Genomic DNA, 922,746 nt, shown 5'->3' with positions numbered 1-922,746 from the left:
AGGAGCAGTTGGGCGGTGAAGTCGGAGACCGGTGCCACCTTGCCCGTCTCGACGAGGTAGTACTGCTGCGTATCGCCGTTGGGGGCCCGGAGAACCATGCCCACCTTGTTCGCCCCTTCGGGCAGGCTCCCCGACACTCCGGCGTCGGCGGCGATCGGGCCGGCCACCTCCGGGAAGGTGATCGGGTCGCCCTGGTGGAGGGTGGCCAGCCACTGCTGGGACACCCGCTGCGGTGCGCGGCCGGAGCGGACCAGGGTGCGCAGCAGCAACTCGTCGTCCTTGTCGACCTCGTACGACGTGCCGGACGCGTCCACGATGTAGCGGGTACCGTCCGGGCCCGCCACATACAGCAGTTCGCCGCCCATGAGCTTCTGCTTGCGGCCCTCGGTCCGGTCCATGTCCCGGGAGGCGAGGACGAAAGCGGCCTTCTGGATGGACCGGCCGCCGGCGCTGGGGCGTTCGCACACGGCCCAGCGCTTGGCGGCGCCGGCCTCGCCCTCGGAGGGAAGCCGGTCGGGGGCGTAGGGAATGCCGATGGTGACGCCGTGCGGGATGTCGCCCTTGTCGAGGATGGACTCGTCGACGGTGACGACATCGCCCTTGCCGGTGTTGAGGACGAGTTTCGCGGACGCCATGTTGAGGACCGGGTGCAGCTGTGTCTTCTTGCCCGTCTTCAGGACCACATAACGGGTGGTCGACTTGCTGGCGATGATCACCTTTTCGCCGGGGGTGTCCCACCCTTTCGGCGCCGTCGGCTTGAACATCCCCCATGCGCCGAACGCGGCCATGACGATCACCCCGACGAGGGTGCCGGGCAGTACGGCACGCAGCGGACGCGGGGCACCCTCGTCCGAGGCGTCCGGGGACGACTGGACGAAGGACGCGAGCATGCGGCGCTTCGCAAAGGTGTAGGCGTTGAGCTGGTCCCGCCGAGATGCCATCTGAGCCTGTGTCTCCCCCGTGATTCGCCGGATTCGCGTGCTCCGCAGCCCGTGCCGCTGACCCTGGTCTGCGTTGTCGGACCGGGCCCCTACTATGCCTGGTACGAGAACGGACTCATGGAGCGGGTAGGGTACCCGGGCCCTCAAGGGGCTTGCGCCGGGGCCTTGTTCCAGCGGGCCCGGGGCCCCACTGAAGCGAGTTGTGAACACATCGGGGGGATGGAGTGATGGCTTCCGGAACGCGCGCCCGGTCGCACGACCGGACGCAGCCGCCGGATCGTTCGGCCTCCGCGTCGGCGCCGCGGCGCGGGACGTCCGCGCCGCACACACCGCCGCGGCAGCAGTCCCGTTCCCAGCCGGACCGGCCCGGGGCGCTGCACCTCAAGACGAGCCGAAGGCGGTCCGGGGCGTTCCGGTTGCAACGGATCGTGTTGCTGGAGCTGGCGGCCGCCGCGCTGCTCGTCGGCTGGGTGGTCGGTCCGCTGGCACTGATCCCGGCGGCCGTGTGCGCGGTGCTGCTCGTGCTGCCGGCGACCGTGCGGCGCCGTGGCCGCTCCCTGCCGGAATGGCTCGCCACGGCTCGGGCGCTGCGGGCACGGCGGAAGCGGGCCGCGGCGGCGCCTCCGGGCACCGAGCCGGGGCTGGCGCCCGCCGTGGAGTGCGAGCCGGGGCTGCGGACCTCTTCCCACCGGGGCCGGGAGCGACGGCCCGTCGGGATCATCGGTGACGGGACGTTCGTCAGCGCCGTCGTCCAGGTGGAGGCCGACTCCACCGCGCTGCGGGCCGAGCGGACCCGGCAGCCGCTGCCCCTGGCCCTGATACGGGACGCGCTCGAGGTCGACGACATCCGTCTGGAGTCCGCGCAGGTCGTGCTGCACACGCAGCCGTCACCCGCCATCCATCTTCCGCAGCAGTCCGTCGCGGTGAGCAACTACGCGTCGCTGCAGGCCCAGACCGGTGCACCCGCCGTGCGCATCACCTGGATCGCCCTGAAGCTGGACCCCGAGCTGTGTCAGGAGGCCGTCGCCGCGCGCGGGGGCGGGCTCGAGGGGGCGCAGAAGTGTGTCGTGCGGGTCGCCGACCACCTGGCGAGCCGGCTCACCGGTGCCGGATTCCGGGTGACTCTGCTGAACGAGGAGGAGCTGACCGCCGCCGTCGCCACCTCGGCCTGCGCCAACCCGCTGGTCACGGCGGAGGCCGGACGGGCGGAGGCGCCGCAGCGCCGTACCGAGGAGACCGGCCGCAGCTGGCGCTGCGACAACCGCAGGCACACGACGTACTGGATACGCCGCTGGCCCCAACTCGGTGACCAGGGGCCCTCCTTGCCCCAGTTCGTCGCCCTGATGACGGCTGTTCCGGCGCTCGCCACCACCTTCAGCCTGACCCTGGCGCGCGGCGAACGGCAGGAGGTGTCGCTCGCCGGTCATCTCCGGGTCACGGGACATGACGACGACGAACTGGTGGCGGCCCGGCGGGCCTTGGTGCAGGCCGCACGCCAGGCGGGGGCCGGGCTGACCCGACTCGACCGCGAGCAGCTGCCCGGGATGCTCGCCACGCTGCCCCTGGGGGGTGCTCGTTGATGGCCATGACCACGGGGCAAGGGCCCACGGCAGGACCGGGCGCCTACGGTCGGCAGGGCTCGTCCGGCGCGGACGGTGCGTACGGTTCCACCGGCGCCCCCGTGCCCGGCCGGCCCTCGGCCGCCGCGCGGCTGCGGGATCAGGTGCGGCACGGCTTCGGTCTCGTCGGGCCGCGGAACGGGCGGCACACGCTCTCCGCCGACCAGGTCGACACCCTCGCGCTCCCCATCGGGGACGACGGGGTCGTCATCGGCGTGGACACGGAGGGGCAGCCCGCCGTGCTCGGCGTCAACCGGCCCACACCGTACGACGTCGTCCTGATCGGCGGTCTGTGGACCGCGCAGGTGCTCGCTCTGCGGGCGGCCGCGACCGGCGCGCGGGTCGCGGTGGAGACCGGCCGGGCACAGCACTGGATGCAGATGGTGCACGCCATGGGCGGCGGTCAGAACGGCATGTCGGTGTACGACGTGGGGCGGGTACCGCCCCAGGGTGCCTCTGCCGGGAATCCGGTGCTGGTGGTGCGCGACTGCGGTATGCGTCCGCCGCGCGGACGGGTCGTCTCCGGGCCGTGGCAGGCCGTGCTGACGCTGCTGCCGTACCTCAGCCCGGTCGCTCCCCGGCTGATCCGGCAGGCGCGGCTGGTCGGCGTGCAGCGGGTGTCACCGGACGAGGCCGCGGAGATAGGCCGCACGATGGCCTTGCCGCGGACGGACGTGGAGACGCTGCCGACGCTGCACGACGGACTCACCCTCTGGTGCACCGATCGCGATCGCCAGTATGTGATGACCCAGCCGACGGACGCCGAGACCGGATTGCTGGGCATGCCCCGCCGGATGGACTGACCGCTCGGGGACATGATGAACAAGGGGTGAATCCACCGCCGTCGGGCGGCTCATGACGCGGCGGGCACGTGGGGAGGGGCGGACGGCCCTGCCCCGGGGGCGCTCATGGTGATTAGGCTGGGACCGGGCGCGGCTCCAGAAGCGTGGCGAACTGTCGGAACCTCCGGGGAAGACCGTTCGGATCCGGGTGGCAGCGGATGCCAGGGGATGCCCGGGGATGACATCTTGGCATCCCCAGGCATGCGGTGGCTCCCGGTGGGGACAGGTCCCTGCAACTCGCACGGTTCGTACGGTTCATGGGGCTCGTACGGCTCATGGAACTCGTACGACGAGCACGGTCGCCCCATCACGGCACGAGGGTGCTCGACCACACCAGGAGGAATTGTGAACAGCGATCGGAACGGGTTCCGCGGGGGCTGGGCTTCACCCGACGACGACCAGTCCGACGCCGAGTCCGCCATCGAGATGACGGGCGAGTTCACCATCGACTACGCGCCGCCCGCCTGGTACACGCAGAACGCGTCGGGCGGGTCGGCGGACACCCCGGCGGCGGCTGCGGACCCTCGGAGTCCGGCCGCTCCGGTTCCGCCGGTCGGCGACCCGGTCGACATGCCGGACCCGGCGCCCGGCGACGGCCGTCCCGGGTGGACCCCGTCGTCCGACGAGCCCGCGGACGACTCCTCGGACGGGGACCTGGAGAGCGGCGCCACGATGCGGTTCTCGCCGGTGGCGCTCAAGCACGATGTCGAGCGGCTCGCCGCCGACGCGGCGGCCGAGGGCACACAGGCGGGCCCGGACGACGACGGGGAGCCCGGTGAAGACGCCGGGAGCGGGGGCGACTTCACGCTGAGCGCGCCCGCGGTGGACTCCCCGGCCGCGGCTGACGGCCCGGTGAGCGGGGAAACGGAGAGCGAGCCGGACGGCGGCACGAGCGAGCAGGACTCCGCCGCCCGGAACGGAGACGGCGCGGAGGCCGGTGAAGCCGACGGTTCCGAGGCGGCGGGCGAAGCCCCGTCCACGGCCTCCGGTACGGAAGGTGACGCCTCCTCGGACGACGCTGCCTCGGGTGACGGTGTCTCCGGTGACGGTGTCTCCGCCGGCTCGGACTCTCCGTCCGCCGACGCCGCTCCCGTCGGCACGGACGGCGAACCGGCCTCCGCGGACGCCTCGGACCGGGCCCCCGGGGGCGAGGAGGGCGACAGCCCGGCTCCCCAGGACGCCGGCGCCGCCCCCGCCCAGCCCTCCGCTCCCGATGCCTCGGGGGGCGCACAGCCGCCGCAGGGCTGGACCCCTCCGCCGGTGCCGCAGAACACGGTTCCGCCGTTGCCGCCCGCCTACCAGCCGGCGGCGCCCGGCGCGCCGGGGCAGTGGCCCACCCAACCCCCGCAGGCGGACGCCGCCGCGCCGGGCCAGGCCCAGCCGCAGCCGCCCGTTCCACCCCAGCAGCCGGTCCACCCGGGGGTGCCGCAGCCCGCCCCCGGCGCCTGGAACCAGCCCGCGCCCGGGGCACCCGTCGGCGCGCAACCGCCCGGCTACGGGTTCCCCCAGGCCGGTGTCCCCATGCCCCCGCAGGTCCCGGGCGCGCCGCACCCGTCGGCCGGTTACGGGTTCCCCCCGCCGCCGGTCCCGGCGCCCCCGGCCCCCGACTCCCCCACCGGGCCCGCCGGTTACGGCTTCCCCCAGCATGGCGGCCCGGCTCCGGCCCCGCACGCCCAGGCCCAGGCCCCGCAGCCGAACGCCCCCGCTCCTGCCCCGGACCCCGGGGCCCCGCAGCCTCCCGCCCCGCAGCCCGGCTACGGCTTCCCGCCGCACGCCGCGGGCCCGCAGGGCGGTTACGGATTCCCGCAGCAGCCCGCGCAGCAGCAGCCCCCGGTCGATCCGCGGCTGGGTGCCGCCTGGCCGCAGCCCGTGCAGCACGACCAGCGGCAGCCGACCAACTCCGGGGGCGCGCCCCTCGGATACACCGCCGCGGTGGAGCTGTCCTCCGACCGGCTGCTCAACAGCAGGAAGCAGAAGGCGAAGAGCAACCGCCCGGTCGGAGGCGGCCGTTTCAAGCTCGGCGGCAAGAAGGAGGAGGCCGAGCGGCAGCGGAAGCTGGAACTGATCCGCACCCCGGTGCTGTCCTGCTACCGGATCGCCGTCATCAGCCTCAAGGGCGGTGTCGGCAAGACCACCACGACCACCGCGCTGGGCGCCACCCTCGCCACCGAGCGCCAGGACAAGATCCTCGCGATCGACGCCAACCCGGACGCGGGCACCCTCGGCCGCCGGGTGCGACGCGAGACCGGTGCCACCATCCGTGACCTGGTCCAGGCGATCCCGTACCTCAACTCCTACATGGACATCAGGCGGTTCACCTCGCAGGCCCCCTCCGGCCTGGAGATCATCGCCAATGACGTCGACCCGGCCGTCTCCACGACCTTCAACGACGAGGACTACCGCCGTGCGATCGATGTGCTCGGCAAGCAGTACCCGATCATCCTGACCGACTCCGGCACCGGTCTGCTGTACAGCGCGATGCGGGGCGTGCTCGATCTGGCCGACCAGCTCATCATCATCTCGACGCCGTCGGTGGACGGTGCGAGCAGCGCCAGCACCACCCTGGACTGGCTGTCGGCGCACGGCTACGCGGATCTGGTGTCGCGGTCCCTCACCGTCATCTCCGGGGTCCGGGAGACCGGCAAGATGATCAAGGTGGAGGACATCGTCGCCCACTTCGAGACGCGGTGCCGCGGAGTGGTGGTCGTCCCCTTCGACGAACATCTGGCGGCGGGCGCCGAGGTCGACCTCGACATGATGCGGCCCAAGGTGCGGGAGGCGTACTTCTCGCTGGCCGCGCTGGTCGCCGAGGACATCGCCCGCCATCAGCAGTCGCACGGTCTGTGGACCTCGGACGGCAATCCTCCCCCGGTCGCCGCCCCGCCGATGCCGGGCCAGCCGTTCCCGGGTCAGATGCCCGGCCAGCAGGCTCCGGGCCAGGCGCCCTACGCCGGCCAGACGCCGGGCCAGCCGCCCTACCCCGGCCAGGTGCCGGGCCAGTACGCCCCGGGTCAGGTCCCCGGACAGCAGGCCGCGGGCCAGCCGTACCCCGGCCAGATCCCCGGGCAGATCCCCGGACAGCAGATGCCGGGTCAGCCGCCGTACCCCGGCCAGGTGCCGGGGCAGTACGCCCCCGGTCAGCCGTACCCCGGTGCGCCCGCGCCGGGTGCCCAGATCCCCGGACAGCAGACGCCGGGACACGGCCCCGGCCCTCAGTTCCCGGGACGGCCCGGACCGGACCCCCGGATCCCCGGGCAGCAGACGCCCGGCCACTTCCCCGGCCCCCCGTACCCCGCCCCGGGACACCCCCAGCCCGGTCAGCAGCCCGGCACACCCGAGCAGCCGGGCCGGACCGACCAGCCCCAGCCGCCGTATCCGCCGCAGCCTGGGCAGAACCCGCCGCCCCAGCAGTGACGGCGGCCGTCCGGCACGGGGACGGGACGACGAAACGGGGCGGCCCCCGCCTGATGGCGGGGGCCGCCCCCGTTCTGCCCCACGTCCCGCGGGCTCAGTCCTCGTCGGCCGCGACCAGCTCCCGGCAGCGCTTCACATCGTCCGCCATCTGTTCCAGCAGCGCTTCCAGCGACTCGAACCTGGCCTGGCCCCGGACGTACGCCAGGAAGTCGACCCCGACGTGCAGCCCGTACAGATCCAGGCCCACCCGGTCGATGGCGTACGCCTCCACGGTCCGCTCGGTGCCGTCGAACTGCGGGTTGGTGCCGACGGAGATCGCGGCCGGCATCGCCTCCCCCTCGACGTGCAGCCAGCCGGCGTAGACGCCGTCGGCCGGGATCGCGGTGTGCGGAAGGGTCTCGACATTGGCGGTCGGGAAGCCGAGCTCGCGCCCGCGCTGGGCTCCGCGCACCACCACGCCCTCGACCCGGTGCGGACGTCCGAGGATCTCGCGCGCGCCCGCGACATCGCCCTCGGCGATCAGCCGCCGGGTCAGGGTGGAGGAGAAGGGCTCGCCGCCGCCCGCCTCGCCGGTCACGAAGAGGTCCACCACCTCGACCTCGAAGTCATAGGTCTTGCCCTGCTCGGCCAGGAACTCCACGTTCCCGGTGGCCTTGTGGCCGAAGCGGAAGTTCGGGCCCTCGACGACGGCCTTGGCGTGCAGCTTGTCCACCAGGACCTTGACCACGAAGTCGGCGGCCGAGAGCCGGGAGAACTCGACGGTGAAGGGCAGGACCAGGACCGCGTCGACGCCCAGGCCGGCCATCAGCTCGGCACGGCGGTGGTGGGCGGCGAGCAGCGGCGGGTGGCTGCCGGGGCGCACGACCTCGCTGGGGTGCGGGTCGAAGGTGACGACGACGGAGGGAACGCCCAGCTCACGGGCGCGTTCCACGGCATGCCGGATGATCAGCTGGTGCCCGCGGTGGACCCCGTCGTAGGACCCGATGGTGACGACGCTGCGCCCCCAGTCCTGGGGGATGTCCTCCAAGCCTCGCCAGCGCTGCACTGTGACCGCTCCTTGTCGCACCTGTGTCCGTGTCTGCCTTCTGCGCAGGTCTAAGGGTGCCATGCCGGGTGGTCTGCGCCCGCATCGGCATGGTTGCTGTGACGGGCGGCACGTACGGGGCGAACGCGCCCCCTTCCGCTCCCTCGGTTCGCTTCCGAGCGCCCGCCCGAGAGGGTGAATGCACGGGAAGGGATGGATACACCTCTTGAGGGGGAACCGAGGGGGACCGTGGAGCGGCGGTTCTCATCCCCGTGACCGCCGCTCCACGGGCAGGACGTCAGCCGAACACGGCCAGGCTCCGTGCCTTGCCCTTCTGGGCCTCCACGAGCGCGACGAACTCGCCCTCGGGGCCGAAGACGGCGACGGGGCCGCGGCCGGCGTAGAGGTCGGGCATCTCCAGGCGCACTCCGTTGGCGAGCAGCCGGACCCGCTTGGCGTCCAGGTCCCAGCGCGGGAACGCGGCCACGGCGGCCTCGGCGACCGGCATCACGGTCAGCTCCTCCTGGAGCTGGTCCAGCGTGCGGGCGGATTCGAGCTTGTAGGGCCCGACCCGAGTGCGCCGCAGTGCGGTGAGATGGCCGCCGACGCCGAGGTCCGCGCCCAGGTCCCGGGCGAGGGCCCGGATATAGGTGCCGGAGGAGCAGACCACGGAGACCAGCAGGTCGAGCACCGGGGTGCCGTCCTCGGCGACCGCCTCCCGCACGTCGTACAGGGCGAAGGAGGAGACGGTGACCGGCCGGGCGGGGATCTCGAAGTCCTCGCCGTCACGTGCCCGCTTGTAGGAGCGCACACCGTTGATCTTGATGGCGCTGACCTTGGAGGGCACCTGGAGGATGTCCCCGGTCAGCTTGGCGATCCCGGCGTCGATCAGGTCCCGGGTGACCTCGGAGGCGTCGGTGGAGGAAATGATCTCCCCCTCGGCGTCGTCCGTGACGGTGTTCTGTCCGAGCCGGACGGTCCCCACGTACTCCTTCTCGGTCAGGGCGAGGTGGCCGAGAAGCTTGGTGGCCCTCTCCACGCCGAGGACGAGCACGCCGGTCGCCATCGGGTCGAGCGTGCCGGCATGGCCGACCCGCCGTGTCCTGGCGATCCCGCGCATCTTGGCGACGACGTCGTGCGACGTGAAGCCCGACGGCTTGTCGACGATGACGAGGCCGTCGGGCGGGGTGTGCTGCTGGGTCATTCGGTGCTGTCGTCCGTCTCGTCGGTGGACTCAGGCTTCTTGTACGGGTCGGCTTCACCGGCGTACGAGGCGCCGGTGGCCGTCTCGCGGACCTTCTCGTCGGAGGCGCGCGCCTTGTCGAGGAGGTCCTCGATGGTCCGGGCGTTGTCGGGCAGGGCGTCCGCGACGAACGCCAGGGTCGGGGTGAACTTCACCCCGGCGGCGCGTCCGACCTCGGAGCGCAGGATGCCCTTGGCGCTCTCCAGACCGGCGGCCGCGGCCTTGCGGTCCTCCTCGTCCCCGTACACCGTGTAGAAGACGGTCGCCTCCCGCAGATCGCCCGTCACCCGGGTGTCCGTGATGGTGATGTGCGTGCCGAGCCGCGGGTCCTTGATCCCGCGCTGCAGCTTCTGGGCCACCACCTCCCGGATGAGGTCCGCCAGCCTCTTCGCCCGCGCGTTGTCGGCCACTGGTCCGTCTCCCGTTCTTTCCTGATCTTGTTTCGGTTCAGTCGTCGTCGCCGTGGAAGCGCCGTCTCGCGGACAGCAGCTCCACCTCGGGGCGCCCGGCGACCAGCCGCTCGCACCGGTCCAGTACGTCGGTCAGATGCCCCGCGTCACCGGAGACCGCCGCGAGCCCGATGACGGCCCGCCGATGAAGGTTCATATGGTCCACCTCGGCGGCGCTCACCGCGTACTTCCGCTGGAGCTCGGCGACGATCGGGCGGACGACGGAGCGCTTCTCCTTCAGCGACCGTACGTCGCCGAGGAGAAGGTCGAAGGACAGAGTCCCCACATACATGTGTAGGTCCGGATGACCCGCCGGTACGGGATCGATGGCCCCGCCGCCGGAAGGGGCGGGGACACGAAAACCGTACAACGAACAGCCGAACGCATTCGACGGAGTTTCCGCCGGGCACCGCCGCTGACCCGTCCCGGACCATGGGCCGGACACGGGTCGGTCCGGGCCGGAACTGGGCTCCCGGACCCGGACTGACGGCGCACCGGCCGGCGGGACAGGGTCCCGCCGGCCGGTGCTCACCTTCGGGCTGTCACGCCCGCGGCTTCTCGCGCATCTCGTACGTCGCGATGACGTCGTCCACCTTGATGTCGTTGAAGTTGCCGAGGTTGATACCGCCCTCGAACCCTTCGCGGATCTCGGTGACGTCGTCCTTGAAGCGACGCAGGCCCTCGATGTTGAGGTTCTCCGCGACCACCTTGCCGTCGCGGATGAGCCGGGCCTTGGTGTTCCGCCTGACCTCGCCGGAGCGGATCAGGACACCGGCGATGTTGCCCAGCTTGGACGACTTGAAGACCTCGCGGATCTCCGCCGTACCGAGCTCGACCTCCTCGTACTCCGGCTTCAGCATGCCCTTCAGGGCCGCCTCGATCTCCTCGATCGCCTGGTAGATGACCGAGTAGTACCGGACGTCCACGCCCTCGCGCTCGGCCATCTGCGCCGCGCGGCCCGCCGCACGGACGTTGAAGCCGATCACGATGGCGTCCGAGCCCATCGCCAGGTCGACGTCCGACTCCGTGACCGCACCGACGCCGCGGTGCAGCACCCGGATGTCGACCTCTTCGCCGACGTCCAGCTGGAGCAGGGAGGACTCGAGGGCCTCGACGGAACCAGAGGCGTCACCCTTGATGATCAGGTTCAGCTGCTGGACCTCGCCGGCCTTCAGCACCTTGTCCAGGTCCTCCAGCGACACACGGCGCGTGCGCTTGGCGAACGCCGCGTTCCGCTCGCGGGCGGCACGCTTCTCGGCGATCTGGCGGGCCGTACGGTCCTCGTCGACCACGATGAAGTTGTCGCCTGCACCCGGGACGTTGGTCAGACCCAGGACCTGCACCGGCGTCGACGGGCCGGCCTCGGCCACGTTGTTGCCGTTGTCGTCGAGCATCGCCCGGACACGGCCGTACGCGTCGCCGACCACCATGGTGTCGCCGACCCGCAGGGTGCCTCGCTGGACGAGGACCGTCGCCACGGCACCACGGCCGCGGTCGAGACGGGACTCGATCGAGATGCCCTGCGCGTCCTGGTCCGGGTTGGCCCGGAGGTCCAGGGCGGCGTCGGCGGTGAGGACGACGGCCTCCAGCAGGCTGTCGATGTGCAGACCCTGCTTGGCGGAGATGTCGACGAACATCGTGTCGCCGCCGTACTCCTCGGCCACCAGGCCGTACTCGGTCAGCTGACCGCGCACCTTGGTCGGGTCCGCGCCCTCGACGTCGATCTTGTTGACCGCGACCACGATCGGCACGTCGGCCGCCTTGGCGTGGTTCAGGGCCTCGACCGTCTGCGGCATCACACCGTCGTTGGCCGCGACCACCAGGATCGCGATGTCCGTGGACTTCGCACCACGGGCACGCATGGCGGTGAACGCCTCGTGACCCGGGGTGTCGATGAAGGTGATCGCCCGGTCCTGGCCGTTGACCTCGGTCGCGACCTGGTAGGCACCGATGTGCTGGGTGATGCCACCGGCCTCGCCCGCGACGACGTTCGTCTTGCGGATGGCGTCGAGCAGGCGGGTCTTACCGTGGTCGACGTGACCCATGACGGTCACCACCGGCGGACGGACGACCAGGTCCTCCTCGGAGCCCTCGTCCTCACCGAACTCCAGGTCGAAGGACTCGAGCAGCTCGCGGTCCTCCTCCTCGGGGCTGACGATCTGAATCGTGTAGTTCATCTCGCCGGCGAGGATCTGCAGCGTCTCGTCGGAGACGGACTGCGTGGCCGTGACCATCTCGCCCAGGTTCATCATGACCGCGACGAGCGACGCCGGGTTGGCGTTGATCTTCTCCGCGAAGTCGGTGAGCGACGCACCGCGCGACATGCGAATGGTCTCGCCGTTGCCGCGAGGCAGCATCACACCGCCGACCGACGGGGCCTGCATGGCCTCGTACTCCTGACGGCGCTGCCGCTTCGACTTGCGGCCACGACGCGCCGGACCGCCGGGACGGCCGAACGCACCCTGCGTGCCACCGCGGCCACCCGGACCACCGGGACGACCGCCGAAGCCGGGACGGCCACCGCCGCCACCGCCGAAGCCGCCACCACCACCGGGACCGCCGCCACCGGGACGACCGGCGAAACCGCCGCCGCCACCGGGACGACCGGCACCGCCGCCACCGCCCGGACGACCGGCGAAACCGCCGCCACCGCCCGGACGACCGCCACCGCCGCCACCGGGACGACCGGCACCGGCCGGACCACGGCCGCCGGGGCCGGGACGCGGGCCGGCAGCGGGACGCTGCGGCATCATGCCGGGGTTCGGACGCGGACCGGCGGGGCCACCACCGGGACGCGGACCGCCCTGCGGACGGGGCATGGAACCCGGGGTCGGCCTGGGGCCGCCCGGAGCCTGCGGACGAGGACCGCCGGACGCGCCGCCCGGACGGGGACCGCCCTGGCCCGCGGCCTGCGGACGAGGACCACCGGGCGCGCCGGGCGCACCCGGACGCGGGGCTCCCGGACGGGGCGGACGCGCCATACCGGTGGAGCCACCGGAGGTGAAGGGGTTGTTACCCGGACGGGGACCCGCCGGACGACCACCAGGACGCGCGCCCTGGCCGCCCTGACGAGGACCGCCGGACCGTGCACCCTGGCCACCGCCCTGCCCCTGGCCGGGCGCGGCCGGACGTGCGCCGGGCTTCGGGCCGCCGGGGCCGGGACGGGCACCCGGACGCGGGGTCTGGGCAGCCGGAGCCGACGGCGGTGCCGTGAACTCGGGCGTGCTCGGGGCCGGGGACACCGGGGCGGGCCGCGGTGCGGGCTTGGGGCCCGGCGTGGGACGCGGACCCGGAGCCGGTGCGGCGGGCCGCTCGGCCGCCGGGGGCTTGGGGGCCGCCGGGCGCGGGGCGGCCGGGCGGGCCGCCTGCGCCGGGGAGGGTGCCGGCCTGGCCGGCGTGGCCTTGCGCGGGGCGGCGGGCTTTGCGCCACCGCCGTTGCCCTGCTGCAAGGCGTCGGTCAGCTTGCGTACTACGGGCGCCTCAATCGTGGAGGACGCCGAACGGACGAATTCACCGAGTTCCTGGAGCTTGGCCATGACGACCTTGCTCTCCACACCGAACTCCTTGGCGAGTTCGTAGACCCGGACCTTAGCCACTTCGCTCCTTTGAGGTCCGGGTTGCGGCCGGACCGTCGCTAGTTCATGGGCGTACTCATCGCGTACTCATCGAGTGCTCATCGCAATCTCGACCTGCTTTCGACTCGCGAGGTACCAGGACCGCACGGGGATCCGCGCGGCGCTTCTTACGGTGTTGCCTGTTCAGCGAGGTGCTGTTTCAGCAACCATCTGTCTGCTCGACGTACCGGCGCAACGCCTTTGTGTCGAGCGGCCCCGGGACGCGCAACGCCCTCGGGAACGCCCGGCGGCGTACCGCCAGGTCGAGACAGGCCAGGGCGGGGTGTACATATGCACCCCGGCCGGGCAGCGTACCGCGAGGGTCGGGGACACAGAGATCCCCGTCCACCACGGTCCGCAGCAGTTCGATCTTGGCCGCTCGCTCCCGGCACCCCACGCAGGTGCGCTCAGGGCGTACGCGGGCATGCGTCCGGCCAGACACGGCTAAGTCTACCTCCCCGCACCGACCTCACCCCTTCGGGGCAAGAATCGAACGGATGTCTTTTTGATCTCCGACTGACACCTCAACGACACTCGGCGGGGATTCTCTTCCCCGCCGAGGCCGATCGCTCAGTCCCGCCTCTCGGCGGGCTGCTCCGTGTCGGGCCGGATATCGATCCGCCAGCCGGTCAGCCGGGCCGCCAGACGGGCGTTCTGCCCCTCCTTGCCGATCGCCAGCGACAGCTGGTAGTCGGGCACGGTCACCCGTGCGGAGCGGGCCGCGAAGTCCACGACCTCCACCTTGGAGACACGGGCCGGGGAGAGGGCGTTCGCCACCATCTCGGCCGGGTCGTCCGACCAGTCGACGATGTCGATCTTCTCGCCGCTGAGCTCGCCCATCACATTGCGCACCCGGCCGCCCATCGGGCCGATGCAGGCGCCCTTGGCGTTCAGGCCCGATCGGGTGGACCGCACCGCGATCTTCGTACGGTGACCGGCCTCACGGGCGATCGCGGCGATCTCGACGGACCCGTCGGCGATCTCCGGCACCTCCAGCGCGAAGAGCTTCTTCACCAGATTGGGGTGGGTGCGGGAGAGGGTCACGGACGGGCCGCGCACCCCCTTGGCCACCCGGACGACATACGAGCGGATGCGCTTGCCGTGCTCGTACGTCTCCCCTGGCACCTGCTCCTGCACCGGCAGGATGGCCTCCAGCTTGCCGATGTCCACCAGCACGTTCTTCGGGTCGCGGCCCTGCTGGACCACACCGGTGACGATGTCGCCCTCACGGCCCGCGTACTCGCCGAGCGTCGCGTCGTCCTCGGCGTCCCGCAGACGCTGCAGAATGACCTGCTTGGCGGTGGTGGCGGCGATACGGCCGAAGCCCGACGGAGTGTCGTCGAACTCGCGTGCCTCCTGCCCCTCCTCCAGATCCTCGGGGTCCTCCTTCGCCCACACGGTCACATGGCCGGTCTCCCGGTTGAGCTCCACGCGCGCGTGGCGGCGGCTTCCCTCGGTGCGGTGGTAGGCGATGAGGAGGGCCGCCTCGATCGCCTCGACCAGCAGGTCGAAGGAGATCTCCTTCTCCCGCACCAAGCCCCGCAGGGCACTCATGTCGATGTCCACGGCTACGCCTCCTCCTCTTCCGTCATGTCCTTCTTGTCCTTGCGGTTGAACTCGACCTGCACGCGCGCCCTGGTGATCTCCGGGAACAGGAGCCTGCGGGTGGTGGCCTTGCGGCCCTTCACGCCGGGCACCTCCAGATCGAGGCCCTCGTCGTCCACCGTCAGGATCCTGGCGACCAGTTCGCCGTCCTCGGCCAGCTGGAACCGCACGAGCCGGTCGACGGCCCGTGCGAAGTGACGGTGTTCCTCGAGAAGGCGTTCCGCGCCCGGGGTTCCGACCTCCAGGTCGTACGCGCCCTGGCCCATCGCGTCGCTCTCGTCGAGCTTCGCCGAGAGCGCACGGCTCACATCGGCGATCTGATCCAGGTCGGCTCCCGTGTCGGAGTCGACGACGACGCGCAGCACCCGCTTGCGTCCGACGGATTCCACGACGATCTCTTCGAGATCGAGTCCCTGGGATTTCACGAGCGGTTCCAGCAGCTCTCGCAGCCTCTCGCTCTGGGTGGTGCTCATCCGGGTGACTCCTCGGCCGCGTGTGCTGTTGTGGGATGGTCGCGTGTCAGGTCAAAGGGTATCCGGTCCCGGGGAGTGTTGCCGTCCGCCTGTGCCGTCACCGCCTGGCCGGGGTGCGATCGGCCGAGCCGATGGCGGGCACGGGAGCGGCGCGCGGGTACGGTGATCATGGGCGAGCCGCCCATCCGTTCGTATCAGGTCTCCCGAGGATCTCCCGAGGACGTCTGCCGTGCCGTTCCCTCCGTTTTCGCGCGCCTCTGTCCGCAGAAGGAGCCTGCTCGCCTCGGCCGCGGGTGTCGCACTGCTGGCGGGGTGCTCCGCCGCCCCCGATCCGGCTGCCCGGAGCAGCGCTCTCTCCTCCGCGGACCGGGCCCGCGCGCGTGCGGCCCGCGACAGCGCGGCGCTGGCCGAGCGGTATGCGCAGGTGATCGCCGCCCATCCGGGGCTGGCGGACCGGCTGCGGCCGCTGCGCGCCGAAGTCCTCAGGCACGTACAGGCGTTCGGCGGGGCCTCCGGTGCCTCGGGGGCCGCTTCGGGGTCCGCCTCGGCATCGGCTTCGTCGCCGGCGTCCGCGTCCGCGTCCGCGTCGGTCACGCCCTCGGCGTCGGGGGCGGTCCCGTCCTCGGCGTCGGGACCGGCGTCCGCGTCCGGATCGGCGTCGGCGTCGGCGTCGGCCGGTGCGTCTTCGGTGCCCGAGGACCCCAAGGCCGCGCTCAAGGGTCTGGCGACGGCCGAGCGGAATCTGGCCGACCGGCGGGCCGAGGCGCTGCTGGACCTGCCGGGCGAGTCCGCGCGGCTGATGGCGTCCGTGGCGGCGGCCGGGGCGGTCCACGCATATCTGCTGACGGAGGGCGGTAAGTGAGCACGACCACCAGCACACCGGGCACGGCCACCGGTTCGACGCGGGCCGAGAGCGCGGAACTCACGGCGGTACGGGCCGCGCTGCGCGCCGAGCACGCCGCGGTCTACGGCTACGGCGTCGTCGGCGGCCGGATCGAGCGGGCCCGCCGGCAGGAGGCCCGGGACGCCTACGACGCGCACCGCGCGCGACGGGACGAACTGGCCCGCGCCGTACGGGATCTGGGCGGCAGCCCGGACGCCGCCGCGGCGGGTTACGCGCTTCCCTTCACGGTCGACGACTCCGCCGCCGCCGTGCGGCTGGCCGCCGAACTGGAGGAGCGGGTGGCCGCGGTGTACTCCGACCTCGTCCGCGCCTCGACGGACGCCAGGCGGAGCCTCGCCACCGCCGCGCTGCGGGAGGCAGCGGTGCGGGCGGTGCGCTGGAGCGGTGAGAGCGTAGCCTTCCCTGGTCTCGCCGAGCGGGCGGCGGCCGTCCCCAGCACGTCGGCGACACCACGGACCTGAGGCGTACGCCCCACGCGTGCGAAGCCGACCTGGAAGGAACACCTCGCGCATGGCTTTCGAACCGCCGCAGCGCCTCGTCAGGGCGCTCGGCGAGACGCACCCGGAGGGCGGCGCCGAGTGGCTGGACCGGCTCGGGGAGCTGGTCCGGCAGGCCGCCGAGGTGCACGGGGTGACCGTGGAGCGGGTGCAGGCGCCGGGCGGTCGCAGCAGTCTGGTGCTGCTGGTGCGGCAGGCCGGCGGAACCCCCGCCGTGCTGAAACTGGCGCCGCCCCGGGCCCGGCCGGAGAGCGAGCGCGCCGCGCTGGCGCACTGGGGCGGCTCCGGCGCCGTACGCCTCCTGGACTCCGGCTCCGAGCAGGGCGTACTGCTGCTCGAACGGCTGCACCCGGAGCTGTCCGTGCGGTCGCTGCCGGAGGCCAAGGCCCTGCTGGAGGCGGCCGGGACGCTGCGCAGGCTGTGGGTGGAACCGCCGTCCGGTCACTCCTTCGAGACGGTGGCCGTGCGGACCGAGCGACAGGCCCGGGCGATGCGGGCCGAGGCGGAACGGGACGCCGCGCTCACCCCGCTGGTCGACGCGGCGCTCGCGGCCCGTGAGGCACTGCTGGCCGCCCCGCCCGAGGAGCGACTGCTGCACGGGACCTTCCGGCAGAGCAAGGTGCTCGCCGGGGAGCGGCTGCCGTGGCTGGCGGTGGGTCCGGATCCGGTGGTCGGCGAGTGCGCCTTCGATCTGGCGCGGCTGGTGCGGGACCGGGTGGAGGACCTGATCGCGGCGCCCTCCGGGGCGTCGATCACCCGCCGCCGGGTGAAGTGGCTCGCGGAGTCGCTGGAACTCGACCAGGAACGGCTGCGCGGCTGGACGCTCTTCCGGGCGGTCGAGTCCGGCATACGGGCCCACCGGGTCGGCCGCGCCCAGGACGCGGAACTACTGCTGGAGTTCGCCACCTGGCTGTGACCGCTCCCCGACCCGGCCGACCCGGACTGCGGGCGGCTGCGGGCGGCGCACCGCTCATCGGCCCTCGACGCGGGCGCGGCCGTCCTGTGCCCAGCATGCGGTCTGCCGCTGGGCCGGCGCCGGTCCGCGGCGCGTCGCGCCCCTCGATGCGGAACCGGCCGACGCGGGTCGGCGCACTTCGGGACAGGTCCGCTCAGGTCAGCGCGCGGTTCCGGCCGCGCTGACAGTCCGGCTGGGTCTGCGAGACCCCTGACGACCACAACGCCCGGCCCCGGAGGCCCGGCGGCCCCCGGCCCGCCTCAGGAACTCCGGCATGACCCGTAGAGGACCACCGCCGGGGCAGAAGGCCGGGCGTCCGGGCCTTCCGACACTCACCCGGACTGTCAGCACGGCCGGACGGGCCTGCACCCGGTCGAACGAGCCCCGGCGTGGCCGGTGGAGTACGACCGCCGGGTAAGGAGGCCCGACGTCCGGGCCTTTCGGCACTCAGCCGGACTGTCAGCACGGCCGGACGGACGGCGGGCCGGCTCTTGTGCCCGGGGAGCGCCGGACGCCGACGCCCGCGGGGTGGCACGGACCTGTGCGGGCCCGCGCGCCGACCTGAGCGGACCGGTCGTCGCGCGCCGACCGGTCCGGCATCGGCGGTCGCGTCGCGATCCCCGCGACGCGGCGCGGACCGGCGCCGAGCCAGTGGCAGACCGCACGCTGGGCGCGGGACGGCCGCGCCCGCGTCGAGGGCCGATGAGCGGTGCGCCGCCCGCAGCCCGGGGCACGGGGCCTCGGCCTCTCCCCCGGGCGTCGGGCGTGTGGTCGTCAGGCGTCTCGCAGACCGCCGTGTGCCGGTCGGGGTGGTGGCTCCCGGTGCTGAAATCGGCGAGCGGCCGTCGGTCGGGGACCGGCGGCCGCTCGTGGGCGGGGTGTGGCTCAGGCCGTCAGGCGGGCGAGGGCCTCGTCCACCGTCAGCTCCTCGCGTTCGCCCGTCCTGCGGTCCTTGAGCTCCACGACGCCTTCGGCGGAACGGCGGCCCGCCACCAGGATCTGCGGCACACCCATCAGCTCGGCGTCGGTGAACTTCACGCCCGGCGACACTCCGGCCCGGTCGTCGACCAGGACCCGGACACCGGCCGCGGCCAGCCTGCCGGAGATGTCGAGGGCCAGCTCGGTCTGCACGGCCTTGCCGGCCGCCACCACATGCACATCGGCCGGGGCGACCTCCGCGGGCCAGCACAGCCCCTGCTCGTCGGCGGTCTGCTCGGCGAGCGCGGCAACCGCGCGGGAGACACCGATGCCGTAGGAGCCCATGGTCACGCGGACCGGCTTGCCGTTCTGGCCGAGGACGTCGAGCTTGAGGGCGTCGGCGTACTTGCGGCCCAGCTGGAAGATGTGCCCGATCTCGATGGCGCGGTCCAGCTTGAGCCCGGTGCCGCAGCGGGGGCACGGGTCGCCCTCCTGCACCACCACGACATCCACATAGGCGTCGACCTCGAAGTCACGGCCCGCGACCACGTTCTTGACGTGGAGGCCCTCCTTGTTGGCACCGGTGATCCAGGAGGTGCCGGGCGCGACGCGCGGGTCGGCGACGTAGCGGACCTTCTCCAGGCCCTGCGGGCCGACATAGCCGCGGACCAGGTCCGGGCGGCCCTCGAAGTCCTCCGCGGTGACCAGTTCGACGGTCGCCGGGGCGAAGTGGGCCTCGACCTTGCCCAGGTCGACCTCGCGGTCGCCGGGCACACCGATGGCGACGATCTCGCCGTCGACCTTGACCAGGAGGTTCTTCAACGTCGCGGAGGCCGGGACGCCCAGCGAGGCCGCCAGGGTCTCGATGGTCGGGGTGTCGGGGGTCGGGATCTCCTCCGCCGCGGGCACACCGGAGCCGTCGGCCGGCGTCAGCTCATAGGTGATCGCCTCGGTGTTGGCGGCGAAGTCGCAGTTCGGGCAGTCCGCGAAGGTGTCCTCGCCGGCGGCGGCCGGGGCGAGGAACTCCTCGGACTTGGAGCCGCCCATCGCACCCGCCGTCGCGGCGCAGATGCGGTAGTCCAGGCCGAGCCGCTCGAACACCCTCTGGTAGGCCTGGCGGTGCAGGGCGTACGACTCGGCGAGGCCCTCGTCCGTGAGGTCGAAGGAGTAGGAGTCCTTCATCAGGAACTCACGGCCGCGCAGGATGCCCGCGCGGGGCCGGGCCTCGTCACGGAACTTGGTCTGGATCTGGTAGAGGATGACCGGCAGGTCCTTGTACGAGGACGCCTGGTCGTTCACCAGCAGGGTGAAGATCTCCTCATGGGTGGGACCGAGCAGGTAGTCGCCGCCCTTGCGGTCCTTGAGGCGGAACAGCTCCGCGCCGTACTCGTCCCAGCGGCCGGTCGCCTCGTACGGCTCGCGCGGCAGCAGGGCGGGGAGCAGCACCTCCTGGCCGCCGATCGCGTCCATCTCCTCGCGGACGATGCGCTCCACATTGGCGAGGACCTTCTTGCCGAGCGGCAGCCAGGTCCACACTCCGGCGGCGGTGCGGCGGACATAGCCGGCGCGGACCAGCAGCTTGTGGCTGAGGACCTCGGCGTCCGCCGGGTCGTCGCGCAGCGTCTTCGCCATCAACTGGGACATGCGCTGGACCGGTGCGTTCGCCATGGTTTCTCGACTCCTGCTGATCGGGATCCCCCCGCTCGAGCGAACCGAGAGTGGGGGAGGGTATCGCTAGGAGGTTAGCCGGGCGGCAGGTGCGGGCGGTAATCGTCAGGGACCCTCCGGGCCGCCCCGGGGCCTGAGCAGGGGCAGGGGGGCGCCCATCACGGCGTAGGGCTTGGCGGCGCTGGGGAAGTACACCTGCCGCGCCAGGTCCTCGTAGCCCAGGGAACGGTACAGGCCGCGGGCCGGGCTGTCGGTGTCGATGGCCGACAGGATCGAGCGCGGTTCGGAGGCGCCGTCGGTGAGGGCGGTGATCAGGGCGCGTCCGATGCCGCGGTTCTGGTGGTGCGGATGGACATGCAACTCGGTGATCACAAAGGAGTTGTCGAGCCAGGCGTCGTTGCCCCGGGCGCGCAGATACGGTTCGACCACGGTGGACCACCAGTGGGTGCGGTCGTTGGGCATGCCGTAGACGAATCCGACGAGCCGCCCGTCGCGGGTGGTGGCGCCGAGCGCGCGGGCCCCCGGGTGGGTCATGTGCCGCAGCACGATCTGGCGGCGTACGGCGATCTCCTCGGCGCCGAGCCCGAACGCGACGGCCTGCACGGCGAGCGCCTCGTCCACGCGGGCCGACAGATCCAGGGGGCCGATCGCGACCTCGTCGGGCCGGCGGTGACCGTGACCGGGAAAGCGCAGCATGCGGGGAGCCTACAGGGGCCCCGCACCGTCGTTCAGGGGGCGGCTCCCGCCCGGCCGGGCACCTGGATCCCCGGACCCGCCGCGGGGCTCGGGTCCCGGTGCCTGCCCGGTCAGAACAGCACGCTCATGAACGCCCCGACCTCCTGGAAGCCCACCCTCAGATAGGTCCGCCGCGCGGCGGTGTTGAAGTCGTTGACATACAGGCTCGCCACGGGGGCCACGTCCGCCAGCGCATAGCGCAGCACCGCCGCCATGCCGGGGGCGGCGAGGCCCTGGCCGCGGTACTCGGGGGCGACCCAGACGCCCTGGATCTGGCAGGCGCGGGTGGTCGCGGCGCCGATCTCGGCCTTGAAGACGACCTTGCCGTTCTGGTCGAGGCGGGCGAACGACCGGCCGGAGCCGACGAGTTCGGCGACCCGGGCCTGGTAGAGCAGTCCTCCGTCGCCGGCCAGCGGGGAGACGCCGACCTCCTCGGTGAACATCGCCACACAGGCCGGCATGATCGTCTCCATCTCGTCCTTGCGGACGCGGCGGAGGTAGGGGTCCGGAGTGATGTCGTCGGGCATACGGTCGGTGACCATGAGTGGCTGACGGGTACGGACCTCGCGGGCCGGACCCCAGGTCGGCTCCAGCAGCCGCCACAGCTGGGCGGTGGCCTCGGCGGGCCCGACGATGGAGGAGCAGCGGCGGCCGATGCGCCGGGCGCGGTCGGCGAAGGCCCGTACCGCGCGGGGGCCGGCGCAGAGCGGGACGAGGTTGGCGCCCGCGTAGCACAGCGAGGTCAGCATGCCGTCCTCGTACCAGCCCCACATCTCGCCGCCGAGCCGCCAGGGGTCGAGGCCCGCGACCTGGACCCTGGACGTCACAAAAGCGTTCGCCACCGGCTCGCGGTCGAGGACGGCGAGCGCGGCGTCCAGGTCACTCGGTTCGAGGACCCGAGTGGTGGTCTGCGTCAACACGTACGGGAGCCTCACCCTGGGTTCTGCTGATCTCCGCACTGTACCTGGCGCGCCCGGACGGCGCCGCCCGGCATCTCGTCCCGTGGACGGCCCGGTGGGGCGGGTGATCCCGTGGTGATCCCTGGGCCCGCGAGGCACGGCCGGGGTCGTGCCGGGGACCGGCCGCCGACGGCGGGCGAGCAGGGCGGCTCCTGGGAGGGCCCACCCGAGCCGACGGTCCGGCCGGGGCCGCAACGACCGGGCAGGGCGCCCCCGTTGTCGCCGCGTGTCGTGAAGTCGCCGTCAGGCGGGGCGGATCGGCGCGCGGCGGAGGGTGCCGCAGGCCGGTGGAGACCCGACTCCCTTGCGGTGCGGGGGTGTCGGGTGTCCGTACACGAACGCTCCGTCACCGGGTAGGTGACGGAGCGCGAGTGAGATGGTGGAGGGGCGGGGCTCAGCCGGCCACCGAGACCGACGGCTCTCCGGAGGCGATGCCGTCCTTCTCCATCTGCTCGGCGAGCTTCATCGCCTCGTCGATCAGGGTCTCCACGATCTTCGACTCCGGCACGGTCCTGATCACCTCGCCCTTGACGAAGATCTGCCCCTTGCCGTTGCCCGAGGCCACCCCCAGATCCGCCTCCCGGGCCTCCCCGGGACCGTTGACCACACAGCCCATCACCGCGACCCGCAGCGGCACCTCCATGCCCTCCAGACCCGCCGTGACCTCCTCCGCCAGCTTGTACACATCCACCTGCGCCCGACCACAGGACGGGCACGACACGATCTCCAGCCCCCGCTGACGCAGCCCCAACGACTCCAGGATCTGCGTACCGACCTTGATCTCCTCCACCGGAGGCGCCGACAACGACACCCGGATCGTGTCCCCGATCCCCTGCGACAGCAGCGCACCGAACGCGACCGCCGACTTGATCGTCCCCTGGAACGCGGGACCCGCCTCCGTCACCCCCAGATGCAGCGGATAGTCACACTGCGCCGCGAGCTGACGGTAGGCCTCGACCATCACCACCGGGTCGTTGTGCTTCACCGAGATCTTGATGTCCCGGAAATCATGCTCCTCGAACAGCGACGCCTCCCACAGCGCCGACTCCACCAGAGCCTCCGGCGTCGCCCTGCCGTACTTCTGCAGCAGCCGCCGGTCCAACGACCCCGCGTTCACCCCGATCCGGATCGGAGTGCCATGGTCCCGGGCCGCCTTCGCGATCTCCCTGACCTTGTCGTCGAACTGCTTGATGTTGCCCGGATTCACCCGGACCGCCGCACAGCCCGCCTCGATCGCCGCGAACACATACTTCGGCTGGAAATGAATGTCCGCGATCACCGGGATCTGCGACTTCCCCGCGATCACCGCCAGCGCATCCGCATCGTCCTGCGTCGGACACGCCACCCGCACGATCTGACAACCCGACGCCGTCAACTCAGCGATCTGCTGAAGCGTCGCACCGATGTCCGAGGTACGCGTCGTCGTCATCGACTGCACCGACACCGGTGCGTCCCCGCCCACCGCCACGGAACCGACCTGGATCTGCCGGCTCTTCCGGCGCTCGGCGAGCTTGGTCGGAACGGACGGCATGCCGAGTGAAATCGCAGTCATCTGCTGTGCAACCCCAAGGTGTGGATCGAGATCCGGTCCCGGAACGACGGGCTCCAGGGTTTGAGACTACGGCACGCGGGCGGGCCCCAGCGCATCACGGTCCGTAAACCCCTCCATCGGACGGTGGCCGGGAAACAGGACACTTCCCGGCCACCGTCGCATCAGGAGATCTTCACGGGATTGACCACGTCCGCGATCAGCACCAGCAGTGTGAAGCAGACGAAGACCCCGGCCACCACATAGGCGACCGGCATCAGCTTCGCCACGTCGAAGGGGCCCGGGTCGGGGCGGCGCAGCACCTTGGCCGCGGTGCGGCGCAGCGACTCCCACAGGGCGCCCGCGATGTGCCCGCCGTCGAGCGGCAGCAGCGGAAGCATGTTGAACAGGAACAGGGACAGATTGAAGCCCGCGACGAGCAGCAGCATCATCGCGATCTGCTGGGACGGCGGGATGTCCAGGGTGAACACCTCGCCGCCGACACGGGCCGCGCCCACCACGCCCATCGGGGAGTCCGGCTGGCGCGGGGCGTTGCCGAAGGCGGCGTCCCACAGGGCGGGAACCTTTCCGGGCAGGGCGACCAGCGACTCGACGCCGTTCTGCATCATGTCGCCCATCCGGTGCACGGACTGGTCGAAGGACTGCTGGACGATGCCGCTGGCCGGGGTGAAGCCGAGGAATCCGGCGTACACGTACTTGCCCTCGACATAGCCGCCGTTGCCGTCCGTCTTGCTCACCTGGTTCTTGATCAGGTGGGCGTGCAGATCGACCCGCTGGCCCTTGCGCTCGACGACGATGGTGACGTCCTTGCCGGGGTTGGCTCGGATGTCGGACTGGAGGGCGGACCAGTCCTTGACCTGGGTTCCGTCGAACTCGACGATCTTGTCGCCCGGTTTGAGGCCGGCGGCGAGGGCGGGTGCGGCCGGGTCCTCCTTGGCGCACTTCGTACGGTTCTCGCTCTGCTGGATGACGCAGTCGGAGACCTTGGAGACCGTGGTGGTCTGGGTCTGGACGCCGAAGGACATCATCACACCGAGGAAGATCACCACGGCGAGGATCAGGTTCATGAAGGGGCCCGCGAACATGACGATGACCCGCTTCCACGGCTTGCGCGTGTAGAAGAGGCGCTTCTCGTCACCGGGCTGCAGCTCCTCGAAGGACTGCGCTCGTGCGTCCTCGATCATTCCGCGCCACGGTGAGGTGGAGCGGGCCTCGATCCTGCCGTCCGGGCCCGGCGGGAACATGCCGATCATGCGGATGTAGCCGCCGAGCGGAACCGCCTTGATGCCGTACTCGGTCTCGCCCTTCTTCCGCGACCAGATGGTCGGGCCGAAGCCGACCATGTACTGCGGCACCCGGACGCCGAAGAGCTTGGCCGTCGACAGATGTCCCAGCTCGTGCCAGGCGATGGAGACCAGCAGGCCGACCACGAAGACGACTATGCCGAGGATCATCATCAGGGTCGTCATGCACGAGCCTCCGCGGTTGCCGTCTGTGCCGTCAGTTCTCTGGCCCGGGCGCGTGCCCAGGCCTCCGCTTCGAGGACGTCCGCGACGGTCAGGGAAGTTCCCGTGCGGTGGGGGTCCGCCCGTTCGGGCGACGTCGAGGAGGACGGAGTGCCGTGCTCCCCGACCACCCGGGTGACCGTGTCCATGATCCCGTTGAACGGGAGCGTGCCGTTCAGGAACGCGTCGACGCACTCCTCGTTGGCGGCATTGAACACCGCGGGGGCCGTGCCCGCGAGCTGCCCCACGTGCCGGGCGAGCCCCACCGAGGGGAAGGCCTCATGGTCGAGCGGGAAGAACTCCCAGGTCGACGCGGTGGTCCAGTCGAAGGCGGGCGCCGCGTCGGGCACCCGCTCGGGCCAGCCGAGACCGATGGCGATCGGCCCGCGCATATCGGGGGGCGTGGCCTGGGCCAGGGTCGATCCGTCCGTGAACTCCACCATCGAGTGGACGTACGACTGGGGGTGGACGACGACCTCGATGCGCTCGAAGGGGATGTCGTAGAGCAGATGCGCCTCGATCACCTCCAGGCCCTTGTTCACCAGGGTCGCGGAGTTGATCGTGATGACCGGTCCCATGGCCCAGGTGGGGTGGGCGAGGGCGTCCTTCGGGGTCACATCCGCCAGATCGGCCCGGGTACGCCCGCGGAAGGGGCCACCGGAGGCGGTGACGACGAGCTTGCGCACATCGGCTCGGGTGCCGGCGGCCAGGGCCTGGAAGAGCGCGGCGTGCTCGGAGTCCACCGGAATGATCTGACCGGGCTTGGCCAGGGCCTTCACCAGCGGGCCGCCCACGATGAGCGACTCCTTGTTGGCGAGCGCCAGCGTACGGCCCGCCTCCAGGGCGGCGAGGGTGGGCGCCAGGCCGATGGAGCCGGTGATGCCGTTGAGCACGGTGTGGCAGGGGGAGGCGGCCAGCTCCGTGGCCGCGTCGGGTCCGGCGAGGATCTCCGGAAGGGGCTCTCCCGGACCGTACTGGGCCGACAGGGCCTCGCGCAGTGCCGGTACGACGTCCTCGCGCGCCACCGCGACCGTGCTCACCCGCAGACGGCGGGCCTGCTCGGCGAGCAGGGCGACCCGGCCGCCGTTGGCGGAGAGCCCGGTGACCTTGAACCGGTCGGGGTTGCGCAGCACGAGGTCGACGGCCTGGGTGCCGACCGAACCGGTGGAGCCGAGGATCACGACGTCCCGGACGCCGTCCACGGGGTCGAAGAAGAGATGGGGGTCGGCAAGAGGAGCTGGGCTGTCACTCATCCCCCCATTCTTGCCGCATGGCACCGCCCGCAGGACAGTGCGCCCCTCGGGCGTGTGACATACCAGCCTTCCGGGCCGAAGGGAAGCGAAACAGCTTCCATGAAGAACAGGTGAAGGTCATGTGATAACACTTCATTCCCGGCCGGTGTCCGACCGGCCGATGGACGAGATCCTGGGGGGATTCTCCATGCGCGTACGCGCTGCCCTGCCCGCACTCGCGGGCGCCGCGGCCCTGATGGCCACGGCCGCGCTCGCCACTCCGGCACAGGCCGCCGGCGGTGTGGCCGTCTACCACGTCTGGTTCGACAGCCCCGGCAAGGATGACCGCTCGAACAAGAGCCTGAACGGCGAGTGGGTCCAGATCAAGAACAACGGCTCCTCCGCGGTCTCGCTGAAGGGCTGGATCCTGAAGGACGCCTCGAACCACCGGTACACCTTCCCCGATGTGAAGATCGGCGCGCACAAGACGATGAAGGTGCACACCGGCCAGGGCAAGGACACGACGGCGGACAAGTACCAGAACCGCCGGGCCTATGTCTGGAACAACACGGGGGACACGGCCACGCTCACCAAGGCGAACGGGAGCAAGGTCTCCTCGTGCTCCTGGACCAAGAAGAACAAGGACCACAAGTACTGCTGAGCCCCCGGACGCTTCGGTTCCGGAGATGACCGCAGGGTCCGGCCCCCGGGGGCCGGACCCTGCGGCGTCCCGGCGTCAGCTCTTGGGGATCACCCTGCGCACATCGGGCCGGGGTTTCTTCGGCGGGGTGACGTCGGCGATCCAGGGTCCTTCGCCCGACGGGTCAATGACCCCTTCCTCCAGCCATGCGTAGGTGCCGGACAGCACGCCCTTGACCACCGTGCGGTCCAGTTCGTCCGTGTTGCTCCACAGTCGGCCGAACAGCTCGTCGACGCGGATCCGGGACTGCCGGCAGAAGGCGTCGGCGAGCTGGTACGCCTCCCGCCCGTGCTCCCCGCTCGCGCGCAGATGCTCGGCACGTACACAGGCCGCGCTCATCGCGAACAGCTCGGCGCCGATGTCGACGATCCGCCCGAGGAAGCCCTGCTTGGTCTCCATCCGCCCCTGCCAGCGGGACATTCCGTAGAAGGTGCAGCGGGCCAGCTTGCGGGCGTTGCGCTCGACGAACCGCAGATGCGGCGAGAGATCGACATGGTGGTGGAACGCACCGTAGGCGCCCGGGACCTGGCCCTGCCCGGCCACCAGCTTCGGCAGCCACCTGGCATAGAAGACCCCGGCGTTCGCCCCGGCCCTCGCCTTGTCGGCCAGGGACTTGTCCGGGTCGATCAGATCGCCGGCCACGGACAGATGGGCGTCCACCGCCTCGCGGGCGATCAGCAGATGCATGATCTCCGTGGAGCCCTCGAAGATGCGGTTGATCCGCAGATCGCGCAGCATCTGCTCGGCCGGCACCGCCCGCTCGCCGCGGGCCTTCAGGGACTCGGCCGTCTCGAAGCCACGGCCGCCGCGGATCTGGACCAGCTCATCGGCCATCAGACAGGCCATCTCGGAGCCGTACAGCTTGGCGAGGGCGGCCTCGATCCGGATGTCGTTGCGGTTCTCGTCGGCCATCTGCGACGAGAGATCGACGACCGCCTCCAGCGCGAAGGTGGTGGCCGCGATGAAGGAGATCTTCGAGCCGACCGCCTCGTGCAGCGCGACCGGCTTGCCCCACTGCTCGCGGGCCGCCGACCACTCACGGGCGATCTTCAGACACCACTTGCCCGCTCCCACGCACATCGCGGGCAGGGACAGCCGGCCGGTGTTCAGCGTGGTCAGCGCGATCTTCAGGCCCGCGCCCTCGGCACCGATCCGGTTGCGCCCCGGGACCCGGACGCCACGGAAGCGGGTGACGCCGTTCTCCAGTCCGCGCAGCCCCATGAAGGCATTGCGGTTCTCGACGGTGACGCCCTCCGAGGCGGCCTCCACCACGAAGGCGGTGATGCCGCCCTTGTGGCCCTCGGACCTCGGGACCCGTGCCATGACCACGAGCAGATCGGCGACCACACCGTTGGTGGTCCACAGCTTGACCCCGTCGAGGATGTAGTCGTCCCCGTCCGGGACGGCCATCGTGGCCAGCCGGGCCGGGTCGGATCCCACGTCCGGCTCGGTGAGCAGGAACGCCGAGATGTCGGTGCGGGCACAGCGGGGCAGAAAGGTGTCCTTCTGCTCCTGGGTGCCGAAGAGTTTCAGCGGCTGCGGTACGCCGATCGACTGATGCGCGGACAGCAGCGCGCCGATCGCGGGGCTCGCGGAGCCGGCCAGAGCGAGCGCCTTGTTGTAGTACACCTGGGTGAGGCCGAGACCGCCGTATTTCGTGTCGATCTTCATACCGAAGGCGCCGAGCTCCTTGAGCCCGTTGATCGCCTCGTCGGGGATCCGGGCCTCGCGCTCGATGCGGGCGGAGTCGATCTGGGTCTCGCAGAAGTCGCGCAGCTTGGCGAGGAACTCCTCGCCGCGCTGTACGTCCTCGTCGGCGGGCAGCGGGTGGGGGTGGATCAGATCGAGCCGGAAGCGGCCGAGGAACAGCTCCTTGGCGAAGCTGGGCTTGCGCCAGTGCTGCTCACGCGCGGCCTCGGCGACCTGGCGTGCCTCACGTTCGGTGACGGTGGGCTTGGGAGTGGGGGCGGTTGGTGCGGACATGAGGCTCACCTCGCCGCGAATCGGGGTTCTATGGGGCGTGTGGGGCGTATACCGATCAAGATCCCGTACGGGCGCCAAGAGTGCCGAACCCTGCTCTCGGGGGCGTACGTTACCGATCGGTGCTACTCGATCGTTGGTACCCGATTCGGGGCGAGCTCACCAGTCCTCGCGCAGCCGTCCGCCCGGAAAAACGTCTGGGCCGCCGCTCCCGGACACCGCCCGGTGTCAAGCCGGCCCGGGCCCCGAGTGCCCCCTGGGAATTTCTCTGTCGAAGCGCTTCGACGACCTATGGACAGCCCTCCCCCACCGGGCTACTGTCAGTCCCTCATACACCTCTGTTCCGCACCACGCGCACCGTCGAAGCGCTTCACTACGCTGGGAGAGCTGGATGGTCACCCTCGCCGAGGTCGCCCAGCACGCCGGAGTGTCGGCGAGCACGGTGAGCTATGTCCTCAGCGGCAAGCGGTCCATCTCCGCGTCCACCCGTCAGCGGGTCGAGCGGAGCATCCGGGAGCTCGGCTATCACCCGAACGCCGGGGCCCGCGCCCTGGCGAGCAGCAGGTCGAACATCATCGCGCTGATGGTTCCGCTGCGCACCGACATGTATGTGCCGGTGATGATGGAGATCGCCATCGCCGTGGCGACCGCGGCGCGCGCCCATGGGTACGACGTGCTGCTGCTCACCGGCGAGGAGGGCCCCGACGCGGTGCACCGGGTCACCGGCAGCGGCCTCGCCGAGGCGATGATCCTGATGGACGTCGAGCTCGACGACGAACGGCTGCCGCTGCTGCGTGCCACGGACCAGCCGTCGGTGCTCATCGGGCTGCCCGCCTCCACCGCCGGGCTGACCTGCGTCGACCTGGACTTCGGGGCCACCGGCGCGCTGTGCGCGGAGCATCTGGCGACGCTGGGGCACCGCGACATCGCCGTCATCGGCGAGGCACCCGCCGTCTACGAGCGGCACACCGGCTTCGCGGAGCGCACCCTCGACGGCCTCCGGTCCCGCTCCCGGGAGCTGGGACTGCGGGTGCTGCACCGCCCCTGTGAGGGCGGGTACGACGCGATGGCCCTGACTCTGGCCCGGGTCCTCGACGAGCGGCCGGGCACCACGGGGTTCGTCGTGCAGAACGAGTCCGCGGTCGAGCCGCTGCTGGCGCTGCTGCGCCAGCAGGGCCGGGCCGTGCCCGAGGACGTCTCCGTGCTGGCGATCTGCCCGGAGCAGGTCGCCACCCAGGCGTCGGTGCGGCTGAGCTCCGTCGCCATCCCCGCACAGGAGATGGGACGGCGCGCCGTCGAACTGCTCGTCGCCAAGCTGGACGGGCGCGGCACGGACGAAGTGGTGCTGCTCGCGCCGGAGCTGACGGTCCGGGCGAGCACGGGTCCGGCTCCGGCCGTGTCCTGAGCCGGGGCTCCGGACCGTCCAGCCCGGCCCCGGGGCGCCCCGCCGGGCGGGTCCGCGGGCGCCGATCCGTCCTCCCGGCACCTTCCTGTCGGCATTCCTCCAGGAGCCCCCGTGAATCAGCCCCCCGAAGAGCCTCAGGTCAGTCTCGCCCAGTCCTCCCCCACCCGGGGCACGTTCCGCGAGCGGGACGGCGCGCTGGAGTGGAGCGGCCGCCAGGAGACCGTACGCGTCGAGCCCTGGGGTCCGGACGCCGTCCGGGTGCGGGCCCGGCTCGGCGGCCCGGTGCTCGAGGGGTTGCCGGGTGCCCTGCTCGACGATCCGCCGTCCTGCGGGTCCACCGTCAAGATCGAGGCCGAAAGCGGCCGGCTGACGGTCGGGGCGCTCACCGTGGAGGTGAGCGCCGAGGGTCTGATCCGTTTTCTGCGCACCGAGGACTCGGCCGAACTGCTCGCCGAGGAGCGCGCCCACTTCTGGTGGCCGGGGCCCCGCCTGTACACGGCGGTCGGCAACGGCCATCACCGGCTGGAGCAGCGCTTCGCCGCCTACGAGGACGAGAAGCTGTACGGCCTCGGCCAGCACCAGCACGGGCGCCTCGACCAGAAGGGCCTGGTCCTGGATCTCGTCCAGCGCAATGCCGAGGTCTCGGTCCCGGTGCTCACCTCGAACCGCGGCTACACCCTGCTGTGGAACAACCCGGCGATCGGCCGGGTCGAGCTGGCGGGCAACGGCACCCGCTGGGTCGCCGACTCGGCCCGTCAGATCGACTACTGGATCACGGCGGGCGACCCGGCCGACGGGCAGCGCCGCTACAGCGCGGCCACCGGCCGGACGCCGATGCTGCCCGAGTGGGCGGCGGGCTTCTGGCAGAGCAGGCTGCGCTACCGCACCCAGGACGAACTGCTCGCCGTGGCCCGGGAGTACAAGCGGCGCGGGCTGCCGATCGACGTCATCGTCTGCGACTTCTTCCACTGGACGCATCTGGGCGAGTGGAAGTTCGACCCCGCCGAGTGGCCGGATCCGGCCGCGATGGTGCGGGAACTGCGCGAGATGGGCATCGAGCTGGCCGTCTCCGTGTGGCCGTCGGTGTCCCCGCTGTCGGAGAACCACCCGGTCATGGAGCAGCGCGGCTGGTTCATCGGCACCCAGTACGGGCCCCTGGCCCATGCGGACTGGCCCGACAAGGAGGTCGCCTCCACCGTCCAGATCGCCTTCTACGACGCCACGAACCCCGAGGCGCGGGAGTTCCTGTGGTCACGGATCAAGGAGAACTACCTGGATCCGTACGGCATCAGGGCGTTCTGGCTGGACGCCTGCGAGCCGGAGCTGAAGCCGGGCTTCCCGGAGAATCTGCGGTACTGGGCGGGCCCCGGCCAGGAGGTCGGCAACCTCTATCCGCGGGAGAACTCCCGCGCCTTCCACGAGGGTCTGCTGGCCGCCGGGCAGAGCGAGATCGTCACCCTCAACCGCTCGGCGTGGGCGGGCAGTCAGCGCCATGGCGCGGCCCTGTGGTCCGGGGACATCGGCCATGACTTCGCCACCCTGCGCCGGCAGATCGCGGCGGGCCTCAACACCGCGCTGTCCGGCATCCCCTGGTGGAACACCGACATCGGCGGTTTCCACGGCGGCGACCCGGACGACCCGGCCTACCGTGAGGTGATGGTCCGCTGGTTCCAGTTCGGCGCGCTGTCCCCGCTGATGCGGCTGCACGGCTTCCGCGACCCGGGGATGCCGCTGGGGCCGGCGATGACCGGCGGCCCCAACGAGGTCTGGTCGTACGGCGAGGAGGCCGGCGCGATCCTGGAGAGCTGTCTGCGGCTGCGCGAGCGGCTGAAGCCGTACATCCTGAGGGTGATGCGCGAGGCCCATGAGGAGGGCCTGCCGGTGATGCGTCCGCTGTTCCTGGAGTTCCCCGGCGACCGGGCGTCCTGGTCGGTGGACGACGCCTATCTCCTGGGCCCCGATCTGCTGGTGGCCCCGGTGCTCACGGCGGGCGCCACGGCCCGCACCGTCCACCTTCCGGCGGGCGCTCGCTGGCGGGACGCCTGGTCCGGGCAGTCGTACCGGGGCGGTGCGGCCGTCACGGTCGAGGCGCCGCTGGACCGTATCCCGCTGTTCCTGCGGGACGGGGCCGAGCTGCCGATCACCGGCTAGTGCCCCGACAGGCACCGTTCGCCCCGTCGCGACGCCCGGCACGCTCCCCCACGCTCGACTGCGCTCGCGCGGGAGGTGCCCCCACGACGCCGCTCCTTCACGGGCAAACGGTGCCTGCCGCGGCACTAGCGGCCGGAGTGCGGCCGGCCCCCGCCGGAGGCCGGCCGCACCGCCCGGCACCGTGGCTCAGCTGCTGCTGACGGTCAGGCTGTCGGTGGTGAAGTCCAGGCCGCCGGACGAGGAGGTGATCTCGTAGCCGAACTGCACATCACCGATGGTCACATTGCCGAACCAGCCCTTGGTGTCCTTGATCCACTTGAGGATCGGCAGCACATCGACGCTGCCGGAGCTGGAGTTGGCGCTGCGGATGAACGAGAAGACGTCGTTGGAGCCGTTGTTGCCCTTGTAGACGTTCCAGCTGGAACCGCCGAGCGTCACACTGCCCTGTGCGGTGCCGAGGGGCCCGACGGCCCCGGTCTTGTTGACCCAGAGCATGACCTCGTACCGGTAGCCGGTGTCCCAGATGTCGTACGAGGTGTTGTACGCGCCCCGGGACGGGACCGTGACGTTGTACTTGCTGGTGAGCGAGGAGAGGGAGGTGATCGACTTGTTGATCACCTTTTTGGCGTTGGGGTAGGACTTGATGCCCCCGGTGTCGGGGTGGTCGGCCCGGACACCCCAGTTGGTGCCGGAGTTGGCCCAGATGCACTGGCTGCCGGTCCCGGAACCCCAGATGTTGTTGTAGAGGGTGTAGCCGTTCAGGGTGGTGTTGCCCCACTGGTCGCAGGAGTTCCAGACGGCGGCCTGGGCGGGGGCCGAGGCGAGGCCGACGGTGGCTCCGAGGGCGAGCGCGGGGGCGATCAGCGCGGTGGTGAGCCTGCCGAGGAGGTGTGGTGCCATGGTGTCCCTTCCATGGGTGGGGGGAAGTGCTGCGGTTGCTGCGGCCCCAGGTCGAGGACGCAGTCTTCGCCGGCGACGAGGTCGAGCGGTCGTGCGCCGGCGGAAGTCCTGAGGTCGACACGGCAGCTGCGGGTGGGACGTACGACGGCCCGGGCGTGCCCGGGTGACCAGGTGAGGTCGACCTCGGCGCCGAACCGGGTGCGTATCCCGTGGAGCCGTCCCCCGGGGTACCCGGCGGGGAGCGCGGGCAGCAGCACCAGCCTGCCGGGGGTCGACCGGACGAGCGCCTCGACGACCACGGCGGGGAGCGCATGGGCCGCGTCGGCGTTGTAGACGTCGCGGTGGGGGTAGTGGGCGCTCATCAGGGAGGCATGGAAGTAGTCGCCCGCCAGGACCTGGCCCAGGGCGTGCGCCACCCGGGCGCGGTCGTCCAGCCGGGCGGCGACGAGCGCCTGGTGGAGGTGACCGTGCGCGGAGTCGTTCTCGGCGCCGCGCCGCCGCAGTGCCTCCCGGGCGGCCGCCGCGAGATCCGGGGTGTCGTAGGGGGTGATCTCGTCCAGCGGCCAGACGCCGTAGAGATGGCTGAGGTGCCGGTGGTCGTAGGAGTCCTCCAGCCCCGGCCGGGCCCATTCGGCGAGGGCGCCGTCGGCGTTGATCCGATGGGGCGGGAGGCGGTCGGCGAGGGCCCGCAGCCGGGCCGCCGCCTCCGGGTGGTAGTCGGCGGCCGTGCGCAGTGCGTGCCGGGCCGCCGAGAGGTCCATGGCGGCGTCGACCGTACCCCAGCTCGCGTTCGCGGGGCGGTTCTCGGGCGAGTAGGAGGGGACGACGACCAGACGGCCGTCCCGGTCGGTCCGGGTGAGGAAGTCCTCGTAGAACCGGGCGACTTCGGCGAGGGCCGCGGCGGTCCGGGGATCGCGTCGGCCGGAGGTCTCGTCGTGCTGGACGAGCGGAGTGAGGAGCCAGTCGGCGCCCGCGGTCCACAGATGGAGCGGGTACTCCCGCTGGAAGTGGTGGCTGTGGCCGGACTCGCCGTCGCTGTGGCAGGGCGCGACGACACCCCGGGCGCCGAAGATCGCGCGGGCGTTCTCCCGCCAGTGATCCAGCCGGCGGTGGATCAGCGCCGCCTGCGCCTCGGTGACCTCGGGAAGGGCCGCGGCCACCGCGGAGGCGGTCTGGAGGGGGAGGTTGGCGTCGGCGGTGAACCCGCCGGACCATGCCGTGTTCCAGTCGCCCGTCCACAGGCCGGTGAGCCGCGGCGGCAGCATGCCGCTGGAGCTGAGCAGGTGATAGCGGCCTGCGGCGAACAACCGCTCCAGGAGCGCGGGGCTGGTGGGGCGCGTCAGCAACGCCGAGCCGGGCAGGGCCCGTTCGGCGTCGTCGGCGTCGAGCGAGAGACCGGCGCGCAGATAGGCGGTGCGGTGCAGCGCGAGATGGCGGTCCAGGAGAGCGTCGTAGGGATCGCCGTCCCCGGCCGTCAGCAGGGCGCGCAGGGCCTCTCCCTCCGCCGGTGCGTCCGGCTCGCCGGTGTGCCGCCGCACCCGGGTCAGCAGCAGCACCGACTCCGCGTCCCTGATACAGGCGCCCTCGGGGGACAGGGCCGTCCGGCCGCCGTCGACCGCCACCACGCTCACCCCGGTGTAGCCGCGCTCGCTGTCCGGGTAGCGGGCGCTCAGGGTGAGCAGCGCCCCCTCCGCGGTGAGGGCCGTCCCCTGTCCGACGGCCAGGTCCGGTGGGGCGCCGGGCAGCCGGTGGTCGAGACCGAGGCGCAGCTCGGGTCCCGGGGCGGTCACCCGCTGCACGATCACATCGTCCGCGCGCGAGACGAAGACGCTGCTCCTCCACTCCCCGCAGCCGGCGGTGACCACGCCCGAGGTGAAGTCCACCGACCTCCGGTAGCCGTGCTGCTCGGCGGGGGGCCGCCGCAACCGCAGCTGGAACGCCGGGTGGAAGGGCTGCACCCAGCTCAGCTCCCGCCCGTCGGTGAAGTCCTCGGCGGCCGCCGTGTCACCCGCGAGCAGCCGGTCCTGCAGCTCGGCGAGCCGGTGGGCCAGCTCGGGCGGCCGGGCGTGCTCGCTGCCGTTGGGGCGCAGCAGGGTGTGGTGGGTGACGATGACCCGGTCGTCCCGGGGATCGCCGGTCACCATGGCGCCATGGCGGCCGTTGCCGCTGAGGAAGGCGTCCTCCCAGCGGGCGGCGGGCTCCGGCTCCCAGGTGCCGGCGGCGGGACGGTCGCTCATGACCGCAGCACCGCCACTCCGTACCGGCCCAGGGTGAGGGAGTCCCTGACCGTCTCGCCGGTGAGCAGCTCGCGGTGGGTGCCCGGCACCGCGACCGTGACCGGTTCGCGACCGTGGTGGAGCACGAAGAGCAGCTTCCCGCGCCGGACCGCCTCGACCCCGTCGGGCAGTCCTTCGAGCACCGGCCGTACGCCCGCCTCGGCGGCGATGCCGGCGAGCAGCTCGCGCAGCGCCTCCGGCTCGGGAAGAGTGGAGAGGTACCAGGCCCGCCCCTGCCTCGACACCGCCGGGAGGCCGTCGAGTTCGCCGCCCCGGTAGCGCGCGGCCACCGCCTCCGGCCGGGTCCGGAGCTCCTCGGACCACAGGGTGCCCCGGAAGCCGCCGTGCGGGCCCTCGCACACGACGCTCTCCCCGGCCTCCAGCGGCCACCACTCGTGCAGCGTCTCGATGCCGAACAGGGCGCGCAGCCGGGCGTCCATGCCACCGGGGCGCACCCGGTCGTCCTCGTCCACCACTCCGCACAGAAAGCCGCTGACCAGGGTGCCGCCGTCGCGCACATACGCCAGGAGGTTCTCGATCGCCGCGTCCGTGAGCAGATAGGCCGCCGGGGCGACGACGAGCCGGTACCCGGACAGATCGTGCTCGGGGTGGGCGAAGGCGGTGGTGAGACGGGACTCCCACAGGGCACGGTGCCAGGCGTGCAGCAGGGCGGGGTGGTCGACCTCGCGGGACGGGCGGCCGTCCTGGGTTCCGGCCCACCAGGAGTGCCAGTCGTGCAGCACCGCCACCTCGGCGGTGACCTCGCTGCCCGCCACCTCGGGCCCGAGCGCGGCCAGTTCGGCCCCGATCCGTGTGACCTCCTGGAAGGTGCGGCCCCGCTCCCCCGCATGGCCGACCATCCCGGAGTGGAATTTCTCCGCGCCCTGCCGGGACTGCCGCCACTGGAAGTAGCAGACGGCGTCGGCGCCCCGGGCGACGGCCTGGAAGGACCAGAGGCGGTTGAGGCCCGCCGGCTTGGGGTGGTTGACGCCGCGCCAGCTGACCGCCCCCGCCGCCTGCTCCATCAGCATCCAGGGCCCCCGGGCCTGGGAGCGGGTCAAGTCCTGGACCAGCGCGCCGTGCTGCGCCGCGAGGGGGTCGCGCGGGTCGGGATAGAGGTCGACGGAGACGATGTCCTCCTGCTCCGCCCATGCCCAGCCGTCCTGTCCCGTCCAGAGCGGCATGAAGTTGGTGGTGACCGGGATGTGCGGGGTGTGCCGGCGCACGATGTCGCGCTCCGCCGTGTAGCACTCGAGGAGCATGTCGGAGGTGAAGCGCCGGAAGTCCAGCAGCTGGGCGGGGTTCTTCAGATAGTGGGCGCGGCGCGGGGGCAGGATGCCGTCCCAGCTGTCGTGGACCTGGCCCCAGAAGGCCGTGCCCCAGGCGGTGTTGAGCGCGTCGAGGGTGCCGTACCTCTCGCGGAGCCAGCGGCGGAAGGCGGCCGCGGCCTCGTCGCCGTGGTCGAAGGTGCAGTACTCGTTGTTGATGTGCCACAGGGTGAGGGCGGGATGGGCGGCGTAGCGGGCGGCCAGGTCCTCGGTGATCGCGGCGGCGTGGCGCCGGTAGACAGCGCTGGAGTGGGAGAAGTGCTGGCGCCCGCCCCACCATTCGATGTGGCCGTCCTCGTCGCGGGGCAGGGTCTCGGGGTGCAGCCGGCCCATCCAGGGGGGCGGTGCGGAGGTGGGGGTGGCGAGGGCGACCCCGACGCCGTTGTGGTGCAGCAGGTCCATCAGCCGGTCCAGCCAGCCGAACTCCCGTGCGCCCGGGTGGGGTTCGAGCCTGGCCCAGGAGAAGACCCCGACGGTCACGGTGGTGACGCCCGCCTCCCTCATCAGCCGGACGTCCTCGTGCCAGATCTCCTCGGGCCACTGCTCGGGGTTGTAGTCGCCGCCGAAGAGGACCCGGCCGCGGGTCACCTCGCCGAGGCCGGGCATCAGAGCGGCTCCCCGGGCGGGAGCGCCCTTCGGCTCGTGGCGGGTGCGTGCATCGCATACCTCGTTCCGGTCGGGTCGTGGTCCGCCGTGGCCGGCCGCCGGACTGGGAGCGGTCGGCCACGGCGGGGCGGGGGCGGCGCGCTGACGTCAGCCCTTCACAGCGCCGATGAGCATGCCCTTCCTGAAGTGCTTCTGGACGAAGGGCGACAGCACGGCGACCGGCAGCAGGGCCATCACCATGACCGCCATCTGCACGGCGAGCCCGGACAGCTGGCCGGTCTTGATGGACTGGGCGAGGCCCACCGGGGCCTCCTGCTTCTGCACGAGCTGGATCATGACGTTCTGCAGCGGCAGCATGCTCTGGTCGTTGAGGTACAGGGACGCGTTGAACCAGGCGCTCCAGTAGCCGACGGCGTAGAACAGCGTGATCACGGCGAGGACGGCGCGGGACAGCGGCATGACGATCGCCCACAGGATGCGCAGGTCGCCGGCGCCGTCGATCCGGGCGCTGTCGACGAGTTCCGGCGAGATGTTCATGAAGAAGCCGCGCAGCACGAGGATGTTGAACACGCTCACCGCGCTGGGCAGGATCAGCGCGAGATAGGTGTCGGTCAGGCCGAGGGTCTGCACCAGCAGGTAGGTGGGGATGAGGCCGGCGCTGAAGAACATCGTCGCCAGCAGCGTCATCAGGATCCAGCGGTGGCCGAGCGAGCCGGTGCGGGACAGTCCGTAGGCGCACAGCACGGACACGGTCATCGAGAACAGCGTGCCGACCAGGGTGATCAGGATGCTGACGACCGCGGCGCGGGTGACCTGGCCGCCGCCGAGCAGTTCCCGGTAGGCGATGAGGGTGATGCCCCTGGGGACCATGACCAGACCGCCGGCCTCGTCGATGGTCCTGCGCGAGGAGAGGCTGGTGACGACGACGATCCACAGCGGGAAGAGGATCGCCAGACAGGCCAGGGCGAGGACCAGCGCCTTGCCCGCCAGGCCGGCCCTGGTGGGCGTCTCCTCCCACACCGGCCGGGGCGGGGCGGCCCGACGGCCCGGTCCTTCCCGTAGGGGCTTGCCGATCACGGCGGTCACTTCCGGTACACCCCCTGCTCGCCCATGAGATGGGCCACCTTGTTCGCGGCGAGGACCAGTCCCAGGCTGACCACACCCTTGATCAGGCCGGCGGCGGCCGCGTAGCCGAAGTCCTGGTTGCGCACGCCGTTCCACCACACGAAGGTGTCCAGGACCTCCGCGGCCCCCGGTCCGACGGCGTCGCGTTGCAGCAGGATCTGTTCGAAGCCGACGGTGAGGGCGTCGCCGACGCGCAGCACCAGCAGCAGCGCGATGACCGGGCGCAGCGCGGGCAGCGTGACGTGCCAGATGCGGCGCCACCGTCCGGCGCCGTCCATCGCAGCGGCCTCATAGAGGTCCGGGCTCACCGAGGCGAGCGCGGCGAGGAAGACGATGATCCCCCAGCCGGCGTCCTTCCACACGCTCTGCGCGGTGAGGAGGAACTTGAAGGTGGTGGGGTCGGTCATGATGTCGAGGCCGTCGTAGCCGTGCTGCCGCAGCAGCTGGGAGAGCAGCCCCGCGCCACCGAGCAGCTGCTGGAACACCGCGATGACCAGCACCCAGGAGAAGAAGTGCGGCAGATACAGCACGGCCTGCGCGACCGCCCGCACCCGGGGCCTGACCACGCTGTTGATGAGCAGCGCCAGCAGGATCGGGACGGGGAAGTACAGCACGAGCTGGAGGAAGAACAGGATCAGCGTATTGCGCATCGCGCTCCAGAAGGCGGAGTCCGCGAAGATCGCCCGGAAGTTCTCCACCCCGACCCAGGGGCTGTGCAGGATGGAGACGACGCCGTTGTCGCTGAGGTAGGGGTCGTAGTCCTGGAAGGCGACGACGTTGCCGAGGATCGGCAGGTAGTTGAACAGCAGGACGAGGACGACGGCCGGCAGCGTCATCAGAAGCAGCACACGGTCGCGTCTGAGCCTGGTCCGCAGGCTCAGCCTGCCCCGGTGGCGGTCGTCCCGGGTTCCGGTGGCGCCGCCGGACGCCACCGGTGTCCTCTCCGTCGCGTCGGCCTCGGTCCCGCTCCGAGGCACCGTGCTGTGGGACACGGCCGGTCTCCTTGCCTCGGTGTCCGGGTCAGCCTGCCGCCGGGCCGTTGTCGTCGAGGAGCTTCTTGTACCAGTCGCGCAGCCGGTCGCCGCCCTTGCTCCTCCAGTCGGAGACGGCCTGCTGCATGTCGCTGATCTTCTTGTGGCCGCGGACGATGTCGTCCTCCAGCTGTTCGAAGTCGTTGGAGAGATTGGTCCAGCGGGAGGGCTCGGCGATCTGCATGCCGTAGAAGGAGGACTTCTTGGTGACGGCGCCCATCCGCTGCTGCCACTCGACCTGGGCCCGGGCGACGTCCGGGAAGTCCGGGTGGGCGACGGTCGCAGCGGGGCTCGCGACCATGACATAGGCGTTGATGACCTCGTTGTTGCCCTTGTCGTTCTTGACGGGCACCCCGTTCTCGACGGTGTAGTGGGTGCCCTCGACCCCGTAGTTGGTGAGCATGTACTCCTTGGTGCCGTACGGCGCGGCGGTGACGTCGGCGACGGCCAGCACATCTCGGACGACGGACTCGGGTGCCTTCTTGCTGACGAACGCGAAGATATTGGCGGGCTGGGTGGCCCACAGGGTGGGGGCACCGCCGTCGTGGCCGAAGACGTCCATGCCCGAGATCTTGAAGTCCGGGTTCTGGGCGGCCTGTTCGGCAGTGCGGCTGTACCACTGCGAGATGTCGTCGTTGTAGATCAGGAACTCACCGGCCGCGAACTTGGGCCCCGAGTCGGTCTGAGCGCTCTTGCCCAGCTCGGCGTCGGGGTGCACGTATCCGGCGGCGAAGAGCTTGCGGGTCCATTCCAGCGCCTCCAGATACTCCTGGGTCTCGACGCGGTAGATCAGCTTGCCGTCGACGAGTTCCCAGCCGAGCGGCTTCTCGCTGCCGGAGAGCACCCCGAAGACGTTGAACGCGGTCCACTTCATGTCGAGGCAGGCCCACCGCTTGGCCCGGGCATTGGTGATGTCCTTGGCCAGCGCCATGAACTCGTCCGCCGAACGCGGGAGTCGGTAGCCCTCCCGGTCGAAGATGTCCTTGCGGTAGAAGGGCACGATGTTCGTGACGTAGGAGGCGGGCATCGGCAGGCCGCGCAGTTTCCCGCCGAAGATGCAGCGCTGCCAGGCGTCCGTCGGGATCGCCGCGAGGTTCGGGTACTTCTTGACCTTGTCCCCGGACAGATAGGGGCCCAGGTCGGCGAACTTTCCGGTGATCGCGCTGGGTATCTTGCCGCCCATGTTCCAGCCGGGGATCACCACGACGTCCGGGACGCTGCTGGAGGCGAGGACGGCTCCCAGCTTCTGCTCGTAGGTGTTGCCGTCCTGGTTCTGCCAGACGACGTCGACGCCGATGAGGTCGTTCATCCCCCGGTAGTACGCGTTGTCCTGCTTGGGCGGGGAGCCCCAGAACGGCGACATGATCGTCACCTTGCCGCCCGCGCCGAGCTTCTTCGGCACGGAGGTCTTCAGACCGGCGAGGTCGAGCGGGCCGGTGAAGCCGACGGCGGAGCCGTTCCTGGCGGGGATGTCGGGGGTGACGACGTTGTTCGCCGCATAGGACGGCAGCAGCTTCTTGGCGTCCTTGCCCGAGGTGGTGCCCCCGCCCGAGCCGCCGTCCGATCCGCCGCAGGCGGCGAGCAGCGGCAGTCCGCCGGCGACCGCGGCGGCGGCGACCGCCGAGGAGGCGAGGAAGCTTCTCCGGCTCGGGGCGGCGGAAGCGGAGTTCGGCGTCATTGCGTCAACCCTTCGTGGCACACCAGGACACCCGGCGACGGCCGTCGGCTGCGGTGTCTCGACTGGAACTGGCCGTTGAGCAGCGACGGCGAACATCGGAGGAGGGTGGGTGCACGAAGCGTCTCCTCCGCCGTCGAAGCGCTTCGATGTGGTGCGAGGGTAGGTGAACACCCGGGGGCACACAAGGGCCGCTTCCAAGATTCCTCGAGGGAGTGCCAAACCCTCGACGTTTCCCGGAAATCGTGCAACCACCGCATGGAAACGGCCGTGTTGCCGTCGGCCGTCTTGACACCCGGGCGCACCCCATCGAGCATCGAAGCGCTTCGAAAGCGCCCCGCCACTCCCCTCCTAAGGATCGCCGCGTGACCGCTGAGACGCCGCCCCTGCCGCCCTTCCGTGATCCGCGGTTGCCGTTCGCGAAGCGCATCGACGATCTGCTGGAGCGGCTCACCCTCGACGAGAAGATCGCATTCCTCCACCAGTTCGCGCCCCCGGTCGAACGGCTGGGCATCGCCGCGTTCCGCACCGGCCAGGAGGCCCTGCACGGAGTGGCCTGGATGGGCCCGGCGACGGTCTTCCCGCAGGCCGTCGGGCTCGGCGCGACCTGGAACGAGGAGCTGGTGCGCCGGATCGGCGAGGCGGTCTCCCGGGAGGCGCGCGCCATGCGGGCCCGCGACGACCGTGTCGGCCTCAATGTCTGGGCGCCGGTGGTGAATCTGCTGCGCCATCCGCTGTGGGGCCGCAACGAGGAGGGCTTCTCCGAGGACCCCGCGCTGACCTCGGCGATCGCCACGGCGTACACCCGCGGGCTGCGCGGCGACCATCCGACGTACTGGCGCACCGCCCCCGTCCTCAAGCACTGGCTGGCGCACAACAACGAGACCGACCGCGACACCGCCTCCTCCTCCGTCCGTCCGCGGGTACTGCACGAGTACGATCTGCGCGCCTTCCGCGACACGGTGGAGGCGGGCGCCGTGGCCGGGGTCATGCCCGCGTACAACCTGGTCAACGGCCGCCCCAACCATGTGTCGCCCCAGCTGCGCGAACCCCTGCGCACTTGGACCGACCAGGAGCTGCTGGTCTGCTCGGACGCCGGCGCGCCCTCCAACCTGGTCGACTCCGAGCACTACTTCGACACCCATGAGGAGGCCACGGCGGCGGCGCTGCGGGCCGGCGTGGACAGCTTCACCGACCACGGCACGGACGGTTCGACGATCCGGGCGCGGGTCCGAGGCGCCCTGGACCAGGGCCTGCTGGACGAGGACGACATCGACCGGGCGGTCCGCCGCCACCTTTCCGTCCGCTTCCGGCTGGGCGAGTTCGACCCGCGTCTGGACCCGTACGCGGACACCGGGCACTTCGACTCCCCGGCCCACCGGGCGCTCGCCCGGGAGGCGGCGGAGCAGGCGGTGGTGCTCCTCAAGAACGACGGCCTGCTCCCGCTCGGCCGGCGGACACATGTCGCGGCGGTCGGCCTCCTCGCCGACGAGTGCAAACTCGACTGGTACAGCGGCACTCTGATGCACCGCTCCACCCCGCTGGAGGGTCTCTACGAGCGTTTCGGCGCGGACCGGGTGGACTTCGCGGAGGGCGTGGACCGGGTACGGCTGAGGACCTCCGCCGGTCTGTATCTACGAGTGCCCGCGGTCTCGGGAGCGGGGGACGGCGAGGCGGCGCGGGGCGACGAGGGCGCCCTGGACCCGGCTCTGCTGCGCGGCCGCACCGATCTGCCCCCGCTCGACGCCGACCCGACCGGCACCGAACTCGCCCTCGTCGACTGGGGCGAGGGCCTGCTGACCCTCCGCGCCCCCGACGGCCGCTATCTCTCGGTCGCCGAGGACCGCCGTGTCCGCGCCTCCGCGGACCAGCCCGGCGGCTGGGTCGTGCAGGAGACGTTCCGCCTGGAGCCGCACGGCGACGGGCACCTCCTGAGGCATCCTGGAACGGGCGGATATGTCTCGGTCACCGCCGACGGGGTGAGGATCGCCGGGGAGAGCCCGGCCGACGCCGAGGTCTTCACCCTGGAGTTCACCGAGCGGGGCGAGGACGCGGTGTCCCGGGCGGCACGCCGGGCGGATGTGGTCCTGGTGTTCGCGGGCAACGACCCGCATCTGAACGGCCGCGAGACCGAGGACCGTACGACCCTGCGCCTGCCCGCCCACCAGGAGCGGCTGCTGCGCGCGGCCCGCGCCGCCAACCCGCGCACGGCGCTGGTGCTGGTCTCCTCGTACCCCTACGCGGTCGACACCTCCGGCCTCCCGGCCGTCCTGTGGACCGCGCACGGCGGCCAGGCCGCGGGCACCGCTCTGGCCCGGGTCCTTTCCGGCGACGTCTCCCCCGGCGGCCGCCTGCCCCAGACCTGGTACGCGGACGACGCCGACCTGCCCGGCCTGCTCGACTACGACATCATCGGCAGCCGCCAGACCTGTCTGTACTTCGAGGGAACCCCGCTGTACCCCTTCGGACACGGCCTGTCCTACGCCTCCTTCGCCTATGCCGGCCTCACCGCGCGCCTGCGGGACGACCGGCTGACGGTCGCCTTCACGGTGACCAACACCGGTACCCGGGCCGCGGACGAGGTCGCCCAGCTCTACACCCGCGCCGTCGCACCCTCCGTCCCGCGCCCACGCCGCGCACTGCTCGCCCACCGCCGCGTCCGGCTGGCTCCCGGCGCCTCCGCCGAGCTGGCCTTCGAATTCCCGCTGAGGGCCTTCGAGTTCTGGGACGTGGCACACGGCCGGGCCCGGATCGAGCCGGGCCGGTACGAGCTCCTGGCCGGGGCGTCCAGCGAGGACATCCGTCTGCGGACGACCCTCGGCCTGGCGGGCGAGCCGCTCGGCCCGCGCCCGGTCCGCGAACACGGCCTGGACGCCGCCGACTTCGACGAGCAGTCGGACATCGAGATCGTCGACCGGACGAGGACGACGGGCGACGCGGTGACGGCGGTCCCCGGCAGAACCGGCGAACTGATCTACCGCGACTGCGACTTCGGCGCCGGGGTCACCCGGGTGAGCATGGCGGTGGCGGGCGAGGGAACCGTCGAACTCTCCCTGGACGGCGGCCCGCGCCGCACCGCCCTCACCCTGGACCCGCCCACATCAGGGCCGTACGACTACACCACCCTCACCGCAGCGGTCACCGCCGCCGGCGTGCACGACCTGCGCCTCGCGCTGCGCGGGCCGGTGCGCCTGGCGCGGGTCGGCTTCCGGCGGGTCGGGGTCCCGGAGCCGGCCGCGGACGACGCCGGCGGAAACCCTCGTGTCCTTCCCGGTGTCCCGGGCGTTCGTCACGCACCGCCCGATCCGCCCGATCCGCCGGGAACGATCAGTCCGGATTCATAGGCGAGCACCACCAACTGCGCCCGGTCACGCGCTCCCAGCTTGCCCATGATGCGGCTCACATGAGTCTTGGCGGTCAGCGGGGAGAGGACGAGGGCGTCGGCGATCTCGGTGTTGTTCAGGCCGCGGGCGACCAGGGTCAGGACCTCGCGCTCGCGGGGCGAGAGCTCACCCAGGGCCCCCGGCCGGCCCGGCGCGGGCACGGTGCCCGGAGGGTGTCTGAGGACCCGCTCGATGAGGCGGGCGGTGGGGCCCGGGGAGAGCAGGGCCTCGCCGGCCGCGACGGTACGGATGGCGTCGAGCAGGTCCTGGGGCCTGGTGTCCTTCACCAGGAACCCGGAGGCCCCGGCGCGCAGGGCCTCGATGATGTGCTCGTCGGTGTCGTAGGTGGTGAGGACGAGAACCTTCACCCCGGCGAGGTCCTCGTCGGAGGCGATCCGCCGGGTGGCCTCGATGCCGTCGAGCCGGGGCATGCGGATGTCCATCACGACCACGTCGGCCCGTGCGGTGCGGGCGAGTTCCACGGCTTCCCCGCCGTGGCAGGCCTCGCCCACGACCTCCATATGGGGGGTGGCGGTGATGAGCATCGCGAAGGCGGAGCGTACGAGGTGCTGGTCGTCGGCCAGCACCACCCGGATGACCTCCGTCATGGGCCTGTTCTCCTGTCTCGGGGTCCCGTCATTCCGCGGCCCGCGCGCAGGGCAGCACCGCGCGGACCGCGAAGCCCGGGCCGTCGGTCCGCGGGCCGGCCGCGACCGTACCGCCGACACTGCGGGCCCGCTCCCGCATACCGACGAGGCCGAAGCCGGGCGTCCGGTCCGCGGCCGCGCCGTCCGTGAGCGCGCCGTCCGTGACCGGGCCGTCCGTGACCGGGCCGTCCGTGACCGGGCCGTCGTCCACGACGTCCACCAGCAGTGCCGACGACGCCTCGTCCAGCACGACGGAAACCTTGACGCCGACCGCGGGCCCGCCGTGCTGGACCGCGTTGGTCAGCCCCTGCTGGACGATGCGGTACGCCGTCGCCCCGACCGCCGGGGGCACCCCGCCGTCCGCCGTGACGGACAGGGACACCACGGCCCCCGCCGACTCGGCTGCCCTGCCGAGGTCGGCCAGTGAGCCGAGGCCCGGCGGCGGTCCGCTGCCCTCCTCCGCCCGCAGCACCTCCAGCGTCCGCTTCAGCTCGCCCCGGGCCTCCCGGCAGGTGTCGGCGATGCCGTCCAGTGCCTGGGCCAGGGTGGCGCGGTCGAGCCGCGCCGGGTCGGCGTTCAGCACATGCGCGGCCACGGAGGTCTGCACGCCGATGAGGGTGATGCTGTGGGCGAGGAGATCATGCAGATCGCGGGCGATGCGCAGCCGTTCCTCGGCGACCCGGCGGGCGGCCGTCTCCTCGCGTGTCCGCTCGGCCCGCTCCGCCCGCTCCACGATGGCGCCCACATAGCTGCGGTGCACCCGTACCGCCTCGCCGAGCAGTGTGCACGCCACGATCCAGCCGGAGGTGCGGACCAGCTCGAGACCTTTGTGCACGTTCACGGTGAGCATCATCGTCAGGGCGAGCGCCAGCAGGGTCGGGACGACGACCAACGTGCGGCGGCGCGGGCCGGCCACCGCCAGCGAGTAGATGATGAGCATGGAGGCCACCACCGGCGTCGTGGGCGCGTTGCCCAACAGGTGATAGGTGAGCTGCAGGGGCACCAGCGCCAGCAGCGCCCCGAGCGGGTACAGCCGGCGCCACGCCGTGAGCAGCACCATGGCCGCCACCAGCACCCAGCCCAGGGCGTCGGTCACCTTGCCGTCGCTGTGCGGGAGGAACGCCGTCGCCGTCGTCAGCGCGCCGACGACGGCGCAGGTCAGCCAGTCCCGCCGCGTCGGCCGCTTGAGCCGGCGCCGCTCCGGGCGTACTCCCACGGTCACCACGTCCTTCATCCTCCCCGATCGCCGCGGCTGCCGGACCCCGGGGACCACGTCCCTCGGTCCGGCAGCCGCGGTCGGTGCGATCAGCGCAGCTCCGCCGACTCCTGCACCGGGAGAGCCGGCCGGCTCTCCCGCGCGGGCGGTTCCTTGGACAGCGGCCCGGGCCACCACAGCGCCCGGCCCAGCGCCACGCCGGCCGAGGTGACCAGAAAGGTCCGCACGAGGAAGGTGTCCAGCAGCACGCCCACCGCGATCACAAAGCCCATCTCCACCAGCGACGCCAGCGGCATGGTGGTCAGCACCGAGAAGGTCGCCGCCAGCACCAGGCCCGCGGAGGCGATGACACCGCCGGTGGTGCGCAGCGCCTTGAGCGCCGCCGCCTCGGGCGCCAGGCCGGACAGCGCGTACTCACGCATCCGGTGCATCAGGAAGATGCCGTAGTCGACGCCGAGCGCCACCAGGAACACGAAGGACAGCACCGGCAGGGCAGGGTCGTTGCCCTCGATACCGAGCACCGGCTCGAAGACCAGCCCGCCGATGCCGAGCGCCGCGCCCCATACGGCGACGACCGCGCCGACGAGGAGCAGCGGGGCGATCAGGCTCCGCAGCAGGACGATCAGGATGAGCAGGACGGAGACCAGGACGAGCGGGACGACGATGTCGCGGTCACCTGCGTTGGATGCCTTGAGGTCGATCAGCTGGGCGCTGGGCCCGCCGACATGACCGCCGAGCTGCCCGGCCGGTCCGGAGCGCAGGGCCCGGATGGTGGCGGTCTCACCGGCGGACTCCGGCGGGGAGTCGGCGGTCACCGCGATCTCGGTCCAGCCGGCACCGCTGCGGCGGGGCTCCGCGGTGGCCACGCCCCGGGTACCGCGGATCCCTTCGAGGGCCTGGTCGGCCTTGGCGGACGGCACGACCACCGCGATGGGCTGGCTGCCGAGCCCCGGGTAGGCGGCGGCCAGGGTGTGCGCGGCGGCGATCGACTCCGGGGTGCCGACGAAGGAGTTCTCGTTCTTCATCCTGCCCTGGAGGTTGAGGGTGCCCAGCGCCAGGGCCCCGAGCACCGCCGCGCCGGTGATCAGCACGGTGACCGGTCGGCGGCCGGCCGAGCTGCCGATGGCCGCGAACATCGACCGCCGCTGTTTCGGCTCGCTGCCGAAGGCCGGCACCAGCGGCCAGAACACCCGGCGGCCGAGGAGGACCAGCAGCGCGGGCAGCAGGGTCGTCATGGCCAGCAGCGCGCAGAGCACACCGACGGTGCCGAGCGGGCCCATGCCACGGGTGCTGTTCAGATCGGCGGCCAGCAGACAGAGCAGGCCGGCGGCGACGGTGCCGGAGGAGGCGAGGACGGCGGGGCCGCTGCCGCGCAGGGCGGCGCGCATGGCGTCGTACGGCCGCTCGATGTGGCGCAGTTCCTCGCGGTAGCGGGAGACCAGCAGCAGGGCGTAGTCGGTACCCGCGCCGAAGACCAGGATGGTCATCATGCCGCTGCTCGCGCCGGTGACGGTGGTGCCGAACCAGGTGTGCAGTCCGTAGGCGACCGCCATCGCGGTGAAGTCGGCGGCACCGGCGGCGACCAGGGGGACGAGCCAGAGCAGGGGGCTGCGGTAGATGACGATGAGCAGCACGGCGACCACCGCGACGGTGGTGTAGAGCAACGGGCCGTCCAGCGACTCGAAGACCTTGCCGGAGTCGGCCTGCAGTCCGGCGGACCCGCCGACCTCGGCCGTCAGCCCGCCCGTGCCGTCGACGATCTCACGGACGTCGTCGACCAGGGCGTTCTTGGCCTTCTTGTCCTGACCTGGCTCGGTGGTGGAGACGGGGTACATCAGCGTGGTGCCGTCCTTGGACGGGACGGCCTGCGGCTGTGCGCTGAGCTTGTGCGCGGCGGCGATCTCGTCGATCTGTGCGGCGGCGGTGCGCCGGTCGGCCCCGGTCAGCCCGCCGTCACGGTGGTACACCACGACCATGTCCGTGGACTCGCCGCCGGGCAGCTTGTCCTGGACCACGGCGACCTGGGTGGAGTCGGCGCTCGCGGGCAGATAGTCGACGTTCCGGTTCTGCTGCACCCCGGAGAGCTTCCCGGCCAACGGCGAGGCGAGCGCCAGCACCACCAGCCACATCGCCAGCAAGGTCCAGGGCACGAACCGCCCCCGGCGCGTCCTCTGCGTTCCCTCTACGGCCCCCATGGGCCACCCCTCTCCTCCGTCGTCCGGCTCGTCACCAGACTTCCGGCGAAGAGCCCCGGAAACGTCGCTCCAGCGACCGAAGCGACCCGTACTGCCGGGGGCGTCTTGGGCGGGGCGGTACTCCCGGGGGTGTACGGGCGCCCGGTACCCGGGGGAGTCGAGGGGTACGGCGCGGCCGTGCCCCGGGGCTCCGACGGAACCCCGGGGCACGGTCGTACGACGGTGACTCAGCCGATCTGGTCGACGGCGTATCCGGTGAACATCGCCCAGGCGTCCTGGCCGACGGCCAGCCCGGGGCGGGCGGTGTCCTTGGAGTCCCGGACGTGCACGGCGGGAACGCCGAGGGCCACCTCGACGCACTGGCCGCCCTCACCGCTGCTGTAGGTGCTCTTGACCCAAGTCAGTTCCCCGACGGTCTTCATAGGTCTCCCAGCAATTCCTCGATGAAAGCCATCGACTCCCGTGGAGTGAGAGCCTGAGCCCGGATGATTCCATACTGCGCCTCAAGCTCCCGAACGGTTGTCCGCTCGGTGTACAGGGAGCTGCTCTTCTGCACTTCCACGTAGGCGATGCGCTGCCCCGCCTTGGTCTCGATCAGGGTGAACGGGCCTGCGAGTCCCGCGTGGTCCTCCCGTTGCAGCGGCATGACCTGGATCTCGACGCTGCGATTCCGCCCGGTGACCAGGATCTGCTCGAGTTGCCCGCGGCAGACCTCGGTTCCCCCGATGGGGCGGCGCAACACCGCCTCCTCGATGACAAAACTCATCAGCGGGGCGGGCCACCGCGACAGGATCTCCTGTCTGAGCATCCGGGCGGCCACCCTCTGCTCGATCGTCTCCTCGCCCAAGGGCGGTCGACGCATCTGGAACACGGCACGCGCATACTCCTGTGTCTGCAGGAGTCCGTTGATCAAGTGGGTGTCGTACACGTGCAGTTCGACCGCCTCAGCCTCCAAGCGCGCCGCGTCCCGGAAGAACGCCGGGTACTGGGCCCGCGCCACCTCCTCCTTCATCTCCTGCAGCACTCCGCCCGCGTCCAGCAGTTCGTCCACCGCGTCGATGAACCGGGGCGGTGGCACCCGTCTCCCCTGCTCGTACGCGGCGATCGTGGACACCGAGTACCCGGTGCGTGCCCCCAACTCGGCCCGCTCCAGGCCCGCCCGCAGCCTGAATCTCTTCAACTGCCGCCCGAAAACTCGCAGAATGCCCGTCCCCGGCTCCGGCGCCGCCCCCGGCCCAGCCTCCCGGCCCGGCGCCTCCGCCTGCTCAACCCCGTCCGGCTGCCGCACCACTTCACTCATCGCGCCCCACCTCGACCCGTCCGGTGACCCACCAGAATCACCAACGCGCACCCCACCCCCACCGACACGCCCCGCTCCGCCTCTACGCGTGCCCACAACGCGTACAACGTTCGCCTGTCGGCATGAGAGCCCGGCGGTGTCCGCCCACCCGACTGACCCTGCCGTGGTGAATCGCCGATGACCATGCAGCGGTAAGGGGTACTCCGACGACATCGGCCGCAGCGTGGATGCCATGGCGGAGACCATGTCCCCGTATCGGTCGGTCATGGCCGCGGCGACATCGTGGCGGGCGGTGTAGCCGCTGGACCAAGACCTCACCGACACTCGGCTCTGCGTCGCCGGTCGGCTGATTATGCGATCCGGCCCACGAGCAAGGAGACTCTGACCTCTTCGGAGAAGCGTCGGACCGGTGGCAGTGACTGTCGGATGCTCTGCGCGAACGCAGGACGGTCGTCGGGGCCGGGCAGCTCACCTGCGGGAATGGCAGAGTAGACCCCGCCGATGAGCTGGTCGAAGCTCAGCTCGTCGCTGTATTCGATCGCGATCTCGTGAACCCGCTCGAATCCGGCGGCCTCCAGCGCTTGCGCGTATCGGAGCCGATCTGACGCGTCGGAGCCGCAGGACGCCTTCAGGCTCGTACCGAAATGACGTTCGAGACAGGCACGCAGTGCGCGTGACCAATCGCTGTCCTGCAGCCACAAGGGAGTTCCGTTCGAGACGACGGCGACGCCCCCTCCTGAGCGGAAGAGCGGCGACAGCGCACGGAAGAGCTCCTCGTGCTGCATCCAGTGAAGCGCCTGCCCGATGACTGCCATCCCCAGCGACCGCTGTCCCATCAGCTCACCGAGCGCGCGAACGTCGGTATCGGCACCAAGGACCCACGTCGCGTTGAGCACGCCATGCCTCACGGCTGCTTCCCTCGCGAGCCGAAGCATGTCCGGCTCGGGATCCATGCCGATGACCGAGCGAACCCGGGAAGCCAAGGGCACAGCCAGCTGACCAGTACCGCATCCGAGGTCAAGGACGGTGTCACCTGTGGTCAGTGCGAAGGCTGTGCGCAGCGCGTCGAATACCTCAGGCGGATAGCCACGTCGGAACTTCGCGTAGTACTCGGCAACTTCACCGCTGAACCCCATGGTCATGGCCTTCACCTTGCCCCAGCACGTGCCTGGCGCACAGATGCCGCCCGAAACCATCGGCTCTCGGACGACTTCATCGCCGGCCGCGAGCCGCGTCCATGGACCGGCGACCGGCGCTGTCGCCAGTGCCGTGACCGAATAGGTCCACCGGGTCGGGGGCGTAGGAATCCGCAGCACTCCCCCTCGAAAATCCAGTGGTCACGATGGCTTGGGGCGAGAAGAATCCCTGCTCATGACCCTGCTGACCCACTGGCCGCTTGCGGGCCTCCGGTTGACCACGCCGCGGCTGGAGCTGCGGTTGCCGAACCTGGATGATCTCGCCGCGTTGGCTTCGTTGGCCGCCGATGGTGTGCATGACCCGACGGTGCAGCCGTTCACTGTGGCATGGACCGATGTCGCGCCCGAGCAGCGTGCTCGGAGTGTCCTGCAGTACCACTGGCGCTGCTGGGGCGAGTGGCAGCCGGAGAACTGGGAGCTGAACCTGGTGGTCGTGCGAGACGGAATTGTCGTGGGTACACAGGGCATCGGTGCCCGGGACTTTTCGATCCGCCGTGAAGTAGGCACTGGTTCCTGGCTGGGCAGGGCCTATCACCGCCAGGGACTGGGGACTGAGATGCGCGCGGCTGTCCTCCACCTGGCCTTCGCTGGACTCGGTGCACAGTACGCCACTTCTGGGGCATATGCGGACAATGCGGCCTCGCTGGAGGTTTCACGCAAGCTCGGCTATCGCGAGGACGGCATCGAGCGTCATTCCGTACGCGCCAAGCCCGCCGTGCTGCGCAGGCTCCGCCTCACTGCTGAACAGTGGCAACAACACCAGCTGGTTCCCGTGCAGATGGAAGGGCTGCCGGAGTGCCTGCCATGGTTCGGCCTGGCGTGACCGTGTAGCGCCTTTGTGGGCGGACAGGTTGTTTGCGGCACCCTTCCTGCGGCGGTTGACGCCCCAGAGGGTGTCATCGCCAATCCGCTGGCTGTTCCCAGTCAGGGGCACTACTTCTCGCGCAGGTTCTCGACCTCGGCGGTCAGCACGGCCATGTCGCGTACGTGCGTGTAGTACGTGGTCGCGTACTCGTCTTCGATCGCCGGGAGGACCTTGTCGAACACCGCCGTCAATTGCGTGAGGCCGGCACGGTGCTGTTCGGTGAGGGGTCTTTCGAGGGCGCTCGTGGCGTAGCCGTAGGCGTCCGCGTCGAGCATCACCATGTCCTGGCCCTCGATGTCCAGGCCGCGGAAGCCGGGCGGGAACGGCAAGGCCATGTGCTCGGCCGTCATCCGCGAGAGCGCATCCAGCGCCGTCCCCGTCGGCTCCCACACGGCGGAGCCCCCGCCTCCGAATAGGAGGGGCGGGGGCTCCGGCCGTTGCCGTGGAGGTGGGGTCAGAGGGCGAGGCCCGTCAGGACCAGGACACGCTCGTAGGTGTAGTCGTCCATGGCGAACTTGACGCCCTCGCGGCCGACTCCGGACTGCTTGGCGCCGCCGTACGGCATCTGGTCGGCGCGGTAGGAGGGCACGTCGCCGATGACGACGCCGCCGACCTCGAGGGACCGGTGGGCGCGGAAGGCGGCCTGGAGGTCATGGGTGAACACACCCGCCTGGAGGCCGTACTTGGAGGCGTTGACGGCGGCGAAGGCGGCGGCCTCGCCGTCGACCTTCTGCACGGTGAGGACGGGTCCGAAGACCTCCTCGCAGGAGATCGTGACCTCGGCCGGCACATCGGTGAGGACGGTGGGGGCGTACGAGGCGCCGTCGCGCTTGCCACCGGTCAGGAGCGTGGCACCGGCGCCCACGGCCTCGTCGACCCAGGACTCGACGCGCTTGGCGGCGTCCTCGCTGACCAGCGGGCCCACGTCGGTCGCGGCGTCGGAGGGGTCACCGGTGACCTGGGCCTCGACGGCGGCGACGATCCTCGGCAGCAGCCGGTCGTAGACCGCGGCATCGGCGATCACCCGCTGGACGGAGATGCAGGACTGGCCGCCCTGGTAGTTGGAGAAAGTGGCGATGCGGTTCGCGGCCCAGTCCAGGTCCTCGTCGCTCGCCCAGTCGGCGAGCACGACGGCCGCGCCATTGCCGCCCAGCTCCAGGGTGAGGTGCTTGCGCGGCACCGAGTCCATGATCGCGTAGCCGACCTTGTCGGAGCCGGTGAAGGAGATGACCGGCAGGCGCTCGTCCTGGACCAGGGCGGGCATACGGTCGTTGGTGACCGGGAGGATCGACCAGGAGCCGGCGGGCAGTTCGGTCTCGGCGAGCAGCTCACCGATGATCAGGCCGGACAGCGGGGTAGCAGGCGCCGGCTTGAGGACGATCGGGGCGCCGGCGGCGATGGCCGGGGCGATCTTGTGGGCGCACAGGTTCAGCGGGAAGTTGAACGGCGCGATACCGAGGACGACACCCTTGGGGAAGCGGCGGGTCAGCGCCAGACGGCCCTGGCCGCCGAGGTCGGTGTCCAGGCGCTGGGCCTCGCCGCCGTTGAAGCGACGGGCCTCCTCCGCGGCGAACCGGAACACCGACACAGCACGGCCGACCTCGCCGCGGGCCCACTTGATGGGCTTGCCGTTCTCGGCGGAGATCAGCTGGGCGATCTCCTCGGTGCGCTCTATGAGCCGCTTGGACACATGGTCCAGGGCGGCGGCCCGGACATGCGCCGGGGTGGCGGCGAACTCGTCGCGCACGGCGTACGCCGCGGCCACGGCCTCCTCGACCTGGGCCTCGGTCGGAACGCTGACCTGGGCGACGAGACGGCCGTCCCACGGGGAGGTGACGTCGAAGGTGGTCTCACCGGTGGCCTGGCGGCCGGCGAGCCAGAAGGCGTGGGTGGAGGTCATGCGGGTCCCGGCCCTTCGGAGGTTGGTGGTCCATGCGGTTCGGGGTCCACGGTAGGGCCGCGACGGCGACGGGTCGCTTGTCCGTCAAGGAGCAGTGGGGGGCGGGGGCAGTACGGGTTGTACAGAGACAGAGACAGAGGCAGAGACAGGGACTGGCGGCACGTCTGCCGGGCGCCGGGTGTCCGGGGCGTCGAGGGAGCCCCCGGCCGCCGCGTCACTCCCCGGCCGGCGTCACTCCCCGGCCGCCGCGGTGGCCTTCAGGGCCAGCCACAGCTCCATCCGTACGTCCGGGTCGTCGAGCGAGCGGCCCAGGATCTCCTCGACCCGGCGCATCCGGTAGCGCAGGGTGTGGCGGTGGACGCCGAGGTCGGCCGCCGCCGCGTCCCACTGGCCGTGGCGTGACAGCCAGGCCCGCAGGGAGGCCACCAGATCACCCCGCCCCGTGGCGTCGTGCTCCCGCAGGGCGCGCAGCAGTCCGTCCGCGAAGGCGCGTACCGCGTCGTCGGCGAGGAGCGGGAGGACCGAGCCGGCCGCGAGCTCCTCGTGCTCGACCAGCGGCCGGCCGCGCCGCCTGGCCACCGAGAGTGCCTGTTCGGCCTGTTTGTAGGCGGTGGCCGCGGCGATCGGTCCCGCGGGCGCCGACATGCCCACCACCAGCTCGTTCTCTTCGGCGGCCGACTGCTCGGGGGCCGCGGCACGGGCCGCCTGCACCGCCGGTGCGTACTCCTGGACGGCGGCGACGGCCGCGCCGCCGTCCACGGCGAGCACCACCAGCCGGTCACCGTCGGGCACGACCAGCACGGGCTCGCCGGAGCGCGCGGCGGCGGACTCCACGGTCTCCGCGAGCCCGTCCAGCGGATCGCCGGCCGTGTCGGCGGCCGCGAGCACGGCGGCGGCCGGCGGCGCGGGCGCCGGGCGTGCGTGTCCGTCGGCGTGCGCGCGGGCGGCCGAGGCGGACGCCGCCTCGGCGAGAATCAGCCGGAAGGGGGCGTCGAGGAGCTCCCCGTACAGATCCCCCGCCACCGCCCGCGCGTGGTCCGGCTCACCGGCCAGCAGCATGCGCAGTACGGCCGCCCCGATCCGCTGCTCCGCGGCGTGCAGGGACCGGGACCGCTCGGTGGTGAGGGTCAGCAGGGCGATGGCGGAGTGCACCGCATAGCGCGCGGCGGTGCCGAGGGCCGCCGCCGTGCCCACGGCCAGCGCGGCACGCGGGCGGCGGCCGGTGCCGAGGGAGTGCAGTTCGACCCGGTCCTCGCCGCTGGGACCGCCGGCCACGGAACTGGCCGGAACGGGACGCTCCCGCAGCCGCTCCACCTCGGCAGTGAGCCGGGCCGCGCGCCGCCCGGCCCATTCGGGGGCGACCGCGACGACGGCGCCGGACGCGTCGTACAGCGCGGCCCAGCCGTCGACCTGCCCGGCGAGCGCGGCAAGCAGCGCCTCGGGGCCCTCGTGCAGGGCCCGTCTGGTCAGTTCGCGCTGGGCGGCGAATCCCGCTGTCACGGCCCGGTACTGGTCGGCGGCTATGGCGGCGGAGACGGCCTTGCTGATGGCCAGGAAGGGGGTGCGCCGGGGCACCTCGAGGAGCGGCAGCCCCTCCTCCCGCGCCGCGTTCACCAGTGCCTCGGGGACCTCGTCGTAGTTGACGCCGACGGCGAACCCGAGCCCGACCACACCGGCGCCCGCCAGCCGCTTCACATAGCGGCGCATGACGCCCGGGTCCTCGGCGTCCAGCTTCAGCGCGGTGATCAGCAGGAGTTCGCCGCCCTCCATATAGGGCACGGGGTCGGCGAGCTCGCTGACGTGTGCCCAGCGGACGGGCACGTCCAGGTGATCCTCGCCCGCGCGCACGGTCAGCTTGAGCGCGGAGTGGTGGACGAGAGAGGCGAGGGTCGGGGGCATGAGGCCTTCAGGTCGGCAGGTGTGGTGATCTTCAGGGGGTCCTGGGATCTTTTGGCCGTCGCGTATGAACGACTTCTGTCGATTCTGCCTCACCGTACGGTGACAGGGGATCCCGCAAACCAGACATCCCGGACCGGTCTCGGCCGTACGCGGCCACCGGCGCCCGGCAGCGCGGGACCGCCCCGCCGGACGGCGCCTCAGCCCCGCAGATTCACCAGCAGCGGCGGCGCGTGCTCGCCCCGCACATCGGTCAGGGACAGCACCGCGTGACCGGGCGGCACCGCGTGCGCCAGTTCGGACGCGGACCACCGCTCGCGCTCGACCTGGCGCACGGTCACGGCGCGCGCGGTGGGCGCCCGCCCGGTGATCACGCGGCGCAGCATGTGCAGCGCCTTGCCCGCCGGGGTCTCCGCGATGATCTGCCGGTCGGTGACGTCCCGTGTCTCGGTCCACTCCTTGCCCCACACCTCGGCGAAGTCCTGCCCGTCCCAGGGGGTGAGGCCGGACAGCGCCATCCGGCACCCGGTGGCGCCGAGCAGGGGTCCGCGCAGCGGCCGGGGCACATCGTCGAGGGTGCGCAGGGTGAGGACGGCGCCGGCGTTGACGGAGCGCAGCCGCTGGATGCCGCGCACGGCCTCGGGGGTCACCACGCCGGTCGCGTCGTCGAGCACCAGACAGGCGAAGAGGGACCGGTCCTCGCGGGTGGCGACGCTGGCCGTGAACTGGGCGAGCACCAGTCGCGCCAGGATCCGTGAGGCGTCGGCGTGACCGCGTTCGGGCAGGTCGATCCGGACCCGTACCGGGTGGTCGAGGGCGCGCAGCGAGAAGGGCCGGGACTGCCCCGAGGTGTCGAAGAACGGGGCGAAGGCGGGCCGGTCCAGCAGGGCCACCCGGTCGGCGAGCAGCCCGCCCACATCGCCGGGGTGCCCGGACTGCCGTTCACGCGCGTCGAGTTCGCGCAGCAGCGAGTCCCGCCCGGTGGCCTCCAGGGCCTTGCGGAGCGCGGCGAGCGGCCGGGGCGCGCCGTCGAGCAGCTGCCGCAGCTCCGGTACGGAGGGGAAGCGGCCGTGGACGGCCCGGTACGGCCCGAGCAGCTGGGCGAGCACGGTGGTGGAGCGGCGGCTGTCCCCGCCGGAGTGGGCCTCGGTGAGGTCCCCGGCCAGGGCCTCGGCGAGGACGGCCGCCGCCTCGTCCGGGTCGGCGGTGCCGCCGTACAGGTCCAGGTCGTACTCCGATTCGGGGTGGCCGATGCGGACGACGACGTCATAGGCGTCCACCGGGCCGAGACCGGCGCCAGCCGCGCCCACCACGACCACGGCGGCCCGCCCGGCGAGCGCCTGCAGACAGAGCGACTCGGTGAGCGGCCACACCACCGAGCTGGTCTTGCCGGTGCCCGCGGGCCCGACGGCGACCAGGGAGGTGCCGAGCAGTTCGGGGCCGAGGGCGAGTCCGGCGCCGCGGTAGGCGTAGGGGTTGCGGGGGTCGTCGACGGCGGAGCCGAGCCGCACCTGCCCGGTGATCAGGTCGTGCCGGGCGATCCTGGTGGGCAGGTCGCGGTTCCCGGAGGGGTGCGGACAGGCGGCGGCGCCCTGTTTGAGGACCGCGCCGGTGAAGGTGGCGAGGCTGTGCCGGCCGTTCAGCACGCCCTGCCAGGCGCGGCTGATGCGGGCGTGGTCGACGTCACGCATCAGTCCGGCGCGCGCCTCGGCGGCCAGCCGTTCGGCGGCCTCGTTGGCGCCGGCGGCACGCAGCTGGTTCCACTGGGCGGGGTCGTCCTCGGGCGCCGGCGGCCGCTCGTCCACCGGGGCGACGGTGGTCCAGGCGGGCGGTCCGAAGCGCCGCCAGAGCTCTCCCCAGCGGCCGAGCTTGCCGACGGCGAGGGCGATGGCGAGGGCGATGAGGGTGTAGTAGCCGTACCAGAGGACGGCGTTGCCGACGCGGTTGCCGCTGTGGCGCCAGGAGTCCGGGGTGAACAGCTCCAGCGGCACCACCCACCAGCCGCCGAGGTAGTTGTTCCACAGCAGCGACCAGATCAGCCAGCCCACCAGGAACGCGATCAGCGCCCCGCTGATCAGCTGCCGGGGCGGCGTCCGCTCGGGCTCCTGTTCGGGCCGGGGCAGATGTCCGAAGCGCCAGACGCCGGGCGGTGTCGAGGGCCGCGGCGTCCGCAGCCAGCCGAGGAACGCCGAGCCGTCCGGCAGCGGCGGCGGTGCGGGGGCCCGGGTGGGCCGGGGCGGCAGCGGGGGCGGCCCCGCCGGACGCGGCACGGAGCCGGACCGTGTGCCCTTGGCGTCCTGCGTCCCGTCGCCGTCCATCGCCCCTGCCCCCTGACCAGCCGCGCTCCGTGCACCGTCCGCGAGCCAATCTAACGCCCCCGCAAGGGGAGTTCACCGATTACGCGCCCGGCCCGCGGCCCGGCTGCCGGAAGCGCCGGATCCGCCTCTATGTCCACCACGGACAAGCAGGGGTTCCCAAGGCGCCCACATGGAGCATGCCCACCTTCCGCGACCGGCTCTAGCCTGCGAGAAAAGAAGGTAAGCGTCCGCTGCACACCCCGCCCGGAGCCCCCGGTCCACCGGAACTCCGGCAGGCCGGAATCACCCGGCCCGGTTCGCACGATCATCAGGGAGCCCCCATGACCGCACTTCCGCAGGAGCGCCGCGTCGTCACCGCCATCCCCGGCCCGAAGTCGCAGGAGCTGCAGGCCCGCCGTACCGCCGTGGTCGCGCAGGGCGTGGGCTCCACACTGCCGGTCTTCACCAAGCGTGCGGGCGGCGGGATCATCGAGGACGTCGACGGCAACCGTCTGATCGACTTCGGTTCCGGCATCGCGGTGACGTCGGTGGGCGCCTCCGCCGAGGCCGTCGTCCGCCGGGCCTCCGCCCAGCTGGCCGACTTCACCCACACCTGTTTCATGGTGACGCCGTACGAGGGCTATGTGGCCGTCGCGGAGGAGCTGGCCGCGCTCACCCCGGGTGACCACGCCAAGAAGTCCGCGCTGTTCAACTCGGGTGCCGAGGCCGTCGAGAACGCCGTGAAGATCGCCCGCGCCTACACCAAGCGCCAGGCGGTCGTCGTGTTCGACCACGGCTATCACGGCCGCACCAACCTCACGATGGCCCTCACCGCCAAGAACATGCCGTACAAGAACGGCTTCGGGCCGTTCGCGCCCGAGGTCTACCGCATGCCGCTGGCGTACGGCTACCGCTGGCCGACCGGCCCGGAGAACTGCGGCCCCGAGGCCGCCGCCCAGGCCATCGACCAGATCACCAAGCAGGTCGGCCCGGACAATGTCGCCGCGATCATCATCGAGCCGGTGCTCGGCGAGGGCGGCTTCATCGAGCCGGCGAAGGGCTTCCTGCCCGCGCTGCGCCAGTTCGCCACGGACAACGGCATCGTCTTCGTCGCCGATGAGATCCAGTCCGGCTTCTGCCGCACCGGCCAGTGGTTCGCCTGCGAGGACGAGGGCATCGTCCCGGACCTGATCACCACGGCCAAGGGCATCGCCGGCGGTCTGCCGCTGGCCGCCGTGACGGGCCGCGCCGAGATCATGGACGCCGCGCACGCGGGCGGTCTGGGCGGCACCTACGGCGGCAACCCGGTCGCCTGCGCGGGTGCGCTCGGCGCGATCGAGACGATGAAGGAGCTCGACCTCAACGCCCGGGCCAAGGAGATCGAGGCGACCATGAAGGCCCGCCTCACCGCGATGGCCGAGAAGTTCGACATCATCGGCGACATCCGCGGTCGCGGTGCGATGATCGCGATCGAGCTGGTCAAGGACCGCGCCGGCAAGGAGCCCCACCCGGAGGCGACCGCCGCGCTCGCCAAGGCCTGTCACCAGGAGGGGCTGCTGGTCCTGACCTGCGGCACCTACGGCAATGTGGTGCGCTTCCTGCCCCCGCTGGTCATCGGTCAGGACCTGCTGAACGAGGGCCTCGACATCGTCGAGCAGGCGTTCGCGGGCATCTGAGCCACCGGGACACGCACCGGCGGCCCGGGGCACACCACGCAGCCGTGCCGGGCCGCCGCCCGTGGCCCCGGCAGGGCTGTGCGGACCAGGGCCGACGGGGTAAGAGCGTGTGAAGAACGTGTGCGAGGTGGATGACGGCGCGCGTTTCATGCTGTCGAAGCCGATTTTCCTGCCGTAGGTTCGTTCCGGATGAGAGATACACCCCGTCCGCAGGGGACTGCGGGCGATCCCGGGCCGAGGCCTCCCCAGCTTCGACTCGGTCGTGCCCTCGCGCACACCCCCGGAGCCTTGCGCTCCGGATATCCTCACCGATCGGACGGCCGCACGCCCCAAACCCCCCGGGGCGGGCGGTACACCGATCCGTGCGACCGCCCCGGAACCACCCCCCCTGTTCCGGGGCGGTCGGCTTTTCCCCTCCTCGGCTCCCTGCTGGTTCTCTTTCTGCTGATCACCTGGCAGGTCGTCGTCCATGGCCCGCTCACCCGGGCGGACGAGCGGTTGGGCAACGCCCTGTTCCGCCCGGACCGGCTCTCCGCGCTCCTCGCCGATCTGGGCGCCGTCCCGGTCGCCGTCCCCGTGCTCGCCGTCGCCCTGTTCTGGGCCGCCACGAGCGCGCGCAACAGCGGCAGGGAGGGGTGGTGGCTGCCGCCCGTCGCGGCGGCCGTCACCATGACGACCGTCCCGGCGCTGGTCCTCCCGTTCAAGGTGCTGATCGCCCGGCCGGGCCCACCGGTGATGGGCCCGGCCACGGGCTTCTACCCCTCGGGGCACATGGCGACGGCGATGGTCGCCTACGGTGCCGCCGCGCTGGTCCTGTGGCCCTGGCAACGCACCCCGGGGGCCCGCCGCGCCCTGCTCACGGTCTGCCTCGCCCTCGACATGGCGGTCGCCTCCGGCCTGATCCGCAGCGGCTATCACTGGCCCCTGGACGTCCTGGGGAGCTGGTGCCTGTGCGGGGCGATGCTCTGCGCACTGTGGCAGGTCCTGGACCGTGTCGGCCACTTTTCACCGCCGAACCGGCCTGCATAGCCCCCGCGGCCTGCCGCCACCGCCCACTGTCCGCCTCGGCCGACGCCACGCATCGCCACCGACCGAGGCGACCGACGCAGCTCGCGCAACCCACCGTCGTCGACCGACGAGACCCGCACAGCCGCACAACCCGACGCCACCGGCCGACGAGGCCGGCGCAACACGCAGTCATCGGCGCAGCCCGCCGCCACTTGTCGAACCGGCTGGCGCAGCCCACACAGCGCGTTACCGTCGCCCGAAGAACCGTCCCCGGCCGATGCGGCCGGCGTAGCCCAAGCAGCCCGCCATCACCGGCCCCCGCCACGCGGCACCACCGGCCGAAGCGGCCGGCGCCACTCGCGCAACCTACCGTCGGCCGACGAGGCCGACACACCCCCGCAGTCATCGGCCGGCCGCCGACGAAGCCCGCCGCGGCCTGTCGAAGCGGCCGTCGTCCTGGCCGACCCGCACGGCGCATCGCCACCGGCCGGTCTCGCGTTTTCGGCCCGGCCCGCCGGGAGGGCGGCAGGGCCGGGGAGCGTCTCCGGGCCCGGATGCTCCGGGGACCAGGGTGTTCCAGGGGCCGGGAGTTCCAGGACCCTGGGGCTCCAGGACCCAGGAAGTTCCCAGGCCCCGGGGGTCCAGGGTCCCGGTCAGCTGTCGAAGCCCAGGCCCAGGCGGTCCATGGTCCTCAGCCAGAGGTTGCGGTGCCCGTGGTGCGTGTCGGCGCGGGCCAGGGACCACTTGGTGAGCGCGATGCCGGTCCAGGCGAAGGGTTCCGGCGGGAACGGCAGCGGCTTCCTGCGGACCATCTCCAGCTCGGTGCGCTCGGTGCGCTCCCCGGCCAGCAGGTCCAGCATCACCTCGGCGCCGAAGCGGGTGGCCCCGACGCCCAGGCCGGTGTACCCGGCCGCGTACGCCACCTTCCCCTGGTGTGCCGTCCCGAAGAAGGCCGAGAAGCGCGAGCAGGTGTCGATCGCGCCGCCCCACGCATGGGTGAAGCGGACCCCCTCCAGCTGCGGGAAGCAGGTGAAGAAGTGCCCGGCGAGCCTGGCATAGGTCTCGGGGCGCTCGTCGTACTCGGCACGCACCCGGCCGCCGTAGGGGTAGACGGCGTCATAACCGCCCCACAGGATCCGGTTGTCGGCCGACAGCCGGAAGTAGTGGAACTGGTTCGCCGAGTCCCCGAGCCCCTGGCGGTTCTTCCAGCCGATGGACGCCAGCCGGTCGGCGCTCAGCGGCTCGGTCATCAGCGCGTAGTCGTAGACCGGGACGGTGTAGGGGCGCACCCGCCGCAGCAGACTCGGAAAGACGTTGGTGCCGAGCGCCACCCGCCGGGCGCGGACCCGGCCGTAGGGGGTGGTGACGGCCATGCCGGCTCCGTACGGCTTCAGGCCGAGCGCGGGGGTGCGCTCGTAGACGCGGACGCCCAGCCGGAGGCAGGCGCGCTTGAGGCCCCAGACGAGCTTGGCCGGGTTGACCATGGCCACGCCCCGGCGGTCGTACAGGCCGGCCAGGAAGGTCGGGGAGTCGACCTCTTCCCGCAGCGCCTCCGTGTCCAGGAACTCGGTGCCCTCGGACAGCCCCCGGCGTTCGGTCTCCTCGTACCATTCGCGCAGTTCCCGCGCCTGGTACGGCTCCCTGGCCACGTCGATCTCGCCGGTGCGCTCGAATTCGCAGTCGAGTTCATGGCGGGCGACCGCCTTCTCGATCTCGTCGAGGTTGCGGGCGCCCAGTTCCTCCAGCTGGTGGATCTCCTGCGGCCAGCGGGCCAGGCCGTTGGGCAGGCCATGGGTGAGGGAGGCGGCGCAGAATCCTCCGTTGCGGCCCGAGGCGGCCCAGCCCACCTCGCGGCCTTCGAGCAGGACCACGTCCCGTTGCGGCTCGCGCTCCTTGGCGATGAGCGCGCTCCACAGTCCGCTGTAGCCGCCGCCGACGACCAGCAGATCGCAGGTCTCGGTGCCGGTCAGGGCGGGCTCGGGGTGGGGCCTGCCGGGGTCGTCCAGCCAGTACGGGACCGGCTCCGCTTCGGAAAGAGATTTTGTCCAACGGTTCATGGCGCTTGGGGCCATGATTTCAACTCCCTACGAGGTCAGGCTCTCTGGCGGTTGCGGCGGTTGCCGACGACCATCGAACCGAGTACGAGCAGGACGGCGATGATGAACATGGCCGTGCCGATGACATTGATCTGGACGGGTGTGCCGCGTTGTGCCGAGCCCCAGACGAACATGGGGAAGGTGACGGTCGAACCCGCGTTGAAGTTGGTGATGATGAAATCGTCGAAGGAGAGCGCGAAGGCGAGCAGCGCACCCGCGGCGATTCCCGGTGCCGCGATCGGCAGGGTGACCCGGACGAAGGTCTGGAACGGGCCGGCGTAGAGGTCCTGCGCGGCCTGCTCCAGCCTCGGGTCCATCGACATGACGCGGGCCTTGACCGCGACCACGACGAAGCTGAGGCAGAACATGATGTGGGCGATCAGGATGGTCCAGAAGCCGAGCTGGGCGCCCATGTTCAGGAACAGGGTGAGCAGCGAGGCCGCCATGACCACCTCGGGCATCGCCATCGGCAGGAAGATCAGCGAGTTCACGGTGCCCCGCGCCCGGAAGCGGTAGCGGACCAGCGCGAAGGCGATCATCGTGCCGAGGGCGGTGGCGCCGAGCATGGCCCAGACGGCGAGTTGGAGGCTGAGCGAGAGCGAGCCGCACATGTCGGCGACTCCGCACGGGTCCTTCCAGGCGTCCAGGGAGAAGTGCTGCCACTGGTAGTTGAAGCGGCCCTTGGGCTTGTTGAAGGAGAACACCGTGACGACGACGTTCGGCAGCAGCAGATAGCCGAGTGTCAGCAGTCCGGCGAGGACGACGAGATTGCGCTTGAACCAGTTGACGAAGGCCATTTAAACCAGATCCTCCGTGCCGGACCTGCGGATGTAGACGGTGACCATGACGAGGATCGCGGCCATCAGGATGAAGGACAGCGCCGCGGCCGTCGGATAGTCGAGGATCCTCAGGAACTGCGTCTGGATGACGTTGCCGACCATGCGGGTGTCGGTGGAGCCGAGCAGATCGGCGTTGACGTAGTCGCCGGCGGCGGGGATGAAGGTCAGCAGCGTGCCGGAGACCACGCCCGGCATCGACAGCGGGAAGGTCACCTTGCGGAAGGTGGTGACGGGCCTGGCGTACAGGTCGCCCGCCGCCTCGTGGAGGCGTCCGTCGATCCGCTCCAGCGAGGTGTACAGCGGCAGGATCATGAAGGGCAGGAAGTTGTACGTCAGACCGCAGACCACCGCCATCGGGGTGGCAAGCACACGGTCGCCGGCGGTCCAGCCCAGCCAGTTGGTGACGTCCAGGACGTGCAGCGTGTGAAGGGCGCCGACGACCGGGCCGCCGTCCGCGAGGATCGTCTTCCAGGCCAGGGTGCGGATCAGGAAGCTGGTGAAGAACGGCGCGATCACCAGGATCATGATCAGGTTGCGCCAGCGGCCCGCGCGGAAGGCGATGAGATAGGCGAGCGGATAGCCCAGCAGCAGGCACAGGATCGTCGCGGCGGCCGCGTAGAGCACCGAACGGAGGAACTGCGGCCAGTACTGGGACAGCGCGTCCCAGTAGGTGGCGAAGTGCCAGGTGACCTTGTAGCCCTGCTCCAGGGATCCGGTCTGCACGGAGGTGGACGCCTGGTAGACCATCGGCAGCGCGAAGAACACCACCAGCCACAGGATGCCGGGGAGCAGCAGCCAGTAGGGCGTCATGCGGCCGCGCCTGCGCGGCGGTCTCCCCTCGGGGACGGCGGGCGCCGGCGCCGGCGGCGCCTCGGTGACGGCGGCCATCAGGCGGCCACCCCCTCTTCGGACTCGACACCGGCGTCGATGTCCTGGGCCGCGTCCAGGCCGAAGGTGTGGGCGGGGTTCCAGTGCAGGACGACCTCGGCGCCGGGCACCAGCCGGTCGTCGCGGTCGATGTTCTGGCAGTAGACCTCGAAGCCGGGGCAGACCGGGCTGTCGATCACATACTGGGTGGAGACGCCGATGAAGCTGGAGTCGGCGACCGTGCCGGTGATGCGGTTGCGGCCCTCGGGTATCTCGCCCGCGTCGTCGGCGTGGGTGAGGGAGATCTTCTCCGGGCGGACCCCGACGAGCACCTTGCCGCCGGCCGTGGCGGGAGCCGAACATCGCGCCTCGGGCAGGGAGAGACTGCCGCCGCCGGCCTTGAGCACGATCGAGCCGCCGCTCCTCGAGTCGACCTCGGCCTCGATCAGGTTGGAGGTGCCGAGGAAGTTGGCCACGAAGGTGGTCTTCGGGTTCTCGTAGAGGTCGGCGGGACTGCCGAGCTGCTCGACGCGGCCCCCGTTCATCACGGCGACCGTGTCGGCCATGGTCATGGCCTCCTCCTGGTCGTGCGTGACATGGATGAAGGTGATGCCCACCTCGGTCTGGATGCGCTTGAGCTCCAGCTGCATCTGGCGGCGCAGCTTGAGGTCGAGGGCGCCGAGCGGCTCGTCGAGCAGCAGGACCTTGGGGTGGTTGATCAGCGCGCGGGCCACGGCGACGCGCTGCTGCTGGCCGCCGGAGAGCTGGTGCGGCTTCTTGCGCGCCTGCTCGCCGAGCTGCACCAGCTCCAGCATGTCCTCGACCTGCTTCTTCACCGACTTGATGCCCCGGCGGCGCAGCCCGAAGGCGACGTTCTCGAAGATGTCGAGGTGCGGGAAGAGGGCGTAGGACTGGAAGACCGTGTTCACCGGTCGTTTGTAGGGCGGCAGCTGGGTCACGTCCTGCTCGCCCAGGTACACGGCGCCGGAGGAAGGTTCCTCCAGGCCCGCGATCATGCGCAGGGTGGTGGTCTTGCCGCAGCCGGACGCGCCGAGCAGGGCGAAGAAGGAGCCCTGCGGCACGGTGAGGTCCAGCGGGTGTACGGCGGTGAAGGAACCGTAGGTCTTGCCGATCCCGAGGAGGCGGACGTCGCCGCTGTTGTCGTTGGTCGTCGTCATCGTCTTCACGCCCCTGTGAGCTTCGCGAACTTCTCTTCGTAGGCCGCCTCTTCCTTGTCGCTCAGGGCGCGGAAGGAGTGGGCCCTGGCCACCATGTCCTTGGTGGGGATGATCAGCGGGTTCTCCGCCGCCGCCTTGTCGATCTTGGCGAGTTCCTCCTTGGCCCCGTCGACGGGACTCATGAAGGCGACATAGGCGGAGAGCAGAGCGGCCTGTCTCGGCTGGTAGTAGAAGTCCATCAGCCGCTCGGCGTTGGTCTTGTGACGCGCCTTGTTAGGGATCATCAGATTGTCGGTCGAGGTGAGCCAGCCGGCGTCCGGGATGACGTAGTCGACATCGGCGCTGTCCTCCTGGAGCTGGACGATGTCCCCGCCCCAGGCGACACAGGCGGCGATGTCGCCCTTGGTCAGGTCGGAGGTGTAGTCGTTGCCGGTGAAGCGGCGTATCTGCCCGCTGTCGACGGCCTTCTGCAGACGGGCGATCGCCGCGTCGAAGTCGTCGTCGGTGAACTTGGCGGGGTCCTTGCCCATGTCCAGGAGCGTCATGCCCATGGTGTCGCGCATCTCGGACAGGAAGGAGACCCGGCCCTTGAGCTTGGGGTTGTCCAGCAGATCGGAGACCGACCTCACCTCGATGCCGTCCAGCGCCTTCTTGTTGTAGGCGACGACGGTCGACACACCCTGCCAGGGGTAGGAGTAGGCGCGCCCCGGGTCCCAGTCCGGGCTGCGGTACTGCTCGGACAGGTTGGCGAAGGCGTGCGGCAGGTTCGACTGGTCCAGCTTCTGGACCCAGCCCAGCCGGATCATCCGGGCGGCCAGCCAGTCGGTGAGGACGATCAGGTCCCGGCCGGTGTCCTGGCCGGCGGCGAGCTGCGGCTTGATCTTGCCGAAGAACTCGTTGTTGTCGTTGATGTCCTCGGTGTACTTGACCTTGATGCCGGTCTGCCGGGTGAAGGTGTCCAGCGTGGGGTGGTGCTTGCCGTTGTCGTCGACGTCGATGTAGACGGGCCAGTTGGCGAAGTTGACGACCTTCTCCTTGGCCGAGCGGTCCTCCACGGAGGTGCCGCCCTGGGTCTGGCCGGCCGCGGGGATCCCGCAGGCGCTCAGCGCCCCGAGGCCGCCGACGGCGAGTGCGCCGCCCGCGGAGGCGCGCAGCAGCGAACGGCGGCTGAGGGAGGCCCGGGCGCCTCCGAGGCCACGCCGTGCTGCGGCCGCGCGGGCCGGGAAGAGGCGGTCGGGCTCGTACTGCTCCATGCGCGTGGTGCCCTTTCGGGAGTGTGCGGCCGCGGTGCTGCGGCCTGTTCTGCTATCGGTCCCCGAAGATCGTGCGGTGCCAGTCCTTCTCGGCCACCGCAGTGTTGTCGAACATGACGTGCTTGATCTGGGTGTACTCCTCGAACGAGTGCAAGGACATGTCCTTGCCGAACCCAGATGCCTTCAGGCCGCCGTGCGGCATCTCGCTGATGATCGGAATGTGGTCGTTGACCCACACACAGCCCGCCTTGATCTCGCGGGTGGCGCGGTTCGCCCGGTACACATCGCGGCTCCAGGCGGAGGCAGCGAGGCCGTAGGGGGTGTCGTTGGCCAGCCGGATACCCTCGTCGTCATCGTCGAAGGGCAGGACGACCAGCACCGGGCCGAAGATCTCGGACTGGACGATCTCGCTGTCCTGGTCGGCGTCGGCGACGAGCGTGGGCCGATAGTACGCGCCCTCGGCGAGATCTCCCCCGGGTGCCTCGCCCCCGGTCACCACCCGCGCGGAGGCCCGCGCCCGGTCGACGAAGGCGGCCACCCGGTCGCGCTGGACATGCGAGATCAGCGGTCCGAGGTCGGTGCCGGGGGCGAAGGGGTCGCCGAGCCGGACGGACTCCATCAGGGCGGCGGTCCTGAGGACGAACTCCTCGTACAGCGGACGCTGCACATAGGCGCGTGTGGCGGCCGTGCAGTCCTGTCCGGTGTTGATGAGCGCGCCCGCGACCGCGCCCTGGACGGCGGCCTCCAGATCGGCGTCGTCGAAGACCACGAAGGGGGCCTTGCCGCCGAGTTCCAGATGGAGCCGCTTGACGCCGGCGGTGGCGATCTCGGCCACCCGCCTGCCGACGGCGGTGGAGCCGGTGAACGAGGTCATGGCGACGTCGGGGTGGCCGACGAGGTGCTCCCCGGCCTCCTTGCCGGTGCCGTTGACGATGTTGACGACCCCGTCCGGGATCCCGGCCTCGGTGGCGGCCTCCGCGAAGAGCAGCGAGGTCAGCGGGGTGAGCTCGGCGGGCTTGAGGACGATGGTGTTGCCCGCGGCGACGGCCGGGAGGATCTTCCAGGCGGCCATCTGGAGGGGGTAGTTCCAGGGGGCGATCGAGCCGACGACCCCGATGGGCTCACGGCGGACGTACGAGGTGTGGTCGCCGGAGTACTCACCGGCGGACTGTCCCTGGAGGTGCCGGGCGGCGCCCGCGAAGAAGGCGGTGTTGTCGATCGTGCCCGGGACGTCGAACTCCCGTGTGAGTTTGAGGGGCTTGCCGCACTGGAGGGACTCCAGGCGGGCGAACTCCTCGGCCCGGTCGGCGAGCACGGAGGCGAAGCGGTGCAGTGCGTCGGAGCGCTCACCCGGGGTGGCGCCGGACCAGCCGGGAAAGGCGGCACGGGCCGCCGCCACGGCGCGGTCGACGTCCTCGGCGCCCGCGGTCTCGTAGGTGTACACCTCGGCTCCCGTCGAGGGGTCCACCACCGTGTGGGTGTGGCCCGAGGTACCCCGGGTCAACCGTCCCGCGATGTACTGCGCACCGTCCGCGAAGCGTTTCCGCACCTCGTCCCGCGTACGGGAACGGACGTCGGTCTCGTCCGCGTTGCCCGGCTTGTGCATGTGGCTCTCCTCCGCCGCCGGCCGTGTGGAAGACGGGGGCTGGCGTAGCTTCGGCTCGAATTGAGTGCCGATCCTGACAGAGCAAGTGCACTCCAACAAGTGATTCCGTTGTTGCCTTTTGGTTACGCGACGGAATCTGTCGACCAGGTGTCGACTCTTGTCGCTCAAGGGCGGACGGAATGTCCGTGGCGCCTGCCAGACTCACCTGCATGGGGAAGATCGACGGCAGGGAAGCCCTGCTCAGCGAGGTCCGGGCGGGCGCGAGGATCAAGTACCTGCACTTCTGGGGCCATCGGCCGCGCCGGGACGGGCGGGTCGGAGCGGACTGCCTGAGCCAGTGGTGGCCGGCCCCGTTCACGGTGGACGGGGTGGAGTACGCGACGGCGGAGCACTGGATGATGGCGTCGAAGGCGCGGCTCTTCGGCGACACCGAGGCTCAGGACGAGGTCCTGCGGGCCGCGCACCCGGCGCTCGCCAAGAAGGCGGGACGGCTGGTGCGCGGTTTCGACGAGGCCGCCTGGGAGCGCGAGCGGTTCGCGATCGTGGTCGAGGGCTCCGTCCACAAGTTCGCCGCGCACGCCGCGCCCCGGGCGTTTCTGCTGGGCACGGGGGACCGGGTGCTGGTCGAGGCGAGCCCGGTGGACCGGGTGTGGGGCATCGGGCTCGCGGCCGACGACGAGCGGGCGGCGGACCCGGAGCGCTGGCGGGGTCCGAACCTGCTGGGGTTCGCGCTGATGGAGGCCCGGGAGCGGCTGCGCGCCTGCTGACCGGGCCCCGGTCTCACGGCCGGGGGAGGCCGGGTACCACCAGGGACGTCGAGTAGCTGTCCTCTGTGGTCCCGGAATCCTCCTCGCTGTCGTCCGGGAGGAAGATCATGGCGACGACCACCACGACGGCGAGGACCATACCGACCGCTCCGCAGATGATGCCCGCCAGGGCCACGCCCCCGTTCGTGGCCTCGCCGCGGCGCGCCTTGCGCAGGCCCAGGATGCCGAAGATCACGGCAAGCACACCGGGAACGATGGAGCCCCCGCACAGGCAGAACCCGACGACGGAGATGATCCCCAGCACCAGCGAGGCGGTGCCCATGCCGTCGCTCGGCGCGACCGGTGCCCCCGGCCAGGCGTAGTGGGGGACGACGGGGACGCCGTCCTGCCCGGCGGGCGGTGCGAAGGGGTTGTAGGGCGGCGGCGGGGCGCCCTCGGCGGCGAAGGGACCACCGGGTCCGACCGGGGGCGGCGGGCCGAAGGCACCGGGGACCGGGGACGGGCCCGGCCCGGCGCCGGCAGGGGCGGAGGGGCTGCTCCAGACGTCCTGGCCGGGAGCGGCTCCCTCGTCGGCCCCGGACGGGACGACGACCGTCGGCTGATCGTGCGGGGAGGCGCCGCCTGCGCCCGGAACCCCCGAGGAGCCGCCCCAGGCATCCTGACCCGCACCCGCACCCGCCTCCGTCGGGACCACGACCGTCGGCTCATGGCGCGGGGACGCACCGCCCGCGTCCGGGACCCCGGAAGCCCGGGGGGCCTCGTCGGCCGTCCGGTCGGCGGGCGGCGCCCAGGGGTCCGCCGCCGGGCGGGGAGCGGCGCCGGGCTTGTCGAGCGTGACCTCGGGGTAGCGGCCGAGCGGGACGCCCAGCGGCGGTATCGGCCCGTGTGCGGCGGCTTCCGAGGGCTGCTGCCCCGGTTCCCCGGCGGCGCCCCCACCCGTCCGAGCCCATGGGTCCGAAGCCCCGTTCCCCGGCGTTTCCGGCGTCTGCGCCTCGTCGGCCATCGTTGGAGCCCCCTCCGTCGTGCGTGCCGTCATGCTACGGCCCGCCCCTGACCACCCTGAGCCGCGCCCTACCATGGCCCCTGAACCACCGATCAGCCGATCACCCGCGTCCCGTCCGACGCCCTCGCCGGGACGCCCTTCCGGGGAGGAACCCTTGACCGACCACCGCGCCGTCCCCGCCCCGCGGGATCCGCACGCCTTCATCGCCGGACTGCCCAAGGCCGAACTGCACGTCCACCACGTCGGCTCCGCCTCCCCCCGTATCGTCGCGGAACTCGCGGCACGGCACCCCGACTCCAAGGTGCCCACCGACCCCGAGGCCCTGGCGGACTACTTCACCTTCACGGACTTCGCGCACTTCATCGACGTCTATCTGTCCGTCGTCGACCTCGTCCGGACCCCCGAGGACGTACGCCTGCTGACCTACGAGGTGGCCCGCGACCTGGCCCGGCAGCAGGTCCGTTACGCCGAGCTGACCGTCACCCCCTTCTCGTCCACCCGCCGCGGCATCGACGAGCGGGGGTTCATGGACGCGATCGAGGACGCCCGCAAGGCCGCGGAGGCCGAGTTCGGCACGGTACTGCGCTGGTGCTTCGACATCCCCGGGGAGGCGGGCCTGGAATCCGCGGAGGAGACCACCCGGCTCGCCACCGACGACCGGCTGCGCCCCGAGGGGCTGGTCTCCTTCGGGCTCGGCGGACCGGAGATCGGCGTCCCCCGGCCGCAGTTCAAGCCCTACTTCGACCGGGCCGTCGCGGCAGGCCTCAGGTCGGTGCCGCACGCGGGCGAGACGACGGGCCCCGAGACCGTCTGGGACGCCCTGAACGAGCTGGGTGCCGAACGCATCGGGCACGGCACCAGCGCCGCCCGGGACCCGAAGCTGCTCGCCCATCTCGCCGAGCACCGCATCCCGCTGGAGGTCTGCCCGACCTCCAACATCGCCACCCGCGCGGTCCGCACCCTCGACGAGCACCCCATCAGGGAGTTCGTCCGGGCCGGCGTCCTGGTCACCGTGAACTCGGACGACCCGCCGATGTTCGGCACCGACCTCAACAACGAGTACGCGGTCGCCGCACGGCTGCTGGACCTCGACGAGCAGGGGCTGGCCGACCTCGCCAAGAACGCGGTCCAGGCGTCCTTCCTCGACGAGCCGGACAAGGCGAAGCTGGCCGCCGAGATCGACGCCTACACCGCCGCATGGCCGGCCTCCTGACCGCCGTGGACCACCGCCACCACGGGCCCATGCGCACCGTGACCGCCGTCGCCCACCGCGGCGATCCCTACCGTCATCGCGAGAACACCCTCGGCTCGCTGCGGTCCGCGCTGGAACGGGGCGCGGACGCGGTCGAGATCGATGTGCGGCTCACCCGGGACGGCGTCCCCGTGCTGCTGCACGACGCGACGCTCACCCGGCTCTGGGAGCAGGACCGGCCGCTCGGGGCGCTCTCCGCGGACACGGTCCGGGAGCTGACGGGGGGCGGGGTGCCGACCCTGGCGGAGGCGCTGGCGGCGACCGGGTCCGGCAGGGTCATGGTCGACCTGCCGGGCGAGCCCTCGGCCCGCGCCGTGCGCCGGATCGTGGACGTCGTCCGGCAGTGCGGCGCCGAGGAACGCGTGTACTACTGCGCGGGGGCACGGACCATGCTGGCGGTCCGCGCCGCCGCGCCCTCCGCGGAGATCGCCCTGACCTGGACGACCCTCGCCCCGCCGCGGCCCGCCGTGCTGGACGCGGTGCGCCCTCGCTGGCTCAACTACCGCTTCGGCCTGGTCGACCGCGCGCTCGCGGAACGGGTGCATCGGGGCGGCCATCTGCTGTCCGTCTGGACCCCCGACACCCGGCGCTCGATGCGACGCCTCCTCGACCTCGGCGTGGACTCCATCACCACCAACCGCATCGACGCCCTGCGCGCCCTGCGCCCGCCCCGGGGGCGCTGACGCGGAAGAGCCCACGGGGCCCGGCGGCCGGGCCCCTAGGGACGCCCCTCGGTCCCGGACCGGGGACGGCGCCCTCCCTGCTGAGGATCCCTGACGCCCAGTCAGTCCGAAGGATGGTCACCGACATCCCGACGACCTGGGAGCAACCGATGCAGCTTCGCCCGTCCGCCGTCGCCCTCGCCACCGTGCTGGCGCTGGGTCTGACCGCCCTTCCCCTCTCGGGAACCGCCCTCGCCCGCTCCGCGCCGCCCTCGTCCTGCACGGCCCGGGTGAGCCCGCCCGCCACGGCGGAGGGACCCGACTCCGAGGCCCTGTGCGCTGCGCTCGCCGGGCTGCCCGACCAGGACGCCACCGCCGCGCTGATCCGTGTGGGCGGCAAGGGCACCTGGCACGGGGTGGCGGGGGTACGGGACATCCGCACCGGGGCGCCGGCGCTGGAGAACGCCCGGTTCCGAGCCGGTTCGGTGACCAAGGTGGTGACCGCCGCGATCGTGCTGCAACTCGTCGCCGAGGGGCGGATCAGCCTGGACGGCACCGTGCAGCACTATCTGCCGGGACTGCTCACCGAGCGCTTCAAGCCCATCACCGTACGGCAGTTGCTGAACTACACCAGCGGACTGCAGTCCGGCCCGTCCCTCGGTGACACCGTCGAGGACGGATACCCGCACCGCTTCGAGACGCTGACACCGCGCCAGGTCGTGCGGGGCGCCGTCGCCAAGGGTCCCGGATCCGACCCCGGCACACAGCAGGACTACGACAACATCCACTACACGGTGCTCGGCCTGCTGATCGAGAAGGTCACCGGCGACTCCTACGCGCATCAGGCGGCCGTACGCGTCTTCCGGCCGCTCGGCATGCGGGACAGCTCGTTCCCGAACGGTCCCGACCCGCTGATCCACGGCCCGCACAACCGCGGATACGACTGGCTCGACGGCGCACTGGTGGATGTCACCGACTGGAACATGTCCGACCGGTTCGCGGCCGGGGACATGATCTCGACCACCGCCGACCTCGAACGACTGCTGGTCGCGCTGTTCCGCGGCCGTGTGGTGTCCGAGCCGCAGCTCGAGGAGATGTTCACGCTCCCGGCGGGCGTGCCGGACGCGACCTACGCCGCGGGGCTCGAGCGGATCGAGCTGAACGGCAGGGTCATCTGGGGCAAGACGGGCTCGCGCCCCGGCTGTGCCGCGGTGATCGCCGCCACCCGGGACCTGTCCAGGACCCTGGTGTACGCCGTCAACGCCACCGACGCCAAGGGCGACGGCCTGCCCATCGCCCAGCGGTTCGGCTTCCCGGCGTTCAACCGCTGACGCCCTCGCGCCGAGGGGCCGTGGATCCCCGGTGCGGGCCGCTGACTTCGGCCGGCCCGCACCGGTGGTGGGGGTGTCAGGCGCCGACGGTCAGCACCATCCGGAAGCGCGCCGCCCCGGAGAGCATGCGTGCGAAGGCCTCGCCGACCTCGTCCAGCGGAACCGTCTCCACCATCGGGCGGACGCCGGTGCGCACACTGAAGGCCATGGTGTCCTCGACCTCGAGCGCCGTTCCCGACGGATGCCCCTGAAGGGACAGGCTGTCGCCGATGAGCTGTGCGGGTGTCACCCCGAGGGACTGCGCGGTCACCCCGATCACCACCAGCTTCCCGCGCGGGGCGAGTCCGTCGACCGTCGCCGCCATCGCCTCGGAGCTGGCCGCGGTCCCCAGGACGACCTGTGCCCCGCCCAGCTCCTCGAGCGCCCGGGCGGGGTCGGAGGCCGTGCTGTCGATGTAGTGCTCGGCGCCCAGCCGCCGGGCCAGTTCCTCCTTGTCCCGGCCGCGGGCGATCGCCACGGTCTCGAACCCCATCTTCGCCGCGTACTGGACGCCGAGATGGCCGAGGCCCCCGACGCCGAGGACCGCCACGAGGTCACCGGCACGGGCCCCGCTGTTGCGCAGGCCCATGAAGGAGGTGACCCCCGCACAGCCGAGCGGAGCGGCATCGACCGGGTCGAGCCCCTCGGGGATGCGGGCCAGGGCCTGGACCGGCGCGACCATATGAGTGGCGTATCCGCCGTCGTAATCCCGCCCCGGGACCTTGAGAAAGCGGCAGCTGATGAAGTCGCCCCGGCGGCACGGACGGCAGCGGCCGCAGTGTCCCCCGAACCACCCCACCTCGACCCGGTCGCCGGTCCTCCAGCCGTCCACCCCCTCGCCCGGCGCATCGATGCGGCCGGCCACCTCGTGCCCGGTCACCAGGGGGAACGTGATGCCGGGAGAGGGAGGCCGGACGAACACCGCGTCGGTGTGGCAGACACCCGAGGCCTCCACCGCGATCCGCACATGGCCCGGTCCCGGCTCGGGCAGCTCCCGCTCGACGATCTCGAAGGATCCTCCGGGCTCCGCCACCTGGGCCACTCGCATGACAGACATGGCCTTGTCTCCTCTCCGTCACCACCGGTCTCCTCGCAGGCATGTCCTTCTCGCGTCGGACGGGCGGTGTGCCGCGCCGTGCCACGGCCGTCGCACAGCCGGAACGCGGCACCGACGAGGGCCCGGCCGCCCGGCGGGGACCTGGGCGCCCGGCGGGGCGAAAAGCGGACCGACGGGGCCCGACCGGGCAGGTGCCCGGGCGGGCGAAGGCCGGCCCCGCGAGGTCGGCCTTCGTCAGCTCAGCGTCCGCACCCCATCGACTGCGCACGCTTCCCACGCGTCCCCCGTCCGCCCCAGGACATCCGGCCACGCCGTGCCTGGTTGCGCCGGAGCTGCTCGCCCCAGGACCACGTGCCCCCGTTCCGGCCGCTCCAGGGCGCCTTGTCCCGGGCCTGGCTGCCCCAGGACCGGATGTTCTGGAGCGGTCCGCTCGGGACCTGACGGCGCCGGGCCCGGCCCCGCTGGATCAGCACCCCCGCCGTGGCCAGCGCCGCGGCCGTCCCGCCACCGGCGAGCAGCACCCGCGGGTTGCGCAGCCGGTCGGCCAGGCCGCGCGCGCCGGCCGGACCGGTCCCTCCGGCCTCGCCGACCCGCTCCTCCTGGACTTCCGCGCCCGCCGGAGCCTCCCGTGTCTCCGTTCCTCCGGGGGCCCTCGTCCCGGCGGTCCCGGTGGTTCCGGCCATGGCCTCTTCCCGGGTCCCGGGCTCCGTCCCTTCCTCGAACCCGGCACCGCCGGGAGCGCCGCGGCCCGCCCGGCCCGGGTGCTTGTGACCGGCGTGCCTGGCGTGGGCGGCCCGCCGCTCCTGCATCGTGTGCGAGGCCCGCGACGCCTTCTCCTGGGCCCGGTGCCCGGCCTGTGCGGCGCTGCTGCGCAGCTGGCCCGTCATCGCGCCCGCCCTGTCCTTCAGACCGGCCGCACGGGCCTTGGCCCGGCCCTTCACATCCGCCTTGGAGGCCAGCTCCTCGACGGTGTCACCGAGCCGGCTCCTGGTCTGTTCGATCTGGTGGCGCAGCTCATCGGGGCCCTTGGCGCCCAGGGCCGGTCCGGGTCCGCGCGCCCCTCGCATCCTGTCGCTCATCGGTGGTGTGCCCTTTCCTTGATCTCCTCGACGTCCGCTCTGACGCTGCCCAGTGCCTCCTTGGGCCCGGGCGGCACGGCCCGGCGCAGTTGAGCGCGGCCGATGATGCCCAGCAGGCCCGCTATCAGGAGCAGCCCGAACGCCACCGTGAGCGCCGCGGCCCACACGGGCAGCAGCAGCACCAGGGCGGCGGCCGCCGCCGCGGCGAACGCGAAGAACCCGATATAGGCGAGCGCGCCGGATGCGCCCAGCATCCCGCCGCCGCGGCCCATACGGCGTCCCTTGTCGGTCAGTTCCAGCTTGGCGAGGGTCATCTCCTGGCGGACGAGCTGGGAGAGCTGCTCGGTGCCGTCGTGCACGAGCTGTCTCACCGAACGTTCGCCCATCGGATGCCCGTCGGGCATGACCTCGCCCGCCGAGCGCTCACCCGTCGGACGCTCACCCGTCGAGCGGTCGCGCAGCGCGCGATCCGTCAGGGAGCGCTCGTCCGTCGTCCGGTCTTCCGCCGGACGTACGCCCGCCGGGCGGTCGCGCACCGGGGTGCGCCGGCCGCTCTCGGGCCTCGCTTCGATCGTCCCGGTCACGGTGCTCCGCCTCCTCTCGGTCCGGAGCGCCCGAGTACCCCCGGCTCACCGCGTTATCCCCACTCCACCGCGGGGGACCGAAATACCGAAGCAGCGTTTACCGATATCCCTCAGGAGAACTAAGCAGAGCTTTACGATCGACGCCCGCGCGCCAGGCTCACCCCGGCAAGGCCCCGCCGCTCAGATGCGGTCCGTGAGGTCCTCCGCATAAACCTGGGACAGCGGCTGGGGTCCCACATACTGCTGGCAGTTGCACTGTGCGGCCTCGTAGCGCAGCGGCTTCTTGTTCTCGTCCCAGGCCGTCGGGACCTCCACGCGCTCATGGCAGCGGCCCTGCTTGTCGTGCTTGGCCAGGTGGTGGGCGCAGCCGCAGACCGGTTCCGGCGGCTGCTGCGCGGCCTCGACGGCGAGGCGCTCCTGCTTGGTGGCCTCCAGCAGCTCCAGCTTCCGCTCGTGCCGGTTGCGCAGGGCGGTGCGGACGGTGTCGGCGAGCCAGGCGAAGCCGCCGGTCCAGAAGACGAGAAGCACAACCCAGAACCAGCTCATCGACAACCTCCCCCTGTCGGGCCGCACGGGGCACGCTCCCGCGTCGGCACCGGGCACATACACCGAAGTCCCCGGCTCAGGATAGACGCCGGTCCGGACCGGAGCGCATACGGCGAACGCGCGCCGCCCGCAAAGGTGTTCCCCGCCGGGAATGTTCCGGGCCGCCCCGGTCCCGCTGCTGACGGCCGGTCTATACACTTCGCGCACGCGGCTTGCGGCCACGGACCGTCGGCCCGTCCCGCCCGGGAACCTGCTGGACGGGAGCGGGTGTCCCCCGGGCAGAGCGATATGACAGGTACACCCCTGGGGGGCACTTCATGAGTGAAGAGATCTACTTCAGCAACAACTACCGCGATCTGAGCAACCAGAACGGCACCGGAGCGGGCTTCCAGTTCGAATTCTCCTGCTCACGCTGCTCCGACACCTGGCGCTCACCCTTCGAGCCCTTCAGAGCGGGACAGATGGCCGGCTGGCTGTCGCGCGGGGTGAACGCCGCCTGGCAGGTCGTGGGAGGCGCCGGCCGCAGTGTGTCCGACGCGGCGGAGGGCCTGGCCGGGGCCAGTTTCGGCAGCCAGCGGGACGCGGCGTTCACCCGCGCCATCGCCACCGCGCAGGGACACTTCCAGCGTTGCCCCCGCTGCACGTCCTATGTCTGCACCCGCTGCTGGAACCCGGGACAGGGGCTGTGCCTCACCTGTTCCCCGGACACCGCGGCGGAGGCACAGGCGGCCCAGCAGCGGGGCCTGAACGACCGCGTGACACAGCGCGCGTACGACGCGGGGCAGCAGCGGGGCGACAGCTACGACGCGACCACCCCGCGCCAGTTGGTGTGTCCCCACTGCCGCGCGGAGACCCGCGGCGCGGCCTTCTGCCCGGCCTGCGGACACCGGCTCGCCCAGCTGGAGAACTGTTCCGCCTGCCATCAGGAACTCCCGGACGGCGCGGCCTTCTGCCCGAGCTGCGGCGCACGGCGCTGACCGCCGGGGCCCTCACCGGGACACACTCCGGCGAGGGCCCCGTCCCCCGCGGGACGGCGCTCAGAGGTTGATCGCGTACGCCTTGCGGAGCGTCTCGTGCACCGTCCACGTCGTGCGGTCGCCCTCGCGCAACACCGCCATGTCACCCGGCCGCACCTCCAGGGTCGGGCCGCCCTCGACCTCGATCGTCGCGGAACCCGTGAGCACCACGAACAGTTCGTCCGCCTCGGTGTCGGTCACCACCCCGGGTGTGATCTGCCAGATGCCCCGCACCTGCCGTCCGTCCTCGGACTCCCAGATCACCTTGCCGGTCACCTCCGGAGCGCCGGAGACGATCTGCGCGGGGTCGAGCGGCTCGGGTTCGAGCTCGGCCCCGGGAATGCTGACTACGAAGCTGTGGGTCATGGCGCGACCCTAACCAGACCCGGCTCCCCGGGCCTGCGACACTGTGTCGGCCACAGGCCCCGCCCGGCGGACACTTCGTCGGAACGCGGGGTGGCGGAGGCGGTCGGCGCGCTCGTCACAGACCGACGATCCCGTTCCACCGTTTGGCGAACTCCATCCGCTCGTCGGCGGTGATGTCCCGGGCGATCGCCAGACGCCTGCGCATCGTCGCGTCCGGGAAGATCAGCGGGTTCTCGGCCAGGGCGGCGGTGTCCTCGTCCTTGGACGAGGCCAGGACGTCCTGGGCGGCCGGGACGGGACAGACATAGTTCACCCAGGCGGCCAGCTCCGCGGCGACCTCGGGCTCGTAGTAGTAGTCGACCAGCCGCTCCGCATTCGCCTTGTGGCGGGCCTGGTCGGGAATCATCAGCGAGTCCGCCCAGAGCTCCGCGCCCTCCTCCGGGACCACGAAGCGGATGTCCGGGTTGTCGGCCTGGAGCTGGATCACATCGCCCGAGTACGCCTGGCAGGCCAGCACATCGCCGCTGACCAGGTCCTTGGTGTAGTCGTTGCCGGTGAACCGGCGTATCTGACCGCTGTGCACACGGCGCTCCACCTGCTCGCAGATCCGGTGGAAGTCGTCCGCCTTCCACCGGGTGATGTCCACTCCGTCGGCCTGCATCAGCAGGGCGAACGCCTCGTCCAGGCCGGACAGCAGGCTGACCCGGCCCTTGAGGTCGCTCGCCCACAGATCGGAGACCTGACGGATCTCCCGGCCGAGCCTGCGGCGGTCGTAGGCGATACCGGTGATGCCGGACTGGTAGGGCACCGAGAACTTCCGTCCCGGGTCGAAGGCGGGCGAGCGCAGCAGCGGGTCGAGCTGGCGCGCCACCCGGGGCTGTGCGGCCCGGTCCATCTCCTGCACCCAGCCCAGGCGTACGAACCGCGCGCACATCCAGTCGCTGATCACGATCAGATCGCGGCCGGTCTGCTGGTGGTTGAGCAGGGACGGGCTGATCTTGCCGAAGAACTCGTCGTTGTCGTTGATCTCCTCGACATAGTCGACCGCGATCCCGGTCTGCTGCTCGAAGGCCTCGAGGGTCGGCCGCCGGTTCGGGTTCTTGTCGTCCGTGTCGATATAGAGGGGCCAGTTCGCCCAGGTCAGCTTCTTGTCCCGGGCGGACCGATCGATATCGGCACGGTCGCCGGGTGCCACATAGGCGGCGGGCACGCCACAGCCGGCGAGCGCGCCGAGCAGCGCGCTCCCGCCGAGGGCAAGCAGGGACCGTCGGGAAGGCGCGAGCATGTCAGGTGTCCGATGCACCCCGGAAGCATGCCGCCGCGGCCCTCCGGGGGACAATCGACGCCGCGTCGAGCGGCCCCGTCAGAAGCCGACACCTTGTCGACCGTCGCCCGGCACGGCGTCGCGACGGTACGGCGACCACGACACGGCGCGGCCCCGGGCGGGAGCATCTCCCGCCCGGGGCCGCGCCGTTCGGCGTCCGTGCCTACGCGTCCAGCGACGTCATCACGTGCTTGATGCGCGTGTAGTCGTCGAAGCCGTAGGCCGACAGGTCCTTGCCGTAACCGGACTTCTTGAAGCCGCCGTGCGGCATCTCGGCGACCAGCGGGATGTGGGTGTTGATCCACACACAGCCGAAGTCGAGGGCCTTGGACAGGCGCATCGCCCGGGAGTGGTCCTTCGTCCACACCGAGGAGGCGAGGGCGTACTCCACGCCGTTCGCCCACTCGACGGCCTGCTCCTCGTCCGTGAAGGACTGGACGGTGATGACCGGGCCGAAGACCTCCTTCTGGATGATCTCGTCGTCCTGGTTGAGGCCCGAGACGACGGTCGGGGCGTAGAAGTAGCCCTTGTCGCCGACCCGGTGGCCGCCGGCCTCGACCTTGGCGTGCGCCGGCAGGCGCTCGATGAAGCCGGAGACCTGCGCCAGCTGGTTGGAGTTGTTGAGGGGCCCGTAGAGCACGTCCTCGTCGTCCGGCTGACCGGTCTTGGTCTCCGCGGCGGCCTTGGCCAGCGCGGCCACGAACTCGTCGTGGATGGAATGCTGGACGAGAACCCGGGTGGCGGCGGTGCAGTCCTGGCCCGCGTTGAAGAAGCCCGCCACCGAGATGTCCTCGACGGCCTTGGCGATGTCGGTGTCCTCGAACACGACGACCGGCGCCTTGCCGCCCAGCTCCAGGTGGACGCGCTTGACGTCCTTGGCCGCGGACGCGGCGACCTGCATACCGGCCCGCACCGATCCGGTGATGGAGGCCATCGCCGGGGTCGGGTGCTCCACCATCATCCGGCCCGTCTCGCGGTCGCCGGTGACGACGTTGAAGACGCCCTTGGGCAGGATGGAGCCGAGGATCTCGGCCATCAGGACCGTGGACGCCGGGGTGGTGTCCGACGGCTTGAGAACGACCGTGTTGCCCGCGGCGATCGCCGGGGCGAACTTCCAGACGGCCATCATCATCGGGTAGTTCCACGGCGCGACCTGCGCGCAGACGCCGACCGGCTCACGGCGGATGATCGAGGTCATCCCCTCCATGTACTCGCCGGCCGAGCGGCCCTCCAGCATGCGCGCCGCGCCCGCGAAGAAGCGGATCTGGTCGACCATCGGCGGGATCTCCTCCGACCGGGTCAGCCCGGTCGGCTTGCCGGTGTTCTCGACCTCGGCCGCGATCAGGTCCTCGGCGCGCTCCTCGAACGCGTCAGCGATCTTGAGAAGGGCCCGCTGCCGCTCTGCGGGTGTGGTGTCGCGCCACGCGGGGAACGCCGCCGCGGCCGCCGCCATCGCGGCGTCCACGTCCGACTGCCCGGACAGCGGCGCGGTGGCGTACGCCTCGCCGGTCGCGGGATTGACCACCTCGGTGGTCCGCCCGTCGGCCGCGTCACGGAATTCGCCGTCGATGTAGTTGCGCAGACGACGCAGCTCGGTGCTCACTGCCGGCCCTCCAAGTTCGGGTGTGCCATAGCTGAGCAACCCACCCTAGTGGGTGGCCCGACGTTTTCAACAGCCCCGATCGCATCAGATCTGCGAAATCCGAAGACATGACTTGCTCAAACAACGAATTTCATCGCTTCAGCCTTGCAAAACCATCGAGACGTCGTGCAGAGTGAGGTTGTGGCCAGTCGAAGCGCAGACCAGAGGGACTCCCGGGAGTCCAGGAACGGCGGTCCCACCCTGGACGCCGTCTCCCTCGCCATCGTCGAACAGCTCCAGGAGGACGGCCGCCGGCCGTACGCCGCGATCGGCAAGGCCGTCGGCCTCTCCGAGGCGGCCGTGCGCCAGCGCGTCCAGAAGCTGCTCGACCAGGGCGTGATGCAGATCGTCGCCGTCACGGACCCGCTCACCGTGGGATTCCGCCGGCAGGCGATGGTCGGGATCAACGTCGAGGGCGACACGGAGTCCGTCGCCGACGCGCTGGCGGCCATGTCCGAGTGCGAGTACGTGGTGATGACCGCAGGCTCGTTCGACCTCATGGTGGAGATCGTCTGTGAGGACGACGACCACCTGCTGAACGTCATCAGCAAACGCATCCGGTCCATCCCCGGAGTGCGCTCCACCGAGAGCTTCGTCTACCTCAAGCTCAAGAAGCAGACCTATATGTGGGGAACCCGATAGCCGTGAGTACCAAGGACCTCAGCAAGACCGCGTACGACCACCTGTGGATGCACTTCACCCGCATGTCCTCGTACGAGAACGCTCCCGTCCCCACCATCGTCCGGGGTGAGGGCACCTACATCTACGACGACAAGGGCAAGCGCTACCTCGACGGTCTCGCTGGCCTCTTCGTGGTCCAGGCGGGCCACGGCCGCACCGAGCTGGCGGAGACGGCGCTCAAGCAGGCGCAGGAGCTGGCGTTCTTCCCGGTGTGGTCCTACGCCCACCCGAAGGCCGTCGAGCTCGCGGAGCGACTCGCCCACGAGGCCCCCGGCGACCTCAACAAGGTCTTCTTCACCACCGGCGGCGGCGAGGCGGTCGAGACCGCCTGGAAGCTCGCCAAGCAGTACTTCAAGCTGGTCGGCAAGCCCACCAAGTACAAGGTCATATCGCGTGCGGTCGCCTACCACGGCACCCCGCAGGGCGCGCTGTCCATCACCGGCCTGCCGGGCCTGAAGGCCCCCTTCGAGCCGCTGGTCCCGGGTGCGCACAAGGTGCCCAACACCAACATCTACCGCGCGCCGCTCTTCGGCGACGACCCGGAGGCCTTCGGCCGCTGGGCCGCCGACCAGATCGAGCAGCAGATCCTCTTCGAGGGCCCGGACACGGTGGCCGCGGTCTTCCTGGAGCCGGTGCAGAACGCCGGCGGCTGCTTCCCGCCCCCGCCCGGCTACTTCCAGCGGGTGCGTGAGATCTGCGACCAGTACGACGTGCTGCTGGTGTCGGACGAGGTCATCTGTGCCTTCGGCCGGCTCGGCACCACCTTCGCCTGCGACAAGTTCGGCTACGTCCCGGACATGATCACCTGCGCCAAGGGCATGACCTCGGGCTACTCCCCGATCGGCGCCTGCATCGTCTCCGACCGGCTGGCCGAGCCGTTCTACAAGGGCGACAACACCTTCCTGCACGGCTACACCTTCGGCGGCCACCCGGTCTCCGCGGCCGTGGGCCTCGCCAACCTCGACCTGTTCGAGCGCGAGAACCTCAACCAGCATGTGCTGGACAACGAGGGCGCGTTCCTGTCGACGCTGCAGAAGCTGCACGACCTGCCGATCGTCGGCGACGTCCGCGGCAACGGCTACTTCTACGGCATCGAGCTGGTCAAGGACAAGGCGACCAAGGAGTCCTTCAACGACGAGGAGACCGAGCGCGTCCTGTACGGCTTCCTCTCCAAGGCCCTGTTCGACAACGGCCTGTACTGCCGTGCCGACGACCGCGGTGACCCGGTCATCCAGCTCGCCCCGCCGCTGATCTCCGACCAGCGGACCTTCGACGAGATCGAGCAGATCCTGCGTGCCACGCTCACGGAGGCGTGGACCAAGCTCTGAGCCCTCCGAGGCCCCGATCATCCTTCTGGATGATCAACAACGGCCCCGTGTCGCCCGTTCAAGTGAGAAACGGCGGCCCGGGGCCGTCGCCTTCCCGGGCTCGGAGCACCGGCTGCCTAGCGTGCGAGGTGACCGATCTCCCCTGCCCTCGTTCCCCCGAACGGGTTTCCCCGGACGGGAATCGGCACGGGACCACGGATCCGAACCGAGGTGTACGCCATGGTGGCCCCGCCGGACAACGACGTGCTCTGGGCACGCGCCCTGCACTACCAGCACAATGGCTCGCCCGCGCTCTGCGGTGTCTCTCTGGGCGTCCGCGAGGGCGAGATCCTCGCCGTCACCGGCCCGCGCGGCAGCGGCAAGACGACCCTCCTCCAGTGCCTGGCCGGGCTGCTGCCCGCCCAGCGGGGCGAGGTCTGGTTCAACAGCACACCGGTGCACACCATGGGCCGGCTCACCCGGGAGCGGCTGCGCCGCGACCGGTTCGGCTGGATCGACCCGGCCCCCCTGCTCCTGCCCGAGCTGAACGCCTGGGAGAACACCGCCCTGCCGCTGCTGCTGCGCGGCACCGGCCGCCGCCGGGCCAGGACCGCCGCCCTGGAGTGGCTGGAACGCCTCGACATCGGCGGCTGCGCCCGCAAGCGCCCCGACCGGCTGACCCGGGCGGTACAACAGCGGATCGCCGTGGCACGGGCGCTCGCCGCCTGCCCCACCGTGCTCTTCGCGGACGAGCCGACCGCCTCGCTGCACCAGGCCGACGGCGTCCAGCTGCTGCGCACGCTGGCCGCGGCGGCCCGCTCGCACGGCATCACCGTCGTCCTGGCGGCACACCCCACGGACGCCGCGTTCATCGCCGACCGCACGGTGTCCCTGCTGGACGGGCGGCATGTGCAGACCGTTCAGCTGCCCCCGGTGATGGAAGCGGAAGGCCTCGCCCGGTGCTCGCTCTCCGTCTAGCCCGCGGGGCCCACCTCCTGGTCCAGCTCCGCCGGCTCCTGGTCGCGGCGGCCTCGGCGGGCACGGGCTTCCTGCTGCTCTGCATCCTGGGCCACGCCCTGGGACACCCGACCGCGGCATCCGGCTCCGCGCTCCGCCTGGCCTGGTGCCTCCCGCCGCTGGCCGCCACGACCTATCTCTCGCTCGCCGTCGCCCGCACCGACCCGGGCACCCGCCCGCGCTCAGGCCTCGCCGCGATCGGGCTCGGCCCGGCCCGGCTGATGGCCCTCTCCACGCTGACCACGGCGCTGTCGACCGTGCTCGGTTCGCTGGTGGCGCTGCTGGTCTTCCTGCATCTGCGGGGCGATCTGACGGGGCTGCCGTTCGACGGGACGGCAGCGGGCTTCCTCGCCGCCGACCAGCCCCTGCCGGTGCCGGCGGTCCTCACCCTGCTCGCCGTGGTGCCGCTCACGGCCTGCCTGGCGAGCGCGCTCGCCCTGCGGCCCCGGAGCGAACGGCCGCCGCGTGGCCGGCGGTCCGGACGACGCGCGTCCGCCGCCGAGACCGGTGGCGCCCCGCGTGATGCCCGGACCTCGAGGGACGCGGACCCGGTCTCCGCGCCGGGGACCGCCCCGGGCAGCCTCCCCTGGGGCGTGGCCGCGCTCGCCGTGGGCCTTGCCGTGGAGACCCGGGCGAGCCGCTCCAGCCGGCCGCCGGGGCTCCAGCTGCCCGGCGGTCTTGCGACCGGGCCCGCCGAGATGCTGGCGGGCTGGGCGCTGACCGCGCTGGGACTCGCCCTGGCCGGGCCCGCGCTCGTGCACCTGTGCGGCTGGCTGCTGCAGGCGGTGCGTCCCGGTGCCCTGCGGCTGCTCGCCGGGCGGGGGCTCCAGCAGGAGGCGCGGCGGATCGGAAGGCCGCTCGGAGTGGTCTGCGCGGTGGCCTCGGGGGCGTACGCGATGGCGGCGCTGTACACCGGAGCCCGGCCCGCCTTCGGGCCCCTGACCCTGCTGGGCGGGGTACTCATGGGCGGCTGCGCCCTCGCCACGCTGGCGACGGCCGCGGTGGAGGCGCGGCAGGCGCGCGCCGACACGACCGCCGCGCTGGTCCGGATGGGCGCGCCGGCCTCGGTGCTGCGGACCGCGGCGCTGCTGCGGACAGGGGTGCTGCTGGTGGTGTTCGTGCCGGTCACCTGGGCCGTCGCGGAGCTGGCGGCGATGCCTCTGGGAGGCTGAGCCCCCGGACAGCCGACGGCGGAGGGGATGTACGGGACATTCCTTCGCGTCCCACCGATGAGTTCCGCGGCGGCCGGCGGTCCACCCCTCACAGCGACCGCGCACCGAGCGAGCGCACACCATCGGAAGAGACCGGAGAGACCGCACATGTACCAGCAGATGATCTTCGTGAACCTGCCCGTCGCCGATGTCGACGCGTCCAAGAGGTTCTTCACGGAGCTGGGCTACACGATCAACCCGCAGTTCACGACGGACGACTGCGCCTGTGTCGTCATCAGCGACACCGTCATCGCGATGCTGCTCGGCCACAAGCGCTACGCCGACTTCACCGCGAAGCAGATCGCGGACGCCACCCGGACCAGCGAGGTGCTGCTCTGTCTGAGCGCCGAAAGCCGGGAGAAGGTCGACGAGTTGGTGGACCGCGCGCTCGCGGCGGGCGGCACCTCCGACCGGCAGCCCACCGACTACGGCCACATGTACGGCCGTAGCTTCGACGATCTGGACGGGCACACCTGGGAAGTGATGTGGATGGACCCGGCGGCGGTGCAGGGCTGATCCCGCTCCGCCCGACGGCGTTGCGCACGCGGGGAGTTGACGGAGTGTGCAGGCGGGGAGTCGAGGCCCTCCGGACGGCGTTCAAACCTGGGGATGGTTAATGAGCAGGTAAAGACGCCCGTCATGCCGGACATCGACGTTGACAGCACTCTGTCGCCCTTATAAACCTGTCACCTCATGGGGAGGCTGTTGCGTCAGCAACGTCCCTGAAACCCCCCGCAGTTGCGCTCCCGTGAAGGGTAAACGTGTCCATATCCTCTCGCACCTCACGAACGGTGCGCATTCTCGGCGTTGCCTCCGCCACCGCCGCGCTCGCGCTCGGCACGGCCGGAACCGCACTCGCCTGCAACATCAAGGACTTCTCGGCCGTCGCGTCCTGCGACGACAACGGGAAGGGCGTCATCACCGTCACCGACAAGGACGGCTCCCGTCAGAAGGCCACCGTCTCGGTCTTCCTGTCGACGGACGGCTCGGAGACCAAGGTCGACGAGAAGGAGGTCACCGGCACCCGTGAGGGCGCGACCGTCACCTTCTCCGAGGACTGGGCGCCGGGCGCCACGTACCGCATCCACGTCAAGGCCGGCAAGAACCTCGTCGACCAGGACATCAAGCCGAACCTGACCGCACCGTCCAAGGCCTGCGCCTCCTCGGAGCCGGCCCCGGAGCCCTCGGAGACCACTCCGTCGGCCCCGGAGGAGACCGCTCCGGCGACGGTCGAGCCCACCGCGTCGGCCCCGGAGAGCTCCGAGGCCGCCGAGCCGTCGGCCGAGGCCTCGGAGTCGGACAGCGCGGCGCCTGCCGCGGGCGGGGAGAACTTCCCCTCCCCCGCCGCCGGTACGTCGAACCTGGCCGAGACCGGTTCCAGCTCCAGCACGCCGCTGATCGCCGGCATCGCCGCCGTTCTGGTCGTCGTCGGTGGTGGCGCGGTCTTCTTCGGTATGCGTCGCCGCGGCGCGTCGAAGGCCTGACGCCTCCGTCACAGCCGTACGCGAGACGGCCCGTCCCCTCGGGGGCGGGCCGTTCTGCGTGTCCGGGCCGGTCCTCGTCCCACCAGGCCGTTCCGTCAGCTCATGGGGCGTCAGCGCCGCCTTCGAGCACGACCACTTCGGCCGGGTCGAACACGACCCCGACCTCGTCCCCGGGCTCCGGCGCCGACCGCAGCGGGCAGGCCGCCTCCAGTGCGGGTGCCTCCCCGAGCCCCAGCCGCACGGCGACATGGGTGCCGCGGAAGGTCCGTGCGGTCACGGTGCAGCGCAGGCCCTCGGCCGGGTCCACGAGCCGTACACCGGCCGGCCTGACCAGCAGCGACACCTGTCCCTGCCGGGCGCCCTCCGGGACCGGCAGCCTGCCCCAGGGGGTGTCCGCGGTCCCCCCGGAGACGGTCGCCGTCACCACGTTGTCGAAGCCGAGGAAGCGCGCCACGAAGGCGTCCGCGGGCCGCTGCCACACCTCGAGCGGCGTACCGGCCTGGGCGATCCGTCCCTCGCGCATCACCACCACCCGGTCGGCGAGCGCGAAGGCCTCCCCCTGGTCGTGTGTCACGGCGAGCACGGTCGTCCCCAACCGTCCGAACAGCTCGCGCAGTTCCACGACCAGGCGTTCGCGCAGCGACCGGTCCAGCTGGCCCAGCGGTTCGTCCAGCATCAGCAGCCGCGGCCGGGGCGCGAGGGCACGGGCGAGCGCGACCCGCTGCTGCTCACCGCCGGAGAGCGTCGCCACCGCCCGGCGCGCGGCCCCGGGCAGTCCGACGAGTTCCAGCAGCTCCTGTACGCGCGCCTCCTGTTCGGCACGGGCGGCGCCCCGCATCCGGAGCCCGAAGGCGACGTTTCGGCCGACGTCCCGCTGCGGGAACAGCTGGTGGTCCTGGAACATCAGACCGACGCCGCGCCGGTGCGCGGGCACCCCGGCGAGGTCCCGGCCGTCCAGGAACAGCCGTCCGCCGTCGAGGGGTTGCAGCCCGGCCACACCGCGCAGCAGGGTCGACTTGCCGCTGCCGCTGGGCCCGAGCACACAGACGATCTCATGCTCGGCGACCGCCAGATCGATCCCGTCGAGCGCGGCACGCCCCGCGAAGCGTACGGACGCTCCCTCCAGCCTGAGCATCGTCAGAACTCCCCCGTCCGGTCCGTGCGCAGCCTTTCCAGAACCAGCAACGCCACCGCGCACACCACCATCAGAATCGTCGAGAGGGCCATGGCCTGGCCGTAGTTGAGATCGCCGGGCCGTCCGAGCAACCGTGCCACCGCGACCGGAAGGGTGGGATTGTCGGGCCGCGCGATGAACACGGTCGCCCCGAACTCGCCCAGGGACACGGCGAAGGCGAATCCGGCGGCGATCAGCAGCGCCCGCCGTACGATCGGCAGATCGACCTCGCGCCACACCCGCCAGGGCGACGCCCCGAGCACGGCGGCCGCCTCCCGCAGCCGCTCGTCCACGGCCCGCAGCACGGGCAGCAGGGTACGCACCACGAAGGGCACGCCCACCAGCGCCTGGGCGAGCGGCACCAGGATCCAGGAGCCGCGCAGATCCAGCGGCGGCCGGTCGAGGGTGATCAGAAACCCGAAGCCGACGGTCACGGCCGACACCCCGAGCGGCAGCATCAGCAGGGCGTCGAAGCCCCGCACCAGACGGCCGGCGTCCCTGCGGGCGAGGGCCGCCGCGGCCAGTCCGCCGATCAGCACGGCGATCAGCGTGGCCGCGACGGCGTAGCGCAGCGAGGTGCCGATCGCGGTGACCGGCGCTACCAGGAAGACCCCGCTGTCGTCATGGGTCAGCGCCGTGTAGTAGCCGAACCCGGGGGCGTCGAGCGAGCGTTGGACGAGGACGGCCGGCGGCAGCACCAGCAGGACGGCCACGGTGAGAAGGACCGAGCCGAGCAGCGCCCACTGAGCCGCCCCGCGCGGCCGGCGCGCGGTCAGGGACGGGTCGACCAGCCGCAGCGCGCTCTCCCGGCGCCGCACGGTCCAGGCGTGCACCAGGAGGATCGCGCCCACCGCGAGGAACTGCACCAGCGTCAGCACGGCGGCCGTGGTCAGGTCGAAGATCTGCGAGGTCTGCCGGTAGATCTCCACCTCCAGCGTGGAGAAGGTGGGGCCGCCCAGGATCTGCACCACACCGAAGGAGGTGAACGTGAACAGGAACACCATCAGCGCGGCGGCGGCGACCGCCGGGCCCAGCGCGGGCAGCGTCACCCTGCGCCAGGCCGCGAACCGGGAGGCGCCCAGCATCCGGGCCGCCTCCTCCTGACGCGGGTCGAGCTGCGCCCAGAGGCCGCCGACCGTGCGGACGACCACGGCGTAGTTGAAGAAGACATGGGCGAGCAGGATGGCCCAGACGGTCGTGTCGAGCCGTACCCCCCACAGGTCGTCCAGCAGCCCGCCGCGGCCCACGAGCGCCAGGAAGGCCGTGCCGACCACGACCGTCGGCAGCACGAACGGCACGGTGACGACGGCCCGCAGCAGCTGCTTGCCCGGGAAGTCGTAGCGTGCGAACACCTGGGCGCCGGGGAGCGCCACCAGCAGGGTGAGAGCGGTGGAGGCGAGCGCCTGCCAGGTGGTGAACCACAGCACATGGCCGATGCCGGGGTCCGTGAGCACCTCGGTGATCCGGCCCCACTGCCAGCTCCCGCCGTCCCGCAGACCCCGCCGGACGATCGCGGTGACCGGGTAGGCGAAGAACACCGCGAAGAACGCGACGGGCAGGGCCATCAGACCGAGCCGCGCCGCGTTCCCGCCGCGGCGCGGCCGGGGGGCTACTTCAGTACGAGCGAGGTCCACGACTTGACCCACTGGTCACGGTCGGCGGCGATCCGGTCGGGCGCCATGGTCTCGGGGTCCTTGGCCTGGGGGCCGTACTCGGCGAAGTCCGCCGGGACCTCGGCGCTCTCCCGCACCGGGTAGACGAACATGTTCAGCGGCATGTCCTGCTGGAACTTCTCGGTGAGCAGGAAGTCGAGGAGTGCCTTGCCGCCCTCGGTGTTCCTGGCGTTGCTGAGCAGCCCGGCGTACTCGATCTGCCGGAAACAGGTGCCCTGGGCCACCCCGGTCGGCGCGGTCTTCGGCCGGGGGTCGGCGTAGATGACCTCGGCGGGCGGCGAGGAGGCGTAGGAGACGACCAGCGGCCGGTCGCCGCCGGCCTTGCGGCCGCCCGCCGAACCGGAGAACTCCTGGTCGTAGGCCTGCTCCCAGCCGTCGACGACCTTGACGCCGTTGGCCTTCAGCTTCTTCCAGTAGTCCTGCCAGCCCCCGTCCCCGTACTTGGCGGCGGTGCCGAGCAGAAAGCCGAGGCCGGGCGAGGAGGTGGCGGCGTTCTCGGTGACCAGCAGGTTCTTGTACGCGGGCTTGATGAGGTCGTCGAAGCCGGCGGGCGGGGTCAGCTTGTGGTCGGCGAAGTACTTCTTGTCGTAGTTGACGCAGATGTCACCGGTGTCGATCGGCGTGACCCGGTGCTCGGTCTCGTCGGCCCGGTACCGGCTCGCGACCGTGTCGTAGTCCTTCGGCCGGTACGACTGGAACAGCCCGTTGTCGAGCGCCCGCGAGAGCAGGGTGTTGTCGACGCCGAAGAAGACATCGCCCTGCGGGTTGTCCTTGGTGAGGATCGCCTTGTTGACGGCCTGGCCGGCGTCGCCGTCCTTGAGGACCTTGACGGTGTATCCGGACTGCTTCTCGAAGTCCGCCAGGACGCTCTTGGAGACCGCCCACGAGTCATGGCTGACCAGGGTCACGGTCTTGGAACCGCCGCTCCCGCCCGTGGAGCCGGACGATCCGGACGATCCGCATGCGGACAGCGTGACCATGCCCAGCCCGACGGCCACGGCCGCGAACTGCCTGCCGGTGATGCTCACTGAATTCCTCCTGGAAGGTGACCAGGAAGAGACGCGGCCCTGCCCGGGAACCCCGAAGGGAACCCGGGCAGGGCGCAACAGCTCGAGTGAAGACCGAACTTCCTACCCAGAATGACCTGGGCGAGGTTCAGAGGGTCTGCGGTCGACACCGCACTCTCAGCGCTGTGGCGCTCCCCTGTCGGAATATGAAGATATGAACGGCCTCAGACTACCGCTCGGTGGCCGCCAGCTGACCGCACGCCCCGTCGATCTCCTGACCACGGGTGTCCCGGACGGTCACCGGCACCCCATGGGCGGCGATCGCCTCGACGAACGCCTTCTCGTCCTCGGGACGTGACGCGGTCCACTTGGAGCCGGGCGTCGGGTTCAGCGGGATCAGATTCACATGGACGGGCTTGCCCTTGAGCAGCCGGCCGAGCAGATCACCGCGCCACGCCTGGTCGTTGATGTCCCGGATCAGGGCGTACTCGATGGACAACCGACGCCCGGACCGCTCCACGTACCCGAACCCGGCGTCCAGGACCTCGCGCACCTTCCACCGGGTGTTGACGGGGACGAGGGTGTCCCTCAGCTCGTCGTCCGGCGCGTGCAGCGAGACGGCGAGCCGGCACTTGAAGCCCTCGTCGGCGAAGCGGTGGATGGCCGGCACCAGTCCGACGGTCGACACGGTGATGCCGCGCTGGGAGAGCCCCACCCCGTCCGGCGCGGGGTCGGTGAGCGCGCGGATGGCGCCCACGACGCGCCCGTAGTTGGCGAGGGGCTCGCCCATGCCCATGAAAACGATGTTGGACAGCCGCGCGGGACCGCCCGGGATCTCCCCGTCGCGCAGCGCCCGCATGCCGTCCACGATCTGGTGCACGATCTCGGCGGTGGACAGATTGCGGTCCAGACCGGCCTGGCCGGTGGCACAGAAGGGGCAGTTCATGCCGCAGCCCGCCTGGGAGCTGATGCACATGGTGACCCGGTCGGGATAGCGCATCAGCACGGACTCGACGAGCGTCCCGTCGAAGAGCCGCCACAGCGTCTTGCGCGTGGTGTCCTGGTCGGTCGACAGATGCCGTACGACCGTCATCAGCTCCGGGAGCAGTGCCTCCTGGAGCCTGGCGCGGGAGCCGGCGGGGATGTCGGTCCACTGCTCCGGATCGTGCGCGTACCGGGCGAAGTAGTGCTGCGAGAGCTGCTTGGCGCGGAACGGCTTCTCACCGATCTCCGCGACCGCCTCCTTGCGCTCGGCGGGCGTGAGATCGGCAAGGTGCCGCGGCGGCTTCTTGGCTCCGCGCGGCGCGACGAAAGTGAGTTCTCCGGGCTTAGGCATGGCCGTACCAGTGTCGCAGATCCAATCGGGTGACCTGGGGCCGAAGGCCGCACGGTGGTCGCCGCCCGTCGTCGTCGGCCGCCGGCCGCCCTCGGACGAGCCGCCGACGACCCCGCGACGACCCGGCGACGACCCGGCGACGACCCGGCGACGACCCGGCAACGGATGCGGCGCGCCCGGTCCGGCGGCGGTTCCAGCGAGCGTCCGAGCGACTCAGCGGCGGCCTCGCCGGTCCTCGTGGGTGGGCGCGCCCCATGGCCAGGAGCATGCGGCGGCGCGGGGCGGTCCCTGGGGTGATCGTCGGCGACCGTCCGTGGGAGACAGGGCGCCGGCCGCCCTGGCCGCCGAGCGGTCCGGGGAGCAGCATGGGAGATGAGCGAGCAAGGGAGGCCCACCATGAGAACCGGAGCCTCGGACTACGACGCGGGGCTGTACTCCCACACCCCCTCCCAGGCGGAGGGTGAGCGCGACGAGCCGGCCGAGCGTTCGGCGGTGGAGCAGCACCCGGACGTCCCCAGGACCGAGCCGTCCCAGGCGGAGGGCGAACGGGCGGACGACATCGGGACCGGATGACCCCGGGACGCACGAAGGGCCCGCGGCACGGCCGCGGGCCCTTTCCGTCCGTGCGCCGGGGCGCGCGGGTCAGCCGCTTCCGACGAACAGCACCAGCAGCAGCCACACCACCGGCGCGGTGGGCAGCAGCGAGTCCAGCCGGTCCATGATGCCGCCGTGCCCGGGCAGCAGCGTGCCCATGTCCTTGATGCCCAGGTCACGCTTGATCATGGACTCGCCGAGGTCGCCGAGGGTGGCGCTGGCCGCCACCGCGAGGCCCAGCAGGATCCCCTGCCACCACGAACCGCCGTCGATCAGGTACTGCATGCACAGCGCGCCCGCCGCCATCGCGAAGAGGACCGCCCCGATAAGGCCCTCGCGGGTCTTGCCGGGGCTGATGCGCGGGGCGAGCTTGTGCCGGCCGAAGCGCCAGCCGACCGCATAGGCGCCCGTGTCACTGACGACGGTCAGCACCAGGAAGGTCAGCACCCGCTGCGGGCCGTCCTGTGCCGTCAGCATCAGGGCCACGAAGGTGGCCAGGAACGGCACGTAGAAGGCCGCGAAGAGCCCCGCCGTGACGTCCTTCAGATAACCCTCGGGCGGCTCCGTCATGCGCCAGACCAGGACCGCGAGCGCGGTGAGCGCCATCGCCACCCAGGCGCCCTCGGCACCCCGCACATACCCGGCGACGATCATCGCCGCGCCGCCGACCGCCAGCGGGACGAGGGGCGCCTTGATGTCCTTGCGCTCCTGAAGCCGCTTCGTCAGTTCCCACAGGCCCACCACGACGGCGACCGCTATGACACCGACGAACACGGCCTTGACGATGAACAACGACGCCACGATCACGACGCCGAGCCCGATGCCGACCCCTATGGCCGCTCCCAGGTCACGGCCCGCGGTCTTCTTCTGCGGTGCGGGCGCCGGCTGCGAGGCGTGGGGCATGGGCTCCGGATTCTGCGTCTCGTCGCGGAAGAAGGGGCCGCCCGGCCGAGCAGCCCCCGGATCGTCGTCCTGGTCTCCGCCTTGTGCGGGTACGTCGGGCACGATGGGCATGGGGCGAGTCTGCGGGGCGTCCTGCGCATCGTACGCGGGACCCGCCGCACCGGCGCCCTGGAACGGCGCCCGGTCGGTGGGCCCCCGGTACCCGGTCTGTGACGGCGCCCTCCAGGAAGAGTCGTTCATCAGACTTCGAGAAGCTCCGCTTCCTTGTGCTTGAGCAGCTCGTCCACCTGCGCGACATACTTCGCGGTGGTGTCGTCGAGCTCCTTCTCCGCCCGGCGGCCCTCGTCCTCGCCGACCTCGCCGTCCTTGATCAGCTTGTCGATGGCGTCCTTGGCCTTGCGCCGCACGGAGCGGATCGAGACCTTGGCGTCCTCGCCCTTGCCCTTGGCGACCTTGATGTACTCGCGGCGGCGCTCCTCGGTGAGCTCGGGGAACACCACACGGATGATGTTGCCGTCATTGCTCGGGTTGACTCCGAGGTCGGAGTCGCGGATCGCCTGCTCGATATTGCGCAGCGCGCTCTTGTCGAAGGGCGTCACCACGGCCATGCGCGGCTCCGGCACCGAGAACGAGGCCAGCTGGTTGATCGGCGTCGGCGCGCCGTAGTAGTCGGCCACGATCTTGTTGAACATCGCCGGGTGCGCACGACCGGTACGGATCGCGGCGAAGTCCTCCTTGGCGACCACGACGGCCTTCTCCATCTTCTCCTCGGCTTCGAGGAGGGTCTCTTCGATCACCACTTGCTCCTGCGTGTCTTGAGTAGGCCCGGCATCCGTGGGCGGCCGCCGGCTGCGTCGCGTCTTCTTCCTGCACGGTTCCGGACCGGTCGGACATTGTCCATCCCCCGGTCAGGGTCCGTCTCCCGGACGGGCGTCACCCCGGTCGGGGTCTGCCTCCGGGTCAGTTCCGGCTGCCTTGGTCACCCACGAGTGTGCCGATCTTCTCACCCTTGACGGCTCGCGCGATATTGCCTTCCGCAAGGAGCTCGAAGACCAGGATGGGCAGCTTGTTGTCCCGGCACAGCGTGATCGCGGTCATGTCGGCGACCTTGAGATCGCGGGTGATGACCTCGCCGTAGCTGAGCGAGTCGAACCTGACGGCCTCGGGGTTGGTCTTCGGGTCGGAGTCGTAGACCCCGTCCACACCGTTCTTACCCATGAGCAGCGCCTCGGCGTCGATCTCCAGGGCGCGCTGGGCGGCGGTCGTGTCGGTGGAGAAGTACGGCATGCCCATACCGGCGCCGAAGATGACCACACGGCCCTTCTCCAGATGGCGCACGGCCCGCAGCGGGATGTACGGCTCGGCGACCTGCCCCATGGTGATGGCGGTCTGCACCCGGGAGTCGATGCCCTCCTTCTCCAGGAAGTCCTGGAGGGCGAGGCAGTTCATGACCGTACCGAGCATGCCCATGTAGTCGGAGCGGGCCCGGTCCATGCCGCGCTGCTGGAGTTCGGCGCCGCGGAAGAAGTTGCCGCCGCCGATGACGACGGCGATCTGAGCCCCGTCGCGCACCACGGCCGCGATCTCACGGGCGATGGCGTGCACCACGTCCGGATCGACGCCGAGTCCGGTCCCTCCGGAGAACGCCTCTCCGGACAGCTTCAGCAGAAACCGGCCGTGTACTTTGCCGTCGTCGCTCTTCTCGGCCTTGGTGGTCATGGAGATCTCCTCGTGCTGCACATACGAAGAAGGCCATTGCCGGTGGGGTGTGTTTCGCATCCCATGCTCGGCAACGGCCTCCTCGTCAGATCTGCTGTCGTCCGTCAACGCGCGGGTGCGTGACGGCGTACCCGGACGACTGTCTCCGACCCTATCGGGGTCGGGCGTCGTACGCGGTACGGACTCAGATGCCGACCTTGATACGCGTGAAGCGCTTCAGGGTGACACCCGCCTCGTCCAGAACCTTCTGGACGGACTTCTTGTTGTCCAGCGCGTACGGCTGGCCGAGCAGCGTGGCGTCCTTGAAGAAGCCGCCCAGACGACCCTCGACGATCTTGGCGATCGCGGCCTCGGGCTTGCCCTCGGCGCGGGTGGTCTCCTCGGCGACGCGGCGCTCGGACTCGACGACCTCGGCCGGGACGTCCTCCTTGGCGAGGTACTTCGGCGCGAAGGCGGCGATGTGCTGGGCGATGCCCTTGGCGACCTCGGCGTTCGGCTTGTCGAACTCGACGAGCACACCGATCTGCGGCGGCAGGTCGGGCATGGTGCGGTGCATGTACGCCGCCACGAAGCCGTCGGAGAACTGCGCGAAGCGGTCCAGGACGATCTTCTCGCCGAGGTTGGCGTTGGCCTCGTCGACGAACGCCTGGACGGTCTTGCCGGCCTCGATCTCGGAGGCGAGCAGCGCCTCGAGGTCGGCCGGGGAGGTCTTGGCGACGTGCTCGGCGATCGCCTGGGCGACGGACTGGAACTTCTCGCCCTTGGCGACGAAGTCGGTCTCGCACTTCAGCTCGACGAGGACGCCCGAGGAGTTGTCGTCGGCGATGATGGAGACCACGGCGCCGTTCTCGGCGGAGCGGCCCTCGCGCTTGGCGACGCCCTTCTGGCCCTTGATGCGCAGCGCCTCGACGGCCTTGTCGACGTTGCCGTCGGCCTCGTCCAGCGCCTTCTTGCAGTCCATCATGCCGGCGCCGGTGAGCTCACGGAGCTTCTTGACGTCGGCGGCGGTGTAGTTCGCCATGATCTGTGAATCTCTTCTCGGAGTTCGAAGTCTCGAAGTCGGCGGCCGCCGCGCCTCGGGCGGGCGTCCGCCGAAGATCTACGGGCTGCGCAGATCCGCGGACTACGCAGATCTACGGGCTGCGGGTGAACGGCGGGTGGCGCGACCGGCGCCACCCGCCCCCACGTCAGCCGAACGGCCCTGAGGTCAGGCCTGCTCGCCCTCGGCGGCCGGAGCCGGAGCCTCGGCCGTCTCGGCAGCCGGGGCCTCGACGGTCTCGGCGGCCGGAGCCTCGGCAGCCGGAGCCTCAGTGGCCGGAGCCTCGGCGGTCTCGGCGGCCGGAGCCTCCTCGGCCTTCTTCTCGCCCTCGAGCAGGTCGCGCTCCCACTCGGCGAGCGGCTCGCCCGCGGCCTTCTCGCCCTTGCCCTCGGTGGCGACGCCGGAGCGGGCGATGAGGCCCTCGGCGACGGCGTCAGCGATGACACGGGTGAGCAGGGTGACGGAGCGGATCGCGTCGTCGTTGCCCGGGATCTTGTAGTCGACCTCGTCGGGGTCGCAGTTGGTGTCGAGGATGGCGACGACCGGGATGTTGAGCTTCCGGGCCTCGCCGACCGCGATGTGCTCCTTCTTGGTGTCCACGATCCAGACGGCGCTGGGCACCTTCTGCATCTCGCGGATACCACCGAGGGTCTTCTCCAGCTTGGCCTTCTCGCGGGAGAGGACCAGGAGCTCCTTCTTGGTCAGACCGGAGGCGGCGACGTCCTCGAAGTCGATCTGCTCGAGCTCCTTGAGGCGCTGCAGGCGCTTGTAGACGGTCGAGAAGTTGGTGAGCATGCCGCCCAGCCAGCGCTGGTTGACGAACGGCATGCCGACGCGGGTCGCCTGCTCGGCGATGGCCTCCTGCGCCTGCTTCTTCGTGCCGACGAACATGACCGTGCCGCCGTGGGCGACGGTCTCCTTGACGAACTCGTAGGCGCGGTCGATGTACGACAGCGACTGGAGCAGGTCGATGATGTAGATGCCGTTGCGCTCGGTGAAGATGAAGCGCTTCATCTTCGGGTTCCAGCGACGGGTCTGGTGACCGAAGTGGACGCCGCTCTCCAGCAGCTCCCGCATCGTGACGACGGCCATGGCCGTTCTCCTTGAGATTCTCGGTTGTGCCGCGGGTACCGGACGGCACCCGCGCCTGACGCCCGCGATGCGCCGTGCCACGAAGGACCGAGGAGCGCTGACACCTGCCTCAAGAAGACCCGGTGTCGGGGCGTGCGAAGTCGACCCGGTGACCCGGGTCGCCACAAGAAGTGTACGGGACCCGCGGACCGGCGGGTGACGCCGCTGTCCACAACCGGGCCCCCGTGCACAGATCCCGGCCATGATCACCCGATGTGCGGGACGGTGCTCGTATGCGAGCGAAGCTGTGGGCGAAACGACGGTGGCGGGCCTGGCCGGTGGTACCGCTGATGCTGACGGCGGGCGTACCGGCCCCGGTGGCCCGGGCGGGCCCGCCGTCCGGGCTGCGGGCGGACGCGGCGCAGGCGGCGGAGCCCGTGCCGGGCTCGGAGGCGCCGGTGCCGGCCGTCGCCCGCAGCTGGCCGGTGGGCGTGCGCCCCGAGGTCGTACGGGGCTGGGACCCTCCGGCGCACCCCTACGGGCCGGGTCACCGGGGCGTGGATCTGGCGGCGGCCGAGGGTGATCCGGTGCGGTCCGTGGCCGCAGGACGGGTCGCGTTCGCGGGCCGGGTGGCGGGGCGTGGCGTGGTCTCCGTCGATCTGGCGGGCACCGGAGAGCCCCCGCTGCGGACGACGTACGAGCCCGTGCGCGCGTCCGTGCACACCGGTGACGAGGTCGGGCCTGGCACGGTGCTGGGTGTCCTGGAACCGCCCACCGGCCACTGCGCGGGCCCCTGCCTGCACTGGGGCCTGCGCCGCGGGAAGGCCTATCTGAACCCGTTGTCCCTGCTGCGCACGGGGCCGTCCCGGCTGCTGCCGGTGGACGGGGTGCCGTTGCCGCCGTTGCCCTGACGACAGGGGCGGGCCCTCAGCCGCAGACGCCCCGCAGGGCCATGGCGACCGCCGCCTCGGTGATGGCGGGCGGGTCCTCCGCGGCGCCCAGTTCGATGCGCCGCACGGCCGCGTCGACCACTCCCTGGAGCAGCATCGCCGCCAGCCGGGGCTCCCGGTGTCCCATCTCGCGGAGCGCCTCGACGGTCATCGCGACGAGCCCGCCGTGTGCGGCCCGGATCTTCTCGCGGGCACCGGAGTCCAGCTCGCTCGCGGAGATGGCCACCACGGCGCGGTGCCGCCGGTCCCCCACGAGCGCCAGCTGCTGCCGCACATACGCCTCGATCTTCGCCTCGGGCCCCTCCGCCACGGCCATCGCCGCCTCGACCTCCGCCGCCCAGACGGGGAAGTCGACCGCGCACAGCTCCTCGACGACGGCCGCCCGGGAGCGGAAGTACTCGTACACGGAGGACCGGGCCAGGCCGGTGCGCTCGGCGAGGGCCGGAAAGGTCAGCGCCTCCGTACCGCCCTCGGACAGAAGGGACCGTGCCGCGTCCAGCAGGGCGGCACGCTGCATCGACCGGTGCTCGGCCACGGAGGCCGCTCGAATCCTTGGCACATCGACCACTGTACGGAGCGACCGCCGCCGACGGGAGCCGCTCCCGCGCCAGATGCCGGGCCCGGCCGGACCCGCCGGCGCGTGCACGGCGGGGTCCGCGCCCTGCCTCAGCGTCCGAATCCGGCCAGCTTGGCCCGCAGCTGCAGCACCGACTTGGTGTGGATCTGGCTCACCCGGCTCTCGGTCACCCCCAGCACATTGCCGATCTCGGCGAGCGTGAGCCCCTCGTAGTAGTACAGCGTGACCACGGTCTTCTCCCGGTCGGGCAGGGTGTTGATGGCCCGTGCCAGGAACCTCCGCAGCTCCCGGTCCTCGGCGACCTCCACGGGGTTGTCCGCGGCGGTGTCCTCCAGGGTGTCCATCAGACTCAGCCGGTCGCCGCCCTCGCCCCCGACGTGCAGCAGCTCCTCCAGGGCCACCACATTGGCCAGTGACAGCTGGCTGAAGACCGCGTGCAGGTCCTCCACTCCGATCCCCATCTCCGCCGCTACCTCCCCCTCGGAGGGCGTGCGCCGCAGCCGGGCCTCCAGGGTCGCGTACGCCCGCTCCACACTGCGCGCCTTCTGCCGCACCGAGCGCGGGATCCAGTCCAGCGCACGGAGCTCGTCGATCATCGCGCCCCGGATCCGCGTGATCGCATAGGTCTCGAACTTGATCTCCCGGTCGAGGTCGAACTTCTCGATCGCGTCGATCAGCCCGAAGACCCCGGAGGACACGAAGTCCGCCTGTTCCACATTGGCCGGCAGACCCACGCTCACCCGTCCCGCCACATACTTCACCAACGGTGAGTAGTGCAGGATCAGCTGCTCCCGCAGCCGCTCGTCCCCCGTCTCCTTGTACGACCGCCACAACTCGTCGAGCGTCGAGGGAGCGGGCGGGCGCACGCTTCCGCCGTCACGCGCGGCTGGGGGGAGCGCCGCCCGGTCGGACCCGGAGGTGTGCTGGGGCATTCGTCGCCTAGTGCCGTTCTGCCGTGAGTGGGGAGCTGCCGGATGGGTCGTCTGCGTCGGGTTGTCCGTCGGAGTCGGAATCCTCGTGAGCGTAGCGTGACTACGGTGTCGCAGTGCGCGAAGGGCGAGGGATCACCCGTGCGCGAAGGGCCCCGGCGAAGCCGCCGCCGGAGCCTCGGCCGTCGCCCTGAGTGATCGCCGCAACGGGTCAACTACGGGAATTGCCAAGGGCGTCGGGGGTCGCCCGTACGGCCGAACACGCTCGGTCAGCACCCGGCGCGATCCGGCCGGGAGGCGATCACCGCCTGGCGTGTCAACTTCCAGCCGTCGCCATGTCGTTCGACAAAGCCAAGTGATCGGAGTTCGTACAGTCGGGCGACCACGTCGTCCTGGGTCGTCCCCGCCCCACGGGCGAGGACGTCCGCAGGGGCCGTGCCGCGGGCCGGCAGCGCGGCCAGCACCCGGGCGGCGGCCGGGTCGAGCAGATCGCGCGGGAGGACCGGTCCGCGCCGGTCCGGGGCCAGCTCGCCCATGGCTCCGACCAGTTCCACGACCTCCGCGGCGTCGGAGACCAGCACCGCCTCGCCCCGCAGCAGCTCATGGACACCGGCCGACAGTCCGCTGGTGACCGGTCCGGGCACGCCCATGGTGTGCCGGCCGAGCCGCTGGGCCGCCCTCGCGGTGACCAGCGCGCCGCTGCGGTAGGCGGCCTCCACGACCACGGTGCCGCGGGTGAGCGCCGCGATCACCCGGTTCCGGAGGAGGAATCTGCTCGGTGTCGGATGGTCTCCGGGCGGCAACTCCCCGGCGACCAGACCCTGCCGGGCGATCCTGGTGATCAGCTCGGTGTGCCCTCGGGGGTAGGGCCGGTCCACTCCGCAGGCCAGCACGGCGACGGTGGCGCCGCCCGCCGCCAGGGCGCCCCGGTGCGCGGCCCCGTCCACCCCGTACGCTCCGCCGGAGACCACCACCCAGCCGCGCTCCGCGAGCCCCGCGCCCAGACCTGCCGCCATGTGCGCCCCGTACTCGGTGCAGGCCCGGGCGCCCACCACCGCGACGGAACGCAGCGCCCACATCCGCAGGCTGGGCCGTCCCCGCACCCAGAGCCCGAGCGGCCGGGCGTCACCGAGGTCGTCGAGCTGAGCGGGCCACTCGGGCGTGCCGGGACACACGAATCTCAGCCCCGCCTCCCGGGCCAGGGCCAGGTCCCGCTCCGGTGCGGCCCGTACGGCGCGGGCCCGCAGTCCGGTCCACCGCTTCCCTGTCACCCCCGGCAGCGGCGGGCCGTCCTCGCGCAGCCGCCGGGCCACCTCCTCGGCTCCGTGCTCCCGCAGCCAGCGGCCCGCCGTCTCGTCCCCGGGCTCGACGACGCGGCCGAGGAAGATCCGGGCGAGGCGGTCGTCGTCCGGTCCGGCACCGCCGCTCATACCGGTGCCCCGACGACCGCCGGCACGCCCTGGGGGATCCCCGTGCGCAGTTGCAGCGCCAGTGCCACATCCGTCGCGTCCGGCCGGTCGTGGCCCGCCAGGTCCGCCACGGTCCAGGCCACGCGCAGCACACGGTCCAGTCCCCGGGCCGTGAGCACCCCCCGCTCCAGCTGACGCTCGGCCTCCTCCGTCGCTCCGCTCGCCGCGTACCAGCGGTGGCGCAGCTCCCGCCCCGGCACCTCGCCGTTGACCCGCCACGGCGTTCCGGCCAGGCGCGCCGCCGTCCGGGCCCTGGCCTCGCGGACCCGGTCGGCGACCGTCTCGGTGCTCTCGCCCCGCGCGCCGCGCCCGGTGAGTTCGGCGCGGGTGAGGGGATCCACCTCGACGCGCAGATCGACCCGGTCGAGGAGCGGGCCGGAGAGCCGGGCCTGATAGCGGCGGATCGCCGAGGGCGGGCACTCGCACAGCGCATCGCGCCGCGAGAAGCGTCCGCAGGGGCAGGGGTTGGCCGCGAGGACCATCAGGAATCTCGCCGGGAACCGCACGACGCCCGCGCTGCGTGCGATCACCACATGCCCGGACTCCAGGGGTTGCCGCAGCGCGTCCAGGGCCCGGCCGCTGAACTCGGGTGCCTCGTCCAGAAAGAGGATCCCCCGATGGGAGAGCGACACCGCACCGGGCCGCGCGATACCGGGGCCGCCGCCCACCAGGGCCTGCATGGTGGCCGAGTGGTGCGGTGCGCAGTACGGGGGGACATCGATCAGGGGCTTGCCCACGGGGAGCAGTCCCGCCACCGAGTGCACGGCCGTGACCTCCAGCGACTCCTGCCTGCCGAGCCGGGGAAGGACGGCGGGCAGCCGCTCCGCGAGCATCGTCTTCCCGGCTCCGGGAGGTCCTTCCAGCAGCAGGTGGTGCCCGCCGGCCGCGGCCACCTCCACCGCCGTGCGGGCCGCCCGCTGGCCGACCACATCGGCGAGATCATGGCCCGGCTCGTGCTGCGCGGCGCCCAAGCCGTGCATCCCGGTGGTCTCCCCGGTGCCGGGTGCCCGCAGACCGGCCAGCAGGGGATCGGGGCGGCCCGGTGCGTCCTGCTCCTCCTCGGGCACGGGTTCGTCCGTGAGCACGGCGATCAGCTGGCGCAGGCTGCGGACGCCCAGCACCGACACACCGGGCACCAGGGCGGCCTCGGCGGCCGCACACTCGGGGACGACCACCTGTTCGTAGCCCGCGTCCGCCGCGGCCAGTACGGCGGGCAGGATGCCCCGCACCGGGCGGACCCGTCCGTCCAAGCCCAGCTCGCCGATCATCACGATGTCGGCGAGCACCCGTGGATCGATCCGCTCCGAGGCGCCGAGCACGGCGCTCGCGACCGCGAGATCGAATCCGCTGCCGGCCTTGGGCACGGACGCGGGGCTGAGCCCCACCGTGAGCTTCTTCTGCGGCCAGGCGCCCCCGGAGTTCACCACCGCGGCCCGCACCCGGTCGCGGCTCTCCGTGAGGCTCTTGTCGGGCAGGCCCACCAGGGTGAACGCGGCCACGCCCGGTTCGAGATCGGCCTGGACCTCGACCACCACGCCCTCGACACCGACCAGCGCCACGGAGCAGGTACGCGCGAAGCCCATCACAGCACCCCCCGCACATGCTCGACCACGGCGGCGCCGCGCTCGGGCAGCAGCACGCCGACCACATCGATGCGTGCCCCGCCGGGCGGCGCCCCGCCGTGGGCCTGGATCCAGCGCTCGGCGAGGCCGCGCAGCCGCTCGGCCTTCACCGGGGTGACGGCGGCCATCGGATGCTCGAAGCGGCCACCCCTGCGGGTCTTGACCTCGCAGACGACCAGGACGTCCCCGTCCCTGGCCACGATGTCGATCTCGCCGCTCCTGCCGCAGCGCCAGTTGCGCTCCAGGACGGTCATCCCGGCGGCCGTCAGCCGCCGGGCGGCCAGTTCCTCGCCGTACCTGCCGAGTGCGCTTCGTGCGTTCATGTCGGCACCACCTCCGGCGCCAACCGTCACGCATCCGCCGCCCTGAAGCGGATCTTGGTGGACGGCCCGGTGGTTGTGGACAACTCCGTCACCCGCGCCAGGCCGTCACCGGGGCGGGTCGTCACCCGCCCGGGAGCTCCAGGTCGCTCTTGTTGAGCTCCTCGATGTTCACATCCTTGAAAGTGAGGACGCGTACCTGCTTGACGAAGCGGGCGGGCCGGTACATGTCCCAGACCCAGGCGTCGGCCATCGACACCTCGAAGAACACCTCGCCCTGGACCGAGTGCACCTGCATCTCGTAGTCGTTGGTCAGATAGAAGCGGCGCTCGGTCTCGATCACGAATTTGAACAGACCGACGACATCGCGGTACTCCCGGTAGAGCTTCAGCTCCATCTCGGTCTCGTACTTCTCGAGGTCCTCGGCGCTCATGGCATGTTCCCCTTCAGCCGTGCGATCCCCCCATTGTGCGCCAGTCCCGTGAGCGCCTAGACGATTTCCGTGTCAAGGATCTCCGGCCCGGCCGGGGGACCTTCGTCGAGCAGCGTGCGCAGCAGCCCGGCGAGTCTCTTCGGATACACCGTCTCATGCGCCTCGGCCAGTTCCCCGCACGTCCACCACCGTGCTCCGACGACGCTGCGCCGTTCCAGCTCCGTCAGGGCCGAGGCGACCGCGGTGGTCTGGGCCGTCCGGGCCAGGAAGTACCACTCGTCCTGGTCCCAGCGTCGTCCGGCGAACGGGAAGGAGCACCTCCTTCGCCACAGCACCGGGCCCAGTTCGACCTCCGTGATGCCGGTCTCCTCGGCCAGCTCCCGCAGCGCGGCCTGCTCGCGCGTCTCGTCGCCCTCCAGGCCGCCGCCGGGGGTGAACCACCAGTCGTCGGCCGGATCGTCCGGCTCGTGCCCGTGCAGCAGCAGAATGCGGTCCTGGGGATCGAGCAGCACCACCCGGGCGACCCGGCGCAGACCGCCCGTGTATGTGCTCTCCACGCCGCCCCCGCCTTCGGGGGCGGACAGCTCAGCGGACACCGGCCGGCTCCGTCCGCGAGACACCGCGCGTACGGCCGGCACGCCGGGCGATCGGGCCGTACGCCGCGCCGCCCAGCACCAGCACCGCACCCGCCACGATCAGCCCGAGCATCGGCCGCAGGGGTCCCGGCGAGGAGATCGGGCCCAGCGTCCCGAAGCCCGCAGGGCGGTCGAGGAAGCCGTTCATCGGCCACACCACGGCGTCCACCCGGGAGTCCACCGCGCCGAGCGGCACGGTGCCGCTGAAGGCCTCGGTGAGATGGGCCGTGGAGTCCAGGGAACCGCTGCGCTCGTCGCCGAGGAGGAACAGCCGGCCTTCAGGGACGGTGAGGGCCGGGATCGTCTTCGACTCGGCGGCCTGGCCCGCCGGGAGATACGACTCGTGGATCTGCTTGCCGTCGACGGTCAGCCTGCCGTCGGTGCAGCAGGCGACGGTGTCGCCGCCGACCGCCACGACCCTCTTGACCATGGGCAGATCGCCCCAGCTCTGCTGCCTGAACACGATCACATCGCCGCGTCTGACGTCGGAGGCGTCGATGCGCTGGGCGAGGATCCGGTCACCGGCGGCGATGGTGGGTGACATGGAGTCGGTCGGCACGGTGTAGGGCTTGTAGACGATCGCGGCCCAGAGGAATCCGCCGAGGAAGAGCACACAGCCGAGGGCCACGGCCAGTCCCGACAGAGTGCTGCCGAGTCGACCGCGGCCCGCCGCCGTACGACCTGTTCTGCTCATCCCGGCGCTCCCCCGGCTCGGAGAGCCGATCCCCCGGCCCGCGCCGGGCCGCGGAAGATCGGCGGTCTGGGACGGCACCCTACCGGGCGGTACCGCTGCCTGAAACCCTGGGGTTTCAGGCGCCCTGACGGGTGGTGACCCTGCGCCTGCGCCACAGCACCAGCGGCGTCGCACCGATCAGGCCGAGCGCTCCGGGGGCCGTCACGCTCAGGCCCTGGTCGAAGGTGTCGGGGATCGGCAGGGTGTCCCAGCGGGTGGGCGGCCAGGCGATCACGATGGCACGGCCCACGACATTGCCCACGGGCACGAAGCCCTGGTGCTCGTCCTGCTGGTGGTAACGGGAGTCCAAGGAGTTCTGCCGGTGGTCGCCCATCACCCAGATCTTGCCCGGCGGAACCGTGACCCGGAACTGGCCGCCCTGGTCGTCGACGCTGCACGGGGTGTTGCCGGGGTACACATAGGGCTCGTTGAGCGACTTGCCGTTGACCTTCAGCGGCCCGGTGCCCTTGCACTCGATGGTGTCGCCGGCCACCCCGACGACCCGCTTGATCAGGTCCTTCTCCTCCACGGACGGCATCAGGCCGATCCAGCTGAGGGCGGTCTGCAGGGCGTTCGGGGTGGTCGTGGGCTCGCCCGCCAGCCAGTTGTCGGGATCGTGGAAGACCACGACCTCGCCGCGCGAGGGCTCGGAGCCGAACCACGGGGTCAGCTTGTCGACGAGGACCCGGTCACCCTGCTGGAGGGTGTTCTGCATCGAGTCCGAGGGGATCGAGAACGCCTGCACCAGAAAGGTCTTGATCAGCAGTGCCAGCACCAGGGCGATGCCGATGAGGAGCGGCAGCTCCCTCCAGAAGGAGCGCTGCTTGCTCGGCTGGGGTTCCTGACCTTCGGTCTCGCGCGAACCGCCGTCGCCGTCCGAGGAATCGCTCCCGGAGCCGGAGTGGCGCTCCGCGGCCGGGGCGGCCGTCTCGTCGGACCGCTCCGGCCGATCTTCGGGACCCTCGTGCCCGGACCGTGCGCCGACCGCCAAATCCCCCACGTCCACTCCTCACTCCGTATCGCCGCCGGCGTCCCAGTCGACGCAGGCCCACCACTCCCATAACGAGCGGGAGTTCCGCAGGGCTCGGGAGCGGGATCAATCCATATCGATCCGCGGAGGCCACCCTATGCGACGGACCGAGCGCGACGGGCGAGCCGCTCGCCACCGAGGCGTAAGTGTCCGGCTCCGTCAGCCGGGCCCAGTGCCCGACCGGCCAGGCGATGATCATGGCGCGCCCGACGACGGATTTCTCCGAGACGGTACCGCCGTAGGCCTCGTCGCGGTGGTAGCGCGAGTCGGCGGAGTTGCCGCGGTGATCGCCCATGACCCACAGCCGGCCGGGGGGCACCTTCTCCGTGAACCGGATTTCTGAAGGTTTGTCCCCCGGGTGAATATAGGGCTCGTTCAGTGGTACGCCGTTGACGGTGACGTGCCCGTCGGTGTCACAGCACTTGACGGTGTCGCCGCCGACCGCGACGACCCGCTTGATGAGGTCCTTGTCGTCGTCGGAGGGCAGCAGACCGATCCAGGTGAGCCCCTGCTTGACCTGTTTGACGACGACGGGGTCGTTCTTCTTGGCCGTTCCCTCGCCCGCGAGCCAGTCGCCGGGGTCCTGGAAGACGACCACGTCGCCGCGCTGCGGATGGGAGCCGAACCAGGGGGTCAGCTTGTCGACCAGGACGCGGTCGCCGATCTGGATCGTGTTCTCCATGGAGCCCGAGGGGATCACGAAGGCCTGCACCAGGAACGTCTTCAGGACGAGCGCTATGAGGACGGCGACGCCGACCAGGAGGGGTATCTCCTTGATGGCGGAGCGCCTCCGCTTGCGCTTGACCTTGCGCTGGAGCTTGCGCCGCTCGGCCCGGCTGCGTCCGGTGGGGCCGCTGCCCCGGGCGCGCCGTGAGCCGGTGGGCAGCAGGTTCTGGTCGGCCGTGCCGGCCGGCCCACGCTGTCTTGCGCGGCTACCCATGGGCACCTCCCGCGTCGGGCACCCGGGCACCGGCGCCGGGACGGGTGAGGTTCCTCCAGTGCGCGGGCGGCCAGACCACCCAGTCGGCCCTGCCGATCACGGCGTCCACGGGGATCATCCCGCCGCCCGGCGAGCCCAGATACTGACGGGAGTCGTTGGAGCCGTGGCGGTGGTCGCCGAGCAGAAACAGCTTCCCTTCGGGCACCACGACGTCGAAGGGGACATCGGACGGATTGTCGCCGGGGTACAGAAATGACGACTCGTCGACCGGCCGGCCGTTCACCTCGAGCCTCCCCTCCTGGTCGCAACAGACCACATGGTCGCCCCCCACACCTATTACGCGCTTGATGTAGTCAGCGTTCCCGAAGTATCCGGTGCCGTCGAACACCACCACGTCCCCCCGTTGCGGACCGGCTCCGGAACGGTACGCCACCTTGTCTACGAGCACGCGGTCCCCGGCTCTCAGTCCGGGCTCCATCGAACCGCTGGGGATGTCGAACGGCTGCGCGACGAACGTGCCGAGCCCGAGCAGGAACAGCAGGCAGACCAGCAGGGTCAGGGTGATCCGGCCGCCGGGCGTCCACTCGGCGATCCGGGAGACCAACGCGAAACGCGACCGACCCCTCCGGTCCTTCGCCGGGTCCGAGGTGTCCTCGGCGCCGACGGGATCGGAGGAGCGGTCGCGCTCCGTGTGCTGTGCTGCGGTGTCCATCGTGGCCAGATGCTATCCGGCCCCGATGAAGGTCCCCTGAAGGACTCAGTTCTCGCGCTTCTCCTTGATCTTCGCGGCCTTGCCGCGCAGGTCACGGAGGTAGTACAGCTTGGCGCGGCGCACATCGCCCTTGGTGACGAGCTCGATCTTCTCCACGATCGGGGTGTGCACCGGGAAGGTGCGCTCGACGCCGACCGAGAAGGAGACCTTGCGGACCGTGAAGGTCTCGCGCACGCCGGAACCCTGGCGACGGATCACCACGCCCTTGAACTGCTGCACACGGGAGCGGTTGCCCTCGATGACGCGGACGTGGACGTTGACGGTGTCACCCGGGCGGAACGCGGGGATGTCGCTGCGCAGCGACGAGGCGTCGACGATGTCGAGCACATGAGACATTTCGTCTGCTTTCTTCGCCCATGCCACAGGTCATCGGCGGAAGGTAGTTTTTCGGTGAGAGGGTCGTCGCCGTCGGGGCGGGCGTCGTGTCCCCCTGTGGCAGGGGCGCACGCCGGACGGCGGACAACAGCCGCCTATTCTTCCATGCCCTGCTGCCTGCGCCAAAATCGGCCCCCCGCCGCGCCCTCCGGGTCCGGTGCCCAGCCCAGGACGGAGAGCATCTCGCGGTCCTTCCTGTCCAGGGTGGCCGGGTCGCAGCGCTCGATCAGGTCGGGCCGGTGCGCGGTGGTGCGCCGGAGCGCCTCGTCCCGGCGCCAGCGGGCGATCCTGCCGTGGTGGCCGCTGAGCAGCACCTCCGGGATGTCCCGGCCGCGCCAGACCGGCGGTTTGGTGTAGACGGGGCCCTCCAGGAGGTTCGCCATCGCGCCGGGCGCGAAGGAGTCGTCCCGGTGGGACTCGGCGTTGCCCAGGACCCCGGGCAGCAGCCGGGCCACCGCCTCGGTGATCACCAGGACGGCCGCCTCACCGCCGGCCAGCACATAGTCGCCGATGGACACCTCGTAGACCGGTGCCCGGGTCGCGTACTCGTCGATGACACGGCGGTCGATGCCCTCGTAGCGGGCGGGCGTGAAGATCAGCCACGGGCGCTCGGAGAGTTCCACGGCGAGGTCCTGGGTGAAGGGACGGCCGCTGGGGGTGGGGACGATCAGCGCGGGCTCCGAGGAGCCGGTCTCGTATCCGTCGGCCAGGATGCCGTCCAGCGCCTCGCCCCAGGGGTCGGTCTTCATGACCATGCCGGGCCCGCCGCCGTACGGAGTGTCGTCGACGGTGTGGTGGCGGTCGTGCGTCCAGCTCCGCAGGTCGTGCACGCGCACGTCCAGCTGCCCGCGGGCGCGTGCCTTGCCGACGAGGGAGACGTTCAGCGGTTCCAGATACTCGGGGAAGATCGTGACGACGTCGAGCCGCATCAGGCACCGGCCCCGGACGCGTTCCCGGGCGAGTCCGCGGACGGCTCCTCCGACGCCTCCCTGGCGGAGGCCACCACGGCCCGGTCGTCGATCAGGCCGGGCGGCGGGTCGATGACCGCGCGCTGTTCCTCGAGGTCGATCTCGGTGACGATCTCCTGGACGAACGGGACGTACACCTCGCTGCCGTCGGGGCGCTCCACCACGAACAGGTCCTGCGAGGGCAGATGCGAGATCTCGGTGATCCGTCCGATCTCCGCCCCGTCCACCGTCACCACGTCCAGGTCGATGAGCTGGTGGTCGTAGTACTCGTCCTCGTCCTCGGGCAGCTCGTCCGGGTCGACGTCGGCGATCAGCAGGGTGTTGCGCAGCGCCTCGGCGGCGGTGCGGTCGGCGACGCCCTCGAACCGCAGCAGAAGGCGGCCGCTGTGCACGCGGCCGGTCTCGATGGTCAGCGGTCCGACCGAGGCCGGGTCGGTGGCCAGGACCGCGCCGGGGGGGAGCCTGAGCTCCGGCTCGTCGGTGCGTACCTCGACCGTGACCTCGCCCTTGATGCCATGGGCGCGGCCGATCCGTGCGACTACCAGCTGCACTGTCTGTGATCTCCTGTCCCGCCGGGCCGCACCTCGTGCCCGGTCCTACGACTACGGGCCGGGGACGGCCCAGTGGCCCTCCCCGGCCCGAGCCGGTGCTGCGTTGCGTTCAGCGGACGTGGTCCACGTCGACGAGGTCGACACGGACACCGCGGCCGCCGATGGCGCCCACGACGGTACGCAGAGCGCGTGCGGTGCGGCCGTTGCGGCCGATCACCTTGCCGAGGTCGTCGGGGTGGACCCGGACCTCGAGAACACGCCCGCGTCGCAGGGTGCGCGAGGCCACCTGCACATCGTCAGGGTGGTCGACGATGCCCTTCACGAGGTGCTCGAGAGCCTCCTCGAGCATGCTCAGGCCTCGGTCGACTCGGACTCGGCCGCGGCCTCGTCCTTCTTCTCAGCCTTCTTCTTCTGGGTGATCGCCTCACCCTTGCCCTCGTCGTCACCGCCGAGCGACTCGAACGACGGACGCGTGCTCTTGGGCGCGGCCACCAGCAGCGGCGCCGGGGCGGGCTCGCCCTTGAACTTCTGCCAGTCGCCGGTCTTCTTCAGGATGGCGAGCACGGGCTCGGTCGGCTGGGCGCCCACCGAGAGCCAGTACGCGACGCGCTCGCCGTCGACCTCGATGACCGACGGGTTGTACGTCGGGTGGTACTTGCCGATCTCCTCGATCGCACGGCCGTCACGGCGGGTGCGGGAGTCGGCGACGACGATGCGGTAGTGAGGCGAACGGATCTTGCCCAGACGCTTCAGCTTGATCTTGACTGCCACGGGAGTGGGTTCTCCTGGATTTGACGTGGTGGGGCACGGCGGGATGCCGCGTGGGGTTGCGGTACCCGAGTGCCCGACGGACGCGTCAGCCGGAGGAGAGAGGGGTCCTGTGCGGCTGTCGAGTACAGCTGGCCATTCTGCCACACCCGGCGGACCGCCCGAAGTCGAGGGGCGGAAAGGCGTGCGGACACGCCTAGGAGGCACCCGGCGGCGGGGCCCGGGACACCGGCCCCGCCACCCATCGGGTGCCGTCCACACTGCGACGGATCAAGGTACGGCTGCCACGAGCAGCCGTACCTCAGCCCGCCGCCGCTCCGACCGGCTCCGGGATACGGAACGGCTTCCCGCAGCCGCCGCACATGATCGGTGCCTGGGCCAGCACCGACGGGACGACCCGGACGTTGCGGCCGCAGTCGCAGACCGCCTTCACCCGGACCCCGCCCCCGGAGGAGCCATGGCGGGCGGCCGGGCCCCGGAACGAACGGGCGGTGTCCGCGGCGGTCGCCGCGGAGTGGGCCTTCAGCGCGCGCTGCAGGCGCTCGGTCGTCGGACGGTAGCGGCGCTTCGCCTCGGGGTTGAGCGTGACCAGGGAGAAACCGCTGCTGGGATGCGGCTCCTCCGGATGGTCCAGGCCCAGCTCCTCGGCGATCGCGAGGAATCTGCGGTTGTGATAGCGGCCGGCGCGGGAGGTGTCGCGTACCCCGCGGGCGGCGGCGATGCCATGGACTGCCTCATGAAGCAGTCGCTCGAAGGAGAGTTCGTGCCCGCAGGCGGACGACGACTCTCCGATCAGGGACTCGGGCGCGGCAAGATCTGGCAGCTCGGGGTGGTACCGCTGAATGTCGGCCCACGCCTGTGCCAGCTCTGCGGCGAGAACAGGTGGTGTCGTGCTCACGTAATGAGAACGAGCCGGGGTGCCCCTGTGTTCCTATTCCGGGGCATCCCAAATAATTTGCACGTACCCGTCAGTTGTCGCTGATGCATCCTGACGAGGGCGCGTGCGCCGATGCCCGGAAAAGTCCCACAGCCCCTCCCAAGGTGGTGCGTAGCGACGCGTACGCATCGGCGCGTAGAGCCGGCCGCGCAGCCGCGACAGCCCTGGCCCGCAGCCGCGCAAGAGAGGTTTCGGCCGCTGTCCCCCGTACCCCGGGGCGCACAGGTACCTCAGTAGGCGCGCCCGACCACCGCGACGTTACCCGGTGCGTCGTCGGCGTCGGGGACCGACCCGTCCTCCGCGACCAGACACCGTACGGTGACCGCGTGCTCGGCGAGCCTGGCCTCGCCGTCCTCGCCCAGCACGGCCCAGGGAATGCGCGCCCATCCGCCCGCGGCGGCCGCGTCCACGGCCTCCCGGATCGTCGACACCTCCGCCGTACGGGAGAGCCGGTGCTCCCGGGACTGTTCCAGGAGCAGTGCCTGGTCCTCCTCGAGGATTCCGGGCAGCAGGCCCACGAGCGATTCGATCGCCACGGGCTCCTTGCCGCCGGGGATGCGGCGGGCCAGCATCGCCGTGCCGTTCTCCAGGTCGCGGGGGCCCAGCTCGATACGTACGGGCACGCCCTTGAGCTCCCAGTCGACGGCGCGGCGCCCGAACGGGGTGTCGGTCCGGTCGTCCACCTGGACGCGTACGCCCGCCGCCTTCAGCCGGTCGCCCAGTTCGCGGACCTTGGCCAGAACCGGTTCGTCCCCCTTGATCGCGAGAACCACGGCCTGGACCGGGGCCAGACGCGGGGGGACCCGCAACCCGCTGTCATCACCGTGGGACATGATCAGGCCACCCACCATCCGGGTGGAGGAGCCCCAGGAGGTCTGCCAGACGAACTCCTCCTTGCCCTCCTTGGAGAGATAGCGCGTCTGGAAGGCCCTGGCGAAGTTCTGGCCGAGTTCATGGCTGGTGCCCATCTGGAGGGCCTTGCCGTCGCCCATCATCCCTTCGAGGGTGAGGGTGTTGACGGCGCCGGCGAACCGCTCACTAGGCGTCTTGCGGCCGAGCACCACATCGAGGCCGAGGACCTCGGTCATGAAGTCGGCGTACACCTCCTTGTGGATGTACGCGGCATACTCCCGGGCCTCCTCGTAGGTGGCGTGGGCGGTGTGGCCCTCCTGCCACAGGAACTCGGTCGTCCGCAGGAACACACGCGGACGCATCTCCCAACGCACCACGTTCGCCCACTGGTTGATCAGCAGCGGCAGATCCCGGTAGCTCTGCACCCACTTGGAGAAGTACTCGTTGACGATCGTCTCGGAGGTGGGCCGGACGACGACGGGCTCCTCCAGCTCCTTGCCGCCGCCGTGGGTGACGACCGCGAGTTCGGGGGCGAAGCCCTCGACATGCTGGGCCTCCCTCGTCAGATAGGACTGGGGGATGAACAGGGGGAAGTAGGCGTTGGAGGCGCCCGCCGCCTTGATGCGCGCGTCCATCTCCTGCTGCATCCGTTCCCACAGCCCGTACCCGTACGGTCGGATGACCATGGTGCCGCGCACCGGCCCGTTGTCGGCCAGTTCGGCCTTGTTGATCAGGTCTTGGTACCAGCGCGGGAAGTCGACCGCGCGCGGCGTGAGAACGGGTGCCTTTGCCATGGCGCGATGGTACGGGGGTACCTGCGCGCACCAGGAATCATTTGTCGCCCGGGGGTGGCCCGGGGCACGGGGCTCGCGGACGGCTCGCACGGAGTGCGCCGCATCCCCTGGACGCCGCGACGGGCGGGGAGTTATCTGGCATACGGGGACAGCGGGGGACGTGCGCGCGCACATCACGGGGGCCCGGAGGACGGACACGGCGACAACTCTCGGCGGATTGGGGCGCTTTCGATGACTTCCACGCTCACGGGACGGCAGCCGTCCCACCCGGGAACGGCTCCCCGTGTGGACCCACGCGCACGTGCGCGTGACTGGGCCGAGATACAGGAACGAATGTTCGTACCGCTCTACGAGGCCGTCCACGAACGGCTCGCGGTGGGCCCCGGGACGCGGCTGCTCGGGCTCGGGTGCGGTGCGGGGCTCGCCCTGCTGATGGCCGCGACCCGGGGTGCCTCGGTCACCGGTGTCGAGAGCCGCGCGGGCGCGCTGCCGGCCCTCGCCCGCGAGCGGCTGCGGCCCGGCACCTGGGGCGCGCGCCCTCCCGGGGACATCCGGATCGTCGAGGGCTCCCCGCGGGACGCGACGCCCCCGCCGGGCCGGCCGGCGTACACCCTGCTGACGGCGTTCGAGCCGATCGGGTACGGGACCGGGGCCGGCGCGGTGCCGACGGAACAGCTCGCTGCGGCCGTGCCGCTCGCCGCGGACGGGGCGGCCGTGGTGCTCTCCGGCTGGGCTCCTCCGGAGCGGTGCGGCGCCTCTGCCGTGCTGCGCATCGCCACCGGGGCGGCCGATCCCCCTCGGGGTGCGGGCGGGTGGCGTCCGCCGCGGGGTGACGAGCTGGAGGAGACGGCGCGCCGCTGTGGGCTGCGGCCGGCCGGTGCGGGACGGGTCGCCTGCCCCTTCGGGTACGCCGACCCGGACAGCGCGATACGGGGGATGCTGTCGACCGGGTTGCTCGACGCGGCGATCGGCGCCACGGACGAGGAGCAGGTCCGCAAGGAGCTGGCGGAGGCGCTGCATCCGTACCGGCGGGCGGACGGCACGGTGTGGGTGCCCAACACCTTCCGGTATCTGATCGCGCGCGTCCCCCGGACCCGTGTCCCGGAAGACGGCCCGGCATACGCCGAGGGCGCCCCTGCGGAGAGGGACGCCCTCGGCGTACACGCGGTACGGACCGGACGGCACCGGCCGGACCCGTGCGGGTGTCAGCCCATGAACTTCTTGAACTCGTCCGGCAGCTCGAACTCCTGACCGCCCTGCTGCGGCAGGCCCAGGGCGCCCCCGGCCTGGGCCGCGGCGCGGCGGTCGGCGGCCTCCTGCTCCTGCTGCTTGCGCTTCATCGGGTTGCCGGAGCGCTGCTTGCCCTTGGCCTTCTTCGGCTGCTTCTTGGTGCGGCCGGGGCCGCCGCCCATGCCCGGGATCCCCGGCATACCGGGCATGCCGCCGCCCTGGGCCATGCGGGACATCATCTTGCGGGCCTCGAAGAACCGCTCGACCAGGTTCTTGACCGCGCTGACCTCGACACCGGAACCCTTGGCGATACGGGCGCGACGCGAGCCGTTGATGATCGTCGGGTCCTGGCGCTCGACCGGGGTCATCGACTTGATGATCGCGGCCGTGCGGTCGACGTCCCGCTCGTCCAGGTTGTTGATCTGGTCCTTGATCTGTCCCATGCCCGGGAGCATGCCGAGCAGCTTGGAGATGGAGCCCATCTTCCTGACCTGCTCCATCTGGGCCAGGAAGTCGTCGAGGGTGAAGTCCTGGCCCTTCTTGGAGGCCAGCTTGGAGGCCATCTTCTCGGCCTCGGCCTGGTCGAAGGTCTTCTCCGCCTGCTCGATCAGGGTGAGCAGGTCACCCATGTCGAGGATGCGGGAGGCCATCCGGTCCGGGTGGAAGGCGTCGAAGTCCTCGAGCTTCTCGCCGTTCGAGGCGAACATGATCGGCTTGCCGGTGACCGAGGCGATCGACAGGGCCGCACCACCGCGGGCGTCACCGTCGAGCTTGGAGAGCACCACGCCGTCGAAGCCGACGCCGTCGCGGAAGGCCTCCGCGGTGTTGACGGCGTCCTGACCGATCATCGCGTCGACGACGAACAGGATCTCGTCCGGAGAGACGGCGTCGCGGATGTCCGCGGCCTGCCGCATCATCTCCTGGTCGATGCCGAGGCGGCCCGCGGTGTCCACGATCACGATGTCGTGGACCTTGGTCCTCGCGTGCTCGATGGAGTCCCGGGCGACCTTGACCGGGTCGCCGACGCCGTTGCCCGGCTCCGGGGCGAAGACGGCCACGCCCGCGCGTTCGGCGACGACGCTCAGCTGGTTGACGGCGTTGGGGCGCTGGAGGTCGGCGGCGACCAGCAGCGGGGAGTGGCCCTGCTCCTGGAGCCACTTGCCGAGCTTGCCCGCGAGGGTGGTCTTACCGGCACCCTGGAGACCGGCGAGCATGATCACGGTCGGGGGCTGCTTGGCGAAGCGCAGTCGGCGGGTCTCACCGCCGAGGATCGTGACCAGCTCATCGTTGACGATCTTGAGGACCTGCTGGCTGGGGTTGAGTGCCTTCGAGACCTCGGCGCCCAGGCTGCGCTCCTTGACGTTCTTGATGAACGTCCGCACGACGGGCAGGGCCACGTCGGCTTCGAGGAGCGCGATACGGATCTCGCGGGCCGTGGCGTCGATGTCCGCCTCGGAGAGCCTGCCTTTCCCGCGGAGGCTTTTGAAAGTCGCGCTAAGGCGGTCGGAGAGGGTGTCGAACACGGCGGCGTCGGTCCTCGGGGGTCGGGGTCGTTTCGGGCTGCCCTCCAGGGTATCCGGCCCGGCAAGCAAATCGTCCCCCGCCCGCAATCACGGAGAGCGGGGAACGCGACCACCGCGGCTGCGGGAACCAGCCGGACACTCCCTCCGACCGGCTCTCGGCCGGCGGAACGCCTCCGCGTCCGCGGAGCGCACAGCCGGTGAACGCCCGGCATGCCCGAAGTGTCATGCCCGCAACGTCTCCTCCAGCGCCCGCGCCACCGACACCGCCCTGTCCTGCGACAGGGGCGCGCCCTCGCCGGTGGTCACATAGAAGGCGTCCACCGCGTTCGCGCCCAGGGTGCTGACATGGGCGCTGCGCACCCGTACGCCCCAGGTCTCCAGCGCCCGCCCGACCCGGAACAGCAGTCCCGGGGCGTCCTGGGCGCGCACCTCGATCACCGTGGCGCGCCGCGAGGCGGCCGGGGCGACCGTCACCCGGGGCGGCGGCGCGACCACGCCCCGGCGCCGGGGGTAGGCGGCGTCCCGCTCCCCCAGCCGGGCCGCGATCTCCAGCGAGCCGTCCAGGGCACGGACCAGGTCGGCACGCAGCCGGGCGGCCTGCGGCAGCGAGCCGAACTGCGCCGCGATCCGCCAGTCGAGCAGCAGGACCGCACCGTCGTCGACCCCGTCCGGCAGATCCAGGGCGTGCAGCTCCGCGGTGCGGACGGCGAGCCGGTGCAGGGCCAGCACCCCGGCCACCGCGGGCAGCACCCCGGGCTGGTCCGGCACGGCGACCACCAGTTCCACGCCGAGGGGCTCGGGCTCGCCGGACGCCTCCCCGGTCGTCTCCTCGGACCGCGGCCCGGTCCGGGTGTGCAGAGCGAGCACCGGGCCGCCGGTGCGGAACGCCTCGACGGCCAGCCGCTCCTGTTCCGCGGTGGGTGCGGCGGCCCCCGGCTCGGCGGGCTCGACGCCGGCGAGCAGCGCCGAGACCCGCTCGACCAGGTCGGCCACCAGCGCGCCCCGCCAGGCCGACCAGGCCGCGGGCCCGGTGGCCAGGGCGTCCGCCTCGGTCAGTGCGTGCAGCAGCTCCAGGGTGCCGTGCGAGCCGACCGCCTCGGCGACCGAGCGCACGGTGGCCGGATCCTCCAGATCGCGCCGGGTGGCCGTCTCGACCAGCAGCAGATGGTGGCGTACCAGGGTGGCGAGGACGGCGGTGTCGTCGCCGTCGAAGCCGATACGGGCCGCCAGGTCCCGGGCGATGGTCTCGCCTTCCCGGCAGTGGTCGCCCGGCCGGCCCTTGCCGATGTCGTGCAGGAGCGCGGCGGCCAGGAGGAGGTCGGGCCGTCCGACGCGGCGGGTCAGTTCGGAGGCGCGCACCGCGGTCTCGATCAGATGGCGGTCGACGGTCCAGATGTGCACGGGGTTGCGCTGCGGGCGACAGCGCACCCGCTCCCAGTCGGGCAGCAGCCGGGTGATCAGTCCCTCGGCCTCGAGGGCCTCCCAGACCTGGACGGTGGGACGGCCGGAGCCCAGCAGGGTCACCAGCTGCTCCCGGGCCTCGGCGGGCCAGGGCGTGGGCAGGGGGCGCCCGGTGGCGGCCAGTCGCCGTACGGCGTACAGGGAGAGGGGGAGCCCGGCCTGGGCGGCGGCAGCCGCGGCCCGCAGGGGCAGCACCGGGTCCTGCTCCGGGCGCGCGCCGCGGGCGAGCACCACCTCGCCGTCGTGCTCCACGACACCCTCCGCCAGCGGTGACCGCTCCGCCGCCGCCCGGCCGGCCCCGAACACGGCGCGCAGCCGTGGCCGCGCGGCACGCTCCTTGAGGACGCGCGCCACCTCGCGCCAGGTCACCTCGCCGGCGTACGACAGCACACGCGCCGCCTCGTACACCTGGCGCAGCAGGACGTCGGCGTCCCGCAGGCCCAGCGCGGCGGCTACCTGGTCCTGTTCCTGCAGCGCCAGCCGGTCGGTGGCGCGACCGGTGGTCAGATGCAGGGCGTCCCGTACGTCCAGCAGGGTGGACCGGGCCTGTGCCAATCCCTCGCGAGGTGCGTCCGCGAGCCAGGAGGCGGCCACCGCGCGCAGGGCGGTGGCGTCGCGCAGCCCGCCCCGTGCCTCCTTGAGGTCGGGTTCCAGCAGGTACTGCAGTTCGCCATGGCGTGCGGCCCGTTCCTCGCACAGTTCCCGCAGCTCGGGAAGGCGCCTGGGGGCCTGGTTGCGCCAGTCCGCCAGGACGGCCGTCCGCAGGCCCGCGGTCAGGCCGGGGTCGCCCGCCAGATGGCGGGCGTCCAGCAGGCCGAGCTGCACCTTGAGGTCCGCCTCGGCGGCCCTGCGGGCCTCCGCGGGGGTGCGGACGGAGTGGTCGAGGGCGAGGCCGAGGTCCCAGACGGGGTACCAGAGGCGGTCGGCGAGGGTGGAGAGCGCCGTGCTGTCGCCGCCGTCGTGCAGCAGAAGCAGATCGAGGTCGCTGCGCGGGGACAGCTCACCGCGGCCGTATCCGCCGACGGCGACCAGCGACACCCCGCGCAGCTCCGCGGCCCCGGCGGCGAACAGTTCGGCGAGCCAGCCGTCGGTCAGCTCCGCCAGCGCCGCACGGCGCGACGGACCGGACGGCGCCTCCTGCTGGAGGAGGCGCAGCCGGGCCGCCGCATAGTCGCGGGCACGGGTGCTCCCGGCCGTCGTGGATCCTTCCGCGTCCGTCACCGGCGACTCCCGTTCCCTCGTGCCTCACAGTGCGTCGGGGCCGCGTTCGCCGGTCCGCACCCGGACGGCCGTCTCGACCGGGACGGACCAGACCTTGCCGTCGCCGATCTTGCCGGTGCGGGCCGCCTTGACGATGACGTCGATCAGTTCCTCGGCGTCCTCGTCCTCGGCCAGTACCTCGATACGGATCTTCGGGACCAGGTCCACCGTGTACTCGGCACCGCGGTAGACCTCGGTGTGTCCCCGCTGACGACCGTAGCCGCTGGCCTCGGTGACGGTCAGGCCGTGCACGCCGAAGGCCTGGAGGACTTCCTTGATCGCGTCGAAGCGGTGGGGCTTGACGACGGCGGTGATGAGCTTCATGCGTCCACTCTCCTGGTCCGTGCGACGGCCGGGGCCTGCGCGGCGCCGGCGATGACGCCGCCGCCCGCACCGCTGAAGTCGTACGCGGTCTCGGCGTGCTGGGCCCGGTCGACGCCGGAGATCTCGGTGTCCTGGGTCACGCGCATGCCGATCGTCCTGTCGAGGAGGAGCGCGAGGACCGCGGAGGCGATCAGGGAGTAGGCGAGGACCGCGAACACCCCGGCGCACTGCTTCCCCAGCTGACCCGGGCCGCCGCCGTAGAAGAGGCCCTTGGCGGCGGACTGGCCCTTGCCGTCGGCGAGGAAGCCGATCAGCAGGGAGCCGACGACACCGCCGACCATATGGACCCCGACGACATCGAGGGAGTCGTCGTAGCCGAGCCGGTACTTCAGGCCCACGGCCATGGAGCACAGCACACCGGCGACAGCGCCGACGGCGATCGCGCCGAGCGGCGAGACCGCGCCTCCGGACGGGGTGATCGCGACCAGTCCTGCGACGGCTCCGGAGGCGGCGCCCAGGGTGGTGAACGCGCCGTGGCGGAACCTCTCCCAGGCGAGCCAGGCCAGCATGGCGGCGCCGGTGGCGATCTGGGTGTTGACGAACATCAGGGCGCTGACGCCGTCGTCGTTGCCGAGCCAGGAGCCGGCGTTGAAGCCGAACCAGCCGAACCACAGCAGGCCGGCGCCCAGCATGACCAGGGGGAGACTGTGCGGGCGCATCGGGTCCTTCTGGAAGCCGACGCGCTTCCCGATGACAAGGATCACGCCGAGCGCCGCCGCACCGGCGTTGATGTGGACCGCCGTGCCTCCGGCGAAGTCGATCACACCGAGATCGTGGGCCCAGCCTCCCTCGCCCCAGACCCAGTGGGCGACCGGGAAGTACACGATCGTGACCCACAGCACCAGGAAGACGGACCAGGCCGTGAACTTCACCCGGTCCGCCAGCGCACCGCTGATCAGGGCGGGTGTGATCACGGCGAACATCAGCTGGAAGACCGCGAAGGCGAAGACCGGGATGGTGGTGCCGTCCCAGAGCTGCATCCTGTCGATGCCGCTGAAGCCGGCGAAGGCGGAGGTCCAGCCGAGGAAGGAGCCGCGGTCGGTGCCGAAGGCCAGGGCGAAGCCGTAGAAAACCCACAGCAGGGTGACGATCCCCAGGCTGATGAAGCTCATCATCAGCATGTTCAGGGTGCTCTTGACGCGGACCATGCCCCCGTAGAAGAAGGCGAGCCCGGGGGTCATCAGCATGACCAGAGCGGAACAGATGAGCATGAAGCCCGTATCGGCGGACGACAGTCTGGATGCGTCCGCCGCGAGCGTGACGGCGGCTGGTGCCATCGGCGTCTCCTCGTCGGTGGGTACGGCCCGTGCGGGGGAACCTGAGTGCGGTCCGGTCATGAGAGGTGGGCCGGTCGTGCGCCATGAGACTGACGCAGAGCCGTTTCGGTCGAAGCCCCTCGATGTTTCCCCGCGGTGACGAAGGTGCCGGGCGTGTTACGCGTCGATGAACACCCGAATGGCGGACATATGAACCCCAGGCGCTCCATGTCCGCTCCCCGGGCGGTACGCGGGTCGGGTGGAGGACGGCCCGGTGCGCCGGGTGCACACGACCCGAGACGCCCGTCCCCATGGAAGGGGCGCACACCTCGGCGGAATACGGACCGACCGCGACGGCCATCCGATGACCTGGCTGGGGGAGCCGAGTCGGGCAGTTCGGGATGGCCGGCCGCGGCCGGGGTCCCAGGGGGCCCTCGAACACGGAGGGCCCGGGGGGGTCAGACCGCTTCGGCGGTCTCGGGCAGATAGGTGGCGAGATGGTCGGTCAGTTCGAGGACCTCGGAAAGATCACCGAAATCGCGTACGGCCGTGTCGACCGTCTTGCGGATCCGGGTGTTGACGCGTTCGGAGCGGACCTTGCGGGCGACCTCCATGGACCGCCTGGCCAGCAGTGCGCCCTGCTCGGGCTCCCCCTGGAGGAGGTGCACGGTGGCCAGGCCGATGAGGTTCAGCGCATAGGACCGCTGGTGGTCGGAGTCCTGGGCGAAGAGGTCGACCGCCTGCCGCATCAGGGGCTCGGCGAGCGAGGCGTAGCTGGGGCTGCGGCCGGCGACATAGGCCAGGTCACGGTAGGAGTGGGAGTTCTCCGCGTGCAGCTCGGCCTCGCAGAAGAAGCGGATCCAGTCGGGCTCGGGCTCGTCGAACTCGGCCGCGTCGGCGAAGGTGTCCTCGGCCATCCGGACGGCGCGCTTGCACTTGCCGGCCTGCCCCATGTTCGCGTACGCACGGGCCTCCAGCGCATGGAGCATCGACTGGGTGCGCGGGCCCGCGCAGTCCCGGCTGCCGTACTGGGCGAGATGGATGAGCTCCAGGGCGTCCTCGGGCCGGCCGAGATGGATCATCTGGCGGCTCATGCTGGAGAGGATGTAGGAGCCGAGGGGCTTCTCGCCGGCCTCCTTGGCGGCGTGCAGGGCGAGGACGAAGTACTTCTGCGCGGTGGGCTGCAGCCCGACGTCGTAACTCATCCAGCCCGCCAGCTGGGCCAGCTCCGCGGCGACCTTGAAGAGGCGCCTGGCGGTGGCCTCCGGCTGGGACTCCTGAAGCAGATCGGTCACCTCGTGCAGCTGGCCGACGACCGCCTTGCGGCGCAGGCCGCCGCCGCACTGGGCGTCCCATTTGCGGAACATCACGGTGGTCGTCTCCAGCAGGTCCAGCTCCGGCTTGGAGAGCCGGCCGCGGACCCGCCCGGCGGGCGCCGCCCCCGGTTCCTGACGCGGGGCGGCGGGGCCCGGCACGAGCCAGCGCTGCATGGGCTCGATGAGGGCCGGGCCCGCGGACAGGGCCAGCGAGCTCCCGAGGAAGCCGCGCCGCGCCAGCATCAGATCGCTGCGCGAGAACTCGCTGATCAGCGCCACCGTCTGCGGGCCCGTCCAGGGCAGGTCGATCCCGGCCACGGAGGGTGACTGGTGGGCGGTGCGCAGACCGAGGTCCTCGACCGCGACCACACAGCCGAAGTGCTCCGAGAACAGCTCGGAGAGGATCCGCGGGATCGGCTCGCGCGGATTCTCGCCGTCGAGCCAGCGACGCACCCGCGAGGTGTCGGTGGAAATGTGGTGGGCCCCCATCTGACGGGCCCTGCGGTTCACCTGACGCGCCAGCTCGCCCTTCGACCAGCCGCTGCGCGCGAACCACGAGCCGAGCAGCTCATTGGGGCGCTTGTCAGCGTTCGTCCCGTCTCCGCCGTTGCCGCCCACTGGAACGCCCCCATCCCTGAACCCACTTGTGCGCCGTGTGCGCCAAGCCCTACCAGAATGCCGGTGGATACGGCCCCGCGTCCGGCAGTTCTCACCCGGTGGGCGGGATCCGATGTGCCTCCGGCATACCCACGCATGCATGCGCCTTCGGGACCCATGCACTCAACGTAATTCCACGATCACGCACCCAGCCATGGCGATTCCATAAACGCCACCATTCGCCACCCCTTCGAATGAACCCCTGGCCGCCTCCGCACGATTCACTTGACACATGACGGCCGAAAGCTGATGGAGCGATGCACTTACCGGCGCGCGCCGTCGGACGCACCACCCGGAACGCAACCGGGCGCCGCCCGGATCAGCCGCCGACGAACAGGCCGACGAACAGAGCGGGCACTCGGAGCCGACGCTCCCGAGACGTAACCACCGGCGCGCCGGACCCGTTGGAGGGGGCATGGGCTTCACGTTCGGCGGCACACGCGCGATCCGCGAGATCCGCCCCGGCGCGCGACGCCGGGGCCGCTCCTCGGAGTGCACCGCCGTGGCCGAGTACACCGGGCTGTGGGGCTGGGACGTGGCGCCCGGCGCACGGGCCTGTGCCGGGGGGTGCTCCTGCGGGGTCCGCAGGTGTCCCGCGCCGGGCGCTCATCCGCTGGACGCGGCGACCGTGGTGCCCGCGGGTGCCACCCTCGACGAGGTGACCGAGGCCTGGGGCGAGGTGCCGGGCGCCGCCGTACTGCTGCCGGTCGGCCGCGCGTTCGATGTGATCGAGGTCGCCGAGGCGGCGGGGCGGCGCGCGCTGGTCCGGCTGGAGCGCATGGGTGTCCCGCTCGGCCCGGTGACGGCGACCCCGGACGGCCGCGCCCACTTCTTCGTCGCCCCCGGCTCCGCGGCCGAGCTCCCCGGTCTGCTGTACCGGATGGCGTGGGAGGACACGGCCCTCGATCTGCGCGCCCTGGGCCCGGGCAGCCACATCACCGCGCCGCCCTCGGACCGCGGGGGCCTCGGACCGGTCCGCTGGCTGCGCTCCCCCGCCCTCGACTCGGCGACCGCACCGCCGGCCGCCCGCCTGCTGATCGGCACCCTGGCCTATGTGGCGCACCGCTCGACCGCGTGACCCCGCCGGGCGGCCGGCGCGGAAAACACCGGGGCCCCGCTCCGTTCGCACCCGGAGCGGGGCCCTCGTCGCGTAACCGGCCCTCGACCGCCGTACGCCTCGCGCTCACCGTCAGTCGCCGATCAGCGCATCCACGAACGCCTCCGGCTCGAACGGCGCCAGGTCGTCGGCGCCCTCGCCGAGTCCGATCAGCTTCACCGGCACGCCCAGCTCCCGCTGGACCGCGACCACGATGCCGCCCTTGGCCGTACCGTCGAGCTTGGTGAGGACGATGCCGGTGATGTCCACGACCTCGGCGAAGACACGGGCCTGGACGAGTCCGTTCTGCCCGGTCGTGGCGTCGAGGACCAGCAGCACCTCGTCCAGCGGGGCGTGCTTCTCGACGACCCGCTTGACCTTGCCCAGCTCGTCCATGAGGCCGGTCTTGGTGTGCAGGCGCCCGGCCGTGTCGATGAGCACGACGTCGACGCCCATCTCCTTGCCCTCCTTGACCGCGTCGAAGGCCACGGAGGCGGGGTCGCCCGCCTCGGGGCCGCGCACGGTGTAGGCACCGACCCGCTCGCCCCAGGTCTGCAACTGGTCGGCGGCGGCGGCGCGGAAGGTGTCGGCGGCGCCGAGCACGACGGTGCGGCCGTCGGCCACCAGCACCCGTGCGAGCTTGCCGGTGGTGGTGGTCTTGCCGGTGCCGTTGACGCCGACGACCATCACGATGCCGGGCTTGCGGGCCTCGGGCTCGGTCTTCACGGTGCGGTCCATATCGGTGCCGACCAGCGCGAGCAGTTCCTCACGCAACAGCCCGCGCAGTTCGACGGGGGTGCGGGTGCCCAGTACCCGAACCCGCTCGCGCAGCCGCTCGACCAGTTCCTCGGTGGGCAGCACACCGACGTCGGCGGTGAGCAGCGTGTCCTCGACCTCCTCCCAGGTCTCCTCGTCGAGGTGCTCACGGGACAACAGGGTGAGCAGCCCCTTGCCGAGCGCGTTCTGCGAGCGCGACAGTCGCGCCCGCAGCCGGACCAGCCGGCCGGCGCTGGGTTCGGGGATCTCGATCGGGGGCGCCTCGACGGTGGGCGGCTCCTCGACGCCGACGGGAGCGGACGCCCCCGGGAGGCCCACCTCCTCGATCGACCGGCGCTCCTCGTCGCTCGGTGTCTCGGCCTCTTCGCCGACATGCGGCTCGGCCGGAGGGGCGGTGATGTCGGGCGTCTTCGGGGGCGCGGGAGGCAGCGGCTTGCGCCGCCGGCTGCCGACGATGAGCCCGCCGAGCGCGCCGAGCACGACCACGGCGATGACTACAGCAAGGATGACGGTTTCCATAACCCGTCCAGTATGCGCGACCGGGCACCGGCCGGTCCGGCGGCGGCTCCGGCGGCGCGCACCGGGTTGTCCGACGCCTCGTCAGGCGGTCGGCCCGCCCCGTCCGAGGCCCGGGGCGGAGCCACTCCTCCCGGGCTCCGACCGGCGGTCAGCCCATCTCCTCCAGCGCCTTGCCCTTGGTCTCGGTCACGAACTTCAGCACGAACGGGACGGACAGCGCGGCGAAGACCGCGTAGATCACATAGGTCGCGGAGAGGTTCCAGTCGGACAGCGACGGGAAGCTCGCGGTGATGGCCCAGTTGGCGATCCACTGCGCGGAGGCGGCCACACCCAGCGCGGCGGCGCGGATCCGGTTCGGGAACATCTCGCCGAGCATCACCCAGACGACCACACCCCAGGACAGGGCGAAGAAGAGGACGAACACATGGGCGGCGATCAGGGCGACCCAGCCCTGTGTGCCCGGCAGCCTGCCGTCGACCAGGTGGTACGAGAACGCCCACGCCTCCAGCGCCAGTCCGACGACCATGCCGGCCGAGCCGATGATCGCCAGCGGCTTGCGGCCGATGCGGTCCACGAAGACCATCGCGATCACGGTGCCGACGATATTGATGATCGACGTGGTGAAGGAGTAGAAGAACGAGTCCGTCGGGTTGACGCCGACCGACTGCCACAGCGTCGAGGAGTAGTAGAACGCGACGTTGATGCCGACGAACTGCTGGAAGACCGAGAGTCCGATGCCGATCCAGACGATCGGACGGAACAGGAAGCCGCCGCCGAGCAGATCCCCGAAGGTCGACCGGTGCTCGCTCCGCATGGCCTGCTCGATCCCGGTGACCCGGGCGTCCAGATCGGTGCCCGGGCCCTCGACCTCGGCGAGGATCTCCCGGGCGCGCTCGCGCCTGCCGACGGAGATCAGAAAGCGCGGGGACTCGGGGATGGCGAAGGAGAGCAGACCGTAGAGGACGGCGGGGACGACCATGACGCCGAGCATCACCTGCCAGGCCTCCAGGCCCAGCAGCCTGCCGCGCTGGTCGCCGCCGGCGGCGCTCAGCAGACCCCAGTTGACCAGCTGGGAGACGGCGATGCCGATGACGATCGCGGCCTGCTGGAAGGAGCCGAGCCGGCCCCGGTAGGCGGGCGGCGCCACCTCGGCGATATAGGCGGGGCCGATCACGGAGGCCATGCCGATGGCGAAGCCGCCGACGACCCGCCAGAGCGCGAGGTCCCACAGGGCGAAGGGCAGCGCGGAGCCTACGGCACTGACGGTGAAGAGGACGGCTGAGATCCGCATGCACCGGATACGTCCGATGCGGTCCGCCATGCGGCCCGCGGTGGCGGCGCCCACCGCACAGCCGATCAGGGCGATGGCGATGACCTGGGCCAGCGCCGCGGGGCCGATGTCATAGCGGTCCCGGACGGCCTCGACGGCACCGTTGATCACGGAGCTGTCGTAGCCGAAGAGAAAGCCGCCCATGGCGGCCGCCGCCGCGATGAAGACGACGCGCCCGAGACGTTCGGGCCGAGCCGTCCCGGCTCCCGTCTGCGGCGCCTGCGCTGCGCTGGTCACATGAACTCCTCGGGCCCCCGGCAGCGTTGCCGGGTGGGGGTGAGCCCTGCCAGGTGGCGACACCTGAAGGTGAAGACACTGCGGAAGCAGCCTAAGTCTTCGACTTTCGAAGCCCAAAGTCCGGAAGGAGTGGGAAAACCCACAGCAGCCGCTGGCATATTCCTTCATTTTGTGAAGGCAATGGAGAAAGTGCAGGTCCTCGCCGGGCTGAGCGCGCGGTTCCCCCGCGCCCCTGACGGGGGCGCGACGCACTGCTAGCGCAGACGCTGGGAGATGACCTTCGACACGCCGTCACCCTGCATGGAGACGCCGTACAGCGCGTCCGCGACCTCCATGGTCCGCTTCTGATGGGTGATCACGATCAGCTGGGAGGCCTCCTGAAGCTCCTGCATGATGCGGATCAGCCGCTGCAGATTGGTGTCGTCCAGGGCCGCCTCGACCTCGTCCATGACATAGAACGGGCTGGGCCGCGCCTTGAAGATCGACACCAGCAGCGCGACGGCGGTCAGCGAACGTTCGCCGCCGGAGAGCAGGGAGAGCCGCTTGACCTTCTTGCCCGGGGGCCGTGCCTCGACGTCGATGCCCGTGGTGAGCATGTGGTCGGGGTCGGTGAGCACCAGCCGGCCGTCGCCCCCGGGGAACAGCCGGCCGAAGACGCCCTCGAACTCACGGGCGGTGTCCCGGAAAGCTTCGGCGAACACCTGCTCCACCCGCTGGTCGACCTCCTTGACCACCTGGAGCAGATCCGCGCGGGTCTTCTTCAGGTCCTCCAGCTGCTCGCCGAGGAAGGTGTGGCGCTCCTCCAGCGCCGCGAACTCCTCCAGGGCGAGCGGATTGACCTTGCCGAGCTGCTGGTAGGCACGCTCGGCGGCCCTGAGCCGTTTCTCCTGCTCGGCGCGGACGAACGGCCGGGGCCGGTCGCCCGGCTGCCCGGCGTCCCCGGACGGCTCCTCGCCCTCGGGGGCCGGCGAGGGCGGCACCGGCTGGTCGGGGCCGTACTCGGCGACCAGCACCGCCGGTTCGACCCCGAGCTCCTCCAGCGCCCGGGTCTCCAGCTGTTCGATGCGCAGCCGCTTCTCGGCGCCGAGCACCTCGCCGCGGTGGACGGAGTCGGTGAGCTTGTCGAGCTCGGCCTTGAGGTCCCGGCCCTCGGTACGGGCGGTTCCGAGCTCCTCCTCGCGGCGCGCCTTGGCGGCCTCGGCGGCGGTGCGCTCCGCCTGCGCGCGGCCCAGCGAGACCTCGACATGGGCCAGGAGCTGCCGGGCACCGGAGGCGACGGCCTCCGCGACGGCGGCCTCGTGCCGCAGTCGGGCGCGGTGCCGCTCGGCCCGTGCGCGTGCCTCGCGTTCGGCGCGGGCGCCCCGGTCCAGGGCGTCGGCCCGCCCGGCAAGGCCCTTCACCCGCTCCTCATGGGTACGGACCTGGAGCCGGGCCTCCATCTCGGTCTGCCGCGCGTTCGCCCCGTCGGCGGCGAGCCGGTCGCGTACGGAGGTGTCGGGCTCCGCCTCGACCGGCATCTCCTCGGCCACGGCGAGCCGCTCGGCCAGTTCCTCGACCTCGCCGAGGGCCTTCTCCAGGGCTTCCTGCGCCCGGGCCGCGGCAGCGGCGGAGCGCTCGGCCTCCCCGGCCGCGCCCCGCGCCTGCCCGGCCAGCCGGCCCAGCTGCTGGGCGACTCCGGACTTCTCGCGCTCGGCAGCGCGCCGCCGCTCCCCCAGCTCCTCGACGAGGGCCGCGCACTCGGTGCGGCGCTCCCCCGCGCTCCACTGTTCCTCGGCCGACCGCTCGCAGATGACGGCGAGTTCCTCCAGCTCGGCGGCGGCCTCGTCGACGGAGGCCTGCACCTCCAGCAGGCTCGGGACCCCGGCGGACCCGCCGTGCGCGAAGTGCGCGCCGAGGAGATCGCCCTCGGCGGTGACGGCGGTCAGATCGGGCCGTGCCCGGACCAGTTCCTCGGCGTCCTCGAGGGTGCCGACCACGACCATGGAGCGCAGCAGCCGCCGCACGGCGGGCATCAGTTCGGCGGGGCCACGCACCAGATCGGCCGCGTACGGCACACCGGCGACCGGCGCCCCCTCCGGTACGTCCTCGGGGGCGCCGCTCAGCAACAGCGCGGCACGGCCCGCGTCCTGCTTGCGCAACAACCGGATGGCGTCGGCGGCCGAGGCCGGGGTGGTGACCGCGAGCGCGTCCGCGGCCGTGCCGAGGGCCGCCGCGAGGGCGACCTCATGGCCGGAGGTCACCGAGAGCAGTTCGGCCGCCGGGCCGAGGAGCCCCGCGAGCCGGTCCCGCGCCCCGAGCAGGGCGCCCGTGCCGTCCTTGCGGCGCAGCCCGAGGGCGAGGGCCTCATGGCGGGCCGCGACCGCGGCACGCCGGCGCTCGGCGGCGCCGGCCGCCTCGCGGGCCGCGGACAGGGCGGCCTCCGCGCCGGCCAGCGCCCGTCGGGCGGCCTCGTGGCGCTCGGCGAGATCCGCGTCGCCCGCGTCGAGGCCGTCGACCTCGGCCTTGAGCGCCTCGTACTCCTGCCGGGCGGCGACCGCGCGGTCCTCCGCCTCGTCGCGGGCGACGGCCAGCCGGTCGATCTCGGCCTGGGCGGAGGCGGCGCGCGAACGGGCCGCGTTGACCTGTCCGTTCAGCCGGGCCAGGCCCTCGCGGCGGTCGGCGAGCGCGCGGGCCGCGTCCTTCAGCCGCCGCTCCTCGCTCGCCAGTTCGCGTTCGAGATCGGCCCGGTGGGCGACGGTGTCCTCCAGGGCGCGCTCGGCCGCCTCGAGCGCCGCGGTCAGTTCGGCCTCCTGCTCGCGGACGCGCGCGGCCTCCCGTTCCATGTCCTCGGGGTCGCGTCCGCGACGCTCCTCCACGGGCGCCGACCGGGCGCTCTTCACTCGCGCGTCGGCGAGCGAGATCGTGCCGCGCACCCGCTCCGCGAGCTGGGACAGCTCGTACCAGGTCTGCTGGGCGCGGTGCAGCCGCGGGGCGAGCCGCCGTACCTCGTCCTCCAGGAACGCCTCGCGCCGCAGTGCCTTCTTCAGCTCGGCCTCGGCGCTCTCCTTGCGTTCCTTGAGCGCGGCCTCGTCCGCGATCTCGGCCCGGAGCGCCTCCCGCAGCCGTACCAGGTCGTCGGCGAGCAGCCGCAGCCGGGCGTCCCGGAGGTCGGCCTGGATGACGGCCGCCCGGCGCGCGACCGCCGCCTGCCGTCCCAGCGGTTTCAGCCGGCGGCGCAACTCGTCGGTGAGGTCCTGGACGCGGGCCAGGTTCGCCTGCATGGAGTCCAGCTTGCGCAGCGCCTTCTCCTTGCGCTTGCGGTGTTTCAGCACGCCCGCCGCCTCTTCGATGAAGGCGCGGCGGCCCATGGGGTCGGCGTGCAGCACGGAGTCGAGCTGGCCCTGGCCGACGATCACATGCATCTCACGGCCGATGCCGGAGTCGGAGAGAAGTTCCTGGATGTCCAGGAGGCGGCAGGTGTCGCCGTTGATCTGGTACTCGCTGCCGCCGTTGCGGAACATGATCCGCGTGATGGTGACCTCGGAGTACTCGATCGGGAGGGCCCCGTCGGAGTTGTCGATGGTCAGGGACACCTCGGCGCGGCCGAGCGGCGGGCGCCCGGTGGTGCCGGCGAAGATGACGTCCTCCATCTTGCCGCCGCGCAGCGATTTGGCCCCCTGCTCCCCCATGACCCAGCTGAGGGCGTCCACGACATTGGACTTGCCCGAGCCATTCGGCCCCACCACACAGGTGATCCCCGGTTCGAACCGGAGCGTGGTCGCCGAGGCGAACGACTTGAACCCCCGGAGGGTCAGGGCCTTGAGGTGCACGCCGCCGGACTCTACCTTTCACCGATGTCCCACTCCATGAACCCGCGGTTTCACCCATGAACATGCAGGGCACACCCTCCGTGAAGAGGCCGTAAGGTGCGCGGGGGCGGGAGGGGTGCACGGGGGCGAGGCGCGGGGGCAAGAAAGAAGGGACGCCGAGGCGTCCCTTGCAGACTCTGGCAGCTGAGCGGTTGAGAGCAGCCCAACCACTGCCGGTGCTGTCGTGGAGCGATGCAGTGATCAGGTGAGCGCAGGCTCCGCCTGGTGTGCGTCGATGCTCTCCATGATCCTGTCGTGAGAAGCGGCAGCCGTCAGCGCGTCGTTCTCCGCCTGGATCCGTACGAGCTCGGACTCGAGCTCCTGGACGCGCTGCTGGAGCCGTCGCATCTCGGCGAGGAGTCGCGGGTCGGAGCCGCCGACGTAACCGAGAAGCGCCTTTGCCATGATGGATGGTCCTCCACACTGAGTGACCGACCGAAGCGGTGTGGGTCGTGAGGGATTTTTGCACCCGCGGTGCTTGGCACTCTGGAATTCTTATGCCGTTCTCACATGCCAAACAGCTAAGGTGCGCGGGGCTTTCAGCGTCTCACCAAAAAGTTTGACGGTCAACACGATCACGCCTCGCGTCGGCGGGCTTCCCGGGTGCGGCGGCCTTGGAACGGGCGGCTCTGCGACTCCTGCGGGGCCCTGCGGGCGGTGGAGATCATCCCTACCCGGGAGCCTGCCATGAGTGGCGATTCTTGGCAACCACCAGGCCCTTTTCCGCTTCCGGCAGGAACCGGCGGCAGGTCTTCCGCTTCCTCGGGTACCCCGTTTGCGGCATCGCCTCAGCGGACCGCGAAGCCGTCGTAACCGCCGCGGGGCGTGTCCCACATCTCAGTGACTCCGTCCACACGCCCGGGTGTGTCGTCACCCCGGAGCCAGTCGAGCAGGCCCTCGCACCCCTGCCGTGGCCCCTCGGCGACCACCTGCACCCGCCCGTCCTCCAGATTGAGAGCAAAGCCACTCAGTCCGCCGATCTCCAGCGCCTTGGCCCGGGTGAACCAGCGGAAACCCACCCCTTGGACACGCCCGCGCACCCATGCGACGAGCCGTGCGTCGTCATTCATGGGTGCACGCTAACCGGCCAATGTCCCCGTGGGCACATCCTCCCCTTGCGCCATGCGGTAGCGTCCCGACCCAATGATTCTCGTATGAAACTCACTCATTCGAGTGAGTGACGCTGACCGCAAGACCAGGAAGGCCAGCAGATGGGACGCCACCGACGCTCCGACGCCGGACGCGCCGCCTCGGGCCGCGCGGGCGGGGTGACATCGGAAGAACAGCCCCCCGCGGAGCGCTACGGCCCCGAAAACCTCTACGGCTTCGCCGCGGTCCTGGAGGAGGAGCGGCTCGCAACGCGCTCGCACCGCAAGAAGAAGGCCGCGACCCCGGTCCGCACCGGTCTGCTGGGTGTCTCCGCAGCCGTCGCGCTGGGCACCGCGGCGGTCGCCACCGGGGTGCTGCCCGGCGCCGGACACTTCACGGTGAGCGGTGACCAGGGCGAGGTGGAGGCCGGGGGCGTCGCCCCGTCGGGCTTCGCCACCGAGCAGGGAGGCACCAGCGGCTCGGCCGAGGAACGCGGGGCCGGCTCCACCAGCCGCGGCGCGGACCGCACGGCCTCTCCGGCCGCGACTCCCTCCGCCTCTCCGTCCACGTCGGCACCGGCCGAGGAGAAGCCCTCGGAGGCGCCCACCCCGACGGCCACCGAGACCCCGACGGCGCCCGCGACCACCGCGCCCCCGGCGCCGGAGAAGCCGGAGCCGCCGAAGGTCACCCCGCCGGTGGAGGTGTCGGACGAGGCCGCTGCCGGGGCGGCGGTGCTCAACCTGGTCAATCAGGAGCGCGCGAAGGTCGGCTGCAGCCCCCTGACCGCGAACGCCCCCCTGCAGAGGCTGGCGGCGGACTTCAGCCAGGACATGGCCACCCGGAACTTCTTCGACCACACCGACCCCGGCGGCAAGGACCCCTGGGACCGTGCGGGCGTCCTCGGCATAACCGGCCTGGGCGGCGAGAACATAGCCCGTGGCCAGGCGACCGCCGAGGCCGTGATGGAGGCCTGGATGAACAGCCCCGGGCACCGGGCGAACATACTGAACTGCGACTTCCAGACACTGGGCGTGGGGGTCCACTTCGGCTCCGGGGGCCCCTGGTGGACACAGGACTTCGGTTACTGAGGGATTCCTGAGGAACCGAAGAAGGGGACGGAAGGGACCCAGGGTGGGCGCTTGCTTCTGGTGGGCGCGGTCTGCTGGGTAGCGCTGTGGTCGCGTACGCTTCGGCCATGGCCACCGCCCCGGAGCAGGACCTCCCCTACGACGTGTTCTCCCGGGCATGCCCGTCGCGGGCCACGCTGGAGCATGTCACGGGGCGTTGGGGGTCGCTCACCCTCGGCGCCCTGTACGAGGGGTCCCTCCGCTTCAACGAGCTGCGCCGCCGGGTCGACGGCGTCAGCGAGAAGATGCTCTCCCAGACCCTGCACGCCCTGGAGCGCGACGGTCTGGTGCACCGCGAGGCCCAGCCGACGAACCCGCCGCGGGTGGACTATGAGCTGACCCCGCTGGGCCGCGAGGTCGCCGAGCGGCTGCTGGCCCTGATCCGCAGTGTGGAGGGGCGCATGGACGACGTCCTGGCCGCCCGCCGCCGCTACGACGAGGCCCGGCCGGAGGAGTCGCCCTCACCGTGACGTCCGGTCCGCCCCGGGTTCACCGAGCGGCGGGCCGGGACGGGGCGCGGGGCGGGCGCTGGCAGTTCGGGCAGAAATAGCTGGACCGGTTCATCCAGGGGCGGCGGCGCAACGGTGTGCCGCAGCGCCGGCAGGGCAGCCCCTCACGGCCGTAGGCGTCCAGTGACCGGTCGAAGTAGCCCGACTCCCCGTTGACATTGACATAGAGGCTGTCGAAGCTGGTGCCGCCCACCGCCAGCGCGGCGCTCATCACGTCCCGTACATGGCCGAGGAGTTCGGCGGTGTGCGGCCGGGTGAAGCCCGCCGTGGGGCGCTCGTAGTGGACGCGGGAGCGCCACAGCGCCTCGTCCGCGTAGATGTTGCCGACTCCGCTGATCAGGGACTGGTCGAGCAGGGCCCGTTTGATGGTGCTGCGCTTGCGGCGCAGCGCCTGATGGAAGGCCTCGTCGTCGAAGAGCGGGTCGAGGGGGTCGCGGGCGATGTGCGCGATGACGTCGGGCAGCCCGTCCTGGGCGGTGTCGTGCAGCGAGAGGCCGCCGAAGGTGCGCTGGTCGACGAAGCGCAGCTCGGTGCCGAGCGCGTCGTCGAACCGGAACCGGATGCGCAGATGCTTCTCGTCGGGGGCCTCACCCGGCTGGACGAGGAGCTGGCCGCTCATGCCGAGGTGCGCCAGGACCGCCGTCCCGGTGCCCTCCACCGGGATCCAGAGGTATTTGCCGCGCCGGGCGGGCGTGCCGAGGCGCTGTCCCTTCAGCCGGTGCGCGAAGTCCTCGCCGCCCGCGAGGTGCCGGCGAACGGCGCGCGGATGCAGCACCTCGGTCTCGGCGACGCTCCGACGGGCGACCCAGCGTTCCAGGCCGCGCCGCACGACCTCGACCTCGGGCAGCTCGGGCACGGGGTTCCTCCGGAAGGGTGAGCGGGTCGATGTCCGCAGGGTACCTCGTGATCAAGGGGCGCCCCGGTGGCGGAAGGCGTCCGCCGACGACGACGGACCCCGCCCGGCGTGATCGCCGGGCGGGGTCCGTGGTGAAGGATTCAGAAGGATTCAGGCCGTGGCCGGGCCGCTCGCCGGGGCCGAGGCGGTGTCCGCGCCCCCGTCGGCCGCCGCCTTGTCGCGCTCGTCCGCGGCTGCTCGGATGGAGCGCCAGGCCGACTCCGCGGCCTGCTGCTCCGCCTCCTTCTTGCTGCGGCCGGTGCCGGTGCCGTACGAGACGCCTCCGACGCGGGCGGCAGCAGTAAAGGTCTTCTCGTGGTCCGGGCCGGTCTCCGTGACCAGGTACTCGGGAACACCGAGCCCCTCGGTCGCGGTCAGCTCCTGGAGGCTGGTCTTCCAGTCCAGGCCGGCACCGAGATTCGAGGACTTCTCGATCAGCGGGTCGAACAGGCGGTGCACCAGCTCCCCCGCCGCCTCCAGACCCTGGTCGAGATAGACGGCGCCGATCACCGCTTCGAGGGTGTCGGCGAGAATGGATGCCTTGTCCCGGCCGCCTGTGCCCTCCTCGCCCCGGCCGAGCCGGATGAAGGAGCCGAGGTCGAGCCCGCGGCTCACCTCGGCGAGCGCACGCGAGTTGACCACCGCGGCCCGCAGCTTGGCCAGCTGGCCCTCGGGCAGGTCGGGGTGGGTGCGGTACAGCGTGTCGGTGACCACGAGACCGAGCACGGAGTCCCCGAGGAACTCCAGGCGCTCGTTCGTCGGCAGACCGCCGTTCTCGTACGCGTACGAGCGATGCGTCAGCGCACGCACCAGAAGGGCGGACTCGACCTGATAGCCGAGCCGCCCTTCCAGAAGCGTGTGGGACGAGGCTGTGTTGTCCGCCGGACCACCCCCGCCGCGACGGGGACCGTTCTTGGCGTCAGTCATCAGACCTCTCACCAGCCGCTCAGACCTCGAGGACCTGGCGCTTGTTGTAGGTGCCGCACGACGGGCACGCGATGTGCTGCTGCTTGGGCTCGTGGCAGCGCTCGCACGCAACCAGAGTGGGGACCGCAGCCTTCCACTGCGACCGGCGGTGGCGCGTGTTGCTGCGCGACATCTTCCGCTTCGGAACAGCCACGGCTACTTCTCCTGCTTCTCGTCGGCGCGTGCTGATCGAGGCGCGCCGCCGCTCATCTCGTCCTTATCGCCGGCTTCGAGTGAATCGGCGATTCCCTGCAGTGCCGCCCAACGGATGTCGACGGCGTCATGGTGGTGATCCGGGTCGTCCGTGAGCCGCGCTCCGCACTCGGAGCACAGGCCCAGGCAGTCTTCCTGGCACACCGGCTGCATCGGCAGTGCGAGCACCACCGCATCACGCAGCAGAGGTTCGAGGTCGAACAGGCCGTCCTCGAGGAAGAGCCTGTCCTCGTCGTCCTCGGCGTCGTCGTCGGGCTCCGTGCTGGCACGGCCCCGGTCGTCGGCGTCAGGGTACGAGAACAACTCCTGGAAGTCCGCTTCGAGCTCTTGCTCCAGCGGCTCCAGACACCTTACGCACTCCCCCTCGGCCGATGCACGGGCGGTGCCCGTGACGAGCACCCCGTCCATGACCGACTCGAGCCGGAGTCCGAGCTCCACCGGGGCGCCTTCCGGCACTCCGACGACACCCGCGACACCGAGGTCCTTCGGGGCGTCGACCGTGCGGGACAGGCGCCGCAGCGCACCAGGACGCCGCCCCAGCTCGTGCGTGTCGAACACGAGGGGGTTGCGGTGGTCGAGGCGGGCGTTCAGGGCCGTTCCTGCTTTCGGTCGTCGAGACTCGGAGGGGACGCTGTCCGCGGTGTTCCGGGCAGCGCTGATCGCGAAGGGTACGTGCGACCGAAGAGCCAGGATACTGGACGTTTCGCTCTCGGCCCAATCCGGTGCGCCGCCCGGCCCCCGCCGGCCGGGGCGCCCGGACCGCTCAGTGGCCGCCGCGCCCCTGCTCGTAGGCGCGCAGCTGCTCGGCGCTGATCATGCTGGTGTCGAAGAGGCTGGCCTCGTCCAGGTCGTTGCTCTGGGCGTACCCCTGCCCGGCCTGTCCCTGGTCGTACCCGCCCTGCTGGTCGTACGCCTGGGCCTGCGGGTAGGCGGCGTAGGGGTCGGCCTGCTGATAGCCGTAGGCGTCCTGCTGGGCGTAGGCCTGCTGATAGCCGTACTGGTCGGTCTGCTGATAGCCGTACGGGTCCTGCTGCTGGGCGTAGACCGGCTCGGCCTGCTGGGCCGGGACCGGGGTCTGCTGGACCGGGGGGACCCTGGTCGGGAGCTCCGGGGTGTGCGCCGGGGCCGCGGGGGCACCGGCCGGGGGGTCGGCCAGGGCCGCGAGGTCGGCCAGATAGTCGGCGTCGCTGGAGTGCTGGCGGGTCGTGGTGTCGTCCGCGAGCGCGCCGAGGTCGTCGGTGGCGATCCGGCCGTGCAGCTTCTGGCGGCCCTTGCCCACGGCATCCAGGGTCTTGGCGAGGACGGCCTCGAAGGCGCCGAGCTTGGCGTCCACATAGGCGTCCGCGTCGCGGCGCAGCGTCTCGGGGTCGTGGCTGCGCTCGGGGGCGTCCTCGTCCTCGTAACCGTGCTCGTCGAGGCCGGGGCCGGTGCCGAGGAGCTTCTCGCGGCCGCGGCCCACCGAGCCGAGGGTCTTGGTGAGGACGACCTCGAAGTTGGCGAGCTTGGAGTCGACGTAGTCGTCGGCCTCGGTGCGGACCTCCTCGGCCTCCTGGCGGGCCTCGGTCAGGATGCGGTCGGCCTCGTTCTGGGAGCGGCGGGCGACCTCCGTGTCGGAGATCAGGGAGCCGCGCTCGGCGTGCGCGCCCTCGATGATCCGCTCGGCCTCCTGACGGGCCCGCTCGACCATCTGCTCGCGGTCGCCGATCAGTTCCCGGGCCTGGGCCAGGGAGTCGGGCAGCTCCTCGCGCAGCTCCTCCAGCATCGAGAGCAGCTCGGCACGGTTGACCACGCACGACGCCGACATGGGCATCGACCGGGCGCCGGTGACCATCGCAACGATCTCGTCCAGCTTCTTCTGTACGTCCACCGTGTGCTCGCCACTCTCTACAGCTGTGTTGGAGACGGACGGCTCGACTGTACGACCACTCCCGTGCCGCCCGACACCGGGTGACGGACTCTCAGGTCACCGGGCGCCCGCCGAAGTCCCGCTCAGTCCTTCCTGAGGCGGCCGGTCAGGGCCTCCAGTACGGTCGGGGGCACCAGGTGGGAGACGTCTCCACCCCAGGCCGCGACCTCCTTGACCAGCGAGGACGAAAGGAAGCTGTAGGTGGGGTTGGTGGGCACGAACAGGGTCTCCACTCCGGAGAGGCCGTTGTTCATCTGGGCCATCTGGAGCTCGTAGTCGAAGTCGCTGACGGCGCGCAGGCCCTTGACGATGGCGGGGATGTCGCGCTCCTTGCAGAAGTCGACGAGAAGGCCGTGGAAGGCCTCCACCCGGACGTTCCCGAACTCGTGGGTGACCTGGCGGATCAGATCGATCCGCTCGTCGATCTCGAACAGGCCCTTCTTGGACTGGTTGATCATCACCGCGACATAGACCTCGTCGTACAGCTTGGAGGCACGGGCGATGATGTCGAGATGTCCATTGGTGATCGGGTCGAACGACCCGGGGCAGACGGCGCGGCGCACTTGTGATCCCTCGCTCTCAAGTCCGGTCATCGTGCGTCTTCGCACGTGGAGGCGGCGCGACCGTACCAAAACGTCCCTTCGCCGTAGCGACGGGACCGGAGCGCGTCGAAGCCGTCCGGCCATCGGAACTCCCCGCCTCTGGTGCTGCGCTCCACGGTGACGAGCGCATCGTCCGCGAGCCAGCCTCCCGAGCGGAGTGTGAGCAGAATCTCGCGAAGATCGCCGTCGGACACCGCGTAGGGCGGGTCCAGGAAGACCAGGTCGTACGGCCGGGCCGGCGGGGCGGTGTGAATGATCTGTTCCGCTTTGCCCGCCCTGACCTCGGCGCCCGGGAGCCCGAGCGCCCTGACGTTCTCCCGGACGGTGCGCACGGCCCGGGCGTCGGCCTCGACGAGCAGGGTGTGGCCGGCGCCGCGGGACAGCGCCTCCAGACCGACGGCGCCGGAACCGGCGTACAGGTCCAGGACGTGCTCGCCCTCCAGCGGTCCGCCCAGGAGGGACTGCCAGGTGGAGAAGAGGCCCTCGCGCGCACGGTCGGAGGTGGGACGGGTGCCGTTGCCCGGCGGCACGGCCAGACGGCGTCCGCCGGCCCGCCCGGCGATCACGCGGGTCATCTCTTCGGTCCTTGTCGGTGTGCGGTCGGTGCCCGGGGTCATGGGCCGGATGCCCTCAAGTCTCTCAGCCGGGGGAACCCCGGCGCGCGGCGCGTCCCCGCGCGAAGGACGCCCGATGCCCCTTCTCTCTCCCCGGAGCCGGCCCCGCTCCCCGTGAAGGGCCGGTGCCGGCTCACCCCTTGTCCAGGTACTGCTCCCGCTCCTCGTCCAGCAGGGCCTCCAGGGCGGTGCGCAGGCCGGGGAGGCGCTGAAGCTCCGGGTCGGCGGCGACCACCGCGGCAGCCTCCTCCCTGGCCTCGGCGATGATCTCCTCGTCGTCGATGACCGCGAGCATGCGCAGCGAGGAGCGGGCGCCGGACTGGGCCTGGCCGAGGACATCGCCCTCACGGCGCTGTTCGAGGTCGATCCGGGAGAGCTCGAAGCCGTCGAGGGTGGCCGCCACGGAGTTCAGCCGTGCGCGGGCCGCGCTCGCCTCCGGCATCTCGGTGACCAGCAGACACAGGCCGGGCGCCGAGCCACGGCCCACCCGGCCGCGCAGCTGGTGGAGTTGGGACACCCCGAAGCGGTCCGCGTCCATGATCACCATCGCGGTGGCGTTCGGCACGTTGACGCCGACCTCGATGACCGTGGTCGCGACCAGGACATCGGTCTCACCGGCGGCGAACCGGCGCATCACCGCGTCCTTGTCGTCCGGCTGCATCCGCCCGTGCAGCACCTCCACCCGCAGCCCCTTCAGCGGCCCCTCGGCAAAATGTCCGGCGACGTCGAGGACGGCGAGCGGGGGCCGCTTCTCCGCCTCGTCCTCGGGTGTCTTCTTCGCCTTCTTCGCGGCGGCCTCGTCGAGGTCGTCCCCGATCCGGGGGCAGACGACATACGCCTGATGGCCGCCCACGACCTCCTCGCGCACCCGCTCCCAGGCGCGCGCCAGGAAGTGCGGCTTGTCGGCGGCCGGCACCACATGGCTGGCGATCGGCGAACGCCCGGCCGGGAGCTGGTCCAGGACGGAGGTCTCCAGATCGCCGAAGACGGTCATGGCGACCGTACGGGGGATCGGGGTGGCGGTCATGACCAGCAGATGGGGCGGCTGCTTCCCCTTGCCGCGCAGGGCGTCCCGCTGCTCGACGCCGAAGCGGTGCTGTTCGTCCACGACCACCAGACCGAGGTCGTGGAAGCGCACCTTGTCCTCGATCAGCGCATGGGTGCCGATCACGATCCCGGCCTCGCCGGTGACCAGGTCGAGCAGCGCCTGCCGCCGCGCGGCCGCGCCCATGGACCCGGTGAGCAGCACCACCTTGGTGGCCCGCTCGGAGCCGCCCAGCATGCCTCCCTCGGCGAGCTCCCCCATCATCTCCACGATCGACCGGTGGTGCTGCTGGGCGAGCACCTCGGTGGGCGCGAGCATGGCGGCCTGTCCGCCCGCGTCCACGACGGCGAGCATGGCGCGCAGCGCCACCATGGTCTTGCCGCTGCCGACCTCGCCCTGGAGCAGCCGGTGCATCGGGTGTTCGGTCGCCAGGTCGTCGAAGATCTCCCCGGAGACCTTCCGCTGCCCCTCGGTGAGGGTGAAGGGGAGTCTCGCGTCGAAGGCCGTCAGCAGTCCGTCCGTGCCGGGGACCCGGGCCACCGCGGGGAGCTGGGCGTCGGCGTGGCGGCGGCGCGCCAGGGCGACCTGGAGCACGAAGGCCTCGTCCCATTTGAGGCGGGAGCGGGCGTCGGCGATGTCCGCCTTGGTGTGCGGGCGGTGGATCTTGAGAAGCGCCTCGGGCAGGGAGACCAGGCCCCTGCCGTCGCGCAGGGAGTCCGGCAGCGGGTCGATCGCCTCCTGGACGCTCGGCAGCACCGTCTGCACCGCCTTGGCGATCTTCCAGGACTCCAGCTTGGCGGTGGCCGGGTAGAGGGGGATCAGGGCGCCCGCCCAGCTGTCCACCGCCTGGGCGTCGTCCTCGCCGCGCAGCAGTTCGTAGGCGGGATGGGCCAGTTGGAGCCTGCGGTTGAAGACGGAGACCTTGCCGGCGAACAAGGCGCGGGTGCCGGGCAGCAGTTCCTTGTGGGGCTTGTGCACCCCGTTGCCGAAGAAGACCAGTTGGAGCCGGCCGCTGCCGTCGGTGATGGTGACTTCGAGACGCTGGCCCTTGCCCCGCGGCGCCTTGGACGAGGCGAAGGTGTGCAGGCGCGCGTCGGCGACCTGGGCGACCACCGTCGCATGCTCGTCCAGGGGGAGGTCGGCGAGGTGGGTGAGCTGGCCGCGCTCCTCGTATCTGCGCGGGTAGTGGTGGAGCAGGTCTCCGACGGTGTGCAGACCGAGGTGCTCGGCCATCACCTTGGCGGTGGCGGGGCCGAGCGTGTTCTTCAGCGGTTCTTCCAGAGCGTGCACGAGATCCATTGCACACCACGGCGCCGACAATCCCGTATACGTCTCCCAAATCCGCTGGTCAGCGGGGTGGCTCGGGCCCTAGGATGACCGGCGCCCGGCCCGTTCGCGGTCACCGCCCCACCGGAGCCGCCCGACCCCGCGCCGACGATCGTCCCCCACCCGCGGCGCCGTGACGATGGATTCCCAGAGCTCCCAGTCATCCCAGGCGTCCCAGTCGCCTCAGCCGTCCCAGTCACCTCAGCCACCTCATACGTTCCAGGTCGATCTGCGCGGCCTGGTCGATCTGCTCTCCCACCACCTCTATTCGAGCCCCAAGGTCTATCTGCGCGAGCTCCTCCAGAACGCGGTGGACGCGATCACCGCCCGCCGCGCCCTCCAGTCCGACGCACCGGCCAGGGTCCGGCTGTACGCGGACGGCGGGGCCCTGCGCGTGGAGGACTCGGGCATCGGGCTCACCGAGTCGGATGTGCACAGCCTCCTCGCCACCATCGGGCGCAGCTCGAAGCGCGGGGACGGCCTGCAGGAGGTCCGCTCGGACTTCCTGGGGCAGTTCGGCATCGGCCTGCTGGCGTGCTTCGTGGTCGCCGAGCGCATCCGGGTCGTCAGCCGCAGCGCCCGTACCCCCGACGCGCCGCCCGTGGAGTGGACGGCCCGCGACGACGGCTCCTATGTCGTACGGACCCTGCCGCCGGACGCCCGTCCGGAACCCGGCACCACCGTGCATCTGGTGGCGCGTCCCGGCGCCGGGGACTGGCTCTCCGAGGACCGGGTGCGGTCCCTGGCGAGGGACTTCGGGGCGCTGCTGCCGTACGACGTCCGGGTCGGCGACGAGGCGATCACGGATCTGCCGGCCCCCTGGGACCGCGCGTACCCGTCCCCCGGCTCCCGCCGGGTGGCCCTGGCGCGCCACTGCCATGAGCTGTTCGGTTTCACCCCGCTGGACTCGATCGACCTGTCGGTGCCGCTGGCCGGGATCCGCGGGGTGGCGTATGTGCTGCCGACCGCGGTCAGCCCCGCCCAGCGGGCGAGCCACCGGGTGCACCTCAAGGGCATGCTGCTCACCGAGCGGGCCGAACAGCTGCTGCCCGACTGGGCGTTCTTCGTGCGCTGTGTGCTCGACACGGACAGTCTGCGCCCCACCGCGTCGCGCGAGTCGCTCTACGAGGACGAGACGCTGGCGGCCGTGCGCGAGGCCCTCGGGGAGCGCATCCGGTCCTGGCTGACCGGGCTCGCGGCCGGTGACCCCGAGCGTCTCGCCGCGTTTCTGTCCGTGCACCATCTGGGCGTGAAGTCGCTCGCGCGGCACGACAAGGACATGCTGCGCACGATGCTGCCGTGGCTCCCCTTCGAGACCACGGACGGGCGGCTGTCCCTGGAGGAGTTCGCCCAGCGGCACCCGGTGGTGCACTTCACCCGGACCGTGGAGGAGTACCGGCAGGTGGCGCCGATCGCCTCGGCGCAGGGCGTCGGGGTGGTCAACGGCGGCTACACCTATGACAGCGAGCTGGTGGAGGCGCTGCCGTCGGTGCGCCCGGGGACGGTGGTCGCGGAGCTGGACGCGGACACCGTGACCGCGCATCTGGACTCCGTGGACCCGGCCGAGGAACTGGCGCTGTCCGCCTTCCTGGGCACCGCGCGCACCCGGCTCGACCCGCTGGGCTGCGATGTGGTGCTCCGGGCGTTCCACCCGCTGTCCGTCCCGGCGCTGCACCTGGACGACCGGGCGGCCCGTCATGAGCAGGCCCGGGCGGAGGCCGAGGAGCAGGCCGACGAGCTGTGGGCGGGGATCCTGGGGTCGCTGCGGGGCGGCGCGCCCCGCGCCCGTCTGGTCCTCAACCATCTCAACCCGCTGGTCCGCAGGATCAGCTCGTTGCGCGACCCGGAACTGATCGGCACCGCCGTCGAGTCCCTCTACGGGCAGGCTCTGCTGATGGCCCAGCGCCCGCTGCGGCCCGCCGACTCCGCGCTGCTGAACCGCGCGTTCATCGGCCTGCTCGAATGGGCCACCCACTCCGACTCCCCGAAGGACGGCTCCCGATGAGCCAGGTCATGGACTTCGACACGCTGCGCCAGGCGATGGCGGACAACTACGAGCAGCCCGAGGGCCCGGCGCGCAACGCGCGGGCGGAGCAGCTGCTCGTGGAGGCGGAGCGGCTCGGCATCCCGCTGGCCGTGATCGAGGCGCTCGGACACCAGCTGAAGGTCTACAACTACAGCTCCGAGAAGGACAAGATGTTCGTCCCCTTCGCGCGTCTGCTGCGCATGTGGGACGAGCGGCCCGAGGACTTCGACGCCTATGAGACCCACTCTCTGCACTGGGTCTTCAAGTGGATGACGGCGGGCATGCTGGGCCAGCCGCACATCCCGCTCGCCTCGGTGGAGAAGTGGCTCGGCGAGATGGAGCACCGCTACCGGCTGGCGGGCCACTCCGAACGCGCCGTGCGCAGCGCCGAGTTCAATGTCGCCGCGCACATCGGGGACCTGGAGCGGGCCGGACGGGCGTACACCGCGTGGCTGGCCGCGGACCGCGACGAGATGGCCGACTGTCATGCGTGCGAACTCCACGACCAGGGGTGGTGGCAGGCGCGCAGGGGCGAGGACGAGCAGGCGCTGGAGCTGTGGCGGCCGGTGCTGGAGGGCGAGTACGTCTGCGCCCATGAGCCGCACGCCGTACTGGCCTCCTCGCTGCTGCCGCTGGTGCGTCTGGGCCGCCCGGACGAGGCCCGGGCGCACCATCTGCGGGGCTTCCGGCTGGTGCGGGGCATGGAGAGCATGCGGGCCTCGTACGCGAACCATGTGGAGTTCTGCGCGCTGACCGGCAACGAGGCGCGTGGCCTCGAACTGCTGGCCGAGCGGCCGCTGTACTTCACGGACTCCGGGGAGCCGCGCAGCAAGCTGGACTTCCTGAGCGTGGTGGCCCTGCTCATGGACCGGCTGGTCGAGCTGGGCCTCGGCGACCGGCCGGTACCGGGTCCGGCCGGCCGGGAGTGGACCGCGGGGGAACTCGCCGTCCACGCGCGCACGGAGGCACTCGGTCTGGCCGCCCGCTTCGACGCGCGCAACGGCACCCCGTACATCGGGGAGCGCACCCGGGAGCGGATGGCGCAGCGTCCCCTGGTGGACCGGCTGCCGCTGGGCGTGCGGACGACGCGCACGGCACCCGTGGCGGCCCCGCCGGTGCCCGCGCCCGTCCGGGAGCGGGACCTGCCGGAGCTGCTCGCCGAGGCCCGGCGGCTGTCGGAGGCGCTGCACCCGGACGCGATGGAGGCATGGGCCGCGGTGGGGCGTGCCGCGGAGGGCCGGGAGCTGGACGCCCGGGACCGTGCGGAGCTGGTGGACCACGAGGCGATGAGCCGGGGTCCGGAAGGTGCGGCGTTCTTCGAGCAGGCCGCCGAGCTGTACGCCGCGGCGGGCGACCCTGGGGAGGCGCTGGCGGCTCGCGCGCGTGCCGCGTTCGTGCGGGCTCTGACGGGCGAGGCCGACGACGCGCTGGAGACGCTCACCGAGCTGCGGGAGCAGGCGCTCGCCCTCCGTGCGGCGGGCGGCACGGAGGTGCGGCAGACGGCGTCCGTGCTGGTCGGGCGGGCGCGTGTGCTGGTGCATCTGCTGCACGACGGGGACGGCTCCGCACCGGACGCCGAGGAGGCCGTGCGGGAGCTGCTGGCGTTCGCCGGTCCGCACACCGGCCAGGTGCGGCTCGCCTCCCGGTCCGCCGAGGCGAAGGCCATGCTCGGGGGGCTGGCGGTGCACTCCGGAGACGACGAGACGGGCGCCCGGCTGCTGGCGGAGGCGGCCGGGGAGTATGTGGCGGCGGGCCTGCCGTGGTTCGCGGTGGAGCACGAGGTGCAGCTGGCCCGGCTGGCGCGGGGGCTCGGTGACGCGGGGACGGCGCAGCGGGCGGCCCGCGCGGCGCTGGAGCACGGCCGGGAGCATCTGGAGCCGGTCGCCCAGGCGCAGCTGCATCTCCAGCTGGCGGACACGCTGGGCGACGCCGGGGAGTTCACGGAGGCCGCCGAGCACGCCCTGCACGCGGCGCACTGGGCGGACGAGGCCGGTCAGGCCGAGACGCTGGGCGCATGGGCGCGGCATCTGCTGGGCGGCTTCCTGCTGCGCCAGGGGCGCTTCGCGGAGGCGGCCGAGGTGCTGGAGTCGGCGCTGCCCGATCTGAGCGCCGAGACGCACGGCGACGGGGCTCTCGTGCAGACGCAGTGGTGGCTGGGCGACTGTCACACCGAGCTGGGCGAGCACCGGGCGGCGGCGGAACGGTGGCTGGAGGCCGCGGAGATCGCCCGGCACTGGCCGGAGCAGCGCGACCACGCGATGCTGGCCCATCTGGCCGCGGAGGCGCTGAGCCACGCCGAGCTGCCCGTGGAGGCGGACCGGGCCTATGCCCGCGCCGTCGACCTGTGGCGCGAGCTGGGCAACACCCACGGTCTGGTACGGGCCCTGCGCGCCCGGGCGTGGCTCGCGGCGCGACTCGAACCGGGCCAGGACCAGGGGCCCGGCCCGGCGGGCCTGGACGCGGCGCGGGAGCTGATGGCACAGGCGGCGCGGGAGTGCGCGTCCGCCTCCGCCGAGGCCGAGGACGCCGGTGCGCGTGACGCCCTGACCGGCGAACTCGGCCATTCGCACCGTCAGTTCGGCGAGCTGATCGCCCGGTCGGTCGGGGACGGCGCGGGCGAGGAGGAGATGCGCGCGGCCTTCGAGGAGGCGCTGGGGCATCTCACGGAGGCGATCGCGACCTTCGCGTCCCTCGGTGCGGAGGCCCTCGACCTCCGCACCGGCGCGGAGCTGGTGGCGGGCCGGCTGGAGGCCGACCTCAGCCGGCCGGACGCCGCGGCCGCACGCGCGCGTGCGGTGCTGTCGGCGTACGAGCACGAGGACGGCGCCTCGGAGACGGTCCGGGCCCGCCGCGAGGAGGCGGAACGCATGCGGGACCTGTGGGAGGCCTCCCACTGACGAACACCGGGTGCCCCACCCCTGTCCGGGGCACCCGGACCCCGCCTCGTACACCGGGCGGTGGCCTCGGGGTGGCTGCCACTGACCGGGGAGGCCAGGGGCGGGCCTCGGTGTGTGTCCTCGGGCTTGCGGCGGCGGTGGACCGGGGCACCGGCCGTGCGCCGGCCGCCGGGCAAGGGGTGCGGGGCGTCGGGGTGGTGGCCTATCCACCCGACGGTCTGCGCCCCCACCGGCGACACACGCCTGCCGGGCAGTCGCTACGGCGCCGCCGACCCAGCCATCGCCGACTCCGGGCCTGACGGAACACGTCAGGCCCGACCACTCGCCGCCCCGGGCACTCGCCGCCCCGGCCGGCAGCACCGTCCCTGGGCTCGCTCACCTTGCGGCCCGGGACATGTGTCCCCGGCCGACGGCCCGTGCCTCAGGGTGTCAGCCCCGCTCCCCCGCCGACCGCCCAGGTCCCGGCACGACGGGCGCAGTCCGACCCGGCGACTCATGCCCGTATCCGACAGGCACAGCCTGGCCCGGGACTCATGCCCGTGCTCGACAAGCACAGCCCGCCCCAGGGCCTCACGCCCGTGCTCGGCAGGCGCGGCCCGACCGGGGCTCATGCCTGCCCGGCGGGGTGCGCGGGGCCCCGGGTCACTCCACGCCGATGAGGAGGATGGGGCCCTGGCGGCCGCCTCGGTAGACCACGGTGTCCACCGCGAGGTAGGACGCGCGGACCCGGGACTCCAGGTGGTCGGCGACGCTGTCGGGGGCCTCGTCGCCGAGGACCAGGGTGACCATCTCGCCGCCGGCCGCGAGCATGCGGTCCAGGACCGTCTCGGCCGTCGCCGTGACGTCCGAGCCGATGACCGCGACATCGCCGTCGATCATGCCGAGCACATCGCCGGCCTGGCAGATGCCGGCCATCGTCCAGGACTGGCGTTCCGCGACGGCCACCTCGGCGTACCGGGTGGCGCCCGCCGCCGAGGTCATCGCCACCACGTCCTCGTCGAAGCGGCGCTCCGGCTCGTGCACGGCCAGCGCCGCGATGCCCTGCACCGCGGACCGGGTCGGGATCAGCGCCACCCGGACGCCCTCGGTGCGCGCCTGTTCGGCCGCGGCGGCCACGGTGTCGCGCAGATCCGCGTCGTTCGGCAACAGCACCACCTCCCGCGCATGCGCCCGCCGTACCGCCTCCACCAGTTCGCCGCTCGCCGGCGGCTCGCCGGCCCGGGCGAGCACGGTGGTCGCCCCGGCCTCCTGGTACAGCCCGGCCAGTCCCTCCCCCGGTACGACGGCCACCACCGCACGCTGGACCGGCTCGCGCCGCGGCCGTCCGGCACCGGCGGTGTGCGCGTCCCCGGCGGCGAAGTGGGTGATCCGAATGCGGTGGGGCCGCCCGGCCTCGACGCCCGCCTCCACGGCGGCACCCGCGTCGTCGACATGCACATGGACGTTCCACAGCCCGTCCCCGCCGACCACCACCAGGGAGTCCCCCAGCCCGTCGAGCCGCTCCCGCAGCCGCGCCACGGCCGTGTCGTCCGCCTCCAGGAGATAGATCACCTCGTACCCGGGCCCGCCCCCGCCCGCCGGAGGGTCGGCGCACTCCCCGGTGACGACGGACACGACGCCGTCCCCCCACGGGTGGACGGCGCGCCCCGGCCCGCCGGGAACCCCCGGGGCCTCCCCCGTCAGCGTCTCCACCAGGGCCGCGAGGACCACCACCAGGCCCCGGCCGCCCGCGTCGACCACACCGGCGCGCTCCAGCACCGCCAGCTGCCCGGGCGTGGCCGCGAGGGCCGCCCGGGCCCCCTCGTACGCCGCCCGCGCCACGGCGCCGCAGTCGTCCTCGGCCCCGGTGACCGCGTCCGCGGCGGCCGAGGCCACGCTCAGCACCGTGCCCTCCACGGGGTGCGCGACGGCTTCCCGTGCGGAGTCGGCCGCCCGCCGGAGCGCCAGCCGCAGCCCCTCGGCGGCCGGAGGAACGGTCCCCTCGTCGGCGGCGAGCACCTGCGCCATCCCACGCAGCAGCTGCGCCAGAATCGTCCCGGAGTTACCCCGGGCCCCGATGAGCGCGCCGTGCGCCATGGCCCGTACCGCGTCGGCGAGCGTCGGGCGCTGCGCGCCGCCCGCCTCGTATCCGGCGAAGACCGCCTCGACGGCCGCGGCGGCCGACTCCACGGTCAGATAGAGGTTCGTGCCGGTGTCCCCGTCGGCCACGGGATAGACATTGATCGCATCGATCTCCTCGCGCGCCCGCCCCAGCGCCTTGAGCGCGAGACCGCACCAGGCGCGCACCGCGAGGGCATCCAATGGCTGCGGCACCTGCGCCACCTGCGCCTCCTTGAGCTGCTGGACGTGTGACGCAGCGTAGCCCCAGAGCGGCTCCGGACCGGAAGAGGGCCGGGCGGCACCGGGCCCGGACCCGCGGGCGAGGAGCGTCGCGGGCCGGCGCGGGGGCCTCGGAAGCCCGTGGTAGTTTCATGGCACGGGTGCAGCCGTTGTATGCTGCTCCGGTTGGCCCGATCCAATCGGGCCTTTTCCCCCTGGCGGCGCCACTCAGGTCTACGATCTCGATCCCGGCGTGCCGGGATCAACCGTAAGTGCATCTGAAGTCTTTGGAGTGACCCGTGGCTGCCAACTGCGACGTCTGCGGCAAGGGGCCGGGCTTCGGCAACAACATCTCGCACTCGCACCGCCGTACGTCCCGCCGCTGGAACCCGAACATCCAGCGTGTGCGTACCGTGGTCGGCGGGACGCCGAAGCGCGTGAACGCCTGCACCTCGTGCATCAAGGCCGGCAAGGTCTCGCGCTGACGCTTCCCCCGAGGGATCCTCGTAGGCGCGCGGCCATCGCTGGTTCGCTGGAGAAAGCCGGTCCATGAAAGTGGACCGGCTTTCTGCTGTGCCCGCGCGGCCCCGGCCCGGCGGGATCCGCGGCCGCCGTCGGCAAGAGGTACCGGCAGCAGGAACCGGCGGCATGAGCAGGGCTCGGGGCGGGGCGCCCCAGGCCGGACGGGGGCGACGCGTGTCCGCCGTCTCCGCCCGTGGCCGGGTGAGCACCCCGCCCCGGCCTGCTACGACTCGATGCCCCCGAAGTGGTCCCAGCCACCCTTGCTGGTCCAGGGCGCCCCGTCGACCGTCACCTGCGGCAGTGCCGACGGATGGAGCACCTCGCCGATCACCCTCCAGCGGGCCGGCAGCTTCACGTCCGGCGGGAAGGCCGCCACGATCGCATGGTCCTCACCGCCGGTGAGCACCCACTGGAGAGGGTCGACGCCCACGGCCTGCCCGATGTCGTTCATCTGGGACGGGATGTCCATGGCGCCGGAGCGGATGTCGATCTGCACCTTGCTCGCCTCCGCGATGTGCCCGAGATCCGCGATCAGTCCGTCACTGACGTCGCACATCGCGGTCGCGCCGAGCCCCGCGGCGGCCGGGCCCGCGTGGTAGGGCGGCTCGGGGCGCCGGTGCGCCTCGACGAAGGCGCGCGGTGAGCGGAAGCCGCGGGAGAGCACCGCGTGCCCGGCCGCGGACCAGCCCAGCCAGCCGGTGACGGCGACCACATCGCCGGGCCGGGCGCCGGCCCGGGTGACCGGCTCGTGGTTGCGCAGATCGCCGAGGGCGGTGATCGAGATCATGATGGTGTCGCCGCGTACGACATCACCGCCGACCACGGCCGCCCCCGCCACCTGGCACTCGTCGCGCAGCCCGTCCATCAGCTCGGTGGGCCAGGCGACCGCCAGATCGGCGGGGACGACAAGACCGAGCAGCAACGCGGTGGGCACGGCCCCCATCGCGGCGATGTCCGCGAGGTTCTGCGCGGCCGCCTTGCGCCCCACGTCGTACGCCGTCGACCAGTCGCGGCGGAAGTGCCGGCCCTCCAGAAGGATGTCGGTGCTCGCCACCACCCTGCGGTCGGGCGCGGCCACCACCGCGGCATCGTCGCCGGGGCCGATCCGGACCGCCGGGTTGGTGGTGAGCCGGGAGGTGAGCTCTCTGATGAGCCCGAACTCGCCCAGCTCGCCCACGGTGCCCTTCATCGTCGTGCATCCCCTTCTGTTCCCCGCGGCGCCCGGTCGCGAGCCCTCGTCGTCCTCGGTACGGTCGAGTCGACCGTCAACTTGTGTCGTCGGCGTTCCCCGGCGTTCAGGCCACTGCCCCCGCGGGTCTCCCCGTGGCGAGCTGCGACGCGATACCGTGGCGTCCCTTTCTCACCCATGATCCTCGTGGCCGCCCTGGAGGTTCCGTGGTACAGGCGTACATCCTGATCCAGACGGAGGTCGGCAAGGCGTCGGCCGTCGCCGAGACGATCAGCAGGATCCCCGGTGTCATCCAGGCCGAGGACGTGACGGGTCCCTATGACGTCATCGTCCGCTCCCAGGCCGACACCGTCGACGAACTCGGCCGCATGGTGGTCGCCAAGGTCCAGCAGGTGGAAGGCATCACCCGCACCCTCACCTGCCCGATCGTGCACCTGTAGCCCCCGTCTACGCTGGGCCGGTGCACTCTTTCCGTCACCGGCTCCTCGGTCTGCCCGCCCTCGCCCTGCTGATCGCCGCGGCGGGCTGTTCCTCGGGCGACGCCACCGCGTCGACCGCGGTTCCCAGCCCGGACACGAAGGTCGCCGGGCTGTGCCGGAACCTGGACAAGGTGCTGCCGCGGACGGTGGACGGCCTCGACCGGAAGGATCCGGAGCCCCCCTCCGCGCTGACGGCGGGCTGGGGAAGTCCGGCGATCATACTGCGCTGCGGTGTCGCACAGCCGCCGAAGATGACCGACCCGAAGGTGGCCCGGGGTGACGACCCGACCTCGGTCGGGGGCGAGGTGGACGGCGTCGGCTGGCTGATGGAGAAGCAGAGCGACGGCTCGTACCGTTTCACCACGACGCTGCGCCAGGCCTATGTCGAGGTGACCCTGCCCGAGGAGCGGGCCGACGACGGCGCGTCCGTGCTCGTCGACCTGGCCCCGGCCGTGAAGAGGGCGATCCCCGAAGGGATCGCCCTCTGAGCCCCTGAGTCCGACCCGTCCTCAGCGCAGCCCGGTCGACCGCCGCAGCGCCGCCTCGAGCAGACGGTCCACCAATTCCCCGTAGCTGACCCCGCTCGCCTGCCACATCTGCGGGTACATGGAGATCGGCGTGAAACCGGGCATCGTGTTGATCTCGTTGATCACGAACTCCCCGTCGTCGGCGAGGAAGAAGTCCGCGCGCACCAGGCCCTCGCAGGAAGCCGCCTCGAACGCCTCCACCGCGAGCCGCTGGACCTCGGCGGTCTGTTCCTCGGTCAGCGGCGCGGGCACCAGACCGGGCGTGGAGTCGATGTACTTCGCCTCGAAGTCGTAGTACGCGTGCGCGTCCGGCGGCGGGATCTCGGCGGGCACCGAGGCGCGCGGCCCGTCCTCGAACTCCAGGACACCGCACTCGATCTCGCGGCCGCGCACCGCGGCCTCCACCAGGACCTTGGGGTCGTGCCGCCGGGCCTCCTCGACCGCCTCGTCGAGGCCCGAGAGGTCGTCGACCTTGGTGATGCCGATCGACGAGCCCGCGCGCGCGGGCTTCACGAACAGCGGCCAGCCGTGCTCCCCGGCGAAGTCGACGATCTTCTTCCGGGCGCCGGCCCGGTCGCGCTCCCACTCGCGCGGCCGGATCACCAGGTAGGGGCCGACCCTCAGCCCGAACGAGGTGAACACCCGCTTCATGTACTCCTTGTCCTGGCCGACGGCCGAGGCGAGGACACCGGCGCCCACATAGGGGACACCGGACAGCTCCAGCAGACCCTGGAGGGTGCCGTCCTCCCCGTAGGGGCCGTGCAGCACCGGGAAGACGACGTCGACCTCGCCCAGCGCCTTGGGCACCGAACCGGGCTCGCTGTAGACGACTTCGCGGTTGGCCGGGTCGACGGGCAGCACGACCGCGCCCTCCTGGGACTCGGTGAGTTCCTCGACCTCGGGCGTACGGCGGTCGGTGATCGCCATGCGCTCGGGTTCGTCGGCGGTGAGCGCCCAACGGCCGTCCCGGGTGATGCCGATCGGCAGGACGTCGTACTTCGTCCGGTCGATGGCGCGCAGCACGGCACCCGCCGTGACGACGGAGATCCCGTGTTCGGAGCTGCGGCCGCCGAAGACGACGGCGACACGCGGCTTGCGAGGCGGCTGCTCAGGGCTCTGGGGGAGGTTCTCGGTGCTCATATCGCGTTGAGAGTACCTGGAGGCCGCGCCCGGACACAGCGTCCGCCCCCGTGAGTGGGCCGAAGGGACGCGCGGGCGGAGCCGGGCGTCGGCTACGACGACGGCGCCGGGACCCCGGCACGAGCGCGCCCCGCCGGCCCGGACCCCCCGAGGGGAGAACGGGCCGGCGGGCAGCGGGTGCTCAGCGTCGTTCCGGCTTCGCGCTGCGCGACATCAGTTCCTTCAGCGCGGCCACCGGCGAGGTGCCCTCGTGGACGATGCCGACCACGGTCCTGGTGATGGGCATGTCGACACCGTGCCTGCGGGCCAGATCCAGCACGGACTCACAGGACTTGACGCCCTCGGCGGTCTGCCGGGTGACCGCGATGGTCTCCTCCAGCGTCATGCCCTTGCCCAGATTGGTGCCGAAGGTGTGGTTGCGCGACAGCGGCGAGGAGCAGGTGGCCACCAGGTCGCCGAGGCCCGCGAGCCCGGAGAAGGTCAGCGGGTCGGCACCCATGGCGAGTCCGAGCCGGGTGGTCTCGGCGAGCCCGCGGGTGATCAGCGAGCCCTTGGCGTTGTCGCCGAGCCCCATGCCGTCGGCGATGCCGACCGCCAGGCCGATGACGTTCTTGACCGCACCGCCGAGTTCGCAGCCGACCACATCGGTGTTGGTGTAGGGCCGGAAGTACGGCGTGTGACAGACGGCCTGGAGCCGGCGGGCGACGTCCTCGTCGGTGGCGGCGACCACGGCGGCGGCCGGCATACGAGCGGCGATCTCCCGGGCCAGATTGGGTCCGGTGATCACGGCCACGCGCTCCGGACCGACCTTGGCGACATCCTCGATCACCTCGCTCATCCGCATGGCGGAGCCCAGTTCGACGCCCTTCATCAGGGAGACGAGGATCGTCCCGGGCGCGAGCAGGGGCGTCCACTCGGCGAGGTTCTCGCGCAGGGTCTGCGAGGGGACCGCGAGTATCGTGAAGTCGGCGTCCCGCGCGGCCTCGGCGGGGTCCGTGGTGGCCCTCAGATTCCCGGGAAGCTCGACGCCCGGCAGGTAGTCCGGGTTCGTACGGGTGGAGTTGACCGCCTCGACGAGTCCGGCCCGCCGCGCCCAGAGGGTGACCTCGCAGCCGGCGTCGGCGAGCACCATGCCGAAGGCCGTCCCCCACGATCCCGTTCCGAACACGGCCACCTTGACCGGCTTGCTCACTGGCCCTGCCCCTCCTTCTCCCGTTCCTGCTCCTGTGCGGCACTCCGGCGGCGCTGCTCGATGCGCACCTCGCGCGGGTCGAACGGCTTCTCGGGCGCCTTCTCGCCGCGGATCTCCTCCAGCAGGCGCGTGATGGCGGCCATGATGGTCTCCGTCGCCTCCTTCAGCAGCTCCGGAGTCATCTCCCGGTCGTAGAAGCGCGTGAGGTCGACGGGCGGACCCGCGAGCACATGGTGCGTCTTGCGCGGCAGCAGCTTCGGCTTCTTGGCGTAGGCCGGCAGCAGTTCATTGGCGCCCCACTGGGCGACGGGGATCACCGGGCACCTGGTCTGCAGGGCGACCCGGGCCGCACCGGTCTTGCCGGTCATGGGCCAGCCGTCCGGATCGCGGGTGAGGGTGCCCTCGGGGTAGAAGGCGACGCACTCGCCGCGCTCCACGGCATCGATCGCGGCCCGGAAGGCGCTGAGGGCGTCCGTGCTCTCGCGGTAGACGGGGATCTGCCGGGTTCCGCGCATCGCGGCACCGACCAGTCCCTTCCTGAACAGACCGCTCTTCGCGAGGAAACGGGGAACGCGTCCGGTGTTGTACTGATAGTGGGCGTAGGCGAACGGATCCGCATGGGAATTGTGGTTCACCGCGGTGATGAATCCACCCTCGGCCGGAATGTTCTCCATTCCGCGCCAGTCCCGCTTGAGCAGAACCACCAACGGCGGTTTGCAGAGGACCGCTGCGAAGCGGTACCAGAAGCCGATTCTGCGGCGGGGCACGCGGACACCTTCCTCTAGGGACCGGCACAAGGCCTGGCACCGGGGGTTGTGGGCCGCACAAGTGTCGCCCCGGGCCGCCCGTCTGTCGAGAACACCGTACGCCTCGCCGTGCCGTCGTCCGGGCGGGCCGTCACGCGTCACCGGAGGAACCGGGTGACAATGGACGCGACAACAAGGGGGCGGAGCACTCGTGCAGTGGACTGTGGTCGTACCCGTGAAAGCCCTGGCGCGGGCCAAGAGCAGGCTCTCGGACACCGCGGCGGACGGTCTGCGTCCGGGACTCGCTCTCGCCTTCGCCCAGGACACGGTGACAGCGGTGCTCGACTGTGCCGCGGTGCGGGATGTGGCGGTCGTCACGGACGATCCGCTCGCCGGACGCGAGCTGGCGGCCCTGGGCGCGGGCATCGTGCCGGACGAGCCCGGCGACGGTCTGAACGCCGCGCTCACCCATGCCGCGGCAGTCGTACGGCGACGGCGCCCGAACGGCGCGGTGGCGGCGCTCAACGCCGATCTCCCGGCGCTGCGCACCGCGGAATTGGCCCGGGTGCTCGAGGCCGCGACCGAATTCCCGCGCGCTTTTCTGCCCGACACCGCCGAAATCGGTACGACGCTGCTCACCGCCGCCCCGGGCCGGGAATTGCAGCCCGTTTTCGGTGTCGATTCGCGCGTACGGCACCGCGCCTCGGGAGCCGTGGAACTCGCGCTGGACGCGGTGGATTCCGTTCGCCAGGACGTGGACACCGGGGACGATCTGCGCGCGGCACTGGCCCTGGGCGTCGGCCCCCATACCGCGGCGGCGGCCGCCCGACTCCTGATCCCGGGCCACCGGCCCGACTGACGTCCCGGCCCGGGGAGCCGTGCGCGGCGGTCGATAGGCTGCCGTCATGCAGGCGACCGCGTACACCTACGACCCCGAGACGCGCACCGGTCAGGTGCTGCTCGACGACGGCACCCCCGTCCCCTTCGACGCGCAGGCGTTCGACGCCGGTGGGCTCCGGCTGCTGCGCCCGGGGCAGCGGGTGCGGATCGAGACGGAGGGCGAGGGCGCGGCCCGCCGGATCACGCTGGTGACCCTGCACACCTTCTGAGCCGCGCACGGACGTCCCGGCAACGCGGCTGAGTGCGGTGCCCGGGGGCAGCTCCCAGCGGTGGCCGCGGAAGCGTCGCGGGCCCGGCAGCCACAGTCGAACAGGCCCCGGGTCCCCGGACACACCGCGGGCCGGGCTCCCCCTGGGAGCCCGGCCCGGCGCGTGAGTGCCCGTGTACGCCCCGTCTACCTGCGGGCGGTGGTCTTCTTGGCGGTGGTCTTCCGGGCCGTCGACTTCTTGGCCGGGGCCTTCTTCGCCGGAGCCTTCTTGGCCGCCGCCTTCTTGGCGGTGGTCTTCTTCGCCGTGGTCTTCTTCGCGGCCGCGGTGGTCTTCTTCACCGCCGCCTTCTTCGCGGTGGTCTTCTTCGCGGCGGCCGTGGTCTTCTTCACCGCCGCCTTCTTCGCGGTGACCTTCTTCGCGGGCGCCGCCTTCCTGGCGGTGGTCTTCTTCGCCGCGGCCTTCTTGACGGTGGCGGCCGCTCCGCCCGAGAGGCTGCCCTTGGGCGCCTTCTTGACGGCGACCTCGCCGCCGCGGGGGAGCTTCTTGGTGCCACTGACCAGGTCCTTGAAGCCCTGTCCTGCGCGGAAGCGCGGCACAGAGGTCTTCTTGACCCGAACCCGCTCTCCCGTCTGCGGGTTACGGGCGTAACGGGCCGGACGCTCGACCTTCTCGAACGAACCGAAGCCGGTGACCGAGACCCGGTCGCCTCCGACGACCGCGCGGACGATCGCGTCCAGGACCGCGTCGACAGCATCGGCAGCCTGCTGGCGGCCGCCCATCTTGTCGGCAATCGCTTCTACGAGCTGCGCCTTGTTCACGTCTTCCCCTTCGGAGACATCGCCAGAACGAAAGTGTTCAAGCTTTTCGCACGTTAGGCAGATATATACCGCAAATCAAACACGAAACGGGCTTATCACCCTCGTGCCGCAACGGACTCGGCGGACTCAGAGTTCCTCTCCGGGGATTCGGTCCTCGTCGAGGTCGGCCATGAACCGCTCAAGACGCCTGTTCGCTGCGGCGGGATCGTGCTTGGCCGCGGCCGTAATGACCAGCAGCTTCCGGGTCAGCGCCATCCGTACGCCCTCCGGGACTTGCAGTGCGCGCACGGTCGCGTGCGCTTCCTTGAGCCGGACCGCGACCGCCGCATAGAGCTGGAGTTGGCCGTCGTAGTCCATGCACAGATTGTGCCATCTGGGGCGAGTTGTCGCCCCCGCTGGGGGCAACTGCCGTCTGTCCGAGGTCTTCCGGGCGCTCCGTCCCCGCATGGCCGCGGACCCCGCCTACCCCTTTAACATCCCAGGTAACCAGGGGAGTTGCCGTCCCCCGCGGCGGCGTGCCGGACCCGTTCGGGGGCAGAAACGGCTGTACCCCCAACCGTCCACGATTGGGGGTACAGAGCGATGTCGGGTGGCCGAAACCAGCCCTTGCGGGCTGGGTGTCAGACCTGAAGCGTCCGCGGTTTGTATCCGGGGCGCTCCGTCTCGTACGCGGCGATGTCCGCCTCGTTGCGCAGGGTGAGAGAGATGTCGTCGAGGCCGTTCAGCAGCCGCCAGCGGGAGTTCTCGTCCAGCTCGAAGGCGGCGGTGATGCCCTCGGCCCGCACCTCGCGGTTCTCCAGGTCGACCGTCACCTCGGCCTCCGGGTCCCGCTCGACCAGCTCCCACAGGGCGTCCACGGTCTTCTGCTCCAGTACGACCGTGAGCAGGCCGTTCTTGAGCGAGTTGCCGCGGAAGATGTCGGCGAAGCGGGCGGAGATCACGGCCTTGAAGCCGTAGTTCTGCAGGGCCCAGACGGCGTGCTCGCGGGAGGAGCCGGTGCCGAAGTCGGGGCCGGCGACCAACACCGTGGCGCCCCGGCGCTCGGGGCGGTTGAGCACGAACTCGGGGTCCTTGCGCCAGGCCTCGAACAGCCCGTCCTCGAATCCGTCCCTGGTCACCTTCTTGAGCCAGTGGGCGGGGATGATCTGGTCGGTGTCGACGTTGCTGCGGCGCAGCGGGACGGCCCGGCCGGTGTGCGTGGTGAATGCTTCCATGACTCTCAGACTCCTGCGGGCGCGGGGGCGTCGGACAGATCGGCCGGGGAGGCCAGATGGCCGAGGACCGCGGTGGCGGCGGCGACCTGCGGGGAGACCAGATGGGTGCGGCCGCCCTTGCCCTGCCGGCCCTCGAAGTTGCGGTTGGAGGTGGAGGCGGAGCGCTCGCCCGGGGCCAGCTGGTCGGGGTTCATGCCGAGGCACATCGAGCAGCCCGCGTGCCGCCATTCGGCGCCGGCCTCCTTGAAGACCACGTCCAGGCCCTCGGAGACGGCCTGGAGGCCCACCCGCGCGGAGCCGGGGACGACCAGCATCCGTACGCCGTCGGCGACTTTGCGGTCCTTGAGAATCCCGGCGGCGGCCCGCAGGTCCTCGATGCGGCCGTTGGTGCAGGAACCTACGAAGACGGTGTCCACCGTGATGGAGTTCAGCGGCTGTCCGGCCGCCAATCCCATGTACTCCAGGGCTTTTTCGGCGGACAGGCGCTCCGATGCGTCCTCGTACGAGGCGGGATCGGGCACGGAGGCCGAAAGCGGCGCGCCCTGGCCCGGGTTGGTGCCCCAGGTGACGAACGGCGAGAGCTCGGCGGCGTCGATGACGACCTCGGCGTCGAATGCGGCGTCGTCGTCGGTGCGCAGGGTCTTCCAGTACTCCACCGCGGCGTCCCAGTCGGCGCCCTCCGGGGCGTGCGGGCGGCCCTTGAGATACGCGAAGGTGGTCTCGTCCGGAGCGATCATGCCCGCGCGGGCGCCGGCCTCGATCGACATGTTGCAGATGGTCATCCGGGCCTCCATCGAGAGCTTCTCGATGGCCGAGCCGCGGTACTCCAGGACATAGCCCTGGCCGCCGCCGGTGCCGATCCTGGCGATGATCGCCAGGATCAGGTCCTTGGCGGTGACGCCCTCGGGCAGTTCGCCGTCGATCGTGATCGCCATGGTCCTGGGGCGGGCCATCGGCAGCGTCTGGGTGGCCAGCACATGCTCGACCTGCGAGGTGCCGATGCCGAACGCCAGAGCGCCGAAGGCACCGTGCGTCGAGGTGTGGGAGTCACCGCAGACGACCGTGGTGCCCGGCTGGGTCAGGCCCAGCTGCGGTCCCACGACATGCACGACGCCCTGCTCGACGTCACCCAGCGGGTGCAGCCGGACACCGAACTCGGCGCAGTTCTTGCGCAGCGTCTCCAGCTGGGCACGGGAGACCGGGTCCGCGATGGGCTTGTCGATGTCGAGGGTCGGGGTGTTGTGGTCCTCGGTGGCGATGGTCAGGTCGAGCCGGCGCACCCGGCGGCCGCTCTTGCGCAGCCCGTCGAAGGCCTGGGGGCTGGTCACCTCGTGCAGCAGATGCAGATCGATGTAGAGGAGGTCGGGCTCGCCCTCGGCGCGCCGGACGACATGGTCGTCCCAGACCTTCTCCGCGAGTGTCCTTCCCATCGCTTTCCCTCCGGCCGGCACAGATGCGCCGGCCCAACTAGAGATCTTGGGGAGCGGCGCCCTCACCCCCGGTTCGGGGCATCCGCCGCCGGGCCCGTCGGTATGCGGCCCGTCATGACCTCCAGGGTGGCCCGTCGCACGGAAAATTGAACTTGCGTTTCACAAAGTGAGACGGGAGTATCGTTTCATGGACAACAGTAGCGGCGTCGGCGTTCTGGACAAGGCGGCCCTCGTCCTGAGCGCTCTGGAGTCCGGTCCGGCCACCCTGGCGGGTCTGGTCGGCACCACCGGACTGGCACGACCCACGGCCCACCGCCTGGCCGTGGCGCTGGAGCACCACCGCATGGTGGCGCGTGACATGCAGGGCCGCTTCATCCTCGGCCCCAGGCTGGCCGAGCTGGCCGCGGCGGCGGGCGAGGACCGTCTGCTGGCGACGGCGGGGCCCGTGCTGACCCATCTCCGCGATGTCACGGGCGAGAGCGCGCAGCTCTACCGCCGCCAGGGGGACATGCGGATCTGTGTCGCCGCCGCGGAGCGGCTGTCCGGCCTCCGGGACACGGTGCCGGTCGGCTCGACGCTCACCATGAAGGCCGGTTCCTCGGCGCAGATCCTGATGGCCTGGGAGGAGCCGGAGCGGCTGCACCGCGGACTGCAGGGGGCCCGCTTCACGGCGACGGCGCTGTCGGGTGTGCGGCGTCGCGGCTGGGCCCAGTCCATCGGGGAGCGCGAGCCGGGCGTGGCCTCGGTGTCCGCCCCGGTGCGCGGCCCCTCCAACCGTGTGGTGGCCGCGGTCTCGGTCTCCGGGCCCATCGAGCGTCTGACGCGTCACCCGGGCCGGATGCACGCCCAGGCGGTCATCGACGCGGCCGCCCGTCTCTCGGAAGCGCTGCGCCGCGCCGGCTGACCCTTCCTGCACCGCGCCCCTCCCGGGAGCAGGCCCGCCTCAACGCCGCGGCGGGCCCGTGCCCGGTCTCACCACTCCTCCGAGGTCCTGTGTCTCCCCGGATGAGCCCCGGGCGCTCAGGGCTTCCGCAGCCGGTCGGCCGCCCGCTCTCCCCGGCGGCCCACGGGCATGACCCCGGTGGCCTTGGCCAGGCCCGACTCGGGCATGTTCACATAGACGGACTCATAGGACCCGGCCGGGACCACATAGGTCTCGTGCCAGAAGCCGACCTTGCCCCTCCCCTCGCGCACCCGCCGGTTGAAGGCGGCCCAGGCCGGGTGGTGCTTCCTGTCGGGCGCCGCGGCATAGGCGAGAAGCTTCTCCCTGGACTCCCAGTACTGCACATACCCGACCTCGCGCACCCCGCTCAGCTGGGACTCATAGCCGAGGAGTCCGCTGTCCCGGTCGTCCACGAGCTCCTTGAGCATCGGGCCCATCGCGCTGAGCACCGGCCACCAACTGCGCACCGCGGTGAAGCTGTTGATCCGCACCCCGATGAGGAAGACGACCATCTCGCCCTCGCTCGCGGCGGTCATACGCCCTTCGATCGGCTTCATGCTCATGCCGTCCCCCACTCCTGTTCGTCCGGCCCCCGCCGGAACCGCCTCTTCCGTTGGATAGCTCCACTATCCATGCTTGGATAGTGCCACTCCCCAACGGGAGGGCGCAAGAGAGCGCGGAAGAGAAAGGGCACGGAGCGGAATGCGACTGGCGGAGCTGAGCACACGCAGCGGCGTCTCCACGACGACGATCAAGTTCTATCTGCGTGAGGGGCTGCTGCCCCCGGGCCGCCGGGTCACGGCCACCCAGTCCGACTACGACGAGGGGCATCTGCGGCGGCTGCGACTGGTGCGGGCGCTGATCCAGGTGGGACGCATCCCGGTCGCCTCGGCCCGGGACGTGCTGGCGGCCCTGGCGGACGACAGACTGAGTCCCAACGAACGCCTGGGCACCGCCACATGGGCGCTGCCGCACGGCCCGGCGCCCGACGAGACCGATCCCGCCGTCGAGGCCGCCCGGCACACGGCCGACGAACTCATGGACCGCCTCGGCTGGGGCCGGGGTTCCACGGCCGATCCGCTGCCCACGGCGCCGGCACGCGGAACGCTGGTGACCGCGATCGCGGCGCTCTCCCGGCTCGGCTACCCGTGCTCCGCCGAGGACTTGGAGCCGTACGGGCGCGCGGCGGAGCGGATCGCCGCCACCGACCTGGACATGGTCGAGCGTTACGGAACACCGGACGAGCAGGTGGAGGCCGCGGTGGCACTGACGGTGCTGTACGAGCCGGTCGTGCTCAGCCTGCGGCGGCTGGCGGAGGTCGAGGAGTCCCACCGCCGGTTCGTCGAGGAGTGACAGGGAGCCCCGACACGCCGAAGGGCCCTCTCGAGGGAGAGGGCCCTTCCTGGTGTGTACCCCCGACCGGATTCGAACCGGCGCTACCGCCTTGAGAGGGCGGCGTGCTAGGCCGCTACACAACGGGGGCAAGGATCTTGCGTTTCCGCAGATCCGAGCTGGTCTACCTGGACTCGAACCAAGACTAACTGAACCAGAATCAGTCGTGCTGCCAATTACACCATAGACCAAAGTGGTTTAGACCAGTCAGTACCCCCGACCGGATTCGAACCGGCGCTACCGCCTTGAGAGGGCGGCGTGCTAGGCCGCTACACAACGGGGGCCCTGGCGATCCTCATCCGGCGGTGACCGGATGTTGTCCACAGAAGGGCAGTGGGAGCGACCCGAGCTGTCCTCATGGGAAGGATCTGTACCCCCGACCGGATTCGAACCGGCGCTACCGCCTTGAGAGGGCGGCGTGCTAGGCCGCTACACAACGGGGGCTCGCGGATGGGATCCGCGGGTGCAGATGAGCTCTGCGAGCTGGCCTACCTGGACTCGAACCAAGACTAACTGAACCAGAATCAGTCGTGCTGCCAATTACACCATAGGCCACTGGAACGCAAGCCCCTGAGGGGATCTTGTTCTAGCTTGCGCCTCCGGTTACCGGCCTTTCGGCCCGCTCTCCGGCGGCGCAGGAAGAACATTACCCGAAGGTGGACGGCGCTCCAAAACGGGTATCCGTGCGGAGTACCGCGGGGAGTTCGGCGAGGGAGCCGATCCGGTGCGGGCCGGCGGACGCGCGGACCCCCGTGCCGCCCCCGTCCACGGCGGTGCCCGCGCCCGTGCGGTCGATCCATACGGAGAGCAGACCGGCCTCGGAGGCGCCCCGGCCGTCGATCTCCGGATGATCACCCACATAGGCGACCTCGTGCGGGGCCAGCCCCAGTGCGTCGCAGGCGGCGTGGAAGGCCCGCGCCTCGGGCTTCGAGACGCCGAGCTCCACGGCGCACAGCACGGCCTCGAAGCGGTCGCGGACACCCAGCACCCGCAGCTTGCGGTCCTGGACGGTGAGGCTGGAGTTCGACAGCACCGCATGGCGGTGGCCGACGGCGAGCAGGTCGAGGACCGGCAGGACGTCCGGGAAGAGGGCCCAGGCCGCCTCGTAATGGCGCAGGTACCGCCGGAACCAGTCGTCGGCCTCCGCGTCGGTCAGCTCCGGGCCCGCGAAGGCCCGCACCCGGTCCCGGCGCTGCCCCTCGAAGGAGACCTCCCCGGCCGCGAACCGCGCCCACTGGATCTCGGTGATCTCCCGCCAGCGCGCGAGGGCCTCCTCCGCGGTACGGAAGGCGTCGAGCAGGTTCTCGGCCGCCAGGTGGTTCCGCATGCCGGCGCGGTCGGCGGTGGTGTAGTCGAAGAGGGTGTCGTCGATGTCCCAGACCACTGCTCTGATCGCCATGCCCCGACCGTACCCCGCCCGCGCGGCGGGCCGGGAGGGCACCGGGGGTGACGGCCGCCTCGACCGGGCGTGACGGTACCGGCGGGAAGGCTCGGCGCCGGTGGGCGGCCTTCCGGACCGTGGCCGGCGGCCGGAGAACGCGCGGGGCGGCAGCCTCCCCGGCTGCCGCCCCGCGTCATATGTCAGGCGGTGGTTACGCCGCCAGCTTCGCCAGCGCGGCGTCGATGCGGGCCAGCGTCCTCTCCTTGCCCAGGACCTCAAGGGACTCGAAGAGCGGCAGCCCGACCGTGCGGCCGGTGACGGCGACCCGGACCGGGGCCTGGGCCTTGCCGAGCTTGAGGCCATGGGCCTCACCGGCGGCCAGAACCGCCTCCTTCAGCGATTCCGCCGAGGTCCAGTCGGCCGCGTCCAGCTTCTCGCGGGCCGTGCGCAGCAGGGCGTCGCTGCCCTCCTTCATGGCCTTGGTCCAGGACGCCTCGTCGGACACCGGCTCCGCCAGGAACAGGAAGTCCACGTTCTCGGTGATCTCGGACAGCACCTTGACGCGGGTCTGCGCGTGCGGGGCGATCGCCTGCCACTTGCCCTCGTCGAAGTCCTCCGGCGCCCAGGGCGCGAAGGGGGCCTTCAGCCACGGCCGGCAGCGCTCGGTGAAGTCCTTCACCTCGAGCAGCCGGATGTGGTCGGCGTTGATCGCCTCGGCCTTCTTCAGGTCGAAGCGGGCCGGGTTGGGGTTGACATCCGTGATGTCGAAGGCGGCGACCATCTCCTCGACGGTGAAGATGTCACGGTCCGCGGACAGCGACCAGCCCAGCAGGGACAGGTAGTTGAGCAGGCCCTCAGGCAGGAAGCCGCGCTCGCGGTACAGGTTCAGCGAGGACTGCGGGTCACGCTTGGACAGCTTCTTGTTGCCCTCGCCCATCACATACGGCAGATGGCCGAACTCGGGCACGGACTTCGCGATGCCCAGCTCGATCAGCGCCTTGTACAGGGCGACCTGGCGGGGGGTGGAGGAGAGCAGGTCCTCGCCGCGCAGCACATGGGTGATCTCCATCAGCGCGTCGTCGACCGGGTTCACCAGGGTGTACAGAGGAGCGCCGTTCGCCCGGACGATCCCGTAGTCCGGCACGTTCTCCGGGGTGAAGGTCAGCTCGCCCCGGACCAGGTCCCGGAAGGTGATCGTCTCGTCGGGCATCCGGAAGCGCACGATGGGCGCGCGCCCCTCGGCCTCGTAGGCCGCCACCTGCTCGGCGGTCAGCTCGCGGCAGTGACCGTCGTACCCGGAGGGCTTCCCGGCGGCGCGGGCGGCGTCGCGGCGGGTGTCCAGTTCCTCCGTGGTGCAGTAGCAGCGGTAGGCGTGGCCCCCGTCCAGGAGCTTCTGGGCGACGTCCTGGTAGATGTCCATCCGCTGCGACTGGCGGTACGGCGTGTGGGGGCCGCCGACCTCCGGGCCCTCGTCCCAGTCGAAGCCCAGCCAGCGCAGCGAGTCCAGCAGCTGGAGGTAGGACTCCTCAGAGTCGCGGGCCGCGTCCGTGTCCTCGATGCGGAAGACGAACGTACCGCCGGTGTGGCGGGCGAACGCCCAGTTGAACAGGGCGGTGCGGACCAGGCCCACATGGGGGTTGCCGGTCGGGGACGGACAGAAACGGACGCGGACGTTCGCGTTAGCCACGCTTGATCACCTTGTTGGTGAGAGTGCCGATGCCTTCGATGGTGACGGCGACCTCGTCGCCGACGCTGAGGGGGCCGACCCCCGCGGGGGTGCCCGTGAGGATCACGTCGCCGGGGAGCAGCGTCATGGCCTCGGAGATGTTCACGATCAGATCCTCGATCGAGTGGATCATCTCGCTGGTGCGGCCGAGCTGGCGCTGCCGCCCGTTGACCGTGAGCTGGATGGTGAGGTCGCCCGGGTCGAGGTCGGTCTCCACCCAGGGGCCCAGGGGACAGGAGGTGTCGAAGCCCTTGGCCCTGGCCCACTGCTTCTCGCGCCGCTGGACGTCACGCGCGGTCACGTCGTTGGCGCAGGTGTAACCGAGGATCACGTCCTTGACGCGCTCGCGCGGGACCTCGCGGCACATACGGCCGATCACCACGGCGAGCTCGGCCTCGTGGTGCAGCTCCTGGGAGAAGGAGGGGTAGGCGATCTCGTCGCCGGGGCCGATCACCGAGGTGGACGGCTTGAAGAAGGCGAAGGGGGCGTCGGGCACCTCGTGGCCCAGCTCGCGCGCGTGCTCGGCGTAGTTGCGGCCGAAGGCCACGACCTTGTTGGGGAGCACCGGCGGCAGCAGCCTGACCTTGTTCAACGGCACCTTGGTGCCGGAGAGCTCGAAGTCCGCGAACGGGATGCCCTTGATGATGTCGAGGACGAGCTCCTCTGGCCTCTCGCCCTCGACCGCGCCGAAGGCGACGTTCCCGTCGATGGAGAATCTGGCGATGCGCACGGGATCCTTGCGCCCCTCACTGAGCTGGCTGGAGTCTGACGCTCCAGGCTAACGCGGCGAAGGGCGGGCGGCCTCGCGCGGAACGGCGGACCCGGCCGGGGCAGGACTGCGGTCGCTGGTCCCGGCGCGGCCGGCGGGCGAGGCCGGGCTCGGAGGGGCGCGTCCAGGCAGCCGCTACGACGCCTGCTGCTCGGCGGCCGGGGTGTGGGCCGGGATCTCCATCAGAACGGTGCGCCTGGGGTTGGCGGTCCGGGTGGGAAGCTCGACGGACTGTTCCGGGACCGCCGGCACCTGCAGCTCGTCCGCGTCGGCGAGATGCGCCAGGGTCGTGCGCCGCGGGTTGGCTATCGTGCGGAACATCATCGTGGTCTTCACTGTTGTCGTATGCCCTGTCGTCGCGGGCGCCCCGGACAGGCCCCAAGGACTGTCGCCAAAGCGCGGGTTGTCGGATTCGCCATCCCTGTAAAGCCTCAGGCTAAACATGCAATTCCCGCCCGACGGCAAGAAAAAGTCATGATCCCCGTGTGAGTTTGCTCACTAGAGGGCGAGCAAAAAGGGCATTCCAGTCCGTCAAGTCACCCTGACGAAACGGACATTGCTTGATTGAAGCCCGCATTCCGCTCCCGGCCACAATGGCCGGGACCCCTTGCCGGGGCACACGGATCGCTCACTTACGTCCGTTATGTATGAGATGCATTTCTACATCTTGTAATCCCATCCTTACGGGGCGTCACGACGGTGAGCGGCTCGCTCATCGGCCTTGTTGGAGATCCGCCACTGTGCTGGAATTCCACGGACCGCCGCGGGGGATCGCACCGGCGCACAGAGGCGCGAAGAAGCAACATGCGCCGAGCAGCGGCGGGAAGGGGGAGCCTGCGCCGGTCACTCACGACCATCAGGGGACGTTTTCAGGGCGGCCCCCACCACGCCGACACCGTCCCGCCGCTCACGCGGAGGGGCGCCTGGTCCAGAGGTTGCGACGCTAGTGCAGGGACGTTTCAAGAGGGATGGCAGCGCTTCGGCGGAGCCGGAGCCGCACGGCGGGACTGGCCCCATGGCCGTCAGCTCCTCGCCCCAGCACGCCCAGAACCCGGGACCGACACCGTCCGGCGGCGGCGCTGACCGCGCCGGGCGCGGCGGTACGCCCGCGGCCCCCACACCCACCGAACCACCCAAGAACACCCCCGCGATCGACTCCGGCTCGCGCATAGCCCTGCGCAACTGGCGCATCTCCACGCGTCTGGTGTCGCTGCTCGCTCTCCCCGTGGTCGCCGCGACCACGCTCGGTGGGATGCGCATCAGCGAGAACATGGACCAGATCGAGCAGCTGGACAACATGAAGCTGCTGACGGAGATGACCACGCAGGCGACCCAGCTGGCGGCGGCGCTCCAGGAGGAGCGCGACCAGTCCGCGGGTCCCCTCGCCCACGGCGCGAACGCGAGCGACTTCACGGTCAAGGGCGTCCGCGACAGGACGGACCGCGCCAAGCAGACCTTCCTCGAGGGCACCCAGGAGATCGGTGACGCCACCGACCAGGGCCGGCTCTCCGGCGTCCGCGACAGCATCGTCGGTATCGCGAGTGAGCTGAACAACCTCAGCGCCATCCGGGCCAACGCCTACAAGTCCGCGAGGAACTCGACCCAGACGGTCGAGGCGTACCACCGCCTGATCGACCATCTGCTGAGCCTGTCGCAGGACATGGCCGAGGCGACCAGCAACCCGGAGATGATCCAGCGCACCCGCGCCCTGGCGGCCTTCTCCACCTCCAAGGAGTACGCCTCCATGCAGCGCGCGGTCATCGCGGCCGCGCTGCCCGCCAACAACACCACGTTCGGCGACCTCTCCGAGAACGACCGTCAGTACGCGCTCTCGGCCCTGGAGAGCCAGGACTCCCAGCTGGACAGCTTCCGCAGCATCTACGGCGAGGGCGTCGACGAGCTGCTGAAGCCGATCGACCAGGCGAGCCCGACGATCGAGAAGGCCGACGCCTACGCCGGCCACATCCTGAAGAGTGCCGCCGGCCTCAAGAACGAGGACAAGCACTCGTACAAGGACTGGATCGACGACGACTCGGCGAAGATCCAGCAGATGAAGAGCATCGAGGGCCAGCTCCTGGAGGAGATGGAGCAGAAGGCCCGTGGGCTGAAGAGCGCCTCCCAGCGTGAGGCGATCATCTCCGGTGCGCTGATCCTGCTCGTCCTCGGTGTCTCCCTCGTCGGCGCCTTCGTCGTGGCCCGCTCCATGATCCGGTCACTGCGCCGGCTCCAGGACACCGCCACCAAGGTCGCCCAGGAACGTCTGCCCGAGCTGGTCAAGCAGCTGTCCGACTCCGACCCGCAGGACGTCGACACGTCCGTGGAGTCGGTCGGTGTGCACTCCCGGGACGAGATCGGCCAGGTGGCCGCGGCCTTCGACGACGTGCACCGCGAGGCGGTCCGCCTCGCCGCCGAGCAGGCCCTGCTGCGGGGCAACGTCAACGCGATGTTTACCAACCTCTCGCGTCGCTCCCAGGGTCTGATCCAGCGCCAGCTGTCGCTGATCTCCGAACTGGAGTCCCGCGAGGCCGACCCGGACCAGCTGTCCTCGCTGTTCAAGCTCGACCACCTCGCGACGCGTATGCGCCGTAACGGTGAGAACCTCCTCGTTCTCGCGGGTGAGGAGCCCGGCCGTCGCTGGACCCGCCCGGTCCCGCTGGTCGACGTGCTCCGCGCCGCCGCGTCCGAGGTGGAGCAGTACGAGCGCATCGAGCTGGCCTCGGTCCCCGGGACCGAGGTCGCCGGCCGGGTCGTCAACGACCTCGTGCACCTGCTCGCCGAGCTGCTGGAGAACGCCACCTCGTTCTCCTCCCCCCAGACCAAGGTCAAGGTCACCGGTCATGCGCTGCCCGACGGCCGGGTGCTGATCGAGATCCACGACACCGGTATCGGTCTGTCCCCCGAGGACCTCGCCCAGATCAACGAGCGGCTCGCCGCTCCGCCCACGGTGGACGTCTCCGTCTCCCGCCGCATGGGCCTCTTCGTGGTCGGTCGTCTGTCGCAGCGTCACGGCATCCGCATTCAGCTGCGCCCGTCGGACTCCGGCGGTACCACCGCGCTGGTCATGCTTCCGGTCGATGTCGCCCAGGGCGGCAAGAAGCCGGCTCCGGGCAAGCCCGGTCAGGGCGCCCCCCAGAGCGGTGGCCCGGCCGCGGCGCAGGCCGCCGCCGGTGCGGCCGCGGCCCGTCGCCAGGCACAGCAGGGCGGCGGGGCCTCCGGTCCCGCGGGCGGCCGGGGACTCGGCGCCGCCCCGCAGCGTGGGCAGGTGGGTCCCGGACAGGGCCAGCGTGCCGCGCTGCCCGGCAACGCCCCGGGCGGCCGTCCGGGCGGTCCGGGCGGACAGCAGGGTGGCGGCGGACTGTTCGAGCAGGGGTCGGCCCCCACCCCGCAGCAGGGCCGTACGGCCCCGGCGGGCGCGGGCGGCGGTGCCTTCGGACAGGGCGGCGCGGACCCGTTCCAGCCGGCCCAGGGCTTCCAGGACTCCGGCCCCCGTCAGGGCGGCTTCGGCGACGGTGCCCCGGGCCAGCGCCAGGGCGGCGGCTTCGGCGACGACCGCCAGACCGGCGCACCGCAGCAGCAACAGCAGCCTCAGCGGGCCAAGGAACGCGGTGGCCGCCGTCGTCCGCAGCTGCCCGGCCGCGGCGGTCCGCGCGCCGAGCTGCCCGGTGGCAGCCCGCAGCAGCGGACCCCGAGCTGGAGCGACGAGAACGCCCAGCCGCCGGCACCGCGTGCCTCGCTGGACGCCCCGCGCGGTCACGAGGAGCCGGACGCCCTGTCCGCGACCTCGCAGATGCCCCGCATCGACGACCGCCAGGGACCCGGCTCCACCTCCGAGTTCCCGCGGCCCGATTTCAACGCGCCGCCTCCCGGGGCCGGTGACGCCAATGACGGCGGTCAGTTCGTCCGCTCCGATGTCTTCGGCAGCTCCGGTCACGGCGGACCGAGCCAGTACCCGGCCGTCGGCCAGCAGGGCACCGGGCAGTACCCGGCCGTCGGCCACCAGGACACCGGCCAGTACCCCGCCGCGGGGCAGCAGGGCCAGTACCCGGCCACGGGCCAGCAGGGCACCGGCCAGTACCCGGCCGTCGGCGGCCACCAGGACACGGGGCAGTTCCCCGCCCCGGGGCAGCAGGGCCAGTACCCGGCCACGGGCCAGCAGGGCACCGGCCAGTACCCGGCCGTCGGCGGCCACCAGGGCACCGGCCAGTACCCCGCCGCGGGACACGCCCAGGACCCGGCCGCCACGGGCCAGTTCGCCGCGCAGGGCTACGACGCCTCCGGCACGGGCCAGTTCGCCGCCCAGCAGGGGTACGGGAACGCCCAGGACCCGGCTGCCACGGGCCAGTTCGACCGGTCCCGGACGGGCGGTGAGGGCTACGGTGCCTCCCGGCAGCCGGCCCCGCAGCGGCCCGCGCGCCGTCAGGAGCCCGAGGCCCTGCCGCCGGCTCCGTCCCCCGCTCAGGGCGACGGGCGCACGCCGCTGTACGACAACCTGGAGACCAACTGGTTCCACGGGCAGCAGGGCCAGGCCCCCGGGCAACAGGCCCCCGCGCAGCAGACCCCCCAGCAGCGTGCCCCCCAGCAGCAGACACCTCAGCAGCCCGCTCCCCAGCGGCAGGCTCCTCAGCAGCGCGCTCAGCAGCAGACTCCTCAGCAGCAGGCGTCCCAGCGTCAGGCTCCTGCGGCCTGGCGCAGCTCGCCGAACGACGAGCTCGTCCGCCAGGCCGAGCGGGTACGCCAGCCGGCCTCGGGCGGAGTGACCACCTCCGGGCTGCCGCGCCGGGTGCCGCGCGCCAACCTGGTGCCGGGCACGGCCCAGCAGCAACAGAACCACACCGGTCCGCAGGTCTCGCGTGCGCCCGACGACGTACGCGGCCGGCTGACCAACCTTCGACGGGGCATAGCCCAAGGTCGCCAGGCCAACACCGGCCAGACCGGCGACTTCCCCAGCCCCACTCACCAGCAGGAGCGATAGTTGAGCCAGATGAGCCAGGCGGCACAGAACCTCAACTGGTTGATCACCAACTTCGTGGACAACACCCCCGGGGTGTCCCACACCGTCGTCGTGTCCGCCGACGGACTCCTTCTGGCGATGTCCGAAGGCTTCCCACGCGACCGCGCCGACCAACTCGCGGCCGTGGCCTCCGGGCTCACCTCACTGACCGGAGGTGCGTCCCGGATCTTCGAGGGCGGCACGGTGACGCAGACCGTGGTCGAGATGGAGCGGGGATTCCTCTTCCTCATGTCCATCTCGGACGGTTCGTCGCTCGCCGTGCTCGCCCACCCCGAATGCGACATCGGCCTCGTCGGTTACGAGATGGCGCTTCTGGTCGACCGGGCCGGCGCGGTCCTCACCCCTGACCTGCGCGCCGAACTCCAGGGCAGCCTGCTGCACTGATCGGCCCCGGCACCACCCCACCGACCACCTCACCGTCCGGCCGCCACAGTCCCCCCACCGGCCCCGTCAGACGGCACGACTGACCGACTTGCTGTCCCGCCCGGAGGATTCATGACCCCGCCCCCCGCTTCTCACGATCCGTACGCAGAGCCGTACGGGGACGAGGGCGACCAGCCGTTGGTCCGTCCCTATGCGATGACGGGCGGGCGCACCAGGCCCCGCTATCAACTCGCGATAGAGGCGCTGATCAGCACAACGGCCGATCCGGCCCAGCTGATGGGACTGTTGCCGGAGCATCAGCGGATCTGCCACCTGTGCCGTGAGGTGAAGTCGGTGGCCGAGGTGTCGGCTCTTCTGTCCATGCCACTCGGTGTGGCACGGATCCTGGTGGCGGACCTCGCGGAAGCAGGGCTGGTCGCGATCCACCAGCCTGGTGGCGACGAGAACAACGGCGGTGCGCCGGACGTGACACTGCTCGAAAGGGTGCTCAGTGGACTTCGCAAGCTCTGACGGGGGGCGGGCCACCACCTCCGCGAAGATCGTGGTGGCGGGAGGCTTCGGCGTCGGTAAAACCACGTTCGTGGGTGCCGTCTCGGAGATCAACCCCCTTCGTACGGAGGCCGTCATGACGTCCGCGTCCGCGGGCATCGACGACCTCACCCACACCGGGGACAAGACCACCACCACGGTGGCCATGGACTTCGGCCGTATCACCCTGGACCAGGACCTGATCCTGTACCTCTTCGGTACCCCGGGCCAGGACCGCTTCTGGTTCATGTGGGACGACCTGGTCCGCGGCGCCATCGGCGCCGTCGTCCTGGTCGACACCCGCCGCCTCGCCGACTGCTTCCCCGCAGTCGACTACTTCGAGAACTCGGGTCTCCCGTTCGTCGTCGCCCTCAACGGCTTCGACGGGCACCAGCCCTACGCTCCCGAAGAGGTGCGGGAGGCGCTGCAGATCGGACCCGACGCCCCGATCATCACCACCGACGCACGGCACCGTGCGGACGCGAAGAGCGCACTGATCACCCTGGTGGAGCACGCGCTCATGGCACGACTGCGGTAGAGCAAGTCGTCCGTCTCGTACGGCAGTTGTCGTAGATATGCGGGAGCCGGCTGTGTTGTTTGACACGGCCGGCCCCGCTGTTCATAACGTTTTCGACAGTGATATCGAAGGTCGCGGCCACGCGTCGCGCTCACTCGGTGCCACTGCGTCCGCAAAAGCCCCGTCTTTTGACGGGGCTCGCTCTTTATGACCGTTTTATCTGGGGCTTCCGGCCGGCGGAATGCTGGATTCCGAGTGTTTGGAATCGTGCAGGCTGACGTGCTGGAATGCGTGAACTGCCCAGTAGCCGACGACGTACACCTCGGCGACAGGGTTTTGCAGACACCGCGGCACGACGTAGGTGCCGTCGCCGAGAGGTTGTTGGTCGAGTGAGGCGAAGCAAGAACGGCCCCGAGCCGTCGGCGCGCGGCAACTTCACCCCGCCGCCGCGGGGTACGACACCCGCGCACGTGCCCGGCCAGGAGTCGAAGTCCGTCCCGGCGGCCGGTGGCCGCTTCTCGCCGCGCAACTGGCGCGTGCCGACCCGGCTGAACGCGATCCTGCTCATCCCCGTGGGAGTCGGCCTGGTCATGGGCGGCTTCCAGGTGAACAACTCCATCGACACCTGGCGGCAGGCCCGTGACGCGGAGAGCACCGCCCGTCTGGTGCAGGCCTCGCTGAGCTACGCGGACGCGCTCTACCAGGAGCGCGACATCTCCGCGGCACCCCTGCTGCACGGTGAGGGCGACAAGAGCGCGGAGGTCATCCAGGCCCGCGCCGCCACCGACGAGGCCGGCGACCTCTTCGACCAGGCCGCCCAGAACATGCCGCACACGGCCGGTCTGGAGCGCCGCCTCGCCCTCTTCCGCGAGGCCGAGGGCAACCTCGGGGATCTGCGCCGCACCGCTTACACCTCCAGGATGAGCGGTGTGCAGACCGAGGAGGGCTATGTCGAGGTCGCACACCCGCTGATGGAGTTCGCCAATGAACTCGGCCTGGGCACCGGCAACATCACCAGCTACGGCCGTACCGTCTACGCCATCTCGCTGACCAAGGCCGCGCTCTCCCTGGAGCGCTCGATCGGCATGCATATGCTGATCAAGCCCGGCACCACCCCCACCAGCCTCGCCCAGCAGCGCGTCGCCCTCTCCTCCTACGCCTATCTGGAGAACGTCGCCGTCCAGGAGTACACCGGCGGCGGCACCGAGGAGGACGCCGAGAAGCTGGACACGGCCAGGAAGAAGCTGCAGACCGACGGCGCCGCGCTGGCCCGGAAGACCGCCAAGGAGGCGGAGAGCCAGGGCAACTCCTATGTGGCGCCGCCCTCCGACCTCACGGAGATGATCGCGGGTCTGGCCTCGCTCCAGTCCACCGAACCCGCCGCCCGCGAGGCGCTCGCCCGGCAGGGCATCACCCCCCAGAACTGGTGGGGTGTGAACACCCTCAAGTACGACGCCTACCGCCAGATCGAGGCGGACCTCGCCGACAAGGCCGTGGCGGACGCCTCGGTCATCGCCGACGACGCCAGGCAGACCGCGTTCGTCACCGGTGCGATCGTCGTCGTGGCCCTGCTGGCGGCCTTCTTCGTGGCCGGGATCATGGCCCGCCAGATGAGCCGCTCCATGCGCAAGCTCCGCCACGCCGCCTTCGGCATCGCCGAGAAGCGCCTGCCGATGCTGGTCGATCAGCTCTCGCGGACCGACCCCGGCCGCGTCGACACCCGTGTCTCCCCCATCCCGATCACCTCCACCGACGAGATCGGCGAGGTCGCCCGCGCCTTCGACCAGGTCCACCGGGAAGCCGTCCGGCTCGCGTCCGAACAGGCCCTGCTGCGCGGCAACATCAACGCGATCTTCACCAATCTCTCGCGCCGCAACCAGTCGTTGATCGAGGGGCAGCTCACCCTGATCACCGACCTGGAGAACAACGAGGCCGACCCGGACCAGCTGGAGAACCTCTTCAGGCTGGACCACCTGGCCACCCGTATGCGCCGCAACGGCGAGAACCTGCTGGTCCTCGCGGGCGAGGAGCCCGGCCGCCGCTGGGACCAGCCGGTCCCCCTGGTCGACGTGCTGCGCGCCGCCTCCTCGGAGGTGGAGCAGTACGAGCGCATCGAGCTGTCCGGGGTCCCGGAGGCCGAGATCCACGGCCGTTCCGTGACCGACCTGGTGCATCTGCTCGCCGAGCTCCTGGAGAACGCCACGACGTTCTCCTCCCCGCAGACCAAGGTCCGGGTCACCGCGACCCGCCTGCCCGACGGCCGTGTCATGATCGAGATCCATGACAAGGGCATCGGTCTGACGGCCGAGGACTTCGCGGACATCAACCACAAGCTGGCCAACCCGCCGACGGTGGACGCCGCGATCTCGCAGCGCATGGGCCTGTTCGTGGTCGGCCGGCTGTCCGACCGGCACGGCATCCGCGTCCAGCTGCGCCCCTCCGGGGAGCAGGCGGGCACCACCTCGCTGGTCATGCTCCCGGACGCCATCACCCACGGCGGCAGCGCCGGACAACCCGTGGCCCCCGGTGACTTCACCGTCTCGGGGATCATCCCCGAGCAGCAGCAGTTCCCCGGTGAGAGCTTCGGCGAGCAGCCGATGCGGACGGCGGCGGAGCTCGGCTTCGACGACAGCCGCTACGCCGACGCCCCGGACGACACCAAGGGTCTGGACCCCGTCGGACGCTCGCTGGTGCGCGAGGAGCGCCGGGCGGCCCTGGGGGCCCAGACGCAGGGCCATGACCGCCCCCAGGACGCCCAGAACCCCGCGCCGTCCTTCGAGGGCGCCTTCGACGACGGTCGGCAGCCCGGGTACGACGACGCGGAGCACGCGTACGACACACAGCCGCCGTCGTTCGACGAGACCCAGCCGGCGTACGACAACGCGCAGCCGGCGTACGAGGAGCCGCAGCAGCCCGCGTACGACGAGACGTTCTTCCCCTCCGGCGGCGGCGTGCCGCAGGGGGGCGGTTCCCCGGCCGGCGACGCCTACCAGGAGCCCGGCTTCGCGGATCCGGCCCCCGAGAACCCTCCGGCGACCGGATCCAGCGTCTCGGATCTGCTTGCGGCCTTCGACGGTCCGTCCGCCCAGAACGCCTGGCCGAAGCAGGACGACTACCAGAACGGCTATCGAACCGATTACGCTCCGGAAACGGAATCCACGCAGGCCGCTGACGTGAGTGAGCGGGACGGCGTAGGCTTCGACCGTCCGGGACCGACTCCCTCCGCGCCTCACGACCTGACCGACGCGGGCCTGCCCCGCCGTGGCTCCGCCGCGAACGGCCACGCCGATCGGCCCCAGTCCGTGACCCAGGACGCGGCCACGGAGCCGGGCGACGACTGGCGCTCCGCGAACGACGAGCGGTGGCAGCAGGCGACGCAGCTCCGGAAACCCAGGGCGGGCGGGGTCACCTCTTCCGGCCTGCCTCGCCGTGTGCCCAAGGCGAATCTGGTCGAGGGCACCGCGGAGACAACCCCACAAGGAGGCCCACAGGTCTCCCGTGCCCCGGAGGATGTGCGGGGCAGGTTGAGCAACCTGCGTAGGGGCGTCCAAAAGGGACGCAACGCAGGCAGTGATAAGAACGGCCAGGGCCTCGGTCCTGACAGCACCTACAACCAGGAGCGTTAGTGTGAGCCCGATGAGCCAGGCGGCACAGAACCTGAACTGGTTGATCACCAACTTCGTGGACAACACCCCCGGGGTGTCCCACACCGTGGTGGTCTCCGCCGACGGACTCCTTCTGGCGATGTCCGAAGGCTTCCCACGCGACCGCGCCGACCAACTCGCGGCCGTCGCCTCCGGTCTGACCTCGCTGACGGCGGGCGCCTCCCGCATCTTCGAGGGCGGCAGCGTGAACCAGACGGTCGTGGAGATGGAGCGGGGATTCCTCTTCATCATGTCCATCTCCGACGGTTCGTCGCTCGCGGTGCTCGCCCACCCCGAGGCCGACATCGGCCTCGTCGGGTACGAGATGGCGCTTCTGGTCGACCGGGCCGGTACGGTCCTGACCCCGGACCTCCGCGCGGAGCTCCAGGGAAGCCTTCTCAACTGACCAGCAGACGGTGCGCATTGACGTCCCGGGGCCGTAAGGTTTCGGGACGCGGCTTCCTCAGGACGGATGCCAGGCACGGTCGGAGGAGGAGGAGAGAAAGTGGCTACACCCCCAGGCGGTTCGCCCGCGGACAACTGGCCCTACGGCCATGGCCAGGTCGACCAGAACGGGTACAGCTTCCCCTCCGCACCGAGCCCCCGGCGCCGGCCGTACACGCCACCGGGACCCCAGGGCCCCGGTCGGTCTCCGTACGACCAGCCGTCGGCGCCGCACATCCAGCCTGTGCAGCCACCGCGCCCCGACCCCGAACCGGCGCCCGCCGGGTCGTCGAACAACCCCCTGGTGCGCCCGTACGCCATGACGGGCGGACGCACCAGGCCCCGCTACCAGCTCGCCATCGAGGCGCTGGTGCACACCACCGCGCAACCGCACCAGATGCAGGGCCAGTTGCCCGAGCATCAGCGGATCTGCCACCTGTGCCGGGAAATCAAGTCGGTGGCCGAGATCTCGGCCCTGCTGACGATCCCTCTCGGCGTGGCCAGGATCCTCGTCGCCGACTTGGCGGAGGCGGGCCTGGTCGCCATCCATCAGCCCGGCGGCGACGAGAGCGCCGGCGGACAGCCAGACGTGACACTGCTCGAAAGGGTGCTCAGTGGACTTCGCAAGCTCTAGCGGCGGTCCTTCCCGCTCCACCACCTCCGCGAAGATCGTGGTGGCGGGAGGCTTCGGCGTGGGCAAAACCACGTTCGTCGGCGCCGTCTCGGAGATCAACCCGCTGCGCACAGAGGCCGTCATGACGTCCGCGTCCGCGGGCATCGACGACCTCACCCACACCGGGGACAAGACCACCACCACGGTGGCCATGGACTTCGGCCGTATCACCCTGGACCAGGACCTGATCCTGTACCTCTTCGGTACCCCGGGCCAGGACCGCTTCTGGTTCATGTGGGACGACCTGGTCCGCGGCGCCATCGGCGCCGTCGTCCTGGTCGACACCCGCCGCCTCGCCGACTGCTTCCCCGCAGTCGACTACTTCGAGAACTCGGGCCTGCCCTTCGTCATCGCCCTCAACGGCTTCGACGGCAACCAGCCGTACGCCCCCGAAGAGGTGCGGGAGGCGCTGCAGATCGGACCCGACGCCCCGATCATCATCACCGACGCACGGCACCGTGCGGACGCCAAGTCGACGCTGATCACCCTGGTGGAGCACGCGCTCATGGCACGGCTGCGGTGACGCGAGACCCCCGGTAGCGCACACAGCGCCCCGCGCCCCTCCGGGGGTGCGGGGTTTCTTTTTCCACCGGTCGCTCCGAAAACGCCGCAGGGGCCCCTCTTCGCAAGAGGGGCCCCTGAAGGCTGTTCGGGAGGGCGGCGCTCAGCCGTGCCAGCTGTGCGGCGCCCGAAAGCCGGGCTCGCGCTCCAGGCGGCGCCAGCCGGCCTTGGGGCGGCCCCGGTGGGCCGGGGTGGACGACTGGGCGGCGGCGCGCGCCATCAGGATGGCCGTGAGGGCGGCCACTTCCTCGGGCTCGGCGTTGCCCTTCTCGACGCGGATGTCAGGGATGTTCATGGGCGTCAGTCTCCGTGAGAGAGAGGTCCGCGGGGTTACCGCGAGGGGTCCGCTGGGTTACTGCGGGGGGTTGCCGTGCTTGCGCGAGGGCAGGTCCGCGTGCTTGGACTGCAGCATCGCCAGGGACTTGATCAGGACCTCGCGCGTCTCCGCCGGGTCGATCACATCGTCCACCAGGCCCCGCTCCGCCGCGTAATACGGGTGCATCAGCTCGGACTTGTACTCCTTGACCATGCGCGCCCGCATGGCCTCCGGGTCCTCGGCGCCCGCGATCTGACGCCGGAAGATGACGTTGGCCGCACCTTCCGCGCCCATCACGGCGATCTCGTTCGTCGGCCAGGCGAGGGTGAGGTCCGCTCCGATGGACTGGCTGTCCATCACGATGTACGCGCCTCCGTACGCCTTGCGCAGGATGAGCGAGATCCGCGGCACGGTCGCGTTGCAGTAGGCGTAGAGCAGCTTCGCGCCGTGACGGATGATCCCGCCGTGTTCCTGGTCCACACCCGGGAGGAACCCGGGGACGTCCAGGAACGTCATCAACGGAATATTAAAAGCGTCACACATCTGGACAAAGCGCGCAGCTTTTTCCGAGGCCTCGATGTCCAGGACGCCCGCGAGGGTCTGCGGCTGGTTGGCGATGATGCCCACCACCTGGCCGTCCAGACGGGCCAGCGCGCAGATGATGTTGCGCGCCCAGCGCTCGTGGACCTCCAGGTACTCGCCGTCGTCGACGATCTCCTCGATGACCTTGGCCATGTCGTAGGGGCGGTTGCCGTCGGCCGGGACCAGGTCCAGCAGGACGTCGCCGCGGCGGTCCGCCGCGTCCGTGCTCTCGACCCGCGGCGGGTTCTCCCGGTTGTTCTGCGGCAGCAGCGAGAGGAGGTAGCGCACCTCGGCGATGCAGGTCTCCTCGTCGTCGTAGGCGAAGTGACAGACACCGGAGGTCTCGGCGTGCACATCCGCGCCGCCCAGTCCGTTCTGGGTGATCTCCTCACCGGTCACGGCCTTGACCACGTCCGGTCCGGTGATGAACATCTGGGAGGTCTCGCGGACCATGAAGACGAAGTCCGTGAGAGCGGGGCTGTAGGCCGCGCCGCCCGCGCACGGGCCCAGCATCACGCTGATCTGCGGGATGACGCCGGACGCCTTGGTGTTGCGCTGGAAGATGCCGCCGTAGCCCGCGAGCGCGCTGACGCCCTCCTGGATGCGGGCGCCGGCGCCGTCGTTCAGGGAGACCAGCGGCGCACCGGCCGCGATGGCCATGTCCATGATCTTGTGGATCTTGGTGGCATGGGCCTCGCCCAGCGCGCCGCCGAAGATCCGGAAGTCATGGGCGTAGACGAAGACCGTGCGGCCCTCCACCGTGCCCCAGCCGGTGATCACACCGTCCGTGTACGGCTTCTTGGCCTCCAGGCCGAACCCGGTCGCCCGGTGCCGGCGCAGCTGCTCGACCTCCTGGAAGGACCCCGGGTCCAGGAGCAGCTCGATCCGCTCCCGGGCGGTCAGCTTGCCCTTGGCGTGCTGCGCCTCGGTCGCCTTCTCGCTGGGGCCGGCCAGGGCCCGGGCACGGATCTCGTGCAGTTCGGCGACCCGCCCGCGCGCATCCGTGGGCTCGCTCCCGGAATCTACAGCCTCGTCCAAAACGGTCATGGAGCGACCTTACGAAGTCAACCAAGCAAACCAGGCCGTCGACTCCGTACAGTCTCCGGCCCGATTTCCTGGTACCCCTGAACAGAATGCGCCCCGGATGCAGCCCATCCGACTGCGGAGGGGGCCGGCGCGTTGTAGGAGTCACACAATTCGGACGGGGCGGGAGCCGCCCGCAACGCCCGCTCCCCCATGCCCTCCACGGAGTGACGGGAGCACCCCGAACGGCGGTCGGTGCGCCCCGCCCCGACACCCCGGAGCCCTGCCCCGGGACATCCCGGTCCCGACGGATCCCTGAAGATCACTTTCAGCGATCAGAGCGACACACTGCGGATGATGTTGAAAATTGAAAGGAATAGGTCTACCGTCGGTTTCGTTGACATCGTTGAAGGTTGAACTTCTTCGGATCACCACCGTCCCCCAAGGAGCATGTCATGGGCCTCTTCGGCCGCAAGAGCACCGCCGACACCGCCACCCCCGCCGCGGTCAACCCCGAACTCGCCGCGCTGACCGGCACCTATGCGCTGGACCCGGCCCACAGCACCATCGGCTTCGTGGCCCGCCACGCCATGGTCACCAACGTCAAGGGCGGCTTCCAGGAGTTCGAGGGGACGCTGCAGCTGGACGGCTCGAACCCCGCGAAGTCCACGGCCTCGATCGACGTCACCATGGACAGCATCAGCACCGGCTCGGCCGACCGCGACAACCATCTGCGCAGCTCCGACTTCTTCAAGATCGACGAGCACCCGACGATGACGTTCCGCTCCACCGAGGCCGAGGCGCTGGGCGGTGACGACTACCGGATCACCGGCGACCTCACCATCCTGGGCACCACCAAGCCGATCACCATCGACCTGGAGTTCAACGGCGCGGCCAAGGACCCCTTCGGCAACGAGCGCGTGGGCTTCGAGGGCAAGGCGGAGATCCTCCGCTCGGACTGGGGCCTGACCTGGAACGCGGCCCTGGAGACGGGCGGCGTGCTGGTCTCGGACAAGATCAAGCTGGCCTTCGACATCTCGGCGATCAAGCAGGCCTGAACCCTCCTGCCCCGCGGCACCCGAGCAACGCCCGCCCTCCGCATCCGGGGGCGGGCGCTCGTCGTTCCGGGGGCGGCCGCTCGTCGTTCCAGGGACGGGCGGTCCCCGGGATCAGAAACCGCCGCCGAAGTCGCCGCCGCCCCCGAAGTCCCCTCCCCCGCCGTCGCCGAAACCGCCGCCGAAGTCCCCCGGGTCGAAGTCGGCGCCGGAGACATCGCCGCCCTGGTACCCGCCCGCGCCGAAGTCGCCGTAGCCGCTGCCGTAGTCGGCCGCATAGGCCGGGGCGGCCATCATGGAGCCCAGCAGCGTGCCCATCAGCAGTCCGGGCAGCAGACCGCCGCCGAAGTAGCCGCCCGCCCAGGGGCCGTAGGCCGGTCCCGCGTCCCAGTACGGGCGGCGGCCGTACTCCGTGTCCACCTCGCGCACCAGGGGCTCGCGGCCGTCGGCCAGCCGGGCCCGGTCCGCCGCGCAGACCGGGACCTCGCGCGGTGCGCCGCCCGGAGGCGTCCAGACCGCGTCCGCGACGGACGGGCCGTGCCGCGGGTCGAAGAAGCAGGGCGGCCGGCGGCCGGGCAGCGGCCGGCCCTCGCGCCGGGCGGCCAGCACGGAGAGCGAGAAGCGCCCCTCCTCCAGCTCCTGGGTGACGGCCTTCACGTCCTCGGGGCGCTGCGCCGCCGCCATGAAGGACTTCGCCCGCTCATAGGCGTCCAGTGCCCGTGCGTAGTCCGAGCGCATCGCGTCGTCCGCACCCGGCTCCCCGGGGCGGAAGTCCAGGCGGTCCAGTTCCTCGCCGAAGGCGGTGATGTCCTCGTCGACCACCACCCGCAGCCTCTCCAGCGCGGCCCGCTGCTCCTGTTCCCGGCGGGTACGACTGCGCCGCAGCAGTGCGTAGGCGCCCGAGCCGCCGACCACCAGCACCACGGCGGCCGTGATCAGTGCGGTGGAGGAGACATTGCCGCCCGGGGTGCCCCAGCTCGCCGGGGCGTGGCCGCCGGCATTGCCCAGGGCGCGGTCGGTGAAGTCGTTCAGCTGTTTGGCGGCCGACTCGCCCTGCACACTGGTGACCAGGTTCTGCACGGCGGTGCGGGGCAGGACCGAGGAGTCCGCCCGGGCATCGAAGCGGTCGCCGAGGCGGATCGCGTACACCCCGGTGATGCCGGTGGCCGTGCGCACATCGGTGAAGAGACGGCTCGTCGGATAGCCCGCGGGCAGCACCGTGATGAAGACCGGCTTGCCGGCGTCCTTGATCTTCTTCGCCAGGGCCCTGGCCTCCGGGGCGGACAGCTGTCCGGATGCGGCCGGGTCGACATAGACCGGGCTTCTGCGCAGCGCCTGGGCGATGCCGGAGACGTCCGTCGCCGTCGCCGCCTGCGCTCCGGGCGCACCCGCGTACAGGACCGTCAGCACGGCTGTCATCAGGGTGACCAACGGCAGTACGAGTCCTCGGCTCAGTACGGCCTTCATACTTCGAAGTTACCCGAATCGCCGCGAATCGGGCTTTTGCGCCCGCCCGCCGGGGTGTGGCCTGCGGGCGGGCGCCTCGGAGCTCGGGGGGGTTCTGCGGCGGCGCGGCTGCGGGATCGTGGTGGCCGGCCGCGCGGTTCCCCGCGCCCCTTGCGGGGCGCGGGGACCACCGGGTCAGGCCGCCTTGTAGGCCTCCGTCAGCTTCGCCACCGCCGCCGCGTACTTCCCGGTCAGCAGCAGATGGTCCGCGTCCGCGAACGGACCCGAGACCGAGGCCGTGATCCCGGACCCGATCTTCTGCTGGACGAGCAGCCGTGCCTGGGTGACGATCTCGCGTCCGGTCCGTGCGGAACCCGTCTTCTCGGCGACCGCGGCCGCGAGCCCCAGCACCTTCAGGGTCGCCGTGCCGCCCTTGGGCACCGGGGTGAGCGTGGTCAGCCCCCAGCCGTAGGGGAACTGCGGATCGTACGAGGCGTCGCCGACGTTGATCGGCAGCTGGGCCTCGGACTTCGGCCAGGTGACGGGAAGCTGACCGGTGAACGGACGCTTGCCGTAGAGGACGTCCGCCACACCGTCGCCCTCGGTGCCCGGCAGCCAGGAGGCGACGAGCGCGTCGACGGCGCCCAGCCGGTCGCCGACGAGCTGCGGGCGACCGGACACGATCAGCACCGCGCACTTCATGGCGCCGCAGACCTTGTCCACGGCGGCCTTGTCGGCGGCGGACAGCTGGAGGTCGTGTCCGTTGCCGACATCACCGACGCCCTCGGCGTAGGGGGTCTCGCCGACGACGACCACGCCGACGTCATAGCCGGAGACGGGCGCCGAGGCGTCCTTGGAGTAGGTGATCGTCGCACCCGGAGCGGCCTTCCGCATGCCCTGGAGGATGGTCGTGCCCTGGGTGTGGGTGCCGGATTCACCCTGCCAGGTGATGGTCCAGCCGCCGGTCTGGTTGCCGAGGTCGTCGGCGTTGGAACCGGCGACGTACACCTTCTGCTTCTTGGTCAGCGGCAGCAGGTCGTGGGCGTTCTTGAGCAGCACCTGGGACTCGGCGGCCGCCTGCCGGGCCACGGCCCGGTGCGCGGTGGAGCCGATCTTCGATGCATTCCGGGTGTCGGTGTACGGACGTTCGAAGAGCCCCAGCTTGAACTTCTGGGTGAGGATGCGCGACACCGCGTCGTCGATCCTCTTCTGGCTGATCCGACCCGCCTTCACCTCGTCGATCAGCGTGGTACGGAAGCCCTGGTACTCGTACGGCACCATGATCATGTCGAGGCCGGCGTTGATCGACGCCCGCACCTGGGCGGCGGTGCCGCCCGGGAGCTGGTCGATGGCCGCCCAGTCGCTGATGACGAAGCCCTCGAAGCCCATCCGGTCCTTGAGCACGCCGTTGAGCATGTCGGCGCGGGCGTGCATCTTCACCGGGCCCTGGCCGTCGCCGATGATGTCGAGCGACGAGTACGACGGCATGACCGAGCCGATGCCGCGGTCGACGGCCGTCTGGTACGGGGCGAGGTGCACCGCCTCCAGCTCCTGCCGGGTGACCTTGGTGACGCCCTGGTCGGTGGTGTACGAGCCGGTGGTGGAGGAGCCGTACGCGGTGCCGCCGTCGCCCACGAAGTGCTTTGCGGTGCCGAGGACCTTGTCGTTGCGGCTCAGGTCACGGCCGTCGGCGCGTCCCTGGAGACCCTGGATGACCGTCTCCATGGACCGGACGAGCGCCGGGTCCTCACCGAACGACTCGTAACTGCGGCCCCAGCGCTCGTCGCGAGTGACGCACAGACAGGGCGCGAAGTCCCAGGGGACGCCGGTGGCGCGGACCTCAATGGCCGTCACCGCACCGGTCTCCTCGGCGAGTTGGGGGTTCCGCGTCGCTCCGATCCCGATGTTGTGCGGCATGACCGTGGCACCGGCGAGGTTGTTGTGGCCGTGCACCGCGTCGACGCCGTAGATCAGCGGGATCTGGAACCGGGTGGCCTGTGCCCTCAGCTGGAAGGAGTCGATCATCTTCGCCCACGCCTCGGGGGTGTTGGGCGTGGGGGTCGAGCCGCCGCCGGACAGCAGCGAGCCGAGGGCGTATGCCGCGATGTCGCCCCCCGAGGCGACGGCGGAGCGCTCGGCCTGGGTCATCTGGCCGGCCTTCTCCTCCAGGGACATACGGGAGAGCAGGTCCGCGACCCGCTTCCGCACGGACAGCTTGCTGTCCAGATACGGCAGTCCATGGGCGTCGATGACGACCTGAGGGGTCTCCTCGGGGGCCTTCGCGCCGGTGACGGTCAGCTTCAGCGGGATCGTCTCGGCGGGCTCGGCGGCCTTGTCCTTGAGGGTGGCGACCTTGATCGTGCGGGTGCTCCCGGAGGCCGTCCCGGCCGGGAAGACCAGGGTGCCCTTGACGGGGGTGTAGTCGCTGCCGGACCCGGCGCTGCCGCCGGCCGTCTCGTAGCCGACGGTCACCGGCTCGTCGAGCGGGGCGGAGCCGGTGGTGGCGACGGAGACCTTCACCTGTGCCGTGCCGCCCTCCGTGACCGGGTAGACGGCGGAGTCCGTGGTGACGAAGGCCCGCTGGGACTGGTCCGCCCTGCCGTACAGCTCGACGTCGTCCATGGCGAAGCCGCCCTTGACGCCGGTGGGGAGCGTGACGGCGTATCCCCACATCTGGGTCAGGCCGAGCACATGGTCGATGCCGCCGACGGGCTGGTAGTCCGTGCGATAGGTGAAGTCGGCGAACGGGATCTCGATCTGTTTCCAGCCGGTGAAGTCGTCCGTGAAGGAGGTCGTCCACAGCTCCGAGGCCTCGCCGTGGGCGCCGCCGTCCTTGATCTCGAAGGCGATCTTCTTGCCGTTGTCCCGGCCCTCCCACCAGAAGCGGATGCCCTGATGGGCGGACCAGTCGTGGGCGGGCCGGTCGGCGGCGAAGTCATGGGTGAAGCCGCCGTACCCGCTGATGTCGTAGGTGCCGGTGAGGACCTTGTCGCCCTCGGGGGCGTCGGCACGGCCGGTCAGCTGGAGCGTGGGCGGGTCGTCGGCGTCGCCTCCCCAGGTGAAGATGCCCTCGGCGGGCTGGCTCGCAAAGGGCACCTCGCCCTCGAAGCGGTCGATCGGCACGGGCGCCGGGTCACCGGCGCCCGACGCGACACCGGCGGCGCCTAGCGGGAGCAGAGTGGCGAGCAGCGCGGCGGAAGCGAGCAGGGCGGTTCTTCGCATGGACCTTCCCTTTTGGCTCTCATGGCTCACGACAGTGAGCTCACGACTTAGATCACGGCGTGAGTTAACTGGTACCCCAAAAGGCCGTCAAGTCTTCACGTCGGAACGGATACAGACTCAAGTCCTGGCCGACTCAAGGCCGTTGTTCCTTCGGGAGCTGAACGCGCACCCCCTTGACGCGGCACCGGAGCCGTCATTTACTCACGCCGCACATGCCTCCCTCCCATCCCCCACTCCCAGAAGGGCGGCACACCATGAGAGCACCCCTGCGCGCGGTTCGCGTGCTGCTGGCCGGACTGCTCACCACCACAGGTCTGACCGCGGCGGCGGCCCTGCCCGCGCACGCCGCAGGAGAGCAGGTCACGGCCTGGCTGACCACGACGGACGACTCCGCCGGCCGCCATGTGGTGCGCGGCCTCCAGGCACAGACCCCGTTCGCCTTCCAGTCGGGCACCGGTGGCGGCGGCGAGAACATCACGGTCGACGAGAACACCCGGTACCAGACCTTCACCGGCGGCGGGGCGTCCTTCACGGACACCGCGGCCTGGCTGATGAACAGCAGCGGGGCGCTCTCGGGGGCGACGCGGGACGCGACGATGCGGAAGCTGTTCTCACCGACGGACGGCATCGGGCTGTCGTTCCTGCGCAATCCGATGGGCGCGTCGGACCTGGCGCGTTCCGGCTACACCTACGACGATGTGCCGGCCGGGCAGAGCGACCCGGGCCTGACCCGGTTCTCGATCGCGCACGACCTGGCCGACGTGGTGCCGCTCACCAGGCAGGCGCTCCAGCTCAACCCGCAGCTGACGGTGATGGCCAGCCCGTGGACGGCCCCGGCCTGGATGAAGGACAGCGGGCAGCTCAACGGGGGCTGGCTGAAGGCGGAGGACTACGGGGCGTACGCGTCGTACTTCGTGAAGTACCTCCAGGCGTACCGGGACCAGGGTGTCCCCGTCTCGTACGTCACCGCCCAGAACGAGCCGACCTGCTGCTCGGGCTATCCGTCGATGAGCTGGAACGCCTCCGGGCTGGCCTACTTCACCAAGAGCGAGCTGCTGCCGAAGCTTCAGGCGGCGGGCCTGTCGACCAAGGTGCTGGCGCACGACTGGAACTGGGACACCTACGACTCCTACGCGGCCCAGACGGTGGACGACGCGGCGGTCCGCTCGCACCCGAACTTCGGCGGGATCGCCTGGCACGGGTACGGCGGCGACGTGAACAAGCAGACCTCGGTGCACAACCAGTACCCGCAGCTGGACGCCTTCGCCACGGAGCACTCGGGCGGCACCTGGATCGGGAACCAGCAGCGCGAGGACATGCTCAACATCGTCGACTACACGCGGAACTGGGCGAAGTCGGTGACGAAATGGTCCCTGGCCGTGGACCAGGGCATGGGGCCCCACAACGGCGGCTGCGGCACCTGCACGGGGCTGATCACGGTCCACAACGGGGACGGGGCGAGCGGCACGGTCGACTACACCGTCGAGTACTACACGATGGGCCATCTGACCAAGTTCGTCCGGCCGGGCGCGCAGCGCATCGCCTCGACCGCGAGCTCGGCGGTGCCGAATGTGGCGTGGCGCAATCCGGACGGTTCGAAGGCGCTGATCGCCTACAACGACGCCTCGTCGGCGAAGACTGTGACGGTCAACTGGGGTGGGCAGCACGCGACGTACTCGCTGCCCGGGAAGACCTCGGCGACGTTCACCTGGTCGGGCACGCAGTCGGGAGGCGCCGACCGGGCTGGGGCCTTCGTGGGGCTTGCGGGCAAGTGCCTGGATGTGGCGGGCGCGTCGAGCGCCGACGGGACGGCGGTGCAGCTCTACGACTGCAACGGCTCGGCCGCCCAGCAGTGGACGGTGAAGGCCGACGGCTCGGTCCGGGCGCTCGGCAAGTGCCTGGACGTGTCCGGGGGGTCGACGGCGAACGGTGCCAAGGTGCAGCTCTACGACTGCAACGGCACCGGCGCACAGCAGTGGTCGTACAACGCGTCCACGGGTGATGTGGTCGGCCTCGCCGCCGACAAGTGCCTCGATGTGACGGACAACTCGTCGGCGAACGGGGCGCGGGCCCAGATCTGGTCGTGCACGGGCGCGGCGAACCAGAAGTGGCGGCTGCAGTAGGGCCGCGGTGGACCAGGTCCGACCGTGTGCGCCGTCCCTCGCGAGGAGGGGCGGCGCATCCGCGGCGGGCCGGCGGGGCCCGCCACGGGCTCCGGCGAGCCGCGTTACTCGGCCGGCTCCACTCCGGCCCGGAGCAGGCCGTAGGTGTAGGCGTCCTGCAGCGCCATCCAGGACGCCGCGATCACGTTCTCGGCCACGCCGACCGTGGACCACTCGCCTCGGCCGTCCGAGGTGGAGATCAGCACCCGGGTCGTGGACTGGGTGCCGTGCTTGCCCTCCAGGATGCGGACCTTGTAGTCGACCAGATCCAGAACGGCGAGCTGGGGGTAGATCTTCTCCAGGGCGACCCGGAGCGCGCGGTCCAGGGCGTTCACCGGGCCGTTGCCCTCCGCCGTCGCGACGATGCGTTCGCCCTTGGCCCAGAGTTTGACCGTGGCCTCATTGGCGTGGGTGCCGTCGGGGCGGTCCTCGACGATGGCCCGCCAGGATTCCGTGCGGAAGTAGTTCAGGGGGCGGCCCCCCACCTCCTCGCGCAGCAGCAGCTCGAACGACGCGTCCGCCGCCTCATAGGTGTAGCCCTGGAGCTCGCGCTCCTTCACCCGCTGCACGACCCGGCCGACCAGCTCCCGGTCGCCGCCCAGGTCGATGCCCAGTTCCTTGCCCTTCAGCTCCACCGAGGCGCGGCCCGCCATGTCGGAGACCAGCATCCGCATGGTGTTGCCGACCAGCTCGGGGTCGATGTGCTGGTACAGGTCCGGGTCCACCTTGATCGCGGACGCGTGCAGACCCGCCTTGTGGGCGAAGGCGGACACGCCCACATAGGGCTGGTGGGTGGAGGGCGTGAGGTTGACCACCTCGGCGATCGCGTGCGAGATACGGGTCATCTCGCGCAGCCGGCCCTCGGGCAGCACCTTCTTGCCGTACTTCAGCTCCAGGGCGGCCACCACCGGGAACAGGTTGGCGTTGCCCACCCGCTCGCCGTAGCCGTTCGCCGTGCACTGCACATGGGTCGCGCCCGCGTCCACCGCGGCGAGGCTGTTGGCGACCGCGCAGCCCGTGTCGTCCTGGGCGTGGATACCGAGCCGGGCTCCGGTGTCCGCGAGGACCGTGGACACCACGGCGTGGACCTGCGCCGGCAGCATGCCGCCGTTGGTGTCACAGAGGATGACCACATCGGCGCCCGCCTCGGACGCCGCCCGGACCACCGACTTGGCGTACTCCGGATCGGCCCGGTAGCCGTCGAAGAAGTGTTCGCAGTCGACGAAGACCCGGCGGCCCTGGGCCCGCAGATGGGCGACCGTGTCGCGGATCATCTCCAGGTTCTCGTCGAGCGTGGTGCGCAGCGCCAGCTCGACATGGCGGTCATGGGACTTCGCGACCAGGGTGATCACCGGCGCCCCGGAGTCCAGCAACGCCTTGACCTGCGGGTCCTCGGCCGCCTTGCCGCCGGCCCGCCGGGTCGCGCCGAAGGCGACGAGCTGGGCGTGCCGGAAGTCGATCTCCTGCCGGGCACGGGCGAAGAACTCGGTGTCCCGCGGGTTGGCGCCGGGCCAGCCGCCCTCGATGAAGCCCACGCCGAAGTCGTCCAGGTGCCGTGCGATGGCCAGCTTGTCCGCGACGGTGAGGTTGATGCCCTCACGCTGCGCGCCGTCACGCAGCGTGGTGTCGAAGACATGGAACGAGTCGTCGATTTCGCTGGTTTCCGTCATGGTCTGAAGGCTCCTGTAAGAAATCTCGGTCTACCGGAATGACCGGTTCCACCGTCCCTCCATAGTCCCTCGCGCTCCCCTTCCCGACTGATGGTGGGCCAGGAAAACAGAAAAACCTCTCGCGGGTGCGAGAGGTCTGCGCGCGGGTCGAGGACGACGGTGGCCGCCCGTACCTGGTCGTACAAGGCGGTCACTGCGGACCGGCGCGCCTGCTGCCAATCATCATGGCGAACGAGAGCACGGGTGCAGTCTGGCACATTCCGCCCCCGACACTCACCGCTGTCTCAGGATGCGGGCGGCGCCGGGGACGTTCGTGAGACGCCTGAAGCGTGTCGCTACCGGGACTGCCCGGTCCGGCGGTCGAGGGGAAGGCCGGCGAGAGCCCGGGGGAACCGGTCACGGCCCACGTCGGCGTTCGCGTGGACCGTGACGTCCGGCGTCCTGTACGCCCGGATCCGCCCGCCGGAAGCGCCCTCAGCCGCTCCTCGAACCCTGTGGCGTCAGGTGCCGGCGGGATGTCGAGGGAGTCGATCGACCGCGGCTCGGCCGGCAGCCGCGCGTCGAAGCCCGAGAGCGATCAGATGTATGCCGCGGCTTTTCTGCGGCGGTCGGGGAGGAACGGGTCGATCGATCCGGCGCCGGATCCGGGTGCCGCGCCCTCGCCGCGGAGCCGGCGGGCCAGGCGGGCAAGCCCGGGATCACCGGGGCGTACGTCGATCTGGAAGTGGGACTCCTTGACCTGCTTCTCGTGTCCGCCCCAGCCGACGACGTCCTGGCAATCGGCGAGGATGTCCGCGATGACGACCCTCTCCAGATCGGACAGGCCCGTGCCCTTCTGCGCTCCCAGCGGGTAGAAAAGGGGACGGATCGCGATCGCGGTACCGGACAAGTAGTTCGATTCGAAGTCGGCTCGAACGGTGTGCTGGACGGTGTGGCCTTGAACGTCGCCGGGGCGAAGCATGTCGATTTCGTATGCGAACCGGCGGGCCACATGCAGCAGTACCGTCGCCGCATCACCCTTCGCCAAGGAGACCTCGACGTTGGTGCCCTCCACCCGGTACCTCGTGGCGTGGTCAAGGACGGGCCAGTCGTTCGCGGACTGGGGACGTCTCCACTGGTGCTCACCTGCAGCAGGGGCGGCGGCCTGCACGGGCCCAGCGGTCGCCAGGGTGATTGCCGCCCCGGCTCCTATGCCGAGGCCGAGAACCCGTCTACGCGTCAAGCTGGTTGTCATCGAGTGCCTTTCTACGCTTGTTGCGGTTGATGAGGAGCAGGGCGAAGCAGACGACGGAGCAGGCCAGCCCCGCGTACAGCAGGGGCGCAGTCCAGAACCACACCACTTCGGTGCTGTGGCCACTGGCCCAGTGGCAGATGACGGACGGCGGAAAGCTGTCCACGCTCACCGATATCAGGCTGTAGTCCCTCCCTTCATCCATGTACACGCCGTGGCCCGTTTTGACCGCGCACAGGTCAAGTGGGTTCGTGAAGGCGAGCCCGTAGACGGTTCCGGCCCCATAGGCGGCGATCGCCGCCGCGCTGCCGATCACAGCCCAGCGGGCCGGCCGCGAGGGCTTCCTCCTGGTCACCCACAACGCGTACGGGAGTGCCCCGACGACAAAAAGGAAGAGCGTGATCGCGGGCGGACCGAAGAGCGTGAAGAGGGGGGTCATGCACCCTGACGCTACTTCGAGCGGAGGAGCCGTTGCTGGTTCGCCTGGTACTCAGCCCGCCGGAGGGTTTCCGTGGAGGCGTGCTGCAGAAGGTTGTCACCGAACGCGTTGCACCATGCGTCGAGCTGACCGGCGGGCAAGTTGTGCGGCATCAAAGTGGGAAAGCCACCGAACTGCTGGATCAGGAGGGCGCGGCCACTCACGAGGATCACTCCGTCCGCGGAGACAGGAGTATCGGTCAGAATCTTCCTCGCCTGGACGGCTGCCTCGCTGATGGTGCCGCCGAAGCGCTGGCTGACGTAGTCCCTGAACCGGGTGAGCCCGCCATTGCCCTGGTAGTGGTCGTGGACGGCCTCAACGATGTTCTTGCCGCCGACGCGCACGGCCTGGGCGATGAGATAGCCGTCGGCGTCTTCGATGAGGTCGGTGAATCCGAACGAGGATGCGACGCCGATCTTGCCCATCCTTTCGCTGATGTAAGTCGCACCGGAGGCATATGAGTCGTGGTCACGCCGCCATTCGCCGTACAGGGTCATCAGGTCACCACCCCAGCCGGCAACGTCGCCGAGGCTGATGTCTCCCTTGGGGTTCGGCTTGACGAACTGGCCGTTCGCTGTGGCCATCAGGTGCTCCGGTCCGAGATCCTGGCCGGTGAACGGGTCCTTGAACTCGGTCCAGACGCTCAAGTTGCGGCTGTTCACATAGGAGACGAAGCCGGCGTCGGCCTTCCCGATCATGGTCTGCCATTTACTGTCGTCGTAGCTTTCGCTACGCATGTACTCCATGACGAGCTGGTTCGGGTTGCCCTTGCCGTAGGCCTTCGCCAGGTCGTACAGCATCTCGACGTAGTTGACGAAGTAATCTGCGGGCTGCGTCGTCTTGTTGACGCTGCCCTGGCCGGAGTCGTAGCCGATGCGGTCGGCGTCGCGGTCAAGCCAGAACGTGTCCGTTCCGTTGGTGACCTGGTACTCCTTGACCTGGTTGAACGACCAGTTCTGCGGCAGGGGATAGCCCAGGTTGCCGGAGAAGCCCCAAGACATGCCGGACACGAACGAGTAGCGCGCGTATGTCTCCTTGGTGACCTGGGTGCACACGTTCCGAGACCCGTACACGCCGTGCACGTACCGCTTCCCCTTGTTTCCGAGTCCTGACGCGACGCCCCGGAAGTACTCCAGGATGTGCGGCATATCGACGTCGGTGGCGTCGTAGTCGACGGCGAAGTAGATGACCGTGCCTCGGTTGAACCCGAAATGCACGGCTTGGTCGTGGGCCTTCTGTGCGTGGGCGAACCCGTTTCCGAAGTAGTACTCCGACAGGGACCTGCCGTTGTCCTGGAAGATCGGGAAGACACGCAGGCCGGCGGCGAAGATATTGGCGAGTTCGCCTTCTTCAAGCATCTTCGATCCGCCACCGGCAGAGGCCTCGTTGAGGTACCTGCCGACACACGTGTAGCCGTCCTTGGCCATCCTCGCCGCCCGCGACGGCGTGATGGTGTAGGCAGTGTCGGCAGCGGTGACCGGTCGGTCCGGGTCCCCCATCGACACCAGAAGCTGAGCCCAGGTCGCATAGTCGCCCTGACCGTTGGGAGACAGCGCCGAGAACTTCTGGAATATTTTGACGAATGTCGTCAGATTACTGTCGAACGTCGACTTGAACACCGTATTTACTGCGACCTCGCTGCCGTCCGCATTAAAGGTGAGGATCGGCTGGTTGAAGACGCATGCAGCGGAGAACAGCTGAACGAAGATCCCGGAAGACCCCTCGGACACCAAGGCCTTGGACTTGAGGCCGGCCTGCGTTCCGGAGCCAAAATTGCCGGTGGCGTCTGCCTCCGCGATTCCGATCTCCAGTTGGATGGCCTTCATCAGGTTCTGCTGAACGTTACGAGAGTAGTGCCCGTCAGCAGGGCATATGTCGACCGTCGCCTTCGTCCAGTAACGCCCGTTCAACCACTGCTGGATGGAGCGGACCTCGTCCGACCCGCCGGCGGTGAGCACATAGGCATCCATGTTGAGGAGCGCCTTGAACACCTTCGCCTGGAGTGTGCCGCTCTGAGAGAGCCCCATGTCTCCCTGCATATGCTTCACGGCGAGCGCGATGTCCGGGTCGTAGTAGCCGGTGTCGAAGTAGCCGCCGGTGTAGCCCTTGCAGAACAGCCCGTACCGGATGATCTTTACGATGTTTCCGTTCTTGGCCCAGCCGCTACCGATATCGCCGAGTGCGGCGAGTTTGGCGACGGTTCCGTCTCCGAAGTTCGCGACCACGGGACTGATGCCGAGCTCCTTCTGCAAACCCATCGTGAGGGCGTACATGGTGGACCAGCCGGTTCTGCCGTCTTCCGGACACTTCTGGTAGCCGGACACACTTCCGTAGGTCTCATTGACCCACTTCTGCGCTTCGAGGACTTTCTCGTCAGCCATACCAGGACTCCTGAACTGCTTGACGGATTAAGAAAAGGAGGCAGAGCACAACGACCGCCATCAGCGGAGGCAGTCTGGCGCGTGGATCAGGGATATGCACTTTAAAAGTGCTCGAAAGTCTCCGCAAGAAAGCCGAAGGCGCTCGATGGACTCACGACATGTGACAGCAGACGCGGCCATGGACTTTGGCCGATCCTTATCGCCTCCCCCCTCCCCCTGAATGGTCACGCACGCAACCACGAGAAAGAATCGGATTCAAGGAATCCGATACAAGCGCCCCCGCTCCCCAGCGACCGCCAAGAGCATAGATCAACTGAAAGGAATGCAAAGGATTCTCGGGGTGCGGGGGTCGCAGCGACCGAAGGGAGACGTCACCGAGAGTTCCCCGGTGTGCCCGTCCTTCCCGTTTTCAATCTCTTCTCCGATTCGCCAGCTTCCTCGCGGGATGCCGGAATTGAATGAGCGATCTTCAGCCACCGGCCCGCCTGCTCGCACGTCGATCCACGCCCGGTGATCACGCATCCGGAGGTGGCGAACCCTGACCGACGAGGCGCCGGAGCCGCCCCATATGCACGCCGCCACCCATGACGAGCCCGCTGATTTCAGCCGAACTGCACAGCGGGGCCGGCCGGAGGTTTCCGCCGTGACATGAACAAGGAGTAGCCATCCAGATGTGATCCACATCACACGACATGAATGGGTGGATGGGTGGGTGAATCCTGGTTATTCAGCGGAATTGGTCGAGTCGACGCCCTGGCGGCAGAAAGGTGCCGCTGACCTGCGAGGGGAGAACACCGCCCCCACCGGGGCCGGCACTCCCGGACGTCCTTCGAACAGACGTCCGCGCCGGGTCCCCAGGGATGCAAGGGCATCTCAGCTGTCCACGCGTCCCCGTCCGTCCAGCGACTCGTCCAGGAAGTCCCTGACATGTCCGAGGATCCGCTCCCGGTCGGTGCCGCGCAGGCCGATCGCCACATGGATGGAGAAGCCGTCGAGGAGCGCGCGCAGCCGGGCGGCGAAGCGGTCCGGGTCGACCGCCCGGAACTCTCCCCCGGACACCCCCTCGGCGAGCAGGGCGACCAGATCACGGTGCCAGGCCTTCTCGATGGCGGCCTGCCGGTCCCGGGCGTCGTCGTCGGCGTTCTGCGAGCGGTTCCAGACCTCCAGCCAGAGCGACCAGTGCGGGTCACGGTGACCGGCGGGGACATACAGGTCGACATAGGCGTCCAGCCGCTCCCGGGCCGGGGCGGTACCGCTGAGCAGGCGTCCGCGTGCGGCGCCCAGTCGGCCCTCGCTCCACTCCAGGGTCCGCAGCAGCAGCTCGTCCTTGGAGCGGAAGTAGTAGAGCAGATGGCCACTGCTCATCCCGACCTCCCGGCCGAGCGCCGCCATGGTGAGCTTCTCCAGACCGCCTTCGGCGATCATGCCCATGGCCGCGGCGAGCACCTCCTCGCGTGGGGGCGCGTTGCGCCGCGCCCGGGCAGCGTCGGTCATCCGCGACTCCTCGACCTCTCAGACCCTGGGCTGCTGCTGGGTGATGCAGTGGATGCCCCCGCCACCGGCAAAGATCGTACGTGCGTCGACCAGGGTGACCGTGCGCCGGGGGAAGAGCTTGCGGAAGATGCCGGCGGCGGTCTCGTCCCGGGGGTCGTCGAAGCCGCACAGCACCACACCGTCGTTGGGGAGGTAGTGGTTGATGTAGGAGTAGTCGGCCCAGTGGCCGTCGGCCTCCAGGACCGTAGGGGCGGGAACCTCGACGACCTCCAGGGGCCGGCCCTGGGCGTCGGTGGCGGACTTCAGGATCCCGATGACCTCCCGGGTCACCTCGTGGTCGGGGTGGGCCGGATCCGGCTGGTGATGGGCGACCACCACACCGGGGCGGGCGAAGGCGGCGACGATGTCGACATGGCCGAGGGTGCCGTAGCCGTACGGGGGGTAGTCGCCGGTCAGCCCGCGCGGCAGCCAGATCGCCTTGCGGGTGCCGAGATGGGCGTGGATCTCCGCCTCGACCTGTTCCCTGGTCCAGTGCGGATTGCGCTCGGGGCCGAGCTGCACGGTCTCGGTGAGCAGCACGGTCCCCTCGCCGTCGACATGGATCCCACCGCCCTCGTTGACCAGCTGCGAGGCATAGGTGCGCGCCCCGGCGAGGTCCGAGACAAAGGCGGCGATCTTGGAGTCGTGCTCCCAGCGGGCCCAGTCCTGGGCTCCCCAGCCGTTGAACGTCCAGTCCACGGCGGCGAGCCGGCCGCCGCCGTCGGTGAGGAAGGTGGGGCCGATGTCCCGCATCCAGGCGTCGTCCAGGTCACGTTCCACGGTGTCGACGCCCTCGCCCAGCAGGGCCCGCGCCTCGGTGGACTGTCCGGGGCCGCAGACCACGGTGACCGGTTCGAAGCGGCGGACCGCGCGGGCCACCGACGCCCAGGCCGCGCGGGAGGCGGCGAGGTCGTCCGGGTCGTCGAAGGTCGGGTTGGGGCCCGGCCAGGCCATCCAGGTGCGCTCGTGCGGGGTCCACTCGGCGGGCATACGGAAGCCGTCGGCGGCGGGGGTGCTCATGGCAGGGGTCCTCACGGGGGTCACAGGAAGTACAGACGGTTGAGGGAGACCGAGTCGGCGGGCGCGGAGCGGACCGGGTCGCCGTCGAGGGTGACCAGGCCGGTGCGCCGGTCGACGTCCACCGTTCCGGTACGGGAGTTGAGGCGCAGATCGGCCGGGCCGATGCCCCGGGTGCCGCGGACCGCCACCCGGCGGCGCCGGGTCGGCATCCGGTCCCCGCCCTGGTCCAGGGCCGCCCGGGCGACAAAGGCGACGGAGAGCTCGGCGGCCGTGGCGCCATGGGCACCGAACTGGGGGCCGAGCACCAGGGGCTCGCTGGTGTCGGTGGCCGCGTTCGGGTCGCCGACCACCCCGTACGCGGGGAAGCCGGCCTTGAGGACGAGCTGCGGCTTGGCCCCGAAGTACTCCGGCCGCCACAGCACGATGTCGGCCAGCTTGCCGGTCTCGATGGACCCCACCTCATGGGCGAGCCCGTGCGCGATGGCCGGGTTGACGGTCAGTTTGGCGATATAGCGCAGCACCCGGGCGTTGTCGTCGCCCTCGCCGTCGCCCTCCAGGGGGCCGAGTTCGGCCTTCATCTTCCCGGCCATCGCGAAGGTGCGGCGCACGGTCTCGCCCGCGCGGCCCATGCCCTGGGCGTCGGACGAGGTGATCCCGATGGCCCCCAGGTCGTGCAGCACATCCTCGGCGCCCATGGTCCCGGCGCGGATCCGGTCCCGGGCCATGGCGGCGTCGCCCGGCAGGTCGGTCTTGAGGTCATGGACCGAGACGATCATGCCGTAGTGCTCGGCGACGGCGTCCCGGCCGAAGGGCAGGGTGGGGTTGGTGGAGGAGCCGATGACGTTCGGTACACCGGCCATCTTCAGGACGTTGGGCACATGGCCGCCGCCGCAGCCCTCGATATGGAAGGCGTGGATGGTCCGGCCCTCGAGGACGCGCAGGGTGTCCTCCACCGACAGGCACTCGTTCAGCCCGTCGCTGTGCAGCGCGACCTGGACGTCGTGCTCCTCGGCGACCCGCAGCGCCGTGTCCAGGGCCCGGGTGTGGGCGCCCATGTCCTCGTGCACCTTGAAGCCCGAGGCGCCGCCCTCCGCCAGCGCCTCGACCAGGGGCGCGGGATCGGAGGAGGAGCCCCGGCCCAGAAAGCCGATGTTGACGGGCCAGGCGTCGAAGGCCCGGAACGCGTGCCGCAACGCCCAGGGCGAGTTGACGCCGACGCCCCACACCGGGCCGAACTCCTGGCCGATGATCGTGGTCACCCCGGAGGCGAGGGAGGCCTCCATGATGCGCGGCGACAGCAGATGGACATGGGTGTCGACCGCCCCTGCGGTGGCGATCAGCCCCTCGCCGGACACGATCGACGTCCCCGTGCCGACCACCACGTCGACCCCGTCGAGGGTGTCGGGGTTCCCGGCGCGCCCGATGGCGTGGATCCGGCCCTCCCGGATGCCGATCGAGACCTTGCGGATGCCCTGCACCGCGTCGATCACGACCACGTTGCTGATGACGACGTCGCAGGTCTCCCGCACGGACGCGGCCTTGAGGTGCAGCCCGTCACGGGCGGTCTTGCCGAAGCCGGCGAGGAACTCGTCGCCGTACTTCTGTGCGTCGGACTCGATCCGCACCACCAGTCCGGAGTCGCCGAGCCGTATGCGGTCTCCGGCGCGGGGGCCGTGGGTGGCGGCGTACTCGTACGGGTTCATCGTGCGTCTCCTTCGCGCCCGGCGCCCGGGGTTCCCAGATATCCGCAGGCGGCGGCCCGGCGCAGGGCCTCCTCCTTGGCCCCCGGGGCGTCCAGCGGCCCGTCGACCAGGCCCGCGAAGCCGATCGCGATCCGCTCGCCGCCGATCGGCACCAGGCCGACCTCGGCGCTCTCGCCGGGCCCGAACCGCACCGAGGAGCCGGCGGGCACGGCGAGCCGCATGCCGTAGGCCTCGGCCCGGTCGAAGTCGAGCCGTGGGTTGGCCTCGAAGAAGTGGAAGTGGGAGGTGACGGAGACCGGCACGGTCGCCGTGTTGGTGACCGTCAGCCGGAGCGCCTCCTCCGGTTCGGGCTGCTGCGGGCCCGGCAGCAGCGCGCCCGGCGCCTCCTCCCCCAGCCCGCCCCCGATGGGGTCGGTGACGACCGCCAGGCGCGAGCCGTCCTCGAAGACGGCCTCGACCTGCACCTCGGCGACGATGTCCGCGACACCCGGCAGTACGTCGTCCGGGCCGAGGACCGCACGGGCGCGCTCGACGGCCTCGGCCAGCCGGGCGCCGTCACGGGCCGCCTCGCACACCGTGTCGGCGATCAGCGCGGTGGCCTCCGGCACATTGAGCCTGAGCCCGCGGCCCCTGCGGGCCCGGGCCAGTTCGGCGGCCCCGAAGAGCAGCAGCCGGTCGCGTTCCGTGGGGGTGAGTCTCACGGGGCGGCGCCTCCTTGCCTCTGATCTGCCGTACCTCTGGTCCTTGACTTAGAGCGGCACTCTAAATGCAAGGCAGGTGTTCGCACCAGAGGTCTACCAGGCCCGGCAGATGTATGGAACGTCACTCGAACTCGAAGACCCCGAGGGCCGCCCCCGGTCCTGAAGTCCGGGAGCGGCCCTCGATGCGTTCCGCCGGAACCTAGTGCCGCGGCAGGCAACGTTTGCCCGTCAAGGAGCGGCGTCGTGGGGGCACCTCCCGCGCGAGCGCAGTCGAGCGTGGCGAGAGTGCGTGCCGGGCGTCGCGACGGGGCGAACGTTGCCTGTCGGGGCACTAGTGCCGCATCGGGCGACGTTCGCCCCGTCGCGGCACTAGCCGACCCGGTGCATCCAGCCGTGGGTGTCCTCGCGGGTGCCGCGCTGGAGGTCCAGCAGGGCCTCGCGGAGCTTGACGGTGACCTCGCCCGGCTCGCCGTCCGACTGCTTCCACTCGGCGCCGGCGCGCTTGACCGTGCCGACCGGGGTGATGACGGCGGCGGTGCCGCAGGCGAAGACCTCGGTGAGGGTGCCGTTCTCGGAGTCGGTCTGCCACTGGTCGATGGAGACTCGGCCCTCCTCGGCCTCGTAGCCGAGTTCACGGGCGACGGTCAGCAGGGAGTCACGGGTGACGCCCTCCAGGATGGAGCCGGTCAGCGACGGTGTGACGATCTTGTTCCCGTACACGAAGTACAGGTTCATGCCGCCGAGCTCCTCGACCCAGGTGTGCTCCACTGCGTCGAGATAGCAGACCTGGTCACAGCCCTTGGCCGCGGCCTCGGCCTGGGCCAGCAGGGAGGCCGCGTAGTTGCCGCCGGTCTTGGCGTCGCCCATGCCGCCGGGGACGGCGCGCACCCGGTCCTCCGACACCCAGATGGAGACCGGCTTCACGCCGCCCGCGAAGTAGGCGCCGGCCGGGGAGGCGATGACCAGGAAGAGGTACTCGTTGGCCGGCCGCACCCCGAGGCCGACCTCGCTGGCGATCATGAACGGGCGCAGATAGAGGGACTCCTCGCCGCCGTGCGCCGGCACCCAGGCGATGTCCTGGCGGACGAGGGCGTCACAGGCCTCGACGAAGCTCTCGACCGGCAGCTCGGGCATGGCCAGGCGCCGGGCGGAGCGCTGGAAGCGGCGGGCGTTCATCTCCGGGCGGAAGACGGCGACCGAGCCGTCGGGCCGGCGGTACGCCTTGAGCCCCTCGAAGATCTCCTGCGCATAGTGCAGCGTCATGTTCGCGGGGTCGAGGGAGAGCGGGCCGTAGGGGACGAGCTGTCCGTCGTGCCAGCCGCGGCCCTCGGTCCACTTGATCGTCACCATGTGGTCGGTGAAGTGGCGGCCGAACCCGGGGTTGGCCAGGATCGCGTTCCGCTCCGCGTCGGAGAGCGGGTTGGCGGAGGGCTTCAGCTCGATCGTGGGCGTCGTCATATGTGGTTTGTCCTTCACCGGTTGTCGTGACGGGCCGCGCTCACGTCCGTTCCGTCCGTGACAGTTGGTTGGACGTCCGAGCATTCCCTCATTCCGCGGCTCCTCGTTCGATTATCGCAAGCGGGGAGACACGGCCGAAACGGTGTGAATGCGGCCCCCGGGAATGCCCCGGAGGTGGCTTTGATGGTGGCACCCGGCGAGGGCATGAAAAAGCCGCCGGGCGCAAGGGCGACCCGACGGCCTTCTCCAGGGGTGTGAGGGGCGCGTGAGGTTCTCCCCGCTCACGCGCGACCGGCAGCTCAGCCGGTCACGCGTGCGACGAGGGCGTCGCCGATCTCCTCGGTGGTGCGGGCGGGCTCGCCCACGCGCTCCGCGAGATCGGCGGAGACGGCCTCCTCGATGCGGGCGGCCTCGGACTCGTGGCCGAGGTGGCGCAGCAGCAGGGCGACCGACAGGACGGTGGCCGAGGGGTCGGCCTTGCCCTGGCCCGCGATGTCGGGCGCCGAGCCGTGTACGGGCTCGAACATCGACGGGAACTCGCCGGAGGGGTTGATGTTGCCGGAGGCGGCGACCCCGATGCCGCCGGAGATCGCGGCGGCCAGGTCGGTGATGATGTCACCGAAGAGGTTGTCGGTGACGATCACATCGAAGCGCTCGGGCCGGGTGACGAGATGGATCGTCGCCGCGTCCACATGCATGTACTCGGTGGTGACCTCGGGGAACTCCTCGCCCACCTTGGTGAAGATGTCCGTCCACAGATGGCCGGCGTGCACCAGCACATTGTTCTTGTGGACCAGGGCCAGCTTCTTGCGGGGGCGGGCCTGCGCACGGGCGTAGGCGTCGCGCACCACGCGCTCGATGCCGAAGGCGGTGTTCAGCGAGACCTCGGTGGCGACCGCGTGCGGGGTGCCGGGGCGGATGGTGCCGCCGTTGCCCGTGTAGGGGCCCTCGGTACCCTCGCGGACCACCACGAAGTCGATCTCGGGCTGGCCCGCGAGCGGGGTCTCCACACCGGGGAGCAGCTTGGAGGGCCTCAGATTGACATGGTGGTCGAAGGCGAAGCGGAGCCTGAGCAGAAAGCCGCGCTCCAGGACGCCGGACGGGACCGAGGGGTCGCCGATCGCGCCGAGCAGAATCGCGTCGTGCCGCTTGAGCTGCTCCAGGTCGGCGTCGGTGAGGGTCTCACCGGTGGCGTGGTAGCGCCGGGCGCCGAAGTCGTACTCCTTGGTCTCCAGCTTCACATCCTGCGGAAGGACGGCGGAGAGGATCCTGAGCCCCTGGGCCACGACCTCCTGGCCGATGCCGTCACCGGGGATCACTGCGAGATTGAGGCTGCGAGACATGACGGCACCGTACTCCTTGTCCCATGGAATGACATGGGACGTCCGGGATGCGGACAGGCGGTTCCCGGCTCAGTGGCCGGTCTCGCCGCCGTTGTCCCGGCGGTCGAGGGCGCGCTGGAGCGCGGCGGCGGCCCTCCTGCGGTCGGCGTCGCTGGTACGGGAGGCGTGACGGACTCGGCGGCGGGCGGTCGTCTCGGCCATGGAAATCGACTCCTTCGATGGAACACGGGAGTGCGGGAAAGGGGTTACGAGACTCCCCCACTGCCTGATGGGCGTGGGCGGCGCCCCAGAGGGGCGTGGAGCGGCGGCGCAGGGATCACCCGCACGGGCCCGGCTCCCGATCGCCATGCGCTGGATCGAGCGCGGCGTTCGGCTCCTACCAAGCTAAGCGAGGAGCGGTCGCCTGTCTCCATAGTTAGTCGGACTTCCTACTATCTGAGACGGCCGATCGGGTCACACCTCGCCGACCTGAGGGACAATGCCTCGCTGACCTGCGGAGACAATGAAAACCGCCCCCGTCCTCGGTCTCGGGACCCAGGAGGGGGGCGGTGTCCGGTGGGGGCGTCAGCCCATGTGCGGGTAGCCGTAGTCGGTCGGCGACACCAGGGACTCCTTGATGGCGCGGGCCAGGGTCCAGCGCAGCAGGTTCTGCGGGGCGCCCGCCTTGTCGTTGGTGCCGGAGGCACGGCCGCCGCCGAAGGGCTGCTGGCCGACCACGGCGCCGGTCGACTTGTCGTTGATGTAGAAGTTGCCGGCCGCGTAGCGCAGCTTCTCCATCGTGTGGGCCGCCGCGGCACGGTCGTTGGCGATGACCGCGCCGGTGAGGGCGTAGTCCGACACCGACTCCATCTGGGTCAGCATCTCGTCGTACTTCTCGGCGGAGCTGTCGTCGTAGACGTACACCGCGAGGATCGGGCCGAAGTACTCCGTCCGGAAGACCTCGTTCTCCGGGTCGGTGCACTCGATGACGGTCGGGCGCACGAAGTAGCCGACCGAGTCGTCGTAGGTGCCGCCCGCGACGATCGTGCAGGACGGGTCCTGCCGCGCGCGGTCGATCGCGGCCTTGTTCTTGGCGAAGGAGCGGTCGTCGATGACGGCGCCGATGAAGTTCGACAGGTCGGTGACATCGCCCATGGTCAGCCCGTCGACCTCGGCGGCGAACTCCTCCTTGAAGCCGGAGTTCCAGATCGACGCCGGGATGTACGCCCGGGAGGACGCCGAGCACTTCTGGCCCTGGTACTCGAAGGAACCGCGGGTCAGGGCCGTCTTCAGCACCGCACGGTCAGCGCTCGGGTGCGCGACCACGAAGTCCTTGCCGCCGGTCTCGCCGACCAGGCGCGGGTAGGAGCGGTACTTCTCGATGTTGTTGCCGACCGTCTTCCACAGGTACTGGAAGGTCTTGGTCGAGCCGGTGAAGTGGATGCCGGCGAGGTCACGGTGCTCAAGGGCCACCTCGGAGACCGCGATGCCGTCACCGGTGACCAGGTTGATGACGCCCTTGGGCAGCCCGGCCTCCTCCAGCAGCTGCATCAGCAGCACGGCGGCGTGGGTCTGCGTCGGGGACGGCTTCCAGACCACCACATTGCCCATCAGGGCGGGCGCGGTGGGCAGGTTGGCCGCGATCGCCGAGAAGTTGAACGGCGTGATCGCGTAGACGAAGCCCTCCAGCGGGCGGTGGTCCAGGCGGTTCCAGACGCCCGGGGAGTTGGCCGGGGGCTGCTCGGCCAGGACCTGGCGGGCGTAGTGGACGTTGAAGCGCCAGAAGTCCACCAGCTCGCAGGGGCTGTCGATCTCGGCCTGCTGGGCGGTCTTGGACTGGCCGAGCATGGTGGAGGCGGCGATGGTCTCGCGCCAGGGGCCGGCCAGCAGCTCGGCGGCGCGCAGGATGATCGCGGCGCGGTCGTCGAAGGACATCGCGCGCCAGGCGGGCGCGGCGGCCAGCGCGGCGTCGACGGCGTCCTGCGCGTCCTGCCGGGTGGCGTTGCGGTAGGTGCCGAGGACGGACTTGTGGTTGTGCGGCTGGACGACCTGGAAGGCCTCGCCGCCGCCCATGCGCTTCTCACCACCGATGGTGCAGGGCAGGTCGACCGGGTTCTCGGCCAGCTCCTTGAGCTTGGCCTCCAGCCGGACGCGCTCGGGCGAACCGGGGGCGTAGCCGTGCACCGGCTCATTGACGGGGGTGGGGACCTGGGTCACAGCGTCCATGGGTTCCGTAACTCCTTGACTTGAGCGGTGATGGGTCGGGCTCAGCCCTTGCTGATCATCGAGCGGGCGAAGAAGCGCAGGTTGGCCGGCTTCTCGGCGAGCCGGCGCATGAAGTAGCCGTACCAGTCGGTGCCGTACGCGGTGTAGACCCGCATCCGGTGCCCCTCGGCGGCCAGCCGCAGATGCTCCTCGCTGCGGATGCCGTACAGCATCTGGAACTCGTACTCGTCCAGCTTGCGCCCGGCGCGCCGGCCGAGTTCCTGTGCGATGGAGATCAGCCGCGGGTCGTGGGAGCCGATCATCGGGTATCCCTTGCCCTCCATGAGGGTCTTCAGGATGCGCACATACGCCTTGTCGATCTCGGCCTTCTGCTGGTAGGCGACCGACGCGGGCTCCTTGTACGCGCCTTTCACGATACGCACCCGGCTGCCGTTCCCGGCCAGCCGGCGGGCGTCGTCCTCGGTGCGGAAGAGATAGGCCTGGATCACACAGCCCGTCTGGGGGAAGTCCTTCCGCAGCTCGTCGTGGATGGCGAACATCGAGTCGAGGGTGGTGTGGTCCTCGGCGTCCAGGGTGACCGTCGTACCGATCGCGGCGGCGGCCTCGACGACCGGGCGGACATTGGCGAGCGCCAGCTCGTGGCCCCCGTCCAGCGCCTGCCCGAACATGGAGAGCTTGACGGACATCTCGGCCCTGGTGCCCAGGTCCAGCACCTTGAGGTGGTCGATCAGCTTCAGGTACGCGTCCCGTGCGGCCTCGGCCTGTCCGGGGTTCGTGATGTCCTCGCCGACGACGTCCATGGTGAGCTCCAGGCCCCTGCCGGTGAGCTCACGGATGATCGGGACGATCTGATCGACGCTCTCGCCGGGGATGAAGCGGTCGACGACCTGCTTGGTCACCGGGGCGGCCGAGATCAGTCGGCGCATGCGGTCGCTGCGCGACGCGGCGAGAATCACGGGACCCAGCACGGGGCACCTCCACAAGGGACAACAGGAGGCCGAATCCCGACCAATCGGGTACGGCACGGAGAACCACCGTGAAACCTACGGATCGCTTCGATCGTGGGCCATCGACAGCTGTCACGCATCCGTGCCCTGGATCTCATACAGCTGTACAAAGGGGTGGGGGAAATGCGGGAGAATCGCCTTGTGGTGGATGTGTTCAAGGCAGGACAAGGCGATTACCAGGAGCTCGTCGACGAGATCTCGGCGCTGCTCGGCGCCCCCGCGACCCTGGAGAACCGGGACTTCGAGCTGATCGCCTTCGCCGCCTACGACAGCGACGGCGAGTTCGACGAGGCGTCCCTCGACCCGGTGCGCACCCGTTCGATCCTCACCCGCCGCTCCACGGCGGCGGTGCGCCGGTGGTTCGAGGGTTTCGGCATCGCCCGCGCCACCGGACCGGTGCGCATTCCGCCCACCCCGGAGGCGGGGGTCTACCGGGGACGGATCTGTCTGCCCGTACGCCATCGGGGTGTGGTCCACGGGTATGTGTGGCTGCTGGCCGACGAGCCGGGGCCCTCCGAGGCGCAGCTGTCCGCGGCGATGCAGATCACCGCGCGCATCGGGAATCTGCTCGCGGACGAGGCACAGGCCGGTGCGGATCTGACGCGGGAACTGCGCGCGGTCCTCACCGCGCCGCCCGGCTGGCGGCAGGACATGGCGGTGGCGGAACTGCGCACGGCACTGGGCACACGGGCCGACGGACTGCACACACTGGTCTGTGTCGCCCCCTGGACGCCGGCCGACCCCGACGAGGCCCCCACGGCCCGTACGATCCCGGCCGGGGCCGCTCTGTGCACGGTGCCGTGGGGAGGGGGCCCCGACGGGTTCTCCCCCATGGGTGAGGGGCAGAGCCTGGCCCTGCTGGTGCGGCTGCGCTCGGCCCATGTGCCGACCCCGGCGCTGACGGCGGCCACCCGGCTGCTCCGGGAGGCCACGGACGGCTCCGGGCGGACGGCGGCCGGGGTGGCCGACGCCCGTCATGGCCTCGACGAGCTGGGCACCGCCTGGCAGGAGGCATCGGGGGCGGCCCGCGCGGCGCTGGCGGAGCCCCGGCTGGGACCGGTCGCACAGTGGTCGGCCATCGGACCGTACCGTCTGCTGACCTCGCTGCCGCCCCGGGTGGCCGACGACCCTGCCGTACGGATCCTGTTCTCCCCCGCCCACCGCGAACTCGCCCGCACGGCCGAGGTGTTCCTGGACTGCGCCGGCCAGGCGGGCCGCGCGGCGGCCGAACTGGGCATCCACCGCCAGACCCTGTACTACCGCCTGTCCCGCGTGGAACAGCTCACCGGCCTGGACCTGGACGAGGGCGAGGACCGGCTGCTGCTGCACATGGCCCTGAAGAACGCCCGGCTCTAGGCCTGGGCAGAAGGCCCATCCGGACCGGCCGCCACCATCACCCTGCGCAGCCCCTCGGTGAGCTGGTCGGCGGCGGTCGCGGCCTCCGGGTCGAACAGCCACTGCACCATGAGGCCTTGCAGAAGGGTCTGGTAGAAGCGGCCCTCGGTGTCCAGCGTCTCCTTGTCCAGCTGCTCCTCCGGGACACCGCTGAACAGGGCCACGAGCCCCGAACGGCCCTCTTCCTCCGCCTCGCTGAGCATCCTGCGCACCTCGGACAGCCGGTCGCCCTGGAGGACGAGTTCGAAGCTCAGCAGCCAGATCGCCCGCGACTGCGGCACCGCGCGGATGACGTTCCCCCAGACCTCCCGGAAGCGCTCCAGCGAGCCGGGCGGCGCCTCGGTGGGCCCGCCCGCTCCCCAGCCGGGCTCGAAACCGTCCCCCATCCCCTCGATCAGGGAGACATACGCCTGCACCAGCAGTGCGTCCTTCGAGCCGTAGTGGTACCCGATCGACGCCAGGTTGGTCCCCGACTCCTTGACGATGTCGCGCGCCGTGGTGCGCAGGAAGCCCTTCTCCAGCAGGCAGCGCTTGGCGCCCTCGAGCAGATCCTCACGGTGTCCCATGCCGTCACCCTACCCCGATTCAGACATCCGTCTCATACGCACGTCTCACACAACCGTCTTATACAATTGTTCTAGACAAGCGTGTAAGACGCCCGTACATTCACCGTCATGACGAATCCGACGAGCACGACCGGCCCCCTCGGCCCGGGATCCGCCCCGGCCCCGGCGGGCCGCCGCGAATGGACCGCCCTCAGCGTGCTGATGCTGCCGCTGCTGCTGGTCTCGATGGACGTCTCGGTCCTGTACTTCGCCATCCCGGAGATCAGCGCCGACCTGGAGCCCAGCGGTACCCAGCAGCTCTGGATCTTCGACGTCTATGCGTTCGTCCTGGCCGGCCTGCTGATGACGATGGGGGTCCTCGGTGACCGCGTCGGCCGCCGCAAGCTGCTGCTGTTCGGTGCCGCCGCCTTCGGTGCCGCCTCGCTGACGGCCGCGTACGCGAACAGCGCCGAAACCCTGATCGCCGCCCGCGCGGTCCTCGGCCTCGGCGGCGCGACCCTGATGCCCTCGACGATGGCGCTGGTCCGGACGATGTTCACCGACCCCGGCCAGCGGGCGAAGGCGATCGGCATCTGGTCCGGTGTGATGACCGGCGGCATCGCGCTCGGCTCCGTGCTCAGCGGCGTACTGGTGCAGTACTTCTGGTGGGGCTCGGTCTTCCTGGTCAATCTGCCCGCGATGGCGCTGCTGCTGGTGCTGGGCCCGATCCTGCTGCCCGAGTCGAAGAACCCGGCGCCCGGCCGCTTCGACCTCCTCAGCGTGCCGCTGTCGATGGCGGCGGTGCTTCCCGTGATCTACGGCCTGAAGGAGATGCCCTCACAGGGCGTACGTCCGCTGTACATCGTCTCGATCCTCGTCGGGCTGCTCCTCGCCGCCCTCTTCGTCCGCCGTCAGCGCACCACGGCCTCCCCGATGATCCCGCCGGCCCTCTTCCGTGCCCGGGGTTTCGCCCCCGCGGTGGTCCTCAACCTCGTCTCCACGTTCGCCATGATGGGCTCCGCGTTCTTCACCACGCAGTATCTGCAGTCCGTGCTCGGCAAGAGCGCGCTGGAGGCGGCCCTGTGGTCGCTGCTGCCGTCGGTGCCGATCGGGCTGGCGGCTCCGGTGGCGGCGGTCCTCGTGCAGAAGGGGGTCGACCGGGCGCACGTCGTGACGGCGGGCTTCGCGATCGCGGCCTCGGGCTTCGGGATGCTGGCCCTGACCGGGACGGACTCGCTCCAGCTGGTGCTGGCCGCGTGCGGGGTGCTGGCCTCGGGCATCGTGATGGTCATGTCCCAGATGACCGATCTGGCGCTGGGTGCGGCCCCGGTGGAGCAGGCCGGCACGGCCTCGTCGCTGCTGGAGACGGGGTCGGAGTTCGGGGGCGCGCTGGGCATGGCCGTCCTCGGCTCCATCGGTACGGCGATCTACCGCCACCGGATCCCGTCCTCCGCGCCCGCCCCGGCCCAAGAGACCCTCGGCGGCGCGCTCGCGGTCGCCGGACAGCTGCCGGGACGTGCGGGCGAGGCCCTGGTGACCACGGCGCGGGAGGCCTTCACCGGCGGAATGCACGGGGCGGCGGTCGCCGCGGCGGCGGTGCTGGTTCTTTCGGCGGTCGCGGCGACACCTCTGCGCCGGAGCCATGCCGGGGAGGCCTCGCCCGTCGCGCAGGACGAGGTGGCCCAGGCGGCTGAGGACGGGGCCTGACATCTGGTTGTTCGGCAGGCACGGGAAAGCCGGACGGGCTGGTGGAGCCCGTCCGGCGTTCACTCATGGGTCCGTTCCGTGCGAACGGGGACCTCGGGCAGCGGCCCGGGTGCGCGGCGGCCGCACCGGGCGGCCGCCCGAGACGCACCTCAGACCAGGTTCACCGAGCGTGCGGAGGTCGCGCCGATCTCCTCGGCCACCTCCGCCAGGACGTTCGGCGGGACCGTGTCGTCGACCGTGAGGACCGCGAGGGCCTCGCCGCCGGCGATCGCGCGGGACACCTGCATGCCGGCGATGTTGAAGCCGGCCTCGCCGAGGATGCGGCCCAGCGTGCCGACCACGCCGGGGCGGTCGGTGTAGCGCAGGACGAGCATGTGCTCGGCGAGCGCCAGGTCCACGTCGTACTCGCCGACCGCCACGATCTTCTGGTGGTGCTTCGGGCCGGCCAGGGTGCCGGACACCGAGACCTCCTCGCCGTCCGAGAGGGTGCCGCGCACGGTGACCACATTGCGGTGGTCCGTGGCCTCGGAGCTGGTGGTCAGGCGCACTTCGACACCGCGCTCCTGGGCGAAGAGCGGCGCATTGACATAGGAGACCGTCTCGTCCACCACGTCCTCGAACACGCCCTTGAGCGCGGACAGTTCGAGCACCTTGACATCGTGCTGGGTGATCTCGCCGTACACCTCGACATCGAGCCGGACCGCGACCTCGCCCGCCAGCGCGGTGAAGATGCGGCCGAGCTTCTCGGCGAGCGGCAGACCGGGCTTGACGTCCTCGGCGATGACCCCGCCCTGGACGTTCACCGCGTCGGGCACCAGCTCACCGGCGAGCGCCAGGCGCACCGACCTGGCGACCGCGATACCGGCCTTCTCCTGCGCCTCGTCCGTGGAGGCGCCCAGGTGCGGGGTGCAGACGACCTGGTCCAGCTCGAACAGCGGGGAGTCCGTGCACGGCTCCTTGGCGTACACATCGAGGCCCGCGCCCGCGACCCGGCCCTCCTTGAGCGCCGAGTAGAGGGCCTCCTCGTCGACGATCCCGCCGCGTGCGGCGTTGACGACGCGGACGCTCGGCTTGACCTTGTGCAGCGCCTCGTCGCCGATCAGCCCCACGGTCTCGGGGGTCTTCGGCAGATGGACGGTGATGAAGTCGGACGTCTCGAGGAGCTCGTCCAGCGAGACCACCTTGACGCCCATCTGCGCCGCCCGGGCGGGCTGCACATAGGGGTCATAGGCGACGATCTTCATGCCGAAGGCGGACATGCGCTGGGCGACCAGCGCGCCGATCCGGCCGAGGCCGACCACGCCGAGGGTCTTCTCGGCGAGCTCCACGCCGGTGTACTTGCTGCGCTTCCACTCGCCGTTCTTCAGCGCGGCGTTGGCCTGCGGGATGTTGCGGGCGGTGGAGACCAGCAGACCGCAGGCCAGCTCGGCCGCGGTCACGATGTTCGAGGTGGGGGCGTTGACGACCATCACGCCCGCCTTGGTGGCGGCGGAGACGTCCACATTGTCGAGGCCGACGCCGGCGCGGGCCACGACCTTCAGCTTGCGGGCGACGGCGACGGCCTCGGCGTCGACCTTGGTCGCGGAGCGGATCAGGATGGCGTCGACGTCGGCGATCGCGGGCAGCAGCTCGGCGCGGTCCGCGCCGTTGCAGTGCCGGATCTCGAAGTCGGGGCCGAGGGCGTCGACGGTCGCGGGCGACAGCTCTTCAGCGATGAGTACGACGGGTTTCGAGCTCACGTGAGTCCTCACATGTCCAATGCGGACGGCCGTCCCGACGGCCGCAGGCGGTGGAGGGGTGCTAGCCGCGTGGAAGACGCACGACGCTGTGGGCCTGACGCGTTGTTGTCCAGCAGTGTAGTGGCGCCTCGGGCGTCGCCTTACGCCGTTGCGGAAGGATCACCCATCCGTGGCTGGACGGGGTGGACAACGCCCGGGACCGGACGTCACCCCGCCTTCGCCGGGGGGCCGGAACGGCTCGCTCCGGCCCCCCGGCCGGGAGTCTCAGGCCTCCTCGTTGACCCAGCTCATGAGCTTGCGCAGCTCCTTGCCGGTGGTCTCCAGCAGGTGCTCGGAGTCCTGCTGCTTGTATTCGTTGTAGTTCTTCAGACCGCCGTGGTACTCGTCCATCCAGTTCTGCGCGAACGAACCGTCCTGGATCTCGGCGAGCACCTTCTTCATCTCGGCCTTGGTGGCGTCGGTGATGATGCGCGGACCGGTGACGTAGTCGCCCCACTCGGCGGTCTCGGAGATCGACCAGCGCATCTTCTCCAGGCCGCCCTCGTACATGAGGTCGACGATCAGCTTCAGCTCGTGCAGGCACTCGAAGTAGGCGATCTCCGGCTGGTAGCCCGCCTCGACCAGGGTCTCGAAACCGGCCTTGACCAGCGCGGCGGTGCCACCGCACAGCACGGCCTGCTCACCGAAGAGGTCGGTCTCGGTCTCCTCGGTGAAGGTGGTCTTGATGACGCCGGCGCGGGTGCCGCCGATGCCCTTCGCGTACGACAGCGCCAGCGCGAAGCCGTTGCCGGAGGCGTCCTGCTCCACCGCGACGATGCACGGGACGCCGCGGCCCTCCTCGTACTGGCGGCGCACCAGGTGGCCCGGGCCCTTGGGGGCGACCATGCACACGTCCACACCGGCCGGGGGCTTGATGAAGCCGAAGCGGATGTTGAAGCCATGGCCGAAGAACAGCGCGTCGCCGTCCTTCAGGTTCGGGGCGATGGACTCCTCGTAGACCTTGCCCTGGATCGGGTCCGGCACCAGGATCATGATCACGTCGGCCTCGGCGGCGGCCTCCGCCGGGGTCACCACGCGCAGCCCCTGCTCCTCGGCCTTCGCCTTGGACGCGGAGCCCTCGTGCAGACCGACGCGGACATCGACGCCGGAGTCCCGCAGCGACAGCGCGTGGGCGTGGCCCTGGCTGCCGTAGCCGATGACCGCGACCTTGCGGCCCTGGATGATGGACAGGTCGGCGTCAGCGTCGTAGAACAGCTCGGCCACTTTGGGTTCTCTCCTTGGGTGCTGGTGTTGCGTCCCACCGTATGACGGTGAGGGGAGGGGAAGTCTCGGGATCTCGGAATACGGGCGGACCGGCCGATGGCCGGCCGCCCGTGCTCCGTCGTACGGAATGCTCCGCGGGTCCTAGGCCGACCGGTCGAGGGCGCGCAGGGAGCGGTCGGTGATCGAACGGGAGCCGCGGCCGATCGCGATCGTGCCGGACTGGACCAGTTCCTTGATGCCGAACGGCTCCAGCATCTTCAGCATGGCCTCCAGCTTGTCACTGGACCCGGTGGCCTCGACGGTGACGGCCTCCGGGGCGACGTCGACGGTCTTGGCGCGGAACAGCTGGACGATCTCGACGACCTGGGAGCGCGTCTCGTTGTCGGCGCGCACCTTCACCAGAACGAGTTCCCGCTGAACGGCGTGCGACGGCTCCAGTTCGACGATCTTCAGGACGTTGACCAGCTTGTTGAGCTGCTTGGTGACCTGTTCGAGCGGCAGTTCCTCGACATTCACCACGATGGTGATGCGGGAGATGTCGGGGTGCTCGGTGACACCGACCGCGAGCGAGTCGATGTTGAATCCGCGGCGGGAGAACAGGGCGGCGATCCGGGCGAGGATGCCGGGCGTGTTCTCGACGAGGACCGAGAGGGTGTGCTTGGACATGGTTCTCACTCAGCTCTCTCTCAGTCGTCTTCGTTGTCGCCGAAGTCGGGGCGGACGTCCCGGGCGGCCATGATCTCGTCGTTGGAGGTGCCGGCGGCGACCATCGGCCACACCATCGCGTCCTCGTGGACGATGAAGTCCACGACGACCGGTCGGTCGTTGATGGAGTTCGCCTCCTCGATGACCTTGTCGAGATCCTCCGGGGACTCGCAGCGGATCGCGTGGCAGCCCATGGCCTCCGACAGCTTGACGAAGTCGGGGACCCGGGTGCCGGCGCCCTGCTGGCCGCCGGAACCGCCGGCCTCGGCCGGGCCCGAGTGCAGGACCGTGTTGGAGTACCGCTGGTTGTAGAACAGGGTCTGCCACTGGCGGACCATCCCGAGAGCGCCGTTGTTGATGATGGCGACCTTGATCGGGATGTTGTTGAGGGCGCAGGTGGTCAGTTCCTGGTTGGTCATCTGGAAGCAGCCGTCGCCGTCGATCGCCCAGACCGTCTGATCCGGGGCGCCGGCCTTGGCGCCCATGGCGGCCGGAACCGCGTAGCCCATGGTCCCGGCGCCGCCGGAGTTCAGCCAGCTGGCGGGCCGGTCGTACTGGATGAAGTGCGCCGCCCACATCTGGTGCTGGCCGACGCCCGCCGCGAAGATCGTGCCCTCGGGGGCGAGCCGGCCGATCCGCTCGATGACCTGCTGCGGGGAGAGCGTGCCCTCCTCCTCGGGCAGGTCGTAGCCGAGCGGATAGGTCTCGCGCCAGCGGTCGAGGTCCTTCCACCAGGCGGTGTAGTCGCCCCGGTGGCCCTCGGCGTGCTCCTTCTGGACGGCCTGGATCAGGTCGGCGATGACCTCGCGGGCGTCACCGACGATCGGCACGTCGGCGACGCGGTTCTTGCCGATCTCGGCCGGGTCGATATCGGCGTGGACGATCTTGGCGCCCGGGGCGAAGCTGTCCAGCTTGCCGGTGACGCGGTCGTCGAAGCGGGCTCCGAGGGCGACGATCAGGTCGGACTTCTGCAGCGCGGTGACGGCGGTGACCGAACCGTGCATGCCCGGCATTCCCACGTGCTGCGGGTGGCTGTCGGGGAATGCGCCGAGCGCCATCAGGGTGGTGGTGACGGGCGCTCCGGTGAGTTCCGCGAGGACCTTGAGCTCGGCGGTGGCGCGGGACTTCAGGACGCCGCCGCCGACGTAGAGGACGGGCCGCCGGGCGGAGGTGATCAGCTTGGCGGCCTCACGGATCTGCTTGGCGTGCGGCTTGGTGACCGGGCGGTAGCCGGGCAGGTCCATGACCGGCGGCCAGGAGAAGGTCGTCCGCATCTGCAGCACGTCCTTCGGAATGTCGACGAGCACCGGGCCGGGCCGACCGGTCGAGGCGATGTGGAACGCCTCCGCGATCGTCCTCGGGATGTCCTCGGGCTTGGTGACCAGGAAGCTGTGCTTGGTGATCGGCATCGTGATACCGACGATGTCCGCCTCCTGGAAGGCGTCCGTGCCGATAGCCTCGGAGACGACCTGGCCGGTGATCGCGACCAGCGGCACCGAGTCCATGTTGGCGTCGGCGATCGGCGTCACCAGGTTGGTGGCACCGGGACCCGAAGTGGCCATGCAGACGCCGACCTTGCCGGTCGCCTGGGCGTAACCCGTGGCCGCGTGGCCCGCGCCCTGTTCATGACGGACGAGCACATGGCGCACCCGGTCGGAGTCCATCATCGGGTCGTACGCGGGAAGGATCGTGCCGCCCGGAATGCCGAATACGGTGTCGACCCCGACCTCCTCGAGCGAGCGGATGAGGGACTTCGCACCCGTGACGTGCTCGGGCGCGGACTGCTGTCCTCCGGATCGGGGCCGCGGATGCGGGTGATGGGCCCCGGTGGCCTGCTCGGTCATCGGCATTCTCTTCTCGATGCTGAGGGTTTTTGCGAAGTTCGGGCGGGGTTCGGCTGGTGCCTGTGCAACAAAAAACCCCTCGTGCCGGGAGGCAAGCGAGGGGAGCGCGCCGGGTGTGGTCGCTGGGTGTTCCGGTCCATGTCCGGTGGGTCCCAGCTCAGCCGACGCGCTGTCCAAGTACGAGAATTCGCGAGTGCATGGGTTCGACCCTCCCCCCGGGGCGCCATCACTGTCAAGTGGGTGGGACGGGAGTCTCATTATGTGAGCGTAGACCCGCCCCGCCTCCGAAAACGGCAGGCACACCCGTGGTGTACACCCCTGGCGCCCCTCCGGCGAAGACCGGCTCCGCGGGGACGTGCGGCACAAGGGCGGGGCCATGGGCCAGCGCCCGGCGCAACCGGTACTCGTCCAGCGGGCCGGAGAACGCCATGCCCTGGCCGTGCGTACAGCCCATCGCACGCAGGGCGACGGCCTGCTCGGGCAGATCCACCCCGTCGGCGACCGACTGCAGGCCCAGGTCACCCGCGATACGCAGCAGCCCGCTGGTGATCTTGAACATGCGCGTGGACTCGACGATCCCCTCGACCAGGCCCCGGTCGAGTTTGACCAGGTCCAGGGGGAGCCGGCGCAGCGCGGGGAGGGCCGCATGGCCGCTGCCGAAGCCGTCCAGGGCGATCCGGACGCCGATCCTGCGCAGGGCGCCGAGTCTGCGCTCCAGATCGTCCGAGGGGACCCTGGGGTCGATGTCGGACAGCTCGATCACCAGGGCGGCGGGGGCCAGACCGTGCCGGGTGAGCAGGGCCTCCAGGGAGCCCGGGGGCAGGGAGCGGTCGATCAGCCGGCGGGCGCTCATCCGGACGGCGACGGGCACGGCGAGCCCGGTGGCGGTGCGCTCGGCCGCCTGCTCGACGGCCGTCTCCAGCGTCCAGCGGCCCAGCTCGGCGGCCTTGTCGCTGTCCTCGGAGACCCGCAGGAACTCCGCGGGGGTGAAGAGGACGCCCTGGGAGGAGCGCCAGCGCGCCTGGGCCGCGACCGAGGCGATCCGCCCGTCCCCGAGCGAGAACACCGGCTGGTGCAGCAGGGTGAACTCGCCGTCGTGCAGCGCGGCCCGCAGCCGGGTGGCCAGCTCGGTCTTGCGGACGACGTCCTGCTGCATCTGGGGCGCGTACAGCTCCACCCGGCCCTTGCCCGCCGCCTTGGCGCGGTACATGGCGAGGTCGGCGTTGCGCAGCAGCTCGCCTGCGCCCAGGCCCGGTTCGGCGAAGGCCACACCGATGGACGCGGCCACCCGGACATCGTTGCCGTCGATGTCGTAGGGCTGCGACAGGGTGATCCGGAGCCGGTCGGCGAGCTCGAAGATATGGCGTTCGCGAGCGGTGCGGTCACGGGTGCCGTCGCCGATGACGAGGGCCGCGAACTCGTCGCCGCCCAGCCGGGCGGCGGTGTCGCCGTGCCGGAGCGCGGTCCGGAGTCTGCGGGCGGCCTGGACGAGCAGTTCGTCCCCGGCCTGGTGCCCGATGGTGTCGTTGACGGCCTTGAAGCCGTCCAGGTCGATGAAGAGGACGGCCGTGCCCCGCAGGGCGGCACCCCGGTCCAGGGCGCGGCGGCCGGACACGGCCTGCTGGACACGCCGGGTGAACAGGGCGCGATTGGGCAGGTCGGTGAGCGAGTCGTGTTCGGCGCTGTGCTGCAGCTGGGCCTGCAGACGGACCCTCTCGGTCACGTCCCGGCTGTTGAAGATGAGGCCGCCCTGGTGGCGGTTGACGGTGGACTCCACATGGAGCCAGCCGCCGTCGCCGGACCGGAAGCGGCATTCGATGCGGGTGGTGGGTTCGGTGTGGCCGGCGGTGAGGAAGCGGCGCACCTCGTGCACCACGCGCCCCAGGTCCTCCGGGTGGATGAGCGCGGCCAGCTCGGTGCCCACGAGGTTCTCGGCGGATCGTCCGTAGACCCCGGACGCCGCCGGTGAGACATATCTGAGGATGCCGCTGGGTGCGGCGATCATGATGACGTCGCTGGAGCCCTGCACCAGGGAGCGGAAGTGGTTCTCCTTCTGGGCGAGTTCCTGGGCGAGGGCGATGTTGTCGAGCAGCATGATGCCCTGGCGCACGACGAGCGCGAGAATGACGGCGCCCGCCGTGACGAGCACCACACGGTCGACCCGGTCGCCGTTGAGGGCGTTGTAGAGGATCCCCAGGGTGCAGACGGCGGCGGCCAGATAGGGCATGAGCGCGGCCAGCGATCCGGAGATCGGGCGGGTGGCCGGATACCGGTCGTGGTCGGGCGGGGGTCCGTCCGGGGGACGGCCGCCGTCCGGTGTCAGTCCCACCGGGGGGAGGTCGTCGTCCGCCGTCAGTCCGGGCGGACGACGGTCGTGGCCCGCGGGCGGTCCTGCCGGGTCCCGGTCGTCGTCCTCCGTTGGCGGGCCCGCCGCGGGACGGGGGCCGGCCGCGGGCGAGCCGGCCCGGCGGCGGTCGTCGCCCGGGTCCTGGGAGGGACCGTGGCCGTGCTCCTCGGCCGCCGGGTACGGATGCCCCGCGTACGGATGCTCCGCATACGGATGCTCCGCATACGGGTGATCCGCGCGGGGCTCGGAGGGCTTCCGGGGCGCCGGCACCCGGTCGTGCAGCGGGCATCCGCACCCCTCGCGGCCCGGCCGGCCGGGCCGGCCCCCGGCCCAGGGCGCATAGGCGAGAAGCAGCGAGCCGGAGAACCAGCCGGCGTCCAGCAACTGGCCCGACTGGTAGCTGTTGTGCAGCAGCGGCGAGGTGAACAGGGCGTCACACATCACGGTCAGGGCGAGCGCGCCGATGGCGGTGTTGACCGCGGAACGGTTGACCGTCGAGCGCCGGAAGTGGAGGGCGACCACCATGCTGATCAGGGCGATGTCCAGCAGCGGGTAGGCGAGCGACAGCGCGGTGCGCGCGACGCCCGGCCCTTCGAACCTCGCGGTCTGGGCGAGCGCCAGGCTCCATGACAGCGTCAGCAGCGAGCCGCCGATCAGCCAGGCGTCCAGCCCGAGACACACCCACCCCGACGTGGTGTGGGGTCTTCTGGCGAGCACCAGCAGTCCCACCACGGCGGGCGGGGCGAAGCAGAGGAAGAAGAGGTCGGCACAGCTGGGCGAGGGGACTGGACGGCCGAGGACGAGCTCGTACCAGCCCCAGACCCCGTTGCCGAGCGCGGCCATGGTGGAGGAGAGGGCGAACAGCAGCCAGGCGGGGCGGACGTGGCTGCGGCGGCTGCGCGCGTAGAGGAGACAGGAGACCGCCGCGGCGCCCGCCGCGACGCTCAGCCCGAAGTCGCCCATGAACAGCGCGGCGTTCCGCGAGCCCCAGCCGAGCGCGGAACCGACGGCGTATCCCGCGCACAGCACGGCCAGGACGAGCTGTGGAACCAGGCGGCGCGTCGGGCCGGCGGCCGGGAGCGGGCGGCAGGCAGGGAGTACCCCGGGCGAGCTCACCGGGCCCTCCCGGTCCGGGGCGCCGCCGCATCCCGCCGGTCCCGGCGCGCTGGATGGGTGTGCCTCTTGCGGCCGCCGTGCCGGCGGTGAGGGTGATGAGGGTGATGACCGCCGTGGCTGCCGCCATGGCCGCGCCGGCGCGCGGCCGCTCGCCAGGGTCGCCGCCCGCGGCCCCGCCGCGTCGGATCGTTCGTCCATAGGCTGTGCATCGCCCGTCGCCCCCCTCGCCTGTCTCTGAGTTCCGTCCCCGGCGCCGAGCGGTGCGCGGCGCAGCCCTGTCGGGACGATACACCAGCATGGTCACTCAGGGATATAGCCCCTCTACACACAGTGACGACCAGAACAGGTTCGAGCACAGAGCGCACGCAACGGAATGCGGAGTGTGCCGGAAGCGGACGGGGAGCAGACGAAAACCGAGCGCGCGCCGGAGGTGCGCCCCCGGTCCGGCACGTGCGCGAGGGAGCGGGAACCGCTCGTTCCGCGCGCCGCCCGGGGCTCGCGCGCGGCCCGGGCTCCCCCGGGGCTCGCACGCGGCCCCGACGTCCCCGGCCGCGCCGGCCGTGCGCCGTTCAGGCGCCGGTGGTCAGCACGACGTTCTCCAGGGCCTCTCCCCGGGCGAAACGGCTCAGCTGGGAGCGCAGCAGGCGCATGACGCGGGGCCGGAACGCCGAGGTGGGGCCGCCGGCATGGGGGCTGATCAGCACGCCGGGGGCGTGCCACAGGGGGTGCCCCTCCGGCAGCGGCTCGGGATCGGTGACGTCCAGGGCGGCCGTGATCCGCCCACTCTCCAGCTCGGCCAGCAGGGCCGTGGTGTCGACCACGGCGCCGCGAGCCATGTTGACGAGCAGCGCGCCGTCCTTCATCCGGGCCAGGAAGTCCGCGTCGGCCATGCCCCTAGTCGCCTCGGTGAGCGGGGTGACCAGCACCACCACATCGGCCTCGGGCAGCAGTTCCGGCAAGCGGGAGAGCGGATGCACGGGGCCGCGCGCCGTCTCACGCCCCCGGCGCGCGACCCGCGCCACCCGCGCGACCTCGAAGGGCACCAGCCGGTCCTCGACGGCACTGCCGACGGCGCCGTATCCCACGATCAGCACGGATTTGTCGGCGAGCGCCGGGCGGAACCCGGAGCGCCACTGCTCGCGGTCCTGCCCCCGGACGAAGTCGGGGATGCCGCGCAGCGAGGCCAGGATCAGGGCGAGCGCCAGTTCGGCGGTACTGGCGTCGTGCACCCCGCGCGCATTGCACAACCGCACTCCCTCGGGCAGCAGCGCCAGGCCCGGCTCGACATGGTCGATGCCGGCCGAGAGCGTCTGCACCACCCGGACGGACGTCATCGCGGCCATGGGGCGCACCGCGACCTCGGCGCCCTTCATATACGGCACGGCGTAGAACGCGCAGTCGGCCGGGTCCCCGGGAAACTCCTGATCACCGTCCCAGTAGCGGTAGGTCAGGCCCTCGGGCAGACCCTCGATCTCCTCGCTGCGGAACGGAAGCCAAACGTCGACAGTCATGGTCCGGAGGCTATGCGAAAAAACGGTTGTCGCATTGGTTAGTTTGGGGTGCCACGAAAGGGAGGGCACGGCCAGGTGGAGCGCAGGACGATCGGCACGGCAGCGCTCGAAGTGGGCGCGGTCGGACTCGGATGCATGCCGATGAACTGGGCGTACTCCGGTTCGCGGCAGCGCGGCGACGAGTCGGTGCGGACGGTGCACCGGGCGCTCGACCGGGGGGTGACCCTGCTCGACACGGCCGACATGTACGGGCCGTTCACCAATGAGCTGCTGGTGGGCCGGGCGTTGAAGGAGCGCCGTGCCGAGGCCTTCGTGTCCACCAAGGTGGGGCTGCTGGTGGGCGATCAGCACATCGTGGCCAACGGCCGCCCCGGCTATGTGAGACGCGCCTGCGACGCCTCGCTGCGGCGGTTGCAGACCGACGTCATCGACCTGTACCAGCTGCATCGGGCGGACCCCGAGATTCCGGTCGAGGAGACCTGGGGCGCCATGGCGGAGCTGGTGCGGGCGGGCAAGGTACGGGCGCTGGGGCTGTGCGCGGTGGGCGTACGCGGCGGACGGCGGACCGGGGCGAGGCTGTACGACGGCACCCTGCGGCAACTGGAGCGGGTGCAGCAGGTGTTCCCGGTGAGCACCGTGGAGGCCGAGCTCTCGCTGTGGTCGGCGGAGGCGCTGCACGCGCTGCTGCCGTGGTGCGCCGCGCACGGGGTCGGCCTGCTGGCCGCGATGCCGCTCGGCAACGGCTTCCTGACCGGCACGCTGAGGCCGGGCGAGGGTTTCGAACCCGACGATCTGCGTGCCCGGCACCCCCGTTTCACGGCCGAGATGATGGCGGCGAACCAGCCGATCGTGGCCGGTCTGCGGAGAGTGGCCGGCCGGCACGGCGAGGGCGTCACCCCCGCCCAGGTGGCCCTGGCCTGGGTGCTGGCGCAGGGCCCTCAGGTGGTGCCGGTGCCGGGCACCAAGCGGGCGCGCTGGGTCATGGAGAACGCGGGTGCGGCCGCGCTCCGGCTGACCTCCCGGGACCTGGCGGAGCTGGCGGAACTGCCGGCGGCGCGGGGGTCGTGGTACTGACCGCCCGGGGCCCCTCCGGTGGCGCCGTTCCGGACGACGAGGAATCGCCGGGCGCCCGATGTGGTAAAGCAGGAAGCCCACGTCGAAGGGACCAGGATCGTGCAACGTCGAGCTGCCGGGGCCGTGTTGGCCGCGGCCGTGCTTCTGCTGGCGGGCTGCTCCTCCGGTGGCGGCACCCCGGAGGCGGGCAGAGACCGCGCCCCGGCCGGTACGGCGTCGGGGACGGCCTCCCCCGGCCGGACCGCCGAGCCGACCCCACCGGCCGAGGGCTCGGTCCGGGTGGTCCGTACGGTCGCCGAGGGTCTCAGGACCCCCTGGGGCCTCGCCCCGCTGCCCGAGGGCGGACTGCTGGTCTCCTCCCGGGACGACGGGACCATCACCCGGGTGGACGAGAAGACCGGGAAGAAGACGGTGCTGGGCACGGTGCCCGGTGTCTCGGCGGCCGGCGAGGGCGGGCTGCTGGGCATCGCCCTCTCCCCCGACTACGCCTCGGACCGCCTGGTCTACGCCTATCTCACCACCGAGTCCGACAACCGCATCGTGCGGATGCTGTACGACCCCAGGAAACCGGCGGGCGGGCAGTTGGGCGCGCCGAGCACGGTCTTCCGCGGCATCCCCAAGGGAATGATCCACAACGGCGGCAGGATCGCGTTCGGCCCGGACCGGATGCTGTACGCGGGCACGGGCGAGTCGGGTGACCGGACACCGGCCCAGGACCGTGACGGGCTGGGCGGCAAGATCCTGCGCATGACCCCGGACGGCGAGCCCGCGCCCGGCAACCCCTTCGGCGACTCGCCCGTCTACACCTACGGTCATCGCAATGTCCAGGGCCTCGCCTGGGACGACAGACAGCGGCTGTTCGCCTCCGAGTTCGGCCAGGACACCTGGGACGAGCTGAACGCCGTCAAGCCCGGCGACAACTACGGCTGGCCGCGCGCCGAGGGGAAGACGTCCGGCACCACGTACCACGACCCGATCGCCCAGTGGCACACCGACGCGGCCTCCCCCAGCGGGATCGCCTACGCCGAGGGCTCCCTGTGGATGGCGGGCCTGCGCGGGCAGCGGTTGTGGCGGATCCCGTTGAAGGGCACCGAGGTCTCCGCGCCCCCGCAGGCGTTCCTGAAGGGCGAGTACGGCCGGCTGCGCACGGTGGTCGCGGCGGGCGGCACCAGGCTGTGGCTGGTGACCAGCAACACCGACGGCCGGGGCAAGCCGGCCGGGAACGACGACCGGATCCTCGAGGTGGAGGTGTCGTAGGGCGGCGCGGCCCGGCTCAGTCCCCGCCGGTCCCGCGGGTTCCCGGACCGGCGGGACCGTCCTCCGGCAGACGTATGACCACCGTGCCGGAATCCAGGTCGATCGGGCCGCCGCCCGGGGCGCCGTCCGTGACGTCCTGCCGGGTCAGTTCCAGGCGGTTGCGCTCGTCCTGGGTGTGGGTGCGCCCCGGTGCGAACAGTTCGTCGAACATGCTGAACACGGGTGCCTCCTCGGCATCGCTCCCTGACAGCGTAGGACTCGGCCGGCGCACGGCACAGGTCCCGGCGGGCGGGGGTCCCGGCCGGCGCAGGACCCGAGGCCCGCTCCGCGCAGGGCTCAGCGCGCGGTGGGGACGGCGGAGGGGTCCGACGGGAACAGCCGCAGCCGGTGGGCCAGTGCCGCGGCCTCCCCCCGGCCCGAGACGCCCAGCTTCGCCAGGATGTTCGAGACGTGGACGCTGGCCGTCTTCGGGGAGATGAACAGTTCCTCGGCTATCTGCCGGTTGCTGCGGCCGGCCGCGACCAGTCGGAGCACATCCCGCTCCCGGTGGGTGAGCCCCAGGGACTCGGCCGGATCGAGCACGGCGGGCTCCTGGTCGCGCGTCGGTGTGAGACGGGCCCGCTGGGCGAGCCGGGCGACCGCCCCGGCGAGCGGCCGGGCGCCGAGGTGGCCGGCGACCGTACCGGCGAGCCGCAGCAACTCGGTGGCCCGCTCGCGCGCCTCCTCGCCGCCCCCGGTGGCCAGCAGCCGGGCGGCGAGGCGATACCGGACGCGGGCCAGGTCGTACGGGCGGTCCAGGGCCTCGAAGGCGGTCACCGTCTCGCTCCAGTCCTCCGGAGTGTCACGGCCCTCGGCACGCCGCAGTTCCGCGCGGACCCACAGTTCGTACGCCTGCCACACCGGCACCCTGGTCGCGAGCCTCTTGGCGGACGTGCGGATGCGCTCCAGGGCCCCGGCACGGCCCGGCTCGGCGGCGGGCCGTTCGAGGGCGTCGGCCTCGGCACCGGCCGCCGCCCGCAGCAGGGGCCAGCCGTAGCGATGGGTGCCCGGAGGGAAGCCCATGGTCAGAGCTCCCTCGAGGGCGGCCCGGGCGTCGTCGAGGCGGCCCTCCTCGGCGGCGATCCCGACGGCGAGGCGCACCAGCTTCAGCTCGTGCTGCGGCATGGCGTCATGGCTGCCGAAGTACTCGCGTGCGGCGACCAGCTGGCGACCCGCCTCGGGCAGGTCGCCGCGGGCGAGCGCAAGAGTCGCATGGATCGTGGCGCGGAAGCCACGGGGCTTGGCGCTCTGGCCGACGCGCTCCGAGGCGGTCCCGGCCTCGGCGGCCTCGTCCCAGCAGCCCAAGGAGTAGAGGGACTCGCCGAGATTGCCCCACACCCAGGCCTCGTTGTCCGCCAGGCCCAGCTTCCGGGTGAGGCCGAGCCCCTCCCTGAGCACCTCGACGGCGTCGCGGGAGCGGCCGATGCCCTCCAGATGGGACGGCAGATTCACATGGACACGGCCCGTCACACAGGTGTAGCCGAGGTCCGCCGCCTGCTCCTTGACCTCGTACATCCGTGCGAGCCCGGCGTCGATGTCCCCCGCGTCGACCAGCAGACCGCCCAGGGTGAGGCGGGCGTTGAACTCGATGTCACGGGCGCCCATCATGCGCGCGTACTCGACGGCCCGCTCGGCGGCCGACAGCGCCTCGGGGCCCGGTACATGCAGCATCGACCAGTTGGCGACCGCCGCGAGCACCTCGGCGTGCACCTCGGACGGGGGCAGCCCGCGCACGAGCTCCTGTGCGGTGCCCAGTTCCCGCCAGCCGTCCCCGCGCGCCGTGTTCTGCATCAGCCGGGAGCGCTGCACCCAGAACCAGGCGGCGCGGAGGGGGTCCCCCGTGCCGCTGCACGACGAGGAAACCGCGGGAAGGTCCTGCTCCTCCTCCAGGAGGCGCAGGGCCCGCTTGGTGATCTTCAGGGCCCGTTCCCGCTCCCCGCTCAGCCGGCCCGCGACGGCCGCCTCGGCCATCAGGTCGAGATAGCGCAGGGGTGTGGTGGCCGGATCGCAGCCGCAGGCCGGATACACCTCGGCGTAGTCGACGGGGCGCAGCGCGGCCCGTACGGCGCCGGGGGCGACGTCCCACAGCTCCATCGCCCGCTCCAGCAGCCGCAGTCGCTCGGCGTGGGCATGCCGGCGACGGGCCTCGACGGCGGCGTCGAGGACGGCGGGCAGGGCCTTGGCCGCGTCATGCGCGTGGTACCAGTAGCTGGCCAGCCGGGCGGCGCGCTGATCGGCCGGTACGAGGGTGGGCTCGGCCTCGAGGGCCTGCGCGTACCGCCGGTTGATCCGGGAGCGCTCACCGGGCAGCAGATCGTCGCTGACGGCCTCGCGGACCAAGGAGTGGCGGAAGTGGTAGCCGTCCCCGTCGGGCGTGGCCAGCAGGAGGTTGGCGCCGACGGCGGCGCGCAGGGTCTCGATGAGATCCTCCTCGGCGAGCCCGGCGACGGCCGCGAGCAGGCGGTGCTCCACGGTCGAGCCGCCCTCGGCGACGATCCGGGCGACCCGCTGCGCGGCCTCCGGCAGTCGTTCGACGCGGACGAGGAGAAGGTCGCGCAGGGAGTCGGTGAGTCCCTGGCAGCCGCCCTCGTGGACGACCACCGCCAGCTCCTCCACGAAGAAGGCGTTGCCGTCCGAGCGGGCGAAGATGTCGTCGACCCGGGCCGGGTCGGGTTCGGCGGCGATGATGCCGGCGATCTGGCGTTCGACCTCGGCACGGTTGAACCGGCCGAGCTCGATCCGGCGGACCGTGCGCAGCCGGTCGAGCTCGGCGAGGAGGGGGCGCAGCGGATGGCGGCGGTGGATGTCGTCGGACCGGTAACTGGCGAGGACCACCAGCCGGCCGGTGCGCAGGGTGCGCAGCAGATAGGCGAGGAGATTGCGGGTGGAGGCATCGGCCCAGTGCAGGTCCTCCAGGACGAGGACGACGGTACGGCGGGCGGCGACCCGCTCCAGCAGACGCGCGGTCAGCTCGAAGAGCCGGGCCATGCCCGCCTCGTCGCCCCGGGGCCCGCGGCGCGCCTCGCCCAGCTCGGGCAGCAGCCGGGCCAGCTCCTCCTCCTGCCCGGCGGCGGCCTCGGCGAACTCCTCGGGGAGCAGGCGGCGCAGGGCGCGCAGTGCGCTGGAGAAGGGCGCGAATGGAAGCCCCTCGGCGCCGATCTCGACACAGCCGCCGAGTGCGACGGCGGCGTCCGCACGGGCCGCCGACGCGGCGAACTCCTCGATCAGCCTGGTCTTGCCGACCCCCGCCTCACCGCCGACGAGCAGCGCCTGCGGCTCGCCGCGGGTGGCACCGGCGAGCGTGTCCTGCAACACCCCCAGCTCATCGGCGCGACCGACGAATACGGGACTCACAGACCTGGTCTCCACGCCTGAGAGGATCCCATGGGCCGCCGACGACGCGGCACTTATTATCGCGTCCCGGACACCGCCCACGAGGGCCCTCGCCCCGGGATCCCGGGCCCCGCGCCCGGCAGCCGGCGGCTGCCGGGCCGGGGGCCGGGACTTCCCGCGGCCCGGGTCCGGTGCCAGGGCCAGAGTCCGGCTCCGGACCCGGTCCCGTCCCCGGTCCTGATCCGGGGCCGGGGCCGGAGCCGGGGCCCGGGCCGAGGCCGGGGCGGCCTCCGCGGCACGCGCTTTTCTCGGCATGATCGGCGCGTTCGACGCGCGAGGGGCACTCGGCGCGAGAGGGGCGCCCGGCTCGGTCTTCGGGGACCGCGGGCGGCCGACCCCCGTGCGGCCGTCCTCCCGGTGCGGGGCGTCCGGCTCGCCGTACGCCCCCGGGCGCGCATTCATGCGGCGCGGGCGAAGGGGGGCCGGTTCCGGGAGCGGCGCGGGGCGTCGCCCTCGGCTCCGGGTTCTCCGTGGACCCTACGGGCGGCGCGGCGCTCGCGCAGCACCTCGCGGCGGAGCCGGAAGCGCTCCGCCTCACGGATCAGTTGGGTGGAACGGATCTGGTGGAGTTCATAGGCGAACAACATGGCATGTCCCCCGGAGAGTTCGGTTCGAGGCATCGCTTTCCGCGATGCCTCGACCTTCCTCTCCCAGGCGGGTCCGCCACATCGGGAGAGTTCCGCATCTTCCCCGGGGGTGCCGGGCCTTAGAAGCCCTCGGCAGGCCCCTGGCACTCCCTAAGGACCCGCCGTACGGCCGTACGGCCCGGTGCCCGGGGGTCCCGGGCCGGGTGCGCCCCGGTTCAGCCGACGGACGGCAGTCCGAGCAGGACGTCGGTGTACTTGAGGACGGCCAGGACCAGCCCGACGGCGCCCAGGGCCATTCCGCCCCAGGCGACCGACTTCACCCAGGGGACCTGCGGCTTCCCCGGCGCGCCGAACACCGGGCGGACCAGCACCACGGCCCCCACCAGCAGCGCGGCCAGAGCGAACAGACCGCCCCACAGCGCGGTGGCCTGCCAGGCGTTGCCGTACACCATCTTGATCTGCTCGGCGACGCTCGCCGAGGACGTCGAGGTGTGCAGCTGTCCCACGAGGGTCTCCCGGGCTGAGGCCACCCCGGAGATCCAGCCGCCGGTCAGGGAGACGATGCCGAGCCCGGCGGAGACCACCGCGCCGGCTCCCTGGCCCACTCCGGACGGGCCCTCCGTCACGGCCTCCTCGGAGCCGTCCTCGGCCGGGACCTCCGCGGCCTCGGCCGAGTGCTCCACGGCCGATTCCTCGTCGTGGGCCTCCCCGGCCGGCACCTCGTCGCGGGCCGCCTCCGTCCGGGTCTCCGTGGCCTCGGCGGCCTCTGCGGCCTCGGTCCTCTCCTCGTTCTCCTTGCCGTTCGTCGTCTCGGCTCCGGTTCCGGGCCCGGCCTCGTCCACTGCCTTGGTTTCCATGCCTCGCACGGTACGGACGCTGTCTGAGAGGTCCCTTAACGCGCGTCGTGCGGGCGCCCGGCGCGAGCCGCCCGCCATTCGGGGGCGAGCACCGACCACACCTCGGTGTTCTGGCGCACTCCCCGGTACAGAAAGCTCTCCCTGAGCACTCCGTCCAGGGTCAGGCCCAGCCGCCGGGCCACCTTGACGCTCGCGGTGTTCGCCGACGAGGCGTGCCACTCCACCCGGTGAATGCCGCGTTCCTCGACCGCCCAGTCGATGAGCACCCGCATCGCGCGCGTGACCAGTCCCCGCCCGGTCGCGGCGGGCTCCAGCCAGCAGCCGACCTCGCAGTTGCCGCCCGCGGCGTCGAAGACACGGAAGAGCACCCCGCCGACCAGCTTCCCGTCCAGCCACAGCCCGTGCAGGCCCCCGTCGTCGGCGGCGCGCTTGTCGGCGTAGGTCCGGAGGACTTTCCGGGCGGACTCGACGTCCCTGGCGGCGGCCCCGAACGGGATGTGCTCGTTGATGAAGTCCCGCCCCCGGTCGAGATGCGCCAGGAACTCCTCGGCGTGCCACGGCTCCAGCGGCCGCAGTACGGCTCCGTCGTCACCCAGGGATATCGCGTACATCCGTCCGTCGCTCCTTCGCCCATGCGTCCACCAGCGCGGTCTCGTCCTCGCGCTGCCCCGGAATGGTCGCACGGCACTGAGGCGGCTCGATGCTGAGGCGCGGCAGCCGGCGGTCCAGCCAGGACGGCAGCCACCAGTTGGCGCCGCCGAGCAGATGCATCAGGGCGGGGACCAGCAGCGTACGCAGGACGAAGGCGTCCAGGGCGACGGCGGCGGCGAGCGCGATGCCGAACATGGCGATCACCCGGTCGCCGCTGAGCACGAAGGCGAGGAAGACGGAGATCATGATGACGGCCGCCGAGTTGATCACCCGGCCGGTCTCGGCGAGGCCGACGCGGACCGCCCTGCGGTTGTCGCCGGTCTCCCGCCACTCCTCGTACATGCGGCTGACCAGGAACACCTGATAGTCCATGGAGAGCCCGAAGAGCACCGAGACCATGATCACGGGGAGGAAGGGCTCGATCGGTCCGGCCCGGCCGAGCCCCAGCAGTTCGCTGCCCCAGCCCCACTGGAAGATCGCGACCACCACGCCGAACGCGGAGGCGACGGCGGCGACGTTCATCACGGCGGACTTCAGCGGGATGCCGAGGGACCGGAAGGCGAGTAGCAGCAGCACACTGCCCAGGCTGATCACCACGCTCACGAACAGCGGCAGTTTTCCGACGATCACATGGGCGAAGTCGTCGTAGGTCGCGGTCACCCCGCCCACGGACAGGTCCAGGGTGGTGCCCTTCTCCGCGGCCGGCAGGACCTCGGAGCGCAGTCGGCTCACCAGCTCGCTGGTCGCCTGGGACTGCGGGGCGAAGTCGGGTACGACGGTGAGGTACGCCGCGTCCCCCGCGCTGTTGTAGGTCGCCGGGGTCACCGAGGCGACTCCCCGGGTGGCGGCGAGCGTGGTGTCGAGGTTGTCGAGCGCCAGCTTGTCCTCGGCGCCGCCGACCCGGGTGACCAGGGTGAGCGGGCCGTTGACGCCGGGCCCGAAGCCCTGGGCGAGGAGGTCGTACGCCTGCCGGGTGGTGGAGGACTTCGGGTCGTTGCCCTGGTCGGAGGTGCCCAGATGGAGGGAGAGGGTGGGCAGCGCCAGCAGGGCCATGACGGCCACGGCGACCGCGCCGAGCTTCTTGGGATGGCGTTCGACGAACGCCGACCAGCGGGCGGCGAACCCGGTGGGCACCTCGGGTTCGGGTCCGTGCTCGGCCAGTCGTCGGCGCTCGCGCCTGCTGAGGGCGCGGGGGCCGATGAAGGAGAGCAGGGCGGGCAGCAGGGTCACGGAGGCCGCGACGGTGAGCAGGACCGTCAGACAGGCGGCGATCGCGACCCCGTTGAGGAAGCTCAGCCGAAGGATCAGCAGGCCCAGCAAGGCGATGCACACGGTCGCGCCCGCGAAGACCACGGCCCGTCCGGTGGTGGTGACGGCGCCCACCGCGGCCTGGTCCACGGGGACGCCGCGCTTCAGGCTCCGGCGGTGTCTGGTCACGATGAACAGCGCGTAGTCGATGCCCACTCCGAGCCCGATCAGCAGGCCGAGCATGGGCGCGAAGTCGGCGACGGTCATCGCGTGTCCCAGCAGCCCGATGCCGAAGTAGGCGGTGCCCACCCCGATCAGCGCGGTGGCGATGGGCAGCAGGGAGGCGGCGAGCGAGCCGAAGGCGAGGAAGAGGACCACGGCGGCGACGGCCACTCCGACGATCTCGGCGAGATGGCCGCCCTGTGACTCGATGGACCCGACGGCGTTGCCGCCGAGAGCGACCTTCAGACCGTCGGTCCCGGCGGACCGGGCGGTGTCGACGAGGGCCCGGGCCTCGTTCTTCCCGATGTCCCCGAGCTGCCCCTGGAAGGTGACCGTGGCGTACGCGGTGTGGCCGTCCGCGCTGATCCGGGCCTGGTCGCCACCCTGGTAGGGGCTGGTCACCGAGGCCACGCCGGGCAGTTCGGCGATCCGGTCCAGGGTGCGGGTCATCGTCTGCTCGACGTCTGCGGCGGTCACCGTGCCGGGCGTGGTGCGCCAGACGACGGTGTCGCTCTCCCCGCCGAGGCCGGGGAACCCCTGGTGGAGGAGCTGGGCGGCGCGGCTGGACTCGGTGCCGGGCACCCCGTAGTCGGTGGAGTAGGCGGAACCCGTGACGGCCGCGGCGGCACCGACCCCACCGAAGGCGATCAGCCAGAGCAGAACGGCGACGAGGCGGTGGCGAACACACCAGCGTGCAAGGGCTGCCACGGACGCGCTCCCTGGGCATTCGGTGGGTCTTTGATCGGGAACGGCAGCCGGACACACGGCCGAACGGCCCGCAAAGAACACATGAGCAATACTCGACACTCTTGCAGCCGAAAGAGATCGTTTGTCACCCTCGTGGGGTTACTCACAGGGATGCGAGGTGAATCACAGGACGCTCCCGGCGGTTCTGTCCCCGCGCGACGGTCCCGGCGCCCGTGCATACGCGCAGGGGCGGCACATCGGATGCGATGTGCCGCCCCTCGTCGGAACCTGGCGTCCTGCGGTGGCTCAGCCCTCCGCGACGCCCAGCTTCTCAAGGATCAGTTCCTTGACGCGGGCCGCGTCGGCCTGGCCGCGGGTGGCCTTCATGACGGCACCAACCAGGGCGCCGGCCGCGGCCACCTTGCCGCCGCGGATCTTGTCCGCGATGGCCGGGTTGCCGGCGATGGCCTCGTCCACGGCGGTGGTCAGGGCGCCCTCGTCGGAGACGACCTTCAGACCGCGCTTGTCGACGACCTCGTCGGGGGTGCCCTCGCCCGCGAGAACGCCCTCGATGACCTGGCGGGCCAGCTTGTCGTTGAGGTCACCGGAGGCGACCAGCTCGGTGACCCGGGCCACCTGCTGTGCGGTGATGGACAGTTCGTCCAGCGCCTTGCCCGACTCGTTGGCGCTGCGGGCCAGTTCGCCCATCCACCACTTACGGGCGGAGGCCGCGTCGGCGCCCGCCTCGATGGTGGCGACGATCAGGTCCAGCGCACCGGCGTTCAGGATCGCCTGCATGTCGGTGGCGGAGATCCCCCACTCCTCCAGCAGCCGGCTGCGGCGCACCAGCGGCAGCTCCGGCAGCCCGGAGCGCAGCTCCTCGACCCACTCGCGCGGGGGCGCGACCGGCACCAGGTCCGGCTCGGGGAAGTACCGGTAGTCCTCGGCCTCCTCCTTGATGCGCCCGGAGGTCGTCGAGCCCGTGTCCTCGTGGAAGTGACGGGTCTCCTGGATCACGGTGCCGCCGCCGTCCAGCACGGCGGCGTGCCGCTGGATCTCGAAGCGGCAGGCCCGCTCGACGGAGCGCAGCGAGTTGACGTTCTTGGTCTCGCTCCGGGTGCCGAACGTGTCGCTGCCCTTGGGCATCAGGGACAGGTTCACGTCACAGCGCATCTGGCCCATCTCCATCCGGGCGTCGGAGACACCGAGGGCCCGGATGAGCTCGCGCAGCTCGCGGACGTACGCCTTGGCCACCTCGGGGGCGCGCTCGCCGGCGCCGACGATCGGCTTGGTGACGATCTCGATCAGCGGGATGCCGGCGCGGTTGTAGTCGAGCAGCGAGTGCGAGGCGCCGTGGATACGGCCGGTGGCGCCGCCGACATGGGTCGACTTGCCGGTGTCCTCCTCCATATGGGCGCGCTCGATGTCCACCCGGAAGGTCTCCCCGTCCTCCAGCTGTACGTCGAGGTAGCCGTTGAAGGCGATCGGCTCGTCGTACTGGGAGGTCTGGAAGTTCTTCGGCATGTCCGGATAGAAGTAGTTCTTCCGGGCGAAGCGGCACCACTCGGCGATCTCGCAGTTGAGCGCGAGACCGATCCTGATCGCGGACTCCACTCCGATCGCGTTGACGACCGGGAGCGCGCCGGGCAGGCCGAGGCAGGTGGGGCAGGTCTGCGAGTTCGGCTCGGCGCCGAGCGCCGTCGAACAGCCGCAGAACATCTTGGTCTTGGTGCCGAGTTCGACATGGACCTCAAGGCCCATGACGGGGTCGTACGTCGCCAGCGCGTCCTCGTACGACACCAGGTCGGTCATGGTGGTCACGGTGAAACTTCCCTCTCAGCCCAGCAGGACGTCGTCGTCGCCCAGCCGCTTCAGCTCGCGGACGAGCAGGGCGAGGCCGGTGACGATGGCGGCGGCGGACAAGGCGGCGTCGATCAGGCGCAGCGTGTCGTGCTCGCGGCGGGCCTTCTTGACCTGCTTCGCGATGCCGACCGCGCCGTACGCGGTGGTGGCCATGGACAGGTACGTACCGGACTTGGACTGCTTGAAGCCCTTGGCCTTGGACAGTGCCTTACTCACAGCGACGGAGCCTCCTCGAGAAGCGGGTGCCCCCACTTTTCCACGAAGGCGGCCTCGACCGCGGCGCCGACCTTGTACAGCCTGTCGTCCTTCATGGCCGGGGCCATGATCTGCAGTCCGACCGGGAGGTTGTCCTCCGGGGCGAGGCCGCAGGGCAGCGACATGGCGGCGTTGCCGGCCAGGTTGACCGGAATGGTGCACAGGTCCGCCAGGTACATCGCCATCGGGTCGTCGGCGCGCTCGCCGATCGGGAAGGCGGTGGTGGGGGTCGTGGGCGACACGATCACATCCACCTGCTCGAACGCCTTCTCGAAGTCGCGGGTGATGAGCGTGCGGACCTTCTGCGCGGAGCCGTAGTACGCGTCGTAGTAGCCGGAGCTGAGGGCGTAGGTGCCGAGCATGATGCGGCGCTTGACCTCGGGCCCGAAGCCGGACTCCCGGGTGAGGGAGGTGACCTCCTCGGCGGAGTGCGTACCGTCGTCGCCGGCGCGCAGGCCGTAGCGCAGACCGTCGAAGCGCGCCAGGTTGCTGGAGCACTCGCTCGGGGCGATCAGGTAGTACGCGGCCAGGGCCAGGTCGAAGGACGGGCAGTCCAGCTCGACGATCTCGGCGCCCAGCTCCTCGAGCAGGGTGACGGACTCGTCGAAGCGCTGTACCACTCCGGCCTGGTAGCCCTCGCCGCGGAACTGCTTGACCACGCCGATGCGCATCCCCGCCACGCTGCCGTTGCGCGCGGCCTCCACGACCGGCGGGACCGGGGCGTCGATGGAGGTGGAGTCGAGCGGGTCGTGGCCGGCGATGACCTCGTGCAGCAGCGCGGCGTCCAGGACCGTACGGGCGCAGGGCCCGCCCTGGTCGAGGCTGCTGCTGAACGCGACCATGCCGTGGCGGGAGACCCCGCCGTAGGTGGGCTTGACGCCGACGGTGCCGGTGACCGAGGCGGGCTGGCGGATGGAGCCGCCGGTGTCCGTGCCGATCGCGAGCGGGGCCTGGAAGGAGGCGAGCGCGGCGCTCGACCCGCCGCCGGAGCCGCCCGGGATGCGGGTGAGGTCCCAGGGGTTGCCGGTCGGGCCGTAGGCACTGTTCTCGGTGGAGGACCCCATGGCGAACTCGTCCATGTTGGTCTTGCCGAGGATGACGACGTCGGCTTCCTTGAGCTTCCTGGTGAGGGTCGCGTCGTACGGCGGGATCCAGCCCTCGAGGATCTTGGACCCGACGGTGGTGGGCACGCCCTCGGTGGTGAAGATGTCCTTCAGCGCGAGCGGCACACCGGCGAGCGGGCCGAGCTTCTCGCCCCGGGCCCGCTTCTCGTCGACGGCGCGGGCCTGCGCCAGCGCTCCCTCACGGTCGACGTGCAGAAAGGCGTGCACCTTCTCGTCGACGGCCTCGATACGGGCCAGATGGGCCTCGGTGACCTCCACCGCGGTGAGCTCGCCGGAAGCGATCTTCTCGGCGGTCTGCGCGGCGGTGAGCCGGATGATGTTGGTCTTGTCCGTCATGACGGGCTACTCCTCCCCCAGGATCTGCGGCACCTTGAAACGCTGCTGCTCCTGGGCAGGGGCGCCGGAGAGCGCCTGCTCGGGGGTGAGCGAGGGACGGACCTCGTCCGCGCGCATGACATTGGTCAGCGGCAGCGGGTGGGAGGTCGGCGGTACGTCTTGGTCGGCGACCTCGCTGACGCGGGCGACCGCGCCGATGATGTCGTCGAGCTGGCCTGCGAAGTGGTCGAGCTCTTCGGGCTTCAGCTCCAGACGCGCCAGCCGGGCGAGGTGGGCGACCTCCTCGCGCGTGATGCCAGGCATGCAGCGATCCTCTGGGGTGAGTGTGTGTGGTTTGGCTCAATCCTATGGCGCGGGGCCGGGTGCCCGTGCCAGGGATGGTCCGCGACGGCTGCACCGGGTGACGGCCGCCCGCGGACGGCGCTCCGCGATCGTCCGGATCTCCGCGCCCACGGGCCGGGCCGAGGCGGGGCGGGGCAAGGCGGAACGGGGCGGGCTGAGGCGAGGCGGGGCCTAGCCGACCCGGCCCGGGTCGTCCGCGGCTGCCGCCGGCAGTGCGGCCCTCGGGCGCTGCCAGCCCCTCGACCCCCGCGCCAGCAGCCAGGCCGTGGTCTCCTCCGGCGGCATCGCGGCGGCGACCAGCCAGCCCTGGACCGCGTCACAGCGCAGGTCCCGCAGCCGCTCCCAGGTCTCGTCGTCCTCGACGCCCTCCGCGACCACCAGCAGTCCGAGCGAATGCGCGAGGTCCACGGTGCAGCGCACGATCTCCGCGTCCTCCGCGTCCACCGCCAGCCGAGCCACGAAGGAACGGTCGATCTTCAGTTCGCTCACCGGCAGCCGCCGCAGATGCACCAGCGACGAGTACCCGGTGCCGAAGTCGTCCAGCGACATCTTCACGCCGTGGCCGGTCAGCGCGGCCAGGGTGTCCGCGGCCCGCTGGGGATCCTCCAGCAGCACATGCTCGGTGATCTCCAGCTGGAGCGCCCCCGCGGGGACGCCGTGCCGTGCCAGCCGTGCCGCCACCGCGCCCGCGAAGCCCGGGGTGTGGACGTCCCTCGGGGAGACGTTCACGGCCACCGGGACGCGCAGCCCCTGGGCGCGCCACCGCGCCACCTGGCCGAGCGCCGTCTCCAGCACGTACTCCGTCAGATGGGGCATCAGCCCGGAGGACTCCGCGATGGCGATGAACTCGTCCGGCGGCACCTTGCCGCGCTCGGGATGCACCCACCGTACGAGTGCCTCGAGGCCGGCGACCTGCCCGTCGAAGCGCACCTTGGGCTGGTAGTGCAGCTGTACCTCGTGCGCGTCCAGGGCGCGCCGCAGATCCCCCAGCAGTCCGAGCCGGTCCGGGGTGTTCGAGTCGCGCTTCGACTCGTAGACCTCCACGCCCGTACGGTCCCGCTTGGCCTGGTACATGGCGACGTCGGCGCGTCTGAGCAGCCCCTCCGCGTCGGGCGCGTGGTCGGGGAAGACCGCGACCCCGGCGCTGGCCTCCAGGACGAGCGTCAGTCCGTCGAGGTCAAGGGGTGAACTGAGCGCCGCGACCAGGTTGCGGGCCGCCCGGGACGCGGAGGTCGTGGAGTCCGCGACTGGCAGTAACACGGCGAACTCGTCGCCGCCCAGCCGGGCCGCCTCCGCGCCGCGCGGCAGTGCCAGCCGCAGCCGCTCCGCTATCTGCAGCAACAGCCGGTCGCCGGCGAGATGACCCAGTGTGTCGTTCACCGAACGGAAGCGGTCGAGGTCGATCAGCATCAGAGCGGACCGTGCCCCGATCCGCTCGGCGTCGTCGAGCGCCGTCCAGGTGCGCTCCAGCAGCCACTGCCGGTTGGGCAGTCCGGTCAGCGGGTCGCGCAGCTGCTCCTCGGCCCGGGCACGGGCGATCCACAGGGTGGAGTCCAGGGCGATCAGCGGGATGGAGAACAGCGGCAGCAGGACCGGCAGCGCGACGGCCACCACGCAGATCAGCGGGGCGATGCCGAGCAGCGCCGCCGCGAGGAGTCCCTGCCGGACCAGCGCGGTGCGGGCCACGGTGGGCAGCCCCTCGGAGCGCGGCCCCTGGAGGAACCACAACAGCAGCCGGGTCACCAGGAGATAGGCGGCGGCGACCAGGACGACCTGGGGTGCCGTGTAGGCGGTCCAGCTCTCCGGCGTCCAGGGCGTCTCGACGGTCGGGACCCGCCCGAAGGCGGCCAGCACGAGTGCTCCGGCGCCGATGCCGAGCATGTCGACCGCGCCGTGCAGAATGCCCTGCCGCCAGCGGCCCAGCCGGGCGATGCCGACCAGCACGACCACGGTGAGGCTGACCATCCCGGCGGGCACCCAGCCGTACAGCAGCAGGGCCGCCAGGGTCAGGGCGGCGCCCGAGCCGGTGCCGCCCCACCAGCGTCCGCGGCCGAGCGCGACCAGATGGCCGACGATGATGCCGGTGAGCAGGGCCAGCGACCAGCCGGTCGTGCCGGACGGGAAGAGCGCCTGGCGTCCCCCGAACGCGCGAGTGAGACCGGCGCCGAGGACGAGCGCGCCCGCCGTGACGACCACCGCGGGCAGCGAGAGCCAGGGCGGACGCCGTCGGTCATGAGGGCCGGGCAGCGCGGACCCGAGCCCGGCGACGCCCGCGCCCAGGGTCCCCGGGCCCGGTACGCCCCTCGGGGGAAGCCCGGCGCCGAAGACGGATCTCGGTGCGGGAGTCGCTCCCGGGGCGGTCCCCGGTATCACGACCGGTCCCACCGCCCCCGAGCGCTCCGACAGACGGGCTGCCCGACGGCTCGCCCACCACGCGCCGGACAACCGGCGCAAGGGCAGCCGGGCGTCCGGGGCGGCGCTTTCTGTCGGTTCCATTCCCGTCCCTCTCACAGCCGGCGGTGCCCACGCCACGCGGCCCGATGCCCGACGAACCGTCAACGGCACAACGTCTGAAGACCCACCACGCGTCCGGGCGCGGCAGGCGCACATCTCAACAGTAGGCCGCAGAAGGCTTTCACGGGCAGCGGTCGCCCACGGTTGCCCGAATGCGCCCCGGCCACCCGTATCCATCTGGTATGCGCCGAACGGGTGGTGTTCGGCCGCTACTCCTCGGCCGGGACGGCGACTTCGGAAGCCGCGTCGGGGCCTTGCTCCAACAGGACGGCGAAACCGTCCTCGTTCAGCACCGGAACCTTCAGCTGCATCGCCTTGTCGTACTTCGATCCGGGGTTGTCGCCCACCACCACGAAGGAGGTCTTCTTGGAGACGGAACCGGTCACTTTCGCGCCCCGGCTCTGCAGGGCCTCCTTGGCGCCGTCGCGGGTGAAGCGCTCGAGGGTGCCGGTGACGACGACCGTGAGGCCTTCCAGCGGCCGGGGTCCCTCGTCCTCCGCGGAGCCCTCCTCCTCCATGCGGACGCCCGCGGCCTTCCACTTGCGGAGGATGTCGCGGTGCCAGTCCTCGGCGAACCACTCCTTGACGGACTGCGCGACGATCTCCCCCACACCGTCCGTGTTCCGCAGCTCCTCCTCGGTGGCCTGGTCGATACGGTCGATCGAGCGGAAGGCACGGGCCAGCGCCTCGGCGGCGACCGGACCCACATGACGGATCGACAGCCCGGTGAGGACACGGGCCAGCGGGCGCTCCTTGGCGGCCGCGATGTTCTCCAGCATCGCGAGCGCGTTCTTCTTGGGTTCGCCCTGCTGGTTGGCGAAGACCGTGGCGATCTTCTCCTCGCCCGTCTTCGGGTCGCGCTTGGGAAGACCGCTGTCCTGGTCGAGGACATACGCCCTGATGGGCAGCAGCTGTTCGACGGTGAGGTCGAACAGGTCGCCCTCGTCCTTCAGCGGGGGCTCGGCCGGCTCCAGGGGCCGGGTGAGGGCGGTGGCGGCCACATATCCGAAGTGCTCGATGTCCAGCGCCTTGCGGCCCGCGAGATAGAACAGGCGCTCGCGCAGCTGCGCCGGGCAGCCCCGCGCGTTCGGGCAGCGGAGGTCGACGTCGCCCTCCTTCATGGGCCTGAGCGGTGTGCCGCACTCGGGGCACTCGGAGGGCATCACGAACTCGCGCTCCGTGCCGTCGCGCAGATCGACCACCGGGCCGAGGATCTCCGGGATCACGTCCCCGGCCTTGCGCAGCACCACCGTGTCGCCGATGAGCACGCCCTTGGCCTTGACGACGTCCTGGTTGTGCAGGGTGGCGAACTCGACCTCGGATCCGGCCACCGTCACCGGCTCGACCTGTGCGTACGGGGTGACACGGCCGGTACGGCCCACGCCCACCCGGATGTTGACGAGCTTGGTGTTGACCTCTTCGGGGGCGTACTTGTAGGCGATGGCCCAGCGCGGGGCGCGCGAGGTGGATCCCAGACGGCCCTGGAGCGGGATCTCGTCGAGCTTGACCACGACCCCGTCGATCTCGTGCTCCACGGAGTGGCGGTTCTCGCCGTAGTACGCGATGAACGCCCGGACGCCGTCGAGGTCGTCGACCACCCGGTTGTACTTGGCGGTGGGCAGGCCCCAGGAGTGCAGCAGATCGTAGGTCTCGGAGAGCCGGGTGAGGCTCTCGTAGCCCTCCAGGGCGCCGATCCCGTGCACCACCATGTGCAGCGGGCGGGTGGCGGTGACGCGCGGGTCCTTCTGACGCAGCGAACCCGCGGCCGCGTTGCGCGGGTTGGCGAACGGCTTGTCCCCGCCCTCCACCAGACGGGCGTTCAGCTCCTGGAACAGCTCCATCGGGAAGAAGACCTCGCCCCGGATCTCCACCAGATCGGGGACCCGGTCGCCCTTGAGGCGGTCGGGGATCTCCGCGATGGTCCGCACATTGGGGGTGATGTCCTCACCGGTGCGGCCGTCGCCCCGGGTCGCGGCGCGGGTGAGACGGCCGTGCTCATAGGTGAGGTTGACCGCGAGGCCGTCGACCTTCAGCTCGCACAGGAAGTGGTGGGCGGAGGTGCCGACCTCCTTGGCGACGCGGTCGGCCCAGGCGGCGAGCTCCTCGTCGTCGAACGCGTTGTCGAGCGAGAGCATGCGCCGGCGGTGCTCGACGGCGGTGAACTCCGTCTCGTACGCCCCCGCGACCTTCTGGGTCGGCGAGTCGGGCGTGCGCAGCTCCGGATACTCGTCCTCCAGCGCCTCCAGAGTGCGCAGCAGCCGGTCGAACTCGGCGTCGCTGACCACGGGTGCGTTCTTCACGTAGTACCGGAAGCGGTGCTCCTCGATCTGCTCGGCGAGCTGCTTGTGCTGCTCCCGCGCCTCGGCGGGCACCGTCGTCTCCGCTTGCTTGTCGCCGGCCACCGTGTCGTCCTCCCGTTACTCTGGGTTGTCCGCGAGTGATCTCGCCGCCCGGGCGCAGTGGGCGAGCGCCCTGCGGGCGTAGTCGGGGGAAGCGCCCGCGAGCCCACAGGCCGGTGTGACCGTGACCGCGTCCGCGAGAAGTCCCGGATGCAGCCCCAGCCTGCGCCACAGCGTCCTGACACCCATGACGCTACCGGCAGGGTCCGACAATGGGCCGTCCGTGCCCGGGACGACCCCGGTGAAGAGCCGGGTACCGCCCTCCACGGCCTCTCCTATCGCGTCGTCGTCACGCTCGGTGAGAAGGGAGAAGTCGAAGGAGATCCCGGCCGCGCCCGCCCCGCGCAGCAGCGCGAAGGGAACCTCGGGGGCGCACGAGTGGACCACGACCGGCCCGTCCGGGTGGGCGCCGATGACGTCCCGCAGCACGGCCTCGACGGTCCCCCGGTCGGCGGCCCGGTGGGTGCGGTAGCCGCTGGCGCTCTTGATCCGGCCGCGCAGGACTGCGGTGAGGGACGGTTCGTCGAGCTGGAGCACGGGCCGGGCGCCGGGCACCCTCCGGCGGAGCTCGTCGAGGTGGAGCCGCAGCCCCTCGGCGAGCGAGCCGGCCAGGTCGCGGCAGGCGCCGGGGTCGGAGAGCGCGGCCTCGCCGTTCTTCAGCTCCAGGGCGGCGGCCAGGGTCCAGGGGCCGACCGCCTGGACCTTCAGCGGTCCCTGGTACCCCTGGGTGAACTCCTCGAGCGCGTCGAGGTCCTGCCCGAGCCAGGAGCGCGCCCGGCGGGTGTCGCGGCCCGGCCGGTCCCCGAACCGCCAGCCGCTGGGCTCCAGGCGCGCGTACAGGTCGACGAGCATGCCCGCGGTCCGCCCGATCATGTCGGCCCCGGGGCCGCGGGCCGGCAGTTCGGCGAGGAACGGGAAGTCCTCGAAGCTTCCGGTGGCGGTCTTGGCCGCCTCCCGTGCGTCCTCGCCGGGCAACGAGCCGATGCCGGTGGCTCCACCGAAGCTGAACAGGGTGTTTTCACTCACCCCGGCAGCGTAGGCCCTCCGGGGGTGGGGGTGGTTTCCGGTGCCGTCCGCCGCCAAGGGGCCCGGGGTGGGGCCGCTGCCCGGGGGCTACGCCCCCGGACCCCCGATCGGCCTGAACGGCCTCGTCCTCAAACGCCGGACGGGCTGATCATGCCCAGCCACACCCGCACGAGAGCACCCCATCGCGAAGCCCACCGCCCAGGGGCTACGCCCCCGGACCCCCCATCAGCCTGAACGGCCTCGTCCTCAAACGCCGGACGGGCTGAATACAGCCGCACGGCCTCGGAACGCACCCCCGCCTCGGAACGCAACCCGCCGCGGACCGGAACCGGCCGGTTACCGGCCCGGGCGTACCGTCAGGTCGTTGATCTCGGCGTCTCTCGGGAGGTCCAGGGACGTCAGGATCGCCGTGGCGACCGACTCGGGGTCGATCCACCGGGAGGGGTCGTAGGGCTTGCCCTCCTGGTGGTGGATCTTGGCCTGCATCGGGCTGGCCGTGCGGCCGGGGTAGACCGAGGTGACCCGGACGCCGTTGCCGTGCTCCTCTTCGCGCAGGGCGTCCGCGAGGGCCTTCAGACCGTGCTTGGACGCCGCGTAGGCCGACCATTCCGCATGGGCGTTCAGGCCCGCGCCCGAGTTCACGAACACGACATGGCCGTGGGCGGCGCGCAGTTGGGGCAGGAGGTGACGGGTCAGCTCGGCAGGGGCGATCAGGTTGACATTGAGCTGGTGGTGCCAGGTCTTCGGGGTCAGTTCGCCCACCGGGCCCAGATCGACCACGCCCGCGATGTGCAGCAGGGAGTCCACCCGGTCCGGCAGGGTCTGGTGGGAGAACGCCCAGGACAGCCGGTCCGGCTCCGAGAGGTCGCCCACCAGGGTCCTGGCGCCCGGGAACGCCGCCGCCAGTTCCTTCGCCCGTCCCGCGTCCCGCGCGTGCAGCACAAGGTCGTCCCCGCGCTCGTGCAGACGGCGGGCCACGGCCGCGCCGATGCCGGAGCCGGCTCCGGTGATCACATGTGTAGCCATGCCCGCCATGCTCGCATCACGGCGCTAGCGGTTTCCGAGCGCCTCCTCCAGATACGCCAGCGCCACCGCCGGCTCCTCGGCGAAGAACACCAGCTCGGCGAGCGGCCGGGTCAGGAAACCCTCGTCCTCCATACGGTGGAACTGTTCCTTGAGGCCGTCGTAGAAGCCCGCCGTGTTCAGCAGCACCACCGGCTTGTCGGTGTGCCCGTGCTTCTTGAGCTCCAGGATCTCGGTCGCCTCGTCGAGCGTGCCCGTACCGCCCACCATGATCACGATCGCGTCGGCCTTCCGCATCAGCAGGCCCTTGCGCTCGGGAAGGTCCTTGGCGATCACCATCTCGTCGGCGCCCTTGCGGGCCTTGGCCGCCAGGAACTCGACGGAGACCCCCACCAGCCTGCCGCCCGCCTCCTGCACCCCGTCGGCGACCACCTTCATCAGACCGGTGTCGGAGCCGCCCCACACCAGGGCGTGCCCGCCCTTGCCCAGCAGTTCCGCGAACTCCCTCGCGGGACGGGTGTAGCGGTCGGGGAGGTCGGAGGCGGAGAGGAAGACGCAGATATTCATGCCGTCACCGTACGCGGGAAGAACCGGGGCCTCGTAGGCGCTGTTCGGACATGACCGAAGGACACACGATCACCATCGAGCCGGGCGACCGGCACATCCGCGTGATGCACGGCGGACAGGTGCTGGCGCAGAGCGACCGGGCGCTGGTGCTGCGCGAGACGGGCTGTCCCCCGCGGTACTACATCCCGGCCGAGGACGTGCGCCTCGACCTGCTGACGCCGTCCGGCACCCACACCCACTGCCCCTTCAAGGGCACGGCGTCCTACTGGTCCCTGCCGGACGCGGCGGACCTGGTGTGGGCGTACCCCGACCCCAAGCCGGAGGTCGCCGCGATCAAGGACCATCTCTGCTTCTACGACGTCGACGTCTCCTGACCCGAGGGGAGACGCGCCGTCACCGACCGGCGGTGTCGTGACCGTCGAACGCCGCCGTCTGCGGCAGTCTTCACAGACATGGACAAGCAGACCCTCTCGAAGGATGGCACTCCCCTCGCGTACCGGCGCACAGGACAGGGCCCGGCGGTCGTCCTGGTGAGCGGCGCCATGTCCACGGGTGCCACGCTGGCGCCCCTGGCCGCGCGCCTCTCGGAGCGTTTCAGCGTCATCGTCCACGACCGCCGGGGCCGCGGCGGGAGCGGCGACACTCCGCCCGGTGCGGTGGCCCGTGAGGTGGAGGACCTCGCGGCACTCATCGACGCGGCCGGCGGCGAGGCCTCGTTGTACGGCATCTCGTCGGGCGGCGCGCTGGTGCTCGAGGCGGCGGCGAGCGGGCTGCCGGTCCGCCGGGTCGCCGTCTACGAGCCGCCGTTCGCCGACTACGGGGGCGGCGCCGGGGAGCGCGCGGAGTACCGCCGGAACCTCACCGAGGCACTCGGACAGGGCCGCCGCGGGGACGCGGTGGAACTCTTCCTGCGGCTCACCGGGCTGGCCCCCGAGATGATCGCCAACGCCCGCCGGTCCCCCATGTGGGCCGCCATGGAGGCGATCGCGCCGACCCTGGCCTACGACGACGCGGTGATGGGGGACGGACTGGTGCCCCGGGACCGGCTGGCGTCCGTCACCGTCCCCGTGCTGGCCCTGGCGGGCGGGGCGAGCCCCGAATGGCTGCGCAGGGCGGCCGAAGCGGTCGCCGGGGCGGCGTCCCGGGGCACCTACCGGGTCCTGGAGGGCCAGAACCACATGGTGGAACCGGGGGCGCTGGCGCCGGTGCTGGCGGAGTTCTTCGCGGGCTGAGAAACGGCCCCGGACCGACCGCACAGCGCCCGCGGTCAGAGGGCGGCCCGAAGACGGTGGACGGTCGGTTCGGTCACGGGAGGACCGTGCGGAAGTGGGTGGTCAGCCGGTGGTGCTCGTCGAGCACATGGAAGGCGATCCCCGGCGGCTGCCGGCGGTCGGCCGGATCGTCGCCCTCCCAGGGCAGGCGCAGTGTCCAGGTGACGGCGGGGCCGACCAGCAGCGGCCGCCCGGCGAAGCTGGAGACCGCGGCGGTGTGGGCGTGCCCGGTGATGACGGCGACCACCTCGGGGTGGCCGGTCAGCAGGGTGGCGAAGTCCTGGCCGTTCTGCAGCGTGTAGCGGTCGGGGAGCGGGTGGTGCAGTGTCACCGGCGGGTGGTGAAAGGCGATCAGGGCGGGGGTGCCGGCGGGCAGTCCGTCCAGCGAATCGGCCAGCCAGCTCAGGGTGTCCCGGTCCAGCAGCCCCTCATCCTTGCCCGGGACGCTGGAGTCGCACATCAGGATCGCGGTGCCGCCGATCCGGTGCAGCCGGTTCACCGGGCCGTCCGCCGCCACCTCGCCGAGCAGCCCGGCGCGCATCGGACCGCGGGCGTCGTGGTTGCCCGGACAGGTCAACACCGGGAAGGGCGCGGCCAGGAGCCGCACCGCCTCCGCGTACTCGGCCGACGCCCCGTGATCGGCGATGTCGCCGGTGACCAGCAGTGCGTCGACCGGTGTCGGCAGTGCCCGCAGGTGGTCCATGACGCGGGCGGCGCGCTCACGCGCCCGCTCGGTGCCGTCCAGGTGAAGATCGCTGATCTGTGCGAGCAGGACCATGGCGTGACGCACCCCTTCGAGTCACTAACGGTAAATGAGCCTCAATCCGTTAGGGACGGTAGGCTATCGCCGACGCGGTGATCAAGAGCGCAGGACAGGAAGGGCAGAAGGACCGTGACGACGAGTCGGTACCTCGCCCTGGAACTGGCGAACACCGTCCGCCACGACGGCAACGGCGGGGTGGCGGACGAACTCTCCTCGGTCGACGGACTGACCTCCTGGGTCGCGGCCCAGGAGGAGCTGAAGGCAGCGGAGGAGTTCACGGCGACCGGAACGGGCGCTGCGCTGACGGCTGCTGGAGCCGTGGCCAGCGGGTCCCACGCCGCCGGATCCGCCACCGGTCCCGTTGCCGACGAGAGGGTCCGGACCCAGGTGCTCGCTGTGCGAGCCGCGCTACGTGCCCTGCTGGCCCGGGCAGTCGCTCCGGCGCCGCCGAGCCGTGCCGACGCGGACCAGCTGCCTCCGGCCGACCAGGCGCTGTCCCGGCTGAACGCGGCCGCCGCCCGCTGTCCGGTGGTCCCGCTGCTCGACTGGCCCACGGACGCCGCCCCGGTCGCCCGTCTCCTCCCCGCCGCCTCCGCCTCGCCGGTCGACCTGCCCGCCGTGCTCGCCCGCGCCGCGATCGCCTTTCTCGGCGGGCCCGACCTGCCCCGGCTGCGCGCATGCACCGCACCCCGCTGCGTCCGCTACTTCCTCAAGGAGCACGGTCGCCAGGAGTTCTGCAAGGCATCCTGCGGCAATCGCGCCCGCGCCGCTCGCCACTACCGGCGCCACCATGCGCCGCCCACCGCGAACTGACGCCGTCCGAGCGCGGCCGCCGGTGGCCGGTGGCCTGCCCCGGAGGCCGTCGTCGCCTCGCGGGACGGCGAACGGTGGGTGGCTGCGGCCGGTCGGCCCGGGGCGGCTCCGGGCGGTCACACCGGGGCGCCCTCGGCCGGATGCAGTCCCGCGGCCGGGCCGTTCGGATGCGACCGGGGGGTGTGGGAGGGCAGGGGGACCGTGCCGGCGACCGGGTCGTGGCGGATGCGGTCGGCCGGGAGTCCCAGGCCGGAAAGGCGCCATGCGGCCGCGGTGACCATGGCTGCCGGTCCGCTGACATAGGCGATGTGCTGGGTCCAGTCCCCGTGCCGGGCCACCGCGTCGGCGAGCGACGCGTCCGGGGCGGCGCCCGGTCCCTCGGCGATCACCGGGACCACCCGCAGCCAGGGGCAACGGCTCTCCAGGCGGGCCAGGGCGGGCGCGTCGTAGAGGTCGTCGGCGGTGCGGACGCCGAGGAGGAGATGGGCGCTGCGGCCCGGTGCGCGCCGCAGGGCCAGCTCCTCCAGCAGCGCACGGGCGGTGGCCCAGCCGGTGCCCCCGGCCACCACAAGCACATCCCGCGCCGGGTCGTCGTCCAGAGTGGTCGTTCCCTGGGCGGGGCCGAGGCGCAAGGTGTCGCCGACCCGGGTCCGCAGGGTGAGGGCGTCACTCACCCCACCCGGGCCGGTGCGGCGCACATGGAACTCCAGTTCGCCGTCCGGTGCGGGGACACAGGCGAAGGAGTAGGGCCGCCAGGTGCGCGGCAGCAGCGGGGACTCGACGGCCGCGTACTGGCCGGGCCGGTAGGGGTACGGCTCGGAGGTCCGTACCCGGAGCACCGCGAGATCCGGGCGCCGCAGCTGATGGGCCGTCACCGTGGCCTGCCAGGCGACCGGTTCGGCCAGCGCATGCTCCGAGCCCGCCACCATGCCCGAGGCGGCGAACCGCACCATGCGCAGCCAGGCGTGCTCCGCCTCCGGGTCGAGCCGGCCGCCGGAGCAGGTGCGCAGCGCGTCGCTGAGAGCGGACTCGAACACCTGGTAGTGCACGGGCCGTACGCCGAGCTTGCGGTGGTCCCGGCCCAGCCGGGCGCAGAACGCGGTGATCTCCTCCGGCTCGTGCAGGTGCTCGATCAGAAACCAGAAGGCCCGCTCCAGATGGGTCTTCTGGAACTCCATCGAGTCGGGGAACAGTCGCCGCAGATACGGGTGCTGCTCGAACATGGCCTCGTAGAGGTGATCGATGAGGTCCCCGAACGGGGTGACCGCCGCCAGGTTCCGGACGATCGTCTCCTGGTCGGCGGCTCCGTCGTAGGCGTACTCGGAGGATCGTTTCGTCCCGGCGCCGCGGGACGGGGCGAGCATGCGGTCACGCAGGCGCATCGCGTCTCGTCGCGCCAGCAGTGCGTGGTACTCGTCGCTGTTTCCGCCGTCCCTCGTCGCGGGGGTGCCGTTGTCTCTGATCGTGCTCTCCTCACAGCCGCGCCGCCCAGGGGTCTGGTCCGTGGCGGTCGTCGGCGGGTCTTTCTGCTCGCTTGCGCCGCAGGAGCCGCCGCCCGGGAAGCCCTGGCCGGGGCGCGGCCGAGGAGAGTGGGGACGGCGGGGCATGGCGCGGCTCTCTGTCAGCGGGCAGGGGCGCCACCGTGGCCACGTCGGACCGCCGCTTGTGACGGCGGTCCGATGACGCATCGTGGTCATGACGGCGACGCCCTCCGGCAGCAGGCCGGAAGGCGTGTCGGTAGGACGTCTCCGCTATTGGATCGCGCGCGTACGGCCGCGAGGAATCGGCCGAAGGGCCCTCCCGGTCGGGCGGAAGCCCCCTGTGATCAGGGACTTCAGGCCCTGGACGATCAAGCCACCGACGTGGTGGTGCGGGTGGTCGAGGCGATGGTCGCCGATCCCACCACACGGGTGCCCTCGTACAGGACGATCGCCTGGCCGGGCGCTACGCCGCGGACCGGATCGGTGAAGGTGACATGGAGTTCACCGTCGGTGAGTTCCGCGGTGACCTCGGTCTCGCCGCCGTGGGCGCGCAGCTGGGCGGTGTAGGTGCCGGGGCCGGTGGGGGCGGTGCCGCACCAGCGGGGCTTGACGGCGGTCAGGGCGCGGACGTCCAGGGAGGCCGCGGGGCCCACCGTCACCGTGTTGGTGACCGGCGAGATGTCCAGCACATAGCGCGGCTTGCCGTCCGGGGCCGGGGTGCCGATGCGCAGACCCTTGCGCTGGCCGACGGTGTATCCGTAGGCCCCCTCGTGGGTGCCGAGGACCGCTCCCGACTCGTCCACGATGTCGCCCTCGGCCTTGCCCAGTCGGCGCGCCAGGAAGCCCTGGGTGTCGCCGTCCGCGATGAAGCAGATGTCGTGGGAGTCGGGCTTCTTGGCGACGGCGAGGCCACGGCGCTCGGCCTCCGCGCGGATCTCGTCCTTGGTGGTGAGCGTGTCCCCGAGCGGGAACATGGCGTGCGCGAGCTGCTTCTCGTCGAGGACCCCCAGGACATACGACTGGTCCTTGGCCATGTCGGAGGCGCGGTGCAGCTCACGGGTGCCGTCGTCCAGGGTGACGATCGTGGCGTAGTGGCCCGTGCAGACCGCGTCGAAGCCGAGCGCGAGGGCCTTGTCGAGCAGCGCCGCGAACTTGATCTTCTCGTTGCAGCGCAGACACGGGTTGGGGGTGCGCCCGGCCTCGTACTCGGCGATGAAGTCCTCGACCACGTCCTCACGGAACCGCTCGGCGAGGTCCCAGACATAGAACGGGATACCGATGACATCCGCGGCACGGCGCGCGTCGCGCGAGTCCTCGATGGTGCAGCAGCCGCGTGCGCCCGTCCGGAAGGACTGCGGGTTCGCGGAGAGCGCGAGGTGGACGCCGGTCACGTCGTGGCCCGCCTCTGCGGCGCGTGCGGCGGCGACGGCGGAGTCGACCCCGCCGGACATGGCGGCGAGAACGCGGAGGGGGCGCTGCGGAGTGTCAGTCATAGCCCTTCAAGAGTACGGGCCCGCGGGAACCGGGGCCCCCGAGTATCCGTTGACCGTGACATGGGGGACCGGAGGACGGCGAAGGACGGGGACCGGCGGCTCGGACGACGGGCACTGTTCGTCGGGGGGACCGCGGCGGTGCTGGGTACGGCGGTGCTGGGTACGGCGGCGCTGGCACGCGAGGAGCTGGGACGCCTGTGGTGGCGGCTGCCCGGCATCGAAAAGCCCCGGGTGGCGGGCGCGGTCGACTTCCCCGGGGCCCGCTGGGTGGCGGCGTCACCGGCCAATCTGCGGCGCGCGGACCGGCCCGACGACTACCGCATAGACCGTGTGATCATCCATGTCACCCAGGGCGGCTACCGCAGCGCCGTGAACGTGTTCCAGGACCCGGGGCACGGCGCGGCGGCGCACTACATAGTGAGCGCCGACGGGCATGTCACCCAGATGGTCCGGGAGCTGGACGTCGCCTTCCACGCGGGCAACCGGGAGTACAACGAGCGGAGCGTCGGCATCGAGCACGAGGGCTTCGTGGAGGACGCCTCCTCGTTCACGGACGCGATGTACGAGGCGTCGGCGCGGCTCACCGCCGCGATCTGCGGACGGTACGGCATACCCGTGGACCGCGGGCACATCATCGGGCATGTCGAGGTTCCGGGCACGGATCACACGGATCCGGGCCCGCACTGGGACTGGGCCCGCTACCTCCGTCTGGTACGGGCGGCCCGGACCGCCCCGGTGAAGCCGCAACGCTCCGCCTAGGCGGGCCTCACCGGCCGTCAGGGCCCGTGCGCAGGGCGGGTGTTCGAGAGCTCGGCCGGGGCGTGGGCGGCGTGTCCCGTCAGGTCAGACCGGCGGTGCGGGCGCGCTCCACCGCGGGGCCGATCGTCTTGGCGACCGCCTCCACATCGGCCACGGTGGAGGTGTGGCCCAGGGAGAAGCGCAGGGTGCCGCGGGCCAGGTCCGGATCGGCGCCGGTGGCCAGCAGGACATGGCTGGGCTGGGCCACACCGGCCGTGCAGGCGGAGCCCGTGGAGCACTCGATGCCCTGAGCGTCCAGCAGCAGAAGCAGGGAGTCGCCCTCGCAGCCGGGGAAGGTGAAGTGCGCGTTGGCCGGCAGCCGGTCCACCGGGTCCCCGCCCAGGATCGCGTCCGGGACGGCCTCGCGGACCACGGCGATCAGTTCGTCGCGCAGGGCACCGATCTCGCGGGCGAACCGCTCCCGGTGCTCGGCGGCGAGCCGTCCGGCGACGGCGAAGGAGGCGACCGCCGGCACATCGAGGGTGCCGGAGCGCACATGGCGTTCCTGACCGCCGCCGTGCAGCACCGGTACGGGGCTGTATCTGCGGCCCAGGAGCAGCGCGCCGATGCCGTAGGGACCGCCGATCTTGTGGCCGGAGACCGTCATGGCGGCGAGGCCCGAGGCCTCGAAGTCCACCGGGAGCTGACCGAAGGCCTGGACCGCGTCGGCATGCAGCGGAATGTCGAACTCCGCCGCCACGTCGGCCAGTTCACGGACCGGCATGACGGTGCCGATCTCGTTGTTGGCCCACATGACCGTGGCGAGGGCGACATCGTCGGGGTTACGGGCGACGGCCTCGCGCAGGGCCTCCGGACGGACCCGGCCGTAGGAGTCGACGGGCAGATACTCGACCGTGGCGCCCTCGTGTTCGCCGAGCCAGTCGACCGCGTCGAGGACCGCGTGGTGTTCGACGGGGCTGGCGAGCACCCGGGTACGGGCCGGGTCGGCGGCACGCCGGGACCAGTACAGGCCCTTCACGGCGAGGTTGTCGGCCTCGGTGCCGCCGGAGGTGAAGACGACCTCGCTGGGGCGGGCACCCAGGGCGTCGGCGAGGGTCTCCCGGGCCTCTTCGACGGTTCGTCTCGCCCGCCGGCCGGATGCGTGCAGTGAGGAGGCGTTGCCGGTGACGCCGAGCTGCGCGGTCAGTGCCTCTGCCGCCTCGGGGAGCATCGGGGTGGTCGCGGCGTGGTCGAGGTAAGCCATGGTGGCCCAATTCTAGGGCCGCTTCCCGGGGTGTCGTTCTTCCGGCCGGGGTGCGGCCGATTTGCATCGCCTCCCCGGCCGGACCCGGCGCGGCGTCTCCCACGGAACAGCCGCCTCCGAAGGGCGGCCCGTGAACCGTCCGGCGGCCGCCTCCGAGAGGACCGACCGGGCCGCCCCGGGTTCAGGACAGTCTGACCCGCGCCAACTGGCGGGACTGGGCGACCAGACGGTCCGCGCTGTCCCAGACCTCCGCGTCCTCCTCCAGATAGCCTCCGGCGAGATTGCGGGTGGTGATGGAGACCCGCAGCGGCCCCGGCGCCGGACGGCTCCGGACGTGCACGGTCAGTTCGACGGTCGGCACCCAGCCGGAGAGCCCGAGCTCGAAGGCGGTGGGCGGCAGCGCGTCCACCGCGAGGAGCAGGGCGAGGGGATCCGTGTCGCGGCCGTCGGCCAGCCCGAACCAGGCCCTCATCTCGCCCTTCCCGGAGGGCGAGCCCAGCGCCCAGCCCAGCGTGGCGGGGTCGAGCCTGAGCATCAGCCGCTCGACGATGGCCGAGCTGCCGGAGACCGGTGCCGGACCGTCCTGGGCGTCGAAGCACCGGTCCAACGGCGGGATGGCGGGCGGTTCCGCGCTGGTACGGATGTCGTCGGGCAGGGCGTCCAGATCGCCGTACGAGGCGAGCACCCGGATCCGTTCCACCTCGTGGCCCTCGTCGTCGTACTGGAACAACGAGGCCTGGCCCGTGGAGAGGGTGCGTCCGGTGCGGACGACATCCGTGCGGATCACGGCCGGGCCGGGCCGGGACGCCGTGAGGTAGTGCGCGGAGACGGTGAACGGGTCGGAGTGCGGCAGGGTGTCCGCGAGGGCACGGCCGAGGACGGCCAGCAGATAGCCGCCGTTGACGGCGCCGGCGATCGTCCAGCCGGCGGAGAGGTCGATGTCATGGACGCCGGGTTCCCGGCGGACGACCGCGGTGTCGCGGTCGAACTCACTGTCGCCTATGGCGCCTCGGGCGGCCTGGGCGGTCACTGCTTCTGCCATGCCTGAAACCGTACAACAGGAAAATACTAAGCAGTAGCTTTTGTGATCCGCCCGACCTGGCCGACCCCGCCCCGCTCCATCCCACTCCGCTCCACCCCGGGTGAGGATTCGGCAATTTCTCGGTAAGCACTCCTGTCGACCCGTGACCGTAAGGCCCCATTCCCCCTCTCAAGGGGTGTACAGGCCGATCTGTCCGCTCACAGGAAGAGCATGCAATCCGATGAGTCTGACTGGAACGCCGTTCCTCATCACTTCGATCACCCTCCTCACGGTCGCCCTCATCCTGCCCTTGTTCCTGTGGTCCCGGATCCGCGGCCCGGTGGCCCTGCGCCACGGCGCCCGGGTCTTCATGCTGCTGTTCGCCCAGGCCACCGCGGTCGTCCTGGTCTTCGTCCTGGTGAACAACGCCAACAGCCTGTACGACAACTGGGCCGATCTGCTCGGCACGGGCAACCATGTGCAGCAGGCCGCCGACCTGGGCAAGGACGGCACCGGCGGGATCCGGATCACCTCCCTTCCGAAGGTGCGGCAGACCTTCGGCCAGGCCGACGGCCCGGACATGCACGCGGCCGGCGGGGTGCGGGTCACCCAGCTCAAGGGCCGGGTGTCGGGCGTGGACGCCGAGGTCTACGTCTGGCTTCCACCGCAGTACCAGGAGCCCGCCTACCGGCACCGGAAGTTCCCGGTCGTGGAGCTGCTCTCCGGATATCCGGGCTCGGCCAAGGCATGGTTCGGCTCACTGAAGGTGCACGAGCAGCTGCTGCCGCTGATGCGCGACGGGCAGGTGGCGCCGTTCATCCTGGTGGCCCCGCGCACCAATCTCATCGCCAGGGTCGACACGGGCTGTGCGAACGTCCCGGGCGCCGTGAACGCCGACACCTGGCTGAGCATCGACGTCCCCAAGATGGTGACGGACAACTTCCGGGCCGAGTCCGCACCGAACGGCTGGGCGGCCGCCGGTTACTCGGCGGGCGCGCACTGCGCGACCAAGCTCGCGGTCGCGCACCCCGACCGCTACCGGGCCGCGATCAGCCTGTCCGGCTACAACGACCCGATCGGCGAGCGTGTCTCCCTGGCCGCGCAGAGCATCGCGCTGCGCCGCCAGAACAACCCGTACGTCCTGCTCAAGAGCTGTCGCACCGCGCCCCGCGTCGCCCTCTACCTCTCCGGTCAGCTGGGCGACGGCTACCAGGCGGCCGCGGCGCTGCAGCGGATCGCCAGGCCGCCCACGACGGTGCACACGGTGCTGATCCCGCGCAGCGCGGGCGGCCACACCATGGCCCTGTGGCGGCCGCAGATCCGCCCCGCCTTCACCTGGCTGACCCGGCAGATGAGCGGCAGAAGGACCCTCGGGTCTACTCCTCCACGACCGTGGACCGGCGATTCCAGGCACGCGGCGCTCGCCAGTGAAACCGCATCGCCAGCAGACGCAGTACGAAGGCGGTGACCACCGCGAGCGCCGTGGTCACCGGGGTGAGCACGCCGTAGCGGATGCAGAGCGCCGCCATCGTGGCGCCGACGATCGCCGGCACCGCGTACAGATCGCGGTCCCAGCGCAGCAGCGAGGGCACCTCGTTGGCGAGGATGTCCCGCAGGACACCGCCGCCCACCGCCGTGGCCAGGCCCAGGGTGGCGGACGCGGTGAGGCCGAGGCCGTGCTCGTACGCCTTGGTCGTGCCGGCGACACAGAACAGTCCGAGGCCGGCCGCGTCGAAGACATTGACGGCGACCTGGATGCGCTCCACCTGCGGGTGGAGGAAGAAGACCAGCAGGGCGGCGAACAGCGGGGTCAGGAAGTACCCCAGATCCGTGAAGGCGGCCGGGGGCACGGCGCCGATGACCAGGTCACGGAACAGTCCTCCGCCGAGCGCGGTGACCTCGGCGAGCACGGCGATTCCGAAGACATCGAAGTTCTTGCGGACGGCCAGCAGAGCGCCGGAGATCGCGAAGACGAAGATGCCGACCACATCGAGCGTGTGCTGGACGGAAGGGCTGAACAATTGCTGGAGCACCCTTATATTCTGACCCATCCAAGGGTGTGCACCTTACAAAGCAAGGTGTGAGCCGTGAAGCGCCAAGGTTCCGCACGACAACCCCTCAGCATGCCGAACGGGAGAGCGCCAGGGGCCCGGACACGCCGGACCCCGCGCTCTCCCGTTCGGGTGAATCGTCGGGCTACTTGTCGGTCGACTCCTGGGGGTCGGCTTCCGCCTTCTTCGCCGGCTCCTCGGAGGCAGCCGGCTCCTCGGCGTCCGCAGCCGCCTCGGCGCCCTCCGACTTCCCGGCACCGTCGGACTTCTCGGCGCCGTCGGACGTGTCGGCACGATCGGACTTCTCGGCGCCGTCGGACGTGTCGGCACCGTCGGACTTCTCGGCCGCGATCTCCGCGGCCACCGCCGCCGAGGTCTCCGCCGACTCCTCCAGCACCGCGTCCGGTACGAGCTCCGCCGTCTTCCTGGCGTCGGACAGCAGCACCGTGTCCTGTGGGGCCTGGTCCTCGAAGTTCTCCGGGTGGTGGCAGGCCACCCGCTGACCGGGCCTCAGCTCCTTGAGCGGCGGCTCGGTCGTACGGCAGATCTCGGTCGCCTTCCAGCACCGGGTGTGGAAACGGCAGCCGCTCGGCGGGGCGATCGGCGAGGGCACGTCCCCGCGCAGCAGGATCCGCTCGTTCTTGCCACCCTGTCGCTTCGGGTCCGGGATCGGCACCGCCGACATCAGGGCCTTGGTGTACGGGTGCATCGGCGCCTGGTACAGCGAGGTCCGGTCGGCGAGTTCGACGATCTTGCCGAGGTACATCACCGCGATCCGGTCCGAGACGTGCCGGACGACCGAGAGGTCGTGCGCGATGATCACGTAGGTCAGGCCCAGCTCCTCCTGGAGGTCGTCCATGAGGTTGACCACCTGGGCCTGGATGGAGACGTCCAGGGCGGAGACCGGCTCGTCCGCCACCACCAGCTTCGGCTTGAGCGCGAGCGCCCGGGCGATGCCGATGCGCTGGCGCTGGCCGCCGGAGAACTCGTGCGGGTAGCGGTTGAAGTGCTCGGGGCTGAGACCGACCAGCTCCAGCAGCCGCTGGACCTCCTTCTTCACCCCGCCCTCGGGCTCCACGCCCTGGAGCCGGAAGGGCGCCGAGACGATCGAGCCGATGGTGTGGCGGGGATTCAGGGAGCCGTACGGGTCCTGGAAGATCATCTGGATGTCGCGGCGCAGCGGACGCATCTTCCCGGCGTTCAGCCGCGTGATGTCCTGGCCCTCGAAGGTGATCGTGCCGCTGGTCGGGTCCTGGAGGCGGGTGATGACCCGGCCCATGGTCGACTTGCCGCAGCCCGACTCACCGACGACGCCCAGGGTCTCGCCCTTGCGCACCTCGAAGTCGATGCCGTCGACGGCCTTCACCGCGCCGACCTGACGCTGCAGGATCCCCTTCTTGATGGGGAAGTGCTTGGTCAGGCCCTCGACCCGGAGCAGCACCCCGCGGTCCGCGGAGTCGCCTTCGGAAGCCTGCGCCTGCCGCGGGACCTCGGCCTGGCCGGCGGTGTCCGTCTTCTTCGTCTCACTCACAGCTTCGGCGCAATCTCTTCGGTCCAGATCCGCGTACGGTCCTCGGCCGAGAGGTGGCAGGCGGACCAGTGTCCGGTGTCCACCAGCTCCAGCTCCGGACGCACCGTGCGGGTGACGTTCCCCTTGGGGATGTCCGCGTACGGGCAGCGTGGGTTGAAGGCACAACCGGACGGGACGTTGATGAGGCTCGGCGGCTGGCCCTTGACCGGGATGAGCCGCTCGGAGGTCTCACGGTCGATGCGCGGCATCGAGCCGAGGAGCCCCCAGGTGTACGGGTGCTGCGGTCGCTCGAAGATCTCGTCGACCGGGCCGCGCTCCACGCACCGGCCGCCGTACATCACCAGCACGTCGTCGGCGATCTCGGCGACCACGCCGAGGTCGTGCGTGATGATGACGACCGCGGAGCCGAACTCCTTCTGGAGATCGCGGATCAGGTCGAGGATCTGCGCCTGCACGGTGACGTCGAGCGCGGTGGTCGGCTCGTCCGCGATGAGCAGTTCGGGGTTGTTGACCAGCGCCATGGCGATCATGGCGCGCTGGCGCATACCGCCGGAGAACTCGTGCGGGTAGCCGTCGATACGCTTGTGCGGCTCGGGGATGCCGACCCGGTCGAGCATCTCGACGGCCCGGGTGCGGGCGGTCTTCCTGCTCACCTTGTGGTGCACCCGGTAGGCCTCGACGATCTGGTCGCCGATCTTGTAATACGGGTGCATCGCGGACAGCGGGTCCTGGAAGATCATCGCCATCTCGCGGCCGCGCAGCTTGCGCACCTCGTCCGGGTGGGCGGAGACCAGTTCCTTGCCGTCCAGCCAGATCTCGCCGGACATCTGGACGTTCTTGCCGCGGGCGCCGAGCCGGTGCAGGCCCATGATCGCGAGCGAGGTGACCGACTTGCCGGAGCCCGACTCGCCGACGACGGAGAGGGTCTTGCCCTTCTCCAGCTTGAAGCTCAGCCCGTCGACGGACTTGACCAGGCCGTCGTCGGTCGGGAAGTGCACCTTCAGGTCGCGGACCTCGAGGAAGGCCGTCGGGGCCGGCGCGGTGGTGGCCGGCTCGCCCACGGCGGCACCGGTCTTGGAGAGTTCGGTCACGAGAGCCTCACCCGCGGGTCGGCGGCGGCGTACAGCAGGTCCACCAGAAGATTTGCGATCACGACGAAGGATGCGGCGAGCAGGGTCACGCCGAGGATCTTGGGCAGGTCGTTGTCGGTGATGCCCTGCACCGCGTAGGCGCCTACGCCTTCCAGCGAGAAGACGGTCTCGGTGATCACGGCGCCGCCGAGCAGCAGGCCGATGTCCATGCCGAAGACGGTGATGATCGGGGTGAGCGCGGCCCGCAGTCCGTGCCGGACGACGACCTTGCTCTCGCCCAGGCCCTTGGCCCGGGCGGTGCGGATGAAGTCCTCGTTCATCGTCTCCAGCATGCCCGAGCGGGTGAGCCGGGCGTAGATGGCGGAGTAGAGCAGCGCCAGGGAACACCACGCGGGGAAGAGCGTGTTGGCCCACTGGGCCGGGTTCTCGGTGAGCGGGATGTAGGTGCGGCCGAAGATCGGCCACTTGAAGACGAACAGCAGGATCGCCAGGTTGCCCGTGAAGAACATGGGCAGGGAGACACCGGCGAGCGCGACACCCATGAAGGTGCGGTCGAAGATCGAACGCGGCTTGAGCGCGGAGATGACGCCGACCGTCACGCCGGAGAGCAGCCACAGGACCGCCGCACCCGAGGCCAGTGAGAGCGTCACCGGCATACGGGAGGTGAGCTGGGGCCAGACCTGCTCGTGGGTCTTGAAGGAGTAGCCGAAGCACGGCGCGTCGCAGTGCACCGCAGTGGGGCCCAAGTCATAGGTGGCGCCGGCCACGATCCCCTTGATGAAGTGCCAGTACTGGACGTAAAGGGGCTGGTCCAGACCGAGGTTCTGCTTGACCGCGATGATGTCGGCCTTGGACGGGCTCTTGCCGATGTACTGCTGCGCAAGCTGGTCAGCGGTCTGACCGGCGAGCCGCGGCAGCAGGAAGAAGATGGCGAAGGTGACCGCGGAGACGACCAGCAGCAGGATCACTGCTGCGAACGTCCGGCGGAGGATGTACGAGATCACGGGGCCGGCGCCGATGCCCGCGGGCCGCAAAGCCCGCGGGCACCAATGCCTTCACCTGCCTTCCGGGGCTGCTACTTCGTGGTGCCGATGTTGAGGTAGTCGTACTGACCGCTCCAGGCCGCCGAGGAAACCAGGTTCGTGGCGTTCTGCGGGCGGGCCAGCAGGACCTTGAAGTAGGTCAGCGGGACGATCACGGCGTCGTCCATGGTCTTCTTGTCGATCTGCGCGTACAGGCTGTTGCGCTCGCTGTCGTCCTGCGTCGCGATCGCCTTGGACAGCAGGGAGTTGACTTCCTTGCTGTTGTACTGCGACAGGTTGGTGTTACCGGACTGGCTGATGGCCGCGCCGTTCAGGATCTGCTGCAGGAAGCCGTAGCCGGAGGGCCAGTCGGCACCCCACTGCATCATCATCAGACCGATGTTCTGCTTCTGGGTGACCTTCGGCACACCCGCGTAGTCAGTGAAGTACTTGCCCGACGGGTACTGCTTCAGGGTGGCCTTGATGCCGACCTTCTCCAGCGAGTTGATGATCGCCGTGGCGGCGTCCACCTCCTGCTGGCGGTCGGAGCGGGCCGAGATGTTCGTCGTGATCGACGTCTTGCCGCAGGCCTTCAGCTGCTCCTTGGCCTTGGCGACGTCACCCTTGCTGTCCGGGGTCGCGTAGGCGTCCGCCTTCTCGTAGCCGGTGATGTCCGGCGGGACGACGGTGGAAGCGATTTCACCGCGGACCGGGCCGCCCTCGGCGGTCTGCACCGAGGCCTTGTCGATCGCGTACTGCACGGCCTTGCGGCACTCGACCTTGTCGAACGGCGCGACCTTGGTGTTGATCGCCATGTAGACCAGGCGGCCACCGAAGGTGTTGTCCGTGTCGGCCTTCTTCTTCGGGTCGCTGAGCAGCTGGGCCTGGGTCGAGGCCTGGACACCCGTACCCACCAGCTCGATCGCGTCGCCCGCCAGGACGTCCTTGTCGATCGTCTCCGGGTTGACCTTCATCTTGACGACGATCTTGTCCGGCAGCTGCTTGCGCAGCGGGTCCGTCTTCGCGTCCCAGTTCTCGTTGCGCACGAGGACGGCCTGCTTGCCCTCGGCGTAGCTCTCGAACTTGTACGAGCCCGAGGACATGATGTTCTTGACGTAGTCGACGCCCTTGTCCTTGGCCTGAGGCACCGGAGCGGTCTCCGGGGCGGCGACCAGGTAGTCGAACTCCTGGAAGGCCTGCTTCAGGTGGAAGACGATGGTGGTGTCGTCCGGGGTCTCGATGGAGGACAGGCCCTTGCCGCTCTTGTCCTTGTAGGGGCCCTTGTACTTGTCGCCGCCCGCCAGGAGCTGCTGGAAGTAGTTGGGGCCGAGCGAGAGCACGTCACGCGCGAAGTTGGACCGCTCGACGGCGTACTTCACGTCCTTCGTGGTGATCGGCGTGCCGTCCTGGTACTTCAGACCCGCGCGGATCTTGTACGTCCAGGTCTTGCCGCCGTCGCTCGGGGTGCCCTTGCCCTCGGCGAGGTCCGGGACCAGGGTGTTGCCCTCGGTGCCGGGGCCGGGCTTGAACGTCATGAGCGGGCGGGCCCACAGCCGGCTGAGGTTGTACATGTACGCGTAGTACGTGTTACCCGGGTCGAAGGAGTCCGGGACGTCGGACATCTCGTAGGTGAGCGTCCCGCCCTTCTTGTCGGAGGCGTTGACGACCCCCTTGGTAGCGGCGTCGGCCCCGGCCGATGTGTTGCCCTTGCCACCGTTGTTCTTGTTGTCATCGGCCTTGCTGCAACCTGCGACAAGCAGGCTGACGGAGCCGATGGCCGCAACCGCGGCCAGCGCTGACCTTCGCATGATGGGCGGGTTCCCCTCCATTGTTGGAAACTTGTTGGGCTCTCAGCAGCAGGCGTCAGCGGCTGCGCGGGTCGAGAGCATCGCGGAGACCGTCACCGAGCAGGTTGAACGCCAGGACGGTCACGAAGATGGCAAGCCCAGGCACGATCATGTACTGAGGATCGACCTCGTAGAACGTGACAGCTTCCCGGAGCATGCCGCCCCAGGACGCCTGCGGGGGCTGAATGCCGACGCCGAGGAAGCTCAGGGACGCCTCGAAGAGGATGTTCGTCGGGATGAGCAGCGTCGAGTAGACGATGATCGGGCCGACCAGGTTGGGCATCAGTTCCCGGAACAGGATGTACGGGCCCCTGGCGCCCATGCCCCGGGAGGCGTCCACGAACTCACGCTCGCGCAGGGCGAGCGTCTGGCCTCGGACGATCCGGCCCAGGTAGGGCCAGTTGAAGAAGCCGATGATGAAGATCAGCACGCTGAGGTGCAGCGGCAGCCCGGTGAGGCCGAACGCGCCGCCCTGCAGGGTGGCGGAGATGGCGATGGCGAACAGCAGCAGCGGGAAGGCGAGGAAGGTGTCCATCAGACGGCTGATGATCGTGTCCACCCGCCCGCCGTAGTAGCCGGCCACCACGCCCATGATCGCGCCGATGACGTTGGACAGGATCGTCGCGCCGAACGCGACCACCAGCGACACCCAGGATCCCTCGAGGATGCGGGTGGCGATGTCGCGGCCGAACTTCGGGTCCACGCCCAGCGGGTGGTCCGCACTCATACCGCCCCAGGCGCCGTTGGGCAGCGAGGTGTTGGGGTCGATCAGATCCTGGTGGAAAGCGTTGGGATCGAGCCCGAACACCGCCTGGATGGGGCGCGAGAGGATCGCGAGGAGGACCAGCACGACCACGATGGCACCGCCGGTGACCGCGACCTTGTCCTTCTTGAATCGGGACCAGGCGATCTGTCCAAGGGAACGGCCCTCGATCCGCCCCTTCTCGGCACCAGCGAGCGCAGCCTCCGGCTGCGTCTCGGCTGCCGCCCCGGTGGTCTCGATCGGTGCGGTCACAGTGACCTGACCCCTCTCGCCGGTGGTGACCGGCCTTTTCTCCGCCGCTGTGGACGGCTTTGGTTCGATTGCCTGCTGCGCGATGCGGCAGATGGATGCGGCGCGACTGTCCGGCGGATCCCCCGATTGGCTCGATCAAAAATCGAAAGCCCTACGTCCGCGAGGTGAGTCTTCAACGCCTCGGCGATCACTCGCCAGGTCTGACCGCGAAAGGATGCGCAACCGTGATGCGGGTTGTGGTTTTCCGTTATCCGGACACAGGGTAGCCCTTCCCGAACGTGCGCCCGTTCACCCCAACTGGTCCCGCCATCGGACGACTTGGCACCCCAGCGGCTGCCGCAAACCCGGCGAACAGCGCTTTCTCTGCGGACCGACCCCTTCCGCGGCCATGAGGACTCTCCGGGCGACGCCGCCCGGATCACTCCGATGGGACGGGTCACGCCGATGGGACGGATCGCGCCGTCGATGAGCCCGGCTGCCCGCTCGACGTGGAGGGCCGGCCCCTGGACATGATCGCGAGCATGGGGCGCGACGGCCTGAAGGGACCTTCACCGGGTCCGGCACGAGCTCGCCCGGCCGCGGTCTCCCCGCGCGGGCGTCGGCGACGACGGCATCGCGCGAGGGCGCGTGTCACAACCGGGCCGGGAAGGAAACGGCACCGGTAAGTGCCGCGAGCGGTCCGGGGTCAGTACGCGCCGCGCACCGGCGGGTAGCCGTAGCCGCCGGCCGGGGCCGGGGCCACATGGGCCTCACGGTCGTAGAACGGACGGGAGTTGACGCCCAGCCAGATCGCCACCGGGTCATAGGCGTCGGACATCGCGACGGTCGACACCGGCAGCCCCTCGGGCACGGCCACGATGGACTGCTGCATCATGGCGCGCACCGAGTCGACCGCCGCCGGAGAGGTGTCGTACACATCGAGACCGATCGCCAGGTACGGTGCGCCGAGGGCGGGTTGCACCCAGGCGCGGCGCAACGACCGTACGGCGGGGGTACGGTGGGCGTTCTGGGTGAGCAGGGCGTAGAACTGCGGGACCGGGACGGCCGGTTCGGACAGCCTGAGCGGTCCCGCGGGCTGGCGCTCCAGACCGGTGGCGATCCGGCGCAGATCGAGCCAGGGGATGCCGACGCCGCCGCCCGGCGCATGTGGGTTCAGCCACAGGCCGTAGTGCTCCGGGTAGAGGGTGCGGGCCACATCGAGGCCGTCGACGACCTCGTACGAGCGATTCCAGCCGCTGGCCGAGAGTTCCTGCGCGGAGGTGACACAGGGCGCGTAGCCGTGGCCGTCCACCTCCATGTTCCCGTACTGGGCGTCGGGTGAACCGGCCTGGCCGTGCCAGAGCAGCATCCAGACCTGACCGGACGACGGGGTCGACAGCACGCGAAGAAGCGCCTCATAGGCGTCGTACCGCCCCGGCGTCACCTGGCGCAGCATGTGCTCGACCTGCCCGGCCGCAGCCGTGCCCGACGCGCTCACCCTCTACCGCCCCTTCACCACGAACCTGACAACCCCGGCGGAACACCTCGGTATGGTGCGGGCGGTTTTCAGCCGCACCACACCGACCGGGCCATTCTCCCCTGTCCGGGGCACCGTGTCCTCCTGCGGTCCCGCCTCGGTCCGGCCCCCGGGCCGGACCGTGACTCGTCCCGCTCCGGCCATGAAACCAGGTTAAGCGCCCATCCCGACAGCGGCTTGACACGCGGGAGCCCACTTCACCCCGGCACAGGGTGCCGGGGCCGCGACGGGCTCAGTGCCCGCGCTGGTAGAAGGGCCGCACCCGCTCCCGCAGCCAGTCCCCCACCGGGTCCTGGGCCACATCCATGAAGACCATGTTCACGGGTGTCGCGGTGGGCACCGTGCCGAGCGCCCGGCCGAGCGCCTCCAGCGGGATCGTGCGCGTGTCCGCCTCCCAGGAGGAGAGTTCGACGCCGATGAACATCACCGGGTCGGCGGTCTCGATCGCGGCCAGGCAGCGGCGCGCGGTGAGCACCAGACCGGTCGCCTCGAACTCGGCGGAGGCGGCGGCGAGAAGGTCCACCGGATCGTCCTGCCAGTCGGGCTCGAAGAGCCGGACACGGCCCCCGGTGACGGGCCCGCCCAGCGGGGTGTTCCCGCCGCGGCACAGTTCGGCCACCACCTCCGGCGGCAGCGGGGCGCCGACCACCCCGTCCGGGTTGAGCGCCAGGCCGACCTGCGGGGGCAGCCCGCGCGCGAACTCGACGGCGGGCGCGATCGTGAACGACATATGGGTGCCGACGACTTGGCGGAACTGCTCCTCCGAGCTGAACACCGGCACGTACGCCTGGCCCGCCAGCTCCATCGTGGGCAGGTCGAGGGACTCGCTGTGCGGGCCGCCGCCGTTGGGCAACGGCACCCACAGGAAGCTCCGGGCGAGGACCTCGACGATGCGGGCGCCGGACGAGGGGACGCCGAGTGAGGCGGAGAGCACCTCCTCCAGTTCGTTGCCCGGCCATCCGCCGTGCGGATGGGGGTGCGCCTGTGGGGGAATGCCCGCGGGAAGGTCCGCCTGGAAGTCCATCTGCCTACCGCCTGCTCAGAACCGCTGTTGTGGCTGAAAAGGCTAGCGGGTGGCCGGGCGAGGTGGCTCGGTCCGCGAAGTCGATCCCGCGCAGGACGTCCGCCGCGTCCCGGTCGAGCACCACCACCGAGCCGCAGCCGTGGGGCGGACGGCCTTCCTCCACCGAGCGCAGCAGACGGCGGGTGGCCCGGCGGTGCCTGAGGAACGCGCGCCGTGAGACGCCCCGGCCGCGCGCCCGCTGTCCCGCCAGGGCCGTGTCCGGGGTGACGTCGAGCAGCAGCAGATGGAGGGTGCCGCCGCGGCGCCGGGCCTCCCTGGCCAGCCAGTTGCGCACCCAGCTCTGGGTGCCGCAGTCGTGCACGACGGCCCCGGTGCCCGCGCGCAGCGCCCGGCGCAGGGCGGTGTAGTGGGTGAGCCGGACCAGCGGGCGGTAGAGCGCGTAGGGGAGGAAGCGGGCCAGGTGCCCGTCCCAGCGCTCCCGGGTGTCCTGGGAGTCGACCCGTAAGCCCCGCACGGCGCGCCGCATCAGGGTGGACTTGCCGCCGCCGGGCAGACCGGCGACGACGACCAGATCGCCGGCCCCGAAGGTGAGCCGGTGCGGACCGCGGCCGGCGCTCCCGCGCAGATCGCGGATCCCGCCGGGCCCCGCCGGCCCGCGCTCCCGCCGGGTCCCCGTCCCGGGCCGTGCGGGCGCCGTGACGTCCGGCGCCGTGGCGTACACCGTGGTCCTGTTCACCGTCATGCCCTCCCTGGCAGCGCGCTCCCGAAGGCAGGGATACCCGCCTCCGCCGAATGCAAAGAAAAGGTAATGCGCCAGGTTCACGTTCCGGTGCGGGAAACGCCACAGCCCGGTGACGGACATGGGCCCTGCCACGGGGCGGGTGTGGCGTGCAATGATGTCCGCGCCAACTGCATACCGGCCGCTTGAATCCGCGCGGGAGAGTTCCGGGTACGCATCTGCGTCCGGGCGCCGAAGGAGCAAGTCCCTCCCTTGAATCTCTCAGGCCCCTATACCGCGCGGGCGAGGCACATCTGAAAAGCGGGCCGCTTCCGGTGGCTCCACCCAAGGTGCAAGCCGTGACGACCGCCGCGCGGAGTCATGGCGAACCTCTCAGGTTCCGATGACAGATGGGGAGGAACGACCTCGCCCTCCCCACGCTCGGCGTCCGCTCGCGCGGGGGACCCCATCGCCCTGGGAGCACAACCGATGAGCAGTAGCCCCCTGCGCCGTACCGCGCTCGATGCCCTGCATCGTTCGCTCGGCGCCACGATGACCGACTTCGCCGGCTGGGACATGCCCCTGCGGTACGGTTCCGAGCGCGACGAGCACCTCGCCGTCCGCACCAAGGCGGGTCTCTTCGACCTCTCGCACATGGGCGAGATCACGGTGACCGGACCCGAGGCGAACCGGCTCCTGGACCACGCCCTGGTCGGCAACATCTCCTCCGTCGGCGTGGGCCGCGCCCGCTACACCATGATCTGCCGCGAGGACGGCGGCATCCTCGACGACCTCATCGTGTACCGGCTCGGGGAGCGGGAGTACCTGGTCGTCGCCAACGCCTCCAACGCCCAGGTCGTGCTGGACGCCCTGGTGGAGCGGGCCACGGGCTTCGACGCCGAGGTGCGGGACGACCGGGACGCCTATGCGCTGATCGCGATCCAGGGCCCGGAGTCCGCCGGCGTCCTCGGCTCGCTGACCGACGCCGATCTGGACGGCCTGAAGTACTACGCGGGCCTGTCCGCCACGGTCGCCGGGGTCCCGGTGCTCCTCGCGCGCACCGGCTACACCGGTGAGGACGGCTTCGAGCTGTTCGCCGCCCCCGAGCACGCCGAGGGCCTGTGGCGGGCGCTGACCGAGGCGGGCGCCCCGGTGGGTCTGGTGCCCTGCGGCCTCTCCTGCCGGGACACGCTGCGCCTGGAGGCGGGGATGCCGCTGTACGGGCATGAGCTCGGCACCTCCCTGACCCCCTTCGACGCCGGTCTCGGCCGGGTCGTGAAGTTCGAGAAGGAGGGCGACTTCGTCGGCCGCGCCGCGCTGGTCGAGGCCGCCGAGCGCGCCGAGAAGAACCCGCCGCGCGTCCTGGTGGGCCTGGTCGCCGAGGGCCGTCGCGTCCCGCGCGCCGGATACCCGGTGGTCTTCGGTGGCGAGGTGATCGGCGAGGTCACCTCCGGTGCCCCCTCCCCCACGCTGGGCCGGCCGATCGCGATGGCGTACGTGGACGCCCCGCACTCCGTCCCGGGCACGCCCGGCGTCGGGGTCGACATCCGTGGCAAGCACGAGCCCTACGAGGTCGTGGCGCTGCCGTTCTACAAGCGCCAGAAGTAGCAGCCACCGGGCGCGAGCCGGGGCGTGCCCCCGGGCATGTCCCGTCCGCTCGTGAGCGCCCCGGCGGTCCCCCTTTCACCTCCACTCCCCGCGTACAGGAGAATTCAGACATGAGCAACCCCCAGCAGCTGCGCTACAGCAAGGAGCACGAGTGGCTGTCGGACGCCGAGGACGGCGTCTCGACGGTCGGCATCACGGAGCACGCGTCCAACGCGCTCGGCGATGTCGTCTTCGTACAGCTCCCGGAGGTCGGTGACACGGTGACCGCGGGCGAGACCTGCGGCGAGCTGGAGTCGACCAAGTCGGTGAGCGATCTGTACTCCCCGGTCACCGGTGAGATCACCGAGGTCAACGAGGCCGTGGTGGACGACCCGTCGCTGGTGAACACCGCGCCCTTCGAGGGCGGCTGGCTGTTCAAGGTGCGGGTCACCCAGGAGCAGGACGACCTGCTCTCCGCCGACGAGTACGCCGCCCACATCGCCGGCTGAGGAGTCGTAGCAGCACATGTCGCTTCTGAACACACCTCTGCATGAGCTCGACCCGGACGTGGCCGCCGCGGTCGACGCCGAGCTGCACCGTCAGCAGTCCACCCTCGAGATGATCGCCTCGGAGAACTTCGCCCCGGCCGCGGTCATGGAGGCCCAGGGCTCCGTCCTCACCAACAAGTACGCCGAGGGCTACCCGGGCCGCCGCTACTACGGCGGCTGTGAGCACGTCGACGTGGTCGAGCAGATCGCCATCGACCGCGTCAAGGAGCTCTTCGGCGCCGAGCACGCCAATGTGCAGCCGCACTCGGGCGCGCAGGCCAACGCGGCCGCGATGTTCGCGCTGCTCAAGCCCGGCGACACGATCATGGGTCTGGACCTCGCCCACGGCGGGCACCTGACCCACGGCATGAAGATCAACTTCTCCGGCAAGCTCTACGACGTGGTCGCCTACCACGTCGGTGCCGACGGTGTCGTCGACATGGACGAGGTGGAGCGCCTTGCCAAGGAGTCCCGGCCGAAGCTGATCGTGGCGGGCTGGTCGGCCTACCCGAGGCAGCTGGACTTCGCCGCATTCCGCCGGATCGCGGACGAGGTCGGCGCCTATCTGATGGTCGACATGGCGCACTTCGCCGGCCTGGTGGCGGCGGGGCTGCACCCGAGCCCGGTGCCGCACGCCCATGTCGTCACCACCACCACCCACAAGACGCTGGGCGGCCCGCGCGGCGGTGTGATCCTGTCGACCGCCGAACTGGCCAAGAAGATCAACTCCGCGGTCTTCCCCGGTCAGCAGGGCGGCCCGCTGGAGCATGTGGTCGCCGCCAAGGCGGTCGCCTTCAAGGTCGCGGCGTCCGAGGACTTCAAGGACCGCCAGCGGCGGACGCTGGAGGGTGCGCGCATCCTCGCCGAGCGGCTCGTCGCGGACGACGTCAAGGCCGTGGGCGTGGACGTCCTGTCCGGCGGCACCGATGTGCATCTGGTGCTGGTCGACCTCAGGAACTCCGAGCTGGACGGTCAGCAGGCCGAGGACCGCCTCCATGAGGTCGGCATCACGGTCAACCGCAACGCGATCCCGAACGACCCCCGCCCGCCGATGGTCACCTCGGGCCTGCGGATCGGCACGCCCGCCCTGGCCACCCGCGGCTTCACGGCCGAGGACTTCGCCGAGGTGGCGGACGTCATCGCCGAGGCGCTCAAGCCGGCCTACGACGCCGAGTCGCTGAAGGCCCGGGTCAAGGCCCTGGCCGACAAGCACCCGCTGTACCCGGGGCTCGGGAAGTAAGCCCCTCCTTCAGGGAAGCCGCGCACACCGACCTGCCGTCCACAGGTGTGCGCGGTGCCCCGCCCCCGCACCACCACCGCATTGAGGAGTCACCGTGGCCATCTCGGTCTTCGACCTGTTCTCGATCGGCATCGGCCCGTCCAGCTCCCATACGGTCGGTCCGATGCGCGCCGCGCGCATGTTCGCGCTGCGACTGCGCAACGAGGGTCTGCTGGACCCCGTCGCGTCCGTACGGGCGGAGCTGTACGGCTCGCTCGGTGCCACCGGCCACGGCCACGGCACACCCAAGGCGGTCCTGCTCGGACTGGAGGGCGCCTCCCCGCGCACGGTGGACGTGGAGTCCGCCGACCAGCGGGTGGAGGACATCAGGACCGCCGGACGGATCAACCTGCTCGGCGAGCACGAGATCGCGTTCTCCTTCGACGACGATCTGGTCCTGCACCGGCGCGAGACCCTTCCGTACCACGCGAACGGCATGACGCTGTGGGCGTACGACGCCTCCGGGGCGGAACTGCTCTCCAAGACCTACTACTCCGTCGGCGGCGGCTTCGTGGTCGACGAGGACGCGGTGGGCGCGGACCGCATCAAGCTGGACGACACGGTCCTCAAATACCCCTTCCGCACCGGCGACGAGCTGCTGCGGCTGACCCGTGAGACGGGGCTGTCGATCTCCGCGCTGATGCTGGAGAACGAGCGGGCCTGGCGCAGCGAGGAGGAGATCCGCTCCGGTCTGCTGGACATATGGCGGGTCATGCAGGCGTGCGTGTCGCGGGGCCTGTCCCGGGAGGGGATCCTGCCCGGCGGGCTGCGGGTGCGCCGGCGGGCCGCCGTCACCGCGCGGCAGCTGCGCGCCGAGGGCGACCCGGTGGCGCGCGCCATGGAGTGGATCACTCTCTACGCCATGGCGGTGAACGAGGAGAACGCGGCGGGCGGCCGGGTGGTCACGGCCCCGACGAACGGCGCCGCGGGCATCATCCCGGCGGTGCTGCACTACTACATCAACTTTGTGCCGGGTGCCGACGAGGAGGGCGTCGTGCGCTTTCTGCTCGCGGCCGGCGCGATCGGCATGCTCTTCAAGGAGAACGCCTCCATCTCCGGCGCGGAGGTCGGCTGCCAGGGCGAGGTCGGCTCGGCCTGCTCGATGGCGGCGGGCGCGCTGGCGGAGGTGCTGGGCGGCACCCCCGAGCAGGTGGAGAACGCGGCCGAGATCGGCATGGAGCACAACCTCGGCCTGACCTGCGACCCGGTCGGCGGTCTGGTGCAGATCCCGTGCATCGAGCGCAACGGCATGGCGGCGGTCAAGGCCGTCACCGCGGCCCGTATGGCGATGCGCGGCGACGGCACCCACAAGGTCTCCCTCGACAAGGTCATCAAGACCATGAAGGAGACCGGCGCGGACATGAGCGTGAAGTACAAGGAGACGGCGCGCGGCGGCCTGGCCGTCAACATCATCGAGTGCTGACGGAACGGGCCCCGACCCACGTGGTCGGGGCCCGCCCGCCGACGCGTCCCGGCGGATGCCGGACGCCTCCCGGGGCGGCTATCTCCGGGCGACCAGCCAGACGATCAGCCCGATGACCGCGAGCGCCGCGACCGACGCGGCGACGATCTTGCCGACGCTGTACGGGCGCTCGCCGACCACCTCGCCGGTGCGGGCGTTCACCGTCACCTGCCAGGTCCGCCCGGCGTGGAGGTAGGTCAGGAACCACACCGGGAGCAGCATCAGCTTGAAGGTGACGTCGAAGTAGCGGGTGTCGACGGATTCGACCCGCTGCTCGTCGCCTCCGATGTCGCTCCGGCAGTCGTCCTCGATGGCCTCGGCCATCCGCTCCTTGGCCGTCTCCAGGCCGTCCTCGGGCTCGATGTCGTACCGCACCGTCTGGAAGCCGGCCAGGTACTCCTCCTGGTAGGGCCTGGCCTCGTCCAGCGGCCAGGGCGTGAGCTTGTCCAGCTGCTTGGCGGTGACATGGCCGGTGCCGGGCACCAGCACATCGTCGAAGGCCCGGGAGACCGTCCCCGAGGCCGGGTACCAGCGGGTGTGCCGCACCTGCTCGGTCACGGTGCGGGTCTCGCCGTTCTCGGTGACGGTGCGGGTCACGGTCTCGTAGTAGTACTCGCCGCGCCGGCCCCGGTAGTCGGAGACGGTGGCCGCGTCGTACGTCCAGTGCGGCAGATAGCTGCCCTTGAAGGACTCCGCCTCGGTGACCTTCTTCAGGCTCTTGGGGGCGAACCAGCGGGAGGACGTCCAGCTGCGCAGTGCGTCCCGGGCGGCGTCCCGGTTCAGGCCGAAGGGGACGACGGCCTCGGGGACGACCCGCTCGGTGGCGTCGGCGTCGGCCACCAGGGGGGTGGCGCAGAACTGGCACCGCACGGAGAGCGTGTCGCTCTCGGTCCGGGCGCCGCAGCCCGGGCAGAGAAAGGTGTTGGCCGCGCCCGGGGCCGCCGAGGGCTTGGCGGGGAGGGACGCCAGCTCCTGGATCGGATGCTCCTGCACCTCGCGCGGGACGGGCACGATGGCCTGCCGGTGCCCGCAGTAGGGGCAGTGCATCGCGTCGGTTCCCGGGGCGTACTCCACGGTGGCACCGCACGCCTCGCACGGGTACGAGCGGGCGGCGGCGGCCGTCTGGTCTCCGGTCATGGTCGTCGTCCCCGCCCGCTCAGGCCTGGGGCGGCAGCGGCGGCGGGACGCTGCCGAAGAGGCGGTCGATGTCCGGCACCTGCTCGGCGGGGAGCCACTCGGACATGCCGTTCTGCCAGACCAGGGTGGTCCGGGTGAGCGTGCCCGCACTGATCAGACCGGTCAGCGCGGTGCTGTCGTAGGGGCCCTGCTGGGCGCCGCCGACGCCGATGAACCACTGCTGCCGGGGCAGCGGCGGCGGGGTGGCCGCAGGGGGTGCCGCCGGGGCGGGGGCCTGCTGCGGGGAGAGGCCCGCCGCCATGCGCTGGCCCAGGGCCATGCCGACGCCCAGCCCGACGCCCTCGCCGGCGGCGCCGGGGTTGCGCGCGGCCTCTCCGATCGCCTCGGCCGCCTGGAACTGGGCGTACTGGTCGAGGTTGCCCACGATCCCCATCCGGGAACGGGTGTCGATGGCGGCCTCGACCTCGGGCGGGAGCGAGATGTTCTCGATGATGAACGTGGGCACCGCGATGCCGACCGGGGCCAGTTCCTCGGTGAGGGCGGCCGCCAGCCTGGCGCCGAGCCCGTCCTGACGCGCGGCCAGGTCCAGCATCGGCACCCCGGCCGTGGCCAGGGCGTTGCCGAGCCGGCCGACGATCAGCTGCCGCAGATACTCCTGCACCTCCTCGGTGCGGAACTGCGGGTCGGTGCCGGCCAGCTCCCGCAGCAGCGCGGAGGCGTCCACGACCCGGGCCGCGAAGGCGCCGAAGGCCCGCAGCCGGACCATGCCGAACTCGGGGTCCCGGACGATGACGGGGTTCTGCGTCCCCCACTTGAGATCCGTGAACTGCCGGGTGGTGACGAAGTAGACCTCGGCCTTGAAGGGCGAGTGGAAGCCGTACTTCCAGCCCTTCAGGGTGGAGAGGATCGGGAGGTTCTGGGTCTCCAGGGTGTGTGTGCCGGGCTCGAAGACATCGGCGATCTGCCCCTCGTTGACGAAGACCGCCACCTGGGACTCGCGGACGACGAGCTGGGCGCCCATCTTGATCTCGTTCTCGTAGCGCGGAAAGCGCCAGACGATGGTGTCGCGACTGTCGTCGGTCCACTCGATGATGTCGATGAACTCACCGCGTATACGGTCCATCAGTCCCATGGCCCGCCCCCGTTTCCTCTGTGTACGGCCCTTGACCTGGCGTCCGCACGATAGCAATCGCCGTCGATGCCGTACCCCGGCGGGCCGGAGGCGATACCGAGCGTCCCCGGGCACCGGTGCGGCCCCTGTTCCCCCAGGGGCTACCGGGCGGTAACCGGCCTCTTCTACGCTTCCCTTCAACTCGACCACGAAGAAGGGGAGTTGGCCATGCGTGGCACAAGAGGACTCGCGGCGTTACTGGGTGCCGTCGCGCTGCTGACGGCGATACCAGGCAACGCCCACGCGGCGGGGCCGAGCTTCTCCGCGACGACGGCGATCGGTACCCACAACGCGTACGAGAAGAGCAAGTACGCCTATCTCGCACAGGCACTGGACTCCGGTGCCTCGCTGCTCGAGCTCGATGTCTACGCCGACCCGCTGACCCGGCGCTGGCGGGTCAGCCACAGCAATCCGCTGGGCAACGACAACAACTGCGAGGCCGCGAAGGCACCGGGCGAGCTGTACGGCAAGAGCCGTGACCAGGACCTCGGCAGCTGCCTGGACAACATCGCCGCCTGGCATCAGCTGCACCCCGACCACCGGCCGATCGTCTTCAAGCTGGAGATGAAGATCGGCTTCAACAACACTCTCGGCCTCGGACCCGCCGCCTTCGACACCCTGGTGGCGCAGAAGCTCGGCAGCATCGTCTACAAGCCCTCCGACCTGCTGGGCGGGACGTACTCGTCGCTGGACGCGGCCGCCCGGGCCGGCGCCTGGCCGTCCCGGGACGACCTCACCGGCAAGGTGATCTTCGAGCTGATCCCCGGCACGGTGGAACAGGCCAACCCCTTCGACCACTACTGGACCGACCAGGAGTACGGCGACCATCTGCGCGACCGGTACACGGCCGGGACCATCGCGTCGGCCCAGGCCTTCCCCGCCGTCCTCGGCGCCGCGCCCGGCGACCCGCGCACCAGCCGCTACGACGCCTCGATCCGCCCCTGGTTCGTGTTCTTCGACGGCGACGCGGCGACCTACGTCAATCAGGGCTATGACACGTCCTTCTATGCGGAGAACCACTACATCCTGATCGCCACGGACGCCGCCGCCGTCTCCCCGCCGATCTCCTCGACCAGTCCCACGGACGACGAGGTGGCCGCCCGTCTGTCCCTGCTGGCCGGGCACCACGCCAGCGTGATCACCTCGGACTGGGCGGCCAAGTCGCCCGCCGTCCTGGGTGCGGTGGCCCCCCGCGGCTGAGCTGATGTTCGAACGCCCTGAGGGGATCGTCCGTAGGGAAGAGGGGGCACAAGCCAACCAGAGACCCCTCCCCCACAGCACCTTCAGGGAGTGTGCATGCTGAACGGCATCGACGTGAGCGCCTACCAGTCCTCCGCGTACGGCACGGACGGCCTCTCCTTCGTCTTCGTCAAGGCGACGGAGGGGCGGTCCTATGTGAACCCCAGACTCACCGCCCAGACGAAGACCGCGCGGGACGCCGGTTGTGTGGTCGGCTTCTACCACTTCCTGTGGCCGGGCAACATCGCGGCGCAGGCCGACTACTTCCTCGCCAAGGCTCCGGAGCAGACGGGGGATCTGCTGGCCGTGGACTGGGAGACGACCGGCGACGGCACCCACGCGAGCAACGCCGAGAAGGACCTCTTCATCCGCACGGTGAAGAAACTCCGGCCGCACCACCGCGTCCTGCTGTACACCAACCGCAACTTCTGGCTCACCGTCGACACCACCTCCTACGCCGGGGACGGCCTGTGGATCGCCGACTACGTCACGGCGGGCAAACCCCGTATCAAGGCGACCTGGCGCTTCCACCAGTACACCTCCGACCCGCTGGACAAGGACGTCGCCGATTTCGCCGGCAAGGCGGCGCTGCAGCAGTGGGCCGCGGGCGCCTGACCACGGCCCGCTGCAGCAGTGGGCCGCGGGCGCCTGACCACGGCAGGGCGCGGTGCCGGGAACGCGCCCCGCACCGGCCGGCTTCGGTACGGGGCGCCAGGTTCGGCGGGTCAGCGGCCCGCGCGATGTCTGAGGGCCGCGACCACCCAGGCGAAGTCCTCGGTGTGCGGGGGCCGGGGCCGGCCGTTCAGGACACAGAGCAGTTCCCGGTAGCGGGTGAGCCGTTCGCCGAACCCCGCCTCCATGCGGTCCAGCACCGCGGCCCGGTCGGCGTCCCCCAGCAGTTCCCCGAGCACCGCGTCGGCCTCGGGTGCCCCGGGCTCGATGCCCTGCTCCCGGGCCCGGCCGGCCAGTTCCACGAGACGTCTGACGAACCACAGGGAGGCTCCGGCGGGCGCCCCGGAGTCCCGGTCGGCGGCGTTGAACTCGACCGCCCTGCGCATCTGCGCCCGGAAGTCCGGGTCCTGGATCATCTCGGCCAGCTCCACCCAGGCGTCGACCTGCTCGGGCGCCGGGTCGTCCGGGAGTTCCAGCGAGGTGCGCCGGATCCGCTCACGGATCTCGGGATCGACGGTGTCGAGCCCGTGCAGCGTCTCGGCCACGAACTCCTCCATGATCCGGTGCCGTTCGCCGGCCGACAGCCGTGCCAGTCTGTTCATCAGGGTCATCTCCTCCGCACTCGAACCGCGTCGCGCCACGGTCGACAGCACCGCCCGGGTCACCTTCAGCGCGCGGATCTGCGCGTCCAGGGCGGCCACATGGGTGGCGGCCACCTCGGCGACGGTGGTCTCGCCCGCCAGCACCCGGCGCACATCGCCCAGGCCGAGGCCCAGTTCGCGCAGGGTGCGGATCAGTTCGAGGCGGGCCACGGACTCCGCGTCGTACAGCCGGTAGCCGCCCTGGGAGCGGGTCACCGGGGGCAGTGCCCCCTCGTCCGACCAGTAGCGGATGGTGCGGACGGTCAGTCCGGTGGCCCGGGCCAGCTCGCCGATGGTGAAGAGACCGGTGCTGCCGTTCTCGATCATGTCTGCGAGTCTGGGCCTTCCAGTGGGTGGAGACTCAAGCCGAGGAGAGCGACTCATGTCCGACCGTCTGCGGGATGTTCTGGACGCCGCGGCATGTGGGGTGTTCCCGCCGGCCGACGGCGGCACCACGGTGGTGCCCCAGCACTCCCCGCGGGACGCCGGGGTCCTCGCCTTCACCGCGCACTCCGTCGTGTTCACGGACGAGGATCCCGACTGGGTCCGCCGGACGCTGGAGCGCACCGACTGCGACGCGCTCGCCGCGACGATGAACGCGCGGTTCCTCGGGGCCTTCATGGAGCGGACGGGGCGCAGGACCGAGACGATCGATGTGCTGATGGTCGGGTCCGCGCTGCCGGGCGGCCCGCAGCTCGAGCTGAAGGAGGTCGACGACCCGGACCGTCCGCGGGTCGTCAGCTCCCGGCGGCGACGGAACGCGGTGCGGGTGTGGGCGGCGGACGGCGGTGTGCTCGTCATGGGGCGCGGGGTCGCGGGGCGCCTGGAGGTCGCCGTCGAGGTGGACGAGGACGCCCGGGACCGGAAGGTGGGGCGTGCGCTGGTCGCGGCGGCTCGGCGGATGAGCGGGGGCGAGCCGGTGTGGGCCCAGATATCGGCGGGGAACGCCCGCAGTCTGCGGGCGTTCCAGGCGGCCGGTTACCGTCCCGTGGGGTCCGAGGCGCTGTTCCTCAGGCGCTGACCCCGTGACCGGCGGTCAGTGCCACGGCACGAAGTGCGGGTTGCTCTCGCAGCCGCTCATGATCTCGACCTTGGTGGTCTTGTCCACCGGGCAGACGCCGATGATGTAGCGGCGCGCGATACCGCCGGGGAAGGCGACCTCCACCTGGTCGGCCCAGCGATGGGTGTCGCCGATGGTCCTGTTGACGTCGATGCCGCCGGGGGCGTCGACGTAGTAGTTCCAGCCGGACTTGTACCAGGTCTTGTACAGGTCGTGGTCGTAGGTCGTCGACACATACGGCGAGGGCTGGTTGACCAGAACGTACTTCTCGATGTCGTACTGCCCGGTGGTGATGTCCCTGGGCTGGAAGCCCTCGGCGAAGACGGTCGTCGGGGGACGGCTGTCGCTGCGGTAGAGCGTGCCGCAGCCGGTGCGCCAGACCGGCTCCGGGGTGATGCGGTCCAGGTCCACCCGGTGGTCCGCGGCGGCCTCGATCGGGTCGTCGAGCCGAGGGCAGGCGGGCGCGGCCTTCACCGGGGCCGCCGGGCTCGCGGGAGCGGTGGCGGCGGTCGTGGTGAGGACCGCCGACAGGGACACGACGAGGACTGCGGCCCGTCGGCGCAGGCGAGTTGTGATCATGGGCATACGATCCCGGCACCGCGCCGGCCGGCCGCGCATCCTCACTCGTGCGGCGGCGTGTCCCGGCCGCCCTCGCCTCACCGGAAGACGCCCGTGTGCCCCAGCGAGTAGCGGCCGGGCTGCGGATAGACCGCGAGGCCGTGCGGACCGCTGCCCACCTTGATGCGGGCGAGCTGCCGGCCGCTGGCGGTGTCGATCGCGTACACCTCGGAGTTGTAACGGCCGGACAGCCACAGCACCTTGCCGTCCGACGAGACGCCGCCCATGTCGGGGCTGCCGCCGCCGGGCAGACGCCACTTCTTGGTCAGCCGGTCGTTCCTGAAGTCCAGGACCGAGATGGTGCCCTCACCCCGGTTGGAGATGTACATCTCGCGGGAGTCGCGGCTGACATAGAGGCCGTGGGCGCCCTTGCCGGTGGGCAGGAAGGACGGCTTGCCGAAGGTGTCGCCGTCCAGGATCCACAGTCCGTCGGCCACCATGTCGGCGACATAGAACTTCTTCCCGTCCGGGGAGACCTTCACATCCTGGGGCATGGCCCCGCGGTACGGCAGCTTCTGCTGTCCGACGACCTTCATGTGCTCGGTGTCGACCTTGAGAAGTTCGCCGCTGAACTCGCAGGAGACGATGAAGTAGCGGCCGTCGAGGGAGAAGTCGGCGTGGTTGACGCCGTAGCAGTCCACCGGCACGGTCTTCGCCGTCTTCATGGTGTGCGCGTCCCGGAAGACCAGTTGACGGTCCCGGGAGGCCATCACGATCGCGTACTTCCCGTTCGGTGTGAAGTAGAGGTTGTACGGGTCGTGCACATCGACCGGTTTGCCGGCCTCGCCGGTCTTGGGGTCGATGGGGGTGAGGGAGTTGCCCAGGTCGTTGTTGACCCACAGGGTCTTCAGGTCCCAGGACGGCACGACGTGCTGGGGCTGGCGGCCGACCGGGATGGTGTCGATGACCTTGTAGTCGGCCGGGTCGATGACGGTCACCGTGTTGGAGTTGGTGTTGGGGACATAGACACGGGACGGGAAGCCCTTGACCACGTCGGACAACTGCCCCGGGCGGTCGGCCGCATAGATGTCCGAGGGGTCGAGCACGGGCGGCATGCCGGGCAGGGTCTGGACGGTCCGCTCGGACCGGGCCGCGCCGGTGGGGCTCTTGGAGGCGAGGGAGCCGTCCTTGTGGGAGGATTCGCCGCTGCATCCGGCGAGAGCGGTGAGGGCGGCGCCGGCGATCAGGGCGCGCATCAGGGTCGTGGCGTGCATCAGCTCAGCAGCTCCGTGGTGGTCACCGCGGTGAGGCCGCGGCGGTCGAGTTCGTGCAGGAGGTCGGGGAAGGCGGTGACCGTGTCCGGGTATCCGAAGTGCAGGCTCACCACGGACCCGTTGCGGGCCTCGTCGACGACCTTGCGGGTGACGGCGCTCGCGCCCGGCGAGGTGTAGTCGAGCGAGTCCACGTCGTACGACAGGACGTGCGGATAGCCGGCGAGGCGGGCGAGCCGTTCGACGAGCGGGGCGGCGCGCGGGGCGCGGGAGGGGCGGAACCAGGTGCCGATGGATCCGGTCAGCCGTCGCAGCCGGTCGGCGCACCCCTGGATCTCGGCGAACGCGTCCGCCTCGGACATGGTGTTGATGCCGAGGTGATGCAGGGTGTGGTTGCCGAGGTCATGACCGCCCCGGAGGATGCGGCGGGCCATCTCGGGGTGCTCGTCGAGCCAGGTGCCGACCGCGAGCACGGTGATCTTCGCGTTGGCCTTCTCCGCCGTGCCGAGGATCGAGTTGGCGAAGCGCGGGTCGCCCTGGCCGTGGAAGGTGAGGGCCACCCGGGGGCGGTCGCGCGGGCCGTGCTCGATCTGAGCGGGCTGCTGCGGGTAGGCGCGCGGCTGGGGCGCGGGCGCCGTCGCGCTCGGGGGAGCGGTGCCGCTGGGCGGGAGGGGCCGGCGGACGGTGCCGGTGCCGGGGGAACAGGCGGCGGTGAACGCACCGGCGGCGGCGAGCCCGGCGCCGGTGCGCAGCGCCGCGCGGCGGTCGGGCACCGGGCGCGCGGTGTCGGTCGCGCGCTCCGGCGGGGAGGGAGGGACGGGCGTGGTCACCTCCCCATTTAAGGGCGAGGGGGTAAGAAAACCGGCGATTGGCGGACCAGTGGTACGGCCGGGTCGTGTCGGGTCGTACCCGGCCGAACCGCCCGCATTCCCCTGAAAGGCGTGCGACCGAGGCGGGGGGTCAGCGGTCGGCGACCCGCATCTCGAACCAGGTGGTCTTGCCGCGGGGCAGCAGATCGACGCCCCAGCGGTCGGCGAGCTTGTCGACGAGGAAGAGGCCCCGGCCGCTCACATCCAGCTCCTGGACGGGCATCAGACAGGGCAGTCCCCGGGAGGGGTCGCGCACCTCGATCCGGATCCAGCCCCGCCGTCGGCGCATCCGCAGTCCGAAGCGGCGCGCCCCGGTGTGCCGCACGGCGTTGCCGACGAGTTCGGAGACCAGCAGCACCGCGTCCTCGGTCATCCTCGGGCTGAGTCCCCAGTGCCGCAGGATCACGACCTGGGCGAGCCGGCGCGCGGCGCCCGCGGATTCGGGCCGGGACGGCAGCGACACCTCCGCCTCCGCAGGGTTCCCGAACAACTCCAGGGCCCTGAGCGCCCGTTCGTCCTCGACCGCCGGTGACCAGCGCGCCGCGGTCGCACTCCCGTGCCGCCGCGGTGGTTCGACACCCTCCAGCCCCGCCATGCCCCCCATGATGGCGGCCCCGGCTGTCACACGGAGGCGTAACCACGGAATACGCACCTCGGAACCGTACATTCCACACGATTCTACCGGCATATGCCAGGGGCAATAAAACCTCGATCACACCCCAACTGACCTGCGAAAACAGGTCAGTTGGGGGCAATGTCGAGGGGTGTCGACGCCTCGTCCTTAAGGTTGGCTTAAGGCTCCGATAAACCACCCCTTCGAGGGAGGGCGGGTAAGACGGTGCGTCAACTGCAAGGGGACGAAGGTCCCTTGTCGAGGGAATTCCGGTCCTTGCGGCCTCAGCGGAACTTCGCCTTGCCCGGCCCTTCCTCGACGAAGCTGCGCATTCCGCGCTCACGGTCCTCGGTCGCGAACAGACCGGCGAACCAGGTCCTCTCCACCGCCAGTCCGGTCTCGATGTCCGTCTCCAGACCGGTGTCGACGGCCTCCTTGGCGGCGCGCAGCGCGATGGCCGGGCCCTGGGCGAGCCTCGCGGCCCAGGCGTACGCCTCGGTGTACACCTCGGCGGCCGGCACCACCCGGTCGACCAGGCCCAGGGTCAGCGCCTCGTCCGCCTTCACCATCCGCCCCGTGAAGATGAGGTCCTTGGCCCTGGACGGACCGATCAGACGTGCCAGCCGCTGGGTGCCGCCCGCGCCCGGGATCAGACCGAGCAGGATCTCCGGCTGTCCCAGCTTGGCGTTGTCGGCGGCGATGCGGAAGTCCGCGCACAGCGCCAGCTCGCATCCTCCGCCCAGGGCGTAGCCCGTGACACCGGCGACGACCGGCTTGGGGATACGGGCGACGGCGGTGAAGGACTCCTGCAGGGCACGGGAGCGCGCCACCATCGCGGCATGGTCCATGCCCTGCATCTCCTTGATGTCCGCGCCCGCCGCGAACACCTTCTCCCCGCCGTGGATCACCACGGCCCGTACGTCCTCGCGGCGCGTGATCTCCTCGGCGAGCTCTTTGATCCGGTCCTGGGTGGCGACGTCCAGCGCGTTCATGGGCGGGCGGTCCAGCCGGACGACGCCCACGCCCTCGGAGACTTCCAGATGCACAGTCATGCCGGAAGGTTAACGGCCATTAACGCAGTCGGGCCCGGTGTGCTCGCTCACAGCGGCACACCGGGCCCGGATCACCGGGGCGGAGCTACTTGGTCCACTCGGCCCAGGACATGTTCCAGCCGTTGAGGCCGTTGTCGGGGGCGACCGTGCGGTCATGGGAGTTCTTCACCACGACGACGTCGCCGAGCATGGAGTTGTTGAAGAACCAGGAGGCGGGCGCCGACTTGTCCCAGCCGCCGCGCACATCGCGCAGGCCGACACAGCCGTGGCTCGCGTTGTAGTTGCCGAAGGCGCCGCCGCCCCAGTAGTTGCCGTGGATGAAGGTGCCCGAGTCGGTCAGCCGCATGGCGTGCGGCACGTCCTTGATGTCGTACTCACCGCCGTAGCCGACGGTCTCGCCGTTCATCCGGGTCACGGCCAGGCGCTCGCTGATGACCATCGTGCCGTTCCAGGTGTCGTACCCGGGCTTGCCCGCGGTGACCGGGATGGTCTTGACGACCTTTCCGTCGCGCTTGACGACCATCTTGTGGGTCTTGGCGTCGACGGTGGAGACCTGGCTGCGGCCGATGGTGAAGCTCACCGTCTTGGACTGTTTGCCGTAGACGCCGGAACGGCCCTCGACACCGTCGAGGTTGAGGTTCACGGTGACCTTGGTGCCGGCCTTCCAGTACTCCTCGGGCCGGAAGTCGAGGCGGTCGTTGCCGAACCAGTGGCCGCGGACCTCGACGGCCGGCTCGGTCTTGATCGTGATGGCCTTCTCGACGTCGGCCGGGTGGGTGATGCCCCGGGTGAAACGGACCGAGAACGGCATGCCGACCCCGACGGTGGAACCGTCCTCGGGCGTGAAGTTGCCGATGAAGGTGTTCTGCGGGGTGAGCGTGGTGAAGGAGGACTCCGCCGCGGAGGTGAGTCCCGCCGAGTCCTTGGCGACCGCGTGCACCTTGTAGGTGGTGGCCGCGGCCAGATGGGTCGAGGGCGTCCAGGAGGCGCCCCCGCCGGTTATCGTCCCCGCGATCTGACGGCCCTTGGTGTCCTCGACCTTGACCTCGGTCAACTTGCCCTCGGCTGCCGTCACTTCAAGGGCGCCGGAGGTCTTCACGGCTTTGGCGCCGTCCTTGGGGGCTATGGTGACGACGGCCTTCGACTGCTGGGTGACGGCCTTCTCGGAGCCCTTGCCCTTGCCCTCCCCGGCCCCCTCGCCGGAGTCCTTCCCCCCGCCGCACGCGGTGGCGGTGAGCACCAGGGCACCGAGTATCAGTGCCGACCATCCCCTGCGCCCCCGTATCCGCGCACCCGGCGTCCCCGATATCGGTCGCCCGTTCACGTTGTTTTCTCCCCTCGCACGGCCTGTTGAGGCCCGCACTTCAGCGCGTCGTGTGCGCGCATGGCGCAAATTAACCACACGCCCCGAGACGATGGCTCCCCGGGAGTGTCACTGTTCAGTCCCAAACCGGGGCCGCGCGCGGGTGCATGGGCCCGCCGGGCGCGCGCCCCCGCGCGCACCGGTGCCGGACCGGGGCGAAAGCCGCATCAGTGCGCCGCGCCGCCCGACTTCCACTCGTCCCAGCCCATGTTCCACCCTCCGAGGCCGTTGTCGGGAGCCACCTTCTTGTCATCGCTGTGGACGACCTCCACGACGTCGCCGACGAGGCTGCGGTGGAAGAACAGGCCCGCGGGGGTGTCGGCTCCGCCGCCCCTCACGTCCTTGAGGCCCACACAGCCATGGCTGACATTGGTGTGCCCGGGGGCGCCGGGGGCCCAGTAGTTGCCATGGATGAAGGTGCCGGACTCGGTCAGCCGCATGGCGTGCGGCACATCGGGGATGTCGTACTCGCCGCCGAAGCCGACCGTGCGGCTGTTCATGCGGGTGACCTCGAGCTTCTCCATCACCACCATCTTCCCGTTGTAGGTGGTGGTCCCGGGAGCGCCCGCCGTGATCGGAAGGGTGGCCACCAGCCGGCCGCCGCGGCGGACCCGCATGGTGTGGGCGGCGGCGTCGACCACCGAGACCTGGTTGCGGCCGACGGTGAAGGTGACGTCCTTGTGCTGCACCCCGTACGCCCCCGGAGCGCCCTCCACATCGCGCAGCCGCAGCGCCACCGTGACCCGGGTGCCGGGCTTCCAGTACGCCCGGGGCCGGAAGTCGAGGCGGTCCCCGCCGAACCAGTGGGGACGGATCTCCACGGCCGGCCTGGCGCTCACCCGGATCGCCCGCTCGACGGCGGCCCGGTCGGCGATCGCCCGGTTGAACTGCACCGACACGATCATCCCGGTGCCCACGGTCGTACGGTCCTCCGGCGTGAGATATCCGATGAACCGCTGATCGGGGACGAAGGTGGTGAAGGTCGCATGGCGGGCGGCACGGCGGCCGTCGCCGTCGTGTGCCACCGCGTCGACGGTGTACTTGGCGGCGAGCGCGAGCCGTGGTTCGTCGGGCTGCCAGACTCTGCCGTCGGCGGACAGATGTCCGGGTACCGGGGAGTCCTGCCCGTCCTGGGACCGGACGACGGTCACCGACTCCAGGCGTCCGCCGGCCACCCGGACCCTGAGCGGACGGTCGGCGCGGACCCCCTTGCGGCCGTCCTCGGGGGTGACGCGGATGACGTCCTCGGGCGCGGACGGCTTGGGGTCGTCGGATCCGGGGGAGCTGCAGCCGGCCAGCAGACCCGCCCAGGTCAGTGCCGCCGCCAGTGCGGCCCCTGCGCGCCGCGCGCGTGTATGTACGTGCATCACGCCGATCCCAACGACGCAGCCTCCCGCGGGGAAACGTGAGTGCGAGCCGCGCGCTGGGCAGAACAGGGGAAGGGCGACACGAGGGGAGCCGCGGCCGGGACGCCGTGGGCCCCGGGGCGTGTCGTCCCGCCGAGCCGCGGGAGGCCGAGGGGTGTCGAGCGCAGCCGAGCAGGAGGCAGTGCAGCAACCGGTCCGGGAGGCGGAGCGGCCGGAGCCGGTGGAGGGGGCCCGGTCCACCCGTCCGGCCGCCGGGTTCGACGGCCCTCGGCGCCCGGTGCCGGTGTGGCCGGGCGTGCCGAGGCCGCTGGGGGCGTGCTTCCGCGCGGGCCCGGACGGGACCATGGGCACCAACTTCGCACTGTGGGCGGGCGGCGCGGAGGCGGTGGAGCTGTGCCTGTTCGACGGTCCGGGCCCCGGGAGCCAGGAGACCCGGGTGCGGCTGGCGGAGCCGACCGACGAGATCTGGCACGGCTTCGTACCGGGGGTGCTGCCCGGGCAGCGGTACGGCTACCGGGTGCACGGCCGCTGGGACCCCTGGACCGGGGCGCGCTGGAACCCGGCGAAGCTGCTGCTGGATCCGTACGCACGCGCGGTGGACGGCGACTTCCGGCTGCCGCCGGAGGTGTACGGGCATGTGCGGGACTGGCCCGAGCAGCATGTCGCGGACACCGTGCGCGACGAGCGGGACTCGGCCCCCCATGTGCCCAAGGGCGTGGTGGTGCACGATGACGACGACTGGGCCGACGACCACCGCCCGCAGACGCCCTGGGCGGACTCGGTGATCTATGAGCTGCACGTCCGCGGATTCACCCGGCTGCACCCGGAGATCCCCGAGGAGCTGCGCGGCACCTACGCCGGTCTGGCGCACCCCGCGGCCGTCGGGCATCTGCTGCGGCTGGGCGTGACGGCCGTCGAACTGCTCCCCGTCCAGCAGTTCGCGCACGAGGACCATCTGCTGCGGCGGGGGCTGAGCAACCACTGGGGCTACAACTCGATCGGCTACTTCGCCCCGCACGCGGCGTACGCCGCCTCCGGCACCGCGGGCCGGCAGGTGGGCGAGTTCAAGCGGATGGTGCGGGCGCTGCACTCGGCCGGGATCGAGGTCGTCCTGGACGTGGTCTACAACCACACGGCGGAGGCGGGCGAACTGGGCCCCACGCTGTCGCTGAAGGGGATCGACAACCGCGGCTACTACCGCCTCCAGCCGGACGCCCGCCGCTACACCGACTACACCGGCTGCGGCAACACCCTGCACGTGGTGCGGCCGCAGGTGCTGCGGCTGATCACCGACTCGCTGCGCTACTGGGTCACCGAGATGGGCGTGGACGGCTTCCGCTTCGATCTGGCGACGGCGCTGGCCAGGTCCGCGCACGACGTCGACATGTTCTCCCCGTTCCTGGCGGCGATCGCCCAGGACCCGGTGCTGCGCCGGGTGAAGCTGATCGCGGAACCGTGGGACCTGGGGCCGGGCGGCTACCGGACCGGGGGGTTCCCTCCTCTGTGGGCGGAGTGGAACGACCGCTACCGGGACGCGGTACGGGACTTCTGGCGGGGCGCGCTGCCGGACGTACGGGATCTGGGCTACCGCCTGTCGGGCTCCAGCGACCTGTACGCCCGGGGCGGCCGGGCCCCCTCCGCCTCGGTCGACTTCGTGACCGCGCACGACGGCTTCACCCTGCGCGACCTGGTGTCCTACGACCGCAAGCACAACGAGGCCAACGGCGAGGGCAATCGGGACGGCTCCGACGACAACCGCTCCTGGAACTGCGGCGCCGAGGGAGAGACGGAGGACAGGACCGTACAAGCGCTGAGGCGACGCCAGATGCGCAATCTGCTGACCACCCTGCTGTTGTCCACGGGCGTGCCGATGCTGGTGGCGGGCGACGAGATGGGCCGCACCCAGCGCGGCAACAACAACGCCTACTGCCAGGACAACGAGACCGGCTGGGTGGACTGGAACCTGCTCCAGGACCCGGGCTGGCGGGCCCTGTTCGAGCTGACCTCCCGTCTGATCGCGCTGCGCCGACGCCATCCCGTGCTGCGCCGCCGGGCGTTCTTCTCCGGGCACGCCCGCGCGGCGGACGGCCTCCGGGATCTGGCGTGGTTCACACCGCGCGGGACGGAGATGACGGAGGGCGACTGGTACGCCCCCACGGCGACCCTCGGCATGTACCTTTCCGGACGCGACATACCGGGCCGGGACGAGCGCGGCGCCCCGATCACCGACGACAGTTTCCTGGCGGTGCTGCACGCCGGGGACCGCCCGGTGGACTTCGTCCTGCCGGGGCCGCCCTGGGCACGACACTACGAGGTGATCGTGGACACCTCACGGGAGGAGCAGGCCCGGGCGCCGGGCCCGGCGCACCCCTCGGGCGCCGCGATCACGGTGCCGGCGAGATGCGTACTGCTGCTCAAGGCAGCGGACTAGCGCTCCGACAGGCAGCCGTTGCCTGCCGCGGCACCAGCGCCCTCAGCCGAGGATGCCCCGTTCGTAGGCGACCCTGTGCATCGCCCGGCGCGCTCGAAGGCGTATCGGCCGATCGGTTGACGCGGCCCTGCGACCGGACCGGGCCCGGCATGGTTCCCGGGGTCGAAAACGCAGGTCGTAGGTCCAACGGCGGAATCCGGTCCGGCCGAAACTCGGTGGGCGATGTCGGTGCCGGTCCGTAGGCTCGCCCCTGATGCCCACACCACATGCCTCCGAGAGCCGTTCCACCGTCCGTGTCCTGCTGCGCCTGTGGCCCTATGTACGGCCGGTGCGGGCGCGGCTGCTCACCGCCGCGCTCGTGGCGACCGTCGCCTCCTGCGTCAGCCTGGTGATCCCGCTCGTCCTGAAGTGGCTCGTGGACGGGCCGGTGACCGGCGGGGACCCGGCGGGCGTGTGGCTCGGCGCGCTGTATCTGCTGCTGCTCGGCATCGCCGAGGCGGGGCTGTTCGGGATCCGCCGGTGGCTGGTGGCACGGCCGCTGTCCCGGGTCGAGGCGGACCTGCGGGCGGATCTGTACCGGCATCTGCAGCGGCTCCCGGTCGCCTTCCACGACCGCTGGGCCTCGGGCCAGCTGCTGTCGCGGGCCACCACCGATCTGATGCTGTTGCGTCAGTTCCTCGCCTTCCCTCTGACGTTCCTCCTGGTCAACGGTGTGACGATCCTGGTGGGTGTGGTCATCATGCTGCTCCAGGACTGGAGGCTCGGACTGATCGTCCTGGGGCCTGGCATCCCGGTGATGATCCTTTGCGCGCTCTTCGAGCGGCGCTATGCGCGGGTGGCCCGGCGGGCCCAGGACCAGGTGGGCGATCTGACGACCGTGGTCGAGGAGAGCGTGCTCGGCATCCGGATCGTCAAGGGCTTCGGCCGGCACCGCAGCCAGGCGCGCGCCTTCGGTGAGCTGTCGCGGACGCTGCGCGGCACGGAGCTGGTGAAGGCGCGGCTGCTGGCGCAGATCTGGGCGGTCATCGTCACCCTGCCGGAGGTGGCGATCGGGGCGGCGCTGGTGCTCGGGATCGTCCGGGTGGCGGACGGCGCTCTGTCCGCCGGGACGCTGGTGGCCTTTCTGTCGACGGCTCTCGCCCTGCGCTGGCCGGTGGACTCGATCGGCTTTCTGCTGGCGATGAGCCAGGAGGCGGCGACCGCGACGGAGCGGTACTTCGAGGTGATGGACGAGGAACCCGAGTCGACGGGCGTGTCCGGCACCGGGAAGCCGAGAACCGCCGGGGCCGGTGCGGCCCGTCCTGGGGAAACGGGATCGGGCATCGCGGGGGAAGGTGTACGGGGCTCGGCGGCGGGTGCCATCGGGAACGGGACGCACAGCTCGACGCCTGCCGGTACCCCCGAGGGCGGGAAGCGCGATCCTGTTCCGGCGAGTACCACCGAGGACGGCAGGTACAGGTCGACACCGGCCGGTACCGCCGAGAACGGCGAGCACGATTCGGTACCGGCGGGTACGACCAAGGATGGAGCGCACAGGTCGACACCGACCGGTACCCCCGAAGGCGGCGAGCGCGCTCTTGTTCCGGCGGGTGCCGCCGGGGATGGCGGGCGCGGCTGTGACCCTGTGGACGGCGGGGTGCCGGCGGGTGATGTCGGGAGCCAGGAGCGGGGTTCGGTGTCGGTGGGTGGCGGCACGGGCGGGCTGCGGTTTCACGGGGTGTGCTTCCGCTACCCCGACGCGCCCTCCGGTTCTCCCCCGGTTCTCGACCGGGTGGACCTCCAGGTCCGGCCCGGCGAGACCATGGCGCTGGTCGGCGCCACCGGCAGCGGCAAGACCACCCTCACCGCGCTGATCCCCCGGTTGCACGAGGTGACCTCGGGGCGGATCACGCTGGACGGGGAGGACATCACTGCCATGCCGCGTGAGGAGCTGCGGAGCCGGGTGGCCGTCGCCTTCGAGGAACCCACCCTGTTCTCCGCCAGCGTCGGTGACAACGTCCTCATGGGTGCCCCGGACACCGCGGGCGACCGGGAGCTGGAGCGCGCCCTGGGGATCGCCCAGGCCGACTTCGCGCACGCGCTCCCGCAGGGCACCCGGACCCAGGTCGGCGAGCAGGGCCTGAGTCTCTCCGGCGGCCAGCGGCAGCGTCTCGCACTGGCCCGCGCGGTCGTCGGCAGCCCCCGTTTCCTCGTGCTCGACGACCCGCTCTCCGCCCTGGACGTGCACACCGAGGCCGCGGTCGAGGCGGCCCTGCGCCGGGTGCTCGACGGGACGACCGCCCTGGTCGTGGCGCACCGCCCGTCCACGGTGCTGCTCGCCGACCGGGTCGCCCTGCTCTCCGGCGGCCGTATCGCCGCGGTCGGCACCCACCAGGAACTGCTGCGTACCCACGCCGAGTACGCCCATCTGATGTCCGGGAACCCCGGAAACCCCGGAAACAGCGAGGAGGTCGGATGACGGCGCCCTTCCCCAAGCTCTCGACGCCCACCGAGCGGGACCCGTCCCGTTCGGCCGCGCCGGACGAGCAGACCCCTGAGCCGGACCGGCCCGCCCCGCCGCCCGCCGGCTCCGAGGACCCCTTCGACCGCGACAATCTGCCCACGCCCCCGGGCGCCACCGCCGTGCTGCTGCGTTCACTGCTGTCCCCGCTGCGGGCCCGGGTGCTGCTGACCTGTGTGCTGCTTCTGCTCCAGCAGGCCGCGGCGCAGGTGGGTCCGCTGCTGGTGGCCTACGCCATCGACCGGGCCGTACCGGCGTTCCGGCACGGCGACCACGGTCCGCTGGTCGCGGTGGCGGTCGGGTATCTGCTGTCCGCGCTGGCCGGCGGGGGGCTCCAGTACGCCTTCATCCTCTCCTCCGCCCGCGTCAACCAGGACGTCCTGCTCGATCTGCGCGGCCGGATCTTCCGCCATGCCCAGGCGCTGAGCGTCGACTTCCATGAGCGCTACACCTCGGGCCGGCTGATCTCCCGCTCCACGACGGACGTCGAGTCGCTGCGCGAACTGCTCAGCGAGGGCCTTCAGGAACTGGTCACGGTCCTGCTGTCGTTCGTGTTCATCTCGGCGATGCTGCTGTGGCTGGATCTCGGCCTGGGCGCGGCGGCGGTGGCGTCCCTGGTGCCGCTGTACGGGCTGGTGCGCGTGTACCAGCGCAGGGCGGGCCGCATCTTCCGCCGCCGGTCGACCGCGATCGCCGCGGTCATCGTGAAGTTCGCGGAGACGATGAACGGCATCCGCCCGGTGCGGGCGTTCCGCCGCGAGGAGGCCAATGACGCCGGCTTCCGCGTCCTGAACACCCGGCATGCGCGGACCAACGGCGACGCGCTGCTGGAGATGGCCCGCTATGTCACCGGCTCCCGGCTGATCGCCAACACGGCGGTGGCCGGGATCGTGCTGTGGGGCGCCTACCGGGTGGCGGAGGGCTCGCTCGCCCTGGGTGTGCTGGCGGCCTCGGTGCTCTATCTGCGGCGGCTGTACGACCCCATCGACCGGCTCGGGATGTTCCTCAACGCCTATCAGTCGGCGGCGGCCTCGCTGGAGAAGATCGCGGGGCTGCTGACGCAGACGCCCTCGGTGCCCGAGCCCACCGCCCCCGTGCCGCTGCCGGCGCTCCAGGGCGAGCACCCGGGCCGTGAGGTCGACTTCGACGAGGTCAGGTTCGCCTACCGCACGGGCGGCGAGGTGCTGCCCCGCTTCTCGCTGACCCTGCCGGCCGGGCAGACCGTGGCGGTGGTGGGCTCGACGGGCGCCGGCAAGTCCACGCTGGCCAAGCTGCTGGCCCGCTTCTACGACCCCACCGAGGGCCGGGTCCTGCTGGACGGGGTGGACCTGCGCGGCCTCGCCCTGTCCGAACTGCGGCGCGGGGTGGTGATGGTGACCCAGGAGGCGTTCCTGTTCTCCGGCACGGTCGCCGACAACATCGCGATCGGCCGCCCGGACGCGACCCGGGAGGAGATCGAGCGGGCGGCCGAGGCGATCGGCGCCCATGAGTTCATCAGCGCCCTGCCCGACGGCTACGACACCGACGTACGCAAGCGCGGCGGGCGTATCTCGGCGGGCCAGCGCCAGCTCGTCGGGTTCGCACGGGCGTTGCTCGCCGACCCGGCGGTGCTGATCCTCGACGAGGCGACCAGTTCGCTGGACATCCCCGGCGAACGGGCCGTGCAGCGCGCCATGGAGACGGTGCTGCGAGGTCGTACGGCCGTGGTGATCGCCCACCGGCTGTCGACGGTGGAGATCGCGGACCGGGTGCTGGTCATGGAGCACGGCCGGATCGTCGAGGACGGCCACCCGGCCGAACTGACCGCGGGCACCGGACGGTTCGCGGATCTGCACCGGGCGTGGCGGGAGAGCCTGATTTGATCGGAGGGGGTCCCGCCCCGGACGCGGCGGATACCCGGAGCCGTCCGACGCATCCGCCCCGCGCCGGGTCCGGCACGGCCGCCTGGCCGGCCGCCACTCCCGTGGTGTCCCCGCGCCTCCGGCTCGAACCGCTGTGTGCCGGGCACGCACCGGAGGCCGTCCAGGTCTTCGACGACATCCGGCTGCACCGGTGGACCGGGGGGACGCCGGCCACGCTCGAGGAGCTCGAGGCCGTATACCGGCGCCGGTCGGCCGGGCAGTCCCCGGACGGCAGGAACGGCTGGTTGAACTGGATGCTCCGACGGCTCACGGACGGACGGCTCGTCGGCACCGTTCAGGCGACACTCTCCCGCCCCGAGACGGGGGGAATCGAGGCCGGGCTCGCCTGGGTGATCGGCAGCGATCACCAGCGCAACGGTTATGGGCGCGAGGGAGCACGGGCCATGGCCGACTGGTTGCGCGCACACGGTGTGCACGAGCTGACCGCGCACATCCACCCGCGGCACCGGGCGTCGATCGGCATCGCACGGGCGCTCGGCCTGAGCGCGACGACCGAGATGGCCGACGGCGAGGTCGTCTGGCAGTCCCGCCCGTGAATCGTCCGGCGCGGCCCCAGGGCTCCTCCACCGAGGCGCCGTCGCTCTTCTCCTGGGGCCGTCCGGTGGGGTTCAGGCACGGGCGCTGACCGCGGTGCCCACTGGCTGGAACATGTCGGTCCGCACTCCGTGGGCGCCGGAGGAAAAGGGCGGTCGCTGCACGATCGCGAACTTTGCAGCCCGGCACAGGGTTCTCCTCGCCCACGGAGAGCGACCGACGGGAACGAGCGACGCGGACCAGGATCCCGGGGCACGCCCGGCCGGTGCGGCGGGGCACGGCGGGCATCGCCATGGACGCCCTTGTCCTGAGCGGGCACGGGGCGCTCCCGAGGGGCTTTCAGGAGGTGTTCGACAAACGGTCCGTATAGCGGACGTGATCAGGCGGCCAACGGACGGTTTCGGACGTCATTGACGCGACTCTTTTGACGCGCACCTGACATATCGAGGAGGCCCCGACCGGCCTTCCACGGCCGCCTCCGTTCCCTCGACGTTCGACCGGGGCCCGCACTCGCACCCCTGCGACCCTCTCCGGTCGATGGGCGTTTTTCAGCCAAGGTCGCCTGACCCTCCTGACATGTACGCGCCCCTGGTGCCAGTCTTCCTCCGCACGGCTCACCCCACCGCAACTTCACCCCTCCGCACGTCGCCCCACGGCGTACGGACGCCCCCACAGAAGGAGCTTGCGTGACTCCCCTCTACGCGCGCCACAAGCGCACCACTCTGGCCCTCGCCACCGCTGTTGCGGCCGGATCCCTTCTCGCCACCGGTATGACCACCGGTGTCGCCTCCGCCCAGAGCACGGCGGCCCCGGCCGCCAAGCCGCTCGCCGCCGCCCCGGTCCTGCTGTCCGAGTCGGCGCGCGCCTCGCTGATCAAGGAGGCGCAGACCACCGCGTCCGACACGGCCCAGGAGATAGGCCTCGGCGCCGAGGAGCAGCTGGTCGTCAAGGACGTCGTCAAGGACGTCGACGGCACCGTCCACACCCGCTACGAGCGCACCTACGCCGGCCTTCCGGTCCTCGGCGGCGACCTGATCGTCCACACCTCGAAGTCGGGCAAGGCCGAGGGCGTGACCAGAGCGTCGAAGGGCACCCTCAAGGTTGCCTCCCTCACGCCGAAGATCGCCGCCTCCAAGGCGGAGACCCAGGCGCTGTCCGCCGCCAAGGCCGACGGCTCGGAGAAGACCTCCGCCGACAGCGCGCCGCGCAAGGTGATCTGGGCCGGCGACGGCACGCCGGTCCTCGCCTACGAGACCGTCGTCGGGGGCCTCCAGGACGACGGCACCCCGAACCAGCTGCATGTCATCACCGACGCCGCCACCGGTGCGAAGCTCTTCGAGTACCAGGACATCGAGACCGGCACCGGCAAGACCCTGTACTCGGGCACGGTGTCCCTCACCACCACCCTGTCGGGCTCGACGTACCAGCTGTACGACACCACCCGCGGCGGTCACAAGACCAACAACCTGGCCGGCGGCACCTCCGGCACCGGCACCCTGTTCACCAACACCACCGACGTGTGGGGCACCGGCACCGCCTCCAGCTCCGTCAACGACCAGACGGCCGCCGCGGACGCCGCCTACGGCGCCCAGACGACCTGGGACTTCTACAAGAACACCTTCGGCCGCAACGGCATCAAGAACAACGGCGTGGGCGCCTACTCGCGGGTCCACTACGGCAACAACTACGTCAACGCCTTCTGGGACGACAGCTGCTTCTGCATGACCTACGGCGACGGCTCGGGCAACACCCACCCGCTGACCTCGCTGGACGTGGCCGGCCACGAGATGAGCCACGGCGTCACCGCAGCCACCGCCAAGCTGAACTACTCGGGCGAGTCCGGCGGCCTGAACGAGGCGACCTCCGACATCTTCGGCACCGGCGTGGAGTTCTACGCCAACAACGCCTCGGACCCCGGTGACTACCTCATCGGCGAGAAGATCAACATCAACGGCAACGGCACCCCGCTGCGCTACATGGACAAGCCCAGCAAGGACGGCGGCTCCGCCGACTACTGGTCCTCCAGCGTGGGCAGCAAGGACGTGCACTACTCGTCCGGTGTGGCGAACCACTTCTTCTACCTGCTGTCCGAGGGCAGCGGCTCGAAGACGGTCAACGGTGTCTCCTACAACTCGCCGACCTACGACGGCTCCACGGTCACCGGCATCGGCCGGGACAAGGCGCTGCAGATCTGGTACAAGGCGCTGACCACGTACATGACGTCGACCACCAACTACAAGGCCGCCCGCACGGCGACCCTGAACGCGGCGTCGGCGCTCTACGGCTCCGGCAGCGCCGAGTACAACGCGGTCGCGAAGGCCTGGACCGCGGTCAACGTGAGCTGACGCTCGGGCATATGCCTCAGACGGCCCCCGGCGGGAAGGTGACGCCGGGGGCCGTCCTACGCTGGGACCATGTCCTTCACCTACGAGGATGTCGGCGCCACCCGCAAGGCCGGCCACTGCCCCGACGGCTTCCATCCGCTGCACGAGCGCACCCGCATCGGCGAGGGCGAGGGGGTGTTCCGCCGGGCCGGTGAGGCGGTCCTCAGCTGGGAGCTGCACCGGGCGCTCGGCGTCGGTGTGCTGGCCGCCGAGGAGCGGGCGGCCCCCGGCGTCGATGTCACCATCACCCTGGCCGGTGTGATCAAGGCCCCCTGCCGGGTGGTCTGGACGGTCGAGGAGCACCGCCGCGCCGGCTGGGCGTACGGCACACTGCCCGGCCACCCGGAGTGCGGGGAGGAGGCCTTCGTCGTGGACCGCACCGGGGACGGCACGGTCTGGCTGACGGTCACGGCCTTCAGCCGCCCGGCCAAGTGGTACGCCAAGGCCGGCGGCGCGGCCACCCGGGGACTCCAGCACGCCTACGCCCGCCGGTGCGGGACGGTGCTGCGCAGGCTGTGCGCGACGGAGGACGAGTGACGGGAGGCGCGCGGCCTCAGCGCAGCAGGACTCCCGCCCCCTCGCCCGCCTCCTGAGACGGCACCGCGACCAGCCCCAGCTCCGCGCCCGACGCCAGGAGCCGGTGCGCCGGCAGGATGCGCACCGTGTAGCCGAAGGGTCCGGTGCGGTCCAGGGACAGCGGGCCCTCGTAGCACCAGCGGCCCTCCGGGTCCGGCCCGCCCACCGGTTTCAGTGCCGTGGCCGTGGCGTCCGCGATGCGGTCCTCCGTGTCGACCCGCCCCGACACCGCCTGGACCTCCACATCGCCGGGGGCCAGCTCGCCCAGGCCGGCCAGGACCCGCAGCGAGAGGGTGGCGCCCAGTTCCGCCGTGGCCGTGGCGGCCGTCACGGCGGTGGTCTCGACATGGTCGACGGTGACGCCCGCCCAGGCCGCCCGCACCCGGGCCTTCCAGCCCGCCAGCTCCCGCGCCGCGTCCGGGGTCATCGCCCGGTGCGCATGGGCCGCCGGGGTGTAGAGACGGTCCACGTACTCACGGACCATCCGCCCGGCCGGGACCTTCGGGCCCAGCTGCATCAGGGTCCGGCGGACCATCTCGATCCAGCGGTCCGGCAGCCCGCCCCGGCCCCGCTCGTAGAACCGCGGCGCCACCCGGTGCTCCAGCAGGTCGTAGAGCGCCGCCGCCTCCAGCTCGTCACGCCGGTCCTCGTCGGTCCCCGCGCCGTCCGCCGTGGGGATCGCCCAGCCGAAGTCCGGCTGGAACCATTCGTCCCACCAGCCGTCCAGCACCGACAGATTGAGGCAGCCGTTGAGCGCCGCCTTCATCCCGCTGGTCCCGCAGGCCTCCAGCGGGCGCAGGGGGTTGTTCAGCCAGACGTCGCAGCCCGGGTAGAGCTTCTGCGCCATCGCCATGCCGTAGTCCGGGAGGAAGACGATGCGATGGCGCACCCGAGGGTCGTCGGTGAACCGGACCAACTCCTGGATCAGGCGTTTCCCCCCGTCGTCGGCCGGGTGCGCCTTGCCCGCCACCACGATCTGGAGGGGGCGTTCGGGGTGCAGCAGCAGCTCCGTCAGACGGTCGCGGTCCCGCAGCATCAGCGTCAGACGCTTGTACGACGGCACCCGGCGGGCGAATCCGACGGTCAGGACGTCGGGGTCGAGCACCCCGTCGATCCAGCCGAGTTCGGCGGACCCGGCGCCGCGCTGCCGCCAGGAGGCGTACAGCCGCTCCCGCACCTCGGCCACCAGCCGCTCGCGCAGGGCCCGGCGCAGCTCCCAGATGTCCTGGCCGGGGATCTCCGCGATCGCGTCCCAGCGCTCGGAGCCGCCCACCATCAGGGCGTTCTCGGTGCGTTCCGCGCCGATCTGCCGCGCCCCCAGCCGGAACACCTCCGGCGCCACCCAGGTCGGCGCGTGCACCCCGTTGGTCACGGAGGTGATCGGCACCTCATCGGGGTCGAAGCCCGGCCACAGGCCCGAGAACATCTCCCGGCTCACCCTGCCGTGCAGCAGGGACACCCCGTTGGCGCGCCGGCCGAGCCGAAGGCCCATGACCGCCATGTTGAAGAGGCCGGGTTCGCCGCCCGGGTAGGTCTCGCTCCCGAGCCGCAGGATCCGCTCCACCGGGATCCCCGGCAGCTCCGCGTCCGGGCCGAAGTGGCGGGCCACCAGCTCCCGGTCGAAGCGGTCGATTCCGGCCGGGACGGGCGTATGGGTGGTGAAGACGGTGCCGGCCCGCACCGCCTCCAGGGCCGCGTCGAAGCCGAGCCCGGTGTCGCACAGTTCGGCGATCCGCTCCAGGCCGAGGAAGCCCGCGTGTCCCTCGTTGGTGTGATACACCTCCGGCTCGGCATGCCCGGTCAGACGGCAGTAGGTGCGCAGCGCCCGCACCCCGCCGATGCCGAGCAGCATCTCCTGGAGCAGCCGGTGCTCGCCGCCGCCCCCGTAGAGCCGGTCGGTGACGCCCCTCTCGCCCAGGTCGTTCTCCTCCACGTCCGAGTCGAGCAGCAGCAGCGGCACCCGGCCCACCTGGGCGAGCCAGACCAGGGCCCGGAGCCGGCGGCCGCCGGGCAGTGCCAGAGTGACCCGGGCGGGGGTGCCGTCCGGCTCGCGCAGGGGTGTCAGCGGCAGCTCATGGGGGTCGAGGACCGGATAGTGCTCCTGTTGCCAGCCGTCCCGGGACAGGGTCTGCCGGAAGTAGCCGTGCCGGTACAGCAGACCCACCCCGATCAGCGGGGCCCCGAGGTCGCTGGCCGCCTTCAGATGATCGCCGGCGAGGATGCCGAGGCCGCCGGAGTACTGCGGCAGCGCGGCCGTGATGCCGAACTCGGGCGAGAAGTAGGCGATGGCGGAGGGCAGATCGGAGGCCGCCGGGTGGGACTGGTACCAGCGGTCGCCGCCCAGGTAGTCGGCGAGGTCGTCCGCGGTCGCGGCCAGGCGGCGCAGAAAGCGGCGGTCCTCGGCCAGCTCCGCGAGCCGGGCGGGGGGCACGCCGCCCAGCAGCCGCACCGGGTCGCCCCCGCAGCCGTCCCAGCGCCCGGGGTCGACCGACTGGAAGAGATCACGGGTCTCCGCATGCCACGACCAGCGCAGGTTGCGTGCCAGATCGCCGAGCGGGTGAAGGGCTTCGGGGAGGACGGGACGGACGGTGAACCTGCGGATCGCCTTCACGAGTTCCACCTTCACGGATGACGTACGCGGGGCGGGTCACCCCCGACGGTAGCGGGGCGCCGAGTCGTGCGGCGACGGCGCGTTACGCCCGTCGCCGGTTCACGCGCCGCGTCGCGCCTCCTCATGCCCCCGCGTGTCCCTCACGCGCCCCCTTCCGGGCACGGCACACACCCCTCGAAAAACAACGCAACCTTTACCGCCACTCTGGGCGATACGGCTGATTCCGCCCTCCTGGGCGGTCTTGTGGCGGTTCACACCGCACGAGACGCTGCCCAGTGGCGTACGGGCCGGCGGACGGTCCGGGCACGGACGGGTCCATGGCCCGTCCCGCCGAGCCGAGGAGGGGGGACTCACGTTGGCACGGAGGAGACACACGCGCCCGCGTCTGCCGGGCTTCTTCACCGTGGTCGCCATGGTCGCGGCGCTCACCGCCCTCGGTCCGCCCGCGCGGGCGGCCCCGGAAGGGGTCGTCCTCGGCGCCGGGAGCCCCGGCGCGGTCAAGGGGAGCTTCATCGTCACGCTCAAGGGGGGAACCCGGGCCCCGGCGGGCTCCGGCAAGGACATCGCCGAGCGGTACGGGGCGGAAATCAGCCACACCTACCGGACCGCGCTCAACGGATTCGCGGTGCGGCTCGACGAGCACCAGGCCCGGCGCCTCGCGGCGGACCCCCGGGTGGCCTCGGTCGCCCAGGACACCAGGGTCGCGCTGGACCGCACCCAGAGGAACCCACCGTCCTGGGGCCTCGACCGCATCGACCAGCCGGATGCCCCACTGGACCGGGGTTACTCCTGGCCCGGGTCGGGGGGCGGGGGCGTCACGGTGTACGTCATCGACACCGGTGTCCGCATCTCCCACCGTGACTTCGGCGGCCGGGCGCGCTACGGCTGGGACTTCGTGGACGGCGACCGCACGGCGTCCGACGGCAACGGGCACGGCACGCATGTGGCCGGAACCATCGCGGGCACCCGGTACGGGGTCGCCAAACGGGCCGAGGTCGTATCCGTGCGCGTCCTGGACGACAACGGCGCGGGCACCACCGCCCGGCTCATCGCGGGCATCGACTGGGTGACCGCGCACGCCAGGAAGCCGGCGGTGGCGAATCTGAGTCTGGGCGGCCCCCCGAACGCCCAGTTGGACGCGGCCGTACGCAACTCCATCGCGTCCGGGGTCACTTATGTGGTGGCCGCGGGCAACGGCGGCCGTCTCGCGGGGCTCTACTCCCCCGGGCGGGTCCCCGAGGCCATCACGGTCGGCGCAGGGGACCGGGGGGACACCCGGGCCCCCTTCTCCAACTGGGGCCCGGCCGTTGACCTGTTCGCCCCCGGTGTGGCGATCACCTCCGACGCCTCCACCGATGACACCGCCACGGCCACCTTCTCCGGCACCTCGATGGCGACCCCGCATGTCACGGGCGCGGCCGCGCTCCATCTCGCCGGCCACCCCCATGCCACCCCGGCGCAGGTGAGCCGGGCGCTGGTGCGGAAGGCCGCCGCGGGGAGGGTCAAGCACCCGGGCACCGGATCACCGAACCGGCTGCTCCAGGTCGGCGGCCTCTGACCCCGGCCGGGCGTCCGCATCCGTCCGTGCATGGACGAGACCCGAGGGCGGCACCGTCCGCCTGACGGAAAATCAACCAGACGCGCGTAAACAAGATTTAACCGGACACGCGTACTCTTATCGGCCTCACCCTCATGGGTGGGGCCGGCCCCTTTCCGCCGCCGCGGATGCGGCCGGTCTTGAACGTAGACATACGCGCGAGTAGTCACCAAAGTACCGGAATGCCCACCCGTACCGGATGGGCAGGCTGTCCACGGCAGCCCCGCCGGCCCCCGCCTTCCGACACCCCCATCCGCCCATCGACGTCGACGCGGACAGGAGCGGTCATGCGCCCGATCCCTCATTCATCGGCACCCCCGGCAACCGGCACCGTCGCCTCCCCCTCGGGGAAGGCCGACGCCTCGCCCCGCACCCCGCGGACACCCTCCGCGAGCGCGGGCCCCCCTGCGGCACCGACGGCCCCGGCGGCCGTACCCACCCTCGGGCGGATCCCCGTCCTCGATGTACGCCCCCTCGTCCACCAGGGGCGCCGCCCCGCCAAGGCGGTGGTGGACGAGGAGTTCGAGATCTCCGCCACGGTCTTCGGCGAGGGACATGAGGCGATCGGCGCCGATGTCGTACTCCGGGACCCCGAGGGCCACGCCGGGCCCTGGACCCCGATGCGCGAACTCGCGCCCGGCACCGACCGCTGGGGCGCCACCGTCTCCGTACCGGCCGAGGGCCGCTGGACCTACTCCGTCCGGGCCTGGAAGGACCCGCTCACCACCTGGCGCCAGGAGGCGGAGATCAAGATCCCGGCGGGCATCGACACCGAACTGGTCCTGGAGGAGGGCGCACGTCTCCACGAACGCGCCGCGTCCGGCGTCCCGGAGGACGGGGGCCGGCGGGAGGTGCTCCGCGCCGCGATCGAAGCCCTGCGCGACACCGGACGCCCGGCCTCCTCCCGACTGGCGGCGGTGTCGGCGCCGGGGGTGGTGGAGGTGTTGGCGCGGTTTCCGTTGCGTGTGGGGGTGTCGTGGTCGGGGGTGTTGCCGTTGGTGGTGGAGCGGGAGCGGGCGTTGTTCGGGTCCTGGTACGAGTTCTTTCCGCGTTCGGAGGGGACGGTGGGGTGTCCGCACGGGTCGTTGCGTTCGGCGGCGCGGCGGTTGCCGGTGATCGCGGGGATGGGTTTTGACGTGGTGTATCTGCCGCCGGTGCATCCGATCGGGTCGACGTTTCGTAAAGGGCCGGAGGGTGTGTTGTCGGCGGGGGTGGGGGATGTGGGGGTGCCGTGGGCGGTGGGGTCGTCGGAGGGGGGTCATGACGCGGTGCATCCGGAGTTGGGGACGGTGGAGGATTTCGGGTGGTTCGTGGGACGGGCGCGGTCGTTGGGGCTTGAGGTGGCGCTGGATTTCGCGTTGCAGTGTTCTCCGGATCATCCGTGGGTGGAGAAGCATCCGGAGTGGTTCCGGCGTCGTGCGGACGGGTCGGTGGCGTTCGCGGAGAATCCGCCGAAGAAGTATCAGGACATTTATCCGGTGTTCTTCGATACGGATTTCGAGGGGCTGGTGGCGGAGTGTGTGCGGGTGCTGCGGTTCTGGATGGGTTTGGGGGTGCGGATCTTTAGGGTGGACAATCCGCACACGAAGCCGGTGGTGTTCTGGGAGCGGGTGATCGGGGAGATCAACCGGGTGGATCCGGATGTGGTGTTCCTGGCGGAGGCGTTCACGCGTCCGGCGGTGATGCGGGCGCTGGCGGCGGTGGGGTTCCAGCAGTCCTACACGTATTTCACGTGGCGGAACACGAAGCGGGAGCTGACGGAGTATCTGGGGGAGCTGACGGGTGAGACGGCGGCGTATATGCGGCCGAATCTGTTTGTGAACACGCCGGACATCCTGCACGCGTATCTGCAGCACGGTGGGCGCCCGGCGTTCGAGGTGCGGGCGGTGCTGGCGGCGACGCTGTCCCCGTCGTGGGGCATGTACTCGGGTTTCGAACTGTGCGAGAACGAGCCTCTGCATGAGGGGAGTGAGGAGTATCTGCACTCGGAGAAGTACCAGTTGCGGCCCCGCGACTGGGAGGCGGCCGAGCGTGAGGGGCGCAGCATCACAGGGTTGGTGACGCGGCTGAACGAGGTGCGGCGGGCCAGTCCGGCACTGCGGCGGCTGCGGAATCTGCATTTTCATGACGCGGACAACGATCAGGTCATCGCCTACAGCAAGTGTTCGGGTTCGAACACGGTTGTGGTGGTCGTGAATCTGGATCCGTGCCATACCCAGGAGGCGACGGTGTCGTTGGACATGCCGCGGCTCGGGCTGGGTTGGCACGAGTCGGTGCCGGTGCGTGATGAGCTCACCGGTGTCACCTATCACTGGGGCAGGGCCAACTATGTGCGTCTGTCGCCGGGCGTTGCTCCCGCGCACGTGCTGACCGTTCTGCGACCGTCTGCACCGCGAACCGGAGGGTCACCCACACGATGATCGTCAACGAGCCCGTCCCGGACACCTTCGAGGACACTCCCGTGGCGGAGCGGGATCCGGAGTGGTTCAAGCGTGCCGTGTTCTACGAGGTCCTGGTGCGCTCGTTCCAGGACAGTGACGGGGACGGGGTGGGGGATCTGAAGGGGCTGACCGCGAAGCTGGACTATCTGCAGTGGCTGGGTGTCGACTGCCTGTGGCTGCCTCCCTTCTTCCGGTCGCCGCTGCGGGACGGCGGCTACGACGTGTCCGACTACACGGCGGTGCTGCCGGAGTTCGGGGATCTCGCGGATTTCGTGGAGTTCGTGGACGCCGCCCACCAGCGGGGCATGCGGGTGATCATCGATTTCGTGATGAACCACACCAGTGACCAGCATCCGTGGTTCCAGCAGTCCCGCACCGACCCGACCGGCCCCTACGGCGACTACTACGTGTGGGCGGACGACGACAAACAGTATGGGCAGGCGCGGGTCATCTTCGTGGACACCGAGGCCTCCAACTGGACGTTCGACCCGGTGCGCCAGCAGTACTACTGGCACCGTTTCTTCTCCCACCAGCCGGATCTGAACTACGACAACCCGGCCGTGCAGGAGGAGATCCTGGCCGCGTTGAGGTTCTGGCTCGATCTGGGCATCGACGGTTTCCGGCTGGACGCGGTCCCCTACCTCTACCAGCAGGAAGGCACCTGCTGCGAGAACCTGCCCGCCACCCACACCTTCCTCAAAAGGGTCCGCAAGGAGATCGACGCCCACTACCCCGACACCGTCCTGCTGGCGGAGGCCAACCAGTGGCCCGAGGACGTCGTCGACTACTTCGGCGACTATCCCAGCGGCGGCGACGAATGCCATATGGCGTTCCACTTCCCCGTCATGCCCCGCATCTTCATGGCCGTGCGCCGTGAATCGGCGCATCCCGTCTCGGAGATCCTCGCCAAGACCCCCCAGATCCCCGCCCACTGCCAGTGGGGCATCTTCCTGCGCAACCACGACGAGCTGACCCTGGAGATGGTCACCGACGAGGAACGCGACTACATGTGGGCCGAATACGCCAAAGACCCCCGCATGCGCGCCAACATCGGCATCCGCCGCCGTCTGGCACCGCTGCTGGACAACGACCGCAACCAGATCGAACTGTTCACCGCGCTGCTGCTGTCCCTGCCCGGCTCCCCGATCCTCTACTACGGAGACGAGATCGGCATGGGCGACAACATCTGGCTCGGCGACCGCGACGCCGTGCGCACACCGATGCAGTGGACCCCGGACCGCAACGCGGGTTTCTCCTCCTGCGACCCCGGCCGTCTCTACCTGCCCACGATCATGGACCCGGTCCACGGCTACCAGGTCACCAACGTCGAGGCCTCGATGTCCTCCCCGTCGTCCCTGCTGCACTGGACCCGCCGGATGATCGAGATCCGCAAACAGAACCCCGCGTTCGGGCTCGGCTCCTACACCGAGCTGGTCTCCTCCAACCCGGCCGTCCTGGCGTTCCTGCGTGAGTACAAGGACGACCTGGTGATGTGTGTCCACAACTTCTCCCGTTTCGCCCAGCCCACCGAACTCGACCTGACCCGCTTCCACGGCCGCCACCCCGTCGAACTCATCGGCCAGGTCCGCTTCCCACCCATCGGCGACCTCCCCTACCTCCTCACCCTCGCCGGCCACGGCTTCTACTGGTTCCGACTCCGCAAGGACGTCGCCTAGGGCCGCTCCGGGAAAGGACGCACGCCATGTCGGATGCCGTCGCCCGTGCCGCCGCCCACCCCGGTCTTCTCGCGTCCCTAGAACCCCTGCTGCGGGAGTGGCTGCCGCGCCAACGCTGGTTCGCGGGCAAGGGCCGCCCGGTCACCGGGTTCTCTCTGGTGGCGGCCACCGAACTGCTGCCGCCCGGGGGCTCGTCGGCGCTGCTCCATCTGCTGGTACGGGCCCATCAGCCGGAGATCCCCGCCCAGGGCGGTGCGGTACACCCCGGGGACTGCTACCAATTGCTGACCGGGGTGCGCGAGACGCTGCCGCCACGGCTGGCGCCCGCCCTCATCGGCCGCCCCCAGGTGGGCCCGCTGGCGGGACGGACGGTGTACGAGGGGCTGTCCGACCCCCGGGCGTCGGCGGTCCTTCTGGAGGCGATCCGCGCCAGGGCCCGTATCGGCCGCCTCCGCTTCGAGGGCGACGCACGGCAGCCGATAAGAGAGGGCCTGGTACCGCGGCGGATGACCTCGGAGCAGTCCAACTCCTCGGTCGTCTACGGGGACACGTTCGTCTTCAAGCTGTTGCGGCGGATCGTGCCCGGCACCCATCCCGAACTGGAGCTTCCGCTGGCACTGGCCCATGAGGGCTGTCCCCGGGTGCCCCCGCCGGCCGGCTGGCTGCTCGCCGATCCCGACGGCCCGGGCGAGGCGTATGTCCTGGGCGTGCTCCAGCCCTATGTGCGGGGCGCGACCGACGGCTGGGAGCTGGCGCTGCGCGAGCTGGCCAAGAGCGAGGACTTCACCCCGAAGGCACGGGCACTGGGGCGGGCCACCGCCGAGGTGCACGGGGCACTCGCCCTGGCCCTTCCCACGGTCACCCTGGAGCAGCACCGCTTACGTCTGCTGGCCGAGGGCATGACCGAGCGACTCGACACGGCGGCAGGAGCGGTGCCCGCGCTGCGGCCGTACGCGCCGGGGCTGCGGTCCGCGTTCCGGGCACTGGCCGGCCTGGCCGCCGAGGGGCGCACCTGGACCGCCCAGCGCATCCATGGAGATCTCCATCTGGGCCAGTGCCTTCGCTCACCGTCCGGGGCCTGGTCGCTGATCGACTTCGAGGGCGAGCCGTCGAAGCCGCTGGCCGAACGCCGTATGCCTCAGCCGACACTGCGGGACATCGCGGGCATGCTCCGCTCCTTCGACTACGCGGCGCACTCGGTCACCCCGCCGGCGACGCGCTGGGCCGACGCCTGCCGGGCCGCGTACTGCTCCGGGTATGCGGAGGTCGCGGGGCGCGATCCGCGTACCGAACCGGTGCTGCTGCGGGCGTACGAGACGGACAAGGCCGTCTACGAGGTCCTCTACGAGGCCCGCCACCGCCCCGACTGGCTTCCGGTGCCGCTGGCGGCGATACGCCGACTGGCCGCCGGCGCCGCAGCGTGATCCGTCCCCGTGCCGAGGAGGTTCCGTCCGTGACCGCCCGCCCTTCGTCCGACGACAGCGCGCACCAGCACGACGACGGTCCGGCAACCGCCGGGAACCGGGAGCAGAAGGCCGTGCGCGAGCCGGCGGGCCCCTCCCCCGCCGTCGGCGCCGACGACCGGGAGCGGCTGCTGACGGGCACCCACCATGACCCTCATACGGTGCTCGGCGCCCACCCGGTGCCCGACGGGGTGGCCTTCCGGGCCTTCCGGCCGTACGCGCTGTCCGTCACCGTCGTCGCCGGGCCCCTGCGGGCCGAGCTGCGTCATGACAGTGACGGCTTCTTCTCGGGGCTGCTGCCGCTGCGCGAGGTCCCCGAGTACCGGCTTCTGGTGGCCTACGAAGGAACCGTCCAGGACACCGAGGACGCCTACGGTTTTCTGCCCACGCTCGGCGCGTTCGATCTGCATCTGATCGCCGAGGGACGCCACGAGCAGCTGTGGAAGGTGCTCGGCGCCCACCCGATGACCCACCAGGGGGCGACCGGCACCCGTTTCTCGGTATGGGCGCCGAACGCACGGGGCGTGCGCCTGGCCGGAGGCTTCAACTTCTGGGACGGTCGTACGTATCCGATGCGTTCGCTGGGTTCCAGCGGGGTGTGGGAGCTGTTCGTGCCCGGGCTGGGGCCCGGCACGCTCTACAAGTTCGAGATCACCCGCCCCGACGGCACCCACACCCTGCGGGCGGACCCGATGGCGCGCCGTACCGAGGTTCCGCCGGCGACCGCGTCGATCGTCACGGAGTCGGCCTACGCCTGGCGCGATACGGAATGGATGAGCGGGCGTGGTGATGTTGCGGTGTGTCGGGCGCCGTTGTCGGTGTACGAGGTGCATCTGCCGTCCTGGCGGCCGGGGCTGACCTACCGGCAGCTGGCGGAGCAGCTGCCCGGGTATGTGAGGGATCTGGGGTTCACCCATGTGGAGCTGATGCCGCTGGCGGAGCATCCCTTCGGCGGGTCGTGGGGCTATCAGGTCACCGGGTTCTATGCGCCCACCGCGCGGCTGGGCACTCCCGACGACTTCCGGTTCCTGGTCGACGCGCTGCACCGGGCGGGGATCGGGGTGCTGCTGGACTGGGTGCCGGCCCACTTCCCCCGCGACGACTGGGCACTGGCCCAGTTCGACGGGCGCCCCCTGTACGAGCACCAGGACCCCCAACGCGCCGCCCACCCCGACTGGGGCACCCTGGAATTCGACCTGGGCCGCCGTGAGGTCCGCAACTTCCTGATCGCCAACGCCCTGTACTGGTGCGAGGAGTTCCACCTCGACGGCCTGCGCGTCGACGCCGTCGCCTCCATGCTCTACCTCGACTACTCACGCACCCCGGGCCGGTGGACCCCCAACATTCACGGCGGCAACGAGAACCTCGACGCCGTCGCCTTCCTCCAGGACCTGAACGCCACCCTCCACCGCCGCCACCCCGACGTCATCACCCTCGCCGAGGAATCCACCGCCTGGAACGGCGTCACCCGCCCCACCCACCACGGCGGCCTCGGCTTCGACCTCAAATGGAACATGGGCTGGATGCACGACTCCCTCACCTACCTGGCCCACAACCCCGTGCACCGCCGCCACCACCATCACCGGATGACCTTCTCCCTGACCTACGCCCACACCGAGCACTACATCCTGCCGCTCTCCCACGACGAAGTCGTCCACGGCAAACGGTCCCTGGTCTCCAAGATGCCCGGCGACTGGTGGCAGCAACGCGCCGACCACCGCGCCTACCTCGCCTACATGTGGGCCCACCCCGGCAAACAACTCCTCTTCATGGGACAGGAGTTCGCCCAGGCAACCGAATGGTCCCACACCCACGGCCCCGACTGGTGGCTCCTCGACCCCGCCCACCCCGCCGAACCCGACCACCGCGGCATCCGCGACCTCGTCCGCGACCTCAACACCCACTACCGCCACACCCCCGCCCTGTGGCAGAACGACACCGACCCCACCGGCTTCCACTGGATCACCGCCGACGCCGCCGACGACAACGTCCTCGCCTTCCTCCGCCACGACACCCACGGCACACCCCTCCTCGCCGTCTCCCACTTCTCCCCCGCCGTCCGCCACGACTACCGCCTCGGCGTCCCCGACCACCACCACACCTGGCACGAAACCCTCAACACCGACCACACCCGATACGGCGGCAGCAACATCCACAACCCCGAACCACTCACACCCGAACCCACCCCCTGCCACGGCCACACCACAAGCATCCGCCTGACCCTGCCACCCCTCGCCACCCTCTGGCTCCGCCCGGACTGAGCCGTCCCTCTCCCCCGGCCCCCGCGGAAGCAGGGGCCGGGGCGGGGCCCCGGGGATCAGGCGTGCGGTGCCAGCGCTTTCGGCAGCTTTCCGGTGTGCAGCACCCCCAGCCGCTGCGTCGCACGCGTCAGCGCCACATAGACGTCGCTGGTGCCGTACTTTCCGGGCTCCACGACCAGTACGGAGTCGAACTCCAGGCCCTTGGCCTGGCGGGGGTCGAGCAGCACGACGGTCCGGGTCAGATCGGGTTCGGCCCCGGCCTCGACCTCGTCCAGCCGGGCCGCCAGCGCCCGGTGCAGCTCGCGCGGGGCGATCACCGCCAGCCGGCCCTCGGCGGGGGTCAGTTCGGCGACCGCCCGGTGCACCGCGCCCGGCAGATCGTCGTCCACCTGGCGCACCCAGGGCCGTACCCCCGTGGAGCGCACCGAACTCGGCGGCTCGAAGTCCGGGTTCTCGGCCCGGACGACCGCCGCCGCCAGGTCCATGATCTCGGACGGGGTGCGGTAGTTGACACCGAGGCGGGTGTGCTCCCAGCGGTCCTCGACATACGGCGCCAGGATCCCCGACCAGGAGCCGACGCCGCCGGCCTCGGCCGTCTGCGCCGGGTCCCCGACCAGCGTCATCGCGCGGGTCGGGCTGCGCCGCATCAGCAGCCGCCACGCCATCGGCGAGAGTTCCTGCGCCTCGTCGACGATGATGTGCCCGAACGCCCAGGTGCGGTCACCCGCGGCGCGCTCGGCGGCACTGCGGTGGTCCGCCTCCTCCTGCCGCTCGGCGAACCGCTCCGCGTCGATGATGTCGTGTGCGGACAGGACCTCGGAGTCGTCGTCGTCCTTGTCCTCGAACTCATAGGTCCGCGACGCGTACGACACGTCCAGCACGCCCTGTGCGTAGGCGACCTGGGTCTCCCGCTCCCGCTCGGCACGTGCCCTGACCGTCCGCTCGTCATCGCCGAGCAGTTCGGCCGCCTCGTCCAGCAGCGGCACATCGGCGGTGGTCCAGGCGAGGGTCACCGGACGCCGTACGGCGTCCGCGTCCTCCTCGGACAGATATCCGTCCGGCTCGGCGAGGAAGTCCGCGACCAACCGCTCGGGGGTCAGCCGCGGCCACAGCTGGTCGATCGCCGACCAGACCTCGGGGTTGTCCGCCAGCTCGTCGCGGATCTGGGTGATGTCACTGGCGTCCAGGAGGTTGGAGCCGTCGTAGGGGTCCGTTCCGATGCGTTCGGCGACCATGTCGGTGAGCGTGTTGAGGACATGGCCCTCGAAGTGCTCGCGGGCCGCGTTGTGCGGCAGCCCCGCCGCACGGGTGCGCTCCCGTGCGACCTTCACCAGTCCGTCGTCGAGCATCAGGACCTCCCGGTCGTGCTCGACGGCGATCACCGGGTCGGGCAGCGCCTGACGGTCGGCCACGACGGCGGCAAGCACCTCGGCCATCTCGGCGCGGCCCTTCACGGCCGCGGCCCACGGGGTGTCGGCCTCGGACGCCCGCACCCCCGGGAACAGTTCGCCGACGGTCGCCAGCAGCACCCCGGTCTCGCCCAGCGAGGGCAGCACCTCGCCGATATAGCCGAGGAACGCCGGGTTCGGGCCGACGATCAGGACGGCACGGCGGGCGAGCAGCTCACGGTGTTCATAGAGGAGATAGGCCGCCCGGTGCAGGGCGACCGCCGTCTTGCCGGTGCCGGGACCTCCCTCCACCACCAGCACCCCCCGGTGGGGCGCGCGGATGATGCGGTCCTGGTCGGCCTGGATGGTCCCCACGATGTCGCTCATCCGGCCGGTACGGGCCGAGGTGAGCGAGGAGAGCAGCGCGGCGTCCCCGCTCGGGTCCTCGTGGCCGGTGCGCTCATGGTCGCTCAGGTCGAGGATCTCGTCGTGCAGGGAGGTCACCCGGCGCCCGTCGGTGCCGATGTGCCGGCGTCTGCGCAGACCCATCGGGGTGTGCCCGGTGGCCAGATAGAACGGACGGGCGACATCGGCCCGCCAGTCGATCAGAACCGGGGTGCGCTCCGCGTCCTCGGTGCGCAGCCCGATACGGCCGATGTGGTGGCTCTGCCCGGAGGCCAGGTCGATCCGGCCGAAGCAGAGCGACCCGTCCACCGCGTTCAGCGCGGCCAGCAGTCCCGAGCGTTCGGCGACGAGGATGTCCCGCTCCAACCGGGCCTGCATGGGCGTGTCGCCCTGCGCCAGCGCATCCGCGACGGAGGTCTCGGTGTCTCCGCGCAGCGCGTCCACCCGCGCATACAGCCCGTCGATGAATTCCTGCTCGTGCCGCAATTCATCGTCCGGAAATTCGGTGTTTGACAATTCCACTCCCGCCCGCATATACTGTCCTCAGTGAACTTCTCGCGACCCTATTCAGGCGAAGTCGCGAATCATTGAATATACGCAGAGAAATCCCCCGGGCGCAATTACCCGGGGGATTTTTGATGCGGGTGGCGTCGGAGCGCGCATCAGAGCACGTCGGAGAGCTCCTCGAGCAGCCGCCGCTTGGGCCGCGCCCCCACCATCGCCTTCACCGGCTCACCGTCGCGGAAGACCAGGAAGGTCGGCATCGACAGCACCTTGTAGGCATTGGTCGTCGCCGGATTGGTGTCCACATCCAGCTGAACCACCTTGAGCCGGCCCGCCTGCTCGGCGGCGAGTGCCCCGAGCACCGGCCCCATCTGCCGGCACGGCGGACACCAGTCGGCGGTGAACTCCACCAGCACGGGCAGCTCCGCCCCGATCACCTCCGCCTCGAAGTTCCCGTCGGTCACCTCGGCCACATCCGTCGTCCCGCTCATCACTGCTGCCCTCCCAGTTCGCACACCGGTTCCGGACCGCCCGGAACCATCGCCTCGGCCGCCAGCGACTCCCGTGCCTGCTCCGCCCTCGCCAGCTGGTCACCTACCCGGGCGCGCACCTGCTGCAGCTCGCCGATCAGCGCGTCGAGCTCGTCCAGCTTGCGCCGGTAGACCGCGAGCGACGCCGGGCAGGAGTCGCCCTGCGGATGCCCGGCCCGCAGACACTCCACGAAGGGCCGGGTCTCCTCCAGCTCGAACCCGAAGTCCTGCAGCGTGCGGATCTGCCGCAGCAGCCGCAGATCACGCTCGTCGTAGGTGCGGTGCCCGTTGCCGGTGCGCCGCGCGGGCAGCAGCCCCCGAGATTCGTAGTACCGCAGCGTCCGGGTGGTGGTTCCGGCCCGCGCCGCCAGCTCGCCGATGCGCATGCTCACGACCGTAAACCTTGACGTCGACGTCAGGGCAATGGCGCCGGCCGGGCGGCCGTCCGGGCTCCGGGACGGATTCCCCGCGCGGTCAGCGGGTTCCGGCGGCTACGGGCTCCGGCTTCCGCTCCGGCTCCTCGGCCTCGGCCGGGCGCGCCCCGCGCGGGAGCAGCACCGCGACCAGCACCGTGCCGACGCCGAGGACCACCGCGCCGACCAGGCTGGTGTGAGCGACCGCGTCCGCGAAGGACGCGCCCACCGCGTCGGCCATCTGCCGGGCACCGTGCGCGAGCTGCTCGGCCTGCTCCTTCAGCGGGGCCGCCTGCCGGGGGTCCTGGGTGTGCGCGGCCTGCTCGGCGAGCTGCCGGGCCTTGTCGCCGATGCCCCGCGCCACCGCGTACCCGGCTCCCACCGAGTCCTGCGCGGTGGCCAGCGCGTCCCCCGGCAGCCCGGCGCCCGCCGTGGCGTCCGCCAGCCGCGAGGAGTACGAGCTCGCCAGCACGGATCCGAGGACGGCGATGCCGAGGGAGCCGCCGAGCTCCAGGGAGGTGTCGTTCACCGCGCCGCCGACGCCCAGCTCGGACTCCGGGAACGCCCCCATGATCGCGTCCGTGCAGGGCGAGAGCGCGAGACCGATCGCCAGACCCAGGATCACCAGGGGCAGCACGAAGTCGCCGTACGAGGACGCGGAGTCCACCCGGGTGAGCAGCGCGAGCGCCGCCGTGCCGCCCACCATGCCCGCGGTGACCGTGACCTTCATCCCGACCCGCGGGGTGAGGTATCCGGTCAGTGCCGAGCCCACGAACACCGCGCCGGCCAGCGGCAGCATCCGCACCCCGGTCTCCATGGCGTCGTAGCCGAGCACGAACTGCAGATGCTGGGTGAGGTAGTAGAAGGCGCCGAAGACCGCCAGGAAGAACAGCGCGACGGCGAGGTTGGAGCCCGCGAAGCGGCGGTCCCCGAAGCGGCGCACATCGAGCACGGGACGCGGATGGCGCAGCTCCCGGAGGAGGAACAGCACGAGCCCGACGCCCGCGACGACCGCCGCAGTGACCGCCTTGACGCCCCAGCCGAAGTGCGGCCCCTCGATGATCGTGTAGACCAGCGCGCCGACCCAGACCACGGAGAGCAGTCCGCCGACATGGTCGATCCGCTCGTGGTGCGCAGCCCGGGAGGGCGGCACCAGGACGAAGGAGGCGACGAGCGCGACCACGGCGATCGGCACATTGATCAGGAACGTGGACGACCAGCCGTGGTCCCTCAGCAGCGCCCCGGCGACGAGCGGTCCGGCCGCGATGGCGAGCCCGGCGGTGGCGGTCCACAGGGTGATCGCCTTGGCCCGCTCGGCGCGCGGGAAGGTGGCGGCGAGCAGCGAGAGCGTGGCGGGCATGATCAGCGCGGCGCCCGTCCCCATGACCGCGCGGGCCGCGATCACCGTGGCGGCGCTGTCGGCGAGGGAGCCGAAGACGGCCCCGCCCCCGAAGACGGCGAGCCCGAGGACCAGTGCGCCGCGCCGGCTGTACTTGTCGCCGATCGCTCCGAACAGCAGCATCAGCGCCGCGTACGGGACGGTGTAGCCGTCGATGACCCATTGCAGATCGGCGCTGGACAGGCCGAGGTCCTGCGTCATGTCGGGCGCGGCGACGGTGAGGGCGGTGTTCGCCATCACGATGATCAGCAGGCTCAGGCAGAGCACCAGCAGTGCCCACCAGCGCCGGGCGTAGGGCCGGTCCATCCTCTCGACCGGTTCCTTCATGACGAGACGCATGGGGCGGGGCCTTCCTCTTCTCCGGTGGTGCCGGTCACGTTCTCCGGTGGTGCCGGTCACGACGGCAGCCACTTGCACAGCGGCGTGCATTTGCACAACGATGTGCAATATAGAGAGTTGCACAGGGCTGTGCAAATGAAGGAGGTGAAGGCCCTGCGCGGACGTACGGGGGCCCGCGCGGGCCGTGCAGAATGGCAGCCATGACCACGGGTAGTGTCAGCCGGGCCGACGTCAACCGCCGCCGCATCCTGGAGGTCGCGCTCACCGAACTGCTGCGCGACCCCGATGCCTCCATGGACCAGATCGCCCGGGCCGCCGGTGTCGTACGGCGCACCGTGTACGGGCACTTCCCGAGCCGTGAGGCACTGATCAGCACGCTGGTCGACGGAGCCGTGGCGGCGGTGGCCGCGGCGCACCGGACCGGCAGCGAGGCGGCGGCGGACCCGGCCGAGGCGGTGGCCCGCTCCACCCTGGCGGTGTGGGAGGTCGCCGACCGTTACCGGATCCTGGTCGCGCTGGCCCAGCGCAGCGTCACCGTGCAGGGCATCCGGGACCGTCTCGCACCGGTCAGGGACGCCTGCGCCCGGACCCTGGCGCACGGTCTGGAGCAGGGGGTGTTCGTCTCACCGCTGCCGCCCCAGGTGCTGGCGTATCTGCATGAGCAGATGCTGTTCGCGCTGATGGAGACGGTGAACGAGGGGCTGCTGGGAACGCGGGAGGCGGGTCGTTCCGCCGCGGTCACCCTGCTCACCACGGCGGGCGTACCCGCCTCCCGGGCCACCGCGCTGGTGGCCGAACTGACCGACTGAGGCCCCCGATCCGGGAGCCGGGCCCCCACGACAACGCGGTCCGCCCCCGCTCCGGGAGCGGGGGCGGCATCATGACGCCGAGCGGTCGGGCCGTGGGGGGAGGGGGCCCGACCACTCGGCGTCATGACGGCGGGGAACCGGGCGGCTGAACGACGGGGGAGTGGACCAGCCGCCCGGAGTACGGGGTGCGGAATCAGGCGTGGGCCAGTTCCTTCTCTCCGCCCTGCCCGGACGGATCGGCCGGGGCGTGCTCGTCCAGCAGCGTGGTCTCGTCGAAGGGCAGCCGGCCCGAGAGCACCTCCTGGACGCGCTCCTTGTCGATCTCCTTCGTCCAGGTGCCGACCAGCACGGTGGCGACGGCGTTGCCGCCGAAGTTGGTCAGGGCGCGGGCCTCGCTCATGAAGCGGTCGATGCCGACGATCAGGCCGACGCCGTCGACCAGTGCGGGCTTGTGCGACTGCAGACCGCCGGCCAGCGTGGCGAGACCGGCGCCGCTGACACCCGCCGCACCCTTGGAGGCGACCAGCAGGAAGAGCAGCAGCGGGATCTGCTCGCCGACGGACATCGGTGTGCCCAGCGCATCGGCGATGTAGAGCGAGGCCATGGTCATATAGATCATGGTGCCGTCGAGGTTGAAGGAGTAGCCGGTCGGGACGGTGATGCCGACCACCGGCTTGCTGACGCCCAGGTGCTCCATCTTCGCGATGAGCCGCGGCAGCGCGGACTCGGACGAGGAGGTCGACAGGATCAGCAGGAACTCACGGCCCAGATACTTGAACAGCGCCAGCACATTGACGCCCGCGACGACCCTCAGCAGCGTTCCGAGCACCACGAACAGGAACAGCACACAGGTCACATAGAAGCCGAGCATCAGCACGGCCAGGCTCTTGAGCGCGTCCAGTCCCGCCGAGCCCACCACGGCGGCGATCGCACCGAAGGCACCGACCGGGGCGGCCCACATCACCATGGCGAGGACCCGGAAGACCAGCCGCTGGATGTGCTCGATGCCGCGCAGCACCGGGGCGCCGGCCGAGCCCATGGCCTGCAGCGCGAAGCCGGCGAGCAGCGCGACCAGCAGGGTCTGCAGGACCTGGCCCTCGGTGAAGGCGGAGACAAAGGTCGTCGGAATGATCGAGAGCACGAAGTCGACCGGCGGCAGCGCGTCGGACGACACCTGGGCCTGGCCCGTCTGCTTGATCGCGTCCGTCAGATGGAGGCCGTCACCGGGGTGCAGCACATTGCCGACGACCAGACCGATGGCCAGCGCGACCAGGGACATCACCAGGAAGTAGCCGAGTGCGATACCGCCGACCGCGCCCACCTTGGCGGCCTTGCGCACCGAGCCGATGCCCAGCACGATCGTGCAGAAGATGATCGGCGAGATCATCATCTTGATCAGGTTCACAAAGCCCGTGCCGAGCGGCTTGAACTCGATCGCGACATCGGGTGCGAGCAGACCCACGGCTATGCCCAGCACCACCGCGGCGATCACCGCGATGTAGAGATAGTGCGTACGGTCCCGCTTGACCGCCGGTGCGGCGGATGCCGCCGGGGATGTGCCGGCCACGGTTGACCTCCTTGAGACGACGTCGGCTCGTTCCGGCGTGCGGCTCACGTCCGGGAAAGGGCGGGAGGCGTGCTCCCGGCGTCCCGGGAGGCGTGGCGCGTCTCCCGGGGGATGCGGTGACTATCTCCCGGCATGTGAGGGCGGTCACCCTTCCGTTCATTGAGTTCACGCCTTTCTTTAGCCCGCGCTTATACCGCGGGAGAGACTGTGCGGCATGCCCATGCCCCGTCTTCCCGGACCCCGCAGCCTGGCCGGCCAGCTCTTCGCGATGCAGGCCGTGCTGATCGCGGTGATCGTCACCGGGTACGCGCTGTTCACCTATGTCAGCGATCACCGCCAGGCCGGGCAGGCGGCCGGCCGCCAGGCCATGGCGGTGGCCCGCTCGATCGCGGACGCGCCCTCGGTGCGGCAGGCCGTCGCCACCGCCGATCCGACGGCGCGGCTCCAGCCCTACGCCCTCCGGGTGCAGCGGGACACCGGCGTGGACTTCGTCACGATCATGAACCCGGAGGGGATCCGCTGGACCCATCCCGACACCGGCCAGATCGGCAGGCGTTTCCTCGGCCATATCGCCCGCGCCCAGGCCGGCGAGTCCTTCACCGAGACCTACACCGGCACCCTCGGCCCGTCCGTCCGCGCCGTCACCCCCATCGAGGACGACGGCGAGATCATCGGGCTGGTGAGCGCGGGCATACGGGTCGAGGCCATCAGCGAGCGGCTCCAGGACCAGGTGACCGCGCTGCTCGGGGTGGCCGGCGGCGCGCTGGTGCTGGGCGCGATCGGCACCTATGTGATCAACGCCCGGCTGCGCCGCTCCACCCACGGGATGAACGCCACCGAGCTGAGCCGGATGCACGACTACCACCAGGCCGCACTGCACGCCGTGCGCGAGGGTCTGCTGATGCTGGACGGCGGGTTCCGGGTGGCGCTGATCAACGACGGCGGCCGGGAGCTGCTCGGGGTGAGCGGAGAGGTGGTGGGCCGCTCGGTGGCGGACCTGGGTCTGCCGGGCCCGCTGACGGGTGCGCTGCTGTCCTCCGCGTCACGGGTGGACGAGGTCCATCTGACGGGGACCCGCGTCCTGGTGGTGAACACCTCCCCGGTCTCCGGCGGCGAACGCCGGGGCGCCGTGGTCACCCTCCGCGATGTGACCGAACTCCAGTCCCTGACGGGCGAGCTGGACTCGGAGCGCGGCTTCACCCAGGCGCTGCGCTCCCAGGCCCATGAGGCGGCGAACCGGCTGCACACGGTGGTCTCGCTGATCGAACTGGGCCGCACGGACGAGGCCGTCGACTTCGCCACGGCCGAACTGGAACTGGCGCAGGCCCTGACGGACCAGGTGGTCGCGGCGGTCGACGAGCCGGTGCTCGCGGCCCTGTTGCTCGGCAAGGCGGCCCAGGCCAACGAGCGGGGCGTGGAGTTCGTGGTGGCGGAGGACAGCCGTATCGACGACCGGCTGCTGCCGCCCTCGCTACCGGCCCGCGATCTGGTGACGATCCTGGGCAATCTGATCGACAATGCGATGGACGCCGCGGCGGGGGGCCCGGCGGGCGCACGGGTGACGGTGACCGCGTACACCGACGACGCTGACGGCGCCGACGACACGAACGGCTCGGGCCTGGTGCTGCGGGTCGCCGACACGGGGGCGGGTGTGGATCCGGCGCACGCCGAGGCGGTGTTCGAACGGGGGTGGTCGACCAAGTCCACGACCGCTCCCGGCGGCCGGGGTCTCGGCCTCGCCCTGGTCCGTCAGACGGTACGGCGTCACCGGGGCACCCTGACCGTGTCGGAGGCGGCCGGGGGCGGGGCGGAATTCGAGGCGAGAGTGCCGTTGCCTACCGTGGACGCTGCCGCTCCGGCCGAGCCGACCTCGCCGGGAGCCGAGAGCCGTTCCGTCCGGGGGTGACATATGAGAGGTGACGCATGAGAGGTGACGCATGACCGAGGCCATCCGCGTCCTGGTCGTGGAGGACGACCCGGTGGCCGCCGCCGCACACATCCTGTACGTCGGCCGGGTCCCGGGCTTCACGGCCGTAGGAAAGGCGCAGACCGGCGCGGAGGCGCGACGCCTGCTGGAGCGCACCCCGGTGGATCTGCTGCTCCTGGATCTGCATCTGCCGGATGTGCACGGGCTGAAGCTGGCCCGCTCGCTGCGGGCGGCCGGACATCACGCGGACGTCATAGCGGTGACCTCCGCCCGGGATCTCGCGGTCGTCCGGGAGGGTGTCTCCCTGGGCGTCGTCCAGTACGTGCTGAAACCGTTCACCTTCGCGACCCTGCGGGACCGTCTGGTGCGCTACGCGGAGTACCGCGCGACGGTGGGCGAGGCCAGCGGCCAGGACGAGGTGGACCGCGCCCTGGCCACCCTGCGGGCACCGGCACCCTCGGCCCTGCCGAAGGGCCTGAGCGCGCCGACCCTGGAGCGGGTGACCGGGGCGTTGCGGGACCGCGGGACGGGGCTCACGGCGGCCGGCGTCGCCGAGACCGTGGGGATCTCCCGGATCACGGCCCGGCGGTATCTGGAGCATCTGGTGGAGACGGGCCGGGCCGAGCGGCACCCGCAGTACGGGCAGGTGGGGCGGCCCGAGCTGGTGTACCGGTGGGTCCGGCGCGCGGAGCGGGGACACTGAGGGACGCCTCGCGGGTCCCCGGGCACCGGCACAGGGGGGACGCCCCTAGAACACCGACTCCGTCTCGTCCATCCGGTCCTTCGGAACGGTCTTCAGCTCGGTGACCGCCTCCGCCAGCGGCACCATCACCACATCGGTGCCGCGCAGCGCCGTCATCATGCCGAACTCGCCGCGGTGCGCCGCCTCGATCGCATGCCAGCCGAAGCGCGTGGCCAGCACCCGGTCGTAGGCGGTCGGCGTGCCGCCGCGCTGCACATGCCCGAGGATGACCGGCTTGGCCTCCTTGCCGAGCCGCCGCTCCAGCTCGTACGCCAGTGCGGTGCCGATGCCCTGGAAGCGCTCATGGCCGTACTGGTCGATCGCGCCCTTGCCGTAGTCCATGGTGCCCTCGGCGGGGTGCGCGCCCTCAGCGACGCAGATCACCGCGAACTTCTTGCCGCGGGCGAAGCGCTCCTCGACCATCTTGACCAGGTCGGTGGGGTCGAAGGGGCGCTCCGGCAGGCAGATGCCGTGGGCGCCGGCCGCCATGCCCGACTCCAGCGCGATCCAGCCCGCGTGGCGGCCCATGACCTCCACCACCATGACCCGCTGATGGGACTCGGCCGTCGTCTTCAGCCGGTCCATCGCCTCGGTGGCCACGGTCACCGCCGTGTCGAAGCCGAAGGTGCGGTCCGTGGAGGAGATGTCGTTGTCGATCGTCTTGGGGACGCCGACCACCGGAAGGCCCGCGTCCGAGAGCATGCGGGCCGCGGTCAGGGTGCCCTCGCCGCCGATCGGGATCAGGGCGTCGATGCCGAAGTCGCGGATCATGTCCGACGCGTTCTCACAGGCCTCGCGCAGCCGGTCGCGCTCCAGACGGGAGGAACCGAGGATGGTGCCGCCGCGGGCCAGGATGCCGCTGACGCCGTCGAGGTCGAGCGAGCGGTAGTTGCCTTCGAGCAGACCCCGGTAACCGTCCTCGAAGCCGATCACCTCGTCGCCGTACTGCGCCACCGCGCGGTGCACGACCGATCGGATCACTGCGTTCAGGCCCGGGCAGTCGCCGCCTGCGGTGAGTACTCCGATGCGCATCGTGCTGTGTCTCCTGCTCGCTGTCGGTACCGGTGAGCCAATCCGATTGTTCCACGCCTCACAGGCGACCGTCGCCCCCCTGCCCCGTCGCTCCCGTCCACCCCTCGTTCCCCGTGCGTCCGCCCCCTCCGTCCGCCCTCCCGATCCCCCTGGATCCCGGGGTCCTGGGGGGCGGCGTGACCAGCCCCGGAGGTATCGTCAAGGGGGTTCCGGCCGCCCGCACGGGCGACATTTCGCGGTCGTGGAACCCCTCATCAAGGCATTCGACATCACCACGAGAACACCCGGAACCGATCATGATGCCCCTGTCGCTCCTTGACGCAGAAGGCGGCGGGGCGCCGGTCGTTCCGAGGGCCGCCCGAGCCTCCTCCTGCCCGCCACTTCCACCACTCGAGAGACGAAACGGAGAACACGCGTGACGCGCAGCGTGTATGTGACCGGGATCGACCGCGGCGACGGCCGCCAGGTCGTCGAGCTGGGAGTCATGGAACTCCTGACCCGGCAGGTCGACCGGGTGGGCGTCTTCCGCCCGCTCGTCCATGACGGCCCCGACCGTCTCTTCGAGCTGCTGCGCGCCCGCTACCGGCTGTCCCAGGACCCGGCGACCGTGAACGGCCTGCACTACGAGGAGGCGTCCGCGCTCCAGGCCGAGCGGGGCACCGACGAACTGGTGTCGGCCCTCGTCGACCGGTTCCACACGGTGGCCCGTGACTACGAGGTCGTCCTCGTCCTCGGCTCCGACTTCGCCGACACCCAGGTCCCGGACGAGTTGTCCCTCAACGCGCGGCTCGCCAACGAGTTCGGGGCCTCCGTGATCCCGGTCGTCGGCGGGCGCCGGCAGAGCGCCGAGTCGGTGCGTGCCGAGGCGCGCAACGCCTTCCGCGCCTACGACGGACTGGGCTGCGACGTGCTCGCCATGGTCGTCAACCGGGTGGCCGGGGAGGACCGGGACGGGATAGCCGAGCGGCTCGGCTCCCGGCTGCCCGTGCCGTGCTACGTCCTTCCCGACGACTCCGCGCTGTCGGCCCCGACGGTCGCCCAGATCGCCCAGGTCCTCGGTGCCCGGGTCGTTCTCGGCGACGACTCGGGGCTGGCGCGTGACGCCCTCGACTTCGTCTTCGGCGGCGCGATGCTGCCGAACCTCCTCAAGGCCCTGACCCCGGGGTGCGTCGTGGTGACGCCGGGCGACCGCGCCGATCTGGTGGTCGGCTCGCTGGCCGCGCACAGCGCCGGGAACCCGCCGATCGCCGGCGTGCTGCTCACCCTGAACGAGGTGCCCGGCGACGAGATCCTCACCCTCGCCGACCGCCTCGCCCCGGGCACCCCGGTGCTCGCGGTGACCGGCAACAGCTTCACCACCGCCTCCCGGCTCTTCACCCTGGAGGGCAAGCTCAACGCGTCCACCCCGCGCAAGGCGGAGCGGGCGCTCGGGCTCTTCGAGCGGTATGTCGACACCGCCGAGCTGCTCAAGCGGGTGTCCGCGCCGAGCAGTGACCGGCTCACCCCGATGATGTTCGAGCACCAGCTGCTGGAGCAGGCCCGCACCGACCGCCGCCGGGTGGTGCTCCCGGAGGGCACCGAGGAGCGGGTGCTGCACGCCGCCGAGGTGCTGCTGCGCCGGGACGTCTGCGATCTGACCCTGCTCGGGCCCGTGGACCAGATCCGCAAGAAGGCCGCCGACCTCGGCATCGACCTCGGCGGCTCGGAGCTGATCGACCCGGCCGGCTCCGAACTGCGTGAAGCCTTCGCCGAGAAGTACGCCAAGCTGCGCGCCCACCGGGGCGTCACGGTCGAGGTGGCGTACGACGTGGTCGCCGATGTGAACTACTTCGGCACCCTCATGGTGGAGGAGGGGCTCGCCGACGGCATGGTGTCCGGGTCCGTGCACTCCACGGCCGCCACCATCCGGCCCGCCTTCGAGATCATCAAGACCCGGCCCGACGCGAAGATCGTCAGCTCGGTCTTCTTCATGTGCCTCGCCGACAAGGTGCTGGTCTACGGCGACTGCGCGGTGAACCCCGCCCCGGACGCCGAGCAGCTCGCCGACATCGCCCTCCAGTCGGCCACCACCGCACGGCAGTTCGGGGTGGAGCCGAGGGTGGCGATGCTGTCGTACTCCACCGGCACCTCCGGCTCGGGCGCCGATGTGGACAAGGTGCGCGAGGCCACCGAGCTGGTGCGGCTGCGCGCACCCGAGCTCAAGATCGAGGGCCCGATCCCGTACGACGCCGCCGTCGAGCCCACCGTCGCGGCGACCAAGCTGCCGGGCTCGGAGGTCGCCGGGCAGGCGTCCGTGCTGATCTTCCCGGACCTGAACACCGGCAACAACACCTACAAGGCCGTGCAGCGCTCGGCCGGTGCGATCGCCGTCGGCCCGGTGCTGCAGGGCCTGCGCAAGCCCGTCAACGACCTGTCCCGGGGCGCTCTGGTCCAGGACATCGTCAACACGGTGGCCATCACCGCGATCCAGGCCCAGAGCCCCCACGAGAAGGCGCCCGCCCAGTGACCAAGACCCGAGTCCTCGTCCTCAACTCCGGCTCCTCGTCGGTGAAGTACCAGCTGCTGGACATGCGGGACAGCAGCCGGCTGGCGGTGGGCCTCGTCGAGCGCATCGGCGAGCACACCTCCCGGCTCAGCCACACGGCGTTCACCGCCCGGCAGACCCGTGAGCAGACCGGGCCGATCGCCGACCACGAGGCCGCCCTCAAGGCCGTCGCCGAGGAACTCGCCCGGGACGGGCTGGGCCTGGACTCCCCGGAACTGGCCGCCATCGGGCACCGTGTGGTGCACGGCGGCCGTACCTTCACCGAGCCCACCGTGATCGACGACGCCGTGCTCGACGAGATCGAGCGGCTGATCCCGGTCGCGCCGCTGCACAACCCGGCCAACCTCACCGGCATCCGCACCGCCATGGCGCTGCGCCCGGACCTGCCGCAGGTCGCGGTCTTCGACACCGCCTTCCACACCACCATGCCGGAGTCCGCGGCACGCTACGCCATCGATGTACGCACGGCGGACCGCCACCGCATCCGGCGCTACGGGTTCCACGGGACCTCGCACGCGTACGTCTCCCGGGCCACCGCGAAGCTGCTGGGCAAGGCCCCGGAGGACGTCAATGTGATCGTGCTGCACCTCGGCAACGGCGCCTCCGCGTCGGCGGTCCGAAAGGGCCGGTGCGTGGAGACCTCCATGGGGCTCACGCCCCTGGAGGGACTGGTGATGGGGACGCGTTCCGGTGATCTCGACCCCGCCGTCATCTTCCATTTGGCGCGTGTCGGCGGAATGTCCGTCGACGAGACCGACACTCTCCTCAACAAGGAGAGCGGATTGGTCGGACTGTGCGGCGACAACGACATGCGGGAAATCCGGCGCCGGGTCGACGAGGGCGACGAGGAGGCACGGCTCGCCTTCGACATCTACGTCCACCGGCTGAAGAAGTACATCGGCGCCTACAACGCCGTGCTGGGCCGGGTGGACGCGATCGCCTTCACGGCCGGGGTGGGCGAGAACTCGGCCCCGGTGCGCGAGGCAGCCGTGGCGGGTCTGGAGGAACTGGGCCTGGCGGTGGACGGCGACCTGAACGCCGTCCGCAGCGGCGAACCGCGGCTGATCTCGCCCCCGGGGACCCGGGTGGCGGTCGCCGTGGTGCCCACCGACGAGGAATTGGAGATCGCCACACAGACCTATGCACTGGTCGCAGGGACCGGCTGAACCCATTCGATCGGTTCTCGCCTGAGCGCACACCCGCGCATTTGTATCTTCCGCCCGACGGAATATTCCGCAGCGAAACAAACCGATAGGATCGCCCCATGCGCCGTTCGAAAATCGTCTGTACTCTCGGCCCCGCGGTCGACTCCCACGAGATGCTCGTCGCGCTGATCGAAGCCGGCATGAATGTGGCCCGCTTCAACTTCAGCCACGGCACGCACGAAGAGCACCAGGGGCGGTACGACCGCGTCCGGGCCGCCTCCGCCGAGACCGGCAAGGCCATCGGCGTCCTCGCGGACCTCCAGGGCCCGAAGATCCGTCTGGAGACCTTCGCGGAGGGTCCGGTCGAGCTGGTGCGCGGTGACGAGTTCACCATCACCGTCGAGGACGTGCCGGGCGACAAGCACATCTGCGGGACGACCTACAAGGGCCTGCCCGGCGATGTCTCCAAGGGCGACCAGATCCTGATCAACGACGGCAACGTCGAGCTGAAGGTTCTGGACGTCGAGGGCCCCCGGGTCCGGACGATCGTCATCGAGGGCGGCGTCATCTCCGACCACAAGGGCATCAATCTGCCCGGCGCGGCGGTGAATGTCCCGGCGCTGTCCGAGAAGGACGTCGAGGACCTGCGGTTCGCGCTGCGCATGGGCTGCGACATGGTCGCGCTCTCCTTCGTGCGGGACGCCGACGACGTCAAGGACGTGCACCGCGTCATGGACGAGGAGGGCCGTCGCGTCCCGGTCATCGCCAAGGTGGAGAAGCCGCAGGCGGTGGCGAACATGGAGGACGTCGTGATGGCGTTCGACAGCGTGATGGTCGCCCGCGGCGACCTGGCCGTCGAGTACCCGCTCGAAAAGGTCCCGATGGTGCAGAAGCGGCTGATCGAGCTGTGCCGCCGCAACGCCAAGCCGGTGATCGTGGCGACCCAGATGATGGAGTCGATGATCACCAACTCCCGTCCCACCCGCGCCGAGGCCTCCGACGTGGCCAACGCCATCCTGGACGGTGCGGACGCGGTGATGCTGTCGGCCGAGTCGAGCGTCGGCGCCTATCCGATCGAGACGGTCAAGACGATGTCGAAGATCGTGGTCGCGGCCGAGGAGGAGCTGCTCGCCAAGGGGCTCCAGCCGCTGGTCCCGGGCAAGAAGCCGCGCACCCAGGGCGGTTCGGTGGCCCGCGCCGCCTGTGAGATCGCGGACTTCCTGGGCGGCAAGGGCCTGGTGGCCTTCACCAAGTCCGGTGACACCGCCCGCCGGCTGTCCCGCTACCGGGCCTGCCAGCCGATCCTGGCGTTCACCACGGACGAGTCCACCCGCAATCAGCTGACCCTGAGCTGGGGCGTGGAGTCGCATGTGGTGCCGTTCGTGAACAGCACCGACGAGATGGTCGAGCTGGTGGACCAGGAGCTGGTGAAGCTCAAGCGGTTCAACGACGGCGACATCGTGATCATCACGGCCGGCTCCCCGCCCGGGGTCCCCGGCACCACCAACATGGTCCGCGTGCACCACCTCGGCGAGGACCACCACGGCTGATCCCTCCGCCCGGCACCCGGCGACGGCGCCCCACCGGCCGGGCACGGACTCCGTTCAGGGCACCGGCCCCGTTCCCTCGGTCGAGGGGACGGGGCCGGTGCCTTTTCTCGCGGCTCCCGAACGGGCCTCGGGCGGTGCTCAGTTCCCCCCGGTGACGTACTGGTGCATGCCGGGCACATGCAGGGTCCCGCCGAACTGTCCGGCCTGAACGACCTTCACATGGGTGAAGTAGATCACCGGAATGTCCAGTGGCGGAGGCTTGTCCGGGGTGAAGGTGACCGGTATCAGTCCGAGCAGATTGCCGGAGATGCTCTCCGTGTACATCACCGTCCTGCCGTCACGGATGGTGGACACCGAGCCCTTGGCCGCCTGCACATGATAGGTCTCGCCCCGCTGACCGGCGACGATCTGGTGCAGATCGCCGATGTCGGTGCCGTCGGAGATCACATACTTCAGCACCCGCTTGACGGTGCCGTCGGCGGTGCGCACCTTGACGATGCCCTCGTACCTGGCGCCCTTGAGCAGCAGCGAGCTGGCCTCCAGGTGCCACGGCTCGTCGGGCAGGGCCACGATGTCCTCGACGCCGCCCTCCGCGTCGGTGGCCCTGGGGCAGTCCTCGGCGAGCGCGTCCTCGTCGGCGGACGGACTCGGGTCGTCCGACGGCTCGGCCTCCGCCGTGGCGTCCGGGGTCCCAGTGGCCTCGGAGGCCGCCCCGGCCGCCTGGTCCGCGGCGCCCCGCGCCGTGTCCCCCGCGGTGTCGGCGGCCTTCCCGGCGGCGCCGCTGACCTTCCCCGCGGTGTCGGTCACGGCGGAAGAGGCGTCTTTCGCCGTGTCCTTCACGGTCTCCCCGGCCGGCTTGGAGGCCGTCTCCTTCGCGGTCTCCTGGGCCGGCGGCTTCGCCGTCTCCTGCTCCGCGGCCGGCGGTGCCGCCGGTTCCGGGGCCTTCTGGGACGCCCCGCCGGGCGTGAGGACGTTCTTGAGCGCGTCGCCGATGCCCCCCAGCAGCCCGCCGCCGCCCGTGGGCGCCGAGGTGCTCGGAGCGGGCGCCTCCGCGCCCTTGCCGGGCGTGTCCGCCGAGGGCGCGGAGGGGGGCGCGGGCGGCGTGGGCGCGGCCTTGTCGTCGGAACCTGAATCCGACGAAGAGGACGAGTCCGACGCATTGCCCGACGTCCGGTCCGGTGCCTTGCCCGGGGCCTTGTCCGGAACCTTTTCCGGGGCCTTGTCGGCGCCCGCCGGAGACGCCGTATCCACCTGCTCCTGGTCGTCGGCGGTCGGGGAGGCGGTGGCCGAGGCGGACGGCGACGGTGAGGACGACGCCTCCGCCGAGTCCTCGGAGTCCTCCAGGGCCTCCACGCACTTCTGGTACTCGTCGACCGTCAGGCTCGTGGCCGAGGCATGGTCGTCGGCCCGGGCCAGCCCGTTGAGACCCAGCCCGATGAAGACCGCGGTGGGCATCGCCGCCAGGGCCATGGCCTTGCCGGCCGGCATATGGAACCTGGTGAACAGCGGCTTCCTGGGGGCCGCATGGCGCGGCCCGGTTCTCCCACGGGACGCGTCCGCGTCCGCCCCATGGGTCACCTCGTCAGCCGGCACTGTGCCTCCCGTTCGCCCCGTCGGCGGGGTTGGTCTCGGACAGTTCATTCGGCTCGCCCGTCCCGCCGGCCGCTTCCGTCACGGCTTCCGGCGCGGCCTCCGTCGCCGCTCTCGCCTCCGCGCTCCGGAGCGTTCTGCCGTCCTGCCCGGCGTCCCCGCGCTCCTGCGTCCCGGGCGGCACACCCGGGGCCCAGGAGACGGCCATCGCCCCGCCGATCAGCGCCAGCAGAAAGCCGATGAGGAAGCCGCCGAAGTTGGAGACCGGAAGGGACACCAGCGCCAGCAGGATCGCGGCGACACCCGCGAAGATCTGGATGTGCTTCTGGAACCACAGGCTGATGCCGAGCACGATGAGCAGCACCCCGATGATCAGGGACCCGGCGCCCGCGGTGGTGGACATCGCCAGCGTCAGATGGCCGAACTGGAGGTGCGCGTACGGGAAGTACATGATCGGAAAGCCACCGAGGAGGACGTACAGCCCGGCCCAGAACGGGCGGGTGCCCCGCCAGGCGCGGAACTGCGACCTCCGGCGAACGATCTGGCCGGATATGGCAGAGGTCTCGGCGCTCATGGAAAACAGCTCCCTGGTGCGGCGTTGCTGTGCTGATGGTGGTGCGTTGAGAGAGGGCGAGCCCTGGGGAGAGGGGGCGGGCGGGGACGCCTGGGCGCCCCCGCCCGTCACCGAGTGCCCGGTGGCGCGGCAGGCAACGTCGGCCCGCGACGGGGCGAACGTTGCCTGTCGGAGCGCTAGTAGCACTCGTGGTCGGGACCAGAACCCACCGACAGCCCCATGTGCAGACCGGGGAGCCGGAAGGTTCCCGCGGTGGTCGCCCACGCCGTCTGCTTCACGTCGGTCAGCTTCGCCTCCGTGGCGCGCTGGGCGAACCCGTTGCGGTTGGCCTGCTCCTCGCCACCCTTCATACCGGGGCTGGTGCCGTTCCCGGCGAGGTCCCCGGCGGCAACACCGATCTCCATGTTCTTGAACGTGGCATCGGCGCCGAGGTCCTCGACGTCGATGTACAGGTTCTCGGCGTAGACCTGCTTCTCCTCCTTGCTGCTGTCACCCGCCGTGAGCTTCAGGGTGACGGACCCGAGCACCGGGATGTTCGGGGTGACGACCGACTGACACATCCTCTGGATATGGGCGCTGGAGAACGCCGAGACCGCCACGGGGTGGGCCGTGCTGCCACCGCTGAGGGTGGTGCCGGCGTCGATGGCCCCGTACTGCGAGAAGCCGTTGCCGTTGAGCTCCTTCGCCGTCACCTTGAACGACTGCCCCGACACACTGAACGACGCGGCGAGCGCGCCCTGTGCCAGGGCGACACCTATTACCGCCGTGGCGGCCACGCTGGGCACCATGACCACAGCGAACCGCTTCCATCTGGTCCCGCCACGCACCTGGGACTCCATCTTTCCTCCTTCTCGGACGTACATCTCCTGCCCCCGGCTCACTGCCGGTGGGCGGCTCGGCCGGGGCAGGGATGGGAGAAGTGCTACGTCCTCGGGAAGAAGAGCGCCTGCGCTCGAAGGCGCCAACCGCGCCCGAATCACCGGCGATCACCCCCGAGCGACAACCACTGGTCGCGCCTGACACGCATCACGCACAACCTGCCGGACAGGCTCCGCCGCAGCGAAGACCCCCCTGTCCAGGAGCCGGCATCACCGCAGTCGGCTCCTGCCCGGTGGGGTTCCATGAAAATCCGTTGACCGGCTGGCTTGTCGGGTACGGCGATGGACCGGGCGTCGCCGATCGTGGTGCATTCTCGCCGCCCCCGCAAGGGGGTTCGTTACTCACTGGTAACGGCCGGGCAATCGAAGGCCGACACAGCGGCATCGCCCGGCAACTCTTCGTGGCGCAAAGGGGGATGACAAAACAACCGAAGAGGGTACAGAACCATCCGAGCGGACGGCCCCGACCTACTCCGAGTAACAGCGGCCGCGATTGCCAAGATTTGGCAAAGCGCGGCCGCCCGGTGCCCCTGTCGGCTGATCCTTCACTCGGGCATCACATGCCCGCGGCTTGATGGCCCGTCAGAACAGGGCCCGCGCGAGGGCCCTGCGGGCCGCGGTCACGCGGGGATCGTCCGCGCCGACCACCTCGAAGAGCTCCAGCAGCCGCAGCCGTACGGCCTCGCGGTCCTCCCCCGCCGTGCGCTTGACGGTCTCGACGAGCCGCCCGAACGCGTCCTCCACATGTCCGCCCACCAGATCCAGGTCGGCGGCGGCGATCTGAGCCTCCGCATCGCCCGGCTGCTCGGCGGCCTCCTTGCGCACCCGCTGCGGATCCAGGTCCTGCACCCGCTGGAGCAACTCCGCCTGGGAGAGCCCCAGTCGGGCCTCCGTGTTGCCCGGGTCGTCGCTCAGCACATTCTTGTACGCCTGGACGGCGCCGCCCAGATCGCCCGCGTCCAGCGCCTGCACGGCGGCCTCGAGCAGCGCGTCATGGGGGCCGACGGGAACCTGGGGTGCGGCCTCGGCGTCGTCCGCCCGGGCGTCCGGGTCAACGGTCAGACCGGTCAGCCCGAAGCGCTGCTCGGCGACCTGGACCAACTGGTCGAGGGTGGCGCGGATCTGCTGCTCGGGGGCGGCCCCCTGGAAGAGGGGCAGTGCCTGCCCGGCGACGACGGCGAAGACGGCCGGGATCCCCTGGATGCCGAACTGCTGCATCAGCATCTGGTTGGCGTCGACGTCGATCTTGGCGAGCACGAACTGGCCGTTGTACTCGACGGCCAGCCGCTCCAGGACCGGGCTCAGCTGCTTGCACGGCTGACACCACTCGGCCCAGAAGTCGATGACGACCGGCACCTCGGTGGATCGCTGGAGGACGTCGCGCTCGAACCCCGCCTCGTCGACGTCGATGACGAGGGCGGCCGGGGTGACCGCTCCTCCCCCACCCTGCCGGGCCGCTTCGGCGCGCGCCTGCTCCGCCTTCGCCTTGGCCTCCTGGGCGGCCTTCACCGCGGCGAGGTCGACGACTCCGCTCATGGACATGTTCCGTGGCTGCATGAGTACATCCTCCCCCTTCCGCGCACCGCTGTGAAAAACGCTGTGAAATCCGGCCCGGGCCGGTGAATCTCTGCGCCGGGTCCCCACCCGGCGCCGGTGGTTGTCGCTCACGCACACGGCACACCGGAGGGGCCGCGCACGATTTCGCTACGGCTCGTAGCGTAACTTCCTCCGGGACCCCCTCGTACCCCCTCTTTCGTGATCTCCCTCACTCCTTCACAGCGCCGCCCCTTCCCGGCGCGACCCGGTCCGGCGCCGGAGGAGACGGATAGGGTCACCGGCATGCAGAACAGCTCCCGTACGGGGCGCCCCCGCAGCGCCGCCGCGGACGCCGCGATCCTGGAGGCGACGCGGGAGGCCCTGGTCGAACTCGGCTGGTCGAAGCTCACCCTGCAGGATGTGGCGACGCGGGCCGGGGTCGCCAAGACCACCCTCTACCGCCGCTGGGCGGGCAAGAACGAGCTGGTGGTGGACGCGGTGGCGGCCCTCTTCGACGAACTGGAGCTGCCCGACCGCGGCAGCCTGGCCGCGGACATCGAGGGCGTGGTGCTCCAGTTCGCGGCGATCCTGGACCGCCCGGAGGCCAAGAGCGGCCTGATGGCCGTCATGACCGAGTCCACCCGGGACGACGCGCTGCGCGAACGCATCCGCACCTCGATCGTGGCCCGCCAGAAGCGTCTGGTGCTGGCGGGCCGGGCACGGGCGACGGCCCGCGGCGAGCTGCCTCCCGCGGCCGACGCCGGGGAGGCGGCCCGCACCGTCGATCTGATCTTCGACATGGTGGCGGGTGCCGTGCTCCACCGCACCCTGGTCAGCGCCCGCCCGGCGGACGAGGAGTGGGTCCGCGGCTTCACCCGGGTGCTGCTGGGGGGCCTGACGGCACCGGCCACCCGGCCGTGGCCGTCTCAGAAGCCCGGCGGCTCCGTGTAGATCCCCCACTCGTCCCGCAGCGCCCCGCAGATCTCGCCGAGCGTCGCCTCCGCGCGCACCGCGTCCAGCATGGGGCCGATCATGTCGGTGCCGTCGCGTGCCGCCGCCAGCATGCCGTCGAGCGCCGTACGCACCGCGGTCTCGTCCCGCGCCGCCCGGCGCGCCGCGAGCACCCGCACCTGCTCCCGCTCCACCTCGTGGCCGACCCGCAGGATCTCCAGGTCCCCGGTGACCGATCCGGTGTGGACATTGACGCCCACCACGTGCTTGTCGCCCTTCTCCAGGGCCTGCTGATAGCGGAAGGCGGACTCCGCGATCTCGCCCGTGAACCAGCCGTCCTCGATCCCCCGCAGAATGCCGGAGGTCATCGGGCCGATCGGGTGCCGACCGTCCGGATGCGCCCGCAGTCCCCGCTCCTTGATCTGCTCGAAGATCTTCTCCGCGTCCGCCTCGATCCGGTCCGTCAGCTGCTCGACGTACCACGAACCGCCCAGCGGGTCCGCGACATGGGCGACCCCGGTCTCCTCCATCAGCACCTGCTGGGTGCGCAGCGCGATCTCCGCCGCCTGTTCGCTCGGCAGCGCCAGCGTCTCGTCCAGTGCGTTGGTGTGCAGCGAGTTGGTCCCGCCCAGCACCGCCGCCAGCGCCTCCACCGCCGTACGCACCACGTTGTTGTACGGCTGCTGGGCGGTCAGCGAGACCCCGGCGGTCTGGGTGTGGAAGCGCAGCCACTGCGCCTTGTCGCTCCGCGCGCCGTACACCTCGCGCATCCAGCGCGCCCAGATGCGGCGCGCGGCCCGGAACTTGGCGATCTCCTCGAAGAAGTCGACATGCGCGTCGAAGAAGAAGGACAGCCCCGGGGCGAAGACATCCACGTCGAGCCCGCGGCTGAGCCCCAGCTCCACATATCCGAAGCCGTCCGCCAGGGTGTACGCCAGCTCCTGTGCGGCCGTCGCGCCCGCCTCACGGATGTGGTAGCCGGAGACGGACAGCGGCTTGTAGGCGGGGATGCCGGCCGTGCAGTGCTCCATCAGGTCGCCGATCAGACGCAGATGCGGCTCGGGCCGGAAGAGCCACTCCTTCTGGGCGATGTACTCCTTGAAGATGTCGGTCTGGAGCGTGCCGTTGAGCACGGCCGGGTCGACGCCCTGCCGCTCGGCGGCGACCAGATACATGCAGAAGACGGGGACGGCCGGACCGCTGATCGTCATCGAGGTCGTAACCTCACCCAGCTGGATGTCCTGGAACAGGACCTCCATGTCGGCCGCCGAGTCGATCGCCACCCCGCAGTGCCCGACCTCGCCCAGGGAGCGCGGATCGTCGGAGTCGCGGCCCATCAGCGTCGGCATGTCGAAGGCGACGCTCAGGCCTCCGCCGCCGGCCTCCAGGATCGCCTTGAAGCGCTCATTGGTCTGCTCGGCGTTCCCGAACCCGGCGAACTGGCGGACGGTCCAGCTCCGGCCCCGGTAGCCGGTCGGATACAGACCGCGGGTGAAGGGGTACTCGCCCGGCCAGCCGATCCGCTCGAAGCCCTCGTAGCTGTCGGTGGGCCGGGGCCCGTACACGGGCTCCACGGGGTCGCCGGAGAGCGTGGTGCGCGTCCAGCTCCTCGGGGGTTTCGCCTCGGAGCCCCCGGCCGCCTCACGCGTGCGTGCGGCGTCATAACGGGCCTGCCAGCGTCGGCGGCCCTCCGCGATGGCGTCAGCGTCCATACCGTCGAATTTACTAGGACGTCCTAGTAAATGTCGACCGCTACAGGGCCGCCCGACTCCGACCGGGTACGAGAAAACCGCCGTACCCCGCTCCCGCGGGCGTACGGCGGTGGCGACCCGCCTCAGGCCTTGGCGACCGCCGGTGTCGCGTCGGCGAGCTTGGTCTCCAGCTCATGGCTGACCTTGCGCTCCACGAAGAAGGCGGCCGTCGGGATCGTCCCCGCCAGCAGCACCCACAGCTGCTTGCCGACCGGCCACTTCGCCTTGGAGCCGAGGTCGAAGGCGAAGACCAGATAGACGACGTACAGCCAGCCGTGCGCGATGCCCACGACCCGGGTGAAGTCCGCGGCGCCGTTGATGTCCAGCAACTTGGCGATCACACCGAGGGTCAGCAGGACCAGCAGCACGCCGGTGACATAGGCCATGACGCGGTAGCGGGTCAGCACGCTTCGTTTCATGGGGACGAGCGTAACCGCAGGTTCCGGGCGATCTTCGGGCACCCCCGGCGGCGGACCGGCGCGTACGGGGCGCATACGGCGCGTGTCTACGCGGACTCGAAGTCCCCGGCGGCGACCCGCAGCGGGCGCAGCATCGCGAAGATCTCGGCGCACTCCTCGGCGTCATAGGCACCGAGCCCGAACTCCATCGCCATCAGGTCGCGGGTGGCCTCGTCACAGACCTCGCGGCCCTTGTCGGTGATGGAGGCGAGGGTGCCGCGGCCGTCGTCGGGGTTGGGCCGCTTGGCGACCAGACCGGACCTCACCAGGCGGTCGACCGTGTTGGTCACCGAGGTCGGGTGCACCATCAGACGCTCCCCGATCTTGGACATGGGTAGTTCGCCGGCCTTGGAGAAGGTGAGCAGCACCAGCGCCTCGTACCGCGCGAAGGTCAGTCCGTACGGTTTGACCACCGCGTCGACCTCGGCGAGCAGGATCTGCTGCGCCCGCATGATCGAGGTGATCGCGGCCATGGAGGGCACATTGCCCCATCGCTGTTTCCAGTGCTCGTCGGCGCGGGCGATGGGGTCGAAGGAGAGGCTGAGCGGCTTCGGCACGGCATCGACCTTACCGGCCGGTCACATGCTGGTCAGCCCCGTCTCGCCTTTCGGGCGGCCGGCCCCCTCGGGCGCACACTGGAAGAGCAAGGCCATACGCCCTGAGCCGAACGTGGAGGTGGACCATGAGCACCCTCGAAGAGCATGTGGACGTAGGAGTTCCGATCGACACGGCCTGGAACAGCCTTCATCGCGTGGAGGGCTATCCACGCTTTGTGGAGGGGGTACGGGAGGCCCGCTCCGAGACGGAGGGCCGGGCACGTCTGGACGTCGAGGCGGGCGGCCGGTCCCGTGAGTTCGAGACCGAGCTCTCCGACCGCGGCGGGGAACGTGTGATGGAGTGGCGGACCACGGGCGGTCCCCCGCTGACGGGCTCCTTCTCCCTCCAGGAGCTCGGCCGCGACCGCACCCGGGTCCAGATACGCCTCGAGTACGACCCCGGCGCCGTCCGGGAGACGTTCGGCGGCCCCAAGGGCTTCGCCCAGGCGAACGCGATCGAACGCATCGTCCGCTCCGATCTGGAGCAGTTCAAGGAGTACGTCGAACACGAGCGGTGACCCCGGTACTGCCGGAGGTCCGCCGGAGGGTGTGGCGGAGGGCGCGCTGGGCCACGGGGCCCAGGGTGTCGAGGGCCGCCACCAGGGACGCCAGTTGTTCCAGGGCGGCCAGGGCGGCGGCCGCGCCCTCCTCGTCCACCCCCTCGTACAGCTCGATCCCCACGAAGGAGGCGGACACCGCGCGGGCGAGCCCCGCGGGATCGGCGAACTCCGCGAGCGGCGTCGAGGCCAGCACCCGCTCCAGCACCCGCTCGATCTCCACGATCCACAGGTCGAGCCCGGCCGCCGTGGCCGAGGCCAGCCGGGGGTGGGCCTGGGCGCCGGCCAGCAGCTGGCCGAGCACGGCCACCTGCCCCGCCGCCTTCTCCTCCTCGTGCATCTCCCGCCCGAACACGAGGAGTTCGCCGAGCGAGTCGATCCGGTCCAGCCGCTCCCGGTACCGGGCCACCCGCTGCTCCGTGCCGTAGCGGCATGCCTCCGCGAGCAACTCCTCCACCGAACCGAAGTGGTAGAAGACCAGCGCCTGGTTGACGCCGGCGCCGGCCGCGACGGTCCGGGCCGAGGTCCCGGCGATGCCCTGCTCGGTGAGCGTCCGCAGCGCGCCCTCCAGCAGCTTCGTCCTGGTCGCCGCACTCATGCGCGCCCTTCCTTCCTCCCGCACCGGCCGGAGCCGGGACACACCCCGCGCACCGGGGTCATGACGGCCGCTCCAGGGTGGCCAGGAGACGGGGCGCGGCCGCCCGTGTGGGCGGGGTGCGCAGACAGCGCCGCGCGGCCGGGGTGCAGGAGCGGGGCGACGAGGACAGGGCCACCGCGACGGCGACGGCCAGCAGGAGCGGGCACAGATACGCCATCGCCGCCGCGAGCGGGCCGAAGAGGTGCGCGAAGGAGTCCAGGGCGAGACCGGTGCCGGCGGCGGCCACGACCAGGGCGCGGACGGCCAGTTCCACCAGCCAGTTCACCAGGGCGCGCTCCGGGGTGATCCCCCGCTCCAGCCACAGCCTCAGCCGGTCGAAGGACCAGGCGGTCGCCCAGCCCGTCAGCGGGCGGAGCAGGACGCGGTCCACGAGCATGCCCGCGCGGCCCCAGCGCGGCCGGTGGTCGTAGCCGGTCAGAAGGCGGATGCCGTCACCGTCGGGCACACACCGCCAGTAGCTGCCGCCCTCGGTGACCGGCGACAGCGGATGCGGGGAGGCGAAGCGCAGTGCGGAGGTGCGCGTCCCGTCCGGTGCCGTCTTCTCCCCCGCCGAGACCCCGGTCCCGGAGACCGTCACAAAGGGCAGGACGCGGGTGGCGTAACGGAAGCGCCGTGGTTCGCCCTCCGGGTGCGGAAGGCAGTCGATCTCGGTGAGGCGCAGGTCCCAGCGCCGGCGCCGCGCGGGGTCCTGGGTGTGTGCCCATATCCGGTCGAGGTCGTCGCGGATATGTGCCTCCACATAGATCCCCATGGCCGAATCCCCCCGACGATGAGCCGGTTTGAGCGATCGCTCAAACCGGTTCTGACACTACAACAGATTTGAGCGACCGCTCAAACCCCTCTCGGCCAGACTCCAGTTGCTCGAACCTCCGGGGCGGGAGAGGGCGCGCCGGCACCCGGACATGGGAGAACCCCGGCGCCCGGGCCGGGGTTCTCAGCTGCCGGAAGAACGGCGAAGGGCGCCTCAGGCGCCGGACAGATAGCGCTCCACCGTCTCCACCTTGGACGTCAGCCCGTCGGACACACCGGGGCGGATGTCCGCCTTGAGGACCACGGAGACCCTCGGGGCGCGCGCCTCGACCGCGGCGACGGCCCGCTTCACGACGTCCATGACCTCGTCCCACTCCCCCTCGATCGAGGTGAACATGGCGTCGGTGCGGTGCGGCAGACCCGACTCCCGTACGACCCGGACGGCGTCGGCGACATACTCCCCCACGTCCTCGCCGACACCCAGGGGCGTCACGGAGAAGGCGACGATCACGCGTTCACGATCCCTTCCTTGCGGGCGCGGGCGGCGATGACCGAGTCCTCGGCCTCCCGGCGCAGCCTGCGCTCGGCGAAGAAACCGCCGGTCGGCAGCACCGACAGGACGAAGTAGAGGGCCGCGGTCCCCAGCGGCCACCTGGCGCGGTTCCAGGCGTCCACCCAGAAGATCACATAGAGGATGAACAGGACGCCGTGGATGGCGCCCATCACGGGCACGGCGTTGAAGTCGGTGGTGCGCTTCAGCACCGAGCAGACGAGCAGCAGCAGGAAGGAGACGGCCTCGGGAGCCGAGACCAGGCGGAGCCTGCGGAGGGCGGTGGCGGTCTTTATGTCCACGGGGTCACCTTCGGTGGGGAGGGTCGTCGACGCTTTGTGAACACATGCACAAGCGCCCGCCCATTGTGACATCCGGGACGTGGCGGACTCTGGACGGGGGTGCGGGTGTCGGCGACGGCCGGTGCGGGCGCCGTCCCGCGCCCGTCCCCTCTGAGGGTTCCGTCAGGGTCGGATCCCCCTCGCGGCTCTGTCCGTGCCGGCCGCCCGGCCGCTACCGTCGCCCCGTGGCGATGTTCCGACTCCAAGAGAGCAAGGTGCTGGCCGTCGACCTGGCCGGGGACGCCGTGAAGGCGAAGAACGGCTCCATGGTCGCCTACGACGGACAGCTCACCTTCAAGAGACTCACCGGCGGCGGTGAGGGGATCCGCGGGATGGTGACCCGGCGGCTCACCGGCGAACAGATGACCGTGATGGAGGTGAAGGGGCACGGGACCTGCTGGTTCGCGGACCGGGCCAGCGAGATCAACCTGGTGGACCTGCGGGGCGACAAGCTGTACGTCGAGTCCAGCAATCTCCTGGCGACGGACGCGAGCCTGCGCACGGGCACCACGTTCACCGGTGTGCGCGGCGCCTCCCAGGGCAACGGCCTGTTCACCACGACCGTGGAGGGCCACGGCCAAGCGGCGATCATGTCGGACGGCCATGCGGTGGTGCTGCGGGTGAGCGCGCAGTACCCGCTGACCGTCGACCCGGGCGCCTACATCGCGCACCAGGGCGATGTACGGCAGTCCTTCCAGGCCGGGGTGACCTTCCGCACCTTCCTCGGCGAGGGCGGCGGCGAGGCCTTCCAGATCCGCTTCGAGGGGGACGGACTGGTGTATGTCCAGCCCAGCGAGCGCAACACGATCGCGGGGAACCTCTGACATGGCCTTCCGCGAAGTGAACTCGAAGATGATCGAGGCGACGGTCGTGCCCGGGACCCGTCTGTTCAGCCAGCGGGGGGCGATGCTCGCCTACCGGGGCGACGTCTCCTTCACCCCCAGCATCCAGGGCGGCCAGGGCGGGGTGATGTCGATGATCGGCCGCCGGGTGGCGAACGAGGCGACGCCGCTGATGACGGTCGAGGGCAGCGGCACGGTGCTGTTCGGGCACGGCGGCCACCATGTCCAGGTGATCGAGCTCGCGGGCGACACCCTGTACGTCGAGGCGGACCGGCTGCTCGCCTTCGAGGGCACCCTCCAGCAGGGCACCATGTTCATGGGCTCGCAGGGCGGCGTCATGGGCCTGGTACGCGGCCAGGTGACGGGCCAGGGCCTGTTCACCACCACGCTCGCGGGGCACGGCGCGGTCGCCGTGATGGCGCACGGCGGGGTCTTCGAGGTGCCGATCACCCCGCAGCGCCCGGTCCATGTGGACCCCCAGGCCTATGTCGCGCACCACGGCGAGGTCCGCAACAAGCTGACCACGGCGATCGGCTGGCGGGAGATGGTGGGCCGGGGCTCCGGCGAGGCGTTCCAGCTGGAGCTGAGCGGCAGCGGTGTGGTCTACGTCCAGGCGTCGGAGGAAAAACTGTGAGCACCCACCCGGGAACGGGAGCCGGTCCCGTGGTCTTCGACCCGATGACACTGCCGGCCGACGACAACGTCAACGAGTACACCTTCTGTGTGGAGCTCAAGGGGAGCCAGTGGTTCCTGCAGAAGGGGAAGATGATCGCCTACTACGGGTCGATCGAGTTCAACGGCATCGGACACGGCCCCCTCGACCATCTCGTCCGCGCGTCCTTCCATTCGCCTTTGCATGCGAGCGACTGGGTGGTGGCGCAGGGCTCGGGCCGGATGCTCCTCGCCGACCGGGCCTTCGATGTGAACTCCTTCGACCTGGAGGACGGCAATCTGACCGTTCGCTCGGGCAATCTGCTTGCTTTTCAGCCAAGTCTCTCGCTGAAGCAGTCGATCATTCCCGGCTTTCTGACGCTGATCGGCACCGGCAAGTTCGTGGCCGCGTCCAACGGCCCGGTGGTCTTCATGGAACCCCCGATCCGGGTGGACCCCCAGGCCCTGGTCGGCTGGGCCGACTGCCCGTCCCCGTGCCATCACTACGACCATGCCTATCTGACCGGCGTATGGGGTGGTCTACGTGGGCTGACGGGCTTCGGCGGGGCCTCCGGGGAGGAGCACCAGTTCGAGTTCGTCGGAGCGGGCACCGTCCTGCTGCAGTCCTCGGAGAAACTGATGGACGAGCTGGACAGGGGGGCGGTCCCGGAGGAACCCGGGGTGCCGGGCGGCGGCGGAACACCCGGCCACCGGGGCGCGTCGGGGGCACCGCACCTTCCCGGACAGCCGGGAGACCTCCAGCGTCGCTTCGGGCTGTGAACGGTAATCTGCGGAGTGTGACGTCGAACGCGTGCGCACTGTCACACCACCCTCACTAGTTCGCCTTTCAACTTTTTAGGTAGACTTGATTCATGGAGACCGAGACGGCAACGCGCTGGCTGACCGAAGCGGAGCAGTGCGCCTGGCGCACCCTTCTGGACGTCAACCGGCTGCTGATGTACCAGCTGGAGAAGGATCTTCAGCCGTTCGGCCTGACGATGAACGACTACGAGATCCTGGTGAACCTCTCGGAGTCCGAGGACGGCCGGATGCGGATGAGCGACCTCGCGGCGGCCACCCTCCAGTCCAAGAGCCGCCTTTCGCACCAGATCACCCGGATGGAGAACGCGAACCTGGTCCGCCGCGAGAACTGCGAGTCCGACCGGCGAGGTCTGTACGCGGTCCTCACCGATCACGGCAGGGAGACGGTGCAGAAGGTCGCTCCCCACCATGTGGGCTCCGTACGGCGGCACTTCATCGATCTGATGTCCCCCGAGGACCTGGAGCAGGTACACCGGTCCCTGCGCCCGATCGCCGAACACCTGAGGTGCCAGCGCGGCAAGCCGTGACGCCGCGCCCCAGCGCATGACCCCGACCCGCCCGGCTGCTCCCCGCGGCCGGGCGGACGCATCCGCGCCACCAGGGGCCCTCGACGGCACGCCCGGCTCGCCCGGGGCAGAGCCCGGCGGCCGGCCGTGTGGCACCGGCCGGGGCCGTGCGTCGCGGCCCCGTCAGCCCTCGGTCAGTCCCGCCACCAGTTCGTCGGCCGCCCGGTAGGGGTCCAGCTCGCCCGCCACGATCCGCTCGGCCAGCGCACCCAGGTAACGGTCGCCGTGCAGATCGCCGATGCGCTCCCGCAGGGCCGTCACCGCGATGGTCTCCACCTCGCGGGCGGCGCGGGCCAGCCGGCGCTCGGCGAGCACCCCCCGCTCCTCCATCCACGCCCGGTGCTTCTCCAGGGCCTCGACGACCTCCTCGACGCCCTCGCCCCGGGAGGCGACCGTCTTCACGATCGGCGGACGCCAGTCACCCGGGGCCCGCGCCTCGCCGAGGCCCAGCATGTGGTTCAGTTCACGGGCGGCGGCGTCCGCGCCGTCCCGGTCGGCCTTGTTGACGACATAGACATCGCCGATCTCCAGGATTCCCGCCTTCGCGGCCTGGATGCCGTCGCCCATCCCCGGGGCCAGCAGCACGACCGAGGTGTCGGCCTGGGAGGCGATCTCGACCTCCGACTGGCCGACGCCGACGGTCTCCACCAGGATCACTTCGCAGCCCGCCGCGTCCAGCACCCGGATCGCCTGCGGGGCGGCCCAGGCGAGGCCGCCCAGATGCCCCCGCGTGGCCATCGACCGGATGTACACGCCGGCGTCGGAGGCGTGCTCCGACATCCGTACGCGATCACCGAGCAGCGCACCGCCCGAGAAGGGCGAGGACGGGTCCACGGCCAGCACCCCGACCCGCTTGCCCTGTTTGCGGTAGGCCGTCACCAGCGCCGATGCGGACGTGGACTTGCCGACGCCCGGCGACCCGGTGAGGCCCACCACATACGCCCCGCCGGACAGCGGCGCCAGGGCCGCCATGACCTCCCTGAGCTGCTCGGACGCCCCCTCGACCAGGGAGATCAGCCGTGCCACGGCCCGCGGCCCGCCCTCCCGGGCCTGGGCCACCAGCGAGGAGACGTCCTGCATCACAGCTCCGTTCGGGTTCGGGAGGCGGGGAGACGGACGCTCAGGCCTTGGGCACCCGCACGATCAGCGCGTCGCCCTGGCCGCCGCCACCGCACAGGGCCGCCGCGCCGACGCCTCCGCCGCGCCGCTTCAGCTCCAGGGCGAGATGGAGGACGAGCCGGGCGCCGGACATCCCGATCGGGTGACCCAAGGCGATCGCACCACCGTTGACGTTCACCTTTTCGGTGGAAACCCCCAGGTCCTTCATTGACTGCACGGCCACCGCCGCGAACGCCTCGTTGATCTCGATCAGATCGAGGTCCGAGACCTCCAGGCCCTCCTTCTTCAGCGCGTGGAGGATCGCGTTCGAGGGCTGCGACTGGAGCGAGTTGTCCGGTCCCGCCACATTCCCGTGGGCGCCGATCTCCGCGATCCACTCCAGGCCGAGCTCCTGGGCCTTGGCCTTGCTCATCACGACCACGGCCGCCGCACCGTCCGAGATCTGCGAGGCGGAACCTGCCGTGATGGTGCCGTCCCTGGTGAAGGCCGGGCGCAGCTTCGCGAGCGACTCCACCGTGGTCTCGCCGCGGATGCCCTCGTCACGGCTGAAGAGAACCGGATCGCCCTTGCGCTGCGGTACCTCCACCGGGGTGATCTCGGCCTCGAAGACGCCGTTCTTCTGGGCCTCGGCGGCGCGCCGGTGGGAGAGCGCCGCGATCTCGTCCTGCTCCGGACGGGTGATGCCGAGGCGCGTGTTGTGCTTCTCGGTCGACTCGCCCATGGCGATGTTCTCGAAGGCGTCGGTCAGGCCGTCGTGGGCCATCGCGTCGACCATCTGGACGGCGCCGTACTTGTAGCCGTCCCGGGACTTCGGCAGCAGATGGGGGGCGTTGGTCATGGACTCCTGGCCGCCGGCGACGATCACATCGAACTCACCCGCACGGATCAACTGGTCGGCCAGCGCGATCGCGTCGAGGCCCGACAGACACACCTTGTTGACCGTCAGGGCCGGGACGTTCATCGGAATGCCCGCCTTGACCGCAGCCTGGCGTGCGGGGATCTGCCCCGCCCCGGCCTGCAGCACCTGACCCATGATCACATACTGCACCTGCTCGCCGCCGATCCCCGCACGGTCGAGGGCGGCCTTGATCGCGAAACCGCCGAGATCGGCCCCGGAGAAGGACTTCAGCGAGCCGAGCAGCCGTCCCATCGGGGTACGGGCTCCGGCGACGATCACGGAGGTGGAGCTGTTCGTTCCAGACATGAGCTGCGATCCCCTTCCGGCCTGGACGGCCGAGGAGTGAACGAGGGTTTACTTCGAATGTACTGACCGGCGGTCCACCCCGTCATCAAGCCGTCGGTGTGATCGCGCGCACGTTGCGTAACCGCCCGGAGAGCGTTGCACTGACTCCATGCTGACGCGAATCGACCACATCGGGATCGCCTGCTTCGACCTGGAGAAGACCGTCGAGTTCTACACCTCGACCTACGGCTTCTCCGTGTTCCACACCGAGATCAACGAGGAACAGGGCGTCCGCGAGGCCATGCTGAAGATCAATGACACGGGCGACGGCGGGGCCTCCTACCTCCAGCTGCTGGAACCCGTCCGCGAGGACTCCGCCGTGGCGAAGTGGCTCGCCAAGAACGGGGAGGGCGTACATCACATCGCCTTCGGCACGGCGGACGTCGACGGGGACGCGGAGGCCGTCCGGGACAAGGGCGTGCGCGTGCTGTACGACGAGCCACGACGGGGTTCCATGGGGTCCCGGATCACCTTTCTGCACCCCAAGGATTGTCACGGAGTTCTCACAGAACTGGTCACATCCGCGGCCGTTGAGTCACCTGAGCACTGACTCCCGTACATAAGGGCCGGTAGGGTTGGGGGCGGTCGCCGCTGCACCAGGGTGACCGCGTCCTGCCTGACCGGTGGGACGCCAGGCCTTGTCGGCCCATTCCCGCCCTCTGTCCGCCGGGCAGACGGGAGTTCGACGACAGGGCCTGTGGCCGGGGTCCGTGTTTTCGGGGGACAGAGCACCGGGGCGGCTGCCCGTGCTCCGCCGTTGATCTGACACCATTCCCCGGGGGCCCCGTCCGGCGGATGGACGGAGCTCGTTTGGAGAAGCTTGCGACCAGGGGACGGATGGGACCGCGCAGTGCGGGGCTACGAACGCCAGGAGCGAGAGCCGGCGGCTGACGTCGACCACCTCTCTCGGTTCGAGGCCGAGATGGAGCGGCTGAAGACCGAGCGGGAAAAGGCGATCCAGCACGCCGAGGACCTCGGCTACCAGGTAGAGGTGCTGCGCGCCAAGCTGCACGAGGCGCGACGCACCCTCATGACCCGTCCCTCCTATGACGGGGCCGACATCGGCTATCAGGCCGAGCAGATGCTGCGCAATGCGCAGATGCAGGCGGACCAGATGCGGTCCGACGCCGAGCGGGAGCTGAGCGAGGCCCGCGCGCAGACGCAGCGCATCCTCCAGGAGCACGCCGAACAGACCGCGCGTCTCCAGGCCGAGCTGCACTCGGAGGCGGTCACCCGTCGCCAGCAGCTCGACCAGGAGCTGGCGGAGCGCCGGCAGACCGTCGAGTCCCACGTCAACGAGAACGTGGCGTGGGCCGAGCAGCTGCGGGCCCGCTCCGAGGCGCAGGCCCGCCGTCTGGTGGACGAGTCGCGCGCCGAGGCCGAGCAGGCGCTCGCCGCCGCCCGCGCGGAGGCCGAGCGGCTCACCATGGAGGCCAGACAGCGGCTCCAGAGCGACGCCGAGGCCACCCGGGCGGAGGCCGAGCAGCTGCTGCGCCGGGCCCGCGCGGACGCCGAGCGGCTGCTGAACGCCGCGTCCAGCCAGGCCCAGGAGGCCACGGACCACGCCGAGCAGCTGCGCTCAAGCTCCGCGGCCGAGTCCGACGCCGTCCGCCGGCAGGCGGCCGAGGTGAGCCGCGCGGCCGAGCAGCGGATCGCCGAGGCGGAGGCGGCGCTGCGCGCGGCGCGCGCCGAGGCCGACAAGGTGGTGGCCGAGGCGAAGGAGGCCGCGGCCAAGTCGCTCGCCTCCGCCGAGTCGGCGAACGAGCAGCGCACCCGCACCGCCAAGGAGCAGGTCGCCCGGCTGGTCGGCGAGGCCACCAAGGAGGCGGAGACCACCAAGGCCGAGGCCGAGCAGTCGGTGGCGGACGCCAGGACCGAGGCCGAGAAGATCCTCGCGGAGGCCTCCGAGAAGGCCCGCACCATCACGGCCGAGGAGAGCGCCTCCCAGCTCGCCAAGACGGCCCGTACGGCCGAGGAGGTCCTGAACAAGGCCTCCGAGGACGCCAGGGCGACGACCAGGGCGGCCTCCGAGGAGGCCGAGCGGATCCGCAAGGAGGCCGAGGCCGAGGCGGACCGGCTGCGCTCCGAGGCGCAGGACATCTCCGAGCAGCTCAAGGGCGCGGCGAAGGACGATACCAAGGAGTACCGCGCCAAGACGGTCGAGCTGCAGGAGGAGGCGCGCCGGCTGCGCGGCGAGGCCGAGCAGCTGCGGGCCGAGGCGGTCGCCGAGGGCGAGAGGATCCGCTCCGAGGCCCGGCGCGAGGCCGTCCAGCAGATCGAGGAGGCGGCCAGGACCGCCGAGGAACTGCTGGCCAAGGCGAAGGCCGACGCGGACGAGCTGCGCCAAGCGGCCACCAACGACAGCGAGAAGGTGCGCACCGAGGCCATCGAGCGCGCCACGACGCTGCGCCGCCAGGCCGAGGAGACCCTGGAGCGCACCCGCAAGGAGGTCGAGAAGCACCGCGAGGAGGCCGAGAAGCAGGCGGAGGCCACCAAGGCCGAGGCCGAGCGGGACGCCCTCGCCCTGCGGGAGGACACCGAGCGTGCGGTCGAGGCCCGCCGGGAGGAGGCCGCCGAGGAGCTGACCCGGCTGCGGACCGAGGCCGAGCAGCGGCTCGCCTCCGCCGAGCAGGCGCTCGACGAGGCCCGTGCGGAGGCCGAGCGGATCCGCCGGGAGGCCGTCGAGGAGAGCGACCGGCTGCGCACCGAGGCCGCGGAGCGGATCCGGACGCTTCAGGCGCAGGCCGAGGCCGAGGCGGACCGGCTGCGCACGGAGGCCGCCGCGGACGCGTCCGCCTCCCGTGCGGAGGGCGAGTCCGTCGCCGTACGGCTGCGCTCGGAGGCCGCCGCCGAGGCGGAGCGGCTCAAGTCGGAGGCGCAGGACACCGCCGACCGGGTGCGCGCCGAGGCGCAGGCGGCTGCCGAGCGGCTGGGTGCCGAGGCCACCGAGACCCTGGCCGCCGCGCAGGAGGAGGCCGCCCGGCGCCGTCGCGAGGCCGAGGAACTCCTCGGCTCGGCCCGTCAGGAGGCCGACCAGGAGCGCGAGCGGGCCCGCGAGCAGAGCGAGGAGCTGCTCTCGGTGGCGCGCGCCCGGGTCGAGGAGGCCCAGGCCGAGGCCGTACGGCTGGTCGAGGAGGCCGACCGGCGCGCCACCGAGATGGTGTCCGCCGCCGAGCAGCACGCCCAGCAGGTCCGGGACTCCGTGGCCGGGCTGCACGACCAGGCGCAGGAGGAGATCTCCGGGCTGCGCTCGGCCGCCGAGCACACCGCGGAGCGCACCCGCACCGAGGCGCAGGAGGAGGCCGACCGGGTCCGTGCCGACGCTCATGCGGAGCGCGAGCGGGCCACCGAGGACGCGGAGCGGCTGCGGCGGGAGGCCACCGAGGAGTCGGGTGCCGCCAAGTCCCTCGCGGAGCGCACGGTTTCGGAGGCGATCGCCGAGGCCGACCGGATCCGTTCGGACGTCGCCGAGCACGCCCGACGGGTGCGGACGGAGGCCTCCGACGCCATCGCGGGCGCCGAGCAGGACGCGACGCGCACCCGTGCGGAGGCGCGCCAGGACGCCAACCGGATCCGTTCGGACGCGGCCGTGCAGGCCGACACCCTCATCACCGAGGCGCGGTCGGAGGCAGAGCGGCTGACGTCGGAGACCGCGGACGCGGCCGAGAAGCTGCTGTCGGACGCGGGCGACGAGGCGGAGCGGCTGCGTGCCGAGGCCGCCGAGACGGTCGGGTCGGCGCAGCAGCACGCCCAGCGGATGCGCAGCGAGTCGGTGCGGCTCAGGTCCGAGGCGCAGGCCGAGGCCGAGCGGGTCACCACGGCCGCCCGCGAGGAGGCCGAGCACACCCTGGACGAGGCGCGCAAGGAGGCCAACAAGCGGCGCTCCGAGGCGGCCGAGCAGGTCGACACCCTCATCACGGAGACCGCCTCCGAGGCCGACAAGCTGCTCGCGGAGGCGCAGCAGACCGCGCGCCGTACGACGACGGACGCCGAGACCCAGGCCGACTCGATGGTGGGCGCGGCCCGCACGGAGGCCGATCGTCTGGTCGCCGAGGCGACGGTCGAGGGCAACACCCTGGTGGAGCGGGCCCGTGCGGACGCCGACGAGCTGCTCGCCGGCACGCGCCGGGACGCCGCCGCGATCCGGGAGCGGGCGGAGGAGCTGCGCGACCGCATCACCAGCGAGATCGAGGAGCTGCACGACCGGGCGCGGCGGGAGTCGGCCGAGGCGATGAAGTCGGCGGGCGAGCGGTGCGATGCGCTGATCAAGGCCGCCGAGGAGCAGCTGGCGAAGGCCAAGGAGCAGGCGAAGGAGACCGCCTCGGCGGCCGATTCCGAGGCCAGCAAGGTCCGTATCGCAGCGGTCAAGAAGGCCGAGGCGCTGCTCAAGGAGGCCGAGCAGAAGAAGGCGAAGCTGGTCGCCGAGGCCGAGAACATCAAGGCCGAGGCGGTCCGTGAGGCCCGGCAGGCCGTCGAGGAGGGCAAGCAGGAGCTCGAGGTCCTGGTGCGCCGGCGCGCGGACATCAATGCCGAGATCTCCCGTGTCCAGGACGTCCTGGAGGCGTTGGAGTCCTTCGAGGCCCCCTCGGGAGGCAAGGACGGAGGCGTCAAGGCCGGGGCGACCGTCGGGGCGCCTCGTTCGGGCGGCAAGACGTCAGAGGGCTAGCCGAAACGCCCATTCGGGGCTTGCCGGGGCTTTTCGTACAGGTCCTGGCAAGCCCTCTGACACTCAGCCACCCAAAAGGGGTGTCATTCTCCAGATCAAACACGTATCCGCTCGATGACACGCCGCTTTGCCCCCTAGGATTCCCCTATCACCTCACCGGTCTCTTTCGACAGGAACCCCATGAGCGACACTTCCCCCTACGGCTTCGAGCTTGTGCGGCGTGGGTACGACCGCGCTCAGGTGGACGAACGCATCGGCAAGCTCGTCTCCGACCGTGACAGTGCTCTCACCCGCATCACCGCTCTGGAAAAGCGCATCGAGGAGCTCCACCTCGAGACGCAGAACGCCCAAGCCGCCGTCAGCGACGCCGAGCCGTCGTACGCGGGTCTGGGCGCGCGCGTCGAGAAGATCCTCCGTCTTGCCGAGGAGGAGGCCAAGGAGCTGCGTGAGGAAGCCCGCCGCGCCGCCGAGCAGCACCGGGAGCTGGCCGAGTCGGCCGCCCAGCAGGTGCGCAACGACGCGGAGTCGTTCGCCACGGAGCGCAAGGCCAAGGCCGAGGACGAGGGCGCCCGGATCGTCGACAAGGCCAAGAGCGACGCCGCGCAGCTGCGCAGCGACGCGCAGAAGGACGCACAGTCCAAGCGCGAGGAGGCGGACGCTCTCTTCGAGGAGACCCGCGCCAAGGCCGCGCAGGCCGCCGCCGACTTCGAGACCAACCTCGCCAAGCGCCGCGAGCAGTCCGAGCGTGATCTGGCCTCCCGGCAGGCCAAGGCCGAGAAGCGCCTCGCCGAGATCGAGCACCGCGCCGAGCAGCTGCGTCTCGAGGCCGAGAAGATGCGCACCGACGCCGAGCGCCGCGCCCGCCAGACGGTGGAGACGGCCCAGCGCCAGGCCGAGGACATCGTGGCCGACGCGAACGCCAAGGCCGACCGCATCCGCTCGGAATCCGAGCGCGAGCTGGCGGCGCTGACGAACCGTCGCGACTCCATCAACGCCCAGCTCACCAACGTCCGCGAGATGCTCGCCACGCTCACCGGCGCCGCTGTCGCCGCCGCGGGCGCGCCGGTCGAGGACGAGCCGGTCACCCGTGGGGTTCCCGCGCAGCAGTCCCGCTGACGCTCCGCGCCCGTAGCATCCCGACCTCCGCGAAGCCCTGTGCCACCGGTCATCTGGTGGCACAGGGCTTCGCGGATCGCGAGCCCGGCCCGGGCGCCAGGGCGCCCCGCGCGATCACGGCTCCGGCCGGCGAACCCGCCCCGCCGTGGAACCGGGCCGCCCGACCGCCTCTGACCAGGAAAGATCCCTCCCGCCCCGCGATATACCGCGTCAAGGCCGGACTCCCCCGCACGACCTGCGAACTTTTGCCCTCTCTTGAGTGGAACCGTCAGTCCCCGGTTATCCTCCTAACCCTTACGGGGGCAGTGTGGGCCCCGACGTCCTGAACCTTTCGATGGGTGCGGAGCATGATCGAGGCAGTCGGCCTGACGAAGCGCTACGGCGACAAGACGGCCGTGGACAACCTTTCCTTTCAGGTGCGCCCGGGTACCGTCACCGGCTTCCTGGGGCCCAACGGCTCCGGCAAGTCGACGACCATGCGGATGATCCTCGGCCTGGACAACCCCACCGCGGGCCGGGTCACGATCGGCGGCTATCCGTACCGCAAGCTCCCCAACGCGGCCCGGCAGGTCGGTGCCCTGCTCGACGCCAAGGCCGTGCACGGCGGCCGGTCCGCCCGCAACCATCTGCTGTCCCTGGCCCAGCTCTCCGGCATCCCGGCGCGCCGGGTCGACGAGGTGCTCGGGGTCGTCGGCCTCCAGGACGTCGCCCGAAGACGCTCCAAGGGGTTCTCACTCGGCATGGGCCAGCGGCTCGGCATCGCCGCCGCGCTCCTCGGCGACCCCCAGGTGCTGCTGTTCGACGAGCCGGTCAACGGCCTGGACCCCGAGGGCATCCTCTGGGTGCGCAATCTGATGAAGTCCCTCGCGGCGGAGGGCCGCACCGTCTTCGTCTCCTCCCATCTGATGAGCGAGATGGCCCTGACCGCCGAGCATCTGATCGTGATCGGCCGCGGCCGGCTGCTCGCCGACATGAGCGTCCGGGACTTCATCTCCGCCAACTCCGCCGGCTTCGCGCGCGTCCGCACCCCCGACACCGAGCCCCAGCTGCGGGAGAAGCTGACCGCCGCGCTCACCGAGGCGGGCGGCCATGTACTGCCCGAACAGGACGGCGCACTGCGCGTCACCGGGCTGCCGCTGCCGCGCATCAGCGATCTGGCCCATGACGTCGACGTCCGGCTGTGGGAGCTCTCCCCGCACCAGGCCTCGCTCGAGGAGGCCTATATGCGGATGACGCAGGGCGCGGTCGACTACCGCTCCACCACCGACCAGAAGGCGGGGCTGATGCAGCCGCTGCCGCCGGGCGCCCTGCCGCCCCTGCCCATGCCGGTGCCGGGACAGGGCCAGCCGGGCTGGTACGCCCCTCCGCCGCCCCAGCAGAGCGGTCATGCGCCCACCGCGCAGGGAGGGCCCGGGCAGGCGCCCGCGAACCCCTACGCCGCCCCTGTGGCGCCCGTCGGCCCCGCGGCCGGGCAGCCCGGCCCGCACGCCCGGCCGGCGCCCGCGGAGCCCGCCGCCGCGCCGGCCGCGCCCGCGCCTCAGCAGCCGTCCGCGCCGCCCTCCCCCGCCGCCCCCGAGCTCTCGGCACCGCACGAGCCGGAGGCCACCGCCGCCCCGACCGAGTCCGAGGACGCCCGATGAGCACGCCCCAGCCCCCGATGCCGCAGGCCGAGCCCGTCATCCAGGCGGCGCCCGGATCCGCGTACCCCACCTATGTCTCGCCGATCCCGGTGGTGCGGACCCACCTCGGTCACGCCATCGCCTCCGAGTGGACGAAGATCAAATCGTTGCGCTCCACGATGTGGACGCTCGGGGTGTTCGTCCTGCTGGTGATCGGCCTCGGCCTCGCAGCGGGTGCGGTGGTCGCGCACTCCACCTACGAGGGCCAGCGGGTGCAACCGCTGTCCCTCGGGTTCTTCGGGCTGCTCCTGGGCTCCATGTGCATCGTCACGCTCGGCGTGCTGACCACCTCGTCGGAGTACGGCACCGGCATGATCCGCACCACGATGACCGCGTGCCCCAGCCGCGGGCGGGTGCTCACGGCGAAGGCGATCGTCTTCTTCCTGGTCTCCTTCGTGGTCACCCTGGTGGCGGCCTTCGTGGTCGCCCTCGCCCAGATCGCCATGCTGGGCAGTCACGGCATCACCGATCCCACCAGGGCGGAGTGGCTGAAGGGCACCGTCGGCATCTCGCTCTACATCGCCCTGCTCGGCCTGCTCTCGCTGCTCGTCGGCTCGATCGTGCGGCACTCCGCGGGCGCCATCACCATCATGATCGGGACGGTACTCGCCCCGCTGGTCATCGCGCTGTTCATGGTCACGCAGTCGCTCGAGAGCGTACGCCAGGCGCTGTTCGAGTACTCGATCCCGAACCAGCTCAGCATCTTCTACTCCAACTCGCTGAGCGACTCAGGACCGTCCGGCTGGGACCCGCTGTGGATCGCCCTGGGCGTGACGGTCGTGACGTTCGCCGGTGCCTATCTGCTGCTGGAGAAGCGGGACGTGTAGGGCCGGTTCAGTACTTCGGCGCGTTACGGGACCGCTGCGCCCGCGTGGTGCGGCGGTCCTTCGCGTTCCAGCAGGCCTTGTGCCAGTGCCTGCGCTCGTCCACGCCCGAGTGCTCGGGCCAGGCCACCACATGCGGAACGCCCGAGGGGATCACCTGGTCGCAGCCGGGGCAGCGGTAGCTCTTGCCCTCGGTGCTGCCGCCCGCCACATGACGCACACACCACTGCTCGCCGCCCCAGCTCTCGGTGAACTGGAGGCCGCCGTAACGGGACCTGTCGTCGTCGTCCGCGTTCCGGCCGGAGAAACCGGCGCCCTTGGGTCGGTTGCGACGCGGGGACACAGAACACCTCACGGGCCGTAGGGAGCAGGGACCGCTTCCAGCGTACGCGGAGCGGGCGGGAGGTCATCTTCGTCACCGTCTCCGACAGAACCCGTCTTCATCGGTTCATTCTGCAGACAATCCGGAAATCCCGCCGTCACGCCGTGACTTAGGCACTTGTCACGCAGTTATGCCGAGCGGGGGAGCTCCGTGTCGGAGCCAGGAAAGCAGGAACTGCGATGCGCGTAGGAAGTTTTGTGCTGGCCGCCCAGTTTCCGGGCCAGGGCCAGGGGGAGGCGCTGCACCGCGCGGTGCGGTCGGCCGAGGCCGCCGAGGAGGCGGGACTGGACACCGTATGGCTGGCCGAGCACCACTTCGTGCCGTACGGGACCTGCCCGTCGGCGATCACCCTGGCGGCGCTGCTGCTGGGCCGCACCCGTCGCATCCGGGTCGGCACCGCGGTGAGCGTGCTGCCCACCGTCCACCCGGTGGCGCTGGGCGAGCAGGCGGCCCTGCTGCACGTCACCTCGGGCGGGCGCCTCTCGCTCGGGGTGGGGCGCGGCGGACCCTGGGTGGATCTGGAGGTCTTCGGCTCGGGCCTCGAGGCGTACGAGACCGGCTTCCCCGAATCACTCGATCTGCTGGTGCGCTGGCTGCGCGAACCCTCCGTCGCCGCCACCGGGGAGCGCTTCAGCTTCCGCGAGGTCCCGGTCGTCCCCCGGCCACGGGAGGCGCTCGACGACACCGGGCAGCCCGAGGTCGTCGTCGCCTGCACCTCGGCGGCGAGCGTACGCCTGGCGGCGGAGCGGGGCCTGCCGATGCTGCTCGGCATGCATGCGGGGGACGAGGAGAAGGCGGAGATGGTCGCACTGTGGCGGAGCTGCGCGCGCACGGCCGGGGTCGACGGCGAGGTGATCGCCGCCGCGGAGCATGTCTCGGCCGGTGTCTGCCAGATCGCGGACCGGCGGTCCGACGCGGTGGAGGCGCTGACCAAGGCCATGCCGGGCTGGCTGAAACAGGGCCTCGCCGCGCATGTGACGATCGACGGCCGGAACCGTGCGATGCGGGACCCGCTCTCCTACACCGAACTGCTCTGCGATCTGCACCCGGTGGGCACCGCGCAGCTGTGCGTCGACCGGCTCTCCGCGACGGCGGAGCGGACCGGTATCACCCGCTTCGCCCTGCTGGTCGAGGGCTCGGGCGATCTGCCGGCGACGGAGGAGAACGTACGCAGGCTGGGGACCGATGTGCTTCCCCGACTCGGCTGAGTCCACCCGCGCACGACCCCTCCCCCGGGCCGCCGACGGGAGCTTGCCGCCCGGCCACGGAATGCGCCTCCCGTGTACGGAGCGGCAAGCCCGGCGGCTTGGTCCGCGCTCAGCAGTCGCGCAGTTCCGGCGACTGGTTGAGCACCTGGCTGCGGACCGAGGTGAAGCGGGCCAGCGTGTCGTCCACCGAGGAGTCCAGCGGGAACACCGCCACCCGGTGGCAGTTCTGGAAGGCCAGGCGCACTCCGAAGTGCCGCTGCAGGGCGCCGCGTATCGCGTCGCTCGCGAGTGCACGCAGCAGTTGCCCACGTGCCTGCTCGTCCGGCGGCGGCGTCTGGTTGTCGGCGAACGTACCGCCGTCCACCTTCAGCTGGGCCACCAGGGAGCTGATCATCTCCCATGCGAAGGGCAGGGAGGTCCGGACGCAGTCGACGAATTCCGCTTCGTCGACCTCGCCTCGCTCGGCCTGTTCCAGGAGGGCCGGTGAGACGTCGAGCGACATGGGTACTCCTCTCGCACCCCGAGACAACAGGGGTTGATGGACAGATAGGGGAGTCCCGCGCCGTCGAACACGCTGAGTACACGGTGCGCGACCTCCCGTTTACTACGGTAGGCAACAGCCGGTGACGACACCACAAGAATGCGTATTCAGTGAAACCCCGTACGGCACACAACCAGCCATAGACGAACAGGGGCATCCCGGGTGAAAGGGAGAGGCCCCGAGAGACGGCCGCACCGGGCCCGAAGACCCCGGGGAACGAGCCCGGACGGACCGGCGCACAGCCGCCGGACAGGCCCCGCCGAGGCTTACGGGAGTGGCCAGGGCCCGGAGGGAGGACCGCGCGCGGGAAGGGTCGCCCGAAGGGTGTCCGGGGCGCACGGGCGGCCGGAGGGGCGCTCGGGGAGCATCGGTGCGCGCCCCGCGGGAACGGCCGAGAGATCACGCCCGGCGGACCCCGGGGGCGCCCCCGGGACGGAGCGGCCGCCGAGGGCGAATCGCGCGGGGGGTGCGGAGTCGAGTAGCGTTGCCGACCATGCGTCTCGTCATCGCCCGATGCTCCGTCGACTACGCGGGCCGGCTCACCGCCCACCTTCCCTCCGCGCCCCGTCTGATCCTGGTGAAGGCGGACGGCAGCGTCTCGATCCATGCGGACGACCGGGCCTACAAGCCCCTCAACTGGATGTCCCCTCCCTGCACCCTGAAGGAGGGCGCGGGCGAGGAGGAGGGCGTCTGGACCGTCATCAACAAGGCGGGCGAGAAGCTGATCATCACCATGGAGGAGGTCCTCCATGACTCCAGCCATGAACTCGGCGTGGACCCGGGCCTGATCAAGGACGGTGTGGAGGCACACCTCCAGGAACTGCTCGCCGACCGCATCGAGACCCTCGGCGAGGGCTACACCCTCATCCGCCGCGAGTACATGACGGCGATCGGGCCGGTGGACATCCTGTGCCGGGACGCCGAGGGCGGGACCGTGGCCGTGGAGATCAAGCGGCGCGGCGAGATCGACGGGGTGGAACAGCTCACCCGCTATCTGGACCTGCTCAACCGCGATCCGCATCTCGCCCCGGTCCGCGGCGTCTTCGCGGCGCAGGAGATCAAGCCGCAGGCCCGTGTTCTGGCCACCGACCGGGGGATCGGCTGCGCCGTCCTGGACTATGACGCGCTGCGCGGCATCGAGGACGACAAGCTGCGCCTGTTCTGAGGGACGGTACGACGACGAGGGCCGGGTCCGGACAGCGGACCCGGCCCTTTCCGTCGACGGGCCCTCAGATCACCGTGTCGGAGCCGCTCGGCGTGTCCGACACGCCGCTCACCGGCGCGCTCGCCGAACCTGTCGTGGTGGCGGGCACGGAGGACGTCGGGCCGCTGGCCGTGGTGGACGTGGTCGGGGTCTCCGACGGCTCTTCCGTGTCCGGCTCGGTCGGAGTGGTCGGGGGCGCGTCGGTCGTCGGCTTACCCGGCTTGGTCGGCTTGGTCGGCTTGGTCGTGGACGCCGGCGGCGTCGACTTCGGCGGTCTCGAGGTGGACGGCGACGAGGAGGACGGGGACGAGGTCGAACCCGGGGTGCTCGAACTGCCCGGCGGCCGCCCGCCGGTGCTGCTCGGCGTCGGGTCGTCCGCGGTGCCGTAGGTGCCGTCCGGACCGGGGTCCGTGGGGCTCGGGGCGTTCGGTGTGCCCGAACCCGCGGTGGCGCCCGCCCGGCCCGTGCCGTCCGAGCCGCCGCCCGGCTCCTCCGCCGGGTCGGAGTCGAGGCCGTACTCGTCGGCGTCCTGACTCGTGGCGGGGTCCACCTGGACGTTCCCCGAGGGGGTGTTGTCCTCGTTGTCGGAGGTCATGCCGAGGGTCACGACCGTGCCGAGCACGGCGACCAGTGCGGCTCCCGCGCCCGCGGCCACCAGATTGCGCCGGGTGCCCCTCATCACGCCGCGCAGCCCCTTGGCCGGGGGTGTGACGGCCGGGCGCCGCGGCTCCTTCGCGACCAGCGGCGCGGCCAGGATCGTGGTCTCCCCCAGCGGGTCGGAGGAGCCGAAGACGGCCGGCAGGTTGAGCGGCGCCGTGATCTCCTCGGACCGGGTCTCCGGCGCCTCCTCGGCCGACGCCGTGCCCTCCTCGGGCGCGGCCTCGGGGGAGCGGTCGGCGACCAGGGTGAGAGCGCGCCGTCCGGCGATGGTGCCCCGCTTGTCGGCCAGGGCGCCCCGCAGCCCGATGGAGGCCTCCAACTCGGCGCGGGCCCGGTCGAACTGGCCGCAGCAGAGCGCGAGGATGCCCAACTCGTGGTGGAAGTACGCCTGCTCCGCGACCGAGCCGGTGAGCCGGGCGGCCTCGACCCCGGACCGCAGCGCCCGTTCCCAGGCGCTCCAGTGCAGTCCCGCGGCGAACGCGGGCGCCGACTGCCGGGCCAGCCGCACCGCGAGGTTCTCCTCCTCCTCGGCGGGCGAGGAGGTCTCCTCCTGCTCGTCGGGGTCCGCGGCGGCGGTGGAGGCGAGCGGGACCATGACGGTCAGCGCGGCCAGCACGGCGTCGGCCTCCGCGGAGACACGTTCCGGGGTGACCGAGGGGTGCCCGGCCCACCAGGCGTAGTGCCGGGCGGCCTTGAGCGCGTACTCCTGTGCGTCGTCGGCGTATCCGGCGGCCTCCAGCTGGGCGAGCACCCCCGCCGCGAGGCGGTAGCGGGAGCCGACCGGGGAGACCAGCGCACAGCCGACGAGTTCGGCGAGCGTCGCGTCCGCGTGGGTCTCGTCGAGCAGGGCCGGCAGATGGGTCTGCTGGGGCACCTCACCGCCGAGGGCGACGGCGAACTTCAGGGTCTCGCGCGCCGACGCGCTCAGATGGGAGGCGAGGAGTGTGGCGGCCGCGGCGGCCTCGGCCAGCGACGGCAGCGGAGGTCTGCGTTCCTCCGCGGTGTCGAGGGGCACGTCCACCGAGATGTCCTGGAAGACGCCGAACTCGTCGACGGCCTGCTCCTCGGCCCGCTGCCGGTCGTGCTGCCGCAGCAGCGCCCCGGCTTGTGCGAAGCGCAGCGGCAGTCCCTCGGACTCGAACCACAGGTCGCCCGCCCAGTTCACCTCCTCGTCGGTGAGGGCCCGTTCGACGGCCCGCTCCAGCAGCTCCAGACAGGCCGCGCGGTCGAGTCCGCCGAGGAAGACCTCCTCCACCTGCGCGTCGGAGGACGGGGCGGGCACCTCGGGGGTGGCCGAGAGCAGAAAGGCGCACTCGGGTGTCGCGTCGAGCAGTTCGTCCAGGGCGCTGCCGCCTATCTCCAGGTCGTCCAGGACGACGACGGCGCCGATCTCCTGGACGCACCGGAGCAGTTCGTCCCGCTCCGGCCGGTACAGCGGCGCGTCGTAGACGGCGGTGAAGAGATCGTGCAGCAGGTCGCCCGCGGTGCGGTGGAAGCCGGTGAGCCGCACCACCCCGTCGGGCGCTATGTCGGTGCAGTCCTCGGCGACGGCGTCAAGGAGCGCGCTGCGGCCGGAACCCGCGGGTCCGGTGAGGCGGACCGAGCGGCCGCGGGCCAGCAGCCGCACCAGCCGCTCGCGTTCCTCCCTGGGCTCGAAGGGCGGCGTCTCCGGCCGGTCGGGACCGGCCGGGGCGGGCGGCCGGGCGGCGCGGGCGCGTTCGGCCCGCTGCTGTGCGGTGTACTTCACCGGCCGCTCGGGCCGTTCACCGGGCGGGCAGACCTCCATCTCGCTGCCGTCCACGGGGTTGACGGTGAGCAGGTGGTCGCCCGAGACGATCCGGGCGGTGCGGGCGGGCACCGCTGACGGCTGCCCGAAGTCGGCGGTGAGGGGGTCCCTCGGCGGGCGCTGACGCGGCATGCCGCCGGTGCCCCCTCGGCCGTACTCCTCGGGTCCCGTGCTGTTCGGGTCCATAGGTCCAAGCCCCCAAAAGCGTCGTGTGCCTGAGCCCCTCCCGGCCTTGCTGCACATCGCGCTGTCGCTTCTGGTCCGGCGCCCGCTCAAAGGTGTCGGGTGATGGGCAGCCGAACCCTAAACCTTCGCACCGGGTCTCCGACAGGCCGGGGTACCGCGCCGTCCGAGACGTCACGATCTCGTGATGATTGGGCACGACGTGCGATTCGCCGGTCTTCGCCCCCTCGGTGAGTCCTGCGTCCCCGGCTCACACGCGGGGCAGTGACTCCACCCCGATACCGCCCTCGATGGCCAGGATCCGGTGCAGCCGGGTGGCCACCAGCAGGCGCTGCATCTGCGGCGGCACATCGCGCAGCACCAGCCGCCGGCCGCATCGGCCGGCGCGCCGGTGGACCCCCATGATCACCCCGAGTCCGGTGGCGTCCCAGGAGTCCAGTTCGGACAGATCGAGGACCAGATCGCCCACGCCGTCGTCGACGGCCGCGTGCAGGACCGTACGGGCGTCCGCCGCGCTGCGGACGTCGAGGCGGCCCCCGACGACCAGCTCGGCGTGGTCGCCCCTGATATACATATGTGCTCCCCGAGAATGCGTCGTTCGTACTCCGCGTCAAGGTTGCGCAACCTCTGACAACCTCTGACTACCCAGAGGACGATCCGGTTGCCGTCTGTAAGCGAACCGATACCGAATTCACCCCATGGGGTGGGCCCCCAGAGGCGCGTGCGGTTTCAGTACGCGTAGAACCCCTGCCCGCTCTTGCGGCCGAAGTCACCGGCGTCAACCATCCGGCGCATCAGCTCAGGCGGGGCGAACTTCTCGTCCTGGGACTCGGTGTAGATGTTGCTCGTGGCGTGCAGCAGGATGTCGACGCCCGTGAGATCGGCGGTGGCCAGCGGTCCCATGGCGTGACCGAAGCCCAGCTTGCAGGCGAGGTCGATGTCCTCGGCGGTGGCCACGCCCGACTCGTAGAGCTTGGCGGCCTCGACGACCAGCGCCGAGATGAGACGGGTCGTCACAAAGCCGGCGACATCGCGGTTGACGACGATGCAGGTCTTGCCGACGGACTCGGCGAACTCACGGGCGGTGGCGAGGGTGGCGTCGCTCGTCTTGTATCCGCGGACGAGCTCCACGAGCTGCATCATCGGCACCGGAGAGAAGAAGTGCACCCCGACGACCCGCTCCGGCCGCTCGGTGACCGCCGCGATCTTGGTGATCGGGATGGCGGAGGTGTTGGACGCGAGCACGGCGTCCTCCCGGACCAGCTTGTCCAGCGTCCGGAAGATCTCGTGCTTGACCTCGAGCTTCTCGAAGACTGCCTCGACGACGACATCCGCGTCGGCGGCGGCGTCGAGATCGGTGGTCGGGGTGATCCGGGCGAGCGCCTCCTCGGCGTCGTCCGCCGCCAGCCGGCCCTTGCTCACAAACCTGTCGTACGAGGCCTTGATGGCGTCCGTGCCCCGCGTCAGCGCCTCCTGGGTGACATCGCGCAGCACGACGTCCCAACCGGCCTGGGCCGATACCTGGGCGATTCCGGAACCCATGAGTCCGGCTCCGATGACGGCAAGCTTCCGTGCCACTGTGCGACTCCCCTGACGCGCGGTTGGTATGCCTCTCGGCCGGACCCTAGCGCTCGTGAGCGGTGGTGTGAGCGCTTAGTAACCCGTGTCACGTCTCACAGCGTGAGATACGTGTCACGTCCCGCACACCGGGGCAGGAGACGTCTCCGGCCCTGGCCACGGGGGCGCCGACCGGGGCGGGAACGGGGGCAATTCCGCACGGTTCCGCGATGATTGACACCTCACGGGAGGCTTCACCCCTCTTGCCCCGTGCTGCTCACGGCGCCCGGCCACCGCGGCCCCCGCCGCCCCGGCTCCGGGACCGACGCCCCGTACGGGCCCTCGGACGCGCCCGGTCCGCCGCCCCGGGGCGCGCCTCGGCACCGGTGAAGGAACGGTCTAGATTGGCAGCATGGTCAATCTGACGCGCATCTACACGCGGACCGGCGACAAGGGCACCACCAACCTCGGCGACATGAGCCGGGTGCCGAAGACCGACCTGCGCATCGCCGCGTACGCGGACGCCAACGAGGCGAACGCGGTGCTCGGCACCGCGATCGCGCTGGGCGGCCTCGACCAGGAGGTCGTCAAGGTCCTCACCCGCGTGCAGAACGACCTGTTCGACGTGGGTGCGGACCTCTCGACGCCGGTGGCCGAGAACCCCGAGTTCCCGCCGCTGAGGGTCGAGCAGTTCTATGTGGACCGGCTCGAGGCGGACTGCGACCGCTTCCTCGCCGAACTGGAGAAACTGCGCTCGTTCATCCTGCCCGGCGGCACGCCCGGCGCCGCCCTGCTGCACCAGGCGTGCACGGTCGTGCGGCGTGCCGAGCGGTCGACCTGGACCGCGCTCGAGGTCCACGGCGAGACGATGAACCCGCTGACCGCTGCCTACCTCAACCGGCTGTCCGACCTGCTGTTCATCCTGGCCCGCCATGCCAACAAGGAGACCGGCGACGTGCTGTGGGTGCCCGGCGGAGAGCGCTGAGCCGTCGCGCTCTTCGGAGCCTGGGCCGCCGCGCCGGTCCTTTCGCGGGCGGCGAGGCGGCTACCGGCCGGTCGCGGGGCGGCCGTGCTCCTCGTGTGCGGCCTCCCGTCCGTCCCGGTGCGCGGCCTCATGCGGGGCCGGGGCTCGGGCCGGAGCCGGGGGCGGGGCCTTCTTGGGCCAGAGCACATACGTCAGCGCGATCACCCCGTGGAGGCCTGCGCAGCGCAGGGCCAGCCCCTGGAAGGCGCGCAACGACCCGGTGTCACCGGAGTCACCCACGTACCGGACGGCGAGCTGGAGCAGCAGCAGCGCCACCGCCGCCCCGGCCACGGTCCGCAGCCACAGCTTCGCCTCGTGTCCCGCGCGGGCCATGCCGTGGCGCGGCGGCTTCGGCGGGGGCGGGCCGCCGCCCAGGCGGTGGGCCGCGTGCCCGTCCAGCCACCGGAGGGTGTAGGGGCCGTAGGCGACGGTGAAGCCTAGGTAGAGCGCCGCCAGGCCGTGTTCCCAGCCCGGTTCCGCACCGTTCCTCAGATCGACCGCGGTGGCCACGAACAGGACCACCTCGAGGAGCGGCACCCCCAGCAGCAGCGCCGCGCCGGTACGGCGCTTCCCCAGCAGACAGCGGACGGCCAGGCCCGCGGCCAGCAGCACCCAGAACCCGGCCTCACACGCGACGACCAAGGCGACGATCACGGCTCGCTCCTCTCGTTCCCCCCTCCAGCGTCCCGGGGGCCGGCACCGCGGGCGTCGTCGGCGGTGACGAACTCCCTCTGCATCCTTCGATGTACACGCGGACCCTCCTCCGGCATCAGGTGCCGGGCCCGCCCGCCCTGTTGGATGGAGCCATGGCCCCGCGACTCCCCCGTCCGCACCGCGACGACGTCCTGATCGCGGCCGGCGGGCTGCTCGGCGGGCTCCTGCTGCTCGGCGCGGGGCTCCGCACCGGCCACGACCCGACGTCCGTCCTCGACCGGGGCTGGGCGATCCTGATCCCGCTGGTGGTGACGGCGGGCTGTGAACTGCTGCGCCGCACCCGCCCGCGGGCGGCGCTGGCCACCGGGACCGTGGCGATCGTCGCGGACCTCTTCACCCGGGGCAGCCTCGCCACGACGGTGATGTTCACCGATCTGGTGTATGCGGCCGTCCTGTACGGCTCGGCCGCCTCCGCCCGCCGCATCCCCTGGATCACGGGGGTGCTCACGGTGCTCGGCACCGTCGTCCCCTTCGCGCTCTGGCGCACCCCGCAGAGCCTGCTGATCGGCGCGGCCGTGGCAGTGCTCTGCCTGGGGCCCGCGGCCACCGGCTGGGTGGTGCGCAACCATCGCGACACCGCCGTGGCCGAACGTCTGCGCGCCGAACAGACCGCGCTGCTCGCCGAGTTGGATCGCACCCAGGCCGTCACCGAGGAACGGGCCCGGATGGCACGGGAGTTGCACGATCTGGTGGCCAACCATCTGTCCGCGATCGCCATCCACTCCACGGCTGCCCTCTCCCTCGACGACCCGGGCACGTCCAAGGACGCCCTCGCCGTCATCCGCGAGAACAGCGTGGCGGGCCTCGCCGAGATGCGGCGGCTGATCGGGATCCTGCGCGCCCCCGGCCCCGAGGGCCCGGCGGGGCGGGCCGCCACCGCCGACGCCCGGGAGCCCGCCGCGACACCTTCCCTGGACGGCCTCGGCGCCCTGGTCGACCGGGCCCGCGCGGGCGGCCTCGACATCGTCCTCGACGCCTCCTGGGAGGAGGTCCCCGTACCGGTGGAGCTGGCCGCGTACCGCATCGTGCAGGAGTCCCTGACCAACGCCCTCAAGCACGCCCGCCCCGGCCGGATCACGATACGGCTGGCGCAGCGGGACGGGGTCCTGCGCGTCCGGGTGAGCAGCCCCTACGGTGAGCGGTCCGGGCCCCGCGCGCCCGGCTCCGGGGCCGGGCTCGTCGGGATGCGGGAGCGGGCCGCGCTGCTGGGCGGCACCTTCGAGGCCGGGCCCGAGGGCCCTTCCTGGACCGTACGAGCCGACCTTCCCCTCGCCCAAGGAGATCCCGCATGATCCGTGTGCTCGTCGCCGAGGACCAGTCCGCCGTACGGGCCGGGCTCGTCCTCATCCTGCGCAGCGCGCCCGACATCGAGGTGGTCGGGGAGGCCCCGGACGGAGAGCGGGCGGTGGCACTCGCCCGGGAGCTGCGGCCGGATCTCGTCCTGATGGATGTGCAGATGCCGCGTCTCGACGGGGTGTCGGCGACCCGGCAGGTGGTGGCCGAGCAGCTGGCCGATGTGCTGGTGCTGACCACCTTCGACCTCGACGCCTATGTGTTCGGGGCGCTGCGGGCGGGTGCGTCCGGCTTCCTGCTGAAGAACGTGGAGGCCCGGGACCTCATCGAGGCGGTGCGCACGGTGGCCCGGGGCGAGGGGATGATCGCGCCGGCCGTGACCCGGCGTCTGATCGCGGAGTTCGCCGCCCGGGCGGCTCCCGGGCCCCGGGCCGACCCGGCGGTCCTGGACGTCCTCACCCGGCGCGAGCGGGAGGTGCTGTCCTGCCTCGGTGAGGGGCTGTCCAACGCCGAGATCGCGGGGCGGCTCTCCATGGCCGAGTCGACGGTGAAGACCCACGTCAGCCGGTTGCTGGGCAAGCTGGAGCTGCGCAGCAGAGCGCAAGCCGCGGTCCTTGTACGGGAGTTGGGGAGCGGCCGGATCGACTGAGCACTGGTCCAGACCTCTTGACCCGTGGTCCAGACCTTTCTATTCTCGCGGCACTGTGGGCGTGAAGGCTCAGTCACGCCCCCGAGACATCGAGGAGGCGCAGCATGCGCTTCAGACACAGAGCCGTGGCAGGGTTTGCGACCCTGTTGCTCCCGCTCGCCGGTCTGGTCGGCCTTGCGGGCCCCGCCCAGGCCGCCGCGTCGGCCACCGCCACCTATGCCAAGACCCAGGACTGGGGCACCGGCTTCGAGGGCAAGTGGACGGTCACCAACTCCGGTACGGCCGCGATCAGTTCGTGGACGATCGAGTGGGACTTCCCCTCCGGCACCTCCGTCACCTCGGCCTGGGACGCCGATGTGACGAACTCCGGTACCCACTGGACCGCCAAGAACAAGTCCTACAACGGCAGCCTCGCCCCCGGCGCGTCGGTCTCCTTCGGCTTCAACGGCGCCGGATCCGGTTCCCCCTCCAACTGCAAGCTCAACGGTGGCAGTTGCGACGGCGGCAGCACGGTCCCCGGTGACAACCCGCCCTCGGCGCCGGGCACCCCGACCGCCTCCGGCGTCACCGACACCTCGGTGAAGCTCAGCTGGGGCGCCGCGACGGACGACAAGGGCGTCCAGAACTACGACGTGCTGCGCGACGGCGCCAAGGTCGCCACCGTGACGACGACCTCGTACACGGACACCGGTCTGACCCCCGGCACCGACTACTCGTACAACGTCCAGGCCCGTGACACCGCCGGTCAGACCGGTCCGGTCAGCGGCTCGGTCAAGGTGCACACCACGGGCGGCGGCTCCACCACCCCGCCGACCGGTGACAAGGTCAAGCTCGGCTACTTCACCGAGTGGGGCATCTACGGCCGCAACTACAACGTCAAGAACCTGGTGACGTCCGGCTCCGCCGCGAAGATCACGCACATCAACTACGCCTTCGGCAACGTCACCGGCGGCAAGTGCGCGATCGGCGACTCCTACGCGGACTACGACAAGGCGTTCACCGCCGCCGAGTCGGTCAGCGGCGTCGCCGACACCTGGGACCAGCCGCTGCGCGGCAACTTCAACCAGCTGCGCGAGCTGAAGGCCAAGTACCCCAACATCAAGGTGCTGTGGTCCTTCGGCGGCTGGACCTGGTCCGGCGGCTTCGCGGACGCGGCCAAGAACCCGACCGCCTTCGCCCAGTCCTGCTACGACCTGGTGAAGGACTCCCGCTGGGCCGATGTCTTCGACGGCATCGACATCGACTGGGAGTACCCGAACGCCTGCGGTCTGACCTGCGACAGCAGCGGCCCCGCGGCCCTCAAGAACGTGGCCTCCGCGCTGCGCGCCAAGTTCGGCTCCTCCGCCCTGGTCACCGCGGCCGTCACCGCCGACGGCACCTCCGGCGGCAAGATCGACGCCGCCGACTACGGGGGCGCCGCGCAGTACCTCAACTGGTACAACGTGATGACGTACGACTTCTTCGGCGCCTGGGACGCGCAGGGCCCCACCGCCCCGCACTCCCCGCTCACCTCGTACAGCGGCATCCCGCAGGCCGGCTTCACCACGGCCGACGCGATCGCCAAGTACAAGGCGGCCGGGGTGCCCGCGAACAAGCTGCTGATCGGCATCGGGTTCTACGGCCGCGGCTGGACCGGTGTCACCCAGGACGCTCCGGGCGGCAAGGCCACGGGCGCCGCGTCGGGCACCTATGAGCAGGGCATCGAGGACTACAAGGTCCTCAAGACGTCCTGCCCGGCCACCGGCACCATCGCCGGCACGGCGTACGCGCACTGCGGCAGCAACTGGTGGTCGTACGACACCCCCGGCACCATCGCCACCAAGATGGCCTGGGCCAAGAACCAGGGGCTGGGCGGCGCGTTCTTCTGGGAGTTCAGCGGTGACACCAGCAGCGGTGAACTGGTGAGCGCCATCAGCAACAACCTGTAGCAGTCAGGGCACCACCCGCTGAAACACCGAAGCTCCCCCGGACCGGGTCCGGGGGAGCTTCTTCAACGTCTACGCCACGTTCACACGCTGCCCGGGCGGGGCCGCTTCCAGCCAGGCGAGGAAGCCGGTCAGCGCGTCGTCGCTCATCGCGAGTTCCAGGCGGGTGCCCCGGTGCAGACAGGTGAGGATCACTGCGTCGGAGAGCAGCGCCATCTCCTCCTCGCCCTCGGGAAGACGGCGGCCGGCCACCTCGATCGCCGAGCGTTCCAGGATGCGGCGGGGACGCAGCGCATAGGAGAAGACCCGGTACCACTCGACGCAGTCACCGTTGTAGCGGGCCACGCCGTAGCTCCAGCCCTTGCCGCCGGTGTCCGGCTTCTCCGGCACGTCCCAGCGCAGACTGCAGTCGAAGGTCCCACCGGAGCGCTGGATGAGCCTGCGGCGCAGACCGAAGACGAACAGTCCCACCGCCGCGAGCACCACGACGATTCCGCACACAGTCAGAGCGAGGACCATCGGCACCGACCTCCTCGTCTCCTAGGTAACGGAACGGAAAAAACACCCGCATCCACCTCAGCCGCGGCTGGATCCGGATTGCTCCGGATCCAGCCGCGGCTGAGTCACATCATCAGTTCGGCGCTCCCCCGGGCCCGAAGGGCCTGGGGTCGCCGCCGGGGTCAGTGCGCCGACACCGCACGCAGTCGGACCTCCGCGCGGCGCTCGGCGGAGGCGTCGGCCTCCGACTTCGCCCGCTCCAGGGCCCGCTCCGCACGCTGGACGTCGATCTCCTCCGACAGCTCGGCGATCTCGGCCAGCAGCGACAGCTTGTTGTCCGCGAACGAGATGAAACCGCCGTGCACCGCGGCGACGACCGTTCCACCATCACTCGTACGGATGGTCACCGGGCCCGACTCCAGCACACCGAGCAGCGGCTGGTGACCGGGCATGACGCCGATGTCGCCGGACGTGGTGCGCGCGACGACCAGGGTGGCCTCGCCGGACCAGACCTGGCGGTCGGCGGCGACCAGCTCGACGTGCAGCTCAGCAGCCAAGGGTGGCTCCTCGGGTCACCACCCGGCGGGTGCCGGGTGTTGGTCTGAATTCTAGTAGGCGTGGGGAGAGGGGCGGACCGCACCCCGCGGTGGGAACCGCGGGACACTTCTCCACCCCTCTCGCCAAGAGGCAGTACCTGTCACGAACCCCTGTTCGGGGCCCGCCTCAGGCGCTCGCTCAGGAGACGCCCAGCTCCTTCGCGTTCTTCTTCAGGTCCTCGATACCACCGCACATGAAGAACGCCTGCTCCGGGAAGTGGTCGTACTCGCCGTCGATGATCGCGTTGAAGGCCGCGATCGACTCGTCCAGCGGGACGTCCGACCCGTCGACGCCGGTGAACTGCTTGGCGACGTGGGTGTTCTGGGACAGGAAGCGCTCCACACGACGGGCGCGCTGGACGACGAGCTTGTCCTCTTCGCCGAGCTCGTCGATACCGAGGATCGCGATGATGTCCTGGAGGTCCTTGTACTTCTGCAGGATCGTCTTGACGCGCATGGCGGCGTTGTAGTGATCCTGCGCGATGTACCGCGGGTCCAGGATCCGGGACGTGGAGTCCAGCGGGTCCACGGCCGGGTAGATGCCCTTCTCGGAGATCGGACGGGACAGAACCGTCGTCGCGTCGAGGTGGGCGAAGGTGGTGGCCGGGGCCGGGTCGGTCAGGTCGTCCGCGGGGACGTAGATCGCCTGCATCGAGGTGATCGAGTGACCACGGGTCGAGGTGATGCGCTCCTGGAGGAGACCCATCTCGTCGGCCAGGTTCGGCTGGTAACCCACCGCGGAGGGCATCCGGCCGAGCAGGGTGGAGACCTCGGAACCGGCCTGCGTGAAGCGGAAGATGTTGTCGATGAAGAACAGCACGTCCTGCTTCTGGACGTCACGGAAGTACTCGGCCATGGTGAGGCCGGCCAGCGCGACGCGCAGACGGGTGCCCGGGGGCTCGTCCATCTGACCGAAGACCAGCGCGGTCTTGTCGATGACGCCGGACTCGCTCATCTCCTCGATGAGGTCGTTGCCCTCACGGGTGCGCTCACCGACACCGGCGAACACGGAGACACCGTCGTGGTTGTTGGCGACACGGTAGATCATCTCCTGGATGAGCACCGTCTTGCCGACACCGGCGCCACCGAACAGACCGATCTTGCCGCCCTTGACGTACGGGGTCAGCAGGTCGATGACCTTGACGCCGGTCTCGAACATCTCGGTCTTCGACTCGAGCTCGTCGAAGTTCGGGGCCTTGCGGTGGATCGGCCAGCGCTCACCGTCGTAGGACTCGTCGACGTTCAGCACCTCACCGAGGGTGTTGAACACCTTGCCCTTGGTGAAGTCGCCGACCGGGACGGAGATCGCCGAGCCGGTGTCGGACACCGGGGACTGGCGGACCAGACCGTCGGTGGGCTGCATGGAGATGGTGCGGACCAGGCCGTCACCCAGGTGCTGGGCGACCTCCAGGGTCAGCGTCTTCTTCTCGCCCTCGTTCGCCGGGTCGGCGACCTCGACGTGAAGGGCGTTGTAGATGTCCGGCATCGCGTCGACGGGGAACTCCACGTCGACGACCGGGCCGATGACCCGCGCGACGCGGCCCGTCGCCGTGGCCGTCTCAACAGTGGTGGTCATTAGTTGTCACTCCCCGCGGTCGCGTCGGCCAGGGCGCTCGCGCCACCGACGATCTCGCTGATTTCCTGGGTGATTTCGGCCTGGCGGGCCGCGTTGGCAAGACGGGAGAGCGTGTTGATCAGCTCACCCGCGTTGTCGGTCGCCGACTTCATCGCACGGCGCGTGGCGGCATGCTTGGAAGCGGCCGACTGCAGCAGCGCGTTGTAGATACGGCTCTCGACGTAGCGCGGCAGCAGGGCGTCGAGGACGTCCTCCGCCGACGGCTCGAACTCGTACAGCGGAAGGATCTCGTCCTTGGCGGACGACTCCTCGGCCACCTCGTCGAGGCTGAGCGGCAGCAGGCGCGCGTCGCTCGCCGTCTGCGTCATCATCGAGATGAACTCGGTGTAGACGATGTGGAGTTCGTCCACTCCGCCGTCCACCGTGTCCTTCTCGATGGCCTCGATCAGCGGCGCCGCGACCGCCTTGGCGTCCGCATACGTCGGCTCGTCCGTGAAACCCGTCCACTCCTCCGCGACCGGGCGCTCACGGAAGTTGTAGTGGGCCACACCGCGACGGCCGACGATATACGTCTCGACCTGCTTGCCCTCGCGCTCCAGCCGTGCCGTCAGCTGCTCCGCCGCCTTGATCGCGTTGGAGTTGTAGGCGCCGGCCAGACCGCGGTCGCTCGTCAGGAGCAGAACCGCGGACCGGGTCACCGTCTCGGCCTGGGTGGTCAGCGGGTGCTTGGTGTTCGAACCGGTGCCGACCGCCGTGACCGCGCGCGTGAGCTCGGTCGCGTACGGCGTGGAGGCCGCCACCTTGCGCTGCGCCTTGACGACGCGCGAGGCGGCGATCATCTCCATCGCCTTCGTGATCTTCTTGGTCGCGCTGACGGATCGGATGCGACGCTTGTAGACCCGGAGCTGGGCTCCCATGAGTCAGGTCCCTTCCTTACGTCACTTGGCGGCAGCGGCCGGGGTGTCCTCGCCGAGCAGCTTTCCGTCGCTCGTCTCGAACTGCCTCTTGAAGTCGGCGATCGCATCGGCGACGGCACCCAGGGTGTCGTCGGACATCTTGCCGCCCTCCTTGATGGAGGTCATGAGGCCCTGCTCCTTGCGGTGCAGGTACTCCAGCAGCTCCTTCTCGAAGCGGCGGATGTCGGCGACCGGAACGTCGTCCATCTTGCCGGTGGTGCCGGCCCAGACGGAGACGACCTGGTCCTCGGTGGCCATCGGCTCGTACTGGTTCTGCTTGAGCAGCTCGACCATGCGCTGACCGCGCTCCAGCTGGGACTTCGACGCGGCGTCCAGGTCGGAACCGAAGGCGGCGAACGCCTCCAGCTCACGGAACTGGGCGAGGTCCACACGCAGACGTCCGGAGACCTGCTTCATCGCCTTGTGCTGTGCGGAACCACCGACTCGGGAGACGGAGATACCGACGTTCAGCGCGGGGCGCTGACCGGCGTTGAACAGGTCCGACTCCAGGAAGCACTGGCCGTCGGTGATGGAGATGACGTTGGTCGGGATGAACGCCGAGACGTCGTTGGCCTTGGTCTCGACGATCGGCAGACCGGTCATCGAACCGGCACCCATGTCGTCGGAGAGCTTGGCGCAGCGCTCCAGCAGACGGGAGTGCAGGTAGAAGACGTCACCCGGGTAGGCCTCGCGGCCCGGCGGGCGGCGCAGCAGCAGGGACACGGCGCGGTAGGCGTCGGCCTGCTTCGAGAGGTCGTCGAAGATGATCAGGACGTGCTTGCCCTGGTACATCCAGTGCTGGCCGATGGCCGAGCCGGTGTACGGCGCCAGGTACTTGAAGCCGGCCGGGTCGGACGCCGGGGCGGCGACGATGGTCGTGTACTCCAGCGCACCGTTCTCCTCCAGCGCGCGGCGGACCGACGCGATGGTGGAGCCCTTCTGGCCGATGGCGACGTAGATGCAGCGGACCTGCTTCTTCGGGTCGCCCGAGCGCCAGTTGTCACGCTGGTTGATGATCGTGTCGACGGCCAGCGCGGTCTTGCCGGTCTGACGGTCGCCGATGATCAGCTGACGCTGACCACGGCCGACCGGGGTCATCGCGTCGACGGCCTTGTAGCCGGTCTCCATCGGCTCGTGCACCGACTTGCGCTGCATGACCGTGGGGGCCTGCAGCTCAAGGGCGCGGCGGCCGTCGGTGTCGATCTCGCCGAGGCCGTCGATCGGGTTGCCGAGCGGGTCGACGACACGGCCGAGGTAGCCCTCGCCGACCGCGACCGAGAGCACCTCACCGGTGCGCTGCACCGGCTGGCCCTCCTCGATGCCGCTGAACTCACCGAGGACGATGGCACCGATCTCGCGCTCCTCGAGGTTGAGGGCGAGGCCGAGGGTGCCGTCCTCGAACTTCAGCAGTTCGTTGGCCATGGCCGAGGGAAGACCCTCGACCTTCGCGATGCCGTCGCCGGCAAGGGTGACCGTACCGACCTCCTCGCGCGAGGCCGCGTCCGGCTTGTACGACTGGACGAAATTCTCCAGCGCGTCCCGGATCTCCTCCGGCCGGATCGTGAGCTCCGCCATCTGGGTTCCCTGCTCTCCTTGTTGGGCCCGAAGTTTCTATGGGGGTCTGGGGGCGGCCCCCAGGAATCCTCTGCACGGCCCAACGCGGGCCGTAGTACTGCTGTCGAGTTGCGTCAGCTCGCCATGCGGCGGGCGGCGTCCTCGAGCCGGTCCGCGAGCGAACCGTTGATGACCTCGTCACCGACCTGCACCCGGATCCCGCCGACGACCTCGGGGTCCACGTCGAGATTGAGGTGCATACGGCGCCCGTAGAGCTTGGCGAGAGCGGCGCCGAGGCGCTGCTTCTGCGTGTCGCTCAGCGGGACGGCCGAGGTAACGACGGCGACCAGACGGTCCCGGCGCGCGGCAGCCAGCTTGGACAGGGACTCGAGTCCCGCTTCCAGGCTACGACCCCGCGACACGGTCACAAGGCGCATCACCAGACGCTCGGTGGTGGCATGGGCACGACCCCCGAGCAGCCGCCGCAGCAGCTCGGTCTTGGCCGGGGCGCCCGCGCCCCGGTCGGTCAGCGCCGCACGCAGGTCGGGGTGGGAGGCGACGATCCGGCCGAACCGGAACAGCTCGTCCTCGACATCGTCCAGCGCGTTCGTCTGCTGGGCGGCGGTGAGGTCGGCGAGGTTCGCCAGCTCCTCCAGCGCGTCCACCAGGTCACGCGGCTGCGACCAGCGCGAACGCACCATACCCGCCACCAGGTCCACGGCCGTGCCGTCGACCTGGCTGCCGAGCAGGCGCTGCACCAGCTCGGCCTTGGCCTCGCCGGGCTGCGCCGGGTCGGTCAGGACCCGACGCAGCGACGCCTCGCGGTCGAGCAGCGCGGTAACGGCGGCCAGCTCGTCGGAGAGCCGCGTCGCGTCCACGGACGTGGAGTCCGTCAGCGCGTCGAGACGCTCACGTGCGGCTGCCAGGGCCTCGCGGCTCGCTCCGTTCATCGCGCGGCCTCGGCCTTCTCCTCGAGCTCGTCGAGGAAGCGGTCGATCACGCGGCTCTGACGGGCGTGGTCCTCGAGGGCCTCGCCGACGAGCTTGCCGGCCAGGTCGGTGGCCAGTCGGCCGACGTCCTGCCGCAGCGCCTGACCGGCCGCCTTGCGGTCGGCCTCGATCTGCGCGTGTCCGGCGGCGACGATCTCCTCGCGCTGCCGCTGACCCTCCGCGCGCATCTCGGCGATGAGAGTGGCGCCCTGCTCCTGCGCCTCCTGGCGCAGCCGCGCGGCCTCGTGCCGGGCTTCGGCGAGCTGAGCCTTGTACTGCTCAAGCACGCTCTGGGCCTCGACCTTCATGGCGTCGGCCTCTTCAATGCCGCCTTCGATCGCCGCGCGACGCTCCTCGAGAACCTTGTTGATGTTCGGGAGCAGCTTCTTCCAGAAGAAGAAGAACACGATGGCGAAGGCGATGGTGCCGACGAGCAGCTCGGGACCGGCCGGGTAGAGCGGGTTCTGCCCCGTCTCCTCGGCCGCCAGCTGCACCAGGTTGGCGATCACATCAGTGCCTTTCGTCGATACGTGCTGGTAAGGGGTGATTACTTACCGAACACGAACGGCATGACGATGCCGATCAGGGCCAGCGCCTCACAGAAGGCGAAGCCCAGGATCTGGTTGGCGCGGATCAGACCGGCCGCCTCGGGCTGGCGGGCCAGGGCCTGGGTGCCGTTACCGAAGATGATGCCGACGCCGATGCCCGGGCCGATCGCGGCGAGGCCGTAACCGATGGAGCCGACGGAGCCGTGGATGCCATCAGCGGCGAGGGTCTGGAGAGCGGACATGCCGGTTCTTCCTTCTCTTTCATGGACCGGTGGGGGTTGACCACCGGACGACTGGGAGTGTGCGGGCGGGTGGTTCGGCTCAGTGGTGCTCGGCGAGAGCGCCCTGAATGTACGAGCAGGCGAGGAGCACGAAGACGTACGCCTGGACGGCCTGCACGAAGAGCTCGAAGCAGATCATGGCGATGGTCATCACGAACGAGACGCCGGCCGCCGGGATCATGTAGCTGTTCATCAGGTACCAGGAGGCGACGGTGAACATCACCAGCATCAGGTGACCCGCGAACATGTTGGCGAAGAGTCGCACCGCGTGTGTGAACGGGCGGACCAGCAGGTTCGAGAAGAACTCGATGACCATGACCAGCGGCAGCACCGCACCGAGCGACTTGTCATAGCCCGTGACGTTCTTGAAGAAGCCGACGAAGCCGTGCTTCTTGAAGGTCAGGGAGACCCAGGTGATGTAGACGATCAGGGCGAGCACCATCGGGAAGGCGATCACCGAGGAGACCGGGAACTGGGCCAGCGGGATCACGGACCAGACGTTCATGATCCAGATGAAGAAGAACAGCGAGACCATCAGCGGGACGTACTTCTCGCCCTCGCGCTTGCCGAGCGTCTCGTAGACGATGCCGCGGCGTACGAAGTCGTAGCCGGCCTCGCCGATCATCTGGAGCTTGCCCGGAACCACCTTGGCCCTGCCGAAGGCTGCGGAGAAGAACACCACGATCAGGGCGGTGGTGATGAGAGCGAGCAGCATCACCTTGTTGAACTCGAAGCCGCCGACCGTGGCGAGCGGCTTGAAGAGGAACGACTCAAGGCCCGGAGCCGGAAAGCCACACCCGTTGTCGGACAGGATCCGACAGCTCCAGTCAAAGGCGAGCTGGGTCTGGTCAGCACTCACCGCGGGCTCCTTCGGCGTGACGCATGGGTAGGGCAACCTCGTTGTGTCGGCGCGGCGCGCAGCCGCGGGTCGGCACCGGACTGGTGTTACGGATGTGGAGGCGGCCGGGGAGCATCAAGCCTCGCGCTTGAGCAGGCGTCAGCTCAGATGCCCGCGCCCGCGATGCCGCAGTTGGCACCGGACGATAGCAGGATCTCGCGCACGTCCTTATACCGGCCCTACCCCTCACGATGTAGAGCCCGCCTTCTGGGACTCGCCGCGCGGGCCGGAGTCCGGATCGACGTAAAAGATCTTCGCCTTCATGTGCGCACGAGCCTGCGCGGCCATCCATACGACGGTCGCGACCACGAGCGAGAACGCGAAGGTCTTCGGGTTGAAGAGGGAGGTGTCCTTGAAGACGCCCACGAAGATCAGGAGCAACAGCAGCTGGGCGACATAGAGCAGCAGCCCCATGGCCTGGAACAGGTGCGGAAGCGATTTCGCCGTCCACTGGAGCACATACAGGCCGATCCCCATGAACAGGATGGCCAGCACGGTGCCGACGGCCGCACCGATCGCCCCCTTGCCCCCGGCGACCGCACCGCTCACGGCCACGGCGATCACGCCGACGGCCGCTGTGGGCACAGCGGTCTGGAGAAGGTTCCGGGCGTCACTGGACGGCATGGCGGCAACTCCGCGAACTGAAGGGGGCAGGGCGTCGTCATGGACGAGCGTAATCCCGGGGCGAGCGGGAACCTCACGCCGAGGGGGACCGCGACAGCGGGCCCTTCGACTGTACCCCGGGAGTTCTCGTGAACGGTATCACAAACTATTTGATGCGGCCTTTACCTAGTGGCTGTGCGCACCATCACACATGAGATCGAACCTGCACATCTGCGGGATACCACAGGCAACTTGGGCAGCCTTGAGGGGGTTTGCACCCCCAGGTTTCGGCAACGCATTAGTCAGATTCTTACCTTGTACTTCAGCGCGACGACTCGGTCTTGCGCCGGTCCAGCTGGGCACGGCCGCCGATGGCCGTGGCCCCATTGACCCCTGAGACACCCGCGCCCACCGGGGTGCGCGGCTCCTCTCCGGGCTCCGGCCGGTCCTCCTCCGCGGCGACGGCGGCCGGCACCGGTTCGATCACGGCCCGCCGGCGGTAGCGCGGGGGGACGAAGGCCTCGGCCCAGCGAGGGGCGCGCGGGGTGAACCGGGGCAACAGAAGCAGGATCAGGCCCACCGCGCTCAGCACCACGATGCCGAGCACGATCCACAGCGACGCCGAGTTGACGGAGTACGCCAGAGCACCGAAGGCGATCAGCGCCGACCAGAAGTACATGATCAGCACCGCCCTGCTGTGCGAGTGGCCGATCTCCAGGAGCCGGTGGTGCAGATGGCCCCGGTCCGCGGCGAACGGCGACTGTCCGCGCCAGGTCCGGCGCACGATGGCGAGGACCAGGTCGGCGGCCGGGACCGCGATGATCGTCAGCGGCAGCAGCAGGGGGATGTAGACGGGGACGGTCTGGTGGACCGTGGCGCGCTCGGAACCGTAGAAGAGGTTCAACGAGTCGGGGTCCAGCTGCCCGGTGATCGAGATGGCACCGGCGGCCAGCACCAGACCGATCAGCATCGACCCCGAGTCGCCCATGAAGATCCGCGCCGGATGCATGTTGTGCGGCAGAAAGCCCAGGCACATGCCCATCAGCACGGCCGCGAACAGGGTCGCGGGAGCCGCGGGCTCCAGCCCGTAGCCGTACCAGATCCGGTAGGCGTACATGAAGAACGCGGCAGCGGCGATGCACACCATGCCCGCGGCCAGACCGTCCAGGCCGTCGACGAAGTTGACCGCGTTGATCGTGACGACCACCAGCGCCACGGTGAGCAGGGTGCTCTGCCCCTGGGTGAGCGAGACCGTGCCGATGCCCGGGACGGGCAGCCACAGGATCGTCAGGCCCTGCATGACCATGACGCCCGCGGCGATCATCTGGCCACCCAGCTTGATCAGGGCGTCGATCTCGAACTTGTCGTCCAGCACACCGATCAGCCAGATCAGCGCGGCCCCGGACAGCAGCGCCCTGGGCTCGTTCGACCGGGCGAAGACCTCGTTGAGGTTCTTGAGGTGGTCGGCGACCAGCAGGCCCGCGCACAGCCCGAAGAACATGGCGATACCGCCGAGCCGGGGAGTGGGTTCCCGGTGCACGTCACGGGCCCGGATCTCCGGCATGGCCCCGGCGACGATCGCGAATTTACGTACCGGCCCTGTCAGCAGATACGTCACCGCGGCCGTGACACAGAGCGTCAGCAGGTATTCACGCACAGGCTTCCCCACAGGTCTCGCTGGGCATCCTCAGCCCCACACCCTAGTGCCCCGACGGACGGCACCGGCTTCGCGTGCATATCGTTGAGGACCGACGGGTAGCCACGATGGTTGCACGGACGGCTGTGTGCCGCGCCGCACCCCCGCCCTCACCGGTCCGGATACGGCGGAAAACCGCCGGTGAACTCGCGCACCCGGGCACGCGCCTGCGCGCCGTCCACCTCGTCGCGCAGCACCGAGGCGAACAGCTCGGCGATGTACGCCATTTCGGCCTCTCCCATGCCCTGTGTGGTCGCGGCGGCGGTGCCCAGGCGCAGACCGCGGGCGTCGCCGTGCGGCAGCGCACAGGTGTCCAGGACCACCCCGGCCGCCGCGAGCCGCCCACGGGCCGTACGGCCGTCCACCCCGAGCGGAGCCGGGTCCAGGGTCAGCAGATGGGTGTCGGTGCCGCCGGTGGTGATCACCAGCCCCTGGGAGCCCAGCCCCGCCGCCAGCCGCCGCGCGTTGGTCACCACCTGATGCGCATAGCGGGCGTAGGCCGCCGTCGCCGCCTCGCCGAACGCGACGGCCTTGGCGGCGATGGTGTGCATCTGGGCGCCGCCCTGGGTGAAGGGGAACACCGCCCGGTCCACCCGCTCGGCCAGTTCGCCGCCGCACAGGATCATCCCGCCGCGCGGGCCGCGCAGCACCTTGTGCGTGGTGGCGCACACGATGTCGGCGTACGGCACCGGATTGGGCGCCGCTCCCCCGGCCACCAGTCCGATGGGATGGGCCGCGTCGGCGATGAGATAGGCGCCCACCTCGTCGGCGACCTCCCGGAAGAAGGCGTAGTCGATATGGCGCGGATAGGCGATGGACCCGCAGACGATGGCCTTGGGGCGGTGTGCCAGGGCGAGCATGCGCACCTGCTCGTGGTCGATCAGCCCGGAGTCCGCCTCGACCCCGTAGCCGACGAAGTCGAACCAGCGTCCGGAGAAGTTGGCGGGTGAGCCATGGGTGAGGTGGCCTCCGTAGGACAGCCCGAGGGCGAGCACGGTGTCGCCGGGCCTGAGCAGGGCGGCGTACGCGGCGAGCACGGCGGACGATCCCGAGTGGGGCTGCACATTGGCGTGCTCGGCCCCGAACAGCGCCTTCGCCCGCTCCACGGCGAGGCGTTCGGCGACATCGACGATCTCGCATCCCCCGTGGTACCGGGCGCCCGGATACCCCTCGGCGTACTTGTTGGCCATCGGGGAGCCGAGAGCGGCGAGCACCGCGGGCGAGGTGAAGTTCTCGGCGGCGATGAGCTGGAGCGTCGTCGACTGCCGGTCGAGCTCCCCGAGGATGATCTCGGCCAGCTCGGGGTCCTGCCGGCGCAGAACATCGGCCTCGAGGGTACGGGTGACCGCCATGATGGGCTCCGGACATCGGGAACGTACGTCCCAATGTAGGCCCACCCCACCCGACCCGCCCGAAACCACGCCCTCACGGGTGTACCCCCGAAAGCAGCTGCGCCCCGAAAGGGGCGCGGGGAACTGCGCGCTCAACCACGACGAACCCGCACCGGCTGAACCCCCCGCACACCCCGCGCGGTGGCGCCCCTGAAGGGGCGCGGGGAACTGCGCGACCGACCACGACGAACCCGCACTCGCACGGCCACAGCAAGCAAGTCCCGAGCCCATAGGCGCCCCGCACAAGGCCCCCGCCGACTACATCCGCGCCGGCACACCCGTAAGCGCCGTCACCACCGGATCCAGCGCCTGCTGAATCTCATCCCCGATGGACCGGAAGAACGGCAACGGCGCCCCGTACGGGTCATACACCTCGTCCGCCTCCGCCGTGGGCGCCAGCAGCCACCCCCGCAGCGCCGCCGCCGCCCGGACCAGCGCCCGGGCCCGGGCCACCGCCCCGTCCTCCAGAGGAGGCAGCGTGGCGGGGTCTATGGCCCGCACGAGCCGCGTGAACTCCTTCAGCGTGAAGGTCCGCAGCCCCGCCGAGTGCCCCATGGAGATGACCTGCCCCCGATGGTCACGCGTCGCCGTCAGCACCAGATCGGCACGGATCACATGCTCGTCCAGGAGTTCCCGTCCGACGAACCCGGAGGCGTCCGCCCCGAAGTCCGCGAGGACCGTCTCGGCGTTCGCCTCCATGGGCGCGCCCTCATGGCCCCAGGTGCCCGCGCTCTCCACGATCAGGCCGCCCCACAGGGGGTCTCCGAGCCGGTCCGCCAGGGCATGGCGGGTCAGCCGCTCGGTGATCGGCGAGCGGCACACATTGCCGGTGCTGACGTGCAGGATGCGGAACGAGTCACGGGGCAGCCCGAAGGTCCCCGTCTCCTCCCCGCTGCCTATGCCACGCATGGGGATCCCCCCTGCTCATGAGGGATCCCCCGCCGGAGCCCGGGGGAGTCAGGGGCGGCCGTCAATTCGCCACCTCAAGGTCGGGTACGACCTTGCGCAGCTCCTCGGCCGACACCGCTCCCTGACGCAGCAGGACCGGCACCTTGCCCGTGACGTCGACGATCGACGACGGGACGTTCCCGGGGGTCGGACCGCCGTCCAGATAGACGGAGACCGAGTCGCCGAGCATGTCCTGCGCGGCGTCGCAGTTCTCCGGCGCCGGGTGGCCGGTCAGATTGGCGGAGGAAACCCCCATCGGGCCGACCTCCGTCAGCAGTTCGATGGCGACCGGGTGCAGCGGCATGCGCACGGCCACCGTGCCCCGGGTGTCCCCCAGGTCCCACTGGAGGGAGGGCTGGTGCTTGGCGATGAGGGTGAGGGCGCCGGGCCAGAACGCGTCGACCAGTTCCCAGGCCATCTCGGAGAAGTCCGTGACGAGCCCGTGCAGCGTGTTCGGGGAGCCGATGAGGACGGGCGTGGGCATGCTGCGGCCCCGGCCCTTGGCGTGGAGCAGATCGGCCACGGCCTCCGAGGAGAAAGCGTCGGCGCCGATGCCGTAGACGGTGTCGGTCGGCAGCACCACGAGTTCGCCACGGCGGACGGCGGAAGCGGCTTCACGCAGACCGGTCACGCGGTCGGTCGCGTCGTTGGTGTCGTATCGCCGTGCCATCTTCAGCGGTCCTCCTCGTACACGTACTGCTGCGGAAAGAGAGTCTTCGGGGTGCTCACGGCAGCGCCCTGCGGGCGGTCGCGAAGCGGGGGCGGTTGTTGAGGTCGGGGTGGTCGGCCGCGTCGGCCCAGCCCCGCTCCTCGGTGAAGATCCACGGCACCAGTCCGCCCTGGGTGTCGGCGTGCTCGATCACGACGACACCGCCGGGGCGCAGCAGCCGGTGCGCGGTGCGCTCCAGGCCGCGGATGAGGTCCAGGCCGTCCTCCCCGGAGAACAGGGCCATCTCCGGGTCGTGGTCCCGGGCCTCCGGGGCGACGTACTCCCATTCGGTGAGCGGGATGTACGGCGGGTTGGAGATCACCAGGTCGACCTGTCCGTCGAGGTCGGGGAAGGCCGTACGGGCGTCTCCCTGACGCAGGTCGACCCTGGACCCCTCCATGTTCCTGCGGGTCCACGACAGGGCGTCCTCGGACAGCTCCACGGCGTGCACACGGGACCGCGGCACCTCCTGGGCCAGGGCGAGCGCGATGGCGCCCGAGCCGGTGCACAGATCCACGATCAGCGGCTCGACGACGTCCATGGCGCGCACCGCGTCTATGGCCCAGCCGACGACCGACTCGGTCTCCGGCCGGGGCACGAACACCCCGGGACCGACCTGGAGTTCCAGATAGCGGAAGTAGGCGCGTCCGGTGATGTGCTGGAGCGGTTCGCGGGCCTCGCGGCGGGCGACGACCTCCCAGTAGCGGGCGTCGAAGTCCGCATCCTTCACGGAGTGCAGCTCGCCCCGCTTGACGCCGTGCACGAACGCGGCGAGTTCCTCCGCGTCGTTGCGCGGGGAGGGCACGCCGGCGTCGGCCAGCCGCTGGGTGGCCTGGGCCACCTCCGCCAGCAGCACGCTGCGGGCAATCGGGGGTCGCCCCCCAAGGTTCTGCTGCACGCTGGTCCTCCGGTGTGTCGTACGTGCCGTCTGCGGGACGCGCCGTGTGCGGGACGTGCCTTACGCGGCGGCGAGCTTGGCGGCCGAGTCCGCGTCGACGCAGGCCTGGATCACCGCGTCGAGGTCGCCGTCCAGGACCTGGTCCAGGTTGTACGACTTGAAGCCGACGCGGTGGTCCGAGATGCGGTTCTCCGGGAAGTTGTAGGTACGGATCTTCTCGGAGCGGTCGACGGTGCGGACCTGGCTGCGGCGGGCGTCGGCGGCCTCCCTCTCCGCCTCCTCCTGCGCCATGGCGAGCAGCCTGGAGCGCAGGATACGCAGTGCCTGCTGCTTGTTCTGCAGCTGACTCTTCTCGTTCTGGCAGGAGGCGACGACTCCGGTCGGGACATGGGTGATGCGCACCGCGGAGTCGGTGGTGTTGACGGACTGGCCGCCGGGTCCCGAGGAGCGGTAGACGTCGATGCGCAGATCGTTGGGGTTGATCTCGATGTCGACCTCCTCCGCCTCCGGGGTGACCAGCACACCGGCCGCGGAGGTGTGGATGCGGCCCTGGGACTCGGTGGCGGGCACACGCTGCACCCGGTGCACCCCGCCCTCGTACTTCAGCCGGGCCCATACGCCCTGGCCGGGCTCGCCCTGGCCGCGGGTCTTCACGGCGACCTGGACGTCCTTGTAGCCGCCGAGCTCGGACTCGGTGGAGTCGATGATCTCGGTCTTCCAGCCGACGCGCTCGGCATAGCGCAGATACATGCGCAGCAGATCGCCAGCGAACAGGGCGGACTCGTCGCCGCCCGCGCCCGCCTTGACCTCGAGGATGACGTCCTTGTCGTCGTTGGGGTCGCGCGGGATCAGCAGGAAGCGGAGCTTCTCCGTCAGTTCCTCGCGCTGCCTCTCCAGATCCTTGACCTCGACGGCGAAGTCCGGGTCGTCGGCGGCCAGTTCACGCGCGGTGCCGATGTCGTCGCCGGTCTGCTTCCAAGAGCGGTAGGCGGCCACGATCGGGGTCAGCTCGGCATAGCGCTTGTTCAGCTTGCGCGCGTTCGCCTGGTCGGCGTGCACCGACGGATCCGCGAGCTTCTTCTCCAGATCGGCGTGTTCACCGACCAGTTCCTCGACCGCCTCGAACATCTCCGGCTCCCATGGGATGTCCCCTGCCCGGGCCGGGGCGTGGGGACGTGTGTACGACGAATTGGGGCTGCACCGCAAAGCGCCGGTCCCGTCGCTCCCGCTGCGACGCGGGGTCCGCGCGCAGGTCGGGAGCGCCGGAGACCGGCGCCGAGGGCTCGCTACTTCTTGGCAGCGGCAGCCTTGCCGAAGCGGGCCTCGAAGCGGGCCACACGGCCACCGGTGTCGAGGATCTTCTGCTTGCCCGTGTAGAACGGGTGGCACTCGGAGCAGACCTCGGCCCGGACGGTGCCGGACTCGATGGTGCTGCGAGTGGTGAACGACGCGCCGCAGGTGCAGCTGACCTGCGTCTCGACGTACGCGGGGTGGATGTCGCGCTTCAAGGTGTCTCCTAGGTTCGGGAGGGCGCCGGGTCGCAGCCGCGGGATGCGGGAGCGTGAACCGGAGCCGACGTACCAGTTTGCCAGTACCGGCCGTATCCCCCAAAACCGGGGGCGGGCCCGATCTGTTCCCGACCCGCCGCGGCGGCGCCTACGGCGAGGTCACGACCCCGTCGGCCCTGCCGACGGCCGCCCCCTCGGTGGCGCTCGCCGGGATGGGTCTGTCGTTCTTCAGGGCGTCCCACACCTGCTGGTCCTTGTCCTGCTGCGGGAGGACACGGTTGGGATCGGCCGGGTCGTACCGGACCGGCATCGTCACCATGTTCATATGGGACGCACTGATGCCCTTGAGACCGTTGGCGAAGGACGCCAGTTTCTTGACGGAGGCCAGGTCGGAGTCGGTGGTGACGGCCTTGGTCGCGGTGTCGGCGAGACCGAAGAGCTTGGCCGGGTTGGTCAGGACGCCGATGTGCCCGACCCGGTCGGCCAGGGCCTTGATGAAGGCCTGCTGGAGCTGGATGCGGCCGAGGTCGGAGCCGTCGCCGACGCCGTGCCGGGTGCGGACCAGGCCGAGCGCCTGGGTGCCGTCGAGGGTGTGGGTGCCGGCCTTCAGATCGAGGTGGCTCTCCGGGTCCCTGATGTCCTCGGTGGTCGTCACCCGCACGCCGTCGAGCCCGTCGATCAGTCTCTTGAAGCCGGAGAAGTCGACCTCGACGTAGTGGTCCATACGGACACCGGTGAGTGACTCGACGGTCTTCACCGCGCAGGCGGCGCCACCGGTGGAGTACGCGGAGTTGAACATCGCCGAGCCGGCGGCCGGGTGCACGGTGCCCTGGGCGTCGGTGCACTCGGGCCGGTCGACGAGGGTGTCCCGGGGCAGCGAGACCACATCGGCCTGCTTGTGGCCCTTGCGGAGGTGCACGATCATCGCGGTGTCGGAGCGGGCGGTGCCGTCGTCGGTGCCGCCGCCCAGCTTCCTGTTGCCGCCCGAGCGGCTGTCCGAGCCCAGGACCAGGATGTTCTCGGAGCCGTCGGCGGATTTTCCGGGCCGGTGGGTGCCGAGCATGTGATTGATGTCGACGCTTCTGATGTTGCCGTTGAGCTTGAAGTACAGATATCCGGCGCCGGTGCCGCCGAGGACCAGGACGCCCGCGGCGGTCCAGGCCGTGACCAGGAGGGCCGTGTGTCGCCTGCTCCGGGGCTTGCGGCGGCGGCCGCGGCCCCGGCGGCGCGGGCCGGTCGTCGTGGCCTGGTGGGCTATTCCGGCGCCCGGCGTGCTCTCGGCAGGCATGTGCTCCTCGGTCCGTTCCGTTCCGGCCTTCCCGAAGCGCCCGGTTTCACCCGAGCGGGGGAACCCCCTCCATCTCCACGGTCACTCCGTCCGGTCAGACGGAGAAACCGGAAAAAGGGTTGCACAACGCTCGTGTGCCCCTCCTGAGCGAGAACGAACACGCCGGGTCACCGCGACACCGCCCGAAAGCCGCTCACCTCGGCGTTCCCCCCGCGCCAGGAACCTCCGGCACCCCACCCCCACCCTCACCTCCTGTGACAAACCTCTCCCCCACAGCACACTCCGTGAGCACTGACGAGCCCCTTGACGCCCGCCCACCCCTCCCCCGGTCCCCCCTTCCGGAAGCCCCCCGAACACCCCTCTACGCCCCCGTTGCGGTTGCAGAGCGGCCACACTTCGCCCCAGGGCGAACGCCCTAAGCGGGGCGCGGGGAACTGCGCGACCAGCCACAACCAACCCGCACCCGCACCCCCACAGAACCCCCCGAGCTCATAGGCGCCCCTTAAAACGCCCCCCGCCCCGGGACCCGGAAAACGCCGAGGGCCGCGGCCCTCACAAGAGGGGTCGCGGCCCTTGATACCCGGAACGTCTCCTGGAGACGACCTCAGTCGCCGTTCGGCGCCGGCGTCGTCTTCTGGATCTGCATCAGGAACTCGACGTTCGACTTCGTCTGCTTCATCTTGTCGAGCAGCAGCTCGATCGCCTGCTGCTGATCCAGCGCATGCAGCACCCGCCGCAGCTTCCAGACGATGCCGAGCTCCTCCGCACCGAGCAGGATCTCTTCCTTACGCGTACCGGAGGCGTCCACGTCCACCGCCGGGAAGATGCGCTTGTCGGCGAGCTTCCGGTCGAGCTTGAGCTCCATGTTGCCGGTGCCCTTGAACTCCTCGAAGATCACCTCGTCCATGCGCGAACCGGTGTCGACCAGCGCGGTGGCGAGGATCGTCAGCGAGCCGCCGTCCTCGATGTTGCGCGCGGCACCGAAGAAGCGCTTCGGCGGGTACAGCGCCGTGGAGTCGACACCACCGGACAGGATGCGGCCGGAGGCCGGGGCGGCGAGGTTGTACGCACGACCCAGACGGGTGATCGAGTCGAGCAGGACGACGACGTCGTGGCCCAGCTCCACCAGCCGCTTGGCCCGCTCGATGGCGAGCTCGGCGACCGTGGTGTGGTCCTCGGCCGGACGGTCGAAGGTCGAGGAGATGACCTCGCCCTTGACCGACCGCTGCATGTCGGTGACCTCTTCCGGACGCTCGTCGACCAGGACGACCATCAGGTGGCACTCGGGGTTGTTGTGGGTGATCGCGTTGGCGATCGCCTGCATGATCATGGTCTTGCCGGTCTTCGGCGGGGCCACGATCAGACCGCGCTGACCCTTACCGATCGGCGACACCAGGTCGATGATGCGGGTGGTCAGCACGCCCGGGTCCGTCTCCAGACGGAGGCGGTCCTGCGGGTAGAGCGGGGTCAGCTTGTTGAACTCCGGGCGGCCGCGGCCGTGTTCGGGGGCCATGCCGTTGACGGAGTCCAGGCGGACGAGGGCGTTGAACTTCTCGCGGCGCTCGCCCTCCTTCGGCTGACGGACCGCACCGGTGATGTGGTCGCCCTTGCGCAGACCGTTCTTGCGGACCTGGGCGAGGGAGACATACACGTCGTTCGGGCCCGGCAGATAGCCCGAGGTGCGGATGAAGGCGTAGTTGTCGAGGATGTCGAGGATGCCCGCGACGGGGATCAGGACGTCGTCCTCGGCCAGCTGCGGCTCGGCGACGTCGTCACGGCCACGACGGCCCCGACGGTCCCGGTAACGGCCGCGACGGCCCCGGCGGCCGCCGTCGAAGTCATCCCCGTCCTCCTCGGCCCGGCGGTCCTGGCGGTCCTGCCGGCCCCCGCCCTGCTGCTGGCCCTGCTGCTGACGCTGGCCGCCCTGGCCCTGCTGCTCGTCGCCCTTGTTACGGCGGTCACGGCCACGCTCACGGCGGTCGCGGCGACGGCCGTCACCGTCGGCGTCGCCCCTGGCCTCGCCCTGCGCCTGCTGGGCCGTCGTCTCGGCCTTCGGCTCGCTCTTCGCGTCGGCGGTGACCGTCTCGGGGCTGCCGGCCTCGGCGGTGGCACGGCGCCGACGGCGCTCGGCCGGGGCGTCGTCACCGGCTCCCTGGCCGGGGATGTCGATCTGCTGCGCGGCCTCGGACTGCGGGGCGGCGGCCTGCTCGTCGAGCGCGGTCGCGGCCTTGACGGACGCCTTGTCGGCCTTGGAGTCGGCCGTGGCGGCCCCGTCGGTGCGGGTCCTGGAGGTGGCGCGGCGCTTGGGCTTGGTCTCGGTGGCGGTCTCGGCCTTGGCCGGGGCACCACCCCCCGCCTGCGCCTCCTTGATGACCTCGATCAGCTGGCTCTTGCGCATGCGCGCCGTGCCCCTGATGCCGAGGCCGGATGCGACCTGCTGCAGCTCGGCCAGCACCATGCCCTCGAGGCCGGTACCACGGCGCCGCCGGGAGCCGGCACCGGTGGCAGGCGCGGAGGCGTCCGTGGCGGGCGCGGCAGCGGTCTCCTCGACACGTGCGCCCATCAGATCGGTGGTGTCGCTCACGAAGGGTCCTTCCCTGGAGCGGACGTCGGCCTGTCTGGCTCGGCGACCGGTTGTGCTGTCCGGCTTCGATCCCGTCTGTGTGGACCGTGCCGGGGCGGTGGTCCGCCCTAAGCGGCGGAGGAACATCTGGTGATTGGCGTTTCCCGAAGCCGTGGCACCCGTGGTACGTCACGCGGCTCGGTCGCGCCGGATTCCGGAGCGTGCTCGGCAAACCGCTCAGTGCACGGGTACGACGTACAGCTCACGTACGGGGTACGAAACACAGTGCGGCTTGGGAGGCTCCTGGAAGAATGGTTGCCCCGGACGGGGACACTAAGCACCTCGCCATGGCTGGGTCGGGTGCAGACTTGAGGTTAACACTACCGGATCCAACAAACATTCCCCCTCTCCAAAACCGGCAACCGTGTGTCAGGACGCAAGCGGCAGCACGCTCGCTCCCCGGCTGTCGAGTTCCAGACGGTTGGCGGCCCAGCCCTCGCCCGCCAGGTCGGCTACTTTGTCCGCGCTCGCGCCGTCGGCCAGCGCCAGGACGGTGGGTCCCGCGCCGGAGATCACCGCGGGGATCCCGTCGGCCCGCAGCCGCTCGACCAGCGCCGCGCTCTCCGGCATGGCCGGGGCGCGGTACTCCTGGTGGAGACGGTCCTCGGTGGCGGGCAGCAGCAGTTCGGGACGCCTGGTCAGCGCCTCGACGAGCAGCGCGGCGCGACCGGCGTTGGCAGCGGCGTCGACATGCGGCACGGTGCGCGGCAGCAGTCCACGCGCGGTCTCGGTGAGCACCGGCTTCCCCGGCACGAAAACCACCGGAACGATGGAATCGACGGGGTCCATGCGGATCGCACGGGCGACACCGCGGTCCAGCCAGGAGAGGGTGAAACCGCCGAGCAGGCAGGCCGCGACATTGTCGGGGTGACCCTCGATCTCGGTGGCGAGCTCCAGCAGCGCGGCGTCGTCGAGCCGGCTGTCGCCGCCTATGGTCACGGCGCGGGCGGCGACGATGCCCGCGCAGATGGCGGCGGAGGAGGAGCCGAGGCCACGGCCGTGCGGGATGCGGTTGGCGCAGACGATCTCCAGGCCGCGCGGCTGCCCGCCCAGGACGTCGAAGGCGGCCCGCAGGGAGCGTACGAGGAGATGGCTCTCGTCACGAGGGAGCGTCCCGCCGCCTTCACCCGCGATGTCGATGTGCAGCCCGGAGTCGGCCACCCGGACGACCACGTCGTCGTAGAGCCCCAGCGCGAGACCCAGGGCGTCGAAGCCCGGACCGAGATTGGCGCTGGTGGCGGGGACGCGCACCCGGACGGCGGCGGCACGGAACGCTGGACCGGCCATCGCTCGATGACTCTCCTTGAGCTACGTGATGGTCGACATGACACCCGATATGTACGAAGAACCCTGAGGCCGGGCCGTCGGGGACGGCGCAGCACCGCGGCAGGTGCGGCGGCGGGTTGAGTACAGCCTATCGAAGGAAGGTTCTGTGGCGACATAGGGCGCACGGGAGGCGCACGATGCGTGTCGCAAGCCCCCTGTGCACCCTCTGCGCGTTCCGACCGGGTGTTCCCCGCCGGAACCGGGTTACGCCAGCCCGAGCTGTTCGGCCGCCGTCGCCGCGTCGACCGGGACCGTGACCGGCTGCGGGGCTCCCGCGACGGCCCAGTCGGGGTCCTTGAGGCCGTTGCCGGTGACCGTGCAGACGATGGTCTGACCCGGATCGACCTTGCCCTGCTCGGCCGCCTTCAGCAGACCGGCGACGGACGCGGCGGACGCGGGCTCCACGAAGACGCCCTCCTGCGCGGCCAACAGGCGGTAGGCGCGCAGGATCTCCCGGTCCGTCACCTCGTCGATGAACCCGCCGGACTCGTCCCGCGCCTGGAGGGCGTACGTCCAGGAGGCCGGGTTGCCGATACGGATCGCGGTGGCGATGGTCGACGGGTCCTTGACGACCTCACCGCGGACGATCGGGGCGGACCCGGACGCCTGGAAGCCCCACATGCGCGGGGTGCGCCGGGCGACACCGTCGGCGGCGTACTCCCGGTAGCCCTTCCAGTACGCGGTGATGTTGCCCGCGTTGCCGACCGGCAGCACATGGATGTCGGGGGCGTCGCCGAGCATGTCCACGATCTCGAAGGCCGCCGTCTTCTGGCCCTCGATACGCACCGGGTTGACCGAATTGACCAGCGCCACCGGGTAGTTGTCGGAGAGCTCCCGGGCCAGGGTGAGACAGTCGTCGAAGTTGCCGTCGACCTGGAGGATCTTGGCGCCGTGCACCAGGGCCTGGCCCATCTTGCCGAGCGCGATCTTGCCCTGCGGCACCAGGACGGCCGAGACCATCCCGGCGCGCACGGCGTAGGCGGCGGCGGAGGCGGAGGTGTTGCCCGTGGAGGCGCAGATGACCGCCTTGGCGCCGTCCTCCTTGGCCTTGCTGATGGCCATGGTCATGCCGCGGTCCTTGAAGGACCCGGTCGGGTTGGCACCCTCCACCTTGAGGTGGACCTCGCAGCCGGTGCGCTCGGAGAGGATCCGCGCGGGCACGAGCGGCGTACCGCCCTCACGGAGCGTCACGACCGGCGTGCTGCCGGACACCGGCAGCCGATCCCGGTACTCCTCGATGATTCCGCGCCACTGGTGGGTCATTGCTGCTTACTCTCCTTCAACCCGCATGATGCTGGCGACACCCCGCACGGTGTCGAGACTGCGCAGTGCCTCGACGGTCCCGGCCAGGGACGCGTCGGACGCACGGTGGGTGACGACGACCAGGGACGCCTCCCCGACCGGCCGGTGCTCGGCTCCGCCCTGTTCGGCGGCGACCGCCTCGCCGCCGCCCTGGTTCCTGCTCTGCTGGCGAACGGTGTCGATCGAGACGTCGTGCTCGGCGAAGACGGTGGCGACCTGGGCGAGAACACCCGGCTTGTCGTCCACGTCGAGGCTGATGTGATAGCGAGTGACCACCTCGCCCATCGGGGACACGGGCAGCGCGGCATAGGCGGACTCACCGGGTCCGGTGGCACCGCCGAGCCGGTTGCGGCACACGGCCACCAGGTCGCCGAGCACGGCGGACGCGGTCGGGGCGCCGCCCGCGCCCGGGCCGTAGAACATCAGCTGGCCGGCGGCGTCCGCCTCCACGAAGACCGCGTTGTACGCGCCGCGCACGGAGGCGAGCGGGTGGGTCAGCGGAATCATGGCGGGGTGCACCCGGGCGGTGACCGAGCCCCCGTCGGCCGCGCGCTCACAGATGGCGAGCAGCTTGATGGTGCAGCCCATCTGCTTGGCGGAGGCGAAGTCGGCGGCGGTGACCTCGGTCATGCCCTCACGGTAGACGTCGTCGAGACGCACCCGGGTGTGGAAGGCGATCCCGGCCAGGATGGCGGCCTTGGCGGCGGCGTCGAACCCCTCGACATCGGCGGTCGGGTCGGCCTCCGCGTACCCGAGGACGGTGGCCTCGTCGAGGGCCTCCTGATAGCCGGCGCCCGTGGAGTCCATCTTGTCGAGGATGAAGTTGGTGGTGCCGTTGACGATGCCGAGCACCCGGTTGACCTTGTCACCGGCGAGGGACTCGCGCAGCGGCCGGATCAGCGGGATGGCACCGGCGACGGCGGCCTCGTAGTAGAGGTCCTCGCCGTGCTCCTCGGCGACGGCGTGCAGCGCGGCCCCGTCCCGGGCGAGCAGGGCCTTGTTGGCCGACACCACCGACGCGCCGTGCTCGAAGGCGGCGGTGATGAGGGTCCTGGCGGGCTCGATCCCCCCGATGACCTCGATCACCACATCGATGTCGCCGCGTTTGACGAGGGCGGTGGCATCGGTGGTGATCAGCTCGGCGGGAATGCCCGCGCGCACCTTGGAGGGCCGCCGTACCGCCACGCCCGCGAGTTCCACGGGGGCCCCGATCCTGGCCGCGAGGTCGTCGGCGTGCGTCATCATGATGCGCGCCACCTCTGAGCCGACAACCCCACAGCCCAGCAGCGCCACCTTCAGCGGACGCGTACGCATCATCCGACCTCGTTTCCTCATGCGGTCTACAGCGGAACCCAGTCTCACGCACCGGACGGGATTTTCTGCCTTTAGTCCGGATCGTGAGATGTCTATTTCATTTTTTCGGCGGCGAAAGACCGGAAGATCTTCCGCCGGGATCGGACACGGTCTCGCGGCCCGGAAGCGCCCTGGAAACCGGCGCCTCACAGGCGCTCCCCACCGGCCCGGAAGCGCCCTGGAAGCCGGCCCCTCACAGGCGCTGCCCACCGGCCCGGAAGGGAGCCGCCTGTGAAACGGCTCACCCCACGTCGAGACGCAGCAGATCCTCCTCCGTCTCACGTCGGACGATCACCCGAGCCTCGCCGTCGTTCACGGCCACCACCGGCGGGCGCGGCACATGGTTGTAGTTGCTGGCCATCGAACGGCAGTACGCCCCGGTGGCAGGCACCGCCAGCAGGTCGCCGGGCGCCAGATCGGCGGGCAGGAACGCGTCCCGTACCACGATGTCCCCGCTCTCGCAGTGCTTGCCGACCACCCGGACCAGCAGGGGCTCGGCGTCGGAGGCCCGGGAGACCAGCGCGACGCTGTAGTCGGCGTCGTAGAGCGCGGTACGGATGTTGTCGGACATGCCGCCGTCGACGGAGACGTAGGTCCGCAATCCGTCCAGGGGCTTGACGGTGCCGACCTCGTACAGCGTGAAGGCCGTCGGACCCACGATGGCGCGCCCAGGCTCGACGGAGATGCGCGGAGTGCGCAGCCGGGCCGCCTCGCACTCACGGCCGACGATCTCGGTCAGCGCCTTGGCGATCTCATGCGGCTCACGGGGGTCGTCGTCGCTGGTGTAGGCGATACCGAGCCCGCCGCCGAGGTCGATCTCGGGGAGCTCGACGGAGTGTTCGTCGCGGATGTCCTTGAGGAGCCCCACCACCCGGTGCGCGGCGACCTCGAACCCGGACATGTCGAAGATCTGTGAGCCGATATGGCTGTGGATGCCGACCAGTTCGAGCCCGTCGAGCCGGAGCGCACGGCGCACCGCCTCGGCGGCCTGACCGCCGGCGAGCGGAATACCGAACTTCTGGTCCTCGTGCGCGGTGGCGATGAACTCATGGGTGTGCGCCTCGACGCCGACCGTGACACGGATCAGCACCCGCTGCCGCTTGCCGAGGGACGAGGCGATGTGCGCGACCCGCACCATCTCCTGGAAGGAGTCCAGGACGATCCGCCCGACGCCGCTCTCGACCGCCCTGGTGATCTCCTCGGTGGACTTGTTGTTGCCGTGGAAGGCGATCCGCTCGGCGGGCATCCCGCCGGACAGGGCGGTGGTCAGCTCACCGCCGGAGCACACGTCCAGGTTCAGCCCCTCTTCGTACAGCCAGCGCACCACGGCGCGGGAGAGGAAGGCCTTACCGGCGTAGAACACATCGGCGTCCTGCCCGAAGGCACCACGCCAGGCACGGGCGCGCTCACGGAAGTCGGCCTCGTCGAGCACATAGGCGGGGGTGCCGAACTGCTCGGCGAGGACCTTGACGTCGACGCCGCCGACCCGGACAGCACCGTCCTCGCCCCGGCCGACGGTCTGGGCCCACACCTTGGGGTCGAGGGCGTTGAGGTCGGCGGGTGGCGCCGTGTAGTGGCCCTCGGGCAGGACGTCGGCGTAGCGGGGCCCGGCGGGATGTGCGGAACGGCTCATGACTGTGTGGCTCTCTCAGAGATGTTCGGGTGCGCTGATGCCGAGCAGGGACAGGCCGCCGGCCAGCACCGTCCCGACGGCTTCGGCGAGCGCCAGCCGGGCCCGGTGGGCGGCCGAGGGTTTCTCGTCACCGAGCGGGAGGACGGTGTGCTGGACGGCGAGCAGGGCATCGGCGAGGACGACGAGATGCCGGGCGAGCCGGTCGGGCGCGCGCTGGGCCCCCGCCTGGGCCAGGACGTCGGGATACTCCGCGAGCGCCCGGACGACGGCACCGGCGTCCGGTACGTCACCGGGGATCGCGTCGAAGCCGAGGCGGGCCGCGTTACGGCCGAGCGCACGGGTCCGGGCGTGGGCGTAACGCACGCGGAAGAGCGGATTGCTCTCGCGTTGCAGCAGATGATCGGCGGTGATCCGCGGCCGGTCGCGGCTGGCGGGATACAGCAACGCCCAGCGGGCGGCGTCGGGACCGAGCGGCGCGGGATCCTCGGCCGCCGGAACGGGCCGCAGATCCACCCGCTCCCCCGGCCGCGCATGCGCGACCTCGACGCGGCCGCCCTGGGTGGCGATGATCCGCACCAGCGCGTCCGCGACCACTTCGGCGCGCATGTCGTAGGGGATGCGGAGGGGGATGACGTGGCCGTTCAGGGTGGTGGTGTGGCCGTAGGGGGGGTGGGGGGTGCTGGAAGTGCTGGAGGTGCCGAAGGTGCTGGTGGTGCTGTGTGTACCGGAGGTACTGCGGGTGCGGGAGATGCCGGGGGCGCCGGCGATGTCGTGAATACCGGAGGCACTCAGGTCGCCGGGGGCACCGGGAGTGCCACCGCCCCGGCGATCGAGAATCTCCCGGACGAGCGCGGCTGTGGCGGCCGTGGCGGCGGCCCGTTCGAGCCGGATATTGAGAAAACCGGGCCCGGTGATCTCGACATCGGCGACCCCGGCCGTCTCCCTGATCCGTAGCCGCAGAATCTCCGCCACGTCGAGCGGCGCCCTCCCGGCCGGCCGGGCCAACTGGAGGGCGACATTGGTGGCGTAGTCACCGCACCCCCCGGGCCCCGGCGGCCCGACCACCACCCGTGGCGGCACGGCCACATCCAGCTCCCCGTCCGCCACGGCAGAACGCACCGCGTGCAGCACGGTGCGGGAGAGCTCGACGAGAGTCACGGGACAAGGGTATGGGAGGAGGGGGGTGGGTATGCGAACCGATTCACCGCCTGGTCCGGCATGTGGACGGCGGGGCGCCACGAGGCCCCCACCGCTCAGCCGCCGCCGGCCCGCCCCACACGATCATGCGACCCGGCCTGCCCGGTCTTCCCCGAGTCCCCCCCACCGGAGCCCGAACCGCTCCCGAACGCCTTCTCGCCCCCACCACCGGGACCACTACCGGCCGCACCGGCCCCCGGGACGACGTCGGCACCGGAGCCGCCCCGTCCACGACGCCCCATCAACCCCCTCACCAGCCGCACGAGTTCCGTCGGCTCGAAGGGCTTGGCGAGAAACGCGTCGACACCCGCGTCGAGCCCACTCTCGACCTCATGCTGCGTACAGGCGCTGATGACGGCGAGCGGAAGATCCCGGGTACGGGGATCCGCACGCAACCGGGCCGCCGTCCGCAGCCCGTCCAACCGGGGCATCACCACATCCAGGGTGACCACATCGGGCCGCACCCGATGCACCACGTCCAAGCACTCGGCACCGTCGGCCGCGGTCACGACCTCGAGACCCTCCAGCTCGAGGTTGACCCTGATCAGCTGCCGGATGACCTTGTTGTCGTCCACAACAAGCACCCGACCCGACACGCCTGGCACACCTCGAGGGTAGGTCGGCAGACGGTGCCGCGTCCGGGTTTTCCCCACTTCCACCCCACCCGGGCTTACCGTGCCCCCTCACCCCCATGACCCCCGAACCACGCCCGCCCCACACCCGGGAAACCTGTTCATGACGACCCCGAAAGAGCTGGTAGGGTTCTACCCGTCGCCGCAAGAGAGCGGCCGATACGCCCCCGTAGCTCAGGGGATAGAGCAACGGCCTCCGGAGCCGTGTGCGCAGGTTCGAATCCTGCCGGGGGCACCCTGCATGAGGTGCCCAAAGACCCCGTCACCAGCGGAAACGCTGAGGCCGGGGTCTTCGCGTATATGCAGACGTATGCAGCACTGAGCGGCCCCAGGACGGGGTCTGTGGACTATTCGTGGACAGAATCTTGAGGCAAAGGCCCTGGTCAGCCTCGGTATTTGCGGAGTGCCCGTCAGCCCGCGTCCGGCCACCGCTCAGGGGTCGGAGGCGGCTCCGGTTCGTCCCGTTCCGCCTGCCGCGCGTTCTCTCCCCGTAGGGCCGTCAGCCACGGCCATAGGTCTGGCAGTGACTGCGCCGGGCAGGCCAGGCGGTGTTCGATACGGCACCGCTGGAACTGATCCGGGGGACAGACCCCGTAGACGGTCACCCGACCATCGGACAGCTCGATCCACCGGTGCTCCGCCGGCACCGTGTGAGCCGGCGGAGCCATGTCCGGCTCCAACATGACCCAGTCATACTCAAGCGTCGCCACCCGATCTTGCGGCAGGCCGCAATACAGACAGCGCGGCTGCTGGCCGCCGAGTCGACGCGGCTTCTCCTCTAAAGCCCCCATGTAGTGAGGGTCGGCGCTTCGGCAGCCCAGGTGTAGAGCGCGAACCAGACGTGACACCTGAGGCGCTTGTGCATTTAGAAAACGAGATACGACGCGGCAGGTGCAGGCAGCAACCACCGACCGAGGGAACTCGGCCGATATATGGCGAAGCACTTGGCGTAACGGGATAGCAGGACCTCCACGCTATTGCCCGCACGCTGGGCAACCTCAGTCGGGTCTACACCGGAGTTGAGCCAGGTAAACAGCGCGGAGTGCCGGAGGTCGTACGGACTAGCCCTGCGCCAGTCCGTCTCAGTTTCCGTCTCATTCAGTGACGTTCACCGCCGTTCAGACAGGCTCATCAACTGAGACCGTCCCGGTACTCGCCCGCCTATGAACGTAGATGAACGGCCATGGCCACGTTCCTCGTCTACACCAACAGCCTTGGAAAGCGTGTGACCCGGTAGCCGCATACCGTCTCGCCGGTTGGCCGCAGCCCACGTATGGACACGCGCCGGAGACGACTCGCTGAAGGACGGCACGACTGTGCTGGGAGCTGGGGGACTGTGAGCAGGAGACGCTACGTTGCCAGGGGCGTGCCGGGTGGTTACCGAATCTGGGACAACCGAGGACGTCGATGGTGGGGCGATCTCTACAAGTTGTGCCCTGACGATCTCGTGGCCAAGCTCAACGGCCAGGCTGACCACGCACGGACACCGCACTGATGAAGCACTACAGGGCGCAGAAGCGGTAGGTGCCGCCGAAGCGGGGCTGACAAGTGCGCGCACCACAGCCGCACCAGATCGGACGGGGAACAGCGGGGAATCACGGGGAAAGCGAGAACGCTTTCAGCGGCTCCATATCAGCAATACGCCCAGGCCAGAAAGCCGATTCCGGCACCCATAACGCAGGCATGGCTCAGCCAGACGTGGTGGTGGTCGTCGGCCCAGGAGCCGAGGAGGGCGGAGCTGAAGAAGAGTGCTGCGCCAGGGAATGCGGCGAGGGCGAAGAACAGGCGCTGACGCATGAGGGGATCATGGCACTGGTCTGGGGCGGATGATGCGGGGCAACGGTTGGCGTTTGTATGCGGTTTCAGGGGTACGCCCGTCGGCTGGGCGTAGGGGGGAGCAGGTGGTGTCGCAGGGGCGGGATCGGTCCTTTCTCGACAGCAGGAGCTGGACGGTGGTGCGGCTCGTCGCGGCTGTGTGGGGAGCTGCCAGTAGCGGCAGTGCGGCGTGGATGCGTGTGGGGTGGCTGGTGATCGGTGCTGGGACCGCCTGGGAGCTCGTGTGGGATCTGGTCAGGCGGCGTCGGCAGCGCGGGGCCGGGGTCGACGACGTCTGTGACTAACCTCGGGCTTTCACGAAGCGGGCTGTCCAAGGGCTGACCAGAAACGAGGAAAGCGCCCTTGACCTGCAACGATAGGACTTGCTGAGGGTCCTGTTGGCTGCAAGGAAAAGAGCACTTTCCAGGTGAGAGAGCCTATCTCGTCGTACCCGCGTGTCCGTGTCCAGGGGGACGGCCGTCAGGTGGTCTCGCAGGCAGGTTCGGTCCTGCTGGTGGAAACGGTCCGCAAGGCCGGTCTCGACCAGGTGATATCCGCCGTGCTTGCTCCGTGGCGGAGGCCGCGGGCCCTCCACGACCCGGGGAAGGTCGTCCTGGACCTCGCCCTGGCGGTCGCGATGGGCGGGGACTGCTTGGCCGACGTGGGCATGCTGCGGGCCGAGCCGGCCGTGTTCGGGCCGGTCGCCTCCGACCCGACGGTCTCCCGCCTGATCGACACCCTCGCCGCCTCCGGCGACACCGCCTTGCAGGCCATCCGGTCCGCTCGGGCCGAAGTCCGCGACAAAGTCTGGGAGTTGGCTGGCCGGAAGGCGCCAGACGCGGACGGGACGGTGACCATCGACCTGGACGGGGTGCTGGTGATCGCGCACTCCGACAAACAGGACGCCGCCCCGACCTGGAAGCGGACCTACGGCCACCACCCGCTGATGGGGTTCGTCGACCACGGCCCGGCCGGCACCGGGGAACCCGTCGCGGCCCTGCTCAGGCCCGGGAACGCGGGATCGAACACCGCCTGTGACCACATCACCGCAGCCCGCCTGGCCCTCGCTCAACTGCCGAAGAAGTACCGGCGCGGACGGCAGACCCTGATCCGCACCGACTCCGCAGGCGGCACCCACGACTTCGTCGCCTGGCTCGCCCAGCGCGGGCGCTGGCTGTCCTACTCCGTCGGCATGGTGATCACCGACGCGATCCACCAGCACGTGCTGAAGGTCCCGACCTCGGCCTGGACACCGGCCGTCGAGCCGGACGGCGAGATCCGGGACGGCGCCTGGGTTGCCGAACTCACCGGCGACGTCCTGGCCGGCTGGCCGAAGGGCATGCGGCTGATCGTCCGCAAGGAACGACCTCACCCGGGCGCCCAGTTGAGGCTCACCGACGCGGACGGCATGCGGCTGACCTGCTTCGCCACCAACACCGTTACCCGGCCGATCGCCGACCTCGAACTCCGTCACCGGCTGCGGGCCCGGGCCGAGGACCGCATCCGGGCCGCCCGGGCCACCGGGCTGCGGAACCTGCCCCTGCACCACACCGCCCAGAACCGCATCTGGCTCGAGATCGTCCAGATCGCGTTGGACCTGCTGGCCTGGATGCCGATGCTCGCGCTGACCGGCAAGGCCAGACTCTGGGAACCCCGCCGCCTGCGGCTCCGCCTGTTCACCGCGGCCGGGCAACTCGTCACCACCGGGCGCCGGCGGATCCTCCGTCTCGCCCGGCACTGGCCCTGGACCAGCCACATCACTGCCGCCCTCGACCGGCTCGCGCACCTCCCGAACCCCGGCTGACCAGCATTCCCTGTCCCGACAAGTAGCACCACCCGACCCGGAGCAGTGGAACCCGGCGCCTACCCGAGGCGACACCCGGGCCGCAGCCCTGCCCGCCCTCAACCGCAGAACGAGAAATGGTCCGCCAACTCCGTCGGCGGACCATCACGAAAGTTCGAGGCTAACATCGCGAACAACCGCGGGAAGGGAGAGAGCGGCAACGCCACCACACCGGACCGGAAGTAGCGCCATCCCTCGGGCACTCGTTGTCCTGGTCATTGTCCAGTGCACTAACGATCACCGTTGTGAACGCGCACGTACCTGTCCGTACGGTCGCGCGCACAGTTGGAAAGCGTGCGCCCTCGGTGGCTGACGGTCCCCGGGTACGCGATGCTTGGGTATGGCCCCTGAACCTAGCGCCGCACCGTCGATGACCACTCAGGTGAGTGCGGTGACCGACGGAACCACCAGAGTCTTCACCTGGGAGGAAGACGCACGCATCGAGGTCCGGAACCTCGGCCGAGAGATCGTCGTCGAAGCCAACGCCGCCGGCCTGAAGACCCTGGCCGGCCATCTCCTCGCGCTCGCCCAGGACGGCACGCCGGATGGCGCTCACCTTCACCTGGAGGAGCACAACGGACTCGAAGAGGGCTCCGTAAGCCTGGTCTTGGAGAGGTGCGACAGCGAATGACTCGTGCCAGACGCGTGCCAGATCATACGGGGAGCCACGGGGAACCCATCCACAGTCCACCAGGCGTCTACGTCCCTCCACCACAGGTGAGGCCTGGAGCCAGCCCCAGATGCCCATAGCTTCCCAAGCTGAGGTGCGACGACGACCGACGGTGACAGACTGGCCGTAGCCGAGCGCTTCCGTGATCCAACGCACCGTTGGTTCGTTGGTTGTTGCAGTGATCATCAGTGCTGGTGTGTGCCTTCGGCGCTGGGTGAAACGCGGTGATCCACTAGCTGTCACGGGAGAGGTACTCGTACCCAAGGCCTGGGAGATGGCTTTGCCGTCAGACGATGCGTTGCCGCAGTACGCTCACCATCTCTCCGCTACTGCCAGGCGCGGACCAGATCTTCAGGTCCCCAGTGGGCCGCAAGCGGCAGACTGCCAACCACACCGCTGCGGGACACCGCGACCAGCGGCGTGTCCGGCCCGGCACCGGGCACCGCGAGTACGTCACGAGCCAGAGCGTCATATTCACGTCGGCCAAACGTCTGGGACTCCAGCCACTTGATGGAGCCGACGAAGTGCACCGCGCCCGCCACGGGTTCACGATCGGTGCCCACTAGGTCGATCTCTGGGTTGTTCTGCCGGTTCCACCAGCCGCCGACAGCCTCTGTCTCCGGCCATCGCTCGTCGGGCAACAGCCGCAGCAGCGACTCGCGGATGAGCGGCTCGACCGCACGCCCCCGCCAGGTGGTCCAGGACCGCTCGATCCGCTCCAGGGCAAGATCGCCCCGGCCGCGCTCGATGAGCGGGATGCCCCGCTGCAGGAAGGCCAACCAGAACCGGAGATACGGATCCGCGATGCGGTAGCGCTTGTTCTTGGTGTCGGCCTTCGCGGACAGCGGCAGGTCGGCCGCCAGAACCCGCTTGGCCTGCAGGGTGTTCAGCAGCGGGGACAGCGTGCCCGATGGCAGGGCACCTGTTCCCCCGGCCCGTGCCGCGATGGTGGAGAAGGTCCGCTCGCCGCTGCCCACCGCCTCCAGCACCGCCCTTGAGTGCGACGCCTCGGGGAACTCCCCCAGCAGCGACAGCTCACCCGCCACCAGCAGCGGAGACAGCGGATTCGCCACCGCCTCGCGCAGGAAGTCCGCCCGGCCCATCCCGGGCCGCCACGACTGGACGATCTCCGGAAAGCCCCCCGTGATCAGCAGCGCGTCCATCGCGTCCGCCGCATCCAGTCCGGTCATGGCCTGCACATCGCCCAGGTGCAGCGGCCGTACGGTCATCTTCGCCGCCCTCCCGAAGAACGGCCGGCCATACGACTGCAGCGCCTCCATCACCGACATGTCGCTGCCGACCAGGATGAGCAGGACCGGCTTGGCGGACAAGTGACGGTCCCACACAGTCTGCAGAGCTCCCTCGAACTCCGGGTCCTGCTCAACCAGCCACGGAACCTCGTCGATCACCGCGATGCTCGGGACGTCGTCCGGAACCGCGACGGCCAGTGAGCGCAGCGCCTGATTCCAGTCCGCGGCCTGCAGCCCGGCCACCAGCTCCGCCCCCGGAAGCGCGGACTGGGCGAGCGCCCCGGTGAAATCCGCCCGCTCGGCCACGGCGTTGCGGCCCCGGGTCGCCTGGAAGACCATGTACGGCACCCCGGACCGGTCGCAGAACTCCTGGACCAGACGAGACTTCCCCACCCGGCGCCGCCCGGTCATGATCACGGCCCGCCCGTGGGTAGCGCCTACGCCCTCGGTCGCCAGGCCCAGCTGTCGAGCCAGCAGATCCAGGTCCGCCACCCTCCCTTTGAATTCCACCGACGGCACCTCTCGATCAAACACAGTTTCGATATTACGTAGATTGAATCTTACTTAGATGCTAGCTCGCTTCCAGTGCGGGCGTGAACCCGTTGGAAACATGGACGGGCGCGCCACTCCATTTCGGGCTTGGGTAGATGGCCGACATCGGTCCAACCAGAGAATCCCGCAGGTCACAAACGGCCCGGCGCGACCTGCCGATTTCCAGGTTGACCCCTACACCACGAGAGGGGACACGACCCGGGCCCGTGGACTGTTCGTGGACAGGATCTTGAAGCATCTGCCCAGGTCAGACCCGGCAAACGGCAAGACCCCTGGACAGGCCGAGGGCCGGGCAGCAGGCACCGTGCACGAAGAGAGCCGTCGGCGACGCCACGTAGGTGTCGGCTCCCTCAGTGAGAACCAGCGATTGGGCCGACCCGTGCAGGTCCCTTAGCTATTGTCTGCTCGTCGGGGGAACTCAGGTGAGTGCCAGGGGGTGGAGATGTCTGGTGGGACCATCTCTGTGATCGTCGCGAGCGTCGGCGTCTTCGGCACGCTGGCTTCGGCAGTGATCACTCAAGTCCTCACCCAGCGCGCCGAGTCGCGAAGGTCGGAGCGGGGAGAACGGGTCCGGATCGCGGAACAGCAGGCTGCTGAGGATCAGCGCAAGATCGATCAACTCCGTAGCTGCTACGTTCAGTTGAACGCAAATGATCGCTACTACAGAGACGCCATGCTGGCCTACGCCCACGCTCTCAAGTCGGGGTCAGTCGACGCGGAAGCAGCGGAAGTCAATACCGCGAGACGTGCTCAACGGGACACCCGGGCTGAAGCCCAGTTGATGGCAAGTGACGCGGTGCTGCAGATCGAGAGCCGGGTGAACGCACAGCTCACGACCGCCTACAGGCACCTGATGGAGGTGGCAGGCGAGCCGGACTCACCTACGTGTCAGGAAAGACTCAACCGCGTCATTGAACTCTTGAAATCGCTCACCGCGCAGCAAGGACATGTGCGAGCAGTCATGCGCCTTGAGGTGCGCGCTACCGCGGAACTCCCAGACTGGTACGACCCCGAGATCGGGCCGACAGCGCATCGGCACGATGGTCACTGAGCTTCTACAGCCGACGTTGCGAAAGGCGTAGGCACCTCTGCGGCCCGCGGACTCAGGTGCCGCCTCGGGTACGGGCCCGGGTGATTGCCTTGACGAGGATGTCCCCGCCTGCGGATTCCGGGCTTTCGCACTGGTCGGCCGTCACGCGCTGCGGCGGCGCAGCGTGAGCCATGTGCGCCTTGCCACCTTGCCGGGCTCCTCCGTGGCCCGCACCTCGACCAGATCGGGGAACCGTGCACGCAGTTCCGACTCGAGGCGGGAGTGGAGAGTGAACCCGGCAGCCGGGCAGTGCGTGCAGGTGCCCGCCATCCGCACCTCCGCGTGCCGGTCGTGGGCGGACACAATCGTCACTTCGCCGCCGTGGGAGCGGATGTAGTCACCGACGGATCCGTCCAGGACGTCCTGCAGTGCGGCGCGCAACATGTCGTCCTCGGTGACCACGTCGGCCGGCCGCCAGCACTGAGGATGCTGCAGTGCGGCGCTGAGCGCGTCGCGCACCCGCGCTCCTGTGCCGGACCAGCTCCGGCCGTCGGCAAGCCGGATCACCACGGCCCCTGTCTCCACCTCGATGGAGGCGACGTCTTCGGAGTGGAGCATTGTCCCGAGCTCGTCCGGTGCGTCGGCGATCTCTCCGACGACCGGCAGTGTGCCAGCGGGGATCACCCAGCGGATGGCCTGCGGGTCAGTCGTGGCCTCGGGGTGCATGGGGATGACGCTCATGCCAGCAGTCCTACGACGGTGTGCGTCAGGAAGGCCATGGTCCAGGCCAGCACGAACATATAGCCGAAGGCGACCGCGGGCCATCTCCACGAGCCGGTCTCACGGCGCATGACCCCGACGGTCGACATGCACTGCAGTGCGTAGAGGAAGAAGACGAGCAAGGCGGCCGTCGTGGCCGGGGTGAAGAGCTTCTCTCCCTGGTGCGGGCCGTCGGTGTAGGTCATGTGTGCCAGGGTTTCGGCCGGCTGGTCGGGGTTCTGGGCGGCGGCGACCTGGCCGAGGGTGGCGACGAACACCTCTCGGGCGGACAGCGATCCCAGCACGCCGATGTTGATCCGCCAGTCGAACCCGAGGGGTTCGAAGACGGGTTCGATGGCGTGACCGATGTCGGCGGCGTAGCTGTGGTCGACCTCATAGGCCGAGACCGCGGTCCGGTCGGCCGGGTCGACTCCGGCGGAGCGCAGTTGCGCATCACTGTGCATGGGCAGGCTGAGCAGCAGCCACATCACGACGGTGACAAGGAGGATGATCCGGCCGACCTTGTGCAGGAAGCCCTTGCAGGCGCTCCACATGGCCTCGGCCACCGACCGCGGCCGCGGCAGCCGGTAGGACGGCATCTCCATGTAGAACGGCAGCACCGGCCCGCCCCGACTGCTGAACCGTTTGAAGACCCAGGCTGTCGCCATGGCCGAGAGCGCGCCGACGAGGTACAGGGCGAACATGACGATGCCCTGGGCGCCGAAGGGACCGACGCTGGTACCCGGGCTCACCAGCAGGCCGGTCAGCAGCACATAGACCGTCAGGCGCGCCGAGCAGGTCATCAGCGGCGCGCCCATCATGGTCGCGAAGCGGTCCTTGGCCGACGGCAGGGAGCGGGTGGCCATGATGCCGGGGATGGCACAGGCGAGGGAGGAGAGCAGGGCGACGAACGCGCGGCCCTCCAGCCCGGCCTTGGACATGAGCCGGTCCATCAGGAATGCCGCACGGGAGAGGTAGCCGCTGCCCTCCAGCAGCGAGATCATGAGGAACAGCAGGGCGATCTGCGGCAGGAAGACCACCACGCTGCCCAGACCGCCGATCAGGGCGTTGCCGAGGAAGCCGGAGAGCAACGGGTTCGAGACGTATTCGGTGACCAGTGTGCCGAGCCAGTCGAAGAGGCTCTGTACCGCGTCCTGCAGCGGTGTCGCGACGGTGAAGATGATCTGGAAGAAGGCGAACATGGTCGCGAAGAAGATGAGCGTGCCCCACAGCGGGTGCAGCAGCACGGCGTCGATGCGCCGCGTGCGGTGATCGACCTCGGGTACCTGGTAGTCCGCGCTCTGCAGCAGCGACTCCACCCAGGCCCGTCTCTGCGAGGGGTCGGTGGGCGGCGGGACGACCGGCCGCTCCCATGCGGTCCGGTCGAGCAGCATGGACCGCAACTGCGCCAGGTCGTTGCGTGACCCGCTCGTCACCGCGACGACCGGCACGCCGAGTGCACGGCGGAGGGCCGGGACGTCGAGGGTGCCGCCGCGGCGGGCCAGTTCGTCGCGGAAGGTGAGCACCACGCAGATCGGCAGGCCGGTCTGCATGACCTGGGCCAGCAGCCCGAGGGAACGACGGAGCGTCGTCGCGTCGATCGTGACGAGAATCCCGTCGGGTGTGCCGATGCCCGGGTTGTCCGGGTCGAGCGCATCGGCGACGACCTGCTCGTCCGGGCTGATCGGGTCGAGGCTGTAGGTGCCGGGCAGATCCTCGATGACCACCTCGTGCCCGCCGACGCGCGCCAGACCCTCATAGCGCGCGACGGTCACTCCGGGGTAGTTCCCGGTCTTGGTCCGCAGGCCGGTCAGGGCGTTGAAGAGTGTGCTCTTGCCCGAGTTGGGGCTGCCGACCAGGGCCAGGCGGTTGTTGCCGGTGACCGTCTGGGCCACCGGACCGCAGTGCGCGCTCATGCGGTGCGCCGTACACGGATGCCGGCGGCCTGCTCTTTGCGCAGTGCCACCTCGTACTCCACGACCTGGAAGACGACGGGGTCGCCGAGCGGCGCCTTCCGCAGCACGGTGACCTCCGCGCCGGGGGCGAACCCCAGGTCGAACAGTCGTCGCGCGGTGCTCGGCTCGACCGACTCGTCGATGTCGGTCACCTGGCCGCTCATCCCGGGTCGGAGGTCGGCCAGTCGCGCGTCCCCCACTGGATCCGTCGGCACGGACGGACCGCTCTGACGCGCGCCCAACTGCACTGAGACCATCGACATCCTCAACCCCGGGATCACCTTTGTAGCTTAGGGCAGGCTAACCTTTTGCCCCAGTGGGGGCAATATCGCCCCCCTCCTGACGCTGGGCCCCGGGGAGAGCTGCGAATCTGCGGGAGCCAAGCCGATGCCCCAGGGAATCGGTCCACTGCTTGCCGACGCTGGGGCGCGTCCGGTTCAGCAGTGCTGTCCCCCACCCGACCCGGGGCAGCTTCAGGTCCGCACTGGTGAGGCCGACGGCCTCAGCCGGGCGCAAGGCGCCGTAGTACTGGAGCGGCTGGAGATCGCCCAGGAGACCATGCTGGAACTGGCCGCCGAGGACGGCACCCCGCGCGGCACCGGGCTGGAGCCGCGCCACGTCGAGAACCTCCGCGCCAAGCTGAAACGCCTGGTCAGCCGCGGCATCCTCACCGAACCCGAGCCCGGCCTTTTCACCCCACCACGGCCGACGCCGCAGGCACCCACTCAACCTGAAATCCGACGAAACATCACAGAACACCCTCCGAGTGGGCGTTCACATGGAGTTTTCCGGTATGCGGGTTTTGACCGCGCCCCGCCTTGAGCGCCTTCAGGGGGTACCGGATAAGCACAGCATTGTCGAAGCGGGTCCGGACGACAGTTGGCTTGAGTGTTGTCGTTGCCACTTCGCCCTACTAAATCTATTACATGACGATGACTATCCGCATAGATCATTTACCCCTTCTTTAGATATTTCTTTTCCCCAGGCTTACTCTTGTGATTCGGTCGGGTGTCTGCCCGAGGACCAAGGGGCACCCAAGACCACCAAAGCCGGCAGACAGCCCACCTGGCGCCCAATGACCCCGTGGTCGGCGGAAGCGCTGAGTGCGGGGGCTTCGTGTTTGTGTGACCGTACGCCGGGCGAAGTGGACGCATGTCGGGGCCGAGGACGAGGCATGGACGGGATCTTGGGGCATCACCGCAGGTGAGGTCCGGGACATGGGGAGGGCGCGCACCGGTGGCAGGCGGACCGGGCCGGACGATCGGCATGGCATGAGTCGAATGTCGCACCCTTCGAACATTGTGACGTGCGCTCGGGAGGCTGTAGGTTCCCCCGCGTGATCAGAATTGCAGTGATTGTTTTCATCGGAGCTCTCGCCATTGCCTTCGGTGTCTCGGCATTGGCCGTGTCGCCTTGGTGGTGGTTGGCCGCCGTGTTGTGCGCGGGGATAGCCGGGGTCGGTATTTATGACCTGCTGCAGAAGCGTCATTCCGTCTTGCGAAATTATCCGGTGCTGGGGCATATCCGCTTCATGCTGGAGTCGATCCGACCGGAATTGCAGCAGTATTTCATCGAGCGTAATACCGATGGCCGTCCGTTCGACCGGGATGTGCGCAGCCTTGTCTACCAGCGCGCCAAGGGGACCGAGGCAGAGATCGCGTTCGGTACCGAGCGGAACGTCTATGCCGAAGGCTACGAATACTTCGAGTCGTCCATGCGGCCGCGCCCGGTACCGACGGAGCAGCCCCGGGTCCGTATCGGTGGCCCGGACTGCACCAAGCCGTACGACATGGCCTTGCTCAACGTCTCGGCCATGAGCTTCGGTTCGCTGTCCGCCAACGCCATCCTCGCCCTGAACCGGGGGGCCGCCCTCGGAGGCTTCGCCCACGACACCGGTGAGGGCGGCATGTCGGAGTACCACCTGCGCCACGGTGGTGACCTGGTGTGGGAGATCGGCACCGCGTATTTCGGTTGCCGCACCCCGGACGGCGGTTTCGATCGTGCGCGGTTCGCCGAGAAGGCCGCTCGCGAGAACGTGAAATGTGTGTCTTTGAAGCTTTCTCAGGGAGCCAAGCCCGGTATCGGAGGGGTGCTGCCCGGGGAGAAGGTCACCGCGGAGATAGCCCGGGTACGTGAGGTTCCCGAGGGGAAGACGGTCATCTCGCCTCCTTATCACCAGGTCTTCGACACGCCCCGGGAACTGATCCGGTTCATCGCCGAAATGCGCGAGCTGTCCGGTGGCAAGCCGGTCGGATTCAAGCTGTGTGTGGGGTCCCGGCGGGAGTTCCTGGCGGTGTGCAAGGCCATGCTCGACGAGGGCACCGCGCCGGACTTCATCATCGTCGACGGAGCGGAGGGCGGTACCGGAGCCGCCCCGCTGGAGTTCGCCGACCACCTGGGCAGTCCGCTCACCGAGGGGCTGATCACCGTCCACAACGCCCTGGTCGGCGCCGGCCTGCGGGACCGGATCAAGATCGGGGCCAGTGGCAAGGTGGCCACCGGGGCCGACGTCGTCAAGCGCATGCTGCAGGGCGCCGACTTCACCAACGCGGCACGCGCCATGATGTTCGCGATCGGATGCATCCAGGCGCAGAGCTGCCACACCAACACCTGCCCCGCCGGCGTCGCCACACAGGACCCGCGCCGGGCACGTGCGTTGGACGTCGACGACAAGTCGGCCCGGGTCCATCGCTTCCAGTCCGGCACGGTGAAGAGCGCACAGCAGATCATCGCTTCGCTGGGCGTGAGTGACCCCGCCGAACTGCGCCCGAGCATGCTGCGTCGGCGCGTGGACCCGGTCACCGTCCGCTCCTACGCGGAGCTCTACGACTGGCTGACCCCTGGGCAGCTGCTGATCGAGCCGCCCGAGTCCTGGGCAGCGGACTGGAAGGCCGCGGATCCCGACCGTTTCACTGTCTGACGGGTTTGTAGGCGGATTCGGGGCGGTGCCGTGTTGACGGCGGACGTTACGTACATCTCCTCCTGCGCTGTGCGTATGTCAGTAGGTTCGTCGTGGCCCCCCACCGGAACTACCGGAATATCGCCCCGTAGACGCTGGTGGCGCGGGCGCAGCTGTGGCAGCGCCCGCGCCCAGGAAGCGGTCACGAGCCCCTGGAGAGGCCTGCCGGGCCTCCCGAGGAGCATTGAACCGAGCACCGGGCCGTCTTGCCGCACCGACCGACGGCATCCCGGAGACCCGCCCGGCTCACGCTTCCCTCGCGCCCTGCCCGCGCTACGCGGCTGGAGCCCGGGCAGGCGGTCGAACCGGATCACAGACCGCGTTCGTCCATCAACCGCATCAGGTTTCGCTTGCGCTTCTGGACGGTGCGCAGCGTGGTGACGTGGACGGCGAACTCGTCCTCGGTACCCAGGCGGCGGTGGCAGTCGCGGATGCTGAGGAGCAGGGCGACAAGCTGCTCGTAGACCGTGTTGCCGGTTTGCTGGGTGAGTGGCTCGGCCAGGCGCAGGTAGACGCTGAGCGCATCGGCGGGGCGGGTGGCACGGACCTGGTCGGCGAGGGTGAGCCACTGTCTGTCATGGGCGCCGGTTCGGGTGGCGGCCCCCCAGGCGGTGTCGAGGTCCTTGTCGTCCAGCAGGGCGTCGACCAGGACAGGACCGCTGTACCAGCCCTGTTGCCGCTGCTCCGCGTCGGCGCTCAGAAGGGCGAGGGCTCCTGCACGCTCGGCCGGCCAGCAGTCCGCGGCCCGCGCGGCGGCGCGCAGTTGCTGGTATGCGGCCAGGGTGCGGCAGGCACCGAAGTGGTCGCGGCGCACGGCGACGGCGTCGGCGAACCGGTCCGTCATCGCGTAGCGCTCGCAGAGGTAGTCGACGAGGGCGGTGTCGACGGCGGACAGGTCCCGGGTTTCCCGGATGCCGCGTTCCGCCCAGCGCAGGGCCTCGTCGGAACGCCGGGCGGTGTCCAGCTCGCGGGCGATGACCAGGTGCGTATAACCGTTCGGCGAGAGATCGGCCGCGTGCACCGCGATCACCGCGTCGATGTCTCCTCCTGCCTTGGCCACACGCTCCATCAGGTGTTTCTCCGCCCAGCCGCGTCGGTTGCCTTGCCACGCCTCGACCGCCGACTTGCGCAGGACGGCCATTCCCTCTTCGCCCAGGACATCCTCGTAGTCGAGCGGATCGATGCCGGTCAGGCCGTCGTCGATATCGCTGAGCGCATGGCCGACCAGCCAGCGCGCGAGCTCCTCGGGGTCGGGGCGTGCCGCACGGCAGGCGTCGAGGTGGGCGTCGGCGAGGCCGGCAGCGATCTCCCCCAGCCATCCGTCGGAGTCGTCGACGCTCTCCACCACTTCGGCCAGCAGTGTCATCGCATCCCGGGCCAGGGTGATCGCGTCGTCGGCCCGGCCGGTGCCGGTCAGCTCCCTGATCGCAGACACCGCCTGCCCGGCCTGGGCTGCGTAGGCGCGGGCGTCCGCGTACTCGACGTACCCGTACTGCGCGAAGGGCCCGATGTCGAGCAGATCGCGGATACGGGACCGGACCACGGCAAGGTCCCCGCGGGCGCTCGCGGCCCGCAGTTCCAGGCGCCGCCGCAACTGCCGGTCCTCGTCGATCTGTTCCTTCAGCAGTGCGAGCAACTCGTCCTTGGGCAGGGCGGACAGCCACTCGTCGAGGTCTTGAGCGCGCTTCCGGGCCGCCTTCCGCTGCCGCGGCAGGCTCTCCCGCCGGGCGAGCACCGTCAGGCCGAGGGCGACCAGATGCTTGCAGAAGTTGCCCTCCAGGCCGTACGGGCAGTCGCACTCGCCGGCCGGCCCGCCGGGGCCGTCCAGGGTCAGCTCCACCTCGTAGCGTTCCGTACCGTGGACGCTCGCGGTGACCCAGCCGTCACCGACGTCGACCCCGGCCACGGCGTCGAGGTACCCGAGGCCGCGTTCGAAGGAACGGGTACCGGCCAGCCGCTTGAGGCTCGCCTCGGTGAGGCCACTCATGAACTTTCCGTCCTGCTGTGGTTGTGCTATCGATGCTCCGCAAATCTAAGGGGGGTCCGGGGTGTCAGTGGCGGCTTCGGTGGGTTTGACCTCCGACTTGACCACTGGAGGACTGCTCCGGCCGTCTGCGCCGATCACCTGGCGAAGAAGCCGATCCGCTCGGGGCGGGTCCATGCAGGGAGCCGCCACCGTCACTCCCCAAGTCCGCTGATGAAATCGGTCAGATCGCAGACCATGTCGCAGTAGCCGTCGCCGTCGGCGACCCGGAAGCGGCTGAGGTCATGGTCGTGAGCAAGTGACGGCAGATAGACGTCGAGCATGCCGACCTCGTCCCTGGGTCTTCCCTCGCTGTCCCGCAGACGCAGATCAACGCCAGCACGCTCAGGCCGCCGTCCGGCAAGACGGCCTGGGCGGTCGTCACCCTCGGTTGACCACTGGCGGAAGTTTGCACATTCGACCCTTCTGTGACCGAGAGATCCAATAGGTTGACTCTGCGTTCATCACCAAGCAGAGGACCTCATGCCACCGTTACCTGCGTTCGACCCCACCACGGAGTGCCCTCCGCCGGGCAGGTTTCCGATGACCTGGGACGAGGTCGAGTCGGAACTGGTGAAGGCAGCGTGTTTCGAGGGTTCGTCCAGCCGCCCCGGCCTTCTGCAGGAGCTACGGACCCATTTCGCCATGGTGGAGCTCGCCACCGGCGCGGTGGGCCGGCTGTGGCTCGCGGGAAGCTTTGTCAGCTGCAAACTGGACCCGGAGGACATCGATGTCACCTACCTCATACCACCGGATGCGTACACCCGGGCGATCACGGACCCCGACACCGTTGACGACCTTGACAATCTGGGTACGAGGGACTGGTGTGTCCGCCATGGCATGCGGGTCGATGCGTATGTGCTGCGTCTCCCTGAGACGGAGGACTTCCGCGCGCTCGGGGTGACCGGGGCCATGGCGCCCGGTGACCGCAAGGTCTTCGAAGACCTCGGGCTCTACGACGAGATCTGGCAGCGCTGCAGGAGCGGACAGAGGGGCATCCCCGACGGAGCACGGCGAGGATACGTGGAGGTGCTGCCGTGAACACGCCGCAGAACCTGCCGGACCCCTCGGACAAGGAGGCCTTGAGAGCCTGGATGCGGGCCAACCGGGGCAAGACTCCTGGTCACGAGCCGGTTCGGTCGGCGGACGAACTCGCCGCAGCCCAGCGACGCAAACTACAGAAGGCTGTAGGTCTCTCGACCGGCCGCGCTGAAGCCGGGCCGGCCCGGCGGTCACTCCGGCTGGCTCTCGAGGGGACCCCTGTCAGAGAACATCATGTGGAGTCGTCCGTCCTCGGACATTGGCTGGTCTCCTTCCAGGAAACCGTGACGACCATTGCCCACGCTCTCGACGAGAGCCGCCCCACACACGATTACGGTCCGCTTCCGCAGGCCGTCCGAAAGGCGACACGCCTCTACGCGGCGGCGACATTCCCCTCTTCCTACGGGATGGTCCTGGAGGAGGCGCCAGCCGACGATGACGAGCTGCCGCTACCGGAGGTGGCGTCGACAGAGTCTCTGCTGGACCGTGCCATGGGGACCGTTCTCGACATCACCGACCGGGCGGAAGCGGGTCCTGGAGCCGTCGACGCGGTCATCGAAACCGCCCTGCCGCTGGGAGGGCGGGTGTTCAACCGTCTTGCCGAATTGACGGAGGTACTCGCCGATTCGGGCGCGGACATCAGCCTGACCTGGAGTTCGCCGTACAGCGGTGTGCGCGCCTCTCGCCTCGGGACCGGCAGCGCCCAGCGGTGCCGGGACGCATTGCGTGCAGCGCAGCCCGAGGAACGGCAGGAACTGCTGGTGGGCATGCTCGTCGGAGGCAGCATGCTCCGAAGGACGGTGGAGATCGAGACGACCGACCAAGGTGTGATCACCGCGCGTGTGGATCACGAGGTCCCCAGTCTGCTGGGCGCCTATGCGAATCACCGGATCACAGCTGAGGTTCTCGTGTCGACTGTTCGGTCACCGCACGGACGCGAGCACCACAGCTATGTCGTGCTCCACCTGAGTTTGTACGAAAACTGAGCATCGTTCCCATGAGAGAAGCCTGCAGGTACCGGCTCCAACAGTTCGTCCGCGTGGGGCCACAGGTTCCGTGCCGTCGTGGGGCCGTGCCTGCGTAGTGCGGGGCGGCTGGCCGAGATCTCCTCCTGGGCTTCTCGTCGGAGATCGTCGGTCCAGCCTTGGGTGGCGTCCTCCAGTACCGGGGTTGCCTGACTGCGGCCACGGCTTCGTCGAGCAGGGCGAGCAGGGCCATGCCCCATGTCCTAGGCGCAGTAGGTGTCCCGGGTGGGGCGTTGGCCGGTGGACAGGAAGTGGGAGACGGTTCGGTCGCCGCAGGCGTTGCCGTTGGCGAGGTAGGCGTTGTGGCCGGTGGAGTTCACGGTGACCAGGACGGCGCGCCGGCCGAGGGCAGTACGGAGCTTGAGGGCGCCGCTGAGTGGAGTGGCGACATCGCGGGCGTTCTGTATGAGCAGGACGTTCGAAGGTCCGCGGTCGGTGATCCGTACGGGGGCCTGCCGCGGCGGGTGGGGCCAGGCGGCGCACACGATCGCGTTGCGGGGCATTCCGGCGGTGAGGGGGTGCTCCTTGCGGCTCTCGGCGACGGCCGTGCGGTAGGCGGAGGCGGAGGAGGGCCAGGCCACGTCGTTGCAGAGGGTCGCGATGCTCACCGCGGTGATGTTCTGCTGTACGTCCTCCGGCGGCGCCGCGGGCGCCGGAGGCACCGTGCCGTCCAGTGCGGCCCGCATCAGCTTCGCCAGGGCCGGGAAGCGGGTACCGGGCGCGTAGAAGCTGTCCAGCATGGTCTGGCGCAGCACATTGCCGTCGAGTACCTCGGGGTTGGCGTCCAGCCAGGGGATCGGACGGCGGTCCAGCTGTGCGGCGAGCCGTAGGAACAGGGGACGTACCTCGGCCGCGGTCTCGGCGAGCCGGTCCGGGTTGCCGGGCGCGGCGGCCCAGGCGGCGAACTCGGGGAAGGTGTCCTCGACACCCGTCTCGTATCCGGCGAGCCAGGCGCGTGAGACCCGGGTGGGGTCGGGGTCGTCGTTGCTGTCCAGCACCACGCGGTCGGTGCGATGCGGGAACAACTGGCTGTAGACGGCGCCTACATAGGTCCCGTACGACACGCCCCAGGCGGAGAGCCGGTCCTGGCCGAGCGCGCCGCGGATGCGGTCGATGTCGCGGGCCTCGTCGACGGTGCTGATGTGCCGCATCAGCTCACCACCATTCTGTGTGCAGGCATCGGCCACCCGCTGTGCGGTGACCATGTTCTCCGTGATGGAGCCGTCGGCGGCCGGCCAGGGCCGTAGTTTCGAGACGGCGAGGTCGCCGTGGTCCAGGCCGCAGTCGACGGAGGTGGAGGGCGCGAGCCCGCGCGGTGCGAACCCGATCAGGTCATAGGCGTCGCGGACCTCCTGCGGCAGCCGCTGCCCCTTGCCGGAGGTGTCGTCGAGGCTGGTGTTTCCCGGCCCGCCGGGGATCAGCAGCAGTGCGCCGCGGCGAGCCGCCGGTTTCTCGGCCCGGACGCGGGAGACGACGATGTCGATCTTCTGGCCGGCGGGGGCGGCGTAGTCCAGAGGGACCTTGACGGTGGCGCACTGCTGCCGTGGACCGGGCGCGCCGGTCCTGCACTCGGTCCAGTGGAGGGCGGAGCCCGGAGCGGTCGCGGATGCGGGGGCGGCCAGGGTCAGTGGGGCGGCAAGGCCGAGGAGGACGGCGGAGGCGCCGATCCAGGCGGTTGTCCTGTGAGTGGTCTGCTTCATGCACAGCAGCTTCAGGGAGGACGGGGGCCGGCTGACATCCGGTCAGCCTGTGGGTTTTCAGGGGGGTTTACCGCAGGGGGTTTACCGCAGGGGGTTTGCCCCAGGGGGTTTGCCCCAGGGGCCGGTCCAGCGGCACGACGGAGGGCGACGGTTCCGCCCCACAGCGTTCGCTTCACGCCGTCCGCTTGGACGCCGTGGACTTTTTCGCCGCCGGCTTCTTCGTGGCCGGCTTCTTCGCCGTCGTCTTCTCGCCGGTCGCCTTCGTCGCCTTCGTCGTCTTCGCCGCGGTCGTCGAGGCGGGCTTCCCCGTCGTGGACGTCGGCTTGGCGGCTGTCTTCTTCGACGCGGTCTTCTTGGCGGGGGCCTTGGGGGTGCCTGTGTTCCCGGACGTGGCCTTCCCGGTCGTCGCCGCCTTGCCCGTCGCCGCCTTGCCCGGCGCCGTCCTGCCCGTCGCCTTCTTCGCCGTGGACGTCGACTTCTTGCCGCCGACCTCCTTGGGCGTCGTACCCGCCGACGTCCGCTCCGTCAGGCGCCGGACCGCCGCTTCCCCGGTGGTCTCCTCGCCGCCCGCGGACCGCGCCCGATGTGCCGCCTGGACGCTCTTCTCCAGGGCCGCCGTCAGGTCCAGGACCTTGCCGCCCTCGGGTTCGGCCACCGGTTCGAGGTGTTTGCCCTCCGCCTTCGCGGTGATCAGCTCCTCCAGCGCCGTGCGGTAGTCGTCGTGGAGGTCGTCCAGGTCCACGTCGCCCAGGGTGTCCATCAAGGCGTCCGCGAGGTCCAGCTCCTTCTCGCGGACGGTGACCTTGCGGTCCGGGGCCACGCCCTCGGGTGCCCGGATCTCGTCGGGCCAGAGCAGGCCGTGCATGGTGATCACTTCGTCGGCCGCCCTCAGCATCCCGAGCCGTTCCCTGCCCCGCAGCGCGTATTTGGCGACGGCCACCTTTCCGCTGCGCCTCAGGGCCTCCCGCAGGAGCGCGTACGGCTTGTTGGCAGGAAGGCCGTTCGCGGAGAGGTAGTACGCGTTGTCCAGTTGGAGCGGATCGATCCGGTCCTCCGGTACGAAGGCCAGGATCTCGATCGTCCGGGCGGTCGGCAGCGGGAGTTTCGCCAGGTCCTCGTCCGTGACGGGGATGATCGTGCCGTCCGCGTCCTGGTATCCCTTGCCGATCTCCGCCTGGGCGACCTCACGGTCCTCCAGCTCGCAGAACTTGCGGTACCGGATCCGGCCGTCGTCCTCCAGATGGATCTGGCGGAAGGAGATCGAGTGGTTCTCGGTGGCGTTCATCAGCTTGACCGGAATGCTGACCAGGCCGAACGAGATGGCGCCGTTCCAGATGGATCGCACGTTCCGCGCCTTTCCATGGGGGCGGGTTTATGAGCGGATAGCAGACGGAGGGGGAGATTTGTTGCTGTTTTCATGTGATTTCGTGCGATTCTCATCGTATGTCGCCGATCACAGAGGTGGAGGGGCGGCGGGTCGCGCTCAGCAATCTGGAGAAGGTCGTCCATCCGGCGACCGGCTTCACCAAGGGTGAGCTGCTGCACTACTACGCGACCACCGCCGACGCCCTGCTGCCCCACCTCCATGACCGCCCGGTGTCCTTTCTGCGCTATCCGGACGGGCCGGACGGTCAGGTGTTCTTCAGCAAGAATGTGCCGCCGGGTACGCCCGAATGGGTGACGACGGCGAAGGTGCCCCACTCGGACGGTCCGACCCGCATGGTGGTGATCCAGGATCTGGCCGCGCTGATATGGGCGGCCAACCTGGTCACCGAGTTCCACACCCCGCAGTGGCGGGTCGACGCGCCCGAGGAGGCGGACCGGCTGGTCTTCGACCTCGACCCGGGGTCTCCGGCGACCGTCGTCGAGTGCTGTGAGGTAGCCCTGTGGCTGCGGGGGCGGCTCGCGGCGGACGGGATCGAGACCCATGCCAAGACGTCCGGATCGAAGGGGCTGCATCTGCTGGCGGCGGTGGAGCGGACGCCGTCGCGGCGGACGACGGAGTACGCCAAGCGGCTGGCCGTGGAGGCGGAGCAGGCCATGCCCCGGCTGGTGGTGCACCGGATGACGCGGAGCCTGCGGCCCGGGAAGGTGTTCGTGGACTGGAGCCAGAACGCGGCCCGCAAGACCACGGCCGCGCCCTACACGCTGCGTGCCCGGGCGGAACCCACCGTGTCGGCGCCCGTGACCTGGCAGGAGGTGGCAGACCTCGCCTCCCCCGAGGGCCTTGTCCTGCGCGCCCCGGACATGGCGGCCCGCCTCCAGGCGTACGGCGATCTGCTGGCCCCGTTGCTCGACCCGGCGCACGCGGCACCGCTACCGCCACCCTGAGCAGGACACGGCAGGACACGGCAGGACGTTAGGCCACTCGGCGTCGGCTGCCGCTGCCCCGAGTAAAGCTCACACCCCCGCCCAAGTGTTCCGGTCCCGCGCCATCGCGTGCAGCGCCTCCGCGTCGGCCGGTTTCAGCGCGCCGCCCAGGCGGGCGAGGGCGGGGAGTTCCGTGTCGCGCAGGACGCGGACCTTCCGGGGCGCGGTGGTGATCTCCACCCGGCCGGGCTCCACCAGGACCAGGACCGGCCGGACCTCCGCGGTCAGCGCGTAGGACGCCCGGTCCGCGTCGGCGCGGAGCCGGCGGAGCAGCGGCTGCCCCTCCTGGCGGCCCACCGTCACCGTCGGATCGGCGACGAGGACCCGCTGCCCGCGGGCGTGGAGGGTGTGCAGCGCGAAGAGGCCGCCGGGGCCGATGGTCAGGTGGTGGAGGCGGTCGCCGCCGGGCAGCGGCACCGAGTGCAGGGTGCGCCAGCCCGCGCCCTCCAGCCGGTCGAGGGCCCGGCCGACCGTCTGCTCGGCGTCGAGCGCCCGGCGCCTGGGGTCCGGGCGGAGCCGGTGCGCGGGGCCCGGATCGCGGTCCAGGGCGATCAGCAGGGCCTCGCCGGGGCGGTTCGGCGCCAGATCGTCGTCCGGGTGCAGGGCGAGCCTGGCCAGTTCCGCGGGGGTGGGCACGGGCGGCGGTCCCACGGCCACCGGTCCCGTCAGAAACGGGCCGAGCGCATGGAGCACGTCCTGCCGCAGGTCCTCGCTGAGAAGGTTGACCCGGCCCGCCTCACGGTCGTACCAGGCGACGTTCCTCCCGTCGGTGCGGCATACGTACAGGCGTTCCTGCCCGTGCCGCCGGGTCGGTATGACGCGCAGTCCGCTCATGCACCATCACCCCTCGACCATGGGAACAGGCGGGGTGCTCTCGCGGCAAGAACCCGGCTACCTTGGTGAGCAGTTGGGGAGTCGGTGGGAGGCACCGTTGCGGACCCGCAGAATGCAGCCCGATGTTCCCGCGCCGGACAGTCCGTGGAGCGAGATCGTGCCCGGTCTGTGGATGGGCGGTCATCAGTTCGCGGCGCGCTCCGGAGCACTGGAGTTCGCCGTGGTACGGGACGAGTTCGATCTGGTGCTGACCTTGTTGCGGCTGCCCGGGCACGGGCCGGACCAGGGAGTGGAGCACCATGTGTGGCCCATACCGGACGGGCCGCTGGACGGGACCGAGATCGCCGGGGTGATGCGGCTGGCACAGGCCGCCGACGACGCCCTGGAGGACGGGCGCCGGGTCCTGGTCCGCTGTTACCACGGGTACAACCGCTCCGGTCTTGTCATCGCGCACGCCTTGGTGCGGGCCGGTCACAGCGCCGACGACGCGATCGGGATGATCCGCGCCCGGCGCGGGCCCTGGGCCCTGCACAACGAGTTGTTCGTCGACTATCTGCGGGCCGGTCTGGACACGGCCCGTCTTCTGGAGGAACTCACGGAGTGAGGTCGCCGACCGGTCATAGAGTGAGCAACCGGCCCTCAGGTGACCAAGAAGGACGTGTTCCGTGTTCCCCAGCCGCCGCGTGTGCGCAGCCCTCGGTCTCGCCGCCACCGCTCTGCTCCTGGCGGGCTGCGGCGACTCCGGCGCCCTGAGGAGCGCGGGCCCCACCGCCACCGCCGTCGGCCCGGTGCAGCTGTGGCCCGAGCTGCCGCCCGCGTCCACGCCCGCCATCGACTACGGGGTGGCGAACACCGAGACGGTGAAGGGCATCGCCCCCGCGGAGGGCGACATCCACCGGGTGGATCCGCTGGACGCCGTGCGCGCCGAGGTGGCCGCGCACCCGGACGCGTACGCGGGCCCGCGCGCGGCCTACTCCCGGACCCGCGAGCAGCTCCGTGACTGCGGCCGACAGGGCGCGCAGGGGCGGCAGTGCCCGCTGCTGCGGGCGTACTACCGGGATCTCACCGGGGACGGGAAGGACGACATGGTGCTCGGCATCCGCTTCCCCGGCAATCAGCTGGCGGTGCGCGTCTACACCGTGGAGCACGGTCGGCTGGTGCAGATCATGGGCGCCTCGGACAGCGTCATCAGCGTGGAGCTGGCGGGCCGGGATGTGATCATCCGCTCCCCGTCGGCGATGCCGGGCTATGCGTTCCGCACGGTGTGGAGCTGGGATCCGCACCAGCACGCGATACTCGCGACCCGGGACGAGATCCTGCGGGCGAGCAGCCCACCGACGAGCGGTCCGGTCCCGCCCGTCCTGACGAGGAGCATCCGGTGAGCCCCACGGGGCGCGCCCTGGGGCGTCTGCCCCAGTGGACCGCGGCCCTGACCTGGAAGGCGGCCGCCTTCATCGCGGTGATGTGCTGCGGTCTGGCCGCCCTGCTGGGGGTGCTCGTCCATGTGCAGGTGACCGACCGGACCGTGGGAGAGGCCCGGTCCCGGGCGCTCACCCGGCTCACCACGGCGGCGCGGGCGTACGAGGCGGGCACCCGGCTGCCGCCCCGTGCGGGCGTCGACCTGCCGGGGCTGCCGGCCCGGCTGCGGACCATGGCGGCGGGCGGGCACCGCGGCACGATGGTCGGCACCGGCGACCCGGAGCCCACGATGTGGGCGGCGGGACCGGCCGCCGGGGGCCGGGCGCTGGCCGTGCAGGTCGACTACGCCTCGGGCGCCCGTATCATCGCCGCCCTCGACCGGGCGATCCTGTGGTCCTCGGCGCTGGCGATCGGTCTGACGCTGTTCGTCGGGGTGTTCGCGGTGACCCGTGTGACCCGGCGGCTCCAGGCCACCGCGCAGGTCGCCCGGCGGATCAGCGCGGGCGATCTGGACGCGCGGGTGGACGACCCGCGGAGCAAGGACCCGAGGCACCCCCAGGACGAGGTGGCGGCGGTGTCCGGCGCCCTGGACACGATGGCCGCCACCTTGCAGGCCAAGCTGCTGAGCGAGCAGCGGTTCACCGCGGATGTGGCGCATGAGCTGCGCACCCCGTTGACCGGGCTGCACGCGGCGGCCGAGCTGCTGCCTCCCGGGCGGCCGACCGAGCTGGTGCGAGACCGGGTGGCCACCCTGCGGACGCTCACCGAGGATCTGCTGGAGATCTCCCGCCTGGAGACCGGGACCGAACGGCTGGAGCTGGACACCGAGCAGCTCGCGCCGCTGGTCCGGCGGGTGGTGCGGGTCTCCGGCACGGCGGCCCAGGTACGGGTCGTGCGCGATGCGCGGGTGGAGACCGACCGGCGCCGCCTGGAGCGGGTGCTGGGCAATCTGGTGGCGAACGCGCACCGGCACGGGCGGGGCCCGGTGGTGCTCACGGTCGACGGCGCGCGGATCTCCGTACGGGACCACGGGGACGGCTATCCGGAGTATCTGCTGGCGCACGGGCCGCAGCGCTTCCGTACCGAGAGCGGCGGGAAGGGCCACGGGCTCGGACTGACGATCGCGCGGGGACAGGCGGAGGCGCTCGGTGCCCGGCTGGAGTTCGCCGACGCCCCGGGCGGCGGTGCGCTGGCCACGCTGACGCTGCCCCCGCCGGAAGCCTCGGGGTACGGCACGGGCTGACGGCACGCCCGGCGGGCCGAGGGCGCGCGGCGACACGGACCGACCACACGGGCCGACGGACCAAGAACGGGCAGCAACACGAGCTGACCACGGGCCAACGGACCAAGGGCGTACGACGACACGGACCGACCGCACGGGCCGACGGACCAACAGCGGGCAGCGACACGAGCTGACCGCACGGGCCGGGTGAGCCGGAGCATGCCGCAGCACAGCCTGACCGCACGGCCGACGAGCCGGGGCGCCCACGGCCGATTGCACCGGCATAACGGGACATCACGGTCACCGCTTGCTACGTTCCGCACATGCTCCATCCCGGAACGCCAGGAACACCCGGTAAGCCCGGCAGACCAGGAACACCCGGCGCGCCGGGCGCCTCAGGTCCCGGGGTCGAGGCGGAGAACCCGGAGCCGGCGGCGCGCCCGCCCCGGCGCCGCGGCATGGAGTTCGCCCTCATCGTCCTGGCGGTCCTGATCTCCGTGTACGGCTACTGCGCCGTCGGGCTCGCGAAATCCGGCGCCGTACCGCCCGGCGCCGTACGGTACGGCGCCGGTCTCGGCATGCTCGCCCTGCTGGCGCATCTCGCGGTGCGGCTGCGCGCCCCGGACGCCGACCCCCTGCTGCTGCCGATCGCCGTCCTGCTCAACGGGATGGGCCTGGTGCTGATCTACCGTCTGGACCTGGAGACCCCGGGCGATCCGGCGGCCACCGCCCAGCTGTACTGGTCGACGGTCGGCGTGGCGCTCTTCATCGTCGTGGTGCTGCTGCTCCGCCACCACCGGGTGCTCCAGCGCTACACCTATCTCTGTGTGGTCGCCGCCCTCGTCCTGCTGATCCTGCCGATCTTCTTCCCGGCGGTGAACGGCGCCCGGATCTGGCTGAAGATCGCCGGGTTCTCCCTCCAGCCGAGCGAGTTCGCCAAGGTGCTGCTCGCGGTGTTCTTCGCCGGGTATCTGGCGGCCAACCGGCATGCGCTGTCGTTCATGGGCCGCCGGGTGTGGCGGCTCCAGGTGCCCACCGGTCGGGTCCTCGGCCCGGTCGTGACGATCTGGCTGTTCAGCGTCGGGGTGCTGGTGCTCGAACGTGATCTCGGGACCTCGCTGCTGTTCTTCGGGCTGTTCGTGGTGCTGCTGTATGTGGCCACGGGCCGCACCGGATGGGTGGCCGTCGGACTGCTGCTGGCCGCGCTCGGGGCGCTCGCCGTGGGCCGGCTGGAGCCGCATGTGCACGCCAGGGTCACGGACTGGCTGCATCCCTTCGCGTCGATCGAAGCGGGGCTCGGCGCCAATCAGCTCGCCCAGTCCCTGTTCGCCTTCGCGGCCGGTGGCGCGCTGGGCACCGGGCTCGGGCTCGGCCACTCGGTGCTGATCGGGTTCGCCGCCAAGTCCGACTTCATTCTGGCGACGGCGGGCGAGGAGCTGGGCCTCGCGGGTCTGTCGGCGATCTTCCTGGTCTACGCCCTGCTGGTGGAGCGCGGCTATCGGGCGGGCCTCGGGCTGAGCGATCCGTTCGGGCGGCTGCTGGCCGTCGGCCTGGCGTCGATCGTCGCGCTCCAGGTCTTTGTGATCGCGGGCGGGGTGACGGGGCTGATCCCGCTCACCGGGATGGCGATGCCCTTTCTGGCCCAGGGCGGATCGTCGGTCGTCACCAACTGGATCATCGTGGCGCTGCTGATCCGGATCAGCGACTCGGCCCGCGGTCAGGGTGAGGGGAGCCGGACGCCATGAGCATCCCCCCGCGTCTCGATCTCGCCCGGCCCGGCGGGACCCCCGCCATCCGCCGGGCGGCGGCCCTGTGCGCGCTGCTGCTGGTCGCCCTGCTGGCGAACGCCACCCGGGTGCAGATCTTCGAGTCCGCCCGCTATGACGACAACCCCGCCAACCACCGGCAGTCCATCGCCCGGTACGGCGGCCCGCGCGGCGACATCGTGATCGACGGGCGCACGGTGACCGGCTCCCGGGACACCGGGGGGATGTTCCGCTATGCGCGCACCTACACGGACGGTCCGCTGTTCGCGCCCGTCACCGGATTCTCCTCGCAGGTGTACGGGACGACGCTGCTGGAGAGCGCCCAGGACGCGCTGCTCGCCGGCACCGACCCGGCGCTGGCGCCGCTCCCGCTGTGGCACGACCTCACCCGGAGCCGCAGCCGCGGTGGCCGGGTGGTCACCACCCTCGACGGGGCGGCGCAGCGCGCGGCGTACCGGCAACTGTCCGGGCGGGCGGGCGCGGTGGCCGCGATCGAGCCGTCCACCGGGCGGATCCTGGCACTGGTGTCGACCCCGTCGTACGACCCCGCGGAGCTGTCCGGGACCGGGGCGTCCGTCACCCGGGCGTGGGAGCGGCTGAACGGGGACGCGGCACAGCCGATGCTCAACCGGGCGGTCCGGCAGACCTATCCGCCCGGCTCGACGTTCAAGGTGGTCACGGCCGCGGCGGCGCTGGACGCGGGGGTGGTGTCCGGACCGGACGAGCAGACCTCGTCGCCGGACCCCTATCGGCTGCCCGGCTCGACGAGCCTGCTCACCAATGAGGTCGACGGCTGCGCGGACGCCTCCCTGCGGTACGCCTTCGCATGGTCCTGCAACACCGTGTTCGCGAAGCTGGGTGTGGACGTGGGGCTGCGCACCATGGCGGACACGGCGGAACGATTCGGCTTCAACGACCCGAAGCTGAAGGTCCCGTTCGGGGTGGCGCCGAGCACCTTCGGGCGGTCGCTGGACCGGGCGCAGCTGGCGCTGTCCTCCATCGGGCAGTTCGACACCCGGGCGACACCGTTGCAGATGGCGATGGTCGCGGCGGCGGTGGCGGGCGACGGCTCGGTGCACACCCCGTATCTGGTGGAGCGGACGACGACGGCGGCGGGGGTGACGGTCTCCACGACCGCCCCGCGCACCCTGCACCAGGCGATGTCCCCGGCGACGGCCGCGCAGTTGCGGGAGATGATGGAGGACGTGGTGACGGAGGGGACGGGCCGGAACGCGGCGATCCCCGGTGCCACGGTCGGCGGCAAGACCGGCACCGCCCAGAACGGCGTCGGCAACGCCAACAACCCGTATGCCTGGTTCATCTCCTGGGCGCGGGCGGACGACGCGGCGCTGCCGGCGGTGGCGGTGGCCGTGGTGGTGGAGGACGCGTCCCGCCCCCGTGACGAGATCAGCGGGGGCGGGGACGCGGCGCCGATCGCCCGGGCGGTGATGGAGGAGGTGCTGAAGTCGGGTGCCGCCAAGGGGCGTTGGTCCGGCCCCCCTGCCGAGACGGGGCTTTCGGGGGGTGAACCGCCTGACTAGTCCGCAACTTATGGCCGACGCCTGACCGCCGTGAGGTCGATGTCGACGGGAAACGGCTCGGCCAGCTCGAGCCGGTGGTGGTGAATGCCGGTGATCGTGTACGAGCGGGTCGCCGGGTCGAGTTCATAGACGCACACCACGGGCTGTGCGCCGTTCTTCTCCACCCGCCAGTACCGGCGGATACGGGCCCCCGCGTACTTCCTCGGCTTGATCTCACGATCACGCCACTCGGAGTCCTCGGAGACGACTTCGACCGTCAGCACGACATCGCTGGGGTAGTACCAGGTCCCTCCCGGTCCGGTCCGCGCATCGTGCGCCACCACCATCAGATCCGGCTCCGGGCGGTCACGCCCGCCGAGTCTGACCGCCGCCCCACGGACGACCTGGAAGACGTCCGGCGCCGCCTCCGTCAGGGCGTTCTCCAGCAGATGAAGGGCCGCCCGGTGGAAGTCGGCCTGCGGACTGCTGAAGAACAGTCCCCCGTCGATCAGTTCGGTGTGCGGCGGGAGACCGGGTATGCGGTCGAGGTCGTCCGCCGTCCAACCGCCCGGAGGGGGCGTCGGATAGGTGTACCGCCCTTCCCACTCACCCTCGGCTGCGGCACTCATCAACGCTCCCCTACGACGGAGTCCGGCAGGTACGACCAGCGTACCCAGCGGAAATACCGCTTCGCGGCTCGACCGGGGCGAGCAGCGGGCCAAGTCCCTGGCGCCCTCACCGGGCCGGGGCCCCGACAGCAAGGCAGCCACAGGGGATTGACGTCCTTGCTGACAAGCAGTCTCATAAGATGTGACCACCGGTAACGACCGGTCGGTGACGAGATGGTGGGGACAGCGATGACGACGACCGTGCCGGAAGCCGAGGTGCTGCGCGACGCGCTCGGGCTGCTCAAGGACCGGGAGCAGGTGGCCGAGCGGTTGCTCGACTCCTCCGCCAAGCACTCGTTCGACCCCGACAAGGAGCTGGACTGGGACGCGCCCTTCGAGGACGGCAAGTGGTTCTGGCCGCCGGAGCTGGTGTCGCTGTACGACACGCCGCTGTGGAATCGGATGAGCGAGGAGCAGCGGATCCTGCTCTCCCGGCACGAGGCCGCGGCGCTCGCCTCGCTCGGCATCTGGTTCGAGCTCATCCTGATGCAGTTGCTGGTCCGGCACGTCTACGACAAGGCGGCGACGAGCGCCCATGTGCGCTATGCGCTGACCGAGATCGAGGACGAGTGCCGGCACTCCAAGATGTTCGCCCGGCTGATCGCCCACGGCGGCACTCCCTGGTACCCGGTGAGCCGGGCCCACCAGAACCTGGGCCGGGTCTTCAAGACGATCTCGACGACGCCCGGGTCCTTCACGGCCACGCTCCTCGGCGAGGAGATCCTGGACTGGATGCAGCGGCTGACCTTCCCCGACGAGCGGGTGCAGCCGCTGATCCGCGGGGTCACCCGTATCCATGTGATCGAGGAGGCACGGCATGTCCGCTACGCCCGCGAGGAGTTGCGCCGGCAGATGCTGACCGCTCCCCGGTGGTCCCAGGAGTTCACCCGGATCACCTCCGGTGAGTTCGCGCGGGTGTTCTCGGTCGCCTTCGTCAACCCCGAGGTCTACACCGACGTGGGCCTGGACAAGCGGCAGGCCATGGCCCAGGTGAAGGCGAGCGGGCACCGCCGCGAGGTCATGCGGACGGGCGCGCGGAAACTCACCGACTTCCTCGACGACATCGGGGTGCTGCGGGGAGTGGGCCGGCGGATGTGGAAGGCGTCCGGGCTGCTGGCGTAGGCCTTCGAAAGGCTGTCACGGCCGTTTCCGGGGCGGCCCGGTTACGCTGCGGGACATGACCTCCGACGCCTCCACCCGCGCCTACCGTCGGCTCAGCGTCGAGGAGCGGCGGAGCCAGCTGCTCGACGCCGCGCTGTCCCTGTTCGCGCACCGCCCGCCCGAAGAGGTCTCGCTGGACGGGGTCGCCGAGGCCGCCGGGGTCTCGCGGCCCCTGGTGTACCGCTACTTCCCCGGCGGCAAGCAGCAGTTGTACGAGGCCGCCCTGCGCTCTGCGGCCGAGGAGCTCGAACAGTGCTTCAGCGAGCCCGCCGACGGCCCGCTCACCCGACGTCTGGGCCGCGCCCTCGACCGCTATCTCGCCTTCGTCGACCGGCACGACACCGGGTTCAGCGCGTTGCTGCGGGGCGGCAGCGTGGTGGAGACCTCCCGCACCAGCGCCATCGTGGACGGGGTGCGGCGCGCCGCCGCGGAGCACATCCTCAGCCACCTCGGCGTCACGGAGCCCGGGACCCGGCTGCGGATGACCGTGCGGATGTGGATCACCGCGGTGGAGGCGGCCTCCCTCATCTGGCTGGACGAGGACAAGCAGCCGCCGGTGGACGAACTGCGGGACTGGCTGGTCGAGCAGTTCGTGGCGTGTCTGGTGGCGGGCGCGGCACGCGACCCGGAGACCGCCGCCGTGGTGCGCGACGCACTGGCCCGGGAGAGTCCGGAGGAACCGGTGGGCGCCCTGATCCGGCATGTCCTGCCGCTGCTCGGCGAGGCGGGCCGGCCGCGGTGACACGGCGGCGCGCGGGGGACACCGGCGGGGGTGCTGGACCCGGGAAGGGGACACTGGTGCCGTGAAGAGCCAAGACACCCCGTTCGTGGGCGGCCCCCTGGACGGGCGCGTCCTCCCTGTGCTGCTCGGGCCCACCGGCCACCCCCCGAAGACATACCGCGTCCCGGTCCCGGACGCGGCCGGCGGCCCGCCCACCGTCCTCGTCTACCGGCGCGTCGAGGCGAACCCCGGCGGCAGGCTCGGTCTCCACCGGGGCTGGAAGTACGAGTACGACCCCGAGGGGGACCGCGGCGGCCGGCTGCGGTGGCCGTGGTCGAAGGCGCGCACTGGGCCGGACGCCACGCCGGGCGGCGGTCCGGACACCGCCGGCGGGTGACTGCGCGGGGGCACACCGGCCAGTCGGCACCTCTGAGGGCCGCAGGCATCCCATCCTTCCGGTGCGAGGTGGACGGACCACCCCGCACCGGGAGGTGATGACATGTCAGAGAGGTGGCTGCGTCTGGTCGGTACGACGGCGGTGACCGTCTCGACCCTGCTCGTGCCCGCCCCCGCGGCGGCCGCCCCGGACCCCGGCACCGGCACCGCCCCGGCCCGGCAGCCGGACACCCGGCCGGTCTCGGAGCTTCTGACGGACCTTCAGCTGCGCTACCGGGAGGCCGAGCAGGCCACCGAGGCCTACAACGCCACCACCGAGCGGCTGAAGCAGCAGCAGGCCGAGGTCGCGCGGCTGGACGACCGCCTGGCCAAGGCCCGGCTCGCCCTCCAGGACAGCCGTGTCGAGGTCGGGCGGCTGGCCCGCCAGCAGTACCGCAACAGCACGGACCTCTCCCCCTATGTGGGACTGCTGCTCGCTCGTGATCCCGAGCAGGCGTTCGACCAGGGGCATCTGATCGGGCAGTTGGCACGTGAGCGGGCCGAGAGCATCCGGGAACTGACGGGCGGCGCGCAACAGGCCGACCGGCTGGCCCGCCGGGCGCGCACGGCCCTCGACGCACAACTCGCCCTGTCCGAGCGGCAGCGGCAGGCCCGGGACGACGTCCGGGGGCAGCTGGAGGGCATCGAGAAGCTGTTGGCCTCGCTCAGCCCCGGGCAGCTGGCCGAACTGGCCTCGTCCGAGCAGAGCGGGACCGCCGCGGCACAGCAGAGCCTGGTGGAGTCCGGCGCCCTGGGCACCGGCGGCGCGCCGTCCTCGGAGGGGGACCGGGCCCTGCGCTACGCCGTGGACCAGATCGGGAAGCCGTACGAGTGGGGCGCGGCGGGCCCGGCGGCGTACGACTGCTCGGGGCTGACCTCGCGGTCCTGGCAGCGTGCCGGGCGTTCCATCCCGCGCACCAGCCAGGAGCAGTGGGCCCGGCTGCCGCACGTACCGCTGGCGCGGCTGCGGCCGGGGGATCTGGTGGTCTACTTCCCCGAGGCCACACATGTGGCCCTCTATCTCGGTGACGGCATGGTGGTCCAGGCACCCCGGCCCGGAACCCGGGTCAAGGTGTCCCCCATCGCCGCGAACCCGATCCTGGGCGCCGTCCGGCCGGACGCACGGGCGTCGTCCCTGCGGAACTACGAGCCGCCGAAGCTCCCCCGCACCGCCCTGGCGGGCTCCGACGAGGGCTACGGCACCCTGCGCCCGCCGGACACCACGGCGCCCCGGCCGGGGACGAGCCCCTGACCCGGCGAGGGCCCGAAAGGCCTCAGGCCCCGGTCACCGAGGTGAGGTACGCCTGTGTCCGGTCGGGGTCGAAGAAGTAGTCCTCGAAGTCGGCCGGGTCGTCGAAGCCGTTGGCGAAGCGGTCGGCGACCGGCTGAAGCGCGCCCGCGGCACCGATCAGGTTGAGGACGTGCTCCGGGGGCACCCCCAGCATGGCGTTGGTCCACTTGGTGATGGGGCGGGCCGTCTCCCAGTAGCGGTCGAAGGTCCCCTGCATCCATGCCTCGTCGAACTCCTTGTCCCCGTGTTCGAGGATCGAGGCGAGATACGAGGCGGCGCACTTGGACGCCGCGTTGGAACCCTGCCCGGTGACCGGGTCGTTGGCCACGACCACGTCCGCCACGCCCAGGACGGCCCCGCCGCCGGGGAGCCGGCCGATCGGATGGCGGACGGTGGGCGTATAACGACCGGCGAGCGTGCCGCCCGCGTCGGTCAGCTCCACCTCGGTGGCCCGCGCGTACTCCCAGGGCGTGAACCGCTTCATGAGCTCCAGCGTCAGGGCGAGGTGCTCGGACGGGTCCGTGACACCGCTGAAGACGTCCAGCGGGCCACCGGGTATGCCCTCCCAGAACAGGATGTCCGCGCGGCCGGAGGTCGTCAGGGTCGGGATGACGAACAGCTCGCCCGCGCCCGGGACCAGGTTGCAGCGGACCGCGTCGAAGTCCGGGTGCTCCGGGCGGGGGCCCAGACCGTGGACATAGGCGACCGAGAGGGCGCGCTGCGGCTCGCTGTACGGCGAGCGCGCGGCGTCGCGGTCGAACATCGACACAAGCTCGCCCTTGCCCGCGGACACCAGCACCAGGTCGTAGGCGCGGGAGAAGTAGTCGAGGTCGGAGACGGCCGCCCCGTGGACGACCAGCTGGCCCCCTCGCTGGACGAAGGTCTCCGTCCAGCCGGCCATCTTCACCCGCTGGTCCACGGACTGGGCGTACCCGTCGAGCATCCCGCCCCAGTCGATGACCCTGCCCCGGCCGCCCCCGGGGAGGTCCTCGGTCTCCGGCCCGGACACGGACACCCCGAGTCCCCGGATCCTCGGTGCCTGGGACTCCCAGAAGTTCAGCCCGAGGTCCCGCTCGTGCTGGAGCGCCGTGTGGAACATGCACTGCGTCGACATCACCCGGCCGGTGCGGATCTCGTCCGCGGTCCGGTTGGACATCAGGGTGACCTCGTACCCGTGCGACTGGAGGCCGAGGGCGAGCTGGAGTCCGGACTGGCCGGCACCGACGACGAGGATCTTCCGCATGCGGGTGGGCTCCTAACGGGGCTGGGGTCTTTCCTCCGGATCGGACCGGGCCGAATCGGATCGGGCCGAATCGGATCGGGCCGAATCGGGCACCAGGGCCCGCGAGCCGGACCGGGCCGGACCGACCCGGACGGGAGGCCCTACTCGGGGGTGAGGTCGAGGGCGTGCCCGACCAGGGCCAGCAGGGTCTCGACCGCCGAGATCCGGCGGCGCGCGTCCATGATCATGACGGGTACGTGCGCGGGGATCGTGAGGGCCTCGCGCACATCCTCGGGTTCGTACCGTTCGGTGCCGTCGAAGTGGTTGACCGCGACCACATAGGGCAGTCCGCTGCTCTCGAAGTAGTCGAGGGCGGCGAAGCAGTCCTCCAGTCTCCGGGTGTCCGCCAGGACCATCGCGCCGATCGCGCCGCGCACCAGGTCGTCCCACATGAACCAGAAACGCTCCTGGCCCGGTGTGCCGAAGATATAGAGCACCAGGTCGTCGTCGAGCGTGATGCGTCCGAAGTCCATGGCCACCGTGGTGGTGACCTTGTCCGGCGTGTCGGTGAGGTCGTCGTGCCCCTTGCTGGCCTCGGTCATCATGGCCTCCGTCTGGAGGGGCACGATCTCCGAGACGGCGGTCACCAGGGTGGTCTTGCCGACGCCGAAGCCGCCCGCCACCACGATCTTCGTGGCGATCGGGGCGCGCGAGCGGTCCTTCTGCCAGGCCTGCAACTCCTCCTCGTCGTCGAGGAGCGGGGAGACGCCCGGGGAGACGTCAGAGACGGCGGAGTCCACTCAGCACCCTTTCCAGCAGAGCGCGGTCCGGCTGTCCCGGGCCGTGACCGGTTCCGTACACGCGGATCTTTCCCTGGTCCGCGAGGTCGCTGAGGAGCACCCGGACCACCCCGAGCGGCATTCTCAGCAGCGCGGCGATCTCCGCCACCGTGCGCATCCGACGGCAGAGTTCGACGATGGCCCGCATCTCGGGCATCACCCGGGCGGACGGCGAACCGTTCGTCAGCTCACGTCGTTCCTCGGGGGCGTCCAGCGCGGCCACGAAGGTCTCGACGAGCAGGACATGACCGAAGCGGGTGCGGCCGCCGGTGAGCGAATAGGGCCGTACCCGGGCGGGTCTGCGGTCGCCGCGGCGTACCGGCAGCTTCTTCGGACCGCCGCCGCTCACCGGTCGCTCCCCTCCGGGGCGGCCTCCATCGACTGGCGTAGCTCGTTGCGGAGTTCGGGGGTCAGGACATGTCCGGCGCGGCCGACGAAGAGGGCCATGTGGTAGGCCACCACGCCCATGTCGCAGTCGGCCGAGCCATGCACACCGAGCAGTGAGCCGTCGCTGATGGACATGACGAAGAGGCTGCCCTCGTCCATCGCGACCATCGTGTGCTTGACCCCGCCGAAGTCCATCACCTTCGTGGCGCCGGCGGTGAGACTGCCGATGCCGGAGACGATGGCGGCGAGGTCGGCGGAGGACCCCCGGGGACCGCGGGGCCTCTGCTCCCGGCCCGCGCGCGCCTCCTCGATCCGTCCGGGGTCGGAGGAGAGCAGGAGCAGCCCGTCGGAGGAGACCACCGCGACCGACAGCAGTCCCGGCACCTCCTCGACGAGGTTCGTCAGCAGCCAGTGCAGGTTGCGAGCCTCACTGCTCAGTCCGAAGCTACTGGTGGCGGTCAACTGCTTGCCTCCTCGACGGTGCCCCCCGATGGTTCTACATCCCCTGCCGTGCCGGGTGCAGCGACCTGCGGTGGTGCCGTGGGCAGGTCCCCGGGTGCGCCGTCCGTCTTCTCGGCGATCTCCGCCTCGACATCACGGTGTCCCTCCAGGGCGCCCCGGTGGAATCCACCGAGTCTGCGTCGCAGTGCCTCGGCGTCCACACCGCCGGGGCGTGGCCGCGGGGCAGGGGCGGGCGCGGAGATCCTGGGGGTGCGCTTGGGAAGGCCCTTGACGGTGCGCCGGGGGGTTCTCGGGTCCTGGGCGGTGGGCTCTTCCCCGGTCTCCTGGGGTACTGCGGAGTCCTCCTCGGGATCCTGGGGTGCCGCGGGCTTGTTGCGGGCCTGCCGGGGGGATTCGGGTTCCGCCCGGAGTCCGTGCGGCTCCGTGCCGGGCCGCGACCCGCCCTCGTCCGCGGTGCGCTCATGGGCGTCGGGGCCGATGGCGTAGGGGTCGGACGACGTCTGGGCGGGGATACCGGCGACCGGGGCGGGTTCGTCCCCCCGGGGCGAGGGGAGCAGCAGCGCCATCGTGGTCTCGGGGCCGGGCTCCGCGGCCTCGGCCTCCGGGTCCTCGGTCTCCCGCTCGTCGGCCGCGGACTCGTCGTGGTCCGCCGGGAGGCCGGTGTCCCGTACGGGGGCGCCCTCGCCGGGGACGGACGTCGAAGGCGCGTCGTCCGCCCGCTCCCCTTCGGCCCGTTCGGCCTCCTCCTGCTTGCGGACGGCCTGTTCGGCGGCCGCGATCAGCGGGTCCTCGTCGCTCCGGGGGTCCGGGGCGGCGATCCGTGAACGGCTGCCGAGGACGTTGGAGTTGGCCTCCGCGTCGGCGCCCGGCAGCGACACGGTCCCCGCGCCGTCCGTCCCCTTGGCCGCCCCGGCCTTGCCGGCCGCCGCGAGCAGGGACTTGGGCAGGGCGACCACGGCGGCGACACCGCTCGGCTGCTGCTCGCGCAACTCGACGCGGATGCCGTGCCGGTGGGCGAGGCGGGCCACCACATACAGGCCGAGCCCGAGGCCCTCGCCGCTCTCCTGGTCGTAGGAGTCGTCCGGGTCGAAGCCGGCGAGCCGGTCGTTGAGCTTGCTCATCCGGTCGGCGGACATGCCGATGCCCTCGTCCTGGACGGAGAGCGTCACCTCGCCGCTCTCCATCAGCCAGCCCGAGATCTCGATGCGCTCGTCCGGGGGCGAGGAGGAGGTGGCGTTCTCCAGGAGTTCGGCCACCAGGTGCGAGAGGTCGTCGGCGGCGAAGCCCGCGACATGGATGTGCGGCGGCAGCGCGGCGATCCGCACGCGGTCGTAGCGCTCGATCTCGCTGACCGCGGCTCGCACGACATCGACCAGCAGCACCGGCCCGGCGTGCTTCTGGCCGTGCTCGGCACCGGCCAGGACCAGGAGGTTCTCGCTGTGGCGGCGCATGACCGTGGCGAAGTGGTCGAGCTTGAAGAGGGTGGACAGCCGCTCCGGGTCCTGCTCGCGCTCCTCCAGGCCCTCGATGACGCCGAGCTGGCGCTCGACCAGGCCGAGGGTGCGCAGGGCGAGATTGACGAAGGAGGAGTGGATGTTGTCCCGGACCTGCTCCAGATGGGCGGAGGCGCCGGTGAGCTCGGTGCGCAGCTTGGCACGCTCGTCGGCCATGGTCTGGCGCTGGCCGACCAAGTGCTTGCGGTCGGTCTCCAGGGAGGACAGGCGTTGCTGGAGGGCGACGGCGTGGGCGTGCAGAGCGTTGACGGACCGGACGACCTGGGCGAACTCGTCGTTGCGCCCGGTGAACTTCACCGGTTCCTCGGCGGCCGGGTCGGCGGCCACCCTGGCCGAGCCCCGGCGCAGCACGGCGAGCGGGCGGGTCAGACTGCGGGCCATCGCCATGGCGATGCCGACGGCGACGAGCAGAACCGTGCCGAGGGCGGCGACCTGGATCTCCAGCGCGGTGACATCGTCGTCGCGCAGCTTGGCGAGGTCCTTGCTGCGGCTCTCGTAGAGAGAGGACTCGGCGCCGCGCATCAGGTCGACCCGGGCGGAGAGCGCGGCGTCGACCTTCTTGACGCTGAGGCCCAGATCGCTGTCGGAGAGCGTGGGCTCGTCGGTGAGGGTCTTGAGGTACTTCTCGGCGGAGGTGACCTCGGGGCCGGTGACCGTGGAGTCGTACGAGGACTTGGCGGCGGCGGGCGCGTTGTCGCGGAAGCCGGCCAGGGCCGCGTCGGCGCGGACGACGGCCTGCTGGGCGGCGGCGCTGAGTGCGTCGCGCTGTTTGACGTCGGCGTCCGAGGAGCTGCTGGTGGTGGTCGGCAGCCCGGTGTACGGGTCGATGACGGTCTGGGTGGAGCGGGGGACGTCGAGGGCGGCCAGCAGCAGTCCGCGGGCGGCGGCCGACTGCTGGACGGCGGTGTCGAGGTCGGCGAGCGCGTAGGCGCCGGCACCCGCGCGGGGCGGCATCTGCTCGGCCAGCCGGCCGGCCAGGGCGTGCAGTTCGGTGAGGGCGGTGGAGTACGCCTGATGCGCCTCGAGCGCGCTGCCCTTCCCGGTGAGTGCCGCTCCGCGTACGGCGGCCACCTCGGCGAGGGCCTTGCGGAGCCCGCCGGGGAGGTCGGGTTCGGCGCTCAGCTCCTTGATCTGCCGGTCCACGCGGGCGCTCAGTTGCTTGGTGGGCGCCTTGGACTCGCCGCGCCCCGCAGCCACATAGGAGGTGACCCCGTCACGCTCGTCGGCCAGCGAGTGGGCGAGTGTGAGCGCGTCCTGGGTCTGCCCGGCGAGCATCACCAGATTCTGGGTGTCGTTGACCTGCCCGGAGGCGGCGATCACGCTCGGCGCCCCGGCGCCGGCGATCGCGGCGGCGACCACGGCCACCGCGACGATCAGCCGATTGCGCACATGGGCGGGTCGGCCGCTGCCCGCGGGTGCGGACGAGGTGTCCCGTTCGGGGGCCGTCTTCTTGCCTGTGCGCCGAGGCCGCTTCTTCTGCACCGGTGCTCGCATTCCTGATTCGTGTACCCAAGGACCCGGGTGACGATCCGTCGGCTGGGGCGTCGACCCGGTACGACGGCTCCCGACCCTCCCAGTGCCAGTGGACAGAGGTCTCTCTTCGCCTGACCCGCCACCCGAAGGAGTGAACATCGGCGGGGAGTTGGCGGGCAAGTTCCTCCGGACCGTGCCGGGGTCTCAACGGGCGGGCCGGTTGGACGTCGGCGGCGCACTTTGGCAATATTCGCCGCCGCACTTCGACGGAAACGATCATTCCACGTCAAAACCGGCATCCGGCCCGGCCGGGCGCGGGGATCGGACGGCCGTGAACGGTTTTTTGCCGCCCCGTTGCGGGGTTCGTGCAGACTGACCGCATGCGCACCGAGCTGATTTCCTGCCCCGGCGACCCGGCCCGGCCCAACGAGGACTTCGCCGCGCTCGCCCTTCCGGCCTCAGGACAGGGCGGGGTAGTGGTCGTCCTGGACGGGGTGACGGGGCCGCCGGGAGACGACGGCTGTCTGCATTCGGTCCACTGGTTCAGCGCGCGGCTCGGCGGGGCACTGACCGAACTGTCCGTTTCCCGCCGTGATCTGACACTGCCGGAGATCCTCTCCCGCGCCATCCTCCGTACCGCCGAGACCCACGCCTCAACCTGTGACCTTTCTCACCCGCGCACTCCACAGGCGACCGTGGTCCTCGCCCGCTGGTCCGAGGCGACCGTGGAGTATCTGGTGCTCTCGGACTCGGCGCTGCTGATCGAGGCCCCCGACGGCACGGTCACTCCCCTGCTGGACGACCGTCTCGCCCGGCTGCCGCGCTCCTCCCTGGCGACGGACGCCGTCGCGGACGCCACGGTCCGCAACAAGGAGGGGGGCTTCTTCACCGCCGCGGCGGACCCCTCGGTCGCGTCCCGGGCGGTTACCGGCGAGCTGCCCCTCTCGTCGGTACGCGCCCTCGCGGCCCTCACGGACGGCGCGACCCGCTGGACGGAGAATTTCCACCAGGGCGACTGGGCGGAGCTGTTCACCCGCGTCCGCAAGGAGGGGGCGCCGGCCCTGGTGGAGCACGTACGGGCCCTGGAGACCGCCGAGGCCGAGGCGCGAAAGGGCCCGGGCCGCGGCAAGACCCATGACGACGCGACGGTGGTGTACGTGGAGCTGTGACCGCGGGCCGGGCGGCGCGTCACCTCTCCGTGCTGCGGTTCAGCTGGTGCAGCAGGCGCGCCAGTTCGGCCACCTCGCGACGGTCCCAGTGGGCGAGCTGGCTCACATAGCGCGCACGGCGTGCCTCACGCACCCTGCCGACGCGGGTGCGCCCCTCCTCGGTGAGGTGGACCAGCCAGGCCCGGCCGTCCGCCGGATCGGGCTCCCGGGCCACCAGGCCCAGCTCCTCCAGGGCGCGCAGCTGGCGGGACATGGTGGCCTTGCCGATGCCGATGTAGGCGGCGAGTTCCGTGGCGCGCTGGCGTCCGCACTCGTCGAGCCGGGCCAGCAGTCCGTACGCCGCGGGCTCCAGGTCCGGATGGACCTCGCGGGCCATCTCGCCCTGGTTGGCGCGGGCCCTGCGCAGCAGCACCGTCAGTTCGCGCTCCAGGGAGAGGAACTCCCGGTGCGCACCGCTCCGGTCCCCGGCACTCCGGTCCGCGCCGTCCGCCGGCGCGTCGGAGCCGTCCGGGCGCCCGTCGCCGTACTCCTCGCCGATTCCGTCCTCGTGCACCTCAGCACCCCTGCCCCGGTCTCCCGCACCTGAATATTTCCGCCGGGCGCCGCCGTCGCCGCAGCTGGGACAGTATTTCGCAGGGCCGGGCCGACGGCACTCTCCGACCCCCGTGCCGGACACCCGTCAGGGGGAAGGCCCGGGCTCCTCATGGGTGCCGTCGACCAAACGGCAGCACCAGGGAACCCGGGCCCCTTTCATCCGATGGCGTCCTCCCCCAGTGCTCAACGCCTGGGAGGTGCCCCCATCGCCGCCACCGGAACCTCCGGCGCCGCTCCGTCGGTGGCCGGCGTCAGCGCCAGCTCCAGGACCTGGCGGACGTCCGTGACGGTGTGCACGTCCAGCTTCTCCAGCACCTCGGCCGGGACATCGTCCAGATCGGCTTCGTTCCGCTTCGGGATGATCACGGTGGTCACGCCCGCCCGCTGCGCGGCGAGCAGCTTCTGCTTCACCCCGCCGATGGGAAGGACACGGCCGGTCAGCGAGACCTCGCCCGTCATCGCCACATCCGTACGGACCGGCCGCCCGGAGAGCAGCGAGGCCAGGGCCGTCGTCATGGTGATGCCCGCGCTCGGCCCGTCCTTGGGGACCGCGCCCGCCGGGAAGTGGATATGCACGCCCCGGTCCTTCAGATCGCCCACCGGAAGCTCCAGTTCGGCGCCGTGGGAGCGCAGGAAGCTCAGCGCGATCCGCGCCGACTCCTTCATCACGTCGCCGAGCTGTCCGGTGAGGGTCAGACCCGCCGCACCGGTCTCCGGGTCGGCCAGCGACGCCTCCACATAGAGGACGTCGCCGCCGGCACCGGTGACCGCGAGCCCGGTCGCCACTCCGGGGACGGCCGTGCGCCGCTCGGCCGGGTCCTGGGCGGACTCGGGCACATGGTGCGGGCGTCCGATCAGCCCGCGCAGATCCTCGTCGCGGAGGGTGAGGGGCAGCTCCGTCTCGCCCAGTTCGTGCCGGGCCGCGACCTTGCGCAGCAGCCGGGCGAGGGACCGCTCCAGGTTCCGGACGCCCGCCTCACGGGTGTACTCGCCGGCGAGCTTGCGCAGCGCGCTCTCGTCGAGGGTCACCTCGTCCGTGCGCAGCCCGGCCCGCTCCACCTGGCGCGGCAGCAGATGGTCGCGGGCGATCACGACCTTCTCGTCCTCGGTGTAGCCGTCCAGGCGGACCAGCTCCATGCGGTCCAGCAGGGCCTCCGGAACGGCTTCCAGGACATTGGCCGTCGCGAGGAAGACGACATCGGACAGATCGAGCTCCACCTCCAGATAGTGGTCCCGGAAGGTGTGGTTCTGGGCCGGGTCCAGCACCTCGAGCAGGGCGGCCGCCGGGTCGCCGCGGAAGTCGGACCCGACCTTGTCGATCTCGTCGAGCAGGACGACCGGGTTCATCGAACCGGCCTCCTTGATCGCACGGACGATACGGCCGGGCAACGCCCCCACATAGGTGCGCCGGTGGCCGCGGATCTCCGCCTCGTCGCGCACCCCGCCGAGCGCCACCCGGACGAACGTGCGGCCCATGGCGTGCGCGACCGACTGGCCGAGGCTGGTCTTGCCCACGCCGGGCGGGCCGACCAGGGCGAGCACGGCGCCCCCGCGCCGCCCGCCGACCACCCCGAGCCCCCGCTCGGAGCGCCGCTTGCGCACCGCCAGATACTCGGTGATCCGCTCCTTCACGTCCTCCAGGCCCGCGTGCTCGGCGTCCAGCACGGCCTTGGCGCCCCGGATGTCGTACGCGTCCTCGGTGCGCTCGTTCCACGGCAGTTCGAGCACGGTGTCCAGCCAGGTCCGGATCCAACTCCCCTCGGGCGACTGGTCGCTCGACCGCTCCAGCTTGCCGACCTCCTTCAGGGCGGCCTCGCGGACCTTCTCGGGCAGGTCGGCGGCCTCGATGCGGGCCCGGTAGTCGTCGGACTCCTCGCCCTCCGTGTCGTCGTTCAGCTCGCGCAGTTCCTTGCGGACGGCCTCCAGCTGCCGGCGCAGCAGGAACTCCCGCTGCTGCTTGTCGACGCCTTCCTGGACGTCCTTGGCGATGGACTCGGCGACGTCCTGCTCGGCGAGGTGGTCGCGCAGTTGCTGGGTGGCGAGCCTCAGCCGGGCGACCGGGTCGGCGGTCTCCAGCAGTTCCAGCTTCTGCTCGGTGCTCAGGAAGGGGGAGTAACCGGAGTTGTCGGCGAGCGCGGAGACGTCGTCGATCGCCTGGACGCGGTCCACCACCTGCCAGGCGCCGCGCTTGCGCAGCCAGCTGGTGGCGAGGGCCTTGTACTCCTTGACCAGGTCGGCGACATGACCCGGCTGAGGGTCGGGCACCGTCCGGTCGATCCGGGTGCCCTCGACCCACAGCGCCGCACCCGGCCCGGTCGTCCCGGCGCCGATCCGCACCCGGCCGCGGCCCCGGATCAGGGCGCCCGGGTCGCCGTCCGCGAGCCGGCCGACCTGCTCCACCGTGCCGAGCACACCGGTGCCCGCATAGGTTCCGTCGATCCGGGGCACCAGCAGCACCCTGGGCTTTGCGGACTCCGGCCCGGCGGCGGCCTGTGCGGCCTCCACCGCCGCGCGCACCTCGGAGTCGCTCAGGTCCAGCGGCACCACCATCCCGGGCAGCACGACCTCGCCGTCGAGCGGCAGCACGGGCAGGGTGAGCGGTGTGGACGTCGAAGCCATGATCTCCCCTTCGGCAGTCAAGTTGAGCTATGCGGACTCAATGCGCGGGGGGATTCGATTGTTCCCAGGGGGGTGTTCGCTGTGAGCGATCACGTGCCCCGGTTTCCGTCAGCGACGCGGATCCGTTTACGTCAAGGACACCGACCCGGCTCCGTCAAGGACGCGGATCCGTCCGGTCCCAGCGCCGCACCCGGGGCCACAGCGCGATCCCGATCGCCAGGGAGAACAGATGACCCCAGTCGCTCAGGGGGTCCGTGAGAGTGAGCAGGTCCTGGAGCAGTACGCCCCCGAACGCGATCAGCAGCAGCCGGCCCGGCCATGGCCGCAGCAGGCCCGCCAGTGCGCCCAGGCTCGTCGCGACCCCGAAGCTGATGCCGTAGTCGAGGCGGTGCAGGGAGCTGTCCGGGAGCAGGCCCGCCAGGACCGCGAGCCCCACGGGGATCTCGGTGGCCAGGGTCGCGCACACATGGCCGACCAGAAAGACGGCGGCGGTGCGCGGACCGCCCGTCCGCCGCTCCAGCGCCGTCAGCACCAGCAGGAAGACCAGCGAGTAGGGCGAGAGCACCCCGCCCGCCACCCAGAGCGCGCTGGCGATCAGAACCGGTACCGGGGCCTGGAGCAGATGGGCGACATCGGTGCTGGACGCCTGGTAGAGGGTCCCCATCAGCGCCGGGTCGGCGTATCGGGCGACCAGCGAGGTCATGACGAGGGCGGCGGCGTACCCGAAGGTGAAGGGGGCGCCCCCGGGCGTCGGCAGGAGCAGCCACGGACGCGGCACCGCCCTGCGCGCGGGCGGGGGCACAAAGGGAGCGGCGGGCGGCGGCACCGTGCGCTGGCGCGGCATGCCCTCCAGGACCGTCGGCCCCGTCTCGGGGGACGTGCGCCCGGGGCCGGTCTCCGGGACCGTACGTTTCACGGTGTGGCGCTCCTTCCGTCACACCCCACCCTTCGTGTCCCTCGGGTCGCTGTCCACGACCGACGCCCCCGGGAGACGATGCACGGCGAGGGTCCTGCCGTTCCCCGAGCGGCGATGACGAGCGCCCGTTCGCGACCCCCGACCCGGGGCGGGCGCCCGGATGTTCTCCCGCATCCCGGGTCCGAGCGACCGCCGCGGACCCGGCCGACCGGGAAAAGCCCTGGTCAGCGGCGCCGCTCACGACCAAGATAGGGATCATGCCTCATCCGTACGACACCTATGACGCCCCCGAGGTCCTGGACCGTCGCGAGGGCCCGCACGGCGAGGTGGTGCTGCGGCGCCACGGTGAACTGCTCCAGATCATCGCCAACGGCTGTTTTCTGATGGACACCTCCGACGGGCGCTCGGAGCGGCTGCTCGTCGACGCCGCGCTGAACGCCCTGGACGGGCGGCCGGAGCCGGGCCTGCTGATCGGCGGACTCGGGGTCGGCTTCTCGCTCGCCCACGCGGCGGCGGACTCCCGCTGGGGAGGGATCACCGTGGTGGAGCGCGAGCACGCCATCGTCGACTGGCATCTGCGGGGCCCCCTGTCCGCGCTGTCCGCGACGGCGCTCGCCGACCCCCGCACCCGCGTCCTGGAGACCGATCTCGTCACCTACTTGCATGAGACATCGGACACGTACGACGCGCTGTGCCTCGACATCGACAACGGGCCCGACTGGACGGTCACGGACGACAACGGCGGCCTGTACTCGATGGCCGGACTGGCCGACTGCGCAAGGGTGTTGAGACCAGGAGGGGTACTGGCGGTATGGTCGGCACAGCCCTCTCCGGAATTTGAAAGAACCCTACGGAATGCCGGGTTCCGACAGGTGCGTACCGAAGAGGTTCCGGTTGCCCGGGGCGTTCCCGACGTCGTCCACCTCGCGGTCAGACCTGGATAGCCGACCAGCGGTAACTCCCCGTACCCTGCTTGCCTGACGCGGATCCTTCAAGCGTCAACGCAGTCATGGGATCACCCCACTGATTCCGGAAAGCAACCCCAGGGGCGGGCGATGGAGCAGACACACACCTCGCACAACGGCACGACGACGACCCCGGGCGCTCAACCGCGGGTCCTGGTGGTCGAGGACGACCCGACGATCGTCGACGCCATCGCCGTGCGCCTGCGCGCCGAGGGATTCCTCGTGCAAACGGCCGGCGACGGCCCGTCGGCGGTCGACACCGCCGAGGCCTGGCAGCCCGACCTGCTGATCCTCGACATCATGCTGCCGGGCTTCGACGGCCTGGAGGTCTGTCGCCGGGTGCAGGCGCAGCGCCCGGTGCCGGTGCTGATGCTCACCGCGCGCGACGACGAGACGGACATGCTGGTCGGGCTCGGCGTGGGCGCCGACGACTACATGACCAAGCCGTTCTCGATGCGCGAGCTGGCGGCACGGGTGCATGTGCTGCTGCGCCGGATGGAGCGCGCCGCGCTGGCCGCCACCACGCCGCGCAGCGGCAGCCTGCGCCTCGGCGAACTCGAGATCGACCACGCCCAGCGCCGGGTCCGGGTGCGCGGCGAGGACGTCCACCTCACCCCCACCGAGTTCGATCTGCTGGTGTGCCTGGCGAGCACCCCGCGCGCGGTGCTCTCCCGTGAGCAGCTGCTCGCGGAGGTGTGGGACTGGGCGGACGCCTCCGGCACCCGCACCGTGGACAGCCATATCAAGGCCCTGCGGCGGAAGATCGGCGCGGAGCGCATCCGGACCGTGCACGGCGTCGGCTACGCCCTGGAGACACCGACGCCATGAGCGACGGGCCGGCACCACGCAGGAGCCCCGGGGAGCCCTGGGGCGGTGTGCGCCCGTTCGCGATCAAGACCAAGCTCGGTGCGCTGGTCGTCATCTCGGTACTGATCACCACGGGTCTGCTGATGATCGCGGTGCGGACCCGGACCGAGCTGCGTTTCATCACGGTGTTCTCGATGATCGCCACCCTGCTGATCACGCAGTTCGTGGCCCAGTCGCTCACCGCCCCGCTGGACGAGATGAACACGGTGGCCCGCTCCATCTCGCACGGCGACTACACCCGCCGGGTCCGCGAGAACCGCCGGGACGAGCTGGGGGACCTGGCCCACACCATCAATCTGATGGCCGACGAGCTGGAGGCCCAGGACCGCCAGCGCAAGGAGCTCGTGGCGAATGTCTCGCACGAGCTGCGCACCCCCATCGCGGGTCTGCAGGCGGTGCTGGAGAACATCGTGGACGGCATCTCCGCCGCCGATCCCGAGACGATGCGCACGGCGCTGAAGCAGACGGAGCGGCTGGGGCGCCTGGTGGAGACCCTGCTGGACCTCTCCCGGCTGGACAACGGTGTGGTGCCGCTGAAGAAGCGCCGCTTCGAGGTGTGGCCCTATCTCTCGGGCGTGCTCAAGGAGGCCCAGATGGTGTCCTCGGCACGCGCGGGCATCGCCTCCCGCTCCGGCGGTCACACTCGTACGGACGTCCATCTGCACCTCGACGTCTCCCCGCCGGAGCTGAGCACCCACGCCGACCCCGAGCGCATCCACCAGGTCGTCGCCAATCTGATCGACAACGCGGTCAAGCACAGCCCGCCGCACGGCCGGGTGACGGTGAAGGCCCGGCGCGGTCCCTCCCCGCAGTCCCTGGAGCTGGAGGTGCTGGACGAGGGTCCTGGCATCCCGCAGTCGGAGTGGCACCGGGTGTTCGAGCGCTTCAACCGCGGCGCCGTCAGCGCTCCGCACGGTCCGGGCAGCGACGGCGGCACGGGCCTGGGCCTGGCGATCGCCCGCTGGGCGGTGGATCTGCACGGCGGCCGGATCCGGGTGGCCGAATCCGCACGCGGCTGCCGGATACAGGTCACCCTTCCAGGGGAGCCGTCTTCACCAAGTTGACGTAAAGTTCAAAGCGGAACAACAAGATCCATGTGCGCCGCCGCCGGTGGACACGTGTGATCAGGCAGAGCCCGGCGCGTCTCTCGCACAAGGCCGGGATCGTCCCATCCGTCTCAGGCCGAAACCGCGTTTGTTTCCCGCCATTTCCGCCCCTGAAACGCGCTTTCCGATGTGAGTTACGCGACGTTGGACGGGCCCGGACTGACCTTCCCGGTCAGGGAGGCGTAGCCTTGATTCCCGCTGTCCAATCACCTTGCGAAGCGGAAGAGGGCGGTTGCCGCCGTGTCGCCACACTCCCCCAGTCCTTCGAGTAGCTCGACCGACGATCAAGCCGGGAAGAACCCCACGGCCGCGTTCGGTGCCAACGAGTGGCTCGTCGACGAGATCTATCAGCAGTACCTCCAGGACCCGAATTCGGTAGACCGTGCCTGGTGGGACTTCTTCGCCGACTACCGGCCGGGGGCGGCTGCCTCCCCGGCCACGGCGGGTACCGCGGCTGCGGGGGCCGCGGAGACCACCGCCCCGGCACAGACCGCGGCCGCCGCACCGGCGCCCGTCGTCCCGCCCGCCGCACCCGTGGCGCCGCAGATCCCGGACGCACCGGCCGCTGCCGCTCCGGCGCAGCCGGCCGCCGCTCCCGCGCAGCCGGCCACCCCGGCCAGGCCTGCCGCACCCGCCCCGGTCGAGACCGCCGCGGCGCCCGCCAAGCCCAAGAAGGACGTAGCCGTGCTCGAGGCGCCCCAGGGCCCCGAACTGGTGACACTGCGCGGCCCCTCGGCCGCCGTCGCGAAGAACATGAACGCCTCGCTGGAGCTGCCCACGGCCACGTCCGTGCGCGCGGTGCCGGTCAAGCTGCTCTTCGACAACCGCATCGTCATCAACAACCACCTGAAGCGCGCCCGGGGCGGGAAGATCTCCTTCACGCACCTGATCGGCTACGCGATGGTCCAGGCCATCAAGGCGATGCCGGCGATGAACTGGTCGTTCGCGCAGAAGGACGGCAAGCCCACCCTCGTCAAGCCGGAGCACGTCAACCTCGGCCTGGCCATCGACCTGGTGAAGCCGAACGGCGACCGCCAGCTGGTCGTCGCGGCGATCAAGAAGGCCGAGACGCTCAACTTCTTCGAGTTCTGGCAGGCCTACGAGGACATCGTCCGCCGCGCCCGTGACGGCAAGCTCACGATGGACGACTTCACCGGGGTGACGGTCTCCCTCACCAACCCCGGCGGCCTCGGCACCGTCCACTCGGTCCCGCGGCTGATGCCCGGACAGTCGGTGATCATGGGCGTCGGCTCCATGGACTACCCGGCCGAGTTCCAGGGCACCTCCCAGGACACGCTGAACAAGCTCGGCATCTCCAAGGTCATGACGCTCACGTCGACCTATGACCACCGGGTGATCCAGGGCGCCGCCTCCGGTGAGTTCCTGCGCGTCGTCGCGGGCCTCCTGCTCGGCGAGAACGGCTTCTACGACGAGATCTTCGAGGCGCTGCGCATCCCCTACGAGCCGGTCCGCTGGCTCAAGGACATCGACGCCTCGCACGACGACGACGTCACCAAGGCCGCACGGGTCTTCGAGCTGATCCACTCCTACCGGGTCCGCGGCCATGTCATGGCCGACACCGACCCGCTGGAGTACCGCCAGCGCAAGCACCCCGACCTGGACATCATCGAGCACGGCCTCACCCTGTGGGACCTGGAGCGCGACTTCGCCGTCGGCGGCTTCGCCGGCAAGTCGCTGATGAAGCTGCGCGACATCCTCGGTGTGCTGCGCGACTCGTACTGCCGCACCACCGGCATCGAGTACATGCACATCCAGGACCCCAAGCAGCGCAAGTGGATCCAGGACCGGGTGGAGCGCCCGCACTCCAAGCCGGAGCGCGAGGAGCAGCTGCGCATCCTGCGCCGTCTGAACGCGGCGGAGGCCTTCGAGACCTTCCTGCAGACCAAGTACGTCGGCCAGAAGCGCTTCTCCCTGGAGGGCGGCGAATCGGTCATCCCGCTGCTCGACGCGGTGATCGACAGCGCGGCGGAGTCCCGTCTGGACGAGGTCGTGGTCGGCATGGCCCACCGCGGCCGGCTGAACGTGCTGGCGAACATCGTCGGCAAGTCGTACGCCCAGATCTTCCGCGAGTTCGAGGGCAATCTCGACCCCAAGTCGATGCACGGCTCCGGCGACGTCAAGTACCACCTGGGCGCCGACGGCACCTTCACGGGCCTGGACGGCGAGCAGATCAAGGTCTCCCTGGTCGCCAACCCCTCGCATCTGGAGGCGGTGGACCCGGTCCTGGAGGGTGTCTCCCGCGCCAAGCAGGACATCATCAACAAGGGCGGCACGGACTTCACGGTCCTGCCGGTGGCGATCCACGGCGACGCGGCCTTCGCGGGCCAGGGCGTGGTGGCCGAGACCCTCAACATGTCGCAGCTGCGCGGTTACCGCACCGGCGGCACGGTCCATGTCGTCATCAACAACCAGGTCGGCTTCACGGCGGCCCCGGAGTCGTCCCGCTCCTCGATGTACGCCACCGATGTGGCGCGCATGATCGAGGCCCCGATCTTCCATGTGAACGGTGACGACCCGGAGGCGGTCGTGCGCGTCGCACGGCTGGCCTTCGAGTTCCGTCAGGCGTTCAACAAGGACGTGGTGATCGACCTCATCTGCTACCGCCGCCGCGGTCACAACGAGTCGGACAACCCGGCCTTCACCCAGCCGCTGATGTACGACCTGATCGACAAGAAGCGCTCGGTGCGCAAGCTGTACACCGAGTCGCTGATCGGCCGGGGCGACATCACCCTGGAGGAGGCCGAGCAGGCCCTTCAGGACTACCAGGGCCAGCTGGAGAAGGTCTTCACCGAGGTCCGCGAGGCCACCTCGCAGCCGGCCGCGGCCACCGCGGAGGAGCCGCAGGACGGCTTCCCGGTGGCGGTCGGCACGGCGGTCTCCGCCGAGGTCGTCAAGCGGATCGCCGCCTCCCAGGTCAACATCCCCGACCACATCACCGTCCACCCGCGCCTGCTGCCCCAGCTCCAGCGCCGGGCGGCGATGGTCGAGGACGGCACCATCGACTGGGGCATGGGCGAGACCCTGGCGATCGGCTCGCTGCTGCTCGAGGGCGTCCCGGTCCGGCTGTCGGGCCAGGACTCGCGCCGCGGCACCTTCGGCCAGCGCCACGCGGTCATCATCGACCGTGAGACGGGCGAGGACTACACCCCGCTGCAGTACCTGTCCGAGGACCAGGCGCGCTACAACGTCTATGACTCGCTGCTGTCCGAGTACGCGGCGATGGGCTTCGAGTACGGCTACTCGCTGGCCCGCCCGGACGCGCTGGTGATGTGGGAGGCGCAGTTCGGCGACTTCGTCAACGGCGCGCAGACGGTCGTGGACGAGTTCGTCTCGTCGGCGGAGCAGAAGTGGGGCCAGACGTCCGGCGTCACCCTCCTCCTGCCGCACGGCTACGAGGGCCAGGGCCCGGACCACTCGTCCGCGCGCCCCGAGCGGTTCCTCCAGCTCTGCGCCCAGAACAACATGACGGTCGCGATGCCGACCCTGCCCTCGAACTACTTCCACCTCCTGCGGTGGCAGGTGCACAACCCGCACCACAAGCCGCTGGTGGTCTTCACCCCGAAGTCGATGCTGCGTCTGAAGGCCGCCGCGTCGAAGGCGGAGGAGTTCACCTCGGGCCAGTTCCGCCCGGTCATCGGCGACGACTCGGTCGACCCGGCCGCCGTGCGCAAGGTCGTCTTCACGGCGGGCAAGGTCTACTACGACCTGGACGCCGAGCGCCGCAAGCGCGGTGCGACCGACACGGCGATCATCCGGCTGGAGCGGCTGTACCCGCTGGCGGGTGCCGAGCTCCAGGCGGAGATCAAGAAGTACCCCAACGCCGAGAAGTACCTGTGGGCCCAGGAGGAGCCGGCGAACCAGGGTGCCTGGCCGTTCATCGCCCTGAACCTCATCGACCACCTGGACCTGGCGGTCGGCGCGGACATCCCGGCCGGCGAGCGTCTGCGTCGCATCTCGCGGCCGCACGGCTCGTCCCCGGCGGTCGGTTCCGCGAAGCGGCACCAGGCCGAGCAGGAGCAGCTGATGCGTGAGGTGTTCGACGCGTGAGCCACTGAGCCCGCGTGACGAAAGGGCCCGGCCCCGGGGAGGATTCCCCGGGGCCGGGCCCTTCGCCGTGTTCCGAGGGCGGTCCGTGTCAGGTGGTCTGGGGTTCGAAGTCCCAGAACGGGCGGCTGCGGGCGCGGGCCGAGATGGTGTGGACATGCTGCGGGCCGAGCGTCGCGGCGAGATCGGACAGCGCCTCCTGCTCCAGCTTCTCCGCCTGCCGCCCGTCCCGCAGTGAACGGAGGTCCGCGGCCCGGGCGATACGGGCGGAGAGGGTCAGTGGATGCGTCCGCCCCAGCACCTCGGCGGCCCGGGCGGCCGTGGTCCCGCTGAGTTCGGCCGCCGACTCCGGATCCCCGACGAGGCTGCGCAGGGCCGAGGCGTTGACCGCACAGCCCAGGGTCCAGGGGTGGTCCGGGCCCACGGCCGCGGTCATGTCCGTCAGCGCCTGCTCGACCAGGACATGGGCGTGGTCCCGCTCGCCCACGCCGCGCAGGATGAGGGCGTGGTTGGCGCGGGCTCCGGCGACGAAGGGATGGCCTTCGGCGAGCATCACCTCATAGCGGGCGATGGTGGCCTCGCTGAGCTCACGCGCCTGGTCGATGTCGCCGTGCTCGCGGGTGAAGCAGCTCTGGCTGACGGCGTACCGGAGCGTGTCCGGATTGGTCTCGCCCAGCACCCGCTCCGACTGTTCCAGCACATCGGCGAAGAGCTTCCCCGCCTGCTCGCGGTCGCCGCTGCGGTAGTGACAGCAGGCCAGGTTGTGCCGGGCCTTCAGGGTGTAGGGGTTCTTGGCGCCCAGCACCCGCAGCTGTTCCCTGACGTTCTTCGTCTGGACCGACTCGGCCTCGCCGTAGCGCCCCAGCAGGCGCAGATCGATGGCGTAGGAGGTCTCCGAGTAGAGCGTCCAGGGGTGGCGTGCCCTCAGCAACTGGCGTCGTGCCTCGAGGGTCCGGCGGTCGCTCTCCAGAGCCTCCTCGTAGCGGCCGAGCAGCACCAGGGTGGCCCCGAGGTTGTTCTGGGCGTTCAGGGTCCGGGAGTCCTGTTCGCCGAGGAGTTCGCGATACGCCGCCAGGGTCCACTGGGAGACCTGGAACGCCTCGTCGTAGCGGCCCAGGCCGCGCAGATCCGCGGCGAGGCCGCTCGACGCGCGGAGATGCTCCAGGTCCTGCGGCCCGCGCTCCTGGCGCAGATGGTCGACGGCGACCCGCTCGATGGCCTCGGTACGGGCGTAGTCGCCGACCGCGCGCAGCAGGTTGGCGTAGTGGTACGTCAGCTCCCAGATGCGCGGGTGGGCCTCGCCCAGCAGGGCACGCCAGGTCGCCAGGGCGCGCTCGCCGAGCTTGATCCCCGCCCGGTACTCGCCCGAGAAGTACATGTACCGCAGGCAGTTGAAGACCAGGCGCTGGATGGCGGGGTCGGTGCTGTTGAGGACGTCCGCGTACTTCAGATGGGGGACGATCTCCGCGTAGGCGGGCCACAGGTCCGGGTCCGTCGGTCTGCGGGGGTCCGCCGCCGCCAGGGCCTGCCGCACCACCGTGATGAACTCCTCGCGGTCCTCGGCCGGCATGTCCTCGCCGACGATCTGGTGCACCATGCGGTGCAGATACAGCGACTCGCCGGTGGCCGAGGGGTCGTCGGCGGTCGTGTCGTGGGACTCCAGGCGGACCACGGAGTACTGGCGCAGCTGGTTGATCGCCTTGTTCCACAGCAGCGGGTCGTTGAGCAACCCGGCGACCTGCTCCGGCAGTTCGTCGTGCGGCATCTCCTTGAGCAGCCGCACGGGGACGAAGCCGGGCGCGAAGAAGGTGCACAGCCGCAGCAGGTCCACGGACTCCGGGACGGTCTCACGCAGCTTGTTCAGCAGTATCGACCACGCGGTCTGGAAGGCGAGCGGGAAGTCCGCGGACACCTTGACCACGTCCTGGTCGATGCCGCCCTCCAGGAGGCCGATGTAGTCGTCGACCGAGAGATCGGAGTCGTTGAGCCAGCCGGCCGTCTGGTCCAGCAGCAGCGGAAGGTCCTCCAGGGCCTCGGCGAGCTGGTCGGCCTCGGCCTCGGTCAGCCGTGGGGCGCGGCGTCGGATGAAGGCCACCGACTCATAGCGCTGGTACACCGGCACCTCGAGCAGTCTGCTGTTGTGCTCGGTCCACTCCGGGTTGCGCGAGGTGATCAGCACATGCCCCGGGCCGGTCGGCACCAGGTCCCAGATCTGGTCCGGCTCGTCCGCGCCGTCCAGGACCAGCAGCCAGCGGGCGTACGGATCGCCCCGGCGCAGCGAGTCACGGACGGCGCGCAGGCGCTCGCCGTACTCCTGGCCCGTGGCGAGGCCCAGCTTCGGGGCGAGTTCGGCGAGCAGACGGCGGTAGCCGACCCTCTTCTCCGCGTTGACCCACCACACCACGTCGTACTCGGAGCCGAACCGGTAGACATACTCGGCGGCGGTCTGGGTCTTGCCGACACCCGACATGCCGTGCAGGGTGAGCACCCCCGCACCGGGCTCGGCGCCCTGCAGCAGGTGGTAGGCGTCGTTCAGCAGGGTCTCGCGGCCGGTGAAGCGCGTGTTGCGGCGCGGCACACCGCCCCAGACCTCGGGCATGGCGGCGGGGAAGCGCGGCCCGCGCCGGGCGTCGTGCGCGGGCTCTGACTGCGGCTGGGCGGGCAGGTCCAGCCGGTCCAGCAGCCGGCGCTCGGCCTCCTCGGCGCCCATGTTGGTCAGGTCGACGGCGGCGAGCACGGCGGACGCCGCGGGCACGGCGGACGTGGTGACGGAGACGGCGGCGAAACGGGACGGGTCGGGACCCACGACCGCGCGCAGGGCCGCGTTCCACTCCTCGTGGGTGCGCGGGCCCAGCTGGAAGTACCACTCGCTGACGACGATCAGGATGCGGCCCTCGGCGAGCTTCAGATCGCGCAGCAGGTCCTCGAGGGGGATCCCCGACGGGGAGTCCCAGCGCAGATACACCACCCGCAGACCCCGGCGCTCGAGCCGGTCGCCGATCCAGGCCGCCCAGGCCCGGTTGAACCCGGCGAAGCTGATCGTGACGGTCTGCCTCCCGGCCCCCTTCTCGGTCGGTCCGACCGGCGTACGAGCTCCGGACATGCAGCGGCCTCCCTGGCTCATCCCGAAAAATCCTAGAACCTAGGCGCCGTACTCCGGTAGGCCGCCGGGCGCGACCGGCGTGCGATGCTTCGGCTCTCTGTGCGTCGTGACGATCTTTGCGCAAGACGCCCTCCGCCACGGGGACCTTCGCTCATTCGGCGGGGGAGAGCGGGGACGCGTGGCGCTGTGTCCACAGGGTGCGGGCGGCCTCGACATACGCCTGCGCCCGGACCATATGACCACGCGGCGCCGGCTGTGCGGCCAGCCTCTGGTGGGTGGCGACCATCGCGTCCACGAACCGCCTTCCCACGGCGGTGAGCCGGGGCGAACCGACGAGGGCCGGCAGCGCCGCCCCCACCTGCGTCAGATAGCGCGCGTGCAGGGCCCACGCCGCCTCCCGGTCGGCGGGCCGTACGGCGGCCAGAGCGCAGCGTTGGTGGTGGTCCGCGAGCGCCAGATGCGCATAGGCGCCCTGGAGCAGACCGTCGTAGGGCCTCGGGTCCGGCCGCCAGGGGGCGAAGTACCGCTCGCCGGCATCGGCCTGATGGAGCACCACCATCTCGCCGAGCGCCGCGAGTTTGGCATGGTTCAGCTCGTGCACCAGGGTGGCGGCGAACACCGTCGCCGTCGGCGGGGTGCTGCTGAGCAGGGCCCCGAACGCCTCGCGACGCGTGGCGCTGCAGCTTCCGCCGCCTCCTTCGCCGGTGGCGGTGCCCGGCGGGGCGGCCAGCGGGACCAGGCAGCGCAGCAGGGTGACGGCCTCCACGAGCCGGCTCTCTCCCCCCAGGGCCAGCGCCCCGGCCGTGCCCGCCCAGGCCTGCGCCCAGCGTTTGCGCTCGGGCTCGTCCAGTGTCGCCGGGCCGCTCATGGTGCGGTGGCGTCGCCCGCCGCGGGCGGTGCGGTAGGGGTCGAGGTCGTCCAGGGGCATGGGGGCGGCCCCGGGGACGAGGCCCGGCAGGGCATAGGCGGGGGTCCAGGCGAGCGAGCCCGACCAGGCGCCGATCCCGTTCTCCGGGTGCACCACGACGTCCTGGGCGCCGCGTTGCCGCACCGTCAGCCGGCCCCGCCGGTGGACGACCTCCACCACCGCGTCCCCGCTCTCCGCCGTGTGCAGCGCCCCGAGGGACGGCAGCGCCAGCACTCCGTCCCGGGCCGTCAGCCGTACGGTGAAGGAGATCCCGGCCCGGGCCGCCGCCACCGCGGCCACGGCGCCGAAGTGGGCCAGGTCCCGCGCGAGTTCCCGGGCGCGCTCCTCGTCCGGCGGCCCCGCTCCCGGGTCCAGGCCGCGCAGACAGCGGCCGGCCCAGGGGCCGATCAGGGGGTGAAGCAGCCGGTCCCGGGCGGGTGAGCGGCGGGCGGTGGACGCGGAGTGCGGGGGCCCGGGGGTGCCCTGGGCGGGTTCCGTCCCTCCCCCGTCCGCCGCCACCAGCAGCGCCCAGTCCTCGCGCATCCGCGCCCGCGCCCGGGGCGGGCACAGGGTGTCGTCCGCGCCGTCCACCGCGTCGAGGACCGCGCGCAGCGTCAGCAGTCGTCGGGTGTCCTGGTCGCGCACCAGGAGCGCGAGGGTGTCGGGGCCGCCCTCGGTGCGGCCGAGTTCGGCGAGGGCCCGGCCGGTGACCGCCGGAAGCATCACGGGGCTCTCCCTTCCCCTGGGACGGCGGGGGCGGACGCCCGGGGCGCCGTCGCGCCGTCGGCGAGCCGCTTCGCCACATGGCGGATGAATCGCTGAAGGTCGGTGCAGTACACGGAGGGATGGGCGAAGCCGTCCCCGGCTCGGTAGCGGTGGGCGTACTGGCCGCCTCCGCAGACGGTGAGCAGGGGACACGCCCGGCACCGCGCGGCCAGTGCGGCGGCGCCCGCCTGCCGTGCCGCGACGCCGGGATGGCGCAGCGCCTCGTCGAAGGAGTGGCGGAACACGTCGAGGCCGGTGCGCGCGGCGCCCTCGTACGCCGATTTCAGCGAGTCCACCTGCTCGATGGACCCGTCCGTCTCCACCACCACCGCGTCGAACGGTGCCAGGCCGAGCGACTCCGTGGCGGCCGGCAGCCCCAGCAGCAGCGCCAGGCATTCCTCGAAGAGACGTACCCGGGTCTCCCGCCGTCCCGCTCCCCACCAGCGGTCGAAGACGGCGCACAGCCAGTCGCCGTAGGGGGTGCCGGTGCCGTCCAGATACGGGGGCGGGGCCGACCAGTTCCCGTGCGGCAGCAGCAGATCCAGGGCCGGGGGGCGCAGTGCGAGCAGGGACTCGTAGGTCTCCAGCGGGTCCAGGGCCGGGTCCACCACGGTGAGGATCCCGGCGTACGCCTCGGGGAACCGGTCGGCGACCAGGCGGGCGCCGCGCGCGGCGGCGGGCCAGGAGGGTCGGCCCGCGCGGTCCAGGCGCCGCGCGTTGTGGGCGGGGAGGCCCCCGTCGAGGCTGATGCCGATACGGATGCCGTGCCGGGCCAGGGTGGCGGCGCGCTCCCCGGTGAGCAGGGTGGCGTTGGTCTGCACGACGGGGTGGACGGTGCAGCCGGCCGTGACCCGGTCGCGGACCAGCCCGGTGAAGCGCGCCAGTGTCTCCGCGCCCGCCAGCAGCGGCTCTCCCCCGTGCAGGACCAGCGACAGCCCCGTCAGGCCGTGGGCGTGGGCGTGCTCCGCGATGCGGTGTGCGGTGCGCTCCAGCACCTCGGCCGAGGCACCGGCCGGCCGGTCCTGCCAGGTGTGGTCGGGGCCCTCGTACAGATAGCAGTAGCGGCAGGCCAGATTGCACCGGCCGTGGACCTTCACGATGAACTGCCGGAAGGGGAAGGGGCCGTCGCCTCCGGCGGGGCCGGGCTTCTCCTGAGGGTGCGGGGGAGCGCTGTACGACGACACTCCAGCACCCCCATGCCGTACGGCACGTGCTCCGGCGGTACCGCCGCCGGGCCCGGCCCGCTTGTCCGCAACGGGCACATGCCTCCCCGGGGCCGGCGCAAACGTCCGGCGTCCGCAGCGGACCGGCCGAGCGCGGAATTCGACCGAAACCAGTGCCTGCGAGCGGCGTCCGCGACCGAAAGCAACCGCGTCGGCGCCGCTCTCCGGCGTCGCCCCGGCCTCCGCTCCCCCTACAGGGAGCTGTTGAACCCCCACAGCATCTCGCTCGGCCGTGCCGCCCGGTCCCGCAGTTCCTCCAGCACCTCACGCAGCACCGGATGCTCGACCGTCCTCAGCTCCCCCAGATCCAGCTCCAGCAGGTCGGGCAGCGGCTCCCGCGTCCGCTCCTCCGCCGCCTGCCCGTCCGGCGCCCCGAAGGGCGCTCCGTCCGGTACGCCCATGGCCCGTCCCTCCCGTTCGCCCCGCTCACTCCAGTTCCGCCAGGCGTTGCGCGGTCTGCCGTGCCGTCGGTTCGCCCGCGCCCACATGGTCCTCCGGCAGCCTCGCCCACTCCGCCCGGGCGGCCCGGTACGCCTCGCGGGCCGCGCGCGGACGGGCCGCCGCCTCGTAGGACATACCCCGCCAGTGGTGTGCCTGAGCGCCGAGTTCGACGGTCTCCTGTCGTCGCCGGTCGGTTTCCGCCTCCTGCTCGGCCTCCCGGGCCGCCTCCGCGGCGGCCCGGAACGCGTCGACGGCCTCGTCCAGGCGGGAGGGGCGCCCCAGGGTCTGATACGCCTCGAACTGCACCTGGCCCGCCTCCAGCCGGCAGCGGGCGGCCAGCAGCGGATCGTGTGCCTCCCCCGCGGCGAGCCCGAAGAGGTGCTCGGCCTCGCGCAGATCCACCCGGTCGCCCCGGGCCCGGTAGCGGAGCATCAGCGCCCGGCCCAGCAGCAGCAGGCGGTAGGCGAGGTGCGGGCTGCCCGCCGGGGTCTCGGTGCGGCAGTCCCGCAGCACCCGGATCGCCCGGGACAGCGGCTCCAGGGTCCGGGAGCCGGTCTCCAGGGCGGCGCGGCGCAGCAGTGTCTCGCCCCACTCGGCCAGCACATCGGCGTGGGCGGGCGCGTCCCGCGACATCCGCTGGGCGGCCCGGGCGAAGTGGCTTGCGGCATCGAGGAGTTCATCCGGTTCGCCGGTCTCGGCGTAGCGGGCCGCCCCGATGCGTCCGGCGCGCACCAGGAGGGCGGCGCGCAGGCCCTGCTCCCGGGTGAGCCCCAGCGCCTCGACGACCCGTGCCTGGGCCTCGTCCGGGGCGCCGCCGGCGCCGAGCAGCGCGTCCACCAGGTCGAGGAGGACGCGGACCCGTTCGCGCGGCTCCTGCACCGGGGATTCGCCGTCTCCCCCGGGGACGTTCTCCAGCGCGCCGCGCAGCGACTGCGCGGCCTGTCCGGCGTAGCGGCGGGCCTGTTCGGGGTCGGCGGTGACGCCCGAGAGGCGCAGCAGGATCCGGCCGTGGGCTAGCGGCAGTCCGGGGGGCCGGTGGAGCGGGTCGGGCCAGGCGTCGGCGAACGCCTCCAGCATGCCGACGGCGCCCTGGAGCAGCGCGCTGTCGCCGCCGAGCCGCCACTGCGACTCCAGTGCGCCGACGCGCTCCAGGGTGAGTTCGAGGGCCTCCTCCTCGTCCAGTTCGGGAGCCGCGCAGGCCACGGCGTACTCCCGGTCCGCGCGGCGCAGCAGGTCCAGTGCGCCACGCCGGTCGCCGTGGCGTCTGCGGTCGGTGGCGGAGGCGCTCAGCACCCGGGCCAGCACCGCCCGTTCCCGCAGGGCGCGGGGGTGGGCCACGGCCCGGTCCGCCGCGGTCTCCGCCTCGCGCAGCAGTTCCGCGCCGCCCAGCACCTGCCACAGCCGCAGGGCGGCATGCGCGTACGCGGCCCACAGCTCGGGGTCGGTGCTCCCGGCCGGCTGATGCTCCGTGGCGCCCCGCAGCAGCTGCACGGCGTCGATGAGGTCCTGGATCATGCCCTCCCGGTCGAACCGCTCCACCAGGGAACGAGCCCGGACGACCGCCCGGTGCGGGGGGCGTGCCGTGGGCGGCCCCGCTCCTTCCCGGCTCCCGTAGAGAGCCGGTTGCCGGGGCCCCGGCATGAAGCGCTCCAGGACCCGCGCGGCCACCTCGGCGAAGGGCTGGGGGACCGGGGCCGCGCCGCCGTTGTCGCCGTTCTCCTCCGGATACGCCGTGTCGGGCGCGTAGGGACGTGCCGGGCCCCCGTCGCCGAGCTGCGCCAGGGCGAGGGCGGGGAAGTTGGGGCCGCCCTTCCCGAAGCGCTGCTCGATGTACTCCGAGCAGTGTTTGAGCACCAGCACGGCCTCGTCCCGGCCGAGCGGGGACAGCAGGGACTCCTGCACCCCGGGCGCGAACGCGTACCACTGGACGCCGTCGGTGCCGTGGTCCTCCCCGGTCCGGGTGAGCAGGCCGCTCAGCAGCACCTCGGCCAGTTCGGACGGCCCGGATCCGGGCAGCATGGTCCGCTGCACCAGTTGCATCACCGGCAGGCACAGCGGGGCGGCGGCGAGATAGACGGCCAGCCGGCCCGCGGCCGGGGAGGCGGTGGAGCGGAAGCGGCTGACCAGTTCGAGCGCCGAGGGGCGGCGTCCGGGCCGCGGCGCAGGGGCGGGCGGCTGATCGGCGCGCACCCAGCCCACGGCGCCTGCCACCGGTCCTGAGCCCGCCCCGGACAGCAGCCGCGCCCAGGCGCCCAGGGCCACCGGCTCGGGCGGCAGCACCGGCACCGGGAGGGCGCCCTGCCGGGCCTGCGGGGGCGGGCCGCCCGGGGTGCGGACCCGGAGCGCGGTGGCGCCGCCGAGCGATTCCCCGCGGGTCAGCTCGCCATGGCTGACGGGCAGCCGGGTGCGGTTCCACATGCGCTGCGGAAGCGGCTGGAGCACCGCGGCGGGAGCCTGCCGGGCCAGCTGGTGCAGCAGCCGGTGGGCGTGCCCGCTGCGCCAGAGGGGGCCCGCACAGTCGCTGACCAGCAGGGTGATACGGCGGCCCGTGGGGTCGCTCAGCCGGTCGGCCGAGTGCAGCGGGGCGCTGCCCGGCTCGGGGCTGCGGCTGACCGCGGGCGCGCCGTCCGGGCCCTGGTGCAGATAGCTCAGCTGGATGTCCCGGAACGCCCCCAACTGGCCGAACACCTGGATGAGTTCGGCGAACATCTGGTCCCACACCCGCATCGACGAGGAGACGTCGAGCACCATCTGCAGCCGCGCGTCAGCCCGGGTGACCGCGCGGAAGACGGGCAGCACCAGACCGCCGGCCCGGGCGCTCAGCTCCGCCGTCGCCGTTTCGTCGAGCACCGACCTCAGCGGTGGCGCGGCGCTCCGGTAGCCCTGTAACGGCCGTAAGGCGCGCTGGAGTTCGAGGGGGCTGGGGAGAGCGGGGGCGACGGGCACGCCGACCGGCAGCGCCGAGGTCCGCGTCCTGCCCCGGCCGTGCTCCCTGCCGTGCGGGGGCACCGGGTACAGGGCGACGCGCGGGTGGCCCTCCCCCTGGTACGGCAGCGGTTCCGGCGGAACCGGGCGGGAGCGCGGCGGTTCGGTGATCGTGCCGCCGGAGAACCGGGTCCGGGCGGGTGGGACGCCCGGACCGGCGGGCCCGGGCGGCTGCTCCTGCGCGGGCTCCCCAAGAGGCACCGGACGGGTCCAGCGGGCCAGCCAGAGCGCGTCGCACAGCTGCACCCCGTCGGGGTCGAGGCCGATGTCCCGCAGCACGGCGACCAGTTCGGCGATCGGGTCGCCCGCAGAGGGGACGGGAGGTCCGGCGCCGGGCTGCTCGCCGCGCCGGTCGGGACCATGACGTGCCGTCGCGTCGGGCATCAGCGCCTCACCTCGGCCGGTCGAGTCGCTGGATGAGCAGATCGGCGAGGCGGTCGCGGCTGGGCGGGGCAGCCGCGTCGGTGAGGTAGATGGCGTTCAGCAGCTGGTCGGCGGCGAGGAGTTCGCTGCGCGACCGCTCCAGGAAGCGGCTGATCAGATCGTCGCCCGCGCGGGCCGCCTCGTCGCCGAGGTGGGCGCGTACGAAGGTGGCGAGCCGCGTGTGGTCGGGGCGGCCCAGCTGGAGGTGGATGCACCGGCGCATCAGCGGGGCGGGGAAGTCGCGCTCCCCGTTGCTGGTCAGGACGACGAAGGGGAAGGCACGGCAGCGCACCCTGCCGTCCCGCACCCGGGCCCTGGTGCCGTCGGCGGTGAGCACCTCGGCCTCGCCGTCCGGCAGCCGGTCGGCGAGGCGCTCCAGCTCGGGGATCGCGAACTCCCCCTCCTCCAGCACATTGAGCAGGTCGTTGGGGAGGTCGATGTCGCTCTTGTCCAGCTCGTCGATGAGCAGCACGCGCGGGGTGTCGGAGGGCAGCAGGGCGGTGCCGAGGGGGCCGAGGCGGATATAGCTGCCGATGTTCTCGGCCGCGCCGGGCGAGCCCGTCCCGAACCCCTGGCCTCCCTCCGTGGGCGGCGTGGCACCGCCGTTGCCCTGGGCCGCGATCTGCACGTCCTGGAGGCGGGCGATGGCGTCGTAGTGATAGAGGCCGTCCTGGAGCGTGGAGCGGCTGACGATGGACCAGCGCAGGACGTTGCCGAGCCCCAGCTCGTAGGCGACGGAGTGGGCGAGGGTGCTCTTGCCCGCCCCGGGGCTGCCGGTGACCAGCAGCGGGCGGCGCAGATACAGCGCCGCGTTGATCATCTCCAGTTCCTCGGCGCCGGGCCGGTGCAGCTCGGCCAGATGACGGTGCGCGCCGAGCCTGCGGTCCTCGGACCCCTCGCCGCCCGTGCCCGCCGCCGCGTCCCGGCCGGTGAAGTCCCGCCACGGAGGGGGCGCGGGCAGCCGGTCGATCCCCTCGTGGGGTTCGCCGGCGCCTCGGTAGATGAGCCACTCGCTGGATTCGCTCATGATCCGGTCCTCGTCGTCACTCGTCCGCCTCGGCAGCCGTGGAACGTGCTTCACGGTATCGATCCGCAGGACACCTGGTAAGGGCGCGGTACGGCCTCGGGTGCGGTCCTCTCACGGCGCCTCCAGCAGCTCGTCGCTTCCCGGCAGCGGCCGGTGCGGATCGTCGTAGAGCAGGGCGATGCCGTCGGCCCAGTAGGTCTCCGCCCGGCCCGCGCGCAGCCCCGCCCGCAGCTCGTACACCAGCTCCGGAAGCCGTTCGGCGCCGCCCGCCCCGGCGACCGTGTCGCCCGCCCGGCGGTGGAACTCCCCGCACACGGCGTCCTTCTGTCCCCGCCAGCGGCGCCACAGCGCCACCCCGAAACCGCCGTGCACGATGCGCGCGAGTGCCGCGGTGTCGTCCTCGAACCGTCGGTCGCCGTAGCGGCACAGGATGGGGACCGCGCCGCGGGACAGTCCCCGCAGCCGGTCCAGGGAGGGGAGGGGGACGCGCAACCCGTCGTCGCAGTCGAGGACTTCGGGCCGGCTGTCGTGCACATGGACCCACCGCCAGCGGGCCTCCCGCTCCCGTTGCTCCTCGTCGACCTCGAAGGGCTCTTTCTCGAACGCCTCGAACGCCTCGAACTCCTCGGCGCCGGGCCCCCGGTCGCGGTCGGCGCAGCGCACCACGACCGGGCGTTCGGCGCCGAGCGGGCGGTCGGCCGCCCCCGACCGCCAGCCGTCCACGGGGAGTCCGAGCAGTGTTCGGGGCAGTGCGACCTGGAGCACGGCGGGCCGTCCCGGCCGGTCGCAGTGGCGGAAGGCCTCCGCGAGCGGTCCGGTGAGCGCTCCCGGCAGCTCGGTCAGCGACAGCCGCTCGGCCTCGGCGAGGCGGACGACCTCTCCGTCGGGGCGGGCCACCGAGATCCGCCCGTCGCAGCGGTCCGGTTCCCAGCCCCGCTGGACGAGTTCCAGCAGGGCGAAGGGGCGCAGTGCCTCATCGAGGGCGTACGCCTGGGGGTGCGCGGGCTCGGCGCCCACCGCCGGGTCGTGCACCGGGGCGGCCCGGGCGGGCGCGAGGCCCGGCGGCTCGTCCGTGCCGTGCCGCGGGGGCAGCGGGGCGGGGGCGGTGCGCCGCCGGAGCAGTTCGATCCGCTGCTGGGCCAGGGCGCGGCGGTACCGCAGGCCGAGACCCTCGGCGTGCTGCCGCACCCACTCCCACAGGGCCTGTTCCGCGTCGCCCGTACCGGGCGTCTCGAAGGGCCGCTCGGCGGCCATGACCCCCATCGCGTAGTGGAGCACGAGTTCCAGCGCGCCGTCCTGACGGGCGCCCTCGTAGAGCGCGCCCAGGCCGTCGCGCCAGCCGCGCGGAGCCGGCTGCGGGATCGCGTCCCTGAGGTCAGGCAGGGTGTCCAGGACGTCGAGCAGTCCACGGGTGCTGACCGGCGGCGGCAGGTCCGCGAGGCGGCCCAGCAACTGGATCCGCTCGTCGGGGCTGAGCGCGCGTCCGGGCCGTGCGCCGAGCCGGCCCTGCACGTCCGCCCAGGTGGGACGGTCCGAGTCGGGGTGCCGCTGCCGGTCCCGGTGGTAGCGGTCATGGGCGTGGAAGACGGCCTGGTAGAGATCGCCGTGCTCACTGCGTATGCCGTCCCGGGGCACGGACAGCGCCCGCAGCTGCTCGATCCCGGTGGAGGTGCCCCCGTCGCCGCGGTCCGACCTGGACTTCAGGACGCCGATGACCTCACCGCGCAGCGGGTCGATGACGGGCCCTCCGGAGACCCCCGGGGGAAGGTCGTTGTGGCCGAGGCGCATCTGCACCCCCGACGACCACCCTCCCAGGGTGCCCTGCACCGAGAGGGGCCCGTCCAGAGCCTGCAGCCGGCCGCCCATCGCGGTCCAGCCGGCGTAGTACACCCTGCCCTCGCCGTAGTACGCGGCGGGGCGTTCGGAGACATAGACGCAGTCGTGGTCGACGGGCTCGCGGAGCTGGACCAGGGCGAGGTCCGGGGTCGGCCAGTTGCCGTGCCCCGCGGCCCCCGGGTGCTCCGGGAGCGTCACCGCGACGGAGCCGGGCACGGCGGACCAGTCGTGCCCCGGGCCGGTCCCATGCACCACGGTGACCTCGCCCCCTTCCCCGCCCAGTGCCACATGCGCGCAGGTCAGAACCCAGTTCGGCGCGATGAAGAACCCGCTGCCGAGAAATGTGCCGGGCTCGTCGAGGGCATACCCGACCCCCGGCCGATGGATGCGCACGGTCGCCGCCATGACGAGTTCACGCAGTGCACGGCGGGCCGCGTCGAGGCCGCTCGATGCGCCCGGGGCGTGCCCGTCCGTCATGTTTCGTCCCCAGCGCCGGCGTCACCGGTGCCGCCGTGCACCCGAGCGCCGGGAGACGCGCCCCCGGACGGCGCGCTGTCCGGCGCGCCGGGGGCCGAGGGCGCGTTCCCGGGCGCGTCGGGAGGCGGGGGGCCACCGTGCCAGGTGAGGGTGACCGTGATGCCGGCCTTGGTCTCGCCGTCCGCGAGCAGTCCCACCACCTTGCCCGCCTTGGCGGTCAGCTCGATCCCGAACTCCACGCTGACCTCGTCCGGCCGCACCGCGCGCAGCGGCCCGGCCAGCGAACGCGCCACGCTGGTCACCACCGAGTGGAGGCTCTCGACCCGCGCCTCCACCCGGTCGGTGAATCCCGTGTCCGTGTACGACAGCTCCCCGGACGGCGCCGACAGCTCCTCGGCCCCGGATATCCGGGCCCACACCGGTGTGCCGTCCGGCATCTCGATACGGGCCGTACGCGTCGATCCCTGCGCCATGGCATCCCCCGTCCCCCGTGATCCCAGTCGTCGGTGCGCAGGCTAGCGACACCGAGGGCTTCGCGCGAGAGTCCCGCTCGCCCACCGGGCCGCCGCGCTCCCGCCTATCCTTTTCCTGTCCCCTCCCACCCCCTTCACCCACCCACGGAGCACCACCGATGTACTTCACCGACCGCGGCATCGAAGAGCTGGAGAAGCGGCGCGGCGAGGAAGAGATCACCTTCGAGTGGCTCGCCGAGCAGCTTCGTACCTTCGTCGACCTCAACCCGGACTTCGAGGTACCGGTGGAACGCCTGGCGACCTGGCTGGCCCGGCTGGACGACGAGGACGACGAGTAGGTCTTCCCGACCGGTACGACGGGGCCGGGCCCGGGGCCCAGGGTCGGGCTGCTGCGGACCGTGGCCGAGCGCCGAGGACCGTTGCGAGCCGCCGAGGGCCGCTGCTGGCTGCGGCTGGCTGCGGCTGGCTGCGGCTGGCTGCGGCTGGCTGCGGCTGGCTGCGGCTGGCTGCGGCGTCGGACGCCGGTCGTGGCCATGTCCACGGGCAGTGAGCCGGGCACTGGCACGGATCGCGCCCGGGCCCGGTCGTCGCCGAGCACCGCGCCCGGCCCGCTCCCGGCGTCCTGACACTTCCTCGGCCGACGGTCCTGCCCGGCCCCGTCCCGCGTGTGCCGTGCGCACGGGACGGAGGCCGCCGCCCTTCTCCGCATGGCACCACGCGCCCAGGACCGCGGACGGCGACCTCCCCGAGCCGCCCCGCCACTACCCCCTGCCCTGCCCCGGTTCCACCCGTACCGGGCCCGAAGGCACCTCCGGGCCGTACGCATCCGCGCGTCCCCCCACGGCCCCCGGCCATACACCTGTCACCGGCGCCCAGAGACGCGCCGCTCGCCCCACCGGCAGGGTCCCGTGCCCGACGGGTCGTCAATCTCTCTTCCGGCGGGTCCCCGGAAGGGGTGGGACTCCTTGACTTTCCCGGCCCGCGATATATCGTGAAATGAAGAAGACGCGATATGGCGCGTTGCAGCACACCGCGTCCCGGCCGAGGAGGTCAACACCATGTCCGAGTGGTCCGTCGCAGAGCCGAGGAAGCTCACCTTCGACGCCCCCGTGACGGCACTCCATGTACGCATCGTCAATGGGACGGTCAACGTGGTGGGCACCGACGAGGGTTCCGCGCGTATGGAGGTCTCCCGGATCGAGGGCCCGCCGCTCACGGTGACCCAGGAGGGCGGCACCCTCACCGTGGCGTACGACGACCTCCCCTGGAAGGGCTTCCTCCAGTGGCTCGACCGCAAGGGCTGGCGCCGCAGCGCGGTCGTCTCCCTGGCCGTCCCGGCGTCCACCCGTGTGGAGGTGGGGGTGGTCGGGGCCGACGCCATGATCTCCGGGATCGACGGCGGCGCCGAGGTCAAGGGCGTCACGGGCGGGACGACCCTGGTCGGCCTCTCCGGTCCGGTCCGCGCCACCACGGTGTCGGGGAGCGTGGAGACCCAGAACGTCGCGGGTGACCTGCGGCTCAACTCCGTCTCCGGCGATCTCACCGTCATCGAGGGCGCCTGCCCGTCGGTGAAGGCCGACTCCGTGAGCGGCTCCATCATCCTGGACCTCGACCCCGCGAGCGGCCCCACCGACGCCCGGCTGACCAGCGTCTCGGGCGAGATCGCCGTCCGCCTCCCCCACCCGGCCGACGCGGAGGTCGAGGCGAACACGGCGAGCGGGCTGGTGTCCAACGCCTTCGACGATCTGCGGGTGACCGGCCAGTGGGGCGCGAAGAAGATCACGGGCCGCCTGGGCGGGGGCAACGGACGGCTGAAGGCGACCACGGTCTCCGGCTCCATCGCCCTGCTCCGCCGCCCGCCCGCGGAGGAGCAGCCATGGGGCGCTCCCCCCGAGGACGCCCCCGCGCAGGACGGCGACATCACCGTCCCGTCCGATCGTTCCTCCCATGGCACGACCGGTGGTCCGACCGAGCAGAAGGGGCTCTGAGATGCCTCCCGTCTTCGCCCATGGACGACTGCGGCTCTACCTGCTGAAGCTGCTGGACGAGGCGCCCCGCCACGGGTACGAGGTGATTCGGCTGCTGGAGGAGCGCTTCCAGGGGTTGTACGCGCCCTCCGCCGGCACCGTCTATCCCCGGCTCGCCAAGCTGGAGTCCGAGGGACTGGTCACCCACACCTCCGAGGGCGGCCGCAAGGTGTATGCGATCACCGACGCGGGCCGCGCCGAGCTGGCCGACCGCAGCGGCGAACTGGCCGACCTGGAGCTGGAGATCCGTGAATCGGTCGCGGAACTGGCCGCCGAGATCCGCGCGGACGTCCGGGGCGCGGCAGGTGATCTGCGCCGCGAGATGCAGGCCGCGGCCTCCGAGGCCCGCCAGGGCACCAAGGGACACGGCGGCCCCGGAGAACCCTCGGAGGGCGAGGCCTGGCACACCGCCAAGGAGGAGATGCGCCGCGTCAAGCAGGAGTGGAAGGAACAGACCCGGCGCGCCAAGGACGAGAGCCGCCGGGCCCGTGAGGAGGCCCAGCGGGCCCGCCGCCAGGCCAAGGAGGCGCAGGAGCGGGCGCGCACCCAGGCGCAGGAGGAGGTGCAGCGCATCGCGCGACGGGTGCAGGAGCAGGTGCAGGACACCTTCACCCGGGGCGACTGGCCGACCGGTGTGCGCGAGGGCCTGTCCGAACTGGCCAAGGAATTCGGCGATTTCGGAAAGGAGTACGGCTTCGGCCGCACGGGGACCCCGGACGCCTCCGGGGCGGCGGAACAAGCGGAGTACTCCACGACCCCGGAGGAGTTCCCCGGCAGATACGAACCGTCCTGGGCGCACGAGGACCTCTCGGGCGATCCGGCCCGCGTCCTCGACCGGCTCCTGGACCGCTTCCGCGACGACATCCGTGACGCGGCCCGCGACCATGGTGTGACGGAGGAGCAGCTCCGCGAGACCCGCCGCCATCTGTCGACCGCCGCGGCGCACATCGGGGTGACCCTGCGGTCGGGGAAGGTCTGACTCCGCCCTCAGGAGGTCCGGCCGTGGCCGACCCTCAGGTGCACTGCCACAGGAAGCGCCCTTCCCCGGCGTCCGGTGCGACGAAGGCGTAGCCCACGCCGGAGTCACCGAAGTCGACGGGGAAGGGCAGCCGGCCGGAGTCCAGCTGGACCACCAGACTCCAGCCGTCGCCCGGGGTCTCCTCGCCCTGGAGCCAACGGGGTTCGATCCCGGGCCCGCCGAAGAACTGCCAGGCGTGCCCGTCCGGGTCGGTACCGTCCTCCCCGGCCGGGCGCGGCAGATGGTCGGCGCCCGCCGTCGGCCCCTCCGCCCGGGACTCCACGGTGACAAAGCCGGGGAGGCGCCCACCGGGCTGGACCAGCAGGGCGTTCTCGCCGCCCTCCGGGTCCCAGGTTCCGTCGACGGACACACCGCCGTCGTCCCCCGTCATGAACAGATAGCCCAGCCCACCGCCCGCCAAGGAGAACTGCCCGAGGAACCGCATGGGTGCGCCGGTCGCCCGCGACAGCGGCCACTGCGGCTCCGCCAGCCACACGGGCTGCCCGCCAAGCTTGGTCACCGCCTCCCGGACGGGCGCCGCCGCGGGGGCGAATTCCACGGGCTGAGGCTCGGACGGGGCGGACGACGGGCTCTGGGACACGGGCTCTCCAGGGAAGCGGAACAACCGAGTACCCGCTTTACCCTAGGGTCCGCCCCGGCGGCCGAGGGTCAACGCCGCGGGGCCGCTCACCCGGCCTTCGCCCCTCCCCCGCCCCAGAGGACGCGCTCCAGGGCCTCATGGGTCACCCCGTGATCGGCGAGGACCTCGGCGGGAACACCGGGCCGGGCGGTCAGGGCGAGAAGCAGATGCTCGTCGCCGATGTGCCGGTCGCCGTGGGCGGCGGCGGTGCGCAGGGATGCGGCGAGAAGGTCCCTGGCCCCCGGGGTGAACGGCCGTCGGCCGAGCCGCCGTACGCCGCCCGCGCGGCCCGCCACCAGCGCGCCCTCGCCATGCGCCTCCTCGACCCGCGAGACGATCTCCGCCAGGTCGATGCCGATCCCGGCGAGGGCCTCCGCGTCGGCACGGGAGAGACCGCCCCGACGACGCGCCTCGGCCAGGTCGCGCGCGACCGCGTCACGCCGGCCGGAGAGCCCGAGCGAGGTCAGGGCGAACGAGGCCCGGCTGCCCTCACGGTCGAGGAGGGCGAGCAGCAGATGCGCCTCGTCGACGCGTTTCTCCCCGGCCCCCTCACAGTGCTCGACCGCGCCGGTGACCACCGCGCGGGCGTCCTTGGTGAACCGCTCGAACATCACTGCCTCCCGTACTTCTTGTGCACGGCCTGCCTGCTGACTCCGAGTTCCGCGGCGATCTCCTGCCACGACCAGCCCTGGTTGCGCGCGCTGCGCACCTGCACCGCCTCCAATTGCTCCAGCAGCCTCCGCAGCGCGGCGACCGCCCGCAGCCCCACACGCGGATCGCGGTCGCCCGCGCGCTCGGCAAGATCCGTTGCTTCGGTCATGATGTCAACTTAGGTTGACGAGAGCCGGATGTCAACCCTGATTGACAGATCGACCGCCGGACATACGAACGGCGGACCCGGGAGAACCGGGCCCGCCGCGAAGGCGACACCGACCGACGAGCGGAAAGGAGTGGGACGACCGACAGCCGAACGGCAGAGACGGACGGACCGACCGGGCCGTCAGCCCGTGGTCAGCACGATCTTGCCGAACTGACCGCCCGACTCCAGCCGTTCGAATCCCTCCCGGGCCCGATCGAGCGGCAGGACCTCGTCGATGACCGGACGCACTCCCGTGGCCGCGCAGAAGGAGAGCAGATCCTCCAGCTCGTCCTTGGTGCCCATGGTCGAGCCGACCACCTTCAGTTCCAGGAAGAAGATGCGGGTGAGTTCGGCGTGCGAGGGACGGTCGCCGCTGGTGGCACCCGAGATGACGACCGTGCCGCCGGGGCGCAGGGACTTGACGGAGTGGGACCAGGTGGCGGCGCCCACGGTCTCCAGGACGGCGTCCACCCGCTGCGGCAGCCGCGCGCCGGGCTCCAGGGCCTCCACCGCCCCCAGTTCCAGGGCCCGCTTACGCCTGGCCTCGTCCCGGCTGGTGGCGAAGACGCGCAGTCCTGCTGCCTTGCCGAGCACGATCGCGGCCGTCGCGACCCCTCCGCCGGCGCCCTGGACGAGGACCGAGTCGCCGGGACGCACACCGGCGTTGGTGAAGAGCATGCGGTACGCCGTCAGCCAGGCGGTGGGGAGGCAGGCGGCCTCCTCGAAGGAGAGCTCCCTGGGCTTGGGCAGAAGGTTCCAGGCCGGCACCGCGACCTGTTCGGCGAAGGTCCCCTGATAGCGCTCGGTGAGGATCGAGCGCGGCTCGTCGAGGTCGACACCGTGGCCCGACTGGCCGATGACGGAGTGCAGGACGACCTCGTTGCCGTCCTGGTCCACACCGGCGGCATCACAGCCGAGGATCATCGGGAGTCTGTCCTCGGACAGGCCGACGCCCCGGAGGGACCAGAGGTCATGGTGATTGAGGGAGGCGGCCCTGACATTCACGGTCGTCCAGCCGGGCCTGCGCCCGGGGGCCGGGCGCTCTCCCAGCTCAAGGCCGGTGAGGGGGTGGTCGCGGTCGATACGTGCGGCATAGGCGGCGAACATGACCCCGACCCTAGGCTCCACGGCGGGTGCGAGGGAACGGACGCTACCTGTGACACGCGCCCCGCGCCGGGGAACCGACGACGGCCGACGGGTGGCCGGGGGCAAGCCCCCGCCCACCCGGTCGAGCTACCGGCGCGCGACGCCCTCGGCCCGCGCCGCGGCGGCGACCGCGGCCGTCACCGCCGGGGCCACCCGCTCGTCGAAGGGCGAGGGGATCACATAGTCGGGCGCCAGATCGTCCCCGACGACCGCGGCCAGCGCCTCGGCGGCCGCGATCTTCATCCCCTCGGTGATCCGGGACGCCCGCACCTGCAGCGCACCGGCGAAGATGCCGGGGAACGCCAGCACATTGTTGATCTGGTTCGGGAAGTCGGACCGCCCGGTCGCCACCACGGAGGCGTACTTGCCGGCGACGTCCGGGTGCACCTCGGGGTTCGGGTTGGCCATCGCGAAGACGAAGGCACCCTTCGCCATCGAGGCCACGGCCGCCTCCGGCACCGTACCGCCGGAGACACCGATGAAGACATCGGCGCCCGCGAGTGCCTGTTCGAGGGAGCCGCTGATTCCGGCCTTGTTGGTGAACCCGGCGAGGTCACGCTTGACCGGCGTCAGATCGGCGCGGTCCGAGGACACCACACCCTTGCGGTCGGCGACCGCCACATCGCCGATGCCGGCCTCCACCAGCATCTTCGCGATGGCGACCCCGGCCGCGCCGGCGCCCGAGATGACCGCGCGCAGCTCGCCGAGGGTGCGCCCGGTCAGCTTGGCCGCGTTCCGCAGGGCCGCCAGCGTCACCACGGCCGTACCGTGCTGGTCGTCGTGGAAGACCGGGATGTCCAGCCGCTCCTGGAGACGGCGCTCGATCTCGAAGCACCGCGGCGCCGAGATGTCCTCCAGGTTCACGCCCCCGAAGGAGGGTGCCATCCGGACCACGGTCTCGATGATCTCGTCCACATCCGTGCAGGCGAGCGCGATCGGAACCGCGTCCACACCGCCGAACTGCTTGAACAGGATCGCCTTGCCCTCCATCACCGGGAGGGAGGCCTCGGGGCCGATGTCGCCGAGGCCGAGGACCGCCGTGCCGTCCGTCACCACGGCCACGACCGACGACTTCCAGGTGTAGTCGTGCACCAGCTCCGGCTGCTCCGCGATGGCGGTGCACACCCGGGCGACGCCGGGCGTGTACGCCAGGGACAGGTCGTCCTTGTTCCGGACCGGCACGGTGGCCTGCACGGCCATCTTGCCCCCGCGGTGCAGCGCGAACGCGGGATCGAAGGAGTCGGGGTCGACCCCGCCGTCCTGATCCGCATTGCTGTCGCTGCGAGGATTGACGATCTCCGCTGCCACTGTCTTGTACCCCTTAGTTGTTCATGGTTTGAGGGTGACCACTCCTGATTGAGGAGCGGGCGGGCACCGTGTATGACCCTGATGAACCGATATGCATGGGTGCATACGCGACGGGCGCGCCGCACACGCGCCCTGAGCCCCGGATGAGGGGTCTGAAGAACCTTCTTACCGGACGGATGGCGTCCGGGACGAGTTCATCACACAAGGGTCGCACGCCGGTAAGATGACTCATGGTGGAAAACGTGGACAAGTCGGCGATACTCCCCTTTCGTTCTCACGTATTCGGCACGCGATCCTTCCGAACGTGAGATGCGCCGGAGATCTTCCGGCTGATGGGAATGATTCCCGCACATGGTCCGGCCGTGTTCGGCCGTCCAAGGCGGTTCAGAGGTCGCTCGTTATCCGATTTTGACATAGCGGGTCCCCTGAATGCCCGGGCCTGAATGGCAAGATGCCTCAATCACACGAGGTCGCGAACTCGAGGGGGTACGCGATCTCGTCGACCCATCGGCAGCCCTGCCCATCCCGCCGGAGGAACCCGCCATGACCGCAAGCTCCTGTCGTCGTAAGACCGTCGCGCGCTCCCGGATAGCTGCGGTCGGCGCCGTCGTGGTCGCGGGCAGCTTGCTGCTGGCCGGCTGCGGTGACCAGACGAAGGGCAAGGACAGCAGCGCGAGCAGCGCTTCCGCCCCGCTGGCCGACAAGCTCCCCGCGCAGATCCGCGACGCCGGTGTCATCAAGGTGGGCTCGGACATCGCCTACGCACCGGTCGAATTCAAGGACGACTCGGGCAACGTCGTCGGTATCGACCCGGATCTCGCCGCGGCGATGGGCAAGCAGCTCGGTGTGACCTTCGACTTCAGGAACGGCACCTTCGACGGCCTGCTCACCGGTCTGCGGTCCAAGCGCTATGACGTCGCGATGTCGGCGATGACGGACAACAAGAGCCGTCAGGAGGGCGTCGACCCCTCCACGGGCAAGAAGGTCGGCGAGGGCGTCGACTTCGTCGACTATCTGACCGCCGGTGTCTCGATCTACACCCGCAAGGGAGACACCAAGGGCATCACCTCCTGGGCCGACCTGTGCGGCAAGAAGGTCGCCGTGGAGCGCTCCACCATCTCGGAGGACCTGGCGAAGGCCCAGTCGAAGAAGTGCCCGAAGGGCAAGGCGATCACCATCCAGGCCTTCGACGACGACCAGCAGGCCCAGACCCGTCTGCGTTCCGGCGGCGTCGACGCGGTCTCCTCGGACTTCCCGGTCGCCGCGTACGCGGTCAAGACCTCCGGCGGCGGCAAGGACTTCGAGATCGTCGGTGACCAGGTCCAGGCGGCGCCGTACGGCATCGCGGTAGCCAAGGGCAACACCCAGCTGAGGGACGCGCTGCAGGCCGCGATGAACGCCGTCATCAAGAACGGCGAGTACGAGAAGATCCTGGAGAAGTGGGGCGCCCAGAACGGTGCCGTGCAGGAATCCGTCGTCAACGGCGGCAAGTGACCGCGGACGCGCGGCCACTGAGAGGCGGACACCTGTGACTGCTGACATCGACAAGACGGCAGGGGCCAAGGACACTCCCCCGGCCGGACCGCAGGCCATCAAGGCCATTCCGGTCCGGCACTACGGGCGGTATCTCACCGCCGTCATCGCGATCGCCATCCTGGTCGCGATCGTCTACGCGTTCGGCCAGGGCAAGATCAACTGGCACGCTGTTCCGGACTATTTCTTTGACGACCGGATCATGACCGGCGTCGGGAAGACCCTTCTCTTGACGGTGCTGTCGATGCTGATCGGCATCGCCGGCGGCATCGTCCTGGCGATCATGCGCCTGTCGAAGAACCCGGTGACCTCGTCCATCGCCTGGTTCTACATCTGGTTCTTCCGCGGCACCCCGGTCCTGGTCCAGCTGTTCCTGTGGTTCAACCTGGGCCTGGTCTTCGAGTACATCAACCTGATGCCGGTCTACAAGGACTACTGGTCGAACTTCATGACGCCGCTACTGACGGCGCTGCTCGGCCTGGGTCTGAACGAGGCGGCGTACATGGCGGAGATCTGCCGCGCCGGACTGCTCGCCGTCGACGAGGGCCAGACCGAGGCGGCCCAGGCGCTGGGCATGAGTCACAGCAAGACCCTGCGCCGGATCGTCATTCCGCAGGCGATGCGGGTGATCGTGCCACCGACCGGCAACGAGGTCATCAACATGCTGAAGACGACCTCCCTGGTGGCGGCCGTCCAGTATCCGGAGCTGTTCCGCTACGCCCAGGACATCGGCCAGGTCTCCGGCGCCCCGGTGGAGATGTACTTCCTCGCCGCGGCCTGGTACCTGGTCATGACGTCGGTGCTGAGCGTGGGTCAGTACTACATCGAGCGGTACTACGCCCGCGGCTCCAGCCGCAGCCTGCCGGCGACACCGTGGCAGAAGGTCAGGGCGCATCTGACGTCCTTCTCCAGCAGGAAGGTCACGGCATGACCGACAAGCTCATCGAGCAGGACTCCGCCCCGGCCGACGCCTCGGTCGCGATGGTCAAGGCCGAGGGCGTCCACAAGTCCTTCGGCCAGGTCGAGGTCCTCAAGGGCATCGACCTGGAGGTCAGGCCCGGCGAGGTGTTCTGCCTCATCGGACCCTCCGGCTCCGGCAAATCGACGTTCCTGCGGTGCATCAACCACCTGGAGAAGATCAACGCCGGACGGCTGTATGTCGACGGCGAGCTGGTCGGCTACCGGCAGCACGGCGACAAGCTGTACGAGCTGCGCGACCACGAGGTGGCACGCAAACGCCGGGACATCGGCATGGTCTTCCAGCGCTTCAATCTGTTTCCGCACATGACCGCGCTGGAGAACATCATCGAGGCCCCGGTCCAGGTCAAGGGCGTGAGCAAGTCCGAGGCCAGGACCCGGGCGATGGACCTGCTGGACCGCGTGGGCCTGGCCGACCGGGCGGGGCACTACCCCTCGCAGCTCTCCGGCGGCCAGCAGCAGCGGGTGGCGATCGCCCGCGCGCTGGCCATGGACCCCAAGCTGATGCTGTTCGACGAGCCGACCTCGGCGCTCGACCCGGAGCTGGTCGGTGACGTCCTCGATGTGATGCGCGACCTCGCCGAGTCCGGGATGACGATGGTCGTCGTCACCCATGAGATGGGCTTCGCCCGCGAGGTCGGCGACAGCCTGGTCTTCATGGACGAGGGCGTGGTCGTCGAGTCCGGCCATCCGCGCGAGGTGCTGACCGACCCCCAGCACGAGCGCACCCGGTCGTTCCTGTCCAAGGTGCTTTAAGAGCTACGAACAAAAGTGGGGCCCGGCGGGCGGCGCCCACTTTTGTTCGGAGCTCTAAGCGCACACCTGGGTGCCCCGGCCGTCCTGGCCGGGGCACCCTGCTGTGTACAGCGCCTTCCGCTGCCCGCCGGCCCTACTTGAGCGCCAGCAGCAGCGTGTCCGAGGGCGAGCACCACACCGGGCGGGCCTCGCCGAAGCCCTTCTCGCGCAGCACCCGCGCATGCCAGGCGGCGGAGGGCATCTCACCGTCGGCATGGGCGCCGTAGATCTCGAAGCGGCGGGCGGTCGGGCCGGCGAGCACCGGGTCCTCGGCGGCCAGCTGCCACCACTCGGCCCAGTCGAGCGCGCCCGCGCGCTGGGCCCGGCCCCCGCGGGCGTGCCGCAGGGTGCTCTCGGCCGCGTTGATCCGGGGTGTCGTGTCGTCGACCATATGGTCGGCGTTCATGAAGACCCCGCCGTGGCGGACGAGTTCCGCGATCTGTCCGTAGAGAGTCTCCAGTGGTCCGATGCGCAGCCAGTGGAGGGCCGTGGCGGTGAGGACCGCGTCGTAGGCGCCGTGCGGCAGGCGGGCCGGCCAGTCGGGGTCCTTGAGGTCGGCTTCCACGAGGGTGACCCGGTCGTCGCCCGCAAAGGTGCCGCGGGCGATGGTGAGCAGCGCGGGGTCGAGATCGACGCCGGTGCTGGTGGCACCGGGGAAACGGGCGAGCAGCCGGGCCGTGATGCTGCCCGTGCCGCAGGCGAGGTCCAGGACGCGGGGCTCGGTGCCGACGCAGGCCTCCACCATGTCCAGCATGATCCGGAAGCGTTCCTCGCGGTCGGGCATGTACCACTCCTGCTGGCGGTCCCAGCTCTCCTGCCAGGCCGCCCAGTCGGTGGTCGTCGCCGTGCTGCCGATGTCCGCCACAGGTCCCTCCGTCATGTCCGTCACGTAATACCCTGGGTACACGACCGTCTCTTACCCGACCGCACCACGACCATAGAGCGCCTCCGTAAGGACTACAAGTGGAACTGGCCTATTACTCGGATTACGCCGTACGCCTTGTGAACACCGAGGAACCGGCCCGGGGCAAGGACTCGCTCACCTCGGTGGATGCCATCCGGGACCTCTTCGGGATCAACCAGTCGGCGGCCCGTCGCGCCACCGACGCCGATGTGACCCGGTTCCGTTCGGTCCGGGCCCGGTTGCGCACGGTCTTCGAGGCGGCGGACACGGGCGACGAGACCCTCGCGGTGGACCTGCTGAACTCGCTGCTCCTGGAGTTCCCGGTGAGCCCGCAGATCTCCGGGCACGACCACCGGGACGACGACGGCCGCCCGCTGTGGCACATGCATCTCGCGGACCATCCGTCGAACGCGACCGCGGGCTATGCGGCGATCGCCGCGATGGGCCTCGCCTTCCACCTCACCGAGTACGGTGTGGACCGCCTGGGCCTGTGCGAGGCGCCGCCCTGCCGCAACGCCTACCTGGACACCTCGACCAACCGCTCCCGGCGATACTGCTCCGACCGTTGCGCCACCCGCGCGAACGTGGCCGCCTACCGCGCCCGCAAGCGCCTGGAGGCAGACCGGACGGAGAGCACCGGCCTGGCGGCGGAGAGCGCCCAGCGCACCCGCGCGAAGAGCGAGCGCTGATCCTCCTTGAGCGGCCGGTAGCGCAACCACACCTTCCCCAGCACGAGCTCCTCGGGGACGGTGCCGTAGTCGGTGCTGTCCCCGCCCGCGTACGGATTGTCGCCCAGCACCCACCAGCCGCCCTCGCGCAACTCCACGGCGCGCTTGACGACCAGCAGGTCCTGCTGGAAGGGGTGGCGCAGCACGATGACGTCACCCGGACGGACGCGTGCCCCGTACTGCACGAGGAGCCGGTCCCCGTGCCGCAGCGTGGGCACCATGGACGGCCCCGTCACCTCCGCCGCCCCGAACGGCAGCAGGGCCTTCGTACGCTCGGTCTCCTGTGACAGCTCCGGCATCGCCGACACCTCCCCGGTCCGATCCTCCACCAGTCCCAGTCTCACCCCGGACTTTTGACGTAAGCCCACGGGGGCACTCGCGAAAACCCGTTCCCCACGGAGTAATGTCCCACCTGAGAAGACGATCACGAGGAAGGACAGCTTCATGCTCTCCCGCCTGTTTGCCCCCAAGGTCACGGTCAGCGCCCACTGCGACCTGCCCTGTGGCGTGTACGACCCGGCCCAGGCCCGCATCGAGGCGGAGTCGGTGAAGGCCGTGCAGGAGAAGATGGCCGCCAACGACGACCCGCACTTCCAGGCGCGCGCCATCGTCATCAAGGAGCAGCGCGCCGAGCTCGCCAAGCACCATGTCTCGGTGCTGTGGAGCGACTACTTCAAGGCCCCGCACTTCGAGAAGTACCCCGAGCTGCACCAGCTGGTCAACGACACCCTGAAGGCCCTCTCGGCCGCCAAGGCGTCCACCGACCCGGCGACCGGCCAGAAGGCCTTGGACTACATCGCCCAGATCGACAAGATCTTCTGGGAGACCAAGAAGGCGTGATGCCGCGCCACTCTCCCGTGATCGTCGGTCGGCGTTCCGCCGCAGGTCAGGGGCCTTTTTGAAGGGGTCCGGCTGGTTCTCCGGCCGGGCCCCTCACCTGTCTCCCGAGGGCTTTCAAGATCCACTGGGAGATTTTTGGGAGATCATTTTCTGATGCTCCTTGAGGGACCTCTCCCAGCGCCGCTGCAGGGTCTTCGCGATCCGCCGGCGCATGACCGGGATCACGTGCCGGTAGGTGCTGACGCCGTTCCCCTTCCGGCGGACCTTGTGGCTCATCCGCTCATCGATCGCGGACTGGGCCGTGTCGTCCTCCTCCAGCCAGGTGCGCTGCGCATGACGCAGTCCGTGCGGGACGAGTCCTTCAGGCCGGGCACCGCGGGGATCTCCGGCCGGAACCGGCGTCCACGGATCTGGGGAAGCTCTTCGTGGCCTTCCACGATCGGATCCCAGAACCGGCCGTAGAACTGGTCATCGACGCGGATCGGCTTGCCTCGCACGGCCGGGAAGGCGTTCGGCCTCGTGGCTCTCCAGGACCTTCCAGAGGAGATCCCCGAGGAAGGGCGGAAGGATCAAGGTCCGGTACGAGCTGTACTTCGGTGGATGCAGCTTGAACCCACCCTTGAGGTAGTGCCCCTGGTGCTCCACTCGGATGTGCTGGTCCCATGGATCCCGGTCGGGGCCCACCCAACAGAACTCCCGCCGGAGCCCGGCGATCTCGGCGATACGCATGCCTGTGTACGCCATGACCAGGATCATCACTTCGCCGATGAGGCCGCGGATGACGCGGGCGTTGTCGGCCAGCAGGAGCGCCTGGACCGGGTCGGGGTAGACGTAGGTGTCCTCGGCAGAGTCTTCGGGCTCGTACCTGCCTCGCCGCCGACTCTGAGCAGGTACCGGGTTGACGCCGAAGAGGCCTTCCACGACCGCATCACCCATGATCATGCGGAACGTCATCTCGATGCTGTCCGCATAGTTCTTCGCTTGCGCGGCCCGCACTGACGCCGCCCGCTGGTGGCTCGCCCCGTCCACGGGCATCCCGCACCTCCGCGTCCCCTGTCCGCACCCCTGCTGCGGATGGACGGAGAAGCACTCCGAACGCACCCGGGTCCACCTCGCCGGCCCCGAGTCCGCGGACGTCTCCGCTGTCTGCCTCCACCACGGCTCATACAAGGCCACCATCACGCCCACCGCCGGCGGCTATATCGACCTGGCCACCCTCTACCGCAACCTGGTCAAGGAACTCGGCCTGACCAGCCCCCAGGGCACCCTGCACATCATGGTCAAAGGCGGCGACTGGGTCTTCGGCTGCCACCTCGTCGACGAGGCACTCCAAGCGGTAGGCCTCGCCCGAGCCCAGCTCCCGGCCCGCCTGTTCTGCCCCCAGGTCGTCACCGACACCGGCGCCAAGCTGTCGAAATCCCTCGTACGAGAAGGCCGTGTCCCCTTGCCCGAAGGCGCTGCCCCTTGGATGCTCGACACCCGGCAGTGGCCCGGCACCGTCACCTAGTACGCCGACCAACTGCTCGCCATGGCCGAGACCTTGCTCTCCGACCCCCGCCACTTCTTCCGCTCGCACTCGGCCGCCGAGATCGGCCGCCTGATCACCGCACCGTCCCCCAGGAGCGTTCCCTGCCGATGACCGACCGCACCGCCCGCGTCCGCGAGCTCAACCTCTACCGCCAGTACTTCGAGCTCGTCGCCGCGGGCGCCAAGACCATCGAGGTGCGGGTCAAGTACCCGCACCTCGCCGACCTCGCCGCCGGCGACACCATCCGCTTCCGCATCAAGGACACCGACGAGACCTGCGACGTCCAGGTCCTCCGCGTCACTGAGTACCCCGACTTCGAAGCCCTCCTCGACGGCGAAGGCCCCTGCAACGTCAACCCGACCGCCACCCGCGACCAGCAACTCGCCAACATCCGCACGATCTACGGCCCCGAGAAGGAAGCCCTCGGGGCACTCGCCATCGAGATCTTTGGCTCCAGCAAGGCGCACTGAGCGGGAAGACGAAGAGGCTTCATCGCCAGCCGGCCATGGTGCCCTCCTTCCACGCTTCAGGAGCAGTTCCACTCCTCGCTCGGTAGCGAGTGCCACAGGTCGAGCCAGTCGTAGTGCAGGAAGAGCGGTCGCGTCAGGACGGCGTCGCCGGCCCGCTGGGAGCGGATCGCCAGGCCGAGGTCGGCGAAGACCGGATCGGCAGCGGGGCTGTACATCAGGCTGCCGGGCCGCGGTGTGGTGCGGTGGACGAGCCAGTCCTCCACCTGGGAGGGCGCGCAGCCGGTCAGCGGGGCCGCGTCGAGTCTCACCTGGGGGCCGGTGAGCGCGTTCACGGCCACACACCCCAGGCGGCTGTCCCGGAAGATGGCCCTGATCCCGGTCGCGGTGAAGTCGGCGAAGTCGAGCTCGTGGCCTTCGCCGTGACGGGAGGAGGACAAGACGGTCGGTCGTTCGCCGAGGGCTCCGGTGATCTCCTCCAGGGTCATCCCGAAGTGCAGCGGGCCGACTCCTGTGTACGGCGTGAAGTCCCACTCGGCGCGCTCCTCGGCCCTGGCGATCCGCCACGGGCCCCGACGTCCCGCCTCGCTCCCCGGGGCGGCCACCGGCGGCTCGGGGGCCGACTCGTGCGGGGCCGCCTGCACGGGCGCGGTCCGGTCCTCACGCCGCCGGCCGGGTCGGTCCGGAGCCGCGGTGTCCTCGGGCTGCTCCTCCAGCCAGCGGATCGCCTGCTCCCGGCCCTCCCCGAACGGGTCGTCCGCCAGATCGCGTGCCCGGTCCAGGGCCGCACGGTGCGCCTCCTCCGCGACGACGAGACCGGTGACGTCCTCCCCCCAAGCCGCCAGTCGTTCCCGGGCGATCCACCGGTGGTACGAGTCCACGCTCACGGCCAGGACCGCGCGGACGGCGGGCGCGTACCGGGGTACGGACGAGGCGAGGGCGGGGTCGGCCAGCAGCAGGGCGGTGGCCGCCAGCGCGGCCTCCCTCACCTGCGGATCGTCGTCCTCGCAGAAATCCGCGATACGGTCCTGGAGCACCGGCCGTGCCGCACGGGCGGCGGCCAGATCCCGCGCCGCGCCGACACCGTCCTCGACGTCCAGGCGGGCGATGTCGGCGAACCAGGCCAGCCAGTTCAGCAGTTCGGCCCGCAGCGACCGCCGGTTCGCCCTGCGCTCCCACCGGTCTTCGGCGAGGGTGCGCGGATCGTCGAGAAGAAGGGCGACGACCAAGGCCGCCGGGGCGGATGCCGGGAACAGCCGCTCCTGATGGAGGAGCAGCCGGTACAGGTTCCCGACCGCACGCACCCTGCGGGACCGGTCGGCGGCGAGCACATTGATGAGAATGTCCGGTGTGTCGGGCACACCGTGTCGGCCCGTACAGAAGTGCGGCAGCTCCTCCCAGGAGGTGCCGGCAAGCTCTGCCCGCGCTGTGGGCGGCAGGGAGCCGGCTGAGGCATCAGGACGGTTCGCGGTTCTCTCGTCGATCACGGCCGCAGTGTTCCAGCCGACTCCGACACCGGCGCGGCGCCGATACCGGGTTCTCAAGGCCGTGAAGGTGGGGCGTGCATAGACTCATGGCGTCCAGGTGATCGTTGTCCGCCGGTACGGCGCCCGTGGGTGGATGGGAGGCACGCCGGTGTGCAAAGTGGATCACGAGGCCGCAGCGGTGACAGCGACAGCAGCCCTGACGGCGGCCTATCCGCACCTGAGGCAGGAGGCTTTCCCGCATCCGGCACTGGAAGGGTGCGAGGACGTGGAATGGTCGTCCATTCCTGGCTGCCCGGTCGATGTCCCGGTCGTCCTGCGCGGGCTGCTCGATCCCGACGCGGCTGAGATGGCCGAGCAAGCACTGGACTGGCTTGTGATGTCAGGGCCGATGTCCATCAGTGCCACGATGCCGGCGGTCGTCCCGTACCTGCTGAGACTGACCGCCGATCCATCGGTCCCACGCCGGAACGAACTCTTCGGGCTCGTGCTCATAGCCGCCGCCTTGTCCGCACCGACCGACCCCGACAACGCGTGGGACCTGGCGGTCGGCGGCCCCGAGAGAGACCACCCCGAACGGGCCCTCTGCCGAGCGGCATTCGTTGCCGACGCGGCATGGGTGCGGCGCCTGCTGGCCGACGACGAACTGTTGGCCGGCCTTCAACTGGGTGAGGACGACCGGGCATCACTGGCCCAGGCGGCCGGGTTGTAGCGCGCGAAGCCCCCGGCCGTCCCCGGCCCACAGGCCGCCGAGCACGGCGTCCATGAGGGTACGGGTGCGGTCTCTTCGTCCGGTGGTCAGGTGCTGCGGTCGGCCCGGAGGAGGACGAGGAGCATCCCTGTCGCCATCAGTCCCGTCGCGATGACCCAGGCCGTGCCGTTTCCGGTGGTCGCGCGGGGCCAGGACCACCAGGGGGTGTCTGTTCCTCCGGTTCCCGGTGTTCCCAGGAGGAAGGCGGGGACCGTCTGTGTGACGGGGAGGAGCCAGGAGAGCCGGAGACCGAGCAGCGCGGCGGAGAAGGCTGCCAGGCCGGTGAAGCCCAGCAGGTTTCGGCAGGCCAGGGGGATCGCGTCGGGGTCGCCGGACAGCAGGAGGGCGATGCATGCCGAGAGCATCGCGATTCCGAATGCCACGGTCAGATGTCGGGCAAGGACATGGGAGCGGGGCCGGGCGGCGGCCCGGGAGAAGTCGGCCATGCCGTCGATCGTCGAGATCAGCACGCCGATGCCGAGCAGCATGGGCATAAAAGCCGCGCCCGATGCCGGAACGGGCTTGTCGCCGCTCATGTCGGGGAAGAGCACGGCCTGCCCGCCCCACCAGGTGAGCACCGCGGCGCAGCCGACCAGGAACGCGAGGGAGCGAGCGCTGTGGTGGGACCGGAGGTGGCTTGCGAGGGGGGAGAAGCCGCGGTCTTCGGTCAGCAAGGCGCCGCCATGTCGCGAGCCCATTCCTTCGCCCGGCTGACCTGTTCGGCGGTCGGGAGTTTCCTCGCCCGCCGGACGTCGGACAACCATGCCGTGTCTCCCGAGTAGGTGTACGCGGGCAGCTTCCCGGAGTCCGTGGCGCGCGCCTCCAGCCATGTCTCCAGCCGGAGTCCCGCATACATCCTGCGTTCCGCCAGGGCTTCCGGCTCGCTCTCGCACCAGGTCTGGTGGGGGCCCGTCAGTTCCAGAAGCATGGTGTGCAGAAGGTCCTTCCGCCCATGGTCCAGGGTGAAGCCGCCCGTGCCGTCCCGCTCCAGCCCTTGTTCCGCATAGCGTTCGGGGGCCGGCACGACACCCCGGGCGGCCCTGGCCACCCTGTCCGCCGCCGCCACGGCTTCCGGCAGGCGATGCACGTGCTCCGGCCATACGCACACGGTGCCTCCTCCGCCCGCTTCGCACACCGGCGTTCCGACCCGACGGGTCTCCAGCAGGGCGCTGTCGCTTCCCGGCATGGCGACCACGCAGACCAGTGTGGCCAGGGAGAAGAACCCCGCCGCGCCCGCCGCCCCGGTGCTCCGCCGGTCCCTGCTCAGCAGCGAACTCACCGTGCACATGGCCGCCACGGCGAGCCCGGTGATCGCGAGCCGCCACACCAGATGCGTGGCCGAGAGCCGCACATCGATGGCGTGGTAGAAGACGACATCGGCGAGCGGGGAGGACTGCGAGCCGAAGACCAGGCTGAAGAGGAGGAACCCGCCGACGGCCGCGAGCGCGCCGGTGAAACGGCCGGGCAGCGAGCGCCCGATGAAGTGGCCGAGGGCCAGGGCGAAGACGACCCCGGAGACTCCGAAGAGGACGTAATCGAGCCAGGGACCACCGGGAGCCCCGGCGGTGGCGATCCAGGTGAAGGCGGTGCAGAGGAGGTAGACGGCGCCGAGCCATACGGCGTCAGCGGTCAGGCGCGCCAGTTCGACCTGGTGCGGGGGCCGGGCCGCGAGAAGTGCCTCCGCTCCACTACGCCGGAGGCGGGAGGCTCTCTCCGCGGCGATACCGGTCCCGGCCACCATCAGGGGGATGGCGGCGCGGGTGGCCGCCGCGGACGTCTCCGGCCAGGATCCCCTCCAGTCCCCGCCGACCAGGAAGACCATGGCCGTGCAGGCCGCGAGCAGAGGCGGGGCCGCCCAACGGACGGGGGTCCGCCGGAGTTCGACGAGCAGTCCGGTCATGGCGCGCCCACCGCCTGCGGGCCGGGAGCGCTCAGGGCCGAGGCATAGCCCCGTTCGAGAGGGGTGTCCCCGGGCGCGTCGGCGGTGGCCGACTCCTCGAGCTCGGCGGGCGTCCCCACGAACCGCAGGGTCCCCTCCTGCAGCACGCCGATGGTCGAGCACGTGTGCGCCACGTCCTCCACCAGGTGGGTGCTGAGCAGGACACAGCTGTCCTGTGCCAGATCGCGGACGAGTTCTCTGAATCTCACCCTCTGATGGGGGTCGAGCCCGGTGGTCGGTTCGTCGAGGATCACCAGCCTCGGCCGTCCGGCGATGGCCTGGGCGATGCCCGCGCGGCGCAGCATTCCACCGGACAGTTTCCGTAACGGCGTGCGTGACGAATCACCGAGTTCCACCCGTTCGATCGCCTCCGCCGCGGCCTCCGGAATACGGTCCCGGGGGATTTCCCGCAGCCAGGCGCAATGCCTCACGAAATCCGTCACCGTGAAGTCCGCGGGATAGACAAAACTCTGCGGGAGGAAACCGATCTGGCGCCGGGCCGCCCTCAGTTGCTTCGCCGTGGTCACCTCATGGCCGAACAGGCGGATACTGCCCGAAGTCGGCCGGCTCATCGTGGCCAGGCTCCGCAGGAGCGTGCTCTTGCCCGCACCGTTGGGGCCCAGAAGACCGAACGCCCCGGCGTCCAGTTCGAGGCCGACACCGCGGATGACGGGTTTTCCGCGGTATCCCTGATGAAGGGCGTGCATTTCGAGCAGGGGCATGGACGACCTACAGCATGGGCAAAGCCCCACTGAAGGGCTTGTGCGGCGAGAAATTCCCGTGGCACAAATGACTATAAGCGGGAGACACGGGTCCGGGAACGCCGGTTCTGGATCTTGTCCGAAACCCGTCCTCCCACTGTCCCGTCCCCGCGTCGGACCGTTGTGCCGGGCCTCTTGGGCGGCGCGGGCGCGTTTGCGATGCTGGGGGTGTGGATGTCGACGACCTGGTCCGGCTACGGCGCGCGCGGGACCGGATGGACCGTGAGTACGCGGAGCCGCTGGACATGGCGGCGATCGCGCACACCGCGCTGATGTCGCCGGGGCACTTTCAGCGCAGCTTCCGCGCGGCCTACGGGGAGACGCCCTACAGCTACCTCATGACCCGCCGCATCGAGCGGGCCAAGGCGCTGCTGCGACGCGGCGACCTGTCCGTGACGGAGGTCTGCCTCGCGGTGGGATGTACGTCCCTGGGGTCGTTCAGCTCGCGCTTCACGGAGCTGGTGGGCGAGACACCCAGCGCCTACCGGGCACGGTCGCACGAGCACGGGGCGGCGATACCACCCTGCGTGGTGAGGGGACTGACCCGCCCCCTCCGCCGCCGGCCGGGGGACGCGCCCCGGGGGCCGGCCCCTGCGGGCGGAACCGTGAACGGGGAGGAAGATCCGCGGGCGCGGATCTAGCGTGGGGTCATGGATGTGAAACTTGCCCAGTGCTTCATCGCCGTGGACGACCATGACAAGGCACTCGCGTTCTACCGGGACGTCCTGGGCCTGGAGGTCCGCAATGACGTCGGCTTCGAGGGGATGCGCTGGGTCACGGTCGGCTCACCGCTCCAGCCGGATGTGGAGATCGTCCTGGAACCCCCGGGGATGAACCCGGACGCCTCCCCCGCGGACCGTCAGGCGATGGCGGAGCTGCTCGCCAAGGGCATGCTGCGTGGAGTGATCTTCTCCACCGCGGACTGCGACGCCCTCTTCGAACGTGTCCAGGCCTCCGGCGCGGACCTGGTCCAGGAACCCATGGACCAGCCGTACGGCGTACGGGACTGCGCGTTCCGCGATCCGGCGGGCAATCTGCTGCGGTTCACCCAGCGCCGCGCCTGACCCTTCCCTGCCGCCGTCGCATGGGCCTGGGAGCCGGGTGCACACGGGCGAGCCCCGCACACCGTGGGAAGGTGCAGGGCTCGCCCGGCCGGAGCCGCCGGGTGGCGCGCGGGGTCAGGAGCCGAGCGGCACCCGGAGGCTCCGGGATCCTCCGGCGGTGCCCGTCAGGTGCTGCGCCGGGTCACGAACTCGGCCAGGGCCAGCAGCCCGCCCGCCGCCTCGGGGTCGGGAACCGCCCGGGACAGCTCGTGCATCGCCCGGCCCATCCGGTCGGCCGCCTGGAGCTGCGCCCAGTCCCGGCCCCCCGCCTGCTCGACGGCGAGGACGGTGCGCTCCAGCTCCCCCTCCTCGTAGGGCCCCCGGTACAGCTCGGCCAGGTCCGTCGCCGCCGGGGTGCCCGAGGCGAGCGCCGCGACCACCGGCAGTGATTTCTTACGGGCCATGAGATCCGCCCCGGCCGGCTTGCCGGTGCGGCTCGGATCACCCCAGATGCCGATCACATCGTCGATGAGCTGGAAGGCCAGCCCGGCCTCGCGGCCGAACGCGTCCAGCGCCTCGACATCCTCGTCGTCCGCCCCCGCATACAGCGCGCCGAGTGCGCAGGCACAGCCGAGCAGCGCGCCCGTCTTCGCCTCGGCCATGGCGAGCACCTCGTCGAGGGTGACCTCGTCGGGGCCGCGCCGCTCCATGGCCGTGTCCGCGTGCTGTCCGGCGCACAGTTCGATGATGCACTCCGCAAGCCGGGCGGACGCGGCCCCGGACGCCGGGTGCGGATCCTCGGCGAGCAGCCGCAGAGCCAGGGCCTGCAGGGCGTCCCCGGCCAGGATCGCGTCGGCGTCGCCGAACACGGTCCAGGCGGTGGGGCGGTGCCTGCGGGTCGCGTCCCGGTCCATCACGTCGTCGTGCAACAGCGTGAAGTTGTGGACCAGTTCGACGGCCGCGGCGGCCCCCAGGGCAGCCGTCTCCCGGCCGCCGAGCGCGCGGACCGCGGTCAGTACCAGCGCGGGACGTATCGCCTTCCCCGCATTGCCGGAGGCGGGGGTTCCGTCCGCCTCCTCCCAGCCGAAGTGATAGCGCGCGATCCGGCGCATCGCCTCGGGCAGTGTGTCGAGGGCCCGGCGCAGCGCCGGGTCGACCGAGGCGCGGGCGCGCTCCAGGATGGCCGCGGCCTCATGCCCGTCGAACGATGCCGACGGGCCGGGGATCGGACTGTGCCGTTCGAGAGTGGGGGTCTGCTTCTGGTCCGTCATGAACTCACCCATGAAACCGCCTCGAAGAGTGTGCGGACGGTGACGCCTCCGTTGCCGCCGGGCCGATACCCCGAGGGTGTACCCACCTCGGCGGCCGGAGACACTGCGTGCCCCTGGTGGGAAGCGAGTGAACCGAAGAGGCCCCCGGGGGCCGAGGAGGCGGGGGGCGCTTCCCCCATCCGAGGTCCCTCCCGCCCGGCCGAAGCCGGACGGGGGACAGCAACGGGGCGTGCCGGGGCCCGGAGTCCCGAGGGGCCGGCCGCAACCGGCCCCTCGGAATCGGCCGGACCGCCCCGGGGCCGAACGGATCGGAGGAGCGTGTCACCTCCAGCGGCCGATCTCGACGTTCTCCAGGACCCCCAGCGCGTCGGGTACCAGGACGGCGGCCGAGTAGTAGGCCGTCACCAGGTACTTGATGACGGCCTGTTCGTTGATGCCCATGAAACGGACCGACAGACTCGGCTCGATCTCGTCGGGGATGCCCGACTGCCTCAGGCCGATGACGCCCTGGTCCTCCTCCCCCGTACGCAGGGCGATGATCGAGGTGGTGCGGGCCTCGCTGACCGGGATCTTGTTGCACGGGAAGACCGGCACTCCGCGCCAGGTGGGGATGCGGTTGCCGCCGACGTCGATGCTCTCCGGGACCAGTCCGCGCTTGTTGAGTTCACGGCCGAACGCGGCGATGGCGCGGGGGTGGGCGAGGAACAGCTTGGTGCCGCGCCGCCTGCTGAGCAGTTCGTCCATGTCGTCGGGGCTGGGCACCCCGTCGTGCGGCTGCAGCCTCTGGTCGTACTCGCAGTTGTGGAGGAGACCGAAGTCGGCGTTGTTGATCAGCTCGTGTTCCTGGCGCTCCTTCAGCGCCTCGACCGTCAGCCGCAACTGATGCTCGGTCTGGTTCATCGGCTGGTTGTAGAGGTCGGCCACCCGGCTGTGGATGCGCAGCACGGTCTGGGCGATGCTCAGTTCGTACTCGCGGGGCGCCGGCTCGTAGTCCACGAAGGTGTGCGGGATGTCCGGCTCTCCGCTGTGGCCCGCGGCGAGGTCGATCTCCTTCTCACCGTACTTGTTGGTGCGCTGTGCGGGGATCGAGCTCTGCCGCCGGAGGTGGTCACGCAGCGATCCGGCGCGCTCGGCGACCTGTTCGACGTCCCGGCGAGGCAGGGTGAGCACCGTGCAGGAGGTGACCGCGCGGGCCGTGTACTCCCAGATGGCGTCCGGGTCGAGCAGGGCCTGATCGCCGAAGTAGGCGCCGTTGGCGAGGACGCCGAGCACCGCGTCGTCACCGTAGGGGCCCGTGCCGATCTTCTGCACCTTGCCGTGCGCGAGCAGGAACACCTCGTCGGCCTGGCTGCCGAACTCGGCGAGCACGTCCCCGGGCGCGAACCTGCGCTGCTGGCAGCGCTGGGCGAGCTCGGCGAGCACCTCCTCGTCCTCGTACCCGCGCAGGGCCGGCAGCTCGCCCAGTTCGGCCGGGATGACGGTGACCTGGTCGCCGGTCTTCACGAACGTGACGCGGCCGTCGCCCACGGAGTAGGTGATGCGGCGGTTCACGCGGTACGTCCCACCCTGGATGTCCGTCCACGGCAGCATCCGCAGCAGCCAGCGCGAGCTGATCTCCTGCATCTGGGGTGCGGACTTGGTGGTGGTGGCCAGGTTCCGTGCGGCCTCGGTGCCGAGACTCTGCTGCGGCTTGTTCTCGTCCGCACGGACCTCTTCGCCTACCGACATTGAGTTGCCCTCCCGGTCTTGCATGGATCTGCGGGGAAAAGCATCGCATCACGGAGCGTGTCCGCGCCATTACCCGAACGAGCGGGAATGGATCAATGGACGACTGGGCACGCTGTGGCACTTTGTCGAGTAAGTGTCTTGTCGTGCGAGCGTCACATCGGGTGAGCACCACGGCGACGGGACGCACCCGGCTCCACACGCGGGGGCGTTGACGGATGTCCGACAATGACGGGGTGACCAGCCCCGATGTGCCGCGACCCGAAGCCCCCGGCCCGGAGTCCGTGCTGCACCCGCGCCTGCCGTCACCGGTGCAGGAGGTGACGGACGACCGCTTCGCGCGGCATGGTGTCCGGCTGCTGCTCAAGAGGGACGATCTGATCCACCCGGATCTGATCGGCAACAAGTGGCGCAAGCTCGCCCCGAATCTGCGGGCCGCGGCCGGCCGTCCCCTGCTCACCTTCGGTGGCGCCTACTCCAACCATCTGCGGGCCACGGCCGCCGCGGGCCGGCTGCTGGGGCTGGAGACCGTGGGCGTGGTCCGTGGTCAGGAGCTGGCCGACCGGCCGCTCAACCCCTCCCTGGCCCGGTGCGCGGCCGACGGCATGCGGCTGTGCTTTGTCGACAGATCGCTCTACCGTCGCAAGGCGGAGCCCGAGGCCCTGGCCGGCATTCTGCGTGCGGCGGACGCCGAGGGGGCGTATGTGGTGCCGGAGGGCGGCAGCAACGCCCTCGCCGTCCGCGGCTGCCGGGTGCTCGGGGAGGAGCTGCGCGGCCGGGCGGACGTGATCGCCGTCGCCTGCGGCACCGGCGGCACCCTGGCGGGCCTGGCCGCCGGACTTGCTCCCGGGCAGCGCGCCCTGGGGATCCCGGTCCTGAAGGGCGACTTCCTGACGGCCGACACCGCCGCCCTGCAGACCCGGGCCTTCGGCGCCCGGCGCGGCCGCTGGACCCTGGACACCCGCTTCCACTTCGGCGGCTACGCCCGGGTGCCCGCCGAGCTCCAGGACTTCGCCCAGGACTTCGAGTCCCGTCACGACCTGCCGGTGGAGCGTCTCTATGTCGCCAAACTGCTCTACGGACTTGTCGCCCTGACTGCGGAGGGCGCGTTCCCACGGGGCACCACGCTGGCCGCCGTGATCACCGGAAGGCCCTTCTAGAGGGACGACGGCGCGGCGGCCGGCTCACGAGGTTTCCCGGTACGCCGCGGCCTCCTCCAGGTCCAGTCGGCGCAGCAGCGTGCGGAGCATCTCGTCGTCGAGATAGCGATGGTTGCGAAGCGTGACGAAGACCTGCCGTTCGGTGCCGATCATCTCCCGGGACAGCCGGCGGTAGGTGTCGTCGGCCGTCTCCCCGGTCACCGGGTTCACCGCGCCCAGCCGCTCCCAGACCGCGTTACGACGGCGTTCCAGGACCCTGCGCAGACGGTCCGCCAGCGGTGGTGGCAGGGCGTTGCGCCGGTCGTCGAGCAGTTCGTCCAGGCGCCGCTCGGCGGCCCTGGATGCCTGCGCCTGGGCATTGGCCTCGGCGAGGATCTCCGCCTGCGCGTCACGCCCCGGCAGCCGCAGCAGCCTGATCAGCGGGGGCAGGGTCAGGCCCTGCACCACCAGGGTGCCGATCACCGTGGTGAAGGTCAGGAAGAGAATCAGATTGCGCCCCGGGAACGGACCGCCGTGCACGGTCCGCGGGATCGAGAAGGCGATGGCGAGCGAGACCACGCCCCGCATCCCGGCCCAGCCGATGATGAACGGCGCCTTCCAGGTCGGGTTCTCCTCACGCTCCCGGATCCGCCGGACCAGGAGGCGCGGCAGAAAGGTCGCCGGATACACCCACACGAACCGCGACAGGGCCACCAGCAGGAACACGGCCACCGCGTACCAGGCGGCGCGGATGCCCTGGTCTGCCCCGAGCCCCTTCAGCACGACCGGCAGCTGCAGTCCGATGAGCGCGAACACCGCGGACTCCAGGATGAAGCCGACCATCTTCCACACCGCCTCCTCCTGGAGCCGGGTGGCGAAGTCGACCTGCCAGTTGTGGTGGCCGAGGTAGAGGGCGACGACGACCACGGCGAGCACCCCGGAGGCGTGCGCCCACTCCGCGAGCCCGTAGGCGACGAACGGGATCAGCAGCGAGAGCGTGTTCTGCAGCAGTGCCTCCTTCAGACGGGTCCGCAGCCAGTGGATCGGCACCATCAGCACCAGTCCGACCGCGACCCCGCCGACCGCCGCGAGCAGGAACTCCCGCACCCCGCCCGACCAGGTCGCCCCGGCACCGACCGCCGCCGCGAGCGCCACCTTGTACGCGGTGATCGCGGTCGCGTCGTTCACCAGCGACTCGCCCTGGAGGATGGTGGTGATCCGCGACGGCAGCCCCACCCGCCGGGCGACCGCCGTGGCCGCGACCGCGTCCGGCGGAGCGACCACCGCGCCCAGCACCAGTGCGGCGGGCAGCGTCAGAGCCGGCACCAGCAGATACACCACCCAGCCCACGGCGAGGGTCGCGAACAGCACATATCCCACGGACAGCAGCGCCACGGGCCGCAGCTGTGCCCGCAGATCGAGGTAGGAGCTGTCGGCGGCGGCCGTGTACAGCAGCGGAGGCAGCACCAGCGGCAGCACCACCTCGGGGTCGAGGGCGTACTCGGGCACCCCGGGCAGATAGGAGACGACCAGGCCCACCGCGACGAGCAGCAGCGGAGCAGGGACCGGGGTGCGCCGCGCCGCACCGGCGACGGCGGCGCTGCCAGCCACCAACAGCAGCAGAGGCAACACATTCATCGTCTTCCGCCCGCCCTCGTTTTCCGCGCGACTTCGCACGGACCCGTCGTAACCTGGCAATCATGAAACAGTGCACGCACGCCGACGCGCTGCCGCACCCCGAGCCCGACCCGCGGAGCGAGACGTGCCTGGAGTGCCTCGCCGCGGGCACCGACCCCGTGCAGCTGCGGCTGTGCCTGGAGTGCGGGCATGTGGGCTGCTGCGACTCCTCGCCGCTGCGGCACGCGACGGCCCACCACGACGAGAGCGGTCATCCGGTGATGAGGACCTTCGAACCCGGTGAGAACTGGCGCTGGTGCTTCGTGGACCATGTGCTCGTATGACTCCGGTGGCCCCCACATGTGACTCTGGAACCACACGGTTCACCGGTCCGGCGTCGGGGTACGTCAATCCGGCGCGCACTCTTCCCAATTGGGCCCGCAGACCCCTAGCCACTGTGCGTATCCATGGGTTTACTATGAGTGACAGCGAGGGTCGGGGTCGCGGGACGGGAAGGTCGACGGCGCGATAGCGTCACCGCTGAAGCACAGAGGCGTTACCCCCGAGGGGCGACCCTCGGCCCCCGAAAGAGCTTGTACCACCTTGGAGGTGAGGGTGTCCCAGATCGCAGGCGAGCCCGCGACCCAGGACTTCGTGGAAGTCCGGCTGCCGGCAGCGGGTGCCTACCTGTCGGTGCTGCGGACGGCCACGGCCGGTCTCGCGGCTCGTTTGGACTTCACCCTCGACGAGATCGAGGACCTGCGCATCGCGGTCGACGAGGCCTGCGCCATCCTGCTCCAGCAGGCGGTGCCCGGCTCGGTGCTCAGCTGTGTCTTCCGGCTCATCGACGATTCCCTGGAGGTGACCGTCGCGGCGCCCACCACGGACGGACACGCCCCCTCGCGGGACACCTTCGCCTGGACCGTGTTGTCGGCCCTGGCCGGCAAGGTCTCCTCCGCGGTCGGCGACGACAAGACCGTGTCCATCAGCCTCTACAAACAGCGCGGCGCGGGACCCGGGCCGGCGTGACGAACGGGGACGGGCCGGTGCGGGACGAAGAGCGCGGCACACGGGAACTCTCCGCCGGAAACGGCGGCCCGAGCGGGTCTCAGCGCAGGGCGGACGGCGTGGACGGCATCCCCGAGCAGGCCCGTCCGCATCCGGAGGACGAGGCCTCGGAGACCGTGACGCCCGCACAGGCCGCACCGGCCGGTGCGGACGACGCGGTCTCCGTACGGGACGGCGGACGGAGGGGCCCGGCCGGTGCCGGCGCGCCCTCCGAGAACGGTGGGGCCTCCCCGGCTCATGGGGGTCCCCCCGCTGGAGCGCGGTCGGGAACGGGGGAGGAGCCGGGCGCGCGGGGAAGGGTGACGGGCGGGACCATGAGCGAGCACGGGCGAAACGCGGAGCAGAGTGTGCCGGGCGGTGCGCAGCACGCCGCGCCGGACCGCAGTGGGGCGCGCGCCATGTTCGTGGAGCTGCGCAAGCTGAGGGACGGCAGCCCGGAGTACGCCGAGCTGCGCAATCAGCTCGTCCGCATGCATCTGCCGCTCGTCGAGCACCTCGCGCGCCGCTTCCGCAACCGGGGCGAGCCGCTGGACGACCTGACCCAGGTCGCCACCATCGGTCTGATCAAGTCCGTCGACCGTTTCGACCCCGAGCGGGGCGTCGAGTTCTCGACGTACGCCACCCCGACGGTCGTCGGTGAGATCAAGCGCCACTTCCGTGACAAGGGCTGGGCGGTGCGGGTGCCCCGGCGCCTGCAGGAGCTGCGGCTGGCCCTGACGACGGCCACGGCCGAGCTGTCCCAGCAGCACGGCCGCTCCCCCACGGTCCACGAGCTGGCCGAGAAGCTGGCCATCTCGGAGGAGGAGGTCCTGGAGGGCCTGGAGTCCGCCAACGCGTACTCCACGCTGTCTCTGGACGTCCCGGACACCGACGACGAGTCCCCCGCGGTCGCCGACACGCTCGGCGCGGAGGACGAGGCGCTGGAGGGCGTCGAGTACCGGGAGTCGCTGAAGCCCCTGCTGGAGGATCTTCCACCCCGGGAGAAGCGGATCCTTCTCCTTCGCTTCTTCGGCAATATGACGCAGTCCCAGATCGCCCAGGAGGTCGGCATCTCCCAGATGCATGTCTCACGCCTGCTGGCCCGGACGCTGGCGCAGCTGCGGGAGAAGCTGCTGGTCGAGGAATGACACAGGGCGACCGGGATCCGGTCGCCCTCGCTGCCCGCCCCGGCGGGCACCCTCCTCGCGCCGGCCTGGTCCGCCGGCGTCGGCGCCTACTTCTGGTCCGGTGCGTTCCCGGGCCCGCGGATGCCCAGGGCCCGGGTCGTCGCCGGGTTCACCAGGAGCACCAGGGCCGCCACCGCGACCACCGCGAGCACGATGCCCGCGGGAATCGCGACGCTGTCGGCCTGGAGCAGGTTGTAGGCCACCGGCAGTGCGAGCACCTGGGTGATGACGGCCGGGCCCCGGCTCCAGCCGCGCCGCAGCAGCAGCCCGCGCGCGGCCAGCAGGGGCAGCAGCGCGAGCACGATCAGGGTGATGCCGCCGGTGACGGCTCCCCGGCGGTCGTCCGGCGAGCCCGTGAGGCCCAGGACGAGCATCCAGACACCGCCCGCGACCAGGGCCAGCCCCTCCAGGCCGGCCAGCGCCGCCGCTGCGGTCAGCCGCGCGGGACGGGGCTCGGCTTCGGGCGTCTCGGGGGTGGGGTTCTGCTCAGCGCTCACCCCTGAAGAGTAGCCGCCGGGCCGAGGCCCGCCCCGGCACGCCCGCCGCCCTCCGGCCCCGGAGGCACGGAAGCACGTTCGCGCCCACCGTGACCTCCCCGGTCCCCGGCGCCCTCTTACCCGATCCCTACCTCGGTGTGGGCCGTCCACCGCCCCGTAGGTACGCTGCACCCCATGCGTGCACTTCTCGTGGTCAATCCGGCGGCTACCACCACAAGTGCACGCACCCGTGACGTACTGATCCACGCGCTGGCGAGCGAGATGAAGCTGGAGGCGGTCACCACCGAGTACCGGGGACACGCCCGGGACATCGGCCGGCTGGCAGCGGAGAGCGAGGACGTCGAGCTGGTGGTGGCGCTCGGCGGTGACGGCACGGTCAACGAGGTCGTCAACGGTCTGCTGCACCACGGCCCCGACCCCGACCGCCTCCCCCGCCTCGCCGTGGTCCCCGGCGGCTCGACCAATGTCTTCGCCCGCGCCCTCGGCCTGCCCAACGACGCCGTGGAGGCCACCGGAGCGATCCTCGACGCCCTGCGCGAGAAGCGCGAGCGCACCGTCGGACTCGGACTCGTCGCGGGGACCCCGGGCACCAAGGACGAGGCGACGCCCTCCCGTTGGTTCACCTTCAACGCGGGTCTCGGTTTCGACGCGGGGGTGGTCGGCCGGGTCGAGCAGCAGCGGGAGCGGGGCAAGCGCTCCACCCATGCGCTGTATCTGCGCCAGGTGGTACGTCAGTTTCTGGACGATCCGCACCGCAGTCAGGGTCCGATCACCCTGGAGCGGGAGGGCGAGGAACCGCTCACCGGTCTTGTGCTGTCCATAGTCTGCAACACGGCACCCTGGACGTTTCTGGGCAATCGTCCGGTGTACGCATCACCTAAGGCCTCGTTCGACACCGGGCTCGACGTCCTCGCCCTCAGTCGGATGTCACCCGCCTCGATTGCCCGGTATGCAACCCAATTGCTCACTTCGTCCCCCGAGTATGGACCCCGCGGGAAGCATGTGGTCTCGCTGCACGATCTGAGCGGCTTCACCTTGCATTCGAAGGTGCCGCTCCCCCTGCAGATGGACGGCGACCACCTCGGACTGCGTACGAGCGTGACGTTCACAGGCGTACGCCGTGCACTGCGTGTGATTGTGTGAGCAGAAGGGGCTAAAGTCCTTTCAGTCGAACGTTTAAGCCACGATCCACCCCTTGGAAGTACGGCTGTGACCTAGTCGACACCAAGGAATCAAAAAAAACTTTCCGGAAGGGGTTGTATCCGCCGCCGAGGTTTGCGAATCTCTACGTGGCGCTCGGGACGGCCCGCAACACCGGCCCCCACGGAGAGCCCGAATCCCACCTCAATCCACAGGACCACGTCAGCACGTCTGGCGATCGGCCCTTCACTTGTTGAGGGATTCGTGAAAGCGTTCACATTCACAAGCAAATCTGCACGTAACACCACGGAGAGGTAACAGCCATGGACTGGCGTCACAACGCCGTTTGCCGCGAGGAAGACCCCGAGCTCTTCTTCCCCATCGGCAACACCGGTCCTGCGCTGCTGCAGATCGAGGAAGCCAAGGCCGTCTGCCGTCGCTGCCCGGTTGTCGAGCAGTGCCTGCAGTGGGCGCTCGAGTCCGGTCAGGACTCCGGCGTCTGGGGTGGCCTCAGCGAGGACGAGCGCCGCGCCATGAAGCGCCGCGCCGCCCGCAACCGGGCCCGTCAGGCCACCGCCTGACACACCCACCCCGTACGAGCCTGAGCTTGGCGGCGCGTACAGCGAGTACGCATCTCCCGCCTCCGAGCCGCAGTGCGCAGTACCCCCGACACTCCCCAGGCTCTCGACCCAGCTCGACCAGGGAGTTTCCAGCGCAATCAGCTGGCACACAGCTTTTGGCCCCGGACCACTCGTGGTCCGGGGCTCATTGCTGTGCGAAGGACCGCTCGCCGGTGTCGCGGTGAGGCGGGGTCACTTGTGGGAGCGCACCGGAATGTCCAGGATCACCCGGGTGCCGCGCTCCGGAGCCGGGACCATGTCGAAGGCGCCGCCCAGTTCGCCCTCCACCAGCGTCCGCACGATCTGCAGGCCCAGGTTGCCCGCCGTGTGCGGGTCGAAGCCCTCGGGCAGACCGATGCCGTCGTCCTGGACCGTGACCAGGAGCCGGGCCTCCTTCGTCGTACCGCCGCGGACCGCCGACACCTCGACCGTGCCGGTGTCACCCGGACGGAAGCCGTGTTCCAGGGCGTTCTGCAGAATCTCGGTCAGCACCATGGAGAGCGGCGTCGCGACCTCGGCGTCCAGGATCCCGAAGCGGCCGCTGCGCCGGCCGGTGACCATGCCGGGCGAGATCTCGGCGACCATCGCCAGCACCCGGTCGGCGATCTCGTCGAACTCCACCCGCTCGTCCAGGTTCTGAGACAGCGTCTCATGCACGATCGCGATCGAGCCGACCCTCCGCACGGCCTCCTCCAGGGCCTCGCGCCCCCGCTGGGACTCGATCCGGCGGGCCTGGAGGCGGAGCAGGGCGGCGACCGTCTGGAGGTTGTTCTTCACCCGGTGGTGGATCTCCCGGATGGTGGCGTCCTTGGTCATCAACTCGCGTTCGCGACGGCGCAGTTCGGTCACGTCCCGGAGCAGGACGAGCGAACCGATACGGGTGCCCTTGGGCTTGAGAGGGATCGCCCGGAACTGGATCACCCCGTCGTGCGCCTCGATCTCGAAGTCGCGCGGGGCCCAGCCGCTGGCGACCTTCACGAGCGCCTCGTCCACCGGCCCCCGGGAGGGAGCGAGCTCGGCGGTGGCCTCCCCGAGGTGATGGCCGACCAGGTCGGCGGCGAGCCCCAGACGGTGGTACGCCGACAGCGCGTTCGGTGAGGCGTAGGTGACGACGCCGTCCGCGTCCAGCCGGATCAGCCCGTCGCCGACACGCGGCGAGGCGTCCATGTCGACCTGCTGGCCGGGGAACGGGAAGGAGCCGGCCGCGATCATCTGCGCCAGGTCGGAGGCGCTCTGCAGATAGGTCAGCTCCAGCCGGCTCGGGGTCCGCACGGTGAGCAGATTGGTGTTGCGCGCGATGACACCGAGGACCCGGCCCTCGCGCCGCACGGGGATGGACTCGACCCGGACCGGGACCTCCTCACGCCACTCCGGGTCGCCCTCCCGGACGATCCGCCCCTCGTCCAGGGCGGCGTCCAGCATGGGGCGGCGGCCCCGGGGGACGAGATGGCCGACCATGTCGTCCTGGTAGGAGGTGGGGCCGGTGTTGGGGCGCATCTGGGCCACCGACACATACCGTACGCCGTCGCGCGTGGGCACCCACAGGACCAGGTCGGCGAAGGAGAGATCGGAGAGCAGCTGCCACTCCGACACCAGCAGATGCAGCCACTCCAGGTCGGAGTCGCCGAGAGAGGTGTGCTGGCGGACCAGTTCGTTCATGGAGGGCACATCAGCGAGGGTACCCGGGCATTCGGACGTCGTTCGAAATCAGCCGCGCGCCGGAGAGGCCCGCTACGCCCCGGGAACACCCACGGGCCGCGGCGCCTGGGAGGGACCCTCAACCCTCCCGGCACCGCAGCCCGGAGCAACAACGGCCGAGGGTGTGCGGTCCCGGTCGGCCGAAGGCCGAGGAGCCGGAGCAGTCAGGGCAGAGAGCGCCGGATCCTCGGTCCGTCTTCCTGTGCGGGGAAGACGGAGGACTGTGCGTCGCGTCTTCTCGCCCGTACGGCGAGTGGCTTTACTTACTTTACCCAGTCGGTCCACGTCTGGACTAGACCACGTCGGGGACCATGTTCCCCGTGCCGCGGTGGGTTTGTCCATGCGTCGACGGACGTTTGTTGTGGTCTTTTTATCGGAGGTCCACCGGCGATTCACGCACGGCACGGCCGCCCTCGGCCCGGACCCGGGGCCGCGTCCCCGGCCCTTCCCCGAAGAATCAACTCTGCTAGATTGGTCTATACCACATCTCCTCAGGTTCCCCGGCGAGCCTCTCTCCAGAACGGCAGGCCCAGCGTGGAAGTTGTCATCGTCCCGGACGCCAAGGCGGGCGGCGAGCTCATCGCCGAGGCCATGGCCCAGCTGCTGCGGCGCAAGCCCGACGCCCTGCTCGGTGTGGCCACCGGCTCCACCCCCCTGCCCGTGTACGAGGCGCTGGCGGCGAAGGTGCGCTCCGAGGCGGTGGACACCTCGCGGGCCCGGATCGCACAGCTCGACGAATATGTGGGGCTGCCGGCCGAGCATCCCGAGTCGTACCGTTCGGTGCTGCGCCGCGAGGTGCTGGAGCCGCTCGGCATCGGCATGGACGGGTTCATGGGCCCCGACGGCACGGCCGAGGACGTACGGGCCGCGTGCGAGGCGTACGACCGGGCGCTGTCCGCGGCCGGCGGGGTGGACCTCCAGCTGCTCGGCATCGGCACCGACGGGCACATCGGGTTCAACGAGCCGTGCTCCTCGCTCGCCTCGCGCACCCGGATCAAGACGCTGACCGAGCAGACCCGGATCGACAACGCGCGCTTCTTCGACGACGACATCGAGCAGGTGCCGCACCATGTGATCACCCAGGGCATCGGGACCATCCTGGAGGCACGGCATCTGGTGCTGCTCGCCACCGGCGCGGGCAAGGCGGACGCGATCGCCGCGACCGTCGAGGGCCCGGTCGCCGCGATCTGCCCGGCGACCGCGCTCCAGCTCCACCCGCACGCGACGGTCGTCGTCGACGAGGCCGCCGCGTCCGAGCTGGAGCTGGCCGGCTACTACCGGTACAGCTACGCCCACAAGCCCGACTGGCAGGGCATCTGAACGAGCGGGAGCAAGGCGCCGGGTCCCGGGGGGATCCGGCGCCTGGGCCTGTCGCGAAGGTCCCGTCGTCCGCCCGGAGGGCGGGCCTCGCGACGTCAGGTGCGTGCTCTCGGCGTGCCGGGCCTGGCCCTCGTACCGGATGTACTCGGGTCTGGGCCCGGTGCGGCGAGAGTGCGTGCATGGGGTCGCGAGGCAGGCGGGACTTTCGCGACAGGCCCAGGGTCCGTCCTGCTCTCAGCGGCCCGCGATGACCTCCGCCGCCGCCCGGCCGCACACCCGTGCCGCCCCGTGTGTGGCGATGTGCAGGGCGCCGCGGGGGGCGGCCTGGGGGACGCCCATCTCGACCACGATCGTGCCGGGCCGCCCCGCGAGCAGGGTGTCGAGGGCCCGGGCCATCCAGGGGTGGCGGTGTTCGTCGCGGACCACCGCCACGATCCGGCGCGCTCCGGCGGCCTCCAACACCGCCCGCCCCGCGTCCTCGCCCGAGAAGCTGCCGGTCTCGGTGCCGGGCAGCATCCGGAGGAGCTCCGCCGCCACCCCCCAGGGGGTCTCCTCGCCCACCGCGATGTTCGCGACAGGGGTGAGCGCGGCGACATAGGGCGGTTCGGTGAGCGGGGTGAAGTCCTCCGCACCGGTGACCGTCAGCGCGCGCCGGGCCGCGAGCAGCCCGACGTCGGCGCCGTCGCCCTCGGGCTCGTCCGCCCCCCGCGGTGCCGCCGAGGCGGTCCACCGGGCCAGCGCCCGCACCCGGTCCGCCGCCTCGGCGAGCCGCTCCTCGGCCAGTTCGCCCGAGCGCACGGCCGAGACCAGGGCGTCCCGCAGCCGCCGTACCGTCTCGTCGTCCGCGAGGCCGCCGCCCACACAGATGGCGTCCGCCCCGGCCGCGACGGCGAGGACGCTCCCGCGTTCGATGCCATGGGTGTCGGCGATGGCCCGCATCTCCATGCCGTCGGTGACGATCAGTCCGTCGTAGCCGAGCTCGCCGCGGAGCAGCTCGGTCAGGATGCGACGCGACAACGTCGCCGGACGGTCCGGGTCCAGCGCCGGGACCAGGATGTGCGCGCTCATCACCGCGCGGGTGCCGGCCTCGACGGCCGCCCGGAACGGGGCGAGTTCGCGTTCCTGGAGCACCTCGGGGTCCGCGTCGATGCGTGGCATCGCGTGGTGGGAGTCGACCGCGGTGTCCCCGTGCCCGGGGAAGTGCTTGGTGCAGGCGGCGACCCCGGCCGACTGGAGCCCGCCCACATAGGCGGCGGTGTGCCGGGCCACCCGTGCGGTGTCGGCCCCGAAGGACCGTACGCCGATCACCGGGTTCGCGGGGTTGGAGTTCACGTCGGCCGAGGGAGCCCAGTTGAGGTTCACCCCGCACCGGGCGAGCCGGCGGCCGAGTTCCTGCGCCACCCGGTAGGTCAGATCGACGTCGTCCACCGCGCCCAGGGCGTGGTTGCCGGGGAAGGAGGATCCCGTTCTCACCTCCAGACGGGTGACATCACCGCCCTCCTCGTCGATCGCGACCAGTACGTCCTCCCGTTCGGCCCGCAGCTGGGCCGTCAAGGACCGGAGCTGTTCGGGTGAGGCGATGTTCCGGCCGAACAGGCCCACCGAGGCCAGTCCTTCGCCGAGGCGGCGCAGCAGCCAGTCGGGGGCGGTGGTACCGGTGAATCCCGGCTGGAGGACCGTCAGCGCGTCACGCGTCAGGGTGTCGGTACCACGGGCGAATGTCGTCATCGGGTGGTCATCCCTTCACGGCGCCCGCGGTGAGGCCCGCGGCCATCTTGCGCTGGACGAGGAGGAAGAGAACGACGATCGGCACAGCCATCATCGTGGAGCCCGCCATCATCGGGGCGTACTCGGTACCGTGCTTGGTGGTGAAGTTTCCGAGCCAGACGGTCGCGGTCTGGTTCTCCTGGCTCATCAGCATCAGGGCGTACAGATACTCGTTCCAGGCCTGGATGAAGCCGTAGACCGAGGTGGCGACCAGGCCGGGGGCGAGCAGCGGGAAGACCACGCGCAGGAACGCGCCCGTGCGCGAGCAGCCGTCGACCATCGCCGCCTCCTCCAGTTCGCGCGGGATGTTGACCACGAACCCACGCAGCGTCCACACCGTGAACGGGAGGATGAAGGTGAGGTAGGTGATGATCAGGCCCGTCAGCTTGTCGTACTGGCCGAGGTCGTTGAGGAGCAGGAAGACCGGGATGATCATGGCGACCAGCGGAACCATCTGGACCGCCAGGATGCCCACGATCACGATCTTCCGGCCGCGGAAGGCGAACCGCGAGATGGCGAGCGCGGCCAGCATGCCGACGACGACGCCGATCACGACCACCGACAGCGACACGATCAGGCTGCGGCCGACCGGCCCCCAGAAGTCCGCGATGTCCAGCGCCCGGCGGAAGTTGCCCAGGGTGAGGCCCGTCGGCAGCAGGCTGGGGTCCGGGTCGATGGCGTCCTTGGCCGGTTTGAAGGCGGTGTCGACCATCCAGTAGGCGGGGAAGCCCGCGGTGACGAAGACCAGCAGGCCGAGGAGGTTCCAGCCGAGCTTGGACGTCCCCCGGCGGCGCCGGGCGGGGGCGCCGGACACGGTCGTGGCGCTCATTCCACCTCTCCGATCTTCAGCATCTGGCGCATATAGACGGCGACCACGCCGAGCAGCAGCAGCACGGTGAGCAGTGCGATCGCCGAGCCCTGTGCGTAGTCGTTGACCACGAACGCCTTGTCGTACGAGTACGTGGTGAGCAGTTGGAACTCGGCCTCGGGGTGGCCGCCGCGCATCACGAAGACCTGCGGGAAGACGCCCATGTCCCAGATGACCGAGAGGGTCGTGAGCATCACGATGATCGGCTTGAGGATCGGGAGGGTGACATGGCGGAAGACCCCCCAGTACCCCGCTCCGTCGAGCCGGGCCGCCTCCTCCAGTTCCTTCGGCACCTGGGTGAGGCCCGCGCTGAGCGTGATGACCACGAACGGGACGGCGCCCCAGACCACCAGAAGCATGATCACGACCAGGCCCTGCGGTCCGCTCGCGAACCAGTTGTGGCCGATCATGTCGACGCCGGGCAGCTTGCTCAGCAGCGCGTTGAAGATGCCGTAGTCCGCGTCGAAGAGCCATTTGAAAACCGTGGTCGCGACGATGATCGGCATGCCCCAGCTGGCCACCAGGGCGATGTTGATCAGGGTCTTCACCCAGCCGGAGACCCGCTGGAGCAGCAGCGCGATCAGCATGCCGGCGACCATGGTGAAGATCACCGAACCGGCGGCGAAGAGGATCGTGCGCAGCACGACCGCCCAGAAGGTGCTGTCCCCGAGCACCTCCGCGAAGTTGTCGAAGCCGACCGACTCGGCGGGCTGGAAGCCCCAGAGCTGGGACTGGCCGAACTTCTGGAAGGAGAGGGTGACCAGGCGGACCAGCGGATAGCCCATCACCAGGGCGAGGACCAGCAGGCAGGGGGCGAGCAGCACCCAGGGGACGGCGGCCCCGCCCGAGGTCCGCGTTCTTCCCGGCTCCTTCGCGGTGGCCGGCGGCGGCGCCGGTCGCGGCGGCGGCACCTTGACGGGGCTGGTCGTGTCTGCGGCACTCATGGCGCGCTCCTCAAGGGGTCCCTCAGGTCGTACGAGGGCGAGACCCCGCACGGTCGTACGAAGGCGAGACCGCGCACGCCCGCACCGGGGCGGGGCTGCGGCGACGGTCGTGCGAGAGGCAGGGCCCCGCCTCCGGAGATCTCCGGGGCCGGCGGGGCCCTGCGCTCAGCTCACTTGGTGTTGATGACCTTGTCGATCGCGGCGTCCGCTTCCTTGGCCGCGTCCTCGACCGACTTCTTGCCGGTGCCGATGCTCTGCAGCATGGTCTGCAGGGTCTGCGCCTTCTCGACCTGGCCCCAGCCCGGCGCCATCGGGACGAACCAGTTGGACTCGGCCGCGGTGGCCGGGACCACCGTCGCCGGGTCGTCCTTCAGGGTGGCGAGGTCGGCCTTGTTGTTGGGCAGGTTGCCCTTGCCCATCAGGCCCTTCTGGCCCTCGGGGCCGGTGAGCGCGTTGATCCACTCGGCGGCCAGGTCCTGCGCCTTGGACTTCACCGGGATCGCGAGGTCGGAACCGCCCAGGAACACCGGGATGTTGTTGCCGGACGGGCCGGGCATCACGAAGTTCTCGAGGTTGTCCTTGAGCTTGCCGGTCTTGTCGTTCTTGGGGTCGGCCGCGCCGGCGCCCTCCCAGGCGGCACCGAAGATCATGGCGGACTTGCCCTGGCCGTAGACGATGTACCGGTCGGACTCGTCCTTGGTCTTGTCGCCGTGCATGTACTTGTCGACGATCGTCTTGAACTCGTTGAGGCCCTTGAGGGACTCCGGCGAGGAGAGGTTGGCCTTCCACTGGCCGCCCTCCTCCTTGGCGATCGAGCCGCCCGCGTCATAGACGAAGGACATCGCCGCGTACCAGTCGCGGGTCGGCTGGTACCAGGCGTTGAACTTGTCGCCCTGCTTCTTCTGGATCTTGTCCAGGGCGGCGGTCAGTTCCTTGTACGTCTTCGGGGTCGTCTTGACGCCGGCCGCGGCGGCGACGTCCTTGCGCCAGTTGGCGACACGGCCGCCGGCGTAGTAGGGGACGCCATAGGTCTTGCCCTCGTAGGTGACCGAGGCCTTGAGGCCGTCCAGCCACTGGTCGGCGTTGTCGAACTTGGCGGCGTCGACGGGGGCGAAGGCACCCTTGACCATGTAGCCGAGCATCTCGGTGTTGCCCATCTCGACCACATCGGGCGTCTTGTCGGTGGCGAGAACCGCGTCGAGCTTGGTGTTCTTGTCCTGCCAGCCGTAGTACTCGTGCTTGATCTTGAGGCCGGGGTGCTTCTTCTTCACCGCGTCATCGGCGGCCTTCACCAGCTCGGGCCAGTTGTTCTGGGCGTCGACCGCCAGCCAGACGGTGAGCTCCTTGGCGTTCGCCCCGCCGTCCGATCCCTCGGACTTGTCCCCGCCCCCGCACGCCGCGATGGAGACCATCATGCCCGCGATACCGATCGCGGCTGTCAGCTTGCGCTTCACGCCACCCTCCTCAGGGATGCCACAAACCCCCCTGTCCCCGCGGCGACTGACGACCTGTACCGCCCGTGGGGCCGGGACTGGACCAATGGTGTAGACCAGTGCGGGGAAGCCTGGCCCAGACCAATAGGTGTGTCAAGGGTGTTTACCGCGCTCAGAACGTCCGTTACGGGACCTACATATGCAAGAACCTTTAACTAGGAAGCCAGCGAAATCGGGTGGACCACTGGAGGCGCACCCACCCGGCCACGATGACTTTGCTGGACTAGACCACAGGGGACGCCGACGGTATACAGAGGGGATCCCCGACGGCGTGACGGGGACGCGCGGAGCGTGCGTGCGGGGCGTCCCGGATGTGCGGCCGTGCCACGATGTGAGCCGGGACCGTCCGCCTGTCGGTCCCTTCGGCATCCGGAGCCGGGAAGGCAGACCATGAGCACCGACGTCAGCAGTGCGGAGAACGAGGGCGGGGCGACCGTCCGCACCGCGCGCGTGCCCAAGTACTACCGTCTGAAGAAGCATCTGCTCGAGATGACGGAGACGCTGCCGCCCGGTACCCCGGTGCCGCCCGAGCGCACCCTGGCCGCGGAGTTCGACACATCGCGCACGACCGTGCGCCAGGCCCTCCAGGAGCTGGTCGTCGAGGGGCGGCTCGAACGCATCCAGGGCAAGGGGACCTTCGTCGCCAAGCCCAAGGTCTCGCAGGCGCTGCAACTCACCTCGTACACCGAGGACATGCGCGCCCAGGGCCTGGAACCGACGTCCCAATTGCTGGACATCGGCTATGTCACCGCCGACGACTCCCTCGCCGGGCTGCTCGACATCTCGGCCGGCGGCCGGGTACTGCGCATCGAGCGGCTGCGGCTGGCGAGCGGCGAGCCGATGGCGATCGAGACGACGCATCTGTCCGCCAAGCGCTTCCCGGCGCTGCGCCGGTCGCTGGTCAAGTACACCTCCCTGTACACGGCGCTCGCGGAGGTCTACGGCGTCCATCTGGCCGAGGCCGAGGAGACCATCGAGACCTCGCTGGCCACACCGCGTGAGGCGGGGCTGCTCGGCACCGACGTGGGCCTGCCGATGCTGATGCTCTCCCGGCACTCGCTGGACCGGGACGGCCAGCCGGTGGAGTGGGTGCGGTCCGTCTACCGGGGGGACCGCTACAAGTTCGTGGCGCGGCTGAAGCGCCCGCAGGACTGAGGCCGCCCCGCAGCATCCGCCCAAAGGGTTCCGCTCCTCGACGACGTCACCTAGATTTCCTGCGCGCTACATCGGTGATCAATAGATCGATGATCCATGAGTCGTTGGTCGATGGGGACGGAGCTCCAGATGTCGAATCAGCCGGATGTGAGCAGGAGCGCTGTGGTGACGCCGTTACGCGTCGCCATCGCCCTGTGTCTTTCAGCGCCGTTTGTCGCGATGCTGTGGGTCGGCTCCTACGCCAGAACCGACCCCGCCTTCATCGGTATCCCGTTCTTCTACTGGTACCAGATGCTGTGGGTGCTGATCTCCACCGCCCTGACGCTGACCGCGTACCAGCTGTGGAAGCGTGACCAGCGCGCCCGCGTCGGCCGGAAGGGCGGTGCGGAGCGATGAAGGACGGCGTGAACGGCGTCGCGCTCGGCGTCTTCATCTTCTTCTTCCTGGCCGTCACGGTCCTGGGCTTCCTGGCGGCGCGCTGGCGCAAAGCCGACAACGAGCACAGCCTCGACGAATGGGGCCTCGGCGGCCGGTCGTTCGGCACCTGGGTCACCTGGTTCCTGCTCGGCGGCGACCTGTACACGGCCTACACCTTCGTGGCCGTGCCCGCGGCGATCTACGCGGCCGGTGCCTCCGGCTTCTTCGCGGTGCCGTACACCATCCTGGTCTACCCGCTGATCTTCACCTTCCTGCCGCGGCTGTGGTCGGTCTCGCACCGCCACGGATACGTCACGACCTCGGACTTCGTGCGCGGCCGCTTCGGTTCGAAGAGCCTGTCACTGGCGATGGCGGTCACCGGCATCCTGGCGACCATGCCCTATATCGCCCTCCAGCTGGTCGGCATCCAGGCGGTGCTGGACGTGATGGGGGTGGGCGGCGGTGACGACACCAACCGGTTCGTGAAGGACCTGCCGCTGCTGATCGCCTTCGGCGTGCTGGCGGCGTACACCTACTCGTCGGGGCTGCGGGCGCCCGCCCTGATCGCGTTCGTGAAGGACACGCTGATCTACATCGTCATCGCGGTGGCGATCATCTACATCCCGATCAAGCTGGGCGGCTTCGACGCGGTCTTCAGCAAGGCGGGCGAGGCGTTCAGCCAGGTCAACCCGGCGACCGGCAAACCGCGCGGGGCCCTGGCGCCACCGGAGGCGGGCCAGTGGACCTATGCCACCCTGGCCCTGGGCTCCGCGCTCGCGCTGTTCATGTACCCGCACTCGATCACCGCGACCCTGTCGTCCAGGAGCCGTGAGGTGATCCGCCGCAACACCACGATCCTGCCGATCTACTCGCTGATGCTGGGGCTGCTGGCGCTGCTGGGGTTCATGGCGATCGCGGCGGGGGTCAAGGTCGACAACGGGCAGCTGGCCATCCCGCAGCTCTTCGAGAACATGTTCCCGGACTGGTTCGCGGGCGTGGCGTTCGCGGCGATCGGCATCGGGGCACTGGTGCCGGCGGCCATCATGTCCATCGCGGCCGCGAACCTCTTCACCCGCAACATCTACAAGGACTTCATCAACCCGGCCGCCACCGCCCGTCAGGAGACCAGGGTCTCCAAGATCGTGTCGCTGCTGGTGAAGGTGGGCGCCCTGGTCTTCGTCCTCACCATGGACAAGACGGTGGCCATCAACTTCCAGCTGCTCGGCGGCATCTGGATCCTGCAGACCTTCCCGGCCCTGGTCGGCGGTCTGTTCACCCGCTGGTTCCACCGCTGGGCACTGCTGGCGGGCTGGGCGGTCGGCATGGTCTACGGCACGGTCGCCGCGTACGGGGTCGCCTCCCCGACCCAGAAGCACTTCGGGGGCTCGGCGAAGGAGATCCCGGGCATCGGTGAGATCGGTTACATCGGCCTGACCGCGTTCGTGCTGAACGTCGTGGTCACCGTGGTGCTGACCTTCGTCCTGAAGGCCCTCAAGGCCCCCGAGGGCGTCGACGAGACCAGGCCGGACGACTACACGGCGGACGCGGGCGACCCGCACGTCCAGGTGGAACTGCCACCGGCCACCGCCGGGTCTTCCCACTAGTGCCTGTCGGGGCACTAGGTGCGAGGCGTCGGGCCGTCGGTGGAATCCGGCGGCCCGACGGCATTCCGGTCGTGCAGACTCGGCCGTATGGACATCATCATCAGACCGGCCACCCCCGACGAGTACGAGACCCTCGGCGAGATCACCGCCCGGGCCTACCTCCGGGACGGACTGCTCGACTTCGGGGACGACGACGCCTATCTGGGTGAGCTGAGGAACGTCGCCAAGCGGGCCGCAGCCGCCGAGGTGCTGGTCGCCGTCGAGCGGGACCGGGTGCTCGGCGGGGTGACCTTCGTGCCGGACGGCGGACCCATGGCCGACATCGCCGGCCCCGGGGAGGCCGAGATGCGGATGCTCGCCGTCGACCACGCCGCCCGCGGGCGCGGGATCGGCGAGGCCCTCGTGCGCGCCTGTGTGGAGCGCGCCAGGGCCGTGCCAGGGCAAAGGGGCCTGGTGCTGTCCACCCAGCGCTCCATGCACACCGCCCACCGCATCTATGAACGCCTCGGATTCACCCGCTCACCGGACCGCGACTGGAACCCTCTGCCCCACCTGGACGACCTCACCCTTCTCACCTATCAGTTGACACTCTGACACACTCCGGAACCGATGCGGCACAACATCTGGGGGTGCCACCGCGACCCGGCACAAGATGTATGCTCGTGCTCGCTGTCGCCGCAGGGGAATCCGGTGCGAATCCGGAACTGTCCCGCAACGGTGTACTTGTGCGTGTTCGCCCCCGAGGTGTGCGCCCGAGCGTCAGTCCGAGGACCTGCCGACAGCGCGCCCGGCCGTCCGGCCCGGGCGCTGCCGTCCGGGCCTCGTGGAGTGGGCCGGCGGACACGACGCCGCGCGCGCTCGTGGCTGCCCCCTGCCCTCCGCCGGGCCCCGTGCCGAGCGAGGGAGAGCCCCACGTGACCATCGCGCCAGCCGATCCGGCTTCAGCGACACCGTCCATGACGTCGACGGTGGCAGACGGTCCCGGTACCGCACTGCTGCGGACCCTGACCGAGCTGACCGCCGACCTCCCCGACGCCGACCCCGGCCGGGTCGCCGCCGCCGCGCTGCGCGGCCGGTCCGCCCGTGCGGACGAGGCGGAGCTGCGCGAGCTGGCCACGGAGGCCGCCGCGGGACTCATCTCCGAGGACCCCGCCTACTCCCGGCTGGCGGCCCGGCTGCTGACGATCGCGATCCGGGCCGAGGCCGCCTCGCAGGGCGTCGCCTCCTTCACGGGCTCCATCTCCGTCGGGCACCGCGAGGGCCTGATCGCCGACCGCACCGCGGAGTTCGTGCGCCTGCACGCCTCCCGCCTGGACGCGCTGATCGACGAGGGGGCCGACGACCGCTTCGGCTACTTCGGCCTGCGCACCCTGCACAGCCGCTACCTCCTGCGGCACCCGATCACCCGCAAGGTCATCGAGACGCCTCAGCACTTCATGCTGCGGGTGGCCTCCGGCCTCGCCGAGGACGACAGCGCCCGTGCCGTGGACGAGGTCGCCGCGCTCTACGGGCTGATGAGCCGTCTGGACTATCTGCCCTCCTCCCCCACCCTCTTCAACTCCGGCACCCGGCACCCGCAGATGTCCTCCTGCTATCTGCTGGACTCCCCGCTGGACGAGCTGGACTCCCTCTACGAGCGCTACCACCAGGTCGCCCGCCTGTCCAAGCACGCCGGCGGCATCGGCCTCTCGTACTCCCGCATCCGCTCCCGCGGCTCCCTGATCCGGGGCACCAACGGGCACTCCAACGGCATCGTCCCGTTCCTGAAGACCCTGGACGCCTCGGTCGCCGCGGTGAACCAGGGCGGGCGCCGCAAGGGTGCCGCCGCCGTCTATCTGGAGACCTGGCACTCCGACATCGAGGAGTTCCTGGAGCTGCGCGACAACACCGGCGAGGACGCCCGCCGTACGCACAACCTCAATCTGGCGCACTGGATCCCGGACGAGTTCATGCGCCGGGTCGACTCCGACGGGACCTGGTCGCTGTTCTCCCCGTCCGATGTGCCGGAACTGGTCGACCTCTGGGGCGAGGAGTTCGACGCCGCCTACCGCAAGGCGGAGGCGGCGGGCCTGGCGAAGAAGACGATGCCGGCCCGGGACCTGTACGGCCGGATGATGCGCACCCTCGCCCAGACCGGCAACGGCTGGATGACCTTCAAGGACGCCGCCAACCGCACCGCCAACCAGACGGCCGAGCCGGGCCATGTCGTGCACTCCTCCAACCTCTGCACGGAGATCCTGGAGGTCACCAACGACGACGAGACCGCGGTCTGCAACCTGGGCTCCGTCAACCTGGGCGCGTTCGTCGACCCGGCGAAGGACGACATGGACTGGGAGCGGCTGGACGCCACCGTGCGCACCGCCGTCACCTTCCTCGACCGCGTCGTCGACATCAACTTCTACCCGACCGAGCAGGCCCGGCACTCCAACGCCCAGTGGCGTCCCGTCGGCCTGGGCGCCATGGGTCTGCAGGACGTCTTCTTCCAACTGCGCCTGCCCTTCGACTCCCCCGAGGCCAGGAAGCTCTCCACCCGGATCGCCGAGCGCATCATGCTCGCCGCCTACGAGGCCTCCGCCGACCTCGCCGAGCGCAACGGCACGCCGCCCTCCTGGGAGAAGACCCGCGCGGCCCGGGGCGTGCTGCACCCGGACCACTACGGCGTCGAGCCCACCTGGCCGGAGCGCTGGGCGGCCCTGCGGGAGCGCGTCGCGACCGTCGGCATGCGCAACACGCTGCTGCTGGCCATCGCCCCGACCGCGACCATCGCCTCCATCGCCGGTGTCTACGAGTGCATCGAGCCGCAGGTCTCCAACCTGTTCAAGCGCGAGACCCTGTCCGGTGAGTTCCTCCAGGTCAACTCGTATCTGGTGAAGGACCTCAAGGCGCTCGGCGTCTGGGACGCCCGCACCCGTGAGGCGCTGCGCGAGGCCAACGGCTCGGTGCAGGACTTCGTCTGGATCCCCGAGGACGTACGGAAGCTGTACCGCACGGCGTGGGAGATCCCGCAGCGCGGCCTGATCGACATGGCGGCCGCCCGGACCCCGTATCTGGACCAGGCCCAGTCGCTGAACCTCTTCCTGGAGACGCCGACCATCGGCAAGCTCTCCTCGATGTACGCGTACGCCTGGAAGCAGGGGCTGAAGACGACGTACTACCTGCGCTCGCGCCCGGCGACCCGGATCGCCCGCGCCGCCCAGGCGCAGCCCACCATCCCCGTCCAGCAGGTCGCCGACCCCGACGCCGTGGCCTGCTCCCTGGAAAACCCCGAGACCTGCGAGGCCTGCCAGTGATGAGCGACCGTCCCTCCCGAAACCAGAACCTCCTCGATCCGGGCTTCGAGCTGACCCTGCGTCCCATGCGCTATCCCGACTTCTACGAGCGCTACCGGGACGCCATCAAGAACACCTGGACCGTGGAGGAGGTCGACCTCCACTCCGACGTCGCCGACCTCGCCAAGCTGAGCCCGGGCGAGCAGCACCTCATCGGGCGCCTGGTGGCCTTCTTCGCGACCGGTGACTCGATCGTGGCCAACAACCTGGTGCTGACGCTCTACAAGCACATCAACTCCCCCGAGGCGCGGCTGTATCTGTCCCGCCAGCTCTTCGAGGAGGCCGTCCACGTCCAGTTCTATCTGACCCTGCTGGACACCTACCTCCCGGACCCGGAGGACCGTGCCGCCGCCTTCGCGGCCGTGGAGAGCATCCCCTCGATCCGCGAGAAGGCGGAGTTCTGCTTCAAGTGGATCGACTCGGTCGACAAGATCGACCGGCTGGAGTCCAAGGCCGACCGCCGGCGTTTCCTGCTCAACCTCATCTGCTTCGCCGCCTGCATCGAGGGCCTGTTCTTCTACGGGGCCTTCGCCTACGTCTACTGGTTCCGCAGCCGGGGCCTGCTGCACGGCCTGGCCACCGGGACCAACTGGGTGTTCCGCGACGAGACGATGCATATGAGCTTCGCCTTCGACGTGGTCGACACCGTGCGCAAGGAGGAGCCGGAGCTCTTCGACGACGAGCTTCAGCAGCAGGTCACCGACATGCTGCGGGAGGCGGTCGAGGCCGAGCTGCAGTTCGCCCGTGACCTGTGCGGTGAGGGCCTGCCGGGCATGAACACCGCCTCGATGCGGCAGTACCTGGAGTGCGTCGCCGACCAGCGTCTGACGCGCCTCGGCTTCGCCCCGGTGTACGGCTCCGAGAACCCCTTCTCCTTCATGGAGCTCCAGGGCGTCCAGGAGCTGACCAACTTCTTCGAGCGGCGTCCCTCGGCCTACCAGGTGGCGGTGGAGGGCACCGTCGACCTGGACGAGGACTTCTGACCGGCGGTCCGCCGAACACCCCCCGGCGCACGTCCGGATGACCCTCGGGTCATCCGGACGTGCGCCGCACGGTCATCGCGGCACGGCCCTCAGCAGCAGCCTGCGCGGACGCAGCGTGATGCCGATACGGGGCCCGTCGTCGGAACCCGGCACCTGCTCGAAGCGGAAGGCGGAGGCCACCACCCCCACGATCAGGGTGAGTTCGGCCATCGAGAAGTGGTCGCCCGGGCACTTCCGGTTGCCCACGCCGAACGGGGCCATGGCGTACTTGGGGACGTCCTTGGAGCGCTCGGGCAGCCAGCGGTCGGGGTCGAACGCCTCGTGCCGTCGGTAGGACCGGGGATCGCGCTGGATCGCGTACGGGCTGTACACCACGTCCGAACCGGCCGGAATGCGATACCCGCCGAGTTCGGTGTCGGCCACCGCCCGCCGCGTCAAAATCCATACGGCCGGGCGCAAACGCATTGCCTCCACGATGACATTCGCGGTGTGCGTCAGCTTCCGGACGTCCTCGAATGCCATCCTCCGGTCGCCCACGACGGTTTTCACCTCGTCGCGGATCTTGTCGGCCTGCTCCGGGTGATCCGCGAGGACATGGAGCAACGACATGACCATGGAGCCCACCGTTTCGCTGCCGGCGGTGACTATCGCGACGACCTGGTCGTGGATCTCCTGTTCCCCGATGGGCTCCCCATTCTCGTCCTTCGCCTCCAGCAAAGCCGTCAGCAAATCGTCCGGTTTTTGACCGGATGCCCGGCGGTCGGCGATGATCTCATCGACCAGCAGATGCAAATCGGCCAATGCCCGGTTGAATTCGCGGTTCGCCGGGAGCGGCAGGCGGTACAGCGGCCCCAGCGGCACGACCATGCGCTGGTACATGCCGCTGAAGAGCGTGGTGAGCGCGGCGCAGATGCGGTCGGCGTGGGCGTCCATGTAGCCACCGCGCATCAGACAGCGGGCGACGACGCGGACGGCCACCCGGAAGGCCTCCGAGGTGGCGTCGACGGTCTCCCGGGAGCCCCAGCGCTCCACCAGCGCATGTGCCTCCTCCGCCATGATCGGCCCGTAGCCGGGGATGGCGTCCAGCCGGAAGGCGGGCTGGATCGCCCGCCGCTGGCGCCGGTGCAGCGGCCCGTTGGTGGTGGCCACCCCCTGCCTGCCGAGCAGCCCCTCGAGGGACTCCCACAGCGCGCCGCCGATGTGGTAATCCGTGCTGAGGGCGAGGGCCCCCGTGAGTTCCGGGGTGGTGACGGCGTACACCGTCTTCGGCCCCAGCCTCAGCCGTACCACGTCGCCGTCGTCCCGCAGCCGGCTCAGCAGGCCCAGGGGGTCGCGGGCCAGCTTCCAGCCGTGGCCGAGGCCGGGCAGTCCGCCCGCGGCGAGCGGCGGGACACGCGGGTCCGCCGGGGGCCCGGACGGTGCGGGCACCCCCTGGTCGAGCGTGGGCGGGGAGGGGGAGGAAGCCGGGGACGGGGAGGACGGTTCCACGGTCATCGGTCACCTGTCGCTTCGTTGTTGACATAGGGGGGCGTCGAGCGGTCGTCCCAGCTGTCGACCATGTACCGGCCGGACTCGTGGTGGAACCAGTACACAGTGCTGAACCAGTTCCGCATATTCATGGCGATGTCCTTCACCACGGCGCTCAATTCCCTGCCGGGTACGGTCCCATCGGTCAGACGGTCGGCGAACCGCAGCATCTCCTCCTCCGCGACAAGGAATTCGGATACGCATTCCCCGACCCGTCTCCTCACTTCCCCGACGGCTTCTTCGAGGGTTAATCCTTCGTGGTGGATGAGACTGATCCCGAGATTGTGGACCTCATCCCCCGCTATTTCCTTGGGGAGTGAGCACAGGTCGTTGTACCAGGCCGCGAATTCCTGGCTCAGCAGCGCCGCCCGCCGATATGCGGGATGTTTCCTCACGAAGTCCGGCAGTTCATGTCCCGCGACGGGTTCGAGCAGATCGGTCCAGATCCAGTGCGCGAAGGTGAGCCGGCGGAGTTCCAGGTACTCCTCGACCGTCGGGACGGTTCCGGTGGTGCGGTTGTCGAACTCCCGGTCGTACGCCTCGATCACCGCACGGAAGTGCCGGGCGAAGCGTGCGTTCCAGCTCGGCCCGAGGAACGAGTACAGCCGCCCCACACTGTCCGCGAACCCCGCGACCAGGGGATCCGGGTGGTGCAGATGGTCCTCGGGGGCGTCCAGGGCGGTGTGCAGCCGGTGCGTCAGCCGCCGCCAGGCGGCGGGCCGCCGGTGGACGATGTCACGGTCGTGACGGTCGTCCCAGACGAAGAACCATGCGCTGTAGTCCGCTATCGCCTGGAGGACCTCGTCGGGGGCTCCGAGGTAGTAGCCCGCCATGAGGTCGGTGTAGCACAGACCGTCGGCGTACTCCTCGACCTTGTCCGCCGGCATCAGCCGCTTTTCCAGCAGCCAGGAACGTGTGTTCTCCTGCAGTCGGGGCCAATACGGGTGGAGTCGACGGGTGAAGTCGGTCTCGATCACCGGCACCCTCAGTGCCGGTGGAACCGTGACCGCGGTCACCGTCGATGTAGTGCTGTGTGGGAAAGCTGGCACGAACAAACCCCTCTCAGCAGTCGGTTGACGCCACGCCCCTCCCGTCGTGCCGGGCGTGCGCCGTCGCGTATCCCGTGCTTTCCATTCAGCACTACAACTCACCTGACTGGGAATGGATTTGGCTCACTCTCTACCCGACGGAGCCGAGAATCTGCGGTGGCCGACGCGACGGGGATCGGTCTGTCCGTACAGAGGAGCGAATACGCACCGCACACATGAACGACGCCCGGTCGGGAGGGGTCCCGCCGGGCGTCGTCGTGAAGCGTTTCTCAGTCGTTGGCCACCACGGGGTAGCGCGGCTCGTTCTCGGCCATCTGCCGCAGGGCGTCCTTGCGGTCGCGCTTGGAGAGCCGGTCGATGTAGAGATAGCCGTACAGATGATCCGTCTCGTGCTGCAGACACCGGGCGAAGTAGCCGGTGCCCCGCACCTTGACCGGGTTGCCCTTCTCGTCCTGACCGGTCACCTCGGCGTAGTCGGGGCGGGCGAGCGAGGCGTAGGCGGTCGGCACGGACAGGCAGCCCTCGTTGCTGTCGTCCAGTCGGCGCCGGTCGGCGGGCAGGTCGACGAGCCGGGGGTTGCAGACCACCCCGACGTGCCGGACGCCCTCGTCGTCCTGGCAGTCGTAGACGAAGACCTTGAGATCGACACCGATCTGGTTGGCGGCCAGGCCCACGCCCTCGGCGGTGCGCTGGCTGGCGAACATGTCCGCGACCAGGGTCTGGAGCTCCGCACCGAAATCGGTGACGTCCTTGCACTCCTTGTGCAGCACCGGGTTCCCGACGACCGTGATCGGCCGGGAGGTGCCGCGCTCGCGCCAGGCGGACTCGCGTTCCGCCGCGCCCTCGGCGTCGTTGAGGAAGCCCTCGTCGTCCACGGGGAGCACTCCCGCGTGCTGCTGATCAGTGTCCTGCTGCGCCATGACCGACGTATGCCTTCCTGCAATCTGTGGTGAAACCTGCGCGTACAGCCTACGGCGCGTGCCCGGCCGCCTCGCCGAGATCCATTACCGGAGCGGACCGGAGCCCGCTCAGCAGACCTCTTCGAGGTCCCGCCAGTCCCGGGAGTCCGGGCTGTCCGCGACCCAGCCGTCGAGGAGCCCGCGCACCAGCGAGGCGGGCGCCGCGATGCCGCACTCGCGCTCGGGCACCCACAGCTGCCCGTCCGTGCGGTGCCCCAGCGGCCCCGGGTGCCCCGGCACACTGCGGTCGTGCGGGTCCAGATGCTCGCCGTCGCCCTCGTCGGAGGGCATCCGGGACTCGGAGCAGGGACGACACAGCAGCCGCACGGACGAGGACCAGTCCTCGGCTGCGAAGCCGGCGTCGGCGGCCAACTGCTCCAGGGCGTCCCGGTCGTCCTCGGTCGCGGCCTCCAGCAGGACCACCCAGGTGGGCACCGGCGAGGGCGCCCACAGCTCGATCTCGTCGAAGACGGGGTACGCGTGACCGGCGGCCGTGGTGCGCTCACCGTGCGGTACGCCGTCGTGCAGCACGACCTCGCCCCAGCGGCGCCCGGAGGACGGCAACGGGACGGAGAGCACCTCGATGCGGGCCGGGTCCAGCCTGCGCCCCCACACGACCTCGGCCTCGCCCTCCGGCGACAGCCGCACGGCCGCGCTGCCCAGCTCCATCCCGGCGGGCTCGTCGAAGACGGAGCCGCCCTGCCCCGCTCGCGGCCGGGAGGGGAGCCCGGGCACCCTCAGCCCGTACGCCTGCCAGGCGCGCCGGGCCAGCGGCCAGTCCTGCAGGGCGGTGGCGGCGATGCCCACGTTCCACCAGTCGGGAGCCCCGGTCTCCCGGTCGAGCAGGGCCACGGCGCGCAGCCCTGCGGCGCGGGCCTGCTCCCAGTCATGGCGGAACTTGTGCAGCAGGGCGAGGTTGAACCAGGACTCCGACAGCCAGGGCTCCAGATCCGCGGCACGGGTCAGCAGCGCTCCCGCGTCCTCGTAGCGGCCGTCGCCCATCAGCGTGAACGCGCGGTCGGTGGCCTGCCGCCAGGAGGCGGAGGGCCGGTGCCGTCCCTTGCCGAAGATCCTCACGATTCCCGCCTGCCAGTCCCTTGCGATTCCCGCCTGTTGAATCCTTGACGTCCGCGGAGACCACGGGCCGAGAGTGCCCCCGGCCACCCTCTCCTCGCATCCAACCACGTACCGCCGGACGGGCGCTCCTTACCCATCGGTCACCCCGACGCCGGCACGACGCATCACCCGGGGCAGGGGGTGGGTGCGGGTACGGGTGGGCACCGTGGTGCACGAGGGCCTCACCCAGGGGGGTCCCCACATGAGCGAGGCCGGAGAACGGGAAGCGGCCGGGACCGGCAGGGCGGCCCCTTCAGGCGCCGGAGCCCGGCGGAAGCCGGTCCGGCGGGACGGTGGAAAGGGGGTCCGTGGGTCCCGGGACCCACGGACGAGGGGATGCTGACGGCGACGACGCACCAGGGTCGATCGGACGCTCCCGAACCGGAGTTCAGGACTCCTGCGGGGTCGCGGTCACATCGTGCTCGGGCACCGTCTGGCCCGAGCGGATCAGGTCGAGGCGGCCCATGACCTTGGCCCTCAGGTCGCTCGGCACGTCGTCATGCCCGCAGCACCGCTTGACCAGCTTCTTCACGGCCTGTTCGAGCCCGTACTTCTCCAGGCACGGCGAGCATTCCTCGAAGTGCTGCTGGAACTTGGAGCGGTCCATGTCCGGCATCTCGCTGTCGAGGAACTCGTAGAGATGGTCGAGGACCTCACTGCAGTCCGTCTCGTGCGGCTCTCCGCAGCTCATGAGCCCGAGCCTTTCGCTTCGTTCGACTCTCCGGCGCCGGCCGGGACCAGCCCGCGATCACGGGCGTAGTCCTCCAGCATGCCGCGCAGTTGACGGCGGCCCCGGTGCAGCCGGGACATCACCGTACCGATGGGTGTCCCCATGATGTCGGCGATCTCCTTGTACGCAAAGCCCTCCACGTCCGCGAGATAGACGGCGATGCGAAATTCCTCGGGGATCGCCTGCAGCGCCTCCTTGACGTCCGAGTCGGGCAGGTGGTCGAGCGCCTGCGACTCGGCGGAGCGCAGACCGGTCGACATGTGCGACTCGGCGCGGGCGAGCTGCCAGTCCTCGATCTCCTCGGCCGCGCTGCGCTGGGGTTCGCGCTGCTTCTTGCGGTACGAGTTGATGAAGGTGTTGGTGAGGATCCGGTACAGCCACGCCTTGAGATTGGTGCCCTCACGGAACTGGTGGAAGGACGCGTACGCCTTGGCATACGTCTCCTGCACGAGGTCCTCGGCGTCGGCCGGGTTGCGGGTCATCCGCAGCGCTGCCGAATACATCTGGTCGAGGAACTCCAGCGCGTCGCGCTCGAAGCGCGCACTGCGCTGGGCGGACGACTCCGCGCCCGTGCCCCGGCCCTCGGGCTGCTCCGCCCGGCCGTTGTCGGTCCCTGCGTCGGTACCGGTGACCGGACCCACCTCCTCCAGCGACGTGGTGGGACCCGAACCGACCCCACTGGAATCGGAGGATAGACGAACATCCCTGCCCGCCGCCGCCCGAGCAGGGGCGGTTTTCGCCGCGTGCAGCACCGTCCAGTCCAGGTCGGAGCCGCCGCGGCGGGCCTCGAGGGGTGCCGCGCGCAGCGCGTCGTCGCCAGGACGGTGCTGGGCGACGGAAGGGCAGATGGTCGAACCCATGCGGCGGACTTCCTCTCGGGCTGGGGTGCGCGGCCGGCGCTGTCCGATTCCGTCAACAGCGGTCCGCCTCCCGGCATTCCCGGGAGTCACCCGAGTGACACGGTCCACTCCGTCACGGCACCGGTGATGATCTCCAGGGCACGCTCCTGGGTGAGGTCCGCGCGCCGGGGGACGGCGAAGCCGTGATCGGCGTACGGCACCTCCACGATCTCGTACGCCGGCCCGCCCGCCCCGCCCAGCGGGAACTCCGCCGGCCTGCCGAACGGATCGTTGCCGCCCTGGACGACCAGCGTGGGCAGGCCCGTGCCGAGCAGTTCGTCGGCGCGGGACTTCTCCGGCCTGCCCGGCGGGTGCAGCGGGAAGCTCAGCGCGAGCACGGCGACGGCACCGAGCTCGGCGGCCGTACGGCAGGCGACCCTGGCTCCGGCGCTGCGCCCGCCGGCGACCACGGGCAGCCCGGGGCCCTCCAGCACGGGCCACAGCCCGCGCCAGCCCAGGTCCAGCGTCCTGGGCGCGGGCGCCACCTTCTTCCCGGCGACCCGCCAGGGCTGCTCCACCAGGGCGACGCTCACACCGTGCGCGGGCAGCACCCGGGCCAGCGCCCGCAGATCCCGCGCCTCGACGCCCCCGCCCGCGCCATGGCCCAGGGCCAGCACGAGCCCGGGCCGGTCCGCCCGGTGCCAGGTGACACGGGCCGTCCCGGCGTCGGTCTCGACGGTCTCCGTGGTGTCGCTCGTCTCTGCCGCACCGGCTGCGTCCGCCATCGCCCTCACGTCCGTCGCGTCCGTCGCGTCCATCGCCCGGGTCGCATCAGAAGAGTGTGCCCTCTTCCGGGGCCTCGAGCTCCTTCAGCAGCTCCGGACCGTTGTTGCGGACGTTGCTGACCGCGGTGGACACCGGATACGCGCGCATCAGACCGGGCGGCGGCGGATCCAGCAGGGCCCTCAGCTCCTCGGGGTCCGTGCGGGACGGGTCGAGCCAGGCGTCCCAGCGGTCGGGGGTGAGCATCAGGGGCATCCGGGGGTGGATGGCGGACAGGGACCCCGGGCCGTCGTCCGGGGCCACGGCCAGCGGGGCGGTCTCCGCCTCGGTGGTGATCACCGAGCAGGTCACCCACCAGGCCCGTGGATGGTCGTCGGGCAGCGTCCGGTCCCGCCAGAACTCGTAGAGACCGGCCATCGCGAAGACCGAGCCGTCGGCGGGCAGCACGAAGTACGGCTGCTTGCGCGGCCGCTTCTTCCTGCCCTCGACCTCCAGCTCCCGCTCCTGGCTGCCGGTGACCCACTCGTAGTAGCCGTCGGCGGGCAGGATGCAGCGCCGGGCGGCGAAGGCCCGGCGGTAGGAGGGCTTCTCGTGCACGGTCTCGGCACGTGCGTTGATCATCCGGGCGGCGCCCTCCGGCGACTTCGCCCAGGACGGCACGAGGCCCCAGGTGAGCCGGCGCAACTGGCGAACCGGCCGCCGGTCGTCGGCGTCCTTCAAAGGGCGGTCCAGGATCGCGTGGACCTGCTTCGTCGGAGCCACGTTGTAGTCGGGCGCCAGTGTCTCCTCGGGCTCCCTCCCGCCGGCGCCCGACTCCGCTCGTACGGGAGGGGCCCCCACCTCGACGTCGAAGATTCCCGCGAGATCCTCGGGGCTGCGACTCGCTGCATACCGTCCGCACATGCCTGCCACACTGCCAGACCCGACCATCGCACCGGGAGCCACCTCCGACCATGGACAACCTCGCCTCGACCGGCCCGCTCTCACTGCCCGACCTCTGGGACCGGGTGACCGGCAGCCAGCCCCATCCCGATCTCTGGGTGGTGATCGCCACTCTGGTCGCCGCGCTCGCCGTCGTCGTCCCGCACGGGGCCTGGCGGATATCGCGCAACGCGGTCACCATCGCGCACGAGGGCGGCCACGGCCTGATCGCGCTGGTCACCGGGCGCACCCTCACCGGGATCCGGCTCCACTCCGACACCAGCGGCCTCACCGTCAGCCGCGGCAAGCCCCACGGCCTCGGCATGATCCTCACGGCCGCCGCCGGTTACACCGCTCCCCCGCTCCTCGGCCTCGGCGGCGCGGCACTGCTCGGCGCCGGGCGCATCACCCTGCTGCTGTGGCTGGCCACCGCGCTGCTCATCACGATGCTGCTGATGATCCGCAATGCCTACGGCGCGCTGACGGTGATCCTCACCGGGGGCACCTTCCTGCTGGTCTCCTGGCTGGCGGAGCCGCAGGTGCAGTCGGGGTTCGCCTATGCGGTGGTGTGGTTCCTGCTGCTCGGCGGGGTGCGCCCGGCCTTCGAGCTCCAGGCCAAGCGGTCGCACGGCGGCGCCCCTGACTCGGACGCCGACCAGCTCTCCCGGCTCACCCATGTGCCGGCGGGGCTCTGGCTCTTCTTCTTCCATGTGGTCTCACTGTGCTCACTGATGGGCGGCGCCCAGTGGCTCCTACGCCTGTGACCACCCGGAAGGGAAACTGCGCCCCAAAGGGGCGCGAGGAACTGCGCGACCAGCCCCGACAAACCCGCACCCACCCCACCGCCCCGCAGGCCCAGGAGGGAAGGCGCCCGACGGGGACGCGGGGAACTGCGCAAAAACCCCCGCCGCAAACCGAGCGCGCCCCGACACACCGGCCCACCCACGGGTGACCCACAGCCCCGCAGGCCCCCGGTGCCGATCAAGATCTGGTCCCAGGACCAGCCACTAAAGTGGGGCGCATGACCCTGAACCCCGCACACACCGCCCTCTGGCCCGCCCCGCACGCGAGCGGAGCCGTCGACGCGACGGTCCACGTGCCCGGGTCCAAGTCGGTCACCAACCGTGCCCTGGTGCTCGCCGCCCTGGCCTCCGAGCCCGGCTGGCTGCGCCGCCCCCTGCGCTCCCGCGACACCCTGCTGATGGCCGGCGCCCTGCGGGCGATGGGCGTCGGCATCGAGGAGGGGGTCGACCCCTACGGCTCCGGCGAGACCTGGCGGGTGATCCCGGCCGCGCTGCACGGCCCGGCCACGGTCGACGTCGGCAACGCGGGCACCGTGATGCGCTTTCTGCCCCCGGTGGCCGCGCTCGCGGACGGCCCCGTCCGTTTCGACGGCGACCCCCGCTCGTACGAACGCCCGCTGAACGGCGTGATCGACGCCCTGCGCGTCCTCGGCGCCCGTATCGACGACGACGGCCGCGGCGCGCTGCCGCTGACCGTGCACGGCTCCGGCGGTCTGGACGGCGGTCCGGTGTCGATCGACGCCTCCTCGTCCTCCCAGTTCGTCAGCGCCCTGCTGCTCTCCGCCCCGCGCTTCAACCAGGGCGTCGAGGTCCGCCACACCGGCGCGACGCTGCCCTCCCTGCCGCACATCCGTATGACCGTGGACATGCTGCGCGCGGTCGGCGCCCAGGTGGACACCCCGGAGTCGGGCGGCGAGCCCGGTGTCTGGCGGGTCACCCCGGGCGCCCTGCTCGGCCGGGACCTGACCGTCGAGCCGGACCTGTCCAACGCCCAGCCCTTCCTGGCGGCCGCCCTGGTGACCGGTGGCACGGTCGTCGTTCCCGACTGGCCGGCCCGCACCACCCAGCCCGGCGACCGGCTGCGCGAGATCTTCATCGAGATGGGCGGTTCCTGCACGCTGACCGAACGCGGTCTGACGTTCACCGGTTCGGGTGCCGTCCACGGCATCGATGTGGACCTGGGCGAGGTCGGTGAGCTGACGCCCGGCATCGCGGCGGTCGCGGCCCTCGCGGACTCCCCGTCGACGCTTCGCGGGGTGGCCCATCTGCGACTGCACGAGACGGACCGGCTTGCCGCGCTCACCAAGGAGATCAACGAGCTGGGCGGCGATGTCACCGAGACCGCCGACGGGCTGCACATCCGCCCGCGCCGTCTGCACGGCGGGGTCTTCCACACCTATGACGACCACCGCATGGCCACTGCCGGTGCGGTCATCGGCCTGGCCGTGGAGGGAGTGGAGATCGAGAACGTCGCGACCACCGCGAAGACGCTGCCCGACTTCCCCGACCTGTGGACCGGGATGCTCGGGGACTGACGGGCGGACTGGGATCATGCGCCGCTACGGCAAGCACACCGACGAGGACGACATCCGTACCCGCCCCAACCGCAGGGGCAACCGGCCGCGCACCAACATCCGGCCCAAGCACGAGGACGCGGCCGAGGGCATGGTGCTCACCGTCGACCGCGGCCGGCTGACCTGCCTGGTCGAGGGCCGTACGGTCATGGCGATGAAGGCCCGTGAGCTGGGCCGCAAGGCCGCGGTGGTCGGCGACCGCGTCGCCCTGGTCGGCGATCTGTCCGGGGCGAAGGACACCCTGGCCCGGATCGTCCGCATCGAGGAGCGCACCTCCCTCCTGCGCCGCACCGCGGACGACGACGACCCCTATGAGCGTGTGGTGGTCGCCAACGCCGACCAGCTGGCCATCGTCACCGCCCTCGCCGACCCCGAACCCCGCCCGCGTCTGATCGACCGCTGTCTGGTCGCCGCGTACGACGGCGGCCTGGAACCGTTCCTGGTGCTGACCAAGTCGGACCTCGCCCCGCCGGACAAGCTGCTGGAGCTCTACGGGGCGCTGGACATCCCGTATGTCGTCACCAGCCGTGACGAGCTGGAGAACGGCGATGCCGCCGACCGGGTGCGCGAGCAACTGGACGGCAGGGTCACGGCCTTCGTCGGGCACTCCGGAGTGGGGAAGACGACGCTGGTCAACGCGCTGGTGCCGAAGGACCGGCGGCGCATCACGGGCCATGTCAACGCGGTGACCGGCCGCGGCCGGCACACCACGACCTCGGCGCTCGCGCTGCCGCTCGGGGACGCGGACGGCTGGGTCGTGGACACCCCGGGGGTGCGGTCCTTCGGTCTGGCGCACATCGACCCGTCCCGGGTGATCCACGCCTTCCCCGATCTGGAGCCGGGCACCGAGGGCTGCCCCCGCGCATGCAGCCACGACGAGCCGGACTGCGCGCTGGACGCCTGGGTGGCCGAGGGACACGCGGACCCGGCGCGGCTGTACTCGCTGCGCAGGCTGCTCGCCACCCGGGAGCGGCGGGAAGGGGACTGACCTCCGTGTGGTTTGGGGTCCCGGCCCGCCGGTAAATGGTTACGGCACAGGCGTGATCCGACCAGTGGATGCAGTCGACGCGGGGACGCGGGAGGACGAGACATGGCGTGGCTGCTGGTCATCGTGGCCGGAATACTGGAGACCGGCTTCGCCGTCTGCCTCAAGCTCTCGCACGGTTTCACCAGGATCTGGCCCACCGTGGCATTCTGCTGTTTCGCCCTGGGCAGCTTCGGTCTGCTCACTCTCTCCCTGAGAAAGCTGGACGTGGGCCCGGCCTATGCGGTCTGGACCGGCATCGGCGCCGCCGGGACGGCCGTCTACGGCATGGTCTTCCTGGGGGATCTGGTCTCCACGCTGAAGATCGTCTCGATCACGCTGGTGATCGTCGGGGTGATCGGCCTGCAGCTGTCGGGCTCGGCCCGCTGAGCGGGACCGGACGTCAGCGCAGCTGCCTCGGCAGGGCATGGCGCACCAGCTCCGCGACCCGGCCCTGACCCGGCGGGGCCACCGCGCAGGACAGTGACAGCCGGACGACCAGCTCACAGGTGCGGGCCAGCTCCCGCACCTCCCCGGTGGCCGTCCCGGGGCCGGCCAGCGCGGCGACGGCCCGGTCCCGTACCAGCGCCACGAAGTCCGAGGGCGACGGCAACGGCCCGTCCGCCCTGCGCTGTGCGGGCACCGCCGAGGTGGAGGGCACCGCCGAGAGCGGCGGAGCGGGCAGCCTGTCGTCCCAGCAGCCGGTGAGCATGGCGCGCACCAGCACGTTCTCGCGGGCGGCGGCAGCGGTCCACTCGGCGGCCGCGGTCAGCCGCTCCCCCGGGTCCGAGGGGGCGGTGAGCACACGCTCGACGCCGGTCAGATAGCCGTCGGCCTCCCGGCGCACCAGGGCCCGGGCGAGCCCCTCCTTGCTGCCGAACTCGTTGTACAGCGTCTGGCGGGAGACCCGGGCCGAGGCGGCCACATCCACCATGCGCACGGAGGACCACGGACGGCGCAGGAGCGCCGCATAGGCGGCGTCCAGCAGGGATTCCCGCGCTGCGGGCATCATCGCCTCCTCGGGGCCGACGGCTCCGACGCACAGGTTCGACGGGCACCCCCGCACTGTCAAGGGTCCATGGCGGCGCCAGGGGCCGTCACCGGTCATCGCTCACGGTGAGCATACGACGGCGTCCGGTCACCGCGGAGGGGTGGGTCCCCCGAACCGCGGGGATCTCCCGGCAGTGTGGCCCTGGCCCCGACGGGGCGGCTACCGTTCGGTCATGCCCGACTATCTCGATGACCTGCGACTCGCCCATGTGCTCGCGGACGCCGCCGACGCCGCGACCACCGCCCGGTTCAAGGCCCTCGACCTCAAGGTGGAGACCAAACCGGACATGACGCCGGTGAGCGAGGCCGACAAGGCCGCCGAGGAACTGATCCGCGGGCAGCTGCGGCGCGCCCGCCCCCGGGACGCGGTGCTCGGCGAGGAGTACGGCATCGAGGGCACGGGGCCGCGCCGCTGGGTCGTCGACCCCATCGACGGCACCAAGAACTATGTGCGCGGGGTGCCGGTGTGGGCCACGCTGATCTCCCTCATGGAGGCGGGGGCCGGCGGCTATCAGCCGGTCGTCGGTGTGGTCTCGGCCCCCGCGCTGGGGCGCCGCTGGTGGGCCGCGAAGGGGCACGGCGCGTTCACCGGCCGCAGTCTGTCCTCGGCCTCCCGAATGCAGGTCTCGCGTGTCTCGACGCTGTCCGACGCGTCCTTCGCGTACTCCTCGCTGTCGGGCTGGGAGGAGCAGGGCCGGCTGAACGGCTTCCTGGATCTGACCCGTGCGGTCTGGCGCACCCGGGCCTACGGCGACTTCTGGCCCTACATGATGGTGGCCGAGGGCTCCGTCGACCTCTGCGCCGAGCCCGAGCTGTCGCTGTGGGACATGGCGGCGAACGCGATCATCGTGACGGAGGCGGGCGGTTCCTTCACCGGACTGGACGGACGCCCGGGCCCGCACAGCGGCAATGCGGCCGCCTCCAACGGGCTGCTGCACGACACCCTGCTCGACCACCTGAACGACCGGCACTAGGGCGTGCCGCCGGGCCCCGCCCACGCTCCGGCGCACCGGGGAGTGCCCTTGGACGTGGGACACGCGCCCCGCCTTGTCGACTCGCCCCGGTCCTGAGAAGCTGGGAGTCCCCCCACTTGTGAATGTGTGAAACACGGCGCAGGTGTACCGGCGGTGACGATCACCGTGGCCAGGACCCTGCGCCGGCGCGTCGCAGCGCGTCCCCAGGAGGTGGCTCCGTCCCATGCTTGTCCGTGACGCCATGACCACGGTGGTCCTCACCATCGGCCCCGCACACACCCTCCGCCAGGCGGCGGCCCTGATGTCCGCCCGCCGTGTCGGAGCGGCCGTGGTCCTCGACCCGGACTCCGGCGGACTCGGCATTCTCACCGAGCGTGACATCCTCAACTCGGTCGGGCTCGGCCAGAGCCCGGACATCGAGCGGGCCCACGCCCACACCACCACGGACGTCGTGTTCGCCGCGCCGTCCTGGACCCTCGAGGAAGCCGCGCGCGCCATGACCCACGGCGGTTTCCGGCATCTGATCGTCCTCGACCACGACGAGCCCATCGGCATCGTCTCGGTGCGCGACATCATCCGCTGCTGGACACCGGCGCGACAGCGTGTCCCGGCGGGGACCGCGTGGGGCGGAGCCTGACGGTTCGCTCCGTGCCCGGGACCACCGGTCGCCTCCGTCCCGGGCACGCGAGCGGGCCGGACCCCCCCACAGGGAGCCCGGCCCGTCCCCTACGACAAGCGGTGTCCAACCCGGTTCAGCCGCGCAGGGCCTGGACTGCGGCCTCCAGGCGCTTGCCGAAGTGTCCGTCGGCCCGACGGAAGTTGCTGATCGCGCGCTCGGCGATGTCGTCGCGCGACACCTTGGCGATGAAGCCCGCCAGGTTGCCGATCAGACGGCCCTTCTCGTCCTCCGACATCAGGCGGTAGAGGTTGCCCGCCTGCACGAAGTCGTCGTCCTCGGCGTGGGCCGGGGCCTCGTGGTCGCCGGTGCCGGCCGTGAAGTCCGCGCTCGGCTGCCACAGCGGCCGGTCCGTCTGGAACGGGCCGCCGAAGCTGTTCGGCTCGTAGTTCTTCGCGCCCTGGTGGCGGCCGTCGTACAGATGGCCGTCACGGGAATGGGTGCGCGCCTCGGTGGCGTGCGGACGGTTCACCGGCAGCTGGCCGGCGTTGATGCCGACGCGGTAGCGGTGGGCGTCGCCGTAGGCGAAGAGACGGCCCTGGAGCATCTTGTCCGGGGAGGGACCGATGCCCGGGACGAAGTGCGCGGGGCTGAAGACGGACTGCTCGACCTCGGCGAAGATGTTCTCCGGGTTGCGGTTGAGCTCCAGCCTGCCGATCTCGATCGGGGGGTAGTCCTCGTGCGGCCACACCTTGGTGAGGTCGAACGGGTTGAAGCGGTAGGCCGCCGCCTCGGCCGCCGGCATGATCTGCACCTGCACGGTCCAGCTCGGGTACTCGCCGCGCTCGATGGACTCGCGCAGATCGCGCTGGTGGGAGTCGGGGTCCTCACCGGCGAGCCTGTCGGCCTCGGCCTGGGTGAGGCTCTTGATCCCCTGGTCGGTCTTGAAGTGGTACTTGACCCAGAAGACCTCGCCGGCCTCGTTGTTCCACTGGTAGGTGTGGGAGCCGTAGCCGTTCATGTGGCGGTACGAGGCCGGGATGCCCCGGTCGCCGAACAGCCAGGTCACCTGGTGGGTGGACTCGGGCGACAGCCCCCAGAAGTCCCAGACGTTGTCCGCCTCCTGCGAGCCCGTGTACGGGTCGCGCTTCTGGGTGTGGATGAAGTCGGGGAACTTGATGGCGTCCTTGATGAAGAACACCGGGGTGTTGTTGCCGACGAGGTCGTAGTTGCCCTCTTCGGTGTAGAACTTCAGCGCGAAACCGCGGGGGTCCCGGACCGCGTCCGCGGCGCCGAGGTTGCCGGCCACGGTCGAGAAGCGCAGAAAGGTCTCGGTCTCCTTGCCGACCTCGGAGAGGAACGCGGCACGGGTGTACCGGGTGACATCGGCGGTGACCGTGAAGGTGCCGTAGGCGCCGGCGCCACGGGCGTGCACCACTCGCTCCGGGATGCGCTCACGGTTGAAGTGCGCCAGCTTCTCCAGAAGGAGCTGGTCCTGGACGAGAACCGGGCCGCCGACGCCCGCGGTCTCGCTGTTCTGGTTGTCGGCGACCGGTGCACCGGCCTCCGTCGTGAGCGGTCCCTGCGTCACGTCCGCCTCCTGCGTCATCGCCCAACCGTTCTTGTTCCTTAGCCAAAGCCGATCTCGATCCTACAATGGACAATGTCTAAGTCAAGCTGTGCTCCAAAGTCACATCGATTCGGGACCTGGTCCCCTTGCTGTTAGGCTGGTCTGTATGAGTGACCTGCTGGAACGGCTGCGCGGACGCGGATGGCGGATGACCGCGCAGCGTCGTGTCGTGGCCGAGGTTCTCGACGGCGAACACGTCCATCTGACGGCCGACGAGGTACACGCCCGGGCCGTCGTCAGGCTGCCCGAGATCTCCCGCGCGACCGTCTACAACACGCTCGGTGAGCTGGTGTCCCTCGGCGAGGTGCTGGAGGTCGCCACGGACAAGCGCGCCAAGAGGTACGACCCGAACGCGCACCGGCCGCACCACCACCTGGTGTGCGCCCGCTGTGGCGCGATCCGCGACGTCCATCCGACGGGCGATCCGCTCGCCGACCTCCCCGACTCGGAGCGTTTCGGCTTCACGGTCTCGGGCGTCGAGGTGACCTACCGCGGTCTGTGCCCCCACTGCGCGACGGCGTGATCACGACGTTTCTCGAGCCCCGGCCCCGCAAGGGCCGGGGCTTTTCGTCGCATACGGCGCTCGCGGGGCCATGTGCCTGACGGCCCGTCATGACACAGGATCCGTCATGAAGCAGGAGGCGCCGCCCACGGAATACCGGCTGTGAACGCGCCGAAGCCGGAATCCCATGGATTCCGGCTTCGGATCTTCAGTAGCGGGGACAGGATTTGAACCTGCGACCTCTGGGTTATGAGCCCAGCGAGCTACCGAGCTGCTCCACCCCGCGTCGATGAACGCAACATTACGTCAAGGGCTTCGGCAAAGGCAAATCACCGCGGGGCGGCCCCGGGTGCCCGGACACCTCACGCCGACAGCTCCTGCCGCAGCGCGTCCCGCAGCCGGGCCGCGCGCTCGGCCACCTCGGTGGGACCCAGCGAGACCGCCCGGTCCGCCCAGCGCTGCCCGTCCGCCAGCTCGCCGCGCCGCGCGCAGCCCAGGGCCAGGCGCAGCGCGGCCCGGCCGTGCCCCGCGTCCGCCGCCCGTGTCCACCACAGCGCGGCCTCCGGCTCGCTCCCCTCGCGCGCCAGCAGCAGGCCCAGATTGAACGCACCGTTGCGCGAACCGCCCTCCGCGGCCCGCCGGTACCACCGGGACGCCTCCACCACATCGCCGCGCGCGGCGGCCAGCATCCCGATCCGTACCTGTGCCCGCCGGTGCCCCTGCGCCGCCGCCCGCTCGTACCACTCCTCGTACTCGCTCTTCTCGTGCGAGGGTTCGCCCAGCTCATGGGCGGGCGCGGGCGGCCGGCGGGCGTCCAGCAGGGTGGCCAGCCGAAAGGCGGCCTCCGCGCTGCCGCCCCCCGCGGCGCACCGCAGATGCCGCTCGGCCGTCTGCTCGTCCCCCTGGCGCAGCCGCGCCATCCCGGCCTGGAGCGCGGCCTCGGTGTGTCCGGCGGCCGCAGCCCGCTCGTACCACCCCAGTGCCGTCGCCCCGTCGCCCCGCCCCGCGAAGAGGATCCCCAGGTTGAACGCGGCGTCCACGCTGCCGGCCTCCGCGGACTTGGAGAACCACGGCTCGGCGCCCGTCGTGTCGCCGCCCTGCAGCAGCGAGATGGCCAGCGCGTTGGCGGCCTCGCGATGCCCGGCGTACGCCGCCCTCCGGTACCACTGCTCGGCCTGGGCGGTGCGCCCCTGCTCGGCGCAGAGCAGCCCGAGGTTGTAGGCGCCGTTGACATCGCCGGCGTCCAGCGCCGCCCGGTACCACCGCTCGGCCGTCTGTGTCTCGCCGCGCTCGGCGTGCAGCGCGCCCAGCGCGTTCGCCGCGTTGCCGTCCCCCTCCTGTGCGGCGCGCAGCCACCAGTCGGCGGCGCTCTCGGTGTCCCCGGCGTCCCGCAGCAGGAAACCCAGCGCGCACGCCGCCCTCGGCTCCCCGTCCTTGGCGCTCGTCAGATACCAGCGCCCGGCCTCCCGGAGCGCGCCGCGCTTCTCCAGGATCGCGCCCAGATACAGCGCGGCCCGCCGGTGGCCCCGCGCGGCGGCCTGCCGGTACCACTGTTCGGCCTCGTCCGGCGCCGAGGGCCGGACGCCCTGGCCGCCGCCGGGCCGCCGGGCCCCCGGGGCCCTGAGGTCGAGCATCCGCGCCAGCCGGTAGGCGGCCTCACGGTGCCCGCGCTCGGCGGCGGCGCGCATCCAGCGCTCGGCGTTCTGGTCGCCGCGGTGCTCCAGCAGATCGGCCAGCGCATAGGCGCCGAGCGTGTGCCCCTGCTCCGCGGACTGCCGCAGCCAGTACTCGGCGGCGGGTTCGTCGCCCCGCTCGCGGTGGTGCCGCCCGAGCGCGTGCGCGGCCGCGGCGGATCCGGCGACGGCGGCGATCCGCCACCAGCCGGCGGCCTCCTCGGGGTAGCCGCGCTGATGCAGAAGGACACCCAGGTTGTTGGCGGCGGCGCGGTCACCCGCGGCGGTGGCGGCACGCAGCTGGGGTTCGGCCGCATCGAGATCGCCGCGGCGCAGCAGCATGGCTCCGAGGACGCTCATCGCCTCGACGCCACCGGCCTCGGCGGCGATGCGCTGGCGTTCCTCCTCGACCGCTTCGCCGGTCTCGTCCCGATCGACGGGTCGCACATTTCGCCCTGTATCGAGCAGAGCCGCCTTCTCCCCCATAACGTCCATCGTCGCACCACCCGCAACCTTGGTACACCCGGCGTACCGCAGCCCTTGAGGTCACTTCGGCGTTTTGTCGACATGCCCACAGAGAGACAAGTCAAACACAGAACGGGTCAACTCGACCTGTGGACACGGGTACTTCGCAGGAGTCGCCCGGATCACGTCCTGGGCCATGGGAGGTCGCGGGCGCACGCAAAGGGCCCGGATCCTTGATCAGGATCCGGGCCCTCGACTTCAGTAGCGGGGACAGGATTTGAACCTGCGACCTCTGGGTTATGAGCCCAGCGAGCTACCGAGCTGCTCCACCCCGCGCCGTTGTGATGCAACCGTACCACGGCGCGGAGGGGTGTTCGGCTCAGCCTCCGCCGGAGGCCTTCGAGCCGTCACCGGGTGAACCGCTGGGCGAAGCACTCGGCTTGTCACCCGGCGAACCGTCCGCCGGGGTTGACGAGGCGCCGTCCTTGCCGCCGGCACCACCGGTCTTGGACTGCGCCTCCTCGGCCTTCTTCAGCGCGGACTCCAGGTCCTTCTGCGCCTCGCCGTACGCGGGCCAGTCGGGCTGGGACTTGTTCAGGGCCTTCTGTCCCGCCTCGAAGGCCTTCTGTGCGTCCTCGAGGGCCTGCTGGACCGTCGGGTTGCCGGACGGCGGCGGGGTGCCGCTGTCCTTGTCCGGTGGCGGGGTGGTCGAACCCTCCGCTCCGAACACCTTGTTGAGCGCCTCGTCCAGGGTGTCCTCGAAGGCGGTGGTCCCTCCGTAGGTCACCAGCACCTTGCGCAGCAGCGGCATCTTCAGTTCGCCGCCGCGCACATAGACCGGCTCCACATAGAGCAGTCCTCCGTCGAGCGGAATGGTCAGCAGGTTGCCGTACTCGATCTCCGAGTCGCCGCCCCTGATGAGCCGGACGAACTCGGCGATGTTCTGCTGCGAGTTGGAGTTGAACTGGCTCTGCACCTGCTTGGGGCCGCCCACGGTCGTGCTCGTCGGCAGCTTCAGGATTCTGATCTGCCCGTAGCCGCTCTTGCCGGCCTCGGAGTCGACCGCCATGAAGGCGCTCAGGTTGTCCCGGCCGTTCGGGGTGAACGTCGTCGTCAGGGAGAACGCCTGCGACTGCTGGTCGGGCATCTTCATGCTCAGGTAGTACGGCGGCACCGCGTCACCCGACTTGTTGGTCGGGTCGTCCGGCACCTGCCACACCTCGCTGCCGCTGAGGAAGGTCTGGGCGTCCTTGGGCTCGACGTGGTACCGGGTCAGCAGCTCACGCTGGACCTTGAACAGGTCCTGCGGGTAGCGCAGATGGTCCATCAGCGCGGACGAGATGTCGCTCTTGGGCTCCACGGTGCCCGGGAACGCCTTCATCCAGGTCTTCAGGACCGGGTCCTCGGTGTCCCACTGGTAGAGCTTGACCTCGCCGGAGTACGCGTCGACGGTCGCCTTCACCGAGTTGCGGATGTAGTTGACCTGGTTCTGTTGGGCCAGCACCGCGCGCTGGGTGTTGGCCGCGGTCAGCGAGTCGGCCGTGGTGTCGCCGAGGGTCGTACGGGAGGCGTAGGGATAGCCGTTCGTCGTGGTGTACGCGTCGACGATCCACTGGATACGGCCGTCGACGATGGCCGGGTAGGCGTCGCCGTCGATGGTCAGCCAGGGTGCGACCGCCTCGACGCGCTCCTTGGGCATGCGGTTGTACAGGATCCGCGAGCCCTTGCCTATGGCGCCGGAGTAGAGGATCTGGGGCTCGTTGAACGCCACCGCGTACGCGGCCCGGTTGAGCGGGTCGGAGAGGCTGACCCCGCTCTTGCCCCGGTAGCTGGTGGTCTTCTCACCGCTGGCGTCCGGGTAGTCGATCTCCTTCTGGGGACCGCCGACGATCGAGTACGTGCTGGTCTTCTCGCCGTAGTAGATCCGCTGCTCATAGGTGGGCAGATCACCGGTCGACGGCAGATCGGACTCGGTGAAGACGGGCTGGCCGTTGGCGTCGGCGGTGGTGCCCTTGGCGGCGACCGCGCCGAAGCCGTGGGTGTAGCGGAAGTGGTTGTTGATCCAGTTCTGCTTCGGGATGCCCTGGAGGTTCAGCTCGCGCAGACCGATGACCGTGTCCTGGACCTTGCCGTCCTTGGTGTAGCGGTCGACGTCCAGGTTGGTCGGGAAGGCGTAGTACCCCTTCATCTGCTGGAGCTGCTGGAACGTCGGGGAGACCAGGTTCGGGTCCAGCATGCGGATGCTCGCCGTGGCGTCCGCCACGTCCCGCAGCTTGCTCCGGTCCTCGGTGGCACCCTCGCCCGGGTACTCGGTGACCTTGGCGTCGTCGATGCCGTAGGCCTTGCGGGTCGCCTCGATGTTCTTCTTGACGTACGGGGCTTCCTTGGCCTGCTCGTTCGGCTCGACCTCGAACTTCTGGACGAGGGCCGGGTACAGACCGCCGATGAGGATCGCCGAGAGCACCATCAGTCCGAAGCCGATGACCGGCAGCTGCCAGGTGCGCCGCCACAGGGTGGCGAAGAAGAGCAGCGCGCAGATGACCGCGATGCAGAACAGGATGGTCTTGGCCGGAAGATAGGCGTTGGCGTCGACGAACCTCAGGCCGGTCCAGTTGCCGGTGGCCTTGAAGTCACTGGACTTGACCGCGAGGCCGTACCGGTCGAGCCAGTAGGCGATCGCTTTCAGGGCGACGAAGACACCGAGCAGGACCGACAGATGCCCGGTCGCGGCGGCCGTGGCGCGCGCCCCCGGGGAGGTGACCCGCAGCCCGCCGTAGAGGTAGTGCGTCAGCGTGGCGGCGATCAGCGACAGCACCGCGGCGGCGAAGCCGAAGCCGAGCAGGAAGCGGTACCAGGGCAGGTCGAAGGCGTAGAAGGCGACGTCCAGGTGGAACTGGGGGTCCTTCTGGTGGAAGGGCACGCCGTTGACCCACATCAGCCAGGTGCGCCACTGGCTCGACGCCGAGGCGCCCGCGATCAGGCCCACCAGGGCGGTGATCCCGAGCAGCAGCCACTTCTTGTAGGGCGCGATCCCCATCCGGTAGCGGTCGAGGCTCTGCTGCTCCATCGACATGGCGCTCAGCGGAGGTCGCAGCCGGTGCGCCAGCCAGACGTTGAAGCCGACCGCGGCCGCCATCAGCAGACCGAAGACGAAGAAGAGCCCGATCTTGGTCCACAGCGTGGTGGTGAAGACGGACGAGTAACTCACCGACCGGTACCAGAGCCAGTCCGTCCAGAAGCCGGCGAACATCACGAACGCCATGCCGAGGACGGCGAGGACCCCCAGTGTCATGAGCAGGGTCCGGGCTCGCCGGGACGGGCGGCCCACTCTGATCCGTGGCCCCGTCGGGCCTCCGCCGCGGTCCGGCATCTGGAAAGCCAAGGTGCGCACCTCGAAGTTCGCTGTTGATTCTTCAGGCCCCCGTGAACGTGGACCGTGGACGAGGCCCCACGGTCGTGGAGCCTCACCTATGCAACTTACTGGCGCTTTACTCGGTTCCCGCTTCCGGGTGAGAACGAGGCAGGATTGTGACCATGTCCAACACACCCATGGCAGCGAACCCGCTCACCCGGGCCGTGCTCGAGATCGACGAGTACGCCTCCGGCCTCGGCTGGGACCAGCCCGCTCGCCTCTTCGCCCTCGTCGACACGGCACGCCTGCAGGCCGAGGAGCCCTCGCTCGCGGCCCAGCTCGGCCTGGAGGACGAGACCGCCACCACCGCTCTCACCCCGATCGAGCAGGACGAGATCCCCGCCGACCGCCCGCTGGACGAGTTCCTCGGGACCATCGCCTGGCCCGACGCGGTGGTGGGCTGTGCGCTGACGGTGGAGCGGCTGATGCTGCCGCCGTCCGCGGAGTCCCAGGTCCCCCAGGGTCTCAGCGGGAAGAAGCTGACCCGGTGGGTCGCCGAGCACCCCGAACGCCAGGAGGTGCGGATGACGGTCGCGGTCCTGCGGGACGGCGCGCGCGAGTCGGCGCTCCGGCTGCGCGAGAAGGACGCACCGGCGGAGGTGCTGACCGGTCCCGGCCTGGTCCCGGGCCTGGCGGAGGCGCTCTCGGCGACCTTCGCGGACTGAGGGGCGGCGCGGACACGACCCGGGCTTCCGGCCCCGGTCGTCTCCGGGCACGTCGCGGCGGCCCGGACGGGTCCCGGTCGGCTCAGGGCTCGGGCCGTAGGCGCGGCCCGGTCACGGCAGGGCGTGCCGTCAGCCCTTGACCGTGCACTTCGGCAGGTCGGCGGTCCGTCCGGTGCGGATGTCCTTGAGGGCGTTCAGGGCGTCCTCGATGGTGTTCACCTTGACCAGGGTGAGCCCCTCGGGGGTGTCCTTGGCGGCGGCCGCGCAGTTGTCCTTGGGCGTCAGGAAGTACTGGGCCCCCTTGTCGCGCGCACCGACGGTCTTCATCTCCACGCCGCCGATCGGCCCGACCCGGCCGTTGTCGTCGATGGTGCCGGTGCCGGCCACGAACTTCCCCCCGGTGAGATCGCCCGGGGTGAGCTTGTCGTAGATACCGAGGGCGAACATCAGACCGGCGCTGGGTCCACCGACATCGGCGAGCTTGATGTCGATGGTGAACGGGAACGTGTGATCGGTTCCGGCGGAGATCCCGACGATCGCCCGCTCCTGACCGCTGTCGTGGGACCTCGCCGTGGTGATCGCCACCTCCTTGGTGGCGGTGGCCGTCCGGTGCGCCTTCTCGGCGGCGGCCTGCTCCTTGGCCGGCACGATCGTGAACACGACATCGTCACCGGGCTTGTGCCGGGTGACCAGCTTGGCGACGTCGTCGGGCGCCTTCACGACCGTCCCGTCGACTGCCTTGATCACATCGCCCGCGTGCAGCCTGCCCTCGGCGGGGGATCCCTTGAGGACGGTGGCGACGATCACCCAGGACTGCACGGGGATGCCGAGCTCGTTGAGCGCGGCGACCTTGGCGCTCTCCTGGGACTGGCTGAACTCCTCGGCGTTCTCCTGGGTGGACTGCTCCTCGGTCTTTCCGTCCGGGTAGAGCGTGTCATGCGGGACGATCTTGCTGTCGGGTGCGAGCCAGCCATAGACGGCCTCGACCAGGTTCATCCGGTAGTTGGCGCTGGTGACCCGGACCGTGGTCATGTTGAGGTGGCCGCTGGTCGGATAGGTCTTGCGCCCGGCGATCTGCAGCACCGGCTCGCCGTCGTGCTTGGCGAGGGTGTTCACCGTCGGCCCCGGGGACATCTCCGAGTAGGGCACGTCGATGAGGAGTCCCGCGCACAGAAGCACGATCAGCATCAGAGTGGAGGCGAGCATCGTCGCGGTGCGGCGTGGCATGGAACGACAGTACGGGACCACCCTGTCAGCAGGCCGTCGGGGCCGTCCGCACAAGCAGGTGGCGCCCGGAATCCGGGCCGGGCTCAGCCGCGCGAGTGCGACTTCTCCATGGCCTCACGGAACCGCGCGTACCCCGCGAGCTCGGTGCCGTCACCCGCCGCCTCGCGATGGCGACCGGCCCAGCTTCCCCACAGTCCGGCACCGATCGCAGCCATGAACGGAATCAGCAACCAGGCGAGCGCCGCCATGCCGACCTCCCAACCCGATGAGTGACCCGCAGCTGACTGATCAGCAGATTAATACCGCAGTGTCAACGCTCACGCGGGGGGTGCGGTTACGCAACCGGAATCCGGGTGAAAGATTCAGCCGACGCCGCCGTTCCGGTCACCCGATCGGCGTCCTCGACGACGGCGCTACGCGCCGACCCAGTCCTCGGTCCCGTCCGAGAACTTCTGGTGCTTCCAGATGGGGACCTCGCGCTTGAGGTCGTCGATCAGTGCGCGGCAGGCATCGAATGCCTCGCCCCGGTGCGCACACGCCACCGCCACGACGACGGCGAGATCGCCGATGCTCAGGTCCCCCACCCGGTGCACGGCCGCGAGCGCCCGCACGGGATGGTTGGCGGCGATCTTCTCGGCGACCCGCCGCAGCTCCGCCTCGGCGCTCGGATGGCAGGTGTACCCGAGCGCGTCCACGGCGGCCCCGCCGTCGTGGTTCCGCACGGTCCCGACGAACAGCGCGATCCCGCCGGCGGCCTCGTGCCCGACCGCCCGGAAGACCTCGTCGACGGAGAGCGGGGTGTCCCGGACCGCGACCAGCCTGACGGGATCGTCCGTACCCCGCTCACCAGGGTGATCACTGTGGGATGTCATGCCCCCATCGTGCCGCACACTCCGGCGACGAGGAACCGGTGGCCCCCGGGGCGCCGGCACCGCCGGGACGTCGAGACCATCGGGGCGTCGAGACCGCCGGGAGGTCAGGGGCAGGTCGGGTGCCGGAGACAAGGAGGCGATCCGCCCGGCCCGAGCGCGAGGGCGGGGGCCTCAGATCCGCCGTCGTGCCTTCCGCGCAGGCCTCAGATCCGCCGTCGCGCCTTCCGCGCCCGCCGCACCACCGCGGCCGCGCCGAGCAGCGCCACCGTCGCGCCCGCGGCCCCCGCCGCCGTCGCGTCCTTGCGTCCCAGCCGCCGTCCGGCCACGGTGTGCCGCCCGGCCACCTCCTCCAGCAGCTCCGCGAGGACCTCCTCATTGGTCCACCGGGGACGCCACCCCGCCTCGTGCAGCCGGCTCCCGCTCACCACCCAGGGGTACATCGTGTACGCGAGGTCCCCGGCGGGCGACGGGGTGAGGCCGATCCGGTGCAGCCGGGCCGCGGCCCCAAGGGCGACCGCCGACGGCAGCTCCATCCGCCGGATCCCGCTCAGCTCCTCGACCTCCTCCTGCTCCAGCCACCCGTCGCAGCCGACCGCCAGTTCCCCGTCCACCTTCTCCAGGACGGCGTACTCCAGCGCACCGCACAGATCCTCGACATGGCAGAACTGCCAGGCCGGCCGCGACCCCGCCACCACCAGCAGCCGGGGCGACTCGAAGTAGCGGGTCAGCGCCGTGTCGGTGCCCCCGACCAGCACCGAGGGCCGTACGACGGTGACATTGAGGCCGGGATGGGCCCGCGGCGCCCGGCGCGCCAGCCGCTCGATCTCCAGCAGATCCCCGACACCGGTCGCCTCCGCCGTGGCCCGCAGCTCGGCGTCCTCGGACAGCGGCAGCTCGTTGTCCGGCAGCGCCCCGTACACCATCGCGGAGGTGCACAGCACCACCCGGTGCACCCCGGCCGCGGCGGCCGCGGTCAGCACGGTCTGCGTCCCGCGGACGTTGTACGCGGTGCGCGCCGCGGAGTCCGTCTCCAGATCGAGGTCGAGGGCGAGATGGACCACGACGTCCGCGCCCCGCAGTTTGTCCGCGATCGCCGGGTCCCGCACGTCCAGGATGTGCCAGTGCGCCGACGCGCACTCTCCGCGCCGCTCGTCGATGGCCACGACCTGCGCGATCTCGTCGCTGGCGGCCAGCCGCTCGGTCAGCAGCGCGCCGATGCCGGAGGCGGCCCCGGTGACCGCGACCACGGGCCCCCGGGTGCCGGAGGACTCACCGGCGCGCAGCGTCGCCGCCCAGGGGCGTTCGTCGGGGGACGTACGGGTCGAATGGTTTCGCGCTGCGCGAACCTGCGGATCTGGGGAACTCACCGGGCGTCTCCAGCGGTTGTCTTCAGTACCCGCGCGCAGCAGCGTGGGTACCAGGTGGCATCCATCCTGCCGCAGGCCAGGTGTCGGCGAAGCACTCAGGCTCGAACGGGCCGGGGTGTCTACGCTGGGTGGTGTTGTCGGGCAGCCAGCCGCCGGAAGGAACCGGTGGCCTTACCAGCCGAGGAATCCCGTGAGTGACACCCCATTCGGATTCGGCCTTCCGCCGGAGGAGCCGGAGAACGGCGACGAGGGCAAGAAGAAGGACCAGCAGAGCGGTGGTGGTCAGGGTCCGGCCAACCCGTTCGGTTTCGGGTCGACCGGAGCCGGCGCCGACAACCCGCTCGCCGCGATGTTCGGTTCTCTGAACCCCACCGACCTGGGCGCCGCCTTCCAGCAGCTGGGCCAGATGCTCTCGTACGAGGGCGGCCCGGTGAACTGGGACATGGCCAAGCAGATCGCCCGCCAGACCGTCGCCCAGGGCACCCAGGACGGCACCAAGGACGCCAGCGTGAGCCCCGGCGAGCGTTCCGCGGTCCAGGACGCCGTGCGCCTGGCCGACCTGTGGCTCGACGACGCGACCTCGCTGCCGTCCGGCGCGGCCTCCGCGGTGGCCTGGAGCCGCGCGGAGTGGGTCGAGGCGACCCTGCCCGCGTGGAAGGAGCTCGTCGACCCGGTGGCCGAGCGCGTGGGCGCGGCCATGGGCGACGTGCTGCCGGAGGAGATGCAGGCCATGGCCGGCCCGCTGATCGGCATGATGCGCTCGATGGGCGGCGCCATGTTCGGCACCCAGATCGGGCAGGCCGTCGGCGTGCTCGCGGGCGAGGTCGTCGGCTCGACCGACATCGGTCTGCCGCTCGGCCCGGCCGGGAAGGCCGCCCTGCTGCCGCTGAACGTCGAGGCGTTCGGCAAGGACCTGGGCGTACCGCAGGAGGAGGTGCGGCTGTACCTCGCCCTGCGCGAGGCCGCCCACCAGCGTCTGTTCGCGCATGTGCCGTGGCTGCGCTCCCATCTGTTCGGGGCGGTCGAGGGCTATGCGCGCGGCATCAAGGTGGACACGGCCAAGCTGGAGGACGTGGTCGGCCAGTTCGACCCGCAGAACCCCGAGGAGCTGCAGCAGGCGCTCCAGCAGGGCATGTTCCAGCCGGAGGACACCCCCGAGCAGAAGGCCGCACTGGCCCGTCTGGAGACGGCCCTGGCGCTCGTCGAGGGCTGGGTGGACGCGGTGGTGCACGCGGCCGCGAAGCCGCGTCTGTCGTCCGCGGACGCGCTGCGCGAGACGCTGCGTCGCCGCCGCGCCACCGGGGGACCCGCCGAGCAGACGTTCGCCACGCTGATCGGTCTCGAGCTGCGTCCGCGCCGGCTGCGGGACGCCTCGCGTCTGTGGGCCTCGCTCACGGACGCGCGCGGGGTGGACGGCCGGGACGGCCTCTGGGCCCACCCGGACATGCTGCCGACGGCGTCCGACCTGGACGACCCGGATGGGTTCGTGCACCGCGAACAGCTCGACTTCTCCGAACTGGACAAGATGCTCGGCGAGGCGGCGGACGGCGGTCCCGCCCAGCGGCCGAACCTCGACAAGGGCGAGCGCGCCGAGGGCGACGACCGCGGGGGCGACGACACCGAGTGAGCCTGTACGACGACGCGGTCCTCGTGCTCAAGCGGTACGAGGACCAGGAGGAGCTGCGCCGGACGTATCTGGACCATCTCCAGGCGCACCCGGACGGCCTGTGGAAGGCCTGCGGTGCCGGGCACCTCACGGCGAGCGCACTGGTGATCGACCCCGGGCTCGGCCGGGTGCTGCTGACCCTGCACAGAAAGCTGGGGATGTGGCTGCAGACGGGCGGCCACTGCGAGCCGGGCGACCCCACGCTTGAGGCCGCGGCCCTGCGTGAGGCCGAGGAGGAGTCGGGCATCGCGGGTCTGGTGCCGGTGCCGGGCGGCCCGGTGCGACTGGACCGGCATCCGATCCCGCCGCCGTGCCACTGGCATCTGGATGTGCAGTACGCCGTGGTGGCGCCCCCGGACGCCCGGCACTCGGTCAGCGAGGAGTCGCTGGACGTGCGCTGGTTCCCGTACGACGAAGTGGCGGATGTGGCGGACGAGTCGGTCGTACGCCTGCTGGAGGCGACGCGCGCCAGGCTGTGACCGGGGCACGCGGACCGGACGCGGTGGACGCGGACCGGGGCGGCCCCGTGCATGGGGCCGCCCCGGTCCATGTGTACCGGTCCGTGTGTACCGGCCGGACAGTCAGCTCCAGACGTTGCCCTGGTTCTGGCCCCGCGCCCCCTGCTGTCCCATTCCGTACTGTGCGCGCAGCCCCGGCCCGATCATCGCGTTCTGCGGCGGCAGCAGCTCGCTGGGCTGGACGAGTGCGAAGCCCGTGCCCATGAAGCTCAGCTCCCAGCCCTCACCGGTGTGGCCGCGCCGGTGCCACACCCCCGACGCATGGGTCTGCGCCTGCATCTGCACCCGCAGAGCGGTGGACCAGGCGACGATCGCATCCGCGTCGCAGTTGATGTACTTGTCCGGGGTGACCTGCATCAGCAGGGGCGCGCCCGAGGTCATCAGCGCGACCTTCCCGCGACCGGTGATGTTGAGCTGGTACTTGCCGGAGCCCGAGATGCCGTACAGGCTGTCCACGGCGACGACCTCGTAGTGCAGCGAGGAGTCCATCGCCAGCACATAGCTGCTGTCGACAGCCAGTCCCTCCTGCTCGACGTCCATGATGTGGACGTACTGGGCGAGGTTGGCGAGATAGACGGTGCCCTGTCCGTGACAGCGCATCAGGTCGAGGCCCTCGCCGGTGTGGGCGCGCATCTGCTGCCGACCGCTGTACTCATACTCCGCGTCGAACTCGACCAGCCCCTGAAAGGCGACCATGGTGCCCTTGCGCGCCAGGAGATCGTCCCGGCCGTCCAGGGCGACCCGCAGCAGCTGCCCGTTCTGCAGGCTGTAGCGGTCCTGGGTCTGCTGCTCCTGGTAGGCGAAAAGCGTGCTCTGCATGGTGTGCGGTCTCCCCCTCAGCCCCGGATCCGGAGGCGGTCGCTGCTGTCCTCGCTGGGCTGGACGACCACGATGCCCTGCCCGGAGAACGCCATCTGATACGCCTCGCCGCTGCCGCGCCCGATGAGCGACTGTGCCTTGAAGCTGCGCTTCCCCTTCACCTTGAGGTTCGGGGACCAGGCGATGAGCGCGTCCGGGTCGACATAGGTCTCGTCCTCGCCGCCGCCGCAGTCGACGACGATCGGCTCGCCCCGGGAGGTCAGGGCGACCCAGCCCTGACCGGAGATCCTGGTGTTCCACAGGCCCTGCCCGGTGAACTTGGCGAGCCCCTTGACCCGTTCGACGCCCCACTGCAGATGCGCGTCGAAGGCGAGCAGATTGGTGGCGTTGACGGAGATCCCGTCCCCGTCGAGATCGATGACCACGACGTTCGCCCCGTAGTCGGCGAGATACAGCAGACCGTCGCCGGAGCACTTCATGAGGGGAGCGCCCTCACCGGTGATCCAGTCCCGCGCCATCTGGCGTACGGCGGACGGATTGGGCTCGTACTGGATGAACCCCTCGTAGGCGACCATCGAGCCCACGCGTGCGAAGAGGTCGTTCCCGGTCTGCAGGGCGACCTTCAGCATATGGCTGCCGTGGTTCTCCATACGGGCGGTGACGGGGGCGGCGGCGAAGTCCGCGAGCGGCTGGTTCATGACGGGCTCCCTCAGACCTCGTAGGGCTGGACGACGACAAAGCTGCCGGGCGCGGCACGGAACTGCAGATTGACGCCCTCCCCGCTGTCCCCGGGGTAGGCGTTGCGGCGCATGCTCACCTGGCTGGAGACGATCACCTGGGCGGCGGCCGACCAGGCGACGACGGCGTTGCTGTCGGCGAAGGTCGTCGGGGTGACGGGCAGCACCACGGGGGTGCCGTGTGTCTTCACCACGAGCGTGCCGGTCCCGTGGAACTGCATGGTGAACAGCGCGCCCCCGGGAATGCCGTGCCCCTCGATGCGCCGGACCTCGTACGTGAGGGACTCGTCGAAGGCGAGCACGTTCTCCGCGGAGACACAGATCGCGTCGCCCTGAAGTTCGATCAGATGCAGATGGGTGGCGCTCTCGGCGAGGAACACCTGTCCCTGCCCGGTACAGCGCATCAGCTGCATCTCCTGGCCGGTCGCGTTGCCCACGATCCGGCCGACGACACCGGCGCCCTTGTAGTGGAAGTCGACCTTGCCCTGGTAGAGCACCATGCTGCCCTGGCGGGCCAGCACGGGCTGCCCGCCGATGCCGAGGTCGACCCGGACGAGCTTCTTGTTCTGCTGTGTCCAGCGGCTGCCGGTGGGCGTCTCCTTGTAGAGCCGGAGCGCGGCGGACACTCCGGCACCGGTCCGGGGGGCGCCCTGGGGACTGGCGTGGGGCGACGGGGGCCCTGGCTGCCCGGCGAACTGTGCCGGGATCTGCCCGTGGGGCGGCTGCTGAGCGGGGCCGGGCGGGGTCGGGGCGGACGGCTGCCCGCCGTAGCCGGGCGGCGGTCCCGGGGGCCCGGGCGGCGGGACCGGGGCGTGCGGCGCGGGACCCGGCGGCGGGACGGTTCCGCCCGGCGGCGGATACAGGGGCGCGATGACGGTGGGGGCCGCATGCACGGAAGGCGTGGGTACCGGTGCGGTCGGCGTGGGTGCCGGGGGCGGCACGAAGCCCTGGGCGGCGGGCTGCGGGAGCGGAGGGGGTGCGGGCGCCGGGGCCGGTGTGGGCGGGGGTGCGGGCGCCGGGGCGGCGGGGACGGCGAACGCGGGGGGAGCGGTGGCCTGGGCGGGCGGGGCGAACCCCGGGACGGCGTCGGACTGCTGCGGGGCGGGCGGCTCCTCCTCGAGGACCTCACCGCCGAAGTTCTTCAGCAGGGCCTCGAGGCCGCCGTCGAAGCCCTGGCCGACCGCGGCGAACCGCCAGACGTCCTTCAGATAGAAATCGCCCAGCATGACGGCGCGTTCGGTGGTGAACTCCGCACCGTCGAAGGGGTAGCGGGCCACTTCCTCGCCGCCCGCGACGATGCGCAGATATCCGGGGCCGATATCCGACATCTGCCCGGCGCCGTCGATGGTGGCCGTGAAGGACAGCTTCTGGATCTGCGGCGGGATCCTGTCGAGCGTCACCCGGAACGACTCCGTGTCACCCGCCTGGGGACCGAGGAGCTGAATCGCCTCCTCCGGTGTCTTCGGCTGGTTGAAGAAGACGAAGTACCGGTCGTCCGAAAGCCGTTCGTCGGCGTCCAGACCGAAGCAGCTGATGTCGAAGGTCAGTCCGGGCGCGGAGATCTGCACACCCACGTACAGATCCGTGCCCGCGGTGAGATCACCGATCCTGGCTTTGTGACCGCGTTGGAATTCCCTGGCCATGCGTGACGACCGTCCCCCGTCCCGTGTGCGAGTACGTCGCGCCAGGCTAACGGCAAACGCCCGGAGCGGACGAAGTCGGTACAGATCCGCTACACAACCGCCTCCGCCTGCGGCCACGGCCTCACCCGGCGTGCGGGCCCGCGGCCGGCGGGGGCATGTCCGGGTCCGCGCCGTGGCCCTGTTCCTCGGCGGGCGCGGGCTGATGCGGCAACCGCTCGGCCGCGACCACTCCTTCGAGGTAGCCGCGGGCCCGTTCGGTACGCGGATACGCTTCGAGCAACCGCCAGAAGCGCGGCCCGTGTCCGGGCACCAGCAGATGCGCGAGCTCGTGCAGCAGCACATAGTCGACGACGTACTCGGGCATCCCCTGCAACCGGTGCGACAGCCGGATGCTGCCCTCGGACGGGGTGCAGGAGCCCCAGCGGGTGTTCTGGTTGGTGACCCAGCGCACCGAGGTGGGCCGCGCCTGGCCCTCGAAGTACTCCGCCGACAGCCGCTCGGCGCGCTCGGCCAGCTGCGCGTCGCCGATGACCCGCTTGTTCTCCTGGGCGGCCAGCTTGTCGAGCATGACGGTCACCCAGCGCTGCTCCTCCGCCTCGGACATCCGGGCGGGGATCAGCACCACGGTGCGATCGCCCTCACGGTACGCGGAGACCGTTCTGCGGCGTCGCGCACTTCTGCGTACTTCGATCGCGCTCGTCCGCGAGCCGGGGGTCGGCTGGCTCGTCGTGCTGCGCTGTGGCTGTCCGGCGCTGTGCAGTGGGTCGGCGGGCACGCACCGACGTTACCCGCTGACCACGGCGGAAGTCCCGCCTCCGGAACGGATCCGCGCCGATCCGCACCCCCTGCGATCGGCTCATACGACCGATGTCCCGGCCTGTGGACAACTTTCGGCGCCTCCTCTGCCCGTACCGGCATGCTGACATGCGTCGGCGGACCACACCTTCCGCCGGCACACGGGGACGTACTACGGACGACGGGGACCGGTCATGCATCCGATGATGAAGCCCGCGCTGCGGCGCGGCTGGCGCGATCTGAACACCGTGCAGTTCGGGATGGCACCCGCACACGCGATGGTGCTGGGTCCGGTGGACACCGCGACGGGGAGCTTCCTCCCCCTGCTCGACGGGACTCGCGGACTGCCGCTGCTGCGGGAGGAGGCCCGCCGCACGGGCCTGCCCGACGGACATGTCGACGCGCTCGTGGAGAGCCTGTCCGGCGCGGGACTGCTCGACGACGCGACGGGCGGCGGACCGGGGGCCGAGGCCCTGCGCGCCAAGGCCGCCGTGATGGACCGTCTCCGTCCCGATCTGGCCTCGCTGTCGCTGGTCGCCCGCGGACCGGGGGAGCCCGTCCGTCGTCTGGCCGCCCGCCGTTCTTCGAGAGTCCAGATCCGCGGCGCGGGACGGGTGGGAGTGGTCCTGGCCTCGCTGCTGGCGGGCGCCGGTGTCGGCGAGGTCGAGGTCCGTGACACCGGCCGCGTGGAACCGTGGGACGTGGCACCGGGCGGACTGCCGGCGGACTCCGTCGGCGAGCGCCGGGAGGAGGCGGCCCGCCGCGCGGTGCGGGCCGCCGCTCCGGACCGGCCACCGCGCCGGCAGCGCGCCTCGCGGCGCACCCGCCACGCGGACCTGCCCTTCTCCCTGGTGATCCTCGCCCCACGCGACGGAGTGGACGTCCATGCGCCCGATCCGTTCGCCGCCGAGCCCCTGATCGCCGGCGGCACTCCCCATCTGTACGCCGGTGTCGCGGAGGGCACGGGGATCGTCGGCCCGTTCGTGCTCCCCGGGGACACCGGCTGCGCGGGATGCCTCGACCGGGGGCGTGCCGAGCGAGACGAGACCTGGCCGCGTCTGGTCGCCCAGTGGCGCTCCGGGCGCCCGCCCCGGGTCCAGGCGTGCGACCTCGCTCTGGCGAGCGCCGTCGCGGGGGTCGCCGCCGGACACGCGCTCGCCTTTCTGGACGGCGACACGCCCTCCAGCGCGGGTGCGCGCTGGGAGGCGTCCGTGCCCCGGCTCGACTGGCACGCACGACCGGTGTGGGTCCATCCGGCGTGCGATTGCGGGGCGGCGGAGAAAGGTAAGGAAGAACACATCCCGGAGGACGGGGCGGGTCACGAGACAATGGCGGAGCGACGGCCGTCGGAGAACCTGTCGAGCACGACACACGCGGCGCGGCTGTCCGGGACTTGGAGGGCGCATGTCTGATCTTCCCCGGAAGGCGGTCACCCGGACCGCCAAGCTCGCCGCGCTCCCGCTCGGCTTCGCCGGCCGCGCGACCTGGGGCCTCGGCAAACGGATCGTCGGCGAGTCCGCGGAGATCGTCGGCCGCGAGCTCCAACAGCGCACAGCCGAACAGTTGTTCAAAGTGCTCGGGGAGCTGAAGGGCGGCGCGATGAAGTTCGGGCAGGCCCTGTCCGTCTTCGAGTCGGCGCTTCCCGAGGAGGTCGCCGGGCCCTACCGCGCCGCGCTGACCAAACTCCAGGAGGCAGCCCCGCCGATGCCGACCAGCACGGTGCACGACGTGCTGGAGCAGCATCTGGGGGACGACTGGCACGAGCTGTTCCTGGAGTTCGAGGACAAGCCCGCGGCGGCGGCCTCGATCGGCCAGGTGCACCGGGGGGTCTGGCACGACGGCCGCGAGGTCGCGATCAAGGTGCAGTACCCGGGCGCGGGCGAGGCACTGCTCTCCGATTTGGGGCAATTGAGCCGCTTTGCCCGTCTCTTGGGTCCTCTGATCCCGGGCATCGACGTCAAGCCGCTGATCGCGGAGCTGCGCGACCGGGTCGCGGAGGAGCTGGACTACGGCCTTGAGGCGGAGGCACAGCAGGCGCATGCGGAGGAGTTCGCGGGCGATCCGGACGTCATGGTGCCAGCGGTAGTACACCAGTGCGACCAGGTCCTAGTGACCGAGTGGGTCGACGGCATACCACTGGCGGAGGTGATCGCCGAAGGCACCGAGGAACAGCGCAACCGCGCCGGCCAGGTGCTGGCCCGCTTCCTCTTCTCGGGCCCCGCCCGCACGGGTCTGCTGCACGCCGACCCGCACCCGGGCAACTTCCGCCTGCTGCCCGGCTCCGGTGACGGCGCCGACCCGGAGAACTGGCGTCTCGGGGTGCTCGACTTCGGCACGGTCGACCGTCTGCCCGGCGGGCTGCCGGCCCCGATCGGACGCTCCCTGCGGCTGGCGCTGGAGAGCGACGCCCGGTCGGTCTATGAACTTCTCGGCGCCGAGGGGTTTGTGAAGGAGTCCGTCGAACTCGACCCCGAAGCGGTCCTCGACTATCTTCTCCCGATCATCGAGCCCGCCCAGGCCGATGAGTTCACCTTCAGCCGCAGCTGGATGCGCAGCCAGGCGGCCCGTGTGGCCGACCCCCGCTCCCCCGCCTACCAGCTGGGCAAACGGCTGAACCTGCCGCCCTCGTACCTCCTGATACACCGGGTGACCCTGAGCACCATCGGGGTGCTGTGCCAGTTGGGCGCGACGGTCCGTCTGCGCGACGAGCTGGAGGAGTGGCTGCCGGGCTTTCTGCCGGAAGAGGAGACGGCGGCCGAGGAGCAGGCGGCGGAACCAGCGGCCGAGGAACCGACCGCGGCGGAACCCACCACGGAGGAACCGGCGGCGGAGGCATGAGCCGGGCCGTCGCCCCGGTGGCGTCGCCGCCACCGGTCTGACGCGGCGCTCTCACCACGCAGCGCGGGGTCCGGTCCCTCCGGACCGGACCCCGCGAGTGTTCCGGGTACCGACTGCCGAGGTCGGCCTACTGCATGACGGCCATGGCGAGGGCGCGGCGGGCGCGCAGCGAGGCGCGCTCGGCCCGGCGCTGCATCCGGCGGGCGATCACCAGGCGCGCGGCCTGGCGTTCCCGCTCGGCATCACGCCTTCGATCCTGCATATGCGCGCGTGCCAGGGCTTCTGGGATGAGTTGCATCTCGCGGGTCCTGTTCTGACGCGAGGCGTTCGCGCCGGTCGAGGTGAAATCTGGGATCACGGAGCCTGTGGGCTCGCTCGTGGACGGCTTCATCGGGGCCTGCTTCTTGGGATCGTGCGTGAGGGGACGGTCGATGGTGCCTGCGGTGTTCATGCTGTGACCGGGTTCTTGCGCGGGCGGCCACGGGGCCGCTTCCGGGCGACGACGACGCCCTGGACGAAGAGCTCGCCACCCCAGACGCCCCAGGGCTCACGCCGCTCCTTGGCGCCGGCGAGGCAGGCCTCCATCAGCGGGCAGGTGCGGCAGAGGGACTTGGCGTACTCGACGTCCGCGGGCGACTCCGCGAAGAAGACCTCCGGGTCGAAGGAGCGGCAGGGGACGGGCACGCCGAGGTTCTCGATGGCGTCGTCGAGCGCGGTGAGCGCGGTCAGGGGGGTCAAGGTGGAGTCCTCCGTGAAGCCGGGCGGGGAGATCGTTTCGGAAGGCGGTGCGGACGGGGCGTGCGCTTCGAGTTGCACGGTTCGTCTTCCTCGTCTGGTCGTTCCGGCCCTGTAGGACCGGATGTCGGCTTGGTACCGGGTGTTTCTTGTCCCGGGGCCCCTTCGCTCCGTCGTCCCCGTTCGGGGAAAACAGAAGGGCCGCGGATCCCTGATGGGGTTCCGCGGCCCTGAAGGCGCCGGCCTGATCGACGATCAGGCTGGATCACTCCAGGGTTCTGGCCCACGGAAGGCCCACATCAGGTGGTGCTGCGTCGTCTGCTTCCGGACTCCGGCACCGGCTGCCGCAAAGGCATAGGCCTCTGCCTGTGCCACTACTGCTTCCAGTGCCTTGGTCGGTCGCTCATCACGCTCACGGACGGGAAGACCCGCGGGAGCGAGGGAGGACTCAGGACGGATGGCACGGATGCCGGACACACCGCTGCCCGGGTTGGAGACGCCGAGCATGCACGAGGCGACGACCGAGCGACCGGTCATTTTGACGGTGTGGATGGAGCTGGTCTCGATGCTGATCACTTCAATCGCCTCCTCTCGGCGTCTAGGGGGACGGGCGTGAACCGGTCCGGCTGACAGACAAGTACAGCACGGAACCAGGGCCTCGGAGAAGGCCGCTGCTTCCGTGTCTAAGAACCTATGGGGATTCCCGGGGCATGCGCAAACTATTTTTTCGACGAGTTGGCATCAGTCGTCCCGGTCCTCTTCGGCGAGGTCCTGGCCTGCGCAGATGGCCAGAACATCCGCCCCGTAGCGGTTGAGCTTGCGGACACCGACCCCCGGGATGCGGGTCAGTTCGCCCGCGTCCTCCGGCACCGCCTCGGCGATCGCGACCAAGGTGCGGTCGGTGAACACACAGAAGGCGGGCTGCCCGCTGCGGTGCGCCTGCACCGTCCGCCAGGCGCGCAGCCGCTCATAGAGGCCCTCGTCCATGTCGGAGGGACAGCCGTCGCAGCGCATCAGCTTCATCTCACCGGCGTCGGACAGTGTGCGCCCGCAGACCCGGCAGCGAGCCGGGGTCCGGTCGGCGCGGCGCGGGACGGCCGCCGTGCCGATGGTGCTGAAGCCCCGTTCGATTCCTCCGATGCCCGCGGCGGCGGCACGGCCCTGGGCCCCGGAGGAACCGGGCCGCAGTCCGTCCAGGAAGCGGCTGGGGCGCCGGCCGGGCCGGCCGCCGGGCGACCGGGAGAGCGCCCAGGAGATGTGGAGGTGTTCCCTGGCACGGGTGACACCGACATAGAGCAGCCGGCGTTCCTCCTCGATCTGCTCGTCCGTCTTGGCGTAGGTGATCGGCATCATGCCCTCGGCCACCCCGACGACGAAGACGGCGTCCCATTCCAGGCCCTTGGCGGAGTGCAGCGAGGCCAGGGTCACGCCCTGGACGGTCGGCGCGTGCTGGGCGTTGGCCCGCTCGTCCAGTTCGGTGACGAGGTCGGCGAGGGTGGCGTCCGGTCTGGCCGCGGCGAAGTCCTGGGCGAGGTTCACCAGGGCGGCCAGGGACTCCCATCGCTCCCTGACGGCTCCGGACCCCGCGGGGGGTGTGGATGTCCAGCCTTCGCCGGAGAGGACGGCGCGCACCTGGGAGGGCAGGTCGACCGCTCCGTCCAGGAGGGAGTCATTGGCGCCGAAGCGGGCGGCACCGCGCAGGGCGATGCCGGCCTTGCGCACCTCCGGGCGGTCGAAGAACCGTTCGGCGCCGCGCAGCTGATAGGGGATGCCGGCGTCCGCGAGGGCCTGCTCGTAGATCTCGGACTGGGAGTTGGTGCGGAACAGGACCGCGATCTCGGCAGGCGGCAGTCCGGCGGCGAGCAGATCGCGGATGCGGCGGGCGGCGCCCTCGGCCTCGGTGGGTTCGTCGGCGTACTCGGTGTAGAGGGGTTCGGGGCCCGGGTCACGCTGGGAGACCAGTTCGAGGCGGTGGTCGGCGGCACGGCCTCGGGCCTGGGCGAGGAGGCCGTTGGCGAGGCGCACGACCTGGGGCGAGGAGCGGTAGTCCCGGACGAGTTTGACGACGGTGGCTCCGGGGTGGCGGATGCGGAAGTCGAGGAGATGGTCGGGGGTGGCACCGGTGAAGGAGTAGATGGTCTGGCTGGCGTCGCCGACCACACAGAGGCTGTCGCGGTCGCCGAGCCACAGTTCGAGGAGTCGCTGCTGGAGCGGGCTGACGTCCTGGTACTCGTCGACGACGAAGTGCCGGTACTGGGAGCGGACCTCGGCCGCGATGTCGTGCCGGTCCTGGAGGATGCCGACGGTGAGCAGCAGGACGTCCTCGAAGTCGATGACGGCGCGGTCCCGCTTGAGGTCTTCGTAGGCGGCGTAGAGCTGGGCGATCTCGGCGGGGTCCCGGGGGGCTTCGCGGCCCGTCTTCGCGGCCGCGGCGGCGTAGTCGGCGGGGACGGTCTGGGTGACCTTGGACCATTCGATCTCGGCGGTCACATCCCGCAGTTCGTTGCGGTCGAGGCGGATGCGGCAGGCGGCGGCCGCGTCCGCGACGATCGGGATCTTGCGGTCGATGATTCTGGGGAGGCTCCCGCCGACGGCCTTCGGCCAGAAGTACTGGAGCTGGCGCAGGGCGGCGGAGTGGAAGGTGCGGGCCTGGACACCGGCGGCACCGAGTTGGCGGAGGCGGCCGCGCATCTCGCCCGCGGCACGGTTGGTGAAGGTGACGGCGAGCACACCGGAGGGCTGGAGGATGCCGGCACGGACCCCGTAGGCGATGCGGTGGGTGATGGCCCGCGTCTTGCCGGTGCCGGCGCCCGCCAGTACGCACACCGGACCGTGCAGGGCGGTCGCCACCGCGCGCTGCTCGGGGTCGAGCCCTTCGAGCACCGCGTCGGCCGACGGGGCTCCCGGGAAGAGGGTGGAATGCGTTGCTGCTGTCACCCCGCCATGCTGCCAGGTCGCCGGATGAGGCTGGGACGGTTGTCCACAGGGAGACAGGTGTGGTCGTACCGTCGCACCGGCAGCGGGCCGCCGAGGGGCGGTACGCCGGGGCGGCAGGGGCCCGAGGCGGGAATGGTGAAACGTTCACCTATGTTGCTCCTCAGCGAGCACACCATCCGAGCCGTGAAGGAGCGCGACCGATATGCCGGGCACTGTGACGATGTACAGCACCACGTGGTGCGGCTACTGCCGTCGGCTGAAGGGCCAGCTGGACCGTGAGGGCATCACGTACAACGAGATCAACATCGAGCAGGACCCGGACTCCGCGGCGTTCGTCGAGAAGGCCAACGGCGGAAACCAGACCGTCCCCACGGTCCGGGTGGTTCCCACCGCGGGCGGTGCCGAGGTCGTGATGACCAACCCGAGCCTCGCCCAGGTGAAGCAGGCCCTCGGCGCCTGACCCGCGCCGGCGCGACCCCCGGCGGCCACCGCACCCGAGCAGTGGCCGGTCGGGGGTTTCGTGTCCGCGGGGTCAGACGCTCCTCGTCGGCAGGGGCTTGCCGTACCACAGTTCGATCAGGCGGGCGGCGATGGAGATGCCGTACGGGGGCAGGACCTCACCGGACTCGAAGGCGTCACCCAGGTCCTCGCGGGAGAACCAGCGGGCCTCGTGGATCTCCTCGCCGTCCACATCGATCTCGGTGGAGGTGGCCCGGGCGAGGAAGCCCAGCATCAGGCTGGACGGGAAGGGCCAGGGCTGGCTGGCGATGTACTCGACCTCGCCGACGTGGACGCCCGCCTCCTCGAAGACCTCGCGGCGCACCGCCTGCTCGATGGACTCCCCCGGTTCCACGAAACCGGCGAGCGTCGAGAAGCGGCCCTCGGGCCAGTGCACCTGGCGGCCGAGCAGGATCCGGTCCTGGTCGTCGGTGACGGCCATGATCACCGCGGGGTCGGTGCGCGGATAGTGCTCGGCACCGCAGGCCGGGCAGCGGCGGATGTGTCCGGCGGCCGCGATGACCGTGCGTTCGCCGCAGCGCGAGCAGAACCGGTGCATGCGCTGCCAGTTCTCCAGGGCGACCGCATGCACCAGCAGGCCGGCGTCGCGCGGGGACAGCAGCATGCCGGCCGCGCGCAGGCCCGCCGGTCGCGCGGACTGGTCCATGCGCCCCGGGAGGCTGTCCTTCTGGAGGGCGAAGTAGCTGACGCCGTCCTCGTCGGTGCCCAGGAAGTAGCGGTGGGCCTCGGTGAGCGGCGCCTCGAAGGAGGGGGTCATGACCAGCTCGGTCCGCCCGTCGGGCCCCTCGTCGATGAGGACCTGGCCGCCGGAGACGACGAAGCAGCGGGTCGTCGGATGACTCCACGCCGCGGCGAGCCATGCCTCGTCGAGCCGGTGGTGGGCGGCACGGTCGATGCCGCTCGGGGCGGTGAGCGAGATGGGACGGTCGGCGGTGTGGTCGGTCCAGGTGGTCACGGGTGCTTCCAACTCCCCCGGTAAAACGGCGTTTTCGGCGTGCGGTTCAGCGTTCAGCTGGATGTGCGGCGGGAGGGGACCGGCTCCGGCGGACCCTGGGCGCGCGGGGTGCCTCCACCAGTGTGCCGCGCCCGGGGGCCGGCCCGGCCGGTCGTCCGGCCCTCGGGATCGTCAGGGCGCATGGCGCCGGCTCTCCGCCGGGTCACGCAGGTCGCCCAGCTCGCCCCACAGATAGGCGGCGGTCTCGACGCCCTTGAGGAGCAGATCGAGCTCGACCTTCTCGTCGGGGGCGTGCCAGCCGTCGGACGGCACGGAGATGCCGAGGAACAGAACGGGTGCGCCGAGCACGTCCTGGAGGTCGGCGGCGGGACCGGAGCCGCCCTCGCGGGTGAAGCGGACGGGCTGTTGGAAGGCGCGGCCCATGGCGCGCACCAGGGACTGCAGGGCGGGGTGCTCCAGCGGCGTCAGACAGGGCCGGGTGGCGGCGCCGAAGGTGATCTCGTGCCGGATCCCGGCGGGCAGCCGGTCGGCGGCCCAGGACCGCACGGCCTTCTCGATGTGGTCGGGGTCCTGGCCGGCGACGAGCCGGAAGGAGAGCTTGACCGTGGCGGAGGACGGGATGATCGTCTTGCTGCCGGGCCCCTGGTAGCCGCCGCCCATGCCGTTGACCTCGGCGGTGGGCCGGGCCCAGATCCGCTCCAGGGTGGTGTGGCCGGCCTCGCCCCGGGTGGCGGTGGACCTGGCGGTCCGCAGCCACTGCTCCTCGTCGAAGGGCAGCTCCGCGAACAGCGCGCGTTCGCGGTCGGAGAGCTCGACGACCCCGTCGTAGAAGCCGGGGACCGCCACCCGCGCCTGCTCGTCGTGCAGGGCGGCGACCAGCCGGGCGGCCTCGGTGACGGGGTTGGGCACGGCGCCGCCGAAGGAACCGGAGTGGATGTCCTGTTCCGGCCCGTGCAGGGTGATCTCGCATTCGGCGAGACCGCGCATGCCGGTGCACACGGTGGGGGTGTCCTCGGACCACATACCGGTGTCCGAGACGATCACGACGTCGGCGGCCAGCCGGTCCGCGTGCTCCTCGACGAGCGCCCGGAAGTGCGGGGAGCCTGACTCCTCCTCGCCCTCGACCAGCAGCTTCAGCGTCACGGCCGGGGCGGCACGGCCGGTGGCGGCGAGGTGGGCGCGGACCCCGAGTGTGTGGAAGAACACCTGGCCCTTGTCGTCGGCGGCCCCGCGCGCATAGAGGCGGCCGTCACGGATCACCGGCTCGAAGGGCTCGCTGTCCCAGCCGTCCTCGCGCGCGGCGGGCTGGACATCATGGTGACCGTAGACGAGGACGGTGGGCGCCGAGGGGTCCTCCGCGGGCCACTCGGCGAAGACCGCGGGGGCGCCGTCGGTGGACCACACCTCGACGGTGGGGAAGCCGGTCTCCCCGAGCTTGGCCGCGAGCCACTCGGCGCTGCGCCGCACGTCCGCCGCATGCCCGGGCTGGGCGGACACCGACGGAATGCGCAGCCAGTCCACGAGGTCGTCGAGGAAGGCCGCGCGATGGCGGTCGATGTACGTACGGACGGCATTGTCCGGGGTCTCGCTCATGGTCACGAGCCTATCGGCCCGCGCCACCCTCGTGCTCCGCCGCTTCCGCTCCGAAGGGCCCGGACGCTTCCCCGCCCGAAGGCTCGGACGCCTCCTCGCCGGAGACCCCGGCGGCTTCCTCCCCGGACGGCACCGCGGCTTCCATGCCGACGGGCTCCGCCGACAGCAGCCGCTCCAGTGCGGCCCGGTCCGGCAGTCCCTCGGGGCGTACGGTCTCCCCGCTGCGGACGTAGAGGAACACGGCCCCGACGCTCTCCAGGGGCACCCCCTGCTGCTCGGCCCAGGCGAGCCGGTACAGGGCGAGCTGGAGCGGGTCGCCGCTGCGGGTGCGGCCGGTCTTCCAGTCGACGATCTCGTAGTTGGTCCCCCGGCCGTCGTCCGTGCGGTAGACCGCGTCGATGCGGCCGCGCACCACGCGTCCCGCGACGGCGAGCTGGAAGGGGGTCTCGACGCGGTACGGGGTGCGGTGGGCGTAGGGGGTGCGTTCGAAGGCTTCCTTGAGGGCCTCCAGGTCGCGTTCGTCGGCGATCTCGGCGTCGCTCCCGGGCAGTTCCTCCGGCTCCAGCATCGGCAGCCGCAGTTCCTCGAAGCGGGCCTCGACCCAGGCGTGGAACCGGGTGCCACGACGCGCCGCGGGTTGCGGGGGGCGCGGCATGGGGCGCGCGAGTTCCTGTGCGAGCCCGTCGGGGTCGGCGGCCAGACGCACCACCTGGGACGCGGTCAGCGACTGCGGAAGGGGCACCTCGGTGACGTCCGCACGGGCGCGCAGCAGCTCTCCGGCGAGGGCGTCCAGATCGCGGTCCCAGGAGGCCACGGCGCGGGCCTCCTCCGGGGTGAGCGCGGGGGCGGCGTCGTCCGACGGGGGCCGACGGGCGTGCGGCAGGGCCGGGGCGGCCCGGTCGAGGGGTACGTCCGCAGCGGGCGTCCCGGGCGGTTCGGGCGGTTCGGTCGCCCTGGGGCTCCAGGAGTCCCAGTCGGAGAGGTCCTCCTCGGAGGGACCGTCGTCGAAGGGGTCCTCTTCGGGCAGGTCCCCTTCGTAGGGGTCTCCCGGGAGCTCGTCGTGGGGAACCTGCCGCTCGGCGGAGTCCCCGTCGGGCAGGCCCTCGCCGGGTGCGTCGTCCGGCGGGGCCGGCCAGTCCGGGTCGTCGCCCCCCGAGAGGCCGAGGGGGATCGCGGGGCGGGCGCCGTCGTGCGAGGCGGCCCGGTCGAGGCGGGCCAGTACGGTCCTGGCGGCCTCCCGGCGGCGGGCGAGTGCCGCCCCGTCCAGCGGGAGCGGCCAGGCGAGGTCGGCGGCGCCCTGGTGCAGCGCCGGGTTCTCCTCGTCCTCGGCGGGCGCCTCGGCCCAGACCTCGATCTCGCCGTGTCCGGCGGCGCAGTGGTCGTGGAGGGCCTGGAGGAAGGCCGAGGGACCGCGGGGGCGCTTCTGGGCGGGGCCCCACCAGTGGCCGGAGCCGAGCAGCAGGGAGCGGGGCCGGGTGAAGGTGACATAGCCGAGGCGCAGCTCCTCGGTGTGCTGGTGCTCCTTCATGGCCTCGTGGAAGGACTTCAGCCCCCGGGAGTCCCAGCTCTCGACGTCGGGCAGGGTGTCGGCGTCGCCGCGCAGGGCGTGCGGCAGCACCTTCGGCTGGGCGGTCCACTTCTCCCGGCCCTGGGTGCTCGGGAAGGTGCCGGTGACCAGTCCGGGGACGGCGACGACGTCCCACTCCAGGCCCTTGGACTTGTGCGCGGTGAGCACCTTGACGGTGTTCTCGCCGCCGGGCAGGGCGTTGTCGAGGCCCTTCTCGTACTGGGCGGCGGTGCGCAGAAAGCCGAGGAAGGCCAGAAGTCGGGCGTCCGCGTCGTCGGCGGCGAACGAGGCGGCGACGTCCAGGAAGTTCGACAGGGTCTCGCGGCGGCGGGCGGCCAGCGCGTGCGGGGAGGCGGACAGTTCCACCTCGAGACCGGTGACGGCGAGGACCCGGTGCAGGACGTCCATCAGCGGGTCGGCGAGGGAACGGCGCAGCTCGCGCAGTTCGGTGGCGAGGCGCGCGAACCGTACGCGGGCGGCGGGTGAGAAGGGCAGCCCGTCGTCCTCCCGCGCGGCCTGGAAGGGCAGTTCCAGAAAGGTGTCCAGGGCGTCCGCGAGCGATATCACCTCGGAGGGGTCGACGCCCTCGACGGCGGCGGCGAGACGGCGGTCGGGATCGTCGTCGGCGTCCGCGTGGGTGGGCGACACGAGGAGCCGGGCGCGCCGCCCCAGGAGTGCCAGGTCGCGGGGTCCGATGCGCCAGCGGGGGCCGGTGAGCAGCCGGACCAGGGAGGCGTTGGCGCCGGGGTCCTGGAGCACTTCGCAGACGGCGACCAGGTCGGCGACCTCGGGCAGATGGAGCAGCCCGGACAGGCCCACCACCTCCACCGGGACGTCGCGGGCCACCAGGGCACCCTGGATCTGCGGGAAGTCGGTGGCCGTACGGCACAGGACCGCGATCTCGCCGGGCGGTGTGCCGGTGCGGACGAGGTGGGCGATGGAGTCGGCGATCCAGTCGGTCTCCTCCGCGTGGGTGCGCAGCAGGGCGCAGCGGACCCGCCCGTCGTGCTCGGCGCCGGGCGCGGGCCGCAGCGCCTCCACGCCCGCGTGCAGGGCACGCAGCGGCTCGGCGAGGCCGTTGGCGAGGTCGAGGAGACGGCCGCCGCTGCGGCGGTTCTCGCTCAGTGCCCGGCGGCTCGCGGGGCGGCCGTCGGCGTGCCGGAAGTGCTCGGGGAAGTCGTCCAGGTTGGCGACGGAGGCACCGCGCCAGCCGTAGATCGCCTGACAGGGGTCGCCCACGGCGGTCACCGGGTGGCCGGTGCCGCCGCCGAACAGTCCGGCGAGCAGGACGCGCTGGGCCACCGAGGTGTCCTGGTACTCGTCGAGGAGCACCACGCGGAACTCGTCGCGCAGGATCCGGCCCACCTCGGGCAGGCCGGCGAGGGCGGCCGAGAGGGCGATCTGGTCGCCGAAGTCGAGGAGGTCGCGCTCCCGTTTGGCCGCGCGGTAGCGGTCGGCCAGCTCGGCCAGCTCGCGCCGGGCGGCGGCCGTCTCGGGGACCCTGCGCAGGTCGGCGTTGCCCAGCCGGACGCCTTCCAGGGTGTGCAGCAGTCCGGCGTCGTACGCCCGCAGTTCCTCCGGCCGCAGGAGGTGCTCGGAGAGTTCGGAGTCGAGGCCGAGGAGATCGCTGACGAGGTCGGAGAAGGAGCGGGTCAGCGCGGGGTAGGGGCCGGGTGCCTCCCGCAGGACGCGTGCCGCGAGCTGGTAGCGGGTGGCGTCGGCGAGCAGACGGGTGGTCGGTTCGAGTCCGATGCGCAGGCCGTGGTCGGTGAGCAGCCGGCCGGCGAAGGCGTGATAGGTGGAGATCACCGGCTCGCCCGGCGGGTTGTCGGGGTCGATCACGTCCGGGTCGGTGACACCGGCCTTGACCAGGGCCTTGCGGACGCGCTCGGCCAGCTCCCCGGCCGCCTTGTTGGTGAATGTCAGGCCGAGCACCTGCTCCGGGGCGACCTGTCCGGTGCCGACCAGCCACACCACACGGGCCGCCATCACCGTGGTCTTGCCCGACCCGGCTCCGGCCACGATCACCTGCGGGGCGGGCGGCGCGGTGATGCAGTCCGTCTGCTCCGGGGTGAACGGGATGCCGAGGAGCTCCTTGAGCTGCTCGGGCTCGGTGATACGGGCGGCCATGTCGCAGAGGTTATCGGCGGGCACCGACAGTGCCCCCGGCCGGCCGCTCCGCTCGGGGACGGCGCAGCTCGGCACGGGTGGTGCGTGCCTCACACGGCGGTGGTCACGCCTGCTGCCGGCCCGTGCCGTCACTCCACGACATGGCGGCCCTCCGGCCGGGCGCTGCACGAGGAGCGGAACGCGCAGTGTGTGCAGTGCTGCCCGGTGGTCGGGGAGAAGCGCTCGTCCAGGACCTTGCCCGCGGCGGTGGCCAGCAGCTCGCCGACCCATTCGCCCGTCAGGGGTTCCTGGGCCTGCACCTTGGGCAGGGCGTCGCCGCCTTCCTTCTTGGCGGCCCCCTGCCGGAGCTGGACGAGTTCGGCGCCGCCCGGTTCCGGGCGCGCGCCGTCGAACGCCTCGTCGACGGCGCCCTCGCGCACGGCGAGCTGGTAGACGGCGAGCTGCGGATGGCGTTCCACCTCGGCGGCCGAGGGCGCCCGCTTGCCGGTCTTGAAGTCGACCACATAGGCGCGGCCCTCGGCGTCCGTCTCGACGCGGTCCATGGAGCCGCGGATGCGCACCTGGTGGCCGCCCGCCTCCAGGGTGACGTCGAAGTCGTGCTCGCTGGCCACCGGTGTCCGCCCGGCGCGGTCCAGCACATGCCACTTCAGAAAGCGTTCCAGCGCCAGGCGGGCGTGGTCCTTCTCCTGCTCGGACTTCCACGGCGCGTCGAAGGCGAGCGCGTTCCACACCGAATCGAGCCGCTCCATGAGGACGGCGAGGTCGGCGGGCGTCCGTCCGGAGGCCACCTCGTCGGCGAGGACATGGATCACATTGCCGAAGCCCTGGGCGGCGGTCGCGGGAGCGTCGGCCTTCACCTCGCGGCCCAGGAACCACTGGAGCGCACAGGTGTTCGCGAGTTGGTCGAGGGCGCTCCCGGAGAGCGCGAGGGGCTGGTCGCGGTCGCGCAGCGGCATCCTGCTCTCGGTCGGGTCCCACATGCCCCACCAGCGGTAGGGGTGCGCGGACGGCACCAGGGGCCGCCCGTCCTCGTCGGCGAGCGCGGCGAGCCGGGCCAGCCGGTGGGCGGCGGCCTCCCTGAGGGTGTCGGACGCGTCCGGGTCGACGGTCGTGGCGCGCAGTTCGGCGACGAGCGCGGCGACGGACAGCGGGCGGCGCGGACGGCCGGTGACGTCCCTGGGTTCGACGCCGAGTTCGGCGAGGAAGCGGGAGGGCTGGTCGCCGTCGTCGGCGGGGGCCTGCACGGCGGTGACGATCAGTCGTTCACGTGCGCGGGTGCAGGCGACATAGAACAGGCGTCGCTCCTCGGCCAGCAGGGCCCCCGGGGGAAGGGGCTCGGCGAGCCCGTCGCGGCCGATGCGGTCCGCCTCCAGCAGGGAACCGCGGCGGCGCAGATCGGGCCACAGCCCTTCCTGGACGCCCGCGACGACGACCAGACGCCACTGCAGGCCCTTGGAGCGGTGCGCGGTCATCAGACGTACGGCGTCGGGGCGCACGGCCCGGCGGGTGAGGGTGTCGGCGGCGATGTCCTGGGCCTCGATCTCCTCCAGGAAGTTGAGGGCGCCCCGGCCGCCGGTGCGTTCCTCCGCACGGGCGGCGGTGGCGAACAGGGCGCAGACGGCGTCGAGGTCCCGGTCGGCGTTGCGTCCGGCCGCGCCCGCCCGCCGGGAGAGGCTCTCCAGCCGTCCGGGCCACGGGGTGCCGTCCCACAGATCCCACAGGGCCTCCTCGGCCGTGCCCCCGCCCGCGAGCCGCTCCCGCGCCTTCCTGAGCAGGGCGCCGAGGCGCTGGGCTCCCCGCGCGTACGCCGGGTCGTGCGCCACCAGCCGTTCGGGTTCGGCCAGTGCGCGCGCCAGCAGTTCGTCGGAGGGGGGCGGTACGGGGTTGCCGGCGGCCCGTTCCTCCTCGCGCAGCGCACGCCCCAGACGGCGCAGATCGGCGGCGTCCATGCCGGCCAGCGGGGAGGTGAGCAGGGCGAGCGCGGTCTCGGTGCCGAGCCAGGGCTCCGGTTCCGTCCCCTGCCCTCCGCGCTGCCCGGCGTCCGTGCCCGCGGCCTCCGCTCGGGCCACCGCGCGCAGTGCCGTGAGCAGTGGGGTCACCGCCGGTTCATGACGCAGCGGCAGATCGTCGCCGTCGATGTCCAGGGGGACCCCGGCGGCGGTCAGGGCACGGCGGACCGAGGGGATCATGCGGGATCCGGCGCGCACCAGGACGGCCATCTCTCCCCAGGGAACGCCGTCCTCCAGATGGGCCCGGCGCAGGATGTCGGCGATGTTGTCCAGTTCCGTGCCGGGGGTGGGATAGGTGTACGCCTCGACGCTGCCGCCCTCGTGCACGGCGGCGAGTTCCCGGTGGGCGCGCACCTTCTGCGCCGGGAGCCGGGTCAGCGGCATACGCCGGGTCAGCAGCCGGGTGGCGGACAGCAGGGCGGCGGCGGAGCGGCGGGACGTGGTGAGGACCTCCACCCGCGCCGGTGCGCCGTCGGCCCCCGGGAAGGCGTGCGGGAAGTCCAGGATGCCGCCCACGTCGGCGCCCCGGAAGGCGTAGATCGACTGGTCGGGGTCGCCGAAGGCCACCAGGGTGCGGCCGCCGCCCGCGAGGGCCTCCAGCAGCCGTACCTGTGCCGGGTCGGTGTCCTGGTACTCGTCCACATAGACCGCGTCGTAGCGGGCGGCCAGCCGCTCGGCGGTCCCCGGGCGGTGGGCCAGCAGCACCGCGCGGTGCACCAGCTCCGCGTAGTCGACGACCCCCTGGAGGTCGAGGACGTCCAGGTACTCGGCGAGGAAGGCGGAGGCGGCCTCCCAGTCGGGGCGGCCGATGCGCTCGGCGAACCGGCGCAGGGCGTCCGGGCCGAGACCGAGTTCGCGGCTGCGGGCGAGCACCGCGCGGACCTCGTCGGCGAAGCCGCGGGTGGTCAGGCAGGCCCGCAGCTCGTCGGGCCAGCGCACATGGGCCAGGCCGAGCCGTTCCAGTTCGGGCTGGCCGGCGAGCAGCTCGCGTACGGCCACGTCCTGCTCGGGACCGGACAGCAGCCGCAGCGGCTCGAGAAAGAGGTCGCCGTCCTGGTGGGCGCGGATCAGGGCGTAGCAGAAGGAGTGGAAGGTGGTGGCCTGCGGGACGTGCGCCGCCCCGGTGCGCCGGGCCAGCCGGTCGCGGAGGTCGACGGCGGCCCTGCGGCTGAAGGTCAGCACCAGGATGCGTTCCGGGTCGCCGCCGTGCGCGATCCGGGCGGCGACGGACTCGACCAGCGTGGTGGTCTTGCCGGTGCCGGGGCCCGCGAGGACGAGCAGCGGACCGTTGCAATGGTCAACCACCGCGCGCTGTGCCGCGTCCAGCAGAGGGGGGTCGACCCGGACGGGCGGGGTACGTACCAGTCGGTAAGCGCCACGACTCCCCTGCGGCACCCGGGGGTGCGGCAGGCGCCTGGTGGGGAAAGAGGAGCTCACGTGGTTCGCCGGTCCTGGTGGTCGTGCTGCCTGTCGTTTCCGGCGCGGGGCGCCGTCGTGGAGGAGTGGTGGTGGGGCGACGGGTGCGCGGGGGACCGCGCGCGACGGGCGGCGGACGCCCGATGAGCGGTGCGCGGGCCGTCGACGCCACGCCCGCACACGCCGCGGAAGCAGGGCCTTCGCCCGGTCCGGGATGCCCGGGGCTCCCGCCTCTCCCGCTGACCCACGACCGTACGGCATGTCATCGACGTGCGACGCGTCCCCCGAACGGGCTACGGGTGCGCCCCGGGTCCGTACGATGCCGGAAGCTGTCGGATGTGAGCATCCGCCCGTTCGTTGCCGTCCCAGCGCGCCCGTCTCATGTCGATGCGCGGCTGATGGCCCTCGGACGCCCGGCCGGCTTCGCGCAGGGGGGTGCCCTCCTCGCGGTAGCGGTCCAGCGCCTCGCGTTCATGGCCCGGGAGCAGCACGCCGTCGGCGCGGACGACACGCCACCAGGGGACCGTCCCTCCGTAGTGGGCCATCACCCGGCCCACCTGACGCGGACCACCCTCCCCCAGCCACTCGGCCATGTCCCCGTAGGTCATCACACGTCCCGGCGGAATGCGTTCGGCCAGGTCAAGGACGTGTTCCGCATAGTCGGGCAGGGTATGTACCGGAAGGCTCTCCTCGCTCATCCGCCCCATCCTGCCCCACTCCACCGACAATGTGACATGAGAGCGGCCGAGCGTATCCCTCGCCCCGACGCTGCGCTTCCGGCAGACTGTGCGCCCCCGTATTGCACCCTGATGCCCCCGTGTGTCGGGTGGACGTGCCACCATCATGCGGGCGGTAACCGGTGATACGAGATCAAGAAGAGGCGATGACGGAGCAGGGTGCGCACCCCGACGGAGCGGAGGGCGCCTCTGAGGGCCCGTCGCGCCCGGACACCGGCCGCACGGGCCGGAACACCGGCGAAGGCGCGGACGGCGACAGGGCCCGTACCGACGACGAAAAGGCCCGTACCGGAGCAGAAGCACCGACAGCACACGAACGCGACACCATGAACCACAAGGCCGACGGGGGCAAGGAGCGGCGGGCGGCGGACGCCCGGCGGCGGTCCGGGTCCGACCGGCACCGCACCGACTCCCACAACGACGCGGTGGAGGGCGACGAACCTCTGCTCCCGGCGCGTGTGCACCGGCCGTCCGATCTGATGCGCCTCCTGGTGGGCGTGCTGGCGATCGTGGTGCTGCTCGCGATCGCGGCCTTCGCCCATGGCACCACCTCGGGGCTCGAACAGGACATCAACAAGGGCACGGGACAGGCACCCGATCTGCTGATCAAGATCGCGGGTCTGGCGTCCAGCATCGCGATCCTGCTGGTGCCGGTCGCCTTCGCGATCGAACGGCTGATCAAGCGGGACGGGCTGCGCATCGCCGACGGCGTTCTCGCGGCGGTCCTCGCCCATGGGGTGACGCTCGCCGCGGACCTGTGGGTCGCCAGGGGCGCCCCGTCCTCCATCCAGGAGGCGCTCACCCAGCCCTCCCCCGGCAATCTGCACGCCCTGACCGATCCGGTGCACGGCTATCTCGCACCCGTGATCGCCTATATGACGGCCGTGGGCATGTCACGCAGACCGAGATGGCGTGCCGTGCTGTGGGTGGTGCTGCTGCTCGACGCCTTCTCGATGCTGGTCACCGGCTATACGACACCCTTCTCGATCGTCCTGACCGTGCTGATCGGCTGGAGCGTCGCGGCCGGCACGCTGTACGCCGTCGGCTCACCGAACGTACGGCCGACCGGACAGACCCTGATGGCGGGCCTGCGCACGGTGGGATTCCGCCCGGTGAGCGCGGCCCGCGAGGACACGGCCGACACCACGGACAACGGGGACCGCGGCCGGCGCTACTTCGTCACCCTGGAGGACGGCCCACCCCTCGATGTCACCGTCGTCGACCGCGAACAGCAGGCCCAGGGCTTCTTCTACCGCACCTGGAGACGTCTGACGCTGCGCGGGATCACCACCAAGAGCAGTCTGCAGTCGCTGCGCCAGGCCCTGGAGCAGGAGGCTCTCCTGGCCTATGCGGCGATCGCGGCCGGCGCCAACGCCCCGCGGCTGATCGCGACCTCGGAGCTCGGTCCGGACGCCGTGATGCTGATCTACGAGCACACCGGCGGACGCACCCTCGACCAGCTGGCCGACGAGGAGATCACCGACGCGCTGCTGCGCGACACCTGGCAGCAGGTACGGGCCCTGCAGTCGCGGCGCATCGCGCACCGCAGGCTCGCCGGGGACGCCATCGTGGTGGATCGTTCCGGCACCGTGGTGCTCACGGACATGCGCAACGGGGAGATCGCGGCCGGAGATCTGGTGCTGCGGATGGACATCGCACAACTGCTCACCACGCTCGGGCTGCGCGTCGGCGCGGAACGCTCGGTGGCGTCCGCGGTCGGCGTCCTCGGCCCCGACGCGGTGGCCGACTGTCTGCCCATGCTCCAGCCCATCGCGCTGACGCGCTCCACCCGCGCGACGCTCAGAAGACTGGCCCGCGAGCGGGCGGAGCGCGAGCGGGAGGCAGTCCTGGAGGCGTCCCGGCTGGCCAAGGCGGCCCGTCTGGAAGAGGAACGCGAGGCCACCGGAGTCGTCCTCGACAAGCCCGACAAGAAGTCCGCGCGCGCCGAGCAGCGGGCCGAGAAACGGGCGATCGACGAGGCGCTGGAAGGGGCACGTGAGGAGGATCTGCTCACCCAGATCCGCCATCAGGTGCTGCGGATCCGGCCACAGGCGCCGGTCGAACCGGCCCGCCTGGAGCGGGTGCGACCCCGCACTCTGATCAGTTTCATGGCCGGTGCCATCGGCGCGTACTTCCTGCTGACCCAGCTCACCCACATCGAGTTCGGCACGCTCTTCGCCCACGCCGAGTGGGGCTGGGTGGCGGCGGCCGTGGCCTTCTCGGCACTGAGCTATGTCGCGGCGGCGATGGCCCTGCTGGGCTTCGTGCCCGAGCGGGTGCCCTTCTGGCGGACCACGGCGGCCCAGGTCGCCGGGTCGTTCGTGAAGATCGTCGCGCCCGCGGCGGTCGGCGGGGTCGCGCTCAACACGCGGTTCCTGCAGCGCGCGGGCGTGCGGCCGGGCCTCGCCGTGGCGAGCGTCGGCGCCTCCCAGCTGTTCGGGCTGGGCTGCCATGTGCTGATGCTGCTGTCGTTCGGCTATCTCACGGGCACCGAGAAGACTCCCTCCCTGTCGCCGTCCCGCACGGTCATCGCCGGTCTGCTGACGGTCGCGGTGCTGGTCCTGGTGGTGACCTCGGTGCCGTTCCTGCGGAAGTTCGTCGTCACACGCGTACGGTCGCTGTTCGCCGGGGTCGTGCCCCGCATGCTCGACGTGCTCCAGCGGCCGCAGAAGCTGATCACCGGCATCGGCGGCATGCTGCTGCTGACCGCGTCCTTCGTGATGTGCCTGGACGCCTCGATCCGCGCGTTCGGACACGAGGAGAAGACCACGCTCAGCCTGGCCAGCGTGGCGGTCGTCTTCCTCGCGGGCAACGCGCTCGGTTCGGCCGCCCCGACCCCGGGCGGTGTGGGCGCCGTGGAGGCGACCCTCACGGTCGGCCTGATCGCCGTGGGCCTCCCCAAGGAGGTCGCGGCGCCCGCGGTGCTGATGTACCGGCTGCTGACGCTGTGGCTGCCGGTGCTGCCGGGATGGCTCTTCTTCAACCATCTGACCCGCAGAGGCTCGCTCTAGAACAAAGGACGGCTCGGGCAGGAGATGACGGTGCGTCGGCCGTCGTGCAACGCGACACGCGGCGCACGGCACCCGACGTCACCCGCACGGCCCGCCGCCCCGGGCGTTCCGCCCGGGGCGGCCCCACGATAAAAACATGCCGAACCGTCACCGGATCCGCGCCACCACCCTGGCCGCCACCGCCGCCGTCCTCGTGTCCTTCCCACTGATAGGCCGTGCCACCGCTCCCACGGCCGCGAGCCCCCCGCCTTCGACGCTCAACCTGTCCAGTCAGACGCTGAACTGGAAGGACTGCCCCGCGCCGTCGGCCTCGGAGGGCGGCGGCAGCGCCCCCGTTCCCCTGCCGACCGGCGGCCGTTGGCAGTGCGCCACCATGAGGACGCCCCTGAACTGGAACGACCCCAAGGGCGCCACCATCGGCATCGCACTGATCCGGGTGAAGGCCAGCGGCCCCCCGGAGCAGCGCATAGGCTCCCTCATCTTCAACTTCGGCGGCCCCGGCGGCTCCGGGGTCAGCACCCTGCCGTCCTTCGCCCCCGACTACACGACCCTCGGCACCCGTTACGACCTGGTGAGCTTCGACCCCCGCGGGGTCGGCCGCAGCGCGGGCGTGATCTGCGAGAACGATCAGCAGCTGGACACCTACTTCCAGCAGGACGCGGTGCCTTCCACCGCGGCCGAGCAGCAGTCGTATCTGAACGCCATCCGGCAGTTCAACCATGCCTGCGAGGTCAACGCCGGGAGGCTGCTCCCCTATCTGCGCACCACCGACGCCGCCCGCGACATGGACCTGATGCGCCAGGTGCTCGGCGATGCCAGGCTGCACTACTTCGGCATCTCCTACGGCACCGAACTCGGCGGCGTCTACGCACATCTGTTCCCTCAGAATGTGGGGCGGATGGTGCTCGACGCGGTCGTCGACCCGACCCAGAGCCCGGCGGAGAGTGCGCTCGGACAGGCCAGGGGCTTCCAGCGCGCACTCGAGGACTACGCCCGCAACTGCGTCGCACAGAGCGCGGGATGCCCGGTCGGCAGCACCGCGCAGGATGTGCAGAACCGGATCGTCGCCCTGCTCAAGAGCCTCGACAGCAAGCCGCTCCCCGGGCTTCCTCCCCGTGTGCTGACCCGGACCGCCGCGACCAGCGGCATCGCCCAGGCCCTCTACTCCAAGGCCTTCTGGACCTACCTCACCGTGGGGCTGCAACAGGCATACGCCGGTGACGGCAAGGTGCTGATGCTGCTGGCGGACGCCATGAACGGGCGCAACGAGAGCGGCCAGTACAACAACCTCATGTCCGCGAACGTCTCCATCAACTGCGCGGACCAGAGAGCGAGATACACCGTCGCCGATGTGAAGGCGAAGCTGCCGCAGTTCCGGGCCGCCTCCCCGGTGTTCGGCGACTTCCTGGCCTGGGGCATGCTCAGTTGCACCGACTGGCCGGTGGCGGGAGCCGCCGCCCACGCGGACGTGAGCGCGCCCGGTTCCGCCCCGATCCTGGTGGTCGGCAACACCGGCGACCCGGCCACCCCGTACGAGGGCACCCGGAGGATGGTGCAGGCGCTCGGCCCGGGGGTCGCCGTCGAGCTGACCTTCAAGGGTGAGGGGCACGGCTCGTACGACAGCGGCAACGCGTGTGTGCAGGACGTCGTGAACAACTATCTGCTGCACGGGAAGGTCCCTCCGGCGGGCAAGGTCTGCACCTAGGGTCTGCACCTAGCGGCCTGCCGCGGCACTGGCGGCCGCGCTCCCTTGGCACCGGCGCTTCCGGGAAGTCGCAGGTCAGAGAGTTTTCCACAGGCAACAATGGGCTCGACCCGATCCACCTACCATGGTCTGACTGCTCCTCGCGGTTCCGTGCGGGGAGCGTGTCAGGGGGGTCACATGTCACGTTTTGTTCGGTGGACGACCGCGGTCGCGGCGGCGATGTTGACGGCCGGCTGCGTCGGCGGCTCGTCCGGCGAGGGTGGGGACGACGCGAGGGGCGGACCCGGATCGTCGGCGGCCCCGCCTCCCGCGACCTCCTCGGGCCTGCCCTCCTCGCTCACCTCCCAGAAGCTCGAGTGGAACCGCTGCAAGGGGCCGTCGGCGCCGGGCGGCGACTGGCGGTGCACGACGCTGAAGGTGCCGCTGGACTGGGCGAAGCCCGAGGGGGAGACGATCGGTCTGGGGCTGATCCGTTCCCGGGCGAGCGGCGGCGACCGCATCGGGTCGTTGCTGTTCAACTTCGGCGGCCCCGGAGGCTCCGGGATCTCGATGATGCCGTTGTACACGAACACGGTCGCCGCACTCCATGAGCGGTACGACCTGGTGAGCTGGGATCCGCGCGGGGTCGGCGCCAGCCAGGGCATCCGCTGCCGCGACGACAAGGCGATCCAGGCCGCCGAGACGATCGACGCGACTCCCGACGACGCCGGCGAGGAGAAGGCGTTTCTGGACGACGCCGCCGGCTTCGGTGAGGGATGCCGGCAGGCCGCAGGAAAGCTGCTCGCGCATGTCTCCACGGCCGACACCGCGCGGGACATGGATCTGATGCGCCAGGTGCTCGGCGACCGGAAGACGCACTACTTCGGCATCTCCTACGGCACCGAACTCGGCGGCGTCTACGCCCACCTGTTCCCGAAGAACGTGGGCCGGCTGGTTCTGGACGCCGTGGTCGACCCGACCGCCGACATGGTGGGCCATGCCAAGAACCAGGCCCGTGGGTTCCAGCGCGCGCTGGACAACTACCTCACCTCGACGGGCCAGGACCCCGAACAGGGCACCCGGAAGATCGCGGATCTGCTGAAGCGGCTCGACGAGAAGCCGTTGCCGGCGTCGTCCGACCGGATGCTCACCCAGACCCTGGCGCTCACCGGAATCGTGGTGCCGCTCTACAGCGAGGAGGGCTGGCCCACGCTCACCGCCGCACTGAAGGCGGCGGAGGCGGGGGACGGTTCCGAGCTGCTGCGGCTCGCCGACCGCTACAACGAGCGGAGCGCCACGGGGCAGTACGGCACGACCACACACGCCCAGCGGGCCATATCGTGCCTGGACAGCAGGCAGCGGCCGACGGCCGAGGAGACGAGGAGGCTGCTGCCGGAGTTCGAGAAGATCTCTCCGGTGTTCGGCGAGTACCTGGGCTGGGACACGGCGGGCTGGTGCCACGACTGGCCGGTGGCCGGGCAGTTCGACCATCCGGAGGTCAGTGCCCCGGGAGCGGCACCCGTGCTGGTGGTGGGCAACACCGGGGACCCGGCCACACCGTACGAGGGCGCCCGGAAGATGGCCGACGGGCTGGGCAAGGACGTCGGTGTCGAGCTCACCTGGAAGGGCGAGGGCCATGGGGCGTACGGCAGCGGGAGCCGCTGTGTGGACTCGACCGTGAACGCCTATCTGCTGAACGGCACGGTCCCGAAGGACGGCACGGTCTGCTCATGACGACGGCGGGTGCGCTCCGCGGCTCCGAGGAAACCCGGAGCGCACCCGGAAGATCCCACACACGCCGCCGTGCTGTGCTAAGGTTCTGGTGTTGCAGTTGTGGTACCCATGAACTTATGTGCGCCTGACGGGAATGTTTATCCTTTAGGCGCTTTATTTGTTTTCCGGCATCTCCGGATGGGGCCTCTGCCTACAGAAGGAGAAAGTCATGGCACAGGGAACCGTGAAGTGGTTCAACGCCGAAAAGGGTTTCGGCTTCATCCAGCAGGACGGCGGCGGCCCCGACGTCTTCGCTCACTACTCGAACATCGCGACCCAGGGCTTCCGTGAGCTGCAGGAGGGCCAGCGGGTCTCCTTCGACGTCACGCAGGGCCAGAAGGGCCCGCAGGCGGAGAACATCGTCCCCGCCTGATCGCCGGACGCGTATCCACTCACCGGGGTCCGCACCGTCATGGTGCGGACCCCGGTTTGTGTTGTTTCCAGAAGGGCAATATTTGCATGTCCCGCAGACCCCAGAAGTCGAACCGGCGCGTTCCGTCGACCGCGCCGTCCACGTCGTCGCCGAGGGAATTCCGGCTGCCGGAAAGCACGACACCCGCACTTCCCGCCGTCGAGGACTTCGCCGGTCTGGACATGCCCGCGGGACTGCTGAAGACCCTCACCGCGCAAGGCGTGACCACCCCCTTCCCCATCCAGGCCGCCACCCTGCCCAACTCGCTCGCCGGCCGTGACCTGCTGGGACGGGGACGCACCGGCTCCGGCAAGACCCTGGCGTTCGGGCTGGCGCTCCTGGCCCGCACGGCAGGACTGCGCGCGGAGCCCAAGGCTCCCCTCGCCCTGGTGCTGGTGCCCACCCGTGAGCTCGCCCAGCAGGTGACCGATGCGCTGACCCCCTACGCGACGGCGGTGAACCTCCGGCTGGCCACCGTGGTCGGCGGGCTGTCCATCACCAAGCAGGCCGGCGTGCTCCGGCGCGGCGCCGAGGTGCTCGTGGCGAGCCCCGGCAGGCTCAACGACCTCGTGGAACGCGGGGACTGCAGGCTCGACAGCGTACGCATCACGGTGCTGGACGAAGCCGACCAGATGACCGACATGGGCTTTCTGCCGCAGATCACCAAGCTGATCGAGCAGGTGCGGCCCGACGGACAGCGCCTGCTCTTCTCGGCCACCCTGGACGGCAATATCGACCGTCTGGTGCAGCGGTTCCTGACCGATCCGGTCGTGCACTCCGTGGATCCGTCCGCGGGCGCGGTGACCACCATGGAGCATCATGTGCTCCACGTCCTGGACGAGACCGACAAGAAGGCCGTCACCACGCGCATCGCGGCCCGTGACGGACGGGTCATCCTCTTCCTGGACACCAAGAGGTCCGCCGACCGGCTCACCAAGCGGCTTCTGGCCGTCGGTGTCCGTGCGGCGGCACTGCACGGGGGTCGCTCCCAGCCGCAGCGGACCCGCACCCTGGAACAGTTCAAGGACGGCCGGGTCACCGCCCTGGTGGCGACGAACGTCGCGGCCCGGGGCATACACATCGACGACCTCGACCTCGTCGTCAATGTCGATCCCCCCACCGACCACAAGGACTACCTCCACCGGGGCGGCCGCACGGCTCGCGCCGGCGGCTCCGGCAGTGTGGTCACGCTGGTCCTGCCGGACCAGAAGCGGGACGTCACCCGGCTCATGTCGGACGCGAAGATCCGCCCCCGGACGACCCGCGTCACCTCGAGCGACGCGGAACTGGCCGCCATCACCGGCGCCCGCGAGCCTTCCGGTGTGGCCGTCACCATCGAGGTCCCCCAGCCGACGGCGCCGACGGCGTCGCGCCCGGCCCGGAGGACCGGCACCGAACCCGGCAGGCGGTCCGGCCGCCGCCGGAGCGGCGGCGGGGCCGGAGCGGCGACGGATGCTGCCACCGGGACTGCGGGCCGGGGCTCGGGCCGCCGGTCCGGGGCCGGTGCGGCAGCAGGCGGCGGGACGTCCGCAACCGGTGAGCGTGGTTCCGCCCGCCGGGCGGGAGCCGACAGTGCCAAGGGCGGTTCCAGCCGACGGGCCGCGGCCGGAACCGCGGCGACCGGCGCCGCCTCCGGCAAGGCCGCCCGTGGTTCCGGCCGACGGTCGGCGACCGGCGGGGCGAAGGGCGGCGCCGCCGACACCGGCGGCCGCGGCTCCGACCGCCGGGGCGGCCGCCGTATCTCTGCCCCCTGAGTAAACCGGCCGACGGCAACCGGCCGACAACGACAGAGGCCCACGGCATCCGAATCGATCGGAGCCGTGGGCCTGTTCCGTCTCGCCGGTCAGCCGGACAACCGGACGGCTGACCGGTACACCGGTCAGTACACCGGCTTGTCCGGTTCGATCTGGTTGACCCAGCCGATCACACCGCCGCCGACATGAACCGCGTCGGCGAAGCCCGCCGACTTCAGGACGGCGAGGACTTCCGCACTGCGGACACCCGTCTTGCAGTGCAAGACGATCTTCTTGTCCTGCGGGAGAGTCTCCAGGGCGCTGCCCATCAGGAACTCGTTCTTCGGGATCAGCCGGGCGCCCGGAATGGAGACGATCTCGTACTCGTTCGGCTCGCGGACATCGATGATCTCGATGTTCTCGCCGTCGTCGATCCACTCCTTGAGCTGCTTGGGAGTGATCGTCGAGTCCAGGGCCGCCGCCTGGGCCTCCTCGGAGACGACGCCGCAGAAGGCCTCGTAGTCGATGAGTTCGGTGACGGTCGGGTTCTCGCCGCAGATCGCGCAGTTGGGGTCCTTGCGGACCTTGACCTGGCGGTACTGCATCTCCAGGGCGTCGTAGATCATCAGTCGGCCGACCAGCGGCTCACCGATGCCCGCGAGAAGCTTGATCGCCTCGTTGACCTGCATGGAGCCGATGGACGCGCACAGCACACCGAGGACACCGCCCTCGGCGCAGGAGGGGACCATGCCCGGCGGCGGGGGCTCCGGGTACAGGCAGCGGTAGCAGGGGCCGTGCTCGGACCAGAAGACGGAGGCCTGGCCGTCGAAGCGGTAGATCGAGCCCCATACATACGGCTTGTTCAGCAGCACACACGCGTCGTTGACCAGATAGCGGGTCGCGAAGTTGTCCGTGCCGTCGATGATCAGGTCGTACTGACTGAAGATGTCCATCACATTGTCGGCCTCGAGCCGCTCCTGGTGAAGGATCACCTCGACATAGGGGTTGATGCCCTTGACGGTGTCCCGCGCGGACTCGGCCTTGGGGCGGCCGATGTCGGACTGGCTGTGGATGATCTGCCGCTGCAGATTCGACTCGTCGACCTCGTCGAACTCCACGATGCCGAGCGTTCCCACGCCCGCCGCGGCCAGGTACATCAGCGCGGGCGAGCCCAGACCGCCGGCACCCACACAGAGCACCTTGGCGTTCTTCAGCCGCTTCTGCCCGTCCATCCCGACATCGGGAATGATCAGGTGGCGGGAGTACCTGCGGACCTCGTCTACGGTGAGCTCGGCAGCCGGCTCGACCAGGGGTGGCAGCGACACGGGGACTCCGTTGGTCGGTCAATCACTACGGTTGTTCTCCCCGTAACACTGCCACGCCCTTCTTCATTCCGAGACACCTGTTCCGAGGCGCGAGATGATGTCGTCCCAGTAACCGGGCATGGCCGCCCATGGGTCGGGGTCGCCGCCCCGAGGGGTGCGGTCGGTGAACCAGATGGTGCCCGCGCCCTGCCAGCGCGCGATGCGCAGCGCCTCCTCGAGATGGCCGCGCGGCACCCCGTGCACCAGGTGACAGAACCGCTCGGGCGGATGGTCGGCGGTCCACTCGGCCACCTGCGACCAGCGGTAGTCGCTCCACGGTCCGGAGAAGGTGACCAACTGGTCGGCGGTCTCGGCGTATCCGGGATACGGATGGGTGCCGTGCCCCAGGACGATGTGCCCGGGGGCGAGGAACGCACGGAGCGCGGTGACGATGCGGTGGACCTCGAAGAGCACGGAGCGTTCGCCCGGGCAGCGGTCCAGGAAGAATCCGTCGACCCGGTACCAGTCGAGATACCGGTGCGCCTCGGAGAGCAGATCACCGAAGGTACGCGCGCCCTGGTGGAGATCGAGGTGGCCGAGGACACGGACACCGGCCGTCCGCAGTCGCCCCGCGGCCTCCGCACAGTGCGGATCGGGGCGGGTGCCGGGACCGCCGTCCACATCGAGGACGGCCCAGTGCACCGGGGCGCCCGGACCGGCGAGCCGGGCCCACTCCAGGGGCGCGTCCAGGGGGTGTGCATGGCCGGGGATGCCCAGGCCCACGCCGAGGCCGGTGCTCGCCGTGCCCGCCGGGGGGCAGATCAGATGCGGCATGCCGCCTCCATCCAGATGTCGGCGAGGGATTCCTCCAGGTTGATCCGGGGCCGCCAGCCGAGCCGGTCGCGGGCGGTGCGCACATCGGCCTGCTGCCAGCTGCCGCAGCCGTCCGGGTAGGGGTGGGCGACGGGGACGGCGTACTCCGTATCGCCCCGGGGGTGGCCGATGGCGGGCCGCCCCGGTCCGGGCGGACCGTCGAGTTCGTGCAGGGTGCCGCCGTAGCCGGCCACCCGGGCGAGGACGGCGACCGCGTCACGGAGGCGTACGGCACGCCCGGAGCCGATGTTGATCACACCCTGGGCGGCGGAGAGGGACGCGGCATGGACGGCACGGGCCACATCGCGTACATCGACGAAGTCGCGCTGGACACCGAGACCGCCGAGCTTGAGCTCGCTGTCACCGGACTGCATGGCGCGGCGCAGCGCCTCCGCGAGCCGGCCGAGCGGGGATCCGGCGGGAGTTCCCGGTCCGGCGGGCGAGAACACCCGGAGCACGACGGCGTCGAGGCCCGAGCCGAGGACCAGTTCGGTGGCGGCGAGCTTGCTGACGCCATAGGGGCCGCCGGGGCGGGGGACGGCGTCCTCGGCCGTGGAGGAGCCGGGCTGGCTGGGTCCGTACTCGGCGCCGCAGCCGATCTGCACCAGGCGGGCTCCGCAGCCGCTGCGGCGCAGGGCCTCGCAGACGGTGGCGACGGCCACGGTGTTGTGCCGGGTCAGATCCCGGGCGCCGCCGCGGATGGCCCCGGCGCAGTTGATGACGACCCCGGGGTGCACCGCGTCCAGGAAACGGGTGAGTGCGCCGGGGCTGCCGGAGGCGAGGTCGAACCGTACGTCGGCGTCGTCGCCGCGGCCGAGCGCGGTGAGCTGTACGGCCGGGTCGGCGAGCAGCCGGTCGGCGACGAAGCGGCCGAGGTATCCGTTGGCTCCGATCAGCAGGACCCTCATCGGGCGGCTCCCGGGGCGGATTCTCCGGTTCGGGAGGTGATCATCTGGCGTTCTCCTTCAAGAGTGGTGCCGTGGGATGAGAGGCCCGCGGTGTCGGCCCCGCGGGAGGGCTGTGCCGAGGACGCGGCTTCGGGCAGCGGTCGCGGCTGATGAGTCGCCGATGGCGGCGTCTCGTCGAGCCGGGCTCAGGGTGATCCGGGCGGCAGGGCGTGGGCCGAGGCCCGGGTCAGGGTGCGGGTCGCATGGATCAGCAGGGCCAGGGCGGCCGAGGCGCAGGCCAGGGCCGGGACGGCGTCCGTGCCCCAGCTGCCGGCCAGGGCCCGGACCGGCGTGGCCAGGACCGAGCAGCCGGGGAGCCGTCCCGCGAAGACCGTGACCAGGGCCGTGGCCTCGGCGGTGGCCGCGACGCCGAGGGCGACGGCCGGGGCGTGCGCGAAACCGTGCGCGGTGAGCAGCCGGGCGAGCAGCAGAAGCGCGCCGAGGGCACCGGCTCCGGCATAGACGGCGGGCTCGCCGAGCAGCGCCCCGCACAGGGCGAGCAGCCCGCCCAGAGCGCACAGGAAGAGTCCGAACACGCCAAGCAGCAGCGGTGTCGTCGAGGACGCGAACTCCTTCAGGCCTCGGCTGGTGGCGAGCCTGCGGCGGGCGCCGAGGGAGAAGAGACGGGCGCACCAGACGGCAGGCACGCAGGCCAGGGCGAGCGCGAGGGCGGACACGGTGGCGGGGTGCCAGGGGCCGTCGGCACCGTTGCCCAGTCCCTCGCGCAGCACGCGGTCGCCGAACAGCGCCCAGGCGATCAGCCAGCAGGTCCGGGTGGGGACGCCGAAGGAGCCGGCGGGGGCGCGCAGGGGACCGTGCCGGAGCGCCGTACGCAGTCCGAGGGCCACGGCGAGAACACCGAGCGCGGCGACGGCGAGGCGGAGCCGGTCCTCGGTGAACCGCAGCCCGAGGACGGTGGCGAGGCACAGCACGCCCGGGAGCAGGGCGAGAAGGACCCCGGCCCGCGGCTCGCGGGGGGCTTGTGGGGCGGCGGACGCCGGGGGCCGGTCGGCGTCGCGGGGCACCCGCGCGTACATCTCCTCGGCGAGCGAGAACACATCGCGGTGCCGGAAGCGGGCGGCGGTCCGGTCGGTGAGTCCGTGCGCCTCCAGACCGGCCGCGATCTCCAGGGGGTCGACGGCCCGCTCGCACAGGGCGCGGTGCCGGTGCATCAGGACCTTGACGGGGTCGGCGACACCACGACGGGAAGAGGCTGCCCGGGTCCGGCTCCCGCTCCCGGCGGGTGCGGGAGGCCATCCGTCGGGGCCGCCCGGGGTGCCGGGGCGGTCCAGTTCTCCCACGCCGCTCATCGCGCGCCCTCCGTCGCCGGGACGGGTTCCGCCGGATGCCCGGCGGTCCGCACGGATGCCGCGGTGTCGTCCGGCGCCCAGGCCCAGCTAGGCCTGGAGCCCGGGGGCCGTGCCGTGGTCAGGTGGCCGGGCAGGCGGGACTCCGCCGGTGCCCCGAAGGGCAGCGGTTCACCCGTGTCGTCCACCGGCACCCGCCGTACCGGGGCGTGGGAGACGACCTCCAGATAGATGCGGTGGAACGCCGCGACGTTCTGCTCGACGGTGAAAAGCTCCAGGGCCCGCGCGCGGGCGGCCGCGCCGAGGCGCTCACGGCGTCGGGGGTCGCGCAGCAACGCCACACACGCCTCGGCGAGCGCCCTCGGGTTGCGGGGCGGGACCACCAGGCCCGTACCGCCGATGACCTCCACCACCGCGCCGACATCCGTGGAGACCGTGGCCCGGCCGCAGAACATGGACTCCACCAGGCTGACCGGAAACCCTTCGACGACGCTCGACAGGACGACCACGGCCCCGGCCGCGTACGCCCCCGCCAGATCGGGCATCTCCGGGCCGCCGATCTCCTCGAAGGACACCGGGTTGTCCCCGACGGCATGGGCACCCGCGGCCTCGTCGGGGAAGAGCTGGACGGCCAGCGCCCTGCAGTGCCCGAGATAGGCCTCCCCCTCGGCGCCCGCCGCCGCCCCGACGATCCGCAGCCGCGCCGCCGGCTCCCTTCTGTGGACCTCGGCGAAGGCATGGAGCAGGGAGATCAGGTCCTTGGCCGGCTCGATACGGCCGACCCAGACGAGGGTGGAGGGATCGGCACGGTCGGCCGTCTCGCCCACGTCCCGGAAACGGGACGCCTCCATGCCGGGGTAGACCGTGCGCAGTCTGGCGCGGTCGGCACCGCAGCGCTCCTGCCAGCGGCGGGCATGGGCGTTGCCGGGGGTGATGCAGGCCGCCCTCCGATAGGTCTCGGCCGCCAGATGGCGCTGGAAGGAGGCGAGCAGCGTGCGTACCGGTGCGGTCCCTTCCGCTGCCCCCAGATAGTGGGCCCGCAGACGGACGCCGTACTCGGTGACCACCAGGGGGACCTGGGTGAAGTGCCGGGCGAGCAGTCCGACGAGGGCCGCGGCACCGCCGGTGGCGGTGTGGCAGAGGTCGACCGAGCCGAGCCCGTCGTCCTCGTACCAGTCGAGGGAGAGGGGGCGCAGGGCATGTTCGATCCGGGCGGCCGCCTCGAGGAGGTCGGGGACGCGTGCCGTGTGCGCGGCGCGCAGGGCGCCCGGTGCGCGGCAGGCCCGCTCCAGGGCGCCCAGTGCGGTCTCGGAACGCAGGGCACCGGCCAGACCTCCCTGGTCACGGGCGAGTTCGGCGAGCGCGTACAGGGCACTGCCGAAACGGTCCGCCTCGGGGTCGACAGGAGCGAACGCCCCCTGCGGCGCCCCCGGTTCGGGTGCCGCGCAGAGCGCGGCGGCCAGCTCCCCGTACGCCTCGGCGAACCGCCGCCGCGTGCGGCGCCCATGGGTGACCCCGTCCTGCTCCGCGCCCCCCGGCGGCGCGGTCCGCACCCGGGTGATCCCCGGTGGCAGCGTGCCCCAGTCCCCGGGCTCCTCCCGCTCGGAGCGGGTCAGCGCATAGACGTCGAACTCATGCTGGGCGAGCCCGCGCACCAGCCGGTCGCACCAGAGCCCGGCGTCACCACCCACATACGGATAGCCACCCTCCGTAAGCAGTCCGATGCGCACGAGCACACCCCCGATCTCCCCTTGGGAAGCCGCCGTCGCCCCGACGGCTCGCAGCGGGACGAACGTATGCGGACATGGCGGTGGTACGACGGACGGTTGTCCATCGCACCATCAAAAGGGGTGAACGGTCGTAACTTTCCCGCGCGGACCGCGTTTGAACACTTCAAGTGATCGAACGGTCACGCATCCCGCGAACGCGTCCGGTCTCCGTGCGCTCCCCGTCAACCGCGGGGATAGGGCCAGGGGTTGGGCCGGCAGTGGATGCCGTCGTGGTCGAGGAACTTGGTCTGCTGCTGCATGACCGGCGCCAGCTGGCCGTCCTTGTCGCAGCTGACATGGCCGTAGCCGAGGCGGTGGCCGACCTCGTGGTTGATCAGCATCTGGCGGTAGGGGTGGATCTTGTTCCCGTAGGTCTTGGAGCCCTGTGCCCAGCGATAGGCGTTGATCATCACGCGCTCGGTGGAGGCCGAGTCGCACGAGACGTTGTCCTCGGTGGTGTCGAGGCCCGACTTGGCGCACCAGGCGGCGGTGGTACCGGGACTGGCGAGCGTGATCACGAAGTCGGCCCTGCCGGAGGACACCCGCTCGAAGGTGCGGGCACCGTCGTGGGCCCAGCTGCGGTCGTCGTTGAGGGTCTTCTGGACGGCCTGCGCGAAGAGTTCGCCGTCGAGGCCGAGCCCCTCCTCCACATCGACGCGATAGGTGTACTTGCGCCCCGTGCCGGGTGCCTCGGCGGCACCGGGGATCACGGCGAACTTCCCGGATCCCGTCAGCGTGGGACTGAGCGGGGCCTTCTCCCCCATCGCCTGCTCGTACGTCAGCGGTGTCGGGTCGGCCGGCTCCGAGGGGGTCGGGCGGGTGTCGTCGAGGGCCGGGGGGTCGTACAGGCCGTGGGCCTGACCGGATTCCGCGGCGGTGGTGTCGTTCTGCCCGTCGGCGACCTGGCCGGCGACGACGACCGCGAGCACGGTGGTGACCGCGGCGGCGGCGATCCCGGTGAAGGTGAGCCCCTTGCCGCCCGCCCTCCGGGCCGGCGCCCCGGTCCCGGTCGCCGGCGCGCCGTCGGTGTCCGCGGGTCGGCCGCCGAGGCCCCCGGGGCGGGGAGCGGGGACGCCGCGACGGGGTGCGAGGACCTCCTCGTCCCCGTCGAAGGCGTCGAGGTACTCCTGGCGGGGGCCGCCGTTCTGGGTGCGCTGGTGCGGGATACGGGGTGCGCGGCGCCCCAAAGGCGCGGCCTGCGGCGCCGCGCCGGCCCTGAACTCGCCCCAGCCGCCGCCCGGTTCACGCTGCTGGGGATGTCCGCCGCGGACCTGCGGAGAGCCCTGGTCCACAGTGCCGCCGGACGGACGCGGCACCCCGTGCGCCGGGGTCCCCTCCGCCGGACGCGGCCCGCCGCGCGCCGGAGCCCCGTCCCTGCGCGGCTCGCCGGCGGCCGGAGTGGCGCCCGTGAATCGGGGCATCCCCCGAGCCGGGGTCCTGTCGTCCGGCCACGGGCCGGGTTGCGACGCACCGGCGAACCGGGAGACCCCCGGTGCGGTCGTGCCCTCGGGGAGCCACGGGGCACCCGGACCCGGCCGGCCGTCGGCCGTGCGGGACGGACCGGCCGCGCCGGGCCCCGACGCCGGTTCCGCCGACGGGTCCGGGGCCGCGCCCTTGTCCGTACCGGTCCTGTTGCCCCGCCCCTTGCGGCTGTGCCGCCCCACGTCGCGTCTCAGCTCCCCGCGCCCGTGGTACCGGGCTCGTCCGTCGCCATGGAGCCGCTGACGTCGGGCTCCTCGCCGAGGATAGCGTCAGGACGCTCCCCGCCGGGTGCGGAGCCCTCCACCGGTTCGGGCAACTCGCCCGCGTGATCGAGCAGTTCACGGAACGCCGTGGCCACCGACTCGGGGTACTCCATCATCGCGACATGCCCCGCGTCCGGCAGTGACAGCAGCCGGGAGTCGCGGAAGGCGCGCGCCGCCCGCTGGGCCATGCGGAACGACACCAGCTGGTCCCGGCCTCCGTAGACCAGCAGGGTCGGTGCGAGCACCCGCTCCGCCTGGCGCCACAGACCGTGCTGGCCGCCCAGCGTGTACGCGTTCACGATCCCGCGTGCCGAGCGTGCCATCGCGTCCCAGAAGTACGGCAGCCGCAGCCGCCGTTCCATCTCCTCGACCGCGCTGCGGAAGCCCTCCGGAGTGACCCGCCGGGGGTCGCCGTAACAGAGCGCCATGACCCCGCGGACGCGGTCCTCGGCCGTCCACTCCCTGGTGTGGCGGGTGAACAGACCGGCGACGCCGGGCAGCGCGAGCAGTCCCGTCGGCACGGCGCCGCGCTGGACGAAGATCTCCGGGAGGGCCGGCGAGACGAGCGTGAGCGTGCGCACCAGATCGGGGCGTACGGCCGCCACCCGCGTGGCGACGGCACCACCCATCGAATTGCCGAACAGATGCACGGGGCCGCGCTCGGCCGCGTCGAGACAACGGATCACCGCGCGCGCGTGCCCGGTGACGGAGTAGTCGCCGTCGTCGGGCGGCGGCGAGTCGCCGAAGCCCGGCAGATCGACGGCCTCGCCGTCGACGAGCCCGTCGAGCAGCGCCATCAGCGGCGACCAGTTCTGGGAGGAGCCGCCGAGTCCATGGACATACAGCGCGGGCGGCAGCCCCTCGCGCTTCGGCGGCCTCGACCGCACCGTCAGGGTGATCCCCTGCAGTCGCATCGACCTGAGCCGTTCGCCCTCCTCGACCTTGACGGGCGACACCCTGGGGAACACGGTGGAGGCCGGCACGGACGGCAGTTCGGTCGAAGACATGCGGGCAATGTTACGAGACGATCACGCGGCGGTTTGTGTGTTCGCGGTCACAGCGGGCCCGGCCCATGGTCCCGCCGGAGGCCGCGTCCCGCCGGAGACGGCCGCACCCGGCGACCCGATCGCACCACACATAGCGCCCCGATCGGGTGTCTCCTAGGCTCGTAGCAGGGCACCCGTGGGTGGACCCTGCCTCTTTCAGGGACGTGCCAGGAGTTCTAGGAAGGGAGCCCGCCATGACCGTGGACCCCACCGATCCCGAGACGTTCGAGGACGACGGGACCGAGATCGTCGATCGCGATGTGGAGGCCCCGGAGAACGACATCGCCGAGCAGATCGCGGACGTTCCCCCGGAGCGGGAGGAACCTCTGACCGAGGAGGAGGTCCTGCGGGCCGATGAGGCGGACCTCGCGGAGCAGAAACGCGTCGTGACCCTGGACGAGGACGACTACCGGTGAGAGACCGGTACGAGGCTCCCGGTACGGGGCGGGCCCCGGCCGGGTACGGGACCGGTGAGGTACGGCGAGGAGCGTCCCGGACGGGCGGTCTCCCTGCGAGGATCCACGCCCGGGCACCTTTCGCCCGGCCTGCCCCTTCGGTGCACCTCGCGTGGTTTTCGTCACCGTCCGGTCCATGAAATTCTGCGTTCGCACCGCGCACAGCACGGTTACCGAAAAGTACGATGGCCGGCGCGGCGCACACCGCATGAGGACGACATTGGGAGGCGGCGTGACAGCCATCGAGCAGACAGAGGCAGCACGCCCGCGAGGCACGCGCCTGCCGCGCCGTGCCCGTCGGAACCAGCTGCTGGGCGCCGCCCAGGAGGTTTTCGTGGCCCAGGGGTATCACGCGGCCGCGATGGACGACATCGCCGAGCGCGCCGGAGTCAGCAAGCCGGTGCTCTACCAGCACTTCCCGGGCAAGCTCGACCTCTATCTGGCCCTGCTGGACCAGCACTGCGAGGCCCTGCTCCGGGCCGTGCGCGAGGCGCTCGCGTCGACCAGCGACAACAAGCAGCGGGTACGGGCCACCATGGACGCCTACTTCGCGTATGTGGAGGACGACGGCGGCGCCTTCCGGCTGGTCTTCGAGTCGGATCTGACGAACGAGCCCGCCGTGCGCGAGCGCGTCGACAAGGTCACCATCGAGTGCGCGGAGGCGATCTGCGAGGTCATCGCCGAGGACACCGGACTGTCCCGGGCCGAATCGATGCTGCTGGCCTCGGGTCTCGGCGGCCTCGCCCAGGTCGTGGCGCGCTCCTGGCTGCACAGCGACCGCAGCGTCCCCCGCGACCAGGCGGTGCAGCTGCTCACCTCGCTGGCCTGGCGGGGCATCGCCGGGTTCCCGCTGCACGGCAGCGAACAACAGCACTGAGCACGGGCCGGCAGGCACGAGCGGCGCGCGGTGAGCACGGACTCCGAGGACGGCGGGCCGGACGTCCCGGCCGTTCTGTTCCCGTCGGCTGTTCGCTCCTGGCGTTCCGGGGCGGAGCGTACGCATCCCCTCACCGGGCTAATGTGTGCTGGTACGGCGCGGACGGCCGCGCACATCACTGACCGTCGGAGGGACAAAGCCGTGGAGGTCAAGATCGGCGTGCAGCACGCGCCCCGCGAGATCGTTCTGGAGAGCGGTCAGACTGCCGAGGAGGTCGAGCGTCTCGTGGGCGAGGCACTGGGCGGAAAGTCGCCGCTGCTGAGCCTGGTGGACGAGCACGGCCGCAAGCTGCTCGTCCCGTCCGACCGCCTCGCGTACGTGGAGATCGGCGAGACCGCTCCGCGCAAGGTGGGCTTCGGCACGCTGTAGTTCCGGACGGAGCGTGGCAGGGCCCGGTGGCACATCGCCGCCGGGCCCTGCCACATCCCGGGGCAGATGAGGATTGTGTTCCGCATGTCGGGGGTAGGACCGGCTAGGACCGATTTGCCCAGGCAGCAGCCGTGCGGGAGGAACCTCGTCATGCTTGTGGAAGCGCTCGGCTCCGCCGTCCTGGGGCTCGTGCTGGCCTGGGCGGCCGCACATCGGCTGCCGCGCCGGCTCCCCGCCCGCACCCTGGTGCTGTCGACGGGTGTGGCGGGGGCGCTCTTCGGGGCGTTCATCACCCACAGCTCGCTGGGCTCGGCCCGCCTTCTGGTGATCCTCACGGGCGCGCTGATCGTCTCCGCGGCCTCGGTGTCACTGCTGCTGCGGCCCGCGGAGAGATTTCGCCGCCGGTCGGCTCCGGCCTGAGGCCGCCGGTCACCCGGCCCGAAGGGACTCCGGGCCCCGACCGGGACCTACGGCCGCCGCGCGATGGCCCCGCGGCGGCCGCGTGCCGCTCAGGCGGCCAGGCCCAGGGCCGCCATCCGCTTGGTGTGCGCCTCGGTGATCCGGGAGAACATCCTGCCGACCTCGGCGAGGTCGAAGCCGTCCGCGACACCGCCGACCAGCATCGTCGACAGCGCGTCCCGCTCGGCGACCACCCGCTGCGACTGCGACAGGGCCTCGCCCATCAGCCGCCGTGCCCAGAGCGCGAGCCGCCCGCCCACCCGGGGGTCGGCGTCGATCGCCGCGCGCACCTTCTCCACGGCGAAGCTGGCATGCCCGGTGTCGTCCAGCACACCGAGGACCAGCCCGCGCGTGTCCGCGTCCAGATGGGCCGCGACCTCCCGGTAGAAGTCACTGGCGATCGAGTCGCCCACATACGCCTTGACCAGGCCCTCCAGCCAGTCCGACGGCGCCGTCTGCTTGTGGAAGCTCTCGTACGCCGTGACGAACGGCTCCATCGCCTCCGTCGGCGCGGCCCCGATCTCGGTGAGGCGGTCCCTGATCCGCTCGAAGTGGTGGAACTCGGCGGACGCCATCTTCGCCAGCTCCGCCTTGTCCGCGAGCGAGGGGGCGAGCTTCGCGTCCTCAGCGAGCCGTTCGAACGCCGCCAGCTCGCCGTACGCCAGCGCGCCCAGCAGGTCCACGACCGCGGCGCGGTACTGGGGGTCGGCTGAGGCCTTCGCCCAGTCCTGGGCGGCGACCGAGGTGGGTCCGGCAGAGGCGTCGGAGGCGTTGTCAGGCGTCGTCATGAAGCGCACAATAGCCCGCTCGTGGCGCCGTGGAGGTCCCCGTCCGATCAGTGTGACGACGGCTACGTCACGGAATCGCCCCACACATGTGCGTGATTCCGGGGTATGGTGGTAATGCGCCTGCCGAATATTCGACGGGCTGCACGCATGAGGATGCCCGGTCGGTGGCCCGATCGGCTCCGACCCGACAGCCCTCCTCACCCGTACGTCACTGTTGTGTACGGCATCCGGAGGGAACCCTCAGCGGTACGAGCGCTGGAGCGTCGGCGTGGTCCCGTGCCACAGGCCCGTCCCCCACAGCAGGCCGACGTCACGCGCACGGTCACGACCCCCGCGTTCGCCTCGTATCGCGCACACAGAAGAGGCAGCACCCTGACTACCACTTTTCGAGAACTCGGGATTCTTCCGGAGACCGCCGAGGCCCTGGAGGCCGTCGGCATCGTCCATCCCTTCCCCATCCAGGAGATGACGCTCCCCGTAGCCCTCTCCGGCACCGATGTCATCGGCCAGGCCAAGACCGGTACCGGCAAGACGCTCGGCTTCGGGCTCCCGCTCCTGGAGCGTGTCACCGTCCCCGTGGACGTCGAGGCGGGCCGTGCCGGCCCCGAGGCCCTCACGGACGCCCCCCAGGCGCTGGTCGTCGTCCCCACCCGCGAGCTGTGCACCCAGGTCACCAACGATCTGCTCACCGCCGGCAAGGTGCGCAATGTGCGGGTCACCGCGATCTACGGCGGCCGGGCCTACGAGCCCCAGGTCGAGGCCCTGAAGAACGGCGTCGACGTGGTCGTCGGCACCCCGGGCCGCCTGCTGGACCTGGCCGGCCAGAAGAAGCTGAACCTGAAGCATGTGAAGTGCCTGGTGCTCGACGAGGCCGACGAGATGCTCGACCTGGGCTTTCTGCCCGACGTCGAGAAGATCCTCGCCATGCTGCCGGCCAGGCGCCAGACCATGCTGTTCTCGGCGACCATGCCGGGCGCGGTCATCGGACTGGCCCGCCGCTATATGTCGCAGCCCACCCACATCCGCGCCACGGCGCCGGACGACCAGGGCGCGACGGTCGCCAACATCCAGCAGTTCGTCTACCGCGCGCACTCGCTCGACAAGCCCGAGATGGTCGCGCGCATACTGCAGGCCGAGGGCCGCGGACTGGCGATGGTCTTCTGCCGTACGAAGCGGACGGCGGCCGACATCGCCGAGCAGCTCCAGCGGCGCGGCTTCGCCTCCGGCGCGGTCCACGGCGACCTGGGCCAGGGCGCGCGCGAGCAGGCCCTGCGGGCGTTCCGCAACGGCAAGGTGGATGTGCTCGTCTGCACCGATGTGGCCGCGCGCGGCATCGATGTCGAGGGCGTCACACATGTCATCAACTACCAGTCGCCCGAGGAGGAGAAGACCTATCTGCACCGCATCGGCCGGACGGGTCGCGCGGGTGCGTCGGGCACGGCGATCACCTTCGTCGACTGGGACGACATCCCGCGCTGGCAGCTGATCAACAAGGCGCTGGAGCTGGGCTTCAACGACCCGGCGGAGACCTACTCCACCTCCCCGCACTTCTTCTCGGACCTCAAGATCCCCGAGGGCACCAAGGGTGTCCTGCCGCGCTCCGAGCGCACCCGCGCGGGTCTCGCGGCGGAGGAGCTGGAGGATCTCGGCGAGCCGGGCGGCCGGGGCTCACGCGGCGGCGGCCGCCGCCCCTCGGGCCCGTCCGAGGAGCGTGAGCGTCCGGCGGCGCGTACGCCGCGGCGCCGACGTCGCACCCGGAACGGTGCACCGGTCGACGCCGAGGCCGCCACGGAGGCGTCCGGCACCACGGAGTCCGTGGTGGCGGACGAGTCGGTGGAGCCGCGCACGCCGCGCCGCCGTCGCCGGATGCGCGGCGGGGTGTCTGCGGAGCAGACCGCCGCGGTGACGGAGACGGAGCAGCCCACGGTGCCCGAGGCCGCGGAGGCCGTCCTGGACACCGCCGAACCGGTGAAGCCGCGCCGCCGCCGTACCCGCAAGGGCACGGAGGCCGCTCCGGCCGCCGTCGAGGCCGACGTGACCGAAACGGCTCCCGCCGCCCCGGAGACCGCGGTCGACACGGCCGAGGCCGTCGAGACCAAGCCGAGCCGTCGCACCCGCAAGGCCGCGGACACGGCCCCGGCCGCCACCGAGGCGGCTGCGGACGCCGTGGACACGGCGGAGGCCAAGCCCCGGCGCCGCACCCGCAAGGCCGCCCAGCCCGCCGAGGCGGCTGAGGCAGCGGTCCGGACGGACGGGGACGAGGCACCGGCCAGGCCGCGGCGCACCCGCAAGGCCGCCGAGGCTGTCGTCGACACCGCTGAAGCAGCCGAGGCCAAGCCCCGGCGCCGGACCCGTAAGACCGCGGAGGCAGCCCCCGCTGCCGAGGCCGAGGCGGGCGCGGACGCCGCGGAGACCAAGCCGCGCCGTCGGACCCGCAAGGCCGCCGAGGCGGCCCCCGCGGACGCCGAGAGCTCCCTCGCCCCGCAGGCGGTCGAGGAGGCCGAGGTCAAGCCCCGGCGCCGGGTGCGCAAGGCGGTGACCGCGGAGGCCGAGGTCGAACCGCAGTCGGAGGAGGCGGCACCCGCCAAGCCGAGGCGGCGCACCCGTAAGGCCGTGGAGTCCGCCGAGGGCTGACACGTCCCCCGCGACGGCCCGTCACCGCTCGACGGGCGTCACCGCACGACGGCCCGTCCCCTTCACGGGGGCGGGCCGTCGGCGTACCCGGGGTCGGCACACCGAGATGTCATGCGGCACTCCCCGCGCCGGATCCCGACCGCCCGGTAACCTCGCCTCATGAGCCGTCCCCCTGCCTTCACCCCGCCCTCCGGAGTCCGGGCCCGCCGGCTCGCCACGGAACGCGGGGAGTTCGCCGTGCTCGACGCGGAGCCTTCGACGTCACCGGCCAAGGGGACCGTGCTGATGCTGCCGGGGTTCACCGGCAGCAAGGAGGACTTCATCGCCGTACAGCCCCTGCTGGCGGCGGCCGGCTACCGGACCGTCGCGGTCGACGGGCGAGGACAGTACGAGTCCCCCGGCCCCCGGGACGACGAGGCGCCCTACGCACAGGCCGAACTGGCGCGCGATGTGATCGCACAGGCGCATTCCGTGGGTGCGCCCGTGCATCTGCTCGGGCACTCCCTGGGCGGCCAGATCGCCCGTGCCGCCGTCCTCCTCGACGCGTCCCCGTTCGTCTCGCTCACCCTGATGTCCTCAGGACCGGCGCAGATCGCCGCGCCCCAGCAGCAGCGCGTCAAGCTGCTGAGCGACGCCCTCGCCGTCCTGGACATGGCCCAGGTCTGGGAGGCCATCCAGGCGATGGAACCTCCGGAGGTCTCCAGCGCCGGTGATGTCGTGGAGGGGCTCCGCGACGGGGACGATCTGCGCCGCCGCTGGCTGGGCAACAGCCCCGCCCAGCTCCTCGCCACGGGCCGGCAGCTGTGCGGGGAGCCCGACCGGGTGACCGAGCTGGCCGACCTCGGTCTGCCCGTGCATGTGCTGTCCGGCGAACGCGACGACACCTGGCCCGTCCCGCTGCTGGACGAGATGGCCGTCCGGCTGGGCGCCGCCCGCACCGTCGTGGCCCAGGCCGAGCACTCCCCCAACACCGACCGGCCCGAACAGACGGCCGACGCCCTGGCCGCGTTCTGGAACCGGCTCCTGCGGTCCTGAGACCGCCTCGTACCGGCTTCTGGCCTCGTCCTGGGGGCCGTTCCCGCCCCGCGGACCGCGTCAGTACTGTCCTTGCAGGTGCTCCCAGAATCCGTCGCGCAGCGCGCGACGCAGATCCGCCTGGCCGCGCAGCGAGTACTGCAGTATGCCCTCCGCCTCCACCAGCAGGTCCTGGTCGACGGAGCCGGGCAGATAGGGGTGGCCGGGAAGCAGCTCCGCCAGCGTCTCGCGGCCTCGCTCCGCCAGCCATTTGGCGGCGATCTGCGCGCCCACGAAGCGGACGTCCTCCCTCGTGGGGCGGGCCGCGGACGAGGCCTCGTAGGTCGCGGCCGTCCGCCGGGTCACATACGACTTGAAGAAGTCGAGTTCCAGGGTGCGCTGGCTGTCGACCTCCCACAGCAGCGGTTCCGCCTGGTTGCGGCCCTCGGCCGCCTCGATGCCCCACAGATGCACCCGGGCCCCGTACCCCTGCGCCGCCTCGACCGCCGACACCAGGTCCTCGTCTCCGCCGATGAGCGCCGCGTCGCTGATGGCACGGTGCCGGGCCAGTGATTCGAGATCGGATCTGATGAGCGAGTCGACACCCTTCTGCTGGTTGTTGGCGTTGAGGTTGCCGAGGCGCACCTTCACGTCCGGAAGCTCGGCGATGCACTGCTGCTCGGCCGTGTGGATACGGCGTCTGGCGCCGTCGTACCAGTACACACGCAGCAGCCGGCTGTCCGCGAAGACGGTGCGGGCCTTGTCGATGAGGGCCTCGATCAATCCCTCGGCATCGAGGTCGAAGGCCCTGCGGTCCTCGGTGCCCGCGACAAGCCGCCCCGCCGCCGCGTAGAGGTAGCCGGCGTCCACGAAGATCGCGTGGGTCGAGGGCGTCTTGGCCACCTCGGCGAGCATGCGCTGAAGCAACTCGTTCGTGTGGTCGATGCGGGCGCCGAGCGCCGCCAGGTCTGCGTTCATACTGCCTCCCATTGTCCCGGCGGTCACGCTGCGAACACAACCGGTCCCAAGCAGTGCATCATGAACACAACTAACTCAGGATTCCGCTCACCAGCGAGTCATTAGCCGCTCGAAAAATTTCCTTAGCGTAGGGAATATTTGCCATGGGCATCCCGTTGGACCTGCACAGGAGCGGGGCACCGTCCGCTCGCTCCGCCCATCAGTAGTTCTCCTCAGGAGGATGACCAGACGAAGGGAGAAGCCCTTGCGCTTCGAAATCATGCGCCTCGACGACGTCGACGGTACGCCCGTGGACACCACCGTCGTGGACGCCGCCTCCGTCACGCAGATCGTTCAGCAGGCCGCCGCCGTCGGGCAGCGCCTCTGGATCCGCCCGGCCGACTCGTCCGTCTCATAAGCCCCAGGCATCGCGCGGCGGCCCCAGCGGGCGCGCGGCGCGCACCATGACACTCCGAAGCCCCGTACGGCACGATGCCGTGCGGGGCTTCGTCTGCCGCCCGCGCACCACGGGAGCGGCCGGCGACCGGCACCCGGGGACGCGACCGCTCAGCCTCCCCGGACGATCTGGGTGACGCCGTTGACGATCTGCTGGACGGCGATCGCGGAGAGCATCATCCCCGCGAGCCGGGTCACCAGGACCACACCGCCGTCCTTGATCACGCGGATGATCAGCAGCGAGTAGCGCATCACCAGCCACAGCACGACATGGATCGCCAGGATCGCCGACCACACCGACACCTGGGTGCTCACACTGTGGGCCTTCTGGACCGCGAGGATCACCGAGACGATCGCGCCGGGACCGGCCAGCAGGGGCATACCGAGCGGCACCAGGGCGACATTGACGTCCTTGGTCTGCTTGGGCTCGTCGGTCTTGCCGGTCAGCAGGTCGAGGGCGATCAGCAGAAGCAGCAGCCCGCCCGCGATCATCAGCGCGGGTACCGAGACATGCAGGTAGTCGAGGATCTGGTGGCCCAGCACACCGAACACCGCGATGACGCCCAGGGCCACACAGACGGCCTGGAAGGCCATCCGCCGCTGCGTCTTGGCGGGGCGCCCGGCGGTGAGCGCGAGAAAGATCGGGGTGATCCCGGGGGGATCCATGATCACAAACAGGGTGACAAAGAGCGAACCGAAAACGGCGACGTCGAACATGGTGAGCCTTGCGGAGAAGTACAGATGTGCAGAAGCACGACGGACGAGCGCGCGGCAGAAGAGAGCCGCGGCCATTGAGGTATGCACGTCACGCCGGAAAGGCATGTGACGGCCGGACGAACGGGGGGCTGCCGGAGGCCGAGGAACAGGGGAGACCGGGAACTACGGCACGGCTAGGCGCTCCGGCGTCCGCCGGCGCCCGGCACCGGGAACGCCCCGGTGGCCCGGCGGGTGATCTCCCCGTACACCTCGGGATCGGTGGTGTACTCCCCGAGCACGCAGGTCTTGCGGCTGCCGTGGTAGTCGGAGGAGCCCGTGACGAGGAGTCCCAGTTCGGCGGCGAGGCCGCGGAGCCGGGCCCGGGTGTCCCGGTCGTGGTCCATGTGATCGACCTCGATGCCGTCGAGCCCGGCGACGGCGAGGTCCGCGACGGCGGACTCGGGCACGGTACGTCCGCGCTTGGAGGCTGCCGGGTGCGCGAAGACGGTGACCCCGCCCGCGGCCTTGACGAGCCGGATCACCTCGAACGGATCGCTCTCGTGCTTCTCGACGTACGCCCGCCCGCCGTCGGCCAGCCACTCGGGGGTGAACGCGTCCGAGACGCTGTCCACGACACCGAGTTCGACCAGGGCGGAGGCGATGTGCGGCCGTCCGACCGAGCCCCCGCCCGCGATGCGCGCCACCTGCTCCCAGGTGATCGGCACGCCCAGATCGCACAGCTTGGCGATCATGGCGCGGGCCCGCGGGACCCGGTCGTCCCGCACCAGCTCGCGCTCGGCGAGCAGCGCGGGCTCCTCGGGGTCGAAGAGGTAGGCCAGCATGTGCAGGCCGATGCCGTCCAGCCGGCAGGAGAGCTCGGCGCCGGTGACGAGGGTCACTCCCCCGGGCAGCGCGGCGATCGCCTCCGCATGGCCGCGGGTGGTGTCGTGATCGGTGAGCGCGACGACGTCCAGTCCGGCGGCAGCGGCGTTCCGCACCAGCTCGGCCGGGGTGTCCGTGCCGTCGGACGCGGTGGAGTGGGTGTGCAGATCGATGCGCACGACACGGACTCCAAGCGGGACGGGACGGAAGGGGACGCTCAAGGATAACGGGCTTCCGGAGCCCTCTGTCACACCCGAGCCGGGGTTGCGCCCCCTACGCACGCTCCCGCGGTCACGGCTCCAGCAGCCGGGGGGAGAGCGCCCCGTACGGCAGCAGGTCGACCTCCGCACCCGCGTCCCGCAGATCGGTCAGCACCAGCTCGTCGTACAGCAGCATGCCGGTCTGCTCGGGCCAGACCACCGCCCACAGCCACAGTCCGAGCGCCTCGCCCGCGAAGACCGCGCGATCGTCGGGGGTGCCCGTGACATGCCACAGCGGGGTGGGGCGGCCGGCGGCCAGCACCTTCGCCTGGGGCGGCTTCTCGACGTTCAGATAAGGACCGGGGTCCGGGCCGTCGACACCCGCATAGCGCGCACCGAGTCCGACCCCCAGCTCCTCGGCGACGAGGATCATCTCCCCCATGCCGCCGAGCGGTCCGGGGCCCGAGCAGGCCACGGCCGTCGCCCGGCCGCCACTGCGGTCGTCGCCCGCACAGGCCACGCCCGTGAACAGCCAGCCGACCGGCAGCGGCCACGGCATCCACACCGGCACCCGGGCACGGTGCACCACGACGCCGAGAGCCTCGACGCTGGGCGGGATCACAGGCTGCAGGGGATGCACATTGCCATGGACATCGCACTGCCAGGAGTCGGCGAAGAGTCCGGGAGCCCTGACCCGGCCACCGCACTTCGGGCAACTGGGTTCGCCCCTCATAGGGCCCCACGGTCCTCCCCGCCCAGCGCCGCGTCAAGGACGATCACCCGTCCGGAGTGCGCCCCTCGCGCCCCCTCGCACCTCCACACCTCCGCCGACCGGCCTTGACCGGGGAAATTAGATGTAACTTGCATTCATTAGGGCCTCTAACATAATGTATGCATACACCAACCATCTTTCGAGGAGAGACTGCGAGGACACGCATGAGCAGCACAGGAGGGCCCGCCACGGGGACCGCCGAACCGGATCCGTTCGATGTGGGGGCCGGTGGCCTGCTGCGGCAGCCGAAGGCCGTCTGGGCGACCGCCGGCGCGTCCGTCGTGGCCTTCATGGGCATCGGGCTGGTCGACCCGATCCTGCCGTCCATCGCCCAGGGCCTCCAGGCGACCGCCGGCCAGGTCTCCCTCCTCTTCACCTCGTACTTCCTGATCACCGCCGTGGCGATGCTGCTCACCGGAGTCGTCTCCAGCCGCATCGGCGGGCGCAGGACGCTGCTGCTGGGCCTCGCCTTCGTCGTGGTCTTCGCGGCCCTGGCGGGCACCTCGGGCTCCGTCGGCCAGCTCGTCGGCTTCCGGGCCGGCTGGGGTCTCGGCAACGCGCTCTTCGTCTCCACGGCCCTCGCCGTGATCGTCGGCGCGGCGGCCGGCGGCAGCGCGGCGGCGATCCTGCTGTACGAGTCGGCGCTGGGCCTCGGCATGGCGTGCGGCCCACTGCTCGGCGCACTGCTCGGGAACGCCAGCTGGCGCTACCCGTTCTTCGGTACGGCCACACTGATGGCGATCGGCTTCGTCTGCATCACGGCGTTCCTGAAGGAGCAGCCGAAGCCCGCGCGGAAGACCTCGCTGCTCGACCCGGTCAGGGCGCTCGGCCACGGCGGTCTCGCCTCCGTGGCGGCCTCCGCGTTCTTCTACAACTACACGTTCTTCACCGTGCTGGCCTTCACCCCGTTCGTGCTGGACATGACCCCGTACCGGTCGGGTGCGGTGTTCTTCGGCTGGGGCCTGCTGCTCGCCGTCTGCTCGGTGATCGTGGCGCCCCGGCTGCAGGCACGCCTCGGCTCGCTGAAGGTGCTCGGCGGCTCCCTGGTGCTGCTGGCGCTCGACGTCCTGGTGCTCGGCTACGGCGACCACACCACGGCCGTGGTCTGCACGGTCCTGTCCGGCGCGTTCATCGGCGTGAACAACACGGTCTACACCGAACTGGCCCTGGGCGTCTCGGACGCCCCGCGCCCGGTGGCCAGCGCGGGTTACAACTTCGTGCGCTGGTTCGCCGCCGCGGCCGCGCCCTATCTGGCGCCCAAGATCGAGGGGTGGACCGATGTCCATGTCCCGTTCGTGGTCGCGGCGGCCACCGCGGTGGCGGGCGCGCTCGTGGTCCTCGTACGGCGCAATGCGCTCACCCATGAGGCGGAGGAGCTGGAGACCCGTCACGCCGTACGGGACAGCGTGGCCGCCTTCGCCGACTGACGGCCCTGACGGCGGCGGCCTGTCCGGTGATCTTGCTCACCGGACAGGTCCGGCGATTCAGTCCAACGGGACGGATCCCCGGGACGGGTCCCGGGGATCCGTCCCCTTCGCCAGCCAGCGCTCCTGGAGGGCCCCGGCGCCGTGTACCCGCTTCCAGGCGGCCTCGAGGGGAGTCATCGGCAGCAGCGGAAGGAACCGCACCGGATCGAGGGGTTCCGTCAGCTCCAGGTCCGCCACAAGACCGCCCGGCTCCGCGACCAGGACCGAGGTGAACGGGGCCCCCGGCCACAGCGGCGCCCCCACGTCCAGCGAGGCACCGGGCGCCAGGACCACGCCCTCGACCTGCGGGGACGCGGCGAGCACGGCGAGCGGGCGCAGCACCTTGTCGGTGTCGGCGAGGCCGCCGCGGACGGAGAGGACCAGCTCGGCCCGGGGTCCCTCGACGGGGTCGGCGAGCATCGCCGCGGGGTCCGTCATGGGCCGGACGGACATGCCGAGGGTGGCATAGCGCAGGACGTCGCCCTCGCGGAAACGCAGCACCTCGATGCGGTCGGTACCCAGAAAGGTGACCGCGGCGCGGGCGTCCGGTTCGCCCAGCGCGGTACGCAACCGGGCCTCGACCAGTGGAAGAACATCGGCCATGCGGTGAGCATAGAACTCGTCAGCAGGGAGCAAAGCGGCGCCTTGACACTGCGGTCGGCTGATACTCTTGGCCGGTGGTTTCGGGCCGCCCGCCGAAGCATCGCGATCGGTTTCCGACACCTTGAGACTTCCCTACGGGGAATGGATCGTCCCTCACCAGGGACCGGCCGGAGGAGGTGGGGCTGCCATGGATCGAAGTCGACCGTGCAGTACCGCCCGCTCTTCCGGCCACTGATGCAGCCGCTCTGGCTCCGGCCCACCTCTCGCTGTGTGCCGCTCTTCGTGCGGATCCCCGGGAGACCCGCTCCGGACCTCCGGGTACACCGCGGAAGAGCATGTCGTTTCGTACCACCTGATCTGTTGATCTGAATCAGCAGCGAAGCCCGCCACCGCGACGGTACGGTGCTTCCCGCTTTGTGGACGTGCCACACCTCTTCCCCTGTCCCAGGACAGGGAGACGCCTGGCCAGGACGTCCCCATTCCGGGCAGTTCCACCCGTCCCCGGCATCTTTCGCTGCCCGACGCGAAGGAGCCCGCCATGTCGATGATCCGTGACCTGCGCGCCGCGGTCCGCCCCTCCCGCCCCGCCCCGCGCAAGGAGTCCGGCACCTACGACACGACACGGGACCCCGCGACCCCCTCCGCCGTCGTCGACTGCGCGGTCTACCGGGACGGCGAGCGCGTCGAGACGCAGAAGCCGCTGTCCCCGCACGAGGCGATGCGCCTGGTACGGCGCGACGGGGGCTTTGTGTGGATGGGGCTGCATGAGCCGACCGAGGCCGAATTCGCCGGTATCGCGGGAGAGTTCGGGCTGCACCCGCTGGCGGTCGAGGACGCGGTGCAGGCGCACCAGCGCCCCAAGCTGGAGCGCTACGACGACTCCCTCTTCACCGTCTTCAAGACCATCCACTACGTCGACCACGACCATCTGCCGGCCAACAGTGAGGTCGTCGAGACCGGCGAGGTCATGTGCTTCACCGGGCGGGACTTCTTCATCACGGTCCGGCACGGCGGGCAGGGGTCGCTCCGGGCGCTGCGGCACCGGCTGCAGGACGACCCCGAGCTGCTCGCCAAGGGCCCCTCGGCCGTGTTGCACGCGATCGCCGACCATGTCGTCGACGGCTATATCGCGGTGGCGGACGCGCTGCAGGACGACATCGACGAGGTGGAGACGGAGGTGTTCTCGCCGGACCGCAAAGGAACGCCACGGGGCACCGACGCGAGCCGTATCTACCAGCTCAAGCGCGAGGTACTGGCGTTCAAGCGCGCGGTGGCGCCGCTGCTGCGGCCGATGCTGCTGCTGAGCGAGCGGCCGATGCGGCTGATCGACCCGGACATCCAGAAGTACTTCCGCGATGTCGCCGACCATCTCGCCCGCATCCATGAGCAGGTGGTGGGCTTCGACGAGCTGCTGAACTCGATCCTCCAGGCCAATCTGGCGCAGGCGTCCGTCGCGCAGAACGAGGACATGCGCAAGATCACGGCCTGGGCGGCGATCATCGCCGTGCCGACCATGGTGTGCGGTGTCTACGGCATGAACTTCCAGAACATGCCCGAGGTGCACTGGAAGTACGGCTACCCGGTGATCATGAGCGTCACGGTGGCCATCTGTCTGGGCATCCACCGCACACTGAAGCGGAACGGCTGGCTGTAGGGGCCGGGCGAAAGACCCTAGGCTGGGCACATGACAAGCGAGCTGCTCGACCGGGCCCTCGTCGAGGAGGCCACCAAGAAGTCCGGGCTGATCTGGGTCCGGGGCACCGGGCCCGCCCCCGCGCGGGCCCTCTGGCACGTGTGGCACGAGGGGGCGGCCTGTGTGGTGGGCGACGGCCCCGGCGAGCAGCCGCTGCCCGGTCTGACCGACGGCGGAGAGGCGGTCGTCACGGTCCGCAGCAAGGACAAGGGCGGCCGGCTCGTCGGCTGGCCCGCGCGGGTGGTCGAACTGGCACCGGGATCACCCGAGTGGGAGAGCACGGTCGGCGAGCTCAAGGGCAAGCGGCTGAACGCTTCCGACGCCGAGGAGATGCCCGGACGGTGGCGCCGCGAGTGCCGGGTGCTGCGCCTTGAGCCGGCGGGCGGCACGCTGCCGCTGCCGCAGGACTCCCTGGCGGCCCCGCCGCCGCCCACCCCGGCCACCACACGGCGCCCGATCCCGGCCGCCCTGCCCCGCCTGCTGCGCCGCAAGCGCCGCGGCACCGGCGCCGCGTAGGGGCCCGGGAGCGTCGGACCTCCTGGCCCGCGGGGCCGCCGACGACGGCCGGTACCTGGCGGAGCAGGACGCCTAGGACGACGGCAGTTGCTGCCCGTAGTCCACCGTCTGCTCCTTCGGCGGTTCCGACAGGGCGAAGTCCTTGCCCCAGTCCGAGAGCCGTAGCGTGCCCGCGTTGCCGGCGCGGACCAGACGCAGCGGATAAGGGGTCCCCTCCAGCGAGACGTCCAGCGTGCCGCCGGAGCCGTTGTCGCCCGAGACACGGATCGTGCGGACGCCGCTCTGCTCATGGTGGCCGTCCGTCGCCAGCGTGCCGTGCAGCGTGAGGAGCCCGTCGAGGAGCACGTCCTTGTCGGTGAAGCCGCTGAAGCGCTTGTAGGCCGGATCCCCGGTCGGCACCTTCACATACTTCCCGTCGAGTGTGTTCGCCACGGCCGCCGGGCTCCCGTCGTCCTCCTTGCCGTCTTTGCCGTCCTGCTGGTTCCAGAACTCCGCGTCGGCCTTGAGATACAGGTGTTCGTCGACCCTGAGCAGCTGGAACGTGCCGTTCTTCGAGGTGACCGAGCCGGAGCCGCCCCCGGCCCTGAGCCGCATGTCGAGCGTGTAGGTGGCGCCATTGCTGACCACGGTCCCGGACAGCCGCACCGAGGCGGCCGATTTCGCCGCCGTCCGCGTGCGCTTCTGGATCGTCTCGGCCGGCAGCTTGCCCACCCCGTTCGTCCCCTCGTCCGGGTCCGGAGCACTGCATCCTGTGAACCCCGTCCCCATCACGACCAGGGCGCAGATCGCGCTCATCAGTGCGGCCCTGCGGGTACGGCCCTGGGAAATCACGGTCACAGGTGGGGCTGCCTCTCGTACGGGGAGTCCTCATCGGCGTACGGCAGCGTACCGGTGCCCGGGAGCCCTTCCGGAGCCAGTCCTTCCAGGTCTCTCGCCAGGGCGTACGACATCGGGACGGGCTAGCCTGAAGCCCACGCGAGCGGACAGAACGGCCGGAACAGGAGGCGCGGGCATGGCGGCAGGCGCCCCTCGCATCTTCGTCTCGCATCTGGCCGGCATCGCTGTCTTCGACCCCAGCGGCGACCAGGTCGGACGCGTGCGCGACCTGGTCGTGGTGCTGCGCGTCGGCCGCCGTCCCCCGCGTCTGCTCGGACTGGTCGTCGAACTCTCCACCCGCCGCCGTATCTTCCTGCCCATGACCCGGGTGACGGGCATCGAGTCCGGCCAGGTCATCACCACCGGTGTGCTGAATGTGCGCCGCTTCGAGCAGCGGCCCACCGAGCGGCTGGTCTTCGGGGAGCTGCTCGACCGCCGCGTGGGGCTCGTGGAGACCGGTGAGGAGGTCACCGTCCTCGATCTCTCCGTGCGGCAGCTGCCCGCCCGCCGGGAATGGGAGGTCGACAAGGTCTTCGTTCGCAAGGGGAGGGGCGGGGCGTTCCGGCGCGGCGGGGACGGACGGCGCGTGGCGCTCCCCTGGAGGGGCGGGAGCGGGAGACGGGCGGGAGAGACGCTGACCGTGGAATGGTCCGCGGTCACCGGGTTCTCCCTGGAGGAACAGGGGCAGGGCGCCGAGAGTCTGCTGGCCACCTTCGAGCAGCTGCGGCCCGCCGACCTCGCCAATGTGCTGCACCATCTCTCCGCCAAGCGCCGCGCCGAGGTGGCCGCCGCCCTCGACGACGACCGGCTCGCCGATGTTCTCGAACAACTGCCCGAGGACGATCAGGTCGAGATCCTCGGCAAGCTGAAGGAGGACCGCGCCGCGGACGTCCTGGAGGCGATGGACCCGGACGACGCGGCCGATCTGCTCGCCGAGCTGCCGGAGGACGAGAAGGAGCGGCTGCTGAGCCTGATGCAGCCCGCCGACGCGGCCGACATGCGGCGCCTGATGGCGTACGAGGACAGGACCGCGGGCGGGCTGATGACCACGGAGCCGATCGTGCTGCGGCCCGACGCCACCGTGGCCGACGCCCTCGCCCGGGTCCGCAACCCCGATCTGTCGCCCGCCCTGGCCGCCCAGGTCTATGTCTGCCGCTCACCGGACGAGACGCCGACCGGCACCTATCTGGGGACCGTGCATTTCCAGCGGCTGCTGCGGGACCCCCCGTACACCCTGGTCAGCTCGCTCCTCGACGACGATCTACAGCCCCTGGCCCCGGACGCGCCGCTGCCCGTGGTGGCCGGTTTCTTCGCGACCTACGACATGGTCGCCGCGCCCGTCGTCGACGAGTCCGGCTCGCTGCTCGGCGCGGTGACCGTGGACGACGTACTGGACCACATGCTGCCGGAGGACTGGCGGGAGACGGAGTTCGACCTGACCGAGGAGGGGGCCGCCGATGGCAGCTGAGCGCGACAGGGGCCCCTCCGGCTCGACCGCCTCCGCCCGCTCCCGCATCCGGCTGGACCAGCCGCAGCCCCGGCGCACCCGGGTGCTGCCCGAGTGGGACCCGGAAGCCTTCGGACGCATGTCGGAGCGGATCGCACGGTTCCTGGGCACCGGGCGGTTCATCGTCTGGATGACGGTGGTCATCGTCGTCTGGCTGGTGTGGAACGTGACCGCGCCGCGCCCGCTGCGCTTCGACCCGTACCCGTTCATCTTTCTGACCCTGATGCTGTCCCTGCAGGCCTCCTACGCGGCCCCGCTGATCCTGCTGGCGCAGAACCGCCAGGACGACCGCGACCGGGTCAACCTCGAACAGGACCGCAAGCAGAACGAGCGGTCGATCGCGGACACCGAGTATCTGACCCGGGAGGTGGCCGCGCTGCGCACCGGCCTCGGCGAGGTCGCCACCCGCGACTGGATCCGTTCCGAGCTCCAGGACCTCGTGCGGGAACTGGACGGCCGACGGCGGCCCGACGGACAGGCCCCCTTCCCCGCCGAACGGCCGGGCGGACGTGACACGGACGACGGCTGACGGGCTTCCCTGGGCCGCCTCCGGGCGCCGTACCATCGTCCTTATGGCTACGGAAGACGCGGTGCGCGAAGCGCTGGCGACGGTGAACGACCCGGAGATCCAGCGACCCATCACCGAACTGGGGATGGTCAAATCGGTGGAGATCGGCGCGGACGGAACGGTCGCGGTCACCGTGTACCTGACGGTCTCCGGCTGCCCCATGCGCGACACGATCACTCAGCGGGTCACCGAGGCGGTCTCCCGTGTCGAGGGCGTCACCCGGGTGGACGTCACGCTGGACGTGATGAGCGACGAGCAGCGCCGCGAGCTGGCGACCGCGCTGCGCGGCGGCCAGGCCGAGCGGGAGGTCCCCTTCGCCAAGCCGGGCTCGCTCACCCGGGTGTACGCGGTGGCCTCCGGCAAGGGCGGCGTCGGCAAGTCCTCGGTGACGGTGAACCTGGCGGCGGCGATGGCGGCCGACGGGCTGAAGGTGGGTGTCGTCGACGCCGACATCTACGGCCACAGCGTGCCGCGCATGCTGGGCGTGGACGGCCGTCCGACCCAGGTCGAGAACATGATCATGCCGCCGCAGGCGAACGGCGTGAAGGTCATCTCGATCGGCATGTTCACCCCCGGCAACGCCCCGGTCGTCTGGCGCGGCCCGATGCTGCACCGCGCGCTCCAGCAGTTCCTGGCGGATGTGTTCTGGGGCGATCTGGACGTGCTGCTGCTCGACCTCCCACCGGGCACGGGCGACATCGCGATCTCCGTGGCACAGCTGGTTCCCAATGCGGAGATCCTGGTGGTCACCACCCCCCAGCAGGCGGCCGCCGAGGTGGCGGAGCGGGCGGGCTCCATCGCCGTCCAGACCCACCAGAAGATCGTCGGTGTGGTCGAGAACATGTCCGGACTGCCCTGCCCGCACTGCGGCGAGATGGTGGACGTCTTCGGTACCGGCGGCGGTCAGACCGTCGCCGACGGCCTGACCCGCACCACCGGCGCCACGGTCCCGGTGCTCGGCTCCATCCCCATCGACGTCCGGCTGCGCGAGGGCGGCGACGAGGGGAAGCCGGTGGTGCTGACGGACCCGGACTCCGCGGCCGGCTCGGCCCTGCGCTCGATCGCGGGCAAGCTGGGCGGCCGTCAGCGGGGCCTGGCGGGGCTGTCGCTGGGGATCACCCCGAAGAACAAGTTCTGACGAACGGCTTCCGGATCCGGGCGCCCCGACCGGGGTGTTCCGGATCCCGTACGCCGAAGGGGGCGTCGTCCGAGCGGGACGACGCCCCTTTCGGCATCGTCCCGTCCATGCCCGACCGACGTTCCCCGAGGGGGCGTTCCACCGTCGTCCGGCGGAGGTGTGTCTCTGTCAGGCGTACGCGGAGACGTCCTTGATCTTCGCGAAGCCGAGCCCGTAGGCGCTCATTCCCCTGCCGTACGCCCCCAGGTGCACGCCCGCCTGCGCGGACCCGGCGAGCACCCAGCCGAACTCCGACTCGCGGTAGTGGAAGGAGGTCGGGACGCCGTCCACGGGCAGCGACAGGGTGGACCACTCGGGGCCGGACAGGTCGTCCGCGAGGACCCATGCCGTCTCGGTCTGCTGGTCGAGCCAGTTGTCCCGCAGGATGTGGTCCAGTTGGCCGGGCCAGGTGAGGGACAGCAGCCCCACGCCCGCGAGCCAGGCCGCGGAGGACACCGTGGTGGCCTCCAGTACGCCGGTGCCGTCCGCGCTGTGCCGAAGGGGCTGCGAGGCGACGGTGACCACGACCGCGAACCGTTCGCCGTCCCCGTCCTCGGTGACCTCATTGCGCACGGAGGGCTCCTCGCCGTGCCCGATCGAACCGTGCTCCACGGCCCCGTCAGCGGCGACACCCACCCGCATCAGCCAGCGCGGGCCCGTGAAGGCCTCATCGAGGCCGTACCACGGGAAGGGCGCCCGGAGAAAACCGTCGACCGTGCCCCGGGCGAAAGGGAACTGCTGTCCGCCCTCCGCGGCCGGCGCCTGCGCGCCTACCCGACTCGTCGTCTCCATCTGCCCGGACGCCTCCTCGCTCTCGTCGGACCTGAGCGGCCCGCCCCCCACGGGCGTCCTCGCTCCCCAATCGGTCCGCACAACAACTGGGCAGCATAGCCACAGCACTCCGAACAGCAGGGGAACGCCCGGCACCTGCCCCCTCCCGGACGTCGCAATATGGCCGTGTGCACGCCGATGGGTGTATGGCCTTCGTCACGTCACCGGGGTCACGACCGCCCGGCGCCGCGCGGAGAGGTCCCGCTACGGCTCAGGTGGCGTCCGCGTCGAAGGGCGGACGCTCCTCGGGGGCGAGGGGTCCGGGCTTCTTCGTCAGATCCACGGTTTTGGAGGACGGCACGGAGGACGAGGTCTCGACCTCAGGGCTGTGCACCGCGTCCGTGAGGTCGGCCATCTCCTTCTTCAGGTCGAAGCCGTTGCGGATCTCCTTGAGCCCCAGTTCGTCGTTCTCCAGCTGCTTGCGCAGAAACGTCTTGGGGTTGAGGTCCTCGAACTCGAAGTCCTTGAACTCCGGTCCCAGCTCGCTGCGGATGTCCTGCTTGGCGCTCTCCGAGAACTCACGGATCTTGCGGATGGTCCGGGTGACGTCCTGGATCATCTTCGGGAGCTTGTCGGGACCGAAGACGAGCACAGCGATGACAACGATCGTGACCAGTTCGAGCGGTCCTATGTCATTGAACACCTGTAGCTCCTTGCGATGTCCTCGGTCCTCGTCCCTCGGTGGCCCCTGCGGGTCTTCCGTGGTCCGGGCCGGGTCCACGGTACCCGGCGTTCTGCTCGAACCGGTACCGTCCCGTCTCCCCCGCCGCGTGTACACGACGGGTTTTCCGGGATGTTTGCCTTCCGGGCCGCCTCCCGACACGCCCCCGTCGGGACGGTCGTCAGCTGCTGTCCGCGGAGCCGAGGACCAGCGTGATCCTCCGTTCCGTGCCGTCGCGCAGGACGGCCAGTTCCAGTCGGTCGCCGGGGCGGTGGGCGCGGGTCCTGACGATGAGCTCCTCACCGGAGTGGACCCGGACGCCGTCGACCTCGGTGATCACGTCACCGGGCTTGATCCCGGCCCGGTGACCGGGGCCGCCCGTGCTGACCGCGGGACCGCCGCCCGCGCCCTCCGTGCCGACGCGGGCGCCGTCACCCGAGTAGCTCATGTCGAGCGTGACCCCGATGACGGGATGGGTGGCCCTGCCGGTGTTGATCAGCTCCTCGGCGACCCGTCTGGCCTGGTTGACGGGTATGGCGAAGCCGAGCCCGATGGAGCCCGCCTGACCGCCCTTGCCGAGGCCGCTGCCGGCCGACCGGATGGCCGAGTTGATGCCGACCACCCGGCCCCGGGAGTCGAGGAGGGGGCCGCCCGAGTTGCCGGGGTTGATCGGGGCGTCGGTCTGCAGGGCGTCCACGTACGACACATCGCTTCCGTCGCCCTTCTCACCCCCTGCCGTGATGGGCCGCTCCTTGGCGCTGATGATCCCGGAGGTGACGGTCCCGGCGAGGTCGAAGGGCGCCCCGATGGCGACGACGGGGTCGCCGACCCGGACGTTGTCGGAGTTGCCCAGGGGCATGGGCCTCAGACCGTGGACACCGCCGACCTCGACGACGGCGAGGTCATAGCCGGCGTCCCGGCCCACGACGGTGGCCTTCGCGGTCTCGCCCCCGTTGAAGGTCACCGTTATCCGCCCACCGGTTCCGGCGGGTTCGACGACATGGTTGTTGGTGAGGATGTGTCCACGCCCGTCGAGGACGAACCCGGTGCCGGTGCCCTCGCTGTCGGCGCCCTTGACATGCAGGGTCACCACGCTGGGCAGCGCCCGGGCGGCGATCCCCGCGATGCTGTCCGCGGCGCGCCCGGTGGGCTCGGGCCCGGCCTGCGGCAGCCGGACGCCCCCGATTCCGCCGTTGCGCTCCAGTGCGGTGCCGACCACACCGCCGATCCCGCCGGACAGCAGGGCGATCGCCAGAGCCCCGAGCGCCAGGGCTCTTCTGCCGCGTCTGCGCCGCTGTTCCCGGGTGAGGACCGCGGCGCCGCTCTGCTGGAAGGGGGCCGCGGGCGCCCAGGGGTCGTAGTTCTGCCAGGGGTTGGCCGCGGGGTACGGGGCGGAGCCCGGCCCGGGCGGCGCGTCGGGGGCGGGCGGGGCGGAGAGCGGGGCGCCCACCGCGGCGGGTGCGGACGGCATCGGCGGGGCCCCGCCGGGCGGTTGGTGCGTGGTGGGCATCGGTGTGCCCGGCGCCGCGGGCACGGGCGCGGCAGGCGCGGTGGGCGCCTGCGCGGACGGTACGGGAGGCATCGGTGTGCCCGGTGCCGGACGCGGCGGGGGCGCCATGCCGTGCGTGAGGGGTGCCGCCGGGTGCTGGACCGGTGGGGCGGGGGCCCAGGGGCCCGGTTCGCCGTAGGGAGGGGTGTCGTAGGGGTCGGGGTCGTGGAGGGGCACGGGACGCTCGTCACCGGCGGCCGGGACGGGGTGTCCCCCGCTGTCCGGCCGAGGGGCGGCCTCGACGCCGGAGCCCTCCCCGACCGCTTCCGCGGCACCGCCCTCCGCATCGGCAGCGGCGGCGGGGGACCCGGTGGGCGCGGCGTGGGACGGCTCGCTCTCCGGCCCTGAGCCGGTCACGCCCGCGGACCGCACCGCGGCGGGGTGTTCCAGTGCGAAGTCTCCCCCGGTGCCGGCCTCGCCCGAAGGGCCGCCGACGGGCTCGCCCGGCCGCTCCTCACCGCCGGGGGCGGCACGCCCCGGCTCGCCGTCCGCCACCGGATCCTGCGCCCGTGCCGGCATCTCGGCGGGCACCGCGTCCGACAGCTCGGACCGGGGCACCGAGGGGCCCGCCTCGACGGCGTCCCGTGTCCCGGGTGCCCGCGCCCCCGTCTCCCCCGGAGGGACCGGTTTCCCCTCGTTCATGCTCTCCTCACACCCGGCCCGCGGCAGAACAGCGCCGGCGGTCGCCGCTGGTTCGTCGATTCCGCGCCCTGAACGTCTGCGCGAGCGCGGCCCACCGTGGATTCAACCAGGTTCCCGTCCGCCCGTGCGGACGCCGGGTCAGGGCACGGTGGGCGAGGGAGCGGGCGAACTGACGGGCGTGGCCCCGTCGGTGGGGGCCGACTCCGACGCGGCCGACAGCCCCGGAGTCATCAGCTCGGGAGAGGCCGGCCAGGAGGTCAGGGCGACCGGATCGGTCTCGGTGAGCGGACGTATCAGCGGGGACATCGCGGCGGCCCCGGCGAGCACGGGAGCGGCCAGGGCGCGGATCGGGGTGGCCTCCTGGACCGCCGGGGCGGGTGCCCCGGACAGCAGCGGGGCCGGGGCCTCGGTGGGCGCGAGGGGCGTCGGATCCGGGTGGTCGGCGGAGTACTGCCCGGACGTCGGTGCGGCGGAGCGCCGGCGCTGGGTCTCGGATGTCGCGACGCCGCCCGTGCCCGGTGCACGCGTCGGGGTGACATTGCTTCCGGACCCCGAGCCGCCGCGCGCCTCCACGCCCACGTCCCCGGCCGTCACCCCGCCGAGCGCGATCGCGGCCAGCGACACGGCGCCCGCGGCGGCGAACGCGAACCGCAGCCCGCGGGAGGACGACCGCTCGGCGTCCTGACGGCCGACGGGATGGATACGGAAGCCGCGGTCCCCGGTCAGGGCCGCGCCCTCGGAGGGCGACAGCGGGGCGTGCGGGTCCGACGGGACATATCCGAAGGGCTCGCCGCTCACGCCGAAGACGCCGGGGGCGGGAGGCAGTCCGGCGGGTGACTGGGGTCTCCTGCCGAAGCCTCCCCCGCCGAGCGGCGTGCCACCGCCGTCGACGTCACCTCCCCCGGGCAGGCCCTGGAGTCGGGCCAGGAAGCTCTCGGAGGGCGGCGGCGGGGCCGCCGCGGCGAAGACGTTCTTCAGCCGGCGCTGGGCGTCGGCCTCGGCCTTGCACTTCACGCAGGTGGCCAGATGGGCCAGCACGCGCTCGCGTGTCTCATGACCGAGCTCTCCGTCGATCAGTGCGGAAAGCCGGTCTCCCAGATGCTGTTCTGCCGGTGTGGGGCCACGGGATCCACTCACGCGGTCGCGCCCCCTCCCCCCAGAGCGGGGACGCGCGCCATGAAGGACCTGCGCTCGGCGCGGGCCTCCGGCGACCGGTGCGCCAGCGCCTTGCGCAGCTGCGAGCGGCCTCGGTGGATGCGGGACCGCACCGTGCCGAGCTTGACGCCCAGGGTCGCGGCGATCTCCTCGTAGGACAGCCCCTCGATGTCGCACAGGACGACGGCGGCGCGGAACTCGGGCGCGAGCGTGTCCAGGGCCTGCTGGACGTCCGCATCGAAGTGGGCGTCGTGGAAGAGCTGCTGCGGGGTGGGCTCGCGGCTGGCCAGCCGCTCGGCCGCGTCCTCGCCCAGCGCGTCGAAGCGGATGCGCTGCTTGCGGCGGACCATGTCCAGGAAGAGGTTGGTGGTGATGCGGTGCAGCCAGCCCTCGAAGGTGCCGGGCGTGTAGGTGGACAGGGAGCGGAAGACCCGGACGAACACTTCCTGGGTCAGGTCCTCGGCGTCGTGCTGGTTTCCGGTCAGACGGTAGGCCAGCCGGTAGACCCGGCCGCTGTGAGTGCTGACGATCTCCTCCCAGGTGGGCGGAGTCCACGCCTGCGAGTCCGCGTCGGTGGCGAAGGTCGCGGTCTGCGCGGAGTCGGAAGCGTGGCGGGTGTCAGCGATGTCGGTCACGGATTTCGGCTCACCCGACGACCTGAGGAGGCGCCGCAGCACCCCTCTCCGATCCACAGGCGCAGCCGCACCTCCCCTGTCGGCTCTGGTGGTGTCCAGTGGAGCCCCTACCATAGCCACCTCGCCCGTTAGCTCCGGATAAGCGGTTTTACGAGAATTTGATGTGAGCTGATGCGGCTGCGTCGGCGCTTGCCCGGCGTCCCGGTCCATACCTGCCCCCGTCCTTGCCCCCGCGGTCTTCCTCATCCTTCAAACGCCCGGTCCCATCAGCAGGTTCCCGGCGCCAACGGATACAGTCACGCCGAGGCAACCAGGGGACAGGAGACGGTCATCACCGGCAACCGGCAGACGAGCTGGGCGTTCGCCGACGCCTATGTCGCCGAGGACGACGCGCTGCGCTGGGCCCGCGACCGGGCCCGGGAGGCAGGGCTGCGCTCGGTGTCGCCCAGCACGGGTGCCGCGCTGCGCCTGCTCGCCGCCACCGTGGACGCCAAGGCGGTGGCGGAGATCGGGACCGGATGCGGCGTCTCCGGGATCCATCTGCTGCACGGCATGCGGGCGGACGGGGTGCTGACCACCGTGGACCCGGAGCCGGAGCATCAGCAGTTCGCCCGGCAGGCCCTCCGCGCCTCCGGCTTCGCCAGCAATCGCGCCCGGTTCATCCCGGGCCGCGCCCTGGATGTGCTGCCCCGGCTCGCGGACGCCGGCTACGACCTGGTCTTCTGCGACGGCGACCGGCTGGAGGTCCTCGACTACCTCGCTGAATCGTTGCGCCTGCTGCGTACCGGTGGGCTCGTCGTCTTCGAGGGGGCCTTCGCCAACGGCCGCACGGTCGACTCGGGACCACAGCCCACCGAGGTCCTGCGGCTGCGGGAGCTGCTGCGCACGGTGCACGAGAGCACGGCGCTGATGCCCTCGCTGCTTCCGGTGGGCGACGGGCTGCTGTGCGCGGTCAAGCGCTGAGCGGAACCACCCCCGGAAAAGCAGCGACCCCGGCACCGCTTACGATGCCGGGGCAACTCGGAACTTGGGGTGACTCGCGCGTCAGCCGACGACCTTCTTGAGGGCGTCGCCCAGCGCGTCGGCCTCGTCAGGGGTCAGCTCGACGACGAGCCGACCGCCGCCTTCGAGCGGAACGCGCATGACGATGCCCCGCCCCTCCTTGGTCACCTCGAGCGGGCCGTCGCCCGTCCGCGGCTTCATGGCCGCCATGCTCGTTCCCCTTCCTGAAACCAGCTCATCTCAGCCGACGGCCCCCTTGAAGGGCACGCGATCCCTCGAAGGACGCACCACACCGGCATCGAACACATTGCTTCCCAGCCATTATCCCGCATCTCATGACCCGATGACCAACATCGGTCGGCATCGCTTGGGCAACACGCGCGAGCAAAACCACTCAATTCGGCGATGTGGCTGTGATACTGCGCCACCGCACGGACATCCACCGGCCGGACACGGGCGGAAATTCTTTGACGCAGGTCACACCTCCGGTCCGTTCCACCCGCGATGATCTCCGCCATGCTGTCTTCGACGCGGGACGTACCGACCGGTACGGCCCGGCCGCGACACCGGAGGGGATCACCATGGCCGACACCGTGCTCTACGAGGTGAGCGACGGACTCGCGACGATCACGCTGAACCGCCCCGAGGCGATGAACGCCCTGAATGTCGCGGCCAAGGTCGCCCTGCGGGACGCGGCCCAGGAGGCGGCGGCCGACGACGGCGTGCGGGCGATCCTGCTCACCGCCGCCGGGGACCGGGCGTTCTGTGTGGGGCAGGACCTCAAGGAGCACATCGGAGTGCTCCAGGCCCAGGAGCCGGGCTCCGGGGGCGGGGTGATGAGCACCGTCCGGGAGCACTACAACCCGATCGTGCGGGCCCTGGCCCATGCCGCCAAGCCCGTGGTCGCCGCCGTGAACGGGATCGCCGCGGGAGCCGGCTTCGGCTTCGCGCTCGCCGCCGACTACCGGATCGTCGCGGACACCGCGGCCTTCAACACCTCGTTCGCCGGGGTCGCGCTCACCGCGGACTCCGGAATCTCCTGGACGCTCCCCCGCGTCGTCGGCCCCTCCCGCGCCGCGGATCTGCTGCTCTTCCCGCGCAGCATCGACGCCCGGCAGGCGTACGAGTGGGGCATCGCGAACCGGCTGGTCCCCCTGGCCGAGCTGCGCGCCGAGGCGGAGAAGACGGCCCGCTCGCTGGCCGAGGGGCCGACGCTGGCCTACGCCTCGCTCAAGGAGTCCCTCGCCCACGGGCTCTCCCACTCCCTCGACGAGGCCCTGGAGAAAGAAGACGAACTGCAGAGCCGCGCGGGGGCCTCGCAGGACCATGCGATCGCGGTGCGGGCCTTCGTCGACAAGCAGAAGCCGAGGTACGTGGGGCGCTGAGGGCGGCCGTGCGCCGCCCGGATCAACTGTTGCGGGCGGCGCAGCCGGCCAGGTGGTCGTCCACCAGTCCACAGGCCTGCATCAGCGCATAGGCCGTGGTCGGGCCGACGAAGCGCAGGCCGCGTCTCTTCAGGTCCTTGGACAGGGCCGTGGACTCGGTGGTGACCGCCGGAACGTCGGCGAGGGAGCTGGGGGCAGGGCGCGATGTCCTCTCGGGCGCGTACGACCAGATCAGCTCGTCCAGCTCGCCCGGGGCCCAGTCGGCCAGCACGCGTGCGTTGGAGAGCGTCGCCTCGACCTTGGCGCGATTGCGGATGATCCCCGGGTCGGCCAGCAGGCGTTCCTGGTCGGCCTGGGTGAAGGCGGCCACCTTGACGATCCTGAAGTCGGCGAAGGCGGTGCGGAACCCCTCGCGACGGCGCAGGATCGTGATCCACGACAGGCCCGACTGAAAGGCCTCCAGGCTCAGCCGCTCGAACAGCGCGTCGTCGCCGTGGACCGGCCGGCCCCACTCCTGGTCGTGGTACGCCACATAGTCCTCGGTGGACAGGGCCCACGGACAGCGTCGGACGCCGTCGGGTCCCGCCAGGGCTTCCCCGCTCACCGCTGCTCCTCCTCGGTCCCCCGGTCCGGGCCGGCGCCCCTGCCCGCACGGGCGCCGGCCAGCGCGGCCTCCAGATCGGCGATACGGGAGTCCCGCTCGTCGAGCTCGGCACCGAGCCGGCCCAGCGCGTCGTCCACGTCCGCCATCCGGTAGCCGCGGAGGACCAGCGGGAAACGCAGGGCGTCCACGTCCTCGCGGCCGACCGGACGGTCCGGCGCCAGCGAGTGGTCACCGGACAGATCGGGCGCGACATGGGGCAGGGGGCCGCGCCCGCCGCCGCCCAGCACGGCCAGGGTCACCGCGGCCACCACGACGGCGAGCGCGACGACCAGGAAGAAGAACATGAACATCACTGAGGTCCCCACGCTCGGTACCGGCCCCGGGGCGCCGGCACGGAAGTGCCGTTGTCGAATGTGTCTGGGTCAGATCGTGCCATGCGACGCTGACAACCAGGACACCTGAGGCCGCAGGAGGCCGAGGGACGGACGTGGGAAGAGGTCACAGGGGATGCTCAGGCTGGGCAGGCGGGAATTCGGCGCGCACGAGCCGGTCGTCATGGCGATCGTCAACCGGACCCCGGACTCCTTCTACGACCGGGGGGCCACGTTCCGCGACGAACCGGCCCTCGCGCGCGTGGAGCAGGCGGTGGCCGAGGGCGCGGCGATCATCGACATCGGCGGGGTCAAGGCCGGACCCGGGGAAGAGGTCACGGCCGAGGAGGAGGCGCGGCGCACGGTCGGTTTCGTCGCCGAGGTGCGACGGCGCTTCCCCGATGTGGTGATCAGCGTGGACACCTGGCGGCACGAGGTCGGTGAGGCGGTGTGCGAGGCGGGGGCGGATCTGCTCAACGACGCCTGGGGCGGGGTCGACCCGCGGCTCGCCGAGGTCGCGGCGCGGTACCGGGTGGGGCTGGTGTGCATGCACACGGGGGGAGCGCGGCCCCGGACCCGTCCGCACCGGGTGGCGTACGACGACGTCATGGCCGACGTCCTGCGGGCCACGGTGGGGCTGGCCGAGCGGGCGGTGGCCCTGGGGGTGCCCCGTGAGTCGGTGCTGATCGATCCGGGCCATGACTTCGGGAAGAACACCCGGCACAGTCTGGAGGCGACCCGGCGGCTGGAGGAGATGGTCGCCACCGGATGGCCGGTGCTGGTGTCCTTGTCCAACAAGGACTTCGTGGGCGAGACGCTCGACAAGCCGGTGAAGGAACGGCTGCTGGGGACCCTGGCGACGACAGCGGTGTCGGCGTGGCTGGGGGCGCAGGTCTACCGGGTGCACGAGGTCGCCGAGACACGGCAGGTCCTGGACATGGTGGCGTCGATCGCCGGTCACCGGCCGCCCGCGGTGGCCCGCCGGGGGCTGGCGTAACGCACCGGACGGGCGCGGCACGGGCCGTTCCCGTGCGCGCCGGGCCCTGCCCGGCGTCCCCGGGGCACGGCCGCCCCGAGGACGCACCGGTGGCTCAGCGGCCGGCCTCCTTGGAGACCAGGGCCACCGCCTCCTCCACGTCGTCCGTCAGATGGACCAGGAGCAGATCCTTCTCCCCCGCCTTGCCCTGGGCGACCAGGGTGTTCCTGATCCAGTCCACCAGGCCGCCCCAGTACGCGGTGCCGTAGAGGACGATCGGGAAGCGGGTCACCTTCTGGGTCTGGACCAGGGTCAGGGCCTCGAAGAGTTCGTCCAGCGTGCCGAGGCCGCCCGGCAGCACCACAAAGCCCTGGGCGTATTTGACGAACATCATCTTGCGGACGAAGAAGTAGCGGAAGTTCAGCCCGATGTCGACATAGGGGTTGAGACCCTGCTCGAAGGGCAGCTCGATACCGAGACCGACCGAGACCCCCTCGGCCTCGCAGGCGCCCTTGTTCGCGGCCTCCATCGCGCCCGGGCCACCGCCGGTGATCACCGCCCAGCCCGCCTCCACCAGACCGCGTCCGAGGCGCACGCCCGCGTCGTACTCGGGCGAGTCCACCGGTGTCCGCGCCGAACCGAACACGCTGATCGCGGGCGGGAGTTCGGCCAGGGTGCCGAAGCCCTCGATGAACTCCGACTGGATGCGCAGCACCCGCCAGGGGTCGGTGTGGACCCAGTCCGTGGGGGCGCGCTCGTCCAGCAGGCGCTGGTCCGTGGTGCTCCTCGTCACCTGGCCCCGCCTGCGCAGCACCGGCCCGAGCCGCTGCTCGTCCGGCGGCACCTTCTTGCCCTCGGGGTTGCCGGTAGGCATGTGCGCTCCCTCCGCTTCGGGGTCCTTCCCCGCTCAGGGACTCCCCGCGCCCGGCCGGAGCCGGGGGCGGGGAGCCGCCGAGAGCCTGGGAAAGGTCGTTCCACCCCAGCGTAGATCCACGCGGGTTAAGGACGGGGGACCTGTGCATGACCGACGTACGCCGTCGTCCCCCGGCCCCCGGGTGGCGGATCAGGAGGTCAGCCAGGCCCTCAGTCGTTCCTCCCCGGCGAGGATCTTCGCCGTCTCCACCCGCTCGTCCCGCCGGTGCGCCAAGTGCGGGTTGCCCGGGCCGTAGTTGACGGCCGGGACGCCGAGCGCGCTGAACCGGGAGACGTCGGTCCAGCCGTACTTGGGCTGCGGGGTGCCGCCGACGGCCTCGATGAACGCCGCCGCGGCCGGGTGGGAGAGGCCGGGCAGGGCACCACCGCTGTGGTCCACCACCTCGAACTCCGTCACCCCGCAGTCCGCGAACACCTCATGGACATGGGCGATCGCCTCCTCCTCGGTGCGGTCCGGGGCGTAACGGAAATTGACCGTGACCACGCACTCGTCGGGGATCACGTTCCCGGCGACCCCGCCCGAGACACCGACCGCGTTCAGGCCCTCCCGGTACTCCAGTCCGTCGATCACCGGGTACCGCGGTTCGTACGCGGCCAGCCGGGCCAGGATCGGGGCCGCCGCGTGGATCGCGTTCGAGCCCATCCAGCCGCGCGCCGAGTGGGCCCGCTCGCCCCGGGTCTTCAGCAGGACCCGCAGCGTGCCCTGGCAGCCGCCCTCGACCTGGCCGTCGGAGGGTTCGAGCAGCACCGCGAAGTCGCCCGCCAGCCATTCCGGGTGCGCCTCGGCCACATGCTTCAGGCCGTTCAGACGGGCGTCGACCTCCTCGTTGTCGTAGAAGACGAAGGTGAGGTCGCGGTTGGGCTCGGGGACCGTCGCCGCGATACGGAGCTGGACCGCGACGCCCGACTTCATGTCGCAGGTGCCGCAGCCCCACAGCACGCCGTCCTCGTCCAGGCGGGAGGGCACGTTCTCCGCGATCGGGACCGTGTCGACATGGCCCGCGAGGATGACGCGTTCCGGCCGTCCCAGGTTCGTCCGGGCCACGACGTTGTTGCCGTACCGGTCGACCGTCAGGTGCGGCAGGGCGCGCAGCGCGGATTCGATCGCGTCCGCGAGGGGCTTCTCGGTGCCGCTCTCGGAGGGCAGGTCGACGAGTTGCGCGGTGAGCCGCGCGGCGTCCAGCGTGAGGTCAAGAGGGGTATCGGCCATGGTGTCGACCCTAACGCCCCGGCCAGGAACGCCCGCCCCGCGGCGACGCCCGGCGGGCAAGGTTCGCTTTGACGGGCAAACACCACCCGCCGCGGCACCGGCGCGCCGGTCCTCCCGTCCCCCTCCCAGGAGTTGTCCACAGCCCCGGGAATCGCCTCGGGACGTCTCCAGTACCTTGTACGCGTGTCAGAGCCGTCCCCCTCCCCCCGACGCCGTGGCCGCCTTCTCCGTTTCGGGGCGGCCTTGGTGGTTTTGCTCGCTCTCACCGGCTATCTCGCCGTTCAGTACCTCACGGGCTCGGCCGCGCCGAGATGCCGGGTGGTCTCGGACAAGGGCGAGAAGCGATCCTACGAATTCAGCCCGGAGCAGGCGGTGAACGCGGCGACGATCTCCGCCGTGGGCACCACCCGCGATCTGCCCGAGCGCGCGGTGACCATCGCGCTGGCGACCGCTCTCCAGGAGTCGGCGCTGCGCAACATAGACCACGGCGACCGCGATTCGATCGGCCTGTTCCAGCAGCGCCCCTCACAGGGCTGGGGCACCACGAAGCAGATCATGGATCCGACGTACTCCGCGAGCGCCTTCTACGAGCACCTGGTCAAGGTGCCTGACTATCAGGAGCTGCCACTGACCGTGGCCGCGCAGCGCGTACAGCGCAGCGGCTTTCCCGACGCATACGCGAAGCACGAGCCGGACGCGGCCCTGCTCGCCGCGGCACTGACCGGACGGTCGGCCGCCACACTGACCTGCCAGGGACGCCCGGCCACCACGCCCAACGGCGGCCCGGACGCGGTACGGGCCGCACTGGTCAGGGACTTCGGACGCGATGTGCTGCAGACCACCGGCGCAGAGGGCGGCACGGGACAGTCCGCGGAGCCCTCCCCGGCCCCGCGGAAGCCGGCCGCCAATGCGGTGACGGTCCCGGTGCCCCACAAGCCGGCCGCCTCGGGCACCCCGGCCGAGCAGGGCTGGGAGCTGGCGCACTGGGCGGTGGCCAACTCGTCTGCGCTGCACATCTCACGGGTCTCCTTCGCGGGCCGCGAGTGGTCGCGGGGAGGCTTCGCGGGCCAGTGGCGCACGACCGGTGACGCCGGGGCGGCGACCTCGGCCTCCGAAGTCCGCATCGTCACCGGGGAGTAGACCGGGCAGCCGTACGAGCCTTCAGCCTGAGGAGTTGTGCGCGGCGCGCCTCGTCGACGAGGCGCGCCGCTGCCGTCGGGTCCCATGCCCTGACCGCGAAACCCCTTGGGAACAAAGGGATCTGAGGGTTCGGCGGGCTGTCCGGCCGGGGTCCGTTCGCCCGATTTCATCCCCACCCGATAATGCGACGCATTGCCAACTCTTTGCGTCGGCCCGCCGCAACCTTCGCGGGCTTCGAGCGGTAGTCACGGCGTCCGAGCCCGGAACGGTCGGCCTCGGGGGCAGCCTCCGACGGTCAACTCCCGGTCGCCCTTGGGCACTTCACCGTTCTCTCCCGTCTAAGGAGCATCATGTCCCTCCCTCTGACCCGCCGGATCGCCCGTGCCGCGCTGCTGATCGCGGCGGGAGCGGCGCCCGTGGTCGGTGCGGCCGGCTCCGCCAGCGCGGCGACGACCGGCCTGCCGGCCACGCCGGACCTGGCCGGTGTGACCGCCCTGGACGGCGCCGGGACCGGCACCGCCGTCGACGGAGCCGCCCGCAACGTCACCGGGCTCACGGGCGACACCGGAGGCCAGGCGGTCCGGGCCGGCCAGGCGGTCAAGAAGGCGGTGCCGGCCGCGAGCGACACCGGCCAGAAGGCCGTCCGGACGGCGGTGCCGACCGCTCAGCGGGCCGCCGGGAACGCGGCGTCCGGGGCCGGCGCACTGCTGGGTGACGCCACCAGGGGCGGGGTGCCGGGGCCGCAGCTCCCGCTGAACGGGACGCCACTGGGCGGCTGATCGACCGGGAACCGGCGGAGGGAGGGTCCGGGCAGCGCCCGGGCCCTCCCTCCGGCATGTCTGTCACAGCACTAGCCGAGGCGCTCCACCGCGGCCGCCACCCTTTCGTCCGTCGCCGTCAGGGCCACCCGTACGAACTTCTCGCCCGCCACACCGTAGAAGTCGCCGGGGGCCACCAGGATGCCCCGGTCGGCGAGGTCGGCGACGGTGTCCCAGCAGGATTCCTCGCGGGTCGCCCACAGATACAGGCTCGCCTCGCTGTGCTCGATACGGAAACCGTGCTTCAGGAGGGCGTCCCGCAGCACCCCGCGGCGGGCCGCATAGCGTTCGCGCTGCTCGCGGACGTGAGCGTCGTCGCCCAGCGCGGCCACCACCGCGGCCTGGGTCGGCGCCGAGGTCATCATGCCGCCGTGCTTGCGGATCTCCAGGAGCGGGCCCAGGACCGCCGGGTCGCCCGCGAGGAAGGCCGCCCGGTAGCCCGCCAGGTTCGACCGCTTGGACAGCGAGTGGACCGCGACGATGCCCTCGTACGAGCCGCCGCACACATCCGGGTGCAGCACCGAGACGGGGTCGGCCTCCCAGCCCAGTTCGAGGTAGCACTCGTCGGAGAAGAGCAGGACGCCGTGCTCCCGCGCCCAGGACACGATCCGGGCCAGTTCCTCCTTGGCCAGCACCCGGCCCGTCGGGTTCGACGGGGAGTTGAGCCAGAGCAGCCTCAGATTCGTGGGGTCGAGCTCGGTCGGGTCGTCGTAGACCTCGTGGTCCGCGCCGGCCAGGCGTGCGCCGACCTCGTACGTCGGGTAGGCGAGCCGCGGGTACGCGACCCGGTCGCCGGGGCCGAGGCCCAGCTGGGTCGGGAGCCAGGCGACCAGTTCCTTGGAGCCGACGACGGGCAGCACATGGCGGTGGGTGACCCCCGGGGCGCCCAGACGGCGCTCCACCCAGCCGGTGATCGCGTCCCGCAGCTCGGGGGTGCCCCAGACCGTCGGATAGCCCGGGGAGTCCGCCGCGGCGACGAGGGCCTTCTGGATCAGCTCGGGGACCGGGTCGACCGGGGTGCCGACGGACAGGTCGACGATTCCGCCCGGATGCGCGGCGGCCGTCTTCTTGTACGGCTCCAGCTTGTCCCAGGGGAAGACGGGGAGGCGGTCGGCGAGCGAGTGCCCGGACGGCCGGCGGGGGGCGGAGGGAGAGGGACCGGGGGCTGCGGACACGGGGATCGGCTCACTTTCTGGGACGACGGGCTCCCGCTACGAGCGTACGGGCACCAAAAACAACGGTCCCGTGCGGTGCACAGAGGCACCGCACGGGACCGGGGCGACACGGGTGTGCGGCCGCCTACTGGTTCATCGGGGGCAGCGCCGCGATGAAGGGGTGATCGCGCTCAATCAGCCCCAGCTTGCTGGCGCCACCGGGCGAGCCGAGCTCGTCGAAGAACTCGACGTTCGCCTTGTAGTAGTCCTTCCACTCCTCGGGAGTGTCATCCTCGTAGAAGATGGCCTCGACCGGGCAGACCGGCTCACAGGCCCCACAGTCGACGCATTCGTCCGGGTGGATGTACAAGGACCGCTGGCCCTCGTAGATGCAGTCGACCGGGCACTCCTCGATGCACGCCTTGTCCTTGACGTCGACACAAGGCTCTGCGATGACGTAGGTCACGCTGTCGTTCCTCCTCGGTAGGGCGCTGGCGGGCCTCCTCAGGCTCCGCCGCCTGGCGCGCGGGAGCGCGGCGTCGTCGATGCCCGCACCTAGTATCTCCGTTCTTGGGCATGATCCGAACACGAGGGGTGAACTGACCTGTGGAAATCTCTGCGGGTGCGCGGCTCGAGGTCCGCATCACCGCGGCTGACGTGGGAAAACGCGTCTCCGTACGGCGGTGGAACGAACCTGGCGCCACGGGTGAGAAGTTCACCGACACGGTCGGGGTTCTCACATCATGGGACCGTGGTGTGCTGCTGATCACACGACGGAACGGGGAGAGCGTCCGGATATCGGAGTCCTCGCTGGTTGCCGGCAAGGTCGTCCCGGCCGCCGGCGGCTCCCGCGCGGGTGCTCCGGGCCGCCGCCGGGGTCCGGTGGCCTCGTACGGGGAGCTGGCGCGGATCTGCGCCCGGGGCTGGCCGCCCCTGGAGCACGAGCGGCTCGGCGCGTGGGAGCTGCGCGCCGCCGCCGGATTCACCCGCCGGGCCAACTCGGTGCTGCCGCTCGGCGACCCGGGGCTGCCCCTGGACGAGGCGCTGACGGCCGTACGGCGCTGGTACGCGGCCCGTGGGCTGCCCGCCCGGCTGCAGCTCGCGACCGGGGCGGAGGACACCCAGGAGACGCTCTGTGCGGAGCTGGAGAGCCGGGGCTGGACCCGGGAGGTGACCGCCGAGGTGTGGACCGGTGAGCTCGCGCCCGTGGCGGACCACGAAACGGCGGGGGTCCTGCTCTCCCGCACCGCCGACGAGGCCTGGCTGGCCCGCTACCGGCGCGGGGGGCTCGGCGAGGCCGCGCTGCGGGTGCTGGGCGGCGGGCCCTCGGTGTGGTTCGCCACGGTGCCCGGAGTGGCGGAGGGCGCCCCTCCGGCCGCGATCGGACGCTGTGTGGTGGACGGGCGGTGGGCCGGGTTCGCGGCGGTCGAGGTGGCCCCGGAGCAGCGCCGGCGGGGCCTGGCCACCGCGGTGCTGGCCGCGCTGTCCCGGCAGGCGCTCGACGAGGGCGCCTCGGCGGCCTGGCTCCAGGTGGAGACGGACAACACGGGTGCCCGGGCGCTGTATGCGCGGCTGGGCTTCGGGGCACATCATGCGTATCACCACTACCGGGAGCCGGACGGCCCCGGCGGCCCGGACGAGGCGAGCACCCCGGACACTAGCGCCCCGGCCGCGGACGGCCCGGGCACCGGCGCCCCGGGCACCGTCGGCCCGTGAGAGGTTTCGAGACTCCCATGCACGCCCTGCAACCCCCGGAACCGGAACGCGCCGCCGAGGTGCGGCGGCTGTTCGGCGAGGAGACCCGCTCCGCGCGGCCCGACCTGGTGACCCTCTGTCTGCTGGTGGGCGCGGCGGCGGACGCGACCCTGGACGAGGCCGGAATGGACGCCGCGCAGATCGAGCTGGACCGGCTGGCCGGTCAGGTGCCCTTCGCGCCGGGCGGGCCGCGGTCCTGGGCCGCCACGCTCGCCGACCATCTGGGCGGCCGCCACGGGTTCCACGGATGCGGCGCGGACTACCAGCACCTGGAGTCCTCACTGCTGCACGAGGTGCTGCGGCGGCGCCGCGGGCTGCCGATCCTGCTGTCCGTGGTGTGGATGGAGGTGGCGCGGCGGGCGGGCGGTCCGGTGTACGGGGTCGCCCTGCCCGGTCATTTCGTGGTCGGCTTCGGTCCGCCGGACGACCAGGTGCTGGCCGATCCCTTCGACGGGGGCCGGGTGCTGACCGGCGGTGACGCGGAGCTGCTGGTCGCCGGGGCCACGGGCGCGCCGCTCGACCCGTCGATGCTCGCGCCCGCCGATCCGCTCGATGTCGTGGAGCGGATCCTCAACAACATCCGCGCCTGGGCCGCCGCCCGGCCGGAGCGGTCGGACGTCGCCCTGTGGGCGGTGGAGCTGTCCCTGTCCCTGCCCTCGCATCCGGCCCGGCTGCGCTACGAGCGCGCCCGGCTCCTTGTGCAGCGCGGGGACTTCCTGGGCGGCGCCGCCGAGTTCGACGCCTATGCGGAGGTGGTGTCGGCGGTGGACCCGGACGCGGCGGAGCGGCTGCGCGGGCAGGCGGGGGCGGCGCGGGCGCGGCTCAACTAGGCGCGGCTCGGCTAGGGGCCGCTTCAGCGCCGGGGCGCTACAGCCAGCCCTTCTCGCGGGCGATCCGGACCGCCTCCGCCCGGTTGCGCACCGCCAGCTTCTGGATCGCCGTGGAGAGGTAGTTGCGGACCGTGCCCTGGGACAGATGCAGGGCCGCGGCGAGTTCCGCGTTGGTGGAGCCGTCGGCCGCGGCGCGCAGGATCTCGCGTTCGCGGTCGGTCAGCGGATTGGCGCCGTCGGCCAGAGCGGCGGCCGCCAGCGTGGGGTCGATGACACGCTCCCCGGCGAGCACCGTGCGTACCGCCGCGGCGAGTTGGGCCGCGGGGGCGTCCTTGACCAGGAAGGCGTCGGCGCCCGCCTCCATGGCGGCGCGCAGATAGCCGGGGCGTCCGAAGGTGGTGAGCACGACCACCTTGAGCGCCGGAAGCTCGCGGCGCAGTGCGGCCGCCGCCTCGATCCCGGTGGCGCCGGGCATCTCGATGTCCAGCAGGGCCACGTCGACCGGGCGGGCGCGGGCCGCCGCGAGCACCTCGTCGCCCCGGGCGACCTGGGCGACGACCTCGATGTCCTCCTCCAGGCCCAGCAGGGCGGCCAGCGCCTCCCGGACCATCGACTGGTCCTCGGCGAGCAGGACCTTGATCGTGCGGCTCATGCCCCGGATCCTATGTGTCCCGCGGGTCCGGCCGGCACGCGTGCGACCAGCCGGAAGCCATGCCTGACGGGGCCCGCCTGCAGCGTCCCACCGGCCTTCGCCAGCCGCTCGGCCAGGCCCGTCAGTCCGTTCCCGGGGGTCTCGCCCGAGCCGCCCGAGCCGTCGTCCTCGACGGACAGCTCCAGCAGCGGGCCGTCCAGGGTCTGCCGCCTCAGCACCTCCACCGCACAGCGCCCGGCGCCGCTGTGCCGTACGACATTGGTCACCGCCTCGCGCAGCGCCCAGGCGAGGGCGGACTCGCTCTCCTCGGGGATCTCGGTGAGGTCCGGTTCCACGGGCACGTCCGCGACGACCCCGGCGGCGGTCAGCGCGACCTGGGCGCCCGCGAGCTCGGAGGCCAGCCGCGGGCGCCGGTAGCCGGTCACCGCCTCACGGACGTCGACCAGGGCCTGCCGGCTGACCTGTTCGATGTCCGCGACCTGCTGGGCGGCCTCGTCGGGCCGGCCGGGGAGCATCCGGCCGGCGAGCTCGCTCTTCAGCGTGATCAGGGAGAGCGAGTGGCCCAGCAGATCGTGCAGATCGCGGGCCAGCCGCAGCCGTTCCTCGTTGGCGGCGAGCTGGGCGACGGTGGCGCGGGCCTTGCGCAGCTCGACCGTCGTGCGGACCAGTTGGCCGACTCCGGTCATCGCGAACCCGATCAGCACCACCAGCAGGACCAGGTCCCGGGCGACGTCCTCGCCGACGTGCAGCCCCACCAGCCACATCAGGGCGGCGGTCGCCCCGATCGCCCAGTACGCCGTCTGCAACGGCAGGGTCGCCCCGCAGGCGACGGAGACATAGACGAACAGACCGAGCCAGTGCGGACCGAGCGTGAGGCAGAGCAGGGCCGCCAGCGCGCCGAGCACGACCAGGAGGAGGACGACCGGCCGCCGCGGGAGCGGCCTGCCCGACATGTTCCGGAAGACCAGCGCCACATAGAGCCAGACGAAGGCCACCAGGCCCAGCGAGCCGCCCACGATGCCGCCGGCGGTGTGGTGCCCGGAGACGAGGTCGTGGACCGGCGAGCTGAGGAAGACCAGCCAGATGCCGATCCACAGCGACTTGCGCAGCAGCTCGCGCCGGTTGCGGGGCGGCTGCCCCCAGCGCGGCAGCCGCTCCGGCCGGACCGCGCCGGACCGCGGGTCGTCCGTCATGGCGTTCACGCCTTCAGGGTGTCCTTCCGGTACAGCCAGGCCGCGCCGCCCGCGAAGAGGGCGAAGGAGACGACCAGGATCGCGATGTCCCGTGCGTGCGGCGCCCGGCTCTGTTCGATGGCCTGCCCCAGTGCAGCGTACGCGTGGGTGGGCAGCCATTCGGCGATGCGCTGGAGCCAGCGCGGGAAGGTGGTCGCCGGCATCCACAGGCCGCCCAGCATCGACAGCCCGAAGTAGGTGATCATCGTGACGGGGCGGACCGCGTCACCGCTGGCGAGATAGCCGATGGCCACGCCGAGCGCGGCGAAGACCAGGCTGCCCGCCCAGATCGCGCCGGTGAGGGCGAGCCACTGCCAGCTCTCCAGACGGACCTGCTTGACGGCCGCTGCCACCACGAAGACGATCAGGATGGACGGCAGGCTCACCACGGCGGCGCCGGCGGTCTTGGCGAGGACATAGCCGCGTCCCGGCAGCGTGGTCAGCCGCAGCTGCCGCACCCAGCCGCTCTCGCGCTCCTTGGCGATGCGCTCGCTGTTGCCCATCAGCACAGCGGTCAGGGCGCCGAAGGAGGCCATGGAGACCATCATGTAGGTCGGCAGGGTCAGGCCCGTGCCGTCGATCTCGGTGGTGCCGTCGGCCTGGCCCGCGATGAGCAGGAACAGGACCGAGGGGTAGATCACCGAGAAGAACAGGAACTTGCGGTTGCGCAGGGCGCGGGTGAGTTCCAGCGTGATGAGGGCGTTCATGACTGCCTGGCCTCCTCGGCCTCGGTGAGGGCGACGAAAGCCTGCTCGAGCCCGAGCCCGGCGACCTCGAGGTTACGGGGGCGGACGCCGATGCCGTACAGGGCGTGGACGGTGGTGTCGGCGTCGGTGGAGCGGATGCGGACGGTCTGCCCGGAGATGTCGATCGCGCTCAGACAGGGCAGGGCGCGTAGCGGGGCCTCGTCGATCGGGCCCTCCAGCTCGAAGGAGACCCGGCGGGCGCCGGCCTTCGCCTTGATCTCGGCGGCGGTGCCGTCGGCCAGGAGCCGGCCGCGGTGCAGGACGAGCACGCGGTCCGCGATCGCGTCGGCCTCTTCGAGGTAGTGCGTGGCGAACAGGACCGTACGTCCCTGGTCGGCCTGCTCGCGCATGGTGGACCAGAAGGCCCGGCGGGCGGAGACGTCCATGCCGGTGGTCGGCTCGTCGAGCACGATCAGATCGTTGGCTCCCGCGGTGGCCAGCGCGAAGCGGACCCGCTGGGCCTGGCCGCCGGAGAGCTTGTCGACCTTGCGGCCGGCGATCTTCGAGATGCCCGCGCGGGCCAGCACGTCGGCGACCGGGTACGGCCGGGGGTGCAGGGCGCAGCCGAGCCCGACCAGTTCCGCGACCGTGACCTCGTCCATCAGGCCGCCGCTCTGCAACATGGCGCCCACCCGCCCGGCGACGATGGCCTCACGCGGGCCGGTCCCGAACACCCGTACCGAGCCTCGGTCCGGATTCCTGAGCCCGAGGAGCAGGTCGAGCGTGGTGGACTTGCCCGCTCCGTTGGGGCCGAGCAGGGCCACCGTCTCGCCGGGGTGCAGTGCGAGGGTCAGTCCGTCCACGGCCCGGACGTCACCGTAGGCCTTGATCACCTGGTCGAACGCGGCCACCGGTCCGGCGGCCGCAGCTGTCGTCGTCATGCCCCCATCGTCGGCGCGCCGGGCGCCCCGGGGGCAGTGTCGCCCGTCGCGCCTTCGGCATGACAGATGTCATCCCCCGCACCCACGGCAGGGGTACGGGGGACGGACGTCGTACGGGCGCGCGGTGCACGCGCGGCGGACGGACTAGCTGGGGTCCGTCTCGATGGTGCCGACGCGGGCCGCCGCGGTCTTGCCGAGCAGGGCCGGCCGCAGGGCGCCGATCACGTCCTCCACCGTGACCGCCGTCTTCTGCCCGGTGCCACGGGTGATCAGGACGTCGTCGAAGGCGTGGCCGTACAGCTCCTGCAGGGCCGCCTTGTCGTAGGTCTCGACCAGCCTGCCGTCGATGGCCTTGACGCCGATGAACCTCCACAGGGAGTTCTCCGGGCTGAGCGGCACCGAGTGCGCCGCGTCCGTCATGACGGTCACCTTGCCGGACATCGCCGGCTCGGCGAACGTCTTCATCATCCGGTCGACCTCGGCGTCGGTCACCGTGGGCTGCCGGGTGGTGGTGGGCACCGTGACGGGCGCCGAGACACCGGTCTCCACCTGGGTGCGGTACGCCTCCTGGACGGCGGCGGTGGAACCGGCGGCGTCGATGCCCTTGCCCGGCTTGCCGTACACGGCGACGGCCTTGCCGGACTCGAACTTGATGGTGCCCTCGGTCATCGATCCGGCACCGCCGGCCATGCCCGCCAGGGCGGCCTGCAGCTTCTCCTGGTCGACCGGTATCACGGGGCTGACGACGCGCTCCTGACCGAACAGGGAGCCGATCACCGACACCGGGTTGTAGTCGCTCTCCGCGGCGGCCGAGACCGTGGCCCTGCTGTCGAGCTGGAGGCCCGCCTGCTCCGGCTTGAGGGTGACCGACTTGCCCTCGACCTTCAGCTGGAGCGGCTTGCCCGTGCGGCTGCCCAGCGCGGCGTCCAGCTTCTGGACCGCCTCGTCGCGGGTGCTGCCGCCGATGTCGACGCCGAGCACGCTGGTGCCCTTCGGCACATCGGAGTGGTTCATCAGCAGCCCGGCGCCGTAGGCGACACCGGCGACCACGACCACGGCTCCGACCAGCAGGACCAGCTTGTTGCGGCCCTTCTTCTTGGCGGGCTTCGCGCCGGCGGAGTTCTGCGCGGGCGCGGGCGGCCTCGGGGCCGGGTGCGCCCCCGCTCCGAGAGGGTTGGGGTCCGTGAACGAGCCGATCCGGGCGCCCTGCGGGACGGCCGGCATACCGGTGGGGGCCGTCTTGCTCAGGGCGTCGTCGCCGGGGCCGCCGAAGCCGTGGACGCCCGATCCCGGGGCCTGCTTCTGCGGGGTGAGGACCGCGGTGTCGTCGCTGAGCCCGGCGCCGGGACGCCGTCGGCCGGCGGCTCCGGGCCCGCCCGGTCCTCCGGGGCCCGTGCCGGGGACGTTGCGGCCGGGGCCGCCGGGCGTGGGGCCCGGGGCGGGGACGACCGGTCCGTCACCGGTGACGGGGCCACCGGTGGGGCCGGTGGGACCCGGCTCCGGGTCGGAGAAGAACGCCAGATCGTCCGGGCGGGGCTTGTCGCTCTCGCCGCCGATGATCGGCAGCGAGGCGGTGCTGGCCGCCACCGCGTCGGACACGTCGAAGGAGCCGGTGCCGCCGCCGTGCCCCGGCGCGACCGATCCCGCGGCTGCGGCGCCCGGAAGCCCCGCGCCACCCGTTCCACCGGGGCGCGCGCCGAACGGGCTCGCGCCGCCGGGGCCGCCGCCGGGTCGTGCGCCGGGGACACCCGGCGCGCCCGAGGTGCCGCTCGGCAGTCCCGGTGCGCCGGAACCACCGGGCAGCCCGGCGCCGTTGGCCGGAGCGCCGCCCTGGGGGTTCTTGTTCGCGGACTTGCGGGGCGCGAACCAGTCGCTGGTCTTCTCCTCGGCCGGCGCGGAGGGCTGCTCCGGGGGGCTGTCGAGGGTGCTGAGCGCGCTGACGGTGCTCGCGGGCCGGGTGGGCTCGGCGTCGTCGGTGCTCCCGGCGTCTTCGGCACCCTCGGCGTCGGCGACGGGCGTGCGCACGACGACCGGCGGAATGGGCCGGGATCCGGGGATGTTGATCCGGATTCGGGTCGTCAGTGTGGTCTCGGTCTTGCGGTCCTCGGACGGCGTGGCCGAAGGGCCTCCGTCGACGCCGTCCTCGGAGGCCATGGGGGTCCCGTACGGTGGCGTCCCGGACGGGTACGCGGCTCCTCCACGCCCGTTGGCTCCGGCGGACGAACTGTCAGTTTCACGACTCAAGGCAGGTTCTCCCGGTTGGCTCCACCGCCTGTTTCGACCTCAACAGGTGGGGTCCCCCTCTCGAACGACGTCGAGACCATGGGGGAGGCGCGGCGGCGCGCACCACCATACTGGCCACTCGTGACCCTGCGACGCGCCCGCCGGGTAAAACCGCCCGCGACAGCCCTGTGTGCAGCGGCTTTTCCGGGGAGGACATCCCCTGACCCGTACGGCGAACCGGTACATCACCGACGGGGTCAGACCACCGGCCCGCCCGGTCGCCGCCCCCGGCAAAGGGTGGCACAGATCACAGCGACGGCCATCCCGCCGAGCAGGAAGAGATACGAACCGAGCCCCGCGGCGAACAGGAAGTCCCCCTCCGGGCGGCTGGTGGTGAGCAGCACGACGGCGATCATCCAACCGATTGCAGGCGCGACGGCCCCCGCACGGCCTGCCAGGGCGTGCGCGCCCCCGACGAAGAGCCCGGCGGCGCCCGCCAGCGCGAGGAGCAACCCGCCCGGGAACCAGCCGGACTGCACCAGCCCGCCCGCGACACCGACCACCGCGCCGAGCACGAACAGGCCCGCACAGGCGGCGATCCGTCCGGCCGAGGGCATGGCCGGCGGCGGCGCGTACATGTTCTGCTGCTTGCCGGTGAACGTCATGGGGCCACTCCCTGGAACAGGTCCGTCTCACGGTCCGAGGCGCTCCGGTCCCCGACCGGAGGAACCGTCGTGCCGCCGCGCACCAATGTGTAGTACTCGGTGGTGAACAGCGGCTGGGCCAGGGCGTTGGAGAGCGCGAACCAGGGCTCCGCGACCTCGATCTGGGTGCGGTGCGCCGCCATCGCCGCGACCTTCGCGGCAGCGAACCCGGCCCCGTCGATCTCCGTGGTGACCAGCGCCTCGTCGACCACCCCGGGGACGTCCTCGACGCTCGCCGCCTCGGTGAAGGGCGTTCCCCCGAGTTCCTCGCCGAGACGGGCGAAGGCGGCCTCGGCGACCGGGCGCGGCATCCGGTTCCAGTAGATCTTGGCGATCTCCCAGGGCCCGCCGAGCTCGGGCCGGAAGCCGGGGTCCCCGGCCAGTTCGGCGGCGCGCACGGCGACCCGGTGGGCCTGGATGTGATCGGGATGGCCGTAGCCGCCGTCGGGGTCGTAGGTGACGAGGACCTGGGGGCGCACCTCCCGGACGACCGCCACCAGATGGCCGGCGGCCTCGTCGAGGTCCGCGGACCAGAAGGCCTCAGGGCGGCGGTTCTGCGGGGCGTCCATCATCCCGGAGTCGCGGTAGCGGCCGGGGCCGCCGAGGAAGCGGTGGTCGATGACGCCGAGCTCCGCCATGGCGGCGGCCAGTTCGCCGGCCCGATGGGGGCCCAGCACGTCGTCGCGGTCGGGCGCGAGATGCGCGAGGGCGGGCGGGATGACCTCGCCCTCCTCACCGAGCGTGCAGGTCACCAGCGTCACCCTGGCACCCTCGGCCGCATATCTGGCCATGGTCGCGCCGTTGTTGATCGACTCGTCGTCCGGGTGCGCGTGCACCAGGAGCAGACGCCGGTCGGGCAGATCCGTCATGGCACCAGCCTACGAGAGCCCCTGCCGGCCCTTCGGGCCCCCGTCGGCCGTCTCACCGGCCCTCGGGGCGCCGACATCGCGGGAAACGCCTCCCGGGGGCGACGGAGCGCCGGGAGCGGGCCCCGGTCACACACACCGGGGCCCACGGATGTACCGCGGGTCAGAACTTGATGCTTCCGATCATCCCCGCGATGTTCGTCGTCAGGTCGCTGATCGTCGGGGCGACGGTCGAGGAGGCGAGATAGAAGCCGAGCAGCATGCACACGATGGCATGCACGGCCTTCAGGCCTGACTTCTTGATGAGAAGGATGACGACGATCGCCAGCAGCACCACCGCCGAAATCGAGAGTGCCACGGCGGCTCACCTCCAAAAGTTCCACAGGGGCGCGGGGGTCGGACTAGGGGGCATGGAATCCAGGCGGATCTCTCCGCGTACCGTCGCACGCAGATAAATCCACCTGAATGCCAGCGGGTTCATACCCACTGTGCGCTAGTGATCATAACTATCCGTACGTGCGCATCCGTCGGCGCACGGCCGCACAAGGGGGCGCATGGCCAATATGGTCGGGGCATGACGACCGAGTCTGCTTCCTTCCCCCGACAGCACGCGCGGACGCAGCGATTCACGCTCGGCGCGCCGCGTTTGTTCAGCGCCTCGCCCGACGGTTCCCGTGTCGCGTTCCTGCGCTCCTCGTCCGGCACGGACCGCTCCCATCAGCTGTGGGTCCTCGATCCGGCGGACGGCACGGAACGCCCGGTGGCCGACCCGCGCGCCCTTCTCGGGGGCTCCGACGAACAGTTGCCGCCCGAGGAACTCGCCCGCCGGGAACGCAGTCGTGAGGGCGGTGCCGGCATCGTCGGCTACGCCACCGACAGCGCCGTGGAGTTGGCCTCTTTTGCCTTGTCAGGACGGCTTTTCACAGCGGAACTGCGAGCCGGGACGACCCGTGAACTGCCCGTGTCCGGACCGGTGATCGACCCCCGTCCGTCCCCCGACGGACGGCATGTGGCCTACGTCGCCCGGGGCGCCCTGCGCGTGGTGGGCACCGACGGCGAGGGCGACCGGGCACTGGCGGAGCCGGAGCCCACGGACGGGCAGGGTACGGTCTCCTATGGGCTGGCCGAGTTCATCGCGGCCGAGGAGATGTCGCGTTCGCGAGGTTTCTGGTGGTCACCGGAGTCCGACCGCTTGCTCGTGGCGCGCGTGGACGACACGCCGGTACGGCGGTGGTGGATCTCCGATCCGGCCCGTCCGGCACGGGAACCGCGCCAGGTCGCCTACCCCGCGGCGGGCACCGACAACGCCGAGGTGCGCCTGTTCGTCCTGGGCCTCGACGGGGCGCGCACGGAGGTCGCCTGGGACCGGTCCGGGTACCCCTATCTGGCACGTGTGCACTGGTCAGCGGCGGGTGCACCACTGATTCTGGTGCAGTCGCGGGACCAGCGCGGCCAGCTGTTCCTGGCCGTCAACCCGGACACCGGGGAGACCCGGATGGTGCACGCGGAAGAAGATCCAAATTGGCTGGAACTTTTCCCCGGAGTGCCCTGTTGGAGCCCCTCGGGACAGCTGGTGCGGATCTCCGACGAGGGTGGCGCGCGGGTGCTCGCGGTGGGCGAACGGCCGCTGACCGGCGCCCAGTTGCAGGTGCGGGCGGTGCTCGACGTCTCGGACGGCGATGTGCTGGTGGCCGCCTCGGCCGGGGAGACGGCCACGGACCCCGAGATCGGCGAGGTCCATGTCTATCGTGTCAATGAACTCGGTGTCGAGCGCGTGTCGCAAGAACCGGGTGTGCACTCGGCGGTGCGCGCCGGGGGCCTGACCGTGCTCGTCTCCTCGGTGCTCGGCCGCCCGGGCGCCCAGGCACAGGTGCTGCGCGAGGGCAAGGTCCTGGCGACCGTGGCGTCTTATGCGGAACGTCCCGCTCTGTCCCCGCGCGTCAGGCTCACACAAGGGGGCGCACGCCGGATCCCATGCGCCGTGCTTATGCCTACGGACTACTCCGGTGACACCCCCCTCCCCGTCCTGATGGACCCCTATGGTGGCCCGCACGGGCAGCGCGTGATGGCCGCGCACAACCCGTATCTGACCTCGCAGTGGTTCGCCGATCAGGGCTTCGCGGTGATCGTCGCGGACGGCCGGGGCACCCCGGGCCGCTCCCCCGCCTGGGAGCAGGCGGTGAAGGACGACATCGCGGCGGTGGTGCTCCAGGACCAGGTCGACGCCCTGCACTCCCTGGCCGGCGACTTCCCGCTCGATCTGGACCGGGTGGCGATCCGCGGCTGGTCCTTCGGCGGCTATCTGGCGGCGCTCGCGGCACTGCGCCGCCCGGATGTCTTCCATGCGGCCGTGGTCGGTGCCCCGGTGACCGATCTGCGGCTGTACGACACCCACTACCAGGAGCGCTATCTGGGCGACCCGGAGCGACAGCCCGAGGTGTACCGCCGCAACTCCCTGATCGACGACGCGGGCCTGGTGGACGCCGCGGAGCCGGCCCGCCCGATGATGATCATCCATGGGCTGGCGGACGACAATGTGGTGGTGGCCCACTCCCTGCGGCTGTCCTCCGCCCTGCTGGCCGCGGGCCGCCCCCATGAGGTGCTGCCGCTGTCCGGGGTGACCCATATGACCCCGCAGGAGGCGGTCGCGGAGAATCTGCTGCTGCTCCAGCGGGACTTCCTGCGACGGGCCCTGCGCCTGGACCGGGAGGACACGGACCGGGAGGGCCGCGGCTGAGCGGAACGGGCCGGGAGAACCGGGCGTGAAGGACGGGCCGGGCGCCACGCTGTGCGCGCCCGGCCCGTTCACGGCACCCCGCACGGACGTACACCCCTCACCGTGCCGCCCCGGTGTGTCACCACCGCGTCGGCCGGATTTCCCGGACGTAAACGATATTCCCGCACCAACCGTCACCGAACGGATGGAGCGGGCTCCTCGGGCGGCACCACCTGCTTCTCCTCCGCGAAGAAGCACGCCGAGGGGTGCGCGGCCGGCCCCGTCCCGGGACGGAACCCCTCGGGGACGGCGAGCGGCGGCATCTGAAGGGCGCACCGCTCCCTGGCCTTCCAGCAGCGGGTGCGGAAGCGGCAGCCGGAGGGGATGTCCGCCGGGGACGGCACATCACCGCTGAGAATGATCCGTTCCCGGCGTCCGCGCGCCTCCGGATCGGGCACCGGGACGGCCGACAGCAGGGCCTGGGTGTAGGGGTGCGTCGGATGCTCGTAGATCTCCGCGTCCCTGCCGGTCTCCACGATCCGCCCGAGGTACATCACCCCGATCCGGTCGGAGATGTGCCGCACGATCGAGAGATCGTGCGCGATGAAGACGTACGACAGACCGAACTCGGCCTGGAGCCCGGCCAGCAGATTGATCACCTGGGCCTGCACGGAGACATCGAGCGCGGAGACCGGCTCGTCGGCGACGATGATCTCCGGGCGCAGCGCGAGACCCCGGGCGATGCCGATGCGCTGGCGCTGGCCGCCGGAGAACTGGTGCGGATAGCGGTTGATGAAGTCGGGGTCGAGCCCCACCACGTCCAGCAGTTCCCGCACCCGCCGGCGCCGGTCTCCCTTGGGCGCGGCCTCGGGATGGATCTCGTACGGCTCCCCGATGATGTCGCCCACGGTCATCCGGGGGTTGAGCGAGGTGTAGGGGTCCTGGAACACCATCTGGATGTTGCGCCGCACGGCCTTGAGGGCGCGTCCGGACAGCCGGGTGATGTCCTCGCCCCGGTAGCGGATCGTCCCGGCCGTCGGCGTCTCCAGATGGACCAGCAGCCGGGCGAGTGTCGACTTGCCGCAGCCGGACTCCCCGACGATGCCGAGGGTCTCTCCGCGGCCCAGGACGAAGTCGACGCCGTCGACCGCCCTGACCGCGCCGATCTGCTTCTTGAAAAGAATCCCCCGGGTGAGCGGGTAGTGCTTGACCAGCCCGCTGACCTGGAGAATCGGCTCAGGTTCTGTCATGCAGGCACTCCCTCCAGAAGTGGCAGGCGCTCGCTCGCCCGCCCGGCGGGCCGCCCGCCCGGTCGTCGATGACCTCGTGGAGGGGCGGCACATCGGTGCGGCACACGTCCCGGGCCATGGGGCAGCGGGGGTGGAAGGCGCAGCCGGGCGGGATGTTCATCAGGTTCGGCGGCAGCCCCTTGATGGCATGGAGTTCCCGGCCCTTCTGGTCCAGGCGCGGGATGGAGTCCAGCAGCGCCCTGGTGTACGGGTGGGCGGGTGCCTTGTAGAGGTCGTGGACGGGGGCGGACTCGACGATCCGGCCCGCGTACATCACGGCGATCCGGTCGGCGACGTCCGCGACCACCCCGAGGTCATGGGTGATCAGGATCAGGCCCATGCGGTACTCGCGCTGCAACTCGGCGAGCAGGTCCATCACCTGGGCCTGGACGGTGACGTCGAGAGCGGTGGTGGGCTCGTCGGCGATGATCAGGTCCGGCTCCAGGGCCAGCGCCATGGCGATCATGATGCGCTGGCGCATACCGCCGGAGAACTGATGGGGGTGGTCCCGCACGCGCTGGGCGGCGGCCGGGATCCGTACCCGGTCCATCAGCTCGACGGCCCTGGCGCGGGCGTCCTTGCGGGACATGCCGCGGTGCACCACGAACATCTCGCCGAGCTGCTCGCCCACGGTGAGCACGGGGTTGAGGGCGGACAGCGCGTCCTGGAAGATCATGGCCATCCGGGCGCCGCGGATCCTGCGCCGCTGTTCCTCCTTCAGCGTGAGCAGGTCCTGCCCCTGGAAGAGGACCTGGCCGCCGGTGATCCTGCCGGGCGGGCAGTCCAGGATCCCCATGACGGCCTGCGCGGTGACGGACTTTCCGGAGCCGGACTCGCCGAGCACGGCGAGCGTCTCGCCCGCGTCCACGGCGTAGCCGGCCCCGTCGACGGCCCGGGTGATCCCGTCCCGGGTCCGGAACTCCACATGCAGGTCGCGCACTTCGAGCAGCACGCCCGTCACCTCAGCTTGGGGTCGAGGGCGTCGCGCACCGCGTCGCCGAGCATGATGAACGCGAGCACGGTGACGGCGAGGGCGCCCGAGGGCCACAGCAGCGCGTGCGGGGCGTTGCGGATGTAGGGGGAGGCGGCGGAGATGTCGATGCCCCAGGACACGCTGGGCGGCTTCAGTCCGACGCCGAGGTAGGACAGGGTGGCCTCCAGCGCGATATAGGTGCCCAGGGCGATGGTCGCCACGACGATCACCGGGGCGATCGCATTGGGCGCGATGTGCCGCAGCAGAATGCGGGAGTGGGAGGCGCCCAGGGCGCGGGCGGCCTGGACGTAGTCGTGCTGCTTGGCGGTGATCACCGAGCCGCGGGCGATACGGGAGAGCTGCGGCCAGCCCAGCAGCACCATGAATCCGATGACCGGCCAGACGCTGTTGCTGGTCACCACGGAGAGCAGCACCAGACCGCCGAGGACGACCGGGATGGCGAAGAAGATGTCGGTGGCCCGGGACAGCAGCGCGTCCCAGCCGCCGCCGAAGTACCCGGCGAGCCCGCCCAGGACCGAGCCGAGGAGGGCGACGCCGAGCGTGGCGCAGACGCCGACCACGACCGACGCCCGGGCGCCGTAGACGGTCCGGGTGTACACATCGCAGCCCTGGCCGTCGTATCCGAACGGGTGCCCGGGTCCGGGACCCGCCTGGGACTGCGCCAGATCGCAGGTGAGCGGGTTCCCGGAGGCGATCAGGGACGGCCGGACGGAGATCACCACCAGGAAGAGGATCACCAGCGCGGAGAGCAGGAAGACGGGGTTGCGGCACAGATCGCACCGGGCGTCGGACCACAGACTGCGGGCGCGTCCGCCGGGCGCCCTCTCCAGGCTGGTCGCCTCGCCCGCGGCGAGATCCATGGCGCCGCCCATCCCGGTCCCCGCGACGGCACCCTCGCGCTGCTGCTCCTGCGGCTGCTCAGGCATAGCGGATCCTCGGGTCGAGTACGGCGTACAGCAGGTCGACGAGCAGGTTGGCGATCAGGAAGACCAGGACGAGGACGGTCACGAAGCCGACGACCGTCTGGGTGTTCTGCCGCAGGATCCCCTGGTAGAGCTGATAGCCCACGCCATGGATGTTGAAGATCCGCTCGGTGACGATCGCCCCGCCCATCAGGGCACCGATGTCGGTGCCGATGAAGGTGACGACGGGGATCAGCGAGTTGCGCAGCAGATGACGGGTGATCACCCGGTGGCGCGGCAGCCCTTTGGCGACGGCCGTGCGGACATAGTCGGACCGCCGGTTCTCGGCGATGGAGGTCCTGGTCAGCCGGGTGACATAGGCGAGGGAGACGGAGGCGAGGACCAGTCCGGGGACGATCAGCTCGCCGAGGGCGGCGTTCGGGGAGACCGACGGCCGGACCCAGCCCCAGCGGACGCCGAGCAGCAGTTGGAGCAGCAGACCGGTGACGAAGGTGGGCACCGAGATCACCACGAGGGTGAGCAGCAGGACCGTGGTGTCGACGGGCCGCCCGCGGCGCATCCCGGTGACCACTCCGCAGGCGATCCCGATGACGACCTCGAAGAGGATCGCCACGATGGTGAGCCGGAGGGTGACCGGGAAGGCCGTGCCCATCAGTTCGGTGACCGGCTGCCCTGTGAAAGCGGTGCCGAAGTCCCCGGTGAAGACATGGCCCATATAGGTCAGGTACTGCTGCCAGACGGGCCTGTCGAGGCCGAACTCCCGGCGCAGCTGGGCCGCCGTGGCGGGGTCGCACTGCTTCTCGCCGCACAGGCCCGCGACCGGGTCGCCCATGACGTTCACCATGAGGAAGATCAGCAGGGTGGCGCCGACGAAGACCGGGATCATCTGCAGCAGACGCCGGACGACATACCGTCCCATGGGGCCTCCGGGGATAGCGGGCAGCCGTGGGGCTCAGCCGACCCTGATCTCGTTGTAGACGGGGACGCTGAACGGGTTGAGCGCCACATGGGTCAGTCGCTGCGCATAGCCGGCGCTGCCGTTCTGGTACCAGAGCGGGATGGCCGCCATGGTGTCCCGCAGGACCTCCTCGGCCTGCCGGAACAGACGTACGGCCGTGGGCCGGTCGCTCTCCGCGTTGGCCCGGTCGACGAGCCGGTCGAACCTCTTGTCGGACCATCTGCCGTCGTTGGAGGAGGCGCCCGTGTAGTAGAGCGGCTGGAGGAAGTTCTGGATCAGCGGGTAGTCCATCTGCCAGCCCGCGCGGAACGGTCCCTGCATCTTGTGCCGGCCGATCTCGTTGCGGAAGTCGGCGAAGGTGCCGACCGGGTTGCCGACACAGGCCTTGTCGTTGCGCAGGGCGTTGTTGATGGAGTTACACACGGCGTCCACCCACTCCTTGTGGGAGCCGGTGTCCGCGTTGTACGCGATCTTGACCTGGCCGCCGGGCAGTCCGCCGCCCTCCGCGACCAGCTTTCTGGCCTCGCCCGGGTGGTAGGCGCAGGGCGCGCCGCACAGCCCCTCGGAGAAGCCCCCGGCCTCGCCGAGCACCGGGGAGGTCCAGTCGGTGGCGGGTGTGCGGGTCCGGTGGAAGAGCGTCCTGGTGATCTGCTCCCGGTCGATCGCCATGGACAGTCCGGTGCGGACCTTCTCCATCCCCGGCTTGCTCCACCGGCGGTCGTAGAACGGGAAGGCGATGGTCTGGATGATCCCGGCCGGGGTGTTGATGTACCGGTCGCCCAGATCGGCCTTGACGTTCCTCAGCTGGGTGGCGGGCACATCGTCGACCAGATCGACGTTCCCCGCCAGCAGATCGGTGTAGGCGGTGTTGCTGTCGGTGTAGACCCTCAGGTCCACCCCCTTGTTCCGCGCCTTGTCCGGGCCCGGATAGCCGTCCCACTTCCGCAGGGACATCTCCGAGCCCCGGGTGTACGACTCGATCCGGTAGGGGCCGTTGCCGACCGGCCTCTTCAGCCAGGCGGCGTGGTCGTCGAAGAACGCCCTGGGCAACGGGGCGAAGGCCGCATAGCCCAGGGTGTCGGGGAACGAGGAGAACTTCTGGCCGAGCCGGACGGTGAAGGTGCGGGGGCCGGTCACCTTGAGCCCGGAGAGGGTGTCGGCGCTCTGGGTGCCGGAGGCCGGGTGCACCTTGTCGTACCCCTCGATGTAGCCGAAGAAGTACGCGTTCTTCTGGTTGTTCTTCAGGCCGGCGCCGTAGTTCCAGGCGTCGACGAAGGACCGGGCGGTGACCGGCTCCCCGTTGCTGAACCTCCAGCCGGCCTTGACGGTGACGGTGAAGGTCCGCGCGTCCGAGGTCGCGATCCGCTCCGCGAGCATGTTCTCGGCCGCGCCGGTCCGGGGGTTGTAGCGCTTCAGCCCGCGGAAGATCATGTCGAGGACCTTGCCGCCCTGCACCTCGTTGGTGTTGGAGGGCTCCAGCGGGTTCTGCGGGTCGCCCCAGGAGGCGCTGAGCACCCCGGGGGCGGTGCCGCTGCCGCCGCCTCCCCCGCAGCCGGCCGCCGCGAGAGCCAGGACCGCGGCGGCGCCGGCCGCCGATCTCGCCAGCCTGGCTCCACGCATGAGGTGCCTCCTCGGGGTGCTCCGGGCCGCCGGTGCCGGAGTGCTGATCCACTATCCGCCCATATCACCCTGAAGTGATCTCATCATTCACGCGCCCCCTCCACACCCCACCCGTACGGACGGCACCCGGACGGACCGGCGACCGGGCAGCCCCCTCTCGACAGCCGCACGGCACACGGACACCGCCAGCCCTCCACCTGGGATGCGTCAGAGGTCTGAACCAATGACCGATCCGTTCTTATCAACTGGTTATTTCCGCAGGCCACATGGGGTTCATGCGCCGTTGACGCGCGCAGAGTGCCGCTGATAGACACACCCTCACCCAACCGGCGTCACCCGGTTCCGCCCGTCCCAGCAGTCCGACAAGCCGTTCCCGTGCGAGTGATGACGCGAGGTCACCATCGATGAGCACGCAAGACCAGCACGGCCCGGGGCGCTCCCGCCCGCACAGTCACCGACCCCGTACCCGGCGCCTCATGGCCGCCGTCCTGACGCTCACGGCAGCCCTCGCCGCCACTCTCACCCCCGCTCCCCAGCAGGCCGAGGCCAAGGAGGACGGCACGGTCCTCACCGTGGCGGTCGCCCAGAGCGTGGACTCGCTGAGCCCCTTCCTGGCGGTACGGCTGCTCAGCACGAGCATCAACCGGCTGATGTACGAGTACCTGACCAACTACGACCCCAAGGACGGCCATGTCATACCGGCCCTGGCCACCAAGTGGGAGTCGTCGCCGGACAAGCTGACCTGGACGTACACGATCCGCTCCGACTCCAAGTGGTCCGACGGTGAGCAGGTCACCGCGGCCGACGCCGCCTGGACGTTCGGCAGGATGATGACGGACGAGGCGGCGGCCACCGCCAACGGCAGCTTCGTCACCAACTTCGATCAGGTGAGCGCGCCCGACCCCACCAAGCTCGTGATCCGGCTGAAGAAGCCGCAGGCCACGATGACCGCGCTCGATGTGCCGATCGTGCCCAAGCACATCTGGGAGAAGGTCACCGACCTCTCGAAGTTCAACAACGACAGCACCTTCCCGATCGTCGGGAACGGACCGTTCGTCCTCACCGACTACAAGCCCGACAGCTATGTGCGGCTGAAGCCCAACAAGAGCTTCTGGCGGGGCGCGCCCAAGTTCGACGAGCTGGTCTTCCGGTACTACAAGGACCAGGACGCGGCGGTCGCCGCCCTGCGCAAGGGCGAGGTCTCCTTCGTGGCCGGCTCGCCCTCCCTGACACCGGCCCAGGCCGCCTCGCTCAAGGGCGAGAAGAACATCCATGTCAACGAGGGCCCAGGACGCCGCTTCTACGCCCTGGCCGTGAACCCGGGCGCCCGAGCCAGGAACGGCAAGAAGTTCGGTGACGGCGACCCCTCGCTGCGGGACGAACGGGTGCGGCACGCACTGTTCATGGCGGTGGACCGGGGGGCCGTCGTGGACAAGGTCTTCCAGGGCCATGCGGCGGAGGGCCAGGGCTATATACCGCCGCGCTACTCGTCCTACTTCTGGCAGCCGTCGGCGGACCAGGAGCTGGCGTACGACCCGGCGAAGGCCGCCCGGCTCCTCGACCAGGCGGGCTACCGGAAGAACGCCGACGGCAAGCGCACCGGCAAGGACGGCAAGCCGCTGGACTACCGGGTGCTGTGCCACGCCACCGACCCCAACGACAAGGCGGTCGGCCAGTATCTGAAGGAATGGTGGGGCAAGCTCGGCATCGGGGTCCGGCTCGACTGCCTGGACAACGTGACCGACCCATGGCTCGCGGGGAAGTACGACCTCGCCTTCGACGGCTGGTCGGTCAGCCCCGACCCCGAGTCCGTGCTCTCCCTCCACACCTGCGCCGAGCTCCCGGCGACCCCGAAGGACACCGGCGGCACCGACAACTTCATCTGCGACAAGACGTACGACGAGCTGTACGCCCGGCAGTTGGCCGAGTACGACCCGGGCAAGCGGGCGGATCTGGTCAAGCAGATGGAGTCACGGCTGTACGACCTCGGGTACATGAACGTCATGGCGTACCCGAACGCGGTCGAGGCCTACCGCACGGACCAGATCGCCTCGCTGACCACCATGCCGGAGAAGGCGGGCAACATCTACGGCCAGGACGGCTACTGGGGCTGGTGGTCCGCCGTCCCGGCGAAGTCCGCCGGTTCCTCGGGCGGTTCCTCGTCCACCGGGATCGTCGTCGGCATCGTCGCGGGGGTGGTGGTCCTGGTGGCCGCCGGGGTGTTCCTCGGGATGCGCCGCCGCGCGGGCGCCGAGGATCGTGAGTAGCCGATGACCCCGTCCCTGGCACGGACCCGGCGGCAGGCGGACCTCCATGACCGCTGACGCGGCCTCCGCACCGATCGACAAGGCCGAAGGGCCGGTCCCCGCACGGGGGCCGGCCCGCGGGGCACGGTCCGGCTCCCGGACCGCCTATCTGCGCTATGCGGCGGGCAAGGCGGGCGGCGCCGCCGTCTCCCTGCTCGCCGTCCTGGTCACCAGCTTCTTCCTCTTCCGGCTGATCCCCGGCGACCCGGTGAAGTACATGACCGGCGGCCGCCAGGTCTCGGCGGAACAACTGGCGGCGTACCGGCGGGAGTTCGGACTCGATCTGCCGCTGTGGGAGCAGTTCACCGACTACTGCCAGAAGGCGCTCACCGGAGACCTCGGCACCTCGTACCAGTTCCGGGCACCCGTGGTCGACAAGATCACCGAAGCGCTGCCGAACACCCTGGTGCTCACCGGCACCGCCTTCGTCCTCTACACGGCCCTCGGCATCTTCCTCGGCACCCGCTCCGCCTGGCGGCACGGGCGGCTCGGCGACCGGCTGAACACCGGTCTGGCGCTGACCCTCTACTCCCTCCCGTCCTTCTGGCTGGGCCTGTTGCTGATCATCGTGTTCGCGGTGGGCACCGGCCCGATCCCGGGCCTGTTCCCCACCGGAGGCATGGAGTCGGGCGGCCGGGAGGGATTCGCCTACGCCGTCGACGTCGCCCATCACCTCGTACTGCCGGTGGTCACCCTGGTCGCGATCGAGTACGGGCAGACCCTGCTGGTCACCCGCTCGGCGCTGCTGGACGAGATGGGCGGCGACTATCTGACCACCGCGCGCGCCAAGGGCCTCAGGGACGATCTGGTCCGGCGCCGGCACGCCGTGCCGAACGCGCTGCTGCCGACCGTGACGCTGATCTTCGTCAATCTCGGCCGGACCGTCGCCGGGGTGATCCTGGTCGAGACCGTGTTCTCCTGGCCGGGCCTCGGCGGACTCTTCTACCAGGCGCTGAGCGTGCCCGATCTCCCCCTGGTCCAGGGCCTGTTCTTCGTCTTCGCCGCCACGGTGATCGTGATGAACACCCTGGCCGATCTGATCTATCCGCTGCTCGACCCCCGGGTGGGCCGATGACGACCGAGACGACATCCCCGGTGGCGAAGGCCGGTCCGCGGGCCATGGCATGGCGACGCCGGCGTCACTCCGCCCTGCGGTTCTGGAGGCAGTACCGCACCCGTCGCGCCGGGCTTCTGGGCCTGGCCGCGCTCACCCTCTTCGCTCTGCTGGCACTGACCGCGCCGCTGACCGTCGGCTCCGACGTGACCGGGGTGACCGACGCCCCGGGCCGGCCACTGGAGAGCCCCAGCGGCGCGTTCCCGCTCGGCACCGACCGGTTCGGGCGCGATCTGCTGGGCCTGCTGGTGTGGGGCTCGCGGGTCTCCCTGCTGGTCGGGCTGCTCGCGGCCGTGCTGTCGGTGGCGATCGGCGCGCTGGTCGGGATCACCGCGGGGCACTTCCGCGGCGCGTACGCCACCGTGCTGATGCGGATCACCGACTGGTTCCTGGTGATGCCGACGCTGGTCCTCGCCGTCGCGCTCGCCACCGTGATGTCCCGCTCGCTCAGCACCATCGTCCTGGCGATCGGCGTGACGACCTGGCCGACCACGGCCCGGCTGGTGCGCGCGCAGACCCTGGCGGTGGAGTCGCGGCCCTATATCGAGCGGGCCCGGGCGCTGGGCGGCGGCCACGGGCACATCATGCTGCGGCATGTGCTGCCCAATGTGATGCCGCTGGTGCTGGCGCAGACGACCCTGATGATCTCCTCCTCCATCCTCTCCGAGGCGACGCTGGCCTTCCTCGGGATGGGCGACCCGAATGTCGTCTCCTGGGGCGGTCTGCTCCAGGACGCCCGTGAGGCGGGCGCGGTCAGCTCCGGCGACTGGTGGTATCTGGTCCCGCCGGGCATCGCGATCGCCGTCGTCGCGCTGTCCTTCACACTCTGCGGGCGCGCCGTGGAATCCGTGCTCAACCCGAGGCTGGGGGTGGCCCGTTGACACTCCTGGAAGTCCGGGACCTGGAAGTGACCTATGCGGGCGGGGCCACCGCGGTCCGTGGCGTCGACCTCTCGCTGGAGGCGGGCCGGAAACTGGGCATCGCCGGCGAGTCGGGCTGCGGGAAGTCCACCCTGGCGCTCGCGCTGCTCCGGCTGCTGCCCGCCGGCACCCGGATCGGCGGGCAGATCCTGCTGAACGGCGAGGACATGCTGACGATGCGCTGGGGGCGGGTCCGGGCGGTCCGCTGGGCGGGCGCCTCGATCGTCTTCCAGGGGGCGATGCACTCCCTGAACGCCGTGCACCGCATCGGCGACCAGATCGCCGAGCCGATCCTGCTGCACCACCGGGCGACCGCCGCCGGGGCGCGGCGGAAGACCGGTGAACTGCTGGAGCAGGTGGGGCTGCCGGCCGCGCGGGCGACGGCGTACCCGCATGAGCTCTCCGGGGGCCAGCGCCAGCGCGTCATGATCGCCATGGCGCTGGCCTGCGACCCCCAGCTGATCATCGCCGATGAACCGACCACCGCGCTGGACGTGATGATCCAGGCGCAGATCCTGCGGCTGATCGGCCGGCTGGTCGCCGAGCAGGAGCTGGGCCTGATCATGATCAGTCACGATCTGGCGGTCCTCGCCGAGACCTGCGACCGGCTGGCGGTGATGTACGCGGGCCGGGTGGTCGAGGAGGGCCCTGCCCGGCAGGTCCACGAGGACGCCCGGCACCCCTACGGCAAGGCCCTGTCGGCGGCGTTCCCGCGCATCGGCGACCCGGTCTCCCGGTTCGCCCCGCGGGGCCTTGCGGGGGATCCCCCCGACCCGTCCGCGCTGCCCTCCGGGTGCGCCTTCCATCCGCGCTGTCCGGTGGCCCTGGAGAGCTGCGCCGACCAGGACCAGCTGCTGCGCCACGCCGGCCCGGGGCGGCGCGCGGCCTGTGTGCACATGGAGCCGACGGTGCCCGGCCCGGCCGCCGCGACCGAGGACGCGAGGAGCACCCCATGACGGCGGCACCGACCCTGCTCAGCGCCGAGAGGCTGAAGGTGACCTTCCCCGGCCGGCACGGCGGCCCCCCGGCCCGGGCCGTGGACGGTGTGGAACTCGGCATCCGGGCCGGGGAGATCGTGGCCCTGGTCGGCGAGTCGGGCTGCGGCAAGACCACCCTGGCCCGGGCCCTGCTGGGCCTGGAGCGGCCGACCGCGGGCCAGGTCGCCTTCGGCGGCAGCCCCCTGGACTACACCTCGCGGGCCCTGAAGGCCTATCGCCGACGCGTCCAGCTGGTGCTCCAGGATCCCAGCGGCTCGCTGAACCCCCGGCACACGGTGTACGACGCGGTGGCCGAGGGACTGCGGATCCACCGGTACACCGGGGACGAGCGGACGGCGGTCGCCGAGGCCCTCTCCAAGGCGGGACTCCGGCCGCCCGAGCGGTTCTTCCTGCGCTACCCGCACGAGTTGTCCGGGGGGCAGCGCCAGCGGGTGGTGATCGCGGGCGCGCTGGTCCTGGAACCCGAACTCATCGTCGCCGACGAGCCGGTGGCCTCGCTGGACGCCTCGGTGCGCGGCGAGATCCTGGCGCTGCTGCTGCGGCTGCGCACCGAACTGGGCCTGTCCGCACTGGTCGTGACGCACGATCTGGGACTGGCGTGGAACATCGCCGACCGGGTCGCGGTGATGTATCTGGGCCGGATCGTGGAGACCGGCGCGGTCGAGCAGGTGCTGACGGCCCCTCGGCACCCGTACACCCAGGCCCTGTTGTCGGTCCTGCCGGAGGCACCGGGCGAGCCCGTGATCCTGACGGGCGAGCCCCCGGACCCCTCCCGCGTCTCCCCCGGCTGCCGCTTCCACCCCCGCTGCCCGATCCTGGCGAGCGGCGAGGCCGAACGGGCGGGCGTCGCCGACGCCTGCCGCACCCAGGACCCCGAGATCCTCACCGCGGACACCGACCCCCAGGTGGCCTGCCACTGGGCACGGGCACGGGTGGCCGGCTGAGGCGGGGCGCCCCGGGGCGGGGCCGCCCGTGCGCTCAGGCGATGTCCGGGTATGGGTCCGTCGCGAGGCGTGCGTGGAGGTGGGTGTCGTGGTACGTGCCCGGCTCGTCCGGGGCGGGCAGGAAGCCGCGCAGCACGCCCTCGTACCCGAAGCCGCAGCGGTCGGCGACCCGGCAGGAGGCCGTGTTGGGCACCGCGTGCCCCAGGTCGATCCGGTGCAGCCCGAGCTGTTCGAATCCCCAGCGGACGCACAGTTCCACCGCCCGGGTGACCGTGCCCCGGCCGCGCGCCTCGGGCAGCAGCCAGTACCCGACCCCGGCGTGGCCCATGGGGCGCTCTATCCGGTGGAGCTCCACGCTGCCGAGCACCTCGCCCGTGGCGGCGTCGGTGACGCAGTACGGGGCGAGCAGTCCCTCGTCCAGAAGCCCGGCGCGCCGGTCCATGAGGGCCCGTGCTCCGGCCTCGTCCAAGGGTGCGGACCGGAGCGGGGACCAGCGCCGCGTCTCGGGGTCGTTGACGCCCTTCAGCAGGGCGGGCACATCGTCCTCGCGCCAGGCCCGCAGACGCAGACCGAAGCCGTGGAGTTCCGTGTACGGCAGGGCGCTCTCCGCCACCGTCCGCGTCATGGGCGTTCCTCGGGTGCCGTAGGGATGCATGGGGGTTCGGGGCGCGCCACGAGCTCCACCTCGAAGCCGTCCGGGTTCTCCAGGTAGGCGGCGTAGTGGTGCGGGCCACCGGCGTAGGGGTGGCGGTCCGCGAACATCAGGGTCCAGCCGTGCCCGGGCGCCTCGCTGACCAGGGTGTCCAGCTCGCGCCGGGTGGGGACGTCGAACGCCAGGTGATTGAGGCCGGGACGGAGCCGGTCGTGCCGGTCGCCGCGCAGGGCCGGGGAACGCTCGATCACCAGATAGGTGTCGCCGGAGCGCCAGCTCACCCCGTCCGGCCAGTCCTGGTACGGAGTCCAGCCGAGCCTGCCGAGGAGCCAGCCCCAGCAGGCGCGGGCGCACTCCAGGTCGGCCACCCAGAGCTCGATGTGATGCAGTGTCACCGGGTCGCTCCCCTCCCCGTTCTCCTCTTGCTGTGGCCCGTCCTGGGGAACGGCGGGCTGATACGACGGGTTCCCGGCACCGTCGTGCGGTGCCGGGAACCCGTCGGGATCAGGTGCTGTCTCTCAGTGCGTCAGGCCGCGCCGACGACGTCCTTCTCCTCGGCGAAGTGGCAGGCCGACTCGTGAGCCGCAGGGGAGTCGACTCCCTTGAACCGCTCGGGGATCGCCAGGAGCGGCACCTCCTGGGAGCACTTGTCCTGGGCCTTCCAGCAGCGGGTGCGGAAGCGGCAGCCGGACGGCGGGTTGGCCGGGGAGGGCACATCACCGGTCAGGATGATCCGCTCACGATGCTCACGGGCGTCCGGGTCCGGCACGGGAACCGCCGACAGCAGCGCCTGGGTGTAGGGATGCGTCGGGTGCTCGTAGATCTGCTCGTCGGTGCCGATCTCGGCCATCTTGCCGAGGTACATCACGCCCACCCGGTCGGAGATGTGCCGGACGATCGACAGGTCGTGCGCGATGAAGATGTAGGAGAGGTTCAGCTCGTTCTGCAGTCGCTCCATCAGGTTGATGACCTGCGCCTGGACCGAGACGTCCAGCGCGGAGACCGGCTCGTCGCAGATGATGACCTCGGGGTTGAGCGCGAGGCCGCGGGCGATGCCGATGCGCTGGCGCTGACCGCCGGAGAACTGGTGCGGATAGCGGTTGATGTACTCCGGGTTGAGGCCGACCAGGTCCAGCAGCTCCTGGACCCGACGGCGCCGGTCGCCCTTCGGGGCCACCTCGGGGTGGATGTCGTAGGGCTCACCGATGATGTCGCCGACCGTCATCCGCGGGTTGAGCGAGGTGTACGGGTCCTGGAAGATCATCTGGATGTTGCGCCGCACGGCCTTCAGGGCCCCGCCGGACAGCTTGGTGATGTCCTGGCCCTTGTAGAAGATCTCGCCCGCGGTCGCCCGCTCCAGGTTCATCAGCAGCTTGGCCACGGTCGACTTGCCGCAGCCGGACTCGCCCACGACGCCCAGGGTCTCGCCCTGGTACAGGTCGAAGGAGATGCCGTCGACGGCCTTGACCGCGCCGACCTGCTTCTTGAGCAGGATGCCCTGGGTGAGCGGGAAGTGCTTGACCAGGTTGCGCACCTGAAGGATCGGCTCGCCCCGGTCGACGTGCGCGTCGAGGGCGGCGACCGCCTGTTCCTCGGAGTGCACATCGGCGACCTGCACGGCGGAGACGTTCGGCGTCGCGTCCGTCGGCTTGCCTGCCTCGGTCGGGTCAGCCATGGATCGTCTCCTTCCAGAAGTGGCACGCGCTGGCGCGGCCCGGCAGTTCGGTTCCGTCCTGCTCGGTCACCGGGACCAGAGGCGGAAGATCGGTGCGGCAGATGTCCTGGGCCCGGTCGCAGCGCGGGTTGAAGGCGCAGCCGCTGGGCACCTTCAGCAGGTTGGGCGGCAGGCCCTTGATCGCGTAGAGCTCCTGGCCCTTCTGGTCCAGGCGCGGGATCGAGTCCAGCAGACCGCGGGTGTAGGGGTGGGCCGGGCGCTTGTACAGCTCGTGCACGGGCGCCGTCTCCACGATCCGGCCCGCGTACATGACCGCGATCTTGTCCGCGACGTCGGCGACGACACCGAGGTCGTGGGTGATCAGGATCAGGCCCATCTGGTACTCGCGCTGGAGTTCCGCGAGCAGGTCCATGACCTGGGCCTGCACCGTCACGTCGAGGGCCGTGGTCGGCTCGTCGGCGATGATCAGGTCGGGCTCCAGGGCGAGCGCCATGGCGATCATGATGCGCTGGCGCATACCGCCGGAGAACTGGTGCGGGTAGTCGTTGACCCGCGCCGCGGCGGCCGGGATCTTCACCCGGTCCATCAGCTCGATGGCCTTGGCCTTGGCCTCCTTGCGAGAGGCTCCCTGGTGGACGCGGAACATCTCACCCAGCTGGAATCCCACGCTGAGCACGGGGTTGAGCGAGGACAGCGCGTCCTGGAAGATCATCGCGATCCGCGCGCCGCGCAGCTTGCGCCGCTCCTCCTCGGACATCTTCAGCATGTCCTGGCCGTAGAAGCGAATCTCCCCCTGGGGGATGCGGGCCGGCGGCATGTCGAGGATGCCCATGATCGCCTGCGCGGTCACGGACTTGCCGGAGCCGGACTCGCCGAGCACGGCGAGCGTCTCGCCGGAGTTCACGGAGTAGTTGACGCCGTTGACGGCCTTGACCACTCCCTCGCGGGTGCTGAACTCGACGTGCAGATCGCGCACTTCGAGCAGCGGGCCGGTCTTGTCGCCGCCTCCGGATCGCGGAGCCGGGACGGCGTCCGTCGAATCGATGATGGTCACGTACGCCTCCCTCAGCGCATCTTCGGGTCGAAGGCGTCGCGCACGACGTCTCCGAGCATGATGAACGCCAGCACGGTGATGCTCAGGGCGCCGGCCGGGAACAGCAGCGCGTGCGGCGAGGTCAGGAACCGGTCCTGGGCGTCACTGATCATGAGGCCCCAGGAGATGTTCGGGTACTGGATGCCGATGCCCAGGTAGGACAGGGCGGCCTCGGCGGCGATGTAGACGCCGAGGTTCATCGTGGTGATGACGATGACGGGGGCGAGCGTGTTCGGCAGGATGTGCCGGAACGCCATGCGCCATGAACCCGCGCCCAGCGCACGGGCGGCCATCACATAGTCGTTGTACTTGTTGGAGATGACCTCGCCACGCATGATCCGGAAGACCTGCGGCCAGCCGAGGATCGCCATGATGACCGACACCGACCACACGTCACCCGTGCGCCAGATCGACATGATCAGCAGACCACCGATGATCAGCGGCAGGCCGGAGAACACCTCGGTGATACGGGAGAGCAGCGCGTCGATCCAGCCGCCGGCCAGACCGGCCAGCATGCCCACCAGACCGCCGATCAGGGTGGTGGCGATGGTGGTCACCACACCGACGACGACCGAGTTGCGGGCGCCGTACACGGTCCGCGTGTAGATGTCGCAGCCCTGCACGTCGAAGCCGAACAGGTGACCGGAGGTGGGACCGTCCATGGAGTTCTGCAGCTGGCAGAAGCCGTCCGAGAACGGGGAGCGCGCCGTGAACAGGCCGGGCATGATCGCCAGGGCGAGCAGGCACACGATGATGAAGGCGGTCACCAGGAACATGGGCCGCTTGCGCAGGTCCGCCCAGCCGTCCTTGAGCAGGCTCGCCTGCCGGGCCGCCGCCTTCTCCTCGGCCTCCGCCTCCCGCTCCGCGGTCAGCGCGTCGGCGGGGGGCTTCTCCATCGTCTTCTCACTCATAGCGGATCCTCGGGTCGAGCACGGCGTACAACAGGTCGACGAACAGGTTGGCCATCAGGTAGATCAGCACCAGCAGCGTCACCAGACCGACCACGACGGGCCGTTCGCGCAGGTACACGGACTGGGCCAGCTGGCCGCCGATACCGGGCATGTTGAACACACGCTCGGTGATGATGGCACCGCCCATGAGGGCGCCGAGGTCGAAGCCGAGGAAGGTGACGACCGGGATCATCGAGTTGCGCATCGCGTGCAGGCCGATGACCCGGCGCCGCGGCAGGCCCTTGGCGACCGCGGTGCGCACGTAGTCGGCGCGGATCGACTCGGTCATGCTCGACCGGACCAGTCGCGCGATGTACGCCATGGAGGTGGAGGCGAGCACGATGGCCGGGAGGATGTAGCTCTGCGGCCAGCCCTTGTCGATGCCGGAGATCGGCGTGATCTTGAGGTTCATGCCGAACTCGAGCTGGAACACGCTACCGAGCACGAAGACCGGGATCGAGATCAGGATGAGGGTCGCGACCAGGACCACGTTGTCGAGGAACTTGCCCTTGCGCAGCGCGGAGAGGACGCCCGCCAGGATGCCGATGACGGCCTCGATGACGAAGGCGGTCAGGCCGAGCTTCACCGTGATCGGGAACCGCTGGGAGACGATGTCGGAGATGGCACGCCCGTTGTACGTCTCGCCGAGGTCACCGGTGAAGACACCGCTGATGTAGTGCCAGTACTGCTGGTACAGCGGCTCGTTGAGGTGGTAGTGATCGCGAAGGATCGCCGCGATGTTGGGGTCGGCGCGCTTGTCGCCGGCCAGTGCCTGGATGGGGTCGCCGGGCAGAGCGAAGACCAGGCAGAAGATGATGAATGTGACGCCGATCACCACAGGGATCACCTGCAGGAGGCGGCGCACGACGTATCGGCCCATGGGTACTCCAGAGGGGGGTGCTGGACCCGCCCGCGGCCGGGGCGAGGGCACAGGCGGACGGGAGACGGCAGAAGGGGTGAGCAAGGGAAGGCTTTGAGCCCCTCCCCTTGCTCACCCTGTTTCCGCTGTATGTGGGGGTTACTCAGACCTGGTTCAGCTGAGCTTGACCGTGTCCCACAGGATCTGGTGGCCGGCGACGTTCATCGACTTGATCTTGTCGCTGAAGCCGAAGTTCATGGTGTAGAAGTACACCGGAATGTACGGCATGTCCTTCAGCAGGATGTCGTCGGCCTTCTGGTACGTCTTGATGGCGTCCTCGTGCGTGGGAGCCTTGTCGCCCTGGGCGAGGAGCTTCTCGAAGTCCTCGTTGACGTAACCGGAGTAGTTGGAGCCGTTGCTGATGGCGTCCTTGGAGAAGATCGGACGGAGGTAGTTCTCCATGTCCGGGTAGTCCATGCTCCAGGCCATACGGAACGCGCCCTGGTACTTCTTGGCGTCCAGGTCGTTCAGGATGGTCTGGAACTGCTCGAACGGCTTGGCGATGACCTTGACGCCCAGGTTCTGCTGGATCTGGTTGGCGACCGCCTCGACCCAGTCCTTGTGACCGCCGTCGGAGTTGTAGCCGATCTCCAGCGTGTTGCCGGGCAGCCCGCCGCTCTTCTTGTAGAGCTCCTTGGCCTTCGCCGGGTTCAGGGTGCACGCGTCACCGCAGGCGCCCTTGCGGTAGCCGTCGATCGTGGGGCTGATGTAGTCGTCCGCGGGCGTACGGGCACCGAGGAAGATCTTGTCCGCGATCGTCTGGCGGTCGATCGACATGGAGATGGCCTGACGCAGGTCCGCGTTCTGGAAGGCCTTGTTGTACTTGATCGGGAAGCCGATGTAACCGACGGCCGAGTCGGCCTGGTCCACCGTGCGGCCCGGCAGGTCCTTCTTGTAGGTCGCCAGACCCGAGGTCGGGATCGTCAGCAGGGTGTCGAGGTTGCCTGCGACGAGGTCCTTGTAGGCCGTGTCGAGGTTCGAGTAAATCTTGAAGTTGACACCCTTGACCGCGATCTTCGACGCGTCCGGGTACTTGTCGTACTTCGTGGTGCTGATTTCCTCGTTGTGCTTGAACTTGCCCTTCATCTCGAAGGGACCGTTGCCGATCGGCGCCTCGCCGAAGCCCTTCGGGTCCTTGAAGAACGCCTTGGGCAGCGGAACGAACGCGGTGAAGGACAGCTGCGACGTGAACGCCGCGAACGGGGCGGTCAGGGTGACCTGAAGGGTGCTGTCGTCCACGGCCTTCAGACCCGACATCTTGTCGGTCGAGGGCTTCTTGCCCTCGCCCGGGTTCAGGTCGCTGAAGCCCTGGATGTGGCTGAACAGCGGGTTGGTCTGCTGGGCGTTGCTCTGGTTGGCGCCGTAGTTCCAGGCGTCGATGAAGGACTGGGCGGTGACCTTCTCGCCGTTGTGGAAGGTGTAGCCGGACTTCAGCTTGATCGTCCAGACCTTGTTGTCCTTGGTCTCGATCGACTCGGCCATGGCGTTGACGACCTTGTTGTCGGCGTCAAGCTTGGTCAGACCCGTGAAGAGGGCGTTGATGACCTGGCCGCCCTCGGTCTCGTACGTGTTGGTGGGAACCAGGGCGTTCTGCGGTTCACCGATCTCCACCGACAAGACGCCGTTGCCCTTGGCACCGCCCGAGCTGCCGCTGTCTCCGCCACCGCCACAGGCCGTCGCACCCAGCGCCACAACCGCGGCCATCGCAACCCACTTGGCGCTCTTGGCACCACGCATGGGGCTCCTCCTCATGAGTCCTTAGGTTCACCGCATGGAGAGGCACATGACACAGCACCGTCACCGGTGGCTGAAACAGTCAGGTGCCCCCCGCGCTCGCGAGTCGTCGCCGACTGCAGCGCATGACCCGTTCATCCGAGCTCTACGCGCCTAACTATCTGCCATTGCGCCCTGGCCGAACCACACCGTCGAGGTCTCGGTTCGATCACACCTGACGCTCACTTCTCCCAAAATCCGGACAAACAGTTCGGTGAAAGATCGCTGCGAAACGGACTTGTTACACAACTATCGGTATGAGTTGTCCGCATACCGGACAGCGGGCGGAAAAGTCGATTGCGCTCGGCAGCGGAAGGAACTATTCGACGCCGCAAGCGGTACAAGGGGCGACGAACCACATCAGGTGGTCCGCGCATCCCGGCAACTTTAGCCGTGTGGGGCCACGAGGACGATCGGCCGGAGCTCCCGGCGGCCGCCCATAGGGAAAACCCTCTATGTCACTCGTCGGCAGCAGGTCAGGCCGACCGGGCGGGGCCGTGCGAACGCGGCGCGACCGGCACTGACGAGGGTTCTCCGCGACGGCGGGGCACCCGGGCGGAATGCCGCCCGGGTGCCCCGCCGTCGCCGTACGCGCCCCCTTGTGGGCGCGCGCCGAGCCGCTCCGGCGGCATGGGCCGCACGACCCGGGTGCGAACGCGGAAGGTGCGGCACCGCCCACGGCGGTACCGCACCTTCTGTCCGGCTCGACGGGACCCCGGCCGGCGGCGCCGGCCGGGGTCCCGTCGGCTCAGCCGTGCTTGGCGCGGCTGGCGGCCCGGGCGCGCTCGCGCTGGTCGAGGTTGACCTTGCGGATGCGGACGGCCTCCGGGGTCACCTCCACGCACTCGTCGTCGCGGCAGAACTCCAGGGACTGCTCCAGCGACAGCTTGCGCGGCGGCACGATCGACTCGGCGATGTCGGACGTGGCGGACCGGATGTTGGTGAGCTTCTTCTCCTTGGTGATGTTGACGTCCATGTCGTCGGAACGGGAGTTCTCGCCGACGATCATGCCCTCGTACACCTCGGTGCCCGGCTCCACGAAGAGCACCCCGCGCTCCTGGAGGTTGGTCATCGCGAACGCGGTGACGGCACCGGAGCGGTCGGCGACCAGCGAGCCGTTGTTACGGGTCTGGAGCGGCCCGAACCAGGGCTCGTGGCCCTCGTGGATGGAGTGGGCGATACCCGTGCCGCGGGTGCCGGTCAGGAACTCGGTGCGGAAGCCGATCAGACCGCGCGAGGGCACCACGAACTCCAGGCGCACCCAGCCGGAGCCGTGGTTGGACATGTTGTCCATACGGCCCTTGCGGACGCCCATGAGCTGGGTGACGGCGCCCATGTGCTCCTCGGGCACGTCGATCGTCATGCGCTCGACCGGCTCGTGGACCTTGCCGTCGATCTCCCGGGTGACGACCTGCGGCTTGCCGACGGTCAGCTCGTACCCCTCACGGCGCATCTGCTCGACCAGAATGGCCAGCGCCAGCTCGCCCCGGCCCTGGACCTCCCAGGCGTCCGGCCGCTCGGAGTCGAGGACCCGCAGCGAGACATTGCCGATCATCTCGCGGTCGAGCCGGTCCTTGACCTGGCGCGCGGTGACCTTGCGGTCCTTGACCGCGGCCTTGACGTTGGCGCCCTTGCCGGTGCCGCCCCTGCCGACCAGCGGCGAGGTGTTCGCGCCGATGACCATGGAGATCGCGGGCTCGTCGACCGTGATCAGCGGCAGCGCGACCGGGTTCTCGGGGTCGGCCAGGGTCTCGCCGATCATGATGTCGGGGATACCGGCGACGGCGCAGATGTCACCCGGGCCGGCCTTCTCGGCGGGCTTGCGGGTGAGGGCCTCGGTCATCATCAGCTCGCTGATCCGCACATTGCTGATGGACCCGTCGCGCTTGATCCAGGCGACGGTCTGGCCCTTGCGGAGCTCGCCCTGCTCGACGCGGAGCAGCGCGATACGGCCGAGGAAGTTGTCGGCGTCCAGGTTGGTGACATGCGCCTGGAGCGGAGCGTCCTCGTCGTAGGTCGGGGCCGGGATGTGCTGCAGGATCGTGGAGAAGAACGGCTCCAGGCTGTTGCTGTCGGCCGGGACCGTGCCGTTCTCCGGCTTGGTGAGGGAGGCGATGCCGTCGCGGCCGCAGGCGTAGACGATCGGGAACTCGATCTGCTCCTCGTCGGCGTCGAGGTCGAGGAAGAGGTCGTACGCCTCGTTCACGACCTCGTCGATCCGGGCGTCGGGCCGGTCCGTCTTGTTGATGCAGAGGATGACGGGCAGCCGCGCCTGGAGCGCCTTGCGCAGCACGAAGCGGGTCTGCGGCAGCGGGCCCTCGGAGGAGTCGACGAGCAGGACGACGCCGTCGACCATCGACAGACCGCGCTCGACCTCGCCGCCGAAGTCGGCGTGGCCGGGGGTGTCGATGATGTTGATCGTGATGGGCTCGCCGCCGTCCTTCGGGTGATACTTCACCGCGGTGTTCTTGGCGAGGATCGTGATGCCCTTCTCACGCTCCAGGTCGTTCGAGTCCATGACCCGGTCGTCGACCTGCTCGAGCTGGTGGGCGGCGAAGGCACCGGCCTGCTTCAGCATGCCGTCGACGATGGTCGTCTTTCCGTGGTCGACGTGGGCGACGATGGCGACGTTGCGGATGTCGTGGCGCGTGGCCATGTGTGGCGTACTCCCGGAGTGGTGAGGACGGCCTGCGCGAACGTCTGAGTTACGCGGGCCCTGCCGGGCTGGACACGCCTCGGCCTTTTCCCATTTTAGGGGGACGGCGCGAGCTGGGCGTGCGGGGGACGGTGCGGGCCCGCTGACCAGGCACGCCGCACCGTCCCGGCGGCAGGATCAGGAGGAGGGGCTCGCCGAGGGACTCGCCGGCGGCCTGGCCCCCTTCTTCAGGAAGCCCATGTTCTCGTAGACCGGGGTCTGGAAGCCGAAGGAGCCCGCGTTGGCCAGATCCGAGCGGGTGACCGTGAGCTGGGGGCGCTGGTAGAGCGGGATGGAGCCCGCGGCGGCCCAGATACGGGCATCTGCCTTGCGGACCAGGTCCCGCTCCTCCTTCCCGTCCAGCGAGGCGATCGCCTGGGCGAAGAGCTGGTCCACCTGGTCGGTGCCGATCCGGGTGTAGTTCTGCTCGATGCTCAGCGAGCCGTCCGCCGCGGGCACCGGCTTGGCGTAGATCGGCCGGGCGTCGGTGGCGGGGTAGGCGGACGCGGGCCACGAGTAGAGCGCCAGGTCGTAGTCGCCGGCCGCGACATGGTCCTTGAAATAGCTGTCGTCGGGGACCTTGGTGATCTCCGTGCGGATCCCGACCTTCTCCAGCATGCGCGCGATCCGGTCGCCGACCGTCCGCAGGGTCGCCGAGCCCGCGCCGGAGGGCAGCACGAACCGCAGCTGCAGCGGCTTGCCGTCCTTGGCGACCACCGCGCCCGTGGTGCCGGCCGGGGCGGCGGTGCCCTTGGGGGCGTAGGCGCCCGGCATCCCGCTCTGGTCGTGCTCCTGCGCAGGGTCCCCAGGCTCGTTGCGGGGCCCCTTGTCGTCGCCGCCGGCGTTCTTGCCGTCGGACCCGGCCGCCTTCGTCGCGTCGGCCCCTGCGGTCTTCTTCTCCTCGGGCCCGGAGCTCTTCTTCTCCGAGGGTTCGGAGCTCTTCTTCTGCGAGGGTTCGGAGCTCTTCTTCTCCTCGGATCCGGCGGTCTTCTTCTTCTCCTCCTTGATCGGCCCGCCGGGCACCCAGCCCGCCTCCGACAACAGGGTCTGCGCCTGGGCGGTGTCCTGCTCGCCGAGGGCGCCGCTGTTGTCGGCGTAGGCGTCCTGCCCGGAGAGGGCGAGATGGCTGCCGACGGGGACCACGGGCAGCCCGAGCGGCTTGAGGACCAGCCCGGCCAGCTCCTTGCGGTCCAGGGCGCGGGCCACCGCCCGGCGCACACGCTCGTCGGAGAGCGGGCCACGGGAGCCGTTCAGGGCGAGCTGGGTGTAGGCGGGCTCCAGGGACTTGTGGAGCGCGAAGCCGCGCAGCGTCTGCCGCTCACCGCTCGACGCGCCGGACTCGCCGCCCGGACCCGCCGAGGAGGGCTCTGCCGAGGAGGGCTCCGCCGCGGAGCCACTCGGTTCCGCCGGGGCCGAGGCCGAGGCCGCGTCGGCCGTCGCCGTCCCCGACGGTCCCCGCAGGGACGTGCTGCCCTGGTTGCCGGCGGCAAAGGTGATCCTCCCGGCCTCCTCCGGGTCGATCTCGGCCATGTCGATCTTCCCGCCGGCGAGCGCGGCGGCCCGCTGGTCGCGCGGGACGGCGACCAGCACGATCTCGGAGAGCTTGGCGGACCGGCCCCACCAGCGCGGATTGCGGGCGAGCGTGATCGTGCCCGCCTTGGCGTCGACGTTCTTGACGGAGAACGGGCCGGAGGTCACCTTCAGACCGGTCCTCGCCCCGTCGTTGAAGGAGTTCGGGCTGCCCGTGACGTCCTTCGGGTACAGCGGCGAGAACAGCGACCTCCAGTCGGCGTACTGCTTGCCGAAGGTCACCTTGACCTCGTGGCTGTTCGCCCCGCGCTCCACCTTCTCGATGCGGTCGTAGCCGGCGTTGCGGGCGGTCCAGTACGCGCTGTCCCGGCCGGAGAGGGCATGCCACTGGGCGGCGAAGTCGTCGGCGCCGATCTTCCGGCCGTCGCTCCAGACGGCCCGCTTGTTCAGCCGGTAGACGACGACCTGCTTGGGCTCGGTCGACTCGACCTTGGCGGACTCCAGATAGTCCTGGTCGATCTCGGGACGGCCGTTGGTGTCGAGCCGGAACATCGAGGGCAGCACGGCCCCGGCCACCCGGGTGGTGGCGGCGCCGGAGTCGGCCTGGAAGGTGTTCAGGGTGCCGGGCACGGCGTCGACCGCCCAGCGCAGGGTCCCGCCGTCGGCGAGGAGGGTGCGGGCGGCCGGCGCGATGTCCTGCGCGGCGACCGGTTTGCTCACCTCCTCGTCGGCACTGCAGGCGGCGAGCGCGGGCACCGCGAGTGCACCCGCGGTGAGGAATACGACCGAGCGCTTCACCGCGCGCGGTCCGACGTCGTCGTGGGACATCACGTCCACCTCCGGGAGCCGCTCGGCCGACGAGCAGGGGGTTATGATCCGATTTGGAAGCATTTGATATTGATCAGATATATGACCTACCGGGGAGCAAAGACTCGGGCGGTTAGGCCGACACAGCGACGAAATCCCGGAAGGCCACCCGGACGGTCCCATCGAACTGCTCATCCGAACTGCTCATCACCCAGGACCCCTGGAAGCGAGGTCGGGTCATGTCCGTGTACGACGAACTGACATCGGTCCAGCGCTGCCTCGACGATCTGTACCGGTCGCTCGGGCGGCTGGAACAGCAGATGGGCGGCGGCGGGCTCGACACACGCCGCGTCCGTGTCGACGCCGACCATCTCCGCGACAGCGTGGCACTGCTGCGGGACTCGGCCTCCAACGCCTCGGCCCGGCGGCCCGATCTGGTCACCATCTCCGACACCCCGTACGACGCCGCCCTGTGGACGGACTCGGACGACGAGGGCCTCGGCGCCCGGGACCGGCACGCCCCCTGAAGCGGGAGCGGCGCCGTGCGGAGGGCACCCATGGTGTGCGGGGCGGTACCGGCTCCGGCGATCGCGCTGGTGGCCGGCGCCGGGCAGCACCCGGCCTCCCCCGCCGACCTGGCGCTGCCGCTGGCCGCCGCGGTCGCCGCCGTGGCGGTGGCCGTGTCGACGGCGGTGCGGCGGAGGCTGCGCGCGACGCGGCGCACCACGCCCGGCGGGGGCCTGCCGGGCCTGCCCACCCTCGTGTCCCTGGACGAACTGGACCGGAGGGCCACGCGGTCGCTCGTCGCGACCGACGACTGCGTGCGCACCAGCCGGGAGGAACTCGGACACGCCGAACGGCACTTGGGGCACGAAGCGGTTCAGGCCCAGGCGGCGGCGGTGGAGTCCGCCGCCACGGAGCTCGGCCTGGCCTTCGAGGCGCGGCAGCGGCTCGACGACGGGGAGGGAAAGGCACGGGAACTGCTGGAGGAGATCGTCGCGCGGTGCGAGACGGCGGGTCGGCGGCTGGACGACGAGGCGGCCGGGTTCGATCTGATGCGGGCGCCGGAGCAGACGACGGGGGAGACCCTGGAGCGCACGGAGGCGCGATTCCGGGAGGTGGCGGCGCGGGTGGCGGAGGCGGACGGCACGCTCGCCGGGCTGCGGGAGCGGTTCGCACTCTCCGCGCGGCTGCCGGTGGCGGGCCATGACGAGCAGGCGAAAGACCGGCTGATCTTCGCCATGACCTGTCTCAACCGGTCCCGCCAGGCCATGGACCGGGCGGAGACGGGGAACGCGGTGGTGCTGCTGCGCGCCGCCGAGGCCGCGGTCGACCAGGCGGCTCTGTTCCTGGACGGTATCGCCCGGCTCGCCTCGGACCTGTCCCGCGCCACGGCCGAACTGCCCGCCGCCCTGGACTCCGCCGAGGCCGATCTGGCGGCGGCCCGCGCACTGCTGGGCACCGCGACCGTCCGGGCGGATCTGCGCGGGCGGGTGGCGCACGGGGAGTCGGTGCTGGCGGCGGTGCGGGGCGAGCCGGCCGGAGCCGCCGGTGCGGAGGACGCCCGCGGCACGGGGAGCGCCGGCGCGCGGGACGTCGGGGGGCGGTACGACCCGGTGGGCGCGCTGCGCCGGATCGAGCAGGCGACGGCCGGACTGGACCGGGCCTCGCACCGTGCGCCGGAGGGTTCGCGCGCCCTCGGTCGGCTCCAGCGGGCCCTGGTCGTGGCCCGCAGCACCGTCGGTGCCGCCTCGGACCGGGTGACGACGCGGCGCGGTGCCGTCGGCCGCGAGGCGAGGACCCGGCTCGCGGAGGCGGAGCGCCTGCTGCGCCGGGCGGAGAACACGGACGCCCCGCCCGTCCCTGCGCCGGCCGAGGCCCTCGTCTACGCCTGTGCGGCCGACACCCTCGCCCGGCAGGCCGGACAGCTCGCGGAGCGGGACGTACGGGTGCACGGCACCCCGTACGGGGAGGGCCTGTGGACGGGCGGCGCCGTGCTGGGCGGGATCCTGCTCGACGCCCCCCACCGCCGGGGCGATCGCACCGGGCACCCGGGCGACGGCGGGCCCGCGAGCTACGGAGGACCGGGCACCCGGGGCCGCAGGGACGGCGGCGGGCTGTTCCGGCCGGTGCGGCCGCAGCACCCTCCGGGAACGGCCCCGCCCGGCACCGGCTCTCCGGAGGCCGATCCGCCCGGGACGGGCCCGGCTAGTAGAGGCTCAGCAGGGCCTCCGCCGGGTCCTTGAGGGCGTTCCCGCCGTCCGGCAGCGGGAGTTCGAACCACACCGTCTTGCCGTGCGGGGTGCGGCGGGAGCCCCAGGCCGCGGAGAGCAGGCCGACCAGTTGCAGTCCGCGGCCCCCCTCGTCGGTGTCCCGGGCGCGCCGTCTGCGGGGCTGCACCAGCCCGGAGTCCCACACCTCGCACACCAGCGTCCGGTCGAGCAGCAGCCGTAGTCTGATCTCCCCCTCGCCGTACCGCAGGGCGTTGGTGACCAGCTCGCTGACGAGCAGTTCCGTGGTGTCCACCAGCGGCTCCAGGTCCCAGGCGAGCAGCTGGCCGCGCGCGTACTCCCGGGCCCGCCCCACGCTGCGGGGCTCGCGCGGCAGCGTCCAGTCGCCGACGGACTCGGCGGGCAGCCCCTGGACCCGTGCCATCAGCAGCGCGATGTCGTCCTCGCCGTGGTGGCTGCCGAGGGTGCGCAGGACATGGTCGCAGACGTCCTCGAGGGGACTGCTCGGGTCGGTCAGCGCGCCCACGAACGCCCGCAGTCCCTCGTCCAGCGGATGGTCACGGGACTCGACGAGGCCGTCGGTGTAGAGCGCCAGCAGTGAGCCCTCCGGCAGTTCGACCTCCACCTCCTCGAACGGCTCGCCGCCCACGCCGAGCGGCATTCCGGGCGGCACGTCCAGCATCAGCGCGGGCTCGCCCGGTTCCACCAGCACCGGCGGCAGATGGCCCGCGTTGGCGAAGGTGCAGCGGCGTGTCACCGCGTCGTAGACCGCGTACACACAGGTCGCCAGGTACACCTCGGACAGGTCCGCCTCGCGGGGCCGGCGAGCGGCGCGGGTGGCCTGCTGGACGCCGCCGGGGGCGCCGAGGCCGCGGGCGATCTCGTCCAGCTGTGCGAGGACTTCGGCGGGTTCGAGGTCGAGCTGGGCCAAGGTCCGTACGGCCGTGCGGAGTTCGCCCATGGCCACGGCGGCGCGCAGCCCCCGGCCCATGACGTCGCCGACGACCAGTGCCGTGCGGTGCCCGGGGAGTTCGATGACGTCGAACCAGTCGCCGCCCACCTCGCTGGGCCGTCCGGTGGCCGCGTTGCCCGGCAGATAGCGGCAGGCGATGTCGAGCCCGGAGGCCTCCGGGTCGCCCGGCGGCAGCAGGGACCGTTGCAGGATCAACGCCCGTTCGTGCTCGCGGCGGTAGAGCCGGGCGTTGTCGATACAGACCGCGGCGCGTGCGGCCAGTTCCACGGCGAGCGCCCGGTCGCGTTCCCCGAACGGCTCGCTGCCCTTGGTGCGGGAGAACTTGGCGAGGCCGACCACGGTGTCGTGCGCGACCATCGGGACCGCGAGCGTGGACTGGATCAGGCCGCCGCCCTCTGCGGTGATCAGCCGGGGGCGGCCGCTGCGCAGGGCGGCCGCATTGGGCGAGTTGAAGGAGTAGTGGTGGACGGCGCCGACCGGGACGGGTTCGGGTCCGCCCACGAACGGCGCGTCGGCGACGGCGCTGGCGAACGCGACCCGGCGCAGGTCGGCGCTGCCGTCTGCCAGGCCCTGCGGGGTCTCGTCGCCGGCCAGCAGCCCCTGGTGGAGGTCGACGGAGGCCAGGTCGCAGAAGCCGGGCACCACCACATCGAGGAGTTCGCGCGCGGTGGTCTCCAGATCGAGGGAGTTGCCTATGCGGGCGCCGGCCTCGTTGAGGAGGGCCAGGTTGCGGCGGGCGGCGGCGGCCTCCCGGGCGGCGGCGCGGCGGCCGGTGACATCCGTGGCGAGCCAGGCGATCCCGATGGGCCGGCCGCTTCCGCTGTGCACCCGGTAGAGGTTGACGGACCAGTGCTTGCGTTCCTCGGAGCCCGGGACGAAGCCCGTGACATGCATGTCCGTGACCGGCTCGCCGGTCCTCAGGACGCGGCGCAGCGTCGCGGTGACGCGTTCCGCCTCCGGGGGCTGGAGATAGTCGTGGACGCAGCGGCCGCGGTGGTCGTCGGGCACGCCTCCGAAGGTGGAGGCGAACCGCCGGTTGGCGCGCCGTACCCGCAGCTGGGGGTCTATCAGCAGGAATCCGAAGGGAGATTGACCGAAAATCGCCTGCGAGGCGGCCAGGTCGGTCTCGATGCCACGGAGCGTGTGGATGTCGACGATGAGGCACACCGCGGCCCGTTCGCCGCCCTGGGTCGTGGTGGGCATCACATAGACCTCGGCGAGCCCTTGCGTCCCACGGCTCCCCGGCAGCCGGAAGGGAATGGTCCCGGTCCACTCCCGGCCGTCGAGAATCTCGGCCATCTTGCGCCGGCCCCGCTCGTGCAGCTCGGGGTCGACGAACGCCTCGACGGGGTCCATGCCGACGGCCCGCTCGTGCGGGATGCCGAAGAGCCGCTCGGCCCGCAGACTCCACTGTTCGACGAGCCCGTCGGGGCCGACGGAGAACGAGGCGACCTTGATGTAGTCGTAGAGGGAGCCGGGAGGACTGCTCTGCCAGACGGTGCCGCTCGTGCCATGCGGTGCCAAGGCCATGGCGGAGGAGGCCGCGGCCCCCGGCCTCGCGCCCTCCGACGGGTCCTCGGACTCCGTGGCCTTCGCTGGTATCTCGCTCACGCGAACCGTCCCCTCCAGCTCACCGCGTCCGGCACCGGTCACCGGGGGCGGCTGCCCGCAGTATCCAGCACTACGGTGCCGCACCACACGGTGTTCACGATCACAGCCCGGTTCCGATGGTTTTTGGACCGGCCGGGTCATACTCCCAGTCTTCTAACCAGGTGAGGCACCCTCGAACCAAGGACTTACGTCACCTTCCGTGGCGTGATCCATTCGGTCCGGGGGGCGCGACGGCGCGTGCGCCCCCGCCGGGACCACCTCGTCGACCGCGGACGGCACGCCCGCCGCGGGCCGGCGGTCAGCCGGGGACGGCGAGTTCGAACCAGACCGTCTTGCCGGAGTCGGCCGGCCGGGTGCCCCAGCGGCGCGAGGAGTGCGCGACCAGTTGGAGCCCCCGGCCGTTCTCGTCGTCCACCCGGGCGAGGCGCTCACGGGGCGGATCGGGAAGCGGGTCGGAGACCTCGACGAGCAGCCGGGGCGCGGCGTCGCCCGGGCGCACCAGACGCACCCCGATGGGCCCGGCGGCATGCCGGAGCGAGTTGGTCACCAGCTCGCTGACCAGGAGTGCGGCGACGTCACCGAGTGTCTCGAGCCCCCAGGTGCGCAGTTGTCCCCGGACCACGGCTCGGGCGGTACGGACCGCACCGGGATCTGCGGGGAACGTCCACTCGGCGCTTTCACCTTGGGTGTCGAGCACGCCGATCACTCCCAGGCCCAGAAGCCCCCCATGTCCGGTTTCATGGGGTTACTTGGCACATACCCGATATCGACTGAGCCTTACCGCGCACCGGGGCACACCGTGCCACGAACGGCGTAGGCAGGGCCGGACCCCCGGAGCGTCACAGCTCGCGCACCAGGGCGCCCTCGGGGGTCTCGCCGGGCTCGGCCTTGCCGCCGGCAGAGGCTCTCGATCTCTCCGCTTTTCGGAGACCTGCACACCCGCACCACCCGTGACGGAGCCCGGCACGGCACCCCCGCCATCCTGTCGCCGTCGGGCCGTCCCGACCCCCGGATCAACCTCTTCTTCCGCGAGGGCACCCCAATTCGCCGGCGGCCTTGAGGTCGTCGAAGAGCAGCTGGTCGACCGGTGGCACCAAAGGACGGTCCGCGTACGAGAACCAGGCCATCTCCTCGATCTCACTGCTCACCGCCAAGCTCCCCCGGTAGTCCGCGGTGTAGCAGCTCATACGCACCACAGCACCGCCCGGCAGATCGGGCATATCGGCCTCGTACGTGCCCACATGCAGCGCACTGTCCGGGTCGAGGAGCACGGTCAGCTCCTCCTTGATCTCACGGAGCAGGGTCTCCAGATCGCTCTCCGCGCCCTCCCGCTTGCCACCAGGGATGTAGAAGACGTCCTTTCCCCGGGGCCTGGCGCAGAGAATCCTGCCGTTCTCCACACGCACCCACGCCACCGTGTCGATCAGGACCGTCATCACTCCGCCTTCGCCATCCGGAACCCGCGTCAGGCAGGACCTTAACGAGACCGGCACGCGTCCGCCGGGCCGGTCTCAGCCCTCCAGGGTCGCAATCGCCTCGGCCAGCCACTGTTTCTCCTCGGCACCCGTCGCGCGGGCGATGCGCAGCATGCCCTGCCGGAAGAGATCCGGCGCCTCCTCGGCGCGTACCGGCTCGCCGTCGCGGTAGAAGAAGCTCGCCGGAGTGTCGAGAAAGGCCTGCCGGCGGCGAAGGACTGCGGCCTGCCCTGCCCGGTCGGGGAGGTACCGCAGGAATGCCAGCAGCGTGAAAAAACGCTGCCCATCGGTGATTTCGACTTCCTTGGGGTCCCGGAGCCGGGCCTGCAGGTCAACGCGGCCCGCCTCGGTGAGGGAAAGAATCCGCCGAGGCGCCGCACCGCTTCCCGGCTCGGTGCGCTGCTCGACCAGACCCGCCTTCACCAGCCGGGTGATGGCCGGGTAGAGCGCGCCGTCACTGACGGGGCGAATGTGGCCACTGAGGCCCTGGATGCGGGCCTTCAACTCATACCCGTGCAAGGACTCCTCGAAGAGGAAACCCAGAATCGACAGCTCCAGCATGCGGCCGAACCCCTTCCTGCGCCCGTCCGGACACTTGCCCGTCCCGTTTGGTCATGCTACCTCTTTTCGCTGTACCTCTATTCGAGGTACAGCGAAAAGAGGGGGCGCGCGCATGAGGGCAACAGAGCACCGGCGCAAGCTGGTGTCGCTGGCGTATCCGGTCTACTTCGAACTACTCGCGGGCGTCACAGCCGGAACCATCAACATGGTCTGGGTGGCGAGGCTCGGCGGGGAAGCGGTCGCCGCGGTGGCCGTCGCCACCAACCTGGAGAACCTGCTGCTCGGCGTCATCCTCGTCGCCGGGTCGGGCATGACCGTGCTGGTCGCACGGGCCAGAGGCGCGGAGGATCCGGCAGCGATGCGCTCCGCCGTGCGCGGCGGCTGGACACTGTGGGCGACCGTCACGCCCGTCGTCGCCATAGGCGGGTTCCTGTGTCGCGAGCCGCTCGCCCGACTCGTGCTCGGGGGCGGCGAAGACAGCTCGCTGCCCCTCGCCACCGGCTACTTCTCGATCGCGCTGCCGGGAATCGCGGTGTTCTACGCGACCAACGTCATCGACGGCATCCTCAAAGGCACGGGCGACACCCGTACCCCGATGAGACTCGCCATGCTCGCCAACGGACTGATCCTCGTGCTGGACCCTCTGCTCATCCTCGGGCTCGGGCTCGGGGTCCGTGGAGCCGCGATCGCCACCGTGCTGGGCCGGACGGTTGCGCTTGCCTGCGGATTCATCACGCTGCGCCGCAACGCCGTCCTACGGCAGGCAGCCAGGACGCCCCTGAACCGGACGGGTTCACTCGGTTCCGATGCCCGTGGGGTCGCCGCGACGGGGTTGCCCATGTCAGCCGATTTCGTCGTGCGGATGACGGGTGCACTCGCCCTCGTAGCGATCGTCGCCCGGATCGGTGTCACCGAAGTCGCCGCCTACGGAATCGCGACCAAGGCCATGTACGTCGCGACCATGGCCTTCTACTCGGTACGTCAAGCCGCCGCCAACCGCACCTCCCACCTGCTCGGCACCGGACAGGACGAGCAGCAGGCCATCGGGCGGCAGACGCTGCTTCTCGCCGGGACTCTGGGACTCGCAGCCGCGCTGGCGCTGCTCACCGCCGGGCCCTGGATCATGCGGGCGTTCGGCAGTGAAGGCGCGGTAGCCGAGGCCGGCACGCTCTACCTGCGATGCCTGGGGCCGTACCTGGTCCTGCTCGCCTGTTTCATCGCACTGGGCGGGGTGTTCGAAGGCAGCGGGGGCAGCCCCGCCCTTGCGCGGATCACCACGTGCGGGGTGATGCTACAACTGGCGCTCGCGTACGGCCTGTCGGGGTCAGGGCTGCCCGGCATCTGCGTGGCCATGGCAGCATCCATGGCCCTGCAGTGCGCCGCCGTTGCCAGGATGTACCGGCGCACGGCGCTCCCGACGATCGCCGACCGCGACAGCAGTCGACCGAAAATCTCCGCCGCCACATCCGACGGCTCCGCACCCGACAACCGACTTGCCTGATGAACGCCGGGGAGCTCCCAGCGCCCGGCGAGGTCGGCCGGCGCACTACGGCGCGCGGCCAGCAGGCGGCCGGCGCCCGTCAGGGCGGCCCCGACCACCACGATCGGTTGCGTCATGCGCCGGAGCCTACGGGAGCGCGCGGGGATCACACAGCGGGGGCGATCCCCTCAACTGCTTCCGTTCGACCCGATGCGCTCGACCCAGTAGAGCTGTCGATGACCGCGGTCGCCGAAGCCGTCCACGATCTTCTGGGCCTCGGCGCGGGTCGCGTACCTGCCCACTCGGTAGCGGTTGCCGTTGTCGTCCTGTCTTATGACGAGCCAGGGAAGAGTGACCGTGCTGTCGTTCATCGCGCCCCTCCACTTACCGTCCCCGGCTCTCGCCTCGCCCCGCCCACCAAGGAAACCGCACTGCGCATATGCCCGAGCCTACGCCTAACCTTTACGCAGCGAATACGACTTTTCACAAAGAGGTACGCAACCAGCCATCCCGGGAAGGGCGTGCACCGTCGAACGCGCCGTCCCGTACGCCCCGGCGCACACACAGCCGAGGTCAACGCACGGGAAAACACGGCCGGGAGAAAGGCCGGATCACAACTGCGGGGCGCCTCCGGCCCGTCGGGCACCGGGCGGGAGCAACTCGGGCCGCACCCCGGGGGCTTGCCGGGGCGACCGGGACGGCCTCTCCGCTACCTCACCGGCAGGTGGTACGCCACCCGGTACCGGTCGGCCGGAACCACCACGTCCGCCGTCTCGACCGGCCGGCCCGAGGCGTAGTACGTCCGCTGGACGACCAGCACCACATGGCCGGGGACGCCGCCCAGCGCCAGCAGTTCCTCCGCGAGGCCGGGGCGGGCGCCGACCTCCTCCGTCATGTTGTCCACGACGACGTCGATGGCCGCCATGCGGTCGACGACGCCCATGCCGCCCAGCGGCCCCTCCTCGGGGAGCATCACGGGGGTGCGGCCGGTCACCGCGAGCGGCTCCCAGGAGGTGGAGAGCATCATCGGCTCGCCCGCCTCCCGGAAGACATATCTGGTGCGCATCACCCGGTCGCCCGGCGGGACACCGAGCCGCTCGGCGACGGCACCGCTCGCCTCGACCTGCTCGCTGTGCGATTCCCAGGTGCCCCGCACGGAGGTGTCCGCCTGCTCCTGGCGGAAGGGGGTGGCACCGCTCTGGGGCCGGAATCCGGAGCGGACCACCCGGCGCGGCACCGGCCGCTCCCGGACATAGGTGCCCGAGCCCGAGCGGCCCTCGACGAGCCCCTCGGCCATCAGCACCTTTCGCGCCTCCAGGGCGACCGTGTCCGAGACGCCGTACTCCGCACGGATCCGGGCCTGGGACGGGAGCCGGGTGTGGGGTGGCAGCCGACCATCGACGATCTTCTTGCGGAGATCACCTGCGACACGCAGATACGCCGGCTGCTCACCGAAAGTCACTGGCCGCTCCCATCAGCTTGTACAGACAGCAACAGCGTGACAACCCAGGGTTGTCTTCCGCAAGTGCAGGCCAGAGAATCACCCGAAGTGATGACCTGACGTTTGGGGCGTTCTGCGCAGGCGCTTTCTCCCCGCTGTGGCCGCCGTCACACCTGCTTTCCGTCGCCGGTTCCCTCCGCGCCGTCCCCGTCGGCCTCCGCACCCGGGGACGGAGGGGTGGTGGCCAGACCCAGAGCCTTGCGGGCGGTGACCGCCGCGCGGCCCTCCAGCAGCGCGCTGCCCCGCTCGTAGTGGAGGTGGAAGGCGTCGACGTCGGCCGCCTGCGCGGCCTTGCGCCACTCCTCGCGGGCCCGGTCCAGGGCGTCGGCCTGGCCGGAGACGGGTCGCTCCGCGCCGTCCTGCCAGGTGTGCGCGCGCAGCCGGCCGGTCTGGTCCTTCAGCGCCGTGGCGACCCGCGCCGCCCACTCCTTGTCGCCCTTGAGGTCGTCCTCGAGGTTCTCGGTGTCGGGAGCGGTGTTCAGGGCCCCGTACAGGACGGCATCCGCCCGGAGATAGGCCAGTTGGTCGGCGGTGAGGGAGGAGGCGTCGCGGCGCAGGCTGCCGGTGAGGGTGCCCTTCGCGTCGGTGTTGCCGAACATACAGGTGATCTCGCGGTCGCCGAGCGCCCAACTCTCGCGGGTGGGCGTGAAGTAGTAGACGTCGACGTCGTCGGGGATCGCCCAGGAGTCCATGGCGTAGGTGTACAGCAGCGCGTAGCACCGGTCGTCGGCCTTCTCGGCGACCGCGTCGTCACCGGGGAAACGGCCGTCCGGCAGGAGGACGCCGGCGAAGACCTCGGCCTGGTGCTCCCCGGAGCAGGGCACCTTGTCGACGTCGTAGGCCATGCCCTCGAGGGAGCCGTCCTGGGCGTTGAAGCACTCGCCCTTCTTCACGGAGAAGGGCGCACCGCTGCCGCCCGCCTCCCGCACCCCCTCCTTGAAGCCCTCCCAGGCGTCGTAGGCGCCGCCGCCCAGCAAGCCGATCGCCAGCAGGACGACCCCGAGGGAGGACATCACGATGCCGCCGACGGCGAGTCCTCGGCCGCGCTCACCGCGCCGCTTGATCTGGACGAGCGCGATCACGCCGAGGATCAGCCCGACGGCCGGCAGGAAGCACAGGATGCCGAGCACCAGCGCGGCGATCGCGAGCCCGTTGACCGGCGCCGGGCGGTTGTACGGGGAATACCCCTGTCCCCAGGGCTGATAGGGCGGCCCGTATCCGTAGGGCTGCTGCTGAGGACCCTGCGGGTGGGGTCCCCCGGGCTGCTGGGGCCCAGGGGGCGGGGGTATGGCCACGGGTACCGTGCTCCTCGTCCGGAGTGCGCGAAGAGTGCGCGAACTGATGTACGAGGCGCATGGTATAGGGACGGAGGGGGCGGAGACGGCACATGGGTCGTGCGGGTCAGGGCCGCCTGTTCCGGGCACTGTGCGGCCGGCGTTCCCGCACGTGGCCGGTCGGATCAGCAGGCCCCGCGACAGGTCGGATCAGCGGCCCCGCGGCCGGTGGGGTCGACGGCCTCCGCGGCCGGTCGGGTCAGCGGTCTCCGCGGCCGGTCGGGACCGCCTTGCCGGGGACCCCGGTGACCGTGGGCGGGAAGGCCACGGCGGAGAGACCGTGGTCCGGGCGGCCCGCGGAGCTCATGACGTGGGGGCGGGCCAGGGCGGTGGCGGAACGGACGACCTGGAGAAGCCGGTTGGGCGATCCGGCCCCCGCCCCGGAGACAACCCCGGGGGCCGCGGCGCTCTTGAGGGCGGCGGACACCTGGGTGGGCGTGGCCTTGGGGTGGTCCGCCAGATAGAGGGCCGCCGCGCCGGTCACATGCGGTGTCGCCATCGACGTACCGGACAGGGTGGCCGTCGCCGTGTCACCGGTGGACCAGGTGGACCTGATCAGGGAGCCCGGGGCGAACAGATCGAGCGCGGAACCGTAGTTGGAGTAGCTCGCCCTGGCGTCGGCCGAGGTGGTGGCGCCGACCGTGAGGGCCTGGCTCACCCGGGCGGGAGAGTAACCGGAGGCTTGGGCGCCGTAGTTGCCCGCGGCGACCGCGAAGGTGACGCCGGAGGCGATGGTGTTGCGGACGGCCGTGTCGAGGGCGCTGTCGGCGAGGCCGCCGAGGGACAGATTGGCCACGGACGGACCGCTGTGGTGCCGGGCCACCCAGTCGATGCCCGCGATGACCTTGTCGGTGGTTCCGCTGCCGGAGTCGTCGAGGACGCGCACGGCGACGATCCGTGCCTTCTTGGCGACGCCGTAGCCGGCACCTGCGACCGTGCCCGCGACATGGGTGCCGTGGCCGTTGCCGTCCTGGGCGACGGAGTCGTTGTCGACGGCGTCGTAGCCGTTGACGGCACGGCCGCCGAAGTCGCGGTGGCTGACGCGTACTCCGGTGTCGATGATGTACGCGGTCACCCCCCGCCCCGCGGAGTCGGGACAGGTGTAGCGGCCGTCCAGCTTCCGGCTCTTCTGGTCGATGCGGTCCAGCCCCCAGGAGGGCGGGGCGGTCTGGGTCGCCTCGGCGTGCAGGACGCGGTTCTGGACCACGGAGGCGACGGCGGGGTCGGCGGCGAACCGTTGTGCGTCGGCCGGGGTGGCGCGGATCGCGTATCCGTTGAGCGCCTTGACATAGGTGCGCCCGACGGCGGCGTGGTACTTGGCGGCCAGGGCCCGGCCGCGGGCGGAGTCGGACTGGGGGGACCGCGCCCTGAGGACCACGATGTAGCTGCCGGGCACGGCGTCCGGCTCGTTCAGGTAGCGGATCCGGCCCTCGGCGGCCGGGACCGCGTGCGCGGTGAGAACGGGGGCGAGAACGGCGGCCAGGGCCGCCGCGCCGATCCCGGCCAGCCCTCGCCGGGCCTGACGCATCACTGCCATCCGGGGATCCTCCTCGTGAGGTGTGCGTGCGCGCGGTGTGCGTGCGCGCGGTGTGCGGCGGCGCCCTCGAAGAGGCGTGGACACAACGGGACCGCCACGCGAGGATCCTGACATACCGCCACTTACCGGACAACGACTACCAGCTTGTATGACACTTTTGCCGGACCGTCGACCGTCACTCGGACCGTGCCGGGGGATCGGCTCGTCGGCACCCGGCGGGATCCCGGCGTCGCGGGGCCGGGGGCTATCCCTTGACGACGCCGAGCGGCACCAGGCGGGCGACCGGCCGGGCGAGCCCCGCGCCCTCGGTGGCGCGGACCACCGCGTCGACGTCCTTGTAGGCGCCGGGGGCCTCTTCGGCGAGTCCGCGCCACGAGGACGGGCGGACCAGGACGCCCCGGGACTCCAGGTCGTCGCGCAGCTGCTCGCCGCGGACCCGGCGCAGCGCCTGGTGCCTGCTCCACACCCGTCCCGCGCCATGGGCGGAGGAGGCGAACGCGTCATTGCCCGAGGCGCCGACCATCACATACGAGGCCGTCCCCATCGTGCCGGGGACCAGCACGGGGTGCCCGAAGCGGGCCAGCTCCCCCGGCAGGTCCGGATGGCCGGGCGGAAGGGCCAGCGTGGCACCCTTGCGGTGGACGCACAGCCGGCGCGGGACGCCGTCCACCTCATGGGTCTCGATCTTGGCCATGTTGTGCGAGACGTCGTAGACCAGGTCGAGCCCCGCCCCCGCGGCGACGGCGAAGGCGCGGCGTGCGGCCTCGGTGAGCAGCTGCCGGTTGGCGCGCCCGTAGTTGGCCGCGGCCGCCATCGCCGCGAGATAGGCGCGGCCGGGTACGGAGACGACGGGCGCACAGGCCAACTGGCGGTCCGGGACGGTGATGCCGAAGGCGCGCAGGGACTGGTCCATGATGCGGACGTGATCGCTGCACACCTGGTGGCCCAGGCCGCGCGAGCCGCAGTGAATCATGACGCACACCTGACCGGGGTGCAGGCCGAAGGCGGCCGCGGTCTCGGCGTCGTACACCTGGTCGACGGCCTGTACCTCCAGGAAGTGGTTGCCGGACCCCAGGCTGCCCACCTGCCGCAGCCCCCGTTCCACGGCCCGCTGCCCGACCAGTGAGGGGTCGGCACCGGCCAGCGCCCCGCGGTCCTCGCAGCGTTCCAGGTCGCGGGGTACGCCATGGCCGTGCTCCACCGCGTACCCGGCACCGCCGACCAGGAGCTTCTCCATCTGGGCCCGCCCCGACAGCGTCCACAGCCCGCCCCCGCCCATGCCGCGCGGAACGATGTCACCGAGCATGTCCATCAGCCCGGGCAGCCGGGAGGCCAGGGGCACGCGGTCGATGTCGGCGGCGAGCAGGCGGACACCGCAGGAGATGTCGAAGCCCACGCCGCCCGGCGAGACGACGCCGGCCGCGTCGACATCCGTGGCGGCGACCCCGCCGATCGGGAAGCCGTACCCCCAGTGCACATCGGGCATCGCATAGGAGGCGCGCACGATGCCGGGCAGCGTGGCCACGTTCACCACCTGCTCCAGCGCCTTGTCGCCGACGGTCCCGGGCAGCAGGTCCGGGCTCGCGAAGACCACTCCGGGCACCCGCATCGGGTCACACCGCTCCAGGCGGAACCGGAACGGGCCTTCCGGCACCGGTGTGATGTCCATACGACTCTCAGGGGATCGGTCAGGGGACCGGCTGGAGGAGGAGGTCCCTGATGTCGTGCGGGAGCTGTTCCAGGGCCGACTCCAGCGTTCCGGGCGAGACATGCTGATGCACGGCGGCGGTGACCGCGGCGGTGATCCGGGGGACGTCCTCGGCGGGCACCCTGGCCTCGTGCGCGAAGCGGCTCACATAGCCCTCGCGGTTGTACTTGATCGGCACGGCGCTGGGGTTCCAGCCGTCGTAGTAGGCGCCCCGCATCAACTCGGGGAGCTGGGCGGCGAAGTGGGCGGCCACCTCGATCGTGAGCCGGTCCCGGAACGTGTGCAGCCAGGTCCTCAGCACCCGGTGGGCGAGATGGCGGTCGTCGATCTTCAGAGCCTCGCACACGGATTTCAGCCAGATGTTCGTCGTCTGGATCATGCGGTCGAAGTCGGGCGGGTGGGTGGACATGGGTCTTCCCTTCCGGTCTGCCGACGGGCGTCCCCGCGCCTCATGGAACGCGGTGCCTCGGCGCGGGCGAAGTCCGGCACCGCGAACGACCAGGGAACTCCATGGTATTGCGGGGACCCGCTCCCGGCAGCCGGACCTCGGGCACGTCCGTCGCCCCGGGCACATCGGCGCCCGGGTGCCCCGGCCGTCGAGCGGTCTCAGACGTCGAGCGTCACCGAACAGGTCCAGCCCCGGGCCCCGCCGGTGATGTCCAGCTCGTGCAGGGTGACCGCCTTCGGCACCGCGCCCGTCAGCGGAAACGCGCCGGCGTCGGCCATGTGCAGCCGGACGCGCAGCCCGCCCTCGGCCGGGGCCAGGTCCGCCGTGACCGGAACCTCGCCCTCGGTGTCCAGCCGGTACACGACCTCCTCCAGCAGGCCCACCAGCAGATCCTCGTCGCTGTCGCCCGGTACCAGCACCTCCCGCACCCGGACGCGGGCCGTTTCCCCCAGGTCCAGGAACGACGCGCAGACCCCCCGGACGGCCTGGGCCAGGCACTCCTCGCGGGTGGCGCCCCAGGCCTCGATCCTCAGGTCGGCGGTGTGCGGAACACTGCGGTGCCCACCGCGGCGACCGCCGTGGCCGCCGCCGTGGTGATCGCCACGGTCACCGCCACGGTCACCGCCGTGGTCACCGCCGTGGTGATCGCCGTGGTGATCCATGGGGATCAGAAACGTTCGCCTTCCGTGTGGTGGTGCGGGACGGTGGCGCCCCCGCCGGACCGCACGGCCTCCACGACCTCCTGGTGCAGATGCCGGCTGTCCTCCTCGGAAGGGCAGGGCACCGGGCTTCCGGCGAGGGTGAACCACTGGGAACCGCCGCTGTACTGGATCGCCACATCGGCCTGGTCGCCGTCCCAGGTGGTGTGCACGGTCAAGTCGCCGGTCATGACCCCGGCCTCCGTGGTACGGGCGCCCCCACGCCCGGCGAACACCCCCGTCGTCGTCCATGATGCCCAGAGCATGACCATCAGCCTTTCCTCATGAACTCGGGCGCCTCGCCCGACCACGCCGCGATGCCTGCTACTGCGTATCGTCCGCCTGCCGGAGCGGGACAACAACGCGGAAGGCCGACGGGCCCGCCCCCGAAGTGCCCCCGACCGGCCGACCAGGACAGCAGGGGACGCTCCGGTTGTACATTCCGCGCACCGGAGGCAGGGTGGACGGACGGCCGTACCGCCTGCTCGTCATGCCGGGTCCCGCCGGGACACCGTGGCCGATCGAGCCGGCATCGGGGCGGAGCCGTGTTCCTCCTGCGACCGCCGCCCGCTCGCCGCGCCCGATCTCGCCCCACCCCGCGTCACCGCGCGGCCGTTCACCTCACCCGGCGCGCCGCTCCCCCGCGTCCGCCCTCATCGTCCCGGGAGGGGGCGGGGCCCGGCTGTCTCCTCCCGGGCCGCCGAGGCGATCAACTGGTCGACCAGGGCGATCAGTACGTCCCGGCAGGACGCCCGGTCCCGCGCGTCGCACAGCAGCACCTGGATGTGGTCGGGCAGCGCCAGGGAGTCCCGGATCTCATCCGGGGGATAGGGGTGCCGTCCATGGAAACCGTTGACACCGACCACGAAGGGAATGCCCCGGCTCTCGAAGAAGTCGATGGCGGCGAAGCTGGTCTCCGGCCGGCGGACGTCGATCAGGACCACGGCACCGAGCGCGCCGATGGCCAGGTCGTTCCACATGAACCAGAACCGCTGCTGACCGGGGGTGCCGAAGAGATACAGCACCAGGTCCCGGCTGACCGTGATCCGGCCGAAGTCCAGGGCCACGGTGGTGGCCTGCTTGTCCTCGATGCCGTCGAGGTCGTCGATGTCCAGGCCCGCCGCGGTCAGCGGTTCCTCGGTGCGCAGCGGGGCGATCTCGCTGACCGACCCGACCATGGTGGTCTTGCCGACGCCGAAGCCCCCGGCGATCAGGATCTTCGCCGTGTCGGGGGCCGACGGCGACCGGTCGGTGATGTCAGAGCCGGCCAAGGCCGTCCCTCACTTTCTGCAGAAGGGCCAGGTCCGCGGTGCGGGAGACGGGGGCCGGCCGGTGGACGCTGATCCGTCCGGCCTCCAGCAGATCGCAGAGCATGATCACGACCACGCTCACCGAGAGATCGAGATGGGCGGCGAGCTCGGCCACGGAGGTCGGTTCCGCGCACCACCTGAGGATCCGGAGGTGCTCGGGCTGCGGCCGGGCAGCCCGCTCGGGAGGCGGGTCGACCGCCGTCACCATCGTGATGAGGGTGAAGTCGGCGCGGCTGGGCCGGGTCCGTCCACCGGTCAGCGCGAACGGCCGGACGAGCCGGCCCGCCGCGTCGCCTCCGTTCACCTCACTCGCCGTCGCCGGAGGTGTCGGCACCCGCACGCGGTGGGGCGCTCAGGTGTTCGCCGATCTTCTTCACCAGCATGTTCATCTGGTACGCCACCACGCCGACGTCGGCGCCCGGGCCGGTGAGGACCACAAGATGGGCACCGGGTCCGGCGGAGGTGAGGATCAGATAGGTGTGGGTCAGCTCGATGAGCGCCTGCCGCACCGGGCCGCCGCCGAAGTCCATGCTGACGCCCTTGCTGAGGCTCATCAGGCCGGACGCGGTCGCGGCCAGCCGTTCGGCGTCGTCGCGCGGGAATCCGACGGACTTGCTGACGACCAGTCCGTCCTCGGAGAGCACCACGGCCTGGTTGACCTCGGCGACCCGTTCCACGAGGCCGGTCAGCAGCTGATCGAGCCGGGTGTGGGTGGCGGGGGTGGGGCGTGTCATAGGGGTGTCCTTCATGTGCGGTCGGCGGGCGAGGTCGAGGGGGAATGTCCCCCCTGCTCGAACGCGGTCGAGTCCCTGGAAGTGGCGGATCCGGCGGCGGGAACGCGAACATCCGGGCCGTCCGGTGCGGTGGCCTCCTCCGGGCCGTCGTCCTGTTCCCGGGTCTCATCGTGCCGTGCCCGGCTGGTGCCGCGCTGGAAACCGGCGAGGGAGGAGGCGGCTTGTTCGGCGGTGAAGTCGTCCAGGTGGTCGTCCTCGACGACGGGCACGACGTCTCCTCGTAGTTCGGCGGCCAGGCTGGTCTGCGGCACCCGGCGCGGCAGCGGGGCGAGTCCCGGCTCACGGGTCCGTGGCACCCCGCGTCCGCTGTCGCCGGCGCGGGAGGCGTTCTGCTCCGCGGGCGCCTTCCAGCGCCGGGGCTTGGCGGCAGGCGCGGGGGTCTCCGCGTTCCGTTCGGGGCCGTCCGTCCCGGGCGCGGCCGGCCGGGCCCCCCGGGAGTCGGCGGCCTCCGGCACCACGATCTCGTGCGGAACGAGCACGATCGCGGCGGTCCCACCGTACGGAGAGGAGCGCAGCGTCACGGTGATGCCATGGCGGGTGGCGAGGCGGGCGATCACGAACATGCCGAGCCGCAGATCGTCGCCGAGCGCCACCACATCGAACTGCGGTGCCACCGCCAGCAGGGCGTTGAGCTGGGAGTAGTCCTCCTCGGACATACCGAGGCCACGGTCCTCGACCTCGATGACGAGGCCCTTCGCCACCATCGCCGCCCGCACTCCGACGGGGCTCGGGGCGGCGGAGTACGCGGTCGCGTTGTCGATCAGCTCGGCCAGCAGATGGATCACGTCGGCCACCGCGGGCGGGGCGAGGCGCACCTCCTCCTCCGTATGCACCTCCACCCGCTGGTACTCGGCGACCTCACCGACGGCGCTGCGCAGGATGTCGATCAGCGCGACCGGCTCGGTCCAGCTGCGCCGGGGCTGCCCGCCGCTGATGATGACGAGGTTCTCCTCGTAGCGGCGCAACTGGCTGGCCGTGGAGTCCAGTTCGTACAGGCCCTGGAGGACCTCCGGGTCCTGGTGGCGTCGTTCCAGCGCGTCGAGCTTGCTGAGCTGAAGATTGACCAGATTCTGGCTCTGCCGGGCGATGCCGAGGATCACCTTCTGGAAACCGCGCCGGGTGTCGGCGAGTTCGACCGCGGTGTGCACGGCCGTGCGCTGTGCGGTGTTGAACGCCTGGGCGACCTGGCCGAGTTCGTCGGTGCCGTAGTCCAGCGGCGGTGTCGCGGACTCCACGTCCACCGTCTCGCCCCGCTCCAGCCGGGCCACCACATCGGGCAGCCGTTCCTCGGCCAGGGAGAGGGTGGCGATCCTCAGCCCCCGCAGCCGCAGGGACAGGGAGCGGGTGATCCGCAAGGACATGCCGACGCACAGCACCAGGGCGGCCAGGCCGGCGGCGCTCAGGACGGTGGCCTTGAGCAGCAGCCCGTGCGCGCGATCGGCGCTGAGGTCCAGCAGCTCGGCCGTCTGCTGCTGGATCAGCGCCGAGTACTCGACGGACAGCTTGTCGATCGCGGCGCCCCACCGCTCGCGCGACTCCGGCAGAGTGATCTCCTGTGCGCCGGTGGTCTTGTCCCGGGCCGCGAGCACCCGGTCCTCGACGGTCTCCAGGGTCCTCCACTCCGCCGACCGCAGGATCTGCTCGACCCGGGTCTTCGTGCTGCCCTCCAGCGAGGGGACGATCTGGTCCTCGACCAGCCAGCGCCGGGTGTGGACGAGCTGGGCGAACCGGTTCCACGCCTCCCGGTCCATCGTGCCGGACGACCACGCCAGGGTCAGCCGGGTGTCCTCCTGGGAGACCAGCTCCGCGGCGTGCTCCAGCGCCACCAGCGGGCCGGCCCGTGAGGTGAGGTCGCCGTCGTCGACCTGCGAGAGCTCCTGATAGGCGTGGATCTGGTCGTCGATGATCGCGGTGTACTGGTCCAGGGCCTGCTCACCGGTGATGTCGGTCGGCTTGTCCACCTGGCCCCGGTAGTACTCCAGGCTGCCCACCGAGGCGACGACCGAGTACATGCCGTTCTTGATGCGGGCGGGCGCCTGCCTGATCGCCTCGGCCTGGCCGACCAGCTCGGCCACCGCCTTGTCCGTCGCCCTGCGCTGTGCCTCCAGGGCGGCCCGGGAGCCGTGCGGGGAGGCCAGCCATGCCGCCGACAGCCCGCGTTCCTGTTGCAGGGCGAGCGCCGCGTCGGTGCCCATGGCGCCGGTCGACCGGCTGAGCCCGGTCTGGGAGCGCAGCCGGAGCCCCTCGGAGAACATCTGGGTCGTCGTCACACCCCACATGGCGGAGAGCGTGACGCTGGGGACCAGGGCCAGAAGGATCAGCGAGAGCCGTATGGAACCGAGACGGCGCCGGGGACCTGCCGGTGTCCGTGAAGACATCATCGTCCTAGAGCGATCTACGGGCGGACAGGGACGGGGAGAAGGGGCGCGGGGGTGACGGCGCGTCCGGTACGCGGCCGAAGGGCGCGGGAGATGCCGTCCGCACACACGACCGGGCGGACGGCGAAGTTACGTAAGGTCATGCCACCGACACCCCTGCCCGCCCGCCGTTCAGCGCGTGCCGCCGGCGGCCAGCTTGGCCACCGTGGCGACGTTCGACTTGGTCACGAAGGCGGGGCCGGTGAGCACCGGGGCGACGCCGCCACCACTCACATTGCCGTTGGACTTGTAGAGCCAGAGCGCGTCCACGGCCAGATAGCCCTGCAGATAGGGCTGTTGGTCCACGGCGAACTGCACATGTCCGTCCTGGACCGCCTTGACCAGGTCCTTGTTCAGGTCGAAGGTGGCGACATGCGCCTTGCTGCCCGCCTGGCGCACCGATGTGACCGCGGCCAGCGCGAACTGCGCGCCATTGGTGATCACTTCGTCGATGCCGGAGTCCAGCCGCAGCCGGGTCGCGACCGCTTCGGTCAGGGCGTCCATGTCGGTACCGTCGCCGTAAAATATCTCGGTCTCGCCGTCGAAGGCCTTCTTCACACCGGCGCAGCGTGCCTCCAGCGCGATGTTGCCCCGCTCATGGATGACGCACAGGGCGCGCTTGGCCCGCAGCTCGTCCAGCTTGGCCCCGACGGCCCGGCCCGCGACGCTCTCGTCCTGGCCGAAGTACTGCAGGACGCCCTCGGAACGCCAGGCGTCGATACCGGAGTTGAGCCCGACCACGGGGATGCCCGCCGCCTTGGCGGCCGCGATCGGCCCCTTCATCGCCTCCGGTTTGGCCAGCGTCAGCGCGATGCCGTCCACACCCTCCCGGATGGCGTCCCGCACCAGCTCCGCCTGCCCCGTGCCATCGGGGTCGCTCGCATAGGTCAACGCGATGCCGTCCTTGGCGGCAGCCGCCTCGGCGCCCTTGCGGACCCGTTGCCAGAATTCGTCCCCCTCGGCCCCATGGGTGACCAGGGCGACCTTGAGCCCGGACCTCCGCGCACCGGACTCGGACTGCGAGCCGTCGGAACCGGAACAGCCGGCCACCAGCAGACAGACGGCGACAGCGGCGGTCAGCGCGGTGCCGAGGGCGGATCTGCGGCGTCTGGGCGAACGGGGGGTCTTCATGAGGGTGTGGCACCTCACTGTGCAGCTGAGCAAGTAGCAAGCGGGGGGTGGAAGGGAAGGGACGCCGGAGGACGTACGACGGGTCGGGTGGCTCTCGTTGAGCCGGAGCCAACCGTGTGTGATGTCCGGTAGTCAAGGGATCAGCGACTTGTGGTGGCTTGTTGCTGCCGCATTGTGATCATCTGCCTTTACGGCGGGATCACGGCCGAGGTCCGGTACGTCCTGTGCGCCACACCCCCGCCGCCCTCCCCGCACCCCGGCGCCGAACGCACCGACGCCCCTTTCCGCACCCCTGACGCATCGGCGCTCGCTCCGGCGCGGACACGGGGCGCACGGGCGAAGGACGGCAGCTCCGGGCGGCCCCCGCACACGGGCACGCCCGAGTCGCCTTGACGCACGGTGACGCAGCGATCACACGCGAAAGTCCTCGGGTACTGGCGCCGAGCCGCCGCACAGCGGAGGCTTGAGGTGCGCGAGGGCGCACGGGCGGCTGCGGGGGGACACCGTGAGGGTCTTCCGAGGAGGTCCCGATGAGCCTGGTCATTCCGGTCGACGAGTACGCCACCGACGAGTGGTACCCGGGGTTCACACCCGCCTTCGGGCACGCGCCGTTCGTCGTCGAGCCGTTCCGGACGTTCTCCGAACAGGACGAGAAGCGCTTCTGGTTCCTCGACTTCCACTGCCCGCGCGGGCTCACCCCGTTGGGCACGACCTGGCTGGAAGACTGCTACTCGTGGGGCACGCAACTCACCGCCGAGCAGATGCCGCTGCCGCACAGCCGCGGCATCACTCAGCGGATGGCCGGCACCCATGTCTACGCCGCGGCGATTCCGGTCGAGAGCCGGTACGAGATCGAGGCGCGGTCCGTACGGATGGAGCGCCGCCTGCCGGGATTCCTCCAGGGCTTCCAGGCTCTGTGGAACCGGCGGGTGGCCGAGATCGACGCGGGCTGGCGGTATTTCCAAGGCATCGACGTCGAGCGGTCCTCGCTGAGCGAGCTGGGCGCCATGCTCGCCGAGGCACGCCGCTACGCCCAGCGGGCGTTCGAGATCCACTTCGAGATGATGTACCCGCTGCTGGCCAACCACCTCGGCTTCACCGGGATGTGCACGGAGCTGGGGCTGGACCCCCATGAGGTCGGCACGTTCCTCCAGGGCCACGACACCAAGATCATGGAGACCGATCGCGAGCTCGGCAGGCTCGCCGCGGCGGCCCGTGACGCGGGGCTGGGGCCGCTCTTCGCCGCCACCGAGCCGGAGCGGCTGGCGGGCACGCTGGCCGCTGAGGGCGGTGCGGCGACGGCCTGGACGAGCCGGCTCCGCGACTTCCTCGATGTGTACGGCCACCGCATCGAGGGCGTCTGCGATGTCGCACTGCCGAGCTGGATCGAGGACCCCGCACCCGTGCTCGGGATGGTCAGGACCCTCCTGCTGAAGGACACCGACCACGATTTCGAGGCGGCGCTGCGCCAGGCGCAGATCGAACGTGACACCGCGATCGACGCGGCACGCTCACGGCTGACCAGGCGGGAACAGGAGGCGTTCGACGCTGGCCTCGCCTCCGTACAGGCCGCGAACTTCCTCCGGTGGCAGGACGACCACAGCCACTACATCGACCTGCGGGTATCGCTGCCGATGCGCCGGGCCGCCCTGGGCATCGCGGAGAAGGCCGGCGCCGACCGTCCCGACGACACGCTCTTCCTGTTCTGGCCGGAACTCGACGCCGTGGCCTCGGGTGAGCGTGCGTACGGCGAGTTCCGCTCGATCGTCGAAGTACGCCGCCAGTACTTCGCCCACTGGCACGAACGGCGCGCGAGCATGCCCAAGGTGCTCGGCACCGTCCCCGAAGCCGTCGAGGACCCGATCCTGACCGAGATCTTCGGCCTCGACGAGCACTTTCTGCGCGTGGTCACGGCCACCGCCCGGGCAGGGGACGGGACCACGCTCACCGGCGTGCCCGCGGCGAAGGGGCGGGCGACGGGCGTCGCCCGCGTGCTCAGCGACGCCGGCGATCTGCATCGCCTGCGGCCGGGTGAGGTGCTGGTGTGCGAGTCGACCTCGCCCCACTGGACGCCGGCGTTCGCCGCGATCGCGGCCTGCGTCTGCGACAGCGGGGGCATGCTGTCGCACGCCGCGATCGTCGGCCGCGAGTACGGCGTGCCGACGGTCACCGCCTGCGGCCTGGCGACCGTGCTGGTCGAGGACGGCGACCGGGTCGAGGTGGACGGTGGACGGGGCACCGTCACCGTCGTCCGGGTGGGGGCGCCGGCAGGTGGGAGCGGCAGTTGAGGAGCGGCCTGGTCACCTGGCTGGACAAGGCGGAGCCCGACGCGGTGACGGCCGCCGCCGGGCCGAAGACGGGCTGTCTGGCCGAACTCGGCCGCGCCGGGTTCAGCGTGCCGCGAGGCTTCGCCGTCACCACCGCCGCCTACGCGTTGCATGTCGGTACGTCGGGCCTGGACGCGCTGGCCGACCGCGTGCTGGCCGACGTCCGTGATCCGTGTCGGCAGGAGGCGTTGGAGGCCGCTTCGGCCCGGATCCGGGGGGCCTTCGAGGAGGTCGACGTCGTCGAGCCGGTCGCCTCGGCGGTCGTCGAGTGCTACGCCGAACTGTGCGAGCGGTCCTCGCACCCGCGGCTGCCGGTCGCGGTCCGCTCGTCGGCGGCGGGTGAGGACTCCGGCAGCACGAGCTTCGCCGGCGTCTTCGACACCTACCTCGGGGTGTCGGGGTCCGGACGGGTTGTGGAGGCGGTGCGTTCCTGCTGGGCGAGCCTGTTCACCGGGCGGGCGATCCGCTACCGGCTCGAGCGCGGCCTCAGCCATCGCGAGACCCCGATGGGCGTCGCCGTCGTCGAGTTGGTGAACGCGCGCTCGTCCGGAGTCGCCTTCTCGGTGCACCCGGTCACCGGCAGGCGCGACCGGATGGTGATCGAAGCCAACTGGGGGTGGGGCGAAGCCGTCGTCCGGGGGCTGGTGACGCCCGACTGCGTCGAGGTGGACAAGGACGACCGCCGCGTCCTGCGCCACGAGGTCGCGGCCAAGGAGTTCCTCTCGGCCTACGACGGCCGCGCCGGTCGTGTCGTCGAGGTGCCCATGCCCGAGCGGCTGCGGGATCGGGCCGTGCTCGACGGGGAGGAGATCGGGTGCGTCGTGGACGCCGTACTCCAGATCGAACGGCACTACGGCCACCCCGTCGATGTCGAATGGGTGATCGACAGGGATCGGGGGCCCGGCGGACGGGTCACCGTCGTCCAGGCGCGGCCGATCACCGTCCAGCCGCGGGGCGGGGCCGTCGCCGCCTGGGATCCGGTCGCCTATGCGGCCAAGTACGCCTTCGGCGGAGGGGCCGGCCGATGACTCCCGCGGTCGTCCTGCGCGCGGAGCAGGCCGCGCCGGGGACCGGCCGGGCGGATACCCTGGCCTTGATGAGCACGTCGTACGGCGTGCCGGAGCGGACGGCGGTCCGCCCCCGGGCGGACCGGATCCTCGTCGGCGGACCGGATCCTCGTCGAGATCAGGGACGCCCGGCCGGGTGGATCGAGAGAGACCATCGGGTCCGTCGCCTCGGTCGAGGCGTGCCGTCGACGCCGCGACGACAGGCCTCCGCACGCCCCGTCCGTGCGCCTGCCAGGACGTCCTCGACGCGGTCGGCACCCCCGCCGAGCGGGCCGTGTTCATCGACGACATGCCCCACAACGTCTGCGGCGCCCGGGCAGTGGGAATCCACCCCTCGGGCGTCCGGGATCCGGTCCCCGGCTTCGACCGGACCGCCCGCATCGCCGGCCCGCGCCGGGCCCCCGCCACGGCCTCCCCCGACCGGATGCGCCCGGTGGTACTCCCGCCCTGAGCGAGGACGATCTTCTCGAGAACGAGATGAGCCGAGATGACGCGACACCGCTCCGACGAGGACACCGAGCTGGCGGAACTGGGGTTCGCCCAGTCTCCCTGCACCGTGGCGCTCTTCGACACCGATCTGCGGGTGGTACGCGCCAACGCCGAGATGCAGCGCGCGGTCGCCCTCCCCGAGGACCGGATGCGCGGACTGCGGCTCACCGAGATCCTGGTGCACGCCGCCGGTGAGGAGACCGAGCAGGCCATGCGCAAGGTGCTGGAGACCGGTGAACGGCGGCAGGTGGAGAACCGCCTGCGGTTCCCGGGCGAGCCCGGTGAACCCGCCCGGTCGGTCACCCTCGCCCCGCTGAGGGACCGGACCGGCCGGGTGTGCGGCGTCTGCCTCACCGCTCACGACACCACCGAGCACGACCGGGCCCGGGAACGGCTCCTTCTGATCAACGAGGCCGGAAGCCGCATCGGCAGCACCCTGGACATCACACGCACTGCTCAGGAGCTGGTCGACACGGCCGTCCCCCGGTTCGCCGACTACGCGGCCGTCGATCTGCTCACCTTCATCGACCACGGCGACGAACCGCCCCCCGGCCCGCTGACCGGCTCGGTCACCATGCGGAGAGCGGCAGCGGGGTATGCCGCCGGCGAGGTCTGGGCGGGCAGTCTCCAGCCGGGTGACCTGGCCGACTATCCGGCCTCCTCACCGGCGGCCCAGCCGCTGGCGACCGGCCTGACGGGGGTGTACGAGACGACCGACGCCGCCATCGACGGATGGGCGGTCCACGACCCCGCCCGGGCGGCCCGGATCCGCCTGTCCGGAGCCCATTCGGTGCTGATGGTGCCGCTGCGCGCCCGGGGCGTCACTCTCGGTGTGGTCCGGTTCGCCCGCAGCGGCCGCCCGGAGCCGTTCGAACAGGATGACGTCCTGCTGGCCGAGGAGATCACCTCCCGGGCAGCCGTCTGCGTCGACAACGCCCGCCGCTACACCCGCGAGCGGGTCACCGCGGAGACCCTGCAACGCACCCTGCTGCCGCTGAGACTGCCCGACCAGACCGCGCTCGAGGTCGCCTCCCGGTATCTGCCCGCCGCGGGCCGCGTCGGTGTGGGCGGCGACTGGTTCGATGTGATCCCGCTCTCCGGCGCGCGCGTGGCCATGGTCGTCGGCGATGTCGTGGGGCACGGCGTGCAGGCCGCGGCGACCATGGGCCGACTGCGGACGGCCATACGCGCCCTGGCCGATATCGACCTGCCGCCCGACGAGCTGCTCACCCACCTCGACGACCTGGTCATCCGCACCTCCGCCGAAGTCGACGGCGCCGCGGGCACCGACGCCGTCGCGGACGCCGCCGCCGAGGCCGCCGGGGGACTCGGCGCCACCTGCCTCTACGCGGTCTACGACCCCGTCTCTCTCCGCTGCTCCCTCGCCCGGGCCGGCCACCCGCCGCCCGCCAGGGTGGGGCCGGACGGCACCGCCGACTTCCTCGACCTCCCGGCCGGCCTTCCCCTGGGCCTGGGCGGCCTGCCCTTCGAGGCCACCGAGATCGACCTTCCCGAGGGCAGCCTTCTCGCCCTGTACACCAAGGGCCTGATCGAAACCCGCGACCCCGACCTCGACGAAGGGCTCACCAGGCTGCGCCAGGCACTCGGCCGGCCCGCGCCGTCCCTGGACGCCGTCTGCGACGCCGTGCTCACGGCAACCGGTCCCGACCGAGGCCGCTCCGACCGACCCGGCGCGGACATCGCCCTGCTCGTGGCCCGCACCCGCGCCATCGGTGCGTCCGATGTCGTCACCTGGAGCCTTCCCTCCGACCCCGAGGTCGTCGCCCAGGCCCGCACCCGCACCACCGACCAACTGGCGGCCTGGGGACTGGACCAGGCCGTCTTCACCTCCGAGCTGGTGGTCAGCGAACTGGTCACCAACGCCATCCGCTACGGCCAACCGCCCGTGCAGCTACGCCTCATCCACGACCGCGACCTCATCTGCGAGGTCTCCGACGCCGGAAGCTCCTCCCCGCATCTGCGCCGCGCCCGGGTCTACGACGAGGGCGGGCGCGGCCTGATGCTCGTCGCCCAGCTCACCCAGCAGTGGGGCACCCGCCACACCCCGCAGGGCAAGACCATCTGGGCAGACATCTCCCTTGGACCGGCCTGACGCCCGACCCGTTCAGCCTGATCGCACTCCCCGACTGCCGCGCCGCGACTGCCATCGCCTCTCAAAGCGGCCAGGCGGTCAGCAAATCGCCGGGGCCATAGGTGGCGTCAAGCCCCGGACAGTCGACTCCGCTGCGCGAGACCGCCACAACGGGAACCGGGTCGACAGTGAGGGCGGCCCGGTGTCGATGGAGAGCTGCCAGGTCGTGCCGGTCGAAGGGTGAATGCTCCAGCCACTTGATGGAGCCGAGAAAGAGCAGCTCCTTGGCGATGGGAGCGCGGTCCGCGCCGACGATGTCGATCTCGACGTCGTTGGTGCGGGTCCAGTAGCCGCCCACTGCGGGGGCTGCGGGAAGCCGGTCGTCGGGCAGTATCCGCGCCAGGGCCTCACGGACCAGAGGCTCGATGGCCCGGCCCCGCCAGCTGGTCCAGTTCTCCCGGATGCGCGCCAACGTCAGATCGCCTCGCCCTCGCTCGATCTCCTCCATGGACGGGCCGAGCAGATGCAGCCAGAACCGCAGGTAGGGATCTGTCACCCAGTAGCGGCGATCCTTCGACGGGCGCAGTGAGACAGGCAGCTCGCCGGCGACGATCCGTTTGTTCCTCAGCAGCTCCAGAGCTCGCTGCAGCGGCGTGGCACCGATCCCGTCGGCCGCGCGGGCGATATTGGTGAAGGTCCGCTCGCCGCTCCCGATGGCCGCCAGCACCTTACGTGCCTGGGCCTGCGGGGGAAACTCGGCAGCCAGCGAGCGCTCGGCCGACACCAGCAGGGCCGAGACCGGATCGCTCAGCGCCTCGCCGAGGAAGTCCCACAGCCCTGCGCCGTGCGGCCACTCCGCGCAGATCAGCGGTAGCCCGCCGGTGACCAGTGCAGCGTCGAAGGCTTCCGCCGGATCCAGCCCGAGCATCTGTCCCACCTCGGCGGGGTTGAGCGGTCCCAGCACCATCTCCCGGCCGCGCTGGTGGAAGGGGCGTCCGTAGCTGTTCAGTGCCTCCATCATCGACAGATCGGAGCCGATGAGGACCAGCAGCACCGGCTTGGTCTTCAGCACCCGATCCCACGCCCGTTGCAGCATCCCCTCAAAGGCGCCGTCGCTGTCCATCAGGTACGGCACTTCGTCGATGACCAGCACGCTCGCCCGGTCGGCCGGCAGCGCCGCAGCCAGCACGTCGAACGCGGCGTCCCAGCTCTCCGGCCGCGCGGCAGCCACCAGCCCCGCCAACGGCAGCGTCGACACCTGGGCGTCCCGGGCCAGCCGTGTCAGATCATCCCTGGAGGACGCACCAGTCGCCGCGAAGAACAAGAAGGGGGCCCCGGAGCACTCCGCGAACCGCTCGACCAGCCGCGACTTACCCACCCGGCGCCGCCCGCGCAACATCACGCACCGACCGGGCCGCTCCCCGCCAACCCCTGCCGTCACCTTCCGAAGCTCCCGCTCCAGCGTCGCCAGCTCCTGCCGACGGCCTACGAAATCCACCACGCTCCACCAGCCCCAACATGGAACCAACAATAGTGTTACTAACACGCACGTTAGCATTTATGGGGTGGGTAAGTCGTCCACGCGTCGTTGTAGTTCTGCGGCACGGAATGCATCAACAACGAACGCCATACCGCGCTATGGTTGATGTATGGCTACCAAGAAGGTGACTATCACTCTCGACGAAACCCTGGTCGAAGCCCTGGCCGGAGCCGCCGAGGAAGAAGGCATCCCGCTCTCCCGTCTCGTCGCCGGAGCAGCCGAACGCGAGCTGCGCCTGCGGGCCGGCCGGGCCGTCATCCAGGAGTGGCAGGCCGAACACGGCGCCTTCACTCCCGAGGAGCTCGCCGCCGCCCGCGCGGACTTGGCCGCCGCCGACGCCGAGTACCTCAGCAGTTCGGGAGCCTCGGCCGCGTGAACATCCCCTATCTGTACGACGCCGGGGTGCTCATCGCCATCGACAACAACGACCGACGCATGTGGGCCCGCCACAGCCTGGCCCTCGATGACGGCCGGGACATCCATGTCCCGGCCGTCATCGTCAGCCAGGCATGGCGGGACTCCCGCCGCCAGGTCAGACTCGGCAAGTTCCTCGCCGGGTGCCACGTCGTACCCGTTGGCCTCGAAACCGCCAAAGCCGCAGGCATCCTCTGCGGCAAGGCCGGTACCTCCGACATCGTCGACGCCACCGTCGTGACCATGGCAGCCACCCTCGGCGCCATCATCTGGACCTCAGACCCGGACGACATCCGCACCCTCATCGACGCCCAGGACATCAAACCCGCGCCTGTCATTCGCACCGTCTAGCAACCAATGGCCTCCGTCGACCGACCCGCAGGAGGAACCGGAGCCCGAGCCGCCTGACGACTGGTGCCCTCACTGCAACGGGCAGCGAGGGCATCAGGGTTCGGGCATGGCCTGATAGCCTGCGATCTTCGCCGGTCGCCCGGACGGAGTCCCAGGCAGGTCTTCATGCCTTGTTCCGAGCAGCTCATGACAGCCCTCGATGCCCTGGATCGTGCCTTTGCCTCGGAGGAGCCCTTCCTCGTCACAGGCTGTACGTATTGCTACGGCGAGCAAGACTTCGCCGAGCTCTCCGGGCCGCTGCACCTCATAACCGACGACCTGGTGTCCTCGGTGGCCGCAGAGGTACCTGATCATTGGGGCGACTTCCCTCGGCTCTATCGCCGCCTCGTCCCGCGCATCATCCGCCCACTCGTCACCGGCCGGCTCCACGTCGACGAGGAGCTCATCGCCTCGCGCCTGGTTCAGGCGGGCTGGACCACCTGGGACGCGCCCTTGGCCGAGGCTCTGCGTGACGTCTGGTCCGCTTGGTGGCAGAGCACGCTGCACACCCACCCCAGCCCCGTGCCCATCAGGGAAGCCCTCAGCCTCATCACCGTGGCCACCGACAGCCTGTGTCCTTGGCTGAACACATGGACCGCGACCTGTACCCCGGCTGCCGACGCGCACGTGGCAGACCTCGTGGACGACGTGATGTTCGAGTACCAGATCACCGACTTGCGCATGGGCTTCTACGGTGAGTACAACGCCTCCGCCGAGCTGCTGGGATGGCTTTTCACCGAGGTGCGCGACCGTGTCACCGACACACGTCTCGACGACCTCTTCGAATACCTTCGGCCGGCAGTTCAGCACCCCAGCTGACTCCGTGCGGACCGCAAAGGCCGTCCGACCCGCTCTGCCGCAGGTCGGACGGCCTTTTGCCGAACGGATCAGACGTTGAAGCGGAACTCCACCACGTCCCCGTCGCCCATCACATAGTCCTTGCCCTCCATACGGGCCTTGCCCGCGGCGCGGGCGTCGGCCACGGAGCCGGTGGCGACCAGGTCCTCGAAGGAGATGACCTCCGCCTTGATGAAGCCCTTCTGGAAGTCGGTGTGGATGACACCGGCGGCCTCGGGGGCGGTGGCGCCCTTCTTGATCGTCCAGGCGCGGGCCTCCTTCGGGCCGGCCGTGAGGTAGGTCTGCAGGCCCAGGGTGTCGAAGCCGACGCGGGCCAGGGTCGCGAGGCCCGGCTCGTGCTGGCCGACCGACTCCAGGAGTTCGAGGGCCTCGTCCTCCTCGAGCTCGGCGAGGTCCGCCTCCAGCTTGGCGTTGAGGAAGATCGCCTCGGCGGGGGCGACCAGCGCGCGCTGCTCGTCCTTGAAGGCGTCGTCCATCAGCTCGTCCTCGTCGACGTTGAAGACGTAGAGGAAGGGCTTGGTGGTGAGCAGATGCAGGTCGTGCAGCGGCTCCGCACGCTCGCTGCCCTGGACGATCCCGTGCGCGAAGAGGGTGTCGCCCTTCTCCAGGATCTCCTTGGCCTCCTCGACGGCCTTGACCTTCGGGGCGACGTCCTTCTTGATCCGGGATTCCTTCTGCAGCCTCGGGAGGACCTTCTCGATGGTCTGGAGGTCCGCGAGGATCAGCTCGGTGTTGATGGTCTCGATGTCGTTCTTGGGCGAGACCTTGCCGTCCACATGGACGACGTTCTCGTCCTTGAAGGCGCGGATCACCTGGCAGATCGCGTCCGACTCACGGATGTTCGCGAGGAACTTGTTGCCCAGGCCCTCGCCCTCGCTGGCGCCGCGCACGATGCCCGCGATGTCGACGAAGTCCACCGTCGCCGGAAGGAGCCGCTGCGAGGTGAAGATCTCGGCCAGCTTGGCCAGCCGGGGGTCGGGGACGCCCACCACGCCCACGTTCGGCTCGATCGTGGCGAACGGGTAGTTGGCCGCCAGCACGTCGTTCTTGGTCAGGGCGTTGAACAGGGTCGACTTGCCGACATTGGGCAGGCCGACGATTCCGATCGTGAGCGACACGTTGCGACTTCCCGTACATGTGAGGAGAACTGGACTGGGGCTGAGGCCCGGGTCCGTCAGGAGTGTGTGCGGGCCGAAGCACCAGTCTACGGCGTGCCCGACCCCGCCCGGCGATGCATCGAACGCTTGGCCAAGGTCTGGGCATCGGCGTGTCTGAGGAGCCATTCCGCACATAAAACGACCTAAGTTGGTGCAGTGGAGCAACACAGGACGCGACCCCCGCACCACGGACCGCGACGCGGTGCGCCCCTTCCCCCGCAGGGCCGACGGGGTGTGCCGGCACCGGCGCGGTCCGTCAACGCCTCCCGGCCCGTCGGGAACGGCGGTCCCCAGCGGCGCCCCCCGGCCCCGCTCCGCGGCACCGCACCCCTCGTACAGGCGGTGGGGCATCCCGGCTTCCGGCTCACCGGCCTCGGCGGAGGGCTGTTCTGCGGGGCCGTGATGCTGGCGCTCGGTTGCCTGGACCGGCTGCTGTTCGGGGCGTCCCTCACGGTGTACGGGGTGCTGTTCCTGCCGGTGTGCGCCCTGACCGCGCTCTGGATGCGGGGTGGCGACCTGGCGGCGGCACCGTTGGTGGCACCGATCGCCTTCGCCACCGGTCTGCTGGCCGTGGCCGACGGCGACAGCGGGCTCGCGGGGCGCGTGGTGGGGCTGGTGACCACGCTCGCCACCCAGGCGGGCTGGCTGTACGCCGGCACACTCGTCGCGGGCCTCATCGCGATCGTCCGGAGGCTGCGGATGATGCGCCGCCGGGCCGCCCAGCGCCGCCGCACGGCCTGACCGACGGCGGCCCGGCGCCGGCCGGCCCGCCGTCAGCACCCCAGGCGCGGGGGCCCTAGGGGTGGTGCTCCAGGAGGCGAGGGGCCCTACCCGTGGTTCGCCGCCCGCATCGCCGCACCGACGATCCCGGCGTTGTTCTGCAGCTGGGCCGGGACGATCTCCGCCTGGACGCCCTCGATCAGCGGCAGGAACTTCTGGGCCTTGCGGCTGACGCCGCCGCCGATGACGAACAGTTCGGGGGAGAACAGCATCTCCACATGGACCAGGTACTTCCGTACCCGGCGGGCCCAGTGCTCCCAGGTCAGCTCATGGTCGTCCTTGGCCTTGGTGGACGCACGCTTCTCCGCCTCATGGCCGTTCAGCTCCAGATGACCGAGCTCCGTGTTCGGCACCAGCACTCCGTCGACGAAGAGGGCACTGCCGATGCCCGTACCGAACGTCAGCACGACGACCGTGCCCCGGCGGTTCCGGCCCGCGCCGAACTTCATCTCGGCCACACCGGCCGCGTCCGCGTCGTTCAGCAGGGTCACGGGCAGGCCCTTCAGACGCCCGCTGAGCAGGGTGCGGGCGTCCGTGCCGATCCAGCTCCTGTCGACGTTCGCCGCCGTACGGACCGTGGAACCGCCGGTGACCACACCCGGGAACGTCACGCCGACCGGGCCCGTCCAGCCGAAGTGGTCGATGACCTCCTTCACGCCGTCGGCCACACGGTCGGGCGTCGCCGGCTGCGGGGTGAGCACCTTGAAGCGCTCCTCCGCCAGGTCGCCCCGGTCCAGATCGACCGGAGCGCCCTTGATTCCTGAACCGCCGATGTCCACGCCGAAGATCTTCATGGGCACCACGGTACGACGTGGGGCCGGTGGCCTCCTGCCGGCGCCATGGTGCCGAGCGGGACCCACGGGCCGAGGCCTCGCCGAGGCCTCGGCCGCGCTCTGTCAGCTCTCGCGGGTGCGCTCCGCGAGGAGTGCCGCGGCCTCCTCGCGCAGATCCCGGCGAAGCTCCTTGGGCAGGGAGAAGATGATGGACTCCTCGGCGGCCTTGACGATCTCGACGTCCTCGAAGCCGCGCTGCGCCAGCCACTCCAGGACCTGTTCGACCAGGACCTCCGGGACGGAGGCACCCGAGGTCACACCGACCGTCGTCACACCCTCCAGCCAGGCCTCGTCGATCTCGTCGGCGAAGTCCACCAGATACGACGCTCCGGCGCCCGCGAGCTCGGCGACCTCGACCAGCCGCCGGGAGTTGGAGGAGTTACGGGAGCCGACCACGATCACCAGGTCCGCCTCGCCGCCCATCTGCTTCACGGCGAGCTGACGGTTCTGGGTGGCGTAGCAGATGTCGTCGCTGGGCGGGGAGATCAGCTGCGGGAAGCGTTCCTTGAGGGCGTCGACGGTCTCCATGGTCTCGTCGACCGAGAGAGTCGTCTGGGAGAGCCAGACCACCCGGGAGGGGTCGCGCACCTCGACCCGGGCGGCGTCAGCGGGTCCGTCGACGAGCTGGATGTGTTCGGGGGCCTCACCGGAGGTGCCGATGACCTCCTCATGGCCCTCGTGCCCGATCAGAAGGATGTCGAAGTCCTCCTTGGCGAAACGGACCGCCTCCTTGTGGACCTTGGTGACCAGCGGGCAGGTCGCGTCGATGGTGGCGAGCCGGCCCCGCTCGGCCTCCTCGTGGACCGTGGGGGCCACGCCGTGCGCGGAGAACATGACGATGTTCCCCTCGGGCACCTCGTCCGTCTGCTCGACGAAGATCGCGCCCTTCTTCTCCAGGGTCTGTACGACGTATTTGTTGTGGACGATCTCGTGGCGGACGTAGATCGGGGCCCCGTACTGTTCCAGGGCCTTCTCGACGGCGATCACGGCACGGTCGACACCCGCGCAGTAGCCCCTGGGGGCGGCGAGCAGAACACGGCGGCCAGGCGAAGCGGTCATGGGCACCATCGTAAGGCCGGGCCCGGCGGCCGCGGATCGCCCGTGGGGAACGATGCCGCATCACCGGCACCGGCCGGGCCACGGCCGCCGGAGCCCGAGTATCGGCGTCGATGTCGGACCCGGCCGTTACGCTCGGGCCCATGGCAGTCAACACGTCCGCCCAGTCCCCGCTGCCCGTCGGTGAGGTGTCGCGGCTCATCGGCGGATGGATCGACCGGCTCGGGGCCGTCTGGGTCGAGGGGCAGATCACCCAGCTGTCGCGGCGACCGGGCGCCGGTGTCGTCTTTCTGACGTTGCGCGATCCGTCGTACGACATCTCCGTCGGCGTCACCTGCTACCGCCAGGTGTTCGACGCCGTCGCCGATGTGGTGAGCGAGGGCGCCCGGGTGATCGTCCACGCCAAGCCCGAGTGGTACGCCCCCCGGGGGCAGCTCTCCCTGCGGGCCGCCGAGATACGGCCGGTGGGCGTCGGGGAACTGCTGGCGCGGCTGGAACAGTTGAAGAAGTCCCTGGCCGCCGAGGGGCTGTTCGCACCCGAGCGCAAGAAACCGCTGCCCTTTCTGCCGCAGCTCATCGGGCTGGTGTGCGGCCGGGCCTCGGCGGCCGAGCGCGATGTCCTGGAGAACGCCCGGCACCGCTGGCCCGCCGTCCGCTTCGAGGTGCGCAATGTCGCCGTGCAGGGCGTCCATGCCGTGCCGCAGGTCACCCAGGCCGTGAAGGAGCTCGACGCGCTGGACGAGGTGGACGTGATCATCGTGGCGCGCGGCGGTGGCAGCGTGGAGGACCTGCTGCCGTTCTCCGACGAGCAGCTCGTACGGACGGTGGCGGACTGCCGGACGCCCGTGGTGTCGGCCATCGGGCACGAGCCGGACAATCCGCTGCTCGACCATGTGGCCGACCTGCGCGCCTCCACCCCGACCGACGCCGCCAAGAAGGTCGTGCCGGACGTGGGCGAGGAGCTCCAGCGGGTACAGGCGCTGCGGGACCGGGCGCGGCGCTGTGTGCGGGCGCTGGTGGAGCGCGAGGAACGGGGGCTCGCGCATGCGCTGGCGCGGCCCTCGATGGAGGACCCGCATCGCATGGTCGACGAGCGGGCCGAGCAGATCGCCGCGCTGGCGGACCGCAGCCGGCGGACGCTGAGACATCTGCTCGACCGGGCCGAATCGGAGCTCGCGCACACCCATGCGCGGGTGGTGGCCCTGTCCCCCGCCGCGACCCTGCGACGGGGCTATGCGGTGCTGCAGAAGGCCGACGGACATGTCGTCCGGTCGCCGCAGGAGGCGTCGGAGGGCGAGGCGCTGCGGGCGCGGGTCGCCGAGGGCGAGTTCACGGTACGGGTCGAGGATCGAGCGGGAAATTAGGGTGGGCGCATGAGTGGCAGCGGGACGGACGAGGCACTGGGGTACGAGCAGGCCCGGGACGAGCTGATCGAGGTCGTACGGCGGCTGGAGGCCGGGGGGACGACGCTGGAGGAGTCCCTGGCGCTGTGGGAGCGGGGCGAGGAGCTGGCCCGGGTGTGCCGGACCTGGCTGGAGGGCGCCCGGAAGCGGCTCGATGCCGCACTGGCCGAGGAGAGCCGGGAAGAGGGCGCCGAGGAGGGCGCCGGCTCCTGATCCGAGGGCGGCCCCGGCCCGCTACGGCGCACCGACCCTTGCCGGTGCCCGGCTCCGGCGCCGTCGACGGCGCCCGGACCCCGGACTCCTGCAGGAGGCCCCGCACGGTGCCGGCCGTGCGGACGGTCACTCCGTCTTCAGGGCCTCCGCCATCTTCGTCAGCTGGGCGAAGGACGCCGTGCCGGCCACCACGGTCGTGGAGCCCTCGTCCTTGAGCACCAGCGCGTCGTAGCGGCCGCCGGTGTAGCGCTGCCAGGTCCGGCCGTCGATGGTCTGGGTGGCCTTGGTCTCCCGGGCGCCCTGGCTGGCCTCGTCGATGAAGGCGGACGCCCGCTGCGTCGACTGCTCGATCGCCACGTACTGCCCCGTGGGGTCCTGGAAACCGAGGTGCCAGGTCTGGAAGGGGTCACCCTGAAAGCGCACCGAGGTGGCCTTCCAGGTGTCGGGAAGCCCTTCGGGCGCCGCCAGCGGGTAGCTTGCCGCACGGCGGGCCGTGAGCAGTTCGACGCGGTAGTCCACCCGCTTGAGATCGGGGGCGTGGTCGTCGTGCGGGATGAAGAGGTAGATGACGCCCGCCATCAGCCCGATCAGGGCCAGGGAGAGAAGCATGTCCCGGACCGTCTTCTGCTTGCCTTTCGTACCTGCCACGTCCCCATCGTCGCAGGTGCGGGGGTCCGCTCATCCGTGGGCCCCCCTGCTCATTCTGTCTGTCCGGCGATAGAGTCGGGGGCATCACCCTCATCCGGCCGTCGCCGTATCAGAAAGGTGCGCTCCGATGACCGAGAATCATCATCATCTGCCGTCCGAACTCGAGGTTCCCTCCGAGGCCCCCGACCGCAACCTCGCCCTGGAGCTCGTCCGGGTCACCGAGGCCGCCGCGATGGCCGCAGGCCGCTGGGTCGGCCGCGGGGACAAGAACGGCGCCGACGGCGCGGCGGTGCGCGCCATGCGCACGCTCGTCCACACCGTGTCGATGAACGGCATCGTCGTCATCGGCGAAGGCGAGAAGGACGAGGCGCCGATGCTCTTCAACGGAGAGCGCATCGGTGACGGAACCGGTCCGGAGTGCGACATCGCCGTGGACCCGATCGACGGCACCACGCTCACCGCCAAGGGCATGCCGAACGCGATCGCGGTGCTGGCCGCCGCCGACCGCGGCACGATGTTCGACCCGTCCGCCGTCTTCTACATGGACAAGCTGGTCACCGGGCCCGAGGCGGCCGACTACGTGGACATCGACGCCCCTGTCTCGGTGAACATCCGCCGGGTCGCCAAGGCCAAGAGCTCCACGCCCGAGGACGTCACCGTCGTCATCCTCGACCGGCCGCGCCACGACGGCCTGATCAAGGAGGTCCGGGAGACCGGTGCACGCATCAAGCTGATCTCGGACGGCGATGTCGCCGGCTCGATCCTGGCCCTGCGCGAGGGCACCGGCATCGATCTGCTGCTCGGCATCGGGGGCACGCCCGAGGGCATCATCTCCGCCTGCGCGGTGAAGTGCCTGGGCGGCACCATCCAGGGCAAGCTGTGGCCCAAGGACGACGAGGAGCGGCAGCGGGCCCTGGACGCGGGCCACGACCTCGACCGGGTGCTGTCCACGGACGACCTGGTCTCCGGCGAGAACGTCTTCTTCGTCGCGACCGGCATCACCGACGGCGAGCTGCTGCGCGGGGTGCGCTACCGCTCCGAGACCGCCACCACCGATTCGATCGTGATGCGCTCGAAGTCCGGCACCGTCCGCCGGATCGACTCCGTGCACCGGCTGAGCAAGCTGCGTGCCTACAGCGCGATCGACTTCGACCGGGCGAAATGAACGGTGCCCGGTCCGCCGGGCGTTGCAGGGGCGCCCTCGGTGCGGAGAGGGCGCCCCGTTCGTACGTCTGGTCGCGTACGCCTGCCGGGTGCGCTCAGCCCGCCGCGGCTATCGTCCCCCGTGCGGCCTTCTTGAGTTCCAGGTCGCGGCGCCGGCGCCGGGCCAGCACCACACGGCGCTCGGCGGCCGTCAGACCGCCCCACACGCCGTACGGCTCGGGCTGGAGCAGGGCGTGCTCCCGGCACTCGACCATCACCGGACAGCGCCCGCAGACCCGCTTGGCCGCCTCCTCGCGCGAGAGGCGGGCCGCGGTGGGTTCCTTGGAGGGGGCGAAGAACAGGCCGGCCTCGTCCCGTCGGCACACCGCCTCCGTGTGCCACGGGGCGTCCTGATCTCTGTCGCGCACCGGCATCCGCTGGTGCGGAACGTCAGCGACCTGCAGGGACGAATGCGGCGGTTGCAGCACGGTCTACTCCTGACGACGGCTTCGCGAGCGAGAGACGATGCAGCAAGGCCTACCCGCTGTGCGCGCGCCTATGCACTGAGTTCCCAACCGCCGTGATTCCAGGGGTTGTTCGTGCCGCCGGGACGCGACCGACCGGTTTCGGAGGCGATCGGACCCGCTCCGAGGACGACCGGATTCACAAGCGTCAACGGCCCAGGTGTTTGCGCAAAGCCCGGTCCACCTTGTCCGACACCCGGTCGAGGATGTCCGCGACCAGCTTGCCCCGCTTGGGTCGCGCCTCGACGTTCCCGAGGACGGCCAGGCCGTCCACATAGACGACGGGCGCCTCCCGCTCGCCAGAATCCAGCGGGGTCACCTCGAAGTTGCCGAGCACGCCGCCGCCGGTACCGCGCAGCGACACATTCTCGGGGACCCGGATCTCCACATTGCCGAAGACCGAGATCGCCTTGATCACGATCTGCTGGTACTCGAAGATCGCCTCGCTCAGGTCGATCTCCACGCTGCCGAAGACCGCGTAGGCATGCATACGGCGGCCCGGGCGCCAGCGCCCCTTGCGCACGGCGCTGCTGAAGACCGCCACCACGTTCTCGTCGGGCTCGGCCGGTATCGCGCCGGGGGCCGGACGGTTGGGCGTCGGGGTGTACGCCGTCGCGCCGCGGCGCGGGTGGCCCGCGGGCAGATCGCGGACGAACCGGTCGAGCTCGCCGACCGTCTTGGCGTTCAGCACCCCCTCGACGCGCTCGGCGTGCTCGTCCGCCGTGAGACGGCCCTCGGCCAGGGCTTCGCGCAGCAGATCGGCGATGCGGTCGCGGTCGGCGTCGGAGCAGCGCAGATCGGCGGGGGCCACGGGCTGCCGGTCCGTCGGGGCGGGGCTCTTGTGAAGGTCCACGGCAGCAGCGTACCGAAACGCGATAGATCGCGACTACCCCCCGGCCCGGCCTGTGGACGACCGACCCACCGGATCAGGCCGCCGGACCGGATCGAAGGAGGGTTCCGCCCGACTGAGCCCTACCTCACAGACCCGCCGCCGACCCCAGGTTCTACGCTGGTGGACGCTGCCGACGGAGGCCGAATCACCGGGCGAGTGAGCCGAACGGGCCCGGGCGTCCCGGCGACGGCGCCCGAAAAGCTGCCTGTCTAGTGAGGAATGGGCGAGATGCCTGATTTCGCGTACACCGATCTGCTCCCCACGGGAGAGGACACCACCCCCTACCGGCTGGTGACCTCCGAGGGTGTCTCCACCTTCGAGGCCGATGGGCGTACGTTCCTCCGGGTCGAGCCGGAGGCGCTGCGCAAACTCGCCGAAGAGGCGATCCATGACATCCAGCACTATCTGCGCCCCGCCCATCTGGCCCAGCTGCGCCGCATCATCGACGACCCCGAGGCGTCGGCGAACGACAAGTTCGTGGCGCTGGACCTGCTGAAGAACGCGAACATCGCGGCGGCGGGCGTGCTCCCCATGTGCCAGGACACCGGCACGGCGATCGTCATGGGCAAGCGCGGACAGCACGTCCTCACCGAGGGGGAGGACGAGAAGGCGCTCTCCCACGGCATCTACGACGCCTACACCAAGCTGAACCTGCGGTACTCGCAGATGGCTCCGCTCACCATGTGGGAGGAGAAGAACACCGGCTCCAACCTCCCGGCGCAGATCGAGCTCTACGCCACGGACGGCGGCGCCTACAAGTTCCTGTTCATGGCGAAGGGCGGCGGCAGCGCCAACAAGTCCTTCCTCTACCAGGAGACCAAGGCCGTCCTGAACGAGGCCTCCATGATGAAGTTCCTGGAGGAGAAGATCCGTTCGCTGGGCACGGCCGCCTGCCCGCCGTACCACCTGGCCGTCGTCGTCGGCGGCACCAGCGCGGAGTTCGCGCTGAAGACCGCCAAGTACGCCTCCGCGCACTACCTCGACGAGCTGCCCGCCGAGGGCTCCGAGCTGGGCCACGGCTTCCGGGACAAGGAGCTGGAGGAGAAGGTCTTCGAGCTCACCCAGAAGATCGGCATCGGCGCCCAGTTCGGCGGCAAGTACTTCTGCCACGACGTCCGGGTGGTGCGCCTGCCCCGCCACGGCGCGTCCTGCCCGGTCGCCATCGCCGTCTCCTGCTCGGCCGACCGCCAGGCCGTCGCGAAGATCACCGCCGAGGGCGTGTTCCTGGAGCAGCTGGAGACCGACCCGGCGCGGTTCCTGCCGGAGACCACGGACGAGCACCTCGCGCAGGACGGCGCCCACGGCGAAGCCGCTGATCGGCAAAGTGTCCGGATCGACCTGAACCAGCCGATGGACGAGATCCTCGCGGAGCTGACCAGGTACCCGGTCAAGACGCGGCTCTCGCTGTCCGGTCCGCTGGTCGTGGCGCGCGACATCGCGCACGCCAAGATCAAGGAGCGGCTGGACGCGGGCGAGGAGATGCCGCAGTACCTCAAGGACCACCCGGTGTACTACGCGGGTCCCGCCAAGACCCCCGAAGGCTACGCCTCCGGTTCCTTCGGGCCGACCACGGCCGGCCGGATGGACTCCTATGTGGAGCAGTTCCAGGCGGCGGGCGGTTCCAAGGTGATGCTGGCCAAGGGCAACCGGAGCAAGCAGGTCACGGACGCGTGCGCGTCGCACGGCGGCTTCTACCTCGGCTCGATCGGCGGGCCCGCCGCCCGTCTCGCCCAGGACTGCATCAAGAAGGTCGAGGTCGTCGAGTACGAGGAGCTCGGGATGGAGGCCGTCTGGAAGATCGAGGTCGAGGACTTCCCGGCGTTCATCGTGGTGGACGACAAGGGCAACGACTTCTTCCAGGCGCCGGCCGAGCCGCCCACCTTCACCTCGATCCCGGTGCGGGGCCCCGGGCTGGCCTGAGCGGCGGGTGCGGCGGGGCCGCCGGGGGGATCCCGGCGGCCCCGCCGTCCTCTCCGCCCGTCCGCCGCCGGTACGGCCCCGGTGGCCGTGAACGCCGGCGCCCCGTTCGGCCCTGCGCCGGAACATCCCCTCCCCCTTCCGCGCTGTACCCGGTATGAGCGAATACCGCATCGAGCACGACTCCATGGGCGAGGTACGGGTCCCCGCCGACGCCAAGTGGCGGGCGCAGACCCAGCGGGCCGTGGAGAACTTCCCCGTCTCCGGGCAGCGGATCGAGCGGGCGCACATCGAGGCGCTGGCGCGGATCAAGGCCGCCGCGGCCAAGGTCAACGCGGAGCTCGGGGTGCTCGACCAGGAGATCGCCGAGGCCGTCCAGGAGGCCGCCGCGGAGGTCGCCGACGGCCGGTGGGACGAGCACTTCCCGGTCGATGTCTTCCAGACCGGGTCCGGGACCTCGTCCAACATGAACGCCAACGAAGTGATCGCCACCCTCGCCGGTGAGCGGCTCGGCAGGGACGTCCACCCCAACGACCATGTGAACGCCTCCCAGTCGTCCAACGACGTCTTCCCCTCCTCCCTCCATATCGCCGCCACCGCCGCCGTCACCCATGACCTGGTGCCCGCGCTCGAGCACCTCGCGGCCTCCCTCGAACGCAAGGCCGACGAGTTCGCCGATGTGGTGAAGGCGGGGCGGACCCATCTCATGGACGCGACGCCCGTCACCCTTGGACAGGAGTTCGGTGGCTACGCCGCCCAGGTGCGCTACGGCGTGGAGCGGCTGACCGCCTCCCTGCCGCGACTCGCCGAGCTGCCGCTGGGCGGCACCGCCGTCGGGACCGGTATCAACACCCCGCCCGGTTTCTCCGCCGCCGTGATCTCGGAGGTCGCCCGGGCCACCGGGCTGCCGCTCACCGAGGCCCGCAACCACTTCGAGGCCCAGGGCGCCCGGGACGCCGTGGTGGAGACCAGCGGACAGCTCAGGACCGTCGCCGTCGGGCTGACCAAGATCGCGAACGATCTCCGGTGGATGGCGTCCGGACCCAGGACCGGGCTCGCGGAGATCGAGCTGCCCGATCTCCAGCCCGGTTCCTCGATCATGCCCGGCAAGGTCAACCCGGTCGTCCCGGAGGCCGTCCTCATGGTGGCCGCACAGGTCGTCGGGAACGACGTGACCATCGCCACCGCCGGCGCCTCCGGCACCTTCGAGCTCAATGTGATGATGCCGGTCATCGCCAAGAACGTGCTGGAGTCGATCCGGCTGCTGGCCAACGCCTCGCGGCTGCTCGCCGACCGGACCGTCGACGGGATCGTCGCCCACCGGGAACGCGCCCTCGAGTACGCCGAGTCCTCGCCCTCCGTCGTCACCCCGCTCAACAGGTACCTCGGCTACGAGGAGGCCGCGAAGGTCGCCAAGAAGGCACTCGCCGAGCGCAAGACCGTCCGGCAGGTCGTGCTGGAGTCCGGATATGTGGAGCGTGGCGATCTGACGGCGGCCCAGCTCGACGAGGCGCTCGATGTCCTACGGATGACACACCCGTGACTGACACCTCCCGTCACCCGCTCGTGGCGTGTCGTATGCCTGGGGCACCTAATATCTGTGCATGGCAGACGGCGGAACGGTGAGACGGGCGGCAGCGGGCGGAGCGACGACACACTGGGCCCCGGGGGAACAGATCCTCTGGCGGTACCGGGAGAACGGCGGCCCCCGCTATCACATCGCACGCCCCGTCACCGTCGTCCGGGACGACGCCGAGTTGCTGGCGGTGTGGATGGCGCCCGGCACCGAGTGCGTCAGACCCGTCCTCGCCGACGGCACTCCGCTGCACGCCGAGCCGCTGGAGTCCCGCTACACCAGACCACGGGCCGTGCGGCGTGACCGCTGGTTCGGCACCGGTGTGCTCAAGCTGGCGCGGCCCGGCGAACCCTGGTCGGTGTGGCTGTTCTGGGAGCCGGGCTGGCAGTTCAAGAACTGGTACGTGAACCTGGAGGAGCCGCTGGCCCGATGGGCCGACGGGGTGGACTCCGAGGATCACTTCCTGGACATCTGTGTCTATCCGGACCGCAGTTGGGGCTGGCGCGACGAGGACGAGTTCGCCCAGGCCCAGCGGGACGGTCTGATGGACCCCGGACTCGCCGCGCGGGTGCGGGAGGCGGGGCGGTCCGCCGTGGAGGTGATCCATGCCTGGGGAGCGCCCTTCTCGGACGGCTGGCAGCACTGGCGCCCCGATCCGGCCTGGTCGGTGCCGCCGCTGCCGGAGGACTGGGACCGCACTCCGGCGCACATGACCTCATGAGACCCTTGTTGCGCCCCCGCGGTACAACCGTAGGATCGTCCTCCGCAAGGGCGCAGCACAGCAACTCCCGCAGTAAGCACAGTGCTTGACAGGACGTCACCGAGGGGCGGCAGGACGTGAGCGAGGGGTACGAGGGTCACACCGGGACGGCGCGGCCGACCCGTGGATCATGGTCCGCGAGTGATCGCGCGGGAAATCCGTTCCTGGGGCACCTATTCCGGGTATCGGCATTCCTGCGGGACGAACTGCACGCGCGGCGCGCAGCCCCGGACGGATGGATTCGACACGCGTGACGGAGCACCCGACCTCCCACGAGCGCCCGCAACCGGGCGTCGTCCCCGCGGACCCCCGCGGGGCGCTCCTGCGTACCCCGGAACCGCTGACCACGCCGCCCGCCTCGGCCTTACCGGCACAGACCCGCACGGGCGAGGCGCCTACCGCTCCGGCCTGCGCCGAGCACGGCCCGTCCGGGGTCCCGGACGGTTCCTCCGCGGTGCCCTCGGCGGGCGGTGGCGAGCACTCCCAGCCGGCCGACGGCGAGCCCGACACCCACCGGCCGCGGCCCGCGTCGGAGGTCATCCCGGCCCAGCCGGGCGCCGAGGGGCAGGACCGTGCCTCGGTGGCGCCCGTGGGCAAGGACCGGCGCACCGGCCAGACGCTGCTGCACGGCCCCATGCCCATGCGGCGCGACGGGGACCGGCTGCGCTTCGTGGGCGCCGCGACCCGGCGGATCGCCCGCGGCATCGACCTCGACGAGATCGTGATGGGGCTGTGCCGGGCCACCGTGCCGACCTTCTCGGACGCGATCCTCGTCTATCTGCGTGATCCGCTTCCCGTGGGCGACGAGCGGCCCACCGGGCCCCTGGTGCTGCGGCTGCGGCGCACCGACCGGATCCCGCAGGAGCGGGACCTGGAGGACGGCATCCTGCCGGTGCCGGCGCCGGAGAACTCCGGTCTCGCGACGGTGAGCAACGAGCTGTGCGAGGTGCGGCCCGGCGGTGCGCTCGCCGAGGTGCTGCGCGGGGTGCGGCCGGTGTTCGCGGACGCGCCCGCCGCCCGTGCCGCGCTCCCGGAACTGCTCGGCGACGATCTGGCGGTTCCCCCGGGACAGCGCGCGATCCTCGCACCGCTGCGCGGGAGGCGCCGGGTCATCGGCGCCGTGCTGTTCCTGCGCCGCCCGGAGCGCCTGGCGTTCGAGGCGGACGATCTGCTGGTCGCCGCCCAGCTCGCCACCCACAGCGCGCTCGGCATCGACAAGGCGGTGCTGTACGGCCGTGAGGCCTATATCGCCGACGAGCTCCAGCGGACGATGCTCCCGGAGACCCTGCCGAACCCGACCGGCGTACGGCTGGCCTCCCGCTATCTGCCGGCCGCCGAGACCGCGCGGGTCGGCGGCGACTGGTACGACGCCATTCCGCTGCCGGGCAGCCGGGTGGCGCTGGTGGTGGGGGACGTCATGGGCCACTCCATGACGTCCGCGGCGATCATGGGTCAGCTGCGGACGACGGCCCAGACCCTCGCCGGGCTCGATCTGCCGCCGCAGGAGGTGCTGCACCATCTGGACGAGCAGGCCCAGCGGCTCGGCACCGACCGCATGGCGACCTGTCTGTACGCGGTGTACGACCCGGTCGCGCACCGGATCACCATCGCCAACGCCGGGCATCCGCCGCCGGTCCTGCTGCATCTGGGCGGCCGGGCCGAGGTGCTGCGGGTGCCGGCCGGCGCGCCCATCGGCGTCGGCGGGGTGGACTTCGAGGCGGTCGAGCTGGACGCGCCCGCCGGGGCGACCCTGCTCCTCTACACCGACGGCCTGGTGGAGTCCCGGCTGCGGGACGTGTGGACCGGTATAGAGCAGCTGCGGGAGAAGCTCGCCGCGACCGCCCAGATCACCGGCGCGGACCATCCGCCGCCGCTGGAGGCGCTCTGCGACGAGGTGCTCGACATGCTCGGCCCGGGCGACCGGGACGACGACATCGCGCTGCTCGCCGCCCGCTTCGACGGGATCGCGCCCAATGACGTCGCCTACTGGTTCCTGGAGCCGGAGGACTCGGCCCCGGGCCGGGCCCGCCGACTGGCCCGCAGGGCGCTCGCCCGCTGGGGTCTGGAGGAGCTGACGGACTCGGTGGAGCTGCTGGTCAGCGAGGTGGTGACCAATGCCGTGCGCTATGCGTCACGGCCGGTCACGCTGCGGCTGCTGCGCACCGATGTGCTGCGCTGCGAGGTCGGCGACGATGTGCCGCAGCTGCCGCGGCTGCGGCAGGCGCGGGCCACGGACGAGGGCGGGCGCGGGCTGTATCTGGTGAACCGGCTGGCCCGGCGCTGGGGCGCCACCCGGCTGAGCACCGGAAAAGTGGTCTGGTTCGAGCTGAACCAGGGCTGAACAGGGCTGAGGCCGGGCCGCCGGCATCCTCCCCCGGGCCCCGGAAGGACGGGCACGATCCAGGACGGGGCCGATCTCGGAAGAGAACCGAGATTGGACCCCGTCCAAATGTTGCCGACATCCGGTTCCAGGAGTTGACTGCTGAGGTGGGCGAAGCGACCCGACCGACACCCTCAGTCCCGACGGGAGGACGCTCGTGACCCAGGCACCCCAGCAGGTCCCGTACACGACGAACAACGCCGGCATCCCGGTGGAGAGCGACGAGCACTCGCTCACCGTCGGTGCCGACGGCCCGATCCTGCTCCAGGACCACTACCTCATCGAGAAGATGGCCCAGTTCAACCGGGAGCGGGTCCCGGAGCGGGTGGTGCACGCCAAGGGCAGTGGCGCCTACGGAACCTTCGAAGTCACCAATGATGTCAGCCAGTTCACCAAGGCCGACCTCTTCCAGCCGGGGAAGCGCACCGAGATGCTCGCGCGCTTCTCCACGGTCGCCGGTGAGCTCGGCTCCCCGGACACCTGGCGCGACCCGCGCGGTTTCGCGCTGAAGTTCTACACGGAGTACGGGAACTACGATCTGGTCGGCAACAACACGCCGGTCTTCTTCGTCCGTGATCCGCAGAAGTTCCAGGACTTCATCCGCTCCCAGAAGCGCCGCCCCGACAACGGGCTGCGCGACAACGACATGCAGTGGGACTTCTGGACCCTGTCCCCCGAGTCCGCGCACATGGTGACGTGGCTCATGGGCGACCGGGGCATCCCGAAGACGTACCGCAACATGAACGGGTACTCCTCCCACACCTATATGTGGGTCAACGGCGGCGGCGAGAGGTTCTGGGTCAAGTACCACATGAAGACCGACCAGGGCATCGCGTTCCTCACCCAGGAGGAGGGCGACCACCTCGCCGGCGCGGACGCCGATCTGCACCGCCGCGACCTGTTCCGGGCGATCGAGACCGGCGACCACCCGTCCTGGACGATGTACGTCCAGGTGATGCCCTTCGACGACGCCCCCGACTACCGCTTCAACCCGTTCGACCTGACCAAGGTGTGGCCGCACGGCGACTACCCGCTGATCGAGGTCGGCCGGATGACCCTGCACAAGAACCCGGACGACTACTTCGTCCATATCGAGCAGGCCGCGTTCGAGCCGTCCAACATGGTGCCGGGCATCGGCCCGTCCCCGGACAAGATGCTGCTCGGCCGGCTCTTCTCGTACCCGGACACGCACCGCTACCGCATCGGCCCGAACTACGCCCAGCTCCCGCCGAACCGGCCGCACTCGCAGGTGCACTCCTACGCCAAGGACGGCCCGATGCGCTACGAGGCCGCACGCACCGGCGCGCCGTACGCACCCAACTCCTACGGCGGCCCGGACGCGGACACCGAACGCTACGGTGACATCGCGGGCTGGCGGACGGCGGGCGAGATGGTCCGCGAGGCGTACAAGCTGCACCGCGAGGACGACGACTTCGGCCAGCCGGGCACCATGGTCCGCCAGGTGCTGGACGACGCGGCCCGGGACCGCCTGGTCTCCAATGTCTCCGGCCATCTGCTGAACGGCGTCACCCGTCCCGTCGTGGACCGGGCGCTGCAGTACTGGCGCAACATCGACAAGGACATCGGCGACCGCATCGCCCACAACGTCAACGGCGGCTGACCGGCCCCACGCGTACGCCCCTGTCCCAGGTCCGGGACAGGGGCGTACGCGAGTGCGCTGAGCGGTGCATGTCGTCGACTCGCGTCCTGCCGTAGTACGAAGGCGCCCGGTGGCCGGTCCACCGGGCGCCTTCGCGCTACTGCTGGTTGTTCGGTTCGACCGGGTTCTCCGTCACCGGCTGCGAGGTGTCCGGGGCCGGCGGCTCGGACGTCGGCGGTTCGGACGTCGGGGGCTCTGACGTCGGGGGTTCGGAGGTGGGCGGCTCGGAGGTGGGCGGTTCCGTGGTCGGCGACTCGCTCGGGGACTCGGAGGGCGACTCCGAGGGGCTCGGCGGGGCGCTCGGCTGGACCGCCGCGCCCTGCCTGGTCTCCAGGTCGAACTTGCTGACCTCGCCCATCGCCGCGAAGGTGTACGCGGCCCAGATCTGCGCCGGGTAGCCACCACCGTTGATCCGGCCGACGCCCGGGATGAGGCCGGTGGCACCGCTCAGGGTGACCTGGGGGTGCGGCGCCTTGGCGCTCTCGCCGAACAGACCGACCGAGGTGATCAGGTCCGGGGTGTAGCCGGTGAACCAGGCCGACTTGTTGTTGTCGGACGTACCCGTCTTGCCCGCGACCTGCTGGCCCCGGCGCGCCGGGTTGTCCTGCACCGAGGCCCTGGCCGTACCGTCGTCGACCACTCCGGTGAGCACCGAGGTGACCGTGTCGGCGGCCTCACGGGAGATCACCTGGTCGCCGATCGGGTCCGGCAGCTCGACCGAGCGGTCCTTGTGATCGGCCGACTTGATGATCGCCGGGGTGACCTTCTTGCCGTGGTTGTCGAGCGTGGCATAGACACCGGCCATCTCCAGCGGGCTCGCGCCCATGGTGCCCAGCGTCTGGGCGGGCACGGCCTCCAGGCCCTTGGTGTCCATGCCGAGCTCGCCCGCGACCTTGAGCACCTCGTCCATGCCGACGTCGACGCCCATCTGCGCGAAGACCGAGTTGACGGACTTGTTCATCGCCGTCTGGACGGTGATGTCGCCGTAGTCCTGGTCGTCCTCGTTCGGCGGGGCGAAGCCGATCGCGCTGCCCTTGACGGGGCGGCCGCTGGTGCCGTCGTAGATGGTGTTGGCGTTGATCGGGCGACCGTCCTGCGTCTTGGCCTCCTCCTCCAGGGCGGCCGCCAGGATCAGCGGCTTGAAGGTGGAGGCGGGCTGGTAGTCACGCCGGGTCGCGTTGTTGGTGTAGTGCTTGAAGTAGTCGATGCCGCCGTACATGGCGACCACCCGGCCCGTCTTCCGGTCGACGGACACCGCGCCGGGCTGGACGTCTGCGTCCACGGAGCGCTTCTCGGGGTCCAGCTTGCTGGTCAGCTGGTCCTTGACGGCCTGCTCCAGGTGGTGCTGCTTCTTCTTGTCGATGTTGAGCGTGATGGTCCAGCCGCCGGCCGACACCAGCGCCTCCGCATCACTGATGGTGGAGGCGCTGCCCTGGGCGACGAGCTGGCGGTACAGCGACGCCCTGGCCGCATCCACCAGATAGCCGGTCTGCCCCTCCATACCGGGCGCCGGCCGAGGCGCCTTCGGGACCGGGAACTTCAGCTCCGCGCGTTTGCCCGCGTCCAGCCACTTCTGACCGACCATGTTGTCCAGGACGTAGTTCCAGCGTTCCTTCACCAGCCTCTTACCGGTGGGGCTGGCCACCGCCCAGTCGTACTGGCTCGGTGCCTGGAGCAGCGCCGCGAGGTAGGCGCCCTCCTCGACCGAGAGTTTCTTGGCGTCCTTGTGGTAGTACGCCTGCGCCGCGGCCTGGATGCCATAGGCGCCACGGCCGTAGTAGCTGGTGTTGATATAGCCCGCGAGGATGTAGTCCTTGGACTTCTGGCGGTCCAGCTTCAGCGAGATGACCAGTTCCTTCAGCTTGCGCGTGACGGTCTGGTCCTGGGTCAGGTAGTAGTTCTTGACGTACTGCTGGGTGATCGTCGAACCGCCCTGTGCGCCCTTGCCGGACAGGGTGTTGAGTATGCCTCGGGTGGTGCCCTTCAGGTCGATGCCGGAGTCCGTGAAGAAGGACTTGTTCTCGGCCGCCACAAAGGTGAGCCGGACCTCCTTGGGCACCTCGGCGAGGTCGACGTTCTCACGGTTGACCTCGCCGGTCCGGGCCAGGATGCTGCCGTCGCTGTATTTGTAGATATTGCTCTGCTGCGTGGCGGCGGCGTTCCCGGCGGGAATGTCGGTGGTGGCGTAGAGCACCACCAGGGCGCCCATCACCAGCAGCACAAAGCCGAAGATCGAGCCGAGCACCGTCTTCCAGGTGAAGAACCTGCGTATGCCGCTCTTCCCGCCCTTGGCGTCCCCCGCGGACGAGCGCTCAGGTGCGGCGCGGCGGCCGCCGCGCTGCCGAGCTCGTCGTTCTTCCGCTCGTCCCATGAGTCGTTCCGCTCCGCTTCGCTCTCGTGTGCCGCACAGGTGACTGGCTCGGGCCAGCTCAGCAAACTAACACCGCCCGGTATGAGCGGGGCCCACCGATCCCGTCCCTCGGGGACGCCGGCGACAGCACCTGCCTCTACCGAGACCGACGATCGTGAGGCATGGATGGTTGTCGAGAGCAGTAAAGTGCTAGCAGTTAATTAGCTCACGGCTATACCACGAACCGGGGAGAAACGGCCCATATCGGCATGCGGCACCTCCCCCGCCGCGTCGTACCGCAGATGCCCGCACCGCGCGTGCGGGACTAAACCGCCCGCAGCATCGATGGCGGGATCACGCTGACATTCGGCCTGATCGGACCCCGTCCACCGGGATCACCCGGATCACCGGGCAGGACATCGTGGAACCGGACGAGAAACGGAAGGCCCATGACCACTCCCTCCGGAGGCCCGACCCCTCGGCGCGGGCCGCAGCAGCGCAAGCAGATGCTGCTGCGGCTGGACCCGTCGGTCTACGAGGCGTTGGCCCGCTGGGCCTCCGACGAGCTGCGCTCGACCAACGCCCAGGTCGAGTTCCTGCTCCGCCGCGCCCTCGCCGAGGCGGGCCGGCTGCCCGGCGGGGCGAAGCCGATCCCCCGCCGGGGGCGCCCACCGGCCGAACCCGCGCCGGAGCCCGAGCCCTGACCGGTGGCAGAACCGTGACAATCACCTCTGACCAGTAAGGACACCGCCCGGACGGCGAACTGCACACCGTGTGTATACATCGCAGGTATACACGGTGTGTACAGTGCTTCCCATGTCCATCGGTCACACTCTCCTGGGACTCCTGGAGTCCGGCCCCCGCCACGGTTACGACCTGAAGCGGGCCTTCGACGAAAAGTTCGGTCACGACCGGCCGCTGCACTACGGCCAGGTCTACTCGACGATGTCCCGGCTGCTGAAGAACGGACTCGTCGAGGTCGACGGGATCGAGGCGGGTGAAGGCCCCGAACGCAAGCGGTACGCGATCACCGACGCCGGCGTCACCGATGTGGCACGCTGGCTCACCACTCCGGAGAAGCCGGAGCCGTATCTGCAGTCGACCCTCTACACCAAGGTCGTGCTGGCGCTGCTCACCCATCGCGACGCGGCCGGTGTCCTCGACACCCAGCGGTCCGAGCATCTGCGGATGATGCGGATCCTGACCGACCGCAAGCGCCGGGGCGACCTGGCCGACCAGCTGATCTGCGACCATGCCCTCTTCCACCTCGAGGCCGATCTGCGCTGGCTGGAACTGACCGCGGCCCGTCTCGACAAGCTCCGTGAGGCGGTGTCCCGATGACCCCTGCTCCCGGCTCCCTGCTGGCCGCCGAGAACCTGCACAAGGCCTACGGCCCGACCACCGCCCTGGACGGGGCCGGCTTCTCCATCCACGCCGGCGAGGTCGTCGCCGTGATGGGCCCCTCCGGCTCCGGCAAGTCCACCCTGCTGCACTGCCTCGCGGGGATCGTCACCCCCGACTCGGGGTCGATCACCTACGACGGCCGTGAGCTGTCGGTCATGACCGACGCCCAGCGCAGCGCGCTGAGGCGCTCGGAGTTCGGCTTCGTCTTCCAGTTCGGCCAGCTGGTGCCCGAGCTGACCTGTGTGGAGAACGTGGCCCTGCCGCTCCGGCTGAACGGCACCTCCCGCAAGGAGGCCGAGCGGAAGGCGCTGGCGTGGATGGAGCGGCTCGAGGTCGACGATCTGCGCAAGAAGCGCCCCGGCGAGGTGTCCGGCGGCCAGGGACAGCGTGTCGCGGTCGCGCGGTCGCTGGTCACCTCGCCGCGGGTGCTGTTCGCCGACGAGCCGACCGGCGCGCTGGACTCGCTCAACGGCGAGCGCGTGATGGAACTGCTCACGGAGGCCGCCCGGTCCTCCAACGCGGCGGTCGTCCTCGTCACCCACGAGGCGCGGGTCGCCGCCTACTCCGACCGCGAGATCGTCGTACGGGACGGCAGGTCCCGGGACATGGAGCGGATCGCATGAGCGTGCGTCAGTGGACCCGGGACCTGAGCATGGGGGCCAGGTTCGCGTTCACCGGGGGCCGCGAGGGATGGCTCCGGGTCGTGCTCACCGCGGTCGGCGTCGGGCTCGGCGTGGCACTGCTGCTGCTCACGACCGCGGTACCGAGCGCGCTGTCGGTCCGGCACGAGCGCAGCGAGGCCCGCGAGGACTACACCTACAGCCAGCACCCCCCGGCGAAGGCCGACAACACCCTGGTGATCGCGGACATCGACACGACGTACCACGGCAAGGAGATACGCGGACGGCTGGTGGAGCCCGACGGGCCGCGGGCGCCGCTGCCCGCGGGAGTGAGCGCGTACCCGGGGCCGGGCGAGATGGTGGTCTCCCCCGCGCTCAAGAACCTGCTCGACTCCGGCTCCGGGAGGCTGCTGCGGGAGCGGCTGCCGTACCGCGTGGTCGGCACGATCGCCGAGAGCGGACTCATCGGCTCGCGCGAACTGGCCTACTACGCGGGCATGGAGAACCTGGCGCCGCGCATCAACGGCTGGCAGGTGGCCCGGATCGCCGAGTTCGGCAGTCCACAGCGGACGCAGGAACGCTCGGACCCGGTGCTGCTGCTGCTCGTGATGGTCGTCTTCGTGGCGCTGCTGATGCCGGTCGCCGTGTTCATCGCCGCGGCGGTGCGGTTCGGCGGCGAGCAGCGCGACCGCAGGCTCGCCGCGCTCCGGCTGGTGGGCTCCGACAGCCGGATGACCCGCCGGATCGCGGCCGGCGAGGCGCTGGGGGGCTCGCTGCTCGGACTGGTCCTCGGCACCGTCTTCTTCCTGGCAGGACGTCAGGCCGCCGGGTCCGTCGAGGTCGTCAGCATCAGCGTCTTCCCCAGCTACCTCAACCCCTCACCCTGGCTGGCCGCACTGGTCGCGGTGGCGGTACCGGCCGCGGCGGTGCTGGTCACCCTGCTGGCGCTGCGCGGAGTGGTCATCGAGCCGCTGGGCGTGGTGCGCACCGCGAAGCCCGCGCGGCGCCGGCTGTGGTGGCGGCTGCTGCTGCCCGTCGTGGGGCTGGCGATGCTCTACCCGATGTTCGACCAGGGCCGCAGCAACGGGGACTTCAACCAGCCTCTGGTGATCGGCGGTGTGACCCTGCTGCTGGTCGGGGTGACCGCGCTGCTGCCCTGGGTCGTGGAGACGGTCGTCGCCCGGCTCGGCGGGGGCGGGGTGGCCTGGCAGCTGGCGGTGCGGCGGCTCCAGTTGAGCAGCGGTACGGCGGCACGCCTGGTGAGCGGCATCGCGGTCGCGGTGGCCGGGGCCATCGCGCTCCAGATGCTCTTCGCCGGGGTGCAGGACTACTACACCAAGAACTCCGGGAGGAACCTCTTCCGGGCGCAGATGGAGGTGAGCGCGACGCAGGGTGCCGCGCTCAACGGTGCCACCGATAAGTTCTCGGCCACGAAGGGCGTGCTGAAGGCCACCGTGCTGTCCGAGGCATCGATCGGTGACGCGTCCTGGACGGACGGGGAGGGGCCGGACCTCGCGGGCGGGGCGACGGTCGGCGACTGCGCCGCCCTGCGCGAGGTGGCGCGCATGTCCTCCTGCCGCGACGGGGACGTCTTCGCCCTCCGCGGCGGCCAGTTCGACGCCGACACCGCGAAGATGGTCAGGCCCGGCCGCGAGCTGCACTTCCAGACCTCCACGGGTATGGACCACTACGAGGATGTCCCGTGGACCGTCCCGGCCACCCTGAAGTCCGCCCGCTCGATCGAGGACCCGAGAGGAGAGCGGCGCAGCGGCCTGCTGATGACACCTTCCGCGGTGCCCGCGCGGGTGGCCGCGTCGATGGGGGGTTCGGTCTATCTGTCGATCGACCGGTCGGTGCCGGACGCGCACGAGTATGTGCGCAACACGGCGGCGGCGATCGACCCGATGACGAGCGCCTATGCGTGGGTGGCCACCGAGGAGTCGAAGAAGTTCACCTCGATCCGCACCGGCCTGTTCGGCGGCGCGATCTGTGTGCTGCTGCTGATCGGGGCGAGCCTGCTGGTCTCACAGCTGGAGCAGCTGCGTGAACGGAAGAAGCTGCTGTCGGCGCTGGTCGCCTTCGGTACCCGGCGGCGCACGCTGAGCCTGTCGGTGCTGTGGCAGACGGCGGTCCCGGTGGCGCTGGGCCTGGTGCTGGCCGCGGCGGTGGGGATGACGCTGGGAGCGGTGCTGCTGAAGATGACGGGCACGCCGGTGGGCGTGGACTGGCCGAGCGTGCTGGCGATGACCGGCATGGGCGCGGGAGTCGTCCTGGCGGTGACGCTGCTCAGCCTGCCTCCGCTGCTGCGGCTGATGCGTCCGGACGGGCTGCGGACGGAGTAGCCGGAACAAGCCCGTGCGGGCCCCTCCCCGACCGGGAGGGGCCCGCAGGCGTTCACCCGGAGCCGCTCCTTCACCCCCGGGTCAAGGATGTGCCACGCCCGGTCGCTGCCCGGCCTCCGGCCCCAACACCCGTACGGGCAACGACCGCAGTGCCTTCCGCAGCGCCTCGGCCAGCTCCTCGTACTCGGCACCCCGCGCGGCGCCCGCGCGCATCGCGAGAGCGACCCGCCGGGTCGGGGCCGGGTCCGCGAAGAAGCCGGTGCGCAGCTCCTCGCTGCGGGCGGTCTCCACCTTGACGGCGGTGCGCGGCAGCAGCGTGACACCGAGGCCGCCCGCGACGAGCTGGACGAGGGTGGACAGGCCGGCGGCGGTCGTGGTCACCGGCACGCCCTCCCGTCCCCCGCCGCCCTCGGCCGAGGAAGTGCGTCCCGCCCCGCTGATCCCGCGTCCGGCCTCCCGGCAGATGTCGAGGGCCTGGTCGCGCAGGCAGTGCCCCTCGTCGAGCAGCAGCACATTCACCTCGCGCAGGGCCTGACGGGGTATCCCCTGCCGTCCCCCGAGCCGGTGGTCGAGCGGGGTGACCAGCACGAAGTCCTCGTCGAAGAGGGGGAGTTCCACGACGCCCGGGGCGCCCAGGGGGACGGCGAGCAGCAGCAGATCCAGACGGCCGCTGGTCAGCCCTTCGAGCAGGCTGGCGGTCTGCTCCTCGTTGACCTGGAGATCGAGCTGCGGGTAGCGGTCGTGGAAGAGTCCGAGGACGGTGGGCAGCAGATAGGGCGCCACCGTCGGGATCACCCCGAGGCGCAGCACCCCGGTGAAGGGCGCCCGGACGGCCTCGGCCTCCTCCAGGAGGGCGCCGACCTCCGCCAGTACCGCCTTGGCCCGTACGGCCAGGCGCTCACCGGCGGGGGAGAGCAGCACCCTGCGGGTGGTGCGCTCCAGCAGGGTGACGCCGAGGACCTCCTCCAGGGTGGCGACGGCACCGGACAGCGCGGGCTGGCTCATGCCGATCGAGGCCGCGGCATCGCGGAAGTGCAGATGCTCGGCGACGGCGGCGAAGGCGCGGAGCTGGGAGAGACTGGGCTGGCGGCGCCCATGGGTCTTCGTCCCCACCATGGTCGTGCCCCTTACCCAATGTCACTGATAGCCGGTACCGATCAACACGACCAAGTGTATCTATTTCCCGAATCAATGCACCCTGTGCCAGGATCGAGATCGTCCAACCCAAGAGAAGCGCCTTGTCGTACGCGGTGCTTCTTCGCTGCAAGGAGAGCACGTGCTCACTGTCGGTGACAAGTTCCCCGAGTTCGAACTGACCGCCTGCGTCTCGCTGGAGAAGGGCGCGGAGTTCGAGCAGATCAACCACAAGACCTACGAGGGCAAGTGGAAGATCGTCTTCGCTTGGCCCAAGGACTTCACCTTCGTGTGCCCGACCGAGATCGCGGCCTTCGGCAAGCTGAACGACGAGTTCGCCGACCGTGACGCCCAGATCCTCGGTTTCTCCGGTGACTCCGAGTTCGTGCACCACGCCTGGCGCAAGGACCACCCGGACCTGCTCGAGCTGCCCTTCCCGATGATGGCCGACTCCAAGCACGAGCTGATGCGTGCCCTGGGCATCGAGGGCGAGGACGGCTTCGCCCAGCGTGCCGTCTTCATCGTGGACCAGAACAACGAGATCCAGTTCACCATGGTGACCGCCGGTTCCGTCGGCCGTAACCCCAAGGAGGTTCTGCGGGTCCTGGACGCCCTGCAGACCGACGAGCTGTGCCCCTGCAACTGGAGCAAGGGCGAGGAGACCCTCGACCCGGTCAAGCTGCTGGCCGGTGAGTGAGCGATGTCCCTCGACTCCCTCAAGTCCGCCGTACCGGACTACGCCAAGGACCTGAAGCTCAACCTGGGCTCGGTCATCGGCAACTCCGACCTGCCCGCGCAGCAGCTGTGGGGCACCGTGCTGGCCACGGCGATCGCCTCGCGCTCGCCGATCGTGCTGCGCGAGCTGGAGCCGGAGGCGAAGGCGAACCTCACGCCGGAGGCGTACGGTGCGGCGAAGGCCGCGGCCGCCGTCATGGCGATGAACAACGTCTTCTACCGCACGCGCCATCTGCTCTCCGACCACGAGTACGGCACGCTGCGCGCGGGTCTGCGGATGAACGTCATCGGCAACCCCGGGGTCGACAAGGTCGACTTCGAGCTGTGGTCGTTCGCCGTGTCGGCCATCAACGGCTGTGGGATGTGCCTGGACTCGCACGAGCAGGTGCTCCGCAAGGCCGGTGTGGAACGTGAGGTCATCCAGGAGGCGTTCAAGATCGCCTCGGTGGTCCAGGCGGTCGGCGTGACGCTGGACGCGGAGGCGGTCCTCGCGGAGTAGTCCGCGACGATGCTCTCCCTCGGGGCCCCGCTCACCTTCACGGTGGGCGGGGTCCCGGGCTTTTCCGGGGGCGCGGCCGGGCCGGGGCCGGTTCCGGCGTCAGGCCTCGGAGGGGCTCTCCTGCGACGGCGGCGTCTCCGGCTGCGGCGGAGCAGTCGACGGCCGGGGCGGCACACTCGGCCGGGACGGGACACTCCCCGCGGGGCTCACCGGGGGCTCGGCAGACGGTCGGAGCGTCGCGGCCGGCTGCGGGGCCGGTGCTGGCTCCTCGGACGACGCCGCGTACGAACGCAGATAACCCACGACCGTGTTCGAGACCGCCACCAGCGGCACCGCCACCACGGCTCCGGCGATCCCGGCGATCATCCCGCCGGCCGTCACCGACAGTACGACCGCCAGCGGATGGACCCGTACCGCGCGGCCCAGGATGAACGGCTGCAGGATATGACCCTCGATCTGCTGCACCGCCAGGACCACGACCAGCGTCATGATGGCGGTGAAGACGCCCTGGGTCACCAGCGCCACCACCACCGCCAGCGCACCCGACGCGACCGCGCCCACCAGGGGGATGAAGGAGAAGAGGAAGATGAACACGGCGAGCGGCACGGCCATGGGGACATTGAGGAAGTAGATGCCCAGGCCGATGAAGATCGCGTCGATCAGGGCCACGATCACCGTGCCGCGGACATAGGCCGTCAGCGTCCGCCAGGCCTGCGGGCCCGCGCCCGCCACGCCCGGCCGCGCCGCCGCGGGCACCAGCTTCAGCGTCCACTCCCAGATGCGGCGGCCGTCGTACAGCAGGAAGAGGGTCGAGAAGACCGTCAGCAGAATGCCGGTCAGCGCCTCGACGATGACCTGCACGCCCTCCAGGCCCGTGGAGGTGATCTGGTCGGCGTTGGCGCCGATCGCGTCGCGCAGGCTCTTGGCGATCTGGTTGATCTGCTTGTCGGTGACATGGAACGGACTGTCGAGCAGCCAACGGCGCAACTCGTCGATGCCGTCCTGGATCTGGTTGGAGAGCGAGTCGATGTTCTCCATGACCTGCCAGGTCACGAACCAGCCGATGAGGCCCATGATGACGAAGCCGAGGATCGCGGTCATCGCGGTCGCCGGCCCCCGGGGCACCCCGTGACGCCTCAGCCAGGCCACGGCCGGCTGGAGCAGCGCCGTGATGAGGAGCGCGCACACAAAGGCGAACACCACCAGCTGGATGGCGCTGATGACCCGCATCAGCACCCAGACGGTGCCCGCGAGGATGAGCAGCCGCCAGCCCGCCTCGGCCGCGACCCGTACGCCCCACGGCACCGCCTCGACGGGGTGCGGGCGCTGCGGTACGTCGGGGGAATGGGCCGGTGGCGGGGGAACGCTCTCCGGTGCCGCGGACGGCCCGGGTCCGATGTGCTCCTTCTCCACCTCGGCGCGGCGTTCGTCGAGCCGCTCACCCACCTGGGTCAGTCCGGCGCCGAGCTTGGAGAGCCACCCTGGCACTTGCGACATGATCCGTCCTCTTCCCCCGTGTCCCCGGGTGCTCCCCACCACTCCCCCCTGGAGTCGTCGGTTCCGACCGTACAGGGCGGGACCCGGTGCCCGTGCACGACCGAGGCCCCCCACCTGAAGACGGTGAGGGGCCTGGTGAGGTTGAGCGGCCGCGGGTGCGCGGACCGTGGCTCAGTACCAGTGGTTGGCCTGCCAGTACGACCAGGCACCGCACGGGCTGCCGTAGCGGCCGTTCATGTAGCTGAGGCCCCACTTGATCTGGGTGGCCGGGTTGGTCTGCCAGTCGGCGCCGGCGGACACCATCTTGGAGCCGGGCAGCGCCTGGAAGAGACCGTAGGCACCGGACGACGGGTTGGTGGCATGGAGGTTCCAGCTGGACTCGTGGTCCACGATGTTGCTGAAGCACTGGAACTGGTCGGCCGCCACCATCTGACGCGCCATCGCCTGGATCTGCCCGATGGTGTAGGAGCTCTGGACCGCGAAAGTGGTGACGGACTCACGGGCCGCGTCGCGACTGGCCTTCTCCTCCGCCTCCTTGCGCGCCTTGGCGTCCTCCTCGGCCTTCTGCGCGGCCTTCTGCTTGGCGACCGCGTCCGCGGCGGCCTGCTTGCGGGCAGCGGCCTCGGCGTCCTTCTTGGCGCTCGCGTCCGCGGCGATGGCCTGTACGTCGGCCTGCTGTGTCAGGGACGCGGTCTGTACCTCGACCTGCTCACCCGCGGGTATGTCCGCAAGGAGGGTCGTTCCGCTCGCCGTTGCCTCGGCGTCGCTCATGGGCTGCCCGGCGTTGCCCGAGGCAACTCCGGTGACGGCGCCGACAGCGGTGACCGCCGTGGCCGAAGCCACTGCGAATCCCCGGACCGAAATCCGGCTCACACGGTTTCCTTCCAGCGTCGCCCGCTTCGGTGACCCTGGCGGACGCAATCGTGCCCCTCACGCTGGCCTCCCAACTGCGGGGTCACGGGAGGCACGGGCCCGGTGGGCAACTCCCCGCAGGGAGCGACCGCGTCATGCTCGGGCGGCATACGACGACGCTATGGAGTTCGGATGCTTCAGCCGTGCTGTACCTCACCCCACGACCGCGAGGCCGTGGGACGTGCCCCTGGGGGCACAGGTGTGTCGTATGCGGGGCCTGACAGGAATGAGACTCTGCCGTAATCCGACACCGGGTGGCAATTCTGAGGTGCGTGTGAAAGCTCACATCCCGTTCGGCCCAGCGGATTGCCGGGAAATGCCACGCACGAAGGCGCCGTCCGGCTAGGCTCTGCAGCTTTGCCGGACGGCGCCGTTCGATGAACTACCGTCCCGAGTCGGGCATTCGGGTCAGAGCTGCCCGTCCTCCAGCATTTCCGTCACCAGGGCGGCGATCTGGGACCGCTCGGACCGCGTGAGAGTGACATGGGCGAAGAGCGGATGACCCTTCAGCTTCTCCACCACGGCGACGACACCGTCGTACCGACCGACCCTCAAGTTGTCCCGCTGGGCCACGTCATGGGTGAGGACCACCCGTGAATTCGCCCCGATCCTGGACAGAACGGTCAGCAGAACGTTCCGTTCGAGTGACTGGGCCTCGTCCACGATGACAAAGGCGTCGTGCAGCGAGCGGCCGCGGATATGGGTGAGCGGGAGGACCTCCAGCATCCCGCGCGCGGTGACCTCCTCGATGACCTCGCGGCTGGTGACCGAGGACAGCGTGTCGAAGACCGCCTGCGCCCAGGGGCTCATCTTCTCGGCCTCGGTGCCCGGCAGATAGCCGAGTTCCTGTCCGCCGACCGCGTACAGCGGGCGGAAGACCATCACCTTCTGGTGCTGCCTGCGCTCCAGCACCGCCTCCAGGCCCGCGCACAGCGCCAGCGCCGACTTGCCGGTGCCGGCCCGGCCGCCCATGGACACGATCCCGACGTCCGGGTCGAGCAGCAGATCGAGGGCGATCCGCTGCTCCGCGCTGCGGCCCTTGATGCCGAACGCCTCGCGGTCCCCGCGCACCAGACGGACATCGCCCTCGGCCGTGACCCGGCCCAGCGCCTTGCCACGCTCCGACTGGATCGTCAGACCGGTGTGCACGGGCAGGTCCGCGGCCTCGGGGACATGGACGTGTCCCTCCTCGAAGAGGAGATCCACCTGTTCGCCGGAGAGGACCAGTTCCGACATCCCGGTCCAGCCGTTGGTGTCCGTGATGGCCAGTTCCGCGCGGTACTCCTCGGCGAGGAGCCCGACGGAGGACGCCTTGATCCTGAGCGGGAGGTCCTTCGACACGACGGTGACATCGCATCCCTCGGCCTGCAGATTGCGGGCGACGGCGAGAATGCGGGAGTCGTTGTCCCCCAGCCGGTAGCCGGTGGGGAGCACGCTGGGGTCCGAGTGGTTGAGCTCCACCCGGAGGGTGCCGCCCAGGTCCCCGATCGGCAGGGGGGCGTCGAGGCGGCCGTACCGCACCCGGTAGTCGTCGAGCCGGCGCAGGGCCTGCCGGGCGAAGTAGCCGAGTTCGGGATGGTGCCGCTTGGCCTCCAACTCCGTGACCACGACCACCGGGAGCACGACCTCGTGCTCGTCGAAACGGGTCATGGCGTTCGGATCGGCCAGCAGGACGCTGGTGTCGAGAACATAGGTGCGCCGGTCTGGCTTGCGACGCTGTGCGCTGGTCACCACGGAAGGACGTACCCCCTCGGATGAGGTCGGGGAGCGACGGAGTGGAGCAGGACCGGTCGACGGCCACGATGCACGGGCCGAGGACCGGCCCTCCACTGCTTCTTCCGTGCCGGAACCGCACGGTCGGGCTGGTGCAAAGGGCCTCCCGGGCGGACGACCCCGAGCCGTCCGCTGAGATACGGCACCCGTGGTTCGGGTGTCGACCTGCTTCGTTTATGCCCTCGAACAAGCGCTGCCATGCCATGGCATATGACGGCGCTCCGGTGAACTCCGGGTGACACGCGCGGCCGAGCGGGTGAATCGCGCCCCGTCCCGGCCGCCGCGACGGGAGGTCGTCTCAGCCGCCGTACCGGCGGTGCCGCGCCCCGTAGTCACGCAGGGCGCGCAGAAAGTCGACCTTGCGGAAGGCGGGCCAGAAGACCTCGCAGAAGTAGTACTCCGAATGGGCGGTCTGCCAGAGCATGAACCCGGACAGCCGTTGCTCGCCACTCGTCCGGATCACCAGATCGGGGTCCGGCTGGTGGCTCGTGTAGAGGTGCCGTCCGATCAGGTCGATGTCGACGGAGTCGGCGAGCTCCTCCATCGTGGTGCCCTTCTCCTGGGCGTCGAGGAGCATCGAGCGTACGGCGTCGGCGATCTCCTGGCGGCCCCCGTAGCCGATGGCGACATTGACGACTATCCCGTCGACGTGCGCGGTGGCCTGCTCCGCCTCCTTGAGGGCGGTCTGCATGCCCGTGGGCAGCAGATCGAGGGCGCCCACGTGGTGGACGCGCCAGCGGCCGTCGGCGGCGAGGGAGCGGACGGTGTCCTCGATGATCCCGAGGAGCGGAACCAGCTCCTCCTTCGGCCGGTCGAAGTTGTCCGTCGACAGCAGCCAGAGCGTGACGACGCCGACCTCCGTCTCGGCGCACCAGCCGAGGAACTCCTCGATCTTGTCGGCCCCGGCCCGGTGGCCCTGCGCGGTGGTCGACCCCGCGGCCTTCGCCCAGCGCCGGTTGCCGTCCATGATGATGCCGATGTGCTTGGGCACCTGAGCGTGGTCCAGGTGGCCTTCCACCCGGCGTGCGTACAACCTGACCAACAGGCTGCGCAGCTTGTCGCGCAGGTTCACGTGATTGTCAGCCCCTCCGTGCGGATCAGACAGGTTCGGGCGTGCGCGATCCCCGTCAGATAACGGTCCCCGGGGGCGAAGCCTACCCCCGGAAAACCGGGGCTCCGCCAAGGGGCGTCGGTGCTCCGTCCGGGGTCCCAAGGGGTGAACGGGGGCCCTGCGGCAGGGAAATCAGGGAGACCGTGTGCGGGTCGGTGCGGGACCGGCGGGCCAGGTCGGCGGGGTGTGCCGTGGGCGGGCGGCGGGGCGGTGCGCGGGCGGGTCCGCACGGGGAAAGAAAAAACGGGCCGGTCCGTGGGGGGGGAGACGGACCGGCCCGAGGGGGGGCTTCCACCATAACCCTTCGTAAGTGGTGCTGTGTGCATCGGCGTGCCACAACTACTCTCCGAATTCACTCGGCGACGCCCCGGTGAGCCCGGGAGCGCTCGTTCAGCGCGCGATCATGGCGAGAACACAGCCCATTCACAAGGAATCCGGCTTGATCCCGAGGTATCCAAGGGTTCTGTGCCGCTTTGTGAAGCATCCGACACGGTCGTTCGCCTTACTCCCGGTGGGTGACCCGCACGGGGAACGCGCGCTTGACTCCGTGGCTAAGGTCACGGTCATGGCGATGCTCACAACGGCGGGGACCCCGGGCGGGGTGCCGCTGGAGGTCGCCCGGTCGGCGCGGGACCGGCGGCGCGGGCTGCTCGGGCGGGACGGGATCGAGGGGGCGCTGCTGCTGAGCCCGGCGAGCGCGGTCCACACCCTGGGCATGCGCTTCGCGATCGATGTCGCCTATCTGGACCGGGGGCTGCGGGTGACGGCGGTGCGGACGATGCGGCCCGGGCGGATCGGCCTGCCTCGCCCCCGGGCGCGGCACGTCCTGGAGGCGGAGGCCGGTGCGCTGAGCCGCTGGGGGATACGGCGCGGGACCCGGCTGACGGTGTTCCCTGACGACGTCCTCCGACGGCCCTCCGCCACGGCCCCCTCCGACGGCGCCTGACGGCGGCACCTGACGCGCGGTCGACCGGGTCCGGGGCACCGCGCAGCCCCCTCCACCGCGCGGTGCCGACCGCGTGGCTTTGCTCACGCGAATTACCTTGGTCTGAACTTACAATGCCTCAGGGAGGCAGGACGAGCCGTCCCCGATAACGATGCGGAAACCCTCGCGCCGATGTCCCGTCAGCCGGTCCCCTGTCCCACCGGGGTGCGGGCCTCGATCAGGAAGCGGGTGCTGTGGGCCACGAAGGGGCCCCCGGACTCGATCCGCCGGTGCAGCTCCCTGAGCCGGGGCTCGTACCGCTCCACGGTGAAGTCCGGGACGATCCAGATCACCTTGCGCAGGAAGTGGACCACGGCGCCGATGTCATGGAACTCCATGCGCAGCCGCGCCTCCCGCAGGTCCACGACCTCCAGTCCGGCCGCCTCGGCCGCGGCCCGCGCACGCCCCGGGTCGCGGAAGCTCAGGGCGTCTTCCGACTGCGGCCCGAGGAAGTACTCGGCGACCTCCACGACACTGGCCGGGCCGACCTGCTGCGAGAAGTAGGTGCCCCCGGGGCGCAGCACGCGGGAGATCTCCTGCCAGTGGGTGCGCACCGGGTGCCGGCTGGTGACGAGGTCGAAGGCGCCGTCCGCGAACGGCAGCGGCGCGTCCTCGGGCGAGGCGACGACCACGGCACCGCGCGGGTGGAGCAGGGCGGTGGCCCTGGCGACATTGGGCGGCCATCCCTCGGTGGCCACGGTGACCGGCGGCAGCACCGCCGCGGAGGCCAGCACCTCCCCTCCCCCCGTCTGGATGTCGAGCGCGGCGGACGCGTGCGCCAGCCGTTCCGCCATGGCACCCGCGTATCCCCACGGGGGCCGTTCCTCCGTGGCCCGGCCCTCGAACCAGGAGAAGTCCCAGCCGTCGACCGGGGCGTCGACGGCTTCTTCGACGAGGTCCTCGTAGTTGCGGCCGCTGCTCATACGGTGATCGTGCCGGGGACCGGCCGGGGTGTGCCACCGGATTAACCGGACCGTGGACCGCGCTACGGCACCAGGGGACGTACCTCCCGGGCCACGAACCGGACGAAGCCCTCCGGGTCCGGTTCGTCCGCGGTGGGCTGGAGGACCACGGTGTCGGCACCCGCGTCGGCGAGGCGCCGGACGGCCTCGGCGACGGCTTCCGCGTCCCCGGCCGCACCGTGTTCCGGCAGCGAGCCCTCCCCGTCGGCCTCGGTCTCGGCACGCAGCCGCGCGGCGGCGTCCGGTCCGGTGGCCGCGCGGAGATAGACCACGACGGGGTGAGGGCCCGTGCGACCGGCCGACTCCCGACCCTCGTCGATGAGCTGACGGGCCCTCCGGACGCCGTCGGGCGGTGTGGCGGCGGTGAGGATGCTCCCGTCGGCCGCGGCTCCGGACAGCCGCAGTGTGCGCGGCCCGGTGGCCCCGGCGAACACCCGGACCGTCCCCTCGGGCGGCCAGTCCAGTGCGACGCCGTCCAGCGTCACATATCGCCCCTCCGTGGTGACGCGCTCACCACGCAGCAGGGCCCGCAGCGCCTCCAGATACTCGCGCAGCAGCGTCATGGGCGACTCGGCGCGCGCACCGACCTGTCCCATCCAGCTCTGGACGCCGTGTCCGACACCGAGGATCGCCCGCCCGGGGAACATCCGCTCCAGCGTGGCGGCCTCCATCGCGGTGAGCGCCACATTGCGCAGCGGCACCGGCAGCAGTCCGACGCCCACCCGCAGCCGCTCGGTCCAGGCCAGCGCGGCGGACGCGGCGGAGACGCCCCCTTCCAGAAAGCAGTCCTCCCACAGCCACAACTCCTCGAGGCCCGACTCGTCCGCGATCCGCGCCAGCGCGCGCAGTCGCTCGGGAGGCAGTTGGGGCCGGAACACCGCACCGAGTCCAGTCATACGAGCTTCCTATCGGGCGGGCCCGGCCGACACAACACCGCTGCCGGGAGAGGCCCTCACCTGCCGTCCGCCGCCGGGCGCTCGTAGTGCAGCAGCACCACCCCGTTGCCGAACCGGCGGGAGTCCTTCAGCCGCAGGGAGGTCAGGGTGTCGGCCTCGGGGAAGAGCCGCTTGCCCCGGCCGATGAGCACCGGATGGACGTACACCCGGAACTCGTCGATGAGGTCGTGCCGCAGAAACTCCGCGGTGAGGTCGGCCCCGCCGAGCGCGAGGTCGCCGCCGTCCTGCGCCTTGAGCGCGAGGATGTCGTCGACGACGACCTCCCGGACGATGGTGGTGTGCCAGTCGGCGTGCTGGAGCGTCCGCGAGAAGACGACCTTCGGCATGTTCCGCCAGATCCGGGCGTACTCGACCATGGGCCCGGTGCTGTGCGGATCCGCGTCGGCGGTGGGCCAGAACCCGGCCATCAGCTGGTGGGTGACGCGACCGCTGAGGAAGGCGCCCATCGGTGCGAGCACCTCGTTGAAGTGCCGGTGCAGCTCGTCGTCGACCAGGTGCCAGTCGATCTCACGGTTCGGGCCCTCGATACAGCCGTCGAGGGACATCGACATCATCAGGACGATCTTTCTCATCGCGCACCTCACCGACGTCGGTCCCGGCATCGGCGCCCACGGTACTCAGGCACGGCGGACCGGTCCCCCCTTGCCACGCCGTACCGCCTCGGACACCTGCTGCGTCAGCCGGCGGACATTCCCGTGCCGGCACCCTCCGGGGCGCCGGCACCACCCGCTCCTCCCCTCGGGAACGACACCTCCACGCGACGGTTCTTGCGGCGGCCCTCCTCGGTGGAGTTGTCGGCGATCGGGTAGTCCTCGCTGTAGCCACGCACCTCGAAGGTGACATTCGGGCCGAGGCTCCCGGCCAGCAGGTCGTGGACCGCCTCGGCGCGTTTCTTGGAGAGCGTCAGGCCGTGGGCGTAGGAGCCCAGGTCGTCCGTGAAGCCGAAGACGCGGATGTTCGTCGCGTTCTGCTTCTTCGCCTCCTCCGCGATGGCGTCGATACGGGAGCGCGCCTCCGGGTTCAGCTTGGAGCTGTCCTTGGGGAACAGCACCTCCGCCTGGAGCGCGAAGGTGACGTTCTCATTGGTGTCCTCCCGCCGCTCCTCGCCGCCGAGGTCCTCGACGACCGACTTGATGTCCAGCACCTTGGCGGGAGCGAGGCGCGCCCCGTCGGCGAGCTTCAGCCCGGGGCTGGCGGGGTCGACGGAGGGGGGCGGGGAGGTGGTGACGGTGCCGGGGGGCGCGCTGGGATCGTCGTCGGCCGCGGCCGAGGGGGCGCCGGTCAGGGTGAGGGCGGTGAGGAGACCGAGTGCGGTGAAGGCGGTGCGGGCGGAGGCCACGGTCGCTCACCCCTGGGAGATCTCGATGGAGGCGGGGGGCATGCCACCGACCTGGAAGTCGACGGTGGTGGTGTCTTGGGGCGGGGCGGGGAATTGGGCGAACCACTGGGCGGTGCCACCGTCCGGCACTCCCCCGGTGAACTGCGTACAGAGGCAGCGCCCCGAGGTGTCGCGGAGGATCAGGTACTTCTTCTTGCCCTTCTGATCGATCAGGCTGGCTCCCGCGATGGAGCCGCCGTTCTTGGCCAGCTCCCGTTCGTCACCTCGCCAGTCCGCCGCGACCCACAGCGTGCCCGTGTTGTTCGTGACGCTTCCCTCGACGGTCATGAAGCCCCCGCTGTCACGCTTGGCGGAGGTGACGGCCAGCGTCAGACCGTTCTGCCCTTTGACCTCGGCGAGCACCGTGTCCTGCTGGGGCGCCTCGGACTCCTTCTGGCCGCTGCCGCTTCGGGTGGGCGCGGAAGTGGGGGCGGCCCCCTTGTCCGACTTCCCGTCATCTCCCCCACCACAACCGACCGCTGTGAGAAGCAGCCCAGCCGTGATCGCCATCGCGCTCAGCGCTCTGCGGCTATTCATGGTGTGCCGAAAGTCCATCGGTACGGCTTCCTTTCACTCGGCCAGATGCACAGAGAACAGCACGGACGCGTCAGGAAGGTCGTCCGAACGGAAATCTTCGGGGTCGATGTCGACGAGTTGGCCGGCGCAGTCCAGTTGTACGGACTTCTCGGGGTCGGCGTCCGACGCATAGGTGCAGCGCGGCTGGATGACCGCCGTGGCGTGGGCCTTGGCATGCATCGTCTCCGTGCCCGGGATGATGGACTTTCCGACCGTGTACCGCGTCTCGATCGACACGCGGTATCCGGGGAAACCGCTCACGACCGTGGGAACGGCCCCGCCCACCACGGTGGCATCGTTCTGGGCCGCGAGCCGCTCGGCCGCGCTGGTGGCGCCCGTCCCCTCGTAGAGGTCGCCTCTGAGCCACTTCAGCCAGTCGTCGTCCTCGCCGATGGCCCCTTCGAGCCGGGTCATCAGCTCGTCGCGGGAATCCTGTGCGGCAGCCAACGCCGCGGCGTCCGCTGCCGATTGGGCTCCGTTACGGGCGGACGCCGCCTGCGCGAAGACGAAGAAGGCGACGGCGGCGAACAGCAGAATTCCCGTCAACCAGATGTAGAGGGGAAGCGTTTGCCCACGATCGCCCGGTCGGCGTAAGGAAATCAGCCGCCGATGACGTTGTTCACGGCTCTCATGATCGCCCCCGAGATCGCGCCGTCGAGCCCCAGGCCGTCGATCATGGTGAAGATCCCCGCAATGATGATCATCAACCCGGCATACTCCACGAACCCCGCCCCGGCATCCCCCCGCATCCGGGAGACCACGGTCCGCCGCCACGCGCCGATCCGGCGCCTCGTCCTGGTCATCACAGTCCCTGGCCTCCCAGCCGATGCCGATACCGATACCGCCGACCCTGGCACCGTAGGTGAAGGAACCCTCACTCCGAGTGGGCCCAGGGGCCCAACTTCCCTGGCGGCGGGCGGTCATCGGCTCCACCCCTCCCGTGAGGTGCCCAGCCAGTGGGCGATCGCTTCGCTGCGCGAGGAACTGTGCAACTTTGCAAAGATGCGATTGATGTGATTCTTGACGGTCTTCTCGCTGATGAAGCAGGCGGCGGCGATCTGACGGTTGTTCATGCCGGACGCGATGAGATCCATGACCTCCACCTCCCTGGAGCTCAGACCGAAGTCCAGCCACCCCGGGGTGCGACGCCGGGGGCCTTCCGCGCGGGCCGAACGGGCCTTCGACGACTGTGCCACAATCGGTTGCATCCGCGAAGACTTTTGCCGTGATTCATGGGAAGCGGCGAGCGAGACGGCCGAGGAGAGCGTCGGTCTCCCCCGGCTCACCTCCCAGACCGCCGTGAGCAGTTCGTCGGCCGTGAACTCGCCGTGCACCAGGTAGCCGGAGGCCCCGCGGTGCAGTGCCTCGGCCACCACCTCGGGTTCCCTGCTGTAGGTCAGCATCATCACGGGGGCCGTGCGGGCCAGTTCGGGCAGTGCGGTCAAACCGTCCGTGCCGGGCATACGGACGTCCAGGAGGACCAGGTCGGGACGGTGACACCGGGCGTGGGCCAGCGCCTGGCCGCCGTCCGCGGCCTCCGCCACCACCTCGATGCCGGGGTGGGCGGACAGCAGGGCGGTCAGGCCCGCCCGTACCACCGGATTGTCGTCGGCCACCAGGACACGCAGCAGCGGTCCGGGGAGTCCCTGGTCAGGCATGGGCGGCCTCCTCGTGCGGGGGAGGGGGAGCGGGCGCGGAGAGCGGGAGGTGCAGATGGATCTCGGTGCCGCCGAGCGGTGAGCGGCCCAGCCGGAGCCGGCCTCCCAGGGAAGCGGCGCGTTCGGTCATGCCCAGCAGACCGAAGTGGCCGCTCTTCGCCAGGTCCCCGGGAGAGACGGCGGCGGGCAGGCCGGTGCCGTCGTCCCCGATCCGCAGGCCGAGGGCCGTGCCCCCGGTGGTGTCGACCGTGACCCGTACCCGGGTGGCGCGGGCATGGCGGTGGGTGTTCTCCAGTGCCTCCGAGAGGATCGCCAGCAGTTGCTGTGCCGTCGCGAACGGCAGCAGCAGCGGGGTGTCCGGCGTGGTCAGTTCGGCCGCGGTCCCGGTGCGTGCGGTGAACTCGCGTAAGCGGACGTCGATCTCGGGAGCCAGGGCCAGCCGGTCGGCCGCCGGGTCGGTGCGGCGGCGCAGGTCCGACAGCAGATCCCGGGATTCGGTGGCCGCCCTGCGGGCCGCGCCCGCCACCAGGGTCGCCTGACGCCTGAGCGTCTCGGGCTCGCGGTGCGCGGCCGAGACCGCCAGGGCCTCCGCCGCCAGCGCCAGGCCGTGCAGGGTCTTGGCCACGGAGTCGTGCATCTCCCGGGCGAGCCGGGCGCGTTCGGATTCGACGGCCTCCGCGGCGGCGAGCCGCGCATGGGCCTCGGAGAGCGCCACGCCGGCCGCGCCGAAGCGGAACAGCAGATTGCGCAGGGTCACCCCGATGATGCCGGCGGCGATGCAGAAGCCCGCGACGAGGAGGGTGCTGGTCCCGGCGCCCGGGCGGTGCTGCCAGGCCCTGAACACCGTCAGCACGACGGCCAGTTGGAGTCCGGTGAGCACGCCGGCGCCCCGCCAGCCGTAGAGCAGCCCGGCCAGCAGGGGGGTGCAGACGGTGGCATAGGCGAGCGGGGAGGCGGGGGACGCGGTCAGCAGCAGGGTGGCGACGAAGAGGAGGTCCAGCGCCATCAGCGAGGGGTGGGCCAGCAGCCGTGGGCCCACCCGGTCCCAGTCGCGCAGCAGGGCGTAGGAGGTCATGACGCCCAGCACGGCGGCCACCAGCACGGCATGGCGGGGCGCGCCGTCCCGGGCGCCCGCCAGGGCGAAGGGGGCACCGATCACGACCAGGGCGAGGCGCACGGCCACGGTCTGGCGGCACAGGGCCTGCACCGCGCCCAGCTGGAGGCGGACGCCGTCGGGCGCCGGGGCGTCGTCCTCCAGATACCCGGGGGCGGAGTGATCGGTCCGTCTGCTCGTCATCGGCCCAGAATCGATCCGAAGTCGGTCCCCGACCCCAGGAACATGCCCGTGGCGATCAGGATCATGGTCGCCGGGAGCATGAAGACCAGGGTGACCAGGGTGGCCTTGGGGATCGTCTTGGCCGCGCGGCGGCGGGCGTTCTGGGCGTCGGTGCGGCGCATGTCGGTGGCCAGCTGGATCAGGGTCTCCGCGATCGGGGAGCCGAGTTCCTCCCCCTGTTGCAGTGCCGAGACGAACTGGGCCACCTGCTCCGAGGAGTTGCGCCGGCGGAGCTCGTCGAAGGCCTGGCGGCGGGAGACCCCCATGTCCATCTGGCGCAGGGTGATGCGCAGTTCGTCCGCCCAGGGGCCCTCATAGCGCTCCGCGACCCGGTCCAGGGCCTGACGGAAGCCGAGCCCGGCCGAGACGACGACCGCGAGGACGTCCAGGAAGTCCGGCAGCGTACGGTCGATGACGTCCTTGCGTTCGCGGACGGCCTGCCAGATCAGGGCGTCGGCGGCGAGCAGGCCGAAGGCGAGGGTGGCCAGGGCGAGCAGCGGACTGCCGTTGCTCAGGAAGATCAGGGCCATCAGGACGCCGAAGACTCCGTACACCGCCCGGCGTGCGGCGTACCGCTGCAGGGTGAGACCGCCCGGGTTGCCCGCCATGTCGATACGGCGGCGCTTCTCGTCCGCGCGGCGGGGGCCCATCAGCCGCAGCACCAGCGGGGCGAAGCGCATACCGAGGCGGTCGACGGCTGATCCGGCCTTGGAGACCCGGGTGGCGCCGACCTCCAGGGCCAGCGCGAGATCGCCGGGCAGCTTGGCGTCCGCGCGGATCAGCCGGATGCCCAGCAGGATCCCCGCGGCGGAGAGGGCCGTCAGCAGGGCGAGGAACAGCGGCAGCATCTCGGTCTCCCCCTCACACTTCGATCTTGCCGAGGCGGCGGATGACGAGGAAGCCGACCGTGTAGAGGGCGAGCGCGAGCAGCACCAGTCCCTGGCCGAGCGGGGAGCCGGTGACCCGGGCGAGGGCGCCCTCGTTCGAGGAGTTGATCAGGACGAGGGAGCCGAGGCCCAGCAGCGGCACCGTGAAGGCGGTGGCATGGACCTCGGAGAGCATCGTGCGGACCTCGCGCCGGGTCTCCTTGCGGTCCTCCAGGGTCTGGGTGAGATTGCGCAGCGAGCTCACCACCGAGCCGCCCGCCTTGTTGGCGAGGACCAGCGTGGTGACCAGGACGATCAGCTCGCGGGACGGCAGGCGTTCGGCCAGTTCGCCGAGGGCGTCGTCGACCGACCGGCCCAGCGTCAGCTGATCGGCGACCCGGGCCAGTTCCTCACCGGCCGGGGCCTCCAGTTCCTCGGCCGCCATGGCGAGCGCGGTGCGCAGGGCGAGACCGGCGGCGGTGGCGTTGGCGAGCAGGCGGGCCACGTCAGGGAGCTGGTTGATGAACGCCTCGATGCGTTTCTGGCGCTGCCAGTTGAGGAAGACGGCCGCGCCCCACACCGCGACGAGCGCGGCGATCGGCCCGAAGAAGGGGGCCAGGCTGGCCGCCGCGATCAGCCACAGCGCGAGGACCACGGCGGTGACACCGGCGAAGAACTCGCCCGCCGACAGATCGAGTCCGGTGGCCGACAGACGCAAATGGAGCGTGCGGCCGAGGCGGGTGCGGCGCAGCCGGCGGTCGAGGGCCGTGAAGCGCCGTACCCGGCCGGTCGCCGTGCGGCCCGGTCCCGGCGCACCGCCGCCGGAGAGCCGGTCCACCAGTGCCCGGCGCTGGGCGCGCCCGGAGGCGTACAGATGCGCGCCCGCCAGGGCGAGGGTGCCCGCGAGGACGGTGGCGCCGAGCGCGAGGAGGGCGGGGTCGTTCATGGCTCGCTCCTCTCGTGAGCGGGGGTCATCCGATGGCCTGCCTGGTGTACCGTCCGTCGGCCGCCCCGGTGACGCCGAAGGCCGGCGGCAGTGGTTCGCCCGCGCCGTACAGCTTCTCGGCGACTCCGCAGGGCAGCGGCAGATGCTGGAAGCGGCCGCGGACGACCCGGTCGGGGGCGAGGGGCTCGGGCACGAAGCGGGACACGGTGGCGACCCGGAACTGTTCGCGCCCGTGCGACACCAGCAGCGCGATCTCCACGACCTTGCGGGAGCCGTCGGGGTACCGGGCGAGCTGGACGATCACATCCACCGCCGAGTTGATCTGGTCCTTGAGCGCCTCGAAGGGGATCAGCACCTCGGACATCGAGCCGAGGGTCTGCAGACGCATCAGGGCGTCCTCGGCCGCGTTGGCGTGGACGGTGGCCAGGGAGCCGTCGTGGCCGGTGGACATCGCCTGCAGCATGTCGAGGGTCTCGCCGCCGCGGACCTCACCGACGATGATGCGGTCGGGCCGCATCCGCAGGCTGTTGCGGACCAGGTCGCGGATGGTGATCTGGCCCTTGCCCTCGACATTGGGCGGCCGGGACTCCAGCCGGATCACATGCTCCTGCTGGAGCTGGAGTTCGGCGGAGTCCTCGATGGTGATGATGCGCTCATGGGACGGGATGAGCCCGGACAGGGCGTTGAGCAGGGTGGTCTTCCCGGTGCCCGTGCCTCCGCTGACGATGAGGTTGAAGCGGGCGCGGACGAACGCGGCGAGCAGCAGCAGCATCTGCTCGTCCAGCGAGCCCAGGCCGATGAGTTCCGGGAGCGTGTAGGCGCGCGGGAAGCGGCGGATGGTGAGGGTGGGGCCGGTCAGGGCGAGCGGCGGGATGACCACATTGACGCGCTCGCCGGTGGGCAGGCGGGCGTCGACCATCGGGTTGGACTCGTCGATACGCCGGTTCACCGTGGAGACGATGCGCTCGATGGTCTGCATCAGCTGTTCGGCGGAGGCGAAGCGGAGCGGGAGCTGTTCCACCCGGCCCGCCCGCTCCACGAAGATCGAGTCCGGTCCGTTCACCATGATCTCGGTGATCGACGCGTCGGCGAGCAGCGGTTCGAGGACGCCGAGCCCGAGGGCCTCGTCGACGACCCGGCGGATCAGCTGGGAGCGTTCGGCGGAGGAGAGGACGGGCCCCTCCCGGCTGATGAGATGGCCGAGGACACGCTCCAGCCGGACCCGGCGTTCGGCGGCCGCGAGCCCGGACATCTCGGCGAGGTCGATCTCCTCGAGGAGCTTGGCGCGGTAGACCGCGACGAGGTGCCCGTCCTCGCGGGTGGCTCCGCCGTCGTCGGGGGCGGCGATACGGGAGCGGAGGCTCATGCCTGTCGTCAACTCCTCTCGGTCCTGCGGGGGTCAGTGGTCGGTGGGCATGGTGGCGTGGCGGCTGACGTCCCAGCCGCCGAACAGCGGGATGACGGCGGGGACATGGACGGTGACGGTGGCCGTGGTGGTGTCCGGGCCCATGTCCGCGGACACCTGGGGCGCGAGCCAGGCGCTGACGGCCGCCCTACCCGCCGCCGTGCCCGCCGCCGGGCCGTGGCCGTCCTGGGAGGCCACCCGGGCGGCGGCGCGGGCGGCCGTCCCCGCCTGGTTGACGCCGTAGCCGATCAGGCCGAGCTGGACGGCGGCCATCCCGATCACAAGGAGGATGGGCAGGAAGCCGGCGAATTCGAGCATGGAGACGCCGCGGTCGTTCCGGCCACGGGTCCACCGGCCGGGCGTGGGCGTCCCACGGCGGCCGGGGGGCGCCTTCACCGGTCGGTCCTCTCCAGCGCCGCGCCCGCCGTGCCGCGCACCGACCAGCCGGGGTTGACGCCCGGGAAGAACAGCGGGACCCGGGCCGTGACCGTCGCCTTCATCACCGGTCCTGCCGGGGTGCAGGAGATCTCCGCGTTCCTCCAGGAGTCCGGCAGATGTTCGGCGCCCGCGGACCGGCAGGAGTCCTGGTAGGCGCCGCCGCCGGACGCCGCGTAGGCGGCCGTGGCCGCGCGGGCCGCCTCGTCCGCCGCGTTGCCCGCCAGCGAGTAGGTGTAGCCGTAGAGCACGCACTCCCACAGCAGCGCCATCACGACCAGGACGAGCGGGAACATCCCCGCGAACTCCAGGGTGACCGAGCCCCGGTCACCGCCCTTGCGCCACAGGCTCAGCGCTCCCCGGTCCGAGGCCGTCCTGCGGCGCCGCCCGCCGCCGCCCTCCCGCTCGGTGACCAGGCCCAGCTCCCCCGCCAGCGCCCACAGCGCCTGCTTCACGGTGGAGCGGGCGTCCAGGTCCTGGAGGCGTCCGGCGTCGACGACGGCATGGAGTTCCTTGAAGGCGGCCGGGACCGCGGTACGGGCCACCCTGGTGCCGGTGACCCGTTCGACCAGGGACGGCTGGATCTCCGTACCGCGGGTGTGGCGGTTGACGACCGTCAGGGTCTCCTCGGCCTTGCGGATCTGGAGCCGGTCCCACAGGCGCACCATGCGTTTGGCGGCGCGCACCGCGACCACGTCCGGGGTCACCACGAGCAGCGCCCGGTCGGCGGTCTCCACGGCGGCGGCCGTGGCGGAGTTCATCTGGGAGCCGCAGTCCACGATCACCACATCGTGGCGGGACCGCAGGGTTCCCAGGACCTGGCGGGCCACCCGGTCGGTGACCTCCTCGCCGCGTTCGCCCTCGGCGGGGGCCAGCAACAGGCCGATGCCCCGCTCATGGGTGTAGAGCGCGTCCTGGAGGACCCGGGGGTTGATGTCGGTGATCCCGGCGAGGTCGGCCACCGAGCGCCGGAACTGGACGTCCAGGTAGGAGGCGATGTCCCCGGACTGGAGATCGAGGTCGACCAGGGCGACCGTACGGCCCGACGCGCGTGCCGCGAGCGCCAGTTGTACGGCGGTGACCGTGGCCCCGACGCCGCCCTTGGCGCCGGTCACCGTGATCACGGTCCCCCCGGCTCCGCCGTACTGCTCGGGGCTCCCGCTGCCCAGGTGGCGCCGCATCCCGGCCGACCAGGCTGCGGCGGCCTGGACGCGTTCGGCGAGGGCGTCGTAGCCGAGGGGCAGGGTGACGATGCCGCGGGCGCCGGAGTCCATCGCGGCGGTCAGGACGCCCGTGCTGGTGTCGGCGGTGACGAGGACGACCCCGACCGCCGGGAACCGCAGCACCAGCTCGCGGATCAGTTCGAGTGCGGGGACCGGGCCGATCCGCTCATGGACGAGCACGACCTCGGGCAGCTCGTCCAGGGACTCCCCGGCCAGGCGCGCCAAAGTGTCCAGCAGTGCCGTGGAGTCCTCGACCGGCGGGGCGGGTTCGGCGTCGGCGAGCTGGCTCAGCAGGGTGGTGAGCGCGCGGGCCGCGTCCAGGTCGCCCGCCGCGGGCAGGATGCGGATGGTCATGGGCGCGACCTCATGGGGACGGACACGGTGAGGAAGGGCCCCCTGGGCCGGGGCCCGCGGTGGGCCGGGAAGGACCTCATGCGCGGCCTCCTACTTGTCCTGGTCGAGGGTGTACGTACGGTCGCCCGGGTTGACCGTGGTCCCGGAGCCGCCCGCGACCAGGGCGAGCCGGACATGCTGGGCGAACGACTCGGCGTACGCGACCCGTTGGGCGTCGGCCGTGTCCAGCGCGAAGGTGATGGGGACGGCCTCGGAGGCGGTGCGCCGGCGCTCGTCGCCGGACTGGGCGGGGTCCAGCGCGGTGAGCTTGCCGACGTCGAGGACGCGGGCGTCGGTCACGATGACCTTGGACTCGTCCTTGCTCTTCTCGTTGGCGGCCTTGAAGGTGGCGTAGATGTTGACCCGCGAGCCGGGGGAGATCTTGCCGGCCACACCGGTCGAGGCGTCGATCATGATGGCGATCTCCTGCTGGCCGGGCTGGAGTTCGGGACGGTCGACGATCATGTCGTTCTGCAGCAGCGATCCCTTCTCCAGCCGGGTCACGGCGATCTTGCCGCGGATCCGGGCGAGATCGGTGACGGCGGTGGCCGACAGCCACCGCTTCGGCATGGAGATCCGCTCGAACTGGTCGGCCGTGAGCTCCTTGTAGGGCGCGATGTCGCTCTTGAGGCGATAGGCCGTGACCTCCGGTCCGACCTTGGCGTTCACGTCACGGATCACCGACAGCACCCCGGCGAAGGCGCCGACGGCGGCGAGGGCCGAGAGGACCAGCAGGATGACGCCACGGCGCTGGCGTGAGTTCATGCGCGGACAACCTCGATCGGAGCGTGGGGACGGCGGGTCGGGCGGTCGAGCGGTCGTGCGTCATGGTGGGGCGTTGTTCCTACGGGCCGGTGCCGCCCCGGGGCAGCGCACGGGCGGTGGGGACCGGCTGCCGTTCGAGGGGTGCCGGCAGCGGAGCGGCGCAGAAACCGCAGCGGTCGCCGATGAGTTCGAGGCCGCACCAGTGGCAGACCTCGCGGCGTACCGACGAGACGAGTTGATAGAGCACGGCGACGTCATGGAGGCCCGCCGCGAACTCGACGAGCCGGCCGGTCCCCCACCAGCGTCCGGACTGCTCCGGCAGGGGGACGGTCGCGACGCCCTGGACGCGCCAGGCGGGCGCCAGGGTGGCGGTGACCCAGTCCGAGGGCGGCTGTCCGGCGGCGACGATCATCCGGGTGCCGAACTCGGGCCCCGGTAACTCCTCCTGCCCGACCCTCACCAGCTGCGGCCGGGGATGGGCGAGCACGCCGAACTGGGCGCCCGGCACCCATGACTTGGCGTGGGAGGTCAGGGGGACGGGGACACGGTCGAGCCGGGCGACCGAGCCGAGCAGGGCGCCGGCGTAGATGTAGTGGGCGAGCAGCCGGGCGGAGGACGCCAGCACCCCCGGGCTGACGTCGCACACCGACAGCTGGCGCAACTGCTGGGCGAGCAGGGCCAGTCCGAGCGGCGGCAGATCGACGCCGAGCAGGGCCACGCGGTCGCTCTCCAGGACCGACCGGGCGGTGTGCAATCGGCGCACCGCCGCGTCGTCCCCGCCCGACGCGGTGTACAGGGCGATGACATAGCCGTGCTGTTCGATGAGTGTGTGCAGCTCGTCCAGGGACTGTTCGAGCGTGGACCGGGGCTGGACGGCGGCGGGCGGCGTCTGCCGGTCGAGCGGCGGCAGCACCAGATCGGGACTGGTGACGGCTATCGCGGTCGGCACGGCTGCACACCACCCCGTTCACTGCGGCGAGGTGGTCGACCACCGCCTCAGTTGGCCCTGTGACGTCCATGGACATCGTCCTGCAACAGCACCATATCCACGACATGCCCCGCTCAACACCGAATCCGGGAGATCATCTCACCGAAGGTGTGAGCAGGATCGACACAGCGTGCCTGAAGCCGGTGCAACTTCACTCAGGGGCAGGGGCGTTGGCGTCGCCAGAGGTCTTGACAACCCAATTGGTCTGGACCAAATTCATTCCTCAGCGGTGGCCACCGTTCCGCACTGCCCTCCTGTTCCCTTCTCCCCCCATCGGAGGCTCAAGTGGACCGCGCACCAGGCATGTTCCACCGCAGACGATCCCTCGCCGCGGCCGGTGTCGCCGCGCTCGCCCTCTCCTTCCTGGGCGCCGCCCCCGCGTCCGCCGCGGATGTGAACAACGCCAGGAACGCCGGCTTCGAATCGGGCCTGAGCAACTGGACCTGCTCGGCGGGCAGCGGCACCACGGTGTCCTCCCCGGTGCACAGCGGTTCCGCCGCGCTGAAGGCCACACCGGCCGGGCAGGACAACGCCCAGTGCACCCAGACGGTCGCGGTGAAGCCCGGCTCGACCTACACGCTGAGCGCCTGGGTGCAGGGCGGCTACGCCTATCTGGGCGCGACGGGCACCGGCACCACGGACGTGTCGACCTGGACGCCGGACTCGACGAGCTGGAAGCAGCTGTCCACGACCTTCACCACCGGCTCCTCGACCACATCGGTGACGGTGTATCTGCACGGCTGGTACGGGCAGGCGGCGTACTACGCGGACGATGTGTCGGTGTCCGGCCCGGACGGCGGGGGCGGCGGTGACCCCGCCCCGACCGTGCCCGCGGCCCCCGCGGGTCTGTCGGTCTCCTCCACCACCTCCTCCTCCGTCTCCCTGTCCTGGAACACGGTGTCCGGCGCGACCGGCTACACCGTGTACCGCGACGGCACCAAGGTGACCGCCGTGACCGGGACGTCGGCGACCGTGACGGGCCTGTCCCCCGCCACCTCGTACTCCTTCGCGGTGACGGCGACCAACGCGGCGGGCGAATCGGCGAGGTCCGCGTCGGTGTCGGCGACGACGGGGTCCGGCAACGGGGGCGGCAACAACGGCGGGGGCGGAACCCTTCCCAAGCACGCGGTGACGGGCTACTGGCAGAACTTCAACAACGGCGCCACCGTCCAGAAGCTCTCGGACGTCCCCGCGCAGTACGACATCGTCGCGGTGGCCTTCGCCGACGCCACCAGCACACCGGGCGCGGTGTCCTTCACCCTGGACTCGGCCGGTCTCGGCGGCTACACGGCGGACCAGTTCAAGGCCGACATCAAGGCGAAGCAGGCCGCCGGGAAGAAGGTCATCGTCTCGGTGGGCGGCGAGACCGGCACGGTGGCCGTGAACAGCGCGGACTCCGCGGCGAACTTCGCGAACTCGGTCTACTCGCTGATGCAGAGCTATGGCTTCGACGGGGTCGACATCGACCTGGAGAACGGCCTGAACGCCACCTATATGACCCAGGCGCTGCGGCAGCTGTCCGCGAAGGCCGGGCCCTCGCTGATCCTCACGATGGCCCCGCAGACGCTCGACATGCAGTCGACGTCGAACGGGTACTTCCAGACGGCGCTGAACGTCAAGGACATCCTGACCGTCGTCAACACCCAGTACTACAACAGCGGTTCGATGCTGGGCTGCGACGGCAAGGTGTACAGCCAGGGCTCGGTGGACTTCCTGACGGCGCTGGCCTGCATCCAGCTGGAGAGCGGCCTGGCCCCGTCCCAGGTCGGCCTGGGCGTCCCGGCGTCGACGCGGGCGGCGGGCAGCGGCTATGTCTCCCCCGCCGTGGTGAACAACGCCCTGGACTGTCTGACGAAGACCGTCAACTGCGGTTCCTTCAAGCCGTCCAAGACGTACCCGGGCCTGCGGGGCGCCATGACCTGGTCGACGAACTGGGACGCCGCCTCGGGCAACGCCTGGTCGGGCTCGGTCGGCCCGCACGTCCACGCACTGCCGTGACGGTGCACTGAACCAACACAAGGTGCGGGGGCGGCTCACCACGAGCCGCCCCCGCACCTTTCGTCGTCCGGCCCGTGGTCTCCTCCGGCCCCGTTGAAACATTTCCGGGACCCCATCGCATCAATGAGGTAGGAGCGGCCGGGCACGACGGAACGGCACGGAACACCGGGGGGACACAGATGAGACTGGGCCGCAGCGAGGGCTACCCGGAGTTCGCCGCGGCACGCGCCGGGCACCTGTACCGGTCCGCCTGCCTGCTCACCGGCGGCGACACCCATCTCGCCGAGGACCTCGTCCAGGAGACCCTCGGCCGCGTCTATGTCCGCTGGAACCGCGTCTCCCGTGCCGACAACCCCGCCGGGTACGCCCACACCGTACTCACCCGTACCTTCCTCGCCCATCGTCGGCGGCACAGCACTCACAAGGAGCACGCCACCGATGTACTCCCCGAGCGGGCCGGGCAGGACGCGTCCGCCGACGCCCCGCTGCGGCTCACCCTCGTCCAGGCACTCGGACAGCTGTCCGCCAAGGACCGGGCCGTCGTCGTGCTGCGGTACTGGGAGGACCGCAGCGTCGAGGAGACCGCCGCCGCGATGGACACCAGCTCGGCCGCGGTACGTACCCGCTGCGTCCGCGCCCTCGCCCGGCTGCGCGTCCTGCTCGGCGACGCCCTCGTCGAGTACACAGGCTCCTGACCGTACCCCCCTCAGTCCACCAGCTCGTCTTCCCGCAGAAACGGCGGTTCGCCATGCCCGTTGAAGAGCACGACCCCTTCGAGGACCGGTTCGCGGACGCCCTGCGTCACGCGGGCCACGCGTTCGAGACCGGCGGCCTGGATCTGGCTGCCCGCGGCGAGGCACAGGGCCGGCGGTCCGCCTCGCGGCGCAGGGCCACCGCCGTCGGAGGTGTGAGCGCGGTGGCGCTCGCCGGGACGCTGGTCCTTCCCCTCGGCGGCGACGACGGTGGACGGCAGCGGGCCGTGACCACCGGCGCGTCCTTCCCGGCGGCCTCGTCCACCGCCCAGACCCCCGTGACCCGCGACGAGCTGCTGAGCACCCTCAAAAAGCTGCTGCCCGAGGGGCAGTTCAGCCAGGAGGAGGCTCGCGGTACGGGCGAGGACCGCCCGCCCTACGCCCGTGTCGTGTACGACGACGGCAAGGGCGAGGCGGCCGTCACCGTCACCCTCGACCGCCTTCCGCCCGGCGGCCGGACGGCCGCCGGTGCCACCGAGTGCCCCGACAGGACGTTCTTCACTTACGACACCTGCACCGGCGACACACTGGCCGACGGCTCCGCGCTGACGGTGGTGAAGGGGTACGGGTACCCGAACCGGCGCTCCGCCGTGAAGGCGTGGACCGCGACCCTCGTCACGCCGACGGGGCAGCACATCACCGTGGCCGAGCGGAACTCCGCCACCGAGGCAAGCGGGCCCGCCAGCCGGGATCTACCGCCTCTCTCCCCCGCGCAGTTGAAGACACTGATCACCGCGGGGGAATGGCGCACCGTCGTCGACGCCATGCCTCCGGACGCCCGGAGGCCGACGACCGAGCCGGAGCACCGCGGATCCGACCATCCGGTCTCCTCGACGCTCGGCTCACTGCTGCCCGAGGGTGTCCAGGTCGTCTCGAAGAGCGGTGGCGACCCCACGTTCGGGTATGTCGTCCTCGACGACGGCAAGGGCGCGAGCTACGTCCAGGTCAACGTCCAGGACGACATGCGGAGCGTCGAGGACCAGCTCTTCGGAGCGGATGCCAGGACCCTGCCGGACGGCACCAAGGTGGCCTGGCACCAGGGGCCCGGTGAGAAGGGCGGCGCGGGGGTCGTCATGTGGACCGTCGACACCATCCGCACCGACGGCTTCCGGGTGGTGATCAGCGCCTTCAACTCGGGTGCCCAGAACACCCCGGCGACCCGGACGGCCCCCGCACTCACCATGGAGCAGATGGAGGCCGTCGCCACGAGCGAGAAGTGGCGCGCACGCGGCTGACAACCGGGCCGCACGCCGCACGGTTCGTCGGCCGGGCCGCACGGGCCCGGCCGACGGTGTCCGTCAGTCGTCGGTGTCGTCCTTCTCCGGGGTGGCGGGCTCGGTCTCCGTGCCGTCCTCGAAGTAGGCGTCCAGGACCTCGTCCAGGGCGGCCTCCCACTCCTTGAAGCGGCTCCGGGCCGGGGCCTCGACCTCGATCGGGTACCAGCGGCGGTCGGTGGTGTGCACGGTCACGGTGAACCGCTTGCCGAACCGGGAGGTCTCGGTCTCGACGGCGCCGATCTCGTCCCAGCGGAACTCGCAGTCCTGGTCGTCCAGGCACAGCCGGACACCGCTGTGGTCCGCGACGATCCGCGCGCGGCGGTCGGCGGCCTCGAAGGCGGGGCCCTCGGATGCCTGCTCCTCGGGCTCCTCAGACCTCTCGGGCTCCTCAGAGCCTTCGGGCTCCTCGGAGCCTTCGGGTGCGTCGGGCGCGTCGTCGGCCGGCTTCTCCTCCTCGGGATCTGTGTCCTTTGGCCCGGCGGGGCTCCGGCGCCCCTCCTCGGCGGATTCCTCGGGCTCTATGGGGTCCTTCCCGTCTTCGGCGGAGTCCTTCCGCAGGGCGTCGGCGGGGTCCTTCCGCTCGACTTCGGCGGAGTCCTCCTGCTCGGCCTCGGCAGAGTCCTTCCGCTCGTCCTCGACGGTCCCCTGCCGGGTGGACAGGGGCGAGGTGAGACCGGGGATGAAGGCCGGGTCGACCCCGACGCCGTCCAGGGGCTGGCTGCTCGAACCAATACGCTGCTCCACAGCGGGAAGTATGGTCGACGATCCTGTGCGCGAGACAATCGGCCCCTGCATCGTTATACGAATCGTCGCCGGAACGCGGGAGCCGACAGGTTGACGCCGGGTCAGCCGAGAACGGCCAGCGCGTCGATCTCGATCAGCAGCCCGGCCGGGAGACCGACATAGACGGTGGTCCGGGCAGCGGGCGGCCCGGTCAGGCCCTGTTCCCCGAAGTAGGCGTCGTAGATCTCGTTCATCTCGGCGAAGTGGTCCACCTCGGTCAGATAGACGCGGATCATCATCACATCGTCCCAGCCGGCGCCGCCCTCCTCCAGGATCGCCTGGACATTGGCGAGGGTCTGGAGCATCTGCTCGCGCAGGCCGGGGCCCGCGGGGGCCGGGGGCCTGCCCTCCTCGGCGGGCAGAAAGCCGACCTGGCCGGCGACCTGGAGGATGTTCCCCTTCTTCACCCCGTGCGAGAACCGGGCGGGGGGCGTGGTGTGGGTCTTCGGGGTCAGGGCGATCTTGTCCGTCATACGGGTTCCTTTGCTGGGGTGGTGCCGGAGTACTCCCGGCTGACGGCGTCCGCGGTACGGCGCACCAGCGGGAGCAGGGCGAGGAGCTCGTCGGCGGTGACGACGACATTGGGCGCGGAGACCGACAGGGCCGCGACGACCCGTCCGTCGATCCCGCGGACGGGGGCGGCGACGCAGTTGACGGACTCCTCGTGGCCGCCGAGGTCGGTGGCCCAGCCCTGGTCGCGCACCCGCGCCAGTTCCTTCAGATAGGTGACCGCGTCGGGCGTCGAACGGGCCGTGTACGGACGGTAGTCGAGCCTCTCCGCGACGGCGCGGCGCTCGGGCTCGGGCAGATCGGCGAGGAGGAGCTTGGCGACGGCGGCGACGGTGATGGCCACCGGCTTCCCTATCCGTGAGTACATCCGCACCGGATAGCGGCTCTCCACCTTGTCGATGTAGACGACCTCGTTCTGCTCGTGCACCGCGAGGTGGACGGTGTGCCCGCACTCCTCGTTGAGACGGACCAGATGGGGGTGGGCGATCTCCCGGACGTCCAGGTTCTCCACGGCCTGCTGGGCGAGGGCGAAGAGGCGGGCGCCGAGGCGGTAGCGCTGGTCGGACTGGCGGTAGACCAGTCCGTGTTCGTGCAGGGTGCGCAGCAGACGGAGCGCGGTGGACTTGTGCACCCCGAGCCGGCCGGCGACCCGTCCGAGGTCGGCGGGCCCCTCGGCGAGCAGCGGCAGGATGCTCAGTGCCCGGTCGACGGTCTGGCTCATCGTCCGCGCGCCCCCTCCTCGTCCGGTGCGGCGGCCTCGGTCCAGCCGGGGCCGAGCCGCAGTGTCCCCCATCCGGCGTCGTCGAGTGCCGCCAGCCGGTCGGCCCGGTCCCGCCAGGAGGGGCGCCGCGCCGGGGCGGCGTCCGGGCGGCGGGCGGGAAGGGGGAGGTGGTCGCCGGGGGCGGTGAGCACGGCGGCGGCCATGAGGTGCCCGTGGCGGAGCCGGTCGCGGACGGGCAGCCCGCGCAGGGTGGCGGAGAGGAAACCGGCGGCGAAGGCGTCCCCGGCCCCTACGGCGGCCACCACCTCGACCTTCGGGGCGCGGACGAAGGTGGCGGTGCCCGAGGCGTCCTCGCAGTCCTCCGCGCCTCTGTCGAACACGGTCGCCCCGCCCTCGCCCTGCTTGACCACCACGGTCTCCGGTTCGGGCAGCGCCTCCCGGATGGCGCGGGCGCCCCGCAGTCCCCAGGCCTGACGGGCCTCGTCGTCCCCCACGAAGACCAGATCGGCCGCCCGCGCCAACTCCAGCAGCACCCGGGGCCCGCCGGGGTCGCGCCACAGCCCGGGGCGGTGGTTGACGTCGAAGGAGATCAGGGGACGTCCGGCCCGGGGCGCGGTGAGTTCCCTGAGGAGGCCGAGGCAGTCGTCCGACAGCGCGGCCGTGATCCCGGACAGATGCAGGATCCGGCCGGCGCGTATCGCGTCCAGGTCCATGTTCCCCACGGCCATCGCCGAGGCCGCCGATCCCGCCCGGTAGTACGCCACCTCATGGGCGTCGCCCGCGCGGTCGCCCGCCGTGCGGAAGTAGATCCCGGTCGGGCGCTCCGGATCCCGCCGTACCCGTCCGACGTCGACGCCGTACGCCCCGATCGCCTCGACCAGGTGGTCGCCGAAGCCGTCCGCCCCGACCCGGCCGACCCAGCGGGTGGAGTGCCCGGCGGCGGCGAGCGCGCACACCACATTGGACTCGGCGCCGCCGATCCCTCGCTCGAAGGACGGCACATCGGCCAGCCGCCCGGGCCGGGACGGCAGAAAGGTGACCATGGACTCGCCCAGCGCGACGACATCGACGGGGTCCACGGAGCCGACGGCATCCACCGCATGGGCGGTGGCGGCGGAGTCCGGGGTGCTGGGCGGGCCGTCGGCGGTCACGCTGGTGAGGCCTCCTCGTCGAGGGGGTCCCCCGCTCACATGGATCGGAGAGTCCGGGGAAGGGCCACGGCGGCTCCGTTGACCCCGCGTCGGACGGGATGTTAGACAGCAACAAGCGATATATACAACGCCCGTTGCGCATACCGCAATGGCTCACCCGGGAGGCCCGATGGACGCCGCCACCGCCGCAGAACGCCTCGCCGCCCTCGGGACGGAGCGCGTCGGCCACCGCTTCAAGGGCCTTCCCCCGGACGCCGGGGACCTGACGCTCGCCGAACTGGCGGCCGAGCGCCGCAACCTCTTCACCGGGGGCTTCACCACCCCGGTTCTCGTGCTGTCGGCAGAGCGCCTCCAGCACAACCTCGATCTGATGGAGACCTATACGGGCCGCCACGGCCTGGCCTTCGCCCCGCACGGCAAGACCTCGATGGCGCCCCAGCTCTTCCGGCGGCAGATCGACCACGGGGCCTGGGGCATCACCCTCGCGGTCCCCCATCAGGTGTGGGTGGCACGGCACTTCGGCATCCAGCGGGTGTTTCTGGCGAACGAGCTGGTCGACCCCGCGTCCCTGCGCCGGATCGCCGCCGACCTGGCCGCGGACCCGGAGTTCCGCTTCGTCTGCTACGTCGACTCGGTGCGCGGCGTCGAGCTGATGGACGCGGCCCTGACGGAGGCGGCCCCGAGGGACGGCGGACGCCCGCTGGACGTGGTCGTCGAGCTGGCGGCGGGCGAGGGAGCGCGCACCGGGGCGCGTACGGAGCAGGAGTGCGCGGCGGTCGCGGACGCGGTGGCGGCCACCCGGACCCTGCGGCTGGTGGGCGTGGCCGGTTACGAGGGCGAGGTCCCGCAGGCGGACCAGGACCGGGTGCGCGCCTGGCTGCGCCGGCTCACCGGCCTCGCGGCGGAGTTCGACAAGGCGGGCCGCTTCGACGGTCTGGACGAGATCGTGGTGAGCGCGGGCGGCAGCGCCTGGTTCGACGCGGTGGCGGAGGTCTTCGCGGAGCTCCCCACATTCTCCGCCCCCGTCCTGAAGCTGCTGCGCTCGGGCGCCTATGTCTCGCACGACGACGGCCACTACCACTCCCGGACCCCGTTCACCCGCGTCCCGGAGGAGGGCGCCCTGGAGCCGGCGTTCCGGCTGTGGACCCAGGTGGTGTCCCGGCCCTCCGCCGAGCAGGCCTTCGTCAACGCGGGCAAACGGGACGCGGCCTACGACCTGGATCTGCCCTTCGCCCAGGTGGTGCGCCGGGACGGCGTGGAGCGGCCGGCCACGGGCGTCTCGGTGACCAAGCTCTCCGACCAGCACGCCTGGCTGCGGACCACCCCGGAGGCCGATGTCGAGGTCGGCGACTGGCTCGGGATGGGCCTGTCCCATCCGTGCACGGTCTTCGACAAATGGCAGCTGATCCCGGTGGTCGAGGCCGACGGCACGGTCGTGGACTGCGTCCGCACGTTCTTCTGACAGACGGTCCGCGTTCTTCCCGGACCCGGGTCCTCGTCCTGCTGGATCACGGCCCCTCGTTCATCCGGAACGCGGTCCGCCCGCGGCCTCCATCCACCGCACGGCCCGTCCTTCCCTCCGGGAACACGCCCGGGAACAGGAGGAGTTCCATGGATCTCGATCCTCTCGACCTCGCGGATCTCGTCGTCCGGGACGCGGAGGTGGTCGACGGCAGCGGCGGCCCCTCCTGTCGCGCCGATGTGGCGGTCAAGGACGGCCGGATCGTCTCGATCGTCCAGGAGGCCGCCGCGGCGGGCTGCGCCCGGCCCCGTGGCGTACGGGAGCTGGACGCCGAGGGGCTGGTCCTGTGCCCCGGTTTCATCGATATGCACGCCCACAGCGATCTCGCCCTGGTGCGCGACCCGGACCACAGCGCCAAGGCCGCACAGGGCGTCACCCTCGAAGTGGTCGGGCAGGACGGGCTCTCCTACGCCCCGGTCGACGACCGGGCGCTCGCCGAGGTGCGCCGCGCCATCACCGGGTGGAACGGCCACGGCGACGACACCGACTTCACCTGGCGCTCCGTGGGCGAGTACCTGGACCGCCTCGACCGGGGCATCGCGGTCAACGCGGCGTATCTCGTCCCGCAGGGCACGGTCCGGATGCTGGTCATGGGCTGGGAGGACCGGGAGGCGACGCCCGGGGAGCTGGACCGGATGCGGCGGCTGGTCGCGGAGGGGATGGAGCAGGGCGCCGTCGGCATGTCCTCGGGGCTCACCTATCCGCCCGGCATGTACGCCAGGAACGCCGAGCTCCGCGAGTTGTGCAAGGTGGTGGCCTCCTACGGCGGCTACTACAGCCCGCACCACCGCTCCTACGGGGCGGGCGCCCTGGAGGCGTACCGGGAGATGGTGGATCTGGCCCGCGAGGCCGGCTGCCCGCTGCATCTGACGCACGCCACCCTGAACTTCGGGGTGAACGAGGGTCGCGCCGACGAACTGCTGTCCCTGCTCGACGAGGCGCTCGCGGCGGGCGCGGACATCACCCTGGACACCTACCCCTACACCCCCGGCTGCACGACGCTGGCGGCGCTGCTGCCGAGCTGGGCGGCCGAGGGCGGCCCGGAGACGATCCTCCGGCGGCTCGTCGACGACGCGACGGCCGAGCGGATCCGGCACGATCTGGAGGTCACCGGCTCCGACGGCTGCCACGGCGTCCCCGTCGACTGGGACACCGTCGAGATCTCCGGGGTGAGCGATCCGGTTCTCGGGGCGTACATCGGCCGGACGGTCCGGGAGTCGGCGGAGCTGCGCCGCGAGGCCCCCTGGACCACGGCCCGCAGGCTGCTGGTCGAGGACCGGCTGGGCACGACGATCCTGCAGCACGTGGGCCATGAGGACAATGTGCGGGCGATCATGCGGCACCGGGTCCACACCGGCGGCTCCGACGGCATCGTCCAGGGCGCCAAACCCCATCCGCGCGCCTACGGCACGTTCCCGCGGTACCTCGGCCGGTATGTGCGCGAGCTGGGGGTGCTGTCCCTGGAGGAGTGCGTGGCCCGGCTCACCTCGCGCCCGGCGGCCCGGCTCCGGCTGCCGGACCGCGGCCTGGTCCGCGAGGGGTACCGCGCCGATCTGGTCCTCTTCGACCCGGCCACGGTCGCGGCGGGCGCCACCTTCGCACACCCGCGGGCGCTCCCGACGGGCATCCCGTACGTCCTGATCGACGGCCGTTTCGTGATCGACGAGGGGCGCAGAACGAACGTACGGGCGGGGCGGGCGGTCCGCAGAACTCCCCGGTGACCGCCCGCGCGGGGCGGCCGGGGCCGGTCAGGGCTTGGGCAGGAGGCAGCCGCTCGCGCTCAGGTCGAGCTGGTTGCCGGCGCCGAAGCACGCCGGGATCTGGTAGGTCTGCTCGGCGTAGTTGATGCCCTTGCGGACGGTCACCTTGCCGTTCTCGTCGACCTCGCAGGGGTTGTTGACCGTGCAGCTTCCGCCGCTCTCGTTGCCGGTGTTGTTGACGGCGACGACCTTTCCGGTGGCGCTGTCGACGACGGGCGATCCCGAGGTGCCGCCGATGGTGTCGCAGGCGGAGGTGTAACGGACCGAGTCCTTCCAGGTCCAGTCGCCCTCCTTCAGGCGGTGGACGAACCCGTCGATCGCGCAGCTGTAGATCCGCTTCCAGTAACCGGAGACGACCTTGATGGCGGTGCCCGCGACGGGGTGGGTGTCGGCGAGGGTGAGCGCCTCGATGCCGTAGGAGCTCCTGATCTGCGCATAGCTGACGGTGAGCTGATAGATCGTGATGTCCGTGTCGGTCATCGTGGAGTACGCGACCTTGCCGGCCCGCAGGGTCGCGACCGTGCTGCCGGACGAGTTGAGCAGCCCGAAGGTGCGGCTGGAGGACTGGCCGACGATGACCTGACCGGCCTTCGGGAAGCCGGTCTCCAGGCAGTGCCCGTTGCTCAGCACCAACGCCGGGTCACTGTCCACCGATTTCGGGAAGCGGACGACGGAACCGGAGCAGTTGCTCAATGCGACGGTGCCGGCGAAGTCGACGGCCTGGATGCTCGCCGTGGCGGACGCGGGGCTCGCGGCGGACGCGGCGGACGTCCGGTGGGTCGCCGTGCCGGCCGCGGTCGCGGGCCCGGGTGCGGCGGCCGCCGGTACCGCACCGGCTCCGGCGATCGCCAGAGCCAGGAGTGCGGCGCCGAGAGGCTTTCTCATGGGGGTCCCCTCTCGATGAGGAAGCGATGACACGGTGGGCCGGGGACTTCCGGCCGCACTCTTGTCATGCGCATTGTGAATGGAGGGGAAAGTGGTGACAAAGAGCGGTTTTCAGCCGAATCGCAGCCGGTGGTGCGCCTTCCGCCCCGGGACGGCCCTCGAGCCACGGGGCGACCGGGGGACCGTCCACTCGATCGGCGGTACGGGGGTCCTGATGCGGTGCGCACCATTCACGGCGCACGCCCCCACCTCGGGCGGGTGCTCCCGCCACCCGGCCTGGCATTCCAAGGCGAGGAGCCACACCCACCCCGCCCACCTGCGGTTTCCCTGGAAAGCTCCCCGTCCCACGTGGTGAACAACACGCGGCGCCGGGAGTGACACGGCCGTAAGCTCGCGGACATGCAGGTGATCCAGTCCACGAAGCTCGCCAATGTCTGCTACGAGATCCGGGGCCCGGTTCTCGAGGAGGCCACGCGGCTGGAGGCGGAAGGCCACCGCATCCTCAAGCTCAACACCGGCAACCCGGCCGCCTTCGGCTTCGAATGCCCGCCCGAGATCCTCGAGGACATCCTGCGCAATGTCTCGACGGCCCACGGCTACGGCGACGCGAAGGGCCTGCTCGCCGCCCGCCGGGCCGTGGTGATGCATCACCAGACCCTCGGCATGGAGACCGACGTCGAGCACGTCTTCATCGGCAACGGCGTCTCCGAGCTGATCGTGATGGCGATGCAGGGCCTGCTGGACGACGGCGACGAGGTGCTGGTACCGGCCCCGGACTATCCGCTGTGGACCGCGGCGGTCTCCCTCGCGGGCGGCACGGCCGTGCACTACCGCTGCGACGAGCAGTCGGACTGGATGCCGGACCTGGCCGACGCGGAGCGCAAGGTCACCGACCGCACCAAGGCGATCGTCGTCATCAACCCCAACAACCCCACGGGCGCGGTGTACGACGAGGCGATGCTGCGGGGTCTGACCGACATCGCGCGCCGGCACAATCTCCTCGTCTGCTCCGACGAGATCTACGACCGGATCCTCTACGACGGAGCCACCCACACCCCGACCGCGGCCGTCGCCCCCGATCTGCTGACCCTCACCTTCAACGGCATGTCGAAGGCGTACCGGGTGGCGGGCTACCGGGTGGGCTGGATGGCGATCTCGGGACCCCGGGCGCACGCGGAGTCGTACATCGAGGGTCTGACGATCCTCGCCAATATGCGGCTGTGCGCCAATATGCCGGGCCAGCACGGTGTGGTGGCGGCGCTCACCGGCCGCCAGTCGATCAATGATCTGGTGCTGCCGGGCGGCCGGCTGAAGGAGCAGCGGGACGCGGCGTACCGGCTGCTGACCCAGATCCCGGGCGTGACCTGTGTGAAGCCGAGGGGCGCGCTGTATCTCTTCCCCCGGCTCGATCCCAAGGTCTTCAAGATCAAGGACGACCGGCAGATGGTGCTGGACCTGCTGCGCCGCGAGAAGATCATGGTCGTCCAGGGGACGGGCTTCAACTGGACGGAACCCGATCACTTCCGGGTGGTGACCCTGCCGACCGTGGCGGATCTGACCGCGGCGATCACCCGGATCGGTCACTTCCTGGACGGCTACAGCCAGCCCTGACGCGCCCCCTTCAGAGCAACTTAGACGAAATCCAAGCTAAGATGGTTTCCTGGCACAGTACAGGAGGCCGTTCCATGTACGAACCGATCCGCACCAAGTCGGTCCACACGACGGCCGGCGCCGCCCCCGACTTTCCGCACCGTTCCCGCGAGGAGGAGCTGGACATCCAGCTCGCCGGCCGTCTGGCGGCCCTGCTCGCGGTGACGGAGGAACTGCGCGCGCAGGAGCCCTCCGCGGAGCTGGACGAGGCCGCCGGGCGGCTCACCGAGCAGGTGGCCAGGCTGCGCTGGGGCTCCCCGCCGCCCGGGCGCGACCGGCAACTCACGGAGGACGCCCCGCCGGCCCGCACGACGGAGAGCGCGCACGGCCCCGAACCGCGCTGCGCCGCGCTGCACCGGCGCGCCCACGCCCTGGCCGGCCGCGCCCTGGTGGTGGCGGCGTCACGCGCGGACACGGCGGCGGCGATCCTGGCGGCGGAACGGATGGACGCGCACACCGCCGCTCTGGCCGGGCCGCGGGAACCGGTCACCTCCGGCTGACGGCTCTCGCCGCCTCGCCGGGAGGCTCCGACCGGCCACACGGGTCCGCGCCCGCCGGCCGTTCCGGCTCACCCCGGCTCCGGCTCCGGGACGCCGCTTCCGGAATCCTTCATTCCTGTTGCATACCGGGATCGGCCTGTCACCTTCCCTTCACCCGAGCGCGGGGGGAATGTCGGGTTCCGGGAGCACGCTCCCGGGCGTGAGACGTATCGCAGGAATAGTCCTGGCGGTGCTGCTGATCGGCGGAGTGGTGACCGCCGTCGTCGCAGGCCGTGAAGGACAGGACACGAGCACGGCAACGAAGACCGTGCGTGGCGTGATCGGATCGGAGAAGTCGGACTTCTTCGCCGACCCCGCCGTGGTGAAGGCCCTCGCGGCCAAGGGCTACACCGTCAGGACCGAGACCTCCGGGTCCTGGGCCATGGAGGGGCTCGACCTCGAGGGGTACGACTTCGCCTTCCCCTCCAGCCAGGCCCCGGCCGACGCGCTCGCCGCCAAGTACCACGTGCAGAAGCCCCTGCCGCGGCCGTTCTACTCGCCGCTGGTCGTCGTGGCGCACCGCAACGCCGCCGAGGTGCTGGCCGCGAACGGGCTCGCCGGTCTGGACCGGCACCGCGGCACGCTGCACACGGCCCGCTACCTCGACGCCGCCGCGCACGACCGGACCTGGCAGCAGCTCAAGGGGGCCCAGCGGCACGGGGAACTGACCGGCACGCTCTACATCGCCAGCACCGACCCGGAGACCTCCAACTCCGGCGCCCTCTACCTCGCCGCGGCCTCGTATGTCGCGGGCGGCGGGCGGGTGGCGGCGAGCAAGGCCGACATCGAGCGCACCGCGCCCCTGATGCACAAGCTGATCAGCGTCCAGGGGGCGCAACAGCCCAGTTCGGACGCCGCGTTCCGGGACTTCGTCAGCGGTGTCGGCAATCCGCTCGTCCTCGTCTACGAGTCCCAGGTGGCGGCGCTGCTGACCGACGGCCAGGGCCTGGACGACCTCACCGTCCTCTACCCGGACACCACCGTCAACAGCGACCACACCGTCGTGCCCCTCACCCCGGCCGGCCGCGACCTCGGCGATCTGCTGAGCACCGACCCGACCTTGCGCCGGCTGGCCGTCCGGCACGGATTCCGGCCGCAGGGCGACACCGCCGAGTTCACGGCGGCGACCGCCTCCCACACCTCGTACCTCAACCAGAAGCTGACCGGTGTCCGGCAGGCGCCCGTGCCCACCTCCGCGGTGCTGCACGAGATGGCGCGCCGGGCCCGGGGCCAAGGGGAAAACACGTGACCGACAACGACACCTTCACCCTCACCCCGCCGGAGCCCGTCGCCCCGGTGCCGCGCGAGAAGGCGGGCGGGGTGGTACCGCTCGACGACTCCGTACGCGCGGACATGGCCAGGAAGGCCGCCGACTATGTCACGGGGCTCGCCGGTCTGGACGCCCGCTCCCCCGAGTTCGCCGGCAAGGTCGGGGAGATCACCGCGCTGGGCGCGAGCGAGATGCGCGGCGCGTCCGCCCAGTCCAACCGGATGCTGGAGCGCTCGGTCCGGAGCCTGCCCGGCAAGGGCGACGACGCCCAGTCCCGGGTCGGCACCTCGCTCGTCGAACTGAGGCGAGTGGTGGAGGACCTGGATCCCCGCGATCTTCCGGCCGGCCGCGGGCGGCGGTTCCTCTCCCGGCTGCCCGGCGGCAACCGGCTCCGCGACCATCTCGCCAAGTACGCCTCCGCGCAGGGGACGCTCAACAGGATCGTGGGCTCGCTGCGCGGCGGCCAGGACGAGCTGCGCCGCGACAACGCCGCCCTCCAGACCGAACGCGTCCGCCTCTGGGAGACCATGGGCAGGCTCCAGGAGTACGTCGTGCTCACCGAGGCCCTGGACACGGCCGTCGAGCGGCACATCGCGGACGCCGAGGCGGCCGACCCCGCCCAGGCCGACACCCTCCGCGCCGATGTGCTCTTCCCGGTCCGCCAGAAGCACCAGGACCTGCTGACCCAGCTCGCGGTGTGCGCCCAGGGCTATCTCGCCATGGACGTGGTGCGCCGCAACAACGACGAACTGATCAAGGGCGTCGACCGGGCGGCCACCACCACGGTCTCCGCCCTGCGCATCTCGGTGATGCTGGCCTCCGCCCTCGACAACCAGCGCAAGGTCGTCGACCAGGTCAACGCCCTGCGCGGGACCACGGAGGACCTCATCCGCGGCAACGCCGAGATGCTCGCCACCCAGAGCGGGGAGATCCAGCGGATCGCCGCCGACCCGGCGGTCGGCGCGGAGACCCTGCGCTCGGCCTTCCAGCAGATCTATCGCACCCTGGACGCCATCGACACCTACAAGGTCCAGGCGACGGAGACCATGGCCGCGACGGTGGAGTCCCTCAGCACCGAACTCCAGCACGCGAGCGCCTATCTGGAGCGCAGCCGCTCCCAGGGTGCGCTGGAGGGCGGTTCCGCATGAGGCTGCGTCTTGGCGGACCGGCCGTGCTCGCCGGGCTCGCCGTCCTGCTCACGGCGTGCACGACGACCGCCGGGCCCCGGGAGGGGGACGAGGCCGCCCGGCCCGGCACCCTGCGGGTGCTCGCCTCCAGCGAGCTCGCCGACATGACCCCGGTCCTCGACGAGGTCCGCAAGAGCACCGGCATCACGGTCCGTCCCACCTATACGGGCACCCTGGACGCCGTGGACCAGCTCGCCGAGGGCACGGTGGACGGCCGCTACGACGCGCTGTGGCTCTCCTCCGACGACTATCTGCGGCTGCGCCCCGAGGCGGCGAAGAAGGTCGTCTCCGAGACGCCGGTGATGTCCAGTCCGGTCGCCCTCGGCGTCAAGCCCGCGACCGTGAGCGCGCTCCACTGGAAGCCGGACGACGTCACCTGGTCACAGGTCGAGCAGGCGGTGCGGGACGGCAGGCTGACCTACGGCATGACCGACCCGGCCCGCTCCAACTCCGGGTTCTCCACACTGATCGCGGTGGCCTCCGCGCTCTCCGGCGCCCAGTCCGCGCTCACCGACGCGGATGTCGCAAAGGCCGCCCCGAGGCTGAAGGAGTTCTTCAAGGGGCAGAAGCTGACCTCGGGTTCCTCCGGGTGGCTGGCCTCCGCCTACACCCGCCGCGGCGATGTCGACGCCCTGCTCAACTACGAGTCCGTGCTCCAGGGCATCCCGGGGCTCACCGTGATCCGCCCCCGCGACGGCGTGGTCACCGCCGACTACCCGCTCTCCTCCCTCTCCTCGACGAGCCAGGACACCCGCGAGGACGTCCGCCGGCTCGCCGAGGCCCTGCGCGCCCCGGCGGTGCAGCGGCTGATCACCGAACGCACCCATCGCCGTCCGGTGGTCGCGTCCGTCTCCCCGGCCGCGGGACTCGACTCCGGCCGGCGCCGCGAACTCCCCTTCCCGGGCACCCGGTCCGTGGCCGACGGCCTGCTCGGGGCGTACGAGAACACGCTGCGCCGCCCCTCCCGCACCGTCTACGTCCTGGACACCTCCGGCTCGATGGCCGGCGACCGTCTCGATCGGCTCAAGAAGGCTCTCACGGGCCTGACCGGCGACTTCCGCGCCCGGGAGGAGGTCACCCTGATGGCGTTCGGGTCCGCGGTGAAGTCCGTACGGACCCATGTGGTCGATCCGTCCGATCCGCGGCAGGGGGCGGACGCCATCCGCGCGGACACCGAGGCGCTGACCGCCGGCGGCGACACCGCCCTCTACACCTCCCTGGAGAAGGCGTACGAGCACCTCGGGACGGACCGTGACGCCTTCACCTCGATCGTGCTGATGACGGACGGCGAGAACACCACCGGGGCCGAGGCGGGCGACTTCGATGCCTTCTACCGACGGCTGGACGCCCACCAGCGCGACATCCCCGTCTTCCCCATCCTCTTCGGCGACTCCGACCGCACGGAGCTGGAACACATCGCCGAACTGACCGGCGGCCGTCTCTTCGACGCCCAGAAGGGCTCGCTGGACGGCGCCTTCGAGGAGATCCGTGGCTACCAGTAGGGCGCTCGGCTATCTCGAGTCACGCAAGAACATCGCCGGCAGCGCCTGCGGGATCGTCGGACTCGCGCTCACCTTCACCGGGGTCGCGGGCCCCTACTGGCCCGTCGTGGTGGCCGGTCTGTACGGCGCTGGCGCACTGATCGCCCCGCCGGAGCGCCCGGCGGCGCCCGACTTTCCCGATGCGTCGGCCCGGCTGGACGAGCTGCGGGCCGACTTCGGGACGCTGCGCGCCTATCTGGCGGATGTGGAGCTGCCGCCCGCCGCCTCCGGCCGCCTCACCGAACTGACCGAGCTGCTGGCGGCGCTGCTCGACCCCGGCTGGGTCGCCGATGTCCTCGTCCAGGATCCGGAGGCCGTGCACACGCTGTCGCGGGCCGTGCGGCAGGACGTCCCGGAGGCCGTCGACACATTCGTACGGACGCGCTGGTGGAGCCGGCTCACCCCCGGGCAGGAGCCACCGGAGCGCCATCTGGAGAGACAGCTGTCCCTGCTGCACGAGGAGGCGGACCGGCTGGCCTCGGCGCTGCGCGAGACGGAGGCACGGCGGCAGGAGACCCATACGCGGTATCTGGAGGACCGCTCGAAGTGACGACGGGCCGGGGCCCCGCACCGTCGATGTGCGGGGCCCCGGCCCGAGGGGCGTCAGCCCAGGCGCTGCACCAGCGCGCGGTACTCGTCCCACAGCTCCTTCGGGGTGTGGTCGCCGAAGGTGTTGAGGTGCTCGGGGATCAGGGCCGCCTCCTCGCGCCAGACGTCCTTGTCCACGGTGAGCAGGAAGTCCAGGTCGGACCCCGACAGCTCCAGGCCGTCGGTGTCCAGCGCCTGCTCGGCCGGGAGGATGCCGATGGGGGTCTCGACGCCCTCGGCCCGGCCCTCCAGACGCTCCACGATCCACTTCAGGACGCGGCTGTTCTCGCCGAAGCCCGGCCAGACGAACCGGCCCTCGTCATTCTTGCGGAACCAGTTGACGTAGTAGATCTTCGGCAGCTTCGACTGGTCCTTGTCCTTGGCGACCTCGATCCAGTGCGCCATGTAGTCGCCCATGTTGTAGCCGCAGAACGGCAGCATGGCGAACGGGTCGCGGCGCAGCTCGCCGACCTTGCCCTCGGCGGCGGCGGTCTTCTCGGAGGCGACGTTCGCGCCGAGGAACACCCCGTGGTTCCAGTCGAAGGACTCCGTGACCAGCGGGACGGCGGAGGCGCGCCGGCCGCCGAAGAGGATCGCCGAGATCGGCACGCCCCTGGGGTCCTCCCACTCGGGCGCGATGATCGGGCACTGGGAGGCCGGCACCGTGAAGCGGGCGTTGGGGTGGGCGGCCGGGGTCCCGGACGCGGGCGTCCAGTCGTTGCCCTTCCAGTCGGTGAGGTGCGCCGGGGTCTCCTGCGTCATGCCCTCCCACCAGATGTCGTTGTCGTCGGTCAGCGCGACATTGGTGAAGACGGAGTTGCCCCACAGCGTCTTCATCGCATTGGCGTTGGTGTGCTCACCGGTGCCGGGCGCGACGCCGAAGAAGCCCGCCTCGGGGTTGATCGCATACAGCCGGCCGTCCTCGCCGAACCGCATCCATGCGATGTCGTCGCCGATGGTCTCGACGGTCCAGCCGGAGATCGTCGGCTCCAGCATGGCGAGGTTGGTCTTGCCGCAGGCGCTCGGGAAGGCGGCGGCGACATACTTCGACTCGCCGCGCGGGGGCGTCAGCTTGAGGATCAGCATGTGCTCGGCCAGCCAGCCCTCGTCGCGCGCCATCACGGAGGCGATGCGCAGGGCGTAGCACTTCTTGCCGAGCAGCGCGTTGCCGCCGTAGCCGGAGCCGTAGGACCAGATCTCACGGCTCTCGGGGAAGTGCGAGATGTACTTGGTCTGGTTGCACGGCCACGGGACGTCCTCCTGGCCGGGCTCCAGCGGGGCGCCCAGGGAGTGGACGGCCTTGACGAAGAAGCCCTCGGGGCCGAGCTCGTCGAGGACGGCCTGGCCCATGCGCGTCATGGTGCGCATGGAGACGGCGACATACGCGGAGTCGGTGATCTCCACGCCGATCGCGGAGAGCGGCGAACCCAGCGGGCCCATGCAGAAGGGCACGACATACATCGTGCGACCGCGCATGGAGCCGTGGAACAGGCCCTTCTCGCCCTGGAAGATCTCCCGCATCTCGGCGGGCGCCTTCCAGTTGTTGGTCGGACCCGCGTCCTGCTCCCGCTCCGAGCATATGAACGTCCGGTCCTCGACCCGGGCGACATCCGTCGGGTCGGAGGCGGCGTAGTAGGAGTTCGGGCGCTTGACGGGGTCGAGCTTCTTGAAGGTGCCCTTGCGGACGAGCTCCCCGCACAGGCGCTCGTATTCGGCCTCGGATCCGTCACACCAGACCACACTGTCCGGCTGGGTCAGTTCAGCGATCTCGTTGACCCACGAGATCAGTTCCTTGTGCTGGGTGGGGACGGTTGAGGGAGCCGCGATGTCGCGCGCCACGATTGCTCCTAGATGAGGGGATTTCTTACTGATTGCCCCGTGGGGGCCGCGACCCGGATGCTTCGTAGCCCGCTCATCCGGTGCCGACTGCACTCATTTGATCATCCGACTCGAATGCGCATCTGTCCAGTGGGCCGCACAGCTGAGCGACGTGAGGATCGCCACGCACACCCGCGTTCCCTTGCGTGCACGCGGGGTTCGGCCGAAAGAAGCGCTGCGGCGGTCTCGCCTGCGCACAGGCCGGACAGAGAGGCCGATATCCATCGCCCCTGATCCGCAACTTACGGTCCCGTAGGTACCATGCCCCGCATGACTGCGTCCGTCCCCGACGCGCCCACGGACTCGCCGGCAGCCGGCCGCGGTCCCGTCGCGCCCTCACTCCCCCACCCGGTCAAGCCGAAGCTCCGCGGCTGGCTGCATCTGGGAATGTTCCCGGCCGTCCTGGTCGCGGGCCTGATCCTCACCGCCCTCGCCGACTCCACGCGCGGCCGCATCGCCTGCGGCATCTATGTGCTGACGGCCTGTCTGCTCTTCGGGGTCAGCGCGCTCTACCACCGCGGCAACTGGGGCCCGCGGATGGGCGGGGTGCTGCGCCGGCTCGACCACGCGAACATCTTCCTGATCATCGCGGGCACCTACACCCCGCTGACCCTGCTGCTCCTGCCGGGCGCGAAGGGCCAGTGGCTGCTGTGGGGCATCTGGGGCGCGGCGGCGGCCGGAATCGTCTTCCGGGTCTTCTGGGTCGGCGCCCCGCGCTGGCTCTACACACCCTGCTACATCGCGATGGGCTGGGCCGCCGTCTTCTTCCTGCCCGACTTCCTGCGCACCGGCGGGATCGCCGTCCTGGCGCTGATCGTCGTCGGCGGGCTGCTCTACAGCGCGGGCGGCGTGATCTACGGCATCAAGCGGCCGAATCCGTCACCGCGCTGGTTCGGCTTCCACGAGGTCTTCCACTCCTTCACCCTGGCGGCGTTCGTCGTGCACTACGTGGGCATCTCCCTGGTGGCCTACCAGCACGCATAACACCACCGACCAGCCCTTTCCCCCTCAGGCCGCGGCGTCGACGCCGCGGCCTTCGTCATGCCCGGACGACCGGATCCAGCCACCCTCCTCCATGACAGTCACTCCACATTGACACAGTCAAGCTTTTGAGAGTTACTCTCATTTCATGGCTACTGTCATTCACGACGAAGAGACGCGGCGCGACCCCCGCCGCTGGTGGGCCCTCGGCGCCCTGGTCGCGAGCATGCTCGTGCTCGGTTTCGACATGACGATCCTCAATGTGGCGCTGCCGACGATGGCCCGTGATCTCGGCGCGTCCATCGGCCAGCAGCAGTGGATGGCGGACGCGTATGTCGTCGTCTTCGCCTCGCTGATGCTCCCGGCGGGCCTGCTCGGGGACCGGTTCGGGCGGCGCCGGATGCTGATCGCGGGGCTCACGGTGTTTCTGGCCGGTTCGCTGGCCGGCGCCCTGGTGAGCGAGGTGACACCGGTGATCGTCGCCCGCGCGGTGATGGGGGTCGGCGGGGCGCTGGTGATGCCGCTCGCGCTGGCCGTGCTGCCCTCGCTGTTCGAGCCCGACGAGCGCACCAAGGCGGTCGGAGCCGTCTCGGCGGCCTCCGCGCTGGGCCTGCCGCTGGGACCGATCATCGGCGGCTGGCTGCTCGACCACTTCTGGTGGGGCTCGGTGTTCCTGATCAATGTGCCGATGGCCGCGATCGGCATCACCGCCTGTGTGTTCCTGATGCCCGAGACCAGGGACCCGGCCTCCCCGAAGGTCGACGCGGTCTCCACGGCGCTCACCGCGGCCGGGCTCGGCGTCCTGATCTACGCGATCATCGAGGCGCCGGACCGCGGCTGGGGCGACCCGCTGGTCCTGGGCCTGTTCACCGCCGCCGCGGTGCTGCTCGCGCTGCTCGTGGTGCGCGAGCGCAGCGCCGCGCGGCCGATGCTGGACCTCTCGCTGCTCGGCCGCCGCGGGTTCCTGCTCAACACGCTCGCCGCGACCCTGGTGATGTTCGTGCTGTCCGGGCTGATGTTCGTACTGCCGCAGTATCTACAGGCCGTGCTCGGCCACGACGCGTTCGCCACCGGGGTGCGGATGCTGCCGATGATGGGCGGCTTGCTGATCGCCGCGCGCGGTGCGGCGCCGGTCGTGGCACGGTTCGGACCGCGCGCGGTGATCAGCTCGGGGCTGGTCGTCCTCGCCTTCGCCGCGTTCCTGGGCAGCCGCACCACGGTCCACGACGGGTACGGCTTCACCGCGCTGTGGCTGTCGGTCGCGGGCGTCGGCTTCGGCTTCGCCGTGGTGCCGGCGATGGACGCGGCCCTGGGCGCACTGCCCCGGGACCGGGCCGGCAGCGGGTCCGGGCTGATGATGACCGTCCGCCAGGTGGGCGGCGCCGTCGGTATCGCCCTGCTCGGCTCGCTGCTGGCGAGCACCTACGCGGACCGGCTCGACACCTCCGCCCTTCCGCACGCGGCGGCGGGGACCGCCGCCGACTCCGTGGTCGGCGCCCATGTGATCGCCGACCGGCTCGGCGACCGGGCGCTGGCGGCGTCCGCGGACGCCGCATACCTCCACGGCATGGATCTGGTCCTGCTGGTCAGCGGCGTCGCGGCGCTGGTCACGGCGCTGGGGGCGGCGGCGCTGCTGCCGCGGCCGGAAGCCGGGCGGAGTCCGCGGGGGGAGAGCCCCGGCATGGCAGAGGCCCCGGAGAATGTCCGACAATGACGACCATGGCCGCCACCGCACACCGCTCGACCCCCGCCGCCCGACCGCCCCTGGGACTCCGTGAGCGGAAGAAGATCAAGACTCGTACGGCGATCCGCAAGGCGACGTACCGCCTGGTCCAGGAGCAGGGCTACGACGCCACCACCGTCGAGCAGATCGCCGAGGCGGCCGAGGTCTCACCCTCCACGGTGTTCCGGTACTTCCCCACCAAGGAGGACATCGTCGTCACCGACGAGTACGACCCGGTCCTGGAGGAGGAACTGCGCGACCGGCCCGCCGACGAGGAGCTGCCGGCCTCGCTCCGGTACGTGATGCGCCAGGCCATCGAGCGGAGTCTGTCCGGGGAGTACGAGACGCGCGAGGAGATGGCGCTGCGGGCACGGCTGATGGTCGAGGTGCCCGCGGTCCGCTCACGGATGATCGAGAGCATGTCGGTCACCGGCCGGATGATGTGCAGGGTGGTGGCCGAGCGCACCGGACGCGATCCCGGCGACCTGGAGGTGCGGGTGTACTGCATGGGCATCGTCGGGGCGCTGATGGAGGCCTCCCGCTACTGGGCGGAGCACGGTCAGCAGGGAGACATGGCCGCGTATGTCGACCGTACGCTCGCCGTGCTGGAGCACGGTCTGGGCCGGCGGAAGTCAGAGGCGCCCTGAGCCGTTCCCGTGCCATCCTGACCAGGTGAACGGACCCGGGATCCACATCGAGTTCGCCCCCGAGCTGGGGCTCTTCGTGCCGCACGGACGGCGCGGGAAGGCCACCGAGGTCGTCACCGACGGCGCCGCCACCCTCGGCCATGTCGTCGAGTCGCTGGGCGTGCCGCTGACCGAGGTGGGGACGCTCCTGGTCGACGGCCGCCAGGTGCCGGTCTCGCATGTGCCCGCCGCCGGCGAGTCCGTCGCCGTACGCCCCGTGTCGCGCCCCCAGCGCGTCCCGGGCGCCCCGCTGCGGTTCCTGCTCGATGTGCACCTCGGCACCCTGGCCCGTCGGCTGCGGCTGCTCGGCGTGGACACGGCGTACGAGTCCACGGACATCGGCGACCCGGCGCTCGCCGCCCGCTCGGCCGCCGAGCAGCGCGTGATGCTCAGCCGTGACCGGGGTCTGCTGCGCCGCCGGGAGCTGTGGGCGGGCGCCTTTGTCTACAGCACCCGGCCGGACGACCAACTCCCGGACGTGCTGGACCGGTTCGCCCCCGAGCTGCGGCCGTGGACCCGGTGCACCGCCTGCAACGGACTGCTCCGCGACGCCACCAAGGACGAGGTGGCCGACCAGCTCGAACACGGCACGCGGCGCACCTATGACGTCTTCGCCCGGTGCCGGGAGTGCGGCCGCGCGTACTGGAAGGGCGCCCACCACGATCAACTGGAGGCCATCGTGGAGCGCGCCCTGGCCCAGGCACCGGGCCGGCTCTGACCCCGCGCCCGGCACGGGGCGTGCCACGCCGGTCGGACGGCCCGGCCGCACGCCGCACCCTCCGCGCCGGCTCGCTCCGGCGGCGTCCCGGCTGCTCAGCCGCTCAGCTCCCGGCGCAGCCGCTCCGGATCGGTGGTGGGGGCGTCACAGGTGAAGTGACGGCAGACATAGGCGGCCGGCGCGCCGTCGACCAGCTCGCGATCGGCGAGCAGCGGCAGTTCCCCGCTCCCCGGGGTGCCCACGGCGACCACCGCTCCGGGCGCCGTGCCCAGAAGCGCCGTGCGGTGCAGGTCCCGGGTGGCGGGATCGTCGGGGGCCGGGCCGACGACGGCGACCTCACGGGGCCCGTCGAGCAGCGCCTCGGCCACCGCGAGACCCCAGCCGATGAACCGGGGCGCACGCGGCCCCAGCGCCTTGACCACGCCCAGCGCCCCCTCCGCGGCCTCGCGGTGGCGTGCGGAGCCGGTCCCTGCGGCATAGGACAGCAGGGCGCCCGCGGCGGCGGTCCAGCCGGAGGGGGTGGCGTTGTCGGTCGGGTCCTGGGGGCGGCGCAGAAGCTGCTCCGCGTCGACGGCCGTGTCGTACAGCGCCCCGTCGTCGTCGCTGAACCGGGTGAGCACCTGGTCGAGCAGGAGCCCGGCGAACTCCAGCCAGACACCCTCACCGGTGACGGAGGCCAGCGCCAGGAAACCCTCGGCGACATCGGCGTAGTCCTCCAGCACGCCCGCATGGGTGCCGGCCCGGCCGTCCCTGGACGTACGGACGAGACGGGCGTGCTCGTCCAGATGCAGCCGTACCAGCAGGTCGGCGGCGGAGAGCGCGGCCTCCACGAGGTCGGGGCGGTCGAAGTAGGCGCCGGTCTCGGCGAGGGCGGCGATGGCGAGTCCGTTCCAGGCGGCGACCACCTTGTCGTCGCGGCCGGGGGCGGGGCGCTCCGCCCTCCGCTCCAGCAGCCGACGCCTGATCGACTCGATCCTCTGCGCGTCGAACACACCCTCCTGCTGCGGGAGTTGCAGTACGGAGCTGCCGTGCTCGAAGGTGCCCTCCTCGGTCACGCCGAAATACTGCGCGGCGAGTTCGGCGTCCTCGGGGCCGAGCGCCTCGGCGAGCTGCGCGGGCGTCCACACATAGTGGGCGCCCTCGACCTGACGGCCGCTTCCGTCGTCGCTGTCGGCGTCCAGCGCGGAGGCGAACCCGCCCTCGCCGGTGCGCAGTTCACGCACCATGAAGTCGGCGGTCTCCAGAGCGACCCGTCGGGCGAGCTCGGAACCGGTGGTGCGCCACAGATGGGCGTAGACGCGGCACAGCAGGGCGTTGTCGTAGAGCATCTTCTCGAAGTGCGGCACCACCCAGTCGCGGTCGACGGAGTAGCGGGCGAAGCCGCCGCCGAGCTGGTCGTAGATGCCGCCGCGCGCCATCCGCTCGGCGGTGTCGCCGGCCATCTGGAGGGCGCCCTCGGAACCGGTGCGGGCGTGGTGGCGCAACAGGAACTCGATCACCATGGACGGCGGGAACTTGGGTGCCCCGCCGAAGCCGCCACGCTGCGGGTCGTACTCGCGGGTGAGCCCGAGCAGGGCCTGGGCGAGCTCCTCCTCACCGGGGGTCCCCGTCCCGTCGAAGGCCAGTTCGCGCCCGGCGAGGTCCCGGGCGATCTTCCCGGCGACCTCCGTCACCTCCTCCCGGCGCTCGGCCCAGGCGGTGCGGACGCCTTCGAGGATCTGGCGGAAGGAGGGCATGCCGTGCCGGGGGGCGGGCGGGAAGTAGGTCCCGAAGTAGAAGGGCTCGGCGTCCGGGGTGAGGAAGACGGTCATGGGCCAGCCGCCCTGACCGGTGGCGGCCTGCACGGCCTCCATATAGACGGCGTCGACGTCCGGCCGCTCCTCGCGGTCGACCTTGACGCTCACGAACTGCTCGTTGAGAAGGCCGGCGGTCGCCTCGTCCTCGAAGGACTCGTGCGCCATGACATGGCACCAGTGGCAGCTGCTGTAGCCGACGCTCAGCAGGACGGGGACGTTCCGCCGGCGGGCCTCCTCGAAGGCCTCGGCCGACCAGGGCCACCAGTCGACGGGGTTGCCGGCGTGCTGGAGCAGATACGGGGAGGTCTCATGGGCCAGTCGGTTCACGCCCCCACTCTCCCACGGGGGCGGGCACCGCGTAGAGCCGCACACTGACCGGGCGCGCCCCCTCCGGGGCGTCCTCCCGCGCATGGCCGTACCGGTCCAGGAGCGCCTGGTACTCGCGGACGAACTCGCCTACTTCCTCCCTGGTCATCCAGGTGCCGGCCCGCATGACCTGGGCCCAGCCGTCCGGCCCGCGGTACTCCTGGTGGGCGCGGCGGAAGAGCTCGGTGTCCACGTCGATCTTCAGCAGCGCCAGGTGCTCCGCGGCCGCGTACTCCTCGGCGGTCATCGTGGCCGGGTCGGGAGTGGTGTGGCGGAAGGGCAGGGCGCGCCACCAGCGCTCACGGCCGCCGGACTTCTCCGGGATCTCCTCGATGAGGCGCTGCTCGGCGAGCTTGCGCAGGTGGTAGCTGGTGGTGCCGGAGCTCTCCCCGAGGACCCTGGCGAGCACGGTGGAGTTCGCCTCCTCGTGGCTGCCCAGGTACTCCAGGATGCGGCGGCGCAAGGGGTTGCCGAGGGATTTGTAGAGCGCGGTGCGCTCGAGGCTGGTCAGTTCGGGCTCCGGCATGGCACCACCGTAGCGCCGCCGTCCTACCGCAGAATGAATTCGGCAGAATTTTCTTTGCAGAACTTTCTCTGCGGTCTACGGTGGGGGCATGCGGACGATCGAGACTCTTGACCGGTCGGGCACCGCCGTCACGCACGGCTGGGCGCGGGCGGTGCGCTGGACCCTGATGGTGCTGGGCATGGCGGCCGTGGGCCTGGTGCCCTGGATGGTGATGCTGGCGCGCACGCTTCCCGCCAGCCCCGAGGTGCGGAACTGGCCGGTGGCCTGGGTGGGGCTGGACGTCCTGCTGGCGGCGGGCTGCGCGGCGACGGCGCTGCTCGGCCTCCGCGGGCGTGCGCATGCCCGCCTCACGGCGTCGGCCACGGCCGCGGTGGCGGTCCTGGACGCATGGTTCGACATAACCACCGCCTCCTCGGCCGCCTCCCTCGGTCAGGCCCTGGGCTGTGCGGTGGCCGAGGCGGCGCTGGCGGGGGCGTGCGTGTTCCTGGCGGTGTCGAAGGGGACGGGGATCACGCGGTGCGGATGACGGCGGGAGGCAGGCGGCAGGCCGAACGGGGCCGCGTCCATCCGCCGGGTCGCGGCCCCTGAGGAACCTCGGGGAGCCCCTGGGGAGCTCTCTCAGCTCCGCTGGGCCCCGGGAGTGTCCGTGGTCTTCTGGGCGGCCTCCTCGCGGGAGGCGGCCGGCTCCTTGAAGTCCACCTTGCCCATGTGCTTGTTCATGGACTTCATCAGGCCCCACACCGCCAGTGCCATCACCGCGAAGACGAGGAAGCCGAGGACTCCGGGGGTGACCTTGTTCTCGTCGACCTCGGCGAGGGGGACGAGGTGTGTCATTGCCAGGCTCACGCTTGCGCTCATGTCAGGCATTGTCCCTCAGGGCCGGCGGACGCCTGCAAAGAGGTCGTCCTCCGGGAGGGAGGTGTCCACATGGGACTTCGCCAGCTCGTACTCCTCCGTCGGCCAGACCGCCTTCTGGAGGTCCAGCGGGACCCGGAACCAGCCGCCGTCGGGGTCGATCTGCGTGGCGTGCGCGATCAGCGCCTTGTCCCGGATCTCGAAGAAGTCCGCGCACGGGACATGGGTGGTCAGCGTCCGCTCGGCGCGCTCGAACTCGCTCCACCGCTTCAGCCAGTCCCCGTACGGCGACTCCAGGCCGCGCGCCAGCAGCGCCTCGTGCAGCGCCTCGGTGCGGGGCCGGTTGAAGCCCTGGTTGTAGTACAGCTTCAGCGGCCGGTAGGCGGGGCCGAACTCCGGCTCGGGGTACTTCTCGGTGTCCGCCGCGCCCTCGAAGGCCACCATCGAGATCTGGTGGGTCATGATGTGGTCGGGGTGCGGATAGCCGCCGTTCTCGTCATAGGTGGTGATCACCTGCGGGCGGAACGCACGGATCTTGCGGACCAGCTCACCGGCCGCCTTGTCGACGTCCTCCAGGGCGAAACAGCCCTCGGGGAGCGGAGGCAGCGGGTCACCCTCCGGCAGACCGGAGTCCACGAAACCCAGCCACTCCTGCTTGACACCGAGGATCTCCCGGGCCTCGTCCATCTCCTTCCGGCGCACCTCGTGGATGTTCTCCTCGATATAGGTGTCGCCCTGGAGCTTCGGGTTGAGGATGGAGCCGCGCTCCCCGCCCGTGCAGGTCACCACCAGCACATCCACCCCCTCGGCCACATACTTCGCCATGGTGGCCGCGCCCTTGCTCGATTCGTCGTCGGGGTGGGCGTGCACGGCCATCAGTCGCAGTTGGTCAGTCAAGACTCGATCCTCAGTAAGTCGGCAGGACGGCGCCCCGATGTGATGCGGCGCTTCGGGCGGCTTCTATAGTGACCGAACCGGGGGGTGAAAAATTCCGGGTGCGGTTCCGGAGTGCCCCTCCCGGGACCTCGGTCCCGGGCTCTGCCGAGAGGACGACCATGAGTACGGCGAGTACCCGGCTGCCCGACGGCCGCTACGGCCGCTCCTCGGACGAACGCGCCGACCAGACACTCAAGATCGTCGGTGCCGCGCTCGGGGCGGTGCTGCTCGTCGTCGTCGGCTGGTTCGCGTACCACTATGTCGGCCAGAGCAAGATCAGCGCCCAGGTCATCACCTTCGATGCCTCGAAGAACGCGGTCGACATCCATCTCGAGGTGCGCAAGGACGCGGACGCCTCCGGCTACTGCACCCTGCGCTCCCAGTCGGCGGACGGCGCCGAGGTGGGCCGCGCGGACTTCCGGTTCGACGGCCGCGCCACGCGCATCGACAAGGTCGTCACCCTGCGCACCACGGCGCAGGGCACCACCGCGGAGCTGCTGGGTTGCCACGGGGAGTGACCTCACCCGGGCAGGTCAGAGCCTGACCTGCGTTGACGTAAGTCTGATGGCTTATGTCCTCCCCCTTTCGCCGTCCAATTGTTAGGCTCGTGGTTTCGCCCACCCGTGGAGGAACATTCTTCTGGGTAGGGCGATGCTTTGTATTCCCAGTACCGACGAGGAGCACCTGTGACCCAGACCAGCGAGAACGTCACCTGGCTGACCCAGGAGGCGTACAACAAGCTCAAGGAGGAGCTTGGCTACCTTACTGGTCCTGCGCGCACGGAGATCGCCGCCAAGATCGCCGCTGCGCGCGAGGAGGGCGACCTGCGCGAGAACGGCGGGTACCACGCGGCCAAGGAGGAGCAGGGCAAGCAGGAGCTTCGTGTGCGCCAGCTGACCCAGCTCCTGGAGAACGCCCAGGTCGGCGAGACCCCGACCTCGGCCGATGGTGCCGTCGCGCCGGGCATGGTCGTGACCATCGCGTTTGACGGTGACGAGGACGACACGCTGACGTTCCTGCTCGCCTCCCGCGAGTACGCGAGCGCCGACATCGAGACGTACTCGCCGCAGTCCCCGCTGGGCACCGGAGTGATCGGCCACAAGGTCGGCGAGGACGCGGAGTACGAGCTGCCGAACGGCAGGACCGCCTCGGTGAAGATCCTCAAGGCCGAGCCCTACCAGGGCTGAGCCTTCCCGACACCCAGGACGATGCCCCCGGGCGCCTTCGAGGCACCGGGGGCATCGCCGTGCGGGGGTCGGCTCCCGGGGCCGGTGTCAGGCCGTCGCCGAGCGGTACTTGCGCACCGCCAGGGTGCGGAAGACCGCGATGATCACGACCGCCCAGATCAACGAGGCCCACACGGGGTGCTGCATGGGCCAGGCCTCGGGTGTCCGGAAGCCCGGGGGAAAGTTGCCGAACAGCTCGCGGCACGCCTGGACGGTGGCGCTGAACGGGTTCCACTCCGCGATGTGCCGCAGAAAGGCCGGCATCTGGTTCGCGTCCACGAACGCATTGGAGATGAACGTCAGCGGGAACAGCCAGATCAGGCCGCCCGAGGTGGCCGCCTCGGGAGTGCGCACCGACAGGCCGATGAGCGCGCCGATCCAGGAGAACGCGTACCCGAGCAGCAGGAGCAGGCCGAAGCCGGCGAGCACCTTGCCGAGGTTCTCATGCGTGCGCCAGCCGACCAGCAGGGCCACGATCGCGAGGACCAGCAGGGTCAGCGCCGTCTGGACCAGATCGGCGAGGGTGCGCCCGGTCAGCACCGCGCCGCGCGCCATGGGCAGCGAGCGGAAGCGGTCGATGAGGCCCTTGTGCATGTCGTCGGCGATGCCCGCGCCGGCACCCGCCGTGGCGAAGGTGACGGTCTGGGCGAAGATGCCGGCCATCAGGAACTCGCGGTATGCCTGGGGGGAGGTGGACCCGCCGACCTGGATCGAGCCGCCGAACACATAGGTGAACAGCACCACGAACATGATGGGCTGCAGCAGTCCGAAGATGAGCATCTCGGGAATCCGGCCCATGCGGATCAGATTCCGTTTGGCGACGACCAGCGAGTCGCGGACGGACTGGCCGACGGGGTTCGTGGGCGCCGCGACGGGCGCGGCGTCGGTGGCGGCACTCACTTGGCGGTCTCCTTCGTGCGCCGGCCGGCCTCGGTGTCCCCGGCCGCGCTCTCCTCGGTGGTCTCCTCCGCCGTGTGGCCGGTCAACGACAGGAAGACGTCGTCCAGGGTGGGGCGGCGCAGTCCCACGTCGTCCATCTCGATGCCCCGCGCGTCCAGCTCCCGGATGATCTCGGCGAGAAGCTTGGCACCGCCGGTGACGGGAACGGTGAGCTTGCGGGTGTGCTCCTCGACCGTGGCCTCTCCCTTGCCGAAACCGCTCAGGATCTCGGCGGCGGCCGTGATGTGGGCGCGTTCGTGCACGACGACCTCGACCCGCTCGCCGCCCGTGCGCGCCTTGAGCTGGTCGGAGGTGCCGCGGGCGATGACACGGCCGTGGTCGACGACGCAGATCTCGTGCGCCAGATGGTCGGCCTCTTCGAGGTACTGGGTGGTCAGCAGCAGCGTCGTGCCCCCGGAGACCAGCTGCTTGATGACCCCCCACAGCTGCTGTCGGTTGCGCGGGTCGAGGCCGGTCGTCGGCTCGTCCATGAACATCACGGGCGGCCTGACCACCAGGGCGGCCGCGAGGTCGAGCCGACGGCGCATACCGCCGGAGTAGGTCTTCGCGGGACGGTCGGCGGCTTCCACCAGGTGGAACTGCTCCAGCAGCTCGGCCGCCCGCCGCTTCGCCTCCCTGGCCCTCATCTGGTAGAGCTGCCCGACCATCTGGAGGTTCTCCCGGCCGGTCAGATACTCGTCCACCGCGGCGAACTGCCCGGAGAGGCCGACCGAGCGGCGCACCGCGTCGGGGTGCTTGATCACATCGATCCCCGCGACGGTCGCCGTGCCGCTGTCGGGGCGCAGCAGGGTCGTCAGGCAGCGGACCGTGGTGGTCTTGCCCGCGCCGTTCGGCCCGAGCAGGCCCAGCACGGTGCCCTCCGGGACGTCGAGGTCGACGCCGTCCAGAGCCCTTACGTCACCGAAGGTCTTCACCAGGCCTTCGGCATGGATGGCGCCTGGCATATGTGTTTCTCCACGTCGTCGGGATGTCGAGGCAAAGAGCGATGGCTCCGGCGTCCGTCCGCCCGACGGGTTTCCTCCCCGCGGGGCGGTACACATGCGCCCACGCTCCGCGGGGTGTCGTCCGCCGGACGGGCGGAGGCGACGAGACACTCACACCGTAACGCGATGTATCGCGACTCTCAATGGCTTGTGCTGCGCTTCTTCTGCTGCGTCTCCTCCTGTACGCGTCGTCCGTACACGACGGAGACTCCTGTACGCGTAGTCCTGTACGCGACGGAGACTCCTGTACGCGTAGTCCCGTGCGCGACGGCGGCCCTCAGTCGATGACGGTGTAGCCCGACTCCCGCAGCGCCTCGCCGATCTCCGCGCAGTGTTCCGGGCCCTTCGTCTCCAGGTGCAGCTCCACCTCCGCCTCCGTCAGCCCCAGCCGTGAGTCGGTCCGCACATGGCTCACGTCCAGGACATTGACGTCCACCGCCGACAGCGTCCCCAGCAGCGTCGCGAGCACACCGGGACGGTCGGTCAGCCGCAGCCGGACCGCCAGATAGCGGCCCTGCGCGGCCATGCCGTGCCGCAGCAGGCGCTGCAGCAGCACCGGGTCGACATTGCCGCCGGACAGCACCGCCACCACCGGCCCCTCGAAGGCGCCGGGGTCGCTCAGCAGTGCCGCCACAGGGCTGGCACCGGCCGGCTCGACCACCAGTTTGGCCCGCTCCAGACAGAGCAGCACGGCGGCGGACAGCGCGTCCTCGGACACCGTACGGACCTCGTCGACCAGGTCGCGGACGATCCGGAAGGGCACCTCGCCCGGCCGCCCCACCAGGATGCCGTCGGCCATGGTGCTCGGGCGGTGGACCGACACCGGACGCCCCGCCGCCAGCGAGAGCGGATAGGCCGCGGCGCCCTCCGCCTGCACCCCCACCACCCGCACATCCGGGCGCAGCGCCTTCACCGCGGTGGCGATCCCCGCCGCCAGTCCCCCGCCGCCGACACCGACGACGACGGTGCGCACCTCCGGGCACTGCTCCAGGATCTCCAGACCGACCGTGCCCTGGCCCGTGATGACATCCGGATGGTCGAACGGATGGATGAACACCGCCCCCGTCGCGGCCGCGTACTCCTGTGCGGCGGCCAGTGTCTCGTCCACCACCTGTCCGTGCAGACGTACGTCGGCTCCGTACTCACGGGTCGCGCTGATCTTCGGCAGCGGGGCGCCCTTCGGCATGAAGACCGTGGAGTGCACACCGAGCAGCGAGGAGGCGAGGGCTACTCCCTGCGCATGGTTGCCCGCGCTGGCCGCGACGACACCCGCCGCACGCTCCTCGGGCAGCAGCCCGGCGATACGCACATAGGCGCCGCGCAGCTTGAACGAACCGGTCCGCTGGAGGTTCTCGCACTTGAGGTGCACCGGCGCGCCGACCAGTCGGGACAGATGTCTGCTGCCCTCCAGGGCGGTGACACGCGCGATGCCCGCGAGCATCTTCTGCGCACCCTTCACATCGTCCAGCGTCACCATCGGCAAGGAGCGGGCCGTGCTGTAGTTCATGACCATCAGTCTCGCAGTTCGCTCCCGTGCACAGCAGGTGCGACCGAGCACCGAACGGGTTTGCGCAGCGCCGGTACACCCCGGGCCCCGGCCGCGTACCCTGTCCCCCAACCTTCCGGCTCCCCACGCATGAAGTGAGCTTCCGGCCATGCCCACAACCCCTGACATGTCGACGGACATGACGACCCTCGGCGACACCGGTCTTCTGGACACGCTGCAGCACCAGGTCGCGGTGTTCGCACGCCGCGCCGAACAGACGCGGCTCGGCGGGGTCGGGCAGGTGCGCAACTCCATGGACCGCGCCGCCTATCTGCTGCTCAACCGCCTCGACAGGGAAGGCCCGATGGGCGTCAAGGCACTCGCCGCGAGCATGGGCATCGACTCGTCGACGGTCACCCGTCAGGTGGCCCCGCTGGTCGACACGGGCCTGGTCAAGCGCACCTCGCACCCGGAGGACGGGCGTGCGGTGGTGCTCCAGCTCTCCCCGCGCGGACTGTCCCGGCTGGAGGAGGTCCGCTCGTCCCGGCGCCGGCTGATGGCCGAACTGACGCATGACTGGACGCCGGAGGAGCGCCGGGACTTCTGCGGTCTGCTCACTCGCTTCAACGGGGCCCTCTCCGCCCTCCAGACGACGCACACGGGCCCCGGGTCCCCGTCCCAGCCGGCGTCCTGACCCCGGCGTCCTGACCGCGGGGCCGCCGCCCTCGACACCGGCGCGCGGGCATGCGCGCCCTCCCGGCTCTTGACCCGGGGGCGCGACCGGTCTCAGATGAGACCCGGGTCCTTGCCGTACGCGCTCCGCATGCCGGTCGTGCTTCCTCGCGCTTCCTCGCACCCGGGTGCCCGCCGCGGACGACGGGGGCTTCTGTCCCCGTCAGATCGCCCTCAGGGGGAGGCGCGGTGCGAGAACGGAGTACGTCCCGAGGTGCCCGCCGGGACCGGGAGTTCGAGGCGTTCGTCGCGGGTGCGGCCGGGCGGCTGCTGCAGACCGCGACCCTGCTCACCGCGGAACCTCCGGACGACAACCCGGGTGCGCGGCGCCTGCTGACCGGGGCCCTCGCCCGGACGTACGCCTCCTGGGACCGGCTGCGCGACGAGGACCCCTACGACCGGACGCGCCGGAATCTGGCCACCCGCTTCGCGCGCGGTACCTGGTCCCGGTACGGGGCGCTCGGCCGGTGGCGGAGGGACCCGGGCGGTGTCCTCGCCGGTCTCTCGCCCCCGGAACGGCTGGTCCTCGTGCTGCGGCTGCACGAGGGCCTGGCGGAGGAGCAGACGGCGGCGCTGCTGGGCCTGTCGGCCGAGCGGGTGCGGGCACTCTGCATGCGGGCGGCGACGACGCTGCTGCGTCCGCCGAGCGGACCGGCGCGGGTGGCGCCGGTGGCCGGGGTGAGTCCGTCGTGAGCGGGCCCCGGCGTGGCACCGGAGCCTCGCACGTCCCCGGCCGTGCGGCCGGGGACGGCTGGCGGGCGATGAACCTTCCCCTGCGGGAGGCGGCGGTACGGCGGCTGCTGGAGCGGACGCCGCCGCAGGTGCCTCCCGAGCTGTACGCGGAGGTGGTGCGGCGCGGCGGCCGTATGCTGCGCCGCCGGGCGCTGGCGCGCCGTCTGCTGTGGCTGGCGCTGCTCGCCGCGGCCCTCGCCTTCGCGATCTGGGCGTCCTCGGCGCACCCCTGGGCGGAGCCGCCGTCCACGACGACTCCGCCCGTCAGCGACTGGTGAGAGGGGCTCGGCCGGTGCCACCGCTGTCGGGCACGGCACCGGCGCGTGGCTCCCGGTCTAGCCGAGGGCCTGCTTCAGGTCCTCCAGGAGGTCCTCGGCGTTCTCGATGCCGACGGAGATGCGGACCAGGTCGGCGGGCACCTCCAGGGCCGAGCCGGCCACGGAGGCGTGCGTCATGCGCCCCGGGTGCTCGATGAGGGACTCGACACCGCCGAGGGACTCGCCGAGCGTGAACACCCGGGCCCGGTTGCACACCTCGACGGCCGCCTGCTCGCCGCCCTCGACCTGGAAGGAGACCATGCCGCCGAACGCCTTCATCTGCTTGGCGGCGATCTCGTGACCGGGGTGCTCCGGCAGACCCGGGTACAGGACGCGCTTCACCCGCGGGTGCCGGGTGAGCATCTCGGCGACCTTGGCGGCGTTCTCGCTGTGCCGGTCCATGCGGACGGCCAGCGTCTTGGTGCCGCGCAGCACCAGCCAGGAGTCGAAGGGACCGGCGACCGCGCCCATCGCGTTCTGGTGGTAGGCGAGCTCCTCGCCCAGTTCCCGGTCGTTGACGATCAGCGCACCGCCGACGACGTCGGAGTGACCGCCCATGTACTTGGTGAGCGAGTGCACGACGACATCGGCGCCCAGGGACAGCGGTTCCTGGAGGTAGGGGGTCGCGAAGGTGTTGTCGACGACGAGCCTGGCACCCGCGTCACGGGCGATCTGGGCGACCGCGGCGATGTCGGTGATGCCGAGCAGCGGGTTGGAGGGGGTCTCCACCCAGACGACCTTGGTCCTCGGGGTGAGCGCGGCCCGCACGGAGGACGGGTCGCTGGTGTCCGCGACCGACCACTCCACGCCCCACCGGGAGACGACCTTGGCGAAGAGGCGGAACGTGCCGCCGTAGGCGTCGTTCGGGATGACGACGTGGTCGCCGGGGCTCAGCAGCGTACGCAACAGGCAGTCCTCGGCCGCCAGTCCGGACGCGAACGCGAGGCCGCGGCGGCCGCCCTCCAGGGCGGCGAGGTTCTCCTCCAGGGCGGTCCTGGTGGGGTTGGCGCTACGGCTGTACTCATAGCCGCCGCGCAGCCCGCCGACGCCGTCCTGCTTGTAGGTCGACACCTGGTAGATCGGCGGGACGACCGCGCCGGTGAGGGGGTCCGCTGTGTTCCCCGCGTGAATCGCGAGGGTCTCGAAGTGCTGACTGATGTGCCTGTCGCTCATGCGCACCGAGGGTAGTGCGCCCGCGCCCGGGATGACGCCCTCGGGGCTCCGGGCCGGGTGAGCGCGGCGGTAAGTCGTCCACAGGCGCGGCGGACAGGTTGGCCAAGTGTCGCATCGGTCTGGTTCGCTTGAGACATGGTGATTCTCTGGGTCCTGATGGCGCTGGCACTGTTCAGCATGGTCCTGCTGCCCGTCCTGATGCGCAGGCGCGCGGGTGTCCAGCAGGTCCTGCCGGGCGACCCGGACGCCGCCGACCCGTCGGACTACGGCTTTCTGCGCCAGGAGGACCTGGACATCCGGATGCCCGGCCCCGACCAGGACCTGCTGGACGTCCTGGACCTGGTGCAGCGCACCCAGGACCACCGCGCGGCCTCGCAGCTCCTGGCCGGCACGGAGAAGGACGGCGAGACCCGCTGGCAGCGCGTCCAGGCCTTCGCGGGGGCCGCGTCCCTGGAGCTGCAGCAACGGCCCGGCGGAGTGAGCGAGACGCCCGGCGGCCAGTGGCTGCGGGTCTGGCGGGCCGAGGCGCCCAAGGACGCGGGCGCGGCGGCGGTGCACGCGGAGTTCCTGGTGCAGCAGGCGTGGCGCACCTCGACGCCGGGGACGGACGAGTTCCGGATCATCATGGAGGAGGCGCGGTCGGCGTGCGGGCAGGCGGCGCTGCTGGCCCCCGGCGACCCGGTGCCGTACATCATCGAGCTCTCGGTGGCCCGCGGGCTCGGTTATGCGCAGCCGGAGTTCGAGCAGCTGTGGCTGAAGATCCTGGACCGCGCCCCGGCCCATATGGGCGCGCATCTGGCGGCGCTGCACTACTGGTGCGAGAAGTGGCACGGCACACGGGAGCTGGCGTACTCCTTCGCCGAGGCGGCCGCGGCCCGGGCCCCGAGGGGCTCGCTGCTGGCCGCGATGCCGCTCTTCGCGGTCTTCGAGCACCTCCCCGAGGTGAACCTGGTCAGCAGCTTCTACCGGAGCGAGGTCGTGACCAGGGCGATCCACGGTGCGCTCTTCGCGGTGCAGTCGGCCCGCCCCGACGACCCCATGCTGGCGCACGTCCGCCATCTGCTGGTCTTCTTCCTGGTCCGCAGCGAGCGCTGGGCGGAGGCCATGGCCCAGCTGGTCCACGTCGACGGCCATGTGGGCGCCCTGCCCTGGATCCTGACGCCCGACCCGGCTGCGGACTATGCGCTCTTCCGCGCACTGGCGGTGGCGGGGTACGAGGCGAACGGGGGAAGTCCCGCGACACTGCTCCACTGAGCAGCGGACCGAGCACCGTGCCCCGCGCCCGGGCCCGCACCCGATCCCGGGCAGGGGGCCGGAATTGCCCTCTGACCTGCGGTGGTGCATACTCCGGCGTACTCCGCATACTTTGCGTTCCCCCCACATCTGCACCACCCGCGGTCGCCTCCCGGCGGTCGCACCGCTCGCCATGTCCGTTTCATGGGTCCTGTGGGGGGATCTGCCCGATGGGCGCAACTCTGCGCGCACTGCGCGCCGTCATACTGCTGTTCGGTTTTCATGCGTTGAACCTGGGGCTGCTCGCGGCGCTGGCCGCCCTCGACCTGGCGGCGATCCGCTGGGCGCCCGGCCTGGTCACCGGCAAGATCGTGCTGGTCTCGGTCCTGCTGGCCGTCCCCGTGGTGCGCGGCATGTTCATGCTCCGCACACCCAAGGACGAGGTCCTGCCGGGCCTGCCGGTGACCGACACCCGGGAACCCCGGCTGTGGGCGCTGGTGCGGGAGCTCGCCCGGGCCGCCGGCACCCGCGCCCCCGACGAGATCGTGCTCACCGGCGATGTCAACGCGGGCGTCACCGAGCGGCCCCGGCTGCTCGGTCTGCTCCCCGGCCCACGCCGCCTCTATCTCGGCGTACCGCTCCTGATCGGGCTGAGCGAGGCCCAGCTGCGCGCCGTACTCGCCCATGAGTACGGGCACTTCACGGGCGGCGACACCCGGCTGTCCGCCCTGGTCGTCCGGGGCCGGACCCAGATCGGGCGGGTCATCGGGCGCTTCCGCGCCAAGGCCGACCACACCGTGGCCAAGGAGCGGGCGCGCCAGGAGAAGGCCGCCGCCCGGCGCAAGAAGCCCCGGGAGATCGACACCACCGGGGCCGGGATCACCTACCGGACGATGGCCTGGATCTACACCCGGTACGGACAGTTCTATCTGCGGGCCTCGCTGTCGACGGCCCGCGGCCAGGAGTACGCGGCGGACCTGACCGCCGTCCGGATCACCGGACGCGACGCGACCGCCTCGGCGCTGCGCGAGGTCCGGGTGCTCGCCGCCTCGCACGACTTCTATCTCGACTCCTACGCCGGCCTCGGCATGCCCGCGCGGCTGATGCCGCCGCGCGGCGAGTTCTTCGGGGGCTTCGGCCGGCTGCTGTCCGCCCGCGCACTGGAACTGGTGCGGCTGCGCACACGACTGCCCGAGGCGCCCTCGTCGCCGTACGACTCCCACCCGCCGATCGCGGAACGCGTCCGCCGGATCGAGGCCCTGCCCGCCGACGGACGCGACGACGAGGCCAAGGGCTCCGCGCTCGCCCTGCTCACCGACCCGGAGCAGATCCTGGTGGCCCTGGAGGACGCGGTTCTGACGGACGAGGTGCGGGCCTTCCGCCGTACCGACGGCTGGGAGGAACTGCTGGACGCCTCGATGGCCGAGACGCTCACCGTCCTCGACACCCCGCTGCACCGGGCCCTGGCGTTCTACACCAAGGACCGGCCGACGCTGGACTCGCTGCTGACGGTGATCGACGACGGGCAGTTGTGGCGGATGGCGCAGCGGCTGCCGCTGTCCGACGAGGCGGCGTCCGCGAAGGGCCGTGCCTTCCGTGAGTTCGTCCGCCCCGTGCTGCACGACGCGCTGCGGACCATGGTGCTGGCCGAGTTCAGTGCCCACTCGCTGCTGCACTGGGAGTTCTCCTGGGAGCGGGCGGCGACGGTGCGCCTGCCGGGCCCCGGCGAGGACACCGAGGCCGCCGGTGAGGCACTCGAGGCCGCCCTGGACGCGGCGCTCGCCGACCACCCGGACACCGGGCCGCTGCGCGCCCTGCTCCCACCGGCCCGCACCGCCTGACCAGCCCCCGCCTTTCCCCCGCTCCCCCTTTCCCCGCCCTGTCCCCCGTCCCCCGTCCCCCGTCCCCCGTCCCCCTGACGACTCTCTCCCCATCGACCGAGAAACGGACTCTCCCCGATGACCGTCCTGCTGTGGATCCTGGGCGTCCTGGCCGTCCCCACACTGCTCTTCGCCCTCTGGCTGGCCTGGGTCTTTCTGAAGGAGTTCTTCTCGCCGACCCCCGAGGACAACACGGAGGACGGCGCGAAGGCCGCCGAACAGTTCGGCCTGCTCCCCGTCGAGCGGCAGAACACCGACCTCGCCGCACCGCTGCCCGCCGACTGGGAGGCCGCCCTGAGCGCGCTGCGCGGCGAGGACTGGCGGCCCGCCGCCGACCTGCTGCGGAGCATCGGCCCCGACTGGGAGCGCCGGTCTGCCTTCGTATATCTGCTGGGCGAGCGCGCGGCCGAGGACGACTCCTGGCTGCTCGTCTGGGAGAAGGAACGCCCCGACGACCCGGACGCCGCCGTGGTCAGGGCCCGCAGCACGGTCATCCTCGCCTGGCAGATCCGGGGCGGCAAGCGGGCCCAGTACACCACCCAGGAACAGTTCGAGGGCTTCCGCCGGACGCTGGTGCGCGCCCGTGAGGAGACGGCGCGGGCCGCCGCGCTGAACCCCGACGACCCCACCCCGTACATCGCGGAGATCTGGGTGGCGCTCGGCCTCGGCTACGCCAACTCCCAGATGGACAAGGTGTGGGCGGAGATCACCAGCCGTGCCCCGCACCACTACGAGGCGCACTTCTCGGCCTTGCAGTACTGGTGCGCCAAGTGGCGCGGTTCGGAGCGGCTGGCCGGCGAGTTCGCCGAGCGGGCGGCGGCCGCGGCACCGCTGGGCAGCCTGCTCACGGTGCTGCCGCTGATCGCCCACTTCGAGCACGACGAGTCGGAGGACAACGCGGTCGACCGCACACCCGAGATGGTGGCCCGGGTCGACGCCGGTCTTGCCGACGCCGCGGCGGCCGATCCGGCGCATCCTCGGCTGCCCGAGCTGCGGCACATGCTGGCGTACTACCTGTCGTTGCAGGACCGGGACGAGGCGGCGCTCGAACAGTTCAAGCTGGTCGACGGCCATGTGAACGCGCTGCCGTGGCGCTACCGGAACGACAGGGCCGCGTACTACTGCCAGATCCGCGACTCCTCGGCCGCGGCGGTGGCGGCCGCCTCCGCCGCCGAGCCGACCGTCTGACGTCCGACAGGCTGCCGGAGCGCGTTCCGGTACCGGAATCTGCGGCACCGGAATGCGGGCGGCGCCGGGATCGTTGACCCTGGTGCCGCGGCTCGCGCGCCCGTGGGAGCGGCGGCACCGACGGGCCCGCTGTGACGGACGGGCCCGCCCCAGACCGACAGGGAGACCCTCATGCTCTTCGGCCGAACGCCGCAGCTGCCCACCCCCGAGCAGGCGCTCAAGGGCCGGCCCGGGCCTGTGTTCGAGGTCCCCGACCGCCACACCGTCCTCGGCACCCCGCTGCTCGGTCCCTACCCCGAGGGCCTGGAGATCGCGGACTTCGGGATGGGCTGCTTCTGGGGTGCCGAACGCACGTTCTGGCGGCTCCCGGAGGGGGTGTGGACGACGCTGGTGGGCTACCAGGGCGGCCACACCGAGAACCCCACCTATGAAGAGGTCTGCTCCGGCCTGACGGGCCACACCGAGGCGGTCCGGGTGGTCTACGACCCGAGGAAGATCTCCTACGAACGCCTGCTGAAGGTGTTCTGGGAGTCCCACAACCCCACGCAGGGCTTCCGCCAGGGCAATGACGTCGGCACCCAGTACCGCTCCGCGGTCTACACCCACTCGCCCGCCCAGGCGGCCGCGGCGGAGGCGTCCCGCGAGGCCTACCAGAAGGTCCTCACGGCCTCGGGCCACGGCCGGATCACCACCGAGGTGCTCCCCGCCGAGGGCCGCACGTTCTATCCGGCGGAGGCCTATCACCAGCAGTATCTCTCGGACGCCAAGAACCCGAACGGCTACTGCGGGCTCGGCGGCACGGGGGTCGAGCTGACCGCGCCCTTCGAGACCAACTGGGGCGCCTCCTGCCCGACCGGCATCGCCCCCGCCCCGGAACCCACGGACCCCTGACCGTCCCCTGTCGTCCCGGGCGCTGACACCACCCCGGAGCGGAACCTTGTCAGTGTCCGGGGAATGCCGCACGCCCGGCACGGCCCTGCGGTCCGCGCCCCGGCGGGGGACAATGGGGTGCTCTCGGACCGGGCGAGGTGATGGCCATGCCCGCATGGCATCTGCGGGACTATCACGACGACGATCTCGATCAGGCGATCGAGATCTGGGACCGGAGCCGTCCGCCCGACGAGGAGCCGGTCTTCCCGATCTCCGAGGTGATGGCGGCGACCGAGGCCGGGCAGACCGCGGTGGTCGCGGTGGTCGGCGACGACGTGGTCGGCATCGCGGTGGCGCAGGCCAACGGGAGACGGGCCTGGATCATTCTGGTGGCGCTCTCCTCCCGCTGGCGCGACCGCGGGATCGGCAGTGCCCTCCTCGGCGAGCTGGAACGGCGCCTGCGGGCGCTGGGGGTGCGCCGTATCAGCGCCCTGCTGCCCGCCCATGCCGCCGGGACACGGGCACTGGAGCACTCGGGCTATGAGACCCGTGACGGCCTGACCTACTACGAGAAGGTCGAACCGCGGGAGACCGCCAACACCGATGTGCTCAAGGCGCTCGGCGGCCGGGTGCTGCCCGACGGGCTCTGGGACGGCATGGCCGGCATGGAGCGGGAGAAGCAGGTCGTCGAACGCCGGATCGTGCTTCCGCTGATCGAGCCGATGCTGGCCGACCGCTACGGCGTGGCACCGCCGAAGGCGGTCATCCTGTTCGGTCCGCCCGGCACCGGGAAGACCAGCTTCGCCAAGGCGGTGGCCTCGCGGCTCACCTGGCCGTTCGTGGAGCTCTTCCCGTCCCGGCTCGCGGCCGACACGAGTGAGGGGCTCGCCATGGCGCTGCGGCAGGCGTTCGCGGACCTGGCGGAGCTCGACTCGGTGCTGCTCTTCATCGACGAGGTCGAGGAGATCGCCGGGGTGCGCTCCGGGCGGGCGGTCGACCCCGGGCACGGGGTGACCAACGAACTGCTCAAGCTCATCCCCAGCTTCCGTGAGCACGACGCCCGGCTGCTGGTCTGCGCCACCAACTCGGTACGGTCGCTCGACCCGGCCTTTCTGCGGCCGGGACGGTTCGACTACGTCATCCCGATCGGGCCCCCGGACCCCACCGCCCGCGCGGAGATCTGGACCCGCTATCTCCGGGCCGCCGAGGACACGGTGGACGTCTCCCGGCTGGTCGAGGCGAGCGAACTGTTCACCCCGGCCGACATCGAGTTCGCCGCCCGCAAGGGGGCGCAGGCGGCGTTCGAACGCAATGTCACCCGCCGCCAGGGCCGTTCGGCCACCACCGAGGACTACCTGACCGCGATCACGGACACCCGACCGACCCTCACCGCCCGGGCGATCGAGGAGTTCAACGAGGACATCGACACCTACAGCCGGCTCTGAGGCCGATCGCGCCGCCCTCGGCGCGGACGCGGCCGAAAAGCGCCGTCCGAAGGGCGCCCCATGGCGATCGACGCGGTGCGATGGCAGGGTCATGAAGCAGTGCGGGGCAGGGGCGGGGAGACGGAGGGGGTCGTCGTGTTGTTCGCGAGGAGTCGTACGGTGCGGATGCCCACGCGGGAGGAGGCTCCCGCGGGGCGGCCGGCGCCCGCGTACGAGGTGCCCGCGGCACACGCCCTGCTGGGCACGCCGTTACAGGGGCCCTACCCCGAGGGGCACGAGGTCGGGGACTTCGCCCTGGGATGCTTCTGGGGAGCCGAACGGCGGTTCTGGGAGGTTCCCGGCGTGTGGACGACCCTGACCGGGTTCCAGGGAGGGTTCACGCCCCACCCCGTGGACGACGAGGTGCGGACGGGGCGCACCGGGCACGCGGAGACCGTACGGGTGGTGTTCGACCCGGGGATGGTGTCGTACGGCGAGCTGCTGAGGGTGTTCTGGGAGGGGCACGACCCCACCCAGGGCTTCCGCCAGGGCAATGACCTCGGCACCCATGTGCGTTCGGTGGTCTTCACCCACTCCGCGGCGCAGCACGCGGCGGCCGAGCGGACCCGCGCCCGCTACCAGGAGGCCCTCACCCCCTTCGGGTACGGCGCCATCACCACCGACATCCTCCCGGCCGGGGAACACCCCTTCTATCCGGCGAGCGCCCTGCACCAGCAGTATCTGTACCGGAACCCGTCCGGCTACTGCGGCCTCGGCGGCACGGGCATCAGCCTGGGCGCCCCGCCCGGACCGCAGTGAGGCACGCCCCTCCGGTTCCCCTTTCCGACGAGTCGGTGCCCTCGACGCGGGCCAGGACGTTCACAAAGGGGTGAGCGGGTGGGCGGCGCGGTGACGCCATGGCCCCGGGCGAGTGACGGGGTGAACATATGGACGGGAGCGGTGAAGAGGCCTTCCGGACCCGTTTCACCGGGCCATATGACGCAGGGTGAAGCTCTGTTCTCCGGAATATGGCTGCACGCATATTCCGAATGACATCCTGCGGGTAAGGTCATCCGACCGGAGAAACGATTTTTCATGGATCCATTCCCCCAAATGCCGGATGCCTCACGGCGCATGACGCTCGTTAGGTGATCGTGACTTGGAACGAACCGGAAGATCAGATCCCCGTCGGAAGTGGAGTCGTATGGCCCGACCCAGCCGGCGGTGACACGCGCCTCAAGGGTTGCTCGGATCTCCTCGAGGATTTCCTCAAGAAGATCGGCGACATGGAAAGCGAATATCTGCGCACCCTGGATGGAGCGCCCTGAACGAGGGCGCGGAGGATCTGAGCATGGACAGGCTTCCCGGCGAGCCAAGCCTCTACGACCTTCAGTTCGCCCTGCGCACCGACTACGCGCTGGGGCAGTGCTCCTACACCGTCGATCCCCTCGAGACGCGCCACGCCTGGAACGCCTCCGCTTCGGACATGACGTCCACCGGCTGGGATCCGGACGAGGAACTGGCCCAGATGCTGTCCACGGCGGTCGGCCCTGAACCCGCGCCCCCGCCGCTGGAGGATCAGCACCGTCAGCGGAGCGACCACCGGCGCCCCCGCCCGGCCCACACCCTCGACAGCGGCCAGCAAGTCACCCCTGTCACGGTCCTGGTCGCCACCATCGCCGCGTGCGCCGTGGCCATGCTGGGCTGGTCCATCGCCTATTCGTACAACCAGCTCTGCACCATCGCTTCCATGGTTCTTCCGTCCCCCCTGGCGCAATGGTGGCCGCTTACGGTGTACGGGCCGTGGTTCGTGGCGGCCCTCTCGATTCTTCGGGCGTCCCTTCAGCACCGCACCGCCCGGCGGTCCTGGGGCGTCATTCTGGTCGCCTCCGCCACGGCGGTGGCCCTGTGCATCAGCAACTCGGCCTATTCCCTGCTCTCGATGGTGATCGTCGGAATTCCGCCGATCACCGCGCTGGTGTGTTTCCGGGAGCTGGTCGGCCAGATCTCGTCGAAATACCGCCCCCGGCACGCCGCGCCCGGCAAGGAGCCGTCCGGCAGGGGATGATGCGGCGCCGCGCCGCGCAGTCACCGGGAACGGCACCCGTGCTCCAGACGCGGGTGCCGTTCGCCGTGTCCGCCGTGGGAGAGGGCCGCGGCCGGACGGCGCTCAGCCCTCGTCGGTGTCGGGCCTGGTCAGGATCTCCAGCCGATGGCCGTTCGGGTCGTCGAAGTACGCCCCGCGGCCCCCGTGGCGGTGGTTGATCTCGCCGGTGTGCTCATGGTGCGGGTCCGACCAGTACGTCAGGCCCGCCGTCCGGATACGGGAGAAGATCGTGTCGAAGTCCTCCTCCGAGACCAGGAACGCATAGTGCTGCGGGCTGATCGTGTCGTCCGTCTCCATGTAGTCCAGCGTCACCCCGTTCGGCATCTGTACCGGGGTGAACGGGCCGTACTCCGGAGCCACGTCCAGCCCCAGCAGATCCGCCAGGAACCGTGCGGACGCCTCCTTGTCGTGTGCGGCGACGATCGTGTGGTTCAGTTCGACCGACATCGGTGCCTCCTTCGCGCCGGGCGCCAGGACCACCTTCCACGCTAGTACCGCTGGGCCCCACCGCACCCGCCGAAGCGCTCTGCCGGACCGCCCGCACCCGCTCCGACCTGCGAAGAAACCAAAAAACCGGCCGGGCGACGCCCGCTCGGCCGGTGTGCACGGTTCGGGACGGCACGGGCCCCCACGCGGAAGGGCCCGCCGGGAGGTTGCTCCCGGCGGGCCCCGCGCTCATGCCGTGGTCCGGCCGTCGGTCACTTGCCGTAGTAGGCGTTGTAGATCGACAGGACCGAGGTGTTGCCCTTCTTGTCCACGATCTTGCCGCGGAACGAGATCGCCTTGCCCTTCGCCGGGTTCTTGAGGGTGATCTTGCCCTTCTTGACCGTCAGCTTGGTCCAGGTCTTGCCGTTGTTGTACGACGCCCACACCGTCAGGGACTTCAGGTTGCTGCCCGCGGCCGAGCCCTGCACGGTGACCGGAACGGTGACCTTCTTGCCGGCCTTGACCCGGCTGTCCAGCCCGGTGGTCGCCGCGAAGCGGACCGTCGAGGCGGGCAGCTTGGCATAGCCGGCCTTCTTGGACTTGAAGGTCCAGCTCGCGTCGACCCGGGTGGAGGTCCCGGCGACCTTGGCGCTGCGGGTGACCGAGGTCGTCAGCTTGTACGAGGCATCTCCGGCCGGGACCTTGAAGGGCTGGCCGAACAGCGGGTCGTTGTTCGATCCCACCTTGGTGCCGTTGCGGTACAGGGTCGTCTTGGCCGAGCTGACCGTGGAGAACCCGTAGTGCGTCTGGCCGTCGGCGAACAGCGGCAGATCACCGTAGATCTCGTTGCCCTCACGGAAGATGCCGTAGTCGGCGCTGACCCGCGGCCCGAACACGGCCGTGTTGAAGGTCTTGGAGTAGCTCTTGCCGCCCTTGAAGGTCTGCAGGGTGTCGAGGCTGTAGTACGCCTCCAGCTCCGGGAAGCCCCACTCGTCCTTCTTGCTTCCGAACTGGAAGAAGTCCAGACCCCACTTCACCTTCTCGCCGGTCGAGACGCGCAGCGTGCGCGTGCCGCGCAGCTTCTGCTGGACCGGGGAGTTGAAGCCGAAGTCGCCCGGCAGGAAGGCATAGGCGGAGACCGCCCCGGTCTTCCCGCTGGTCGGGGAGCCCAGGTTCACCTTCAGCGTGGCCAGTTCGGACGCCTTGTAGTGGTGGACGTGCGCGCCCTTCAGCTTCTTGACCTTGGCGCTGGTGATGATGTCGTACTCGGCGGCACCACCCTTGGTCCACTGTCCGAACCAGGTCTGGGACAGGCCCGAGGAGACCTCCGGTCCGACGTGCGCCACCCGCACGTCCTTGAAGGACGGCAGGGCGTAGGCGTCATAGAACCCGATCTTGTCGTCGGTGAAGGAGACCATCGCCTCAAGGGGCTTGGCGGCGGAGTCCGGCACCGTGATGTCGGCGGGGTTCGCCTTCGTCAGATCGAGGGTGACCGTGGTGTTCTTGGTGACGCTCAGCCTGGGCTGGACCAGCCAGTCGATACCGCCCTTGGCGGAGACGAAGTCCCGCAGCGAGAGCGAGTCCAGCAGATAGGTGCCCTTGGGCACCCGGATGGTCGTGACGGTCCCGGCCGTCTTCGACAGGTACTCCCTGCCGTCCCGGCCCGTGATGTCGAACAGGCTGGTCAGATGTGTGGGCTTCTGTCCGGCACGGTTGACGTACTTCAGGGTGACGTCGTACGCCTCCGCCTCGTGCTCCACGGCCACGGCCGTGCGCACGCTCTGGCCGCCGCCGTTCGCGGTCACATACGCGGAGTACGCGCCGAAGGTGCTGCCGCCCAGCCTGGTGTCGGCGGTGACAGGGACCGACGCGGTGCCGCCCGCCGGGACGGTGACCTCCTGCACGCCCAGGGTGAAGAATCCGGAGGGCGCGGCCTGGCCCGTGGGGTTCTTGGCCGTGAGCGAGAGCGACAGGGTGACGTCGGTGTCGCCGAGGTTGCGGTAGGTCAGCTCCTTGGTGAGGGGCTGGTCGTCGGTGTGCGGCCATTGCGCGATGCCGAAGTTCACGGACGACGGTTCGGCGAGCACGGTCTGGGCGATCGCCCGGTCCACCGCGATCCGGCCCGTGCCCTGCTGGAAGGGGGTGTAGTTGCCGCCCTTCGCGGAACCCGTCAGCGCGGACTTCAGCTCGGCGAACGTCCAGTCGGGGTGCTGCTGCTTGAGCAGCGCGGCCGCGCCCGCGACATGCGGGGTCGCCATCGAGGTGCCCGAGATGGTCACATAGCCGGCCGGCTTCTCGCCCTCCTCCTTGGCGATGAGGCTGCCGTGGGCGGAGGCGGCGGTGATGTCCACTCCGGGCGCGGTGACATCGGGCTTGATGGCACCGTCGATGCCGGGGCCACGGCTGGAGAAGGAGGCGAGCTTGTCCTTGACGTCGACGGCGCCGACGGTGAGCGCGTCGGCCGCGCTGCCCGGGGAGCCCACGGTCCGGGCGCCCCCGGCGCCGTCGTCGCCCTCGTTCCCGGCCGCGATGGTGAAGAGGATGCCCTTCTGCTCGGAGAGCTTGTTCACCTCCTCCTCGAGCGGGTCGATCTCGGGTGTGTCGGTGTCGCCCAGGCTGAGGTTGACGATGTCGGCGCCCTGCTCGGCCGCCCACTCCATGCCCGCGAGGATGGCGGAGTCGTCGCCGTACCCGTCGTCGCCCAGGACCTTGCCGTTGAGGATCTTCGCACCGGGGGCGACGCCCTTGTAGGTGCCGTTCGACCTGGCGCCCGTACCGGCCGCGATGGACGCCACATGGGTGCCGTGGCCGTACTTGTCGCCGGTGCCGGTGGCGGCCGAGAAGTTCTTGGCGGCGATCACCTGGCCCTTGAGGTCGGCGTGGGTGGTGTCGACACCCGTGTCCAGGACAGCGATCTTGACGCCCGTGCCGTCGTATCCCGCGGACCAGGCCTGGGGGGCGCCGATCTGCGGCACCGATCTGTCGAGGCTGGCTTTGCGGACACCGTCGAGCCAGATGTGCGCGATACCGGAGGCGGCGCTGTCGCCGTCGGTGACGGCCTTCCACAGCTCCTGCACGTCCCGCTGCGGCGTCTGGACCGCGTCCGCGTTCAGCGACCTCAAGGTCCGGCGGAGCGTGCCCGCCTCGCGGACCTCGGCCTTCGCGGTGTTCGCCGTGCCCTGGTAGCCGACGATCACCTTCAGGCCGTTCTTCTGCGCCTTGCGGATGCGGGAGGTGTCGAGTGCGGTGACGTCGAACAGACGCCCGTCGAGCTTCCCGGAGGCGATCAGGCCCGCCGCGTCGGCGGGGACCACAAAGGTGTGCCCGCCGGCCTTACGGACCTGGACGGGAATGTTCTCGCGGCCCTTGGCCCGCTCGATGCCGACGACCCGGCCCTTGGCTCCGAGGACGACACGGTCACCGGTGATCAGGGTGATCCGGTGCTCGGACGCGGAGCCCGTCGCGGCCATGCGCGCCGCCGTCACCGCCGCCGCCGACACCGGGCCGGTCATACCCGCTGTGGCCGCGACGGCTGCCGCCGTGGCGACCACGGCAGCGCACGTTCTTTTCATATGTCTGCGCAAGACTCCCCCTGGGGATGAGACCGGGTGAACTCCCCATTCACCCGAGTGGGGGTAGTCTCGCACGCGTATACGTCAACCCCACGGAATTTGCAGTACTCCGGCGGGTGATGCAGGTCTCAAGTGGCAGGTGCGCAGGGCCTCCTGACGCCGTGCCCGCGCCGGCGAGTCCCCGGCGCGGGCGGGCGCAGCCGAACGGGCCCGCTACGAGGGGGCGTTCTCCTTGACGGTGATCTTCCCCTTGCGGATGGTGGCCAGCCGCGGGGCCTTCCTCGCGATCGAGGAGTCGTGGGTGACCACGATGAAGGTCAGCCCGTGCTCCTTCCACATACGGTCGAGCACGTCCATGATCTCGTCGCGCATCGACTCGTCGAGGTTTCCGGTGGGTTCGTCGGCGAGCAGCACCTTGGGCTGCTTCACCAGCGCGCGGGCGATCGCGACGCGCTGCTGCTGACCACCCGACATCTCACCGGGCAGATGTCCCAGCCGCTCGCCGAGTCCGACCGACTCCAGCGCCTCGGCCGCCCGTTCGCGCCGTTCCTTCGTCTTCACCCCGAGGGGGACGAGGGCGGTCTCGACGTTCTCCTGGGCGGTCAGGGTCGGGATCAGATTGAAGGACTGGAAGACGAATCCGATGTTCTGGCTGCGCACCGTGGTGAGCCGGGACTCGGAGAGCTTGGCGAGGTCGACACCGTCGAGTTCGACGCTGCCCGTGGTCGGCTTGTCGAGTCCGCCGAGCATCTGCAGCAGGGTGGACTTGCCGCCGCCGGTGGGGCCCTGGATGACGAGCCGGTCGCCGTCGCCGATGGTGAGGTCGACTCCGTCCAGGGCGTTCACGATCGCCTTGCCCCGCGTATAGCGCTTGGTGACGCCGGTGAGTACGTACATGAGGGGTGACTCCTGGTTGGGGTGGGGTGAGGGCCTGCCGTGACGGCGGGCCCCGGGACCCGCGCGAGGTGCGGGGCGGGTGCTACTCGACGCGGCGCAGGGCGTCCGCCGGGCGCAGCCGGGAGGCGCGCCAGCCGCCGAAGGCGCCGGCGATCAGGCCGCCGGCGACCGCGAGGGCGACCGCCAGGGCGATGGTGGTGGCGCTGACCGGCGCGGTGAGGGCCACCTCCAGGGTCTTCGCGGCCCCTCGGCCGGGACCGCCGAGGGCCGTGCCGGCCGGACCACCGGTGAGGACACCGCCGCCCCCGCCGCCTCCGCCGCCCCCGCCGAGCTGGGCCTCGAGCGTGGGGCTGATCGCGGTGACGACATAGGCGCCCGCCAGGCCGAGCGCGATACCGAGGATTCCGCCGACCAGGCTGTTGACGACGGCCTCACCGACCACCTGCCGGGTCACCCGGCCCGACTTCCAGCCCAGCGCCTTGAGCGTGCCGAACTCGCGCACCCGGCGGGAGACGGCGGAGGAGGTCAGCAGACCGGCCACCAGGAACGCGGCCACCAGCACGGTGATGGACAGCCACTTGCCCACGCTGGTGGCGAGGCTGGAGGCGGTGGAGAGCGAACCGGAGACGGTGGAGGCGAGGTCCGAGGAGGTGGTGACCGTGGTGCCCGAGACGTTCTTCTGGATGGTCTTCTTGACGGCGTCGATCTGCTGGGAGTCGGTCGCCTTGACGTAGATCGTGGTGACCTTGTTCTTCGCGTCGGCGAGCGTCTGGGCCCGCTGGAGCGGGATGTAGACATTGGCCGCCGCGTCGCCGCTGTCGGCCGTGGCGATGCCGATGACCGAGAACTTGACGCCCTTGACGGTGACGGTGCTGCCGACCTTGAGCTTCTTCTCCTTGGCGTACGCCGAGTCCACGACGGCGACCTTGGCGTCGGTCTCCGAGGACTTGAAGGAGCGGCCGCTGGTGATCTTCGAAGAGGTCAGCGGGCCCAGGGCGGGCTTGGTGACATTGGTGCCGTAGAGGGAGTAGCTGTCGACGCCGAAGTCGGCGCCGCCGCCCTCGACGCGGCCCTGGGGCTCACCGCCGGTGCCGCCGGGACCGCGCTGCCGGCCGCCGTTCTGGAACTGCTTGAACTGGCCCTGGGTGAACTGGCCACTGATCTTGATGACCCGGAGGCTGAGTCCGCCCACCGCGTCCGAGACGCCGCTCTGCGAGCCGACCTTGGTGACCGTGCTGTCGGACAGGGTCTCGAAGCCCTGGACCATCACACGGTCGCTGCTCTGGTCCTTGGAGTCGTCACCGCCGGCGTCGAACCGGAAGCGCGGCTGCCCCGAGCCGCTCGTCGGCGCGGCGGCCGCCTTGGTGACGGTCATGTCGGTGCCGAGTCCGTACAGCGACTCCAGGACCTTGTCCTGGGCCTTCCCCATGCCGGAGGACACGGAGTTGACCACGATGACCAGAGCGATGCCCAGCGCGAGCCCGGAGGCGACGACCAGGGCCGCCTTTCGCCGGCGGCGCAGTTCGCGCCTCAGGTAGGTGAAGAACATGGTCGCAAGTTAGGGAGGCACCCTGATGAACCGATAAGCCATCCATAAAAGAACGATGAAAAGCCGAACCGGCCGGATTCCGCCGCGGAAACGCGGGTGCACGACGCCGAGGCGCCCGCCGCCCCCGAGAGGGGGACGACGGGCGCCGAGGTGAAGTGGGCGTGGACCGGGGGGAGTCGGGCTCAGACGGCCGAACCCGCCTTCCACTGGGCCCAGTCCATGTTCCAGCCGTTGAGGCCGTTGTCCGGGGCGACCGTCTTGTCGCCGGTGTTGGACACCACCACGACATCGCCGATGAGCGTGTGGTCGTAGAACCAGGCGCCCGGCGTGTTCGGGTCGTTGGCGCCCTTCTTGTCCTGGAGGCCCACACAGCCGTGGCTGGTGTTGACGCTGCCGAAGACGGAGGGCGAGCCCCAGTAGTTGCCGTGGATGAAGGTGCCGGACCGGGTCAGGCGCATGGCGTGCGGCACGTCCTTGATGTCGTACTCGCCCTTGCCGTCGTCGTCGGTGAAGCCGACCGTCGCGCCGTTCATCCGGGTCTGGGTGAACTTCTCGGAGATCACCATCTGACCCTCGTAGGTGGTGTTGTCCGGGGCGCCGGCCGAGATCGGGATGGTCTTGACGACCGTGCCGTCCTGGGTGATCTTCATCTGCTTGGTCTTGGCGTCGACGTACGAGACCTGGTTGCGGCCGATCTTGAAGGTGACCGTCTTCTGCTGCACGCCGTACACGCCCTGCGCGCCCTCGACGCCGTCGAGGTCCAGCTTCAGGGTGACGGTGGAGCCGCCCTGCCAGTACTTCTCGGGCCGGAAGTCGAGCCGGTTGGCGCCGAACCAGTGCCCGACGACCTCCTGCCCGCTGCTGGAGCTGACGGTGATCCCCTTCTGCACGGCGGCCTTGTTGCTGATCGCCTTGTCGAAGTTGATCGAGACCGGCATGCCCACGCCGACGGTGGCCCCGTTGTCCGGGGTGAAGTTCCCTATGAAGGAGTGGTCCGGGGCGACGGTCGTGAAGGAGGCGTTCTCATGGGCGTCACGGCCGGCGGAGTCCTCGGCGGTGACGGCGACCTTGTACGTGGTCGCCCGCTCCAGCTGCCCGCTGGGCGCCCAGCTCTTCTTGTCCGCCGATATCTGCCCCTCGACGGCGGTGCCCGACGCGGTGGTCATGGTGACCTGGGTGAGGGTGCCCTTGGCGACCGTCACCTTGGCGGCGTTGTTGATGGACGCGTTGTCGGAACCGTCCGTCGGCGTGATCTTGATCTGCGCCTCGGACGCCTTCTTGGCGGCGGCCTCGTCGGCCTTGGCCTGCGAAGTGTCGCCACCGCCGCCGGAGGCCTCGCTGCCTCCGCTGCACGCGGTGAGCACCAGCATTCCGCCGAGCAGTGCGGACGCGGTCACCAGACCCTTGCGCCGCTTACTGTTCGTCATCACACGCTTCTCCATCGTCGCCGAATCCCCAAAACCCGTGAGTCCTCGCAAGAACCATCAACGCTACGACCGGCCGGTCCCGTTCCACATACGAACGATGTGTGGGCCACGCCACGTCGAGGACGACGAATGCGTGAGCGGTCCGCGTCAGGCGGATCGCCCGAGGCCACCACCTGAGACGACGGAACCCCGGGCGCGGTTGCCGCCGCCCGGGGTCACGGTTTCGCCACGCTTCCTCAGCGCAGTCGGGCCTCTTCCTCGTCCTCCTCGTCGTCCGCGTCGTCCTCGCCGAGGACCCAGTCCGAGGAGTCCGGGTCGTACTCGGTCTCCTCGCTGCTCCAGGTCGCCTGGGCGAGCTCGATCCCCGGCACCTTGCCGAGCAGATCGGCCGGGTCGACCAGATAGGCGAGGGCCTCGGCGGTGTCCTCCGCCACCGCGCTCTCGGTGTAGGCTCGCTCGCCCTCGGGAAGATCCGGATCTTCGGCGATCCGGTGCAGTGCGGTCTTGGCGAGGGCCTCGGCGTCGGTGACCTCGACGACCAGCTCCATACGAAGCCGGACAAACTGTGATGTTTCAGGAGTGCTCATGGCGGGAGCGTACGGCCCCGAGGGGGCGCGGCTTTCCCGCGACCCGCGCCTTTCACTAGCATCGCCCCGCACGTCCAATTCGCAAGCGCCACAGGGGGATCGGTATTTCGTGTCCGCCGCACGTCGAACGACGTCCAGTACTCGCCGGACGTTGCTGACCGCCACCGCCGCGGGGACCCTGCTGGGGGCCCTGTGGTTCGTTCCGTCCGCCAATGCGACACCGGAGACGTCCGGGGAGAGCGCCCTGGCGTCCACACAGACATCCGTCGAAGGGGACACCGGCCAGCCGGACGTCCAGCTGGCCGACACGGGAAGTGTGGACACCACCCCCTATGTGGTGGGGGGCACGCTTCTGCTGTGCCTGGGCGCGGGCTTTGTGACGTACTCGGTGCGCAGGGAGCGGATGGATTTTTGATCCGCTTGACGATTCCTTGACGCAGATTTCACCGTCTGCCCGCCGTCACCGAGGGCGCACGAGCGGTGCACCCCGGTCCGGTCGGATCGGCCGACCTACGTCGTGGGGCCCTGCCGGACGGCAGGGCCCCACGACGTGTCTCCCGCACCCTTACCGCAGCGTCCCGGTGACGGTCTCCACCGCCACGACCAGCCCGCCGTTCCGCACGAAGGCGTCCGCGGCGGCCAGGTCAGGCGCCAGGAAGCGGTCCGGACCCGGCCCCTGGGCGCCCGCCGCTCGCAGGGCGTCGATCGCGGCCCGGGTCGCGGGGGCCGGGGCGAGGCCCTCGCGGAGCTCGACCGCACGGGCCGCGGTGTACAGCTCGATCGCCAGGACCCGGGTCAGGTTGTCCACCGCGGTGCGCAGCTTGCGCGCCGCCGACCAGCCCATCGAGACATGGTCCTCCTGCATCGCGGAGGACGGGATCGAGTCCGCGGAGGCCGGCACGGCCAGCCGCTTCATCTCGCTGACCAGCGCCGCCTGGGTGTACTGGGCGATCATCAGCCCCGAGTCGACACCGGCGTCGTCCGCGAGGAACGGCGGCAGCCCGTGCGAGCGGTTCTTGTCCAGCAGCCGGTCGGTGCGGCGCTCGGCGATCGAGGCCAGGTCCGCCGCCGCGATCGCCAGGAAGTCCAGTACATAGGCCACCGGCGCACCGTGGAAGTTGCCGTTCGACTCGACCCGGCCCTCTCCGGGCAGGACCACCGGATTGTCGACCGCGGAGGCCAGTTCGCGCTCGGCGACCAGCCGGGCGTGCGCCAGCGTGTCCCGGCCGGCACCCGCGACCTGCGGGGCGCAGCGCACCGAGTAGGCGTCCTGGACGCGCGGGGCGTCGTCCTGATGGTGGCCCGTCAGGCCCGAGCCGTTCAGCACGGCGAGCATATTGGCAGCCGAGGCGCCCTGCCCCGGGTGCGGGCGGATGGCGTGCAGCTCCGGCGCCAGCACCCGGTCCGTGCCCAGCAGCGCCTCCAGCGACAGCGCCGCGGTGACATCGGCCGAGGTGTACAGCCGCTCCAGGTCCGCCAGCGCCATGATCAGCATGCCGAGCATGCCGTCGGTGCCGTTGAGGAGGGCCAGCCCCTCCTTCTCGCGCAGCTCCACGGGGGCGAGGCCGTGCTCGGCGAGAAGGTCGGCCGCGGGCCGTACGACGCCGTCGGGGCCCTCCGCGTCGCCCTCGCCCATCAGCGCCAGGGCGCAGTGGGACAGCGGCGCAAGGTCTCCCGAGCAGCCGAGCGAACCGTACTCGTGCACGACCGGGGTGATGCCGGCGTTGAGGAGAGCGGCCATCGCCCGGGCGACCTCGGGGCGGACGCCGGTGTGCCCCGAGCAGACGGTCTTCAGCCGCAGGAACATCAGGGCGCGCACCACCTCGCGCTCCACCCTCGGGCCCATGCCGGCCGCGTGCGAGCGGACGATGTTGCGCTGCAACCGGGTGCGCAGCTCCTGACTGATGTGCCGGGTCGCCAGCGCACCGAAACCGGTGCTGACCCCATAGACCGGTTCCGGCTTGGCGGCCAGCGCCTCCACGATCTCGCGGGCCTCCGCGAGCGCCGCGAGAGCCTCCTCGGAGATCTCGACCCGGGCGCCCGCGCGCGCCACGGCAAGGACGTCGGACGCGGTGACCCCGGACGTCCCCACCACCACAGTGTGCATATCCATATTCAGGAGCGTACGCAGTGAATGCTCTGATGTCATCAGTGGACCGCCCCTCGACCCCTTACATGTGATCCGGGCCGGGGTCAGTGGCGTCCGCGGAAGCGCCGGCGCTCCCCGGCGGGCGGCGGCGCGTCGGCCAGCCGCACGACCGGGTCGTCCGGCCCCTCACGGCCCGCGACCACGGGCTTCGCGGCGCGCAGGGCCTTGGCCCGGTACTGGGCCGCGTCGGCGAGCCGGAACAGCCGACGGGCGGAGCGCACGGCACCGATCGGGTCCTCGGTGGAGGCGACCCCGCAGGCCACCCCGTCGCCGAGCTCCAGCTCCGCGGCCCGCCGGCAGATCTCGTCGGCGACCTTGACGACCTCGTCGGCGGACGGTCCGACCGCGAGCAGACAGAACTCGTCGCCGCCGAGACGGGCGACGAGGGCGCCGGGCAGCATGGCGCCGCACAGCGAGAGGACCGATCCGAAGCGCTCCAGCAGCCGGTCGCCCACGGCATGCCCCCGGGTGTCGTTGACCCGTTTGAGCCCGTTGAGATCGCAGACCACGAGGGAGACCGCGACCCCGTCGCCGCGGTGCCGCTCGACCGCCTCGTCCAGGCGTACGTCGACGGCCCGGCGGTTGGCGAGACCGGTGAGGGCGTCGGTGAAGGCGAGCCGATGGGCCTCCTCCAGGCGCTCGGACTGGGCGATCCCGGCGGCGACCACGGAGGCGAGGACGGTGGCGAAGTCGGCGTCGGCCTCGTCGAAGCCGGGGTCACCGGTCCGGCGGGCGACATACAGCTCGCCCCAGGCACGGCCGTGCAGCATCACGGGGGCCACCACACAACAGCCGCGCCCGCGGCGGCGCAGGGCGGCGACCCGCTGGTGGGAGTACCCGGCGTGCCCCGCGCCGGGGCCCCGCGCGGTCTCCACCCAGGCGCTCGGCCCGCCGCCGCCCGCCCAGCGCTCGTGCAGAAACTCGGTGATCTCCGGGAACTGGTGCACCGGATACGCCTCGCGCTCCGGGAACTCCTCCTCGCCGGGCGCGCGCTCCCCCACATTGACCAGGACCCGCAGCCGTCCGAGCTCGCGCTCCCACACGGAGAGCGCGGCGAAGCTCCCGGCCAGCGCGCGGCACGCGCCGAGCGCCGCGGCACGCCAGGAGTCCCGGGGGGTGTGCGCGGCGGCCATCCCCTGCGCCAGCGCCACCACGGCCCTCAGCCGACTGTCCTCACCCATCCCACCAGGCTAGAAACAAACAGGGCGATATGAGACATCAGTGCGGCGATCAGGGGTGTGCGTCATGTCACCGTCCGGGACGCGGCGCGGTGCCGGACGGTGATCGGGGGTGATCACTCTCCCGGCCAACGGGGGCTGCGCTTCTCGTTGAAGGCGGCCACCCCCTCGGCGCGGTCCCCCGAGAACGCCACCGAGCGCCAGGCCGCGTCCTCGACCTCGAGTCCGGTGCGCAGATCGAGCCCGTGCCCCAGCCGCAGGGCGCGCTTGGCGGCACGCAGACCCACCGGGGAGTTCGCCGCGATACGGCCCGCCAGAGCGAGCGCCTCCGTGCGGTCCTGCCCCTCCGCCACGAGGTCGTCGACCAGGCCCAGCTCCCGTGCCTCGGCCGCCTCCAGACGGCGCGCCGTGAAGATCAGCTCGGCCGCGCGTGCCGCACCCACCCGGCGGGGCAGCAGCTGGGTGCCGCCGCCGCCCGGGATCACTCCGACCGACACCTCGGGCAGCCCGAGCACCGCGGTGCGGTCCGCCACGATCAGATCGCAGGACAGCGCCAGCTCGAAGCCCCCGCCCAGCGCGAAGCCGTGCACCGCGGCGATCGTGGGCATCGGCAGCTCCAGGACCCCGGTGTAGGCGGCGCGCGCGACCGGGCGCTGACGCATCAGGTCGGCGTCCGTGAAGGAGTTCCGCTCCTTCAGGTCGGCACCCACACAGAACGCGCGCTCGTGCGTGGACGTCAGCACCGCCACCCGGACGTCCCGGTCGCCGGCCAGCTGGGCGCAGGCCTCGGCCACGGAGCGGGCCATCGCGGTGGACACCGCGTTCATCGCCTTGGGCCGGTCGAGCACCAGCTCCGCGACGTACTCGTGCCGCCGTACGACGACATGCTCACCGAACCGCCGCTCGTCGCCCTGCTCCGTCATGACACCCTCCCGGTTAACGCGGGTTAACTCCCGACGTCCCCGATCATCGCAGCCCGGGCGGCCCGGCGAAAGCGGTCGCGGAGGTCCGTCGGCTACGGGCCACTGGGGACCGCCCCTCCCCGTTCGGGTGATATCCGGGCCATCTCGCCCTCACTCACCCCCGATCGACACATAATCTGCCGATCGCTGGGGCGCATTCGGGGGGCGTGCGGGCACACCGGGGAGGGACTGCCATGACGACCGACACGGCCACCGCCGGAACCACCACGGAGCCGCCCGACACGGCGGGGCCCCGTTGGCACCGCCCCACGGGCCGGCACCGCAAGCCGCGCCGCCGGCGGATGGTCCTCGCCATCGGGGGCTTCGCCCTGGCCGCCGGGGCCCTGAGCCTGGTACGGCTGGCGTCCGAGTCAACGACCGGCGGGAGCGGGACCACGGAGGCCGAGCCCCGGATCCAGGCCACCCGCACGGCGGCCACGGCCGGCTCCCTGCCCGCCGAGGCTTCCGGGCATCCCGCCGCGAGCGCCCTCACGGAGGCGGCCGGCGGGCCCGGAGTCGCGCTGGACACGGCGGACCCGACGACGAGCCCGGCCACGAGCCCGTCACCGTCGGCCCCACCCGCCACCACCGCTGCCGACGGCACCCCCGAGGTTCCCTCGGCCCCGGCGACCACCTCCTCCAGGCATGAACCCTCCACCACCACGACACCCGCCGCACCGCCGGCACCCTCGGCGACGACGACCACACAGGCACCCGCCCCGGACCTGGACCCGGACCCGGCCCCGGGGGGCCTGTGCCTCCCGATCATCGGGCTGTGCGTCAATGTCGGTGTCGGTACGGACGGTTGAGCCGGATCATCGGACTGTGCGTCACCAGCAGCGGCAGTACAGGCGGTTGAGCAAGCCCCACGAGAAGACAGACCCGCGCACCTCACGGAACGAACCCAGGGCGGTGGGTGGGGGCAGAGGCTAGTGCCGCGGCAGGCAACGTTCGCCCCGTCGCGACGCCCGGCACGCCCTCTCGCTGCACCGGCCACAAGCCCAAGTACGTCCAGTACGAGGGCTTCCGGCCGGCACACCGAGAGCACGCACCGGACGCCGCTCCTTCACGGGCAAACGTTGCCTGCCGCGGCACTAGAGCGGTGTCTCGTCCCGGCGGTTCAGCAGCCAGGGTTCGATCACGCCGAGGCCCCGCACCGGGCGTTGCCACATCGGCTGGAGCGCGAAGCGGTACGAGGGTGCCTCCTCGCCCTCCTTCTCCGCGGCGGCCACGGCCTCGGCGGCCTGTGCCTCGGAGGCGGGCGCCTCGCCCATGCGGATCAGCTCCTCCGCGAGGGCACCGTCGACCAGCACCGCGTCCCGGGGCGCTATCGAGGTCAGCCTGCTCGCCAGGTTCACCGTCGTACCGAAGACATCGCCCATCCGGGTGGTCACCGTGCCGAAGGCGATGCCCACGCGCAGTTCCGGCATGGTCTCGTCGTTCGCCATCGTCTCGATGAGGCGGAGGGCGATCTCCGCGGCCGTACCGGCGTCGTCCGCCGCGTACAGCACCTCGTCGCCCAGCGTCTTGATGAGCCGCCCCCCGTGCGCGGCGACCAGATCGGCGGCGGTCGTCTCGAACGCCTCGACCAGCTCGCCGAGTTCCTCCTCCTCCAGCCGGCGCGTCAGGCGAGTGAAGCCCACCAGGTCCGCGAAGCCGACCGCGAGGCGGCGGTCGACCATCTCCTCGTCGTCCCCGGCCTGCACGACCCGGCCGGTCGCGGCGGCGAGCTGGCGCCGCCAGACATAGATCAGGAACTCCTCCAGCTCCGGCAGCAGCAGCTCGATCAGGGGGTAGGTCACCTCGGTACGGGTCATACCGGGCTCGGGGGGCTCGGTGAGACCCTCCAGGAAGGAGTCGATCTGCCACTCGGCCAGCCGGGCCGTGGTCTGCCCGGTCGAGCGGGCGACCTGCACCGCCATCGCCTCGCTCAGCAGGCCCGCCTCGACCAGACCCGCGAGCCGGCGCAGGGCCAGCACATCGGCTTCCGTGAGCGCCTTGGCCTGACCTATGTCGGCGAAGCCCATCGCCCGCCAGAAACGGGAGGCCAGCTCCATGGACACGCCCGCGCTGCGGGCCGCCTGGAAGGGGGTATAGCGGCGCTCGGCCCCCAGGATGAGCTGCTCCAGGCGGAGCGCCAAGGGGTTCTCCTCGGACTCGGCGCCTGCGTCCCGCCCGGGTTCAACGTCGGGGGCGGGAGGTACGCCCGAGCCCGAGCCCGTGTCGTCGACGGTCACGCGTGCTGCCCTTCCGATCTGCCACGGTCAGGTATCGACCGCGGTCAACTCTACGGCAGGTGTGCGGTAGCTCACTCCTCAGCTGCGGGACCTCGCGCACGGCCCCGGGACGACAGGGCCGGGACAACCGCCCTGGTGACAGGGGGGGACGGCCACCCGGAGGACCGGGCGGGCCGGCGCTCAGGCCGGCCGCAGATGCACGATGTCCCCCGCGCCGACCGGCTTCTGCACGCCCTCCCGCGTCGCCAGGACGATGCGGCCGTCTCCGTCGATCGCCACCGCCTCCCCGGTGATCGACGTGTCGCCCGGCAGCTCGGCCCGCACGAGTCGACCCAGCGTCGCACAGCCGGCCGCGTACGTCTCCTGGAGACCGCACGCCACCGGGTCCCCGGCCACGGCGCGCCAGCGGCCGTACCAGTCCTCCAGGGAGCGCAGCATCGCCCGCAGCAGCGTGTCGCGGTCCGTGGTGGGGGCGCCCGCCAGCGCGAGGGAACCCGCCGTGGGCACCGGAAGCTCGCTCTCCCGCAGCGTGACATTGAGGCCGATGCCGATCACCACACCGTCCTCGCCCGCCAGCTCCGCGAGGATCCCGCCGGCCTTGCGTTCCGCGCCGTCCACGGTGACCAGCACATCGTTGGGCCATTTGAGTGACAGGTCGACGCCCGCGGCCCGTGCGAGGCCCGTCGCCACGGCCACCCCGGTGAGCAGCGGCAGCCAGCCCCAGCGGTCGACGGGCACCTCCGCCGGCCGGAGCAGGAACGAGAAGAACAGCCCGGAGCGGGGAGGAGCCGTCCAGACCCGGTCGAGCCGCCCGCGCGCGGAGCTCTGTTCCTCGGCGACCAGGACGGTGCCCTCGGCGGCCTGCCCGGAGGCGGCACGGGCGACCAGGTCGGAGTTGGTGGACCCGGTGCGCTGCACCACGTCGACCGCGGTCCACAGCCCGCCCTCCCGCAGCAGCGCCCGGCGCAGCGCGGCGGCGTTCAGAGGCGGGCGGTCGAGGTCGGACCAACGGCTGCTGCCGCCGCCGGCGGAGCCGTGCGGCAGATCGTTCGCGTCTGAGGGGTCTCGCGGCTTCATGCAAGCCACCCTAGGTGTGGGAAACGCCGCACTGCCGATCGAGGGGCACAGCACTACGCTACGGATGAGTAACCGTTCGTTTCTCCAAGAATCCCCCCGCACCTCACCTCATGTCCCCCTGAGCAGGCAAGGGAGCCGCATCCCGATGTCCGAGCCGGCAGAGATCGATATTCACACCACCGCGGGCAAGCTGGCGGATTTCAGGCACCGCGTCCAGGAGGCGACGCACGCCGGCTCGGAGCGCGCCGTCGAGAAGCAGCACGCCAAGGGCAAGTTGACGGCCCGTGAGCGGATCGCGCTGCTGCTGGACGACGGGTCGTTCGTGGAGCTGGACGAGTTCGCCCGGCATCGCTCCACCAACTTCGGGCTGGAGCAGAACCGGCCGTACGGCGACGGCGTCGTCACCGGGTACGGGACCGTGGACGGCCGTCCCGTCGCCGTGTTCTCGCAGGACTTCACGGTCTTCGGCGGGGCGCTGGGCGAGGTCTACGGCCAGAAGATCGTCAAGGTGATGGACTTCGCCCTGAAGACGGGCTGTCCGGTCATCGGGATCAACGACTCCGGCGGCGCCCGTATCCAGGAGGGCGTGGCGTCGCTGGGCGCCTACGGGGAGATCTTCCGCCGCAACACCCATGCCTCCGGGGTGATCCCGCAGATCAGTCTGGTCGTCGGCCCCTGTGCGGGCGGTGCGGTGTACTCACCGGCGATCACCGACTTCACGGTGATGGTCGACCAGACCTCGCACATGTTCATCACCGGACCCGATGTGATCAAGACGGTCACCGGGGAGGACGTCGGCTTCGAGGAGCTGGGCGGCGCCCGCACCCACAACACCGCCTCCGGTGTGGCCCACCACATGGCCGGGGACGAGAAGGACGCCATCGAGTACATCAAGCAGCTGCTGTCGTATCTGCCGTCCAACAACCTCAGCGAGCCCCCGGTCTTCCCGGAGGAGGCGGACCTCGCCGTCAGCGACGAGGACCGCGAGCTGGACGCACTCGTCCCGGACAGTGCGAACCAGCCGTACGACATGCACACGGTGATCGAGCACATCCTGGACGACGAGGAGTTCTGCGAGACCCAGTCGCTGTTCGCGCCCAACATCCTCACCGGGTTCGGCCGGGTGGAGGGCCACCCGGTGGGCATCGTCGCCAACCAGCCGATGCAGTTCGCCGGGTGCCTCGACATCGACGCCAGCGAGAAGGCGGCGCGCTTCGTGCGCACCTGCGACGCCTTCAACGTGCCCGTGATCACCTTTGTGGACGTGCCCGGCTTCCTGCCCGGCGTGGACCAGGAGCACACCGGCATCATCCGCCGCGGCGCCAAGCTGATCTACGCCTATGCCGAGGCCACCGTCCCGCTGATCACGGTGATCACCCGCAAGGCCTTCGGCGGCGCCTACGACGTCATGGGCTCCAAGCACCTGGGCGCGGACCTCAACCTGGCCTGGCCGACCGCCCAGATCGCCGTGATGGGCGCACAGGGCGCGGTCAACATCCTGCACCGGCGCACCATCGGCGAGGCGGAGGATCCGGAGGCGACCCGCGCCCGGCTGATCCAGGAGTACGAGGACACCCTCCTCAACCCCTATGTCGCGGCCGAACGCGGCTACATCGACGCGGTGATCATGCCGTCCGACACCCGCCGCCACATCGTGCGGGGCCTGCGTCAACTGCGCACCAAACGGGAATCCCTGCCTCCGAAGAAGCACGGCAACATCCCTCTGTAACCCCCGGTCCCTGGGAGCGGACATGACGATCAAGGTCGTACGGGGCAATCCGACCCCGGAGGAGCTGGCCGCCGCACTGGCGGTGGTCCGCGCCCGCGCCGCAGCGGCGGCCGGCGCGCCGGCCGGTGCGGCGCGGCATCCGGACTCCTGGGCCGACCCGGCCCGTATCGCCGCCCGCCCGCTGCGCCGGCCGGGCCCGACGGCGTGGAGCCGCACCTACTGGCCCGGCTGACGGGCCCGTGCGGCGGCCCGCCCCGGCTTCGCGGGGCGGGCTCGCCCGGCCGAGTTGAGTACGCGTACTCAGGCGCCGGGGCGGCCGGAGGCGGACCATCGACCTCATGCTGTGGTCCGACCCCGAGAACGAGCCGCCGAAGGAACTCCGCGACACGCAGGACATGTTGCGGCGGCTCGGGGTCCTGATGGCACTGGCCATGGTGCTGGCGATGATCGTGATCGGCATCCGATGAGGTGCGCCGATACGCTGAGCCCATGACCGAAAAGCCGCGCCGCCGTCTTGTGCTCGCCTCCCAGTCCCCCGCCCGGCTCGGGCTGCTCCGCCAGGCCGGATTCGCGCCCGAGGTCGTGGTGAGCGGGGTCGACGAGGACGCCGTCAGCGCCCCCACCCCCGCGGAGCTCGCACTGGCGCTGGCCGAGGCGAAGGCCTCCGTCGTGGCGGCCAGACCGGAGAGCATGGGCGCGCTGGTGATCGGCTGCGACTCGGTGCTGGACCTGGACGGCGAGGCCCTCGGCAAGCCCGCGGACGCGGAGGAGGCGACGGCCCGCTGGAAGTCGATGCGGGGCCGGGCCGGCACGCTGCAGACCGGGCACTGCGTCTACGACACCCTCAGCGGCCGGTACGCGTCCGCCACCGCGTCCACGGTGGTCCGCTTCGGCGAGCCCACGGACGAGGAGATCGCCGCGTATGTCGCCTCCGGCGAACCGCTCTCCGTCGCCGGGGCGTTCACCCTCGACGGACGCTCGGCGCCCTTCATCGACGGCATCGACGGGGACCACGGCAATGTGATCGGGATCTCACTGCCGCTGATCCGCCGGCTGCTGGGCGAACTGGGCGTGGGCATCACCCAGTTGTGGGTGCCGCAGGAGCGGTGAGCGACGGCCGGCGGGGGCCTGTCGTTCGGCCGCACCCGGGATCCCCTCGCCCCGCGCGGTGCCCTCGTCCGGGGTGGGGCCGCCGGTCGCGGGGCGGGCGTCGGCCGGGCCCCCGGAGCCGTCGTAGGTCATCAGGGTGAGCACGATCAGCCCGAACACCACCATCAGGTACCCGAACGCCGGCCAGCCCAGCAGGCCCACCGTGAGGGCGCCGAGCAGACCGTGCACCACGGCCGCGCCGATCAGCAGGACGCGCCCGAGGCCGGAGGGGGAGCGGTCACGCACCGCGACCAGCAGGGCGGCGAGTGCGCACAGCACGAGATAGAGCCCGAGGACCACTCCGGCGGCCTTCGACGACGCCGACATCATGTCCGGGTCGAGCCCCGCCAGGGACATCTCCTGCCGGTCGACGACCACGCCCAGGAACCAGTTCAACAGGGCGATGCCGACCGCCTCCACCAGGAGGACGACGGCCACCGTCCAGGCCACCGGTCTGCGGATCAACGGCCTCCACCCACCCTCGTGCACCGCTCGGAGTCACTCCCGGTACGTCCGCGCGCCCTACGGCCGCCGCCTCTCGGGGAGGCTCCGGCACCTCCCGGTCGTCCCGGCATCGCGAACGCTACTAACGGGTAAACCTCGGGACAAGAGCCCGGGCGAAAGCAAAGAATCGTTGGGCCATTAGTAGGGACTCCACAAAGAAACACGAGCGTCGGCAGGACTACCTCATAGAGACCTCCGCCACGTCGGAGAGCTAGGGTTTTCCGGTGGGTTCCCGTGTACGGCGGTGCGACAAGGGATTTCACAGATTGAGTGAGCCTGGTTTCACGCTCCGTGTGGGCAAGCTCACCGCCGGGGACTAGTCGAAACCTCGTGTCGGCAGTCCCTAAACTCGGCTTGTTTCAAGGAGAGGGAGCCATCCGTGCGCAAGGTGTTGATCGCCAACCGTGGCGAAATCGCTGTCCGTGTCGCCCGGGCCTGTCGTGACGCCGGGATCGCGAGCGTGGCCGTCTACGCCGACCCGGACCGGGACGCCCTGCACGTCCGCGCCGCGGACGAGGCGTTCGCCCTGGGAGGAGACACGCCCGCCACCAGTTACCTGGACATCGACAAGGTCCTTCAGGCGGCCAAGGATTCCGGCGCGGACGCCATCCACCCCGGCTACGGTTTCCTCTCCGAGAACGCCGACTTCGCCCAGGCCGTCCTGGACGCCGGTCTGATCTGGATCGGCCCGCCGCCGCAGGCCATCCGCGATCTCGGTGACAAGGTCGCGGCCCGGCACATCGCGCAGCGCGCGGGTGCCCCCCTGGTCGCCGGTACGCCCGACCCGGTGTCCGGCGCCGACGAGGTCGTCACCTTCGCCGAGGAGCACGGCCTGCCGATCGCGATCAAGGCCGCCTTCGGCGGTGGCGGGCGCGGTCTGAAGGTGGCCCGCACCCTGGAGGAGATCCCCGAGCTGTACGAGTCGGCGGTCCGTGAGGCGGTCGCCGCCTTCGGCCGTGGCGAGTGCTTCGTGGAGCGCTATCTGGACCGGCCCCGGCACGTGGAGACACAGTGCCTGGCCGACCGGCACGGCAACGTCGTGGTGGTCTCCACCCGTGACTGCTCGCTGCAGCGGCGCCACCAGAAGCTGGTCGAGGAGGCCCCCGCGCCGTTCCTGTCGGACGGGCAGGTCGCCGAGCTGTACTCGGCGTCCAAGGCCATCCTCAAGGAGGCCGGCTATGTGGGCGCGGGCACGGTGGAGTTCCTGGTCGGCAACGACGGGACGATCTCCTTCCTGGAGGTCAACACCCGGCTCCAGGTCGAGCACCCGGTCACCGAGGAGGTCGCCGGCATCGACCTGGTCCGTGAGATGTTCCGTATCGCCGACGGCGAGGAACTGGGCTATGACGACCCCGAACTGCGCGGCCATTCCTTCGAGTTCCGGATCAACGGCGAGGACCCGGGCCGGGGCTTCCTGCCCGCCCCCGGCACGGTGACCGCGTTCGCTCCGCCGTCCGGCCCCGGTGTGCGGCTGGACGCGGGTGTGGAGTCGGGTTCGGTCATCGGCCCGGCGTGGGACTCCCTGCTGGCCAAGCTGATCGTGACGGGCCGCACCCGCAAGGAGGCTCTGGAGCGGGCCGCCCGCGCCCTGGACGAGTTCCAGGTCGAGGGGATGGCCACGGCGATCCCGTTCCACCGCGCGGTGGTCAGGGACACCGCGTTCGCGCCCGAACTGACCGGCTCCGAGGGCCCCTTCACGGTCCACACCCGCTGGATCGAGACCGAGTTCGTCAACGAGATCAAGCCGTTCGCGGCGGCCGCGGACGCGGAGGCCGAGGAGGACCCGGCGGGCCGTGAGACGGTCGTGGTCGAGGTCGGCGGCAAGCGTCTCGAGGTGTCGCTGCCCGCGTCGCTCGGTATGTCGCTGGCCCGTACGGGTCTGGCGGCGGGCGCCAAGCCGAAGCGGCGCGCGGCGAAGAAGTCCGGTCCCTCGGTCTCCGGCGACACCCTGGCCTCCCCGATGCAGGGCACGATCGTGAAGGTCGCGGTCGAGGAGGGCCAGGAGGTCCAGGAGGGCGACCTGGTCGTCGTCCTGGAGGCCATGAAGATGGAGCAGCCGCTCAACGCGCACCGAGCCGGCACGATCAAGGGCCTGACCGCGGAGGTCGGCGCCTCCCTCTCCTCCGGCGCCGCGATCTGCGAGATCAAGGACTGAACTCCCGAGCCGCCGTAGCTCTTCCGCACCGGGGCGCCCTGGAACCGTTGTCATCGGTCCCAGGGCGCCCCGCGGCGTTTCCCGGGCCACACCGCACCCGGAGTCCCGACGGACTGCCCGTGCGTGCGCCTGTCGGGTTGCTAGCGGCGGCGCAGGTCCGCGACGCGGGCGCGGTCTCCCGTGGGGGGCTCCCCGAGGACCGTCGCGCTGCGCAGCTGCGGACCGCCGCCGGGGACCTGGCTCCGGCGCGGGCCCGGTAGGGGCACATCACGGCGCGGCTGGCGCCCCGCCGGGACCGGCTCGCCGCCCGAGGCCCCCGCGACCGCGATCGCCACCCCTTGATCGGCCAGGGCCTGGAGCTCGGTGGCCGCCCGGTCGTCGTGCACCGGCGGCTCGTCGGTCACCAGCCGGGTGATCACATCCGTCGGCACGGTCTGGAACATGGTGTCCGTGCCGAGCTTGCCGTGGTCGGCGAGGACGACCACCTCCGCGGCCGCCTGCACCAGCGCACGGTCCACGGACGCCGAGAGCATGTTGGACGTGGAGAGCCCGCGCTCGGCGGTCAGACCGCTCCCGGAGAGGAACGCCTTGGAGACTCTGAGGCCCTGGAGCGACTGTTCGGCGCCGCTGCCGACGAGGGCGTAGTTGGAGCCCCGCAGGGTGCCGCCGGTCATCACCACCTCGACGCGGTTGGCATGGGCCAGCGCCTGGGCCACCAGCAGCGAGTTGGTGACCACGGTCAGCCCGGGCACCCGCGCGAGCCGGCGCGCCAGCTCCTGGGTGGTGGTCCCGGCCCCGACCACGATGGCCTCGCCCTCTTCGACGAGCCCCGCGGCGAGATCGGCGATGGCCGTCTTCTCCGCGGTCGCGAGATGTGACTTCTGCGGAAAGCCGGACTCCCGCGTGAACCCGCCCGGCAGTACCGCACCGCCGTGCCGGCGGTCGAGGAGTCCTTCTGCCTCCAGTGCGCGCACGTCCCGCCGTACGGTCACTTCGGAGGTCTGGACGACGCGGGCGAGCTCACGGAGCGACACGGCCCCGTTGGCTCGCACCATTTCGAGGATCAATTGACGACGTTCTGCAGCGAACACGAAACTGACAGTAACCCCAACGACCGTCTGCTTTCAGCAGTTTGCGCCGAATAACAGAAGTTGTTCGCACGACAGGGACAAGAGTGGTATATACACCCAGCCCTGTCGCTTATGCCGCACGCGACGTCGACGACTCCCTGTGACCGGCCCTCCGACCGGCCCTCCGACCGGCGCCGCGCCCGCCCGTCAGACCTCGACGCCGCTCTTGCGGGTGTGCAGCTGGCGGGCCACCTCGGCGATCGAGCCCGAGAGGGAGGGGTACACGGTGAAGGTGTTGGCGATCTGTTCGACCGTCAGATTGTTGTCGACCGCGATCGAGATGGGATGGATGAGTTCGGAGGCGCGCGGGGCGACCACCACGCCGCCGACGACGATCCCGGTGCCGGGGCGGCAGAAGATCTTGACGAAGCCGTCCCTGATGCCCTGCATCTTGGCGCGCGGGTTGCGCAGCAGCGGCAGCTTGACGACCCGGGCGTCGATCACGCCGGCGTCGACATCGGCCTGGGTGTAGCCGACGGTGGCGATCTCCGGGTCGGTGAAGACGTTCGAGGAGACGGTCTTCAGGTTGAGCGGGGCCACCGCGTCGCCGAGGAAGTGGTACATGGCGATGCGTCCCTGCATGGCGGCGACCGACGCCAGGGCGAAGACACCGGTCACGTCACCAGCGGCGTACACGCCGGGGGCCGAGGTCCGGGAGACCTTGTCCGTCCAGATGTGCCCGGACTCGCGCAGCTTGACCCCGGCCTCCTCAAGGCCCATCCCGCTGCTGTTGGGGATCGCGCCCACGGCCATCAGACAGTGCGAGCCGGTGATCACACGCCCGTCGGAGAGGGTGACCTCGACCCGGTCGCCGACCCGCTTGGCGGACTGGGCGCGCGAGCGTGCCATGACGTTCATGCCGCGGCGCCGGAAGACGTCCTCCAGGACGGCGGCGGCGTCCGGGTCCTCGCCGGGCAGCACCCGGTCGCGCGAGGAGACCAGGGTGACCTTGGACCCGAGGGCCTGGTAGGCACCGGCGAACTCGGCACCGGTGACACCGGAGCCGACCACGATGAGCTCCTCGGGCAGCTCGTCGAGGTCGTAGACCTGGGTCCAGTTGAGGATCCGCTCGCCGTCCGGCCGGGCGTCGGGCAGCTCGCGCGGGTGGCCGCCGGTGGCGATGAGCACGGCGTCGGCGACGAGGGTCTCCTCGCTGCCGTCCGCGGCCCGTACGACGACCTTGCGCGAACCGTCCAGGGCCTGCATGCCCTCCAGCCGGCCGCGCCCGCGCACGACCCGGGCGCCGGCCCGCGTGACGGACGCGGTGATGTCGTGGGACTGGGCGAGCGCGAGCCGCTTCACCCGTCGGTTGACCTTCCCGAGGTCGACCCCGACCACCCGGGCGGCCCGCTCCAGGGGCGGAGTGTCATCCGCGACGATGATGCCCAGCTCTTCGTACGAGGAATCGAAGGTCGTCATCACCTCGGCCGTGGCGATGAGCGTCTTGGACGGCACGCAGTCGGTGAGCACCGACGCCCCGCCCAGGCCGTCGCAGTCGACGACGGTCACCTCCGCGCCGAGCTGCGCGGCGACCAGCGCCGCTTCATATCCGCCGGGTCCGCCACCGATGATCACGATCCGAGTCACATGCTCCATTGTCCCGCACGCCTCGGGCGACCCTCCTCCGGGGGCCGGGCGCGGGTGCATCTGTTGCAGAAGAGACGGACGTGGCGCTGCCGTACCCTCGAGGCATGTCGCTCTACGCCGCGTACGCCGCCAATCTCGACGCGCGGCTGATGAACCGCCGCGCACCCCATTCGCCGCTGCGCGCCACCGGCTGGCTCAACGGCTGGAGGCTGACCTTCGGGGGCGAGCAGATGGGCTGGGAGGGCGCCCTCGCGACGATCGTCGAGGACCCGCTGTCGCAGGTGTTCGTCGCGCTGTACGACATCGCCCCGATGGACGAGGAGTCCATGGACCGCTGGGAGAGCGTGGGCCTGGACGTCTACCGCCGGATGCGGGTGCGCGTCCACACCCTGGACGGCGAGGAGACGGCCTGGACCTATGTCCTGAACGGCTACGAGGGCGGCCTTCCGTCGGCCCGCTATCTGGGGGAGATCGCGGACGCCGCCGAGTCCGCGGGGGCGCCGCACGACTATGTGATGGAGCTGCGCAAGCGACCGTGCTGAACGGGCGTCGTGCGGCTCCCGGTGACCGGGCCGGACCGCTGCCCGGCGTGCGGCGCCACCTGCGACGACCGCACCCTCCCACGCCGTGGCCCCCGCCCCGTTCGGGCCTTCGTCGGAAACGACAAGACAACGATCGCATTGCCGTGACCACCGCCATCTACGCGCGTAGGCACAAAGCGGCTAGTCTCATGCGCGTGAACGCATCTCTTCTTCCGGACGACATCCAGGGCGCCCCTTACGCCGCCGCCGACACGGCTGCCGCGCGGCTGCGTGAGCTGACGGGTGCCGAGACCCATGACGTCGCTCTTGTGATGGGCTCCGGCTGGGCTCCGGCCGTGGACGCCCTCGGCGAGGCCGAGGCCGAGTTCCCGGTCACCGAGCTGCCCGGCTTCCCGCCGCCGGCCGTCGAGGGGCACGGCGGCAAGATCCGCTCGTACCGGATCGGCGACAAGCGCGCCCTGGTCTTCCTCGGCCGTACGCACTACTACGAGGGCCGCGGCGTGGCCGCCGTCGCCCACGGGGTCCGCACCGCGGTGGCCGCCGGCGCCAAGACCATCGTCCTCACCAACGGCTGCGGCGGGCTGCGCGAGACCATGCGTCCCGGCCAGCCGGTGCTGATCAGCGACCACATCAACCTGACCGCGACCTCCCCGATCGTCGGCGCCAACTTCGTCGACCTGACGGACCTCTACTCCCCGCGGCTGCGCTCCCTGTGCCAGGAGATCGACCCCTCCCTCGAAGAGGGCGTCTACGCGCAGTTCACCGGCCCGCACTACGAGACCCCGGCGGAGATCCGTATGGCCCGCACCCTCGGTGCGGACCTGGTGGGCATGTCCACGGTGCTGGAGGCCATCGCCGCGCGCGAGGCCGGGGCCGAGGTCCTGGGCATCTCCCTGGTCACCAACCTCGCCGCCGGTATGACGGGTGAGCCGCTGAACCACGAGGAGGTCCTCCAGGCCGGCCGGGACAGCGCCACGCGCATGGGGGCGCTGCTGGCCCAGGTGCTGAACAGGCTGTAGGACGGGCTCGGCCGGGAGGCACGGGCCCCCGGGCGACGCGGACCCCCGCAGGAACACCCAACGAGAGGTTGACCCGACGTGCACGACGAACTCATCGCACGGGCCAAGGCGTGGCTGGCCGAGGATCCCGACGCGGAGACCCGTGCGGAACTCGCCCGGCTCATCGACGCCGAGGACCACGCCGAGCTCGCCGAACGCTTCGGCGGCACCCTCCAGTTCGGCACCGCCGGTCTGCGCGGCGAGCTGGGCGCCGGTCCCATGCGGATGAACCGCGCCGTGGTCATCCGCGCCGCCGCGGGTCTGGCCGCGTTCCTGAAGGCCAAGGGCCGGGGCGACGGCCTGGTGGTCATCGGCTACGACGCCCGCCACAAGTCCGCCGACTTCGCCCGGGACACCGCGGCCGTGATGACGGGCGCGGGCCTGCGCGCCGCGGTCCTCCCCCGCCCGCTGCCCACCCCCGTGCTCGCCTTCGCCGTCCGGCACCTCGGCGCGGTGGCCGGGGTGGAGGTCACCGCGAGCCACAACCCGCCCCGGGACAACGGCTACAAGGTCTACCTCGGCTGGGGCTACCCCGGCTCCGAGGCCGACGGGGGCTCCCAGATCGTGCCCCCGGCCGACGCCGAGATCGCGGCCGAGATCGACGCGATCGACTCCCTCACCTCGGTGCCCCGCCCGGACAGCGGCTGGGACACCCTGGGCGAGGACGTCCTCCAGGCCTATCTCGCCCGTACGGACGCCGTGCTCACCCCGGGCTCCCCCCGCACCGCCCGGACCGTCTACACCGCGATGCACGGCGTCGGCAAGGACGTCCTGCTCGCCGCCTTCGACCGGGCCGGCTTCCCCGCCCCGGTGCTCGTCGCCGAACAGGCCGAGCCCGACCCGGACTTCCCGACCGTCGCCTTCCCCAACCCGGAGGAGCCCGGCGCGATGGACCTCGCCTTCGCCGCGGCCCGCGCGACGGATCCGGACCTGATCGTCGCCAACGACCCGGACGCCGACCGCTGCGCGGTGGCCGTCGAGGACGGCGGTCGGTGGCGCATGCTGCGGGGCGACGAGGTGGGCGCCCTGCTCGGCGCGCATCTGGTGCGCCGCGGGGCCACCGGCACCTTCGCCGAGTCGATCGTCTCCTCCTCCCTGCTGCACCGCATCGCGGACCGGGCCGGGCTGGCGTTCGAGGAGACCCTCACCGGCTTCAAGTGGATCGCTCGTGCGGAGGGCCTGCGCTACGGCTACGAGGAGGCGCTCGGCTACTGCGTCGACCCCGAGGGCGTGCGCGACAAGGACGGCATCACGGCGGCGCTGCTGGTGACCGAGCTGGCCTCCGAGCTCAAGGAGCAGGGCCGCACCCTGCTCGACCTGCTGGACGACCTCGCCGTGGAGCACGGGCTGCACGCCACCGACCAGCTCTCGGTCCGCGTCCAGGACCTCTCGGTGATCGCCGACGCGATGCGGCGGCTGCGCGAGCAGCCCCCGACCCGGCTCGGGGACCTGCCCGTCACCGGCTCCGAGGACCTCAGCCGGGGTACCGCCACGCTCCCGCCCACCGACGGGCTGCGCTACACGCTCGACGGGGCCCGGGTGATCGTGCGCCCCAGCGGCACGGAGCCGAAGCTGAAGTGCTATCTGGAGGTCGTGGTCCCGGTCGCCGGGCACGACGAGCTCCCGGAGGCCCGCCGGAGGGCGACCGCGCTTCTGGAGGCGCTCAAGCGGGACTTCGCCGCGGCGGCGGGCATCTGACCGCCAGGCACGGCACTGCCCCGAGGGCAGCGGACCACGGGCCCGATCCACGACGGATCGGGCTTCTCCGCGCTCCCGGGGGCCTCAGACCCGCATGAGATAGCTGAAGCCGGTGTCCGGCCCCACGCAGGACTGAAGGGTGAGGTCGCCCCAGTACAGTCCGGCGGCAGGGGCGCCACGGCCCGGGGTGATGTAGTGCGCGTACACCCGGTAGGTCCAGCTGCCCCGGGTCGTGGTCAGCGTCACGGTGCTGCCCACGGGCAGGGTGGCGAACCGGTCGAAGCCCCGGCAGTAGTCGTGCCCGACGACGACCAGGGTCCGCAGTTCGTAGCCGTCCTCGTCGCCTATCTCGGGCCCCGCCCACTGGACCGCGTCCCGGCAGGCGTCCACCTCGTCCTGGCCGCCGCGCGCCACGGAGGCGGACCAGTCGCCGATGCTGAGTACGGCCCGTCCGGGCTCGGGGGACGGGCCGGAGGGGGTGGTGGCTCGGGCGGTGGGGGTCGTGGCCGCCGTGAAAGGTGCCGCGGGACTCGTCGACGGGCGGGAGAGATCGGGCCCCGGAACGCGCGCACCGCCGGAGGCCGACGGACCGGGGGCCGGGCTGCCGGAGGCCGGGCGCTCCCGGGCCGGAGCGGCGGTGGGCGAGGCCACCTCGGGCGAGGGACCGGACGGACCCGGCGGGCGGGCGGCGCCCTCTTCGCCCCCGTCCCGGCCGTGCCCGGACCCCGGGTCCCCGGACGCGGGGCTTCCGGAGGCGGGGTCGCCGGACACCGGGTCCGCCCCGGACACCCCCGAGACCCGGACGACCGGCGCGCCCCGCGCCGAACCGCCGCCCGGCGCGCAGGAGACCACCAGCGCGAGGCCCGCGAGCAGGCCGAGCACCCGCACGACCACGGACGCGGCCGCCCCCGGGCCCCTGGACCGTCGTACGGCGCCCCGCCACCGTCCCGCGCTCCCCCGCCCGTACCGGCCGGCCACCGACCCCACGGCCCCCGTGGCCCCGGAATCGAAGTCCTGCGCCCCCGCGCTCGCGGGACCGCTCACCCGAACCGTCCGTTCACATAGTCGGCGGTGCGTTCGTCGCGCGGGGCGTGGAACATCGCGTCCGTCTCGCCGTGCTCCACGATCACGCCCGGCGTCCCGTGCGAGGCCAGGAAGAACGCACAGGTGTCCGAGACACGCGCCGCCTGCTGCATGTTGTGGGTGACGATCACGATGGTGACCTCGGACTTGAGTTCGGCGATGGTCTCCTCGATGCGGCGGGTCGAGGTGGGGTCGAGCGCCGAGCACGGTTCGTCCATCAGCAGGACCCGGGGTCGTACCGCCAACGAGCGTGCGATGCACAGGCGTTGCTGCTGGCCACCGGAGAGCGCGCCGCCGGGCTGGCGAAGCCGGTCCTTGACCTCCTTCCAGAGCCCGGCCTTGGTGAGGCACTCCTCGACGAGGTCGTCCTTGCCGTCCCGGCTCGCCTTGATGGCGTTGAGCTTGAGACCGGCGAGGACGTTGTCGTACAGGGACATCGCGGGGAACGGGTTGGGCTTCTGGAAGACCATGCCGATCTCACGGCGCGCATGGGTGATACGGCGGCCCCGGTCGTAGATGTCCTCGCCGTCGAGGAGCACCCGTCCGGCGAGCGAGGCCGAGGTGATCAGTTCGTGCATCCGGTTGAGGATGCGCAGAAAGGTGGACTTGCCGCAGCCGGAGGGGCCGATGAGGGCGGTGACCCGTCCCGCGGGCATGGTGAGCGAGACCCGGTCGAGGACCTTGTGGGTGCCGAACCAGGCGGAGATGTCCTCGGCGCGGAGGGTGGCCGGATTCGCCCCGGCGACGACGCGCGGCTGGACGAGGGTGTCCACCAGGTCGGAGGGGCCTGAGGGGCCGGGGGTGTCGATGAGGCCGGGCATGTCGGTCATGGGGCAGCTCCCGTTCGGCGGGTCAGAGGAGGTTCGGCAGCAGGACGGTGAGCGCACCGGCGTCGGCCAGTCCCAGCGCCGCCAGGACGGGCGCCGCGCAGATCCAGGTCTGCCAGCGGCCCCAGACGCGGTACGACCAGGCGGTGAGCAGGGCCGCGAGGAGCAGCCCCTGCGACCACAGGAAGACGGGCAGCCAGGCGTCGTCCTCGCCCGCCAGAGCCTCTTCCGAGGGGGCGATCCCGCCGGAGCGCGGCGGGGCGGGCTGCACCTCGGTGACCAGCTTCGCGTCGACGCGGAGGACACCGTTCGGTGTGTACGGGGCTCCGGTGGCGGTGATCAGGGTGAGCCGGCCCTGTCCCTGGCCGGGCGGGACGGGCAGTTCGTCCCCGGCGTGCCGGATCCCCGTGATCTCGTACACGGAGGTGCCCTGTCCGGTGGTCAGTTCGACGCGGGCGCCGAGGGGCAGTCGGTGCAGCGCGTTGAAGGGGCCCCCGTAGCCCCACTGGCGGCCCATGACGACGACGGTGCCCGCCTGTCCGGGCATCGGGGTGTCCCGGCGGTGCCCGGGTCCCGATTCCAGCACGGTCGAGGTGGTGCCCTCGGCGACGACCTGCCTCACCCCCAGGGCGGGGATGCGCAGCAGGGCGACGGGGTCACCCTGGGCGATCGGCTTGTCGTCATAGCCGTGCTGGCCCACCGGGGCGGTGCCCAGGGCGAGTTGGCGGCGCAGCTCGGCGTATGCGGTCCGCTGGTCGCGGGCGTGCTGGAGGTGTCCGACGATCGTCAGATGGGCGGCGAAGCCCAGGAGGACCGCGGCCAGGACGCAGAGCATGGCGCCGCCGAGGGCGAGTCCGGGGCGGCCGGGGGGCGGCGCCACGGGGCGGGCCGCAGATGCCGCGGCGGTGGGCGGCGCCTTCGGCGGTGGGGCGAGCACGGTCACGGTGGTGCACTCCTCGAGGTCGGGGCGGGCCCGGGGCACAGCCGTGCCCCGGGCCCGTGCCGGTCAGTCGCCGAAGGCCAGCAGGCCCTTGCGGCGGGCGATCAGGACACAGGCGGTGCCCGCGCTGAAGAGCGCGAGGCCGGCGAGCCCGGCCGCCGCGACCTGGCTGCCGGTGTGCGCCATGGATCCGGTGGGGCCGGGGTCGGTGCCGTTGCCGCCGGACGAGCCGCCCGAGTCGGCGCCGCCGGAGCCGGAGGAGCCGCCCGTCAGACCCGAACTCTGGGAGGGGTTCGGGGACTTGATGCCGACGTCGCCCGTGCTGAAGGCGAAGTCCACGCTGTGGCCGCCGGTCTCGGCGAGCGTCAGCACATGGCTGCCGTCGGCGATGTCGGAGGGCACCGTGAAGGGGTAGTCGGTCACGGTGCCGTCGGCGTCGGCGGTCGCCTCGTCGAAGGTCGCGCTGCTGTCCGCGAGGGTGACCTCGACCTTGGCGTCCTCGGTGTAGCCACGGGCGGTGATGTGCACCGTCTGGCCGGGCGTGAGAACGGGGTCGGCCTCCAGCGGGTTGCCGTCGGCGTCGGTGACCTCCAGGTCGGCCGGGCCGGTCGGGGACCCGGAGTCGGTCGGCGTACCCGTGTCGGTGGGCGTACCCGTGTCGGTGGGGGTCGGGGAGCCGGTGTCGGTGGGGGGAGGGGACTCGATCGGGTGGACGTTGTAGCTGCTCGTGGCGGTCGACGGCGCGTAGGCGTCCGTGTCGGCCGGGGTGAAGGTGGCGGAGATCGTCTGTTGGGCCTGCGGCAGAGCCGTGGTCTTCAGGACGGCGGTGCCCGATGCGACCGTCGCCGTGCCGAGTTCCTGGGACCCCTTCGCGCCGAGGGAGGAGGTGAAGGTCACTTCGCCCGGCACGTCCGCCGGCTCGACGTGCGCCGTGAGGGTGACCTCGGCGCCCGGCTGCGCTTCGTCGGCCGGGTCGGCGGTGAGCGTCAGCGTGGTGACCGCCGCCTTGGCGACCTCCCAGGTGTTGCCGGTGACGACGATGTTGAGGCCGAAGTAGACCACCGGAGCGACGGGGTCGTCGAGGCTGATGCAGCGCAGTTGCAAGGGGTACGTGCCGTCGTGTCCGGTGCTGCTGCCGAACCACGTGATGAACCGGCTTGCCAGCGAGGCCAGCGTGGAGTTCAGCTCGACGGAGACGGGGGCGTCGCTGTAGGTGTCTATCGGGGACTGGCCGAGGGAGAGCGATTCCCCGGTCGCCGGGTTGATCACCATCAGCCGGACCCGGTCGGCCTGGTCGGCCGGGCAGGGCGCGTCCGTGGTGACGCGGACGGCGAACGGGTTGTCGTCCGTGCTGCCGCCGTCCTGATCGAGCGTCAGTTTGCCGATGCTGGTGTCGGCGTGCGCGCCGGACGCGGAGGCCAGGAGGGCCGCGGCCGCGCCGAGGAGCAGGGCGCAGCACATCAGCAGCGCCGGAAGTGTTCTCGCTCGCGCGAGGGATGTCATGGTCGGATCCCCCCATGGGGTGTCGTGGGCCGTTCGGATACGCCGGGGGGCCGGGCACCACTGGGGTGCCCGGCCTTGGCGCGGTGACAGGGTGGAGCGGTCAGCGCTCGCCCTTGAGCGAGGTGTCGCCGCAGTTGGCGATCGCGCCGAAGCCGTAGTCCTGGATCGTGCCGGAGTTGGTGCAGACCTTGGAGGACGCGCCGACGAAGGTGGCCGCGACGGTGGCGTCGGTCAGCTTGGCGGTCGGGACGACGTTGTAGACGTCACGGGAGTAGGGGAAGGCGGTGTTGAGGGCGCCCTTGGCGGTCGGGGCGACCCCGTTGACCTTGCCGAGGACGGTGACGCCGTGGCGGTCGGTCACCACACCGCCGGTCTGGGCGAGGTACTGGGCCACCGAGTACGGCGCGATGTCGCCGACGCCGGTGAGCTCCACGCCGTTGTGCTCCTGCATCTCACGGACGCACGAGCCGACCTGGGCCTCGGTGACGCCGATCTTGTCGAGGAAGAAGGTGCGGGTGCCGGAGTTCTTCTGCGGGAGCAGCGGCGTCAGGGTGACGCCGTTGAGGGAGGTCAGCTGGCAGGAGAAGACCTGGTTGAGCTGGGCGGTGCTCAGGTCCAGGTTGTTGTTCAGGGCGCTGTTGCTGCGGACCGCGATCGTCACGGCGTCCTTGGCGAACGGGATCCACGTCAGCTTGCTCGTGGAGGTGTCCGCGGTACCCCGCGAGGAGCGGGCGAAGTCCAGGCAGCCGTCGTTGTTGGCGAGGGAGGCGCGCAGCGCGTCGATGCCGGCCGACGAGCCGTCGGGGCGGTCGATGACACAGCCGGAGTCGCGGGTCTGGATGGTGGCGGAGCCGGTGGCGTTGTAGGAAGCGATGGTCTTGGGGCTGCCGATGACCTCGCTCAGGCCGTTCACGACGTCCTGCGTGGTGTCGGAGCCCACGCCGGCGAGCACGCGGTGGGAACCGTCGGCCGGGTCGGCGAAGGCCGGGGCGGCCAGCACGCCGAGGGTGAGGGCGGTGGTGGCCGCGACGGCGCCGATACGTGCACGGGACTTGACGTTCACTTCTTTGCTCCTCCGTGAAGACGGATGACGAGGAATGGACGGTCAAGCAGAATCCGGATTTTTGTGCTGCCGACCCGTCGGCCGGCCAGCGCCAACAATTCCGCATACCGGATCACCTGGACCACCAAATCCATTTGCCCAGCGGGTTAAGAGCTTCTTTCCGAGATCACACCAAGGGAATTTCATGACGGGTATGAAGATTTCCCGGAGCCCGGTCGGGCCCCGGGAGATCCGGTCAGGTCACCCGGTTCTGCGCACGGACAGCCTCAGCATCACGGGACCGGCCAGCGCTGCGACCCCGCCCGCCACGAGCACCCCGAGGAGCACCCAGCGGACGATCCCGAGGACCGTCGCGGGAGTGAGGCCGCCGGACGAGGCGACGGACTGCTTCGCCGGGTCCTGGCCGGGTGCGGTGGGGTGCGCGGAATCCGAGGTGTCCGGGTTCGGCGAGGAGGAGGCGGCTCCGGCCGCGCCCCCGGCGGAGTCGGCGGAACCCGGGCCGCCGCCCGAACCGGTGCCGCCGCCCGATCCCGGGCCCGAGCCGCCGCCGGAGTCCGTGCCGCCCGTACCGCCGCCCTCTCCGGAGCCGCCGCCGGCGCCGGTGTGCGAGCCGCCCGTCGTACCGGAGTCCACGGGAGCCGTGCCTTTCTCCAGCACGTCGGCCGCCTTCTCGGCCTGTTGCCGCAACGCGGCCGGCAGGGGGGCGTAGCCGAACGGCAACTGCCCTCGCGCGGTGCCCTGCTGCTGACCGGCACCGGCCGCGTACCGGATGACGCGCGCGTAGTCGGCGCGCACCTCCTTGGGCCGGTCGGTCGAGGTGGCCGCGTACACCACCGAGGTCAGCGGGTAGGCACCGTTCCTGGCCTTCGCCGGGGTGGCCGCCTTGACGCCCGCGACCGGGGAGTCGGGCATCTGGGAGACCGCCTTGAGCATGGCGGAGGTGGTCGGCTTGACGTACTCGCCGTCCGCGTCGGCGAGGGCCGCGACGTCCAGCTGGTAGCGCGACGCGGACGCGGCGTCGGTGATGCCCCAGACACGCCGGTCGCCGGCCACCAGAGTCTCCCCGACGAGCTTGGGCGGCCCCGCGCCGTCGCCGATCCGGAACACGCTTCCGGAGTCGGCACGCCGGACCCGCAGGGCCCCGTCGTGCATGTCCTGCGCATATGGCCCGATGTCGGTCACGCCGTACGGCAGTGTCACCACCCCGGCGCTCGCGTCGGTCGTGGTGGGGTCGGCCTTGGGAAAGTCGTCAGGGGCGTCGGAGACGAGATTCAGCTCCTTGTAATAAGGGTTGATCTTCATTCCCCACGGGTCCGGGGTGCCTTTCAGGAATTCCCGGGCGTCGTTGTCCGACTGGAGATAGCGCCACACCAGACGATTCGCGTCGGAGGTGTCCGCCGTCACCATGATGGCCATGAGCGCCTTGGGCCGGTGGATCGGATCCGTGTCGAAGACCGGATTGAGCTTCCGGAATTCCGGGTCCATCACGATGGAGTCGGGATTTCCGGAGAGGTGCTCGGGCGCGGGCACGTCATAGGCGACGAGGCGCACATCGCGTATGTAGGACTCGGTCAGCAGCTTGGCGAGCAGCCGGGCGTTGAGTCTCAGGTCCTTGACGCGCCCGCCGATGTTGTCGTCCTCCCAGATGAATCCGACCGTCAGCCCGCTCACCGCCACCGGGGCGTGCACCACGGGTGCCGCGCCGTCCGGGGGCTGGACCGGGTCGAGGGTGAAGGCGAGTCCCGGGGACGAGGAGGTCGGGTTGGTGATCATCGAGCGGGCGTATTCCTCGCCGCTCTGGGTGAAGACGAACCGTGACCCACCGCCCTTGCAGAGCGCGGACTGCCAGGAGGTGATCGCGTCGGTCACCAGCTCGGAGCCGATCATGCGACGCTCCTGCTGGTCCGCCGCGCAGGAGTCGCCGACCGGCAGGAAGTCGAGCCGGAAGACGATGCGCTGGTTCCAGTTGGACTGGCTGAGCGCGGAGGTCCGCAGCACGCGGTCCGACGGACTGGTGCCGTCGGGGTCGTGCTCGCCCCGTGGCACCACCACCAGCCAGCAGGGCTGGATCGCCCCCGAGGAGGTGGTCCGCGCGCCGCACCCCAGATGCGGCGACTCACGCGAGGACTTCATCTCGAACACCGTGTCGCCGCCGCCGTCGGGCCCGTCGGGCGCCCAGGACTGGGCGTTGGTGTCGTTCCCGCTGAAGTAGGTGTGGTCGGTGGCCGAGGTGGTCGGGTCTCCGTGCACCGGGCGGAAAGGCACGAACGGATTGCTGAAGACATCGCCGTCGGTGTACTGGGTCTCCAGCGGGTCCGTCCCCTTGGGCAGCACGCGCAGACCGCTGAACAACGGGCTGGGGGGCGCGTCCCCGAACTCGCACTGTTCCCGCGAGGGCCCGTCCGGGTCGTCGCCCCAGCACTGCATGAGCTGGAGGTAGTCGACGTACTTGTAGCCCGAGGCCGGCTTCCCACCGGTCCAGGTCACCTGTACGCCCTGGCCGCGCAGGTTGTTCGTCTGGTGGACGGTGACCTCGAGGTCCGAGAAGTCGTCGTACGGGCCCTTGGTCCCGGCCTTGGTGACGGCCGAGTCGTCGGCCGAGGCGGCCTGTGCCTGGCCCTGCGGCAGCGGGAGCAGGGCGAGGACCAGGGCGGCGAGCAGCGAGCCGATCCCCGCCACGATCCGCGATCTCATACCGGTTCCCCCTTGCGGCGGGCGCGGGCCGCGAGGGCCCGTGCGGTGAGCGGCGGGCCGACGACCACGCCGAGGAGCAGCACCGCGGACAGCGCCATCAGCGCGCTGCGCAGGCCGAACCGGTCGGAGGCGAGACCGACGGGACTGGCCACCACGGAGGTGTCGCCGCCTCCGGTGCCGCCGTCCGCGCTGATCACCTGGCCGGTGTCGGGGTCGATGGTCGTGCCGCCCTGGGTGGCGGCGGCGGACTCCTGGGCGTCCGGGATCCCGTCGCCGTCGCTGTCCTGGGTCGCGCCGGACGTCGGTCCTGCGCCGCCGGTGCCACCCGTGCCGGTGCCCTTGCCGCCGCTGCCCTTGCCGGTGCCGTTGCCCGAACCGCCGCCGCTGCCCGAGCCGTTGCCCGAGCCGCCGGAGGAGCCGTTGCCGCCCCGTGCCTCCGGCTTCACCGCGGTGTCCTGCCCCTGGGCACCGGCGGTGCCGTCGGAGCACTGTGTGGGGCCCTTCCGGTCACAGTCCTTGGGGTGCGGGGCGTTCTTGGCGAGGGTGTTGGTGCCGTCCGAGGAGAAGGTGGGGTTGCGGCACTTGTTGATGTTGATCTCGCTGGTGGGCGCGCCCGGCACCCGGCGCACCTGGTCGAAGCCCGCCTCGACGAGGTTCTTGGGCAGCGGCGAGTAGCCGAGTTCCTCTGCCTGCTGCTGGCCGTCGCACAGGAAGTAGTTGGCGAAGGTGCCGAGCGACAGCCCCTTGTCCTTGGTCATCGGGTTCTGGTCGCCGCCGATGGTGGTGGGCAGGATCATGTAGCTGTAGCTGGAGAGCGGATAGGTGCGGTCGTCCGTGTTCCGGTAGACGCCGTCGAGGATCTGCGTCAGATAGTTGTCCGAGCCCTTGTCCTGGTTGATGGTCGCGCCGGTCAGGGCCACGGCGACGCTGGAGGCGGTCGGCTCCACGTAGTAGCCGTGCAGGTTGAGCATCTTGGCCACCGGGAAGCCGGTCTTGATGGCGTAGGAGTACTCGACGTAGGTGATCGAGCCCTCCGCCTGCGGCTGGCGCACAAAGCCGGAGACGCCCAGCGAACCCGACTTGGCGATCATCGAGGAGCCGGGGAGGACCGGGTAGTACGAGGTCATCCCGCAGGCGCCGCTCCGGCCGGTGCGCCCGCAGTAGTCGTTCCACAGGGCGCCCTGTTCCTTGGCCATCCAGGTGGTGAACTGCGCCGTCGTACCGGAGCCGTCGGAGCGCACCACCGGGACGACACGGCGGGCCGGGAGGGTGAGACCGGGGTTGTCGGCGGCGATCGCCCCGTCGTTCCACATGGTGATCTTCCCGGTGAAGATCTTGGCGATCACCTCTCCGGACAGCCGCAGATTGGTGACCCGCTTGCCGCCGATCGAGAGGTTGTACATGAAGGCGGTGCCGCCGGCCACGATCGGCATGTACGCATAGCCACGGGTCGGCGGGGCGTCGCGGACGCCGCCCTCGGTCAGCCCGTAGGGGATCTCCGAGACGGCGAAGTCGACGACCCCGTTGCGGAACTGCTCACGGCCCTGCGAGGAGCCGTTGGCCGTGAAGTTGACCGTCATGCCGATGTTCGCGGAGATGTTGCGGCGCCACTGGTCGAGCGCGTTGGAGCTCCAGGTGGAGCCGGAGCCGGTGATCTTGGTGTAGGTCGCCGCCTGAGCGGTCGGCATCCGGGCGGCGAGCAGCGCGCACAGCAGTGCGAGGCTCGTCGCCCAGAGGCGGAAGGCGGTTGCGGGTCTCACGACGAACTCCTCGGTTCCTTGCCTGCGATGGCGGACGGACGGCTGCCGAGGACCGCGGTGGCGGACCTGCGGCTCGCGAAGCGGTGGGCGTCGCGGCGGGAGGCGACGACCCGGCGGTGCTCCTGACGGCGGGTCAACTGGCCGGGGCCGCGCCCGCCGATCACCCGGGCGGCGATGAACAGCAGCAGCACTAGGACGAGCAGGGTGGCGGCGGCGCCGAAGCCGCGGGCGATCATCGCGGGCTCGGGCGACTGGACGAACTGGAAGGCGGCCAGCGGCAGCGACACCATCGGCCCGGAGAGCGGGTCGGCGTTGAACTCGGCGGTGGACCCCGCGGTGAGCAGGACCGGCGAGGTCTCCCCGATCCCGCGGGCCGTGCCGAGGATGACGGCCGTGGTCAGGCCCGAGCGGGCGGTGGGCAGGACGACATGCCAGACGGTGCGCCAGCGGGAGGTCCCCATGGCGTAGGCGGCCTCGCGCAGGGTGCCGGGCACCAGCCGGATCACCACGTCGGCGGCACGGATGATGATCGGCAGCATCATCACCGACAGCGCCAGCGCGGCGGCGAAGCCGGAGCGCTCCATGCCGAGGGTGAGGATGACGGTGGCGTAGATGAACAGGCCGGCCACGATGGACGGCAGTGCGGTCATCGCCTCGACGATGGTGCGCACGAACCGGGCGAAGCGGCCCGGGACCTCGTTGAGGAACACCGCGCACACCAGTCCGGCCGGCACGGTGATGACCAGAGCGATCAGGATCTGGATCAGGGTGCCGGCGATCGCGTGCAGCACACCGCCCGTGCTCAGCGGCTCCAGCGGGCCGGCGAGCTTCATGTCCTCGGTGAAGAAGTTCAGGTGCGGCAGCGCCCTGCGGCCCTCCCAGAGCGTGTAGCCCACCACGAAGACGAGCACCGTGATCAGCAGGGCCCCCATCGAGCGCACCACGGCACCCGCGAGCCGGTCCACGACCGCGGGCCCGTCCTCGTCGAAGGAGACGGTCAGCGCGTACAGACCGAGGAACAGCGCATAGGCGACGACGACAAAGCCGACGGCTCCGTCGAAGGGCAGCAGCCATGTGAAGAGCAGCCAGGTCAGAGCGAGCGCGGCGGCCCCGGCGCCCAGGAGCGCGTACACATCGGTGGCGCGGCTCCCCGAGACGGAGCGCCGTCGTTCGTCGCCGGCCGGGGGCCTGGTCGGCAGGGTGGTGCGGGGGCGGTCGGGTGCCAGGGTCATGGCGGCTCTCCTCCGGGTGGCGGGTCAGGCTTCGCTGGCCGCGCCGGAGCGGCTGCGGGCGACGATGGACGAGGCGGCGAAGTTGACGATCAGGGTCATCACGAAGAGCGAGAACCCGGCGGCCATCAGGGCGGACATGCCGACCTCGGTGGCCTCGCCGTAGCGCAGGGCGATCAGCGAGGAGACCGAGCTGGTGCCGGACTGCAGGATGTGCCACTGCACGGCGAACACCTGCGAGATGATCATGTAGACGGCGATGGTCTCGCCGAGCGCCCGGCCGAGCCCGAGCATGGTGCCGCCGATCATGCCGCCCTTCCCGAACGGCAGGACGACGCTGCGGATCATGCCCCAGCGGGTCGCGCCGAGCGCATAGGCGCCCTCCCGCTCACCGGCCGGGGCCTGCGAGAAGACCTCGCGCATGATCGAGCACATGATGGGCGCGATCATCATGCCCACCACCAGCCCGGCGATGAAGGTCGAGGAGGTGTAGACGGTCTCGGGCGCCAGCGGGTCCCCCGGATCGGCGCCGTCCACCTTGAACAGCGGGATCCAGCCGAGGTACGTGGAGATCCAGCGGGCGGTCGGGATGACCTTGCCCTCCAGCAGGAACAGGCCCCACAGTCCGTAGACCACCGACGGCACGGCGGCCATCAGGTCGACGACGCTGATCAGGGTCTGGCGCAGCCGGGGCGAGGCGTACTCGGAGATGTAGAGCGCGGCGCCGGTCGCCAGCGGCACCGCGACACAGACGGCGACACAGGCGATGAGGACCGTTCCCGTGAGCACGGCCGCGATGCCGAAGTGGCCCGCGTCCGGCTCCCAGGCGGCCGTGGTCAGGAACGACCAGCCGGCCCGGTCGAACGCCAGCCATGCCCGGTACAGCAGGAACCCGCCGACCAGCAGCATGACGGCGAGCACCGCACCGCCTCCGCCGCGCGCGACGGCGCGGAAGACACGGTCGGGCAGACCGGGGTCGGCATACAGCCGCCGGGGGAGGTCGGCGGCCGGGGCGCCGGATTCGGCGGAGGCGAGCGAGGGCTGTCTCTTTTTGAACGGCACGCCTCCGAACCTCCGGGTGCCTGGTTGACTTGCTCGCCCCAAGGGGTGAACGAGGGGTTTCCTGGGGAGAACTTCGCTCCGCGGGGCGGGAGTTGGGGGCCCCGAGTGAATGCGGGGGCCCCGGAGCGGAGGAGTTCGCGCGCCTGGTCGTGGGCGAACTCGCGGCGCGATCAAAGGGGTCGGACTGCGCCGGGCCGCCGTTTCCCTGGCATCGCCCCCGGAACGGTGCGAGCTGGTGAACGACCGGGCCCTGTCCGCGCGGTGTCCGACCGTCCGCGCCTGGCGCGGTCGAGGAGCCGAGAGCTTGCTACGGAAGCAGGGTGAAGGCAGTCACGTGCGCGGGGCGGACCATGCCGAAATGGCGGCGGTCCAGCGTCGCGATGCCGCCCGCACGGAACTTCTCCGCCACGGCCACGACGAAGGCGTCCGCTGTTCCCAGGGGAAGACCCGCGTACCGTTCCACCGGATCGGCGGCCCGCGCGGCTTCGGACAGCCGGTCCTCGGGCAGGGCGTCCAGCAGGCGGTGCGCTTCCTCGCGAACCGTCATAGCAGCCGATGCACGGTCCACAAAGCCATCCAGCCCGGGACTTTCGGGCGCTCCCCGGGGCTCCTCCCCCGCTCGGCTTCGCTCGAGCGGGGGAGGAGCATACGCGGGTGGCGCCGCTGCTCGGGTCAGCTCTCGCCCCAGAGTTCCGGTCCCGCGGGGTCGAGGGCCGCCAGCAGTGCGCGGAAGCGTTCGTAGGAGGCCCGGCAGGTCGCATGGCGTTCGTAGGCGCGTGCGGAGGTCGCCACGGGCCGGCCGCCGCCGTCCCAGACGAACCACACCCAGCCGCCGCCCTCGGCGGTGTGCTGGACCCCGCCGCCCGCCATGGCGTGCCGGGCGCACATCGCCGTGAAGGCCGCCCGGCACCGTTCATGTGACTCATGGGCCGTCGCCGACACGGCTAAAGAGCGCCCGTTCGACGCCACCAGCCGCCAGCCGAACCGGCCCCGGACATCGATGTCGATCTGACATCGCATTCCCACGGTAACGGCATGTCTCGCCGCCCCCTCCGACCGTGCCATGACACGTCCCACCCCCACCGCCCGAAGAGAGAGCCGCAGGCAAGGGCCCCCTGGGCGGCCTCTGTGCGGCCTGTTCAATCTACTGAGGCCGCGCTGACCGGTCCGGGACAAACCGATCACACCGGGTCACGGTTCATGTCGATGTGTTCCCTTGGACACCCCTAGGCAAGGAAGAGGCACCCGTCCGGCCGGAGGGAAACCGTTTGCGGGGGCCGGGCACCGTCCACGATCCGGACGGTACGGAGTCGGGCCCGACCACGATCCGGAGGGCGCGGAGGGGCGGTAGCAGGGGGCCCCGCGCCTCAGCCCAGCGCCACCAGGATCACCAGCAGCACCGCGCCGGCCGCCGCCGGTCCGAGCACCTCGTACGCCCAGCGCACGCTCGGCTCGCCCTGGGCGCGCTCGGACTTCTGGTGGCGCTGGGACAGCTCGCGCAGCTCGTCCATGGTCTGGTCGGTCCTGGCGCGCACCGGCCCGGCCGGGGCCGCCGTCGGCGAGCCGCCCGCCGCACCGCGGCCCTCCTGGCCCTGGGAACGGGACTGCTGCCGGGCCGCCTTGTTGCGCGCGCGCAGGGACACGGGCAGCGCCCACAGCTGGTACCTGGTGCCGCCGGTGGCGACGGCCTCGTTGGAGTAGCCGGAGCGCAGCGCGGAGAGCGAGCCCCAGGGCAGCACGATCACCCGGAACGGGTTGCGGATGCGCAGCCGCTCCTCGCTCGCGTACACGGCCGGGCGCAGGGTGAAGGCGACGATGAGCGGGATCACCAGGATCATCCCGGCGAGCGCCAGCCAGGGCGTGCGGCCGTGCCCGACGACCAGCGCGTCGATACCGAGCCAGAGCACCACGGCCAGCAGCAGCACACCGGCCGCGATCCCGGCGGGCGACCGGTAGATGCGGTCCTGGTACTCGGGGGCCGAGGGGTCCGGCGCGGGCGCCTGGTGGTCCGGGGTCGTCATGCACCCGATTCTGCACGACGGGCGGCAGGACCCCGGCGCCCGGTACGCAACCGAGGCCCGCACGGTGTGCGCCCGTATCCGCGGTGTGTCCGGGCCGTGACCGGCCGGTGTCCGGGCCGCGTCAGGATTCCCCAGAGGGGCTGTACAGCCGCTACGCGCGTAGATATGCTCGCCTGGTGACCATGCCCACCACTGCATCCTCTCCCAGGCTCCCGGCTTCGCTCGGCGAGCAGGGTGGCGCCCCCGCGCACCCGCTCTCGGACGTCGCCTCGTCGGACAGCACGCTGCGCCGCTTCCTCCACGGGCTGCCCGGCGTCGACGCGGTCGGCCTGGAGGCGCGCGCCGCCTCCCTCGGCACCCGTTCCATCAAGACCACCGCGAAGGCGTACGCCATCGACCTCGCCATCTCGATGGTCGATCTGACGACGCTGGAAGGCGCGGACACCCCGGGCAAGGTCCGGTCGCTCGGCGCCAAGGCGGCCCACCCCGACCCGACGGACCGCACGGCTCCCACCACCGCGGCCGTCTGCGTCTACCCCGACATGGTGGCCGTCGCCAAGGAGGCCGTCGCGGGCTCCGGGGTGAAGGTCGCCTCCGTCGCCACCGCCTTCCCTGCGGGCCGTGCCGCCCTCGAGGTGAAGCTGGGCGATGTGCGCGAGGCGGTGGCCGCGGGCGCCGACGAGATCGACATGGTCATCGACCGCGGGGCGTTCCTCTCGGGCCGGTACATGAAGGTGTACGAGGAGATCGTCGCCGTCAAGGAGGCCTGTGGGCAGCGGGCCCGGCTGAAGGTCATCTTCGAGACCGGTGAGCTGTCGACGTACGACAACATCCGGCGCGCGAGCTGGCTCGGCATGCTGGCCGGCGCCGACTTCATCAAGACCTCCACCGGCAAGGTCGCCGTCAACGCCACGCCCGCGAACACCCTGCTCATGCTGGAGGCCGTCCGCGACTTCCGCGCCCAGACCGGCATCCAGATCGGTGTGAAGCCGGCGGGCGGCATCCGCACCTCCAAGGACGCCGTCAAGTTCCTGGTCCTGGTCAACGAGACCGCCGGCGAGGACTGGCTGGACAACCACTGGTTCCGCTTCGGCGCCTCCTCGCTCCTGAACGATCTGCTGATGCAGCGCCAGAAGCTGGCCACCGGCCGCTACTCCGGTCCCGACTATGTGACGGTGGACTGATCCCCCATGTCTTTCGCATACGCACCCGCCCCCGAGTCCCGCGCGATCGTCGACATCGCGCCCTCGTACGGCCTGTTCATCGACGGCGAGTTCACCGAGGCGGCCGACGGCCGGGTCTTCAAGACGGTCAGCCCCTCCACCGAGGAGATGCTCTCCGAGGTCGCCCAGGCCGGTGAGGCGGACATCGACCGCGCGGTGAAGGCCGCCCGCAAGGCCTTCGGGACATGGTCGGCGCTGCCCGGCTCCGAGCGGGCCAAGTACCTCTTCCGCATCGCCCGTATCGTCCAGGAGCGCAGCCGTGAGCTGGCGGTCCTGGAGACGCTGGACAACGGCAAGCCGATCAGGGAGACCCGCGACGCCGACCTGCCCCTGGTCGCAGCGCACTTCTTCTACTACGCGGGCTGGGCCGACAAGCTGGACCACGCGGGCTTCGGGGCGAGCCCCCGGCCGCTCGGTGTGGCCGGCCAGGTCATCCCCTGGAACTTCCCGCTGCTGATGCTGGCCTGGAAGATCGCCCCGGCGCTGGCCACCGGCAACACCGTCGTGCTCAAGCCGGCGGAGACCACTCCGCTGTCGGCGCTGTTCTTCGCGGACATCTGCCGCCAGGCGGGGCTGCCCAAGGGCGTGGTCAACATCGTCCCCGGCTACGGTGACGCGGGCGCCGCGCTGGTCGCGCACCCGGATGTGAACAAGGTCGCCTTCACCGGCTCCACCGCCGTCGGCAAGGAGATCGCCCGCACGGTCGCGGGCACCCGCAAGAAGGTCACCCTCGAACTGGGCGGCAAGGGCGCCAACATCGTCTTCGACGACGCCCCGATCGACCAGGCCGTCGAGGGCATCGTGACCGGCATCTTCTTCAACCAGGGCCAGGTCTGCTGTGCGGGCTCCCGTCTGCTGGTGCAGGAGTCGATCCAGGACGAGCTGCTGGAGTCCCTCAAGCGCCGGCTGTCCACGCTCCGCCTCGGCGACCCGCTGGACAAGAACACCGACATCGGCGCGATCAACTCCGCCGAGCAGCTGACCCGGATCACCGCGCTCGCCGAGCAGGGCGAGGCGGAGGGCGCCGAGCGCTGGTCCCCGGCCTGCGAACTTCCCTCGTCCGGCTACTGGTTCGCCCCGACACTGTTCACCGGCGTCACCCAGGCCCACACCATCGCCCGCGACGAGATCTTCGGCCCGGTGCTGTCCGTGCTGACCTTCCGCACCCCGGAGGAGGCCGTGGCCAAGGCCAACAACACGCAGTACGGCCTGTCGGCGGGCATCTGGACCGAGAAGGGCTCCCGCATCCTGGCGGTGGCGAGCAAGCTCCGCGCGGGCGTGATCTGGTCCAACACGTTCAACAAGTTCGACCCGACCTCGCCGTTCGGCGGTTACAAGGAGTCGGGCTTCGGCCGCGAGGGCGGCCGCCACGGCCTGGAGGCGTACCTCGATGTCTGAGAAGTCCGAGAAGTCTGTGCCGACCGAACCGCGACTTTCGGTCTTCAAGACCTACAAGCTGTACGTGGGCGGCAAGTTCCCGCGTTCCGAGAGCGGCCGGGTGTACGAGGTGAGCGACTCCAAGGGCAACTGGCTGGCGAACGCACCGCTGTCGTCCCGCAAGGACGCCCGTGACGCGGTGGTCGCCGCACGCAAGGCGTTCGGGGCGTGGTCCGGCGCGACCGCGTACAACAGGGGCCAGATCCTCTATCGCATCGCGGAGATGCTGGAGGGCCGCCGCGAGCAGTTCGTCCGCGAGGTCGCCGAGTCCGAGGGCCTGTCCAAGGCCAAGGCGGCCGCGCAGGTCGACGCGGCGATCGACCGCTGGGTCTGGTACGCGGGCTGGACCGACAAGATCGCCCAGGTGGTCGGCGGCGCCAACCCGGTGGCGGGCCCCTTCTTCAACCTCTCCTCCCCCGAGCCGACGGGTGTGGTCGCGGTCCTCGCTCCGCAGGAGTCGTCCTTCCTGGGCCTGGTCTCGGTGATCGCCCCGGTGATCGCGACCGGCAACACGGCGGTGGTGATCGCGAGTGAGAACGCCCCGCTCCCGGCGCTGTCGCTGGGCGAGGTGCTGGCCACCTCCGACCTGCCCGGCGGTGTCGTCAACGTGCTGTCCGGCCGTACGGCGGAGATCGCCGCCCCGCTGGCCGCACACCAGGACGTCAACGCGATCGACCTGACCGGCGCCGACGAGGCGCTGGCGAAGGAACTGGAGATCGCGGCGGCGGACAACCTCAAGCGCGTCCTCCGTCCACAGCCTGTGGATTACGTCGCGACTCCGGGCATCGAGCGCCTGACGGCCTTCCTGGAGACCAAGACGGTCTGGCACCCGACCGGCTCCCTGGGCGCCTCCGGTTCCTCCTACTGAGCCACCTCCCCCCAGGAGGGCCGCGTCTCCTCACCCCCGCCCGACGGAGACGCGGCCCTCCTCCCTTTTCCCCTGAGTGCGGGCCGCTCAGGCCGTCACAGGATCTCCCCCCTGCTACGGGCGTTGGCGTCGGCCACCCGCGCCCGCAACCGCGCCTCCGCGTGCTCGGGGTCGTGCAGCGGCCGCACATCACCGGGGCGCGCCGTCCACTCCCTGCCGCCACCGACCGGTCGCAGCCAAACGAACCCGTCCAGGTGGTCCATCACGACCCCGCGCCGCTCCCGCCGCGTGTCCTGAGCGAGCCAGCCGACCGGAATCCGGGGCTCCGCGCGCTCGACCTGCCCGCCCGTGCCCGGGGTGTGTGCCGTCGCGTCCGTCGCCGTACGTCCTTCGGATGCCAAGGGTGCCTCCGCTGCGTTCGTGCTGTTCACACCCTCAGCGTCGGGTCCCGACACCGCCGTCGGACAGGATGACACCGTTCCGAACCCGATTACGGAACAGCTCTCACCTGCCCCTTTTCACCGTTCGCACCCAGACTGTCACCGACCGCGACTAGCGTTGGACGGTACCGGTGTCCCCCTCGGGGATCCGGAACGACACGGCGCGTCCACACGGCAAGGGAGCCCCACGATGAGCCAGCCCGCCCGCGAACTCGACCCCGCGCACTCCGCCCGCGACCTCTACGGCGTGGAGCTCCGCCGCCAACGCCGCATCGCGGGGCTGTCGCTGGACCGGCTGTCGGACATCGTCAACTACAGCAAGACCCATCTGCACGGGGTCGAGACCGGGGAACGGCTCCCGTTGCCACCGATCTCCGAGAAGCTGGACGCGGCCTTCGGGACGGGGGAGTTGTTCCAGGGGCTGTGGGGGACGGTGAAGCGGGAGCACACACCTCGAAGGTTCGATCACTGTCTGGAACTGGAGGCCCGGGCAGCGCGGATCCAGGCGTTCGGCGCGAGCCTGATCCCCGGCCTGCTGCAGACAGAGGCTTATATGCGCACGCTGTTCACCGAGGCCGAGCCGGGCAGGAGCCCCGAGGAGATCGAGGGCCTGGTGGCCGCCCGTCTGGGCCGCCAGGAGATCCTCCGGCGGACGTGCCCGCCGGACTTCTGGTGGATCCTCAGTGAGGCAACCCTGCGGCAGGTCGTGGGCGGTCCGGCGGTGATGCGCGAACAGCTCAGAGCGCTGCTGCCGCTGGCGTACACACGGCACACCACGATCCAGGTAGCTCCCTACGGAGCGGATACATGTGCCCTGATGAGCGGCACACTCATCCTGCTCACCCTCCCGGACAACTCCACCACCGCGTACCAGGAGAGCTTCGGGTACGGCGAAACCTTCGACGACCGGGAAACCGTCACGCGACGCGTGCGAGAGTACGATCACAAGAAGGCCTGCGCCCTCTCCCCAAGGGAGTCCGCGGCGTTGATCACAACGACGTTGGAGATTTACGAGCCATGCGAGCCACCCCGGACCTGAGCACCACACGCTGGCGCACGTCCTCCTACAGCGGGGGCGAGCAAGGGGATGAGTGTGTCGAGGTATGCGACGACACCCCCGGCACCGTCCCCGTCCGCGACAGCAAGAACACGGCCGGCCCCGTCCTGATGCTGGACGGGGCGGCCTGGCAGCCGTTCGTCGACGGCGTCAAGAACGGCTGCCTGTAAGGCATCCGCGCGCCGGCGTCAGCGCACCGACCCGAGCAACTGGCCGACGACCGGCACACTGCCCAGGGACGGCGCCTGGGCCACCGGGCCGGTGAGGGACCGGGAGGACAGCGGCGCGAAGTCGGCGACCTGGGTGGCGACCCCGTTGTCGAGCGGGTCGACGCCCGTGCCCGCCAGCGGGTTGGGCTTGAGGCCCGCGACCGTACCGGTGGCATGCCCGACCGCCCCCGTCGCCGCCGGCAGCCCCTCCTGGGGGTCGATGTCACCGACCAGGGCGGGCCGGGTGGGCATCACATCGAGCACCGGACCGGTGGCCGCCGACGCCGTGGCCGCACCCGCCCCCAGTGCGGCGCCCGCGGTCGCGACGGCGAGGAGCGCCCGCCGGGCGGTGGGGTTCTTGGGGGAGGCGTGTCGTGCCATGAGCGATGCCACCTTCTCACTGCCAAGGGTAATCATGTCGACACTCACGGTAGTTGAAAGCGCGTAGCGCACTCAACTCGAACCCACCGGCCGATCACCGGTGGAGCGAGCGGCCCCCCGGGCTGTCGCCCTTGAAACGCCGACCCATGGCGATCTCATCGCCCACCACCGACCAGACGGTCTCGTCGTCCTGGAAGGGGAGCGGATCGACGCTGCTCGTCTCCTCACGAATGCGATCGACCTCGCCGCCCAGGCGCTCGAAGTCGGCCTCCTCGTCGTCCTCGTCGCCGCTGAAGGTGAACTCCTCCAGCAGGCGCTGGAACCGGAGGGCAACCTGGACGAGGGAGGAGACGTCCGTGTGGAGTTCCCGCACGGTCCCCTCATCGGGGTCGAAGGCGTGCACCTTGCCGGATACGGGGTCGAGGGTGAGATACGCGTTGAGAAGCCAGCCGATGACGGGCCAGTCACCGGCGCCCTCCGCTGCGCCTTCGAAGTCCTCGACGTGGACGACGTCCTGGACGAGGGGCAGCAAGCCGTCGTCCTCGTCGGGCCGGCGCAGCAGGAGCGTCCCGGTGGGGGCGCCGACGATCTGCAGGAGGCGGGCGCCCTCGGTGTCTGCGGCGGCGGGCGGGAATGCGGTGGCGGGCACGGTCGCGATCCGGTCCTCGCCGAAGATGTCGGTGAGTTCGCTCCGGGTGACATCAAAAAGCACAGCCAGAGCTCCGAACGGTGATCACCGACCCCTCACGGTGGCAGCCTTACCGGCTCTCCACCCTATGCCTCCGGCCGCGACGGCCGTCAGACGGCTGATACGCCGGGCATCGAACTCGAACTCGGACCCGCCCGTCGCTCCGGTGAACGTGATGCGTCAGACTGGTGTCTCGTGAGTCTTCATCCCCCGGCCCCCGCCCGCGTCGTGCTGCTCTGTGGTCCCTCCGGATCCGGCAAGTCCCTGGTCGCCGCCCTCGCCGGGCTGCCCGTGCTGCGGCTCGACGACTTCTACAAGGAGGGCGACGACCCCACGCTGCCGCTGGTGGAGGGGAGTTCGGACATCGACTGGGACCATCCGGAGTCCTGGGACGCGGACGAGGCGGTCCGGGCCATCACCGAGCTGTGCGCCGGGAGCCGTACGACGGTGCCGGTGTACGACATCTCGCTGAGCGCGCGGACCGGGGAGGCGACCCTGGACATCGGCCGCACCCCGGTGTTCGTCGCGGAGGGCATCTTCGCCGCCGAGATCGTGCGGCGCTGCCACGAACTCGGCGTCCTGGCCGATGCGCTGTGTCTGACCCGGGGCCCCTTCACCACCTTCCGCCGCCGCTTCGCGCGGGATCTCAAGGAGGGCCGCAAGTCGGTCCCGTTCCTGCTGCGCCGCGGATGGCGGCTGATGCGCGCGGAGCGGTCGATCATCGCCCGCCAGACATCCCTGGGCGCCTCGGCCTGCGACCGGGACGAGGCACTGAGCAGGCTGGCTGCAGCGGCGGCGGGCCGGCGCGTGTCGACGGTGGACACCGCAGCCACCCCCTGAGGCCGCACCGGCGACGGCACCGGCCGAGGCCGGACGAACGAGAAACGGGACTGGACGGGCCCCCCGGCCCTGCCAGTCCCGCTCCCTGGTGCTCCCCCGTGGTCCCCCGTGACCCCGTTTCCCCCCTGCCGCCGCCCCGCACTTCCCCCGGTGTTCCCCCGGAGCGGCGCTCCCCCGTGCTTCCCCCGATTCCCCCGTTTCCCCTGTTTCCCCCGATCCCTCAGGCGACGAGCTCGCCGAAGGACTCCTCCTGGTCACGGCCGAAGCTCAGAGCCTCGTCCTCGCGCATCCGGCGCAGGGACCGCCAGATGCTCGACTTCACCGTGCCGACACTGATACCGAGGATGTCCGCGATCTCCGGGTCCGTACGGCCCTCGTAGTAACGCAGGACCAGCATGGTGCGCTGGAGTTCCGGCACCCGGGCGAGCGCCTGCCACAGGACGGCGCGCAGCTCGGTGCCGCGCATCGCGTCCGTGTCACCGGCGGTCTCCGGGAGCTCCTCGGTCGGATATTCGTTCAGCTTGCGGCGACGCCACGCGCTGATGTGCAGATTGGTCATCGTCCGCCGCAGGTATCCCCCCACGGCGGCCTTGTCGCTGATCCGGTCCCAGGCCCGGTACGTCGAGAACAGCGCGCTCTGCAGCAGATCCTCGGCCTCGAAGCGGTCACCGGTCAGGTGGTAGGCGGTGGCGTACAGGGAGGCGCGGCGCTCCTCGACATAGGCGGTGAACTCCGCCTCCGCCGTCGAACGACGCTCCCCCGGTTCCTCCCCGTACGACGCTCCCCCGTGCGACTCCCCCGTACACACGTCGACCACTGACCGGCAGGTGTGGCGCCCCTGCGGAGCGGACGACGCGCCGTGCTGGCGCCCGGTGCCACGAGCACACAGGGCGCCTCCCACGGCACCGGACTTCTCCGCGTTCCGGATGACATCGTGCAGACGGGTGACCACTGTGCTCGCGCCGACGCTGTGCAGCGTGCTCATCTCGCGCCCCCCATCCTGGAGTCCCGGTGTCCGGCTTGCTTCCTTGCCTGTGCCGAAAATCCTGCCGGGGTCACTTCATGACCGTGTCCTCCGACTGTCACAGACCTGTCACAGGGGTGATCCGCGCCCCCGTTACCCGCCAGTCACGGCGCAGAGTCATCCGGTTACGCATCCGTACCGCCGGAGTGCGGCCCGGACCCGCCCGGCGCGACCGGGGGCCGGGGTCTCACGGACGAAGTCCGGGTGCAGTCGAAAGAGAGGCCCGGCATACGCCAGAATGGCCCCTGTGCCTTCCCTGTTGCTGATCGAGGACGACGACGCCATCCGGACGGCCCTGGAGCTCTCTCTGACGCGCCAGGGACACCGCGTGGCCACCGCTGCCACCGGCGAGGACGGACTTCAGCTGCTGCGCGAGCAGCGGCCGGACCTGATCGTGCTGGACGTGATGCTGCCGGGCATCGACGGCTTCGAGGTGTGCCGGCGCATCCGGCGCACCGATCAGCTGCCGATCATCCTGCTGACCGCGCGCAGTGACGACATCGACGTCGTGGTCGGGCTGGAGTCCGGTGCCGACGACTATGTCGTCAAGCCCGTGCAGGGGCGCGTGCTCGACGCCCGGATCCGGGCCGTGCTGCGCCGCGGCGAACGCGAGGCCAACGACTCGGCGACCTTCGGCAGCCTCGTCATCGACCGGGCCGCGATGACGGTCACCAAGAACGGCGAGGACCTGCAGCTCACGCCGACCGAGCTGCGGCTGCTGCTGGAGCTGAGCCGCAGACCCGGGCAGGCGCTGTCCCGGCAGCAGTTGCTGCGGCTGGTGTGGGAGCACGACTACCTCGGCGACTCACGCCTGGTCGACGCCTGTGTGCAGCGGCTGCGCGCCAAGGTCGAGGACATCCCCTCCTCCCCCACCCTGATCCGTACGGTCCGTGGGGTCGGCTACCGGCTGGACGCCCCTCAGTGACCGAACCGCAGGCGGAACCCGGCGGCTGGTCCGCCGCACGCAGGGCCGTACAGTCACGGCTCCGTTTCACCAGCCTCAGACTGCGTCTGGTCGTGGTCTTCGGACTCGTCGCGCTGACCGCCGCCGTGTCGGCGTCCGGCATCGCGTACTGGCTCAACCGTGAGGCCGTCCTCACCCGCGCCCAGGACGCGGTGCTGCGCGACTTCGAGCAGGAGATGCAGAACCGGGCGAGCTCGCTCCCGGTGCATCCGACGCAGGACGAACTCCAGCACACCGCCGGGCAGATGGCGAACAGCAGCCAGCGCTTCAGCGTGCTGCTGCTCGCCACCGACGAGCACGGCAACACCGTGGTCGGCAACTCCGACCTGGACACCTTCACCCTCCAGGACGTGCCCGCGTCCCTGCAGAAGGCGGTGAACAAGCAGCAGCCGGTGTCCGCGAACAACAAGGACGCCTATCACCTGTACTGGCAGCGGATCGTGGACGGCGGCAAGCCCTATCTGGTGGGCGGCGCCAAGGTGATCGGCGGCGGCCCGACCGGCTACATGCTCAAGTCCCTGGAGCCGGAGGCCAAGGACCTCAACTCCCTCGCCTGGTCGCTGGGCATCGCCACCGGGCTGGCCCTGATCGGCTCGGCCCTGCTCGCCCAGGCGGCCGCCACCACCGTGCTGAAGCCGGTGCACCGCCTCGGCATCGCGGCACGGCGGCTGGGCGAGGGCCAGCTGGACACCCGGCTGCGGGTCTCCGGCACCGATGAACTCGCCGACCTGTCCAGGACGTTCAACCGTGCCGCGGAGTCCCTGGAGAAGAAGGTCGCGGACATGAGCTCCCGCGAGGAGGCCTCCCGCCGGTTCGTCGCCGACATGTCCCATGAACTGCGTACGCCGCTCACCGCGATCACGGCCGTCACCGAGGTCCTGGAGGAGGAGCTGGACGCGGAGACCGGCAGCGTGGACCCGATGATCGAGCCGGCCGTGCGGCTCGTGGTCAGCGAGACCCGGCGGCTGAACGACCTCGTCGAGAACCTGATGGAGGTCACCCGCTTCGACGCGGGCACCGCCCGGCTGGTCCAGGACGACGTGGACATCGCCGACCAGATCACCGCGTGCATCGACGCCCGCGCCTGGCTGGACGCCGTCGAGCTGGACGCCGAGCGCGGCATCATGGCCCTCCTCGACCCGCGCCGCCTGGACGTGATCCTCGCCAACCTGATCGGCAACGCCCTCAAGCACGGCGGTTCGCCGGTCCGGGTGTCGGTGCGCGAGGAGAGCGAGGAGCTGGTGATCGAGGTACAGGACCGGGGCCCCGGCATCCCCGAGGAGGTCCTGCCGCATGTCTTCGACCGCTTCTACAAGGCGAGCGCCTCACGTCCGCGCTCCGAGGGCAGCGGCCTCGGACTGTCCATCGCGCTGGAGAACGCGCACATCCACGGCGGCGACATCACGGCCGCCAACTCCCCGGAGGGCGGAGCGGTCTTCACCCTGCGCCTGCCGCGCCACACCGCACCGCTGATCGCGGAGGAGGAGGGCGACCGGGACGCCCACCGGAACGGGGACGGAGACAGGAACGGGGACGGCAACGGGAACGGCACGGAGGGGAACGCCCGATGAGAGCACGTGGCGCACGCCCCTGGCTGGCCGTACCGCTGCTGGCCGTGCTGCTGACCGGCTGCGGCATACGTTCCACCCAGGTGCCGACGGACTTCGGCCCCGCACCGTCCCGGGTGCCCTGCGCGCTGTCCGGCACCCACCCGTCCCCGCAGGCGGGCCCGGGCATACCCGTCCAGGTCTTCCTGCTGTGCGCCTCACAGCTGGTCACCGTGGACCGTTCGATGCGCATACCCGACGGCACGGCGGAAGTGAAACGGCGGGTGCTGGTGGCACAGGGGCTGGTCGACCAGCTCGCCATGACGCCCGCCACGGAGCGGCAGGCGGGCTATACGACGGACGTGGCCGCCGACATCCGGGTGAGCGGGCCGTACGGCACGGACCCGGAGGACACCTTCCGGCTGAGCACCCCGGTGCAGGACCTCACCTCGTTCGCCCTCGCGCAGATCGTCTGCACCTTCGCCGACTCGGAGGCGACCACCGCCGACGACGGGACCGTGCTGCTCGGCGGCCCGGACCGGCAGCCGCCGCGCCGCTATGAATGCACCGACGAGGTACGGTCCCGGCCGGGCGCGGTGCCCCCGCCCTCGCACGAGGTGACCGGACCCTGAGCCGGGACCGTCCGGTCGCCGGCCCCCGAAGGTCCGTACGTGTGTTTGGCCACTCATCTGCGGCGGTGCCTTCCGGAACCGATCCCGCCGGAGCCCGCGTCTTGGGGGGCGTGCAGCGTCAAGGCTCAAACGGCGGCAGCGCCGCGTTCCGCGTCCGGGTGGCAGGGGGTGTCCTCCTCGTCGCACACCTCGCGCTCGTCGCCTGGATCACGCTGCGCCCGCTGGACGTGCCCTGGGTGAGGCCCGCCAATCTGCATCCCCTCGCCGGTATCAGAGCCGATCTCGCCCTGGGCTGGCCGGAGGCCGCCCGGCGGATCGGGAAGGGGCTCGCGCTGCTCGCGCCGCTCGGGGTGCTGCTGCCCCTGGCGGGCGGCCGGCTCGTCGTCTCCCCGCTCGCCTCGCTGGCCCGTACGGTCGCCGCGGGCACCCTGATCGCGCTGGCCGTCGAACTGCTGCAGACCGGGGTGCCCGGTCAGGTCGTGGACATCGACTCGATCCTGCTCGGCACGGTCGGGGTGGCGCTGGCCCATCTGCTGGTCGTCCCCGCGGCCCGGGTCAGGATCCGCCGCAGGGCCGAGTGCCGGCGGCGGGCCGCCCTCCCCCGGGACGAGCCGTCTCAGGGGCGGACCCCGACGATTCCCAGGGTCGGAATGGCTCCTTAGAGCGAGGCTTCACCTGCTTCGTCCCCGTAGCGTGGAACACATCGGGAGCGCCAGGTCCTCTGCCACGACGAGCGCCCGCACCGCCGGGCCACCGAGGCCGTCGAGGACCTGGACGCCACCGACCGGACGTCCCGGCGACCGCCGGGACCCGCTCACCGCCACGGCTCGCGAAGGAGTTCCGATGACCGGCCTTGCCCGCCCCACCCACGGACGGATGATCGGCGGAGTGTGCGCAGCGCTGGCACGGCGCTTCGGCACCTCCGCGACCACGATGCGCGTGCTCTTCGTGCTGTCCTGTCTGCTGCCCGGCCCGCAGTTCCTGCTCTACATCGCGCTGTGGATCCTGTTCCCCTCGGAGGACCGGATGGATGCGCGTTCGGGCTGGTGACGGCGGCCGGTGCCGCACCGCCGACGGCCGGGAGACACCCCCGGACAGCGGAGCACGACCGCACTACGACGTCGAGGGGCGCCCCGATCCGGGGCGCCCCTCGACGTCGTACGGACAGGCGTCTCAGGCCAGCGGGATCCCGTTCACCGGCAGGCCCTGTGCGGGCAGGCCCTTGACCGGCAGCCCGCCGAGCAGCCCGGCGGCCGGGGCGGCGGGGCCGTCGGCGAGGGTCCGGTGCGCCAGGGGGCGGGCGACGGCCGCGGCACGGCCGAGCGCGTTCTGCCCCTGGCCGAGAGCCTCGCCCGCGCCGGGCAGCGTCCCGGCGACCTTGCCCAGCGGCAGCCCCCCGGTGACGGTGGGCAGCCCGGCGGCGTCCGGCACGGATGCGGGGGCGGCGCTCGCGACACCCGCGCCCGCGGCGGCGAAGGCGGCACCGAGAGCGGCGACACCGAGGGTCTTGGCAGCAGAGTGCTTCATGAGGAACACGTCCTTGGGTCCGGTGACGGGGAGGTGCGCGGTCCAGAACCGTAGACACCCGAAAAGGGGCACCGCAAACATCCCGGAACGGCCGGAACGGGGCCTCGCGGCCGTTCCGTGCAAGGGCTCGTCAGTCCTCGGGCTGCGCGGAACCGCTGGTGGAAGCGGTCTGCTGGAACAGCCATTCGGACTTCAATGCGGCATAACCCGGCTTGACGACGTCGTTGATCATCGCCAGTCGTTCATCGAAAGGGATGAACGCCGACTTCATGGCGTTGACCGAGAACCATTGCAAGTCGTCGAGCGTGTATCCGAAGGCCGCCACCAGATGGGCGAACTCCCGGCTCATGCTGGTCCCGGACATCAGCCGGTTGTCCGTGTTCACCGTGACACGGAAGTGCAGTCGCCGCAGCAGCCCGACGGGGTGGCCGGCATAGGAGTCGGCGGCGCCGGTCTGAAGATTGGAGCTGGGGCACAGTTCCAACGGGACGCGCTTGTCCCGCACGTACGAGGCCAGGCGCCCGAGCTTCACCGAGCCGTCCTCGCGGACCTCGATGTCGTCGACGATGCGCACCCCGTGCCCGAGCCGGTCGGCGCCGCACCACTGGAGGGCCTGCCAGATGGACGGCAGACCGAAGGCCTCCCCGGCGTGGATGGTGAAGTGGTTGTTCTCGCGCTTCAGGAACTCGAAGGCGTCCAGATGCCGGGTGGGCGGGTGGCCCGCCTCGGCACCGGCGATGTCGAAGCCCACCACGCCCATGTCCCGGTAGCGGTTGGCGAGTTCGGCGATCTCCAGGGCACGGGCCGCATGCCGCATCGCGGTGAGCAGGGCGCCGACCCGGATGCGCCGGCCGGCCTCCGCGGCCCGCCGCTCACCCTGCCGGAAGCCCTCGTCGACGGCCTCCACGACCTCCTCCAGGGTGAGCCCGCCCTCCAGATGCTGCTCGGGCGCGTACCGCACCTCGGCGTAGACGACCCCGTCCTCGGCGAGGTCCTCGGCACACTCGGCGGCCACCCGGACGAGCGCCTCGCGGGTCTGCATCACCCCGACGGTGTGCGAGAACGTCTCCAGATACCGTTCCAGCGACCCGGAGTCGGCGGCCTCCCGGAACCACAGGGCGAGCTTGTCCGGGTCGGTCTCGGGGAGGGAACGGCCCGAGGCGCGGGCCAGGTCGACGACGGTTCCCGGGCGGAGCCCCCCGTCGAGATGGTCGTGCAGCAGAACCTTGGGCGCCCGGCGGATCTGGTCCCAGCCCGGGGTGTTCGGGTGCTGGCTCGTCATGGGCGCACCATAGCTCCGCGTGCCCGGAGCCCGGTGCACGACCGGACGTCGATATCCAACGGTGACCCGCAGAACAGGTTTCGTACACCGTGGCTTCTGACACTGTTCTGTCATGGGACAGCAAGCGACGCCGGTTCGCACGGCCCGGCTGGGGAGGGCGCTCGGTCCGGTGCCGACGGCGGTGAGCGGCGTGGTACTGCTGCTGCCCGACGGCGACGAGGTCTCCGCCCGCAGACCGTTCCCGCTCACGGCCGCCGCCTCGGTGGGCGCGCTCGGCCGCCGGCTGGTGCGCGCGGGAGCGGGCGAGGGCCTGGTCGTCCATGTGGTGCACTACCGCTACCGGGGCTGGAACGGCAGCGAGGCACATCTGTCGCAGGACGCCGACTGGGCCGCCGACGAGGTCGTACGACGCTACGGAGATGTGCCGGTCTGCCTCGTCGGCCGGAGCATGGGCGGCCGGGCCGCGCTCCGTGCGGCCGGGCACAGCGCCGTCAACTCGGTTCTGGCGCTCGCCCCTTGGCTCCCGGAGGAGGACATGGCGGTCTCCCCCGAACCGGTGCGGCAGCTCGGCGGACGACGGGTGCTGATCGTGCACGGCACCAATGACGAACGCACCGACCCGGAGCTGTCGTTCCGGCTGGCGGCGCGCGCGAAGAAGGCGAACCGCGACATCTGCCGCTTCGAAGTGCACTCCGACGGCCACGGTTTGCACCAATACCGCTCCGAAGTGCACGCGCTGGCCGAGGACTTCGTGATGGGTGCCCTGTTCGGACGGGCCTTCTCCCGCCCGGTGCAGGACGCGCTGGCCGCCCCGCCGCCACTGGGGCTGCGGATGCCGCTGGCGGCGGGGTTCGGGAAGACGCTGCGCAGATGAGGGGCGCCCCGGCGGGGCGTGCCCTCAGTCCGGCAGCAGGCTTCCCCTCCTGGACAGCAGGAACTTCTTGAAGGCGGCCACCGGCGGGGTGTCGACATGCCCCTCCAGCCAGGCGACGCCGATCTCCCGCACCGCCCGTGGCGCGGTGACCGCCAGTTCGACGACCCCGGGACGGGCGACGGCGGGCGGGGGCAGCAGGGCGACGCCGAGGCCCGCCGCGACCAGACCCCGCAGGGTCTCGGCCTCCTCGCCCTCGAAGGCGACCCGCGGGGTGAACCCGGCCTCCCGACACAGGTCGTCGGTGATGCGGCGCAGTCCGTAGCCGGCTTCGAGGGTCACAAAGCCCTCCTCGGCGGCCTCGGCGAGACGGATGCGCCGACGGCCCGCCAGCCGGTGGTCGGCGGGGACGACCAGCCGCAGCTTCTGCTCGTCCAGCCGGCGGGCGACCAGATCGGGGGCGTCGGGCACCGGGGAGGTCAGACACAGGTCGAGTTCCCCCGCCCGCAGCTTCTCGAGCATCGCCTCGCCGTAGTTCTGGACCAGGCTGAAGCGGACGCGGGGATGGTCGGCGCGGAAGGCGTGGATGAGGCCGGGCACCGTCTCGGCACCCATGGTGTGCAGAAAGCCGAAGGCGACCTTGCCGGTGGCCGGGTCGGCGTCGGCGCGCACCTCGTCGGCGGCCCGCTCGACCTCCGCGAGGGCACGCTCGACGGAGGCGAGGAACGTCCGGCCGGCGGGGGTGAGCGCGACCGTGCGGCCGCGGCGGGCGAACAGCTCGACGCCCAGGTCCTGTTCGAGCCGGACCAGCGCGCGGGACAGGGTGGACTGCGGGACCTGCATCTCCCGCGCGGCACGGGTGACGTGCTCGGTACGGGCGACTCCCGCGAAGTACGCCAGGCGCGGCGCGAGCAACGCCACGATGTCGTCTCCGTCACGTGTGTCACCGTTGCGTGACAGCCTGCTCACTGACCTCTGCTGATGCACCATGGGAACGATTATGGGGTTTCTGTGCATTGGACGGATGAACGTCCGCTCCGTACGTTCGAAGCATGCCTGCCGTTGATACCGGGGCGTCCACCACCGTGGACGCCGACGCCGTCACCGCCACCGACTCCCCTCCCGCTCCGGGCGGCCCCGCCGCCGACTCCCGGCTGACCCCGGGCGGCCCCGGCTACCGCCGGATGAGCCTCGCCCTCTTCCTCGCGGGAGTGGCCACCTTCGCCCTCCTCTACTCCACCCAGGCCCTGCTGCCGCTCGTCTCCCGCGACTTCGGGGCGTCCGCCAGCGCGGCCAGCTGGACCGTGTCGGCCGCCACCGGTGGGCTGGCCCTGTTCGTCCTCCCCATGAGCGCCCTCTCCGAGCGGTTCGGACGGCGCACGGTGATGACCGCGTCCCTGGCGGTCGCGGTGGCGGTCGGTCTGCTGGTGCCCTTCGCCCCGTCGATGGGCGCACTGATCGCGCTCAGGGCCGTGCAGGGCGCGGCCCTGGCCGGGCTGCCGGCCTCCGCGACCGCCTATCTGGCCGAGGAGGTCCGCCCGAAGGCCCTGATCACGGCGATCGGACTGTTCGTGGCGGGCAACAGCGTGGGCGGGATGAGCGGCCGGATCATCACCGGCTGGGTCGCGCAGGAGTGGGGCTGGCGGGTCTCCGTCGGCACGATCGGCGTGGTCGCGGTCGGCTGCGCCGTCGCCTTCCGTCTGCTGCTCCCGGCGCCGCGGCACTTCACCCCCGGCTCGCTGCGTCCGCGGGTCCTGGCCCGCACGGTCCGCGACCATCTCTCCGACCCGCTGCTGTGCCGGCTGTATGCGATCGGCGCGCTGTTCATGACCGTCTTCGGCGGCGTCTACACGGTGATCGGCTACCGGCTGACGGAGGAACCGTTCGGGCTGCCGCAGGGCATCATCGGCTCGATCTTCCTGGTGTATCTGGTGGGCACGGTGTCGGCGTCGACCGCGGGCCGGCTGGTGGGCCGGCTGGGCCGCCGCGGGGCGCTCTATCTGGCGGCCGGCACCACGACCACGGGTCTGGCGCTGTCCCTGGCATCCTCCCTGATGCTGGTGCTGGCCGGTCTGGTGCTGATCACGGCGGGCTTCTTCGCGGGCCACGCGGTGGCCTCCTCGGCGGTCAGCCACACGGCGAAGCGGGGCCGCGCCCAGGCCGCCGCGCTCTACCAGTCGGCGTACTACATCGGCTCCAGCGTGGGCAGCGCCCTCGGCGCGGCGGCCTTCCACTCGGGCGGCTGGTCCGGGACGGTGGCCATCGGTGTGCTGGCGGTGCTCGGTGTGGTGACCATCACCGTCTTCGGCTCGCGGGCGGCCCGGGCGGCGGTGGCCGTGCGGTCCGCCTAGGGGGCTTTCGTTCGAAGCAGGTCGGCGGCGGTCCTTCGGGACCGCCGCCGACCTGCTTCTTCTCCCCGGTCCTGGGGCATTGTCAGTGGTCTGGGCTAGCTTGCGTGGTACTGGGCGCACTCGCGCGAGGAGAACGGCCACGGGGTGAGGGACCATGAGTGACGGCACGACCACACGGGACGGCCTCGACGCCCGGCTGGAGCAGCACCGGGTGGAGCTGACGGGGTACTGCTACCGGATGCTGGGGTCCTCCTTCGAGGCCGAGGACGCGGTGCAGGACACCCTGGTGCGCGCCTGGCGGAGCTTCGAGAAGTTCGAGGGCCGCTCCTCGCTCCGCTCCTGGCTGTACCGGATCGCGACCAACGTCTGTCTGGACATGCTGGGCGCGGGCGGCAGACGGGCCCGCCCGATGGACCTCACCGACTCCACCCCGCTGGCCCGCGCCGTTCTCTCCCCCCGGCCCGACACCACCTGGCTGGAGCCGGTGCCCGACGCCCGGGTGCTGCCTGCGGCGGACGACCCGGAGCAGGCCGCGGTGGCGAAGGAGTCGGTGCGGCTCGCCTTCGTGGCCGCCCTGCAGCAGCTGCCGCCCCGGCAGCGCGCGGTGCTCATCCTGCGCGAGGTGCTGGCCTGGCGGGCGAGCGAGGTCGCCGAGCTGCTCGGCACCTCGGTCGCCTCGGTCAACAGCGCGCTGCAACGGGCCCGCGCGACCCTGGCCGAGCGAAGCGCGCGGGGTGCCGACGCCGCCGTCCTGGATCCCCTGGACCAGGAGCAGCAGGCGCTGCTCGAGCGCTATGTGGCGGCCTTCGAGGCGTACGACATGGCGGCGTTGACGGCCCTGCTGCACGAGGACGCGGTGATGACGATGCCGCCGTTCGATCTGTGGCTGCGCGGTTCCTCGGACATCACCGGTTTCATGACCACGCTCGGCTCCGCCTGCGCGGGCTCACGGCTGGTGCCGGTCCGGGTCAACGGCCTGCCGGGCTTCGCCCAGTACAAGCCGGACCCGGACAGCGGCGGCTTCACGGCCTGGGCGCTCCAGACCCTGGAGATATCAGGGGGCCGGATCACCGGGTTCCACTGCTTCCTCGACATCCGGCGCTGGTTCCCGCTGTTCGACCTGCCCCTCCAGCTCGAAGGACAGACCGACCAGACCTAGTAGCGCACACAGGGAGGGGGCCGGGTCCCGCAGCCGTATCCGGCCCCCGGCCCGCCGGGCGGCGAGCTGGAGCCGCGCCAGCAGGTCGACCGTGCCGAGTCCCGGCGGTCCCAGCCCGCCGACGTCGCACACCACCACTCCGGCCCCGGTGGCCCCGAGGCGTGCCCGCACGTCGTCGCACAGCCCTGGCACCTGGTCCCGTGTGACGAGACCGGTGAGCACGAGCACGGCAGGTGGTGTCCCGGCATCCATGCTCTGGGGACCCTCCCGCCGGGCACAACTCATCGTCGCCCGGGGCTCCGAGGGTCGTCGAAGATCACATTGACCCGGTCCCGGCCCTCCCCGGAGGGTGGCGACATGCCCCGTGGATCAGCACCGCCCTGGACGTCCGACGGCCTCCTGCCCGCCGAGGAGGCCGTGTGCAGGGGGTGTTGAGCGGGTTCGCGGTCATCGCGGTCGTGATCGGCGTCGGCTGGCTGATCGGGCGCCGCGGCTCCCTCGGTGACCAGGGCCGCGAGGTGTTGACCGGGCTGGCCTTCCAAGTGGCCACCCCCGCCCTGCTGTTCACCACGCTCGCACGGGCCGACCTCTCGGTGATCTTCTCCAGCCGGCTGCTGGTGACGGCGCTGAGCACGGCCGCGGCGGCGGGCGTCTTCGTCGCTTTCGGCGTGGTGCGCCGCTGGGGCGTGGGCCGCACCACGATCGGCGCCCTGTGCTCCAGCTATGTCAACTCCGGCAACCTCGGCATCCCGATCGCCGCCTATGTCCTCGGCGACGCGTCCCTGGTGGCCCCGGTCCTGCTGTTCCAGCAGATCATGGTCACGCCGATCGCACTGACGATCCTGGATCTGTCGGGCGCGGGCGAGAAGCGCGCGCTGTTCGGACGCCTGCTCACCCCGCTGCGGAACCCGATCGCGGTGGGTTCACTGAGCGGGGTCCTGGTCTCGGCGACCGGCGTACGGATACCCGGACCGGTCATGGACCCGATCACCCTGATCGGCAATATGTCGGTCCCGGCCGTCCTGCTGGCCTACGGCATCTCCCTGCACGGCAGCACGGCCCCCGGCCGGGGCCAGGACCGCCGTCCGGTGCTGCTCGCGGTCGCCCTGAAGTCGGCGGGCCAGCCCCTGGCGGCCTGGGCCCTGGCGACGTCCGTCTTCGGCCTGCGCGGAGCACCCCTGCTGGACGTGGTGGTCACCTCGGCCCTCCCGGCCGCCCAGAACCTCTTCACCTACGCCTCCCGCTACCGCGTGGCCGAGTCACTGGCCCGCGAGGCCATCCTCCTGTCGACGCTCCTGTCGGTACCGGTCCTGGTGGCGATCGCGGCGCTGCTGGGGTGACGGGCTGTGAGGGGTTCGAGGTGCCGCCCCTTCACCTGATTCTCATCTCGATTCCGCACACTGCCCTCATGTACATCACAGCGGAGGGTGCCGGTTCGGCGTCCGGGCACGGCAAGGCGGAGCGGGCGGGGTCGCTGACGCGAGGGAAAGCCCACCGTTGAAGGGGTATGTGCGACGTCTGTCGCTTCGTGCACGGCTCGGCCTGCTCGCCGCTGCCGCTGTGGCCGTCGCCGTGACGGGGGTCGCGGTCACGGCTTGGCTGCTCACGGAGCGGCAGCTCAACAGCCAGCTCGACTCCAACCTTCGTAGCGTGCAGGCCTCGCCCGCCTACATCCAAGGTCTGCTGAGGATGTGCCAGGTCCAAGAGCTTCCGACGGAGCAGAACAAGGGCGACCGCACGCCGACTCCGTACACGGTTCAAGTCGTCACCGGTGACGGGACCGTATGTACCGCTCCTGGAAGCTCCGCCATCAAGGTCGGCGCCGGTGACCTTGCGGTGGCTCTCGGACTCCGCGAAAACTCCTTGCACGATGCCGTGTCCGAAGAGGGACAGGCGATGCGCGTCGCGACGTCGCGCCCCGACAGCCTGCCCCAGATGAGCGGGAACTACGCGGTATCGATCGCGCAACCTCTGAGCGTGATTTCCAAGCCCTTGAACAGTCTCGCGTGGCTTCTCCTGGGGGTCGCCGGGGTGGGCGTCGTGGGTGCGGCCACCGCCGGGGTCGGTATCGCCCGTGCAGGACTGCGTCCCATGAAGCAGCTCATGGACGTCACCGAGCACATCGCCCGGACCGAGGACCTGTCGGTACGGATCCGGGTCGACGGTGACGACGAGATCGCACGCCTGGCGGAGTCCTTCAACGCGATGACAGCCGCTCTGGCCTCATCTCGGGAGCGGCAGCAGCAGTTGGTCGCGGATGCGGGACACGAGCTGCGAACACCCCTGACTTCCCTGCGGACGAACATCGAGCTGATGATGCGCAGCGAGAAGACGGGGAGGGAGCTTCCCCCCGATGTGCGCAGGGATCTGCTGTCTTCGGTGGAGGCGCAGATCACGGAACTGGCCGGCCTCATCGGTGACATCCAGGAGCTCTCCCGGCCGGACGCCGCGCCGGGTAGTGCGTCCATGCGGCTTGTCGCGCTTCACGAGGGGGCCGAGCGAGCCCTCGCACGGGCGAGACTTCGAGGTAAGGAACTGACGTTCACCTGCGAGCTGGAGGACTGGTTCGTCTGGGGTGAGCCCGCCGCTCTTGAACGCGCCATAGTGAACCTGCTGGACAACGCGGTGAAGTTCTCACCGGCCGGAGGCACGGTGTCGCTGCGCCTCCAAGGAGGCCGACTGTCGATCAAGGACGAGGGCCCGGGTGTCCCGCCGGACGAACTCCCGTATGTCTTCGAACGCTTCTGGCGTTCGCCCTCGGCCCGCAGCCTCCCCGGAAGCGGCCTCGGCCTGGCCATTGTCGCCAGGGCGGTACAGGCGTCCGGCGGGACCGTGGGCCTGCACCAGGCACCCGGCGGCGGCGCCCTGGCCGTCATGACCGTCCCAGGAGCCCGAACTCCGCCACCGGAAACCCCTCCGCGTAAGGGATGACTACACCTCGGACGCCGGAAAGATGCCGGTGTCGAGGATCAGTTTGAACGGCTCGGGGAGTTTGAGCTCGTCGCCGTACTCGACCGATGCGAGGACCCGGTACGTGCCGTTCTGCGGCTCGCCGTAGAGCGTTGCCGTGGGACGGCCCGAATGCCAGGGGTCCAGGAGGAGGTAGAACGGCACGCCTCCGGCGGCGCAGCCATGGGCCTTCTTGATGCGGTCGTGATGGGCGTCTCTCCGAGACGTGACCTCGACGACCAGTTCCGCGTCGCCGACATGCACCCGCGTGCCGCGGCGCAGGAAAGCCCTCGGCACCACGCACAGGTCAGGGACGAACAGACTGCCTGTCTCCGGGCACGTCAGCCCGAGCGTCCGATAGACACCCCAGTCGCAATTGGGCGGAAGCGCGCCGTACAGGCGTTCGTGAAGCAGCTCAGTGGTGTCGTTGTGCTTTTCGGACGGCGGTGGCGCCACGGTGATGATCCCCTCGATGATCTCCACCCTGCTGCCCTCGGGCCAGTCCGTCTCCTCCCGGAACCGGACGAGGCCTTCCCAGCCCTGATCGGCGTTGTGGCTGATGATGAGTGCGCTCATGGCGGTCTCCTGTCGGTGCGTCACTGATCCCAGCACGCCGAACGGGACCGGTGGTGGTCCACCGGTCCCGTTCACCCGAATGGGGAATGCCCTGGTCAAGCCATGTCAGGCGATGCGTTCCAGCACGATCGGGTTGGGCTTGAAGGCCGTGTCCGACGGGCCGATGTCGTAGGAGTCCTCGACGGCCTGGAGTGCGTACTCGAAGCGCTCCGGGGTGTCGGTGTGGAGCGTCAGCAGCGGCTGGCCCGCCGTCACCGGGTCGCCCGGCTTGGCGTGCATCTCGACGCCCGCCGCCGCCTGCACCGGGTCCTCCTTGCGGGCGCGGCCGGCGCCGAGGCGCCAGGCGGCGACGCCGATGTCATAGGCGTCCAGCCGGGTCAGCACGCCCGAGGACGGCGCCGTGATCACATGCTGCTCGCGGGAGGTGGCCAGCGGTGCGTCCGGGTCGCCGCCCTGCGCGGCGATCATGCGGCGCCAGACGTCCATGGCGGAGCCGTCGGCCAGGGCCTTCGCCGGGTCCGCGTCCTTGAGCCCGGCCGCGTCGAGCATCTCGCGCGCCAGGGCCACGGTCAGCTCGACCACATCGGCCGGACCGCCGCCCGCCAGGACCTCCACCGACTCACGGACCTCCAGTGCGTTGCCCGCCGTCAGACCCAGCGGGGTCGCCATGTCCGTGAGGAGGGCGACGGTCTTCACCCCGTGGTCGGTGCCCAGGCCGACCATGGTGGAGGCCAGTTCGCGGGCGTCCTCGATCGTCTTCATGAAGGCGCCGGAGCCGACCTTCACGTCCAGGACCAGCGAGCCCGTGCCCTCCGCGATCTTCTTGGACATGATGGAGGACGCGATCAGCGGGATCGCCTCCACCGTGCCCGTGACATCGCGCAGCGCGTACAGCTTCTTGTCCGCGGGGGCCAGTCCGTCGCCGGCCGCGCAGATCACCGCGCCGGTCGTGTCGAGGACGTCCAGCATCTCCTCGTTCGACAGCAGCGCACGCCAGCCGGGGATCGACTCCAGCTTGTCCAGGGTGCCGCCGGTGTGGCCGAGCCCGCGGCCCGACAGCTGCGGCACGGCCGCGCCGCACGCGGCGACCAGCGGGGCCAGCGGAAGCGTGATCTTGTCGCCGACACCGCCCGTGGAGTGCTTGTCGGCGGTGGGGCGGGACAGCGAGGAGAAGTCCATGCGCTCGCCCGAGGCGATCATCGCGGCGGTCCAGCGGGCGATCTCGCGGCGGTTCATGCCGTTGAGCAGGATGGCCATCGCGAGCGCGGACATCTGCTCGTCGGCGACCTCGCCCCGCGTGTACGCGTCGATGACCCAGTCGATCTGCTCGTCGCTCAGCTCACCGCGGTTCCGCTTGGTGCGGATGACGGAGATGGCGTCCATGGCCATGGTTTCCTTCCGAAGTTCTGAAGGTGTGCGGCCCCCCGGGCCGTCGAGACCGGCTCGGGGGGCCGCACGGGAATCACTTGGTGAGATGGTCAGGACCGAAGGCCTGGGGAAGCATCTCCGACAGCGGCAGGATCCCCGCCGGCGTCTCCAGCAGCAGTCCGGGGCCGCCGAACTCGTAGAGCAGCTGGCGGCAGCGGCCGCACGGGACGAGGACCTCGCCCCGGCCGTCCACACAGGTGAAGTGGGTCAGCCGGCCGCCCCCGGTGTTCTGCAGCTGGGAGACCAGCCCGCACTCGGCGCACAGGCCGATGCCGTAGGAGGCGTTCTCGACGTTGCAGCCGGTCACGGTGCGCCCGTCGTCGACCAGGGCCGCGACGCCGACCGGGTACCCCGAGTAGGGGGCGTAGGCACGGGCCATCGCCGCGCGCGCCTCCTGACGGAGCGCCGCCCAGTCCACCGTGGTGGGCGCGGTCACTTGCCCTGTCCCTTCCGGTACGGCATACCGTCCGCCTTGGGCATCCGCAGACGCTGTGCGGACAGCGAGAGCACCAGCAGAGTCACAATGTACGGCGTCGCCGTCACCAGCTGCTTGGGAACCTCGTGGGTGTCGAGGTACCAGACGAACATCAGGGCCGAGATCACGGCCGTGACGATCGCGGGCACGTACTTCTTCTTCCACACCAGGTAGGCGGCGCCGAACACCAGCAGGATCGCCAGCAGCAGGATCAGCGCGTGGACGTTGGTGGTGCCGCCGCGCAGGTTGAGGCTGTCGGTGTAGCCGAACAGGCCCGCACCGAGGGCGAGGCCGCCCGGCATCCAGTTACCGAAGATCATCGCGGCGAGACCGATGTAACCGCGGCCGGCCGTCTGGCCGTCCAGATACACATTGGACGCCACGATCGACAGGAACGCCCCACCCAGTCCGGCGAAGCCACCGGAGATGATCACGGCGAGGTACTTGTACTTGTAGACGTTGACGCCCAGCGATTCGGCCGCCACCGGGTTCTCGCCGCAGGAGCGCAGGCGCAGGCCGAAGGAGGTGCGCCACAGCACCCACCAGGTGACCGGGATCAGGGCCACCGCGATGACGGTCAGCGGCGACAGATCGGTGACCAGACCGCCGATCAGGCCCGCGACGTCCGAGACCAGGAACCAGTGCTTCTGGTTGAGGGTGTCCAGCCAGGAGGACAGGCCCGGGATGTCGAAGGTGCCCAGCGAGTCGATCGGCGGGGACTGCTTGGAGGAGCCCTGCGGGGCGTTCTCGAAGGTGAACTTCGACAGATAGCGGGTGGTGCCCAGGGCCAGGATGTTGATCGCCACACCGGAGACGATGTGGTTCACATTGAAGGTGACGGTGGCGATGGCGTGCAGCACGGCGCCGAGCGCACCGCCGATGATGCCGAAGGCCACACCGGCCCACGGGCCCCACTGGTAGCCGGCCCAGGCACCGAACCAGGTGCCGAGGATCATCATGCCCTCGAGACCGATGTTGACCACGCCGGAGCGCTCGGCCCACAGGCCGCCGAGGCCCGCGAGGCCGATCGGGACGGCCAGGCGCAGCGCCGTGGACATCTGTCCGGTCGAGGTGATGCCGTGGGCACCGGTGATCAGGCGGACCACCGAGGTGAGGACGAGGACCCCCGCGATGATCAGCAGGAGTACGGGGAGCGAGACGCGGCGGCTGCCCTTGACGGGTTGCTGCGCCTTCGGCTTCGCGATGGTCGCGGTGGTCATCAGACAGCCACCTCCTTCTTGATCGAGTTGTTGGTGCGGGCGGCCTCCGCGGCAAGTTCCGCGCCGACCCGCTTCTGCTGGCGGCGCAGACCCCACTGGCGTACGGCCTCGTAGGAGATGACGACCGCGAAGACGATCAGGCCCTGCATGATGGTGGCGATCTCCTTCTCGTACGCCACCGGGACCGCGTAGTCGAGGGCGGGGGACGCCTTGTCGAGGAAGGCGACCAGGAGCGCGGCGAAGGCGATGCCGACCGGGTTGTTGCGGCCGAGCAGCGCGATGGTGATACCGGTGAAGCCGAGACCCGTGGGGAAGCTCAGGCTGTAGGTGTGGGCGTCACCGAGCAGCAGCGGCAGCCCGGACAGACCCGCGACACCGCCGGAGATCAGCATCGCCGTGAGGACCATCTTCTTGGCGTCGACGCCGGAGGCCGCGGCGGCGGTCTCGGAGGCGCCGGTGGCGCGCAGGTCGAAGCCGAAGCGGGTGCGGTTGAGGACCAGCCAGTACAGGACGCCCGCGATGACGGCGAGGAAGACCAGGCCGTAGATCTCACCGGCGTCGGAGCCCATGCCGATGCCCGGGACCCAGCCGGACTCCTTCATCTCGCCGGTCGTCATGTTGTTGCCGACCTGCACGCCCCAGACGTCGGAGAGGGTGAGGTAGCCGATGAGGCTGGTGGCGATGGAGTTGAGCATGATCGTCGCGACGACCTCGCTCACGCCCCGGGTGGTCTTCAGGATGCCCGCGATGCCGGCCCAGAAGGCGCCGGTCAGGACGGCGACCAGCAGCAGCAGCGGGACCTGGAGGAACGACGGCAGGGCGAGGTGCGCGCCGACGACGGCGGTCACCATGGCGGCGAGCCGGTACTGGCCGTCGACACCGATGTTGAACAGGTTCATCCGGAAGCCGACGGCCACCGCGAGCGCCGCGAGGTAGTACATCGACGCCTGGTTGACGATCAGCACCTGGACGTCGGAGAACGTCGCCTGCTCGATCATCAGCCGGTACGGCTCGAACGGGTTCTTGCCGGAGGCGACCAGCACGATCGAGGTCAGCAGGATCGCCGCGACCAGCGCGATGACCGGTCCGGCCACCGCGAGGAGCGCCCGCTCCTTGTCGAACTTCTTCATCGGTTCTCGCCCTTCGCGGCGGCGTCCGCCTCGTCCTCGGTGGATTCCTCCACGTCTTCCAGGTGGCCGGACGCGGCACCGGTCATGGCCGAGCCCAGTTGCTCCGGGGTGATGGTGGCCGGGTCGGCGTCCGCGACCAGCCGTCCGTTGTAGATCACCCGCAGGGTGTCGGACAGGCCGATCAGCTCGTCCAGGTCGGCGGAGATCAGCAGCACCGCGAGGCCCTCGCGGCGGGCGTCCCGGATGTGGTCCCAGATGGCGGCCTGCGCGCCGACGTCCACACCGCGGGTGGGATGGGCGGCGATCAGGAACTTGGGAGCGTGGCTCATCTCCCGGCCGACGATCAGCTTCTGCTGGTTGCCGCCGGAGAGGGAGGCCGCGGTGACGTCGATGCCGGGGGTGCGGACGTCGTACTCCTCGACGATCCGCCGGGTGTCCTCCTGGGCGCCCTTGGGGTCGAGCCAGAAGCCTTTGGCGTTGGGGCTCTCGGTGACATGGCCGAGGATGCGGTTCTCCCACAGCGGGGCCTCGAGGAGCAGACCGTGGCGGTGCCGGTCCTCGGGGATGTAGGCGATGCCGGACTCGCGGCGCCTGCGGGTGGGCCAGGGGGTGATGTCCTCGCCGAGGAAGGCGATGGCGCCGGAGTCGGCCTTCTTGAGGCCGATCAGCGTCTCGATCAGCTCGGTCTGGCCGTTGCCCTCGACACCGGCGATACCGAGGACCTCACCGGCGTGGATGGTGAAGGTGACGTCGTCGAGGATGCGCCGCACCGCGTCGGCCGCGTTCCCCACGGGCCCGGCGGGGGCGCCGCCGGCGTAGACGGTGAGGCCCTCGACCTCGAGGACCGGCTTGTCCGTGACGGTGGACTCGGCGGTCTCCGGGGTGGGCAGCTCGCTGCCGACCATCAGCTCGGCGAGCTGGCGCGGGGTGGTCTCGGAGGGTATCGCGGTGCCGACGGTGGTGCCGCGTCGTATGACGGTGATGTCGTCGGCGACGGACAGCACCTCGCCCAGCTTGTGGGAGATGAAGATGACGGACAGGCCCTCGGACTTCAGCTCGCGCAGGTTGTCGAAGAGCGCGTCGACCTCCTGCGGGACCAGGACCGCGGTCGGCTCGTCCAGGATCAGGGTCCTGGCGCCGCGGTAGAGGACCTTGAGGATCTCCACGCGCTGGCGGTGGGCGACACCGAGGTCCTCGACCAGGACGTCGGGGCGCACGCCCAGCCCGTAGCGGTCGGAGATCTCCTTGATCTTCTTACGGGCACCGCCGCCGATGCCGTACAGCTTCTCGCTGCCGAGGACCACGTTCTCCAGGACCGTGAGGTTGTCGGCGAGCATGAAGTGCTGGTGGACCATGCCGATGCCGCGCACGATGGCGTCGGCGGGGCTGTTGAAGGTCACCTGCTCGCCGTCGACGACGATGGTGCCCTCGTCCGGCTTCTGCATGCCGTAGAGGATCTTCATCAGCGTCGACTTGCCGGCGCCGTTCTCGCCGACGAGGGCGTGCACGGTGCCTCTGCGGACGGTGAGGTGGATGTCGTGGTTGGCGACGACACCGGGGAATCGTTTGGTGATCCCCGTCAGCTCGACCGCGGTCGTCGACTGTGCGGTGAGCGGAGGGCTGCTGGACGCGTCGATGGCGCACTCTCCTTGCAAAAGGGGCCGATCTACGCGCGTAGCGCCCCTGCCTCAAATAGTGCTCGGACCTGATCGGTTCCGATCAATTGCCGAGCATTGTGCCGCGCGAAGGGGTGTGGGTGGGCGGCCCTCCCCACACCCCCATGGCGTAGCCGTACACGCTGCCATCGCGGCGACGTCTTGGCCATGGACCGTTATGGCCTTTTGTCCTGGGTGTCCCGGCATCGTGATACCGGAGCCGGGACACCCGGAGCCCCGGGCCCCGGAACGACCGCCGCGGACGTCAGGAGGCGTTGACCTTGATGCTGCCGTCCTTGATGCCCTGCTCGGCCTTCTTCAGCGCGGCCTGGAGGTCGGCGTTGTCCTTGAAGGCCGGGTTGGAGTCCGCCAGGCTGACGCCGCCGTTGTCCAGGGAGCCGCGGATCACACCGGTCTGCGGCTTGCCGTCCTTGATGACGGACTTGGCCAGGTCGTACACCGCGCCCTGGACGTTCTTGAGCGCCGAGGTCAGGATGGAGTCCTTGTACTTCGCCAGCGCGCTCTGCTCGTACTGGTCGGAGTCGACGCCGATGGCCCACACCTTGTGCTCGGCGGCGGCCTTGATGACACCCTGACCGGACAGACCGGCCGCGTGGTAGATCACATCGGCGCCCGCGTCGATCTGACCGTTGGTGGCGTTCTCGCCCTTGTCGGGGCTGGAGAAGCCGCCCTCCTCGGCGGTCTGGGTCAGATACTGCGACTCGATCTTGATCTTCGGGTTGACCGACTTGGCGCCCTGGATGTAGCCGGCCTCGAACTTGTGGATGAGCGGGATGTCCACGCCACCGATGAACCCGATGTGGTTCTTCTTGGTGGCCTTGGCCGCCGCGACACCGGCCAGATAGGACGCCTGCTCCTCGTGGAAGACCAGGTCGGCGACGTTCTTGGCCTGGACCGTGTCGTCGTCGATGATGCCGAAGGTGACCTTCGGGTACTTGGCCGCGACCTGCTTGACGGCAGGCGCGTACACAAAACCGACACCGATGATCGGGTTGTAACCCGACTTCGCCAGCTGCTCCAGGCGCTGCACCTTGTCCGCGGTGGACTCGCCGTCCTGCGGCTCGATGTCCCGGCCGCTCACGCCGAGATCCTTCTCGGCCTTCTGCAGGCCCGAGAACGCGGCGTCGTTGAAGGACTGGTCGCCCTTGCCGCCGACGTCGTAGGCAAGGCCTATGCCCTTGCTCTTGCCGTCCCCGGCGGAAGAACTGGACGAGCTACCGCCACAAGCGGATACGGTGACAGCGAGAGCTGCGGTCGCGACACTCGCGACCGCGATACGGGACACCCGGCGCATGGAACGTGACTCCTTTGTGCAAGCGCCTCAACCAGGCGCTGGTTCCGCCGCAGCGTAACGCGCGTAGACATACCAGAGAACCCCACCTTGCCAGAGTGTTATGCGACCGTTTTGAACCCTTGGTGGGCCCTTGGTACGGGCGACTCCCCCTGCGGCGGGCCCGAGGGGCCCCTGACCGGGGCACCTGCGCGGCACCATAGCCCGAGGCCGGGGCGGCCCGGACGCCGTCCACCCCGTGGCCGCCACCGCCCGCCGCCACCTGGCTGCCGCCGCCGAGAAGGCGACCGAGCGACCGAGCAGGCGGCCCCTTCATACGTGGGGTCACTCAGCCGTCACGTTGCGCGGGGAAATGACGATTGTGCTTTTTTCCATGCCGCCACGCCGATGAGAAGCACGATCAGTGCAATCGATGTCGCACGAACGGACTCCCAGGCCCACACCACCGGAGATGAGGCCATGGACGCTTCGACCTGCAACCGCATCATCGTCTCGGCAAGTGTGATGACGGGGACGAGGAGTTGAAACGGGAGGCGAATCGCGCCTTGGCGCGCCATCCGGCCCGCCAGGCCGAGAGGCGGTCCCAGGATCAGGCCCGCGAGGCACCAATACAGCGTCATACCGGCGAATTGGCCCCATGAGAAGAACTCTCTGCCACTGGTCTCCGAGAGATCGACCGTCCTGAAATCGCCCTGCGCGGCCTTGGTCGAGTAGTAGAGGACCACCGTGATGAGCAAGGCGGTCGTGCCGACGACGGCGGCCTTCACTTTGGATGTGCCGGCCATGCCGAGGCAAAAGGGGATGGCCGCGTAACACCAGCCGGCGACCAGGGCCGCCCCGAGCGCCCTTGCCCATGGGCCGGCGGATGCATCGAGGAGGGGACCGCCGATTCCCACGGCGGCAGCCGAGACGACGGTTAACGACACAAGGGGCAGCGTGCGCATACGGGGACGACCTCGCGAGAGCCGGTGGGTGAGGAGCGGATGAGAAAGCCCCCGGGCCCGCATCGGGCCGGGGGCTCCCCCTCGATGGTCTCCCGGTGGCCGTGGGCACGGCTCACCGGGCGCCGGTTCACTTGGTGGCGACGGTGACCTTGCCGTCGATGATGTCCTGCTTGGCCTTGTCGACCGCCGCGACGACGTCCTTCATGGCCCGGTACTTCGGGTTGGAGTCCGCGAAGCCCACACCGCCCGAGGCGAGGTCGCCGCGCACCTCACCGGACAGCGGCTTGCCCTCCACCACCGACTTGGTCAGTTCGTAGACGGCCCCGCCGACGTTCTTCAGGGCCGAACCGAGGATGTAGTCCTTGTACTTGGCCAGCGCGCTCTGCTCGTACTGGTCGGAGTCGACGCCGATGGCCCACACCTTGTGCTCGGCGGCGGCCTTGATGACGCCCTGACCGGACAGACCGGCGGCCTGGTAGATCACATCGGCGCCCGTGTCGATCTGACCGTTCGCGGCGTTCTCACCCTTGTCGGGGCTGGAGAAACCGCCCTCCTGAGGCGTCTGGGTCAGATACTGCGACTCGATCTTGATCTTCGGGTCGACCGACTTGGCACCCTGGACGAAGCCCGCCTCGAACTTGTGGATGAGCGGGATGTCCACACCGCCGATGAACCCGATGTGGTTCTTCTTGGTGGCCTTGGCCGCCGCGACACCGGCCAGATAGGACGCCTGCTCCTCATGGAACACCAGGTCGGCGACGTTCTTCGCCTGGACCGTTTCGTCGTCGATGATGCCGAAGGTGACCTTGGGGTACTTGGCCGCCACCTGCTTCACGGCGGGCGCGTACACGAAACCGACACCGATGATCGGGTTGTAACCCGACTTCGCCAGCTGGTCCAGACGCTGCACCTTGTCCGCGTCGGACTCGCCGTCCTGCGGCTCGACGTCCCGGCCGCCGATCTTGAATTCCTTGTCGGCCTTCTCGAAACCGGAGTACGCGGCGTCGTTGAAGGACTGATCTCCCTTGCCGCCGATGTCGTACGCCAGGCCGATGCCCTTGCCCGAGTAGCCGGAGGAGCTCTTGTCCGAGCCCCCGCCCGACTCCGTGCTGGACTTGCCGCAGCCGGCAGCCGCGAGGGCGATGACCGCGACGGTCACCGCAGCTTGGGAGAATCTCGTCCTCCGAGAGTTCAGACGCAAAGCAAGCACCCCTTCGTCCCCACGGACCGTCACCGGACCGCATCCCCGACCCGCCGCCACCGCGGCGAGTTCCGGCGCACAGTAACGCGCGTAGAGAGGGGAGGGGAACGGGGTTCCTCACGGCTGTTATCGATTTGTGCCGACCGTCCGGAAAAGCTGGTCTCCTACCGCTCCGCGCCCAGCAGAGCCGCCGCCGTGAACAGCTCCACGCCGACCGTGATGGCGTGCTCGTCCACGTCGAAGTCGCCCTGGTGGAGGTCGCGCACGGTGCGGTCGCCCGGCCGGCGGACCCCGAGGCGGGCCATGGCGCCGGGCACCTGCTCCAGGTACCAGGAGAAGTCCTCGCCGCCGAGGCTCTGTTCGGTGTCCTCGACGGAGTGGGCTCCGCGGCGGGCGGCCATGGCGTCGCGCAGCAGTTCGGTGACCACCAGGTCGTTGACGACCGGCGGAACGCCCCGGATGTAGTTGATCTCGGACTTGGCCCGGTAGAGGTCCGCGATCTCGTCGATCGCCGCATGCACCAGGTCGGGCGCCTGCCGCCAGGCGTCGAGGTCCAGGCAGCGCACGGTCCCGGAGAGTTCGGCGTGCTGGGGGATGACATTGCAGGCGTGCCCGGACTCGATGCGCCCCCAGGTGACCGCGAGCCCGCTGCGGGCGTCGACGCGGCGCCCCACCAGATACGGCACCTCGGTGGCGACGCGCGCGGCGGCCGTGACCAGGTCGGTGGTGAGATGGGGGCGCGCGGTGTGGCCGCCCGCGCCGTCCAGGGCGACCTCCAGCCGGTCGCAGGCGGAGGTGATGGGGCCGTGCCGCAGCCCGATGCGCCCCGCGTCGACCTTCGGGTCGCAGTGCACCCCGATGATCCGTCCGACGCCCTCCAGGGCCCCGGACTCGATGGCGTCGGTGGCGCCGCCCGGGAGGATCTCCTCGGCCGGCTGGAAGATCAGCCGCACCGGCTGCGGCAGCCGGCCCTCACGGTGCAGTCCGGCGAGGACGAGCCCGGCGCCGAGCACCACCGTGGTGTGCACGTCGTGGCCGCAGGCGTGGGCGCGGTCGGGCACGGTGGAGCGGTAGGCGCAGTGGGCCTTGGCGTCGGGGATGGGGAGCGCGTCGATGTCGGCGCGCAGCGCCAGCATGGGGCGTGCGCCGTCCGGGTCGCCGATGTCACAGATGAGGCCGGTGCCGGTGTCGAGCACGCGCGGGGCGAGCCCCTCCTGCTCCAGCCGGGCCTTGATCGCGGCGGTCGTACGGAATTCCTGGTTGCCGAGCTCCGGATGCATATGGAGGTCGCGGCGGAAGGCGACGAGTTCGGCGCGCAACGCCTCGGGCAGTGCGCCGGGGAGCACGGCGTCCCCGGGTTGATCGGCCTCGGACTCTCTGGACATCAGTTGGTTCACCCTTTGAAGGGTAAGGCGATCGAGGGGCCGATCTCCCCTCGATCACAAAACTTTCAGCCCGTCAGGGGAAGAAAGTGGGCCGCGCACCGCATGAGCGGCGGCCGAGGCGGGTAAACTCGCCCGGCTTTCCGGGCGAAGGGGCCGTATGGGTGGTGAGGGGGGCCGACGGAGTGACCTCGGGGCCCGCACCCGGCGCCCCGGAAGGCGCCCTGCGGTGATCCCTTCTTCTGGAGGTCTGCGGCCGGGTCAGCCGAAGCGGCCCGCCACGTAGTCCGCCGTCCGGGGGTCCTTCGGGGTGCCGAAGACGTCGTCGGTCTGGCCGTGCTCGACGATGCCGCCGGGGGTCCCCTGCTCGGCGAGGAAGAAGGCGCACTGGTCGGAGACGCGGGCCGCCTGCTGCATGTTGTGGGTGACGATCACGACCGTCACCTGGCCGGCGAGTTCCTGGATCGTCTCCTCGACCCGGCGGGTGGAGGTGGGGTCGAGCGCCGAGCACGGTTCGTCCATGAGCAGCACCCGGGGGCGTACGGCCAGCGCGCGGGCGATGCACAGACGTTGCTGCTGGCCGCCGGAGAGCGCGCCGCCGGGCTGGCGGAGCCGGTCCTTGACCTCCTTCCACAGGCCGGCGCGGGTGAGGGACTCCTCGACCAGTTCGTCCTTCGTCCGGCGACTCGCGCGCGTGCCCGTCAGGCGCAGACCCGCCACCACGTTGTCGTAGATCGACATGGCGGGGAACGGGTTGGGCTTCTGGAAGACCATCCCGATGCGTCGCCGGGCCTCGGTCAGGCGCCGCTCGGGGGCGTAGATGTCCTCGCCCTCGAAGAGCACCTCGCCCGCGAGGGCCGCCGCCGGGATCAGCTCGTGCATGCGGTTGAGGGTGCGCAGGAACGTCGACTTGCCGCAGCCGGAGGGGCCGATCAGGGCGGTGACCTGGCCGGCGGGCATCGTCAGCGACACCCGGCTCAGCACCTGGTGGCTGCCGAACCAGGCCGACACCGAGCGGGCCTCGAGCGTCGCCGGAGCGGCCGGGGATCCGTCCGGGGCGGCGGGGACGGCGGTGGCAGTGGCGGTGGCGGGCAGGACGACCGTGTCGGTCAGGGAGTCGATGGTGTCGGTCACGGCGGGTACCTCGGTTCGCGGCTGGGCTGGGGAAGCGGTCAGGTCAGGTTGGGCAGCAGTTCGGTGGTCCGGGTGGCGACCTGGAGGCCCAGCACGGCGACGGCCGGCACGAAGACGATCCATGTCTGGTGGCGGCCCCAGCGGTGCCAGGTCCATACCGCGGCGACGGACGCCACCAGCAGGGCCTGGAGCCACATCACCAGCGGCCACGGCACCCCGGCGGGGCTGGCCAGCGGCTGCTCGGCCTCCGGCAGCGTGCCGGGGCGGATCACGGCCGCCGGGGTCTGGAAGGTCTCGGAGACCAGCTCGGCGTCGACACGCAGCACGCCGTCCGCCATGTAGCGGGGGCCGGTGGCCGTGACCAGCACCAGACGGCCCTTGCCGGGGGCCACCGCGGCGGGCGCCGGGTCTCCGGCCCGTCGTACGCCGATGACCCGGTACGTCGCCTTGCCCTGACCGGTCGTCACCTTGAAGGTGTCGCCCTCGGCGAGGTCGGCCAGCCGCCCGAAGGGACCGCCGTACGCGGCCGCCCGCCCCATCAGCACGCTGGTGCCGGCCTGCCCGGGCATCGGGGTGTCCCTGCGGTGGCCGGGGCCGTCGGTCAGGACGGCGGAGTCGGTTCCCTCGAGGACCACCTGCCGCACCTGGAGGGAGGGGATGTCGATCAGGGCGACCGGCGAACCGGGCGCCAGCAGCCTGCCCTGCTGGTCGGTCTGGGAGACCGGGGCCGTGCCGAGGGCGAGTGCGCTGCGCAGTTCGTCGTACGCCGTGTGCTGGGCGGCCCGTTCCTGGACGCCGCTGAGGAACAGCAGCTGGGCGGTGATGCCGAGCAGCAGGGCGGCGAGGCTGAGCAGGGCGCCCCGGGCGAGATGGCGGACGGCCGGGACGCTCCGGGCGGGTGTCCCGGGCAGGGCCCGTCGGGGCGTGGTCTGTACGGCGACCGTCACGGCGGCCCGCCTCCTTCATGGGTCTTGGGGTGTCGGGTGCCGCCGGGGAGACCGCCGTCGCGGCGGTCTCCCCGGCGGGGCGGGTCAGGTGGACTTGATGGTGAAGTTGGCGCTGCTCTTGGAGTTCACGGTCGAGGAACCCGCGTAGGTGGCGCGCAGGGTGTGCTTGCCGCGGCTCAGCTTCGGCAGGGTGATGGTCACCTTGCCGGACTTCAGCGTGCCGGTGGCGATCACCTTGGAGCCCTGGTAGATGCGCACGGTGCCGGCCGGCGTGGTGCCGGTCGCGGTGACCTTCACGGTGACCTTGGCGCGGGCGGTGTGCTTGACCGAGGCGGGCCGGGTGACGGAGACCGCCGGCGCCGCCTTGGTGATCTTGAGCGAGACCGTCGCCGAGGACGTGTTGAGCTTGCTGTCGCCGGCGTAGGAGACGGTCAGCTTGTGGGTGGCGACCTTGAGGTGGTTGGACAGGCCGACGCTGACCTTGCCGGAGGAGTTGAGGGTGCCGGTGCCGAGGGTGGTGGAGCCCTCCTTCACCGTCACCTTGCCGCCGGGGACGACGCCCTTCGGGCCGGTGACGGTGACCGCGACCTTCGGCGTCTTGCCGTACGCGGTCGCCGCGGCGGTCGCCTTCGTGGTGCTCGCGGACTTGACGTTGACGGTACCGGTCCAGGTGGCGGGGGCACCGGTGCCGTTGAGGTTGGCGGCGGCGACCGTGGCGGTGTACTTGCCGTCGGCCAGACCGCTGAAGGTGTACGACGTGGTCGCGACCGGCACGTCCTTGGCCGCCACGACGGTGCCGTCCGCACGGGTCAGCGTGACCCGGTAGTCGGTGACCGGCAGGGCGGGGGCGGCCGGGGCGGTCCAGGTCAGCGCGAGCTTCCCGGTGCCGGGCGTGGCCTTGAGGGCCGGCGCGGCGGGCGCCTTGCTGTCGATGCCCGACTGCTCCAGACCACCGAGCTTGGCGTGCTTGGCCGGGTTGACCGAGCCGTTGTACGACTCGTTCATGAAGCCGAAGTCGGCGATGACCGACTGGGCCTCGTCGGTGGCGATTTTGGCGGTGTGGCCGCCGTCGGTGACAAAGACGTCGTAGAGGTCCTTGTCGAAGAAGATGCTGGTGGGGTCGATCGCCCGGCTGGGCACGACGTTGTAGACGTCCCGGCCGAAGGTGGCGTTCTCGTAGTAGCCGCGGACCGGCTCGAGCCGGCCGTCGACGGTCGTCACCGGGTCGGTGGCGCCCTTGCCGCCGGGCAGCTGCACCGAGGCGAGGTGGGCGCCGCCGTTGGCGGCGGTCTTGCTGTGGTCCGGGGCGACCCCGTTGATCTGGGCGATCCAGCTGCCCACGGAGAAGGGGACCAGCGCGCCGTCGACGGTGACGGCGTCGTTGGCCTGGTTCTCCTGGACGGTCGGGATCTTGGGGTCGATCGTCGAGTCGTTGAGACCGAGCGTCCCGAGGAAGAAGGAGCGGGTGCCGGAGCCGTTCTGCGGGATGTACGGGTGGACGTCCTGGCCGTTCACCTGCTTGAGGTTGCCCGCGTAGATGTCGTGCAGCTGGTCGACCGTCAGGGTGTCCAGGGCCGAGCCGCGCACCGCGACGCCGACCGCGTCCCGGGCGAAGGGGATGTAGGTGAGCGCGTTGCCGGAGGTGCTCGGGCCGCCGGAGGAGCGGGCGAAGTCGACCTGGTCCTTGACGGCGACACCGGTGCCGTCGGGGAACTTGTCGCCGGTCAGCGACATGCTCAGCGCGAGACGGCCCTTGCCGGAGCCGTTGGGGCGCAGGAAGGACGGGCCGTCCGTGCGGGTCTTGATCTTGGAGGTGGTGGAGCCGGTGCCGGGCTCGACCGCGTCGTACGAGGCGATGCCCGCGCCGCTCGCCGACTTGACGGCGGAGCCGGCGTAACCGGGGGCGTCACCGGCGAGGGCGTTGAGCACGTCCTGGGTGGTGTCGGAGCCCACGCCGACAAGCTGACGGAACGTTCCGGCGGGGGTGGGGTCGGCGGACGCCGGGCTCGCCAGAGCGAGGCCACCGGCCACCACGGCGGCGGCGACGAGCGCGGCCGTAGAGCGCGTTCTACGCATCGAGAGTCTCCTGACGGTATGCGTGGAGGTGCTGTGCGTGGGTGTGTGAGAAGTCCCCTGCGTCGAGCCGGCCGAGAGCACGCCGGGAATCTGGCAGGGTGGTGCAGACCGTCCGCCCCGACTGCCTTTCGGGGCGGGCGGCCGTCTGTGGGGAGTCCGGCCCGAAAGGCCGGACCCCGGTCGGTCGGGGGTCAGCCCCGGCCCGGTGGCAGCAGCCGCCGCAGCCGTTCGGGCAGGGTGAACGCCGGTACGAGGACCACCGTGCGTCCGCCGGGAAGCGGCACCCGCAGCGGGAGACGCAGTCGGCTGCCGCCCGCGAAGGGCGCCCCCACCGCGGCGGCGGCGCCGAGCGCGGCCCCCATCGGGACGGCGTAGCGCAGCGCGTTCCCGGGGTCGGCCGGCGTGGTGCCGAGGGCCGTGGTCTGCACGGCCTTGCCGCCGTCGTAGGAGGGCGCGGCGCCGGGCGTGGGGCTTGCGTCCCCGCCGTCCGGGGCAGGCCCGCCGGAAGCCGTGTCGCCCCCGGCCGCACCGCCGGCCGACAGGTCCCCGGTGCCCGAGGAGCCCCCCGCCCCGGAGCCGCCGGAACCGAAGCCGCCCGTGCCGCCGGAGCCGGAGCCCCCGCTTCCCGCGGTCGAGCCGCCTCCCGCGCCGCCGTCCTGGGACGGGGGCCCGGTGTAGTGCTCGAGCGCGTCGGCGGCATGCACCGCGCGGGTGCGCAGATCCCCGGGCAGCGGGGCGTATCCGGCCGGAAGACGGCCCGGGTCGGCGCCGCTGATCTGCCCCTCGCCCACCGCGTACCGCAGCAGGGCCGCGTAGTCCTTGCGGGCGGCGGCGTCCAGCTCGCCCGGCCGTGCGGCCGCGTAGATCAGCTGGGCGAGCGGGTAGGCGCCCTGGGCGGTGGCCTTCACCGGGCTGATCTCCGGCGCCCCCTTGCCGGCGGCGCTCTTGGCGGCGGCGGTCAGGGAGGCCGTGGTGGGCGCGGTGAAGCGGCCGGCGGCGTTGCGCAGCCGGGCGGTCTGCAGCCCGTAGCGCTCGGCGGAGGCCGCGTCGGTGACCGTCATCACGAACCGCGATCCGACGGTCTGCGGGCCGGTGCTCTTGTACGCGGGCGGGTTGGCCAGCGCGTCCCAGGTCGCCTTCCACAGCGTGTCCGCGCGCCGGGTGTGCAGGGCGCCGGCGTGCATGTCGGGCACATAGGGATGGAAGTCGGTCATGCACTGCTTGTCGGTGGCGTCGGTGCCCGGCGGGATCGTGCACCAGGGGTCGCTCTTGGGGTAGTCGTCGGTACGGGCCGGGTCGAAGGCCATGCCCGTCGGGTTCAGCTGCGCGTCGGTGCTGTAGTACGGGTTGACGCGCATGCCCCAGTGGTCGGCGGTTCCGGCGAGGAAGCCGCGGGCGTCCTGGTCGGACAGGATCCACTGCCACAGCGCGCGGGCCGTGTCCGAGTGGCCGAGCGAGGCGATCAGATCGGTGTCGGTGGCCGGGGTCTCGGAGACCGACAGATGCTCGAACTCCGGGTTGAGGGCGATGAACTCGGGGTCGCTCGCCAGGCCCGCCGGGTTGTTCCCCGCCCAGTCGTAGCCCTTGGCGATCTGGTCGCCGAGCACCGCTCCCCAGGGGGAGTTGCGGTACGACTCGGTGAGCAGCTTGGCGACCAGGCGGGGGGTGAGGTCGATGGACTCGACCTTCGTCCCGGCGAGACTGCGGATGTCGTCCGGGGCGCCCGACTTGGGCCTGCGTTCGATGGTGAAACCGATCACCGCTCCGGAGAGCGCGACGGGCGCGTAGGTCGTGGTGCCGGACGGCGCGGTGCTGCCCTCGTCGGCGCCCAGGGCCCGGGTGGTGAAGGCGAGTCCTGCGGAGCCGGTGTCGGCGAGCCGGGCGCGGGCGTCGGGCTCCCCGAGTTTGGTGTAGCCGTAGACCGTGCCGGTCGGGCAGAGGGCGGTCTGCCAGCTGGTCATGGCGTCGGCGACGAGTTCGCTGCCCAGGGTGGGCCGCTCGTCGGCGCCGAGGGCGCAGCCGCTGCCGACCGGGTTGAAGCGGAGGGGGACGGCGATGCGGTTCTTCCAGTTGGTGGAGGAGACGGGCGAGCCCGCGTTGACGATGCTCTTGTCGGCGTACGGCTCGCCGTCGAGGTCGAGGTGGCCCTGCGGGACGATCACCAGCCAGCAGGAGCGCGGCTGGGCGGTGCCCTTCTTGGCGACCTGGACACCGCAGCCCAGGTGCGGGGCCTCGTTGGCGGTCTGCACCTCGAAGTACTCGCGTCCGGTGCCGTCGGCGCCGGTGCGGGCGAAGTCGATCTCGTTGGTGGTGTTGCGGTTGTAGAACGGGTTGTTCTGGGTGTGGGTGGTGACCACGGTGCCGTCGACCGACTTGAAGGGCACCTCGCCCTGGCCGTACGGGGCGCCCGCGCCGTACCGGTCGTCCTCGCCGTAGCTCGTGGGGGCGGCGCTGTAGGTGACGTTGCGGGTGTCGTCGGTGTCGTTGCCCGGCCAGTTGCCGCGGTCGGTGGTCGGGGAGGCGCCGTACTGGCACTGGGTGCGCGGCGGGCCGGGGTTGCCCGGAACCGTGCCGTCGTCGTCGCCCCAGCACTGCATGATCTGCACGAAGTCGGTGTTGAACCGGGTGCCCGCGAAGGTGGTCGGGGTGCCGCCGGTCCAGGAGACGGTGATCGCCTGGCTGGTCAGACGGGTGGTCTGGTCGACGGTGAACTTCATGCCCTTGAACTCGCCGCGCCCGGAGACCGTGACGGCGGAGCCGGAGCCGGCGGCACCGCTCGCGGCGGTGGCGGGCTGGGCGGCCTGGGCCACGCCGAGGCCCGCGAGGGCCCCGGCGGCGGCCCCGGCCACCAGGCGCAGCAGCAGCCGGCGCAGGCGCGCCGTTCCGGCCGTGGTGTACCGGCTCATCGCGAACCCCCGTCCGTGAAGCGGCCGTGGCCGCCGCGGTCGCCGGTGCGGGCGGTGATCGCCCGGGAGACGACGGAGGGCAGCAGGACGAGCCCGAGCAGCAGCAGGGCGCTGATCAGCATCAGCGTCTGGGCGCCGGTCCAGCCGTGGCGCCCGGCCACCGCGACCGGCTGGGCCAGGGCGATGGTGCCGTCGGCGACGGTGGCACCGCCGCCGGAGGTGCCGTTCGGTGCGAGGGTCTGCCCGGTGTCGGGGTCGACGGCCGGCTGTCCGCCGCCGTCCGCGCCGGTGCCGCCCGAGGCACCCGCGCCACCCGCGCCGCCCGTGTCGCCCGAGCCACCGCCGGAGGCGCCCCCGGACGCCGAACCGCCGGTCGCCGCGCCCCCGGTGGAGCCGCCGGTCGCCGAACCGCCGGTCGTACCGCCGGTCGCGCCGCCGTTCGTACCGCCGGTCGTACCCCCGCCGGTGGAGCCGCCGGAGGCACCGCCGGACGTTCCGGAGCCGCCGGACTTGGCGCCGCCGCTGCCCGTGGTGCAGGCCGCGGCGCCCTTCTTGTCGCACTCCGCCGGGTAGGGCGCTGTCTCGGCGAGCTTGTTGCGGCCGTCGGCGGTGAAGGTCGGGTTGTTGCAGCCCTTGATGTTGATGTTCTGGGCCTGCACACCGGGGATCCGGCGGATCTGGTCGAAGCCCGCCTCGACGAGGTTGATCGGCAGCGGCGAGTAGCCGAGCTGCGGCGCCTGCTGCTGGCCCTGGCACATGAAGTAGTAGGAGAAGGCGCCGAGCGTCTTGCCCTTCTCCTTGGTGAAGGTGCCCTGCACCTTCAGCGGCAGGATCATGTACGAGTAGCTGGAGAGCGGGTAGTTGCGCCGGTCGCTGTCGTTGTAGACGCCGTCGAGCTGCTGGGTGAGGTAGTCCGGCGAGTTCTTGTTCGTGTTGATCTTCGCCTTGAGCAGCGAGACCGCGACGTTCTGCGGGGTCGGCTCGGTGTAGTAGCCGGCGCGGTTGAGGACCTTGGCGACCGGGTAGTGCGCGTTGAGCGCGTAGGAGTAGTTGACATAGCCGATCGCGCCCTCGCCGTAGCTCTGGGCCACGTACCCCGCGACACCGAGGTCGCCGGACTGGGCGATCATGCCGGGGACGGTCGGGAAGTAGGAGGTCTGCCCGCAGGCGCCGGAGCGTCCGACCTTGCGGCAGTAGTCCTGCCACAGGCCCTTGTGCTGGTTGGCCATCCACAGCGTGAACTGGGCCGTCGAACCGGAACCGTCCGAGCGGACCACCGGGACGATGGTGCGGTGCGGCAGCTGCAGACCGGGGTTGTCGGCCTTGATCACCGGGTCGTCCCAGGTCTTGATCGCGCCGGTGAAGATCTTGGTGACCACGTCACCGGAGAGCCGGAGGTTGGTGACCCGCTGGCCGTTGACCGTCAGGTGGTACATGAAGACGGTGCCACCGGCCACGATCGGCATATAGGCGTACGACCCGCCGGCCGGCCGTTCGGCGGCGGAGCCGTCGGTCGGGTTGGTCTGGAAGGGGATGTCGGAGACCGCGAAGTCCACCGTGCCGCTGAGGAACTGACGGCGGCCGTCGGAGGAGCCGGTGCCGGCGTAGCTGATCCGCATGCCGTACTGGTTGACGGCACGGCGCCACTCGTCGACGGCGTTCTCGGCCCAGGTGGAGCCGGCTCCGGCGATCGGGGTGTAGCTCTCGGCGGCGGCGGTCGTCGCCAGCGGGCCGGCCAGCAGTCCGGCGATCATGGCGAGCAGCGCGCCTAGGACCGCCGGCGCGCGCAGGCGGCGCGGACGAAGGGGCAGGTGACTGCGCATCAGTCGGTCTCTCCGGGCTTGTGTGCCGGGCCCTCGGTGAGGGGCCTGGAAGGTGTGGCGGACGGGTCGGTGGTCCCCGGGACGCTGTCGAACAGCGAGAGCCCCGGAGCGTGCAGCTCGGCGAAGCGGGCGGTGTCACGGCGTGAGGCGCGGGCCGCACGGCGGGCCTGACGGCGGCTGAGATGGCCGGGTCCGCGTCCGCCGATCACCCGGGCGACCGCGAAGAGCACGAGGACCAGGGCCATCAGGACCGCCGCCGCGCCGAAGCCGCGGGCGATGTACGCGGGCTCGGGCGACTTGACCAGGGTGAAGACGGCGAGCGGCAGCGAGATCATCGGGCCGTTCGTCGGGTCGGCGTTGAACGCCGTGATGTAACCGGCGGTGAGCAGTACGGGCGAGGTCTCACCGACACCGCGGGCCGTGCCGAGGATCACCGCGGTGGCGAGCCCGGTGCGCGAGGTCGGCAGGACCACGTGCCACACGGTGCGCCAGCGCGGAGCACCCAGCGCCTCGGCCGCCTCGGTCAGCGTGCCGGGCACCAGCCGCAGCACGACGTCCGCCGCGCGGATCACGATCGGCAGCATCATCACGCTGATGGCGAAGCCCGCCGCGAGACCGGACTTCTGCATGCCGAGCCCGAGGATCCAGGTGGCGTACACCATCAGGCCGGCCACGATCGACGGCAGCGCCGTCATCGCCTCCACGATGGTCCGCACGAACCGGGAGAAGCGGCCCGGGATCTGGTTGAGATAGACCGCGCAGGCCAGGCCCAGCGGCACGGTGATCGCCAGGGCGATGGCCATCATGATGAGAGTGCCGAGCATCGCGTGGGCGATGCCGCCGCGGGTGAGCGGGTCGAGCGGGCCGGTGGACTGCATGTCCTCGGTGAGGAAGTTGAGGTGTCCCAGCGCCTCGTGCCCGCGCCAGGCGGTGAAGCCGACGACGAGGGCGAGCGCGAAGAACAGCAGGGTGGCGGCTGTCCACAGCACCACGGTCATCACCCGGTCGCGTACGGCCTGCCGGTCCTCCTCCAGTCCGGTCAGCACCGCGTAGCAGCCGAGGAAGGCGAGGTAGGCGGTGACCACGAACCCCAGCAGGCCGGAGAACGGGGCGAGTTGCCCGAACAGCAGCACGGCGGCGCAGAACCCCGAGAGGGCGGCTCCGCACAGGGCCAGTACGCCCGAGCGGGTCGGGCCGCCGATCCGGCGGGGCCGGTCGGGGAGTCGGTCGGGCGCGGGAGGGCCGACGGGTGCCGGGCCTCCGGCGATGTGCTGGGCGGTGTCCTGGACGACGGTCATCTCATGCCTCGCTCTGGGCGCCGGAACGGGAGCGGGCCGCGATGGTGGAGGCGGTGAAGTTGACCGCCAGGGTGAGCACGAACAGCGCCAGGCCCGCCGCCATCAGCGCCGACATGCCGAACGGGGAGGCGTCGCCGTAATGCAGCGCGATCAGCGCGGAGACCGAGTTCGAGCCGGTCTGCAGGATGTGCGGCTGGATGACGAAGACCGGGGAGATGATCATGTAGATCGCGATCGTCTCGCCGAGCGCCCTGCCCAGGCCGAGCATGGTCCCGCCGATGATGCCGCCCTTGCCGTAGGGCAGCACGACCGCGCGGATCATCCCCCAGCGGGTGGCGCCGAGCGCATAGGCGCCCTCGCGTTCGCCGGCCGGTGCCTGGGCGAACACCTCACGCATCACCGAGCACTGGATCGGCGTGACCATCAGGGCGACGACGATGCCGGCGACGAAGGTGGACGCGGTGTAGACGCTGGCGGAGGCGAGCGGGTCGCCCGGCTGGGTGCCGTCCACCGTGAACAGGGGGATCCAGCCGAACCAGTCGGACAGCCAGCGCGACAGCCCGATGACGTTCTGCTGGAGGAGGAACAGCCCCCACAGGCCGTACACCACCGACGGCACGGCCGCCATCAGGTCGACCATGGTGACCAGGGTGCGGCGCAGCTTCCGCGGCGCCACATCCGAGATGAACAGGGCCGTCGCGATGGCCAGGGGCACGGAGAGGGTCACCGCGACGGCGGCGATCAGCAGGGTTCCGGTGAGCACGGCCGCAATGCCGAAGTGATGGACGTCCGGCTGCCACTCGGCCGTGGTGAAGAACGAGAACTTGGCGACGCGCAGCGCCTGCCCGGCCTTCAGCAGCAGGAACAGGCCGACCGCCGCCATGACGGCCAGGACGACGACACCGGTGGCGGTCAGCTGGAGACGGAAGAGCCGGTCCCCGATCCCCCGCGCGGAACGGGGCCGCCGGGGCGTCTGCACCCCGAACGCCATTGCGTCGGCATCCGTTGCACCGGCATCCGATCCGCCGACACCCGGTCCGCCCGAACCCGATCCACCGGCATCCGATCTGGCCGCATCCGGTCTCTCGGCATCCGGTCCGCCCGAACCCGGTCTGGCCGAACCCGGATTGGCCGAACCCGGTCTCTCGGCGTCCGGTTCACCGAAACCCGATCCACCGGAACCTGATCTGGCCGGATCCGGTCTCTCCGCGTCCGGTTCGCCGGAACCCGGTCTGTCCGAATCCGATTCACCGGAACCCGGTCTGTCCGCGTCCGGTCTGCTCATGTCCGATCGTTCGGAATCTGATCTTCCGGAATCCGGCACGTCCCAGCCCGCTCCGTCCGCAGCTCGGTTGCTGCCGGACCCCTGATGCGTGGCCGCCATATGTGGTCCCCCCACTGCGGAAACGAATCTCCCCGCGTGGAACCGGTCGGTTCCACGCGGGGAGATTCAATGGCCGGATCATGGCGGGCCCACCCGCGCGATATGGACAACTCGTGAAGCGAACACGTCCGTTCGGTGCGGGAGATGTGGGGGTCTCCTGGAGATGCGAAGGAAGGCCTAGCGCGGCGCCACCGGTGACAGCCTGTCCACGTCCCGGGCCGTTCCCGTCACTCCGGACAGAAAGCCCTGGGCCCGCGGTGAGGCGTTCTCCGTCAGCCATGCGGGGTCGATGTCGCACACCGCCACCCGCACCTCGGTACCGGCCAGCGCCAGCGGCAGGGTGTGGACGACGGTGGACGGAAAGCTCAGGATCGTACGGCCGGTGGGCCCTCGGCGGGCGATCAGCTCCAGGGGAAGCTCGGGGCGGACCACCTCCAGGCCCGTCTCGACCGCCAGCGCGTGCAGTTTCTCCGGGCTCTCCCGGCGGTGGGCGAAGTAGCGGCGGGCGCCGTGCGCCTCGGCCAGGGCCCGGACCGCCTCCAGATAGTGCCGGCCGTCCACCACACCCGTCTCCACGAGGGAGGTGCCCACCAGATCCGCGCCCTTGGTCAGGAGCGGGGGCCCGAACCGGGAGCGGGTCCAGGCGAAGTCGTTGGCCGTGACCGTGACCCCGGGCGGAGTCTCCTCGATGGGCATCGAGGAGAAGACGTTCACCGTGCGGCGCGGGCCCGGCCTCAGCCGGCGCCGCGCCGACGCCGACACCGGCGTGAAGAGCAGATCGCGGGCGGCCGGCCGGCCGCCCTTGCGGTGCCAGCGCACCAGGCGCTCGCCACGGGCGAGCTGGGCGACGAACTCCATCGTCGCCGTGCCGTCGTCCACCACCACCAGCTCACGGGCCCGGGTGATGGTCAACAGCAGCTGGACATAGCGGGAGAAGGGGTCGCCCATCACCACCCGGTACGCCCCGCGCAGCAGCGGGGCGAGGCCGCGGACCGTCTTCAACGGGGCCGTCGCGCCGCCCCGCGCCTCCTCCCAGCGGACCTCGTGGCCCTCGTCCCGGGCCAGCTGCGCCATGCGGCGCAGCTGGCCCCGGGTCATGGGGTCGGTCGGGGACAGCACCACCAGGGTGAGTCCCTCGCCCTCGGGCAGCCCCGTCGCCCCCGCGCCGTCCGCCGTCGTACGCCCCGCCCCGGACCGCCGTCCCCCTTGTGCGGGGATCGCCACCGCATGTCCGGGCGCGCCGTCGCCCTTTGTGCGCAGGGCGTGCGCATGGGCGTGCGCCCACTCCAGGACGTTCAGGAGCTGTACGGGGCTCTCGACGAAGGCGAGCGTGGTGTGGCCGGCGGTTCCGGCGCGGGGGTTCATCGGCGTACGACCGTCCCGTAAGGCACTCAGACCGACACCGGCTCACCGGCGGCCGCGGCGATCTCCGCCTCGGCGACCACACCGGAGACCCGGCGGAGCTTCTTCATCGGGCCGAGCTCGGAGTCGTAGACCTTCTTGACACCGTCGCCCAGCGACGCCTCGATGGTGCGGATGTCGCGGACCAGGCGCTGCAGGCCCTGCGGCTCCACCGAGGCGGCCTGGTCGGAGCCCCACATGGCGCGGTCCAGGGTGATGTGGCGCTCCACGAAGGTGGCGCCGAGCGCGACCGCGGCGAGCGTGGTCTGCAGGCCCGTCTCGTGGCCGGAGTAGCCGATCGGGACGTTCGGGTACTCCTGCTGCAGGGTGTTGATCACGCGCAGGTTGAGCTCCTCGGCCTTGGCCGGGTAGGTCGACGTGGCGTGGCACAGCAGGATGTTGTCCGAGCCCAGGACCTCGACCGCGTGGCGGATCTGCTTCGGGGTCGACATACCGGTGGACAGGATGACCGTCCGGCCGGTGGCGCGCAGGGCGCGCAGCAGTTCGTCGTCGGTCAGGGAGGCGGACGCCACCTTGTGCGCCGGGAGGTCGAACTTCTCCAGGAAGGCGACGGCCTCGGTGTCCCACGGGGACGCGAACCAGTCGATCCCCTTCTCCTTGCAGTACTCGTCGATCTGACGGTACTCGTCCTCACCGAACTCCACGCGGTGGCGGTAGTCGATGTAGGTCATCCGGCCCCAGGGGGTGTCGCGCTCGATGTCCCACTGGTCGCGGGGGGTGCAGATCTCGGGGGTGCGCTTCTGGAACTTGACGGCGTCGCAGCCGGCCTCGGCCGCCACGTCGATCAGCTTGAAGGCGTTCTCCAGATCGCCGTTGTGGTTGATGCCGATCTCGCCGCAGACATAGACCGGGTGGCCCGGACCTGCGGTGCGCGAGCCGAACTTGCGGAGACGGGAGGTGCTGCTGCTCATGGCAGGGAGGTTCCTTACTTGTCGAGGGAGTCGAGAGAGGGGCCGAGGATCCAGCTGGCGATCTCTCGGATCGCGCCGTCGCCGCCGGGAACGGTGGTGACCGCGCGTGCGGCGCCGCGCACGACGTCATGGGCGCTCGCGACCGCCACGGGCCAGCCGACGAGGCCGAAGCACGGGAGGTCGTTGACGTCGTTGCCGACGTAGAGCACGCGCTCCGGCGCGATGCCCTGCTCCTCGCACCACTGCTTGAGTGCGAGGTCCTTCCGGTCGATGCCGTGCAGCACCGGAATCTGCAGCTTCCGGGCTCTGGCGGCGACGACCGGGTTCTGCTCCGTGGACAGGATGAGCATCGACAGGCCGCTTCTGCGCAGCGCGGCGATGCCGAGGCCGTCCCCGCGGTGCACGGAGACGAACTCACGTCCGTCGGAGTCGATCAGCACCCTGTCGTCGGTCTGGGTGCCGTCGAAGTCGAGTACGACCGCGTCGATGTCGGCGCGGGTCGGAAGGGCGCCCTGCCCCGGCGCGTCCAGGAGGGGCGCCAGCGCCCGGGCGCGGGCCAGGTCGTGCGGGTCGTCGATCTCCAGCACCCGGGCCGGGTCGGTGCGCACCAGCTGGGTGCGGCCGAAGAAGCGGTGCCGGTGGGTGCGCAGGCCGGCCACGTCCATGGCGTAGGCGGCGCCGGTCTCCAGCAGGTCCTGGGGGCGGTCCTGGCGGCGCGGGCGGAACGCCTTGTCGTGGTTGACGCCGTGCCCGCCGTCCGCGGCGGCGGCGTTCTCGTCGGTCTCGTCGGCCCCGTCGCGCCAGACGAAGCCGTGGAAGGGGGCCACGGTCAGCGCGCTGTCCGCGCCGTCCTCGACGACCGCGCCGGCCACCCCGTCGACGTCCTCACCGGTGAGGAAGGGGCTGGTGCACTGGACCAGCAGCACCACGTCGACCGGCGCGCCGTGCAGCGCCTCATGGGCGTCCAGGGCGTGCAGGACCGCGTCCTCGGAGGTGGCGGTGTCACCGGCGATGGCGGCGGGCCGCGGGACGACCTCGGCGCCGGCCGCGCGGGCGGCGACGGCGATCGCCTGGTCGTCGGTGGAGACCACCACATCGGTGACCAGGCGGGCGGCCCGGCAGGCACGCACCGCGCGGGCCACCAGCGGCACTCCGCCGACCGGGGCGAGGTTCTTGGCGGGCACGCCCTTGGAGCCGCCGCGCGCGGGGATCACCGCGAGCACGCGGCGCACCGGCGTCGGCCGTCCCGCTTCCGGGTTGGACATGGGCTGCACTCCTTGGGGTCCTGGGCGGGATATCCGCTCGCTCACAGCTCCCCCATCCGTCGGATCACGGGCGCCACACGCTGCACTCCGTGGCGGTAGGCGCCGCGGGCCGCGCGGCGGACGATCTGGCGTACGGGGCCGGGCGCCTTGTCGGCGGCGGGTGCGCCGGGCAGCGGGCTGCCGTCCGGGGCCAGGTGGTGGCGGGCGAGCACGCCGGGCAGATAGCCGGGCGCGGTGACGGGGGTGTAGTAGGGCCTGAGCGGCGGGAGCCCGGGGGCGGCGAGCAGCTCGGCGATGCGCCGGCCCGCCTCGTCGAAGGCGGTCGCATAGGCGCCGTCGGCGGCAACGCCCTGCCGGGCCACCCAGCGCGCGTCCGGTTCCGGCTGGTGCCCGGCGTCGAGCTGGTCCCAGGAGGCGAGGCAGCCGGAGCCCACGAAGTGGTGGTTGCCGAGCGCCTCCCGGACCCCGAGGTCGGTGAGGACGACGGTGGGGATCCGGCGGTGCAGGGACTCCAGGGCGGCCGTCGAGCTGACGGTGACCAGCAGATCGGTCCGGTCCAGGACCTCGCCCATGTTCCCGTACACCAGGCGGAAGTTGGCGGGCGGGTCGTGCCGCTGGACCAGTTTCTGGTACGGCAGCTCCTCGATGTGCGTGGTGTGCTCGCCCGGCTTGGAGCGGAGCTTGAGCAGCACCTCGCGCCCGGGGTGCAACCGGGCGTGCCGGATCAGCCGCTCCAGCAGATAGCCACGGTCCCTGCGGCTCTCCGGCACGGAGGGCTGGGCGGCGAAGACGACCGTGTACGGGTCGGTCTTCTCGTAGGGGGCACCGCCGAGGAACGGCAGCGCCACCTCGGTCACCGACGAGGCGTCGGCGCCCACTCCCTCGTACACGGCCCGGAAACGCTCCGCGTCCTGGCGGGAGTTGGCGAGCACCAGATCGGCGCCGTGCCGCAGCAGCAGGCCGTCGGCGAGCTTCTCGTAGACGACGCCGACATAGCCGGTGACCACCACGGGCCGCCGGGTGCGGTCCTTCCAGACATGGGCGAGGCCGTGCAGCATCGCCTGGACGCCGCCGCCGACCAGCGCGATCACCAGCAGGTCGTAGGACTCCTCGGCCATCGCGCTCAGGAATTCACCGGCCGTGACCTCGCGCAGGGACTCCGCGCGGACCCCGACCTCCTCGAGCTGGCGGACGGTCGGGGTGGCACGGCCGCGCAGCAGAAAACCGGTCGGGGCGGGACCGTCGGGGGCGCCGCCGGGCGATCCGGCGTCCGGGGCGGGGCCCGCGGCCAGTCGGCTCGCGGTCAGCGCACCCCATTTCCACCGGGTGTCGGAATCCGCGAGTACGGCGATCCGCAGGGACTTCGTATGACGTGCTGGCACGGTCCCAGACGCTAGGAAGCAATTCCGAGGCACGGCCGAACCGCGAATCAACAAAAGGTTAACAGCGCCCCACCGGGAGCCGAATCGGCCCGCGGAAATACGAGAAACACATGCGGTGCACCGTTCCGACACATGGAGTTCACCCCCCGTATCACTGCCGGAAAGGCTTGCACTCGGGCGCCCCCCTACGCTTTCGCGAGTGCCAAAGCTTTCCGTGATTGTGCCGTTCTACAACGTGCAGCAATATGCGCCGGACACCCTCAGAAGCCTGCGCCGCAACGCCCGGCCGGAATTCGAGTTCATCCTGGTAGACGACTGTTCCGCAGACGACACGCCGGCTGTTCTGGAGCGGGCCGCCGAGGAGCTGTCCGAGGTGGCCGCGGTGCGCTGCGTCCTCCGGAAGGAGAACGGCGGTCTCGCCACCGCGCGCAACACCGGCCTCGACGTGGCACAGGGGGAGTATCTGACCTTCCTGGACGGCGACGACTGGCTCGCCCCCGGCTATCTCACCGAGCTGGTCGCGAGCATCGACGAGCTGGGCTGCGACTTCGTCCGTACCGACCATGTGCGGGCCACCGCCCGTGCCCGCACCGTGCAGCGGGTGCCGCACGGGCCGCGCGGGGAGGTGACGAACCCCCGCGAGGCGATCCTGCCCGCCACCCGGACGACCTCGGTGGACTACCCCTACGCCTGGGCCGGTGCCTATCACCGCCGTCTGCTGGACCGGGGTCTGCTGCACTTCACCGACGGACTGCGCACGGCCGAGGACCGGCCGTGGATCTGGCGGCTGCACCGCGAGGCGGAGTCCTTCGCCGTGGTCGGTCTGCTGGGCGTGTTCTACCGGCGCGGGGTGGCCGGCTCCCTCACCCAGATCGGTGATGTGCGTCAGCTCGACTTCCTGCGCGCCTTCGACCAGGTGATCGAGGAGACCGCGGCCGATCCCGACGCCGACCGGCTGCTGCCGAAGGCGGTGCGCACCTACTGCGCGATCATCGCCCACCATCTGGCGGAGATCGACAAGTTCGAACCGGCCGTGGCCAGGCAGCTGCGGACGAAGGGTGCCGCGGCGCTCGGGCGGATGCCCCAGAACCTGCTGGACGATGTCCTCGACACCATGGATCTGAACCGTTCCTCCAGGCTGCGACGGCTGCGCCGCCGGGGTTCCACAGCGAAGGCGGCCGCCTGATGTCCCGCACCACCCAGATCTTCTGCGCCTCCACGCTGTACGGTGCGGCGACCCTGGCCGCCGCGCTCGAGTCCGGGTGTCTCCCCGAGGCGGACCGGCGGCTGCTGCTGGTGTGCAACAACGCCGCGACCCCGGAGACCATGCCCGCCGTCGACGAGATGCCGGGCTTCGCGCCGCTGCGTGAGCACTTCGACGGGGTGCTGTCCTGGAACCGGGCCATCCGCCCCTTCCACCCGAGCGCCTGGACGCCGCGCTCCGACGACATCCCGCTGCTCGAACGCCATCTGCGGCTGCTGTGGGGGCTCGGCGACGACCGGGTGACGCTGGTCCTGGAGTCCCTCCAGGTCAACCCGGCCCTCGCGGTGGCCCAGCTGTTCACCGGGGCCCCGATCCATGTCTACGCCGACGGCCTGATGAGCTACGGCCCCACCCGCAACAAGCTCGACCCGCTGGTGGGGACGCGGGTACGGCAGCTGCTGCACCTGGACCTGGTGCCGGGCCTCACCCCGATGCTGCTGACCGAGTTCGAGGTGCCGGCGCGCGTGGTGCCGACGCCCGCCTTCCTGAAGACGATCGGGGAGCTGTCCGGGCACAGCGGCGCGTCGCCCGCCGTGCCGGACGGCGCGGCGCTGCTGCTCGGTCAGTATCTGTCGGCGCTCGGCATCCTCTCTCCCGAGGAGGAGGACGACCTTCAGGTACGGATGCTGCGGGGCGCCGTCGAGCGCGGCCACCGCACCGTCGTCTTCACACCGCACCCGAGCGCGCCGGCCCGCCACAGCCGTGTCCTGGAGGCCGAGGCCGGCCGGCTCGGTGTGGAGCTCACCGTCCTGGATCAGCCCGTGCTCGCCGAGGTGCTCTTCGAGAGGTCCCGGCCCGCCCTGGTGGTGGGATGCTTCTCCACCGCGCTGTTCACCGCGTCCACGCTCTACGGCCTGCCGGTCGCCCGCATCGGCACCGAGGCGCTGCTGGAGAGGCTGACGCCCTACCAGAACAGCAACCGGGTCCCGGCCGTCCTGGCCGACGCACTCCTGCCGGACCTGGTGTCCGGCAGGAGTGCGGACGCGTTGTCCGCCGGCGAACTGAACGACCTGGTCACCGCGCTCGGCTTCACCATGCAGCCGCAGATCCACCCGTCGCTGCGCCCGGCGGCGGAGCGCTATCTCGCCCGGCACCACGGCCCGCGCGTCCAGCACTACTTCACGCGCAGACAGCTCGCCTCGCTGGGGCTCCCCGGCGGCATCCCCCGGCAACTGGCGTTCCTGCCGCGCAACTCCACCGCGCGCCGGATGGTGCGGCGGGCGCGGGCGCTGAAGAAGGCCCTCCGCGGCTGACGGACCGCGGGAGGCCCGTCCGCACCCGGTGCCCCTCGTCCGGATCGTGCCGGGCTCGCGGGCCCCGGCGGCGCATCCGGACAAAGGCCCCGCCGCAGGTGCGGCGGCCCTGCGGCGGACCCCCGGTCCGCACCGGGCGGTGTCCTCCGACCTGCCGCGAGCGGGGGACTGTTTACCCGCTGGACACCGGAAAGTCACTCGCGACCCGTCGCGCTCGGGCACATTCGTCCTCCGATCGGAGGACGGTGGAACACGCATGACGAACCCCCTGGCGGGATTGTTCAAGGCACGGCAGAAGGAGGCCGCCAGGCTGGACCTGTTCGCCCGGGGCATGCGCCTGTGCGGTGAGTACCTCGCGGCGCACGGCGAGACGCCCACGCCCCGGCACACCCGCCTCAACCGGGCGATCGGCGCCTTCGCCGCCTCCCTGGACACCCCGTCGGCCGACCCCTTCGACTCCCTGCTCAAGGTCGGCGAGCGCGCGCTGGAGGCCGGCGGGGAGCGCGGGCTGGACCTCGCCCTGGGCGTGGCCGAGACCTCCACCGGCATCCGGCAGCGGTCCAGGGGAGCCTGGCGGCTGCGCGGCCTGGCTCTCGACGGGCTCGGCCGCGGCGACGAGGCGCTGGAGTGCTACCAGCACCACCTCACGCTGCTCCAGGACACCGCCGCGGCGGAGCACATCGTCCGCAGGATGGACACCCTGCGGCGCCGGCGGGCATGTCTGGAGGAGGCCGTCGCGCTCTTCCCCGGGCCCGCCGCCCCGCTGCGGGAGCTGCTCGGACGGCCCACCGCGGTCACGGCACCGGAGTTCGCCGCCCTGGTGCGGGCTCAGGTGGCCGAGCACGGCGCCGGGGACCCCGCCGTGCGGCGCCTGCTGGCGCTGTACGGCACCTACCGGCGGCTCGTCGAGCGGACCGGGCTGTCCGATCCGCTGCTCGGCGGGAGCACTCCGATCGGCGTCGGCGGGCTGCGCGGCCTGCTCGAGGGGCGGACGGTCTGCCTGGTCTCGGACGCCGGGGAGACCGCCCCCGGCGCGCGGGGCGCCGAGACCGACCGCTACGACCTGGTGGTGCGGTGCGACGCGCTCCCTGCCCGCGCGCAGGGCGAGCGCACCGATCTGCACGCCGTCACGCTGCGGGGCGACGCCCCGTGGGAGGGACCCGCCTGGACACAGCCGGCCGGCATCCGGCTGGTGTTCGGCGACCCGGCCGCCGCGTGGCGCCGCGCCACGCGGCAGCGGCTGGTGCCCGGGGCGCAGCAGCAGGTCGGTGACGCCTCCCTGCGGCGGCCCCTGACCGACCCGGCGCTGCTGGGCGAGGACGGCTGGGACGCGGCGACCAGCACCGCCTTCACCGTCCTGAGGCTGCTGGACTTCCTGGACGTCAGCCCCCGTCTGGACCTCATCGGCTTCGGTGTGCCCGGCCGGCTGCGGCCGAGGGAAGCCGAGTGGGTCATGGACCACGCGACAGATGTCGACGACAGCAAGATGAGGATCGCCCTGCGATGACCCACTCCTTGGCGGACGACCGGAGCACCGTCACCGGCAGACGCCGGATCGCCTTCGCCGTCCACACCGACACCGACGGCCTGCCCCGTCTCGCCACGCTGCTGCGCAGCCTGGCGCTGACCAACCCGGGCGTGTGCGAGGACTTCGTGGTCCTGCACCCGGGACCGGACGGCTCCGCGTTCGACGCGCTGCGCCGTCTGCACCCGCGGGTCGTCACACGCCGGGCGGACAGCCGTGCGGATCTCTTCCGGCTGGAGGGCTACGACACCGTCGTGGTCCTCAGCCCGGACATGGTGGTGCTCGGGGACATCGGTGAGCTGCTGCGGATGCGCCACGGGGTGGGCGCCGTCCCGCAGGTGCTCTGCGACGGGGACGGCGGTGAGCGGCGCGCCGTCCTGCCCGGCGGTCTGCTGGTCCTCCAGCGCGCCGACGTGGACGACGCCCTGGCGGCCCGGCTCGCCGACGGCGACCCGAGCCTCCTGCCCGCGGACGTCCTGGTTCCGGTGGACGCGCGCCACGACTTCCTCACCCGCCGGCTCCACGACGGCACGCCGGTGCCCTCGAATGTGACCGTCCTCCACTTCACCGGCCCCTCCGACGAGCACGGGCACGGTCCGGCCGCCGAGGCGCGGCGCCGCTTCGAGATGAGCGACGAGGAGTTCCGGGCCGCCTACTGCGCGCTGCCCGGCGACAAGCACCCCGACCTCCTGGCGCACTGTGCGCCGCCCCTGCTCGAGACCCGTCCCTCCCTCGGTCTCGCCCATATGGTGGCCGAGGTGTACCGCAGGCAGGGCCGCTACGACGAGGCCGTCGACGTCCTCGCCCCGGTGGTGGCCGACCGGCTGGACGCGCCCCGCTGCCAGGAGACCCTGGGCGTCTGTCTGATGGCGCTGTCGCGCTACGACGAAGCCGAGGCGCGTCTGCTGCTGGCGGCCGCCTCCCCCGATGTCGCCCCGCGCGCCTTCGCCCAGCTCGCCCGCCTGGCGTGGCTGTGCGGTCGGGAGGAGGACGCGCACGCCTACGCGCTCCAGGGCCTGGAGGCCGACCCCACCGACGCCGGCTGCCACAGCTGGCACGTCCGTACCCGCCCCGAGAGTCGGGAGCCGCACCGGCCGGACGCCGCCGGGCAGCAGCTGGCGCATGTGGCGCTGTTCGCCGACGGGCAGGAGAACGCCGGCGACAAGGTCCTGCCGGAGGCCGTGCGGATGTGCTTCGACAGCGACACAGGGCCGCGCCGCTGGTACCCGCAGCCGGTGCACCGGCTGGTCGACGAGGCGGCGCTCGAGCAGCTGAACGCGCGGCGCGGGGTGATCGTGGGCGGCGGCGGGCTCTTTCTCCCGGACACCTCCCCCAACGGCAACAGCCACTGGCAGTGGAACGTCCCGGACGAGATTCTGGCCCGGATCACCACGCCGCTCGCGGTGTTCGCGGTCGGCTACAACGTGTTCGACGGGCAGCTCTACCGCCGGGGCCGGTTCGCCGAGAGCCTGCGGGTCCTCGTCGAACGGTCGGCGTTCTTCGGGCTGCGCAACCACGGCTCGATCGAGCGGGTCCGCGAGCTGCTCCCCGAGGAGCTGCGCGACCGGGTGCGCTACCAGCCCTGCCCGACCACGGTGGCGCGGTACCTTCTGCCGGACCGGTTCGACCCGGCGCGGCGGTCCGACACCGTGCTGCTCAACTGCGCCTACGACCGCGCGGGGCTGCGCTTCGGCCATGACTACGGTCACTTCCTCGCGCAGATGGCGACCGCGCTGCGCGAGCTGCGGGAGCGGACGGACGTGCGCTACGCGGCCCATATGCCGGCCGACGAGAAGTTCGTGCACGACCTGCGCCGGGAGCACGGCATCGGCCTGCCCGTGGAGCCGCTGTACGACATGTCGAACGACGCCGTTCGCGACCTGTACAGCCGGGCACGGCTGGTGATCGGCATGCGCGGGCACGCGGGAATGATCCCCTTCGGCTGCGGCACCCCGATCCTCAGCCTGGTCTCCCACCCAAAGCTCGCCTACTTCCTGTCCGACATCGGCCGCGAGGAATGGGGACTGTCCGTGCACGACCGGGAGCTCGGCCCCCGGCTCACGGAGCGGGCGACGGCGATCCTCGACGACCACGCGGCCGCGGTGGCGGACGTGCACGACGCACAGAAATTCCTGTGGGAAACCACCCGTTCGAACCTCGACGAGCTCCGGGAGACCTTCGGTCCGGCATGAGGCGCAGGGAGTTCACAACTGATTCGAAAGGAATTCATCTCTCCTCAGCTCGGGCGACACTGCCCCCGCAGGGAGCGTCGTTAGCCTGTTCCAATCTCCAACCTTCAAGCGTGAGAGGCGCACGTGCCGAGACTGTCCGTTGTCGTCCCCATGCACAATGTGGAAGCGTTTGCCGAGAACACGCTGCGAAGCCTCGCGAACAACGCCGATCCCGACGTCGAGTTCCTGCTCGTGGACGACTGCTCCACGGACTCCACTCCCTGGGTGGTCGACCGCTGGGCGGAGAAGCTTCCGAACGCCAGAGTGATCCGGCACGAGAAGAACCGAGGCATAGCGCAGGCGCGCAACAGCGGTATCGACGCGGCGGACGGCGAGTTCATCACCTTCCTCGACGGCGACGACTGGTACGGGCCGGGTCACCTGGCCGAACTGGTGTCCGCCATGGAGGAACTGGGCTGCGACTTCGCCCGTACCGACCATGTGCAGGTCACCGGCACCGAGCGGGTGGTCAGGCGGCCCCCGGCACCGGTGCGCAACATCGTGATGGATCCACGTGACGGCATCGCGCCGGCCGACATGGAGACGATGGTCGACTACCCCTTCGTCTGGGCGGGGATCTACCGCCGGCATCTCTTCGACGACGGCGGTATGCGCTTCGCGACCGAACTCCGCACCTGCGAGGACCGGTTGTGGATCTGGCGCCTGCATCTGAAGGCCAGGACCTATGCGTCCCTGGGTCTGCACGGCGTGTTCTACCGGCGGGGCGTCACGACCTCGCTCACCCAGATCAAGGACTCCCGTCAGCTGGACTTCATCCCGGCGTACGACGCGGTGCTGAAGAATCTGCTGGAGGACCCGGAGGCAGAACGCTTCCTCCCCAAGGCCGTTCGGACCTACTGCGCCATGATCGCCTTCCATGTCGGCAAGGCGAACGAGTACGAGCCCGCGGCGGCCCAGCGACTGCGGCGTGAGGCGAGAGCCGCGCTCCACCGCATGCCCGAGCGCGCGCTGGAGGAGACCCTCAGCACCATCGACAGCACTCGGAGCAGGTTGCTCAGCCGCCTGCGTGACGGGCGGAAGGCTGCCTGATCCATGCCCCGCAAGACCCAGATCTTCCAGGTCTCGACCCTCTACGGAGCCGCCACCCTCGCCGCGGCGCTCGACGCGGGCCTGTTCGGACCGCGCCACGAGGCCCGGCGCATCCTGCTGGTCTCCAACAACGCCGCGATACCGGAGACGGCCCTGCGCCTCGACGAGATGCACGGCTATGAGCGAATAGCCGGCCGGTTCGACTCGGTGGTCAGCTGGAACGAGGCGATCAGCCCCCAGCACCCCAGCACCTGGGGTCCGCGGGGGAACGACACGGTGATGTGGCAGCGGGCGCTCCGGCTGCTGTGGGACATCGACGAGCGGGACCTGATCGAGCTCGCCGTGGAGTCGATCCAGGTCAACCCGGCCCGTGCGTTGGCGGCGATCTTCTCCGAGGGCACCGTCCATGTGTACGCCGACGGCCTGATGAGCTACGGCCCGACCCGGGAGAAGCTGCCGCTGACCATCGCGTGCCGCATCCGGCGCCTGCTCCACCTCGACCTGATCCCCGGACTGCGCCCGCTGCTGCTGTCCGAGTACGGCGTCGAGCCCGAGATCGTCCCGGACGAGGCGTTCCGGGGCGTGCTCGACGAGATCTCCCGGGACGCGGCGGACGACCCGCGGCTGGCGCCCGTCCTCAAGGAGGAGCCGACGGCCGTGCTCCTCGGCCAGTACCTGGCGGCGATCAACATCCTGAGCGCGCAGGAGGAGGAGGACCTCCATGTGCGGATGCTCACCGGGGCCGTGCGCGCCGGGCACCGGTCCGTGGTCTTCAAGCCCCATCCGACGGCCCCCGCCGGCTACTCGGCGGCGCTGAGCAAGGCGGCGGCGGACGCCGGCGTCCGGCTCACCGTGCTGGACGCGCCACTGCTGGCCGAGACGCTGTACCACCACTGCCGTCCCACGCTCGTGGTGGGCTGCTTCTCGACGGCCATGGTGACCGCCTCCGCCTACTTCGACGTACCCATCGCACGCGTGGGGACCTCGCTGGTGATGCGGCGGCTCAAGCCCTACCCGAACAGCAATCGCGTGCCCCTGGCCGTGGTCGACCACCTGGTGCCCGACCTGGAGCGCGAGGAGACCCCGGCGCTCGTCGGCAGGGCCCCCGAGACGCTGTCACCCCTGGTCCGGGCGATCGGTTTCTGTATGCAGCCCAAGACGTACCCGGAGCTGCGGGAGCCGACGGCCGACTGGCTGCGGAACCATCTGGCCGACAGCCCCGGCTACTACTTCCCCGAACTGCGGCTGGCCGAGCTGGGCCTTCCCGGCAGCCACCCGCGGTCGCGCGCCAAGGTCCAGGTCAGCCGCGCGAAGCGGGTGGTGCGCAGGGCGGTGCGGCGGCGCGTCCAGAAGTGACGCGGGGGTGAACCGGAGGAAACGGCTGCGGCGTCCCGCCCGGCTCGGCCCGTCGGCCGGACCGGGCGGGACGCGTTTCGCCGTTTGAACTCGTTCCGCATAGGGTGACCTGCCCGTTCACCTGCCCCGGACGGCCAACCGAGACCCACCGGCCACAGGGGAGCCACCGCCCCTTCAACTCCCGTACACCGGGTGCCATGAGAGTTGCGCGGTGCCCAATGACATAGCCGTACACGTGCCGCAGCAGAGAAGCGCCTCGTCCGAGAAGGCCGCCGCACCACGGGAACACCGCTTCGACATCGATCTGATGCGGCTGATCTGTTCCGCCACCGTCATGCTGGGGCACGTGGGCGCCACGTTCATCCACTCCACCGGCAACGACCCGGCTCATGGCTCCGGGTCGTACTGGGCGGGACATGTGGCCGAGGCGATCAACCCGTTCGCCGTTCCCATGTACTTCGCCATCGCCGGCTGGGCGGTGCTGGTCGGCGCGCCCCCGCGGGACAGCGCCCGGATGTGGAAGCGGATCGTCCGCAACACCGTTCCGCTCTTCGCCTGGACGGCGGTCTATCTGATCTGGGCCTGGCTGCGGGACCGCAACGACCGGCCCATGACCGAGCTGGCGACGAACTCCCTCTTCGGCTCCGTACAACCCGCCTACCACCTGTGGTTCATGTACAACTACATCCCGATCATCACGCTGCTCGCCTTCGCGATGCTGATCAGGGCGGGGAAGCGGCCCTTGGGGCTGGGGGCGGCGCTGTTCGGCATCGCGGTCCTGCCGAGCGTGCTGACCACCCTCGGCGAGGTCACGCACCACAGCATGCCGTCGGTGGCCTGGGGATTCGGCACCTATTCAGTGGTGTACGCGGTCGGGGGCGCGATGCTGTTCGCCCTGCCGGCCGGAGCCGTGGGACGGTGGCGCCGGGCGCTGTGGGTCCTGCTGCCGCTCACCATGGCCGGCTGCCTCTGGTACAACACCCAGATCCACTATGTGATCCCCAACGCGCATCTGTTCGTCGGCACGATGTGCATCTGTGTGCTCCTTCTGGTCAGCCGGATCCAGATCCCCGAGAAATGGCGGCCCCTGCTGCAGAAGCTGGCCGGTGCCGCGCTCGGCGCGTACATGGTCCATGTGCTGTTCCTCGAGGAGGTCGTCGCACCGCTGGTCTCGCCGGACCTGAGCGGACCCGTGGCGGGGCTGCTGCTGGTCGGTCTGCTGATCACGGTCATGGCCCTGTCGTTCGGCGCCAGCCTGCTGTGGGGCAGGCTGAACCTGCGGCGCCTGCTGGGCTGACCCGGCAGGCCCGCGTCGTCTCCGTCGGGCCGTGCCGGCGAGCGTCAGGTGCTCGCCAGCGACAGCTTCACCGCGAAGCCGATGAAGAGGGCGCCCGCCGCCGAGGTGGCGCCCGCGGACAGCGCCTTGCGGCGGCGGAAGGCCTCCGCGAGGCGTGTGCCGCTGAATATCAGCACGGTGAGATAGAGAAAGCTCGCCAGCTGGGCGAAGGCGCCCAGGACGACGAAGGAGAGCGCCGGGTAGGCGTATCCCGGGTCGACGAACTGCACGAAGAAGGCGATGAAGAACAGGATCGCCTTCGGGTTGAACAGACTGATGACCAGGGCCCGGCGATAGGACCGCTCCCCGGTCCCGGCGGCGACGGCCGGCGTCTCGGCCTCGGTCCGCTCCCGCCGCGTCCGCCACATGCCCCAGGCGGCCCGCAGCATCCCGAACGCCAGCCAGGTCAGATAGCCGGCCCCGGCGTACTTCACGATCCCGAACAGCACGGCGTTCGTCTTGAGCAGCGAGGCGACCCCGGCCGCGGACAGCGTCATCAGCACGGTGTCCCCGCAGAAGACGCCGGCGGCCGCGGTGTACCCGGCCCGGACCCCGCGCCGGGCGGCGACGGACAGCACATACAGGGAGTTGGGCCCGGGCAGGAGCACGATCAGGACCAGCCCGGCCAGATACGTGGGGAGATGGATGACTCCGAACATGGGAAGGAGTGTCGCACGGGGGTATGACACTCCGGTTCCGGGTTTCGGGGAGCGAGACGGACGGATCGGTCACCGCGCCCGGCTCGGGGGCGCGTCGCTCAGAACACGTCCGAGGGCACATACGTCCCCCACACCTCCCGCAGCGCGTTGCACACCTCTCCGACCGTCGCACGGGCCCTGAGGGCCTCCTTCATCGGGTACAGCACATTGTCCGTGCCCTCCGCGGCCTTCTTCAGGTCCGCCAGCGCCCTGTCCACCGCCGTCCGGTCACGCCCGGCGCGCAGCCCGGCGAGACGCTCCGCCTGCCGGGCCTCGATCGCGGGGTCGACGCGCAGCGGCTCGTACGGCTCCTCCTCGTCCAGCTGGAAGCGGTTGACGCCGACGACGATCCGCTCACCCGCGTCCGTCTCCTGGGCGATGCGATAGGCGTTGCGCTCGATCTCGCTCTTCTGGAAGCCGTGTTCGATCGCGGACACCGCGCCCCCCAGGTCCTCGACCTTCCGCATCAGCTCCAGGGCGGCCGCCTCGACCTCGTCCGTCATCCTCTCCATGGCGTAGGACCCCGCGAACGGGTCGACCGTCGCCGCAACATCCGTCTCATGGGCCAGCACCTGCTGGGTGCGCAGGCCCAGCCGCGCGCTCTTGTCCGTGGGCAGCGCGATGGCCTCGTCGAAGGAGTTGGTGTGCAGCGACTGGGTGCCGCCGAGCACCGCCGCCAGGCCCTGGACGGCGACCCGGACCAGATTCACCTCCGGCTGCTGCGCCGTCAGCTGGACGCCCGCCGTCTGGGTGTGGAAGCGCAGCATCATCGACTTCGGGTCCTCGGCGCCGAAGTCCTCCTTCATCACCCGCGCCCAGATCCGCCGGGCCGCCCGGAACTTGGCGATCTCCTCGAGGAACGTGGTGCGTGCCACGAAGAAGAAGGACAGCCGTGGCGCGAAGTCGTCCACATCCATACCGGCCGCGACCGCCGTGCGCACGTACTCGATGCCGTCCGCCAGCGTGAACGCGATCTCCTGCGCGGGCGACGCGCCCGCCTCGGCCATGTGGTAGCCGGAGATCGAGATGGTGTTCCACTTCGGGATCTCGGCCCCGCAGTACCGGAAGATGTCCGCGATCAGGCGCAGGGAGGGCTTCGGGGGGAAGATGTACGTCCCGCGCGCGATGTATTCCTTCAGGACGTCGTTCTGGACGGTGCCGGTCAGCTCGCCGGCCGGGACGCCCTGCTCCTCCGCCACCAGTTGGTACAGGAGCAGCAGCAGCGCGGCCGGCGCGTTGATGGTCATCGAGGTCGACACCTTGTCCAACGGGATCCCGTCGAACAGCACCCTCATGTCGTCGACCGAGTCGATGGCGACGCCCACCTTGCCGACCTCGCCGTGTGCGAGGGGGGCGTCGGAGTCGTGGCCCATCTGGGTCGGCAGGTCGAAGGCGACCGACAGGCCCGTGGTGCCGTTGGCGATCAACTGCTTGTACCGTGCGTTCGACTCCGTCGCGGTGCCGAAGCCGGCGTACTGCCGCATCGTCCAGGGCCGGCCGGTGTACATCGTCGGGTAGACCCCGCGCGTGAACGGGTAGCCCCCGGGCACGCCCAGCTGCCGGGCCGGGTCCCAGCCGTCCAGGGCGTCCGGCCCGTACACCGGCTCGATGGGCAGTCCGGACTCCGACTCGTGCGCCATGGCCATGTCTCCACCATGCACCGTAGTTCGCCGGCGGTCATGCGCGGGGAACATCCGGGTGACACGACCGGGCACCGGAAGCGGTGGGGACGACGGGGGTGGGCATGCGTACCGAGGGCCGTATCGAGGGCCGTACCGGCCGGACCAGGGGCAGGGGGAGCACCGTGATCGCGGCCGGCGGGGTCGCGGTCCTCGTCGCCGTCACCGGCTGCACGGTGCAGCCGGTGGGCGCGGACGACGCCGACGGGAAGCACCGCTCGCCGGTGCGCATCGAGATCCCGCACACCCCCTCCGAGACCGCCACGCCCAGCACTGCCCCCGCCCCCAAGACCCCCTCGGCCCCCGTGCTGTGGACGCGCGGCGACTCGGGTCCCGGGGTACGGGAACTACAGGCCCGGCTGCGCCAGATCGACTGGCTCTTCGACGGCCCGACGGGCAGCTACGACGATCTGACCGAGGACGCCGTCAAGGGCTTCCAGGGCAAGCGGGGGCTGCCGCGGACGGGCCGGGTCGACACCACCACCTGGCGACGGCTGCTGGGGATGACGCACCGGCCCGGGAAGTGGGAGCTGTATCTGATGGGCGGACAGCCGGCCGCGGCCCCCGACCCGCGCTGCATGACGGGCCGGGTGCTGTGCATCAGCAAGACCAGCCGGACCCTGCGCTGGATGATCGACGGGCGGACCCTCTCGACGATGGCCGTCCGGTTCGGCTCCTCGTACACCCCCACCCGCGAAGGGGTGTTCCAGGTCTACTGGAAGTCGCGCCATCATGTGTCCACGCTCTACGACTCGCCGATGCCCTACGCGATGTTCTTCAGCGGCGGTCAGGCGGTGCACTACTCGTACGACTTCGCGGCGCGCGGATACTCCGGTGGGTCGCACGGCTGTGTGAACGTACGGGACGAGGCGGCGGTCTCGGCGCTGTTCTCCGCGGTGCGGACCGGGGACAAGGTGGTCGTCTCCTGGTGAGCGGGACCGCGGGCGGTGTGCGTGGCGCGGGCGGGACCGGGGGAACGCGTCCCACCCGCGCCGGGATGCACCGAGCCGTAGGTACGGGGGGAACCCCGGCTCCGTGCGACGGCCGATGACCAGTCGGCTCACTCACTACTGCGCAGCGGGGGCCGAAAGTGTCACACCCCCGGGAGGAGAACCTCACAGAACCGGGAAAGCGCAGGTCACAGAGGGATGCGCAAGAGCTCTCGCTGTGCCGTGGGTGGCTCAGCGCACCAGGAACGCGTTCCGTGCCCCGTACGTCGGGTGCGGGGACCTCGTTCCCCACCGCCGGGAAGGGGGCGGGGCGGTGTGCGGTACAGCCGAGGGGGTGGCGGCCAGTCCGGGGCCACCCGGCCCTCTGTGGTCCTCGCCATCACCGCCGTTTCCGCCCTGATCGCCGCCGCCGTTTCCGCCCTGGTCCCCCTGACCGCCCTGTTTTCCCTGATTCCCCTGGCTTCCCTGGCTTCCCTGGTTTCCCTGTTCACCCTGATCGCCGCTCCGGTGGTCCCGGCCGTTCTCGCCCTTGCCGGATCCCCGGGTGCCGCCCGGACGCGCCCGGTCCTCGCCGCCCAGGACCCCCTTGCAGAACCCCTTCACCCGGGACTTGCCCCCGGCCGCGTCCTCCAGGCTCCGCCTGCGCTCCGCGTCGAGTTCCTTGCCGCCCGCGAGGTCGCTGCAGGAGGAGCGCAGCCCGCTCCACCACTCCCGGCCCCCGGCGGAGGCACCGGCGCCGCCCAGACCGCCGGTGGGGGCGGAGTCGTCGTCCGCCGCGTCGTACGAGGGTCCGACCTGCCCGGGCGCGCCGCTCGTGCTCCCGGCCGTCGGGGAAGGAGAGCCCCCGGTGGCGGATCCCTGGGGCGCCGGGGGGAAGGGCGGCTGCTCCGAGGTCCCGGCGGGCGAGACGGACGCGGACGCGGCGGTTCCGGGTGTATCGCCGAGCGGTGTGCGCAGCACCCCGGTCCCGGCCGCCACGGCGGCCCCGCCGATCATCCCCGCGGTCATCACGGCCGCGAGGCCGAAGCGCGCCCGCCGTCCCCTAGGGGCCTTCCGCCGACCGGCGTCGGGGCGCCCGAGGCGGACCAGACCGGTGTCGGCGGACAGGGCCGCGGGGTCCCGTCGGCCGTCCTGACCTGCCGCCGCACCGTTCCCGGTCGTCCGCGCGGCCCGGAACGCGGCCAGCGCGGCGGCCTCGCCCGGGAGTTCGGCGCCGGCCGGCGGGGGTGTCGCGGCCAGGGCGGCGAGGGTCTCGGTGAGTCTGGCGATATTTGCGCGCGTAACGTCGTCGACGGCGGTCGGCGGCTCGCCGCGCAGCAGTCGCTCCGCCGCGTCGTCGCTCAGCCACCCGTGCTGCTCGTCGGCCATCACATGTCCTTCTGCGTACGCGAATGCAGATGCGTCACACCGACGGACGACGGCACCGGGCGCCGGCGCGTCTCATGCCGGGGAGGCTGCACACCGAGGGCGCCGAGCGACTCCGGATCCACCTGCGCGCCGGCGCCGAGCATGTCCGCGAGCCGCTTGAGGCCGCGGTGCGCCGCGGTGCGGACGGCCCCGGGCCGCTTGCCGAGCGTCTCCGCGGCGGTCTTGGCGTCCAGGCCCACCACCACCCTCAGCACCACGGCCTCCGCCTGGTCCTGCGGGAGCCGGGCGATGAGCGAGAGGGCGCGTCCCGTGGCCAGGGCCTCCATGGCCTCGCCCGCGGTGTCCGACTCGGCCGCCCTGCCCGCCAGTTCCGTCTCGTCACCCCCGATCACCGGGCGGCGCCCGCGCATCCGGATGTGATCGAGCGCGCGATTGCGGGCGATACGGGCCGCCCAGCCGCGGAACCGGTCGGCGTCGCCGCTGAACCGCTCGATGTCACGCGCGATCTGCAACCAGGCCTCGGAGGTGACGTCCTCCGCGTCCGACTCACCGACCAGCGTCCGTACATATCCGAGCAGACGTGGATGAACCGTGCGGTACACGGTCCGGAACGCGGTCTCGTCCCCACCCTGTGCCGCAAGCACCGCGGCCGTCAGCTCCGCGTCCTCCCCCAGCACCCGAACTTGCCCCTCCGTGCGCCTGAGCCGGCACCGCCTCGCGCGAACCGGGTTCCCACCGTCGTGATCCCTCGACCTGTCATGGTCTGAGCCGCTCATGGGGTGCGGCGGTCGCAGCACCCGTTCAACTGATCATCCGCCGGTCGGCGCGAAAGGCACGTTACGGCTTGAAACCGTTCTCCGTCCACGTTCGTACAACGCGCGACCAACCTGTGACGCGCGGGGGTGTGACAGAAAACGCATCCATGACGCTGTAGAGAGTACGGGCCGCCGCGCGGCCCGTAGCGCGCGACGGCCGGGGCCTCTCCTGTGGGGGGTGGCGGCCCCGGCCGTTGCCCCCCTCGCTTCCCGGCCGAACCCGTCGGCGCCGAGCGGGCGGGCCTGCGCGGAGGACGCCTCCCGCACCTCACCGCCCCGCTTCCCGCCCTGTTCCCCGCCCCGGCTCCTCATGCCCCCGGTGTGGCCTTCTCGCCGGCACGGACGGCTTTCTCATCGTCCTTCGCCGCCTTCTCGGCGGCCTTGTCCGCGGCGCGGGCAGCCTTCTCCGCATCCCTCGCGGCCTTCTCCGCCGCCTTGTCCGCCTTCTTCGCCGCCTTCGCCTCCGCCTTCGCCGCGTCCTGCACCCCCTTCTCGACGGCCTTCTCCGCGACCTCACCGTCCTCGCCCGCAGCCGACGCCGACCCCGCCGTCGCATCCGCAGCCGACGCCGACCCCGACCCCGTTGTCGTGTCCGCCGCCCCCGCCGTCGTCTCCTCCGACGCCCCGTCAGGCGTCCGGGACGGTTCGCCCGTGTCCCCCACCCGGGGCCCGCCGGTCGGCTGTTCCCCCGGCCCGGGGGTCACGGGAGCCCGTGGAACGGCGGGCCGCGGCGGGGCGGAGTGGTGCTTCGGGACGCCGATGGTCGCGACGGCGACACCACCGAGCGCCGCACAGCCCAGCACTAGAGCGAGCAGCGTCGGCAGCGAACGCCCCGTCAGACGCCGGGCATGCGGGCGCCAGTCGTCGCGCCGCCGGGCGCGTGGGGACCGGGTGCGCCGCCGCTCCTCGCGGGCGTCCCGGAAGGCGGTGAGGGCCCGCGCCTCCGCCTCCGGGTCGAGATGCCGGGGCCGCACGGCGGCCAGCAGGGCATCCGCCGTCAGTGTCTCGGGTCCGGGGCGCACGGGCGGACGGCCCGTACATCCTCCGCCCTCGTGTCGCTCACCCATGACCGTGTCCGCCCCCGGATCCCACCGCGCTCGCCCTCGTCCCGACTCCCCCAGCGTCCCGGCGCCGCCATCCGTCACACCCGGGGAGCCAGCTCGCGTGCCAGACGCCTGAGCCCCCGGTGGGCGGCGGTACGGACCGCGCCGGGCCGTTTACCGAGGACCCGGGCGGCGGCGGGCGCGTCGAGGCCGACGACCACGCGTAACAGCACCGCCTCCGCCTGGTCGCGCGGCAGCCGGGCGACCAGCCGCAGGGCCTGCCGCGTGGTCAGGGACTCCAGGGCCTGGTCGTGGGTGTCCTGACGGCCGGGCAGTTCGAGGACGTCGTCACCGAGCACCGCCGACTCCGGGCGGACGCGCCTGCGGCGCAGATGGTCGAGCGCGCGGTGCCGGGCGATGGTCGCGGTCCAGCCGCGGAAGCCGGCCCCGTCCCCCCGGAACCGCGACAGATCACGGGCGATCTCCAACCAGGCGTCGGACGCCACGTCCTCCGCGTCGTCGCCGACGAGTCCGCGCAGATAGCCGAGCAACCCCGGCTGCACGATCCGGTAGGCGACCGCGAAGGCGGTCTCGTCCCCCTGCTGCGCGCGGGCGACGGCCGCGCCCAGCTCTCCGTCGTGCGCGTGTGCGCGACGGGGTTCCCGTGCCTGACCCAACGCTGTCCTCGGTCGTGGCGAGTGGTCTCGCGTGCCCACACGTGCGGCACCCGGTCGTGCCCACGCCCCCAGGGTCATCAGCGTCGGCGCTCACGGAAATGTCACCCCGGACATGAGCCCGCGTCAGTTTTCCGCCAACCGCGCCGCGTCACGGCACAGCAGACGCAGCGAACCGTCGCCCCGGTAACAGCGCCGGGCCTCCTCGACGGGATCCCACACCCGGCCGTCGGGGGTACGCACCCGGTGGTCGCCGTCACCGGTCCACCACTCGCCGCCGGTCAGCCGGACCAGCACCTCGCCCGCGTACGCCCCGAAGCCGCGCAGCGCGGTCTCCACGGCGGCCAGGGGCGCGCCCTGGCGGCGTATCTCCTCGATCGTCCGGTCCACCTGCCACAGGCTCCGCGCCGAGTAGTCGAGCCTCAGCCGGGCGCCCTCGCGCATGGCCGTGACGACATCGGCGGCCCAGCGCACCGGCCGGGCGGCGGCCTCGGGCCTGATCACCCCAGGCCGGTCGGTCTCAGTTGCGTTCACATCCCGAAGAGCGCGCCCGGGGCGCCGAACGTCACACCGAGCGGCCCCGTGCACGCCGGGACACCACGGCCCGCAGCACCCGGCGCCCCTCGGTGGACACCTCGAGGACCTGGCGCAGTCCGCCCGAGCCATGGGCGGTGACCAGCTCCAGCACGGCGATCTGGCGGCGCAGTTCGGCGGCCACCAGCGGGGGCACCCCGTCCGTACGGCCCTCCCGGCAGTCGGTCACCGAGGACTCCTCGTCGGCGGCGGGGTCCAGCAGACGGTGTATCCGCAGTGCGGCGTCCGAGCAGGCGTCCGCCCACCGGCGCAGGGCGTCGGCGGAGGCGGAGGGCTCGTCCGGCGCCCCGTCGAGCATCCGGCGGGCCAGTTCCGCGGCCTCGGCCTCGAAGGCGTGGTCCGCGTCGTCCTCGACCAGGCCCCCGACGCCCAGTTCCGCCCGTGCCTTCGCGAGCGGCTCCTGCCAGGAACGGTCCTCGGCGAGGTCGGCCCACAACGGGCGGAGCACCTCGTCCTCGCCCCCGAGCAAAGGAACGCATCGATCCAAACAAGCCAACCCGCTTGCCGCGAGAGTCCGTTCGTCGGCCCCCGCGATCAGATCCACCAGACTCATCACGCCTCCTCGAAAACGCCTCACAGGGGCGCCTCACACTTCACGGAGCCCACACTTCCCCTTACTGCGTGCAAGCTACCGGGAGTGTCACCGGGGCACCATGGCCGGACGGTCCCCGAGTTCGAAGAATTCATTTTCGGCCAACTGCGCCATGGCCCCGGACCGCTCCCCTGCGTACGGCGCCGGCTCCGCGGCCACCGGCCCGGAACGACACGGGCCCCCGCCCCGGAACATGTCGTTCCGGAACAGGGGCCCGACCGCCGGCTCAGCCCAGACGGTCCGCCAGTTGCTTGAACTGCGTCCAGGACATCGTGGGCGTGCGCGCGTCCCACACCTTCTGCGCCATGGCCCGCAGCGGCATCCTGATGCCGGCCGCCACCTGATCCTGGGTCTGCGCGGTCGCGTAGTCGCACCAGACCGCGAACACACCGCCGAGGATCTGCCCGTCGTACCGTGCGGGCACCGCGGTCGTGCCGCGCAGCACACGCGGGTTCCACTGCTCGAAGATCCGCTGACCGGTCGGGTAGACGAAGGTCTGCGGCTCGCCGAGCACGTAGTAGAGGAACTCGTCGTTGTAGTTGATCACCTTGCGGCCCGCATCCAGATACTCCGTCGGCTGCCGGGCCCCGATCTCCTTGCCGGTCCAGTACGCGACCTCCAGGTCCTTGGCCGCCGGCACGCTGCTCGAACGGTAGAAGCCGTCGTTCCAGGCGCGCATCGTGCGGTCGTGCTTGCGCATCACGTCCGCGCGGTCGTTCAGCCAGCCGGTCGTGAGGTCGGCGACACCGGCACCGGCACCGAACCTGGCCTTCGCCGCGGCGGCGAGCTGCGGATAGGCGGTGGCCGGGTTCGACGCCATCAGCGCCTGGTACTCGTCGCCGCCGAGGTGCCAGTAGGAGCCGGGGAACACGTCCGCGAACTCGTTGAGGAGGTCGTCCACGATCTTCGCCGCGGCGGGCTTGGAGATGTCGATCGCCCCGCGCGTGGGCACGCCCGCGGCGTTGCGCAGCTGGAGGTCCGGGTGCGCGGCGATCACGGCGCCCAGATGGCCCGGCGAGTCGATCTCGGGGACCACGGTGATGTGACGGCTCGCCGCGAGGTCGACGATCTTCTTGACCTCCGCCTTGGTCAGATGCTCCTTGGAGACGATCTCGGGGTGCGAGGAGGACTCGATGCGGAAGCTCTGGTCGTCGGAGAAGTGCAGTCCGATCTCGTTGTACTTCAGATCGCCGATCTCCCGGATGCGGTCCTCGATCCAGCCGGGCGTGAAGTACTTGCGCGCGATGTCGAGCATCAGCCCGCGCCGCGGCTTGGCGGGCGCGTCACGCACGACGCCCTCGGGTGCCGTACCGCCGCCGTGCACCTCCTGCTTGAGGGTGCGCGTGCCGTAGAAGACGCCCGCCTCACCCGGACCGGCGATCTTGACCCGACCGTTCTGCACGGTCATGGTGTACGACTCCTGGTCGCCGCTCCCGGACAGGCTCAGCTCCACGTCGCCGTCGCGGGCGCCGGTCCGCCCCGCGTAGCTCAACTTCAGCTCCCCGGCGATCAGCCGCCCCTCGTCGGCGAGGGCGTCGTCGTCGACGACCACCCGCGCGCCCGACGAGGGCCGCCAGCCGGGACCGCGGGCCGCGGTGTGCTCACGGACGGCGGGAACGGTCTGCGGCGCCTGCGACATGGGATAGGTGCGCGTCGGCGACCCGGCGATGGTCGATCCGGTCCCGTTCGGCGTGCCGCCGCCGGAGGGCCACAGCGTCACGGCCGCCGCGATCGCGCCCGCGGCCAGCAGCCCGGCACCGAGCAGAAAGCCGTTGCGCCGGCGCACCGCCTTCTTCGGGGCCGCCCGTCTCCTCCGGCCGCTCACCGCTTCACACCCCGTTCCCTGTCCGTACACCACCACACGGTGCCGATAAGCGCAGGTAGCGCCCCGGACACCACGGCCGTACGTATGCGTCCGCTTTTCAACCGCACACCCTTCACCTCCATACGCGAGCCCCCCTCCGAACCTAAGGCCCCCGGGGACCCCGCCCGTCCACGAGAGGGCCGGTAACTCTCCCATCCGGGTGAAATCCGGGCAGCAACTGGACGTCCATGCACCCGCCACGGATAACGTGGCGGCGCACTTCCCCCACGCCCCCTGCCGATCCGGCCGTGACGTCCTTACGACGCACGCCCGTTCACTCGCCGAGGACCCACGCTGCCTTCGCACCGTCTTCCGCGCCTCCCCGGCCCCACCGCCCCACCGGCGCGCCGCCCCGAGGCCCCCGCGGACCTGGAGAAGTTCAACGCGGCACCCGCCGACGACGCCCGGCGCGCCCTTCTGACCTGCTGCCGGAGCCCGCGCTGGGCGCATCGCGTCGCCGACCACCGCCCCTACCCGGACCTGGACTCCCTGCTCGCCGCGGCCGACGAGGCGGCGTACGACCTCACGCCCGGCGATCTCACCGCGGCCCTGGCCCGTGAATCCCTGGCCCCGCTCCCGGCCGGCGCCCACTCCGCCGCGCACACCGCCCTGAGCGCGGCCCATACGGCCTACCAGAGCCGATTCGGACACATGTTCGTCATCTGCCTGGACGACGTGGCGCCCGACGAGGCGGCCGACCGTGTCCTGGACGCGATCCGGTCACGGTTGACGAACGATCCGGACGACGAGCGCCCGCTGGCGGCGGAGGAACTGCGCCGTCTGGCCAGGGGCAGGCTGACCCGCCTGATATGCGACCCGTCGGGCCTGGCCATGGCCGAAAGCGTCCGGTGACGGGGCCGGAGCCGAAGCCGGTGCGGTGCACCGCAAACCCCCGCACATCCCTTGGAATAACCCGTTTGATTGCCAGTTTGATCACATCGGTAGGGCCGCCGTAAGCGATCCCGCGACACGTCGCTAGGATGCTCAGGGCCGGTGGACCGTACCCGGCCGGGCCCGACCGACACAGAACCCGGCGCGGCCCTAGCCCCGCTCCCCGGAGGGATCTTCCGTGCCGGCTGGAACGCTGTACCGCGGCCGGGAAGGTATGTGGTCCTGGGTGGCTCACCGAGTCACCGGTGTCCTCATCTTCTTCTTCCTGTTCGTACACGTGCTGGACACCGCTCTCGTCCGTGTTTCCCCCGAGGCCTACGACAAGGTCGTGGCCACCTACAAGACGCCCATCGTCGCCGTGCTGGAGTACGGCCTGGTCGCCGCCATCCTCTTCCACGCGCTCAACGGCCTGCGCGTCATCGCCGTCGACTTCTGGTCGAAGGGCCCGCGCTACCAGAAGCAGATGCTCTGGACCGTCGTCGGCGTCTGGGTCGTGCTGATGCTCGGGGCGATCTACCCCGTCCTCGGCCACGCCGCTCGTGAAGTCTTCGGGAGCTGACGCGCATGTCCACGACTGAAACCACCGCCTCCGGCATCGGCCCCGTCGAGAGCGCCCCCGTGTACGGCGTCGACCACCCCGCGCCGGTCATCGAGGCCCCGCGCAAGCGGACGAACAAGACCCCGAAGTCCACCCGCGGTAACTTCGAGATGTACGGCTGGCTCTTCATGCGCCTGTCCGGCATCGTCCTGGTCGTCCTGGTCCTCGGCCACCTGCTGATCCAGCTCGTCCTCGACGGCGGCGTCTCCAAGGTCGGCTTCGCCTTCGTGGCCGGCCGCTGGGCCTCCCCGTGGTGGCAGGTCTGGGACCTCGCCATGCTGTGGCTGGCGATGCTGCACGGCGCCAATGGCCTGCGTACCGTCATCAACGACTACGCGGAGCGGCCGGGCACCCGCCTGTGGCTCAAGGGCCTGCTGTACACCGCCACGGTGTGGACCATCCTGCTGGGCACGCTGGTGATCTTCACCTTCGACCCGAACATCCGCTAGGCACGGGGCTGCGAGAATCATGAAGATCCACAAGTACGACACCGTCATCGTCGGCGCCGGCGGCGCGGGCATGCGCGCCGCCATCGAGTCGACGAAGCGCAGCCGCACCGCCGTGCTGACCAAGCTCTACCCCACCCGCTCCCACACGGGCGCCGCGCAGGGCGGCATGGCCGCCGCGCTGGCCAATGTGGAGGAGGACAACTGGGAGTGGCACACCTTCGACACGATCAAGGGCGGTGACTACCTGGTCGACCAGGACGCCGCCGAGATCCTGGCGAAGGAGGCCATCGACTCGGTCCTCGACCTGGAGAAGATGGGCCTGCCGTTCAACCGGACGCCCGAGGGCAGGATCGACCAGCGCCGCTTCGGCGGTCACTCCCGCAACCACGGCGAGGCGCCGGTGCGCCGCTCCTGCTACGCGGCCGACCGCACCGGCCACATGATCCTCCAGACGCTGTACCAGAACTGCGTCAAGGAGGGCGTGGAGTTCTTCAACGAGTTCTATGTCCTGGACCAGCTGATCACCGAGGTCGACGGCGTCAAGAAGTCGGCCGGTGTGGTGGCCTACGAACTGGCGACCGGCGAGATCCATGTCTTCCAGGCGAAGGCCGTGATCTACGCCTCCGGCGGCTGCGGCAAGTTCTTCCGGGTGACGTCCAACGCGCACACGCTGACCGGTGACGGCCAGGCGGCCGTGTACCGCCGCGGTCTGCCGCTGGAGGACATGGAGTTCTTCCAGTTCCACCCGACCGGCATCTGGCGCATGGGCATCCTCCTCACCGAGGGCGCGCGCGGCGAGGGCGGCATCCTCCGCAACAAGGACGGCGAGCGCTTCATGGAGAAGTACGCGCCGGTGATGAAGGACCTGGCGTCGCGTGACGTCGTGTCCCGCTCCATCTACACGGAGATCCGCGAGGGCCGGGGCTGCGGTCCCGAGGGCGACCACGTCTACCTGGACCTCACCCACCTGCCGCCGGAGCAGCTGGACGCCAAGCTGCCCGACATCACCGAGTTCGCCCGCACCTACCTGGGCATCGAGCCGTACACCGACCCGATCCCGATCCAGCCGACCGCGCACTACGCGATGGGCGGCATCCCGACCAACGTCGAGGGTGAGGTCCTGGCGGACAACACCACCGTGGTCCCGGGTCTGTACGCGGCCGGCGAGGTCGCCTGTGTCTCCGTGCACGGCGCCAACCGCCTCGGCACCAACTCGCTGCTGGACATCAACGTCTTCGGACGCCGGGCCGGCATCGCGGCGGCGGAGTACTCGCAGAAGGCCGAGTACGTCGAGCTGCCGGAGAACCCTGCCGAGCTGGTCGTCTCGCAGATCGAGCAGCTGCGCGCGTCCACGGGCGAGGAGCGCGTGGCCGACCTGCGCCGCGAGCTGCAGGACACCATGGACGCCAATGTCATGGTGTTCCGCACCGAGCAGACGATCAAGACGGCGGTCGAGAAGATCGCCGAGCTCCGGGAGCGCTACAAGAACGTGGCGATCCAGGACAAGGGCAAGCGGTTCAACACCGACCTGCTGGAGGCCGTCGAGCTGGGGAACCTGCTGGACCTGGCCGAGGTCATGGCCGTCTCCGCGCTGGCCCGCAAGGAGTCCCGCGGCGGTCACTACCGCGAGGACTACCCGACCCGCGACGACGTCAACTTCATGCGCCACACCATGGCGTACCGCGAGGTGGGCGACGACGGCACCGAGTCCATCCGTCTCGACTACAAGCCGGTCGTCCAGACCCGCTACCAGCCGATGGAGCGTACGTACTGATGGCTACCCCCGTTCTGGACAAGGTCGAGGCACAGTCCGCGGCCTCCCCGTACATCACCGTCACCTTCCGGATCCGCCGCTTCAACCCGGAGGTCTCGGCGGAGTCGGTCTGGGAAGACTTCCAGCTGGAGCTCGACCCCAAGGAGCGCGTCCTCGACGGTCTGCACAAGATCAAGTGGGACCTGGACGGCACGCTGACCTTCCGCCGCTCCTGCGCCCACGGCATCTGCGGCTCGGACGCCATGCGGATCAACGGCAAGAACCGTCTGGCCTGCAAGACGCTGATCAAGGACATCAACCCCGAGAAGCCGATCACGGTCGAGCCCATAAAGGGCCTCACGGTCCTCAAGGACCTGGTCGTGGACATGGAGCCGTTCTTCCAGGCGTACCGGGACGTGATGCCCTTCCTGATCACGAAGGGCACCAACGAGCCGACCCGTGAGCGTCTGCAGTCGGCGGAGGACCGCGAGCGCTTCGACGACACCACCAAGTGCATCCTGTGCGCCGCCTGCACGTCCTCGTGCCCGGTGTTCTGGAACGACGGCCAGTACTTCGGCCCGGCGGCCATCGTCAACGCGCACCGTTTCATCTTCGACTCGCGTGACGAGGCCGGCGAGCAGCGCCTGGAGATCCTCAACGACAAGGACGGCGTGTGGCGCTGCCGCACGACCTTCAACTGCACGGACGCCTGCCCGCGCGGCATCGAGGTGACCAAGGCGATCCAGGAGGTGAAGCGAGCGCTGATCACGCGCCGCTTCTGAGCCTCGCCCGCAGCACAACGCCCGAGGGCCCCGTTTCCGGTGGAAACGGGGCCCTCGGGCGTTGTCGTGCGATCGGCGGGCGACGGCAGCCTCCTGCTGCGGCGGTCCCACTAGTTGAACGCGTTCAAAAACAGGTCTACAGTCGTTCCCGTCAGCTTTTTGAACGTGTTCAAGAAGGGTGGGGGCATGGACCTCACGGTCATCGCCTATGTCGTCTATCTGCTGATCAGCGTCGCCCTGACGGTCTGGGTGGCGCGCACGCTCAGCCACAACGGGCGGGTCTTCCTCGAGGACGTGCTGCACGGGAACGAGAAGCTCGCCGACGCGGTCAACCACCTGCTGGTGGTCGGCTTCTACCTCGTCAACCTCGGGTTCGTCGCGCTGTATCTGAACAGCCACGACACCGTCGAGAACACCCGCGGCGTCTTCGAGGCCCTGTCGACCAAGCTCGGCGTGGTGCTGCTGGTGCTCGGCGTGATGCACCTGGGCAATGTGTACGTCCTCAACCGGATCCGGCGGCGCGGTGTGATGGAGCGGGAGCAGGTGCCGCCCGTCGGGCCGCAGGGCTGGGTCAAGCCCTCGACGGGGGTCTGAGCCATGACGGCCGCGGAGGTCCGGGACGCCGCGCGCGTCCCGGTCCGGGGGCTCACCGTCCTGTACGACGCCGAGTGCTCCCTGTGCGCCTTTCTGCGCGACTGGCTGGTGCGGCAGCCGCAACTGGTGCCGCTGGACCTGGTTCCGGCCGGTTCCGAGGAGGCACGCCGGCGCTTCCCCGAACTCGACCACCGCGCCACCCTCGACGAGATCACGGTCGTCGGTGACGCCGGTCAGGTCTACCGCGGACCCGCCGCCTGGGTCGTGACACTGTGGGCCCTGCGCGGCCACCGCGCCCTCGCCCACCGGCTGAGCACACCGGCGGGTGCGGGGCTCGCCAAGGGGATGGTGCTGGCGGCCGCCAAATGGCGCGGGGCACAGTGGGGCGGCCGGGCCTACCAGTCGGGCGACGGCTGGACCTACGATCCGGCCTCGGGGTGGACCTACACCGAGCCCGGGTGCGACGGCGGCGCCTGCGCCACTCGTTAGGCTCTCTGTCCGTGCCCCCGAAGAACGACCGAGCCGACGAGACCGCCGCGCCCACCAAGTCCGAGCAGACCCGTGCGCTCATCCTGGAGACCGCGATGCGGCTGTTCCAGGAGCGCGGCTACGACAAGACGACGATGCGGGCGATCGCCAAGGAGGCCGGGGTCTCCGTAGGGAACGCCTACTACTACTTCGAGGGCAAGGAACACCTGATCCAGGGCTTCTACGACCGGATCGCCGCCGAGCACCGGGTGGCGGTCCGGGAGGTGCTGGAGCGGGAGACCGACCTGGAGGCCCGGCTCGCGGGCGTCCTGGAGGCATGGCTGGACATCGCGACGCCGTATCACGAGTTCGCGGTGCAGTTCTTCAAGAACGCCGCCGACCCGGACAGCCCGCTCAGCCCCTTCTCCCCCGAATCGGAGCACGCCCGCCTGGAGGCCATCGCCGTCCACAAGGAGGTGCTGGCGGGGGCGAAGAGCAAGGTGCCGGAGGATCTGCGGGACGCACTGCCCGAGTTGATGTGGCTCTCCCAGATGGGGCTCGTGCTGTATTGGATCTTCGACCGGACCCAGGGCCGCGAGCGCAGCTACCGGCTGGCCGAGCGCGGCGCCCGCCTCACCGCACGGGGCGTCGCCCTGGCCCGCTTCCGCGTACTGCGCCCCCTGGTCCACGAGGTGCACGACCTGTTCACCGACTTCCTGCCGGGCATGACACGGATGCTGCCGGACCCCGGGAGCAGGCACCGGCCCGGCTGATCACCATCGGGTGAACCACGCCGAACGGGACCTCCGGGCCCCACCGTGCCTACGATGATGCTCTCGACACCGGCCCACAGGAGGCACCTGATGTCCGCAGCAGCTGTTGAGCGGCCGCACAGGGACCGGCCGCACGGGGACCGGCCACTGATCGCCGAGGCGAACCGGCTCATGGACCGCCTTCCGGGCTACCGCGTCGAGATCATCGGAGGACAGATCCTCGTGTCACCGCCCCCGGACGGCCCGCACGCCGAAGCGCTGACCGGTCTCATGGTGCCCTTCCTGTCCGCCGGTCTGCACGGGAACGGGTCGAAGGTGCTCCAGGGCATCGGTCTCTGGCTCCCGACGGGCGTCGAGGACTACGCGATCCCCGATCTCTCCCTGGTCGACGCCGACTACCAGGACCACTGCATCGAGAACAATTGCTACGACCCCGTCTGCTTCCGCTTGGTTCTGGAAGTCACGTCCAGCAACTACCGGGCCGACCTACGCACCAAGGTCGCCGCCTACGCGGAGGCGAAGATCCCCGTCTATGTCGTCGTCGACCGCAGGCACCAGCGGCTGCACGTCCTCCAGGACCCCGCCGGTGAGAAGTACGAGAACCACCGCGTGCACGCCCCCGGCGAGACCGTCACTCTGCCCGACTCCATCGGCGCCGAAGTCGCCCTCGACGTGGCCGAGATCCTCGAAGCGGGCCGAGCGAAGCACTGAGGGCCGCGAGCGGACTTCCTGCCGGGCATGACAAGAATGCTGCCGGACCCCGGAAGCAGGCACCGGGCCGGATGAACACCATCGGGTGAACCACGCCGAACGGGACCTCCGGGCCCCACCGTGCCTACGATGATGCTCTCGACACCAGCCCACAGGAGGCACGCGATGTCCGCTGCATCCGTCGAGCAGCCCTTCGACGACGACCAGCCGTTCACGCTCACGGCCATTGCCGACGAGATCATGGAGCGCCATCCGGGCTACCGCGTCGAGATCATCGGAGGAAATCTCCTCGTGACCCCAGCCCCGGATTTCCCCCACGCTCGCGCTCTCACCACACTCATGCTGCCCTTTGTCACAGCCGGGCTGCACGGTGCAGACACGGAGGTCGTCCAAGGGATCGGGCTCTGGCTCCCCACCGACACCGAGGACTACGCCATCCCCGACCTCGCGGTGGTGGACGCCGACGTCGAGGACCACCTCGTGGAGAACAACGCCTATGACCCGGTCTGCTTCCGACTGGTTCTGGAGATGACCTCCGGGAACTGGAAGAACGATCTGAGCACCAAGGTCGCCGCCTACGCCGAGGCGAAGATCCCCGTCTACGTCGTCGTCGACCGCAGGCACCAGCGCCTCCATGTCCTCACGGACCCCGCCGGGGACACCTACGAGAACCACCGCGTGCACGCCCCCGGTGAGATCGTCGCGCTGCCCGACACGATCGGCGCCAAGGTCAGCCTCGACGTGGGCCAGATCCTCAGGGCCGGGCAGAAGAAGGATGACTGACGGGGTTCGCCTCGTCCTGCCGTAGTTCCACGTCGTGCACCAGTGGCTCCTCGCCCACGGTCAGATGCCGGGCGCGGGACGCGTACAGGGGTGAGGTCACCGCCATGAGGTACGTCCCCGGCGCCGGCACCGCGACGATGTAGGAGCCGTCGGCGAGGGACGTGACCCGGTCCAGCTGGCGGCCGCCCTTCGACAGCAGGGTCACCCCGGCACCCGCCACCGGGTCGCCCTCCGCGTCCCGTACGAACCCGTGCACCACCGTCGCGGCGCCCGGTCGGGGCGTCTCCTCCTGCGGCTCCTCGCCCGGTTCCACCGCCAGATGCGGCAGCCGGCGCTCCAGCCAGCCGGGCAGCCACCAGTTGGCCCTGCCGAGCAGATGCATCGCTGCCGGCACCAGCGCCGTCCGCAGCACGAAGGCGTCCAGCGCGACCGCCGCCGCCAGGCCGACCCCCGCCATCGCCGCGCCCTGGTTGCCGCTGAGGACGAAGGCCAGGAAGACGCAGACCATGATCAGGGCCGCGGAGTTGATGACCCGGCTGGTCTCCGCGAGCCCCACCCGCACCGCGCGGGCGTTGTCCCGGGTGTGCACCCACTCCTCGTGCATCCGGCTCACCAGGAAGACCTGGTAGTCCATGGACAGGCCGAACAGCAGGGAGAGCATGATGATCGGCAGAAAGGCCTGGATGGGCCCCTCCTTGCCGAGGCCCAGCAACTCCAGTCCCCAGCCCCACTGGTAGACCGCCACCAGGACGCCGAAGGACGCGGCGGCGGCGATCAGATTCATCACGGCCGCGGTCAGCGGCACCACCAGCGAGCGGAAGGCGATCAGCAGAAGCAGGAAGCCGAGGCCGACGATGGTCGCGACAAAGACCGGCAGCCGGTCCCCGGTGACCGAGGCGAAGTCCTTGGAGACCGCCGTGGCACCGCCGACATGAGCCGTGACCCCCGCCTTCGGGATCACCCGGTCGCGCAGGGTGTCGATGAGACGGTCCGTCTCCTCGGACTGCGGCGAGGTGGTCGGGACGACCTGGATCACGGTGACACCGTGCGCCGGGGCCAGCGCGACGGCCCGGGCCACCCCCGGGGTCCCGCCGATCCCCTCGACCAGTGCGGTGGTGTCGCCGCCGGCCGAGACAACCTGGAGCGGCCCGTTGAAACCGGGCCCGAACCCCTCGGCGAGCAGGTCGTACGCCTTCCTGGTGGTCGTCGAGGCGTCGTCGCTGCCCTGGTCGGTGGCGCCCAGCCGCAGCGACAGCACCGGCAGCGCCAGGACGACCATGACGGCCAGGGCGAGCGCGGCGATCACCCGGGGACGCCGCTGCACGGTGCCCGACCAGCGTGCCGCCAGGCCGACCGCCTGCTCCTCCCCGGGCCCTCCGGGCGTGCTCGCCCCAGGGGTGCCCGGCGCCGCGAGCCGCCGCCGCTGGCGCCGGCTGAGCACCCGCGGGCCGAGGAACCCGAGCAGCGCCGGCAGCAGGGTGACGGCCGCGAGCACGCTCAGCACCACGGTGAGCGAGGTGGCGACGACCACACCGTCCAGGAAGCGCAGATCCGTCACCAGCATCCCGGCGAGCGCGATGCACACCGTGCCCCCCGCGAACAGCACCGCCCGCCCGGAGGTGTCGAGGGCGACCGCCGCCGCGTCCTCCGGCTCCAGACCACCGAGGATCCCGCGCCGGTGCCGGGTGACGATGAACAGGGCGTAGTCGATGCCGACGCCCAGACCGATCAGCGAGGCGAGCAGCGGTGCGATGTCGGGAACATCGGTGACATGGCTGATCAGCTGGGTGGAGAACAGACCGATACCGACTCCGAACACCGCCACCGCGATCGGCAGCAGCATAGCGAAGAGCGAGCCGAAGGCGAGGAACAGGACGATCGCCGCCGCCGCGAGCCCCACCATCTCCGACAGTCCCGCGGGCGGCTGCTGGATCCTGCTGACCGCCTGCCCGCCCGACTCGACCTCCAGCCCGGGGCGTTCGGCCGCCCGCGCGGTGTCCACCACGTCCTGCACCAGTTGCTTGGGCACCGTGTTCGCCCGCTCGGTGAAGGTGAGCTGGGCGTAGGCGATCGTTCCGTCCCGGCTGATCTGCCCCGCTCCCCCGGCACCCGCGTAGGGACTGCGGACCGCGCCGACCCCCGGCATCCGGGCGATCCTCGCGAGGGCGGGCTCGATCCGGTTCCGCACCGAGGCGTTCCGGACCGAGCCCCGGCCGACCTTCCACACCACCGTGTCGGTGTCGCCCGAGGCCTTCGGGAAGGCCTTCTCCATCAGGTCGTACGCGGACTTGGAGTCGGTGTCCGGCAGGGAGAAGACATTCGCGTAGTCCGCGCCCCCGGCGGACGCCGTCACCCCCACCCCGAGCAGCGCAGCCACCCACACCGCCAGGACCGTCAGCCGGTGCCGGTAGCACCACCGCGCCATCGTGGTCACACTCATCGCTCCTTCGTCAGGGTCCCCCGGGTCCTGGAACCCCAGCATCGGCAACGGCGGACGCGGACGGGCACGGCCCGCCGTGACTCTCAAGGAACTCCAAGGCGCCCACGGACCCGCCCCCCGTCCCGCCGCGGATACTGGTGGACATGACGGTCAACGAGGCAGCGCACCGGGAAGCGACGGTCCTCGTCGTGGAGGACGAGGAGAGCATCGCGGACGTCCTCACCATCGCCCTGCGCTACCACCGCTTCCAGGTGATGACCGCGGGCACGGTCCGCGAGGCGCTGGCGCTCGCCGAGCGCACCCGGCCCGATGTGGCGCTGCTCGATGTGATGCTGCCGGACGGGGACGGCCGGGCGCTCGGCCGCGAACTGCGCGCCCGCCACCCGGGGTCGGCGGTGGTCTTCGTCACCGCACGCGACGCGCCCGCGGAGATCGTCGGCGCGCTCGGCTTCGGCGACGACTACATCACCAAGCCCTTCAACATCGACGAGGTGGTCGCCCGGGTGCGGGCCGTGCTGCGCCGTACCTTCTCCCGCCCCGACGTCCTGCCGCAGCGGCCGCCGCTGCGCTACGGCGACCTCGAGCTGGACGAGACGACCTACTCGGTGCACCGCGCGGGCCACACCGTCGAGCTGACCCCCACCGAGTACGCGCTGCTGCGTTTCCTGGTGCGCAACGGCGGGCGGATCGTGCCCAAGGAGCAGTTGCTGCGCCATGTGTGGCAGTACGAGCACACCCCGCAGGAGTCCACGGTCGTGGAGACCTACATCAGCTATCTGCGCCGCAAGCTCGACCCGCTGGGCCCGCCGCTGATCACCACCCGGCGGGGTGTGGGATACGGGCTCGCCTGATGCTCTCCGGGCTCCTCCCGAGGCTGTCCCCGATGCCGCGGCGCCGGGGCGTCCGCTCCCTGCGGGCCAAGCTGACGCTGGCGAACGTGGCCCTGCTGGCGCTCGGTATCGTCGCGGCGACGGCCGTCAGCGTGATGGGGATGCGGCACTATGTGCTCGGCCAGATCGACACGGAGCTGGCCAAGACCCGTGACTCGTTGGCGGCCTCACATCTGACGCTCCGTCAACTCGACTCGCTGGGCACGCTGGCGGTCGTCCGTGACCGGCTGCTGCCGCACGGCGACGACTCACCGAACCCGGACACCGTGTTCACGGTGGTCGACCGGCACGGCACACCGCTGACCGTCGCCGGACTGCGACCGACCACCGCCCAGCGGGCGCTCGCCGCCGCCGTCCACGGCCCGGCCGCCCTCGCCGGGGACCGCGGGACACGCGAGCTCGAACTGCGCGGCGACCCGTACCGGGTGACGGGGGCGCGCCTCGCCGACGGCACCTATGTGCTGATCGCCCGCTCGACCGGGGTGCTGCACACCGGTGTCGCCAAGGCGCTCCGGCTGGACTTCACCGTCGGGACCCTGCTGCTGGCGCTGCTCGCCACGCTGACCATGGTCGATGTGGGCCGCCGGCTGCGGCCGCTGGAGGACATGGTGGAGACCTCCTCGGCCATCGCCGAGGGCGATCTGACCCGCCGGGTGCCCTCCAGCAGAGAGACCTCGCTGGAGGTCGAGCAGCTGCGCACCGCCCTCAACTCCATGCTCCACCAGGTGGAGTCGGCGTACCGGACACGCGAGCGCAGCGCCGCCCAGCTGCGGCATTTCGTCGCGGACGCCTCGCACGAGCTACGGACGCCCCTGTCCGCGATCCGCGGCTATCTCCAGCTGTACGAGAAGGGCATGCTGCCCGGTCCTGATCTGGGGGTCGCGCCGGAGGGCGGCGGGGAGCCGGAGGGGAAGCGGCCGTGGGAGCGGATGACGGCCGAGGTGGACCGCATGGGCCGGCTGGTCGACGAACTCCTCGTCCTGGCCCGGCTCGACCAGCGGCCCGAACTCCGGTTCAGGAACGTCGATCTGAGCCGTCTGGTGCGGGACGCGGCGGCGGATCTGCGGGCCCAGCAGCCGGGGCGTCCGGTGACGGTGTGCGCGGACGGCGCCCTGCTGGTCCGGGCCGACGAGTCCGGGCTGCGGCAGGTGCTCGGCAATCTGGTGGCGAACGTCCGCGTCCACACGCCCGCCGAGGCCCCGGTGCGCTTGGGGGTGGAGCGCGAGGGCGGGGTGGTGCGGCTGTCCGTCGCGGACGAGGGGCCGGGGCTCGCCGAGGAGGACGCGGCCCGTGTCTTCGACCGCTTCTTCCGCGCGGGCGGCGGCGAGGGCAGCGGTCTCGGCATGGCCATCGTGCAGGGCGTGGTGGACGCCCATCACGGCGAGGTGACCCTGTGCACGGCCCCCGGCAAGGGCCTCACGGTGACGGTGGCCCTGCCCTCCCGGACCGGAGGCGAGGACCGGGCCTGAGCCCGGGGAAACAGTCCGGCCTTCTCGGGACTTTACGGAATCAGCGACACAAGCCGTGCGATCCCACCCGGACGGGCGCCTGGTCCTTAGGCTGTTGCGATGATTCTGGCGTATTTCGGCGAGCCGACTGGACAGGGCTGGACCCAGATCGGGGAGCTGGGTCTGGCGCTGGTGCTGTCCGTCGCGGTCGGGGCGGAGCGGGAGGTACGGCAGAAGAGCGCCGGAATGCGCACCCATGCCCTGGTGGGGTTCGCCGCCGCGCTGATCATGCTGGTGTCCAAGTACGGGTTCACCGATGTCCTCGGTTCCCATGTGACCCTCGACCCGTCCCGGGTGGCCGCGCAGATCGTGTCGGGCATCGGCTTCATCGGCGGCGGTCTGATCTTCGTCCGGCGGGACGCCGTACGTGGGCTCACCACGGCCGCGACGATCTGGCTGACCGCGGCCGTGGGCATGGCCGCCGGGGCGGGGCTGTGGGCGCTGGCCATCGGGGGCGTGGTCGGGCACTACCTGGTGGTGCTGGCCCTGGCGCCCCTGGCGTCGAGGCTCCCCCGCTCCCGGTACGCCCCGTTCCGGCTCCGGCTGACCTATCTGGACGGACGCGGCACCTTGCGGCTGGTGCTGGGGGAGTGCACGGCGCGTGGCTTCACCGTCGACGATCTCGCGGTCGAGCAGCATGACGAGGTCCATGTCCCGCGCACGGTCTCGGTCACCATGTCGGTCGAGGGACGCGGCGCGATCAGCGAGCTGGTGGAGACGCTCTCGGGGATCGACGGCGTGATCGCCGTCGCCGGCGACGACCCCGACAACCCCGCCGCCTGAGGCCGCGGGCCCCACCGCCACGCGGGGCCCCGTCCCGTCATGCCCGGCGCGACGCCGGTTCGCTCACGGTGAGGTCGCTCGGGGCCCCACCCGGGGACCCCGCGTCAGATCCAGCCGAGCCGCCAGAGGCGGAAGACGCCCGTACCGTCCGACAGATACTGTCCTCCGCCGACGTCCACGCTGCTGACCACGTACTCCTTGCGCTGCCACAGGGGAATCAGCGGGACGTCCTCGGCCACGATCCTCTGCACCTGCCGGAAGTCGGCGCCGACGTCGTCGGTGCGAGCCGAGTAGCGCTCGCTGTCCAGGATCAGCCGGTCCACGTCCTTGCTGCTGTAGCCGTTCTTCATGCTGTTGCCGGTGCCGACGAGCGGAGCGCTGAAGGTGTCCGGGTCGGGGTAGTCGGCGACCCAGCCGACCGCGTACGCGTCCAGTCGGCCGCTGGTGTACCGCTTCTGGAAGTCGGTCCACTCGTATCCCTTGGTGTCCACGGTGAACAGCCCGCTCGCCTCCAGCTGCCGCTTCAGCTCTGCGGCCTCCTCGGCGGCGGCACCGCGGCCCTCGGCGTAGCCGTAGGTGAAGCGGACGGGTACCTGCACACCGGCCTCGGTCAGCAGGGCGCGGGCCTTCTTGGTGTCGCCCGTGGTGTAGGCGTCGAAGAAGGAGGTGGTGTGACCGGTGATGCCGGCCGGGATGAGCGAGTACAGCGGGTCGGTGGTGCCCTCGTACACCTTGCTGACGAGTTGCTCGCGGTTGATCAGTGTGGCGACGGCCTGGCGGACGCGGGAGTCGTGCAGCGGTGAGCGGGCGGTGGTGTTGAGGACCAGGTTGCGGATCTCGGCGCTGTTGGCCTCGCTGAGGCGATAATTGGGGTCGCTCGGCGAGAAGCCGGCGAGCACGGCCGGGGGCAGCTGGCGGGTGGCGACGTCGACCTGCTTGGCCTTCCACGCCTTCTCCAGGGAGACCGGGTCGCTGTAGTAGCGCAGCACGATGGGCCGCCCGGTGCCCTTGATGTCGCCCCGGTAGCGCTCGTTCGGCGCCAGGCCGGCCTCCTTGTCCTTCTTGTACCCGGTCAGGGTGTACGGCCCGCTGCCGTCGGCCCCGTTGTCGGTGCGCAGCTTGTCCTGCGCGTACACGGCGTGGTCGACGATCGATCCGGCGCCGGTGGCGAGCTTGTACGGGAAGATCGCGTCGGGCGAGGACAGATGGAACGTGGCCGTCAGCCCGTCGGCGTCGACCGAGCGGAGCGTGCTGAGCAGAGAGGCGGGGCCGACGTCGGAGTTGATGCGCTTGATCCGGTCGAAGGAGAACTTGACGTCCTCGGCGGTCATCTCGCGTCCGCTGGAGAAGGTGAGTCCCTCGCGGAGGGTGCAGCGATAGGTGCGCAGGTTCGTCCCGACGAACTCACAGCTCTTGGCGGCGTCGGGCACGGGTTCGACGCCGCCGGCCTCGAAGGTCAGCAGCGACTGGAAGACATTGCTGAACAGCTCCCAGGAGCCGGCGTCATAGGCCCCGGCCGGGTCCAGCGAGGTGACGGCGTTCGTCGTCCCGACCGCGATGGTCTTGCCGGTGTCCTCCTTGGCCGGCAGCAGCTGCCACCCGCCCACTCCCACTCCGACCAGTACCAGCACGGTCACGAGAATCCGCGTGCGAATCGATCGCAACGGTGCCCCTCCCCAGGCTCAGCTCACACCACTACTCCGTGGCGCGAATCACCTCATCACGGCATTTCACCTGGGGGAAGGGGGATCGGTCGAGATGAGAAAGATGTCACTCGGACAAACTTCCCTCGAATTCCGGCCAGGCCCGCCGCGGGCGGCTGCCCGAGCGGTCATGCCCGGCGCGACGCCAGTTCGATCACGGTGATGTCGCTCGGGGCTCCCACCCGGGTGGGGGGACCCCAGGCCCCCGCGCCGCGGGACACATACAGCTGGGTGTCTCCGTAGCGGTCCAGGCCCGCGACGGTCGGGTTGGCCGCGGCGGCGACGAGGTTCCCCGGCCAGAGCTGGCCGCCGTGGGTGTGGCCGGAGAGCTGGAGGTCCACCCGGTGCTCGACGGCCTCGTGGATCTGGAGCGGCTGATGGGCCAGCAGGACCACGGCGCGTGCGGGGTCCCGGTCGCCGAGCGCCTTGGCGAAGTCGGGGCCCTCGCCCTCGCTCTCCCCCGCCAGGTCGTTGACGCCTGCCAGGTCGAACGCGGGCAGTTCGGTGCGGGCGTTCTCCAGCGGCCGCAGACCGAGCCGGCGCACCTCCTCGACCCACTGCTCGGCGCCGGAGAAGTACTCGTGGTTGCCGGTGACGAAGAAGCTGCCGTGGCGTGCCCTCAGCTGCGACAGCGGTGCCGCCGCGGGGCCCAGGTCCTTCACGCTGCCGTCGACCAGGTCGCCGACGACCGCGATGAGGTCCGGCTGGGTGGAGTTGATGGTGTCCACCACCCGCTGGGCGAAGCCGCGGCCGAGCACCGGGCCGAGATGGATGTCGCTCACGACCGCGATCCGGAACCCGTGCGCCGCGCGCGGCAGCCTGGCCAGCGGGACCGTGACGCGTTTCACGGCGGGTCCCCGCAGGACGCCGTAGGTGCCGTAGCCCACCGTGCCGACGGCGGCGGCGGCCACCGCACCGCCGACGGCCCGGGAGACGAAGAGCCGGCGGGAGGGGTGTCCGGTGCCCGGGTCCCCGGCGGGCGCCTCCGGCACCGGCTCCGCGGTCCTCTCCTCGGCGGGCACCGGCCCCGCCGCCACCGGGAGCGGGAGCGGGCTCGGCGCCGGCTCCGCCACGGGCGCACGGCGTTCCACCAGGCGCCGCACCAGCGGACGGACCAGTTCCCCCGCGGCCAGTGCCAGCAGCAGATAGAGCGACAGTGCCATCCAGAGGAAGCCCGGCCAGCCCAGGACGCGCTGGAGCCAGAAGGGCGCCCCCGCACGCTCGGCGACCAGGGCCGCGACCATCAGCAGCGGACCGGCGACCAGCACCACCGTGCCGAGGCGGCGGGCCGGGCCCGGCCCACGGGTGGTGTCACGGACCAGCCGGCGCCACGCGAACCAGTGCAGCGCCGCGAACGCGGCCAGCACGGCCAGAGCGACCAGCACGAAGACGACGACCACCGTGTGTCCGCTCCCCCGCTATGACGTACGACGCAGCGCGCGCAGTCCGCGCAACCCGATGGCGCCGATGGCTGTCCCCAGGAGAAAGGAGACGACGGCCAGCGCCAGATGCACCCAGAAGTATGCCGTCGGGTTCCCCTCGTCGTCGAACGCGAGTCCGCTGCCGTCCTTCCACAGGTTCTTGACGAAAGTGATCCAGATGACCCAGCTCCACACCCCGAAGGCGAGCAGGAACCAGGAGAGGGGGCGGCTGAGCTTCATGGATCCAGTATCGCCGCTCTTGTCCGTCCGCCCGCCCCGGGGTGAGGAGCCTCACTCCGGGCCCCCGGCCACGAACAGGCGGGGACCGGGCGGGACTTCCCGTGTCGCGCCCTGTACTTTCGCGACCGTGTCCCCCTCGAAGAAGACCGGCGGGCGCCGCCTCGCGGTCGCCTCCGCCACCGTGCTGTCCCTCTCCCTCGTCGCCTCCGCGACCGCGTTCGCGGACGCCCGGAGCCTGGATGTGCCGCATTCGGCCACGCCCCCGGCCGGCATGTCGGCCGTCGGCGGCGAACTGCTCGGCAGACCCGGCACCCAGGTGAAGCTCGGCGACGGCGTCCCGGTGCTGCCGAAGGACATCACCGCGCGCTCCTGGATCATCGCCGACGCCGAGTCCGGCGATGTTCTGGCCGCCCACAACGCGCACTGGCGGCTGCCCCCGGCGAGCACCCTGAAGATGCTGTTCGCCGACACCCTGCTGCCCAAGTTCCCGAGGGACGAGACGCACAAGGTGACCGCAGCCGATCTGGCCGACGTGGGCGACGGGTCCAGTGTGGTGCCGATATCGAAGGGCGAGACCTACACGGCCCACGACCTGTGGCTGGGCGTCTTTCTGCGCTCCGGCAACGACGCCGTCCATGTGCTCTCCTCGATGAACGGCGGCGTCGAGCAGACCGTCGAGGACATGCAGGAGCACGCCGGGCGGCTCCAGGCCCTCGACACCCGGGTGGTCAGCCCCGACGGCTATGACGCACCCACCCAGGTCTCCTCCGCGTACGACCTGACGCTGATCGCCCGCTCCGGGATGCAGAAGAAGGACTTCCGGGAGTACTGCTCGACGGTGCAGGCCACGATCCCGGGCCGGACCGAGGTGAAGAAGGGCAAGAAGACCCGCGGATCCTTCGAGATCCGCAACACCAACCGGCTGCTGTCCGGCGACAGCGACCTCTCCCCGTACCGGGGGATCGCGGGTGTCAAGAACGGCAACACCACCAACGCGGGCGCGACCTTCACCGGTGTCGCGGAACGGGACGGCAGGAAGCTGCTGGTCACGGTCATGAACCCGGAGAAGAAGGACCACAACCAGGTCTACCGGGAGGCCGCCGAGCTGTTCGACTGGGGCTTCGGCGCGGCCGGCAAGGTGGAGCCGGTGGGCGAGCTGGTCCCCCCGCAGGGCGCGCGGACGAGCGCCGGGCCGTCCCCCTCCCCGGCAGAAGGCACGGGCACCGCGGGCGAGAGCCCCGCTCCCGCCGAGGCGGCGGCCGCGCCGGTGAAGAACGGCGGCTCCACCGGCGTCGGGATGGCGCTGGCCCTCAGCGGAGCCGTACTGGTGCTGGTCGCGGCGGGGGTGTTCCTGGTCAACCGTCGCTGGCCGCTGCCTGACCTGGCACGCCGTCGGACGCGTCCGTGATCCCCTCGGGTCCGCTGCTCGGCGTCGCCGTCCAGGCGGCGCAGAACAGCACCAGTTTCGAGGAGAAGTTGATCCACAGCAGCAGGGCGACCGGCACCCCGAAGGCGCCGTACATGGTCTTCGAGGCGACGCCCTGGATATAGCCGCTGAGCAGCAGTTTGAGCATCTCGAAGCCGACCGCGCCCATCAGGGCGGCGGTCAGCAGCCGGTGCCGAGGGGGCTCCACACCGGGCAGCAGCGTGAGCACGTACAGCAGGACCAGGAAGTCGGCGAGGACCGCGACCACGAAGGCGGCGATCCGCAGCAGCACGCTGCCCCAGCCTGCGCTGTGGAGGTCGAACTCCCCCGCGGTCCAGCCGACCAGGGCGGAGGCGAGGGCGGTCGTGCCGATGGTGACCAGGATCGCGCCGCCCAGACCCACCAGCACCACACCGTCCTTGACCTTGCGCAGGACGGGGTTGTCATGGCTGTCCGGCAGCTCCCACACCGCGCGCAGACAGTCCCGCACCTGGCCGACCCAGCCGATGCCGACGAAGAACAGGGCGGCGCCGGCGATGACCCCGATGGTGCCGGCGTTCTGCACCAGGCCATGGATGTCGAGCTGGCCGGAGATGCCCGGGACCTGCTCGGCGATCTTGTTCTGCAGCCTGTTCTGCCGGCTCTCGCTGAGCGTCGCGGCACCGATCGCGGCGGCGACGGTGAGCAGCGGGAAGAGCGCGACAAAGCTGACGAAGGTCATCGCGGCGGCGAGCCTGGACCACTTCACCCGGTCCAGGCGCTCGTAGGAACGCCAGGCGTGCGTGGCCATGAGACGGGTGACCAGCGGCCCGATGCCGGGGAGTTTCTTCAGCCAATCCATGATCCGACTCTCCCCTCGGGCCTCTCGGCCGGTCGTCGGACACCCCGTCGGCGCACCTGCCCGCACCGGTCCCGCCCATGTCCCTCCCCCTCGGGTACCCGTCGGCGGCGCCCCGCGACCCCTCGGACACGTTCCACGACTCGCCCATTACGGTGAGGAGCGAGGAGGAGTGGGGCCGAAGAGCGGGGACATGGAGAGGTTATTCCGTTTCGCGACGCTACGGTCACGGTCATGCCTGCCCACAAGGACGCCTTCAGCCCCCCGCAGTCCCTGCTGATCCTCGGTGGCACGTCCGGGATCGCGCTGGCCACCGCGCGCCGCCTGATCGCCCGCCGCGCCCGCACCGTACGGCTGGCCGGGCGCCCCTCCCCCGAGCTGGAGGAAGCCGCCGGGCAGCTGCGCGCACTGGGGGCCGACGCCCGCACCGTCGCGTTCGACGCGCTCGACCCCGAAGCCCATGAGAGCGCCCTCGGCAAGGTGTTCGCGGAGGGCGCCGTCGACCTGGTGCTGCTCGCGTTCGGGGTGCTCGGCGACCAGGCCACCGACGAACGCGACCCGGTGGCCGCGGCGCATGTCGCCCGGACCAACTACACGGGCGCGGTGTCGGCGGGCCTGGTGTGCGCCCGCGCGCTCCAGGACCAGGGCCACGGCTCACTGGTGATGCTGTCGTCGGCCTCCGGTGAGCGCGCCCGCCGCGCGGACTTCATCTACGGCTCCAGCAAGGCGGGGCTCGACACCTTCGCCCAGGGGCTCGGGGACGCGCTGCACGGCACCGGGGTGCATGTCATGGTGGTGCGCCCCGCGGCCCTCCGCCGGCCCGGGGCACCGGCCCGGGACAGGGGTCTGCCGACCACCACCCCGGAGGCCGTGGCCACGGCGATCGAACTGGGGCTGCGGCGACGCTCGGAGACGGTCTGGGTGCCGGGGACGCTCCGGCCGCTGATGTCGGCCCTGCGGCATCTGCCGCGTGCGCTGTACCGTCGGCTGCCGATCGGGTAGCGGGGCCCGGCGGAGCCTTCTACGACAGGGGAAGCGGGGTGCTCTCCAGCGGTGCGCCCGCCTGCGGCGGCACCACCGCGCCCCCGAAGACGAACTCCCGCAGCTTGCGCCAGACTCCGTCGGGGCCCTGCTCGTAGAGCGCGAAGCCGGTGCAGGGCCATTCGGCCCGGTAGCCGGACAGCTCCTCGTACGCCCGGTCCATCGCCGCCTCCTCGATGGCGTGCGCCACGGTGACATGCGGGTGGTACGGGAAGAGCAGCTCTCGCGCCACCGGCCCGGAGGCGTCACGGACCAGCCTCTGCAGCCGGGCGCAGGCCTCGGCGCCCTCGGTGACCCGGACGTACACCACGGGGGAAACGGGCCGGAAGGTGCCCGTGCCGGACAGCCGCATCGGGAAGGGGCGCCCGGCCGCGGCCACCTCGGTGAGGTGTGCCTCGACCGAGGGCAGCGCGCCGGCCTCGACCTCGGTCGGCGGCAGCAGGGTGACATGCGTGGGGATACCGTGCGCCGCGGCGTCGCCGAAGCCCGCGCGCAGCTCCTGGAGCAGGCTGCCGTGAGGCTCCGGGACCGCGATCGACACACCGATCGTTACGGTCCCCACGTCGTCTCCTGTCGTCGTGTTGATGTGCGTGGCCGGCGGGCGGGCCGGGCGGCCGCTGCGGTGTTCGCCTTCCGACTGTACGACCGGGCCCCGGCCGTCCGGCAGACACGGACGGAGTGGAGTGCGGCACTCCACGGCGCGTCGGGGCCCGGCGGGGTCAGTGCTTGGCGGGCAGGAAGCCCACCCGGTCGTACACCTGGGCGAGTGTCTCCATGGCGACGGCACGCGCCTTCTCCGCGCCCTTGGCAAGGATCGAGTCGAGGGTCTCCGGGTCGTCCAGGTAGTGCCGGGTGCGCTCCTGGAACGGCGTCACGAAGTCGACCATGACCTCGGCGAGGTCCGTCTTGAGCGCGCCGTAGCCCTTGCCGGTGTACTTCTCCTCCAGGTCCGGGACCGAGGTTCCGGTGAGGGTCGAGTAGATCGTCAGCAGATTGCTGACGCCCGGCTTGTTCTCCTCGTCGTAGCGGATCACGGTGTCCGTGTCCGTGACGGCGCTCTTGACCTTCTTGGCGGTGGTCCTCGGCTCGTCCAGCAGATTGATGAGACCCTTCGGCGTGGACGCCGACTTGCTCATCTTGACCGACGGGTCCTGGAGGTCGTAGATCTTCGCCGTCTCCTTGAGGATGTACGGACGCGGGATCGTGAAGGTGTCGCCGAAGCGGCCGTTGAAGCGCTCCGCGAGGTCACGGGTCAGCTCGATGTGCTGGCGCTGGTCCTCACCGACCGGGACCTCGTTCGCCTGGTAGAGCAGGATGTCGGCGACCTGGAGGATCGGGTAGGTGAACAGACCGACGCTCGCGCGGTCGGCGCCCTGCTTGGCGGCCTTGTCCTTGAACTGGGTCATGCGGCTCGCCTCGCCGAAGCCGGTGAGGCAGTTCATGACCCAGGCGAGCTGGGCGTGTTCGGGGACATGGCTCTGCACGAAGAGGGTGCACCGCTCCGGGTCCAGACCGGCCGCGAGCAGCTGGGCGGCGGCCAGCCGGGTGTTGGCGCGCAGGTCCTTCGGATCCTGCGGGACCGTGATCGCGTGCAGGTCCACGACCATGTAGAACGCGTCATGGCTCTCCTGCAGGTCCACCCACTGGCGGACGGCGCCGAGATAGTTGCCGAGGTGGAACGAGCCCGCCGTGGGCTGGATTCCGGAGAGCACACGGGGAGGGCGCCGCGTGGCGGAGCCGTTCCCCTGGGGATCGTGGGAGTCGGACGGGCGGTCTGAAGCCATGTTCACCATTCTCTCAGGTTCGGGGGACCGCTCGGGAACGGGTGCGCGACCGAGGGGGCCGGAGCCATCGGCGACGATGCAGCAAGAGACATGACAAGCGAGAACACAGAGGAGGACCATCGCGTGTGCGGGTTAGGCAGGGTCGCTGCGGCGCTGACGGTGACGGTCGTGGCGCTCGGCGGGGGCGCCGCCCCGGCGAGCGCCACGAGCAAGGACATACCCGATGTGGCGTTCGTCGTGGCCAACGGCAGCGGCCGTACGACGATGCTGCGCACCGGGAACGGGGACTTCGCGCTGCTGTGGCAGCTGTTGAAGCCGGAGGAGGCGCGGAGCGAGCCGGTGCCGGACAGCTGGCACGAGGGGCGGTATCCGGAGGTGCGGGCCACCGTGATGTGGGGGCTGACCGGGATCGGCGGCTGGCCCTACACCCAGCGGGCTCCCGGGGGCGATGTGGCCGTCGAGCGGCAGGACCAGGTGCTCATGGCCGAGGACGGCTCGGTGTGGGTCAGGTCGGATCCGGCACCGGACGCAGCCGACGACGACCGCCGCTGGCACCGGGTCTCGCGGGAGGTCTTCGACCGGCTGGAGAGCAAGGGCCTGTTCGGGTCGTCCGGCACCGGCCGGGAGACCGGTGCCGGGGAGACCCTGCGCTGGGGGGCCGCCGGCCTCGGAGCGGGACTGCTGCTGGGGGCCGGGGGCATGTGGGCGGCGCGGCGGTCGGCGGCCCGGCGCGATCCCGGGCCGCCGAGGCAGGAACTCATCGATCTGGGTGAGCTCGGATGACCGACGGGCCCGTCCGGTGATCAGCCCAGGTCGATCTGCGGGTACAGCGGGAAGGGCGCCAGCAGGTCACCGGCGCGCCGGGCGCTCTCGTCCGCGATCTTCGGGTCCAGGACGTGCTGCGCCTTGGACGGGGTGCCCTTGCCGGTCGTGCCGGGCACGGTGGTGGTGAGGACGCGGTCGATGAGGGCCGCGATCTCGTCCATCTCCGCGGTGCCCAGTCCGCGGGTGGTGAGCGCGGGCGTGCCGATGCGGATGCCGGAGGTGTACCAGGCGCCGTTGGGGTCGGCCGGGATGGCGTTGCGGTTGGTGACGATGCCCGACTCCAGCAGGGCTGCCTCCGCCTGACGGCCGGTCAGTCCGTAGGAGCCGGCCACGTCGATCAGGTTGAGATGGTTGTCGGTGCCGCCGGTGACCAGCGTGGCGCCACGGCGCAGCAGGCCCTCCGCCAGGGCGCGGGAGTTGTCGACGATCCGCCGGGCGTAGTCACGGAAGGAGTCCTGCCGGGCCTCCGCCAGGGCCACCGCCTTCGCCGCCATCATGTGCGGGAGCGGGCCGCCGAGCACCATGGGGCAGCCGCGGTCGACCTGGTCCTTGAGGGAGTCGTCGCACAGCACCATGCCGCCGCGGGGGCCGCGCAGCGACTTGTGGGTGGTGGTCGTCACGATCTGGGCGTGCGGCACCGGGTCGAGGTCGCCGGTCAGCACCTTGCCCGCGACCAGGCCCGCGAAGTGCGCCATGTCGACCATGAGCGTGGCGCCGACCTCGTCGGCGATCTCGCGCATGATCCGGAAGTTCACCAGCCGGGGGTAGGCCGAGTAGCCCGCCACGATGATCAGCGGCTTGAACTCACGGGCGGACGCGCGCAGCGCCTCGTAGTCGATCAGGCCGGTGGCCGGATCGGTGCCGTAGGAGCGCTGGTCGAACATCTTGCCGGAGATGTTCGGACGGAAGCCATGGGTGAGGTGGCCGCCCGCGTCCAGGGACATGCCGAGCATGCGCTGGTTGCCGAAGGCGCGGCGCAGCTCGGCCCAGTCCGCCTCGGAGAGCTCGTTGACCTGGCGGACGCCCGCCTTCTCCAGGGCGGGGGCCTCGACGCGCTGGGCGAGGACGGCCCAGAAGGCGACCAGGTTGGCGTCGATGCCGGAGTGCGGCTGGACATAGGCGTGGCGGGCGCCGAAGAGCTCCTTGGCGTGCTCGGCGGCGAGCGACTCCACGGTGTCCACATTGCGGCAGCCGGCGTAGAAGCGGCGGCCGATGGTGCCCTCGGCGTACTTGTCGCTGAACCAGTTGCCCATGGCCAGCAGGGTGGCCGGGGAGGCGTAGTTCTCGGAGGCGATCAGCTTGAGCATCTCGCGCTGGTCGGTGAGTTCCTGGCCGATGGCGTCGGCGACGCCCGGCTCGACGGCGCGGATCACGTCCAGGGCGGCGCGGAAGGCCGTGGACTCGGTGGAGAGGGGCTGCTCTGGCATGGGGGACCTCCGGACGGCGTGTGTTCAGCGTTCACGGTTCGGCCCAGGCGCACGGCACACGATCATTCGACTCCGGGCCGCTCCCCGATGGTCGGTCCCATCCCAGCGCGCCAGTCACGGCCCGTCGATCAGCCTAGCGGCGCACCGGGCGGCCCGTTTCGCCGTTCCACCATGCGAGCGACGATGGAGAGAGGACGGGAGACCGGGAAGCGGGCACGGATCGTGGTGCGGCTTCGGTGAGGTTCTGGTGCCGCTTCGGTACGGCCCTTCGGTACGGCCGGAAGGAGAGTTCCGTGAACACCTCCGACACCCTGATCAGAGCGGCCGATGCCCGCTGCGCCCCGACCTACGCCCCGCTTCCGGTCGTGGTGGCGACGGCGGACGGCGCCTGGATGACGGACGTCGAGGGGCGCCGCTATCTGGATCTGCTGGCCGGCTACTCGGCGCTGAACTTCGGCCACTGCAACCGGCGGCTGATCGATGCGGCCAAGGCCCAGCTGGAGCGGGTGACACTGACCTCGCGTGCCTTCCACCACGACCGGTTCGGGGCGTTCTGCGACCAGCTGGCGGAGCTGTGCGGCATGGAGATGGTGCTGCCGATGAACACGGGTGCCGAGGCGGTGGAGACCGCGGTGAAGACGGCCCGTAAGTGGGGCTACCGGGTCAAGGGGGTGCCGGCGGAGATGGCCAAGATCGTGGTCGCGGGCGAGAACTTCCACGGCCGTACGACGACGATCATCAGCTTCTCCACCGATCCGGACGCCCGCGCCGACTTCGGCCCGTACACACCGGGCTTCGAGATCGTGCCGTACGGGGATCCGACCGCGATGAGCGAGGCACTGACCGAGAACACGGTGGCGGTGCTGCTGGAGCCGATCCAGGGCGAGGCGGGGGTGCGGGTGCCGCCCGCCGGATATCTGCGGGCGGTACGGGAGCTGACCCGGGAGCGGAAGGTGCTCTTCATGGCCGACGAGATCCAGTCGGGGCTCGGCCGGACCGGACGGACCTTCGCCTGCGAGCACGAGGGCGTCGTACCGGATGTGTATGTGCTCGGGAAGGCGCTGGGCGGCGGGATCGTGCCGGTCTCGGCCGTGGTGTCCCGTGCCGAGGTGCTCGAGGTGTTCCGGCCGGGCGAGCACGGGTCGACGTTCGGCGGGAACCCGTTGGCCTGCGCGGTGGCGCTGGAGGTGATGGCGATGCTGCGGTCCGGCGAGTACCAGGCGCGGGCGGCGGAGCTGGGCGAGCGGCTGCACCGTGCGCTCGGCAGGCTGGCCGACACGGGCCGGGTCACCCAGGTGCGGGGGCGCGGGCTGTGGGCGGGCGTGGACATCCACCCGTCCCAGGGGACCGGACGGGAGATCTGCGAGCAGCTGATGGACCGGGGCGTCCTGGCCAAGGAGACCCACGGAACCACCATCCGGCTCGCCCCACCGCTGGTCATCGACGAGGAGGACCTGGACTGGGGCCTCGCCCAACTGGCCGCGGTCCTGGGCGTCTGACACCCCGGACCCCCGACGAAACTCCCACCCGAACCCCGGGGCGACCGCGGACCCCGGAACCGGACCACCGACTCCGATTCCGCCCAGGCCCCCGGGGCGACCGGCCGACACCGATTCCGCCAGGGCCCCGGGGTGACCGGTCGGCACCGTTCCGCCGGGCCCCCGAACTGACCGCCCGGACCCGTCATCCGCCCGGCCCTGACATCGGCCCCAGCCCCGGGCCTGGCACCCCCGCAAGCCTGGCATCGGCCCGGCCCCGGGCTCCGCCCAGGGTCCCGCGACAGCGCAGTCCCACGCCTGGGACCGGCCACGCGCCCGAGATCGCCCCGACCCCGGACTCCGGTCCCGGGCTCCGGTCCCGCCCGAAACCCGGGGATGACCGACCGGCCACAGTCCCACACGGAGCCCCGAACCGACCGCCCGGACCTGCCACCGGCCCAGGCCCTGACACCAGCCTCGCCCTCGCGGGCCTGACACCCGGCCCTGGCCCCGGACTCCTCTCCTGCCCGGGACCCGGGGATGACCATCGGCTTGGCGTCGGCCTCAGTCCCAGGCCCGGCACCCCCGAGCGCCCGAGATCGACCCCGGCCCGGCCCCGGGCTTCGGTTCCGTTCAGGACCCCGGGGTGGCCGTAGGCTCCGGTTCCGGCGTGGCGGAGGGGTCGGCGGGCGCGGTCGGGGGCTGCTGCGGTGCCTCGCCGAACCGGGCCAGGGCCAGGGCGCCCGCCACCGCCACCGCGAAGCCCAGCACCGCCGCCCAGGCCATGCCCTCCCGGGTGCGGTCGCCCAGCCACACCACCCCGATCGCGGCCGGTCCGACCGTCTCGCCCACGACCATGCCGGCGGTCGCCACCGTCACCGACCCCCGTTCCAGTGCCGTGGTCAGCAGCAGAAAGGCCGCCCCGCCGCCCAGCAGCAGGGCGTAGAGCGCCGGATCGGTGAACAGCACGGACGGGGTGAGCCCGTCGATCAGCCGTACCGTCACCTCGACCACCCCGAACCCGAACCCGGCGCCGAGCCCCAGCACCAGGGCCCGTGCCCGCCCCGGCAGCCGGCCCCCGACCGGGCCGAGGAGCAGGACCACCACCGCGGTCGCGAGCATCGCCCACTTCAGCGCCCCGGACCCGGCCGTGGAGCCCTCGGGGCCGGAGGCCAGACCCAGCATCGCCAGCCCCGCGCACACCACGGCGACCGCGGCCCACTCGCCCCCGGCCAGCCGCACCCGCAACAGCCGGGCCGAGACCACCGCCGTCACCGCCAGGCTGGCCGCGAGCGCCGCCCCCACCGCATAGATGGGGAGGGAGCGCAGCGCCACGATCTGCAGCAGGAACCCGAGCCCGTCCAGGGCGAGCCCCGCCAGATACCGCCACTGCCGCAGGGCCCGCAGCAGCAGGGCCGCTTCGCCTCCGCCGCCCGGGCCCACCGCGCGGGCGGCGACCGCCTGCAACACCGTCGCCGTACCGAAACAGACCGCCGCTCCGAGCGCGCACACCATTCCAAGGAACACAGAGCGACTGTAGGGGACGGAACACGGCGGGGACATCGTCCCGCCGCGGGACCGGCTCCGTCAGGGCAGCACCCGGCAGAGCGCCTCCAGGGCCCCCGCCCACCCGTGGTCCGATGGCGTCCCGTACCCCACGACCAGGGCGTCCACGGCCTCGGCGGTCGCCTCCGGGTGGCGGAAGAAGCGCAGTCCGTGCACCGCCAGGCCCTGCCACGCCGCCGCCTGGACCACGCTCCGCTCGGTGCCGGGCGGCAGCCGCAGCACCGCGTGCAGACCCGCGGCGATCCCCGTGACGCGGACCTCGGGGGCGCGCGCCTCGACGGCCCGGACCAGGGCGTCACGGCGGCGCCGGTACCGCAGCCGGGCGGCACGCACATGACGGTCGTAGGCACCCGAGGTGAGGAACTCCGCCAGGGTCAGCTGCTCCAGCACCCCGCAGGTCTCGGACCCGCCCTTCGCCGCGGCGGCCTCCTCCGCGAGCGCCGGGGGCAACGCCATCCAGCCCAGGCGCAGCCCCGGGGCGAGGGACTTGCTGGCGGTGCCCAGATACACCACCCGGTCGGGGTCCAGGCCCTGCAACGCCCCGACCGGCTGGCGGTCGTAGCGGAACTCGCCGTCGTAGTCGTCCTCCAGGATCAGTCCGCCGGTGCGGCGCGCCCAGTCCACGACGGCCGCCCGCCGCTCGGGCCGCAGCGGCACCCCCATCGGGAACTGATGGGCGGGGGTGAGGAGTACGGCGCCGGCGTCCGGCCCCGGCTCGCCCCCGGTGCCCCGTTCGTCGAACGGCAGGGGCCGGGTGCGCAGACCGGCCCCGGTCAGCAGCTTCCGGTGGACGGGCAGTCCGTACGACTCGACGGCGACCGTCCGTACGCCTCGGGCCCGCAGCAGCGCGCCGAGGATCGTGAGCCCGTGCGAGAAGCCCGCGCACACCAGGATGCGCCCGGGGTCGGTGCGCACGCCGCGCGCCCGGGACAGATACTCCGCGAGCGCGGCGCGCAGTGCGGGGTGCCCGCGCGGATCGCCGTAGCCGAGGGCGCGGTGCGGCGCGGCGGCCAGGGCGCGACGGGCGGCCTTGAGCCATTCGGCGCACGGGAAGGAGGCCAGATCGGGTGTCCCGGGCTGCAGATCGTGGAGCGGCCGGGCGGGTTCCCTGGCCGGCGGCGCGGCGGGGACGGCCGGCGGCGTGGTCGAGGCGCGTTCTGCCACCCGGGTGCCCGACCCCTGGCGTGCGGTGAGCCAGCCCTCGGCGACCAGATCGGCGTAGGCGTCGGCCACGGTGTTGCGCGCGATCCCCAGATCCGCGGCGAGCGAACGGGAGGAGGGCAGACGGGTGCCGGGCGCCAGCCGGCCGGTGCGGACCGCCTCACGCAGCGCGTTCGTCAGTCCCCTGCGCAGCCCCGGTCCGGTCGGCTCGACATGCAGGTCCACTCCCAGAGTGGCCCAGGATTCCCCCATGGAAATGGACCATACTCCCGGGCTGCCCGCTTCCTAGGGTCGAGACATGACGACCTACGACGAGAGCACGACGGGTGCCGCGTACGCCCCCGAACGACCCGCCCGGACGGACTGGGCCGAACACGCCCCCGCGGTCTACAAGGCGATGATCCGGGTGGACGCGGCCGCCCGGCAGGGCCTCGACCCCACGCTCTGCGAGCTGGTCAGGATCCGCGCCTCGCAAATCAACCACTGCGCCTTCTGTCTCGACATGCACACCCGGGACGCGCTCGCGGCCGGCGAGACCGTCGAGCGGATCGTGCAGCTCAGCGCGTGGGAGGAGTCGAGGCACTTCTACACGGAGAAGGAGCTCGCGGCGCTCGAGCTGACCGAGGCGATCACCGTCCTCACCGACGGGTTCGTGCCGGACGCGGTGTACGAGAAGGCCGCCGCACACTTCGACGAGGCCGAACTGTCGCAGCTGATCGCCGTGATCGCGGTGATCAACGCCTGGAACCGGTTCGGGGTGACCACCCGTAAGGCGCCGGGCCACTACCGGCCGGGGCAGCACGCATGACCCGAACAGACGTACTGGACCGCGAGGTCGCCCGGACCATGTCCGCGCTCAGCGCCGCCGCGAAGAAGGGGCTCGGCGATCCGGCGCTCGCCGAGCTGGTCATGATCCGGGCCTCGCAGATCAACCACTGCGCTTTCTGTCTCGACCTGCATCTCCGACGGGCGCACGAGAACGGCGAGTCGGAGGACCGCATCCGGCTTCTGAACGCCTGGGAGGAGACGGAGGGCCTCTACAGCGAGCGGGAGCGGGCCGCGCTGGCCCTGACGGAGGCGGTCACCGTCCTCACCGACGGATTCGTGCCCGACACGGTGTACGAGAGGTCCGCCGCACACTTCGACGAGGCCGAACTCGCGCATCTGACGGGGCTGATCGCCGTCATCAACGGGTGGAACCGGCTGATGGTCCCCCGCCGCATCCCTCCGGGCGGACCTATGCCGTGAACACGGCGGGCGCCGGCCCTGGTGCGGATGTCGTCGCCCACTCGCATGGCATCACTGAGAATGCGGCAGAAAACGGTGAAAAGTACCCTTGCCGAAGACGCTCATGGAGGTGATGCGATGTCCCGGATCCGTGGCTTCACACTCACGGCTACGACAGCCGCGACGGTGGGTCTGCTGTTCTCCCCCGTGCTGGGCGGCCCCGCGTCGGCCCGGACCGGTGGCAATCCCGACCCACAGCGGCTGGCCGCCCAGGCTCAGGAAGGGCTACGGAATGCGACATCGGTCCGGCTCATCTACCAGGACCGGAGCGCCACGGCGACATCGAACAGCCGCCTGCCGACCTCGATGAACCTCGCCCTCGACCGCAGCGGCGCCTGCGCGGGCACCCTGACGCTGGGCAAGCACGGCGGCAGCGTGGAGATCATCAAACGGGGCACCCAGGTGTGGCTGAAGCCCGATCAGACGTTCTGGAAGGCGGAACTCCCCGGTGAACGGGGCATCGCCGCGAGCCAGGAGTTCAAGGACCGTTATATCCACGGCACCACCTCCAGCGCGCTGCTCAGCGGCATCTCCAACGCCTGTGACCTCGGGGAGCTCCAGAAGTCCGCGACCGTCTCCCCGCCCGCGACCCTGCGGGAGGGCCTCGCCACGACGGTGGACAGCACCCGGGTGGTTCCGCTGTCCTTCCATGTGAACGGGCTGACGTCGACGCTGTACATCACGGCGGACAGGTCGCACCGTCTCTACCGCGCGGCCCAGACGGGCCAGGGCACGGATCTGTCCCTCACCTTCACGGACTACAACAAGCCGGTCCCGGTGAGGATCCCGCCCATGAGCACCTGGGTGGACATCTCCAAGGTCCCGAACCTCCCGAAGGCCTCGGCGACCTGAACCCGCGTCAGGACCGCCGCGGGATGCGTGCGAACGCGCGCCCCGCGGTCGGTCCCAAACGCACCGGTCCCCGGGCGGTGGCAGCCACCCGGGGACCGGACCCACGACGAAGCGAGTGTCAGATGAGGCCGAGGGAGCGGACCGCCTCGCGCTCCTCCGCCAGCTCCTTGACCGAGGCGTCGATACGGGTGCGGGAGAACTCGTTGACGTCCAGGCCCTGGACGATCTCGTACACGCCGTCCTTCGTGGTGACCGGGAAGGAGGAGATCAGGCCCTCCGGGACGCCGTAGGAGCCGTCCGAGGGGATGGCCATGGAGGTCCACTCGCCCTCGGCGGTGCCGTTGACCCAGGTGTGCACATGGTCGATGGCGGCGTTGGCGGCGGAGGCGGCCGAGGACGCGCCGCGGGCCTCGATGATCGCCGCGCCGCGCTTGGCGACGGTGGGGATGAAGTCCTCGGCGAGCCACTTCTCGTCGTTCACGACCTCGGCGGCGTTCTTGCCGGCGACCGTGGCGTGGAAGATGTCCGGGTACTGGGTGGCGGAGTGGTTGCCCCAGATCGTCAGGCGCTTGATCTCGGAGACCGGGACACCGGTCTTCTTCGACAGCTGCGTCAGGGCGCGGTTGTGGTCCAGACGGGTCATCGCGGTGAAGCGCTCGGCCGGCACGTCCGGGGCGGCGGCCTGGGTGATCAGCGCGTTGGTGTTGGCCGGGTTGCCGACGACCAGGACCTTGATGTCGTCCGCGGCGTGGTCGTTGATGGCCTTGCCCTGCGGCTTGAAGATGCCGCCGTTGGCCTCCAGGAGGTCACCGCGCTCCATGCCCTTGGTGCGCGGACGGGCGCCCACCAGAAGGGCGACATTGGTGCCGTCGAACGCGACGTTCGGGTCGTCGCTGATGTCGATGCCCTGAAGGAGCGGGAACGCGCAGTCGTCGAGCTCCATGGCCGTGCCCTCGGCGGCCTTCAGGGCCGGGGTGATCTCCAGGAGGCGCAGCTTGACCGGCACGTCCGCGCCGAGCAGCTGGCCGGAGGCGATGCGGAAGAGCAGTGCGTAGCCGATCTGGCCGGCCGCGCCGGTGACGGTGACGTTCACAGGAGTGCGGGTCATGGCGTTCTCCGTAGGACAGCTGACGAGGGGGCGTCGTCGCCCCGGGGCGCGGGATCCCGCCGCCGGCTCGTGACCGGCACCCGCCAGGAGGACCGATCACCCTGAACGAATGATCGATCTCTTGGCATCAAGAGAGATCCATGGTCAGGCTATCGCGCATCCGGCATCCGGGACGGACGGGCCCCTGTGGCCCGGCCCACAGCCGGACGGGACGGCGGCCGCCCGCCCTGAAGAAGGGGGCGAGGGCGGCCGCCGTGCGGGGTGTCCGGCCGGAAGGGGGGTGGGCCTTCCGGCGCGGCCGGACTCCCGTGGGGGTACGGTCCGCCTGCCCCTGAGCGCGCGGATCATGCACGTCGTACGCCGGATTGTGTCCGATGGAAGGCGCATGGAATCTCTCCGCGCGCCTCCCGCACTACCTCCGCGCCCCTTCGCGCCTCCCCCGCGCCTTCCCGCGCGGAGTCGCGTGCCGGCGGCACCCCGCGCGCCCCGCGCGCCCGCCTACCAGGTGCATCGGGTCGTGTCGGGCCGCCTACCGAGTACATCCCGTCAGACGCGAGGCGAGCGTCGCGCACGCCTGCGCCGCGGAGGCCTCCGCCACCGCCAGCATCGGGGTGTACGCATCCGTGTCCCCGGCCTCTATGACCGAGGCGGTCTGCCGGGCCGCCCCGCTCGTGGACACCTGGACCGCGTCGCCCAGCGTCGCCCGGGTGATACGGGCCCATGCGGCGCCGCAGGTCGTGCTGTAGCGGACCTCGACCAGGGTCGTGCCGAGGGTGATGCTGGTGGCGGTGGTCGCCCGGGTGCCTCCGCAGCCCATGTCCTCCGGGTCCTTGCCGGTGCAGCTCGCACCGCTGCACTTGACGCCGGGCGGCAGGTCGGGGGACGGACTGGGCGCCGTGGGGGACGGCTTGGGTGCGGCGGTCCCGGGCTTCTCGGGGTCGCCGCCGGTGAGCTGGAAGACCGCCGCGATCACCACCGCCGCCCCGGCCAGACCCGCGAGGAACAGCGTCAGCCGCCGCCTGCGGCGCGTTCCGCCGGACCCGCCCGCGCCTCCCGGACCACCGGCTGGCGCGGACCCGTACGCCCGCTGCGCACCCGCGGTCCGGCCGGGCCCGTCCGGCGAGGCCCCCGGGGCCCTGGGCGCGGTGCCGACCCGCCCTCCCGCCTTCGACGGGACGGCCGAAACCGCCCCGCTCACGGCCCCGTCGGGCTCGGGGGCCGCCCTGGAGTCCCCCAGCGCGGCGCGCGCCCGGGAGATCCGGATGGCCTCCATGGTCATGTCGTGGCGCATCTCCGAGCGGCTCCAGGAGCGCTCGGCCAGCTCCCACATGGTGGTGAGATGACCGGGATCGGTGTCGGTCACCTCGGCCAGGGCGACGATCGCACCCTTCGGCGCCAGCAGCCTGCCGTTGAGGTAACGCTCCCAGGACGTCTTGCTGTAGCCCGTGCGGTCGGCCACCGCGAAGACGCTCAGCCCGCTGCGGTCCACGACTCTCCGCAGCTGCCCCACGAACTCCCTGACCTGCGGATCGAGTTCCTCGGGCAAGGCCTTCCAACGAGGCATCGCTCCCCCTCTTTCCCCGGCACGTGCTGATGTTCCCGGTACCCGGTGCCCGCTGCCGGGTCCCCACTCCGGCCACCCACAGGGATGCGCCCGGCCAGGATGTCAGTTCCCCTGGTCGAGGCGCACCGGAGCGTTCCGGCAGAGATGTGCGCCCCCGCGCGCCCGTCGGTCCGCGGGGCCGCGTCCGACGGCATCGGGCGCGGAATCCGTTGCGAGGCGCGGACACCGTAGCGGAATGGTCACTTCCGTGCCACAGCGGTCCGCCGGCGGTTGAACAGCTCCGGCATGTACATGAAGGTACTTACCGGGCGGTCGCCACCGCCCCCGCCCGGCCTTCCACGGGGGAGAGGCCGGGCGGCCTCCGGGCAGGGGACCGCCCGACGCGTCGGCCGTCCGGCCCGGCACCCGTCCGACGTGATGTCAGGTACGGACCGTGAAGTGCAGCGTGTCGTCCAGGAACGGTATCTCCAGCCATGGCTTCGGCTGGGCCATCATCGCGAGCAGCACGATGGCGAGACCCAGCGCGCCATAGGTGATCATGTCCGTGAAACGGGAGCGCACCGCGAGCATGCCCACATCGGGCCGCGCCCAGCGCAGCGCGGCACCGCCCAGCAGTGCGAGACCGATCAGGATCGTGCCGAGCCGGAACATGTCCAGCGCGGTCAGCAGCAGTCCGAGGCCCACGGTGCCCAGCACCGCCAGGATCGGCCACTGCCGGGCGGGCGCGGGCGCGTCGCCCGAGGCGGCCCTGCCGCCGCCCTCGGGGCGCGCGGTGTCCCGTGTCAGCCGCGGGAACCTCCGGGTCATACGCCGCGCCCTGCCCTCGGTGTCAGGGGCGCTGACGGCGTCCCTCACCGCGGGTTCCTCGGTCGCGGCCGCCCGCTGCACCTCGTCGCCGCTCTCGGACGTGTTCTCAGTCGACACTGCGCTCCGCCGCCTCGACCACGTTGACGAGCAGCTGGGCACGGGTCATCGGGCCCACACCGCCGGGGTTCGGGGAGATCCAGCCGGCCACCTCGGCCACCCCGGGGTGGACATCGCCGACGATCTTGCCCTCGGCGTTGCGCGAGACACCGACGTCGAGGACGGCGGCGCCCGGCTTCACGTCCTCGGGCCGGACCAGATGCGCGGAGCCCGCCGCGGCGACGATGATGTCGGCCCGCCTCAGATGGGCCGAGAGGTCCCGGGTGCCGGTGTGGCACTGGGTGACCGTGGCGTTCTCGCTGCGCCGAGTCAGCAGCAGCGGCATGGGGCGCCCGATGGTCACGCCCCGGCCGACGACCACGACCTCGGCGCCCTTGATCTCCACGCCGTGGCGGCGCAGCAGGGTGAGCACGCCGTTCGGGGTGCAGGGCAGCGGCGCCGGCTCGTTGAGGACCAGCCGGCCGAGGTTCATCGGATGCAGACCGTCCGCGTCCTTGTCCGGGTCCATCAGTTCCAGGACGCGGTTCTCGTCGATGCCCCGGGGCAGCGGCAGTTGCACGATGTAGCCGGTGCAGGCGGGGTCCTCGTTCAGCTCGCGGACGACCGCCTCGATCTCGTCCTGGGTGGCCGTGGCGGGGAGTTCGCGCTGGATCGACGCGATGCCGACCTCGGCGCAGTCGCGGTGCTTGCCCGCGACGTACTTATGGCTGCCTGGGTCGTCCCCGACCAGGATGGTGCCGAGGCCGGGCGTGACGCCCTTCTCCTTCAGCGCCGCCACGCGGACGGTCAGATCGGACTTGATCGCGGCTGCGGTGGCCTTGCCATCGAGAATCTGGGCGGTCATGCTCCCATCCTCGCGGATGACCGCCCCGCTGTTCCAATCCGGCCCGAATTCCGAAACCGGCGGTCTCCGCCGGGCACCGCCCGAGCGCCCGTGTTCCACTGCCATGTCCGTGATCGTCGATATTGCACTTGCGCAACACTGCGGAATGCTTCTGGACAAGTAAGAGCCGCCTAAAGAACGATGAGAACACAGTGCCGCGGGCAGTACCGGGGGGTCGAACCGCATCTGTAGAACTCCTCCGCGTGTGCCGCGCGTCCCCGCACACAACGGCCTACGGAGGAAGATCGCCAATGAGCTTCGGCGAACCGAACGACCCCTACGGACCGCCACCCCAGCAGCAGCCGCCCGCCGCTCCCCCGTACGGCTACCCCCAACAGCCGGCGGCCGCTCCCGACTACGGCCACCCCCAGCAGCCGGCCGGTCCGCCGCCGGGCTACGGCTTTCCCCAGCAACCCGCCTATGCCGGCTATCCCGGCTATCCCGCTCACCCCGGCGGCAACGCGATACCGCAGTCGATGCCGGGACTGCTCGCGACGGCACGGGTGTTCCTGTACATCATCGCCGCGGTGCAGATCGTCGCCGGCCTCATCTGGCTGTACGCAGCGGCCTTCTTCAACGACGTCTCGAACGAGGTGGGCAGAAACAGCGGTTCGTCCAGCCCGCTCGACAGCATCAGCGACGGCGGTCATATGGCCGCGGGCCTGATGCTCTTCATCGCACTGATCGCGCTGGGACTGGCCGCCCTGTCCATCACCCTGGGCGTGAAGTTCGGCCGCGGCGGTCAGGGAGTGCGTATCACCACGGTGGTCTACGGCGCGCTCGGCGGCGTCATCGGTCTGCTGGGGCTCATCACGGCCCTGAGATACGGCGCTGCCCTGGGGGTCATCTTCCCGCTCCTCTGGGTGGTGTTCGCGGCCGTCATCATCGCGGCCCCGGTCTCCCCCAGCGGTACCGCCTGGTTCCGGCGCCCCCGGTACTGATCCGGTCCCACCCGACGGAACGGTTCACGCACTCCACCACCCAGGGCCGCGTCCCGACCCCTCGGGGAACGACGCGGCCCTGGTGCGTCTCCCCACCCCGGATTCGGGGCCCTCGGGCAGGACCGGGAAGACGCACCACGGCGCGGCGCGGCGATACGGACGATCGGTCGGCCGGACGGCCGATCAGTGGAAGAAGTGGCGCGTGCCCGTGACGTACATGGTCACGCCCGCCGTCCGCGCGGCCTCCACGACCTGCTCGTCGCGGATCGAACCGCCGGGCTGGACGATGGCCTTGACGCCCGCGGCGATCAGGATCTCCGGCCCGTCCGGGAAGGGGAAGAAGGCGTCCGAGGCGGCGTACGCGCCCCGGGCCCGCTCCTCGCCCGCCCGCTCGACGGCGAGCTTGCAGGAGTCCACCCGGTTGACCTGGCCCATGCCCACCCCGACCGAGGCGCCGTCCTTGGCGAGCAGCACGGCATTGGACTTGACGGCACGACAGGCCTTCCAGGCGAAGGCGAGGTCCCGCAGTTCGTCGGGGCCGAGCGCCTCGCCCGTCGCCAGGGTCCAGTTCGCCGGGTCGTCGCCGTCGGCCTGGAGGCGGTCGGTGGCCTGGAGCAGGACACCGCCGTCGATCTGACGGGCCTCCACCCGGTTGCACGGACCGTTCGGGGCCTTCAGCACCCGGATGTTCTTCTTCTTGGTGAGGGCCTCCAGCGCGCCCTCCTCGTAGTCGGGCGCGACGATGACCTCGGTGAAGATCTCCGCGACCTGCTCGGCCATCTCCCGGCTCACCGGCCGGTTGACGGCGATGACGCCGCCGAACGCGGACAGCGGGTCACAGGCGTGCGCCTTGCGGTGCGCCTCGGCGACGTCCGAGCCGACCGCGATGCCGCAGGGGTTGGCATGCTTGATGATCGCGACACAGGGCTCGTCGTGGTCGTACGCGGCACGGCGCGCGGCGTCCGTGTCCGTGTAGTTGTTGTACGACATCTCCTTGCCGTGCAGCTGTTCGGCCTGGGCGAGACCGCCGCTGCCGTCGACATAGAGGGCGGCGGGCTGGTGCGGGTTCTCGCCGTAGCGCAGGGTGTTCTCGCGCCGGTAGGTGGCGCCCAGGAAGTCCGGGAAGGCACCCTCGGCGGGACCGCCCGCCACGGACGTGTCGGCGGGCGCGTACGAGGACGCGAACCAGGAGGCGACGGCGACGTCGTAGGCGGCGGTGTGCTGGAAGGCCTCCGCGGCGAGCCGCTTGCGGGCGGCGAGGTCGAAGCCGCCGTCCCGGACCGCGGCGAGGACGTCGGCGTAGCGGTCCGGGCTGGTGACCACGGCCACGGACGGATGGTTCTTGGCGGCGGCGCGGACCATGGAGGGGCCGCCGATGTCGATCTGCTCGACGCACTCGTCGGGCGAGGCACCGGAGGCGACGGTCTCACGGAACGGGTAGAGGTTGACGACGACCAGGTCGAACGGTGCGACGCCCAGCTCGGCGAGCTGCTGCCGGTGGCTGTCCAGGCGCAGATCGGCGAGGATACCCGCGTGGACCTTGGGGTGCAGGGTCTTGACCCGCCCGTCCAGGCACTCGGGGAAGCCGGTCAGCTCCTCGACCTTGGTGACGGGGACACCGGCCGCGGCGATCCTCGATGCGGTGGACCCGGTGGAGACGAGCTCGACACCGGCCTCATGGAGCCCGCGGGCCAGCTCCTCGAGCCCGGTCTTGTCATAGACGCTGACAAGCGCGCGCCGGATGGGCCGCTTGGTGCTCTCGGCGGTCACTGGATTACTACCTTTCGTCCCTCGATGCGATAGCCGTTGCGGGCGAGCCGCCCCACGACCTCGACGAGCAGCCTTCGCTCGACTTCCTTGATGCGCTCGTGCAGAGCGCTCTCGTCGTCCTCGTCCCGGACCTCCACCACGCCCTGCGCGATGATCGGACCGGTGTCGACGCCGTCGTCGACGAAGTGGACGGTGCAACCGGTGACCTTGGCGCCGTACGCGAGCGCGTCGCGCACACCGTGGGCTCCGGGAAAACTCGGGAGCAGGGCGGGATGGGTGTTGACGAACCGTCCGCCGAACCGCGCGAGGAACTCCTTCCCCACGATCTTCATGAACCCGGCGGAGACGACGAGGTCCGGCTCGTACGCGGAGACGGCCTCGGTGAGGGCCGCGTCCCACGCCTCCCGGCTCTCGTGGTCCTTGATCCGGCACACGAAGGTGGGCAGCCCGGCCCGCTCGGCACGGGCGAGGCCCTCGATGCCCTCGCGGTCGGCACCGACCGCGACGACCTCGGCTCCGTAGGCGGCGACCCCGGTCGCGGCGATGGCGTCGAGCAGGGCCTGCAGATTGGTGCCGGACCCGGAGACCAGCACGACCAGGCGCTTGGCCGCGGACTCGGTGACGGTCTCGGCCACGGACTCGGCCACGACGGGGCCCTTTCTCGGGGAAACGTTCGTGCAGTCGCTCGGAAGAGCGTCTTTGTGTGGTCATACGAATGCTTCATGCCCCCTGATACGGGGAAGTCTACGAAGCGGCCGACCGTCAGCAACGATACCGGCACACAGGACGGCCCCCGCGGGACGGGGGCGTGGCCGGAAGGTAGCGTCTGGGGAGGAGCCGCCCGGAAAAACCGGTCCGACGCGGGGGAACGTGGCGCCCGCGTGGGACGTTCACCTGGACGAACAGGCATGCCCGGGGCGAGCCTGCCCTTGCGGCGGGCTCCACCGGGTCGCACCGGACAAGCCGCCCGCCGGAACCACCAAGGGGAAGACGCACACCTGATGCCGGACCGCAGTCTCCGACTCCCTCCGCTGCTGCTGCGCGAGCGGCGCCCTTCGCCCGTGCCGCCGCACGGGGACGAGCAGGCGCCCCAGAGCGGGGGCGACTCCGCGAACGGCGGCTCCGCCGGTGGGGGGCGCGGTTCGCAGCCGCCCTCGGACGACAACCCCTTCGCACCGCCGCCCGAGGGGACGCCGGACCGGCCCTGGCAGCCGCGGCGTCCTGCCCCCGGCCAGGGGCAGGAGGGCTCCGGCGACCGTGGCCCCGCGCCCTGGGGCGGTCAGTGGAGCGACCGGCAGCCGGGCCCGGCGGCGGGTGGCCGCTTCGGCGAGCGTCCCGGGACCGGCGGCGGTGGACAGGGCGGTCCGGAGGGCTCCGGCGGCCCCGGCGCGGGCATGCGCTGGGACCCCACGGACCCGGCCCAGCGCCGCGCGCGCTATGCGCTGCTCTCCGGTATGTGGGCCGTCTTCTTCGCCCTCTTCAGCTGGACCTATCTCGCCCTGCTGCTCGGCGCGCTGGCGCTCTACTGGGGCACGAGTGCCCTGCGCGCCAAGCCCCGCGACGCCGGCCCGGGGACCTCTACGGCCGGGACCCCCGCCGAGCGGCCCCGCACCGCCACGGCCCGCCCGCAGACGACGGCGGCGGTCAGCGGACTGGTCACGGCGTCCCTGGCGATCGTGATGGTGGCGATCACCTTCACGGCCCAGCTGGTCTACCGCGACTACTACACCTGTGTGAACGACGCCCTGACCAGCCAGGCGAAGCAGTCGTGCGCCGACCTGCTGCCCAAGGACCTGCGGGGCGTGCTGGGTTCGGAGGGCTGAGGCGGCGCAGCGCCGGAACACGGCGTTGAGCCGGGGCACCCCCAGGAGGGGGCCTCGGGCGGGACGCGGTCGAGGTTCTCAGGCGGGCGGCTCGGGATCCTTCGGCTCGGGGTGCTTTGGTGCGGGCTCCGTCGGTGCGGGGTCCTTCGGCTCGGGTTGCTTCAGCTCAGGTTGCTTCGGTGCTGGCTCCGTGGGTGCGAAATCGTTCGGCTCGGGGTGCTTCGGCTCGGGGCGCTTCGGTGCGGGGCGCTCCGGTGCGGGTGGCTTCGCTTCGGCCTCCTTCGGCGGGGACTTCTCCCGAGAGGCTTCCCGGGAGGGGGTCTCGAGGGCCCCCTGCGGGAAGGGCACCTCGGGGAAGAGCGCCTCCGGGCGGGGCGGACGGGAACTCTCCGGGAAGGACGTCCCCTTCGGGAAGGACGTCGTCTTCGGGGCCGGCAGGAACGGGTCCTCCGACGACAGCGCCTCGTACGCCTCGAGGCCGGGGTCGTCCCACCGGGAGCGGCGCCTCCCGCCGACCGGCACCTCCGCCGGCGCCCAGAGCTTCGGAGCCGGAAGCACGGCCGGGGGAACCACCGGCCGGGGGCGCCGCAAGCCCCGCGCCCGCCATGCCGGAGCCTCGCATCCCCTCAGCCGCCAGGCCCGTGCCGTCAGGGCCACCGGCACGCCCACGGCCACCGTCCAGCCGGCCGCCGCGCCGCCCACCTGCCATCCCACCGGGCCGAACCGCGCCAGCGCGGCCACCCCGAGCGGCCCGCCCGCCGCCTGGGCGAGCACCGCGAACAGCACCCCGCACAGCGCCCCCGCCCTCAGGACCGCCCCCGCGGTCCGCCCGGCCGACCACACCGCGTCCCGCCCTCGCTCCCGGCCCTCGGACGCGGACCGCCCGAGGAACCATCCGACGGTCACGCCCGCGGCCACCGGTACCGCCCCCACCGCCCACCGCAGCGGCCCCTCTCCCGGCCCGGGCACCGCCGCCAGCAGCGGGAAGGGCGGCAGCAACTCCGGCGCCCTTCCCGCCGACAACGGCGCCACCATGTGCCCCACACCCAGCACGAACCCCGGCCCGAGCCCGTACGCGGCCCCCCACACGGCCGCGTTCGGCACCAGCGTCAGCGCCAGGAGCAGCACCGCCCAGCGCCCCGACCAGCCCTGGGTGATCTGAAGGAAGGACGCCCGGGCCGCCGCACCGTGCCCCACCAGCGACACCCCGACGAGCAACGCACCCCCGCCCACCAGCACGGCCGCCCCGGCCAGGGCCGCCCGGAGGCAGCCTCCCGGCCGTTCCGGCCCGTCGCCCTCCCTGGCCACGGTGTCCGCGGGCAGCCGTCCGAGCACCCGGAGCACAGGCCTCGGCAGCGACTCGCAGGGGCGCCCGTGCGCCGTCCACACCCCCGCCCCCACCGCCACGCCGGCCACCAGCGGCAGCCACAGCGCCTGCCCCGTCCACGACGGCCGCAGCGGTCCGTCCGAGGCGACCAGCACCGCCAGCGCGCCCACCCCCAGATAGCCCGTCACCACCGCGCTCCACGCCGTGCGCGCGGCGACGAGCGGCGCGTCGCTCTCTTCGTCCGCCTCCCCGACGGTCGCATCGCGCCCCGCCCGGTGCAGCAGCCAGAGCGGCAGCGCCGCCAGCAGCAGCGGCGTCACACCGACGGGGGCGGGCACTCCGGAGAGCGTCTCGGTGCGGAGGAGCACGACTCCGTGCGCCAGCAGCCACAGCGCCGCCGCCACCCGCACGGCCCCGCCGGGCCCGCTGTCGGGATACGGCGAGCTGATCCACAGCACCATCACCAGCAGGGAGAACAGGCCGAGTCCCAGCACCGCGGCGGCGGCGCCGCCGAAGAGCCCGTCGCCCAGCCCGGGCGAGCGGTCCCGCAGGCGGGTGAGCGGGGACGACAAGGGGGTGCGGCGGTCGGTCCATCGGGTCACGCCCGCCATGGTCCCAACGACACGCGCTTTTTCGGCGTACCGGGCGAAGACCGATGTGTCGCTCAATATGTGTTTATGTACTTTTTCGCATGGAGGGCCGCCCTGTGATCCACACCCCCGCTTCCCCACTGCCCCGGCCCAGGGAACTCCGACGCCTGCGCAGAACCCAGTCGCTGACGCAGACTCAGCTCGCCGCCCGGCTCCGTGTCTCCCTGGAGACGGTGCGCGACTGGGAGACCGGTCTGACGACACCGCGCGGGCGGAGACGAAAGAGGTACGCGAGGCTGCTGACCGCCTGGGCGGCTCAGGAGACCCCCGGGGACCTGACACCCCGTCAGGCCTTCGACACCCTCCACGAGTCCTGCGCCCCCGCCCTCGTACGGCAGGCCTATCTGCTCACCGGCCGGCCCGAACTGGCCCGTGAGTCGGCCGAACGGGCCTTCCGGCTGGCATGGCGGTACTGGCCCGAGATGGCCATCGCCCCGGATCCGCAGGGCTGGGTACGGTCCACGACCCACGGCTGGGCGCTCTCCCCCTGGCAGCGCCTCCGGCCCCGCCACCTCCGCCCCGCACCGTCACCCGTGGATCCCTCGGACCGCGCGCTGATGCGCGCCCTTCTGGCGCTGCCGCGGGCCCACCGGCGCACGGTGGTGCTGCACGACATGGCCGGACTCGGTCTGCCGGAGGCCGCCACCGAGACGGGAGCCGACGCCTCTGCGGCGGCCGGCCGGCTGCTGTGGGCCCATGAGACGCTGTCCGCGCTCGTACCGGAGCAGGCGATGCCGGAGGTGCTGCCCCGCCGGCTGGGTGAACTGGCCTCCTCCGAACGCCTCCGCGCGGTCCAGCTGCCGTCCGTACGGTCCGGGGACGAGCGCAGCCCCCGTCACTGGGTCCGCGCGGCGATCGTCGTCACCACCACGATCGTGGGGGCGACCACCCTGACCCTGCAGCTGACCCCCCATCACCAGGAACGGCCGCCGGCGCGGGGAACGGCGTTCCAGGGCATCCCGGCCCGGGTCCTGCTGGGGCCGCCCTCCGGAGTGCAGCCGAGGCACCGGTCCCTGCTGGCGGCGCGGGGCCACCACCGCCCCGAGCGGCTGGTCCCGGAGGCCCGCTGAGGCGACCGCGGCACCGAACGCCGCGTGGGCCCGTACCCCTTGGGGGTACGGGCCCACGCGGCGTTTCGGCCGGGACGGATCCCGGCGGACTCTCAGCCGGGAGGAGTTCAGCCGGCCAGGATCTCGCGCGCCAGCTTCGCCGTCTCGGTCGGCGTCTTGCCGACCTTGACGCCGGCGGCCTCCAGCGCCTCCTTCTTCGCCTGGGCGGTGCCCGACGAACCGGAGACGATGGCGCCCGCGTGACCCATGGTCTTGCCCTCGGGCGCGGTGAAGCCCGCGACATAGCCGACGACCGGCTTGGTCACGTTCTCCTTGATGAAGGCCGCGGCCCGCTCCTCGGCGTCGCCGCCGATCTCACCGATCATGACGATCAGGTCGGTGTCGGGGTCGTCCTGGAAGGCCTTGAGCGCGTCGATGTGGGTGGTGCCGATGATCGGGTCACCGCCGATGCCGACGCAGCTGGAGAAGCCGAGGTCCCGCAGCTCGTACATCATCTGGTACGTCAGCGTGCCGGACTTCGAGACCAGGCCGATGCGGCCCGGCTTGGTGATGTCGGCCGGGATGATGCCGGCGTTCGACTGACCCGGGGTGATCAGGCCGGGGCAGTTCGGGCCGATGATGCGGGTCTTGTTGCCCTTCTTGCCGGCGTACGCCCAGAAGGAGGCGGAGTCGTGGACCGCGATGCCCTCGGTGATGACCACCGCGAGCGGGATCTCGGCGTCGATGGCCTCGATGACCGCGTCCTTGGTGAACTTCTCCGGGACGAAGATCACCGTGACATCGGCACCGGTCTTCTCGACGGCGTCCTTGACGGAGCCGAAGACGGGTACCTCGGTGCCGTCGAAGTCGACGGCCTGGCCGGCCTTGCGCGGGTTCACGCCACCGACGATGTTGGTGCCGGAGGCGAGCATCCGGCGGGTGTGCTTCTGGCCCTCGGAGCCGGTCATGCCCTGGACGATGACCTTGGATTCCTTGGTGAGGAAGATAGCCATGGTTGTGTGTGACCTCGTCCCTTACTTCGCGGCAGCAGCCAGCTCGGCGGCCTTGTCGGCCGCGCCGTCCATGGTGTCCACCCGCTGCACGAGGGGGTGGTTGCGGTCGTCCAGGATCTGGCGACCCAGTTCGGCGTTGTTGCCGTCGAGGCGCACGACCAGCGGCTTGGTGACCTCTTCGCCCTTGGACTCGAGGAGCTCCAGGGCCTGCACGATGCCGTTGGCGACCGCGTCGCACGCGGTGATGCCGCCGAAGACGTTGACGAACACGGACTTGACGTCCGGGTCGCCGAGGATGATCTCCAGGCCGTTCGCCATGACCTCGGCGGAGGCACCGCCACCGATGTCGAGGAAGTTGGCCGGCTTGACGCCCTTGTGGGCCTCACCGGCGTAGGCGACGACGTCCAGGGTGGACATCACCAGACCGGCACCGTTGCCGATGATGCCGACCTCGCCCTCGAGCTTGACGTAGTTGAGGTTCTTCTCCTTGGCGGCGGCCTCCAGCGGGTTGGCCGCGGCCTTGTCGTGGAGCTCCTCGAAATCGGGGTGACGGAACTCGGCGTTGTCGTCCAGGGACACCTTGCCGTCGAGGGCGATGACCTCGCCGGAGACGACCTTGGCCAGCGGGTTGACCTCGACCAGAAGGGCGTCCTCCTTGACGAAGACGTCCCACAGGCGGACCAGGACGTCGGCGACCTTGTCGGCGACCTCGGCCGGGAACTTGGCCGCGGCGACGATCTCCTGGGCCTTGGCCAGGTCCACGCCGTCGATGGCGTCGATCGCGGTCTTGGCGACGGCGTCGGGGCGGGTGGCCGCCACCTCCTCGATCTCCATGCCGCCCTCGACGGAGGCGATGGAGAGGAAGGTGCGGTTGGCGCGGTCGAGGAGGAAGGAGACGTAGTACTCCTCGACGATCTCCGGAGCCGTCTCGGCGATCATCACCTTGTGGACCGTGTGGCCCTTGATGTCCATGCCGAGGATGTCCGTGGCGCGGGCGACCGCCTCGTCCGGGGTGCCGGCGAGCTTCACACCACCCGCCTTGCCGCGGCCACCGACCTTCACCTGGGCCTTGACGACCGACTTGCCGCCCAGCCGCTCGGTGATCTCGCGCGCCGCCTCAGGCGTGTCGATGACTTCACCGGCCAGCACCGGTACAGCGTGCTTGGCGAAGAGGTCCCTCGCCTGGTACTCGAACAGGTCCACGCGCTTCCGTCCCTATCAGTGATCTCGCGGTTCGTTGGATGCGTGGGCGTGCCGCGAGGGCAACGTGACGTCCGCTCTGGGTCACAGGGAAGGCGCACACGGTGTCCGAGCGCGCGGCATGTCCGCCTGGCAGGTTATCTCCGCTCGACGTAACGCCCTAAATCACAGGTCACACCCGAGCGGTGATACCTGTCACACGTGCAGCCTAGAGCCGGTCGGGGCGGCTCGCAGCCGTGGCCTCCGACCGGCACGGACGGCCGGTGGGGTCCCCCTCGGGGCGGGGGTCACCCGGTGCGACCCCTCGTACTCATGTCCGATTTCCCCCCGGGTCTCGCGGCGTCCGGACGCCGGTCGCACCCGGCCGCGCCCCGTGCTTGATCCGTGCGCGCTCCGTGCGCGCTCCGTCCGTGCTCCGTCCGTGCTCCGGTCCGCGGGGATCCTCATGGCGTCTCCGGTATCGGCAGAGGACGCTTCTCGATCGCCGCCGCCATCACCTCCGGAAACAGATCGGGCGTGCAGGCGAAGGCCGGTGCGCCCAGCGCCGCGAGCGCCGCGGCGTGCTCCCGGTCATGGGCGGGCGCCCCTTCGTCGGAGAGCGCGAGCAGGGCCACGACCTGCACCCCCGACGCCCTCATCGCCGCCACCCGCTGGAGCATCTCGTCCCGGATCCCTCCTTCGTAGAGGTCGCTGATGAGGACCACGACCGTCTCGGTGGGCCGGGTGATCCGCGACTGGCAGTAGGACAGCGCCCTGTTGATGTCCGTGCCGCCACCGAGCCGGGTGCCGAGAAGGACGTCGACCGGGTCCTCCAGCTGGTCCGTGAGGTCCACGACGGCCGTGTCGAAGACCACGAGCCGGGTCGACACGGACCGCATCGACGCCAGGACCGCGGCGAACACCGCTGTGTACACCACCGACGCCGCCATCGACCCCGACTGGTCGACGCAGAGCACGACGTCCTTCCGCACGGACCGGGACGCCCGCCCGTGGCCGATCAGCCGCTCGGGCACGACCGTGCCGTGTTCCGGCAGGTAGTGCCGGAGATTGGCGGCGATCGTGCGGTTCCAGTCGATGGCGTGATGGCGGGGGCGGCTGATACGGGCGCTGCGGTCGAGGGCGCCGGTGAGCGTGGCCCGGGTGCGGGCGGTCAGCCGCTTCTCCAGGTCTTCGACGACCCTGCGGACCACTGCTCGTGCCGTCCGCCTGGTCGTCTCCGGCATGGCCCGGTTCAGCGAGAGCAGCGTGCCGACCAGATGCACGTCCGGCTCGACCGCTTCCAGCAGCTCCGGCTCCAGCAGCAGCGCGGCCAGTCCGAGCCGGTCGACGGCGTCGCGTTGCATGATCTGGACGACGGACGAGGGAAAGTACGTCCGGATGTCCCCGAGCCAGCGCGCCACGGACGGTGCGGACGCGCCCAGCCCCGCCGAACGCTCCCTCCCCCGCGGGGGTTTGTGCTCCTTTCCCTGAGGTGTTCCGTAGAGCGCGGTCAATGCGCCGTCCATCGCCGCGTCCCGCCCGTCGAGCGGGTACCCGGTGCCGTCCGCCGCGTCACCGCCGAGCACCAGCCGCCAGCGCCGCAGCCGCTCACCGCTTCCGGCCGTCCCGGGGCCGGCCGTACCGGCTTCGGGCATCCCGGGCCCGGGCATCCCGGCTCCAGCCATTCCAGCTCCGACCGTCCCGAATCCGGTCGCCCCAGCTCCAGCTGTTTCAGCTCCCGACATCCGCGCTCCAGTCGTCTCGGCTTCGGTCGCCCCAGCTTCGGTCGCCCCAGCTTCGGGCGTGCCGGCTTCGGGCGTGCCGGCTTCGGTCATACCGGCTTCAGACGTGCCGGCCTCGGGCGTGCCGGCTTCAGACGTGCCGGCCTCGGGCGTGCCGGCTTCAGACGTGCCGGCCTCGGGCGTGCCGGCTTCAGACGTGCCGGCTTCGGGCGTGCCGGCTTCAAGCGGCATGGCGTTCGACCGGGCTGTCCTCCGCGTACTCAAGGAGCCACGCCCACAAGATCGTCGGCATCACAGCCGCCGCACCCACGGTCGGCACACTCACGGCCGCCGCACCCACGGCCCTCGGACCCACAGCCGTCAGGCTCACGGCCCTCGGGCTCGCCGCCGGCGAACTCGCCCAGGCCGAGCAGCAGATGCAGCACCGGAACCACGGCGTCCGCCCGCCCGGTGTCGAGCGTGGGCGCGAACCCGGAGGCGCCCATGCCGCTGGTCAGCGCGCTCCCCCGCGCGCCCGGCCCACGCCGCACCAGCTCTCCGAGGGTGCGGCGCACGCCCGGCTCGTACCCCGAGAACGTACGCCGCAGCAGAGGCAGTACGGCCGTGAACGCCTCCGCCGGCACCCCGGTCAGCCAGGCGTCCACCAGGCCGAGCAGCCGCTCGTCGTGCACCAGCAGCATCCCGCCGCCGGAGCCGCCCCCGAGGAACCCCTCGATCCAGGCCGCGGCGTCCGCCGGCGCCGTCCCCGGCGACAGGACGAGCCCCATCAGCCGTGCCGCTTCGTCCTGCGCCAACTCCCCCTCGTCCAGCAGCAGTCGCACGGCACGCCCCCGGATCACACCGGGCACGGTGTCCCGCCCGCCGAGCACCCGCAGCACGGAACGCCACCGCCCGCGCAGATCCCCATGGTGCGCGGCGGCCTCCTCCCCGAGCAGCCCCACCGCCCTGTGCACCGCGTCCAGATGGCGCCGCATCTCCTCGGCCGCCTCCGCGTTCAGCCCGGCGCACGCCGGTGGCAGCCCCACGAACACCCGCTCCGCGAGGCCCGCGGCGACGCCCGCCAGTGCCCAGGTGTCCGTGCCGCGGACGTCTCCGTACCGCAGTGAACGGACCAGCGCGGGCAGGGCACGGGCGAGATGGCCGACATCGGTGTCCAGGGCGGCGCGGTCGGCGAGCGCCCGCATCACCGAGGGCAGTGCATCGGGCAGCTCCGCCGGCAGACATCGCTCGGCGAGCGCCGTGACATCGGCGAGCGCCGGTGCCGCGACCGCGTCCGCCTCCGCCTTGGCGGTCGCGGCGGCGAGCACGGTCGTCCCCCACACCCCCGCCTCGGCGACCCGCACCGCGAGTTCCGGGTCCCAGCACAGCCGCCAGGTCTCCCGGAACGTTCCCGTGCCGGCGCGCGAGGCGACGGGCTCCGCCCAGCCGATCTCCAGGAGCCCCAGCCGGTGGAGCAGCCGACTGCGCTCGGCATCGGTCTCCTTGCGCAGGTCCAGCTCCAGCTCCCGCTCCGCAGGGTCCGGTTTGAGCCGGAGCCGTCGCTGGAGTCGGGTGAGATCCCTTTGCAACGGCACCGCGGGGGCCGAGGCCGGCACCTCCCCCAGGACGTCGCCGACCACGAGGCGGTCGTGCACCAGCGCCAACGGCACATCCAAGCCCTCGCACATCACCGCCCGTATCGCGTCCGTGGTCTCGGACAGTCCCGCCAGCGGCCGGCCGCGCAGCGCCGCGAGGGTGCCCGCGAGCCGCACCGCCTCGATGACATGCGCGGACGACACCGGATGGTCCTCCTCCCGAAGCAGCCCGGCCACCTTGGTCATCCACCACTCGACGGGCCGGTCCGGGGCCTCGAACAGATGCCGGTACCAGCCCGGGGAGTCGATCCCCGCCCCATAGCCGCCGGCCCGCGACAGCCTCCGGTGGGTCCAGGGAACCCAGGTCATGTCCGCCTTGACCTTGGGCAGCCCCTTCAGCAGGGCACGGTCGGCGGCGACGGTCCTCCTGCGCCGCAGTGCGGGCAGATGCCAGGCCCCGCACACAACGGCCGGCCGCTGCCCGAACTCCTTCTGCGCGGCGCGCACCTGGAGCCGCATATACGCCTCCCGCACACCGTCCCGCTCCTGTCCCCCGGTGCCGTAGCTTTCCCGCAGCGCGGTCATGGCCTCCTCCAGCACCGCGAACGGGGCGAGTGCGTCCCCCTCTCCCGCGCCCCGGTGCTCGATCACGTCCTCCCACCACCGCTCCGGATCGTCGTACCCGGCGGTCCCGGCCAGCAGGGCGAGGGGATCGACGCGCAGGGCGTCGTCGCGACCGGGCAGCGGGCCGGACGGCCTGCCGGGCTCCCGGGCCTCCGGCGCCTCCGGCCCCGAGCCGACGCCGGAGGCCGAAGTACCCGGCCGGTGCTCGGCCGGCTCACGCCCGGCCGGACGCGGTTCCCTCGTGCCCCGGGCCAGGGTGTGTGCCGCGGGAAGATCGATGAACCGGACCGGGACGTGGTGTTCCAGGGACCAGCGGATCGCCACCCACTCCGGGGAGAACTCGGCCAGCGGCCAGAACGCCGACCGTCCCGGCTCGTCCACGGCATGGGCGAGCAGCGCGACCGGCGGCCGCATCTCCTCGTGCGCCGCGAGCGGGATCAGGGCGTCCGCCTCCGGCGGCCCCTCGATCAGCACGGCCGGTGGCCGTGCCGCCTCCAGCGCGGCCCGCACGGCGCGTGCGGACCCGGGACCGTGATGCCGCACCCCCAGCAGCAGCGGCCCGTCGCCGGCCCGCCCGCCCGACACCCCCTCGACGCCTGTCACACCGCCTCCCTCACCCGGTGCGAAAGGTTCCACGTGAAACCGGAGCCCGAGCCCTTGACGTTCATGGGGTGACCTCCCGGCATGCGCGGTAGAAGTCCGTCCAGCCGTCGCGCTCGCGGACCACCGCCTCCAGGTACTCCCGCCAGATGACGCGGTCGGCCGCCGGATCGCGCACGACGGCGCCCAGCACGCCCGCGGCGACATCGCTCGGGCGCAGCACCCCGTCGCCGAAGTGGGCGGCCAGCGCGAGCCCATGGGTGACCACGGAGATCGCCTCGGCGGTGGACAGCGCACCACTGGGCGACTTCAGCCTCGTACGCCCGTCCGCGGTGACACCGTCCCGCAGCTCACGGAAGACCGTGACGACACGGCGGATCTCGTCGAGCCCGTCGGGCGGGGCCGGCAGATCGAGTGAGCGGCCGATCTGCGCGACCCGGCGCGAGACGATGTCGACCTCGGCCTCGGCGCTCTCCGGCAGCGGCAGCACCACCGTGTTGAAACGACGGCGCAGCGCGCTCGACAGCTCGTTGACCCCCCGGTCGCGGTCGTTGGCCGTGGCGATCAGGTTGAAACCGCGGACGGCCTGCACCTCCTGGCCCAACTCCGGTATCGGCAGGGTCTTCTCGGACAGGATGGTGATCAGTGTGTCCTGGACGTCCGCCGGGACACGGGTCAGCTCCTCGACGCGCGCCACCGCCCCCGCGGCCATCGCTCTCATCACCGGGCTGGGCACCAGGGCGTCGCGACTGGGGCCCTGGGCCAGCAGCCGGGCGTAGTTCCAGCCGTAGCGGATCGCCTCCTCCGGGGTGCCGGCCGTGCCCTGCACCAGGAGAGTGGAGTCGCCGCTGACGGCTGCCGCCAGATGCTCGGACACCCAGGTCTTGGCCGTGCCAGGAACACCGAGCAGCAGGAGGGCGCGGTCGGTGGCGAGTGTGGTGACCGCCACCTCGACGATATGGCGCGGGCCCACATACTTCGGGGTGATCACCGTGCCGTCCGGCAGCGCCCCGCCCAGCAGATAGGTGGCCACGGCCCAGGGCGACAGCTTCCAGCGGGCCGGGCGCGGCCGGTCGTCCTGCGCGGCCAGCGCGGCGAGTTCGGCCGCGAAGGTGTGCTCGGCGTGCGGCCGCAGCACCTCGGCCGCCGCCTCCCCCCGCTCCATCGACATCGGCTCAACGGACACACGCATGGCCACATCCCCCTCCAGCTCGGCCGGTCCGGATCTGTCACCCACCGTGCACCACCCCACTGACAATGCGTGATGACCTGCGCAAACCCCCTCACGGCGGTCGGTTGTCAGTGGTGGGTCCTACCGTCGACGACATGACTCAGCAGGGGGTGCGCTGGACCACGGATCAGGTGCTGGCACTGGCACCTGATGCCGCGTCACGCGCGGCGGGAGGCACACTCGGCGCGGCCGGGCCGTGGTCGCAGGCGGGCAGTTCCGACGAGGGGACGGTGTGGGGGCTGTGCGAAGGAAGGGAAAGCCGGCCGTTTCGGACGGTGGTCGATGTGACGGACGCGTCCGACCCGGCGTACCGGTGCAGTTGTGGGAGCCGCACGGTCCCGTGCCGGCACGCGCTGGGGCTGCTGCTGCTCTGGGCGGGCGGGCGTGGCGCGGTGCCACGGGGGCGGGCACCGGGCTGGGCGGAGCGCTGGATCGAGGAGCGCAGGGGGTCCGCGCGGGCGGAGCGGGCGGGGGCCGGCTCGGCCGCGGCCGCGTCCGCCGGTCCGGAGGCGGCCCGGCGCAGGGCGGAGCGGCGGGCCGCGCGGATCACGGCGGGGGTGTCGGAGCTGGAGCAGCGGCTGGCCGACCTGCTGCGGGGCGGCCTGGCCACCGCCGAGCCCGAGGGGCGGGGGCTCTGGGAGGAGACGGCGGCGCGAATGGTCGATGCTCAGGCTCCCGGGCTGGCCGCACGGGTGCGGGAGCTGGGGGCGCTCCCGGCGTCGGAGCCCGGCCGGCCGGTGCGGCTGCTGGAGGAGTGCGCGCTGCTGCATCTGCTCGATCAGGGCTGGCTGCGCCGTGAGCGGCTGCCGGACGGGCCGGCGGCCACGGTCCGCTCCCGGATCGGCCTGCCGAATTCGGCCGACGGGCCGCCCGTCCGTGACCGCTGGCTGGTTCTGGCGCAGTACGACACCTCGGACGGCCGGCTCACCACACGCCGGATCTGGCTCCACGGGACGAGATCCGACCGCATCGTCCTCCTCCTGTCCTACGGGGCGGCGGGGCGCGCACCCGACCTGACGCTCCCGGTGGGCCTGGCCTTCGAGGCGGAGGTGTCGGCGTATCCCGGGTCCGGACAGCCACGGGCGGCCTTGGGCGAGCGGTTCACCTCTCCCGCGCCCGAGGAGGCTCGCCCGCCCGGCATGTCCACCGCGCAGGCGACGGCGCGCTACGGGGAGGCGCTCCGGTCGGACCCGTGGCTGGAGTCGTTCCCGGTGACACTCGGCCGGGTCGTACCGACCCCGGTCGAGAACTCCTGGCAGCTGGCGGAGTCGGACGGCGACACGGCGCTGCCGCTCACCCCGTCGGCCGTCGCCCGTCCGGGTCTGTGGCGCCTGGTCGCCCTCTCCGGCGGCGCCCCGGTCACGGTCTTCGGCGAGTGCGGCCATCACGGCTTCACCCCGCTCGTGGCCTGGCCGGAGGGGGCCGGAGAGGCGGTCCCGCTGTGCTGACCACATCCGAACGGCATCCCACCGACCGGAAGGGCTGACATGAGTGCGACCCCCGCTCCGGAGGGCACACCCCGCGCCGTGCCCTGGGAGGAGCTGGTGACCGTGGCCCTGCTGGGCACCGACCGCCGTACACCGTCCTGGCTGCCGCCCGGCCGGGAGGCGGCGCCGCGGGCGCTGCTGGACCTGGCCGCCGTGGAGACGGTGCGGCGCCGGGCCGGACTGCTCCCCGCACCGGCCGGGGCACGGCCCGAGCCCGCGGCGCCGGACCCGCGCCCGGTGCTGCCGGCCGCGGCGGCCCGCCGGCTGACCATGCTGCTGTCCGAGCGCCCCGGGTCGGGCGACGGCCGCCGTGGATCGGCCCCCGACCTCATGGAGCTGCTGCCGCAGTGGCTCTCCCTGGCCTGCGAGCGGGGCTTCGCGCCACCCCCCGAGGCGCTGCCCGCGTTGCTGGACGCGGCCCGCGGGCGTACGGACCTGCGGCCCGCGGCGCTGGCCTTCGCCGGCCCGCGCGCCCGTTGGCTGGCCCGGCTGAACCCGAACTGGCGCTTCGTGCTCCGCGCCACGCCCGGCGGAGGGTCCGGGCCGCCGCCGAAGGAGCCTGAACACGGGGGACGGCTCTGGCAGGAAGGCCTGTTCGCGGAGCGGGTGGCGCTGCTGACCGCGCTCCGTGCACGGCAGCCGCACGCCGCCCGGGACCTGCTGGCCTCCACCTGGGCGACGGAGCGGGCCGAGGACCGCCTGATGTTCCTCGACTCTCTCCGCACGGGCCTCGACCCCGCGGACGAGCCGTTCCTTGAGCAGGCGCTCCTCGACCGGAGCCGCACGGTGCGGGCGACGGCGGCGGAGCTGCTGTCAACCCTGCCCGGTTCGGCGCTGGCCGGGCGGATGGCGGCGCGGGCCGCGGCCTGTGTGGCGGTCGACCGTACACGCCGGGAGCCGACGATCGTGGTCGAGGCACCGCACGAGTGCGATCCGGGCATGGAGCGGGACGGCGTGGTGCCGAAGCCTCCGGCCGGGCGCGGGGAGCGCTCCTGGTGGTTCGGCCAACTGGTGGAGGCCGCCCCGCTCGGCTCCTGGACGGCACGGCTCGGCGGGCGCACCCCGCAGGAGATCACCGCCCTGCCGGTCGCCGACGACTGGCGGTGCGAACTGCATCGTGCGTGGTGCCGGGCGGCCGTGCGGCAGCGGGACACCGACTGGTCCCGGGCCCTGCTCGGCGCGCCCTCGGCGCCGGAGGCCGGAGGCCCCGGGGCGGTGTCCCTGGCCGAGCGGGCCAGGCTGCTGTCGGCGCTGCCCCCGGCGGAGCGGGCCGGATGGGTCGCCGGGTTCGTCTCCGCGCACGGCCTGTCGGAGGCGTTCCAGCTCCTCGGCGTGTGCGAGGTCCCCTGGGCCGCTCCCCTGGGCCGGGCGGTGGTGGACGCGCTGAACATCGCGCGGGACGCCGGAAGCTATCCCTGGAGCTTCAGCGGGGTCATGGGGCTGGCGGAGCGCTGTCTCGACCCCGCGCAGGCGAGCCACCTCGACATGCTGGCGGCGATACCCGACGAGCCGGAGGACGCCTCACCGGGGGCGGGCGGCTACTGGGCGGAGGCCTTCCAGCGCCTGACGACCACACTGCGCCTGCGCGCGACGATGCGGGAGGAACTCGGTATGCCGTGAGAGAACTCGGTACCCCGTGAGAGGGTCCGCCGGCCCACGGCCCCTGTTTCACCAGTACGCCAGGGGCAGAAGGCCCGCCGGTCAGGGAGGCGTCACGCTCCCGCCGGCTGCCGTACGTTCGCCCGGACCCAGTCGACGATCGACGCGGTCGACGCCCCGGGCGTGAAGATCTCCGCGACGCCCTTCGCCCGCAGCAGAGGGATATCCGCCTCGGGGATGATCCCGCCGCCGAAGACCAGGATGTCCTCCGCGTCGCGCGCCTTCAGCAGATCGATCACCGCGGCGAACAAGGTGTTGTGGGCGCCGGAGAGGATCGACAGACCGATCGCGTCGGCGTCCTCCTGGATCGCCGTGTCGACGATCTGCTCGGGCGTCTGGTGCAGGCCCGTGTAGATGACCTCCATACCCGCGTCGCGCAGTGCCCTAGCGATCACCTTGGCCCCACGATCGTGACCGTCGAGCCCCGGCTTGGCCACCACCACGCGGATCGGACCGGCTGCCACACCCATCACTGCCTCCATGAAGCGATTACTTCACCCTGTACCGTCCCGGCGCCTGCCGCCACATCACCGCACCGGCGGACAGGCGGACACACGGACCACTCGGCCGTCGCCTTCCGTGCCGGGCGAGCCACGCATCGCTCCGAACGCCCGGATCCGCCGGGAACCAGGCCCACCGTGCACCCCACGGCACAGGTATTCCCCGCCGCGGGAACCCGCAAAGTGAGCGGACGTCAAAGCCGGCATCCCGCACCCGGCAGTTTCACAGCGCAGGCCGAGGGGGAAATCACACAATGGGACACATTCGCCGCGCAGGGTCCCCCCTCTTCGCGGCACACGCGCCGTCGGCAAGGCGGCTCGCGTGCCATGGACCGAGGGGATCATGTGCAAGGAGAGCCGCACGAGGCGGCCGTATCAGCACTTCGCCCACCCGTGTCGACGGACGGGCGCCGTGCCGATGGGGCTCCTCGGCGAAAGGATCGCCAAGGGCACGACAGCGGAGAACCACCCCCGTAGGAGGACGGGACCCAGCCGACGGCGATGGACGGGATCGTGTCATCACGAGGAACAGGGCCCCGTCGCATCACCGGTCGCCGCACCCGCGGCACCGCACCGCCCCTCAGGCCGCCGCCATCACGGCTTTCCACAAGGGCTCACGGGGGACAGGAGGCGTCTCGCGTGCGCCGACGGGAGGTCGGCCATGATGGTCACCAGGGCAGTGCAGCCCTTGCTTCCGCTCTGCCAGCGCCTGTTGCCGATCCGGCTGGCCGGACTTTCCCTTGCCCTGCTGAAGGCGACCGCCCTGGAGCTCGCGATCCTCGCCGGGCATCTGCTTCTCTACCCCTCCGGAATCGTCCAGGAGCGCCATTCGGGCCCGCTCCCGCCTCCCCGCGACACCACCACCCTGCCCACCGGGGCCAAGCCGCCGGTCATGCTGCTCCACGGCTTCATCGACAACCGCTCGGTCTTCGTGCTGCTGCGCCGAAACCTCACCCAGCACGGGCGCCAGCACATCGAGTCCCTCAACTACTCTCCGTTGACCTGCGACATCAGGACCGCGGCCCAGCTGCTCGGCCGCCATATCGAAGAGCTGTGCGAACGCACCGGCCAGCAGCAGGTGGATGTCGTCGGGCACAGCCTGGGCGGACTGATCGCGCGCTACTACGTACAGCGCCTCGGCGGTGACCTCCATGTCCGTACGCTCGTCACCCTGGGTACACCCCATTCGGGCACCCGGGTGGCGCCGCTGGCGAACGCGCATCCGATCGTCCGCCAGATGCGCCCCGGTTCCGAGCTGATCGAGGAGCTGCGGGAGCCGGCTCCCGGCTGCCGTACGCACTTCGTGAGCTTCTGGAGCGATCTGGATCCCCTGATGGATCCGCTGGAGACGGCCTGTATCGACCACCCCGACCTGCTGGCGCAGAACGTACGGGTCAGCGGCATCGGCCATCTCGCGCTGCCCGTGCACCCCGCGGTCGCGGCCGGGATACGGCAGGCGCTGGACCTCGAACAGCCGGCGGCCACCGCCGCCCACACCGACGGCCTGACGGTGGCGTGACCGCGGGGCGGCCCCGCAGTCGGCCGTCCGACGGGCCCCGGACCTCCGCAGGACTTCGAACGTTCACCGAACGAAGAACCAAAGCCTTGCCCATGGGGCCCCGAAACACAGCCGAATGCCCTTTTCCTGACGGCGGGAAACCTGCCGAAGATTGTCGCGCCCACGTACCGCCGGGTACAGTCGCCGCACTGCTCTGCCAGCCCCTGCTGTCGAGGCGAAAGAGACGTTGGTGAACGACCGTCACCCGTCGGGGATCGCGAATCCCCCGGCTCCCGATGCCACCTCGACGCACTACGTGGGTTACGGCGGGCAGGGTGACCAGTACGGTGCGTTCCCCGCATACGCCGATCCCACCGCGACCGCCTTCGACACGGGCGCCCACGGGACCGCGGCCTTCGCAAGCGCCCCCTTCGACGGCGGCATGACCGGCTCGTACGACACCACCCAGTGGTCCACCGGCGGCCAGGCGACCGTCGGCACCGGCACCCATCAGACGCCCGGCTACGACGGCTACGACGGCCGGCACCATGCCGCGTACGACACCGGCTCCTATGACACGACGGCCTGGGCGACCGCCGACCAGCAGTTCGCCGGCGTTCCCGGGCAGGCCGTGTCCCCCGACGCCACCGGCCAGTGGGACGCACAGTCCTGGCACGAGGCCGCCGCGACCCCGGACCCCGCCCAGCAATGGGAATGGGGCACCGGGACCTTCGACACGGGTGCGTACGACGCCACCCAGTGGAACTCCGGCGGCAGCGCCGAGCACGAGACCCACGACCGGCACGCCGCGACGGCGGCCTACGAGCAGATGGCCCCGGAGGCCTACGACCGGACCGACTCCTTCGACCCGCGGACCACCGCGGCGTTCGAGCAGGCAGGCTTCGATCCGCAGGGCACAGCGGCGTTCGACACAGCGGACTTCGACCCTCACGGCACCGCGGCCTTCGATCAGGCCGAGCCCTTCGACGCTCACGGCACGGCGGCCTTCGACACGGCGGAAGCCTTCGATCAGCCCCCTTACGAGCAGGGGCTCGACAGCGAAGACAACGACACCGTCCACGACGTCCACGACGACGAGGGGGACGCCGAGCCGGAGCAGGACGAGACGTCCGGCGACGCCCAGCCGTTCGAAGGCCGGGCGGAGGAGATCGCCTCGCCCTCCCGTGCCGCGAACCGGTCCCGTCGCCGTCCTCCGGCGAAGCGTTCCGCCCTGCTGACGGTCGCCGTGCCGTCGGTGTGTGTGATGGGGGTCGCCGGGATCGCCGCCGCGTCCGTCGGCATGGGCGGGGAGGAGAGCACCACGGCCAAGGCCTCCACCGCGCCTTCGGTGAAGCCGTCCGTCGCCAACCGGAAGCTGGACTCCCAGCTGGACGGCGTCTCCGCGGACGCCAATGACTTCATGGGCCGGGCGAGCCGCACCCAGGAGCGCATCGACCTCAAGGCCCAGCAGGTGGCCGAGCAGAAGAAGGCGGCGGCGGAGGCGGCGCTCAGGGAGCGGCTGCGTCCGAAGTTCGCGCTGCCCGTGCTGCAGAGGGGGCTCAGCGCCTACTTCGGCCAGGCGGGCATCAACTGGATGTCCGTGCACACCGGTATCGACTTCCCGGTCTCGTACGGGACGACGGTGCTGGCCGCGACCGACGGCACCGTCCGCACCCAGTGGAACAGCGCCTACGGCAATATGCTGATCCTGACCGCCAAGGACGGCACGGAGACCTGGTACTGCCACCTCTCCAGCTACCGCGTCATCTCCGGTTCGGAGGTCAAGGCCGGTCAGCCGATCGCCTACTCGGGGAACTCGGGCAACTCGACCGGTCCGCATCTGCACTTCGAGGTGCGGCCGAACGGCGGCTCCGCGATAGACCCGCTGCCCTGGCTGCGCAGCCACGGGCTGAACCCGACCTGATCCCTCTCACCGCCGAGGTCTCTCCGTCCGGCGGGTGACCGGCGGTGGGGGCCAAGCCCCCACCGCGTCTCCGGCGCCGCTACAGCTTCTCCACCGGCGCATACCGCAGCAGCAGCCGCTTCGGCTTGGCCTCTCCGAAGTCGATCGTCGCCTCCGCGTTCGTCCCCGTGCCCTTCACCCCGACCACCGTGCCCAGACCGAACTGGTCGTGGGTGACGCGGTCGCCGACCGCCAGGGAGATCGCCGGCTTCTCCGTCGCACCGCCCCGTCGCGTGGCGAACCCGGAGGCGCCCGCAGCCGAGGAACGCGACCGGGAGGACGACAGCGAGGACGCCACACCCGAGAACGGACCGGACGCGGGAGCCGAGGAGGCGCCCGTGCGCTTCCACTCCAGGTGCTGGTCCGGGATCTCCTCCAGGAAACGCGAGGGCGGGTTGTACGAGGGCTGCCCCCAGGCGCTGCGCAGGGCGGACCGGGTGAGATACAGCCGCTCCCGCGCGCGGGTGATGCCGACGTACGCCAGGCGCCGCTCCTCCTCCAGTTCCTTGGTCTGGCCGAGCGCGCGCATGTGCGGGAAGACGCCGTCCTCCATGCCGGTCAGGAAGACCACCGGGAATTCGAGGCCCTTCGCGGTGTGCAGGGTCATCAGCGTGATGACGCCGCCGCCCTCCTCCTCGTCGGGGATCTGGTCGGAGTCGGCGACCAGCGCGACCTGCTCCAGAAACTCGGCCAGGGTGGCACCCGGGGCGGCCTCCGGGGTGGCCTCCGGAGTCGCCGCGTTCTCGCCGCGCTCCTGCTCGAACTCCAACGCGACGGCGGCGAGTTCCTGGAGGTTCTCGATGCGCGTCTCGTCCTGGGGGTCGGTCGAGGCCTGCAACTCGGAGAGATAGCCGGTGCGTTCGAGGACGGCCTCCAGGACCGTGGCCGGTCCCGCGCCGGACTCTACGATCGTCCGCAGGTCCTCCATCAGGGCGTTGAACCGCTTGACCGCGTTCGTCGAGCGAGCCGCCATGCCGTACGCCTCGTCCACCCGGCGCAGCGCCTGGGAGAAGCTGACCTTCTCCCGCTGGGCCAGGGCGTCGATCATCGCCTCGGCACGCTCGCCGATGCCCCGCTTCGGCACGTTCAGGATCCGCCGCAGCGGCACCGAGTCCTCCGGGTTCGCCAGCACCCGCAGATAGGCGAGGACGTCCCGGACCTCCTTGCGCTCGTAGAAGCGGACGCCGCCGACGACCTTGTAGGGCAGGCCGACGCGGATGAAGATCTCTTCGAAGACACGGGACTGGGCGTTGGTCCGGTAGAAGACGGCGACATCGCCGGCCTTGGCCTCGCCCCGGTCGGTAAGACGGTCTATCTCGTCCGCGACGAACTGGGCCTCGTCGTGCTCGGTGTCGGCGACATAGCCGATGATGCCCGCGCCCGCGCCCGCGTTGGTCCACAGATTCTTGGGACGGCGGGACTCGTTGCGCTCGATGACGGCGTTGGCGGCGCTCAGGATGGTCTGCGTGGAGCGGTAGTTCTGCTCCAGGAGGATCGTGGTGGCCTCCGGGTAGTCCTCCTCGAACTGGAGGATGTTGCGGATGGTCGCGCCGCGGAAGGCGTAGATCGACTGGTCGGCGTCACCGACGACGCACAGCTCGGCCGGGCCCGGTTCGTGCTCGCCGGGCGCCGTCTCCCCGGGCCGGCCGACGTCCGAGGGACCGACCAGCTCGCGCACCAGGGCGTACTGGGCATGGTTGGTGTCCTGGTACTCGTCCACGAGGACATGGCGGAAACGGCGACGGTAGTGCTCGGCGACGTCCGGGAAGGCGCGCAGCAGATGGACCGTCGTCATGATCAGGTCGTCGAAGTCGAGCGCGTTCGCCTCGCGCAGCCGGGACTGGTAGAGCGCGTACGCCTGGGCGAGGGTCTTCTCGAAGCCTCCCCCAGACTCCGTCTGGGAGGTGCCCCCAGCTGCCTGGGCGGCGAAGTCCTCCTCGTCGATCAGCTCGTTCTTCAGGTTGGAGATCTTGGCGCTGAACGCCTTGGGCGGGAAGCGCTTGGGGTCGAGGTCCAGATCGCGGCAGACGAGCGCCATCAGCCGCTTGCTGTCGGCGGCGTCGTAGATCGAGAAGGAGGAGGTGAAGCCGAGCCTCTTGCTCTCCCTGCGCAGGATGCGGACACATGCGCTGTGGAAGGTCATCACCCACATCGCGTGGGCGCGCGGGCCCACCAGCTGCTCGACGCGCTCCTTCATCTCGCCCGCGGCCTTGTTGGTGAAGGTGATCGCGAGGATCTGACCGGGGTGCACGCCCCGCTCGGACAGCAGATGGGCGATGCGGTGGGTGAGCACCCGGGTCTTGCCGGAGCCCGCTCCGGCCACGATGAGCAGGGGCGAGCCGGCGTGCACCACGGCCGCACGCTGGTTCTCGTTCAGCCCCTGGAGCAGGGTCGCGGGGTCGATGACCGGACGGGGCGCGCCGTCGCGGTAGTACGCCTCCCCGCTCCCGGCTCCGCCCGGGTGTCCCCACCGGTCCGGCGGCATGTCGAACCTCCCGCCGAACAGATCGTCCGGAACCGGCTCCGGAGCGTGATCGTCCTCGGGCGGCGGGGGCTCCTCCTCGGGGGCCGGAGTGGCCTTGAGGTCCGCCAGGAAGCTGTCGTCAAAGAGGCTGCTCATCGCTCTCCGAGTCTAGGCCGCCACACCGACAACCGACCGCCCCACCGGGAACTCCGCACCGGCGCACTTCGCCGCGCCGGGATCGCAGGCGCGTTCCCGGCGGCCTCCCGGTGCCAGCCATCGGGCATTTCACCACCGTCCACCACGAGCCGGAACGGCCGGAACCGGAGCGGACCCGCCCGACGTCCGAGGGTGAGCGACCACCCGGGCAACTCCCCCCGGATGTGCCGATATCACCCCCCATGGGGCCACTGTCGTGGCCAAGGTCACGAAAATGTATCGGGCATATCGCACATCAACCTTCACAGGGGCCACACCCGTTGGCTAGCGTGCCGGGCGAGCCGCACGCCCCCTCCCCCGGAGCCGGGACGGCCTGGGATCACCCCCGACTGCCCACCCGGCAGGCGGAGCACGGAAGGAGTCGCCTTTTATGGCGCCGCACCGCAAGGCGCGTCCCTCGGGCGCACGGATCGCAGGCATACGGACCCCCGCTCTCGCGACGGCGGCACTGACCTCCGTGGCCCTGCTCTCCCAGACGGCCCAGGCCGCTCCCAGCGACCGCAGGCCGAGCATCGAGGAGGTCCAGACGAAGGTCGACGACCTCTACCGCCAGGCGGAGTCGGCCACCGAGAAGTACAACGCGGCCAAGGAGAGCACCACCGAGCAGCGCAAGCACGTCGACACCCTGCTCGACGACGTCGCCCAGCGCACCCAGAAGCTCAACGAGGCGCGGGAGCAGCTGGGTTCCTTCGCCGCCGCGCAGTACCGCACCGGGGCGGCGGCCCCCGACACGGCCACCTTTCTGCTGGCCGACTCGCCTCAGGACTACTTCGACCAGACCCAGCTGATGAACCGGCTCACCAACCGCCAGAAGAACGCGGTCGACGAGTACGTCACCGACCAGGCCGCGATGATGAAGCAGCGGCGGGAGGCGACCGCGAGCCTGCAGACGCTCACCACGTCGCAGAAGGAACTCAAGTCGGCCAAGGCGGAGATCCAGCAGAAGCTCTCCGACGCTCGGCAGTTGCTGTCCGAGC

General features: G+C 71.2%; 795 protein-coding genes, 8 tRNA genes, 8 pseudogenes and 4 riboswitches (2 of these 815 only partly in view). Of the genes and pseudogenes, 310 read left to right on the top strand and 501 right to left on the bottom strand.

The genetic code is table 11. The features are described from left to right. On the bottom strand, positions 1-941 hold the 5' portion of the coding sequence (gene eccB / locus CP978_RS24625) for a type VII secretion protein EccB (RefSeq protein WP_043444371.1). The gene continues 589 nt to the left of window position 1, outside the view; only the first 941 of its 1,530 coding nucleotides appear in the window; it begins with the start codon at positions 939-941; its stop codon lies off the left edge, out of view. Between the two features lie 227 nt (positions 942-1,168). Here eccB and eccE point away from each other — a divergent pair, with 227 nt between their 5' ends. From eccE to CP978_RS24610, 3 genes are all read left to right on the top strand, one after another. Further along, complete coding sequence (gene eccE / locus CP978_RS24620) at positions 1,169-2,521, top strand: type VII secretion protein EccE (protein WP_174498670.1); 1,353 nt, start codon at positions 1,169-1,171, stop codon at positions 2,519-2,521. Then, positions 2,521-3,363 (top strand): hypothetical protein, encoded by an 843-nt coding sequence (locus tag CP978_RS24615; protein WP_043444369.1) that lies wholly within the window; start codon positions 2,521-2,523, stop codon positions 3,361-3,363. Before eccE ends, CP978_RS24615 begins: the two co-directional genes overlap by 1 nt. 384 nt (positions 3,364-3,747) lie before the next feature. Next, complete coding sequence (locus CP978_RS24610; RefSeq protein ID WP_150478303.1) at positions 3,748-6,816, top strand: SCO5717 family growth-regulating ATPase; 3,069 nt, start codon at positions 3,748-3,750, stop codon at positions 6,814-6,816. A gap of 94 nt (positions 6,817-6,910) precedes the next feature. On the opposite strand, the gene CP978_RS24605 is transcribed toward CP978_RS24610, so the two are convergent. The 8 genes from CP978_RS24605 to rimP all read right to left on the bottom strand — a co-directional run bounded on the left by CP978_RS24605 (position 6,911) and on the right by rimP (position 15,224). Beyond that, entirely contained in the window at positions 6,911-7,861 is a 951-nt protein-coding gene (locus CP978_RS24605) for a bifunctional riboflavin kinase/FAD synthetase (RefSeq protein WP_043444365.1), read from the bottom strand. Positions 7,862-8,138: 277 nt separating this feature from the next. After that, positions 8,139-9,044, bottom strand: coding sequence for a tRNA pseudouridine(55) synthase TruB (gene truB / locus CP978_RS24600; protein WP_043444363.1), 906 nt, complete (start codon positions 9,042-9,044; stop codon positions 8,139-8,141). Further along, positions 9,041-9,493, bottom strand: coding sequence for a 30S ribosome-binding factor RbfA (gene rbfA, locus CP978_RS24595; protein WP_043444361.1), 453 nt, complete (start codon positions 9,491-9,493; stop codon positions 9,041-9,043). The genes truB and rbfA overlap by 4 nt, the downstream gene beginning before the upstream one ends. Positions 9,494-9,530: 37 nt before the next feature. Then, a complete protein-coding gene (locus tag CP978_RS24590) occupies positions 9,531-9,824 on the bottom strand; it encodes a DUF503 domain-containing protein (RefSeq protein WP_043444359.1) in 294 nt (97 codons plus the stop codon). Positions 9,825-10,074: 250 nt separating this feature from the next. Next, positions 10,075-13,128: a translation initiation factor IF-2 gene (gene infB, locus CP978_RS24585; protein ID WP_150478302.1), complete on the bottom strand. Its 3,054-nt coding sequence runs from the start codon at positions 13,126-13,128 to the stop codon at positions 10,075-10,077. Between the two features lie 178 nt (positions 13,129-13,306). Continuing rightward, complete coding sequence (locus CP978_RS24580) at positions 13,307-13,588, bottom strand: YlxR family protein (RefSeq protein ID WP_079162293.1); 282 nt, start codon at positions 13,586-13,588, stop codon at positions 13,307-13,309. 128 nt (positions 13,589-13,716) lie between these two features. Further along, positions 13,717-14,712 carry a transcription termination factor NusA gene (gene nusA / locus CP978_RS24575; RefSeq protein WP_043444352.1) on the bottom strand — a complete coding sequence of 332 codons (996 nt, stop codon included), beginning with the start codon at positions 14,710-14,712 and terminating at the stop codon, positions 13,717-13,719. Between the two features lie 2 nt (positions 14,713-14,714). Next, positions 14,715-15,224, bottom strand: coding sequence for a ribosome maturation factor RimP (gene rimP, locus CP978_RS24570; RefSeq protein ID WP_043444350.1), 510 nt, complete (start codon positions 15,222-15,224; stop codon positions 14,715-14,717). Between the two features lie 229 nt (positions 15,225-15,453). On the opposite strand from rimP, the gene CP978_RS24565 reads away from it, so the two are divergent. The 3 genes from CP978_RS24565 to CP978_RS24555 are packed head-to-tail and all read left to right on the top strand — an operon-like array spanning position 15,454 to position 17,541. After that, positions 15,454-16,086, top strand: a complete 633-nt coding sequence (locus CP978_RS24565) for a hypothetical protein (protein ID WP_227745434.1) — start codon at positions 15,454-15,456, stop codon at positions 16,084-16,086. Beyond that, positions 16,083-16,589 carry a ferritin-like domain-containing protein gene (locus CP978_RS24560; RefSeq protein WP_043444348.1) on the top strand — a complete coding sequence of 169 codons (507 nt, stop codon included), beginning with the start codon at positions 16,083-16,085 and terminating at the stop codon, positions 16,587-16,589. The genes CP978_RS24565 and CP978_RS24560 overlap by 4 nt, the downstream gene beginning before the upstream one ends. Before the next feature lie 49 nt (positions 16,590-16,638). After that, entirely contained in the window at positions 16,639-17,541 is a 903-nt protein-coding gene (locus CP978_RS24555; protein WP_043444346.1) for an aminoglycoside phosphotransferase family protein, read from the top strand. Between the two features lie 924 nt (positions 17,542-18,465). Here CP978_RS24555 and CP978_RS24550 read toward each other — a convergent pair. From CP978_RS24550 to dxr, 6 genes are all read right to left on the bottom strand, one after another. After that, complete coding sequence (locus tag CP978_RS24550) at positions 18,466-20,166, bottom strand: proline--tRNA ligase (protein ID WP_043444344.1); 1,701 nt, start codon at positions 20,164-20,166, stop codon at positions 18,466-18,468. Positions 20,167-20,271: 105 nt separating this feature from the next. Continuing rightward, complete coding sequence (locus tag CP978_RS24545; protein WP_043444342.1) at positions 20,272-20,862, bottom strand: GNAT family N-acetyltransferase; 591 nt, start codon at positions 20,860-20,862, stop codon at positions 20,272-20,274. A 110-nt stretch (positions 20,863-20,972) separates the two neighbouring features. Continuing rightward, on the bottom strand, positions 20,973-21,821 hold the full coding sequence (locus CP978_RS24540; RefSeq protein WP_043444340.1) for a GNAT family N-acetyltransferase: 849 nt from the start codon (positions 21,819-21,821) through the stop codon (positions 20,973-20,975). 433 nt (positions 21,822-22,254) lie between these two features. Further along, a complete protein-coding gene (gene ispG / locus CP978_RS24535; RefSeq protein WP_043444338.1) occupies positions 22,255-23,412 on the bottom strand; it encodes a flavodoxin-dependent (E)-4-hydroxy-3-methylbut-2-enyl-diphosphate synthase in 1,158 nt (385 codons plus the stop codon). Between the two features lie 161 nt (positions 23,413-23,573). Next, positions 23,574-24,866 (bottom strand): M50 family metallopeptidase, encoded by a 1,293-nt coding sequence (locus tag CP978_RS24530; RefSeq protein ID WP_174498736.1) that lies wholly within the window; start codon positions 24,864-24,866, stop codon positions 23,574-23,576. A gap of 8 nt (positions 24,867-24,874) precedes the next feature. Then, the gene (dxr, locus tag CP978_RS24525; RefSeq protein WP_150478301.1) at positions 24,875-26,167 is read right to left on the bottom strand and encodes a 1-deoxy-D-xylulose-5-phosphate reductoisomerase; all 1,293 of its coding nucleotides are present in this window, start codon (positions 26,165-26,167) and stop codon (positions 24,875-24,877) included. A gap of 187 nt (positions 26,168-26,354) precedes the next feature. Between dxr and CP978_RS24520 the strand changes: the two genes are divergently transcribed. Next, a complete protein-coding gene (locus CP978_RS24520) occupies positions 26,355-26,807 on the top strand; it encodes a lamin tail domain-containing protein (RefSeq protein ID WP_079162552.1) in 453 nt (150 codons plus the stop codon). A 75-nt stretch (positions 26,808-26,882) separates the two neighbouring features. On the opposite strand, the gene CP978_RS24515 is transcribed toward CP978_RS24520, so the two are convergent. Then, a complete protein-coding gene (locus tag CP978_RS24515; RefSeq protein WP_043444334.1) occupies positions 26,883-28,829 on the bottom strand; it encodes an acyl-CoA dehydrogenase family protein in 1,947 nt (648 codons plus the stop codon). A gap of 388 nt (positions 28,830-29,217) precedes the next feature. Here CP978_RS24515 and CP978_RS24510 point away from each other — a divergent pair, with 388 nt between their 5' ends. Both CP978_RS24510 and CP978_RS24505 read left to right on the top strand, forming a co-directional pair. Continuing rightward, complete coding sequence (locus CP978_RS24510; protein WP_043444332.1) at positions 29,218-30,231, top strand: LacI family DNA-binding transcriptional regulator; 1,014 nt, start codon at positions 29,218-29,220, stop codon at positions 30,229-30,231. 111 nt (positions 30,232-30,342) lie between these two features. After that, positions 30,343-32,382 carry a glycoside hydrolase family 31 protein gene (locus CP978_RS24505; protein WP_043444330.1) on the top strand — a complete coding sequence of 680 codons (2,040 nt, stop codon included), beginning with the start codon at positions 30,343-30,345 and terminating at the stop codon, positions 32,380-32,382. Between the two features lie 186 nt (positions 32,383-32,568). Here the strand turns inward: CP978_RS24505 and CP978_RS24500 are convergent, their stop codons facing one another. The 6 genes from CP978_RS24500 to CP978_RS24475 all read right to left on the bottom strand — a co-directional run bounded on the left by CP978_RS24500 (position 32,569) and on the right by CP978_RS24475 (position 41,326). Beyond that, entirely contained in the window at positions 32,569-33,282 is a 714-nt protein-coding gene (locus CP978_RS24500) for a glycoside hydrolase family 12 protein (RefSeq protein WP_043444328.1), read from the bottom strand. Further along, the gene (locus CP978_RS24495) at positions 33,243-35,519 is read right to left on the bottom strand and encodes a glycosyl hydrolase family 95 catalytic domain-containing protein (RefSeq protein WP_079162292.1); all 2,277 of its coding nucleotides are present in this window, start codon (positions 35,517-35,519) and stop codon (positions 33,243-33,245) included. Before CP978_RS24495 ends, CP978_RS24500 begins: the two co-directional genes overlap by 40 nt. Beyond that, positions 35,516-37,492, bottom strand: coding sequence for a beta-galactosidase (locus CP978_RS24490; protein ID WP_043444326.1), 1,977 nt, complete (start codon positions 37,490-37,492; stop codon positions 35,516-35,518). Before CP978_RS24490 ends, CP978_RS24495 begins: the two co-directional genes overlap by 4 nt. A gap of 147 nt (positions 37,493-37,639) precedes the next feature. Next, positions 37,640-38,578 (bottom strand): carbohydrate ABC transporter permease, encoded by a 939-nt coding sequence (locus CP978_RS24485; protein ID WP_043444324.1) that lies wholly within the window; start codon positions 38,576-38,578, stop codon positions 37,640-37,642. After that, entirely contained in the window at positions 38,575-39,609 is a 1,035-nt protein-coding gene (locus CP978_RS24480) for an ABC transporter permease (RefSeq protein ID WP_043444322.1), read from the bottom strand. The genes CP978_RS24485 and CP978_RS24480 overlap by 4 nt, the downstream gene beginning before the upstream one ends. A 28-nt stretch (positions 39,610-39,637) precedes the next feature. Then, positions 39,638-41,326, bottom strand: a complete 1,689-nt coding sequence (locus CP978_RS24475; protein WP_043444320.1) for an extracellular solute-binding protein — start codon at positions 41,324-41,326, stop codon at positions 39,638-39,640. Between the two features lie 362 nt (positions 41,327-41,688). Here CP978_RS24475 and CP978_RS24470 point away from each other — a divergent pair, with 362 nt between their 5' ends. Beyond that, positions 41,689-44,667 carry a glycoside hydrolase family 3 C-terminal domain-containing protein gene (locus CP978_RS24470; RefSeq protein ID WP_079162291.1) on the top strand — a complete coding sequence of 993 codons (2,979 nt, stop codon included), beginning with the start codon at positions 41,689-41,691 and terminating at the stop codon, positions 44,665-44,667. Here CP978_RS24470 and CP978_RS24465 read toward each other — a convergent pair. The 6 genes from CP978_RS24465 to CP978_RS24440 form a co-directional block, all read right to left on the bottom strand. Next, positions 44,613-45,314, bottom strand: a complete 702-nt coding sequence (locus tag CP978_RS24465) for a response regulator (RefSeq protein WP_043444318.1) — start codon at positions 45,312-45,314, stop codon at positions 44,613-44,615. The genes CP978_RS24470 and CP978_RS24465 overlap by 55 nt on opposite strands. 28 nt (positions 45,315-45,342) lie before the next feature. Beyond that, positions 45,343-46,587: a sensor histidine kinase gene (locus CP978_RS24460; protein WP_079162290.1), complete on the bottom strand. Its 1,245-nt coding sequence runs from the start codon at positions 46,585-46,587 to the stop codon at positions 45,343-45,345. A 71-nt stretch (positions 46,588-46,658) separates the two neighbouring features. After that, positions 46,659-48,764, bottom strand: coding sequence for an MMPL family transporter (locus CP978_RS24455; RefSeq protein ID WP_107070443.1), 2,106 nt, complete (start codon positions 48,762-48,764; stop codon positions 46,659-46,661). 227 nt (positions 48,765-48,991) lie between these two features. Then, positions 48,992-49,186 (bottom strand): DUF397 domain-containing protein, encoded by a 195-nt coding sequence (locus CP978_RS24450; protein ID WP_043444316.1) that lies wholly within the window; start codon positions 49,184-49,186, stop codon positions 48,992-48,994. Then, positions 49,183-50,064: a helix-turn-helix domain-containing protein gene (locus tag CP978_RS24445; RefSeq protein ID WP_043444313.1), complete on the bottom strand. Its 882-nt coding sequence runs from the start codon at positions 50,062-50,064 to the stop codon at positions 49,183-49,185. Before CP978_RS24445 ends, CP978_RS24450 begins: the two co-directional genes overlap by 4 nt. A 350-nt stretch (positions 50,065-50,414) precedes the next feature. Further along, on the bottom strand, positions 50,415-51,206 hold the full coding sequence (locus CP978_RS24440; RefSeq protein WP_043444311.1) for a class I SAM-dependent methyltransferase: 792 nt from the start codon (positions 51,204-51,206) through the stop codon (positions 50,415-50,417). A 229-nt stretch (positions 51,207-51,435) separates the two neighbouring features. Between CP978_RS24440 and CP978_RS24435 the strand changes: the two genes are divergently transcribed. Further along, the gene (locus CP978_RS24435; RefSeq protein WP_043444310.1) at positions 51,436-52,083 is read left to right on the top strand and encodes a GNAT family N-acetyltransferase; all 648 of its coding nucleotides are present in this window, start codon (positions 51,436-51,438) and stop codon (positions 52,081-52,083) included. A 110-nt stretch (positions 52,084-52,193) separates the two neighbouring features. Here CP978_RS24435 and CP978_RS24430 read toward each other — a convergent pair whose 3' ends face one another. The 4 genes from CP978_RS24430 to CP978_RS24415 form a co-directional block, all read right to left on the bottom strand. Beyond that, the gene (locus CP978_RS24430) at positions 52,194-52,475 is read right to left on the bottom strand and encodes a hypothetical protein (protein ID WP_043449397.1); all 282 of its coding nucleotides are present in this window, start codon (positions 52,473-52,475) and stop codon (positions 52,194-52,196) included. A 104-nt stretch (positions 52,476-52,579) separates the two neighbouring features. Beyond that, positions 52,580-54,025, bottom strand: coding sequence for an aldehyde dehydrogenase family protein (locus CP978_RS24425; protein ID WP_043444309.1), 1,446 nt, complete (start codon positions 54,023-54,025; stop codon positions 52,580-52,582). Between the two features lie 231 nt (positions 54,026-54,256). Continuing rightward, positions 54,257-55,924: a PucR family transcriptional regulator gene (locus tag CP978_RS24420; RefSeq protein WP_150478300.1), complete on the bottom strand. Its 1,668-nt coding sequence runs from the start codon at positions 55,922-55,924 to the stop codon at positions 54,257-54,259. A 197-nt stretch (positions 55,925-56,121) separates the two neighbouring features. Then, positions 56,122-58,239, bottom strand: coding sequence for a hypothetical protein (locus tag CP978_RS24415; RefSeq protein WP_043444303.1), 2,118 nt, complete (start codon positions 58,237-58,239; stop codon positions 56,122-56,124). A gap of 320 nt (positions 58,240-58,559) precedes the next feature. On the opposite strand from CP978_RS24415, the gene gabT reads away from it, so the two are divergent. After that, entirely contained in the window at positions 58,560-59,894 is a 1,335-nt protein-coding gene (gabT, locus tag CP978_RS24410; RefSeq protein WP_043444302.1) for a 4-aminobutyrate--2-oxoglutarate transaminase, read from the top strand. A 498-nt stretch (positions 59,895-60,392) separates the two neighbouring features. Then, entirely contained in the window at positions 60,393-60,923 is a 531-nt protein-coding gene (locus CP978_RS36235) for a phosphatase PAP2 family protein (RefSeq protein ID WP_311775025.1), read from the top strand. A gap of 632 nt (positions 60,924-61,555) precedes the next feature. Here the strand turns inward: CP978_RS36235 and CP978_RS24400 are convergent. From CP978_RS24400 to CP978_RS24375, 6 genes are read right to left on the bottom strand one after another with little or no spacing between them, the layout of a single operon-like run. Next, positions 61,556-62,974, bottom strand: coding sequence for an NAD(P)/FAD-dependent oxidoreductase (locus CP978_RS24400; RefSeq protein ID WP_043444297.1), 1,419 nt, complete (start codon positions 62,972-62,974; stop codon positions 61,556-61,558). 20 nt (positions 62,975-62,994) lie between these two features. Further along, positions 62,995-63,795, bottom strand: coding sequence for an ABC transporter permease (locus tag CP978_RS24395; RefSeq protein WP_043444296.1), 801 nt, complete (start codon positions 63,793-63,795; stop codon positions 62,995-62,997). After that, on the bottom strand, positions 63,796-64,725 hold the full coding sequence (locus tag CP978_RS24390; protein ID WP_043444293.1) for an ABC transporter permease: 930 nt from the start codon (positions 64,723-64,725) through the stop codon (positions 63,796-63,798). Next, the gene (locus CP978_RS24385) at positions 64,725-65,882 is read right to left on the bottom strand and encodes an ABC transporter ATP-binding protein (protein ID WP_174498669.1); all 1,158 of its coding nucleotides are present in this window, start codon (positions 65,880-65,882) and stop codon (positions 64,725-64,727) included. The genes CP978_RS24390 and CP978_RS24385 overlap by 1 nt, the downstream gene beginning before the upstream one ends. A 5-nt stretch (positions 65,883-65,887) precedes the next feature. Next, positions 65,888-67,135 (bottom strand): polyamine ABC transporter substrate-binding protein, encoded by a 1,248-nt coding sequence (locus CP978_RS24380; RefSeq protein WP_043444290.1) that lies wholly within the window; start codon positions 67,133-67,135, stop codon positions 65,888-65,890. Positions 67,136-67,187: 52 nt separating this feature from the next. Beyond that, positions 67,188-68,741, bottom strand: a complete 1,554-nt coding sequence (locus CP978_RS24375; protein ID WP_043444287.1) for a gamma-aminobutyraldehyde dehydrogenase — start codon at positions 68,739-68,741, stop codon at positions 67,188-67,190. A 179-nt stretch (positions 68,742-68,920) separates the two neighbouring features. Here CP978_RS24375 and ybiA point away from each other — a divergent pair, with 179 nt between their 5' ends. Beyond that, a complete protein-coding gene (gene ybiA / locus CP978_RS24370) occupies positions 68,921-69,508 on the top strand; it encodes a riboflavin biosynthesis intermediates N-glycosidase (protein WP_043444285.1) in 588 nt (195 codons plus the stop codon). A gap of 13 nt (positions 69,509-69,521) precedes the next feature. Here the strand turns inward: ybiA and CP978_RS35295 are convergent, their stop codons facing one another. Then, a complete protein-coding gene (locus CP978_RS35295; protein ID WP_207312882.1) occupies positions 69,522-70,511 on the bottom strand; it encodes a DUF4190 domain-containing protein in 990 nt (329 codons plus the stop codon). A gap of 99 nt (positions 70,512-70,610) precedes the next feature. Here CP978_RS35295 and CP978_RS24360 point away from each other — a divergent pair. From CP978_RS24360 to CP978_RS24350, 3 genes and pseudogenes are all read left to right on the top strand, one after another. Further along, positions 70,611-71,724: pseudogene (locus tag CP978_RS24360) on the top strand (adenosine deaminase). A gap of 29 nt (positions 71,725-71,753) precedes the next feature. Further along, positions 71,754-72,446, top strand: coding sequence for a glycerophosphodiester phosphodiesterase (locus tag CP978_RS24355; protein WP_043449393.1), 693 nt, complete (start codon positions 71,754-71,756; stop codon positions 72,444-72,446). Between the two features lie 149 nt (positions 72,447-72,595). Further along, the gene (locus CP978_RS24350; RefSeq protein ID WP_043449391.1) at positions 72,596-73,756 is read left to right on the top strand and encodes a serine hydrolase domain-containing protein; all 1,161 of its coding nucleotides are present in this window, start codon (positions 72,596-72,598) and stop codon (positions 73,754-73,756) included. A gap of 76 nt (positions 73,757-73,832) precedes the next feature. Here CP978_RS24350 and CP978_RS24345 read toward each other — a convergent pair whose 3' ends face one another. The 4 genes from CP978_RS24345 to CP978_RS24330 form a co-directional block, all read right to left on the bottom strand. Then, the gene (locus CP978_RS24345; protein WP_043444280.1) at positions 73,833-74,852 is read right to left on the bottom strand and encodes an alcohol dehydrogenase; all 1,020 of its coding nucleotides are present in this window, start codon (positions 74,850-74,852) and stop codon (positions 73,833-73,835) included. Between the two features lie 239 nt (positions 74,853-75,091). Continuing rightward, a complete protein-coding gene (locus tag CP978_RS36425; RefSeq protein ID WP_079162288.1) occupies positions 75,092-75,931 on the bottom strand; it encodes a DUF3618 domain-containing protein in 840 nt (279 codons plus the stop codon). Continuing rightward, a complete protein-coding gene (locus tag CP978_RS24335) occupies positions 75,928-76,335 on the bottom strand; it encodes a phage holin family protein (RefSeq protein WP_043449387.1) in 408 nt (135 codons plus the stop codon). The genes CP978_RS36425 and CP978_RS24335 overlap by 4 nt, the downstream gene beginning before the upstream one ends. A 360-nt stretch (positions 76,336-76,695) precedes the next feature. Then, positions 76,696-77,061: a hypothetical protein gene (locus CP978_RS24330; protein ID WP_043444278.1), complete on the bottom strand. Its 366-nt coding sequence runs from the start codon at positions 77,059-77,061 to the stop codon at positions 76,696-76,698. Positions 77,062-77,378: 317 nt separating this feature from the next. On the opposite strand from CP978_RS24330, the gene CP978_RS24325 reads away from it, so the two are divergent. Further along, positions 77,379-78,038 carry a zinc ribbon domain-containing protein gene (locus CP978_RS24325; RefSeq protein WP_043444276.1) on the top strand — a complete coding sequence of 220 codons (660 nt, stop codon included), beginning with the start codon at positions 77,379-77,381 and terminating at the stop codon, positions 78,036-78,038. 60 nt (positions 78,039-78,098) lie between these two features. On the opposite strand, the gene CP978_RS24320 is transcribed toward CP978_RS24325, so the two are convergent. The 3 genes from CP978_RS24320 to CP978_RS24310 all read right to left on the bottom strand — a co-directional run bounded on the left by CP978_RS24320 (position 78,099) and on the right by CP978_RS24310 (position 81,370). Beyond that, positions 78,099-78,443, bottom strand: coding sequence for a cupin domain-containing protein (locus CP978_RS24320; protein WP_043444274.1), 345 nt, complete (start codon positions 78,441-78,443; stop codon positions 78,099-78,101). A gap of 115 nt (positions 78,444-78,558) precedes the next feature. Beyond that, positions 78,559-79,728: a polyamine ABC transporter substrate-binding protein gene (locus tag CP978_RS24315; RefSeq protein ID WP_043444272.1), complete on the bottom strand. Its 1,170-nt coding sequence runs from the start codon at positions 79,726-79,728 to the stop codon at positions 78,559-78,561. A 202-nt stretch (positions 79,729-79,930) separates the two neighbouring features. Then, the gene (locus CP978_RS24310) at positions 79,931-81,370 is read right to left on the bottom strand and encodes a gamma-aminobutyraldehyde dehydrogenase (RefSeq protein WP_043444270.1); all 1,440 of its coding nucleotides are present in this window, start codon (positions 81,368-81,370) and stop codon (positions 79,931-79,933) included. Positions 81,371-81,535: 165 nt separating this feature from the next. On the opposite strand from CP978_RS24310, the gene CP978_RS36135 reads away from it, so the two are divergent. The 6 genes from CP978_RS36135 (at position 81,536) to CP978_RS24280 (ending at position 87,109) form a co-directional block, all read left to right on the top strand. Next, on the top strand, positions 81,536-82,051 hold the full coding sequence (locus CP978_RS36135; RefSeq protein ID WP_043444268.1) for an Lrp/AsnC family transcriptional regulator: 516 nt from the start codon (positions 81,536-81,538) through the stop codon (positions 82,049-82,051). 2 nt (positions 82,052-82,053) lie between these two features. Next, entirely contained in the window at positions 82,054-83,418 is a 1,365-nt protein-coding gene (locus CP978_RS24300) for an aspartate aminotransferase family protein (protein WP_043444266.1), read from the top strand. 219 nt (positions 83,419-83,637) lie between these two features. Further along, on the top strand, positions 83,638-84,375 hold the full coding sequence (locus tag CP978_RS24295; RefSeq protein ID WP_043444264.1) for an ABC transporter ATP-binding protein: 738 nt from the start codon (positions 83,638-83,640) through the stop codon (positions 84,373-84,375). Beyond that, the gene (locus tag CP978_RS24290; protein ID WP_043444262.1) at positions 84,357-85,586 is read left to right on the top strand and encodes a hypothetical protein; all 1,230 of its coding nucleotides are present in this window, start codon (positions 84,357-84,359) and stop codon (positions 85,584-85,586) included. Before CP978_RS24295 ends, CP978_RS24290 begins: the two co-directional genes overlap by 19 nt. Positions 85,587-85,733: 147 nt before the next feature. Then, on the top strand, positions 85,734-86,141 hold the full coding sequence (locus CP978_RS24285) for a VOC family protein (protein ID WP_043444260.1): 408 nt from the start codon (positions 85,734-85,736) through the stop codon (positions 86,139-86,141). Positions 86,142-86,386: 245 nt separating this feature from the next. After that, positions 86,387-87,109 carry an LAETG motif-containing sortase-dependent surface protein gene (locus tag CP978_RS24280; protein WP_174498668.1) on the top strand — a complete coding sequence of 241 codons (723 nt, stop codon included), beginning with the start codon at positions 86,387-86,389 and terminating at the stop codon, positions 87,107-87,109. A gap of 100 nt (positions 87,110-87,209) precedes the next feature. Here CP978_RS24280 and CP978_RS24275 read toward each other — a convergent pair whose 3' ends face one another. The 4 genes from CP978_RS24275 to rlmN all read right to left on the bottom strand — a co-directional run bounded on the left by CP978_RS24275 (position 87,210) and on the right by rlmN (position 92,299). After that, positions 87,210-88,244: an ABC transporter ATP-binding protein gene (locus CP978_RS24275; protein WP_043444256.1), complete on the bottom strand. Its 1,035-nt coding sequence runs from the start codon at positions 88,242-88,244 to the stop codon at positions 87,210-87,212. Positions 88,245-88,246: 2 nt separating this feature from the next. Further along, positions 88,247-89,917, bottom strand: coding sequence for an ABC transporter permease (locus tag CP978_RS24270; protein ID WP_174498667.1), 1,671 nt, complete (start codon positions 89,915-89,917; stop codon positions 88,247-88,249). Continuing rightward, complete coding sequence (locus CP978_RS24265; protein WP_052454617.1) at positions 89,893-90,936, bottom strand: thiamine ABC transporter substrate-binding protein; 1,044 nt, start codon at positions 90,934-90,936, stop codon at positions 89,893-89,895. The genes CP978_RS24270 and CP978_RS24265 overlap by 25 nt, the downstream gene beginning before the upstream one ends. 256 nt (positions 90,937-91,192) lie before the next feature. Further along, positions 91,193-92,299: a dual-specificity RNA methyltransferase RlmN gene (rlmN, locus tag CP978_RS24260; RefSeq protein WP_043444250.1), complete on the bottom strand. Its 1,107-nt coding sequence runs from the start codon at positions 92,297-92,299 to the stop codon at positions 91,193-91,195. Positions 92,300-92,695: 396 nt separating this feature from the next. On the opposite strand from rlmN, the gene CP978_RS34975 reads away from it, so the two are divergent. Beyond that, positions 92,696-92,872 carry a hypothetical protein gene (locus tag CP978_RS34975; protein WP_167748017.1) on the top strand — a complete coding sequence of 59 codons (177 nt, stop codon included), beginning with the start codon at positions 92,696-92,698 and terminating at the stop codon, positions 92,870-92,872. A gap of 69 nt (positions 92,873-92,941) precedes the next feature. On the opposite strand, the gene CP978_RS24255 is transcribed toward CP978_RS34975, so the two are convergent. The 5 genes from CP978_RS24255 to rpsB form a co-directional block, all read right to left on the bottom strand. Then, positions 92,942-94,036: a phosphatidate cytidylyltransferase gene (locus CP978_RS24255; protein ID WP_043444248.1), complete on the bottom strand. Its 1,095-nt coding sequence runs from the start codon at positions 94,034-94,036 to the stop codon at positions 92,942-92,944. Then, positions 94,036-94,593, bottom strand: coding sequence for a ribosome recycling factor (gene frr / locus CP978_RS24250; protein ID WP_014675285.1), 558 nt, complete (start codon positions 94,591-94,593; stop codon positions 94,036-94,038). The genes CP978_RS24255 and frr overlap by 1 nt, the downstream gene beginning before the upstream one ends. A 163-nt stretch (positions 94,594-94,756) precedes the next feature. Then, positions 94,757-95,515, bottom strand: coding sequence for a UMP kinase (gene pyrH, locus CP978_RS24245; RefSeq protein WP_043444246.1), 759 nt, complete (start codon positions 95,513-95,515; stop codon positions 94,757-94,759). A gap of 184 nt (positions 95,516-95,699) precedes the next feature. Beyond that, positions 95,700-96,536 (bottom strand): translation elongation factor Ts, encoded by an 837-nt coding sequence (tsf, locus tag CP978_RS24240; RefSeq protein WP_043444244.1) that lies wholly within the window; start codon positions 96,534-96,536, stop codon positions 95,700-95,702. Positions 96,537-96,722: 186 nt separating this feature from the next. Further along, a complete protein-coding gene (rpsB, locus tag CP978_RS24235; protein WP_043444242.1) occupies positions 96,723-97,646 on the bottom strand; it encodes a 30S ribosomal protein S2 in 924 nt (307 codons plus the stop codon). Between the two features lie 272 nt (positions 97,647-97,918). Here rpsB and CP978_RS24230 point away from each other — a divergent pair, with 272 nt between their 5' ends. Continuing rightward, positions 97,919-98,536 carry a murein hydrolase activator EnvC family protein gene (locus CP978_RS24230; RefSeq protein WP_079162287.1) on the top strand — a complete coding sequence of 206 codons (618 nt, stop codon included), beginning with the start codon at positions 97,919-97,921 and terminating at the stop codon, positions 98,534-98,536. A 16-nt stretch (positions 98,537-98,552) separates the two neighbouring features. Here the strand turns inward: CP978_RS24230 and CP978_RS24225 are convergent, their stop codons facing one another. The 18 genes and pseudogenes from CP978_RS24225 to proS all read right to left on the bottom strand — a co-directional run bounded on the left by CP978_RS24225 (position 98,553) and on the right by proS (position 113,280). After that, a complete protein-coding gene (locus CP978_RS24225; RefSeq protein ID WP_043444238.1) occupies positions 98,553-99,110 on the bottom strand; it encodes a TetR/AcrR family transcriptional regulator in 558 nt (185 codons plus the stop codon). 131 nt (positions 99,111-99,241) lie between these two features. Then, the gene (whiG, locus tag CP978_RS24220; RefSeq protein ID WP_063839079.1) at positions 99,242-100,084 is read right to left on the bottom strand and encodes an RNA polymerase sigma factor WhiG; all 843 of its coding nucleotides are present in this window, start codon (positions 100,082-100,084) and stop codon (positions 99,242-99,244) included. Positions 100,085-100,350: 266 nt separating this feature from the next. Further along, positions 100,351-101,511, bottom strand: coding sequence for a DNA-processing protein DprA (gene dprA, locus CP978_RS24215; protein WP_043444234.1), 1,161 nt, complete (start codon positions 101,509-101,511; stop codon positions 100,351-100,353). After that, entirely contained in the window at positions 101,508-103,133 is a 1,626-nt protein-coding gene (locus CP978_RS24210) for a YifB family Mg chelatase-like AAA ATPase (RefSeq protein ID WP_043444231.1), read from the bottom strand. The genes dprA and CP978_RS24210 overlap by 4 nt, the downstream gene beginning before the upstream one ends. Then, positions 103,133-103,525 (bottom strand): YraN family protein, encoded by a 393-nt coding sequence (locus tag CP978_RS24205; protein WP_079162286.1) that lies wholly within the window; start codon positions 103,523-103,525, stop codon positions 103,133-103,135. Before CP978_RS24205 ends, CP978_RS24210 begins: the two co-directional genes overlap by 1 nt. 91 nt (positions 103,526-103,616) lie before the next feature. After that, positions 103,617-103,925: a DUF2469 domain-containing protein gene (locus CP978_RS24200; RefSeq protein WP_043444228.1), complete on the bottom strand. Its 309-nt coding sequence runs from the start codon at positions 103,923-103,925 to the stop codon at positions 103,617-103,619. 56 nt (positions 103,926-103,981) lie between these two features. Further along, on the bottom strand, positions 103,982-104,521 hold the full coding sequence (locus CP978_RS24195) for an NUDIX hydrolase (RefSeq protein ID WP_174498666.1): 540 nt from the start codon (positions 104,519-104,521) through the stop codon (positions 103,982-103,984). Then, a complete protein-coding gene (lepB, locus tag CP978_RS24190) occupies positions 104,511-105,254 on the bottom strand; it encodes a signal peptidase I (RefSeq protein WP_043444226.1) in 744 nt (247 codons plus the stop codon). Before lepB (CP978_RS24190) ends, CP978_RS24195 begins: the two co-directional genes overlap by 11 nt. 115 nt (positions 105,255-105,369) lie before the next feature. After that, the gene (gene lepB / locus CP978_RS24185; RefSeq protein ID WP_043449382.1) at positions 105,370-106,293 is read right to left on the bottom strand and encodes a signal peptidase I; all 924 of its coding nucleotides are present in this window, start codon (positions 106,291-106,293) and stop codon (positions 105,370-105,372) included. After that, positions 106,181-107,263, bottom strand: a pseudogene (gene lepB / locus CP978_RS24180) (signal peptidase I); the annotation flags it as partial. The pseudogene lepB (CP978_RS24180) and the gene lepB (CP978_RS24185), both read right to left, overlap by 113 nt. Next, entirely contained in the window at positions 107,256-107,975 is a 720-nt protein-coding gene (gene lepB, locus CP978_RS24175) for a signal peptidase I (protein ID WP_043444222.1), read from the bottom strand. The pseudogene lepB (CP978_RS24180) and the gene lepB (CP978_RS24175), both read right to left, overlap by 8 nt. Positions 107,976-108,020: 45 nt before the next feature. Then, positions 108,021-108,371 (bottom strand): 50S ribosomal protein L19, encoded by a 351-nt coding sequence (gene rplS, locus CP978_RS24170; protein ID WP_043444220.1) that lies wholly within the window; start codon positions 108,369-108,371, stop codon positions 108,021-108,023. Between the two features lie 134 nt (positions 108,372-108,505). Next, complete coding sequence (gene trmD, locus CP978_RS24165; RefSeq protein ID WP_043444218.1) at positions 108,506-109,339, bottom strand: tRNA (guanosine(37)-N1)-methyltransferase TrmD; 834 nt, start codon at positions 109,337-109,339, stop codon at positions 108,506-108,508. Then, a complete protein-coding gene (gene rimM / locus CP978_RS24160) occupies positions 109,339-109,929 on the bottom strand; it encodes a ribosome maturation factor RimM (RefSeq protein ID WP_043444216.1) in 591 nt (196 codons plus the stop codon). Before rimM ends, trmD begins: the two co-directional genes overlap by 1 nt. A 109-nt stretch (positions 109,930-110,038) precedes the next feature. Next, a complete protein-coding gene (locus CP978_RS24155; RefSeq protein ID WP_043444214.1) occupies positions 110,039-110,278 on the bottom strand; it encodes an RNA-binding protein in 240 nt (79 codons plus the stop codon). A 2-nt stretch (positions 110,279-110,280) separates the two neighbouring features. Next, a complete protein-coding gene (rpsP, locus tag CP978_RS24150; RefSeq protein WP_150478299.1) occupies positions 110,281-110,700 on the bottom strand; it encodes a 30S ribosomal protein S16 in 420 nt (139 codons plus the stop codon). A 298-nt stretch (positions 110,701-110,998) separates the two neighbouring features. Next, complete coding sequence (locus CP978_RS24145; RefSeq protein ID WP_043444210.1) at positions 110,999-111,595, bottom strand: hypothetical protein; 597 nt, start codon at positions 111,593-111,595, stop codon at positions 110,999-111,001. A gap of 269 nt (positions 111,596-111,864) precedes the next feature. After that, entirely contained in the window at positions 111,865-113,280 is a 1,416-nt protein-coding gene (gene proS / locus CP978_RS24140) for a proline--tRNA ligase (RefSeq protein ID WP_043444208.1), read from the bottom strand. A 231-nt stretch (positions 113,281-113,511) separates the two neighbouring features. Between proS and CP978_RS24135 the strand changes: the two are divergent. Next, positions 113,512-114,369: pseudogene (locus CP978_RS24135) on the top strand (SAM-dependent methyltransferase); the annotation flags it as partial. A 116-nt stretch (positions 114,370-114,485) separates the two neighbouring features. Here the strand turns inward: CP978_RS24135 and ffh are convergent. The 5 genes from ffh to nsdA form a co-directional block, all read right to left on the bottom strand. Then, a complete protein-coding gene (gene ffh / locus CP978_RS24130; protein WP_043444205.1) occupies positions 114,486-116,033 on the bottom strand; it encodes a signal recognition particle protein in 1,548 nt (515 codons plus the stop codon). Between the two features lie 222 nt (positions 116,034-116,255). Next, a complete protein-coding gene (locus tag CP978_RS24125) occupies positions 116,256-118,715 on the bottom strand; it encodes a [protein-PII] uridylyltransferase (protein WP_043444203.1) in 2,460 nt (819 codons plus the stop codon). Positions 118,716-118,739: 24 nt separating this feature from the next. After that, positions 118,740-119,078: a P-II family nitrogen regulator gene (locus CP978_RS24120; RefSeq protein WP_043444201.1), complete on the bottom strand. Its 339-nt coding sequence runs from the start codon at positions 119,076-119,078 to the stop codon at positions 118,740-118,742. Further along, the gene (locus CP978_RS24115) at positions 119,075-120,415 is read right to left on the bottom strand and encodes an ammonium transporter (RefSeq protein WP_043444199.1); all 1,341 of its coding nucleotides are present in this window, start codon (positions 120,413-120,415) and stop codon (positions 119,075-119,077) included. The genes CP978_RS24120 and CP978_RS24115 overlap by 4 nt, the downstream gene beginning before the upstream one ends. Before the next feature lie 437 nt (positions 120,416-120,852). Continuing rightward, complete coding sequence (gene nsdA, locus CP978_RS24110) at positions 120,853-122,328, bottom strand: transcriptional repressor NsdA (RefSeq protein WP_043444197.1); 1,476 nt, start codon at positions 122,326-122,328, stop codon at positions 120,853-120,855. 454 nt (positions 122,329-122,782) lie between these two features. Between nsdA and CP978_RS24105 the strand changes: the two genes are divergently transcribed. After that, the gene (locus CP978_RS24105) at positions 122,783-123,445 is read left to right on the top strand and encodes a bifunctional DNA primase/polymerase (RefSeq protein ID WP_043444195.1); all 663 of its coding nucleotides are present in this window, start codon (positions 122,783-122,785) and stop codon (positions 123,443-123,445) included. A 111-nt stretch (positions 123,446-123,556) separates the two neighbouring features. On the opposite strand, the gene ftsY is transcribed toward CP978_RS24105, so the two are convergent. The 5 genes from ftsY to CP978_RS24075 all read right to left on the bottom strand — a co-directional run bounded on the left by ftsY (position 123,557) and on the right by CP978_RS24075 (position 131,244). Beyond that, positions 123,557-124,759 carry a signal recognition particle-docking protein FtsY gene (gene ftsY / locus CP978_RS24100; RefSeq protein ID WP_043444193.1) on the bottom strand — a complete coding sequence of 401 codons (1,203 nt, stop codon included), beginning with the start codon at positions 124,757-124,759 and terminating at the stop codon, positions 123,557-123,559. 148 nt (positions 124,760-124,907) lie between these two features. Next, positions 124,908-126,326, bottom strand: a complete 1,419-nt coding sequence (locus CP978_RS24095; RefSeq protein WP_043444191.1) for a sugar porter family MFS transporter — start codon at positions 126,324-126,326, stop codon at positions 124,908-124,910. 254 nt (positions 126,327-126,580) lie between these two features. After that, positions 126,581-130,135, bottom strand: coding sequence for a chromosome segregation protein SMC (gene smc, locus CP978_RS24090; RefSeq protein ID WP_150478298.1), 3,555 nt, complete (start codon positions 130,133-130,135; stop codon positions 126,581-126,583). 240 nt (positions 130,136-130,375) lie between these two features. Further along, on the bottom strand, positions 130,376-130,579 hold the full coding sequence (locus CP978_RS24085; RefSeq protein ID WP_043444185.1) for a hypothetical protein: 204 nt from the start codon (positions 130,577-130,579) through the stop codon (positions 130,376-130,378). 383 nt (positions 130,580-130,962) lie between these two features. Further along, positions 130,963-131,244 carry an acylphosphatase gene (locus CP978_RS24075; RefSeq protein WP_043444182.1) on the bottom strand — a complete coding sequence of 94 codons (282 nt, stop codon included), beginning with the start codon at positions 131,242-131,244 and terminating at the stop codon, positions 130,963-130,965. Between the two features lie 141 nt (positions 131,245-131,385). On the opposite strand from CP978_RS24075, the gene CP978_RS24070 reads away from it, so the two are divergent. After that, a complete protein-coding gene (locus tag CP978_RS24070) occupies positions 131,386-132,351 on the top strand; it encodes a CAP domain-containing protein (RefSeq protein ID WP_043444180.1) in 966 nt (321 codons plus the stop codon). Positions 132,352-132,458: 107 nt separating this feature from the next. Then, on the top strand, positions 132,459-132,860 hold the full coding sequence (locus CP978_RS24065; RefSeq protein WP_043449378.1) for a winged helix-turn-helix transcriptional regulator: 402 nt from the start codon (positions 132,459-132,461) through the stop codon (positions 132,858-132,860). A 19-nt stretch (positions 132,861-132,879) separates the two neighbouring features. On the opposite strand, the gene mutM is transcribed toward CP978_RS24065, so the two are convergent. The 8 genes from mutM to recG form a co-directional block, all read right to left on the bottom strand. Beyond that, a complete protein-coding gene (gene mutM, locus CP978_RS24060) occupies positions 132,880-133,755 on the bottom strand; it encodes a bifunctional DNA-formamidopyrimidine glycosylase/DNA-(apurinic or apyrimidinic site) lyase (RefSeq protein WP_043444178.1) in 876 nt (291 codons plus the stop codon). Positions 133,756-133,905: 150 nt separating this feature from the next. Beyond that, positions 133,906-134,721: a ribonuclease III gene (gene rnc, locus CP978_RS24055; protein ID WP_043444176.1), complete on the bottom strand. Its 816-nt coding sequence runs from the start codon at positions 134,719-134,721 to the stop codon at positions 133,906-133,908. 19 nt (positions 134,722-134,740) lie between these two features. Then, positions 134,741-134,914 carry a 50S ribosomal protein L32 gene (rpmF, locus tag CP978_RS24050; protein WP_003951102.1) on the bottom strand — a complete coding sequence of 58 codons (174 nt, stop codon included), beginning with the start codon at positions 134,912-134,914 and terminating at the stop codon, positions 134,741-134,743. A gap of 2 nt (positions 134,915-134,916) precedes the next feature. Further along, positions 134,917-135,564, bottom strand: a complete 648-nt coding sequence (locus CP978_RS24045) for a YceD family protein (protein ID WP_043444174.1) — start codon at positions 135,562-135,564, stop codon at positions 134,917-134,919. Between the two features lie 172 nt (positions 135,565-135,736). Then, positions 135,737-136,840, bottom strand: coding sequence for a F0F1 ATP synthase subunit B (locus CP978_RS24040; protein ID WP_043444172.1), 1,104 nt, complete (start codon positions 136,838-136,840; stop codon positions 135,737-135,739). Between the two features lie 122 nt (positions 136,841-136,962). Beyond that, positions 136,963-137,442 (bottom strand): pantetheine-phosphate adenylyltransferase, encoded by a 480-nt coding sequence (coaD, locus tag CP978_RS24035; protein ID WP_043444169.1) that lies wholly within the window; start codon positions 137,440-137,442, stop codon positions 136,963-136,965. 26 nt (positions 137,443-137,468) lie between these two features. After that, positions 137,469-138,056 carry a 16S rRNA (guanine(966)-N(2))-methyltransferase RsmD gene (gene rsmD / locus CP978_RS24030; protein WP_043444167.1) on the bottom strand — a complete coding sequence of 196 codons (588 nt, stop codon included), beginning with the start codon at positions 138,054-138,056 and terminating at the stop codon, positions 137,469-137,471. Positions 138,057-138,228: 172 nt separating this feature from the next. Further along, on the bottom strand, positions 138,229-140,439 hold the full coding sequence (gene recG, locus CP978_RS24025; protein ID WP_043444165.1) for an ATP-dependent DNA helicase RecG: 2,211 nt from the start codon (positions 140,437-140,439) through the stop codon (positions 138,229-138,231). Positions 140,440-140,605: 166 nt separating this feature from the next. Here recG and CP978_RS24020 point away from each other — a divergent pair, with 166 nt between their 5' ends. Further along, entirely contained in the window at positions 140,606-142,471 is a 1,866-nt protein-coding gene (locus CP978_RS24020) for an HSP90 family protein (RefSeq protein WP_043444163.1), read from the top strand. After that, positions 142,468-145,389, top strand: a complete 2,922-nt coding sequence (locus CP978_RS24015) for a tetratricopeptide repeat protein (protein WP_043444161.1) — start codon at positions 142,468-142,470, stop codon at positions 145,387-145,389. Before CP978_RS24020 ends, CP978_RS24015 begins: the two co-directional genes overlap by 4 nt. Before the next feature lie 642 nt (positions 145,390-146,031). Here CP978_RS24015 and CP978_RS24010 read toward each other — a convergent pair. Beyond that, positions 146,032-147,711, bottom strand: coding sequence for a DAK2 domain-containing protein (locus CP978_RS24010; RefSeq protein ID WP_043444159.1), 1,680 nt, complete (start codon positions 147,709-147,711; stop codon positions 146,032-146,034). 296 nt (positions 147,712-148,007) lie between these two features. Here CP978_RS24010 and rpmB point away from each other — a divergent pair, with 296 nt between their 5' ends. Beyond that, positions 148,008-148,193, top strand: coding sequence for a 50S ribosomal protein L28 (gene rpmB, locus CP978_RS24005; RefSeq protein ID WP_003993230.1), 186 nt, complete (start codon positions 148,008-148,010; stop codon positions 148,191-148,193). A gap of 260 nt (positions 148,194-148,453) precedes the next feature. Here rpmB and CP978_RS24000 read toward each other — a convergent pair whose 3' ends face one another. Further along, positions 148,454-149,419, bottom strand: a complete 966-nt coding sequence (locus CP978_RS24000) for a thiamine-phosphate kinase (RefSeq protein WP_043444157.1) — start codon at positions 149,417-149,419, stop codon at positions 148,454-148,456. 206 nt (positions 149,420-149,625) lie between these two features. Here CP978_RS24000 and CP978_RS23995 point away from each other — a divergent pair, with 206 nt between their 5' ends. Continuing rightward, entirely contained in the window at positions 149,626-149,859 is a 234-nt protein-coding gene (locus CP978_RS23995; RefSeq protein WP_043444154.1) for an Lrp/AsnC family transcriptional regulator, read from the top strand. A 20-nt stretch (positions 149,860-149,879) separates the two neighbouring features. Then, positions 149,880-150,386: a DUF3515 domain-containing protein gene (locus CP978_RS23990; protein ID WP_043444152.1), complete on the top strand. Its 507-nt coding sequence runs from the start codon at positions 149,880-149,882 to the stop codon at positions 150,384-150,386. Positions 150,387-150,407: 21 nt separating this feature from the next. Here the strand turns inward: CP978_RS23990 and CP978_RS23985 are convergent, their stop codons facing one another. The 3 genes from CP978_RS23985 to CP978_RS23975 form a co-directional block, all read right to left on the bottom strand. After that, entirely contained in the window at positions 150,408-151,565 is a 1,158-nt protein-coding gene (locus CP978_RS23985; RefSeq protein ID WP_043444150.1) for a D-alanine--D-alanine ligase family protein, read from the bottom strand. Positions 151,566-151,746: 181 nt separating this feature from the next. After that, positions 151,747-152,757 carry an NAD(P)H-dependent glycerol-3-phosphate dehydrogenase gene (locus CP978_RS23980; protein ID WP_043444148.1) on the bottom strand — a complete coding sequence of 337 codons (1,011 nt, stop codon included), beginning with the start codon at positions 152,755-152,757 and terminating at the stop codon, positions 151,747-151,749. Beyond that, positions 152,754-153,524: a lysophospholipid acyltransferase family protein gene (locus CP978_RS23975; RefSeq protein ID WP_043444147.1), complete on the bottom strand. Its 771-nt coding sequence runs from the start codon at positions 153,522-153,524 to the stop codon at positions 152,754-152,756. The genes CP978_RS23980 and CP978_RS23975 overlap by 4 nt, the downstream gene beginning before the upstream one ends. A gap of 190 nt (positions 153,525-153,714) precedes the next feature. Here CP978_RS23975 and cofC point away from each other — a divergent pair, with 190 nt between their 5' ends. Both cofC and CP978_RS23965 read left to right on the top strand, forming a co-directional pair. Continuing rightward, a complete protein-coding gene (gene cofC, locus CP978_RS23970; RefSeq protein ID WP_043444144.1) occupies positions 153,715-154,362 on the top strand; it encodes a 2-phospho-L-lactate guanylyltransferase in 648 nt (215 codons plus the stop codon). A gap of 46 nt (positions 154,363-154,408) precedes the next feature. Beyond that, complete coding sequence (locus CP978_RS23965; protein ID WP_043444143.1) at positions 154,409-154,612, top strand: hypothetical protein; 204 nt, start codon at positions 154,409-154,411, stop codon at positions 154,610-154,612. A 185-nt stretch (positions 154,613-154,797) separates the two neighbouring features. Here the strand turns inward: CP978_RS23965 and CP978_RS23960 are convergent, their stop codons facing one another. The 4 genes from CP978_RS23960 to leuC all read right to left on the bottom strand — a co-directional run bounded on the left by CP978_RS23960 (position 154,798) and on the right by leuC (position 158,074). Continuing rightward, on the bottom strand, positions 154,798-155,430 hold the full coding sequence (locus tag CP978_RS23960) for an HU family DNA-binding protein (RefSeq protein WP_043444141.1): 633 nt from the start codon (positions 155,428-155,430) through the stop codon (positions 154,798-154,800). 126 nt (positions 155,431-155,556) lie between these two features. After that, the gene (locus tag CP978_RS23955) at positions 155,557-155,787 is read right to left on the bottom strand and encodes an SCO5555 family protein (RefSeq protein ID WP_043444139.1); all 231 of its coding nucleotides are present in this window, start codon (positions 155,785-155,787) and stop codon (positions 155,557-155,559) included. A gap of 263 nt (positions 155,788-156,050) precedes the next feature. Beyond that, a complete protein-coding gene (gene leuD / locus CP978_RS23950) occupies positions 156,051-156,644 on the bottom strand; it encodes a 3-isopropylmalate dehydratase small subunit (RefSeq protein ID WP_043444137.1) in 594 nt (197 codons plus the stop codon). A gap of 5 nt (positions 156,645-156,649) precedes the next feature. After that, positions 156,650-158,074: a 3-isopropylmalate dehydratase large subunit gene (gene leuC, locus CP978_RS23945; protein ID WP_043444135.1), complete on the bottom strand. Its 1,425-nt coding sequence runs from the start codon at positions 158,072-158,074 to the stop codon at positions 156,650-156,652. 187 nt (positions 158,075-158,261) lie between these two features. Between leuC and ndgR the strand changes: the two genes are divergently transcribed. Then, positions 158,262-158,978: an IclR family transcriptional regulator NdgR gene (ndgR, locus tag CP978_RS23940; RefSeq protein WP_043444133.1), complete on the top strand. Its 717-nt coding sequence runs from the start codon at positions 158,262-158,264 to the stop codon at positions 158,976-158,978. Between the two features lie 116 nt (positions 158,979-159,094). Here ndgR and CP978_RS23935 read toward each other — a convergent pair whose 3' ends face one another. Continuing rightward, positions 159,095-159,580, bottom strand: coding sequence for a DUF4188 domain-containing protein (locus CP978_RS23935; protein WP_174498665.1), 486 nt, complete (start codon positions 159,578-159,580; stop codon positions 159,095-159,097). A gap of 139 nt (positions 159,581-159,719) precedes the next feature. On the opposite strand from CP978_RS23935, the gene CP978_RS23930 reads away from it, so the two are divergent. After that, the gene (locus CP978_RS23930) at positions 159,720-160,370 is read left to right on the top strand and encodes a MerR family transcriptional regulator (RefSeq protein WP_043444131.1); all 651 of its coding nucleotides are present in this window, start codon (positions 159,720-159,722) and stop codon (positions 160,368-160,370) included. Between the two features lie 57 nt (positions 160,371-160,427). On the opposite strand, the gene CP978_RS23925 is transcribed toward CP978_RS23930, so the two are convergent. The 9 genes from CP978_RS23925 to CP978_RS23885 form a co-directional block, all read right to left on the bottom strand. Further along, positions 160,428-160,500 (bottom strand) — tRNA-Glu (locus CP978_RS23925). A gap of 28 nt (positions 160,501-160,528) precedes the next feature. Beyond that, a tRNA-Gln gene (locus CP978_RS23920) sits at positions 160,529-160,600 on the bottom strand. Between the two features lie 20 nt (positions 160,601-160,620). Then, positions 160,621-160,693, bottom strand: a tRNA-Glu gene (locus CP978_RS23915). Positions 160,694-160,780: 87 nt separating this feature from the next. Then, positions 160,781-160,853 (bottom strand) — tRNA-Glu (locus CP978_RS23910). A 39-nt stretch (positions 160,854-160,892) separates the two neighbouring features. Continuing rightward, a tRNA-Gln gene (locus CP978_RS23905) sits at positions 160,893-160,964 on the bottom strand. Positions 160,965-161,055: 91 nt separating this feature from the next. Beyond that, positions 161,056-161,808, bottom strand: a complete 753-nt coding sequence (locus tag CP978_RS23900) for an HAD family hydrolase (protein ID WP_043444130.1) — start codon at positions 161,806-161,808, stop codon at positions 161,056-161,058. A gap of 193 nt (positions 161,809-162,001) precedes the next feature. Further along, positions 162,002-163,477: a glutamate--tRNA ligase gene (gltX, locus tag CP978_RS23895; RefSeq protein ID WP_043444128.1), complete on the bottom strand. Its 1,476-nt coding sequence runs from the start codon at positions 163,475-163,477 to the stop codon at positions 162,002-162,004. Continuing rightward, positions 163,470-164,246, bottom strand: a complete 777-nt coding sequence (locus CP978_RS23890; RefSeq protein WP_043444126.1) for a fumarylacetoacetate hydrolase family protein — start codon at positions 164,244-164,246, stop codon at positions 163,470-163,472. Before CP978_RS23890 ends, gltX begins: the two co-directional genes overlap by 8 nt. A 174-nt stretch (positions 164,247-164,420) precedes the next feature. Further along, positions 164,421-164,621, bottom strand: coding sequence for a hypothetical protein (locus CP978_RS23885; protein ID WP_043444124.1), 201 nt, complete (start codon positions 164,619-164,621; stop codon positions 164,421-164,423). Positions 164,622-165,231: 610 nt separating this feature from the next. On the opposite strand from CP978_RS23885, the gene CP978_RS23880 reads away from it, so the two are divergent. The 8 genes from CP978_RS23880 (at position 165,232) to CP978_RS23845 (ending at position 176,009) form a co-directional block, all read left to right on the top strand. After that, entirely contained in the window at positions 165,232-169,257 is a 4,026-nt protein-coding gene (locus CP978_RS23880) for a sensor histidine kinase (RefSeq protein ID WP_150478297.1), read from the top strand. 9 nt (positions 169,258-169,266) lie between these two features. Beyond that, entirely contained in the window at positions 169,267-169,680 is a 414-nt protein-coding gene (locus CP978_RS23875) for a roadblock/LC7 domain-containing protein (RefSeq protein WP_043449374.1), read from the top strand. Positions 169,681-169,791: 111 nt separating this feature from the next. Then, positions 169,792-170,190, top strand: coding sequence for a DUF742 domain-containing protein (locus tag CP978_RS23870; protein ID WP_043444122.1), 399 nt, complete (start codon positions 169,792-169,794; stop codon positions 170,188-170,190). Further along, complete coding sequence (locus CP978_RS23865) at positions 170,171-170,746, top strand: GTP-binding protein (RefSeq protein WP_043444120.1); 576 nt, start codon at positions 170,171-170,173, stop codon at positions 170,744-170,746. The genes CP978_RS23870 and CP978_RS23865 overlap by 20 nt, the downstream gene beginning before the upstream one ends. 368 nt (positions 170,747-171,114) lie before the next feature. After that, positions 171,115-174,351, top strand: coding sequence for a sensor histidine kinase (locus CP978_RS23860; protein ID WP_043444118.1), 3,237 nt, complete (start codon positions 171,115-171,117; stop codon positions 174,349-174,351). A 10-nt stretch (positions 174,352-174,361) separates the two neighbouring features. Then, positions 174,362-174,775, top strand: coding sequence for a roadblock/LC7 domain-containing protein (locus CP978_RS23855; RefSeq protein ID WP_033321188.1), 414 nt, complete (start codon positions 174,362-174,364; stop codon positions 174,773-174,775). A gap of 99 nt (positions 174,776-174,874) precedes the next feature. Continuing rightward, positions 174,875-175,447, top strand: coding sequence for a DUF742 domain-containing protein (locus tag CP978_RS23850; RefSeq protein ID WP_063839077.1), 573 nt, complete (start codon positions 174,875-174,877; stop codon positions 175,445-175,447). Then, positions 175,428-176,009, top strand: a complete 582-nt coding sequence (locus CP978_RS23845; protein WP_043444114.1) for a GTP-binding protein — start codon at positions 175,428-175,430, stop codon at positions 176,007-176,009. The genes CP978_RS23850 and CP978_RS23845 overlap by 20 nt, the downstream gene beginning before the upstream one ends. Before the next feature lie 141 nt (positions 176,010-176,150). Here CP978_RS23845 and CP978_RS23840 read toward each other — a convergent pair whose 3' ends face one another. Then, on the bottom strand, positions 176,151-176,342 hold the full coding sequence (locus CP978_RS23840; protein ID WP_043444112.1) for an acyl-CoA carboxylase subunit epsilon: 192 nt from the start codon (positions 176,340-176,342) through the stop codon (positions 176,151-176,153). Positions 176,343-176,399: 57 nt separating this feature from the next. After that, positions 176,400-177,992 (bottom strand): acyl-CoA carboxylase subunit beta, encoded by a 1,593-nt coding sequence (locus CP978_RS23835; protein ID WP_043444110.1) that lies wholly within the window; start codon positions 177,990-177,992, stop codon positions 176,400-176,402. A 431-nt stretch (positions 177,993-178,423) separates the two neighbouring features. Here CP978_RS23835 and CP978_RS23830 point away from each other — a divergent pair, with 431 nt between their 5' ends. Continuing rightward, entirely contained in the window at positions 178,424-179,026 is a 603-nt protein-coding gene (locus CP978_RS23830) for a YceI family protein (protein ID WP_043444108.1), read from the top strand. Positions 179,027-179,137: 111 nt separating this feature from the next. Here the strand turns inward: CP978_RS23830 and CP978_RS23825 are convergent, their stop codons facing one another. Together CP978_RS23825 and CP978_RS23820 are read right to left on the bottom strand one after the other, a co-directional pair. Beyond that, positions 179,138-180,490, bottom strand: a complete 1,353-nt coding sequence (locus CP978_RS23825) for a membrane protein (protein ID WP_043444106.1) — start codon at positions 180,488-180,490, stop codon at positions 179,138-179,140. A 174-nt stretch (positions 180,491-180,664) separates the two neighbouring features. Further along, the gene (locus CP978_RS23820; protein ID WP_043444104.1) at positions 180,665-183,691 is read right to left on the bottom strand and encodes a glycoside hydrolase family 3 protein; all 3,027 of its coding nucleotides are present in this window, start codon (positions 183,689-183,691) and stop codon (positions 180,665-180,667) included. Positions 183,692-183,945: 254 nt separating this feature from the next. Between CP978_RS23820 and CP978_RS23815 the strand changes: the two genes are divergently transcribed. Beyond that, entirely contained in the window at positions 183,946-185,814 is a 1,869-nt protein-coding gene (locus CP978_RS23815) for a ricin-type beta-trefoil lectin domain protein (protein WP_167748016.1), read from the top strand. A gap of 104 nt (positions 185,815-185,918) precedes the next feature. On the opposite strand, the gene cimA is transcribed toward CP978_RS23815, so the two are convergent. From cimA to CP978_RS23750, 13 genes are all read right to left on the bottom strand, one after another. Next, on the bottom strand, positions 185,919-187,523 hold the full coding sequence (gene cimA / locus CP978_RS23810) for a citramalate synthase (RefSeq protein WP_043444101.1): 1,605 nt from the start codon (positions 187,521-187,523) through the stop codon (positions 185,919-185,921). A gap of 577 nt (positions 187,524-188,100) precedes the next feature. Beyond that, on the bottom strand, positions 188,101-188,577 hold the full coding sequence (locus tag CP978_RS23805; protein WP_079162281.1) for a hypothetical protein: 477 nt from the start codon (positions 188,575-188,577) through the stop codon (positions 188,101-188,103). A gap of 157 nt (positions 188,578-188,734) precedes the next feature. Further along, entirely contained in the window at positions 188,735-189,193 is a 459-nt protein-coding gene (locus CP978_RS23800; protein ID WP_052454255.1) for a hypothetical protein, read from the bottom strand. Between the two features lie 11 nt (positions 189,194-189,204). Next, positions 189,205-191,613: a glycoside hydrolase domain-containing protein gene (locus CP978_RS23795; RefSeq protein ID WP_043444097.1), complete on the bottom strand. Its 2,409-nt coding sequence runs from the start codon at positions 191,611-191,613 to the stop codon at positions 189,205-189,207. Positions 191,614-192,486: 873 nt separating this feature from the next. After that, complete coding sequence (locus CP978_RS23790; protein WP_043444095.1) at positions 192,487-193,107, bottom strand: TetR/AcrR family transcriptional regulator; 621 nt, start codon at positions 193,105-193,107, stop codon at positions 192,487-192,489. Between the two features lie 18 nt (positions 193,108-193,125). Then, positions 193,126-194,166, bottom strand: a complete 1,041-nt coding sequence (locus CP978_RS23785) for an agmatine deiminase family protein (RefSeq protein WP_043444093.1) — start codon at positions 194,164-194,166, stop codon at positions 193,126-193,128. Between the two features lie 20 nt (positions 194,167-194,186). After that, positions 194,187-195,869 (bottom strand): urease subunit alpha, encoded by a 1,683-nt coding sequence (locus CP978_RS23780; protein ID WP_043444091.1) that lies wholly within the window; start codon positions 195,867-195,869, stop codon positions 194,187-194,189. Continuing rightward, positions 195,866-196,570 (bottom strand): urease subunit gamma, encoded by a 705-nt coding sequence (ureA, locus tag CP978_RS23775; protein WP_043444089.1) that lies wholly within the window; start codon positions 196,568-196,570, stop codon positions 195,866-195,868. Before ureA ends, CP978_RS23780 begins: the two co-directional genes overlap by 4 nt. A gap of 369 nt (positions 196,571-196,939) precedes the next feature. Next, a complete protein-coding gene (locus tag CP978_RS23770; protein WP_043444087.1) occupies positions 196,940-198,028 on the bottom strand; it encodes a branched-chain amino acid aminotransferase in 1,089 nt (362 codons plus the stop codon). Between the two features lie 299 nt (positions 198,029-198,327). Next, complete coding sequence (locus CP978_RS23765) at positions 198,328-199,371, bottom strand: 3-isopropylmalate dehydrogenase (protein WP_043444085.1); 1,044 nt, start codon at positions 199,369-199,371, stop codon at positions 198,328-198,330. A 69-nt stretch (positions 199,372-199,440) separates the two neighbouring features. After that, a complete protein-coding gene (locus tag CP978_RS36130) occupies positions 199,441-199,572 on the bottom strand; it encodes a hypothetical protein (protein WP_107070440.1) in 132 nt (43 codons plus the stop codon). 363 nt (positions 199,573-199,935) lie between these two features. Continuing rightward, positions 199,936-201,576 (bottom strand): L-glutamate gamma-semialdehyde dehydrogenase, encoded by a 1,641-nt coding sequence (gene pruA, locus CP978_RS23755; RefSeq protein WP_043444083.1) that lies wholly within the window; start codon positions 201,574-201,576, stop codon positions 199,936-199,938. Positions 201,577-201,617: 41 nt separating this feature from the next. Further along, positions 201,618-202,544, bottom strand: coding sequence for a proline dehydrogenase family protein (locus CP978_RS23750; RefSeq protein WP_043444081.1), 927 nt, complete (start codon positions 202,542-202,544; stop codon positions 201,618-201,620). A gap of 162 nt (positions 202,545-202,706) precedes the next feature. Here CP978_RS23750 and CP978_RS23745 point away from each other — a divergent pair, with 162 nt between their 5' ends. Next, a complete protein-coding gene (locus CP978_RS23745; RefSeq protein ID WP_052454254.1) occupies positions 202,707-203,939 on the top strand; it encodes a PucR family transcriptional regulator in 1,233 nt (410 codons plus the stop codon). Here CP978_RS23745 and CP978_RS23740 read toward each other — a convergent pair. After that, entirely contained in the window at positions 203,936-204,544 is a 609-nt protein-coding gene (locus tag CP978_RS23740) for a TetR/AcrR family transcriptional regulator (protein ID WP_043444079.1), read from the bottom strand. The two genes, CP978_RS23745 and CP978_RS23740, sit on opposite strands and share 4 nt — an antisense overlap. 108 nt (positions 204,545-204,652) lie before the next feature. Between CP978_RS23740 and CP978_RS23735 the strand changes: the two genes are divergently transcribed. Continuing rightward, complete coding sequence (locus CP978_RS23735; protein ID WP_043444077.1) at positions 204,653-206,230, top strand: MFS transporter; 1,578 nt, start codon at positions 204,653-204,655, stop codon at positions 206,228-206,230. Between the two features lie 149 nt (positions 206,231-206,379). On the opposite strand, the gene serA is transcribed toward CP978_RS23735, so the two are convergent. From serA to CP978_RS23700, 6 genes are all read right to left on the bottom strand, one after another. Next, positions 206,380-207,969 (bottom strand): phosphoglycerate dehydrogenase, encoded by a 1,590-nt coding sequence (serA, locus tag CP978_RS23730; RefSeq protein ID WP_043444075.1) that lies wholly within the window; start codon positions 207,967-207,969, stop codon positions 206,380-206,382. A 264-nt stretch (positions 207,970-208,233) separates the two neighbouring features. After that, on the bottom strand, positions 208,234-209,232 hold the full coding sequence (gene ilvC / locus CP978_RS23725; protein ID WP_043444073.1) for a ketol-acid reductoisomerase: 999 nt from the start codon (positions 209,230-209,232) through the stop codon (positions 208,234-208,236). Positions 209,233-209,373: 141 nt separating this feature from the next. Then, positions 209,374-209,898, bottom strand: a complete 525-nt coding sequence (ilvN, locus tag CP978_RS23720; RefSeq protein ID WP_043444071.1) for an acetolactate synthase small subunit — start codon at positions 209,896-209,898, stop codon at positions 209,374-209,376. 20 nt (positions 209,899-209,918) lie between these two features. Beyond that, positions 209,919-211,781 carry an acetolactate synthase large subunit gene (locus CP978_RS23715; RefSeq protein WP_107070439.1) on the bottom strand — a complete coding sequence of 621 codons (1,863 nt, stop codon included), beginning with the start codon at positions 211,779-211,781 and terminating at the stop codon, positions 209,919-209,921. A gap of 232 nt (positions 211,782-212,013) precedes the next feature. Beyond that, entirely contained in the window at positions 212,014-215,244 is a 3,231-nt protein-coding gene (locus CP978_RS23710; protein WP_043444066.1) for a putative bifunctional diguanylate cyclase/phosphodiesterase, read from the bottom strand. A gap of 569 nt (positions 215,245-215,813) precedes the next feature. Then, entirely contained in the window at positions 215,814-216,755 is a 942-nt protein-coding gene (locus CP978_RS23700; protein WP_043444064.1) for a 2-hydroxyacid dehydrogenase, read from the bottom strand. Positions 216,756-216,830: 75 nt separating this feature from the next. On the opposite strand from CP978_RS23700, the gene CP978_RS23695 reads away from it, so the two are divergent. Both CP978_RS23695 and CP978_RS23690 read left to right on the top strand, forming a co-directional pair. Then, entirely contained in the window at positions 216,831-217,829 is a 999-nt protein-coding gene (locus CP978_RS23695; RefSeq protein WP_043444062.1) for an aldo/keto reductase, read from the top strand. Positions 217,830-217,928: 99 nt separating this feature from the next. Next, the gene (locus tag CP978_RS23690; protein ID WP_052454253.1) at positions 217,929-219,086 is read left to right on the top strand and encodes a PQQ-dependent sugar dehydrogenase; all 1,158 of its coding nucleotides are present in this window, start codon (positions 217,929-217,931) and stop codon (positions 219,084-219,086) included. A gap of 16 nt (positions 219,087-219,102) precedes the next feature. On the opposite strand, the gene CP978_RS23685 is transcribed toward CP978_RS23690, so the two are convergent. The 15 genes from CP978_RS23685 to CP978_RS23615 all read right to left on the bottom strand — a co-directional run bounded on the left by CP978_RS23685 (position 219,103) and on the right by CP978_RS23615 (position 238,219). Then, the gene (locus CP978_RS23685; RefSeq protein WP_221501610.1) at positions 219,103-219,297 is read right to left on the bottom strand and encodes a DUF6191 domain-containing protein; all 195 of its coding nucleotides are present in this window, start codon (positions 219,295-219,297) and stop codon (positions 219,103-219,105) included. Between the two features lie 125 nt (positions 219,298-219,422). Then, positions 219,423-222,506: a helix-turn-helix transcriptional regulator gene (locus tag CP978_RS23680; protein ID WP_043449364.1), complete on the bottom strand. Its 3,084-nt coding sequence runs from the start codon at positions 222,504-222,506 to the stop codon at positions 219,423-219,425. Positions 222,507-222,916: 410 nt separating this feature from the next. Continuing rightward, positions 222,917-223,105, bottom strand: a complete 189-nt coding sequence (locus CP978_RS23675; protein WP_423218871.1) for a hypothetical protein — start codon at positions 223,103-223,105, stop codon at positions 222,917-222,919. Positions 223,106-223,320: 215 nt separating this feature from the next. Then, complete coding sequence (locus tag CP978_RS23670; protein WP_079162278.1) at positions 223,321-223,962, bottom strand: hypothetical protein; 642 nt, start codon at positions 223,960-223,962, stop codon at positions 223,321-223,323. Between the two features lie 35 nt (positions 223,963-223,997). Next, positions 223,998-224,573 carry a GNAT family N-acetyltransferase gene (locus tag CP978_RS23665; protein ID WP_150478295.1) on the bottom strand — a complete coding sequence of 192 codons (576 nt, stop codon included), beginning with the start codon at positions 224,571-224,573 and terminating at the stop codon, positions 223,998-224,000. Beyond that, a complete protein-coding gene (locus tag CP978_RS23660) occupies positions 224,551-226,791 on the bottom strand; it encodes an MMPL family transporter (protein ID WP_150478294.1) in 2,241 nt (746 codons plus the stop codon). The genes CP978_RS23665 and CP978_RS23660 overlap by 23 nt, the downstream gene beginning before the upstream one ends. Before the next feature lie 285 nt (positions 226,792-227,076). Further along, a complete protein-coding gene (gatB, locus tag CP978_RS23655) occupies positions 227,077-228,591 on the bottom strand; it encodes an Asp-tRNA(Asn)/Glu-tRNA(Gln) amidotransferase subunit GatB (RefSeq protein WP_043444053.1) in 1,515 nt (504 codons plus the stop codon). 15 nt (positions 228,592-228,606) lie between these two features. Further along, positions 228,607-228,849, bottom strand: coding sequence for a hypothetical protein (locus tag CP978_RS23650; protein ID WP_043444051.1), 243 nt, complete (start codon positions 228,847-228,849; stop codon positions 228,607-228,609). Then, on the bottom strand, positions 228,846-230,348 hold the full coding sequence (gene gatA / locus CP978_RS23645; protein ID WP_043444049.1) for an Asp-tRNA(Asn)/Glu-tRNA(Gln) amidotransferase subunit GatA: 1,503 nt from the start codon (positions 230,346-230,348) through the stop codon (positions 228,846-228,848). The genes CP978_RS23650 and gatA overlap by 4 nt, the downstream gene beginning before the upstream one ends. A 6-nt stretch (positions 230,349-230,354) precedes the next feature. Next, positions 230,355-230,651: an Asp-tRNA(Asn)/Glu-tRNA(Gln) amidotransferase subunit GatC gene (gene gatC, locus CP978_RS23640; RefSeq protein WP_006130840.1), complete on the bottom strand. Its 297-nt coding sequence runs from the start codon at positions 230,649-230,651 to the stop codon at positions 230,355-230,357. 210 nt (positions 230,652-230,861) lie between these two features. After that, positions 230,862-233,186, bottom strand: a complete 2,325-nt coding sequence (locus CP978_RS23635) for a putative bifunctional diguanylate cyclase/phosphodiesterase (RefSeq protein WP_043444047.1) — start codon at positions 233,184-233,186, stop codon at positions 230,862-230,864. A gap of 227 nt (positions 233,187-233,413) precedes the next feature. After that, positions 233,414-235,606: an NAD-dependent DNA ligase LigA gene (ligA, locus tag CP978_RS23630; protein ID WP_043444045.1), complete on the bottom strand. Its 2,193-nt coding sequence runs from the start codon at positions 235,604-235,606 to the stop codon at positions 233,414-233,416. 15 nt (positions 235,607-235,621) lie between these two features. Continuing rightward, positions 235,622-236,629 carry a methionine synthase gene (locus tag CP978_RS23625; protein WP_043444043.1) on the bottom strand — a complete coding sequence of 336 codons (1,008 nt, stop codon included), beginning with the start codon at positions 236,627-236,629 and terminating at the stop codon, positions 235,622-235,624. A 336-nt stretch (positions 236,630-236,965) separates the two neighbouring features. Further along, the gene (locus CP978_RS23620; protein WP_043444041.1) at positions 236,966-237,664 is read right to left on the bottom strand and encodes an SDR family oxidoreductase; all 699 of its coding nucleotides are present in this window, start codon (positions 237,662-237,664) and stop codon (positions 236,966-236,968) included. Between the two features lie 15 nt (positions 237,665-237,679). Then, on the bottom strand, positions 237,680-238,219 hold the full coding sequence (locus CP978_RS23615) for an LOG family protein (protein ID WP_043444040.1): 540 nt from the start codon (positions 238,217-238,219) through the stop codon (positions 237,680-237,682). Positions 238,220-238,269: 50 nt separating this feature from the next. Here CP978_RS23615 and CP978_RS23610 point away from each other — a divergent pair, with 50 nt between their 5' ends. Together CP978_RS23610 and CP978_RS23605 are read left to right on the top strand one after the other, a co-directional pair. Then, on the top strand, positions 238,270-238,593 hold the full coding sequence (locus CP978_RS23610; RefSeq protein ID WP_043444039.1) for a DUF427 domain-containing protein: 324 nt from the start codon (positions 238,270-238,272) through the stop codon (positions 238,591-238,593). Between the two features lie 78 nt (positions 238,594-238,671). After that, positions 238,672-239,451, top strand: coding sequence for an alpha/beta fold hydrolase (locus CP978_RS23605; protein WP_043444038.1), 780 nt, complete (start codon positions 238,672-238,674; stop codon positions 239,449-239,451). A gap of 73 nt (positions 239,452-239,524) precedes the next feature. Here CP978_RS23605 and CP978_RS23600 read toward each other — a convergent pair whose 3' ends face one another. Next, positions 239,525-240,268, bottom strand: coding sequence for a metallophosphoesterase (locus tag CP978_RS23600; protein ID WP_043444037.1), 744 nt, complete (start codon positions 240,266-240,268; stop codon positions 239,525-239,527). Positions 240,269-240,382: 114 nt separating this feature from the next. Between CP978_RS23600 and CP978_RS23595 the strand changes: the two genes are divergently transcribed. Continuing rightward, positions 240,383-241,066: an ABATE domain-containing protein gene (locus CP978_RS23595; RefSeq protein WP_043444036.1), complete on the top strand. Its 684-nt coding sequence runs from the start codon at positions 240,383-240,385 to the stop codon at positions 241,064-241,066. A gap of 116 nt (positions 241,067-241,182) precedes the next feature. Here the strand turns inward: CP978_RS23595 and CP978_RS23590 are convergent, their stop codons facing one another. Both CP978_RS23590 and mnmA read right to left on the bottom strand, forming a co-directional pair. Further along, the gene (locus CP978_RS23590) at positions 241,183-242,673 is read right to left on the bottom strand and encodes a globin domain-containing protein (RefSeq protein ID WP_079162277.1); all 1,491 of its coding nucleotides are present in this window, start codon (positions 242,671-242,673) and stop codon (positions 241,183-241,185) included. A gap of 242 nt (positions 242,674-242,915) precedes the next feature. Beyond that, complete coding sequence (gene mnmA / locus CP978_RS23585) at positions 242,916-244,040, bottom strand: tRNA 2-thiouridine(34) synthase MnmA (protein WP_043444035.1); 1,125 nt, start codon at positions 244,038-244,040, stop codon at positions 242,916-242,918. 60 nt (positions 244,041-244,100) lie between these two features. On the opposite strand from mnmA, the gene CP978_RS23580 reads away from it, so the two are divergent. Next, entirely contained in the window at positions 244,101-244,799 is a 699-nt protein-coding gene (locus tag CP978_RS23580) for an N-acetylmuramoyl-L-alanine amidase (protein ID WP_043444034.1), read from the top strand. Between the two features lie 79 nt (positions 244,800-244,878). Here the strand turns inward: CP978_RS23580 and CP978_RS23575 are convergent, their stop codons facing one another. Continuing rightward, a complete protein-coding gene (locus CP978_RS23575; RefSeq protein WP_043444033.1) occupies positions 244,879-246,042 on the bottom strand; it encodes a cysteine desulfurase family protein in 1,164 nt (387 codons plus the stop codon). Between the two features lie 181 nt (positions 246,043-246,223). Further along, the gene (locus CP978_RS23570; RefSeq protein ID WP_043444032.1) at positions 246,224-247,084 is read right to left on the bottom strand and encodes a thioesterase family protein; all 861 of its coding nucleotides are present in this window, start codon (positions 247,082-247,084) and stop codon (positions 246,224-246,226) included. A gap of 220 nt (positions 247,085-247,304) precedes the next feature. Here CP978_RS23570 and CP978_RS23565 point away from each other — a divergent pair, with 220 nt between their 5' ends. Continuing rightward, positions 247,305-248,531: an alpha/beta hydrolase gene (locus tag CP978_RS23565; protein WP_043444031.1), complete on the top strand. Its 1,227-nt coding sequence runs from the start codon at positions 247,305-247,307 to the stop codon at positions 248,529-248,531. Here CP978_RS23565 and CP978_RS23560 read toward each other — a convergent pair. From CP978_RS23560 to CP978_RS23520, 9 genes are all read right to left on the bottom strand, one after another. Next, a complete protein-coding gene (locus tag CP978_RS23560) occupies positions 248,440-249,096 on the bottom strand; it encodes a trimeric intracellular cation channel family protein (protein ID WP_043444030.1) in 657 nt (218 codons plus the stop codon). The genes CP978_RS23565 and CP978_RS23560 overlap by 92 nt on opposite strands. Positions 249,097-249,259: 163 nt before the next feature. Further along, positions 249,260-250,645, bottom strand: coding sequence for an ABC transporter ATP-binding protein (locus CP978_RS23555; protein WP_043444029.1), 1,386 nt, complete (start codon positions 250,643-250,645; stop codon positions 249,260-249,262). Continuing rightward, the gene (locus CP978_RS23550) at positions 250,642-251,736 is read right to left on the bottom strand and encodes an ABC transporter ATP-binding protein (protein WP_043444028.1); all 1,095 of its coding nucleotides are present in this window, start codon (positions 251,734-251,736) and stop codon (positions 250,642-250,644) included. Before CP978_RS23550 ends, CP978_RS23555 begins: the two co-directional genes overlap by 4 nt. Beyond that, positions 251,733-252,740 carry an ABC transporter permease gene (locus tag CP978_RS23545; protein ID WP_043449360.1) on the bottom strand — a complete coding sequence of 336 codons (1,008 nt, stop codon included), beginning with the start codon at positions 252,738-252,740 and terminating at the stop codon, positions 251,733-251,735. The genes CP978_RS23550 and CP978_RS23545 overlap by 4 nt, the downstream gene beginning before the upstream one ends. A gap of 71 nt (positions 252,741-252,811) precedes the next feature. Continuing rightward, entirely contained in the window at positions 252,812-254,566 is a 1,755-nt protein-coding gene (locus CP978_RS23540) for an ABC transporter substrate-binding protein (RefSeq protein WP_227745433.1), read from the bottom strand. Positions 254,567-254,621: 55 nt separating this feature from the next. After that, positions 254,622-255,620, bottom strand: a complete 999-nt coding sequence (locus CP978_RS23535) for an ABC transporter permease (protein ID WP_043444026.1) — start codon at positions 255,618-255,620, stop codon at positions 254,622-254,624. Positions 255,621-256,305: 685 nt separating this feature from the next. Beyond that, positions 256,306-257,097 carry an enhanced serine sensitivity protein SseB C-terminal domain-containing protein gene (locus CP978_RS23530; RefSeq protein ID WP_043444025.1) on the bottom strand — a complete coding sequence of 264 codons (792 nt, stop codon included), beginning with the start codon at positions 257,095-257,097 and terminating at the stop codon, positions 256,306-256,308. Between the two features lie 271 nt (positions 257,098-257,368). After that, positions 257,369-258,160: an enhanced serine sensitivity protein SseB gene (locus CP978_RS23525; protein WP_043444024.1), complete on the bottom strand. Its 792-nt coding sequence runs from the start codon at positions 258,158-258,160 to the stop codon at positions 257,369-257,371. A gap of 4 nt (positions 258,161-258,164) precedes the next feature. Continuing rightward, positions 258,165-258,902 (bottom strand): AAA family ATPase, encoded by a 738-nt coding sequence (locus tag CP978_RS23520; RefSeq protein ID WP_107070438.1) that lies wholly within the window; start codon positions 258,900-258,902, stop codon positions 258,165-258,167. A 183-nt stretch (positions 258,903-259,085) separates the two neighbouring features. Beyond that, positions 259,086-259,186: riboswitch (glycine riboswitch) on the top strand. Further along, positions 259,187-259,298, top strand: a riboswitch (glycine riboswitch). Positions 259,299-259,367: 69 nt separating this feature from the next. On the opposite strand from CP978_RS23520, the gene gcvT reads away from it, so the two are divergent. The 4 genes from gcvT to CP978_RS23500 all read left to right on the top strand — a co-directional run bounded on the left by gcvT (position 259,368) and on the right by CP978_RS23500 (position 263,715). After that, a complete protein-coding gene (gcvT, locus tag CP978_RS23515) occupies positions 259,368-260,486 on the top strand; it encodes a glycine cleavage system aminomethyltransferase GcvT (protein ID WP_043444023.1) in 1,119 nt (372 codons plus the stop codon). A gap of 110 nt (positions 260,487-260,596) precedes the next feature. Continuing rightward, the gene (gene gcvH, locus CP978_RS23510) at positions 260,597-260,974 is read left to right on the top strand and encodes a glycine cleavage system protein GcvH (protein WP_150478293.1); all 378 of its coding nucleotides are present in this window, start codon (positions 260,597-260,599) and stop codon (positions 260,972-260,974) included. Between the two features lie 16 nt (positions 260,975-260,990). Further along, complete coding sequence (gene glyA, locus CP978_RS23505; protein ID WP_150478292.1) at positions 260,991-262,253, top strand: serine hydroxymethyltransferase; 1,263 nt, start codon at positions 260,991-260,993, stop codon at positions 262,251-262,253. A gap of 94 nt (positions 262,254-262,347) precedes the next feature. Continuing rightward, positions 262,348-263,715: an L-serine ammonia-lyase gene (locus tag CP978_RS23500; RefSeq protein ID WP_043444020.1), complete on the top strand. Its 1,368-nt coding sequence runs from the start codon at positions 262,348-262,350 to the stop codon at positions 263,713-263,715. A 78-nt stretch (positions 263,716-263,793) separates the two neighbouring features. On the opposite strand, the gene CP978_RS23495 is transcribed toward CP978_RS23500, so the two are convergent. After that, positions 263,794-264,891: a TFIIB-type zinc ribbon-containing protein gene (locus tag CP978_RS23495; protein WP_043444019.1), complete on the bottom strand. Its 1,098-nt coding sequence runs from the start codon at positions 264,889-264,891 to the stop codon at positions 263,794-263,796. Between the two features lie 19 nt (positions 264,892-264,910). After that, complete coding sequence (locus tag CP978_RS23490) at positions 264,911-266,014, bottom strand: SPFH domain-containing protein (protein WP_227745432.1); 1,104 nt, start codon at positions 266,012-266,014, stop codon at positions 264,911-264,913. Positions 266,015-266,230: 216 nt separating this feature from the next. Between CP978_RS23490 and CP978_RS23485 the strand changes: the two genes are divergently transcribed. Together CP978_RS23485 and CP978_RS23480 are read left to right on the top strand one after the other, a co-directional pair. Further along, entirely contained in the window at positions 266,231-267,262 is a 1,032-nt protein-coding gene (locus tag CP978_RS23485; RefSeq protein WP_174498664.1) for a phosphatidylinositol-specific phospholipase C domain-containing protein, read from the top strand. Positions 267,263-267,358: 96 nt separating this feature from the next. Next, positions 267,359-267,916, top strand: a complete 558-nt coding sequence (locus CP978_RS23480) for a glycoside hydrolase family 25 protein (protein WP_043444017.1) — start codon at positions 267,359-267,361, stop codon at positions 267,914-267,916. A 110-nt stretch (positions 267,917-268,026) separates the two neighbouring features. Here CP978_RS23480 and CP978_RS23475 read toward each other — a convergent pair whose 3' ends face one another. Continuing rightward, the gene (locus CP978_RS23475; RefSeq protein WP_043444016.1) at positions 268,027-268,941 is read right to left on the bottom strand and encodes a helix-turn-helix domain-containing protein; all 915 of its coding nucleotides are present in this window, start codon (positions 268,939-268,941) and stop codon (positions 268,027-268,029) included. Between the two features lie 55 nt (positions 268,942-268,996). Here CP978_RS23475 and CP978_RS23470 point away from each other — a divergent pair, with 55 nt between their 5' ends. Then, positions 268,997-269,635, top strand: a complete 639-nt coding sequence (locus tag CP978_RS23470; protein WP_043444015.1) for a GNAT family N-acetyltransferase — start codon at positions 268,997-268,999, stop codon at positions 269,633-269,635. Between the two features lie 15 nt (positions 269,636-269,650). On the opposite strand, the gene CP978_RS23465 is transcribed toward CP978_RS23470, so the two are convergent. The 7 genes from CP978_RS23465 to CP978_RS23435 form a co-directional block, all read right to left on the bottom strand. After that, positions 269,651-270,253, bottom strand: coding sequence for an ADP-ribosyltransferase (locus CP978_RS23465; RefSeq protein ID WP_043449353.1), 603 nt, complete (start codon positions 270,251-270,253; stop codon positions 269,651-269,653). A gap of 77 nt (positions 270,254-270,330) precedes the next feature. Further along, the gene (locus CP978_RS23460) at positions 270,331-271,506 is read right to left on the bottom strand and encodes a YncE family protein (protein WP_043444014.1); all 1,176 of its coding nucleotides are present in this window, start codon (positions 271,504-271,506) and stop codon (positions 270,331-270,333) included. Next, positions 271,506-272,276 (bottom strand): polysaccharide deacetylase family protein, encoded by a 771-nt coding sequence (locus CP978_RS23455; protein WP_150478400.1) that lies wholly within the window; start codon positions 272,274-272,276, stop codon positions 271,506-271,508. Before CP978_RS23455 ends, CP978_RS23460 begins: the two co-directional genes overlap by 1 nt. Positions 272,277-272,463: 187 nt before the next feature. Further along, positions 272,464-272,967 carry an ATP-binding protein gene (locus tag CP978_RS23450; protein WP_043449351.1) on the bottom strand — a complete coding sequence of 168 codons (504 nt, stop codon included), beginning with the start codon at positions 272,965-272,967 and terminating at the stop codon, positions 272,464-272,466. A 302-nt stretch (positions 272,968-273,269) separates the two neighbouring features. After that, positions 273,270-274,037, bottom strand: a complete 768-nt coding sequence (locus CP978_RS23445) for an enoyl-CoA hydratase/isomerase family protein (protein ID WP_043444012.1) — start codon at positions 274,035-274,037, stop codon at positions 273,270-273,272. An 85-nt stretch (positions 274,038-274,122) separates the two neighbouring features. Then, positions 274,123-275,361: a L,D-transpeptidase gene (locus CP978_RS23440; RefSeq protein ID WP_079162276.1), complete on the bottom strand. Its 1,239-nt coding sequence runs from the start codon at positions 275,359-275,361 to the stop codon at positions 274,123-274,125. A 206-nt stretch (positions 275,362-275,567) separates the two neighbouring features. After that, complete coding sequence (locus CP978_RS23435) at positions 275,568-276,767, bottom strand: L,D-transpeptidase (protein WP_043444011.1); 1,200 nt, start codon at positions 276,765-276,767, stop codon at positions 275,568-275,570. 154 nt (positions 276,768-276,921) lie between these two features. Here CP978_RS23435 and glgX point away from each other — a divergent pair, with 154 nt between their 5' ends. The 6 genes from glgX (at position 276,922) to CP978_RS23405 (ending at position 287,075) form a co-directional block, all read left to right on the top strand. Beyond that, positions 276,922-279,198: a glycogen debranching protein GlgX gene (glgX, locus tag CP978_RS23430; RefSeq protein WP_043444010.1), complete on the top strand. Its 2,277-nt coding sequence runs from the start codon at positions 276,922-276,924 to the stop codon at positions 279,196-279,198. A 253-nt stretch (positions 279,199-279,451) separates the two neighbouring features. Then, positions 279,452-281,656, top strand: coding sequence for an ABC transporter ATP-binding protein (locus CP978_RS23425; protein ID WP_052454251.1), 2,205 nt, complete (start codon positions 279,452-279,454; stop codon positions 281,654-281,656). Next, positions 281,653-283,560 (top strand): ABC transporter ATP-binding protein, encoded by a 1,908-nt coding sequence (locus CP978_RS23420; RefSeq protein ID WP_043444009.1) that lies wholly within the window; start codon positions 281,653-281,655, stop codon positions 283,558-283,560. The genes CP978_RS23425 and CP978_RS23420 overlap by 4 nt, the downstream gene beginning before the upstream one ends. Positions 283,561-283,664: 104 nt before the next feature. Then, positions 283,665-284,156 carry a GNAT family N-acetyltransferase gene (locus tag CP978_RS23415; protein ID WP_227745430.1) on the top strand — a complete coding sequence of 164 codons (492 nt, stop codon included), beginning with the start codon at positions 283,665-283,667 and terminating at the stop codon, positions 284,154-284,156. Positions 284,157-284,840: 684 nt separating this feature from the next. Continuing rightward, positions 284,841-286,499, top strand: coding sequence for a M4 family metallopeptidase (locus tag CP978_RS23410; protein ID WP_043444007.1), 1,659 nt, complete (start codon positions 284,841-284,843; stop codon positions 286,497-286,499). Between the two features lie 69 nt (positions 286,500-286,568). Next, positions 286,569-287,075, top strand: coding sequence for a DUF1990 domain-containing protein (locus tag CP978_RS23405; RefSeq protein WP_043444006.1), 507 nt, complete (start codon positions 286,569-286,571; stop codon positions 287,073-287,075). 16 nt (positions 287,076-287,091) lie between these two features. Here CP978_RS23405 and glgP read toward each other — a convergent pair whose 3' ends face one another. Beyond that, the gene (gene glgP / locus CP978_RS23400; RefSeq protein WP_043449343.1) at positions 287,092-289,725 is read right to left on the bottom strand and encodes an alpha-glucan family phosphorylase; all 2,634 of its coding nucleotides are present in this window, start codon (positions 289,723-289,725) and stop codon (positions 287,092-287,094) included. Positions 289,726-290,080: 355 nt separating this feature from the next. Here glgP and CP978_RS23395 point away from each other — a divergent pair, with 355 nt between their 5' ends. The 5 genes from CP978_RS23395 to glgB all read left to right on the top strand — a co-directional run bounded on the left by CP978_RS23395 (position 290,081) and on the right by glgB (position 299,163). After that, positions 290,081-291,283 (top strand): S8 family peptidase, encoded by a 1,203-nt coding sequence (locus tag CP978_RS23395; RefSeq protein ID WP_043444005.1) that lies wholly within the window; start codon positions 290,081-290,083, stop codon positions 291,281-291,283. A 326-nt stretch (positions 291,284-291,609) separates the two neighbouring features. Continuing rightward, the gene (locus tag CP978_RS23390) at positions 291,610-293,742 is read left to right on the top strand and encodes an alpha-1,4-glucan--maltose-1-phosphate maltosyltransferase (protein WP_043444004.1); all 2,133 of its coding nucleotides are present in this window, start codon (positions 291,610-291,612) and stop codon (positions 293,740-293,742) included. Further along, entirely contained in the window at positions 293,739-295,439 is a 1,701-nt protein-coding gene (treS, locus tag CP978_RS23385) for a maltose alpha-D-glucosyltransferase (RefSeq protein ID WP_043444003.1), read from the top strand. The genes CP978_RS23390 and treS overlap by 4 nt, the downstream gene beginning before the upstream one ends. 26 nt (positions 295,440-295,465) lie before the next feature. Next, the gene (locus CP978_RS35780) at positions 295,466-296,863 is read left to right on the top strand and encodes a maltokinase N-terminal cap-like domain-containing protein (RefSeq protein WP_052454250.1); all 1,398 of its coding nucleotides are present in this window, start codon (positions 295,466-295,468) and stop codon (positions 296,861-296,863) included. Between the two features lie 29 nt (positions 296,864-296,892). Continuing rightward, positions 296,893-299,163 (top strand): 1,4-alpha-glucan branching enzyme, encoded by a 2,271-nt coding sequence (gene glgB / locus CP978_RS23380; RefSeq protein ID WP_376697955.1) that lies wholly within the window; start codon positions 296,893-296,895, stop codon positions 299,161-299,163. A 56-nt stretch (positions 299,164-299,219) separates the two neighbouring features. Here the strand turns inward: glgB and CP978_RS23375 are convergent, their stop codons facing one another. The 4 genes from CP978_RS23375 to CP978_RS23360 form a co-directional block, all read right to left on the bottom strand. Further along, a complete protein-coding gene (locus CP978_RS23375) occupies positions 299,220-301,490 on the bottom strand; it encodes a HelD family protein (RefSeq protein ID WP_079162273.1) in 2,271 nt (756 codons plus the stop codon). Between the two features lie 128 nt (positions 301,491-301,618). Further along, positions 301,619-301,951: a thioredoxin family protein gene (locus tag CP978_RS23370; protein WP_043444002.1), complete on the bottom strand. Its 333-nt coding sequence runs from the start codon at positions 301,949-301,951 to the stop codon at positions 301,619-301,621. Further along, positions 301,951-302,376 (bottom strand): MerR family transcriptional regulator, encoded by a 426-nt coding sequence (locus CP978_RS23365; protein ID WP_043449335.1) that lies wholly within the window; start codon positions 302,374-302,376, stop codon positions 301,951-301,953. Before CP978_RS23365 ends, CP978_RS23370 begins: the two co-directional genes overlap by 1 nt. An 88-nt stretch (positions 302,377-302,464) precedes the next feature. Further along, positions 302,465-304,141, bottom strand: a complete 1,677-nt coding sequence (locus CP978_RS23360; RefSeq protein WP_043444001.1) for an MFS transporter — start codon at positions 304,139-304,141, stop codon at positions 302,465-302,467. A 191-nt stretch (positions 304,142-304,332) separates the two neighbouring features. Here CP978_RS23360 and CP978_RS23355 point away from each other — a divergent pair, with 191 nt between their 5' ends. Beyond that, the gene (locus tag CP978_RS23355; RefSeq protein WP_043444000.1) at positions 304,333-304,950 is read left to right on the top strand and encodes a TetR/AcrR family transcriptional regulator; all 618 of its coding nucleotides are present in this window, start codon (positions 304,333-304,335) and stop codon (positions 304,948-304,950) included. Positions 304,951-305,143: 193 nt separating this feature from the next. On the opposite strand, the gene CP978_RS23350 is transcribed toward CP978_RS23355, so the two are convergent. After that, positions 305,144-306,517, bottom strand: a complete 1,374-nt coding sequence (locus CP978_RS23350; protein WP_043443999.1) for a cation:dicarboxylate symporter family transporter — start codon at positions 306,515-306,517, stop codon at positions 305,144-305,146. A 214-nt stretch (positions 306,518-306,731) separates the two neighbouring features. Here CP978_RS23350 and CP978_RS23345 point away from each other — a divergent pair, with 214 nt between their 5' ends. Continuing rightward, a complete protein-coding gene (locus CP978_RS23345; protein WP_043443998.1) occupies positions 306,732-308,423 on the top strand; it encodes a sensor histidine kinase in 1,692 nt (563 codons plus the stop codon). A 31-nt stretch (positions 308,424-308,454) separates the two neighbouring features. Further along, positions 308,455-309,147 (top strand): response regulator, encoded by a 693-nt coding sequence (locus CP978_RS23340; protein WP_043443996.1) that lies wholly within the window; start codon positions 308,455-308,457, stop codon positions 309,145-309,147. A 45-nt stretch (positions 309,148-309,192) separates the two neighbouring features. Here CP978_RS23340 and CP978_RS23335 read toward each other — a convergent pair whose 3' ends face one another. Beyond that, the gene (locus tag CP978_RS23335; RefSeq protein WP_043443994.1) at positions 309,193-310,218 is read right to left on the bottom strand and encodes an ATP-dependent 6-phosphofructokinase; all 1,026 of its coding nucleotides are present in this window, start codon (positions 310,216-310,218) and stop codon (positions 309,193-309,195) included. Between the two features lie 415 nt (positions 310,219-310,633). Between CP978_RS23335 and pta the strand changes: the two genes are divergently transcribed. The 3 genes from pta (at position 310,634) to pyk (ending at position 315,458) form a co-directional block, all read left to right on the top strand. Then, positions 310,634-312,724, top strand: a complete 2,091-nt coding sequence (pta, locus tag CP978_RS23330) for a phosphate acetyltransferase (RefSeq protein ID WP_043443993.1) — start codon at positions 310,634-310,636, stop codon at positions 312,722-312,724. Next, the gene (locus CP978_RS23325) at positions 312,721-313,929 is read left to right on the top strand and encodes an acetate kinase (protein ID WP_043443991.1); all 1,209 of its coding nucleotides are present in this window, start codon (positions 312,721-312,723) and stop codon (positions 313,927-313,929) included. The genes pta and CP978_RS23325 overlap by 4 nt, the downstream gene beginning before the upstream one ends. 98 nt (positions 313,930-314,027) lie before the next feature. Further along, on the top strand, positions 314,028-315,458 hold the full coding sequence (gene pyk / locus CP978_RS23320) for a pyruvate kinase (RefSeq protein ID WP_043443989.1): 1,431 nt from the start codon (positions 314,028-314,030) through the stop codon (positions 315,456-315,458). Positions 315,459-315,596: 138 nt separating this feature from the next. On the opposite strand, the gene CP978_RS23315 is transcribed toward pyk, so the two are convergent. The 4 genes from CP978_RS23315 to CP978_RS23300 form a co-directional block, all read right to left on the bottom strand. Next, a complete protein-coding gene (locus CP978_RS23315) occupies positions 315,597-317,051 on the bottom strand; it encodes a hypothetical protein (protein ID WP_043443987.1) in 1,455 nt (484 codons plus the stop codon). Beyond that, a complete protein-coding gene (locus tag CP978_RS23310) occupies positions 317,041-317,622 on the bottom strand; it encodes a DUF6114 domain-containing protein (protein WP_043443985.1) in 582 nt (193 codons plus the stop codon). The genes CP978_RS23315 and CP978_RS23310 overlap by 11 nt, the downstream gene beginning before the upstream one ends. A 176-nt stretch (positions 317,623-317,798) precedes the next feature. Then, on the bottom strand, positions 317,799-318,461 hold the full coding sequence (locus CP978_RS23305; RefSeq protein ID WP_043443983.1) for a DUF6230 family protein: 663 nt from the start codon (positions 318,459-318,461) through the stop codon (positions 317,799-317,801). Positions 318,462-319,082: 621 nt separating this feature from the next. Beyond that, positions 319,083-320,057 (bottom strand): tetratricopeptide repeat protein, encoded by a 975-nt coding sequence (locus tag CP978_RS23300; protein WP_043443981.1) that lies wholly within the window; start codon positions 320,055-320,057, stop codon positions 319,083-319,085. Positions 320,058-320,339: 282 nt separating this feature from the next. Between CP978_RS23300 and CP978_RS23295 the strand changes: the two genes are divergently transcribed. Next, positions 320,340-320,987, top strand: a complete 648-nt coding sequence (locus CP978_RS23295; protein WP_043443980.1) for a TetR/AcrR family transcriptional regulator — start codon at positions 320,340-320,342, stop codon at positions 320,985-320,987. Here the strand turns inward: CP978_RS23295 and icmA are convergent. From icmA to CP978_RS23280, 3 genes are all read right to left on the bottom strand, one after another. After that, positions 320,963-322,699: a coenzyme B12-dependent isobutyryl-CoA mutase large subunit gene (gene icmA / locus CP978_RS23290; protein WP_043443978.1), complete on the bottom strand. Its 1,737-nt coding sequence runs from the start codon at positions 322,697-322,699 to the stop codon at positions 320,963-320,965. The genes CP978_RS23295 and icmA overlap by 25 nt on opposite strands. A gap of 122 nt (positions 322,700-322,821) precedes the next feature. Then, positions 322,822-323,157: a DUF3817 domain-containing protein gene (locus tag CP978_RS23285; protein WP_043443976.1), complete on the bottom strand. Its 336-nt coding sequence runs from the start codon at positions 323,155-323,157 to the stop codon at positions 322,822-322,824. Positions 323,158-323,243: 86 nt separating this feature from the next. Beyond that, positions 323,244-323,753 (bottom strand): MarR family winged helix-turn-helix transcriptional regulator, encoded by a 510-nt coding sequence (locus CP978_RS23280; RefSeq protein ID WP_043443973.1) that lies wholly within the window; start codon positions 323,751-323,753, stop codon positions 323,244-323,246. Positions 323,754-323,878: 125 nt separating this feature from the next. On the opposite strand from CP978_RS23280, the gene CP978_RS23275 reads away from it, so the two are divergent. Further along, positions 323,879-324,310, top strand: a complete 432-nt coding sequence (locus tag CP978_RS23275; protein ID WP_043443971.1) for an SRPBCC family protein — start codon at positions 323,879-323,881, stop codon at positions 324,308-324,310. Here the strand turns inward: CP978_RS23275 and CP978_RS23270 are convergent. The 4 genes from CP978_RS23270 to CP978_RS23255 form a co-directional block, all read right to left on the bottom strand. Further along, positions 324,282-324,947, bottom strand: a complete 666-nt coding sequence (locus tag CP978_RS23270) for a TetR/AcrR family transcriptional regulator (RefSeq protein WP_052454249.1) — start codon at positions 324,945-324,947, stop codon at positions 324,282-324,284. The two genes, CP978_RS23275 and CP978_RS23270, sit on opposite strands and share 29 nt — an antisense overlap. Positions 324,948-325,005: 58 nt before the next feature. Then, a complete protein-coding gene (locus CP978_RS23265; protein WP_043443969.1) occupies positions 325,006-325,758 on the bottom strand; it encodes a hypothetical protein in 753 nt (250 codons plus the stop codon). Between the two features lie 213 nt (positions 325,759-325,971). Further along, positions 325,972-326,268 (bottom strand): MTH1187 family thiamine-binding protein, encoded by a 297-nt coding sequence (locus tag CP978_RS23260; protein ID WP_043443967.1) that lies wholly within the window; start codon positions 326,266-326,268, stop codon positions 325,972-325,974. Further along, positions 326,265-326,609 carry a DUF3817 domain-containing protein gene (locus tag CP978_RS23255; RefSeq protein WP_043443965.1) on the bottom strand — a complete coding sequence of 115 codons (345 nt, stop codon included), beginning with the start codon at positions 326,607-326,609 and terminating at the stop codon, positions 326,265-326,267. The genes CP978_RS23260 and CP978_RS23255 overlap by 4 nt, the downstream gene beginning before the upstream one ends. 230 nt (positions 326,610-326,839) lie before the next feature. Here CP978_RS23255 and CP978_RS23250 point away from each other — a divergent pair, with 230 nt between their 5' ends. From CP978_RS23250 to CP978_RS23235, 4 genes are all read left to right on the top strand, one after another. Then, the gene (locus tag CP978_RS23250; RefSeq protein ID WP_043443964.1) at positions 326,840-327,472 is read left to right on the top strand and encodes an AIM24 family protein; all 633 of its coding nucleotides are present in this window, start codon (positions 326,840-326,842) and stop codon (positions 327,470-327,472) included. Between the two features lies 1 nt (position 327,473). Continuing rightward, positions 327,474-328,124 carry an AIM24 family protein gene (locus tag CP978_RS23245; protein WP_043443962.1) on the top strand — a complete coding sequence of 217 codons (651 nt, stop codon included), beginning with the start codon at positions 327,474-327,476 and terminating at the stop codon, positions 328,122-328,124. 44 nt (positions 328,125-328,168) lie between these two features. Next, entirely contained in the window at positions 328,169-328,921 is a 753-nt protein-coding gene (locus CP978_RS23240; protein WP_052454614.1) for an AIM24 family protein, read from the top strand. A gap of 92 nt (positions 328,922-329,013) precedes the next feature. Further along, the gene (locus CP978_RS23235) at positions 329,014-329,490 is read left to right on the top strand and encodes a MarR family winged helix-turn-helix transcriptional regulator (RefSeq protein ID WP_043443958.1); all 477 of its coding nucleotides are present in this window, start codon (positions 329,014-329,016) and stop codon (positions 329,488-329,490) included. Positions 329,491-329,652: 162 nt separating this feature from the next. Here the strand turns inward: CP978_RS23235 and meaB are convergent, their stop codons facing one another. Both meaB and CP978_RS23225 read right to left on the bottom strand, forming a co-directional pair. Further along, entirely contained in the window at positions 329,653-330,609 is a 957-nt protein-coding gene (gene meaB / locus CP978_RS23230; RefSeq protein ID WP_043443956.1) for a methylmalonyl Co-A mutase-associated GTPase MeaB, read from the bottom strand. Between the two features lie 40 nt (positions 330,610-330,649). After that, a complete protein-coding gene (locus tag CP978_RS23225; protein ID WP_043443954.1) occupies positions 330,650-331,852 on the bottom strand; it encodes an acetyl-CoA C-acetyltransferase in 1,203 nt (400 codons plus the stop codon). Between the two features lie 148 nt (positions 331,853-332,000). Between CP978_RS23225 and mce the strand changes: the two genes are divergently transcribed. The 5 genes from mce (at position 332,001) to CP978_RS23200 (ending at position 340,179) form a co-directional block, all read left to right on the top strand. Beyond that, positions 332,001-332,441, top strand: coding sequence for a methylmalonyl-CoA epimerase (gene mce / locus CP978_RS23220; RefSeq protein WP_043443951.1), 441 nt, complete (start codon positions 332,001-332,003; stop codon positions 332,439-332,441). 300 nt (positions 332,442-332,741) lie between these two features. Beyond that, complete coding sequence (gene scy, locus CP978_RS23215) at positions 332,742-336,557, top strand: polarized growth protein Scy (protein WP_043443949.1); 3,816 nt, start codon at positions 332,742-332,744, stop codon at positions 336,555-336,557. A 180-nt stretch (positions 336,558-336,737) separates the two neighbouring features. Then, positions 336,738-337,673, top strand: coding sequence for a coiled-coil domain-containing protein (locus CP978_RS23210; protein WP_043443947.1), 936 nt, complete (start codon positions 336,738-336,740; stop codon positions 337,671-337,673). 347 nt (positions 337,674-338,020) lie between these two features. Next, positions 338,021-339,313: an ABC transporter ATP-binding protein gene (locus CP978_RS23205; protein WP_150478291.1), complete on the top strand. Its 1,293-nt coding sequence runs from the start codon at positions 338,021-338,023 to the stop codon at positions 339,311-339,313. Beyond that, positions 339,310-340,179, top strand: a complete 870-nt coding sequence (locus CP978_RS23200) for an ABC transporter permease (RefSeq protein WP_043443945.1) — start codon at positions 339,310-339,312, stop codon at positions 340,177-340,179. Before CP978_RS23205 ends, CP978_RS23200 begins: the two co-directional genes overlap by 4 nt. Before the next feature lie 7 nt (positions 340,180-340,186). On the opposite strand, the gene CP978_RS23195 is transcribed toward CP978_RS23200, so the two are convergent. Continuing rightward, positions 340,187-340,519, bottom strand: a complete 333-nt coding sequence (locus CP978_RS23195) for a hypothetical protein (protein ID WP_043443943.1) — start codon at positions 340,517-340,519, stop codon at positions 340,187-340,189. Positions 340,520-340,737: 218 nt separating this feature from the next. Between CP978_RS23195 and CP978_RS23190 the strand changes: the two genes are divergently transcribed. Beyond that, positions 340,738-341,766, top strand: coding sequence for an LLM class flavin-dependent oxidoreductase (locus CP978_RS23190; protein WP_043443941.1), 1,029 nt, complete (start codon positions 340,738-340,740; stop codon positions 341,764-341,766). A 109-nt stretch (positions 341,767-341,875) separates the two neighbouring features. Here the strand turns inward: CP978_RS23190 and CP978_RS23185 are convergent, their stop codons facing one another. Continuing rightward, positions 341,876-342,268 carry an SCO5389 family protein gene (locus CP978_RS23185; protein ID WP_043443939.1) on the bottom strand — a complete coding sequence of 131 codons (393 nt, stop codon included), beginning with the start codon at positions 342,266-342,268 and terminating at the stop codon, positions 341,876-341,878. A gap of 532 nt (positions 342,269-342,800) precedes the next feature. Between CP978_RS23185 and nucS the strand changes: the two genes are divergently transcribed. Further along, positions 342,801-343,472: an endonuclease NucS gene (nucS, locus tag CP978_RS23180; protein WP_043443937.1), complete on the top strand. Its 672-nt coding sequence runs from the start codon at positions 342,801-342,803 to the stop codon at positions 343,470-343,472. 64 nt (positions 343,473-343,536) lie between these two features. Here nucS and CP978_RS23175 read toward each other — a convergent pair whose 3' ends face one another. From CP978_RS23175 to CP978_RS23165, 3 genes are all read right to left on the bottom strand, one after another. Then, a complete protein-coding gene (locus CP978_RS23175; RefSeq protein ID WP_043443935.1) occupies positions 343,537-346,143 on the bottom strand; it encodes an ATP-binding protein in 2,607 nt (868 codons plus the stop codon). A gap of 247 nt (positions 346,144-346,390) precedes the next feature. Then, a complete protein-coding gene (locus tag CP978_RS23170; RefSeq protein ID WP_043443933.1) occupies positions 346,391-346,714 on the bottom strand; it encodes an STAS domain-containing protein in 324 nt (107 codons plus the stop codon). Between the two features lie 155 nt (positions 346,715-346,869). Further along, entirely contained in the window at positions 346,870-347,718 is an 849-nt protein-coding gene (locus CP978_RS23165; RefSeq protein ID WP_043443931.1) for a 3-hydroxyacyl-CoA dehydrogenase family protein, read from the bottom strand. A 391-nt stretch (positions 347,719-348,109) separates the two neighbouring features. Here CP978_RS23165 and CP978_RS23160 point away from each other — a divergent pair, with 391 nt between their 5' ends. Beyond that, entirely contained in the window at positions 348,110-348,682 is a 573-nt protein-coding gene (locus CP978_RS23160; protein ID WP_043443929.1) for a cob(I)yrinic acid a,c-diamide adenosyltransferase, read from the top strand. Positions 348,683-348,742: 60 nt separating this feature from the next. Here CP978_RS23160 and CP978_RS23155 read toward each other — a convergent pair whose 3' ends face one another. After that, positions 348,743-349,375 carry a hypothetical protein gene (locus CP978_RS23155; protein WP_043443927.1) on the bottom strand — a complete coding sequence of 211 codons (633 nt, stop codon included), beginning with the start codon at positions 349,373-349,375 and terminating at the stop codon, positions 348,743-348,745. A 152-nt stretch (positions 349,376-349,527) separates the two neighbouring features. Between CP978_RS23155 and CP978_RS23150 the strand changes: the two genes are divergently transcribed. The 3 genes from CP978_RS23150 to CP978_RS23140 all read left to right on the top strand — a co-directional run bounded on the left by CP978_RS23150 (position 349,528) and on the right by CP978_RS23140 (position 353,305). After that, positions 349,528-350,727 carry a sensor histidine kinase gene (locus tag CP978_RS23150; protein WP_043443925.1) on the top strand — a complete coding sequence of 400 codons (1,200 nt, stop codon included), beginning with the start codon at positions 349,528-349,530 and terminating at the stop codon, positions 350,725-350,727. Beyond that, positions 350,724-351,377, top strand: coding sequence for a response regulator (locus CP978_RS23145; RefSeq protein WP_043443922.1), 654 nt, complete (start codon positions 350,724-350,726; stop codon positions 351,375-351,377). Before CP978_RS23150 ends, CP978_RS23145 begins: the two co-directional genes overlap by 4 nt. A 104-nt stretch (positions 351,378-351,481) precedes the next feature. Further along, positions 351,482-353,305: a glycoside hydrolase family 18 chitinase gene (locus CP978_RS23140; protein WP_043443920.1), complete on the top strand. Its 1,824-nt coding sequence runs from the start codon at positions 351,482-351,484 to the stop codon at positions 353,303-353,305. 69 nt (positions 353,306-353,374) lie between these two features. On the opposite strand, the gene CP978_RS23135 is transcribed toward CP978_RS23140, so the two are convergent. From CP978_RS23135 to CP978_RS23015, 25 genes are all read right to left on the bottom strand, one after another. Beyond that, positions 353,375-353,821 carry a DUF2550 domain-containing protein gene (locus CP978_RS23135; RefSeq protein ID WP_043443918.1) on the bottom strand — a complete coding sequence of 149 codons (447 nt, stop codon included), beginning with the start codon at positions 353,819-353,821 and terminating at the stop codon, positions 353,375-353,377. A 161-nt stretch (positions 353,822-353,982) separates the two neighbouring features. Then, entirely contained in the window at positions 353,983-354,357 is a 375-nt protein-coding gene (locus CP978_RS23130) for a F0F1 ATP synthase subunit epsilon (protein ID WP_043443916.1), read from the bottom strand. Between the two features lie 178 nt (positions 354,358-354,535). After that, positions 354,536-355,972 (bottom strand): F0F1 ATP synthase subunit beta, encoded by a 1,437-nt coding sequence (atpD, locus tag CP978_RS23125; RefSeq protein ID WP_043443915.1) that lies wholly within the window; start codon positions 355,970-355,972, stop codon positions 354,536-354,538. Beyond that, positions 355,972-356,889 carry a F0F1 ATP synthase subunit gamma gene (locus CP978_RS23120; RefSeq protein ID WP_043443914.1) on the bottom strand — a complete coding sequence of 306 codons (918 nt, stop codon included), beginning with the start codon at positions 356,887-356,889 and terminating at the stop codon, positions 355,972-355,974. The genes atpD and CP978_RS23120 overlap by 1 nt, the downstream gene beginning before the upstream one ends. A 21-nt stretch (positions 356,890-356,910) precedes the next feature. Continuing rightward, a complete protein-coding gene (gene atpA / locus CP978_RS23115) occupies positions 356,911-358,503 on the bottom strand; it encodes a F0F1 ATP synthase subunit alpha (protein WP_043443913.1) in 1,593 nt (530 codons plus the stop codon). Positions 358,504-358,616: 113 nt separating this feature from the next. Beyond that, the gene (locus tag CP978_RS23110) at positions 358,617-359,432 is read right to left on the bottom strand and encodes a F0F1 ATP synthase subunit delta (RefSeq protein WP_043443911.1); all 816 of its coding nucleotides are present in this window, start codon (positions 359,430-359,432) and stop codon (positions 358,617-358,619) included. After that, positions 359,429-359,980, bottom strand: a complete 552-nt coding sequence (locus tag CP978_RS23105; protein WP_043443909.1) for a F0F1 ATP synthase subunit B — start codon at positions 359,978-359,980, stop codon at positions 359,429-359,431. The genes CP978_RS23110 and CP978_RS23105 overlap by 4 nt, the downstream gene beginning before the upstream one ends. Positions 359,981-360,018: 38 nt before the next feature. Then, the gene (gene atpE / locus CP978_RS23100) at positions 360,019-360,261 is read right to left on the bottom strand and encodes an ATP synthase F0 subunit C (protein ID WP_043443907.1); all 243 of its coding nucleotides are present in this window, start codon (positions 360,259-360,261) and stop codon (positions 360,019-360,021) included. Positions 360,262-360,340: 79 nt separating this feature from the next. Continuing rightward, complete coding sequence (atpB, locus tag CP978_RS23095; RefSeq protein WP_479725621.1) at positions 360,341-361,159, bottom strand: F0F1 ATP synthase subunit A; 819 nt, start codon at positions 361,157-361,159, stop codon at positions 360,341-360,343. A 225-nt stretch (positions 361,160-361,384) separates the two neighbouring features. Beyond that, positions 361,385-361,822, bottom strand: a complete 438-nt coding sequence (locus CP978_RS23090) for a Cg1360 family ATP-synthase-associated protein (RefSeq protein ID WP_043443905.1) — start codon at positions 361,820-361,822, stop codon at positions 361,385-361,387. A 301-nt stretch (positions 361,823-362,123) separates the two neighbouring features. Next, on the bottom strand, positions 362,124-363,458 hold the full coding sequence (locus CP978_RS23085; protein ID WP_043443898.1) for an MraY family glycosyltransferase: 1,335 nt from the start codon (positions 363,456-363,458) through the stop codon (positions 362,124-362,126). Positions 363,459-363,607: 149 nt separating this feature from the next. Then, the gene (locus CP978_RS23080) at positions 363,608-364,849 is read right to left on the bottom strand and encodes a serine hydroxymethyltransferase (RefSeq protein ID WP_043443896.1); all 1,242 of its coding nucleotides are present in this window, start codon (positions 364,847-364,849) and stop codon (positions 363,608-363,610) included. Between the two features lie 297 nt (positions 364,850-365,146). Further along, positions 365,147-365,797 carry an arsenate reductase/protein-tyrosine-phosphatase family protein gene (locus tag CP978_RS23075; protein WP_150478290.1) on the bottom strand — a complete coding sequence of 217 codons (651 nt, stop codon included), beginning with the start codon at positions 365,795-365,797 and terminating at the stop codon, positions 365,147-365,149. Between the two features lie 61 nt (positions 365,798-365,858). Continuing rightward, positions 365,859-366,506, bottom strand: coding sequence for an L-threonylcarbamoyladenylate synthase (locus CP978_RS23070; RefSeq protein WP_043443891.1), 648 nt, complete (start codon positions 366,504-366,506; stop codon positions 365,859-365,861). A 55-nt stretch (positions 366,507-366,561) separates the two neighbouring features. Beyond that, on the bottom strand, positions 366,562-367,401 hold the full coding sequence (gene prmC / locus CP978_RS23065; protein ID WP_150478399.1) for a peptide chain release factor N(5)-glutamine methyltransferase: 840 nt from the start codon (positions 367,399-367,401) through the stop codon (positions 366,562-366,564). A 102-nt stretch (positions 367,402-367,503) separates the two neighbouring features. Next, complete coding sequence (prfA, locus tag CP978_RS23060) at positions 367,504-368,571, bottom strand: peptide chain release factor 1 (protein ID WP_043443889.1); 1,068 nt, start codon at positions 368,569-368,571, stop codon at positions 367,504-367,506. A 158-nt stretch (positions 368,572-368,729) separates the two neighbouring features. Further along, complete coding sequence (rpmE, locus tag CP978_RS23055; protein WP_043443887.1) at positions 368,730-368,951, bottom strand: 50S ribosomal protein L31; 222 nt, start codon at positions 368,949-368,951, stop codon at positions 368,730-368,732. Between the two features lie 148 nt (positions 368,952-369,099). Next, positions 369,100-370,239 carry an LCP family protein gene (locus tag CP978_RS23050; RefSeq protein WP_043443885.1) on the bottom strand — a complete coding sequence of 380 codons (1,140 nt, stop codon included), beginning with the start codon at positions 370,237-370,239 and terminating at the stop codon, positions 369,100-369,102. A gap of 604 nt (positions 370,240-370,843) precedes the next feature. Continuing rightward, a complete protein-coding gene (rho, locus tag CP978_RS23045; RefSeq protein ID WP_043443883.1) occupies positions 370,844-372,823 on the bottom strand; it encodes a transcription termination factor Rho in 1,980 nt (659 codons plus the stop codon). 408 nt (positions 372,824-373,231) lie between these two features. Continuing rightward, a complete protein-coding gene (thrB, locus tag CP978_RS23040; protein ID WP_043443881.1) occupies positions 373,232-374,149 on the bottom strand; it encodes a homoserine kinase in 918 nt (305 codons plus the stop codon). A 243-nt stretch (positions 374,150-374,392) separates the two neighbouring features. Next, positions 374,393-375,451 (bottom strand): threonine synthase, encoded by a 1,059-nt coding sequence (thrC, locus tag CP978_RS23035; protein ID WP_043443879.1) that lies wholly within the window; start codon positions 375,449-375,451, stop codon positions 374,393-374,395. A 6-nt stretch (positions 375,452-375,457) separates the two neighbouring features. Further along, the gene (locus tag CP978_RS23030) at positions 375,458-376,804 is read right to left on the bottom strand and encodes a homoserine dehydrogenase (RefSeq protein WP_043449326.1); all 1,347 of its coding nucleotides are present in this window, start codon (positions 376,802-376,804) and stop codon (positions 375,458-375,460) included. 280 nt (positions 376,805-377,084) lie between these two features. After that, positions 377,085-378,476: a diaminopimelate decarboxylase gene (lysA, locus tag CP978_RS23025; protein WP_043443877.1), complete on the bottom strand. Its 1,392-nt coding sequence runs from the start codon at positions 378,474-378,476 to the stop codon at positions 377,085-377,087. A 15-nt stretch (positions 378,477-378,491) separates the two neighbouring features. Beyond that, positions 378,492-379,634, bottom strand: coding sequence for an ArgS-related anticodon-binding protein NrtL (nrtL, locus tag CP978_RS23020; RefSeq protein WP_043443875.1), 1,143 nt, complete (start codon positions 379,632-379,634; stop codon positions 378,492-378,494). 95 nt (positions 379,635-379,729) lie between these two features. Continuing rightward, positions 379,730-380,326 (bottom strand): response regulator, encoded by a 597-nt coding sequence (locus CP978_RS23015; protein WP_376697996.1) that lies wholly within the window; start codon positions 380,324-380,326, stop codon positions 379,730-379,732. Positions 380,327-380,468: 142 nt separating this feature from the next. Between CP978_RS23015 and CP978_RS23010 the strand changes: the two genes are divergently transcribed. Next, positions 380,469-380,540 (top strand) — tRNA-Arg (locus tag CP978_RS23010). A gap of 175 nt (positions 380,541-380,715) precedes the next feature. On the opposite strand, the gene CP978_RS35775 is transcribed toward CP978_RS23010, so the two are convergent. Both CP978_RS35775 and CP978_RS35770 read right to left on the bottom strand, forming a co-directional pair. Beyond that, entirely contained in the window at positions 380,716-381,096 is a 381-nt protein-coding gene (locus CP978_RS35775) for a DUF6083 domain-containing protein (protein WP_043443873.1), read from the bottom strand. Between the two features lie 74 nt (positions 381,097-381,170). Then, a pseudogene (locus tag CP978_RS35770) lies at positions 381,171-381,368 on the bottom strand (tyrosine-type recombinase/integrase); the annotation flags it as partial. 273 nt (positions 381,369-381,641) lie between these two features. Here CP978_RS35770 and CP978_RS35765 point away from each other — a divergent pair. The 4 genes and pseudogenes from CP978_RS35765 to CP978_RS22985 all read left to right on the top strand — a co-directional run bounded on the left by CP978_RS35765 (position 381,642) and on the right by CP978_RS22985 (position 384,594). Next, positions 381,642-381,829 (top strand): annotated as a pseudogene (locus tag CP978_RS35765) (hypothetical protein). A 159-nt stretch (positions 381,830-381,988) separates the two neighbouring features. Further along, entirely contained in the window at positions 381,989-382,135 is a 147-nt protein-coding gene (locus CP978_RS34970; RefSeq protein ID WP_158508343.1) for a hypothetical protein, read from the top strand. 412 nt (positions 382,136-382,547) lie between these two features. After that, complete coding sequence (locus tag CP978_RS22990) at positions 382,548-383,924, top strand: IS1380 family transposase (RefSeq protein ID WP_043441155.1); 1,377 nt, start codon at positions 382,548-382,550, stop codon at positions 383,922-383,924. 430 nt (positions 383,925-384,354) lie between these two features. Beyond that, positions 384,355-384,594, top strand: a complete 240-nt coding sequence (locus CP978_RS22985; RefSeq protein WP_150478289.1) for an Imm32 family immunity protein — start codon at positions 384,355-384,357, stop codon at positions 384,592-384,594. A gap of 365 nt (positions 384,595-384,959) precedes the next feature. Here the strand turns inward: CP978_RS22985 and CP978_RS22975 are convergent, their stop codons facing one another. Then, positions 384,960-386,393 carry an ATP-binding protein gene (locus tag CP978_RS22975; RefSeq protein WP_043443869.1) on the bottom strand — a complete coding sequence of 478 codons (1,434 nt, stop codon included), beginning with the start codon at positions 386,391-386,393 and terminating at the stop codon, positions 384,960-384,962. Between the two features lie 505 nt (positions 386,394-386,898). Between CP978_RS22975 and CP978_RS22970 the strand changes: the two genes are divergently transcribed. Beyond that, a complete protein-coding gene (locus CP978_RS22970; protein WP_158508342.1) occupies positions 386,899-387,486 on the top strand; it encodes a hypothetical protein in 588 nt (195 codons plus the stop codon). A 141-nt stretch (positions 387,487-387,627) separates the two neighbouring features. Here CP978_RS22970 and CP978_RS22960 read toward each other — a convergent pair whose 3' ends face one another. The 3 genes from CP978_RS22960 to CP978_RS35290 are packed head-to-tail and all read right to left on the bottom strand — an operon-like array spanning position 387,628 to position 390,436. Further along, positions 387,628-388,206, bottom strand: a complete 579-nt coding sequence (locus CP978_RS22960; RefSeq protein WP_063839075.1) for a NifU family protein — start codon at positions 388,204-388,206, stop codon at positions 387,628-387,630. Beyond that, on the bottom strand, positions 388,203-390,140 hold the full coding sequence (gene feoB, locus CP978_RS22955) for a ferrous iron transporter B (protein ID WP_043443865.1): 1,938 nt from the start codon (positions 390,138-390,140) through the stop codon (positions 388,203-388,205). The genes CP978_RS22960 and feoB overlap by 4 nt, the downstream gene beginning before the upstream one ends. After that, the gene (locus CP978_RS35290) at positions 390,137-390,436 is read right to left on the bottom strand and encodes a FeoA family protein (RefSeq protein ID WP_079162270.1); all 300 of its coding nucleotides are present in this window, start codon (positions 390,434-390,436) and stop codon (positions 390,137-390,139) included. Before CP978_RS35290 ends, feoB begins: the two co-directional genes overlap by 4 nt. A gap of 130 nt (positions 390,437-390,566) precedes the next feature. Here CP978_RS35290 and CP978_RS35285 point away from each other — a divergent pair, with 130 nt between their 5' ends. Both CP978_RS35285 and CP978_RS22940 read left to right on the top strand, forming a co-directional pair. Then, positions 390,567-391,001, top strand: a complete 435-nt coding sequence (locus tag CP978_RS35285; protein WP_174498594.1) for a hypothetical protein — start codon at positions 390,567-390,569, stop codon at positions 390,999-391,001. A gap of 514 nt (positions 391,002-391,515) precedes the next feature. Further along, a complete protein-coding gene (locus CP978_RS22940; protein ID WP_043443860.1) occupies positions 391,516-393,099 on the top strand; it encodes an FMN-binding glutamate synthase family protein in 1,584 nt (527 codons plus the stop codon). 349 nt (positions 393,100-393,448) lie between these two features. Here the strand turns inward: CP978_RS22940 and CP978_RS22935 are convergent, their stop codons facing one another. After that, positions 393,449-395,125 carry an SWIM zinc finger family protein gene (locus CP978_RS22935; protein WP_043443858.1) on the bottom strand — a complete coding sequence of 559 codons (1,677 nt, stop codon included), beginning with the start codon at positions 395,123-395,125 and terminating at the stop codon, positions 393,449-393,451. 191 nt (positions 395,126-395,316) lie between these two features. After that, positions 395,317-395,445 carry a hypothetical protein gene (locus tag CP978_RS36125; RefSeq protein WP_260421129.1) on the bottom strand — a complete coding sequence of 43 codons (129 nt, stop codon included), beginning with the start codon at positions 395,443-395,445 and terminating at the stop codon, positions 395,317-395,319. 199 nt (positions 395,446-395,644) lie between these two features. Between CP978_RS36125 and CP978_RS22930 the strand changes: the two genes are divergently transcribed. Both CP978_RS22930 and CP978_RS22925 read left to right on the top strand, forming a co-directional pair. Further along, positions 395,645-396,202: a DUF6932 family protein gene (locus CP978_RS22930; RefSeq protein ID WP_376697953.1), complete on the top strand. Its 558-nt coding sequence runs from the start codon at positions 395,645-395,647 to the stop codon at positions 396,200-396,202. Beyond that, the gene (locus CP978_RS22925; protein ID WP_144401478.1) at positions 396,199-397,188 is read left to right on the top strand and encodes a hypothetical protein; all 990 of its coding nucleotides are present in this window, start codon (positions 396,199-396,201) and stop codon (positions 397,186-397,188) included. Before CP978_RS22930 ends, CP978_RS22925 begins: the two co-directional genes overlap by 4 nt. Positions 397,189-397,430: 242 nt before the next feature. On the opposite strand, the gene CP978_RS22920 is transcribed toward CP978_RS22925, so the two are convergent. Both CP978_RS22920 and ku read right to left on the bottom strand, forming a co-directional pair. Continuing rightward, complete coding sequence (locus CP978_RS22920) at positions 397,431-398,927, bottom strand: alpha/beta hydrolase (RefSeq protein WP_043443854.1); 1,497 nt, start codon at positions 398,925-398,927, stop codon at positions 397,431-397,433. A gap of 172 nt (positions 398,928-399,099) precedes the next feature. After that, entirely contained in the window at positions 399,100-400,272 is a 1,173-nt protein-coding gene (ku, locus tag CP978_RS22915) for a non-homologous end joining protein Ku (RefSeq protein WP_043443852.1), read from the bottom strand. 98 nt (positions 400,273-400,370) lie between these two features. On the opposite strand from ku, the gene ligD reads away from it, so the two are divergent. Continuing rightward, positions 400,371-401,258 (top strand): non-homologous end-joining DNA ligase, encoded by an 888-nt coding sequence (ligD, locus tag CP978_RS22910; RefSeq protein ID WP_043443850.1) that lies wholly within the window; start codon positions 400,371-400,373, stop codon positions 401,256-401,258. A 69-nt stretch (positions 401,259-401,327) separates the two neighbouring features. Here ligD and CP978_RS22905 read toward each other — a convergent pair whose 3' ends face one another. Then, positions 401,328-402,131, bottom strand: coding sequence for an NERD domain-containing protein (locus tag CP978_RS22905; protein WP_043443847.1), 804 nt, complete (start codon positions 402,129-402,131; stop codon positions 401,328-401,330). Positions 402,132-402,228: 97 nt separating this feature from the next. Here CP978_RS22905 and CP978_RS22900 point away from each other — a divergent pair, with 97 nt between their 5' ends. The 5 genes from CP978_RS22900 to CP978_RS22880 all read left to right on the top strand — a co-directional run bounded on the left by CP978_RS22900 (position 402,229) and on the right by CP978_RS22880 (position 408,079). Beyond that, positions 402,229-402,735: a protein-tyrosine phosphatase family protein gene (locus tag CP978_RS22900; protein ID WP_043443845.1), complete on the top strand. Its 507-nt coding sequence runs from the start codon at positions 402,229-402,231 to the stop codon at positions 402,733-402,735. Between the two features lie 61 nt (positions 402,736-402,796). Continuing rightward, positions 402,797-403,513: a hypothetical protein gene (locus tag CP978_RS22895; RefSeq protein ID WP_063839074.1), complete on the top strand. Its 717-nt coding sequence runs from the start codon at positions 402,797-402,799 to the stop codon at positions 403,511-403,513. Positions 403,514-403,593: 80 nt separating this feature from the next. Then, positions 403,594-404,793 carry a sensor histidine kinase gene (locus tag CP978_RS22890; protein WP_079162551.1) on the top strand — a complete coding sequence of 400 codons (1,200 nt, stop codon included), beginning with the start codon at positions 403,594-403,596 and terminating at the stop codon, positions 404,791-404,793. Between the two features lie 302 nt (positions 404,794-405,095). Further along, positions 405,096-406,517, top strand: coding sequence for an FtsW/RodA/SpoVE family cell cycle protein (locus CP978_RS22885; protein WP_079162269.1), 1,422 nt, complete (start codon positions 405,096-405,098; stop codon positions 406,515-406,517). Next, positions 406,514-408,079, top strand: coding sequence for a penicillin-binding transpeptidase domain-containing protein (locus CP978_RS22880; protein ID WP_052454244.1), 1,566 nt, complete (start codon positions 406,514-406,516; stop codon positions 408,077-408,079). The genes CP978_RS22885 and CP978_RS22880 overlap by 4 nt, the downstream gene beginning before the upstream one ends. Positions 408,080-408,087: 8 nt before the next feature. Here CP978_RS22880 and CP978_RS22875 read toward each other — a convergent pair whose 3' ends face one another. Further along, a complete protein-coding gene (locus CP978_RS22875) occupies positions 408,088-408,687 on the bottom strand; it encodes a Uma2 family endonuclease (RefSeq protein ID WP_043443843.1) in 600 nt (199 codons plus the stop codon). 228 nt (positions 408,688-408,915) lie between these two features. Between CP978_RS22875 and CP978_RS22870 the strand changes: the two genes are divergently transcribed. From CP978_RS22870 to CP978_RS22855, 4 genes are all read left to right on the top strand, one after another. Next, positions 408,916-409,848, top strand: a complete 933-nt coding sequence (locus CP978_RS22870) for an AurF N-oxygenase family protein (RefSeq protein WP_043443842.1) — start codon at positions 408,916-408,918, stop codon at positions 409,846-409,848. A gap of 55 nt (positions 409,849-409,903) precedes the next feature. Next, a complete protein-coding gene (locus CP978_RS22865; RefSeq protein ID WP_043443840.1) occupies positions 409,904-410,629 on the top strand; it encodes a TetR/AcrR family transcriptional regulator in 726 nt (241 codons plus the stop codon). 61 nt (positions 410,630-410,690) lie between these two features. Further along, a complete protein-coding gene (locus tag CP978_RS22860; RefSeq protein ID WP_043443837.1) occupies positions 410,691-411,005 on the top strand; it encodes a hypothetical protein in 315 nt (104 codons plus the stop codon). Positions 411,006-411,107: 102 nt separating this feature from the next. Beyond that, on the top strand, positions 411,108-412,295 hold the full coding sequence (locus CP978_RS22855) for a C40 family peptidase (protein WP_043443834.1): 1,188 nt from the start codon (positions 411,108-411,110) through the stop codon (positions 412,293-412,295). 22 nt (positions 412,296-412,317) lie between these two features. On the opposite strand, the gene CP978_RS22850 is transcribed toward CP978_RS22855, so the two are convergent. The 5 genes from CP978_RS22850 to CP978_RS22830 form a co-directional block, all read right to left on the bottom strand. Beyond that, complete coding sequence (locus tag CP978_RS22850) at positions 412,318-413,577, bottom strand: styrene monooxygenase/indole monooxygenase family protein (protein WP_043443832.1); 1,260 nt, start codon at positions 413,575-413,577, stop codon at positions 412,318-412,320. A 140-nt stretch (positions 413,578-413,717) separates the two neighbouring features. After that, positions 413,718-414,356 (bottom strand): GTP-binding protein, encoded by a 639-nt coding sequence (locus CP978_RS22845; protein WP_043443830.1) that lies wholly within the window; start codon positions 414,354-414,356, stop codon positions 413,718-413,720. Continuing rightward, complete coding sequence (locus tag CP978_RS22840) at positions 414,337-414,744, bottom strand: DUF742 domain-containing protein (RefSeq protein WP_043443828.1); 408 nt, start codon at positions 414,742-414,744, stop codon at positions 414,337-414,339. The genes CP978_RS22845 and CP978_RS22840 overlap by 20 nt, the downstream gene beginning before the upstream one ends. Beyond that, entirely contained in the window at positions 414,741-415,244 is a 504-nt protein-coding gene (locus CP978_RS22835) for a roadblock/LC7 domain-containing protein (RefSeq protein ID WP_043443826.1), read from the bottom strand. The genes CP978_RS22840 and CP978_RS22835 overlap by 4 nt, the downstream gene beginning before the upstream one ends. Then, positions 415,241-418,252 (bottom strand): sensor histidine kinase, encoded by a 3,012-nt coding sequence (locus tag CP978_RS22830; RefSeq protein WP_079162268.1) that lies wholly within the window; start codon positions 418,250-418,252, stop codon positions 415,241-415,243. The genes CP978_RS22835 and CP978_RS22830 overlap by 4 nt, the downstream gene beginning before the upstream one ends. Before the next feature lie 359 nt (positions 418,253-418,611). Between CP978_RS22830 and CP978_RS22825 the strand changes: the two genes are divergently transcribed. Next, positions 418,612-419,400, top strand: coding sequence for a protein phosphatase 2C domain-containing protein (locus CP978_RS22825; protein WP_043443823.1), 789 nt, complete (start codon positions 418,612-418,614; stop codon positions 419,398-419,400). Between the two features lie 19 nt (positions 419,401-419,419). Here CP978_RS22825 and CP978_RS22820 read toward each other — a convergent pair whose 3' ends face one another. The 3 genes from CP978_RS22820 to CP978_RS22810 form a co-directional block, all read right to left on the bottom strand. Then, a complete protein-coding gene (locus tag CP978_RS22820; RefSeq protein WP_043443822.1) occupies positions 419,420-419,953 on the bottom strand; it encodes a MarR family winged helix-turn-helix transcriptional regulator in 534 nt (177 codons plus the stop codon). A gap of 224 nt (positions 419,954-420,177) precedes the next feature. After that, positions 420,178-422,613, bottom strand: a complete 2,436-nt coding sequence (gene lon / locus CP978_RS22815; protein ID WP_043443821.1) for an endopeptidase La — start codon at positions 422,611-422,613, stop codon at positions 420,178-420,180. Between the two features lie 154 nt (positions 422,614-422,767). Next, the gene (locus tag CP978_RS22810; protein WP_079162267.1) at positions 422,768-423,529 is read right to left on the bottom strand and encodes a rhomboid-like protein; all 762 of its coding nucleotides are present in this window, start codon (positions 423,527-423,529) and stop codon (positions 422,768-422,770) included. Between the two features lie 257 nt (positions 423,530-423,786). Between CP978_RS22810 and CP978_RS22805 the strand changes: the two genes are divergently transcribed. The 4 genes from CP978_RS22805 (at position 423,787) to CP978_RS22790 (ending at position 430,535) form a co-directional block, all read left to right on the top strand. Then, entirely contained in the window at positions 423,787-424,473 is a 687-nt protein-coding gene (locus CP978_RS22805; RefSeq protein ID WP_150478288.1) for a spermidine synthase family protein, read from the top strand. 111 nt (positions 424,474-424,584) lie between these two features. Continuing rightward, on the top strand, positions 424,585-425,322 hold the full coding sequence (locus CP978_RS22800) for a response regulator transcription factor (RefSeq protein WP_043443820.1): 738 nt from the start codon (positions 424,585-424,587) through the stop codon (positions 425,320-425,322). After that, positions 425,319-426,425 (top strand): HAMP domain-containing sensor histidine kinase, encoded by a 1,107-nt coding sequence (locus CP978_RS22795; protein ID WP_043443819.1) that lies wholly within the window; start codon positions 425,319-425,321, stop codon positions 426,423-426,425. Before CP978_RS22800 ends, CP978_RS22795 begins: the two co-directional genes overlap by 4 nt. A 282-nt stretch (positions 426,426-426,707) precedes the next feature. Then, entirely contained in the window at positions 426,708-430,535 is a 3,828-nt protein-coding gene (locus CP978_RS22790) for a multifunctional oxoglutarate decarboxylase/oxoglutarate dehydrogenase thiamine pyrophosphate-binding subunit/dihydrolipoyllysine-residue succinyltransferase subunit (RefSeq protein ID WP_043443817.1), read from the top strand. 88 nt (positions 430,536-430,623) lie between these two features. On the opposite strand, the gene fxsT is transcribed toward CP978_RS22790, so the two are convergent. The 8 genes from fxsT to CP978_RS22750 form a co-directional block, all read right to left on the bottom strand. Continuing rightward, a complete protein-coding gene (gene fxsT / locus CP978_RS22785; RefSeq protein ID WP_043443816.1) occupies positions 430,624-433,635 on the bottom strand; it encodes an FxSxx-COOH system tetratricopeptide repeat protein in 3,012 nt (1,003 codons plus the stop codon). Between the two features lie 151 nt (positions 433,636-433,786). Next, positions 433,787-435,265 carry an aKG-HExxH-type peptide beta-hydroxylase gene (locus tag CP978_RS22780; RefSeq protein ID WP_043443815.1) on the bottom strand — a complete coding sequence of 493 codons (1,479 nt, stop codon included), beginning with the start codon at positions 435,263-435,265 and terminating at the stop codon, positions 433,787-433,789. Next, positions 435,265-436,491 (bottom strand): FxsB family cyclophane-forming radical SAM/SPASM peptide maturase, encoded by a 1,227-nt coding sequence (locus tag CP978_RS22775; RefSeq protein WP_079162266.1) that lies wholly within the window; start codon positions 436,489-436,491, stop codon positions 435,265-435,267. The genes CP978_RS22780 and CP978_RS22775 overlap by 1 nt, the downstream gene beginning before the upstream one ends. A 230-nt stretch (positions 436,492-436,721) precedes the next feature. Continuing rightward, positions 436,722-436,931: an FxSxx-COOH cyclophane-containing RiPP peptide gene (fxsA, locus tag CP978_RS22770; protein WP_043443814.1), complete on the bottom strand. Its 210-nt coding sequence runs from the start codon at positions 436,929-436,931 to the stop codon at positions 436,722-436,724. A gap of 25 nt (positions 436,932-436,956) precedes the next feature. Then, positions 436,957-440,340 (bottom strand): SAV_2336 N-terminal domain-related protein, encoded by a 3,384-nt coding sequence (locus CP978_RS22765; RefSeq protein WP_170307432.1) that lies wholly within the window; start codon positions 440,338-440,340, stop codon positions 436,957-436,959. Positions 440,341-440,347: 7 nt separating this feature from the next. Further along, positions 440,348-441,406: an AAA family ATPase gene (locus CP978_RS22760; RefSeq protein WP_043443813.1), complete on the bottom strand. Its 1,059-nt coding sequence runs from the start codon at positions 441,404-441,406 to the stop codon at positions 440,348-440,350. 111 nt (positions 441,407-441,517) lie between these two features. Beyond that, on the bottom strand, positions 441,518-443,719 hold the full coding sequence (locus tag CP978_RS22755; protein ID WP_242647104.1) for a VMAP-C domain-containing protein: 2,202 nt from the start codon (positions 443,717-443,719) through the stop codon (positions 441,518-441,520). Next, positions 443,716-444,192, bottom strand: a complete 477-nt coding sequence (locus CP978_RS22750) for a CU044_2847 family protein (RefSeq protein WP_043443812.1) — start codon at positions 444,190-444,192, stop codon at positions 443,716-443,718. The genes CP978_RS22755 and CP978_RS22750 overlap by 4 nt, the downstream gene beginning before the upstream one ends. Positions 444,193-444,350: 158 nt before the next feature. Here CP978_RS22750 and CP978_RS22745 point away from each other — a divergent pair, with 158 nt between their 5' ends. From CP978_RS22745 to CP978_RS22735, 3 genes are all read left to right on the top strand, one after another. Beyond that, positions 444,351-444,530: a DUF6104 family protein gene (locus CP978_RS22745; protein WP_028420339.1), complete on the top strand. Its 180-nt coding sequence runs from the start codon at positions 444,351-444,353 to the stop codon at positions 444,528-444,530. Positions 444,531-445,250: 720 nt separating this feature from the next. Further along, positions 445,251-446,180: a DUF4097 family beta strand repeat-containing protein gene (locus CP978_RS22740; protein WP_043443804.1), complete on the top strand. Its 930-nt coding sequence runs from the start codon at positions 445,251-445,253 to the stop codon at positions 446,178-446,180. Position 446,181: 1 nt separating this feature from the next. Further along, positions 446,182-447,198, top strand: a complete 1,017-nt coding sequence (locus CP978_RS22735; RefSeq protein ID WP_043443802.1) for a PadR family transcriptional regulator — start codon at positions 446,182-446,184, stop codon at positions 447,196-447,198. 34 nt (positions 447,199-447,232) lie between these two features. Here CP978_RS22735 and CP978_RS22730 read toward each other — a convergent pair whose 3' ends face one another. The 5 genes from CP978_RS22730 to CP978_RS22710 form a co-directional block, all read right to left on the bottom strand. Further along, a complete protein-coding gene (locus CP978_RS22730) occupies positions 447,233-447,796 on the bottom strand; it encodes a hypothetical protein (protein ID WP_107070567.1) in 564 nt (187 codons plus the stop codon). A 128-nt stretch (positions 447,797-447,924) separates the two neighbouring features. Continuing rightward, positions 447,925-448,488 (bottom strand): Clp protease N-terminal domain-containing protein, encoded by a 564-nt coding sequence (locus tag CP978_RS22725; protein WP_043443798.1) that lies wholly within the window; start codon positions 448,486-448,488, stop codon positions 447,925-447,927. After that, a complete protein-coding gene (locus CP978_RS22720) occupies positions 448,488-448,697 on the bottom strand; it encodes a helix-turn-helix domain-containing protein (RefSeq protein WP_018571396.1) in 210 nt (69 codons plus the stop codon). The genes CP978_RS22725 and CP978_RS22720 overlap by 1 nt, the downstream gene beginning before the upstream one ends. A gap of 180 nt (positions 448,698-448,877) precedes the next feature. Next, on the bottom strand, positions 448,878-449,843 hold the full coding sequence (locus CP978_RS22715) for a zinc-binding dehydrogenase (RefSeq protein WP_043443795.1): 966 nt from the start codon (positions 449,841-449,843) through the stop codon (positions 448,878-448,880). A gap of 126 nt (positions 449,844-449,969) precedes the next feature. Continuing rightward, positions 449,970-451,190: an NAD(P)-dependent malic enzyme gene (locus tag CP978_RS22710; RefSeq protein ID WP_043443793.1), complete on the bottom strand. Its 1,221-nt coding sequence runs from the start codon at positions 451,188-451,190 to the stop codon at positions 449,970-449,972. Between the two features lie 543 nt (positions 451,191-451,733). Here CP978_RS22710 and CP978_RS22705 point away from each other — a divergent pair. From CP978_RS22705 to CP978_RS22695, 3 genes are read left to right on the top strand one after another with little or no spacing between them, the layout of a single operon-like run. Continuing rightward, positions 451,734-452,684, top strand: coding sequence for an ABC transporter substrate-binding protein (locus tag CP978_RS22705; RefSeq protein ID WP_043443791.1), 951 nt, complete (start codon positions 451,734-451,736; stop codon positions 452,682-452,684). A gap of 34 nt (positions 452,685-452,718) precedes the next feature. Next, entirely contained in the window at positions 452,719-453,654 is a 936-nt protein-coding gene (locus CP978_RS22700) for an amino acid ABC transporter permease (RefSeq protein ID WP_043443789.1), read from the top strand. A 50-nt stretch (positions 453,655-453,704) separates the two neighbouring features. After that, on the top strand, positions 453,705-454,457 hold the full coding sequence (locus CP978_RS22695) for an amino acid ABC transporter ATP-binding protein (protein ID WP_043449301.1): 753 nt from the start codon (positions 453,705-453,707) through the stop codon (positions 454,455-454,457). A gap of 133 nt (positions 454,458-454,590) precedes the next feature. On the opposite strand, the gene CP978_RS22690 is transcribed toward CP978_RS22695, so the two are convergent. Then, positions 454,591-455,376, bottom strand: coding sequence for a class I SAM-dependent methyltransferase (locus tag CP978_RS22690; RefSeq protein WP_043443788.1), 786 nt, complete (start codon positions 455,374-455,376; stop codon positions 454,591-454,593). An 83-nt stretch (positions 455,377-455,459) separates the two neighbouring features. Here CP978_RS22690 and CP978_RS22685 point away from each other — a divergent pair, with 83 nt between their 5' ends. Beyond that, on the top strand, positions 455,460-456,089 hold the full coding sequence (locus CP978_RS22685) for a CGNR zinc finger domain-containing protein (protein ID WP_043443786.1): 630 nt from the start codon (positions 455,460-455,462) through the stop codon (positions 456,087-456,089). On the opposite strand, the gene sodX is transcribed toward CP978_RS22685, so the two are convergent. Beyond that, complete coding sequence (gene sodX / locus CP978_RS22680; RefSeq protein ID WP_079162550.1) at positions 455,993-456,427, bottom strand: nickel-type superoxide dismutase maturation protease; 435 nt, start codon at positions 456,425-456,427, stop codon at positions 455,993-455,995. The genes CP978_RS22685 and sodX overlap by 97 nt on opposite strands. A gap of 145 nt (positions 456,428-456,572) precedes the next feature. Here sodX and sodN point away from each other — a divergent pair, with 145 nt between their 5' ends. Then, positions 456,573-456,968: a superoxide dismutase, Ni gene (gene sodN, locus CP978_RS22675; protein WP_043443782.1), complete on the top strand. Its 396-nt coding sequence runs from the start codon at positions 456,573-456,575 to the stop codon at positions 456,966-456,968. Positions 456,969-457,436: 468 nt separating this feature from the next. Here the strand turns inward: sodN and CP978_RS22670 are convergent, their stop codons facing one another. After that, complete coding sequence (locus CP978_RS22670; RefSeq protein ID WP_150478287.1) at positions 457,437-458,003, bottom strand: site-specific integrase; 567 nt, start codon at positions 458,001-458,003, stop codon at positions 457,437-457,439. Here CP978_RS22670 and CP978_RS22665 point away from each other — a divergent pair. Next, positions 457,960-458,607 (top strand): annotated as a pseudogene (locus tag CP978_RS22665) (hypothetical protein); the annotation flags it as partial. The gene CP978_RS22670 and the pseudogene CP978_RS22665 sit on opposite strands and share 44 nt — an antisense overlap. Continuing rightward, positions 458,604-458,966, top strand: coding sequence for an ASCH domain-containing protein (locus tag CP978_RS22660; RefSeq protein WP_043443780.1), 363 nt, complete (start codon positions 458,604-458,606; stop codon positions 458,964-458,966). The pseudogene CP978_RS22665 and the gene CP978_RS22660, both read left to right, overlap by 4 nt. Positions 458,967-459,022: 56 nt before the next feature. Here the strand turns inward: CP978_RS22660 and CP978_RS22655 are convergent, their stop codons facing one another. Further along, positions 459,023-460,450, bottom strand: a complete 1,428-nt coding sequence (locus CP978_RS22655; RefSeq protein ID WP_043443778.1) for a hypothetical protein — start codon at positions 460,448-460,450, stop codon at positions 459,023-459,025. Positions 460,451-460,583: 133 nt separating this feature from the next. Here CP978_RS22655 and CP978_RS22650 point away from each other — a divergent pair, with 133 nt between their 5' ends. Further along, a complete protein-coding gene (locus tag CP978_RS22650) occupies positions 460,584-461,159 on the top strand; it encodes a hypothetical protein (protein WP_221500963.1) in 576 nt (191 codons plus the stop codon). A gap of 86 nt (positions 461,160-461,245) precedes the next feature. On the opposite strand, the gene CP978_RS22645 is transcribed toward CP978_RS22650, so the two are convergent. The 3 genes from CP978_RS22645 to CP978_RS22635 are packed head-to-tail and all read right to left on the bottom strand — an operon-like array spanning position 461,246 to position 463,859. Then, a complete protein-coding gene (locus CP978_RS22645; protein ID WP_043443776.1) occupies positions 461,246-461,872 on the bottom strand; it encodes a hypothetical protein in 627 nt (208 codons plus the stop codon). Next, a complete protein-coding gene (locus CP978_RS22640) occupies positions 461,866-463,098 on the bottom strand; it encodes an ABC transporter permease (protein WP_227745427.1) in 1,233 nt (410 codons plus the stop codon). The genes CP978_RS22645 and CP978_RS22640 overlap by 7 nt, the downstream gene beginning before the upstream one ends. Beyond that, the gene (locus CP978_RS22635; RefSeq protein ID WP_043443774.1) at positions 463,095-463,859 is read right to left on the bottom strand and encodes an ATP-binding cassette domain-containing protein; all 765 of its coding nucleotides are present in this window, start codon (positions 463,857-463,859) and stop codon (positions 463,095-463,097) included. Before CP978_RS22635 ends, CP978_RS22640 begins: the two co-directional genes overlap by 4 nt. Positions 463,860-464,068: 209 nt before the next feature. On the opposite strand from CP978_RS22635, the gene CP978_RS22630 reads away from it, so the two are divergent. Further along, positions 464,069-464,539: a helix-turn-helix transcriptional regulator gene (locus tag CP978_RS22630; protein ID WP_079162263.1), complete on the top strand. Its 471-nt coding sequence runs from the start codon at positions 464,069-464,071 to the stop codon at positions 464,537-464,539. A gap of 9 nt (positions 464,540-464,548) precedes the next feature. Further along, positions 464,549-464,962 (top strand): VOC family protein, encoded by a 414-nt coding sequence (locus CP978_RS22625; protein ID WP_043443771.1) that lies wholly within the window; start codon positions 464,549-464,551, stop codon positions 464,960-464,962. Positions 464,963-465,126: 164 nt separating this feature from the next. Here the strand turns inward: CP978_RS22625 and CP978_RS22620 are convergent, their stop codons facing one another. Continuing rightward, positions 465,127-466,224, bottom strand: coding sequence for a family 2 encapsulin nanocompartment cargo protein polyprenyl transferase (locus CP978_RS22620; protein ID WP_107070432.1), 1,098 nt, complete (start codon positions 466,222-466,224; stop codon positions 465,127-465,129). 309 nt (positions 466,225-466,533) lie between these two features. After that, a complete protein-coding gene (locus CP978_RS22615; RefSeq protein ID WP_043443769.1) occupies positions 466,534-467,940 on the bottom strand; it encodes a family 2B encapsulin nanocompartment shell protein in 1,407 nt (468 codons plus the stop codon). Between the two features lie 215 nt (positions 467,941-468,155). On the opposite strand from CP978_RS22615, the gene CP978_RS22605 reads away from it, so the two are divergent. Next, positions 468,156-469,097: a 1-aminocyclopropane-1-carboxylate deaminase/D-cysteine desulfhydrase gene (locus CP978_RS22605; RefSeq protein ID WP_052454243.1), complete on the top strand. Its 942-nt coding sequence runs from the start codon at positions 468,156-468,158 to the stop codon at positions 469,095-469,097. A gap of 24 nt (positions 469,098-469,121) precedes the next feature. Here the strand turns inward: CP978_RS22605 and CP978_RS22600 are convergent, their stop codons facing one another. Beyond that, positions 469,122-470,714, bottom strand: coding sequence for a Na+/H+ antiporter (locus tag CP978_RS22600; RefSeq protein ID WP_043443767.1), 1,593 nt, complete (start codon positions 470,712-470,714; stop codon positions 469,122-469,124). A gap of 62 nt (positions 470,715-470,776) precedes the next feature. Between CP978_RS22600 and CP978_RS22595 the strand changes: the two genes are divergently transcribed. The 3 genes from CP978_RS22595 to CP978_RS22585 all read left to right on the top strand — a co-directional run bounded on the left by CP978_RS22595 (position 470,777) and on the right by CP978_RS22585 (position 472,888). Continuing rightward, positions 470,777-471,037, top strand: a complete 261-nt coding sequence (locus tag CP978_RS22595; protein ID WP_043443765.1) for a UBP-type zinc finger domain-containing protein — start codon at positions 470,777-470,779, stop codon at positions 471,035-471,037. A gap of 271 nt (positions 471,038-471,308) precedes the next feature. Beyond that, complete coding sequence (locus tag CP978_RS22590) at positions 471,309-471,722, top strand: ATP-binding protein (protein ID WP_043449288.1); 414 nt, start codon at positions 471,309-471,311, stop codon at positions 471,720-471,722. Between the two features lie 17 nt (positions 471,723-471,739). Further along, positions 471,740-472,888, top strand: a complete 1,149-nt coding sequence (locus CP978_RS22585; RefSeq protein ID WP_376697995.1) for an RNA polymerase sigma factor SigF — start codon at positions 471,740-471,742, stop codon at positions 472,886-472,888. Between the two features lie 86 nt (positions 472,889-472,974). On the opposite strand, the gene CP978_RS22580 is transcribed toward CP978_RS22585, so the two are convergent. Beyond that, positions 472,975-473,424: a hypothetical protein gene (locus CP978_RS22580; RefSeq protein ID WP_043443763.1), complete on the bottom strand. Its 450-nt coding sequence runs from the start codon at positions 473,422-473,424 to the stop codon at positions 472,975-472,977. A 174-nt stretch (positions 473,425-473,598) separates the two neighbouring features. On the opposite strand from CP978_RS22580, the gene CP978_RS22575 reads away from it, so the two are divergent. Together CP978_RS22575 and CP978_RS22570 are read left to right on the top strand one after the other, a co-directional pair. Beyond that, positions 473,599-474,567, top strand: coding sequence for a diacylglycerol/lipid kinase family protein (locus CP978_RS22575; protein ID WP_043443762.1), 969 nt, complete (start codon positions 473,599-473,601; stop codon positions 474,565-474,567). 320 nt (positions 474,568-474,887) lie between these two features. Continuing rightward, on the top strand, positions 474,888-475,145 hold the full coding sequence (locus CP978_RS22570; RefSeq protein WP_043443760.1) for a WhiB family transcriptional regulator: 258 nt from the start codon (positions 474,888-474,890) through the stop codon (positions 475,143-475,145). Between the two features lie 231 nt (positions 475,146-475,376). Here the strand turns inward: CP978_RS22570 and CP978_RS22565 are convergent, their stop codons facing one another. Then, positions 475,377-476,843, bottom strand: coding sequence for a sensor histidine kinase (locus CP978_RS22565; protein WP_043443758.1), 1,467 nt, complete (start codon positions 476,841-476,843; stop codon positions 475,377-475,379). Positions 476,844-477,416: 573 nt separating this feature from the next. Between CP978_RS22565 and nagB the strand changes: the two genes are divergently transcribed. Then, positions 477,417-478,202, top strand: a complete 786-nt coding sequence (gene nagB, locus CP978_RS22560; RefSeq protein WP_043443756.1) for a glucosamine-6-phosphate deaminase — start codon at positions 477,417-477,419, stop codon at positions 478,200-478,202. 234 nt (positions 478,203-478,436) lie between these two features. On the opposite strand, the gene CP978_RS22550 is transcribed toward nagB, so the two are convergent. The 4 genes from CP978_RS22550 to CP978_RS22535 all read right to left on the bottom strand — a co-directional run bounded on the left by CP978_RS22550 (position 478,437) and on the right by CP978_RS22535 (position 483,235). Beyond that, a complete protein-coding gene (locus tag CP978_RS22550) occupies positions 478,437-479,930 on the bottom strand; it encodes a glycoside hydrolase family 3 protein (protein WP_043443754.1) in 1,494 nt (497 codons plus the stop codon). 7 nt (positions 479,931-479,937) lie between these two features. Next, on the bottom strand, positions 479,938-480,798 hold the full coding sequence (locus CP978_RS22545; RefSeq protein WP_043443752.1) for a carbohydrate ABC transporter permease: 861 nt from the start codon (positions 480,796-480,798) through the stop codon (positions 479,938-479,940). After that, positions 480,795-481,781 (bottom strand): carbohydrate ABC transporter permease, encoded by a 987-nt coding sequence (locus tag CP978_RS22540; protein WP_043443750.1) that lies wholly within the window; start codon positions 481,779-481,781, stop codon positions 480,795-480,797. The genes CP978_RS22545 and CP978_RS22540 overlap by 4 nt, the downstream gene beginning before the upstream one ends. Before the next feature lie 170 nt (positions 481,782-481,951). Continuing rightward, on the bottom strand, positions 481,952-483,235 hold the full coding sequence (locus CP978_RS22535) for an extracellular solute-binding protein (protein WP_043443748.1): 1,284 nt from the start codon (positions 483,233-483,235) through the stop codon (positions 481,952-481,954). Between the two features lie 429 nt (positions 483,236-483,664). Between CP978_RS22535 and CP978_RS22530 the strand changes: the two genes are divergently transcribed. The 6 genes from CP978_RS22530 to CP978_RS22505 all read left to right on the top strand — a co-directional run bounded on the left by CP978_RS22530 (position 483,665) and on the right by CP978_RS22505 (position 490,762). Next, a complete protein-coding gene (locus CP978_RS22530) occupies positions 483,665-484,429 on the top strand; it encodes a GntR family transcriptional regulator (protein WP_043443746.1) in 765 nt (254 codons plus the stop codon). 129 nt (positions 484,430-484,558) lie between these two features. Then, a complete protein-coding gene (locus tag CP978_RS22525; protein ID WP_043449284.1) occupies positions 484,559-484,825 on the top strand; it encodes a DUF3311 domain-containing protein in 267 nt (88 codons plus the stop codon). After that, on the top strand, positions 484,822-486,450 hold the full coding sequence (mctP, locus tag CP978_RS22520; protein WP_043443744.1) for a monocarboxylate uptake permease MctP: 1,629 nt from the start codon (positions 484,822-484,824) through the stop codon (positions 486,448-486,450). Before CP978_RS22525 ends, mctP begins: the two co-directional genes overlap by 4 nt. A gap of 87 nt (positions 486,451-486,537) precedes the next feature. Then, positions 486,538-487,044, top strand: coding sequence for a GNAT family N-acetyltransferase (locus CP978_RS22515; protein ID WP_043443742.1), 507 nt, complete (start codon positions 486,538-486,540; stop codon positions 487,042-487,044). 62 nt (positions 487,045-487,106) lie between these two features. Further along, positions 487,107-487,244, top strand: a riboswitch (cobalamin riboswitch). A 120-nt stretch (positions 487,245-487,364) separates the two neighbouring features. After that, entirely contained in the window at positions 487,365-489,740 is a 2,376-nt protein-coding gene (locus CP978_RS22510; protein ID WP_043443741.1) for a ribonucleoside-diphosphate reductase subunit alpha, read from the top strand. After that, on the top strand, positions 489,740-490,762 hold the full coding sequence (locus CP978_RS22505) for a ribonucleotide-diphosphate reductase subunit beta (RefSeq protein ID WP_043443739.1): 1,023 nt from the start codon (positions 489,740-489,742) through the stop codon (positions 490,760-490,762). The genes CP978_RS22510 and CP978_RS22505 overlap by 1 nt, the downstream gene beginning before the upstream one ends. Before the next feature lie 72 nt (positions 490,763-490,834). Here CP978_RS22505 and CP978_RS22500 read toward each other — a convergent pair whose 3' ends face one another. The 8 genes from CP978_RS22500 to CP978_RS22465 form a co-directional block, all read right to left on the bottom strand. Next, entirely contained in the window at positions 490,835-492,256 is a 1,422-nt protein-coding gene (locus CP978_RS22500) for a bifunctional albaflavenone monooxygenase/terpene synthase (protein ID WP_052454242.1), read from the bottom strand. Beyond that, positions 492,253-493,338 carry an epi-isozizaene synthase gene (cyc1, locus tag CP978_RS22495; RefSeq protein ID WP_107070564.1) on the bottom strand — a complete coding sequence of 362 codons (1,086 nt, stop codon included), beginning with the start codon at positions 493,336-493,338 and terminating at the stop codon, positions 492,253-492,255. Before cyc1 ends, CP978_RS22500 begins: the two co-directional genes overlap by 4 nt. Before the next feature lie 269 nt (positions 493,339-493,607). After that, complete coding sequence (gene def, locus CP978_RS22490) at positions 493,608-494,258, bottom strand: peptide deformylase (RefSeq protein ID WP_043443735.1); 651 nt, start codon at positions 494,256-494,258, stop codon at positions 493,608-493,610. Between the two features lie 108 nt (positions 494,259-494,366). Next, positions 494,367-495,374, bottom strand: a complete 1,008-nt coding sequence (locus CP978_RS22485) for a tetratricopeptide repeat protein (protein WP_043443733.1) — start codon at positions 495,372-495,374, stop codon at positions 494,367-494,369. 427 nt (positions 495,375-495,801) lie between these two features. After that, positions 495,802-496,104, bottom strand: a complete 303-nt coding sequence (gene rsrA / locus CP978_RS22480) for a mycothiol system anti-sigma-R factor (RefSeq protein WP_043443731.1) — start codon at positions 496,102-496,104, stop codon at positions 495,802-495,804. Further along, positions 496,101-496,784: an RNA polymerase sigma factor SigR gene (gene sigR / locus CP978_RS22475; protein WP_043443729.1), complete on the bottom strand. Its 684-nt coding sequence runs from the start codon at positions 496,782-496,784 to the stop codon at positions 496,101-496,103. The genes rsrA and sigR overlap by 4 nt, the downstream gene beginning before the upstream one ends. 305 nt (positions 496,785-497,089) lie before the next feature. Next, a complete protein-coding gene (locus CP978_RS22470; protein ID WP_052454611.1) occupies positions 497,090-497,767 on the bottom strand; it encodes an alpha/beta hydrolase family protein in 678 nt (225 codons plus the stop codon). A gap of 46 nt (positions 497,768-497,813) precedes the next feature. Further along, on the bottom strand, positions 497,814-498,668 hold the full coding sequence (locus CP978_RS22465; RefSeq protein WP_043443725.1) for an SOS response-associated peptidase: 855 nt from the start codon (positions 498,666-498,668) through the stop codon (positions 497,814-497,816). Positions 498,669-498,718: 50 nt separating this feature from the next. On the opposite strand from CP978_RS22465, the gene CP978_RS22460 reads away from it, so the two are divergent. The 4 genes from CP978_RS22460 to CP978_RS22445 all read left to right on the top strand — a co-directional run bounded on the left by CP978_RS22460 (position 498,719) and on the right by CP978_RS22445 (position 502,477). After that, the gene (locus CP978_RS22460) at positions 498,719-499,450 is read left to right on the top strand and encodes a M50 family metallopeptidase (protein WP_043443723.1); all 732 of its coding nucleotides are present in this window, start codon (positions 498,719-498,721) and stop codon (positions 499,448-499,450) included. Positions 499,451-499,707: 257 nt separating this feature from the next. Beyond that, positions 499,708-501,024 carry a 3-phosphoshikimate 1-carboxyvinyltransferase gene (gene aroA / locus CP978_RS22455; protein ID WP_043443722.1) on the top strand — a complete coding sequence of 439 codons (1,317 nt, stop codon included), beginning with the start codon at positions 499,708-499,710 and terminating at the stop codon, positions 501,022-501,024. Positions 501,025-501,040: 16 nt separating this feature from the next. Then, positions 501,041-502,051 carry a ribosome small subunit-dependent GTPase A gene (rsgA, locus tag CP978_RS22450; protein ID WP_043443720.1) on the top strand — a complete coding sequence of 337 codons (1,011 nt, stop codon included), beginning with the start codon at positions 501,041-501,043 and terminating at the stop codon, positions 502,049-502,051. Positions 502,052-502,153: 102 nt separating this feature from the next. Further along, positions 502,154-502,477, top strand: a complete 324-nt coding sequence (locus CP978_RS22445; protein WP_043443718.1) for a DMT family transporter — start codon at positions 502,154-502,156, stop codon at positions 502,475-502,477. Between the two features lie 13 nt (positions 502,478-502,490). Here CP978_RS22445 and CP978_RS22440 read toward each other — a convergent pair whose 3' ends face one another. Then, positions 502,491-503,099, bottom strand: coding sequence for a TetR/AcrR family transcriptional regulator (locus tag CP978_RS22440; protein ID WP_174498663.1), 609 nt, complete (start codon positions 503,097-503,099; stop codon positions 502,491-502,493). A 211-nt stretch (positions 503,100-503,310) separates the two neighbouring features. Here CP978_RS22440 and hisN point away from each other — a divergent pair, with 211 nt between their 5' ends. Together hisN and CP978_RS22430 are read left to right on the top strand one after the other, a co-directional pair. After that, positions 503,311-504,111 carry a histidinol-phosphatase gene (gene hisN, locus CP978_RS22435; protein WP_043449277.1) on the top strand — a complete coding sequence of 267 codons (801 nt, stop codon included), beginning with the start codon at positions 503,311-503,313 and terminating at the stop codon, positions 504,109-504,111. Between the two features lie 223 nt (positions 504,112-504,334). Then, positions 504,335-504,748, top strand: coding sequence for a CBS domain-containing protein (locus tag CP978_RS22430; protein ID WP_043443715.1), 414 nt, complete (start codon positions 504,335-504,337; stop codon positions 504,746-504,748). Between the two features lie 115 nt (positions 504,749-504,863). Here CP978_RS22430 and CP978_RS22425 read toward each other — a convergent pair whose 3' ends face one another. Continuing rightward, positions 504,864-506,336, bottom strand: coding sequence for a catalase (locus CP978_RS22425; RefSeq protein ID WP_043443714.1), 1,473 nt, complete (start codon positions 506,334-506,336; stop codon positions 504,864-504,866). 127 nt (positions 506,337-506,463) lie between these two features. Between CP978_RS22425 and CP978_RS22420 the strand changes: the two genes are divergently transcribed. After that, positions 506,464-506,880 carry a Fur family transcriptional regulator gene (locus tag CP978_RS22420; protein ID WP_043443712.1) on the top strand — a complete coding sequence of 139 codons (417 nt, stop codon included), beginning with the start codon at positions 506,464-506,466 and terminating at the stop codon, positions 506,878-506,880. Positions 506,881-507,071: 191 nt separating this feature from the next. On the opposite strand, the gene CP978_RS22415 is transcribed toward CP978_RS22420, so the two are convergent. From CP978_RS22415 to CP978_RS22400, 4 genes are all read right to left on the bottom strand, one after another. Then, positions 507,072-507,145, bottom strand: a tRNA-Met gene (locus CP978_RS22415). A gap of 76 nt (positions 507,146-507,221) precedes the next feature. After that, positions 507,222-509,027, bottom strand: coding sequence for a tetratricopeptide repeat protein (locus CP978_RS22410; RefSeq protein ID WP_079162261.1), 1,806 nt, complete (start codon positions 509,025-509,027; stop codon positions 507,222-507,224). Between the two features lie 232 nt (positions 509,028-509,259). Beyond that, positions 509,260-509,333 (bottom strand) — tRNA-Met (locus CP978_RS22405). A gap of 43 nt (positions 509,334-509,376) precedes the next feature. After that, entirely contained in the window at positions 509,377-512,367 is a 2,991-nt protein-coding gene (locus CP978_RS22400) for a UPF0182 family membrane protein (protein WP_043443711.1), read from the bottom strand. A 164-nt stretch (positions 512,368-512,531) separates the two neighbouring features. Here CP978_RS22400 and CP978_RS22395 point away from each other — a divergent pair, with 164 nt between their 5' ends. Next, positions 512,532-513,074, top strand: coding sequence for a PPA1309 family protein (locus CP978_RS22395; RefSeq protein WP_043443709.1), 543 nt, complete (start codon positions 512,532-512,534; stop codon positions 513,072-513,074). Positions 513,075-513,203: 129 nt separating this feature from the next. Here the strand turns inward: CP978_RS22395 and CP978_RS22390 are convergent, their stop codons facing one another. From CP978_RS22390 to CP978_RS22380, 4 genes are all read right to left on the bottom strand, one after another. Then, positions 513,204-514,301, bottom strand: coding sequence for a YlbL family protein (locus CP978_RS22390; RefSeq protein ID WP_043443707.1), 1,098 nt, complete (start codon positions 514,299-514,301; stop codon positions 513,204-513,206). A gap of 83 nt (positions 514,302-514,384) precedes the next feature. Further along, a complete protein-coding gene (locus CP978_RS34965; protein ID WP_167748015.1) occupies positions 514,385-514,549 on the bottom strand; it encodes a hypothetical protein in 165 nt (54 codons plus the stop codon). Positions 514,550-514,714: 165 nt separating this feature from the next. Continuing rightward, a complete protein-coding gene (locus CP978_RS22385; RefSeq protein WP_043443705.1) occupies positions 514,715-515,173 on the bottom strand; it encodes a molybdenum cofactor biosynthesis protein MoaE in 459 nt (152 codons plus the stop codon). Positions 515,174-515,376: 203 nt separating this feature from the next. Beyond that, positions 515,377-516,540: an SDR family oxidoreductase gene (locus CP978_RS22380; protein ID WP_079162260.1), complete on the bottom strand. Its 1,164-nt coding sequence runs from the start codon at positions 516,538-516,540 to the stop codon at positions 515,377-515,379. 190 nt (positions 516,541-516,730) lie between these two features. Here CP978_RS22380 and CP978_RS22375 point away from each other — a divergent pair, with 190 nt between their 5' ends. Together CP978_RS22375 and CP978_RS22370 are read left to right on the top strand one after the other, a co-directional pair. Next, positions 516,731-518,167 (top strand): zinc-dependent metalloprotease, encoded by a 1,437-nt coding sequence (locus tag CP978_RS22375; RefSeq protein ID WP_043443704.1) that lies wholly within the window; start codon positions 516,731-516,733, stop codon positions 518,165-518,167. Then, a complete protein-coding gene (locus CP978_RS22370) occupies positions 518,164-518,685 on the top strand; it encodes an NUDIX hydrolase (RefSeq protein WP_043443703.1) in 522 nt (173 codons plus the stop codon). Before CP978_RS22375 ends, CP978_RS22370 begins: the two co-directional genes overlap by 4 nt. A 102-nt stretch (positions 518,686-518,787) precedes the next feature. Here the strand turns inward: CP978_RS22370 and CP978_RS22365 are convergent, their stop codons facing one another. From CP978_RS22365 to CP978_RS22350, 4 genes are all read right to left on the bottom strand, one after another. Further along, positions 518,788-519,543, bottom strand: coding sequence for an AIM24 family protein (locus CP978_RS22365; RefSeq protein ID WP_043443702.1), 756 nt, complete (start codon positions 519,541-519,543; stop codon positions 518,788-518,790). Positions 519,544-519,560: 17 nt separating this feature from the next. Continuing rightward, a complete protein-coding gene (locus CP978_RS22360; protein ID WP_043443701.1) occupies positions 519,561-520,241 on the bottom strand; it encodes an AIM24 family protein in 681 nt (226 codons plus the stop codon). 11 nt (positions 520,242-520,252) lie between these two features. Next, positions 520,253-521,923 (bottom strand): TerD family protein, encoded by a 1,671-nt coding sequence (locus CP978_RS22355; protein ID WP_150478286.1) that lies wholly within the window; start codon positions 521,921-521,923, stop codon positions 520,253-520,255. A 121-nt stretch (positions 521,924-522,044) separates the two neighbouring features. Next, complete coding sequence (locus CP978_RS22350) at positions 522,045-522,698, bottom strand: M48 metallopeptidase family protein (protein WP_079162258.1); 654 nt, start codon at positions 522,696-522,698, stop codon at positions 522,045-522,047. 214 nt (positions 522,699-522,912) lie between these two features. On the opposite strand from CP978_RS22350, the gene CP978_RS22345 reads away from it, so the two are divergent. Continuing rightward, positions 522,913-524,130: a TOMM precursor leader peptide-binding protein gene (locus tag CP978_RS22345; protein ID WP_150478285.1), complete on the top strand. Its 1,218-nt coding sequence runs from the start codon at positions 522,913-522,915 to the stop codon at positions 524,128-524,130. Further along, positions 524,123-525,556 (top strand): ABC1 kinase family protein, encoded by a 1,434-nt coding sequence (locus CP978_RS22340; protein WP_043443694.1) that lies wholly within the window; start codon positions 524,123-524,125, stop codon positions 525,554-525,556. The genes CP978_RS22345 and CP978_RS22340 overlap by 8 nt, the downstream gene beginning before the upstream one ends. Before the next feature lie 127 nt (positions 525,557-525,683). Here the strand turns inward: CP978_RS22340 and CP978_RS22335 are convergent, their stop codons facing one another. From CP978_RS22335 to CP978_RS22320, 4 genes are all read right to left on the bottom strand, one after another. Continuing rightward, positions 525,684-526,007 carry a hypothetical protein gene (locus tag CP978_RS22335; RefSeq protein WP_043443692.1) on the bottom strand — a complete coding sequence of 108 codons (324 nt, stop codon included), beginning with the start codon at positions 526,005-526,007 and terminating at the stop codon, positions 525,684-525,686. Beyond that, positions 526,004-526,372, bottom strand: coding sequence for a WhiB family transcriptional regulator (locus CP978_RS22330; RefSeq protein ID WP_043443690.1), 369 nt, complete (start codon positions 526,370-526,372; stop codon positions 526,004-526,006). Before CP978_RS22330 ends, CP978_RS22335 begins: the two co-directional genes overlap by 4 nt. Before the next feature lie 174 nt (positions 526,373-526,546). Next, positions 526,547-526,867: a hypothetical protein gene (locus CP978_RS22325; protein WP_079162257.1), complete on the bottom strand. Its 321-nt coding sequence runs from the start codon at positions 526,865-526,867 to the stop codon at positions 526,547-526,549. 165 nt (positions 526,868-527,032) lie between these two features. Beyond that, on the bottom strand, positions 527,033-529,228 hold the full coding sequence (locus tag CP978_RS22320) for an ATP-dependent DNA helicase UvrD2 (protein ID WP_174498662.1): 2,196 nt from the start codon (positions 529,226-529,228) through the stop codon (positions 527,033-527,035). 202 nt (positions 529,229-529,430) lie between these two features. Between CP978_RS22320 and CP978_RS22315 the strand changes: the two genes are divergently transcribed. After that, the gene (locus CP978_RS22315) at positions 529,431-529,688 is read left to right on the top strand and encodes a mycoredoxin (protein ID WP_043443686.1); all 258 of its coding nucleotides are present in this window, start codon (positions 529,431-529,433) and stop codon (positions 529,686-529,688) included. A gap of 72 nt (positions 529,689-529,760) precedes the next feature. Here the strand turns inward: CP978_RS22315 and nudC are convergent, their stop codons facing one another. The 5 genes from nudC to CP978_RS22290 form a co-directional block, all read right to left on the bottom strand. Next, positions 529,761-530,702: an NAD(+) diphosphatase gene (gene nudC / locus CP978_RS22310; RefSeq protein ID WP_043443685.1), complete on the bottom strand. Its 942-nt coding sequence runs from the start codon at positions 530,700-530,702 to the stop codon at positions 529,761-529,763. Positions 530,703-530,873: 171 nt separating this feature from the next. Further along, the gene (locus CP978_RS22305) at positions 530,874-532,295 is read right to left on the bottom strand and encodes a dipeptidase (protein WP_043449263.1); all 1,422 of its coding nucleotides are present in this window, start codon (positions 532,293-532,295) and stop codon (positions 530,874-530,876) included. Positions 532,296-532,305: 10 nt separating this feature from the next. Next, positions 532,306-535,992, bottom strand: a complete 3,687-nt coding sequence (locus tag CP978_RS22300; protein ID WP_079162255.1) for an ATP-dependent helicase — start codon at positions 535,990-535,992, stop codon at positions 532,306-532,308. A gap of 128 nt (positions 535,993-536,120) precedes the next feature. Continuing rightward, positions 536,121-539,438 carry an ATP-dependent helicase gene (locus CP978_RS22295; RefSeq protein WP_079162254.1) on the bottom strand — a complete coding sequence of 1,106 codons (3,318 nt, stop codon included), beginning with the start codon at positions 539,436-539,438 and terminating at the stop codon, positions 536,121-536,123. 272 nt (positions 539,439-539,710) lie between these two features. Further along, positions 539,711-540,115 (bottom strand): MGMT family protein, encoded by a 405-nt coding sequence (locus CP978_RS22290; RefSeq protein WP_052454240.1) that lies wholly within the window; start codon positions 540,113-540,115, stop codon positions 539,711-539,713. Between the two features lie 185 nt (positions 540,116-540,300). On the opposite strand from CP978_RS22290, the gene CP978_RS22285 reads away from it, so the two are divergent. The 5 genes from CP978_RS22285 to CP978_RS22265 all read left to right on the top strand — a co-directional run bounded on the left by CP978_RS22285 (position 540,301) and on the right by CP978_RS22265 (position 548,788). Continuing rightward, a complete protein-coding gene (locus CP978_RS22285) occupies positions 540,301-543,165 on the top strand; it encodes a lysylphosphatidylglycerol synthase transmembrane domain-containing protein (RefSeq protein ID WP_043443680.1) in 2,865 nt (954 codons plus the stop codon). A gap of 136 nt (positions 543,166-543,301) precedes the next feature. Further along, positions 543,302-544,870 carry an alpha/beta hydrolase gene (locus CP978_RS22280; RefSeq protein WP_043443678.1) on the top strand — a complete coding sequence of 523 codons (1,569 nt, stop codon included), beginning with the start codon at positions 543,302-543,304 and terminating at the stop codon, positions 544,868-544,870. 177 nt (positions 544,871-545,047) lie between these two features. After that, positions 545,048-546,583 carry an alpha/beta hydrolase gene (locus CP978_RS22275; RefSeq protein ID WP_043443676.1) on the top strand — a complete coding sequence of 512 codons (1,536 nt, stop codon included), beginning with the start codon at positions 545,048-545,050 and terminating at the stop codon, positions 546,581-546,583. A gap of 208 nt (positions 546,584-546,791) precedes the next feature. Next, a complete protein-coding gene (locus CP978_RS22270) occupies positions 546,792-546,995 on the top strand; it encodes a cold-shock protein (RefSeq protein WP_023544341.1) in 204 nt (67 codons plus the stop codon). Between the two features lie 86 nt (positions 546,996-547,081). After that, a complete protein-coding gene (locus CP978_RS22265; RefSeq protein ID WP_150478284.1) occupies positions 547,082-548,788 on the top strand; it encodes a DEAD/DEAH box helicase in 1,707 nt (568 codons plus the stop codon). A 125-nt stretch (positions 548,789-548,913) separates the two neighbouring features. Here the strand turns inward: CP978_RS22265 and moeZ are convergent, their stop codons facing one another. From moeZ to CP978_RS22230, 7 genes are all read right to left on the bottom strand, one after another. After that, the gene (gene moeZ, locus CP978_RS22260; RefSeq protein WP_043443673.1) at positions 548,914-550,092 is read right to left on the bottom strand and encodes an adenylyltransferase/sulfurtransferase MoeZ; all 1,179 of its coding nucleotides are present in this window, start codon (positions 550,090-550,092) and stop codon (positions 548,914-548,916) included. Between the two features lie 63 nt (positions 550,093-550,155). Continuing rightward, complete coding sequence (locus CP978_RS22255; protein ID WP_043443671.1) at positions 550,156-550,905, bottom strand: spherulation-specific family 4 protein; 750 nt, start codon at positions 550,903-550,905, stop codon at positions 550,156-550,158. Beyond that, positions 550,893-551,852, bottom strand: coding sequence for an NAD-dependent epimerase/dehydratase family protein (locus CP978_RS22250; protein WP_043443668.1), 960 nt, complete (start codon positions 551,850-551,852; stop codon positions 550,893-550,895). The genes CP978_RS22255 and CP978_RS22250 overlap by 13 nt, the downstream gene beginning before the upstream one ends. Positions 551,853-552,037: 185 nt before the next feature. After that, the gene (locus CP978_RS22245; RefSeq protein WP_063839072.1) at positions 552,038-553,201 is read right to left on the bottom strand and encodes a hypothetical protein; all 1,164 of its coding nucleotides are present in this window, start codon (positions 553,199-553,201) and stop codon (positions 552,038-552,040) included. Continuing rightward, the gene (locus tag CP978_RS22240) at positions 553,198-554,928 is read right to left on the bottom strand and encodes a DUF3492 domain-containing protein (protein ID WP_107070563.1); all 1,731 of its coding nucleotides are present in this window, start codon (positions 554,926-554,928) and stop codon (positions 553,198-553,200) included. The genes CP978_RS22245 and CP978_RS22240 overlap by 4 nt, the downstream gene beginning before the upstream one ends. A 221-nt stretch (positions 554,929-555,149) precedes the next feature. Then, on the bottom strand, positions 555,150-556,631 hold the full coding sequence (locus CP978_RS22235; RefSeq protein WP_376697949.1) for a DUF3152 domain-containing protein: 1,482 nt from the start codon (positions 556,629-556,631) through the stop codon (positions 555,150-555,152). Between the two features lie 8 nt (positions 556,632-556,639). Further along, positions 556,640-557,719, bottom strand: coding sequence for an alpha/beta fold hydrolase (locus tag CP978_RS22230; protein ID WP_052454238.1), 1,080 nt, complete (start codon positions 557,717-557,719; stop codon positions 556,640-556,642). 233 nt (positions 557,720-557,952) lie between these two features. Between CP978_RS22230 and CP978_RS22225 the strand changes: the two genes are divergently transcribed. The 4 genes from CP978_RS22225 to CP978_RS22210 all read left to right on the top strand — a co-directional run bounded on the left by CP978_RS22225 (position 557,953) and on the right by CP978_RS22210 (position 559,939). Continuing rightward, on the top strand, positions 557,953-558,174 hold the full coding sequence (locus CP978_RS22225) for a hypothetical protein (RefSeq protein ID WP_043443666.1): 222 nt from the start codon (positions 557,953-557,955) through the stop codon (positions 558,172-558,174). A gap of 271 nt (positions 558,175-558,445) precedes the next feature. Further along, positions 558,446-559,090, top strand: a complete 645-nt coding sequence (locus tag CP978_RS22220; protein ID WP_150478282.1) for a TetR/AcrR family transcriptional regulator — start codon at positions 558,446-558,448, stop codon at positions 559,088-559,090. Positions 559,091-559,291: 201 nt separating this feature from the next. Continuing rightward, complete coding sequence (locus CP978_RS22215; RefSeq protein ID WP_043443662.1) at positions 559,292-559,519, top strand: DUF3107 domain-containing protein; 228 nt, start codon at positions 559,292-559,294, stop codon at positions 559,517-559,519. Positions 559,520-559,669: 150 nt separating this feature from the next. Next, positions 559,670-559,939: a hypothetical protein gene (locus CP978_RS22210; RefSeq protein WP_043443660.1), complete on the top strand. Its 270-nt coding sequence runs from the start codon at positions 559,670-559,672 to the stop codon at positions 559,937-559,939. An 89-nt stretch (positions 559,940-560,028) separates the two neighbouring features. On the opposite strand, the gene CP978_RS22205 is transcribed toward CP978_RS22210, so the two are convergent. Beyond that, positions 560,029-560,766: a ferritin-like fold-containing protein gene (locus CP978_RS22205; RefSeq protein WP_052454609.1), complete on the bottom strand. Its 738-nt coding sequence runs from the start codon at positions 560,764-560,766 to the stop codon at positions 560,029-560,031. A gap of 465 nt (positions 560,767-561,231) precedes the next feature. On the opposite strand from CP978_RS22205, the gene CP978_RS22200 reads away from it, so the two are divergent. Further along, positions 561,232-563,400, top strand: coding sequence for a DEAD/DEAH box helicase (locus CP978_RS22200; protein WP_311775021.1), 2,169 nt, complete (start codon positions 561,232-561,234; stop codon positions 563,398-563,400). Positions 563,401-563,559: 159 nt separating this feature from the next. Then, positions 563,560-564,435 carry an alpha/beta fold hydrolase gene (locus CP978_RS22195; RefSeq protein WP_043443654.1) on the top strand — a complete coding sequence of 292 codons (876 nt, stop codon included), beginning with the start codon at positions 563,560-563,562 and terminating at the stop codon, positions 564,433-564,435. 60 nt (positions 564,436-564,495) lie between these two features. On the opposite strand, the gene CP978_RS22190 is transcribed toward CP978_RS22195, so the two are convergent. Beyond that, the gene (locus CP978_RS22190) at positions 564,496-565,392 is read right to left on the bottom strand and encodes an NYN domain-containing protein (RefSeq protein WP_043443653.1); all 897 of its coding nucleotides are present in this window, start codon (positions 565,390-565,392) and stop codon (positions 564,496-564,498) included. 220 nt (positions 565,393-565,612) lie between these two features. On the opposite strand from CP978_RS22190, the gene CP978_RS22185 reads away from it, so the two are divergent. After that, complete coding sequence (locus CP978_RS22185; protein WP_162484962.1) at positions 565,613-565,789, top strand: hypothetical protein; 177 nt, start codon at positions 565,613-565,615, stop codon at positions 565,787-565,789. A gap of 149 nt (positions 565,790-565,938) precedes the next feature. On the opposite strand, the gene CP978_RS22180 is transcribed toward CP978_RS22185, so the two are convergent. The 3 genes from CP978_RS22180 to CP978_RS22170 all read right to left on the bottom strand — a co-directional run bounded on the left by CP978_RS22180 (position 565,939) and on the right by CP978_RS22170 (position 568,338). Then, the gene (locus CP978_RS22180; RefSeq protein WP_043449239.1) at positions 565,939-566,544 is read right to left on the bottom strand and encodes a MarC family protein; all 606 of its coding nucleotides are present in this window, start codon (positions 566,542-566,544) and stop codon (positions 565,939-565,941) included. Positions 566,545-566,717: 173 nt separating this feature from the next. Continuing rightward, positions 566,718-567,584: a PHP domain-containing protein gene (locus CP978_RS22175; protein WP_043443652.1), complete on the bottom strand. Its 867-nt coding sequence runs from the start codon at positions 567,582-567,584 to the stop codon at positions 566,718-566,720. A 112-nt stretch (positions 567,585-567,696) separates the two neighbouring features. Continuing rightward, positions 567,697-568,338: a DUF6758 family protein gene (locus CP978_RS22170; protein WP_043443650.1), complete on the bottom strand. Its 642-nt coding sequence runs from the start codon at positions 568,336-568,338 to the stop codon at positions 567,697-567,699. 203 nt (positions 568,339-568,541) lie between these two features. Here CP978_RS22170 and CP978_RS22165 point away from each other — a divergent pair, with 203 nt between their 5' ends. Continuing rightward, on the top strand, positions 568,542-569,804 hold the full coding sequence (locus CP978_RS22165; RefSeq protein WP_052454237.1) for an MFS transporter: 1,263 nt from the start codon (positions 568,542-568,544) through the stop codon (positions 569,802-569,804). Between the two features lie 57 nt (positions 569,805-569,861). Here the strand turns inward: CP978_RS22165 and CP978_RS22160 are convergent, their stop codons facing one another. Beyond that, positions 569,862-570,446 carry a suppressor of fused domain protein gene (locus CP978_RS22160; protein ID WP_043443648.1) on the bottom strand — a complete coding sequence of 195 codons (585 nt, stop codon included), beginning with the start codon at positions 570,444-570,446 and terminating at the stop codon, positions 569,862-569,864. A gap of 538 nt (positions 570,447-570,984) precedes the next feature. On the opposite strand from CP978_RS22160, the gene CP978_RS22155 reads away from it, so the two are divergent. Then, positions 570,985-572,100: a magnesium and cobalt transport protein CorA gene (locus CP978_RS22155; protein ID WP_043443646.1), complete on the top strand. Its 1,116-nt coding sequence runs from the start codon at positions 570,985-570,987 to the stop codon at positions 572,098-572,100. Between the two features lie 30 nt (positions 572,101-572,130). Further along, positions 572,131-572,655, top strand: coding sequence for a hypothetical protein (locus CP978_RS22150; RefSeq protein ID WP_150478281.1), 525 nt, complete (start codon positions 572,131-572,133; stop codon positions 572,653-572,655). A 72-nt stretch (positions 572,656-572,727) separates the two neighbouring features. On the opposite strand, the gene CP978_RS22145 is transcribed toward CP978_RS22150, so the two are convergent. Beyond that, positions 572,728-573,492, bottom strand: a complete 765-nt coding sequence (locus tag CP978_RS22145) for a hypothetical protein (RefSeq protein WP_174498661.1) — start codon at positions 573,490-573,492, stop codon at positions 572,728-572,730. Between the two features lie 175 nt (positions 573,493-573,667). On the opposite strand from CP978_RS22145, the gene CP978_RS22140 reads away from it, so the two are divergent. Genes CP978_RS22140 through CP978_RS22130 form a run of 3 tightly spaced genes read left to right on the top strand, consistent with a single transcriptional unit; the run spans position 573,668 to position 576,744 of the window. After that, a complete protein-coding gene (locus CP978_RS22140) occupies positions 573,668-574,999 on the top strand; it encodes a magnesium transporter MgtE N-terminal domain-containing protein (protein ID WP_043443642.1) in 1,332 nt (443 codons plus the stop codon). Then, entirely contained in the window at positions 574,989-575,567 is a 579-nt protein-coding gene (locus CP978_RS22135; RefSeq protein WP_043443640.1) for a DUF1003 domain-containing protein, read from the top strand. The genes CP978_RS22140 and CP978_RS22135 overlap by 11 nt, the downstream gene beginning before the upstream one ends. Positions 575,568-575,610: 43 nt before the next feature. Beyond that, positions 575,611-576,744 (top strand): Mrp/NBP35 family ATP-binding protein, encoded by a 1,134-nt coding sequence (locus CP978_RS22130; RefSeq protein WP_043443638.1) that lies wholly within the window; start codon positions 575,611-575,613, stop codon positions 576,742-576,744. Between the two features lie 168 nt (positions 576,745-576,912). Here the strand turns inward: CP978_RS22130 and CP978_RS22125 are convergent, their stop codons facing one another. From CP978_RS22125 to sigE, 5 genes are all read right to left on the bottom strand, one after another. Continuing rightward, positions 576,913-577,575 (bottom strand): hypothetical protein, encoded by a 663-nt coding sequence (locus tag CP978_RS22125; protein ID WP_043449230.1) that lies wholly within the window; start codon positions 577,573-577,575, stop codon positions 576,913-576,915. 250 nt (positions 577,576-577,825) lie between these two features. After that, entirely contained in the window at positions 577,826-578,257 is a 432-nt protein-coding gene (locus tag CP978_RS22120) for a sec-independent translocase (protein ID WP_043443636.1), read from the bottom strand. 199 nt (positions 578,258-578,456) lie between these two features. Further along, positions 578,457-580,466 (bottom strand): trypsin-like peptidase domain-containing protein, encoded by a 2,010-nt coding sequence (locus CP978_RS22115; protein WP_242647105.1) that lies wholly within the window; start codon positions 580,464-580,466, stop codon positions 578,457-578,459. Between the two features lie 138 nt (positions 580,467-580,604). Beyond that, the gene (locus tag CP978_RS22110) at positions 580,605-581,603 is read right to left on the bottom strand and encodes a zf-HC2 domain-containing protein (protein WP_052454236.1); all 999 of its coding nucleotides are present in this window, start codon (positions 581,601-581,603) and stop codon (positions 580,605-580,607) included. Continuing rightward, on the bottom strand, positions 581,600-582,370 hold the full coding sequence (gene sigE / locus CP978_RS22105) for an RNA polymerase sigma factor SigE (protein WP_174498660.1): 771 nt from the start codon (positions 582,368-582,370) through the stop codon (positions 581,600-581,602). The genes CP978_RS22110 and sigE overlap by 4 nt, the downstream gene beginning before the upstream one ends. A gap of 216 nt (positions 582,371-582,586) precedes the next feature. Between sigE and CP978_RS22100 the strand changes: the two genes are divergently transcribed. Continuing rightward, positions 582,587-583,219, top strand: a complete 633-nt coding sequence (locus CP978_RS22100; RefSeq protein ID WP_079162547.1) for an O-methyltransferase — start codon at positions 582,587-582,589, stop codon at positions 583,217-583,219. An 81-nt stretch (positions 583,220-583,300) separates the two neighbouring features. Here the strand turns inward: CP978_RS22100 and CP978_RS22095 are convergent, their stop codons facing one another. Further along, entirely contained in the window at positions 583,301-583,468 is a 168-nt protein-coding gene (locus CP978_RS22095) for a DUF3117 domain-containing protein (RefSeq protein ID WP_003966491.1), read from the bottom strand. A gap of 371 nt (positions 583,469-583,839) precedes the next feature. On the opposite strand from CP978_RS22095, the gene chcB reads away from it, so the two are divergent. After that, the gene (gene chcB, locus CP978_RS22090; RefSeq protein WP_150478395.1) at positions 583,840-584,643 is read left to right on the top strand and encodes a 2-cyclohexenylcarbonyl CoA isomerase; all 804 of its coding nucleotides are present in this window, start codon (positions 583,840-583,842) and stop codon (positions 584,641-584,643) included. Between the two features lie 22 nt (positions 584,644-584,665). Here the strand turns inward: chcB and CP978_RS22085 are convergent, their stop codons facing one another. Continuing rightward, positions 584,666-585,247 carry a DNA-3-methyladenine glycosylase I gene (locus CP978_RS22085; protein ID WP_043443628.1) on the bottom strand — a complete coding sequence of 194 codons (582 nt, stop codon included), beginning with the start codon at positions 585,245-585,247 and terminating at the stop codon, positions 584,666-584,668. Next, on the bottom strand, positions 585,244-585,597 hold the full coding sequence (locus tag CP978_RS22080) for a DivIVA domain-containing protein (RefSeq protein ID WP_043443626.1): 354 nt from the start codon (positions 585,595-585,597) through the stop codon (positions 585,244-585,246). The genes CP978_RS22085 and CP978_RS22080 overlap by 4 nt, the downstream gene beginning before the upstream one ends. 157 nt (positions 585,598-585,754) lie before the next feature. Between CP978_RS22080 and folP the strand changes: the two genes are divergently transcribed. Next, a complete protein-coding gene (gene folP / locus CP978_RS22075) occupies positions 585,755-586,615 on the top strand; it encodes a dihydropteroate synthase (protein ID WP_043443624.1) in 861 nt (286 codons plus the stop codon). Between the two features lie 94 nt (positions 586,616-586,709). On the opposite strand, the gene CP978_RS22070 is transcribed toward folP, so the two are convergent. Further along, on the bottom strand, positions 586,710-587,468 hold the full coding sequence (locus CP978_RS22070) for an LOG family protein (protein ID WP_043443622.1): 759 nt from the start codon (positions 587,466-587,468) through the stop codon (positions 586,710-586,712). Positions 587,469-587,657: 189 nt separating this feature from the next. After that, entirely contained in the window at positions 587,658-588,737 is a 1,080-nt protein-coding gene (gene dapE / locus CP978_RS22065; protein ID WP_043443620.1) for a succinyl-diaminopimelate desuccinylase, read from the bottom strand. Positions 588,738-588,920: 183 nt separating this feature from the next. Here dapE and CP978_RS22060 point away from each other — a divergent pair, with 183 nt between their 5' ends. Together CP978_RS22060 and CP978_RS22055 are read left to right on the top strand one after the other, a co-directional pair. After that, positions 588,921-589,877 (top strand): VldE C-terminal domain-containing protein, encoded by a 957-nt coding sequence (locus CP978_RS22060; RefSeq protein WP_079162251.1) that lies wholly within the window; start codon positions 588,921-588,923, stop codon positions 589,875-589,877. Between the two features lie 350 nt (positions 589,878-590,227). After that, positions 590,228-590,656, top strand: coding sequence for a hypothetical protein (locus CP978_RS22055; protein ID WP_043443618.1), 429 nt, complete (start codon positions 590,228-590,230; stop codon positions 590,654-590,656). A 71-nt stretch (positions 590,657-590,727) separates the two neighbouring features. On the opposite strand, the gene CP978_RS22050 is transcribed toward CP978_RS22055, so the two are convergent. After that, on the bottom strand, positions 590,728-591,870 hold the full coding sequence (locus CP978_RS22050) for a bifunctional succinyldiaminopimelate transaminase/glutamate-prephenate aminotransferase (protein ID WP_052454235.1): 1,143 nt from the start codon (positions 591,868-591,870) through the stop codon (positions 590,728-590,730). Positions 591,871-591,994: 124 nt separating this feature from the next. Further along, positions 591,995-592,315, bottom strand: a complete 321-nt coding sequence (gene fdxA / locus CP978_RS22045) for a ferredoxin (protein ID WP_043443616.1) — start codon at positions 592,313-592,315, stop codon at positions 591,995-591,997. Positions 592,316-592,455: 140 nt separating this feature from the next. Here fdxA and CP978_RS22040 point away from each other — a divergent pair, with 140 nt between their 5' ends. Further along, positions 592,456-593,565 carry a GNAT family N-acetyltransferase gene (locus CP978_RS22040; protein ID WP_043443614.1) on the top strand — a complete coding sequence of 370 codons (1,110 nt, stop codon included), beginning with the start codon at positions 592,456-592,458 and terminating at the stop codon, positions 593,563-593,565. A 17-nt stretch (positions 593,566-593,582) separates the two neighbouring features. Next, on the top strand, positions 593,583-594,434 hold the full coding sequence (locus tag CP978_RS22035; RefSeq protein ID WP_043443612.1) for a transglutaminase family protein: 852 nt from the start codon (positions 593,583-593,585) through the stop codon (positions 594,432-594,434). Between the two features lie 37 nt (positions 594,435-594,471). Here CP978_RS22035 and CP978_RS22030 read toward each other — a convergent pair whose 3' ends face one another. The 8 genes from CP978_RS22030 to CP978_RS21995 all read right to left on the bottom strand — a co-directional run bounded on the left by CP978_RS22030 (position 594,472) and on the right by CP978_RS21995 (position 602,096). Next, positions 594,472-595,086: a response regulator transcription factor gene (locus CP978_RS22030; protein ID WP_043443610.1), complete on the bottom strand. Its 615-nt coding sequence runs from the start codon at positions 595,084-595,086 to the stop codon at positions 594,472-594,474. Further along, entirely contained in the window at positions 595,083-596,279 is a 1,197-nt protein-coding gene (locus tag CP978_RS22025) for a sensor histidine kinase (RefSeq protein ID WP_043449216.1), read from the bottom strand. Before CP978_RS22025 ends, CP978_RS22030 begins: the two co-directional genes overlap by 4 nt. Before the next feature lie 5 nt (positions 596,280-596,284). Next, a complete protein-coding gene (locus tag CP978_RS22020) occupies positions 596,285-597,025 on the bottom strand; it encodes an ABC transporter permease (protein ID WP_150478280.1) in 741 nt (246 codons plus the stop codon). Continuing rightward, entirely contained in the window at positions 597,022-597,945 is a 924-nt protein-coding gene (locus CP978_RS22015; protein ID WP_150478279.1) for an ABC transporter ATP-binding protein, read from the bottom strand. Before CP978_RS22015 ends, CP978_RS22020 begins: the two co-directional genes overlap by 4 nt. 144 nt (positions 597,946-598,089) lie before the next feature. Further along, entirely contained in the window at positions 598,090-600,189 is a 2,100-nt protein-coding gene (locus tag CP978_RS22010; RefSeq protein WP_150478278.1) for a hypothetical protein, read from the bottom strand. 236 nt (positions 600,190-600,425) lie between these two features. Beyond that, a complete protein-coding gene (locus CP978_RS22005; RefSeq protein ID WP_043443604.1) occupies positions 600,426-600,833 on the bottom strand; it encodes a DUF6113 family protein in 408 nt (135 codons plus the stop codon). Further along, complete coding sequence (gene mshB, locus CP978_RS22000) at positions 600,830-601,741, bottom strand: N-acetyl-1-D-myo-inositol-2-amino-2-deoxy-alpha-D-glucopyranoside deacetylase (RefSeq protein WP_043443602.1); 912 nt, start codon at positions 601,739-601,741, stop codon at positions 600,830-600,832. The genes CP978_RS22005 and mshB overlap by 4 nt, the downstream gene beginning before the upstream one ends. Positions 601,742-601,901: 160 nt before the next feature. Next, the gene (locus CP978_RS21995; RefSeq protein ID WP_043443599.1) at positions 601,902-602,096 is read right to left on the bottom strand and encodes a hypothetical protein; all 195 of its coding nucleotides are present in this window, start codon (positions 602,094-602,096) and stop codon (positions 601,902-601,904) included. A 216-nt stretch (positions 602,097-602,312) separates the two neighbouring features. Here CP978_RS21995 and CP978_RS21990 point away from each other — a divergent pair, with 216 nt between their 5' ends. After that, entirely contained in the window at positions 602,313-604,475 is a 2,163-nt protein-coding gene (locus CP978_RS21990; protein WP_043443597.1) for a S9 family peptidase, read from the top strand. A gap of 173 nt (positions 604,476-604,648) precedes the next feature. On the opposite strand, the gene CP978_RS21985 is transcribed toward CP978_RS21990, so the two are convergent. From CP978_RS21985 to CP978_RS21965, 5 genes are read right to left on the bottom strand one after another with little or no spacing between them, the layout of a single operon-like run. After that, complete coding sequence (locus CP978_RS21985; RefSeq protein ID WP_043443594.1) at positions 604,649-605,704, bottom strand: ABC transporter ATP-binding protein; 1,056 nt, start codon at positions 605,702-605,704, stop codon at positions 604,649-604,651. After that, entirely contained in the window at positions 605,691-606,695 is a 1,005-nt protein-coding gene (locus tag CP978_RS21980; protein ID WP_043443593.1) for an ABC transporter ATP-binding protein, read from the bottom strand. The genes CP978_RS21985 and CP978_RS21980 overlap by 14 nt, the downstream gene beginning before the upstream one ends. A gap of 5 nt (positions 606,696-606,700) precedes the next feature. Then, a complete protein-coding gene (locus CP978_RS21975; RefSeq protein WP_043443591.1) occupies positions 606,701-607,663 on the bottom strand; it encodes an ABC transporter permease in 963 nt (320 codons plus the stop codon). Then, complete coding sequence (locus CP978_RS21970) at positions 607,656-608,579, bottom strand: ABC transporter permease (RefSeq protein ID WP_043443589.1); 924 nt, start codon at positions 608,577-608,579, stop codon at positions 607,656-607,658. The genes CP978_RS21975 and CP978_RS21970 overlap by 8 nt, the downstream gene beginning before the upstream one ends. Before the next feature lie 33 nt (positions 608,580-608,612). After that, positions 608,613-610,238, bottom strand: a complete 1,626-nt coding sequence (locus CP978_RS21965; protein WP_043443587.1) for a peptide ABC transporter substrate-binding protein — start codon at positions 610,236-610,238, stop codon at positions 608,613-608,615. A 404-nt stretch (positions 610,239-610,642) separates the two neighbouring features. Here CP978_RS21965 and CP978_RS21960 point away from each other — a divergent pair, with 404 nt between their 5' ends. Genes CP978_RS21960 through CP978_RS21940 form a run of 5 tightly spaced genes read left to right on the top strand, consistent with a single transcriptional unit; the run spans position 610,643 to position 616,520 of the window. Beyond that, complete coding sequence (locus CP978_RS21960) at positions 610,643-612,505, top strand: ABC transporter substrate-binding protein (RefSeq protein WP_043443585.1); 1,863 nt, start codon at positions 610,643-610,645, stop codon at positions 612,503-612,505. 46 nt (positions 612,506-612,551) lie between these two features. Beyond that, positions 612,552-613,619, top strand: coding sequence for an ABC transporter permease (locus tag CP978_RS21955; RefSeq protein WP_043443583.1), 1,068 nt, complete (start codon positions 612,552-612,554; stop codon positions 613,617-613,619). After that, positions 613,616-614,539, top strand: a complete 924-nt coding sequence (locus tag CP978_RS21950; RefSeq protein WP_043443582.1) for an ABC transporter permease — start codon at positions 613,616-613,618, stop codon at positions 614,537-614,539. Before CP978_RS21955 ends, CP978_RS21950 begins: the two co-directional genes overlap by 4 nt. Further along, positions 614,536-615,534: an ABC transporter ATP-binding protein gene (locus tag CP978_RS21945; RefSeq protein WP_043443580.1), complete on the top strand. Its 999-nt coding sequence runs from the start codon at positions 614,536-614,538 to the stop codon at positions 615,532-615,534. The genes CP978_RS21950 and CP978_RS21945 overlap by 4 nt, the downstream gene beginning before the upstream one ends. Then, a complete protein-coding gene (locus tag CP978_RS21940) occupies positions 615,531-616,520 on the top strand; it encodes an oligopeptide/dipeptide ABC transporter ATP-binding protein (RefSeq protein ID WP_043443578.1) in 990 nt (329 codons plus the stop codon). The genes CP978_RS21945 and CP978_RS21940 overlap by 4 nt, the downstream gene beginning before the upstream one ends. A gap of 34 nt (positions 616,521-616,554) precedes the next feature. Here the strand turns inward: CP978_RS21940 and CP978_RS21935 are convergent, their stop codons facing one another. The 9 genes from CP978_RS21935 to CP978_RS21895 all read right to left on the bottom strand — a co-directional run bounded on the left by CP978_RS21935 (position 616,555) and on the right by CP978_RS21895 (position 628,635). After that, entirely contained in the window at positions 616,555-617,145 is a 591-nt protein-coding gene (locus CP978_RS21935; protein ID WP_043443577.1) for a GNAT family N-acetyltransferase, read from the bottom strand. Beyond that, the gene (locus CP978_RS21930; protein WP_052454234.1) at positions 617,142-617,567 is read right to left on the bottom strand and encodes a VOC family protein; all 426 of its coding nucleotides are present in this window, start codon (positions 617,565-617,567) and stop codon (positions 617,142-617,144) included. The genes CP978_RS21935 and CP978_RS21930 overlap by 4 nt, the downstream gene beginning before the upstream one ends. A 131-nt stretch (positions 617,568-617,698) precedes the next feature. Next, positions 617,699-618,847, bottom strand: a complete 1,149-nt coding sequence (locus CP978_RS21925) for an ABC transporter ATP-binding protein (RefSeq protein WP_043443575.1) — start codon at positions 618,845-618,847, stop codon at positions 617,699-617,701. Then, complete coding sequence (locus tag CP978_RS21920; protein WP_043443572.1) at positions 618,840-619,901, bottom strand: ABC transporter ATP-binding protein; 1,062 nt, start codon at positions 619,899-619,901, stop codon at positions 618,840-618,842. Before CP978_RS21920 ends, CP978_RS21925 begins: the two co-directional genes overlap by 8 nt. 11 nt (positions 619,902-619,912) lie before the next feature. Then, positions 619,913-620,851, bottom strand: coding sequence for an ABC transporter permease (locus CP978_RS21915; protein ID WP_043443570.1), 939 nt, complete (start codon positions 620,849-620,851; stop codon positions 619,913-619,915). Beyond that, on the bottom strand, positions 620,844-621,770 hold the full coding sequence (locus tag CP978_RS21910) for an ABC transporter permease (RefSeq protein ID WP_043443568.1): 927 nt from the start codon (positions 621,768-621,770) through the stop codon (positions 620,844-620,846). Before CP978_RS21910 ends, CP978_RS21915 begins: the two co-directional genes overlap by 8 nt. 153 nt (positions 621,771-621,923) lie before the next feature. Next, positions 621,924-623,546 (bottom strand): peptide ABC transporter substrate-binding protein, encoded by a 1,623-nt coding sequence (locus tag CP978_RS21905; RefSeq protein ID WP_150478277.1) that lies wholly within the window; start codon positions 623,544-623,546, stop codon positions 621,924-621,926. Between the two features lie 784 nt (positions 623,547-624,330). Further along, the gene (gene typA, locus CP978_RS21900) at positions 624,331-626,238 is read right to left on the bottom strand and encodes a translational GTPase TypA (RefSeq protein WP_043443564.1); all 1,908 of its coding nucleotides are present in this window, start codon (positions 626,236-626,238) and stop codon (positions 624,331-624,333) included. A 177-nt stretch (positions 626,239-626,415) separates the two neighbouring features. Then, a complete protein-coding gene (locus CP978_RS21895; RefSeq protein ID WP_043443562.1) occupies positions 626,416-628,635 on the bottom strand; it encodes an ABC transporter family substrate-binding protein in 2,220 nt (739 codons plus the stop codon). 218 nt (positions 628,636-628,853) lie between these two features. On the opposite strand from CP978_RS21895, the gene CP978_RS21890 reads away from it, so the two are divergent. Continuing rightward, a complete protein-coding gene (locus tag CP978_RS21890) occupies positions 628,854-629,141 on the top strand; it encodes a hypothetical protein (protein WP_043443560.1) in 288 nt (95 codons plus the stop codon). Positions 629,142-629,156: 15 nt separating this feature from the next. Beyond that, positions 629,157-630,860 (top strand): TPM domain-containing protein, encoded by a 1,704-nt coding sequence (locus CP978_RS21885; RefSeq protein WP_150478276.1) that lies wholly within the window; start codon positions 629,157-629,159, stop codon positions 630,858-630,860. Here CP978_RS21885 and CP978_RS21880 read toward each other — a convergent pair. From CP978_RS21880 to CP978_RS21865, 4 genes are all read right to left on the bottom strand, one after another. Beyond that, entirely contained in the window at positions 630,823-633,429 is a 2,607-nt protein-coding gene (locus CP978_RS21880; RefSeq protein ID WP_043443556.1) for a SpoIIE family protein phosphatase, read from the bottom strand. The two genes, CP978_RS21885 and CP978_RS21880, sit on opposite strands and share 38 nt — an antisense overlap. Positions 633,430-633,727: 298 nt before the next feature. Next, positions 633,728-634,135 carry an ATP-binding protein gene (locus CP978_RS21875; protein WP_043443554.1) on the bottom strand — a complete coding sequence of 136 codons (408 nt, stop codon included), beginning with the start codon at positions 634,133-634,135 and terminating at the stop codon, positions 633,728-633,730. A gap of 307 nt (positions 634,136-634,442) precedes the next feature. Continuing rightward, positions 634,443-634,865, bottom strand: coding sequence for an NUDIX hydrolase (locus CP978_RS21870; RefSeq protein WP_043443552.1), 423 nt, complete (start codon positions 634,863-634,865; stop codon positions 634,443-634,445). A 75-nt stretch (positions 634,866-634,940) separates the two neighbouring features. Next, positions 634,941-635,465 (bottom strand): PadR family transcriptional regulator, encoded by a 525-nt coding sequence (locus tag CP978_RS21865; RefSeq protein ID WP_043443551.1) that lies wholly within the window; start codon positions 635,463-635,465, stop codon positions 634,941-634,943. 112 nt (positions 635,466-635,577) lie between these two features. On the opposite strand from CP978_RS21865, the gene CP978_RS21860 reads away from it, so the two are divergent. Continuing rightward, positions 635,578-636,966 (top strand): MATE family efflux transporter, encoded by a 1,389-nt coding sequence (locus CP978_RS21860; RefSeq protein WP_052454233.1) that lies wholly within the window; start codon positions 635,578-635,580, stop codon positions 636,964-636,966. A 5-nt stretch (positions 636,967-636,971) separates the two neighbouring features. Here CP978_RS21860 and CP978_RS35760 read toward each other — a convergent pair. The 14 genes and pseudogenes from CP978_RS35760 to CP978_RS21790 form a co-directional block, all read right to left on the bottom strand. Further along, positions 636,972-637,082 (bottom strand): annotated as a pseudogene (locus CP978_RS35760) (DNA mismatch repair protein MutT); the annotation flags it as partial. A 51-nt stretch (positions 637,083-637,133) separates the two neighbouring features. Further along, positions 637,134-637,316, bottom strand: a complete 183-nt coding sequence (locus CP978_RS21850) for a hypothetical protein (protein WP_043443549.1) — start codon at positions 637,314-637,316, stop codon at positions 637,134-637,136. 338 nt (positions 637,317-637,654) lie between these two features. After that, positions 637,655-638,407 carry a GntR family transcriptional regulator gene (locus tag CP978_RS21845; protein WP_043443547.1) on the bottom strand — a complete coding sequence of 251 codons (753 nt, stop codon included), beginning with the start codon at positions 638,405-638,407 and terminating at the stop codon, positions 637,655-637,657. 146 nt (positions 638,408-638,553) lie between these two features. Beyond that, complete coding sequence (locus CP978_RS21840) at positions 638,554-639,741, bottom strand: DUF4190 domain-containing protein (RefSeq protein ID WP_079162249.1); 1,188 nt, start codon at positions 639,739-639,741, stop codon at positions 638,554-638,556. Positions 639,742-639,979: 238 nt separating this feature from the next. Then, complete coding sequence (locus CP978_RS21835) at positions 639,980-641,317, bottom strand: S8 family peptidase (RefSeq protein WP_063839070.1); 1,338 nt, start codon at positions 641,315-641,317, stop codon at positions 639,980-639,982. A gap of 244 nt (positions 641,318-641,561) precedes the next feature. Beyond that, on the bottom strand, positions 641,562-642,986 hold the full coding sequence (locus tag CP978_RS21830; protein WP_043443545.1) for an RtcB family protein: 1,425 nt from the start codon (positions 642,984-642,986) through the stop codon (positions 641,562-641,564). Positions 642,987-643,005: 19 nt separating this feature from the next. After that, positions 643,006-643,434 (bottom strand): DUF2267 domain-containing protein, encoded by a 429-nt coding sequence (locus CP978_RS21825; RefSeq protein WP_043443543.1) that lies wholly within the window; start codon positions 643,432-643,434, stop codon positions 643,006-643,008. Positions 643,435-643,631: 197 nt separating this feature from the next. Further along, a complete protein-coding gene (locus CP978_RS21820; RefSeq protein ID WP_079162248.1) occupies positions 643,632-644,135 on the bottom strand; it encodes an archease in 504 nt (167 codons plus the stop codon). A gap of 5 nt (positions 644,136-644,140) precedes the next feature. Then, the gene (locus CP978_RS21815) at positions 644,141-644,437 is read right to left on the bottom strand and encodes a hypothetical protein (protein ID WP_043449203.1); all 297 of its coding nucleotides are present in this window, start codon (positions 644,435-644,437) and stop codon (positions 644,141-644,143) included. A 387-nt stretch (positions 644,438-644,824) separates the two neighbouring features. Further along, entirely contained in the window at positions 644,825-645,442 is a 618-nt protein-coding gene (locus tag CP978_RS21810) for a GTP-binding protein (RefSeq protein ID WP_052454232.1), read from the bottom strand. Next, entirely contained in the window at positions 645,429-645,785 is a 357-nt protein-coding gene (locus tag CP978_RS21805; protein ID WP_043443541.1) for a DUF742 domain-containing protein, read from the bottom strand. The genes CP978_RS21810 and CP978_RS21805 overlap by 14 nt, the downstream gene beginning before the upstream one ends. A gap of 1 nt (position 645,786) precedes the next feature. Further along, positions 645,787-646,215 (bottom strand): roadblock/LC7 domain-containing protein, encoded by a 429-nt coding sequence (locus CP978_RS21800; protein WP_043443538.1) that lies wholly within the window; start codon positions 646,213-646,215, stop codon positions 645,787-645,789. Positions 646,216-646,226: 11 nt separating this feature from the next. Further along, on the bottom strand, positions 646,227-648,653 hold the full coding sequence (locus CP978_RS21795; protein ID WP_107070427.1) for a sensor histidine kinase: 2,427 nt from the start codon (positions 648,651-648,653) through the stop codon (positions 646,227-646,229). Positions 648,654-648,824: 171 nt separating this feature from the next. Next, positions 648,825-649,823 (bottom strand): substrate-binding domain-containing protein, encoded by a 999-nt coding sequence (locus tag CP978_RS21790; RefSeq protein ID WP_043443536.1) that lies wholly within the window; start codon positions 649,821-649,823, stop codon positions 648,825-648,827. A 530-nt stretch (positions 649,824-650,353) separates the two neighbouring features. On the opposite strand from CP978_RS21790, the gene CP978_RS21785 reads away from it, so the two are divergent. The 3 genes from CP978_RS21785 (at position 650,354) to CP978_RS21775 (ending at position 655,819) form a co-directional block, all read left to right on the top strand. Continuing rightward, on the top strand, positions 650,354-652,111 hold the full coding sequence (locus CP978_RS21785; protein ID WP_043443534.1) for a PEP-utilizing enzyme: 1,758 nt from the start codon (positions 650,354-650,356) through the stop codon (positions 652,109-652,111). Next, positions 652,108-653,178, top strand: a complete 1,071-nt coding sequence (locus CP978_RS21780; RefSeq protein WP_043443532.1) for a PEP/pyruvate-binding domain-containing protein — start codon at positions 652,108-652,110, stop codon at positions 653,176-653,178. The genes CP978_RS21785 and CP978_RS21780 overlap by 4 nt, the downstream gene beginning before the upstream one ends. Before the next feature lie 526 nt (positions 653,179-653,704). Beyond that, positions 653,705-655,819, top strand: coding sequence for a SpoIIE family protein phosphatase (locus CP978_RS21775; RefSeq protein WP_052454231.1), 2,115 nt, complete (start codon positions 653,705-653,707; stop codon positions 655,817-655,819). A gap of 61 nt (positions 655,820-655,880) precedes the next feature. Here the strand turns inward: CP978_RS21775 and CP978_RS21770 are convergent, their stop codons facing one another. Then, complete coding sequence (locus tag CP978_RS21770) at positions 655,881-657,299, bottom strand: ATP-binding protein (RefSeq protein ID WP_043443530.1); 1,419 nt, start codon at positions 657,297-657,299, stop codon at positions 655,881-655,883. Positions 657,300-657,447: 148 nt separating this feature from the next. On the opposite strand from CP978_RS21770, the gene CP978_RS21765 reads away from it, so the two are divergent. The 3 genes from CP978_RS21765 to CP978_RS21755 all read left to right on the top strand — a co-directional run bounded on the left by CP978_RS21765 (position 657,448) and on the right by CP978_RS21755 (position 658,961). Next, positions 657,448-657,714, top strand: coding sequence for a hypothetical protein (locus CP978_RS21765; protein WP_043443528.1), 267 nt, complete (start codon positions 657,448-657,450; stop codon positions 657,712-657,714). After that, positions 657,711-658,103 (top strand): PIN domain-containing protein, encoded by a 393-nt coding sequence (locus CP978_RS21760; RefSeq protein WP_043443526.1) that lies wholly within the window; start codon positions 657,711-657,713, stop codon positions 658,101-658,103. Before CP978_RS21765 ends, CP978_RS21760 begins: the two co-directional genes overlap by 4 nt. 165 nt (positions 658,104-658,268) lie before the next feature. After that, a complete protein-coding gene (locus CP978_RS21755) occupies positions 658,269-658,961 on the top strand; it encodes a hypothetical protein (RefSeq protein ID WP_043443523.1) in 693 nt (230 codons plus the stop codon). A 68-nt stretch (positions 658,962-659,029) separates the two neighbouring features. On the opposite strand, the gene ychF is transcribed toward CP978_RS21755, so the two are convergent. Continuing rightward, positions 659,030-660,118, bottom strand: coding sequence for a redox-regulated ATPase YchF (ychF, locus tag CP978_RS21750; RefSeq protein WP_043443521.1), 1,089 nt, complete (start codon positions 660,116-660,118; stop codon positions 659,030-659,032). A gap of 381 nt (positions 660,119-660,499) precedes the next feature. On the opposite strand from ychF, the gene CP978_RS21745 reads away from it, so the two are divergent. Next, on the top strand, positions 660,500-660,898 hold the full coding sequence (locus tag CP978_RS21745; RefSeq protein ID WP_052454607.1) for a DUF6542 domain-containing protein: 399 nt from the start codon (positions 660,500-660,502) through the stop codon (positions 660,896-660,898). A gap of 86 nt (positions 660,899-660,984) precedes the next feature. On the opposite strand, the gene ppgK is transcribed toward CP978_RS21745, so the two are convergent. Then, the gene (ppgK, locus tag CP978_RS21740) at positions 660,985-661,731 is read right to left on the bottom strand and encodes a polyphosphate--glucose phosphotransferase (protein ID WP_043443516.1); all 747 of its coding nucleotides are present in this window, start codon (positions 661,729-661,731) and stop codon (positions 660,985-660,987) included. A 102-nt stretch (positions 661,732-661,833) separates the two neighbouring features. Further along, positions 661,834-662,838: a 4-hydroxy-3-methylbut-2-enyl diphosphate reductase gene (locus tag CP978_RS21735; RefSeq protein WP_043443514.1), complete on the bottom strand. Its 1,005-nt coding sequence runs from the start codon at positions 662,836-662,838 to the stop codon at positions 661,834-661,836. A gap of 131 nt (positions 662,839-662,969) precedes the next feature. Here CP978_RS21735 and xseA point away from each other — a divergent pair, with 131 nt between their 5' ends. Continuing rightward, on the top strand, positions 662,970-664,190 hold the full coding sequence (xseA, locus tag CP978_RS21730) for an exodeoxyribonuclease VII large subunit (protein ID WP_043443512.1): 1,221 nt from the start codon (positions 662,970-662,972) through the stop codon (positions 664,188-664,190). Between the two features lie 9 nt (positions 664,191-664,199). After that, positions 664,200-664,442: an exodeoxyribonuclease VII small subunit gene (locus CP978_RS21725; RefSeq protein ID WP_043443510.1), complete on the top strand. Its 243-nt coding sequence runs from the start codon at positions 664,200-664,202 to the stop codon at positions 664,440-664,442. Positions 664,443-664,568: 126 nt separating this feature from the next. On the opposite strand, the gene CP978_RS21720 is transcribed toward CP978_RS21725, so the two are convergent. Further along, complete coding sequence (locus CP978_RS21720; RefSeq protein WP_043443508.1) at positions 664,569-665,090, bottom strand: DUF4245 domain-containing protein; 522 nt, start codon at positions 665,088-665,090, stop codon at positions 664,569-664,571. Positions 665,091-665,217: 127 nt separating this feature from the next. Here CP978_RS21720 and glpX point away from each other — a divergent pair, with 127 nt between their 5' ends. Then, the gene (gene glpX, locus CP978_RS21715; RefSeq protein ID WP_043443506.1) at positions 665,218-666,255 is read left to right on the top strand and encodes a class II fructose-bisphosphatase; all 1,038 of its coding nucleotides are present in this window, start codon (positions 665,218-665,220) and stop codon (positions 666,253-666,255) included. Between the two features lie 94 nt (positions 666,256-666,349). Here glpX and CP978_RS21710 read toward each other — a convergent pair whose 3' ends face one another. Both CP978_RS21710 and CP978_RS21705 read right to left on the bottom strand, forming a co-directional pair. Then, complete coding sequence (locus CP978_RS21710; RefSeq protein ID WP_043443504.1) at positions 666,350-666,721, bottom strand: WhiB family transcriptional regulator; 372 nt, start codon at positions 666,719-666,721, stop codon at positions 666,350-666,352. 184 nt (positions 666,722-666,905) lie between these two features. Beyond that, a complete protein-coding gene (locus CP978_RS21705; RefSeq protein ID WP_043443502.1) occupies positions 666,906-667,610 on the bottom strand; it encodes a DUF1707 SHOCT-like domain-containing protein in 705 nt (234 codons plus the stop codon). A 267-nt stretch (positions 667,611-667,877) separates the two neighbouring features. Here CP978_RS21705 and CP978_RS21700 point away from each other — a divergent pair, with 267 nt between their 5' ends. The 5 genes from CP978_RS21700 to CP978_RS21680 all read left to right on the top strand — a co-directional run bounded on the left by CP978_RS21700 (position 667,878) and on the right by CP978_RS21680 (position 675,903). Continuing rightward, complete coding sequence (locus tag CP978_RS21700; RefSeq protein ID WP_043449195.1) at positions 667,878-669,569, top strand: fumarate hydratase; 1,692 nt, start codon at positions 667,878-667,880, stop codon at positions 669,567-669,569. A 154-nt stretch (positions 669,570-669,723) separates the two neighbouring features. Further along, positions 669,724-671,109, top strand: a complete 1,386-nt coding sequence (locus tag CP978_RS21695; RefSeq protein WP_043443500.1) for a class II fumarate hydratase — start codon at positions 669,724-669,726, stop codon at positions 671,107-671,109. Positions 671,110-671,170: 61 nt separating this feature from the next. Further along, on the top strand, positions 671,171-671,863 hold the full coding sequence (gene fomD, locus CP978_RS21690; protein WP_043443498.1) for a cytidylyl-2-hydroxypropylphosphonate hydrolase: 693 nt from the start codon (positions 671,171-671,173) through the stop codon (positions 671,861-671,863). A 274-nt stretch (positions 671,864-672,137) separates the two neighbouring features. Next, entirely contained in the window at positions 672,138-674,243 is a 2,106-nt protein-coding gene (locus CP978_RS21685) for a SpoIIE family protein phosphatase (RefSeq protein ID WP_043443496.1), read from the top strand. A 196-nt stretch (positions 674,244-674,439) separates the two neighbouring features. Further along, positions 674,440-675,903 (top strand): catalase, encoded by a 1,464-nt coding sequence (locus tag CP978_RS21680; RefSeq protein ID WP_043443494.1) that lies wholly within the window; start codon positions 674,440-674,442, stop codon positions 675,901-675,903. Positions 675,904-676,039: 136 nt separating this feature from the next. Here CP978_RS21680 and CP978_RS21675 read toward each other — a convergent pair whose 3' ends face one another. Beyond that, positions 676,040-678,313, bottom strand: a complete 2,274-nt coding sequence (locus CP978_RS21675) for a transglycosylase domain-containing protein (RefSeq protein WP_043443492.1) — start codon at positions 678,311-678,313, stop codon at positions 676,040-676,042. 428 nt (positions 678,314-678,741) lie between these two features. Here CP978_RS21675 and CP978_RS21670 point away from each other — a divergent pair, with 428 nt between their 5' ends. The 4 genes from CP978_RS21670 (at position 678,742) to CP978_RS21655 (ending at position 682,658) form a co-directional block, all read left to right on the top strand. Further along, entirely contained in the window at positions 678,742-678,996 is a 255-nt protein-coding gene (locus tag CP978_RS21670) for a type II toxin-antitoxin system antitoxin (RefSeq protein WP_043443490.1), read from the top strand. Positions 678,997-679,108: 112 nt separating this feature from the next. After that, complete coding sequence (locus CP978_RS21665) at positions 679,109-679,633, top strand: PadR family transcriptional regulator (RefSeq protein ID WP_043443488.1); 525 nt, start codon at positions 679,109-679,111, stop codon at positions 679,631-679,633. Then, positions 679,630-680,319: an ABC transporter ATP-binding protein gene (locus CP978_RS21660; protein ID WP_043443487.1), complete on the top strand. Its 690-nt coding sequence runs from the start codon at positions 679,630-679,632 to the stop codon at positions 680,317-680,319. Before CP978_RS21665 ends, CP978_RS21660 begins: the two co-directional genes overlap by 4 nt. Then, positions 680,316-682,658 carry an ABC transporter permease gene (locus tag CP978_RS21655; RefSeq protein WP_043443485.1) on the top strand — a complete coding sequence of 781 codons (2,343 nt, stop codon included), beginning with the start codon at positions 680,316-680,318 and terminating at the stop codon, positions 682,656-682,658. Before CP978_RS21660 ends, CP978_RS21655 begins: the two co-directional genes overlap by 4 nt. Before the next feature lie 81 nt (positions 682,659-682,739). Here CP978_RS21655 and CP978_RS21650 read toward each other — a convergent pair whose 3' ends face one another. Further along, positions 682,740-683,774, bottom strand: a complete 1,035-nt coding sequence (locus tag CP978_RS21650) for a LysR substrate-binding domain-containing protein (RefSeq protein ID WP_043443483.1) — start codon at positions 683,772-683,774, stop codon at positions 682,740-682,742. Between the two features lie 160 nt (positions 683,775-683,934). Between CP978_RS21650 and CP978_RS21645 the strand changes: the two genes are divergently transcribed. Together CP978_RS21645 and CP978_RS21640 are read left to right on the top strand one after the other, a co-directional pair. Further along, a complete protein-coding gene (locus CP978_RS21645) occupies positions 683,935-684,489 on the top strand; it encodes a peroxiredoxin (RefSeq protein ID WP_043443481.1) in 555 nt (184 codons plus the stop codon). A gap of 3 nt (positions 684,490-684,492) precedes the next feature. Further along, entirely contained in the window at positions 684,493-685,026 is a 534-nt protein-coding gene (locus CP978_RS21640; RefSeq protein WP_043443479.1) for an alkyl hydroperoxide reductase, read from the top strand. A 99-nt stretch (positions 685,027-685,125) separates the two neighbouring features. Here CP978_RS21640 and CP978_RS21635 read toward each other — a convergent pair whose 3' ends face one another. The 4 genes from CP978_RS21635 to CP978_RS21615 all read right to left on the bottom strand — a co-directional run bounded on the left by CP978_RS21635 (position 685,126) and on the right by CP978_RS21615 (position 690,280). Beyond that, positions 685,126-686,523, bottom strand: coding sequence for an AI-2E family transporter (locus CP978_RS21635; RefSeq protein ID WP_052454230.1), 1,398 nt, complete (start codon positions 686,521-686,523; stop codon positions 685,126-685,128). A gap of 171 nt (positions 686,524-686,694) precedes the next feature. Continuing rightward, positions 686,695-687,396, bottom strand: coding sequence for an aggregation-promoting factor C-terminal-like domain-containing protein (locus tag CP978_RS21630; RefSeq protein WP_043443475.1), 702 nt, complete (start codon positions 687,394-687,396; stop codon positions 686,695-686,697). 447 nt (positions 687,397-687,843) lie between these two features. Beyond that, the gene (gene phoH2 / locus CP978_RS21625; RefSeq protein ID WP_043443473.1) at positions 687,844-689,169 is read right to left on the bottom strand and encodes an RNA 5'-3' helicase PhoH2; all 1,326 of its coding nucleotides are present in this window, start codon (positions 689,167-689,169) and stop codon (positions 687,844-687,846) included. A gap of 337 nt (positions 689,170-689,506) precedes the next feature. Continuing rightward, positions 689,507-690,280 (bottom strand): isoprenyl transferase, encoded by a 774-nt coding sequence (locus tag CP978_RS21615; protein ID WP_043443471.1) that lies wholly within the window; start codon positions 690,278-690,280, stop codon positions 689,507-689,509. Positions 690,281-690,884: 604 nt separating this feature from the next. Between CP978_RS21615 and CP978_RS21610 the strand changes: the two genes are divergently transcribed. Beyond that, complete coding sequence (locus tag CP978_RS21610; protein WP_052454229.1) at positions 690,885-691,265, top strand: DUF192 domain-containing protein; 381 nt, start codon at positions 690,885-690,887, stop codon at positions 691,263-691,265. 179 nt (positions 691,266-691,444) lie between these two features. Here CP978_RS21610 and CP978_RS21605 read toward each other — a convergent pair whose 3' ends face one another. From CP978_RS21605 to CP978_RS21530, 16 genes are all read right to left on the bottom strand, one after another. Beyond that, a complete protein-coding gene (locus tag CP978_RS21605; protein ID WP_043443469.1) occupies positions 691,445-692,227 on the bottom strand; it encodes a class I SAM-dependent methyltransferase in 783 nt (260 codons plus the stop codon). Positions 692,228-692,289: 62 nt separating this feature from the next. Beyond that, the gene (locus CP978_RS21600) at positions 692,290-693,162 is read right to left on the bottom strand and encodes an LLM class flavin-dependent oxidoreductase (protein ID WP_043443467.1); all 873 of its coding nucleotides are present in this window, start codon (positions 693,160-693,162) and stop codon (positions 692,290-692,292) included. Between the two features lie 56 nt (positions 693,163-693,218). Beyond that, positions 693,219-693,794 (bottom strand): dihydrofolate reductase family protein, encoded by a 576-nt coding sequence (locus CP978_RS21595; RefSeq protein WP_150478275.1) that lies wholly within the window; start codon positions 693,792-693,794, stop codon positions 693,219-693,221. 104 nt (positions 693,795-693,898) lie between these two features. After that, positions 693,899-694,561, bottom strand: coding sequence for an OmpA family protein (locus CP978_RS21590; RefSeq protein ID WP_043443462.1), 663 nt, complete (start codon positions 694,559-694,561; stop codon positions 693,899-693,901). Positions 694,562-694,567: 6 nt separating this feature from the next. Then, the gene (locus CP978_RS21585; protein ID WP_043443460.1) at positions 694,568-695,155 is read right to left on the bottom strand and encodes a hypothetical protein; all 588 of its coding nucleotides are present in this window, start codon (positions 695,153-695,155) and stop codon (positions 694,568-694,570) included. A gap of 15 nt (positions 695,156-695,170) precedes the next feature. Then, positions 695,171-695,776, bottom strand: coding sequence for a pilus assembly protein TadG-related protein (locus tag CP978_RS21580; protein ID WP_079162545.1), 606 nt, complete (start codon positions 695,774-695,776; stop codon positions 695,171-695,173). Beyond that, a complete protein-coding gene (locus CP978_RS21575; RefSeq protein ID WP_052454228.1) occupies positions 695,776-695,979 on the bottom strand; it encodes a hypothetical protein in 204 nt (67 codons plus the stop codon). The genes CP978_RS21580 and CP978_RS21575 overlap by 1 nt, the downstream gene beginning before the upstream one ends. 117 nt (positions 695,980-696,096) lie before the next feature. Next, positions 696,097-696,834 carry a response regulator gene (locus tag CP978_RS21570; RefSeq protein ID WP_043443458.1) on the bottom strand — a complete coding sequence of 246 codons (738 nt, stop codon included), beginning with the start codon at positions 696,832-696,834 and terminating at the stop codon, positions 696,097-696,099. Further along, entirely contained in the window at positions 696,827-698,131 is a 1,305-nt protein-coding gene (locus CP978_RS21565) for a sensor histidine kinase (protein WP_043443456.1), read from the bottom strand. Before CP978_RS21565 ends, CP978_RS21570 begins: the two co-directional genes overlap by 8 nt. Further along, the gene (locus CP978_RS21560; protein ID WP_043443454.1) at positions 698,128-699,018 is read right to left on the bottom strand and encodes a DUF5936 domain-containing protein; all 891 of its coding nucleotides are present in this window, start codon (positions 699,016-699,018) and stop codon (positions 698,128-698,130) included. Before CP978_RS21560 ends, CP978_RS21565 begins: the two co-directional genes overlap by 4 nt. A 13-nt stretch (positions 699,019-699,031) precedes the next feature. Then, the gene (locus tag CP978_RS21555) at positions 699,032-699,982 is read right to left on the bottom strand and encodes a type II secretion system F family protein (RefSeq protein WP_043443452.1); all 951 of its coding nucleotides are present in this window, start codon (positions 699,980-699,982) and stop codon (positions 699,032-699,034) included. Between the two features lie 25 nt (positions 699,983-700,007). After that, positions 700,008-701,348 (bottom strand): TadA family conjugal transfer-associated ATPase, encoded by a 1,341-nt coding sequence (locus tag CP978_RS21550; protein ID WP_043443450.1) that lies wholly within the window; start codon positions 701,346-701,348, stop codon positions 700,008-700,010. A gap of 33 nt (positions 701,349-701,381) precedes the next feature. Beyond that, the gene (locus tag CP978_RS21545) at positions 701,382-701,705 is read right to left on the bottom strand and encodes a TadE/TadG family type IV pilus assembly protein (RefSeq protein ID WP_043449187.1); all 324 of its coding nucleotides are present in this window, start codon (positions 701,703-701,705) and stop codon (positions 701,382-701,384) included. 74 nt (positions 701,706-701,779) lie between these two features. Beyond that, complete coding sequence (locus tag CP978_RS21540; protein ID WP_043443448.1) at positions 701,780-703,399, bottom strand: CpaE/TadZ family protein; 1,620 nt, start codon at positions 703,397-703,399, stop codon at positions 701,780-701,782. 90 nt (positions 703,400-703,489) lie between these two features. After that, complete coding sequence (cpaB, locus tag CP978_RS21535; RefSeq protein ID WP_043443446.1) at positions 703,490-704,203, bottom strand: Flp pilus assembly protein CpaB; 714 nt, start codon at positions 704,201-704,203, stop codon at positions 703,490-703,492. A gap of 79 nt (positions 704,204-704,282) precedes the next feature. Continuing rightward, positions 704,283-705,152, bottom strand: a complete 870-nt coding sequence (locus CP978_RS21530) for a hypothetical protein (protein WP_043443444.1) — start codon at positions 705,150-705,152, stop codon at positions 704,283-704,285. 342 nt (positions 705,153-705,494) lie between these two features. Here CP978_RS21530 and CP978_RS21525 point away from each other — a divergent pair, with 342 nt between their 5' ends. The 3 genes from CP978_RS21525 to CP978_RS21515 all read left to right on the top strand — a co-directional run bounded on the left by CP978_RS21525 (position 705,495) and on the right by CP978_RS21515 (position 709,176). Beyond that, the gene (locus CP978_RS21525) at positions 705,495-707,189 is read left to right on the top strand and encodes a chitinase (RefSeq protein WP_107070425.1); all 1,695 of its coding nucleotides are present in this window, start codon (positions 705,495-705,497) and stop codon (positions 707,187-707,189) included. Between the two features lie 179 nt (positions 707,190-707,368). After that, complete coding sequence (locus CP978_RS21520) at positions 707,369-707,884, top strand: SigE family RNA polymerase sigma factor (protein ID WP_043443440.1); 516 nt, start codon at positions 707,369-707,371, stop codon at positions 707,882-707,884. A gap of 53 nt (positions 707,885-707,937) precedes the next feature. Then, positions 707,938-709,176 carry a hypothetical protein gene (locus CP978_RS21515; RefSeq protein ID WP_150478274.1) on the top strand — a complete coding sequence of 413 codons (1,239 nt, stop codon included), beginning with the start codon at positions 707,938-707,940 and terminating at the stop codon, positions 709,174-709,176. A 63-nt stretch (positions 709,177-709,239) separates the two neighbouring features. Here CP978_RS21515 and CP978_RS21510 read toward each other — a convergent pair whose 3' ends face one another. The 4 genes from CP978_RS21510 to CP978_RS21495 all read right to left on the bottom strand — a co-directional run bounded on the left by CP978_RS21510 (position 709,240) and on the right by CP978_RS21495 (position 712,383). After that, positions 709,240-709,962: a hypothetical protein gene (locus CP978_RS21510; RefSeq protein ID WP_052454227.1), complete on the bottom strand. Its 723-nt coding sequence runs from the start codon at positions 709,960-709,962 to the stop codon at positions 709,240-709,242. A 101-nt stretch (positions 709,963-710,063) separates the two neighbouring features. Beyond that, positions 710,064-710,474, bottom strand: coding sequence for a RidA family protein (locus tag CP978_RS21505; RefSeq protein ID WP_043443436.1), 411 nt, complete (start codon positions 710,472-710,474; stop codon positions 710,064-710,066). After that, entirely contained in the window at positions 710,471-711,232 is a 762-nt protein-coding gene (locus CP978_RS21500; RefSeq protein WP_043443434.1) for an IclR family transcriptional regulator, read from the bottom strand. Before CP978_RS21500 ends, CP978_RS21505 begins: the two co-directional genes overlap by 4 nt. Continuing rightward, positions 711,229-712,383, bottom strand: coding sequence for a sugar kinase (locus CP978_RS21495; protein ID WP_079162246.1), 1,155 nt, complete (start codon positions 712,381-712,383; stop codon positions 711,229-711,231). The genes CP978_RS21500 and CP978_RS21495 overlap by 4 nt, the downstream gene beginning before the upstream one ends. A gap of 169 nt (positions 712,384-712,552) precedes the next feature. Between CP978_RS21495 and CP978_RS21490 the strand changes: the two genes are divergently transcribed. Continuing rightward, a complete protein-coding gene (locus CP978_RS21490) occupies positions 712,553-713,845 on the top strand; it encodes an amino acid deaminase (protein WP_043443432.1) in 1,293 nt (430 codons plus the stop codon). Positions 713,846-713,994: 149 nt separating this feature from the next. Beyond that, on the top strand, positions 713,995-715,626 hold the full coding sequence (locus CP978_RS21485) for an N-acyl-D-amino-acid deacylase family protein (protein ID WP_043443430.1): 1,632 nt from the start codon (positions 713,995-713,997) through the stop codon (positions 715,624-715,626). Positions 715,627-715,653: 27 nt separating this feature from the next. Here CP978_RS21485 and CP978_RS21480 read toward each other — a convergent pair whose 3' ends face one another. Further along, complete coding sequence (locus CP978_RS21480; RefSeq protein ID WP_043443428.1) at positions 715,654-716,550, bottom strand: S1 family peptidase; 897 nt, start codon at positions 716,548-716,550, stop codon at positions 715,654-715,656. Between the two features lie 399 nt (positions 716,551-716,949). Between CP978_RS21480 and CP978_RS21475 the strand changes: the two genes are divergently transcribed. The 6 genes from CP978_RS21475 to CP978_RS21450 all read left to right on the top strand — a co-directional run bounded on the left by CP978_RS21475 (position 716,950) and on the right by CP978_RS21450 (position 723,287). Continuing rightward, positions 716,950-718,161, top strand: a complete 1,212-nt coding sequence (locus CP978_RS21475; RefSeq protein WP_043443426.1) for a pyridoxal phosphate-dependent aminotransferase — start codon at positions 716,950-716,952, stop codon at positions 718,159-718,161. A 74-nt stretch (positions 718,162-718,235) separates the two neighbouring features. Continuing rightward, complete coding sequence (locus tag CP978_RS21470) at positions 718,236-718,700, top strand: SCO4983 family protein (RefSeq protein ID WP_150478273.1); 465 nt, start codon at positions 718,236-718,238, stop codon at positions 718,698-718,700. Positions 718,701-718,899: 199 nt separating this feature from the next. Beyond that, the gene (locus tag CP978_RS21465) at positions 718,900-719,988 is read left to right on the top strand and encodes a substrate-binding domain-containing protein (protein ID WP_043443424.1); all 1,089 of its coding nucleotides are present in this window, start codon (positions 718,900-718,902) and stop codon (positions 719,986-719,988) included. Next, on the top strand, positions 719,985-721,157 hold the full coding sequence (locus CP978_RS21460) for a toxic anion resistance protein (RefSeq protein ID WP_043443422.1): 1,173 nt from the start codon (positions 719,985-719,987) through the stop codon (positions 721,155-721,157). Before CP978_RS21465 ends, CP978_RS21460 begins: the two co-directional genes overlap by 4 nt. Further along, positions 721,154-722,698 (top strand): substrate-binding and vWA domain-containing protein, encoded by a 1,545-nt coding sequence (locus CP978_RS21455; protein WP_043443420.1) that lies wholly within the window; start codon positions 721,154-721,156, stop codon positions 722,696-722,698. The genes CP978_RS21460 and CP978_RS21455 overlap by 4 nt, the downstream gene beginning before the upstream one ends. Next, the gene (locus tag CP978_RS21450; RefSeq protein WP_043443419.1) at positions 722,685-723,287 is read left to right on the top strand and encodes a hypothetical protein; all 603 of its coding nucleotides are present in this window, start codon (positions 722,685-722,687) and stop codon (positions 723,285-723,287) included. The genes CP978_RS21455 and CP978_RS21450 overlap by 14 nt, the downstream gene beginning before the upstream one ends. Before the next feature lie 53 nt (positions 723,288-723,340). Here the strand turns inward: CP978_RS21450 and CP978_RS21445 are convergent, their stop codons facing one another. Beyond that, complete coding sequence (locus CP978_RS21445) at positions 723,341-725,164, bottom strand: phosphoenolpyruvate carboxykinase (GTP) (RefSeq protein WP_043443416.1); 1,824 nt, start codon at positions 725,162-725,164, stop codon at positions 723,341-723,343. Positions 725,165-725,473: 309 nt separating this feature from the next. Here CP978_RS21445 and trhA point away from each other — a divergent pair, with 309 nt between their 5' ends. The 4 genes from trhA (at position 725,474) to CP978_RS21425 (ending at position 729,311) form a co-directional block, all read left to right on the top strand. Continuing rightward, complete coding sequence (gene trhA / locus CP978_RS21440; protein ID WP_043443414.1) at positions 725,474-726,187, top strand: PAQR family membrane homeostasis protein TrhA; 714 nt, start codon at positions 725,474-725,476, stop codon at positions 726,185-726,187. Positions 726,188-726,332: 145 nt separating this feature from the next. After that, entirely contained in the window at positions 726,333-727,898 is a 1,566-nt protein-coding gene (locus tag CP978_RS21435; protein WP_043443412.1) for an MFS transporter, read from the top strand. Continuing rightward, on the top strand, positions 727,895-728,554 hold the full coding sequence (locus CP978_RS21430) for a TetR/AcrR family transcriptional regulator (protein ID WP_043443410.1): 660 nt from the start codon (positions 727,895-727,897) through the stop codon (positions 728,552-728,554). Before CP978_RS21435 ends, CP978_RS21430 begins: the two co-directional genes overlap by 4 nt. Before the next feature lie 25 nt (positions 728,555-728,579). Further along, a complete protein-coding gene (locus tag CP978_RS21425) occupies positions 728,580-729,311 on the top strand; it encodes a Mut7-C RNAse domain-containing protein (RefSeq protein WP_043443408.1) in 732 nt (243 codons plus the stop codon). Between the two features lie 95 nt (positions 729,312-729,406). Here the strand turns inward: CP978_RS21425 and CP978_RS21420 are convergent, their stop codons facing one another. Together CP978_RS21420 and CP978_RS21415 are read right to left on the bottom strand one after the other, a co-directional pair. Then, entirely contained in the window at positions 729,407-731,434 is a 2,028-nt protein-coding gene (locus tag CP978_RS21420; protein ID WP_043443406.1) for a thioredoxin domain-containing protein, read from the bottom strand. After that, entirely contained in the window at positions 731,415-731,999 is a 585-nt protein-coding gene (locus CP978_RS21415; protein WP_043443404.1) for a winged helix-turn-helix domain-containing protein, read from the bottom strand. The genes CP978_RS21420 and CP978_RS21415 overlap by 20 nt, the downstream gene beginning before the upstream one ends. 88 nt (positions 732,000-732,087) lie before the next feature. Here CP978_RS21415 and CP978_RS21410 point away from each other — a divergent pair, with 88 nt between their 5' ends. Next, positions 732,088-732,525: a hypothetical protein gene (locus CP978_RS21410; RefSeq protein ID WP_052454226.1), complete on the top strand. Its 438-nt coding sequence runs from the start codon at positions 732,088-732,090 to the stop codon at positions 732,523-732,525. 92 nt (positions 732,526-732,617) lie between these two features. Here the strand turns inward: CP978_RS21410 and CP978_RS21405 are convergent, their stop codons facing one another. Continuing rightward, positions 732,618-732,866: a hypothetical protein gene (locus tag CP978_RS21405; protein ID WP_079162244.1), complete on the bottom strand. Its 249-nt coding sequence runs from the start codon at positions 732,864-732,866 to the stop codon at positions 732,618-732,620. Positions 732,867-732,872: 6 nt separating this feature from the next. Continuing rightward, positions 732,873-733,751: a mycothiol conjugate amidase Mca gene (gene mca / locus CP978_RS21400; protein ID WP_043443400.1), complete on the bottom strand. Its 879-nt coding sequence runs from the start codon at positions 733,749-733,751 to the stop codon at positions 732,873-732,875. 158 nt (positions 733,752-733,909) lie between these two features. Between mca and CP978_RS21395 the strand changes: the two genes are divergently transcribed. Beyond that, entirely contained in the window at positions 733,910-734,308 is a 399-nt protein-coding gene (locus tag CP978_RS21395; protein ID WP_043443398.1) for a DUF4307 domain-containing protein, read from the top strand. A gap of 168 nt (positions 734,309-734,476) precedes the next feature. Continuing rightward, positions 734,477-734,977 carry a transcription elongation factor GreA gene (gene greA / locus CP978_RS21390; protein ID WP_043443396.1) on the top strand — a complete coding sequence of 167 codons (501 nt, stop codon included), beginning with the start codon at positions 734,477-734,479 and terminating at the stop codon, positions 734,975-734,977. 87 nt (positions 734,978-735,064) lie between these two features. Here the strand turns inward: greA and CP978_RS21385 are convergent, their stop codons facing one another. The 3 genes from CP978_RS21385 to ilvA form a co-directional block, all read right to left on the bottom strand. Further along, positions 735,065-735,916, bottom strand: coding sequence for an ABC transporter permease (locus tag CP978_RS21385; protein ID WP_043443394.1), 852 nt, complete (start codon positions 735,914-735,916; stop codon positions 735,065-735,067). Further along, a complete protein-coding gene (locus CP978_RS21380; protein WP_043443392.1) occupies positions 735,913-736,920 on the bottom strand; it encodes a daunorubicin resistance protein DrrA family ABC transporter ATP-binding protein in 1,008 nt (335 codons plus the stop codon). Before CP978_RS21380 ends, CP978_RS21385 begins: the two co-directional genes overlap by 4 nt. Before the next feature lie 316 nt (positions 736,921-737,236). Beyond that, entirely contained in the window at positions 737,237-738,466 is a 1,230-nt protein-coding gene (gene ilvA, locus CP978_RS21375) for a threonine ammonia-lyase (protein ID WP_043449180.1), read from the bottom strand. A 166-nt stretch (positions 738,467-738,632) separates the two neighbouring features. Here ilvA and CP978_RS21370 point away from each other — a divergent pair, with 166 nt between their 5' ends. The 3 genes from CP978_RS21370 (at position 738,633) to CP978_RS21360 (ending at position 740,187) form a co-directional block, all read left to right on the top strand. Further along, positions 738,633-739,139: a MarR family winged helix-turn-helix transcriptional regulator gene (locus CP978_RS21370; protein WP_043443391.1), complete on the top strand. Its 507-nt coding sequence runs from the start codon at positions 738,633-738,635 to the stop codon at positions 739,137-739,139. Positions 739,140-739,366: 227 nt separating this feature from the next. Next, positions 739,367-739,870, top strand: coding sequence for a sigma factor-like helix-turn-helix DNA-binding protein (locus tag CP978_RS21365; RefSeq protein WP_043443389.1), 504 nt, complete (start codon positions 739,367-739,369; stop codon positions 739,868-739,870). A 68-nt stretch (positions 739,871-739,938) separates the two neighbouring features. Further along, positions 739,939-740,187 carry a hypothetical protein gene (locus CP978_RS21360; protein WP_043449177.1) on the top strand — a complete coding sequence of 83 codons (249 nt, stop codon included), beginning with the start codon at positions 739,939-739,941 and terminating at the stop codon, positions 740,185-740,187. A gap of 57 nt (positions 740,188-740,244) precedes the next feature. Here the strand turns inward: CP978_RS21360 and CP978_RS21355 are convergent, their stop codons facing one another. Then, positions 740,245-741,399 (bottom strand): cystathionine gamma-synthase, encoded by a 1,155-nt coding sequence (locus CP978_RS21355; protein ID WP_043443387.1) that lies wholly within the window; start codon positions 741,397-741,399, stop codon positions 740,245-740,247. Between the two features lie 135 nt (positions 741,400-741,534). On the opposite strand from CP978_RS21355, the gene CP978_RS21350 reads away from it, so the two are divergent. The 8 genes from CP978_RS21350 to CP978_RS21315 all read left to right on the top strand — a co-directional run bounded on the left by CP978_RS21350 (position 741,535) and on the right by CP978_RS21315 (position 750,062). Next, on the top strand, positions 741,535-742,653 hold the full coding sequence (locus CP978_RS21350; protein ID WP_043443385.1) for a hypothetical protein: 1,119 nt from the start codon (positions 741,535-741,537) through the stop codon (positions 742,651-742,653). 209 nt (positions 742,654-742,862) lie between these two features. Further along, entirely contained in the window at positions 742,863-744,473 is a 1,611-nt protein-coding gene (locus CP978_RS21345) for a M48 family metalloprotease (RefSeq protein WP_043443383.1), read from the top strand. Between the two features lie 117 nt (positions 744,474-744,590). Next, entirely contained in the window at positions 744,591-745,700 is a 1,110-nt protein-coding gene (locus tag CP978_RS21340; protein WP_043443381.1) for a hypothetical protein, read from the top strand. Positions 745,701-745,871: 171 nt separating this feature from the next. Then, positions 745,872-746,591, top strand: coding sequence for a peptide-methionine (S)-S-oxide reductase MsrA (gene msrA / locus CP978_RS21335; RefSeq protein ID WP_043443379.1), 720 nt, complete (start codon positions 745,872-745,874; stop codon positions 746,589-746,591). A 140-nt stretch (positions 746,592-746,731) separates the two neighbouring features. Then, entirely contained in the window at positions 746,732-748,015 is a 1,284-nt protein-coding gene (locus tag CP978_RS21330; protein ID WP_207312891.1) for an ATP-binding protein, read from the top strand. A gap of 138 nt (positions 748,016-748,153) precedes the next feature. Beyond that, positions 748,154-748,813 carry a peptide-methionine (S)-S-oxide reductase MsrA gene (msrA, locus tag CP978_RS21325; RefSeq protein WP_174498734.1) on the top strand — a complete coding sequence of 220 codons (660 nt, stop codon included), beginning with the start codon at positions 748,154-748,156 and terminating at the stop codon, positions 748,811-748,813. Positions 748,814-749,142: 329 nt separating this feature from the next. Then, positions 749,143-749,322 (top strand): hypothetical protein, encoded by a 180-nt coding sequence (locus CP978_RS21320; RefSeq protein WP_144401476.1) that lies wholly within the window; start codon positions 749,143-749,145, stop codon positions 749,320-749,322. Positions 749,323-749,345: 23 nt separating this feature from the next. After that, positions 749,346-750,062: a DUF2637 domain-containing protein gene (locus tag CP978_RS21315; RefSeq protein ID WP_227745424.1), complete on the top strand. Its 717-nt coding sequence runs from the start codon at positions 749,346-749,348 to the stop codon at positions 750,060-750,062. A gap of 102 nt (positions 750,063-750,164) precedes the next feature. Here CP978_RS21315 and CP978_RS21310 read toward each other — a convergent pair whose 3' ends face one another. The 6 genes from CP978_RS21310 to CP978_RS21280 all read right to left on the bottom strand — a co-directional run bounded on the left by CP978_RS21310 (position 750,165) and on the right by CP978_RS21280 (position 758,559). Beyond that, complete coding sequence (locus CP978_RS21310) at positions 750,165-750,548, bottom strand: VOC family protein (protein ID WP_043443373.1); 384 nt, start codon at positions 750,546-750,548, stop codon at positions 750,165-750,167. Positions 750,549-750,799: 251 nt separating this feature from the next. After that, complete coding sequence (locus CP978_RS21305) at positions 750,800-754,099, bottom strand: S8 family peptidase (protein ID WP_043443371.1); 3,300 nt, start codon at positions 754,097-754,099, stop codon at positions 750,800-750,802. Between the two features lie 213 nt (positions 754,100-754,312). Next, the gene (locus CP978_RS21295) at positions 754,313-754,996 is read right to left on the bottom strand and encodes an ABC transporter ATP-binding protein (RefSeq protein ID WP_043443369.1); all 684 of its coding nucleotides are present in this window, start codon (positions 754,994-754,996) and stop codon (positions 754,313-754,315) included. A gap of 82 nt (positions 754,997-755,078) precedes the next feature. Then, positions 755,079-756,545 carry an ABC transporter permease gene (locus CP978_RS21290; protein WP_043443367.1) on the bottom strand — a complete coding sequence of 489 codons (1,467 nt, stop codon included), beginning with the start codon at positions 756,543-756,545 and terminating at the stop codon, positions 755,079-755,081. A 182-nt stretch (positions 756,546-756,727) separates the two neighbouring features. Then, entirely contained in the window at positions 756,728-757,972 is a 1,245-nt protein-coding gene (locus tag CP978_RS21285; RefSeq protein WP_227745423.1) for a L,D-transpeptidase, read from the bottom strand. Positions 757,973-758,208: 236 nt separating this feature from the next. Then, positions 758,209-758,559, bottom strand: coding sequence for a hypothetical protein (locus CP978_RS21280; RefSeq protein ID WP_052454225.1), 351 nt, complete (start codon positions 758,557-758,559; stop codon positions 758,209-758,211). A gap of 109 nt (positions 758,560-758,668) precedes the next feature. Here CP978_RS21280 and CP978_RS21275 point away from each other — a divergent pair, with 109 nt between their 5' ends. Then, on the top strand, positions 758,669-758,974 hold the full coding sequence (locus CP978_RS21275; protein ID WP_079162242.1) for a hypothetical protein: 306 nt from the start codon (positions 758,669-758,671) through the stop codon (positions 758,972-758,974). Between the two features lie 150 nt (positions 758,975-759,124). Here the strand turns inward: CP978_RS21275 and hutH are convergent, their stop codons facing one another. The 3 genes from hutH to CP978_RS21260 form a co-directional block, all read right to left on the bottom strand. Then, entirely contained in the window at positions 759,125-760,666 is a 1,542-nt protein-coding gene (gene hutH, locus CP978_RS21270; RefSeq protein WP_043443360.1) for a histidine ammonia-lyase, read from the bottom strand. An 86-nt stretch (positions 760,667-760,752) separates the two neighbouring features. Beyond that, positions 760,753-761,889, bottom strand: coding sequence for a GGDEF domain-containing protein (locus CP978_RS21265; RefSeq protein WP_043443358.1), 1,137 nt, complete (start codon positions 761,887-761,889; stop codon positions 760,753-760,755). A gap of 113 nt (positions 761,890-762,002) precedes the next feature. Then, positions 762,003-762,809 carry an enoyl-CoA hydratase/isomerase family protein gene (locus CP978_RS21260; RefSeq protein WP_150478272.1) on the bottom strand — a complete coding sequence of 269 codons (807 nt, stop codon included), beginning with the start codon at positions 762,807-762,809 and terminating at the stop codon, positions 762,003-762,005. 233 nt (positions 762,810-763,042) lie between these two features. Between CP978_RS21260 and CP978_RS34960 the strand changes: the two genes are divergently transcribed. Continuing rightward, the gene (locus tag CP978_RS34960) at positions 763,043-763,657 is read left to right on the top strand and encodes a hypothetical protein (protein WP_170307431.1); all 615 of its coding nucleotides are present in this window, start codon (positions 763,043-763,045) and stop codon (positions 763,655-763,657) included. A gap of 285 nt (positions 763,658-763,942) precedes the next feature. Here the strand turns inward: CP978_RS34960 and CP978_RS21250 are convergent, their stop codons facing one another. Continuing rightward, the gene (locus CP978_RS21250) at positions 763,943-765,085 is read right to left on the bottom strand and encodes an adenylate/guanylate cyclase domain-containing protein (protein WP_043443354.1); all 1,143 of its coding nucleotides are present in this window, start codon (positions 765,083-765,085) and stop codon (positions 763,943-763,945) included. Positions 765,086-765,265: 180 nt separating this feature from the next. Continuing rightward, positions 765,266-766,162, bottom strand: coding sequence for a biotin--[acetyl-CoA-carboxylase] ligase (locus CP978_RS21245; protein ID WP_043443351.1), 897 nt, complete (start codon positions 766,160-766,162; stop codon positions 765,266-765,268). A gap of 145 nt (positions 766,163-766,307) precedes the next feature. Here CP978_RS21245 and CP978_RS21240 point away from each other — a divergent pair, with 145 nt between their 5' ends. The 4 genes from CP978_RS21240 to CP978_RS21225 all read left to right on the top strand — a co-directional run bounded on the left by CP978_RS21240 (position 766,308) and on the right by CP978_RS21225 (position 769,001). Next, on the top strand, positions 766,308-767,891 hold the full coding sequence (locus tag CP978_RS21240) for an acyl-CoA carboxylase subunit beta (protein ID WP_043443349.1): 1,584 nt from the start codon (positions 766,308-766,310) through the stop codon (positions 767,889-767,891). Between the two features lie 22 nt (positions 767,892-767,913). After that, positions 767,914-768,123 carry an acyl-CoA carboxylase epsilon subunit gene (locus tag CP978_RS21235; RefSeq protein WP_150478271.1) on the top strand — a complete coding sequence of 70 codons (210 nt, stop codon included), beginning with the start codon at positions 767,914-767,916 and terminating at the stop codon, positions 768,121-768,123. Positions 768,124-768,229: 106 nt separating this feature from the next. Further along, positions 768,230-768,358 carry a morphogenic membrane protein MmpB gene (gene mmpB / locus CP978_RS36120; RefSeq protein ID WP_107070421.1) on the top strand — a complete coding sequence of 43 codons (129 nt, stop codon included), beginning with the start codon at positions 768,230-768,232 and terminating at the stop codon, positions 768,356-768,358. Between the two features lie 22 nt (positions 768,359-768,380). Beyond that, positions 768,381-769,001, top strand: coding sequence for a Maf family protein (locus CP978_RS21225; protein WP_043443347.1), 621 nt, complete (start codon positions 768,381-768,383; stop codon positions 768,999-769,001). Here CP978_RS21225 and CP978_RS21220 read toward each other — a convergent pair. After that, positions 768,924-769,505, bottom strand: a complete 582-nt coding sequence (locus CP978_RS21220; RefSeq protein WP_221500952.1) for a hypothetical protein — start codon at positions 769,503-769,505, stop codon at positions 768,924-768,926. The two genes, CP978_RS21225 and CP978_RS21220, sit on opposite strands and share 78 nt — an antisense overlap. 418 nt (positions 769,506-769,923) lie before the next feature. Between CP978_RS21220 and CP978_RS21215 the strand changes: the two genes are divergently transcribed. Further along, entirely contained in the window at positions 769,924-771,699 is a 1,776-nt protein-coding gene (locus CP978_RS21215) for an acetyl/propionyl/methylcrotonyl-CoA carboxylase subunit alpha (RefSeq protein ID WP_043443345.1), read from the top strand. 140 nt (positions 771,700-771,839) lie between these two features. Here the strand turns inward: CP978_RS21215 and CP978_RS21210 are convergent, their stop codons facing one another. Both CP978_RS21210 and CP978_RS21205 read right to left on the bottom strand, forming a co-directional pair. Beyond that, complete coding sequence (locus CP978_RS21210) at positions 771,840-772,790, bottom strand: DeoR/GlpR family DNA-binding transcription regulator (RefSeq protein WP_079162241.1); 951 nt, start codon at positions 772,788-772,790, stop codon at positions 771,840-771,842. Positions 772,791-772,976: 186 nt separating this feature from the next. After that, positions 772,977-774,476, bottom strand: a complete 1,500-nt coding sequence (locus CP978_RS21205; RefSeq protein ID WP_107070420.1) for an NAD(P)H-quinone dehydrogenase — start codon at positions 774,474-774,476, stop codon at positions 772,977-772,979. 44 nt (positions 774,477-774,520) lie between these two features. Here CP978_RS21205 and CP978_RS21200 point away from each other — a divergent pair, with 44 nt between their 5' ends. The 3 genes from CP978_RS21200 to CP978_RS21190 all read left to right on the top strand — a co-directional run bounded on the left by CP978_RS21200 (position 774,521) and on the right by CP978_RS21190 (position 777,714). Next, on the top strand, positions 774,521-774,958 hold the full coding sequence (locus tag CP978_RS21200; protein ID WP_043443339.1) for a gamma-glutamylcyclotransferase family protein: 438 nt from the start codon (positions 774,521-774,523) through the stop codon (positions 774,956-774,958). A gap of 194 nt (positions 774,959-775,152) precedes the next feature. Continuing rightward, entirely contained in the window at positions 775,153-775,977 is an 825-nt protein-coding gene (locus tag CP978_RS21195; RefSeq protein ID WP_043449166.1) for a purine-nucleoside phosphorylase, read from the top strand. A 78-nt stretch (positions 775,978-776,055) separates the two neighbouring features. Then, positions 776,056-777,714, top strand: coding sequence for a phospho-sugar mutase (locus tag CP978_RS21190; protein ID WP_043443337.1), 1,659 nt, complete (start codon positions 776,056-776,058; stop codon positions 777,712-777,714). 84 nt (positions 777,715-777,798) lie between these two features. Here CP978_RS21190 and CP978_RS21185 read toward each other — a convergent pair whose 3' ends face one another. The 12 genes from CP978_RS21185 to CP978_RS21130 all read right to left on the bottom strand — a co-directional run bounded on the left by CP978_RS21185 (position 777,799) and on the right by CP978_RS21130 (position 791,896). Beyond that, complete coding sequence (locus tag CP978_RS21185; protein ID WP_144401475.1) at positions 777,799-778,758, bottom strand: sortase family protein; 960 nt, start codon at positions 778,756-778,758, stop codon at positions 777,799-777,801. After that, the gene (locus CP978_RS21180) at positions 778,755-779,627 is read right to left on the bottom strand and encodes a phosphate ABC transporter ATP-binding protein (RefSeq protein ID WP_227745422.1); all 873 of its coding nucleotides are present in this window, start codon (positions 779,625-779,627) and stop codon (positions 778,755-778,757) included. Before CP978_RS21180 ends, CP978_RS21185 begins: the two co-directional genes overlap by 4 nt. A 22-nt stretch (positions 779,628-779,649) precedes the next feature. Further along, positions 779,650-780,567, bottom strand: coding sequence for a sortase (locus tag CP978_RS21175; protein WP_144401474.1), 918 nt, complete (start codon positions 780,565-780,567; stop codon positions 779,650-779,652). Between the two features lie 63 nt (positions 780,568-780,630). Then, positions 780,631-782,067, bottom strand: a complete 1,437-nt coding sequence (locus CP978_RS21170; protein WP_079162240.1) for an Ig-like domain repeat protein — start codon at positions 782,065-782,067, stop codon at positions 780,631-780,633. Between the two features lie 100 nt (positions 782,068-782,167). Continuing rightward, positions 782,168-783,130, bottom strand: coding sequence for a substrate-binding domain-containing protein (locus tag CP978_RS21165; RefSeq protein ID WP_052454223.1), 963 nt, complete (start codon positions 783,128-783,130; stop codon positions 782,168-782,170). A gap of 240 nt (positions 783,131-783,370) precedes the next feature. Then, positions 783,371-785,824 carry a hypothetical protein gene (locus tag CP978_RS35280; RefSeq protein WP_052454222.1) on the bottom strand — a complete coding sequence of 818 codons (2,454 nt, stop codon included), beginning with the start codon at positions 785,822-785,824 and terminating at the stop codon, positions 783,371-783,373. Continuing rightward, positions 785,821-787,584: a phosphate ABC transporter substrate-binding protein PstS gene (gene pstS / locus CP978_RS21155; RefSeq protein ID WP_207312893.1), complete on the bottom strand. Its 1,764-nt coding sequence runs from the start codon at positions 787,582-787,584 to the stop codon at positions 785,821-785,823. Before pstS (CP978_RS21155) ends, CP978_RS35280 begins: the two co-directional genes overlap by 4 nt. After that, on the bottom strand, positions 787,581-788,816 hold the full coding sequence (pstA, locus tag CP978_RS21150) for a phosphate ABC transporter permease PstA (RefSeq protein WP_052454221.1): 1,236 nt from the start codon (positions 788,814-788,816) through the stop codon (positions 787,581-787,583). Before pstA (CP978_RS21150) ends, pstS (CP978_RS21155) begins: the two co-directional genes overlap by 4 nt. Before the next feature lie 24 nt (positions 788,817-788,840). Then, positions 788,841-789,875 (bottom strand): phosphate ABC transporter permease subunit PstC, encoded by a 1,035-nt coding sequence (gene pstC, locus CP978_RS21145; RefSeq protein WP_052454220.1) that lies wholly within the window; start codon positions 789,873-789,875, stop codon positions 788,841-788,843. Between the two features lie 307 nt (positions 789,876-790,182). Then, positions 790,183-790,422 carry a PIN domain-containing protein gene (locus tag CP978_RS21140; RefSeq protein WP_063839069.1) on the bottom strand — a complete coding sequence of 80 codons (240 nt, stop codon included), beginning with the start codon at positions 790,420-790,422 and terminating at the stop codon, positions 790,183-790,185. A 125-nt stretch (positions 790,423-790,547) separates the two neighbouring features. Continuing rightward, entirely contained in the window at positions 790,548-790,895 is a 348-nt protein-coding gene (locus tag CP978_RS21135) for a hypothetical protein (RefSeq protein ID WP_144401473.1), read from the bottom strand. A gap of 347 nt (positions 790,896-791,242) precedes the next feature. Next, positions 791,243-791,896: a PH domain-containing protein gene (locus tag CP978_RS21130; RefSeq protein ID WP_043443329.1), complete on the bottom strand. Its 654-nt coding sequence runs from the start codon at positions 791,894-791,896 to the stop codon at positions 791,243-791,245. A 182-nt stretch (positions 791,897-792,078) separates the two neighbouring features. Here CP978_RS21130 and deoC point away from each other — a divergent pair, with 182 nt between their 5' ends. From deoC to CP978_RS21115, 3 genes are read left to right on the top strand one after another with little or no spacing between them, the layout of a single operon-like run. Continuing rightward, positions 792,079-793,080, top strand: coding sequence for a deoxyribose-phosphate aldolase (gene deoC / locus CP978_RS21125; RefSeq protein WP_107070419.1), 1,002 nt, complete (start codon positions 792,079-792,081; stop codon positions 793,078-793,080). A gap of 6 nt (positions 793,081-793,086) precedes the next feature. Beyond that, a complete protein-coding gene (locus CP978_RS21120; protein ID WP_043443327.1) occupies positions 793,087-794,517 on the top strand; it encodes an aldehyde dehydrogenase family protein in 1,431 nt (476 codons plus the stop codon). Further along, positions 794,510-795,424, top strand: a complete 915-nt coding sequence (locus CP978_RS21115) for an aldehyde dehydrogenase family protein (protein WP_043443325.1) — start codon at positions 794,510-794,512, stop codon at positions 795,422-795,424. Before CP978_RS21120 ends, CP978_RS21115 begins: the two co-directional genes overlap by 8 nt. A gap of 95 nt (positions 795,425-795,519) precedes the next feature. Here the strand turns inward: CP978_RS21115 and CP978_RS21110 are convergent, their stop codons facing one another. Further along, entirely contained in the window at positions 795,520-795,825 is a 306-nt protein-coding gene (locus CP978_RS21110; protein WP_052454219.1) for a hypothetical protein, read from the bottom strand. 229 nt (positions 795,826-796,054) lie between these two features. Here CP978_RS21110 and CP978_RS21105 point away from each other — a divergent pair, with 229 nt between their 5' ends. Next, complete coding sequence (locus CP978_RS21105) at positions 796,055-796,903, top strand: helix-turn-helix domain-containing protein (RefSeq protein ID WP_043443323.1); 849 nt, start codon at positions 796,055-796,057, stop codon at positions 796,901-796,903. Next, positions 796,882-797,091, top strand: a complete 210-nt coding sequence (locus CP978_RS21100) for a DUF397 domain-containing protein (RefSeq protein ID WP_043443321.1) — start codon at positions 796,882-796,884, stop codon at positions 797,089-797,091. Before CP978_RS21105 ends, CP978_RS21100 begins: the two co-directional genes overlap by 22 nt. An 18-nt stretch (positions 797,092-797,109) precedes the next feature. Here CP978_RS21100 and CP978_RS21095 read toward each other — a convergent pair whose 3' ends face one another. Together CP978_RS21095 and CP978_RS21090 are read right to left on the bottom strand one after the other, a co-directional pair. Further along, positions 797,110-797,511, bottom strand: a complete 402-nt coding sequence (locus CP978_RS21095) for a hypothetical protein (protein ID WP_043443319.1) — start codon at positions 797,509-797,511, stop codon at positions 797,110-797,112. Between the two features lie 94 nt (positions 797,512-797,605). Beyond that, entirely contained in the window at positions 797,606-798,223 is a 618-nt protein-coding gene (locus CP978_RS21090) for an SUKH-4 family immunity protein (RefSeq protein ID WP_043443317.1), read from the bottom strand. Positions 798,224-798,394: 171 nt separating this feature from the next. On the opposite strand from CP978_RS21090, the gene CP978_RS21085 reads away from it, so the two are divergent. Next, a complete protein-coding gene (locus CP978_RS21085; RefSeq protein ID WP_227745421.1) occupies positions 798,395-799,039 on the top strand; it encodes a uridine kinase family protein in 645 nt (214 codons plus the stop codon). Positions 799,040-799,259: 220 nt separating this feature from the next. Here the strand turns inward: CP978_RS21085 and CP978_RS21080 are convergent, their stop codons facing one another. Beyond that, positions 799,260-800,024: a SigE family RNA polymerase sigma factor gene (locus CP978_RS21080; protein ID WP_043443313.1), complete on the bottom strand. Its 765-nt coding sequence runs from the start codon at positions 800,022-800,024 to the stop codon at positions 799,260-799,262. A 286-nt stretch (positions 800,025-800,310) separates the two neighbouring features. On the opposite strand from CP978_RS21080, the gene afsQ1 reads away from it, so the two are divergent. The 5 genes from afsQ1 (at position 800,311) to CP978_RS21055 (ending at position 804,256) form a co-directional block, all read left to right on the top strand. Next, on the top strand, positions 800,311-800,988 hold the full coding sequence (gene afsQ1, locus CP978_RS21075) for a two-component system response regulator AfsQ1 (RefSeq protein ID WP_174498657.1): 678 nt from the start codon (positions 800,311-800,313) through the stop codon (positions 800,986-800,988). Then, complete coding sequence (locus CP978_RS21070; protein ID WP_043443309.1) at positions 800,985-802,598, top strand: sensor histidine kinase; 1,614 nt, start codon at positions 800,985-800,987, stop codon at positions 802,596-802,598. The genes afsQ1 and CP978_RS21070 overlap by 4 nt, the downstream gene beginning before the upstream one ends. After that, positions 802,595-803,206 (top strand): hypothetical protein, encoded by a 612-nt coding sequence (locus CP978_RS21065; RefSeq protein ID WP_043443308.1) that lies wholly within the window; start codon positions 802,595-802,597, stop codon positions 803,204-803,206. The genes CP978_RS21070 and CP978_RS21065 overlap by 4 nt, the downstream gene beginning before the upstream one ends. Before the next feature lie 110 nt (positions 803,207-803,316). Further along, the gene (locus CP978_RS21060) at positions 803,317-803,868 is read left to right on the top strand and encodes a VanZ family protein (protein WP_043443306.1); all 552 of its coding nucleotides are present in this window, start codon (positions 803,317-803,319) and stop codon (positions 803,866-803,868) included. Between the two features lie 181 nt (positions 803,869-804,049). Continuing rightward, positions 804,050-804,256 carry a PspC domain-containing protein gene (locus CP978_RS21055; protein ID WP_043443304.1) on the top strand — a complete coding sequence of 69 codons (207 nt, stop codon included), beginning with the start codon at positions 804,050-804,052 and terminating at the stop codon, positions 804,254-804,256. Positions 804,257-804,379: 123 nt separating this feature from the next. On the opposite strand, the gene CP978_RS21050 is transcribed toward CP978_RS21055, so the two are convergent. Together CP978_RS21050 and CP978_RS21045 are read right to left on the bottom strand one after the other, a co-directional pair. Continuing rightward, positions 804,380-804,733 carry an ATP-binding protein gene (locus tag CP978_RS21050; protein ID WP_150478270.1) on the bottom strand — a complete coding sequence of 118 codons (354 nt, stop codon included), beginning with the start codon at positions 804,731-804,733 and terminating at the stop codon, positions 804,380-804,382. Positions 804,734-804,863: 130 nt separating this feature from the next. After that, a complete protein-coding gene (locus CP978_RS21045; RefSeq protein ID WP_043443302.1) occupies positions 804,864-806,015 on the bottom strand; it encodes an adenosine deaminase in 1,152 nt (383 codons plus the stop codon). 112 nt (positions 806,016-806,127) lie between these two features. Here CP978_RS21045 and CP978_RS21040 point away from each other — a divergent pair, with 112 nt between their 5' ends. After that, positions 806,128-806,889 carry an alpha/beta hydrolase gene (locus tag CP978_RS21040; protein ID WP_043443300.1) on the top strand — a complete coding sequence of 254 codons (762 nt, stop codon included), beginning with the start codon at positions 806,128-806,130 and terminating at the stop codon, positions 806,887-806,889. Positions 806,890-806,913: 24 nt separating this feature from the next. Here the strand turns inward: CP978_RS21040 and CP978_RS21035 are convergent, their stop codons facing one another. Beyond that, positions 806,914-807,876 carry a LysR family transcriptional regulator gene (locus CP978_RS21035; protein WP_043443298.1) on the bottom strand — a complete coding sequence of 321 codons (963 nt, stop codon included), beginning with the start codon at positions 807,874-807,876 and terminating at the stop codon, positions 806,914-806,916. 62 nt (positions 807,877-807,938) lie between these two features. Between CP978_RS21035 and CP978_RS21030 the strand changes: the two genes are divergently transcribed. Both CP978_RS21030 and CP978_RS21025 read left to right on the top strand, forming a co-directional pair. Beyond that, a complete protein-coding gene (locus CP978_RS21030) occupies positions 807,939-809,237 on the top strand; it encodes an MFS transporter (protein WP_043443296.1) in 1,299 nt (432 codons plus the stop codon). Between the two features lie 154 nt (positions 809,238-809,391). Next, positions 809,392-810,396, top strand: a complete 1,005-nt coding sequence (locus tag CP978_RS21025) for a sigma-70 family RNA polymerase sigma factor (protein ID WP_043443294.1) — start codon at positions 809,392-809,394, stop codon at positions 810,394-810,396. On the opposite strand, the gene CP978_RS21020 is transcribed toward CP978_RS21025, so the two are convergent. Continuing rightward, positions 810,292-810,648 carry an STAS domain-containing protein gene (locus CP978_RS21020; protein ID WP_107070418.1) on the bottom strand — a complete coding sequence of 119 codons (357 nt, stop codon included), beginning with the start codon at positions 810,646-810,648 and terminating at the stop codon, positions 810,292-810,294. The two genes, CP978_RS21025 and CP978_RS21020, sit on opposite strands and share 105 nt — an antisense overlap. A gap of 167 nt (positions 810,649-810,815) precedes the next feature. On the opposite strand from CP978_RS21020, the gene CP978_RS21015 reads away from it, so the two are divergent. After that, a complete protein-coding gene (locus CP978_RS21015; RefSeq protein WP_043443293.1) occupies positions 810,816-811,736 on the top strand; it encodes an AEC family transporter in 921 nt (306 codons plus the stop codon). A 169-nt stretch (positions 811,737-811,905) separates the two neighbouring features. Further along, the gene (locus CP978_RS21010) at positions 811,906-813,327 is read left to right on the top strand and encodes a sensor histidine kinase (RefSeq protein WP_242647108.1); all 1,422 of its coding nucleotides are present in this window, start codon (positions 811,906-811,908) and stop codon (positions 813,325-813,327) included. Here the strand turns inward: CP978_RS21010 and CP978_RS21005 are convergent, their stop codons facing one another. The 21 genes from CP978_RS21005 to CP978_RS20905 form a co-directional block, all read right to left on the bottom strand. After that, on the bottom strand, positions 813,328-813,921 hold the full coding sequence (locus CP978_RS21005; RefSeq protein WP_043443290.1) for a Uma2 family endonuclease: 594 nt from the start codon (positions 813,919-813,921) through the stop codon (positions 813,328-813,330). Between the two features lie 105 nt (positions 813,922-814,026). After that, positions 814,027-815,310 (bottom strand): thymidine phosphorylase, encoded by a 1,284-nt coding sequence (locus CP978_RS21000; protein WP_043443288.1) that lies wholly within the window; start codon positions 815,308-815,310, stop codon positions 814,027-814,029. A 73-nt stretch (positions 815,311-815,383) separates the two neighbouring features. Further along, positions 815,384-815,785, bottom strand: a complete 402-nt coding sequence (locus CP978_RS20995; protein WP_043443286.1) for a cytidine deaminase — start codon at positions 815,783-815,785, stop codon at positions 815,384-815,386. Next, positions 815,782-817,044 (bottom strand): ABC transporter permease, encoded by a 1,263-nt coding sequence (locus CP978_RS20990; RefSeq protein WP_043443284.1) that lies wholly within the window; start codon positions 817,042-817,044, stop codon positions 815,782-815,784. The genes CP978_RS20995 and CP978_RS20990 overlap by 4 nt, the downstream gene beginning before the upstream one ends. Next, the gene (locus CP978_RS20985; protein ID WP_043443282.1) at positions 817,044-818,174 is read right to left on the bottom strand and encodes an ABC transporter permease; all 1,131 of its coding nucleotides are present in this window, start codon (positions 818,172-818,174) and stop codon (positions 817,044-817,046) included. The genes CP978_RS20990 and CP978_RS20985 overlap by 1 nt, the downstream gene beginning before the upstream one ends. Beyond that, positions 818,171-819,829, bottom strand: coding sequence for an ABC transporter ATP-binding protein (locus CP978_RS20980; RefSeq protein ID WP_079162237.1), 1,659 nt, complete (start codon positions 819,827-819,829; stop codon positions 818,171-818,173). The genes CP978_RS20985 and CP978_RS20980 overlap by 4 nt, the downstream gene beginning before the upstream one ends. A gap of 265 nt (positions 819,830-820,094) precedes the next feature. Further along, positions 820,095-821,144 carry a BMP family lipoprotein gene (locus CP978_RS20975; protein WP_043443280.1) on the bottom strand — a complete coding sequence of 350 codons (1,050 nt, stop codon included), beginning with the start codon at positions 821,142-821,144 and terminating at the stop codon, positions 820,095-820,097. A 332-nt stretch (positions 821,145-821,476) separates the two neighbouring features. Next, positions 821,477-822,085, bottom strand: coding sequence for a hypothetical protein (locus CP978_RS34955; RefSeq protein ID WP_052454218.1), 609 nt, complete (start codon positions 822,083-822,085; stop codon positions 821,477-821,479). Positions 822,086-822,212: 127 nt separating this feature from the next. Further along, the gene (locus CP978_RS20965) at positions 822,213-823,244 is read right to left on the bottom strand and encodes a BMP family lipoprotein (protein ID WP_043443278.1); all 1,032 of its coding nucleotides are present in this window, start codon (positions 823,242-823,244) and stop codon (positions 822,213-822,215) included. A gap of 206 nt (positions 823,245-823,450) precedes the next feature. Continuing rightward, entirely contained in the window at positions 823,451-824,671 is a 1,221-nt protein-coding gene (locus CP978_RS20960; RefSeq protein ID WP_043443276.1) for an amidohydrolase, read from the bottom strand. Positions 824,672-824,929: 258 nt separating this feature from the next. After that, positions 824,930-825,679, bottom strand: coding sequence for a phosphate ABC transporter ATP-binding protein PstB (pstB, locus tag CP978_RS20955; RefSeq protein WP_207312947.1), 750 nt, complete (start codon positions 825,677-825,679; stop codon positions 824,930-824,932). Positions 825,680-825,840: 161 nt separating this feature from the next. Next, the gene (locus CP978_RS20950) at positions 825,841-826,749 is read right to left on the bottom strand and encodes a sortase (RefSeq protein ID WP_043443274.1); all 909 of its coding nucleotides are present in this window, start codon (positions 826,747-826,749) and stop codon (positions 825,841-825,843) included. Between the two features lie 84 nt (positions 826,750-826,833). After that, entirely contained in the window at positions 826,834-828,825 is a 1,992-nt protein-coding gene (locus tag CP978_RS20945; protein ID WP_052454217.1) for an Ig-like domain repeat protein, read from the bottom strand. Positions 828,826-829,016: 191 nt separating this feature from the next. Then, a complete protein-coding gene (locus CP978_RS34950) occupies positions 829,017-831,731 on the bottom strand; it encodes a hypothetical protein (protein WP_170307430.1) in 2,715 nt (904 codons plus the stop codon). Beyond that, positions 831,728-833,554, bottom strand: coding sequence for a phosphate ABC transporter substrate-binding protein PstS (gene pstS / locus CP978_RS20935; RefSeq protein ID WP_150478269.1), 1,827 nt, complete (start codon positions 833,552-833,554; stop codon positions 831,728-831,730). Before pstS (CP978_RS20935) ends, CP978_RS34950 begins: the two co-directional genes overlap by 4 nt. After that, on the bottom strand, positions 833,554-834,852 hold the full coding sequence (gene pstA, locus CP978_RS20930; RefSeq protein ID WP_063839068.1) for a phosphate ABC transporter permease PstA: 1,299 nt from the start codon (positions 834,850-834,852) through the stop codon (positions 833,554-833,556). Before pstA (CP978_RS20930) ends, pstS (CP978_RS20935) begins: the two co-directional genes overlap by 1 nt. A gap of 1 nt (position 834,853) precedes the next feature. After that, complete coding sequence (gene pstC, locus CP978_RS20925) at positions 834,854-835,843, bottom strand: phosphate ABC transporter permease subunit PstC (RefSeq protein ID WP_043443272.1); 990 nt, start codon at positions 835,841-835,843, stop codon at positions 834,854-834,856. A gap of 570 nt (positions 835,844-836,413) precedes the next feature. Next, on the bottom strand, positions 836,414-837,601 hold the full coding sequence (locus tag CP978_RS20920) for a hypothetical protein (RefSeq protein ID WP_043443270.1): 1,188 nt from the start codon (positions 837,599-837,601) through the stop codon (positions 836,414-836,416). A gap of 26 nt (positions 837,602-837,627) precedes the next feature. Then, positions 837,628-838,569: an N-acetylneuraminate synthase family protein gene (locus CP978_RS20915; RefSeq protein WP_043443268.1), complete on the bottom strand. Its 942-nt coding sequence runs from the start codon at positions 838,567-838,569 to the stop codon at positions 837,628-837,630. 14 nt (positions 838,570-838,583) lie between these two features. Then, a complete protein-coding gene (locus CP978_RS20910) occupies positions 838,584-839,834 on the bottom strand; it encodes an N-acylneuraminate cytidylyltransferase (RefSeq protein ID WP_043443266.1) in 1,251 nt (416 codons plus the stop codon). 41 nt (positions 839,835-839,875) lie between these two features. After that, positions 839,876-841,216, bottom strand: coding sequence for a DUF6716 putative glycosyltransferase (locus CP978_RS20905; protein ID WP_043443264.1), 1,341 nt, complete (start codon positions 841,214-841,216; stop codon positions 839,876-839,878). Positions 841,217-841,415: 199 nt separating this feature from the next. Between CP978_RS20905 and CP978_RS20900 the strand changes: the two genes are divergently transcribed. From CP978_RS20900 to CP978_RS20870, 7 genes are all read left to right on the top strand, one after another. Continuing rightward, positions 841,416-842,402 carry a glycosyltransferase family 2 protein gene (locus tag CP978_RS20900; RefSeq protein WP_043443262.1) on the top strand — a complete coding sequence of 329 codons (987 nt, stop codon included), beginning with the start codon at positions 841,416-841,418 and terminating at the stop codon, positions 842,400-842,402. Beyond that, entirely contained in the window at positions 842,402-843,733 is a 1,332-nt protein-coding gene (locus CP978_RS20895; protein ID WP_043443260.1) for a polysialyltransferase family glycosyltransferase, read from the top strand. Before CP978_RS20900 ends, CP978_RS20895 begins: the two co-directional genes overlap by 1 nt. 256 nt (positions 843,734-843,989) lie before the next feature. Further along, positions 843,990-845,240: a hypothetical protein gene (locus CP978_RS20890; RefSeq protein ID WP_043443259.1), complete on the top strand. Its 1,251-nt coding sequence runs from the start codon at positions 843,990-843,992 to the stop codon at positions 845,238-845,240. After that, positions 845,237-847,450 carry a polysaccharide pyruvyl transferase family protein gene (locus CP978_RS20885; RefSeq protein ID WP_043443257.1) on the top strand — a complete coding sequence of 738 codons (2,214 nt, stop codon included), beginning with the start codon at positions 845,237-845,239 and terminating at the stop codon, positions 847,448-847,450. The genes CP978_RS20890 and CP978_RS20885 overlap by 4 nt, the downstream gene beginning before the upstream one ends. Positions 847,451-847,573: 123 nt before the next feature. Then, positions 847,574-848,539, top strand: a complete 966-nt coding sequence (locus CP978_RS20880) for a glycosyltransferase family 2 protein (RefSeq protein WP_043443255.1) — start codon at positions 847,574-847,576, stop codon at positions 848,537-848,539. 3 nt (positions 848,540-848,542) lie between these two features. Then, positions 848,543-849,895: a polysialyltransferase family glycosyltransferase gene (locus CP978_RS20875; RefSeq protein ID WP_043443254.1), complete on the top strand. Its 1,353-nt coding sequence runs from the start codon at positions 848,543-848,545 to the stop codon at positions 849,893-849,895. A 235-nt stretch (positions 849,896-850,130) separates the two neighbouring features. Beyond that, positions 850,131-851,192: an acyltransferase gene (locus tag CP978_RS20870; protein ID WP_227745420.1), complete on the top strand. Its 1,062-nt coding sequence runs from the start codon at positions 850,131-850,133 to the stop codon at positions 851,190-851,192. Between the two features lie 44 nt (positions 851,193-851,236). On the opposite strand, the gene leuE is transcribed toward CP978_RS20870, so the two are convergent. Both leuE and CP978_RS20860 read right to left on the bottom strand, forming a co-directional pair. Then, positions 851,237-851,890: a leucine efflux protein LeuE gene (gene leuE, locus CP978_RS20865; RefSeq protein WP_043443252.1), complete on the bottom strand. Its 654-nt coding sequence runs from the start codon at positions 851,888-851,890 to the stop codon at positions 851,237-851,239. 98 nt (positions 851,891-851,988) lie between these two features. Further along, positions 851,989-853,569: an acyl-CoA mutase large subunit family protein gene (locus CP978_RS20860; RefSeq protein WP_043449112.1), complete on the bottom strand. Its 1,581-nt coding sequence runs from the start codon at positions 853,567-853,569 to the stop codon at positions 851,989-851,991. Between the two features lie 104 nt (positions 853,570-853,673). Here CP978_RS20860 and CP978_RS20855 point away from each other — a divergent pair, with 104 nt between their 5' ends. After that, positions 853,674-854,540: a L,D-transpeptidase family protein gene (locus CP978_RS20855; protein WP_052454214.1), complete on the top strand. Its 867-nt coding sequence runs from the start codon at positions 853,674-853,676 to the stop codon at positions 854,538-854,540. Positions 854,541-854,789: 249 nt separating this feature from the next. Here CP978_RS20855 and CP978_RS20850 read toward each other — a convergent pair whose 3' ends face one another. The 7 genes and pseudogenes from CP978_RS20850 to CP978_RS20825 form a co-directional block, all read right to left on the bottom strand. Beyond that, positions 854,790-855,926, bottom strand: coding sequence for a hypothetical protein (locus tag CP978_RS20850; RefSeq protein WP_052454213.1), 1,137 nt, complete (start codon positions 855,924-855,926; stop codon positions 854,790-854,792). After that, positions 855,926-856,603: an RNA polymerase sigma factor gene (locus CP978_RS20845; protein WP_043443250.1), complete on the bottom strand. Its 678-nt coding sequence runs from the start codon at positions 856,601-856,603 to the stop codon at positions 855,926-855,928. Before CP978_RS20845 ends, CP978_RS20850 begins: the two co-directional genes overlap by 1 nt. A 446-nt stretch (positions 856,604-857,049) precedes the next feature. Beyond that, on the bottom strand, positions 857,050-857,808 hold the full coding sequence (locus CP978_RS34945) for a hypothetical protein (RefSeq protein ID WP_158508340.1): 759 nt from the start codon (positions 857,806-857,808) through the stop codon (positions 857,050-857,052). 42 nt (positions 857,809-857,850) lie between these two features. Then, positions 857,851-858,461 (bottom strand): annotated as a pseudogene (locus CP978_RS20840) (RNA polymerase sigma factor); the annotation flags it as partial. Between the two features lie 123 nt (positions 858,462-858,584). Further along, complete coding sequence (locus tag CP978_RS20835; RefSeq protein ID WP_221501539.1) at positions 858,585-858,902, bottom strand: hypothetical protein; 318 nt, start codon at positions 858,900-858,902, stop codon at positions 858,585-858,587. Positions 858,903-859,023: 121 nt separating this feature from the next. Beyond that, positions 859,024-859,605: a hypothetical protein gene (locus tag CP978_RS20830; RefSeq protein ID WP_043443246.1), complete on the bottom strand. Its 582-nt coding sequence runs from the start codon at positions 859,603-859,605 to the stop codon at positions 859,024-859,026. Between the two features lie 265 nt (positions 859,606-859,870). Further along, entirely contained in the window at positions 859,871-861,469 is a 1,599-nt protein-coding gene (locus CP978_RS20825; RefSeq protein WP_227745419.1) for a beta-N-acetylhexosaminidase, read from the bottom strand. A 333-nt stretch (positions 861,470-861,802) separates the two neighbouring features. On the opposite strand from CP978_RS20825, the gene CP978_RS20820 reads away from it, so the two are divergent. From CP978_RS20820 to CP978_RS20775, 10 genes are all read left to right on the top strand, one after another. Further along, positions 861,803-862,360, top strand: coding sequence for a 2-oxo-4-hydroxy-4-carboxy-5-ureidoimidazoline decarboxylase (locus tag CP978_RS20820; RefSeq protein ID WP_079162234.1), 558 nt, complete (start codon positions 861,803-861,805; stop codon positions 862,358-862,360). Between the two features lie 217 nt (positions 862,361-862,577). Then, positions 862,578-862,958: a succinate dehydrogenase, cytochrome b556 subunit gene (gene sdhC, locus CP978_RS20815; protein ID WP_043443242.1), complete on the top strand. Its 381-nt coding sequence runs from the start codon at positions 862,578-862,580 to the stop codon at positions 862,956-862,958. 5 nt (positions 862,959-862,963) lie between these two features. After that, complete coding sequence (locus tag CP978_RS20810) at positions 862,964-863,446, top strand: succinate dehydrogenase hydrophobic membrane anchor subunit (RefSeq protein WP_043443240.1); 483 nt, start codon at positions 862,964-862,966, stop codon at positions 863,444-863,446. 19 nt (positions 863,447-863,465) lie between these two features. After that, the gene (gene sdhA, locus CP978_RS20805; RefSeq protein ID WP_043443238.1) at positions 863,466-865,220 is read left to right on the top strand and encodes a succinate dehydrogenase flavoprotein subunit; all 1,755 of its coding nucleotides are present in this window, start codon (positions 863,466-863,468) and stop codon (positions 865,218-865,220) included. Next, entirely contained in the window at positions 865,220-865,981 is a 762-nt protein-coding gene (locus CP978_RS20800; RefSeq protein ID WP_043443236.1) for a succinate dehydrogenase iron-sulfur subunit, read from the top strand. The genes sdhA and CP978_RS20800 overlap by 1 nt, the downstream gene beginning before the upstream one ends. 186 nt (positions 865,982-866,167) lie before the next feature. Beyond that, the gene (locus CP978_RS20795) at positions 866,168-866,575 is read left to right on the top strand and encodes a hypothetical protein (RefSeq protein ID WP_043443234.1); all 408 of its coding nucleotides are present in this window, start codon (positions 866,168-866,170) and stop codon (positions 866,573-866,575) included. A gap of 3 nt (positions 866,576-866,578) precedes the next feature. Then, a complete protein-coding gene (locus CP978_RS20790) occupies positions 866,579-867,064 on the top strand; it encodes a thiol-disulfide oxidoreductase DCC family protein (RefSeq protein ID WP_043443232.1) in 486 nt (161 codons plus the stop codon). An 11-nt stretch (positions 867,065-867,075) separates the two neighbouring features. Further along, a complete protein-coding gene (locus CP978_RS20785) occupies positions 867,076-867,816 on the top strand; it encodes a TetR/AcrR family transcriptional regulator (RefSeq protein ID WP_043449098.1) in 741 nt (246 codons plus the stop codon). Positions 867,817-867,906: 90 nt separating this feature from the next. After that, positions 867,907-868,527: a Uma2 family endonuclease gene (locus CP978_RS20780; protein WP_043443230.1), complete on the top strand. Its 621-nt coding sequence runs from the start codon at positions 867,907-867,909 to the stop codon at positions 868,525-868,527. 165 nt (positions 868,528-868,692) lie between these two features. Continuing rightward, on the top strand, positions 868,693-869,310 hold the full coding sequence (locus CP978_RS20775; protein WP_043443228.1) for a Uma2 family endonuclease: 618 nt from the start codon (positions 868,693-868,695) through the stop codon (positions 869,308-869,310). Here CP978_RS20775 and CP978_RS20770 read toward each other — a convergent pair. Beyond that, a complete protein-coding gene (locus CP978_RS20770) occupies positions 869,282-871,735 on the bottom strand; it encodes an MMPL family transporter (RefSeq protein ID WP_043449095.1) in 2,454 nt (817 codons plus the stop codon). The genes CP978_RS20775 and CP978_RS20770 overlap by 29 nt on opposite strands. A 158-nt stretch (positions 871,736-871,893) precedes the next feature. Here CP978_RS20770 and CP978_RS20765 point away from each other — a divergent pair, with 158 nt between their 5' ends. The 3 genes from CP978_RS20765 (at position 871,894) to CP978_RS20755 (ending at position 874,931) form a co-directional block, all read left to right on the top strand. Then, the gene (locus CP978_RS20765) at positions 871,894-872,601 is read left to right on the top strand and encodes a response regulator transcription factor (RefSeq protein ID WP_043443226.1); all 708 of its coding nucleotides are present in this window, start codon (positions 871,894-871,896) and stop codon (positions 872,599-872,601) included. 32 nt (positions 872,602-872,633) lie between these two features. Next, a complete protein-coding gene (locus tag CP978_RS20760; protein WP_079162543.1) occupies positions 872,634-874,109 on the top strand; it encodes a sensor histidine kinase in 1,476 nt (491 codons plus the stop codon). A 99-nt stretch (positions 874,110-874,208) separates the two neighbouring features. Beyond that, positions 874,209-874,931 (top strand): MgtC/SapB family protein, encoded by a 723-nt coding sequence (locus CP978_RS20755; protein WP_043443222.1) that lies wholly within the window; start codon positions 874,209-874,211, stop codon positions 874,929-874,931. A gap of 104 nt (positions 874,932-875,035) precedes the next feature. On the opposite strand, the gene CP978_RS20750 is transcribed toward CP978_RS20755, so the two are convergent. The 3 genes from CP978_RS20750 to CP978_RS35755 all read right to left on the bottom strand — a co-directional run bounded on the left by CP978_RS20750 (position 875,036) and on the right by CP978_RS35755 (position 878,295). Then, complete coding sequence (locus CP978_RS20750; protein ID WP_043443220.1) at positions 875,036-876,595, bottom strand: ABC transporter substrate-binding protein; 1,560 nt, start codon at positions 876,593-876,595, stop codon at positions 875,036-875,038. Between the two features lie 167 nt (positions 876,596-876,762). After that, on the bottom strand, positions 876,763-878,034 hold the full coding sequence (locus tag CP978_RS20745) for a metallophosphoesterase (protein WP_043443218.1): 1,272 nt from the start codon (positions 878,032-878,034) through the stop codon (positions 876,763-876,765). A gap of 18 nt (positions 878,035-878,052) precedes the next feature. Then, positions 878,053-878,295, bottom strand: coding sequence for an SCO4848 family membrane protein (locus CP978_RS35755; protein WP_043443216.1), 243 nt, complete (start codon positions 878,293-878,295; stop codon positions 878,053-878,055). Positions 878,296-878,422: 127 nt separating this feature from the next. On the opposite strand from CP978_RS35755, the gene CP978_RS20740 reads away from it, so the two are divergent. Next, positions 878,423-879,703, top strand: coding sequence for a D-alanyl-D-alanine carboxypeptidase family protein (locus tag CP978_RS20740; protein WP_043443214.1), 1,281 nt, complete (start codon positions 878,423-878,425; stop codon positions 879,701-879,703). Here the strand turns inward: CP978_RS20740 and CP978_RS20735 are convergent. After that, positions 879,651-880,562, bottom strand: a complete 912-nt coding sequence (locus CP978_RS20735; protein WP_043443211.1) for a YihY/virulence factor BrkB family protein — start codon at positions 880,560-880,562, stop codon at positions 879,651-879,653. The genes CP978_RS20740 and CP978_RS20735 overlap by 53 nt on opposite strands. Positions 880,563-880,793: 231 nt before the next feature. Here CP978_RS20735 and dprE2 point away from each other — a divergent pair, with 231 nt between their 5' ends. Further along, positions 880,794-881,561, top strand: a complete 768-nt coding sequence (gene dprE2 / locus CP978_RS20730; protein WP_043443209.1) for a decaprenylphospho-beta-D-erythro-pentofuranosid-2-ulose 2-reductase — start codon at positions 880,794-880,796, stop codon at positions 881,559-881,561. 19 nt (positions 881,562-881,580) lie between these two features. On the opposite strand, the gene CP978_RS20725 is transcribed toward dprE2, so the two are convergent. Both CP978_RS20725 and trpS read right to left on the bottom strand, forming a co-directional pair. Beyond that, positions 881,581-882,162, bottom strand: a complete 582-nt coding sequence (locus CP978_RS20725) for a 2'-5' RNA ligase family protein (protein ID WP_043443207.1) — start codon at positions 882,160-882,162, stop codon at positions 881,581-881,583. A gap of 157 nt (positions 882,163-882,319) precedes the next feature. Then, a complete protein-coding gene (gene trpS, locus CP978_RS20720) occupies positions 882,320-883,384 on the bottom strand; it encodes a tryptophan--tRNA ligase (protein WP_221500945.1) in 1,065 nt (354 codons plus the stop codon). Between the two features lie 123 nt (positions 883,385-883,507). Here trpS and CP978_RS20715 point away from each other — a divergent pair, with 123 nt between their 5' ends. Continuing rightward, positions 883,508-884,167, top strand: coding sequence for a hypothetical protein (locus CP978_RS20715; RefSeq protein ID WP_227745417.1), 660 nt, complete (start codon positions 883,508-883,510; stop codon positions 884,165-884,167). Positions 884,168-884,187: 20 nt separating this feature from the next. Here the strand turns inward: CP978_RS20715 and CP978_RS20710 are convergent, their stop codons facing one another. Then, positions 884,188-885,636 carry a glycine hydroxymethyltransferase gene (locus CP978_RS20710; RefSeq protein WP_043443203.1) on the bottom strand — a complete coding sequence of 483 codons (1,449 nt, stop codon included), beginning with the start codon at positions 885,634-885,636 and terminating at the stop codon, positions 884,188-884,190. A gap of 34 nt (positions 885,637-885,670) precedes the next feature. Then, positions 885,671-885,764, bottom strand: a riboswitch (ZMP/ZTP riboswitch). A 165-nt stretch (positions 885,765-885,929) separates the two neighbouring features. Here CP978_RS20710 and rocD point away from each other — a divergent pair. Next, positions 885,930-887,135: an ornithine--oxo-acid transaminase gene (gene rocD, locus CP978_RS20705; RefSeq protein WP_043443201.1), complete on the top strand. Its 1,206-nt coding sequence runs from the start codon at positions 885,930-885,932 to the stop codon at positions 887,133-887,135. 612 nt (positions 887,136-887,747) lie between these two features. Here the strand turns inward: rocD and CP978_RS20700 are convergent. Both CP978_RS20700 and pdxR read right to left on the bottom strand, forming a co-directional pair. Continuing rightward, on the bottom strand, positions 887,748-888,629 hold the full coding sequence (locus CP978_RS20700) for a DMT family transporter (protein ID WP_043443199.1): 882 nt from the start codon (positions 888,627-888,629) through the stop codon (positions 887,748-887,750). Between the two features lie 72 nt (positions 888,630-888,701). Then, complete coding sequence (gene pdxR / locus CP978_RS20695; RefSeq protein ID WP_043443197.1) at positions 888,702-890,093, bottom strand: MocR-like pyridoxine biosynthesis transcription factor PdxR; 1,392 nt, start codon at positions 890,091-890,093, stop codon at positions 888,702-888,704. A gap of 46 nt (positions 890,094-890,139) precedes the next feature. Between pdxR and CP978_RS20690 the strand changes: the two genes are divergently transcribed. From CP978_RS20690 to CP978_RS20680, 3 genes are all read left to right on the top strand, one after another. Further along, on the top strand, positions 890,140-890,649 hold the full coding sequence (locus CP978_RS20690) for a carboxymuconolactone decarboxylase family protein (protein WP_043443195.1): 510 nt from the start codon (positions 890,140-890,142) through the stop codon (positions 890,647-890,649). After that, on the top strand, positions 890,646-891,089 hold the full coding sequence (locus tag CP978_RS20685; RefSeq protein WP_043443193.1) for a carboxymuconolactone decarboxylase family protein: 444 nt from the start codon (positions 890,646-890,648) through the stop codon (positions 891,087-891,089). The genes CP978_RS20690 and CP978_RS20685 overlap by 4 nt, the downstream gene beginning before the upstream one ends. Positions 891,090-891,206: 117 nt before the next feature. After that, positions 891,207-891,980, top strand: a complete 774-nt coding sequence (locus CP978_RS20680; protein WP_052454208.1) for a hypothetical protein — start codon at positions 891,207-891,209, stop codon at positions 891,978-891,980. A 118-nt stretch (positions 891,981-892,098) separates the two neighbouring features. On the opposite strand, the gene CP978_RS20675 is transcribed toward CP978_RS20680, so the two are convergent. The 4 genes from CP978_RS20675 to CP978_RS20660 form a co-directional block, all read right to left on the bottom strand. After that, positions 892,099-893,088, bottom strand: a complete 990-nt coding sequence (locus CP978_RS20675; protein WP_043443191.1) for a malate dehydrogenase — start codon at positions 893,086-893,088, stop codon at positions 892,099-892,101. A gap of 529 nt (positions 893,089-893,617) precedes the next feature. Beyond that, positions 893,618-894,652 (bottom strand): helix-turn-helix domain-containing protein, encoded by a 1,035-nt coding sequence (locus CP978_RS20670; protein WP_043443189.1) that lies wholly within the window; start codon positions 894,650-894,652, stop codon positions 893,618-893,620. 420 nt (positions 894,653-895,072) lie between these two features. Then, positions 895,073-895,576, bottom strand: coding sequence for a DUF3017 domain-containing protein (locus CP978_RS20665; RefSeq protein WP_174498655.1), 504 nt, complete (start codon positions 895,574-895,576; stop codon positions 895,073-895,075). Then, positions 895,566-896,420: a bifunctional methylenetetrahydrofolate dehydrogenase/methenyltetrahydrofolate cyclohydrolase gene (locus CP978_RS20660; protein WP_043443187.1), complete on the bottom strand. Its 855-nt coding sequence runs from the start codon at positions 896,418-896,420 to the stop codon at positions 895,566-895,568. The genes CP978_RS20665 and CP978_RS20660 overlap by 11 nt, the downstream gene beginning before the upstream one ends. A 290-nt stretch (positions 896,421-896,710) precedes the next feature. Between CP978_RS20660 and CP978_RS35275 the strand changes: the two genes are divergently transcribed. Further along, positions 896,711-897,400: a hypothetical protein gene (locus CP978_RS35275; RefSeq protein ID WP_043443185.1), complete on the top strand. Its 690-nt coding sequence runs from the start codon at positions 896,711-896,713 to the stop codon at positions 897,398-897,400. Between the two features lie 183 nt (positions 897,401-897,583). On the opposite strand, the gene purH is transcribed toward CP978_RS35275, so the two are convergent. Continuing rightward, the gene (gene purH, locus CP978_RS20650) at positions 897,584-899,170 is read right to left on the bottom strand and encodes a bifunctional phosphoribosylaminoimidazolecarboxamide formyltransferase/IMP cyclohydrolase (protein WP_043443183.1); all 1,587 of its coding nucleotides are present in this window, start codon (positions 899,168-899,170) and stop codon (positions 897,584-897,586) included. Next, on the bottom strand, positions 899,167-899,817 hold the full coding sequence (gene purN / locus CP978_RS20645; RefSeq protein ID WP_079162232.1) for a phosphoribosylglycinamide formyltransferase: 651 nt from the start codon (positions 899,815-899,817) through the stop codon (positions 899,167-899,169). The genes purH and purN overlap by 4 nt, the downstream gene beginning before the upstream one ends. A gap of 354 nt (positions 899,818-900,171) precedes the next feature. Between purN and CP978_RS20640 the strand changes: the two genes are divergently transcribed. After that, a complete protein-coding gene (locus CP978_RS20640; protein WP_150478268.1) occupies positions 900,172-900,993 on the top strand; it encodes a hypothetical protein in 822 nt (273 codons plus the stop codon). Between the two features lie 78 nt (positions 900,994-901,071). Here the strand turns inward: CP978_RS20640 and CP978_RS20635 are convergent, their stop codons facing one another. Beyond that, the gene (locus tag CP978_RS20635) at positions 901,072-902,931 is read right to left on the bottom strand and encodes a cell division protein PerM (protein WP_079162230.1); all 1,860 of its coding nucleotides are present in this window, start codon (positions 902,929-902,931) and stop codon (positions 901,072-901,074) included. Between the two features lie 80 nt (positions 902,932-903,011). Here CP978_RS20635 and CP978_RS20630 point away from each other — a divergent pair, with 80 nt between their 5' ends. Then, positions 903,012-904,040 carry a helix-turn-helix domain-containing protein gene (locus CP978_RS20630; RefSeq protein ID WP_043443179.1) on the top strand — a complete coding sequence of 343 codons (1,029 nt, stop codon included), beginning with the start codon at positions 903,012-903,014 and terminating at the stop codon, positions 904,038-904,040. Between the two features lie 107 nt (positions 904,041-904,147). Here CP978_RS20630 and sucD read toward each other — a convergent pair whose 3' ends face one another. The 5 genes from sucD to CP978_RS20605 form a co-directional block, all read right to left on the bottom strand. Continuing rightward, a complete protein-coding gene (sucD, locus tag CP978_RS20625; protein ID WP_043443177.1) occupies positions 904,148-905,032 on the bottom strand; it encodes a succinate--CoA ligase subunit alpha in 885 nt (294 codons plus the stop codon). Positions 905,033-905,053: 21 nt separating this feature from the next. Further along, the gene (sucC, locus tag CP978_RS20620; protein ID WP_043443175.1) at positions 905,054-906,235 is read right to left on the bottom strand and encodes an ADP-forming succinate--CoA ligase subunit beta; all 1,182 of its coding nucleotides are present in this window, start codon (positions 906,233-906,235) and stop codon (positions 905,054-905,056) included. A 440-nt stretch (positions 906,236-906,675) separates the two neighbouring features. Then, the gene (locus CP978_RS20615; protein ID WP_043449088.1) at positions 906,676-907,866 is read right to left on the bottom strand and encodes a VWA domain-containing protein; all 1,191 of its coding nucleotides are present in this window, start codon (positions 907,864-907,866) and stop codon (positions 906,676-906,678) included. 347 nt (positions 907,867-908,213) lie between these two features. Beyond that, complete coding sequence (locus CP978_RS20610) at positions 908,214-910,754, bottom strand: DUF5682 family protein (RefSeq protein ID WP_227745416.1); 2,541 nt, start codon at positions 910,752-910,754, stop codon at positions 908,214-908,216. A gap of 61 nt (positions 910,755-910,815) precedes the next feature. Further along, a complete protein-coding gene (locus tag CP978_RS20605; protein ID WP_043449084.1) occupies positions 910,816-911,943 on the bottom strand; it encodes an ATP-binding protein in 1,128 nt (375 codons plus the stop codon). A 134-nt stretch (positions 911,944-912,077) separates the two neighbouring features. On the opposite strand from CP978_RS20605, the gene CP978_RS20600 reads away from it, so the two are divergent. Together CP978_RS20600 and CP978_RS20595 are read left to right on the top strand one after the other, a co-directional pair. After that, the gene (locus CP978_RS20600; protein ID WP_150478267.1) at positions 912,078-913,430 is read left to right on the top strand and encodes an NAD-glutamate dehydrogenase; all 1,353 of its coding nucleotides are present in this window, start codon (positions 912,078-912,080) and stop codon (positions 913,428-913,430) included. 39 nt (positions 913,431-913,469) lie between these two features. Then, entirely contained in the window at positions 913,470-915,089 is a 1,620-nt protein-coding gene (locus CP978_RS20595) for a DUF5691 domain-containing protein (protein ID WP_150478266.1), read from the top strand. A 92-nt stretch (positions 915,090-915,181) separates the two neighbouring features. On the opposite strand, the gene icmB is transcribed toward CP978_RS20595, so the two are convergent. Then, positions 915,182-915,598, bottom strand: a complete 417-nt coding sequence (icmB, locus tag CP978_RS20590) for a coenzyme B12-dependent isobutyryl CoA mutase small subunit (protein WP_043443168.1) — start codon at positions 915,596-915,598, stop codon at positions 915,182-915,184. Between the two features lie 691 nt (positions 915,599-916,289). Here icmB and CP978_RS20585 point away from each other — a divergent pair. Then, positions 916,290-917,147 carry a lipase family alpha/beta hydrolase gene (locus CP978_RS20585; protein ID WP_043443166.1) on the top strand — a complete coding sequence of 286 codons (858 nt, stop codon included), beginning with the start codon at positions 916,290-916,292 and terminating at the stop codon, positions 917,145-917,147. A gap of 229 nt (positions 917,148-917,376) precedes the next feature. Further along, positions 917,377-919,050 (top strand): M23 family metallopeptidase, encoded by a 1,674-nt coding sequence (locus tag CP978_RS20580; protein ID WP_043443164.1) that lies wholly within the window; start codon positions 917,377-917,379, stop codon positions 919,048-919,050. A 79-nt stretch (positions 919,051-919,129) separates the two neighbouring features. Here CP978_RS20580 and pcrA read toward each other — a convergent pair whose 3' ends face one another. Beyond that, entirely contained in the window at positions 919,130-921,709 is a 2,580-nt protein-coding gene (gene pcrA / locus CP978_RS20575; protein ID WP_043443162.1) for a DNA helicase PcrA, read from the bottom strand. A 430-nt stretch (positions 921,710-922,139) separates the two neighbouring features. On the opposite strand from pcrA, the gene CP978_RS20570 reads away from it, so the two are divergent. Further along, positions 922,140-922,746, top strand: the 5' portion of a protein-coding gene (locus CP978_RS20570; RefSeq protein ID WP_043443160.1) for a C40 family peptidase. The gene runs 569 nt beyond the window's last position; the window shows 607 of its 1,176 coding nt (coding positions 1-607); the start codon lies at positions 922,140-922,142; its stop codon lies off the right edge, out of view.

This window comes from Streptomyces nodosus (genome assembly GCF_008704995.1).
GTDB lineage: Bacteria > Actinomycetota > Actinomycetes > Streptomycetales > Streptomycetaceae > Streptomyces > Streptomyces nodosus.
This window is presented reverse-complemented; position numbering and strand designations above follow the sequence as displayed.

Coding starts and splice junctions, on each gene's coding strand:
- eccE (WP_174498670.1), top strand. CDS start 1,169: ATGGCTTCCGGAACGCGCGCCCGGTCGCACGACCGGACGCAGCCGCCG.
- CP978_RS24615 (WP_043444369.1), top strand. CDS start 2,521: ATGGCCATGACCACGGGGCAAGGGCCCACGGCAGGACCGGGCGCCTAC.
- truB (WP_043444363.1), bottom strand. CDS start 9,044: ATGACCCAGCAGCACACCCCGCCCGACGGCCTCGTCATCGTCGACAAG.
- CP978_RS24590 (WP_043444359.1), bottom strand. CDS start 9,824: ATGTATGTGGGGACTCTGTCCTTCGACCTTCTCCTCGGCGACGTACGG.
- rimP (WP_043444350.1), bottom strand. CDS start 15,224: ATGAGCACCACCCAGAGCGAGAGGCTGCGAGAGCTGCTGGAACCGCTC.
- CP978_RS24555 (WP_043444346.1), top strand. CDS start 16,639: ATGGCTTTCGAACCGCCGCAGCGCCTCGTCAGGGCGCTCGGCGAGACG.
- CP978_RS24550 (WP_043444344.1), bottom strand. CDS start 20,166: ATGGCGAACGCACCGGTCCAGCGCATGTCCCAGTTGATGGCGAAGACG.
- CP978_RS24545 (WP_043444342.1), bottom strand. CDS start 20,862: ATGCTGCGCTTTCCCGGTCACGGTCACCGCCGGCCCGACGAGGTCGCG.
- ispG (WP_043444338.1), bottom strand. CDS start 23,412: ATGACTGCGATTTCACTCGGCATGCCGTCCGTTCCGACCAAGCTCGCC.
- CP978_RS24530 (WP_174498736.1), bottom strand. CDS start 24,866: ATGATGATCCTCGGCATAGTCGTCTTCGTGGTCGGCCTGCTGGTCTCC.
- dxr (WP_150478301.1), bottom strand. CDS start 26,167: ATGAGTGACAGCCCAGCTCCTCTTGCCGACCCCCATCTCTTCTTCGAC.
- CP978_RS24520 (WP_079162552.1), top strand. CDS start 26,355: ATGCGCGTACGCGCTGCCCTGCCCGCACTCGCGGGCGCCGCGGCCCTG.
- CP978_RS24515 (WP_043444334.1), bottom strand. CDS start 28,829: ATGTCCGCACCAACCGCCCCCACTCCCAAGCCCACCGTCACCGAACGT.
- CP978_RS24510 (WP_043444332.1), top strand. CDS start 29,218: ATGGTCACCCTCGCCGAGGTCGCCCAGCACGCCGGAGTGTCGGCGAGC.
- CP978_RS24500 (WP_043444328.1), bottom strand. CDS start 33,282: ATGGCACCACACCTCCTCGGCAGGCTCACCACCGCGCTGATCGCCCCC.
- CP978_RS24495 (WP_079162292.1), bottom strand. CDS start 35,519: ATGAGCGACCGTCCCGCCGCCGGCACCTGGGAGCCGGAGCCCGCCGCC.
- CP978_RS24490 (WP_043444326.1), bottom strand. CDS start 37,492: ATGCCCGGCCTCGGCGAGGTGACCCGCGGCCGGGTCCTCTTCGGCGGC.
- CP978_RS24475 (WP_043444320.1), bottom strand. CDS start 41,326: ATGACGCCGAACTCCGCTTCCGCCGCCCCGAGCCGGAGAAGCTTCCTC.
- CP978_RS24465 (WP_043444318.1), bottom strand. CDS start 45,314: ATGACGGAGGTCATCCGGGTGGTGCTGGCCGACGACCAGCACCTCGTA.
- CP978_RS24460 (WP_079162290.1), bottom strand. CDS start 46,587: ATGAAGGACGTGGTGACCGTGGGAGTACGCCCGGAGCGGCGCCGGCTC.
- CP978_RS24455 (WP_107070443.1), bottom strand. CDS start 48,764: ATGGGGGCCGTAGAGGGAACGCAGAGGACGCGCCGGGGGCGGTTCGTG.
- CP978_RS24450 (WP_043444316.1), bottom strand. CDS start 49,186: ATGAAGACCGTCGGGGAACTGACTTGGGTCAAGAGCACCTACAGCAGC.
- CP978_RS24445 (WP_043444313.1), bottom strand. CDS start 50,064: ATGAGTGAAGTGGTGCGGCAGCCGGACGGGGTTGAGCAGGCGGAGGCG.
- CP978_RS24440 (WP_043444311.1), bottom strand. CDS start 51,206: ATGACCATGGGGTTCAGCGGTGAAGTTGCCGAGTACTACGCGAAGTTC.
- CP978_RS24435 (WP_043444310.1), top strand. CDS start 51,436: ATGACCCTGCTGACCCACTGGCCGCTTGCGGGCCTCCGGTTGACCACG.
- CP978_RS24430 (WP_043449397.1), bottom strand. CDS start 52,475: ATGACGGCCGAGCACATGGCCTTGCCGTTCCCGCCCGGCTTCCGCGGC.
- CP978_RS24425 (WP_043444309.1), bottom strand. CDS start 54,025: ATGACCTCCACCCACGCCTTCTGGCTCGCCGGCCGCCAGGCCACCGGT.
- CP978_RS24420 (WP_150478300.1), bottom strand. CDS start 55,924: ATGCCCCCGACCCTCGCCTCTCTCGTCCACCACTCCGCGCTCAAGCTG.
- CP978_RS24415 (WP_043444303.1), bottom strand. CDS start 58,239: ATGGACGGCGACGGGACGCAGGACGCCAAGGGCACACGGTCCGGCTCC.
- gabT (WP_043444302.1), top strand. CDS start 58,560: ATGACCGCACTTCCGCAGGAGCGCCGCGTCGTCACCGCCATCCCCGGC.
- CP978_RS24400 (WP_043444297.1), bottom strand. CDS start 62,974: ATGGCCCCAAGCGCCATGAACCGTTGGACAAAATCTCTTTCCGAAGCG.
- CP978_RS24395 (WP_043444296.1), bottom strand. CDS start 63,795: ATGGCCTTCGTCAACTGGTTCAAGCGCAATCTCGTCGTCCTCGCCGGA.
- CP978_RS24390 (WP_043444293.1), bottom strand. CDS start 64,725: ATGGCCGCCGTCACCGAGGCGCCGCCGGCGCCGGCGCCCGCCGTCCCC.
- CP978_RS24385 (WP_174498669.1), bottom strand. CDS start 65,882: ATGACGACGACCAACGACAACAGCGGCGACGTCCGCCTCCTCGGGATC.
- CP978_RS24380 (WP_043444290.1), bottom strand. CDS start 67,135: ATGGAGCAGTACGAGCCCGACCGCCTCTTCCCGGCCCGCGCGGCCGCA.
- CP978_RS24375 (WP_043444287.1), bottom strand. CDS start 68,741: ATGCACAAGCCGGGCAACGCGGACGAGACCGACGTCCGTTCCCGTACG.
- ybiA (WP_043444285.1), top strand. CDS start 68,921: ATGTCCGTGGCGCCTGCCAGACTCACCTGCATGGGGAAGATCGACGGC.
- CP978_RS35295 (WP_207312882.1), bottom strand. CDS start 70,511: ATGGCCGACGAGGCGCAGACGCCGGAAACGCCGGGGAACGGGGCTTCG.
- CP978_RS24355 (WP_043449393.1), top strand. CDS start 71,754: ATGCGCACCGTGACCGCCGTCGCCCACCGCGGCGATCCCTACCGTCAT.
- CP978_RS24350 (WP_043449391.1), top strand. CDS start 72,596: ATGCAGCTTCGCCCGTCCGCCGTCGCCCTCGCCACCGTGCTGGCGCTG.
- CP978_RS24345 (WP_043444280.1), bottom strand. CDS start 74,852: ATGTCTGTCATGCGAGTGGCCCAGGTGGCGGAGCCCGGAGGATCCTTC.
- CP978_RS36425 (WP_079162288.1), bottom strand. CDS start 75,931: ATGAGCGACAGGATGCGAGGGGCGCGCGGACCCGGACCGGCCCTGGGC.
- CP978_RS24335 (WP_043449387.1), bottom strand. CDS start 76,335: ATGCCCGACGGGCATCCGATGGGCGAACGTTCGGTGAGACAGCTCGTG.
- CP978_RS24330 (WP_043444278.1), bottom strand. CDS start 77,061: ATGAGCTGGTTCTGGGTTGTGCTTCTCGTCTTCTGGACCGGCGGCTTC.
- CP978_RS24325 (WP_043444276.1), top strand. CDS start 77,379: ATGAGTGAAGAGATCTACTTCAGCAACAACTACCGCGATCTGAGCAAC.
- CP978_RS24320 (WP_043444274.1), bottom strand. CDS start 78,443: ATGACCCACAGCTTCGTAGTCAGCATTCCCGGGGCCGAGCTCGAACCC.
- CP978_RS24315 (WP_043444272.1), bottom strand. CDS start 79,728: ATGCTCGCGCCTTCCCGACGGTCCCTGCTTGCCCTCGGCGGGAGCGCG.
- CP978_RS24295 (WP_043444264.1), top strand. CDS start 83,638: ATGGTGGCCCCGCCGGACAACGACGTGCTCTGGGCACGCGCCCTGCAC.
- CP978_RS24285 (WP_043444260.1), top strand. CDS start 85,734: ATGTACCAGCAGATGATCTTCGTGAACCTGCCCGTCGCCGATGTCGAC.
- CP978_RS24275 (WP_043444256.1), bottom strand. CDS start 88,244: ATGCTCAGGCTGGAGGGAGCGTCCGTACGCTTCGCGGGGCGTGCCGCG.
- CP978_RS24265 (WP_052454617.1), bottom strand. CDS start 90,936: ATGGTCACGCTGTCCGCATGCGGATCGTCCGGATCGTCCGGCTCCACG.
- rlmN (WP_043444250.1), bottom strand. CDS start 92,299: ATGCCTAAGCCCGGAGAACTCACTTTCGTCGCGCCGCGCGGAGCCAAG.
- CP978_RS34975 (WP_167748017.1), top strand. CDS start 92,696: ATGAGAACCGGAGCCTCGGACTACGACGCGGGGCTGTACTCCCACACC.
- CP978_RS24255 (WP_043444248.1), bottom strand. CDS start 94,036: ATGAACGACTCTTCCTGGAGGGCGCCGTCACAGACCGGGTACCGGGGG.
- pyrH (WP_043444246.1), bottom strand. CDS start 95,515: ATGACCACCAAGGCCGAGAAGAGCGACGACGGCAAAGTACACGGCCGG.
- tsf (WP_043444244.1), bottom strand. CDS start 96,536: ATGGCGAACTACACCGCCGCCGACGTCAAGAAGCTCCGTGAGCTCACC.
- rpsB (WP_043444242.1), bottom strand. CDS start 97,646: ATGGCCGTCGTCACGATGCGGGAGCTGCTGGAGAGCGGCGTCCACTTC.
- CP978_RS24230 (WP_079162287.1), top strand. CDS start 97,919: ATGCGAGCGAAGCTGTGGGCGAAACGACGGTGGCGGGCCTGGCCGGTG.
- whiG (WP_063839079.1), bottom strand. CDS start 100,084: ATGCCCCAGCACACCTCCGGGTCCGACCGGGCGGCGCTCCCCCCAGCC.
- dprA (WP_043444234.1), bottom strand. CDS start 101,511: ATGAGCGGCGGTGCCGGACCGGACGACGACCGCCTCGCCCGGATCTTC.
- CP978_RS24210 (WP_043444231.1), bottom strand. CDS start 103,133: ATGGGCTTCGCGCGTACCTGCTCCGTGGCGCTGGTCGGTGTCGAGGGC.
- CP978_RS24200 (WP_043444228.1), bottom strand. CDS start 103,925: ATGAGCGCCGAGGACCTCGAGAAGTACGAGACCGAGATGGAGCTGAAG.
- lepB (WP_043444226.1), bottom strand. CDS start 105,254: ATGAGCAGAACAGGTCGTACGGCGGCGGGCCGCGGTCGACTCGGCAGC.
- lepB (WP_043444222.1), bottom strand. CDS start 107,975: ATGGACACCGCAGCACAGCACACGGAGCGCGACCGCTCCTCCGATCCC.
- rplS (WP_043444220.1), bottom strand. CDS start 108,371: ATGTCTCATGTGCTCGACATCGTCGACGCCTCGTCGCTGCGCAGCGAC.
- trmD (WP_043444218.1), bottom strand. CDS start 109,339: ATGCGGCTCGACGTCGTCACGATCTTCCCCGAGTATCTGGAACCGCTG.
- CP978_RS24155 (WP_043444214.1), bottom strand. CDS start 110,278: ATGCTCGAGGAGGCTCTCGAGCACCTCGTGAAGGGCATCGTCGACCAC.
- proS (WP_043444208.1), bottom strand. CDS start 113,280: ATGGCAAAGGCACCCGTTCTCACGCCGCGCGCGGTCGACTTCCCGCGC.
- CP978_RS24120 (WP_043444201.1), bottom strand. CDS start 119,078: ATGAAGCTCATCACCGCCGTCGTCAAGCCCCACCGCTTCGACGCGATC.
- CP978_RS24115 (WP_043444199.1), bottom strand. CDS start 120,415: ATGGCACCAGCCGCCGTCACGCTCGCGGCGGACGCATCCAGACTGTCG.
- CP978_RS24105 (WP_043444195.1), top strand. CDS start 122,783: ATGGGCTTCACGTTCGGCGGCACACGCGCGATCCGCGAGATCCGCCCC.
- ftsY (WP_043444193.1), bottom strand. CDS start 124,759: ATGGAAACCGTCATCCTTGCTGTAGTCATCGCCGTGGTCGTGCTCGGC.
- CP978_RS24085 (WP_043444185.1), bottom strand. CDS start 130,579: ATGGCAAAGGCGCTTCTCGGTTACGTCGGCGGCTCCGACCCGCGACTC.
- CP978_RS24075 (WP_043444182.1), bottom strand. CDS start 131,244: ATGAATGACGACGCACGGCTCGTCGCATGGGTGCGCGGGCGTGTCCAA.
- CP978_RS24070 (WP_043444180.1), top strand. CDS start 131,386: ATGGGACGCCACCGACGCTCCGACGCCGGACGCGCCGCCTCGGGCCGC.
- CP978_RS24065 (WP_043449378.1), top strand. CDS start 132,459: ATGGCCACCGCCCCGGAGCAGGACCTCCCCTACGACGTGTTCTCCCGG.
- rnc (WP_043444176.1), bottom strand. CDS start 134,721: ATGACTGACGCCAAGAACGGTCCCCGTCGCGGCGGGGGTGGTCCGGCG.
- rsmD (WP_043444167.1), bottom strand. CDS start 138,056: ATGACCCGCGTGATCGCCGGGCGGGCCGGCGGACGCCGTCTGGCCGTG.
- recG (WP_043444165.1), bottom strand. CDS start 140,439: ATGGATCTCGTGCACGCTCTGGAAGAACCGCTGAAGAACACGCTCGGC.
- CP978_RS24020 (WP_043444163.1), top strand. CDS start 140,606: ATGGATTCCCAGAGCTCCCAGTCATCCCAGGCGTCCCAGTCGCCTCAG.
- CP978_RS24015 (WP_043444161.1), top strand. CDS start 142,468: ATGAGCCAGGTCATGGACTTCGACACGCTGCGCCAGGCGATGGCGGAC.
- CP978_RS24000 (WP_043444157.1), bottom strand. CDS start 149,419: ATGAAGGGCACCGTGGGCGAGCTGGGCGAGTTCGGGCTCATCAGAGAG.
- CP978_RS23985 (WP_043444150.1), bottom strand. CDS start 151,565: ATGAGCACCGAGAACCTCCCCCAGAGCCCTGAGCAGCCGCCTCGCAAG.
- CP978_RS23965 (WP_043444143.1), top strand. CDS start 154,409: ATGCAGGCGACCGCGTACACCTACGACCCCGAGACGCGCACCGGTCAG.
- CP978_RS23955 (WP_043444139.1), bottom strand. CDS start 155,787: ATGGACTACGACGGCCAACTCCAGCTCTATGCGGCGGTCGCGGTCCGG.
- leuD (WP_043444137.1), bottom strand. CDS start 156,644: ATGGAAGCATTCACCACGCACACCGGCCGGGCCGTCCCGCTGCGCCGC.
- leuC (WP_043444135.1), bottom strand. CDS start 158,074: ATGGGAAGGACACTCGCGGAGAAGGTCTGGGACGACCATGTCGTCCGG.
- ndgR (WP_043444133.1), top strand. CDS start 158,262: ATGGACAACAGTAGCGGCGTCGGCGTTCTGGACAAGGCGGCCCTCGTC.
- CP978_RS23935 (WP_174498665.1), bottom strand. CDS start 159,580: ATGAGCATGAAGCCGATCGAAGGGCGTATGACCGCCGCGAGCGAGGGC.
- CP978_RS23930 (WP_043444131.1), top strand. CDS start 159,720: ATGCGACTGGCGGAGCTGAGCACACGCAGCGGCGTCTCCACGACGACG.
- CP978_RS23900 (WP_043444130.1), bottom strand. CDS start 161,808: ATGGCGATCAGAGCAGTGGTCTGGGACATCGACGACACCCTCTTCGAC.
- CP978_RS23875 (WP_043449374.1), top strand. CDS start 169,267: ATGAGCCAGGCGGCACAGAACCTCAACTGGTTGATCACCAACTTCGTG.
- CP978_RS23870 (WP_043444122.1), top strand. CDS start 169,792: ATGACCCCGCCCCCCGCTTCTCACGATCCGTACGCAGAGCCGTACGGG.
- CP978_RS23855 (WP_033321188.1), top strand. CDS start 174,362: ATGAGCCAGGCGGCACAGAACCTGAACTGGTTGATCACCAACTTCGTG.
- CP978_RS23840 (WP_043444112.1), bottom strand. CDS start 176,342: ATGAACATCCCTGACATCCGCGTCGAGAAGGGCAACGCCGAGCCCGAG.
- CP978_RS23835 (WP_043444110.1), bottom strand. CDS start 177,992: ATGACCGTTTTGGACGAGGCTGTAGATTCCGGGAGCGAGCCCACGGAT.
- CP978_RS23830 (WP_043444108.1), top strand. CDS start 178,424: ATGGGCCTCTTCGGCCGCAAGAGCACCGCCGACACCGCCACCCCCGCC.
- CP978_RS23825 (WP_043444106.1), bottom strand. CDS start 180,490: ATGAAGGCCGTACTGAGCCGAGGACTCGTACTGCCGTTGGTCACCCTG.
- CP978_RS23820 (WP_043444104.1), bottom strand. CDS start 183,691: ATGCGAAGAACCGCCCTGCTCGCTTCCGCCGCGCTGCTCGCCACTCTG.
- CP978_RS23815 (WP_167748016.1), top strand. CDS start 183,946: ATGAGAGCACCCCTGCGCGCGGTTCGCGTGCTGCTGGCCGGACTGCTC.
- cimA (WP_043444101.1), bottom strand. CDS start 187,523: ATGACGGAAACCAGCGAAATCGACGACTCGTTCCATGTCTTCGACACC.
- CP978_RS23800 (WP_052454255.1), bottom strand. CDS start 189,193: ATGACCCCCCTCTTCACGCTCTTCGGTCCGCCCGCGATCACGCTCTTC.
- CP978_RS23795 (WP_043444097.1), bottom strand. CDS start 191,613: ATGGCTGACGAGAAAGTCCTCGAAGCGCAGAAGTGGGTCAATGAGACC.
- CP978_RS23790 (WP_043444095.1), bottom strand. CDS start 193,107: ATGACCGACGCTGCCCGGGCGCGGCGCAACGCGCCCCCACGCGAGGAG.
- CP978_RS23785 (WP_043444093.1), bottom strand. CDS start 194,166: ATGAGCACCCCCGCCGCCGACGGCTTCCGTATGCCCGCCGAGTGGACC.
- CP978_RS23780 (WP_043444091.1), bottom strand. CDS start 195,869: ATGAACCCGTACGAGTACGCCGCCACCCACGGCCCCCGCGCCGGAGAC.
- CP978_RS23770 (WP_043444087.1), bottom strand. CDS start 198,028: ATGACGACGCCCACGATCGAGCTGAAGCCCTCCGCCAACCCGCTCTCC.
- CP978_RS23765 (WP_043444085.1), bottom strand. CDS start 199,371: ATGTCTCGCAGCCTCAATCTCGCAGTGATCCCCGGTGACGGCATCGGC.
- CP978_RS36130 (WP_107070440.1), bottom strand. CDS start 199,572: ATGGCCGAGACGACCGCCCGCCGCCGAGTCCGTCACGCCTCCCGTACC.
- pruA (WP_043444083.1), bottom strand. CDS start 201,576: ATGGACGCTGTGACCCAGGTCCCCACCCCCGTCAATGAGCCGGTGCAC.
- CP978_RS23745 (WP_052454254.1), top strand. CDS start 202,707: ATGCGGGAGAATCGCCTTGTGGTGGATGTGTTCAAGGCAGGACAAGGC.
- CP978_RS23740 (WP_043444079.1), bottom strand. CDS start 204,544: ATGGGACACCGTGAGGATCTGCTCGAGGGCGCCAAGCGCTGCCTGCTG.
- CP978_RS23735 (WP_043444077.1), top strand. CDS start 204,653: ATGACGAATCCGACGAGCACGACCGGCCCCCTCGGCCCGGGATCCGCC.
- ilvN (WP_043444071.1), bottom strand. CDS start 209,898: ATGTCCAAGCACACCCTCTCGGTCCTCGTCGAGAACACGCCCGGCATC.
- CP978_RS23715 (WP_107070439.1), bottom strand. CDS start 211,781: ATGACCGAGCAGGCCACCGGGGCCCATCACCCGCATCCGCGGCCCCGA.
- CP978_RS23700 (WP_043444064.1), bottom strand. CDS start 216,755: ATGACTGTCGACGTTTGGCTTCCGTTCCGCAGCGAGGAGATCGAGGGT.
- CP978_RS23685 (WP_221501610.1), bottom strand. CDS start 219,297: ATGTTCGACGAACTGTTCGCACCGGGGCGCACCCACACCCAGGACGAG.
- CP978_RS23675 (WP_423218871.1), bottom strand. CDS start 223,105: ATGTTGTTCGCCTATGAACTCCACCAGATCCGTTCCACCCAACTGATC.
- CP978_RS23670 (WP_079162278.1), bottom strand. CDS start 223,962: ATGGAAACCAAGGCAGTGGACGAGGCCGGGCCCGGAACCGGAGCCGAG.
- CP978_RS23665 (WP_150478295.1), bottom strand. CDS start 224,573: ATGTACGCGATATCCCTGGGTGACGACGGAGCCGTACTGCGGCCGCTG.
- gatA (WP_043444049.1), bottom strand. CDS start 230,348: ATGACGGACAAGACCAACATCATCCGGCTCACCGCCGCGCAGACCGCC.
- gatC (WP_006130840.1), bottom strand. CDS start 230,651: ATGCCTGGCATCACGCGCGAGGAGGTCGCCCACCTCGCCCGGCTGGCG.
- CP978_RS23635 (WP_043444047.1), bottom strand. CDS start 233,186: ATGGAACCGACAGAAAGCGCCGCCCCGGACGCCCGGCTGCCCTTGCGC.
- CP978_RS23620 (WP_043444041.1), bottom strand. CDS start 237,664: ATGGCGGGCATGGCTACACATGTGATCACCGGAGCCGGCTCCGGCATC.
- CP978_RS23615 (WP_043444040.1), bottom strand. CDS start 238,219: ATGAATATCTGCGTCTTCCTCTCCGCCTCCGACCTCCCCGACCGCTAC.
- CP978_RS23610 (WP_043444039.1), top strand. CDS start 238,270: ATGACCGAAGGACACACGATCACCATCGAGCCGGGCGACCGGCACATC.
- CP978_RS23605 (WP_043444038.1), top strand. CDS start 238,672: ATGGACAAGCAGACCCTCTCGAAGGATGGCACTCCCCTCGCGTACCGG.
- CP978_RS23600 (WP_043444037.1), bottom strand. CDS start 240,268: ATGGTCCTGCTCGCACAGATCAGCGATCTTCACCTGGACGGCACCGAG.
- CP978_RS23590 (WP_079162277.1), bottom strand. CDS start 242,673: ATGCCCCGCCGTCCCCACTCTCCTCGGCCGCGCCCCGGCCAGGGCTTC.
- mnmA (WP_043444035.1), bottom strand. CDS start 244,040: ATGACTGACACTCCGCAGCGCCCCCTCCGCGTTCTCGCCGCCATGTCC.
- CP978_RS23580 (WP_043444034.1), top strand. CDS start 244,101: ATGGGGGACCGGAGGACGGCGAAGGACGGGGACCGGCGGCTCGGACGA.
- CP978_RS23575 (WP_043444033.1), bottom strand. CDS start 246,042: ATGGCTTACCTCGACCACGCCGCGACCACCCCGATGCTCCCCGAGGCG.
- CP978_RS23570 (WP_043444032.1), bottom strand. CDS start 247,084: ATGGCAGAAGCAGTGACCGCCCAGGCCGCCCGAGGCGCCATAGGCGAC.
- CP978_RS23565 (WP_043444031.1), top strand. CDS start 247,305: ATGAGTCTGACTGGAACGCCGTTCCTCATCACTTCGATCACCCTCCTC.
- CP978_RS23540 (WP_227745433.1), bottom strand. CDS start 254,566: ATGCGAAGGTCAGCGCTGGCCGCGGTTGCGGCCATCGGCTCCGTCAGC.
- CP978_RS23525 (WP_043444024.1), bottom strand. CDS start 258,160: ATGGACTTCCAGGCGGACCTTCCCGCGGGCATTCCCCCACAGGCGCAC.
- CP978_RS23520 (WP_107070438.1), bottom strand. CDS start 258,902: ATGACGGTGAACAGGACCACGGTGTACGCCACGGCGCCGGACGTCACG.
- gcvT (WP_043444023.1), top strand. CDS start 259,368: ATGAGCAGTAGCCCCCTGCGCCGTACCGCGCTCGATGCCCTGCATCGT.
- gcvH (WP_150478293.1), top strand. CDS start 260,597: ATGAGCAACCCCCAGCAGCTGCGCTACAGCAAGGAGCACGAGTGGCTG.
- glyA (WP_150478292.1), top strand. CDS start 260,991: ATGTCGCTTCTGAACACACCTCTGCATGAGCTCGACCCGGACGTGGCC.
- CP978_RS23495 (WP_043444019.1), bottom strand. CDS start 264,891: ATGACCGGAGACCAGACGGCCGCCGCCGCCCGCTCGTACCCGTGCGAG.
- CP978_RS23490 (WP_227745432.1), bottom strand. CDS start 266,014: ATGGACCGTATACGCGGTGAGTTCATCGACATCATCGAGTGGACCGAC.
- CP978_RS23485 (WP_174498664.1), top strand. CDS start 266,231: ATGCGTGGCACAAGAGGACTCGCGGCGTTACTGGGTGCCGTCGCGCTG.
- CP978_RS23480 (WP_043444017.1), top strand. CDS start 267,359: ATGCTGAACGGCATCGACGTGAGCGCCTACCAGTCCTCCGCGTACGGC.
- CP978_RS23475 (WP_043444016.1), bottom strand. CDS start 268,941: ATGATCGAGAACGGCAGCACCGGTCTCTTCACCATCGGCGAGCTGGCC.
- CP978_RS23470 (WP_043444015.1), top strand. CDS start 268,997: ATGTCCGACCGTCTGCGGGATGTTCTGGACGCCGCGGCATGTGGGGTG.
- CP978_RS23465 (WP_043449353.1), bottom strand. CDS start 270,253: ATGATCACAACTCGCCTGCGCCGACGGGCCGCAGTCCTCGTCGTGTCC.
- CP978_RS23460 (WP_043444014.1), bottom strand. CDS start 271,506: ATGCACGCCACGACCCTGATGCGCGCCCTGATCGCCGGCGCCGCCCTC.
- CP978_RS23450 (WP_043449351.1), bottom strand. CDS start 272,967: ATGGCGGGGCTGGAGGGTGTCGAACCACCGCGGCGGCACGGGAGTGCG.
- CP978_RS23445 (WP_043444012.1), bottom strand. CDS start 274,037: ATGACTGTGCATCTGGAAGTCTCCGAGGGCGTGGGCGTCGTCCGGCTG.
- CP978_RS23435 (WP_043444011.1), bottom strand. CDS start 276,767: ATGCACGTACATACACGCGCGCGGCGCGCAGGGGCCGCACTGGCGGCG.
- CP978_RS23425 (WP_052454251.1), top strand. CDS start 279,452: ATGCCCACACCACATGCCTCCGAGAGCCGTTCCACCGTCCGTGTCCTG.
- CP978_RS23420 (WP_043444009.1), top strand. CDS start 281,653: ATGACGGCGCCCTTCCCCAAGCTCTCGACGCCCACCGAGCGGGACCCG.
- CP978_RS23405 (WP_043444006.1), top strand. CDS start 286,569: ATGTCCTTCACCTACGAGGATGTCGGCGCCACCCGCAAGGCCGGCCAC.
- CP978_RS23390 (WP_043444004.1), top strand. CDS start 291,610: ATGCGCCCGATCCCTCATTCATCGGCACCCCCGGCAACCGGCACCGTC.
- treS (WP_043444003.1), top strand. CDS start 293,739: ATGATCGTCAACGAGCCCGTCCCGGACACCTTCGAGGACACTCCCGTG.
- CP978_RS35780 (WP_052454250.1), top strand. CDS start 295,466: ATGTCGGATGCCGTCGCCCGTGCCGCCGCCCACCCCGGTCTTCTCGCG.
- CP978_RS23375 (WP_079162273.1), bottom strand. CDS start 301,490: ATGCGGGCGGGAGTGGAATTGTCAAACACCGAATTTCCGGACGATGAA.
- CP978_RS23370 (WP_043444002.1), bottom strand. CDS start 301,951: ATGAGCGGGACGACGGATGTGGCCGAGGTGACCGACGGGAACTTCGAG.
- CP978_RS23365 (WP_043449335.1), bottom strand. CDS start 302,376: ATGCGCATCGGCGAGCTGGCGGCGCGGGCCGGAACCACCACCCGGACG.
- CP978_RS23360 (WP_043444001.1), bottom strand. CDS start 304,141: ATGCGTCTCGTCATGAAGGAACCGGTCGAGAGGATGGACCGGCCCTAC.
- CP978_RS23355 (WP_043444000.1), top strand. CDS start 304,333: ATGGCAGCCATGACCACGGGTAGTGTCAGCCGGGCCGACGTCAACCGC.
- CP978_RS23345 (WP_043443998.1), top strand. CDS start 306,732: ATGCCCATGCCCCGTCTTCCCGGACCCCGCAGCCTGGCCGGCCAGCTC.
- CP978_RS23340 (WP_043443996.1), top strand. CDS start 308,455: ATGACCGAGGCCATCCGCGTCCTGGTCGTGGAGGACGACCCGGTGGCC.
- CP978_RS23335 (WP_043443994.1), bottom strand. CDS start 310,218: ATGCGCATCGGAGTACTCACCGCAGGCGGCGACTGCCCGGGCCTGAAC.
- pyk (WP_043443989.1), top strand. CDS start 314,028: ATGCGCCGTTCGAAAATCGTCTGTACTCTCGGCCCCGCGGTCGACTCC.
- CP978_RS23310 (WP_043443985.1), bottom strand. CDS start 317,622: ATGAGCGCCGAGACCTCTGCCATATCCGGCCAGATCGTTCGCCGGAGG.
- CP978_RS23305 (WP_043443983.1), bottom strand. CDS start 318,461: ATGGAGTCCCAGGTGCGTGGCGGGACCAGATGGAAGCGGTTCGCTGTG.
- CP978_RS23300 (WP_043443981.1), bottom strand. CDS start 320,057: ATGCAGCCACGGAACATGTCCATGAGCGGAGTCGTCGACCTCGCCGCG.
- CP978_RS23295 (WP_043443980.1), top strand. CDS start 320,340: ATGCAGAACAGCTCCCGTACGGGGCGCCCCCGCAGCGCCGCCGCGGAC.
- icmA (WP_043443978.1), bottom strand. CDS start 322,699: ATGGACGCTGACGCCATCGCGGAGGGCCGCCGACGCTGGCAGGCCCGT.
- CP978_RS23285 (WP_043443976.1), bottom strand. CDS start 323,157: ATGAAACGAAGCGTGCTGACCCGCTACCGCGTCATGGCCTATGTCACC.
- CP978_RS23275 (WP_043443971.1), top strand. CDS start 323,879: ATGAGCACCCTCGAAGAGCATGTGGACGTAGGAGTTCCGATCGACACG.
- CP978_RS23270 (WP_052454249.1), bottom strand. CDS start 324,947: ATGAGTGCGGCGACCAGGACGAAGCTGCTGGAGGGCGCGCTGCGGACG.
- CP978_RS23265 (WP_043443969.1), bottom strand. CDS start 325,758: ATGGGGATCTATGTGGAGGCACATATCCGCGACGACCTCGACCGGATA.
- CP978_RS23250 (WP_043443964.1), top strand. CDS start 326,840: ATGTTCCGACTCCAAGAGAGCAAGGTGCTGGCCGTCGACCTGGCCGGG.
- CP978_RS23245 (WP_043443962.1), top strand. CDS start 327,474: ATGGCCTTCCGCGAAGTGAACTCGAAGATGATCGAGGCGACGGTCGTG.
- CP978_RS23240 (WP_052454614.1), top strand. CDS start 328,169: ATGACACTGCCGGCCGACGACAACGTCAACGAGTACACCTTCTGTGTG.
- CP978_RS23235 (WP_043443958.1), top strand. CDS start 329,014: ATGGAGACCGAGACGGCAACGCGCTGGCTGACCGAAGCGGAGCAGTGC.
- meaB (WP_043443956.1), bottom strand. CDS start 330,609: ATGCAGGACGTCTCCTCGCTGGTGGCCCAGGCCCGGGAGGGCGGGCCG.
- CP978_RS23225 (WP_043443954.1), bottom strand. CDS start 331,852: ATGTCTGGAACGAACAGCTCCACCTCCGTGATCGTCGCCGGAGCCCGT.
- mce (WP_043443951.1), top strand. CDS start 332,001: ATGCTGACGCGAATCGACCACATCGGGATCGCCTGCTTCGACCTGGAG.
- CP978_RS23210 (WP_043443947.1), top strand. CDS start 336,738: ATGAGCGACACTTCCCCCTACGGCTTCGAGCTTGTGCGGCGTGGGTAC.
- CP978_RS23205 (WP_150478291.1), top strand. CDS start 338,021: ATGATCGAGGCAGTCGGCCTGACGAAGCGCTACGGCGACAAGACGGCC.
- CP978_RS23200 (WP_043443945.1), top strand. CDS start 339,310: ATGAGCACGCCCCAGCCCCCGATGCCGCAGGCCGAGCCCGTCATCCAG.
- CP978_RS23190 (WP_043443941.1), top strand. CDS start 340,738: ATGCGCGTAGGAAGTTTTGTGCTGGCCGCCCAGTTTCCGGGCCAGGGC.
- CP978_RS23185 (WP_043443939.1), bottom strand. CDS start 342,268: ATGTCGCTCGACGTCTCACCGGCCCTCCTGGAACAGGCCGAGCGAGGC.
- nucS (WP_043443937.1), top strand. CDS start 342,801: ATGCGTCTCGTCATCGCCCGATGCTCCGTCGACTACGCGGGCCGGCTC.
- CP978_RS23175 (WP_043443935.1), bottom strand. CDS start 346,143: ATGGACCCGAACAGCACGGGACCCGAGGAGTACGGCCGAGGGGGCACC.
- CP978_RS23170 (WP_043443933.1), bottom strand. CDS start 346,714: ATGTATATCAGGGGCGACCACGCCGAGCTGGTCGTCGGGGGCCGCCTC.
- CP978_RS23160 (WP_043443929.1), top strand. CDS start 348,110: ATGGTCAATCTGACGCGCATCTACACGCGGACCGGCGACAAGGGCACC.
- CP978_RS23150 (WP_043443925.1), top strand. CDS start 349,528: ATGGCCCCGCGACTCCCCCGTCCGCACCGCGACGACGTCCTGATCGCG.
- CP978_RS23145 (WP_043443922.1), top strand. CDS start 350,724: ATGATCCGTGTGCTCGTCGCCGAGGACCAGTCCGCCGTACGGGCCGGG.
- CP978_RS23140 (WP_043443920.1), top strand. CDS start 351,482: ATGCGCTTCAGACACAGAGCCGTGGCAGGGTTTGCGACCCTGTTGCTC.
- CP978_RS23135 (WP_043443918.1), bottom strand. CDS start 353,821: ATGGTCCTCGCTCTGACTGTGTGCGGAATCGTCGTGGTGCTCGCGGCG.
- atpD (WP_043443915.1), bottom strand. CDS start 355,972: ATGACCACCACTGTTGAGACGGCCACGGCGACGGGCCGCGTCGCGCGG.
- CP978_RS23120 (WP_043443914.1), bottom strand. CDS start 356,889: ATGGGAGCCCAGCTCCGGGTCTACAAGCGTCGCATCCGATCCGTCAGC.
- atpA (WP_043443913.1), bottom strand. CDS start 358,503: ATGGCGGAGCTCACGATCCGGCCGGAGGAGATCCGGGACGCGCTGGAG.
- CP978_RS23110 (WP_043443911.1), bottom strand. CDS start 359,432: ATGAACGGAGCGAGCCGCGAGGCCCTGGCAGCCGCACGTGAGCGTCTC.
- atpE (WP_043443907.1), bottom strand. CDS start 360,261: ATGTCCGCTCTCCAGACCCTCGCCGCTGATGGCATCCACGGCTCCGTC.
- CP978_RS23090 (WP_043443905.1), bottom strand. CDS start 361,822: ATGCCGTCCAGTGACGCCCGGAACCTTCTCCAGACCGCTGTGCCCACA.
- CP978_RS23080 (WP_043443896.1), bottom strand. CDS start 364,849: ATGGCGGTCACCCGTACCCTCGAGGCCGATGTTCTGCGCCGGCAGGAC.
- CP978_RS23075 (WP_150478290.1), bottom strand. CDS start 365,797: ATGCGTGGCATAGGCAGCGGGGAGGAGACGGGGACCTTCGGGCTGCCC.
- CP978_RS23070 (WP_043443891.1), bottom strand. CDS start 366,506: ATGGCACGGCGATACGACACCAACGACGCGACCGACCGCGTGACCGGT.
- prfA (WP_043443889.1), bottom strand. CDS start 368,571: ATGTTCGAGGCGGTCGAGGAACTGGTCGGTGAACACGCCGATCTGGAG.
- CP978_RS23050 (WP_043443885.1), bottom strand. CDS start 370,239: ATGCCTGCCGAGAGCACGCCGGGCGCCGGAATAGCCCACCAGGCCACG.
- thrB (WP_043443881.1), bottom strand. CDS start 374,149: ATGGCCGGTCCAGCGTTCCGTGCCGCCGCCGTCCGGGTGCGCGTCCCC.
- thrC (WP_043443879.1), bottom strand. CDS start 375,451: ATGACCCACCAGTGGCGCGGAATCATCGAGGAGTACCGGGATCGGCTG.
- CP978_RS23030 (WP_043449326.1), bottom strand. CDS start 376,804: ATGCGTACGCGTCCGCTGAAGGTGGCGCTGCTGGGCTGTGGGGTTGTC.
- lysA (WP_043443877.1), bottom strand. CDS start 378,476: ATGAGCCGTTCCGCACATCCCGCCGGGCCCCGCTACGCCGACGTCCTG.
- CP978_RS35775 (WP_043443873.1), bottom strand. CDS start 381,096: ATGGGGGCTTTAGAGGAGAAGCCGCGTCGACTCGGCGGCCAGCAGCCG.
- CP978_RS34970 (WP_158508343.1), top strand. CDS start 381,989: ATGGCTCAGCCAGACGTGGTGGTGGTCGTCGGCCCAGGAGCCGAGGAG.
- CP978_RS22960 (WP_063839075.1), bottom strand. CDS start 388,206: ATGAGCGTCATCCCCATGCACCCCGAGGCCACGACTGACCCGCAGGCC.
- feoB (WP_043443865.1), bottom strand. CDS start 390,140: ATGAGCGCGCACTGCGGTCCGGTGGCCCAGACGGTCACCGGCAACAAC.
- CP978_RS35290 (WP_079162270.1), bottom strand. CDS start 390,436: ATGGTCTCAGTGCAGTTGGGCGCGCGTCAGAGCGGTCCGTCCGTGCCG.
- CP978_RS35285 (WP_174498594.1), top strand. CDS start 390,567: ATGCCCCAGGGAATCGGTCCACTGCTTGCCGACGCTGGGGCGCGTCCG.
- CP978_RS22935 (WP_043443858.1), bottom strand. CDS start 395,125: ATGAGTGGCCTCACCGAGGCGAGCCTCAAGCGGCTGGCCGGTACCCGT.
- CP978_RS36125 (WP_260421129.1), bottom strand. CDS start 395,445: ATGCTCGACGTCTATCTGCCGTCACTTGCTCACGACCATGACCTCAGC.
- CP978_RS22930 (WP_376697953.1), top strand. CDS start 395,645: ATGCCACCGTTACCTGCGTTCGACCCCACCACGGAGTGCCCTCCGCCG.
- CP978_RS22920 (WP_043443854.1), bottom strand. CDS start 398,927: ATGAAGCAGACCACTCACAGGACAACCGCCTGGATCGGCGCCTCCGCC.
- ligD (WP_043443850.1), top strand. CDS start 400,371: ATGTCGCCGATCACAGAGGTGGAGGGGCGGCGGGTCGCGCTCAGCAAT.
- CP978_RS22905 (WP_043443847.1), bottom strand. CDS start 402,131: ATGAGCGGACTGCGCGTCATACCGACCCGGCGGCACGGGCAGGAACGC.
- CP978_RS22890 (WP_079162551.1), top strand. CDS start 403,594: ATGTGCTGCGGTCTGGCCGCCCTGCTGGGGGTGCTCGTCCATGTGCAG.
- CP978_RS22885 (WP_079162269.1), top strand. CDS start 405,096: ATGCTCCATCCCGGAACGCCAGGAACACCCGGTAAGCCCGGCAGACCA.
- CP978_RS22880 (WP_052454244.1), top strand. CDS start 406,514: ATGAGCATCCCCCCGCGTCTCGATCTCGCCCGGCCCGGCGGGACCCCC.
- CP978_RS22875 (WP_043443843.1), bottom strand. CDS start 408,687: ATGAGTGCCGCAGCCGAGGGTGAGTGGGAAGGGCGGTACACCTATCCG.
- CP978_RS22870 (WP_043443842.1), top strand. CDS start 408,916: ATGACGACGACCGTGCCGGAAGCCGAGGTGCTGCGCGACGCGCTCGGG.
- CP978_RS22865 (WP_043443840.1), top strand. CDS start 409,904: ATGACCTCCGACGCCTCCACCCGCGCCTACCGTCGGCTCAGCGTCGAG.
- CP978_RS22855 (WP_043443834.1), top strand. CDS start 411,108: ATGTCAGAGAGGTGGCTGCGTCTGGTCGGTACGACGGCGGTGACCGTC.
- CP978_RS22850 (WP_043443832.1), bottom strand. CDS start 413,577: ATGCGGAAGATCCTCGTCGTCGGTGCCGGCCAGTCCGGACTCCAGCTC.
- CP978_RS22830 (WP_079162268.1), bottom strand. CDS start 418,252: ATGCGAGCACCGGTGCAGAAGAAGCGGCCTCGGCGCACAGGCAAGAAG.
- CP978_RS22825 (WP_043443823.1), top strand. CDS start 418,612: ATGCGCACCGAGCTGATTTCCTGCCCCGGCGACCCGGCCCGGCCCAAC.
- lon (WP_043443821.1), bottom strand. CDS start 422,613: ATGGCTTCGACGTCCACACCGCTCACCCTGCCCGTGCTGCCGCTCGAC.
- CP978_RS22805 (WP_150478288.1), top strand. CDS start 423,787: ATGCCTCATCCGTACGACACCTATGACGCCCCCGAGGTCCTGGACCGT.
- CP978_RS22800 (WP_043443820.1), top strand. CDS start 424,585: ATGGAGCAGACACACACCTCGCACAACGGCACGACGACGACCCCGGGC.
- CP978_RS22795 (WP_043443819.1), top strand. CDS start 425,319: ATGAGCGACGGGCCGGCACCACGCAGGAGCCCCGGGGAGCCCTGGGGC.
- fxsT (WP_043443816.1), bottom strand. CDS start 433,635: ATGTCCGGAGCTCGTACGCCGGTCGGACCGACCGAGAAGGGGGCCGGG.
- CP978_RS22780 (WP_043443815.1), bottom strand. CDS start 435,265: ATGCTTCCGGCGGTCACCGGCCGGGCCCTCGCCGAACTCGGCCGCACC.
- fxsA (WP_043443814.1), bottom strand. CDS start 436,931: ATGGGCGTACCGGACGGAGCGCCCTTCGGGGCGCCGGACGGGCAGGCG.
- CP978_RS22765 (WP_170307432.1), bottom strand. CDS start 440,340: ATGCCCGACGCGACGGCACGTCATGGTCCCGACCGGCGCGGCGAGCAG.
- CP978_RS22760 (WP_043443813.1), bottom strand. CDS start 441,406: ATGAGCGAATCCAGCGAGTGGCTCATCTACCGAGGCGCCGGCGAACCC.
- CP978_RS22755 (WP_242647104.1), bottom strand. CDS start 443,719: ATGACGGACGGGCACGCCCCGGGCGCATCGAGCGGCCTCGACGCGGCC.
- CP978_RS22750 (WP_043443812.1), bottom strand. CDS start 444,192: ATGGCGCAGGGATCGACGCGTACGGCCCGTATCGAGATGCCGGACGGC.
- CP978_RS22745 (WP_028420339.1), top strand. CDS start 444,351: ATGTACTTCACCGACCGCGGCATCGAAGAGCTGGAGAAGCGGCGCGGC.
- CP978_RS22740 (WP_043443804.1), top strand. CDS start 445,251: ATGTCCGAGTGGTCCGTCGCAGAGCCGAGGAAGCTCACCTTCGACGCC.
- CP978_RS22735 (WP_043443802.1), top strand. CDS start 446,182: ATGCCTCCCGTCTTCGCCCATGGACGACTGCGGCTCTACCTGCTGAAG.
- CP978_RS22725 (WP_043443798.1), bottom strand. CDS start 448,488: ATGTTCGAGCGGTTCACCAAGGACGCCCGCGCGGTGGTCACCGGCGCG.
- CP978_RS22720 (WP_018571396.1), bottom strand. CDS start 448,697: ATGACCGAAGCAACGGATCTTGCCGAGCGCGCGGGCGACCGCGATCCG.
- CP978_RS22715 (WP_043443795.1), bottom strand. CDS start 449,843: ATGTTCGCCGCCTATGCCGCACGTATCGACCGCGACCACCCCCTCACC.
- CP978_RS22705 (WP_043443791.1), top strand. CDS start 451,734: ATGACCGCAAGCTCCTGTCGTCGTAAGACCGTCGCGCGCTCCCGGATA.
- CP978_RS22695 (WP_043449301.1), top strand. CDS start 453,705: ATGGTCAAGGCCGAGGGCGTCCACAAGTCCTTCGGCCAGGTCGAGGTC.
- CP978_RS22690 (WP_043443788.1), bottom strand. CDS start 455,376: ATGACGGAGGGACCTGTGGCGGACATCGGCAGCACGGCGACGACCACC.
- sodX (WP_079162550.1), bottom strand. CDS start 456,427: ATGCCGGAGCTGTCACAGGAGACCGAGCGTACGAAGGCCCTGCTGCCG.
- sodN (WP_043443782.1), top strand. CDS start 456,573: ATGCTCTCCCGCCTGTTTGCCCCCAAGGTCACGGTCAGCGCCCACTGC.
- CP978_RS22670 (WP_150478287.1), bottom strand. CDS start 458,003: ATGCCCGTGGACGGGGCGAGCCACCAGCGGGCGGCGTCAGTGCGGGCC.
- CP978_RS22660 (WP_043443780.1), top strand. CDS start 458,604: ATGACCGACCGCACCGCCCGCGTCCGCGAGCTCAACCTCTACCGCCAG.
- CP978_RS22650 (WP_221500963.1), top strand. CDS start 460,584: ATGGGAGGCACGCCGGTGTGCAAAGTGGATCACGAGGCCGCAGCGGTG.
- CP978_RS22640 (WP_227745427.1), bottom strand. CDS start 463,098: ATGACCGGACTGCTCGTCGAACTCCGGCGGACCCCCGTCCGTTGGGCG.
- CP978_RS22635 (WP_043443774.1), bottom strand. CDS start 463,859: ATGCCCCTGCTCGAAATGCACGCCCTTCATCAGGGATACCGCGGAAAA.
- CP978_RS22625 (WP_043443771.1), top strand. CDS start 464,549: ATGGATGTGAAACTTGCCCAGTGCTTCATCGCCGTGGACGACCATGAC.
- CP978_RS22620 (WP_107070432.1), bottom strand. CDS start 466,224: ATGGGTGAGTTCATGACGGACCAGAAGCAGACCCCCACTCTCGAACGG.
- CP978_RS22615 (WP_043443769.1), bottom strand. CDS start 467,940: ATGTCGGTAGGCGAAGAGGTCCGTGCGGACGAGAACAAGCCGCAGCAG.
- CP978_RS22605 (WP_052454243.1), top strand. CDS start 468,156: ATGTCCGACAATGACGGGGTGACCAGCCCCGATGTGCCGCGACCCGAA.
- CP978_RS22600 (WP_043443767.1), bottom strand. CDS start 470,714: ATGAATGTGTTGCCTCTGCTGCTGTTGGTGGCTGGCAGCGCCGCCGTC.
- CP978_RS22595 (WP_043443765.1), top strand. CDS start 470,777: ATGAAACAGTGCACGCACGCCGACGCGCTGCCGCACCCCGAGCCCGAC.
- CP978_RS22575 (WP_043443762.1), top strand. CDS start 473,599: ATGCGTGCACTTCTCGTGGTCAATCCGGCGGCTACCACCACAAGTGCA.
- CP978_RS22570 (WP_043443760.1), top strand. CDS start 474,888: ATGGACTGGCGTCACAACGCCGTTTGCCGCGAGGAAGACCCCGAGCTC.
- CP978_RS22565 (WP_043443758.1), bottom strand. CDS start 476,843: ATGAACGAACTGGTCCGCCAGCACACCTCTCTCGGCGACTCCGACCTG.
- CP978_RS22550 (WP_043443754.1), bottom strand. CDS start 479,930: ATGACGACATTCGCCCGTGGTACCGACACCCTGACGCGTGACGCGCTG.
- CP978_RS22545 (WP_043443752.1), bottom strand. CDS start 480,798: ATGAGCGCCACGACCGTGTCCGGCGCCCCCGCCCGGCGCCGCCGGGGG.
- CP978_RS22540 (WP_043443750.1), bottom strand. CDS start 481,781: ATGAGTGCCGCAGACACGACCAGCCCCGTCAAGGTGCCGCCGCCGCGA.
- CP978_RS22530 (WP_043443746.1), top strand. CDS start 483,665: ATGAGCACCGACGTCAGCAGTGCGGAGAACGAGGGCGGGGCGACCGTC.
- CP978_RS22525 (WP_043449284.1), top strand. CDS start 484,559: ATGTCGAATCAGCCGGATGTGAGCAGGAGCGCTGTGGTGACGCCGTTA.
- mctP (WP_043443744.1), top strand. CDS start 484,822: ATGAAGGACGGCGTGAACGGCGTCGCGCTCGGCGTCTTCATCTTCTTC.
- CP978_RS22515 (WP_043443742.1), top strand. CDS start 486,538: ATGGACATCATCATCAGACCGGCCACCCCCGACGAGTACGAGACCCTC.
- CP978_RS22505 (WP_043443739.1), top strand. CDS start 489,740: ATGAGCGACCGTCCCTCCCGAAACCAGAACCTCCTCGATCCGGGCTTC.
- CP978_RS22500 (WP_052454242.1), bottom strand. CDS start 492,256: ATGACCGTGGAACCGTCCTCCCCGTCCCCGGCTTCCTCCCCCTCCCCG.
- def (WP_043443735.1), bottom strand. CDS start 494,258: ATGGCGCAGCAGGACACTGATCAGCAGCACGCGGGAGTGCTCCCCGTG.
- rsrA (WP_043443731.1), bottom strand. CDS start 496,104: ATGAGCTGCGGAGAGCCGCACGAGACGGACTGCAGTGAGGTCCTCGAC.
- CP978_RS22470 (WP_052454611.1), bottom strand. CDS start 497,767: ATGGCGGACGCAGCCGGTGCGGCAGAGACGAGCGACACCACGGAGACC.
- CP978_RS22465 (WP_043443725.1), bottom strand. CDS start 498,668: ATGTGCGGACGGTATGCAGCGAGTCGCAGCCCCGAGGATCTCGCGGGA.
- CP978_RS22460 (WP_043443723.1), top strand. CDS start 498,719: ATGGACAACCTCGCCTCGACCGGCCCGCTCTCACTGCCCGACCTCTGG.
- aroA (WP_043443722.1), top strand. CDS start 499,708: ATGACCCTGAACCCCGCACACACCGCCCTCTGGCCCGCCCCGCACGCG.
- rsgA (WP_043443720.1), top strand. CDS start 501,041: ATGCGCCGCTACGGCAAGCACACCGACGAGGACGACATCCGTACCCGC.
- CP978_RS22445 (WP_043443718.1), top strand. CDS start 502,154: ATGGCGTGGCTGCTGGTCATCGTGGCCGGAATACTGGAGACCGGCTTC.
- CP978_RS22440 (WP_174498663.1), bottom strand. CDS start 503,099: ATGATGCCCGCAGCGCGGGAATCCCTGCTGGACGCCGCCTATGCGGCG.
- hisN (WP_043449277.1), top strand. CDS start 503,311: ATGCCCGACTATCTCGATGACCTGCGACTCGCCCATGTGCTCGCGGAC.
- CP978_RS22430 (WP_043443715.1), top strand. CDS start 504,335: ATGCTTGTCCGTGACGCCATGACCACGGTGGTCCTCACCATCGGCCCC.
- CP978_RS22425 (WP_043443714.1), bottom strand. CDS start 506,336: ATGACGCAGGAGGCGGACGTGACGCAGGGACCGCTCACGACGGAGGCC.
- CP978_RS22420 (WP_043443712.1), top strand. CDS start 506,464: ATGAGTGACCTGCTGGAACGGCTGCGCGGACGCGGATGGCGGATGACC.
- CP978_RS22410 (WP_079162261.1), bottom strand. CDS start 509,027: ATGGACGTTATGGGGGAGAAGGCGGCTCTGCTCGATACAGGGCGAAAT.
- CP978_RS22400 (WP_043443711.1), bottom strand. CDS start 512,367: ATGCCGGACCGCGGCGGAGGCCCGACGGGGCCACGGATCAGAGTGGGC.
- CP978_RS22395 (WP_043443709.1), top strand. CDS start 512,532: ATGTCCAACACACCCATGGCAGCGAACCCGCTCACCCGGGCCGTGCTC.
- CP978_RS22390 (WP_043443707.1), bottom strand. CDS start 514,301: ATGCCACGCCGCACCGCGACGATGCTCGCCTCCACTCTGATGCTGATC.
- CP978_RS34965 (WP_167748015.1), bottom strand. CDS start 514,549: ATGGCGGCGCTCGCCTGGTTGCTGATTCCGTTCATGGCTGCGATCGGT.
- CP978_RS22385 (WP_043443705.1), bottom strand. CDS start 515,173: ATGACATCCCACAGTGATCACCCTGGTGAGCGGGGTACGGACGATCCC.
- CP978_RS22365 (WP_043443702.1), bottom strand. CDS start 519,543: ATGCAGAGCACGCTTTTCGCCTACCAGGAGCAGCAGACCCAGGACCGC.
- CP978_RS22360 (WP_043443701.1), bottom strand. CDS start 520,241: ATGAACCAGCCGCTCGCGGACTTCGCCGCCGCCCCCGTCACCGCCCGT.
- CP978_RS22355 (WP_150478286.1), bottom strand. CDS start 521,923: ATGGCCAGGGAATTCCAACGCGGTCACAAAGCCAGGATCGGTGATCTC.
- CP978_RS22345 (WP_150478285.1), top strand. CDS start 522,913: ATGCATCCGATGATGAAGCCCGCGCTGCGGCGCGGCTGGCGCGATCTG.
- CP978_RS22340 (WP_043443694.1), top strand. CDS start 524,123: ATGTCTGATCTTCCCCGGAAGGCGGTCACCCGGACCGCCAAGCTCGCC.
- CP978_RS22335 (WP_043443692.1), bottom strand. CDS start 526,007: ATGAACACCGCAGGCACCATCGACCGTCCCCTCACGCACGATCCCAAG.
- CP978_RS22315 (WP_043443686.1), top strand. CDS start 529,431: ATGCCGGGCACTGTGACGATGTACAGCACCACGTGGTGCGGCTACTGC.
- CP978_RS22305 (WP_043449263.1), bottom strand. CDS start 532,295: ATGAGCGAGACCCCGGACAATGCCGTCCGTACGTACATCGACCGCCAT.
- CP978_RS22300 (WP_079162255.1), bottom strand. CDS start 535,992: ATGGCCGCCCGTATCACCGAGCCCGAGCAGCTCAAGGAGCTCCTCGGC.
- CP978_RS22290 (WP_052454240.1), bottom strand. CDS start 540,115: ATGAGCGAGGAGAGCCTTCCGGTACATACCCTGCCCGACTATGCGGAA.
- CP978_RS22285 (WP_043443680.1), top strand. CDS start 540,301: ATGACGGAGCAGGGTGCGCACCCCGACGGAGCGGAGGGCGCCTCTGAG.
- CP978_RS22280 (WP_043443678.1), top strand. CDS start 543,302: ATGCCGAACCGTCACCGGATCCGCGCCACCACCCTGGCCGCCACCGCC.
- CP978_RS22275 (WP_043443676.1), top strand. CDS start 545,048: ATGTCACGTTTTGTTCGGTGGACGACCGCGGTCGCGGCGGCGATGTTG.
- CP978_RS22270 (WP_023544341.1), top strand. CDS start 546,792: ATGGCACAGGGAACCGTGAAGTGGTTCAACGCCGAAAAGGGTTTCGGC.
- CP978_RS22265 (WP_150478284.1), top strand. CDS start 547,082: ATGTCCCGCAGACCCCAGAAGTCGAACCGGCGCGTTCCGTCGACCGCG.
- CP978_RS22255 (WP_043443671.1), bottom strand. CDS start 550,905: ATGCCGCATCTGATCTGCCCCCCGGCGGGCACGGCGAGCACCGGCCTC.
- CP978_RS22250 (WP_043443668.1), bottom strand. CDS start 551,852: ATGAGGGTCCTGCTGATCGGAGCCAACGGATACCTCGGCCGCTTCGTC.
- CP978_RS22245 (WP_063839072.1), bottom strand. CDS start 553,201: ATGAGCGGCGTGGGAGAACTGGACCGCCCCGGCACCCCGGGCGGCCCC.
- CP978_RS22230 (WP_052454238.1), bottom strand. CDS start 557,719: ATGTCTTCGACCGAACTGCCGTCCGTGCCGGCCTCCACCGTGTTCCCC.
- CP978_RS22225 (WP_043443666.1), top strand. CDS start 557,953: ATGACCGTGGACCCCACCGATCCCGAGACGTTCGAGGACGACGGGACC.
- CP978_RS22210 (WP_043443660.1), top strand. CDS start 559,670: ATGCTTGTGGAAGCGCTCGGCTCCGCCGTCCTGGGGCTCGTGCTGGCC.
- CP978_RS22205 (WP_052454609.1), bottom strand. CDS start 560,766: ATGACGACGCCTGACAACGCCTCCGACGCCTCTGCCGGACCCACCTCG.
- CP978_RS22200 (WP_311775021.1), top strand. CDS start 561,232: ATGACGCTCCCCGTAGCCCTCTCCGGCACCGATGTCATCGGCCAGGCC.
- CP978_RS22195 (WP_043443654.1), top strand. CDS start 563,560: ATGAGCCGTCCCCCTGCCTTCACCCCGCCCTCCGGAGTCCGGGCCCGC.
- CP978_RS22190 (WP_043443653.1), bottom strand. CDS start 565,392: ATGAACGCAGACCTGGCGGCGCTCGGCGCCCGCATCGACCACACGAAC.
- CP978_RS22185 (WP_162484962.1), top strand. CDS start 565,613: ATGACCAGACGAAGGGAGAAGCCCTTGCGCTTCGAAATCATGCGCCTC.
- CP978_RS22180 (WP_043449239.1), bottom strand. CDS start 566,544: ATGTTCGACGTCGCCGTTTTCGGTTCGCTCTTTGTCACCCTGTTTGTG.
- CP978_RS22170 (WP_043443650.1), bottom strand. CDS start 568,338: ATGAGGGGCGAACCCAGTTGCCCGAAGTGCGGTGGCCGGGTCAGGGCT.
- CP978_RS22165 (WP_052454237.1), top strand. CDS start 568,542: ATGAGCAGCACAGGAGGGCCCGCCACGGGGACCGCCGAACCGGATCCG.
- CP978_RS22160 (WP_043443648.1), bottom strand. CDS start 570,446: ATGGCCGATGTTCTTCCACTGGTCGAGGCCCGGTTGCGTACCGCGCTG.
- CP978_RS22155 (WP_043443646.1), top strand. CDS start 570,985: ATGTCGATGATCCGTGACCTGCGCGCCGCGGTCCGCCCCTCCCGCCCC.
- CP978_RS22150 (WP_150478281.1), top strand. CDS start 572,131: ATGACAAGCGAGCTGCTCGACCGGGCCCTCGTCGAGGAGGCCACCAAG.
- CP978_RS22140 (WP_043443642.1), top strand. CDS start 573,668: ATGGCGGCAGGCGCCCCTCGCATCTTCGTCTCGCATCTGGCCGGCATC.
- CP978_RS22135 (WP_043443640.1), top strand. CDS start 574,989: ATGGCAGCTGAGCGCGACAGGGGCCCCTCCGGCTCGACCGCCTCCGCC.
- CP978_RS22130 (WP_043443638.1), top strand. CDS start 575,611: ATGGCTACGGAAGACGCGGTGCGCGAAGCGCTGGCGACGGTGAACGAC.
- CP978_RS22125 (WP_043449230.1), bottom strand. CDS start 577,575: ATGGAGACGACGAGTCGGGTAGGCGCGCAGGCGCCGGCCGCGGAGGGC.
- CP978_RS22115 (WP_242647105.1), bottom strand. CDS start 580,466: ATGAACGAGGGGAAACCGGTCCCTCCGGGGGAGACGGGGGCGCGGGCA.
- sigE (WP_174498660.1), bottom strand. CDS start 582,370: ATGGTAGGGGCTCCACTGGACACCACCAGAGCCGACAGGGGAGGTGCG.
- CP978_RS22095 (WP_003966491.1), bottom strand. CDS start 583,468: ATGGCGGCCATGAAGCCGCGGACGGGCGACGGCCCGCTCGAGGTGACC.
- chcB (WP_150478395.1), top strand. CDS start 583,840: ATGGCCGACACCGTGCTCTACGAGGTGAGCGACGGACTCGCGACGATC.
- CP978_RS22080 (WP_043443626.1), bottom strand. CDS start 585,597: ATGTTCATGTTCTTCTTCCTGGTCGTCGCGCTCGCCGTCGTGGTGGCC.
- folP (WP_043443624.1), top strand. CDS start 585,755: ATGCTCAGGCTGGGCAGGCGGGAATTCGGCGCGCACGAGCCGGTCGTC.
- CP978_RS22070 (WP_043443622.1), bottom strand. CDS start 587,468: ATGCCTACCGGCAACCCCGAGGGCAAGAAGGTGCCGCCGGACGAGCAG.
- dapE (WP_043443620.1), bottom strand. CDS start 588,737: ATGGCCGATACCCCTCTTGACCTCACGCTGGACGCCGCGCGGCTCACC.
- CP978_RS22055 (WP_043443618.1), top strand. CDS start 590,228: ATGTCCCTCCCTCTGACCCGCCGGATCGCCCGTGCCGCGCTGCTGATC.
- CP978_RS22035 (WP_043443612.1), top strand. CDS start 593,583: ATGCACGCCCTGCAACCCCCGGAACCGGAACGCGCCGCCGAGGTGCGG.
- CP978_RS22030 (WP_043443610.1), bottom strand. CDS start 595,086: ATGAGCCGCACGATCAAGGTCCTGCTCGCCGAGGACCAGTCGATGGTC.
- CP978_RS22025 (WP_043449216.1), bottom strand. CDS start 596,279: ATGACGGACGACCCGCGGTCCGGCGCGGTCCGGCCGGAGCGGCTGCCG.
- CP978_RS22020 (WP_150478280.1), bottom strand. CDS start 597,025: ATGAACGCCCTCATCACGCTGGAACTCACCCGCGCCCTGCGCAACCGC.
- CP978_RS22015 (WP_150478279.1), bottom strand. CDS start 597,945: ATGACGACGACAGCTGCGGCCGCCGGACCGGTGGCCGCGTTCGACCAG.
- CP978_RS22005 (WP_043443604.1), bottom strand. CDS start 600,833: ATGACGTTCACCGGCAAGCAGCAGAACATGTACGCGCCGCCGCCGGCC.
- mshB (WP_043443602.1), bottom strand. CDS start 601,741: ATGACGGATCTGCCCGACCGGCGTCTGCTCCTGGTGCACGCGCACCCG.
- CP978_RS21990 (WP_043443597.1), top strand. CDS start 602,313: ATGACGACCGAGTCTGCTTCCTTCCCCCGACAGCACGCGCGGACGCAG.
- CP978_RS21985 (WP_043443594.1), bottom strand. CDS start 605,704: ATGACAGAACCTGAGCCGATTCTCCAGGTCAGCGGGCTGGTCAAGCAC.
- CP978_RS21975 (WP_043443591.1), bottom strand. CDS start 607,663: ATGCCTGAGCAGCCGCAGGAGCAGCAGCGCGAGGGTGCCGTCGCGGGG.
- CP978_RS21970 (WP_043443589.1), bottom strand. CDS start 608,579: ATGGGACGGTATGTCGTCCGGCGTCTGCTGCAGATGATCCCGGTCTTC.
- CP978_RS21965 (WP_043443587.1), bottom strand. CDS start 610,238: ATGCGTGGAGCCAGGCTGGCGAGATCGGCGGCCGGCGCCGCCGCGGTC.
- CP978_RS21960 (WP_043443585.1), top strand. CDS start 610,643: ATGAGCACGCAAGACCAGCACGGCCCGGGGCGCTCCCGCCCGCACAGT.
- CP978_RS21955 (WP_043443583.1), top strand. CDS start 612,552: ATGACCGCTGACGCGGCCTCCGCACCGATCGACAAGGCCGAAGGGCCG.
- CP978_RS21950 (WP_043443582.1), top strand. CDS start 613,616: ATGACGACCGAGACGACATCCCCGGTGGCGAAGGCCGGTCCGCGGGCC.
- CP978_RS21940 (WP_043443578.1), top strand. CDS start 615,531: ATGACGGCGGCACCGACCCTGCTCAGCGCCGAGAGGCTGAAGGTGACC.
- CP978_RS21935 (WP_043443577.1), bottom strand. CDS start 617,145: ATGACGCGGACGGTGGCGGAGAGCGCCCTGCCGTACACGGAACTCCAC.
- CP978_RS21925 (WP_043443575.1), bottom strand. CDS start 618,847: ATGGCTGACCCGACCGAGGCAGGCAAGCCGACGGACGCGACGCCGAAC.
- CP978_RS21915 (WP_043443570.1), bottom strand. CDS start 620,851: ATGAGTGAGAAGACGATGGAGAAGCCCCCCGCCGACGCGCTGACCGCG.
- CP978_RS21910 (WP_043443568.1), bottom strand. CDS start 621,770: ATGGGCCGATACGTCGTGCGCCGCCTCCTGCAGGTGATCCCTGTGGTG.
- CP978_RS21905 (WP_150478277.1), bottom strand. CDS start 623,546: ATGCGTGGTGCCAAGAGCGCCAAGTGGGTTGCGATGGCCGCGGTTGTG.
- typA (WP_043443564.1), bottom strand. CDS start 626,238: ATGGCCACGCGCCACGACATCCGCAACGTCGCCATCGTCGCCCACGTC.
- CP978_RS21895 (WP_043443562.1), bottom strand. CDS start 628,635: ATGTCCCACGACGACGTCGGACCGCGCGCGGTGAAGCGCTCGGTCGTA.
- CP978_RS21890 (WP_043443560.1), top strand. CDS start 628,854: ATGTCCGTGTACGACGAACTGACATCGGTCCAGCGCTGCCTCGACGAT.
- CP978_RS21870 (WP_043443552.1), bottom strand. CDS start 634,865: ATGACGGTCCTGATCGACACGGTGGCGTGGGTGCGTGTGGAGAACGGC.
- CP978_RS21865 (WP_043443551.1), bottom strand. CDS start 635,465: ATGCTGGAGCTGTCGATTCTGGGTTTCCTCTTCGAGGAGTCCTTGCAC.
- CP978_RS21860 (WP_052454233.1), top strand. CDS start 635,578: ATGAGGGCAACAGAGCACCGGCGCAAGCTGGTGTCGCTGGCGTATCCG.
- CP978_RS21850 (WP_043443549.1), bottom strand. CDS start 637,316: ATGAACGACAGCACGGTCACTCTTCCCTGGCTCGTCATAAGACAGGAC.
- CP978_RS21835 (WP_063839070.1), bottom strand. CDS start 641,317: ATGGCAGTGATGCGTCAGGCCCGGCGAGGGCTGGCCGGGATCGGCGCG.
- CP978_RS21830 (WP_043443545.1), bottom strand. CDS start 642,986: ATGGACATCACACCGGTGCCGGAAGGCCCGTTCCGGTTCCGCCTGGAG.
- CP978_RS21825 (WP_043443543.1), bottom strand. CDS start 643,434: ATGTCCACCCACCCGCCCGACTTCGACCGCATGATCCAGACGACGAAC.
- CP978_RS21820 (WP_079162248.1), bottom strand. CDS start 644,135: ATGGATCACCACGGCGATCACCACGGCGGTGACCACGGCGGTGACCGT.
- CP978_RS21815 (WP_043449203.1), bottom strand. CDS start 644,437: ATGCTCTGGGCATCATGGACGACGACGGGGGTGTTCGCCGGGCGTGGG.
- CP978_RS21800 (WP_043443538.1), bottom strand. CDS start 646,215: ATGACACGCCCCACCCCCGCCACCCACACCCGGCTCGATCAGCTGCTG.
- CP978_RS21795 (WP_107070427.1), bottom strand. CDS start 648,653: ATGTCTTCACGGACACCGGCAGGTCCCCGGCGCCGTCTCGGTTCCATA.
- CP978_RS21790 (WP_043443536.1), bottom strand. CDS start 649,823: ATGAAGACCCCCCGTTCGCCCAGACGCCGCAGATCCGCCCTCGGCACC.
- CP978_RS21785 (WP_043443534.1), top strand. CDS start 650,354: ATGAGCCTGGTCATTCCGGTCGACGAGTACGCCACCGACGAGTGGTAC.
- CP978_RS21775 (WP_052454231.1), top strand. CDS start 653,705: ATGACGCGACACCGCTCCGACGAGGACACCGAGCTGGCGGAACTGGGG.
- CP978_RS21765 (WP_043443528.1), top strand. CDS start 657,448: ATGGCTACCAAGAAGGTGACTATCACTCTCGACGAAACCCTGGTCGAA.
- CP978_RS21755 (WP_043443523.1), top strand. CDS start 658,269: ATGCCTTGTTCCGAGCAGCTCATGACAGCCCTCGATGCCCTGGATCGT.
- ppgK (WP_043443516.1), bottom strand. CDS start 661,731: ATGAAGATCTTCGGCGTGGACATCGGCGGTTCAGGAATCAAGGGCGCT.
- CP978_RS21735 (WP_043443514.1), bottom strand. CDS start 662,838: ATGGTGCCCATGACCGCTTCGCCTGGCCGCCGTGTTCTGCTCGCCGCC.
- xseA (WP_043443512.1), top strand. CDS start 662,970: ATGGCAGTCAACACGTCCGCCCAGTCCCCGCTGCCCGTCGGTGAGGTG.
- CP978_RS21725 (WP_043443510.1), top strand. CDS start 664,200: ATGAGTGGCAGCGGGACGGACGAGGCACTGGGGTACGAGCAGGCCCGG.
- glpX (WP_043443506.1), top strand. CDS start 665,218: ATGACCGAGAATCATCATCATCTGCCGTCCGAACTCGAGGTTCCCTCC.
- CP978_RS21700 (WP_043449195.1), top strand. CDS start 667,878: ATGCCTGATTTCGCGTACACCGATCTGCTCCCCACGGGAGAGGACACC.
- CP978_RS21695 (WP_043443500.1), top strand. CDS start 669,724: ATGAGCGAATACCGCATCGAGCACGACTCCATGGGCGAGGTACGGGTC.
- fomD (WP_043443498.1), top strand. CDS start 671,171: ATGGCAGACGGCGGAACGGTGAGACGGGCGGCAGCGGGCGGAGCGACG.
- CP978_RS21685 (WP_043443496.1), top strand. CDS start 672,138: ATGGATTCGACACGCGTGACGGAGCACCCGACCTCCCACGAGCGCCCG.
- CP978_RS21675 (WP_043443492.1), bottom strand. CDS start 678,313: ATGGGACGAGCGGAAGAACGACGAGCTCGGCAGCGCGGCGGCCGCCGC.
- CP978_RS21670 (WP_043443490.1), top strand. CDS start 678,742: ATGACCACTCCCTCCGGAGGCCCGACCCCTCGGCGCGGGCCGCAGCAG.
- CP978_RS21665 (WP_043443488.1), top strand. CDS start 679,109: ATGTCCATCGGTCACACTCTCCTGGGACTCCTGGAGTCCGGCCCCCGC.
- CP978_RS21660 (WP_043443487.1), top strand. CDS start 679,630: ATGACCCCTGCTCCCGGCTCCCTGCTGGCCGCCGAGAACCTGCACAAG.
- CP978_RS21655 (WP_043443485.1), top strand. CDS start 680,316: ATGAGCGTGCGTCAGTGGACCCGGGACCTGAGCATGGGGGCCAGGTTC.
- CP978_RS21650 (WP_043443483.1), bottom strand. CDS start 683,774: ATGGTGGGGACGAAGACCCATGGGCGCCGCCAGCCCAGTCTCTCCCAG.
- CP978_RS21640 (WP_043443479.1), top strand. CDS start 684,493: ATGTCCCTCGACTCCCTCAAGTCCGCCGTACCGGACTACGCCAAGGAC.
- CP978_RS21635 (WP_052454230.1), bottom strand. CDS start 686,523: ATGTCGCAAGTGCCAGGGTGGCTCTCCAAGCTCGGCGCCGGACTGACC.
- CP978_RS21610 (WP_052454229.1), top strand. CDS start 690,885: ATGGCGATGCTCACAACGGCGGGGACCCCGGGCGGGGTGCCGCTGGAG.
- CP978_RS21605 (WP_043443469.1), bottom strand. CDS start 692,227: ATGAGCAGCGGCCGCAACTACGAGGACCTCGTCGAAGAAGCCGTCGAC.
- CP978_RS21600 (WP_043443467.1), bottom strand. CDS start 693,162: ATGACTGGACTCGGTGCGGTGTTCCGGCCCCAACTGCCTCCCGAGCGA.
- CP978_RS21595 (WP_150478275.1), bottom strand. CDS start 693,794: ATGAGAAAGATCGTCCTGATGATGTCGATGTCCCTCGACGGCTGTATC.
- CP978_RS21585 (WP_043443460.1), bottom strand. CDS start 695,155: ATGGACTTTCGGCACACCATGAATAGCCGCAGAGCGCTGAGCGCGATG.
- CP978_RS21575 (WP_052454228.1), bottom strand. CDS start 695,979: ATGACCAGGACGAGGCGCCGGATCGGCGCGTGGCGGCGGACCGTGGTC.
- CP978_RS21570 (WP_043443458.1), bottom strand. CDS start 696,834: ATGCCTGACCAGGGACTCCCCGGACCGCTGCTGCGTGTCCTGGTGGCC.
- CP978_RS21565 (WP_043443456.1), bottom strand. CDS start 698,131: ATGACGAGCAGACGGACCGATCACTCCGCCCCCGGGTATCTGGAGGAC.
- CP978_RS21560 (WP_043443454.1), bottom strand. CDS start 699,018: ATGCTGCCGCTGTTCCTCGCCCTGCTGACGGCCCTCTCCGCCGCGGGG.
- CP978_RS21555 (WP_043443452.1), bottom strand. CDS start 699,982: ATGAACGACCCCGCCCTCCTCGCGCTCGGCGCCACCGTCCTCGCGGGC.
- CP978_RS21550 (WP_043443450.1), bottom strand. CDS start 701,348: ATGAGCCTCCGCTCCCGTATCGCCGCCCCCGACGACGGCGGAGCCACC.
- CP978_RS21545 (WP_043449187.1), bottom strand. CDS start 701,705: ATGCTCGAATTCGCCGGCTTCCTGCCCATCCTCCTTGTGATCGGGATG.
- CP978_RS21540 (WP_043443448.1), bottom strand. CDS start 703,399: ATGACCATCCGCATCCTGCCCGCGGCGGGCGACCTGGACGCGGCCCGC.
- cpaB (WP_043443446.1), bottom strand. CDS start 704,203: ATGAACTCACGCCAGCGCCGTGGCGTCATCCTGCTGGTCCTCTCGGCC.
- CP978_RS21525 (WP_107070425.1), top strand. CDS start 705,495: ATGTTCCACCGCAGACGATCCCTCGCCGCGGCCGGTGTCGCCGCGCTC.
- CP978_RS21520 (WP_043443440.1), top strand. CDS start 707,369: ATGAGACTGGGCCGCAGCGAGGGCTACCCGGAGTTCGCCGCGGCACGC.
- CP978_RS21515 (WP_150478274.1), top strand. CDS start 707,938: ATGCCCGTTGAAGAGCACGACCCCTTCGAGGACCGGTTCGCGGACGCC.
- CP978_RS21505 (WP_043443436.1), bottom strand. CDS start 710,474: ATGACGGACAAGATCGCCCTGACCCCGAAGACCCACACCACGCCCCCC.
- CP978_RS21500 (WP_043443434.1), bottom strand. CDS start 711,232: ATGAGCCAGACCGTCGACCGGGCACTGAGCATCCTGCCGCTGCTCGCC.
- CP978_RS21490 (WP_043443432.1), top strand. CDS start 712,553: ATGGACGCCGCCACCGCCGCAGAACGCCTCGCCGCCCTCGGGACGGAG.
- CP978_RS21485 (WP_043443430.1), top strand. CDS start 713,995: ATGGATCTCGATCCTCTCGACCTCGCGGATCTCGTCGTCCGGGACGCG.
- CP978_RS21480 (WP_043443428.1), bottom strand. CDS start 716,550: ATGAGAAAGCCTCTCGGCGCCGCACTCCTGGCTCTGGCGATCGCCGGA.
- CP978_RS21475 (WP_043443426.1), top strand. CDS start 716,950: ATGCAGGTGATCCAGTCCACGAAGCTCGCCAATGTCTGCTACGAGATC.
- CP978_RS21470 (WP_150478273.1), top strand. CDS start 718,236: ATGTACGAACCGATCCGCACCAAGTCGGTCCACACGACGGCCGGCGCC.
- CP978_RS21455 (WP_043443420.1), top strand. CDS start 721,154: ATGAGGCTGCGTCTTGGCGGACCGGCCGTGCTCGCCGGGCTCGCCGTC.
- trhA (WP_043443414.1), top strand. CDS start 725,474: ATGACTGCGTCCGTCCCCGACGCGCCCACGGACTCGCCGGCAGCCGGC.
- CP978_RS21435 (WP_043443412.1), top strand. CDS start 726,333: ATGGCTACTGTCATTCACGACGAAGAGACGCGGCGCGACCCCCGCCGC.
- CP978_RS21430 (WP_043443410.1), top strand. CDS start 727,895: ATGACGACCATGGCCGCCACCGCACACCGCTCGACCCCCGCCGCCCGA.
- CP978_RS21415 (WP_043443404.1), bottom strand. CDS start 731,999: ATGCCGGAGCCCGAACTGACCAGCCTCGAGCGCACCGCGCTCTACAAA.
- CP978_RS21410 (WP_052454226.1), top strand. CDS start 732,088: ATGCGGACGATCGAGACTCTTGACCGGTCGGGCACCGCCGTCACGCAC.
- CP978_RS21405 (WP_079162244.1), bottom strand. CDS start 732,866: ATGCCTGACATGAGCGCAAGCGTGAGCCTGGCAATGACACACCTCGTC.
- CP978_RS21395 (WP_043443398.1), top strand. CDS start 733,910: ATGAGTACGGCGAGTACCCGGCTGCCCGACGGCCGCTACGGCCGCTCC.
- CP978_RS21380 (WP_043443392.1), bottom strand. CDS start 736,920: ATGCCAGGCGCCATCCATGCCGAAGGCCTGGTGAAGACCTTCGGTGAC.
- ilvA (WP_043449180.1), bottom strand. CDS start 738,466: ATGAACTACAGCACGGCCCGCTCCTTGCCGATGGTGACGCTGGACGAT.
- CP978_RS21370 (WP_043443391.1), top strand. CDS start 738,633: ATGTCGACGGACATGACGACCCTCGGCGACACCGGTCTTCTGGACACG.
- CP978_RS21360 (WP_043449177.1), top strand. CDS start 739,939: ATGAACCTTCCCCTGCGGGAGGCGGCGGTACGGCGGCTGCTGGAGCGG.
- CP978_RS21355 (WP_043443387.1), bottom strand. CDS start 741,399: ATGAGCGACAGGCACATCAGTCAGCACTTCGAGACCCTCGCGATTCAC.
- CP978_RS21350 (WP_043443385.1), top strand. CDS start 741,535: ATGGTGATTCTCTGGGTCCTGATGGCGCTGGCACTGTTCAGCATGGTC.
- CP978_RS21345 (WP_043443383.1), top strand. CDS start 742,863: ATGGGCGCAACTCTGCGCGCACTGCGCGCCGTCATACTGCTGTTCGGT.
- CP978_RS21340 (WP_043443381.1), top strand. CDS start 744,591: ATGACCGTCCTGCTGTGGATCCTGGGCGTCCTGGCCGTCCCCACACTG.
- msrA (WP_043443379.1), top strand. CDS start 745,872: ATGCTCTTCGGCCGAACGCCGCAGCTGCCCACCCCCGAGCAGGCGCTC.
- CP978_RS21330 (WP_207312891.1), top strand. CDS start 746,732: ATGGCCATGCCCGCATGGCATCTGCGGGACTATCACGACGACGATCTC.
- CP978_RS21315 (WP_227745424.1), top strand. CDS start 749,346: ATGGACAGGCTTCCCGGCGAGCCAAGCCTCTACGACCTTCAGTTCGCC.
- CP978_RS21310 (WP_043443373.1), bottom strand. CDS start 750,548: ATGTCGGTCGAACTGAACCACACGATCGTCGCCGCACACGACAAGGAG.
- CP978_RS21305 (WP_043443371.1), bottom strand. CDS start 754,099: ATGAAAAGAACGTGCGCTGCCGTGGTCGCCACGGCGGCAGCCGTCGCG.
- CP978_RS21295 (WP_043443369.1), bottom strand. CDS start 754,996: ATGTACGTACTCACCGGCGTCACCAAGCGCTATACGCGGGGCAAGGCG.
- CP978_RS21290 (WP_043443367.1), bottom strand. CDS start 756,545: ATGTTCTTCACCTACCTGAGGCGCGAACTGCGCCGCCGGCGAAAGGCG.
- CP978_RS21285 (WP_227745423.1), bottom strand. CDS start 757,972: ATGACGAACAGTAAGCGGCGCAAGGGTCTGGTGACCGCGTCCGCACTG.
- CP978_RS21280 (WP_052454225.1), bottom strand. CDS start 758,559: ATGAGCACTCCTGAAACATCACAGTTTGTCCGGCTTCGTATGGAGCTG.
- hutH (WP_043443360.1), bottom strand. CDS start 760,666: ATGCACACTGTGGTGGTGGGGACGTCCGGGGTCACCGCGTCCGACGTC.
- CP978_RS21265 (WP_043443358.1), bottom strand. CDS start 761,889: ATGGGTGAGGACAGTCGGCTGAGGGCCGTGGTGGCGCTGGCGCAGGGG.
- CP978_RS21260 (WP_150478272.1), bottom strand. CDS start 762,809: ATGACGGAGCAGGGCGACGAGCGGCGGTTCGGTGAGCATGTCGTCGTA.
- CP978_RS34960 (WP_170307431.1), top strand. CDS start 763,043: ATGACGACCGACACGGCCACCGCCGGAACCACCACGGAGCCGCCCGAC.
- CP978_RS21245 (WP_043443351.1), bottom strand. CDS start 766,162: ATGAAGCCGCGAGACCCCTCAGACGCGAACGATCTGCCGCACGGCTCC.
- CP978_RS21240 (WP_043443349.1), top strand. CDS start 766,308: ATGTCCGAGCCGGCAGAGATCGATATTCACACCACCGCGGGCAAGCTG.
- CP978_RS21235 (WP_150478271.1), top strand. CDS start 767,914: ATGACGATCAAGGTCGTACGGGGCAATCCGACCCCGGAGGAGCTGGCC.
- mmpB (WP_107070421.1), top strand. CDS start 768,230: ATGCTGTGGTCCGACCCCGAGAACGAGCCGCCGAAGGAACTCCGCGAC.
- CP978_RS21225 (WP_043443347.1), top strand. CDS start 768,381: ATGACCGAAAAGCCGCGCCGCCGTCTTGTGCTCGCCTCCCAGTCCCCC.
- CP978_RS21205 (WP_107070420.1), bottom strand. CDS start 774,476: ATGCACCCGCGCCCGGCCCCCGGAGGAGGGTCGCCCGAGGCGTGCGGG.
- CP978_RS21200 (WP_043443339.1), top strand. CDS start 774,521: ATGTCGCTCTACGCCGCGTACGCCGCCAATCTCGACGCGCGGCTGATG.
- CP978_RS21180 (WP_227745422.1), bottom strand. CDS start 779,627: ATGACCGACATGCCCGGCCTCATCGACACCCCCGGCCCCTCAGGCCCC.
- CP978_RS21170 (WP_079162240.1), bottom strand. CDS start 782,067: ATGACATCCCTCGCGCGAGCGAGAACACTTCCGGCGCTGCTGATGTGC.
- CP978_RS35280 (WP_052454222.1), bottom strand. CDS start 785,824: ATGAGATCGCGGATCGTGGCGGGGATCGGCTCGCTGCTCGCCGCCCTG.
- pstA (WP_052454221.1), bottom strand. CDS start 788,816: ATGACCCTGGCACCCGACCGCCCCCGCACCACCCTGCCGACCAGGCCC.
- CP978_RS21140 (WP_063839069.1), bottom strand. CDS start 790,422: ATGACGGTTCGCGAGGAAGCGCACCGCCTGCTGGACGCCCTGCCCGAG.
- CP978_RS21135 (WP_144401473.1), bottom strand. CDS start 790,895: ATGCGATGTCAGATCGACATCGATGTCCGGGGCCGGTTCGGCTGGCGG.
- CP978_RS21130 (WP_043443329.1), bottom strand. CDS start 791,896: ATGACGACCCCGGACCACCAGGCGCCCGCGCCGGACCCCTCGGCCCCC.
- deoC (WP_107070419.1), top strand. CDS start 792,079: ATGCCCACCACTGCATCCTCTCCCAGGCTCCCGGCTTCGCTCGGCGAG.
- CP978_RS21120 (WP_043443327.1), top strand. CDS start 793,087: ATGTCTTTCGCATACGCACCCGCCCCCGAGTCCCGCGCGATCGTCGAC.
- CP978_RS21115 (WP_043443325.1), top strand. CDS start 794,510: ATGTCTGAGAAGTCCGAGAAGTCTGTGCCGACCGAACCGCGACTTTCG.
- CP978_RS21105 (WP_043443323.1), top strand. CDS start 796,055: ATGAGCCAGCCCGCCCGCGAACTCGACCCCGCGCACTCCGCCCGCGAC.
- CP978_RS21100 (WP_043443321.1), top strand. CDS start 796,882: ATGCGAGCCACCCCGGACCTGAGCACCACACGCTGGCGCACGTCCTCC.
- CP978_RS21095 (WP_043443319.1), bottom strand. CDS start 797,511: ATGGCACGACACGCCTCCCCCAAGAACCCCACCGCCCGGCGGGCGCTC.
- CP978_RS21080 (WP_043443313.1), bottom strand. CDS start 800,024: ATGAGCACGCTGCACAGCGTCGGCGCGAGCACAGTGGTCACCCGTCTG.
- CP978_RS21065 (WP_043443308.1), top strand. CDS start 802,595: ATGAGAGCACGTGGCGCACGCCCCTGGCTGGCCGTACCGCTGCTGGCC.
- CP978_RS21055 (WP_043443304.1), top strand. CDS start 804,050: ATGACCGGCCTTGCCCGCCCCACCCACGGACGGATGATCGGCGGAGTG.
- CP978_RS21050 (WP_150478270.1), bottom strand. CDS start 804,733: ATGAAGCACTCTGCTGCCAAGACCCTCGGTGTCGCCGCTCTCGGTGCC.
- CP978_RS21045 (WP_043443302.1), bottom strand. CDS start 806,015: ATGACGAGCCAGCACCCGAACACCCCGGGCTGGGACCAGATCCGCCGG.
- CP978_RS21040 (WP_043443300.1), top strand. CDS start 806,128: ATGGGACAGCAAGCGACGCCGGTTCGCACGGCCCGGCTGGGGAGGGCG.
- CP978_RS21035 (WP_043443298.1), bottom strand. CDS start 807,876: ATGGTGCATCAGCAGAGGTCAGTGAGCAGGCTGTCACGCAACGGTGAC.
- CP978_RS21030 (WP_043443296.1), top strand. CDS start 807,939: ATGCCTGCCGTTGATACCGGGGCGTCCACCACCGTGGACGCCGACGCC.
- CP978_RS21025 (WP_043443294.1), top strand. CDS start 809,392: ATGAGTGACGGCACGACCACACGGGACGGCCTCGACGCCCGGCTGGAG.
- CP978_RS21020 (WP_107070418.1), bottom strand. CDS start 810,648: ATGGATGCCGGGACACCACCTGCCGTGCTCGTGCTCACCGGTCTCGTC.
- CP978_RS21005 (WP_043443290.1), bottom strand. CDS start 813,921: ATGAGCGCACTCATCATCAGCCACAACGCCGATCAGGGCTGGGAAGGC.
- CP978_RS21000 (WP_043443288.1), bottom strand. CDS start 815,310: ATGGCCATGGACGCCATCTCCGTCATCCGCACCAAGCGGAACCGCGGT.
- CP978_RS20990 (WP_043443284.1), bottom strand. CDS start 817,044: ATGACCACCGCGACCATCGCGAAGCCGAAGGCGCAGCAACCCGTCAAG.
- CP978_RS20985 (WP_043443282.1), bottom strand. CDS start 818,174: ATGAAGAAGTTCGACAAGGAGCGGGCGCTCCTCGCGGTGGCCGGACCG.
- CP978_RS20975 (WP_043443280.1), bottom strand. CDS start 821,144: ATGCGCCGGGTGTCCCGTATCGCGGTCGCGAGTGTCGCGACCGCAGCT.
- CP978_RS34955 (WP_052454218.1), bottom strand. CDS start 822,085: ATGCGCACGCTGCCCCTTGTGTCGTTAACCGTCGTCTCGGCTGCCGCC.
- CP978_RS20960 (WP_043443276.1), bottom strand. CDS start 824,671: ATGTCCAGAGAGTCCGAGGCCGATCAACCCGGGGACGCCGTGCTCCCC.
- CP978_RS20945 (WP_052454217.1), bottom strand. CDS start 828,825: ATGCGTAGAACGCGCTCTACGGCCGCGCTCGTCGCCGCCGCCGTGGTG.
- CP978_RS34950 (WP_170307430.1), bottom strand. CDS start 831,731: ATGAGCCGGTACACCACGGCCGGAACGGCGCGCCTGCGCCGGCTGCTG.
- pstS (WP_150478269.1), bottom strand. CDS start 833,554: ATGCGCAGTCACCTGCCCCTTCGTCCGCGCCGCCTGCGCGCGCCGGCG.
- pstA (WP_063839068.1), bottom strand. CDS start 834,852: ATGACCGTCGTCCAGGACACCGCCCAGCACATCGCCGGAGGCCCGGCA.
- pstC (WP_043443272.1), bottom strand. CDS start 835,843: ATGGCGTTCGGGGTGCAGACGCCCCGGCGGCCCCGTTCCGCGCGGGGG.
- CP978_RS20920 (WP_043443270.1), bottom strand. CDS start 837,601: ATGAACCCCCGCGCCGGAACCGCCGGCCACACCACGCTCGCCTTCGTC.
- CP978_RS20915 (WP_043443268.1), bottom strand. CDS start 838,569: ATGAGCAGCAGCACCTCCCGTCTCCGCAAGTTCGGCTCGCGCACCGCA.
- CP978_RS20910 (WP_043443266.1), bottom strand. CDS start 839,834: ATGTCCAACCCGGAAGCGGGACGGCCGACGCCGGTGCGCCGCGTGCTC.
- CP978_RS20895 (WP_043443260.1), top strand. CDS start 842,402: ATGTCCCGCACCACCCAGATCTTCTGCGCCTCCACGCTGTACGGTGCG.
- CP978_RS20890 (WP_043443259.1), top strand. CDS start 843,990: ATGACGAACCCCCTGGCGGGATTGTTCAAGGCACGGCAGAAGGAGGCC.
- CP978_RS20885 (WP_043443257.1), top strand. CDS start 845,237: ATGACCCACTCCTTGGCGGACGACCGGAGCACCGTCACCGGCAGACGC.
- CP978_RS20875 (WP_043443254.1), top strand. CDS start 848,543: ATGCCCCGCAAGACCCAGATCTTCCAGGTCTCGACCCTCTACGGAGCC.
- leuE (WP_043443252.1), bottom strand. CDS start 851,890: ATGTTCGGAGTCATCCATCTCCCCACGTATCTGGCCGGGCTGGTCCTG.
- CP978_RS20860 (WP_043449112.1), bottom strand. CDS start 853,569: ATGGCGCACGAGTCGGAGTCCGGACTGCCCATCGAGCCGGTGTACGGG.
- CP978_RS20855 (WP_052454214.1), top strand. CDS start 853,674: ATGCGTACCGAGGGCCGTATCGAGGGCCGTACCGGCCGGACCAGGGGC.
- CP978_RS20850 (WP_052454213.1), bottom strand. CDS start 855,926: ATGGCCGACGAGCAGCACGGGTGGCTGAGCGACGACGCGGCGGAGCGA.
- CP978_RS34945 (WP_158508340.1), bottom strand. CDS start 857,808: ATGGGTGAGCGACACGAGGGCGGAGGATGTACGGGCCGTCCGCCCGTG.
- CP978_RS20835 (WP_221501539.1), bottom strand. CDS start 858,902: ATGCGCGAGGGCGCCCGGCTGAGGCTCGACTACTCGGCGCGGAGCCTG.
- CP978_RS20830 (WP_043443246.1), bottom strand. CDS start 859,605: ATGAGTCTGGTGGATCTGATCGCGGGGGCCGACGAACGGACTCTCGCG.
- CP978_RS20810 (WP_043443240.1), top strand. CDS start 862,964: ATGTCCACGACTGAAACCACCGCCTCCGGCATCGGCCCCGTCGAGAGC.
- sdhA (WP_043443238.1), top strand. CDS start 863,466: ATGAAGATCCACAAGTACGACACCGTCATCGTCGGCGCCGGCGGCGCG.
- CP978_RS20800 (WP_043443236.1), top strand. CDS start 865,220: ATGGCTACCCCCGTTCTGGACAAGGTCGAGGCACAGTCCGCGGCCTCC.
- CP978_RS20795 (WP_043443234.1), top strand. CDS start 866,168: ATGGACCTCACGGTCATCGCCTATGTCGTCTATCTGCTGATCAGCGTC.
- CP978_RS20790 (WP_043443232.1), top strand. CDS start 866,579: ATGACGGCCGCGGAGGTCCGGGACGCCGCGCGCGTCCCGGTCCGGGGG.
- CP978_RS20780 (WP_043443230.1), top strand. CDS start 867,907: ATGTCCGCAGCAGCTGTTGAGCGGCCGCACAGGGACCGGCCGCACGGG.
- CP978_RS20775 (WP_043443228.1), top strand. CDS start 868,693: ATGTCCGCTGCATCCGTCGAGCAGCCCTTCGACGACGACCAGCCGTTC.
- CP978_RS20770 (WP_043449095.1), bottom strand. CDS start 871,735: ATGGCGCGGTGGTGCTACCGGCACCGGCTGACGGTCCTGGCGGTGTGG.
- CP978_RS20765 (WP_043443226.1), top strand. CDS start 871,894: ATGACGGTCAACGAGGCAGCGCACCGGGAAGCGACGGTCCTCGTCGTG.
- CP978_RS20760 (WP_079162543.1), top strand. CDS start 872,634: ATGCCGCGGCGCCGGGGCGTCCGCTCCCTGCGGGCCAAGCTGACGCTG.
- CP978_RS20755 (WP_043443222.1), top strand. CDS start 874,209: ATGATTCTGGCGTATTTCGGCGAGCCGACTGGACAGGGCTGGACCCAG.
- CP978_RS35755 (WP_043443216.1), bottom strand. CDS start 878,295: ATGAAGCTCAGCCGCCCCCTCTCCTGGTTCCTGCTCGCCTTCGGGGTG.
- CP978_RS20735 (WP_043443211.1), bottom strand. CDS start 880,562: ATGGATTGGCTGAAGAAACTCCCCGGCATCGGGCCGCTGGTCACCCGT.
- dprE2 (WP_043443209.1), top strand. CDS start 880,794: ATGCCTGCCCACAAGGACGCCTTCAGCCCCCCGCAGTCCCTGCTGATC.
- trpS (WP_221500945.1), bottom strand. CDS start 883,384: ATGGCTTCAGACCGCCCGTCCGACTCCCACGATCCCCAGGGGAACGGC.
- CP978_RS20710 (WP_043443203.1), bottom strand. CDS start 885,636: ATGCCAGAGCAGCCCCTCTCCACCGAGTCCACGGCCTTCCGCGCCGCC.
- CP978_RS20700 (WP_043443199.1), bottom strand. CDS start 888,629: ATGGTGTGCGCGCTCGGAGCGGCGGTCTGTTTCGGTACGGCGACGGTG.
- pdxR (WP_043443197.1), bottom strand. CDS start 890,093: ATGGGGGAATCCTGGGCCACTCTGGGAGTGGACCTGCATGTCGAGCCG.
- CP978_RS20690 (WP_043443195.1), top strand. CDS start 890,140: ATGACGACCTACGACGAGAGCACGACGGGTGCCGCGTACGCCCCCGAA.
- CP978_RS20685 (WP_043443193.1), top strand. CDS start 890,646: ATGACCCGAACAGACGTACTGGACCGCGAGGTCGCCCGGACCATGTCC.
- CP978_RS20680 (WP_052454208.1), top strand. CDS start 891,207: ATGTCCCGGATCCGTGGCTTCACACTCACGGCTACGACAGCCGCGACG.
- CP978_RS20675 (WP_043443191.1), bottom strand. CDS start 893,088: ATGACCCGCACTCCTGTGAACGTCACCGTCACCGGCGCGGCCGGCCAG.
- CP978_RS20670 (WP_043443189.1), bottom strand. CDS start 894,652: ATGCCTCGTTGGAAGGCCTTGCCCGAGGAACTCGATCCGCAGGTCAGG.
- CP978_RS20660 (WP_043443187.1), bottom strand. CDS start 896,420: ATGACCGCCCAGATTCTCGATGGCAAGGCCACCGCAGCCGCGATCAAG.
- CP978_RS35275 (WP_043443185.1), top strand. CDS start 896,711: ATGAGCTTCGGCGAACCGAACGACCCCTACGGACCGCCACCCCAGCAG.
- CP978_RS20640 (WP_150478268.1), top strand. CDS start 900,172: ATGCCGGACCGCAGTCTCCGACTCCCTCCGCTGCTGCTGCGCGAGCGG.
- CP978_RS20635 (WP_079162230.1), bottom strand. CDS start 902,931: ATGGCGGGCGTGACCCGATGGACCGACCGCCGCACCCCCTTGTCGTCC.
- CP978_RS20630 (WP_043443179.1), top strand. CDS start 903,012: ATGGAGGGCCGCCCTGTGATCCACACCCCCGCTTCCCCACTGCCCCGG.
- sucD (WP_043443177.1), bottom strand. CDS start 905,032: ATGGCTATCTTCCTCACCAAGGAATCCAAGGTCATCGTCCAGGGCATG.
- CP978_RS20615 (WP_043449088.1), bottom strand. CDS start 907,866: ATGCCCGAAGCCGGTACGGCCGGCCCCGGGACGGCCGGAAGCGGTGAG.
- CP978_RS20605 (WP_043449084.1), bottom strand. CDS start 911,943: ATGCGTGTGTCCGTTGAGCCGATGTCGATGGAGCGGGGGGAGGCGGCG.
- CP978_RS20600 (WP_150478267.1), top strand. CDS start 912,078: ATGACTCAGCAGGGGGTGCGCTGGACCACGGATCAGGTGCTGGCACTG.
- CP978_RS20595 (WP_150478266.1), top strand. CDS start 913,470: ATGAGTGCGACCCCCGCTCCGGAGGGCACACCCCGCGCCGTGCCCTGG.
- icmB (WP_043443168.1), bottom strand. CDS start 915,598: ATGGGTGTGGCAGCCGGTCCGATCCGCGTGGTGGTGGCCAAGCCGGGG.
- CP978_RS20585 (WP_043443166.1), top strand. CDS start 916,290: ATGATGGTCACCAGGGCAGTGCAGCCCTTGCTTCCGCTCTGCCAGCGC.
- pcrA (WP_043443162.1), bottom strand. CDS start 921,709: ATGAGCAGCCTCTTTGACGACAGCTTCCTGGCGGACCTCAAGGCCACT.